At 67.2% G+C, this 818851-nt stretch carries 735 protein-coding genes, 6 tRNA genes and 3 pseudogenes (1 of these 744 only partly in view); 388 read left to right on the forward strand and 356 right to left on the reverse strand.

From position 1 onward, the window contains the following. Nucleotides 1-3871: the 3' portion of a sigma 54-interacting transcriptional regulator gene (locus tag H6717_22100; GenBank protein MCB9579739.1), read on the forward strand. 533 nt of this gene lie to the left of the window's left edge; 3871 of the gene's 4404 nt are visible here — the last part of the coding sequence; the start codon falls outside the window, past its left edge; it ends in the stop codon at nt 3869-3871. Nucleotides 3872-4669: 798 nt separating this feature from the next. After that, complete coding sequence (locus H6717_22105) at nt 4670-5632, forward strand: hypothetical protein (GenBank protein ID MCB9579740.1); 963 nt, start codon at nt 4670-4672, stop codon at nt 5630-5632. 112 nt (nt 5633-5744) lie between these two features. Here H6717_22105 and H6717_22110 read toward each other — a convergent pair whose 3' ends face one another. Both H6717_22110 and H6717_22115 read right to left on the reverse strand, forming a co-directional pair. Further along, nucleotides 5745-6323, reverse strand: a complete 579-nt coding sequence (locus tag H6717_22110) for a hypothetical protein (protein MCB9579741.1) — start codon at nt 6321-6323, stop codon at nt 5745-5747. Further along, nucleotides 6310-6504: a hypothetical protein gene (locus H6717_22115; protein MCB9579742.1), complete on the reverse strand. Its 195-nt coding sequence runs from the start codon at nt 6502-6504 to the stop codon at nt 6310-6312. Before H6717_22115 ends, H6717_22110 begins: the two co-directional genes overlap by 14 nt. A gap of 133 nt (nt 6505-6637) precedes the next feature. Between H6717_22115 and H6717_22120 the strand changes: the two genes are divergently transcribed. Further along, nucleotides 6638-7231, forward strand: coding sequence for a peroxiredoxin (locus H6717_22120; GenBank protein ID MCB9579743.1), 594 nt, complete (start codon nt 6638-6640; stop codon nt 7229-7231). Here H6717_22120 and H6717_22125 read toward each other — a convergent pair whose 3' ends face one another. Together H6717_22125 and H6717_22130 are read right to left on the reverse strand one after the other, a co-directional pair. Then, entirely contained in the window at nt 7232-8353 is a 1122-nt protein-coding gene (locus H6717_22125) for a hypothetical protein (protein MCB9579744.1), read from the reverse strand. A gap of 243 nt (nt 8354-8596) precedes the next feature. Next, nucleotides 8597-9040 (reverse strand): hypothetical protein, encoded by a 444-nt coding sequence (locus H6717_22130; protein MCB9579745.1) that lies wholly within the window; start codon nt 9038-9040, stop codon nt 8597-8599. A gap of 164 nt (nt 9041-9204) precedes the next feature. Here H6717_22130 and H6717_22135 point away from each other — a divergent pair, with 164 nt between their 5' ends. After that, complete coding sequence (locus H6717_22135) at nt 9205-10785, forward strand: hypothetical protein (protein MCB9579746.1); 1581 nt, start codon at nt 9205-9207, stop codon at nt 10783-10785. A 185-nt stretch (nt 10786-10970) separates the two neighbouring features. Further along, nucleotides 10971-11642 (forward strand): Uma2 family endonuclease, encoded by a 672-nt coding sequence (locus H6717_22140; protein ID MCB9579747.1) that lies wholly within the window; start codon nt 10971-10973, stop codon nt 11640-11642. 33 nt (nt 11643-11675) lie between these two features. Here H6717_22140 and H6717_22145 read toward each other — a convergent pair whose 3' ends face one another. The 9 genes from H6717_22145 to H6717_22185 form a co-directional block, all read right to left on the reverse strand. Next, nucleotides 11676-13616, reverse strand: a complete 1941-nt coding sequence (locus H6717_22145; GenBank protein MCB9579748.1) for a sigma 54-interacting transcriptional regulator — start codon at nt 13614-13616, stop codon at nt 11676-11678. 15 nt (nt 13617-13631) lie between these two features. Next, nucleotides 13632-15389, reverse strand: coding sequence for a hypothetical protein (locus H6717_22150; GenBank protein ID MCB9579749.1), 1758 nt, complete (start codon nt 15387-15389; stop codon nt 13632-13634). Between the two features lie 153 nt (nt 15390-15542). Next, a complete protein-coding gene (locus H6717_22155) occupies nt 15543-16688 on the reverse strand; it encodes an FAD-binding oxidoreductase (protein MCB9579750.1) in 1146 nt (381 codons plus the stop codon). An 87-nt stretch (nt 16689-16775) separates the two neighbouring features. Beyond that, nucleotides 16776-17591: a 3'(2'),5'-bisphosphate nucleotidase CysQ gene (locus H6717_22160; protein ID MCB9579751.1), complete on the reverse strand. Its 816-nt coding sequence runs from the start codon at nt 17589-17591 to the stop codon at nt 16776-16778. Beyond that, nucleotides 17588-18529 (reverse strand): aldo/keto reductase, encoded by a 942-nt coding sequence (locus H6717_22165; protein ID MCB9579752.1) that lies wholly within the window; start codon nt 18527-18529, stop codon nt 17588-17590. The genes H6717_22160 and H6717_22165 overlap by 4 nt, the downstream gene beginning before the upstream one ends. A gap of 19 nt (nt 18530-18548) precedes the next feature. Further along, complete coding sequence (locus tag H6717_22170) at nt 18549-19292, reverse strand: ABC transporter ATP-binding protein (protein MCB9579753.1); 744 nt, start codon at nt 19290-19292, stop codon at nt 18549-18551. Further along, the gene (locus H6717_22175; GenBank protein MCB9579754.1) at nt 19289-19918 is read right to left on the reverse strand and encodes a hypothetical protein; all 630 of its coding nucleotides are present in this window, start codon (nt 19916-19918) and stop codon (nt 19289-19291) included. The genes H6717_22170 and H6717_22175 overlap by 4 nt, the downstream gene beginning before the upstream one ends. Next, entirely contained in the window at nt 19915-20658 is a 744-nt protein-coding gene (locus H6717_22180) for an energy-coupling factor ABC transporter permease (GenBank protein ID MCB9579755.1), read from the reverse strand. The genes H6717_22175 and H6717_22180 overlap by 4 nt, the downstream gene beginning before the upstream one ends. Before the next feature lie 53 nt (nt 20659-20711). Then, nucleotides 20712-22712, reverse strand: coding sequence for a hypothetical protein (locus H6717_22185; GenBank protein MCB9579756.1), 2001 nt, complete (start codon nt 22710-22712; stop codon nt 20712-20714). 68 nt (nt 22713-22780) lie between these two features. Between H6717_22185 and H6717_22190 the strand changes: the two genes are divergently transcribed. Together H6717_22190 and H6717_22195 are read left to right on the forward strand one after the other, a co-directional pair. After that, complete coding sequence (locus tag H6717_22190; protein ID MCB9579757.1) at nt 22781-23386, forward strand: tRNA (guanine-N7)-methyltransferase; 606 nt, start codon at nt 22781-22783, stop codon at nt 23384-23386. A gap of 133 nt (nt 23387-23519) precedes the next feature. Beyond that, on the forward strand, nt 23520-24026 hold the full coding sequence (locus H6717_22195; protein MCB9579758.1) for a hypothetical protein: 507 nt from the start codon (nt 23520-23522) through the stop codon (nt 24024-24026). A gap of 62 nt (nt 24027-24088) precedes the next feature. Here H6717_22195 and H6717_22200 read toward each other — a convergent pair whose 3' ends face one another. Then, nucleotides 24089-24271 (reverse strand): YdcH family protein, encoded by a 183-nt coding sequence (locus tag H6717_22200; GenBank protein ID MCB9579759.1) that lies wholly within the window; start codon nt 24269-24271, stop codon nt 24089-24091. Nucleotides 24272-24643: 372 nt separating this feature from the next. On the opposite strand from H6717_22200, the gene H6717_22205 reads away from it, so the two are divergent. The 16 genes from H6717_22205 (at nt 24644) to rpoC (ending at nt 40128) form a co-directional block, all read left to right on the forward strand. Further along, a complete protein-coding gene (locus tag H6717_22205; protein MCB9579760.1) occupies nt 24644-25684 on the forward strand; it encodes a hypothetical protein in 1041 nt (346 codons plus the stop codon). 312 nt (nt 25685-25996) lie between these two features. Then, nucleotides 25997-26069, forward strand: a tRNA-Thr gene (locus H6717_22210). Between the two features lie 45 nt (nt 26070-26114). Further along, nucleotides 26115-26197 (forward strand) — tRNA-Tyr (locus H6717_22215). 29 nt (nt 26198-26226) lie between these two features. Then, a tRNA-Gly gene (locus H6717_22220) sits at nt 26227-26299 on the forward strand. Between the two features lie 29 nt (nt 26300-26328). Further along, a tRNA-Thr gene (locus H6717_22225) sits at nt 26329-26401 on the forward strand. A gap of 44 nt (nt 26402-26445) precedes the next feature. Then, nucleotides 26446-27636, forward strand: a complete 1191-nt coding sequence (tuf, locus tag H6717_22230) for an elongation factor Tu (protein ID MCB9579761.1) — start codon at nt 26446-26448, stop codon at nt 27634-27636. Between the two features lie 5 nt (nt 27637-27641). Then, nucleotides 27642-27812 (forward strand): 50S ribosomal protein L33, encoded by a 171-nt coding sequence (gene rpmG, locus H6717_22235; GenBank protein ID MCB9579762.1) that lies wholly within the window; start codon nt 27642-27644, stop codon nt 27810-27812. 47 nt (nt 27813-27859) lie between these two features. Then, nucleotides 27860-27932, forward strand: a tRNA-Trp gene (locus H6717_22240). A 46-nt stretch (nt 27933-27978) separates the two neighbouring features. After that, the gene (secE, locus tag H6717_22245) at nt 27979-28599 is read left to right on the forward strand and encodes a preprotein translocase subunit SecE (protein MCB9579763.1); all 621 of its coding nucleotides are present in this window, start codon (nt 27979-27981) and stop codon (nt 28597-28599) included. Beyond that, a complete protein-coding gene (gene nusG / locus H6717_22250) occupies nt 28596-29204 on the forward strand; it encodes a transcription termination/antitermination protein NusG (protein ID MCB9579764.1) in 609 nt (202 codons plus the stop codon). The genes secE and nusG overlap by 4 nt, the downstream gene beginning before the upstream one ends. Before the next feature lie 82 nt (nt 29205-29286). Further along, on the forward strand, nt 29287-29736 hold the full coding sequence (rplK, locus tag H6717_22255; GenBank protein ID MCB9579765.1) for a 50S ribosomal protein L11: 450 nt from the start codon (nt 29287-29289) through the stop codon (nt 29734-29736). A gap of 72 nt (nt 29737-29808) precedes the next feature. After that, a complete protein-coding gene (locus H6717_22260; GenBank protein MCB9579766.1) occupies nt 29809-30522 on the forward strand; it encodes a 50S ribosomal protein L1 in 714 nt (237 codons plus the stop codon). Next, nucleotides 30522-31049 carry a 50S ribosomal protein L10 gene (locus H6717_22265; protein ID MCB9579767.1) on the forward strand — a complete coding sequence of 176 codons (528 nt, stop codon included), beginning with the start codon at nt 30522-30524 and terminating at the stop codon, nt 31047-31049. Before H6717_22260 ends, H6717_22265 begins: the two co-directional genes overlap by 1 nt. A 78-nt stretch (nt 31050-31127) precedes the next feature. Beyond that, entirely contained in the window at nt 31128-31505 is a 378-nt protein-coding gene (rplL, locus tag H6717_22270) for a 50S ribosomal protein L7/L12 (protein MCB9579768.1), read from the forward strand. Between the two features lie 179 nt (nt 31506-31684). Next, on the forward strand, nt 31685-35815 hold the full coding sequence (gene rpoB / locus H6717_22275) for a DNA-directed RNA polymerase subunit beta (protein ID MCB9579769.1): 4131 nt from the start codon (nt 31685-31687) through the stop codon (nt 35813-35815). 50 nt (nt 35816-35865) lie between these two features. Continuing rightward, entirely contained in the window at nt 35866-40128 is a 4263-nt protein-coding gene (gene rpoC, locus H6717_22280; protein ID MCB9579770.1) for a DNA-directed RNA polymerase subunit beta', read from the forward strand. A gap of 57 nt (nt 40129-40185) precedes the next feature. Here the strand turns inward: rpoC and H6717_22285 are convergent, their stop codons facing one another. Beyond that, nucleotides 40186-41850: an IgGFc-binding protein gene (locus H6717_22285; GenBank protein MCB9579771.1), complete on the reverse strand. Its 1665-nt coding sequence runs from the start codon at nt 41848-41850 to the stop codon at nt 40186-40188. Between the two features lie 194 nt (nt 41851-42044). Here H6717_22285 and H6717_22290 point away from each other — a divergent pair, with 194 nt between their 5' ends. Next, nucleotides 42045-43697: a PPC domain-containing protein gene (locus tag H6717_22290; GenBank protein MCB9579772.1), complete on the forward strand. Its 1653-nt coding sequence runs from the start codon at nt 42045-42047 to the stop codon at nt 43695-43697. Nucleotides 43698-43779: 82 nt separating this feature from the next. On the opposite strand, the gene H6717_22295 is transcribed toward H6717_22290, so the two are convergent. Continuing rightward, nucleotides 43780-45186 (reverse strand): serine/threonine protein kinase, encoded by a 1407-nt coding sequence (locus tag H6717_22295; GenBank protein MCB9579773.1) that lies wholly within the window; start codon nt 45184-45186, stop codon nt 43780-43782. A gap of 111 nt (nt 45187-45297) precedes the next feature. Between H6717_22295 and H6717_22300 the strand changes: the two genes are divergently transcribed. Beyond that, a complete protein-coding gene (locus H6717_22300; GenBank protein MCB9579774.1) occupies nt 45298-45783 on the forward strand; it encodes a TerB family tellurite resistance protein in 486 nt (161 codons plus the stop codon). Nucleotide 45784: 1 nt separating this feature from the next. On the opposite strand, the gene H6717_22305 is transcribed toward H6717_22300, so the two are convergent. After that, nucleotides 45785-47134, reverse strand: coding sequence for an HlyC/CorC family transporter (locus H6717_22305; protein ID MCB9579775.1), 1350 nt, complete (start codon nt 47132-47134; stop codon nt 45785-45787). Between the two features lie 297 nt (nt 47135-47431). Between H6717_22305 and H6717_22310 the strand changes: the two genes are divergently transcribed. The 31 genes from H6717_22310 (at nt 47432) to H6717_22460 (ending at nt 74568) form a co-directional block, all read left to right on the forward strand. Next, the gene (locus H6717_22310) at nt 47432-47587 is read left to right on the forward strand and encodes a hypothetical protein (GenBank protein ID MCB9579776.1); all 156 of its coding nucleotides are present in this window, start codon (nt 47432-47434) and stop codon (nt 47585-47587) included. A 34-nt stretch (nt 47588-47621) separates the two neighbouring features. After that, a complete protein-coding gene (locus H6717_22315) occupies nt 47622-49466 on the forward strand; it encodes a long-chain-acyl-CoA synthetase (protein MCB9579777.1) in 1845 nt (614 codons plus the stop codon). Then, nucleotides 49463-50209: a hypothetical protein gene (locus tag H6717_22320; GenBank protein ID MCB9579778.1), complete on the forward strand. Its 747-nt coding sequence runs from the start codon at nt 49463-49465 to the stop codon at nt 50207-50209. Before H6717_22315 ends, H6717_22320 begins: the two co-directional genes overlap by 4 nt. After that, nucleotides 50206-51048 carry a hypothetical protein gene (locus tag H6717_22325; protein MCB9579779.1) on the forward strand — a complete coding sequence of 281 codons (843 nt, stop codon included), beginning with the start codon at nt 50206-50208 and terminating at the stop codon, nt 51046-51048. Before H6717_22320 ends, H6717_22325 begins: the two co-directional genes overlap by 4 nt. A gap of 63 nt (nt 51049-51111) precedes the next feature. Next, the gene (locus H6717_22330; GenBank protein MCB9579780.1) at nt 51112-51765 is read left to right on the forward strand and encodes a hypothetical protein; all 654 of its coding nucleotides are present in this window, start codon (nt 51112-51114) and stop codon (nt 51763-51765) included. Nucleotides 51766-51931: 166 nt separating this feature from the next. Beyond that, complete coding sequence (locus H6717_22335) at nt 51932-52132, forward strand: hypothetical protein (protein ID MCB9579781.1); 201 nt, start codon at nt 51932-51934, stop codon at nt 52130-52132. A 74-nt stretch (nt 52133-52206) separates the two neighbouring features. Then, nucleotides 52207-52383: a hypothetical protein gene (locus tag H6717_22340; protein ID MCB9579782.1), complete on the forward strand. Its 177-nt coding sequence runs from the start codon at nt 52207-52209 to the stop codon at nt 52381-52383. Between the two features lie 6 nt (nt 52384-52389). Beyond that, nucleotides 52390-52935 carry a prepilin peptidase gene (locus H6717_22345; GenBank protein ID MCB9579783.1) on the forward strand — a complete coding sequence of 182 codons (546 nt, stop codon included), beginning with the start codon at nt 52390-52392 and terminating at the stop codon, nt 52933-52935. Nucleotides 52936-52951: 16 nt separating this feature from the next. Then, nucleotides 52952-53476 (forward strand): hypothetical protein, encoded by a 525-nt coding sequence (locus tag H6717_22350; protein MCB9579784.1) that lies wholly within the window; start codon nt 52952-52954, stop codon nt 53474-53476. 10 nt (nt 53477-53486) lie between these two features. Continuing rightward, a complete protein-coding gene (locus H6717_22355; protein MCB9579785.1) occupies nt 53487-55028 on the forward strand; it encodes a hypothetical protein in 1542 nt (513 codons plus the stop codon). 20 nt (nt 55029-55048) lie between these two features. Beyond that, the gene (locus H6717_22360) at nt 55049-55528 is read left to right on the forward strand and encodes a hypothetical protein (GenBank protein MCB9579786.1); all 480 of its coding nucleotides are present in this window, start codon (nt 55049-55051) and stop codon (nt 55526-55528) included. A gap of 16 nt (nt 55529-55544) precedes the next feature. After that, the gene (locus tag H6717_22365) at nt 55545-56513 is read left to right on the forward strand and encodes a hypothetical protein (protein MCB9579787.1); all 969 of its coding nucleotides are present in this window, start codon (nt 55545-55547) and stop codon (nt 56511-56513) included. A 55-nt stretch (nt 56514-56568) separates the two neighbouring features. Beyond that, on the forward strand, nt 56569-57348 hold the full coding sequence (gene cpaB / locus H6717_22370) for a Flp pilus assembly protein CpaB (GenBank protein ID MCB9579788.1): 780 nt from the start codon (nt 56569-56571) through the stop codon (nt 57346-57348). Between the two features lie 2 nt (nt 57349-57350). Further along, nucleotides 57351-58670: a pilus assembly protein N-terminal domain-containing protein gene (locus H6717_22375; protein ID MCB9579789.1), complete on the forward strand. Its 1320-nt coding sequence runs from the start codon at nt 57351-57353 to the stop codon at nt 58668-58670. 48 nt (nt 58671-58718) lie between these two features. Then, complete coding sequence (gene tadA, locus H6717_22380; protein ID MCB9579790.1) at nt 58719-60518, forward strand: Flp pilus assembly complex ATPase component TadA; 1800 nt, start codon at nt 58719-58721, stop codon at nt 60516-60518. Further along, nucleotides 60518-61375, forward strand: coding sequence for a type II secretion system F family protein (locus H6717_22385; protein MCB9579791.1), 858 nt, complete (start codon nt 60518-60520; stop codon nt 61373-61375). The genes tadA and H6717_22385 overlap by 1 nt, the downstream gene beginning before the upstream one ends. Beyond that, a complete protein-coding gene (locus H6717_22390) occupies nt 61372-62283 on the forward strand; it encodes a type II secretion system F family protein (protein ID MCB9579792.1) in 912 nt (303 codons plus the stop codon). Before H6717_22385 ends, H6717_22390 begins: the two co-directional genes overlap by 4 nt. Then, nucleotides 62284-63177 carry a hypothetical protein gene (locus tag H6717_22395; GenBank protein MCB9579793.1) on the forward strand — a complete coding sequence of 298 codons (894 nt, stop codon included), beginning with the start codon at nt 62284-62286 and terminating at the stop codon, nt 63175-63177. It abuts the gene before it with no gap. Next, complete coding sequence (locus tag H6717_22400) at nt 63137-63748, forward strand: tetratricopeptide repeat protein (protein ID MCB9579794.1); 612 nt, start codon at nt 63137-63139, stop codon at nt 63746-63748. Before H6717_22395 ends, H6717_22400 begins: the two co-directional genes overlap by 41 nt. Continuing rightward, nucleotides 63745-64881 (forward strand): CpaF family protein, encoded by a 1137-nt coding sequence (locus H6717_22405; GenBank protein MCB9579795.1) that lies wholly within the window; start codon nt 63745-63747, stop codon nt 64879-64881. The genes H6717_22400 and H6717_22405 overlap by 4 nt, the downstream gene beginning before the upstream one ends. Nucleotides 64882-64930: 49 nt before the next feature. Next, on the forward strand, nt 64931-66430 hold the full coding sequence (locus H6717_22410) for a hypothetical protein (protein MCB9579796.1): 1500 nt from the start codon (nt 64931-64933) through the stop codon (nt 66428-66430). A 110-nt stretch (nt 66431-66540) separates the two neighbouring features. Then, nucleotides 66541-66939 carry a 30S ribosomal protein S12 gene (locus tag H6717_22415; protein MCB9579797.1) on the forward strand — a complete coding sequence of 133 codons (399 nt, stop codon included), beginning with the start codon at nt 66541-66543 and terminating at the stop codon, nt 66937-66939. Between the two features lie 11 nt (nt 66940-66950). Continuing rightward, the gene (gene rpsG / locus H6717_22420) at nt 66951-67421 is read left to right on the forward strand and encodes a 30S ribosomal protein S7 (GenBank protein ID MCB9579798.1); all 471 of its coding nucleotides are present in this window, start codon (nt 66951-66953) and stop codon (nt 67419-67421) included. Nucleotides 67422-67666: 245 nt separating this feature from the next. Beyond that, nucleotides 67667-69787, forward strand: a complete 2121-nt coding sequence (gene fusA / locus H6717_22425) for an elongation factor G (protein ID MCB9579799.1) — start codon at nt 67667-67669, stop codon at nt 69785-69787. Nucleotides 69788-69821: 34 nt separating this feature from the next. Continuing rightward, on the forward strand, nt 69822-71012 hold the full coding sequence (gene tuf / locus H6717_22430; protein ID MCB9579800.1) for an elongation factor Tu: 1191 nt from the start codon (nt 69822-69824) through the stop codon (nt 71010-71012). Between the two features lie 98 nt (nt 71013-71110). After that, nucleotides 71111-71422, forward strand: a complete 312-nt coding sequence (gene rpsJ, locus H6717_22435) for a 30S ribosomal protein S10 (GenBank protein MCB9579801.1) — start codon at nt 71111-71113, stop codon at nt 71420-71422. A 10-nt stretch (nt 71423-71432) separates the two neighbouring features. Further along, entirely contained in the window at nt 71433-72065 is a 633-nt protein-coding gene (gene rplD / locus H6717_22440) for a 50S ribosomal protein L4 (GenBank protein ID MCB9579802.1), read from the forward strand. After that, nucleotides 72065-72358, forward strand: coding sequence for a 50S ribosomal protein L23 (locus tag H6717_22445; protein ID MCB9579803.1), 294 nt, complete (start codon nt 72065-72067; stop codon nt 72356-72358). Before rplD ends, H6717_22445 begins: the two co-directional genes overlap by 1 nt. A 3-nt stretch (nt 72359-72361) precedes the next feature. Then, a complete protein-coding gene (gene rplB / locus H6717_22450) occupies nt 72362-73192 on the forward strand; it encodes a 50S ribosomal protein L2 (GenBank protein ID MCB9579804.1) in 831 nt (276 codons plus the stop codon). Nucleotide 73193: 1 nt separating this feature from the next. After that, nucleotides 73194-73493 (forward strand): 30S ribosomal protein S19, encoded by a 300-nt coding sequence (rpsS, locus tag H6717_22455; GenBank protein ID MCB9579805.1) that lies wholly within the window; start codon nt 73194-73196, stop codon nt 73491-73493. A 100-nt stretch (nt 73494-73593) separates the two neighbouring features. Then, nucleotides 73594-74568 (forward strand): hypothetical protein, encoded by a 975-nt coding sequence (locus tag H6717_22460; GenBank protein ID MCB9579806.1) that lies wholly within the window; start codon nt 73594-73596, stop codon nt 74566-74568. On the opposite strand, the gene H6717_22465 is transcribed toward H6717_22460, so the two are convergent. The 3 genes from H6717_22465 to H6717_22475 form a co-directional block, all read right to left on the reverse strand. Further along, the gene (locus H6717_22465; GenBank protein MCB9579807.1) at nt 74562-75356 is read right to left on the reverse strand and encodes a hypothetical protein; all 795 of its coding nucleotides are present in this window, start codon (nt 75354-75356) and stop codon (nt 74562-74564) included. The two genes, H6717_22460 and H6717_22465, sit on opposite strands and share 7 nt — an antisense overlap. Before the next feature lie 174 nt (nt 75357-75530). Further along, nucleotides 75531-76763, reverse strand: coding sequence for a UDP-N-acetylmuramoyl-L-alanyl-D-glutamate--2,6-diaminopimelate ligase (locus H6717_22470; GenBank protein MCB9579808.1), 1233 nt, complete (start codon nt 76761-76763; stop codon nt 75531-75533). Between the two features lie 249 nt (nt 76764-77012). After that, nucleotides 77013-77816, reverse strand: coding sequence for a hypothetical protein (locus tag H6717_22475; protein ID MCB9579809.1), 804 nt, complete (start codon nt 77814-77816; stop codon nt 77013-77015). Nucleotides 77817-78255: 439 nt separating this feature from the next. Here H6717_22475 and rplV point away from each other — a divergent pair, with 439 nt between their 5' ends. From rplV to rplQ, 24 genes are all read left to right on the forward strand, one after another. Next, nucleotides 78256-78597, forward strand: a complete 342-nt coding sequence (gene rplV, locus H6717_22480; protein MCB9579810.1) for a 50S ribosomal protein L22 — start codon at nt 78256-78258, stop codon at nt 78595-78597. A 14-nt stretch (nt 78598-78611) separates the two neighbouring features. Then, nucleotides 78612-79304 carry a 30S ribosomal protein S3 gene (gene rpsC / locus H6717_22485; protein MCB9579811.1) on the forward strand — a complete coding sequence of 231 codons (693 nt, stop codon included), beginning with the start codon at nt 78612-78614 and terminating at the stop codon, nt 79302-79304. A 6-nt stretch (nt 79305-79310) separates the two neighbouring features. After that, on the forward strand, nt 79311-79724 hold the full coding sequence (gene rplP, locus H6717_22490; GenBank protein MCB9579812.1) for a 50S ribosomal protein L16: 414 nt from the start codon (nt 79311-79313) through the stop codon (nt 79722-79724). Beyond that, the gene (gene rpmC / locus H6717_22495) at nt 79724-79933 is read left to right on the forward strand and encodes a 50S ribosomal protein L29 (protein ID MCB9579813.1); all 210 of its coding nucleotides are present in this window, start codon (nt 79724-79726) and stop codon (nt 79931-79933) included. The genes rplP and rpmC overlap by 1 nt, the downstream gene beginning before the upstream one ends. After that, nucleotides 79930-80214 (forward strand): 30S ribosomal protein S17, encoded by a 285-nt coding sequence (gene rpsQ / locus H6717_22500; GenBank protein ID MCB9579814.1) that lies wholly within the window; start codon nt 79930-79932, stop codon nt 80212-80214. Before rpmC ends, rpsQ begins: the two co-directional genes overlap by 4 nt. An 11-nt stretch (nt 80215-80225) precedes the next feature. Then, the gene (gene rplN, locus H6717_22505) at nt 80226-80594 is read left to right on the forward strand and encodes a 50S ribosomal protein L14 (GenBank protein MCB9579815.1); all 369 of its coding nucleotides are present in this window, start codon (nt 80226-80228) and stop codon (nt 80592-80594) included. After that, nucleotides 80594-80914 carry a 50S ribosomal protein L24 gene (rplX, locus tag H6717_22510; protein MCB9579816.1) on the forward strand — a complete coding sequence of 107 codons (321 nt, stop codon included), beginning with the start codon at nt 80594-80596 and terminating at the stop codon, nt 80912-80914. The genes rplN and rplX overlap by 1 nt, the downstream gene beginning before the upstream one ends. A 2-nt stretch (nt 80915-80916) precedes the next feature. Beyond that, nucleotides 80917-81471 carry a 50S ribosomal protein L5 gene (rplE, locus tag H6717_22515; GenBank protein ID MCB9579817.1) on the forward strand — a complete coding sequence of 185 codons (555 nt, stop codon included), beginning with the start codon at nt 80917-80919 and terminating at the stop codon, nt 81469-81471. Nucleotides 81472-81491: 20 nt separating this feature from the next. Then, nucleotides 81492-81677 carry a type Z 30S ribosomal protein S14 gene (locus tag H6717_22520; protein MCB9579818.1) on the forward strand — a complete coding sequence of 62 codons (186 nt, stop codon included), beginning with the start codon at nt 81492-81494 and terminating at the stop codon, nt 81675-81677. Nucleotides 81678-81681: 4 nt separating this feature from the next. Continuing rightward, complete coding sequence (rpsH, locus tag H6717_22525; GenBank protein MCB9579819.1) at nt 81682-82083, forward strand: 30S ribosomal protein S8; 402 nt, start codon at nt 81682-81684, stop codon at nt 82081-82083. Further along, on the forward strand, nt 82083-82670 hold the full coding sequence (rplF, locus tag H6717_22530; GenBank protein ID MCB9579820.1) for a 50S ribosomal protein L6: 588 nt from the start codon (nt 82083-82085) through the stop codon (nt 82668-82670). The genes rpsH and rplF overlap by 1 nt, the downstream gene beginning before the upstream one ends. A gap of 14 nt (nt 82671-82684) precedes the next feature. Further along, entirely contained in the window at nt 82685-83047 is a 363-nt protein-coding gene (locus tag H6717_22535) for a 50S ribosomal protein L18 (GenBank protein MCB9579821.1), read from the forward strand. Between the two features lie 22 nt (nt 83048-83069). Beyond that, nucleotides 83070-83657 (forward strand): 30S ribosomal protein S5, encoded by a 588-nt coding sequence (rpsE, locus tag H6717_22540; protein ID MCB9579822.1) that lies wholly within the window; start codon nt 83070-83072, stop codon nt 83655-83657. Next, nucleotides 83654-83845 (forward strand): 50S ribosomal protein L30, encoded by a 192-nt coding sequence (gene rpmD, locus H6717_22545; GenBank protein MCB9579823.1) that lies wholly within the window; start codon nt 83654-83656, stop codon nt 83843-83845. Before rpsE ends, rpmD begins: the two co-directional genes overlap by 4 nt. Next, a complete protein-coding gene (gene rplO / locus H6717_22550) occupies nt 83842-84339 on the forward strand; it encodes a 50S ribosomal protein L15 (GenBank protein ID MCB9579824.1) in 498 nt (165 codons plus the stop codon). The genes rpmD and rplO overlap by 4 nt, the downstream gene beginning before the upstream one ends. A gap of 26 nt (nt 84340-84365) precedes the next feature. Beyond that, a complete protein-coding gene (secY, locus tag H6717_22555; protein ID MCB9579825.1) occupies nt 84366-85700 on the forward strand; it encodes a preprotein translocase subunit SecY in 1335 nt (444 codons plus the stop codon). Nucleotides 85701-85702: 2 nt separating this feature from the next. Then, complete coding sequence (locus H6717_22560) at nt 85703-86326, forward strand: adenylate kinase (GenBank protein MCB9579826.1); 624 nt, start codon at nt 85703-85705, stop codon at nt 86324-86326. Nucleotides 86327-86396: 70 nt separating this feature from the next. Further along, nucleotides 86397-86552, forward strand: a complete 156-nt coding sequence (infA, locus tag H6717_22565; protein MCB9579827.1) for a translation initiation factor IF-1 — start codon at nt 86397-86399, stop codon at nt 86550-86552. 23 nt (nt 86553-86575) lie between these two features. Beyond that, entirely contained in the window at nt 86576-86689 is a 114-nt protein-coding gene (gene rpmJ, locus H6717_22570) for a 50S ribosomal protein L36 (GenBank protein MCB9579828.1), read from the forward strand. 19 nt (nt 86690-86708) lie between these two features. Next, entirely contained in the window at nt 86709-87071 is a 363-nt protein-coding gene (rpsM, locus tag H6717_22575; GenBank protein ID MCB9579829.1) for a 30S ribosomal protein S13, read from the forward strand. Between the two features lie 10 nt (nt 87072-87081). Beyond that, nucleotides 87082-87474, forward strand: a complete 393-nt coding sequence (gene rpsK, locus H6717_22580) for a 30S ribosomal protein S11 (protein ID MCB9579830.1) — start codon at nt 87082-87084, stop codon at nt 87472-87474. 20 nt (nt 87475-87494) lie between these two features. Continuing rightward, nucleotides 87495-88124 (forward strand): 30S ribosomal protein S4, encoded by a 630-nt coding sequence (gene rpsD / locus H6717_22585; protein MCB9579831.1) that lies wholly within the window; start codon nt 87495-87497, stop codon nt 88122-88124. A gap of 104 nt (nt 88125-88228) precedes the next feature. Beyond that, a complete protein-coding gene (locus H6717_22590; GenBank protein MCB9579832.1) occupies nt 88229-89254 on the forward strand; it encodes a DNA-directed RNA polymerase subunit alpha in 1026 nt (341 codons plus the stop codon). Between the two features lie 22 nt (nt 89255-89276). Continuing rightward, nucleotides 89277-89789, forward strand: a complete 513-nt coding sequence (rplQ, locus tag H6717_22595) for a 50S ribosomal protein L17 (protein ID MCB9579833.1) — start codon at nt 89277-89279, stop codon at nt 89787-89789. Between the two features lie 63 nt (nt 89790-89852). Here the strand turns inward: rplQ and H6717_22600 are convergent, their stop codons facing one another. Genes H6717_22600 through yccX form a run of 5 tightly spaced genes read right to left on the reverse strand, consistent with a single transcriptional unit; the run spans nt 89853 to nt 94261 of the window. Beyond that, on the reverse strand, nt 89853-90524 hold the full coding sequence (locus tag H6717_22600) for a hypothetical protein (GenBank protein MCB9579834.1): 672 nt from the start codon (nt 90522-90524) through the stop codon (nt 89853-89855). A gap of 8 nt (nt 90525-90532) precedes the next feature. Continuing rightward, a complete protein-coding gene (locus tag H6717_22605) occupies nt 90533-90898 on the reverse strand; it encodes a hypothetical protein (GenBank protein ID MCB9579835.1) in 366 nt (121 codons plus the stop codon). Then, nucleotides 90895-91845, reverse strand: a complete 951-nt coding sequence (locus tag H6717_22610) for an SUMF1/EgtB/PvdO family nonheme iron enzyme (protein MCB9579836.1) — start codon at nt 91843-91845, stop codon at nt 90895-90897. Before H6717_22610 ends, H6717_22605 begins: the two co-directional genes overlap by 4 nt. A 47-nt stretch (nt 91846-91892) precedes the next feature. After that, on the reverse strand, nt 91893-93986 hold the full coding sequence (locus H6717_22615; GenBank protein MCB9579837.1) for a hypothetical protein: 2094 nt from the start codon (nt 93984-93986) through the stop codon (nt 91893-91895). After that, nucleotides 93983-94261, reverse strand: a complete 279-nt coding sequence (yccX, locus tag H6717_22620; GenBank protein ID MCB9579838.1) for an acylphosphatase — start codon at nt 94259-94261, stop codon at nt 93983-93985. The genes H6717_22615 and yccX overlap by 4 nt, the downstream gene beginning before the upstream one ends. A 128-nt stretch (nt 94262-94389) precedes the next feature. Here yccX and H6717_22625 point away from each other — a divergent pair, with 128 nt between their 5' ends. The 4 genes from H6717_22625 to rdgB are packed head-to-tail and all read left to right on the forward strand — an operon-like array spanning nt 94390 to nt 99562. Next, nucleotides 94390-96276, forward strand: a complete 1887-nt coding sequence (locus tag H6717_22625) for a GAF domain-containing protein (GenBank protein ID MCB9579839.1) — start codon at nt 94390-94392, stop codon at nt 96274-96276. Further along, nucleotides 96273-97334 carry a (Fe-S)-binding protein gene (locus H6717_22630; protein MCB9579840.1) on the forward strand — a complete coding sequence of 354 codons (1062 nt, stop codon included), beginning with the start codon at nt 96273-96275 and terminating at the stop codon, nt 97332-97334. Before H6717_22625 ends, H6717_22630 begins: the two co-directional genes overlap by 4 nt. Further along, nucleotides 97331-98866: a HAMP domain-containing protein gene (locus tag H6717_22635; protein ID MCB9579841.1), complete on the forward strand. Its 1536-nt coding sequence runs from the start codon at nt 97331-97333 to the stop codon at nt 98864-98866. Before H6717_22630 ends, H6717_22635 begins: the two co-directional genes overlap by 4 nt. Before the next feature lie 45 nt (nt 98867-98911). Continuing rightward, a complete protein-coding gene (gene rdgB / locus H6717_22640; GenBank protein MCB9579842.1) occupies nt 98912-99562 on the forward strand; it encodes an RdgB/HAM1 family non-canonical purine NTP pyrophosphatase in 651 nt (216 codons plus the stop codon). A 6-nt stretch (nt 99563-99568) separates the two neighbouring features. Here the strand turns inward: rdgB and H6717_22645 are convergent, their stop codons facing one another. Next, nucleotides 99569-100456 (reverse strand): hypothetical protein, encoded by an 888-nt coding sequence (locus H6717_22645; GenBank protein MCB9579843.1) that lies wholly within the window; start codon nt 100454-100456, stop codon nt 99569-99571. A gap of 157 nt (nt 100457-100613) precedes the next feature. Here H6717_22645 and H6717_22650 point away from each other — a divergent pair, with 157 nt between their 5' ends. The 5 genes from H6717_22650 (at nt 100614) to H6717_22670 (ending at nt 103735) form a co-directional block, all read left to right on the forward strand. Continuing rightward, entirely contained in the window at nt 100614-100886 is a 273-nt protein-coding gene (locus H6717_22650) for an AtpZ/AtpI family protein (GenBank protein ID MCB9579844.1), read from the forward strand. Beyond that, nucleotides 100867-101259: a hypothetical protein gene (locus tag H6717_22655; protein ID MCB9579845.1), complete on the forward strand. Its 393-nt coding sequence runs from the start codon at nt 100867-100869 to the stop codon at nt 101257-101259. The genes H6717_22650 and H6717_22655 overlap by 20 nt, the downstream gene beginning before the upstream one ends. Further along, entirely contained in the window at nt 101252-102025 is a 774-nt protein-coding gene (gene atpB, locus H6717_22660) for a F0F1 ATP synthase subunit A (protein MCB9579846.1), read from the forward strand. The genes H6717_22655 and atpB overlap by 8 nt, the downstream gene beginning before the upstream one ends. A 90-nt stretch (nt 102026-102115) precedes the next feature. Next, complete coding sequence (locus H6717_22665; GenBank protein MCB9579847.1) at nt 102116-102445, forward strand: ATP synthase F0 subunit C; 330 nt, start codon at nt 102116-102118, stop codon at nt 102443-102445. Nucleotides 102446-102664: 219 nt separating this feature from the next. Then, a complete protein-coding gene (locus H6717_22670; GenBank protein MCB9579848.1) occupies nt 102665-103735 on the forward strand; it encodes an aminotransferase class V-fold PLP-dependent enzyme in 1071 nt (356 codons plus the stop codon). Nucleotides 103736-103984: 249 nt separating this feature from the next. Here H6717_22670 and H6717_22675 read toward each other — a convergent pair whose 3' ends face one another. The 6 genes from H6717_22675 to H6717_22700 form a co-directional block, all read right to left on the reverse strand. Then, the gene (locus H6717_22675) at nt 103985-105685 is read right to left on the reverse strand and encodes an AarF/ABC1/UbiB kinase family protein (GenBank protein ID MCB9579849.1); all 1701 of its coding nucleotides are present in this window, start codon (nt 105683-105685) and stop codon (nt 103985-103987) included. Between the two features lie 9 nt (nt 105686-105694). Beyond that, nucleotides 105695-106135 (reverse strand): TerB family tellurite resistance protein, encoded by a 441-nt coding sequence (locus H6717_22680; protein MCB9579850.1) that lies wholly within the window; start codon nt 106133-106135, stop codon nt 105695-105697. Between the two features lie 27 nt (nt 106136-106162). Further along, entirely contained in the window at nt 106163-107407 is a 1245-nt protein-coding gene (locus H6717_22685; protein MCB9579851.1) for a L,D-transpeptidase, read from the reverse strand. Nucleotides 107408-107484: 77 nt separating this feature from the next. Further along, on the reverse strand, nt 107485-108450 hold the full coding sequence (locus H6717_22690) for an oxidoreductase (GenBank protein MCB9579852.1): 966 nt from the start codon (nt 108448-108450) through the stop codon (nt 107485-107487). A gap of 1 nt (nt 108451) precedes the next feature. Further along, entirely contained in the window at nt 108452-109327 is an 876-nt protein-coding gene (locus H6717_22695; GenBank protein ID MCB9579853.1) for an FHA domain-containing protein, read from the reverse strand. Between the two features lie 16 nt (nt 109328-109343). Continuing rightward, complete coding sequence (locus H6717_22700) at nt 109344-110909, reverse strand: hypothetical protein (protein MCB9579854.1); 1566 nt, start codon at nt 110907-110909, stop codon at nt 109344-109346. Between the two features lie 241 nt (nt 110910-111150). Between H6717_22700 and H6717_22705 the strand changes: the two genes are divergently transcribed. Both H6717_22705 and H6717_22710 read left to right on the forward strand, forming a co-directional pair. Beyond that, nucleotides 111151-113745 (forward strand): DNA translocase FtsK 4TM domain-containing protein, encoded by a 2595-nt coding sequence (locus H6717_22705; GenBank protein MCB9579855.1) that lies wholly within the window; start codon nt 111151-111153, stop codon nt 113743-113745. A 42-nt stretch (nt 113746-113787) separates the two neighbouring features. Further along, on the forward strand, nt 113788-115323 hold the full coding sequence (locus tag H6717_22710) for a cyclic nucleotide-binding domain-containing protein (GenBank protein MCB9579856.1): 1536 nt from the start codon (nt 113788-113790) through the stop codon (nt 115321-115323). Here H6717_22710 and H6717_22715 read toward each other — a convergent pair. The 5 genes from H6717_22715 to H6717_22735 form a co-directional block, all read right to left on the reverse strand. Continuing rightward, nucleotides 115303-116022 carry a hypothetical protein gene (locus H6717_22715; protein MCB9579857.1) on the reverse strand — a complete coding sequence of 240 codons (720 nt, stop codon included), beginning with the start codon at nt 116020-116022 and terminating at the stop codon, nt 115303-115305. The two genes, H6717_22710 and H6717_22715, sit on opposite strands and share 21 nt — an antisense overlap. 32 nt (nt 116023-116054) lie before the next feature. Continuing rightward, the gene (locus tag H6717_22720) at nt 116055-116870 is read right to left on the reverse strand and encodes a UDP-3-O-acyl-N-acetylglucosamine deacetylase (protein ID MCB9579858.1); all 816 of its coding nucleotides are present in this window, start codon (nt 116868-116870) and stop codon (nt 116055-116057) included. 16 nt (nt 116871-116886) lie between these two features. Then, nucleotides 116887-117861, reverse strand: a complete 975-nt coding sequence (locus H6717_22725) for a site-2 protease family protein (GenBank protein MCB9579859.1) — start codon at nt 117859-117861, stop codon at nt 116887-116889. A 95-nt stretch (nt 117862-117956) separates the two neighbouring features. After that, entirely contained in the window at nt 117957-118532 is a 576-nt protein-coding gene (locus H6717_22730) for a hypothetical protein (GenBank protein MCB9579860.1), read from the reverse strand. A gap of 55 nt (nt 118533-118587) precedes the next feature. Beyond that, nucleotides 118588-119121 carry a hypothetical protein gene (locus H6717_22735; protein ID MCB9579861.1) on the reverse strand — a complete coding sequence of 178 codons (534 nt, stop codon included), beginning with the start codon at nt 119119-119121 and terminating at the stop codon, nt 118588-118590. Between the two features lie 69 nt (nt 119122-119190). Here H6717_22735 and H6717_22740 point away from each other — a divergent pair, with 69 nt between their 5' ends. Beyond that, nucleotides 119191-120318 carry a hypothetical protein gene (locus H6717_22740; GenBank protein ID MCB9579862.1) on the forward strand — a complete coding sequence of 376 codons (1128 nt, stop codon included), beginning with the start codon at nt 119191-119193 and terminating at the stop codon, nt 120316-120318. Between the two features lie 375 nt (nt 120319-120693). Here the strand turns inward: H6717_22740 and H6717_22745 are convergent, their stop codons facing one another. Then, nucleotides 120694-121701, reverse strand: a complete 1008-nt coding sequence (locus H6717_22745) for a hypothetical protein (GenBank protein MCB9579863.1) — start codon at nt 121699-121701, stop codon at nt 120694-120696. Nucleotides 121702-121738: 37 nt separating this feature from the next. Next, nucleotides 121739-123058 carry a serine/threonine protein kinase gene (locus tag H6717_22750; protein ID MCB9579864.1) on the reverse strand — a complete coding sequence of 440 codons (1320 nt, stop codon included), beginning with the start codon at nt 123056-123058 and terminating at the stop codon, nt 121739-121741. A gap of 91 nt (nt 123059-123149) precedes the next feature. On the opposite strand from H6717_22750, the gene H6717_22755 reads away from it, so the two are divergent. The 6 genes from H6717_22755 to H6717_22780 all read left to right on the forward strand — a co-directional run bounded on the left by H6717_22755 (nt 123150) and on the right by H6717_22780 (nt 127814). Further along, the gene (locus H6717_22755) at nt 123150-123683 is read left to right on the forward strand and encodes a hypothetical protein (GenBank protein ID MCB9579865.1); all 534 of its coding nucleotides are present in this window, start codon (nt 123150-123152) and stop codon (nt 123681-123683) included. A 61-nt stretch (nt 123684-123744) separates the two neighbouring features. Continuing rightward, complete coding sequence (locus tag H6717_22760) at nt 123745-123957, forward strand: hypothetical protein (protein MCB9579866.1); 213 nt, start codon at nt 123745-123747, stop codon at nt 123955-123957. A 371-nt stretch (nt 123958-124328) separates the two neighbouring features. Continuing rightward, nucleotides 124329-125471 carry a recombinase RecA gene (recA, locus tag H6717_22765; protein ID MCB9579867.1) on the forward strand — a complete coding sequence of 381 codons (1143 nt, stop codon included), beginning with the start codon at nt 124329-124331 and terminating at the stop codon, nt 125469-125471. A gap of 328 nt (nt 125472-125799) precedes the next feature. Continuing rightward, nucleotides 125800-126570 carry a hypothetical protein gene (locus tag H6717_22770; protein MCB9579868.1) on the forward strand — a complete coding sequence of 257 codons (771 nt, stop codon included), beginning with the start codon at nt 125800-125802 and terminating at the stop codon, nt 126568-126570. A 142-nt stretch (nt 126571-126712) separates the two neighbouring features. After that, nucleotides 126713-127414 carry a hypothetical protein gene (locus H6717_22775; protein MCB9579869.1) on the forward strand — a complete coding sequence of 234 codons (702 nt, stop codon included), beginning with the start codon at nt 126713-126715 and terminating at the stop codon, nt 127412-127414. Nucleotides 127415-127586: 172 nt separating this feature from the next. Next, nucleotides 127587-127814, forward strand: coding sequence for a hypothetical protein (locus tag H6717_22780; GenBank protein MCB9579870.1), 228 nt, complete (start codon nt 127587-127589; stop codon nt 127812-127814). Between the two features lie 228 nt (nt 127815-128042). Here the strand turns inward: H6717_22780 and H6717_22785 are convergent, their stop codons facing one another. After that, complete coding sequence (locus H6717_22785; protein MCB9579871.1) at nt 128043-129011, reverse strand: hypothetical protein; 969 nt, start codon at nt 129009-129011, stop codon at nt 128043-128045. A gap of 729 nt (nt 129012-129740) precedes the next feature. Then, on the reverse strand, nt 129741-129920 hold the full coding sequence (locus tag H6717_22790) for a hypothetical protein (GenBank protein MCB9579872.1): 180 nt from the start codon (nt 129918-129920) through the stop codon (nt 129741-129743). Nucleotides 129921-130319: 399 nt separating this feature from the next. On the opposite strand from H6717_22790, the gene H6717_22795 reads away from it, so the two are divergent. Then, nucleotides 130320-130802 (forward strand): hypothetical protein, encoded by a 483-nt coding sequence (locus H6717_22795; GenBank protein ID MCB9579873.1) that lies wholly within the window; start codon nt 130320-130322, stop codon nt 130800-130802. A gap of 94 nt (nt 130803-130896) precedes the next feature. Here the strand turns inward: H6717_22795 and H6717_22800 are convergent, their stop codons facing one another. Next, nucleotides 130897-131661 (reverse strand): hypothetical protein, encoded by a 765-nt coding sequence (locus tag H6717_22800; GenBank protein MCB9579874.1) that lies wholly within the window; start codon nt 131659-131661, stop codon nt 130897-130899. 46 nt (nt 131662-131707) lie between these two features. Next, nucleotides 131708-132922: a hypothetical protein gene (locus tag H6717_22805; protein ID MCB9579875.1), complete on the reverse strand. Its 1215-nt coding sequence runs from the start codon at nt 132920-132922 to the stop codon at nt 131708-131710. A gap of 192 nt (nt 132923-133114) precedes the next feature. On the opposite strand from H6717_22805, the gene H6717_22810 reads away from it, so the two are divergent. Genes H6717_22810 through H6717_22820 form a run of 3 tightly spaced genes read left to right on the forward strand, consistent with a single transcriptional unit; the run spans nt 133115 to nt 137207 of the window. Next, entirely contained in the window at nt 133115-134083 is a 969-nt protein-coding gene (locus H6717_22810) for a hypothetical protein (protein ID MCB9579876.1), read from the forward strand. Beyond that, nucleotides 134047-135579, forward strand: a complete 1533-nt coding sequence (locus H6717_22815) for a thioredoxin domain-containing protein (protein MCB9579877.1) — start codon at nt 134047-134049, stop codon at nt 135577-135579. The genes H6717_22810 and H6717_22815 overlap by 37 nt, the downstream gene beginning before the upstream one ends. Before the next feature lie 17 nt (nt 135580-135596). Further along, nucleotides 135597-137207, forward strand: a complete 1611-nt coding sequence (locus tag H6717_22820) for a serine/threonine protein kinase (GenBank protein MCB9579878.1) — start codon at nt 135597-135599, stop codon at nt 137205-137207. 6 nt (nt 137208-137213) lie between these two features. Here H6717_22820 and H6717_22825 read toward each other — a convergent pair whose 3' ends face one another. From H6717_22825 to H6717_22895, 15 genes are all read right to left on the reverse strand, one after another. Further along, entirely contained in the window at nt 137214-138185 is a 972-nt protein-coding gene (locus tag H6717_22825) for a peptidylprolyl isomerase (GenBank protein MCB9579879.1), read from the reverse strand. Nucleotides 138186-138307: 122 nt separating this feature from the next. After that, nucleotides 138308-139393, reverse strand: a complete 1086-nt coding sequence (locus H6717_22830; GenBank protein MCB9579880.1) for a hypothetical protein — start codon at nt 139391-139393, stop codon at nt 138308-138310. Between the two features lie 193 nt (nt 139394-139586). Then, nucleotides 139587-140126, reverse strand: a complete 540-nt coding sequence (locus H6717_22835) for a hypothetical protein (protein MCB9579881.1) — start codon at nt 140124-140126, stop codon at nt 139587-139589. 31 nt (nt 140127-140157) lie between these two features. Then, the gene (locus tag H6717_22840; GenBank protein MCB9579882.1) at nt 140158-142149 is read right to left on the reverse strand and encodes a VWA domain-containing protein; all 1992 of its coding nucleotides are present in this window, start codon (nt 142147-142149) and stop codon (nt 140158-140160) included. Further along, entirely contained in the window at nt 142146-143303 is a 1158-nt protein-coding gene (locus H6717_22845; protein MCB9579883.1) for a DUF58 domain-containing protein, read from the reverse strand. Before H6717_22845 ends, H6717_22840 begins: the two co-directional genes overlap by 4 nt. Nucleotides 143304-145661: 2358 nt before the next feature. Further along, entirely contained in the window at nt 145662-146636 is a 975-nt protein-coding gene (locus H6717_22850) for a tetratricopeptide repeat protein (protein ID MCB9579884.1), read from the reverse strand. Nucleotides 146637-146667: 31 nt separating this feature from the next. Then, complete coding sequence (locus H6717_22855; GenBank protein MCB9579885.1) at nt 146668-148212, reverse strand: serine/threonine protein kinase; 1545 nt, start codon at nt 148210-148212, stop codon at nt 146668-146670. 111 nt (nt 148213-148323) lie between these two features. Then, the gene (locus H6717_22860) at nt 148324-149493 is read right to left on the reverse strand and encodes a serine/threonine protein kinase (protein MCB9579886.1); all 1170 of its coding nucleotides are present in this window, start codon (nt 149491-149493) and stop codon (nt 148324-148326) included. Beyond that, on the reverse strand, nt 149490-150398 hold the full coding sequence (locus H6717_22865; GenBank protein MCB9579887.1) for a LysM peptidoglycan-binding domain-containing protein: 909 nt from the start codon (nt 150396-150398) through the stop codon (nt 149490-149492). The genes H6717_22860 and H6717_22865 overlap by 4 nt, the downstream gene beginning before the upstream one ends. Nucleotides 150399-150437: 39 nt before the next feature. Beyond that, a complete protein-coding gene (locus H6717_22870) occupies nt 150438-151385 on the reverse strand; it encodes a hypothetical protein (protein MCB9579888.1) in 948 nt (315 codons plus the stop codon). A 64-nt stretch (nt 151386-151449) separates the two neighbouring features. Next, nucleotides 151450-152730 (reverse strand): hypothetical protein, encoded by a 1281-nt coding sequence (locus tag H6717_22875; GenBank protein MCB9579889.1) that lies wholly within the window; start codon nt 152728-152730, stop codon nt 151450-151452. After that, entirely contained in the window at nt 152730-153419 is a 690-nt protein-coding gene (locus H6717_22880) for an ABC transporter ATP-binding protein (GenBank protein MCB9579890.1), read from the reverse strand. The genes H6717_22875 and H6717_22880 overlap by 1 nt, the downstream gene beginning before the upstream one ends. Then, the gene (locus H6717_22885) at nt 153412-154659 is read right to left on the reverse strand and encodes an ABC transporter permease (GenBank protein MCB9579891.1); all 1248 of its coding nucleotides are present in this window, start codon (nt 154657-154659) and stop codon (nt 153412-153414) included. The genes H6717_22880 and H6717_22885 overlap by 8 nt, the downstream gene beginning before the upstream one ends. Nucleotides 154660-154663: 4 nt before the next feature. After that, nucleotides 154664-156070, reverse strand: coding sequence for an ABC transporter permease (locus H6717_22890; protein MCB9579892.1), 1407 nt, complete (start codon nt 156068-156070; stop codon nt 154664-154666). Nucleotides 156071-156072: 2 nt separating this feature from the next. Then, a complete protein-coding gene (locus tag H6717_22895; protein ID MCB9579893.1) occupies nt 156073-156843 on the reverse strand; it encodes an outer membrane lipoprotein-sorting protein in 771 nt (256 codons plus the stop codon). A gap of 111 nt (nt 156844-156954) precedes the next feature. Here H6717_22895 and H6717_22900 point away from each other — a divergent pair, with 111 nt between their 5' ends. Both H6717_22900 and H6717_22905 read left to right on the forward strand, forming a co-directional pair. Further along, nucleotides 156955-157941: an AraC family transcriptional regulator gene (locus tag H6717_22900; protein ID MCB9579894.1), complete on the forward strand. Its 987-nt coding sequence runs from the start codon at nt 156955-156957 to the stop codon at nt 157939-157941. A 40-nt stretch (nt 157942-157981) separates the two neighbouring features. Next, the gene (locus tag H6717_22905) at nt 157982-159898 is read left to right on the forward strand and encodes a tetratricopeptide repeat protein (protein MCB9579895.1); all 1917 of its coding nucleotides are present in this window, start codon (nt 157982-157984) and stop codon (nt 159896-159898) included. A 4-nt stretch (nt 159899-159902) separates the two neighbouring features. Here H6717_22905 and H6717_22910 read toward each other — a convergent pair whose 3' ends face one another. Genes H6717_22910 through H6717_22920 form a run of 3 tightly spaced genes read right to left on the reverse strand, consistent with a single transcriptional unit; the run spans nt 159903 to nt 164340 of the window. Then, nucleotides 159903-161324, reverse strand: coding sequence for a radical SAM protein (locus H6717_22910; protein MCB9579896.1), 1422 nt, complete (start codon nt 161322-161324; stop codon nt 159903-159905). Between the two features lie 13 nt (nt 161325-161337). Continuing rightward, on the reverse strand, nt 161338-162744 hold the full coding sequence (locus H6717_22915; protein MCB9579897.1) for a glycosyltransferase family 39 protein: 1407 nt from the start codon (nt 162742-162744) through the stop codon (nt 161338-161340). 18 nt (nt 162745-162762) lie between these two features. After that, nucleotides 162763-164340, reverse strand: a complete 1578-nt coding sequence (locus H6717_22920; protein MCB9579898.1) for a helix-turn-helix domain-containing protein — start codon at nt 164338-164340, stop codon at nt 162763-162765. Nucleotides 164341-164468: 128 nt separating this feature from the next. On the opposite strand from H6717_22920, the gene H6717_22925 reads away from it, so the two are divergent. Together H6717_22925 and H6717_22930 are read left to right on the forward strand one after the other, a co-directional pair. Continuing rightward, complete coding sequence (locus H6717_22925; protein MCB9579899.1) at nt 164469-165494, forward strand: thioredoxin domain-containing protein; 1026 nt, start codon at nt 164469-164471, stop codon at nt 165492-165494. Then, complete coding sequence (locus H6717_22930) at nt 165491-166234, forward strand: 3'-5' exonuclease (protein ID MCB9579900.1); 744 nt, start codon at nt 165491-165493, stop codon at nt 166232-166234. Before H6717_22925 ends, H6717_22930 begins: the two co-directional genes overlap by 4 nt. Nucleotides 166235-166298: 64 nt before the next feature. Here the strand turns inward: H6717_22930 and H6717_22935 are convergent, their stop codons facing one another. Next, complete coding sequence (locus H6717_22935) at nt 166299-167666, reverse strand: serine/threonine protein kinase (GenBank protein MCB9579901.1); 1368 nt, start codon at nt 167664-167666, stop codon at nt 166299-166301. Nucleotides 167667-167751: 85 nt separating this feature from the next. On the opposite strand from H6717_22935, the gene H6717_22940 reads away from it, so the two are divergent. Continuing rightward, the gene (locus H6717_22940) at nt 167752-170226 is read left to right on the forward strand and encodes a hypothetical protein (GenBank protein MCB9579902.1); all 2475 of its coding nucleotides are present in this window, start codon (nt 167752-167754) and stop codon (nt 170224-170226) included. 22 nt (nt 170227-170248) lie between these two features. Here H6717_22940 and H6717_22945 read toward each other — a convergent pair whose 3' ends face one another. Then, the gene (locus H6717_22945) at nt 170249-170959 is read right to left on the reverse strand and encodes a phosphoadenylyl-sulfate reductase (protein ID MCB9579903.1); all 711 of its coding nucleotides are present in this window, start codon (nt 170957-170959) and stop codon (nt 170249-170251) included. Nucleotides 170960-171035: 76 nt separating this feature from the next. Between H6717_22945 and H6717_22950 the strand changes: the two genes are divergently transcribed. The 5 genes from H6717_22950 to H6717_22970 all read left to right on the forward strand — a co-directional run bounded on the left by H6717_22950 (nt 171036) and on the right by H6717_22970 (nt 177340). After that, entirely contained in the window at nt 171036-173021 is a 1986-nt protein-coding gene (locus tag H6717_22950; GenBank protein ID MCB9579904.1) for a PAS domain S-box protein, read from the forward strand. 81 nt (nt 173022-173102) lie between these two features. Beyond that, on the forward strand, nt 173103-173495 hold the full coding sequence (locus H6717_22955) for a GntR family transcriptional regulator (protein MCB9579905.1): 393 nt from the start codon (nt 173103-173105) through the stop codon (nt 173493-173495). 4 nt (nt 173496-173499) lie between these two features. Beyond that, nucleotides 173500-174585: a DUF1648 domain-containing protein gene (locus H6717_22960; protein ID MCB9579906.1), complete on the forward strand. Its 1086-nt coding sequence runs from the start codon at nt 173500-173502 to the stop codon at nt 174583-174585. Between the two features lie 41 nt (nt 174586-174626). Beyond that, on the forward strand, nt 174627-175430 hold the full coding sequence (locus H6717_22965; GenBank protein ID MCB9579907.1) for an SDR family oxidoreductase: 804 nt from the start codon (nt 174627-174629) through the stop codon (nt 175428-175430). A gap of 65 nt (nt 175431-175495) precedes the next feature. After that, a complete protein-coding gene (locus tag H6717_22970; GenBank protein MCB9579908.1) occupies nt 175496-177340 on the forward strand; it encodes a tetratricopeptide repeat protein in 1845 nt (614 codons plus the stop codon). A 3-nt stretch (nt 177341-177343) separates the two neighbouring features. Here H6717_22970 and H6717_22975 read toward each other — a convergent pair whose 3' ends face one another. Together H6717_22975 and H6717_22980 are read right to left on the reverse strand one after the other, a co-directional pair. After that, complete coding sequence (locus H6717_22975; protein MCB9579909.1) at nt 177344-178129, reverse strand: META domain-containing protein; 786 nt, start codon at nt 178127-178129, stop codon at nt 177344-177346. 127 nt (nt 178130-178256) lie between these two features. Then, nucleotides 178257-179234 (reverse strand): FHA domain-containing protein, encoded by a 978-nt coding sequence (locus H6717_22980; protein MCB9579910.1) that lies wholly within the window; start codon nt 179232-179234, stop codon nt 178257-178259. A gap of 149 nt (nt 179235-179383) precedes the next feature. On the opposite strand from H6717_22980, the gene H6717_22985 reads away from it, so the two are divergent. The 3 genes from H6717_22985 to H6717_22995 are packed head-to-tail and all read left to right on the forward strand — an operon-like array spanning nt 179384 to nt 183605. Further along, a complete protein-coding gene (locus H6717_22985; GenBank protein ID MCB9579911.1) occupies nt 179384-181384 on the forward strand; it encodes a PilZ domain-containing protein in 2001 nt (666 codons plus the stop codon). 59 nt (nt 181385-181443) lie between these two features. After that, on the forward strand, nt 181444-182556 hold the full coding sequence (locus tag H6717_22990; protein MCB9579912.1) for an FIST C-terminal domain-containing protein: 1113 nt from the start codon (nt 181444-181446) through the stop codon (nt 182554-182556). Then, complete coding sequence (locus H6717_22995; protein MCB9579913.1) at nt 182553-183605, forward strand: ATP-binding protein; 1053 nt, start codon at nt 182553-182555, stop codon at nt 183603-183605. Before H6717_22990 ends, H6717_22995 begins: the two co-directional genes overlap by 4 nt. On the opposite strand, the gene tsaD is transcribed toward H6717_22995, so the two are convergent. From tsaD to H6717_23015, 4 genes are all read right to left on the reverse strand, one after another. Continuing rightward, nucleotides 183602-184657, reverse strand: coding sequence for a tRNA (adenosine(37)-N6)-threonylcarbamoyltransferase complex transferase subunit TsaD (gene tsaD, locus H6717_23000; GenBank protein ID MCB9579914.1), 1056 nt, complete (start codon nt 184655-184657; stop codon nt 183602-183604). The two genes, H6717_22995 and tsaD, sit on opposite strands and share 4 nt — an antisense overlap. Continuing rightward, the gene (locus H6717_23005; protein ID MCB9579915.1) at nt 184654-185163 is read right to left on the reverse strand and encodes a hypothetical protein; all 510 of its coding nucleotides are present in this window, start codon (nt 185161-185163) and stop codon (nt 184654-184656) included. The genes tsaD and H6717_23005 overlap by 4 nt, the downstream gene beginning before the upstream one ends. Next, a complete protein-coding gene (locus tag H6717_23010) occupies nt 185160-189266 on the reverse strand; it encodes a HEAT repeat domain-containing protein (GenBank protein ID MCB9579916.1) in 4107 nt (1368 codons plus the stop codon). The genes H6717_23005 and H6717_23010 overlap by 4 nt, the downstream gene beginning before the upstream one ends. A 103-nt stretch (nt 189267-189369) precedes the next feature. Beyond that, complete coding sequence (locus H6717_23015; protein ID MCB9579917.1) at nt 189370-190293, reverse strand: hypothetical protein; 924 nt, start codon at nt 190291-190293, stop codon at nt 189370-189372. Nucleotides 190294-190420: 127 nt separating this feature from the next. Between H6717_23015 and H6717_23020 the strand changes: the two genes are divergently transcribed. Together H6717_23020 and H6717_23025 are read left to right on the forward strand one after the other, a co-directional pair. Continuing rightward, nucleotides 190421-192535 (forward strand): DUF2079 domain-containing protein, encoded by a 2115-nt coding sequence (locus tag H6717_23020; protein ID MCB9579918.1) that lies wholly within the window; start codon nt 190421-190423, stop codon nt 192533-192535. A gap of 53 nt (nt 192536-192588) precedes the next feature. After that, entirely contained in the window at nt 192589-193476 is an 888-nt protein-coding gene (locus H6717_23025; protein ID MCB9579919.1) for a flippase-like domain-containing protein, read from the forward strand. Here the strand turns inward: H6717_23025 and H6717_23030 are convergent. Continuing rightward, nucleotides 193458-194048, reverse strand: a complete 591-nt coding sequence (locus H6717_23030; protein MCB9579920.1) for a hypothetical protein — start codon at nt 194046-194048, stop codon at nt 193458-193460. The genes H6717_23025 and H6717_23030 overlap by 19 nt on opposite strands. A gap of 35 nt (nt 194049-194083) precedes the next feature. Then, on the reverse strand, nt 194084-194911 hold the full coding sequence (locus tag H6717_23035) for a metallophosphoesterase (GenBank protein MCB9579921.1): 828 nt from the start codon (nt 194909-194911) through the stop codon (nt 194084-194086). A 97-nt stretch (nt 194912-195008) separates the two neighbouring features. Between H6717_23035 and H6717_23040 the strand changes: the two genes are divergently transcribed. After that, nucleotides 195009-196280: a metallophosphoesterase gene (locus tag H6717_23040; protein ID MCB9579922.1), complete on the forward strand. Its 1272-nt coding sequence runs from the start codon at nt 195009-195011 to the stop codon at nt 196278-196280. On the opposite strand, the gene H6717_23045 is transcribed toward H6717_23040, so the two are convergent. Together H6717_23045 and H6717_23050 are read right to left on the reverse strand one after the other, a co-directional pair. After that, complete coding sequence (locus H6717_23045; GenBank protein MCB9579923.1) at nt 196274-196765, reverse strand: hypothetical protein; 492 nt, start codon at nt 196763-196765, stop codon at nt 196274-196276. The two genes, H6717_23040 and H6717_23045, sit on opposite strands and share 7 nt — an antisense overlap. Before the next feature lie 117 nt (nt 196766-196882). Continuing rightward, nucleotides 196883-197353, reverse strand: a complete 471-nt coding sequence (locus tag H6717_23050) for a hypothetical protein (GenBank protein MCB9579924.1) — start codon at nt 197351-197353, stop codon at nt 196883-196885. Between H6717_23050 and H6717_23055 the strand changes: the two genes are divergently transcribed. Next, a complete protein-coding gene (locus tag H6717_23055; protein MCB9579925.1) occupies nt 197352-198206 on the forward strand; it encodes a ZIP family metal transporter in 855 nt (284 codons plus the stop codon). The two genes, H6717_23050 and H6717_23055, sit on opposite strands and share 2 nt — an antisense overlap. Here H6717_23055 and H6717_23060 read toward each other — a convergent pair whose 3' ends face one another. Beyond that, nucleotides 198207-198971, reverse strand: coding sequence for a hypothetical protein (locus H6717_23060; protein MCB9579926.1), 765 nt, complete (start codon nt 198969-198971; stop codon nt 198207-198209). A gap of 196 nt (nt 198972-199167) precedes the next feature. Here H6717_23060 and H6717_23065 point away from each other — a divergent pair, with 196 nt between their 5' ends. Beyond that, nucleotides 199168-199518, forward strand: a complete 351-nt coding sequence (locus tag H6717_23065) for a NifB/NifX family molybdenum-iron cluster-binding protein (GenBank protein MCB9579927.1) — start codon at nt 199168-199170, stop codon at nt 199516-199518. A gap of 7 nt (nt 199519-199525) precedes the next feature. Here H6717_23065 and H6717_23070 read toward each other — a convergent pair whose 3' ends face one another. Then, nucleotides 199526-200536: a glycosyltransferase family 2 protein gene (locus H6717_23070; protein MCB9579928.1), complete on the reverse strand. Its 1011-nt coding sequence runs from the start codon at nt 200534-200536 to the stop codon at nt 199526-199528. Nucleotides 200537-200667: 131 nt separating this feature from the next. On the opposite strand from H6717_23070, the gene H6717_23075 reads away from it, so the two are divergent. Next, nucleotides 200668-201429 (forward strand): response regulator, encoded by a 762-nt coding sequence (locus H6717_23075; protein MCB9579929.1) that lies wholly within the window; start codon nt 200668-200670, stop codon nt 201427-201429. Here H6717_23075 and H6717_23080 read toward each other — a convergent pair. Then, nucleotides 201410-202036 (reverse strand): annotated as a pseudogene (locus H6717_23080) (response regulator transcription factor). The gene H6717_23075 and the pseudogene H6717_23080 overlap by 20 nt on opposite strands. Before the next feature lie 5 nt (nt 202037-202041). Next, a complete protein-coding gene (locus H6717_23085) occupies nt 202042-203070 on the reverse strand; it encodes an ATP-binding protein (protein MCB9579930.1) in 1029 nt (342 codons plus the stop codon). A 97-nt stretch (nt 203071-203167) separates the two neighbouring features. Here H6717_23085 and H6717_23090 point away from each other — a divergent pair, with 97 nt between their 5' ends. The 3 genes from H6717_23090 to rsgA are packed head-to-tail and all read left to right on the forward strand — an operon-like array spanning nt 203168 to nt 206211. Continuing rightward, nucleotides 203168-204052 (forward strand): carbon-nitrogen hydrolase, encoded by an 885-nt coding sequence (locus tag H6717_23090; protein MCB9579931.1) that lies wholly within the window; start codon nt 203168-203170, stop codon nt 204050-204052. Then, the gene (locus H6717_23095; protein MCB9579932.1) at nt 204049-205122 is read left to right on the forward strand and encodes an agmatine deiminase family protein; all 1074 of its coding nucleotides are present in this window, start codon (nt 204049-204051) and stop codon (nt 205120-205122) included. The genes H6717_23090 and H6717_23095 overlap by 4 nt, the downstream gene beginning before the upstream one ends. Before the next feature lie 3 nt (nt 205123-205125). Beyond that, on the forward strand, nt 205126-206211 hold the full coding sequence (gene rsgA / locus H6717_23100) for a ribosome small subunit-dependent GTPase A (GenBank protein MCB9579933.1): 1086 nt from the start codon (nt 205126-205128) through the stop codon (nt 206209-206211). Between the two features lie 28 nt (nt 206212-206239). On the opposite strand, the gene H6717_23105 is transcribed toward rsgA, so the two are convergent. Beyond that, nucleotides 206240-206647: a GFA family protein gene (locus tag H6717_23105; GenBank protein ID MCB9579934.1), complete on the reverse strand. Its 408-nt coding sequence runs from the start codon at nt 206645-206647 to the stop codon at nt 206240-206242. Between the two features lie 106 nt (nt 206648-206753). On the opposite strand from H6717_23105, the gene H6717_23110 reads away from it, so the two are divergent. The 3 genes from H6717_23110 to H6717_23120 all read left to right on the forward strand — a co-directional run bounded on the left by H6717_23110 (nt 206754) and on the right by H6717_23120 (nt 209332). Continuing rightward, nucleotides 206754-207386, forward strand: a complete 633-nt coding sequence (locus H6717_23110) for a DUF2378 family protein (protein ID MCB9579935.1) — start codon at nt 206754-206756, stop codon at nt 207384-207386. 24 nt (nt 207387-207410) lie between these two features. Then, the gene (locus H6717_23115; GenBank protein ID MCB9579936.1) at nt 207411-208547 is read left to right on the forward strand and encodes a hypothetical protein; all 1137 of its coding nucleotides are present in this window, start codon (nt 207411-207413) and stop codon (nt 208545-208547) included. A gap of 380 nt (nt 208548-208927) precedes the next feature. Beyond that, nucleotides 208928-209332, forward strand: coding sequence for a sel1 repeat family protein (locus H6717_23120; protein ID MCB9579937.1), 405 nt, complete (start codon nt 208928-208930; stop codon nt 209330-209332). Between the two features lie 141 nt (nt 209333-209473). Here H6717_23120 and H6717_23125 read toward each other — a convergent pair whose 3' ends face one another. Both H6717_23125 and H6717_23130 read right to left on the reverse strand, forming a co-directional pair. Next, a complete protein-coding gene (locus H6717_23125; GenBank protein ID MCB9579938.1) occupies nt 209474-210310 on the reverse strand; it encodes an SUMF1/EgtB/PvdO family nonheme iron enzyme in 837 nt (278 codons plus the stop codon). A gap of 3 nt (nt 210311-210313) precedes the next feature. Beyond that, nucleotides 210314-211024: a hypothetical protein gene (locus H6717_23130; protein MCB9579939.1), complete on the reverse strand. Its 711-nt coding sequence runs from the start codon at nt 211022-211024 to the stop codon at nt 210314-210316. 148 nt (nt 211025-211172) lie between these two features. Between H6717_23130 and H6717_23135 the strand changes: the two genes are divergently transcribed. Next, nucleotides 211173-212381: a LysM peptidoglycan-binding domain-containing protein gene (locus H6717_23135; GenBank protein ID MCB9579940.1), complete on the forward strand. Its 1209-nt coding sequence runs from the start codon at nt 211173-211175 to the stop codon at nt 212379-212381. 1 nt (nt 212382) lies between these two features. Here H6717_23135 and H6717_23140 read toward each other — a convergent pair whose 3' ends face one another. The 3 genes from H6717_23140 to H6717_23150 are packed head-to-tail and all read right to left on the reverse strand — an operon-like array spanning nt 212383 to nt 216910. Further along, on the reverse strand, nt 212383-212832 hold the full coding sequence (locus H6717_23140) for a Rieske (2Fe-2S) protein (GenBank protein ID MCB9579941.1): 450 nt from the start codon (nt 212830-212832) through the stop codon (nt 212383-212385). A gap of 49 nt (nt 212833-212881) precedes the next feature. Continuing rightward, on the reverse strand, nt 212882-215290 hold the full coding sequence (locus tag H6717_23145; protein ID MCB9579942.1) for a hypothetical protein: 2409 nt from the start codon (nt 215288-215290) through the stop codon (nt 212882-212884). A gap of 27 nt (nt 215291-215317) precedes the next feature. Then, a complete protein-coding gene (locus H6717_23150) occupies nt 215318-216910 on the reverse strand; it encodes a serine/threonine protein kinase (GenBank protein ID MCB9579943.1) in 1593 nt (530 codons plus the stop codon). A gap of 67 nt (nt 216911-216977) precedes the next feature. Here H6717_23150 and H6717_23155 point away from each other — a divergent pair, with 67 nt between their 5' ends. Further along, the gene (locus tag H6717_23155) at nt 216978-218924 is read left to right on the forward strand and encodes a sulfatase (protein ID MCB9579944.1); all 1947 of its coding nucleotides are present in this window, start codon (nt 216978-216980) and stop codon (nt 218922-218924) included. Between the two features lie 2 nt (nt 218925-218926). Here H6717_23155 and H6717_23160 read toward each other — a convergent pair whose 3' ends face one another. The 6 genes from H6717_23160 to H6717_23185 form a co-directional block, all read right to left on the reverse strand. Continuing rightward, the gene (locus H6717_23160) at nt 218927-219976 is read right to left on the reverse strand and encodes an aldo/keto reductase (protein ID MCB9579945.1); all 1050 of its coding nucleotides are present in this window, start codon (nt 219974-219976) and stop codon (nt 218927-218929) included. Between the two features lie 79 nt (nt 219977-220055). After that, a complete protein-coding gene (locus H6717_23165) occupies nt 220056-221375 on the reverse strand; it encodes a hypothetical protein (protein MCB9579946.1) in 1320 nt (439 codons plus the stop codon). A 150-nt stretch (nt 221376-221525) separates the two neighbouring features. Beyond that, nucleotides 221526-222563 carry a helix-turn-helix transcriptional regulator gene (locus tag H6717_23170; GenBank protein ID MCB9579947.1) on the reverse strand — a complete coding sequence of 346 codons (1038 nt, stop codon included), beginning with the start codon at nt 222561-222563 and terminating at the stop codon, nt 221526-221528. Further along, the gene (locus H6717_23175; GenBank protein ID MCB9579948.1) at nt 222563-222838 is read right to left on the reverse strand and encodes a helix-turn-helix transcriptional regulator; all 276 of its coding nucleotides are present in this window, start codon (nt 222836-222838) and stop codon (nt 222563-222565) included. Before H6717_23175 ends, H6717_23170 begins: the two co-directional genes overlap by 1 nt. Nucleotides 222839-222909: 71 nt before the next feature. Next, nucleotides 222910-223755 (reverse strand): hypothetical protein, encoded by an 846-nt coding sequence (locus H6717_23180; protein MCB9579949.1) that lies wholly within the window; start codon nt 223753-223755, stop codon nt 222910-222912. Further along, the gene (locus tag H6717_23185) at nt 223748-226297 is read right to left on the reverse strand and encodes a hypothetical protein (GenBank protein ID MCB9579950.1); all 2550 of its coding nucleotides are present in this window, start codon (nt 226295-226297) and stop codon (nt 223748-223750) included. The genes H6717_23180 and H6717_23185 overlap by 8 nt, the downstream gene beginning before the upstream one ends. Nucleotides 226298-226750: 453 nt before the next feature. Here H6717_23185 and H6717_23190 point away from each other — a divergent pair, with 453 nt between their 5' ends. The 3 genes from H6717_23190 to H6717_23200 all read left to right on the forward strand — a co-directional run bounded on the left by H6717_23190 (nt 226751) and on the right by H6717_23200 (nt 229293). Beyond that, entirely contained in the window at nt 226751-227434 is a 684-nt protein-coding gene (locus tag H6717_23190; GenBank protein ID MCB9579951.1) for a transposase, read from the forward strand. Nucleotides 227435-227524: 90 nt separating this feature from the next. Further along, nucleotides 227525-227606, forward strand: a tRNA-Leu gene (locus H6717_23195). 562 nt (nt 227607-228168) lie between these two features. After that, nucleotides 228169-229293, forward strand: a complete 1125-nt coding sequence (locus H6717_23200) for a hypothetical protein (GenBank protein MCB9579952.1) — start codon at nt 228169-228171, stop codon at nt 229291-229293. Nucleotides 229294-229316: 23 nt separating this feature from the next. On the opposite strand, the gene H6717_23205 is transcribed toward H6717_23200, so the two are convergent. After that, a complete protein-coding gene (locus tag H6717_23205) occupies nt 229317-229970 on the reverse strand; it encodes a hypothetical protein (protein ID MCB9579953.1) in 654 nt (217 codons plus the stop codon). Between the two features lie 15 nt (nt 229971-229985). Continuing rightward, nucleotides 229986-231356, reverse strand: a complete 1371-nt coding sequence (locus H6717_23210) for a protein kinase (protein MCB9579954.1) — start codon at nt 231354-231356, stop codon at nt 229986-229988. A 75-nt stretch (nt 231357-231431) separates the two neighbouring features. On the opposite strand from H6717_23210, the gene H6717_23215 reads away from it, so the two are divergent. The 3 genes from H6717_23215 (at nt 231432) to H6717_23225 (ending at nt 234217) form a co-directional block, all read left to right on the forward strand. Further along, entirely contained in the window at nt 231432-232109 is a 678-nt protein-coding gene (locus H6717_23215) for a histidine phosphatase family protein (protein ID MCB9579955.1), read from the forward strand. 160 nt (nt 232110-232269) lie between these two features. After that, on the forward strand, nt 232270-232899 hold the full coding sequence (locus tag H6717_23220; GenBank protein ID MCB9579956.1) for a TVP38/TMEM64 family protein: 630 nt from the start codon (nt 232270-232272) through the stop codon (nt 232897-232899). A gap of 109 nt (nt 232900-233008) precedes the next feature. Further along, entirely contained in the window at nt 233009-234217 is a 1209-nt protein-coding gene (locus H6717_23225; GenBank protein MCB9579957.1) for an acyl-CoA dehydrogenase family protein, read from the forward strand. 23 nt (nt 234218-234240) lie between these two features. Here the strand turns inward: H6717_23225 and H6717_23230 are convergent, their stop codons facing one another. Both H6717_23230 and H6717_23235 read right to left on the reverse strand, forming a co-directional pair. Further along, entirely contained in the window at nt 234241-235692 is a 1452-nt protein-coding gene (locus tag H6717_23230) for a radical SAM protein (protein MCB9579958.1), read from the reverse strand. After that, nucleotides 235679-236140 (reverse strand): hypothetical protein, encoded by a 462-nt coding sequence (locus H6717_23235; protein ID MCB9579959.1) that lies wholly within the window; start codon nt 236138-236140, stop codon nt 235679-235681. Before H6717_23235 ends, H6717_23230 begins: the two co-directional genes overlap by 14 nt. Before the next feature lie 189 nt (nt 236141-236329). On the opposite strand from H6717_23235, the gene H6717_23240 reads away from it, so the two are divergent. The 4 genes from H6717_23240 to H6717_23255 all read left to right on the forward strand — a co-directional run bounded on the left by H6717_23240 (nt 236330) and on the right by H6717_23255 (nt 242061). Further along, entirely contained in the window at nt 236330-236908 is a 579-nt protein-coding gene (locus tag H6717_23240) for a response regulator (GenBank protein ID MCB9579960.1), read from the forward strand. 65 nt (nt 236909-236973) lie between these two features. Beyond that, complete coding sequence (locus tag H6717_23245) at nt 236974-238392, forward strand: class I SAM-dependent methyltransferase (GenBank protein ID MCB9579961.1); 1419 nt, start codon at nt 236974-236976, stop codon at nt 238390-238392. Between the two features lie 4 nt (nt 238393-238396). Next, entirely contained in the window at nt 238397-240931 is a 2535-nt protein-coding gene (locus H6717_23250) for a response regulator (GenBank protein ID MCB9579962.1), read from the forward strand. Beyond that, nucleotides 240928-242061, forward strand: coding sequence for a response regulator (locus tag H6717_23255; protein ID MCB9579963.1), 1134 nt, complete (start codon nt 240928-240930; stop codon nt 242059-242061). The genes H6717_23250 and H6717_23255 overlap by 4 nt, the downstream gene beginning before the upstream one ends. Here the strand turns inward: H6717_23255 and H6717_23260 are convergent. From H6717_23260 to H6717_23270, 3 genes are read right to left on the reverse strand one after another with little or no spacing between them, the layout of a single operon-like run. Further along, on the reverse strand, nt 242051-242530 hold the full coding sequence (locus H6717_23260) for a hypothetical protein (protein ID MCB9579964.1): 480 nt from the start codon (nt 242528-242530) through the stop codon (nt 242051-242053). The two genes, H6717_23255 and H6717_23260, sit on opposite strands and share 11 nt — an antisense overlap. Nucleotides 242531-242539: 9 nt before the next feature. Continuing rightward, nucleotides 242540-243337 carry a site-specific DNA-methyltransferase gene (locus H6717_23265; protein MCB9579965.1) on the reverse strand — a complete coding sequence of 266 codons (798 nt, stop codon included), beginning with the start codon at nt 243335-243337 and terminating at the stop codon, nt 242540-242542. Between the two features lie 56 nt (nt 243338-243393). Then, nucleotides 243394-244956 (reverse strand): RNB domain-containing ribonuclease, encoded by a 1563-nt coding sequence (locus tag H6717_23270; GenBank protein ID MCB9579966.1) that lies wholly within the window; start codon nt 244954-244956, stop codon nt 243394-243396. 110 nt (nt 244957-245066) lie between these two features. On the opposite strand from H6717_23270, the gene H6717_23275 reads away from it, so the two are divergent. Both H6717_23275 and H6717_23280 read left to right on the forward strand, forming a co-directional pair. Beyond that, complete coding sequence (locus tag H6717_23275; GenBank protein ID MCB9579967.1) at nt 245067-246188, forward strand: serine/threonine protein kinase; 1122 nt, start codon at nt 245067-245069, stop codon at nt 246186-246188. A 176-nt stretch (nt 246189-246364) separates the two neighbouring features. Beyond that, nucleotides 246365-246961: a hypothetical protein gene (locus H6717_23280; GenBank protein MCB9579968.1), complete on the forward strand. Its 597-nt coding sequence runs from the start codon at nt 246365-246367 to the stop codon at nt 246959-246961. Nucleotides 246962-247039: 78 nt separating this feature from the next. Here H6717_23280 and H6717_23285 read toward each other — a convergent pair whose 3' ends face one another. From H6717_23285 to H6717_23315, 7 genes are all read right to left on the reverse strand, one after another. Further along, a complete protein-coding gene (locus H6717_23285) occupies nt 247040-248452 on the reverse strand; it encodes a hypothetical protein (protein ID MCB9579969.1) in 1413 nt (470 codons plus the stop codon). 37 nt (nt 248453-248489) lie between these two features. Further along, entirely contained in the window at nt 248490-249485 is a 996-nt protein-coding gene (locus H6717_23290; protein MCB9579970.1) for a hypothetical protein, read from the reverse strand. 25 nt (nt 249486-249510) lie between these two features. Beyond that, nucleotides 249511-250332, reverse strand: a complete 822-nt coding sequence (locus tag H6717_23295; protein MCB9579971.1) for a hypothetical protein — start codon at nt 250330-250332, stop codon at nt 249511-249513. A gap of 32 nt (nt 250333-250364) precedes the next feature. Further along, nucleotides 250365-251918: a serine/threonine protein kinase gene (locus tag H6717_23300; GenBank protein MCB9579972.1), complete on the reverse strand. Its 1554-nt coding sequence runs from the start codon at nt 251916-251918 to the stop codon at nt 250365-250367. An 86-nt stretch (nt 251919-252004) separates the two neighbouring features. Beyond that, a complete protein-coding gene (locus H6717_23305) occupies nt 252005-253213 on the reverse strand; it encodes an efflux RND transporter periplasmic adaptor subunit (GenBank protein MCB9579973.1) in 1209 nt (402 codons plus the stop codon). After that, complete coding sequence (locus H6717_23310; protein MCB9579974.1) at nt 253210-253911, reverse strand: ABC transporter ATP-binding protein; 702 nt, start codon at nt 253909-253911, stop codon at nt 253210-253212. The genes H6717_23305 and H6717_23310 overlap by 4 nt, the downstream gene beginning before the upstream one ends. A 14-nt stretch (nt 253912-253925) precedes the next feature. Then, complete coding sequence (locus tag H6717_23315) at nt 253926-255050, reverse strand: hypothetical protein (protein MCB9579975.1); 1125 nt, start codon at nt 255048-255050, stop codon at nt 253926-253928. An 83-nt stretch (nt 255051-255133) separates the two neighbouring features. Here H6717_23315 and H6717_23320 point away from each other — a divergent pair, with 83 nt between their 5' ends. After that, nucleotides 255134-255757: a hypothetical protein gene (locus H6717_23320; protein MCB9579976.1), complete on the forward strand. Its 624-nt coding sequence runs from the start codon at nt 255134-255136 to the stop codon at nt 255755-255757. A gap of 68 nt (nt 255758-255825) precedes the next feature. Here H6717_23320 and H6717_23325 read toward each other — a convergent pair whose 3' ends face one another. Further along, a complete protein-coding gene (locus H6717_23325) occupies nt 255826-257133 on the reverse strand; it encodes a FliI/YscN family ATPase (protein MCB9579977.1) in 1308 nt (435 codons plus the stop codon). Between the two features lie 76 nt (nt 257134-257209). Here H6717_23325 and H6717_23330 point away from each other — a divergent pair, with 76 nt between their 5' ends. Continuing rightward, entirely contained in the window at nt 257210-257845 is a 636-nt protein-coding gene (locus H6717_23330) for a hypothetical protein (GenBank protein MCB9579978.1), read from the forward strand. 27 nt (nt 257846-257872) lie between these two features. Here H6717_23330 and H6717_23335 read toward each other — a convergent pair whose 3' ends face one another. Next, nucleotides 257873-258457 carry a hypothetical protein gene (locus H6717_23335; protein ID MCB9579979.1) on the reverse strand — a complete coding sequence of 195 codons (585 nt, stop codon included), beginning with the start codon at nt 258455-258457 and terminating at the stop codon, nt 257873-257875. Nucleotides 258458-258487: 30 nt separating this feature from the next. Then, nucleotides 258488-259159, reverse strand: coding sequence for a hypothetical protein (locus H6717_23340; GenBank protein ID MCB9579980.1), 672 nt, complete (start codon nt 259157-259159; stop codon nt 258488-258490). A 102-nt stretch (nt 259160-259261) separates the two neighbouring features. Here H6717_23340 and H6717_23345 point away from each other — a divergent pair, with 102 nt between their 5' ends. Both H6717_23345 and H6717_23350 read left to right on the forward strand, forming a co-directional pair. Continuing rightward, nucleotides 259262-261415 (forward strand): choice-of-anchor L domain-containing protein, encoded by a 2154-nt coding sequence (locus tag H6717_23345; GenBank protein MCB9579981.1) that lies wholly within the window; start codon nt 259262-259264, stop codon nt 261413-261415. A 28-nt stretch (nt 261416-261443) separates the two neighbouring features. Next, nucleotides 261444-262586: a hypothetical protein gene (locus tag H6717_23350; protein MCB9579982.1), complete on the forward strand. Its 1143-nt coding sequence runs from the start codon at nt 261444-261446 to the stop codon at nt 262584-262586. 137 nt (nt 262587-262723) lie between these two features. Here the strand turns inward: H6717_23350 and H6717_23355 are convergent, their stop codons facing one another. From H6717_23355 to H6717_23370, 4 genes are all read right to left on the reverse strand, one after another. Next, nucleotides 262724-263167: a hypothetical protein gene (locus H6717_23355; GenBank protein ID MCB9579983.1), complete on the reverse strand. Its 444-nt coding sequence runs from the start codon at nt 263165-263167 to the stop codon at nt 262724-262726. An 87-nt stretch (nt 263168-263254) separates the two neighbouring features. Continuing rightward, nucleotides 263255-263767 carry a hypothetical protein gene (locus tag H6717_23360; protein ID MCB9579984.1) on the reverse strand — a complete coding sequence of 171 codons (513 nt, stop codon included), beginning with the start codon at nt 263765-263767 and terminating at the stop codon, nt 263255-263257. Nucleotides 263768-263780: 13 nt separating this feature from the next. Further along, nucleotides 263781-264338 (reverse strand): Uma2 family endonuclease, encoded by a 558-nt coding sequence (locus tag H6717_23365; protein MCB9579985.1) that lies wholly within the window; start codon nt 264336-264338, stop codon nt 263781-263783. Nucleotides 264339-264401: 63 nt separating this feature from the next. After that, nucleotides 264402-264587 carry a hypothetical protein gene (locus H6717_23370; GenBank protein ID MCB9579986.1) on the reverse strand — a complete coding sequence of 62 codons (186 nt, stop codon included), beginning with the start codon at nt 264585-264587 and terminating at the stop codon, nt 264402-264404. 65 nt (nt 264588-264652) lie between these two features. On the opposite strand from H6717_23370, the gene H6717_23375 reads away from it, so the two are divergent. Then, nucleotides 264653-266785: an RNA-binding transcriptional accessory protein gene (locus H6717_23375; protein ID MCB9579987.1), complete on the forward strand. Its 2133-nt coding sequence runs from the start codon at nt 264653-264655 to the stop codon at nt 266783-266785. Between the two features lie 300 nt (nt 266786-267085). On the opposite strand, the gene H6717_23380 is transcribed toward H6717_23375, so the two are convergent. Further along, on the reverse strand, nt 267086-268426 hold the full coding sequence (locus H6717_23380) for a hypothetical protein (GenBank protein ID MCB9579988.1): 1341 nt from the start codon (nt 268424-268426) through the stop codon (nt 267086-267088). Between the two features lie 82 nt (nt 268427-268508). Between H6717_23380 and H6717_23385 the strand changes: the two genes are divergently transcribed. Together H6717_23385 and H6717_23390 are read left to right on the forward strand one after the other, a co-directional pair. Continuing rightward, entirely contained in the window at nt 268509-269216 is a 708-nt protein-coding gene (locus H6717_23385; protein ID MCB9579989.1) for a hypothetical protein, read from the forward strand. 47 nt (nt 269217-269263) lie between these two features. Next, nucleotides 269264-269950, forward strand: a complete 687-nt coding sequence (locus H6717_23390; protein ID MCB9579990.1) for a leucine-rich repeat domain-containing protein — start codon at nt 269264-269266, stop codon at nt 269948-269950. A gap of 44 nt (nt 269951-269994) precedes the next feature. Here H6717_23390 and dnaJ read toward each other — a convergent pair whose 3' ends face one another. The 3 genes from dnaJ to H6717_23405 form a co-directional block, all read right to left on the reverse strand. Continuing rightward, complete coding sequence (dnaJ, locus tag H6717_23395; protein MCB9579991.1) at nt 269995-271101, reverse strand: molecular chaperone DnaJ; 1107 nt, start codon at nt 271099-271101, stop codon at nt 269995-269997. 84 nt (nt 271102-271185) lie between these two features. Then, a complete protein-coding gene (locus H6717_23400) occupies nt 271186-272733 on the reverse strand; it encodes a hypothetical protein (GenBank protein ID MCB9579992.1) in 1548 nt (515 codons plus the stop codon). Between the two features lie 42 nt (nt 272734-272775). Beyond that, nucleotides 272776-273273 carry a hypothetical protein gene (locus H6717_23405; GenBank protein MCB9579993.1) on the reverse strand — a complete coding sequence of 166 codons (498 nt, stop codon included), beginning with the start codon at nt 273271-273273 and terminating at the stop codon, nt 272776-272778. 105 nt (nt 273274-273378) lie between these two features. Between H6717_23405 and H6717_23410 the strand changes: the two genes are divergently transcribed. The 4 genes from H6717_23410 (at nt 273379) to H6717_23425 (ending at nt 277142) form a co-directional block, all read left to right on the forward strand. Then, complete coding sequence (locus tag H6717_23410) at nt 273379-274752, forward strand: anthranilate synthase component I family protein (GenBank protein MCB9579994.1); 1374 nt, start codon at nt 273379-273381, stop codon at nt 274750-274752. A 53-nt stretch (nt 274753-274805) separates the two neighbouring features. Then, nucleotides 274806-275213: a hypothetical protein gene (locus H6717_23415; protein ID MCB9579995.1), complete on the forward strand. Its 408-nt coding sequence runs from the start codon at nt 274806-274808 to the stop codon at nt 275211-275213. A 48-nt stretch (nt 275214-275261) separates the two neighbouring features. Continuing rightward, nucleotides 275262-276332, forward strand: coding sequence for a GNAT family N-acetyltransferase (locus H6717_23420; protein ID MCB9579996.1), 1071 nt, complete (start codon nt 275262-275264; stop codon nt 276330-276332). Between the two features lie 177 nt (nt 276333-276509). Next, entirely contained in the window at nt 276510-277142 is a 633-nt protein-coding gene (locus H6717_23425) for a hypothetical protein (GenBank protein ID MCB9579997.1), read from the forward strand. 3 nt (nt 277143-277145) lie between these two features. Here the strand turns inward: H6717_23425 and H6717_23430 are convergent, their stop codons facing one another. Then, entirely contained in the window at nt 277146-278423 is a 1278-nt protein-coding gene (locus tag H6717_23430) for a hypothetical protein (protein ID MCB9579998.1), read from the reverse strand. A 41-nt stretch (nt 278424-278464) separates the two neighbouring features. Beyond that, a complete protein-coding gene (locus tag H6717_23435; GenBank protein MCB9579999.1) occupies nt 278465-279430 on the reverse strand; it encodes an alpha/beta fold hydrolase in 966 nt (321 codons plus the stop codon). Between the two features lie 140 nt (nt 279431-279570). Between H6717_23435 and H6717_23440 the strand changes: the two genes are divergently transcribed. Further along, a complete protein-coding gene (locus tag H6717_23440; GenBank protein MCB9580000.1) occupies nt 279571-279834 on the forward strand; it encodes a hypothetical protein in 264 nt (87 codons plus the stop codon). A 3-nt stretch (nt 279835-279837) separates the two neighbouring features. Here the strand turns inward: H6717_23440 and H6717_23445 are convergent, their stop codons facing one another. The 9 genes from H6717_23445 to H6717_23485 are packed head-to-tail and all read right to left on the reverse strand — an operon-like array spanning nt 279838 to nt 291489. Continuing rightward, entirely contained in the window at nt 279838-280914 is a 1077-nt protein-coding gene (locus H6717_23445; GenBank protein MCB9580001.1) for a FecR domain-containing protein, read from the reverse strand. Continuing rightward, on the reverse strand, nt 280907-281503 hold the full coding sequence (locus H6717_23450) for an RNA polymerase sigma factor (protein ID MCB9580002.1): 597 nt from the start codon (nt 281501-281503) through the stop codon (nt 280907-280909). Before H6717_23450 ends, H6717_23445 begins: the two co-directional genes overlap by 8 nt. Further along, nucleotides 281500-282414: a hypothetical protein gene (locus H6717_23455; protein MCB9580003.1), complete on the reverse strand. Its 915-nt coding sequence runs from the start codon at nt 282412-282414 to the stop codon at nt 281500-281502. The genes H6717_23450 and H6717_23455 overlap by 4 nt, the downstream gene beginning before the upstream one ends. Nucleotides 282415-282449: 35 nt before the next feature. Then, entirely contained in the window at nt 282450-283328 is an 879-nt protein-coding gene (locus H6717_23460) for a hypothetical protein (protein MCB9580004.1), read from the reverse strand. Then, nucleotides 283328-285535: a TonB family protein gene (locus tag H6717_23465; GenBank protein MCB9580005.1), complete on the reverse strand. Its 2208-nt coding sequence runs from the start codon at nt 285533-285535 to the stop codon at nt 283328-283330. Before H6717_23465 ends, H6717_23460 begins: the two co-directional genes overlap by 1 nt. After that, nucleotides 285529-286050: a hypothetical protein gene (locus H6717_23470; GenBank protein MCB9580006.1), complete on the reverse strand. Its 522-nt coding sequence runs from the start codon at nt 286048-286050 to the stop codon at nt 285529-285531. Before H6717_23470 ends, H6717_23465 begins: the two co-directional genes overlap by 7 nt. Nucleotides 286051-286088: 38 nt before the next feature. Further along, nucleotides 286089-289121 (reverse strand): efflux RND transporter permease subunit, encoded by a 3033-nt coding sequence (locus tag H6717_23475; protein ID MCB9580007.1) that lies wholly within the window; start codon nt 289119-289121, stop codon nt 286089-286091. Further along, entirely contained in the window at nt 289118-290167 is a 1050-nt protein-coding gene (locus tag H6717_23480; GenBank protein MCB9580008.1) for an efflux RND transporter periplasmic adaptor subunit, read from the reverse strand. The genes H6717_23475 and H6717_23480 overlap by 4 nt, the downstream gene beginning before the upstream one ends. Beyond that, complete coding sequence (locus H6717_23485) at nt 290164-291489, reverse strand: TolC family protein (GenBank protein ID MCB9580009.1); 1326 nt, start codon at nt 291487-291489, stop codon at nt 290164-290166. Before H6717_23485 ends, H6717_23480 begins: the two co-directional genes overlap by 4 nt. A 279-nt stretch (nt 291490-291768) precedes the next feature. Here H6717_23485 and H6717_23490 point away from each other — a divergent pair, with 279 nt between their 5' ends. The 5 genes from H6717_23490 to H6717_23510 are packed head-to-tail and all read left to right on the forward strand — an operon-like array spanning nt 291769 to nt 297089. Further along, nucleotides 291769-292875, forward strand: coding sequence for a Gfo/Idh/MocA family oxidoreductase (locus H6717_23490; protein MCB9580010.1), 1107 nt, complete (start codon nt 291769-291771; stop codon nt 292873-292875). Next, nucleotides 292872-294065, forward strand: coding sequence for a GtrA family protein (locus H6717_23495; GenBank protein MCB9580011.1), 1194 nt, complete (start codon nt 292872-292874; stop codon nt 294063-294065). The genes H6717_23490 and H6717_23495 overlap by 4 nt, the downstream gene beginning before the upstream one ends. Continuing rightward, complete coding sequence (locus H6717_23500; protein MCB9580012.1) at nt 294062-295426, forward strand: aspartate aminotransferase family protein; 1365 nt, start codon at nt 294062-294064, stop codon at nt 295424-295426. Before H6717_23495 ends, H6717_23500 begins: the two co-directional genes overlap by 4 nt. Further along, nucleotides 295426-296403 carry an inositol phosphorylceramide synthase gene (locus H6717_23505; GenBank protein MCB9580013.1) on the forward strand — a complete coding sequence of 326 codons (978 nt, stop codon included), beginning with the start codon at nt 295426-295428 and terminating at the stop codon, nt 296401-296403. Before H6717_23500 ends, H6717_23505 begins: the two co-directional genes overlap by 1 nt. Next, complete coding sequence (locus H6717_23510) at nt 296400-297089, forward strand: hypothetical protein (protein MCB9580014.1); 690 nt, start codon at nt 296400-296402, stop codon at nt 297087-297089. Before H6717_23505 ends, H6717_23510 begins: the two co-directional genes overlap by 4 nt. Before the next feature lie 2 nt (nt 297090-297091). Here the strand turns inward: H6717_23510 and H6717_23515 are convergent, their stop codons facing one another. Further along, nucleotides 297092-297514, reverse strand: a complete 423-nt coding sequence (locus H6717_23515; GenBank protein ID MCB9580015.1) for a hypothetical protein — start codon at nt 297512-297514, stop codon at nt 297092-297094. 67 nt (nt 297515-297581) lie between these two features. On the opposite strand from H6717_23515, the gene H6717_23520 reads away from it, so the two are divergent. Next, nucleotides 297582-299705, forward strand: coding sequence for a PD40 domain-containing protein (locus tag H6717_23520; protein MCB9580016.1), 2124 nt, complete (start codon nt 297582-297584; stop codon nt 299703-299705). 70 nt (nt 299706-299775) lie between these two features. On the opposite strand, the gene H6717_23525 is transcribed toward H6717_23520, so the two are convergent. Then, entirely contained in the window at nt 299776-300756 is a 981-nt protein-coding gene (locus tag H6717_23525; GenBank protein MCB9580017.1) for a hypothetical protein, read from the reverse strand. Between the two features lie 65 nt (nt 300757-300821). Further along, nucleotides 300822-302117 (reverse strand): sigma-54-dependent Fis family transcriptional regulator, encoded by a 1296-nt coding sequence (locus H6717_23530; protein MCB9580018.1) that lies wholly within the window; start codon nt 302115-302117, stop codon nt 300822-300824. 138 nt (nt 302118-302255) lie between these two features. Between H6717_23530 and H6717_23535 the strand changes: the two genes are divergently transcribed. The 3 genes from H6717_23535 (at nt 302256) to H6717_23545 (ending at nt 305469) form a co-directional block, all read left to right on the forward strand. Further along, entirely contained in the window at nt 302256-302912 is a 657-nt protein-coding gene (locus H6717_23535) for a DUF1449 family protein (protein ID MCB9580019.1), read from the forward strand. An 88-nt stretch (nt 302913-303000) separates the two neighbouring features. Then, nucleotides 303001-304836 carry a hypothetical protein gene (locus tag H6717_23540; GenBank protein MCB9580020.1) on the forward strand — a complete coding sequence of 612 codons (1836 nt, stop codon included), beginning with the start codon at nt 303001-303003 and terminating at the stop codon, nt 304834-304836. Between the two features lie 66 nt (nt 304837-304902). Then, on the forward strand, nt 304903-305469 hold the full coding sequence (locus H6717_23545; protein MCB9580021.1) for a hypothetical protein: 567 nt from the start codon (nt 304903-304905) through the stop codon (nt 305467-305469). 25 nt (nt 305470-305494) lie between these two features. On the opposite strand, the gene H6717_23550 is transcribed toward H6717_23545, so the two are convergent. The 3 genes from H6717_23550 to H6717_23560 form a co-directional block, all read right to left on the reverse strand. Beyond that, a complete protein-coding gene (locus tag H6717_23550) occupies nt 305495-307627 on the reverse strand; it encodes a hypothetical protein (protein ID MCB9580022.1) in 2133 nt (710 codons plus the stop codon). A gap of 40 nt (nt 307628-307667) precedes the next feature. Beyond that, nucleotides 307668-309404 (reverse strand): response regulator, encoded by a 1737-nt coding sequence (locus H6717_23555; GenBank protein MCB9580023.1) that lies wholly within the window; start codon nt 309402-309404, stop codon nt 307668-307670. A 64-nt stretch (nt 309405-309468) separates the two neighbouring features. Beyond that, nucleotides 309469-310599: a hypothetical protein gene (locus tag H6717_23560; protein ID MCB9580024.1), complete on the reverse strand. Its 1131-nt coding sequence runs from the start codon at nt 310597-310599 to the stop codon at nt 309469-309471. Between the two features lie 134 nt (nt 310600-310733). Here H6717_23560 and H6717_23565 point away from each other — a divergent pair, with 134 nt between their 5' ends. Beyond that, nucleotides 310734-311201, forward strand: coding sequence for a response regulator (locus H6717_23565; GenBank protein ID MCB9580025.1), 468 nt, complete (start codon nt 310734-310736; stop codon nt 311199-311201). Here H6717_23565 and H6717_23570 read toward each other — a convergent pair. The 10 genes from H6717_23570 to H6717_23615 form a co-directional block, all read right to left on the reverse strand. Then, complete coding sequence (locus tag H6717_23570; GenBank protein MCB9580026.1) at nt 311194-312726, reverse strand: aminotransferase class I/II-fold pyridoxal phosphate-dependent enzyme; 1533 nt, start codon at nt 312724-312726, stop codon at nt 311194-311196. The genes H6717_23565 and H6717_23570 overlap by 8 nt on opposite strands. Before the next feature lie 131 nt (nt 312727-312857). Beyond that, complete coding sequence (gene truA / locus H6717_23575; protein MCB9580027.1) at nt 312858-313676, reverse strand: tRNA pseudouridine(38-40) synthase TruA; 819 nt, start codon at nt 313674-313676, stop codon at nt 312858-312860. Further along, nucleotides 313663-313884 carry a hypothetical protein gene (locus tag H6717_23580; GenBank protein MCB9580028.1) on the reverse strand — a complete coding sequence of 74 codons (222 nt, stop codon included), beginning with the start codon at nt 313882-313884 and terminating at the stop codon, nt 313663-313665. Before H6717_23580 ends, truA begins: the two co-directional genes overlap by 14 nt. Then, nucleotides 313881-314468 (reverse strand): AgmX/PglI C-terminal domain-containing protein, encoded by a 588-nt coding sequence (locus tag H6717_23585; GenBank protein ID MCB9580029.1) that lies wholly within the window; start codon nt 314466-314468, stop codon nt 313881-313883. The genes H6717_23580 and H6717_23585 overlap by 4 nt, the downstream gene beginning before the upstream one ends. Nucleotides 314469-314546: 78 nt before the next feature. After that, nucleotides 314547-315122: a 16S rRNA (guanine(966)-N(2))-methyltransferase RsmD gene (rsmD, locus tag H6717_23590; protein ID MCB9580030.1), complete on the reverse strand. Its 576-nt coding sequence runs from the start codon at nt 315120-315122 to the stop codon at nt 314547-314549. 3 nt (nt 315123-315125) lie between these two features. Next, a complete protein-coding gene (locus H6717_23595; protein ID MCB9580031.1) occupies nt 315126-316283 on the reverse strand; it encodes a PEGA domain-containing protein in 1158 nt (385 codons plus the stop codon). A 41-nt stretch (nt 316284-316324) separates the two neighbouring features. Then, a complete protein-coding gene (locus H6717_23600) occupies nt 316325-317875 on the reverse strand; it encodes a phytoene dehydrogenase (protein ID MCB9580032.1) in 1551 nt (516 codons plus the stop codon). After that, complete coding sequence (locus H6717_23605) at nt 317872-318495, reverse strand: phosphoribosylglycinamide formyltransferase (protein MCB9580033.1); 624 nt, start codon at nt 318493-318495, stop codon at nt 317872-317874. The genes H6717_23600 and H6717_23605 overlap by 4 nt, the downstream gene beginning before the upstream one ends. Then, nucleotides 318492-319532: a phosphoribosylformylglycinamidine cyclo-ligase gene (locus H6717_23610; GenBank protein ID MCB9580034.1), complete on the reverse strand. Its 1041-nt coding sequence runs from the start codon at nt 319530-319532 to the stop codon at nt 318492-318494. Before H6717_23610 ends, H6717_23605 begins: the two co-directional genes overlap by 4 nt. A gap of 34 nt (nt 319533-319566) precedes the next feature. Further along, nucleotides 319567-320217: a hypothetical protein gene (locus H6717_23615; GenBank protein MCB9580035.1), complete on the reverse strand. Its 651-nt coding sequence runs from the start codon at nt 320215-320217 to the stop codon at nt 319567-319569. A gap of 210 nt (nt 320218-320427) precedes the next feature. Here H6717_23615 and H6717_23620 point away from each other — a divergent pair, with 210 nt between their 5' ends. Together H6717_23620 and H6717_23625 are read left to right on the forward strand one after the other, a co-directional pair. After that, nucleotides 320428-320964, forward strand: a complete 537-nt coding sequence (locus H6717_23620; GenBank protein MCB9580036.1) for a zinc ribbon domain-containing protein — start codon at nt 320428-320430, stop codon at nt 320962-320964. A 17-nt stretch (nt 320965-320981) separates the two neighbouring features. After that, nucleotides 320982-321374, forward strand: a complete 393-nt coding sequence (locus tag H6717_23625) for a hypothetical protein (protein ID MCB9580037.1) — start codon at nt 320982-320984, stop codon at nt 321372-321374. A gap of 1 nt (nt 321375) precedes the next feature. Here H6717_23625 and H6717_23630 read toward each other — a convergent pair whose 3' ends face one another. From H6717_23630 to ffh, 3 genes are all read right to left on the reverse strand, one after another. Beyond that, entirely contained in the window at nt 321376-322806 is a 1431-nt protein-coding gene (locus H6717_23630) for a carbohydrate-binding family 9-like protein (GenBank protein ID MCB9580038.1), read from the reverse strand. A gap of 61 nt (nt 322807-322867) precedes the next feature. Next, nucleotides 322868-323473 (reverse strand): hypothetical protein, encoded by a 606-nt coding sequence (locus tag H6717_23635; protein MCB9580039.1) that lies wholly within the window; start codon nt 323471-323473, stop codon nt 322868-322870. Then, a complete protein-coding gene (gene ffh, locus H6717_23640; GenBank protein ID MCB9580040.1) occupies nt 323473-325080 on the reverse strand; it encodes a signal recognition particle protein in 1608 nt (535 codons plus the stop codon). Before ffh ends, H6717_23635 begins: the two co-directional genes overlap by 1 nt. 81 nt (nt 325081-325161) lie before the next feature. Here ffh and H6717_23645 point away from each other — a divergent pair, with 81 nt between their 5' ends. Continuing rightward, a complete protein-coding gene (locus H6717_23645) occupies nt 325162-325737 on the forward strand; it encodes a DUF3365 domain-containing protein (protein MCB9580041.1) in 576 nt (191 codons plus the stop codon). 3 nt (nt 325738-325740) lie between these two features. Here H6717_23645 and H6717_23650 read toward each other — a convergent pair whose 3' ends face one another. From H6717_23650 to H6717_23685, 8 genes are all read right to left on the reverse strand, one after another. Beyond that, complete coding sequence (locus H6717_23650) at nt 325741-326424, reverse strand: hypothetical protein (protein MCB9580042.1); 684 nt, start codon at nt 326422-326424, stop codon at nt 325741-325743. A 59-nt stretch (nt 326425-326483) separates the two neighbouring features. Further along, complete coding sequence (gene rsmI / locus H6717_23655; GenBank protein ID MCB9580043.1) at nt 326484-327305, reverse strand: 16S rRNA (cytidine(1402)-2'-O)-methyltransferase; 822 nt, start codon at nt 327303-327305, stop codon at nt 326484-326486. 12 nt (nt 327306-327317) lie between these two features. Further along, nucleotides 327318-328157, reverse strand: coding sequence for an RNA polymerase factor sigma-32 (locus tag H6717_23660; protein MCB9580044.1), 840 nt, complete (start codon nt 328155-328157; stop codon nt 327318-327320). Nucleotides 328158-328505: 348 nt separating this feature from the next. Next, nucleotides 328506-329531 (reverse strand): hypothetical protein, encoded by a 1026-nt coding sequence (locus tag H6717_23665; protein ID MCB9580045.1) that lies wholly within the window; start codon nt 329529-329531, stop codon nt 328506-328508. A gap of 14 nt (nt 329532-329545) precedes the next feature. Further along, entirely contained in the window at nt 329546-331741 is a 2196-nt protein-coding gene (locus H6717_23670) for a protein kinase (GenBank protein ID MCB9580046.1), read from the reverse strand. A 216-nt stretch (nt 331742-331957) separates the two neighbouring features. Continuing rightward, complete coding sequence (locus tag H6717_23675) at nt 331958-332563, reverse strand: hypothetical protein (GenBank protein ID MCB9580047.1); 606 nt, start codon at nt 332561-332563, stop codon at nt 331958-331960. Between the two features lie 93 nt (nt 332564-332656). After that, nucleotides 332657-333409 (reverse strand): biopolymer transporter ExbD, encoded by a 753-nt coding sequence (locus H6717_23680; GenBank protein ID MCB9580048.1) that lies wholly within the window; start codon nt 333407-333409, stop codon nt 332657-332659. 40 nt (nt 333410-333449) lie between these two features. After that, nucleotides 333450-334259, reverse strand: coding sequence for a hypothetical protein (locus H6717_23685; protein ID MCB9580049.1), 810 nt, complete (start codon nt 334257-334259; stop codon nt 333450-333452). A 78-nt stretch (nt 334260-334337) separates the two neighbouring features. Here H6717_23685 and H6717_23690 point away from each other — a divergent pair, with 78 nt between their 5' ends. After that, nucleotides 334338-335210: a CPBP family intramembrane metalloprotease gene (locus H6717_23690; protein MCB9580050.1), complete on the forward strand. Its 873-nt coding sequence runs from the start codon at nt 334338-334340 to the stop codon at nt 335208-335210. Here H6717_23690 and H6717_23695 read toward each other — a convergent pair. Further along, on the reverse strand, nt 335190-336275 hold the full coding sequence (locus tag H6717_23695) for a HupE/UreJ family protein (GenBank protein MCB9580051.1): 1086 nt from the start codon (nt 336273-336275) through the stop codon (nt 335190-335192). The genes H6717_23690 and H6717_23695 overlap by 21 nt on opposite strands. Then, nucleotides 336276-337232 (reverse strand): HAMP domain-containing histidine kinase, encoded by a 957-nt coding sequence (locus tag H6717_23700; GenBank protein ID MCB9580052.1) that lies wholly within the window; start codon nt 337230-337232, stop codon nt 336276-336278. A gap of 28 nt (nt 337233-337260) precedes the next feature. Between H6717_23700 and H6717_23705 the strand changes: the two genes are divergently transcribed. Beyond that, complete coding sequence (locus H6717_23705; GenBank protein MCB9580053.1) at nt 337261-338130, forward strand: hypothetical protein; 870 nt, start codon at nt 337261-337263, stop codon at nt 338128-338130. Here the strand turns inward: H6717_23705 and H6717_23710 are convergent. From H6717_23710 to H6717_23720, 3 genes are read right to left on the reverse strand one after another with little or no spacing between them, the layout of a single operon-like run. Continuing rightward, nucleotides 338127-341195, reverse strand: a complete 3069-nt coding sequence (locus H6717_23710) for an efflux RND transporter permease subunit (GenBank protein MCB9580054.1) — start codon at nt 341193-341195, stop codon at nt 338127-338129. The genes H6717_23705 and H6717_23710 overlap by 4 nt on opposite strands. Beyond that, on the reverse strand, nt 341195-342292 hold the full coding sequence (locus H6717_23715) for an efflux RND transporter periplasmic adaptor subunit (GenBank protein ID MCB9580055.1): 1098 nt from the start codon (nt 342290-342292) through the stop codon (nt 341195-341197). Before H6717_23715 ends, H6717_23710 begins: the two co-directional genes overlap by 1 nt. Next, the gene (locus H6717_23720; protein MCB9580056.1) at nt 342289-343530 is read right to left on the reverse strand and encodes a TolC family protein; all 1242 of its coding nucleotides are present in this window, start codon (nt 343528-343530) and stop codon (nt 342289-342291) included. The genes H6717_23715 and H6717_23720 overlap by 4 nt, the downstream gene beginning before the upstream one ends. Before the next feature lie 159 nt (nt 343531-343689). On the opposite strand from H6717_23720, the gene H6717_23725 reads away from it, so the two are divergent. Next, nucleotides 343690-345168: an AMP-binding protein gene (locus H6717_23725; GenBank protein ID MCB9580057.1), complete on the forward strand. Its 1479-nt coding sequence runs from the start codon at nt 343690-343692 to the stop codon at nt 345166-345168. 139 nt (nt 345169-345307) lie between these two features. Further along, nucleotides 345308-346351: a Glu/Leu/Phe/Val dehydrogenase gene (locus H6717_23730; GenBank protein ID MCB9580058.1), complete on the forward strand. Its 1044-nt coding sequence runs from the start codon at nt 345308-345310 to the stop codon at nt 346349-346351. Here H6717_23730 and H6717_23735 read toward each other — a convergent pair. Then, on the reverse strand, nt 346305-347693 hold the full coding sequence (locus tag H6717_23735) for a sigma 54-interacting transcriptional regulator (protein ID MCB9580059.1): 1389 nt from the start codon (nt 347691-347693) through the stop codon (nt 346305-346307). The two genes, H6717_23730 and H6717_23735, sit on opposite strands and share 47 nt — an antisense overlap. A 175-nt stretch (nt 347694-347868) precedes the next feature. Further along, nucleotides 347869-348204, reverse strand: a complete 336-nt coding sequence (locus H6717_23740; GenBank protein ID MCB9580060.1) for a hypothetical protein — start codon at nt 348202-348204, stop codon at nt 347869-347871. Nucleotides 348205-348267: 63 nt separating this feature from the next. On the opposite strand from H6717_23740, the gene tatA reads away from it, so the two are divergent. The 3 genes from tatA (at nt 348268) to H6717_23755 (ending at nt 350347) form a co-directional block, all read left to right on the forward strand. Beyond that, nucleotides 348268-348462, forward strand: coding sequence for a twin-arginine translocase TatA/TatE family subunit (gene tatA, locus H6717_23745; protein ID MCB9580061.1), 195 nt, complete (start codon nt 348268-348270; stop codon nt 348460-348462). A 245-nt stretch (nt 348463-348707) separates the two neighbouring features. Then, the gene (locus tag H6717_23750; GenBank protein MCB9580062.1) at nt 348708-349763 is read left to right on the forward strand and encodes a hypothetical protein; all 1056 of its coding nucleotides are present in this window, start codon (nt 348708-348710) and stop codon (nt 349761-349763) included. Nucleotides 349764-349990: 227 nt separating this feature from the next. Then, nucleotides 349991-350347, forward strand: a complete 357-nt coding sequence (locus tag H6717_23755; protein ID MCB9580063.1) for a PilZ domain-containing protein — start codon at nt 349991-349993, stop codon at nt 350345-350347. A gap of 3 nt (nt 350348-350350) precedes the next feature. Here the strand turns inward: H6717_23755 and H6717_23760 are convergent, their stop codons facing one another. Then, nucleotides 350351-351229: a hypothetical protein gene (locus tag H6717_23760; GenBank protein MCB9580064.1), complete on the reverse strand. Its 879-nt coding sequence runs from the start codon at nt 351227-351229 to the stop codon at nt 350351-350353. Beyond that, nucleotides 351226-351681, reverse strand: coding sequence for a group 1 truncated hemoglobin (locus H6717_23765; protein ID MCB9580065.1), 456 nt, complete (start codon nt 351679-351681; stop codon nt 351226-351228). Before H6717_23765 ends, H6717_23760 begins: the two co-directional genes overlap by 4 nt. Before the next feature lie 90 nt (nt 351682-351771). On the opposite strand from H6717_23765, the gene H6717_23770 reads away from it, so the two are divergent. The 3 genes from H6717_23770 to H6717_23780 all read left to right on the forward strand — a co-directional run bounded on the left by H6717_23770 (nt 351772) and on the right by H6717_23780 (nt 354749). Next, nucleotides 351772-352557, forward strand: a complete 786-nt coding sequence (locus H6717_23770; protein MCB9580066.1) for a M15 family metallopeptidase — start codon at nt 351772-351774, stop codon at nt 352555-352557. 137 nt (nt 352558-352694) lie between these two features. Next, entirely contained in the window at nt 352695-353105 is a 411-nt protein-coding gene (locus tag H6717_23775; GenBank protein MCB9580067.1) for a hypothetical protein, read from the forward strand. Between the two features lie 144 nt (nt 353106-353249). Continuing rightward, nucleotides 353250-354749 (forward strand): helix-turn-helix domain-containing protein, encoded by a 1500-nt coding sequence (locus tag H6717_23780; protein ID MCB9580068.1) that lies wholly within the window; start codon nt 353250-353252, stop codon nt 354747-354749. Between the two features lie 5 nt (nt 354750-354754). Here the strand turns inward: H6717_23780 and H6717_23785 are convergent, their stop codons facing one another. After that, nucleotides 354755-355513 carry a tetratricopeptide repeat protein gene (locus H6717_23785; GenBank protein MCB9580069.1) on the reverse strand — a complete coding sequence of 253 codons (759 nt, stop codon included), beginning with the start codon at nt 355511-355513 and terminating at the stop codon, nt 354755-354757. 566 nt (nt 355514-356079) lie between these two features. On the opposite strand from H6717_23785, the gene H6717_23790 reads away from it, so the two are divergent. Continuing rightward, complete coding sequence (locus H6717_23790) at nt 356080-356406, forward strand: hypothetical protein (GenBank protein ID MCB9580070.1); 327 nt, start codon at nt 356080-356082, stop codon at nt 356404-356406. A 209-nt stretch (nt 356407-356615) separates the two neighbouring features. Next, nucleotides 356616-358985 carry a trypsin-like serine protease gene (locus H6717_23795; protein MCB9580071.1) on the forward strand — a complete coding sequence of 790 codons (2370 nt, stop codon included), beginning with the start codon at nt 356616-356618 and terminating at the stop codon, nt 358983-358985. Between the two features lie 45 nt (nt 358986-359030). On the opposite strand, the gene H6717_23800 is transcribed toward H6717_23795, so the two are convergent. The 4 genes from H6717_23800 to H6717_23815 form a co-directional block, all read right to left on the reverse strand. Then, nucleotides 359031-361625 carry a hypothetical protein gene (locus tag H6717_23800; protein MCB9580072.1) on the reverse strand — a complete coding sequence of 865 codons (2595 nt, stop codon included), beginning with the start codon at nt 361623-361625 and terminating at the stop codon, nt 359031-359033. A gap of 131 nt (nt 361626-361756) precedes the next feature. Further along, a complete protein-coding gene (locus H6717_23805; protein MCB9580073.1) occupies nt 361757-362578 on the reverse strand; it encodes an inositol monophosphatase in 822 nt (273 codons plus the stop codon). Further along, entirely contained in the window at nt 362557-362955 is a 399-nt protein-coding gene (locus tag H6717_23810; GenBank protein MCB9580074.1) for an SEC-C domain-containing protein, read from the reverse strand. The genes H6717_23805 and H6717_23810 overlap by 22 nt, the downstream gene beginning before the upstream one ends. A 116-nt stretch (nt 362956-363071) precedes the next feature. Then, nucleotides 363072-364511 carry a UDP-N-acetylmuramate:L-alanyl-gamma-D-glutamyl-meso-diaminopimelate ligase gene (locus H6717_23815; protein MCB9580075.1) on the reverse strand — a complete coding sequence of 480 codons (1440 nt, stop codon included), beginning with the start codon at nt 364509-364511 and terminating at the stop codon, nt 363072-363074. Between the two features lie 102 nt (nt 364512-364613). Between H6717_23815 and metF the strand changes: the two genes are divergently transcribed. Then, nucleotides 364614-365474, forward strand: a complete 861-nt coding sequence (gene metF / locus H6717_23820; GenBank protein MCB9580076.1) for a methylenetetrahydrofolate reductase [NAD(P)H] — start codon at nt 364614-364616, stop codon at nt 365472-365474. 68 nt (nt 365475-365542) lie between these two features. On the opposite strand, the gene H6717_23825 is transcribed toward metF, so the two are convergent. Then, the gene (locus H6717_23825; protein MCB9580077.1) at nt 365543-366025 is read right to left on the reverse strand and encodes a GNAT family N-acetyltransferase; all 483 of its coding nucleotides are present in this window, start codon (nt 366023-366025) and stop codon (nt 365543-365545) included. Between the two features lie 76 nt (nt 366026-366101). Continuing rightward, nucleotides 366102-366635, reverse strand: a complete 534-nt coding sequence (locus H6717_23830) for a hypothetical protein (GenBank protein MCB9580078.1) — start codon at nt 366633-366635, stop codon at nt 366102-366104. A gap of 122 nt (nt 366636-366757) precedes the next feature. Here H6717_23830 and H6717_23835 point away from each other — a divergent pair, with 122 nt between their 5' ends. Beyond that, nucleotides 366758-368092, forward strand: a complete 1335-nt coding sequence (locus H6717_23835; protein ID MCB9580079.1) for a L,D-transpeptidase — start codon at nt 366758-366760, stop codon at nt 368090-368092. 24 nt (nt 368093-368116) lie between these two features. Here the strand turns inward: H6717_23835 and H6717_23840 are convergent, their stop codons facing one another. The 3 genes from H6717_23840 to H6717_23850 all read right to left on the reverse strand — a co-directional run bounded on the left by H6717_23840 (nt 368117) and on the right by H6717_23850 (nt 371060). Beyond that, entirely contained in the window at nt 368117-368695 is a 579-nt protein-coding gene (locus H6717_23840; GenBank protein MCB9580080.1) for a Uma2 family endonuclease, read from the reverse strand. Between the two features lie 76 nt (nt 368696-368771). After that, the gene (locus H6717_23845) at nt 368772-369758 is read right to left on the reverse strand and encodes a hypothetical protein (protein ID MCB9580081.1); all 987 of its coding nucleotides are present in this window, start codon (nt 369756-369758) and stop codon (nt 368772-368774) included. 357 nt (nt 369759-370115) lie between these two features. Continuing rightward, the gene (locus tag H6717_23850) at nt 370116-371060 is read right to left on the reverse strand and encodes a hypothetical protein (protein ID MCB9580082.1); all 945 of its coding nucleotides are present in this window, start codon (nt 371058-371060) and stop codon (nt 370116-370118) included. Between the two features lie 374 nt (nt 371061-371434). Here H6717_23850 and H6717_23855 point away from each other — a divergent pair, with 374 nt between their 5' ends. Both H6717_23855 and H6717_23860 read left to right on the forward strand, forming a co-directional pair. Beyond that, on the forward strand, nt 371435-374935 hold the full coding sequence (locus H6717_23855; protein ID MCB9580083.1) for an FG-GAP repeat protein: 3501 nt from the start codon (nt 371435-371437) through the stop codon (nt 374933-374935). A 286-nt stretch (nt 374936-375221) separates the two neighbouring features. Continuing rightward, a complete protein-coding gene (locus H6717_23860) occupies nt 375222-379274 on the forward strand; it encodes an ATP-dependent helicase (protein MCB9580084.1) in 4053 nt (1350 codons plus the stop codon). Nucleotides 379275-379292: 18 nt separating this feature from the next. On the opposite strand, the gene H6717_23865 is transcribed toward H6717_23860, so the two are convergent. Genes H6717_23865 through H6717_23875 form a run of 3 tightly spaced genes read right to left on the reverse strand, consistent with a single transcriptional unit; the run spans nt 379293 to nt 380395 of the window. Continuing rightward, entirely contained in the window at nt 379293-379706 is a 414-nt protein-coding gene (locus H6717_23865; protein ID MCB9580085.1) for a PIN domain-containing protein, read from the reverse strand. Further along, the gene (locus H6717_23870) at nt 379703-379903 is read right to left on the reverse strand and encodes a type II toxin-antitoxin system VapB family antitoxin (protein ID MCB9580086.1); all 201 of its coding nucleotides are present in this window, start codon (nt 379901-379903) and stop codon (nt 379703-379705) included. Before H6717_23870 ends, H6717_23865 begins: the two co-directional genes overlap by 4 nt. Before the next feature lie 51 nt (nt 379904-379954). Further along, the gene (locus H6717_23875; GenBank protein MCB9580087.1) at nt 379955-380395 is read right to left on the reverse strand and encodes a hypothetical protein; all 441 of its coding nucleotides are present in this window, start codon (nt 380393-380395) and stop codon (nt 379955-379957) included. Here H6717_23875 and H6717_23880 point away from each other — a divergent pair. Then, nucleotides 380395-380640 (forward strand): hypothetical protein, encoded by a 246-nt coding sequence (locus H6717_23880; protein MCB9580088.1) that lies wholly within the window; start codon nt 380395-380397, stop codon nt 380638-380640. The genes H6717_23875 and H6717_23880 overlap by 1 nt on opposite strands. Nucleotides 380641-380900: 260 nt before the next feature. Beyond that, nucleotides 380901-381644: a hypothetical protein gene (locus H6717_23885; GenBank protein MCB9580089.1), complete on the forward strand. Its 744-nt coding sequence runs from the start codon at nt 380901-380903 to the stop codon at nt 381642-381644. Here H6717_23885 and H6717_23890 read toward each other — a convergent pair. The 6 genes from H6717_23890 to H6717_23915 all read right to left on the reverse strand — a co-directional run bounded on the left by H6717_23890 (nt 381641) and on the right by H6717_23915 (nt 388664). Continuing rightward, nucleotides 381641-382660 (reverse strand): hypothetical protein, encoded by a 1020-nt coding sequence (locus H6717_23890; protein ID MCB9580090.1) that lies wholly within the window; start codon nt 382658-382660, stop codon nt 381641-381643. The two genes, H6717_23885 and H6717_23890, sit on opposite strands and share 4 nt — an antisense overlap. Before the next feature lie 94 nt (nt 382661-382754). Continuing rightward, complete coding sequence (bcrD, locus tag H6717_23895) at nt 382755-383651, reverse strand: benzoyl-CoA reductase subunit D (protein ID MCB9580091.1); 897 nt, start codon at nt 383649-383651, stop codon at nt 382755-382757. Next, nucleotides 383648-384997, reverse strand: coding sequence for a benzoyl-CoA reductase subunit A (locus tag H6717_23900; GenBank protein MCB9580092.1), 1350 nt, complete (start codon nt 384995-384997; stop codon nt 383648-383650). The genes bcrD and H6717_23900 overlap by 4 nt, the downstream gene beginning before the upstream one ends. Continuing rightward, the gene (gene bcrB / locus H6717_23905; GenBank protein MCB9580093.1) at nt 384994-386304 is read right to left on the reverse strand and encodes a benzoyl-CoA reductase subunit B; all 1311 of its coding nucleotides are present in this window, start codon (nt 386302-386304) and stop codon (nt 384994-384996) included. The genes H6717_23900 and bcrB overlap by 4 nt, the downstream gene beginning before the upstream one ends. Further along, nucleotides 386301-387503, reverse strand: coding sequence for a benzoyl-CoA reductase subunit C (bcrC, locus tag H6717_23910; GenBank protein MCB9580094.1), 1203 nt, complete (start codon nt 387501-387503; stop codon nt 386301-386303). Before bcrC ends, bcrB begins: the two co-directional genes overlap by 4 nt. Before the next feature lie 114 nt (nt 387504-387617). Beyond that, complete coding sequence (locus tag H6717_23915) at nt 387618-388664, reverse strand: zinc ribbon domain-containing protein (GenBank protein MCB9580095.1); 1047 nt, start codon at nt 388662-388664, stop codon at nt 387618-387620. A 140-nt stretch (nt 388665-388804) separates the two neighbouring features. Between H6717_23915 and H6717_23920 the strand changes: the two genes are divergently transcribed. Further along, a complete protein-coding gene (locus H6717_23920; GenBank protein MCB9580096.1) occupies nt 388805-389128 on the forward strand; it encodes a hypothetical protein in 324 nt (107 codons plus the stop codon). A 153-nt stretch (nt 389129-389281) separates the two neighbouring features. Here the strand turns inward: H6717_23920 and H6717_23925 are convergent, their stop codons facing one another. From H6717_23925 to had, 4 genes are read right to left on the reverse strand one after another with little or no spacing between them, the layout of a single operon-like run. Next, entirely contained in the window at nt 389282-389878 is a 597-nt protein-coding gene (locus H6717_23925; GenBank protein ID MCB9580097.1) for a TetR/AcrR family transcriptional regulator, read from the reverse strand. 10 nt (nt 389879-389888) lie between these two features. Continuing rightward, on the reverse strand, nt 389889-390662 hold the full coding sequence (locus H6717_23930) for an enoyl-CoA hydratase/isomerase family protein (protein MCB9580098.1): 774 nt from the start codon (nt 390660-390662) through the stop codon (nt 389889-389891). Continuing rightward, a complete protein-coding gene (oah, locus tag H6717_23935) occupies nt 390659-391774 on the reverse strand; it encodes a 6-oxocyclohex-1-ene-1-carbonyl-CoA hydratase (protein MCB9580099.1) in 1116 nt (371 codons plus the stop codon). The genes H6717_23930 and oah overlap by 4 nt, the downstream gene beginning before the upstream one ends. Before the next feature lie 19 nt (nt 391775-391793). Continuing rightward, the gene (gene had / locus H6717_23940; protein MCB9580100.1) at nt 391794-392855 is read right to left on the reverse strand and encodes a 6-hydroxycyclohex-1-ene-1-carbonyl-CoA dehydrogenase; all 1062 of its coding nucleotides are present in this window, start codon (nt 392853-392855) and stop codon (nt 391794-391796) included. Nucleotides 392856-392962: 107 nt separating this feature from the next. On the opposite strand from had, the gene H6717_23945 reads away from it, so the two are divergent. Further along, a complete protein-coding gene (locus H6717_23945; GenBank protein MCB9580101.1) occupies nt 392963-394138 on the forward strand; it encodes a glycosyltransferase in 1176 nt (391 codons plus the stop codon). Here H6717_23945 and H6717_23950 read toward each other — a convergent pair. The 9 genes from H6717_23950 to H6717_23990 form a co-directional block, all read right to left on the reverse strand. Beyond that, nucleotides 394093-394860: a hypothetical protein gene (locus H6717_23950; protein MCB9580102.1), complete on the reverse strand. Its 768-nt coding sequence runs from the start codon at nt 394858-394860 to the stop codon at nt 394093-394095. The two genes, H6717_23945 and H6717_23950, sit on opposite strands and share 46 nt — an antisense overlap. Beyond that, complete coding sequence (locus H6717_23955) at nt 394857-396077, reverse strand: radical SAM protein (protein MCB9580103.1); 1221 nt, start codon at nt 396075-396077, stop codon at nt 394857-394859. Before H6717_23955 ends, H6717_23950 begins: the two co-directional genes overlap by 4 nt. Next, nucleotides 396074-396700 (reverse strand): TetR/AcrR family transcriptional regulator, encoded by a 627-nt coding sequence (locus tag H6717_23960; protein MCB9580104.1) that lies wholly within the window; start codon nt 396698-396700, stop codon nt 396074-396076. The genes H6717_23955 and H6717_23960 overlap by 4 nt, the downstream gene beginning before the upstream one ends. 92 nt (nt 396701-396792) lie before the next feature. Then, nucleotides 396793-397383 carry a nucleotidyltransferase family protein gene (locus tag H6717_23965; GenBank protein MCB9580105.1) on the reverse strand — a complete coding sequence of 197 codons (591 nt, stop codon included), beginning with the start codon at nt 397381-397383 and terminating at the stop codon, nt 396793-396795. 37 nt (nt 397384-397420) lie between these two features. After that, nucleotides 397421-398089 (reverse strand): YkgJ family cysteine cluster protein, encoded by a 669-nt coding sequence (locus H6717_23970; GenBank protein ID MCB9580106.1) that lies wholly within the window; start codon nt 398087-398089, stop codon nt 397421-397423. 8 nt (nt 398090-398097) lie between these two features. Then, nucleotides 398098-398433, reverse strand: a complete 336-nt coding sequence (locus H6717_23975; GenBank protein MCB9580107.1) for a hypothetical protein — start codon at nt 398431-398433, stop codon at nt 398098-398100. 89 nt (nt 398434-398522) lie between these two features. Next, a complete protein-coding gene (locus tag H6717_23980; GenBank protein MCB9580108.1) occupies nt 398523-399641 on the reverse strand; it encodes a HupE/UreJ family protein in 1119 nt (372 codons plus the stop codon). Further along, on the reverse strand, nt 399638-400342 hold the full coding sequence (locus H6717_23985; GenBank protein ID MCB9580109.1) for a SurA N-terminal domain-containing protein: 705 nt from the start codon (nt 400340-400342) through the stop codon (nt 399638-399640). The genes H6717_23980 and H6717_23985 overlap by 4 nt, the downstream gene beginning before the upstream one ends. Continuing rightward, the gene (locus tag H6717_23990) at nt 400339-402579 is read right to left on the reverse strand and encodes a DUF3604 domain-containing protein (protein ID MCB9580110.1); all 2241 of its coding nucleotides are present in this window, start codon (nt 402577-402579) and stop codon (nt 400339-400341) included. Before H6717_23990 ends, H6717_23985 begins: the two co-directional genes overlap by 4 nt. Nucleotides 402580-402734: 155 nt before the next feature. Between H6717_23990 and H6717_23995 the strand changes: the two genes are divergently transcribed. Further along, a complete protein-coding gene (locus H6717_23995; GenBank protein ID MCB9580111.1) occupies nt 402735-403079 on the forward strand; it encodes a thioredoxin family protein in 345 nt (114 codons plus the stop codon). Between the two features lie 3 nt (nt 403080-403082). Here the strand turns inward: H6717_23995 and H6717_24000 are convergent, their stop codons facing one another. After that, a complete protein-coding gene (locus H6717_24000) occupies nt 403083-403316 on the reverse strand; it encodes a hypothetical protein (GenBank protein MCB9580112.1) in 234 nt (77 codons plus the stop codon). A gap of 359 nt (nt 403317-403675) precedes the next feature. Here H6717_24000 and H6717_24005 point away from each other — a divergent pair, with 359 nt between their 5' ends. From H6717_24005 to H6717_24015, 3 genes are all read left to right on the forward strand, one after another. Next, the gene (locus H6717_24005) at nt 403676-404848 is read left to right on the forward strand and encodes a hypothetical protein (protein ID MCB9580113.1); all 1173 of its coding nucleotides are present in this window, start codon (nt 403676-403678) and stop codon (nt 404846-404848) included. Between the two features lie 341 nt (nt 404849-405189). Continuing rightward, on the forward strand, nt 405190-406647 hold the full coding sequence (locus H6717_24010) for a putative metal-binding motif-containing protein (protein MCB9580114.1): 1458 nt from the start codon (nt 405190-405192) through the stop codon (nt 406645-406647). 404 nt (nt 406648-407051) lie between these two features. Then, entirely contained in the window at nt 407052-408005 is a 954-nt protein-coding gene (locus H6717_24015) for a hypothetical protein (protein MCB9580115.1), read from the forward strand. A 7-nt stretch (nt 408006-408012) separates the two neighbouring features. Here the strand turns inward: H6717_24015 and H6717_24020 are convergent, their stop codons facing one another. Further along, a complete protein-coding gene (locus tag H6717_24020; protein ID MCB9580116.1) occupies nt 408013-409008 on the reverse strand; it encodes an FAD binding domain-containing protein in 996 nt (331 codons plus the stop codon). Then, complete coding sequence (locus H6717_24025) at nt 409008-411341, reverse strand: molybdopterin-dependent oxidoreductase (GenBank protein MCB9580117.1); 2334 nt, start codon at nt 411339-411341, stop codon at nt 409008-409010. Before H6717_24025 ends, H6717_24020 begins: the two co-directional genes overlap by 1 nt. Nucleotides 411342-411615: 274 nt before the next feature. On the opposite strand from H6717_24025, the gene H6717_24030 reads away from it, so the two are divergent. Next, nucleotides 411616-412044: a c-type cytochrome gene (locus H6717_24030; protein ID MCB9580118.1), complete on the forward strand. Its 429-nt coding sequence runs from the start codon at nt 411616-411618 to the stop codon at nt 412042-412044. 424 nt (nt 412045-412468) lie between these two features. Further along, complete coding sequence (locus H6717_24035) at nt 412469-414064, forward strand: hypothetical protein (protein ID MCB9580119.1); 1596 nt, start codon at nt 412469-412471, stop codon at nt 414062-414064. Nucleotides 414065-414205: 141 nt separating this feature from the next. Here the strand turns inward: H6717_24035 and H6717_24040 are convergent, their stop codons facing one another. Further along, complete coding sequence (locus H6717_24040; protein ID MCB9580120.1) at nt 414206-414739, reverse strand: hypothetical protein; 534 nt, start codon at nt 414737-414739, stop codon at nt 414206-414208. Between the two features lie 105 nt (nt 414740-414844). Here H6717_24040 and H6717_24045 point away from each other — a divergent pair, with 105 nt between their 5' ends. Continuing rightward, nucleotides 414845-415507, forward strand: a complete 663-nt coding sequence (locus H6717_24045) for a phospholipase D family protein (GenBank protein MCB9580121.1) — start codon at nt 414845-414847, stop codon at nt 415505-415507. Between the two features lie 40 nt (nt 415508-415547). Next, nucleotides 415548-416588, forward strand: coding sequence for an amidohydrolase family protein (locus H6717_24050; GenBank protein ID MCB9580122.1), 1041 nt, complete (start codon nt 415548-415550; stop codon nt 416586-416588). Here H6717_24050 and H6717_24055 read toward each other — a convergent pair. Continuing rightward, nucleotides 416585-417100 carry a (2Fe-2S)-binding protein gene (locus H6717_24055; GenBank protein MCB9580123.1) on the reverse strand — a complete coding sequence of 172 codons (516 nt, stop codon included), beginning with the start codon at nt 417098-417100 and terminating at the stop codon, nt 416585-416587. The genes H6717_24050 and H6717_24055 overlap by 4 nt on opposite strands. Before the next feature lie 57 nt (nt 417101-417157). Between H6717_24055 and H6717_24060 the strand changes: the two genes are divergently transcribed. Then, nucleotides 417158-417985 (forward strand): class I SAM-dependent methyltransferase, encoded by an 828-nt coding sequence (locus tag H6717_24060; GenBank protein MCB9580124.1) that lies wholly within the window; start codon nt 417158-417160, stop codon nt 417983-417985. On the opposite strand, the gene H6717_24065 is transcribed toward H6717_24060, so the two are convergent. The 4 genes from H6717_24065 to H6717_24080 all read right to left on the reverse strand — a co-directional run bounded on the left by H6717_24065 (nt 417975) and on the right by H6717_24080 (nt 421210). After that, complete coding sequence (locus tag H6717_24065; GenBank protein ID MCB9580125.1) at nt 417975-419402, reverse strand: purple acid phosphatase; 1428 nt, start codon at nt 419400-419402, stop codon at nt 417975-417977. The genes H6717_24060 and H6717_24065 overlap by 11 nt on opposite strands. A 15-nt stretch (nt 419403-419417) precedes the next feature. Continuing rightward, nucleotides 419418-420362, reverse strand: a complete 945-nt coding sequence (locus H6717_24070; GenBank protein MCB9580126.1) for a hypothetical protein — start codon at nt 420360-420362, stop codon at nt 419418-419420. 101 nt (nt 420363-420463) lie between these two features. Then, nucleotides 420464-420991: a hypothetical protein gene (locus H6717_24075; protein MCB9580127.1), complete on the reverse strand. Its 528-nt coding sequence runs from the start codon at nt 420989-420991 to the stop codon at nt 420464-420466. A gap of 27 nt (nt 420992-421018) precedes the next feature. Next, complete coding sequence (locus tag H6717_24080) at nt 421019-421210, reverse strand: hypothetical protein (GenBank protein MCB9580128.1); 192 nt, start codon at nt 421208-421210, stop codon at nt 421019-421021. Nucleotides 421211-421292: 82 nt separating this feature from the next. Here H6717_24080 and H6717_24085 point away from each other — a divergent pair, with 82 nt between their 5' ends. Further along, nucleotides 421293-422255, forward strand: coding sequence for a 2-isopropylmalate synthase (locus tag H6717_24085; GenBank protein ID MCB9580129.1), 963 nt, complete (start codon nt 421293-421295; stop codon nt 422253-422255). A gap of 32 nt (nt 422256-422287) precedes the next feature. Here the strand turns inward: H6717_24085 and H6717_24090 are convergent, their stop codons facing one another. Beyond that, the gene (locus H6717_24090; GenBank protein MCB9580130.1) at nt 422288-423010 is read right to left on the reverse strand and encodes a hypothetical protein; all 723 of its coding nucleotides are present in this window, start codon (nt 423008-423010) and stop codon (nt 422288-422290) included. A gap of 93 nt (nt 423011-423103) precedes the next feature. Here H6717_24090 and H6717_24095 point away from each other — a divergent pair, with 93 nt between their 5' ends. Both H6717_24095 and H6717_24100 read left to right on the forward strand, forming a co-directional pair. Beyond that, nucleotides 423104-425113, forward strand: a complete 2010-nt coding sequence (locus tag H6717_24095) for a hypothetical protein (protein ID MCB9580131.1) — start codon at nt 423104-423106, stop codon at nt 425111-425113. A gap of 490 nt (nt 425114-425603) precedes the next feature. Next, nucleotides 425604-427229, forward strand: coding sequence for a hypothetical protein (locus H6717_24100; GenBank protein MCB9580132.1), 1626 nt, complete (start codon nt 425604-425606; stop codon nt 427227-427229). A 145-nt stretch (nt 427230-427374) separates the two neighbouring features. Here H6717_24100 and H6717_24105 read toward each other — a convergent pair whose 3' ends face one another. After that, a complete protein-coding gene (locus H6717_24105; GenBank protein MCB9580133.1) occupies nt 427375-428652 on the reverse strand; it encodes a VWA domain-containing protein in 1278 nt (425 codons plus the stop codon). A 97-nt stretch (nt 428653-428749) separates the two neighbouring features. Here H6717_24105 and H6717_24110 point away from each other — a divergent pair, with 97 nt between their 5' ends. Together H6717_24110 and H6717_24115 are read left to right on the forward strand one after the other, a co-directional pair. Then, nucleotides 428750-429613 (forward strand): hypothetical protein, encoded by an 864-nt coding sequence (locus tag H6717_24110; GenBank protein ID MCB9580134.1) that lies wholly within the window; start codon nt 428750-428752, stop codon nt 429611-429613. After that, a complete protein-coding gene (locus H6717_24115; GenBank protein MCB9580135.1) occupies nt 429613-430623 on the forward strand; it encodes a hypothetical protein in 1011 nt (336 codons plus the stop codon). Before H6717_24110 ends, H6717_24115 begins: the two co-directional genes overlap by 1 nt. A gap of 529 nt (nt 430624-431152) precedes the next feature. Here H6717_24115 and H6717_24120 read toward each other — a convergent pair. Genes H6717_24120 through H6717_24130 form a run of 3 tightly spaced genes read right to left on the reverse strand, consistent with a single transcriptional unit; the run spans nt 431153 to nt 434312 of the window. Beyond that, the gene (locus tag H6717_24120) at nt 431153-433120 is read right to left on the reverse strand and encodes a GMC family oxidoreductase (protein ID MCB9580136.1); all 1968 of its coding nucleotides are present in this window, start codon (nt 433118-433120) and stop codon (nt 431153-431155) included. Continuing rightward, entirely contained in the window at nt 433117-433581 is a 465-nt protein-coding gene (locus H6717_24125; protein ID MCB9580137.1) for a hypothetical protein, read from the reverse strand. The genes H6717_24120 and H6717_24125 overlap by 4 nt, the downstream gene beginning before the upstream one ends. A gap of 2 nt (nt 433582-433583) precedes the next feature. Beyond that, on the reverse strand, nt 433584-434312 hold the full coding sequence (locus H6717_24130; protein ID MCB9580138.1) for a FadR family transcriptional regulator: 729 nt from the start codon (nt 434310-434312) through the stop codon (nt 433584-433586). 209 nt (nt 434313-434521) lie between these two features. On the opposite strand from H6717_24130, the gene H6717_24135 reads away from it, so the two are divergent. The 4 genes from H6717_24135 to H6717_24150 all read left to right on the forward strand — a co-directional run bounded on the left by H6717_24135 (nt 434522) and on the right by H6717_24150 (nt 440847). After that, on the forward strand, nt 434522-436192 hold the full coding sequence (locus tag H6717_24135) for a hypothetical protein (protein ID MCB9580139.1): 1671 nt from the start codon (nt 434522-434524) through the stop codon (nt 436190-436192). A gap of 194 nt (nt 436193-436386) precedes the next feature. Then, nucleotides 436387-437610, forward strand: coding sequence for a radical SAM protein (locus H6717_24140; protein ID MCB9580140.1), 1224 nt, complete (start codon nt 436387-436389; stop codon nt 437608-437610). 462 nt (nt 437611-438072) lie between these two features. Beyond that, nucleotides 438073-439056: a sel1 repeat family protein gene (locus H6717_24145; GenBank protein ID MCB9580141.1), complete on the forward strand. Its 984-nt coding sequence runs from the start codon at nt 438073-438075 to the stop codon at nt 439054-439056. 87 nt (nt 439057-439143) lie between these two features. Continuing rightward, nucleotides 439144-440847 carry a serine/threonine protein kinase gene (locus tag H6717_24150; GenBank protein ID MCB9580142.1) on the forward strand — a complete coding sequence of 568 codons (1704 nt, stop codon included), beginning with the start codon at nt 439144-439146 and terminating at the stop codon, nt 440845-440847. Here H6717_24150 and H6717_24155 read toward each other — a convergent pair whose 3' ends face one another. Together H6717_24155 and H6717_24160 are read right to left on the reverse strand one after the other, a co-directional pair. Next, complete coding sequence (locus H6717_24155; GenBank protein ID MCB9580143.1) at nt 440848-441522, reverse strand: hypothetical protein; 675 nt, start codon at nt 441520-441522, stop codon at nt 440848-440850. Between the two features lie 42 nt (nt 441523-441564). Then, the gene (locus H6717_24160) at nt 441565-443181 is read right to left on the reverse strand and encodes a protein kinase (protein ID MCB9580144.1); all 1617 of its coding nucleotides are present in this window, start codon (nt 443179-443181) and stop codon (nt 441565-441567) included. Between the two features lie 143 nt (nt 443182-443324). Between H6717_24160 and H6717_24165 the strand changes: the two genes are divergently transcribed. From H6717_24165 to H6717_24185, 5 genes are all read left to right on the forward strand, one after another. Then, nucleotides 443325-443807 (forward strand): rhodanese-like domain-containing protein, encoded by a 483-nt coding sequence (locus H6717_24165; protein ID MCB9580145.1) that lies wholly within the window; start codon nt 443325-443327, stop codon nt 443805-443807. Nucleotides 443808-443952: 145 nt separating this feature from the next. Then, the gene (locus H6717_24170) at nt 443953-445212 is read left to right on the forward strand and encodes a ferritin-like domain-containing protein (GenBank protein MCB9580146.1); all 1260 of its coding nucleotides are present in this window, start codon (nt 443953-443955) and stop codon (nt 445210-445212) included. Between the two features lie 13 nt (nt 445213-445225). Next, the gene (locus H6717_24175; GenBank protein MCB9580147.1) at nt 445226-445915 is read left to right on the forward strand and encodes a peptidase E; all 690 of its coding nucleotides are present in this window, start codon (nt 445226-445228) and stop codon (nt 445913-445915) included. Nucleotides 445916-445918: 3 nt separating this feature from the next. Continuing rightward, on the forward strand, nt 445919-447673 hold the full coding sequence (locus tag H6717_24180; GenBank protein ID MCB9580148.1) for a hypothetical protein: 1755 nt from the start codon (nt 445919-445921) through the stop codon (nt 447671-447673). Between the two features lie 235 nt (nt 447674-447908). Continuing rightward, complete coding sequence (locus H6717_24185) at nt 447909-448562, forward strand: hypothetical protein (GenBank protein ID MCB9580149.1); 654 nt, start codon at nt 447909-447911, stop codon at nt 448560-448562. A gap of 1 nt (nt 448563) precedes the next feature. Here the strand turns inward: H6717_24185 and H6717_24190 are convergent, their stop codons facing one another. Further along, nucleotides 448564-449289 carry a hypothetical protein gene (locus tag H6717_24190; protein ID MCB9580150.1) on the reverse strand — a complete coding sequence of 242 codons (726 nt, stop codon included), beginning with the start codon at nt 449287-449289 and terminating at the stop codon, nt 448564-448566. Nucleotides 449290-449386: 97 nt separating this feature from the next. After that, complete coding sequence (locus H6717_24195) at nt 449387-450109, reverse strand: universal stress protein (protein ID MCB9580151.1); 723 nt, start codon at nt 450107-450109, stop codon at nt 449387-449389. Nucleotides 450110-450322: 213 nt separating this feature from the next. Between H6717_24195 and H6717_24200 the strand changes: the two genes are divergently transcribed. Together H6717_24200 and dps are read left to right on the forward strand one after the other, a co-directional pair. Continuing rightward, the gene (locus tag H6717_24200) at nt 450323-450862 is read left to right on the forward strand and encodes a DUF3341 domain-containing protein (protein MCB9580152.1); all 540 of its coding nucleotides are present in this window, start codon (nt 450323-450325) and stop codon (nt 450860-450862) included. A 20-nt stretch (nt 450863-450882) separates the two neighbouring features. Next, a complete protein-coding gene (gene dps, locus H6717_24205; protein MCB9580153.1) occupies nt 450883-451359 on the forward strand; it encodes a DNA starvation/stationary phase protection protein Dps in 477 nt (158 codons plus the stop codon). On the opposite strand, the gene H6717_24210 is transcribed toward dps, so the two are convergent. Beyond that, on the reverse strand, nt 451349-451831 hold the full coding sequence (locus H6717_24210; protein ID MCB9580154.1) for a hypothetical protein: 483 nt from the start codon (nt 451829-451831) through the stop codon (nt 451349-451351). The genes dps and H6717_24210 overlap by 11 nt on opposite strands. Before the next feature lie 19 nt (nt 451832-451850). Continuing rightward, on the reverse strand, nt 451851-452318 hold the full coding sequence (locus tag H6717_24215; protein MCB9580155.1) for a DoxX family protein: 468 nt from the start codon (nt 452316-452318) through the stop codon (nt 451851-451853). A gap of 77 nt (nt 452319-452395) precedes the next feature. Here H6717_24215 and H6717_24220 point away from each other — a divergent pair, with 77 nt between their 5' ends. Further along, nucleotides 452396-453769: a hypothetical protein gene (locus H6717_24220; GenBank protein ID MCB9580156.1), complete on the forward strand. Its 1374-nt coding sequence runs from the start codon at nt 452396-452398 to the stop codon at nt 453767-453769. Between the two features lie 35 nt (nt 453770-453804). Here H6717_24220 and H6717_24225 read toward each other — a convergent pair whose 3' ends face one another. Both H6717_24225 and H6717_24230 read right to left on the reverse strand, forming a co-directional pair. Beyond that, nucleotides 453805-454893, reverse strand: a complete 1089-nt coding sequence (locus H6717_24225; GenBank protein ID MCB9580157.1) for an FAD-binding oxidoreductase — start codon at nt 454891-454893, stop codon at nt 453805-453807. Between the two features lie 1234 nt (nt 454894-456127). Next, nucleotides 456128-458482, reverse strand: a complete 2355-nt coding sequence (locus H6717_24230; protein ID MCB9580158.1) for a radical SAM protein — start codon at nt 458480-458482, stop codon at nt 456128-456130. 107 nt (nt 458483-458589) lie between these two features. Between H6717_24230 and H6717_24235 the strand changes: the two genes are divergently transcribed. After that, entirely contained in the window at nt 458590-459225 is a 636-nt protein-coding gene (locus tag H6717_24235) for a hypothetical protein (GenBank protein ID MCB9580159.1), read from the forward strand. Between the two features lie 72 nt (nt 459226-459297). Here H6717_24235 and H6717_24240 read toward each other — a convergent pair whose 3' ends face one another. Beyond that, nucleotides 459298-459654: a DUF3820 family protein gene (locus H6717_24240; protein MCB9580160.1), complete on the reverse strand. Its 357-nt coding sequence runs from the start codon at nt 459652-459654 to the stop codon at nt 459298-459300. Here H6717_24240 and H6717_24245 point away from each other — a divergent pair. Beyond that, nucleotides 459653-460729, forward strand: coding sequence for a phosphomannomutase/phosphoglucomutase (locus H6717_24245; GenBank protein MCB9580161.1), 1077 nt, complete (start codon nt 459653-459655; stop codon nt 460727-460729). The genes H6717_24240 and H6717_24245 overlap by 2 nt on opposite strands. After that, a complete protein-coding gene (gene prmC / locus H6717_24250; GenBank protein MCB9580162.1) occupies nt 460726-461589 on the forward strand; it encodes a peptide chain release factor N(5)-glutamine methyltransferase in 864 nt (287 codons plus the stop codon). Before H6717_24245 ends, prmC begins: the two co-directional genes overlap by 4 nt. Here prmC and H6717_24255 read toward each other — a convergent pair. Continuing rightward, nucleotides 461579-463057 (reverse strand): diguanylate cyclase, encoded by a 1479-nt coding sequence (locus H6717_24255; GenBank protein ID MCB9580163.1) that lies wholly within the window; start codon nt 463055-463057, stop codon nt 461579-461581. The genes prmC and H6717_24255 overlap by 11 nt on opposite strands. 72 nt (nt 463058-463129) lie before the next feature. Then, nucleotides 463130-464272: a type IV pilus twitching motility protein PilT gene (locus H6717_24260; protein ID MCB9580164.1), complete on the reverse strand. Its 1143-nt coding sequence runs from the start codon at nt 464270-464272 to the stop codon at nt 463130-463132. Between the two features lie 394 nt (nt 464273-464666). Here H6717_24260 and H6717_24265 point away from each other — a divergent pair, with 394 nt between their 5' ends. The 4 genes from H6717_24265 (at nt 464667) to H6717_24280 (ending at nt 470018) form a co-directional block, all read left to right on the forward strand. After that, the gene (locus H6717_24265; protein MCB9580165.1) at nt 464667-466445 is read left to right on the forward strand and encodes a hypothetical protein; all 1779 of its coding nucleotides are present in this window, start codon (nt 464667-464669) and stop codon (nt 466443-466445) included. A 1446-nt stretch (nt 466446-467891) separates the two neighbouring features. Then, nucleotides 467892-468746, forward strand: coding sequence for a hypothetical protein (locus H6717_24270; protein ID MCB9580166.1), 855 nt, complete (start codon nt 467892-467894; stop codon nt 468744-468746). Nucleotides 468747-468758: 12 nt separating this feature from the next. Further along, complete coding sequence (locus H6717_24275; GenBank protein ID MCB9580167.1) at nt 468759-469304, forward strand: hypothetical protein; 546 nt, start codon at nt 468759-468761, stop codon at nt 469302-469304. A gap of 99 nt (nt 469305-469403) precedes the next feature. Continuing rightward, entirely contained in the window at nt 469404-470018 is a 615-nt protein-coding gene (locus tag H6717_24280) for a hypothetical protein (protein MCB9580168.1), read from the forward strand. Between the two features lie 15 nt (nt 470019-470033). Here H6717_24280 and H6717_24285 read toward each other — a convergent pair whose 3' ends face one another. Beyond that, nucleotides 470034-470414, reverse strand: a complete 381-nt coding sequence (locus tag H6717_24285) for a hypothetical protein (protein MCB9580169.1) — start codon at nt 470412-470414, stop codon at nt 470034-470036. Between the two features lie 138 nt (nt 470415-470552). Between H6717_24285 and H6717_24290 the strand changes: the two genes are divergently transcribed. From H6717_24290 to H6717_24380, 19 genes are all read left to right on the forward strand, one after another. Then, a complete protein-coding gene (locus H6717_24290; protein ID MCB9580170.1) occupies nt 470553-471083 on the forward strand; it encodes a hypothetical protein in 531 nt (176 codons plus the stop codon). Nucleotides 471084-471124: 41 nt separating this feature from the next. Continuing rightward, nucleotides 471125-471616 (forward strand): hypothetical protein, encoded by a 492-nt coding sequence (locus tag H6717_24295; GenBank protein ID MCB9580171.1) that lies wholly within the window; start codon nt 471125-471127, stop codon nt 471614-471616. 156 nt (nt 471617-471772) lie between these two features. After that, nucleotides 471773-473011: a serine protease gene (locus H6717_24300; protein ID MCB9580172.1), complete on the forward strand. Its 1239-nt coding sequence runs from the start codon at nt 471773-471775 to the stop codon at nt 473009-473011. 79 nt (nt 473012-473090) lie between these two features. Next, entirely contained in the window at nt 473091-473354 is a 264-nt protein-coding gene (locus H6717_24305; protein ID MCB9580173.1) for a hypothetical protein, read from the forward strand. A gap of 2 nt (nt 473355-473356) precedes the next feature. After that, a complete protein-coding gene (locus H6717_24310; protein MCB9580174.1) occupies nt 473357-474016 on the forward strand; it encodes a hypothetical protein in 660 nt (219 codons plus the stop codon). A 639-nt stretch (nt 474017-474655) separates the two neighbouring features. Further along, nucleotides 474656-475066: a hypothetical protein gene (locus tag H6717_24315; GenBank protein MCB9580175.1), complete on the forward strand. Its 411-nt coding sequence runs from the start codon at nt 474656-474658 to the stop codon at nt 475064-475066. 429 nt (nt 475067-475495) lie between these two features. Then, nucleotides 475496-475933, forward strand: a complete 438-nt coding sequence (locus tag H6717_24320) for an SPOR domain-containing protein (GenBank protein ID MCB9580176.1) — start codon at nt 475496-475498, stop codon at nt 475931-475933. Nucleotides 475934-476100: 167 nt separating this feature from the next. After that, complete coding sequence (locus H6717_24325; GenBank protein ID MCB9580177.1) at nt 476101-476577, forward strand: hypothetical protein; 477 nt, start codon at nt 476101-476103, stop codon at nt 476575-476577. A 344-nt stretch (nt 476578-476921) separates the two neighbouring features. Continuing rightward, nucleotides 476922-478280 (forward strand): hypothetical protein, encoded by a 1359-nt coding sequence (locus tag H6717_24330; protein ID MCB9580178.1) that lies wholly within the window; start codon nt 476922-476924, stop codon nt 478278-478280. A gap of 90 nt (nt 478281-478370) precedes the next feature. Next, nucleotides 478371-478745, forward strand: coding sequence for a helix-turn-helix transcriptional regulator (locus H6717_24335; protein ID MCB9580179.1), 375 nt, complete (start codon nt 478371-478373; stop codon nt 478743-478745). Between the two features lie 42 nt (nt 478746-478787). Further along, entirely contained in the window at nt 478788-479111 is a 324-nt protein-coding gene (locus tag H6717_24340; protein ID MCB9580180.1) for a hypothetical protein, read from the forward strand. A gap of 56 nt (nt 479112-479167) precedes the next feature. Further along, entirely contained in the window at nt 479168-479914 is a 747-nt protein-coding gene (locus tag H6717_24345; GenBank protein MCB9580181.1) for a class I SAM-dependent methyltransferase, read from the forward strand. Nucleotides 479915-480136: 222 nt separating this feature from the next. Further along, nucleotides 480137-480550, forward strand: coding sequence for an RICIN domain-containing protein (locus tag H6717_24350; protein ID MCB9580182.1), 414 nt, complete (start codon nt 480137-480139; stop codon nt 480548-480550). A 186-nt stretch (nt 480551-480736) separates the two neighbouring features. Next, nucleotides 480737-481372 (forward strand): hypothetical protein, encoded by a 636-nt coding sequence (locus H6717_24355; GenBank protein ID MCB9580183.1) that lies wholly within the window; start codon nt 480737-480739, stop codon nt 481370-481372. Continuing rightward, on the forward strand, nt 481369-481824 hold the full coding sequence (locus H6717_24360; GenBank protein MCB9580184.1) for a DUF4275 family protein: 456 nt from the start codon (nt 481369-481371) through the stop codon (nt 481822-481824). Before H6717_24355 ends, H6717_24360 begins: the two co-directional genes overlap by 4 nt. Before the next feature lie 39 nt (nt 481825-481863). Continuing rightward, nucleotides 481864-482118: a hypothetical protein gene (locus H6717_24365; protein ID MCB9580185.1), complete on the forward strand. Its 255-nt coding sequence runs from the start codon at nt 481864-481866 to the stop codon at nt 482116-482118. A gap of 78 nt (nt 482119-482196) precedes the next feature. Further along, nucleotides 482197-482577 (forward strand): hypothetical protein, encoded by a 381-nt coding sequence (locus tag H6717_24370; GenBank protein MCB9580186.1) that lies wholly within the window; start codon nt 482197-482199, stop codon nt 482575-482577. Between the two features lie 121 nt (nt 482578-482698). After that, nucleotides 482699-483109 carry a hypothetical protein gene (locus H6717_24375; protein ID MCB9580187.1) on the forward strand — a complete coding sequence of 137 codons (411 nt, stop codon included), beginning with the start codon at nt 482699-482701 and terminating at the stop codon, nt 483107-483109. A gap of 677 nt (nt 483110-483786) precedes the next feature. Further along, complete coding sequence (locus H6717_24380; protein ID MCB9580188.1) at nt 483787-485340, forward strand: hypothetical protein; 1554 nt, start codon at nt 483787-483789, stop codon at nt 485338-485340. Nucleotides 485341-485617: 277 nt separating this feature from the next. Here H6717_24380 and H6717_24385 read toward each other — a convergent pair whose 3' ends face one another. The 3 genes from H6717_24385 to H6717_24395 all read right to left on the reverse strand — a co-directional run bounded on the left by H6717_24385 (nt 485618) and on the right by H6717_24395 (nt 488557). Then, complete coding sequence (locus H6717_24385; GenBank protein ID MCB9580189.1) at nt 485618-486094, reverse strand: hypothetical protein; 477 nt, start codon at nt 486092-486094, stop codon at nt 485618-485620. Then, the gene (locus H6717_24390; GenBank protein ID MCB9580190.1) at nt 486082-487020 is read right to left on the reverse strand and encodes a prepilin peptidase; all 939 of its coding nucleotides are present in this window, start codon (nt 487018-487020) and stop codon (nt 486082-486084) included. The genes H6717_24385 and H6717_24390 overlap by 13 nt, the downstream gene beginning before the upstream one ends. A 364-nt stretch (nt 487021-487384) precedes the next feature. Continuing rightward, nucleotides 487385-488557, reverse strand: coding sequence for a hypothetical protein (locus H6717_24395; protein MCB9580191.1), 1173 nt, complete (start codon nt 488555-488557; stop codon nt 487385-487387). Nucleotides 488558-489068: 511 nt separating this feature from the next. Between H6717_24395 and H6717_24400 the strand changes: the two genes are divergently transcribed. After that, nucleotides 489069-490862: an acyl-CoA dehydrogenase gene (locus tag H6717_24400; protein ID MCB9580192.1), complete on the forward strand. Its 1794-nt coding sequence runs from the start codon at nt 489069-489071 to the stop codon at nt 490860-490862. A 40-nt stretch (nt 490863-490902) separates the two neighbouring features. After that, complete coding sequence (locus H6717_24405) at nt 490903-492531, forward strand: FAD-dependent oxidoreductase (protein ID MCB9580193.1); 1629 nt, start codon at nt 490903-490905, stop codon at nt 492529-492531. Between the two features lie 191 nt (nt 492532-492722). Here H6717_24405 and H6717_24410 read toward each other — a convergent pair whose 3' ends face one another. Next, nucleotides 492723-492968 (reverse strand): glutathione S-transferase N-terminal domain-containing protein, encoded by a 246-nt coding sequence (locus tag H6717_24410; GenBank protein ID MCB9580194.1) that lies wholly within the window; start codon nt 492966-492968, stop codon nt 492723-492725. Nucleotides 492969-493286: 318 nt separating this feature from the next. Here H6717_24410 and H6717_24415 point away from each other — a divergent pair, with 318 nt between their 5' ends. Beyond that, nucleotides 493287-495887 (forward strand): AAA family ATPase, encoded by a 2601-nt coding sequence (locus H6717_24415; GenBank protein ID MCB9580195.1) that lies wholly within the window; start codon nt 493287-493289, stop codon nt 495885-495887. Here the strand turns inward: H6717_24415 and H6717_24420 are convergent, their stop codons facing one another. Further along, entirely contained in the window at nt 495888-497072 is a 1185-nt protein-coding gene (locus H6717_24420; protein MCB9580196.1) for a PEGA domain-containing protein, read from the reverse strand. 47 nt (nt 497073-497119) lie between these two features. Between H6717_24420 and H6717_24425 the strand changes: the two genes are divergently transcribed. The 8 genes from H6717_24425 (at nt 497120) to H6717_24460 (ending at nt 504735) form a co-directional block, all read left to right on the forward strand. Beyond that, a complete protein-coding gene (locus H6717_24425) occupies nt 497120-497605 on the forward strand; it encodes a hypothetical protein (protein ID MCB9580197.1) in 486 nt (161 codons plus the stop codon). A gap of 1 nt (nt 497606) precedes the next feature. Beyond that, nucleotides 497607-498326 (forward strand): radical SAM protein, encoded by a 720-nt coding sequence (locus H6717_24430; protein ID MCB9580198.1) that lies wholly within the window; start codon nt 497607-497609, stop codon nt 498324-498326. 13 nt (nt 498327-498339) lie between these two features. Further along, nucleotides 498340-498774 (forward strand): His-Xaa-Ser system protein HxsD, encoded by a 435-nt coding sequence (hxsD, locus tag H6717_24435; GenBank protein MCB9580199.1) that lies wholly within the window; start codon nt 498340-498342, stop codon nt 498772-498774. Further along, nucleotides 498771-498995, forward strand: a complete 225-nt coding sequence (locus tag H6717_24440) for a hypothetical protein (GenBank protein MCB9580200.1) — start codon at nt 498771-498773, stop codon at nt 498993-498995. The genes hxsD and H6717_24440 overlap by 4 nt, the downstream gene beginning before the upstream one ends. Further along, nucleotides 498979-500175 (forward strand): hypothetical protein, encoded by a 1197-nt coding sequence (locus H6717_24445; protein ID MCB9580201.1) that lies wholly within the window; start codon nt 498979-498981, stop codon nt 500173-500175. The genes H6717_24440 and H6717_24445 overlap by 17 nt, the downstream gene beginning before the upstream one ends. Before the next feature lie 249 nt (nt 500176-500424). Further along, nucleotides 500425-501309 carry a class I SAM-dependent methyltransferase gene (locus tag H6717_24450; protein ID MCB9580202.1) on the forward strand — a complete coding sequence of 295 codons (885 nt, stop codon included), beginning with the start codon at nt 500425-500427 and terminating at the stop codon, nt 501307-501309. Nucleotides 501310-501329: 20 nt separating this feature from the next. Beyond that, nucleotides 501330-502922, forward strand: coding sequence for a radical SAM protein (locus tag H6717_24455; GenBank protein MCB9580203.1), 1593 nt, complete (start codon nt 501330-501332; stop codon nt 502920-502922). Between the two features lie 181 nt (nt 502923-503103). Next, nucleotides 503104-504735, forward strand: coding sequence for a tryptophan 7-halogenase (locus H6717_24460; protein ID MCB9580204.1), 1632 nt, complete (start codon nt 503104-503106; stop codon nt 504733-504735). Nucleotides 504736-504737: 2 nt separating this feature from the next. Here the strand turns inward: H6717_24460 and H6717_24465 are convergent, their stop codons facing one another. Next, the gene (locus tag H6717_24465) at nt 504738-506912 is read right to left on the reverse strand and encodes a cobalamin B12-binding domain-containing protein (GenBank protein MCB9580205.1); all 2175 of its coding nucleotides are present in this window, start codon (nt 506910-506912) and stop codon (nt 504738-504740) included. A 116-nt stretch (nt 506913-507028) separates the two neighbouring features. On the opposite strand from H6717_24465, the gene H6717_24470 reads away from it, so the two are divergent. After that, a complete protein-coding gene (locus tag H6717_24470) occupies nt 507029-507178 on the forward strand; it encodes a hypothetical protein (GenBank protein MCB9580206.1) in 150 nt (49 codons plus the stop codon). A gap of 27 nt (nt 507179-507205) precedes the next feature. Here H6717_24470 and H6717_24475 read toward each other — a convergent pair whose 3' ends face one another. Next, a complete protein-coding gene (locus H6717_24475) occupies nt 507206-507772 on the reverse strand; it encodes a hypothetical protein (protein MCB9580207.1) in 567 nt (188 codons plus the stop codon). A 113-nt stretch (nt 507773-507885) separates the two neighbouring features. Between H6717_24475 and H6717_24480 the strand changes: the two genes are divergently transcribed. Further along, nucleotides 507886-509445 carry a DUF3943 domain-containing protein gene (locus tag H6717_24480; GenBank protein ID MCB9580208.1) on the forward strand — a complete coding sequence of 520 codons (1560 nt, stop codon included), beginning with the start codon at nt 507886-507888 and terminating at the stop codon, nt 509443-509445. Here H6717_24480 and H6717_24485 read toward each other — a convergent pair whose 3' ends face one another. After that, nucleotides 509446-510306 (reverse strand): endonuclease/exonuclease/phosphatase family protein, encoded by an 861-nt coding sequence (locus H6717_24485; protein MCB9580209.1) that lies wholly within the window; start codon nt 510304-510306, stop codon nt 509446-509448. It lies immediately after the preceding gene. A 147-nt stretch (nt 510307-510453) separates the two neighbouring features. Between H6717_24485 and H6717_24490 the strand changes: the two genes are divergently transcribed. Further along, entirely contained in the window at nt 510454-511359 is a 906-nt protein-coding gene (locus H6717_24490) for a radical SAM protein (GenBank protein MCB9580210.1), read from the forward strand. Nucleotide 511360: 1 nt separating this feature from the next. On the opposite strand, the gene H6717_24495 is transcribed toward H6717_24490, so the two are convergent. Then, nucleotides 511361-512785 carry a TIGR03790 family protein gene (locus H6717_24495; GenBank protein ID MCB9580211.1) on the reverse strand — a complete coding sequence of 475 codons (1425 nt, stop codon included), beginning with the start codon at nt 512783-512785 and terminating at the stop codon, nt 511361-511363. A gap of 37 nt (nt 512786-512822) precedes the next feature. After that, on the reverse strand, nt 512823-513983 hold the full coding sequence (locus tag H6717_24500) for a hypothetical protein (protein MCB9580212.1): 1161 nt from the start codon (nt 513981-513983) through the stop codon (nt 512823-512825). A gap of 45 nt (nt 513984-514028) precedes the next feature. On the opposite strand from H6717_24500, the gene H6717_24505 reads away from it, so the two are divergent. The 4 genes from H6717_24505 (at nt 514029) to H6717_24520 (ending at nt 518593) form a co-directional block, all read left to right on the forward strand. After that, the gene (locus H6717_24505) at nt 514029-514388 is read left to right on the forward strand and encodes a DUF423 domain-containing protein (GenBank protein MCB9580213.1); all 360 of its coding nucleotides are present in this window, start codon (nt 514029-514031) and stop codon (nt 514386-514388) included. Between the two features lie 152 nt (nt 514389-514540). Next, nucleotides 514541-515980, forward strand: a complete 1440-nt coding sequence (locus H6717_24510) for a hypothetical protein (protein MCB9580214.1) — start codon at nt 514541-514543, stop codon at nt 515978-515980. Beyond that, nucleotides 515970-516932: a hypothetical protein gene (locus tag H6717_24515; GenBank protein MCB9580215.1), complete on the forward strand. Its 963-nt coding sequence runs from the start codon at nt 515970-515972 to the stop codon at nt 516930-516932. The genes H6717_24510 and H6717_24515 overlap by 11 nt, the downstream gene beginning before the upstream one ends. Beyond that, nucleotides 516932-518593, forward strand: a complete 1662-nt coding sequence (locus tag H6717_24520) for a protein kinase (protein MCB9580216.1) — start codon at nt 516932-516934, stop codon at nt 518591-518593. Before H6717_24515 ends, H6717_24520 begins: the two co-directional genes overlap by 1 nt. Here the strand turns inward: H6717_24520 and H6717_24525 are convergent. Then, nucleotides 518511-519443, reverse strand: a complete 933-nt coding sequence (locus tag H6717_24525; protein MCB9580217.1) for a DUF4241 domain-containing protein — start codon at nt 519441-519443, stop codon at nt 518511-518513. The two genes, H6717_24520 and H6717_24525, sit on opposite strands and share 83 nt — an antisense overlap. A gap of 109 nt (nt 519444-519552) precedes the next feature. Between H6717_24525 and H6717_24530 the strand changes: the two genes are divergently transcribed. Beyond that, nucleotides 519553-520545, forward strand: a complete 993-nt coding sequence (locus H6717_24530; GenBank protein ID MCB9580218.1) for a hypothetical protein — start codon at nt 519553-519555, stop codon at nt 520543-520545. Nucleotides 520546-521370: 825 nt separating this feature from the next. Continuing rightward, nucleotides 521371-523695: a hypothetical protein gene (locus tag H6717_24535; protein MCB9580219.1), complete on the forward strand. Its 2325-nt coding sequence runs from the start codon at nt 521371-521373 to the stop codon at nt 523693-523695. On the opposite strand, the gene H6717_24540 is transcribed toward H6717_24535, so the two are convergent. Genes H6717_24540 through H6717_24550 form a run of 3 tightly spaced genes read right to left on the reverse strand, consistent with a single transcriptional unit; the run spans nt 523662 to nt 533192 of the window. Continuing rightward, nucleotides 523662-525365 carry a hypothetical protein gene (locus H6717_24540; GenBank protein MCB9580220.1) on the reverse strand — a complete coding sequence of 568 codons (1704 nt, stop codon included), beginning with the start codon at nt 525363-525365 and terminating at the stop codon, nt 523662-523664. The genes H6717_24535 and H6717_24540 overlap by 34 nt on opposite strands. Before the next feature lie 14 nt (nt 525366-525379). After that, complete coding sequence (locus H6717_24545) at nt 525380-532084, reverse strand: hypothetical protein (protein ID MCB9580221.1); 6705 nt, start codon at nt 532082-532084, stop codon at nt 525380-525382. A gap of 40 nt (nt 532085-532124) precedes the next feature. Next, a complete protein-coding gene (locus tag H6717_24550; protein ID MCB9580222.1) occupies nt 532125-533192 on the reverse strand; it encodes a hypothetical protein in 1068 nt (355 codons plus the stop codon). 96 nt (nt 533193-533288) lie between these two features. On the opposite strand from H6717_24550, the gene H6717_24555 reads away from it, so the two are divergent. Together H6717_24555 and H6717_24560 are read left to right on the forward strand one after the other, a co-directional pair. Then, nucleotides 533289-534488 carry a radical SAM protein gene (locus H6717_24555; protein MCB9580223.1) on the forward strand — a complete coding sequence of 400 codons (1200 nt, stop codon included), beginning with the start codon at nt 533289-533291 and terminating at the stop codon, nt 534486-534488. A 76-nt stretch (nt 534489-534564) separates the two neighbouring features. Continuing rightward, nucleotides 534565-536445 (forward strand): S8/S53 family peptidase, encoded by a 1881-nt coding sequence (locus H6717_24560; protein MCB9580224.1) that lies wholly within the window; start codon nt 534565-534567, stop codon nt 536443-536445. Here H6717_24560 and H6717_24565 read toward each other — a convergent pair. From H6717_24565 to H6717_24575, 3 genes are all read right to left on the reverse strand, one after another. Further along, the gene (locus H6717_24565) at nt 536439-537599 is read right to left on the reverse strand and encodes a class I SAM-dependent methyltransferase (GenBank protein MCB9580225.1); all 1161 of its coding nucleotides are present in this window, start codon (nt 537597-537599) and stop codon (nt 536439-536441) included. The two genes, H6717_24560 and H6717_24565, sit on opposite strands and share 7 nt — an antisense overlap. A 116-nt stretch (nt 537600-537715) precedes the next feature. After that, nucleotides 537716-539215, reverse strand: a complete 1500-nt coding sequence (locus H6717_24570; GenBank protein ID MCB9580226.1) for a CHAT domain-containing protein — start codon at nt 539213-539215, stop codon at nt 537716-537718. A gap of 1190 nt (nt 539216-540405) precedes the next feature. Further along, nucleotides 540406-540684: a hypothetical protein gene (locus H6717_24575; protein MCB9580227.1), complete on the reverse strand. Its 279-nt coding sequence runs from the start codon at nt 540682-540684 to the stop codon at nt 540406-540408. Here H6717_24575 and H6717_24580 point away from each other — a divergent pair. Then, a complete protein-coding gene (locus H6717_24580) occupies nt 540683-540985 on the forward strand; it encodes a hypothetical protein (GenBank protein ID MCB9580228.1) in 303 nt (100 codons plus the stop codon). The genes H6717_24575 and H6717_24580 overlap by 2 nt on opposite strands. Further along, nucleotides 540931-541572 (forward strand): nucleotidyl transferase AbiEii/AbiGii toxin family protein, encoded by a 642-nt coding sequence (locus H6717_24585; GenBank protein ID MCB9580229.1) that lies wholly within the window; start codon nt 540931-540933, stop codon nt 541570-541572. Before H6717_24580 ends, H6717_24585 begins: the two co-directional genes overlap by 55 nt. A gap of 42 nt (nt 541573-541614) precedes the next feature. Here the strand turns inward: H6717_24585 and H6717_24590 are convergent, their stop codons facing one another. Further along, nucleotides 541615-542367, reverse strand: a complete 753-nt coding sequence (locus H6717_24590) for a hypothetical protein (protein MCB9580230.1) — start codon at nt 542365-542367, stop codon at nt 541615-541617. Continuing rightward, nucleotides 542364-543065: a sigma-70 family RNA polymerase sigma factor gene (locus tag H6717_24595; protein MCB9580231.1), complete on the reverse strand. Its 702-nt coding sequence runs from the start codon at nt 543063-543065 to the stop codon at nt 542364-542366. Before H6717_24595 ends, H6717_24590 begins: the two co-directional genes overlap by 4 nt. Before the next feature lie 130 nt (nt 543066-543195). Between H6717_24595 and H6717_24600 the strand changes: the two genes are divergently transcribed. From H6717_24600 to H6717_24610, 3 genes are all read left to right on the forward strand, one after another. Further along, the gene (locus H6717_24600; GenBank protein MCB9580232.1) at nt 543196-543564 is read left to right on the forward strand and encodes a hypothetical protein; all 369 of its coding nucleotides are present in this window, start codon (nt 543196-543198) and stop codon (nt 543562-543564) included. 86 nt (nt 543565-543650) lie between these two features. Next, a complete protein-coding gene (locus H6717_24605; protein MCB9580233.1) occupies nt 543651-543950 on the forward strand; it encodes a hypothetical protein in 300 nt (99 codons plus the stop codon). Between the two features lie 163 nt (nt 543951-544113). Continuing rightward, nucleotides 544114-544347, forward strand: a complete 234-nt coding sequence (locus tag H6717_24610) for a hypothetical protein (protein MCB9580234.1) — start codon at nt 544114-544116, stop codon at nt 544345-544347. 410 nt (nt 544348-544757) lie between these two features. Here the strand turns inward: H6717_24610 and H6717_24615 are convergent, their stop codons facing one another. Beyond that, the gene (locus H6717_24615) at nt 544758-545480 is read right to left on the reverse strand and encodes a DUF4336 domain-containing protein (protein MCB9580235.1); all 723 of its coding nucleotides are present in this window, start codon (nt 545478-545480) and stop codon (nt 544758-544760) included. Between the two features lie 62 nt (nt 545481-545542). Next, nucleotides 545543-545698: a hypothetical protein gene (locus tag H6717_24620; protein MCB9580236.1), complete on the reverse strand. Its 156-nt coding sequence runs from the start codon at nt 545696-545698 to the stop codon at nt 545543-545545. A 467-nt stretch (nt 545699-546165) separates the two neighbouring features. Between H6717_24620 and H6717_24625 the strand changes: the two genes are divergently transcribed. Then, nucleotides 546166-546747, forward strand: coding sequence for a hypothetical protein (locus H6717_24625; protein ID MCB9580237.1), 582 nt, complete (start codon nt 546166-546168; stop codon nt 546745-546747). Nucleotides 546748-546865: 118 nt separating this feature from the next. Here H6717_24625 and H6717_24630 read toward each other — a convergent pair whose 3' ends face one another. Both H6717_24630 and H6717_24635 read right to left on the reverse strand, forming a co-directional pair. Further along, on the reverse strand, nt 546866-548512 hold the full coding sequence (locus tag H6717_24630; GenBank protein ID MCB9580238.1) for a hypothetical protein: 1647 nt from the start codon (nt 548510-548512) through the stop codon (nt 546866-546868). Further along, nucleotides 548509-549537 carry a radical SAM protein gene (locus H6717_24635; GenBank protein ID MCB9580239.1) on the reverse strand — a complete coding sequence of 343 codons (1029 nt, stop codon included), beginning with the start codon at nt 549535-549537 and terminating at the stop codon, nt 548509-548511. The genes H6717_24630 and H6717_24635 overlap by 4 nt, the downstream gene beginning before the upstream one ends. A gap of 213 nt (nt 549538-549750) precedes the next feature. Here H6717_24635 and H6717_24640 point away from each other — a divergent pair, with 213 nt between their 5' ends. Continuing rightward, nucleotides 549751-550839 carry a hypothetical protein gene (locus tag H6717_24640; GenBank protein MCB9580240.1) on the forward strand — a complete coding sequence of 363 codons (1089 nt, stop codon included), beginning with the start codon at nt 549751-549753 and terminating at the stop codon, nt 550837-550839. A gap of 363 nt (nt 550840-551202) precedes the next feature. On the opposite strand, the gene H6717_24645 is transcribed toward H6717_24640, so the two are convergent. The 4 genes from H6717_24645 to H6717_24660 form a co-directional block, all read right to left on the reverse strand. Beyond that, the gene (locus H6717_24645; protein MCB9580241.1) at nt 551203-551391 is read right to left on the reverse strand and encodes a hypothetical protein; all 189 of its coding nucleotides are present in this window, start codon (nt 551389-551391) and stop codon (nt 551203-551205) included. Between the two features lie 66 nt (nt 551392-551457). Next, on the reverse strand, nt 551458-551835 hold the full coding sequence (locus tag H6717_24650) for a PIN domain-containing protein (GenBank protein ID MCB9580242.1): 378 nt from the start codon (nt 551833-551835) through the stop codon (nt 551458-551460). Continuing rightward, nucleotides 551820-552041 carry a hypothetical protein gene (locus H6717_24655; GenBank protein ID MCB9580243.1) on the reverse strand — a complete coding sequence of 74 codons (222 nt, stop codon included), beginning with the start codon at nt 552039-552041 and terminating at the stop codon, nt 551820-551822. Before H6717_24655 ends, H6717_24650 begins: the two co-directional genes overlap by 16 nt. A gap of 45 nt (nt 552042-552086) precedes the next feature. Next, nucleotides 552087-553763: a hypothetical protein gene (locus H6717_24660; protein ID MCB9580244.1), complete on the reverse strand. Its 1677-nt coding sequence runs from the start codon at nt 553761-553763 to the stop codon at nt 552087-552089. A 112-nt stretch (nt 553764-553875) separates the two neighbouring features. On the opposite strand from H6717_24660, the gene H6717_24665 reads away from it, so the two are divergent. Genes H6717_24665 through H6717_24675 form a run of 3 tightly spaced genes read left to right on the forward strand, consistent with a single transcriptional unit; the run spans nt 553876 to nt 558989 of the window. Next, nucleotides 553876-554304 carry a nucleotidyltransferase domain-containing protein gene (locus tag H6717_24665; protein ID MCB9580245.1) on the forward strand — a complete coding sequence of 143 codons (429 nt, stop codon included), beginning with the start codon at nt 553876-553878 and terminating at the stop codon, nt 554302-554304. Then, nucleotides 554301-554708, forward strand: a complete 408-nt coding sequence (locus H6717_24670; protein MCB9580246.1) for a DUF86 domain-containing protein — start codon at nt 554301-554303, stop codon at nt 554706-554708. The genes H6717_24665 and H6717_24670 overlap by 4 nt, the downstream gene beginning before the upstream one ends. A 9-nt stretch (nt 554709-554717) precedes the next feature. Then, on the forward strand, nt 554718-558989 hold the full coding sequence (locus tag H6717_24675; GenBank protein ID MCB9580247.1) for a radical SAM protein: 4272 nt from the start codon (nt 554718-554720) through the stop codon (nt 558987-558989). 2 nt (nt 558990-558991) lie between these two features. Here H6717_24675 and H6717_24680 read toward each other — a convergent pair whose 3' ends face one another. From H6717_24680 to H6717_24690, 3 genes are all read right to left on the reverse strand, one after another. Continuing rightward, nucleotides 558992-559207, reverse strand: coding sequence for a hypothetical protein (locus H6717_24680; GenBank protein ID MCB9580248.1), 216 nt, complete (start codon nt 559205-559207; stop codon nt 558992-558994). Between the two features lie 75 nt (nt 559208-559282). Further along, entirely contained in the window at nt 559283-559732 is a 450-nt protein-coding gene (locus H6717_24685; protein MCB9580249.1) for a hypothetical protein, read from the reverse strand. A gap of 84 nt (nt 559733-559816) precedes the next feature. Beyond that, entirely contained in the window at nt 559817-560278 is a 462-nt protein-coding gene (locus H6717_24690) for a CBS domain-containing protein (GenBank protein MCB9580250.1), read from the reverse strand. Between the two features lie 137 nt (nt 560279-560415). Here H6717_24690 and H6717_24695 point away from each other — a divergent pair, with 137 nt between their 5' ends. Further along, complete coding sequence (locus tag H6717_24695) at nt 560416-560595, forward strand: hypothetical protein (GenBank protein MCB9580251.1); 180 nt, start codon at nt 560416-560418, stop codon at nt 560593-560595. 1033 nt (nt 560596-561628) lie between these two features. Here H6717_24695 and H6717_24700 read toward each other — a convergent pair. Next, nucleotides 561629-562015, reverse strand: a complete 387-nt coding sequence (locus H6717_24700) for a DUF4190 domain-containing protein (protein MCB9580252.1) — start codon at nt 562013-562015, stop codon at nt 561629-561631. A gap of 9 nt (nt 562016-562024) precedes the next feature. After that, nucleotides 562025-562225 carry a hypothetical protein gene (locus H6717_24705; GenBank protein MCB9580253.1) on the reverse strand — a complete coding sequence of 67 codons (201 nt, stop codon included), beginning with the start codon at nt 562223-562225 and terminating at the stop codon, nt 562025-562027. A 211-nt stretch (nt 562226-562436) separates the two neighbouring features. Here H6717_24705 and H6717_24710 point away from each other — a divergent pair, with 211 nt between their 5' ends. Next, nucleotides 562437-564029 (forward strand): phosphoenolpyruvate carboxykinase, encoded by a 1593-nt coding sequence (locus H6717_24710; GenBank protein ID MCB9580254.1) that lies wholly within the window; start codon nt 562437-562439, stop codon nt 564027-564029. On the opposite strand, the gene H6717_24715 is transcribed toward H6717_24710, so the two are convergent. The 9 genes from H6717_24715 to H6717_24755 form a co-directional block, all read right to left on the reverse strand. Continuing rightward, nucleotides 564030-564482 carry a hypothetical protein gene (locus H6717_24715; GenBank protein MCB9580255.1) on the reverse strand — a complete coding sequence of 151 codons (453 nt, stop codon included), beginning with the start codon at nt 564480-564482 and terminating at the stop codon, nt 564030-564032. Nucleotides 564483-564499: 17 nt separating this feature from the next. Further along, a complete protein-coding gene (locus tag H6717_24720; protein MCB9580256.1) occupies nt 564500-565423 on the reverse strand; it encodes a hypothetical protein in 924 nt (307 codons plus the stop codon). Next, entirely contained in the window at nt 565423-567912 is a 2490-nt protein-coding gene (locus tag H6717_24725) for a phenylalanine--tRNA ligase subunit beta (protein MCB9580257.1), read from the reverse strand. The genes H6717_24720 and H6717_24725 overlap by 1 nt, the downstream gene beginning before the upstream one ends. A 45-nt stretch (nt 567913-567957) precedes the next feature. Further along, nucleotides 567958-569049, reverse strand: coding sequence for a DUF4340 domain-containing protein (locus tag H6717_24730; GenBank protein MCB9580258.1), 1092 nt, complete (start codon nt 569047-569049; stop codon nt 567958-567960). Nucleotides 569050-569081: 32 nt separating this feature from the next. Beyond that, nucleotides 569082-570923 (reverse strand): GldG family protein, encoded by a 1842-nt coding sequence (locus H6717_24735; GenBank protein MCB9580259.1) that lies wholly within the window; start codon nt 570921-570923, stop codon nt 569082-569084. 3 nt (nt 570924-570926) lie between these two features. Beyond that, a complete protein-coding gene (locus H6717_24740; protein MCB9580260.1) occupies nt 570927-571661 on the reverse strand; it encodes an ABC transporter permease in 735 nt (244 codons plus the stop codon). A gap of 3 nt (nt 571662-571664) precedes the next feature. Then, complete coding sequence (locus H6717_24745) at nt 571665-572816, reverse strand: ATP-binding cassette domain-containing protein (GenBank protein MCB9580261.1); 1152 nt, start codon at nt 572814-572816, stop codon at nt 571665-571667. Between the two features lie 244 nt (nt 572817-573060). Next, nucleotides 573061-573822, reverse strand: a complete 762-nt coding sequence (gene sctR, locus H6717_24750) for a type III secretion system export apparatus subunit SctR (GenBank protein MCB9580262.1) — start codon at nt 573820-573822, stop codon at nt 573061-573063. Further along, complete coding sequence (locus H6717_24755; GenBank protein ID MCB9580263.1) at nt 573819-574187, reverse strand: flagellar biosynthetic protein FliO; 369 nt, start codon at nt 574185-574187, stop codon at nt 573819-573821. The genes sctR and H6717_24755 overlap by 4 nt, the downstream gene beginning before the upstream one ends. Nucleotides 574188-574300: 113 nt before the next feature. On the opposite strand from H6717_24755, the gene H6717_24760 reads away from it, so the two are divergent. After that, entirely contained in the window at nt 574301-575533 is a 1233-nt protein-coding gene (locus tag H6717_24760) for an aspartate kinase (GenBank protein ID MCB9580264.1), read from the forward strand. A 49-nt stretch (nt 575534-575582) separates the two neighbouring features. Here the strand turns inward: H6717_24760 and H6717_24765 are convergent, their stop codons facing one another. From H6717_24765 to H6717_24780, 4 genes and pseudogenes are all read right to left on the reverse strand, one after another. Continuing rightward, a complete protein-coding gene (locus H6717_24765; GenBank protein ID MCB9580265.1) occupies nt 575583-576212 on the reverse strand; it encodes an ATP-dependent Clp protease ATP-binding subunit in 630 nt (209 codons plus the stop codon). 109 nt (nt 576213-576321) lie between these two features. After that, nucleotides 576322-577215, reverse strand: a pseudogene (locus H6717_24770) (AAA family ATPase). Between the two features lie 154 nt (nt 577216-577369). Continuing rightward, entirely contained in the window at nt 577370-577936 is a 567-nt protein-coding gene (locus H6717_24775) for a hypothetical protein (protein MCB9580266.1), read from the reverse strand. Nucleotides 577937-577983: 47 nt separating this feature from the next. Next, nucleotides 577984-578589, reverse strand: coding sequence for a DUF2378 family protein (locus tag H6717_24780; GenBank protein MCB9580267.1), 606 nt, complete (start codon nt 578587-578589; stop codon nt 577984-577986). Nucleotides 578590-578836: 247 nt separating this feature from the next. On the opposite strand from H6717_24780, the gene H6717_24785 reads away from it, so the two are divergent. Further along, nucleotides 578837-580042, forward strand: a complete 1206-nt coding sequence (locus tag H6717_24785) for a hypothetical protein (protein ID MCB9580268.1) — start codon at nt 578837-578839, stop codon at nt 580040-580042. A 25-nt stretch (nt 580043-580067) separates the two neighbouring features. On the opposite strand, the gene H6717_24790 is transcribed toward H6717_24785, so the two are convergent. Beyond that, nucleotides 580068-580409, reverse strand: a complete 342-nt coding sequence (locus H6717_24790) for a DUF3634 family protein (GenBank protein MCB9580269.1) — start codon at nt 580407-580409, stop codon at nt 580068-580070. A gap of 70 nt (nt 580410-580479) precedes the next feature. Between H6717_24790 and H6717_24795 the strand changes: the two genes are divergently transcribed. From H6717_24795 to H6717_24805, 3 genes are read left to right on the forward strand one after another with little or no spacing between them, the layout of a single operon-like run. Further along, nucleotides 580480-581697, forward strand: a complete 1218-nt coding sequence (locus H6717_24795) for a serine/threonine protein kinase (GenBank protein MCB9580270.1) — start codon at nt 580480-580482, stop codon at nt 581695-581697. After that, a complete protein-coding gene (gene priA, locus H6717_24800) occupies nt 581694-583919 on the forward strand; it encodes a primosomal protein N' (GenBank protein MCB9580271.1) in 2226 nt (741 codons plus the stop codon). Before H6717_24795 ends, priA begins: the two co-directional genes overlap by 4 nt. Nucleotides 583920-583954: 35 nt before the next feature. Beyond that, nucleotides 583955-584491: an outer membrane beta-barrel protein gene (locus tag H6717_24805; GenBank protein ID MCB9580272.1), complete on the forward strand. Its 537-nt coding sequence runs from the start codon at nt 583955-583957 to the stop codon at nt 584489-584491. 85 nt (nt 584492-584576) lie between these two features. Here H6717_24805 and H6717_24810 read toward each other — a convergent pair whose 3' ends face one another. Next, the gene (locus H6717_24810; protein ID MCB9580273.1) at nt 584577-585812 is read right to left on the reverse strand and encodes an OmpA family protein; all 1236 of its coding nucleotides are present in this window, start codon (nt 585810-585812) and stop codon (nt 584577-584579) included. Between the two features lie 84 nt (nt 585813-585896). On the opposite strand from H6717_24810, the gene H6717_24815 reads away from it, so the two are divergent. The 4 genes from H6717_24815 to H6717_24830 all read left to right on the forward strand — a co-directional run bounded on the left by H6717_24815 (nt 585897) and on the right by H6717_24830 (nt 590498). After that, nucleotides 585897-586580, forward strand: a complete 684-nt coding sequence (locus H6717_24815) for a hypothetical protein (protein MCB9580274.1) — start codon at nt 585897-585899, stop codon at nt 586578-586580. Between the two features lie 55 nt (nt 586581-586635). Beyond that, complete coding sequence (locus H6717_24820) at nt 586636-588903, forward strand: transglycosylase SLT domain-containing protein (GenBank protein ID MCB9580275.1); 2268 nt, start codon at nt 586636-586638, stop codon at nt 588901-588903. A gap of 140 nt (nt 588904-589043) precedes the next feature. Beyond that, a complete protein-coding gene (locus H6717_24825; GenBank protein MCB9580276.1) occupies nt 589044-589766 on the forward strand; it encodes a hypothetical protein in 723 nt (240 codons plus the stop codon). 102 nt (nt 589767-589868) lie between these two features. Then, a complete protein-coding gene (locus tag H6717_24830; protein ID MCB9580277.1) occupies nt 589869-590498 on the forward strand; it encodes a hypothetical protein in 630 nt (209 codons plus the stop codon). A 72-nt stretch (nt 590499-590570) separates the two neighbouring features. Here H6717_24830 and H6717_24835 read toward each other — a convergent pair whose 3' ends face one another. After that, nucleotides 590571-591104: a hypothetical protein gene (locus H6717_24835; GenBank protein MCB9580278.1), complete on the reverse strand. Its 534-nt coding sequence runs from the start codon at nt 591102-591104 to the stop codon at nt 590571-590573. A 375-nt stretch (nt 591105-591479) separates the two neighbouring features. On the opposite strand from H6717_24835, the gene H6717_24840 reads away from it, so the two are divergent. Beyond that, the gene (locus H6717_24840; protein MCB9580279.1) at nt 591480-592958 is read left to right on the forward strand and encodes a hypothetical protein; all 1479 of its coding nucleotides are present in this window, start codon (nt 591480-591482) and stop codon (nt 592956-592958) included. On the opposite strand, the gene H6717_24845 is transcribed toward H6717_24840, so the two are convergent. From H6717_24845 to H6717_24855, 3 genes are all read right to left on the reverse strand, one after another. Further along, a complete protein-coding gene (locus H6717_24845) occupies nt 592945-593682 on the reverse strand; it encodes a hypothetical protein (protein ID MCB9580280.1) in 738 nt (245 codons plus the stop codon). The two genes, H6717_24840 and H6717_24845, sit on opposite strands and share 14 nt — an antisense overlap. Before the next feature lie 191 nt (nt 593683-593873). Next, nucleotides 593874-594659, reverse strand: coding sequence for a hypothetical protein (locus tag H6717_24850; GenBank protein MCB9580281.1), 786 nt, complete (start codon nt 594657-594659; stop codon nt 593874-593876). Further along, complete coding sequence (locus H6717_24855; GenBank protein ID MCB9580282.1) at nt 594656-597757, reverse strand: DUF4157 domain-containing protein; 3102 nt, start codon at nt 597755-597757, stop codon at nt 594656-594658. The genes H6717_24850 and H6717_24855 overlap by 4 nt, the downstream gene beginning before the upstream one ends. 203 nt (nt 597758-597960) lie before the next feature. On the opposite strand from H6717_24855, the gene H6717_24860 reads away from it, so the two are divergent. The 19 genes from H6717_24860 to H6717_24950 all read left to right on the forward strand — a co-directional run bounded on the left by H6717_24860 (nt 597961) and on the right by H6717_24950 (nt 621847). Further along, the gene (locus tag H6717_24860) at nt 597961-598623 is read left to right on the forward strand and encodes a carboxypeptidase regulatory-like domain-containing protein (GenBank protein MCB9580283.1); all 663 of its coding nucleotides are present in this window, start codon (nt 597961-597963) and stop codon (nt 598621-598623) included. A 22-nt stretch (nt 598624-598645) separates the two neighbouring features. Next, nucleotides 598646-600607, forward strand: coding sequence for a phage tail sheath subtilisin-like domain-containing protein (locus tag H6717_24865; GenBank protein ID MCB9580284.1), 1962 nt, complete (start codon nt 598646-598648; stop codon nt 600605-600607). Nucleotides 600608-600618: 11 nt separating this feature from the next. Next, complete coding sequence (locus H6717_24870) at nt 600619-601050, forward strand: phage tail protein (protein MCB9580285.1); 432 nt, start codon at nt 600619-600621, stop codon at nt 601048-601050. Further along, nucleotides 601050-602831: a phage tail sheath subtilisin-like domain-containing protein gene (locus H6717_24875; protein ID MCB9580286.1), complete on the forward strand. Its 1782-nt coding sequence runs from the start codon at nt 601050-601052 to the stop codon at nt 602829-602831. Before H6717_24870 ends, H6717_24875 begins: the two co-directional genes overlap by 1 nt. Continuing rightward, nucleotides 602828-603352, forward strand: a complete 525-nt coding sequence (locus H6717_24880; GenBank protein MCB9580287.1) for a phage tail protein — start codon at nt 602828-602830, stop codon at nt 603350-603352. Before H6717_24875 ends, H6717_24880 begins: the two co-directional genes overlap by 4 nt. 4 nt (nt 603353-603356) lie before the next feature. After that, nucleotides 603357-603539 carry a hypothetical protein gene (locus H6717_24885; protein MCB9580288.1) on the forward strand — a complete coding sequence of 61 codons (183 nt, stop codon included), beginning with the start codon at nt 603357-603359 and terminating at the stop codon, nt 603537-603539. A gap of 4 nt (nt 603540-603543) precedes the next feature. Next, a complete protein-coding gene (locus H6717_24890) occupies nt 603544-604248 on the forward strand; it encodes a LysM peptidoglycan-binding domain-containing protein (protein MCB9580289.1) in 705 nt (234 codons plus the stop codon). Continuing rightward, nucleotides 604248-605630: a hypothetical protein gene (locus H6717_24895; protein ID MCB9580290.1), complete on the forward strand. Its 1383-nt coding sequence runs from the start codon at nt 604248-604250 to the stop codon at nt 605628-605630. The genes H6717_24890 and H6717_24895 overlap by 1 nt, the downstream gene beginning before the upstream one ends. Next, nucleotides 605627-606439 carry a hypothetical protein gene (locus H6717_24900; protein ID MCB9580291.1) on the forward strand — a complete coding sequence of 271 codons (813 nt, stop codon included), beginning with the start codon at nt 605627-605629 and terminating at the stop codon, nt 606437-606439. Before H6717_24895 ends, H6717_24900 begins: the two co-directional genes overlap by 4 nt. Next, nucleotides 606436-606831 carry a GPW/gp25 family protein gene (locus H6717_24905; protein MCB9580292.1) on the forward strand — a complete coding sequence of 132 codons (396 nt, stop codon included), beginning with the start codon at nt 606436-606438 and terminating at the stop codon, nt 606829-606831. Before H6717_24900 ends, H6717_24905 begins: the two co-directional genes overlap by 4 nt. A 4-nt stretch (nt 606832-606835) precedes the next feature. Further along, on the forward strand, nt 606836-608884 hold the full coding sequence (locus H6717_24910; protein MCB9580293.1) for a putative baseplate assembly protein: 2049 nt from the start codon (nt 606836-606838) through the stop codon (nt 608882-608884). Continuing rightward, a complete protein-coding gene (locus H6717_24915; GenBank protein MCB9580294.1) occupies nt 608881-611274 on the forward strand; it encodes a hypothetical protein in 2394 nt (797 codons plus the stop codon). The genes H6717_24910 and H6717_24915 overlap by 4 nt, the downstream gene beginning before the upstream one ends. Next, complete coding sequence (locus H6717_24920; GenBank protein MCB9580295.1) at nt 611256-612815, forward strand: hypothetical protein; 1560 nt, start codon at nt 611256-611258, stop codon at nt 612813-612815. The genes H6717_24915 and H6717_24920 overlap by 19 nt, the downstream gene beginning before the upstream one ends. A gap of 34 nt (nt 612816-612849) precedes the next feature. After that, entirely contained in the window at nt 612850-614052 is a 1203-nt protein-coding gene (locus tag H6717_24925; GenBank protein ID MCB9580296.1) for a hypothetical protein, read from the forward strand. Then, nucleotides 614049-615413, forward strand: a complete 1365-nt coding sequence (locus tag H6717_24930; GenBank protein MCB9580297.1) for a hypothetical protein — start codon at nt 614049-614051, stop codon at nt 615411-615413. The genes H6717_24925 and H6717_24930 overlap by 4 nt, the downstream gene beginning before the upstream one ends. 2 nt (nt 615414-615415) lie before the next feature. Further along, complete coding sequence (locus H6717_24935) at nt 615416-616003, forward strand: DUF4255 domain-containing protein (GenBank protein MCB9580298.1); 588 nt, start codon at nt 615416-615418, stop codon at nt 616001-616003. A gap of 1 nt (nt 616004) precedes the next feature. Further along, the gene (locus H6717_24940) at nt 616005-617807 is read left to right on the forward strand and encodes an ATP-binding protein (protein MCB9580299.1); all 1803 of its coding nucleotides are present in this window, start codon (nt 616005-616007) and stop codon (nt 617805-617807) included. A 457-nt stretch (nt 617808-618264) separates the two neighbouring features. After that, the gene (locus tag H6717_24945) at nt 618265-620985 is read left to right on the forward strand and encodes a DUF4157 domain-containing protein (protein ID MCB9580300.1); all 2721 of its coding nucleotides are present in this window, start codon (nt 618265-618267) and stop codon (nt 620983-620985) included. Continuing rightward, a complete protein-coding gene (locus tag H6717_24950; GenBank protein MCB9580301.1) occupies nt 620978-621847 on the forward strand; it encodes an immunity 49 family protein in 870 nt (289 codons plus the stop codon). Before H6717_24945 ends, H6717_24950 begins: the two co-directional genes overlap by 8 nt. Before the next feature lie 118 nt (nt 621848-621965). Here the strand turns inward: H6717_24950 and H6717_24955 are convergent, their stop codons facing one another. The 3 genes from H6717_24955 to H6717_24965 are packed head-to-tail and all read right to left on the reverse strand — an operon-like array spanning nt 621966 to nt 624137. After that, the gene (locus tag H6717_24955; GenBank protein ID MCB9580302.1) at nt 621966-622694 is read right to left on the reverse strand and encodes a hypothetical protein; all 729 of its coding nucleotides are present in this window, start codon (nt 622692-622694) and stop codon (nt 621966-621968) included. 42 nt (nt 622695-622736) lie between these two features. Further along, nucleotides 622737-623303 (reverse strand): hypothetical protein, encoded by a 567-nt coding sequence (locus H6717_24960; GenBank protein ID MCB9580303.1) that lies wholly within the window; start codon nt 623301-623303, stop codon nt 622737-622739. 15 nt (nt 623304-623318) lie between these two features. Beyond that, nucleotides 623319-624137 carry a sterol desaturase family protein gene (locus H6717_24965; protein MCB9580304.1) on the reverse strand — a complete coding sequence of 273 codons (819 nt, stop codon included), beginning with the start codon at nt 624135-624137 and terminating at the stop codon, nt 623319-623321. Between the two features lie 113 nt (nt 624138-624250). Here H6717_24965 and H6717_24970 point away from each other — a divergent pair, with 113 nt between their 5' ends. Further along, entirely contained in the window at nt 624251-625039 is a 789-nt protein-coding gene (locus tag H6717_24970; protein MCB9580305.1) for a hypothetical protein, read from the forward strand. A 3-nt stretch (nt 625040-625042) separates the two neighbouring features. Here the strand turns inward: H6717_24970 and H6717_24975 are convergent, their stop codons facing one another. Both H6717_24975 and H6717_24980 read right to left on the reverse strand, forming a co-directional pair. Next, nucleotides 625043-626083, reverse strand: a complete 1041-nt coding sequence (locus H6717_24975; GenBank protein MCB9580306.1) for a hypothetical protein — start codon at nt 626081-626083, stop codon at nt 625043-625045. 119 nt (nt 626084-626202) lie between these two features. Beyond that, entirely contained in the window at nt 626203-626868 is a 666-nt protein-coding gene (locus H6717_24980; GenBank protein ID MCB9580307.1) for an HAD family phosphatase, read from the reverse strand. A 108-nt stretch (nt 626869-626976) separates the two neighbouring features. Here H6717_24980 and infA (H6717_24985) point away from each other — a divergent pair, with 108 nt between their 5' ends. Both infA (H6717_24985) and H6717_24990 read left to right on the forward strand, forming a co-directional pair. Continuing rightward, nucleotides 626977-627198, forward strand: coding sequence for a translation initiation factor IF-1 (infA, locus tag H6717_24985; GenBank protein ID MCB9580308.1), 222 nt, complete (start codon nt 626977-626979; stop codon nt 627196-627198). After that, nucleotides 627195-628172 carry an SUMF1/EgtB/PvdO family nonheme iron enzyme gene (locus tag H6717_24990; protein MCB9580309.1) on the forward strand — a complete coding sequence of 326 codons (978 nt, stop codon included), beginning with the start codon at nt 627195-627197 and terminating at the stop codon, nt 628170-628172. Before infA (H6717_24985) ends, H6717_24990 begins: the two co-directional genes overlap by 4 nt. 82 nt (nt 628173-628254) lie before the next feature. Here H6717_24990 and H6717_24995 read toward each other — a convergent pair whose 3' ends face one another. The 4 genes from H6717_24995 to H6717_25010 form a co-directional block, all read right to left on the reverse strand. Continuing rightward, nucleotides 628255-629793, reverse strand: coding sequence for an ATP-binding protein (locus H6717_24995; protein MCB9580310.1), 1539 nt, complete (start codon nt 629791-629793; stop codon nt 628255-628257). Nucleotides 629794-629925: 132 nt separating this feature from the next. Then, nucleotides 629926-630393, reverse strand: a complete 468-nt coding sequence (locus H6717_25000) for an SRPBCC domain-containing protein (GenBank protein ID MCB9580311.1) — start codon at nt 630391-630393, stop codon at nt 629926-629928. Then, the gene (locus tag H6717_25005) at nt 630390-630806 is read right to left on the reverse strand and encodes a winged helix-turn-helix transcriptional regulator (protein ID MCB9580312.1); all 417 of its coding nucleotides are present in this window, start codon (nt 630804-630806) and stop codon (nt 630390-630392) included. The genes H6717_25000 and H6717_25005 overlap by 4 nt, the downstream gene beginning before the upstream one ends. Then, complete coding sequence (locus tag H6717_25010; protein ID MCB9580313.1) at nt 630722-631180, reverse strand: VOC family protein; 459 nt, start codon at nt 631178-631180, stop codon at nt 630722-630724. The genes H6717_25005 and H6717_25010 overlap by 85 nt, the downstream gene beginning before the upstream one ends. Before the next feature lie 136 nt (nt 631181-631316). On the opposite strand from H6717_25010, the gene H6717_25015 reads away from it, so the two are divergent. Beyond that, nucleotides 631317-631754 (forward strand): hypothetical protein, encoded by a 438-nt coding sequence (locus tag H6717_25015; GenBank protein MCB9580314.1) that lies wholly within the window; start codon nt 631317-631319, stop codon nt 631752-631754. Between the two features lie 3 nt (nt 631755-631757). Here the strand turns inward: H6717_25015 and H6717_25020 are convergent, their stop codons facing one another. Further along, the gene (locus H6717_25020) at nt 631758-632408 is read right to left on the reverse strand and encodes a hypothetical protein (protein ID MCB9580315.1); all 651 of its coding nucleotides are present in this window, start codon (nt 632406-632408) and stop codon (nt 631758-631760) included. A gap of 155 nt (nt 632409-632563) precedes the next feature. Here H6717_25020 and H6717_25025 point away from each other — a divergent pair, with 155 nt between their 5' ends. After that, nucleotides 632564-632923 (forward strand): hypothetical protein, encoded by a 360-nt coding sequence (locus tag H6717_25025; GenBank protein ID MCB9580316.1) that lies wholly within the window; start codon nt 632564-632566, stop codon nt 632921-632923. A gap of 89 nt (nt 632924-633012) precedes the next feature. On the opposite strand, the gene H6717_25030 is transcribed toward H6717_25025, so the two are convergent. Then, the gene (locus tag H6717_25030; protein ID MCB9580317.1) at nt 633013-636369 is read right to left on the reverse strand and encodes a hypothetical protein; all 3357 of its coding nucleotides are present in this window, start codon (nt 636367-636369) and stop codon (nt 633013-633015) included. 121 nt (nt 636370-636490) lie between these two features. Between H6717_25030 and H6717_25035 the strand changes: the two genes are divergently transcribed. Continuing rightward, nucleotides 636491-638359 (forward strand): B12-binding domain-containing radical SAM protein, encoded by a 1869-nt coding sequence (locus H6717_25035; GenBank protein ID MCB9580318.1) that lies wholly within the window; start codon nt 636491-636493, stop codon nt 638357-638359. 89 nt (nt 638360-638448) lie between these two features. Here H6717_25035 and H6717_25040 read toward each other — a convergent pair whose 3' ends face one another. From H6717_25040 to H6717_25050, 3 genes are all read right to left on the reverse strand, one after another. Further along, entirely contained in the window at nt 638449-639519 is a 1071-nt protein-coding gene (locus H6717_25040; protein MCB9580319.1) for a FecR domain-containing protein, read from the reverse strand. Then, the gene (locus H6717_25045; protein MCB9580320.1) at nt 639516-640235 is read right to left on the reverse strand and encodes a sigma-70 family RNA polymerase sigma factor; all 720 of its coding nucleotides are present in this window, start codon (nt 640233-640235) and stop codon (nt 639516-639518) included. The genes H6717_25040 and H6717_25045 overlap by 4 nt, the downstream gene beginning before the upstream one ends. A 75-nt stretch (nt 640236-640310) precedes the next feature. Beyond that, nucleotides 640311-640649, reverse strand: coding sequence for a hypothetical protein (locus H6717_25050; GenBank protein ID MCB9580321.1), 339 nt, complete (start codon nt 640647-640649; stop codon nt 640311-640313). 102 nt (nt 640650-640751) lie between these two features. On the opposite strand from H6717_25050, the gene H6717_25055 reads away from it, so the two are divergent. From H6717_25055 to H6717_25070, 4 genes are read left to right on the forward strand one after another with little or no spacing between them, the layout of a single operon-like run. After that, nucleotides 640752-641579, forward strand: a complete 828-nt coding sequence (locus H6717_25055; protein ID MCB9580322.1) for a purine-nucleoside phosphorylase — start codon at nt 640752-640754, stop codon at nt 641577-641579. Next, on the forward strand, nt 641579-641962 hold the full coding sequence (locus H6717_25060) for a cytidine deaminase (GenBank protein MCB9580323.1): 384 nt from the start codon (nt 641579-641581) through the stop codon (nt 641960-641962). Before H6717_25055 ends, H6717_25060 begins: the two co-directional genes overlap by 1 nt. Continuing rightward, complete coding sequence (locus H6717_25065; GenBank protein MCB9580324.1) at nt 641959-643287, forward strand: 5'-deoxyadenosine deaminase; 1329 nt, start codon at nt 641959-641961, stop codon at nt 643285-643287. Before H6717_25060 ends, H6717_25065 begins: the two co-directional genes overlap by 4 nt. Before the next feature lie 55 nt (nt 643288-643342). After that, complete coding sequence (locus H6717_25070; protein MCB9580325.1) at nt 643343-644032, forward strand: arginyltransferase; 690 nt, start codon at nt 643343-643345, stop codon at nt 644030-644032. A gap of 34 nt (nt 644033-644066) precedes the next feature. Here the strand turns inward: H6717_25070 and H6717_25075 are convergent, their stop codons facing one another. The 7 genes from H6717_25075 to H6717_25105 all read right to left on the reverse strand — a co-directional run bounded on the left by H6717_25075 (nt 644067) and on the right by H6717_25105 (nt 652227). Further along, on the reverse strand, nt 644067-644651 hold the full coding sequence (locus H6717_25075; GenBank protein ID MCB9580326.1) for a hypothetical protein: 585 nt from the start codon (nt 644649-644651) through the stop codon (nt 644067-644069). Nucleotides 644652-644667: 16 nt separating this feature from the next. Continuing rightward, nucleotides 644668-645852, reverse strand: a complete 1185-nt coding sequence (locus tag H6717_25080; protein MCB9580327.1) for a hypothetical protein — start codon at nt 645850-645852, stop codon at nt 644668-644670. 62 nt (nt 645853-645914) lie between these two features. Beyond that, nucleotides 645915-647186, reverse strand: a complete 1272-nt coding sequence (locus H6717_25085; protein ID MCB9580328.1) for an Hsp70 family protein — start codon at nt 647184-647186, stop codon at nt 645915-645917. A 108-nt stretch (nt 647187-647294) separates the two neighbouring features. Beyond that, nucleotides 647295-647909, reverse strand: coding sequence for a hypothetical protein (locus tag H6717_25090; GenBank protein ID MCB9580329.1), 615 nt, complete (start codon nt 647907-647909; stop codon nt 647295-647297). Continuing rightward, nucleotides 647906-649015 (reverse strand): AAA family ATPase, encoded by a 1110-nt coding sequence (locus H6717_25095; protein MCB9580330.1) that lies wholly within the window; start codon nt 649013-649015, stop codon nt 647906-647908. The genes H6717_25090 and H6717_25095 overlap by 4 nt, the downstream gene beginning before the upstream one ends. Nucleotides 649016-649100: 85 nt before the next feature. Continuing rightward, a complete protein-coding gene (locus H6717_25100; GenBank protein ID MCB9580331.1) occupies nt 649101-650333 on the reverse strand; it encodes an MFS transporter in 1233 nt (410 codons plus the stop codon). A gap of 4 nt (nt 650334-650337) precedes the next feature. Further along, complete coding sequence (locus tag H6717_25105; protein MCB9580332.1) at nt 650338-652227, reverse strand: APC family permease; 1890 nt, start codon at nt 652225-652227, stop codon at nt 650338-650340. A gap of 207 nt (nt 652228-652434) precedes the next feature. Here H6717_25105 and H6717_25110 point away from each other — a divergent pair, with 207 nt between their 5' ends. Continuing rightward, nucleotides 652435-653220, forward strand: a complete 786-nt coding sequence (locus H6717_25110) for a cobalamin-binding protein (GenBank protein MCB9580333.1) — start codon at nt 652435-652437, stop codon at nt 653218-653220. Here H6717_25110 and H6717_25115 read toward each other — a convergent pair. Further along, nucleotides 653184-655442, reverse strand: a complete 2259-nt coding sequence (locus tag H6717_25115; protein MCB9580334.1) for a response regulator — start codon at nt 655440-655442, stop codon at nt 653184-653186. The two genes, H6717_25110 and H6717_25115, sit on opposite strands and share 37 nt — an antisense overlap. 93 nt (nt 655443-655535) lie before the next feature. Further along, nucleotides 655536-656207: a bifunctional phosphoribosyl-AMP cyclohydrolase/phosphoribosyl-ATP diphosphatase HisIE gene (locus H6717_25120; protein ID MCB9580335.1), complete on the reverse strand. Its 672-nt coding sequence runs from the start codon at nt 656205-656207 to the stop codon at nt 655536-655538. 189 nt (nt 656208-656396) lie between these two features. Between H6717_25120 and H6717_25125 the strand changes: the two genes are divergently transcribed. The 3 genes from H6717_25125 (at nt 656397) to H6717_25135 (ending at nt 662891) form a co-directional block, all read left to right on the forward strand. Then, nucleotides 656397-658742 (forward strand): hypothetical protein, encoded by a 2346-nt coding sequence (locus H6717_25125; GenBank protein MCB9580336.1) that lies wholly within the window; start codon nt 656397-656399, stop codon nt 658740-658742. 24 nt (nt 658743-658766) lie between these two features. Beyond that, nucleotides 658767-659699 carry a HEAT repeat domain-containing protein gene (locus H6717_25130; protein ID MCB9580337.1) on the forward strand — a complete coding sequence of 311 codons (933 nt, stop codon included), beginning with the start codon at nt 658767-658769 and terminating at the stop codon, nt 659697-659699. Nucleotides 659700-659816: 117 nt separating this feature from the next. Beyond that, complete coding sequence (locus tag H6717_25135) at nt 659817-662891, forward strand: PD40 domain-containing protein (protein ID MCB9580338.1); 3075 nt, start codon at nt 659817-659819, stop codon at nt 662889-662891. A 425-nt stretch (nt 662892-663316) separates the two neighbouring features. Here the strand turns inward: H6717_25135 and H6717_25140 are convergent, their stop codons facing one another. Further along, nucleotides 663317-664549 carry an acetyl-CoA C-acetyltransferase gene (locus tag H6717_25140; GenBank protein ID MCB9580339.1) on the reverse strand — a complete coding sequence of 411 codons (1233 nt, stop codon included), beginning with the start codon at nt 664547-664549 and terminating at the stop codon, nt 663317-663319. On the opposite strand from H6717_25140, the gene H6717_25145 reads away from it, so the two are divergent. Continuing rightward, nucleotides 664548-665471: an SGNH/GDSL hydrolase family protein gene (locus tag H6717_25145; GenBank protein ID MCB9580340.1), complete on the forward strand. Its 924-nt coding sequence runs from the start codon at nt 664548-664550 to the stop codon at nt 665469-665471. The genes H6717_25140 and H6717_25145 overlap by 2 nt on opposite strands. Before the next feature lie 10 nt (nt 665472-665481). On the opposite strand, the gene H6717_25150 is transcribed toward H6717_25145, so the two are convergent. The 3 genes from H6717_25150 to pgeF all read right to left on the reverse strand — a co-directional run bounded on the left by H6717_25150 (nt 665482) and on the right by pgeF (nt 668817). Next, nucleotides 665482-665961, reverse strand: coding sequence for a GNAT family N-acetyltransferase (locus H6717_25150; protein MCB9580341.1), 480 nt, complete (start codon nt 665959-665961; stop codon nt 665482-665484). Next, complete coding sequence (locus H6717_25155; protein ID MCB9580342.1) at nt 665961-667898, reverse strand: DUF4339 domain-containing protein; 1938 nt, start codon at nt 667896-667898, stop codon at nt 665961-665963. Before H6717_25155 ends, H6717_25150 begins: the two co-directional genes overlap by 1 nt. Nucleotides 667899-668016: 118 nt before the next feature. Continuing rightward, entirely contained in the window at nt 668017-668817 is an 801-nt protein-coding gene (gene pgeF / locus H6717_25160; protein ID MCB9580343.1) for a peptidoglycan editing factor PgeF, read from the reverse strand. A gap of 69 nt (nt 668818-668886) precedes the next feature. Between pgeF and H6717_25165 the strand changes: the two genes are divergently transcribed. From H6717_25165 to H6717_25175, 3 genes are all read left to right on the forward strand, one after another. Beyond that, a complete protein-coding gene (locus tag H6717_25165; protein ID MCB9580344.1) occupies nt 668887-669975 on the forward strand; it encodes a protein kinase in 1089 nt (362 codons plus the stop codon). Between the two features lie 45 nt (nt 669976-670020). Next, nucleotides 670021-672456, forward strand: coding sequence for a transglycosylase domain-containing protein (locus tag H6717_25170; protein ID MCB9580345.1), 2436 nt, complete (start codon nt 670021-670023; stop codon nt 672454-672456). Nucleotides 672457-672517: 61 nt separating this feature from the next. Beyond that, nucleotides 672518-673594, forward strand: coding sequence for a hypothetical protein (locus tag H6717_25175; GenBank protein MCB9580346.1), 1077 nt, complete (start codon nt 672518-672520; stop codon nt 673592-673594). A 24-nt stretch (nt 673595-673618) separates the two neighbouring features. Here the strand turns inward: H6717_25175 and H6717_25180 are convergent, their stop codons facing one another. From H6717_25180 to H6717_25190, 3 genes are all read right to left on the reverse strand, one after another. After that, the gene (locus tag H6717_25180; GenBank protein ID MCB9580347.1) at nt 673619-673924 is read right to left on the reverse strand and encodes a ferredoxin family protein; all 306 of its coding nucleotides are present in this window, start codon (nt 673922-673924) and stop codon (nt 673619-673621) included. 130 nt (nt 673925-674054) lie between these two features. Further along, nucleotides 674055-674660 (reverse strand): threonylcarbamoyl-AMP synthase, encoded by a 606-nt coding sequence (locus tag H6717_25185; GenBank protein ID MCB9580348.1) that lies wholly within the window; start codon nt 674658-674660, stop codon nt 674055-674057. Nucleotides 674661-674675: 15 nt separating this feature from the next. Next, complete coding sequence (locus tag H6717_25190; GenBank protein MCB9580349.1) at nt 674676-676709, reverse strand: beta-galactosidase; 2034 nt, start codon at nt 676707-676709, stop codon at nt 674676-674678. An 84-nt stretch (nt 676710-676793) separates the two neighbouring features. Here H6717_25190 and H6717_25195 point away from each other — a divergent pair, with 84 nt between their 5' ends. From H6717_25195 to H6717_25220, 6 genes are all read left to right on the forward strand, one after another. Continuing rightward, nucleotides 676794-677861: a mechanosensitive ion channel gene (locus H6717_25195; GenBank protein MCB9580350.1), complete on the forward strand. Its 1068-nt coding sequence runs from the start codon at nt 676794-676796 to the stop codon at nt 677859-677861. Between the two features lie 51 nt (nt 677862-677912). Beyond that, nucleotides 677913-678491: an SCO family protein gene (locus H6717_25200; protein ID MCB9580351.1), complete on the forward strand. Its 579-nt coding sequence runs from the start codon at nt 677913-677915 to the stop codon at nt 678489-678491. A 52-nt stretch (nt 678492-678543) separates the two neighbouring features. After that, on the forward strand, nt 678544-679125 hold the full coding sequence (locus H6717_25205) for a hypothetical protein (protein ID MCB9580352.1): 582 nt from the start codon (nt 678544-678546) through the stop codon (nt 679123-679125). Nucleotides 679126-679252: 127 nt separating this feature from the next. Continuing rightward, nucleotides 679253-679885 carry a TetR/AcrR family transcriptional regulator gene (locus H6717_25210; GenBank protein ID MCB9580353.1) on the forward strand — a complete coding sequence of 211 codons (633 nt, stop codon included), beginning with the start codon at nt 679253-679255 and terminating at the stop codon, nt 679883-679885. Between the two features lie 113 nt (nt 679886-679998). Continuing rightward, nucleotides 679999-681066 (forward strand): efflux RND transporter periplasmic adaptor subunit, encoded by a 1068-nt coding sequence (locus tag H6717_25215; protein MCB9580354.1) that lies wholly within the window; start codon nt 679999-680001, stop codon nt 681064-681066. A gap of 1 nt (nt 681067) precedes the next feature. After that, the gene (locus H6717_25220; GenBank protein MCB9580355.1) at nt 681068-684211 is read left to right on the forward strand and encodes an efflux RND transporter permease subunit; all 3144 of its coding nucleotides are present in this window, start codon (nt 681068-681070) and stop codon (nt 684209-684211) included. Between the two features lie 9 nt (nt 684212-684220). Here the strand turns inward: H6717_25220 and H6717_25225 are convergent, their stop codons facing one another. Then, nucleotides 684221-686026 (reverse strand): alkaline phosphatase D family protein, encoded by a 1806-nt coding sequence (locus H6717_25225; protein ID MCB9580356.1) that lies wholly within the window; start codon nt 686024-686026, stop codon nt 684221-684223. A 103-nt stretch (nt 686027-686129) separates the two neighbouring features. Between H6717_25225 and H6717_25230 the strand changes: the two genes are divergently transcribed. Beyond that, nucleotides 686130-687293 (forward strand): pyridoxal phosphate-dependent aminotransferase, encoded by a 1164-nt coding sequence (locus tag H6717_25230; GenBank protein ID MCB9580357.1) that lies wholly within the window; start codon nt 686130-686132, stop codon nt 687291-687293. Between the two features lie 117 nt (nt 687294-687410). After that, complete coding sequence (locus H6717_25235) at nt 687411-688568, forward strand: hypothetical protein (GenBank protein ID MCB9580358.1); 1158 nt, start codon at nt 687411-687413, stop codon at nt 688566-688568. On the opposite strand, the gene H6717_25240 is transcribed toward H6717_25235, so the two are convergent. The 3 genes from H6717_25240 to H6717_25250 all read right to left on the reverse strand — a co-directional run bounded on the left by H6717_25240 (nt 688569) and on the right by H6717_25250 (nt 690824). Next, nucleotides 688569-689066, reverse strand: coding sequence for a hypothetical protein (locus H6717_25240; GenBank protein MCB9580359.1), 498 nt, complete (start codon nt 689064-689066; stop codon nt 688569-688571). A 67-nt stretch (nt 689067-689133) separates the two neighbouring features. Next, on the reverse strand, nt 689134-690051 hold the full coding sequence (locus tag H6717_25245) for an NAD-dependent epimerase/dehydratase family protein (GenBank protein MCB9580360.1): 918 nt from the start codon (nt 690049-690051) through the stop codon (nt 689134-689136). Beyond that, entirely contained in the window at nt 690048-690824 is a 777-nt protein-coding gene (locus H6717_25250) for an acyltransferase family protein (GenBank protein ID MCB9580361.1), read from the reverse strand. The genes H6717_25245 and H6717_25250 overlap by 4 nt, the downstream gene beginning before the upstream one ends. A gap of 189 nt (nt 690825-691013) precedes the next feature. On the opposite strand from H6717_25250, the gene H6717_25255 reads away from it, so the two are divergent. Both H6717_25255 and H6717_25260 read left to right on the forward strand, forming a co-directional pair. Further along, the gene (locus tag H6717_25255) at nt 691014-691790 is read left to right on the forward strand and encodes a hypothetical protein (GenBank protein MCB9580362.1); all 777 of its coding nucleotides are present in this window, start codon (nt 691014-691016) and stop codon (nt 691788-691790) included. 64 nt (nt 691791-691854) lie between these two features. After that, nucleotides 691855-693618 (forward strand): hypothetical protein, encoded by a 1764-nt coding sequence (locus H6717_25260; GenBank protein MCB9580363.1) that lies wholly within the window; start codon nt 691855-691857, stop codon nt 693616-693618. Here H6717_25260 and H6717_25265 read toward each other — a convergent pair. The 3 genes from H6717_25265 to H6717_25275 form a co-directional block, all read right to left on the reverse strand. Further along, complete coding sequence (locus H6717_25265) at nt 693615-694127, reverse strand: hypothetical protein (protein MCB9580364.1); 513 nt, start codon at nt 694125-694127, stop codon at nt 693615-693617. The genes H6717_25260 and H6717_25265 overlap by 4 nt on opposite strands. 109 nt (nt 694128-694236) lie before the next feature. Beyond that, nucleotides 694237-694584: a hypothetical protein gene (locus tag H6717_25270; protein MCB9580365.1), complete on the reverse strand. Its 348-nt coding sequence runs from the start codon at nt 694582-694584 to the stop codon at nt 694237-694239. Nucleotides 694585-694629: 45 nt separating this feature from the next. After that, nucleotides 694630-696042: a sodium:proton antiporter gene (locus tag H6717_25275; GenBank protein MCB9580366.1), complete on the reverse strand. Its 1413-nt coding sequence runs from the start codon at nt 696040-696042 to the stop codon at nt 694630-694632. A gap of 271 nt (nt 696043-696313) precedes the next feature. On the opposite strand from H6717_25275, the gene H6717_25280 reads away from it, so the two are divergent. The 14 genes from H6717_25280 (at nt 696314) to H6717_25345 (ending at nt 714239) form a co-directional block, all read left to right on the forward strand. Further along, a complete protein-coding gene (locus tag H6717_25280) occupies nt 696314-696757 on the forward strand; it encodes a hemerythrin domain-containing protein (protein ID MCB9580367.1) in 444 nt (147 codons plus the stop codon). A gap of 194 nt (nt 696758-696951) precedes the next feature. After that, a complete protein-coding gene (locus tag H6717_25285; protein ID MCB9580368.1) occupies nt 696952-698865 on the forward strand; it encodes a 2-oxoacid:acceptor oxidoreductase subunit alpha in 1914 nt (637 codons plus the stop codon). Between the two features lie 16 nt (nt 698866-698881). Beyond that, nucleotides 698882-699835: a 2-oxoglutarate oxidoreductase gene (locus tag H6717_25290; protein ID MCB9580369.1), complete on the forward strand. Its 954-nt coding sequence runs from the start codon at nt 698882-698884 to the stop codon at nt 699833-699835. Nucleotides 699836-699895: 60 nt separating this feature from the next. Then, nucleotides 699896-703603 (forward strand): ferredoxin, encoded by a 3708-nt coding sequence (locus H6717_25295; GenBank protein ID MCB9580370.1) that lies wholly within the window; start codon nt 699896-699898, stop codon nt 703601-703603. Nucleotides 703604-703652: 49 nt separating this feature from the next. After that, entirely contained in the window at nt 703653-704453 is an 801-nt protein-coding gene (locus tag H6717_25300) for an RnfABCDGE type electron transport complex subunit B (protein ID MCB9580371.1), read from the forward strand. Then, the gene (locus H6717_25305) at nt 704450-708787 is read left to right on the forward strand and encodes a 4Fe-4S binding protein (protein MCB9580372.1); all 4338 of its coding nucleotides are present in this window, start codon (nt 704450-704452) and stop codon (nt 708785-708787) included. The genes H6717_25300 and H6717_25305 overlap by 4 nt, the downstream gene beginning before the upstream one ends. After that, nucleotides 708784-710121, forward strand: coding sequence for an electron transport complex subunit RsxC (gene rsxC / locus H6717_25310; protein MCB9580373.1), 1338 nt, complete (start codon nt 708784-708786; stop codon nt 710119-710121). Before H6717_25305 ends, rsxC begins: the two co-directional genes overlap by 4 nt. Then, a complete protein-coding gene (locus H6717_25315) occupies nt 710118-711095 on the forward strand; it encodes an RnfABCDGE type electron transport complex subunit D (GenBank protein ID MCB9580374.1) in 978 nt (325 codons plus the stop codon). The genes rsxC and H6717_25315 overlap by 4 nt, the downstream gene beginning before the upstream one ends. A 1-nt stretch (nt 711096) precedes the next feature. After that, nucleotides 711097-711750, forward strand: coding sequence for an FMN-binding protein (locus H6717_25320; GenBank protein MCB9580375.1), 654 nt, complete (start codon nt 711097-711099; stop codon nt 711748-711750). Nucleotides 711751-711752: 2 nt separating this feature from the next. Further along, entirely contained in the window at nt 711753-712406 is a 654-nt protein-coding gene (locus H6717_25325; GenBank protein ID MCB9580376.1) for an electron transport complex subunit E, read from the forward strand. Next, nucleotides 712406-712993, forward strand: coding sequence for an electron transport complex subunit RsxA (locus H6717_25330; GenBank protein ID MCB9580377.1), 588 nt, complete (start codon nt 712406-712408; stop codon nt 712991-712993). The genes H6717_25325 and H6717_25330 overlap by 1 nt, the downstream gene beginning before the upstream one ends. A 9-nt stretch (nt 712994-713002) precedes the next feature. After that, nucleotides 713003-713158: a hypothetical protein gene (locus H6717_25335; protein MCB9580378.1), complete on the forward strand. Its 156-nt coding sequence runs from the start codon at nt 713003-713005 to the stop codon at nt 713156-713158. Next, nucleotides 713158-713652: a ferritin family protein gene (locus H6717_25340; protein MCB9580379.1), complete on the forward strand. Its 495-nt coding sequence runs from the start codon at nt 713158-713160 to the stop codon at nt 713650-713652. Before H6717_25335 ends, H6717_25340 begins: the two co-directional genes overlap by 1 nt. Next, nucleotides 713649-714239 (forward strand): hypothetical protein, encoded by a 591-nt coding sequence (locus tag H6717_25345; GenBank protein MCB9580380.1) that lies wholly within the window; start codon nt 713649-713651, stop codon nt 714237-714239. The genes H6717_25340 and H6717_25345 overlap by 4 nt, the downstream gene beginning before the upstream one ends. A gap of 7 nt (nt 714240-714246) precedes the next feature. Here H6717_25345 and H6717_25350 read toward each other — a convergent pair whose 3' ends face one another. Together H6717_25350 and H6717_25355 are read right to left on the reverse strand one after the other, a co-directional pair. Next, nucleotides 714247-715098, reverse strand: coding sequence for a hypothetical protein (locus H6717_25350; GenBank protein MCB9580381.1), 852 nt, complete (start codon nt 715096-715098; stop codon nt 714247-714249). A 118-nt stretch (nt 715099-715216) separates the two neighbouring features. Then, nucleotides 715217-715639, reverse strand: a complete 423-nt coding sequence (locus tag H6717_25355) for a hypothetical protein (GenBank protein ID MCB9580382.1) — start codon at nt 715637-715639, stop codon at nt 715217-715219. A gap of 102 nt (nt 715640-715741) precedes the next feature. Here H6717_25355 and H6717_25360 point away from each other — a divergent pair, with 102 nt between their 5' ends. The 4 genes from H6717_25360 to H6717_25375 all read left to right on the forward strand — a co-directional run bounded on the left by H6717_25360 (nt 715742) and on the right by H6717_25375 (nt 721266). Continuing rightward, on the forward strand, nt 715742-716320 hold the full coding sequence (locus H6717_25360) for a hypothetical protein (GenBank protein ID MCB9580383.1): 579 nt from the start codon (nt 715742-715744) through the stop codon (nt 716318-716320). Between the two features lie 40 nt (nt 716321-716360). Then, complete coding sequence (gene gatE / locus H6717_25365) at nt 716361-718400, forward strand: Glu-tRNA(Gln) amidotransferase subunit GatE (protein MCB9580384.1); 2040 nt, start codon at nt 716361-716363, stop codon at nt 718398-718400. Further along, nucleotides 718397-719782, forward strand: a complete 1386-nt coding sequence (gene gatD, locus H6717_25370; GenBank protein ID MCB9580385.1) for a Glu-tRNA(Gln) amidotransferase subunit GatD — start codon at nt 718397-718399, stop codon at nt 719780-719782. The genes gatE and gatD overlap by 4 nt, the downstream gene beginning before the upstream one ends. Before the next feature lie 566 nt (nt 719783-720348). Further along, complete coding sequence (locus H6717_25375) at nt 720349-721266, forward strand: four helix bundle protein (protein ID MCB9580386.1); 918 nt, start codon at nt 720349-720351, stop codon at nt 721264-721266. Nucleotides 721267-721912: 646 nt separating this feature from the next. On the opposite strand, the gene H6717_25380 is transcribed toward H6717_25375, so the two are convergent. Genes H6717_25380 through H6717_25390 form a run of 3 tightly spaced genes read right to left on the reverse strand, consistent with a single transcriptional unit; the run spans nt 721913 to nt 725760 of the window. Beyond that, on the reverse strand, nt 721913-723268 hold the full coding sequence (locus H6717_25380) for a formimidoylglutamate deiminase (protein MCB9580387.1): 1356 nt from the start codon (nt 723266-723268) through the stop codon (nt 721913-721915). Beyond that, nucleotides 723241-724035, reverse strand: coding sequence for an N-formylglutamate deformylase (gene hutG / locus H6717_25385; GenBank protein ID MCB9580388.1), 795 nt, complete (start codon nt 724033-724035; stop codon nt 723241-723243). The genes H6717_25380 and hutG overlap by 28 nt, the downstream gene beginning before the upstream one ends. Then, complete coding sequence (locus H6717_25390; GenBank protein ID MCB9580389.1) at nt 724036-725760, reverse strand: NAD-dependent malic enzyme; 1725 nt, start codon at nt 725758-725760, stop codon at nt 724036-724038. Nucleotides 725761-725882: 122 nt separating this feature from the next. On the opposite strand from H6717_25390, the gene H6717_25395 reads away from it, so the two are divergent. Together H6717_25395 and H6717_25400 are read left to right on the forward strand one after the other, a co-directional pair. Beyond that, nucleotides 725883-726110, forward strand: a complete 228-nt coding sequence (locus tag H6717_25395) for a hypothetical protein (protein ID MCB9580390.1) — start codon at nt 725883-725885, stop codon at nt 726108-726110. A 51-nt stretch (nt 726111-726161) separates the two neighbouring features. Further along, nucleotides 726162-727166 (forward strand): helix-turn-helix transcriptional regulator, encoded by a 1005-nt coding sequence (locus H6717_25400; protein ID MCB9580391.1) that lies wholly within the window; start codon nt 726162-726164, stop codon nt 727164-727166. 124 nt (nt 727167-727290) lie between these two features. Here H6717_25400 and H6717_25405 read toward each other — a convergent pair whose 3' ends face one another. Next, nucleotides 727291-728211, reverse strand: a complete 921-nt coding sequence (locus H6717_25405) for a 1-acyl-sn-glycerol-3-phosphate acyltransferase (protein MCB9580392.1) — start codon at nt 728209-728211, stop codon at nt 727291-727293. 260 nt (nt 728212-728471) lie between these two features. Between H6717_25405 and H6717_25410 the strand changes: the two genes are divergently transcribed. Both H6717_25410 and H6717_25415 read left to right on the forward strand, forming a co-directional pair. Beyond that, nucleotides 728472-730508: a protein kinase gene (locus H6717_25410; protein MCB9580393.1), complete on the forward strand. Its 2037-nt coding sequence runs from the start codon at nt 728472-728474 to the stop codon at nt 730506-730508. Nucleotides 730509-730560: 52 nt separating this feature from the next. Further along, nucleotides 730561-731481 (forward strand): DUF1287 domain-containing protein, encoded by a 921-nt coding sequence (locus H6717_25415; GenBank protein ID MCB9580394.1) that lies wholly within the window; start codon nt 730561-730563, stop codon nt 731479-731481. On the opposite strand, the gene H6717_25420 is transcribed toward H6717_25415, so the two are convergent. After that, nucleotides 731478-732293, reverse strand: coding sequence for an SDR family oxidoreductase (locus H6717_25420; protein MCB9580395.1), 816 nt, complete (start codon nt 732291-732293; stop codon nt 731478-731480). The two genes, H6717_25415 and H6717_25420, sit on opposite strands and share 4 nt — an antisense overlap. Before the next feature lie 59 nt (nt 732294-732352). Here H6717_25420 and H6717_25425 point away from each other — a divergent pair, with 59 nt between their 5' ends. Further along, entirely contained in the window at nt 732353-732838 is a 486-nt protein-coding gene (locus H6717_25425; protein ID MCB9580396.1) for a septal ring lytic transglycosylase RlpA family protein, read from the forward strand. Here H6717_25425 and H6717_25430 read toward each other — a convergent pair. The 3 genes from H6717_25430 to H6717_25440 form a co-directional block, all read right to left on the reverse strand. Then, on the reverse strand, nt 732835-733632 hold the full coding sequence (locus tag H6717_25430; GenBank protein MCB9580397.1) for a hypothetical protein: 798 nt from the start codon (nt 733630-733632) through the stop codon (nt 732835-732837). The two genes, H6717_25425 and H6717_25430, sit on opposite strands and share 4 nt — an antisense overlap. A gap of 85 nt (nt 733633-733717) precedes the next feature. Continuing rightward, on the reverse strand, nt 733718-734521 hold the full coding sequence (locus H6717_25435; GenBank protein ID MCB9580398.1) for a radical SAM protein: 804 nt from the start codon (nt 734519-734521) through the stop codon (nt 733718-733720). Between the two features lie 82 nt (nt 734522-734603). Further along, a complete protein-coding gene (locus H6717_25440) occupies nt 734604-735113 on the reverse strand; it encodes a hypothetical protein (GenBank protein MCB9580399.1) in 510 nt (169 codons plus the stop codon). Between the two features lie 86 nt (nt 735114-735199). Here H6717_25440 and H6717_25445 point away from each other — a divergent pair, with 86 nt between their 5' ends. Further along, the gene (locus tag H6717_25445) at nt 735200-736135 is read left to right on the forward strand and encodes a hypothetical protein (GenBank protein ID MCB9580400.1); all 936 of its coding nucleotides are present in this window, start codon (nt 735200-735202) and stop codon (nt 736133-736135) included. Nucleotides 736136-736138: 3 nt separating this feature from the next. On the opposite strand, the gene H6717_25450 is transcribed toward H6717_25445, so the two are convergent. The 3 genes from H6717_25450 to H6717_25460 all read right to left on the reverse strand — a co-directional run bounded on the left by H6717_25450 (nt 736139) and on the right by H6717_25460 (nt 740483). Further along, nucleotides 736139-737575 (reverse strand): DUF1552 domain-containing protein, encoded by a 1437-nt coding sequence (locus H6717_25450; protein MCB9580401.1) that lies wholly within the window; start codon nt 737573-737575, stop codon nt 736139-736141. Next, a complete protein-coding gene (locus tag H6717_25455; GenBank protein MCB9580402.1) occupies nt 737572-739086 on the reverse strand; it encodes a DUF1592 domain-containing protein in 1515 nt (504 codons plus the stop codon). The genes H6717_25450 and H6717_25455 overlap by 4 nt, the downstream gene beginning before the upstream one ends. Before the next feature lie 272 nt (nt 739087-739358). Further along, nucleotides 739359-740483, reverse strand: a complete 1125-nt coding sequence (locus H6717_25460; GenBank protein ID MCB9580403.1) for a hypothetical protein — start codon at nt 740481-740483, stop codon at nt 739359-739361. Nucleotides 740484-740518: 35 nt separating this feature from the next. Here H6717_25460 and H6717_25465 point away from each other — a divergent pair, with 35 nt between their 5' ends. Next, nucleotides 740519-740773 (forward strand): hypothetical protein, encoded by a 255-nt coding sequence (locus H6717_25465; protein MCB9580404.1) that lies wholly within the window; start codon nt 740519-740521, stop codon nt 740771-740773. An 80-nt stretch (nt 740774-740853) separates the two neighbouring features. After that, nucleotides 740854-742002, forward strand: a complete 1149-nt coding sequence (locus H6717_25470) for a hypothetical protein (GenBank protein MCB9580405.1) — start codon at nt 740854-740856, stop codon at nt 742000-742002. Here H6717_25470 and H6717_25475 read toward each other — a convergent pair. Continuing rightward, on the reverse strand, nt 741982-743019 hold the full coding sequence (locus H6717_25475; GenBank protein MCB9580406.1) for a phosphotransferase: 1038 nt from the start codon (nt 743017-743019) through the stop codon (nt 741982-741984). The two genes, H6717_25470 and H6717_25475, sit on opposite strands and share 21 nt — an antisense overlap. 67 nt (nt 743020-743086) lie before the next feature. Here H6717_25475 and H6717_25480 point away from each other — a divergent pair, with 67 nt between their 5' ends. The 4 genes from H6717_25480 (at nt 743087) to H6717_25495 (ending at nt 746855) form a co-directional block, all read left to right on the forward strand. Continuing rightward, complete coding sequence (locus tag H6717_25480) at nt 743087-743728, forward strand: class I SAM-dependent methyltransferase (protein ID MCB9580407.1); 642 nt, start codon at nt 743087-743089, stop codon at nt 743726-743728. Nucleotides 743729-744297: 569 nt separating this feature from the next. Beyond that, nucleotides 744298-744846, forward strand: coding sequence for a YceI family protein (locus H6717_25485; GenBank protein ID MCB9580408.1), 549 nt, complete (start codon nt 744298-744300; stop codon nt 744844-744846). 184 nt (nt 744847-745030) lie between these two features. Beyond that, the gene (locus H6717_25490; GenBank protein ID MCB9580409.1) at nt 745031-746386 is read left to right on the forward strand and encodes a hypothetical protein; all 1356 of its coding nucleotides are present in this window, start codon (nt 745031-745033) and stop codon (nt 746384-746386) included. Continuing rightward, on the forward strand, nt 746373-746855 hold the full coding sequence (locus H6717_25495) for a hypothetical protein (GenBank protein MCB9580410.1): 483 nt from the start codon (nt 746373-746375) through the stop codon (nt 746853-746855). Before H6717_25490 ends, H6717_25495 begins: the two co-directional genes overlap by 14 nt. Here H6717_25495 and H6717_25500 read toward each other — a convergent pair. Together H6717_25500 and H6717_25505 are read right to left on the reverse strand one after the other, a co-directional pair. Next, the gene (locus H6717_25500) at nt 746744-747253 is read right to left on the reverse strand and encodes a hypothetical protein (GenBank protein ID MCB9580411.1); all 510 of its coding nucleotides are present in this window, start codon (nt 747251-747253) and stop codon (nt 746744-746746) included. The genes H6717_25495 and H6717_25500 overlap by 112 nt on opposite strands. Nucleotides 747254-747361: 108 nt before the next feature. Beyond that, nucleotides 747362-747847, reverse strand: coding sequence for a hypothetical protein (locus H6717_25505; GenBank protein MCB9580412.1), 486 nt, complete (start codon nt 747845-747847; stop codon nt 747362-747364). Between the two features lie 128 nt (nt 747848-747975). On the opposite strand from H6717_25505, the gene egtC reads away from it, so the two are divergent. The 5 genes from egtC to H6717_25530 are packed head-to-tail and all read left to right on the forward strand — an operon-like array spanning nt 747976 to nt 752569. Further along, on the forward strand, nt 747976-748743 hold the full coding sequence (gene egtC / locus H6717_25510; protein ID MCB9580413.1) for an ergothioneine biosynthesis protein EgtC: 768 nt from the start codon (nt 747976-747978) through the stop codon (nt 748741-748743). After that, nucleotides 748740-749999, forward strand: a complete 1260-nt coding sequence (gene egtB, locus H6717_25515; GenBank protein ID MCB9580414.1) for an ergothioneine biosynthesis protein EgtB — start codon at nt 748740-748742, stop codon at nt 749997-749999. The genes egtC and egtB overlap by 4 nt, the downstream gene beginning before the upstream one ends. Further along, nucleotides 749999-750874: a flap endonuclease gene (locus H6717_25520; protein MCB9580415.1), complete on the forward strand. Its 876-nt coding sequence runs from the start codon at nt 749999-750001 to the stop codon at nt 750872-750874. Before egtB ends, H6717_25520 begins: the two co-directional genes overlap by 1 nt. A gap of 49 nt (nt 750875-750923) precedes the next feature. After that, entirely contained in the window at nt 750924-751745 is an 822-nt protein-coding gene (locus H6717_25525; GenBank protein ID MCB9580416.1) for a hypothetical protein, read from the forward strand. Nucleotides 751746-751750: 5 nt separating this feature from the next. Then, complete coding sequence (locus H6717_25530) at nt 751751-752569, forward strand: SDR family NAD(P)-dependent oxidoreductase (GenBank protein ID MCB9580417.1); 819 nt, start codon at nt 751751-751753, stop codon at nt 752567-752569. A gap of 1 nt (nt 752570) precedes the next feature. On the opposite strand, the gene H6717_25535 is transcribed toward H6717_25530, so the two are convergent. From H6717_25535 to H6717_25550, 4 genes are all read right to left on the reverse strand, one after another. Then, entirely contained in the window at nt 752571-753002 is a 432-nt protein-coding gene (locus H6717_25535; protein ID MCB9580418.1) for a hypothetical protein, read from the reverse strand. 390 nt (nt 753003-753392) lie between these two features. Further along, entirely contained in the window at nt 753393-754523 is a 1131-nt protein-coding gene (locus H6717_25540) for a PrsW family intramembrane metalloprotease (GenBank protein ID MCB9580419.1), read from the reverse strand. A 45-nt stretch (nt 754524-754568) separates the two neighbouring features. Continuing rightward, nucleotides 754569-755945, reverse strand: a complete 1377-nt coding sequence (locus H6717_25545) for a hypothetical protein (protein ID MCB9580420.1) — start codon at nt 755943-755945, stop codon at nt 754569-754571. Beyond that, on the reverse strand, nt 755942-756625 hold the full coding sequence (locus H6717_25550) for a glycosyltransferase family 2 protein (GenBank protein ID MCB9580421.1): 684 nt from the start codon (nt 756623-756625) through the stop codon (nt 755942-755944). Before H6717_25550 ends, H6717_25545 begins: the two co-directional genes overlap by 4 nt. A 62-nt stretch (nt 756626-756687) precedes the next feature. Between H6717_25550 and H6717_25555 the strand changes: the two genes are divergently transcribed. After that, nucleotides 756688-757311 carry a 5-formyltetrahydrofolate cyclo-ligase gene (locus tag H6717_25555; GenBank protein ID MCB9580422.1) on the forward strand — a complete coding sequence of 208 codons (624 nt, stop codon included), beginning with the start codon at nt 756688-756690 and terminating at the stop codon, nt 757309-757311. Here H6717_25555 and H6717_25560 read toward each other — a convergent pair. The 6 genes from H6717_25560 to H6717_25585 form a co-directional block, all read right to left on the reverse strand. Next, complete coding sequence (locus tag H6717_25560; protein MCB9580423.1) at nt 757292-757807, reverse strand: transcriptional repressor; 516 nt, start codon at nt 757805-757807, stop codon at nt 757292-757294. The genes H6717_25555 and H6717_25560 overlap by 20 nt on opposite strands. Nucleotides 757808-757838: 31 nt before the next feature. After that, nucleotides 757839-760091 (reverse strand): cation-translocating P-type ATPase, encoded by a 2253-nt coding sequence (locus H6717_25565; protein ID MCB9580424.1) that lies wholly within the window; start codon nt 760089-760091, stop codon nt 757839-757841. Continuing rightward, nucleotides 760084-760995: an ornithine carbamoyltransferase gene (gene argF, locus H6717_25570; GenBank protein MCB9580425.1), complete on the reverse strand. Its 912-nt coding sequence runs from the start codon at nt 760993-760995 to the stop codon at nt 760084-760086. The genes H6717_25565 and argF overlap by 8 nt, the downstream gene beginning before the upstream one ends. Then, nucleotides 760992-762194, reverse strand: a complete 1203-nt coding sequence (locus tag H6717_25575; GenBank protein MCB9580426.1) for an acetylornithine transaminase — start codon at nt 762192-762194, stop codon at nt 760992-760994. The genes argF and H6717_25575 overlap by 4 nt, the downstream gene beginning before the upstream one ends. A gap of 155 nt (nt 762195-762349) precedes the next feature. After that, on the reverse strand, nt 762350-763081 hold the full coding sequence (locus H6717_25580; protein MCB9580427.1) for a hypothetical protein: 732 nt from the start codon (nt 763079-763081) through the stop codon (nt 762350-762352). Next, nucleotides 763078-763884, reverse strand: coding sequence for an HAD-IIB family hydrolase (locus H6717_25585; GenBank protein MCB9580428.1), 807 nt, complete (start codon nt 763882-763884; stop codon nt 763078-763080). The genes H6717_25580 and H6717_25585 overlap by 4 nt, the downstream gene beginning before the upstream one ends. 63 nt (nt 763885-763947) lie before the next feature. Between H6717_25585 and H6717_25590 the strand changes: the two genes are divergently transcribed. Together H6717_25590 and H6717_25595 are read left to right on the forward strand one after the other, a co-directional pair. After that, nucleotides 763948-765663 carry a peptidase S8 gene (locus tag H6717_25590; protein MCB9580429.1) on the forward strand — a complete coding sequence of 572 codons (1716 nt, stop codon included), beginning with the start codon at nt 763948-763950 and terminating at the stop codon, nt 765661-765663. A gap of 42 nt (nt 765664-765705) precedes the next feature. After that, nucleotides 765706-766539 (forward strand): annotated as a pseudogene (locus tag H6717_25595) (glycoside hydrolase family 16 protein). A 405-nt stretch (nt 766540-766944) separates the two neighbouring features. Here the strand turns inward: H6717_25595 and H6717_25600 are convergent. Next, a complete protein-coding gene (locus H6717_25600; GenBank protein MCB9580430.1) occupies nt 766945-768615 on the reverse strand; it encodes a hypothetical protein in 1671 nt (556 codons plus the stop codon). 231 nt (nt 768616-768846) lie between these two features. Here H6717_25600 and H6717_25605 point away from each other — a divergent pair, with 231 nt between their 5' ends. Continuing rightward, nucleotides 768847-769581, forward strand: a complete 735-nt coding sequence (locus H6717_25605; GenBank protein MCB9580431.1) for a class I SAM-dependent methyltransferase — start codon at nt 768847-768849, stop codon at nt 769579-769581. On the opposite strand, the gene H6717_25610 is transcribed toward H6717_25605, so the two are convergent. Then, nucleotides 769569-770042: a hypothetical protein gene (locus tag H6717_25610; protein ID MCB9580432.1), complete on the reverse strand. Its 474-nt coding sequence runs from the start codon at nt 770040-770042 to the stop codon at nt 769569-769571. The genes H6717_25605 and H6717_25610 overlap by 13 nt on opposite strands. Nucleotides 770043-770067: 25 nt before the next feature. Beyond that, the gene (locus H6717_25615; protein MCB9580433.1) at nt 770068-770364 is read right to left on the reverse strand and encodes a hypothetical protein; all 297 of its coding nucleotides are present in this window, start codon (nt 770362-770364) and stop codon (nt 770068-770070) included. A 58-nt stretch (nt 770365-770422) separates the two neighbouring features. On the opposite strand from H6717_25615, the gene H6717_25620 reads away from it, so the two are divergent. Further along, nucleotides 770423-772177, forward strand: coding sequence for an AMP-binding protein (locus H6717_25620; protein MCB9580434.1), 1755 nt, complete (start codon nt 770423-770425; stop codon nt 772175-772177). Between the two features lie 22 nt (nt 772178-772199). On the opposite strand, the gene H6717_25625 is transcribed toward H6717_25620, so the two are convergent. The 6 genes from H6717_25625 to H6717_25650 form a co-directional block, all read right to left on the reverse strand. Continuing rightward, the gene (locus tag H6717_25625) at nt 772200-773114 is read right to left on the reverse strand and encodes a sel1 repeat family protein (protein ID MCB9580435.1); all 915 of its coding nucleotides are present in this window, start codon (nt 773112-773114) and stop codon (nt 772200-772202) included. Between the two features lie 523 nt (nt 773115-773637). Continuing rightward, nucleotides 773638-774546: a hypothetical protein gene (locus H6717_25630; protein ID MCB9580436.1), complete on the reverse strand. Its 909-nt coding sequence runs from the start codon at nt 774544-774546 to the stop codon at nt 773638-773640. A gap of 174 nt (nt 774547-774720) precedes the next feature. Further along, nucleotides 774721-775626 (reverse strand): hypothetical protein, encoded by a 906-nt coding sequence (locus H6717_25635; protein MCB9580437.1) that lies wholly within the window; start codon nt 775624-775626, stop codon nt 774721-774723. A 174-nt stretch (nt 775627-775800) separates the two neighbouring features. Further along, on the reverse strand, nt 775801-776550 hold the full coding sequence (locus H6717_25640; protein MCB9580438.1) for a hypothetical protein: 750 nt from the start codon (nt 776548-776550) through the stop codon (nt 775801-775803). Nucleotides 776551-776705: 155 nt separating this feature from the next. After that, complete coding sequence (locus H6717_25645; protein MCB9580439.1) at nt 776706-779402, reverse strand: hypothetical protein; 2697 nt, start codon at nt 779400-779402, stop codon at nt 776706-776708. A 187-nt stretch (nt 779403-779589) separates the two neighbouring features. Next, on the reverse strand, nt 779590-779949 hold the full coding sequence (locus H6717_25650) for a hypothetical protein (protein ID MCB9580440.1): 360 nt from the start codon (nt 779947-779949) through the stop codon (nt 779590-779592). Nucleotides 779950-780061: 112 nt separating this feature from the next. Between H6717_25650 and H6717_25655 the strand changes: the two genes are divergently transcribed. Then, the gene (locus H6717_25655) at nt 780062-780493 is read left to right on the forward strand and encodes a GatB/YqeY domain-containing protein (protein ID MCB9580441.1); all 432 of its coding nucleotides are present in this window, start codon (nt 780062-780064) and stop codon (nt 780491-780493) included. On the opposite strand, the gene H6717_25660 is transcribed toward H6717_25655, so the two are convergent. Both H6717_25660 and H6717_25665 read right to left on the reverse strand, forming a co-directional pair. Beyond that, nucleotides 780490-782013: an SBBP repeat-containing protein gene (locus H6717_25660; protein MCB9580442.1), complete on the reverse strand. Its 1524-nt coding sequence runs from the start codon at nt 782011-782013 to the stop codon at nt 780490-780492. The genes H6717_25655 and H6717_25660 overlap by 4 nt on opposite strands. A gap of 126 nt (nt 782014-782139) precedes the next feature. After that, nucleotides 782140-783900, reverse strand: coding sequence for a sel1 repeat family protein (locus H6717_25665; protein MCB9580443.1), 1761 nt, complete (start codon nt 783898-783900; stop codon nt 782140-782142). Between the two features lie 108 nt (nt 783901-784008). On the opposite strand from H6717_25665, the gene H6717_25670 reads away from it, so the two are divergent. Continuing rightward, complete coding sequence (locus H6717_25670) at nt 784009-784875, forward strand: S1 RNA-binding domain-containing protein (GenBank protein MCB9580444.1); 867 nt, start codon at nt 784009-784011, stop codon at nt 784873-784875. Between the two features lie 93 nt (nt 784876-784968). On the opposite strand, the gene H6717_25675 is transcribed toward H6717_25670, so the two are convergent. Beyond that, complete coding sequence (locus H6717_25675; protein ID MCB9580445.1) at nt 784969-787425, reverse strand: hypothetical protein; 2457 nt, start codon at nt 787423-787425, stop codon at nt 784969-784971. 222 nt (nt 787426-787647) lie between these two features. Here H6717_25675 and H6717_25680 point away from each other — a divergent pair, with 222 nt between their 5' ends. Then, nucleotides 787648-789042, forward strand: a complete 1395-nt coding sequence (locus H6717_25680; protein MCB9580446.1) for a sigma 54-interacting transcriptional regulator — start codon at nt 787648-787650, stop codon at nt 789040-789042. Further along, nucleotides 789043-790824 (forward strand): hypothetical protein, encoded by a 1782-nt coding sequence (locus H6717_25685; GenBank protein MCB9580447.1) that lies wholly within the window; start codon nt 789043-789045, stop codon nt 790822-790824. 197 nt (nt 790825-791021) lie between these two features. On the opposite strand, the gene H6717_25690 is transcribed toward H6717_25685, so the two are convergent. Then, nucleotides 791022-791588, reverse strand: a complete 567-nt coding sequence (locus H6717_25690; GenBank protein MCB9580448.1) for a cytochrome c — start codon at nt 791586-791588, stop codon at nt 791022-791024. Continuing rightward, on the reverse strand, nt 791585-792034 hold the full coding sequence (locus H6717_25695; protein MCB9580449.1) for a winged helix-turn-helix transcriptional regulator: 450 nt from the start codon (nt 792032-792034) through the stop codon (nt 791585-791587). The genes H6717_25690 and H6717_25695 overlap by 4 nt, the downstream gene beginning before the upstream one ends. A gap of 430 nt (nt 792035-792464) precedes the next feature. Here H6717_25695 and H6717_25700 point away from each other — a divergent pair, with 430 nt between their 5' ends. The 8 genes from H6717_25700 to H6717_25735 all read left to right on the forward strand — a co-directional run bounded on the left by H6717_25700 (nt 792465) and on the right by H6717_25735 (nt 802066). After that, entirely contained in the window at nt 792465-794684 is a 2220-nt protein-coding gene (locus H6717_25700; GenBank protein MCB9580450.1) for a molybdopterin-dependent oxidoreductase, read from the forward strand. After that, on the forward strand, nt 794681-795226 hold the full coding sequence (locus tag H6717_25705; GenBank protein MCB9580451.1) for a 4Fe-4S dicluster domain-containing protein: 546 nt from the start codon (nt 794681-794683) through the stop codon (nt 795224-795226). The genes H6717_25700 and H6717_25705 overlap by 4 nt, the downstream gene beginning before the upstream one ends. 8 nt (nt 795227-795234) lie before the next feature. Continuing rightward, a complete protein-coding gene (nrfD, locus tag H6717_25710) occupies nt 795235-796197 on the forward strand; it encodes a polysulfide reductase NrfD (GenBank protein MCB9580452.1) in 963 nt (320 codons plus the stop codon). A gap of 13 nt (nt 796198-796210) precedes the next feature. Next, entirely contained in the window at nt 796211-796738 is a 528-nt protein-coding gene (locus H6717_25715) for a YeeE/YedE family protein (GenBank protein ID MCB9580453.1), read from the forward strand. Beyond that, entirely contained in the window at nt 796735-797916 is a 1182-nt protein-coding gene (locus H6717_25720; protein ID MCB9580454.1) for a YeeE/YedE family protein, read from the forward strand. The genes H6717_25715 and H6717_25720 overlap by 4 nt, the downstream gene beginning before the upstream one ends. A 445-nt stretch (nt 797917-798361) precedes the next feature. Next, entirely contained in the window at nt 798362-799534 is a 1173-nt protein-coding gene (locus tag H6717_25725; GenBank protein MCB9580455.1) for a J domain-containing protein, read from the forward strand. Further along, nucleotides 799531-801243 carry an Hsp70 family protein gene (locus H6717_25730; protein ID MCB9580456.1) on the forward strand — a complete coding sequence of 571 codons (1713 nt, stop codon included), beginning with the start codon at nt 799531-799533 and terminating at the stop codon, nt 801241-801243. Before H6717_25725 ends, H6717_25730 begins: the two co-directional genes overlap by 4 nt. Nucleotides 801244-801367: 124 nt before the next feature. Beyond that, nucleotides 801368-802066, forward strand: coding sequence for a pentapeptide repeat-containing protein (locus H6717_25735; protein ID MCB9580457.1), 699 nt, complete (start codon nt 801368-801370; stop codon nt 802064-802066). 39 nt (nt 802067-802105) lie between these two features. Here the strand turns inward: H6717_25735 and H6717_25740 are convergent, their stop codons facing one another. Then, nucleotides 802106-802927 carry a hypothetical protein gene (locus H6717_25740; protein MCB9580458.1) on the reverse strand — a complete coding sequence of 274 codons (822 nt, stop codon included), beginning with the start codon at nt 802925-802927 and terminating at the stop codon, nt 802106-802108. A gap of 147 nt (nt 802928-803074) precedes the next feature. Then, nucleotides 803075-803326: a GNAT family N-acetyltransferase gene (locus tag H6717_25745; GenBank protein ID MCB9580459.1), complete on the reverse strand. Its 252-nt coding sequence runs from the start codon at nt 803324-803326 to the stop codon at nt 803075-803077. 258 nt (nt 803327-803584) lie between these two features. Between H6717_25745 and H6717_25750 the strand changes: the two genes are divergently transcribed. Further along, the gene (locus H6717_25750; protein ID MCB9580460.1) at nt 803585-804808 is read left to right on the forward strand and encodes an AAA family ATPase; all 1224 of its coding nucleotides are present in this window, start codon (nt 803585-803587) and stop codon (nt 804806-804808) included. After that, on the forward strand, nt 804805-805479 hold the full coding sequence (locus H6717_25755) for a DUF4276 family protein (protein MCB9580461.1): 675 nt from the start codon (nt 804805-804807) through the stop codon (nt 805477-805479). The genes H6717_25750 and H6717_25755 overlap by 4 nt, the downstream gene beginning before the upstream one ends. Nucleotides 805480-805546: 67 nt before the next feature. Here H6717_25755 and H6717_25760 read toward each other — a convergent pair whose 3' ends face one another. Further along, nucleotides 805547-806281, reverse strand: a complete 735-nt coding sequence (locus H6717_25760; GenBank protein MCB9580462.1) for a serine acetyltransferase — start codon at nt 806279-806281, stop codon at nt 805547-805549. A 441-nt stretch (nt 806282-806722) separates the two neighbouring features. On the opposite strand from H6717_25760, the gene H6717_25765 reads away from it, so the two are divergent. Next, complete coding sequence (locus H6717_25765) at nt 806723-807166, forward strand: hypothetical protein (protein MCB9580463.1); 444 nt, start codon at nt 806723-806725, stop codon at nt 807164-807166. Between the two features lie 3 nt (nt 807167-807169). On the opposite strand, the gene H6717_25770 is transcribed toward H6717_25765, so the two are convergent. After that, the gene (locus H6717_25770; GenBank protein ID MCB9580464.1) at nt 807170-808921 is read right to left on the reverse strand and encodes a PQQ-binding-like beta-propeller repeat protein; all 1752 of its coding nucleotides are present in this window, start codon (nt 808919-808921) and stop codon (nt 807170-807172) included. After that, nucleotides 808921-809760 carry a HEAT repeat domain-containing protein gene (locus tag H6717_25775; protein ID MCB9580465.1) on the reverse strand — a complete coding sequence of 280 codons (840 nt, stop codon included), beginning with the start codon at nt 809758-809760 and terminating at the stop codon, nt 808921-808923. Before H6717_25775 ends, H6717_25770 begins: the two co-directional genes overlap by 1 nt. Before the next feature lie 102 nt (nt 809761-809862). Between H6717_25775 and H6717_25780 the strand changes: the two genes are divergently transcribed. Genes H6717_25780 through H6717_25790 form a run of 3 tightly spaced genes read left to right on the forward strand, consistent with a single transcriptional unit; the run spans nt 809863 to nt 812191 of the window. Continuing rightward, nucleotides 809863-810528: an NUDIX domain-containing protein gene (locus H6717_25780; protein MCB9580466.1), complete on the forward strand. Its 666-nt coding sequence runs from the start codon at nt 809863-809865 to the stop codon at nt 810526-810528. Further along, nucleotides 810525-811430 carry an NAD(+)/NADH kinase gene (locus tag H6717_25785; GenBank protein ID MCB9580467.1) on the forward strand — a complete coding sequence of 302 codons (906 nt, stop codon included), beginning with the start codon at nt 810525-810527 and terminating at the stop codon, nt 811428-811430. Before H6717_25780 ends, H6717_25785 begins: the two co-directional genes overlap by 4 nt. A gap of 56 nt (nt 811431-811486) precedes the next feature. Further along, entirely contained in the window at nt 811487-812191 is a 705-nt protein-coding gene (locus H6717_25790) for a hypothetical protein (GenBank protein MCB9580468.1), read from the forward strand. Here H6717_25790 and H6717_25795 read toward each other — a convergent pair. Further along, nucleotides 812188-812973, reverse strand: a complete 786-nt coding sequence (locus tag H6717_25795) for a leucine-rich repeat domain-containing protein (protein MCB9580469.1) — start codon at nt 812971-812973, stop codon at nt 812188-812190. The genes H6717_25790 and H6717_25795 overlap by 4 nt on opposite strands. Before the next feature lie 196 nt (nt 812974-813169). On the opposite strand from H6717_25795, the gene H6717_25800 reads away from it, so the two are divergent. After that, the gene (locus H6717_25800) at nt 813170-813994 is read left to right on the forward strand and encodes a hypothetical protein (GenBank protein MCB9580470.1); all 825 of its coding nucleotides are present in this window, start codon (nt 813170-813172) and stop codon (nt 813992-813994) included. Between the two features lie 23 nt (nt 813995-814017). Here H6717_25800 and eno read toward each other — a convergent pair whose 3' ends face one another. The 3 genes from eno to H6717_25815 all read right to left on the reverse strand — a co-directional run. After that, nucleotides 814018-815289 carry a phosphopyruvate hydratase gene (gene eno / locus H6717_25805; protein MCB9580471.1) on the reverse strand — a complete coding sequence of 424 codons (1272 nt, stop codon included), beginning with the start codon at nt 815287-815289 and terminating at the stop codon, nt 814018-814020. A gap of 59 nt (nt 815290-815348) precedes the next feature. After that, nucleotides 815349-816770, reverse strand: a complete 1422-nt coding sequence (locus H6717_25810; GenBank protein ID MCB9580472.1) for a DUF4215 domain-containing protein — start codon at nt 816768-816770, stop codon at nt 815349-815351. Next, nucleotides 816767-818851 (reverse strand): VWA domain-containing protein (locus H6717_25815; protein MCB9580473.1); only part of this gene is annotated, 2085 nt, incomplete at its 5' end. The genes H6717_25810 and H6717_25815, both read right to left, overlap by 4 nt.

An 818851-nucleotide genomic window follows, 5' to 3' on the forward strand; every position in this document is an offset into this window, starting at 1 on the left:
CCCGCTCACCGTGCGCGCGGAGGTCTACGCCCTGGGCGTCGCGCTGGAAGACGCGATCTCGCAAGCGCGCAGCCTGCCGGCGGAGGGCAAGCTGCGCGCGGTGGCGAACAAGGCCACCGCGAAGCAGCCGAACGAGCGCTATCCTTCGGCGGACGAGTTCGCCAGCGCGCTGCGCCACGCGGCAGGGCTGCCCTCCGCGGACTCGACGGCAGAGGCGGCGTTGCTGTGGCCCATCGTGGGTATGGATGCGCCGTCGGCGGAGCTGCTCGAGCAAGCGGAAGACCTCGGCCCCGGCGGAGTGTTGCGCATCGAAGGCCCGCCCGGCTCCGGGCGCAGCGGCCTGTTGCGGCGCCTCGCGTGGTCCCTCGGGATTTCCGGCATGCCGGTGGCGTGGATCGACGCGGGCTCGCTCGATGCGGAGCTCGCGGCCCACGACTCCATGCTGGGTGTCGCGTTGCTGGTGGATGACGCCGACGCGCTGGACGAAGCGAGCACGGCCCGCCTGGTGGCCGCGCGGGAAGCGGGGGCGCGGCTGGTGGTCGTCGGCGGCGCGCGTCTCGGGGAGGGCGCCCAGGTGTTCGAGGTGCCGCCCCTGGAAGAGCGTCTCGCCACCGAGCTCGTCAAGCGCGCGGTGCCGTCGCTCACGGAGAGCTTGGTGCGCCGCGTGGTGCAGGCCAGCCATGGGCGGCCGGGAGAGCTCCGCCGCGTGGTGCGCGCCATCGCTTCCGACGCCGTCGCATCGGAAGAAGACATCGAGCGGGTGTTGAGCACGGATTCGAGCGCGGGCACGCGGCCCCCCGAAGATCCGCTGGAGCGCGCGCAGTACTTCTTGAATCACGGTCGCTACAACGACGCTCGCGCCGCCCTGGATTTGGTGCGGGATGCCGACGCCCTCACCATTGGCGTGGCGCGGGCGCGGCTGATGCTCGGCCTCGGCGAAGCCGCGGCGGCGCTGCAGCTCTTGGGCAGCGTCACCCCCAAGGACGCCCATGCGCCGCTGGCCAAGGCGTGGCGCCTGTATCTGGGCCGCGCGCACTTTGGCGTGGCGGAGTACGAAAAGGCCATCGAGACGCTGGCCCCGCTCGCTGACGAAAGCAGCGGGCTCGGCGCCGAGGCGGCGGCGTTTCGTGGTTCCGCGCTGTCGTTCTTGGGGCGTCACGACGAAGCCCGCAGCGAAATGGAGCGCGCCGTGGAGCTGGCGCGCGATGCGGCAGCGCCGCGCGCCGAGGCCGTGGCCCTGGCGTGCCTCGGCGTCGCCATGCAGCGCAGCGATCGCACCGACGCCGCCCGACAGGCCTACGAGCAGGGCGTGAGCGCCGCAGAGCGCGCCAGCGACGCGGGAATGCTCGCCACGCTGCAGCTGAACCTCGCGGGGCTCTTGAAGATGAGCGGTGACATCGCCGGCGCCATCGAGCGCTTCGAGGCGGCCGTGGACATGGGCAAGCGCTCCGGCCGCCGCTCCACGACGCGTCAAGCGCTGCTCAATCTGGCGAACACCGATCTCTACCTCGGCCGCCTGGCGCGGGCGCGCTCCAACATCGAAGCGCTGGAGCAGCAGCGCGAGCAGCTGCCTCCGGTCGTGGTGGCGCAGCTCCTGGGGCTTCGGGCGGATCTGGAGACGCGGGCCGGCCAGGCCGAAGACGCCGCGCGCTCCTTCGAGGCCTGCGCCCGCGCTTACGAAGAGCTCGGGCGGCACCACGACGCGGCGGAAGCGCGCCTGGAAGGGATCCTGTCGTCGGCCCGCGCGACGAGCCCGAACGTCTCCGCGCTGCGCACCATGCTCGCGCGAACCCGGCAGACGCTGGGAGAAAACCCGGTACACCGCCCGCTCTTGTGCTTGGCGGCGGGGCGTGTGGCGTCCCTCTCCGGGGACGCGGACACGGCTCAGAGGGAGATCGATGCGGCTCTCGCAGCGGCGCGCGAGACGAGCCAAAAAGAGTGGCTGTGGCGGGCCCTGGCAGCGCGGGCCGATCTGGCGGAGCTCGCCGGACAGTCGATGCGCGCGCGGCGCGATCGCGAAGAAGCGTTGGCCGTCATGGAGGAGATCGGCGCGCACCTGCCGCGAGATCTGCGCGAGGTGTACTGGAACGATCCGCGACGCCGAGAGCTCAGGAGCTCCGTTCAGCAAGAGATCTCCTTCGCGCCCACCACTCACGCCCCGGAGCGTTCTCTCGCGTCCAACAGTCGCCAGTCCGTCAGCGGGCTGACCGTCACTCCGCTGGAGCAGCGCCTCGCGCGCCTCTTGGAGGTGAACAGCGAGCTGGCCGGCGAGCTCGATCTCCGCCGCCTCACCGCGCGCGTCACGGACTACGCCGTGGAGCTGTCCCGCGCCGAGCGGGGCTACGTGTTGCTGCTGGAAGACGACGGCAGCCTCACGGTGCACACCTCGCGAGCCCGCGGCGTGGCCGAGCCCGATGCAGAATTCTCGCGTTCGGTGGCCCAGAGCGTGGTCGCCCGTGGCGAGCCCATCGTCAGCGTCAGCGCGCGGGACGACGCTCGCATGGCCGGCTACGCGTCGGTGCATCAGCTCATGCTGCAGTCCGTGGCCTGCGTGCCCATCGCATCGCCCGGTGGCGAGCCCATCGGCGCGCTGTACGTGGAGACGCGGCACCGCTCCGGCAGCCATTTCGAGGCGGAGCTGCCCATGCTGCGGGCCTTCGCGGACCAGGTCGCCATCGCCATCGAGACGGCGCGCTTGATCAACGAGAATCGCGAGCGCGCGGACGAGCTGGCGGCCGCCAACGCAGACCTGGAAGAGGCGCAGGAGCGCCTCCGCGAGCTCCTCGGCGAGCGCACCAAGAAGCTGAACGTCGCGCGTCGAAAGCTGCGCGACGCGCGCGACACGCTCTATGGGCACTTCGGTTATCAGGGCTTGGTCGGCACCAGCGAGAGCATGCGACGGGTGTACGCGCTCATCGAACGAGTGCGTGACACCGACGTGCCCATCCTGATCACGGGCGAGAGCGGCACCGGCAAGGAGGTCGTGGCGCGCGCCATCCATGCGGCTTCCGAGCGCAGCAAGGGGAAGTTCCTCGGCGTGAACTGCGGCGCGATCCCGGAGCACTTGCTCGAGAGCGAGCTCTTTGGCCACGTCCGCGGGGCCTTCACCGGCGCGGACCGCGAGCGCAAGGGCCTGTTCCGCGAAGGCGAGGGCGGCAGCGTGCTGCTCGACGAGATCGGCGAGATGCCGCACAAGATGCAAGCCGGCATGCTCCGCGTGCTGCAGGAGAAGAAGGTGCGGCCGGTGGGCGGCACCAGCGAAGAGCCCGTGGACGTGCGCCTGATCTTCGCCACCAACCGCGATCTATCCGCGATGGTCAAAGCGGGCAGCTTCCGCGAGGACCTCTTCTATCGCATCCACGTGGTGGAGGTGGCGTTGCCGCCCCTGCGCGAGCGGGTAGAGGACATCCCGCAGCTGGTAGACTACTTCCTGGGCATCTTCTCCGCGCGCTACAAGCGGGAGAAGGGCACCGTTTCCCGCGGGGCGATGCGCCGCCTCGCCGCTTTCGACTGGCCCGGCAACGTGCGGCAGCTCGAGCACGTGCTTCTGAACGCATGGGTGCTGGCGGAGGATCCCGAGCTCGAGGTGGAGGACTTCGACCTGCCGGACGCCATGCAAGAGCGCATTCGCGAGCGGCGCCTCTCGGAAGAGCCCGCCGCGCGCATGGAGTCCACCACCTCTTCAATCCATCGCCCGCGCAGCACGCATCGCCCGCCCAAGAGCACGCTCAGCCAGCACCGCCGCGACGAGCGCGAGAAGATCCTCAAGGCGCTGCAGTCGTGCAACTGGAACCGCGTGAAGGCCGCCGAGCTCGTGGGCATCCCGCGCCGCACGTTCTATCGCCGACTTCGGGAATACGGCATTCAATAGTCTGGATGTTGGTCCGCCGCGAGCCCCGTCGGGTAGCGAAGCGCGTTCGAGGGAGCCTGGCGGAGTTAGACCCACTGTTCACCTGGGTTGACCACCACCGATGCCACTCCGGCGAGAGCGACGGACGGGCGCGCCGCCGTTGCGCCGTGTTGGTCGAGGGCGGGCCAAGCGGTCCGAAGATCTGAAGCTATGACGATGCGAGACGAGCGAAGCGGACGACAGAATTCGACACCGCGAATGCGATTTCAGTTGACGAGCTTGCGGCCGCTCCGCGCGCTCATTTCGCCGCTCTCGTTCGCACAACGCCCGCGCAGCGCACGTGCGCCCACTGGGCGAGCGTTCGAAACGAAATCGATCTTGGAAGTGCCCGCGCGCTCGAAAGCGCCTCGATGGGGCGCTGAAGAAGGCGAAATTTCCCATGGTATGCCGGGGGAAACCACGGGGGTTTGTCATGTCATCGTCCAAAGCCATTTCCGTAGAACTGTCTGCCACCGAGCGCACTTCGCTCTCCGCACTTCAAGACCTCTCCAATCGCGACCTCTGGTCCAGCGCGGTCGTGGCCAACGCCGGGCGGCGCAAAGCGACCGCGCACTTGGTCGCGCACCTCGCTGAAATCGAACGGCGCGGTGTTGGATCAGGCAGCCGGTTGGAATGGTCGCGGCACGGGGTTGGGCCCCCGTGCGGGGTGTGGGGCGCAGCCCCACCGAGAATGCCGGCGGGGCCGGCGCCGACTGGCATCGAATGAGCACAGGCGCGGGGCGCTGTCGGTCTGGACACTTAATTCAACCCTACTCCTCCATGTACGACTTCTGCGTGCGCGGCCTCGGGATGAGTGAGGGGACGGCGTATCGGAGCATCGCCGGGGCGCGGGCAGCGCTCTCGTTTCCGGTGGTGCTCTCGCTGCTCGCCAGCGGAGATCTGCACCTTTCTGGGCTTTCGCTCTTGGCTCCGCGGCTCACGCAGGACAATCACACTGCGCTCCTGGAAGAAGCTGCCGGCAAGACGAGCGCGGGGATTCGCGTCGTGCTCGCGCGCTGGTTCCCCAAGCCGGACGTCCCGGATCGGGTCAAACCCAGTGCCGGGAAAGGGTCGCGGGCCGGCGTCGAGCCGCTCTCGGAAGGGCGCTTCGAGGTGCATTTCAGCGCCAGCGAGAGCCTGAAAGCGAAGCTCGAGCACGCCCAGAATCTGATGAGCCACGTGAGCCGGGAGCTGGAGGTCGTGGTCGAACGGGCGCTGGATGCGCTGATTCGCGAGCTTTCGAACAAGCGCTGGGGCAAGACGGACAAGCCACGCCGCTCCCGCGGAACGAAGCCGGGCGAGCCCGGCCGTGCGGCCCGACGCGAGGTGTACGAGCGGGACGGCGCCCAGTGCTGCTTCGTGTCGGAGTCCGGCGTGCGCTGCACGGCAAGGGCGTTTCTCCAGTATGACCACATCGAAGCCACCGGCATCGGTGGTGGCGACGATGCCGCCAATGGTCGGGTGTTCTGCGCCAGCCACAACTTGAACGCGGCCAAGAAGACCTTCGGCAAGGAGTACGTCGAAGAGAAGAAGCGCCTTCGTCAGCGAAGGCGTTCAGACACCGAGGACGCTGCGAACGCCGAGGCGCGGGAGAAGCAAGACAAGCTCCTGTTGGCCCTCACGAGCCAAGGCTTCAAAAAGGCCGAAGCCAAGCAGGCGACGGAAAAGCTCGCCCGAGAAGCTCGCACCCTCTCGCTAGAAGAGCTACTTCGGCGTGCACTGGCGCTGCTCGTTCCGCGATAAGCGGGATGCGCGCGCGGGCTGATTCCGCGCCGAACCCACAAGCTGCCCGGTAGGAAGAATCGTCGCTGGGCCGCCGCTTGAGAGAGAGGACCGACTCAGGTGAGCACTGGAGTTAGACGAACGCCCGCGCCCGGATCCACTCGCGCGTGAGACCGAGGCGCTCCGTCCAATCGTCGACGACATCGCGCCGCACCAAGTCGGTGGACACTCGAAGAATGGAGGCGATATCGCGAAGGTGCTTCTCCGAATCGCCCTCGCGGAAGTATTCGAGCTTGCGAATGATGACGTACTCAGGCGGTGCGATCCACGTCTGTGCTCCGTCGATCTGAATGGGTCTGCGCTCCGCCATGGCCCAGCGATGGAGCGGATCGCGATTGGCGACGTAGATATCCGCCTTGAAACCACTTTCGTGGTGGATCAAGTTGAAATGGCCGCGCTGCGGCCGCAGGCTCTCTTCCAGCAGGACTTCCTCTGGCGGGCAATAGAACTCCTCGAGTGGAAAGGCCGCGGCTAGCGCCCGTACGCCGCTGGGCGGTAGCGCAACCACGATGTCGACGTCATGCGTAAGGCGCGGCTCGCCGTACAGCATCCCCGCGACGCTGCCCGTAACCATGTACTGCAATCCGAGCGCTTCGAATCTCTTCGCGTACAGCAGAAAGAGATCGGTGGGATGCGCGTCAGTCGTGGACATACATGAAGACCCGACGGACTTCGCGCTGGATCTCCTCGTCCGTCCAGTCAGGGTGCAGCTGACGAAGGTAGGCAGTCTTGAGGCGGCGCGCCGAAGCATCCAGCGCTCGCGCGGCGCGCCAACGCTCGGTGTAGGTCATCTGGCGGAGTCTTTGGAGCTGAACGTCGTCGCCCGCTGACATCGTCGCCACTCTAGCGCGAACACCGGAACCAGCGTAGTCGGGAGTGGACCTTCGGGACGCATCACGCGACCCGCGCGACCGACCGCGTCCGTAGGAGCTTGCGATTTCGCTCCACCTGCCCCAAGACGCGGGGATGAAGCGCACCGCCCTGCTCGCCCTCGCGGCCGCCACCCTCGTGGTCGGCTGTGACAAGAAGGAGTCCCCCGCTGCCACGCCGTCGGCTCCGGCCCCGTCCGCCGCCAGCACCGCAGCGCCCACCGCGGCCGCAAAGCAAGAGGGGCTACTCGACGTGGGAGCCGAGGCGCCCAAGATCGAAGCCGTCGCCCACAACGGGCAGAAGGTCGATCTCGCGTCCTTCAAGGGCAAGCCCGTCGTCGTCTACTTCTATCCGAAGGACGACACGCCCGGCTGCACCGTGGAGGCCAAGGGCATTCGCGACGAGTGGCCGGAGCTTCGCAAGGCCGGCGCCGTGGTGCTCGGCGTATCCAGCGACGACAACGTCTCCCACCGCGCCTTCGCCAGCAAGTACGACCTGCCGTTCCTGCTCGTGCCGGACGCGGAGCATCACATCGCGAACGCCTTCGGCGTTCCGGTGAGCAATGGCTACGCCAAGCGCGTCACGTTCCTGATCGACAAAGGCGGCAAGATCGCCAAGGTGTTCCCCGACGTCACGCCCCAAGGCCATGCCAAGGAGCTCGTCGCCGCCATCACCGACCTCCAAGGTTGATCACTTCCGCCGCAAGATGTCCACGCTGCTCGAGATCGGAAAGTCCGGTGGCGTTTCGTACTGGGCGCCGCCAATGGCGTAGAACGCCCCCTTCATCACCGCGCCCGCCGGGTCCCATCGCGAAGTGGGCAAGTCTGGAAGAGCGAGCCAAGCTTTGTCGCCCAGCGCCTCGGCCGACGTGAACTGCGCCCCGCCGCCGTATTGCATCCACCCGCCTGCCACGATCGCACATCCGCTGGGGTTGCCGGCCGCCGCGGAAACCCGTGGAACCGAGAGCGGAGCGCCGGCATGCCAAGACAGATCTTCCGACGAGAAATACTCGACGAGGTCCATTCCGTACGAGGTCTCCACCTCGGACGTGCTGCCTCCGGCCAAGAGCAAGCGCCCATCCTCCACGATGCCGCTGCAGCCTTCGCGGGGCGTGGGCATTCCGGGGGCAATCGTCGTCCACACTCCGGTGGCCGGATCGTAGGCTTCGATCGCTCCAGTGATCTCCAGGGTGGGAGTCACGCTCGTGCGACCCCCCGCCACGATCAAGCGGCCGTTCCAGAACACCGCGGCGGCATTTGCCCGGGCCGTCGGCATGTTCGGGAGCTGCTCCCAGCTGTCGTTGCCGACATCGTAACGGAGCGTCGCGGCCACGACTTCTTGGAGGCCGGACGCGTAGCCGCCCGCCACGTACACGAATCCGTTGGTCGCGGCGGCAGCGAAGTACGCGTTGGGAGCGGGCATCGCGGAGACCTCTTTCCAGGCCTTCGCGCCGTCATCGAGGCGCTCGACGCTCGCCGTGGGACCGTTGGCGGTCACACCTCCCATCACCAACAGGGAAGCATCGAGCCCCACCGCCCTCGCCCCTCGCCGCGCCACGTTCAGCGCGGGTCCCGGCGTCCACTCCCAGCTTCCCTGACAATTGTCCACGCCGTCGTCGAGCTCGTCGGATGCCGCAGGTCCGAGGGAATTGTCGGCCGAACCGTCGTCCGCTTCATGGTCGCTCGCGGAAGCGTCGTGCGTATCGTGGTCGAGCCCGGCGTCGCTCGGGCCCGGACGGTCTCGTGCAGCGCTGCTTCCACAGCCGAGAACGAACACAGGAATGACGGCTAGGCCCAGCGCCTTTTGCAACATCTTTGCCTCCCAGCGGTCGTGTGGACACGCGACCGCCGCTCGCCCTGTGCAACTCCAGTGCCACCGACGACTACGTCCCTTCGCAACGTCTTGCCCACCGTTTGAGCCACAGTGTGCCGCCGCGCTACCGCGCACCATGGCGCGCGCTTCAGCTTCGACGCATGCAAACGGAGCGAGCTGTCTCGGGTCGGCTTCTTGTTGGTCCGGCGCGAGCCCCGTCGTGGCCGCGCCGGACCGACATGATCAGAATCCGGCTTCCGAAAGGGTCGTGGCCCCGCTGCACCCGCAATCATCGGACTGGTAGCTGCCGGAAAGCACGCCCTGGGCGTCGAGCTTCAAGCTGTAACTTCCCGTGCACCACATACGGTCCGGCGGTAGCGCGTCGCTCTCCACCATCTCCACTTCGTCGAGGACCACGCCGCTCTCGCGCTGCACGCCCTCTACTCGATAGGTGGCGCGGTAGCGCTCGCCCTCGAAGGCGTCCGACTCGTAGAATACCGTGGCGGCGAGCTCATCGCCGCGTGCGCGGTCGAGCTCGAAGAACAGCTGACCTCCCAAGCAACGCGCGTCCGGCTCGATGCGGCCGCTGCTGCTCGCTGGGAGTTTTGCTTGGCCCACGTCCTGGGCGCCGGGGTCGTAGCAGCCGGACAGGGACACGAGACACGCGACCAGGAGCAGACTTCGCATTGGGGGCCTCCGAGCACTGAGGGGGTAACGTCCAGACCCCTCCCGGGCTTCAAAGTTTGGGAATTTTCGGCGTTTTTAAGGGCATGTCGAAAACTTGCATTTTTCAGCTGGTACGCAGGTGTAGGTTCATGTAGGACTTGGGCATACCCGCTCGGGAGGAAGCCATGTCGATCCGTCGTCTCGCACTCGCCGCCACCATTCCCGCTTTGGCCCTCGCCTGCTCATCGAGCTCCAGCGGTCCTTCTCAACCGGGAAGCACCGAGAAGAATCCGTTCCTCGAGAACCAAGCGCCCTCCGGCAAGGCCGACACGGCGTACACCAATCCCGACGGCATCGAGGTCGAGGTCGACATCGAGGCGGACGCGGAATCGACCAGCTACCGCCTGTTGGAGTCACCGCTGTACGTGGCGCAGTTCGCCACCACCTACCTGCGACAGCGTGGCGAGTTCTATCTCGAGAGCCTGGCGGAGGATTCCACCTCGAAGCAGCGGGTGGAGTGGCAGGTGGACGGCAACTGGATCACCGCCGGCGAGGCCGCCAGCGTCGACAAGACCAAGCTCAAGCACTTCCGCATTCGTGGCGTGAACGCCGTGCTGCTCAACAGCGCCAAGAACGGCGTGGACGAGGGCAGCGTGTTCGAGGCAGAGGTGCCCATCAATCCGTTCACCGTGATGAGCGAGGCGAACGACACCTGCGCGGATCACGACGGGCACATCGGGCTCAGCCAGTCCGTGTACTGGTACCTGTGGAACCCGGACAAGTCGACCTGCACCATGAAGACGCAACAGCTCAAGCTGACCGTCTCCAAGATGTTCGCCAACGCGCAGCAGACGTATCCGGAGTTCGACCAGCTGGTGGCGGACGGCAAGGTCACCGCGGTGGTGCTCTTCGGCCAAATCGGCGACGGCCCCATCGACGAGTGGGAGACCGGCGTCCGCAACATGAAGAAGATGTCCGATTGGCTCCTGGAAGCGGACTTCCAAGAGGTCACGCCGGCGCCGGTGGGGCGTCGCTTCACCAAACACATCGGCACCACGGATTTCGAGCTGGATCTGTACGGCCCCACGGACTTCAGTGGCCTGTCGGACTACGCCCACTTCCCGAACTTCCAGAAGGCCATCAGCGAGCACGAGATCATCGTGTACGACGGCCACAGCATGCTGGGCGCCAGCGACTTCTGGTCCAAGCCGACGTACCCGGATTTCTACCAGATCTACATTTACGGCGGCTGCCTCGGCTACGAGTACTACATCAAGCCCATCTTGGACGGTAAGGGCGGCGGCTGGGACAAGCTCGACCTCGTCTCCAGCGTGGTGGAGGTCAGCGCCGACGCCAACATGATCGCGGGCCCGGTGTTCGCCAAGATCGCGTGGGCTCTGGACCACGGCTACAACGCCTCGTGGCGCGACCTGCTGCTCGGCATCCGCAATCGCGTGGGCGACTCCACCTTCGGCGCCAGCGGCGTGCGCGAGAACTGCTTCTCGCCGGAAGGCTCGCTGTGCACGGGCACCGGCGGCGGTGGCGGCACGGGTGGCGCGGGCGGCAGCGGCGGCGCGAGCGGCAGCGGCGGCGCAGCCGGCAGCGGCGGCGCGGCCGGCAGCGGCGGTGCCACCAGCGGCGCGTCCTGCGTGGGATACTGCGGCTCCTCGAGCTCCGTGCCCGGAAGCGACCCGGCGTGTTACTGCGACCCCGCGTGCGTGAACTACGGCGACTGCTGCGACGACTACGCCAGCGCGTGTCAGTGATGCAGCGTAGCGGCGCGTAGCAATCCAGTGGTGGAGCTGCCGATGGGGCGGCTCCACCATGCTACCCTGGAGTCGTCGTGTCGCCCCCAAGTCCGCCTCGCCCAGATCCCGGCACGCTCTACGTGCACGAGGGACGCACGTATCTGCGCGCCCCGGTGCCGCTCCACTTTCCGGAGCACGAGACGGTGCCTGAGACCAAGCTTCACCTGGAGCTGCGTACGCTGCTCTATCAGGTGCTGAAGCTCGCATTCGGGAACGTCCACGCCATTGGTTGCGATCAGTTCGTGTACTGGGACGCCAGCGATCCGCGCCGCTGCCTGGCGCCGGACGGGTTCGTGCGCAAGAACGCCGACAACGAGCTGTTTCCCGTCTGGAAGACATGGGAGCGCGGCGCGCCCCACGTCGCCATCGAGATCGTCAGCGCCACGGATCGCGATCTCGGCGAGCAACTCGCGCGTTACCGACAGATGGGCGTCGTCGAGCTGATTCGCTTCGACTGCGACGACCTCGCTCGGCCCCTTCGCGTCTGGGATCGCGTGGACGAGGATCTGGTCGAGCGCTCCCTACTCGTCGTCACCGAGGCGGAGTGTACGGTGCTCCCGGTGATCTGGACCGTCGTCCCGGACCCGGCGCTCGGCCCGAGTCTCCGTCCCGCCGACCGCAGCACCCGCGTGCTCTTGCCTTCTCCCAGCGAGCTCGCGATTAGCGCGCGCGACCAGGCCGAAGCGGAGCGGGGGCGAGCGGAAGCGGAGCGGGAGCGAGCGGAAGCGGAGCGGGAGCGAGCGGAAGCGGAGCGGGAGCGGGCCGACGACGCGGAGCGCCGCCTCCGTGAGCTCGAAGTGAAGCTTTCGTCCTGACCGCGGTGTGGCCGCGGCGGACCAACAAGATCTTCAGTTGATCTTGAGCTGACGGAGCTTCTTGTGCAGACCCTCGCGGGTGATACCCAGGGTCTTGGCGGCGGCGGTCTTGTTGTTGTCGTGCTCCCGCAGCGCCTCGAGCACGAAGTACTTCTCCACCTGCTCCACCATCTCCTTGAGCGTGCCTTTCTCGGTGCCGGCGCGCTCGATGATGGTCTCCAGCCGGCGCACGCGCGGGGACAGCAGCTCCGGCGTGACGAAGCCGCCAGGATCCGCCTGGATCACCAGACGCTGCGCCTCGTTCTCCAGCTCCCGGACGTTGCCCGGCCAGTCGTAGGACATCAGAAGCTCCATCGCACCCTGCGAGAAGCCGGCAACAGGCTTGCCCATCTCCTTCGTGTAGCGCTCGAGGAAGAAGCCGGCGAGGAGCGGAATGTCCTCGCGGCGCTCGCGAAGGGCCGGCACTCGGAGTGGAAACACCTTCAAGCGATAGTAGAGATCCTCGCGGAAGCGTCCGCTCTCCACCTCTTTCTCGAGGCTCTTGTTGCAGGCGGCGACGATACGCACGTCCACGTGCTTGGTGTGGGTAGCGCCCACGGGACGAATCTCGCCCTCCTGCAGCACGCGGAGCAGCTTGGCCTGGAGCGAGAGCGGCATCTCCGTCACCTCGTCCAAGAACAGCGTGCCCTGGTCAGCCACGTCGAACAGACCACGCTTCTCGTCCGTGGCACCGGTGAAGGCGCCCCGCTTGTGGCCGAACAGCTCGCTTTCCAGCAAGTTCTCTGGGAGTGCGGCGCAGTTCTGGGCCACGAACAGCTTGTTCTTGCGGCGTGAGCGGTAGTGCACCGCGGAGGCCACCAGCTCCTTGCCGGTTCCCGTCTCGCCCTCGATCAGCACGGTGACGCGGGTGTCCACGACCTTGTCGAGCTGGTTCGACAGCTCGCGCATCACCTTGCTCTCGCCGATGATCTCCACGGTGCCCGAGCGCGCCCGCTCGCGACCCTTGAGGAAGGAGTTCTCCTTCTCGAGCTGTTCCTCGGCGGCAACCAGGCGTCGGATGAGCCGGGCGTTGGCGACGGCCAGGGAGGCCGTGGCGGCCAGCACCGCCAGCGCGTCCAAATCCGCCGAGTCGAACATGGCCGGCGTGTCGCGGTTGTCGATCTGGAGCACGCCAAGGATCTCGTCGCCCTTCCACAGCGGCACGCCGATGGTGCTGCGGATGCTGGCGCCCAATAGAGACTCCGAAGAGAACGACTCTCGCGGCGCATCTGCGGCCAGCACCGCCGCGCGCTCCCGCACCACTTTGCGGAACACGCTGCGGGTGATGGGCACGGCGCCGTCCGGCGCGCGGCCCTCGCCGCCTTCCGCCCGCACCCGGGTCAGCACCGGCACGAAGCCCGCCTCGGCGCTGTCGTCGGAGTCGTCGCGCAGCACCAACGTGGAGTGCGTCGCCGTGGGCACCAAGGTGAGGGCAGCGTCCGCGACCGCCACCAGCACTCCGTCCAGGTCCTCAGCGGCGCCGATGTCCTTCTGCACGCGGTACAGGACCTTCAAGACGTCCGTGTTGCGCTCGCCCGAGGTCGTCGTGCCCGAGAGCTCTGCGATGGGTCGCACGGACACCACGTGGGCGGGCTCCGGCTCGTCGCCAATCACGACCCGGAGCTGAGTGCTCTCTTCCCCCTCGCCGCCGAGCTCCACCACGTCCCCGGCTTGAAGCTCCGCCTTGCGAGCGCCGTCCGTCAGCGGCGTGCGCTCTCCCGCACGCACCAGAGCGGTGCCGTTGGTGCTGTTCAGGTCTTCTACCGTCACGCGCTCGTCGCCAATCACGATGCGCGCGTGCTCCCCGCTCACGTGAGACTCCGACAAGCGGAGATCGTTGCTCGCGGCGCGCCCGATGCGCACCACGTCACCGTCCGGATCGAGCGTCTTACCCGCTTCGGAGCCGCTCAAGACCTCGATTCGGACGGTGGGCATACGTGATGGCCCGCGTCAGCTGGCGCGGGTCTCGATCCGATACATGACCTGCTTGAGCGGAGCGTCGCCGGCGATCTTGTCCTTGTCTCCGCTCTCGGCGTTCTTGTCGATGATCTTCTTGAGCTTGTCGGCCACGTCCTTGGAGCCCTTGGGCAGCAGGTGGTCGATGGTCTGTGCCGCCACGAAACGCACTGCGGCGTTCTCGAACGAGCTCATCCGCTCCACCAGCTCACCCACGCTGGACTCGTTGCCCAGAATGCCGACCATGTAGCCCGCCTTGATGGCGATGAACTGGTTCTTCTGGTCCTGGTTGGCGCTCTTTTCCATCTCCGCCAGGTAGCAGGGGATGCGATCGCCGCAGGCCTTCACCAGCTTGTCGGCCTGCTCGTACAGGTCCTTCTCCAGCTTGGTGCCGTACTTGTCGACCGCGGCCTTTACCTTGTCGAGCTGGTCGGGCTTGGCCAGCTTGATGGCGGTCACGGTGATGGACGTTTGCAGTGCCTTCAGGTCCTCGCCGCTGCCCTTGGTCTTCTCCGCCCGCTCGAGCAGCCAGTCGACCATGGTCGGGTCGTAGAACTGTCCGGCGAACTCCGCCAAAGAGGGCAGCGCCGCCGCGCCCGGCGGGATCACGGTGTCGAGGGAGATGGACTCGAAGGCGCTCTTGAACGCTTCCTTGGACTCGGCGGTAGCCGGCAGCTTGGTGATCTCTCGGGCGATCACCGCCTTGTTGGCGTCCTTGTCCGCCTTCTTCAACGCTTCCAGCATCGGCGCCAGCGCTTCGGCGCGACCAATGGTGCCGAGCACCAGCGCCGCGGTGGCCACCTCCGGGTGGTCCTTCGGCGCTTCCTTCAGCTTGTTCACTTCCTTGATGCGCCGGAGGTGGAACGCGACGAGCTTCTCGTCGGAGCCATCCAGCACCTTCACCGTGCGCTCCACGGCGGGCTTGCCGATCTTGACCAACGCCAACACCGCCGTCGCCTGAACGTCACCCTTACCCGGGTCCAGCATCACGCGCAGGAGGGGTTCCACCGCCTCGGGCGCCTGGATCTCGCCCAGCACCTGGGCGGCCGTCGTCTGCCAGAACAACTGATCCCGGTACGGGTCGATCTTGTCCTTGTCCTTCGCGCTCTCGGGGCGGACGATTTCCGCGCTGAGGGCGGTGATCAGCGGCTGAGTCCACGCCTTGTCGTGGATCGCCACCAGGGACTCGTTGAAGTCCCGGTAGGAGATGCCGCCCAGCATGGTGCTGGCCTTCAGCTTCAAGAACGCCTGCAGCAGCGGGCCGTTCAGGGAGTCCATCTTCAGGTCGCCGGCTGCGTGCGCCGCCCACTTCACGTCGGCGTCGTCCTTGGAGCTGGCCGGTCGCTTGGCGAACTCTTCCAACGCCTTCTTGATGGCGGGCTCGATGCGCTTGTCCTCGAAGGACGCGAGCAATTTGATGAGGGAGACCCGGGTCTTGGTGTCCAGATCGCCGTAGTGCTCCACGTAGGCCTTGGTGAGCGGTTCGACGATCTTGTTGAGGAGCGCCTGCACCTCGGGGTTCTGCTGGTCCTTGTTCGCCTTGGTGATGGCGTCTTCGTAGAACTGCTCGAGACGCTTGACGGCGCGTGGGCGCCAGGCCGGGTCATCGAGCTTGTCGACCCAGTATTCGGGCTGACTCTCGTCCTTGCACCCCGCAACGGAGGTGGCGAGGGTTGCGAGCGCAACCGTGGAAGCAGTGCCGAGCGTCAGGGAGCGGATGAGCGACGCGATAGCGCGCGAGGAGCGGAGCATCTCGTAATCCTCCAGGGTGTAGAGCGGTCCCTCGGATGCCAGACCCAGCGCGTGGGAAAAACCTCAAAAATTGCGCGGATCCAGCGCCCGGACCGTAAGCCGGCGGAATGGGCGGTGTCAACGAAGGCGGACAGGCGAATTTAACGCGCCGCGTTAGCCGATGATCATTCCCTCGCGGGACAGATGCCCATGCTCGAAGCGGCGCAGATTCCAGCGCTCGAACTGCTCCACCGGCTTCCCCGCGATGTGCGCCGCCATCAGCTTGCCCACCACCGGCGCCATCATGAAGCCGTGGCCCATGAAGCCGCACAAGAGTAGGAAGCCACCGACCGCGTCCACCGGTCCCACGATCGGATTGGCGTCCGGGCTGATGTCATAGAGCCCTGCCCATTGCCGCAGGATCTTCACCGCGCCAAGACGTGGGATCACCCGCGTGATGGCGCGGGCGTACAGCGCCAAGAAGCGATTGCTCGACCCCTGGTTGTCGCCCTCGGGCACGGCTTGGTTTCCGATACCGCCTACGATCTCTCCGCGCGTGGACTGCGAGAAGTAGAGCCCGTTGGACAGATCCGCGACCAGCGGCCCGAGCCAGGGCTTGAGCGGCTCGCTGGCGCAGATCTCGTGGCGATGCGGATGATTCGGCAGCTCCACGCCGACCATGCGCGCCAGCTCCGGACTGTGAGCACCGGTCGCGTTCAGCACGCAACCCGTTCGAATCACACCGCGCTCCGTGACGACCGCGCTGACGGCGCCGTTGGTGGTCTCGATGCCGGTCACCGGCGTGAACGGATGCACCTCCACGCCCAGCTCCTTGGCGCCGTCCGCGTAGCCCCACACGAAGGGCCAGGGAAACACCACGGCGTCGTCCCCGTTGTAGCTCGCGGCGATCACCCCTTCCGAAGAGATCTCGGGCACGATCTCCGCGAGGTTTTTCGGGGCCACCAGCCGCGTCTTCACGCCGCAGCGGTTCTGCAGCTCCACGCTCTGTTCCAGGGACTTTCGCCGCTCTTCGTCCCGCACCAAGAACAGGTATCCGCCCTGTCGGAACCAGGTGTTGATGCGATGCTCCCCCGCGAACTCGCGACACAGAGCCAGAGACTCCTGCATCAGTCGGATGTTCGCTTCGCTCGACCACTGCGCGCGCACGCCGCCGCCGTTGCGTCCGCTGGCGCCGCTGCACAGGTACGACGCCTCCAGCACGACCACGTCCGTGATGCCGTGGTGCTTGGCCAGGTTGTACGCGACGGCGAGGCCCATGATGCCTCCGCCGATGATCACGACGTCTGCCTGGTCACGCATCGGCGTCAGGCTACGCCCGAGCGCGAGCGGAGCAAACGGCGAATGCCTCGAGGGCTGATGTTTGTTGGTTCGCCGCGGTAAGGGCGCTCAGCGAGCGCGATGGGCGGCGAGCCGCGCCAAGATCTCGTCGTGAACGCCGGCATTGCTCGCCACGATGCCCGTCGCGTTGGCGAGGCTCGCGCTGCGGTAATCGATGGCCTTGCCGCGCGCATCCGTCACGCGTCCGCCTGCGGCAGTGATGATCGCTTGGCCGGCACACAAGTCCCAGCGCGCGCCGGCGAGGGACGGCGCCACGTACGCTTCGGCCTTGCCCGTCGCCACCTCGGCGCACTTGAGCCCCGCGCTGCCCAGCGCGGCCAGGCTTTCGGCCCCCAGGGCGTCGAGGGCAGCCTCCAGCGCGGCGCTGCGGTGGGAGCGCGTGGACACGATGCGCGCCCCGGAAAGGTCGCGGACGTCACTCACGGAAATGGGCGTCCGTTCGCCCGCCGCCGTCACGTGCACGGCGCCCTCGCCCACGCGACCCGCCCACGCTTCACGACTCACGGGCGAGTACAGTACCCCCACCGTGGGCGCGTCGCCCTCCACCAGCCCGATCATCACGACGAACTCCCCGTTCTTCTTCACGAACTCCCGCGTCCCATCCAGGGGATCCACGAAGAAGATGCGGTCCGAGGCGCGGAAGCTCTCGTAGCGCTCCGCGGCGCTCTCCTCGGCCACCACGGGGACGCCGGGGAACTCGGCCTCGAGACGCGCCACGATGAGCTCGTTGGCGCGTCGGTCCGCCGCCGTCACGGGATCCTTGGGGCCCTTGTACTCGACGTCGAACGGCTCTTGATACACCTCGTCGATCACCACGGCGGCGTCCGCGGCGATGGCGAGCAGGCGCTCGATCACGTCCTTCAAAACGCGCCCACCTCTTCGAGCCGGGCCTCGAGGCCGCTCAGCTTGTCCTCCTCCAGGTAGGGCGGCCCCTTGCCCGCCTCCCGCACCAGCTGATCCAACTGCAGGGAGCTGCGCGGCCCGAGCACGACGGAGCTGACCACGTCTTGGGACAGCACCCAGCGCAGGGCGCCGGATCGGAGCGTCAGCACGTCTCCCCCCACCACTGGACGGAGCGCGTCGAGCTGCCGCACCCGGCGCCGAAGCTCCTCGTCGGTCCAACGTTCCGCGCGATGGTCTCCGTCGGGAAAGCGACGTCCGGGCGCCCAGTGTCCCGCGAGCAGGCCGTAGGCCAACACGGAGTGGGCGAGGAGCCCAACCTCTTCCCGCTCGACGTCGTCCCGAAGCTCGACCAAGTCGCGTCCGTGGAACACGTTGAGCGCGATGGACAGCACCTTGGCGCCACGACCGATGGCTTCCCGCGCCACCTCCACGCTGCCAGCGGACACGCCCCAGGCGCGCACCGTCCCCGCTTCCGCCAGCTCCGCCAGGGTGTTCGTGGCTTCCCCCTTTTCCATCGCGGCTTCCGACGGGTTGTGCAAAAGCACGACGTCCAGCACGTCGCGGCCGAGGCGTTTGCGGGACGCGTCCACCGCCTTCTTCAGGTACTCCGGCTCGAAGCACTTCTGAGGAATGCCGGCGTCGCGGTCGGTGCCCACCTTGGTGACGAAGCGCACCTTCTCGTCCTTGCCCAGGCGCTCTCCCAGCCGCCGCTCCATGGCGCCGTGGGCGTAGCTGTCCGCGGTTTCGAACAGCCGAATGCCCAGCGCGCGGGCGCGGTCGATCACGCGATCCTGCTCGGCTTCGTTCACCGGCCCGTAGCCGTCTCCCGACAGACCCCAGGTCCCGAGACACAGCTCCGTCACTTTCATGCCGGTATTGCCGAGCGGGCGGCGACGCATGCGCGCCCATATAGCACCGTCAGCGAAGATTCCGGAGGGGCGGCTCCAATCCCGCGCGATCCAGGAGCTGGGCGTCGTACAGCAGGTCCACCGCGGCACCCTGCCCCAGCACCTGGCCCTCGCCCAACACCACCACCGTCGCTTCCAGATCGATCACCGCGTCCAGATCGTGGCTGGCGCAGATCAGCGTGGCGTCGCCTTGCCTCAGGGTCTCGAGCAGCTCCTTGCGAGCGCGGCCGTCGAGGCTGGCGGTGGGCTCGTCCAGCAGCAAGAGCCCCGGCCGGCAGCACAGCGCCGTGGCCAGCGCCAGACGGCGCTGCTCTCCCAGGCTCAAAGCGCTGGGCGCTCGCGTTCGCTCGTGACCGAGCCGCACGCGCTCCAGGGCATCGTCCACCGCTCGGTGGATATCGGCGTCGGCCCAGCCGCGGGCCAGCGGTCCGAAGGCCACCTCTTCTTCCACCGTGGAGCAGAACAACTGGTCGCTCGGGTCGGAGAACACGAAGCCGACGTCTTTGCGCAGAGCCGCGAGCTGCTTGGGCACGACCTGGTGCGGCCCAACCCGGATTTCTCCGCGAAAGGGCGTGGCGCCCACCAGGGCGAGCAAGAGCGACGTCTTGCCCGCGCCGTTGGGACCCACCAGGGCCACACGACTGCCCGCAGCCACCTGCAGGCTTACGTCCCGCGCCACCTCACGCACTTCTCCGGTGAGCGGATCCTCCCGCGTGACCGAGACGGAGCGGAGCTCGACGTCGAAGCCAGTCATGGCAGCCATCCGAGCAGTCCGGCGATGGCCACACAGGCGAGGAGAAACGGAAGGTCCGACCGTCGCAGCCGCGAGCGATCCGGGGCTGGGGGACCGCCGCGCAAGCGCTCCGCCAGATCCACGCGTTCGGCTCGCGCAGCGGTGCGGAGCAAGAGCGTCGAGATCACCTCGACGCCCACCGCCGAGCCGTGGCTCCCGCGGAGCTTTCGGGCCAGCACCAGACGCCGCCCTTCGTCGGTCACGCTTCCGAGCTGCCGCGCCATGGTGGCGACCACTCGCGTGATGGCGGTCGGAATGCGGAGCGCTGCGAGGGCCGGGGCCAGCTCGTTCACACGCAGGGTGGCGCCCACGGCGATCGCCACGCCCACGGCGGAGACTGCGCGAGCCGCCAGGCGCGCCGCAACGGCGGTGTCTCCCGCCAGCACGAAGGGCAAGAGCGCCGCGGCGATGGCACTGAGGGCGATGCCCCCCCGGCTCATCAGCATGCGCCACCGCGGCCGCGCCACGGCCAGCGCCAACCCGGCCACGGCGAGGGACACGCCCAGGGCAGTCGTCGAAGGGTGCGCCGTCGCGATGCCCACGACCAACAGCGTGCCGCCCAGCACGCGTGCTGCCGGCGAGATCATCGACCCATGTGCGCGAGCACGACTTCCAGGGCGTCCGGTGTGGAGCTCGCCAGCGGCAACAGCACCACGGCGATGGCCACGGCCACCGCGGCCCACCCGAGGCCCCGCTTCGATTCCGATCGCGGCGCGCTGTGGGCGAACAGCGCGGGCGCCCGCGCCGACAGCCGACCCACCGCCAGGGAGGTGAGCACGCCTTCGATCAGACCGGCCAGCGTTTGCACGCCGATCAGCCAAGCCAGCGTTGCTCCCGGATGTGCTCCCGCTCCCAGCATCAACACCATCGAAAGCGACAGCGCGCCCACCGCGTTGCCCAGCGTGGTGCCCACCACCGCGCTGGCTCGAAGACGCTCCTCGCCGAGCAGGCGCCGGGCGAGGACCACGCTCAACACCGGCAACACGGCGATGTTCAGCACGTTCACGCCAAAGGTCGTCACGCCGCCGTCCGCCAAGAGCAGCGCTTGGGTCAAGAGCACGGCTACCAACGCGAGGATCGCCCGCGGAGCGCCCAGCACCAGGGTGAGCAGGCCCGCGCCGATCACGTGGGCGCTGGCGCCAGGCACCAGTGGGACGTTGATGGCTTGGGCCGCGAGCACGAAGGCGGCCAGTGTTCCGGTCCACGCCGGCGACGGCCCAGGGTCGCGAGCAGCGCGTCGCGCTGCCCACACCACGGCGCTGCCCCCCACCGCGCTGGCAGCGAGGATCACGGGCAGGTCGCTGACGATGCCGTCGGCCAGGTGCACGTGAGGAAGCTAATCCCGGGCTCCCGGCTGTGCCACCTTTTTCCCAAAGCGTGCTACGGCGCGTACGACCAGTAGTGCAACGCGGAAAAAGTCGTACCAGGGCTGGCGCTCACGCTGACGCGACGCCGCCCGGCGCGCAAGTCCTGGGGCAGCGTCACGCTGGTCTCGGAGAAATCCGAGTCGCTCGCCGGGAAGGTCCCCACCGTGCGGCCATCCACGCTCAGGGTGAGGGCGGCGTCGGCGCTACCGCGGCGCACCAGCTGCCCACCGGGCGAAAGCAGCAACATGAAATGATCTTCGACCCGCGCAGCACGACCTCCATCAGCGATGGTGCTCGCCGTCTCGAAGACCTGGTTGTCCGCTTGATTCGCCCAACCCAGGGCGTAGTCGTGCGCGGCTTCGCTCTCCAGGTCCGACACGTCGACGCCATCGACCGGCTCCCCCGTCAGCGCCAAGCGCAGGGGTCGTGCCGCCGATGACAGCGCGCTCCAGTCCGCGACCTGCGCCACCATGGTGGTGCCCCCCAAGATCGTCGCTCCCGGAACGCTGCGCTCGGTGAGCAGCTCGCCGAGCAACACCGGGGCCGCCATCCACTGTGGATACACGATGAAGTGCGTCGGCCGCCGCTCCGCGGGCAGATGCTCGTAGTGCTCGAAGCGCGAGCCCGGACCCGCCACCCAGTAGCGGGCTTCCCCCGGCGTCGTCAGGCCCACCACGTCGAATACCTGAAGCTCCGAGAAGTAGGCGATGGCGCCGGTGTCGTTCACGCCGACGATCGCGTCTTTCGGCAGCGTGTCGTGCGCCCAACGCCCAAGCGCCACTTGCTGGCGCCGGATCGCGTCGGCGCTCTTGGCCACGTCGTCGATCGACCACGAGAGGTGGCTCGCGAAGCCGCCGACGAACAAGCCCGCCAACAGCACCTTGCCTCGCGAAAGCTCCGGCGACCAGCGTCCCGCCAGACGCCCCGCGCCTTCCGCCAGGGCGGCCAGCGCGACGAACCAACCAGGAGCGAACGGCCACAGGTAACGGAGCCGATTCCACAAGAAGCTGTCGTAGCTGGTCGGGATCAGCATGCCCAAGGCGACCACCAGCGCCACCGCCATGCGCCACGGACGCTTCACGAGCACGCCGACGACGATCAACGCCGGCAGCGCCAGCCACGCCACCACGCGTGCGCCGGAAGGAATGAACACGGCGCTCCACACGCGACCGTCCAGCAGCGTGCCGAACAAGAGCTCCAGATTCGAGAGCACGGCTTGCGTCAGCCGACCGCCGGTCATGTACGGACTGTCGGGCAGCCACTTCACCATCGTGGTGGTGTTCTCGGCGGAGCCCGTGAGCATCAGGTTTGCCAGACCCGGCAGCGCGGGTCCCGGCAGCACCGCCAGCGCCCACGCCCGACGCCCACCTCTTGGTGCCAGGAGCATGGCCGCCATCACCGTCGCCGTCGCGATGATCCCTTCGGGACGCACGCAGGGTGCGAGCAGGCCCAGGGCGCACAGCTCCCAGCGCGGAACCGCCACGCCTTCACGCCACTCCGCGGAGCGCCGCGCGCTGCGCATCAACATCCAAGCGAAGGGCACGATCTCCATTCCGCTCGCCGCACTCCACACCAGGCCCCCGAAGGCGAGCACCATGGCGCCGGCGGCGAAGGCGACGCCTCGGCTCAGCAGGCCCTGCGCCAGTCGCCAGGTCTCGATCGCCGTGGCGCCCAGCGCCAGCCAGCCGAAGGCCCACGCCACCCACACCAGGCTCACGCCGCGCGCTCCCAGCGCCCAGAACGGCGACAGCAGCAGCGGCCACAGCAGGCTGGTCGCCCCGGGGCTGGGACCCTGCCCCGGCGAGTAGGCCAATGGATGCAGCTCCGCGAACGAGCGCGCGTACTGGAAGTGAATGAAGGTGTCGTCGAGGGGCACCGCCGGCTCGCCGCCGGTCTGGGCCAATATGCTCCGCGTGGTGGACACCGCCAACGCGAGGGTGACCACGACGAACACCAAGCGCTGAGCGCCGTCGGCGTCCCTGGGCCACAAATCGCGTAAGCTCCTCTTGCTCATCCTGCCCGGCTCGTGGCATTCCGGCGCGCTCGCCGGCCGCCGCACAGTACGCCATGACCAGAGCCTCCGTGTCAGTCGATCCCTATGCGGACGCCCCACGGCTCCCGGAAACCGGGGACATCGATCCGCGTCCCCTGGTGCATTCCACGGAGCCCATCGAGCTGGAGATCGGTCCTGGTAGGGGTTGGTTTTTGTTGGAGCGGTGCGAGCACGACCCTTCGGTGCGCATCCTCGGCCTCGAGATTCGGCGGAAGCGGGCCACCATCGTCGACCGGCGCTTGGCCAAGCGCGGCTACGGCGATCGCGCGCGGGTCTTCGCGGAGGACGCCCGGGCCGTGCTTCGTCGCTTCGTCCCCGGGAGCGTTCGCATCGCGTACGTCCATTTCCCCGACCCCTGGTGGAAGAAGCGACACCAAAAGCGGCTGGTCGTCACTCCGGAGCTCGGGGCCGAGCTCGCTCGGGTGATGGTCGTCGGGGGCGAGCTGTTCATCCAGACCGACGTGGACGAGCGGGCGCAGGACTACGAAGCCGCCATCGCGGCGGAGCCGGCCTTCGAGCCGTGGCCCGGGGGCCCACGGGTGGACGACAGTCCCTATGTGGCCCGCAGCCCACGGGAGCGCCGGGCCATGGCGGATGGGCTTCCGGTGCATCGGCTGCGCTATCGACGGGTGTAGGCGGCGCCCGCGGTGTGCCCGCGGCGGACCAACATCCCCTCGATCCACCCGGATTGGCCCGGAATCCCAGGCCAAGGGTGCGGGCGTGGCAGCGTCCTTGATTCAGCCGTCCGGGTAAGGCTAGGCTCGCCACGTGATGCGGACCTGGTTCGCCCTGGCGCTGGCGCTTTGTGTGGGCGCATGCGCGACCTACCGCGAGGATCTCAATCGCGGGCAGCGGCTCTACGAGGAAAACGAGTACGAGCGCGCCCTGTCGATCTGGCGAGTTCTGGAAGAGGACATGGACTCGCTCTCCCTCGAGGATCAGGCGCGCTACGCGTACCTACGCGGCATGACGGACTACCGTCTGAGCTTCCGTCCGGATGCTCGGCACTGGTTGGCGATGGCCAAGGCCATCGACCAAGAGCACCCTGGTGGGCTGCAGCCGCAGGAGAAGGAACGCCTCGGGGAAGCGCTCGAAGACTTGAATCGCGACGTCTACGGCGGCGCGGAAACGCTGGGGGACAGCAAGAGCACTGCGACCGAAACGAAGAAAGACACCGTTTCGGATCAGCCAGCGACGGCGCCCGGAAGCTGCACGAAGAACGACGAATGCCCGGATGGCCAGTCGTGCCAGTCCGGCGAGTGCGTGCCCCTCTGAGCCCCTCTTCGTGAGCAGCCGAGCGCCCTCCCGCCGGAGAGCGCTCGACCACGTTCATCACGTCAGCGTTTGATGGCGGCGATCTGATCCTTGGTCGCCAACTTCTGTTTCTTGAGCTCGGCTATTTCTCGCTGCTCGGGCGCCGTCAAATGAGCGCGTCGTTCGAGTCTCCGAACGGCCTCCTTCAGAGTTTGGTGTTCCTGCTCCAACGCGTTCAGACGATCGTCCGCCATGGGCTCACTCATGAGACAGCACCTCCTGCCATTCGCTCGTAGCGCGCTGTCGTCCGTCGTCTCCTTGCGAGAGTGCGACGGGGGCGCGCTGAAGCGACTCGACCACCAAAAAAGGGTAAAGGGTCCACCGGCGGGGTCAACACCTTTCAGGGGAGGCGTGTTCCCCGTCTTTTGTGCTGTTGCGGGCCCTCCGCGGGGTGCAAATTCAATGCCTCAGCGGAACCTTTCGTGATGTCGAGCGTCTCAGAGAACGTGCGCACATGGTGTCGGGTAGTCGGCGCGGTTCTTGCGGTCTTCGTGGTGGGCTGCGGAGGTGCGCGTTCGGCGAGTGAGGGAGCTCACGCTCCCACGTCGGGCGGCCCCCAGCGGGTGGACGTTCCTCGGATGGTGGTGACGCCCGATGGCGCCGCGAACATCCCCGAGCTGTACCGGGACGCTCGCAAGAAGCTCGAGGGCGGCGAGGTGCAACAGGCGGCCGACGAGCTCGACCGCATCTACCACCTCGACCCCGACGGAGAGCTGGCGCCGGACTCACTGCAGCTCGCTGCCATCGCGCGGGAGCAGCTGGGGGACCGGGAAGGCGCCCTCGCGCGGTTCGAGCAGCTCGCGCGGCGCTTTCCCAAGACCGCGCTGGGTCGAGACGCGCTGGTGCGGGTCATCCGCTTGCTCTGTTACATGGAGCGCTGGAAGCGGGCAGGAGAGGCAGCGGACCTGATGATGTCGCGCTACCAGGACCTGCGTCCCTTCGAATCCATCGTGGCCCTCAGTGGCAAGAGCCTCGCGCTGCTTGCGGAAGGCGATCTGGACCGCGCGAGCTTCGAGGTGGAGAAGGGCCGCAACGTGGTGGAGGCCCACCAGCTCGACGCAGCGGGCGCCGTCCCCCGCGACCTGGCCCAGCTCTACTATGCCCTGGGAGAGATCCGCCGGCGTCGGGCAGAGAAGATCACCTTCGTGCCCGTGCCCCAGAACTTCGCTCAGGTATTGGAGGAGCGCTGCCAGCTGCTGTTGGATGCTCAGCGCGCCTACTCGGACACCATGCGAGCCTACGACGCCCACTGGTCGGCGATGGCCGGCTACCGGGTCGGCCAGCTGTATCAGGAGCTCCACGAGGACCTCATGGCGATGCCGCATCCAGTGGCGGCGGACACGGACGCCCGGAAGCAGCTCTTCGAGGGGGCCTTGCGTCTGCGCTACAGCGTCTTACTAGACAAGGCCTTGGCCATGATGGAGCACACCCTGGCCATGGCCTCCCGCACGGGGGAGCACTCCCAGTGGGTGCTCAAGGCGGAGGAGGCCAAGCATCAGCTGGAGGAAGCCCAGAAGCAGGAGAATGCGGCCATCGACCGGTTGCCCTACACCCGTGCGGAGCTCCGGAGAGCCCTCGAGGACCTCGCGAAAAAAAAGAGCGCACCTAGCGGTAACTGAACGAAAATACAGGCGCACTACAGGCTCTCTGGAAGCGGTACGAATTGTGCTTGACACCCCCCGGACCTGGCGCTACCACGCGCGTCCGCCCTGGGTCCCTGCCTGCCCGCCACATCGCCGAACCGAAAAATGGTCCGGGGGTGGCGTGGGGTGGGGTGTCGCCTTTTCCGCCGAAACAGGCAGAAGTGGTGATTCCAGGGCCACAGTCGAATCCGCTCACCGATTCGAACGCCGGAAACCACCAGGGACAAGGCAGATGGAAACAACTCACACACCGTCTCAGCTCGAGTGTCGCCGAGAGGTGTGGAGCACGCTGGCGTAGCTCAATCGGTAGAGCACCTGTTTTGTAAACAGGCGGCTAGGGGTTCGAGTCCCCTCGCCAGCTCGACGAACGAAGGAAAGGGAATAGACAAGACTTTTCAAGGTTTTCGGAGGGTTGCCCGAGTGGCCAATGGGAGCGGGCTGTAAACCCGCCGGCTTATGCCTGCGTTGGTTCGAATCCAACACCCTCCACAGCCTCGGAAGAGGAAAGCACGCAAAACGCGGGAGTAGCTCAGTTGGTAGAGCGTCAGCCTTCCAAGCTGAACGTCGTGGGTTCGAATCCCATCTCCCGCTCCGGACGAGGAATCGAACTCAGGAATCTTGCCCACCTAGCTCAGATGGTAGAGCGCGTCCTTGGTAAGGACGAGGTCACCAGTTCAATCCTGGTGGTGGGCTCGAAGGCAAACCAGACCAGCAACAAAACTTCAGGGTAGAGAGAGATGGCCAAGGAGAAATTCGTTCGTACGAAGCCCCACGTGAACGTGGGGACGATCGGTCACATCGACCATGGCAAGACCACGCTGACGGCCGCGCTGGTGAAGGTCCAGGCCAAGAAGGGGATGGCCAAGGAGATCAAGTACGCGGACATCGCGAAGGGCGGCATCGTTCGTGACGAAACGAAGACGGTGACGATCGCGGTATCGCACGTGGAGTACGAGACGGACGGGCGTCACTACGCGCACGTGGATTGTCCCGGCCACGCTGACTACATCAAGAACATGATCACCGGAGCTGCGCAGATGGACGGCGCGATCCTGGTGGTGAGCGCGCTGGACAGCGTGATGCCGCAGACGCGGGAGCACGTGCTGCTGGCGCGTCAGGTGGGTCTGAACCACATCATCGTGTTCCTGAACAAGTGCGACGCGGTGGAAGACGAAGAGATGCTGGACCTGGTGGAGATGGAGGTCCGGGAGCTGCTGTCGAAGTACAAGTTCGACGGGGACAACGCGAAGATCGTGCGTGGAGCCGCACTTCCCGCGCTGAACGGCGAGGAGAAGTGGGAGAACACGATCACGGACCTCTTGAACGCGCTGGACACGGAGATTCCGGAGCCGACGCGCGAGGTGGACAAGCCGTTCTTGATGGCGGTGGAAGACGTGTTCTCGATCAAGGGTCGTGGCACGGTGGCGACGGGGCGCATCGAGCGCGGCGTCGTGCACGTGAACGACGAGGTGGAGATCATCGGCTTCGAGCGTGACAAGAAGACGGTGGTGACGGGCGTGGAGATGTTCCGCAAGCAGCTGGACGAGGGCCAGGCTGGGGACAACGTCGGTTGCCTGCTGCGTGGCGTGGACAAGGACCAGATCGAGCGCGGTCAGGTGATTGCAGCGCCCGGGAGCATCAAGCCACACAAGAAGTTCTTGGGCGAGGTGTACGTGCTCAAGAAGGAAGAGGGAGGGCGTCACACGCCGTTCTTCACGAACTACCGACCGCAGTTCTACATCCGGACGACGGACGTGACCGGCTCGGTGCAGCTTCCCGAAGGCGTGAAGATGGTCATGCCGGGAGACAACATCACCATGGAGATCGAGCTGATCACGACCGTGGCTCTGGAGGAGCAGATGCGCTTCGCCATCCGCGAGGGCGGCCGCACCGTCGGTGCCGGCGTGGTCACCAAGATTCTCGAGTGAGCTAGGTGAGAGATCGGAACGGCGCGGCAAGAGTCCAGGTTGCCTTGAGCTGTGAGCAGTGTGGAGCTCGCAACTACAAGACGACCAAGCCGCGCCGCGACGGGCAGAAACCTCTCGCACTGAAGAAGCACTGCAAACACTGCAACGCCCACACGCTGCACAGGGAAACGAAGTAACGAAAGAACACGCGCCAGTCGCCCACCCGGGCCCTGGCGCAGGCCACAGGGGCGTAGCTCAGTTGGTAGAGCAGCGGATTCCAAATCCGCGGGTCGGGAGTTCGAGTCTCTCCGCCCCTGCCGGGCGCCAGACTCGAAAGGGCGCCGAAAGGCCGCGAGGCAAGTGATGGCAAAGGATCTCGAAGAACAAGACGAGCTCGACACGACGGAAGACGAAGAGTCTGCCGACGTGGTCGACGCCGAGGAAGCGGAGGAATCCGCTGACGAGGCGGAGGAGCGCACGTCCGCCGACGAGATCGAAGCCTCGGGTTCGGACTCCGATTCCGACGAAGAGGCGGAAGATGACGAGCGTGACGGAGAGACGCCGGCCAACGTTGGTGCGGCACTGAAGTACGTCCACGCCGCCTTCTTCAGCTCCGGCATCTTGATCGCGTACCTGTCCAGCAAGCTGCTCGCCATGATTTGGAACGAGCTGGCGGAGTGGCCCACGGCCACCCGCGCCGTGCCTCAGCTCCTCCGCTACGCAGAGGACGATCGAGGCAACATCACGCTGGCCATCGGTGCCGTCATCGGCATCGTGGCGGTGATTCAGACTTACCGTAAAGAGACGATTCGTCGCTGGGCAGACGAAGTGGCGGGGGAGCTCGCCAAGGTCACCTGGCCCACGCGGGACATCGTCACGAACGGAACCATCGTGGTCGTAATCGCGAGCTTCATCGCGACCGCCTACGTCGGGATCCTGGATCGCCTTTGGAGCTTTCTCACCAACCTGGTGTACGGGGCATGACTGAGCCGGAATCGAACGAGACGATCACGGAGTCGAGCGAGGCCGCGGAGAGCACTCCGGCGGCGGCCGATGGCTCTGCCAAGAAGTGGTACGTCGTCACCACCTACTCGGGCTACGAGAACAAGGTGAAGGCGGCTCTGCAGGAACGGATCCGCCAGCACAAGATGGAGGAGAAGTTCGGCGAGGTGCTGATCCCCTCCGAGACCGTCACCGAGCAGACCCGTACCGGCAAAACGCGGGTCAAGACCAAGACCAGTTTCCCGGGCTACCTGTTCGTGGAAATGGAGATGAGCGAGCACGCTTGGCACTTGGTCAAGGACACGCCGAAGGTCACCGGCTTCATCGGCAACCAGCGCCCCCAGGAAGTGAAGCCCCCGCACATCGAGGATCTCCGCAAGGGCATCGTCGAGGGCGCGGTCAAGCCCAAGCCTCGTCATCAGTTTCAAGAGGGCGACGAGGTGCGCGTGGTGGTGGGCGCGTTCGCGAACTTCTCCGGCACCGTCCAAGAGGTCAAGCCGGACAAGCAGAAGCTCAAGGTCATGGTCAGCATCTTCGGGCGCCCGACGCCGGTGGAGCTGGACTTCTCCCACGTAGAGAAACGGTGACGCTTTAGCGGGGTGGGACGTGAATTGGGTGGTCGATACCCGAGCGCCTCCCCGGTCGTGACTCCAAGACGAGAGATTTCAGATGGCAGCCTCAAAGAAGAAGATCGCAGGTTTCATCAAACTGCAGCTCCCCGCGGGCAAGGCGAACCCTTCGCCGCCGGTGGGCCCCGCGCTGGGTCAGCACGGCGTGAACATCATGCAGTTCTGCAAGGACTTCAACGCGCGGAGCCAGAAGCTCGGCGACACCATCATCCCGGTGGTGATCACGGTGTACGCCGACCGCTCGTACTCCTTCATCATGAAGTCCCCGCCCGCGAGCGTGCTGCTCAAGAAGGCGTGCGGACTGCCTACCTCGGGCAAGCCGGGCTCGGGCTCCAAGGAGCCCAACAAGCAGAAGGTCGGCCAGCTCACTTGGGACCAGGTTCGCGAGGTCGCCAAGGAGAAGATGAACGACATGAACACCACTGACCTCGAGGCGGCCGCGCGCACCATCGCAGGCACCGCCCGGAGCATGGGCATTACGGTCAGCTGAGTGGACGAGTTCACTGGAACGGAGGCGCGGGCTTCCGCGTTCCCCGCTCTCCAGGAGTCGTGAGACGAAACAATGGGAAAGATCGCAAAGAAGAGAGTCGACGCGCTCAAGAAAGTTGAGCGCGACAAACGCTACACGGTGGAAGAGGCCGTGGGCGTGGTGAAGGCCGCTTCGTACGTGAAGTTCAACGAAAGCGTGGACATCGCAGTGCGTCTCGGCGTCAACCCCAAGCACGCTGACCAGATGGTCCGCGGCGCGCTGATGCTGCCCAACGGCACCGGCAAGTCCGTTCGCGTCCTGGTGTTCGCCAAGGGCGAGAAGGAGAAGGAGGCCCTGGAAGCGGGTGCCGACTTCGCGGGCTCGGACGAGCTGGTCCAGAAGGTCCAAGACGGATTCATGGACTTCGATCGGGTCATCGCCACGCCGGACATGATGGGCTCGGTGGGCAAGCTGGGCCGTATCCTCGGTCCCCGCGGCCTGATGCCGAATCCGAAGGTCGGTTCCGTCACCATGGACGTGTCCAACGCGGTCAAAGAGGCCAAGGCGGGCAAGGTGGAGTACCGAGTGGACAAGGCCGGCGTGGTGCACTGCCGTATCGGTCAGGTCTCGTTCGCCGAGGACAAGTTGGCTCAGAACGCCCACGCCCTCATCAACGAGCTGGTCCACAAGAAGCCGCCGACGGCCAAGGGCACCTACCTCAAGAGCATCACGCTCTCGAGCACGATGGGCCCGGGCGTTCGCGTCGACACCACCAGCGTCACCGCCTCGCACGAGGAGGAGCACTGATGTTGCGCTCACAGAAGGCCGAGGCCATCGACTTCATCAAGGATCGCTTCGATCGCATGACGTCAGCGGTGTTCATCGATTTCGCGGGCATGACCGTGGAAGAGGTGAGCACTCTCCGGAACAACTTCCGCAGCAAGGGTGTGGAGTACCGGGTCGTCAAGAACACCCTGGTGAAGAAGGCCGTTGGCGAAGCCGCGTGGAGCAAAGATCTCGACGTCGTGCTCAAGGGCATGACCGGCATTGCCTGGAGCTACGAAGAGCCCAGCGCCGCCGCCCGCGTGGTCAAGGAATTCAAGAAATCCAACGAGAAGCTCAAGATCAAGGCGGGGCTGCTCGATGGTCAGGTTCTCGACGGCAAGGCAGTCGAGGATCAACTCGCAATGCTGCCCAGCAAGGACGAAGCGCGCTCGATGCTGCTCGCGACCTTGATGGCTCCGGCACAGCACATGGTGATGCTCCTCAATGCTCCTTTGCGCGAGCTGGTCGGCGTGATGGCCGCCAAGCAGCGCAAGGACGAGGGGAGCTGAAGAGGTTTTTGGTTTTCGCGACATCCGTCGCAAATAAGAGGCTTTTGCCCGGCCAACGAGAGGCATGAGGAGATAGAAATGGCTGACATTACTAAGGAGCAGGTCGTCGACTACCTTTCCAACCTTCCGGTCATTCAGATCGCGGAGCTGGTGAAGGAGCTCGAGGAAAAGTGGGGCGTGAGCGCGGCACCAGTGGCCGTTGCGGGCGCTGCCGCACCCGCCGCGGGCCCCGCCGCGGAGGAGAAGACGGAGTTCGACGTCATCCTCGCCGAGGCTGGCGCCAGCAAGATCAACGTCATCAAGGCAGTGCGCGAGCTCACCGGGTTGGGCCTGAAGGAAGCGAAGGACCTCGTCGAGGGCGCTCCCAAGGCCATCAAGGAAGGCATCTCCAAGGAGGAGGCTGCCGACATCAAGAAGAAGCTCGAGGACGCTGGGGCCAAGGTCGAGGTCAAGTGAGGAGAGCCGGGGCCGGGCAAATGGGGGACGGCAGCCTGCCGTCCCCCGTGTCGCCTCGCTCCACCGAGTTCCGAAACTTGATCGGTATTTCAGTTACAGAGATTCGAGCGCGTGTGACGGCGGAGGCGCCCCACAGATGGTGTGGTGCGTCCCGTTCGTCGTTTGTTTGAGGAGCGATCATGGCGTCCAAGGTCCAGTCGAATTTCCGGCATCGTATGAACCTCGGTCGGGTCGAACCGATCGTCGAAATTCCGAACCTGATCGACATCCAAAAGTCGAGCTACGACAAATTCCTCCAGTCCGAGCTCTCGCCGCGAGAGCGTCGGGAGATCGGCCTAGAGTCGGTCTTCCGTAGCGTCTTCCCGATCAAGGATTTCGATGGGACCAGCGAGCTGGTCTACGTTTCCTACAATCTGGAACGTCCCAAGTATGACGTGGACGAGTGCCGCCAGCGCGGCATGACGTACGCCGCGCCGATCAAGGTGACGACCCAGCTCATGGTGTACGACACCCGAGATGGCGGCGAGCGCATCGTTCGCGACATCAAAGAGCAGGAAGTCTACTTCGGCGAGATCCCGCTGATGACGGAGACGGGTACCTTCATCATCAACGGTACCGAGCGCGTCGTCGTATCCCAGCTCCACCGCTCCCCCGGCGTGTTCTTCGACCACGACAAGGGCAAGACGCACTCCAGCGGCAAGCTCCTCTACTCCGCTCGCGTCATCCCCTACAGCGGCTCCTGGCTCGACTTCGAGTTCGACCACAAAGACATCATCTACGTGCGCATCGACCGCCGACGGAAGATGCACGCCACGGTGCTGCTCCGTGCCCTCGGGTTCAGCACTCAAGACCTGCTGAACTACTTCTACAGCACCGAGACGGTGTACCTGGACAAGGGCGGCAAGTTCGGCAAGAGCATCGAGTACGACCTACTCCCGGGTCAGCGCGCGACGCGCGACATCAAGATCGGCAGCGATACCGTCGTCAAGAAGAACACCAAGTTCACCCGCGCCGCGATCAAGAAGCTGCGTGAGGCCAAGGTGGACCGGCTGCCGCTGGAGTTGCCCGAGCTCATCGGGAAGGTCAGCGCCCAAGACGTCATCGACAAGGAAACCGGTGAGGTCCTCCTCGAGTGCAACGAGGAGGTCACCGAGATCACGCTGGATCGCCTGCGTGAGGCCGAGATTCCGGAGTTCAAGATCCTCTTCATCGACGGTCTCAACGTCGGGCCCTACCTGCGGGACACCCTGATTGCGGACAAGGTCAAGACGACCGAAGACGCCATCATGGAGATCTACCGGCGTCTGCGCCCGGGTGATCCTCCGACCCTCGAGACGGCCAAGCAGCTGTTCAACAATCTGTTCTTCAATCCCGAGCGCTACGACCTGAGCGCCGTGGGTCGCCTCAAGCTGAACTACAAGTTCTACCGCGACCTACCCGAGGACCAGAAGCCCGGCTTGGACCAGACGGTGCTGAGCCCGCAAGACATCCTCGAGACGGTGCGCCACCTGATCGAGCTCAAGAACGGCCGCGGTTCGGTGGACGACATCGACCACCTCGGCAACCGTCGCGTCCGCGCGGTGGGCGAGCTGATGGAGAACCAGTACCGCATCGGTCTGGTTCGCATGGCGCGCGCGATCAAGGAGCGCATGAGCGTTTCTCAAGAGATCGACACGCTCATGCCCCACGACCTGATCAACGCCAAGCCCGTGGGCGCCGTGGTGAAGGAGTACTTCGGCTCCAGCCAGCTGTCTCAGTTCATGGATCAGACCAACCCGCTGTCGGAGGTCACCCACAAGCGCCGCTTGTCCGCCCTCGGGCCTGGGGGTCTCACCCGTGAGCGTGCTGGCTTCGAGGTGCGCGACGTTCACGCCACCCACTACGGCCGCATCTGCCCCATCGAGACGCCGGAAGGCCCGAACATCGGCCTGATCGCGTCGCTGTCCACCTTCGCACGGGTGAACGAGTACGGTTTCGTCGAGACTCCCTACCGTTCGGTGGAGAACGGTCAGGTCCGCAAGAACGTGGAGTGGTTCTCGGCCCTCGAGGAGGAAGGCAAGTACATCGCCCAGGCCTCCGCGGACCAGGACGACAAGGGCCGCTTCAAGAACACCCTGGTCAGCGCTCGCTACAACGGCGACTTTCGCATGGCGGTGCCGGACCAGATCGAGCTCATGGACGTCGCGCCGAACCAGATGGTGAGCGTGGCTGCGGCGCTGGTGCCGTTCCTCGAGCACGACGACGCGAACCGCGCGCTCATGGGCGCAAACATGCAGCGTCAGGCCGTGCCGTTGGTTCGCACCGAGGCCCCCTTGGTCGGCACCGGCATGGAGCGTCGGGTGGCCATCGACTCCGGCGTCTGCGTCGTGGCACGGCGTGAGGGCGTGGTCGAGAGCGTGGATGCCGAGCGCATCGTCGTGCGCGCCACCGCTGGCGAGGGCGACGAGGTTCCGGACATCTATCAGCTGACCAAGTACCAGCGCTCGAATCAGAGCACCTGCTACAACCAGAAGCCCATCGTCCGTCCGGGCGAGGTGGTGAAGGCGAACGACGTGCTCGCCGATGGTCCGGCGACGGACAAGGGCGAGCTGGCCCTCGGTCAGAACGTGCTCGTCGCGTTCATGCCGTGGCAGGGATACAACTTCGAGGACTCCATCCTCGTCAGCGAGCGCATCGTCAAGGAAGACGTCTACACCTCGGTACACATCGAGGAGTTCGAGTGCGTCGCCCGCGACACCAAACTCGGCAAGGAAGAGATCACGAAGGACATCCCGAACGTCGGTGAAGAGGCCCTCAAGGACCTCGACGACGCCGGCATCGTCCGGATCGGTGCCGAGGTGAAGCCGGGAGACATTCTGGTCGGCAAGATCACGCCCAAGGGCGAGAGTCAGCTCTCCCCCGAAGAAAAGCTGCTCCGCGCCATCTTCGGCGAGAAGGCCGGCGACGTCCGGGACAGCTCCTTGAAGGTGCCGCCGGGAGTCTCCGGCATCGTGATCAACGCTCGCATCTTCAGCCGCAAGGGCACCGAGAAGGACGAGCGCGCTCGCACCATCGAGGACCAGGAACGCGCCAAGCTGGAGCGGACCCGAGACGAGGAAGTGAAGATCCTCCGGGACTCCTTCTTCCGGAAGATCAAGAAGGTGCTGACCGGCAAGACCACCGCCGGCAAGCTCGTGGACGACAAGGGCAAGGTGCTCCTGGCCAAGGGCGTCCAGATCGCCGCGGACGAGCTGACGGAGATCCCCCGCAAGTACTGGGGCGAAATTCCGGTGGAGTCTGGTGGCGACGAGGTCGCTCAGCTCCTGCACGATCTGGAGGAGATGGTCCGGGAGCGCGAAGAGCACTTCCGCGACAAGATCGAGCGCCTCAGCCGTGGTGACGAGCTGCCCCCGGGCGTCATCAAGATGGTCAAGGTCTACGTCGCCATCAAGCGCAAGCTGCAGGTTGGCGACAAGATGGCCGGCCGTCACGGCAACAAGGGTGTCGTCAGCCGCATCCTGCCGGAAGAGGACATGCCCTATCTGGCGGATGGCCGTCCGGTGGACATCGTGCTCAACCCGCTGGGTGTGCCGAGCCGCATGAACGTCGGACAGATCCTCGAGACTCACCTCGGCTGGGGTGCGCGAGAGCTGGGCCGCCAGATCCACGAGATGGTGGAGTCCAAGTTCTCACCCGACAAGGTGAAGGCTCGCTTGGTCGAGGTGTACGACGGCGACGAGAACTTCTCCAAGATGATCAAGTCGCTCTCGGCGGACGAGGCCATCAGTCTCGCGAGCAAGGTCAAGAACGGCGTGTTCTTCGGAACCCCGGTGTTCGACGGCGCTCACGAGGCTCAGATCAAGGGTGCACTCAACAAGGCGGAGCTCAGCCCGTCGGGTCAGGCCATCCTGTTCGACGGCCGCAGCGGTGAGCCCTTCGACCACAACGTCACGGTCGGCGTGATGTACATGCTGAAGCTCCACCACCTGGTGGACGACAAGATCCACGCCCGGTCCATCGGCCCCTACTCCCTGGTCACCCAGCAGCCGCTCGGTGGCAAGGCGCAGTTCGGTGGTCAGCGTCTGGGCGAGATGGAGGTCTGGGCCATGGAAGCGTACGGCGCCGCCTACGCGCTTCAGGAGTTCCTCACCGTCAAGAGCGACGACGTGCAAGGACGCACCCGGATGTACGAGTCCATCGTCAAGGGCGAGTACGCCCTCGAGGCGGGGCTTCCAGAGAGCTTCAACGTTCTCATCAAGGAGCTCCAGTCGCTGTGCCTGAACGTCGAGCTCGTCGAGGCCCCCGCTCAGGCGACGGCGGCGGAGGAATGAGATGACGACGACCCTGGGAAACATTTCCACGATCCACGGAGGCTGCCCCAATGCGTGACATCTTCTCCTTCTTCGAGAAGCCCAAGGATCCGTTGTCGTTCTCCGCGATGCGGATCTCGCTCGCCAGCCCCGAGAAGATCCGCGAGTGGTCTCACGGCGAGGTGAAGAAGCCGGAGACCATCAACTACCGGACCTTCAAGCCGGAACGGGACGGCCTGTTCTGCGCCAAGATCTTCGGCCCCGTGAAGGACTACGAGTGCATCTGCGGCAAGTACAAGCGCATGAAGCACCGCGGGATCGTGTGCGAGAAGTGCGGCGTCGAGGTGATTCAGTCCAAGGTGCGTCGTGAGCGCCTCGGCCACATCAACCTCGCCACGCCGGTCGCCCACATCTGGTTCCTCAAGAGCCTCCCCAGCCGCATCGGCAACATCCTCGACATCACCCTCAAGGATCTGGAAAAGGTCCTGTACTGCGAGGCGTACATCGTCATCGACCCGAAGGACACCGGTCTCGGGGTAGGTGAGCTCCTCAGCGAGGACCGCTACGTCCAGCTCCTCGAGGAGTACGGGGACGACCGTTTCGACGCCGGCATGGGCGGCGAAGCCGTGCTCGAGATGCTGAAGCGCGTGGACGTGCACAGCCTCGCGGAGCAGCTCCGCGGTGAGATGCGTACCAGCACCAGCGAGGCGAAGCGCAAGAAGATCGCCAAGCGTCTGAAGGTGGTGGAGGCGTTCCGCGGTAGCGGCAACCGCCCGGAGTGGATGATGCTGACCGTCATCCCGGTCCTGCCGCCGGACCTGCGACCCCTGGTGCCGTTGGATGGTGGCCGCTTCGCGACCAGCGATCTCAACGACCTTTACCGTCGCGTGATCAATCGGAACAACCGCCTCAAGCGGCTCCTGGAGCTGAACGCGCCGGAGATCATCATCCGCAACGAGCGCCGCATGCTGCAAGAGGCAGTGGATGCGCTGTTCGACAACGGCCGCCGCGGCAAGACCATCACGGGTCCCAACAAGCGCCCGCTCAAGAGCCTGTCCGACATGCTCAAGGGCAAGCAGGGCCGGTTCCGTCAGAACCTGCTCGGCAAGCGTGTGGACTACTCGGGCCGTTCCGTCATCGTCGTCGGTCCCACGCTCAAGCTTCACCAGTGCGGCTTGCCGAAGAAGATGGCGCTCGAGCTGTTCAAGCCCTTCATCTACAACAAGCTGGAGGAGCGCGGCTTCGTCAACACCATCAAGAGTGCCAAGAAGATGGTGGAGAAGGAGCGTCCCGAGGTGTGGGACATCCTGGACGAGGTCATCAGCGAGCATCCCGTGCTCCTGAACCGCGCGCCCACCCTGCACCGTCTCGGCATCCAGGCATTCGAACCGGTGCTCATCGAGGGCAAGGCCATCCAGCTCCACCCGCTGGTCTGCGCAGCCTTCAACGCGGACTTCGACGGCGACCAGATGGCGGTCCACGTGCCGCTCTCCATCGAAGCTCAGATGGAGGCTCGCGTGCTCATGATGAGCACGAACAACATTCTGTCGCCCGCCAACGGCCGGCCCATCATCAACCCGACCCAGGACATCGTGCTGGGGCTCTATTACGCGACCCGGCTGCGCCGTTTCGCGCGGGGCAGCTACCGTGAAAATGCCCTGACCTACGACGAGGGCAAGGGCGAGCTGTCGGGCTACCTACGTGGCGTGTTCGCGTCTCCGGACGAGGTGCGCATGGCCTACGACAACGGCGTCGTGGACCTGCACTCCGGCATCAAGGTTCGGATCAAGGATCGCGACGACGAGGGCAAGCAGCGCTCGCGCGTGGTGGCTACCACCGTGGGCCGCGTCATCATCGCGGAGATCCTGCCGCCCGGTATTCCCTTCGACTACGTCAACAAGGTGCTCAACAAGAAGGCCCTGTCGGCGCTGATCGACGTCTGCTACCGCAAGCACAAGAACAAGGAAACGGTGCTGCTGGCAGACCGTCTCCGCACGCTGGGCTTCACCCACGCTACCCGCGCCGGTATCTCCATCTGCATGGATGACATGGTCATCCCGGACAAGAAGAAGGAGCTGATCGACGCGGCCCAGGCAGAGCTCGAACGCGTGGTCGATCAGTACCAAGAAGGCCTCATCACCGACGGCGAGCGTTACAACAAGGTGGTCGACATCTGGGCCGGCGTCGCGGACCGCGTGACGGAAGAGATGATGCAGGTCATCGGCCGCGAGGTGATGACGGATCCGGAGACCAACGAGAGCAGCGACGAATCGAGCTTCAACCCCGTCTACATCATGGCGGATTCCGGAGCTCGTGGTTCGACGCAGCAGATGCGGCAGCTGGCGGCCATGCGCGGGCTGATGGCCAAGCCTTCGGGCGAGATCATCGAGACGCCCATCACCGCGAACTTCCGCGAAGGTCTCAGCGTGCTGCAGTACTTCATCTCGACGCACGGCGCGCGCAAGGGCTTGGCGGATACCGCCCTCAAGACCGCGAACTCCGGCTACCTCACGCGACGTCTGGTGGACGTGGCACAAGACGCCGTGGTCGCGGAGTTCGACTGCGGGACCCTCGACGGCATTCGCGTCACCAAGCTCGAAGAGGCGGGCGAGGTCATTCAGCCGCTGGGCGATCGCATTCTCGGTCGCGTGGTGCTGGAGGACGTGGTGGACCCGCTCACCGGCGAGGTCTTGGTCGAGGCCAACACCGAGCTCGATGAGACCCTGGTTCGTCAGATCGAGGAAGCCGGCATCGAAGAGGTCGTCATCCGCTCCGTGCTCACCTGCCAGACTCGCCGTGGTGTGTGCTCCATGTGCTACGGCCGTGACCTGGCGCGTGGCTACCGCGTGAACATCGGCGAGGCCGTCGGCATCATTGCCGCGCAGTCCATCGGCGAGCCCGGCACTCAGCTCACCATGCGTACGTTCCACATCGGTGGCGCAGCGGCCCGCGGCAAGATCGAGCAGAGTTCGCTCGAGACGCGCACCGAAGGCACCGTACAGCTCCGTAACGTGCAGCTCGCGAACAAGCAGGACGGCTCGGTCGTGGTCATGAATCGCCACGGCGAGCTCGTGATCATGGACGATACGGGCCGCGAGCGTGAGCACCACCGTCTGGTGTACGGCGCCATGCTCAAGTGCAAGGATGGAGACCGAGTCCCGGCCGCGTCCATCGTGGCGGAGTGGGATCCCTTCGCGGCCCCCATCCTCACCGAGGTGGGCGGTATCGTGAAGTTCGGCGACCTGGTCGAAGGCGTCACCGTCATCGAGAAGGTCGACGAGGTCACGGGTCTTTCGCGCAAGATCGTCATCGAGTCGCGCGCGGCGGATCTCCGCCCGCGGATCACGATCTCGGATCCGGAGACCGGCGAGCCGATGAAGCTGCCGGGGACCGAGCTCGACGCCCGCTACCTGCTGCCGGTTGGCGCCAACATCGTGGCGCAGGAAGGCGAGCAAATCTCGGCCGGCGAGGCGCTGGTCAAGATCCCGCGGGACACCACCAAGGTGCAGGACATCACTGGTGGTCTGCCCCGCGTGGCGGAGCTGTTCGAGGCGCGCAAGCCGAAGGATCACGCCATCATCAGCGAGATCGACGGCATGGTGAGCTTCGGCAAGGACACCAAGGGCAAGCGCAAGGTCGTGATCACGCCCTATGGCATCGACGGCCAACTGCTCTCGGACCAGGCGCGCGAGTACCTGGTGCCCAAGGGCAAGCACATCCAGGTGCAGCCGGGTGACCACGTCCGCGCCGGTGATCCCCTGCAGGACGGACCCGCGAACCCGCACGACATCTTGCGCGTGAAGGGCGAGAAGGAGCTCGCGGCTTGGCTCGTCAACGAGATCCAGCAGGTGTATCGCCTGCAGGGCGTGGGCATCAACGACAAGCACATCGAAGCGATCGTGCGTCAGATGCTGCGCCGGGTCCGCATCAAGGAGGTCGGCGACACCAACTTCCTGATCGACGAGCAGGTCGAGAAGTACATCTTCGAGCGCGAGAACATGCGGATGATGGAGCGTGGTGGTCAGCCCGCCGTCGCGGAGCCCATGCTCCTCGGCATCACCAAGGCGTCGCTGTCCACGGAGTCCTTCATCAGTGCGTCCTCCTTCCAGGAGACGACGAAGGTGCTCACCGAGGCCGCGATCTGCGGCAAGACGGACGATCTCCGCGGCATCAAAGAGAACGTCATCATGGGTCGGCTGATCCCTGCGGGAACCGGTCTGCCGGCGTACAAGCGCCTGCAGGTGGTCGTGGAGGACAAGCAGGCTCAGCTGTCACCGGTGGCTTACGCCCCAGCGGTACAGGCCGAGATCACTCCCGCCGTCGGCGAGGAGTGAGTCGACCGAAAGAGCAACGGGCCGCGGGGCAATCGCCCTGCGGCCCAGCGCATTTTGTCAGGTGCCCGAGAGGGGCAGCACGATCGAGGCCGTCGCTCCGTAGCCGTAGAGGTAGGCGCCGACCGGCACGGAGCTGTCCAAGATGTGGCTACCGGCCGTAACAGCACACTCCACCCGTTGGTAGCTGGCACCGAGGGCGGACGAGCTGCAGCTCGAGGGGAGCGCCGCTCCATCGAGTTGCAGTCCGCTGGTGGAGGGTGCGATCACGACGAGGGTGCTCGTGGTCCATGTCGCGTCGGCCTGGAAGCCGAAGTGCTTCTGGAACGCAGGGCTATCCGTCACCAAGAACATCGACGGATCACCTGTGTCTTGCGTCGTGAAGTTCTTGGAGGCGAGCAGCTGCCCCACCAATAGGGGCGCGCTGCTGGTGAGCGTGAAGCTCGTCGTGGCCCAGATGTCGTGGACCTCACCGGCCGACACCGTGAAACTGTCGAAAGGAGCCGGCAAGCTGGTGGAGACGGTGGTCCCCGCGGAGGTGCCGACGACCCGCACGAAGTCGGGCTCCACGAACGAGCTCCCCGAGCGAAGCGGGCTCTTCGCGATGGCATAGCTCTGCCCGAGCGCGCCGTTCGGAGGGATCTGCAGCTCGAAGTGGTCGGTGCAGCAGGTGTCGTTCGGATCGTGGCCGGCGAACGTGGGCGCGGGAGGAGCGAAGCCGGCGTAGGGAACGGTGATGCGCTCGCCGCTGGAGAACACCGCGACCGGCGCGCTGGCTTCCACGATGGTTCCCGTCAAGTCCCCCGTGCCCCCATCGCTCGACAGGTTCAACACGTCGAACGGGCCAAGTTGCAGCGAGAGCTGCTCGCCGGCCTTTTTGGCAGAAATCGTGCCGTTTCCGAGCATGGCTCCCCCTGCCGTGACCGTGACCGAAGTCCCCGCCGCCGTGCCCACGATGGTCACGGAGCTGTGATCCGGGATGCCCGGGATGGAGATGGGCGCCGTCGGATTGGTAGTGGGCCATCCCAACACGTGATGCTTCGTGCCGAGCTCAGTTGCGGGCAACAGCGCCGTGCCGCCGTTGGCGGCGTCATCACCGTTCTGCTGATAGAGCAGGATGGGCGCCGTCGAGGTCACGTGAAAGGCGTTCGACGAGAGCAGCGTGTACGGCGGTCCCGGAGGATCCGCCGTGGAGCTCGTCATGCCGCTCACCTCGCGGGTGGGCATGGTGATCGTCAAGCTCTGTCCCGCGAGCACGTTCGTGTCCGAGACCTTGGTCGGCGCCGGCGTCGCTCCGGGCGCGGCGTCGTTCCGCTCCACGGTGACGTTGGCGGCGGCGCTGCCTGGGTTGTGCACCAACAAGTGCCAGGGCTTGTCCCACGCTGCGTCCGGACCGCGGGACATGGGCAGGTCTACGGCCCAAAACTCGGTTCCCGCTAGCGTGGGAGTCGGGGTCCCGCCGTCCCCCGCGGTGCCGCCCGCTCCGGCGCTGCCACCCACGCCAGCATCGCCGCCGCTCACTCCGCCACTGCCGCCGCCCACACCGCCCGTGCCTCCAGCCACGCCCCCGCTCCCGCCATCACCACCGGTCCCCGTGCCGCTAACGCCCCCGCTTCCGGCACTGGCGTCCAAACCTCCGTCGTGTGTACCGCCACCCCCCGAGCCGCTGCCTCCGCAGCCCACCAACGCCATCACACCCAAGAGCCCCGCCAAGCGCTTGTGCATGGTGACAAGGTGCCACGATCTCGAGGAGCGCGGGCCACGTGGTTCCGCGGCGGACCAACAAACCCAATAAATACGGACGTTTAAGTCGAAGATCGCGAAATTGTCTTGCGGGTACGCAGATGTAGGTGTTAGCAGTACACGTGCGTACACACTCTTACCGAGTGGGCAAGTTTCCAGCAGCGAGGATGGTCCCCATGAAAGGCAGCGCGATCTTCACCGGTCTGGTTCTCCTGAGCACGACGCTCGCCGTCGGTTGCTCCACCGACACCGCCGCGCCCGTGGGCGGTGGTGGCAACCAGCAGCTCGACCCAAGCGATCTGGTGAAGCCCGAAGAGGGCAAGGCAGATGCGAGCTACCTCGGCGTGTTCCTCGAGTTCGAGTTCGATGCAGAGGTGCTCGTCAGCGGCAGCTGGGGCGTGAGCTCCAAGATCGAAGATCAGCTGCTCTACACCATCGGGCACCTGAACGGCGAGAAGGCGGTCGGTCGTCTCGACAAGCTCGAGATCACGAACGTGCAAACGAGCAGCGAGGGCGGCAACACTCTCGTGAAGTATCACGCGAAGCTTCCCGTGGCCTGGGGTCGCAAGGACGCAGTGCCCGAGACGTACACTCTCAAGATCCCGCGCGACGGCACCTTCACCGGCTACGAGAGCTTCACGGAGAAGTACAAGCACGACTGCGTGGAGTGGGGCGCCCACGACGTGGATACCGGGAGCATGTGGTACTACTACCGCCCCAACAACTCCTCTTGTCATCTCGAGGAAGCCGACGTGGTCACGACCGTGGCGACGGTCAAACCCTCGGGCACGCAGACCACCGGCAAGTATCCCGAGTACGACCAGGTCTGGAAGGACGACCTGTTCAAGGTCGTGGCCATCTTCGGCAAGTACGAGGACGGCGCCACGAGCGCTTCGGACGCCGGGATTTCCGCCTACAACGAGTTCGTGAAGAGCATCAAGAGCCGGCTGTCCGCTCACCAGCTGACCACCACGCCAGCGCAGGTTCCGACCTCTCCGGGCGTCGAGATGCCGGACATCACCTTCGAGGCCACGCTGGCCGACGGCAAGAAGGTGCAGGTCACCACGCTCCTGGTCGACAACGTGCGCACTGCTGGTTACGCCTTCGACAAGCGTTATGAGGAGCTGAGCGGCACCGCGGACTTCATCGTGTACAACGGCCACGCGGGCCTGGGCGCCAACATCCGCGCGTTGGCTCAGAAGGGCAAGTGGGTCCAGGGCCAATACGCGGTCGTGTTCATGAACGGCTGCGACACCTACGCCTACGTGGACTCCGAGCTGTGGGACGACCACGCTGCCGTGAACCCCGATGACCCGAAGGGCACCAAGTACCTCGACATCGTCACCAACGCGATGCCGGCCTACTTCCGTTCGGACGCTGGCGCGACCATGGCCTTCGTCAACGGCCTGCTCAGCTACGAGCAGCCGAAGACCTACGAGCAGATCTTCAAGGAGGTCGACGGCTCGCAGATCATCCTGGTCAGCGGCGAAGAGGACAACGCCTTCGTGCCCGGCGGCGGCGGCGGCACGCCAGAGGCTTGGGAAGGCATGAACGAGAGCGGCAGCGTGGCCAAGAACGAAGAGATCCGCTACGCCACGCCGACGCTCACGCCGGGCCGCTATCGCTTCGACATGGACGGCGACAGCGACGCCGACCTGTACGTGCGCGTCGGCGAGGCTCCCGAAAAGAACCTCTACGATTGCCGTCCCTACAAGTACGGCTCCAAGGAGAGCTGCGAGGTCGAGATCACCACGCCGGCGCCGGTTCACGTGATGGTGCGCGGCTGGGCGTCGAGCTCGAGCTACACGCTGGCGGGCAGCCCCGAGTAGTCCGCCTCACCCAGAAAGGGCCGCGGTGATCCCATCGCGGCCTTTTCCAATTTTGTCGCGGCGCCGCGGAATCAGTGCGCTCTCATTGTGCCGTCGGTGGCGCGGACAGCTCTCGCTCGGTAGAGATACGGTCGTACGCCAGCCACGCCCCATAGCCGAGCAGCACGAGCGCTGCGGCAAAGCCGATGGCAATGATGGGAGCGCGACGGCGCGTTCCGAAATTGGGCTCGGAGTCGAGGGACTCGCGGGCCAGCGCTTCGAGATCGACCGGCGGCCGCGCGGGCTGCGCCTGCGGCGGTGCCGGCTGCGTGAGCGCTGGCGGCGGGGGCGTCCCGGCAGCGGGCAGCGGCTGGGGCGGCGGTTCGCGGCTGGCGCGCTCCAGCGCTTCGGCCAACATGGCGCGGTCACCCGTGGGCGTCTTGAGATCGCCCATCACCGCGATCGAGCTCGAATGCGTCACGGACGACTCGAACTCCGCGGCGAGCTCGGAGCGCTGCTCGGCTGCGTCGAGGGCGCGGCTCACCATCTTCTTGCGGCGTGCGAGACGCTCGGCGAGCTTGCTGGAAACGTAGGCGGCCACGTCTGTCTGCGTGGTGGGGCCGCACAGCTGGATGATCAGCGTCTCCAGCGCTCGGTGCATTTCGTCCGCGGTCGCGTAGCGTCCGTTCGGCTCGTAGCACAGCGCGGTGTACACCACTTCCGCGACCTCGTTCGGCACGCCGCGTAGTGGCTCCGGGGGCATGCCCTTCACCAACCGCGCGAGCGTGGCGAGCTGATTGTCACCTTCGTACGGGGTCCTACCCGATAGCAGTTGATACAGCATCACCCCCGCGGCCCAAATGTCTGCGCGGCGGTCCACGTCCCTGCCCAGAGCCTGCTCCGGGGCCATGTACGCGACCTTGCCCTTGATGACACCCGCGCTGGTCTCCTCGCTCAAGCGATCCACGGCCTTGGCCACGCCGAAGTCGATGACCTTGACCTCACCGGTGTGGCTCACCAAGACGTTGGCGGGGGACACGTCGCGATGCACCACCCCGAGGAGGGTGCCGTCTGGACTCTTCACCTCGTGGGCGGCGTGCAGGCCATTCAGTGTGTCGCTCACGATTCTGAGGACGATGCCCAGCGGCAGCTTCTCTCCGGAGCCATGGACCACCCGACGGAGAGCGGACACCGAGTCGCCTTCGATCCACTCCAGCACCAGGTAGAGCAGATCCACCTGCTCGCCCAGATCCAGGATCTGCGCCACGTTCGGATGGTGGATGTTGGCGATGATGCGCGCCTCGTCCAGGAACATGCGCTGGAAGCGAGGGTCCGCCGCGTGTTGGGACAGGATCGTCTTGATCGCGACCAAACGCTCGAAGCCGTGGTGGCCGGTGAGCCGCGCCACCCAAACCTGGGCCATGCCGCCCTGGGCGATGGGGGCCAAGAGCTCGTAGCGATCAAGTCGCGCTCCTGGCGCCAGCTGTGCAGGCGGAGGCACCGAGCTCATAGGAGGCTCAACTTTTGTCGCTCCCCGGGGGCTTGCGCAAGGCCTTTGCTGGGGAGGCCGGTTCCATGCGGTGCTGGCGCCGAGATTGGCGCGTCGTGTAGCCTATTGGCGATGTCGACGAACCCGATCCTCGGGCTGGACGTTTACGTGGCACTGGCAGCAGTGGGCTGGGCGGATGGCCAGCTCACCCGAGAAGCGGCAGACGCGATCTTACGGACGGCGTCCGAAGAGGGGATCGAGATCGAACAGCTGTCCAAGATCGAGGACGCCGTGAAGGAGCCGGTAGACGTGGGCGTCGTCGATCGGATGAACATGAGCAAATCCGATCGCTTGTACGTCTACGCCGTCGCCTCCTGGATCGCGGCGTTGGACGGGCCCGCCACCGACAAGGAGCAAGAGGCTCTCGACAAGCTGGGCCTGGCCTTGGGGGTTCCCGAACCTCCGCGTCGCCATGCCGACGAGATCATGCGTGAAATCGCCGCGCAGGACTCGCGGCCGGAGCGTTTCGATTTGCACGCTCTACGCAAGACGTTGGACGAACGACTGGAGGCGGCCCGCGCGGCGCGCTTGGCTCAGTCCGAGGACGCCGAGTCCTGACTCAGTCGGCGCCGTTCGCGGCATCCGACTTCTCGTCGTGGTGAACGCGCACCTCGAGTAGCCGGATTCGTCGTCGAAACGCCTCGAGCACCTCGAACTCCGCGGTGCCCACCACGACCTTGTCGCCCACCCGTGGTGAGCGGCCGAGCTCGGAGAGCACCAAGCCCGCAACGGTGTCCTCGTCCCGATCCGACAGCTCGAGCTCGAGGGCCTCTTCCAGGTCCATCACCAACGTGGTGCCGCTCACGCGATACACGCCGTCGCCCACGGCGCTCACGTCGGGGATCTCTTCGTCGAACTCGTCCTGGATCTGTCCGACGATTTCCTCGATCACGTCCTCCAGCGTCACGATGCCGCTGATTCCGCCGTATTCGTCCACTACCGCGGCCATGTGCAGGCGCTCTTGCCGCATGCGCCGGAGCAGGGCGTCCAGCGGCAGGGTCTCCGGCACGAAGGTGATCTCCCGCTTCACTTCTTCGAGGGATTGGGGTGCTGGTTCGGCGCGGAAAACGTCCTTGATGTGCACCAGCCCGATGACCTCGTCGAGGTGCTCGGTACACAGGGGAAAGCGCGTGAACTCGCTTTCCCTCGCGATCTTCAGGTTCTCTTCCAGGGAGTGGCTCAGCGAGAGGTACGTCACGTCCGCGCGCGGCACCATGATCTGCCGCGCGACGCGGTGCGACAGCTCGAACACGTTGTCCAGCAGCTCGCGCTTCTGGCTGCTGAGCTTGCCGGCGTACTCGGAGCTGAGCAGCAGTCGCAGCTCGTCTTCGCTGTGCGTGACCTGGGCCTCGGCCACCGGCTCGATGCCCACCAGCTTCAGGAGTCCGTTTGCGGTGTGGTTCAGCACCCAGATCACGGGGAAGGTGAGCTTGTAGAAGGTGTACAGCGGCACCGAGACCCACAACGTCGTCCGCTCCGCCTTGCGAATGGCCAATGACTTGGGGGCCAGCTCACCCAGCACGATGTGCAGTACGGTGATGGTCAAGAACGCGACCGTCAGGCTTGCGGAATGAAGCACCGACTCCGTGGCGCCGGGAATCCGCTCCACGACGGGGCGGATGATCCACGCGAAGGCAGGCTCGCCGATCCAGCCGAGGGCCAAGCTCGCCAACGTGATCCCGAGCTGGGTCGCAGAAAGGTAGGCATCCAGGTGGTGAATCATGTGCTGGGCCACGCGGCCCCGGACGTCGCCCTTGCGCGAGTGGGGCTCGATCTGCGTCGGGCGCACTTTGACGATGGCGAACTCGGCGGCGACGAAGAAGCCATTCAGCGCGACGAGCACGATGGCCAACAGCAAGCCGAGCCAGGGATCCACGACCGGGGCGGAGCCTCCAGGGAGGCCGCTCATGGCGAGCTCCAGACCCGTCATGTTCGCTGGATCGACGCGCAGCCGGCATGCGGGCCCCACGCCCGCCATCGAACTTCATGTCGGCGCTTCGCGGTCGGCGTTGGCGCCGCGAAGCCGCACGCGGCCTTCGTCACGAGGCACCTATAGCGTAGCCCACGCGCCGCGGAAAGCGCCGGCGCACCGCGTCACCCGGTCCCCCGTGGAGCGCAAATCACGGGTGTCGCGGAATTCCCTACTTCGATAACTTGGCCCACCCCGTCGAACCTCCGTATCCAGGTAGAGGACGGTGGAGGGTCGATGTCGGGGATATTCGAGCTGGATACGACATTCGTGGCCATCGGCGTCTTGGAGCTCGCGTTCGTCGGGTGGCTGCTCTTGCGGCCCCGTCGGGAGCGGTCGGGGCGCTTGGTGGATGGCGCGGAGCGCTTGGGGCTTCGGGCTCGTCGCGGCTGAAGCTGGGATTAGCTGATAGGCTGGCACCCCTATGGTGTCCGGCGTGGTCGGTGATCTGTCGGAAAAGCTGGGTGCTCTCAAGGGCACCGTCGAAGACGTCGTGCGGCGTCGAGGCGATCCCGAGTGGTGGGAGCTGGTTCGCGCGGCGCTCGGCGTAGCACCCTCGGCTGTTCGCCAGACGCTGCCCTGGCTGGTCAAAGCTCGTGAGGGGCACGACGAGAGTCTGATCCGCGTCGTCTCCGAGAATGCCAAGGCTCGCCCTGGGGGGCTCGCCTTGGAGATGCGGGAAGATCAATTGACCTGGGCGGAGCTCGACGCCCTCACCTCGCGGATCGCCCACGTGCTGGAGGGGCTGGGCGTGCGACCGGGGGACGTCGTCGCTCTGATGGGCGAAAACTCGCCGATGTATTTGGCGATCACGCTCGGGGTTTCCCGGCTGGGGGCGACCGCGTCGCTCATCAATCACCATCTGGCCGGCGCGCCTCTGGCGCACGCCATCGCTTCGTCGCGCGTTCGAGTAGCGCTGGTGCAGGCCAAGATGGCGGAGGCCGTGCGAGCGCTGACGGACACGAGTCTGTCCCACCTCGTGGTGTACGGCGAGGGCGATCTGGAAGACCGCCTCGCGCGCGCGCCGCGTCGGCCGTTCCCTCGGGTCGAAGTCGACGCCGGAAGCGACTTCGTCTACATCTTCACCTCCGGCACTACGGGTCTACCCAAGCCCTGCAAGGTGACTCACGCCCGCTCGGTGTTGGCCGGGGCAGGCTTCGGCACGCTGCTCTTTCAGTTCCAGCCGGGAGACAAGCTGTACTGCGTCCTGCCGCTCTACCACTCCAGCGCCCTGCTCATCGGCGCCGGCTCGTGCATCCTGAGCCGCACGCCGTTGGCGCTGCGAGAGAGCTTCAGCGCGTCCGCCTTCTGGCCGGACGTACAGCGCTACGGCGCCACGTCCATCCTGTACATCGGCGAGCTGTGCCGCTACCTCGTGAATCGCCCACCCAGCTCCGAGGAGCGGAACAACCCGGTTCGGGTCGCGGTCGGCAATGGCCTTCGCGCCGATGTGTGGGAGGAGTTCTCGCGCCGATTCGACATCCCGTTCATTCGCGAGTTCTACAGCGCCACGGAAGCGCCGGGCGCGATCTTCAACCTCACCGGCAAGGTCGGCTCCGTGGGCCACGTCCCCATGCGCCGACTCGGGGCCCTTCGCCTCGCTCGCTATGACGTCGAGCGCGACGAGCTGACTCGTGACGGCGACGGGCACTGCATCGAATGCGCGCCAGGAGAAGTCGGCGAGCTGCTGATCCGCTTGAAGGCCAAGCCCTTCAGCGCTCTGGGTGACTTCCGCGGGTACACGGACGAAGGCGCCACTCGGAGCAAGGTTCTGACGGACGTGTTCCGCCAAGGAGACCGCTATTTCCGCTCCGGGGACCTGATGCGCTTCGACGACAACGACTACTTCTACTTCGTGGACCGCATCGGGGATACGTACCGCTGGAAAGGGGAGAACGTGTCCACCGCCGAGGTCGCCGAGGTCATCGGCAAGGCGGAAGGCGTGCGCGGAGCGACGGTGGCGAGCGTGCTCGTTCCCGGGATGGAAGGCGCCGCCGGCTTGGCCGCCCTCGAGTGCGAGGGCGGGCTGGATGTCGCTGCGTTCTGGCGCGTCGTGCGGACGTTGCCGTCCTACGCCCAGCCGCGCTTCGTTCGGGTGCTCCCACAGCTGGCCACCACGGGGACTTTCAAGATCCAGAAGACGCGGCTGCGCTCCGAGGGTGTGGACCCGAACCGGGTGACCGACCCACTGTACGTGCGGCAGGACGACGGCTACGTGCCGCTGACGTCAGAGCGCTGGGACGAGATCGTCGCGGGTCGTCTCAGGCTATGAGGGTCGTCGCTGCCGCGTTGCTTGCTCTGCTGTCGACCGGCGGCTGCAAGTGCTCGAAAGACAAGGCACCCTCGGTGGACGCTGGCCTCGCGCCGTTGGCCGAGTCCAGCTGGTTGGTGCCCCTCGACGTGCCCGGATTCCGTCCTGCCAGCGTGGCCGTGCCCTTGGGTGCAGTCACGCCTCGCCCCATAGTGATTGCCTTGCATGGCAGCGCCGACCGCGCAGAGTGGCAATGTGGCGCGTGGCGGAGCATCGTCGGCCCGCACCCTTTCGTGCTGTGCCCGGCCGGCGTCGAGCGCAGGGATCTTCCTGGACGCTCTGGCTGGGGCACCCAGGAGCGAACGGCAGCGGAGCTTCGCAAGGCGCTCACGGCGTTGAAGAAGAAGTACGGCGCGCATGTCGCCGGCGGCCCCGTCGTGCTCGCCGGTTACGGTCCGGGCGCTTCCCGGGCAATCGCCATAGCCAAGCAGGAGCCGTCGTTCTTCGCACGCTTGGTGCTCGTGAATGGCGGTACTCGAGACTGGACCGCCGGGAACGCCGCGGTGTTCGCTCACGGCAAAGGAAAACGCGTGCTCTTCGTCTGCGGCATGGACGCTTGCCGTCACGACGTCGATCGCGCCGTGATGTTCGCGCGTCACGCCGGGATCGTTGCCGACGCCGTTTCGACCGAGACCGGGGCGCCCCTCGAGCGTCCTCTCATCCGCGCGATTCGCGGTCGCTACGCATGGCTCGTGGGACCGTGACCACGCGATGGGCGCCGCTCGTGGCCCTCGCCTTGTGGAGCTGTCGCGGAAAGCACGAGACCACCGCCCAAGCCCCGGAGCCGAGGCCTGCGGGCATCGTGGTGGCAGCCTCGACCTCACCAGCTGCATCCGCGCCGCCCTCTCCTCCTGCGCCGCCGCCGCTGCCCACACCCGAGCCGATCGTCTCGCTCGAGGTGGAAGGTTTTCGGGACGCGGCCGTATCACTGCCTGTCCATGCGCGCGGGCGTCGCCCGGTCGTGATCGCACTCCACGGCAACTACGATCGACCCGAGTGGCAGTGCGATGTTTGGCGAGACATCACGGAGGCCTTTCCATTCGTGCTCTGCCCGCGGGGCATCCCACGCACGGACGCTCCCAAGAGCGAAGACCGTTGGACCTGGGGAAGCTTGACTCGGACCAAGAAGGAAGTGCTGGCAGCGTTGGACGCGTTGCGAGCGCGCTACCCTGATCACGTAGCGGAGGGCTCGGTGGTGTTCACCGGGTTTTCCCTTGGCGCGATCCTGGGGCGCTTCATCGTGTCGAGTGAAGCAAAGACCTTCCCCCGCGCCGTGCTGATCGAGGGTGGCTACGACGGTTGGACGATTGGATTCGCCAAGCGATTTCATGACGCCGGTGGAGAGCGCGTGCTGTTCGCCTGCGGGCAAGCGGCCTGTCGTCTTGCGAGTCAGGCCGCATCGCGAGTGGCAGAGAAGACCGACGTAGGAGCGCGAGTGACGTTCGGCGGAAATGTCGGACACACGTACGACGGCGTCGTTGCGCATGGAGTCAAAACGGAGCTCGCGTGGCTGGTGGAGGGCGACCCACGGTGGGCTCGGTAAAGTCTCGGTGACGACGGTTCGGAAGGGTGGATTTCCATGTCGACGGGGGTAAACTCAAACACGATGCGCACGCTCGTTTTCGTCGCGTCGGGCGCGCTTGCACTTTCGAGCTGCAAGCTGTTCGAGCCACCGCCTGCCCCTACGTACGAATCCACCGTCAAGGTGGAGGGAGATCCAGGGCAGCCCATCGCTGGTGCAAAGATCACCTACAAGGGCGAGAAGGTCGGCACGACGAACAACGAAGGGCGTCTCAAGCTGCGCTTGAAGGGTGCCGAGGGCGAGGTCTTCGATTTGATGGTCGCATGCCCTCAAGGCTACCAATCGCCTACAAAACCGCTGCCTGTGACCCTTCGCAAGGTCGCGGAGCAGGGCGCGATGCCGGAGTACAAGGTGTCGTGCCCTCCCACGACAAGAACTGTCGTCGTCGCCGTGCGCGCGGAGAACGGCCCGAACTTGCCGGTGCGCTACCTCGGTCGCGAAGTGGCGCGTACGGATCAGTCCGGCGCCGCCCACGTGAAGCTTTCCGTGAGCCCCAATCAGGCGCTGCAGCTGTCCCTGGACACCACGGAAGAGAAGAATCTGAGGCCCCAGAGCCCCACCCAACAGTTCGAGGTCAAGAACGCGGACGAGGTGTTCGTGTTCGACCAAACCTTCAAGGTCGAGCGCCGCTACCACTACGCTCCGCGGAGAACTTCCTCAGGACCCACGCCGCTTTAGAGGCGTCGGTCGTGTCGTGTGGCTGAAGTAATCGAGCACCATTGAAACCATGAGTGACCTAATCGTTCGAGATCCTTCGGGAAGCGACAAAGTTGACATGAGCGAAAGAACTCCCTTTACCGAGATCCAGAGGTCTGGTAGTGTAGGGAACGGTATGAGGCCTGAAGTGTCGCCCAGAGAACGACGAGCACCTCGGCAGGTTGCGCGGCGCTTCATGGCGGATCGTCGCGGAGCGATCATGGCGGAGTACGTCGTGTTGCTCAGCACCGTCACCATCGCGTGGGCTGTCGCCATTCTGGCGCTCGGGCCCTCGCTGATCGCTGGCTACGAGCGGTCCCAAGGAATTTTGCTGTCCCCCTTCCCGTAACCCATCCGTGTAGGGAAACGGCGCAACCCCACCCACCCAAATAGAACAACCAGTCTTTTCAGCGAGGTAGAGCAATGACGGTCAAGCAGCAGATCCGAAAGTTCATCGAAGACAAGCGCGGCGCGGGCATGGCGGAGTACGTCATTCTGGTCGCGGTTATCGCGATCCTCTGCATCATCGCGTTCCAGGCCTTCGGCGGCGCGATCAGCGGCAAGGTCGGCGAGCACACTGGGAAGATCCAGGGTCTCTGATCGAGGATGTACGGCGAGCAGTATTTTCTCCTCGCCGCAGTCCTGGTCACTGGGCTGGCCGCCTGGTTTGATTGGCGTACCGGGCATCTGCCGAATCGGCTGACGCTCGGTACGCTGGCAGCCGCTCCGTTCGTTCATGCTGCCTTCGGGTATGCGCGGGCGGGTTGGACCGGCTGCTGGCAAGGAGCAGCGTTTTCGGTAGCTGGAGCATTCTTGTGTTTGATTGTTCCAGCCATTCTCTACTTCGTGGGAGGTATCTATGGAGGCGACGTCAAGCTACTTGGAGCTGTCGGCGCTCTCTTGCTTCCCATGGTCGGGATGGAAGCCGAGCTCTACTCCTTCCTCGTCGCGGCGCTCTATGCGCCCGCGCGTTTGGCATGGGAGGGCAAGCTGTTCCACACCTTGGGGAACAGCGCCCTGCTCGTGCGCAACTGGTTCGTTCCCAAGGCAAGGCGCCGGGAGGTCCCGCAGGAGATGATGGCCGAGCTGAGATTCGCCCCATCCATCTTCGCGGCCACCTGTGTCGCCGTATTGTTGCACTGGCGAGTTTGACAATGAGGAGACTGACGTGAGCCGCCTGAGCCGCCAAAACCGCCGCGGAAGACCCGAGAAGCCGCGAGTCGGCGGCTCCAGAGGAACCAAGGGCGCCGTCTACGTCGAATTCCTCATCGTCTTCTGGCCCATCTTCCTGACCTTCTGGGTACTCACCCAGGCCGCCGGCCTGTACTCCGCCAAGCTCATCGTGATGCATTCGGCGGTCACGGGCGCCCGTGCTGCCGCCGTCGTGATTCCGGACGATCCGAAGAACTACGGCGGGGAAGAGATGAACAAGCTCACCTCCAAGCGCCGCCAAGCCATCGAGCGAGCGGTCGCCATTCCGCAGCTCGCCTCCCTCAGCCTGGGAATGTCAGAGGTCGAGTTTCCCAACGGAACCAGCTACGGCCCCGGCTCCACCGTCGTGGTGCACGTGAAGACGCCGTACTACTGCGAGCTCCCCATCGCCAAGTGGTTCGTGTGCATTGCAGGCACACGCATCTTGGAGGGTCGAGCCAGCATGCCCGTTCACGCCGCCACCTACGAGTATCCCGAGTGACGAGGGCGCGATGACCGAGAAACGCACAATAAAGTCCCTGGTCCAAGAGGAACGCGGCGCCATCATGGTGGCGGGCGCGTTCATGGCGTTCTTCCTCGCAGGCGCGCTCTTCTATCTCATCGGCACCGGCAACGCGATCATGTACCGCGAGCGCGTTCAGGACGCCTCGGATGCCATTGCCTTCTCCGCCGCTGGTGTCCATGCCCGCGGCATGAACATGATCGTCCTGATCAACCTGATCATGGCGGCCATTCTTGCTGTCTTGGTTGCTCTCCGCATGATCGCGCTGATGCTCGGCATTGCGCTTGCGGCGTGCGCAATCATCGTTGCTCTCTCCTTTGGAACGGGTGCTGCCTTCTGCGGCCCCTTCATGACTTGGGGCGGAAACCTCGAGAGCAAGATCATCCAGGCAAGCAACAAGTACGCGAACGTCGTGGACAAGGTGTTACCTGTCTTGAGCAAGATGGAGGTGGTCGTTGCGATAACGACCCCCTACGTCGCACTCGCCAAGTCGTTCGATGTAGCCGACCACTACAAGGGGGACACGGAGACCGCGGTGAACAGCGGTTTCATGGTGAGCCCTTCGATGGTTCCGTGGCTGCCGGACGGCAAGAAGCTAGGGCTCCCCGTCCAAGAAATGGACTACGACAAATTCTGCAAGAAAGCTGCGGAGATTGGCGTCGACCTCGCCTTCTTCTGGATGCCGGGCTTCGCGGTCAAGGCTCTGAAGTGGGCGGCGGGAGGCTTGGCCGGTACGTTCTCAGGGTACTTCTGCGGCCAGAGCGGTGGTGCATCCGACGTGAAGTCGACGATGAAGAACGACTTGGCGTCCACCATCAAGACCATCTGCGACAACAAGAAGAAGCAGTGGGACAAGGACCACGAGGGTGAGAGCGACCCCCCCTCGTTCAAGTACGACGACTGCAAGAAGGACACGCAGAAAGACCTGAACAAGCAGGTCGACTCCACCGTCGGCCAGGCCAGCCAGGGAATCGACGCGGGCTCCGGCAAGATCTTCGATATGAAGAACAAGACTCCCAAGGAAGTTTGGGAGGGAGCCAAGATTGGCAGCGTCTGGTTCGCGACTTGGGGTGTGGCCTTCGGCAACGAAGAGTGGCCCCGCAAGATGGACAAGGGCGTGGCTGTTGCTGCCTCCTCCGGCATGCCCAACCCGAACACCTCCTGGGGCAACTTCCGCTTCGCGCAGGCAGAGTTCTACTGGGACAAGAGCGGGAAGTGGGAAGACAACAAGGACGACGCGATGTGGGAGATGCGCTGGCGGGCGCGCCTCCGCCGCGTGGGGCTCAACGGTCTCAACCTGGGTGAGTACTTCTCCAAGTTCGGTCTCGGCAAGCTGATGGAGAAGTTCAAGGTCAAGGACAAGGTCATGGAGAACCTGAACAAGACGGGCACTCTCCAGCACCTGTTTGGTGGCTTCGTCTTCGACAAGGCCGAGGATTGGCTCAAGGGCGCGATCAGCAAGCCCGGCGCCAAGCTCGACAAGTGGATCGACGACAAGCTCAAGTTCACTTCCTGGGAGATCATCCATTGACCCCGCTCAAACGCACCAGGATGGGTCGTCGCCGCTCTCGGGGTGCGGCCGCCGTCGAGGCCGTCATCATCACTGGCACGATGGTCATCATCATGGCTTGCCTGTGGGCGGTGGTGAACGCCCACAAGGCAAAGCTGAGCGCCATGGACGAAGCTCGCGCCATCGCTTGGAAGCAAGCCCTGGCTGGCTGTGAGGGCAGCGGAAACGCTCTCGAGAACGTCAACTCGAACACGGGGCAGGCAGAGGACGTGCCGGGCATGCCAGACACGTCCGAGGCCGAGGGCTACATCGACTTCGGCAACACGTCGCTGACCAAGGACTCGGGGTACATCGACATCACCAAGTCGGAAACGTCCACCTTCCCCGGCATGCTCGGAGGCAAGTCCTACGAGATGAAAGCGCGCATGTACATGCGCTGCAACGAACCCCCCGCGCCGGACAACGTCGGGGACTTCTTCAAGACTGCGTTCAACGTCGTCAAGGGCGCATTCGGATTCTGATCGAGGGATGAGAAGTATGGCCAACACGAGCGAACAGCAGAGTCGAGCTGGCCGCAGGCAGTTCCGCGGGTTCGTGCGCCTTTTCGTCCCCGAGCGCGTTCGCCGGGTGATGCGAGTGGGCACCTACGTGGCAGTGCTCTTCGTGGTGCTCGCCGGCGTGGCAGCGAACTCGGCGATGGGAAGCGTGACGGAGCAGGCGCTCATCACCGGGCGTCAGCTTTCCAAGCTGGAGGACTTCACGTCTTCCTCGAGCCGCCTCGTACTGAACGGCGAGCGGATGAACATCGCCAGCGCGACGACCACTGCGGACGTGTCCGCCGTGTTGGACCGCGTGGAAGGCGTGTGCAAGGAAGACGGTACCGTCGCCCGTGATTTCCGCGAGATCGACTCGCTGATGACGGACGCGAAGGCGCTGGCGGCTGCCAAGAAGTTCCGCATGGGCGTTCTCCGAGAAGAGCGCGACGGTGAAGGCATCGTTGCGTGCGCAGTGCGGAACCCCAAGAACGGGGACCAGAACTTCGTCAAGGGACTGATGAAGTTCGCCGACAGCTTCGATCTCGCAGACGTTGGCTTGCTCCGCTACGTGTACGCGCGCCGCACCGATTCAGGGCGCACCCACGTGATCACCGTGTGGACGGACGGCTCCTTCAAGTTCGATTCGATGCTGGCTCCTGCGGACGGCAAGGACGCGCCGGGCTCGGATCCCCGCAATGCGCCGCGACCGAAGGACTCCGTACGCTTCTTGACGGCGGCGGCGGAAGGCGCTCCCCACTCGGTTCGAATCTACGAATCCACCGCGCCCTCGAAGGACGTGCTCCAGCAGTACGACTCGGAAATGCCCAAGCGTGGCTGGAATCGCGTGCCGGTGAACGAAGAGGTGCCGGAGGCGCGCTACTACAGCCGCAAGGGCGTGGACCTGATGCTGGTGGCGTACCCCAACGGGGACCGTACGGCAGTGTCCATGCTCGAAATGCGCGGCAACTGAGCCGAACCTCCGACGTTCCCATTTCGGCGTTATCAGGCCATACTGGGTCGCGCGTATGAACAAGCGTGCCCTCCTGATTGCGCTCATCGTTGCAGTGCTCGGGGCCTTCCTGCTCGTGATCTACATGCGGAGGTTCGAGCAAGAGGCTTCTGGTGGCGAACGCATCCTCGTCTTGATGGCGGTTAAGCCACTGGACCCGGGAGCCGTCATTACCGAGGATTCGGTGACGTCGCGTGAGATCCCACTGGCCTATGTCGAGGACCGTGCGGTCAAGGCGGTGGAGAAGTCGAACGTCATCGGTCTGAAGCTCGGTAACAAGGTCGAGGCCCAGCAGACGCTGATGTGGACGGACTTGGCCATTGCCACGGACGAGCAACGAGACCTGAGCGCCCTCATTCAACCAGGGAACCGCGCCATCTCGATCCGAGCTGAGCGGAACGACAAGAGCTTCGCGCTGATCCGTCCCGGCGACTACGTGGACGTGATCGCGAACATGCCCGCCGGGGATGGGGACAAGCGCAACGCCGTGGTGCTCCTCCAGCGCGTGTTGTGCTTGGCGGTCGGGCTGCAGACCGCCCCTGCCAACCTGGTGGACGACAAGGACGCGTACTCCAAAGACCTGATTCTAACCCTGAGCGTGAACCTGCAAGAGGCCCAGCTGCTGTCGTTGGCCTCGGAGAAGGGACAGCTCATGGTCGCGCTGCGCAACCCCGACGACCCGCGCGTCGTCGAGGGGATTCCCGACATGTCGTCGACGGCGCTCGAGGACAAGGACATCCGCGGCAAGATCCAGAAGATCCGTTCCAACGCTCCCGTGAAGCTCGAGGCGCAGTAACCATGTTCCGAAACACCTGGATTCTCTTGGCCGCCCTGCTGTTGGCAGCGCCCAGTGCGCTGGCACAGGACGAAGACCCCAAGAGCGAAAACACCGAAGAAGCCGGCGAAACAAACGAGCTCAATCTCGTGGTCGGCGAGAACAAGACGCTGCCAGCCGTCGGCGTGAAGAACTACTCCGAAGGCATCAAGGGCATCGCGGACATCAAGCTGACCACGGACAACACCAAGTTCGTGATCGCGGGCCGCAAGCCCGGAACCACGACCCTGCTGCTCATCAACAAGGACGGCACCACCGTCAATTGGGTCATCAACGTCTTTGCACGCTCTCCGGACGTGGTGAAGCGGGAGGTTAGCGCCCTGTTGGGTGAGTCTCCTGGCATCCGCGTGCGACGCATCGGCTCCCGCTTCTTCATCGAAGGTGGCGTGGCGACGGAAGGGGACGCCCGGCGCATCGAGAAGATTGCCGCGCTGTACCCAGGTCAGGTCGAGTCCCTCGTGGTCGTGGGACAGGGCGGAGCGGCGGACCGGAAGGTCAACATCCGCATCGACTTCTTCTTCATCCAGTACGACAAGACCAGCGGCTATCAGGTCGGCGTGGACTGGCCGAATCGCATTGGCGGCAACGTCGTTCAGAGCGAGTTCACCTACGACTTCTTGGCAGGCACCACGACTACCGCGGAGGCCTCGATCGTCAACCAACCGCTACCGGCTCTCGACATCGCGTCCAACCACGGCTGGGCCAAGGTCATGAAGCAGTCGACGGTGATCACCGTGAACGGCACCAAGGCGACCTTCGAGAGCGGCGCCGAGCAGAACTTCGCCGTAGCCTCCGGGCTGACCTCCACCATTCAGCAGATCGAGTACGGCACCAAGGTCACCGTGCTCCCGCGCCTCGACGAAGAGAGCGGCGAGCTCGAGGTGCAGGTCGAGGCAGACGTCTCCGACCTCATCCCCCCGGTGTCCGCCACCAACATTCCAGGGCGCAACGTCTCCAAGCTGAACACCCTCGTACGGCTCAAGCTCGGCCAGTCCCTCGTGCTTTCCGGCATTCGTTCGCAGAACCGACGACATTCGGTCAGCGGTCTGCCGCTGCTTAGCGAGGTGCCGGTTCTCGGGCTACTATTTGGCTCCCACCTGGACGACGCCCAAGACGTGGAAGGCGCCGTGTTCATCATTCCCACCGCGGTCGAATCGGCCCCCAAGCCGGCCATCGAGATCGTGAACAACGCTCTGTCCCAGTTCGAGGAGTACTCCGGGGACATCGACACCGTAAATGCCTACAACAAGCGGCCGCAGCAGTGGCGCAAGGTCAACAAATAGACCCTACGCACCGGGCACGGTGGGGGCTCGGCCGATGAGTCAGCAGCCGTGAACGTCCTCGTCGTCATCGAGTCTCAGAGTGGTGGTCAGCGCACCGTGCAGATGCGCGCGAACGGTCCGATCAGCATCGGGCGGGACGCCGGCTGTGGGTTGCGTATCAAGAGCGATCTGATCTCGCGCCGCCACGCCGTCGTCGAATTCAACAACACCGGCGTTCACGTCGAAGACCAGTCGACGAACGGCACGCTCGCCGGCGGCCAGCTGCTCCGGAAGAACGCCGTGTGGGTGCCGTTCGGCACGCCCATCGTCGTGGGCGATCACACCCTCCGCTTCCAGGTCGCAGGCGGAGCGCCCGCGCACCCCTCCGCGCCTCCGCCGCCCAACGGCTCCTCCGCGATGCACCCTCCGGTGCCGGCGCAGCGCCCCCCGATGCAGCCCCCAGCGGCAGGGGCCCACGCGCAACCTCCGCACCCGCAACCCCACGCGCCGCAGCTTGCGCAGCCCCAACCGCAGTTCCGTCCGCCACCGCCGCGGGAACCCTCTGCGCCCGCCCACGCCCAGCCGGCGCAGCGGCGCAAGGCGCGGGCGGAGAACGACATGCGCCGGGAGATCCACCGGCAGCTCCTCGAGAACTTGGATCTGGCGACGATGAGCGCCGACAAGCTCGACGACCCGTCCATGCGCCCCAAGGTGATTGCGGCTCTGCGGCGCATCATCGACCTGATGGGTACCCGCCTGCCCGCGGAGCTGGATCGGGACCGGTTGGTTGGTGAGCTCGCGGACGAGGCCCTGGGACTTGGTCCTTTGGAGCACCTGTTGGCGGACCCGTCCGTCAGCGAAATCATGGTCGTGGACGCCGACACGATCTACATCGAGCGAAACGGCAAGCTGCAGCTGTCGGATGCGAAGTTCACGGATGACGAGCGCGTGCGTGCCGTCATCGAGCGCATCGTCACGCCCCTCGGCCGCCGCATCGACGAGTCGTCGCCACTGGTGGACGCCCGCCTGAAAGACGGCTCCCGCGTGAACGCGGTGATCCGTCCGATCGCGCTACGCGGCTCGTGCATCACGATTCGAAAGTTCGCGAAAGTCCCGCTCACGCTCGACAAGCTGTACGAGTTCAAGGCCATCTCCCCGTCGATGGGGCGGTTCTTGACTCGCTGCGTGACCGCCAAGAAGAACATCATCATCTCCGGCGGCACCGGCAGCGGAAAGACGACGCTGCTGAACATCTTGTCGGGGGCAATCCCCCCGGACGAGCGCATCGTCACCATCGAAGACGCGGCGGAGCTACAGCTGGTTCAGCCCCACGTGGTGAGCATGGAGACGCGCCCTGCAAACATGGAGGGCAAGGGCGAGTACACCATTCGCGACTTGCTCAAGAACGCCATGCGCATGCGGCCGGACCGAGTGGTGGTCGGTGAGTGCCGCGGTGGCGAAGCGCTGGACATGCTTCAAGCCATGAACACGGGCCACGATGGGTCACTCACCACGACCCACGCAAACTCGCCGATGGAAGCTCTCAAGCGCATCGAGACCCTGTGCTTGATGGCCGGCGTGGACTTGCCGGCTCGTGCCGTTCGCGAACAAATCGCCGGCAGCATTCACGTGGTGGTGCAGCAAAGCCGCTTTTCCGATGGCTCGCGCCGAGTGAGCGCGATTTCCGAGATCATCGGGCTGGACGACGAGATGAACTTCGAGATCATGCCCATCTTCGAGTTCGTTCGCCGGGGCACGGGGCCGAACGGCGAGGTGCTGGGCGACTTCAAGGCGACCGGGTATCTGCCGAGCTTCTTGAACGACTTCATCGTGAAGGGCCTGGTGCCCAAGACGGGGCCGTATCTCTGATGGGCTACACGCTGCTGATCAAGTGGGGCGGCATCTTGGTGCTGTTCCTCGCCATCTTCGTGGTGGCGTGGGCGCTGATCTCGGATCGCCAGAGCTTCCTCTTGCGGCACTGGGCGCGGTACTGCTCCTACCTCGAGCGCAAGCTCCGCCTGATGTTCATCTTCACGCCCGGCCGCTATGTTGCTCTTGGGCAGGTGGGCGCCGCTTTCATCGTCGTCGCCGTGCATTTGGCGGTCAACATCCCCGCGTGGTTCCTGATCGTGGCGCTGATCATCGGCGTACCGCCGTTCTACATCGAGCGCATGCGCCAGAAGCGGGTGCTGGCGATCGAGGGGCAGTTCGATGGCTTCCTCACGGCCCTTGCCAACGCGCTGAAGGCGACGCCGAGCGTCAGCAACTCCTTCGTGTCCGTCCAGCCGCTCTTGCCGTCGCCCATTCGCGAAGAGGTAGAGCTCGCCGTCAAGGAGATGCGTGTCGGCAGCACTCTGGACCAAGCGCTGTTGAACATGGGAGGACGCATCGCCAGTCGTCAGGTCGATTCCGGCCTCTCCGCCATCCTCATTGGTCGTCAGCTCGGCGGCGACCTGCCCAAGATCCTGGAAACCACGGCAAACAGCTTGCGCGAGATGATCCGTCTCGAAGGCGTGGTCCAGTCCAAGACGGCAGAAGGCAAGTCCCAGATGTGGCTGCTCGGTCTGTTCCCGTTCTTCTTCGCCATGGCGCTGAACGGGCTGCAGCCGGGTTTCTTCGATCCCTTGAAGGAGCCGATCATGGGTTGGGTGATCGCGGGCGTCGCCGGCATATTCTGGTTGGGGTCCGTGCTGTGGGCCCGCGCCATCCTCTCGGTGGACATATGAACGCGGGCTACGTCTTCTATCGATTCCTGTTCATCGGAACGATGGCGGCAGCGCTGCTCATCGCCGTGTACGCCCTTGCCAGCGCGCCGTCCCGCGTGGCGAGCCGGCTCGGTATGCGGGGCCTCAAGCGGCAGCGCGCCCTCGAAGAGAACGAGCTATGGGCGGGGATCGAGCCTCTGGTCCGCTGGCTCGGGGTACGGGTCAGCGGCATCATGAGCGACGACCAGCACCGAGCTCTCGACAAGAAGCTCGCGCTGGCGGGGGATTGGCTCGGGATCACGCCGGAGGAGTTCGTAGGTCTGAGCATCTTGTCGTTCTTCGGCGGACTCACATTCGGTGGCGTCGCTGGAATGATGACGGACATGGGCGTCGTGATGGTGTTCGTCGTGGGTCCCATCGGCGGCGCGTTGCCCTGGATGCAGATGTCCGGCATCGCGGCGGATCGCATGAAGGGCATCAACCGCGGTCTGCCCTACGCCGTGGACTTGATCGCGCTGGCAATGAGCGCGGGCAAGGACTTTCCCGGTGCGCTGCGACAGGTCGTCGAGAAGAGCAGCGATCCCGACGATCCGCTCACGGAAGAGTTCGCCCGCATCCTTCAGGAGCTGTCGATCGGACGCACGCGCAAGATGGCGATGATCTCGTTCGCGGAGCGCAATCCCAGTGATGCCGTCGCGGAGTTCGTGAACTCGGTCGTGCAAGCGGAGGAGAAGGGCAACCCGCTCGCGGACGTGCTCCAGATCCAGGCGGGCATGAGCCGCATGCGCCGCAGCGTGAACGCGGAAAAAGCGGCAGCAAAAGCCGGCGTTCAGATGGTGGGCCCCTTGGCGCTGGTGCTGATTTGCATCCTCGCGCTGATCATGGGACCGATGATGCTGAAGCTCGGCAAGTACGCCGACGAGGGATGAATGCTCGCGCTCAAGTTCGACATCCGACACCCTGACGGCCGCGTCGAAGAGCTGCGGCTGGAGGGGGATCGCGCCATGATCGGAAGTGGCGCCCACTGCGAAATCCGTCTACCGGTGGACCAAGCCGAGATCGAGCACATCTTGGTGCAGGCCACGCCCGGCGGCGTGGCCGCAGAGGCCCGCAGCTTCAACCCGCAACCCACGGTGAACGGCGCTCCGTTCATGCGCACGCAGCTGGTGCCGGGCTCCGTGCTGGGGGTTGGCTACTACCAGATCGTCGTCACCCCCCTCGAGGTCGGCGCCGGCGCGGGCCCCGCGCAGAAGGAAGAGGGCACCAGCCGCACCACGCTGTTGGGCGGGCTTTTCATCATCCTGGTCGGTGTCTGGTGGATCATGCAGAACCAGAACCGGAATCAAGGTCCGGACGCGCCACCTCAGGAAATCCCCGAGCTGTGGGACGCACCCATCAGCGAGTGCCCGCAGCACGAACGGGCGGCCGCCGCCGCGTACGCCGAGGACCGCTATCAGATCGCCGCCAGCAAGCAGGAGCGGCGCCCATTCCACGTTCAGGACGGCGTCGCGGCCGTCCCGCTCTACGAAGTAGCAGCCGCGTGCTTCGAGAAGGCCGGAGATCACACCTCGGCGCGCGAAGCGTCGGGGATCGCACAGAAGCTGCGCAAGGACATTTCCCAGGACTTCCGGACGCACCGCGTTCGCCTGGGGTACGCGCTCAGCCGTCAGAACTGGGCGGTGGCCCAGCACGAAGTCCGAGTGCTGCTCGACTTCCTCGACGGCAAACAGCACGACTACGTGTCCTGGCTCTCGAACATCGAGCGTCGGATTCGGTTGAAGTATGGCGACCAGATCCGGAAGCAGAAGCAAACGAAGTCGTGACCTCCGCGGCAGCGGAGCCATCGTCGCTCTGCTGCTCACGTCGGCCATCGGCTGCGGCTCGAGTCGGGTCGATCGGGTGAAGGCCGCCCAGCAGACCGCCGAGAAGGAGCAAACGCCAGAAAAGCTCGTCGCGCGCGGCAAGCTGTTCGCCCAGATGGGGGACCAGACGCGAGCCGGTCAGTACTTCAGCGCGGCCCTGGATGCGGGTGCAAAACCGGCGGAAGTGCTACCTTTGTTGATGCGGACCTACATCGCAACCAGCCGGTTCCGCAATGCCATCGCCGTGGGCGAGCAGTACCTGAAGAAGTTTCCCCGGGACTCTCGCCTGAGGTTCTTGGTCGCCACCCTGTACCTTGCCATCGAGGAGCCCGAGCACGCGCGAGAGCACCTCGATCATATCCTCGCTCAAGACATGAACAACGCCGACGCCCACTACGTGCTTGCGGTCCTGCTCCGGGACCACGGGGACTACGTGGGAGCGGATCAGCACTTTCGCCAGTATCTCAAGCTCAAACCCGAGGGACCCCACGCCGAAGAAGCGCGGGGCTCGCTCTTGAAGTCATTGCCGTGATCCCCAAGGAAGTATTCGAAGAGTCGCTGCTGGAGTTCTTCGCTCCCGTTCGTCCTTTCATGGAGGACCCGAAGGTGAGCGAGATCATGATCAATGGTCCCGACCAGGTCTTCATCGAGAAAGGCGGCAAGCTCGAGCTCACCAACGTGCGCTTCGACAGCCCGGACGAGCTGGTCGCCGCTCTGCGCAACGCAGCGCAGTTCGCCGGCAAGTTCGTGGACGAGACGCGGCCGATTCTGGAAGGACGCTTGCCCGATGGCTCGCGCCTGCAGGCCATCATTCCGCCGGTCGCGCCAGGTGGTCCGTACATTGCCATCCGTCGCTTCTTCAAGGACACGCTGACGGTAGAGCGCTTGATCGGCTTCGGAGCGCTCACGCCGGAGGCCGCGCAGGCGTTGAACGCGTTCGTTGCGGCCAAGCTCAACATCATCATCGCGGGCGGTACGGGCAGCGGCAAGACCAGCATGCTCAACGCGCTCTCCGCCTACATTCCTGATGGTGAGCGCGTGGTGGTGATCGAGGACTCCAAAGAGGTGCAGCTGCAGCGACAGCACGTCGTTCAGCTAGAGGCTCGTGCGCCCGATCCCAAGGGCCGCGGCGCCGTCACCATTCGTGATCTGTTTCGCGCGACGCTGCGCATGCGCCCGGATCGAGTGGTCATCGGCGAGATCCGCGGCGGCGAGGCATTGGACATCGTGCAGGCCATGACCAGCGGTCACGGCGGCTGCATGGGCACCTGCCACGCCACCTACCCGCGGGACACGCTCACTCGGCTCGAGACCATGTGCATGATGAGCGATATCGACATGCCCCTCACCGCCATGCGCATCCAGTTGGCGTCCGGTATCAATCTCATCGTTCAGGTGTCACGGCTCCAAGATGGCTCCCGCAAGGTGACGCACATCACCGAGGTCTTGGGCTTCGACATGGAGAGTGGGAAGTACCAGGTTCAGGACATTTTCCGGCGGACTTACCAGGGGTTGGGCCCCAACGGAGAGATCCAGAGCGATTTCGGCCCCACCGGCGTGATCCCGGAGTGCTTGGAACAGCTCCACGAACACGGTGTCGATTTGCCTTCCGTGGTATACGACGCGGCACGTCAGCGCGGAGTCGACACCGGCCATCGTGAGTAGCGGGGATGTTTACATAAGCGTTCGCGGGGGTGCGACGGACAGGCCGGAGGTGCAGCTGAAGGCCGGAACCCCCGCGGACGCCTTCAGCGTCGGCTCTGCCGGCTCGTGGAAGGTCTCCGGCCCTGGCGTGGCGCCGACGCACGGCTATTTGTACTTCGACGGCACCACGCTGTTCGTCGCCTGCGCTCCCGGTGCCATCGTGCAGCTCGGGGGGGAAGCCGTCTCGACGGACTGGAAGGTCGTGAGCATCCCGGCGGAGATCCGCGTGGGAGGCGTCACCTTGGCCGTGGCCGCCAGCTCCGCCGCCCAGCCGCCCGGTCGTTCTGCGCCGGCGCGCCCTGCAGCGAGCCAGAGGCCTCGCGCGCGTCCCCAGCAGCCCGCCCAAAAGCCGGCGCCCGCCGTGCAACACGTGCCGCCACATGCGCCACCTCGCTCGCATTCGGGTGGCGACGGCGGACATCGCGCTCCCGCCATGTCTCCCGTGGCGGGCACCATCCCCTACGACGACGAAGACGTACCCACCGCCTATCAACCAGTGCCGGAGGGCTTTAGCGTCGAGCACGACGCGGCCACGCAGGTGCAACCCGGCCTGCAGCCGGAGCCCATGGCCGACAGCGAGCGAACGCGTGTCGTGCCGCCACCTGAAGAGAAGAAGGCGAAGCCGGAGCGCCCAGCACCGCCCTCCGTTTCTCCCGCTTCGGGTGAGTCCGCCACGGTGGTGCAACCCCTCGAAGAGTTTTTGGCCAACGCCCGCGCGCAGCAATCCGCACCGCATCACGCCGCGCCGGAAATGCCGCCCGCCGCCGGCGCTCCGCCGGGCATGATGCCGCCGGCCGCCGGCTCCCCCGCGCCACAGGGTGCGGTGGGCGTCTACGTGCAGCCGCCGGAACCGACGGTCCCCGCCATGGGTCCGGCCAGCGCGTACGCAGCGGGGTTGATGCCGGGCGGCCAAGGACAACCCCAGTGGCAGCAGACTCCAGGGGGTGTTGGTCCGGGCGCGGTACCTCCCGGGGCGGCCCCGCAGGGGGCGCCGCCGGGACCCAAGGGCTCGCCGGTCGACGACATCAAGGTGAAGATCGAGACCGCGTGGCGCGACGCATCTCCCGTCCGCCGCGTGCTGTTCTTCTTGATGCCGCTGATGATCGTGGCGCTCATTGCGCACGTGCTCTTGACGGCGCGCCGCAATCGGCTGGCGGCGGAGTACGCCGCGGCGCAGGCGTCGGCCAGCGGCTTGCTCGCGTCGGCGTCGGCGGCGCCGAGTGCTTCCGCGCCGCCGACGGCGAGCGCGGTCCCCACCGTCGCGCCGCCGTCCACGCCGTCTTCCGCGCCGCCCCAACCCCCAGAAAATCCTCCCGAGGTCGAGAAACCTCCGGAAGAAAAGCTGGCCAAGGGCGAGGTCACGGACGAGCGCAAAGCGGTGGATGCCGTGGCTCGCGGAGATCTGGACAAGGCCATCGAGCTCTACTCTGCGCTGGCCAAGGCACACCCGGACGAGCCCGCGTACGCCGCGGCCGTCGAGATCCTGCAGAAGAAGAAGGGCGCGCGCTGAGCCTTCGGCGGGACTGAACACGTGTCCCGGCCGAAATGGAGGCTTGACACGAAACGCGCCACGGCTACCCTCCCGGTCCCCCAGAGTCGGGGCCCAGCCTCCATAGTGTAATGCCGACGATACAGCAGCTCATCCGCCGCGGCCGTAAGGCCATCAAGGTGAAGACCGCTTCGCCTGCGCTTCGCTCCTGCCCGCAAAAGCGTGGCGTGTGCGTGCGCGTCTACACCATCACCCCGAAGAAGCCGAACTCGGCGCTTCGCAAGGTGTGTCGTGTCCGCCTCACCAACGGGATGGAGGTCACGAGCTACATCCCGGGTGAAGGTCACAACCTTCAGGAGCACAGCGTGGTGCTCATTCGCGGTGGTCGTGTGAAGGACCTCCCGGGTGTGCGTTACCACGTCGTGCGCGGGACGCTGGACGCGTCTGGCGCCGCTGGTCCCAGCAGCACCAACAAGGCCAACCGCAACCGCAAGCGTTCCAAGTACGGCGTCAAGCGCCCGAAGCAGTAAGAGGTATCGAGATGCCCCGCAGGCGCGAAGTCCCCAAGCGCAAGATCACTCCGGACCCGAAGTACAAGGACAAGCTCGTGGCGAAGTTCACGAACTCCCTGATGGTCGACGGCAAGAAGTCGATCGCCGAGGGCATCCTGTACGGTGCGTTCGACATCATCCAGGCGCGCTTCAAGGAGGACCCCCTCGAGGTGTTCCGCAAGGCGCTCGACAACGTGAAGCCCAAGCTCGAGGTGAAGAGCCGCCGCGTGGGTGGTGCCACCTATCAGGTCCCCGTCGAGGTGCGGCCGGAGCGTCGCGTGGCGCTCGCCATGCGCTGGCTCGTGTCCTACTCCCGCGCCCGTGGCGAGAAGACGATGCGTGAGCGCCTGGCTGCGGAGTTCGTCGACGCGGCACAGCTTCGTGGCAACGCCGTCAAGAAGAAGGACGACACTCACAAGATGGCGGAGGCGAACAAGGCCTTCGCTCACTATCGCTGGTGAGAGCCCGGCGGCAGCAGTTTTCGACCATCTGGAGAAGACGAACGGAAGCATGAACGAGACGACATAAGGATCGGGTTGCTCGAAGACGCTCAGCAACGGCGTCCCGCCCAACCGGCGGCAATCGCAGCACCCCGACACCCCTTCCGGAAATTAAGTGCCCCTCGAACGGTGAGGGAGCCGGTGGCCGGAAGGGGTTTCGTCTGTAACGCGACCCACTCCCTCATCGACACGGAAGAAAGACCACCATGGCCCGCGAAATCGCAATCGAACGCACCCGCAACATCGGCATCATGGCGCACATCGACGCCGGCAAGACGACCGTTACCGAGCGCGTGCTGTTCTACACGGGAATCACGCACAAGATCGGTGAGGTGCACGACGGCGCCGCCACCATGGACTGGATGGTGCAGGAGCAGGAGCGCGGGATCACGATTACCAGCGCTGCCACCAACTGCTTCTGGCAGCCGGCGCATGGCCCCAACGAGGGCAAGCGTCACCGCATCAACATCATCGACACTCCCGGCCACGTGGACTTCACCATCGAGGTGGAGCGCAGCCTGCGCGTGCTCGACGGCGCCGTGGCGGTGTTCGACGGTGGCAACGGCGTGGAGCCGCAGAGCGAGACGGTGTGGCGCCAGGCGGATCGCTACCGCGTTCCCCGCATCGCCTTCGTGAACAAGCTGGACAAGCTGGGCGCGGACTTCCAGATGAACCTGGACAGCATGCGCGATCGCCTTGGCTGCGTGCCGGTGCCGATTCAGTGGCCGGTGGGCCAAGAGGACCAGCACCGCGGCATGGTCGACCTCATTCGCATGCAGGCGGCCATCTTCGACGACGACACCCTGGGTGCGAACTTCGAGTGGAAGGCGATCCCGGAAGACCTGGTCGAGCACTGCAACGAGCTGCGCGAGGCGCTGATCGAGGCGTGCGCGGACGTGGACGACGAGATCATGGAGAAGTTCCTCGACGGCCGCGCCAGCGAGGTGACCGTCGACCAGATCCACGCAGCGCTCCGCAAGGGCACCTGCGAGTTCAAGTTCGTTCCGGTGCTGTGCGGCTCCGCCTTCAAGAACAAGGGCGTCCAGCTGTTGCTCGATGCCATCGTCAACTACCTGCCGTCGCCGATCGACGTGCCGGCGGTGGAAGGCGTCTCGCCCGACGACCCGGACAAGAAGGAGAAGCGCGAGGCCAAGGACGACGCCCCGTTCTCCGCGCTGGCGTTCAAGATCGCGAACGATCCCTACGTCGGCAACCTGACGTTCTTCCGGGTGTACTCCGGCATCCTCAACAGTGGCACCAGCGTGTTGAACGCCTCCCGCGGCAAGCGTGAGCGCATCGGCCGCATCCTCCGCATGCACGCCAACAAGCGTGAGGAGCTGAAGGACTGCCACGCCGGCAACATCTACGCGGCGGTCGGCCTACGAGACACCCGCACCGGCGACACCCTGTGCGACGAGAAGGCGCCGGTCGTGCTGGAGCAGATGACGTTCCCGGAGCCGGTGATCTCCGTGGCCATCGAGCCCAAGACCCAGGCGGACCTGGACAAGCTCGGCGTGAGCCTCGCCAAGCTCGCGTACGAGGATCCGTCCTTCCGCACCTTCACCAACGAAGAGACCGGTCAGACCATCATCGCCGGCATGGGTGAGCTCCACTTGGAGATCATCGTCGACCGCCTCAAGCGCGAGTTCAAGGTCGACTGCAACGTGGGCAAGCCCGAGGTGGCCTACCGCGAAGCGATCAACAAAGAGGTCGACGCCGAGGCCAAGTTCGTTCGTCAGAGCGGTGGCCACGGCCAATACGGCCACGTGAAGATCCGGCTCAAGCCCGCCGAGCGCGGCAAGGGCTTCGTGTTCGAGAACAAGATCGTCGGCGGTGTCATCCCGAAGGAGTTCATTCCTTCCGTGGAGAAGGGCATCCGCGAGGCGATGGGGCGCGGTGTGCTCGCCGGCTACCCGGTGATCGACATCCACGTGGAGCTGTACGACGGCACCTACCACGAGGTCGACTCCTCCGGTCCGGCCTTCGAGATCGCCGGCTCGCTGGCGTTCCAGGACGGCGCCAAGCGCGCTGGCCTGCACCTGCTCGAGCCCATGATGGCCGTCGAGGTGGTGACGCCGGAAGGCAACATGGGCGACGTCATCGGCGACCTCAACTCTCGTCGCGGCCGCATTCAGGGCATGAACGAGCGCGGCGCGAAGACTCAGGTGGTCACGGCAGAGGTGCCGCTGGCCACCATGTTCGGATACTCCACGGACCTCCGCAGCAAGACTCAGGGGCGCGCGACCTACACCATGCAGTTCGCGCACTACGAGCCGGTGCCCACGTCGGTCCAAGAAGAAATCGTCGCCAAGGTACGCGGTAGCTGAACAAGCGTAGGAACAGCGAAAGAGGAAAGCAGAAATGGCCAAGGAGAAATTCGTTCGTACGAAGCCCCACGTGAACGTGGGGACGATCGGTCACATCGACCATGGCAAGACCACGCTGACGGCCGCGCTGGTGAAGGTCCAGGCCAAGAAGGGGATGGCCAAGGAGATCAAGTACGCGGACATCGCGAAGGGCGGCATCGTTCGTGACGAAACGAAGACGGTGACGATCGCGGTATCGCACGTGGAGTACGAGACGGACGGGCGTCACTACGCGCACGTGGATTGCCCCGGCCACGCTGACTACATCAAGAACATGATCACCGGAGCTGCGCAGATGGACGGCGCGATCCTGGTGGTGAGCGCGCTGGACAGCGTGATGCCGCAGACGCGGGAGCACGTGCTGCTGGCGCGTCAGGTGGGTCTGAACCACATCATCGTGTTCCTGAACAAGTGCGACGCGGTGGAAGACGAAGAGATGCTGGACCTGGTGGAGATGGAGGTCCGGGAGCTGCTGTCGAAGTACAAGTTCGACGGGGACAACGCGAAGATCGTGCGTGGAGCCGCGCTTCCCGCGCTGAACGGCGAGGAGAAGTGGGAGAACACGATCACGGACCTCTTGAACGCGCTGGACACGGAGATTCCGGAGCCGACGCGCGAGGTGGACAAGCCGTTCCTGATGGCGGTGGAAGACGTGTTCTCGATCAAGGGTCGTGGCACGGTGGCGACGGGGCGCATCGAGCGCGGCGTCGTGCACGTGAACGACGAGGTGGAGATCATCGGCTTCGAGCGTGACAAGAAGACGGTGGTGACGGGCGTGGAGATGTTCCGCAAGCAGCTGGACGAGGGCCAGGCTGGGGACAACGTCGGTTGCCTGCTGCGCGGCGTGGACAAGGACCAGATCGAGCGCGGTCAGGTGATTGCAGCGCCCGGGAGCATCAAGCCGCACAAGAAGTTCTTGGGCGAGGTGTACGTGCTCAAGAAGGAAGAGGGAGGGCGTCACACGCCGTTCTTCACGAACTACCGACCGCAGTTCTACATCCGGACGACGGACGTGACCGGCTCGGTGCAGCTTCCCGAAGGCGTGAAGATGGTCATGCCGGGAGACAACATCACCATGGAGATCGAGCTGATCACGACCGTGGCTCTGGAGGAGCAGATGCGCTTCGCCATCCGCGAGGGCGGCCGCACCGTCGGTGCCGGCGTGGTCACCAAGATTCTCGAGTGAGAGGGGAGTCGCCGGGCCGCTGCCGACCATCGGCGGCGGCGCCGGCGCCCGCCGAGCGTTTGGCTTCGGCGGTTTGACTGAAGGATGAAAGTAGGAAGATGGCTGACGCGACCAAGATTCGGATTCGGCTCAAGGCCTTCGATCACCAGCTCCTCGACAAGTCCACTACGGACATCGTCGAGACGGCTCGCCGCACGGGTGCCCGTGTCGCGGGGCCGATTCCGCTGCCGACGTCGATTCGGCGCTACACCGTGCTGCGCGGTCCGCACGTCGACAAGAAGTCGCGCGAGCAGTTCGAGGTTCGCACGCACAAGCGGTTGATCGACATCCTCGAGCCCACCCCCCAAACTCTCGACGCCTTGATGAAGCTCGACCTTTCGGCGGGCGTCGACGTCGAAATCAAGAGCTGAGAGGGAGCCCATGGCAAAGCTCGACGTCTACAACCTCAAGCGCGAAAAGGTCGGTGAGCTGGAGCTCTCCGACGACGTGTTCGGCGCCGAGGTGAAGGATCATCTGTTGCACGAGGTCGTCGTGGCGCAGCTCGCGTCGCGGCGGGCAGGCACTCGCGCCGGCAAGGAGCGCTCCGCGGTGCGCGGTTCCGGCAAGAAGCTCTACAAGCAGAAGGGCACCGGACGCGCTCGTCACGGCGACATCAAGGGCCCCATCTTCGTGGGTGGCGGTCGCGCGCACCCGCCCAAGCCGCAGGATTGGTCTCAGAAGCCCCCGCGCCGCGTGCGCCTGGGAGCCCTGAAGAGCGCCCTGTCGCTGCTGGTCAAGGAAGGCCGCATGACGGTCGTGGACAGCATCGACCTGGGCGAGGCAAAGACCAAGAAGCTCGCTGGCGTGCTGACGGCGCTCTCGGCGGATGCCAAGACCCTGGTCGTGGACGACAAGGGTAACGAGCAGCTCCGGCTCTCGATTCGCAACATGAAGACCAACCAGTTCTTGCCGCCCGAGGGCGTGAACGTCTACGACCTCCTGCGGCACGATCACCTGGTCGTGTCCAAGGGCGCCGCCAAGGCGCTCGAGGCCCGCTGCCTGGGGAGCAAGTGATGAATCCCGAGCACATCATCAAGCGCCCGATCGCGCTGACCGAGAAGGCGGCGCGGCTCAAGGAGCAGAACAAGGTCGTCTTCGAGGTCAACCCGAAGGCGAACAAGATCGAGATCCGGCAGGCTGTGGAGGAGATGTTCGACGTCAAGGTGACGGACGTCTCCACCCTGGTGAATCGCGGCAAGGTCAAGCGCCTGGGTCGCCGGCTCACCAAGCGGCCGAACTGGAAAAAGGCGATCGTCACCCTGCGTGAGGGCGACGACATTCAGTTTTTCGACGAGTCCGAGGAGTGATCGATGGGCATCCGGGTATTCAAGCCGACATCGCCGGCGCGTCGTTTCCAGACGTGCAGTGATTTTGCCGACGTCACCACGGACAAGCCGCTCCGCAAGCTGGTGGAAGCGCAGTCCAAGAGCGGCGGGCGTAACCATTTCGGGCGGATCACGACGCGCTTCCGTGGCGGTGGCCATAAGCGGCGCTACCGCGTCATCGACTTCCGCCGCAGCAAGATCGGCGTGCCAGCCAAGGTCGCTCACATCGAGTACGACCCGAACCGCACGGCGCGCATCGCTTTGCTGCACTATGTAGACGGCGACAAGAACTACATCTTGGCGCCCGACGGCCTGAAGCAAGGCGACACGGTGATCAGCAGCAGGAACGCGGACATTCGTCCGGGCAACTCGCTGCCGCTCCACTACATCCCTGCGGGCACGATGATCCACAACATCGAGATGCGGAAGGGCAAGGGCGGCCAGCTCGTGCGCTCCGCCGGTGTCGCTGCTCAGCTCATGGCCAAGGATGGCGTGTACGCCCAGGTCAAGCTGCCGAGCGGCGAGGTCCGCAAGATCCACATGGACTGCCGGGCCACCGTGGGCCAGGTCTCGAACCTGGAGCACCAGAACATCAAGCTGGGCAAGGCGGGTCGCAAGCGCTGGCTGGGCCGCCGTCCGCACAACCGCGGCGTGACCATGAACCCCGTCGATCACCCGATGGGTGGTGGTGAGGGTCGCACCAGCGGCGGTCGGCACCCGTGCTCGCCGTGGGGCAAGCTGGCCAAGGGTCAAAAGACCCGCAACAACAAGCGTACGGATTCCATGATCGTGAAGCAGCGAAAGGCGAAGGGCTGATATGCGGAGCGTTAAGAAGGGGCCTTTCTGCGATGGCCACCTGATGCTGAAGATTCAGGCGGCTCAGAGCGAAGGCTCGAAGAAAGTCATCAAGACCTGGTCGCGTCGCTCCACCATCTTCCCGGAAGCCGTGGGGCTCACGTTTGCGGTGCACAACGGCCGCAAATTCGTGCCCGTGTTCGTCACCGAGAACATGGTGGGCCACAAGTTCGGCGAGTTCGCCCCCACCCGCACCTTCCATGGTCACGCTGGTGACAAGAAGAAGGGCGGCAAGGGCAATCCGCGTACCGGCAAGGCCTGATTTCCACCGTCGCGATTCGCGGGCCGGAGGTTTTCGTTACCTCGCGGCCCGCGACGCATTTTGGGAATCGGAGTGGGGGAGAGGGGCGTTGCAAGCGACCATGAGAGCTGCAGCCGTAATCGGACTTTTGCTGGTGGCCGGGTGTCAGAGCTCGCGCCCCGCACCGGCCGAGCCGCGGGTTTCCGGGCCGTCCGCGCCGTCCGCGCCGCGAGGTACCGCGGCGGACCAGCATCCAGCCGATGAAAAGGCGGACGCGGGCGTCGACTTCGCGGCTTCGGTGCGCGCCGCCCTCGCGAAGCAAGCCCTGCCGGCGGTGGCAGCGGTGCTCGACGCACGTTCGGGCAAGGCGCTGGCCCTGGTTGGGCAAGGCGGAGTGGACGCGAGCAGCACCGTGCTCCGGCCCGGGTCGACGATGAAACCTCTGGTGGCGTTTGCCGCGGCCAAGGCCGGGGTGCTCGGGCCGCAGCACCACGTGACCTGCGATGGCAGCTACAAGAAGGCCTTCCACTGCTTCGACAAGCATGGGGATCTGAGCCTTTCGCAGGCCATCGAGACGTCGTGCAACGTGTACTTCTTCGATCTGGCCGACCAAATGGGCACGGCTCGGCTCCGCAGCGGGCTCGGCGAATTCGGCGTCACGGTGCCGAGCGACGCGCGGCTGAAGGAGAAGCTGGTGAAAGACTTTCCTCCCTATGTGGGCACAGGGGAGGGGCCGTACGGTGTGACCGCGGAAACGCTGGCGACGGCGTACCAGAAGCTCGCCACGGAGCTCGGCGCGCATCACGAGGCCGTGTACGGCGAGATCACGAAGGGTTTGCGGGACGTGGTCGCGAGCGACACCGGCACCGGGCGCGCGGCGGGGGTGGCGGGGCTCGATGTCGGAGGCAAGACCGGCACCACGCAGGGCGATCCGGACAAGCCCGTCGACATGGCGCCGAGCACGGGCTGGTTCGCGGGCTATGCGCCCGTGGGGTCACCCGAGATCGTGGTGGCGGTGGCGGTGGTCGGCGGAGGGCCCGGCGGCAAGAGCGCCGCGCCCATTGCCCACGACATCTTTCAGGCCTGGCGTCAGTAGGCGACGCCGGAGTAAGGGCACTGCTTCATCTGGTCCGGGTCGCAGGGAGACGGCGGCATGCAGTCGAACCACTCGGGGCAGCTCGCGTCCTGCTCGCAGCCGCAGCCGCAGGAGTTGGTGAAGGGCGTGGTGTACCCAGGGCACTGCACGCCGGCCTTGCACTCCGCCGGCGTGTAGTACTTGCGCCACCATTCCTTGCTCGGGTCGCAGGCGCACGCCTTCTTGGTGCAACCGACGCCGCCGCTGGTGCAGGTGCAGGTGTTGCAGCCGTCCAGCGAGGGAAAGCTCTCGCCGTCCTTGTACTCCTTGCCCGCGTAGCTGCAGGTCTGCGCGCAGATGGCGAGGGTACAGGAGACCTTGCCGTTGTCCTGGCAGAAGCACTCGTTGCAGCCGTCTCCCGCCGGGAAGGATTGGCCCGCCACGTAGGTCTTGCCCTGATACTCACACGTGGTGGCGCAGGCCTTCTCCGTGCAGCTGACGGAGCCGTTCGCGTTGCAAGTGCACTGGTTGCAGCCGTCCGTGGCCGGGAAAGATTCGCCGGGCTGATGGCTCTTGCCGTCGTAGCTGCAGCCATCGACGCAGGCGAGGAGCGTGCACGCGACCTGGCCGTCTTGCGCGCAGCTGCAGGTGTTGCAGCCGTCGCTCGAAGGAAACGAGTCGCCGGCGGAGTAGCTCTTGCCGCCGTAGCTGCAGTCTCCGCCGGAGCCGCCGGGGTCCTTGGTGGTGGAGCCGCTGCACGCGGCGAGCCAGAGCGCGGCGAAGACCATCAGTGATCGAGCTGTCGTCATGTGAGCCACTCCCGGTGTGTGCCAAGCTCCGGAGACCGGAAATCCGAGCCTCGCGACGAAACAATGAAAATTCCGTGCCGAGGAAGCCGCACCCGTCGGCGGGCGTAGGACGGCCGGGTGCGAGGCGTCCTGCTTTCGGCCTGCGACGAGCCGGGGGCCGGCGCTTCGCGCCTTTCAGCTATCGAGCAACTCGCGGACGGTCTCCGCGTCCGAGAACGGCAGCGTCTCGTTGCCGATGGTCTGGCCGGGCTCGTGACCCTTGCCTGCGATGACCACTACGTCGCCGGGCTTCGCCGCTTCGAGGGCCGCCCGGATGGCCGTTCGGCGATCCAGCTCCACCTGTACGTAGGCGCGGCCGCCCTTGCGACAGCCACCGCTCACGGCCTTGGCGATGTCCGCGGGCTTTTCGTGGCGCGGGTTGTCGTTGGTCACGATCGCGCGATCCACACGCTGACCGACGGCGCGCCCCATGGGGCCGCGCTTTTCCTTGTCGCGGCCGCCGCCGGCGCCAAACACCACGATCACGCGGTGATCCCCCGCCAGCGCCCGGGCCGAGTCGCACATGCGGGCCAGGGCATCCGGCGTGTGGGCGAAGTCCACCGCGACGATGGGCTCTCGCGCGATGATCTCGAAGCGGCCGGGCACCTGAGGACAGCTCGCGAGGCCGCGGCGCACCGTGTGTCCGTCGATGCCGTAGCGCAGCGCCGCGCACGCCGCGCCCAAGGCGTTCTCCGCGAACACGTGGCCCACCAGTGGCACCTCGAGCTCGCCGCCCAGCGCTTCCGCCAGCTCCGAAGGCTCGAGCCGCGCCCGCGTGCCCGCGGCCGACAGCTCGATGCTTGCCGCCGACAGATCCACCGCGTGCAACGCGGGTCCGCGATTGGGTGCCGCGTACCACAGCCGGAGCACATCCGGTGGCGTGACGCGATCGAGCAGCAGTGACGTTTCGTCTGCGGCGTTCAGCACCGCCGTGCGCCCCGGGCCGAGGTGCACGAAGAGCTGCGCCTTGCTCGCCAGGTAGTGCTCGAAGGAGCCGTGGGCATCCAGGTGATCCCGCGACAGATTGGTGAACACGCCCAGGTCGAAGCGCCACTTGCGCGCGTAGCCGTTCGCCAGCGCCTGGCTCGTGACCTCCACCACGGCGTCTTTCGAACCCGCCTGCGCCGCCTTCTCGAAGGCCTGCACGTAGCCGCCCAGGGTACGGGGTACGTCCAGCGTTTCGTCGTCCAGGCGATAGCCCAGGGTCGTCTCGAGCAGCACGCGCTTGCCCGCCGCCCGGAGCACGCTCGCGATCAGCGAGCTCGTGCTCGTCTTGCCGTTGGTGCCCGTCACCCCGAAGGTGAAGAACGGTTCCGCCCACGCATGCGGGGGCTTCGTCGGCCGGGGCACTTCCGGAGCGTCCGTCACGCCCTCATCCTGCCATCCCCGCCTGACAACCGCCTTGTGAATTTGGGTGTCGGTGCGGCGCGATTCCGTCGCGCTGGCGCGCGTCGTTTCCGCGGCGAACCAACAACATCATGGCGGCTTCGACCGGTGCAGAATTGAGAGCGGCACGGGACGGTTCAGGTCGGAGGCGGCGAGAATCAAGAAGCAACGAACAAAACGAAACGGGCCTCCCGTGGGGGAAGCCCGTTTCGAACTCTGGCGCGGGGAGCGTCAGGGTGTGTTGTAGGCGTCGATGCCGTACGCGCAGGCCTTGAAATCCTCCGCACAGTCGTTCGTGCCAGGCGCGTAGTCGTTGTAGCACTGAATGATGTCTACGCGGGTCTGCTCGTTCATCGAGTTCATGACCTGCTGGCACTGCGATTCGTCGATGCCGGCTGTGCCACCACTGACGGCAGGACAAGAATCGGCGACGTCCTTGCAGCTCGTTGCACCAGCGTCCCCAACCGTTACTGGGCCTACCCCACAGGCGAGGCTGAACGTATTGTTGATGCAATCGTTCACCGCGTTGTCGTGGTCGACCGAGCACTGATCGCTGACGTTGATGGCAGCAAGGCAATTGTAGAGTGCCTCGGTCACGCCAGGGCGACCGTGCAGCTCCATGTAGTCGCAGAAGATCGCGCCCGAGGGCTGCAGCCCACCCTCGATACCTGCGTCCGGGTCGCCGGGACAGCTGGTGCTGTAGTACGGCAAGCCGGCACAGATGCCGCCTTCGAGTCCGGCGTCACTCTGGGTATCGTCGCCCAGGCAAGCGCCGCCGTCCGCGCCTGCGGTGCCGCCGCCGCCTGCAGCGCCAGCCACACCCGCGGTGCCGCCGCTGCCGGCCTGACCCGCGCTGCCGGCCTGACCGCCGCCGCTCCCCGCGGTGCCGCCGCCGGTGCCGCCCACGCCACCCGAACCGGAAACGCCGGCGTCCGTGTCGGTGGCCACGTCTTCGCTGCTACAACCTGCCGCTACTGCGGCCGTGGAGGCCAGCAGGGCCGTGATGGCCAAGAATCGTTCGACTTTGATCTGCATCTAGAAGCCCTCCCAGTCTCAATGAAGGAAACCGAGGCCGACTATCGGCCTACGGCGTCTGACGAAGGAATACGCTAGCAATTCGACCAGACTACCCGATTTTCTGCCACGCCGGGCTTTTCCAAACGTGCTGGACTTTCTGCGGGTTCTTGGGGCCGCGCCCGGTGAACGGCTGAACAGTAGAGAAATCGGGGGTTTTGGCGCCTCTTCGGAGGGCTTGCGAAGGTCCAAACGCTCTGCTAGTTAGCGGTCCCCTTTTTCGGCGCCTCTCGTTCGTTCACTCGACCGGTCGGTGCCGAAGCCGCCCGAAATCACAGGCGGCTCGCGCAGTCTCCGTGACTGCAACTCGAACCGCCGCGACATCGGGTGACCGATGCTGGGGCCACGACTCGGTGCCTCCTCGATTGAGGGCAGCGGGTGTTGTCAGGAATGTGTGGCGATGATCAGCCGAGCAAAAGCGAACTTCCAACGGATCAGCCCGCGCAAGGCGCGGATGGTCATCAACATGGTTCGTGGTCGTGATGCCGCAGAAGCACTGCAGCTCCTCGACTTCACCCCGAAGGCCGGTGCACCGGTCGTCAAGAAGCTCCTCGCGAGTGCCTTGGCGAACGCCCGCACGAAGCGCCCCGACGTGGACGCGGACGCGCTCTACATCAGCAAGGCCACGGTCGACAAAGGACCGGACCAGCACATGCGTCGCTGGCGCCCGCGCGCCATGGGCCGCGCAACTCGTGTCACCAAAGGCGTGAGCCACATCATCATCGAGCTCGACGAGCGCTAAGAGGACTCAGAAACATGGGACAGAAGACTCACCCGTACGGCTTTCGGCTCGGCGTCATCAAGAGCTGGACCAGCAAGTGGTACGAGGACTCCCACTACAAGAAGTGGCTGCACGAGGACATTCGCATCAAGCGTGCGGTCAAGGACTACCTCTACAACGCGAACGTCGCGAGCGTGGAGATCGAGCGCGCTGCCAACAAGGCGAAGGTGATCGTGTTCACCGCTCGCCCCGGCATGGTGATCGGCAAGGGCGGCAAGGGCATCGAGATCCTCAAGAGCGGCAATCTGGATTCCGCCGCCAAGGGTGAGACCAAGTTCCCCGGCGTGCAGTCGTTCACCGAGAACGAGGTGTTCATCGACGTCCAAGAGGTGCGCAAGGCAGAGACCAACGCGCAGCTGGTGGCCGAGAACATCGCCACCCAGCTGGAGCGCCGCATCGCGTTCCGCCGCGCCATGAAGAAGGCCCTCAGCACCGCGATGAAGTTCGGAGCCAAGGGCGTGCGCATCCGCTGCGCCGGTCGCCTCGGCGGCTCGGAGATGGGTCGCGTCGAAACCTACCGCGAGGGGCGCGTGCCCCTGCACACCCTGCGCGCCGACGTCGACTTCGGCTTGGCCGAGGCGCGCACCACCTACGGCACCATCGGTGTGAAGGTGTGGATCTTCAAGGGCGAGGTTCTGCAGCGCAAGGCGCGCCGCATTCCGGAGTGATGAGTCATGCTCTCCCCCAAGCGAACGAAATTCCGCAAGCAGCAGAAGGGCAAGAACCGCGGCATTGCCTGGCGCGGTAGCGACGTGTCCTTCGGCGATTTCGCGTTGCAGTCCCTGGATGGCGCCTGGATCACCGCGCGTCAGCTAGAGGCCGCGCGTATGGCGATTCAGCGGCACGTGAAGCGCGCCGGCAAGCTCTACATCCGGATCTTCCCGGACAAGCCCATCACCAAGAAGCCCCTCGAAGTCCGCATGGGTAGCGGTAAGGGCGCCGTGGAGGGCTGGGTGGCCGTGGTCAAGCCTGGCCGCGTGCTGTTCGAGATCGCGGGCGTTCCCGAAGACCTGGCGCGCCAGGCCTTCAAGCTGGCCTCGGCCAAGCTCCCCATCGAGACGCGCTTCTTGGCGCGAGGAGATCTGTGATGAACGCCAAAGAGCTCCGGGAGCGCACGACCGAGGATCTGGTCGAGCTCGAGAAGGCCCTCAAGAAGGACCTGTTTTCGTATCGGATGAAGAATTCCACCAGCCAGCTCGACGACACGAGCCTCCTTTCGAAGACTCGAAAGGACATCTCTCGCATCGAGCAGATCCTTCACACGCGTCGCAGCGACAGCGCAAAGGGTGAGTCATGAGCTCCGCAGTAGAAGATCGCTCAGTCAAATCGCGTCGCCGATTCATCGGCCGCGTCAAGAGCGACAAGATGGACAAGACCGTGGTGGTCGAGGTCGTCCGTTTCAAGATGGACGCCATGTACAAGAAGTACGTTCGCGTCCGCACCCGCTACCAAGCGCACGACGAGAAGAACCAGTACAAGATCGGTGATCGCGTGGAGATCGCGGAGCACCGTCCCCTTTCCAAGCGCAAGCGCTGGAACGTGGTTCGTCTCATCGAGCGTCCGGCGGAGCTCAGCTAGGAGTCGTCGCCATGATTCAAGCGGAGTCCTTCCTCGACGTAGCCGACAACTCCGGCGCCAAGCTCGTTCAGTGCATCAAGGTGCTGGGCGGGTCACGGCGGCGCTATGCCGGCCTGGGCGACATCATCGTCGTCAGCATCAAAGAGGCGCTGCCCAACAGCAAGGTGAAGAAAGGTGACCGCGCCAAGGCGGTCGTCGTTCGCACCAAGCGCGAGTATCGGCGCGCCGACGGCAGCTACATCAAGTTCGATTCGAACAGCGCCGTTCTCATCAATCCCCAGATGGAGCCGGTTGGCACACGCATCTTCGGCCCCGTCGCTCGCGAGCTGCGCGGCAAGCGCTTCATGAAGATCATCTCGCTCGCTCCGGAGGTGCTGTGATGGCTCAGCGCATCAAGGTTGGAGACGAGGTCATCGTCATCAGCGGTGTGGACAAGGGCAAGCGTGGCAAGGTCACGCGAGTGCTCCTGGACAAGAACCGGGTGGTGGTCGAGGGCGTGAATCAGGTCAAGCGACACCTCAAGGCCACGCAAGCCGGCCCGGGTGGCATTCTCGAGGTCGAGGCCCCGCTGTCGGCCAGCAACGTGATGCCGGTGGATCCCGAGACGGGCAAGCCCACTCGCATCAAGTTCCAGACGAAGGACGGGAAGAAGGAGCGCATCGCCAAGAGCGGCGCCGCGCTGCCCACCCCGCAGGAATGATCATGGCGGACGTGGTAGAGCCTCGCTTTCGCGAGAAGTATCAGAAGGAAATCGTGCCGGCGCTGATGAAGCGCTTTGGCTACAAGAACTTGATGCAGGTGCCCCGCATCAAGAAGGTCGTGGTCAACATGGGCCTGGGCGAAGCGGTGGGGAACCCGAAGCTCATCGACGCGGCCGTGGTGGAGCTCGCCGCCATCACGGGTCAGAAGCCCGTGGTCACCCGCGCCAAGAAGTCCATCGCCAGCTTCAAGCTGCGCGAGGGCATGCCCATCGGCGCCATGGTGACCCTGCGGCGCGAGCGGATGTGGGAGTTCCTCGATCGACTCATCACCTTGAGTCTGCCGAGCGTGCGCGATTTCCGCGGCACCAGCCCGCGAGCCTTCGACGGCGCGGGCAACTACACCCTGGGTCTGCGCGAGCAGATCGTGTTCCCGGAGATCGACTTCGACAAGGTCGACAAGATCAAGGGACTCAACATCACCATCAACACGACGGCCGAGACGGACGAGGAAGCCAAGGAGCTCCTCGCCCAGCTGGGCATGCCGTTCCGCAACTGAAGGTCCGAGGAGCTACGACAATGGCGCGTGCATCCCAGTGGGTGAAGCTGAACCGACAGCCGAAGTTCTCGACTCGGCACGTCAACCGCTGCCACGTGTGCGGGCGGCCTCGGGCTGTCTACCGCGACTTCAACCTGTGCCGCATCTGCCTGCGCAACCTGGCGCTGAAGGGCGAGCTGCCCGGCGTGACCAAGGCGAGCTGGTGACACCATGATGACCGATCCGATTTCCGACATGCTGGCGCGTATCCGCAACGCGGCGCTCGCGCGGCATGAGATGACTCACATCCCGCACAGCCGCCTGAAGAAGTCCGTGGCCGAGATCCTCAAGGCCCAGGGCTACATCGCGGACGTGCGCTCGGAGAAGTGGGGTCCGCAGCAGCGTGAGTCGATCACCGTCGTGCTGAAGTACGGCCGTGACCGCAAGTGCGCGTTTCAGGGCCTGCGCCGCGTGTCCAAGCCGGGCCGCCGCGTGTACGTCGGCCACGACTCGATTCCCCGCGTCCTCAGTGGTCTCGGTGTTGCCATTCTGAGCACGCCCCAGGGACTGATGACGGACGCCGACGCCCGCAAGAACAAGGTGGGCGGCGAAGTCTTGTGTGAGGTTTGGTGATGGCTCAGGAGCAGACAACCCCGACCAAGCAATCGCGCTTGGGCAAGCGGCCCGTGTCCGTGCCGAAGGGCGTCACGGTCAACGTGAACGGCACCAAGGTCGAGGTGCAGGGACCGAAGGGCAAGCTCTCCCGCGAGCTGCCGAGCACCATCCAGTTCAAGAAGGATGGCGACAGCTTCACGGTGGACGCTTCCAGCGCCGGCCGAGATGCGTCGCGACTCCAGGGCCTCGGCCGCGCGTTGCTCGCCAGCATGGTGAAGGGCGCAGCGGAGGGCTATGAGCGAGTGCTCGAGCTCGTCGGCACCGGCTATCGCTGCGAGGTGAAGGGCCGCACGCTGACCCTACAGCTCGGCTTCTCCCATCCTGCAAAGGTGGAGCTGCCCGCAGAGGTGAGCGCCACGGTGCCGGGTGACTCCAAGGGCACCATCTTGATCCTCACGTCGGCGGACAAGGCCTCTCTGGGCCAGGTCGCGGCCACGGTTCGTTCTCTGCGTCCGCCTGAGCCGTACGGCGGCAAGGGTGTGCGCTATCGCGGTGAGCAAATCCGTCGCAAGGCGGGCAAGGCCGGCAAGGGCGGCAAGAAGTAGTCGGAGTTTTCGCCATGTTTCACGGCAAATTGACGGGACGGGAGCGACGCAAGCTCCGCATTCGGCGCAAGATCTCGGGCAGCACGGGGCGTCCCCGCCTCAGCGTGTTCCGCACCTCGCGACACATCTACGCTCAGGTCGTGGACGACGTTCAGGGCACCACCCTGGCCGCGGCCTCCACGCTCTCGCGCGACCTGAAGTCCACCTTGGACGACGACAAGAAGACGGATGCCGCCAAGAAGGTGGGCGCGCTGATCGCGAAGATCTGTCTGGAAAAGAAGATCGACAAGGTCGTGTTCGACCGCAACGGATACCTCTATCACGGGCGTGTGAAGGCGCTCGCGGACGCAGCACGCGAGGCCGGCCTCTCGTTCTGAGAAGCGAAAATAGGAAACGAAGATGGCATTCGAGCACTATGACGAAGAGAAGCTGAAAGAGCGCGTCATCCACATCAATCGCGTTGCGAAGGTGGTGAAGGGTGGCCGTCGCTTCAGCTTCGCGGCGCTGGTCGTGGTCGGCGACGAGGCGGGCCACGTGGGCGTCGGCCTGGGCAAGGCCAACGAGGTCCCGGAGGCCATCCGCAAGGGCAACGACCAAGCTCGCAAGAACCTGTTCAAGGTCCCGATGATCGGCGCCACGGTTCCCCACGAGGTGGTGGGCGAGTTCGGCGCGGGTCGCGTCCTGCTCCGCCCCGCCGCTCCGGGTACCGGCGTCATCGCCGGCGGTCCGGTGCGCGCCGTGGTGGAGTCGGCCGGCATTCAGGACATCCTCACGAAGTGCCTGGGCTCGGCCAACAAGTACAACGTGGTCAACGCCACGGTGGAGGCCCTCAAGGCCCTGCGCGCTCCAGAAAATGTGGCTAACGCTCGCGATATGGGCGTGGAGCACGTGACGAATGACTATCCCGTGGCCAAGATGAGCGCCACGGCTGCCGCCGCGCAGTCGATCGTCAGCTCCACCAATAGCGGTGGAGGAGTAGCGCCGTGACTCCCTCGAAGCTCGAAGTTCGCCAAGTCACCAGTGAGATTGGCCGTCCCCACCCCCAGCGCCGGGTCCTCAAGGGCCTGGGCCTCCGGGGTATCGGCTCCTCGGTGGTGGTCGACAACACGCCGTCGTTCCGCGGCATGATCAAGAAGGTGATCCACCTGGTGAAGGTGGAGGAGAAGAAGTCATGAGCGACGTGCTTTCACGGCTTTCGCCGCCTCCTGGCGCGCGAACCACGGAAAAGCGCATCGGGCGTGGTGTGGGCAGTGGTCTGGGCAAGACCGGTGGCCGCGGCCAGAAGGGCCAGAAGGCCCGTCAGCCCGGCAACATCCACAAGCTGCATTTCCAGGGTGGTCAGACGCCCATGCAGCGGCGTCTGCCCAAGCGTGGTTTCCGCGTTCCTTTCCCGATCAAGACGGTGGCGATCAACGTCGCCGCCCTCGATCGCTTTGACGCCGGCGCCACGGTGGACGAGGCCGCTCTGCGAGAGGCTCGCTTGGTTCAGGGCCGCGAGGTCCGCATCAAGATCCTGGGCGAGGGGGAGCTCAAGAAGGCTCTCACCGTCAGCGCCCACGGCTTCAGCAAGTCCGCGCAAGAGAAGATCGCGAAGGCGGGCGGCAAGGTCGTCGTGATTCCGCCGAAGCACGCCCAGGCCGGCGGGGACGAGGCCCCGCCCGCTTCCTGATCCCGCTTTAGAGTCGAGGCGCCTTCATGGCCGTCGTTCGCGGGTTTTCCAACATTACCAAGGTGCCGGAGCTGCGCCGGCGCATCGCTTTCACCTTGGGGATCCTCGCGATCTATCGCGTGGGCGTGTTCATCACCACGCCGGGCGTCGACCGCAACGTGATGCGCAACATCGTGAGCGGGCAGGGCGGCCTCTTGGGTCTGTTCAACCTGTTCTCCGGTGGCGCGCTCTCGAACCTGTCGATCTTCGCGCTGGGCATCATGCCCTACATCTCCGCCAGCATCATCATGCAGCTCTTGGGCATGGTGAGTAAGCAGGTGGAAGAGATGCGCAAAGAGGGTGAGGCCGGGCGCCGCAAGCTCGAGCAGTACACCCGCTACGGCACCATCGTACTGTCCGCATTTCAGTCGTTCGGCGTGGCCCTGTATCTGGAAGGCCTGAACGACTCCGACATGGGCGGCGGTCGTTTTGGCGACGTCGTGCAGAGCCCCGGCTGGGGCTTCCGCCTAATGACCATGATCACCCTGACCACTGGTACGGGTCTGATCATGTGGCTCGGCGAGCAGGCGACGGAGCGAGGCGTCGGCAACGGCATCTCCCTCATCATCTTCGCCAGCATCGTCAGCGGCATCCCGACCGGGATCGGCAAGTACTGGGCGGCCAACGCCGGACAGATCGAGCCCCTGACCATCACGATCCTCGGTGCCATCATCTTGATCAGCATCGCCATCGTGGTGTTCTTCGAGCGCGCCCAGCGGCAGATCCCCATCCAGTACGCGCGCCGACAGGTCGGACGACACATTTATGGTGGCCGCAGCGCCCACCTGCCGCTGAAGGTGAACATGGCGAGCATGATCCCGCCGATCTTCGCCTCCAGCTTGCTGATGTTCCCCACCACCTTGGCGAACTTCAACATCCCGGGCATGACGCGCTTCGCGGCGATCCTGAATCGCGGCGACTGGGTGTTCCACACCTTCTTCGGCGCGCTCATCATCTTCTTCTGCTTCTTCTACACCGCCGTCACGTTCCAGCCCGTGGAGGTGGCAGACAACCTGAAGAAGCAACAAGCGAACATTCCGGGCATCCGTCCCGGGAAGCAGACGGCCGAGTACCTGGACCGGGTGCTCACTCGCCTCACGGTGGGTGGCTCGATCTACGTGGCGGCCATCTGCGTGGTGCCTGCGGTGATCAGCCAGGCCCTCCGCGTGCCGTTCCAGTTCGGTGGCACCAGCCTGATGATCGTCGTGGGTGTTGCGCTCGAGACGGTCAATCAGATCGAGGCGCACCTCATCACCCGCAGCTACGAAGGACTCACCGGCCCGCGGATGACGCGCCTCAGCGGTAGGAGGGCCACGTCATGAGCATCCGCATCGTGCTCGTCGGACCGCCGGCGAGCGGCAAGGGTACCCAGGCGAACGTCCTGTCCGAGGGCTACGCCGTTCCCAAAATCTCCACCGGGGACATGCTCCGTGAGGCCAAGGCCGCGGGAACCGCGCTGGGTAAAGAGGCCGAGAAGTTCATGACCGCCGGCAAGCTGGTGCCGGACGAGGTGGTGATTGGCCTGGTGGACGAGCGCCTGAACGCCGCCGACGCCGAAAATGGCTTTATTCTCGACGGTTTCCCCCGCACCACCGCCCAGGCCGAGGCGCTCGAGGGTTTGTTGGCTCGCCGCGGAACCCCCCTGAACGCCGCCATCCAGATCGACGTCGCGAAGGACCTGCTCGTGGAGCGGGCCACCCTCCGCCGCATCGATAAACGGACTGGACAAATCTACCATCTGAAGTACTCTCCGCCCCCCCCGGACGCCGACCTCGAACAGCGAGCCGACGACCGGGAAGAGACGGTGCGGCGTCGTCTCGACGAGTACGACGCAATGACGGCGGCGCTGCTGCCGTTCTACGAGCAGCGAGGGCTGCTCAGGCGAGTCGACGGCGTCGGCTCCCCGGAGGAGGTCACCGCCCGAATCAAGCAACAGCTCGGGAAGTGACCAGAGATTGGAATCAAGGAGAAGCGGAACGACCCAGACTGGTTTGATCGAGGAGGTGTTACCCAATCAGATGTATCGGGTACGCCTCGACGACGGCAAGACGGTGCGAGCAGGAGTCTCGCCCAGCCTCCGCCACTCGGTAGTGAGGTTGATCGCCGGAAGCCGAGTCGCCGTGAAGCTCACGAGCCACGATCCAAACCGAGGTCAGATCGTCAAGCAGATGTAAGCCGCACGTCGAAGGATTTGGTCATGAAGGTTCGTCCCAGCGTCAAAAAGATTTGTGACAAGTGCAAGGTCATCAAGCGCAAAGGCGTCGTGCGCGTGATCTGCGACAACCCGCGCCATAAGCAGCGTCAGGGCTGATCGAAACGGAGCTCAGAGAATGGCACGCATCGCAGGAGTGGATCTCCCCCGTCGCAAGCAGCTCGTCTACGCGCTGCCTTACATCTACGGAATCGGCGACAAGACCTCGCGAGACATCTGCGCGAAGGCCGGCATCCCCGAGAACAAGCGCGTCGAGGAGCTGACGGACGCGGAGGTCAAGGCCATCCGCGACACCATCGAGGCGAACGTCAAGGTGGAGGGCGATCTGCGTCGCGAGATCCAACAGAACATCAAGCGTCTGATGGACCTCGGTTGCTACCGCGGCCTCCGTCACCGCAAGGGCCTGCCGGTCAACGGGCAGCGCACCCACACCAACGCCCGCACCCGCAAGGGCCCGCGCAAGGGCGCGGCTCGTCGCTGAGGACTGAACGATGGCGAATCCCAAGAAGCGCACTCAGAAGAAGGTCGTCAAAAAGAACATTGCGACCGGCATCGCGCACATCCGCTCGACCTTCAACAACACCATCGTGACCATCACCGACATCAACGGAAACGTGGTGTCGTGGGCCAGCGCTGGCTCGCGTGGCTTCAAGGGCTCGCGCAAGAGCACGCCGTTCGCGGCGCAGCTGGCAGCAGAAGAGGCGGCACGTCGCGCTCAGGAGCACGGTATGCGCTCCGTCGCCGTGTTCGTGAAGGGCCCCGGCGCGGGCCGTGAGAGCGCGCTGCGCGCATTCCAGCAGACCGGCTTCAAGGTCACCCTCATCCGGGACGTGACCCCGGTCCCGCACAACGGCTGCCGTCCGCCCAAGCGGCGTCGCGTCTAATCTGAAGGAACGGATCGAAAATGGCTCGGTATCTCGGACCCGTCTGCAAGCTCTGTCGCCGTGAAGGCATGAAGCTCTACCTGAAGGGAGAGCGCTGCTACACGGAGAAGTGCGCCGTCGTGCGCCGGCCCTATCCCCCGGGGCAGCATGGTCAGGGTCGCATCAAGCTCAGCGAGTACGGCCTGCGTCTGCGTGAGAAGCAGAAGATGCGCCGCATCTACGGTCTCCTCGAGAAGCAGTTCTCCGGGTACTACGCCCAGGCCTCCGGCATGAAGGGCCGGACCGGTGAAGAGATGCTCGGTCTCATCGAGCGTCGCTTGGACAACGTGGTTCACCGCATGGGCTTTGCCTCCAGCCGCCCGCAGGCGCGGCAGCTGGTGCGCCACAACCACATCCTGGTCAACGGCAAGCGGGTCAACATTCCGAGCTTCGTCGTGAAGCCGAACGACAAGATCGAGATCCGAGAGAAGAGCAAGAAGATCGCCTTCGTGGCGGCTGCCTTGGCCGCCTCGGACAATCGTCAGCAGTCGAGCTGGCTCGATGTCGACAAGGATTCGATGAGCGGCGTGTTCAAGGGCATGCCGGTGCGTGACGAGCTCAACGAGCCCATGGTTCGTGAGCAGTACGTCGTGGAGTACTACTCGCGGTAATCCGCCGCGAAGCATGACGCGGGCAGGCCGCGGGACGCATCGGTGGAGCGGGTTCCCCGAGCGTCCGGGACGGTCGCGCGAACCCCAAACGAGAGGAACATCGCATGGTCAGTCAAATGATGAGCCGCAACTGGCGGGACCTGATCCGCCCCAAGGCGATCCACCTGGAGCAGGAGTCCGGCACGGACTTTTACGGCAAGTTCACCTGCGAGCCTCTCGAGCGCGGCTTCGGCATCACCATCGGCAACTCCCTGCGTCGCGTGCTGCTCGCATCGCTGCAGGGCGCCGCCATCACGGCAGTCCGCGTGGAAGGAGCTCTCCACGAGTTCACCACCATCCCCGACGTCCTCGAGGACGTCACGGACATCATCCTCAACCTCAAAGAGGTGGTGTTCAAGGCGGAGACGCCCAAGACCTACACGGTGCGCCTCGAGAAAGAGGGCCCGGGCCTCATCACCGCTGGTGACATCAAGATGGTGGACGGCCTCGCGGTGCTCAACCCCGATCACGCAGTGGCCACGCTGGACAAGAAGGGTCCGCTCAGCATGGAGCTGACGGTGAACGTGGGCCGCGGCTACGTTCCCGCGGAGCGCAACAAGAGCCCGACAATGCCGATCGGCACGATCCCGATCGACGCGCTGTTCTCGCCCATCCGCAAGGTGAACTACACCGTGCAGAATGCGCGCGTTGGCCAGCAGACGGACTACGACAAGCTGGTGCTCGAGGTGTGGACCAACGGCGCCGTGAAGCCCGCGGATGCCGTGGCCTTCGCCGCCAAGATCCTCAAGGAGCAGCTCGCGATCTGGATCAACTTCGAGGAGACCGAGGAGACGACCTACATCGCTCCCGGCACCGAAGAAGAGCCCCTCAACGAGAACCTGTTCCGCTCCGTCGACGAACTGGAGCTCAGCGTGCGTTCCGCGAACTGCCTGCAGAACGCGAACATCACGCTCATCGGCGAGCTGGTGCAGAAGACCGAGCAGGACATGCTCAAGACCAAGAACTTTGGCCGCAAGTCGCTCAAGGAGATCAAGGAGATCCTGGCGACCATGGGACTTCAGCTCGGCATGAAGTTCGACAGCTGGCCGCAGATGGTCGAGCGCTGGAAGCAGCAGCAGGCCCAGGCCTGAGCCGTTACTAGGAGCCAAGAAGATGCGTCACCGTAAAGCCGGCCGTCAGTTCGGCCGTAACACCAGCCACCGGCGCGCCATGCTGCGGGCGCTCACGGCAAACCTCGTCGCTCACGAGCGCATCGAGACCACGGACGCCAAGGCCAAGGAGCTCAAGCGGGTGGCGGAGCGCATGATCACCCGGGCACGTCGCTTGGGCGCCATCGCCTACACGCCGAACGAGGAGCTCAGCGTCGCGGATCGCGCGCGTCGGCAGGCTGCCGTTCAGCAGGTGTCGCGCTTCGTTCGTCGCTTCGGTGTGATCCAGCGAGACGGCGAAGAGAAGAAGATCGACCTGGTGGAGAAGGTGTTCGTGGAGCTGGCCAAGCGCTACGCGACGCGGCCGGGCGGCTACACGCGCATCATCAAGCTCGGTCATCGCCGCGGAGACAATGCTCCCATGGCGGTGGTGGAGCTGGTGGAGGCGAACGCCGCGCCGGAGCCCGCCAAGAAGAAGGCCGAGAAGAAGGCCGAAGCAAAGAGCGAAGAAGCCTGAGCTTCCGCGCTTGTGCGTTCGCGGCGTGATGGGCAGTGCCCGTCACGCCGCTGCGCTTTTGTGTCACTCCCAGCCCTCGTCCACGTCGTCGCGGGGAGCCCCGGGCTCGGCGGGGGACTTCACCTGAGGGAGCTTCTGCGTCGGGGAAGCGGGCGGAGGAGGACCATCCGGGCGGTAGGCTTCCTTCGGCACGCGGACGGCGCTGAGCTTGAGGGTGGGCTTGCGATGAATGGGGTCGGGAGCAGGGGGCTCCGACATCCGCAGACTCTCCGGGGGGCGGTCGAAGGTGTGGAGCTGGAGCTCGACGCCCGGTTCGTCGTGGGCCAGCTCCAGCGGCCCCAGACTGCCGCCGTTCTTGGCGACCCACGCCACGAACTCGTCCAGCGGAACGGACACCGGGAGCGGTTGGATGATCCGGGTGTAGCTGAGGCCGTCGAAGGTGAGCACGTCGATCTCGCTGAACTCGCCGAAGCCGCGCACCACCACCGAGAGCTCCCCCTCTATCCAGGTGGAGCTCGCCATCCGCCCGAGCACGTCCAGGATCCGCGCCGCGTCGTCGTGAGGCCGAGCCACCTCCGCCATGCGCTCGAGCAGGGCAAAGGCCCGCTCCCGGGGCGGCGTGTCGGACAGCGACTGCACCGGGGCGAAGGCGGACTCGATCAGCTCGTCCGTCACGTCCTGACAGCTGGTGAACCACAGGTCGACCACGGCAGGCTTCAGCCTGTGGCGGCGCACGGCTGCCGTCAACGGCGATGCAAATGCGGCCCTGACGCTTGGCGGCGTCGCTCCAGCAAAAGCAACGTCAGGGTCGCGGGCATCAACAGCACGATGGCCAGGGAAGTGACGTCCACCCGGCCGTGGTCCCGCCACGCTGCGAGGGCCGCGCCGCCGTGACTCCAGAGCTGCTGCGCCGTGAGCAGGGCGAAGGGCACGAAGAGCCAACGCGGGCGAACCCAGAGCCCGACCGCGACGAGGGCGTTCACCAGGACGAAGAGCGCGTGCCGCGCTGAGGACGAGCCGTCGTGGGCGACGGGCGCGATCGCACGAAAGGCGTGAAACGCTGCAGCCGCCGCGAAGGCCAGAGCGACCGCGCGGAAGTACCGATTCACTCCGGAGTGGCGTCCTTGCAGCAGCGGAAGCCGACCTCGTAGCCCAGATACGTCTCGTCGTGGGCCGTGGTGATGGCGCGGCAGCGATTGCGGACCGGTCCCCACCATCCGCCCTTGATCGCCGCACGGTGAGGCGGCTGCTTCCAGGGTTCGCTCACCCACTCGTTGGCGTTGCCGTTCAGATCGTAGATGCCGAAGGGCGAGACGCACTCCTTGTTCTCGCCGATGGGGCGGCGACCGTCGATGCGCTTCATCTCCGCGGCGCAGGACGCATTGGCCTGGCAGCGCGGTTGGGGCAGCATGTGCTGCTTGGGCGTGAGATAGGGCTTGTCGATGTTGCACTTCGTGGCATCGCGTTCGAAGCCGATGGCGTAGGGCCGCATCTCCTCACCCTCGCAAGCAAAGGTGAACTCGCTTTCGGTGCACAGGCGCTTGTCCTGGGCCTGGCACAGCCGCTGGGCATCGGACCAGCTCACCAGGGTCATGGGCAGCTCCCCCTCTTTGTTGGGGTACTCGTAGCGGTCCATGCAGTAGCGCATCTGGCGCGGCTCCGGCGACTTCGACACGCAACGCGTGGGCTTTTCGAACTTCAGGCATCGGTTCTTGTCCGGGCCGTGCTTCTCGTCCTGCGCGTACTCGAGACAGCGCTCTTCCACCGCCCGGCAGTAGTCCCCACTCACCAACGCCATGTCCTCGGGGCACGCGGGCTCCGCCGCAGGCGCCGTGTCGGGCTTGGGCTTCTTGATCACCGCGGCCTGGGGGCCAGGGCGGCCCTGCCGCCGCTTGTGATGGTGGTGCTTCTTGGGCGCGACCTGCGCGACGGGTGCCGCTGTCTTCGCCGAGCTCGCGGTCGCTGCTTCCGGCGCCGGCGGCGGCGAACCCTGACTGCAGCCCTGAGCCAGCACTACCGCCGAGCTCACGAGGCCCACGATGGTGACGGATCGCATGGTGGCCGACCCTACACAGCCACCCGGATCCGGCCGAGTTTTCGGCGTCAGTCGCCCTTGCCCCGAGAACCGTCCAGCGCGTCCCCGTCCGCCGCGTCCGGTTCCGTCGCCGCTCGCGTCTCCGCCTTCCCGGAGCGTTCCCCGTCCGCGTTCGCTTCCCCCGCTGCTGCCGTCTCCGCCGTCGCGTCCCCGGAGCGCTCCTCCGCGCCCGAGGCGCGGCTCTTTCCAGCTTCCGCGCCCTCGACGTCCTCTGCCCGGCCCGCGCGCTCCTCGACGCCCCCAGCGCCCCCCGTGCCCGCGTCCGATTCCGCCACCGCGTCCGGTTCCGCCACCGCGTCCATCCCCACCGCGTCCGTCCCCACCGCGTCCGTCCCCACCGCGTCCGCATCCGGTTCCGCCACCGCGTCCGGTTCCGCCACCGCGTCCGGTTCCGCCACCGCGTCCGGTTCCGCCACCGCGTCCGGTTCCGCCACCGCGTCCGGTTCCGCCACCGCGTCCGGTTCCGCCACCGCGTCCGGTTCCGCCACCGCGTCCGGTTCCGCCACCGCGGTCGCCGCGTCTGTCCGCGCCTCTTCTTCGCTGTCTTGTCGGTCCGGCGCGGAACCTCCCGCCTCGCCCCGCTTGCCGCGTCGAAACAGCGCGATGAACGCGATGGCGAACAACGCGATGGCGCCGATCGCGCCGGCCGCCCCGTATCGGTTCATCTCGCTCTTCTTCGCGAGCTCGCCGCGCTCCATGCGGCCCAAGACGTCCCGCGCAAGCGTATTGTCGCCGTCCAAGTCGATCGCGCGGCGGACCAACACCTGATCGGCAACCCCCTTCTCCTGAAGCTTCATGGCTTCGAGGGTGAGGCTGAGGCTCTGGATGCGTTTGCGGAGCGCGTCGTCGTCGGTGATGCGGTCGGCGCGATGCAGCGCGTCCAAGGCCAGATCCGGCTGCTCTTCGGCGATCTTCTTGGCGTAGTCGAAGTAGCCCGGCGCCATCTTGGCGCGGTGCTCGAACATGGGGCTGCGCGCCAGCACCTTGTCGAAGGCGGCACGCGCGGCTTCGAGTTGCCCGTTCTCGTGAGCGGAGAGGCCCTCGTCGTACAGCTTGTACACCTGCGCCAGGCGCATGCGATCGAACTCGCCGAAGAGCTCGCGCGCGGTCCGCTCCCAGGTCCACTCCCGGGGCGGCTTCTTGCCGATGATGTTCTCGTAGGTGTCCCGGAGCTGCCAGGCGCCGACCTCGCCCATCAGCGCCACCGATTGCCGCGCGGCCTCCCGGACCTGAGAGCGCTCGCTGTTGGCGAAGGAGATCACGATGCGGGCGGCGTCGGGATCGCGAACGCGACCGTAGGCGCGCAGCACGTCCGCCAGGACCTGCTGATCCTCCGTCTGCACCGTCTCGCTCGGAATCGCCTTGCCCAACATGTCGAGCTGGCGATCGGCCCAGCGAGCGATCTTCTCCGCCGGGTGACGGTGGGTCTCCACCAAGGCGGCCACGGCCTTGTCCCCCAGCTTTTCCAGCCCAAGCTGGGTGTCCACGCGCAAGAACTCGCCGAAGCGCACGTACACGTCGATCAACACACGCACGGCCTGCACGCTGCCGATCTGCACCAGCATCCGGCTCATCGCGATCACGGCGACGAGGTCCTTCCAGGCCTTGTCGTCGGGGTGAGCGTACTTCACGAGCATGTCGAGGTAGTCCGGCGTCTTCACCCGCCCGCGCTTGCCCTCCGCCTTCATTTGCTCGCGCACGTCGCTGCGAGCTTTCTTGCGGATGGACTGCAGCGTCTTCTTCATCGCGTCGCGGTCGGCCTTGTCCGCTATCGCGTTCAGGCGCTGGTTGATGGCCGGCACCATCTTGCGCGGAACTTCCAGGATCTCCCGCACCGCGGTCTCCCGGGTGTGGGGATCTTTGGAGCGGAAGTGCCCGAGCAACAGGTCGAGGTCGTCGAGCTCCCCTTGCTTGGGTTGGGGCAGCTCGAGCTTGGGCACCTCGGGCAGCGGCGGCAGCTCGTGCTGGCGCTTGGGGGGCTCGCTACCGGCGTCGTCGTCCGCTCGGGCCAAAGAGGGCGCGAGCATCAGCGCACACACCAGACACAGCCAGGCCCAGAGCGGCCGGCCGAAAGTCTGCGGGGCTCGAGTGGACGTCCTCAATCGACTATTCGGAAGTCGGAGTACTCGCCGGTGTAGCTGCGCCAACGGGTTTCTACGCGGTCTACGCGGGCGGCGGTGGGGCCCTTCTGGGCCCAGCCGTACAGCTCGCGGATCGCCACCTCTTCGCCCTCCGCCAAGACCTCGACGGAGCCGTCACTCTTGTTCTTGACCCATCCGCTCAAACCGAGCCGGCGGGCTTCGCGCTGGGTCGACGCGCGGAAGTACACGCCCTGGACTCGGCCACGGACCATCAGGTGGAGCTGCTTGAGCGCCATGGGCCCGCGGTGTAGCGGAGCTGGGACGGACGCGCCAGAGTCACCCGCAATTTCCCTGGTTTTCCCCGCACTGAACGTATGGCGACGGCTGGTGGATCCCTGGGCCGGTCCGTGATGTGATCACTCTGGTGCCGGTCGAAGGCGATCACAAGCAACGGCGCAGCGTCGCGGAGCTGGAGGTGGCGCTGGCGCGCGAGGAGCGCATTGCGGGGGCGCTGCGCGAGGTCGGCAATGCGCTCGGTACCACGCTGGATCTGGACGACCTGCTGGAGCTGATCCTGGGGAAGGTCACGGAGCTGCTGGAGGCGGATCGGGCCACCCTGTACCTCTTGGACGAGGCCAGCAAGGAGCTCGTGAGCCGTCTGGTGGTGGGCCAGAAGGTGCGCAGCATTCGGGTGCGCGTGGGTCATGGCATTGCCGGCATGGTGGCGCAGACCGGACGCCCGATTCGCCTGTCGGACGCGTATGCCGACGAGCGCTTCGAGCGGCAGTGGGACGCCCTCACGGGATATCGAACGACCAGCATGCTGGCCGCTCCCTTGAAGAACCATCTGGGGCGAACCATCGGCGTGATCCAGGTGCTCAACAAGGTGCGGGGAGCCGAGTTCACCGTCGAGGACGAGGCCCTGTTGACGGCGCTCTCCACGCAGGCCGCGGTCGCCATCGACAACTCCCGCCTGTTCCTGTCCCTGATCCAGAAGAACAAGCAGCTGCTCGACACCAAGGAACAGCTCGAGCGGCGTCTTCGGGACTTGGAGCTCTTGTTCGACTTGGAGCGCTCGACGGCTCGCGCCTCCTCGATAGAGACGCTGCTCACGGCGGTGCTCTCGCGCCTGGTGCAGGCCTGCGACGCTCTGGGGGCGGCGGTGCTGCTGGCCGAAGAAGAGAGCGGGGATCTCGTCAGCTACGTGCTCGACGGTGTGGACCCGGAGGTGCTCGGGCACATCGGCGTGAAAGCGGGAGAAGGCTTCCTGTACGCGGCGATGGAAGACGACGAGCCCTTGAAGCTGGAGAATGCGCGCAGCGACGCGCGCTGGAGCGCTCGCGTCGAAGGCGCCTACGCTTTTCCGGTGGATTCCGTGTTGGCCATTCCGTTGGAGGGCGACACCGGCGCTCTCGGAGCCATCGGCCTGTTCGGCAAGATCGATACAGCGGGCTTCTCACTGGAAGATCTCTCGCTCCTGCGCCTGGTGGGCGCCAACACCTCCACCGCAGTACGCCTGTTCCGGGCGAATCGCTCTCGAGAGGTGAGCGAGCGGCTCACCACCATTGGCCGACTCCTTTCCCAGGTGATCCACGACTTCAAGACGCCGATGACGGTGATCAGCGGCTACGTGCAGTTGATGGCCGACACCGACGAGGCCGAGAAACGCGCCGAGTTCGCCGAGGAAGTGCTCCGGCAGTTCGATCAGCTCACGGCCATGCAGCGCGAGGTGTTGGAGTTCGCTCGCGGCGAGAGGAACATCTTCATCCGCAAGGTGTACTTGAAGAAGTTCTTCGCCGACATCACGCGCCAGCTCGGCCACGAGGTGGACGGCCGTGCCATCGAGCTGGACGTCGAGGTCGACACCAAGGTCGTGGCACGTTTCGACGAGGGGCGCGTTGCGCGCGCGATCTTCAATCTGGCGCGCAACGGCGTGGAGGCCATGGCGGAGCGAGGCGGCAAGCTGACCATCTCTGCCGGCATGGAGGACTCGGAGCTCGTGATTCGCGTTTCGGACACCGGGCCCGGCATTCCTGCGGAGATCGAGGGGCGCCTGTTCCAGTCCTTCGTCTCCGCGGGCAAGCAGGGCGGTACGGGGCTCGGTCTCGCGATCGTGAAGAAGATCGTCGAGGAGCACGGCGGGCGCGTGGAGGTGGAGACCAGCAAGCGTGGCGCCAGCTTTGCCCTGCACCTGCCGCAAGAACAGGTGAAGGCCAAGGCCAAGGCCGAGCCGCGACCCGCTCACAGCGCTCGCATCGAGGAGCTGGGACCGAACTCGGAAGCGCCGCAGAGCATCAAGAGCCCTGAATGACCTTCCAGTTGCCTCTCCTCGGCGAGCGGGAAAAAGCGCTCGAGACCTGCGGATATTGTCCCAAGCTGTGCCGCGCGGTGTGTCCCGTCTCGAGCGCGGTGCGGCGCGAGACCCTCACGCCCTGGGGCAAGATGAGCGTGTCGTGGTTTGCCGCCCGCGGCGACGTCGAACTGTCAAAAGACGTGGCTTCCGTCACCTACGCATGCACCGGGTGCCTGCGCTGCAAGGAAAACTGCGATCACGACAATCCCGTCGCGGAAACGCTGGCGGCAGGGCGCGCGGACTACTTCGAGCGGGGGCTCGCCCATCCGGAAGCGGTGCGCGTGGCGCAGGGCTTCGATGCCCTCGACGCAGAAACCGAGCGCGCTGCGAAGGAGCTCTCCGATCCCGACGCCCGCACGGCGCTGGTGGTGGGCTGCGGCTACCTCCGCCACCTGCCGCAAGAAGCCCAAGCCGCGCTGCGCGCCACCAAGGCGCTGGTGGGTCCGATACGGGTGGTGGACCACTGCTGCGGCCTGCCCCTGCTGCACGCGGGAGATCGACCGGGCTTCCTGGCCGCGCGGTCGCGCATGGCGGAGGCGCTTTCGGGCGTGCGCCGTGTCGTGGCGGTGGATCCGGGCTGTGCGCGGGTGCTGTCGGATCATCAGCCGGAGCTCTTGGTACAGGTCGCGGTCAAGGCTCTCGCGCGCTTGGGGCCCGCGCCATCGCTGGCGGCGGAGGAACACGTGCGCTGGCACGACCCCTGTCATCTCGGGCGCGGCCTCGGGCTGTACGAAGCACCGCGCACGGTCCTCGGCCGCGTGCTGGGTCGCCCGCCGGCGGAGTTCTCACGCCATCACGCTCAGGCCGAGTGCAGTGGAGCCGGGGGCCTCTTGCCGGCGACCATGCCGGAGGCTTCCGCTGCCATCGCCGACGCGCGCATCGCGGATCACGAAGCACTCGGCGGCGGCGTGGTGGTCACGGCCTGCGCCGGCAGCTTGCGTCGCTTCCGCAAGAACGGAGCGCGCGCCGTGGATCTCGCCAGCGTGCTCGCGGAGAGTCTCGAGAACGGAGCGTGATGGAGTCCGAGACGCATCGTCGTCGCCGCACCGTCGCGACGCGGGTGCTGTTCTCCTACGGCTTGCTCAGCTTGCTGTTCGCCCTGGTCGCCGGCTGGGGCGTGTACGCTCTGCGACGCGCGTCGGTGGAAGCGGACCTGATGCGCAGCGGCTACCTACCGCTGTCGGCGGCGCTCAGGGACGTGGTGGCGATCCAGGACACCTGGAACACGCAGCTCAATCACATCACCACCGCGGAAAACCCCGCCGACATGAGCTTGTGGTTCGACACCGCGCTGAAGGCCGGGCGCCCCAAGATGTTCGGCGAGGTGCGAGCGGCCCTGTCGCGCGCCTTCATGTCCTCCGGAGACGACTCGGTACGCTCCGTGGGTCAGGACCTGATGCGCGAGACCGGGGCCATCCAGGAGTTCCTGTCCCAGGACCGCGAGCTCGTGACGCAGCTGTTCGACGCCCTCAAACAGGGCAACACCCAGCGCGCGGAGCAGCTGCGGGACAAGCTCGTCACCCGCGGCGCCCAAGGCAGCCGGAGACTTTCGCAGCTGGAGCAGCGCGTGCAACGCAACGTGGACGCGCTGTTGGACGCGGCGCGGGCGCGAGAGCGACTCGCGATTCGCCTGCTGGCCGCCATGGCGGCGCTGGCGCTGCTGTTCGGAATCCTGACGGCGCTGTACGCGCGACGCGTGCTGGCGCCGCTGTCCGCGGTGACGGATCGTGCCAAAGCCGTGGCCCGCGGCGATCTGACGCCGCGCCCGGTGGTGGCCTCCGCCGACGAGATCGGCGAGCTGGCGCAGACCTTCGAGAGCATGGTGAGCGCCATCGCTCGCGCCAACGAGCAGCTGCTGGCGGCGGAACGGTTGGCCACCATCGGCAAGATGGCTGCTCACGTCACCCACGAGATCCGAAATCCGCTGTCGTCCATCGCGCTGAACGTGGAGCTGCTGGAAGAAGAGGTGGGGGTGGAGGAGCCGGCGTCCGAAGCTCGCACGCTGCTCCACGCCATCAAGAGCGAGGTGGAGCGCTTGGCTTCGCTGAGCGAACAGTACCTTTCCGTCGCGCGCCAGGCGCCGCTCACGCTGGAGCGAGAGCAAGTGGGGGAGCTGGTGCAGGAGGCCTGCGATTTCATGCGCCGCGATCTGGAACGCCACGGCGTGGGCATCGAGGTGGACGTGGCCCCAGATGTGGACGTGGTGATGGCGGACGAAGGTCAGATCAAGCAGGCCCTGTTCAACCTTCTGCGGAACGCCCGTGAGGCCATGTCTTCCGGCGGCAAGGTCATCGTTTCCGTGCGAGCGGCGACGGGCGGGGGTGCGGACGTGATGGTCGAAGACGAGGGCAGCGGGATCGACGATGCCACCCGGGAGAAGATGTTCGAGCCCTTCTTCACGACCAAGGGGCACGGAACCGGCCTCGGATTGGCCATCACCCGTCAGATCGTGGAGGCTCACGGCGGCAACATCGCGTGTGACGCTCGGCCGGAGGGGGGGACGCGTTTCTGGATCCACTTGCCCTCCGCCGAGGACTCGGAGGCGTGAGGAAGACGCCCGCCCGCTTCGATGCTATGCGACGAAGCGGAGGGTATGGCTGATCTCGTCACCATCGTGCTGGCGTCATCCAACGAGGGAAAGCTCACCGAGCTACGTTCCCTGCTCGCCGATCTGCCCTTCTCCTTGGTGACGGCCGCAGACGTCCTCGGGGACAAGCTCGCGGTGGCGGAAGACGGCGATACCTTCGACGCCAACGCCGTGATCAAGGCGTCGGCGATCTGCAAGGCTACCGGGCTCGTGGCCCTGGCGGACGACAGCGGCCTGGAAGTGGACGCCCTCGGCGGTCGTCCCGGGGTGCGCTCCGCGCGCTTTGCTCACGAACGCGCGACGGACGCGGAGAACAACGCCGCCCTGCTCCGGGAGCTGGAGGAGATCGACGACGATGGTCGCCGGGCTCACTTCCGCTGCGTGCTGGCGCTGGTCACGCCGTGGAGCTTTTCGCAGCCCCGCACCGTGGAAGGGCGCGTGGAAGGGCGCATCGCGCGGGACCCGCGAGGCAGCGGCGGTTTCGGTTACGACCCGCTGTTCATCGTGGACGGTCGCGACGGCTTGGCCATGGCGGAGCTGTCCGAAGACGACAAGAACTCCCTCAGCCATCGTGCTCGCGCCGTGCGCGCGATGCGACCGTTGCTGCTCGAGCTGCTGGAAACGCAGCTATCTGAAGCCGAACGCGTCGCGGGTTAGCCGAAGCTACTCGCCGATGTCGAAGTGCCCACCGAGCTGCAACGTGACCCAGCCGTGACCGGCTCGCGCATCGCCGGACTTGGTCGCGTCCGTGCGAGTTCCGTCGGGCGCCACCCACTCCGCGGATCCGAAGGAGCCGGCGCCCAGAGTGAGCAGGGGTGACAGCGAGAATGCGCGTGTGAGGCGGATGTCGGCGCCGAGCCCGATGCGCATTTCCAATGGTGCTTCCGTGAGCTGAAGCTCGGTGCCGTCGTCCCAATGGGCGCGGAAGCGTCGATAGCCGAGGCTCAAGTCCGTGAGGAAGCCGACCTCGTCGGGATCCGACGAGAAGCGCAGGCCGATGGCGTAGTAGTCGGTGTCGCCATCGGACGACTTGCCGATGCCGGCCACGTCCTCGCTGCCGCCGCCGAGGCTGGCCCGCTCCCAGAGCAGGTACACGTTGTAGTAGCGACCGAGGCGCGCCCCTGCGTCGAGCTCGAACATGGGACCGGACGAAGCGTACTGACTCCACTTCACTTCATCCGTGACGCCACCGTTCGGGGTGCCCAGCGCCCACAGCGCTCCGAAGGGCAAGAACCAGCCGGCCCGCGCGCCGAGCCACAGCGCCGTCTTGGGCGCGCGGTGGTGCGGCTTGGGTGGGGGTGGAGGCTCGTAGATGTACTGCCCACCGGGCGGCGGAGGCTCGTACACGCCGGGCGGTGCCGCGCCCGGGGGAGGCCCGGCGGGAGCCGTCCCCGCTGGCGCGCCCCCGGGGCTCGGAGGCTCCACGTAATATTGGCTGCCCGGGTTTGGCCCACTGCCTTGTGCAGGCGCCGCGGGCGTCTCGTCCTGGGCCCATGACGTCCCCGACAGCAGTAGGCTGACGGGCACCAGAAAAAGCGCTCTCCGACGCATGTTTTGGGTATAGCACCGAGCCCTCGCCGCGGCGCGTCTGCCGACGTTGACCCCTGCCCCGGGCGCGTGCTAATCGAGCGCCGCCCTCGCACGGCGCGGGGGTGGATCGTGCCCTTCCCCGCGGCGGCCGCGGGGGTTGCCCTCCACGGAGGGCGCAGTGCAGCAAGACTGGAAAGGCGTCGGAACCTACGGGACGGTCGGTCTCGAATTCGCGCTGAGCATACTGTTCGGGCTCTGGCTGGGTCACAAGGGTGACCAATGGCTGGGCTGGGACCCCTGGCTCACGCTGATCGGGACGGGATTCGGTACCGCAGCCGGCGTTCGAGCCATCTGGCGAGCGCTGCAGCGGGCCAACCGCGAGGCCGAAGAGGCCGAGCGACGAGACCGCAAGGCTCGGAAGCAGTACCTGAATGACACCCACCACGAATGAAACCGCATCGCTGACCCGCGCCCTGGGCGCCGTGGCGGTGATCGGCGTCGTCGCCGTCGGCGTGGCCGCAGCGTTCGCGGATCTCCGCACCGCGCTGGGCGTGGGTATCGGTGCTGCGGCGGCCTTCGCCAACCTGTGGCTCATCGCGCGCATCGTGCGCGCTTTCCTCAGCGGGTCGGCTCGGCTGCCCTGGGCCTTGATCGCCGTGCTGAAGTTCACCGTGCTCTACACCGGCCTCTACCTGTTGGTGAAGCACGACGTCGTCGCCATCATGCCCCTGGCCGTTGGCTGGGGAGCCTTGCCCCTCGGGATCGTCGCTGGCCAAACCGGCGCGGCTCCTTCGGAGAGCGAGAAAGGTCACGTCGATGCCTGAACACGCATCTTGGCTCACGCTGGCACTCGCGCACATGCGCGACACGCTCGCGCACAACACGGACATGATCGGCAAGTCCTTCATTGGACAGCACGATCCGACTTGGCAGAACTTCGAGCCGCTCACCGCCTCGGCCTTGGTGTTCGTCCTCGTGGTGCTCTTGGCGCTGTTCACCCGTTCGCGGCTCGCCGACCCCGAAAAGGCCGTCGTGCCCGACGAGACGCTGACCCTGCGCACCTTCATGGAGGCGTTCCTCGGCTACTTCTACGACTTGGCCAAGGGCGTGATGGACGCGGAGCGGGCCAAGAAGTACTTCCCGCTCATCGGCGCCTCCGCGGTGTTCGTGTTCTTCTCCAACGTCTTGGCGCTGGTGCCCGGCTTTCCGGTCGCAACCAGCCACCTGAACATCACCTTCGGCTGCGCGGCCATCGTGTTCGTGGCGTTCAACGCCTACGGCGTGGCCGCCAATGGCAGCAACTACATCAAGCACCTCATGGGGCCGTCGCCGTGGTTGGCTCCGCTGGTGCTCCCCATCGAGATCATCTCGCTCTGCGTGCGGCCCGTCACTCTGGCCGTCCGCTTGATGATGAACATGGCCGTCGATCACCTGGTGATGGGCACGTTCATGGGCTTGGTCGCCGTACTGGTTCCCATTCCCGTAATGCTGCTCGGCTGCCTGGTGATCGTCGTCCAGACGCTCGTGTTCACGCTGCTCACGACCATCTACATCGGTCTCGCAACGGAGCACGACGAACACGCCCACTGACAGGTGCCTTTCAGGCATCGATTTCGGTAGCCCCCAACCGAGAAACGGACTAGAGCCGCCCCCGGCTGAAGGAAAAAGGAGACTCAGAAAATGGCCAAGAAGAAGCTGGCGCTGCTCACGGCGTCGCTCATCACCCTGATCTCGTCGAGCGCGTTCGCTCAGGACGCCGCCGGCGCCGCCGCGAACGAGTTCAACGCCAAGGCGATGGCTGGCCTCGCGGCAGGTATTGCCATTGGCCTGGCGGTGCTCGGTGGAGCCCTCGGCCAGGGTCGCGCCGCGGCCGCTGCTCTCGAAGGCATCAGCCGTAACCCGGGCGCCGCAGCGCGCATTCAGACCCCGATGATTCTGGGTCTGGCGCTGATCGAGTCGCTCGTGCTGTTCGCGTTCCTCATCGCCTTCTTCCTGCAAGGCAAGGTCTGAGGTCCGGCGGCCCTGGCCGCCTCGCGATGGAGCTTATCCCTGGGTGCGGTATCGCCGTGCCCAGGGATTTTTTTTGTTTGTTGGCTCGGCGCGGAAGCTCGCGGGGTGCACGCCGGAGCGCGTCCCTGATACGACTTCGGCGAGGCCCGTCCCGTGATCCCGTGCCAGCGTCACCTGTTCGAGATCCCCGATGACGTCGCGTATCTGAACTGCGGCTACATGGCGCCGCTGATGCGGAGCGTGACGGAGGCGGGGATCGCCGGAGTGACACAGAAGGCGCGTCCCTGGACGATCACGTCGCGGGACTTCTTCGATTCGTCGGAGCAGGCGCGGGCCCTGTTCGCACGGCTCGTGAGCGCGCAGCCCGGCGACGTCGCGCTGATCCCCGCCGCCAGCTACGGCGTTTCCGTGGCTGCGCGGAACGTGCGCTTTGCCAAGGGTCAGCGCGTGGTGCTGCTCGCCGACCAGTTCCCGTCCCACGTCTACTCCTGGCGCGACCTGGTGGCGCGCCGCGGAGGCGAGATCGTCACGGTGGAGCGGCCCGAGGCGGGCGACCTCACCGCTGCGGTGCTGGCGGCCATCGACGAGCGCGCCGCCGTCGTAGCCTTGCCGCACTGCCGCTGGACGGACGGTGCCTTGGTGGATCTCGAGCGCGTCGGCGCGCGCTGCCGCGCGGTAGGCGCCGCGCTGGTGGTGGACGCGACGCAATCGCTCGGCGCGCTACCCTTCGACGTCCGCAAGGTGCAGCCGGACTTCCTGATCGGCGCCGCCTACAAGTGGCTGCTCGGTCCGTACTCCATCGGCTTCTTGTACGCGGCGCCGACATGGCACGAGGGCGAGCCGCTGGAGCACGGTTGGATTACCCGGGCTGGGTCCGAGAACTTCGCGGGTCTCACGCGCTATCGTGACGACTTCCAGCCCGGTGCGCGTCGCTTCGACGTGGGCGAGCGCTCGAACTTCGCGCTCGTGCCGATGGCCAGCGCGGCGCTCCGCCAGATCCTCGACTGGGGCGTGGAGGCGATCGCCGAGACGCTGACGCGCCGTACCGGCGAGATCGCGCAACGTGCCGCTGCGCTCGGCCTTTCCGCGCTGCCACTTGGCGAGCGCGCCGGGCACTACCTGGGGCTCCAGTTTGCGGACGGCGTTCCCGCGGGATTGCCCGACGCGTTGGCCCGCGAGCACGTGTACGTGAGCGTGCGTGGCAGCTCCGTGCGCGTCACGCCGCACCTGTACAACAGTGACGCGGACGTGGAGCGACTGTTCGAAGCGCTGTCCCGTGTGCTCGGGTGAGCCGGAGCGCGCCGCCGCGCGCGCGCCGTGCGCGCCGGGCATCGCGCCGCACCAACAAAACCCGAATCAGGGCTTCTTGTGGGGCCATCGGAAAACCGCCAAGACGCCAAGTTCGCCAAGACCAGAGAGATGGGCTCGTGAACGTGGGTGCGATTCCGTGCGACACTGCGATGTCGCGAAGAGTCTGCCCGCGCGAGGCGAGGGATCTTGGTCTCGCTTGGCGAGTTGGCCGGTGGTCTCTTCTCCAGCTCAGGTCTTCTTGCGCCAGGCGCGGGAGGCGTCGAGCAGGAGGTGGCCGACCACGATCATGACCGCCAAGCCGAGCATGATGCCGCCCACGATGTCGTGGTGCGTGCTGATGAGCCAGGCGCTGCTGAGTACCAGGGAGCTCGAGACCAGCGCGGTGTACAGCCGGCGGCCGAGACGATCCGCGGCGCGGGTGACGCCGGGATCCATGGCCTGCACCTTGAGCCGGCCGAGGCGCAGGTCATCCAGCACCTCGCCCAGCTGTTCCGGCATGTTGTAGGTGGTGTTGCTGAGGCGCTCGATGCGGCGGAGCAGCTCGTTGCCCAGGCGCTCCGGGGAGTAGCGCTTCTTCAGGATGTCGAGGAACAGCGGCTTGGCCTCTTCGAACACGTCGAGATCGGGGTCGAGCTCCTTGCCCACGCCCTCGACCGTCATCAAGGCCTTGCCCACCAGCAAGAAGTCCGTCGGGATCTCCAGACCGTACTTGGTGGCGCCCTGCACCAGATCCCGGATCAGCGCGCTCATCTCGATGTCCTTGAGCTGCTTGCCGAGATACTTCTCGCTGAGCAGCGCGACCTCCGCCCGGAACGCGTTGCGGTCGATCTTCTTGGTGGGCGTGCCGATGGAGTACATCGCGTCGGCGATACCCTCGTAGTCGCGGCGTACGGCGCTCACCATCACGTCCACCGTGAGGTCGCGCATGCGTGGGGACAGGCGACCGACCATGCCCAGATCGATCATCGCGAGGGTGGGGTTCTCCGGGCTGCCCAGCACCAACACGTTGCCCGGGTGCGGGTCCGCGTGGAAGAAGCCGTCCTCGTAGATCTGCTTCACGATCACGTCGAGGGCGATGCGCGTGAGCTTCTTGCCGGAGTGGCCCGCGGCGACGGCGTCGTACACCTTCTTGCCCGGCAAGAACTCCAGCGTGAGGACGTGCTTGCTGGACGCCTCGCGGTAGACGATGGGGAACTTGACGTTCTTGAACGTCTCGAAGTTCTGCGCGAACCGCCGCGCGTTCTCGGCTTCCGTGGCGAAGTCGAGCTCCGCGGTGATGGCGTGATCGAACTGCTGCACCAGGCCCACGGGGGAGTAGATGCGGCTCTCCGGAATGGCACGTTCCACCAGCGCAGCGAAGGTGTGCAGCAGATCCAGATCGCTGGCGATGGTCTGGGCGATGCCAGGGCGCTGCACCTTGACCACGACGTCCACGGGGCCGTCTTCGGTGTCGAGCTTGGCGCGGTGGACCTGGGCGATGCTGGCGGCCGCCAGCGGCTCCGGCTCCACGCTGGCGAAGACCTCGCTCACCGGCGCCCCCAGGCTGCGCTCGATCTGCGCCACGATCTGGTCGAAAGGCACCGGGGGCACGGAGTCTTGTAGCTTCTTGAGCTCCAGGATCAGATCCGGGGGTAGTAGGTCGGCGCGGGTGGAGGCGATCTGCCCGAGCTTCACGAAGGACGGGCCGAGGTCTTCGAGCACGCGGCGCGCGCGCACGGCGAGGGACATCTCCTTCGCTTCACGCGCGCCCTGCTCTTCGTCCTCCGCCGTGGGTTCGCGGCTGGAGGGCGGCGGTTCGCTGTCCTTCGGCTTCTTGCTGCGTCCGATGCCCAGGCGGCCGACGATCTCGCCGAAGCCGTGCACCACGAGCACGCGGGAGATGTCGCGCAGGCGGCCGATGTCTCGCGCCGCGTGAACGATGGACACCATGGACGGTGCCTACTCGTTACCGATCTGGCTGAGCCCTGCAGAGAGGCGCGAACGGAGCTTGAGGAGATCGAGCTCAGTGCCGGCCTGGCGCGCGGCGTGAGCCACGTTCTGGGCGCGATCCCGCGCGACCTGGCTGAGGCCCAGGCGGTCGCCGAGCAGGGCCAAGGTGGCTTGTTCTTCGGGACCGATGGCGCCGTCCACGCTCGCCACCAGGGTGCCCACGGCGTAGGTGAACAGCCGCGTGAGGCGGCTCATGCGCAGGGTTTCCACCAGCTCCAGCCCCATGCGCTGGGCGATGGCACCTTCCACCGCCGACAGATCCTCGGCCGAGAGCCCGAGTTGCTTGGCGGCGTCTCGGATGCTGGCGGCTTCGGCGGGGTCCATCTTGCCGTCCGCCCAGCCGACGGCACACAGGGCCAAGACCGTGTCACGACCGATGTCGACGCTCATGGCGGCGAATCATAGCGCGCTCGGCGGTCAGCGGACGCGAATCACGGTGCCGGGCTCGTATTCCGTCGGCAGCGCGGCGGTCCAGCCGGCCGGAACCCGCGGGCTGGTCCAGTGAAACAGCCGCTCGGCATCCAGCGGCGCCAAGTTGACGCAGCCGTGACTCTTCACGTGTCCGAAGGAGCGGTGCCAAAACGTCCCGTGCAGGCCGTAGCCCTTCTTGAAGTACATCACCCAGGGCACGTCCTCGATGGCGTAGTAGCGGCTCGCTTCCTGGTCCTGCAGGTTGGTCATATCGCTGGAACGGAGCTTCACCCAGATGCGGTGGGTGCCCTTGGGGGTGGCCTGTATGCTCTTGCCCTTGCCGCGGCCGGTGGAGACCAGCGTCCCGAACACGGGGCGGTCCCCCTCGTAGGCGACGAGCACTTGGTTGTCGATCTCGACGTCGATCCACCGTTCGTGCTCGCCGACCTCCGGCGGACGGGTGGTGGGTGTCGGGGCACGGACTTCGTGGTCGTTCACCCAGCGACCTTCTCCGATGCGAAACCAGCGATGCTTGGCGCGCTCTTTGGTCTCCAGGATGCGGAGCGCCTCGAACTCTGCGTGCACCTCGTCGCTGCGACGACCTCCCGGCTTTTCGTACACGCGGGCGCTTTTTTCGTACACCCAGCCGACGTTCACGTCTCCGTCGAGATCCTCGCCGTGAAACGCGAAGCGCCGCGCGGGGTTGAGGTCCCGCATGGGTAGCCACAGGCCGTGGGTGGTGAGGCCGTAGCTCTCGTTCCCTTTGCGGGCGACCTCCACGACGGCCACGGCAAAGCCGGGCTGCAGCTCCGCGTCCGGAGCGATGTCCTCCGCCGTGCGCAGGTTGACGTAGCCGAGCGATCCGTTCTGACCGACGAAGTGATAGCGGTAGGGCAGGCCGTCGCCGAAGCTTTCGCGCGCGGCGTTTGCCGACAAGGCGGGTACGAAGGACAAGCGCACCCCCGTCTCGCACACCCACGCGAGCGGCCCCACGGACAGCCAGCGCCCCGGGCAGCCGGGCCCGCGGGTAGCGCCGTACAGTGGCAAGTGCGCGTGCTCCGCCGCGGAGCCGCGCCGCGCCGCCTGGCCCCGAGGGCGTACCAGGAGCGGCTCGTCGGCCCGCACGATCTCCACGCTCTGCACCCCCGACGGCAGCGGCACGTCCCCGGGATCGACCCACGGCAGGGTGTCCGCCCGCGCGATCTGCGCAGCGAACAGCGCGAGGGCGAAGGTGACGACGGCGCGACGCATGGCCAAAGTGTAAGCCACCACCCAGAACCCGGCAGCCTTTCGACCAGTCACAGGGCTGGGGCCGAGGCGCCCGAGGATCAGATCACGCTCGCGCGCTCCTCATGTTTCCGCGGCGAACCAACATCCAAACGACACGCGTCGAGGAGCTCTTCGAACGCCGTGAGGCTCACTCCGTGACGACGGCCCATGGCCAAGATCTCGCGGCCCATTGCCTCGTTCTGCTCGACGAGCTTGTCGCCGTAGTGGCGCTCGGCGAAGCGCACGGCGCGAGGCGCCAAACGACGGACCAGCTCGAGGGCGAAGGTCAAGCGCGCGGGGGTGACGAAACGAGCGGCGAGCGCAGCCGCGGGCTCCACGGGACCCACGCGGCGGCCGAGCGCCAGGGTTTCGCGGCAGGCGCGGGCGGCGAGCTCCTTCAAGTCCGAGTGGCGCGCGAGGGCAGCGGCGCTGCCAGCCGCCGCGAGCGCCAGCGTCAGCGGGAAGAAGGCGACGGTCGTGGCGGGATTCCTGCGTCGAACGTCTTCCGAAAGTCGCGCGGCGAGGCCCGAGCGCAGTAGCGCGTGGGTGAGGGCGTCGAGCACGAGGGCGTGCTCGGGTCGTTGCTCGACCAGGGTGGGCAACAGGCGGAAGGCGACGTAGCGCACGACGCCTGATTCCAGCAGACCGGCGACGGCGGGCATGGCCACCACGGTGCGCCCTCCGACGAGGCGCTCCAGCCGCTCGAGACTCTCGTCCAGTAGCGGCGTGAGGGAGATCACGGGCACTGGCGGCGAGCTCTGCAGCACCTGGGCGAGCGCCTCGTCGATCTGCTCGGCGCGTACGGCCAAGACGATCGCGGAGGCGTCTACCGGGACGCTGGTGACGAGCTCCGGCTCGGGAAGCTCCCGATAGCGGCGATCGCCATTGAGCCGGAGCAGAGCGAACGGTTCGGTCCGCCCCAAGCGGGACGGTCGCACCACGAAGCTCACGCGCTCGCCGGCGGTCGCGAGATGAACTCCGAAGAGTCTCCCTAGCGCCCCCGCACCAACGACCGCGACGTGCACGTCACTGGAACGCGAAGCGCAGCTCGTGATCGCAGACGCGGAAGACGTCACCCTCGTTGATCACTTTTCGCTGCACGCGCTGGCCGTTGTACTCGACGCCGTTCGTCGAGCCCATGTCCACGATGTAATATTGGCCGTTCAAGAACTCGATCATCGCGTGCTGGCGCGACACGTTCGGATCCTTGATGGTGAGATCGCTCGATTGCTTGCCACGGCCGATGATGAAGCGGTCCTTGGTGACCGGGAATCGCTCGCCCGCGTAGTAGATGCACAGGGTGGTCCCGCCGTACTGCGGCATGCCGCCCGCCGGAGGAGGTGGCGGAGGCGGCGCCGAGCGAGGCATGGGCGGCGGAGGGGGCCCGCGGTGTCCGCCAGGAGGAGGCGGAGGCGGGACGCTGCGCGCCGGGGGACCCGGGGGGGGCGGTGGCGCGGGTGGTGCCGGCGGCGCGGGGGGCCGCGGTCGAGAACTGGTGACGGGCGGCATGGGCGGCGCCGAGGGGCCGGGCATGGGCGGAGGCGGCGGCCCATGGTGCGATGGGAAGCCCACCCGACCTCCGCCGGGTGGCGGCGGCGGGGGCGGTGCTGCCGAGCGGCTGGGCGCCGGGGGAGGCGGCGTGGGCGCCGTGGAAGGCCCAGGTGGAGGCGGCGGGGGCGGCGGCGGAGGCGCACCGGCGGTGGCCGCGGGAAGCGGGGGAATACCGCCCGCTGAGGGATGCGCCGTGCTGCTGTAGCCCCGCTGGCGAGCGTACTGCTTCATGGCGTCGTTGATCAGATAGTCCACGGAGCACTCGAGCTCCCGCGCCATCTGTTCGAACTTCTGCCACAGCGACTCGCGGCACTGGAAGTTGCGGGGAACCTTCTTGTTCGGGTCGGTCATTTCGAATCTGTGCCGGTCACTTCTTCTTTTCGGAGGAGCGCTTTTCCATGGCCGGCTTGATGCAGTAGCTCACGAAGTCGCCCACGGTGGAGACGTCTTTGACTTCCTGGCTCTTGCCCTCACCCACGGCGCATCGCCACTCGCAGTCCTGAGCGTCTTCCCGACACTCCGGCACGCGCGAGCGGTCGTCGGCGTATTTTTCGACCTTGGAGAGCTGATCTTTGGTGCCCTTCTCGTAGTAGTAGCCCAGGGCAGAGAGGCGCGCGGGGACCGGGTAGTTGCGCGTCGCGTACTTGTCGGCAATCTCTTCGGGCTTCTCTTTGCCCTTGAGATCCGCGAGCAACGCGCCGTAGCGGAGAGGCTCCGTGATGGCCATGTCGCGGACGCTGCCGATCTTGCGCATGAACTCGTTGATGTTGCTGGTGTCGCTCATCTTCAGGACGAGCTCCGCAGCCACCCAACGGATCTTCCAGTTCTCGTTGCTGAACAAGCCGAACAGGTCGTCGACGACGAGCTTGCGCGGCAGCTCACCAACGCGGCGCAGAGCGACGTCTCGGATCGAATCCGGCGTGTCGGAGGCGCTGGCGATCGCGAGCACCGCCTTCACGTGGGCCGGATTGTTCTTGTCCATGTTGCCTTCGAGAGCGGCAAGCGCGGCGGCGCGGCGCTTCTCGGGCTTGGCCTTGTCTTGGGCATAGCCCAAGAGGTAGTCGACGACGGGAGCTCCCCCGACCTTCTTCATCGAGGAGAACACCCGAAGCAGCTCTTCTTCCTGGTAGGCCTCGAGCTGCAGCTTGAACTGTTCCGGCGTGGGGTTGAGCTTGGAGGCCTTGTTGGCCGCCTCCACCCCGGGGGCCTTCTGCTTGACCCAGTGCTCGGAATCGACCTCTTGGGCCACCTTGACCAGGTTTTGGCTGGCCTCGAGCTTCGCCTTGGCGTCACCCAGCTCCGCGATCAGATCGGACATCTTGTCGATCTTCTTCGCGTTCGCGTCGATCTGCGCCGGCAGCTGCGCCACGCCCTGGGCGCCGAGCTCCCGCAGCACCTGCTCCATGCCGTACAGCTGGGAGGACTCGTCCATGCGCACGGCGAAGTCCGTCATGCACCAATCCGTGAGCGCGGCGCGCAGACGCTTTCGGTTCTCTTCCGATTGCACCAGCGAGCCATCCGAGTGCGTCAACAGCGCGAACGCTGCGTCCTTGTAGGGAAAGGACGGATCCGGCGGAGTAGGCTGACCCGCCTGCGCCTTGGGCGGCGGTCGCTTCATCTCCTCTTCGAGGAGCGGGACCATGGCGTCGACGATCTTCTCCCGCTCCGCTGGTTGCAGCGCCTCGAGCGCGCCCACCAGTCCAATCTGGTCGTCGGTGCCCAGAATCCCCACGCGACGTCCGCCGCGCGGCTTCATCTTCACCAACGCCATCGCGGCTTCCACCCGAAGCTCCAGTGGGTACTTGTCGTGCGTGAGCACGGCCACGAGCTTCTTCGGACCTTGCGTGGTGTTGGTCCATCGTTCGATGTCGTCGCCATCGGTGCGGCAGCCCGAAGTGGACAGGGCCGAAATCACCAAAGCCGAACCGACCAGCGCGGCTCCCAGCGTCCGCCGGGCCCCGGTTAGCATCGAGAATCCCTCCGATCTCAGGTGTCGTGACATGCCGTGAGCCCGCCTATTTCGCCCAAACGAGGTCAGCGAGCATACAGCCCAGGTCGAGCCAGACTCAAGCGAACGCCACCCCATGGCTCCGCAGCGGCAAAAATTGGGACATTTCCAATAATTGCGGGATTTTTGCCGAACCTTGGGGCATGATGTAGGTACAGGTAGGTAAATGGGCGCACGTCCCTTCACGCCTCGCCCCGCCGAGGGGCCCGAAGAACCCTCGGCGCCGGCGGCCGATCGACCGAGCATTTCCCCCTCGAAACGAGGGCGGGAAGCCGCCGCGCTGTTGCTTTTCGCGGTCGCGGCCTTCCTGTGCCTGGCCCTGGCCAGCGTCCGCATCGACCCCCACGACCCGAGCATTCACGGTGCCGACTGGGTCGGTCCCGTGGGCAGTGCCATCGCGGGCTTCTTGGTCCAGGGCTTCGGGCTGGTGGCGTGGCTGGCTCCCGTGGAGCTGGTGCTCATGGGAGCCCCGCTCTTCCGCGGCAAGAAGCCCGGCGCCTTCGGCCTGCGGCTGGCCGGGGATCTGGTGGTGGGCATCATCTTGGCTGCGCTGGTGCATGTCTCGCTTCCGAGCGTGCTGGTCAGCGGCCGGGCCAATGCCGGGGGCAACGTCGGACTGCTCTTCGGCGAGCTGATGCGCGGCATGTTCTCCACCGCAGGCTCGTTCCTGGTGGGTAGCACCGTCGTGGGGCTGATCCTGATCGGGCGCAGCAGCTTCTCGTTCATCGCTTGGTGCCAACGCGCCGTCGCGCTGTCGGAGAAGCTCTCGGAGAAGCTTCGAATCCTCTTGTCGCGCATGGGAGCGGCCTGGCTCACGGCGCGGAGCCTGCGCCGCGAAGAGCGCGCCGCCGAAGCCATCGCGCGGCAGCCGGTGATCGACAACCCGAGCGACGAGGCCATCATCGCGCAGCTGGCCGACGACGATGGCGACTGGTTTCCGTTGGACCAGACCGGGACGCCCCCGGTGGCGCTGTCGAGCGCGCTGAGCAAGGTGGCGCACCACGAGCCCACGCCGCCGCCGCCTCCCGAGCCGGAGCCGGAGCCGGAGCCGGAGCCCGAAGACGAGGAGCCCGAGCTCGACGAGATGGTCGTGCAGGCAACGCTCGACGACGACGAAGAAGAAGAAGAAGAAGTCGAGCCCAAGCCAAAGAAGCGGAAGAAGAAGGGACCCGAAGAGCCCACCATCGTCGACACCCTGCCGCACCAGGCCGTGGAGAAGGCGAAGGCGAAGCGCCGACGGGCCGGCTCCTTTGCGCTGCCTACTCCAGATCTGCTCACCCCCGCGGAAGTGAAGCTCGGAGAGATCGATCGCAATCTCATCCTCGAGCACGCCACCCGCTTGGAGAAGACCCTGGCGGACTACGGCGTCACCGCTCGGGTAGAGGAGATCCACCCCGGACCCACCGTCACGACCTACGAAGTGGCACCGGAGGCGGGCACCAAGGTGAGCAAGGTCGCCAACTTGTCCGACGATCTCGCTCTGGGGCTGTCCCGGACGGTGCGCATCATCGCGCCCATCCCGGGCAAGAGCCGCATCGGCTTCGAGCTGCCCAACGACGTGCGTATCCCGGTGAACCTGCGGGAGCTGGTCGAAGACAAGCGCTTTGCCAAGCTCGCCGAGACGGCACCCCTGCCGGTGGTGCTCGGCCGCGACATCGTGGGCGCCCCGTTCTACGCGGATCTCGCCAGCATGCCACACGTGATCGTCGCGGGCGCCACGGGAGCGGGCAAGAGCGTGGGCCTCAACGTGATGCTCTCTAGCCTGTTGTTCTGCCGCACTCCGGACGAGCTCCGGCTCTTGATGGTGGACCCCAAGGTGGTGGAGCTCGCGCCCTTCGATGGCATCCCGCACATGCTGTTGCCGGTCGTCACCGACATGAAGATGGCGGCCACGGCGTTGCGCTGGGCGGTCGACGAAATGGAGCGCCGCTATCAGCTGTTCGCCAACGCGGGCACCAAGAACATCGCCACCTACAACAACTGGGTGAATCGGGTGGCCGCCGGCGAGATCCCTCCGCCGCCTCCGGGGGAGGTGGAAGCGATGTCCCCGGACGGCGCCGTGGTCGCCGTACCGCCCCCCAAGGAGGGCAGCGACGGTGTACAGCTGCCGGGGCGCCTGCCTCACATCGTGATCGTGGTCGACGAGTTCGCCGACCTGATGATGCAGCAGGGCAAGGAAGTGGAGGCCTCGGTCGCGCGCCTGGCGCAAAAGGCCCGCGCTGCCGGCATGCACGTGGTGCTGGCCACGCAGCGGCCGAGCGTCGATGTCATCACCGGCATGATCAAGGCGAACTTCCCCTCGCGCATCGCGTTCCGGGTGGCGCAGAAGGTGGACAGCCGCACCATCCTCGACGAGCAAGGCTCGGAGCTCCTGCTGGGCAAGGGCGACATGCTGGTCAAGCTCAATGGCAGCACCGACACGCGCCGGGTGCAGTGTCCCTTCGTCAGCGAAGAAGAAGTCGCCGCGCTCACCGACCACCTGCGCAAGCAGGGAAGCCCGCAGTACCACGAGGCGATCCTGGCGGCGGCCGAGGAGGACGGCTCCGACCCGGACTCGGACGAGTCGCTCGACGCGCGCTTCGACGAAGCCGTGCGCATCGTGGCCGAGACCCAGCGCTGCTCCACCTCGTGGCTGCAGCGCAAGATGACGATCGGTTACAACCGAGCCGCAAAGATCGTGGAAAGCATGGAACGCCGGGGAATGGTGGGTCCGCCCAACGGAGCACGCGACCGCGAGGTGCTGCTGCCGCCGCCCTCGTGACCTGGGGGATCCGGGGCTTTCTATGATACGAAGACGAGGCCGATGACATCGTTGGGCATTCCGCCTCCGGTCGAAGGCGACGACGACGACGTCGCGTGGGCCCTTCAGACCGCCGCCGTCCAGTGGAAGCGGGGGGCGTACGCCGATGCCATCGTGTGGCTGCGTCGCGCGGTGGACGCCGCCATCCAAATCGGAGCCGCGCCCCGGGCAACGGAGCTGAACGGCATTGCCGCGGCCCTCACCGAGCAGATGCTGCAGGGTGCGTCGGTGGCCCAGGCCCCAGCGCCGGAGGCGGACGACGTGGACTCGTTGCTCGGCGGCATGCCCGCGCCGGCACCGGGTCGCGCCAGCATCGACGTCGAGTTCGACGACGAGGCCGAGACCGAGGTCGGCCAGAAGGCGTCGAACCCCTTCCTGCAGCCGCAGGCCGCCGACGGACCCTGGCGCACCGAGCCGGCGCCCCCGCCGGACCCGCGTCCCACTGCGGAGAGCCTGACCACGATAATGACGGACCCGTTCCCGGATTCGACCATGCAGGTCGACTCCGCCGAGCTGCTCGGTCCTACGTCGTCTCAGCGGCCCATCGACGAGCCGCCGCTGCCCCCCTTCGACCACGTGGACTCTCCGACGGAAGCTGCGCCGCCCGTGAGCGAGCTGCCGCCGGAGCCGCGCCTCGCATCGCCACCCCCGCCGCGCGTCGCGACACCTCCGCCTCCGCCGCCGCGCGTCGCGACGCCTCCGCCCCCACCGCCGCCGGATCTCCGGACCGCCGAGACCGTGGCGGCGCCCGCTACGGACACCGAGGCCGCGCCGCCTCTGGTCGAAGAAGACGCGAAGGTCGGCAATGTCGTCCTGAGCGAGGTGCGCGGTCTGGAGGACCTGCCACCGGAGGCACAGCAGGCATTCGCGGAGTGCGCCCGCATCGAGACCCTGGACATCGACGAAGAGGTCGGGCAGTTCGCGGTCGCGCTGGTGCTGGAGGGCTGGGTCAGCATCATGCCGACCATTGCGGATACGGCCTGCGCCCACGCTTCCTCCGGAGACGTGGTGTTCACCACGGGTACCCTGGCGGACGGCGTCGCCCTGCGAGTGGTCGCGGGAGAGAGCGACAGCCGCGTGGCCGTGTGGGACTCCACGGCGCTGGAAGCCGCCACCGCGGACTGTCCGTGGGTAGCGGACGAGCTCCGCCTCGTCGCCGATCGCCTGCAGGCCCTCGCGGGGGCCGCCATGGGACCGCTCGGCGAGCGCCTCGACGACGCTCTGCGCGAGCAGGTGACCGGGCGCTGCGAGGTGCGCACCTATCTCCCCGGCGAGAGCTTCGTGGACCAGGGCGCGCCGGTTCCCGGCATGCACATCGTGGGGGCCGGCCGCGTCGAGCTCGTGGACGACAGCGGCAAGGTGCTCGAAGAGCTCGGCGCCGGCGAGTTCCTGTTCGCCTCCGAGGTGCTCTCCGCGGGCGCTGCCCACGCCACCGCCCGCGCGGGGGAAGGCGGCGCGCTACTTTTGTTCGCGCCCCGCTTGGTCGCTCACGAGCTGCTCGTCAGCGTGCCCCCGCTGCTAGAGATCTTCGCCTCCTGATGTTGTCGGGGCGCCGCGGAACCTCGCGACGCGCGGCGAACGTCCGAGCGCGACGCTGCTCGGCGCGTCGTCGCGTCCGAGCTCCCACACCAGCGCTTGGTGGCCCTGGGCGCCGGCAAAGCGTAGGCCGAACCAGTGGGCCTTCTTGCTGATCGTGGGGCGGCCGTCGGCGCGGGTCACGGGGAAGCGGATGCGAAACGCGCTCCGCCACGGCGAGGTGTAGGGGAAGTACGTCCGCTCGATGGCGCCCGGTCGCTTGATCGGCTCGATCTCCGTGGGCGCGGTCTCGCTGCCCTGGTCGTCGATCAAGCGCACGATCCACGCCGGGTTCTCCATCGTGAGGTCGTTCCATTTGTAGCGTTGGGCGTAGAGCGCCACGTAGAACTGGTGACTTTGCCGCGTCTCCGCCAGGGAGCGCTGCAGGAGCGCGGTGCGCTGATCGACCGTCAAGCGGTAGTCCTCGGCGTAGCGCACCACGTAGGCCCAGCGAAAGTCCCAGGACTCGTAGGTGGCCGTGACGGTGAGGACGTTGTCGAGCTCGCTCGACACGATCAGATCCTCGCTTCGGGTCCAGCGGTCGAGGACGAGCTCGTAGTCCGTGGGCGCGTACTCCCGGGGGCCTTCGCCGAGGCGCACGCTGGGCGTGGAGCAGGCGCCGGCCAGGAGGGCCAACGCTGGCAGCAGCGACAGAATGCGCATGCCCAAAGCGTAGTCCCTCGCCGCGCGCAGCTCTAGTTTCGGCGACGAAAAGGCGCGATCAGGCCGCCATCGAGGGCTTTCCGCATGGCCTCGTGGCTGCGCGCGTGTCCCGGACGTTCGGCGACGATGCGGCCCACCGGCGGCCCACCGAACAGGTACAAGTCTCCCATCAAGTCGAGGAGCTTGTGGCGCGCCAGCTCGTCGGGCTTCGGTTCCCCGCTCGCCGAGTGCGCTCGGCCGTCGCCGTCCAGCACCAGCACGGCGTGAGGGTCGACGAAGCGCGCTCGACCGCTGGCTCGCAGCGTCTCGGCTTCACTGGCGAAGCCGAAGGTACGAGCGGGCGCGATGCGCTCCAGGAAACGGACGGGGTCGCCGTCGTGCTCGGCGGACTGACGGCCGACTCCCGGGAAGTCGACGATCACCTCCAGCTCCACGCGGTCCGAAGGCGCAAACCGGTAAGCGCTGTCCTCGATCTCGAGGGTCTCCTCTCGCGTGATGCGAAGCTGGGGCTCCGCGCGCGTCGGCGAAAGCGCGCGCACCCCGAGGGCGAGCTCGCGGGCTCCCCCATCCAAGAGCGGTACTTCCCCACCGATTACCTCGATGCGCACGCCGCTCCGCACGTGGAGCCCGGCCAGGGCGGCCAGCAGGTGCTCGACGAGCTCCACGTCCAGGCCGATGCCGGGTGCTTCAACACGGACTCCGCGGTCCGCCCGCACTACTCGAAGCTCCGCGACGGTGGCGCTGCCCCGCGTCGTCGCGAAGGCGACCGGTCCTTGAATGCGGGTCAACACCAGCTCGCAGCGCTGCCCTCCGTGCAGGCCGCGTCCGACGAAGGTGACCTCGTCCATCGCCGCCTTTGGAGGCTCAGTTCCCGCGGATGTCGAACACGCTGATCACGGCGATCAGCGCCAGGAGCATCAGCAGGCCCACCGCGTGCACTTGCGCTTCGACCTTCGCGTTGGGCCGCCGCCGGGTCACGGCCTCGTAGCCCAAGAACATCAAGCGGCCGCCGTCGAGGGCTGGGAAGGGCAGCAGGTTGAAGCCTCCCAGGTAGGCGCTCAAGAGCCCCAGGAGATAGAGGTAGTCCGCCATGCCGCGTTCCGCGGCCTTGCTGGTCTCCTTGACGATGCCCACGGGGCCGGTGACCTCCGGCCGCTCCTTGCCGAGGATGATGCGGCCCAAGCCCACGACCAGGGCTTCCACGACCTTGGCGGGGTGCAACACGGACTCCACGACGGCTTCCTTGAACGTCATGGGCGGCACCATGCTGGTGGGCCGCACGCCGATCTGCCCTTGGCCGTCCTTCGCCTTGGGCTCCGGTGTGACGATCAGCGTCTTCTTCTCGCCATCGCGTTCCACCTCGAAGGTGAGCGGAACGTTGGCCTTGGGCAGCACCGCCTTGGGGATCTGATCCCAGCTCTTTATCTTGGTGCCGTCGATGCTGACGATCTTGTCGCCGCTCTTCATCTCGGCCTTGGCGGCGGCGGTGTTCTCCATCACCTCCACCTTGGTGGTCTCCCCGCCGATCATGAAAGCGCCGAAGAAGAGCACCGAGGCGAACAGATAGTTGGCGAGGGGTCCCGCGAAGATGGCGGAGATGCGGCCGATGAGGGACGCGTTCGCGTAGCTGCCCTCGTCGTCGGGATCGATCTCCTCCAGAGGGTTCATGCCTGCGATTTGCACGTAGGCGAGGAACGGGATCAGTGCGACCTGATAGACCGTCTGGCTCTTCTTGGGCTGGTAGCGCCACAGCGCGGGGCCGAAGCCAATGCTGAACTTTATGACGCGCATTCCGAACGCGCGCGCGGCCAGCAAATGCCCACCCTCGTGGATGACCATCAACAGGGCTAGGCCGAGGATGCCGACGAGGATGCTCACTATGCCTCTTCTATAGCCTCACCCGGCAGCGCTCGCCATCCGCCGCTCCCCTTCCATCACAGGAAGAAGGACGCTCCCACCGAGAAAGTGGGCCATCCGGCACGCATGGTCAGTGCTACCGAGTCGTTGAAGTGAAAACGGCCGCCCGCGTAGAAAACGAAGGGATCCAGCCGCAGTTTGTTGTCCTTGTCGTCTCGGATGTCGAAAGCGAGGCCAGGTTCCCCAAAAACGGACCAATTGCGGGAGAGCCAGAAATTCCATTGCATCACGACCGGGAAGACGAAGCGGTCGTTCTTGTCGCAGACGCGGACGCGGCTGTTGTTGGTATGGCAAACGTCCCCGTAAAACAGCCAATCCGCACCGAAGCCGATGCCGACGGTGTTGTTGATCTTGCTGATGAAGCCGTTGTCGATGATCTCGACGGTGCCGCGGAATCCGGGCCCCCAACCCTGCTGGTTGTCACCCGGGCCGTCGAAGGCGCCGAACAACAGGTGGGGCTCGGCCTCGAAGCTGTAACGGGGATGGGCACCCGGCCGCTTGATCACGGAGGTGTCGGCGGAGGCGGTGCGGGGTAGGGCGACGCAGAGCGCTGCAGCCACCAAGGTGGCCAGCATCAGGCGGAGCGGATTCATCCGCCGCAGTATAGGTCCCCCGCCGTAAGTAGCCATACTGACGAGGCTTTCTGCCTCACAACGCGAAGGAAACCCCGATGCTCACGGCCGGATATCCGACGCGGAGCGTCAGCGCGAGTTGCTCGCTGAAGTGATAGCGGCCGCCGGCGTAGATGGCGGGGCGGGCTCCGGTGGCGTTGCCCAGGTAGAAGCCGCCCCCGGGCTCTCCGAACACCGACCAGTTCCGCGACAGCCAGAAGTTCCATTGCATCACGATGGGAACCCAGATCGCGGTGTTGTCGTTGCCGAAGGCAATCCAGTCGGCACCAAAGCCGATGCCCACGGTGTTGTTGATGCTCTTGACGAAGCCGTTGTCGACCAGCTCCACGGTGCCGCGGAATCCGGGGCCGAAGCCGCTGCCTGCGCGCGTGCCCGGTGGATCGAAGCCGAAGAACATGTGGGGCTCGGCTTCGAAGGTGTAGTCGGGATGGCGCCCCGGTTGCTTGATGACGCTCTGGTCCGCCTGCGCCCCTCGCGCTGCAAGGGAGACGGCAGCAGCGACGAACGCCGCCAGTACCAGGCGAATTCCGCGGGTTCCGAACGCTCGCACGCCTTCGAGTATCGCACGTCTCGCGCTATTGCCCGACCCCCCCGCCACTGCTAGTTTCCGCGCCCCATCATGACTCAGCCGAATTTGCCCGGAGCGGGCGCGCAGCCGACAAACCTCCAGATCAGCGGCGGAGCTGCCATCGTGGCTCCGGTCTCCGCATTTCCCGGGGGCGTCCCCGGCAATGCCCTGGTGGTGTTGCCGCTGAGCGCGCCCACGGACGACATGAAGTCGGCGATGGCCAAAGGGCCCGTCGCGCTCGAGCTGGAAGAGATGTGGAAGCTGCTCGGCTTCAACGGCCCGGCGGTCCAGGTGCAAGACGCGGAGGGGCGGCCCATCGCCATCGGCCTGGAAGATCTGCTTTCGGGTCTCGAGAAGCACTGGCAGGAGAACAAGGAGGACCTCAACCGAGGCCGCCTGTTCGCACAGGAGCTCATGAAGTACGGCCGCGCGGAGCGGGCAGAGAAGGTGCTCGCCAAGGTCGTCGCCGGCGGTGGCGGCGGTGAGGACTGGCTTGGCCTCGGTGTCGCTCAGCTCGCGCAGGAAAAGTGGGACAAGGCGGAGTCGACGCTGAAGGGAGCGCAGAACCTGCTGCCCGACAATCCGTTCCCGTCGCTGCACATCGCCAAGGTGATGCACGGCAAGGGCGACGCCGCCGCCGAGCGCGAAGCGGTGGAGCGGGCCATCACCATCGACCCGAACTGCGTGGACGCCTGGGCGTACCTCTACAACCAGGTGAAAGAGGCCGATAGCGAGGACGCCGCCGTCAAGGCCGTCTCCGAGCTCGCCGAGGCGGAGCCCAACAAGAAGACCGCCGCACCCTTCATCGCGCTGCAGGGCTTCTACGCCGGCGAAGAAGAGACCCGGGACAAGGCCGTCGACTACGCGAAAAAGGCCGTGGATCGCAACCAGAACGACCCCCTGGCGCTGATCTGCCTCAGCGCCTTGTACGGGCAAAAGGGCGATCTCACGAACGTGATCGGCCTGCTCAAGAACCACGAAGCCAAGATGGCCAACGACGTGCGCCTCGCGAACAACTACTTCGAGGCGCTGTTCCAGTCTCGCGATCTGGACAAGGTCACCAAGCTCTTGAACGCACTGGCGGGCTCGCCCAACCGCGAAGTGAAGCAGTTCGCCATCGAGCGCTCACGTGCCGTCGCGCAGTTCCTCCAGCAGCAGCAACAGCAGCTGGCTCGCTGATTCGCCTTTGGCGAATCAGCTCGGGTAATTTTTCTACACCGCTCTGACGGGTGACGCCCCGCGACACTTCCATCGGGAAGAAAGCACGCGCCCGGCCTCGCCGGGTTCTCCCTCGTGTCTCAGTTCAGAAACGTGATCTGATCGTGCCAAAGACTGTCCATGGGATTCCAGCGAACGGGTCCCTGCCCGTTCGCATTCCGTTCGCATTCTGACTCGAGGGCATTGCCGAGCCCGTTCGCGATGTGACTCGAGGGGCGATTGCGAGTCCGTTCGCGACGTGACTCGAGGGGTTGTGGCGAGTCCGTTCGCGATGTGACCCGAAGGGCTGTGGCGTGTCCGTTCGGGACGCACCTGATGGCGGTCGTTGGTGGTGGGTCAGTTGCCGAGGTCGATGAGGCCGCGGAGGCCGACGAAGTAGGCCTGCGTGGCGCGGGCGTCGTAGCCGAAGAACTTCTGGACGTAGCCGAGCTCCACTGAGAGGTGCTCGGTGACGAGGAAGTACGGCAGCACCGCCAGAGCAAAGCGCGCGGCGCGGATGCGGTCGCGGTACTGGGTGGGCGTGGCGCCGGGCTGGGGCAGCACCTGCGGGCTGTAGGCGCGGTCGAAGCGCTCGTCAAAACGCTCGTGCAGATCTCCCTCCATGTAGGGGCCCAGCTTGATGCCGGCCTTCCAGGGTAGGAGCCACTGCCGGGCGTGGAAGTGCAGCAGGTTGGTGAGGGCGACGGCACCGTTCTGCTCGGTGCCGAAAGGCCGCGTACCGAGGCCGAAGTAGAAGTTCGCTTCGTAGCCGAACCAGTTCGTGAGCTCCACGCCGCCCTGCCAGCCCGCGGCAAAGTAGTCCAGCCGAGGGTTCGCGAACTTCTCCTTGTTCATGCCGAACGGTACGGTGCCCTTCAGGTACAGGCCGAAGGCGTAGTCGGCATCGTGGACCAGCGCGGCGGATACGGTGGCGCTCACCAGCGTGCCGTCGTCCTTGGGGTAGAACTCGCACACGCCGCCCCCGAGGTATTTGGCGCCGGCGGTGCACTCGGGGCCGATGGTTCCCAGCGCCGATGAGCCGGCGGGACCGATCTGCCACTTGTCCGGATCGTTCGTGTGCGCCGGCGTGCGGTAGTACGTGGCCTCCAGGCGCGTGGAGAAGAACTGCAACGGCCCGACGTCGCCCCAGGTGTAGCCCACGCCGAGCTTGTACTCGTACCAGTCCTTCGATTTGGTGAAGGACGCCTGGTTCTCGTTCGGCTCGATCTTCCCGCGTTCGGTGGTGACCTGCGCGTTGACGTCCAGCTCCCCGGGACGGCCTCCTACGGGCGTGGACACGAACGCGTGCGCCGCCGTGGTGCCGAGCAGTACCGAAAGACAAACCCCTACTTTGCTCGCTCCCATCCCGTCACCCTACGCGGGCGGCGGCGAGGCGGTTACCTCAATACGGGTTCTTGCTGCGCGGCAGCAGGGCCAGCTTGGTGGCGCGCTTGCCTCGCTTCGGCTTCTTGGCAGCGATGCCGAGGCCCCGCGCGGCGGCGCGCACCAGGTCCTTTTCCCGCGGCGTTGTGGCCTTGGCGCTCGCGGGGGCCGTTTTCACAGCGGGCTCGGCTTCGGCGACCTCCACGCGCTGGGCGACCCGCGCCAGGGCCGGCAGCCTTGCCTCCAGCGGGGAGGGAGGCGCGTTGGCGCTCAGGGCCACGCCCAACGCCAGACCCACGGCGGTGCCCCCCAGCGCACCGCTGGCCGCCACCACCCCCTTGGGCGGCACGCTGCGCGACAAGAACTGCCAGCAGCGAATGCCGAGCGGATAGGTGCGTGGCGGCATGCGCGCCGCCCGAGGGAGCGGCGTGACCCGATCCGGCAAGGGTAGCCGATCCGTCACTCGGCGCCGCCGCGGACTCTGCTCGAGCACGCGCACGACGTGGTCCAACTGCTTGGCGACGTCTTCGGCGCTCTGCGTGCGCGCTTCGCGATCCTTCACCAGGCAGCTCTCCACGACGTCCACGAGCTCGTCGGGAAGCTCTGGCATCAGCACACCCAGCGGGGTGTGCGGCACCGTCATGATGGCGAGCATCAGTGCGTTGTAGTTCTTGGCGTCGAAGGGCGGTTGGCCGCTCAGGGCTTCGTACAGCAGCACGCCCAGGGTCCACACGTCCGTGCGAGCGTCCACCGTGTCCGCACCGCGGGCTTGCTCCGGGCTCATGTAGCCGGGAGAGCCCAAGACGGCGCCGTTGCCGGTGCGCACGCGCACGTCGGCGGGGCTGTCCATCAGCTTGCTCACGCCGAAGTCGAGGATCTTCGGGATCTCGTCGCCGTTCGGCGTGCGAGCCAGGAACACGTTCGCCGGCGAAAGATCGCGGTGCACGATGCCGGCGCGGTGCGCCAGATCCAATGCCCGGGCCACGTGCACCAACATCACGCTCACGGCGAGGGGCGCGAGCCGCCGCTCTCGGTTCAGGCGGTCTTCAAGGCTCTCCCCGTGGAGCAGCTCCATCACGATGAAGGGCTTGCCGGTCTCCGTCTGTCCGACGTCGAACACGTCCACGATGCTGGGATGACGGAGCCGCCCCGTGGTGCGCGCCTCCTGCAGGAAGCGCCCCAGGATTTCCGGGCTCTTGGCGAGCTGCGGCAGGATCAGCTTGATGGCGAAATCCCGCTGCGTGAGGACATTTTGAGCGGCCCACACCTCCGCCATGCCGCCTTCGGCCAGGCGCCGGATCAGGCGGTATTTGCGGGCAATGACGACTCCTGGGTGCACGGGCGAAATTTCATCGGATGCGAGCGCTCGCGGCCAACTTCCGCGCATCGACAAATGCGCCGAGGGGGGAGGTGCACTAAGCTGCCGAGCAATGCGGCACTTCGCCTTGTGGTTCGGCGCACTGGCGTCGTGTGTCTCGTTCGCCTGCTCCGACCACGATCCGGAGATCGGCCACGTGGGTGGAGGGAGCGGCGGCGTGGGCGCCACCGGCGGTGCTTCCGGCGCCGGCGGCAGCAGCGCCACGGGTGGCAGCGCCGGTGCCAGTGGAGCGTCCGGAGCCGGAGGTGCCGCCGGAGCGAGTTGCGCGCCGGATCCCGGCATCCAAGATCCCGTGCTGCCGTGCGATGTCGACGCCGTGCTGGAAGCCAAGTGTCGGCGCTGTCACACGGAGCCACAGGCCAACGGCGCTCCGTTCCCGTTGCTCACGTGGGAAGACACGCAAGGCACCTACGTGGGCAAGCCCATTTACGTACGCATGCAGAACGCGATCGAGACGGGCTTCATGCCCTTCACCGCGCTCACCTTGGATCCGCCGGTCGAAGATCTCACCCAGCAAGAGAAAGACACGCTGCTCGCGTGGCTCGCGGATTGCGCCAAGCCCGTGGACGGCGTGGTCTGTCCTTGAGGCCGCGCGTCCCCTTTGGCAAGGGGTTTGCAGGGCGTCATCGATGCTTACGTTGGGGGACGTGAAACAGCAGTCTGAGATCCCGGTTCAGGTCGACATGGCCCAGCTCGAGGCGTCCCTCGAGAAGCGTCTGCAGGCGCGCGCCGCGCGTGCCGACAGCGCCGTGGAGCTCGATCCCGGCACCTTGAATCGCTGGTTGTCGGAAGAGCTTTCGGCGCTGATGCACGAGCTCGCAGAGCTGCACGCGCTGGCCAACGGCAGTGTCTTGAACTGACGCCCCGTCATTTTTCATTTGGGTGTCGGGACGGCGCGGAACCTCGCGCCGCGGTGTTTCCGCGGCGTCCCGACATTCAGCGGAAAGTACTGAACGAGGTCCGGCGGTGGCACTGTCGCGCGCGGAATCCACGCGAAATTCCGTCATGATCTCGGCGGGTTCCGAGGTGTGACGTTGTTCGACCGCCGTTCAGTTGACATCTGAACAGCCGGACAGTACTTCTAGGCCATCTCCGCAACGTGACGAACGACGCGGGGGCGCCGGGGCAAGCCAGCACTCGGTGGAGCGAGCACAATTCAACGCTCTCGGCGCTGGAGCCACGGCTCTCGTGCGACGCGGGAGTCTTTTCGAAAGCCAATCGGAGACGCCAGATGGACGACAAGCAGAAGAGCAAAGCCCTCGAGGTCGCAATCGCCAGTGTCGAAAAGGAGTTCGGCCGCGGCGCCATCATGCGTCTGAAGGACGGCGAGAAGATCGGCGGGGACGTGGCGGTGATCCCCACCGGCTCCCTGGGTTTGGACGTGGCCCTCGGCATCGGCGGCTATCCCCGCGGGCGCATCGTGGAGATCTACGGACCGGAGTCCAGCGGCAAGACCACGCTCACGCTGCACGCCATTGCTGCGGTGCAACGTCAGGGTGGTGTGGCTGCGTTCATCGATGCGGAGCACGCGCTCGACATCACCTACGCCAAGAAGCTCGGCGTGAAGACGGACGAGCTGCTCATCAGCCAGCCGGACTACGGCGAGCAAGCCTTGGAGATCGGCGAAATGCTCGTGCGCTCCGGCGCCGTCGACATGATCGTCGTGGATTCGGTGGCGGCGTTGGTTCCCAAGGCGGAAATCGAGGGAGACATGGGGGATTCCCACGTCGGCCTGCAGGCGCGCTTGATGAGCCAGGCGCTGCGCAAGCTCACGGGCTCGGTCTCGCGCTCCCACTGCATGTTCTTCTTCACCAACCAGATCCGCATGAAGATCGGTGTGATGTTCGGCAGCCCGGAGACCACCACGGGTGGCAACGCGCTCAAGTTCTACGCTTCCGTGCGCTTGGACGTGCGTCGTATCGGCGCCATCAAGGAGGCGTCGCAGTCGGCGGGTAAAGACGGCATGTCCGTGGTCGGCAACCGCACCCGGGTAAAGGTGGTGAAGAACAAGATGGCACCGCCCTTCCGCGAGACGGAGTTCGACATTCTCTACGGCCAGGGCGTATCGCGCTCCGGGGAGGTGCTCGACATGGCGGCGGACCTCGGCATCGTGCAGAAGAGCGGCGCGTGGTACTCGCTGGATGGCGAGCGCATCGGCCAGGGCCGGGACAACGCTCGGAGCTACCTCGAGCAACACCCCGAGCTGCTCGATCGCATCGAGCAGAAGGTGCTCGAGAAGCACGGCATCGTCCGGGCGCTCGAGCCGCGGGCGGCGGAAGCAAACGCGGCATCGGCGGCAGCGTCGGAGTCGTCGGACGACAGCAGCAAGAAGTCGAACGGCGCCAGTCGGCGCGCCGCTGCGCGCCCCAGCTGACCGCTCCCGGCCTGGGGACAAGCTGTGGATAACCTGTGGCTCACCTCGGTACGGACCGGGGTGAAGCTGGGGAGAGTTGCGTCCAGATCGGCCTCGAATTCCGACCTCGGCGGCCCGGAATTCGAGGCGCCACGGGCACTTAGGAGTGCTCCTGCAAGGGGTTGAGGGTGCGCTCTCAAGTGACTGTAATTGTTTGCTAAATTGGCGTTCCTTGACGCCTTCGGAGCCGGGCCATAACCCGAAATAAGTAGTGAACCGCAAAGTCTCGTTCCCCTGGATCCTCGCCAAGGGCCGTCGTGGCCGGCGACAGCGCTTGGGTGCACCCAGGATGGCAGCGGCTGCGGTTCGAGTTCCCGATCCGAGAGTGGCGCAGCTGCCACTCCGATTCGCGGCGTCGGGCCCCCAGATCTTCATCCACGAGGGCGCGCGGCAAGCGCTGGAGCGACGCCTGCAGATGGCCCACGGGGGCATCGTGCAGCTGGCCGTCACGGACAACCGGCGCCGCATGGTGACCCACACCCGTAGCGGGCACCTGCTCAAAGTGCGGCTGCACATGATGTTCCTGGACGCGCCCGAGAAGGTGGTCGAGGCGCTGGTGCGCTATGTCGTGCGCGGGGATCGTGACGCCTCCGACGTGGTCGGCGAGTTCATCGAGGCCAACAGCCACCGCATCCGAGGAGAGCGGTCGGGCGCTCCCATCCGCCCCCGCGGCCAGGTGCACGACCTGGAGGCCATCCTCTCGGACGTGAACGACCGCTACTTCAATTCCGCCATCAGCGACGTGCTCATCACCTGGGGGCGGCGCACCGAGCCGCGAGCCGGTAAGGCGCGGCAGACGATCAAGCTCGGAAGCTACAGCGCCACGGAGCGGCTGATTCGCATTCACCCGTGTTTGGACCGCGAGTGGGTGCCGCGGTACTTCGTCGCGTACATCGTCTATCACGAGCTCTTGCACCACTTGGTGCCCGCGGTGCGCGTCGGCGGGCGGGCGGTGCTGCACTCGCCGGAGTTCTTGCGGCGGGAGCAGGAGTACAAGCACTACGCGCGGGCGCTCGAGTGGGAGCGCAAGCACATTCATCGGCTGCTCCGGACGCGGTAGGGGTAAGCGCGCGGGAGCCGCGGGCGGATGGCGGATCCAGCGGATTTGGCAGCGGGTTCGACGTTGAAGGGACGCCTGCCTCGCGGCCTTCGCACGCTGTTCAAAGCGCCACGGCGGTGGGCTACCCTACCTGGGCGAGGCCATGCACCCCGACGACGTCGTATTGTTTGCGATCATCGGTGTCGTCGTGCTGTTCGCCGTGCTGCTGGTGGCCGCCGGGCTCGTCGTCGGGTACCGCCGGTCACGAGATCACGGTCATGCGATGGCCAGCTTCGCTGCACGCCGAGGCTTCCAGTCGCGACCCGATCCGGAGAACGCGCGAGCCGGTGGGTCGGCGACGGTTCTGCTGGGAATGGTGGACGGCGTGCGCGTGGAGCTCCGCAACGTGCTGCGAGGCTCATCGGGTTCGCTCACTTCGGTCACTCGCGTTCAGGCTTGGGCCGTACCCGCACCCCCGGATGCGTTCGTCGCCTACACTCCGTCGTTCCGCTATGCATCGGGCGGACAGAACGACTCGACGACGATCTTGGACGACCCTACGGAAGCCGCTCTCGTCGGGATCGCTCGCGACGACGTGATTGGCGACCCCGCCCTCGACGCCGTGCTGGCCATCCACGCGGATCCCCAGGGCATGGCAGCGGCCATCCTCCGGTCGCCGCCGATGAAGCAGGCCGTGCTCGACGCCGTGGCTCGTATCCGTCACCTGCGCATCGTCGGTGGCAACGTTGTGAGCGACTTCCCACGCGAAGCGACCCGCGACGTCGAGATGGAAGAGCGGGTGCGCGAGGTGGTGCGCGTGGCTCGAGCGCTGGGGGCGGCTGTGGCAACACTGGGTGTGGGTTGACGGTCCCGCGGATGGACCCAGCCGGGCGGCCGCATAGCACCACGTGGCTGCGCCGGTCGCTGCTCGCTGGCCCGCCGGGCGCAGTGGGCAGGACGGCCAGATCCTTCTCCCGGCCCGCCGATGCCTTGACTTCGATCAGGCGAGCGAGCGAGAGCACCTGCACGCGTAGTCCTTGGACCTCGAGTACGACCACGTCGCCAAGGAGATCCGCATACTCCGCTTCGCCGAGACTGCCGAGCACGTCGACGATTCCGAGCTTGGTCATCAAGAGCTTGTGACCCTTCGATTCCAAGTGGGACTTGTTCAGCGCAATGCGCCGCTCGTCGCCGCGAAACACAGCCTGGAGCTCGGTGAGTGCCGCCAGCAACCGCTCGACGTTGGTGGCACTCCGCTCGTGTAGGACGTCGAGATCGAATGTCACTGCCGGTGCGCCCTGCAGAACGCCGGCAGTCATCCCGACGACGATGAACGCCACCTGATGTCGCACGAGGATTTCGAGCACCTCGAACGACTTAACCCCAGTGCTCACCTGAGTCGGTCCTCTCGCACAAGCGGCGACCCAGCGACGATTCTTCCCACTGGGTAGCTTGTCGGCTCGGCGCGGAATCAGCCCGCGCGCGCAGCCCGCCTATCGCGGAACGAGCAGCCCCAGGGCACGACGGAGCAGCTCTTCCAGCGAGAGGCTGCGGGCTTCGGCAGCGAGCTTCTCCGTCGCCTTCGTGGCTTCGGCCTTCTTGAAGCCTTGGCTCGTCAGCGCCAAGAGGAGCTTGTCTTGCTTCTCCCGCGCCTCCGCATCCGCAGCGTCCTCGGTGTCTGAACGCCTTCGCTGACGAAGGCGAATCTTCTCTTCGACGTACTCGCGGCCGAAGGTCTTCTTGGCCGCATTCAAATTGTGGCTCCTGCAGTACACCCGACCATTGGAGGCGCCATCGCCACCACCGATGCCGGTGGCTTCGATGTGGTCGTACTGCAGAAACGCCCTTGCCGTGCAGCGCACGCCGGACTCCGACACGAAGCAGCACTGGGCACCGTCGCGCTCGTACACCTCGCGCCGGGAGGCACGCCCGGCGTCGCCTCGCTTCGTCCCGCGGGAGCGGCGCGGCTTGTCCGTCTTGCCCCAGCGCTTCTTCTCCAGCTCGCGAATCAGCGCGTCGAGCGCCCGTTCGATCACGACCTCCAGCTCCCGGCTCACGTGGCTCATCAGATTCTGGGCGTGCTCGAGCTTCGCTTTCAGGCTCTCGCCAGCGCTGAAATGCACCTCGAAGCGCCCTTCCGAGAGCGGCTCCACGCCGGGCGCCGGACCCTTTCCGCCAGTGCGCAGCGGCTTCACCTGGTCCGGGACGTCCGGCTTCGGGAACCAGCGCGCGAGCACCACGCGAATCCCCGTGCTGGTCTTGCCGGCGGCTTCTTCCAGGAGCGCCGTGTGATTCTCCTGCGTGAGCCGCGGAGCCAACAGAGAAAGCCCGGAAAGGTGCAGATCTCCGCTCGCGAGCATCGAGAGGAGCACGGGAAACGAGCGCGCTGCCCGCGCTCCGGCGATGCTCCGATACGCCGTGCCCTCACTCATCCCGAGGCCGCGCACGCAGAAGTCGTACATGGAGGAGTAGGGTTGAACTACGTGTCCAGACCGACAGCGCCCCGCGCCTGTGCTCATTCGATGCCAGTCGGCGCCGGCCCCGCCGGCATTCTCGGTGGGGCTGCGCCCCACACCCCGCACGGGGGCCCAACCCCGTGCCGCGACCATTCCAGCCGGTTGCCTGCTCCAACACCGCGCCGCTCGATTTCAGCGAGATGCGCGACCAAGTGCGCGGTCGCCTTGCGACGACCGGCGTTGGCAACGACCGCGCTCGACCAGAGGTCGCGATTGGAGAGGTCTTGAAGTGCGGAGAGCGAAGTGCGCTCGGTGGCAGACAGTTCTACGGAAATGACTTTGGACGATGACATGACAAACCCCCGTGGTTTCCCCCGGCATACCACGGGAAATTTCGCCTTCTTCAGCACGCCGCAGCTGCGCCTTCGAGCGCGCGGGCACTTCGAAGATTGATTTCGTTTCGAACGCTCGCCCAGTGGGCACACGTGCGCCGCGCAGGCGCTGTGCGAACGAGACAGGCGAAATGAGAGCGCGGAGCGTCCGAAATCTCGTCAACTGAAATCGTCTTCTCGGTGTCGAATTCTGTCGTCCGCTTCGCACTCGTCTCGGATCGCGATCGTTGCAGACATTCCGGCCGCTTGGTCCGCCCTCGAACGACGCGCGGCAGCGGCGGCACCTGTCCGTCGCTCTCGCCGGAGTGGCACCGATGGTGGTCAACCCAGGTGATCTCTGGGGTTAGTCGGTGTCGGCATCGGGCATGAGACGTGCTAGCGAGGCACTCGTTTCGTAGAGCACCTGGAGGCGCTCGTATGGCGTGAGCGAAAGCATCCAGTCGATTTGCGTCAGATCGACACCCGCCGAGTCGAACGCTTTCTGATTCAGCGTCTCGAGTTCCTGGTCCGCGGCGGTGAGCACCCTTCGATGCTAAAGCGTGTTGACAGTTCCGCCAACACCGCCCTTCTCGAGCGTCGGGCGTAGGCCCTTCCTGCTTCGACGAGGGTATGTCTCACGGACCGCCAAGAGCAGAGGTTCGCCAAAGCTTCCCTCTCCACGTCTTCACGTGCTTCGCGGCGACGGGAGGCCAGTCTCCATGGCCGAGGACCCGAGGGTACTGAGCCAAGCACGCCGTAGCGTTGTCGTCGCGGTCCACCTCGTGGCCGCAACTACTGCAGTGAAAGGTCCGCTCTCCGTCTGCGCGTCCTCATGCTGCTGCTCGAGCGACGCCAAGCGGGATTTGATGGCGATGGGGCGCGATGCAAGCGGTGTTGGGCAGGGCGGGAAGAGATGCTCGTTGGCGACGTATACGGCGACACCATGTGGAAACCGCTGCTCACGTCGCTGTTCTTGATCTTCGTCGCTTCGGGGTGCTCCAAGCACAAGTGCGACCTCGATAGCGACGGGAAGAAGGCGGCGTTTGGTGACGTGGCGGCCATGACCAAGGGCGCGCACAGCTGCGATGTCGAGGGTCACTCGTCCATCGGCGGCCTGGTCGACCCGAGCCTCCGCTGCGAGATCGGGACCGAGAACTGCGTCGCCAACATGCACACCATTCACCCGAACATGCAGCCTGCCGAGGTGATCGCTCAGTACAAGGCGTTCCTCGAGCCCGCGGGCTGGAAGGTCACGGAGAGCACCTACGAGGGCAAGCGGGGCAACGGCAAGCCGTTCACGGGTATGAAGATGCGGGCCGAGAAGGGCGACAAGTTCCTGATCTCCCAGGTCTACATGCTGGCTGATACCCTCGCCGAGGCGAACACGATCTTGGTGGATCGCGCGACACTGCAGAAGAACTTGTAGGCGTGCGCGAGAGCTCGTGACGGAGCGGGACGTCCGTGCGCGGGGTTCCGCGGCGGACCGACATGGAAACGGGGAAGGGGCGGTGCGCGGCGGGTCAGATCTCGAGGGCGAGACCGAGCATCCAGGTGTTGGAGCCGACGTGCATCTGGTCGCTGCCGTCGCCGAGGAAGCTGTTGTACCACTCGAGGAAGAAGTACGTGTTGTTGACGCCGGTGTTGTTGTCCACCTCGACGGCGGAGGTGCGATCGAAGGCGTCGAGCAACAGCATCCCGCCCAGGGCGTACTGGAAGCCGTAGGAGTGGCCGCGGCCGATGAGGCCGTTGTCGTCGCGGGAGGTGCCGTCGCCATCTCCCGCCCACCACAGGGCGTAGCCGAAGCCGGCTTTGGCGTAGGGCACGAGGGGCACAGGGGTTTCCCGCGCGAGGACGTCGACCCGGAGCACGCCGACCAAGTACATCGGCATGATCGCGAGGGACGTGCCTTGCGCCGAGCGGCCGCTGCCGTCGGCGAGCAGCGCGTCGGCGCCGAAGTGCGTGTAGCCCCAGCCGAGACCCGGGCCCAGCGTTCCGAACATCGGGATGCGCAGGGCCTGCCAGTCGACCTCGATGCCCAGCATGTAGCGCTTGCTGGAGCCGAAGGTGTCGTCGAAGGGCGTGGCGTTCGAGAACTCTTCGTCCACCTTGGGACGATAGGGGCCGAAGCGCAGCTCGAAGGCGGCGTTCTGCGGCGACTCGTACTGCACGTGGCCTGCGCGACCCGTGTAGGAGCCGAATTCGTCGGTGCCCGTGATCTGGGCGTAGGCGGGAACGGCCGACGCGAGCAGCGCGCCGGCCGTGCAAGCGAAAACTAGCGTCTTCATCTGGATGAAACTGCGGCGGCGAGAAGGCACGTGGAGGGTGAGGCGCTCATCGACGCCGCCTCCAGCGGCGCAATCCCAGAGCGAGGAGGGGAGCGAAGAGCAGCACCAAGAGGCCCTTCTGCTGCCCGTGAGAAATGCTGCAGAAACCGCCGCCGCCCTTGCCCCCGGCGCGGCGATACAGCTCGAAGAAGTCGTCCACCGGCTGCGGCGTGCCGCACACCACGGCGGAGAGTACGCCGGTGTTGCCGACGGTGTCGGTGGTGGCGATGGCGACGGCGTAGCTCACGCCGTTGGACAGGCCCTTGGCGGTGATCTCTTTGGCCAGCTTGCCGCTGGTGGAGCCGCACAGGTAGGCGCTGTCGGGACGAGCGCCAGGGACCAGCACGGACGAGGGACAGTCGGGATTGCCGCTGCCGGTCGAGCCGGCGGCGCCGGCGGCGCCCGCAGCACCTGCAGCGCCGCCCGTGCTGGTGGCGCCGGCCGCGCCGGTGGAGCCCGCCGCACCTGCGGCGCCGGCCGCCCCCGCAGCGCCGCCGCCGCCGTCCACGCTTGCATCGGCGCCACCGTCGGCGGCCATGGGCGTGTTGGCAGGGGAGGTGGTTCCGGGGGCGGGGTCGCAGTAGATCTTGTAGCCGAGGAGATCGCTTGCAGTGGGAATGGTGGACCAGCCGACGATCAAGCGATTCTCACCGATGCCCGCGGAGAGACCGGTGGGCGGGGAAGGCCCGAGCAGATCGTACTTGGCCTCGTACGTCGAGCCAGTGCCGACCGTATTGCCGCTGCCATCCACCAACATGAAGTAGAGCGTGGCGGTTTGTGTCGCGCTCGCTCCCGACGTGTCGCAGTCCGTGGCTGTGCCCGAGCCCGGGCCGTTGGTGGCGTCCGTCGTCTTGTTCTGCGCGATGATGTCCTGCACCCGCAGGGTGATCGTCGGCTTGTCGTACTGCGCCGCCTGGGAGTAGACCTGCCAGCAGGTGGGGGCGGAGCCATACCGTGACTCGTAGGCCGTGCAGTCCACGGAGGTGCCGGCCCACACTTCCAGGTTGTAGCCGCTGTAGCTGACGGCCAGAGACTCGAAGGTGAACGTGTCGTTGGCGAGGCAGTCCGCGTAGCTGATGGTGTACGGGGACTCGGCGTCGGGTCGGAGCTTGACCACGCGGTCCGGGAACTTCGACGTGACGGTGATGCTCTGCGCCGCGGCGCTGCTGGCGAGAGCCAACACGGCGAGCAGCACGGGGAATGCTCGGAACAAGGACGACATGGGGTGACGCCCTTTGAGCATACTGCGTGCCACGCCGCAAATCCGGTGAGGGGCGGTTTTCGAGGAAGACTCGAGGGGTCGGGACCGCCAGCTTGGCTGCAAAAGCCGGGGTGGCTGCCAATCTGTCAAAGGGATTTGGGTTTTTCCGTCGCGGAACATTTGCGGGGCGGTGGGGCGCGCTAAGGTCCGTCCGTGGTCGAGCTAGTAGGTCGCGTCGTGCTCGGGGGTCGCTCGGTTCGGGCGGCACGGCCGAGCCGGGGTGGGCTTTCGCGGTTCGATGCCGAAGGGGCGCGCCTGGTGGCGGTCGGCCTCGGGGGCGCGCCGCAGGCGGATCCCGGGCAGCTGGCCGGCGAGCTCGAGCGGTTCGTGCTCGGGGCTGACGCGATCCTGCCGCCCCTAGCCGCCGAGGTCATCGACGGCGATCTCGTCGTGGGCTATGCGGCCCGCGGCGCGGAGACGTTGGATCAGACGATCGCCCGCGGCGCGACGCCGCCCCCGCGCGTGGCGGACATCGCCGATGGCGTCGCGCAGGCCCTCGGGTTCCTGCACGACCGCGGCCTCGCGCACGGCTTCTTGCGGCCCGACTTGGTGAGCACCGATGTTGGGCGCATCGCGCTGGAGGGCTACGGCCTGGACCGTTTGATCTTGGGCTGCGCGGGACGAGAAGCGCTGCTTTCGGCCCTGGGGGATCCGTACGCCGCGCCGGAGCTCGCCGCGTCGTCGGCGCGCGAAGGGCGCCCCGCGGCGGACGTCCGCGCCTTGGGCGTGATCATCGTCGAGCTGCTCGCCGGGCGTCCCGTGGCGAGCGACGAAGCGCCGCGCGAGGCGCTGGCCGCGCTGGGCCTCGCCGAGCCCGCGCGGACGCTGCTCGCCGCGGCGCTCGCGCCCGAGCCGTCGCGGCGCCCCATGGACGTGGTGCGCTTCGCGACGGAGCTGGGCGACGCCCTCCGCTCCGCCCCCCTGCTCCAAAGCCCCAGCCGCCCCGCACTCCCCAGCCGCCCCCAGCTCCGCAGCCGCAGCCGGACCCGCCGCCAGACCCGCCGCCGCAGCCGCCCCCGGCTCCGCAGCCGCCGCCGCCGCCGGACCCGCCGCCGCCGCAGCCGCAACCGCCCGAGCCTCCCCGCATGGACTCGGAGCCCCGCACCCTGTGGCCCCTGCTGAGCATCCTGGCGGGCGTCGTCTTGCTCCTCACCGGCGTGGTCGTGCTCTTCGCCTACGCCTGGATGCGTCCCGCGTCGTCCTCGTCGTCCACCGTGGTTGCCGTCGCCCCCGATGCCGGCGTGCCTCCCGTGGTCGTGGCGCCTCCCGACGCCGCCGTCGCACCGCCTCCCGTCGCCGACGCCGCGCCCCCGGAGGAGGACGACGACGGCGACGCGGGCGTCGCGTTCGCCCCCGACGACGCGGGGCCCCCCATCGCCCTGGGCGGCAGCGCCGACTCCGTCGACGCGCTGATCCCGATCCGCCGCGACGAGCCCGTGCTCGGCAAGGCGGACGCGCTCGTCACCATCGTCGTGTTCGGAGATCTCGAGTGCCCCCACACCCAGCGCGAGATCAAGGATCTCGAGCGGCTGCGCAAGGCCTTCGGCGCGGAGCTGCGCATCGCCTGGCGTCACCGCCCACTTCGCGATCACACCCACGCGCGGGACGCCGCCCTCGTCGCCGAGAGCATCTACGCCGAACGCGGCGCTGCGGTATTCTGGCGTCTGCTCCAGACCATCGCTTCCGACGCTGCTGCCCCGACGCGCTCCAACCTGGAACGTTGGGTCACCGCTGCCGGTGGAGATGGAGCACGCGTCTCTGCCTGGCTGAGCTCGTCCAAGGCCAAAAAGGCCGTGGACGAAGATCTCGAGCTCGCGGGTCTGTTCGACGTGCGCTCCACTCCCACGTTCTTCGTGAACGGTGCGCGCATCGAAGGCTATCAGCCGTATCGCACGCTGGAAGATGCCGTGCGCCGAGAGCTCGGGGCCGCCCGCACGGTGATGTCCGGCGGCGTGCCTCGCTCGGACCTGTACGCCACGCGGGTTCGCAAGAACCTGGTCGACCTCGGCACCGACGTTCCGGATCGCAACTGCCCCGCCATCGGCGATGCACCGGTGCGTGGCAAGGCGGACGCGCTGGTCACCATCGTGGAGTTCTCGGACTTCCAGTGCCCTTTCTGTCGCCGCCTGCAGCCCGCCCTGGAGCAGGTGTTGGCTCGCCACGGTGGCGACGTGCGCTTGGTCTGGAAGAACTTCCCGCTCGGCTTTCACCGTGACGCGCGCCCGGCGGCAGCCCTCGCGCTGCAAGCCTACGAAGTGGGCGGCGCCACGCGCTTCTGGCGTGCGCATGACCTGCTCTTCGCCGGCCAGCGCGACCTGGGGGAAGCGTCGCTCTCGCGCATTGCGAGCGATCTGGGCCTCGACCCCGCCACCACGCTGGGGGCCGTGCGTCGCGGAAAGTTCGAGGCACGCATCGACGCCGACGTGCGCGAGGGCAAGCGTGTGGGCGTCAACGGCACGCCGGTGCTGTACATCAACGGCCGCATGCTGCCGGGTGCGCGCCCCGCCAGCGAGCTCGATTCCGTGGTGCGCGAAGAGATCGATTGGGCGCGAAAGCTCGTGGCCCAGGGCACCGTCCGCTCCAAGGTCTACGAAACGCTCTGCGGCAAGAGCCCGTAGCACTACACTCGGCGCGCTTGCCGGAACGAGCCCAAAACGAGCCCGCGGCGCCCAACTCGGCGGCCGCCACTCCGGCCGACGTGCTCCACAGCGAGGAGGCCGGCCGAACGCGGAACTTCTTCCGCGCGGTGATCGCCGCCATCTTGTTGCTGGAGCTGTTCCTCTCGGGCCTGCCGGGAGAGCTCTGGCTCCGCGCCGCCGCCGGCGTCTTGGGCCTCGCGCTGATCGCGATCTGCGCGGGCGCGCTGTTTCAGCTGCGGGACGACAAGAACCTGACGCCCAAGCTGCTCACCCAAGTGGGCGTCGTGGGCTGCTTCCTCACGGTGCTCGTCGTCTACTACCTGGGCGTGTTCTCGGCGGCGGCCACGATGCTCACGCTGTGCGTCTACTTCTTCGGCCTGAGCGGCAGCGCCCAGGCGGCGCGCACCACCTACGCCACGGTGGCCGGATTCTACTTCGTGCTCTCGCTCGGCGTGGCCGCAGGAGCGGTACCGGACCCGAGCGTGTTCTCCAGCGCGTCCGTCACCGAGGTGGCGCGGCTGTTCCACGTGGTGATGATGCAGGTGGCGTTCGGGCTCAGCTTCTACTTGGCGCGCAGCAGCCGGCGCGCCGCCGTGCTCGCCGTCACCCGTGCGCGTCGCATGAGCCGTGAGCTCCGCCAGCGCGAGTCCCAGCTGGCCGAAGCACGGAGTGAGCTCGACTGGGCGCTGCGCACCGGGGACGGCCAGATGAGCGGCCAGAAGGTGGGCGACTACGCGCTGGTGTCGCTGCTCGGCCGCGGCGGCATGGGCGAGGTGTATTCCGCCACCCACGAGCCTTCCGGACAGAAGGCGGCGGTGAAGGTGCTGCACCCGAACATGCTGGAAAACCCCGAATACGTGCAGCGCTTCATGCGCGAGGCCCAGGCCGCGGCGGCGGTTCCCAGCGAGCACGTGGCGCAGGTGTACGAGCTGGGCTTCACGTCCTATGGCGGTCCCTTCATCGCCATGGAGCTCTTGGAGGGGCACGATCTCGCGTGGCACCTGCGCAAGACCGTGAGCGGGCGCTTGCCACTGGAAACCGTGGTCGTGATGGTGGAGCACGCTGCCCGCGCGCTGGGCGCGGTGCGGGACGCGGGTGTGGTGCATCGCGATCTCAAGCCCGCGAACTTGTTCCTGGTCGACTCCCTGCCCCAGAAGTGGAAGGTGCTCGACTTCGGCCTGTCCAAGATCCAGGGCGGCGCCGCCCTCACGCGAGAGGTGGCCATGGGCACGCCGCAGTACATGGCGCCGGAGCAGGCGCAGGGCCTGCCGGTCGATCATCGTGCCGATCTCTACGCGCTGGCGGCCATCGCCTACCGCACCGTGACGGGACAGCCGCCCTTCGTGGGGGACGACATTGGGCCGCTGCTCTTGGATGTGCTCTACACGCAGCCGCAACAGCCCGGCGCCTTCGTGCACGTACCGGTGGAGGTGGAGCTGGTGCTCGCCATTGCTCTCGCCAAGAAGGTGGAGGACCGCTTCGCTTGCGTGGAGGACTTCGCCGAGTGCTTGGCGGCGGCGTCCGTGGGCGAGCTCGACGACAACACCCGCGCCCATGGCTGGAACCTGGTGAAGGCCCACCCCTGGGGCACGACGACGCGCCGGTGAAGAGCGTCAGAGTCGGATTTCGACGTGCGTCTGCCGGCGCAGGCTGTCGAGCCAGTGGCGCCGCGCCTTGCCCATCTTCTCGAGATACAGCCGCTCGCCCAGCTCCCCGCGGGACTCCTCGAAGGTCGGTAGCTCGCTCTCTTCGCGCTCCACCACCTGGAGCACGTAGTACGCGTTGGCGAAGCGAATCGGGTTCGACACTTCCCCGACCTCGAGGCCCATGGCCGCTTGATCCACTGGGCGGGGCAGCATGCCGGGGGTGAGCCGACCGAGCAGCCCGCCCCGCTCCCGGGTACTGGCGTCGTCGGAGTACTGCTTGGCCAGCGCCGCGAAGTCCGCGCCCTTGCGCGCCTGCTCCGCGATCGCCTCCGCTTGACCGCGGACCTTGGCCGCGCTGTCCCGCCCGCCGGCAGGGATGTTCATCTTTATCCACGCCGCGCGGTAGGGCAGCTTGCGCCGCTCTTCCACCACCAGCCGGCGGTAGGAGCTTCGGAGGTCTTCCTCCGTGATGCGAATGCGCCCCTGCAGCCGCAGGTTCATCAGCTTGGCTTCCAACACCTGACGGCGGATCTCGTTGCGATACTGCCGCTCCGAGAGCCCCGCTCGCGTGGCCTCGCCCACCAGCTGCTCCACGGTGATGTTGTTCTGCGCGGCGATGCGGCCGATGGCCTCGTCCACCTCTTGGGCGCTCACCACCGTGTGCGAGCGATTCGCCGCGCGCTGCTCGAGCTCTTCGTCCACCATCCGCTCGAGCACCTGCTTGTACGTCTGCGAGATGGCCGCCGCACGCTGCGCCCCCGGCGGCACCTCTTCCTGGATCTTCACCAGCATCGGCCGCGCCCGGTCCCTCAAATCCGAGAGCAGGATGGCGCGCTCCCCGACCACCGCCACCACGCGTTCCACCACCGTGGCGCTGGCCGTGCTGGCCAGGAGCAGGCAGGCGCCAAGAACGAGCGTGAGCCGGAAGCGAAGATTCATGCGGACGGAAGCTCTAGCACGTCAGGCTTCCGGCTCGCCCCCTTTTGTGCCCTCCGCGCCCGCAAAAAGTCTCGGATTTTCCCTGATTTTGTTGGTCTACCGCGGTGCCAGCGCGCCGCGCCTCAGCGCGTCCGGCGCGCGGCGAGCTGGTCCCGGCGCGCGCGCCACAGCGCCCGTACCTGGGCGAGCGCCTTGGGCGTCCTTGCCGCTGTCGCCATCTGACGGAGCTCCTCGAAGGAGTACGTCTGTGGTGCCTGCGGTGGCAGCATCATGAACGCGCCGTCGATGAAGCTGAGGAATTCGTGGAGCTGGCCGGGCGCTTGCGTGTCTTCGTACGTGTTCGTCTCGAAGCTCCAGCTCGTGTTCTTGTAGAACGCTTCCAGATGGAAGTCGCCCAGCCGATCGGGAACCAGTCCCTGGGCGTCGACGGGATACACGTCCATGCCCACGTTGTGGACGTCCGCGGCGGCGAGCACCGTGCCATGCGCGGCCCAGTACCCGGTTCCGGCGCCGTACTTCTCGAACGATGAGACGGTCGAGATGATCGGTGCGCTGGGGTGCGGAACCGAACCGGGATAGATCTGGCCACCGATGGTCACGTCCACCTGGGTGATGTTGGGCATCGCGGTGTTCGCGAAGCCGTTCGAGAAGAAGCCTCCGATCTGCCCCGGACCCAGGCAGGGCGCCGATAGCGAGCTGCTGGAAGTCTGGTACGGAGGTGCGTCGGCGAAGGCGAGGAACGAAGCCTCCTCGACCCCGCCGTTCTTGAAGCTGACGTTCAGCTCTACGAAGCAGACGATGCTCGCGCCGTTGTTCTGCACGAGGCCGGTCCAGGTCTGGTAGTACTGCGATCCCGATGGCTCGTAGGTGAGCTTGGAGCTTATCAGCACCACGCCAGCGCCATCGCCGACCGTGCTCTGCGAGACGTTGGCGTTGGGAAGGTTGGACGCGAGCCCTCCCGAGCCACCACCCGTTCCCCCGCTACCGCCGCCTCCTGTAGCACCGAAGCCGCCGGTGGCACCGAAGCCGCCGGTGGCACCGAAGCCGCCGGTGGCACCGAAGCCGCCGGTGCCCAGGCCGCCGGCGTCCACTTCCACCATCTGGCCGGGCGGTCCTGCCGGGCCGTTGGCTCCACTGGAGTCGTCACTTCCACACCCCGAGAGAGCGAGGCCCATTGCCAGGCCCAGCCCGAATCTGCGCTGTTGCATGATCTTCCCGCCCGCGTTGTGGAGGCATTATCACCGACGCGCGGGGCGGCGTTCAACGACGATCGTGCCGGGGGCCATGACGCGCGTCACTTGTGCGCTTTTACCTTGACGCGGCGCGTGTCCGTACTTGCGACAGAATTGGTCGTAACTGGCGTCCGGAGCGTGAGGTTCCGCGGCGTACCGACAAAATCGATCAGCGGCGCATGGTGGCGCGATCCTTGGTGGTCACGTAGTAGCCGCGCGGCCAGTGGCGGTAGTAGCTGACCCGCACCATGGGAGAGCCGTCGTTGGGATCCACGTCGTCACGGATGGTACCGACGACGCGCAAGAGAGAGCCGGCGCCGACGCTGAGCTTGCCGATGTCGTCCTCTCCGTTCAGCTTCACCAGCGCGTGCACGATGGCGTGCTCGTGATCGCTCACGGTGACGCGGCAAGAGTCCTCGTCCGAGCTTTCACACAGGTTGCGGGGCTCCAGGGTGCGCACGCTGAGCTTGAGATCGGCAGCGCCGCCGGGGCCTTCCTGGCGCGTCACGACCACGCCGAACAGCTTCACCGGCTTGTTCTTCCACTTGTCCGGCTGGCGCTGAGCCATGACCGGGTCGTACTCCTTGGCACTCGCGGTGGCCGTGGCCTCGTCGCTCAACGGCTCGTAGGTTCGCGCGTGGCCATAGAGCCCTGCGGAGTGGCAGGCGGTGGCGAGCAGCAGCGCGGACAGGGCGAGGAAGCGAGACATGGGGCCGGGTTATCATCATCCCCGGCCCGGGTCACCCGCTGACGGCGGCCTTGCGCCGTTCTCGAGCGGGGCGGCGGCGGCCTCGGGCTCGGAGGGCGATCTCGCCCACGAACAAGCCCAGCAGCACCAGGGCGAGCTGGCGCGAGGCGTCCACCTGCGTGCTGGCGGTGCCGCTGGCCACGGTGGGGGCGAGCTCCGCGGGGTCATGGCTGCGAGCGGTGATTTCTTGCTCCGACACGTTCACCACGCGCTCCTGCACATCGCCATCCACGCTGACCTCGTAGCGACCGGCCAGCGCTACCGTCGCGTTCGAGTCCGCGCCGTGCTCGCGCACTTCGACCGGTCCTCGCGGGCCACGGATCTGGATCGTGCTCTTGGCGGGAAACAGCCACGTTGCGCCCGCCACGCTGTGGCGCGGTCCGGCGCGGCGGGTGGCTTCTTCCACCGCGTGCTCGAGCAACGCCAAGAAGCCGGGGCGCAGCGCGAAGTCGCTCTGATCCACGCTGACGGGCAGACCCACCGTCAAGATGAGCCCACGCCCCGACGCCGTCTCCAAGATGAACGGCTTCTGGTCGTCCCAACGCGCGACGACCTTGCTCCCCGTCGGCTCGATGCCTTCGAGCAGCGCCCGGCCCTCGGGAGCGAGATCCGACAAGCTCTCACCGGGGGCGCCCAACCACGCCACGCTCGCGGACTCCACGCCCTTGGCCTTGGTCTTCTCCCAGTGCACGGCGCCCCGCACGAAGGGTTCCAAGGTGGAGCCGAGCTGCGCGCTCTCGGCGCGAGGGCCGAGCAGGGCGACGGCGACGCCGCCGCGGCTCACCCAATCGCCGAGGGTGGCGCGGGCCTCTGCGGGGATGCCGCCCGGGTCGTCGATGAACACGGCTGCCAGCGGATCGAGCTGAGCGCGCTCGTCCGGCAGCACCGTGAGCGGACGCACGCTCTCGTCACCGCCGAGGGCCGACAGCGCTTGCTCGAGCACCGTCGCGCCGCCGGTGAGCACCGTGGCGGTGGAAGGATCGGCCACCACGCCGATGCCGAGAGCGGCGCCCTCGGCGGAAACCGGCGCGCTGTCGTCTTCGGCGATGGCGTCCTTGCCGTCGAGGCGCGCGTCGAGCGCCACGCCGGCGCTGCCGAGCTCCACGCCCACCAGCTGCACGCCGGCCTTGGCCTCGATCTTGGAGCTGCCCAGCTCTTCGCCGGCCTTGGGCGCTTTGCCGCCATCGACACTGGCGGCTTTGGTGGCGAGCACGGTGACGCTGCGCCCCTTGGCGGCGTGAGCGCTGGAGCAGGCGATGCGCAGCGTGACCCGCCGGCCGCGGCGGTCCGCCTCCACGATGCCGCAGTCGTGCGAAGGTCCGCGCAGCTCCGGCAGCGGCGCCCAGATGGGCGGCTTGCCGTCGGGGATCTCGTCGTCCGCGAAGTCGCTCAGCACCACCACGCGATGATCTGCGTGCGGCAGCTGCTCCAGCGCGGAGCGGGCGAGCTGCACGGCGGCGCCCAGGTCCGTCGGGCGATCGCTGACGGCGAGGTCGTCCAGGGCGCGCTCGGCTTCTTCCAGATCCGTCGTGGCGGCCAGCGCCAGCCGTGCCGGCGCTCCCGCGAGCACGATGGCCACCGCGTCGCCTTCGCGCGTCCCGTTCAACAGATCGTGCGCTCCGGCCAGAGCCCGCTCCCAGCGCGTCTTTCCGCTGGGCAGCCGTGTCCGCATGCTGAGGGAGTCGTCGAGCACCAGCGCCAGCGCCACGGAGCCGCCCGCTTGTCGGGTGAGGGACAGCCGAGAGCAGCGCACCAGCGGCGTGGCGCCGAGCACCGCGAGCGCCACGATCATCGCCGCCCGCAGCGCGAGCAGCAGGCGATCTTCCAAGCGCCGGCGTTGCCGCGCGACGGGCTGGGCCGCGGGCACCAGGGCCGCCGGCGGGAACTCCCGCTCGTCGGCCCGCGAGCGGCGGAGCAAGTGCGCCGCGATGGGCGCCCCCACCAGCACGCCGATGGCCAGGGCGGCCCACACCACGAAGCTCATGAGCTCACCGCCGCCAAGGTCTCACGCACCAACTGCACCGGATCGTCCGCGCTGGTGCTCACGAGCAGGCGTCCGCCCACCGACAGCAAGCGCTGCTCCCACTCCTTGGTCCTGCGCGCGAGGGCTTCCAGATATCCCGCCCGCACGGCGTCGGCGTCGGTTTCCACCAGGAGGTCCCCTTCGGCGGCGCGCAGGCGCAGGGGTCCGGAGAAGGGAAAGGTCTTCTCCGAGGGATCGAGCACCTGGACCGCGACCAGCAAACGACCGTGGGTGGACAGGGCCGCGAAGCGATCGAGGCTGCCCTCGGGCAGATCCAGCAGATCCGACAGCAGCACGATCACCGAGCCTCGTCGGGCGTGGCGCGCCACCGGCGCGAAGGAACGCTCCACCGCGGTGAGGTCCGTGTGCAAGTCCCCACCCGGAAGCACCGTCTCCAGAGCGCTGACGATGCGCTCGAAGGCTTCCCGTCCGCCGGTCGCGGGGAGCGGACGGCGCTCCGCTCCACCCAGCCAATCCAACGCCACCGGGTCGCCGCCGGCCAGGGCCACGCGCGCCAGGGCTGCAGCGACGAGGGCGGCGAAGGCGAGCTTGGCGCCCGGCGCGCGTTCCCCGCGATAGCCCATCGAAGCGCTGGCATCGACGACCAGTCTGAGCGCGCGGTCCGTGTCCGTCTCGAACTCGCGGATCAGGAGCCGGCCGTGACGCATCAGCGCGTGGCGATCGAGCCAGCGCAGGTCGTCCCCCGGTGTGTAGCTGCGGTGCCCGCCGAACTCGACGCCGGGGCCGCGACGCGGGCTGCGGTGCCCGCCGACGTACACGCCGTCCGCTACGGTGCGCGCGCGCAGTCGCAGAGGTCCCAGGCTGCCCCAATCGAGGCCCTGGCGGACGTCACGGACGGAATCGCTCACCCGTGACCGTCGGTGCGCCCGAGCTTGTCCCGCCCCACACGACGAATTCGCCGCCGGCCCACACACCTGCTCCAAAGCGATGGGCTTCGCCGCTGGGCCAGGCCGGTACGAGCGTCCAAGCGTTGGTCGTGGAGTTGTACAGGGCGCCGTTCGCGAGCAGAGTGCCGGCGGTGTCGACGCCGCCGATGAACAGCACGGTGTCGCTGGACGTCCGGAAGGACCAGCCGGTCTCTCGCTGTAGCGCATAGCGAGCCGAGGGCGCTCCGGTTTGGTTCATCGTGGTCCAAGGGTTTCCCGGAGGTCCGTTCGGATCGTAGCGCTGGCCATCGTCGTAGGTGACCGGACCGGTGTCGTTGTGACCACCCCACACCACGAATGAGCTCGAGTCCCACGCGCCGAATGCACCATACCGCTCGCTAGGACCCTTCAGAAGCTTCGTCCATACGCTGCTCGTGACGTTGTACGTGTAGGCGTCCTTCGATGCCTTGCCATTGCTTGCTTGACCGTCAGCAACGTAAAGCGTGTTCGCGGAAAAGGCCGCAGCTGGATGGAGAACGGCGGACGGCTTGCCCGACGAGCTGCCCTTTGACCAAGTGCCATTCTGCGTGTCGTAGAAATAGACGTCAGAGCCCACGGTGCTGTTCGTTCCCACGCCGGTGTACCCACCCCAGATCAGCACTCGCGTTCCCGTCCAAAACCCAAATGCCGCTCGGGCGCCGGGCGGTGGTTCTCCCGCGGTGGTCATCGGGGTCCAAGTGTCGTTCGACGGGTCGTACAGCGCGCCGTCGTTGTACTCGGTGGTTCCCGTCGCGTCCCCACCGCCCCACACCGCGACTCGGGTTCCGGTCCACACGGCCGTAGCCAAAGTGCGAGCGCTCGGCGCGCCGCTGGTGCCCGCCAGCGTCCAGGTGTTCTGCGCCATGTCGTACAGCCCGCCGGTGGCGAGCGTCTTGTTGCTTCCGTCCAGCCCACCCCATACGAACACCTTGCCCAGGGACGGTATGTACGCGACGGCCGCCCCGCTGCGCGCCACCAGGCCGCCGGGCGGCGGCGCCATGGAGAGCCATTGCGGCGTGCACTTGCTGCTGGAGCAGCTGCGCCCCGGGCCGCAGGCGTTACCGCAACCACCGCAGTGGCTGGGGTCGTTGGTCGGGTTCACACAAGAGCCGTCGCACAGGATTTCCGGCGAGGAGCAGTTCGGCAGCACGCAGGTGTTGCCGCTGCACACCTTGCCGCCGGTGCAGTCGCCGTCGCCGCAGCACTCGTTGCAGCCCTGGCCAGCGCAGCAAACCCCACCGCCCTCGCAGGCGAGCCCGAACTGGCACTCCCCAGAGCCGTTGCAGGTGTCCGTCGTGCACAGGTCGCCGTCGGAGCAATCCGCGTTGCCGCAGCACTGCCGGCACTCCGAACCGCAGTCCTTGGGCGTGCCGGCGGCGCACTGGCAGCTGCCGTTGCTGCAGATGGCGCCGTCTTTGCACTTGGAATTCAGACAGGCACCGCAGTAGTCCTTGTTGCTGGTGAGATCGATCTCGCAGCCATCCGAGGCTTGTCCGTTGCAGTCTCCCCAGCCCGTCGCGCACTCGATGCTGCCGCTCACGCACACCTGATGCGCGCCCACGGCGTTGCCGCAGGAACCGCAGTTGTTCGGATCCTTGGTCACGTCCACGCAGGAGCTGCCGCACAGCGTTTCCCCGCTGCCGCAGGCCGCCACGCACGCCGTGCCATTGCACACGGGAGTCGCGCCCAAGCACTTGGTGTTGCACGAGCCGCAGTTGTTCGGGTCCGTCTTCGGCGTTTCACAGCCTGGCGCAGCAGTGCAGTCCAAGAAGTCCGGGCCGCAGCTGCAGGTCCCGCCGCTGCACTCGCGATTGTCGGAGCACGAAGAGGTGCACGAGCCGCAGTGCGCCGTGGTCACGTTCAGGTTCACCTCGCAGCCGTCGTTCGCGTCGCCGTTGCAGTCGGCGTAGCTCATGACGCAGGTGCAGGCGCCCGCCACGCACTCCTGGTTGGCGCCACATACGGTGCCGCACCCGCCGCAGTTCTCCGGATCCGAGGCGGTGTTGGCCTCGCAGCCGTCGTCCTTGTTGCCGTTGCAGTCCGCGCTGCCGGCGGGGCAGGTGCACAGGCCATTCTCACACGTGGCGTCGAAGCTACAGCTGGCGCCGCAGGAGCCGCAGTTGTCCGGGTCGGAGGCTGCGTTCACCTCGCAGCCGTTCGTGATGACGTTCTGGTCGCAGTTCAAGAACGGCAGCACGCACGTGGAGCTACAGGTGTTGTTGGCGCAAGAAGTGCCCGGACAAGAATTGTCGCAGGAGCCGCAGTGTTGCCAGTCGCTGCTCAGGTCCACGCACTGGCCGTCGCAGCAGGTCTGGCTCGCAGTGCAGCTGGCGCAGGGGTCGCCGCCGTCGCCCGCGGCGCCGGCATCTCCCGAAGTGCCACCGCTGCCAGCGTCCGCGCCGCCGTCCACGCCGCCGGTTCCAGCGCCCCCCAAGCTCGCGTCCGGGCCCACCGGCACCGACTCGAAGTTGTCGTCCAGCAGTTGCGGACAGCCCGTGGCCCACAGCCCGAGCAGCGCCAGCGCCGCCAGCTTCTTCGCGATCTTCATCAGAACCGGCCTCGAACCCCGGCAGAGAGGGGGCCAATCGTGGGTCCGATGGCGACCTCTTCCTTGGGCGAGGTGAGCCACAGGGTCACGCCGGCCCCCACGCCCACGGCGCCCACCACGTAGCCGATGGTGGACACGGTCCTCAGAGTGCGGAACGCGTCCACGTCATCCATGGCCGAAGAGCCCGCGGGGCACTTGCCATCTGGGCACGCGTCCTCCGCGCTCGAGTGCCGCGCCGTCGCCATCAGGCCGGTGGCGATGCCCACGCCCACTCCCGCGGCGCCCGCGCCCAACGCCACGTAGGCCCAGGTTCGCTGACTCGAGCTCGCCCCCGCGTCGGCCTTCACGTCGTCCTTGCCCGCCGTCACGTGAACGGGTTTCACACCGGGCGGCGGAGGCGCCGCGGCCCCCGCCGGCGCCGGTCCGAGGTCGAGCTCCAACGTCTTCTTGCCGCGCTCCTCCAGGGTGACCTTGCCCTTTGCCGAGCGCCCATCCGCGGTGCTGGCTGCCACGTCGTGACTACCGGGATTGACGGGCGCCCCCACGCCCACGAGGGCTCGGGGCAAGGGCTTGCCGTCCACGGTGACCTCCAGGGACGAATCCTTTCCCTTCACCATCACCGTCAGCTTCGGGATCCGGGGCCGAAGCTTCGCGAGCGCGTCGCTGGCCTCCTTCACGGCATCCTTGAACGCTTGCGGGGGCTTGTCTCCCAGCGGCGTGCGCACCGTGCGAACGTAGGCCTCCGCCGCCTCTACCAGCCGCCCGAGCTTCTCGAGGGCGCGGCCCTCTCGTACCGACAGACTGGGCGCGGGGATCAGAGCGTAGGCACGGCGATACAGATCTTGCGCCTTGTCGTAGTCGCCGTTGCGGAAGGCATCCCCCGCCTGCGTCGCGAGCTCGCGAGCGGCGTTCTTGGTGGCGTCATCCGGCTCTTGTGCCCGAGCGCTGGTCGCCAAGAGCGAGAGCGAGCACACCGTGGAACAAGCAAAGCGACGGACACGGTCCCTAGAAACCGAGATCTTCATACGGGCTCTTGGGCTTGGGGGCGGGAGGCGCTGCAGATGCCTTGGGTTCGGGAGCCTTCTTCGGCTCTTCCTTGGTGATCGGGCCTTTCGGCGAGGACTTTACAGCGTGTGCCTTCGGAGCAGGGGTTTGTTGGTCCGGCGCGGACTCCGCCGCGGACGGCGTCACGGTCGGCTTGGTCTCGGCGGTGCTCGCCGTCGGCGGCGCCGCAGGTTTCGGCGCGGCCGCGCTTTCCGGCGCAAGGGCGGCCGCGCTCGTCGCGTCGGCGCTCGTCGCGGGGGCGACCTTCGCGGGTTTCGTCAGCGCCCACACCGCGGTGGCGCCCAGCGCGAGGCATACCAATCCCACACCGATGAGCAGTCCTCGGTTTCGCGCCGCCGAAGGTCGCGCCGTCGCCGGAACCGCGGGTGCCGGAAGGGTGGACACGGATATCCCCCCTGGAGATGGCGTCTGGACTCGCACCGTGGGATGCGGCGTGAGCACCCTTGGATTGAACTCCGGCGTCGAAAGGCGGAGGTTTCGAATGTCCGTCAGGCTGACGCGCGTGAGGCTCGGCCGTGACGTGCTGGCATCCAGCCACGCGGTGCGAAGGGAGTGCCCGCTGATGTCCTCCGTGATCCCGTGGGACAAGAGCCAACCGGCGAGCGCTTCGCCCAGGTCCCGCACGCGCTGAAACCGCTCGTTGGGATCCTTGGCCAGGCCCTTTTGCAGCACCTCCCACAGTGCCGAGTCTCCTGCTGCGAACTGAGCGATGCTCGGGATCTCGTCTTCGATGATATGGCGCAGCAGCGCGTGGTAGTTCGAGTCCTCGAAGGGCACGCGGCCCGTGATGGACTCGTACAGCACGATGCAGAACGCCCAGATGTCCGCGCGGTGGTCGATCTGGTCGTCCCCCCGCGCTTGCTCGGGGGCCATGTAGTCTGGGCTCCCGAGCACGGTGCCCGCTTCCGTGAGGCGGCGATCGCGCCGCTGCTCCTGCACGCCGAACTTGGCGATGCCAAAATCGAGGATCTTGGGCTGCAAGCGGCCGTCCGAGTCCGCCAGGAAGATGTTGTCCGGCTTGAGGTCCCGGTGAACGATGCCCTTGCTGTGGGCCGCCGCCAGCGCGTCCGCGGCGGGGAGCAAGATCTGCACGGCTTCCGATGCCGGCAGGCGCGCTTCGCGGTCCAGGACGTCCCCCAAGCTCTCCCCGGACAACAGCTCCATCACGATGAAGGGGTCACCGTGGGCGGTCCGGCCAAAGTCGAACACCCGCACGATGCCCGGATGCTTCAGCCGGGCCGTGGCCCGTGCCTCGGTGAGCAGACGTTCGTTCGCGCTCTCGCCTTGCAGGTCGCTGCGGATCAACTTGATCGCCACCTGCACGTCGAGCGCCAGGTTCCGTGCCACCCACACCGACCCCATGCCGCCATCCGCGATGCGGCGGACGAGGCGGTATTTGTCCGCGATGATCTCGCCCGCAACGTACCCGTGGGGCTCCTCGAGGGTGCCCTGCGAAGGGGTCTGCGTGCGGACGACTTGTGACAAAGCGGTTACCTGGCGGCTTCGACCATCCCCGAACAGGGTTCAAAGCATGTCACGTCGGGGCCGGGGACGGAATCGAGTGGTCCAGCTATGGGTGGGGGCGTAGCTCTGGTTTTAGGACCCGGCCAGGCTCGCGACCACTCCAGCGATGATCCCCACCGCTGCGGCCAAGAGCGCGATGACCAGCCACAGCCGGCTGCCGGGCTCTGGAGCCTCCGCTACTGGGGCAGAAATCTCGCGCTTGTGGGGAAATCTCATGGTCGGCGCGTAGCCAATGGCGTGGTCCGTGTCCCGGATGCCGAGCTCCGGCTCCTCCGGCGGGGGCGGGGCCGTAGAGGCGACGTCCCGGGGCCGGGCCAGGGCGGAGGCCAGCGCGGTGGCCAGGGCCGTGGCGCTCGGGTAGCGATCCGCTGGGCGTTTGGCCAGTGCGTGGAGCACCACGGCCTCCAGCGCCGGCGGGATGCGGCCTGGGTCCGTGCGGCTCGAGGGCGGCGGGGGATCCTCCATGAGGTGCGCCGTCATGATGCTGATGGGGGTGGCTCCGCCGAACGGTACGTCTCCGGTGAGCAGCTCGTAGAGGATCACACCGGCGGCGTACACGTCCGCCCGGGCGTCCACTTCGTCTCCCCGCGCTTGCTCGGGAGCCATGTACTCCGGAGTGCCGAACACCATGTTCTGCTCGGTGAGGGCGGTGAGGGACTGGCTCGCGTCCGCGCGGAGCATCTTGGCCATGCCGAAGTCGAGCACGTGGACGCGATCGCCGCGTCCATCCCCGTTGGCGACGATCACGTTGCCAGGCTTCAGGTCTCGATGCACGACGCCCGTTCCGTGAGCAACCTCCAGCGCGCAACACACTTGGCGAACGATGCCGATGGCGCGCTCGGGATCCATGGGCCCCGCGCGCGCCAGGCGATCCAGTGGTGTGCCCTGCACCAGCTCCAGGGCCATGAACAAGCGGCCGTCGGCCTCGCCGAAGTCCACCAGATCCACCAAGTTCTCGCCCCGGAGCCGACTGAGGATCCGAGCCTCGCGCAAGAAGCGGCGACTGATCTGTCGGTCCTTGACCAAGTGCCGGTGGATGATCTTCAGCGCGACGTGGTCCCCCGTCTTCACGCTGCGTCGTTCGTCGTCGGCCTCTGCCGGCTCCGCCTCGCACTCCGCTTCGTACACGATGCCGCTGGCGCCATCGCCCAGCACACGAAGCACGCGGTAACGCGCGAATCGGGTGCCCTTGTCCAACGCGCCGCGGACCACCGGGGCTTCGTCCGCGACGAGCTCGCTCATGGCGCGCTCCGGTTGCAGGCGGAGATGAGCTTGGGGCTCATGAGCACCGGATCCAGCGTCGCCGAAGGGTCGAGCTTGCGCCACTCGGCGCAGGAGGCGGCGGCCAAGCCCGGGGCGTCGAGCGCGGCATAGGCCTCGAGCAGCTGTCGGTGCACGGTAGCCAGCTGCGGCTTGGTGAGGGACTCCGTAGCCAAGAAGCGGTTGGCACGCGTCACCGCGTCCACGTAGCGTCCGCCGCGAACGTCGGCGATGAGCGCCGGGAGCTCGGACGCGACGCGGCGCTGGGCTTGACGCGCGCTCCCCGAGGCCTCACTGCAGATCAGCGCGTTCGATTCCTTGAGCGCCTTCTTGCCGGCGTCCGTGAGCTCCAGATCCGTGAGTGGCACCAACACCACCTCGCCGCGCCGCACCGCACGGCCGCCCCGCTTGTTGTAGTGATCGAGCACCCACGCCTTGTTCATGTCGCCCATGAACTTGTACGCGATGGTAACGATGGTATCCCCGCTGCTGGCGATGACCTGGAGATTGAAGGGAACGGCGATCTCTGCGCCGTCTTCCGGGGGCAGCCAGGGGCTGGTCCCGTTGGCGATGGCCAGCACGTCGGCGCGGCCCCCCGCGCCGAGCAGCTCCTCCGCAAGCTTGGGCCAGGTGTCGCCCTTGTGGATCTTCCGGTGAGCCAGCGCCGGGACCTCCAGGCGCATGCCCGGGACGATGGGGGAGCCGCCCTGGGCGTCGAGGGAGTTGGCCGCCACCAAGATCTTCTCGTGCTGAATGCGGCCGTAGAATCGCTCGGCGATCGACGCCAGCGTGTCACCCGGCTGCACGACGTAGGTGAACGCCCCGGCGTCCAGGCTCGTCAGCGAGAGCGCCAGACAAAGCGCCGCGAGGACGATGCGTTTGGGCATGGGCCGGCGAGCTTAACATCCCGCCGCCGGAGCTGGCCCTCAGCGTTTTCGCAGCTGCCAGCTCGAGCCGTGGCGCCGATAGGCCAGGGCCTTCTGGCGCACCACGTCCATTCCGCTGGTGTCCCAGGTGTCGAAGCGGAGCTCGAAGGCGTCTCGGGTCGTGGTGAGGTCGACGAAGCCGTTGCCGATCCACACCGAGTCCTTCTGTTGGAACAGCGTCTTCGGATGCGCGGGGTCGTCCGTCGCTTCCAGCACGCCATAGCGAAGCTCGCGCCAGGCGGAGGTGCACCAGGGCGTGGCGTGGGCGTAGGCCAAGAACACGCCGGAGGTCGTCGGAATCACGGCGTGCTCGAGGAACAACTGGCCGTCGGCGATGGACTCCTTGTGCGCGGCCCCCGCGGTGAGAACGTGGCGTAGGTCCCGGCCGCGGCCCTGGAAAAGGTACAGCGTCGAGTCGCTGCCGCAGGAGAGCCCGAGGGTCACGACCACGCCAACGAGATCCTCTGCTTCCGGGCGCACGTCCAAGGCGATCAGGCCGCCGAAGGACTGAGAGCCGAAGCCTTCCACCACGCCAGCCTCCCGGAGCGGCGTCATCAGCTCCGCTTCCGCCGTCTTCGCGTTCACCTCCGGGGTGGTCAGCAGGGCCGGCAGCCGCTCGCGCAGGTAGGCGAGGAACGCGCCCTCCAGAGCCTGCAGCTTGGGGCGCGCCGGTGCGGGTACCAAGAAATCCGTGTCCACGCTGTCCGCCAGCTCGACGACGGCGGACGACAGCTCGTGTTGCAGCTCCGCGATACGCTCCGCGGCGCTGTCCGTCGGATTCGGTTCGATGGTCGTGACCGTCTCCGCGGCGGCCGCGGGGGCGGCGGCCGCGGAGACGGTCACCCCTGCGGCGGGAGCCGGCGCAAAGCGCGCCGGCTCCGGGTGCTGACGCTCCCCGCTGCAGGACACGCCGAAGATCGCGAAGACGCAGAGTAAAAGAGCGCGCATGCCGGCGCTACTGCGATCCGTGACAGACCAGCGGGGCGCGACGGGGATCGCGCCGGACCAACAATCAGAAGTAGAGCTTGGCGTCGAGGTGGATCATCTGCGGATAGAGTCCGAACTCGCTCTCGGGCGTGATGCTGGTGGGGCCGTAGCGCGGGGCCTTTCCGACGGGGATGAACGCACCGGCGACGAGAAGCGCGTTCTCGACCACGTCGAAGTCGAGCTCCGGCGCGAAGATGGCGCTCGGGTCCCTGAGGTTCACGATGGCCGAACCGAGGGCGTGGAGCAGCGGGTGGATTTCCCAGTCGGCGGCCACACCGGCGTACAGCTGGCCGACGTCGTACTCCTCGCCCACGGCGAACCGCGGGCTCGCCATCTCTTCCAGGTAGTGCTCGGGCTTCGCGGCGCCGGAGCCGTTCACGTAGGCTTCGGCGGTGACCAAGAGCTTCTTGTGGAGCTGGCTGGTGGTGCCGAACACGGCGCGTTCGAAGGCGGAGCGGCCGTAGCGGCGCCGCTCGGCGTCGGGCACGTAGCTGACGGTGGCGGAGCCGTGGAGATCGGTGCCGCCGCCGAGATCGAGGAACAGATCCACGCCGCCCACGGCGTCTCCTCGCACCCAGCCGCCGAGGGCGCCGACGCGGAGCTCGTGGATGGCCGTCTCGACGCGTGAGAGCGCGGCGGAGCCGTCTTGGCCCACCTCGAAATCGCTCTTGGGCTCGAGCTTTCCGAGGGCGCCTACCAGCATCAAGGTGGTGCCCTCGGCGATGGTCCAGTCCAGGCGCGCGGCATCCACGCCGGGCTTGTATTCGGTGTTGAGCTGCAGCGGCGAAAACGGCGCCAGCAGATCTTCGGGTGTCCAGATGTGGCCGCGCCCGATGGTCACGGGTTGGCGGCCCACGGTGACGCTCACGTCGCCGAAGGTCCCGCGCAGGTAGAGCCAATCGACGCGGTTTTCCAGCTGATAGCGCGAGTGATCCACCGCGCTCCAGGAGAGCGAGAGCCACGTCGGCGTGGTGGCGCCCTTGCCGATGGACAGCGTGTCGCCCAGGAGCGTCGTGGGCAAGGTGCTCGAAGTGCTGGTGAGCTCGTCGTGGATCACCAGCGAGAAGTCGGGCTGCTGGAGCTCCAGCTTGGGACGGAGCGCAACGATGGAAACGGCAGCAGGGTTTTCGTCGTCCGGCACGAACGGCGCATTTAGCGGGCCGCCGCGGAGCACCAGATTGTAGGAGCGTACGGCGCCGCCGACGGTGAAGGAGCTGCCTTCCAGCGGATCCTCCGAGAGCACGAACGCGCGCGCCGGCAACGAAAACGTCAGACACGCGAGGGCGGCAGCGACGCGCGAAAGCATCACTGACGTTCGTCTTCGACGATGCGACCGTCTTCCAGGCGGACGATGCGTCGTGCTCGGGCCATCACGCGCGGGTCGTGGGTACTGAATAGGAAGGTGAGATTTCGCTCCTGGTTCAGCTCCACCATCAAATCGAGCAGGGACTCCGCGCTCTTGCTATCCAGATTGGCGGTGGGCTCGTCCGCCAACACCAGCGTGCGGGCCGAGGCGATGGCGCGGGCCACGGCCACGCGCTGCTGTTGGCCACCGCTGAGCTCCGCTGGGCGACGCTCGAGCATGTCGCCCAGGCCGACGGCGCGGAGGACCTCCGTGGCGCGCTCTCGGCATTCGTGGCGCGGGACACCTTGGAGCTCGAGCACGAGCTCGGCATTTTCCAATGCCGAGAGGACCGGCAAAAGGTTGTACGCCTGAAACACGAAGCCGATGTGATCGCGCCGCATGCTCGCCAGCTCGGTCTTGTTCAGGGCTCGAAGGTCTCGCCCGCCGACTCGAATCTCGCCTGAAGTCGGGCGATCCAAGGCGCCGATGAGATTGAGCAGCGTGGTCTTGCCGGAGCCCGAGGGCCCCGCCAATACGGTGAGCTCCCCGGGTTCCACCAGCAGCTCGACGTCGCTCAAGGCGTGAACGTCGTGATGACCCTGGCGGTACGTCTTGGACAGCGCGTGGGCTTCGACGGCGGGCTCACTCATGGCGCAATGCCTCCACGGGCTCGAGCCGCGCAGCGCGCAGCGCGGGGTAAATGGCTCCCAACATCACCAGCCCGAGGACGACGAGGGAGCTCCACAGCGCCTTTGCCGCGTACAGATGCGAGTACAGGCGCTTGGGTAACAGGATGCCGCTGGTCTCGAAGCTCGAGCCGACGTCGATGCCGGCAGTGGCGTAGTGGTGATTGCCCAAGAGGCCCAGCACGAGCCCGACGGCCACCGACACCAGACCGAGCACCAGCGCCTCGGTCAGTACGATGCCGATCACCTTGCGCGGGGTGGTGCCGAGGGACAGCAGCACGCCGAACTCCCGCGTGCGCTCCATCACGCTCATCAGCAGCGCGTTCAAGATGCCCGCCGCGACCACGATGAAGATGATGACCATCATCACGTACATGCCGCCCTCGTCCACCGCGATGACCGCGTACAAGTCCGGGGCAGCTTCGGTCCAGGGCAGCACTTCAACGTCGTGCCCGCTGAGCACCTTGTCGATGGCGTGAGTGCCTTCCGGCGTGTTCGCCACGTTGTCCAGGATCACCGCGAGCATGCTCACACCCTGGCCTGCACCGGTGAGGCGCTGAGCATCTGCTAGAGGGATTTCCGCCCAGAAGGAGTCGACCTCGGCGACGCCGGTGGCGAAGATACCGTGCACTTCGTACGCGCCACTTCGAGTCTCGCCGCCGCCGACGGGGCGCAGGGTGAGGGTGACGCGATCGCCGACCTCCACCCCCAGCGTGCGCGCCAGTTGCTTGCCGATCACCACCGGTGGCAGCTCGCTTCGCGGGCGCGCTTTCGTGGCGCTCTCCAGCGCCTGGCCGGCGATCATCGAGTCCGGCGTGTCGATCTTGCTGACCAGGTGCTCCACCGCGGGATCCACGCCGGAGAGCGACACGCCCACGCTGGTGGCGCCGGCCGTGATCAGCGCGTCGGTGCGGAGGCGCGGAGCGACGTGCACGACGCCTGGCACGCGACCGATCGCGGCCTGTGCGGGCGCGGGGTCGGCGATCAGCCGGTCCAGCGTGGGGTCGTCGGTGTAGCCCCGGGCGTGCACGACGACGTCGCCCAGCCCCATGCTCACGCCGATCTCCGCCATCTTCTCGTGGGCGCCATCCGCCATGCCCGTGAACACCAAGAGCAGAGCGAGGCCCGCGGCGATGGCCACCGCCGTGAGCAGGGTGCGCCGGCGATTGCGGACGGAGTTTCGGAGAGCCACTCGAAGGATCATGGTTTCACCGGTCCTGCATCGCGATCACCGGCTCTACGCGAGCGGCGGCGAGGGCGGGCCACACTGCGGCCAAGAGCGCTGCGACCAGCATCATCGCGAACGGGAGCACCACGCCCTCGGGCGTCAGCGTGGCGTGGATCACCGGTGGGATCGATGCTCCGGCGAGGCTGAAGTCGCTCAGGCGAGTGAGGGGGATGCCGACTCTCAGCAGGTAGAGATCGAGGCCGACGCCCACTGCCACGCCCACCGCGGACGCGCACAAGGCCAGCAGAAACGTCTCTATCGTGATCAATGCCACCAGGGATGCCGGGCGCATCCCGACCGCCTTCAACACGCCGAGCTCTCGCCGGCGTTCGAACACCGCCATCATGATGGTGTCCGCCACACCGATGGCGGCGACGGCGAAGATGATGGCCACCATCAGCGCGGTCAGCGTGCTGTTGGTCTGCACCATCGCCACCACGTCGGGCCGCAGCTGCTTCCACGTTTTCACGTCGAGGGAGTGAAACTCGTTCCTTGCCTCGAGGGCTTGCGCCACCTCCGGTGCGCGCTTCGGATCGGAGAGCCGGATCGCGAGCTCGTGCGCGCGATCCGGTAGCCTCAGCATGCGCTGAACGTCCGCCAGATTGGCCACGGCTCGGATGGCATCCAGCGCGGAATCCCCGGTGTGTACGATGCCGACCACACGAAACTCGACGTTCACCGGGTCGCCGCCGGTGTCTCGAGTCATCAATCGCAGCCGCGAGCCGGGCTCCACGCCGAGCTTCTTGGCCAGCTTGTCGCCCAACAGCAGCGGCGGCGGAGTGCTGGGCTTGGGCGCGACGCGAACGACGAGCGTTTGGGTGCGCTCCTTCACGTCGGAAACATCGGGGGCATCGCCGAGTCCGTCGATCTCGCGCTCGGCGGCCGCTTCCTCAGCCTCCGTCAGCTGCTGATCGAGCTTCTCGTCGGCAGCGGTCAGCGCTCGCGCTTTGGGCCACGGCGTCGCCGCCGCCGGCAAATATCGGCCCTTGCTCACGCGGCGGTCGAGCCGGGTCAGCCGGGCTTCGCGCTCGGGCTCCACGCCCACGAGCTGCACGCCCGCGGACTTCTTGCCGCTGTCCGCCAGGGCCCAGCTCGTGACGCGCGGGCTCACGGCCTCCACGCCCGGAGTCTCACCTGCGGCGCGGGTCAGCGCTTCTGCGTCGCCGAAGGCGAGCTCGAGCTTGGGTCGCGACGAGAACCCCGGCTCGTGTACTTGCACGTGCCCGAGCTGCACGTCGGTCATGGAGCGGACCATGTCGCTGCCCATGCCGTCCATCACGCCGAAGCTCGCGATGCACATGCCGACACCCAGGGCGATGCCGGCCCCGGCGATCAGCGTCCGACGCCGATTGCGGCCCAGGTTCCGCCAGGCGATGGCGAGCAGCATCACTACTTCCTGAGCGCCTGCTCGGTGAACTTTTCGCCGGGCACCTTGGAGTCGAACTTGACCTTTTCGTAGCGAAGCTCGGTGTACTCACCCGGCTTGGCCGTCACGCGCATCAGGAGCTTGGTGGGAACGCGACGCCCGCCCATTTCCTTCACGTCGGAGAACGTCATCACCCGTGATGGCTTCGTCTGCTTTGCCTTCTTGAAGTACTCCTGGCGCGTGGGGATGACGTCGTCGCCATCCTGATACAGCGTGAGGACGATGCGATCCCACGACACCGGCGCTTTGGGCGTTGGACGCAGCAGCACTCGGTAATAGCGCGCAGAGCCCTTGGTCCAGGTCTTCTCGAGCGTGGAGCGGTAGTCCTTCTCCAGATCCGTCTCCTTCACCAGGTCGTCGTTGGTGAAGTGGCTCCCCATCCAGCTGTCGCCCAACATGCTGCTGCTGAGCACCGTCACGCGATCCGCGCTCGGGTCGTACAAGGAAAGGCGTCCGCCCACCTTGAGGGTGCCGTGCCCCCGCCAGCGCGCCGGTCCCAGGATCTTCACGAGAGCGCGGTTCTTGGAGCCGTGATCGTCGGCCCAGTACACCATGCTGTAGCTGCGGTCGAAGCTCTTGGTGTGCACGCGCATCTTCATCAGCGCGGCGGTGGTCTTGCCGCGGAGCACGTGGTCGGCGCGATGGACGAGGTCGTCGACCTCGCCGGCGCGGGCGGGACTGGAGAAGGCGACGAGGGCGAACAATCCGATCAGGAACGAAGTGAGCCGATGCATGGGAGGAACCTACGTGCTCGCGCCGCACCGACATTGATGATCCACGCCAGAAGGGCTGATACTCTGCGCCACGTCGTGGCGAATCCCGTGGGGCCGACAGCGTGGGCGCGAATGGCAGCGCTATTTCTGGCCTTTGCCGAGCAGCGAGGCGCGCCGGGGGACGCGCTCTTGGCCGGCGCCGGGCTCAGCCGCGCCGCCCTCGCGGACGTGGACGGCCGCATTCCCCTGGTCGCCCTCTACGAGCTCATCGAGGCGAGCCACGCCGCCCTCGGAGACCCGTGTTTGGGCCTGCATTTCGCAACCAGCCTGCGGCTCGAGGACCTGGATGCCCTGGGATTCCTGATGATCACCAGTGCCACCTTCGGCGCCGCTCTGGAGCGGATGTTTCGCTACCAACGCATGTGGGCCGAAGGCGAGCGCTACGAGATACACGTGGACGGCGACCGTGTGCGCGTCACCTACGAGCAGTATGGGCCGCCACGCCTCGCTCACACGCAGATGGTGCAGATGGCGTTCTGCGACTTCGTGGTGAACGGGACGCGCTTCATCCCCGCACTGGAGTTCGACAGCGTGCGCTTCCGGCACCCGAAGCCGGCGGAGGTGGACGAGTACGAGCGCGTCTTCGACGTGCCCATCGAGTTCGACTCGCCCTACGACGAAGTGCGTTTCCCTGCGCGCTTGTTGGAGCTGGCGCTGCCCGATGCGAACGAAGCCCTGTGCACGTTCTTCGACCGCTACACGCGCGACAAGCTGGATCGACTGCCGGGCGACCAGAGTGTCGTCGGCCGGGTGCGCTCGCTCTTGCGCAAGCTGCTCCCGGAAGGGCAGGTGAAGGTGGAGCACCTGGCGGAGCGCATGCACATGAGCCCGCGAACGCTGCAGCGCCGGCTGGGCGAAGAGGGCACTTCGCTCCATGCCGAGCTCGACGAAGTGCGGCGCCAACAAGCGCTCTATTTCCTGCAAGCCGGCGTGGCCATCTCCGAGCTCTCGTGGCTCCTCGGCTACTCCGATTCGAGCGCTTTCCATCGTGCATTCAAGCGTTGGACGAGCACTTCACCGGAAGCCTGGCGCAGCAGCCACCGCGCGCTTCCGGGTTGATGTTGGTGCGGCGCGAGCCCCGTCGCGCCATGATGCGCAGATGCCGTCGCGGCTGCTCCTGAAAAAGGCCTTGTCGGCGTTGCGGGGCGGCGACGCGGACACGGCCCTGCGCGCGCTCACCGCGCTGCTGGAGGCGGAGCCCGGAGCGGCCGACGCCTGGCTGCTGCGCGGAACGCTGAAGGCGAAATCGGACCCCACGGAAGCCGTGGAAGATCTGTGTCGGGGCGTGGAGCTCGGCACCTCCGACACCGAGCTCTTGGCCCGCGCGGCCGCTCTCCTGCTGCGGTTGCGCGAATGGCCGGCGGCAGAGACGGCGCTCTCCAGCGTGATCGCCAAAACTTCCGGAAGGGCGCGCAGCGCGGCGTTGCGCTCGCTCGCGAGCGTGCAGATGGTGCTCGGTCGTCACCACGCGGGGATGGCGAGCTATCGTGAAGCGATCGCCGAAGGCGCATCGTGGGCGGCGGCGGAGCTCGTCGATCACCTGATCGGCGACGGCGACCCGGAGCTGGCCCTGGACGTCATCGCGGAGGTCGGACCGACTCCGAGCTTGGCTCATCACGAGGCGCGGGCCGCCGCCGCGGCAGAGCGTGAGGAGCAGGCGCGCGCCGCGGCGCTCGTGTGGGCCGGCTCGGGGGAAGAGCCCGAGCGCACGCTGCAGGCCGCCGAGCTGCTGCTGGTGGTGGGGGACTTCGCGTCCGCCGAACGCTTGGCGGCGGACCTCCCCCAGAGCAGCGCCCGGGCGAAGCTGCTCCTCGCCGAGCTCGCGAGCTGGCGTGGGCAGACGCAGCGAGCCCGCGCGCTGGCCGCGGGCAGCGGGGACGCGCAGCGCCTGCTGGCGACGGTCGACGTGCTCGAAGGGAAGCTCGATCGCGCCGAAGCCGAGCTGAATCGCGTTCTGGAGCGATCGCCGGATGACGCCGACGCGTTGATCTGGCGCGGCGAGGTCCACCGGCGCCGGGGGCGGCTGGACGCCGCCTGGGACGATCTGCACCGCGGGATCGAGAAGACGCACGGCTACCCCGTGGGCGCCTACGTCGCCTTCGTGCAGACCAACGCCCAACGCAGTGCTCGGGGAAATCTGGACGAAGACCTGTACCGCGAGCTGTTCGTGCTCTTGGCCCCCGTGTTCCGCGCCCTCGGCCTGTCTTCGAGCCAACCGAAATCCAGTCGCGAGATCGCCGACCGGCTGCAGCGCGTGCTCGCCGCGATGCACGGCAACCTGGGACCCCACCCGACGTTCGTGGCAAACGACGCGCTCGAGTCCCTTCGTGCTCCGGTGCACGCGCGCTTCTTGGCGCGCTCGCTGCAAGAGAGACTGCGGACGCGCAGCGCCGACTGGGTGCTCGAGCAGCTGCGAGGGCTGGCGGACGAACGCCCTCAGGAGTCCACCATCCCGTGTCACGTGGGTGAGATCGAGCTGTGGCTCGGCAACTACGACGACGCGGAGCGCGCGTTCCTGCGCGCGCTCGAGGTCTCGCGGGAGACGCGCTGGGCGTACGTGGGGCTGTGCGCCGTGGAGCTCGGCAGGGATCGACCACGGCAGGCCATCGAGTGGTGCGCGCGGGGCGAGAAGCTCGTGATGCCGGGGCGCACGCAGTACGCCTACCGCGGGGAAGCGCATCGCCGCCTGGGCAACTCCGAAGCCGCGTACGAGGATCTGACCATCGCTCTGGAGCTGACGCCGTCGCGCATCAGCTCCTGGATCAACGCTGCGCTCTTGGACGGCGGGCGCGCTGCGCTACGAGAGGCCTTCACGCGCCTCGTGGCCGAAGCGCCGGGCCTGGCTCACGACGCGTGCCAAGAGCTGGGGACCGAGCGATTTCGCACCGTCAACGACCCAGACCAGACTCGTAGCGTGCTCGAGCATGTCTTGGTGATGATGCGCGGGAACCGATCCAGCGCGTTCGTGACGTACTTCACCGCGCAGGGCGAGATGCGCTTCGTCCCCCGGCGCTGAGCCGTCAGCCCGCTGCCACGTGGGCCGGACCTCGCGACAGGAGACCGTCCAAGGCTTCGCGCCGGTTCTTCGGCAAGAAGAACAAGAGGTCGCGAATGCGCTCCTCACGGCTCTGGGCCACGAAGCGAACGGCGGAGTCCGTGACCGTGACCACCTTCAGGCTCGAGAGCTTGCGCAGCGGGCGCGCGAGGGCGTCCACGGGATCCACGCCGAAGGTCCGTCGGAAGAGCGAGCGGTCGAGCACGTCGCCGTCGCGGAGCAGGAAGGACAGATACGTGAAGACCTCGTCGTCCAGCGTCGTTTCCACGCCCACGTAGCGTTCCTCCGACCCCGGCGAGTCGTACTGCGCGTGATACAGGAGCTCGCCGAAGATGCGGGAGCGAGCGGAATCCCCGAAGCCGAGCACGTAGAGCGGCGCGTGGGCGTTGGCGGGTGAGTCGCAGTAGAACAGCTTGGGGTCGGCCCCGCGAGTGTGGCGTGGCGCGCTGCTGGTCAGCACCACGATGTGCTTGCCGTCCCCGCCGATGCGATAGTCGTACTTCTCCGCGAGCTCTCGCAGCACGGTGGGAACCAGGCGCTCGAAGGGCTCGAGGAACGCACGAAATTTCGCGTAGTCACCGTCGAAGTGTGCGTCGACGTACTCCTGCGTGGGAAACAGGAAGTACACCGAGATCTCCGCGGGTGCATGTTGCGCCATGACCTCCTCGATCTCCGCGAGCATCTTCTCCGGCTCCGTCCCGGCGAGGCCCAAGAGGAAGTCCACGTTGGTGTGGTCGGCGCCGTGGCTCTTCAGCATCTCGAACTGAGCGTCGATGTGAGAGCGCGTCTGGGCTCCGCGGTTGTGCAGGCGATTGATGCCGACGTCGACGCTCTGAATCCCGAAGGAAAACCGCGAAAATCCATGGCGGGACAGCACTTGGTGGCGCTCCGGCGTCATTACCATGGGGTCGAACTCGAAGTTCTTCTGCGCTCCGGAATGAAACGAGAGCTCGGAGAACAGCGTGTCGAACAGCCGATCCAGTTGGCTCGGCGACAGCACGCTGGGAGTCCCGCCGCCCACGAACAGGGCGCCGAACTTCACGCCGCGAAACGCGGGCGCGAACAGCCGGACCTCGGCCTCGATCGACGCCACGAACTCGTCGAGCCCCGCACGAGAGGCCACGTGCAGCCGCTTGTAGTTGCAGAAATCGCAGATGGATTTGCAGTACGGAACGTGGATGTAGACGTTGAATGCCCCGTTCTCGGGCGCGCGCTCCATCGCGCTGTGCCAGCGATCCCGGAGCTCGGAGGGCGTGAACCTTCGCGACCGCGATCCCGCGATGTCATGCACCAGCACGCTCGCTTCCGGATAGTCCATCGTCGCGACCACCCGAGCGTAGATCTCCCGTTCCAGTCTCAGCCGGGCCAAGTCCGAGCGCGGCGGCATTCAAGCGAGCGTATCACGCACGGCGGGCCATGTCCGGGCGGGGCGCCGGGCGTCGCAGGGCGGCGGCGGCGAGCAGGCACAGTACGGGAGTGACGACCAGGTGGTAGCGGTCGTCGCCGAAGAAGACGGCATGGGTGAGCACCGTCACGAAGATCAACCCGACCAGGTAGCGCCCCACGGCGCCTTGGCGCGGACGCGCGGGCAGCGGCACCACGGCGAGCAGGGGGATCGCGACGGCCAGCCAGAAGAACGGGTGCTGCTCGTCCGCGGCGCCCAAGACCCCCAGCGCGAGCACTACCACGAGCGCCGCCATCTGCGGCAGCCAGGCTCTGAGGTCCGTCTTTCGCGGCCGTACGCGCGCGACGACGCCCAGCGCTGCCGCCACCATCAAGAGGCGATGAAACAGCGACAGGAGCTGCCGCCCCGCGACGCGGCGATCCTCCGGCCAGGAGTCGGGATCCGCCTCGCGCAAGTACTCGATGGCGAAGGACTCGTGGTCGAAGGTGTGGCCCAGCTTCTTCGGCATCATGGCGAGCCAGTGGCCGGGGGCAGCCAAGATCGCGTCTCGCCCGACCTTCGCCCAACAGCGATCTTGCTGCACCTGGCCCGTGACGATGGGGCAGCCGTCCGCGGCGCGCAGGGTCTGAAATCGGCCGCTCTGGGTGAGCGCGCCGATGGCGAGATTCCAGCCACCATTGGTCGACACGAAGGCGCAGCCGTCCATCTGCGCGCAGTTCCTCAGCGACCACGGCGTGACCATGACGACCGCGACGGCCGTCGCGAGGGCGCCGGCCGCGAGCTTCCGCGCCGCACCAGCATCCATCATCAAGGCCATCAGGGGAGCTGCCAGCAAGCTCGAGGGGCGCACCAGGGTGGCGAGCCCCAAGAGCACTCCGGCGCCGATCACGCCCCGCCACTTGCCCCGCCACGCCACCAGCGCGAGCGGCGCGGCGACCAGCAGCAGCGCCGCGAGACCCTCGGTCATCACGGCGGCGGAGTACACGATGAGCCCGGGGTGCAGCGCCACCAACGCTCCGGCGACCTTCGCTCGACGAGGCGACAGATAGTGTCGCGCCAGGCGATAGACGACGACCGCCGTGACGGCCCCGGTGATGGCGTTCACCACCGGCGCCACCACCAGCTTGGCCCCGAAAACGCGGTACACCGCGCCCAACAGCGCGCTGTAGCCCACCGGATAGTGACACCACGGCTTCCACACCAGCTGGCCGTGCACCATCACGTCTTCCGAGTAGCCGAGCCCCTGAGCGATGCGCTCGGCACCGAAGTGATAGTAGTGGCCGTCCCACACCGGCTCCCGCGCCCAGGCGATGGCCACGAATAGGCGCGGGATCAGCGCGACGACCAGCAGGGCGACGGCGTACCAGAGGTCCGCGCGGTTGTTGTCTCGGGCTCGCGTCATCCGCCGGGTGGAGTGGTGTTAGGCCTCCCCCGTGTCGGCACGCCACTGCCGCATGCGGCGGAGGTAGGTCCGGCTCACCTGCGCTTGATCCAGCTTCAGGTACTTGGCCACCTGCTGCACGAAACCGCGGGTGTAGACCAACGCCGGGAGGTTCTTGAAGTCTTCGGCTTCGATGGCGCGCAGGTGGGCCGAGCTGATCTTGGTGTGCTCGGCGATTTCCTCGATCTCGATGCCTTGGGACTCGCGCACCTTGCCCAGCAGGCGACCGGTGAACTCCGTCTCTGCGTTGATCTCCCGCGTGAGCTCTTGACGCAGCATGGCGCGCTCGGCTTCCAGGGCGGCGTCGGTCTGCTCGCTGCGCTTGGGCTTGTCCTCGCCGTCGTCCGGGAAGACCGAGATGTCGTAGGCGCGGCGTCGGATGGGATCGAGGAGCGTCTCGTGGGCCTCTTCCACGCGCGCTTGTTCGGTGCGCAGCGCCTCTTCCGTGAGCAGCGAGGTGAGGGCCAGGCTGCCGGTCTGGTACAGATCCCGCTGGCGCTTGTAGGCACGGCGGACCTCTTCGTCCGTCGCTCCGCGGTGGGTGCCGAGCACGTCGTACAGGTTCGGATCCGACGACACCAAGGAGATGGGATCGGGCAGCTTGCCGTGCTCCCGGGTAGTGGCCAGGGCCAGGATGCGACGGGCGATCCGCTCGATGTTTCTCGCGCTCTTGCTGGTGGGGCTGTCGATCAGCAGCGGCCGGCGCCGCACCACCCCGAGCCACACGGAGTCGTCCTGCTCCACGTGGCCCACGTACTCGAAGCCCACTCCCAGATAGCGAGCGGCCATGTCGCACATCGCAGGGCCCAGGTCGCTGTCGGTCCGCAGCCGGACGCCGTTCACGACCAAGAGCGGGGAAAGGCGCGCCAGCTCCTGCAGCGCGAGCTCCCCGGCCGCGACGTCGTAGCGGCCGATGGCGCGAGCGAGGTCCTGGGGCGCGGGCAGCGGCGGAAGCTCGCTCTGGGCGCGCTCCACCAGCCGCATCTTGAAACGATCCTTCACCAAGGTGCGGCGGATGCGCCGTTGGAACACCGCGCGGATGAAGCGAAAGGTGCTCTCCACGCTGGGCGGCTCCGGCGCCGTGACGCAGATCCCCAGATCCGCGCCCAAGAACAGATCCAACGTGGCCGGCGCAGTACCGGCTCCCAAGTCGAGCACCACCCAGTCCACGTCGAGCTGGCGCAAGCGGCGGGCCCAACGCGGCTTGCGCCCGGGTCGGATGGGAACCGTGGAGCCGACGCTGTAGAGCTGCGGCAAGAGCATCAACCCCGGGACCGGAGTGGGCAGCGGCGTGAGGTCCTCCTCGCCGTCTTCTCCGGTGGGCTTGTACTCGGGTAGATCGATTCCGAGCATGGTGTGGAGCTCGGCCCCCGCCGGATCCGCGTCCACCACCACCACCGTGCGCCCGAGCTGCGCCAGGTACACCCCGAGGTTCACGGTGAGCACGCTCTTGCCCACGCCGCCGCGGCCGCCGCCGACGGCGATCACGTGACGCACGTGGCGAGGCGGCGTCGCCAGCCGGTCGGAAGTGGGCGGCAGAGTGTCGCGCTCGGCCATGGGCCCGGATCTAGAGCATCTTTGTCCGCGCTGTCACAGCACTAGGCGAAAAACTCCTCGTCCTTCCAATCGCAAGGACTCGAATTTCCGTTTGAACTTGTGGGACCTGGCACTACGCTCCCCGAGCCATGTTGCTGCCCTGGAGAGCGATGGGGGCCGTGATCGCGGTCTCTCTTCTGAGCCTCAGGCTTTCGACCTGCCGCTCGCCCGGGGAAGGCGGCCGCGGGCCGGGAGCCGGCGCCGAGCCCACGGAGATCGTGGAGCTCACCGGCGTCGACACCAAGGATCTCACCGCGCGGGAGAAGCGCGAGTGGTCGAGCGCCGTCTCCGAGCTCCTGGCGCCGTGTCCCGACCAACCCGTGAGCTTGGCCCAGTGCGTGAAGGAATCTCGCGACTGTCGCTCCTGCGCGCCGGCCGCAGAGTTTCTGGTCCGCCAGGTCCAAAAGGGTCGCACGCGCTCCCAGCTGGATGCAGCGTTCAAGGAGCGCTTCGGCAAGGATCAGGTCAAGAGCATCAACACGGACGGGTCCCCCGCGAAGGGGCCGGACGACGCACCCGTGCAGATCGTGGAGTGGGCGGACTTCGAGTGTCCGTTCTGCGGACGTACCGCGCCCGTCCTGGAGGAGCTGCTCGAGAAGTACCCGAACAGCATTCGCCTCGTTTACAAGAACTACCCGCTCAGCAGCCACAAGTACTCGGAGAAGGCCGCGCGGGCGGCGGTCGCTGCAGGGCGCCAGGGCAAGTTCTGGGAGATGCACAAGGCGCTCTTCGAGCTGCAGCCCAAGCAACCGGAGCTGCCGGTGATTCGCGAGCTGGCCAAGGGCCTCGGCCTCGACATGAAGAAGTTCGAGGAAGACCTGGAGAGCGAAGCCGTAGCCGACGCCGTGTCCAAGGATCGCAAGCAGGCCGATGCCCTGGGGCTGGAAGGCACGCCGCTCATCTACATCAACGGACGCCACTTTGATCTGGACAACTTCGAGATCGGTGAGGACCTGGAGAAGTGGGTGAAGCTCGAGATCGAGCTCAAGACCGGCAAGAAGGCCGTCGCCAAGAAGCCGTCGCCCAAGAAGCCGGCACCCTCCGCCAGTGGCGCGCCCAGCGCCAGCGGCGCGCCCATCGCCAGCGGCGCTCCCAAGGCCGCTGCCAGCCAATGAGAGGCGGCTCCGACGTCGGTTGCTTCCCCACGGGGCGGCATTACCCCGGCATCGCGCACCTGCTCACGGTGCGCATCGTAGGCCTGGCAGAAGAGTGGGACGGCGAGACGACCCTGGACGACCTGCCCATGGTCTGCATCGACACCGAGACCACCGGTCGGGATTCCGCGCTCGATCGCATCGTGGAGATCGCGTGTGTCGTGTGGCAGCGCGGCGAGATCGTCGCCAGCCACAACTGGCTGTGCAATCCCGGCATGCCGATCCCGAAAGAGGCCTTCGACGTCCACGGCATCAGTGACGACGACGTGAAGGACAAGCCGCGCTTCGAGGACATCGCTCAGGACGTCCTGGCCGCCCTCGCCCTTGGCGTTCCCGTCGCCTACAACGCCGAGTTCGATCGCGCCTTCGTCAACGCCGAGCTCGGCCGCGCCGGCTTCCCGCCGGGCACGTTGCCTCCGGCCTGCCGCAAGGGCGTGGACTGGATCGACCCGCTGGTGTGGGCCCGCGAGCTGCACAAGCAGGAGAAGGGCAAGAGCCTGGGCGAGGTGTGCTCGCGACTGGGCATCGAGATCAACCAGGCGCACCGCGCCTCGGACGACGCCGAAGCCGCGCTCCGCGTTCTTGCGGCCTTCGCTCCGGACCCGCGAGTCCCCAAGACCTACGCCGCCTTCGTGCAAGAGCAGCGCCGCGTCGGTCGCCTGCAAGACGAAGAGCGCGCCCGCTGGCGCGGCAGATCCTGAGAGTCGATCCTTTTGTCGGTGCGGCGCGATACCCGTCGCTTCCGCGCTGCACCGACAAGAAAATTCAGGGAGAGGCTTCGGCCTCGCTGGCATCCACGATGCCGGCGTCCGGCACCGGCGCGTGCTCCACGGCCATCTTCACGTCGAGCAGCACGGTCTCGCCCGGGACCAGGTGAATGGTGCGGCGCTCCGTGGGCGCGTTCGGGTGCTCCAAGCGCACGTAGTGGGTGCCGGGTGCCAGCACGATGGACCGCGCGAAGGGAGTGGTGTCGACCTTTTGGCCATCCACGATCACGTTGGCCCAGGGCTCGGCCACCACCCGCAGGTAGCCGGCGATGGAGGGTGAAACCTCTATGGCCGGGGAGGTGCGCGGCGTGCCTTCGCTGCGCTTCCACTCCAGCGCTTGGATGGCCCCGCCGCCCAGCACGGCGAGAACGGAGCACAGCACCAGCCCCGCGAGGGCGGGCCGGAGGCTGTCCGGCTCGGGTTTCGGCGCCGTGGGCCGGGTGGGGCGCGCCAGGGATTTGGGCGCCTCGTCCGCGATCGAAGCCTCGGCCAGCGCTTGCGAGATCACGCTGCGCGCGGAGCCCTGGTCGGCGTCGGCGAGGATCTGTTCGAGGATCAACGACAGCTCGTCGGCGGACGCGAAGCGATCGCTCGGAAGCTTCTCGAGACACCGGCGCACGGCGCGATCGAGGGCGTGGGGCAAGTGGTCCACGCTGCGCGTGAGCGGCTCCGGAGATTCGTGTCGGATGCGTTGCGTGGTGGTCCCTTGGTCCGGAGCATCGAAGGGACGCCGCCCGCTCAGCATTTCGTAGAGCACCACGCCGAGCGAGAACAAGTCACTGCGGGGGTCGGACGCTTCGCCGAGGATCTGCTCCGGGGACATGTACGACGGTCCGGAGAAGCCCGCGCTGCCATCGAGCAGCTCCGGCGCCGTGGGCATGCGCTCGTCGACGGCGACGGTGAAGTTGATGAGCTTCAGGTTTCCGGAGAACCCGATCAGCACGTTCCGCGGCTGCACGTCTCGGTGCACGATGCCGAAGCCGTGGGCGTGGCTCAGGGCGCGGGCAATCTCGAGCGCGATGGCCGTCGCCACCGGCGGATTCAGCTTGCCCACGCGCTCGATGAGCTCCTCGAGGGAGAGGCCCTCGACGTACTCCAGCACCAGCCACATGCGCTCGTCCCTGCGGACGAAGTCGTGAACCGCGAGCACGCCTGGGTGGTGCAGCTCCGCGAGCAACCGCGCTTCTCGCTCCAGGGAGGCGGCAAAGGGCGAGGACGGCAGGATGCTGGAGGACAGCGCCTTGATCAGGACCGGGCGCCCCAGGGGCTTCTGGATCGCGTGATAGAGGTCAGTGACGGGACCCGAACGGAGCTTCTCGACGACCTGACAGCCATCGAACTCCACTCGCTCCGGCATGCTCGTCACCTCGGGGTCCTGATATACTGCTCGTCGAGCGATTGAATGCCGGGACGAGAGCGTTTCCGGCGGCTCAGGTCAAGGGAGCTCCGGCATGATGCTGAAATCTCGCCGACTCACGCTGGGAGTGACGGTCGCCGTCGCTCTACTCGTAGGTCAGGCATGCAGCGGTTGTGGTGAAGACGGTGGTACCACCACCAACGACCCCGGGACCGGGGGCAAGGGGAGCGGTGGTGACGCCAGCTCCGATCAGAACCTGATCGGCGACCAAGGCACCGGCGGCGAGGCGAGCACCACGTGTCCAGGCGGTTGTCCCGAGGGGCAGATCTGCATCAACGGTTTCTGCGTCACGCAGACGTCCTGCAACGACGACGAGGACTGCCAGAACGACACCTACTGCGAGCCCAACACGGGCTGCATCCCGTGGGGCCAGCCCCCCGACAAGAAGTTCGATCCGGGCTGCCAGGTCGGGCTGCCGCCGGGAAATTTCGCTCCCACCGTGAAATGCGAGTTCTCCCAGGCGCCAGCGGGGGATCCTTTCCCGAACCACGTGGACGTGCAGGCCACGCCCATGGTGGTGAACTTCAACGCCGGCGGTACCGGCGTGCCCTCCATCGTGGTGCCCTTCACGGCCACTGTCGTCAGCAACTACACCGAGGACCTCGGTGTGATTCGCGTGCTGCGCGGCGACAACTGCCAGCTGGAGGCGAACCTGGGCGGAGGCCAGGCCGGGCACGACGGCTACTTGGTGTCGTCCGCCCCGGTGGCGGTCGGCGATCTGGATGGTGACGGCTCCGCGGAGGTGGTGGCCAACGGAGCCGACGGAACGCTGGTGGCGTTCACGCGCAAGGCGGGCACCTGGTCGCGGCTGTGGGTGTCGTCCGCCGCGGTGGCGGGTCCATGCAACGCCGGCAATCATCGCTGTCCCCTCGGGTGGGCGGGAACGTCCATTCACGACCTGGACGACGATGGCGTTCCGGAGGTGATCCGCGAAGGCGCCGTGGTCGATGGCCTCACCGGCACGGTGAAGAGTCAGAACCCGGCGAACTATGCGAGCTACAGCCAAGGTCTGAACCCGGTGCTGGCGGATCTGGACCAGGATCCGGCCATCGAGCTCACCAACGGCCAGTTCATCTGGGAGTGGAGCGGGGGCGCCTGGGTGCAGGAAACCGGCTTCCCCGGCGCCACGGCGTCGGCTCCCGGGTTCGTGGCGGTTGCGGATTTCGGCGCCTACGGTGCCGGCGTACCGGCCACCAACCCGGAAATCGTCGTGGTTCGCGGCGGCAACGTGTACATCCACGCCATCGACGGCACACTGGTGCTCGGGCCCATCGCCGTTCCCGGGGGCGGCGGCGGGGCGCCCACGGTGGCGGACTACGACGGCGACGGTTTGCCGGAGGTCGGCGTCGCTGGTCAGGCCTACCTCACGGTGTACGACATCGACTGCACGGCGTCACCGCGGCCGGGCGGCGCCTGCACGAACTCGAACGGCTGTATCGATAGCGGCAGCCCCTGCCCCGCGGGCATCTTGTGGTCGCGACAGACGCAGGACATCTCCAGCAACATCACCGGCTCCAGCGTGTTCGACTTCGAAGACGACGGAAAGGCCGAGGTGGTGTACGCGGACGAGTGCTTCGTGCGCGTGTACGACGGCACCGACGGCACGGTGCTCTTCAGCCAGTATCGCTCGTCGTGCACCTGGTACGAAAATCCAATCGTTGCCGACACCGACGGCAACTTCCGTGCGGATCTGGTGACGCCCTCGAACCTCGCTTGCTCCGACGGCGTGAACGGCATCGCCTGCAACATGCTGGATGGTAACGGCGTGGACACCCAGTTCCCCGGGGTGCGCTGTCTGGAGAACAAGGACTGCCCCTCCAACGTGTGCGACAACGGCTTGTGCCGCTGCACCACCACGGCCGAGTGCTGCGCGGCAGGCACGGATCCGGCGTGCCTGGACGAAGGCTTCACCTGCGCGCCGCCGCCCACCGGCACGCCGGGCACCGGCAACACGTGCCGGGCCGCCCACCCCAAGGGGGTCAGCGGCATCCGCGTGTACTCCGACGCCAACGACCGCTGGGTGCGTTCCCGCACCATCTGGAGCCAGCACGCCTACGCCGTCACCCACATCAACGAGGACGGCACCATTCCCAAGACCAGCGCGTGGCAGAAGAACTGGCTGCAGTCGGACCTCAACAACTTCCGTCAGAACGTGCCGGGCAACGCGGACGGACAGGACACGCCGGATCTCACGGCGGGCATCGCCGGATTCACCTGCGGCGGCCAGGGTGCCACTCTCAGCGCGCCGATCTGCAATCGCGGTACGGCGCCGCTGGGGTCCGGCGTGAACGTTGGCTTCTACGACGGCACTACCAAGCTGTGTGAAACCAGCACCACCAAGGCACTGCAGCCCGGAGAGTGCGAGACCGTGAGCTGCCTGTGGACCACGCCCACGGAAACTCCCGTGGACGTGGACGTGATCGCGGACGACACCGAGAAGAACACGGAGTGCAAGGAAGGCAACAATCACGGCACCGTGCAGGGCGTGAAGTGCCAGCCGCCGGCGTGACCGCGCCGGACCAACAAAAGAATCACTTCTTCACGTGGAGGCCGCATTCCTTGTCGGAGGCGCGCTCCCACCACCAGCGACCGTCACGTTCGTGCTGCCCGGGCAAGATGGGGCGGGTGCACGGCTCGCATCCGATGCTCACCATGCCGCGGGCGTGCAGCTCGTTGTGCGGCACCTCGAAGCCCTGGATGCTGGCCCACACGTAGTCGAGCTCCACGTTGGCCAGCGGGTTCCACTTGACCAGGGGCCCGCCGGCCTTGCCCGTGTGCGCGTCGTCCAGCGCCACGATGGCGACCTCCGCGCGGGTGGGGCTCTGATCCCGCCGCTGGCCCGTCATCCACGCGGACAAGCCGGCGAGCTGGCGTTTCAGCGGGCCCACCTTGCGAATGGCGCAGCACTCCTGGTGTCCGTCCTCGTAGAACGAGAACATGCCCTTGGCACGGACCAACGCTTGAACGCGTTCGGCATCGGGAAAGCAGTACTCGATGCGAATGCCATAGTGCTTCTCCACGCGATCGAAGAAGCGGTAGGTCTCCGGATGTAGGCGACCGGTGTCGAGACTGAACACCCGGTAGGGCAGCCCGCTCTGGTGCGCCAGCTCGATCAGGAGCACGTCTTCCGCGCCGCTGAAGCTGATCGCGAGATCCGTCCCGAATTCCTCCAGGGCCCGCTTCACGATGGCGCCGGGCGGCGCGTCGGCGAGCTCGCGAGCAGCGGCTTGGACGTCCAGCATGGGAGGGAGAAGCGTAGTTCAGCCCACCCCGAGCAGCCAGGGGGCCTGTCCTCGGGGCCGGCACCTGGGGTATCGTGTGAACGAGTATCTCGCGGCGGGGAGTCTGATCGAGGGTGTGGTGTCCGACGCCGATAGTGAAGCTCCGAATGAACTCGAGGCGTTGCGCGCTCGCGTGAGTGAGCTCACGGAACGCCTGCGCGCCGCGCGAGGCTCCGAAGAGATTCAGCGCGCGGTGCTCGAAGGGGTGCCCGATTACATCCTCGAGCTGGACACCGAAGGCCGCATCAGATTCATGAACCAGACCGCGCCCGGCTTCGAGCTGGAAGGCGTGTTGGGAATGCCCATCTTCGACTTCTTGTCGGAGGAGTCCCGAGAGCCCGCGCGCCGCTGCCTCGAGCAGGTGCTGGAAACGGAAGAAGCCGGCGCCTTCGATTCCACCGGGCTCGGTCCCCATCGTCGCCTCGCTCACTACCACGCGCGCCTGGCGCCGCTGACCCGCGGAGATGGGACCCGCTCGCTGGTGATGGTGGCGACGGACATCACCGAGCTCCGGCAAGCGCAGCTCGAGCTCAAGGACAGCCAAGAGCGCCTGCATCTGACCATGGCCGCCAGCGGTATCGGCATCTGGAGCTGGGACCGGGAGGGTGACCGCATTCGCTGGGACACGCAGACCTGTCGTCTGTTCGGCGTGGAAGAAGGCTGGTCCCCCGGCAGCTTCGACGAGTACCTGGCTCTGATCCACCCGGACGATCGCGATGCCGTGCGCGGTGCGATCTTTCGCTCGGTGGAAACAGGGGTGTACGAGGACATTCAACATAGGATCGAGACGCCCGAAGGCTCGACGCGCTGGGTGCTGTGCAAGGGGGATGCGCAAACGGACGAGAGCGGACAGGTGACGCGACTTCTGGGCGCCATCGTGGACGTGAGCGACCGGCGCGCTCTCGAAGAGCAGCTCCTGCAGTCGCAGAAGATGGAAGCCGTCGGTCAGCTGGCAGCGGGCGTCGCCCATAACTTCAACAACATGCTCGCTGCGATCCTGCCCAACCTGGAGCTGGCATCGCGGCGAGCGGCACCGGACATCCGGCGCTTGTTGGACGCCGCCCGCGAAGCCTCCACTCGCGCTGCGCGGATCGTGCGGCAGCTGATGCTGTTCGCCGGGGGAAGACACCACGCGGAGCAGCGGCGCTCGGAGGCGCTCGACGCGCTGGTGGAACGAACGGTGGAGATGTGCCGAAACACCTTCGATCGAGGGATCGGCATCGAGCTGCGGCGCGATCCCGCCCTGCTGCCGGTGCGCGCGGATTCCACCCAGTTGGAGCAGGTCGTGCTGAACGCTCTTCTGAACGCCCGCGACGCGCTCGATGAGGTCGGCGATCGTGAGCGAAGGATCTGGGTTTCGGTGGAGAGCATCTCCGCCGATGACGTTCCCCTCGAGCACGCAAAGGGAGAGTGGATCCGAGTTCGCATCGAAGACAACGGCGCGGGCATACCGGCGGAGCTGCGGCGCCGCGTGTTCGAGCCCTTCTTCACCACCAAGGAAGTGGGCAAGGGAACCGGCCTCGGGCTGGCCACCAGCTACGCCATCGTTCGCGAGCACGGCGGCGTCATCGACTGCAGTGCGGGGGCAGAGCACGGCACCGTCATCGACATCTGCCTGCCCGCGGATCCCTCTCCGGAGAAGACGCCGTCCACTCCGGCGCCTCCCGAGACCGTCGGCGGCAAGGAGCACGTACTCTTGGTGGACGACGAAGCGCTGGTTCGGGGAGCCGTGCTCCGGGTTCTGGAAGAGGCGGGGTACTCCGTCGCGACCGCTGGTGACGGCGCCGAAGCGCTGGAGCGCTTTGGACGCGACACGTTCGACTTGGTGCTCCTCGACCTGTCGCTGCCGCGGCTCTCGGGTCGTCAGGTGCTGAGCGAGCTGCGGCGCCAACATCCGAAGGCGCGGGTGATCTGCTTTTCGGGCACCGGAGAGACGCCGCCAGACGCGAACGCGTTCCTGGACAAGCCGGTGGGCGCCGACACCCTGTTGGCCACCGTCCGCGACGTGCTCGACGCTTCCTGATTTTGTCGGTTCGCCGCGGGCCCAGCCCTTGACGACCCCGCCCCAAGTGTCTACTGACTGTATACAGTATACAGGAGAACGATGCTGGCACTGACCGTAGACTTCGACAGCGAGGTCCCCGTTTATCGGCAAATTGTCGAGGAAATTCGGGGGCTCATCGCTCGCGGGCAGTTGACCGACGGGAGCGAGCTGCCCAGCGTGCGACAGCTCGGCGCCCGAATCGGGATCAACCAGAACACCGTGGCGCGGGCCTATCGGCTGCTCTCCGACGAGGGGCTGGTGGATCTGCGGCATGGCTCCCGCGCCAAGGTGCGCATCGCCGACGCGCCCTATCGCGACGCCGGCGACGATGCCGACCGCCGTCTGCACGACGTGATCAGCCGATGGGTTCTGGCCGGCGAGAGCCGACGCAGCATCGAACGCCGTTTCGCCGAAGCACTGGATCGCTTCTTCGCCGCCCAGGTCACGAGGTAACGCCATGGAAACAGCAGCCCGACTCACGTTGGCCATTTCGATCGCCTTGGTGGGCATCACCGTGCACCTCATTGCTCGGGTGAACGCCGGCCAACGCGTCTTCTTTCTCGACCTCGGCCGCGAGCCGACCGACACGGACCGTGCTCGCGTGCGGCGAACGCTCTGGGTCAACGCCGCCGTGGTGGTCGTGGGGATCGCGGTGTCGCTGCTGTCCAGCGACGTACTGGTGCTCACGCTGGTCGCCACCGTGGCGCCCCTGCTGTCCATCGCTTGGATGCTGGGCGAGATGCTGGTGCTGGTGCGCACCGTCGCGCCGCCGGCGGCGGGGGGCCGCTTCGTAGTGCCCTTGGACGCGCCGCCGCCGCTGTCGAGCTACCTCTCCGCGCCCTTGGCGGCGGCGAACCTGGCGCTGGTGGTGATCCCCGCGGCGCTGTTCTGGCTCTTGCGGCAGGAGCTCCCCGAGCGCGTTCCCCTGCATTGGGACGCCGCCGGACGGGTGAACCGCTGGGGCAGCCCGGGAGAGCTGTGGATGTTCTGGGGCATCCTGCTGTTCGACTACGCCTTGTTGTGGGTGATCGCGTGGTCTGCCTCGCGGGAGCGCTGGGTGCTCTCGCCCAAGGAGCCGGAACGTTACGCCTGGCTGCAGCACCGCCGCCGTTCGCTGATGGTGCGCATGGTGGAGACGATGATCGCCGGGCTGAACTTGTCCATGGCCGTCATGTGGCTGGGCATCGCCTACGGCAGCATGCCGGGCAACGGCGAGGTATTGGGCGCGATCATCGTCTTCAGCGTGGTGCTGATGGCCGTCGCGATCGTGGGGCCCTTGGTGGCGTTCTTGCTGCCGATGGTGCGCATCCAAGGCGAGATCAAGCGCCTCGCCGGCAGCGACGTGCTCGGCACGCGTCCCGATGGCTGGCGCTGGCGCGGCATGATCTACTACGCGCCCGAAGACCCTGCGCTGTTCGTTCCGAAGCGTTGGGGCATCGGCCAGACCCTGAACTTCGCGCGTCCCGGTGCCTGGGTGTTCTTGGGCGTATTGACGCTGTTGCCGTTGGTCTTGGCCGCAGCAACGGCCCTGTTCTCCCGCTGAGCGGCTGGCGTCTCGGCGCGGTTCGGTGTACCAAGCGGCCGGTGACGAAGCCGCGCAGCATCTTCGCCCCGGACCTGTTTGCAGAACAGGTTGCCGTCGTCACCGGCGGCGGCACCGGAATCGGCCTCGCGGTCGCGTCCGAGCTGGCCAGCTTGGGGGCCAGCGTGGCGATCGGCAGTCGCAAGCAAGAGAACGTCGACAAGGGCGTCGCTGCGCTGGGCGGCTCCGCCTTCGGCCACGTGTTGGACGTGCGCGAGCCGGAGAGCTGCGAGGCTTTCGTCCGTGCCGCGCTGGAACGCTTCGGCAAGATCGACGTGCTGGTGAACAACGCCGGTGGCCAGTTTCCATGCCCGGCGCAGAACCTCTCGCCGCGGGGCTTCGAGGCGGTGATCAAGAACAACCTGAGCGGCCTGTTCTTCATGACCCACGCCGTGGCCAATCTCGCGATGCTACCGGCAAAGCGCGGACGCATCGTCAACGTGATCGCGGACATCGCCCGCGGCTTTCCCGGCATGGTGCACACCGGCGCCGCCCGGGCCGGCGTCGAGAACATGACCAAGACCCTGGCGGTGGAGTGGGCCGCCCATGGCATTCGCGTGAATGCTTGTGCTCCCGGCACCATTCGCTCCAGTGGGACCGCGCAATACGGCGAGGAAACGCTGGAGCTCGCGCGGCGCGCGGTTCCGCTCAAGCGGCTCGGTTCCGTGGAAGAGGTGAGCCGTGTGATCGTGTTTCTTTCCAGCGACCAAAATGACTTCGTGACGGGCTCCACCTACTACATTGACGGCGGCGGCTCGCTCTGGGGCGACGTGTGGCCGATCGAGGAACCGCAGACCCAGAGCTGAGCACCGCGGCTGCCAAAGGCAGCCGTGCGCCGCGCGCGCCTTGGTGGCGTCGTCGCGTGGACTGGGTGCGTCGCTACTTCACGGAGCAGGATCCCACGTTCTGGGTCGCGCTCACGCCGGCGATCGTGGTCTCCGCGCTGCTGTTCGTACGCAGCCCGCTCTCCAACTACATCTTCGACGAGCAAGAGGCACTGCTCGCGAACCCTTACGTGAATGGCGAAGGCCTGGGCTGGCTGGACGCCTTCCGTCGCGACTTCTGGGGACTGCCGCCGGATCGCAGCATCGGCTCCTACCGGCCGCTGCCGGACCTGATCTGGCGTGCCCTGTGGCAGCTGAGCCATGCGTCCTGGTTGCACCACTGGGTGAACGTGCTGCTGCACGGGGTGAACGCCGCCATCGTTGCGGGGATCACCTTGGCCGTCACCCGCCGCCGTGGTGTCGCCTGGCTCTCCGGCGCGGCGTTCCTCACCGCGGCGGTGCTCACGGAGGCGGTCACCGGCGTGGTGGGCATCGCGGACGTGCTCGGCGGCTTGGGCGTGCTGCTCGCCGTCGCCGCGCTCCGAACCCGGATGTGGGTGATGCCCTTCGCCGTGTTCGGTGCCCTGACCATCGGCTTTTTCAGCAAGGAGAGCGTCCTGGTCGCGCTGCCCTTGGTCGCCTGGTGCGCCCTGGTGTTCGCGCCGCTCATGTTCCGGGAGCGACCGCATCGCGTCTGGCGCACGCTGCTCGCGCTGGTGGCCTCCGTGGCCGCGCTGGTGTTCTACACCTACTTCCGGCGCCACTTCTTTCCGGTCACGTTGCCCCCGGAATTCGCCGAGCCGTTGCCCCAGAGCGCGCCCCTCGCCAAACGCGCGATGCACGACTTCTTGCGCTGGTTCCAGCAGCCGCGACTGCCTCACGACGCCATGAACAACCCGCTGGTGGACGCCGACTTTCCCCACCGAGTGGCGGGGGCGTTGCGCGTCTACTTCCGCGGCGTGATGCAGGTGCTGTTCCCCTTGCGGCTCTCCGGTGACTACTCCTTCCCTCAGGAACCAGCGCCCAGTCGCGTGGTCTTTCCCGAGAGCGTGCTCGGCGGGTTGCTGCTTTTGGGGCCGCCGCTGCTCGGTATCGGGCTCTGGATCCGCGCGCTGGTCGTCGAGCGGCGGGAACGCCGAGGCGGCACCACGGACTTCTCCCAAAAGGTCAGCAGCGCGGCCCTCCTGGCGGTGGGCCTCGTGTGGCTGCCGGTGGCCTATTTCCCACACTCCAACATCCCCGTGCTGTTGCCCACCGTGCGGGCGGAGCGCTTTTGGTACCTGCCCGTGATCGGCAGCGCCTGGATCCTGGCCATCGCGTTCGGCAAGCTGCTCGAAGGGCGGCGCTTTCCCCGCGCGGCGGTGTTCGTGGTCGCGCTCTTCTTCGGCTTCCAGGGGATCCGCGCCCGTATGCACGCGCTCGACTACTCCGACGACCTCGCCTTCTGGCGCGCCACGCGCGACGCCGTGCCGAACAGCGCCAAGGCCCATTTGAACTACTCCGTGATGGTGGGCGCGCACCTCGGGGATCTGCCCAAGCGCCTGGCCATCAATGGTCGCGCCATCGAGCTCGCCCCCAAGTGGCCCATGGCGCACATCTACTACGGCGACACGTTGTGCCGGATGAACAAGCCGGACCAAGCGTGGCCCCACTATGCGCGCGGCTTCGACCTGGCTCCCAACGATCCCAATCTCATCTCACTGGCGCTGCAGTGCTTGTGGGACCACCACGCCATCGAACGTCACCGGGACGCGCTCCTGAAGCTCGCCGGCGAGCACCCCGGCAGCTGGATCGCGTATCTGGGAACCGAGATCGTGTACCGCGGCAAGGAGCACGGCGGCGTCGAGAAGAAGTACCGCCCGCGGGGCTACGACGAAGGTCCGAAGGACTGAGGGCTACTCGACCGCGCGGAAGTACACCGTGTTCTGGCCCTGATGGACGGATAGGCGCGTTTCCTCGATCTCGAAGGCGAGCGTGGAGCCATCGATCACCTGCTTCACGTGGTTGGAGGCCCCTTCGTGCATCGTGTCCGGACAGGTCGCTCCGTCGTACGCGAAGCCATCGAAGACGAGGGAGCCGCCGTTCGCCAGGTAGCTGCCGCTGCCCGTCTCGCAGCCGCTGAAGATCGTCACGTGGCCATCCTGCGTGAAGGAGGCGTTCACGTCCTTCCACGCGATGCTGAAGATGGCCGCTTGACCGTCGCTGTAGCCATCGCCAACCCAATGGGTTCCGATCAGCGGGCGGTCGGGGCTCGCCAACTCTCGATCCAGCAGCGTCATCTTCACGTCCGCGCTGGTCATGATCAGCCGCGGCTCTGCGAGCTCGAGCGTGGGGCCTCCCGTCAACAATCCGGTGAGCCACTCGTCCTGCGCCAGGTATTGCTGATCGCAGCCCATGTCCGTGATGCCGTAGCCGAGGATCTCGAGCTTCGAGCCGGAGATGTCGTACGTGCTGCTGAAGGAGTTGCAGCCCGCCGTGGCCGTGAGCTGGCTGCCCTTGAACCCGATGCGCACTTCGGAGCCCGCTACCAGGGTGTGGCCCTCCACGGTTTCCGAGATGAAGCTGCGACCATCGAGGCTGCCCTGGAGCCCGCCGGCGGAGCTTCCGCTCGGGTCGCCGGAGCTGCTGCAACTGCACGAAAGTCCACCCAACAAGATCGCCGCCATGATTCGCGAAAGCATGGTGGAAGTGTGTTCGCGCTCAGCGCGCTCGTCCAGTGCGACAGGTTCCGCCGCTCCACAGCTCCTGATCTTTGCCGGTTCGGCGCGGTAACGCGCGGCGCGAGGTTCCGCGCCGTCCCGACAAGACCTATTCGCTGCCGAAGAGCCAGACGAGGCCGACGATCGACAGGCCCAGCACGAACAACGCCAACAGGGCGACGGCGACGTCCGTGCTGCTCCAACCGCGCTTGGGCGTGACCGGACGGGGAGCGGCGCGGGGGACGTCGGCGATGGGCGCTCCGCCGCGAGCCTCCGGCAGCGGTTCGGCCGCGGGTAGCGTCTCCTCGAGGGGTGCGGACCGCGGTGGGTCCACCGAATCGTCCTCCCGCATGTGCTCGTCGGCGGCGCGCTCGAGCTCTTGCAGCGCGTCGGAGACGGGATCCTCGAACACCAGACGGTTCTGTCCGATGAACACCGACTCCCCTTCCGGCCACGGGCGTTCCTTGTCCGGGGGCAGCGGCGCGTCGCCCAAGCGCGATCCGTTCTTGGAGCCCAGATCGCGGACCATCACGTGGTCCCCCTTGCGGAACACCTCCACGTGACGCCGGGAGGCGTCGACGTCGGCGAGGGGGAAGTCCACGCTCTTGCCCCGGCCGATGACGTAGCTCTTGCCCACCGCCAGGACCAGCTCGCGCCCGGCATCCGGGCCTTCGGCGACGACCACCTTGGTGTCCTTGGGCTCGCCCTGGGCGCCGAGAGCATCGGCCACCAGGCCCAGGGCGATCTCGCAGGTGGCGAGGGCCGGATTCTGGGTGGGCATGACCTGCTCGATCTTCACCTCCAGCCAGATGCGGCCGACACGAATCAGGTCGCCGCTCTTCAGCACCCGCGGCGCTTGAGGCGACAGCCGCACCGGCCCCACGAAGGTGCCGTTCGTGCTGCCCTCGTCCAGGACGATGTAGTCGGTGCCCCGCTGGCGGATGGAGGCGTGGCGATGGCTGATGCTGGGATCCGGGAGGCGCACCTCACACCCCTCCCCGCGACCAATGACGATGCGGGGGGCGTCGAACGTGATCGCTGGAGGCGATTCGCTATCGCCGGAGCGCACCACGACAGTGAGCGCCATCGCCGCGCATATTGATCAGTGGGGGGCCATCTGTCCACGAAGTGGTGACTCCCGATCCTCGAAATTTGGCCCGTTCGGGCCCGGCGCCTTAGTCCCGAGGAGACGAAAGGTCCGAGGGCCATGCCCTTCAGGGCCGCCGGGAGGCAAGAATGACTGAGCAGCAGGAACGCCGTGCATCGGGCTTGTCCCGTGTCCCCTTGGAAGCTCTGGTCGAGATCTGCGGGCGCGATGTGGGGGGAGCGCCGGCGTTCGAAGCCGAATCCGTCGACGTTTCCGGACGCGGCATGCACGTTCGCACCGCCTACTTGCCCGAGATCGGCTCACCGCTGGTGTGCCGCTTCGAGCACGATGGCCGAGAAATCGTGGTCGAGGGCGAGGTCGCCTGGTGCGATCCGGCCGAGCGGGGCGGTGAGTTCGGCATCAAGTTCACGGCGCTGGACAGTGGCAGCGTGGACGCCCTCGCCTCGCTGTGCGGCTTGGGCGAAAAGCAGGCCGAGCCCGAGCCAGAAGAAGAAGAGGTCGCGGTGGAGCAGGGGCCCGAGGCCCCGGAGCCCGGCGCCCGCGTGCGTTTGCACATCGACGGCCTGGGGTCGCCGATGAAGGCGTCCGTACGCCAGGGCACGCAGCGGCGAGTGCACGTTTCCTCCAACCTCGAGTTCCTGAAGGTCGGGCGACCGCTGGAGCTGGAGGACCTGAGCCACGGCGGCCGACGGCCTGCGGAGATCCACGCAGTGGACGTGGTGATCGATCCCCAGTCCCGCGTTCCGCAACTGGTGGTCTCGCTGCGCTTCTCGGACGTGGAGGAGCACACCCCGGAGCCCAGCGTGATCGACAGCGAGGTGAGCACCTCGCGTTCCCCGGTGCGTGGCGCCACTTTCATGCCCGTCTCGGAGCCGCTGGACATGGCGGACGACATGTCTCCGGAAGCCCCCGCGGAGTTCCCGGAAGAAGACGAGGTGATCGAGGACGCCGGCGCCATGCGCGACCGCCTGGGCGTGGTGGCGGCCGGGGCAGGAGAAGCTGCCAAGAAGACCGGCGCCGTGCTGGCCCACGTGAGCGTGACGGCGGCGAGCGGCATGGGTCGCTTCTTCAAGGGAGCCGGCGCCAAGATCGCCGAGTACAAGCGAGCGAAGAGCGAGAAGGCCGAGGACCGGCCGCGCCGGACCACCGCGGCTCCGCCTTCGGGCGTGCTGTCCGTCGAAGGGCGCCGGCTGCGTCCGCAGTCGCAAGCGGCACCCAAGACGGAAGCGAGCCCTGCACCCAAGGGCGGCAAGCTGGCGGGGCTCAAGCACAACCCCAAGGCGAAGAAGATCGCGGGCGCCGGAGCCCTTGTCGTACTGCTGGTCACGGTGGGAGTGATCGCCATGAAGAAGCCCGCCTCGCCGCCTGGAGCGGACGTGGACGGGCCCGCGGTGAGCATGACCGTGGCTGCCGAGTCCCCCAGTGGAGACGTGACCGCGGTGGACGAGCAGGGCAATCCCATCGCCACGGATCAGCCTCCCGCCGAGACGGCGAAACTGCCGGTGCTGAAGGACGCGCCCCCGGCGAGCTCCGACGGCGTGACCGCAGACGTTCCGCTGTTCGGCCCCACGCCGATGGCCACCATGGAGCCCGCGCCCCTGGGCCCCCCACCCGAGCTGGCGACCCCGGAAGGCGCCGGTGAGGACGAGGAAGCCAAGGAGAAGGCTGCCGCGGACCAGGTGGAGGACGAGACCTGGGGCGACAAGGAAGAGAAGAAGCCGACGACTAGCAAGGCGAACCCCGCGGACGTGAAGCCTTGGGGACGCGGTCGCCTGCATCTGCCCACCATTCACCGGCTGCGTCTGGACCAGCCTGGCGGCGCCATCAAGGGCGCCATCAACCCGACGGGCTTCACCGTGGTGGTTCCTGGGGTGAAGGTTATGGAGTCCCCCCGAGGCATCGAGAAGCGGGATTCTCGCATCGCTCGCGTGAAGACCCGCAACGGCTCCTCGGGCGCGGAGATCACCTTCCAGTTCCGCGAGAGCGTGCCCGGCTATCGGGTTCGCCTGCGTCGAGACTTCGTGGAGTTCTTGATCAGCGCTCCGGCGGACTCCAAGACCGGCGCCGTCAAGAGCAGCAAGAAGAGCCACAAGAAGAGCTCGAAGAAGAAGAGCAAGAAGAAGCACTGAGCTCAAGACAGCCTGCGGGGTGCCGTTCAGAACATCGACCCACAACACGTCGAGGTTCCATGGAGGGCACCCTCAGCCTCCGCCGTGCCGAAGTGCGAGCTTCGAGCACGGCGTCCGCCATTTCCGCACTGCGGGAGCAGCTCAGCCAACCGGAGCTCGCCTGCGTGCTCGCCTTCACCTCTCCGGAGGTGGACCTTGGAGAGCTCGGTCCGGGTCTGAAGCAGAGCTTCGATTGCCCGGTGATCTCCTGCACGACGGCAGGTCAGATCGGCCCCGACGGCTTCACCGTGGGCGGGGTGACGGCGGCAAGCGTGGCCGGACCCCTGAAGGTGCACTCCTTCGTGATCCCGCTGGATGACATCGCCGCTTCCGTGAGCGAGGTCGCTGCCGAGATCGTCCTGCTGCGACCCAAGTCGAAGCTCGCCTTCGGCCTCGTCCTGGTGGACGGCCTGTCCCTCAAGGAAGAGCGCCTGATGGCCACCCTCCACGCGGCGTTGCCCAGACTGCCGATCGTGGGCGGGTCGGCGGGAGACGACCTCCACTTTTCCGAGACCCACGTGTACTTCGACGGCAGGTTCCGTCAGCACATCGCCGTGCTGCACCTGTTCGAGACGGACTTGCCCGTCGCGCCGGTGAAGTTCCAGCACCACCTGCCATCGGATCAACGGCTGGTGATCACCCGGGCGGACGCCAGCACTCGGACCGTGTACGAGATCAACGGCAAGCCGGCGACGGCGGTGTACGCGAACGCCGTGGGAGTGAAGGAGAGCGAGCTCACCTCGCAGGTCTTCTCCAAACATCCGCTGCTGTTGCGCATCGGCACGGAGTACTTTACCCGCTCGCTGGCGCGTGTGAACGCAGACCGAAGCATCACATTCTTCTGCGCCATCGACGCCGGGTTGGTGTTGAGAGTGGGGCGTCAAGGCGGCTTCATGGACGCCGTGGAGTCCGCTATCACGGAGCTTCGAGAGTCTCTGGGCGAGCCGCAGCTGGTGATCGGCTGTGACTGCATCCTGCGGCGCCTGGAGATGGAGTCCAACGGCATGATCGCGCAGGTGGGCAAGCACTTCGCCGACCTGGGCGTGATCGGCTTCAGCACCTACGGCGAGCAGTACAACGCGGTCCACATCAATCAGACGTTCACCGGCATCGCCATCGGCGGTGCCCCGTGAAGAGCCGGGTCGCCGAGCTCGAGGCCGAGCTGGAGGCGGCGCAGCGCACCATAGATGCCCTCAGCGATGCGATGGAACGTGGCCTCTCCGAAGCCTCCACGGACGTGCCTCTCACGCTGCAGATGCTCAGCTTGGAGCAACTCGTGCACGAGCGGACCCATGAGCTTGCGAGCCGACAGGGAGAGCTGCAAGCCGCGCTGGACGAGCTCGGGCGCACGCAGGCCCAGCTCTTGAGCGCGCAGAAGCTGGAAGCCATCGGGCAGCTCGCGGCGGGCATCGCTCACGAGATCAACACGCCGATGCAGTACATCGGAGATAACACCGCGTTCTTGCAGACGGCGTTCACCGAGTTGCTCGGTTACGTGGCCCGTCTGGAAGCAGCCGTCGGGGACACGGTGAAGCCGAGTCGAAAGGTGGAATTCGTCAAGGAGCGCGTGGGGCCCGCCGTCGACCAGACCATCGAGGGTGTGGCGGCCGTGAGCAGGCTGGTGCAGGGCATGCGATCCTTCGCCCACCCCGGCAGTGAGGAGAAAGAGCCCACCGACATCAACGATTCACTGGAAACGACCGTCACCGTGTGTCGCAACGAGTGGAAGTACGTGTCCGAGGTGGAGCTCGAGCTGGAACCGGGCCTGCCGTTGGTTCCGGCGCTGCGGGCGGAGCTCAATCAGGTGTTCCTGAACATGATCGTCAACTCGGCTCAGGCGATTGGCGAGGTGGTGAGCGGCGACGAGAAGGGCAAGATCGTGGTCCGTACTTGGAGCGACGAGGCGGCAGTGTACGTCTCGATCTCGGATAGCGGCCCCGGCGTCCCCGAAACCCTCCGGAGCAGAGTGTTCGATCCGTTCTTCACCACCAAGCCGGTAGGAAAGGGCACTGGGCAGGGGCTCGCGATCGCTCGTTCCATCGTGACCGAGCACCACGGCGGCGCGCTCGAGCTCCTTGCCACGCAGCCCACCACTTTTCTGATCAAGCTTCCGCGGGGACAGAGCGACCTACGAACCAAGACGCGGCCGTCGATGGAAACGATGTCGGCCGTGGGCCGTTAGCGACGACCGCGCCCTTTGCGGGTCACGCTGGCCAGGGCCGTGTGCGGACTCGTCTCCAGCGCCGCGAGATCGCTCTCCCCCCGCGCCAGCCGGGCCGCACCCGCGAAGGCGATCATGGCCGCATTGTCCGTGCACGCGCGCAGATGCGGGACCACGAGGCGCACGCCGGCGCGTTCGCAGGCTGCGTCGGCGCGCTCCCGGAGCTCGCGATTCGCGGCCACGCCGCCCGCCAGCACCAAGGTGCGCACGTTCTCTTGCTCCACGGCGCGGAGCGCCTTCTTGACCAACGTGTCCACCACGCGGCGCTGAAACGCCGCGCACAGATCGCGGAGGGTCGCGTCGTCCCCCGGGCGGCCGTGATTGGTGACCCAACGTTGCACGTTGGTCTTCAGCCCGCTGAAGCTGAACTCGAGGGAATCCCGCTGGGGCATCGGTTTGGAGAGCGCGATGGCGTCGGGGTCCCCTTCACGAGCGAGGCGATCGATCACGGGTCCGCCGGGGTAGCCGAGGCCCAAAAGCTTGGCGACCTTGTCGAAGGCTTCCCCGGCGGCGTCGTCTCGCGTGGCGCCCAGCTCTTGGATGTCCGTCAGCTCCTGTCCGTCCACGCGATAGAGCGCGGTGTGGCCTCCGGAAGCCAGAAGCGCCACGTAGGGTGGCTCCGCGGGCTCCGGCTCCCGCAGGCCGGGAAAACGCAGGTTCACCGCCAACAAGTGTCCCACCAGGTGGTCCACGCCCACCAGCGGCTTGCCCGTGGCCCAGGCGAGGCCGCGGGCGAGCTGCACGCCCACGAGCAGAGCCCCAGAGAGCCCCGGACGCGCGGTGACGGCGATGCCGCCGATGGCGTCGAGGCCAATGCCTTCGAGGGCGGCTTCGATCACCGGACGCGCGTTCTTCATGTGGTCTCGGGAAGCCAGCTCCGGGACCACGCCGCCATAGGGAGCGTGCAGCTTCACCTGACTGTGCACCACGTCCGAGAGCACGCTGCCGCCTTGGGTGACGACCGCGGCGCCGGTCTCGTCGCAGGAGGTTTCGATGCCGAGGACTTGCATCAGTAGCCGCAACCACCGCTGCGCCGTTCGAGCTGAAACAGCGCGAAGCCCGCGGCCTTCGGCGGGTCCGGTGGTGTCGTGGCTGGCGGGGGACGCAGCAGCCGTACCTCCACGTCGTCGTTCTTCATCAGCGACACCACGGCCAGGGCAGGACCCTCGCAGCTCGACTCCGTCCAGGCGACGAAATTGAAATCCCGGCCCGTTCCGAAGTCGAGGGTGGACAGCTGATCGCTCTGGACCTCGCTGCTGGCGTGGAGCACGGCGTGATCGAAGCGGGGCGAAGGCACGCACGGTCCGGTTTCCGCATCGTCCGTGGTGATGGTGCCCGGCGTGCTGCCCAAGTGGTTCATGTCCAGTGTCAGCGCCAGCCGCAGATCCGGCGGGTAGCCCTGGCGTACGAACTGAGCGCTCACGATCGAGCCGCAGTAGGCAGCGCCATCACTGGTATCGAAGCGATCCAACGTGCGGCAGCCCGACAGCAGCACCACCAGCAACAGCGCGCGCTTCATGGCTTGCCCAACGCTTGCCGGGCCGCCTTTCGCACGCGCGGCTCCGCGTCCTTGTCGGCCACGCGCTCGAGCGCGCCCCGCGCCGCGTTCGGGTCGATCTTGCCCAGGGCCACCACCGCCGCTTCTCGCACCAGAGCGGTTTCGTCCGTTTCCGCGGCGCGTGTCAAGGCGGCGATGGCCTTGTCGTTGCGTTTGCCGGAAGCGAGCACACCGAGAGCTTCCGCGGCGCGAACCCGCGCCGGCCACTCCGTGGCCTTGTCGAGCAGCGCGGTGACGGCCTCGATGCCGCCCTTCGGCTTGGCGCGCTCCACCGCCGCCAGGGCGGCGCGTCGAACGCTGTCGTCGGTGTCCCCCAAGGCGTCCAGCACGGTCTTCTGTGCGGCGGCCTCGGGTCGCACCGCGAGCACCTGGATGGCGCGCACTCGCGTTTCCGGCGCAGGGTGGCTGGCCAACGTCACGAAGGCGGGGACCACCGCGCTGGCGATGGTCTCGGCGGCGGCGACCGCGCGCTTCTTGCCCGCCGCGCTCGCCTTGTCGAGATCCTGGGTGAGGGGACCAAAGGCCGGCTTGCCGCCGCGGGCCAAGAGCGCATCGGCGACCGCGCGGGCGCGCTCGGGAGAGCTCTGCACCGCGGACACGCTGGCGTGGGCCAGCGCCGGGGCGATGGTCGCGAGCGCCTTGGTCTCGTCGTCGGCCGAGTAGCCCTCCGGCAGCAGACCGCGGATCAGCTCGCGAACGTCCACCCGCCCTTCCGGCGGGACCTCGCGGGTGTGGGCGTACTTGCCCGTCGCCAGCACCAAGGCCGCGGCGGTGCCGGCGCGCCGCAGCTCGGGATCCGGGCTCACCAGCGCTTCCGAGATCGCGCGCGGTGCCCCCGGCGCGCCGATGCGTGCGAGGGCGGTGACGGCCGCGCCGCGCACCGTGGCATCGCTCGACTCCCCGAGCTGCGTCAGCACGTCCGCCGCGGACTTGTCGCTGATCTCCCCCAGCGCGAAGGCCGCCGCAGCACGCGGCAGCGGGCCGGCCTCCATGGACCGCGCCACTCCAGCCAGCAGGGGGCCGCTCTTCTTGTCGCCGATGAAGCCGAGGCCCATGGCACCCAGGGCCCGGATGCTCGGTGCGTCGCTCTTCACCATGTGAGTCAAGAGCTCCCGCGCCGCCGGCGAGCGCATGCGGGCCACGCCCCAGGCCGCGGCCACCATCACCGGATCCGATTCGTCGGAGCGGATCTCCCCGCCGGGGGCGAGCAGCTCACCGAGCTTGGGCAGCAGCGCCGGATCCCTCAGCGCCCCCACGGCGATCATGGCACGAGCTCGGAGCTCCGAATCCGCGTTGCCCGTGGCGAAGGCGAACAGGGCGGAGCCCGCGCTCTTGTTTTCGATGTACGAGAGCAGCTCGATGGCGATGCGTTGCTGCGCGTCGTTGTCGTCCGTCAGTGCGTCCAACAGCGGCTTGACGGCGCGCTCGCCGATGCGCCGCAGGGACTCGCGTGCCTTTTCGGCGACTTTGGGGTCCGAGCTCTTGGTCTGGTGCGCGAGCGGGAATGCCAGCGCGCCGTAGATGTCCACCAGAAGCCGCCGGTAGATGGGCTTCTGCGGATTGCCCAGCGCGACGGGCAAGAGCTCCTTCTCCAGCGACTCCAGCGTGCCGCGGCCCAGGTTGATCTGCATGCTCAGCCGTGCGGCCTGCGCCACCAGCTCTTCGTCCGGCGAGGCGCGCACCACGCGGCGCAACAAGCGGTCCGCCTCCTGCAGATCCCCCTGGCTGATGAGCAGCTCCGCCAGCTGGAAGTACACCGGGAACAGCCGGTCGTTCTTGGCGATGGCCTGGCGGAACGCTTGGATGGCCTTCTTGTTGTCCTGCCGCCGGCGGTACATTTCGCCGAGCTTCCGGTGCCCTTCGGCGTCGTCCGGGCTCAGCTCCACCGCCTTGGCCGCGTAGCGGATGGCCTCGTCGTCCTTGTACAGCTCCGCGGCGTACTGGGCCATGCGCTGGTAGTACTCGCGCGCCCGCTTGGGCTCCGCTTCCACCAGCTTCTTGAGCACGTCGATGGCTTCGCGCAGCTTCTTCTGCAGCACCAGCACGCGCTCCAAGGTCGCCAGGCTCGGCGCGTCGCCAGGGGCGCTCTTCACCACCAGCTTGAGGGTGCGCTCTGCATCTGCGTAGCGCCGCAAGCGAATCTGCACCTCCGCCAACAGGCGCCCGGCGTCCAGATCCGGCGGCGTGGACTTCAGCCGCCGCGCCAAGGGCGCTGCCCGCTGCTCCAACTGGCCGGAGAGGCTCCACAGCGTGACGATGTGCGTGCGCGCTTCCCGCGCCAGGTACTTGTTGTCGCCGGACTCCTTGAGCATCTGCTCCCACAGCCGCCGCGCCTCGTCGTACTGGCGGTTGCGGGTGTCGCGCCCCGAGGCCGAGGCGCCGGTACGCTCCAGCGCCAGCGCGTAGGCCTTCTTGTACTTGATGAGCTTGGGCGAGAGCTTCATCGCCTCCCGCAGCGACTCCAGCGCTTTGTCCGGCATGTCGTGCTCGAGGTACACCTCGCCCATGGTGGACTCCGCACGCGCGCGATCGGTCACCACCACCTTGATCCGCTGCCAGGTGGTCATGGCCTTCTTCTTGTCGCCCTCCTGCCAATAGCGATCCCCGAGCTCCACCAGGTGACGTGGGTCGTGGGACCCCATCTTGCTGAGGCGCTGCAGCACCTCCATGGCGCGGTCCTTCTCTTCCACTCGCTCGTAGAAGTCGACCAGCGCCGCCAACGTTTCCTCGTCCTGACCCGAGCGCGCCTCCAGCTTCTTCAGCTGCTCCAGGGCCTTTTGGCGATCTCCGCGTTGGATCAGCGCTTCCGCCAGCTGGAACACGTAGTCCGGGTTGCGCGGCGCCGCGCGGATCAGCGCTTCGTATTCCTTGATCGCCTGATCCAGCTCGCCCTGGATCTGAAGCAGCTGCACCACCTTGAGCCGCGTGGAGATGTCCCCGGACTTCTTCGCCAGCGCCTTCTTGTAGGTGGCCAGGGCCTTGTCCACCTGTCCGGTCTCTTCATACAGACCACCCAGCATGCGCAGCCGGTCGTAGTCCTGGACGTTGTCTTTCTCGAGCTCCGTGATGAGCTCCCGCAGCCGGTCTTCGTCACGATAGACGCCGACGATGATGTCGTAGATCTCGGTGCGAATGCCGGACTGGCTGCCCGCGGCGTGCAGCGCGCGTCGCAGCGTGGTCATGGCTTCTTTCTTCTTGCCCAGCTTGGCCAGGGCGCGCCCCAGATCCCGGAGGGCCGGCGCCAGCACGCGGTTGTCGCCAGCGGCCGCCTTCACCACTTCGCGGTACTCGTCCACGGCGCGCTGATGCTCGTTGCGCAGCATCAGCTCGCGCGCCAGCTCCCCCTTCACGTAGAAGGAGCCCTTGGCCCGGGTCACCAGCTGCTTGTGGTACTTCTTGGCGTCGTCCCAGTGCTTGAGGTCGAGGGCGAGCTGCATCAGCGTACGCAGCGTCTGCTCTTTCTCGGCGTCGTTCTTGATCAGGGGCAGCGCCTTCTCGTAGCGACTGAAAGCACCGGCCTTGTCCCCGCGATCTTGCAGCACGTGGGCCAGCGCCATCAGCGCCGTCGGGTCCTTGGGCTTCTGCTGGATCGCCTTGTCGTAGGTCGCGATGGCGCGGTCGTACTGACCGTCCTGCTTGTAGATGCCCGCCAGCGCCACCATCGCGTTCCACTGATCCGGCTTGGCTGCGCGCTTCTCGAACTCCTCCACCAGCTTTTGCAGGTTGCCGTCCCGTTCGCGGTACAGCTCCGCCAGACGTTGCAGCGGGAACTGCGCCCCCGGCTGCGACAGCACGATGCCCGTGTAGCGCGCGATCAGCGCGTCGTTGCTCGGTCCCTTCGGCTTCTCTGCCGAGGGCTTGACCACTGGTTTGCCACCGGGCTTCGGTCGCCCCCCGGGCTTCGGTCGCCCCCCGGGGTGAAAGCCAGGCTTCGGCTTCTGGCGACCGCCGGGATTGAATTGCCCCAGCAGGTTGCCGGAGCCCGGGGCCGCATCGGCGGGAGGGGCCGCCAGGGCCGCCATCAGGGCCGTCACCAGGCCACCGAGCAAGGGTCGTAGCTTCACGGGGAGTTAGCCTACGCGTCCGCGGAGGGCGCCGCCAATCACTGAACGTTCGACAGCGCGCGCCCCCTTCCCTTGGCGAGGTTTGTTGGTTCGCCGCGGAACCTCAGGGCGGAGGCGTGCCGCCGCCACCACCGCCCGGAAATCCGCCGCCCGGAAGCCCAGGGATGCCGTTCGCACACTGCTGGCCGCACTGTCCGAACACGCACTGCACGGCGTTGAACGCCTTCAGCGCGGCCTGGAAGTCCCCATTGAAGCACTGGAGCATGCACTGCAGGTTGAGGCCGCCCGGGCCGCCGGACAGGCACGACTGGAAGGCGCAGATCACGCCGTCGCGGCACACGTTGTCGAACAGGCAGTCCTGAGCCGAGGGGCACTGTTGGGTGATGCAGCTGAGGCAGGCCAGGGGCCCGCCGCCGCCGGTTCCCCCCGTACCGCCGCCGAAGCCGCCAAAGCCGCCGAAGTTCCCGAATCCGCCGGAGCCCCCGCCGCCAGTGGTTCCGCCGGTGCCCGCCGTGCCGCCGCTGCCACCGGTGCCGCCGCCGCACGGGCAGTTGAGCTTGGTGCGACAGTTGGCGACGGTTTGTGCCGCGTTCGTCGCGTTGCTGAACGGCCCGCCGTTCTGATCGATGACCGCCTGGCATGGCCCGAGGTAGCAGTCCACGCCGCTGCAGCCGGATTGATCGGCGCAGGCGAGGATGTCGAGGCAGCCGCTCTCGTCCGCGCAGGTCGACCACACGTCCCCGCACTCCGTGCAGGTGCAGTCGTCGCACTCGTTCTGGGCGACGCTCAGGCACGAGCCGCCAGTGCCCCCGTCTCCACCGATCGCGGCCCCACCGCCGTCTCCGGACACGCCGCCGGAGTTACCCACGCCCCCGCCTCCGTCCAAAACTGACAGGCCACCAGTGCCGGCGCCGGCATCGGGATCCGGAATCGGGCCGAAATCGATGGTGGAGCGTCCGCAGGATGCTGCTCCAAGGCACACCGCCACTACCGCAAAGCCCCAACGAGTGATCGTTCGCGAATTCATCCTCGTGCTCCTCGTGCTGCCCACACGCCTGCGAGGGAAAAACCGACTACGGCCTTAGCACATCGCTGCCTTCGTCGGGGCGGGTTCGGTGGCTCCCGAGTCGCCCTGCGTGGTAAACGGCCAGGGCATGTCCGAGACGGACGATCCCGAAACCACGGAGCCGGAAGCGACTTCGGAAGACGAGGCGGAAGCGACGCCGCCATCGGAAGATGCACCAGCGTCGTCCGACGCGGAAGCGGCGTCACCGGAAAATGTCAGCGACACTGCGGGTAGCGCTGCGCCGCCCCCTGCGGTTTCGGATCTGGACAACCGCTGGGGGATCCTCGCTCGTTCGGTCACCCTGGGCGGAGTGATCGGCCTGGCCCTGGTGGCGTGGGCGCAGTTCACCTTCAAGGCCACCTGGGTCACGCGCTTCCTGACCCACAACGACATCGCGATGCCGCAGCGCATGCGCATGATCGCGAGCCTCGGCGTGGGCCTGGTGGTGGGCGCCGCGGCGGTCTTCGTGGCGATCTTCCTGCTCGAGCGCCGCGGCGTGGTGCGCAGCACCGTGGAGCGTTGGCTGTGGTTCGCGTCCCCGCTCATCCTGGCGCCGGCGCTTCCACAGCTCTACCGCTGGAAGCCGTGGCAGGGGAAGCACGAGACCCTGCTGCCGCTGCTCCTCGCCGTCACCTTGGTGGCGGAGATGCTCTTCGTCCACTCCTTCCGCGCGATGCCGGACAGGGTGTCGCGATTGATCGAGCGCGTCAGGAAAGCGCTCCCGGAGGTTTGGCGGAAGCACGGCCCGCTCATCGTCGTGGTCGCGGGAACGATTTTCTACATCGCGTTCATGAGCTTCTACAACCTGCGCTGGCACTACAAGCTCAGGACGCACAACTTCGATCTCTCCATCGACAACAATCTCATCTACTCCGCCCTCAAGGGCGGACACATGGAGAGCACCGTCACGATGGGCAAGGACCCGGGCAAGTACTTGGCGATCCACGCCAAGCTCGGCCAGTACGTGATCTTGCCGATCTACGCGCTGTATCCGAAGCCGGAAACGCTCATCGTGATCCAGTCCGCGCTCTTGGGCCTCGGCGCGTTGCCGCTGTTCGGTTTCGCCAAGCGCCACGTGCGGCCCTGGGTCGCAGCCGCCGTGGCCATCGCGTACCTGTGCTACTACCCGATGCACAGCGCGAACTTCTGCGAGTCGAAGTATCTGTCGCTGTCCGGCTTCTTCGTGCTTGCCGTGTACTGGGCGGTGGAGACGCGCCGCTGGGTGCCGTTGGTGCTGGCCTTCATTTGCGCCAGCTTGATGCGGGAGGACGTCCCGGTGGGCTTGGCCATCGGCGGCACGTTCCTGGTGCTCACCGGGCACCGCCCACTGCCAGGGATCGTGATGGCGGCAGTGAGCACCGTCTGGTTTCTGATCCTTCGCTTGCTGATCATGGACAAGGCCGGGGACTGGTGGTTTCCCAGCATGTACAAGGGCCTGTTCTCGCCGGGGCAAGAGGGCTTCGTGAGCGTGGCCAAGACGCTGATCTCGAACCCGCTGTTCACCCTCGACAAGATCCTGACCAAGGACAAATTCTTCTATTTGATGCACCTCTTGGTGCCCATCGCGTTCTTGCCCGTGCGTCGCTGGTACCTGTGGGTCGCGCTGATCCCCGGCGCGCTGCTCACCATGCTGGTCACGGACTACAAACCCATCTTCGGGTTCTCGTTCCAGTACGTGATGCACTGGGTGCCCTACCTGTTCTTGGCCGTTCCCCTGGCGCTGTCGGCGATCGAGAAGGAGAACGGCGTGGCCCGCATGCGGGGCGCTCTCGCCGCCCTGGCGCTCGCCGTGTCGGTGAGCAGCTACAACTACGGTGCGTTCTCGGCCCGGGACCATTCGGTGCGCGGGGGCTACTTCGACATCGAATTCGGGTTCAGTCAGAAGGAAAAGGACCGCCTCGCGGATCTCCGGGAGACGATCAGCGTGATCCCGAAGGACGCCTCCGTCGTGGCGACGGAAGGCATCGGCGCCCAGGTTTCGTCGCGCCGGTACATGTACGCCATGCGACGCGGCTTGTATGGAGCGGACTACATGCTCGCGTCTCGTAAAGAGCTCGACTACGAAAAGACGCGTCCGTTCTTCACTCGGGCCGTGAAGAGCGGGGAGTACGGTGTGCTCAAGCGGGTGGGCGAGTTCGTCGTGCTGAAGAAGGGCCACGACACGTCGGGCAACGCGGCGTTGATCCGCGACTGGAAGCTATGACGGACGGACCGGCGCCCCGCCGGTCCCCACTCGGACGTGCGCTCAGGGTCTTGATGGGCCTCGCGGCCCTCGGCTTCGTGGTTTGGACCTTCGAGGATCTCGGTCGTCGCTGGGATCCCAACACGCTGTCCGTCAGCTGGTGGCTCGTCGCCCTCTCCACCTTGCCCCTGGCCGCGGGGGGGCTCTTGCAAGCATGGGGTTGGACGCTGTTGCTCTCACGCATGTCTGGGAAGCCCGTGCCTTGGGCGCCCGCCATCGCGCTCCACGTGGAGAGCATGATGGCCCGCTACGTCCCGGGAAAGGTGGGCTTGCCCCTGGTGCGCATGGCAGGCGCCGCGACCCTGGGCGTGGAGCCCGCGGTGGCCGGTGTTTCGGTGTTCATCGAAATGCTCAGCTTCTCGGCCATGGGCGGCGTCGTCGGCTTCGGCACGCTGGCTCTGGCGCATGGCCAAACCCGTGGGCAAGAGGCACTGCTCGGTCCCTGGTTCACGGTGCTGCTCGTGGGCTTCGCCGTGGGCGTCGCCGCCCTCATGTTCGTGGATCGCAAGTACTTCCCCAAGGCGCTCCTGCGTCGCATTGGCGCGGGCGGCGCGGGCCCTCTGGTGCCGCTGATCCTCCCGCTCATCCACGCCGCCTATTGGGGCACCTGGGTACTGCACGGCTACTTGATGGCCCTCGCCATCGGCGCGAGCCACGCAGCGGCGCTGGCGGCCGCGGGCTTCTTTCCGGTGGCGCTCATCGCGGGCTTCTTGGCGCTGGTGGCGCCGGCTGGCGCGGGAGTGCGCGAAGCGATCTTGTCTGCGGGGATGGCGCCGGTGGTGGGGGCGACGGGCGCGCTGTCCGCGGCGGTGCTCTCTCGCATCACCACGCTGGTGGTGGAGGTCAGCGTGTTCTTGCTCACTCGCCCCCTCGCTCGCAAGCGTCACCAGGAAGCGCGATAGCCGATCTGACTGCTCAGCACGTCGGTCACGTCCAACGTCGCATCGTTGTCGAAGTACGACGTGATGAACGTGTCCAAGCCCACCACCTGATAGAAGAACGCATGGCGATCGAAGAACGGGTCGTCCACGTGGAGCCCCACTTCGCCGCCCAGCAGCGCGAACCAATGCAGGGCCGTCGGGTAGTAGTAGTGGGCGACGATTCTCCGGTAGCGGTACGGATACTGGACCTCGTACTCGTTGCCGACGACGTACATTCCGCCGCCGCCGACGTAGACGGGCACGAAGCGAAAATCTCCGATGCCGAGCTCGAAGGGCCGCACCGTGAGCGTCACGTCGAGGTTGTGGACGCGGTGGCCCGCCTCTCGTTCCGGCGTGAAGCCGTAACCCACGCTGGCGTTCAGCACGTCGTCGAACACCGCGTAGCCCAGCGCCAGGTTGGCCGCGCCGAGCCAGCCTCCCGTCGCCAGGCGCGCGAAGTCCGGCACCAGCGGCCCGAGGCGGTCGCGATCGCGATCGTTCCTCGGACTTTCATCGCCCGTGTCCCGAGCCGCGGCGCTGGCTGCGATCGACATCGCGGCGCACGCGAGAAGGAGAGCTGCCGAGCGTTTCATTCTGGCATCTCCGATGCCGGCGTGACGCTCTCGCAGTCGTCGTAGTGGCAGCGCGAGAAGGTGATGCTCGTCTCGGCTACGGTCACCACCGTGAACACCGCGGAGTACTCGTGGGTCGAGCACTGCAGCAAGGTCGTTCCTTCGTAGGTGCCGAGGGCGTAGTCGAGCAGGTGGCCGTGAACGACCAGGTCGACCGGCTCCGCTTCCAAGAGCTGTCGATAGAACTCCTTGGAGCCGCCGTTGGGGATGTCCGCTGGCGCGTAGACGGGCTGATGCGTGACCCAGATCAGCCGCTCCGCGCCCTCCCGAGACTGAGTCTCCTTCGTGAGCCACTCGCGGTCCGGCGCCACGTGCGGGAACTCGAGCGAGTTCGAGTTGAACATCACGAACTTGGTGCCGGCGTAGCTGAACGTGTAGTTCAGCGGCCCGTACATCTTGCGATAGATTTCCGGGCCGTCGGCGATGGCGTCGTGATTGCCGATCACCGTCAGCACCGGCACTCGAATGTCGCCCAAGCGCGCTTGAGTCAGCTCGAATTCCCCCAGAAGGCTGCGGTCCGACATGTCGCCCGCCACGACCACGAAGCGGATGTCGTTGCGCGCGTTGATGGCCTTCACCGTACCGGACAGCTCGTCGTAGCCGTCGTGGGTGTCGCCCAGGGCGACGAAGGAAAAGGGCAGCGTTTGCTCCTGAGCCGCGATGCGCGCGAGGTTCTTCTGTGTCAGGTCCCGCTCCGACGGCTCGGTGGAAAATGGTGTGAAGCGCAGACAGCTCGACGCGACCAGTAACGTCGCCGCGAGCACCGGGCGCGAAAGCGAATCCATGTGCGTCGACATCGCAGGAGTCGTGCCGACCGTGCGCCGACGGATTCGACGATCGCGTCGTGGCAGAACGCCCCGATGCGCATTTTCGCGCGTCCCAATGTTGCTCGGTCGAGAAGAGTTGCTACACCTCTTGCCGCACCCGTTGAAGCGCTGGACTCTCCTCTCTGCGATCGCGTGGGTCGCCTTGGTTGCTGGCTGCAGCGACGACACCGGCAAGCTCGCCGCCAGCGGCACGGGTGACGTGTCGAACCCTCCGGCGGCTCGCGGCAGCTCGGCCAGCCCCTTGGACGAAGCGTGTGGGCCCGGGGCCGTCACGGCCGGCGGCGCCGCGGTGCTCCGCCGCTGGCCCTACTTGCAGGACGTCACCACCAGCTCGGCGAGTGTCGCGCTCACCAGCGTGCCCGGCGTCACTCCGCATCTCACCGTGACGCTGCCGGACGGCTCCGTCGTCGCCCAGCTGGAGATGGGCATCGACGCCTCGGCGCACCCGCCGGCGGCGGAGCAGCACTTGGTGACCGTCGATGGCCTCACCCCCGGCACCCTGTATTGCTACGCGGTCGACGGCCTGGTGGGGCGCGCGGGATTTCGCACCGCACCCGCCCTCGGCGGGGACGACACCATACGCTTCGTCGCCTTCGGGGATTCGGGCAGCGGCGGGCCCGAGCAGCGCACGCTGTACGACCAAATGCGGCAATTTCCCTTCGATTTCGTGATCCACCTCGGGGACCTGGCCTACGAGAAGGGCGCCTTCGGCGAGATCGAGCAGCACTTCTTCCGGGTGTACTCACCCACGCTGCGGAGCTTCCCGGTGTTCCCCGCCATTGGCAATCACGACGTCGCGACCGCATCCGGCGCGCCCTACCTGCAGAGCTTCGTGTTGCCCAGCGGCATCCCCGAGCGCGAGGAGCGGCAGTACTCCTTCGACTTCGGCGACGTGCACTTCGTGGCGCTCGATACCGAGCGCATCGACGCCGAACAGTCTCTGTGGCTGGACGAGGATCTCGGGGCCACCAGCGCGCCGTGGAGCATCGTGTTCGCGCATCGCCCGGCGTACTCTTCGGGCGCGCATGGTGGTTCCGCGGCGTTCCGACAGACCTTTGGCCCTATCCTGAAGAAGCACGCCGTTCCCTTGGTGCTGTCGGGGCACGAGCATGACTACGAGCGCACGCTGCCCATCGCTGGCACGACGTACGTGGTCAGTGGTGGGGGTGGCCGGGAAACGCGGGCCGTGGGCCACAGCGTGTTCACTGCGTACTCCGAGGACGTGCTGCACTTCCTGGTGGTGGAAGCCAACGCCCGGCGCATCGCGCTCCACGCCATAGATGGGGTAGGGCGGGAGTTCGACTCCGCGGTGATCGAACGTCAGTGAGCCGCGCGCGTCTGCCCGACGGGCGCTCTGCGCGTGAGCCGAGGGCGCGCTCGCCTGCGCCCGCCGCGGTGTCGGATCAGCGCCAGCGGCCGCGGCTCGGCGAGCGTCGAGAAGCGCACGCCGACGTGCGGGAGGACCTTCATGCTCTCGAGCTCGTCCACGAGGCCTGTCAGCTGCGCCTCCAGCTGGCGCTTCTTCCCGCGATCTGCAGTGAACACCAAGCTCCCGCGATCGCCGAGGGCGCGGAGCAAGAGGGCGGTGAGCTTGGGTCGCAGGGCGGCGCCGTTGGGTCCGGCAACGAGCACTGCCTGACGCAGGACCGCTTCGGATTTTTCGAGGGCCGCCAGGCGTTCCTCGAGCCGTAGGGCGAACGCGCGCGGCGACTCGTGCAGCCGCTGCAAGACTACCCAGGTGTCCTGGGAGGCATCCCCCAGTGCCGGCCACCCCGCTCCACGCTCCCGGACGATGATTCGCGTCGTACCCATATGCTTCGCGATCGAATGCAGTTTCTGGGCCGCGCGAGAGAACGGCATTTGACTGCGATCATCTCCGCAACGCGTGCCGCTGCGGGTTCGAGCGGGCGCAGAGCTTGCGCGCTGCCTCTACTCGCCGTCGTTCGCCAGCTGCGGAGCGAGCTCGGCTTCCACTCGCAAAGGGACGGGAGGTGTGGGCTCGAAGTGCAGCCCCACCTTGGCCGAGGGAAATCGATGGCTGAGGGTCTCGGCCAGGGTGCAGAGCTCGGAACGTTCCGAGCTCGTCGCGCCGGGGCAGGTCACCGTCAACACGCCGTCCGACTGGATCAGCCGGAGCAGCTCCTCCGCCACACCCACGCGGCGATCCATGGGCACGCTGCGCGAGGCCGAGAGCACCGCGCTGTCCAGCGTGTGACCGCTGGCCCGCAGCTGCTGAGCGGAGCGCCGCACCCGAGCCAGTAGCTCGAAAGCACTCTCGTGCCGCTGCTGAATGATCACCGCGGCGTCGTTGCCCGAGCGCTCGCGCCCTACCCACACGGGCCACGCCGCGCCTGCTTCCATCACGATCAGCGAAGCGCGATGCGATGTCCCGTCCCACATGTCACGAAGTGGTGCACGGGGCGTGCCGTGCGGAGAAATCCGTGCAATTGACGCGGGGCACCCGCATTCGCTGCGGCAGGGACGACGACGCACGCAATTCATACCGCTGGCATGCGCAGTGCACGGTTCAGAGAGCGTGCATGCTCTTGCCGCCACTGCTCTCGCCGCCCTCGTCACTACGGTGGGCATCCTCGTCATACGTCGGTTTGCCGAGTGGGGTCGACGAAACGCCGTGCTCTTTGGCAGCTTCGCGGCCGGCGTGCTGATCGCCGTTTCCTTCCTGCATCTGATTCCGGAGTCTTTCGAGATGAGCGCCCGGGCACCGTACTGGCTGCTCGCGGGCTATGGCACGATGCATCTGACCAGTCGATTCCTCTCGAGCCGGGTGTGTGACGAGGACTGCGAATCGGGGCGCGCGCTCGGGGTCGTCGCGCTGGTGGGCATCGGGTTTCACTCGATGGTCGATGGCATCGTGTACGCGGTCGCCTTTCAGGTCGGGCTGTTCACGGGAGTCTTGGCAGCCGTCGGCATGGTGTTGCACGAGTTTCCCGAGGGCATCGTCACCTATGCGCTGCTCCGGGGCAGTGGCCTGTCGGACCGCCGTGCCGCGCTGCTCGCCTTCCTCGCCGCTGGTCTCACCACGCCGCTGGGCGCGCTGTTGGCCTTTCCCTTCGTGGGAGCGCTGCGCGGAGCGCCGCTGGGCGCGCTGCTCTCCGCGTCCGCCGGGGTTCTGATCTACGTGGGCGCGACGCACCTCTTGCCCCACGCCGAACGCGAGCGCCGCCGCTTCAGTCTGCTGGCCTTGACGGGAGGGATGGGGGTGGCGCTGCTCATCGTGCTCAGCGGCCATTGATCACTTCATGGTGACGCCCAGCTCGTCGTGGCACACGGCGCAGGTGGCCAAGAACTGCCCGTAGATCTTGCCCCGGTCCTCCGCCTTTACCGTTCGTCCCGTGTTGCCGAGCCCGTGGACCTGCTTGGCCAGAATGACGATTTTCGGGGGCACGCTCCTGGCGCCGGCCAAGGCCCGCTCGCCGAGGGGCGCATCCGAAAGCACCTCCGAGCCTTTGATCCAGGCCTCGTCGCTCGGAGCCATCAGCCCTTCCCACATGCGCTCGGCTGCCCACTGATGCCGCAGCATGTGGAGCTGCGCGCCGGAGCCCTCGGCGGGTGGCCGGCCGACCGTGATCTTGGGGCCACCGAGCTGCTCGTGACAGGTCGCACAGGCGCGACCCAGGCTACCGAACGCGAACCCGGCCTGGTTCACGTCAGCGGCATCCCGCGAAGCTCGCGCGGCTTCCGTCATACCGTCCACGTGCTGCTCCCAGCTCACCGGCAGCTGGACGCTGATCTGGTGCTCGGCCAACCAGACACTGGCCTCCTTGAACTCGTCGAGCTTGCCCCGGATCAGGGCGGCCTCCATTTCGGTACTCTTCGTAAAGTGCCGTTTCATCAGATCGGGCAGCGAGGGAGATGCGCTCTCACCGGCAGCCGCTGCGGCCGTCGACTCCGACCGCGGGGGGACGGACGAAGTAGGCGCCTTGGGCTCGGGCGTTTTGTCGCAGGCCAGCGTCGCCAGCAGCGTGGCTCCGACGGCGGCGTAGCGGGCAGCTCGCATCGTGAACCTCCGTTTGCCTTCGAAGCAGCATTCTCCGTGCCCACTCCCTCCATCAGAAACAGCGAGGTCCGGCTTGCGATCACGGCAACCGCTGCGTCGTGAAAGCGAGGTCACGCAAACTACGCGAGAAGGAAGCGTGAATCGTTGCGGACCGAAGCTGGCACGCGCGATGCAACCTCGCGCGCAGGAGACTTCCATGCGCATCGGCTTCACCCTGCTGCTGAACCAGAACGACTCTCGGCTCTCGCCCCACTTCGGCAAGGCCAAGTGGATCGGCATCTACGACACGGAGACCGAGAGCATGCGCTTCGAGCGCAACACCGGGCTCAACGGCCGCTTCGTCGCGGACGTTCTGGGGGACGCCGACTGCACCCACGCGGTGCTCACCAGCATCGGCCCGGGTGCCTTGGAGCACCTCCGCCGCTACGGCATCGCCGCGCTTCAGGGTGACGCCGACACGCCCTGGCCGCTGCTCGCCAAGAAGGTGCAGAGCGACGCGCTACCGCCGGCGGAGGCCAGCGACCACGAGCGCCATCATCTGCATTGAATCTGCTTCAGGTTTGTTGGCTCGCCGCGGAAACACCCTGCTTGGAGGGTTCCGCAGTGGCTCGCGCCGGACCGACATCCTGCTGCCCGATCTCTCGGCGAACCACGTACGGCACGTCCGCTCGGGAGTGCACCATCAGCTCGGCGATCATGCCGGTGGCCAGGATCTGCACGCCCACCACGATGAGCAGCACGCCGAGGGAGAGCAGCGGCCGGTGTCCGATGCTCTGCCCGCCGAACCAGATCACCGCGAGGTAGCCGCAAATGACCACGCCCAAGAGCAGGGTGGCGCCGCCGATGCCCCCGAAGAAGTGCGCCGGGCGGCGCTCGTACTTCATCAGGAACACCACGGTGAGCAGGTCCATCAAGCCGCGGAAGAAGCGGCCCCCGCCGAACTTGCTGTGGCCGAACTTCCGTGCGTGGTGCTCCACCACCAGCTCCCCCACTCGAAAGCGCTTCCAGTGGGCGAGCACCGGAACGAAGCGATGCAGCTCGCCGTACAGCCGTACGTTCTTGAGCACGACGTCCCGGTAGGCCTTGAAGCCACAGTTCACGTCGTGGAGGGTGATGCCCGTCGCGCGGCGCACCATCCAGTTGAACACCCGCGAGGGGAACACCTTGGTGATGGGATCGTTGCGCTGCTGCTTGTAGCCGCTGACCAGGTCGTAACCCTCGTCGAGCTTCTCCAAGAAGCGCGGGATCTCCTTGGGGTCGTCCTGCAGATCCGCGTCCAGCGTGAAGACCACGCGGCCCTGCGCCCGCGAGAAGCCCGCCGAGAGCGCCGCGCTCTTTCCGAAGTTTCCCTGTAGCTCCACGAGCCGCACCTCGGGGTGCTTTTCCACCAGCTCTTCCACTACGGCGACGGACTCGTCCCGGCTGCCGTCGTCCACGAACACGAGCTCCCAGGTCTCACCCTCGGCAAGCAGCGGCGCGACCGCCTTCGCGATGCGATCGAAGAGCTCGGCGAGGGTCTGCTCCTCGTCCAAGAAGGGGATGACGAAAGAAAGCTTCGGGCGCATGGGAGAGCCGCGGGCGGGAATCTAACCCCGAAGCTCGAGTTTTCCCACCCCGGCTGTCCGGGAAAACCTGACACCGTCGTGGGGGTGTCCCGCTCCCGCGCTGAGCGCCGAGAGGATAGCTTGCTCGGGCCATGACCAAATCGGTCCTCGTCGTCGACGACAACGCCCATCTGGCGAAGAACGTCGGTGAGATATTGGCGGAGGACGGCCACCACGTGGTCGTGGAAACCAGCCCGCTCGAGGCCTGGGAGCGGGCGTCGAGCCTGGCTCTCGGTGTGGCGCTGCTCGACGTGCGCATGCCGGACCTGAGCGGCGTGGAGCTGTTCCTGCGTTTGAAGTCGATCCATCCCGAAGCGCGCTACGTGCTGATGACGGGCTACGCTCGGGCGGAAGAGGTTCAGCCTGCCCTGGAGCGGGGCGCGGAGCTGGTGGTCAAGCCGCTCCCGCCCGATGCCTTGCGTGCGTTGGTGCGGCGCGCGATGGCGGCGTGCGAGAGCAAGCCTCCGGTCACCTTCGTGGCGGTGGAAGACGGCGCGGGGCTGGCCGACGTGGAGGACGCGACGGAAGAGGTCATCGTCGAGCTTCAAGAAGGCGAGCCCGAGGAAGAGTTCTTGGCTCGGGTCGTGCACCGGCTCCACCGCGTGACCCGAGATGGAGCGCAGGTTCGCCGAGCAGTGTTTCTGGTCGGCGAGGAAGACGACGTGGACGTGCGACCGCTCCTCGCCCGAGCGCTCTTCACCCATCTGGCACAAGGAGAGGGCGGAGAGCTCGAGTTGGTGGCGCACCTGGGCTCCGGTGCTCCGCTACGCCATTCCCTGTTGGCGCTCGCGGGGACGCTCGCGAGCGAAGGCAATCCGCACGTGAGCGTGCGGGTCAAGATTGCGTCGAGCTGAGCTCACGCCGAGCGGGGTCGAGGAGCCCTTCACGCTCGGCATAGGCGAAGATCTCCGCCCGCCCGGACACGCCCAGCTTGTCCTGCAGTCGCGCGCGGTAGGTCTCCACCGTCTTGGGCTTCACGCCCAGCCGTTCGGCGATGGCCCGGTTGGTATGCCCCCGTGCGACCAGGATCAGGACCTCGCGCTCACGCCCGGAAAGCTGCGGTTCTTCCTTCACGGCACGCGCGCTGACCCGCACGAAGGACTTGCCGCGAGCCACCTGCCGAATGCCTTCGATCAAGTCCGAGCCGACGCCCGCCTTGATCAGATAGCCCTTGGCGCCCGCCGCCACCACCGCGCGCAGGTGTGCCGGGTCGTCGTGCATGGTGAGCACGATGCACTTTACCGACGGCAGCTCCCGACTCAGGCGCTCCAACACTGCGAGGCCGCCGCCCGGCATGGACAGGTCCAACACGAGCACGTCCGGACGTTCCGCCAGGCAGCCGTCGATGGCGGCTGTGGCCGTCGCGGCCTCTCCCGCCACCACCATGTCGTCTTGCGTGTTCACGAGGGCCGCGACTCCTTCGCGAAGGATCGCGTGATCGTCCGCCAAGAACACCTTGAGCACGCTCACGGCTTCACCTCCGGACAAGGAATGCTCGCCGTGACGAGGGTGCCGTCCCCCGGGCGGCTCGTGACGGCGAAGCTCCCGTGCAGCTCTTCGATCCGTTCCCGCATGCCGCGAAGCCCGAGACCTCGCCCTTGGGTCTGATGCGGAGAGAACCCGCGGCCGTCGTCGTCCACCTCGATCTTCAACCGCTCGTCCTCACGCTTCACCGAGAGCTGCACGCGCCCCGGTGTCGCGTGGCGAAGCGCGTTCGCGAGAGCCTCCTGCACGACTCGGTAGACTACCAGAGCGACGTCCCCTGGGAGGCCGTCGAGATCGTCCAGCTCGATGGAAACAGGTACGCCGAGAGCGACCGAGTTCTCCTCGGCGAGCAGCTCCAGGGCGGGGCCCAGGCCGAGGTCGTCCAATGCCGCCGGATACAGGCCGCGGGCGACCCTCCGCACCTCCTCCCCCAGGCGACGAACGATGTCGCTCAAGGCCTCCACCTGGTTCTGGACGTCGGACGCCTTCTTGCTCTGTCCCAGCCGCGTCAATCCCAGGTCCAGAGCCGCGAGGGACTGGCCGACTTCGTCGTGCAGCTCTCGCGCCAGATGGCGCCGCTCGTGATCTTGCGCGCGCATGAGCGCGTGGACGAACTCTCGCCGCAGCTCCCGCTCGCGCGTGTGAGTGGGCTCGCCTCCCGCTTCGTCGATGAGCAGCACGCCCTGACCGGGTGCCACCGGAACCAGATGCAAGCGCACGGGCAGTAGCTCGTCGTTTGCCGCGCGCACGCGGAGGTGGATCTCGAGGCTCTTCTTGGCGTCGAAGGCGCGACGCCGCAGATGATGAAAGCCGACGGTGTCTTCCTCGGCGATCCAGGCCGACAGCTTGTGTCCGACGAGATCTTCCACACCGAGCATCTGCCCGAGGTGTTCGTTCGCGATCTGTATGGTGCCAGTCGCGTCCAGAATGGCGACCCCGATGGGCGCACGCTCGAACAGCTCGGCGAAGGTCTTGAGAGCCGTCACGACCAAGTGGGGTGCAACGGACATGCCGGCAAACACGCCGGGTTTTTGCGCGAGAGCATCGCATCCGCTGCCGATACGGACCGTGGCGGCGCAGGTTCTGCCGGGCTATGGTCCGCCCCCCATGGCGAAGCGAACGGTGAAGCTCGGTCTCGTGCAGATGAGCACGAGCGACGACAAGAACCACAACGTGAAGAAGGCGATCGAAGGCGTGCGAGAGGCGGCGGGGCGCGGCGCGCAGATCGTGTGCCTGCAGGAGCTGTTTGCGTCGCCTTACTTCTGCCAGGTGGAAGACGCCGATCTGTTCGACCTTGCGGAGCCCATCCCGGGTCCCACCACGGAGACAGTGGCCGCCGTCGCGAAGGAGAAGGGCGTCACCGTGGTGACCAGCGTGTTCGAGAAACGCGCGCCGGGCCTGTATCACAACACCGCCGTGATCTACGGCGAGAAGGGCGAGCAGCTCGGGATGTATCGCAAGATGCACATCCCGGACGACCCCCTCTACTACGAGAAGTTCTACTTCACGCCCGGGGATCTGGGGTTCGTCACCGTGGACACGTCCAGGGCGCGGGTGGGCCCACTGGTGTGCTGGGATCAGTGGTATCCGGAGGCCGCGCGGCTCACGGCGCTCCGAGGCGCAGAGATCCTGTTCTATCCCACCGCCATCGGCTGGCACCCGGGAGAGAAGGCGGAATTCGGCGAGCAGCAGCGCGCCGCGTGGCACACGATCCAGAAGAGCCACGCCATCGCCAACGGCGTGTTCGTGTGTGCGGTCAACCGCGTCGGCCACGAAGGGCCGAAGGACGGCGGCATCGAGTTCTGGGGCGGCTCCTTCGTGTGCGATCCCTTCGGGGTGGTGTTGGCGGAAGCCGGCATGGGAGAAGAGGTGCTGGTGGTCGAATGTGATCTGTCCCGCCAGGAAGAGGTGCGTCGCGGCTGGCCGTTCTTGCGCGATCGTCGCATCGACGCCTACGGTGGAATCGTCAAGCGACTCATCGAGGGTGAATGAAGACTCCGAGCGAGCTCGGCTTTCGCATGCCGGCGGAGTGGGAGCCGCACTCCGCCACCTGGATCGCCTGGCCCCACAACCGCACGGACTGGCCCGGTAAGGGCTTGATGGTGGAGTGGGTGTTCGTCGAGATCGCGCGGCACGTGTCCCGTACGGAGCGCGTGCGGATTCTGGTGGGCACGCAGAAGCAGGAGCAGCGCGCGGAGCGCATGTTGGCGCGCTCCGGCGTGGACCTCACCCGGGTGGACTTCGTGCGCCGCAGCACCAACCGCTCCTGGACGCGGGACTATCTGCCGTCGTTCGTCACCCGCCGGGCGCGTTCTCGGCGTGAGGTGGCGGCGGTCAAGTGGCGATTCAACGGCTGGGCGCGCTACGACGACTTCGCCCAGGACGAGAAGACCGGCGCCGCCGTGGCCAAGTGGCTCGGGGCGCGGACGTTCCGCCCCACGCTGGGCAAGCGGCGCGTGGTGCTCGAGGGTGGCGCGATCGACGTGGACGGCCAAGGCACGCTCTTGGCCACGGAGCAGTGCCTGCTGTCCGGGCCCTTCGCGCGCAATCGCGAGCTGGGCAGGGCCGGCACCGAGAAGACACTGTCGGAGCACCTCGGAACCACCCGGGTCGTCTGGCTCGGCGACGGCATCGCCGGGGACGACACCTCGGGGCACGTCGATGACTTCGTGCGCTTCGTCGCTCCGGGTCGCGTCGTCGTGTGTTCGGAGAAGAACCGTCGAGACGAGAACTACGCGCCGCTCGCCGCCGCCAAGGAACGATTGACGGGTGCTCGAGATGCTCGCAACAGAAAGCTGGAGGTGATCGAGCTGCCCATGCCGGAGCCCGTCGCCTTTGCCGGGCAGCGCTTGCCGGCGAGCTACGCGAACTTCTACTTCTCTAACGGCACGTTGTTGGTGCCCACTTTCGGTGATCCTGCAGATCGGGTGGCGCTCGGCATTCTGTCGGAGCTGTTCCCCAAGCGTCGAGTGGTGGGCGTGTACTGTCGGGATCTGGTGCTCGGCCTCGGGACGCTGCACTGCAGCACCCAGCAGGAGCCCGCCGGCGTCGTGCTGCGCTGAGCCATGGACGCTTCCGTCGTCGGTATTTACGTCGAGCGCCTGGGGCTCAAACCCGCGCAGCTCGGCGCGCTGATGGCGGATCCGGACGTGGATCGTCCGTACCGCGTGGCGACGGTGGAGCGTGGCGCTTGCGGGCTCGTCGGCTTTGCGGACGACGGCGCGCTCTTGGAGCTGAGTGCGCCACCAGGGGACGAGCCATTGGCGGTGGGGGACTTCGTGGTGCTGGGCGCCGGCGGGCGCGTGGCGCGGGTCCTCGAACGGGTGAGCGTCCTCGAGCGCGGCTCGGCGCACCGCGAAGGTGAAGCGCAGCTGATCGCCGCCAACCTGGACACGGTGTTCATCGTGGCGGCCTTCGCGGAGACGGAGAAGCTCGAGCGGCGCACCCTGAGGGCGCGTCGCCTCGATCGCTTCATCTCCGCCGTGAAGGCGGGGGGCGCGACGCCCGTGGTGGTGCTGAACAAGGTGGACGTCAGTCTGCGCGGGCCGGAGAAAGTGATGGAGCTGTGTCGCGAGCTGTCCGCGCGTCTGGGCGGAGTGGAGGTCACCTCCGTGAGCGCCCAGCGGGGCGACGGCCTGGCGGGGCTCGAGGGCTGGCTCGCAGCGGGGCAGACCGTCGCCTTCGTGGGCGCCTCCGGCGTGGGCAAGTCGAGCCTCATCAATGCGCTCAGCGGAGAAGCGACGCAGACGGTGACCAGCGTACGCGGCAAGGACGACAAGGGGCGGCACACCACGACGCGCAGGCAGTTGGTGCGGCTTTCTTCCGGTGCGCTGTTGGTGGACACACCCGGCGTGCGTGAGTTCGCCGTCCTGGGCGCGGACGGCGTGGCGGGCTTCGAGGACATCGACGAGCTCGCGGAGGAATGCCGCTTCTCGGATTGCGCCCACGAGAGCGAGCCCGGCTGCGCCGTGCGCGCCGCCGTGGAGCGCGGCGAGCTGCCGGAGGATCGCCTTGCGAGCTACCACGCCATCAGCCGAGACGCCGCCCGGCTCGGCGCCAAGCACGACGCGATGGCGCGTCACGACGCCAAGGTACAGGGGCGTCGCTTTGGCCGCATGGTGCGCGAGGTGAAAGCACTGAAGAAGCGATGAGCCCGCCGTTCGTCGAGCTGGGAGAGGTTCAGCTCGGAGCTTCCGGCCGCCCCGCGCGCTGTGGCAGCCCATCGGCGATGTCGTAGTAGTCGCCCTTGTCGGCGACGAAGATATGGATCGCGAGCTTCGTTTGCGTCGGCGTGTCGAAGGCGCCCATGGAGACCGCGATCCAGTCGTGCCTCTCGTGATCGACGGGGTCGAAGAAGAGCGACGATCCGCACGTGGCGCAGAACCCGCGGCGAACCTTCTCCGAAGACGCAAACCACGTGAGATGCTCCTCTCCGTGGATCGTCAACGCCGCGCGCTTCACGTCCGTGCCCGCGTAGTAGTGCCCGGAGTGCTTGCGGCATTTGGAGCAGTGGCACGCGTCCGGCCGCGCCCCGAATCGCTTGCTTGGCGGGCGCCTTCGGCGAGTGGTTCCGCGCCGCCCCGACAATCAATCTGAACGAGCTGTCACCCTGCCGAGGAGGACGCTCGGCTGAGCCTGGCCCAGAGCGCCGCGGGGCTCGGGACCGGCAAACGGTCTCAAGAACCGCTGCGAGATGCCGTTCCAACGATTGGTGCAATCTCTCGCGCACCATAGCGCCTGGGCGGAGCCCGATTGGGAGCGGCCCCTCGATGTGGACGCCCATCTGGCGCTCGTCGAGTGGCGCGCTCGGGTGCGCGGGGCGTTTCTGGGTTCGGCGGTCCAAGCCGCCCGCAAGGGCGCCGGTTGGAGTGGTCCGGACTATCTCCCGTTTCGATCCTACCCGGCCCGCGAGGCCGCCCAAACTCTGGCGCAGTGCGCCAAGGCCGCCCATGTGGAGCTTCCACTGCGGGAGGGGCTCCGACGTCTGGGCCAGGGCGCCTATGAGACCTTGGTGAGCTCCATGTCGGGCCGCGTGCTGGTCGCGTTGGTGGCGGGCAGTTGGCTGGCGTTGCTTCGTGCAGTGCCCAAGGCCTACCAGATCGCGGGCACCGCACGCGCCGAGTTGCTCGTGCTCGAAGGCGACGACCACGCCGGGGAAGCCGTGATCGAGCTTCAACGCTTGTGGACCTTCGCCGACTCCTATCACGTGGGCGTGTTCGAGGGCGCGTTGAAGGCATGGAAGCGCGAGGCTCGCATCCGACTCGTCCAGCACACGCCTTCGGACGTGGATCTGCGCATCGAGTGGCGCGAAGCCTCATTGGCGTGACGGAAGCGTGGTACGACGCCACGCATGGGAATCGAGATCCAGAGCCACCAGCCCGGGAAGGACACCAAGGACTTCATTCGCGCCGGGCGCATCGTGTTCCAGGACGACCCGACGTGGGTGCCGCCCCTGCACATGATGATTGGCGAGCGCCTGGATCCGGCGAAGGAGCCGTTTCACCAGCACGCCAAGGTGGCGCTGTTCACCGCCTGGCGGGATGGACAGCTCGTCGGTCGCACCTCCGCCACGGTGGACCAGGCGTGGCTCGATACCCACCACGACGAGACCGGGCACTTCGGTTTCTTCGACACCATCGACGACGCCGAGGTAGCGCGAGCTCTGGTGGACAGCGCGGCGGAGTGGCTCGCCAAGCAAGGCATGAAGCGCATGAACGGGCCGATGTCGCTGTCGGCAAATCAGGACATCGGCGTGTTGGTGGACGGCTTCGAGCATCCACCGGTGATCGACATGGGCCACTCCCGCCGCTACCAGGGCGCCCTCGCGGAAGCCGCCGGCCTGGTGAAGGAGAAGGACCTCTACTGCTGGCGCTACGACACCAAGGACGGCTTCAACAAGCGCACCCAGAAGGCCTGGGAGCAGATCCAGGGCATGCCGGAGGTGAGCCTCCGCTCCGTGGATCTGAAGAACCTTCGGCGCGAGCTCGACACCATCATGGAGATTTACAACGAGACCTGGGCCGGCAAGTGGGGCTACGTGCCCATCTCCAGCGCGGAGCTCGACAAGATGGCGTCGGATCTGTCCCTGGTCATCGATCGCGACATGGCGTTCATCGCCGAGGTGAACGGCGAGGCTGCCGGCATGTGCATCGCCGTGCCGAATCTGAACGAGGCCATCCAAGATCTCGGCGGCAAGCTGTTCCCCTTTGGCTGGGCCAAGCTCTTGTACCGCGTGAAGGTGAAGCACCCGGCGTCCGCGCGGCTCATCCTTCTGGGCGTGCGCGAGGACATCCGCAAGAACGTCAAGCGCTACGGCTACCTGTCGGCCGCCATGTACGTGGAGGTCGCGCGTCGTGGCAAAGCCAAGGGCTACGAGTGGGCCGAGCTGTCCTGGACCCGAGAGGACGACGCGCCCATCAACCTCGGCATCAAGTCCATGGGCGCCCGCATCTACAAGACCTATCGCGTCTACGAAAAGCCCCTGTGAGCCTCAGCTGGATGTCGGCTCGCCGCGGAACCACGCGTTCGCGAAGGCGTGCCGCGTGTAGGAAAGACCGCCGTGGTACATGGGAGCAGCGCTGCATCTGGCGTGGTAGCGTCGCAGCCATGTCCCCTCCGGAGCTGGTGTGCGGCCGCTCACGGGCCTTCATTGCCTGTGCGTTGCTGACCGCGGCATCTACTCTGGTGGCTTGCGCACGCAAGGAACACTCCTCCGCGGCCAATCCCGAATCACCCCCTACCCCCAGTTCCACGGATCCGACACCCCTGGCGCCTTTCGGACCGGCGCCCACGTCCAGTTCTAGGGATGTGACGCCCTCGGCGCCTTCCGGACCGGCGCCCGAAAACGTGGAGAGCAGGCGCGATTCGTTGTCTCCGGAAGTACGGCGGCACCGTGAGCTGTGCGACGACGGCACCTACGAGAGCTGCGCCAGTCTTGGCTGGGCGTATTACACAGGGGAGGGCGCCCCGCTCGATCACCCAAGAGCGCATGAGCTTTTCGATCGAGCGTGCTCCCATCATGTGGAGCGTGGCTGCGTGCCGCTGGGCTACATGTACCAGACGGGAGACGTCGTTCCGAAGGATCTCGAGCGAGCGGTTTCGCTACTCACGCCGGCGTGTCAGCGAGGTAAGGCTCAGGTGTGCATCGGACTCGGGGAGCTATACGAGAAGGAGAGGGGCGACCCCAGAACCGCCATCCAGTGGTTTCACAAGGCGTGTGCGGGTGGCGCAAGTGCGGGGTGCGCCGCCGAGCAGCGATTGCGGGCGAAGTAGCAGGACACCGCCGCCTATGTGGGGACGGCTTCCGACCTTCAACACTCGACCCCGGACTTGGTCTGGACCGGCGAGGTTCCGCGGCGGACCAACAATCCCCCGAGGAAGATCATCGAACGACGGGCGGGGCGGCGCGACGTGTCACAGGCTCGCGGCGCAGCGGAACCCGAGCGTCGGGAGACGGTCCCCCGCGTGGGCGGAGCTGCGCCGCTTGGCGCGCATGTCGTCGACGTTCGTCGTGGCGAAGCTCGCGCCGCGGATCACGTACAGCGTGCCCTCCTTCGGCGGCTCCGGATACGGCCCGTAGCGCGTGTCCGTCCATTCCGAGACGTTGCCGCCGAGATCGCGGAGGCCGAACGCCTCTTCGATCTTGGCGCCCACGTGGCATGGTCCGCGCGTGTGCTGCCAGCAAGCCACGGAATCACTCGGCGGCGCGGCGCCCCAGGGGTACGCGAGGCTGTCGAGGCCACCGGTGGCGGCCCACTCCCATTCCTTCTCCGTGGGCAGCCGATGGCCCTTCCACGCGCAGTACTTCTTCGCCGCGGCCAGGTCGACGCAGTTGGCGGGGAGATCGGCGTCGTTGGCGGAGCGCGCGCTGCAGGTCACGCTCAGCTTTTCGTCCGGCGCTTCCTGGCTCTCGAGCTTGGCGTCCTTGGGGAGCGCGTCGCAGATGCCGTTCTTCACGCAGGCGCCGTAGTCGGCCGCGCTCACTTCCCGCTCGGCGAAGCAGAAGTCTGCGACCTGCACCTTGTGCTCCGGGCGCTCGTCCTTCTCGCCCCGGCGTTCCGGCGAGCCCATGTACAGCTCGCCTCCAGCGACGCGTTGCATGCCTGCGGGGCAGCCGCCCGACGTTTCGGGCGGGGCGGGCTTCGGCGCGGTCTCGGTGGCTGCGGCGCTCGGCAGCGGCTTGGGCGCGACGGGCTCCGGCGCGGCGCCGCCGCAGGAGGTGAGCAGCACGAAGAAGAGAAGTCGGCGCATGGCTCAGAAGCAGTAGCTCAGCTTGGTGCCCCCAGCGTACAGGGCAGGGTTGAACTGACCGAGACAATAGTAGAGGCCCTGACACTGGGCGTTGGTGGTGCAGTACTGGATGCAGTGCAGGTAGCCCGAGAACTCCTGGGCGCAGGCGAAGCCCGGAGCGCACTCGGCGTGAGAGGAGCACAGCTGCTCGAAGCCCTTGCCGCCGCTCGCAACGCAGGTCGTCGCGCCGGAGGTGGACGGGATGCAGGTTTCGCCCGGCGCGCAGGGGGAGAAGGGCGCGCCCGCGAGGGGATCGATGGGATTGCAGGTTCCAAGGCCGCCGCCGGTGCCCGCGGTGCCCGCCGTGCCGGCGGTGCCGGCGCTGCCCGCGGTGCCGCCACTGCCCGCGGTGCCGCCACTGCCCGCGGTTCCTCCGCTGCCCGCCGCGCCGGAAGCGCCCCCACTGCCCGCGCTGCCACCGCCACTGCCACCCAGGCCGACGCACTCGCAGGCGTCGAAGCCCGAGCCATCGCCGCGACAGGTCTGCACGCCCTGCTCGCCCCCCAAGCACAAGCACAGCTCCTGCTTGCCCGGCGTGCACGCCGTGTTGCTCTTGTCGATGCCCGCGTCCGCCGGCGCCTGGCCGCCGTTGCCCACGTCTTCTTCCCCGGACGCACAGGCGACGGGGATCGAGGCGATCGACGCCGCGAGCAGGAGCAGTCGAAGGAGCTTCACAGTCTCAGTATAGGGGAGCGGCCGGGAGAACACGCCCTTCGCCACCGCCTCGGTGATCTGCAGGGCTCGGGCGAACCAGCGCGTTTTCGGGCCCTTAGGCCGGTAGCGCCGGGGAAATCGGCGCCGCTAAGTTGAAAAGGCCGCCGTCGTGCTGCAACGTGGGGTCCGTTTCGCGATGCGTGCCGTTTCGTCCACAAATCGCTGGCGCACGTTGGGCGCCGTGCTCTTCGTGCTGTTCTCCGGCGTGTTCTTTGCGCTCCCGGCGGGCGCCAAGGGCAAGGTCCACGAGGTCAAGAAGGGCGGCTCCCTGTGGGCCATCGCCCACCGCTACGGCGTGACCGTGGCCGCGCTGCGGGAGAAGAACGGCCTCGAGAAGGGCGACCCCATCGTCCCCGGGCAGAAGCTCGAGATCCCCAGCAAGGACTACAAGAGCGGCAAGAGCCGCCGCCGCACGGCTTCCGAAAACAAGAAAGCGGATTGGGTCGTCAAGAAGCCGCCGCCCAGCACGCAGGTGCAAAAGACCGCCAAGGAGCGCGGCGTGAATCCCTGCAACACGCCGGACCCGGGTTGGGGCGTGTACGACCACTGGAGCCGCGCGCCCTCCATGGGCCAGATGATCTCGCCGCAGCGCGGCGGCATCTCCCGGAGCGGCCGCTTCGACGTGATGATCCACTTCCACGGCCACGAAGCCGTGCGCAAGGAGTGGGTGCAGGTGATGAACGGCACCGTGCTGGTCGGGATCGATCTCGGCATCGGCTCGGGGCCCTACAACGCCGCCTTCCAGTCCCCCAACGCCTTCAAGAAGCTGGTGGAGAGCGTCGAAGAGGCGATGGCGAAGAAGACCGGCAAGAAGAACGCGCGCGTTCGTCATGTCGGCCTCAGCAGCTGGAGCGCGGGCTACGGCGCCGTCCAGGAGATCATCAATCAGCCTTACGGCAAGAAGGTGGTCGACACGGTCATCCTGCTCGACGGCCTACACTCCGGCTACCAGGGCAACTCCCTGAACGAAGCGCAGCTCAAGCCCTTCACGGACTGGGCAAAGGAAGCGGCGCACGGTCGCAAGTTCATGTTCGTGAGCCACTCGTCGATCATTCCGCCGGGCTACGCCTCCACCACGGAGACGGCGAACTTCCTCATCTCCAAGGTCGGCGGCCATCCGCGCAAGACGCGGCCGCGCAGCGCGGACCCAATGGGGCTGGACCTTATCAGCACGTACAACCGCGGCAATTTCCACGTACGCGGCTACGCCGGCAACGACAAGATGGATCACTGTGCGCACATCGGCCTGTACCGCGACGTGCTCAAGGTCCACGTGAAGCGCCGCTGGCGTTCGCCCCGCGGCTACAAGAAGAAGTAGATCAGGAAGGAACCGCGGCGCGCGTGTCTGCGGACACGCGCTTGTCCGCGTTGACCGTGATGGCGCCGGCGGAGTCGATCGTCACCGCGTAATGGGGAAGCGGCGCGCCGGCGGGGCCGCGCAGCACGTTGCCGTCCACGTCGAACTCGGAGCCGTGGCAGGAGCACACCAGGCTGTTGGCGCTGATGCTGCCGTCGCTCTTCATGTCGCATTGGGCGTGGGTGCAGATGGTGGACATGGCGTACACGCCTTGGTCGTCCAGAATCACGACCACGGGCTGTGACAGCACGCGGGGAGCGCCGGGCTGCAGCCCTTGGACGTTGCCGCCGGAGAAGCTTCCGCTTGCTTCGGACTGACCGCCGGGCTTTGCGCCGCAGGCGCTGACGAGAGGAATCATGCTCACCGCGGCGCCGGCACCGACGACACGGAGAAAAGTCCGTCGAGATTGCATGCAGGGTCAGTAACGGAACGCATGCAAAGCAGGCGTTGCATAACGCGTGTCAGCGCGGGAGCTTCTTCACCCACAGTGCGTAGTGCGGGTTCCGCGTTCCGTTCGGTGCAATGCGCTTGGCGGCCATCACGAAGCCAAAGGGCGCCGGCGTGAACGGGATGCGACAGCCCTCCTGCATCACCACGAAGGAAACCCCCTGGATCAACTCCCGCGCTTCTTCTGGTTTGCCGGGGCGGCGCGGCGCCGGATATTTCGTGCGTTCCGGCCCAAAAGACGGCACTCGCAAGTCTTCCAGGCGGTACACGCCGGTGGCAGGTCGGTTGGAACAAGTGAGCGCCAGCACTCGTTCGTCCTTGCGCTCCTTGGGCGCCTCCGGCGGCAGCTTCGCCACGTACCAGCCGGCCACGGCCTTGCGATCCACGACGTCGTTCTCCACGAAGTCGAAGAAGCGCAGATCGCCCGCCAGGGTATCGGCCCCCGCGGAACGCGTGCGCCACATCACGTGGGTCACGCCCAGATCCCGCAGCGCTCGATACACCTCCTGCGTGGACGCCATCAGGCCGTAGGACAGGCCGAACTGATCCATGCGGCTGTCCGCGACGCTGGCCACTCCCAAGCCCAAGTGGTCGTTCACCTCGTGGCGCAGCACGACCGCGTTCTTCGGCAGTGTCTTGCCGATCGCCACGTAGCTTTGCTCGAAGTCGAAGCGGTGCTCGTAGTTCTTCTTGAAGCCGGCTTGGATGAGGTCCATCACCCGCTTCGCCGGAGAGCCGGTCATGGCGTGGGTGCCGAAGAAGTACACGTCGCCGCCCCACACGATCTGCAAACCCACGAGCCCCATCAGCGCGCTGCGCGTGATCCACCGTGAAGAGCGCCAAACCTTGCTGAGGGCGAAGGCCACGACCACGGCCATGAGCGGCGCCAGACCCTGCAGGTAGCGGTCCTGGTGGTGCACGTTGAACCAGGCAGCAATGCTCAGGTGGATCCACAGCACCAGGACCCAGGCCCAGCGCGTTCGCTTCAAGAACGGCAACGTGGCGAGCAGCAGCGTGAATAGAGAGCCGAACACCGGCACCGTGCCGTGGAACTGCTTGTAGTCATGAGGATCGAACGAGAACGTGAACAGCACCTTCGCGGTCTGGATCCACCCGTCCAGCCCCGGCGGTGGCCGCCACATCTCGTACTCGAGGGCGTACCAGCGGTAGAGATAAGCCGCATCCGGCGTCCAAGGGCGTCCGTGGAAGGTGCCCTGGAGCATCGGGTACATGGGATCGCCGTACCAGACCCAGTTCTTCAGCCACATCGGCGCCGTGAGCAGCAGCGAGCCCACCACGGCGGCCGCCGGACCCGCCAAGAAGTCCCAACGCTGCGCCTCCGGCAAGCGACCGCGGAAGCGCCGAACCGCGCTTCGCACGATGCCTACCACCACCACCGCGACCGGAAACGGCACCAGCAGGAACGCAACCGTCTCCTTGGTGAGCACGGCGGCGGCCAGCAGCACGGAGAACAAGCCACAGGCCGCCGCGCTGGGCCGGCGAAAGCAGCGCATCGTCATCAAGAAGATGGGCAGCGAGAGGATGGCGCCGATGTGATCCGCCCCCACGCTCAAGCTCGAGTCGTACAGGAGCACGCCCGGAAACAGGAAGCGCGCCACCCACACCACGCGAGGATCCGCGCTCGGAAACAGGCGCCGCACCGCCGCTGACACGCCCAGAACCGTGCCCACGGTGAAGATCCAGAACTCGAGGTGCGCACACAGAATGATGCGGTCGAACAGCAGCGAGGTCGGCGCCAGGAACGCCCAGCCGTACAAGTAGCTGGTGAAGTGGGGCCGGGCGCCGAAGAACCACCCTTCACCAAAGCGCGTGACGCCGCCGCGTGCGGCGTAGTTCTCCGCCAAGGTCAGGTGCTTCCACCGAGAGTCGAACTGCACGTTGTGCGGCGTCAACGTGTAGAAGTAGATGAGCGCCAGCACGGCCAGGCCGAAGGCGATCATCACCAGCTTACCGGTGGTCAGTCGGCGGCTGCGTTTCGAAAGAGACAACAGCCGAGGGCCGACGCGCCGGAGGCTCTTCCATGCGGGGTAGCCGAAGATCGCCAGGAGCCCCAAGGGCAGCACGAAGAACGTGGCTCGGTGCCAGAGCCCGAGCAGGCCGAGCAAGAACATGCTCGCTTCGAACACGTAGAGCCCCACGGCGAAGCTCAACGTGAGGTGCTCCAGGAGCGGTACGTTGGTTCCGAGGGCGCGTCGCGTGACGGTGTGCCCCGCCACCAAGAAGCTCGCGAGCACCACGCCCACCGCGAGGTCTGGAAGGGCGTAATGCCAGAAGAGCCACTTCTGGATGGGGTAGTGGTGATGCACCACGTTCAGGAACACGCCCGCCGCCGCCACCAGGACGACGGCCAGCGCGGCGCGCCGAACGCGCGACAGCAGCACCTGTTCCCCGGGGTTCGTCATGCGTCGCGGGCCCGTGATAGCAGAACTTCACGCGTAGCAGGCCAGGAGGCGCGCCGTCGTGTCGAGCAGGCGCTCCACGTTGGCCCGATCGAAGCGCGCGGGCTCCAGGGCCACCACGGCGCCGCCTGGCCGCGTCTCCACGATCCCCGTGAAGCCGGAGTTCCCCAGCAGCAGCCGAGCAGGGGAGGGTAGTGCCAGGTTCGCTTCTTGTTGGTCCGGCGCGGTAACCTCGAAGCGCGCCTCGAACCAGGCATCTCCAAGCACGCTCGTGGACTTCGGCTTGGAAGACACCAAGCTATCCAGCGCCTTGAGCCCTCGCGAGAGACCGTCGCCAATGCCGGTGATCTTCTTGGTGCGGAGCGCGATGTGATGGCGGACGCGCGGGCAGCCGATGAGCGCGATGAGCATGTGCGCTTCGCCGATGGCGCGACGCAGCTCGTCCTGGATGGCGACCTCCGCCACCAAGATTTCGGCATCGTGGATCCTGAGGCGCCCTTCCCGCACCACGGCGTGGATTGGGGGTACGTACTGATAGCGGCCCCAGCTCGCGTAGGTCTGGGGATCGCCGCCTTCGGTCACATGAATGCCGCGCTCTACCGCCCAAGCCAAGGCGTGGGCCGCCGGCGGCAAGGACGGGGCGCGCGGTGGTACGGACGGGGCTCGCGGTGGAGCTACGGCGACCTGCGGCGCTGCGGCGATCGGCGCCGCCGTTTGCGGAACCTCGGCTCGCAGGTTTCGCACGGCCTCCCCGGCGCTGGGCCACCGGCGCGTCGCGTCCAGATCGAGGCAGCGCGCGAGCCACGCGTCGAAACCCGCCGGCAAGGCGTGGCTCTGACTCGCCGCCCGTAGCGTGGCGGCGGGCAGCGGCTCGAGGAACACCTTCGCCGGCAGCTCCGCGAGGGTCTCCGCGCCCCAGAATTGCCCGGACGGCGCCCCCGTGAACAGCTCGTAGGCGATGAGCCCGAGAGCCCACACGTCCGTTGCCGGTGACACCTGAGACGCGACGGCGCGCCCGTTCCGCTCTGCGATGGAGCGCCAGGTGGCGCCCAGCTGTTCTGGTGCGGCGTAGGCCGGAGTGCCGATCTGCGTCGCGGACTGCTGCACCGTTTCTGCCGCCTTGGCAATGCCGAAGTCGAGCACCTTGATGCGCGGACCCTGGCGGCCCTGGGTGACGAACAGGTTCTGCGGCTTGAGGTCACGGTGAATCACGCCCGCCGCGTGGGCTTGGTCCAGCGCTTCGGCGATTTGCTCCAGCAGCGAGATCGCGATCTCACGCGGCGGTGCACCGCTGCGGCCCAGGGTAGCGTCCAGCGTCTCTCCCTCCAGGAGCTCCATGGCCAAGAACGGCAGGCCGAGCTCGGGATCCACGCCGGCATCCAGCACGTCCACGATGTGCTCGCTGCGCCCGACGCGGGAAGCGACACGCGCCTCGCGCACGAACATCTCCCGCGCCGTATCGTGGGCTGCCAGCTCCGGTCGCACCAGCTTGAGCGCCACGATGCGACCGGTCTCGGTGTGCTCTGCGCGCCACACCACCGCCATGCCGCCCTGCCCCAGGATCGACTCGAGGCGGTAGCGTCCGCCGACGACCATGCCTCGTTCGGGGCTTGTCCGCTGCACGAGGGCATCCTACCGCGAGTTGTCGCGTTGCAAATCCGTCATGAAAAGCGCATGAAGATGTCGAAAAATGCGGAGCCTCGTCATCGGCCGGGGGCGCGCAGGCGCCCACATCCTCGCCTGGATGGTCATCGCGCTGGTGAACGCCGTGGTGATCCTGACCACCACCCGGCGGCCCCCGAGCTTCGGCGTTCGGCTGCTGCACGTGGGGTACGATTTTGGGCAGTGTTTGGCGATGGGCCTGCTCGCGGCGACCGCCGTGTGGCTCTTCACGCGCTACGTTCCGCGGCCCCGGCGCTTCGGCCTGGTGGCGATCGCCGTCGTGGCCTTCGCCCTCGGCCTTCACGTCCTTGCGGATGACATTTCCGTTGCAGCGGGGCGCTTTCCCGACGCCGTTCCGCGGCCCCTGGCGGAAGCCTCGCTGGTGGCGCTGATCACCGCGCCGGTGACCGTGGCCGCGTTCTTGGCCGGCGGCGCGCGGGCCTGGTGGTTTCGCCTCGCGTTGGCCGGTTTCGGCTTGGCCGTCGCCGTCGCCAACGATCGCGTGCTCATCGGGGACTATCCCGGCGTTCACTTCTTTGGCGCGTGGACCTCGGCGCTGTTGCTCGCCGGAGGCATCGCCGCTCCCGATGCGACGCCCGCGCCGGGACGGGTGGCTCAAAGCCTCGTCGCCGTCGCCGCTGTCGTCGCTGCGGCGGCGGTGTTGGTGCCGCCGTCGAACGTGGTCGCCCTGGAGCTGTACAAGATCCCGGGCACCGTGCTGGCGCCGCTATTGGCGGAGCTTCGCAGCGACGAGGAGGCGAGCGGCGCCGGCGTGCGCTCGAACGACCAATGGTTCAAGTCGCGGCGCGACCAACCGCTGGTGCTTCCCAGCAAGCCCTCGGTGCTACCCAAGGACCCGGTGGTGCTGCTGCTCACGGTGGACTGCTTCCGCGCGGATCTGTTGGAACGACCGGAGCTCGCCGCGCGGCTGCCCACGCTGAAGAAGCTGCGCGACGAATCCACGTTCTTCAGCCAGGCGCGCACCGTGGCTCCGTCCACGCTGCAGGCGATGGCAGCGCTGTTCACCAGCCGCTACTTCTCGTCGTTGTACTGGACGCGGGACCCCAAGCTGCACAAGCGCTACTTCTACCCGCACCTGGACGACACGCCGCGCTTCTCCGAGCTCCTGGCTCGCGCGGGGGTGAAGACGGTGAACATCCAGGGCCTGCCGGGAATAGTGAACGCCACTGGTCTGGTGAAGGGGTTCGCGGAGGAGCGGGTGGTGCGCGGCCACGGGGATTTCGCCGGGGTGCGGGAAATGATGCCGCAGATCATCGCCCGCGTCCGCGCGCACGACAAAGGCAAGTTGTTCCTGTTCGCTCACTTCGCCGACCCCCACGCGCCCTATGACCGTGGCGGGCGGAAGAGCACGCCCTTCGAGAGCTACTTCGCCGAGGTCGAGCTGGTCGACCAAGGCATGAAGCAGCTGCTAGCGGCCCTGGAAGACGCCGGCTTGAGCCAGCGCACGGTGATCGTGTTCGGCGCCGACCACGGCGAAGCATTTCTCGAGCACGGCACGCGCTACCACGCGACCACGTTGTACGACGAGCTCTTGCGCATCCCGCTCATCGTGCACGTCCCGGGGCAGCCGCCGCGGGTCGTGGACGCCCCCGCCAGCCTGGTGGACATCGGGCCCACGCTCCTGGACCTGTTCGGCAAACCGACCCCCGGCGTGTACATGGGGCAGAGCCTCTTGCCCTACGTCCGAGGCAAGGACACCATTCTCAGTCGTCCCGTCGCCTTCGAGTCCGCCCGTGGTCTCCGAGGCATGCTGTTTCGCGACAAGCTCAAGCTCATCGTGGACATCAAGAAACACACCAAGCAGATCTACGACCTCCGCACGGACCCGAGAGAGCAGAACAACCGTTACGGCGAGCTCGGGGCGCTTTCCACCGAACGGCTGCGGGTGATGAACCAGTTCTTCGAAGCCCACCGCTTCCGGAAGGACGGTTACGAAATCCCCTGGGGGCGCTGACCTCAGCGCCGCGTGGGTCGGCCGTCGAGGCGGCTCCGGAGCTCTCCCCGCACCAGATCCCGCACGCCGTCGGATCCCAGGAAGTCGTGCGGGAAGCCCAGCTCGATGGCGCTCACCGCGTCGAGCTTCGAGAGCTGCTCCTTGTCGAGCTTCACCTCGGCTCCGGCCAGGGAATCCTCGAGCTGGCTCAGCTTGCGGGCACCCACGATGGGCAAGTAGCGGTAGCCCTGCGCCGCCACCCAGGCGATGGCCACCTGCGCGCTGGTGACACCCAGCGCGTCCGCGACGCCATCCACGGTGCGGGCGATCTCCAGGGCCTTGTCGGAAGTGCGTCCCCGCGCCTCGTTGCCCTGCTTGCGCAGGGAGTCGTTCTCCACGCCCTTGCGCGTGTACTTGCCGGTGAGCACGCCCGCGCCGAGAGGTCCCCACGCCAAGATGGACAGGCCGAACTGGTCGGCCATGGGCAGCAAGTCTCGCTCCGGCGTGCGCTGCAGCAGGCTGTACTCGATCTGCAGGCCGACGAAGGGCGACCAGCCCTTGAGCTCGGCGAGCACGTTGGATGCGCTCACAACCCAGGCCGGCGTGTCGCTCACGCCCACGTACTGCACCTTGCCGGAACGCACGACGTCGTCCAGGGCGCGCATGGTCTCGTCGAACGGCGTGTAGTCGTCCCAGGCGTGCACCCACAGAAGGTCGATGCTGTCGGTGCCGAGCCGCTTCAAGCTGGCTTCCACGGAACGCACCAAGTTCTTGCGATGATTGCCGGAAGCATTCGGATCCGTGTGGTCCATGCTCAGGGTGTACTTGGTGGCGACCACCATGCGGTCCCGCTTGCCTGCCAGCCAACGACCCACGATCTCCTCGGTTTCGCCGCCGTGATACTTGTTCGCGGTGTCCAGGAAGTTGCCGCCGGCGTCTGCGTAGGCACTGAGCACGCGATGGCTCTCTGCTTCGTCCGCGCCGAAGCCCCACTGGGTGCCGAAGCTCATGGTGCCCAGACAAATCTCCGAAACCCTCAGGCCCGAGGGCCCCAACAGTCGATAGCGCAGCATCTCGATCTCCTTGGAAGAGACGTTTTGTGTGGATGTGACGTGAAGGCGTCAAGCGGTGTGGCCGCGGCGGACCGACAATCTAAACGTAAAGCTCGAACAGGGACGCCAGCACTGGGAGGACGATGCACAGACCCGCAAAGCCGAGTGCCACGAGGAGACTGGTGCTGGAGCGCTTCACGACGGGGACGGGGAGCTTGGCGGCTCGGGCGATGCCGTCGATCTCGCGCTCGAGCTCCTTCTTGCGCAGCGCGTCCGCACGATAGCGCCCCAGGGTGCGGAGCAGCAGCACCGGCAGCGCGAGACCGAGAAGCATGAGGTACGAGGTGGCCGCTGGCGCGATGCTCAGCTCGTACTGTCGAAGGTGGTACATCTTGGACTCCAGCTCGTCGTCGCTCATCTGCTCGATCTGATTCTCGGGAGACGGGCAGAAGTACTGCGGACCATTGCTGGTGCACTCACCGCCGCTGCACGACCAACGCGTGACGACGCGCAGCGGGCCATCGCACGTGCTGCACACGTTGGGGCACAAGGCGTAACCGTTCACGCCCAGCAGTGGATCCCGATCCAAGGTGCAACGCGGGATGGTTACCACCACCAACAGGATGGCCGCGGCGATGGGCCACCAGAAGAGGCCGGACGCGAGCGCGGCAGCGAAACCGCCGCTCACGTTTCCGAGCTCGGCGACGCGCACTCGCAGCAAGGGAGCGAGGCCGACGCGATCCCTTTGGATGGCACGAATGCGATCGCCGCGCTGCTTGGCGAGGGACTGAGACAGCTCGGCGTCTGCGAGGCGACGCTCGCCCAACGCCTCCAGAGAATGGGCGCGCAGGCGATCGCAAGCGGCTTCTTGCTCCGGGTGGATGGGCACGTCGCCCCGTTTCTGTCCCACCACCGAAAGCACCCCGCGGAAGTCCTGACGGGCGAGGCCGAGGCGTGCCTTCGCTTCGCGAAAGGCGCTGTCGAGCTCGAGCACCTCGGGCTCCGGATCGCACTCGGCCAGCCATCCTTCCGCGGAAGAGAGGTTGCCTTCCGCGATGGCCTCCATCGCCAGCCGGCAACGGAGCAAGTGGCGGTGTCCTTCGTCCGGCAACAGCTCCAGCGCGGTCTCCAAGGCTGCGCGCTCCGCCAGCGCCTCACCGGCGCGGTCGAGGGCATCGGCGAGCTGGAAAGCGAGCCAGCACAGGGTTCGCTGAGCTTCCGGATCCGAGCTGATGCCGGTGGACTTGAGCCGGTTCCATTCGCTGCGCAGCGCCGGGATGCCGCTCGCCGGCAGGTGGCTCATGCCCAACGGCGCACGGCTCAGGTCGTAGGCGTGGCCGGTGAGGGGAGAGTCGAGCTGCGCCTTCAGCCGCGCGCGGCGCGCCACTTCGTCCGCCATCGAGCCGCGTCGCTCGATCACGTGGCGCGCGCGAACGGTGATTTGCGACGTTGCATTGCAGAACTGGCAGCGCGCGCTGCCGCCCGCCTCTCCCCGTCACGGGGGCTCCGCACTGACCGCACTCCAGCGTGCGGATCTCCACGTCGAAGACTGTCCGTCTCACTCCGCGCACTATAGCGCGGCGTCGTCCTTCAGCGCTTCGAAGCGAGTCACCAGATCCACGAGCAGCGTGCGATCCGAGATGCCGAGCTTGACGAGGGCGCGGCCGAGGTGGCGCCGGAAGGTGGACGTGGTCACGCCCAAGGCGTACGCCCCGAGCGCGTCCCCATGACCGGAGGCCGCCAGCGCCACGGCTTGGAGCTCGCGCCGCGTGAGCCGACGGTCCGACGCCACGTCCGGCTGATTCTCGTAGGCCACCACGAAGCGACGCCCGTCGGAGTCGAACACGTCGGCCAGCGAATAGCGCCCGGCGAACAAGCCGCGCCACAGGTCGAGCGCCTTGTTCGCGTCGTTGCGCAGGGCGCTGCTGCGGGCCTGGTCGACGGCTCTTGCCGCCTCTCGCAGCACTTCCAGGTCGCTCAAGGCTTCTTCCGGAGCGGCATGCACGCAGCGCTGGGTCCGTGCATCGAAGACCGCGTGGGCGCGATCCAATAGCGACGTGCGCCGCAGGTCGCCGACAGCCGCACGCAAGCGCATGGCCGCCGACAGATGCACGGCGACGCGCTGCCACACCGCGCGGCTCACGTTGGGGACGGTGGTGTGCTCACTCCGTGCCGCCATCAAGCACAGCGCGCGACCGCGCAGATCGATACCCTGGACGTTGAAGGTGTCGTGCACGCCCAGGCCGTGCATGCGCACGGAATAGACCTCGTCCATCAGGCTCAAGGGAAAGCCCCAGCGGTGGAAGGCCTCCGTCGTCGTCTCGCTGATGGTGGTGCGATGAATGGTGCCGGCCAGCGCCGGGTGATCTTTGCCAATCTGCTCGATCTCGAGGAACGCCTGCTCCAGCAGTTCCTTGTTTCGGTAGCGCGTGGAGATCTTGCGCGCGTGAAAAGGCGCTGGCTCGGGCTCGTAGGCGACGGCGAGCACGCCGACCTCGGTGTCGCTCAACGGCGCCGCCGCCTGGGTCAGGCCGTCGAGCCACTCGTCCTCGCTCCCTTCCAGGCGATAGGCGGCTTCCAGTACGGATAGAGCAGGCTCGGCGCGCATCAGGGCTTCCCTCGGGCCAGCGCGACGGCGAGTTGCCGGCGATTCTTGGCGCCGAGCTTCTTGCACGCGGAGGCGACCTGATTCGCGACGGTGCGCTCGGACGTTCCGCGAGCCTCGGCGATCTGGCGATTGGTGTTGCCGCGGGCAACGGACAGCGCCACCTGCTGCTCCGCCGCCGTGAGCCCGGCGTGTTCAGCGAGGGGAAAGCTCACCACCCAGAGCTTGGTTCCGGGTTGGTCCAGCACACTGACGCGGGGTGCGCCCTCCCTGGCCATCCTCGTCGCACCGTACGCCCGATGGGGTCACGAATGCCAGCGCCGGGGGTGCGGTCGTCTAAATGACTATGTCAGAACACGTAGCTCAGACTTGCTCGACCCAGCAGCCGCGGAGACGCTTCCGTCAGGCCCACCGCGGGGCCACCGACGAGGCGCAGGTTGTCTCGAAATGCCACGGCTATCGTGGCGCCCGCGAAGTGCCGCGCGCCGCCCTCGGCCTCCTCGTCCTCCCAGGCGTCTTCGAAGTCCTGTCCCACGTACTCCGCTCCCAGCCGCAGCGGGTCGACCACGCGGTACGAGGCGCCCAGGGCTCCGATGACGTCCACCGAGTCGCGCCCCGCTGCGAGCATCTTCTCGCCATGGAGCATGGAGCCGAGACGCAGCTTGCCGAGGTCCCAGGTCGCGGTCAGGTCGGCGAAGGGTCCGCTCTCGTTCGTGAAGTCGCGCACGTAGCCACCGATGGCGGAGAGCCGGAGGTCGCTGTCGGAGATCACGAAGCGCGCCCCGCCTCGGCCAGCCCATCGCGGGGCGTCGTCGCCTGCTCTGGGCGGCGCCACCAGCAGCGCTGCCTCCACGCCGATCCGCTCGTGCAGCGCGAGGCCCAAACCAAGGTCGTTCACCCACCCGCCACGGCGCACGTCCGCCGCCAGCGGGCGCGTTGCCGCGTCGGTGCTGGCATAGGCGGCCCCCATGCTTGCCACCGCGTGCATCGGCGCCGGCAGCCCCGGATCGATCACATGCGCAAACGCCGGATCCACTCCCCGGGATTTCGTAGCCTCAGCCTGGGTTTCGATTTCTTTTGTTGGCTCGTCGCGGACCACGGCCCGCTGCGGACGTCGATCTACCGTCCATAGATCCTGCGCCGTCGCGTTGGCGGACAAGAGCAGCAGGGCGACGGCGACGCGCAGCTCAGTCACGCTTCCTCCGCTGGCTCGGCTGTGGCCGGATGTCGGCCTTCACCTCCGGGTGCGCGGCGAGCCAGCGCTTCGCGTGGGCCCAGCCGCGGTCGTAGATGTCGCGCTCGCTGGCGTCGTCGTCATCGTCGTCTTCGACGGCCTTGGGCGTCCGGCCCTCTTCCAGCTCTTCTGCGAGGCGCGAGCCCGCGGGCGGCGCGCCCCGCTTCATCCACCACAGCAAGTCTCCCAGATCCGGCGCGCGGTCCGGCCCGTCGAAGTCCATCATCGCCGACCAGCGAGCACCGGTGGAGCTCTTCGTGTTGTAGGCGTCCGGCACGGTCCGCTCGAGGGCGGTGTACGGCGCCATGTTCGGCTTCATGGTGAACGCGTCGTACAGCGGCGTCGCCATCGCGTCGTAGCGGTTCATGGGGGGCAGGCCCAGCATCAGCTCGAAGCTGCGAAACAGCGAGGGATACGATGCCTGCACGTGGCTCACGTGGCCGCTCTTGGCCCAGGGGCTGGCGACGACCAGGATCGAGCGGTGGTAGTCGACGTGATCGGCGCCCGACTGCGGGTCGTCCTCCACGATGAAGATGGCCGTCTCTTTCCAGAACTTGGAGTGGCTGATGGCCTCCACCACCAGCCCCGTGGCGTAGTCGTTGTCGCTGATCATGGACTCCGGAGTCGGCGCGCCGGCGTCGGAGCCCTGCGTGTGATCGTTGGGCAAGAGCAGGTACACGAACTGCGGGAAGTCTTCCTGGGTCACCAAGCGATCGATGACGTACTTGGCCTTCTCTTCGTCCTTCACGCTCAGGTTGAAGAACAGTCCGGGGAAGCTCAGGTCCGTGTGATCGAGCACGGAGACGCCGTCGTACTCGTCGAAGGTGCCGACCACTTCGCCGAAATTGAGGAAGCTGATGTCGTTCTTCATCATGTGGGTGAAGAAGGTCCCGAAGTCCGGCTGCCCGCGCTCGGTGGGGCTGTCCGCTCCGAAGTCCGCCAGCGCGTCGCGGTAGCCCTCGATCCAGGTGCGCTCCATGTAGTCGTTCACGAAGGACGACGTGAGCCACAGGTGGCCCTGCACGCTGCTCTCGCTGTCATCGTAGAAGTTGTCGTGATGGGCGAAGCGCCGCGCCAACGCGCTGATGTTCGGCGTGATGTCCTCGCCGTACAGCGTGAGGCTCGGGTCACCGTCGCCATTTTCCAGGCTGCCGAAGAGCGCGTCGTAGGTCTTGTTCTCGCGCACCAGGAGCACGATGTGCTTGATCGGCGTCTTGCCGCCCGTCGTCGTGGGGATTGGGAAGGTGCCGTCGCACTCGAAGGGGTACACCTCGCTCGGCCGCCGCACGTTGGCCTCCACCTTGGCCGTTGCCTCCGGGAGGTTCACGTCCGAGAGGCTCACCAAGGAGAGCGATCCCTTCATGGACTTCTTGCCGGACTGGCCCTTGGCCAACGGTCCCGTGCCCACGCCCTTGCCGTTGGTCACCACCAGGGTATCTCCCGAGATGGCCACGGCCGTGGGGTACCAGCCGACGGGGATGGCGCCCTTGGGCTCCAGCGTGGCGGCGTCCAGCACGGACACGGCGTTGTCGGCCGCGCGAATCACGTACAGGTCGTCGCCCTTCAGCGCCAAGCTCGTCGGGCTGCTCGCGGGCAGCGGCGTGCCGTCGGCGGCGGCCAAGCTGGGCTCCCCCACGGCTTGGGTATCGACCACCTCGTGGCTCGTGGTGTCCACCGTGATCACCGCGTCGGCATCCGACACCGAGACGAAGACCTCGGAGCCATCTGCCGCCTTGGCCAGACTCGATGGATTGCCGCCTACCTCGAGCTTCTTCTTCACCTCGCCCGTGGTCGGATCCACCACCATCAAGAAGCGATCGCCAAAGCCGGTGACGTAGATCTCCTGCTTCTCGGGGACGTCCAGCAACGCGTAGGCTCGGGTCGGCAGCTTGAAGGTGTTGGTGATGGTCAGGGTGGCGACGTCTACCTGCACCAGGGCCTTGCCCAGGAACAGGCCGACCCACAGCGTGCTCCCGTCCTGTGACAGCGCGAGGCCTGCCGGGTACTTGCCGACGTCGAGCTGCGCCGCGGGCGTGAGGGTGCCGTCCGAGCCGATGTCATACGCCTCGAGCAAGTGGGCGTACCCCTCGGACGAGAACAGCCGCTTGCCGTCCGGCGTGACGACCAGTCCGCTGAACACCTCCGGCCGCTCGAGGTCTTGCAGGATCTTGCCGTCCGAGAGCGACACGACTTGCAGGGCGCGCTTGTCGTAGCCGGTGTTCGCGACGTACGCGACCTTCAGGCTCGGGTGAACGACGACGTTGGCCGGAAAGCCGCCCAGCACCGTCTCCGTTCCCGCGGGGCTCACAGCGCGCCCGCCGGGTAACAGCGTCACACCGTCGGAAGTGCCGACCTTGCGCGCGGCCTCCGCCGGCGGAGCCGGCGCCACGCACGCCTTGCCGGCAGGAGCTCCATCCTCGCTGTCCCCGCACCCCGCCAGCCCCACCGCCACCTGCCCGAGGGCGACCACCGCCGCCAGCCACGTCCATCGTCGTCGCCGCATGCCGAGAGCGTACCGCCACCGTCTGTGACGATGACGTGACTTCCGCCCCGCCCTGACGCCCCGCACGTCGAGCCGCCCTGAGCGTCGAGCCGCCCCGCGCGTCGAGCCGCCCCGCCCTGACGCCCCGCACGTCGAGCCGCCCTGAGCGTGGAGCCGCCCTGAGCGTGGAGCCGCCCTGAGCGTGGAGCCGCCCTGAGCGTCGAGGCGCCCTGAGCGTGGAGCCGCCCTGAGCGTGGAGGCGCCCTGAGCGTGGAGCCGCCCTGAGCGTGGAGCCGCCCCGCCCTGACGCCCCGCACGTCGAGCCGCCCCGCGCGTCGAGCCGCCCCGCGCGTCGAGCCGCCCCGCGCGTCGAGCCGCCCCGCACGTCGAGCCGCCCCGCGCGTCACCCACGTTGCGCCGCCCCGTCGCACCTTGCATCCCCCCCGCCCAGGGACTATATATGCCGGAATCAAGATGGCGGAGCAGCGCGGCACGGGTTGGGGAGGGCGGCGTCCTGGCGCGGGGCGCAAACCGCGTCAGGAGAGCGGGGTCACGCACCAGCGTCGCGAGGAGACGGATGCGGACCTTGCCGTGCACGCGAGCCTCCGCGTCCTCGACACCGTGTACAACCTGCGCGCCAAGCGGTGCTTCCGCGTGATCGAGAAGGCCCTTGCCGCGTGGAAGGAGCGGGACGGCTTCCGTGTCGTGCACTTTTCCGTGATGGGCAACCACGTGCACCTGGTCGCGGAAGCGGAGTCGCCCCGCGTGCTGTCGCGGGCGATGCAGGGCATCGCCATTCGCATCGCAAAGGGGCTGAACCTGGTCATGAAGCGCCGCGGAAAGGTCTTCGCGGATCGCTTCTTCAGTCGCGTGGTGCGGAGCGCTCGCGACATGCGCAACGTGCTCGCGTACGTATTGAACAACGCCCGCCGCCATTGCCTCGTGGATGACGTCAAGGATGACTGGGTGGACGAGTTCTCGAGCGCACACGCCTTTGACGGCTGGACCATCCCGGTTTCAAGCCGCGCCCGTGCGTCACCGCCCGTCGTTCCCGGTCAGAGTCACATGATGCGAACCTGGAAACGTGCGTGTGGAGCCATCGCACCCAGCTTCACCCCGGGTCCAAGAGTCATCGCGGAACACCCGTTTGCGGGCTAGCCCGTGTGCGGAGCTGCGTCCGCTTGCCTCGGTCCGGCCCTCGCTCTAGTCTTCGCCTCCCTTGGCGCTCCCCGCGCCGGGGGCACTCTGGCACGAGTGGCGGAATTGGCAGACGCACCGGATTTAGGTTCCGGCGGGGCAACCCGTGGAGGTTCAAGTCCTCTCTCGTGCACTCGCAGAGCTCGTGCTCGATAGAGGTCTCAGGCCTACGCCTCGGCCTCCGGCCTCCGCGCCCGGCTCAAGTCCTCTCTCGTGCACTCGCAGAGCTCGTGCTCGATAGAGGTCTCAGGCCTACGCCTCGGCCTCCGGCCTCCGCGCCCGGCTCAAGTCCTCTCTCGTGCACTCGCAGAGCTCGTGCTCGATAGAGGTCTCAGGCCTACGCCTCGGCCTCCGGCCTCCGCGCCCGGCTCAAGTCCTCTCTCGTGCACTCGCAGAGCTCGTGCTCGATGGAGGTTTCAGGCCTACGCCTCGGCCTCCGGCCTCCGCGCCCGGCTCGAGTCCTCTCGAGCGCACGAGCTCGTCAGTTGAAGCTGCCGCAGGATGTCGCTTCGCCGCGGAACCTCGCGGCCGCCCTGTCCGTCAAGGCGACGCGCTGCCCGTCAAAGCGACGCCCTGCCCGGCGAAGTGACGCCCTGCCCGTCGAAGCGACGCCCTGCCCGTCAAAGCGACGCGCTGCGCGACGGTGGACGTCGACGCCCTCGGCGCCGCGTGCGCGCCGTGCGACACTGGGCCGCATGACGTCGAGGGTGGCGCTGCTGGTCGTGGGCTGCGTCGGTGCGTGCGCGGGGGCGCCGCCCTCTCGAGGCGCGTCGGCTTCTCGAGGCGCGCCCGCGTCGACCGTCGCGCCGCCCGTCGTATCTCCGCCGCCGGCAGCGAGCGCCGCGGCCAGCGCGAGCGCGCCGGCCAGCGCCGTCGCCCGGCCGCCGGTCGCCCTGCCGCCCACGGTCGCCCCGCCGCCCGTCGCGTCGGGGCCGAGCCCGTTTCACGTCGTCGTCGAGAACGCGACGGACTTGGTCGTCGAGCCCGGTCCGACGCAGTTCATCCATCAGCGGCGAGGAACCACCGTCGCGCGGGTCGACGGCGCGAGCATCGTGCTCGAGAAGTCGCTCACGCGCGCGGTGCAGAAGGCCGCCAAGAAGGTCACGGGCTCCCTGTGGTTCGTCTCCGGCCATTGGCCGGACGAGGTGTACGTCTCGATTCAAGGCACGAACCCCGGCCCGCCGAGCTTCTCGACCTTCCGCGCGGGTGCGCTCCACGCAGCAGGACGCGCGGGCAGCGGACTGGGTAGCGTGGAAGCCGTCGGTGCGCTCGGGGGTCGACCGCTGTTCGTGATCGAAGACGAGCCCTCGCCGGACCAACCGTTCGTCTTCTTCGACGTTCGCAAGCGACCGACGATACCCGTCGAAGACGTGCAGACCCCGCTGGTCGTCGACCCGAGCGCGGACGGCACCCTGTACTTCGCGGATAGCGTCAGCTCCACGCTTCGCCGCCATCCCGGCGGCGGCCGCGTAAACGTGGGTAGCTCCGTCCGTCAAATCGCCGCCGTGAGCGCCAGCGTCGCGTTCGTGCTGACGCACGACAAGAAGCTCCTGCGCGTCGAGGCGGACAAGGCGTCCTTGATGCAGCCGCCGCTCGCCCGCGTCGATGCCATCGACGCGCAGCCCGACGGCACACTGTGGGCGATCAGCGACGACAAGTCCTACCGGCGTTCGCCGTCGGGAGTCTGGGAACAGGTGCCGCTGTCGGAGGGCGTCGGGGAAGTGCTGGTCGTCAGCGACGCGGACGTATGGCTGGTGGGCGCGACGAAGATCTTCCGCACCATCGCGCCGCCCGCTGCTCCGACGACCTGGGTGTACTGACGGGTATCGCGCCGCCCCGACAATCAGCGAACGAAGCTCGATCTCAGGAGCACGCCGTTCGCGAAGTACGCGCCCGTCGAGCCGGAGGGCAGCACGTCGTACGTTCGACTTCCAGGAAACGGCGCCCGCTGTACATGGGTGACGACGCTACCGGACAGCGCGTCCCCGGGCTGCAGCCCGCCGAGCGCGCCGCCGCTCAGCGTGGGGTGCCCCGGCGAGCCCCACACGCTGCGACCATCCGCCAGGGTCACGTGAACGACTTGGTGCGAGCCGCTCAGCGGCGTCGAGGCGGCGTACATCACCTGTCCCACGACGCGGGCGCCCTCGGCGTCGGTGGTCCAGAGCGCATCACCCACGCGCAGCGAAGACAAAGCGACGTCGCCCTTCGGAGTCGCGATGCGCGTAGCGCCCGGCAGGCAAATCGGACAGCCGAACTGTTTGCGATTCTCGGCGTCCTTCGCGCTGAGCCAACTGTAGCCAGGCGGCGGATCGCCTTCTCGTGCCACTGGGGGACCACAATCACGCACGCACTCGTAACCCGGGCCGGGGGCGGGGCCCGCACACTCGGTGCTTGCTTCACCGCCGTTGGAGGTCGGCGCGGGTGTCGGGTGGTTCGGCGGCGCGGAAGGTTCACACGCGCACAGCGCCAGCGCGACGAGCACGGTTCGATTCAGCATGGAACGCAGGGTACCTCAGTCGTCGCGGTGAGCCACCCGCCGAGGCGGGACGTCCATCTCGTCGACGATTTCGTCCTCTGCGTCGTCCACGCGGGCCCGCGGCGCTTCCACACGCAGGCGGCGTCGCGCGCGCGTGGTGAGCACTCGCACGTCGCGCTCGACGGCGGGCGACACCTCGTGATGCCTCGGGAAGTACAGCCGCACCGCGTGCAGCGCGAGCCCGAGGCCCCAGCCCATCAAAGGCCACCAGAACCAACGACCACCGGAGGTGAGCAGATCCAACACCACGAAGAATACGGCGAAGACAGCGAAGGTCGCTGCGTGGCGCTTGAGCCGCGCGAGACCTCGGGGGTCCGCCCCCGGCGTGGAGCGATCCAGGTCGCGCACGGCTTCGAGCAGTACGTTGCGGCTCACCCCCACCTCGGCGGCGACCTCCACCAGATCTTCACGAGACAAGCCGTTCTTCTTCTGGCTTTCGAGGTCGATGGCGCGGCGCAAGATCTGGCTCACCTCGCGTGTGGAGTAGCTCGACAGCGCCGACTCCGCTTGCGGAGCGCCTTCCAGCGCGGCGATGGCGTCCTTCATGGAAGGGAAGCGCTGGGCGGGATCTTTCTCGAGACAGCGACGCACCACTTCTGCGATGGGCTTCGGGGCCCCCGTGAGCGGCGGCGGCTCGTCCGTGAGCACGCTGGCGGCCAACGCCAGCGCGTCGTCGCCCTTCCACGGCGAGCGCCCGGCGAGCACTTCATAGGCGGTGACGCCCCACGAGAACTGATCGCTTCGCCCATCCAGCTCTCCGCCGCGGATCTGCTCCGGGCTCATGAAGCGCGTGGTGCCGATCAGCGTCCCCTCTCGGGTGAGGGTGGGCAGCGCCGGGCTCGCTGTCGGGCCGGTGGGGTCCACCGGGCTCGCGAGGCGCCGCGCGATGCCGAAGTCCAACACCTTCACGCGGCCGTCGTCGCGCACCATGATATTTTCGGGCTTCACGTCGCGATGGATCAAGCCGCGCTCGTGGGCGTGCTCGAGGGCGCGCCCAGCATCCGCCAACCAGCGCACGCGATCCTTCAGGGACGCGCTGGTGCCGACCTCGCGCAGCGTCCGTCCTTCCACCAGCTCCATGGCGATGAACGGCGTGCCGTTCTCTTCGCCGACGTCGTAGATCACGACGGCGTTCGGATGATCGAGCTTGGCCGCGGCGCGCGCTTCCCGCAACAAGCGAGCGGAGAGCTCCGGTCGCTCCACCTCGCCCTCGGGCATCTGCACTAGCTTCAGCGCCACGTGGCGATCGAGCCGTTCGTCGAAGGCGCGATACACGTGCCCCATGCCTCCCTGTCCCAGAGAGCCTTCGATGACGTAGCGATCGAACCGTTGCCCCTCGCCGAGCACGACGGGAGGCTACCCCATGGCCGAGGGTTTGTCGCTGCGGCGCGGGCACGCCGCGCGAGTGCTACCATCCCCTGCGTGCGTATCTTGCTCGTACGTCACGGGGAGTCCGCGGGGAACGTCGATCCATCGGTGCACGCTCGCATGGCAGATCACGCGATCCCGCTCTCCGAGCGTGGGCGCGAGCAGGCGCGCGTCGCCGGCGAGAAGCTCGATGCGCACTTTCGCGAGGTGTACGGCTCGCCTGCGGAACGGCCACCCATTCGTCTATGGGTGAGCCCTTACAAGCGCACCCGGGAGACGGGCGCGGGGATCGTCGAAACGGCGGGGCAGTGGCTGATGGACTCGCGGGAGCACGTGCTCTTGTGCGAACAGCAGTTCGGCCTGTTCGACGGCGTACCGGATGAAGAGCTGCCCATCCGCTTTCCGAACGAGTCCGCTCACTACGACAAATGCTGCCGCTTCGAAGGAAAGTTTTGGGCTCGCATGCCGCTCGGAGAGAGCCGCTTCGACGTGGCGCTTCGCGTGCACCAAGCCTTCGGCACCTTCCAACGGGACGCGGAGGATCACGACATCCATGACATCGTCGTCATCTGTCACGGCGTCACGCTGCGCGCCTTCGTCATGATGTGGTGCCACCGCTCGCCGGAGTGGTTCGAGGACGAGCGGAACCCCAATAACTGCGCCGTCCGACTGATCGACGGTGACGGCGACCAGGGTTACATGTTCGAGGGTTTTCCCCGGCGCGAGCCCTGACGCTGGCGCCCGCCGTTCTCGGATACTATGCGATGTCGATGCCGCGCGCTCTCCGCACCCTGCTGCTGCGCAAGAAGCAGTTCCTCCAAGTTCCCGTCCGCGTCTGAGGTCACCGTTGCCGCTCGGGGATCGCTCGCCGAAGCAAGCCAAGATCGCCGCCGTGCTGGCGGTGGTGCTCTTGCTCGTCGTGAGCCACCAGCTCGGCATCCTGCAGCGCTTCGCGGAGCCGGCAGAGCTCAAGCGCACCCTGGTGGAGCTCGGCCCCTGGGGTTACGTCGCGTTCATCGCCGCGTACACGCTGCTGCAGCCCTTCGGCATCCCGGGTACGGTGTTCGTGTGGGCGGCGGCGTTGATCTGGCCGTGGCCCGTCGCCTTCGCGCTGTCCATGGTGGGCACCCTGGGCGCCAGCGTCGTCGGCTTCTCGTTCGCGCGTTTCGTGGCGCGGGATTGGATCGCGATGCGCATTCCCGCGCGCTTCAAGAAGTACGACGAAGCGCTGGCCAAGCGCGCCTTTCTCACGGTGTTCACTCTGCGCATCATCTTTTGGATGCCGCCGCTGCTCCACGCCTTCTTCGGGGTCTCCAAGGTGCGCTTCTCGACGCACTTCTGGGGCTCTTTCGCGGGCTACCTGCTGCCGCTGTTCTTGGTGAGCTTCTTCGGGGAGCGGCTGTTCGAAGCCGCCAAGGCCGTCTCCGTGGAGACCTGGGTCGGCGTGGGCTTTGCGGTCCTGACGACAGTGCTGGTGGTGTGGCTGCACCGCCGCCGCGCGACGAACGCCACCGGGGCGTGATCCGCGCCGCACCAACAAAAAATCCAAGCTGAGCGACTGGAACGGCGCGCGTGGCGCTTTGGCGGTTTTCTTCTCTCTCTCTCTTCCGAGCGTCGCCTAAAGTAGCGCCATGGATTTCTCCGAATCCCCCAAGGTCCGCACCGTGCGCGAGAGCGTTCGCGAGTTCATGCAGAAGGAAGTGTTTCCGCTGGAGCCGGAGCTCGGGCGCGACGGCTTCGTGCCGCTCTTGCCCAAGCTCCAGAAGGTGCGCGAGCGCGCCAAGCAGACCGGTCTGTGGGCGGCGCACATTCCCGAGGACCAAGGCGGCGCAGGGCTGTCGCTCACGGAGTTCGCGCACATGAGCGAAGAGCTCGGGCGCTGTCCCATCGGGCACTACGTGTTCAATTGCCAGGCGCCGGACGTCGGCAACATGGAAATCTTGATGGAGCACGGCACCGAGGAGCAGAAGGAGCGCTTCCTGCGCCCGCTGATCCGCGGCGAGGCCCGCAGCTGCTTCACCATGACGGAGCCCGAGTTCGCCGGTTCGAACCCGGTGTGGATGGGCACCACCGCCAAGAAAGACGGCGACGATTGGGTGATCCGCGGCCACAAGTGGTTTTCCACCGGCGCCGAGGGCTCCGCCTTCGCCATCTGCATGGCCGTCACGGATCCGGACGCCGAGCCCCACGCCCGCGCCAGCATGATCATCGTGCCCACGGACACGCCCGGCTTCGAGCGCATCTGCAATCTCTCGATCATGGGTCACCGCGGCGGGGACTGGGCCAGCCACGCCGAGGTCAGCTACCAAGATGCCCGCGTGCCGCAGAAGAACATCCTCGGCGGCGAGGGCATGGGCTTCGTGATCGCGCAGCAGCGCCTGGGCCCGGGTCGCATCCACCACTGCATGCGGTGGATCGGCATCTGCGAGCGCGCGCTCGACATCTTGTGCCGCCACGCGGCCACCCGGGAGCTCGCGCCGGGCAAGCCCCTCGGCTCCAAGCAGATGGTGCAGCAGTGGATCGCCGAGAGTCGCGCGGAGATCCACGCGGCGCGCCTGATGGTGCTGCACGCCGCCTGGAAGATCGAGCACGAAGGCGTGTACGCCGCGCGGGAAGAGATCTCGCTCATCAAATTCACGGTGGCGCGCACGCTGGGGCGCGTGCTCGATCGCGCGATCCAGGGCCTCGGCGGCTTGGGCATGACGGACGACACGCCGCTCGCCTACTGGTACGCCCACGAGCGCGCCGCGCGCATCTACGACGGCGCCGACGAAGTGCACATCGAGGCCGTCGCGCGTCGCATCCTCAAGGGCTACGGCATCCAGATCAAGACGGGTTGAGCCTTCATGTCGGTCCGCCGCGGTCACACCGCGGACGGACGTCGGAGCTCGACGAGGTCATCCGGCAATGCCCGGATCACGCCGCGGGCCAGCCTGTCGGACAGCACTTCCGCTTCGCCGAGGGCCCGCGCGGCATCCCGCGCGCCGAGTCGCTTCGCCACCAAACGCAGACGTCGCTCCACGTCGCGCATGATTTCGGCGTCCGTCATGATGCTCTGCCCGTTGCGGTCGTGCATCGGCAACATGAAACGGACGCCCACGCCGTCGCGCTCCGCCAGCGCGGCAAAGGCCTCGATCTCCGTCAGGTTCTCCCGCAGGAGCACCATGCTGTAGGTGACGGCTTCGACGCGCTCGCGCAGGGCGGCAAGGTTCTCTCGAATGCGCGTCATGGGCAGTCCGCGGTTGACGCGCGCGTAGGTCTCCGCGCTGGCGGCGTTCAAGCTCACGGTGACGTGCTCGAAGCTCACGCCGGAAAGGCGCTCGAGCTCCTTGGGCGTGAGGTAGCTGCCGTTGGTGGTGAGCGCGACCTTCGCGTGGGCGGGGAGCGCGCCGCTGGCGAGGAACTCACGGAACACGGGCGAAGAGAGCGGCTCGCCGCCCAGGGCCTCGAGCCGAGCGAGGCCGGGCAGGAGCTCCGTGAGGGAGTCGTAGAAGCTCTGGGGTAGCTCGTCGGCGAGGGAGCCTTCCGCGCCGAAGTGACACATCAGGCAATCGTAGTTGCAGTGACTGGTGGTCGAGATCACGAGCTCGAGGGGCGTGCCGGCGGGCAGCTCGCTGCCCGCGAGGATGGCGTTCAGGGCGTGGCGCTGATTCTCGACGAAGGGCGCCGGGCCGCCGCGGAGCACGAGCTGGGCCAGGGAGTCGGAGCGACCGCGGAGCCGTGGACAGCTTGGGCTGCAGGTCCGTGGAGGGCCGCCGGCGGACAAGGCGCGGCGAAAAGCGCGCATGTGCGGGGCGTGCCACAGCTCCGCGAAGCTGCCGCTGGCCGTCTGAGGAGCAGCCTGGAAGTCCGCGCAGCACGGTCCGACGCTCGCGCCGAAGCCGAGCTCGAGCCGGGTCCAGGGCAACGTGCAAGGGCGCGCGTCGGCGAGCTCCGGCGCGACGTGATCGGCGACCGTCAGGCTCCGTTCGGGATGGCCGACCAACGCGTCGAACGACGCGTCGAGGCTGGACGCTTCTGTGAGCCAGCGCGCGACGAGCTCTCGGACCGGGAGGTTCCGCGCCGCCCCGACAATGAAATCGGCCAGCGCGCGACCCACGGGAGCGATCTCGGAATAGGGGACGGACGTGCTGCGATAGCTGAGCTCCGGACACGTGGGGAACGGGCCCTTTGGACCCGAGGTGTCGAGGGCGAAAGTGATCTCCTTGCCGCTGGGCAGCTCGAAGACGACGTGAAGCGCGCCATCGTGCGCAGCAACACTCGAAAGTCGTGCCTCGGCGAAGACGAGGCCCGAGCGAAGCTCAGCGTCGCTCATGACGCTCCGCGAGCAGCGCGTAGAGGTCCAACGTCATGCGCCACAGGCTCTCGACCAACGTGGCGACCAGGGCCACGCTGGCGATGATCACTGGCGCCTTGAGCTTCACGTTGGCGAACAGCACGAAGGTGGCGAGGAACCAGGTGAGGAACAACACGGTGGCGTTGGCTACGCTGCCCGCCAGCTGCACCACGATGCGCAGGCCCCGAGTGAGACGTGGTGCCAAAAACAGGAGCGCCAGGGACAGCACCACCAACGTCGCGAGAACGATGGCGGGAGCGGGGTCCTTGGTGAGCAGCTGGGCCCCAGTGCTCACCTCGGGGCTGTGCATGGGCGCTCCGCAGGTGCCCTGAACCTCGACCCAGGGGAAGGGCAGGGTGACCACCGCGATCCCAAACAGCAGCGGCCGAATCCAGAGCCTTCGGACGGACCGCGGCGCCTCGGACATGCGCAAACAGCGTGAAACACCCGGGATCCAGCGTCAATCTGCGCGAAATCATCCAGCCCTCTCAAGGCCTGGCCAGAGCTGCCGTCAGGGGGCTCAGCCATGTGGGTACAGGTCGCACCTTCGGCGTCCTTGGGAGGGATAATTACAATATCTACAATTCCTACAATTCCTGCGATACTTGCAGAAGCTGTGAGAACCGTATCCCTCACCTCCCATGAGGTCGCCCGCCTCATCCGGGTCAGCCCCTCCACGGTGCTGTCCTGGATCGACAAAGGCCTTCTGCCTGCCTACCGGACGCCCGGAGGACACCGGCGGATCGACTCGGTGGCGTTGCTCCGCTTCTTGCGCGAGCACCAGATGCCGATCCCCAAGGACCTTGCGCCCGTATCCCGACTGTTGATCATCGACGACGACGACGCCTTCCTCCGCACGGCGAAGCGCCTGCTCAAGCGCTACGCGCCGGAGCTCGAGGTGGAAATCGCCGAAGGCGCCGTGGATGGCCTGCTGAAGGTCGGAACCTTCCGCCCGGATGCCGTGCTGCTCGACGCCTACATGCCGGGCATCGATGGCGTGGAGGTGTGTCGTCGTCTGCAAGCTTCTCCCGAAACTCGGCACATCGTCGTCGTCGCCCTCACCGGCAATCCATCACCAGAAATGGAACGGAGCTTCCGTTCCGCAGGCGCCGCCGCCTGGTTGGTCAAGCCTCTCGAAACCCACCATCTGCTCGCCGCTCTCGGTATCGAGAGAGCTCACGAGGTAGCCTCATGACTCAGCCCGCCCCTCTTCTCAGCACTCAGCTCGATCCCAGACCCGTTCCCAGAAGTGGCCGCAGGATGCGCGCGCACCGCCTGCGGGCGGGAGAGCTCAACCTGGAGCACATGCGGGCCACGGCTCAGCACGCTGCCATGGGCAAGCTCTCCGCCCACGTGGAAGATCTGTCGCTCACCGGCGCCGCCCTCGTGGTGCATGGCGCGGCGGCATCCGCCGGCCTGGTGCTGGTCGGGGATCGCCTGGAAAAGCTGCGCCTGGAATGCCGCGAAGGCACCATCTACCGCGGCACTGCCTCCGTGCGCCGGGTGATGGAGCGGGAGGACGACCTGGTGATCGGCATCGAGCTCGAGTCTCGCGGGATCGATCTCGGCCTCGTGTATCGCTTCGGCTCGCGCCATGGATTCGCGGATCGTCTCAGCGCCGTGCTCTCGGCCAACGAGACGGCGCGCATCTTCAGCGAGTTCAAGGCATGGGTAGCGGACTTTCGCTCCTACCTGCTCACCACCAAGGCGTTCCTGGACGCGGAAGAGCGCGCCCTCGACGGGATGGACCTGCTCTCCCGCGAGCAGACGCTGCAGGCATATCAAGAAGAGGTGTCGCCCATCCTCGTGGAGCGGCTGAACGCGGCTTCGGCGGAGCTGTCGGACTTCGCGTCGCGCCTGTCGGAAGACCAGCACTCGCACTACCGCGCATACTTTCGCGCGCACGTGATCCCGCTCTTGTGTGCCTCCCCTCTGTTGCGCCGCGCCTACGAGAAGCCTCTGGGCTACGCGGGCGACTACGAGATGATGAACATGCTGTACCGGGATCACGCCGAGGGAGACTCGCTGTTCTCCAAGGTGATCAACATCTACGCAGCGCAGGAGCCGGCAGCGCGGGCCAACATCAATCGCCTCGAATACCTCGGCGCCCGCATTCGCGAGATGGCGCTCGAGAAGGACGGCCGCATTCGCATCGCCAGCATCGGTTGTGGTCCTGCGCGCGAGATCACCAAGCTGCTCGAAGAGCAGCCACGGCTCGGGCCTCGCCTCGAGATCGCGCTCATCGACCAGGAGGACCGCGCCATCACCTTCGCCGAGCGAACGCTCGGGCCGTTGGCGGCCAAACACGGCGCGCGCGTTCAGTTCATCAAGGAGTCCGTGCGGCGGCTGCTCACCACCAAGAAGCTCTCTGCGGCACTTGGCGAGCGGGACTTCATCTACAGCGCAGGGCTCTTCGACTACCTGAACCAGCGGAGCGTGACCGCGTTGATGTCGGCCTTGTATGAGGCCTTGATCCCCGGAGGGCAGCTCGCGATTGGAAACGTGGCCGCCCACAACCCCACGCGCTTCTTCATGGAGTACGCTCTGGATTGGTTCTTGATCCACCGTTCACCGGAGGACCTGCTCGCGTTTGCGCAAGCTCTCGACCCGACACCTTCGCGCATGATGGTGGATTCCGAGCCTCTGGGTGTGAATCTGTTCCTACGCCTCTGGAAATGACTGGATGAAAGCCGCCCGGGAAACGGGCGACCGCTTCGAAGCAGAGCTGGCTGGCCGAAACGTATCCGGCGCCCGCCTCGGCTATCTGCTTTCTGCGGTTCTCATGCCCGCGGGATTCACGCTGGACTTCGCCATGGCGCCGAGCCATGTGGGCGAGTTCTTGGTCATTCGCCTGCTGTCGGCGCTGGTGGCCTTGGTGCTCTTGGCCGTGTCGTATGCCCCCGTCGCCATTCGGCGCCCGGTCATCCTCGCGGCGGGGCCGCCGCTGGTGTGCGGCGCCGGCATCGAAGCCATGATCCTTCGGCTGGAGGGCGCAGACTCGCCGTACTACGCGGGACTGAACCTGTGCATCCTGGCCATTGGCGTGCTGTACACGCTGCACTGGCGTCACGCGTTGGCCATCAGCTTCGCAGTGATGTTCCTGTGGTTGGCGCCCGCGGTCGTGGAGGCGAGCCAGGGGCGCCTGCACTATCGCGAGTTCTTCAACAACTTCTACTTCATCGCGCTCACGATGGTGATCTCCGTGGCCTCCACGGTCATTCGCTTTCGCTCGGCTCGACGCGAGTTCGATGCGCGCGCCGAGGTGGAGAGCACTTCGGTGGAGCTTGCGGGGACCTTGGAACGCCTGCGCGAGCTCGACCGCATGAAGAACGAGTTCTTCGCCAACATCTCCCATGAGCTCCGCACGCCCCTCACGCTGATCCTGAGCCCAGTGGAGGACCTGCTGTCGCGCAACCCGCCGGAGCAGGAGAAGGCGGCCCTCGGCATCGTGCGCCGAAACGCGCAGCGCCTGCTCCGCTTGATCGACGACCTGTTGGATCTCGCTCGGCTGGACGCCGGCGGTCTGCGTCTGCGCGTCGCCGAGGTGGATCTCGCCGAGATGGCACGTCGGATCGTGGACGGCGCTCAGCCCACGGCGCTCAGTCGGGGCATTTCGCTCACCCTGGACGCTCCCGCGCAAAGCCCCGATCTGTGGGGCGATCCCCATCGGCTCGAGATGATCCTGACCAACCTGGTGGGCAACGCCCTCAAGTTCACGCCTGAGGGCGGCCACGTGGAGGTGTGCGTCAAGGACCACGGCCACGAATACGAGCTGTGCGTGCGGGACGACGGCGAGGGCATCGCTTCCGAGGACCAAGAGCGGATCTTCGAGCGCTTCTACCAGGTGGAGGGCTCCGAGCGCCGCAGGCACCAGGGGGCGGGCATCGGCCTGGCCCTGGCCCGAGAGCTGGCGCGGCTCCACGACGGCGACTTGGTGGTGGAGAGCAGTCCGGGGCAGGGTGCGCTGTTTCGCATGCGCCTGCCGCGGGGCCGAGAGCACTTCCGCCCCGAGGTGCTGGAGCGGCGGCGGGTGAGCAAGGAATCGCATCCCCAGCGGCGGTCGTCGGACAGCGTGCGCGCGTCTTTCGCCAGCATTCCAGACCGCGCCCGAGAGGTCGTGACACGGGACGAGGAGCAGCCGATCCGATTGGATCGTGGTCGTCGGGCCAAGATCCTGGTCGTGGAGGACGAAACCGACCTGCGCGAGTTCGTGGAGCGCTCGCTGCAAGGCGAGTTCGAAGTGATCTCCGCAGCAGACGGACGGCAGGCCCTGGACATCGTTCGCGCGGATCGACCGGACCTCGTGCTCACGGACGTGATGATGCCCGTCGTGAGCGGTACCGACTTGTGTCGTACCATCAAGAGCGACCGCTCGTTGAAGGCCACGCCGGTGATCATGCTCACGGCGCGCTCCGGCTCCGACGCGACACTGGAAGGCTACTCCGCGGGTGCGGATGACTTCGTCACCAAGCCCTTTCACACCCGCGTGCTGCTGGCGCGGATCCGCGCTCAGCTGAAGCTACGTGCCATGAGTCTGCAGCTGGCAGATCAGGCGCAGCTCACCACCGCCGGGACGCTCGCCGCGGGCATCGCTCACGAGGTGAAAAACCCGCTGAACGCCATCCTGAACGCCGCGCGCGTGCTCAAGCGCGCAGGGCAGAGCAAGAAGGTTTCCAGCGAGAAGCTCTTGAACGTGGTGGAAGAAGGCGCCGGCCGCATCATGGACATCGTGGCCGTACTGGAGGAGCACGTGCGGCCCGCAGAAGGCGTAGCTGCTTCCGCCTGCGACATCTCCGAGGGCATCGAGTCCTCCTTGCGGCTCCTGGAGCACAAGATTGGAGACGTGACGGTTCATCGCGACTACGGCGCGGGCCTGCGCGTGCTCGCGCCTGCACGTCAGATGAACCAGGTCTTCTTGAACCTGCTCGACAACGCCCTCCGAGCAGGACCCAAAAACCTCTGGGTCCGAACGGCACGGGCTCCTGGCGGCATACGTGTCAGTATTTCCGACGACGGCCCGGGCGTGGATCCTCAGATTGTGGCGCTGATTTTCGAGCCGTTCTTCACCACTCGTCCAGCCGGGGAAGGCACCGGTTTGGGGTTGTACCTGTGTCGCAGGATCGTCGATGATTGTGGCGGATTGGTGAGCTACCAACCACGTGAGGGTGGGGGAGCCGAGTTCGTGATAGAGCTGCCTGCGATGGAGGCCGCTGCGTGAGTGGTTTGGTGTTGTTCGTCGATGACGACGAGGCCAACCTCGTCGTTTGTGAAGCCGCCCTGGGCGACGACTTCGACGTGCAGACCGCGAGCAGCGCCGCCGACGCACTGAAGGTGTTCGAAGAGCGTGACGTCGCCGTGCTGGTCACCGATCAGCGCATGCCCGGCGTCACCGGCGTGGAGCTGTGTGAGCAGGTCAAGGAGCGCTCCCCCGATACCATTCGCATCCTGATCACCGCGTACTCCGACCTGAAGGCCGCCATCGATGCGATCAACCGCGGTCAGGTGCGGCGCTATCTGAAAAAACCGTGGGAACCCGACGAGTTGGCGGCGGAAATTCGCGATGCACTGCACCTGTATGAAATGACAGGTCAGCTGCGCCGCATGGAGCGCCGTCTGGTGGAGACCGAGCGGCTCTATGCCCTCGGGGTCGTCGCGGCTGGAATCGCCCACGAGCTGCGCAATCCGCTGGGGGTCGCCCTCAGCAATCTGGAGATCCTCCGGGGTGCCGTGGCCGAAACCAAGCGCGCCATCGAGGGCGGCTCGGCGGATCCGCGACGTGTGGCCGCGCTGGTGAAGGAGATCGACGACTCCGTCGCCGACACTCGCTTCGCCATGGACCGCATCATGGATGTGGTGCGCGGTATCGAGATGCCCGCGCGGCCGGCGGCCAGCAAGCCGGAGCTCGTGGATCTGGCCAATGTGGTTCGCATGACGCTGCAGCTGGTGAACCGCGAAATCGTGAAGCGAGCCAGCGTGGAGCTGGACGCCCGGGGGCCCCACACGGTGACGGGATCCGCCTCGAAGCTCGGGCAAATAGTCCTCAATTTGGTCGTCAACGCGTTGCAGGCCCTGGGAGACCGCCCGTACCACGAGAACAAGATCTCGATCTTGATTCGAAACGCCGGCGGCAAAGTGGAGCTGGACGTCGCGGACAACGGGCCCGGCATTCCAGAGGGCGCGTTGAAGCGGATCTTCGATCCGTTCTACACGACCAAGGAGGAAGCCGGCACGGGTCTGGGTCTGGCGATCTCCAAGACCATCGCGCAGGAGCACGGCGGGGATCTGACTGCGGAGAACCTCTCCAGCGGGGGCGCGCGCTTCCGCCTCTCGCTGCCCGCTACAGAATGAGCGGCGTCCGCCCGGCGAGCACCACGTCCCACCAGCGGAAGGTGACTGCCAGCACGTGGTCCAGCTGCCAGGTGCCACTATCTATGCTCTCGCCGCTCTTTCGCGGCTGCGGCTTGTTCAGGTCGTCCGGCAAGCAGTAGGCCGCGAGCTCCGAGCTCTGTAGCAGGTGCAGCACTCCCTCCGAGAACCCGCTCCCGGCATAGGCGATCACACCGGGGATGCGCAGAGTGGCCAGGTCTTGCAGCGCGTACGGGATCTTCTCGTCCGCCGTCCCGCTGGAGTCCTGGTACTTGCACTCCAGGGCGAGCGAGTCCCCGGTGGCCGGGTGGACCACCAGCAGGTCGATGCGCCGTTGCTTCCCGATGATGCTGGTTCCGAGGCTCACCTCTTCATAAAGGTGGATGCCGCGGCTGCCGTAGGCGGAAAGCAGGTAGCGCGCGATGCGCCGCTTGTATTGGTTCCCCGTCACGCAGGCATTCTACCGGAGGCGTGAGGCCAAGAGCCCGCTGTCTGCCTGGCCCCCCGCCTCTTCCAGCCGTCTTCCCGCGATGGCGACCGCCTCCCGACACAGGTCCGTGCCCAGGAAGTGCCGTCCCTCCCGCACCGCCGCTACGCCGGTGGAGCCGGAACCAGAAAACGGATCCACCACCAAGTCCCCGGGCAGGCTGCTCTGGCGGATGAGGACCTCTGCCACGGCGCTGGGCTTCTCCGCCGGATACCCGCCGCGAATGCGTCGCTCGGTGATGATGTCGGGCGTGGACAGGTCCAAGAGCTTCCGCTTGCCCTTCTCGAAGAACAGGATGAGCTCGTAGCGCGAGCGGTAGTGGTAGCCCATGCCGATCGCCACCTTGTCCCACACGATGGGCTTCCAGAAGCGAAAGCCGGCTTCCTCCGCGATGGGCTTGGCCACGAACATCGTTTCCTGGTCGCAGAACAGGTAGAAGTGCGTGTTCGGTCGCAGCACGCGGTGGACTTCTCGGAACAGCTCGCCGAAACGGGAATTGGGAAAGATCGAAAACCAGTCGTTGCTGCTGGCCTTGCTGTGCTTGAGCCGTGTCGTGGTGCCGCGGGCGCGATGCTTCTCCAGGGACTCGTAGGCGGGGTCCGTCACCACCAGATCCACGCTTTCGGTCGCCAAGGTGCGGAGGAAGGCTACGGCATCCCCATGGCTCACCCCATACGCGGGACCGGCTTGGGCCAACCGGGGGGCAGGCACGCTGCCGGGATGGGTGAGTCGAAAGCTCTCCGCGGAGTCCAAGACCACGCCGTCCGTCATGGGATCGGTTTCTATCACAGCGCCGCGGGTCTCGGTTTTTGTTCGGACGTTATTTGTCACACCTGCGGCTCCAGCGCGAGCTGCCAGCGCTTGGCGTGCTCGTCGCGGCCGAGCACGTGGACTTGTACGCGGTCGCCGAGGCGACACAAGACTCGTCCCGTCTGGTCTCGGAGCTCCGCGCCGTCGTCGCTGGCGACGACCTTGCGCCCCAAGGCCTTGGACAGATGCCGTCCGTAGAGCTTCACGTCCACCGGTGGCTCGTCGAGCAGCACGTGGAGCTTCTCGGAGGTGCAGCCCATCACGGTGCCGGAGAAATCCTTCTGCTTTCCGGAAAACAGCTCGTTCAACACGGCTTCGTTCACCGCCCGGGTCAGCTGCTTTTGCACGTTCTTGGAGTGGTTGGCGGCGGCCAAGACGGCGCGCTGCAGCGCGGTTCCCGATGGCGCGTCAGGGTCCGTCAGCTTCTCGCCCGCGATTTTCTCCATGGCCTCGCCGTGGAGAAAGACGCCGACGATCTCGCGCATCGGTGCGGTGAAGCGACCGTACACCTCCGCGCCGACGCCGAAGTGAGCCGCCGGCTCCGCCGAGTAGGCGCTACGCCCGCTCACGAACAGCGCTTGGCGGTGGATGGCCAGGGCCAACCGCTGCTCCGCTCCGCTGCTCGGCAGCAACGAAAGGTATTCGGAGAGGGACCGAGCGTCGTGTCGGTCCCAGGCCCACGGCTTCGGTGGAAGGTTGCGACTCTCCACGAAGCTCCGAACCAGACGCTCGAAGGCGGAGAGCCGCTCCTCGTCCGGGCCCTCGTGGGTGCGGTAGATGGGATCCACGTCATCCCCCGGCGTGTCGCCCTCGCGCAGAAAGCGTGCTCCTTCCACGTTGCACAAGAGAGAGATCTGTTCGTTGTAGCGCTCTACCGGCAGCCGTAGCTCTCGAACGGCGACGAATTGATGCTGCTTCGAGAGCGTCACGCCCACCTCCGTGCGCCGGAAGCGGACCACGCCGCGCTCGTCCGCTCGCGTCATGCGAAGCTCTCCCACCTCTCGGAGCAGGCGCAGGCTTTCGGCATAGGGCTCGGTCGACAGCGGATGTTCCTTGGTGTCGTAGAACCCCTGCACCTCGTCGAAAGACAGCTTCGCGTGGCTGTGGATGCGCGCGCGCAGGAGCCGAGTGCCGGTGCACTCACCCTGCTGATCCACGCGCATGCGGAATACCAGCGCACGTCGGTCCACTCCGGGGTTGAGGCTGACCACTCCCTCCGACAAGGTGCGGGGCAGCATCGGGATCATCAGCCCCGGCAGGTAGTAGCTGGAGCCTCGTTTCAGCGCCTCGTCCCACAGCGGATGCCCGGGGCGTACGAACCACGATGCGTCCGCGATCGCGTAGTCCACCACGTAGCCCGGGCCCTCGCGCTCGATCCAGAGCGCCTGGTCCAGATCCCGGGTATCCGTCCCATCCACGGTCACGAAAGGCACGTGACGGAGATCCGAAAGGTCGGTGTCGTCGATGTTCGGCGACCGCACCCAGCGCTCCGCCTCCTCTCGGACCTGCTCCGGAAATTCCAGGGAAAGCCCGGCTTCTTCGGCGATGCGGCGGACGTTGTCGGTGGCGGAATTGCTCATGGCTGAGCGCGGATCCTGGACGATCCCCGACCCGGTCGCGAGGCCTTCCCTGCTTTTTTCTGGCACGCTGGAGGCGTATCCTGGAACATTGCCCTTCAGGGGCCAGAATCATGTCGGGATCCGATCCCCCGAAAGTGCCGGACGTTTCGCCCCAGAGCGAATGGGAGACGGACACGTTCACCGGGACCGCGCCGCTCCAAGCGCGCTGGGCGAAGGTGGTGCAGCAGACTTCGGACCCGCCCCAGGCCCCTGCCATCCAAGCACCTCTCGAGTCGGGCACTCGTATCGGTCGCTACGAGCTCATCACGCGGCTGGCCAAGGGCGGGATGGCATACGTGTGGATGGCATGGCGTGCGCGCAGCAGCGGCAAGAAGGAAATCATCGCGCTCAAGACGCTGCTTCCGAGCCTGTCTCACGATCTCGTGTTCGTGCACATGTTCCTGGACGAAGCCAAGCTGCTCACGGAGATCCGTCACCCGAACGTGGTCAGCATTCGCGACGTCGGCGTCCACGCGGACATCCCCTACGTGGCGTTGGAGTGGGTGGAGGGCGATACCCTGTCGGCGCTTCTTCGCGCGTTGGCCGCAAAGGGCAAGGAGGTGCCGCTCGCGATCGCGCTTCGTATCGTGGGAGAGTGTTGCCTCGGACTCCACAACGCGCACGAGCTTCGGGACGCCCACGGAGAGCTCCTGAACGTCGTGCACCGGGACGTCTCACCCTCCAACATCATGCTGTCGTCTCATGGAGACGTGAAGCTCATCGACTTCGGCGTGGCCAAGGCCAGTGAGCGGCTGGCGGAGCAGACGCGCACCGGGGTGCTCAAGGGCAAGGTCAGCTACATGGCGCCCGAGCAAGTGCTGCGCGCCCAGCCGGACCGGCGGACGGACGTGTGGGCCGCCGGGGTGGTGCTGTATCGGTTGATTGCGCAGCGTCTGCCCTACGAGGGCGACATCCCCGCCATCGTTCGACAGATCAAGTTCGGCGAGCCGGTACCGCCGCTGCCCGCCTCCACTCCGCGCCCCGTCGCGGAAATCGTCTACCGCGCCCTCGCCCGCGAGCCCCAAGACCGCTTCCAGACCGCCGCGGACATGCGTCGTGCCATTCAGTACGCCTACGCCGAGGTGTGCGCGCCGGTGCCCAAGGACCAGTTCGCTCGCTTCGTGATGACGTTCCTCGGCCCCACCATCCACGCCCGCCGCGCGGCCCTCAAGAACGCGATCAGCGACGAGTGAAGGGCTTGCCGCCCCGAGGTGTTCGGACCATGCATCTCCGCATGGCTCGCATCGCACTGCTCGGCTTGGTTCCCGCGCTGGCGCTGACCTTCGTCGCACGCCCAGCGCACGCTTGAGGTCTGGTCGCGCCCGTCGGTCCGACGGGTTGTGAATCCGCAGCGGCCCCCGAGCCACCGGTGTGGCGCGTGGGCGCCGCCTACGCCTTCACCCAAGCGGAGCTTCGCTTCGACGGCGAGCAGGACTACGATCTCGAGCAACACGCTGCCGTAGCTTCGCTCTCGCGCCGCTTCGGAGAGCGCACCACGCTGCAGCTGGCCGCGGGCGCAGTGCTGGCGGGGGAGCTATCCGGAGAAGGCTCGAGCTGGGACGTGCTGCCCGGTCCCGTGGTGAGCCTCTCGAGCGCCTATCGCATCATCGGCGGCAAGGGCGAGGTGCCCTTCGTCACCGGCACGCTCGCCTTTGGCGCGTCGTTCCCGCGCACCCGCGCCCAGAGCTACGACGAGCGCTCCCACTTCAGCGCGTTCGATCTGCGCGCCGGAGTGCTCGCCGGGGCCACCTTGTTCGAGGCCTGGAGCCCGTATGCCGCTGCCCGCGCCTTCGGAGGTCCGGTGCTGTGGCACAGCCGCGGCGAAGATCACACCGGGAGCGATCGCCATCACTATGCCATCGGCGTCGGTTCCAGCCTGAGCCTGGGCCCGCGCTTTGCCCTCACGGCCGAAGCGATCTTCCTCGGTGAGCGAAGCTACAGCGGCGGCATCTCCTACGCCCTGTAGCGTTTGTATGTTGGTGCGCCGCGGAAACGTCGCTGCGCGCGAGCACGGCGTTTCCGCGCCGCAGCGACAAAGAAATGCTCAAAAGTCTTCGGTGTTCTCTCGGAGGAACTCGAGGATGAGCCCGTTGTTGTCGTGGTACTCGTCCGGAACGTCGTCCCACAGCCACTCGAAGGCGCCGTCCACCCAGTCCCCAATCTCCGTCAGGTTGCGCGTGAACGGTGGGAAGCGCGCGTTCTGGGTGCCGGCCACGTCCACCCAGTAGCCGCTGAACACCAGGAACGCGCGGTACGGATCGCGCCCTTCGGGGTCCTTGTGAATGCGGCTGGTCAGGTGATCCAGGCCGAAGGCGTTGAGCCGGTAGGTGGGAACGCGTTGGCTCCGGAGCGCAGGAGGCAGCAACACTTGCTCGGGCAAGATGTCATGACGCTGGCCGCGGCCGCGGAGCAGCGTCCCGTCGACGTGTCCGGCGATCTCTCGCAGTAGAGACAGCTGGTACTCTCCGCTGGTGGGGTAGAGCGCGTGCGAGCCCTCTCCCACGGCGATCACGGCGTGGTCACCGAGCTTCAAAGTACGTGGGTCGTCGAAGGGCACGCGCAGGCGCCCTTGAGACCAGCGCTTGAGGTTCTTCAAGAACGCGATGGTTTGATTCTCCAGGTGCCCGGAGATGATCATGGAAGACGGCCGCTCGCTTCCTTCGAACACCAGGATCATGCTCTCGCGATCGAACACGTGGGGGCCGATGTTGGTGATGCGCGCGAGCCCGGTCTTGGTGTCGTAGGCGTAGATCTGGTGATACGTGATGAAGAAGCGATCGCTGTCGGGGTCTTCCAGATAGGAGTAGTAGATGACGGCGTCGTGTGGGTCGCCGCCCAGAGTGGCAAACACCGAGCGCTTCATGCTGAAGACGTTGAAGTCCAGCAAGTACTCGCTGTGGCCGTTGTAGCGCATGAACTTCCCGAGCTCGGCCAAGGGGATCGCCTCCTTGCCGAACACGGTCTTGATCTTCAGCCTCTCGTCCGCATTCTTGATGGCTGGAGCTCGAAGCAACGTCTTCAGCGAGACCGGGAAGTACTTCTCCTTCGCAGAGAACAGGAAGATGGGGGCGTAGCGCTCGGCGATCTCGGCGATCTCGGCTTGGCTTCGACGAAGGGCGCACTGCACGAACAGGTACTGGCGCCAGAGCTCCTTCTGCTTGTCGCCGCTTCGCGCGAGCACCTGCAGCAACCACGCCCCTTCGGGATCCTGGTCGCGACGAAACGAGAGCCTGATCGTCGGACGCTTGGGGTCGATGGTCCCGCGCTTCTCGTGCTCGCCGTTCGTGACCACCCACTCGTAGGAGAGGGGCTCGGACAGCGAAAGCGCCGCGGCGATGCGCTCCGGCGCTTGTTTGAGCCCGGGCATCGAAATACCGAGGACACGGTTGCCGCTCTCGTCGAGCTCGCTCTTTCGGATGTCGAGCATCCGCTCGGGGCTGAGTCGGGAGCGAGGCATGCCGGAGAAGGGACGCTACTTCACGTGCAGGGCGCCGTCACGGCGCGGCGGAGCTGTCGGTCTCTCCCCAACACACGGGGTCGCCGCCGGCGGGGAGCCCGCACGCAAGGCGCAACCCGACGGCCAGAGCCACGAACTTCTTGCCGGACGGCGGAGTCGCGCCGTCGCCTCCCCAGCACGCAGCTTGGCCGTCGAGACCCAGAGAGCAGGAGAGGATCACGCCGGCCGCGATGCTCTTGGCGGTGTTGGCGCCGGGTTTCGACTGACCTTCCACACCGCCCGCGCAGACCACCGTCCCCGCCGCGCCGCTGCCTTCCAAGATACCGCAGGTGTGCATGAAGCCGGCGGTCACTTCGCTGTACTTGCCCGCCGGGAGCGCGACGTCGTCAATCTCGCCGCCGGCGGATTCGTCTTCGTCGGACTCGGCGGGCGCCCAGCACTTGGCGCTGCCATCCGGCGTCAGCGCGCAGGCGTGCCGGCCACCCACGGCGACTCGCTTGAACGTGCCGCTGGGGCGCCGCGAGACCAGGCGCATTCCGAGCACGGACGCGCCCTCGCAGTCGCCCACTTCGCCGCTGCACTTGTCAATCAGGTCTTGGGAGTACTGCGTGCGGCCCTTGGCGTCCCAGCACACGAGCTGACCATCGGGACGCACCCCGCAGGACGCTTCGTCTCCCGTGGAGATCTGCGCGAACGCACCTGCTGGCGCTTGGTCGTGTGCTCCCCAGCACACCACGCTCTGGTCCTTCTTGATGCCGCAGACGTGGAACGAGGCAGCCGAGATCTGAAGCAGCTCGCCCTTTGGCGCCTTGCCTTCCAGATCGCCCCAGCAGCTCACTTGGTGATTCGACTTCAGCCAGCATCCAAAGTCGGTGCCGAGGGTGATCTGAGGCGCGAAGGGAACTCGAACGCCCTGGCTCCCCGCCCCCGCTGGCGTCGGCGTGGGGTCGGCGCTCGACGGGGCGCGAGCCTCGTTCTGTGCTCCGCCGCAGGCGCTCAGCGCGAGCGCGAGACTCAACATGGACGCACGCATGTCCAAGGAGGGTACTCGATGCGCGTTAGTCGGTGAACCCCACCACCTTGCCGTCCGCCGAGCGCACGAACACCAGCACCGATTCGTCGCCCTTCACCGGAAAGCGAACGACCTCGACGGGGTCGCTCCCGCGGTACCGCTGGGACAGCTCCGCGGCATCGAGGGTCACGAGCTCCTCCGTGCCGAGGGTGAGCTGGCTGTGATCCTTGTCCCGCATCACCTCGGCGATCTTCATGCGAAGCTCGTCGCGGGAGCTGATCAAGTCGCGGCGGTCCCACGAAAACGGCATGCCGGTCAGCGCCATTGCCGTGTCCAGTCGGTCTTGCATCATGGCGTTCATCCACTCCCGCGCGGCGTCTCGCGATCCTTTCGCGGGTGCCACGGGCACTTCCTCCACCACTGGTGCAGGGGCCGGAGCCGGGATGGCGGGTGCCGAAGGACGAGCCGGCGGTAGGGTCACGTCTCTCAGCCGTGCGTCGCTGTCGGGATCGATCTCGTACACTCGGGCGCCCTGGGGCGTGAACGCCACGGCGTACGTCTTCTGGGCTACCGCGGCGAAGGAAACCATCTGGAGCGGGCCTTGCAGATCCGACGCGCTCACCACTCCGAGGCGGTGCTCGCCGGGCAGCACCTCGATGTGCAGGCGTGCGTCCTCGTCGATGGGAATGTCGGCGCGCTCGCCGTCCACGGTGACCAGCTTCGCGTCATCGGCTCCGCGAAAACGCAAGACGGCGATGTCCTCGGCGCTCTTCTGCGGGCCGGGGTAGTGCTCGACGACGTAGGTCGGGCCTGCACAGCCGGAAACCAGCAGCGCGAGAAACAGCAGGAGCGAGCGTAGTCGGGTCATTGGCGGGCCCGTACCCCCGAATACCCCGCGCGTCACGTGCGTCGCGCGACGTCCACGGCGAGCTCCGTCTTCTCCACGGCCGGGTCCAGGCTTGCTCGTTCGGTCCGGGGACGCATTCGCCACCAGTCCGAGGCATCGGCTTGGGACCACCCTGGAATCTCCAAGTCGGCGAGCGCGTCCGCCAGGACCCTGCCGTCTCCAGGTCGGTCACCCGGCTCCTTCTCCAGGCAGCGGAGCAGGAGCGCTTCCAAACGCGCATCCAACGCGTGCCCCGCCAGCTTCGAGGGTGGCTCCGGCGCTTGGGTGAGGTGCTTCGAGCAGATCTCGATGACGGAGCTTCCGCTGAACACCTCGCGACCCGTCAGCAGGAAGTAGCCCACGGCGCCCAGCGCGTACACGTCCGACGCCGGGCCCACCTCGTTCGGCTTGGTGATCGCTTCCGGCGCGAGGTAATGCGGCGTGCCCACCACCGCGTTCGCTTGCGTGATGTCGTCGACCTCGGGGTTGTCCAGCTCCTTCACCAAACCGAAGTCGAGCACCTTGACCATGTCCGGCACGCCCCCGCGGTTGCACAGCATGATGTTCGCGGGCTTCAAGTCGCGATGCACCAGCCCCAACCCGTGGGCTTCCGCCAACGCCCGCGCCGCCTGTCCCAAGATGCCCGCGGCGCGCGCAGCGTTGACGGGGCCATGATCCTTCACCAACTCCTGCAGCGTGAGCCCGTCCAAGAGCTCCATGGCGTAGTAGAACTGGCCGTCCGGAGTGCGCCCATAGTCGAAGATCGCGACGCTGTTCGGGTGCTCCAGTCGGCTCGTCTGGCGAACTTCCCGCTCGAATCGAAGAACCGTCTGCTCACCGACGCTCTCGATGGGCAAGAGCTTCACCGCCGTGGGGCGGCGCAGCATCACGTGCGTCGCCTCGTACACCACCCCCATGCCACCCTCGCCGATCTTGCGTCCGAGCTCGTACTGACCCAGGCGCAGAGCGCGGCGCATCGTGCGCCGCAGGCCGTAGATCACGTGGGAGGTGACGGCCGTGGTGATCACGAAGGCGCTGCCGATGAAGCCGATCCCGTCCGCCGCAGCGGGGTCCATGCTGCCCCGCGTTGCCCTGGTGATGGCGAACAGCGAGGCCACCGCCACGATGCCGATGATCACGGTGCGTCGCACCGGGCTCGGCACCAGCGCGGAGCGGATCACCAGTAGCAGCGCGATGCCGAACATGGCGAAGACCGGACCGTACAGCGCGCTGTCGCCGGTCATCGCCGCCAGGGCTATGTGCGTGTACACCACGGAGAGCGTCAGGGTGATGCCGCTCTCCAGCACCAAGAGCACGGTGCGGCCCGGCCTGCCGAGCTTGGTGTACAGCCACGTGACGAGCACCCCGGTCGTCACCGACCAGCGCAGCACCGTGGCCCATAGCGGCATTTCCGGCGGTTTTACGTCGTACACGAACAGCGGCGTCACGACGTCGCTCAGGTAGGCGAAGAGGTCGATGGACAGCAGCACCTGTGCGTAGAGCCGCACGCGGTCGCGCAGGTGGTCGACGTCTTCCGAGGGCGAGCTGCTGGGCACGGGGTCGGCCACCATATCACTCCCAGCTCGTGTTCTTGACAGGGGGATGTCGCTGCGGCGCGGAAGCTCGCGGGCGCTCGGCGCGTCTTTCTGGACGCTCAGTGCACTACACGCACGCGGGTGCCGGGCGACACGCCGCGCACTTCCACGAACTCGTCGTCCGCGGCGCCGAGCTCCACGCGCCGGGAGGACCAGCCGAACGTGGAGCGAACGTCCACCACTGCGTAGCCGTCCGTCACCTGGATCGCGCCCCGCGGGATGCGCGCTTCCACCGAGCGCGCGGGCAGGGCGATGGTCGCCTCCAGCCGCTGGCCGATGGGCAGCTCGCGCCTTTCGTCCCACTTCACCCAGGCGGTGCGCACCCAGCCTTCGCCCCGTTCGCGGGCGTCGAAGGCGCCGATGGTACGGTGCTCGAGCTGCGCGCCCACGCGATCGACGGTGCTTTGGCCGATGACCTCGGGCTGTCCCGGCATGCGCAGCGTGACGGCCAGGCCGGGCGTGACGCGCATGGCATCCACCTCTTCGATCTCCAGCCGGAGCTCCACGCGAGACGTATCTGCGATCTCGAAGGCTGCCGGTTGCGTCCCGGCCGCGGTCCCCGTCAGCGTGTCCCCCGGGTCCACACGCCGCGCCAAGACCACGCCCGGAATGGGCGCCACGATCTTCGTCTTGTCGAGCTCCTGCTCTGCTTGTTTCACCGCGGCGGCGGCGGCCGCGCTGCGCGCCTTGGCGGCGCGCACCTCGCTCGGGCGGCCGCCGGCCTTGGCCAAGGAGATCCGCGCGCCGAGGCTCTCCACGCGCGCTTCGGCGATGCGCACGGCGCTCTTCGCCTCGTCCAACTGGGACGCGGTGCTCGCTCCGCTGGCCTGGAGCTTCTCTTCCCGGGCGGCGCGCTTCTTCGCGAGGGACAGCTCCTCCTTTGCGCCGCGGAGCTCCGCTTCCAGCGCCTCCACCTCTTGTCGGCGCGCGCCCGACGCGATGGCACTCGCGGTGCTGCTCAAGGAGCGAAGCTCGGCCTCGCGGCGCTCGACCTCTTCCTTCACCACCGCGGGCTCGATCTCCGCCAGCAGGTCACCGGCCTTCACCCGCATGCCCTCGCGCACGTGGACGCGCATCACCTGTCCGTCGATGCGGGGCCGAACCTCGGCGGTGCCCGCCAGTGGGATCACCACGGCGCGGGCCACCACCTTCTCGCGTAGCTCGCCCGCTGCCACCGTGGCGCTCTCGGCGCGGCTCGTCATCCACAGGCCGCCGCCGGCGAGGAGCACCACCGCTCCGCCGACTACCAGCCACGGCCGCCGCTTCACGCCGCACCTCCGGGGACCACGCGGGACACGGCGCCATCTTCGATCTCGATGACGCGATCCGCAAACTCCGCCAGGCGGTGATCGTGGGTCACGAGCAGGATGCCCCGCTCGGGGCTCACCTGCTGGCGGAGGATGGACACCACGTTCAGGGCGGTGTGGGTGTCGAGGGCCGCGGTCACTTCGTCCCCCAAGATCAGCGACGGATCCCCGGCCAACGCGCGGGCGATGGCCACGCGCTGCTTTTGCCCGCCGGACAGCTCGCCGGGGCGGTGATGCAGCCGCTCCCCCAGACCGACGATCGAAAGTGCCGCGGTGGCCTTGTCGTCGGCAGTCTCGGGCGGCGTGCCTTTCATCTTGAGCACCTCCGCGATGTTCTCCAGGGCCGTGAGCGCGGGGAACAGATTGTAGCTCTGGAACACGAAGCCCAAGTGCTGGCGCCGAATGCGGGTGATGGCCGTCTCCGCCAGCTCCGTGATCGTCTCACCACACAGCTCCACCCGCCCGCCGCTGGGCTTGAGCAGCCCCGCCAACACGCTGATGAGGGTGGTCTTGCCGGAGCCGGAGGGTCCCATCAAGAGCGCGAGCTCGCCGGCGAATACCTGGAGGTCGATACCCCTGAGCACGGGAGTGGCGAGCTCCCCGTGGCCGAAGGTCTTGCTCACGCCGCGCGCGTCCACCAGCACTCGCGCCGGAGCCAGCCGTTCCGCCGCGCTCACTGGAACACCTCCGCAGCTTCCAGCTTCAGCACGGCGCGCACGCTTCCGATGGCAGCCACCGCGCACATGCCCAGCACTGCCACGATGCCCACGGCCATCACCGGAGGAGACAGCACGATGAAGAGTCCGAACTTTTCCGCGTAGCGCTGGATGGCGATGGCCATGATCACGCCGAGGCCGCCCCCGACCAACGCCAAGAAGGCCGCCTGCCAAGCGACGAAGCCGACAATCTCCAAGGGGCGGGCCCCGATGGCTTTCAGCGTCGCCAGCTCCCGGAGGTGTTCCTTGGTCACGGCGTACAGCGTCTGCCCCACGATCACCACGCCCACCACCAGACCCAGCAGCGCGGAAAAGCCCAGCGCCGTGCCCGCTCCCGAGCCTTTGACCCAGTAGTCCTCGGTCATCACGCGAAACTCGTCGGTGGTGTGAGCGTCCAGATCCGGGTGCTGCTGCACGTGTCGGATCACGCTCGCCGTACAGTCCGGCCGCGCCAGGTCCAGCACCCAGTAGGTGGCCTGGTCGCTGCCCATCTCGAGCACCCGGCGCGCGGTGCCGATCTCGCCGAACACGTAAGGCGCCAGCGTGAAGGCGCGGATGCCTTCGGTGACGGCGGCGACCCGCACCGTGTGGCGTCCGATGCCGAGCTCCGCACCGACGGGATCTCCCTGGACCGCGAGCTTGCCGAGGTCCAGCCCGTCGATCGCGACGCGCGCGGGCGCGTGCAAGTCGTGCGGGAGTCCTCGGGCCATGCTCCAAGGCACGATGTGCTTGGAGTCCGGCTCGAAACCGACGACCTGCACGGCCTCGAGACTGCCGTTGGGTTTGCGCAGCGCCGCGTACGAAAGCACGATCCCTCGTACCTGCTTCACGCACGGATGAGACGCCGCGTACTGCCGGCTCCCGGGCGAAAGGCGCTCTCCGTTGTCCACCACTTGAGTGCCCCGCGCCATCACCCACACGTCACCACCCACGTGCTGCACCAGCGCCGACGAGCTCGAGAGGAAGCCGGCGTAGAGACCGATCTGTCCGAGCAAGAGCGTCGCCGCGAAGGCCACGCCGGCGATCGACGCCAGCAGCTTGCCGCGGTCATGGGCCAGAGATTTCAGTGCGATTTTCCGCACGGGAGAGCAGGATACCCCCGCCCCGCGAGGAGCGCCGGAGCTTCTGATACGCTGGCCCGATGGGAGCAAAGCGAGGGAGGCGGATGGCCGCACCGTTCGTGGTGACGCTGGCGGTGAGCGCGTGCACGCGCGGCGGTACCACGTCGAATCCTCCGCCCCCGACGGGCGCGCCGCCCCCCACGGCGACGCCTACCCCTACGGCGACGCCTACGCCCACGAACCCCGTGACCGTCGCCCCCACTGCCAGCGCCGCCCCCACCAGCAGCGCGGAGCCACCGCCCGGGGATCTCGTCTACGACGGCTTCGGCTCCTGCTACCGCATGGTGAACGGCGAGAAGAAGTACGTGCCGACGTGCCCCGACTCCCTGTTGCCCGAGGCGCCGGAGGGGAGGCTCACTTACGGCTTCGCCGGGCACTGCCGCACGGTCCCCGGGGGCAGCACGGTCCGCTGCCCTGAGGGCGGTCCCACCGCCGTGCTCCCCGCCAAGACGTCCAAGGGAGACGTCCACCTACGGCTCGGGAACATGACGTGCGCCGAGAGTCACACGATGCACTGCCCCAAGGGCGCCTTCTGCAACCCGCCGCCCCCCACGCCCGTGCCGTGCCCGCCCGAGCTGTTGCTGAAGCTCGCCCCGGGAGTGAAGCCGACGCGGACCGAAGGCAACGCGTGCTTCTACGACAGAGTGCGGGTCTCCTGCAGCAAATAGCCGGTCGTTGATTGTCGGTGCAACGCGGAACCGCGCGGCCGCGAGGTCCCGCGCCCAAGCGACAATATTCAGGAGTAGCGCTTGGAAATGGCGGTGAGCGCGGCGACGGTCTGGTCGAAAGCGCTGACGTCCTTCGGGTCTTGGCACAAGAAGCGCTCGACGTCGGACAACGCGGCGATGGCGCGATCCACTTTGGGATCGCTGCCCTTGGCGTAGGCGCCCAGGGCGATGAGATCGCGCTTTTCTTCGTAGGCGGCGATGAGTGCACGCATCGTGCGGGCGGCGCGCACGTGCTCGGGGGCGACGACGGCGTCCATCACGCGGGAGAGGGACACGGTGACGTCAATCGCGGGGTAATGGCCGCGGGCGGCGATGCGACGATCCATCACCACGTGGCCGTCGAGGATGCCGCGGACCTCGTCGGCGATGGGCTCGTCCATGTCGCCGCCTTCGACCAGTACGGTGTAGATGGCGGTGATGGCGCCCGTCGTCCCTTGACCGCTGCGCTCGAGCAGGCGCGGCAACAGCGCGAACACGCTGGGCGGATAGCCCCTGCGCGCGGGGGGCTCCCCGGCGGCGAGACCCACTTCACGTTGCGCGCGGGCGACTCGTGTGACGGAGTCCACCAGCAGCATCACGCTCTTGCCGAGATCTCGGAAGTGCTCGGCCACGGCGGTGGCCACCTGCACCGCTTTCAGTCGCTCGAGGGCCGGCGCGTCACTGGTGGCGACGACCACCACGGAGCGGCGACGTCCCGCTTCGCCCAGCGCGTGCTCGAGAAAGTCCCCCACTTCACGACCGCGCTCGCCCACCAGGGCGACGACCACCACGTCGGCGTCGGTCCCCCGCGCGATGGCCCCGAGCAGCGTGCTCTTGCCCACGCCGGATCCGGCGAAGAGCCCGACGCGCTGTCCCACGCCCAGCGTGAGCAGCCCATCGATGGCCCGCACGCCGGTGGAGAGCGGCGCGGTCACCGGTCTCCGTCCGAGGGCCGCCGGCGGCGCGCGGTCGACGGGAACCGGCGTCAGATCTTCGGGCGGGGGCAGTCCATCCACCGGACGCCCCAGGCCGTCGAGCACGCGACCGAGCAGGCTCGGCCCCGCTCCGATGGACAGCGGCGCCCCGGTCGACTCCACGGGATCGTCGGGCCCGACACCGGACAGCTCCCCGAGGGGAATGGCGATGGCTTCGCCTTGATCGAAGCCCACGACCTCGGCGAACAGCGGGTCGCCCCGGCGCCGGAGCACCACCACGTCGCCCACCCGGGCGCCGGGCAGCGCTACCCTCACGGAAAGGCCGGTGACCGCTCGCACCGCCCCCACGGGTCGTAGGGCCGAGGTCTCAGCCAGGCGGGCGCGCAGGGAGTCGAAGTCCACGGCGGATAGGGTACCGCCGAGGGTCGAAAGCGACCAAGAGTTGCCCAACCGGCCCGGCGGGTGCGACGCTTCCAGCGTGCGAAAGCTGGTGGGTCTATTGGCGGTTTTGGCGCTCGGCGCCGGGGGTTGTCGCGCCTCGGTGAGCGCCAATGTGAACGCCAACACCAACAAGAACCAGGACGAGTTCCAGGAGCCCGTCTCGTCCGTGAAGGGCGAGGGCCAGAGCGACTTCGGGGACAACGGCGATCTCGCGCTGCTCGGAGCACGCCACGATCTGCACCTGGCCCCTGGCGGCACACCGACCTGCAAATGCCTCGCGGTCGCGCTGGGCGGTCCCGAGGAAGCTGCGTTCCAGTGGGCTGCGGTCAAGCCCGCCGTCAACCCTCACACGCAGTTGGTCATCGGCCTGTCGTCCGAAGGCATCGCTTGCGAAGGCGAGCCCGCCGACAGCATGGGTGCGTCCTACTGGGGCTATCGCCTCTCCGGAGACGACGTCGTCGTGATCGTGGAGGCTGCCAAGTTCGGTCGTCCGGTGATGCAAGGCGCGATCATTCCGAAGCCCGTGGGCGCCGGCATGGTGTACGTGAAGCCGCGCACCAAGAACCTCCCATACGGCGCTCCCCTGAACGCGAACGACACGCTGTGCAAGATCGGAAACCCCGGTCCCGCGCGCGGCAACATGGACACCACCAGCGACGACTCCGGCTTCTGATTGTCGGTCCGCCGCGGTACCACGCGGTCAGAACGTCCCGCTCGCGCCGAGGAACAGCGCATTCGGCGCCGCGCCGAGACTCGGCACCACGCGGAGCGACGAGAAACGGCTCGACGGCTCACGGCGCGGACGGTCGCGCTCCGTGTCGGCCCTGGGCGGCGCGGGCACTGCGCTCGCCAGCAGCGCAGCGTCGATCACGGACGCCAGGCCCAGGATCATCAGGCCGTGCTTCACGCCTTCGGAGCAGTCGTCCGGGCCTTTGCCCTGGGTGTCCTTGCAGCCTCCGGGAACCGCGACGATGGCCCCGTAGCCGGCGAGGGCGCGAATGCCCAGACTGAGCGCTGCCCCTCCCGCATTGCCGTGTCCGAGATGCACCAGCGGGGCGCCCAAGCCGTACGCCGCGAACGCCGGAACGAGCACTGCGCTCTCCTCGTAACCGATGCCCATCGTGGTGATGGCCACGGCGTCCACCGCCAGCACCTGCAAGCCGTACCATTCCTTCGACTGTGGTCTCTCCGGCACAGTCGTGCCCGCTCGCTGTGGCTCGACGGCGCCAGCACGCCCTGCAGAGAAGGCGATGGCAACGGCGACGGCCACGGCGAGACGGGTCACGCCCGCAGGTACTGCAAGACCGTGGCCAACTCACTTGCCGGCGCGCATCAGCGCTGCGGTTCGTCCTTGGCGCCACGTCGCGTAGGGCATGCGTTGGGCGTCGAGCCCCACGACGGACAGGTCGCCAGTGACGCGATCGACCAGCACGCTGACGCGCCGGACGCTGTGATCCGGGTGTGCTTCGCCCACGTAGAAGGCCCACGCGCACTCGAGCGTGCCCGCGGTGCAGCCCTTCTTCGGCGGCTCGCGCTCGAGCCACAGCGCGAGGGAGAGCCCGGCCTTTTCCAGGCCCTTTTCGAAGCCGGAGACCTCCGGCAGGGCGGCGACGCGGGCGGCGACCTGCGGCCGCTCGTGGCGCTCGTCGCGCCACTGGGCCAGGGAGATCGCGTGCCCGCGGGTGAAGTGCTCGTGGGCGTCCGTGTCCACGCGGATCTCGCCCGAGGTCCGGTCCACCACGAACGTCATCTCCGAGGCGCCGCGGCCTACGGTCACGACGAAGCCGTCGCCCTTTGCCGTCGCCTGTGCACGCTGTTCGCCAGTCACTTCCGGCAACGCGCGAACGCGGCGCAGCGCCTCTGCCGACGTGAGCTCGGGAGCGGCGGAGGCGGAAGGCGCTGCGCTGGGGGCGGAGCGCGTCGGCGCGCGATCGCACGCCGCAAGGAGCACGGCGACGGCCAACGTCGAAGAGAGTGCACGCGACATCTCCACGAGCATGCACCGCGCGCCTACATCGCGCTACATTGTCGCCGTGTCGCGAGGTACCGCGGCGCACCGACATGATCGCGGTAGTGCTACTCTTGCTCGGTGATCGCCATCAAGAGCTGGGGCCTTGGACTTTCGGTCGTCGTCGCGTTGGGGGCTGCGGTTGCATGCTCCAGCGGAGCGAGTAGCTCGCCATCGGGAACCGGGGGTGGGGGCGGTAGCAGCGGCAGCGATGCCGGGAACGACTCCGCGACGGGCGGCTCTTCGGCCACCGGCGGCGGCGGTTCGGGCGGCATCGGAGCGACGGGCGGCAGCGGCGGCACGGCGGCGGCGGACGCGGGCAGCGATGCGCCGACGGGATGCAGCGGCAACACGGACTGCGCCAACGATCCGGGCGGTCCGGTGTGCGACACCAGCACGGGACAGTGCGTGGGCTGCTTGGCGCCCTCGGACTGTCCCTCGGGGCAGTACTGCGACCTCACGAACCACACCTGCAACGCGGGCTGCGACGAAGCGGGGGACTGCACGGCGCCGACGCCAATGTGCGATACCACCAGCAATCAGTGCGCGGAGTGCCTGATCGACACGGACTGCCCCAGCGGTCAGATCTGCGCGGGGGGAGCGTGCGCGGTGGGCTGCTCCGTGAGCCAACCGTGCCAGGCCGGCAACGAAACTTGCTGCAGCGGCAGCTGTCACGACGTGAGCAGCGACATCAACGACTGCGGTGCGTGCGGCACCAAGTGTCCGAGCTATGCGAACGCTGCCAGCACCTGCAGCAGCGGCCAGTGCGGCATGGGTCCATGCGCTGCGGGATTCGCCGACTGCAATCAGAACACTGCGGACGGCTGCGAGCACAACGTCACGCAGAACGGCCCGTGCGCCTGCACCCCGGGACAGAGCACCAGCTGCTACGACGGGCCGGCCGGCACCGAGGGCAAGGGCATTTGCAAGGCGGGCACCAAGACCTGCGACCCGAGCGGCACCAAGTACGGGCCTTGCCTGAACCAGGTGTTCCCGTTGGCCGAGGTGTGTGCCAACAACGTGGATGACGACTGCGACGGCGTGGTGGACAACGTGCCGGACGTGGACGGCGACGGCTGGACCGCGTGCAATGGGGACTGCTGCGAGGACACTTCGCAGTGTGGCAATCCGAACCTGGTGAATCCAGGCGCCTACGAGTTCCCGGGCAACTCCGTGGACGACGACTGCGACGGCACCGTGGACAACGCCGTGACCGCCTGCGACACGGGCCTGACGAGCAACTCGGCCAATGGCCTCGACTACGCCAAGGCCATCGACTTGTGCCAGACCACGACCGAGAATCCGCCCATTGCGCAGAAGAAGTGGGGCGTGATCAGCGCCACCTTCTATCGTGCCAACGGCGCGGGCACTCCGGCCGCCAACTCGCGCTCCATCCGCTCCGGCTACGGCAGCGGCGTCACCCCGCTGTTGGGCCAGAAGCTGGCGGCGCTGTCCACCGGCGTGGCGGCGGCCCAGGCTTCGCCCAACAACACGAGCCCGGCCTACGCCGCGTTCCAGGGCGGACAGAACATGGGCACCACCAGCCCGGTGCCCTCGGACTGGCTGAGCGCCAACGGCAACAACTTCCCGAACGCGCCCGGTTGTCCGGATCCGCAGGGCGGCACCACCGCCAACGATCCGATCATGCTGAAGCTCCGGATCCGAGTGCCGACCAACGCGAAGTCGTTCAACGTGAGCTCCTTCTTCTACTCCAGCGAGTATCCGGAGTGGGTGTGCAGCGCGTTCAACGACTTCTTCCTCACCCTGCTCGATTCGAGCTTCGTGCCGGGCCCGGGGGAGACGGCGAACCCTGCCGACAAGAACCTGGCGTTCTACGACACCGGCTCCGCCAAGTATCCGGTGGGCGTGAACCTCGCGTTCGGCAACACCGGCCTGTTCAAGGCCTGCCTCAACGGCCCCACTGGCTGCGGTGGCGGTTCCGTGGCGGGAAACACCAGCACCTGCACCGGCATCACACAGCTGCTCGGTACCGGCTTTGACGTGTTGAACCCGCCGTCGCAGTTCCTGAACGACCCCGGGTGGTGCGGATCGAGCAACCGCGCCGGCGGCGGCACTGGTTGGCTGAAGACCGCCGGCAACGTGAAGCCGGGCGAGACCATCGAGATCCGCTTCGTGATCTGGGACACGGGGGATCCTTGGTACGACTCCCTGGTGCTGCTCGATCGCTTCGAGTGGGCCGTGACCGCGAGCACGCCGGGTACGACCGACGGCTGAGCGGCACGCCGTTCAACAGACGCTCTCGATGAGCAAGCGCCGCCGCATCCTCGTGGGCATCGCCGTCGCCGTGCCGGTGCTCGTCGGCGGGCTGTGGATCGCCATCCACCGCGTTCCGTGGCTCGGGCCGATGCTCGCGGACGGGCTGCGCGCCGTGGTGGGCGCCAAAGCCGTGGAGAAGCTCGAGCGCTTCGCCTACGGCGTCGAGGATCGCGCCAACCGCTCGCTGCGCGCAGGAGAAGCACCCACCACGCGCTGGGCGGTCCCCAGCGCGAGCGCCCCCGCGGTGGCGGATGCCGGCCGCGTGCCCGCGTTCTCGTTGGAGAGCGTGGGGGCCATGCACGAGAAGGTGAGCACCGAGGCGGACGGCGTCTGGGTTCCCATCGAGGATCCGCTGCGCCCGAAGGCACCCGCCGTGATGCTCAAGACGCTGGTGCATCCGGACGCGGCGCGCTCCTGGGCGGAGATCTTCGTGGTGGCCCTGCCCGTGAAGCGCATACGCCTCCATCTGGTTCCGGGGACGCGTGAGCCCCACGCCAACGCGCCGGGCGCCAAGGAAGTGAAGCGACCGGGGCTCATCGCCGAGAGCGACCACGACCGGCTGCTCGCGGCCTTCAACGGCGGTTTCAAGACCGTGCACGGTGCCTACGGTCTCGGCATCGACGGCCACACGGTGGCGTTGCCGCGCCCACTGTCGTGCACGGTGTTCGCGACCCAAGAGGGCGAGATCGGCATCGACACCTGGAAGCAGATCGCCGATCGGGAGGCGAGCTTCGCCTGGTGGCGCCAGACGCCGCCCTGCGTCTACGAAGACGGCCGCATGCACGGATCACTGTGGGATCCGGAGACTCGGGGCTGGGGCGCCGCCCTCGGCGGCGAGACCGTCATTCGTCGTTCGGCCATCGCCCTCCGCAAGGATCGTCAGGTGCTGTACGTGGGCGTGAGCAACCACACCACGGCCCGCGCCATGGCCGACGGAATGCACCACGTGGGCGGCGACACCGTCGCCCAGCTGGACGTGAACTGGTCGTTCCCCAAATTCGTCGTGTTCGAAAAGGCCGAGGGAGCGCTGACGGCGAAATCCGTGTTCGACGGCTTCAAGATCGAAGACGGCGAGTTTCTGAAGCAGCCCTCCGTGCGCGACTTCTTCTACGTGACCTTGGCGCCATGATGTTGGCCCCTTCGAGGCGCCAACCAGCCCCAGTGCTCACCTGAGTCGGTCCTCTCTCGCAAAGCGGCGGCCCAGCAACGATCTTCCCACCAGGTGGCTTGTCGGTTCGGCGCGGAATCAGCGCGCGCACATCCCGCCTATCGTGGTACGAGCAACGCCAGTGCGCGCCGAAGCAGCTCTTGTAACGAAAGGGTGCGAGCTTCTCGAGCGAGCTTTTCCGTTGCCTTCTTGGCTTCGCCCTTCTTGAAGCCTTGGCTCGTGAGCGCCAAGAGGAGCTTGTCTTGCTTCTCCCGCGCCTCGGCGTCCTCGGTGTCCGAGCGCCTTCGCTGACGAAGGCGCATCTTCTCTTCCACGTGCTTTCTGCCGAAGGTCTTCTTGGCCGCATTCAAATTGTGGCTTGCACAAAAGATCCGACCATTGGACGCGCCATCGCCACCACCGATGCCAGTGGCTTCGATGTGGTCGTACTGGAGAAACGCCTTCGCCGTGCAGCGCACGCCAGACTCCGACACGAAGCAGCACTGGGCGCCGTCGCGCTCGTACACCTCGCGCCGGTCGATTTCGGCGAGGTGCGCGACCAAGTGCGCGGTCGCTTTGCGCCGAGCGGCGTTGGCGACGACCGCGCTGGACGGTGAACAGTGGGTATAGACTACATGCGCGGGACGACGTCAGAACGTCAGCTTCAGTCCGCGCGCAACGCCTTCCGTGACGGCATCGGTCACGCGGTAGCGCTTGTACTGGTGCCACCCGGGAGTCGTCTTTCGGACTCGAGCAACGACTCGCTTGGCCCAGGAAACGAGCTCGGCAGGCTTCGGGACAAGTCCCCCTCCGTCGACCACAAGGCACTGGCCATGGAATGAGACGTTTCCCTGTCCCAGCTCGTTGTCCCTCCGAAACAGGCACCTCGAGTAGGAAAGCACCGGTGAGCTCATGGCGTCGATTCCAAGCAGCGCGCGTCCGTTCGTCTGATAGGAGACGTAGCGCACACTCTCCAGGTATGGGCGGAGCGTGAGGAACACCCGGGCCGGATTCTCACTTTCGATGAGCTCGCGCGGCGCAGTCGCCGCGACGCGATCCGGTGCTTCGAGCGGCAGCGCGACGACGCGCGTGTCCCTTTCGAGGAAACGCAGGAAGTCGTCCTCCTCCTCCGGCAACCACCAGAATGTTGCGGTGACGGCCACGCGGGGAAATTCGCTACGGCCACCACGCGGAGACATCCAGCCCGACTTCGGCAAACGGCTCGATGTGGGCATCGAGCTCGTCTCCCCAGACCCCGAGCTCCACCCATCGGCCGGATTCGAGTCGATAGGCCGTGAGGGTTCGGGCCTCCAAATCGACGAGCCAGTGGAACGGAACGCCGACGCTCGCGTAGTAGGGCTTCTTGACGAGCAGATTGTGCCGTCGCGTAGACGGAGACAGGATCTCACACACCCAATCTGGGACGATGGTGATGGCGGTGTCCCGAGGCAACTCGGCGAGCCGCTCGCGACGCCAGCCTGCGAGATCGGGTGCGATCTCCGGAGTGTTCGCCAGTTCGATGCCCGGCTCCGGCAGGATCCACCAGCCTCCCGGGCCCCCGGCACCACGCCGAAACGGTCCACGCAGATCGGCACCGATGCCGAGCACGACGTCTTGATGTGCTCCCCGCGGCCGGGTCATCGTGTACAGCACGCCCTCGATGATCTCGCCTTTGATCTCCGGCGGCAGCCGTTCGAGATCCTCCAGCGTGGGGGCTTTGACCGCGGGATCCATCTGCGTGATGGTAGCACGCGCAAGAACCGCTAGGTCCCGGGCGAGATCGCTGCCGAAGCTCGGTCAGACGTGCGCCGCCAGCAGGACGCCGAGCGCCAAGGCCACGCCGATCTGCAGCAGCGCCGCCAGCAATGCGGTTCCGAGGGGAAAACGATCGAAGACGACGTGCACGTGATCGAGGATCTCCCGCGGCGGCGACACCAGGGGCGGTGGACTCTGTCGACTCAGGGCGCGCGTCCGATACGGCACGCTCGATGGTAGCACGCGCGGATTTTCGCTGCCGTGCGTCCGCTCCCTGAGCATACTCGCCGCCGATGACGAGCCTGACGGAGAGAGTCGCGCGGGATCTGAAGCTGCCCCCCGGTGGTGCCGCCGCCGTGCTGCGGCTCTTCGACGAGGGCGCCACGGTGCCGTTCATCGCGCGCTACCGCAAAGAGGCGACGGGCGGCCTCGACGAAGTGCAGATCCGCGCCGTCGCCGAGCGCGCGCGCAGCTTGAAAGAGCTCGACGCGCGCCGCGCCAGCATTCTCGCCACCATCGCGGAGCAAGGCGCGCTCACGGACGACCTCCGCCGTCGCATCGAGGCGTGCACCACGCGCGCGGAGCTCGAAGACTTGTACGCGCCGTATCGTCCGAAGCGGCGCACCAAGGCCTCCGTCGCCCTCGAGCGCGGCCTGGGGCCGCTGGCGGAGCGCATCTTGGCTCAAGCTGACGGCGGCCGTCCGGAGGACGAGGCTCGCGGCTTCGTGGATGCGAAGAAGGAAGTGAACGACGTCGCCGAGGCCCTGGCCGGCGCCAAGGACATCGTGGTCGAGGCCGTCGCGGACAACGCCGATTGCCGCGCTCACGTGCGAGAGACCCTCGCCAAGCAGGGCGTACTCGAGACCCGCGCGGTGAAGTCGAAGACCAAGGAGCGCACCAAGTTCGAGGACTACTACGAGTTCTCCGAGCCCCTCTCCAAGGTACCTTCGCACCGCTATCTCGCGATTCGCCGCGGCGAGACGGAGGGCGTACTGCGCGTGAAGGTCGCCGTGGACGACGAGCGCTGCCTCGGGCGCCTCGAGCAGATCATGAAGCTCCGGCCCCGCTCGCCCTGGGCGCGGCTGCTCCAGGAGTCCATCGAGGAGGCGTACAAGAAGCGGCTGCACCCTGCCCTCGAGAAAGAGACCCGGGGCGACGTGGCGGAGCGCGCCGAGCGTGCCGCCATCGACGTGTTCGCCGAGAACCTGGCGCAGGTGCTGATGGCCGCGCCCTTCGGCGCGCGCCCCGTGGTGGCCGTGGATCCCGGCATCCGCACCGGCTGCAAGTGTGCCGCCCTCGGCCCCGACGGCAGCTTCCGCGCGCACACCACGGTGTATCCCCTGCGCTCCGACGCCGAGCGCGAGTGTGCGGAGCAGGACTTTTCGGCCTTCGTGAAGCGCCATGGAGCCGACGCCATCGCCGTGGGCAACGGCACTGGTGGCCGCGAGACGGAGCGCTTCGCGAAGAAGGCGCTGGGCAGCTCCGCGATGGTCGTGAGCGTGAACGAAGCGGGCGCCAGCGTGTACAGCGCGTCGGACGTCGCCCGGGAGGAGATGCCCGACCTGGACCTGACGGTGCGAGGCGCGGTGTCCATCGGGCGGCGACTGCAGGATCCGCTGGCGGAGCTGGTGAAGATCGATCCGAAATCCATCGGCGTGGGGCAGTACCAGCACGACGTGGACGCGACGCTCTTGGAAGAGAAGCTCCGCGAGGTCGTGGAGAGCGCGGTGAACCGCGTGGGGGTGGAGCTGTCGACGGCCAGCGCGTCTCTACTTTCGTACGTGGCCGGAGTCGGACCCAAGCTGGCGAAGGCGATTGTCGAGGAGCGGGGACGCCGCGCGGGGTTTTCGCGGCGGACCGACATCCTGAAGGTGAAGGGACTGGGCCCGAAGGCCTTCGAGCAATGCGCGGGCTTCCTCCGAATCCGCGGCGGGAAGGACCCGTTGGATGCCTCGGCGGTGCACCCGGAGCGCTACGCGTTGGTGGAGCGCATGGCCAAGGACGTCGGCGTGCCGCTTTCGGAGCTGGTGGGCAATGCCGAAGCCGCAAAGGAGATCGACATCGAGAGGTACGTGAGCGACGAGGTCGGCAAGCCCACGCTGCGAGACATCATCGCGGAGCTGTCCAAGCCGGGCCGCGATCCGCGCGACACCTTTGAAGCACCGGCGTTTCGCGACGACGTCAACGAGCTCGAAGACCTCGCCCCTGGGATGGTGCTGGAGGGCGTGGTCACCAACGTCACCGCCTTCGGTGCTTTCGTGGACGTGGGCGTGCACCAAGACGGCCTGGTGCACATCAGCCAGCTCGCGGATCGCTTCGTGAAGACCCCCAGCGACGTGATCAAGGCCGGGGAGCGCGTGAAGGTGCGGGTGTTGTCCGTGGATCTCGAGCGCAAGCGCATCGCGCTCAGTCGCAAGGGCATTTGATTGTTGGCTCGGCGCGAGCCCCGTCGGTGACGGACGGCAAGTTTCGGCTTCCGCTACGGAGTGACAGCGCGCGAATCTCGCCGGCTCTCTCCCGGCGCGGCGCACGAGATTCGTCGGCGGCACGGCGGGGCGCGGCGCCGGTGGCGCTGATTTGTCGAATGGCATCGCGCACGTGAACGCTCGTTCGCGCGCCTGCGCGCAGCACGAACGTGACGGCATGCGAGATGCACGCCCTAACGTCACAATCCCCGCCTTCCCAACCTACGGCCGAGGCCGCCCCCGCGAGCTCCTCGGCCGTACCTATTTCTGCGCCTCGCAGCTGGTGGCGCTGCCGCGCTGACACACGCTCGTGAGGGGCTCGGCGTTCCGCCGGGCTCGCAGCCAGCGGAGCTGCTCGGGGATCGACCACGTGGCGCCCTCCACGTGGCCAGCTCCCTGACACTCCAGGTACTCCATGCGGTAGCCCTGACCACACAGGCGGTCGAAGTCTTCGCGTTCCACGGGCGAGTACACCAGGTCGTCGTTCTCACCCAACACGAACAAGAAGGGCGTGTTGGAGCGGCGCTTCACGGACGTCGTCGCGAACGAGTTTTCCGCGGCGTAGCAACCGAACGGCGAGAACGCGTCGAAGCTTTCGCTCTGCGCATGGCTCAGCGCCTCGGGCTGGAACACTTGCGACAGGTCCGTGACGCCGTCGAACACACTGGCGGGGTTGCACTCGCTGTCCATCAACGCGGGCAGCTGAGAAGCGTAGCTTTGTGTGAGCAGAGCAGCGATCGCGGAGCCGTCGGAATAGTAGCGGTCGAGGGAGACCATGGCGCCGGCCAGGGCCGCCGTCGTGGGACCTGGCGTCGTGAGGGCGTGCTGAGCGAGGCCGAGAAGGTCCGTTGGTGGCACCAGCGCGACGGCGCCCTTCACGGAGTACTCCGGCGCGTAGTAGGGCGCGTACAGCTCCGTCGCGAACACGGCGTGGCCGCCTTGGGAGGCGCCCCACAAGTAGAGCTCTTTCGTGGGCCGCGCGGGGAGATCGCCCAGCTGGCGCGCGGCGCGCACCATGTCGAGGGAGCCGAGGGCGACTTGCTCCGCGCTCAGATACCCGTGGCGCGGCTCCGGCGGCTTCGTGGCATCGGCGTCAGCGTCCAGGCCGATGAAGTCCGGCGCGACGACGACGAAGCCCTGGGACGCGAAGATGGTCAGGCCCAGTGCCACGTCATGAGCGGAGCTCGGGGCGGAGGGCGCGCACGCACCGGAAAAGCCGGTCGTGCCGTGCAGCTCGAGGAGCAGGGGCGCGTCGTGCGCGGGTTCGCCCTCGTTCCATGGAACGGCGACGAGCCCCGTTGCCTCCACCGACTCGCCCCGATCTTGCGTGGTGTAGCGCACGCGGAACACGCGCGTACCGAACGGCACCGGAGAAAGGCTGGATAGCCCAGCGAAGGCGAGCAACGTGTCGACGGTCTGAGCGGCGCGCGCTTCGTCCGTCAGCTCGGAGCTGGTGACCACCGCACCTGCCGGCGGCAAGAGCTCGTAGCTCGTCCCGCAGCCCCCCGGCGTCAGCGTGGGCGCGGCAGCGGGCTCTTCCGGCGACGAGGAGCCGCAGCCGAAGAGCATGACAAATGCCAAGAATGCCCAGCGCTTGCTCACCTCCAGTCGCTACGCCCAGCGCGAGAGAACGTCAATCTTCGGAGTCGTTTTCACGTTGGTCGCTGCTGCGGCATCATTCGGCATGGACGGAAAATCCTTGGGTCTGATGGGCATCGCTGCCGTCATCGGCGGCGTGGTCGGTGGCATCACGGTGCGCCTCTCCAGCGACTCGCCGAAGACCACGGCCAAGGCCGAGACCCCGGCGTCGAAGGACGACGACGAAGACGACGGCCTCGACCATCGAGTGAAGCAGCTCGAGCAGAGCGTCGCGGGTCTGGAGAAGAAGCGCCGCGCGAGCGAAGCCATCGCCGCCTACGGTCGAGCCCTCGCGGCCGGCGACCCGGCACCGGACGGTGGCGTACCTCCGCCGACGGCGGTGGACGATCCGGTGTTCGACACCGCGGTGCGCGACGTGCTCGACCGCGTCGACCAAGAGCGGCGCGACGAGCGCGAGCAGCGCCGCACGGAGCGCATGAACCAGATGGTGGACGAATGGAGCAAGCAGCTCGCGACCAAGCTCTCGCTCAGCGACCAGCAGAAGCAGAAGGTCGCCGAGATCTTCCGCGATCACTTCGCCAAGATGCGGGCCATGCGGGGCGGGGGAGACGGCGGTATGCGCACGCCGCAGGAGTGGCGGCAGAGCTTCCAAGCGTTGCAGGACGAGCAGAACAAGAAGCTCGGTGAAGTGCTCGATTCCGGTCAGATGGACAAGCTCGAACAGATGCGAAAGGACGGCGAGCTGCCGATGTTCGGCGGAGGTTTCGGTCGCGGGCGCCGGAGGGGCAACTGACGCCGATTGCCGCGTCGGCCTCGGCTGACTACGCTTGTCTTGCCGGCATGAGCTGGACCCTGGACGAAGCGTTGGCGAATCCCCCTGCGGCGCGACTGGTGTCGTTGCGCTTTGGCGAGGTGAAGCGTTTCGAGGCGCACATCGCGGAGCTGTCCCACCTGCGCGAGCTCGAGATCATCGCCATCGGGTTGCGCAAGGTTCCGGATGCGTTTCGTGCCCTCGAGAGCTTGGTGCGTATCGATCTTTCGGACAACGTGCTGACGGCACTTCCGGAGTGGATCGGCGAGCTCTCGAGCCTCACGGAGCTGACGGCGGCATCCAATCGCATCACCCGCATTCCGGACGGCATCTACGAGCTCCGCGCCTTGGAGAACCTCGACTTGGCCGACAACGCGATCGAGACCGTGAGCGATCGCATCGGCGAGCTCGCGGAGCTGCGGCGCTTGGCCTTCAGCGGGAACCGTCTCACGCAGTTGCCCGCCGCGGTGGGTCGCCTCGCGCACCTCGAGTACCTGTACTTGAACCAGAACCTGCTCACGGAGCTACCGCCGGAGATCGGCGATCTGCAGAAGCTTTCGGAGCTGCAGCTCGCCTACAACCGCCTGACGGAGCTGCCCTCCAAGCTGTCGCGCCTGCTGGCGCTGGAGTGGCTCACGCTGCGCGACAATCCGCTCTTGCCGGGGCAGCGCGAGCGCATCAAGGCCGCCCTGCCGAGCTGCACGATCACGGGCTAGGCTCGCGCCTTTTGGGCGTTTCCGCGCCGGACCAACATCCAGATTCAGGTGCCGACTTCTTTGCGGGTGACTTCCGAAAGCTCGCTGTCGAGCTCGGCCAGGAGCTTCTTCGCGCGACGACTGAGCTTCTTGGGCACCTGCACTTCCACCACGATGTGCAAGTCCCCGCGGCCGCGTCGATCCAGCCGGGTGACGCCGCGGCCCCGCAGCGTGATCACGGCGCCGGGCTGAGTGCCGGACGGCACTTCCACCTCCAAGCTGGTTTCGTCCGGGAGCTCGATCTGGATCTCCGTGCCCAACGCCGCTTCGGGAAACGAAACCGGCTGGCGCGTGACGAGATCGTAGCCCTCGCGAGCGAAGGTCTCGTCGGGCTCGAGCATCACGTCCACGTAGAGATCTCCCGCAGGCGCACCCGCGGGCCCCGGCATGCCCTGCCCCGGAACTCGCAGGCGTTGCTCGGAGTCGATGCCGGCGGGGAAGGTGACCAACACCTTGCGCTGCTTCGCGACCGCGCCAGCGCCCTCACAGGCTTCGCACGGCTCCTTGATGCTGGTGCCCGCACCGCGACAAGCGGGGCAGGTGGTGGAGAACATGATGAAGCCGCGCTGCGTGGTGACCTGACCCTTGCCGCCGCACTGTGCGCAACGTTCTGGTTTGGTGCCCTTCTTGGCACCGCTGCCGTTGCATTCCTCGCACGCGGCGGCGCCCCGCACGACGACCTCGTGCTTGCAGCCGGTCATCGCGTCCTTGAGGCTGATGCTGGCTTCCACCCTCACGTCCTGCCCGCGCACCGGGGCCTGCCGGCGACCCCCGCCCCCGCCCCCGAAGCCGAAGCCGCCCATGCCACCGAAGAAATCGCTGAACAGGTCCTGGAAGTGGCTGAAGATGTCGCCCATTCCAGCAGCGCCGAAGTCGAAGCCTCCGCCCACGCCGGCGTGACCGAAGCGGTCGTAGTTGCCCCGCTTCTCGTCGTCCGAAAGGATGCTGTAGGCCTCCGTGGCCTCCTTGAACTTTTCCTCCGCGGACGGATCATTGGGGTTCCGGTCCGGGTGGTACTTCAGCGCACACTGCCGATAGGATCGGCGGATGTCGTCTGCGCTGGCCTCCCGGCTAACGCCCAACACTTCGTAATAATCGCGTTTTTCGCTCATGGTCCGGGCCGCCCGGGGCCTTCCGCGGCAGGGTCAGAAGAACGGATCACACAGTAAGCTCGGGCGCTTGCGTGTCAACGGACCTCAGCCCGCTCCCGGCCCCGACCTCAGCTGCGCAATGAGGGTTGCTTGGCGCTGGAGCTCCGCTCGCGCTCGGTCCAGCTCTGCCGAGAGCTCCCCCGAGCCCTCCTCCAGCCGGCCTTCCAAGGACTGGATCGTCCAGCGCGCCGCCTGCAGATCGGCCTCCCGGAGCGCGTTCAGCTCCGCCAAGCGATCCAGCCGCTCTCGGAGCTCATTGCTGCCGGGGCTGGGGCTGCCGCTCGAACGTTGCTCATCGAGCTCGTCCAGCAGCTGTCGTCCCAGGCGCTCCATCTCCTTCATCTGTCGCATCAGCCGGCGCACTTCGTTGCCGCGCTCCAGGAGCTGCGCTTCCAGGTGCCCATAGTCCGCGGCGGCGGCCTCCACTTCGGTGTGGGCGACCGTGAGATCGTGGGCGCGCTCCGCGGCGATGCTCCGATACCGCTCCGTCTCGCCCCGCTCCAGGTCGAGAGCGTTCATCAGCTCGTCCACCTTGTGCTCCAGACGATCGCGTTCGCCCTCGATCTCCGAAAGGCGGGCCATGAGCCCGGGGTCGGGTTCTTGTTTTGTTGGCTCGGCGCGGAAACGGTCGCGCTCCGCGGCCCACCGCTCGCGCTCTTCTTCGAGCTCGGCCTGCACTTCGTCCGCCCGGGCATCCGCGATCGCGGCTCGGGCCTCGAGCTCCGTGACCCACGCGTCGCGCTCCGAAAGCTTCTTGCGCAGCGCTTGGATCTCCCGCGGGTCGCCCCCACTTTGCAGGCTCTGCTTGCGACGGAGCTCCGCGACCTCATTTTCGAGGCGCGCCACGCGATCCCGCGCGTTCCGCTCGGCATCTCGCGCGCGGGACAGCTCGGCGCCGGCGTCGGAGCCCTTGCCGGAACCGATGGCGCGCCGGAACGGCAGCTGCACCACGGCGTAGTCGTCGAGCCGCGTCGGCGCTTCGCTCGCCAGGGCCACGAACCACTCCGGCTCTTCGGCTCCACCCGGTAGCATGCTGGTATCCAGCGAAGGCTCCGGCTGCCCGCTGGCCGCGAAGTCCACCACTGCGTAGCCCACGAAGGGCGTCTGCCCCAGCATGCGCACGTGGGAAAACTCCACCTTCATGGCGTCGTACAGCTCGTAGTAGTCGAGAGCGCCCTGGGGCGGCTCCGCCACCGTCAGCAGCCGGCGCTGGACCTCCGGGTTTGGCACCGCCACCAGCGCGACGCCATCCAGGCTCAAGGCCTTCTTCAGGCGCAGCACCACCGAATGCGCCGGCCCGGCGCGATTGAGGTCCTCCACCAGGGCGAGGTCGAAGGACCCCTCTCGCAGGTTGATGCCGGTCGGAGACAGGGGCGCGTAGCTGATGTCGCGAGACGTGTTGCGCGTGGCCGCCTCCGCCACCCGAGCGCTCTCCGGATCGAAGACGCTGACCATGCGCGCGCCGCGATCGATGAGCTGCTCTGCCAGCCCCGACGACGAATCGCCGAACACGATCACGCGACGACCGTCCACCAGGGACTCGGCGTAGGCGGCGAGGACGATGCTCGGATGGAGGCGCTCGGGGCCTTGCATGGGCCGGCGACCATAGCGACGCCGAGGGCGGACGTCGAGGCCTCAGGGCTGCCGGCAGGGCTTCGGCACCACGCACGGCGAGCCGCAGTTGAGGCCCATTGCGTAGCGGTCCACCTGCGCCGCGGCGCTCTTGCCCATGCCCGTTCCCGCCAGGCACAACAGCACGGAGTCGTCCTGGGTGAGGGGATTGGCGGGCTCGGTGCACAGGCCGTTCACGCAGGTCCCGTGCTTCAAGCCGTGGGCCGGGGGGCAGGCGTCGTCGGATTCACACACCAGGGGTCGACAATCCGCCGCCAGATCCGGCTTCGCGTCTCCGGCGGCGTCGCACATCGCCACCAGTCTTCCCGGCGAGCGGAGCACGAGGTCTTTCTTGTCCGGGCTCCCGGGCTCGGCCTTGTCGCGTGTCAGGTTGCACTGACCCTGGCGATCGCACTCCGCCGTGAACGTGCGCCCCTCGGTGTCCTTCAAGGTGCGGGTGCTCACCCTACGGCAGCCCGAAGCGGCGACGGCAACGACCAAGAGCGAGAGCAGCAAGCGCACGACGCGATCCTATTCCCGTGCTGCGCGACAATCCACCACCTGTGGCGCGATGCAATATGCGACCGTAGAGTGCGGCGGCAGGGGCTTGGGGTAGGATGGGCGCGGATGGGGCGCATCTACGAAAAGACGCTGATCGTCGACGGCATCACACCGGTCGGAGCCTACGCCGTGCTCCGGCGCGACGCCGGGGGCGGCAGCTTCTTGCTCGAGAGCGTGGTGCCCGGCGAGCGTTGGGGGCGCTACTCGATCCTCGGCTATCGGCCGCGGGCCGAGGTGGCGGTGCTCGGCGATTCCGGTGTCGAGCCCTTCGCGGAGCTCGCGCGGCGCCTCGGGGTGAGCTCCGAGCCCGACGCGAGCGTGGCGGCGCGCTTCGCGCGAGCCCACGTGGGCGTCGTCCCCTACGACGCCGTTCACTTTGCCACCAAGGTGGAGCCGTGGCCCGAGCTCGTGGGTAGGCCCGTCGCGCGCTTCGTGTCGGACGCCACCGTCGTGGTGTTCGATAACCTCACGCACACCGCGACCCTGGCCTCGCCGGATCCAGCGGATCTCGAGCGGGCGGAGGCGGATCTGGCCCGGGCGACGGCCCTCGCGCCCCTGGCACCCCCCGACCCGGCGGCCCTGCCGTCGGACCTCGACGTGAGCGTGAGCGACGCGGACTACGAGCGCATCGTCGAGCGAGCCAAGGAGTTCATCTACGCGGGAGACGCGTTTCAGATCGTGGCCGCCCGCACGTTCTCCGCGCCGGCGGGAGACAGCGATCCCTTCGACGTGTACCGCGCGCTGCGCGTGCTCTCACCCGCTCCCTACATGTACCTGTTGGAATTGCCGGCGACGGAAAGCGGTGCCGCGGTGGCCGTTGCCGGGGCCAGCCCGGAGACCTTGGTGCGGGTGGAGCACGATGCCATCACCTTGCGCCCCATCGCCGGGACCCGCCGGCGTGGGCGGAGCCCGGAAGAAGACGAGGCGCTGGCCCAAGAGATGCTCGCCGACCCCAAGGAGATCGCCGAGCACGTGATGCTCATCGATCTGGCACGCAACGACGTGGGGCGCGTCTCGCGAGCCGGGAGTGTCGAGCTTCTGCGGCGCATGGAGGTGGAGCGCTTCAGTCACGTGATGCACATCGTGAGCGAGGTGCGCGGTCAGCTCCGCGACGGTCTCGGTCCGTGGGACGTGTTGCGCTCCACCTTTCCCGCCGGCACCTTGAGCGGCGCGCCGAAGGTGCGCGCGATGCAGATCATCCGGGAGCTGGAACGGCGTCCCCGCGGGGTGTACGGGGGCGCCCTCGGCTACGTGACGCGCGGAGGAGATCTCGACTTCGCCATCGCCATTCGCACGGCGGTCCTGTCCCAAGGGCGCTTCGAGGTCACCGCGGGAGCCGGCTTGGTGGCGGACAGTGTGCCCGCCCTGGAAGCCAAAGAGACCCGCAACAAGGCGCGCGCGGCGCTGGCCGCCGTGGCGGCCGCGTTTCGCACGCGCTGAGGTCGCTCGTGCACGAAGCCCTACGAGCGTGGTTGCCCCGCTGGGCTTGGCCCATGGCGGATCACGTGCTGACGCCGGGAGTGCTGGCGGTGCTCAGCGGCGTGAGCGTGCTGTTCTTGCTGGCCAGCCTGATCGGCATTCCGTGGTTGGTGGCGCGCTTGCCCGCGGACTACTTCGTGCGACGCCACACGCTCCCTCCGCCGGGCGCCCTCCGCCACGACTACCTGCGCCTCGCGTGGCGCGTCGCCAGGAACGCCTTCGGAGTGCTGCTGCTGTTGGCGGGCATCGCGATGCTGGTGCTGCCGGGGCAGGGCATCGTCACCATCATCGTCTCGTTGGTGTTCCTGTCGTTTCCCGGCAAACGCCGCATGCTGAGGAAGCTGGTGTCGCGACCGCGGGTGCTCGCCGCCATGAACTCGCTCCGGCGCCGGGCCGGCCGGGAGCCCCTCGAGATGGAGTAGTGGGCGTTTGTCATTTCGTTCGGGTTCGCGGTCCCCACACAATGGGCCATGACCGGGGCGGGGTATCGGGTCGAGCAGTTCTCCTTATCTCAGGCCGAGCCAGCGGCGCTGGCCCGGTTGATCAGTGAGGTGTTCGAGCACCATGGCAAGGACACCGGCGGCAGCATCGCCTTCGACGACGCAACGTTTCGCCTGATCTTCTCTGCGCCGGGGGCGGATCCGGAGCTGTTCGTGCGGGTGACCGAGGGTGGGGAGCTGGTGGGCTTCTTGGGAGGGATCCCGCGGGTGGTGTCGGTCCGGGGAGCCGAACGGCGCATGGTGGTGCCGGCTTGGGCGTCGGTTCACCATGCTCACCAGCGGCGCGGGCTGGCGCTGGAGATGGGCAGTGCCCTCTTGCGCATCGCTCGGGAGCGAGGCTACGACGGCGGGGTCGCGATGTTCGAGCCCGAGGCGCACGGCATCGATACCGCGCGATCAGTGATGCGTCGCGAAGGTCTGGCGCTCAGCGAGTGGTGCCGGGTGAAGCACTTCCTGATCCGCATTCTCGACGTCGATGCCGCACTCCGCGCCGCGTCGCTCGGCCGAATCGAGAGATTGGCGCTCGGCGCCCTCGAGCGCGCGCCGGAGCCCGAGAGCCGCCGCGTTCGTCTACTGCGCGCGGACGACCACGGCAGAGTGTTCGAGCTGTGCCGCGATCATCTCGCTCGCAACGACGTTGCCATGGTGCGCGAGCGGGACGAGCTCTCCTGGTACTTGAGTCAGCCCGACGTCGTCACCGTGGTGCACGAGGACGATCGCGGAGAGGTGGACGGCTTTCTCAGTGCGTGGCGCATGTTGCTCGCCGGATTCGGCAACCGAGTGCCGTTCGGCTGGCTCGATCTCGTTCACGTGCATCGACTCCCGGGGCGAGAGGCGCGGGATCTGACGCGGGGGCTGTGCCTCCACGCGGGGCGGCGCGGCTGGGCGGGACTGCAGATGCCGCACTTGCCGTACTTCGGCGCGACGCCCTTGTGGCGCGCGCGCTTCGTGCCGTACCCCAAGCAGCTGATCGTCGCCGCCGTGAGCTTTGACGCGCCCCTGCCGCCACGGCCCCGCGGCGTGTACCTGGACTGGCGCTGACGTCCGCGACGCGACGGGGCTCGCGGCGGACCAACCCCAAGAAACCGAAGCCGCGACACCTACAGAAGCGCACTAAGACCTACATGTGGGTCACAAAAAGACGAGTGATTATCGGGGTATAGACGCGGTGCGTCAAAATCGCTTGACCGCTTCCTCCCTCGCGGCGAAGGCGGCGCCATGTTTGGAAAGTCCTTCGTCTCCGTTGCCCTGCTCTCCTGGACACTGGCGGGCTGCGCCGCTACCGGCGCTCCCGACCCGGTCCCGAACGTCCAGCAGGAAGCGCCACCGGCGGAGGCCGAGGCCACGACACTGGTCGAGGGGCCAACGGCGCTGTCCATCACGGCCCTCGGCAGCCAGGCGCAGTTCGCCGAGATGGCCCTACCCATCGTGAGCGGACAGGTTCAGCTGAGCTCCGACGCCCCGGACAGCATCACGGTGGAGAGCGTCGAGGTGAGCTTGAAGGACATCGTGTTCGACGAGGTGGTCGCGAACACGGCGGGCTTTCGTGACGTGAAGGTGAGCCTGGCGAAACCGGTGACGACGACGCTTTCACGCTCGCAGAGCGGAGACGGAGGCTTTGCCACGTTGAACCTGGATCTCGAGCTGAACTGGAGCCTCGTCACCAACGACGGCATCACGGTGCCGCTCGGTACTCAGCACATCGCAAACGTCCCCGTGCAGCTCGGCGTCTACACCAACGAGAGCGGCGGCCTGGTCGTGGATCTGTACGGTGAGAAGAAGGGCAAGGTGCTGAGCTCCGGCATCAGCGATCTGTCCGATCTCGCCTTCGACCTGTACGCCGAAGGCTGACGCTCACAGGGCCAGCTTCCAGACCGAACCGGGCGGCAGGCTGGTGTTGGTGCCGTTGCCGAAGCAGACCCAGTACACGGCCTGTCCGTCCACGGCCACGCCCTGCGGGCGATCCTGCTGCGACGCCAGGGGCTCGGGGACACCAGGAGTGGCGCCGTCGATGCGGGCGCGCAGCACGCTGCCATCGGCGTAGTTGCCGGCGTACGTTCCCTGGTTCACCCAGTACAAATAGTTGCCGCTGATCACCATGTCGAAGGTGCCGGCCTGCCCCGCCGCGATCGACTGCGTAGCGCCCGAGCCGTCCTTCTTTCCGCGCAGCACTTCCGACGCGACCCAGGTGGAGAAGTACACCCATTGATCGTCGACCGTGATGGCCCAGGTGGAGGTCCCCGCGGAAAATAGCTTCTGCGAGCTGCCTCCGGCGCGCGGGATGCGGTGCACCTCACCGGCGTCTTCCGCCGTGACGTAGACGTAGCTGGCATCGAGGGCGAGGAAGCGGGGTTGAATCGGAAACGTACCGAGCGACGTCTGGCTCGAGCCGCTGCTCTTGGCCACGGCGTTCGGTTGATCGAAGTAGGCTCCGTCGGCGTCCACGGCGACGGAGTTCACGGCGCCCGTGGTGGGCCAGTAGGTCTGCGGGGCTTGCGCACCGGAGGTTGGCAGCCGGTGGATCTTGGAGTCGTACTTGCCGGCGAAGTAGAAGTAGCCACCGTAGGTGGTGACGTCGCTGGGACCGGAGACGCTCAACGTCCAGCTCGCGGGTGCGCCGCCGCTGGTATCGATCATGTAGACCTTGGAGATGTCGATGTTCCCCCAGAACAAATTGCCGTCGGCAAGCGTCAGGCCGCGAGCGCCGTGCTGGGTGGTGGTGAGCTGAACCGGCTGACACTCGCCGGAAACGCAATCGCCGCCCAGGCAGCTGTGGCCGCAGTAGCCGCAGTTGTCCGGATCCTTCGCCAGGTTGGCGCCGCAGGCGTCGCTGGGGGCGTCCGTACCCGCGTCCATGCCGGCGCTGCCGCCAACGCTGGCGTCGCTGCCCGCGGCTCCGGCGCTGCCTGCCACACCGGCGCTGCCTGCCACACCGGCGCTACCGGCACTGCCCGCGGCTCCGGCACTGCCGCCGCTCCCTCCGCTGCCCGCTGCTCCGGCGCTGCCGCCACCGCTCCCGCCCGAGCCGGCGCTCGCGTCCGGCGCGCCCGCCGAGCGTTCGTCGCCCAGATCCGCCAGGACGGAGCAGGCGCTGAGCAGCACAGGGAGGCACCAGAGGAGACGCCGCGACATACGTCCCCCACTTTCTCAGAAAGCCAGCGCCGCGGGCAACCTCAGTCGTCGGTGCGGTCCCGCAGCCAGCGCGCGAGGGGCTCGAACACGCGCTCCTGGGAGTAGCGGCTGATGAACAAATCCGCGTGGGCGAACCAGGTTTCGTCGTCTCCCACTTCGAGCACGTCGGACCGGCGCACGACGTCGGCAGCGGTGCGAGCCGATTCCGGCGGCACGATACCGTCGCGGTTGGCCACGATGGCCAAGAACGGCCGGTCCACGCGCTCGAGCCCGCGGGTGACGTTCACCCCGGCCACTTCCAGGTCGCCGCTCCTCAGCCAACGCGCGATCTCGCCGTTGAGCTTGGGGATGGGATCCTCGACGGTCTTCACCAACTCGTCGGCGCGCGACAGATCCACGATCGACGTGTTCATGTACATGCTCAGCGCGGCCGGAAAGCGCTCGGCGAGCAGCGGCAAGAAGGCCTTGGCAAACGCTCGGGTGCCGCTCACGTGCAGTCGGCTCGCCAGGGCGGGCGACCGAAACGCGATCTTCATCAGGGCGTGCGGCTTCTCCCAGCGCAGCGGAGCACCGATGCCCACGAACGAGCCAATGCCGTGATCCGTGACGTGGTGCGCGAGATACGCGAACACGTAGGTGCCGCCCAAGCTGCAACCGACGACGTCCACGCGATCCTGCGCTGCGGCGGTGCGCTCGCGGACCTCGCGAATGGCGGAGGCCAGGTCGCCCAGCACCAGCTCGCGAAACCCCACGTTACGCGGGCCGCCCACGGAGCGGGAGTCCCCCTGGCCACGGAGGTTCGCCGTCCACACCTCGAAGCCGCGTTCCGCGAGCAGCTCGATCATGCTCATGCCTTCGGGATGAAACCCGAGCGGCGTGGTGTTCATGCAGTAGCCGGGGATGAGCAGCACCGGCTTGAGCGATCGATCGAGGCGGGCAGGCGTGTGATGGCGCCGCACGTCCAGCTGCCACCCTCCGGAGCTCGGCCAGAAGCGCTGGACTTTCATGGCGCGGAGTCTACTCGACAATTCCGCTGCGTGAGATCCGCGACTTCTTTGCCGATGAAAAGTGTCAGGGGCCGTTTGCGCTGGACGTGATCGGGTCTTACGCTTGAATCGTTTCCCGCGTTCCGCGGGGAGGAGGATTCATGAAGCCTCCTGTCAAACACCGCAAAGACGGTGGGCACGCCTTCATTCGCGATCCCGAAGGCGGTGCAGCGCACAGCCGAGACGCCCTGGCCGAGGGATTGGCGGAAACTTTCCTGGAGTCCGCCACCTCCGGGGAAGAGCAAGCCGAAGAAGTGATGAACGAGCTCGTCAGCGAAGAGCTCGGCGGCCCGTTCTTGGAAGAGGCCATCCCTCTGGAACCCGAGACCTCCCGTCCTCCCCGCCGCAAGCACCGCCGGCGCTGACGCTCAGGGCAGCTTCTTCAGTGCGTCTTCGGCGGCCTTCCGCACGTCCGGACGTGAGTCTTCGGTCGCGGCTTGGAAGTGCTTGCGCGCGGCGTCGGAGTCCCCTGCTGCGAGCAGCAGCTTGCCCAGCATGGCGGAGGCTTCGCCGCGACGCGGAGATTCGGGGAACCGCACCAAGAACTCCTGAAACGCTCGTGTTGCCGCGTCTCGATGTCCTCCGCGCATGAGGCTGACCGCACGCCAATAGGTCGCGTCTTCCGCCAACGTGCCCGAGCGTGACGCCTTCGCGAAGGCCTGCTCCGCCCGTCCGTTGTCTCCCGTGCGAAGCGCGTCGTAGCCCTCCCGGAACGCTGCTTCGTCGCCCTTCTGCGCACTCGAGGCCTGCGGGGTGGGTTCCACTGCGGGTACCGGTGCCGGTGCCGCCTCTTGGCCTTTGATTGTTGGCTCGCCGCGGTAACGCCGCGCGACGGACACTGCGGACGGCGTTGCTGCGGCGGGCCGCGCCGTCGGGGGCGCGACGCTGGCAGCGGGCGGCGCGACATCCGTTCGCGGTGTTTCCGCGGCGGATCGCCAAGATTCTCCGGCTGCCAAGATCACGGCAGGGTGACCGGCGTGCCGCACTTCCACGCGGCCATGGAGCACGCGCACGGAGCGCAATGCGTCGTGCTCGACGCGCACGTCGAACGCAGTGCCGCGCACTTCCACCTCTGCGTCTCCGGTGATCACGCGGAAACGCTCACCCAACTCGAGGTGCAGCACCTCTACCGTCAGCTCTCCATCCGTGAGCCGAACGATGTCGTCCCCAGGCGTGCCCACGCGCGTGAAGCGGGCGCCGGCGCCGGGGTGCAGCGTGGCGACGTTTCGCGGGGGTACGGCGTCCGTACGCGGCCAGAACAGCGCGATGCCGCACACGACGGCCGCCGCCAAGAGCAGCCAATGGTACCGACGGCGGGGTGGTCGTGGCTCCTGCGGCTTGGGCGCCTTGGTGAGCAGCGCGGTGCGCACTTGCTCCACGCGTTCGGCGTCGGGTTCGTCCCAGGGGAGCTCACGCCCCAAATCGGCGAGATCGCGATCAGCCATCGTCGCCTCCGATGGCACGACGCAGCGCTTTGCGAGCCTCGTGCAGGCGGCGGTAGAGCGTTCCTTCCGGAACGCCGAGGGCCTGCGCGGCCTCTACCCCCCGGGATTGCTCGACGTCGCACAGCAGGAAGGCCTCGCGCTGCTCCACCGGCAGCGCGACCAGGGCATCGGCCAAGCGTTCCAGGCTGCGGCGGCGATCGAGCTCTTCCAGCGGCGTGGCCGGAGACCGCACTGGGGAATCGACCACGGCGCGCATCGCTGCTCGGCGCCGCACCTCGCTCCTCACGTGGTGGCGAGAGACATTGGTGGCAATGCCGAGGATCCAAGTGCGGACCGTGCCGCCCCGGCGATAGCTCCCAGCACTCTGGATCACCTGCTGAAACGTGATCTGCACCAAGTCGTCGAGCTCGTGACTGCGCATACGGGTGAGTCGCGAGAGGTAGCGATACACGCTCTTGTGATGTCGATCGAAGAGCGCACCCAGCGCGGCCGGATCTCCCACGGAACCAGCCGCCAGCAGCGCCTCGTCCGACATCTCGGCGGGGGCGCCCTCCACGCGGCGGAGCGGGATGAGCTTGCCGGGCTTCACGGTGTACCGTAGCTCAATCCGAGCCCGAGGCCGACGCGGCCCCGCGGCTCTCCGGATAGGTCGACGCCGTCGTCAGAGAAGGGCGCGGTGTGCGCCAGAGGAGTCCAGCCCGCAAACACCACGCCGTCGAGCGCGAGTCCCTGATCCAGGTGGAGCGAAGCGGTGAGGAAAGCCTCGGTGCGCGGGCTGCCGCTGTCGACGTCCACAGGATCTTCCTTGGCAGATGCGGGCGGATATCGACTCGTAATGCGGTTCCAGCCGAGACCGAGCGCCACGCCCGGTGCCAGGGTGACGCTGGAAAGGGAGATGGGGAGCGACGCGCTGACCAGCACCTCCGCGCCCAGGCGTTTGCTGTTCAGGCGCTCGCCCTCGCCGGCGTTGCGCGTGTCGCCCATCACGCGAAGGATACCGCCGGTGCACACGGGCCCCAGCATCACGCAGCCCGTGAAGGTGCCGCCCAGCCACAGCGAGCCGTCGAAGGCGACGCTGGACTCCACCAGGGCCGAGCTCCGTCCGGCGAGACTGGGCGGCGAAGGTGCGGGGCGCGGCTCGGCCGCGGGCGGCGTGTCTCGCGGGGGCTCGAGGGGCGGTTTGGGATCCGCGGGCGCTACCTCGAAGAGCGAATCCGTTACGTCCGTGCGCACCCAGCTCTCGACGAAGGTGGCCGCGGTGAGCACCGAGGTGACGCGGCGAGTGGTCTTGCGTCCGTAGGCGTCCTCCAACTCCACGGAGACGTCCCCGGCCTGTCCGGAAACCCGCACGCGCGCCGCCTCGCAGCCGCTCGCGGGGGCGGGGAGCTTGCGCTCGCGGAGCAGCTCCCGAACCTGCTCGGCCACGGCATCCGTTCCGATCACGCGCACTGCGGCGGGGCAGGGTTCGGCCAACGCGACACTGGTGGTGAGGGAGAGCACGAGTGCCCAGTGAGTGCCCGCGACACGAGATCCCTTCAGTGCGGAGTGCGATCGTTGGCGAAGATTTCCGTCTCGCATGTTCCGTTCCCGCGGTAGCGGACGACCTTGGCGAACAGGCCATCGTAGAGGTAGTCCGCCAGGGTGGCCCACTGTGGCTTGGCGTCACTGTAGGCGCCAGCGGTACCGACGCTCGCCAGCGCCACGCCTGCAAGCTCGTCCAGCGTGACGATTCCATCGTCATTCGTGTCTCCCGCGGCGAAGGCATCGAAGCGAAAGCTCGCTTCGTCCGCGGCGAGGTGGTCCGCGAACAAGACCGCACCGTTCACGTCCAGGTCCACGGTGGTGGTTTGCTCGCGAGCGACGCTCACGCCGACCACCTTCTTGCCATCGATGGTCACCTGGCAGGTGGAGTAGTCGATACGGCGCCGGTAGCTCCAGGCAAAGGTCTTCTCGACTTGATCGCGCCGAGCACGCCCCTCTACGGCGATGCTGATGCCCGCATCCGTTACGTACGGGTCGCTGCCGGGGGTGCGCATGGCGGTGCGGTCCGCCGCCGTGACGCCTGCGCCCAGAACGGAGTCCTCCCAGGGGCTCGACAGCTCGAAGTCGAAGTCGCACTGCCCATAGGCGAACACCAGGTTCACGTCCTGCGGGCCACCGCGCGCCATGTCCAACACGCGGTTGTAGGTCGGGTCCGAGTAGCCGATGCAGGCGTCGCCCTCGACCGACGCATGGCCCAAGGACACCAAGAAGCGATCGAACGTGACGTGCCAGCCGTCGGCCGTGTCGACCCCGCTGGTCAGCGCGTCATCCGCGGTGGCCACGACGTGCAGCTCCCCGGGGGGAGGGCGCGTGTCCTTTGGCAGACAGGCCGAGGACGAGAGAGCGAGCACGAACAGCAACCTGCGGAACATCAGAACCCTGCCTCCACGCCCAAGCTGGGGATCGTGACGGGACCGATCTCCTGATCGGCACCGCCGCTGTAGGAAGCGAACGTCTCCTTGTGCAGCGTGGCGTTCAGCACTTCGAGCACGCCGCTGATCCACGCACGCTCGCCCAGCCGCCAGCGTTTCTCGAGGCGCAGGTCCAGGCGATAGAACGCAGGGCTCCGCTCCGGGTGTCGGGGCCGCGGCGCGACGATCAGGCCATTTTGCGGCGATGTCTTGGGCGTGCCGGTGTAGAACACCAGCCGCGTGCCTGCACGCCAGCGTTTGCCCAGGTCGTACGCCACGGCCGCGTTGGCGACGTGGGTTCGATCGAACGCGCTGGGGAATTGCTCGCGTCCGGAGCTTCGAATGGACCGCGAGAGGGTGTACGACAGGAAGCCGCCGAGCTTCTTGGTGAGCGAACGGCGGATCATCAGCTCGAGCCCCGTGGCCGAGCCCATGCTGCGGTCCTTTTCCGTGAGATCGATCTCCCCCGAAGAGCCGCTGAGGGTGTCGGTCATGTCGAAGAACGCGTTGTGGAACGCGGTGGCGCTCAGCATGGTCTCCTCGGGCAAGTCCACCTCGACGCCGGCGCTGGTCTGGAAGCTCGTCTGCAGACCTTGGTCGAGCGTGCCGGGAACCAACCCCGGCACTGGAATGATGAACGACGGCGGCTGATGGGCAATGCCGTAGGCGTGAACGATGCGGAAGTCGTCCGTGACACGAAAGCGCGCCGCAATACGCGGATCCACGCCGACGCGAGCGGCGCCTCCGGAAGAGTAGAGGTCGAGCCGCAGGCCTGGCGTCACCTCGATGTCCGGCGTGACTTGCACGATGGCGTCGAGCCAGCCGCCCAAGGCCAGGTCGCGTCGCTCCGGAAACAAGTCGTTGCGGCGCTTCACCTCCGGATCCACCGGGTCGTCGTAGGCGAGCTCGGTGCTGCCGAACACGTCCAGAGTGACGTCGGCGCCGCCGCGCACGGTGAGATCTTCGTCCACCCGATGGCGCACCTCCACGCGTGAGGCGACCATCCTGTCGAGGCCGTTGCGCTGCTGGGCGATGCGCGTTTGATCGAAGCCCAGGGTGACCGCGTAGCGCACCGTGCTGTCGGTGCCGAAGTCGTGATCGTAGCGCAAGTCTGCTCGGTAGAACTCCGAACCGAAGAGGACATCGAGCACTTCGTTCTTGCGCTCGCCCAGGAGGTCGTAAGAGCCGAAGCTGAACACGCTCACGTGATCGCGCGGCGTCAGGTCGTAGCTCAACCGGGCCTGGTAGTCGCGGTAGTCGAGGGCCACGTCTCCCGCGATCAAGGAGAGAATCGCCGCGGTGTAGGAGTAGCGTCCGCCGAGCAGCACGGTTCCGCGACCGTTTGCAAACCCGCCCTCCACGAAGCCGCCGACGTCGAACACGCGCAGGTTCCCCTCGCCGTGCAGGTCGCTGCGCGGCGCCGTCGTCTCCCCGCTCACGATGCCGCCCGCGAAGCGCCCGAAGCGCGCGGGATAGCCACCGGGGTAGAGGTCGACCCGTTCCACCATGCCGGGCTGCACTACCGAGGGCCCAAGGCCAATGTGATAGAGGTAGGGAACTCGGACGCCGTCCAGGTAGTAGCCCACGTTGCCCGGCGGCGCGCCGCGAACGTAGAAGAACGGCACGCCGGAGGCGATGGGGGTCACTCCCGGCAGCGCCTCTATCGCACGAAATGGATCGCCGAAGGTACCGGGCAGCTGACGCACTTCTGCGCGGGAGAAGGACTTCACCTCTGGCGCGAGGCGCTTGCCGCGCACCACGACTTCGAGGGGCTTCGCTTCGGGAGTGGGCGCCCGTGGGGCGACGACCGCGGGCGGCTCTTCCTCCGGCGTCTGCACTACTACCGGGGCCTTGAACCGCACCTGGAAGGGGATGATGGCCGAGACGGCTTGGCCATCTTTCTTGGCGGGCGAGAAACGCCAGGTTCTGGCGGCTGCCCGTGCGGTGGACGCGAACGGTTCGGCGCCGCTCACGACCTTGACCGCGGTCACGGTGCCGCGATCGTCCAACGTGAGCTCGAGCTCCACGGTTGCGTCGCCCTGGCCGGCATCCGGGTAATCGACGTGCGTCGGCGCCGTCGGGCGTGGCCGCTCGACCGTCTGTGCGGAGGCGAGCCCCGCCCACGTCAGCACACAGGCGGCAACGCGGAGCTTGGGGAGCTTCAACAACTGCCCGACGTGCAGTTTCCGGTGCAGGTGGCGGAGGCGCCTTTCTCGCATGTGATGTCACAGGCGGTCGCTGCGCCGGTACAGTCGAGTGAGCACTTCGAGTTACCGTCGCACAGCAGGCTACAACCGCCGCCCGAGCAGGTGTGGGCGCAGGTCGCGTCGATGTCGCAGTCGAAGTTGCAGCTGCCGCCTGGGCAGTCGAAGTTGCACTGCGCGCCGTCGCTGCAATCGAGGTTGCAGTTGCCCCCGGTACAGTCCGCTTGGCAGGCGCCGCCCAAGCACTCGGCTTGGGAACAGCCACTGGTGCCGCAGTCGAGGGTACAGGTCGGGCTGGTGTCGCATTGACAAGGCCCCGCCGTGCAGTCGACGGTGTTGCCGCCCGAGCCGGCGGCGCCTCCCGCCCCGCTGGTTGCGGCGGCGCCCGCCGTTCCCCCGGCGGCGCCGTTGTCCTTCGAGCTGCTACCGCAGCCGATGAGCGCCAAACCTGCTCCCAAGACGATCCTGCTCGTTCGCATCAGCAGGTAGTGCCCGCCCAGCGCGAATCCTTCGCAGATCAGCCGCGTCGAGCCCGTGACATGAGCCCGAAAAGCACGGGTAGCACCAAGAGCACGGCGGGAACCGTCAATACCAGGCCGGCGATGATGGCGACGGCCAACGGCATGAGCATCGCGGAGCCCTGGCCCACGCCGAGGGCCAGCGGCAACAGGGCCAGGATGGCGGCCAGGGCGGTCATGGCGATGGGACGAAACCGGAGGCGCCCTGCTTCGACCAACGCCTCGAACCGGCTCTCGCCCTGTTCGGACTCCAAGAGCTGACTCATGTAGAAGATGGACGCTTCCGCGGAGATGCCGACGATCATGGTGAGGCCCACCATGCTGGTGATGTTGAGCTCGATACCGGTCAGCCACAGCGCTGGAAACACTGCGCTCGCCGCCAGCGCCGCAACGGTCAGGATCGCTAGCGGAGCCGCGAAGCGCTCGTACAGATACAAGAGCAGCGCGAAGACGAGCAGCGCCGCCGCCAACAGCACCACGACAAGACCGCGGAAGGACTCCTGCTGAATCTTGTAGAGACCGCCGTAGTCGACGTACACGTTGCCGGGCAGTTCCGCCGCGCCGACCGCACGCTTCACGTCACGCATCACGGAGCCCATGTCCCTACCGGAGATGCGTGCGGTGACCGCCACCATCGTCTTGAGGTTCTCGCGCGTGATCTGTGGCTGCCCCGTGGTCGTGGTCAGCGTGGCGACGCGCCCGAGCCGCACGCGGGTGCCCGCGGCGGTGAGCAGTGGGAGCTGCCGTATCCGTTCGATCCGGTCTCGCGCTGCGGGCTGGCTCCAGACACGGATGCCGACCATCTTCTCCTGGCGCTGCACTTCCGTAGTGATCGTTCCATCGAGCGCGACGCGTGCCAAGCGGGTGACCTCGTCAGGATCCAGGCCGAGCATCTCGGCCTTCAGTCGATCGACGCGAACCTCCACTGCGTCTCCCGCGAGCACCACGCCGCTCTTCACGTCGACCACGCCGTCGATCTTCCCGATGCGCTCCGCTACGTTCTCCGCTTGCTTGCCAAGCTCGTCGCTGTCCGCACCGAAGAGCTTCACCTCGATGGGTTGGGGGACGGCCGTGAGATCTCCGATCAAGTCCTCCATCAGTTGAGGTAGCTCGACCTCCAGTCCTGGAACCTGCTGCTCGATGCGCTGGCGTACGTCATCCATGACCTCCTCGATGGGACGGCGAGGCAATGGTTTGAGGCGCACGAAGTAGTCGCCCTCGTTTGCTTCCGTGATCGCACCACCCAGCTGCAGCCCGGTACGACGCGAGTAGGACTCCACCTCCGGCGTTGCGGAGAGGAGCTTCTCCACCTGCCGCAGGCGGCGATCGGTCTCGGCGAGGGAGGTGCCGGAGGGTGCTCGATAGTCGATGACGAAGCCCCCCTCGTCCATCGCTGGCATGAACCCGGTGCCTACCTGGCGATATGCGAAGACCGCCAACGCAACGAGCGGGACCACCAGGGCCAGCAGCCACACCGGTCGCAGAAGCAACGCCCGGAGGAGACCCTCGTACCGCGCCAGGACTGGTCCGAAGATCCTTCCGACGTCTTCCCTCCGTGCGTCGCGCTCGCCCAACAGCCAGCGGGACAGCGCGGGCACCGCGAACAGCGCGAACAGATAGGAGATGACCAGAGCGCTCACCATGGTGAGCGCCAGCGCCTTGAAGAATGCGCCCGTGACGCCGCCCAGAAACGCGAGGGGGATGAACACGACGATGGTCGCCAGCGACGAGCCGGTGAGGGATGCCGTCATCTCTCGCGCCGCTGCGAGCACGGAGGTTGGTTTGCCGGTTTCGCGCAATCTCCGGATGGCGTGCTCCACCATCACGATGCTGTCGTCCAGGATCAGACCCACCGCGGCGGCCATCCCGCCCAGGGTCATGATGTCGAGGCGCTGTCCGCTGGCGTACAGCACCAGCAGGGTGATGGCCAACACCACCGGAGCGCAGGTGGTCGCGGCGACGGTCACGCGAAAGCTTCGCAGAAACAGCCACAGCACACCGATGGCCAGTGCCACGCCGATCAACGCAGCGTCGCGCAGCGAACCCATGGCTTGGGTCACGAGCTGGCTCTGGTCGTACCAGGTGCTGATGACCAGATCGTCCGGTGCGCTGCTTTGATAATCGGCCAGCGCGCGGTCGATGTCGCGTTGTATTTGGACGGTGTTTCCGTCCATCTGTTGGTAGACGTTGAGCAACACGGCATCGCTGCCGTCGGCCACCACTCGGGTCCACTGTGGGGCTTCGGCATCCTGGATGCTCGCCACGTCGTCGAGCAACACCACGCCGCTTTCGCTCTTCTGTACGACGACCTTGCCCAGCGCGGAAAGATCCGGAAACTGCGTGTTGGAGAGCAGCAGGTAGAGCTTCTCGTTTTGCTCCAGGCGGCCAATCGCTTCCACTACGTTCGCTGCAGAAACCGCGCGTACGACTTCCTCGAGAGTGACCCCGGAGGCGTCGAGCTTGGCGGGATCGACGAGCACCTGGATCTCTTCCGTGCGGCCGCCGATCACGCCGATGTTCGCCACGCCGCGGATCGTCGAAAGTCGCGGCCTGAGGTCGTAGAGGGCGCGGTCTCGCAGCTCGACCAATGAGCGCTTGTCGGAGCGAAGACTGAGCCCGATGACCGGAAACACGGTGGGGTCCATGCGCCGCACCTCGTATGACGTGCCGGGCGGTAACGAGGGGAGCACGCGGGCGATGGCGGACTCCACCATCAGCGTGCGGGAGATCATGTCGGTGCCCCAATCGAAATTGACGGCGATGTCGCAGGACCCTCGACTGGAAGTGGAGCGAATGTCACGCACGTCCTGGACGGAGCGGATGGCCTCCTCCAGCGGCCGCGTGACCTCCACCACCATACGGTCGGCAGGGCGATCCCCCGCGTCGACGGAAACCACCACCCGAGGGAACGTGGCCCGTGGGAACAGCCCGACCGGGAGCATGAAGTACGCGCCGATCCCTCCGCCGGCGAGCACCAAGAACAAGAACACCAGCGAGCGCCGGTGCCGATCGAGCCAGGCGGCAAAGCTCATCGTGGGCCGTTGGTGACGCGAACCGCCATGCCGTTGCTCAAGCTGCTCCGCCCCGTGGTCACGACGGTGCTGCCCACGGTCAGCCCCTTCTGGACTTCCACGCGATCCTCGTCCTCGATGCCGAGGGAGAGCGGCGTGAAGTGCGCGTGGCCCTGGTCGATGACGAATACGCCGTGCTTGCCGTCGCGTTCCAACAGCGCCTCGCGCGGGGCCCAGAGAGCGTTCTCACGAGCCGCGAGCACGACCGTCGCCCGAACCGCCACACCTGCTGCCAGCCAGCGCTGCGCTTCCGGTATGTGGATCAAGCCTTCGACCAGTTGCGTCTTGGCATCGACCACGCGATGCAGCGTGGATAGCGTCGCCTGCGCCGGCTTGTCGTTGGGGTTGCCGAATACCGGGGTCAAACGCACCGGCAGGCCTTCGTGTAGGTCCGCCAAGTCCTCCACCTCGAACCCCGCGCGTACGGACATCGAGTCGCGCGCTGCGAGCACGACGCCGGCCTGTCCTGCTTGCACCAAGTCCCCGCGCTGCACCAACACCCTGGCGACGACTCCGTCGCTCTCGGCGCGCATGCGTGCGCCTCCAGCGCCTCCACCCCCCAAGCCGCGCAGCGTCGCCTTGGCCGCAGCCACTTGCTTCTGGGCGGCCTCGAGATCTCGATTGGTGGAGAGCTTCTCGTCCACCAAGTGCTGGACGCGCCTCAACTCGCGTTCGGCGAAGTCCACGTCTATCGTCGCTTGCTGCACCTCCGGGGCGCCTCGGGGCACGCCGCCCACCTGGAGCAGCAAGTCACCCTTGGCCACGACCTGGCCCGCGACCACCGGAACCCGGGTCACCTGACCGGGTTTCACGAAAGACAGCGTTCGCTGGCGATCGGCAGCAAACTCCACGGTGCCGTAGCTGACGATCGCGCGCTCGACTCTCCCGCGCTCGATCTTGGCAGCGGAGACCGCAGCGCTCACCTCGCGGCGGGTGGGGTTGCCGTCCCCCTCTGCGTGGCACGCCGAGAGGCCGAGGCCAACCAGGACCAAGATCGCGCGTTTCACCCGGTACCCCCGCAGCTGTTGGTGGCCGTGATGCGAGCTTCCGCCAGCGCCTGGGATAGCGCTGCCTCTTGGAGCTTCTGCTCGAGCAGCGCCGCGCGCACCGTTTGATACTCGAGCTGACTCAAGTTCCCTTCCGCGACGGCCGCTTGCTCCTTGCTCTCGATGGCTTCCAGAGACGGAATCGCTGCTCGCACCGCGGGCAGTTGCTTCGCGATGAGAGTGGAGAACCGCGAGAGTCGGTCGATGTCCACCCGGGTGGCGATCACTCTCGCGTCGTACTCTCGCATCAAGCGAGTGCGTGTGGCCTCCGCCGACGCGACCTGAGCCTGATTTCGGTCGAACACGGGCAGCTCCACGCTCACGAAGGCACCCACGAAGCTCAGGGGCGTTTCGTCTCGCTGATAGCTGATACCAACATTGACGGCAGGAAACTGGTCGAGAACGGCGGCGCGCGTCGCCTCGTCCTGGGATCGATACCCGTAGCGCAGCGCGCGGATGTCGATGCGCCGGGTCAAGCACTCGCTGACGCTCGGAAAAGAGCCGCCTGCCAGCTTCGGATCCTGCGGTGTCTCCACCTGGATGCGCTCGAGATTGGGCTCTCCGAGCAGAGCAATCAGGTCACTCTCGCTCGTGAGCTCGGTCTGCTCGAGCTCGTTGACGGTGCGGCGCACGTTCTCCACGGCGGCGACCTGCACACCCACCTGGTCGATGGTCTGGTCGCCGGCAACGCTCGCCTTCTTCATGCTATCGGCAGCGTGCGTCTGGAAGTCGAGCTCCTCGCGCGCAAGCTTCAAGCGGCGCCGGAGCCAACCCAACCGGACGACGAGCAGACGAGCTTGGCCCGCGACGACCCACTCCTGCCACGCGATGCCGAGATCGATCTGGGTCACGCCGGCCTTGGCCGCGCTGCGCTTGGCGCCACGCGCGACGAAGGGCTTCAGCGCCATTTCCAGCGAGACGGACCAGGCGTTGGAAGCGCCGGCAGAGTTGACGCCAAAGGGATGGTCGAAGGAGCCGGAGAGCACGGGGTTCGGCAGGATGCCCGCCGCCACGACTTGAGCCTGCGCTTCTCCCCGTGAGCTCCGCAGCGCGATCAGGTCGGGGTTGCGCAGCACCGCGATCACGGCTGCCTCGTCCGGCCCGAGCCCATCGGCCAGGTCCACGCGAAGCTCGCCTCGTGTGGCGCCATCGAGCGAGACACGCAGCGGAGCCACACGCGGCGGACGCGTCGTAGCGCTGGGCGTCGTGGGCAGCGGCTCAGGTCGATAGGAAGCACAACCGGTGCACAAGACGAGCAGCAGGATGGTGGCGTCGCGCGGCAACGGCGGAAGCCTAACCAGCAGCGGCGCTCCCTGCAATTCGCCAACATTGGTCGCGGGCCGTCTTGTGTCCGAGCGACGCGAAGGAATTCCATTCGGCGGGCACTCACGTCCCGACCGCAATCAACCCTGATGAACTTGCTTCGAGGCGTCGTGCCGTTGCTGATTGCGGTGGGTCTCTAAAATGAGCCTGCCCACGCTCGCCTTCGGTACTGACGGACTTGCACAAGGCCGCCGTGCGTGGGCAGCAGCTCGCGCGTGACGCGCCTTTGGGGAGTTGCAATGCGCAATCTACGTGGAGCCATCGTTGGCTACGGATTCATCGCGGAGAAGGGACATGCGCCCGCCTATCGTGCGACGGAAAGGGCCGGGCTAGGGCTCGAGATCGTTGCCATCGCCGATGGTTGCCCGGCACGGCGCGACAAGGCGGCGCAGGACTTCCCTGACGCGCGCATCTACGCGGATCACGCGACGCTTCTGTCACGTGAAGTGGAGCTCGACTTCGTCGATGTCTCGACTCCGCCGAGCTCTCACGCCGAAGTGTCCATCGCTGCGCTCGAACGTGGTCTCCACGTGCTCTGCGAGAAACCCTTGGCGACGTCCTTTGCGGACGCAGCACGAATGGCGGCGCACGCGTCTCGCGTGGGGCGCGTGCTGCTTCCCTGCCACAACTACAAGCATGCTCCGGTGGTTCGCGCGGTGGATTCTGCGCTGGCAAGCGGGGTGATCGGCGAAGTTCAACTGGTCACGATGCAGACGTTTCGCAACACGCACGCGCGTGGCACGGCGGAATGGCGGCCGGATTGGCGGCGTGAGCGGGCCATTGCAGGGGGCGGCATCGGCATGGACCACGGACCGCACACGTTCTATCTCGCCTTCGATTGGTTGGGAGCGTATCCCACGTCCATCACGGCCAAGACCTCGGCGCTATCCGGGCGTGACACGGAAGACAACCTCAGCTGCACGATCACGTTCCCGCACGCCTTGGTCAACGCCCACCTGACATGGACCGCAGGCGTACGCCGTGTGATCTACACCCTTCACGGACCTCGTGGTGCGATCGTGGTGGAAGACGACGACGTCCAGATCACCCTCTCTCACCAACAGGCCGGCGGCGGAATCGAATGGGAGACGGTGCGGCAGAGCGTTTCCTCTTCCTGGATGGATGCCAGCCACGTGTCGTGGTTCTCCTCTCTGCTCGAGCAGTTTGCGCTCACCATTGAGCGGAACGAGTACGTCAGCAAGGAAACGACGGATGCCGTTCGCAGCATCGAGTTGATCGAGGCGGCCTACGCCTCCGCCGCGCGCAACTCGATCGACGTCCCCTTGGGGCAAGCACGGCCGCAGGCCGTCACCGTTGGTCCAATGCTCGCGCTGGAGCAGGGATGAACGATCTGGCCATTTCGATTGGCCTGTTCGGTGTGGCGGGGACTGCGGCGCTTGCGTACCTCGGGCGGGCTGTTTTCGCGGGACGCTTGCGCTCCGCGCGCATCGAGCGCGGAGGCTCCAGTTGGTTGCTCGGACGCGACGTTCAGGAAGTGGGCTACTTCGCATTGCAGCCCTTCGCAGGCGCTTGCGTTCGTCTGGGCGTGGGTGCGAACGCCATCACCGGCCTGTCGCTGGTGCTGGGAGCGGCCGCTGGCGTCGCGATCGCGCTCGGCCACCTCGGCTTGGCGGGGGTTCTCGCGGCCCTGTCGTTTCTCGGCGACGCCCTGGACGGAATGGTGGCCCGCGCATCCGGCACGGCCAGCAACGCGGGCGAGCTCCTGGATGCCGTCGTCGATCGCCTGGTCGAGTTCTTCTTGTTCGCGGGGATCTACTACTACCTTGCCTATACCCGCATCGGCTCGAGCTTGACGCTGCTCGCCCTGCTCGGCTCGTTCATGGTCAGCCACACCACGGCCGAGGCCGAGAGGCTGGGCGTGGACGCCCCGCGTGGCCTCATGCGACGCGCCGAGCGCGCCGTGTACATGACGGTGGGCGTCAGTGCGGTTCCAATCGCTCATTGGCTTGCCGCGCGAGCTGGCGCCTCGGTCTGGATCGGCGACCTTCCCCTGTTCATTTCCCTCGGACTGGTCGGCATCATCTCCAATGTGTCGACGGTGCTCAGGGTACGCGCGGTGGCCCGGAGCGAATCGGAGAGCGAACGGGACTCGAAGAAGGTCGTCGCTACCAACGGGCTTTCGCTCCGACTGCTGGGTCGACACCAAGTCGCAGCCATCGTCGCGACGTGCATCGATTTCGGGACCATGGTCGCGCTCGTGGAGCTCCTCTCTGTCCCCCCGGAGCTGGCAACGGCCGTTGGAGCGGTCGTCGGAGGGCTGACCAACTTCTTCATGGGCCGGCGCTGGGTTTTCTCTGCAGAGTCGGGTGCTCTTCCCAGGCAGGCACTGCGCTACGCGTTGGTCTCACTGGCGAGCGCGGGCTGGAACACGCTGGGTGAATACGTCGTCGTTCGCGCCCTCGGGGTCCAGTACCTGCTCGGGCGCATAGCAGTGGCCGTGTGCGTCAGCATCGGCTGGAACTTCCCGCTGCACCGGAGCTTCGTCTTCGGCGAGGCCAAGGAACAAACCACATGACGCCATCCCATCCGGCGGACCAACACATCCATCTGAGAACGGAAGTCCCGGGACCCAAGAGCAAGCAGCTGAGAGCCAGAGAAGACGCGCACTTCGCGCCGGGGCTTCAGGCCTACGCAACGATGGCCGGCGTGGTCGTCGACCACGCCCGGGGCAGCGCGATCACGGACGTGGACGGAAACACGTTTCTCGACTTCATCGGCGGCATTGGGGTCAACGCGCTGGGTCACGCTCATCCTCGCGTGGTGAACGCGATCCAGGAGCAGGTCGCTCGAGTGTCCGTGGGCTCACTCACTTCGCGCGCGAGGGTAGAGCTCGGCGAGCTCGTGGCCCGGCGAACCCCGAGCGGTCTACACCGACTTCAGCTCTATTCGAGTGGCGCCGAAGCCGTCGAGAGCGCGCTGCGGCTGGCCAAGTCTCACACCAAGAAGCACGAGCTCGTCTCGTTCTCGGGCGGGTTTCACGGCAAGACGATGGGGGCGCTCTCCTTGATGGGCTCGTCGTTCAAGCGGCAGCTCGGGCCCATGGTCCCGGGCAGCCACATAGTGCCCTACGCCGACTGCTACCGCTGCCCGCTCTCCCTCCAGCATCCGAGTTGTGGGCTCGCCTGCGTGGAACAAGGTCGCAAGCAGCTGGCCGTGAGCTCGACCGGTTCGGTCGCGGCGTTCATCGTGGAACCCATGCAGGGAACGGCGGGCAATGTGGTGCCGCCGGAGGACTTCCTTCCAGCGGTGCTCGAGCTGGCCCGCGAGCACGACGCGCTGTTGATTGCGGACGAGATGATCACGGGGTTTGGTCGCACAGGGCGCTTTTGGGGCGTCGAGCATTCCGGTGTCGCTCCGGACATCGTCACCGTGGGCAAGGCCTTCGGGGGCGGCTTTCCGCTGTCGGGGATCCTCACCAGCGACGCCATCAGCATCGCCAAACCATGGTCCGTGCCGTCCGGATCATCCTCCAGCTACGGCGGGAATCCTCTGGGCGCTGCTGCCGGCGTTGCCGCAATCACTGCCATCGAGGAGGAACGCCTGGTGGAGAATTCGCGAATGGTGGGAGAGCACATGCTGCGAGAGCTCTCCGAGTTCGTCGAACGCTACCCGTTCGTGGGCCAAGTGCGTGGTCGCGGGCTCTTTTTGGGGATGGATCTCGTGCGCGACAAACGCACGAAGGAACCACTGGCGCGAGCCACGACGACGCGCATGTTCCAGGAGTGCGTGCGTCGCGGACTCTTGAGCATGGTGTACGCATCGAGATTCCGTATCCAACCGGCCATCAACATCGACACCAAGACTGCCGACAACGGCATCGCGGTGCTGCGCGAGGTGTTCGACTGGACGCTGGACAAGGGATTCTGGCGAGACTGATGCGCCTTTGGCGGCACATGCGCGGGCTGTGGCCGCGCCATACGCTGCTGCCGCCACTCATCTTCGTGGTGGCGGCCGTCGTGGCGTATGTGCGCGGCGTGCTTCGCTGGGACCACATCGCCATCGTCGTCCTGGTAGCTGCGCTCGCATACACCAACCGCACCACGAAGCGGCTGTGCATCGGCCTCTATCCCATCGGGTTGGTGGCGGTGCTCTACGATGCCATGAAGAGCATCCAGAACGTCGGTGTGACGCCCGAGCGGGTACATCTGTGTGGTCTGCGCGCCACCGAGATCCGATGGTTCGGGATCACCATGGACGGTTCGCGCACGACCGTGCACGATTGGCTGCAGGCCCACGCGACGCTGCCTCTGGACGTGCTGTGCTCCATTCCCTACGGCACGTTCATCTTCGCGTCGCTCGCCGCCGCCGTGTACCTGTACTTCCGAGATTTCGCGGCCATGCAGCGCTTCATGTGGACGTTCTTCCTGATGAACGTGATGGGCTTCCTGACCTATCATCTGTATCCGGCCGCGCCGCCTTGGTACTACCACGCGCACGGGTGTACGGTGGACATGCTGGCGCGCCCGAGCGAAGGGCCGAACCTCGCTCGTGTGGACCAGTTCCTGGGCGTTCACTACTTTGCCGCGATGTACGGGCGCTCGAGCGACGTGTTCGGCGCGATTCCTTCGCTGCACGTCGCATACCCACTGCTCATTGCTCTGGAAACGTGGCGCCACGTGAGTCGGCCGCTTCGCGTAACCACCGTCGCGTACTCCGTCTTGATGGCCTTTGCGGCGATCTACCTCGACCACCACTGGATCATCGACGCACTCGTCGGCGTCGCGTACTGCCTCATTGCCGTTCTGGTGGTGCGCAGCGTTCAGCGCTGGCATGCGACCAATCTCGCGAAGGAATCTCGACTCTCGGGCACTCATGGAGCCGAGTGGGGAGAAAGCGCCAGCGAATCGAAATGAGAAGTTGCTACACGGGACTACTGCTACTGCTGTGTGCAGGTTGTGCGTCCGAGCCGAAGCCGGAGATCCGAACCGTTCCCGATGCACTCGCGAAGATCGAGGCTGCCGCCGAGGACGCCTACGATGCGGCGGTGGCGAGCGACGTTGGCACGGTCAGCACGGATGCCACGGCGATCTCCGAATCCTGGGCGGGTTTCAGGGCGCAGGCGGCTTCGGACGGGGCGCAGGATGTGGACTTGCAGGCCATGGATTCGGCCGTGTCCGGCCTGACGGACGCCGTGGCGAACCCGAGCTCCGACGTGGAGCTCGCACGCACCGCGAATGCCGTGAGCGATCCCATCGCACGCCTCTATGCGGTGTACAAGCCGACGGTGCCAGCGACGTTGAACGAGCTCGACTACCTCGGGCGTGAGGTCGCCTTGGACGGAATGCAGCCGGATCTCGCTAGAGCCAGCCAGGACATCGATCGCGTCGATGCGGTGTGGGCTCCCTTCCGAGGCACGGTCGCTTCCACCGGCAGCGAGAAGGACGCCCAAACCTTCGACGACTCCATCACCGCCGAGCGCTCGGCAGCGGACGCTCAAGACGCTGCGTTGCTGGTGCAGAAGGCCAATGCTCAGCTCGACGAGGTCGACGTCTTGGAGCAGATCTTCGTGAAGGCCGCGCAGGCAGACGCGCCGGACTGACGCTATTCGGCCGTTTCTTCGATCTGCACGTCCACCTTGCAGGGCTTCTTGATCGCGAGCTTGTGCTTGAGCTTGTGAGACAGCACGCAGATCGGAATCGTGCCCTGAGTGCTGCCGTCCGGCGCGGTGATGGTCACGGCGCCGTCGGGCTCCAGCACCGCCACGAAGCGCGCGCGTCCTCCGGGCACGCTGCTACAGCCTTCCACCAGGCCCGTGATCGTCTCCTTGGCCTGTTTCGGCTGCAGCTTGGCGGGGCAGTCCACCAGCATCACGGAGCTTTCCACGATCGTAACGGTGGGCTTGGCAGCGGGAGGCGGGGGTTGAATCACGGGCGTTGGCGATGCCGCCCCCGTGGCGCGATCCGGCGCCGCCGCGCAACCCGAAAGCAGCGCCAGACCCAACAGCCATCCCCAGACGACGTTCACGCCCGCATGATGTCAGGCGACGGCGAAATGAAAAGACAGTAGTTCCGCCGGCGCATAGCATCTTGGTATGCGCTCCAAGTCTCGTGCTCTGGTCCTCGCTTCTGCTGTGGTTCTCGTGTTTGCTCATGCCTGCGGCGGGGACGAAGGCGGCGTTGCGGGGGGCAGCGGCGCCAGCTCCGGAACCGGAGGCGGCGCTGGCAGCGACAGCGGCAGCGGCGGCAGCGCGGGGGACGCGGGGCCGATCATCGACTCGTCCACGCCGCAGGTCGAGTCGCTCACCATAGAGCCCGCGAGCGTCACCATCGACGTGACGAACGGCAGCTCCACGCCGGTAGCGCTCAAGGCCATCGCCCACTACGCCGGCGGCACCACGGCGCCGGTGCAAGCGGACTGGTCCTTCGATCGCGTCGATCTCGGTATTGTCTCCGGCTCCGGCAGCCTATCCGCGCACGGCACCAAGGGCGGCACCGGCACCGTCACTGCGACCGTGGGCTCTCAGAGCGCCACCGCCGGGGCAACCATCAACCTGCACTTCGATGACAACTCCGCGAACCTCTCGCAGGCCGATCAGGACAAGTTCAAGACGCCGGACGCCAACCCCAGCGGCACGTTCCTCTACCCCTACGACGAGACGGTGTTCGCCCGCGGCATCTTGCCGCCGGAGCTGATGTGGAGCGACGGCGCTGCGGGGGACGCCTACAAGATCGAGATCGTCGACAAGAACGTCACGCTCACCAGCTACGTGAACGCGGACCCGCCCAGCCGCTACCTGATGGACAAGAAGTGGTGGGAAGCGCTTACGGAGAGCAGCGACGGTAGCCCGGTGTCCGTCAAGGTGCAGCGCCTCGATGGCGGCGGCGTCGCGCATCAACCGATGGCCGAGACCTGGAGCATCGCCCCCGGCAGTCTGCGCGGCAGCATCTACTATTGGGCCGTAAACACCGGTACGCTGATGAAGATCGCCCCGGGAGCCGGCAGTCCCGTGCCCGTGTTCGATCCCGGTCCCGCGGATCAGCTCGGCACCCCGGCGCCCGCCAACTACAACAACACCACGCCGCCGTGGGAGAGCGGCGGCAACAACAAGCGCTGCGTGGCCTGTCACACGGTGAGCAAGGACGGCTCCACGATAGCCACCGTGTTCGAGAAGAAGGGATCCACTGCGAGCCCCTGGGGCACGGTGGATCTGACCCAGAGCACGCCCAGCGTCACCCAGATCACGGCGTACGATTCCACGACCATCTACCTCGCCATCACGCCGGACGGCGCGTACGTCGTGCACAACGATCTGAACATGACGATGCACCTGACGGACGCGAAGACCGGCGCGCCCATCGCGTCCGCGCTGGACGCCACCTCGGCCGTTGCGGATCCCGCGTTTTCCCCCGACGGCAAGCGCATGGCCTTCTCCAGCAACGTGGTGGGCAGCTACCCCGTGGAGTTCAACAAGGCGGATCTCGACGTGTTCGATTTCGACGCCGCCACGCAGACCTTCCAGAACCGCCAGACCATCGTCCCGGGCGGCGGGCAAGCCATCGCGTTCCCGAGTTTTTCCCCGGATTCGAAGTGGATCTTCTATCAGAAGGGCGACTACAGCCGCGCCAAGTACGGCGCCGGTGGCAACATGACCGGTCACGACGAGCTGTACGTGACGGACGTGGCCAAGCAGGTCGGCGAGCTCAAGCTCTCCGCCGCCAGCGGTTCCACCCTCGCTCCGCGCAATCAACAACGTAGCTATCAACCGACGGTCAATCCCATCTCCGTGGGTGGCTACGTCTGGGTCGTGTTCGTGAGCCCCCGTGACTACGGCAACCGCATGCTCTCCACTACGGATGCCACCACCGAGAACCGCAAGCAGCTGTGGGTCGCCGCCGTGGACGTGAACCCCACGCCGGGCAAGGACCCGAGCCACCCCGCCTTCTGGCTACCCGGGCAGGACATCGACACCGTCAACATGAGCGGCTACTGGGCGCTCGAGCCCTGCAAGCAAGAGGGCACTTCGTGCGACGACGGCTACGAGTGTTGCACCGGGTTCTGTCGCGATCAGGGCAACGGTACCTTCGCCTGCGTGCCGCCGCCCACGAACGAGTGCGCCAAGATCGGCGAGAAGTGCACCACCGCTGCGGATTGCTGCAAGCCGCCCTCGAACGTCGAGTGCATCGGTGGCTTCTGTGCCTCGCCGGGCCCTGCTTGATGCGAAGGGATGTTGGTCCGGCGCGATGCCCGTCGCGCCGCGTGCTTCCGCGGCGGACCGACACCCTTTCTCAAAGACAAACGTCGTAGAGCCCGCGGTAGTCGGCGAAATGGCCCTTGAAAGTGCCGCCGCCGGCGGGGCGGAGCTCCACGCCGTTCACGGAGAAGTACAGCTCCACGTCGGTCTCCACGTACATGCCGTCGGGTGACACGGTCAGTGCCACGTCGGGGCAATTCGCCGGATCCACAACGGTGCCCTTGCCCAACGGATCGAACGGCCGAAGCGGGACGGCGTAGCGCGCGTCGTTGCCGTTCCGCTTTTCGAAGCTCACGTACTGCCAGGCGAAGTCCTGCTGGCCGCTGAAGCGGTAGTACACGCGGGCGTCGAGGGTCTGCCACAGATCGGGATTGTCCCAGTCGGTGACGCCTTGTTTCCATACGTCGAAGGTGAGCTCGGCGATGGTGGCGCGCTGTCGCGCCCAGGTGTCGAAGGTGAAGCCTTGCGCCAGCGGAACGCGATCCCAGTCGCAGGCCTGGCCACCGTTGCAGGTCCAGCGCGAGACCACGCTGGCGGCGTTGCCCATCCAGCCGGGCGCATTGGCAGGAAGGCCGACGCTGAAGTGGTAGTTCTGCCCGAAGTTGGAGTCGTAAGCGTTGCAGCCCCAGACGTTGCTGTTCTGGAACCAGACTTCGAGATCTCCGCTTTCGGTCAGCGGGATGCTGGGCTCGATCACGCTGCCGGTTGGCGAGTGACCGGCGACGAGGGTGCTCTCCACGGCGCCACCGTTGAAACGGTAGAAGGCCGTGATGGACCACGCCGGGCCGCCGGAGAGCTCGCCCCGACACTGAGGCAGGCGCGTGATGTCGTAGCTGATGGCGGCGCTGTCGTTCTGGGCCAGGGTGCCGCTTACGGTCTCGCCCCAACTTCCGTCGAACTCGAGCTCGGCGCCGCCCCCGGACCAGCTCGCGGCTACGGGGGCCCTGCCTCCGTTGGGCTCCGAACCGCAGCCAGCCAGAGACAACAGGGTGAGAGCCAGGAAGAGACGACGCATGGGGAGCACCTCCGAACGGCGCGCACCCACTACGCCCTACATTGTAGGTGGTCAAGCGCTGGGCATCATGGCGCGGATTTCCGGCGCAAGCGGCGGGCGAGGGTGCTGCGGTCCACACCCAGAAAGCGGGCTGCTTCCGAGAGGTTGCCGGCGCTCCGCTGCACGACGCGGTCGATGTACCAGCGCTCGACCTGGGCCAAGGGCCAGCTGCCATCCACCAATGCCGGGGGCAGCGGGGCGGCGGTGGGGGAGGACCGTGGCTCTGCCGTCAGCGCGGGAGGGAGGCCGAGCATCACGTTGCGCAGGGCGTTCTGCAGCTCCCGGACGTTCCCCGGCCAGGGATAGGCACGGGCTTCGGCGCTCTCGAGCCAGGGGCGCAGGTGATCGAGGCCGAGGGCTTGGCCTTCGTCCGCGACGTAGCGGGCCACGAACGCCAAGCCGATGTCGACGATGTCCTCCGGGCGCTGTCGCAGCGGTGGCAGCTGGATCACGTTGCCCGCGAGGCGCTGGTAGAGGTCGCGGCGGAACGAGCCCGCGTCGACCATGGCAGCGAGATCTTGATGCGTGGCCGCGACGTAGCGCACGTCGGCGCGCTCGGGCTTGTCGCTTCCGAGGGGCGTGACCTCGTCGGTCTCCATCACCCGCAGCAGCTTGGCCTGCGCGGTATCGGTGAGATCGCCGATCTCGTCGAGAAAGAAGCAGCCGTCCGCGGCGGAACGGATGCGCCCGGCGCGCGAGCCTTGGGCGCCCGTGAAAGCGCCGCGCACGTGGCCGAAGAGCTCGCTCTCGATCAGCGTGTCGGGGACCGCGGCGGCGTTCAGCGCTGCCCGTGGGCACGGGCTGCCGCTCGCGTCGCCCGGGGTGCCCGCGACGATGGCCTCCGCCACCGTCTCCTTGCCGGTGCCGGTCTCTCCCAGGATCAAGACGTCGTGGTCGCGCACCACGGCCTCGAGCACCAGTGCGTGATAGAGCGACTCGCCGAAGCACGCCGCCCAGGTGTCCCGCCGGACCCGCCGCATGGCCGCGGAGCGACCGCGCAGGGCACCGAGGGCGCGGGTGGAGCGGCCCGCGGCGGCGGCAATGCGGACGTAGCCGGAGCGCGGCAGCTGCTTGGCGAGCCGCGCCGGCAGGGCGTGGTCGTCCAGCAGCTGCTGGGGCTCCATGCCCGCGGCAGACTGGGCGAAGCCGAGGGCGAGCACCAGCCGCTGGGCCAAGACGTGGTCACCACGCTTCAGGGCGTCCGCGACGGGCGCGGCCACGCCTTCCGCCAAGAGCTCCTGGCAAGCCGCAGCCCAGCCGTCGCCGCGAAACGGGTTTTCGATGGCGAGCTCCGCCGCCCGCCAAAGGTGGTTCCGCGGCATGCCGACATGATCTCGCAGCTGCTGTGAATTGCCTAGGCAAATTGCAGCACGAGATGATGAACGGGCAGTGCGGTCGGCGTTTCTTCGATGAAGAGCGCGCGGCACGGCCTTCGCATTGGCGATCGCCAGGAGGTCGCCGTGAATCCGCTCGCCTGGAACAACTTGGTGTTTCTGATCCCCATCGCCTTGGCCGTGGTGTTGATGTTCGGCTCGGCGATGGGCCTGTCGGACTTCGGTGCCGATGCCGATGCGGACGTGGATGCGGACGCGGACGTGGATGCGGACGCGGATGCCGACGCAGATGCCGACGCCGACGCGGATGCGGAACACGACGCCGATGGTGGACACTCCGTGCTGGCGCTCCTGGGCGTCGGCAAGGTGCCGCTCTCCTTGCTGCTGATGACGGCGCTGTTCCTGTTCGGAGGCATCGGGCTGTGCACCAGCACCATTCTCTCACCGGTGCTCGGCGGAACCGCGGCCGGCCTCGTGGCCCTGAGCGGCGCCGTGGTGGGCGCCACGGTCCTCACCGGACTGGTGGCGCGGGTGGTGGCCCGCGTGCTGCCCTCCACCGAGACCTACGCCGGTGACGAGCTGGACTTGGTGGGTTGCACGGGAGTCGCCTTGCTGGACATCGGCGAGAGCTTCGGTGTGGCGCACGTGGCCGATGACGGCGGGGCGCTGATGAAGATCCGCTGCCGTACCTACGAAGGCTCCATCGAGAAGGGGGCGCCCGTGCTGGTGACCGAGCTCGATCCCGTGAGCCACGTGTTCACCGTGGAGAAGAGCCCCGTCTGACGCTGACTACCGCGGACCAATCGCTGCTCGGGATCCGCCCGAATACCGAAGAAAAGGCCGCGAAACGCCCGATCGTGGGAGGTGTGTGATGACCATCGTGCTGCTGTGCGTGCTTTCCACCCTGCTCCTCGCAGGCCCCTTCGCGGCCAGCGCGGCGGGGCACCCCCTGGACCCGCTGACCAACGTGATCCTGACGGCCAGCGGCATCTTCACCTTCGTCCTGACGGCGATCGTGTTGATCGTCACCAAGCTGTACCAGAAGACCAAGGCCTCGGAAGCGTTCGTGCGAACCGGCGCCGGCGGTGTGAAGGTCATCCGTGACGGTGGCGCGCTGATCGTTCCCGTGATCCACGAGCTGATTCGCGTCAGCCTCCAGACCCTCAAGCTGGAAGTCGTGCGTGAGAATCAGGATGCGCTGATCACTCAGGACAAGCTGCGGGCGGACATCCGCGCAGAGTTCTTCGTGCGGGTGCAACCCGACCGGGACAGCATCTTGCAGGCAGCGCGCTCCCTGGGCGACTGCATGCAGGACCGCCAAGCGGTGAAGGCAGTGGTGGAAGACAAGCTCGTGAGCGCGCTGCGTACCGCGGCGGCCAGCAAGACCCTCGAGCAGCTCAACTCGGAACGAGACGAGTTCCTGGGCGAGGTGATGAAGCTGGTCGCGGAGGACCTGCGCTCCAACGGCCTGGTGCTGGAGACCGTGACCATCTCGAAGCTCGACCAGACGGACGAGCAGTACCTGAAGGCGGAGAACATCTTCGACGCCCAGGGTCGGCGGAAGATCGCGGAGATCACTCAGCTGAACCTCACCGAGCGCAACCGACTGGTGCGCGCCGGAGAGCAGGCCCGCAAGGAGCAGGACGTCCAAACCCGGCGTCAGGTGCTCGATTTCGAGCGCCAAGAAGCCGAAGCCCACGCCCGGCAACAGGCCGAAATCCAAAAGATCGAGGCCGACGCCGCTCGCGAGGCGCAGGAGAAGCGCATCGTGGCGGAGCGCGAGGTGCTGCTCGCCGGCATCGCCAAGACCAAGGATCTCGAGCTCGCCACGCGGTTGCAGGAGCAGGCCATCGAGGTGGCGGAGCGTGAAAAGCAACAGCGCATCGCCGTGGCGGAGAAGGACCGCGCGGCGGCTGAGCGGGAGCTGGCGACGGCGGAAGCCGAGCGCGAGCGCGCCCGCCAGATGGTGGAAACGGTGCGCGTGACCGAGGAGGCCAATCGTCAGAAGGAGAAGCAAGTCATCGACGCTCAGGCTCTGGCCGAGCAGATGTTCGTGTCGGAGCAGCGCAAGGCGGACGCCGACGCCTATAGTCGCCAGAAGCAAGCCGATGCCCAGAAGGCCGCGGCGGATGCCGAAGCCGAAGCCATTCGCAAGAGGGCTCAGGCGGAAGCAGAAGCCGAGCAAGCTCGCGCGGCGGGTGAGCGCGCTCGCGCCATGGTCCCCGTGGACGTGCGCAAGGCAGAGCTCGCCGTGGAGAAGGACCGCATCGCGAACGTCGTGAAGGCCGAGCTGGAAGCTCGGGAGAAGCACGGCAAGGTCGCCCAGGAATTCGAAATTGCAAAGCTCCGTGTGGAAGCGGAGAAGGAGGTGCGGATCGCAACCGCCCACGCCCAGGCCAGCCTGTTCACCAAGATGCAGGCGAACCTGTACGGCACCACGGCGGACGTGGAAAAACTGATGACGTCACTCCTCGCCGGGCAGCGTGTCGCAACGACTCTGGGTGGGTTTTTCGACACGGCCGACGACAAGACCCTGGGCGCCGCTCAGGGGCTGATGGACAGCGTGCAAGGCATTGCCTCCGCCGCGCGGGACCGCCTCGCTGGCCCGCCGGTGGCTCCCGCGGCGGATCCGGCGCCGGATCCGGAGCTGGGTGCACGCGAGCCGACCATCGATCTCGACGAAGCCGAGCTGTTGGCGGGCGAGTGAACCGAAGGCCGGCGAGGGAGCGTTCCCTCGCCGGCCGCTTTTTGTGTTGTTATCGCCGCGCCCGGCATGCACGACGAGAACGCTTTCGGCCTGTTGGTTTCTTACTACGACGTGGAGAACGACGAATACGCCCTCGAGCGCGAGGATTTCGTCGCGCGCTTCACCGAGTTCAAGAATCTGATGCTCGACTGCGTGGAGAGCTTTCCTCTCGGCGAATCGCTGCGCGCCGTCGACTTGGGACACGCCGTGTACGTGGAGATGGCGGATGGAGATCAAGAAGAGGATCCCATCGTGTGGCTCAAGATGGTGCGGGCGCGGCTCACTGGACGGGAGCTGCGGAGCGTCGGAGTGCTGAGCTACGGGAGCCGCTGGCTGGACGACGACGACGAGCTGCCCGAAGCGATCGACATGAACAAGGCGGAGTGGGTCAGCGTGTCGCGACCGAGTGAGCCGCTTCGCCGCGCGCTGTATGCGGAAACGGCGTCGCGACAGGACGAGGACGACGCCCCGGACGGCTGGGGGCCGGGCCTGTACGTGGATACCGAAGCCGTGGAAGCGCTGGGGCGTGCGCTCAAGAACGCGCCGACGCCCCTGGCCGTGGCCGGGGCGACGTTCTTCCGCGTGGCGCGCTGATTCCGCGGCGGACCAACAAGAAGCGTCAACCTGCCTGCAGGGGCGAGAGCTCGCTTTGCACGTCGCTGAGCTGCTTCTTGTGACGCGTCTCGAGCTCCTTGATCTTCTTCTTCGCGGCGCTCAGGGCGTCTTCGGCGGCCAGGATGCGGGTGACCAGCGGATTGGCGCCGGCGGGGGAGCCGCTCTTGTCGCCGAGGGCCTTGAGGTGACCGCGCAGGCGCTCGAGATCTTCCTGGATGGAGGCTTCTTCTGCCTGCGCCTCGACGGTCTCCTTCTGCGTGGCTTCGGCGTCTCGAAGCTTGGTCAGTGCGGCGCGGGCACGAGCGCGATCGACGTCCGGCAGGGTGTTCGAGTCCACCAAGCGTTCGAGCTGGTCGGAGGTCAGTGAATCCATCGACGTGCTTCGGGAGAGTGCTTCTTCGATCAGGAGCACATGCTCCCCGCGGGCGCGAGGCTTGGCGTGAAAGACGGCCAGGGGCTTGTTCGATTGAACGTCGTAGTCGAGCTCGTCTGCGCCGTTTACCTTGGAGTTGTTGACCACGTCGAGGGTGAGATACACGAGCCGAGGTTGCCCGCTGCGGTTCTTGACCTCGAGCACTCGACGGTGGTGACGAACGAAGTGCTCCACGAGGCGATCGTTCTGTAGCTTGAGTCGGCGTGGCTCGTCCTTGTACTCCGCGTTCTTTTGCTCGAGCTCCACGTCCAGATCCACGCCGAACTGGAAGAACGTTCGCTCCGACGGCTTCAGACGATCCAGCCCGGACTCGCCCGCGAAGGCCCCCCGCTCGTAGACGGCGATGGTCCCCGCGGGAATCGTCTGGCGAGTGCCGTTGGTCACTCTGAGGGCGCTGCGACCGGTGTCGGTCGGCTTGCCGAACCAGGTGACCCGGCGGATGGGGACCCGCTGGGCGAAGAAGGGCACCAACGTGGAACCGTGAGCGCGCAGCTCGATGCCTTGCGGAAGCGCGTAGCTGAACAGGGCGCCCGACTCGAGCCCCTCCGCGGGGGCCAGCGTGGCGAGGTTGCCGATGGCGAGCTCGCTGCTCTCGCCGGTGTAGGAGCCGCTCACCTTGGTGGCGCCCATGCGCACCCGCGGCGCGAGGCGCCCATGGCCGGAGCCGTAGCCCATGCCCATGCCCGTACCGCCGTACGCTTCCCCCACGCTGTCGATGTTGTCACCCCAGATCTGATCCGGCGTACGGTCCACGAGCTGCGGCACCGTGGACAGCTGCTCCGGCGGCTCCGCCAAGCCGCGGCGCGTGTAGCGAGGCGCGGCCAGGGGAAAGAGGAACGAGTCCGGGCGGCCGCTCACCAGATCCACCTTCACGGCGTGCCAGGCTTCGTCCGTATCGTTGTGAATCAAGGCCCAGCCCTGCAGCATGCCCTGCTCCGACTTGTCGTCCAGCACGATGCGATAGGACGAGCGCCACACCGGCGTCTCGGCGATGTAGCCCAGGGTGATCGGGCGGTTGCTCGAGGCCAAGACCCGCAGCGTCCGGCGCGAGCGTGCCGCGCGCGCACTGAGCGTACCCGCGGCCGCTGCGATGCGTTCGGCCAGCTCGGCATCGAGCGGGCGAATGCCGCGCACCTCCGACCCATGCAGGCGACGGATCTCGCCGCTGGTGGTTTCCACCAAGATCCAGGGATCGTTCTCGGCGGACGGGTGCTCTTCCGGCTCCTCCTTCTGTTCGCCGTCTTCCTTCGGCGCCGGAGGTTTCTCCTTGGGGGCATCGAACACGTCGAGCAGCTGTCCGTGGAACGTGTCTTCCGTGGTGCGCACCTCCACCTTGGCGCCCTTCAAGCTGGCGAGCAGGCTGCGATAGTCCACGGCCTTTTCTGCGTCTTGAGGCAAGCCGGCCAGCGCACGGGCCATTCCCTTGCTCACCACGCTGTCGAACTCGATGCCGCTGACGGTGGCCTGGCCGTCCTTGCCTACCACCACCAGAGTCTTCAGGGCATCGTCCACGTGAGCGGCGGGGACGGGCAGGCTCACTTCCGACGAGCCCAGGCGACCGCTGCGCTCGAAGTAGCCGACCCCCGTCTCGTACAAGCGAATGTGCTGCAGGGGCAGGACCCGCGTGGGCGCCTTGGCCGGCGGCTGGCCACAGGCGGGCAACAGACAAAATCCAAGGGCAAACAGCGCCGATTTCGAAGCCATCGCGACAACCGACAGCCTCGAGAGGCAAACGTTCCCGAGCTCAGGTCTCTTGGTCGAGAACCCGGCGCAGAAGCACCAAGAGCTCGTCGTGGCTGTAGGGCTTGGCCACGAAATCCGCACGAGGGTCATCCAGGGCGCTGATGCGCGCAGCCTCGGCGCTGTATCCGCTGGTGAAAACGACCGGGACGGTCTCGGACACGGAGCGGATCCACTCGTAGGCGGCTAGACCACCGAGCCCCGGCATCACCAAATCCATGATCACCAGGTCAATCGGGGACTTCCGGCTCGAAAACTCGCGGAACGCCTCCTCCCCGCTGGCGGCGGAGACGACGGTGTAGTCGTGTTCGAGCAGCGTGCGCTCCAAGGCGTGGCGGACGCCGGGGTCGTCCTCGGCGATCAGGATGGTCTCCCTGCCGCCCACGATGCGAGGCCGGATCTTCGTTCCCACGCTACTCGCCGGTCGCAGGCTGAGCGGCAGGTACACCTTGATCGTCGTTCCCACGCCGGGCTCGCTGTAGGCGTGGATCATTCCGTGGTGCTGCTTGATGATGCCGTAGGCGCTGGCCAGGCCGAGGCCGGTCCCCTTGCCCGCGTCCTTGGTGGTGAAGAACGGCTCGAAGGCATGCCCCAGGGTGTCCGCGTCCATGCCCTGGCCGCAGTCGCTGACGGTGAGCAGCACGTAGCGTCCGATCGTCGCCCACGGGTGCGACTTCCGGTACGCCGCGTCCACCAGGACGTTCTCCGTCTCGAGCACGATACGTCCGCCGTCGGGCATGGCGTCGCGGGCGTTCACGACCAGGTTGGTTACCACTTGCTCGAGCTGCCCGGGGTCGGCGGTCACGGCGCCGAGCTCACGCCCGAGGACGAGCTCCAGCGACACCTTGGGACCCAACACGGCCTCGAGCAGCGGTGACAGGCCCAATAGCACCTGGTTCAAGTCCAAGGGTACGGGGCGAATCACCTGACGCCGCCCGAAGGCCAAGAGTCGCCGGGTGAGGTCTGCGGCGCGCTCGCTGGCCTTCTTGATCTCGACGGCCATCGCGCTGCGGCTGTCGTTGCTTCCGAGCTGATTGCGCAGCAAGTCGGCGTAGTTGAGGATGACCGTCAGCAAGTTGTTGAAGTCATGGGCCACCCCGCCCGCGAGGCGTCCCACGGCTTCGATCTTCTGCGAGCGGACGAGCTGCTCTTCCAGACGTCGCTCCTGGGTGCGGTCGAACAAATAGCCGCGGAAGCCCACCAGCCGTCCGTGGTCGTCGAAATCCGCGACGACGTTCTGGGTGACGTGCACGGTTTCGCCGTCTGCCCGCCGGAGCTCCGTGTCGCGGCGGCGCACCCGCCGAACGCTAGCGAGCGTTGCCAAGAACAGATTGCCGGTGTCCTGTCCGGTGAAAAAATCGAGGATCGACCTCCCCAACAGCTGATCCGCACTAGCGAAGCCCAGTACCTCTGCCAGCTCGGTGTTGCACTGCGTGATGTGTCCGTGCTCGTCGGCGACGTAGTCCGCCGTGAGATCGTCCTCGAAGTGGCGCCGGAGGGCCTCCTCTGCACGGCGAGCGTCACCTCTCAGGCCCGCGACGTCGAGCTCGCGAAGCTCGATGGGGAGGCTTGCTGCATCGATGAGCTCGGCGATCGTCGCGCGAACGGAGGCCGTGCTCAGTCCCAGCCAGTCAGCCGCGCTCGAGTCGGCACACCGCACCGTCCCATCCCCGTTGGCAACGACGACGCCGTCTTCGAGCTTCGCGTCGAAGCGAAGCAAGTGGAGCAATCGGGACGCCATCCAGGCCTGGCAGCGATGGTATCCCGGCCCCAAGCCGGCGCAACGGGGACGAAGCGGGGGCGTTTCACCCCAAGCTTCGCTCGTACACGCGGTAGCGTTTGTAGATCTTGCCGCCCATGAAGCGAATACCGACGTTTACGGGCGCGTTGTCTTCCAGCGTCCAGGAGAGCTCTCCCCACTTCACGCCCAAACGCGCCGCGGAGTTGTTCATTTTGGCGTAAAGGTACGTGCTGAGGCCGCCGTACTTCTTCACACCGCGAAACTTCTTGCGGATTCCCAGAATGATGAGCCGCGCGGAGTTGGGCCCCTGGACCTTGAGCCGCCAGAGCAACTTGCCGATGGTGACCGGATTCAGCTTGCCGCGGAAGTCCTGGATCATCTCGTTGACGTTCGGAAGCGCCAGGGAGACCGCGGCCGGCTCGCCGTTGATCTCCGCGATGTAGGTCAGCTCCGGAATCAGGATCGGCTTCAGATCCTGCGCCATCTTGCTGAGCTCGCTCTCGGTCAGGGGAACGAAACCCCAGTTGTCGCTCCAGGCGTCGTTGAACACGTCCATGATGATGCGAACGTCGCCTTCGACGTTCTTCTTGTCGACGTGGCGCGCACGTACTTCGGGCAGCTTCTCCACTTCCTCGAGGGCCTTCTGAGCGCGCGAAGGGACTTCCCCCACGGTGTAGCGCCAGGCGTACACGTCCTTCAGCTTCTCCAGCCCGGCCTGCTCGATCAGTCCACCCTGATACGGCCGGTGGTGCGGCATCATGATCATGGGCGGAGTGTCGAAGCCCTCCACCAGGCAGCCCATCTCCTCGTTGATATTGAGGGAGAGCGGGCCGCGCATGTACTTCATTCCGCGCTGTGCCAGCCAGCGCCCGGCGGCGTCCAGCAGCTCCTTGGCCACTTCCGGATCGTCGATGGTGTCCAGAAAGCCGAAGAAGCCGACGTCTTCCTTGTAGCGCTCGAGGTGCTCTTGATCGATCTGCGCGGTGCAGCGTCCCACGCACCAGCCATTGCGGTGGGCCGTGAAGGTCGTCCCCTCACCGTGCTCGAAGAACGGGTTCTTGGGCGACAGACGCTGCTTCATGTCGAAGTCCAGCGGACGAACGTAGTTGGGGTCGTCGCGGTAGATGTAGTCCACGACGTTCAGGAAGTCCTTGAGCTTGCCCCCCATGGGGGTTTCACGAATTTCTACGGCCATGGCGCGCGCGAGTGAACGCCCTGCGCTCGGGCCTGTCAACCGGACGTCCGGGGGGTGCAGAGGCGTGCACTCTCGAGGTGCAGGAGCTTGCACTCGGACGGCGGCAGACTTGACGAATTCCCGATGTTTCTTGCTTGGCCGAGGGCTTGCAGTGTCCCTCGCCCATGGTCGTCGTCGCCTCCATGCCCCTTCACCGGGCGCCGCGCTTCTTGTTGTTGGATCCCGATCCCATCGCCCTGCGAACGCTGCGCCAGCGTGTTCGCGAGCGCCATCCGAAGTGGGAGGTGGTCAGCGAGCACGACGCCCGAACGGCTCTCGCTCAGCTGGCGTCGCGGGAGTTCGACGTGTTGATCACCGAAATCGCCCTCAGGGAGGTGTCGGGTATCGAGCTCCTCCGGCAAGCGTCCGAGTGCGCGCCGGCGACGGTGCGCTTGGTCCACGCGGCGCACACTCGCGTCAAGAACGTGTTGTGCAGCGCCGGGTTGGCCTACCGCGTGTTGGAAAAGCCGGCCGAAGACAGCGCGCTGATGCCCGCCATCACGTCGGCTCTGCGCATGCGGCGCGAAATGTCCCGACCGAGGTCGGGATGGTTCGTCAAATGACGCCGTACTTCTTGCCGACCTTCTCGAACGCTTCCAGTCCGCGGTCCAGATGGCTGCGCTCGTGCGTGGCCATGTAGCTGGTGCGAAGCATCGCGTTCTTGGGCGGCACGCCGGGAGAGATGAACGGATTGGTGTAGATCCCGTACTCGTCGAGCAAGTCACGCCACATCATGATGGTGCGCAGATCCTGCCGAATGTAGATGGGGATGACCGCGGTTTCCGTGTGGCCCAGCTCGAAGCCGAGGCGGCGCAGCTCGTCCCGCATGTAGGTGTAGTTGTCGCGCAGCTTGTCCATGCGCCACGCCTCCTCCTGCATGACCTCGTAAGCAGCCATGGCCGCGGCGACCGAGGGCGGGGCTGCGCTGGCGGCGAACATGAAGGAGGGTGCGAAGTGCCGGATGTAGTCCAGCACCTTACGCTCGCCCACTAGCCAGCCGCCGATGCTGGCGAAGGACTTGCTGAAGGTTCCGCCCATCAGATCCACCTGGTCCGAGAGTCCGAAGTGGTGCGCGGTCCCGCGGCCGCCGGGTCCGATGACACCGAGGGCGTGGGCGTCGTCCACGAACAGGCGCGCTCCATGCTTCTTCACCACCGGAACCAGCTCGTCGAGTCGGGCGATCTCGCCTTCGGCGCTGAAGACGCCGTCCGTCACCACCAGGGCGCCTTCAGCGTCGTCGAGCTTCTCGAGAGCGCGGTCCAGGGCCTCGGCGTCGTTGTGGCGATAGCGTACGAGGCGCGCGCCCGCGGCTTGTCCGAGGCGGACGCCGTCGTACAGCGAAGCGTGAACGTTGCGGTCGATGATGGCGACGCTCTTCTTGTTGCTGAGCAGCGCCGAGAGCGTCGCAATGTTCACCTGGTAGCCCGTGGTGAACACCAGCGCGGATTCCTTGCCGAACCAGGTCGCGAGCTTGTCCTCGAACTCCTCGTGGAGCTTCATGCTACCGTTGACCAGGCGCGAGCCCGTCATGCTGGTGCCAAAGCGATCGATGGCGTTCTTCGCGGCCTCGCGGACCTTGGGGTGCGTGGTGAGGCCCAAGTAGTTGTTGGAGCCGAACATGACCACGCGCTTGCCGTCGATCACGGCCTCGGGACCGTCGTTCAGATCCAGCGGGCGGAAGAACGGATAGATGCCCATCTTGCGGGCGTTGTCCGCCGCCATGAACTGGTAGCACTTCTCGAAGACGTCCTTGCCGCCGATGCCCGACAGACTGGAGCGTTCCTCGAGCGACTTTTTCATGTCGTCGGAACCGCGCATCGCCGCTTGCGGAGCGGCGCCGTTCTTCTTCGCCGGCGCGGCCCCGTTCGACTTCGCCTCCACCTGCCCCATGCTCTCGTCGAGCGCGGGATCGATGTTCGGAAGGTCGTGCCCGTTCTTGAGGACCTGCCACGCCGCCTTCACCCGGGTGGGGGCGTCCATCAGGCCTTCCGCTGCCTTCATTACGCGGTCGTCGCTCATCCAGCGCATGACGGCCGGGGTCATGAGGATCTTCTTCCCGCGGTCGGAGATTTTCTGCTTCAGGCCCATCGATTCGCTCCCGTGCCCTTCGTGCACACTGCTCGCTGATGTCCGGCACAGCACCGGAACTGTTGCGAGCAGGTACGCCCCAGCAACCAAGAATCAACCGCCGGAGGGGCGCGTACCAGCCGGCCCGGAAGCTACGCGACGAGGGCACCCTCGTCAATCGCTGGCCAGGCGTCGTGGCCGGCATTTTCCAGTTGGATGTGCTCGAGGTAGAGGCCATCCGCGGGTGCCGTCATGCCCAAATCCTCGCGCCGTCCGCTCGCCAGCGCGCGGCGCACGGCGCCTTCCGCCAAGCGACCGCGGCCGACGTCCACCAACGTACCGCAAATGATGCGCATCATTCGATGCATGAAGCGATCTCCGGTCACCACTATTTCCGCGATTCTCGCGTCGTCCGCGTGGGTGCGTAGCTCGGCTCGCAGCATGCGGCGCACCGTCTCGGGGCGTTCGTCGCGAGCGCTACGGAACGCGCGGAAGTCGTGCTCGCCCAGCAGAGCCTCGAGCTCGACGCGCATCGCCGGGTGGTTCAACCTCTCGCGCACGCGCCACGCCCGGCGGAGCCAAAACGGATCCGGCACCACACTTCGCAGCAGCACGTAGCGATAGGTCTTGTCGACGACGTGGCGTCGCGGATCGTACCCGGGCTCTACGCGCGCCACCCGCACCACGGCGATCTCGGGGGGCAGGTGCGGCATCAACCCCAGCGCCCAACCCCGCGGCTCGATCTCCGAGTCCGTGTCGAAGCTGGCCAACTGCGCGCGGGCGTGCACGCCCGTATCGGTTCGGCTCACGCCACGCACGCCCGTGGCCCTGGGATCGAGCTCGCGGATGGCGCCTTCGAGCTCCCCTGCGACCGTACGCTGTGTCGGTTGGCGCGCCCATCCCGCGAACGAGCTACCGTCGTACGCGAGAGTGAGCAGGATGCCGAAGCGCCGGGTCTCAGTCGGTGCCACTGCCGGCGTCGCCGGGGCCCGTCACGCAGTTCTCTTGCGCCGCCTGCAGACGCGCCTGAATGTCCGACGGGGAAGCGTCGTTCACGTCGTATAGCGGCAGCTCCGAGCACTTCGGCGTGGTCCCGTCCGAGCCGCACGCGGGCAATGCCGTGAGCGCGGCAGCAGACGCGAGGCCGAGCGCCAGAATCAGCCAGAGGGTGCGGGTCATGACTTGGGTATGAAGTTCATAGGAACTTGGGCGTCGACGCAACCCCCCTCGGGGGCGGGGAAGGTCCCGGAGCGGAACATGCCGAGCACACAGGAGGCCACCCCGGGGTCACCCACGCTGTTGCTGGCGATGTTGGCGCTACAGACCTGACCGCTGGGGCCAACTCGGATGGACACCACGATTTTGCCCTGAAGCATCGAATTTTGACGCAGTGCGCGCTCGTAGCAGCCCCGGGCTTGGCCAGCGCGGGAACGCAGCGCGGAACGCAGTCCGGCCGAGGCCGTGCCCTTGCATTCGCCACCGCATCCGCCGTTGCCGCCCCCCGTGTACTTCACCTTGCCGGTGTTGGGCTTCACTTCCTTGCCCGCGTCGGGCTCTGGAGGTGGTGGCGGTGGGGGAGGTGTCTCCAGTACGGGTGCTTCGCTGGTAGTGGGGGGAGGCGGCACGTTCACGGCTTGCTTGGGCTCGTCCTTGGCCCGCGTCTTCCACCAAACGAGCCCCCCGACCAGGAGCAGCATCACGATTGCGGCGACAATGAAGCCGCCACCGCCCGACTTGGGGGGCGGTGCAAGGGAATCAGCCATCCAGGTCTCCCGTCCTCATTTCTGCTCGGCGGAGGACTATACTGGATGTGTCCGTCCCCGGGCGAGCCGACAGTGCGTTCAGTTTGGTAATTCCTCGGGATTTTCGGAAAAAAGGAGCAGCGTTACCGCCGTATCGCCCCACTTCCGGGTCTTGTCGATGGTGAACGGCAGCTCCCGCGGGATCTCTAGCGCGGTGCGCGCAGGATGTTCCAGCACCACAAGGGCACCGGCGCGGAGCAGCTCCCGGCCCAGCAGCCGCCAAACGTCCGCCAGGGCTCGGTCGAGATCCGGCCACGGGGGATCGCACAGGACCAGGTCGAAGGGGGCGTCTTGCGCTAGCGCACCGCGAGCCCGCGCCACGGGGACGATCGCCAACGTAGCGGAGGTGGTCAAGCCGAGGTCCTCCAAGTTCTCACGGAGCACCGCGGCCGCTCCCCGCTGCGATTCCACGAACGTGGCATGTTCGGCGCCACGGCTCAGGGCCTCGATCCCGAGGGCGCCGCTGCCCGCGTAGAGGTCGAGCACGCGCAGGCCGTCCATATTGCCCAGCATCGAGAACAAAGCTTCGCGGACCCGATCCGTCGTTGGTCGAGTCGTTCGTCCCTTGGGCGCCTTCAGGCCGCGGCCGCCCAGCCTCCCCGCGATCACCCGCAAGGTTCAGAACAGCACGTTCACGCGGACTTCGCCCCCGCCGGGACCGAAGCCGACGAAAGGCTGCACCGCGGTCTTGGTGGGCGTCTTTTTCTTGGCTTGAGGCTGCTCACTGGAGTCGTCCGTCAGCAACAGGAAGGCGCCCGCTCCGGCGATCACCACGCCTACCGGCAGCAGGATGCGCGCCACGGTCTTGGTCGTCGCGTTCTTGTCGCAGTGATCGACGATGGAGGCATCCGGAGGGACGCCATCCGCGCCGGTCTTGGCGACCTCGCAGGCATCACGGTTGGGTCCCAAGCGATCACGATAGGCTTGGAAGTCGTCGTCCTTGGTCTGCATGTAGGACTGGAACCAGAAGTAACCGCCGGTCAGGGCGACGGCGCCGCCCAGGCCGAGGCCGCCATAGCCCAGCATCTGTCGTGTGGTCATGCCCTTGCCGGTGTCTCGCTTGGCATCCAGATTGCCAGCGGACTTGGGGGAGGGCGCGAGGGTGATCTCGGCGCTCGCGCCCGGGCGCACGTCGACGCTTCCGGAGGCGTCGTTGTAGCCCTTGGCGCGAACCAGCACCTGGTGCTGGCCGGGTGCGACCGTCAGCTCCGTCCGGCCGTCCGTGATGAGGCCCACCTTCTCGCCGTCGATGAACACCTCACCGCTGACGTTGCCCGCGGTGACCACGAGCACGCCCTGAGTCGCCCCCATCAGCTCCGCGAAACCCCCTTCCGCGATCTGCAGCAGCGTGTCGTCCGAAGGGTCCGTCAGGTTCGACGCGTAGCGTAGCGTCGTCGCGCGCTTCTCGCTGCCGTCCTCCCACAAGTGGAGCTCGGCGACGGCTTCCTTGCCCTTCACCTCCAGGGTGCCCCAGATGTATCGCTTCACTCCGACCTTGTCCGCGATCTTCTTCTGGCACGAGTCACTGGGCGGGATCTCGCAGTTGAGCGCGAGCGACAGTACCTCCAGGGAGAAGTCGCCCTTGCCCAGCGCGAACCCCTCGGCGCGCGTCACCGCGCGTTTCAACGCGATGGTCAGCGCCTGCGCGTGCTCGAACGACTTGTCGCTCGAGACCGCGAGCACCTGGATCGGGACGTGAGTCGCTTGTGCCTGCGCGTCTTTCGACGCGACCGAAAGCCCGACAATGACGAGAAGGACAGTCAGGAAACGTCGCATTCCCCCGAGAATACACCCTTTCAGGGGCTTACAAAGCGGCTTCAGGTCTCGATCTTCGTCCACATTTGCCGGCGCATCTTCTGGCGCGTGCGGTCCCGTCGCGTGATGAGCCGTGCGGCGCCCCAGGCGGCGATCAGCTCGCCTTCTTGTCCCAGCCCGGGCAGCACGGTGCGTCCCACGAGAAAGGTGCCCGGGATCGGCCCGCGGATGGGCTCACCGGCAATGTCCAGGTAGCCGGACGGTTCCACGCTCCACTGCCAGCGCATGGGCTCGGCGCCGGGTGTGCCCTCCGCGAGGTGGATGCGGTCGATCTCTCGCTCGCTGCCAGTGGAACGGTCGATCAGCGGCAAGCCGTCGTGCGGTGAGTCGATCACGCGAACGTGGCGGTCCAAGAAGGGCAGCTGCGCGCGGAGGGTGGACAGCACTGCGTCTCGGGCTTCGAGCAGCGTGAGGGGGCCGCGGGTGGGCAGTAGCATCTCGGCCACCAGCGTCACTTCCGAGGGCGATTCGTCCAGTCCCTCCATGCGCTGCAGATGCACCACGGGGTGCCGCGGATCCGGCCGGGAGACGCTGGACGGGATCACGAACGCTTCGGTCCCCAGGGGTTCGGGGAGTCCCGCGCGATCCACCACCAGGGTGACGACGAAGCGACCGGTGGTGGCGCTGAGCCGCGGCCAGTCGCGTTGCGCTTGCTTGGTGATGCCGTCCCCGCCGGCCAGCTCGGCCACCATTTCACCCGATTGGTCCGTCACGATGGCGCTGGCGCCGGTGGGCTCGTCCTCGCCGTCCTCGACGATGCCCATCGCGACCCCGCGGCGCACGACGATCGACTGCGCACGCCGATCCAGGCGGCATTCGCCGCCGTGAGCTTCGATCCGCTCGATCAGGAACTCGGTCAGCTCGTCCTCGCCCCCTTCCAGGGCCAGCACCCCGCGCGTCCAGGCGCCATGCAGCCGGGCGACCACGAAGGGCGGAAGCTGCTCTGCGGGCTGCGCCAGATCCGTGGCAAACGTGGCCGGTACCAGGGTCAGGTCGCGGTAGGGGTGACCAACTGGGAATTTGCCGAGCAAGTCCTGTGGGGACGCCCCACCCACCAGCGGCAGCTGCCCCGCGGCGCGCCCCGTCTCCAGACGCTCCCAGAAGCTGCCGGGGGGCCATATGGCGTCGCGTTCGAACGAAGAATCCGCCGCGGCATTCACGTGAGCGAAGGTGGAGTACAGCTCGTCCACCAACTGCCGCACTTCCGGGAACTCACGATCCACCTCGCGGGAGAAAAGCTCCACGTCCGGCGGCACCTCCACCCGGCGGCCGTCCGTGAGCACCACGAACATGGGGTCCAGGGGGCGTGTTCGTCGCCGAAAGCGAGGGCTCTGGGCCAGCTCGTGCAGCACGCGCTTGAACGCGGGGGAGGCCGCCGCCAGCATGGTGAACGTGCGGCGTAGCAACGAGAACCGTTCGTAGCGGTAGCGCGCAGGGCGCTCGCCCTGGCCCAACAAGAGGACACGAAAGTCCCGCCGCGCCAGCAGCGCCGCGGTGGTGAGGGCGCCGAGGGAGCGGCCGAGCACCACCACGTCGTAGTGGCGGGTGGTCACCGAATCACCACCCGTGGACGGTGCCCCTCTGCGCCCGCTTCCACGCGAACACGGTCCGCCGCGATCCAGCCCAGCACTTCGACGAGCAGCTCGTGCTCCACGTGCAGCAGCCGAGCGGCGAGAGATGTCGCGTCGTCGTCGGCCTCGATCGGCAGCGCGCGCTGCGCGATGATGGGACCCGTGTCGACGCCTTCGTCGACGAAGTGAACCGTGCAGCCCGTCACCTTCACGCCATAGCGGAGCGCTTGCTGCTGAGCGTGGGTGCCGGGAAACGCCGGCAGCAGGGCGGGGTGGATGTTCACCACGCGACTGGGAAAGGCGCGCAGGAACCCCGGCGTGAGCACGCGCATGAATCCGGCGAGCACCACCCACTCGGCTCCGGCGCTCGTCAGCGCGTCGAGCAGCGCCTGGTCGAAGGCCTCGCGAGAGTCGAACTGCCGGTGCGATACCACGCGCGTCGGCACTCCGGCCCGCTCGGCTCGGCCCAAGGCGGGGACGTCCGGTTTGTTGGAGAGCACGATTCGGACTCGTGCATCCAGACGACCCTGACTGATGGCATCGAGAATGGCTTGCAGATTGGTGCCGCTGCCGGACACCAGCACGCCCAGCGCCAGAGTCATTCCAGCACGCTCACGCTGGGCTCGGCGTCGGGCTCGGCAACGACGCTGCCGCAAACCCACGCCTGCTCTCCCGCGTCGCCAAGGGCGCGACACGCCGCTTCCGCGTGTTCGCTGGCGACGATCGCGATGAGCCCGATGCCCATGTTGAACGTTCGTCGCATTTCGTCGGGAGCGACGGGACCGCCCCGTGCGATCACACCGAAGATAGGCGGCGGGCTATGGTCGAAGCGGACTTCTGCCCGGGTTCCCGAGGGCAGCACCCGCGGCAGATTGCCAACCACGCCGCCGCCGGTGATGTGGCTCAGCGCGTGCAAGCTTTCTCCCAGCGCTTTCTGAAGCGCCGCCACGGCGCGGGCGTAGATGCGCGTCGGAGTGAGCAGCGCTTCTCCGACGGTGGCGTCGAGCTCGGGATGATGGGCGTCGAGCCGCAGGCCGAGCTCGCCCTCGAGCACTCGCCGCGCCAGGGAATAGCCGTTGGAGTGAAGCCCGCTCGACGCAACGGCGATCAGAGCATCGCCCGACCGAACCCGCGCTGGCCCCAGCACGGCTTTTCTGCCCACCACTCCCACGCTGAAGCCCGCCAGGTCGTACTCCCCTTCGGGATACATGCCCGGGAGCTCGGCGGTCTCGCCACCCAAGAGCGCGGCGCCGGCTTGGCGGCAACCGTTCGCGACGCCTGCGACCACGGCTTCCGCCACGTCCACGTCCAGCTTCCCGCAGGCGAAGTAGTCGAGGAAGAACAAGGGGCGGGCCCCGGTGGTGATCACGTCGTTCACGCACATCGCCACCAAATCGATGCCCACGGTGTCGTGGCGCCCGGTCGCGAAGGCGACCTTGAGCTTGGTGCCCACCCCGTCCGTCCCGCTGACGAGGAGCGGCTCCTCCACGTCCGCCGGCAGCGCGCACAGGCCGGCAAAGCCGCCCACGTCGTCCACCACCTCCGCGATTCTCGTGCTGCGGGCCAGCGGCTTGATGCGCTCGACGAGCGCGTCACCAGCGTCGATGTCGACTCCAGCCTGTCGGTAGGTCAGCGCCATCGGGCGCGGTCCATACCGCGGGCGCTGGCGGCTGTCAGCCGGTCCGCCGGAGCAGGCGGGTCAGGCCGTACAGGTTGAAGGCGGCAAACCCGATGAACATCACCACCAAACCAATGGCCCAACGGGTGGTGCTGGGGGCCTCCGCGTCCACCAACAACCAGGCGTCCGCCGGCATCTTTCCGGCGCCTGCGGATTCCACCGCGTCGTCCAGGCCCGAGTGCCGGAGCCCAGCGCTGCCCACCGGCACGAAGCGACCCACGAACGACGTCGGTGGTACGAAGCGCGGACCCTCCATGCCCTCGGGCACCCGGATCTGCACCCAGATCTTGTCGTTTCCCGCGACCGGCGCGAGGCGGTAGGAGTCGCTTTCCAGCGGCCGGTGGTAGCGGATGGCCTGAGACGAACCCAGTAGTGCCTCACCATGCACCCAGGTATTGGCGAGCGCCGCCGAAGGCTGTAGCTCGCTCAAGTTCCCGAGGTCCTTCGGGGGACCGGCTTCCAGGCTGTAGGCGGCCTCACCGCTCAGCGTCCACGCCATTGCCAGGGCCACCAGCGCCGTCACGCTCATGCTCACGAGAGTGAGCCGGCGCCCGGGCCGGCGCGGCTCCGGCAGGGCCTCGAGATCGGGATCCCTCGCGGGAAGTGCCAGGGATGGCAGCTCTGCGGTGTCGGGCGGGCGGCTCATGGTTGGGACGAAAGGCTCCGACAACGCCGATACGGCCCAGGTTCCGGCCTGGAAGGAGCCACTTCCGTCGGTATAGCGCGGAATGGGTCCCAAAGGAGGGTGAACGGACGCTCCGGGGGCCGTACCACCGCGTTTCCAGTGGCCCGCGATCTGTGCGAGAGTGTCCTCCGTCGACGGGCGTAAGCCCCCTAGCCGACAGGCACTTTTCGGATGGCTCAGGTCAAAAAGATCATCTGCCCTTCCTGTGGCTTCAAGAACACGGCCCCGCTGCCCAACAACCGTTGTGTTTCCTGCGGCGCCAAGATCGATGACCTCAAGCGCGTGCTCTCCCGCCAGGAAGAGCTGGAGCGGCGCTACCAGCAGGAGGGCTTCAGCCCGCTCTGGTTCGGGGTATCGCTGGTGGTGATGGGCGTGCTCACCGCCGCCATCGTCATGGGCTTGCCGATGGTCGTGCCCGCGCTCGACTTCGAGGGCTCTGCCGGCATGATCATGGCGATCCCCGTGTGGTTCGTCGCGGGCCTCTTGGTGGGTCTCATCTCACCCGGCAAGACCTTCATCGAGCCGGTCGTGGCGTCCTTCTTGATCGCCATCCCGACCGCGTTCCTGCTCTTCCGCTCCCAGACCGTGAAGACGATGCCGGCCTTCATGTACATCCTGATGGGTGCCCTCGGAGTGCTGTTCACGTTGATCGGCGCCTACATTGGCGAGCGTATCCAGATGGGTCCGCCGCCCAAGGCCGCGGACTGAAGCGCGCGCTGCTTTGTTTGCTGCTCGTCGCCGGCGTTGGCTGCAACGACGAGAAGAAGCAGGCGGAACGCGCCGCTGTGGAGCGGGTCTCCTTCGCCGTGGGAGAGCTGCGGGAGGCGGACGAAGCTGCCAAGGGCCCGCGACTCGCGGCGCTCAGAGCGGTGGACTGTGGCGCCACCCCCGCCTGCGAGCTCCAGACCCTGTGCGCCAACGCGTATGCCGCCCACATTTCGGGGGTGAGCAAGACCCACGCGGTGGCGCGCAGCCTGGAGCAGGACGCCGGCGTCGAGACCGCGGAGTCTGCCGGCAAGCTCCTCGAAGTCGCTGAACGCGACGTGAAGAAGGCCAAGGAGCTCACCGGCAAGTGCGCCGACCTCGAAGGCGAGCTTCGTCGGCGCTACGGACTGTGACTCACTTCTTCGGGGGCTGAGGGCCACCCTTGGGCAGGGTCAGGTTTGGGATGGCGCGGAAGCCCGGCGGCGCCACGATGCCGCGAACGCCCGGCGCCACGGGCGCCGGCGCCAAAGTGGGCGCTGCCGTCGGAGGCACGTAGCCCTTCTCCGCCCACAGCACCTTTCCAAAGCGCGTCGCCTTGTGGAAGTTGCCTTGCCCCAAGATGGGAGACCACGCGACGCCGCCATTGTTCTGCATCGCGTAGAAGTTCATGCGCCAGGTATCGCCAATCTTGGGCGGCGCTTGCTTGGCCTTGTCGAAGGACTTCCACGGGATCATCGCCTCGACCACGTAGCCCTTGTCCTTGTCCTCGGGCTTGTCCAACGTGCCGTCCACGGTGACCGCGCTCTTCAGCTTCGCCGACCACTCTTGGTGGCCGAAGGGGCCGTCCGGCTCCTTCTTGGGCGAGTTGTAGGCGTCGAACTGGGAATCGAACACGAGGTTCTGCGGGTTGATCTGGATCTCGTAATAGTCCTTGTTGTCCCCGTCGCCGTCGGGGTCGACCATCACCTCCACCGTGTCCTTCGTCCACAGGTGGGGGTCCTTGTCCTTCTTCTTGAAGCCGCCAATCACGTCCTGGTCCTTCACGTCGAAGCCCAGGTAGATGCCGTCGTCGTCCCACAGCACCTTCACGCTACCGTTGACGGGAAAGCTGGTGTTCGGGCGACCGGTCTTCACGTCCACGAAGGGCCCCGCCATCGGTGCGGCGCGCCAGGCCTCTTCGTCGAGCTTGCCGTCGATCTTGATCTTGGTGCCCTTCTCGAGCTTGTCCACGCGGAGGGTGGGAACGCGGGTGTTGGCTGCCGGCTGCTTGGCGGCGCTCACGCCCGTGGGGATGTTGGCGACGATGCCGCGGTTCTCGCTGTCACGAGGTCCCGCCTTGATCTTCAGGCGGTCATTCCCTTTCCACACACCGGTGACGAGCTGGATCTTGCTCGTCTTGACGTTGTTGGGAACGACGAACTCCTGCTCGTCCACGTACACCTTGCCGGGCTCCCAGTTGCTGGGATTCAGCGCCTGGTGGGAGCCCCGCCACTCCCGGATGGGACCGACGTTGTCGATGTTCAGGATGCGCTCACCGGAACCGTCCAGCACGTGGGTGAACAAATTCCAGCCGTCGTCCAGCTTGCTGTCGCTGTGCCAGTACATGATCACCTTGACCTTCTGGCCAGGCTTCACCGTACCGGTGGGCTCGATGCGATAGCCGAGCAGCGTCAGCTTGTCGTCGAAGTTGATGTTGAGCTTCACCGGCATGTTTTCCGGTGCCTTGTCCAAGACGAAGGACTTGAGGCGCTCTTTGTCTTCCTTGCTCGTATCGTTGGAGCCGCCTACGCAGGCGGTCATGGCAAACGCTGCGAGAAGCAGTGCGCTCGTGATGGTGCGTCGCATCGATTCCTCCTGAATGCTCGAGCCGCGGCGGTGCACCGCCGCGCTCCCACGCCTCGCTGAGCTACTTCTGCTCGGGCGCGTTCTGGGCCACCGGCTTCGCCGGTCGAACCCCGGTCTTCACGTGGGCGATGATCGCGCGGTTCTCGCGATCCGACGGTCCACTGATCACGCTCAGACGAGCGTTCCCCTTCCAGACGCCGACCACGACGGTGACCTCGGGATCACTGACGCCGCGCGGCATCTCGAACTCTTGCTCGTCCACGTACACCTTTCCAGGTTGCCACGCGCTGGGCGGGAGCGCTTGCGTGCCGCTGGCACCCCGTTCCCGCAGCGGACCGACATTGTCCACGTTCTCCAGCCGCTGCCCGCGGGCATTCACCACGTGGGTGAACAGGCTCCACCCCGGCGTCAGTGGCTCCACCGATCGCCAGTAGAGGACGAGCCGCATCTTCTCTCCCGGCCGCACGATGCCGGCCGGCGTCAGCTTTGCCCCCACGATGTGAACCTTGCCACCGAAGTCGATGAAGGTCCGATCCGTGAGATCGCTGGGGATGTCGTCGAGCACGTGGGTCGCGAGGGCGGCTGGCACCGGCTCCGGGGCTTTTTGAGGCTTGTCCGCGCACCCGACCGTGGCCAGGAGCCCCATCACGATGACCCACGCTCTCATCACTTCTTCCCCTTGCTCTTCTTGCGCGCCGCACGCTCGCGCTTGCGTTGGTTCTTGCGCGCGTTCTTCTCGGACTTGCTGAGCTGGCGCATGCGCGGCGTCTCCGCCTGCATGCCCGGCAACCCCATGCCCGGCATGCCCATTCCCGGAAATCCCATGCCGGGCATTCCCGGCATTCCCGGCATTCCCGGCATTCCCGGGAACTGCCCGCTCTTCATGGCTTTGCGCATGTTGCGCGCCTGCGCCATGCCCTTCAGCCCGGGGATGCGGCCGAGCAGTCCCATGTCCCCGCCCAGGCCGCCCATCATTTGCTTCATGAACAGGAACTTCTGCACCAGCTCGCTGACGCCCACCTCGGGCTGGCCGGAGCCCTTCGCGATGCGTTTCACGCGGCTGGGCTCGCGCACCAAGGCGTGGGGATCGCGACGCTCCTGAAGCGTCATGGATTGGATCATGGCCTCGATGCGGACGAGCTCCTTGTCGTCCAAGTTCACGCCCGGCGGCATCATCCCGCCCATGCCGGGGATCTTCTCGACCAGGTCCTTGAGCGAGCCCATTTGCTGGATGGTGCGCACCTGATTGAGGAAGTCGTCCAAGGTGAACTCCCCGCTCATCATGCGCAGGGCGTCTTCCTCGGCCTTCTTTTGGTCGATGACCTCTTCGAAGTCCTGAATCAGGCCGACCACGTCGCCCATGCCCAGCACGCGGCTGGCCATGCCTTCCGGACGGAACACGTCCAGCTTGTCCGTGGTCTCTCCCAAGCCCATGAAGGCGATGGGAGCGCCGGTGACCTCGCGCACGGAGAGCGCTGCGCCGCCGCGCGCATCGCCGTCCAGCTTGGTCAGCACCACGCCGGTGATCCCCAAGCGCTCGTTGAAGCTCTTGGCGGTCTGCACCGCGTCCTGGCCGATCATCGCGTCGACGACCAGGTAGATGTTTTCGGGCTCGATCGCCGACTTGATCTTGGAAAGCTCTTCCATCAGAGCTTCGTCGATCGCGAGGCGGCCGGCGGTGTCGTAGATGACGACGTCGCAACCGAGCTTCTTCGCCTCGGCATCCGCCTTGGCGCAGATGTCCACGGGGCTCGCGTCCGGGATGTTGAAGACCGGCACGCCGATCTGCTCGCCTAGCACCTTGAGCTGCTCCACGGCGGCGGGGCGCTGCATGTCGGCGGCCACGAGCAGCGGCTTCTTGCCCTGCTTGTCGAACCAACGCGCGAGCTTGGCCGACGTGGTGGTCTTACCGGAGCCTTGAAGGCCGACCATCATGACGCCGGTGCGCTGGCCCTTGTCCGCGAAGGCGACGGGCTCGCCGTCGGTGCGCATCATGTCGACCAGCTCGTCGTGACAGATCTTCACGAACTGATCGCCGGCGGCCACCTTGTGGGTCTCGCCGCCCGCCTTCACGCGGGTCTGTACGGTCTGGCCCAGAGCCTTCTGCTCCACGCGGGCCAGAAACCGCTTCACCACACCCAGCTCGACGTCCGCCTCCAATAGCGACAGCCGAACCTCGCGCAGTGCGGGCTTGATGTTGTTTTCGTTGAGCTCGGTGAGCCCCGCGAGACGGTTTTGCGCCTCGCGAAATCCTTTGGTCAGCGCCTCGAACACGACAGGCTGCGGGTATTACCACAACTGCCGGGGGTCATGGACAATCGGGCGGTTTGGCCCCACCGCGCTACATCTCGCCCCATGAGCCCCCGCCGGTGGATCCCCCTTCTGGCCCTGTTTGCCACCTTGACGGCGTGTCGTGACGAGCCCAACCGCCTCGACCCGGTGCCCGAGGCCCTGAAGGGGCGCCTCGCCGTGGCACGGGCCGCCGCCGCCGATCTCAAGAAGACCCTCGGGGGCCGTCTCACGGCCGCCATGAAGGACGGGCCGGACAGCGCCATCGACGTGTGCGCCAAGGAAGCGGAGAAGCTCAGCGCGGAGGTGGGGGCTCGCCACGGCGTGAAGATCGGACGTAGCAGCACCCGCTTGCGCAATCCGAGGAACGCCCCGAGCCCATGGGTCAAGGACTACCTCGATGGCGCGGCGGGCAAGATGGTCCGAGACCTGGCGCCGGCTGCCTACGACTTGAAGGATGACGTTGGCGTGGTCCTGCCCATCGCAACCGAAGGGCTGTGCGTGACCTGTCATGGCAAGATGGAAGAGCTCACGCCCGCGGTGCGGACGGCCCTCGAGCAGCGATACCCCACGGATCAGGCGACGGGGTTCGAGCTGGGCAGCCTGCGGGGCGTGGTGTGGGTTCGGCTCGCCAAGAAGTAGCACTCACAGGTCGTTGCAGATCGCCGGCAACGGCTTGTCGGGTCGCGCGTTGATGCACGCTCCAGGAACGCCCGGCGGCGCCGACAGCGGCTTCTTCACCAGGGTCGTGCCCTGTGCCATCGCCGTGCGCCATGCCGCGGCGGTTCTGAGCGGAGGGTCGCTCGGCAGGCCCAGGCGCTGCTGCACCACGTGCAGTTGCTCGTCCGTCAGCTTGGGCAAGTCGCCGCCGAAAGACCAACCGAGCACCCGCCGACACCTGCCGCAGCTCACCAACGAGAACCACAGCCGCTCGCCTTCCAGCGCGAGCACCAGGCTTCGTCCCGGCATTCCGCCGTCGCTCGCGCTTTCGTGAATCACCTCGGCGCTCGCGGGAGGAATGCCCTGAACCGTGTCGACCATCGCCCACACGCCGGTGACGCGCCCGCTGGCATCGCAAAACACGGTGCTTCCTCGGCGCCCTGCATCCGGAGCGGGGCACGCGCCAGCGAGCAGCGTGAAGGGTTCCGGCAGCTCCGAACGAGCGGCTCCGGAATCCGTTGGCGTGGACGCATCGGGAACGGCATCCGCAATCGTCGCCGAAGGCGGCGCATCGGGCACGGAAACGGCGGGCGCCGGTGGCGAGCTCTTGGGGCAGCCCGCTAGCGCGAGGGAGAGCGCCAACAGCAGGGCTTTCGCGCGAACGTCCATGGCTTCACCATAGCCGAGGTCTTGTCGGTCCGCCGCGGAACCGAGCGCGACGCCCACAATCACGGCTTGCGCGCGACGACGCGTTCGTAGAGCTCCCGGCGCGACAAACCGGTCTCGCGCGCCAGCTCCCGGGCTGCATCCTTCGCGGACGAACCGCTCGTCAATAGCTCGTCGATGCGCGCGTCGATGTCCGTCTCCGATACGCGCACCGGTGCGTCTCCGCCGACGCCCAGCACCAGCGTGATCTCACCGCGCCACGTCGGCTCCTTGGACAGCTCCGCCACGGTGCCGCGGCGCGCCTCTTCGTGGAGCTTGGTGAGCTCGCGGCACACGACCGCGCTGCGCTCTGGGCACAGCGCGGCGAGATCCTCGAGCGTCGCAGCGGTGCGGTTCGGCGCTTCGAACAGCAGCACGGGGTCCGGACAGTGCGCGATGCGCTCGAGCAGCTCTCTGCGCTTGCCGCCGCGTCGCGGCAGAAACCCCACGAACCAGAAGCTGCTCTCCACCAACCCCGAAAGAGCCGCGGCGGTGGTCACGGCGCTTGGGCCGGGGATGACACTGACGGCGATGCCGCGGGCCGTTGCTTCACGAACCAAGGCGGCGCCCGGATCGCTCACGCTCGGCATGCCGGCGTCCGTGACCAACGCGGCGCTCTCACCTTCGAGGAGCAGCTGGAGCGCGCCCTCGATGGCGCGCGTCGAAGCATGGGCGTCCAGTGCCACCAACGTCTTCTTGGTGATCCCCAGGTGGGAGAGCAACGCCCGGGTTCGACGCGTGTCTTCGGCGTACACGCGAGGGACGCTCTTCAGCGTCTCGATGGCGCGCAGCGTGACGTCCGACAGATTGCCGATCGGCGTGCCGACGATGAAGAGCGTGGCCAACGGCGATTCGGACTAGCCGCTGACGCCCACGGCATCACCCAGCGTCTCGCGCAGGTACTCCCGGAGCCGCCCGGCCAAGCGCGCTTCCAGCTGACGGACCCGCTCGCGCGACACGCCGAACTCGTTACCGAGCTCCTGCAGCGTCATTGGGTCGTCCTCCGCGGCAAGTCGCTTGTCGAAAATGGCGATGTCCTTGCCGCTGAGCGTCTTGCGGAACTCCTCCAGCCGCTGGCGCACGATGTCCTGGATCTCGTGGCTCTCGGCGAGCTGGTCCGGGCTGGCGGAGGATGCCGGCAGAAGCTCCACGCGGCTGGTTTGACGGCCGTCCGACTCGCCCACCGGCGCGTCCAGCGAAGCGTCCGCGCGGGAGAGGCGGCGATCCATCTCCCGCACTTCCTTCTCCTCCACGTTGAGCCGCTTGGCGATCTCCGCGTGCGAGGGCTCGATGCCCATGGCCGTGAGCTTCGCCTTCTCCTTGCTGAGATTGAAGAACAGCTTTCTCTGCGCCTGGGTGGTGCCGATCTTCACCATGCGCCAGTTGTTGAGGATGAAGCGCAGGATGTAGGCGCGGATCCACCACGCGGCGTAACTGGAGAGCTTGACGCCACGGTAGGGGTCGTAGCGCTTGACCGCTTGCATCAACCCGATGTTCCCCTCCTGCACCAGGTCCATCATGTTGCGGTAGGCGCGCCGGTACTCGTACGCGATCTTGACGACCAGACGCAGGTTCGCGGTCACCAACCTCGCCGCTGCATCCACGTCCTCGGTCTCGGCGTAGCGCACGGCCAGGGTGTGCTCTTCATCTGGTGTCAGCAGCGAGTGGCGCTGGACCTCGCGCATGTACGCGGCCATTGGATCGAGCCGCGCGAGCGACCCGGAGGTCTTGCCCTTCTGCGCCTTGGCCGGAACGCTGGTGTCGTCAATCACCTCTGCGGTGGTGTCGATGACGGCCTCGTCCGCCAAAGCGTCGTCCGACAGATCCTCCGATTCTTCCGATTCTTCGTCCGAGTCCTCGCCGTCGGCGTCCAAACGCGTCTCCGGGGGCTCCGAGTCACGGGTCACTCGCTTGGATTTCGAACGTGTTTTCGGCTTTTTCTTGGCGGCCACTCAGGATCTCCGCGCGCTCGAAGGCCCCTGAGGGTGTGTCTCAGCTGCCGCGGCGTCAAGCGCAGCGCGTGGGGAAGCGGGATTGTCGCGGCGTCAGAACGTGCCGGACACGCTCACGGAGCGCGGGCCGATGTCCACGCGCGGTACGGTGGACAGAGCGGACTTCTCCTTTTTCTTGTCGCTGAGGAGATACAGCGCCGTACCGGTGCCGAGGCCCACGATGCCGACGACCAAGCCGACGTTGGCGACCGTTTGGTACGTCTGCCCGGTGTTCTTGTCGCTCTCGAGGGACGAGGGACACACGCCGTTCTTGCACTCGTCCTCCAGCTTGCTGTGCTTGGAGTTGTTCAGGAGCCCGAACACACCGAAGGTGACGATGCCTGCGGCACCCACGCCGCCGGCCACGTAGGACCACGTGCGCATGTCCCACTTGCTGGAGTCCGTGGACACCTTCGTGCCCTCGTCCTTGGGCGGGGGAGGCGGCGCGGCCACCTCCGGGGCCAAATCGATCGTCGGGGCGCTTCCCGCTTCCGCGTTGATCTCCTTGACCGTCTCCTTGCCAGACGCTTGCACCAGCTCCACGCGCACCATGCCCGGCATTACGGGCAACGGTTTGCTCCAGTCGCTTTGGGGGATCTCCTTGCCTCGGACCTTGACCACGTCTCCAGGAGCGGTCCCGCTGACGTTGAGCGTGAGCAGCGCCAGCTTGGCAGCGAGGTCGTCGCGCTCCTTCTGCGCTGCCGTCGCCGCTTGCTCGTACTTCGCGTCGACCTTGGCGGCGGCTTCGGCCTCCGGGATGGTGTTGTCGAACTCGACGTAGGCTTCTTCGAGGCGGTTCAACGCCACCAGCTCGCGCGCGACCATGAGGTGGGAGTTGGGGCTGGCAACGGCGCCGTAGGATTCGCGAAAGGACGCGAGGGCTGCCTCGTGGTCACCCTTCTCCGCGGCCTTGGCGCCGGCGATGAATGCCTTCTGCGCCGTGCTCTTCTGTTCTGCCGTGGCGCTTTCCAGGTTCGCGCCCTGGGCGAAGGCGCTGCCCGTGAACGAGACGGCGCCCAGGCACAGCGAGGCGCCGAGGATCAAGGCGGAGAGCTTGTGAGATCGGTTGGATTCGCGCATGGCTGGGTTCCTGCTCAGATGCCTTTCGGGACGAACGGCTTGGGCTTGGGCTTGGGACGAGGCCGGGGCTTGGGATTATAGACCGGCTTCGGTTTCGGAGTCTCTGCCACCGGCTTCTCTTCTTCCGGCTCGGTCTTTTCTTCTTCCACTGCGCCAGCGTCTTCTTCCGGCTCGGTCTTCTCTTCTTCTACCGTTGCCGAAGGCGTGGGCGCAGGAGATGGGGCGGGTGCCGCGCTCGGTTCGGGCTTGGTGGTGGCCGCCGCGCTCGTCGCCGGCTTCTCTTCGCCCTTCGGCTTTTCGTCTCCGCCCTTCAACGCGGACGCCACCACGGCGATGAGCAACAGAGCGGCTGCGCCTCCCACGATGCCGAACACGTACCTGCGGGCCTTCTGCGTCCGCTCGTCGACGATGGAAGGAGGCATGGGCTCCTCGTCCTCGTCGTCGTCCTCGCGTGCTTCGGCCTTGTCTTCCGCGTCCTTGTCCTTGCGGGGGGGAGCGTCGTCGAGGGATGCACCCGGCGGCGCGATCCAGGCGACGGCGGAGCTCTTTTCGTCCTTCTCTTCGGACTCCTTCGCCTCGTCCTTTTGCGCCGGCTTCTTTTCAGGCTCCTTGGCGCTCTCGCTTGCGGTTGCCTTTTCCGTTTCCTTCTTGGCTTCAGGCTCCGGCGCAGGGGACGCCTTGAGGACGTCCATGAGCTTCGGGGGCTCGTCCGCGACTTCCGGCTCGTCGCTCTCGATCGCAATCTGAAGCGAGATCGGCGCGGGCTCGTCTTCGCTGGCGGCCGGCTCTTCCACTGCCTCCGCCGTGGGCGTCGGAGAGCCCAACATCTGGGTCTTCAAGTGCTCGCGGGTCTCGTCCTTGGCTTCCGGCGGCTTGGGAGACGCCTCGGGTGGCTTGGGAGACGCCTCAGGTGGCTTGGGAGACGCCTCGGGTGGCTTGGGAGACGCCTCGGGTGGCTTGGGAGACGCCTCGGGTGGCTTGGGAGACGCCTCGGGTGGCTTGGGCGGCGGTTCGACGGCCTTCGGCGGCTCCAAAACCTCCGGGACACTGGGCGAGCGTACCGACACCAGGTCCTCCGGCATCAGGCTCTTCACCTCGATATCCTCTTCTCCACCGGGGGGCGGATCCGAGGGGGCTACGATCTCGAGCAGCTCGGAATCGAGGGACTCCATCTTCTGCCGTGGAGGCGGTGGTGGCGGAACCGGTGCTCCACCGCCCACGGGAGCGATGCCGAGGAGCGTGGCCTTGCGGCCGCCTTGGGGAGGCGGCGGGGCCGCTGCCGGAGCCGGCGGCTTGGGCCGCGCTGGCGGAGCGCGATCTGCGATCGACTTGCGTTCCGGACGCGACGCGCTCTTGGCCGCGCCGGTCGCGCGATCGATGACCTTCTGGCGGGTGGACAGCGTGTTCCCGGCCAGGTCCTCGACCAGCTTCGCGACGTCTTCTACCGTGGCGACGTCCGCGGCGCCCCGCAGCGCTTCGACCATCTCTTCCACGGACTGGTAGCGCTCGTCTCGGGAGGGGCTTATCGCTTTTTCGACGACATCGGCCACGCTCGACGGGATGTCGTCGCCGCCGACGGGCTTGGTCGCGTCCACGCGTTGTGTCGTGCCGGCTTTCACCTTGTCGGACACCGCCGAGTGGGTCGAGCCCACGTACAGGCGCTTGCCCGCGAGCATCTCCCAGAGCATCACCCCCACGGCGTAGAGGTTGGCGCGCAGGTCCAGCGTTTCGCCGTCGAGCTGCTCGGGAGACGCGTAGGCGGCCATCTCGGGGTGGCGCGAAAGCGGTCCCACCTTGGTGGCGGGTCCGGCGACGCCAAAGTCCAGCAGGCGCACGGAACCGTTGCGACACACGAGGACGCTGTCCGGCACCAGACCGCCGAGACCGTAGCTGGAGCCGCCGCCCGTGTGCGGCATCGCCTGGGTGTCCGCCTGATGCACGGCATCCAGCACTTCCAGAGCGATCTTCAACGCCACCGGCACCGGGATCGCCTTGCGCTTGAAGCTCGAGAGCCGGAGCAGCGACCGCAGCACCTCGCCCTCGGCGTAGGGCATCACGATGCCCAGCTCGCCGTCGGTCATCACCACGTCCGCAGCTCTCGCCAGCGTCGGGTGCTGTACCTCCAGCGACCACCACGCTCCTTCGGACAGATGGTCGATTTCGTCGGGTGTGACCGGTGCAGACGTCGGCACCCGGCGAATCATGACCACGCTCGAATCCTCGGATTCAGGACTGTGCGCAGCCCAAAGTGCGCCGAGCTGACCCTTGGCCACCTCGGCGATGAGCTCGTAGCGGCCTAGTGTGCGTGAACCGCCGGAACCGGACCCCAAAGCCATTGGCTCCACGATACTCCGAATCCCGGATTTTGGCTCACTTTGCGCCGGCGGCTCCCGCGCTTTGTCGGAAATTCCCGGCTACGTCGGCTTTCACCCGTCTTGTCGATCCTCGCGGCAGAGCACGAACCAGGCGTTCATCGGTTTGCCGTGCTTGTAGGCCCGCCCGATGCTCATGTGCTCGCTGACCTTGCGCATGTAGTCCTTCATGTGGGCATACACGAAGCGACCGAGCTTGGCCTCGTTGGGAATGATCTCGGGCCAGCTGTCGGGCTTCTTCGGCGGGGTGCGGGTGTAGTCGATGACGTACCCCGTGGGCGGGTCCTTCTCGTCGTCCGTGCCGTGAGCCACGTAGTAGCCGGGCCCGGTGGCCCAATCGAGGGACTGGTGGTTGTAGCCGTAGAGGTCCCCGGACTCGTCGTCCGACAGACAGAACCGCTTCTGGAAGAAGTTGTGCGCGGGCAGCGAGTTCTTGCCGTGATGGATGACCTCCAGCAGCGGCTCCGTGCCCGAGGGAACGAAGTGACCGGCGTCGACGGCGTCTTCGGCGAACATCTCCCACAGCAAGCGTTGCTCTTCCGGCTTGATGCTCATCACCGTCCACAGCCGGCTCTGTGGATCCATGCGGTCCAGCGTTTCGCTGATGCGCGCTCTGGCGTGGTCGTCGTGATGGCCCAGGAGCAGGGTTCGGAACTTCACGGGGCGCGACTATAACGCGCTGCGGAAAAAGCGCATCCCGCATCCGTCAGGGGTGTCGGGGCGCGACGGGAATCGCGCCGGACCGACAAGAAATCACTGAAGCTTCACGGGGCGGCCAGCGGTGGGCGTCTCCGTGAGGAGCACGATGCTGGTCAGCGGCTTGCCTTCGAGCTTCTGCGTGGACGCCGCGAGATCGTAGGCCAGACCCCACTCGATGCCATCCGCGGCGGAAACGAAGAAGATGCTCGATTGCTTGCACGCCTTCGCGTAGCGCTCGATGGTCTCGCCCGTCATGGTCAGATCGGGACCGGCGAAGCCCTTGGCGCGCTTGCTGGCGGTGCCCCCGGACAGCTTCCAGATGGCGGTGCCGCGATCGTCGAGCACCATGCCGACGACGGAGCAGGGCGCAGCTTCCGGAACCGAGCGTTGAGGCGTAAAGGGCAACTCCTTCGGATACTCCTCGCGGGTGTCGGTCTTGATGAGGATCTTGGTGGCACCGATGTCCGCGAGCTCCTGCACCATGGTCACGACCCAGGACATCTTCGCCTTGCGCACGATGGAGAGCGTGGCCTCCTTGCCGTCGTAGGCGGCCTTGTTGTCCTGGAGCTCTTTCTCGAGCTTGCTCTTGCCCTCCGGCTTGTCGAGCAAGATGCGCGTGAAGCCGACCTTGGGACCCATGTCGTCGATGGCCAGCTCCGGGGGACCCTTGGGCTTCGGAACCTCGGTGATGGGCGGCGGCTCCTTCGTTTCCTTGGGTGGTGGATCGAAGGGATTCTTTTGCGGCTTGTCGTCGCAGCCGAAGGCTACGAGAGCCACACCGACGAGGACCGGGATGGAAAGGCGCATCGCGAGGATTTCAAGCGGCGCGCGCCCGAGGGGTCAAGTGTTAGCGCAGGTCGTTGCAGAGGGGCTCGGTGGGGCCGAGCGGTAGGTCGTTCACACAAATACCGGAGCTTGCGCCCTGGGCGATGGAGCACAGACCGCTCTGACAGCCGCTACTATCGGTACAGGATTCCGAGTTTCCGGCCTTTGTCTGGCAGGTTTCGGTGCCGCTGAGGCCGAGGCACTGCAGATCTTGCGCGCAGGGCTTGTCGGCACCGCAGGAGGCGCCCACGGCGGCCCGCGTCAGACAGTTGTTGCCGTCGCAATAGTGCGTGTCGGGACACACCACATTGGCGTCGGAGCAGGGGTCGCCGCCGCTGGCCATGACTGGGATTTGGCAGCTGCCCTGGGTTTCTCCGGGGCGGATGATGCAGTCGTAGCCCGAGAGGGTGTCGCAATCCGAGCGCTGGGAGCAGGTTTCGCCTTCGCCAGAAGGTCCGTTGCTGAGCACGTTGCAGGGCGCCGCGAAGTTGCGGACCACCAAGACCTCTGCCGCCGTGAGCTTGGCGTCCGAGTAAGCCTTCTTGACGGCTTCCACGCAGGCCTTGGCGTTGTCCCCGTCCGACGTGTAGTTGGCCGGCAGCGCCGAGAGGCAAAAGGCCGACTGCGCGTCCACACAAGCGGCGGTGTCCGTTCCGCCCCCGGAGCACTGGCCAACAACGGTCTTGTTGCAGGCGGCTTTGGCCCACAGCGTGCAGAACTCGGCTTCCGTCGCGTAGGGGTCCTTTGCTGCGGTGCCGGACTTCTTGCTGGAGCAGGCGGTGGCGGCGGCAAAAAGCAGGAGGAAGGGCAGGGTTCGATGGATCAAGGCCATGGCTTCGACGTTGGACGATAGCTCAGGCCACCCTATTCGGCGACAAACCTACCGTGATGGTACGCTCGTGAAAGCACCGTGAGCTCACCGAGCGTTCTCCCCACGCGTGGGCGGATTCCGTCCCCGCTGCACGCTTTCCTGGCGTGGCTCACGGCGGCCTTCGCGTTGGTGGTTGCCAGCTTGTCGATGGCAGCGGCGGCAGCGGCCTCGGTGGCGGCTCGAGGTGGCGATCCCGTGAAGGTGCTGGGCGACCCGCAGCGCTCGCCGCTGGTCGCCGAGCCGCTGTGGATTGCTCTCGGCACCCTCGCCAACGAGCTGGCGACCCTGACGGCGGTCGGGATCTGGTGGCTGTGGCTCCGGCCCCCGCGCCGCGCGGTGCTGCCGCTTTCTACGCCGAGCGCGGGTGGGCTCTTGGGCGCGCTCCTGGTGGTGTTCGGCCTCGCGCCCTTGGCGGAGGTCGCGGGTGAGCTCGTGCATCGCGTGGTGCAGAACGACATCACGGCTTCCAAGGTCGTCATCGCCGCGGCGCGGGGGTCCACGCCCGGACAGTTCGCATTGATCTTGGTGTGCCTCGCGCTGTTGCCGGCGATCGCGGAGGAGATCCTGTTTCGTGGCTTTTTGACCTCCGCCTTCGAAAAGCGCTTCTGGGTCGCAGTGCTCGTTCCCAGCGTGCTGTTCGGCATCTTCCATTTGGAGCCGACGCAGGCTGCGGGGACCGTGCTGCTGGGTGTGGGGTTTGCGCTGGCTCGTCTGTGCACGGGCTCCCTGATCACCAGCATGCTGGCCCACGGCATCTACAACGGAGCCGTGCTGGTGGCGCTGCGCTACGCGGACGTGGTCGTGGATCGTCAGATCGAGCCTTTGCCCGTGTTGTTCGGCCTCGTGCTGTTCGGTCTGGGATTGACCGTTCTCCTGCGCCAGCGTCGCGCGTCAGCTGCCGAGCCAGGGTAAGAAGCTGGCTCCCGTCGCGCGCTTCACGAACCAGATGGCGGCGACGATGGCCACGGCCGCTGATATTGGTACCAATACCGCGCGCTCGTACCATTTGCGGCGCGCGGCCAGGGCGAGCAGCGGGAACACGACGGTGACGATACAGAGCTGGGCGAGCTCGATGCCGACGTTGAAGGAGAGCAGCGCCCACACGGCGCCTCGCCGTGGGAGCTCCGTTTCGGCGAGCACGGTCGCGAAGCCGAAGCCGTGGACAAGACCGAACAGTGCGGCCGTGAGGGTGCGGAAGCGGGCGTCGCGCCGGACGAGGTTCTCGATGCCCACCACGACGATGGACAGGGCGATGATGCTCTCGGTGATGCGCGGGTCCATGCGCACCCAGCCGAGGCCGGCGGCGATGAGCGTGACGGAATGCCCCAGGGTGAAGCCGGTGACGATGCCGGCCATGCTGCGATAGCCGCGGGCGACGGAGCGCTGCCGGCACACCAGCGCCGCGGCCACCAGCAGGGCGATCACGAACAGCACGTGGTCGACTCCGGAGAATACGTGGAGCATGCCGAGCTTCACGAAGGAGCCGAGCACGGAGGTCATGCGTGGGGGCGTGCCGATGGCGCGCTCCTCGGCACCGATGCGAAAGACCCAGGCGGCGCCGTCGATGGCGCACACGCTCTCGCTCGCCGGATCCACGTCGAGGCGCCAGCTGTTGCGCAGCGTGACCGGCCCCGCTGGGCACGCGAAGTGAAGCTCGGCGGCGACCGCGGGCTCGCCCTCGCGGCTGACGATCTGGTAACTGCCGGGCTCGACCTGGCACGCACCGCCGGGGGTGCGAGCCTGCACGCGATCCTCCAGCTGCTGGAACAGCCGCGGCCGCGCCATTCGGAGCTCCTCTGCGCTGGGCGTGCGCGACGAAAGGCCCAGGCTCGGCACCAGGTGCGCCGCCGTGGTCTCCACCGTGACGTCCACGCCGCCGGGGACCGTGCGCACGGTGCAATAGCTCCTGCCGAGCTGGTGCCCCAAGGCTGTGCTCGACCAAAGGATGACGAGCAACGCAACGAGCGTGCGGAGCATCTAGTCGGCTTTGCGTCTGGCGTGCCGCGTGCGGAGTGCCACTTCGAAGCGCGCGCCGCGGCCGTCTTCTGGCCTTGCGAGGGTCAGGTTGCCGTCGCTTCGGTCCAGCAGGCGCCGCGATACCGCGAGCCCTACTCCGCTGCCACGGCTCGCCTTGGTGCTGAATAGCGGCTCGAATACGCGCTCAGTGAGGTCTCGAGGCACACCCGGGCCGTCGTCTTCCACGCTCAGGGCGATGGGGCTGTCGGCGCCGTGCACCTGGAGCCGCACGTGCCCTCGGGCGTCCGTGGCGTCGACTGCATTGGTGAGCAGATTCAGGATGACCTGCTCCAGATCGCGGCGGTCAGCCAGGGCTTCCACGGGTTCTGCGCGCAACTCGATCTTGCACTGGTGCCTCCTTCGCACGAGCCCAACGAGCTGGACGCAGTCGCGAGCGAGCTCGTCCAAGGCGAACCAGGTTTCATCTCGAGGACTGTCCGTCCGGGTGGCTCGCTGCATCAAGTCACGGCTGAGCGTGTCGAGACGCTGTATCGCGTGCGAGAGGTCCTCGAGGGACTCGCGTTGCTCATTGGAGGTCGTCGTGGTTAGCAGCAGATCGACGTTCAAACGCATCGCGCCCACCATGTTCTTCATTTCGTGAGCCAGCGCCGACGCGATCTCGGCCACGTTGGTCGCATAGTGCGCTCGCGCCGTCTCCCCCTCGACCGCCGCGAGCTCTCGCTCGATGCTCACCAGGCGCCGCAGGTGATGGCGCATGGCGACGAACAGCAGCAGCGCCGTGACCAGGACGAAGCCGAGGCCCTTTGTGATCTCGGTCGCCGTCTGAGTCTCGGGATTGGGCGCGACATCGCCGGCCCAGGCACTGCTGAGCACGATGTACGCGCCGCTCGCCACGGCATATCCGATCGCCACCACGGCGGCCCGCGCCGCAACTCCCAGGGTCTTTTTCGTCCCCACGGTCGGGAAACTACATCAGTCTATGGGGGTGCTGCGTCGAGATTTCCTGCTGGGGGTTGCGCTGTCCACCGCTGCCGCGCCGGCGCGGGGAGACGACGAACCGCTCGTCGAGCACGACCTCGTGCTCGACGGGAAGTACGCGCGCCGGGCGCGCGTGTACCTGCCGCGGCGGCCGGCGAAGACCGGCACTTGGCCGCTGCTCGTGCTGCTTCACGGCCTGGGCGAGACCGGCAATGAGCAGCTCGGGATCCGCGCCTGGGGAGAGCTCTACGGCTTGAAGTCCGCGTATGGGCGCCTCGTACATCCACCCATCTCCAAGACCCTGCCCAAGCGCTCCTACCTCACCGACGAGCATCTCGCGCGGCTGAACGCATCCCTGTCCAAGCGGCCGTTCCAGGACGTGGCCGTCGCCTGCCCGGTGACGCCGAACCCCTACAAGCTGCAGCCGGCGGCGCGGACCTTGGATGAGTACGCGGAATGGCTCGAGCACGCGCTCTTGCCTGCGGTTCGCAAGCTCGGGCCCATCACCGCGGAACCGCGCAGGACCGGCCTCGACGGCTGTTCCCTCGGCGGCTACGTGGGCGTCGAGGTGTTTCTGCGCAAGCCGCAGCTGTTCGGCTCCTTCGGTGGCGTGCAGTCGGCGTTCGGCGTGCCGATGGCACTGCAGTACGCCGAGCGCATGGCGCAGGCCATCCGTCGCGTGGGCCCGCGGGCGGTTCGCGTGGGAAGTTCCACGGAGGATCCGTACCGCCGCGCGAACGAAGCGCTGTCCCAGCGCCTGACGGAGCTCCAGGTGCCGCACGTGCTCAGCGTGCTACCCGGCCCCCATAATCAGCCGTGGCTGCGCGAGGTCGGCACGCTCGACATGCTCCTGTGGCACGCGCGGCAGCTCCGTTAGGTTTCCACCCGCCCGCCGAAGCGGACGTAGAGCGCGGGGAGCGCCAGCAGCGTCACCAGGGACGCCGTCACCAGGCCGCCGATCACGACCGTTGCCAGGGGGCGCTGGACCTCTGCGCCAGTGCCCGTGGCCAGCGCCATGGGGACGAAGCCGAGGGCGGCGACGAGGGCCGTTGCCATGACCGGACGGACGCGGTCCTTGGCGGCGTTCAGCACCGCCGCTCGCGTCTCTTCTCCTTGTTGTTGGCGATTTTGGACCGACGCCAAGAGCACCACGCCGTTCAGGGTGGCCACGCCGAACAGCGCCAAGAATCCGACCGCGGCGCTGATGGAGAGATCGAGCCCACGGAGCGACAGCGCGAAGAAGCCGCCGGTGGCCGCCGCCGGGACGTTCACGAAGATGAGCAGCGCCGGGCGAATCGAGCCGAACGCCAAGTACAGCAGCACCAGGATCACCGCCAAGGTGAGCGGCACCACGATGGCCAGCCGGGCGCCAGCGCGCGCCAGGTTCTCGTACTCGCCGCCGTACTCGACGTAGTAGCCCGGTGGCATCTTTACCTGGGCGATGCGGGCTTGGAGCTCGTGGACGAAGCTCGCCAGGTCGCGGCCGCGAACGTTGGCTTCCAGCAGCACGCGCCGGCGTCCTTGCTCTCGGCTCACCTGCGCTGGTCCGTCGCTCGTGGACACCCGCACCACGTCGCCCAGCCGCACCCATCGCCCGTCCGACAGCGGGATGCGCGCAGCCTGAATCGGGCCGTCGTCCGCGACCGGGGGCTGGGACATTCGCAGCATCACGTCGAAGCGCCGCTGTCCGTCGATGAGCCGCCCCACGGGGCGCCCCACTCGGAGCGCCTGCACCCACTCGAGAAGCTCCGGAGAGCGGACGCCGAGCCGTCCCAGGGCCTGTGTGTCCGGCTGCAGGGTGAGCATGGAGAGGCCACTCATCGGTTCGATGCGCACGTCCGCGGCGCCGGGGGTGGAGGAGATCACCCGCGACACCTGCTGCGCCAGGCGTTTCAGCGTGGGCAGGTCGTCGCCGAAGATCTTCACACCGACGTCCGCCTTCACGCCGCCGATCAGCTCCTGCACGCGCATCTCGATGGGCTGTGTGAACCCGAAGGCGGACCCGGGCAGGGCCTTCGAGAGCTCCGGTTCGAACGCCGCGGCGAAGCCGGAAGCGTCCTTCGCGGTGGTCCACTCCGAGCGAGGCTTCAGGATCACGAACACGTCGCTCTGCTCCGGCCCCATCACGTCCGTCGCCACGTCCGGGCTGCCCGTGCGGGACACGACGCGTACCACCTCGGGGAACTTCTCGAGAGCCTTCTCGACCGCCGTCGTCCCCCGAGCCGCCTCGTTGATGGATACGCTGGGGGGCCGCGTCACCTGAATTGCGACGTCGCCTTCTTCCAGTCGTGGCACGAACTCCGCGCCGCTGGTGACGGCGACCAACGCGCCCGCCGTCACCAGGGCGGTGACGCCGCCGGCCGCTAGCTTCCAGCGATTCACCAGCGCGTGGAGCACGGGGGCGTAGGCTCGTTGCATCCAACGCACCAAGCGAGGCTCTTCGTGGCTCGCCTTGGTCAGCACCAGGCCTCCCACCGCCGGCACCCAGGTGAAGGTGAGCACCAGGGCCGTGCCCAAGGCAAACAGCACCGTGAGGGCCATGGGGCGGAACATCTTGCCCTCCATGCCCTCGAGCAACAGCACGGGGACGTACACGATGGCGATGATCAACACGGCCATCGTGACGGCGCGTCCCATCTCTCCGGCCACGCGTCCCATGGCCTGTTTGCCCGTGAGCTCCCGGGCGGCCATGGCCGCCAGTGCTCCTTCCACCACCACTACGGAGCCATCCACCACCAAGCCGAAGTCGATGGCGCCCAGACTGAGCAAGTTCCCGCTCACGCCGAACCAGTTCATCAGCGTGAACGCGCCCAGCATGCTGAGCGGGATCACCGACGCCACGAGCAGCCCCGCCCGTAGATTGCCGAGCATGAGCAAGAGCACGATGGCCACGATCACGCCGCCTTCGAGCAGGTTCTTGCGTACGGTGTGGAGCACCTCGTCGACGAACGACGCGCGATCGTAGAACGGCTCGATCACGACGCCTTCGGGCAAGCTCTTCTCGATCTCCGCCAGGCGCTCCTTCACTCGGCTGACCACGTCGTGGGCGTTCCCGCCGGCGATCATCTGCACCATGGTGTAGACCGTCTCGCCCTGGCCGTCCGCGGTGGCAGCGGCGAAGCGCGGCGCGGAACCGTCCACCACGTCCGCCACGTCCTTCACCAGCACCACTCGCGTCACCCCTTGGCCGCTGCGCGTGGTCACGACCTGTTGCCCGACGTCTTCGGGTTCGTGGTACGCGGCCTGCGCGCGCACGAAGGTGCCCTCTTCGCTCCGCTCGATGAACCCCGCGCTCACGTTCTCGCCGGCACCCAGCACGGCCTCTTCCACCATCACCGGCGTGACGCCTGCGCTCAGGAGCTCCTTCTCCCGCAGGCGCACTTCCACCTGCCGCGTGTCGCCGCCCCAGGAGTTCACCTCCACCACGCCGGGGACCGAGCGCAGGCGATAGGCCACGTCCCAGTCGAGCAGTGTGCGCGCTTCGCGGAGCGTGTGCCCCGGCCAACGCAGCGTGAAGTGATACACCTCGCCCAAGCTGGTGGTCAGGGGGCCGAGCTGAGGCCGCCCGGCGCTCGGCGGGATGGCTTCCCGCGCCGTCGGCAACCGCTGGGCGACGAGCTGGCGCGCGTGCGCCAGGTCCATGCTGTCTTCGAACACCAGTGTCACGGCGCTCACGCCGGAGCGGGACACCGAGCGAATCCGCGACACGTGAGGAATGCCGGTCATCGCCAGCTCCACCGGCTGCGTCACCAAGCGCTCCACCTCCACCGGTGAGAGCCCGGGCGCGCTGGTGAGCACCTGGACCTGCACGTTGGTCAGATCCGGCACGGCGTCTATGGGCAGGTCGCGGTAGCTGCGCACGCCCACGATCACGAGGGCCAGCGTGCCCAGCACCGTGAGCAGCGGGTACTTGATGACGAGGCGAGCGAGATTGCCGATCATCACTCGAGCTCCGCGCGCAGGAGCTCTCCCTTGAGCAGCAGCGCGCCTCGGATCACCACGGTGGCGTCCGGCTTCACTCCGTCGTCCAGGTACACCCGAGGCCCCGCGTAGCGAGCGACCCGCACGGCGTGCGCTCGGAACCCATCGCCCTCCTTCACGAATACCGTCGGGACGTCGTCGACGCTCACCACGGCGTCTCGTGGCACGCTGACCAGCTTCTTGTCGTCGGCGCCGTCTCGCTCGATGGCCACGTCCACGAACGCGCCCTCGATCAGCTCCGGGCACTCACCCGGCTTGATCCGAAACGGGACCGTGCGCGTGGACGGATTCACGCTCGGCGCGTGGGCGCCCACCACGCCGCTGCAGGCGCCGCCGCCGGTCGCCGGGGTCAGCGTCGCGCTCACGCCTTCGCGCACCGCGCTGGCGTCCGCCTCGGCGACGTCTGCGCGGACCTCGAGGCGAGTGGTGTCCACCACGCGAAACATCGCGGCCGTCGCTTCCACGGGGGCCCCCACGGCGCCGTCCACCATCACGACGCTGCCGGCGATCGGCGCCTTCAGCACCAGCCGCGCCCCGTGCGCCGCCCCGTAGCTCGAAAGCAGCGTGCGCGCGGCGCTCTCGTCCGCCTTGGCCGTGCTCACGGCGCTCTGGGCATCGGACAGCGCGCGCTCGCTCGTGGCCTTCTCCGCGATCAGCGCCTTTTCCTGCGCGAGCACGCGCTCGGCGTGGACGCGTCGCGCCCGTGCTCGTGCCAGATCCGATGCCACGCGGGCGACCTCGCCGGCCTCCAGTACCGCGAGAGTGTCGCCCTTCTTCACGACGTCACCGCGGCGGACCGACAAACTCTTGATGCGAGCGGTGATCGGCGAAGTCACCTCCGCCATGGCGTCCGGCGGCGCTTCCACCTGTCCCGTTGCCATCAGTACGTCTCGCACGGGGCGAAGCGCCGCCTTGTCCGTTGCGATGCGACCGGACGTGATGAGCGACGAGTCCACGCGGACCACGCGGGTTGCCTCCGCAGCGGGAGCATTGGCTTCTGGGGCCGGCTCGCCGCGGGAGCACGCGGTCAGGGCCAGCACGATGATCATCCATCTCATTGCTTCGCTCCTTGGAGCTGCCAGGGATCGCGGCCCACGATGCGGGCCAGGTGAATGTCGGCACGCCGCACGTCCGCGGCGGCCTCCGCCCAACGTTCTTCGGACAGCAAGAGCTCGCGGCGCGCGGCCAGCACCGCGCTGAGATCCACGCTGCCGGCTTGGTATTGGCTCTTGGTCTGGCGCAGTGCTTCTCGTGCGGGCGCGATGGCGCCGTCGCGCAGCGCATTGCGGAGCTCTCGCGAATGCTCGCGCTCTTCCAGCGCCAGACGCACGTCGCGCTCCAGCAGCGCGCGCGCCGCTTTGACCTCCGCGTGGGCCATCATTGCTTCGGAGCGGGCGCGCGCCGTCTCCACGGCGGCGGGGTTCACCACCGGCAGGGGGAACGACACGCGTCCGAGCAAGAGCCAGTCTCCCGTGGCCTCCCGCGTGACCTGCGGCCCGATGGCGATGAACGGCTTGCCGCCGGCCTCGGTGAGATCCGCAGCGCGGGCCGAGCGCACGGCCCGAGCCTCCGCTGCGGCCACGTCGGGCTGACCGCGGCGCACCCAGCTGAGGACCCGCGTGCGATCGAGGGCGCCATCCCGTGCGTCCAGGGGGCCGACGGGCTCCGCGGAAACGCCGATCAACGTGCGCAGATCCGCGTCTGCCACGAAGCCCCGTCCGCGGGCGTCGAGCATGTCGGCCTTGGCGCGCCCCACGAGCGCCTGCGCCATGCTCTGCTCCGAAGGCGGGACGCTGCCGGCGCGCACGCGCGCCGCGGCGATGCGCGCGATTTCCTGAGCGTCGGTCAGCGACTCCTTACGGATACGCACTAGCTCTCGGGCCAGCCGCGCGTCGACCCAGGCCAGCGCTGCCTGTGTCTTCGCGTCCCGCTGCCCCACGGCGAGCTGAGCCCGCGCTTCCATTTCCAGAGCCTGCGCGTAGCTCTTGCGGGCACCGCCGTAGCCCCCGAGGGACAGGTCTTGCCAGAGCCCCACGCTGGCATCGACGCCGACCTCCTTGGGTTGGCCATGCCAGCGCGGTCCTACGTCCACTTCCAGGCGGGGCGGGGTGGCGAGGGCGGTGTCCGCCGCCGACCGGACTCCCCGAGCCCCAGCCACCGCGGCGCGCTTCGGCCCCAGGGTCGGAGCATGCCGTTCCGCACGGCGCATGGCGTCCGCCAAGGTCACGCGCACGGGCTCCGCCCCGGCGGTGGACGCGACCATCACCACCGCCAGCGCCAAGAGAAGACGGGCCATGCCCGTGTTGCCAGCAATCCACATGCCCCGCGGTGTTTGAGTGACGCAGCGTGATTTTGCCATCCAACAGATGACGCATCCGCGAAATTTCGCGGGAAATTCCCGCATGGAACGCAACCCTTTCGCGCGCCCGGCGCATGTGAGAAGCAGAGGCGCGGAATGCTGGCTGAACGCTTTGTCCAGGTCACGGAAGGAGGCGGCTCCCGCCTCGCCATCGAAGACGACGTCGAGGCCGTCTCCTTCGCGGAGCTCGGCCGGCGAGCCGAGCGCGTGGCCGGGGCCCTGGCGGCCCAAGGCCTGGCCGGTGCTCGGGTAGCGATGTTGGTGACCCAGGGGTCCCGCTGGCTGGAGGCCTTCTTCGGCATCGTCCTGGCGGGCGGCAGCGCCGTGCCCCTCTCCCCCCTCCATCCGGAGACGGAGCAGCGTTGGTTCGTGGAGGCTTCCAAGAGCCGCGCGATCATCGTCAGTCACGAGCTCGCCCCCCGCGTGGAGCCGTACTGCCAGGGACTCCCGGTGCTCGACGTGGAGCAGCTCCGGACACACGCCAGCGGGCCGCGCCGGGAGCATGGGGACGACGACGTCGCCGTCATCCTCTACACCAGCGGCACGACCGGCAAGCCCAAGGGCGCCCTCATCACCCACGCAAACCTCGCCCAGCTGGCGGATCTCGTCGGCAGCGCCTGGCGCTGGAGCGAAGACGACGTGCTCTTGCACTGCTTGCCGCTGCATCATCTCCACGGCCTCGGCATCGCGCTGTTCGTGTCGCTGCTGGCCGGCGGTACCACGCGCATGATCGAAAAGTTCGACGCGCCGCGGCTGTGGGACGAGATGCCTCGCGCCACCGTGCTGATGGGCGTGCCCACCATGCACAAGAAGCTGCTCGACGCTCTGGATTCCGCTCCGGAAGAGCAGGCCACGCGCTGGCGCACCGGTGCCGGCCACCTGCGCCTCGTCACCAGTGGGTCCGCCGCGTTGCCCGTCACCGTGGGGGAGCGCTGGCGGGAGCTCACCGGTCACTACCCGCTGGAGCGCTTCGGCATGACCGAGATCGGCGTCGGCTGCTCCAATCCCATCGACGGTCCGCGCGTGCCGGGAAGCTGCGGCCCGCCGTTGCCGGGCATGGACATTCGCATCGTGGGGGAAGACGGCAAGGACGTGGCGCCCGGTGAGCCCGGAGAGATCTGGATCCGCGGGCCTTCGGTGTTCGCCGGCTACGACGAAAACCCCGAGGCCACGCGCGCCGCCTTCGTGGACGGCTGGTTTCTGAGCGGCGATACCGCCACCTTCGTCGAAGGCGGCTACGTCAAGATCCTCGGACGCACGTCCGTCGACATCCTGAAGAGCGGTGGCTACAAGCTGTCCGCCCTCGAGATCGAGGAAGTGCTGCGCCAGCACGAGGCCATCGCGGACGTCGCCGTCGTCGGCTTGCCCGACGAAACCTGGGGCGAAATCGCGGTAGCCGCCGTGCTCCTGCGACCCGGTCAGCGCGTCGAAGAAGAAGCCGTGCGCAGCTGGGCCAAGGAACGCATCGCCGCTTACAAGGTGCCCAAGCGCGTCGTGGTGCTCGACGACTTCCCGCGCAACCCCGTCGGCAAAGTGGTCAAACCGGAGCTCACCAAACTGCTCGCTTCCGATTGATTGTTGCTGCGCCGCGGAACCACCGTGAACGCACGGCACACGTGCGGCACCTTCGGGCTACGCTTCGGCTTCGGTTTCGAAGACCAGCGGTTTTCGCTAATCTCCGCGCCCCATCCCACCCCAATCGAGGAGCCGAAACATGGGAGTCTTCGATCTGCTCGCGAAGTACGACTACGGCGAGCTTCATCTCGAGCGCGACGCCGCCAGCGGTCTGCGCGCCATCATCGCCATCCACGACACGCGCCTGGGGCCCTCCCTCGGCGGTTGCCGTTTCATTCACTACGACGACGAAGAGAGCGCCATCGTCGATGCGCTGCGTCTCGCTCGCGGCATGACCTTCAAGGCGGCCATCACCGGCCTCTCTCTGGGCGGCGGCAAGTCCGTGATCATGCGCCCCAAAGCGGAGTTCGATCGCTCGGCGCTGTTCCGCGCCTTCGGCAAGTTCGTCGACGACCTCGGGGGGCACTACATCACCGCCGAGGACAGCGGCACCAGCATCGAGGACATGGAGATCATCCGCACCATGACCCAGCACGTGACGGGTGCGAAGCCGGAGCACGGCGGCAGCGGGGATCCGAGCCCGTTCACCGCGCTCGGCGTTCGGCGCGGCATCGAGGCGTGCGTGGCGTTCACCATGAATCGCAAGTCCATCGAAGGCCTGCACGTGGCCGTGCAGGGCGTCGGGCACGTCGGTTACCACTTGTGCAAGGAGCTTCACGAGCTCGGCGCCAAGCTCACCGTCGCGGACGTGGACCCACTGAAGGCGGAGCGCGCCGAGCGCGAGCTGGGGGCGGAGGTGGTGCCGTTGGATCGCATCTTCTCCGTGGAGTGCGACGTGCTGGCCCCCTGCGCGCTGGGCAGCGCGCTCAACGACGACACCATCCCCAAGCTCGCCTGCAAGATCGTGGCGGGGGCCGCGAACAACCAGCTCGCGGAGCCCCGCCACGGGGATGATCTGATGCAGCGTGGGGTCTTGTATGCGCCCGACTACGCCATCAATGCCGGTGGTCTCATCAACGTGGCGACGGAGATCGACGGCTACGACGCGGAGAAATCCCGCGCCAAGGTCATGAAGATCTACGACACCATTTTCGAGATCGCCGACCGTGCGCAGAAGGCCATGAAGCCCACTTACGTCATCGCCGATACGATGGCGCAGGAGCGTTTGGCGCAGGCGAATTGACGCGAGCACCGGCGAGGCGTGTGGAAGAGCCGTTGCCGTTCACCTTCCGCACGCTGAGCCGCATGCGCTTGCGCTTGCGCCACAGGGTGGAGTCGTCGATGCCGAGCTCCGCGGCGGCCGCCTCGAAGCTACGCGAGCGAGACAGCACGCGCTCGATGTGCTCCCGCTCGATCTCGTCCAGCGAGAAGTGGCCGCCCAAGAACGGCACCTTGCGCTCGGGCGTCACGATGCGCTCGGAGAGGTCGCTCGCCTCGAGCACCTGACCGGAGCACAGCACCAACGCCCGGGAGAGCTCGTTCTCGAGCTCGCGCACATTGCCCGGCCAGCGATGGGCGAGCAGCGCGCTCTTGGCGCTCTCCCCGAGCTTGCGGGGCTCGCTGCCCTCCGCGCGGGCCTTCTGCACCAAGATGTGCTCGGCCAAGCGCAAGATGTCCTCGGACCGCTCGCGCAGCGAGGGGATGCGCACGTCCACTACGCCCAGGCGGTAATAGAGGTCCAGGCGGAAGCGCCCCGCGGCCACGTCGGCTTCCAGATCGCGGTTGGTGGCCGCCACGATGCGCACGTTGGAGCGCCGCGTGCGGCTCTCCCCCAGGCGCTCGAAGGAGTGATCCTGCAGGAAGCGCAGGAGCTGCACCTGGAGGCCCGGGGAAAGATCGCCGATCTCGTCGAGGAACAGCGTGCCGCCATCGGCGGTCTCCACGCGGCCCACGCGATCCCTCACCGCGCCGGTGAAGGCGCCGCGAGCGTGACCGAAGAGCTCCGCCGCGAGCAGGTGCTCCGGCAACGCGGGGCAGCTCACCTCCACGAAGGGACCCGCGGCGCGGGGGCTCAAGCGATGCAGCTCCGCGGCCAGCAGGCTCTTGCCGGTCCCGCTTTCGCCGCGGATCAACACCGGCGCGTCGCTCTTGGCGCTCTTCAGCACCACGTCCACGGCGGAGCGCATGCTGGGCGACGCGGACTCGAGCATCGCCGCCGCCTCCACCTGCTGCTCCACCTGCGCCGCGGCGGCGCCGTGGTTCTTGATCTTGCCCATGCCCGCGGGCGTGAGCGGCACCGACAGACAATCACGCGCGCCGCGCTGGCCTGCGCGGAACGCGAGGTCGGTGTCGCGCTCCGAGAGGAGCACGAGCACGCGCCAACCGGCGCTGGTCAGCTTGTGCACCAGGCCCAAGCCGGGCTCGGGGTCCTCCACGCCCAGGTTCACCAGGGCCAGGGAAGGCGCGTGGGTCTCGGCCAACGCCGCCGCGCGGGCGACGCCGTGGGCAGCAGTGAAGGAGATGGTCGGGAAGTTCTGTTCGAGATTCTCTTGTTCGTCGGCATCGACGTCGACGAGGAGCGCCATTGGGCGCGGAAGCGGAACTGAAGTGGAGTCGGTCATTTGGATTCTCTGAGTCTTGGGAGGTCGCCCAGGGCGACAGCGGAATGAGGAGAGGCCAACGAAAGTCGGCCCAAAACGCGAACGGCCGCGCGGGAGCGCGGTCACACCCGCAAGCTGCGGGCGGATTCGTCGTTTCTACTCAGGCCGCTGGGGGCGCCCGCGCCTGCGCGGGACCCAGCTCGAGAGTGCGCGGTGCAACCGTGCCGCGCTCTGCAATACGCAGGTGCTGAACCAGTGGCGTGCGGGGCAGCCACAGCTCGCTGGTCGGTGCCGCCAGCGTATCCAGCAACGTGTCGAGGCACTCGCGCTCTTCCGGTGTGATGAGCGTGAGCGGTCCGACGCTGGCGGATGCCACCGCAGCCTTGGCTTCGTGCGGCATCACCGGCGGCGGCGCAGACTCGCCCCACACCGCGCCAAGCAGCGCGGTGAGCATCGTGACGAGCACGACCCAGCTCAGAACCGGACGGTGAGACAAGGGCGAGGGGAAAGATGCTCCCCTCCCTCGGCGCTGGCAAGCGGCTTGCTAGGCGTGGGCCCGATGGGAAGCTTCAGCGCCGTTCACTGGCTGGTCGTGATCGTGGTCTGTCTGCTGGTTTTTGGCCCCAAACGCCTGGGCGAGGCCGGCCAGGGGTTGGGGGACGCAATCCGCAACTTCAAGAAGGGACTGGCGGAATCGGACGCCGAAGACGCGCCTCCCCCCCGGCAAATTCGCGGATCTAGGAACCGCCGCTGAGGGCGCCGTAGAGGATCAAACCGAGCAACGGCAAGAGCAGCCAGAGCAGGGGAACCAGCGGGCTCGAGAGCTTTTCTTGTTCAGGAGCCGGCTGCGGGGTCTTCTTCGACATGGCCGCTCGCCCGTGCACACGCTGGGCCATCACGCCGGCCGCACGTTCCTCGCGGATCATGGAACTGCACTGCCCGCCATTTGCAGCGCTTTCGCTTCGGTGGTCTCGCACAATGCGGTGCTAAGTTGCTCGCGTGATCCAACGTGGAGCTCGTCGCTTGCTGGGCACCGCAGCCGCCGTGGTGGATCGCGCGGCGACCCTCGCAGCGGGCTCGGCGCGACGGCGCAAGCCCAGTCGTTCCGAGCGTCTCGGCCACGGCCAGCGGCTGGAGGCGCTCTCGCAGATCGCGGATCTCTATCGCGACGCCGCGGACTTCTATCGTGCGCCTCGCGTCATCGAGCCCGTGGAGCGCCTGCACGAGTGGTCCGCCGGCGGCCGCCGTGTCGTGGATGTCGCATGGCCCAGCGAGGAGCCCACGTACTTGCCGGAGCTCTCCGATCGCTACGCGGGCTTCCGGGAAAACCGCGTCGCCGCCGCGCGTCTGTTCCTCGCGCCCGAGCCGCGCCCGCTGTGCATCCTCATCCACGGCTATTTGGGCGGCGCCTACGCCTTCGAGCAGCGGGTTTGGCCCATCGACTGGCTCTCCCGCATCGGTCTGGACGTGGCGCTGTTCGTGCTGCCGTTTCACGGCGTGCGCGCCGACCCGAGCCGCTCGGGGGTGCCTCCGTTTCCCAGCAGCGACCCGCGCTTCACCAACGAGGGCTTTCGGCAGGCGATGCACGATCTCGGCGACCTCAGCCACTGGCTTCGCCGGCGCGGTCACCCCGCCGTGGGCGTGATGGGCATGAGCCTGGGCGGTTACTCCACGGCGCTCTCCGCCACCCTGGACTCCGAGCTCGCCTTCGCCGTGCCCATCATCCCCCTCGCGTCCTTGGCGGACTTCGCGCGGGACCAAGGTCGCCTGGGCCGCTCCGCTCGGGAGACGGACGCGCAGCACCGCGCGCTTTCGGCCGCGCACCGCGTGGTGAGCCCCCTCGCGCGCGCCCCCGTGCTCCCGCCGGAGCGCGTGTTGGTGATCGGCGCCCGCGCGGATCGCATCACCCCGGTGGAGCACGCTCGCCGCTTGGCGCACCATTTCAATGCGCCCATCGAGGCGTGGCATGGCGGACACTTGCTGCAGCTGGGTCGCGCCGACAAATTCCGTCGCATCGGTCGGCTGCTCGACGAGCTGGGCCTCACCCGTCGCTGATCACGCCCCAGCGCTCCTTCTTCGATCATGTCGGTCCGCCGCGGAACCGGCGCGGCGGCGCGAACGGAGCTGCGCTCGAGTTTCCGTCGCGTCGCTCGTCCCGCGACGGCGGACGCGCGCTGTTTCCGCGCCGGCCCGACAAAATCAAAGGAGCTTTCGCGGAGTCCGGGGACGGCTTTACGCGGCGGCGGGTTTGAGCAAGGCTCCCGCGCTCGAAGGTTCAGGCAATGAGTGACGAACGGCGACAAGCTCCTCGACATCACGCCTACGTGGGTGCGGAGATCGATTTGGGGGACGGTCCGGTGCGCAGCGCCATCACCCACGACGGCAGCGCTTCCGGTCTCTTGCTGCTGACCCGGGCGCGGCTCGAGGTGGGGCAGGAAGTGACCATCAACTGCTTTTTGGGTGAGGGAAAGCCCACCGTGGTGCGCGGCAAGGTGGTGCGGCAGGAGCCGCTGGGGCCGGAAGAGAACAGCCTGTGGCGCTCCAAGGTGGCCGTGGAGATGGCCGAGCCGAACGCCGATCTGGCCAAGCACTTCGAGAAGGTGAGCGCGCGGCAGGCGGTCACCTACGGCAAGGACTGACGCTCACTCGTCGTCGGAGCGGGGCGCGGCGAGGCTCACGCCCTCCGCGCGGGCGCAGCGCGGGTTGTCGAGCACGACGGTGACGCCTTTGTTGCTGGGCACCAGGCGGTTCCAAAGCTTGGTGACCGCGGTTTGGCCCGTGAACACATCCACGTGCTTGCCCTTCACCTTCATGCCGCGGTCCTGCGCGATGAAGCAGCCGTCGTGGAAGGACGACTGCTCCGGATCCCGCGGCACTCCGTCGAACTCCGGGATGTAGATGGCCGTTCCCAGCGGGATCACGCTGGTGTCCACCGCCACGCTGAGCAGCGGCGTGATGGCCTTGCCGGTGGCACCGCGGCCCCAGGGGAACTGGGTCTTGTCGAGCTCGTCGAAACAGATCTTCTGCCCCGTGCGCGGGCACACCTCGGCGCACTCGCAGTCGCGCTTGGCGAAGCTCACGGTGGAGCCGCTCGAGAGCGTCCCGCTGCCCTGCACGCATACCGCTTCGAAGAAGCCCCGCGGCACTTCGGCGATGGTCTTGCAGCGCGGGTTCTTGAGCGACACCCTGGCACCCTTGAACTCCGACTCCCCGGGGAAGTCGTAATAGGTGTTGCGGAAGGTGCCGAGCACCTTGCCCACGATCTTCTTCTGGGACGGCGGCACCTTGCCGAGGGGAGGCCGCTCGGACAGCGTCTGCGTGCGGGGCGCCGCGGAGCCGGGCTTGGGAACGCTCGTGCGCTGGGCGCCGGTAGGCTCGGCGAAGGCGCGATCCCACTCTTCGTCGCCGTCGGTGTCCTCCCCTGGCAGCGGCTCCGCCATCCACGCCGAGCCGGCGGTGGCGCAGCCAGAGGCAGAGGCGAGCAGCGCGAGGGCGAGCACTCTGAACAGCGGTGACTTCATGCGTCCTCCGCCGGAGGCTCACCCGTCTCGCCGTTCTGGGCAAGATCCCGCACCCGCTGGCGCGCCTGATCCGGGTCGCAGCGGCCTCCGGAATCTCGCGTCACCAAGGGTCGGAGGCTCTCCGTGTGACGGATCCAATGCTCGCGCACTCGCTCGGGAACGCCCATCTCTCGCAGGGTGTCGTCCAAGATCTTCAAGCGACGCATGAACTGTCCGCCCATGATCGGATGTGGCGCGTGGGCCTCGCGGATGGGCTTGCCGGTGTAGGCCACGCCCGCTCCCAAATGCTTCGCGGCGAATTCGTATTCCTTCTCCTTGATGCGCTCGCGGCTGGCATTTCGGAAGAAGAAGCCGATCATCATGTCGTCGAAAATGCGGTCGACGAAGCGATCGATGACGCGGCGGAGCGCTGGCTCTCCGCCGAGCTCCGAGAACAGGCTCTCCTCGCTCATTCGCCGGAAACTTAGTCTCAACCCCCGCCCTCGCCCGAAATTTCCTACTTTTCTGGCAAAGCTCGGGCGTCCGCGCTAGCCCTGGGCCCCATGCGCTTGTCTCGCTGGCTGGCCGTGGTCCTCGCGGTGTTCGTGGGTGTGGCTCTGTTGAGCTCGCCGGAGGCCGCCGATGCGGCCAAGAAGTCGCACGATAAGAAGCACCACAAGAAGAGCGCCAAGAGCACCGCCAAGCCGAAGCGCGAGCGCTCCGAGGAGCCCGCGAAGAAGAAGAAGTTCCGCGGCGTGTGTCGCTTGCAGCGCGCCAAGACGTTCCTCGAGCGCGATCACTTCGTGCGCCACGGGCAGCTGCAACCGCTCCGGCATCAAAAGGCGCTCAAGTGGCGCATCGAGCACTACGGTCGCATTCCCGGAGTGCCCTTCGAGAAGCTGAACCCCACGTCGGCCTTCTCCCACGCCAAGCAAGTGCGCTTCATGGGCTTGCCCATTCAGATCCACGAGGACATCGCGCCGGCCCTCGCGTGCGTGGAAAAGCGAATCAAGAAGACCTGCAACAAGAAGGGCCGCAAGTACGTGCCACGCGCCATCGGCGGCTTTCGTCAGGCCAACACGTACCGCGGCGGCGAGGTCTCCAACCATCTCTTCGGCATTGCCGTGGACATCGATCCCAATCGCAATCCGTGCTGCGGTTGCGTGGATCCGTGGCCCACGCACCCCGCGTGCAAGAAGGACACGAAGCGCGTGATCGAGAAGGCGGAGCTCACCCAGTGCTGGGTGGACGCCTTCGAGCGCTACGGCTTCTACTGGCTCGGCAAGGACTCGCTACAAGACACCATGCACTTCGAGTTCCTCGGCGATCCGGATCGCATCATTCCGTAGCTCGCGCCGAACCAACAAGATTGCCCGGCTGCTCTTGTTGGTCCGCCGCGGAACCTCGATTCCCGGCCGGCGGCACAAATAAGCCCAAATAATCCGGTGCGAATTACACCGATGCCTCCCCGAGCCGGAGGAGGATCATGAGAATTTTCGCTACCGCAATCATTTCGACCATCGCTTTCATTTGCGCCGCGGGCTGTGCCTCGGCCGACCCCGATGGAGGCTTCCAAGATCCCGTCGCGACGGGAGACCCGGCCACGAGCGACGACGTGAACGCCGCCGACGACGGTGATGGTCAGCTCGGCGAAAGCGCGGAAGAGCTGAGCTCTTGTCAGACGCTCCAGACCATCAAGTGCAACGGCGGACAGCCGGGATCGCTGACGGCGTTCAAGAAGGTGTGCAACGACTACTGTTGGTATCGAGGGTGGCCGTCGTGCTCCCACACGTGGACCAAATGTCCAGCGGTCGCTGACGGCATCATTCCCATCGTGAAGCAGTATGGCTACGGCGGGCAGTGCCGTTGCAGGGTGTCCTGGAGCGGCGTGCAGTGAGAAGATGTCCAGGGTTGCCGGCGCGGTCGGCAGCCCTGGAATGTCCGTAGATCTTCGCGTAGGGCCGGCATTTGCTTGCGGTTCGAAGCGGGCAATGTCACTTCTGATCGCATGGCAGGAGCCGGTGGCGCGCCTCTGCGACGAATGACTCCGACTGCCACGCCCGTCGTGCGTGTCAATCACGCGCCGGTCACGCCAGAGTGGGTATCGTGCTGTGGAGCGGACCGCACGCTCGATGACTTGCTCGAGGCAAAGGCCGCAGGTCTGCCCATTTCGGAGGCGCAGCTCGAACAGGTCCTGAGTGCCACCAAGGACGACGCCCGACGCGCGCGGGGCTTGCTCGAGCTGGCGCGGCTTCTGGCAGGGCGAGGGCGAGCCGCAAGCGCGCTCGCTTGTTACCAGCGTGCAGCGACCGTTGCGCGTAGCGAAGGCCTGGCGGCTCTCGCGGTGCACGCGGACGTTCGCGCTGAGACCAAGCGGGCCCAGTTGAGCTTGCCAATCCACGGATTGGGCCGGGCGTCGCGAGAAGCGAGCGAGCTGGGCGATCGCCGACTCATCGCGCTGGTGCGGGACTGCGAGGCGGAAATCTACTGCCACCAGCAACGCCCCTTGGCGACCCTTCGAGCGGCCAAGCAAGCCCTCGTGGAGTACGAAGCCATCGGCGCGGTGGCGGAGGCCGCCGCTGTGCTGTGCGGCGTGAGCTTGGCGTACGTGGAGCTCGACGCTCTGGACCAGGCAGATCTCTGGCTGGAGCAGCTGCTGGCGGAGCTTCCCGAGAGCGAGGTGCGCACCCGTGCTTACGGCGTCTTCGGAGCTGCGCGCGTTCACATGGCGCGCGCCCGATGGGACGACGCCAGCACCACCCTGACCACCAGCGCCGCACTGGCACAGGCCGCAGCGGACAGCTACCTGCACGCCCACATCAGCTATTGGGAAGGCGAGCTTCGCCTTGCGGAGCTTCGCTACGGCCAGGCGAGCGTATGCTTTCGTCGTGCAGCTCGCTTGGCTGCCGAGCTCGGCGATTTCGAGCTCGCCGCCTTGGCTCGGGCCGCTGCGGCCATCGGGGATCAGCTCGATGGCGATGCCGAAGGGGCGTCAGCGCTGATGCGCGCCGCGCTTCCACCCGCGACTGCGTCGCTCCCCACCTTGGGCGTGCTCCGGCTGCGCAAGGCCCAGCTCGAGCTGCTCGAGGCCGGGCGCGAGATCGCGGAGCTCGGCGAGACGGCGGCGCAGTGGCTCGGACCGGAAGGTCGTCCCTTGGCTCGATCCTCGGCAAGCTTTCGCTTTGCCAGCAATCTGGTCGTCGCCCGCCCCAACCGGGCCGTGGCGGCCAGTTTGCTGCGGGTGGCCCAAGACTTCGGCTCCGTGTGCATGGACGGGAACACCGCGACCATCAACGGCCCGAAGCTGCGCGCGCTGCTCGCGGCGCTCTGTCAGCAGCGGCTGGAAGCACCGGCGGCTTGGCTCTCGTACGACGAGCTCGCAGACGCCCTGTGGGGCAAGGAGCGCATCAGCCGCTCGTCACGCGACAACCGCCTGCGCGTCTTGGTGTCGCGCCTTCGGCAGCTTGCCCTCGGCAGCGAGCTCCAAGGCTCAGCGCAGGGCTTTCGGCTGGCGCCGACCCGAGTGCTGATTGTCGGCTGAGCTCTTCAGTTCCCGTGCGTCATGGCGCGGGCGCGGGCCTCGGGATTCGAGGGATCGAGCTCCACGGCTTTCTTGTAGGCCGCGGTAGCGCCAGCCTTGTCACCGGATCTCGAGAGCACGTCACCGACGTACACCTGACGGGTGGCGGATGGGTCGACCTTTGCGGCGCGGCGGGCCCACACCAGCGCGGCGTCGAACTTGTCCTGTTTCACCAGGGCGCCGGCCACGCCTTGGGCGGCGTTCGCGTTGGTGGGCGATAGCGCGAAGGCGCGACGGTAGAAGCGCTCTTCCGTCAGGTACTCGCGGCGCCGCGCAGCGCGCTCCGCCAGCTGCATCTGCGCTTTGGTGAGGCTCGCCCGCGCAGGCTCGTCGTTGGGGTCCACGCCGGAGCCACGCATCAAGGGCTCTCGGGCATCGGAGAGGTCGCCGTTCATCGCGAGGGCGTCGCCCAGCGCCAAGAGGGCGCCGCGATCTTCCGGCGCGATGCGCAGCGCCGCGCGGGCGGCGTCCGCCGCGGCGCGGCCGTCGCGGCGCATCACCAGCACGCGCGCGAGCTCCACGTTGGCCGCGAGGTTTCGCGGATCGAAGGCGACGGCGCGGCAGTAGCCCCGCTCGGCCTCGTCGAGATCTCCCCGCACCAAGCCTTTGCGACCCGCGCGGAGCTGCGCATAGGCCGCGCCCGGGTACACCCCGGCGGGAGCCGGCTCTCCGCCCAGCAGCGCGCCGCAGGTGGGCGCCACCTCGCGGGGCTCGTGGTCGAACACCTTGGCCGTCTTGGCCGGCGCGGCGGTCGGCTTCGCCGAGGGCGCCAGTGTATGGCTTTTGCGGTCCGCTGCATGACAAGAAGGTGTGCGCGTCGGATTTTGTCCGACGCGGAGTCGGATCGTGGCGCGCGGCTGAGCGCATCGCCTGGTGAGCGCTGCTCCGAATCATGCAGGCGCTACGGGTTGGCCAACGAGGCGTTGCCCGCACAGAGCCAGGGTGGTAGTGGTAGAGCGTGGGGTTAACGGGGAGGATCATGAAGTTGCTCGGCGCCATCCTGGCGGGAGCGCTCGCCGCATGCGGATCCCGCACGAAAGTGCTCGAGCCGCCACCTTCGCCGCCTGGCATTGATGCCGGCGCAGTGGATGCAGCGGCGAGCGATCGGCCCCACGGTTGGCTTTCGGCGGCGGACTCGACGTACAAGAATCTTCCGAGGACGGGAAAATGCCTCAAGGCAGTTGGCTGTCCGTTCAAGCCGGCGCCACTTCCCCTGTGTCCGGCGAATACCAAGACTACCCCGCTCCAAGAAGCCATTGACGTTTTCGTTCCTGCGAGCACGTCGATAACGGTGTCGACTCGGATCTGGTTCGAGCCACCGACCGAGAAGACGCTTGCAGGTTGCGTGGCAGAGGCGTGCTGCACCGTGTTGGTCGGCAAGTTCTTCTTCGCGGACAACGCAAACTTGGTTTCCAGCGTGGATCAACGTGCCTTTCCTTGGAACGATCAGTATCCAGACGCCTTTGCCTGGATAGGCGACGTGACAGGGCGCTGTGCTGGTATCGACGTCCAGGACGGACAGCCCATCGTCGTCACGGGAGAGCTCGTGCATCCCAGTGGTGGCGGCGCTTTTGAAATCCTCGCGCCAGAGCTATGTGTACTGGAAGGAGAGCAGTGATGGCTGGTTGGTTTGGGGCAAGCTTGTCGTCACCATCGTGGTTGTTCGCTGCTGCGGTCCTGGCCGCGTGCAACTCGAATCCAGCGGCCGATCGTCCGCTTCGAGCATCAAGCCGACCGATCATGAATGGGACCCTTGAGACCGACGCCGAAGGTGTCCGAGTGGCCAGGGTGACTATACCGAGCATAAGCAACGGATCAGGCGCGCTATTGACGAACGAGTGGATACTAACCGCTGGTCATTCCACGCGGCGGTTCGGGGTCAAGCATGTCGAGCCGGTCGCGTCTCACCTTGTGAAGATGGGCAGCAGCGCATCGCGCGCAGCCAAACGAATTGTCCTACATCCGGATTTTGTCGAGCATTTGAACAAGAATCAGGACGACGGTCACGACGTTGCTCTGATTCGTACCGACCCCTACCTATTGGACGGGAGCTTCAGTGGGTACGCCCGCCCAGTGGCAACATCCACCACCGCTCAGCTACTTGGCGTTGGCACTAGATGTTACGGCTATGGCGACACTGTTCTGGGTCAGTCCAGCACCGCAGGAGTTCTTCACTACGGGAACTTCACGATTCAAGACGCTGCGCCGCCTCAGTCCGACTTCTTTAGGGTGTTCAAGAACGGTGCTGACCAGCTCCCCATTGAGGGAGATTCTGGGGGGCCATGTGTCGACCTGTTTAGCCAGATGCTGTACGGCACGATCAAGGCTCGTGAGGATGGCAGCAACCCACAGTGGACGGAAGTGAGTTCTGTGAGTGGGTACCGTGCTTGGGCGGATTTCGTGATGAACACGATAGCGTCGGTGAACGTGACTCCTTGGGGAGGACCGACGATGCAGCGCGGTACGCTCGGGTTCTACGTCGCGCCGGGCATAGGTGGCAATTGGGTGTACGCCACGTATCTGGCGAATCCCTACGATGCGAACTCCATCACGCTTCCCTGGCCGGTCATACCGTTGGCCTTCGTTCCAACCCAGACCCTTGTTGCCGGGGGGGACTTCAACGGCGATGGCGTAACGGACTTCTTCGGACTGATTGCCGACGCTGCCAGTACCCTGACCACATACTGGAACGGTGGGCAGACAGGCTTCGAAGAATTCACCACGAGCGCGTTCACGCTTCCGTCGGGGAACTACGAGTCGTTGCTCGGACACGACTTCGACGACGACGGATACGATGACTTGCTGGTTACGGATGCGGCAGGTGAGTCAACCATCTACCACGGAAGCGAGGTGGGGCTGGTCGCGCCGGTCGCTCCGATCTCGATGTACCAGACGCCTGGGTGGGAGGATCCGGAAGTAGCGCAACCACCAGAAGGGACCGGGGGTAGCCTCACGCTCGACCCAGCCCAGGATCCAGAAGCGCCGGACCCATTCTGTTCTGGTCCAATTTGCGTCAGTGGTGGGCAATCCGGTCCGGGTGGCGTGATCTACTCCCGCGCGGACAACCCGATGCTGAATGTCAGTTACTCGGCGGAGCAACTCGACGTCTCGTATGGACAATGGATCTCGGTCGGTGAGGTCGAGAATATCTTGCCCGGCGGGCAGCCATACGAGAACAAGGGAAGCTGGAAGCGACGGCTCATGCCATGGCCGTGGTGGGAAGGCGGCTACTCCGGCGCGGTCGCCGGATTCGCCTCTGGCGTGATGTTGGGGTACGGCGATGGGCAGAGCAGCGCACACGCATTGGAGTTGAACGTAGTGAGGGTTGCGCTTCCTGGTGGGCAAACTGCGTCAGCCGGCATCACGAAGCTCGAGCTGGAGCCGAGTACGCGGCTGGTTCCGGTGCGTGTCGTGGTGTTCGACGACTACGCCGGCTCGTACACTGGCGTAACGCTGCCCGACGCTGCGATGCTGTTCGATCGCGTCCCGACGATGTTGGAAGGAAGTCTGCTGAATGCAGACGTGGAATCCAGTGAGCAATCACGGGAGTGGGGGATCTGGCAGGGGGCGCATGAGATCAACGGCCAGTTCAAGACGTTCCACAAGGGAGTGCTGCTTCCTGACGACGCATGGTTTGACTGCGGCGTTCAGTTCCGCATGGTGTCGTTCGACCGCGTGCTCGGTCCGGGGCGAATCTCTCGGCCTAATGCGGAGGAGGCGTCCGCGCAGGTCGCAGCGAACTACACCTACGTGCGTCAGAACCTGTACAGCGACCTGCCCGTGGTGATGATCATGGCGGACTGCGGAAAGCCGGGCTTCTCGCTGTACAAGCCTGTTTCCGGCCTGCCAATGGAGGCCGCCTGTCTGAGCTGGGACACGGGCCGCAACGGGGTGTTGGCGTTCCTGATGGGAGAGCTGCTCAAGGCCTCCGAAAGCGGGTCTGGAGGTGTGATGGAGATGTCGGAGGCCAACTACACGCCGACGCAGGAGGAATGCGACAGCATCAACTGGGTGGGCGTGGCAGACGAAGCGGCGACGAACTACCGCCAGGGGATCGACGAGATGGCGGAGGACCCGAACTGCTCCGACTACGACGCGCTCGCTGACCTCGAGAGCTGCCCGAGCTGCCCGTACACTTCGGGACTGGACAGCCCCACTTATCCAGGAAACACACACACCTGGCACGGCGGACCGTAGCTCAGCGAGCGGCGTGGCGCCCGGCGCCTTGGCAAGGCGAGCTCTTCAGTTCCCGTGCGTCATGGCGCGGGCGCGGGCTTCGGGATTCGAGGGATCGAGCTCCACGGCCTTCTTGTAGGCCGCGGTGGCGCCGGCCTTGTCGCCGGACTTGGAGAGCACGTCGCCGACGTACACCTGACGGGTGGCGGAAGGGTCGATCTTGGCGGCGCGGCGCGCCCAGACCAGCGCTGCGTCGAACTTCTCCTGTTTCACCAAGGCGCCGGCGACACCCACTGCGGCGCTCGCGCTGGTGGGCGATAGCGCGAAGGCGCGGCGGTAGTGGCGTTCTTCGCGCAGGTACTCGCGGCGCCGTGCGGCGCGCTCCGCCAGCTGCATCTGCGCCTTGGTGAGGCTCGCGCGGGCGGGCTCGTCGTTGGGGTCCACGCCGGAGCCGCGCATCAAGGGCTCGCGCGCATCGGAGAGCTTGCCGTCCAGCGCCAGGCCGTCGCCGAGCGCCAGCAGGGCGCCGCGATCTTCCGGCGCGATGCGCAGCGCAGCGCGGGCCGCGTCCGCCGCGGCGCGGCCGTCGCGTCGCATCACGAGCACGCGGGCCAGCTCCACGTTGGCCGCCAGGTTTCGCGGATCGAAGGACACGGCGCGGCAGTAGCTCCGCTCGGCTTCCTCGAGATCCCCACGCACCAGGCCTTTGCGACCCGCGCGCAGCTGCGCGTAGGCGGCGCCCGGGTACACCCCGGCGGGGGCCGGCTCGCCACCGAGGAGCGCTCCGCAGGTTGGCGCCACCTCGCGCGGCTCGTGGTCGAACACCTTGGCCGTCTTGGCGGGAGCGGCGGTCTTCGCCGGTTTGGCGGAAGGCGTCGGCTTGGCGACGCTCGCGGTCGGCGCGGGCTTCGGGGCGGCGGAGGTCGCGGGCGGGGCTACCGAGGGCGCCGGCTGAGCCGCCTTCGCGGGCGTCTTGTCGCGGGTCAGCAGCACCACGGCGGCGATGATCATCACCGTGGCTGCGGCCAGCGCGCCGCCCAGCCACAGCCACTGGGATTTCTTCTTGCGAGCGGGGTGCGTCGCCGCCGCCTCGAGATGGGCGGGCGGCGGCGGGCGCTGCGTCTCGCCCACCTGCCGCGGCGGCACCGGCATGGACGGCGCGATGGGGGGCGGTTCTGCGTCCGCCAGGTTCAGCGCCACGTCCACCGTGCTCATCAAGTTCGCCGTGGCGGGCTGCTCCACCGGCTCCACGTGCACGCGCCCGGACGACAGCACCAACAGCGCCGCCAGCGCAGTGGAGCCTTCCAGCACGACGGGGGACTCTTCTATGGTGTGCGCGACGGCGCCCACCACCAGGCCGTCGCTGATGTCCACCTGGATCACGATGCGCGGGTTGTTCACGCTCATGCGCACCGAGCGCGACGACGCGGAGAGCGCTCGCAGCAAGCGCGCGGGGCCCATGATCTCGAGCCGCGTGTCGAAGGCCACGGCGGAGCCCGCGCGGTCCCGGGCGGAGTGCTCCGGCTCCGCCAGCGCGGCCAAGGTACCGATGATGCGATCCACCGCCGGCACGTCGCTCTCTTCCGTCCACACTTCGCCCCAGCGCACGACCAAGAGCGACGACCAGCGCAGGCGCGTGTCCCGGCGCATGGCGCGCATGAGCTCGTAGCCGTCGCCCTGAGCTTGCTGCTCGCCGATGAGCAAGATCGCCGGGTCCAGCTGCCGCAGCCGTTGGAAGCGCAGCTCCGTCGGCTCCAGATCCGTCACCACCACCGTGATGCCGCGATCTCGCAGCTCTTGTGCCACGGCGTCGGCTCGGGCGGCGTCGTCGTCCGCTAGCAGGATGCGCAGGCCGTCCACCTCGCTGGTTGGCCCGGGCGCGATCGAGGCATCCGCGCCCAGAAGCTGCACCGTTCCGCCCGCGCGTTCGTCGAATTCGTAGCGCAGCGGCTCCGCCATCAGCACGTGGTGGCGCACCCGAGAGACGAAGTCCTCGATGGCGTCCGAGAGCGGCCGCCCGGCGCCCAGCACCAACCGCACCGGGTCCTTGTCGTCCCCGGTTTGCACCGTGAGGATGCCGGTTCGGAGCTCCTTCGACAGCGCCGTGACGAACTCGTGAAGCGTCGCTTCGCCGACGTCCCCCAGGGTGCCGGCGTCACGATCCGGTATCTCGCGGGCCAGAGACGCGATGCGCTCGGCGATGGCGTCGATGCTCGCGGTCTTCGGAATCACCGCCGCAGCGCCGTGGCGAAACGCGCGCAAGCGTTCTTCGAGCGCCGTGTCGTCGCCCAGCAGCGCCACCGGCACGACGGAGCTGTGGGGCGACGACGCGAGACGTTCCAGCACGCGCGTGCCTGCGTCCGAAGCGGCGTCACCCACCAGCAGCACCAGATCCGGCGCGGTGGCCACCACGTTGTCGAGCACGTCGTCGGCGCGAGACCGCTCCACGTACACGTGGTGCCGTCCCATGGCGGGCTCGAGGGCCGCCAAGAACGCTTCCGAAGCGCCCACGACCAGCACCGTGGGCTCGACCTGCGTGTTCAGCGGTTTGTCGTCTGCGTGCAGCGGACGAACGGTCGGTCGCGAGTTCATCGCGGGGCGAGTGGGCTGCTCGTGGGAGGGGAACTCGCTGGCCCGGAAGCCGCCGACGTGGGTGTGCATGGGCGCGCGGGCGCCGGGTATGCGGGGTGGTCCCGGGGCACGTCCTAGCGGACGCTCAGTTCGCGGCAGCGGCGGCGGGGGCAGCACGCCGCTGGGCCGCTCGTCACCGGTACCCATGTACGCATCATCGCTCAGGTTTCGGCTGCGGGCCAGATGGCGACGGACTCCCGGAGCAGCCTCAGCATGTCGTCGTGCACAAAACCGTTGTCGAGCAGCACGTGGCCGCCATCGAGCACCGCTGGTCCGCCGTCCAGGTGAGATAGCGTCCCACCCGCCGAAAGCGCGATGGCCACGCCCGCCGCGAGGTCCCAGGTGCTGAGGCGCCGTTCCCAGAACGCGTCGTAGGTCCCGTCCGCCACCAGGCACACGTCGATCGCCGCCGAGCCACAGCGCCGCACCCCCTGAACGTTTCGCTTCACGTGAACGAAGCTGCCGAAGTTGTCGTCCGGAGAGCGGCTGAGATCGCGCGGAAATCCCGTGGCGACCAGGGCGCGACCCAGCTCTCGCGTCGGGCTCACGTGGCAGGGCTCACCGTTGCGCAGCGCCGGCCCGCCGCGATAGCCGGTCCAGGTGATGCCCAGCGCCGGAGCGACCACCGCCCCTGCGACCGGCTCCGTGCCCGCCATCAACCCCACGCTCACCGCCCAGAAGGGGTGCCCGTGGGCGTAGTTGTTGGTGCCGTCGATGGGGTCGCAGTACCAGACGCGCTCCGCCGTGCGGCTGCCGCCTTCTTCTTCTCCGAAGACGGGGATGCTCGGCGTGCGCTCGGCGAGCAGCTGGCGCAAGAGGCGTTCCGAGGCCAGGTCGAACTCCGTGACCAGATCCGACTCGCCCTTCTCGCTCACCCGCATGGACTTGCGAAAGCCGGACAGCGCCAGGGAGCCGGCCTGGCTGGCCGCGTCGAGCGCGACCCCGGTGAGCTCTTCGAGGGTCACGCGGCCTTGCCGCAGCACTTCTTGTATTTCTTACCGCTACCGCAGGGACATGGATCGTTACGCCCGACCTTGGGCCCCTCGTTCTTGATGGGCGGGCCCGCCAGCTGCTCGGCGTCGGCGAACTTCCACTTGCCGTCGCGCTTCTCGAAATGGGCGCGCTCGCGGTGTTCCACCGTCACGTTGCGGAGCTTGTACTTGGCGACGAACTCCACGGTGCCTTCCGTGTCCTCCGGGCCGCCCTTGTCCGTGGAGGTGACCTCCAGGCCCAGCCATTTGCTCTGCTTGCTCCACAGCTCCGTGCTCTTGCGGTCCACGTCCGCCGCCGCTTCCGGCGTGTGGGTGTCGAGCACGTAGTCGATCTCGCCGAGCACGTAGGCCGAGTAGCGCGAGCGCATCAGCGCTTCGGCCGTCTCCGGGGATTTCTCCCCTTTGATGAAAGGCAGGCAGTGGGTTTCCGTCGACTCGCCGATTCCGCAGACGCAGGGCACGCTGTTCCTCCTGACAAGAGCCTTCAGCCGAGAGCCGAAAGCAGCTTGGCGTGGATGCCACCAAATGCGCCGTTCGACAATAGGGCGATGACGTCTCCGGGACGAGCGCGCGCGGTGAGCAGCGCCAAGATGGCATCCAAGCTCTCGTGGTTTTGCGTGGGTGTGCCCTTTGCGCCCAGCTCACGGGCCAGCCGCGCGGTGTCGAGGCGCTCGTCGTCCGCCAGGCCGGCGCGGCCGAGGGGGGCCAGGTGGACCTCGTCGGCATCGCCGAAGCTCTCGGCGTACGCCTGCTGGTGAAGGTTGCGGCAGGCCGTGGCGCTGCGGGGCTCGAATACCGCGAACAGCCGGCCCTCGGGATGCCGCTGGCGCAGCGCCATGAGCGTCTCGCGCACCGCCGTCGGGTGGTGCGCGAAGTCGTCGTACACGAAGATGCCGCCCGGCTCGCCGATCAGATCTTGCCGCCGCCGCACGCCCTCGAAGCGTGCCAGCGCGGTCGCCAGATCACCGAGGCGCGCGCCGTAGCCCTGCGCCGCCGCAGCGATGGCCGCCAGCGCGTTCTTGAGGTTGTGGCGTCCGGGTGAGGGCAGCACGAAGCGCCCCGCGGCCACACCGCCGGCGAACAGATCGAAGGTCGTGCCCTCGGGTCGATTCTCCGCCGGAGCCGCCAGCCAGTGGGGCGGCATGCCGTGCGTGCTCTCGCCTTCGAGGGCGTACCAACCCACGGGTGCCTTGGCGTGCGCGTTCACGATCTCGACCACCCGTGCATCTCCCGCGTTGGCCACGATGACGCCGCTCTCGGGCACCGTCGCCACGAAGCGGCGGAACGCTTCCAGGTAGCTCTCCTCCGTGGGGTAGATGTCGATGTGGTCGTGCTCGATGCTGGTGATGATGGCGACCTCGGCGCCGTAGTGGAGGAACTTCGCGGTCTTCTCGAAGTACGCCGTGTCGTACTCGTCGCCTTCCAGCACGAAGGGCACCGCCCGCATCTGGCTCAGGCGCCGCGGCTCCGTCTTGGCCGCGCGGAAGCTCTGCGAGAAGTTCTTGGGCAGGCCGCCGATCATGAAGCCGGGAGCGAGCCCCACGGCGTCCAACAGCCACGCGGCCATGGCGCTGGTGGTGGTCTTGCCGTGGGTGCCGGCCACCACCAACGGCGCCGTTCCCCCGAGCGCGAAGCGCCGGAGCGCCCCGGCGATGTGGGTGACGTCCAACCCGCGCTCGAAGGCCGCCACGGCCTCCGGGTTGTTCTTGCGGCACACGTTGCCCACCACCACCAAGTCCGGTGCCGGATCGAGATGCGCCGCATCGAAGCCCGAGAGACACCGGACACCCCAAGACTCGAGAGCGGGACCCATCGGCGGGTCGAACGCCACGTCGCTCCCGCTGACGTCGTGGCCCAGCTCCTTCAAGAGCCCCGCCAATGATCCCATGCCGGTGCCCGCAACGGCGACGATATGAACGCGCATGCTCGCCAACAGCCAATCGGCGACACTCCCCACGATGTCAAGCATTTGGGGAGGGTGGGTTGGCAAGCGCCGCGCTCGGCTGCTAGTGCTCTCTCCTTCCGTATGCGCCTTGCAGAAAAGATCACCGCCAACGGTCCTTCGTTCTCCTTCGAGTTCTTTCCGCCCAAGGACGAAGAAGGCAAAGACCGCCTGTTCGCTACCATCGCCCACCTCAAGGATTACGATCCGACCTTCGTTTCCGTGACTTACGGAGCCGGCGGCAGCACCCGCAAGCTCACCTTGGAGCTGGTGTGCCGCATCCAGGCGGAAGCCAACCTGGAGAGCATGGCGCACCTCACCTGCGTGGGCGCTTCGCGTGAGGAGATCGCTCATGTGCTCGATCAGCTGAGAGACAGCAAGATCGACAACGTGCTGGCCCTGCGCGGGGATCCGCCCAAGGGGGACACGGCGTTCGTCCCGGTGGCAGACGGCTTCTCCCACGCGTCGGAGCTCATCCAGTTCATCCGGGCGGATTGGGACTTTTGCCTCGCCGGCGCCTGCTATCCGGAAAAGCACCCGGAAGCGTCGGATGCGGACACGGATCTGCAAAACCTCAAGCGCAAGGTGGACGCCGGCGCGGAGTTTCTGGTTTCTCAGCTGTTCTTCGACGAGAAGGACTTCTTTTCGTTCGTGAAGCGCGCCCGGGCCGCGGGCATCGAACGGCCCATCTTGGCCGGTATCATGCCGATCACGAACTTGAAGCAGGTCAAGCGCTTCACCGCCATGTGTGGCGCGCACATTCCGGAAGATCTACTCGCGCGTCTGGAGGCCACCGGCGGCGACGCAGAGCAAGTGCGCCGCATCGGTATCGAGCACGCCACGAAGCAGTGCCGAGCGCTGCTCGAAGGGGGCGCGCAGGGCATCCACTTCTACACGCTGAACCGCTCGCACGCGACGGTCGACATCCTGGAAGCGATTCGCTGACGCGACGGGATTCGCGCCGCACCAACATACATTTGCATCTGGATGTTGGTTCGCCGCGGAACCTCGCGTCACGGATGCGCGACCGGCTTCTCCAAGGACAGGCGCGCCGCGGGCTTGAACCCGGAGCGCTGGAAGAAGCGGATCAGCTCCAGCTGATCCCAGGACACCTGCGTTTCCAGTCGCTCGATGCCCAGGGCGGCCAAGTTCATCTCGAGCTGGCGGAGCAGCGCGCGGGCCACGTGCTGATTGACGTAGGCCGGCGCCACGCCCACGGAGTCGAGAATGGCGACGGGCTCCGGCACGCCGAACTCGCCATAGTACAGGCGGCCCATCATGAAGCCGGCGGGCTCGCCGTCGACGAGGGCCGCCAGCGAAATGCGCACGCCGGTGTCCTTCTCCGACTCCGCGAGCTTGACCTTGTAGTACTCGCGGCGATTGCGCCCGGCGTGCTTTTCGTCGATGCGCACGATCCAATCCAGATCGTCGCTGCGTAGGCTCCGCACCTCGACGTGATCGGTCTCCAGCGTCCCCGGTTCGCGTTCCATTTCCATCGCTTCTCTCCCTCGGCAGACTCTACACGGTTGCTACTCCGCGGATTTGCGGAGCCCAGGCCCGGCGTGATCGCCGTCAGTCGAACAAGCGCTGGGCGCGCTGGGCCACGGCGTTTCGCAACGCGTCGATGCGCGGCGCATGGCGCTGCTCGAGGGCCTGCCACTCCGCCAAGATCCCTCCCACCACGCGCTCGCGTTCCAGTGCGGGTGTGACCTCGTCGGTGATCGGAAACAGGCCCTCGCGCTCGGCGCCATCGTGGTGCTCTTCCAAGTGCTTGTAGGTCGCCTCGGCGTCCAGCAGGGCGAGCACGGCGCGGCGGTCCGGTGCGGCCGTGGAGAGCGCCGTCAGTCGCTGCTCGATGGCGTCGAGGTGCGCGCGCATCTTCTCGTGCTGTCCGGTGTACAGCACCTTCGGCCATTTCTTCACGGGCGGCAGCAGCGGCAGCACCCGCGTCTCTTCGTGGTGCATGTGGATCGCGAGGAGCTCGCGATAGATCGCGAGGAGCTCGCGAGCGGCGTTCACGTCGAGGAGCAGGAGCGCCTCTTGGTGCAAAAGGAACAGGTCCTCGAGCACGCCGTGGAGCCTCAGCAGATCGCGGAACGAGGCCATGAACGGCTCGCTTATCGAGGCTCGGGGTGCGCGGGAAGGAGGGCCATCAGCTGAGCGCGTGTTCAGCTGCCGGAGGCCCCGAAAATTGGGCCAAACCGCGAGCCCCATGCCACCCCGTGGCCATGGCACGACGCGCGCGTACGAAAAGAATCTGGGCCCTGGCCCCGCTCGCGGCCTTGCTCATGTTGGGTTGCACCGGCAAGGGCGAGGACGCGCCCGCTCTGAATAAACCTTCGGACGAGGGAGAGATCCCGAGCGTCCCGGTCCCGCCCGCCAATGGCCCGAAGCTCGGCGCCATCGGCGAGATCGTTCCCGTGCTCGAGCGTCCGGCGCAGACCGGACGGCAGCTCGGCTACTTGCACGCGGGAGCCTTGGTGGCTCGCGCCGAGGAGCCGTACTCGAAGGACGGCTGCGAAGGCGGTTGGTATCCAATTCGGCCCAAGGGCTTCGTGTGTGCGGGAGAGACCGCGACCACGGATCTGAAGCATCCCACGCTGGTGGCGATGTCCCTCCAGCCGAAGCTGGATCAAACGCTGCCGTACACCTACGCGCGAGCGCGTAAGGATACGCCGCTGTACGAGCGGGACCCCGACAAGGACAACGCCGTTCGCGAGGTGGGCAAGCTGCGCGACCGCAGCGTGCTCGCGGTGGTGGGCTCCTGGTCGGCTCTGGATCCCGACGGCAAGATGCAGCGACTGGGGCTGACGACGAGCGGTCGCTTCGTTCGCGCCGCGGATCTCGAGCCCATCAAGGGCAGCGACTTCAAGGGCGTGGAGATCGACGGCAAGGCCGACTTGCCCCTCGGTTTCGTGGTCAAGCGGGGCATCCGCTTCTGGGACGTGGAAAAGGGCGACGCCGACAAGCTGGGCAAGGTCGACTACCACGCCGTTCTGCAGCTCACCGGTCGCTTCCGCACCGTGGGCCCGATGAAGTATTGGGCCACCGCCGACAACAAGTACGTGCGCCACCGCGACGTGACCGTCGTCCGCAAGCGCAACGTGTGGCCGGACTTTGCGACCGGCGATCAGAAGTGGATCGACGTGAGCATCGTGACGGGCACCATGGTGCTGTACGAAGGTCGCAAGCCGTTGTTCGTCACGCTGGTGAGCGTTGGCCGGGATCGTCTGGGTGATCCGCAGAGCTCTGCGAGCACCGCCCAGGGCGTGTTCGACGTGGTGGGCAAGCACATCACCGCGCCCAAGGTGGATCCCAAGAACATCGCCGACTACTTCGACGTGTACGACCCGCCCTGGGCCATCGAGCTATCCAGCGGGCAGCTCTTGCACGCGGCGCTGTGGCACAACCGCTTCGGCATCGAGCACGGCCTGGGCAACGTCCAGATGTCTCCGGCGGACGCGCTCCGCGTGTGGAGCTGGGTCGACCCCGCGGTGCCCGAAGGCTGGCACGGCGTGACGCAGCCGGCGGAAAAGAAGACGATCGTCGTCGTGCGCAAGTGAGCGCGCGGCGTTCGCCGGAGGGCGTCACGCGGGCTCGAAGTCCCGATACACATCGCCGAGCGTGAGCTGCGCACCGATGGATTGCACCTCGAGCGGCGCGGCCGGCTCCCGCGCCTCGAGGGTTTCCCACGTGCCATCCGGCTTGCGGCGGTGGACGGAGATGTGGGGCTCTCGATGCGACACGATGACGATCTCTTTGAGGCTCGGCAAGGTCTTGTAGATGTCGAGCTTGGCGCCCTTGTCATAGGTTTCAGTCGATGGGCTGGTGACTTCGATGACCACGATGGGATTCGTGGCTGCCAGCGGATCGTCAGCGGCGCGCACGACCTTCCCGCAGATGATTGCCCCATCCGGGTACGTCGTGACGTCGGCCGTCGCCACGCGTACGCGAAGATCCGACGTGTAGGCCCTGCACCCCGAGGGCAGCTGGTTGCCCAGAAGTCGGAGCACCGAAGCCGCAAGCGCGGCGTGCTCTGGCGTACCTCCCGCCATCGCGTAGATCTCCCCGGCGATGAACTCGTGGCGGACCGGGCTGTGCTCTTCGAGCAGCACGTACTCCGTGTATGCGTAGCTATGGATCGGACCGGGCAGGGACATGAGCAACGATCCGAGGGTAGCACCCTGCACGCAGAGGGCCCAGGTGGGCTGGAGGTGAGCCCCGACGCCGTGCCCGCGGGCTCTACAGGACAATCAGCTCGCAGGCCGTGCCTTCGAGCGCCGACAGCTTCTCGAACAGATCCTGCGCCAGCGCGTCCAGCGCGTCGCGCGGCAAGCTGCCTTCCACCGTCATCTGGACCGAGTAACTGTCCTCCACGTAGCGGACCACCACGCCTTGAACTTGGATGCGATGGACGCCGAACTCTTCCTCGACCTCGGGCAGCGCCTCGTGCGTCAGCGGCGGAGCGTAGCGTCGTTCGTAGACGTCCAAATCGCCGACCGACTCGCCCTTCTCGGCGCGTTGGAACACTTCGTCGTCCGGGTATTTTCGAGCCCAGAGGGCCTGTTCGAGCTCCCAGAGCTGATTGGGCCTGCCATCGCTGCGCCGAACCTCCCAGCGCGGCCAATCACGCTCGGTGAGCCGCACCCATTCCCAAGTCGCCAGCTCGAGGCGCCAGTCGTCGATGTTCTCCACGAGGGAAGCACCGTGACCGCGAGCGAGCTTGCCACGCTCGACCACGATCGAGGCGCCGTCCTCGCTCAGACGGGCTTGGTGGCTGTGGATCCAACCCGGTGCGGTGCCATGGCATTGCACCGACGCCATCGAGAACGTTTCGAGATCGAGCACGAACACGGGCGTGGTCTCGGGCCTGCGGTCCGCCGGGTAGCCGAGACAACCGATGATCACCAAGCGCCCACCGACCCGCGTGGCCGAGTGGAAGTCTGTCGGGGGGAATACCTCCCGCGGGTAGCCGTAGATGTCGATGCGCCCATCGGGATGCCGCACCACGACGTCGTTGTAGATGAAGAAATCGGGGTCGTAGTGGTCTTCGTGCTCCCCCGCGACGAGCACGACGCGGCCGTCCTCGAGCTCCGTCGTGCTCTGCCCGAAGCGCGAGAAACACCAGCCCGGCCCCGCCGCGAACGCCGACGGCCCAGCGAAGCGCTCGTTGGCTTGGTACGCGCTGAGCTCGGATCTCACCAGCCACTCCCACACGGGATTGCTCATGAGCTCGGGGTTCGAGCCTCCCAGGCTGGGCGAACGCCATTTTGCGAATAGCGCGGGCGCGAGCGGAGGCTCGGGGTCGTCGGCTACGCGCGCAGGATCTCACTTCAATCCGCCGGGCGGAAGCTCAGGGTGCGCTTCACTGACGAAGGTTGGAGGGCGCAACGTGTGGTTCCGCGGCGGACCAACAACCAAACGGATCAGGGCTGGGCGACGGGCGCGATGGACGGCGAGCTTTCGCGGTACGGGGGCGCCCCGGCGTCGTTCGCGCGCCGTCAGCGGCGCTTCCCGTCAACCGGTCTGGCTGGAGCTACTCGCGTCAGGCTGACTTCCGACCCGCTCGTGACGCCAGCGACCAACTCAGCGCGTGTGCTCGGGCGGAGCCGCTGGGGGGCCCCTTTTGGCTGGATCTTTCGACGCCGTCCGGAAGAGCTGCCAGCCCTTTTCGGTGTCTGCCAAGAGCCAGAGCGAGCCCGTGGAGTCCATGAACGGCGTGCCGTGGAAGTTCGCGTAGGGGTCGGTGGGTTTGCGTGGGACGAAGCTCTCTACGCGCCACCGGGCGCCGTCCCACTGGAAGACATCCGAACTCGAGATGAACCAGACGTCGTCCGCGGCGGTTCCCGTCAACCGGTCTGGCTGGAAGTACTCCGGTACCGCGATGAGCGTCCACTTGGAGCCACTAAGCTTCGCTAGCGACCGATGCGTCTCTTGGCGCGGACCGCCAATGACGCCGAACATGTAAGGATTGATGACAGTCCAGACGGTGCCTTCGGGGTCTGCCCACATGTCCCAGAAGGGGGAGAGCGACTGAATGCTGGAAGGCAACGTCGTCGGTCCCCAGCGCATTCCGTCGAAGTGGAAGTAGTGATATGCACGCTCGTCGACACCGTCCCCATACGGTGGAAAGACCATGATCCACATCGAGTCTCTCCGGGGAGCGAAGAGCATTCCCCCGCGCGGGTTGTCAGTTGGCGGAAGAGGGATGCCGAATAGCGGGCGCGTGTCCGCGGGCAAGGTGAACCCGGACCGGCTAGCGAGCAGCGTCAGCCCGAGCAACAGGCTGGTATCCGGCGTGCGTGAGTAGGTGGCGCAGCGCACCGCGCCGTTCGCTTCGAGTCGGGCCACGATGTAGGATTCATCTCTGCCGAAGCCGAGCGCGACTACCCCGTGGTGGGTGCTCCTGAGCCAGTATCCGTCTGGCTTCGCCCCCGGACAGAGCTCCGCTTGGTGGACCACCCGCTTTCCGTCGTGGACATAGACCGTCTTGCCCGCAAGCAAGTAGACGACGTTGCCGGCGCCAGCCATGTCAGTAAAGGCGACGCCCTTGGGCAGCGCGATATGACGAAACGCGCGCGTTGGCCGAAGAGTTGGGTAGGGCAGCGGCTTGGGCAGCTCGACTTTGGGGGGAGCCGGCTCGCGCGCCGGCGATGACGAAGCCGCTGGCGCCGGAGATGGTCGCGTGGGCGCCGGAGCAGTAACAACGCGCGACTGGGGGGGGGGAGAACAGTCGGACAGCAGCAGGGCTGCGGCCAGTGCGGGGAGCAAGGACCGCATTTGACAGTGGTCAGTTCTGGCGCTCATCCCGGGCATGGCCCGCAAGCGTAGCTTGACACCAAGAAAAAAAAAAAGATGACCATGCTCTCATGGGGAATCGTGTCGCTGCTATCGCCTTCGCAACCTTGGGATTGGCAATCGCGTCGCTGCCTGCGGCAGGCTGCGGCGGGCAACGCGACGACGTCGTCGCGAAAAAGGGCTCACCGCTGATCGCCGGCACGGTCGTGGACGACGCGGCATCCGTGGGTGTCGTGTGGCTCGAGTACCTCGACCAGGCGAATTTCGTTTGCTACGTGGGCACAGGCGTCGTCCTCACCAACGACACGATACTGACGGCCGGACATGTTGCCGATTGGCTGCTGGCCAAGAGCATGTGTGCCAAGGGCGGCTATGTGCCCACCAAGCTCCGCGTGACCATGCCCGATCCAAGCGTTGCCGGCGGCGAGCAGGTTCGTGTCATCTCCTGCGGGGGGACCACGAAGGAAGGGTGTGGAGCCAGGTTTCATTCCGGCTATCAAACCTCGACCAAAGGGAACAATCGAGGCCAGGATGCGGCTGTACTGACCGTGAGCGGCAGCCTGGTCGTGAACGGAGTCAGCTCGTTCTACAGGCGCCCCATCAGCAAAGACAGCATCCCACCCTACAACCAGAAGGTCACGTGCTACGGCATGTCGGACAGCGCGCCCGTCGCGCCCTTCACAACCGGTGTGTTGCACAAGGCGGACTTCACGGTTCTCAAGTACCCGCACGACATCGTCAAAGCCAACATCGATCCGTCCGTGCTTCCACTCTGGGAGACAGACACGATGTTCACCATCAGTCGAGGCGGCGGAGTGACACCCACTGGAAACGTGTATGATCCCGGAGGTGGGTTCGCGGCCATCACGGTGCGGGGCGACTCGGGAGGTCCGTGCATCCAACACACCGCGGGAGTTGCGGGCGACTTGATGGGTATCGACCACGCGGCGCCAGAAGTCGCGGGCGCAGACACTCCCAAGTACGCTGACATCACCGCCGTCCAGGGCTTTCGAAATTGGCTCCGCTCCGCGCTTGGCGTGCAGGCGGGGCGGGTCTTCGCGGATCTGGACTTGGATGGCAGCGCCGACGATGGTGTCGAGGTGCGAGCGTCGAGCCTCGACACTATCGAGGTCGTGGTGTTCTACAACAACGGTGCGACGGAAATCTCGCTGGATACCGGGATTTCGACGAGCCTTGCGCCGTTCGCCGGCTCCTATCTCGGCGACTTCGATGCGGACGGCGATAGCGACGTAGTTGCGACTATTGGAAGCGCGCTGAGTGCGCTTCCGTTCTACTTCAACGGGGCTGGAGCTAGCTCCTTCTCCTTCACGACGCCGTCGACGTGGCAGCCCAATGGGCCCTACGCGTTCATGGAGGTGGGGCGCTACGACGAGGACGGTACGGATGACCTAGCGGCGGTGCGTGCCGATGGAACCGAAGACGTCTTCATTGGCGAGCCAGGCGTGGGCCTCACGGTTCCGGCGCAGTTCGTGCCGCGCGGGTTCAACTGGTGGGGAGCGGGCGACCAGGAAGCGTTCGCCGCTGGCGAGCCGGGCTTCTTTATTGTCAAACCCGTTCCGGGGGGGGCCGGGGGCGCTGCGGGCAGCGGCGGAGCCGGCGGAGCCGCCGGCAGCTCGGGAACGGGCGCTGGTGGCGCGGCCGGTGCAGGCGGTGCGTCGGGTGCCGGCGGCACGGCCGGTGCAGGAGATCCCGGCAACAGTTTCGATTCGGTGGAGGGCCGAGTGTTCCTGCACTCGAACCCGGGCACGGAGTTGGAGGCGTGGGAGCTGAGTCTCTCGAGCCTACAAACGAAACTGCCGTCTCTGCCGTACAGCTCCGCGCCGGGTGACGGGTTTGGACAGGCGCTGGCGTGGGGCAGCTTTGATGGAGATCCCCAACGTCAGGCCCTCGTAGTCGGCGCGCCGGGAGTCACGGTGGATGGGCACACCAACGCTGGCTTGATCACAGTTTTCTCTCGGAGCGACACGGCCGCCGCTGGATTCGCGGTGGAAGAGCTCGACCGCAAGGTGCTCAAGGGAACCGCGACGACGGACGCGTTCTTTGGTCGCGTGCTCGCAGCTGGGGACTTTGACGGAGACTTCGTCGATGATCTTGCCGTCGTGGCGGCGGACGGCGTGCTGATCCTCCGCGGGCAGTCTGGCACCGGTTTGACGGCATCGAGCCCACAGACTGAGCTCAGCCTCGCGGACGTGGGGCTGGTCACGCCTGTCGCAGCGGCAACTTCCGGTGACGTGAACTGCGATGGTTTCGAGGATCTCGTCCTCGGGGCGCCGGATGAGAACGTTGGTGGAGTGCCCGGTGCCGGTGCGGTCATCGTGCTTTTCGGTAGCGCTGGAGGACTGGATGGCGAGCTTCGGCAGCGAGTCGACGAAAGCGTGGATGACATCCAAACCGAGCCGAAACCGGCAGAGTTCTTTGGTCAAAGTTTGGCCGCCGGCAACTTCAATGGCGATTCCTTCGCGGGCCGGCCGTGCGTGGACGTGGCGGTGGGCGTCGGCGAAGGCACCGGGTCGATCTCGAACGGTGCAGTCCACATCCTGTACGGTGGCGCAGATGGGCTGACCGGTATCGGCAGTCAACACCTGGTCCAAGGTGGGGCCGCTGCCGGCGGAACGAAGATCGCAGACGTGAGCGAGGAGGGCGACGCGTTCGGCGGATTCCTCGCAGTGACCCGAGCCGATGTCGATCGTTTCGATGATCTAGTGATTGGCGCTTGGAACGAGAATTCGGCGCAAGGTGCCGCTCATATCCTGCGAGGGAGTGCAGCGGGCGTCACCGCCCAAGGACAGGCGTTCTGGAGGCAGGGTCAAGGTGGCGTGCCGGGTACGCCTTCTCCGCCGGGTCAGAATCCTCTCTCTCCTGGTAACCGTTTTGGCTGGAGCGTGGGCGGTACCAGCAACGGACTGGTAGTGATTGGAGCGTCTTGGCAGACCGTGCAGCAAACGGACCCGGCGGCAACCCTCGAGAACGCGGGTTGGCTCGCCACGCTGCGCGTCGACGATGCCTCGCCGATTGGTGTGAGCGACAGCGTCGTATTCGAGGGAGCCCGCAAGGACGCGTTCTATGGGGCAGTGCTTACCGGCCCACGGCCAGCGTTCGTTCCGCGAAAGAGCCCTCCGCCTCGCTACAGTGGGTCGCTCATACTCCAGGGGGGTGTGCCGCACGACGTGAGCGATATGGCGTGCGCGCGCGACCGGGTCGCACCAGTCTTGAGCAACATTGCCGTGGTCCCGGCATGCCTCTGGCCGCCCAACCACAAGCTCGTTTCGTACGAACTTGGCAGCGACATCCAATTTGGCGTCAGCGACAACTGCGATCCGAGTCCTCAGGTCAAGATCTTCAGCGTGGTCAGCAGCGAGCCGGGCGGGAAAGCATCTTTCACTCTCGGGCTAAATGGCATGTGCCTGCGCTCGGAGCGAAACGGGCCTGGTGACCGGCGGTACACGGTGACGCTCGAGGCGACGGATGCTTCGGGGAACACCACACAGCAGACAGCAACGATCACCGTGCCGCACAACAAGACCGCGGGATGTGGCGTTCCTCCGCACGGCTTCGTGAAGGACGGAGACCCCTCGTGCATGTTCTGATCGGGTAGCGGGAGATCGCCGAGACCGTCGCGGAACAGCGCTGGTTCACGCCCACTGTCGTTGAACCGTAGACATCTGGTTGGCACAGGATGGAAGCGCAACCGCTCATGGATCAGGGGGCGCAGGGCGCGACGTGTGGTTCCGCGGCGGACCAACATGAAAGCGATCCGAGCGGGGGACGAGCGGTGGCTGTGGTGATGGACGGCGTGGTTTCGCGGGAGCTTTGCTGACAGAACGGCGTGCGATCGACGCCGGGGCGCCCTCGTGCTTGCGTCAGTCGCCTGCCATGACCGAAGCGCGTGCGAAACGTCCGAGCGCGAGCCCCAGCGTAGCTACGCTGCGTCGCGAGCTCGGCGCGCCGGCGTTTCGGTTGCTCGGGGCCGTGTGCTTGGAGGGCACGCTCGAAGAACGCGCGCTGTTGGCCTTCGCGGCGGATGCGCCTGCGGTCGAGCGTCAGTCCAAGGTGTTGCTGACGCGAGGCCTCGTCTCGCGGGTGCCGGCGACGGCGTGGGGCAACGAGCCGGGTCTGCGTGCGACGCCTGCGTGGCGCCAGCTCGTGCTGCGCGACCTTTCGGCGCATGCAGAGCTGGAAGACCTGGTTCGCGACTGCCATCAGCTGTTGGAGTCGCGCTCTCAGGCGCCGCTGGAGCTCGCCTTGCAGCGTGGAGCTCTGACGACCTTTCGCAAGCTGCGGAGCGCGCAGCCGGTGCGCTTGCGCGGCCACTTGCGGACGGACGCCGAGTGGCTCCGGCAAACCCTGTGTCAGCCCTTCGATGGCGCGTGGCTCGAGGCAACCTTCGGCGAAGACGCGGTCGACATGGCCGAGATCGTGCTCACCGACGCGCTGTGGGCTTTCGCCGATGTCGACGGCTTGGACGAGTGGTTCGCGGCGCGGGTGCGCCAGCTGGACGACAGCCCGAGCAAGCAGACGCGGCTGCGAGTCAGTGCGGAGCACCGCGTGCTGCGCGCGAAGTCCGCCGCGCTTCGGAGCGAGCTCTTGCAGCTCTCCCCGGGGCTGCGCAGTGCGTGCGAGATCTGCTTGGCGTTTCTCGAGGGCGAGCGCGGTCGTGCCCAGGCTCTGTTGGCGCAGGCCTCGACCCGGATCGAGCTCGAGCTCGGGGCCCTGGCGCCCATCCTGGCGCTCTTGATTGCGGCCGACGGTACGCCCGCGGCCCTGTCGCGCGCGCGTCGCTTGATGGGCAAGGGGCGGCGTTCCGATCAGAAGGCCGCCGCGCGGGGCTTCAAGGCCTTGGTCGCCCATTTGACCGATCCGCAGAGCCACGCGCGTCGTCTCGATCCCCACCAGATCGGGAGATCTGGCAGCGCTTGGGAGCTGTTGCTTTCCGGCGTTGCCGTCGAGCTCCACGTTCACGACGAGGTGACGCGTGCTGTCTGGGCGGAGCAGCTCGGTCGCGCCGCAGCGGAATGGCATGCCGCGGGCTATCTCTTCGTCGCTCAGCAAGGCGCGGCGCTGGCGCAGCGTTTCGATGGCCGCACGGCCACTCGCGCGCTCCAAGATGTGAACGTGGAGCTGCCCGCGCAGACGCTGTGGTCCGGCCTCGAAGCGAAGCCCGAATGGGAGAAGGCGCTCCTACGCCTCGGGCAGCTCTCGCGTCAGCTCGAGCACGATGCCGAGCGTCACTTCCGCGTGGCGTGGTTCGTGGACATGACCGACGGTGAGCTTTCACGCCCTGCGCTTCAGGAGTACCGCTCCGATCAAGGGGCGTGGACCCAGGGGCGACGGCTGAGCTGGGGATCGCTGTACGCCGTACGCGATCAGCTGCCGATCGAAGACGTGCGCGTGCTCGACTGCAGCACCGAGACGCTCAGCGGCGAACGTGAGCCCACGCCCGAGGCGGTGGAGGCCCTGATCGGACACCCGCGGGTGTACAACGGGGTGCGGCAGCTGCTCTCCGTCACGGTGCTTCGCGGCCGGGCGCGCGTGGAAGCTCGCGAAGCGGCCGGCCAGATCCGCGTGGTGGTCGAGCCGGCGGGCGCGCGGGCCGGGGTGAACGTCAGCGTCGAGGCGGAAGACCGACTGCGCGTGTACCGCGTCTCGGACGAGCTGGCGCGCGTGCTGGAAGCGCTTCCCAACGGCGTCGCAATTCCGAAGAGCCACGAGGCGGAGTTGCTCGAAGTGCTGGGCAAGCTGTCCCTGGCCGTGGACGTGGTGAGCCCGGAGCTCGGCATCGAGCGCGACGTAGAGGCTGATTCCACGCCCATCGCGCGCGTCGCGCCGCACGCCGGCGCCTTCTTGGTGCAGTTCGGGGTTCGTCCCTTCGGTACGGAGGGCCGCTTCTTCGTGGCGGGGCAGGGACGCCGGCGCATCCAGCGCGCAGAGCGCGGGCGGCGCGCGCGCTGTCAGCGCGATCTGCGGCGAGAGCGCCAGAGCGTCGACGAGCTGATCGCCGCTTGCGCGAGCTTGCCCGCCGTGAGCGACGACTCCCCGAGCGAGCTCGACCCGCCCGACAGCTGGATGCTCGGAGAAGAAGAGCTGCTCGCGCTGTTCAGCGATCTGGGCAAGACGGAGCTTGTCCACCGCGTCGAGTGGCCCGAGGCGCCCCTGGTGCGGCTGCGTGGCACGGCTAGCTCGCATCAGCTGCAGGGGCAGCTGCGCTGCATCAAGGGGTGGTACCTGGCGCGCGGCGAGGTGAAGCTGAGTGACGTCGACGCGGTCAGTCTGGAGCAGCTCGCGCGCGCGGCGCCGATCGGGCTGGGGCGCTTCGTTCGCCTCGAGGCGGGCGAGTACGTCGAAGTGGAAGGCCGGGTGCGTCGTATCCTCGCGGCGCTCCGCGGTGCGGCGCGACCGCGCGGTACGGGCCTCTCGGTGCATCGGGGTGCGCTCAGCACGCTGTCTCAGCTCGCAGCGCCCGAGAGCGGTTTCGACGTGGACGGGGAGACGACGGCGTGGCTCGAGCGCGTGCGCAGGCTGCAGCACGCGCAGTTTCCCGTCCCGGCGAACCTGAACGCAGAGCTGCGGGACTATCAGCGCACCGGTTACGAGTGGCTGAGCCGTTTGGCGGAGCTCGGCCTCGGAGCGTGCCTGGCAGACGACATGGGCCTCGGCAAGACGCTGCAGATCATCGCGCTCCTGCTCGCGCGCCCCGGCCGGGCGCTGGTGGTGGCGCCGACCTCGGTGTGCCTCAATTGGGCGCGGGAGATCGCGCGCTTTGCGCCGGATCTGCGCGTGCTCGAGTACCTCGGCAAGCGCCGGTCTGCAGAGCTCGACGACTTTCTGGGCGCGGGCCCGGGTGTGGTGATCACGAGCTACGCGCTCTTGCAACAAGACGCGCACGAGCTCGCCCAGCCGGAGTGGGACGCCGTGGTGCTCGACGAAGCACAGTTCATCAAGAATGCGTCGTCGCTGCGCGCCAAGGCCGCCTACGGTCTGAACGCTCGGGTACGCATCGTCGCTACGGGCACACCGCTCGAAAATCACCTTGGCGACATCTGGAGCTTGTTCCGCTTCCTGAATCCGGGGCTCTTGGGCGACTGGAAGAGCTTCCGCCGCGAGTTCTTGCGGCCCATCGAGCAAGATCGCGACGAGACCGTGCGCGAGGAGCTTCGCAGGCGGCTCGAGCCCTACGTGCTTCGCCGTGAGAAAACCGCGGTGGCGGCCGAGCTGCCGGCGCTCACGGAGATCGTCCACGAGGTGCGCTTCTCCGACGACGAGAAGCTCCGCTACGCGCTGCTCCGCAAGCAAATCCACGAAAAACTGTTCGGCCCCGGGCGGCGCGAGAACAAGCTCGAGGTGCTCGCCGAGATCACGCGTCTGCGTCGCTTCTGCTGTCACCAACGCCTGATCTTTCCTGACGCGGAACCGGAGTCGGCCAAGGTCACGGCGTTCTTGGACCTGGCCGAGGAGCTCGCGGAAAACCGCCATCGCGCGCTGGTCTTCAGCCAGTACGTCGACTTCTTGTCGCTGGTCCGCGAGGAGCTGGACGAACGTCAGATCGGCTACGAGTACCTGGATGGCTCGGTGCCGAAGGCCGAGCGCCAGCGACGCGTCGACGCATTTCAAGCCGGGGATCGCCCGCTGTTCCTGATCAGCCTCAAGGCCGGCGGCTTCGGCCTGAACCTGACGGCTGCGGACTACGTGATCCACCTCGACCCGTGGTGGAACCCGGCCGTGGAAGCGCAGGCCACGGATCGGGCCCACCGCATCGGCCAAGAGCGCCCCGTCACGGTGTACCGCCTGCTGGTGCGCGACAGCATCGAGGAGAGCGTCACCGAGCTGCACGCTCGCAAGCGCGAGCTCGCGGCCGCCCTCCTCGATGGCAGCGACCGAGTCGCGGAGCTCGACACCGAGAGCCTGATCGCGCTGCTCGACCACGGGTGACGGCGTGGGCCAAGCTGATCACCCGCCTTTGCGCACCTCGTGGAGCTTGACCCGAAGTACGCGAGCGTAGTGGGCGAAGTCGGCATCCGTGCTGAACACGGTGAGCCCACGGCGCACTGCGGTGGCGCAGATGAGAAAGTCCGTGTTCGAGCCTTGAACCCCGCGTGCTCGACACATGTTGAAGTAGCTCGCCGCTTCTTCGAAGTCCTCGCTGCCAAGCTCGATGTCCGGAAAGGCGCGCAAGCGATCCCGTAGAGTGCGAAACTGCGCGAGCGTCTTTACCCCTGACAGCAGCTCCTGGCGGATCGGGCCGATGATTGCGACCCGGCCTTCACGGATGAGCTCGGTTAACTCACGTTCTTCCGCGGTCCCGCGCGGCTTGTTGCGCCGGAGCGCCAGCGACCAAACAGATGTGTCGACCAGGACGTTCACTTGCGCCGGCGTTGTTTCTTGTAGTCGTAGCCGGCATCGACATCCACCTTGCCGAACAGCTCGACGATCCGCCCTTGCTGACGTCGTTGAATGTACTCGCGGAGTGCCTCCGTGACGGTTGCCTTCTTGGTCGCGTGACCGCCGACGCGAAGAGCCTCTTCCAAGAGCCCTTCGTCAATTGCCAGGTTCGTGGCCATGTGTAGAAGTCTACACATGAGCATGTGTGACGCAAGTGCGGCCAGCCAGAGCTACTGGCATTGGGTCGCGCACGACGAAGAGCGGCAGCTCAGATACGGCTCCGCCGTTGCGTACCCTTTGGGGTAGTTGCCATAGCAGCCTTGCACGCAGTCTTGGTCCGTGCAGGCCTTGATGCAGTACGCGAGGGCTTGGCCACCATCCGGGTCCGATGCCATTGCTTTGAGCTCGCTGCAGCAGTTCGTCTTTTCGCAGCTGTCGCACGGGGTATCGACGGAGAAGTGCTCGCAAGCAGAGCACACGCCCCAGGCCAGGAGCGTCGAGCTGCAGTCGTAGAGGGCGACCTCTGCGTGGCCGCTCGGATCGCAGGTAACCGTCCCGGAGTTGTCACACTGCTTCAGGGCGGCGAACTCGGATTGACATGACGTGAGACCCGCGAAATCGCTCTCGCAGTCCGAGGTGCACGTGGCCTCGTCCTTTTCGTTCGGAAGCAATGTGGGCGCAAGCAGCGGCGCAGCCCGAGGTCGAGGCATCGGCGGTGCCGCTGCTGCCGGCAGTGCCACTGCTGCCGGCGGTGCCACTGCTGCCGGCGGTGCCACTGCTGCCGGCGGTGCCACCGCCTCCGTTCCCGTCACTGCTGGTGATGCCACCGCAACCGAGAGCCAAGGAAAATGTGGCACTCGCAATCACCATGGCGTGGGTCGCTACGCTGTTTCGCATCCATCACCTCCCCGAGTGATGAGCAGCTTAGCGCCGTTCGGGACGTTCGACCACGCGAGATGGGGTGGGCGTGCCCAGGGATGCGCTGAGCGCCCGCGAGGTTCCGCGGCGCAGCGACAAGAATCGGACCCAGCGTCAGTTCTTGTCGAGCAGGCCGCGGACCGCCCTATGGGGCGAGCGAGGGCCGCGCGCCGCGATTTGTCGTCGACAAGCGTCACGTTGTTCGGGTAGAGGGCGATCATGCGCCATGCCGGGGTTGGGGTTGGGGTTGCAACATGGTTGATCAGCTTGGCAAGCGCCGGGCAGATGCCACCGGCGGAGACCGATCCAGCGCCGCCGACCGCTGCGCCAAGAGAAGCGCCGCCGGCGGAAGCGCCGCCAGACCAAGCCCCGGAGACACCAGAACCCGTGGAAGAACAGCCCACGGCGGCACCACCACCTGTCCCCGCGGAAGAGCAACCCGTGCCCTTCGACACCTCCGCGGCGTGGGGGCCGTCGACGGCGAATGCGGCTCTGGCGCCACCCTACGAAGTTGGAAGTACGGCTAGCGCGGGCGGCGAGCGCACGAGCAGCGTCGCAGTGTTGGTGAACCCCGCTGGGATACTGCTCCACACGCTCACGTTCGACGTTGGCGTCGCCGTTTCCAACAAGGTCGCTCTGATCGGTACCGGAACCGTGTTCCTGGGTGACTTTTCAGGCGGTGGCGGCGGCGTCGGTGTGCAGTACTTTCCTGCTCCACGCCGCACATTTCATGGATTTTTCATGATGCCGAGTCTGCGCTACTGGAGCGTGTCCACGGAGATCACGACCACTGATTCCGCGGGTGAAACGGTGACCAAGGACGCCGACGCATCGCTGGTCGCAGTGGGCTGCTTGTTCGGCTATCAGTTCAATTGGGGCTTCGCGCTACGCCTGGGCGGCGGCGCCTACTACGCCGCCGCGACAGCCGAATCCGAAGGCTACGAAGCGGACTTTGCCGGCTTCGTACCGGCCTTGGAAATCGCTCTGGGCGCGGCGTTCTAGCCGTCCGATGGCGCCGCCACACCGGCATCTGGAGCTGGGTCGGTGGGGGGCGCGCCGCCATCAAGAGTCTCCGGGGAGCTGCTCGGCTCAGGCGGGGTCACGGGCGGCTGCGGTGGCGGCGCCGGCGTCGGCGCGGGAATGGGCTCTACGCTCTCGGCCACGGACTCGGGATCCTCGGGAATGTAGACGAACGGCGCAAACCGAACCTTGTCGACGAACGCTTGAAACTCGTCCCGATGTTCGTCGAACTTCTCTGCGCGCGCTGCGTAGCCGATGACCACGAGAGCCGTGCGGTGCACCAGGTAGCTGAGACTCTGTCCCGGAACCGCCGTGGCCGGCCAAGGGAAAGTCGGCGGGTTGTGGGACTTGTAGCGCTGGAGATGTCCGATCTTCGCCAGCACGACGCGCGATCGAATCAAACGCTGCTTCGGATCCGCCGCCAACCGCGCAGTGTCGGCCATCTCGTAGTCGCCGGAGATTGCGGGAAACCCGGCCACTGCCGCGAGCTTTCGCTCCACCAAGAACGCCGTGTAGACGCGCCCGGCAGGGGGAGCCGACGTGAACAGAGACGCTTGAGCCAGAGGTTTTGCGCCAGCCAAGCCTTCCCCGAACTTGTCGAGCAGCGAGGAGAGATCCATCCGCGCAGCGCTCGGGAGCATGGGGTGCACCTTGAGCCAGATGACGGACCCGTCCCTCAGGTTCGAGAGCTTCAGATCCGAGACGCGCTCACGGAGGTGCTCGTCAGAGCCGATTTGCCCATCGCCGTTCAAGTCGAGGTCGCGCACCGTCTCGTACTCTGCACCCCCCTTTGGCTCCCAGTTGCCTCCCTTGGCAACCCAGTCGTCGACGCGCCAATCCGCGCCGACGAACTGGCCCCCCGTGGCCAACGCCATGACCCCATAGGACGTTTGGCTGAAGCCGTTGGCATCGACGACCGACGACTGCGTTGGGTGCGCGCAACCCGACAGCGCAAAGCACGAGACGATCCCCACCACACCACTCATGAACCTTGCCATCAAGGCCGAGTCTACAACGTATTTGGGGTTCTGCGCAGGCGCCAAGATCCGTCGCACCACGCGTGGTTCCGCGGCGGACCAACCAACAAACGGATCAGAGCTGGGCGACGGGGGCGGCGAGATCCTTGCCGCGGCGCTTCAGTTGCTCGTGGCGATAGGCGCCGAGGAGCGCGGCGCCGATGGCGCCGGCGAGGACGCCGCTCGGGTGCGTGGCCACGTTCACCTCCGCGGGGCGCTTGCCGGCGGGGCGCTTCTTGTTCTTCTCGTCCGAGAGGATCTTCTCGACGGCGGCCACCAGGCCCTCGTCTTGCGAGAGGCCGCCGGTGAGCAGCACGGTGCCTTCGGCGCCTACGGAGCGCACCAGCTGCACCAAGCGGCCGGCGATGCTCAGGTGGATGCCGCGTAGGATGTCGGAGGTCGAGATGCCGCGGGCCACCATGTTGATCACGTCGGTTTCGGCGAGCACGGCGCAAATGCTGGATACCTTTTCGGGGCTTTCGCTCACCTTGGAGAGGCGGCCGACGTCGTCCAGGGGCACGCCCAGGTAGCGGGCGATGTTCTCGAGGAACTGGCCGCTGCCACTGGCGCACTGGCTGGTCATGCGGTGGCCGAGCACGCGGCCTTCGTCGTTCATCTTCAGGCCGCGGGCGTGCAGACCGCCGATGTCCAACGCGGCACGGGCTTCCGGGCACAGGAACAGCGCGCCGCGGGCGTGCGTGGTCATGCTGTAGAAGTGGCCGGTGCGGAAGTGCACGCTGTCGCCATCTCCGGTGCTGGCCACGTAGTCGAAGCTCTTCGGGTCCACGTCGGCCTCGTGGCAGGCCGCTTCGAAGGCGGCGTCCACCACGTCCATCACCTTGCGGCGGCGGATGCGCTGCACGGAGCTCGCCAACAGGCGCGCGTCTTTGCCGGCTTTGCTCGCCAAGATGGCGACCTTCACGGCGCTGGCGCCGGGATCCACGCCGGCGGTGATGTGCTCTCCGTTCTTCATGACACGGCTCCCTGTACTTGAGCTTCCACGAAGGTGGGCAGCACGGCGGGCCGCCCGGCATTCACGTCGTCCAGCGCGAACATGGCAGCACCCAGCGCGCCCATGTAGATGGAGTCCGGATGTGCGTTCAGCGTGAGATGGTTGCCGTAGTTCTCGTCCACCAGCTCGCGCAGCACGCGGGTGGCCATGGGGTTTTTGCAGACGCCGCCGGTGAAGGTGAACTCCTCGAACACGCCGCCGGAGCGCGCCAGCAGGCTCATCGCCCGCAGCATGATGGAGCGGTGCAGGCCCGCCAGGATGTCCTCGCGACGCTCGCCCAGACCCAGCCGCTCACGGAGCTCCGCGCCCGCGAACACGGTGCAGGTGCTGTTCACCTTCACCACGCGCTGGGCGCCCAGAGCCAGGGGCCCGAGCTCGTGCAGGCCCAGGTTCAGCTCGTCGGCGATGTAGCCGAGGTAACGGCCGCAGCCGGCGGCGCAGCGATCGTTCATCTGGAAGGAGGTGACGACGCCCTTGTCGTCCACCTGAATGGCCTTGGTGTCCTGGCCACCGATGTCGAGCACCGTGCGCGTTCCGGGGAACACGTTGTGCGCGCCGCGGCCGTGGCACAAGATCTCGCTCTTCACCGCTTGCTTGGGGAACGGCAGCGTTTGCCGCCCGTAGCCGGTGCCCACGAAGGACACTTCCTCGATGCGGGTGTCGGCGGCGACGTCCACCGCGCTCAGGACCGCCTCGCGGGCGCTGTCGTTCCCGGTCACGCGCTTCGCGGCGCGCCGCAGCAGATCGCCGAAGCTCCGCGCTTCGCGTCGCGTTTCCACCTCCAAGATGGCGCGATCGAACAGACCCGTCACGCGCTCGTAGGACAAGCCGCGCTCCGCGGCCACGCGCTCCGCCTGAGCCATGAAGCCCGCCGCGGCGAGATCGCGGAAGAAGTCGCTCTTACGGCCACCGCCACCGAACAGGCTGGGCGCTTCCTTCTTCATCGCGTCGACGACCTCGTCCACCGCGGGCGCCAGCGCGTCGCGATCGCCGATGTACGTGAGCATGCGGAGCACCCGACTCAGCTCTTCGTGCAGCTCGCCCAGCTGGTCGAGGTACAGCTCCAGACGAAAGGCGTCCAAGAGCTCGTCGCGGCGCTTCTTCGCGTCCCCCGCCATCTTGGCCAGGGCGCGCTCCAGCAAGGTGAAGCGCACGTTCACGAGGCCTTCGTCCCGCGCCACGGCGCAGGCCACCTCGTAGTTGCTGCGGCTGTTGGTGATGCCGCGGCCCACGATCTCGCCGGCTTCGTCCAGAAGCACGGCCTTCGTGGTGGTGGAGCCCAAGTCGATGCCGACTACGACCTTCATGCCGAAGCCCTCCCCTTGCGGGCGTCCAACATCTGCATGTAGCTCTGCAGACGGTTCTCGATGTTGGCCTTGCCGAAGTAGCGCGGGTCCACCAAGTCCGACTCGATGAAGCCGCCGGGCACGCCGGTGCGCTTCTCCAGCTCGCGCAGGATCAGGAGCTGCCCTGCGGAGAAGGAGTTGCAGCTCTTCACGCTGTTGATCAGGAAGCCGTCGGCCTTGTACTCGGTGATGTACTTCTCGAGCAGCTTGGTGCGGCTGGGCAGGCCCAGGTTCGTGTAGCAACCCAGGCAGTAGTCCGCGAGGCTCTCCAAGGGGTTTGCCGGATCGTGGCGGAAGCCAGTGTCGTACAGGCCGCCCACGCGCGTGTAGGTGCTGGCCACCACCGTGGCACCCTCGCGGCTGAACATGCGCCAGAAGTCGAAGAAGTTGGTCCAGTTCGGCGGACCTTCCACCACGATGCGGAACTTCTCTTCGCCCGCCTCGCCGTCCGGCGTGATGGGGCCGAGGTTCTTCTTCATGCGCTCCTCCACCTCGGAGCGGAGGAGCTTGTAGTAATCCACTGCGTCTTCCGTGCCGCGGAAGGCGCTGAAGATGGGCCCGATGTAGTACACGCCGCCGAAGTACCCATCGATGGGCGAGGGCGTGTGCTTGGCGCTCTCCCACACCGCCACCAGGTCGTCTTCCGCTTGCTTGGAGAGGGCGAGCCGGCGGGCCAGCTCTTCGCGATCCAGCTTCTTGCCGGCCACCTTCTCGAGCGCGGGGATTACCTCGCGCTCGAGCTGATCCACCACGTACTTCCGCATCTCGTCGGTGATCACGCCGTCCGGCTGGTACGGCACGTGGAGCATGACCACGGGGCATTTGTACTCTTCACGCAGCAGCTCGAACCACTTCATGAAGGTGAAGCAGCCGGTGTAGCTGAGCAGCAACAGATCCGGCTCCGGCAGCTTGGTGCCCGTGGGCCCGATGTTGCCGTTCTTCATCATGCCGATGTCGCACTTCACGTAGGTGCACACGTCCTCGGAGTGGCCGGCCTTCTCTGCGTCCGCGATGAAACCGCCGCTCTTCTTGCGCATGCCCGACTGCAGCGCGTTGATCTCCGGCAGCACGGGCAGCAGATCCAGGCTGCGGATCAGCTCCGTGAGGTTACCGGGCACGAAGGTGTACACCACCTTCTTGCCATCGGCCTTGGCCGTCGCGAGCTTGTCGAAGTGATCGCCGATCATCTGCTTCTGGCGAAGCTGGCTGTCGTCCTTGGCGGCTTCGTCTTCCGCCGGCGTGCGGGTCACTACCTGTGATTGAGTCATGCTGCGCTCCCCCAGAGCTTCACCGCGTCCGAGAAGGCCCCGGCCTGCTCGCGGATCACCTGGAATTGGCCCGTGTTTTCACTGAACTTGAGACTGGTGTGGGGGATCTTCGCGCGGTCCAAGGCGCTCTCCAGCATGGGCTGGTCGAGCAGTGCGGGATCACAGAAGGAAGCCGCCGCGAAGATCACGCCTTCGGCCTTGGCCTGCTTCACGCACTCGATCAGCGCGGCGCCCTTTTCCTCTTCGCCGATGTAGCGCGAAGCAGTGGCGGTGCCGCGGCGCAGGTACGCGAGCGCCAGGCTCTCCAGCGGGTCCTGCTCAGCGGGCGTCTCGATGGCACCCTCGATGAAGCGCAAACCGAGCTGGAAATCGTCGTCCACGATGTCGCAGCCGGCGGCCTCCAGCGTCTTGATCAGACCCAGCGGCGGCTGCTCGCAGAAGGAGCCGCGCACCACCACGCGAACGTTGTCGTACACCCGCGTCTGGCGATCCTTCACCGCGCTGGTGAACTCGCGAACGAGCGCCTCGTGGTCCTTCGCCAGCATCATGCTGCCGGCGCGAGCGATGAGATACGCCTCCGATGCGCGCACGCGCCACGGCTCTTCGCGCCTGAGGGCGTCCAGCTCCTCCAGCGCCGCGCGCCGAGCGTTCTCTTCCGCGATGGCCGTGCGCAGGCGATCCGCGTCCAGCGGCTTCGCGCCGCGCTTCTCGAGCTCGCCGGCGATGCGCCTGAGGTCCTGGGCATAGAAGCGACCGCCCACTTCGGGGTCGAAGTTCTGCGGCAGATCCAGATACGCGGCGTAGCGATCCGGAAACAGCATCGCCCACATGCCGCCCAGGTTTCGGATCACGTCACAGATGGACGGGAACACCATCGCGTCCATCACGTCCAAGCGGCCGGACAGCGCCATCTCCACCACGCTGCGGGGGATGTGGCAGATGTAACTCTGGAAGTAGGAGTCGCCGCGGATGATGTCGAGCTGGTCGCCGCCACCGAACACGCCCACGGGAAGCGCGCCCATGGCCTCGAACAGCGGTCGGGGCGTGTAGATGGGCAACGTGCCCACCGCCAGCGCTCCGGGGTTCTTCTCCTTCCAGCTCTTCACTGCGCCGAACGAGAGATCGTCGACCAGCTCACGCGCACGTTCGAGGATCGCGCCGGCGGGATCCTGCTCTGTGGCGACCTGTGCCTCGGTCATCCTGGGCCTCCTCGCGGCGAGGTGCTCGCCGCCTATGCACGAACGTTCGTACGGGTCGGAAACTCAGGAAATGAGTGGAGTCATGTTCTCGGAACTATTGGATATCGCCTCCGATTACTGCTGACGCAGGGAGTCACAATCCAGCGCGCCGCCCAGCGCGCGCACTTTGCCCAGCCAGCGGGATTTGGGCGCCATGCTCTTCCAGCGGCTGGCGTCGAAGTCGCACTCACTGCTCGCCCCACTCTTGGGATCCGCCAGCGTGACGACGTAGCTCTCGCTCCGTTTCCCTTCCCGTTCGCAACCCAGGCACTCACCGGTCTTGGCGAGGTTCACCGCGGGCCACGCCGGTGCGTCCCCGAGCCCGCCGCTGGCTTTCTCCGTGCGCTCCGAGCGCCACGCTTGCACCGTGAAGGTGCAGCGATCTTCCATCACGGGCTCGTCGCGATACTTCGGCGTGCACTCGCGCTTCTGGGTGTAGGTGCCGTCGCCGTTGTCCACCTTGCGGACGTTGCAGTCCTCGCCATCCTCGACCTTCTTGGTGGAGCGTTTCTCTTTCTTGCGTGTGACGTTCTCGGCCCCCGCCGGCAGCTCGTCGCACCAAGCGCTCTCTTCGACCTTGCGCTTTTGCTCGACCTCGATGGTGCGCGTCCAACGGTGCCCCGTTACCTCGAAGCCGGCTTCACGTTTCCACAAGAAGAACACCAGCACGAAGGCGATCACCCCGAGCACTCCGAGCCCCACCGCCCCCAGGAGCAGGGCCTTGAGCGGGCTCTTCTTCGGCGGCGGTGGTGCGGGCCGCACGGCGCCGCTCAGGTCCATCTTGGCGTCCGCCGCGGTCTCCCCGCCGTAGGCCGCCCCCTCCGCATGCACCACGTCCGTGCGCAGCTTCACGCCCTGGCCGCCCTCCAGCGGACTGCCGCAATTGCCGCAGTGCTTCGCTGCCCGGCTCGTGGTGTTGCCGCACGCCGGGCACACCCGGTCCGCCCCGACGAACACGTGGTCCTTCACCGCGACTTTCTCGTCCTCCGGCGGGAAATAGCGGGGCGCGTTCTCCTGCGGTGCGCCGCAGCTCGGACAATGCCGGTGCGTCTTGCCCAAGAGCTTCACGCTGCCGCAGTAGCGGCAATCCCACAGCATTTCGTAAACGAGATCCTCGCTCATCCGACGGAACATAGCCGAAGTCGCCCGCGGCCCCCATGCTCCGAATCATGCCCGCCCTCAGCAAGATCCTGTCGGTCCGCCGCGGAACCCCGCGCCCCGGACGCCAAGGTCGGCGCGTCGCCGCGGGAGTGAGGTGAGGCGTGGAGGCAGGGTTCCTCGCAATCTACTTCGCGCTGAACGGGATCGGGTTGCTCGTCAGCGTGCTGCTGGTTGCACCGGCGGTGGCGCGAGCGCAGCGGCGCGCGCTGGCGCTGAGCGGGTTTGTGGTCGCGCTCGCGGTAACGGGCGCTGCGTACGTCCGGGTCATCGGACCTTGGACCAAGACGGCCTTGCCGCTGTTCACCGGGGAGGCAGCGAGCACGTACGGTTGGCTCTTGGTCCACTCGCTGATCCCGACGGCACTCTGGGTCGCGTGTGGAGTCGTCGTTCGACGCGTGCTTCATTGGCGCGCAATCGGGAAGTGACGCTGGAGCGCCCTTCTGCCTGGCCGCATGTCCGAAAAGCGGACATCAAAGGGGGGCCAGGCGAGTGAGCGGTCCCAAGTGTCCGCTTTTCGGACAGCGCAGCCGCGCGGCGTGTAATCGAGCGGGGCTCGCGCCGGACCAACATCCAGACGATCAGGCGGGGGCCAGGAGTCCGCCGCGAGCCATGCGCACGATGGTGTCCGCCACCGTTTCCGGCGAGCCGTGGCGGTCCGCTTCGTACCAGCCCCACATCCAGTTGAGCATGCCGAACAGAGAGTACGTTCGACGCTCCACCTCGATGGCGTCCAGGTTCGCGTTGGCGACCAGGGCACGCACGGTGTCGTGCCCCAGATCGAAGTAACGCTGCTTGCGCGCGCGGATGTCGCCGCGGTGCTGAGGGGGCAGCGCGGAAGCCTCGTGAACGAGCACGCGCATCACGTCCGGATTGGTCGTGAAGTAGCGCACGTGACTGGTGACGAAGGCACGCAGCCGGGCGTCCGGATCTTCGACGCCCTCGAGGGCCTTTTCCGCCGACGCGATCAGCTCGTCGAAGCTCTCGCGCTGCAGCGTGTAGAGCAGCTCCTCCTTGGAGTCGAAGTAGTTGTACAGCGTTGCCGGCGCGCGCCCCGTGGCCCGCGCCAGGTCTCGCATGCTCATGCCGTGGTAGCCGTGCTCAGCGAAGGCGCGCGCTGCGGCGGTCAGGATTTCGAGCTTTCCGTCGGAGTGGCGCTCCGAAACCGTCAAGGTCATGGTGCCTCCGTCACTGGTGCGTCCACGCGGGCTTCCGCTTCTCGAGGAACGCGTCGATGCCCTCGTTGCCGTCGTGGCTGCTGACGAGCTGTTCGAGGTACAGCATCTCGATGGACGTGAGCGGCTCACCCACGGCATCCCAGATCCCCGAACCCTTGCGGGACGCCAACGTAGCCTGCCGCAGGGAGTAGCTGGACAGTGGCGCGAGCTGCTTCTTGTAGAGCTCGAGGCTCACGCCTTCCAGATCGCCCCCCCCGGGCAGGAGCTCCGACACGAAGCCCATGGCATTGTTGGCCGCGAGCTCACCGCCCGTGAGCAAGAGCCTTTCGCTCAGCGCCTGGCCCAACCGCAAAGGGCCCAACACCGCCAGCACCGGAGGGAACACGCCGAGCTGGATCTCCGGGCAAGCGAACACCGCCGACTCGTCCGCGATCACGAAGTGGCACGCGAGAGCCACCTCGAAGGCGCCGCCGAGGCAGCGCCCGCTCACCAGCGCCGCGATGGGCACCGGGTAGCGAGCGATGCGACGAATCAGGTCGTGAAACACCGTCAGCATTTCCGTGACCTGATCCTGGCGGTGCTCTTCCACCGAGGCGCCGAAGGAAAAGTGCTTCCCGGCGCCCTGCAGGGTGACAAAGGCGAGCTTCTTGTCGTGTTCGTGCTCGGCGAGGGCGGCCCCCAGGCTTTGCATCACCGCGCCCGTGAGCACGTTGCCCTTGGGGTTGTCGATGACGATGCGAAGAACGCGTCCGCCTTCGACCAGCTCGCTCTGCACCAGGCTCATGACTCGAGCTTCTTCCGCGCGGAAGGCGGCAATATCTCCTTCACCAACGCCGCATCGAAGCGCGCCCCCTCGGCCAGGCGCTTGCGATAGGTGACGAAATCGATCTCACGCTCACCGCGATCGCCGAACTGGAACGCGGGGAAGCCGGCGCCGGCCTCGGTGTTCATGTTGAGAGACAGCCAAGAGCGGTTCGTTTCGCTGTTCTGGTACCAGTGGGCGAGCTTCTTCTTGCGCACGCTCTCCAGCGTCTTGCGGGTGCAGTCCGGGAACGCGTACATGAGCTTGGTCGCGTAGGCGTCGACCATGGCGTCCAGCTTGGAGAGGTCCACCGTGCATTCGGCCAGCACCTTCTTCGCGGCGTCCTTCTCGGCACCCTCTTTCATCTCGCCGTGCACCACTCGGCCGAGCTCGTCCACGTAGCGATCGGTGATCACCAACGGGTTGGCGATGAACTCGCCGGCCTTGTTCTTGTACACGGGCGCGACGTCGTTGATGAGCCCGATGCGCAGGGCCTTGTGGGCACTCCAGGGATCGCAGAACACCAGGGATTCCACCGCGCGGGAGAAGCCCACGTATTCGTCCAAGAAGTCCGTGGAGCCACCATCCGGCGCCGAGCCGTGCACCGGCCCGGCCTGGCCGAAGCGCGCGTGGTCTCCCGCCACCGTGAAGTCGCAGGCCATGCCAATCTCCTGCCCGCCCGCGATGCGCATGCCGTTCACGCGGCACACGACCGGCTTGTCACACAAAAGGATGTTGGTGACCATGTCGTTGAAGAGCCGCATGTACTGCAGGTATTCGAGCGGCCGGTTCGCGTAGTAGGTCGCGTACTCTTCCGTGTTGCCGCCGGTGCAGAAGGCCTTGTCCCCCACCGCGGTGAACACCACCGCCACCGCGCGGCGATCCGTGCTGGCCCGCCGGAAGGCGAGGATCACTTCCTTGACCGCCGCCGTGGTGTAGGAGTTCAGCTGCTTCTCGTTGTCCAGGTAGATCCAAACCTGGTGCAGGCCATCCACGTCCTTGCCCGCGCGGTCCTTCACGGGGCGTGTCTCGTAGCGGATGTGGCGAAACTCGTAGCCGGGGAGGAGGTCGTGATTGACGAGGTCCATGGTCATCTCCAAAAAGGCTGGCGCCTCAGGCGCGCGGGTCCATCACCAGTCGCTTCGCGAGGCGATGCTCGGCCAGCGCGCGAAGGTGGTCGTTGATCTTCGAAAGGGGAGCGCGTTCGATGTACGGCTCGACCACGACCTTGCCGTCGTAGATGAGCCGGAGCACCTCCGGGTAGGCTTCCACCGGGCAGCCCCAGGTGCCGTGCACGGTGGCGTCGAAGGCCATCAAGTTGGATAGCCGCACGTTCACGGCATCCCGCGTGAAGCCCACCACCACCATGGTGGAAGCCTGGGAAATCAGCGTGAACGCTTGTTGTTGGCCCGCCGCGGTACCACTCGTTTCGAACGTGCGCCAGCGCAGCGAGGGGACGCCCCACTCCTTGGCCTTGCCAAACAGCTCCTTGCGGACGTCGCGGACGTCACGCCCCTTCACGTTGCACACGTGGTCCACCCGCGCGGCGATGCTCTCGAGCTTCTGCGCGTCCACGTCGCACACGGCCACCTTGGCGCCGACGGCCTTGGCGATCTGGGCGAGGTATCCGCCCACGCCACCGGCCCCCACGACGAACGCGACGTCCCCAGCTTCGAGGTTCGCGCGGCGCGTGGCTTGATACGCCGTGGACACGGCGTCCGCCACCACGCTCAGGGAGTCGATCTTCACTGAGGGCGGCGCGTCGTCCAGCAGCACCAAGGCGGCGGCCGGCGCGGTGAGGTGCGTGGCGAAGCCGCCGTGGATGTCGTTGCCCGGCATCTTCTGCCGCTGACATGCGTTGCCGCGGCCGGCGCGACAGAACACGCAGTCGCCGCAGGGCATCACCGCGGGCACCAACACGGTCTTGCCCACGAGATCGCGATGCGCGTCCCCCGCGGCGCGGACGATGCCGGTGACTTCGTGTCCCAACACCAGGGGGAGCTCGTGGCGTGGCGCCACACCCCCTTCGGCGAAACCCAGATCCGTGTGACAGAGCCCGCAGGCCGTGACCTCGACGACGGCGTCCGTGGCTGACGGATCCGGGATCTCGAGGGACTGCTTGACGAGCGGCTTGCCTGGTTCTTGGAGCATCCAGGCTTCGGCGGTGATGGCCATCCTACCCTCCTGACCGAACGTTCGTACGGGCCGGAAGTCGTGGAAATGACGAGGGTCATGACCGCGTAGCTCGTGGATAAAGCTGCCATTCGGCCGCGCCTCGCGTAGTGTCCGAAGCGGGTATGGGTGTTGGACACTGGCTGATCGTCGGGTGGGCGGTGCTCTCCTGCGTGCTCTGGACCGTGCTGTACATGGGCGCGGTTCGCGGCCTGTTCACGCTGCGCGCGCTGTGGGAGGTCAACCCCAAGCAGCCCGAACGCTGGCCCACGCTCAGTGTCGTGGTTCCCGCGTGCAACGAAGCGAACACGCTGCGCGCAGCGTTGGCGACGTTGATCGCTCAGGACTACCCGCACCTGGAAATCGTGCTCGTGAACGATCGGTCGACGGACGACACGGGCCAGCTCATCGACGAGCTCGCGGCGAGCGACGCCCGCATCACCGCGGTGCACGTCCACGAGCTTCCGGACGGATGGCTGGGCAAGGTGCACGCTCTGGACGAGGGGTACAAGCACGCGAGCGGCGAATGGCTCTTGTTCTCCGATGCGGACGTGCACTTCGCGCCGGGGCTGCTCGAGAAGGCAATGGCCTTGGCGATCGAGCGCAAGCTGGATCACCTGCCGCTGGTTCCGGAGCTGCGCGCCGGATCGTTTTGGCACGAGGTTGCGGTCGACGCCTTCGGGCTGATGTTCTTCCAGAGCGTGCGTGCCCATGCACTGGCCGATCCGGAGTCCGATGCCTACGTGGGCGCTGGCGCCTTCAACCTGGTGCGGCGCGCGAGCTTCGAGCAGAGCGAGGGCTTTCCCTGGCTACGGATGGAGGTCGCTGACGACGTGGGGCTCGGCCTGGCCCTGCACCGCGCCGGTGCCCGCGCGGAGCTGTGGCTCGCGACGCGGGAGCTCAGCGTGCTCTGGTACCCGTCACTGCCGGCGATGGTTCGCGGGCTCGAGAAGAACATGTACGCCGTCGTGGGGCACTTCAATCCCGCGTTCGCCACCGCGCGCCTGTTGGGCTTCGTGGTCGTGGTGCTCGGTCCCTTCGCAGGGGCGTTCGTTTCCCCGTGGTTCATGCTGGTGCTCTTGAACGTGCCCATCATCTCGTTTGCGATGCAGCGGCGCCTGCATCAGCGCCTGGCGCCGGGGCTGTTCACGCCCGTGGGCATCGTGCTGATCGCCTTCATGGTGGCGTGGAGCGGGTACAAGTGCTTGCGGCAGCGCGGGATCGTATGGAGGGGAACCCGCTATCCGCTGGACGAGCTGCGCCAGCTCCAACGGGTCAAGCTGTAGCCGACTTCGTCCCACACCAGCGCGGCGATGGGCCACCACAGCACGATCCACAGCGGCACGCCGAAGAACCAGCCGAGCGCGTAGGAGTGCAGGCCGCCGATGGAAATGTAGGCGATCTCCACCAGCGGACCGCCGAGCAGGAACACGCCCATGAGCAGCGCGCGCTTCCTGCCGGGGAAGAGCAGCGTGAGCACGAGCACCAGGGCGACGGCGAAGGGCACCCAGGACCATACGGGATCTCCGTAGGTCCGGTAGATGAGCTGCCGTGTCGCCACCACGATGGCGAGCAGGAATCCCAGACGCAGCGCCCGGCCTCGCGCCCGCGGTGCAGGCAGGCCGAGGCGCCGCCACGAGAAGAGCGTGGTGACGAAGCGCAGGATCAAGCCCCAGTACACCAGCATCCAGGTGGGAATGCCGGACAGCGCCGGGAGATCCAGCGGCACCGTGTAGGAGTAGATTTGATGGCGCGTCACGGAGCTCCAGTCGTTGAAAGCCCCGACGACGGTGCACAAGAGCAGGAATCCGAGCTCCGTCGTCAAGGGATGTCCGCGCTCGGATGGCGGGAGCCGCGCCCAGAGCGCGAGACGGGCGATCCACACCACGGTGACCACGCCGGTCATCAGCCACAGCCGGCTCGCGGCAAGGCAGATGGCCACGCTGACCACGCCGATGACGGCGGTGTCCAGGGCGAACGCGCGATCGCCCACGCCCGCTCGTGTCATGCCGAGAGGAACCCCCCGACCGCGCCGAGCAGGCTCAAGGGATGGCGCAGTCCGTGGGCGTACTCGTCGGTGCTGTAGTTCTGCGCCCAGTTGCAGGCGGCACCGCAGCGGTCGGAAAAGCCCGCAGGATCGATCAGCTGGCGAGCGTGCTCGTAGAGCGAATCCACGTCCGGGAAGTCGAGCACCGGCACGTACGTGGGCTTCTCTTCCACGCTCGCCTTGCACGGCCAGGCCAGACGTCCGTCGTGGTCGATGTGGGGCTTCAGCGTGTTCATGCACGTGTACGGCTTTGCGTGCAGCAAGCGGTCGTTCATGCGCTCCGTGCCGATCACGCGGCGCCCCGCACGCTTGCGCGCGAGGATGGTCTTCACGAAGGGCTCGTAGTGGGGATCCGCGAGCACTTCGGGATCGATCCGCGGCCCGCGATTGCGCGGGACCGGGCAGAACCAGATGCCCAAGTCGTCCGCGAGGTCCAACACCGCACGTGCCTCGTGGATCAGCCCAGGCTGGATCACGGTGTTCACCATCAGCTTCACGCGCTGCTCCTCCGCCAGAGCGCGCAGCAAGAGCAGGTTGCGGATCACGTGCTCCGGCTTGGGCGTTTGCCACATGTCGGCGAGCAGCCCGAGGTCCAGGGCGTCCAGGCTCACCACCAAGATGTCCACGTCTGCCAAGAAGCCGCGCCACTCCGGCTTGGTGAGCAAGCGATGGAACAAGCTGCCGTTGGTGTTGACGACGATCGGGTAGTAGTCGAGGTCCCGTGCCGTGCGGGTGAGCACCGGAAGGTCCTTGCGCAAGGTGGGCTCGCCGCCGGCAAAGTACACGGACGGCGTGCGCGTCCGCATCACGCGCAGGAGGTCCTTCCCTTGGCTGGTGTCGAGCACCCCGCGTCCGGAGAGCTCGGGGTAGCGCTGCCCCTGATGGTCGTCGCAGTAGCTGCAGCGAAAGTTGCAGGGGCGGAGCGTGGTCCAGATGAAATACAGCGGTCGCAGGTCCCCGCGGCCCTGGCGCAGGAGCGCGCGGTTGTCCCAGTAGTTCCGGGCCGCTTGCCGCATGCTGCGAGTCCGGCGGGACAGCTCCGCCGCGCCCTTCATGGGAGCCTCCAACGTCGGGCCGATCGCGTTCGCGCGTTCCAACGCATCTTTGCGAACGGCCTCCCAGTCCGGGTGACCGGGTCGCGAGCTGGAGAGCGTGAGCTCGGGAAGACTTCGATTCATGGCGATGGCCTCGATTCCAGCGTCGAGAAGACACTGCTCACGGCGCCGACGGAGAGCTGCGCCAACAGCTCCACGGTGCGCTTCTTGTTGGGACCTTGTCCAAAGAGGTACTGGAGGCCCACGCGCGTCCACAGACCGAGGAGGGCTTGGGCCACGAGCTCGGCTTCTGCCGCGTTCCCACCACCAAAGGCGCTCAATCGATCCGCGAGGAAGCGAGCGATGGGCGGGCTGATGCCGTCGCGCAGGGCGGTCACGGCGCCGTCCACTCCGGCGCGCTCCGCGAAGGCAAGCACCAGCTCGCGATCTGCTTGCCAGGCGTCCAAGCAAACTCGCGCCAGCTTCTTTGCCAGATCCTGGGGTTGGTCCGGCGCGCGCTCCGGCCAGGTGCGCTCGAGGCGTCGCACCAGACTCGCGTTGAAGTCATTCAGGATCTCGTCGAGGAGCTGACCCTTGTCGTCGAAGTGAACGTAGAACGTGCCGTGGGCGACGCCCGCACGCTTGGCGATGTCCGCCACGCCGGTGGCTTGGTAGCCGCTCTCGCGGAAGCACTCGCGTCCCGCGGCGACGATGGCTGCGCGCGTCTCCGCTTTCTGTCGTTTGCGGTGACTCGAGTTCGCTGACATCGAGTCAGTGATAAGTCGTCAGTGAGAGGCCCGCATTGACGTGGATCAAGTGCGCGACGGGGATCGCACCGGACCAACAAAAGAAGCCGAAATCAGCTCGGAGGAAGCCCGCCGGCCTGGCGGATGGCCTCGGCGGTGTCCAGATCGTCGAGCACGGTGCTGTCGGGCACCTCCACGTCGAGGCGTCGCCGCATGCTGAGCACGTCTCGCGGGGTCACATCCAGGCTCGCTTCCGCCAGGGCGTCGATGGCGCCGTCGCCCACCACGATGGGGTGGCCGGTGCGCCCGCGGTGACGAGGGCGAACCACTTCCGCGGCGCCCGAGCGCCAGGTCTCGAGCAGCGTCTGCACGGTGCGCGGGGCGATGCGTGGATGATCCACGAGAGCGAGGACGAGGGCGGACGGCGGCGGGGCGAGGCGTCGGGCCGCTTCGATCCCCGCCTGCACGCTGGAGAGCATGCCGCGCTCGGGATCCGGGTTCTCCGCGCAGGCGCAACCAGCGACCGAAGCGACGCGGTCCCCGTGAGGCGCGCCCACCACCACGATCACGTCACTGACGCCACCCTCGAGCAGAGCATCCCGGATGCGCTCGACAAAAGTACGCCCATCCAGGACGGCCAGCGCTTTGGGGAAGCCGGCTCGCTCGGAGCGACCGGCTGCGAGCACTATGCCCGTGATCCGCAAGAGTCCGGCGTCAGCCTACACGTCTTTCTCGGCGCCGTCAGGCTTCGAAGTCTTCGAGCCAATCGCCGACGGCTTGGAGGTGGATCTCCATCTTGAGCCAAGGATCCTCCGGCGCTTCGAAGTTGCTGGCATGGCAGTGCGCCTGAACGGCTGGATCCACGTCCACCAAGCTGACGACCTGGCGCCCATCGCCATTCTCTTGTTGGCTCGAGTCGCCCTGCGCTGCGAGGAGATCCATCACCCGGCCGAGGAGCAGGTGATAGCGCCGGGCGGCGGCCATCAATGGCGCTGCGCCCTGCGATTCGAAGTACTGCTCGACGGTGCCGTCAGTCCCGTATTCCCCCGCGGTTTCGGGGTGCCCTGCCAGCTCCACGATGGTCTCGGTTCCGTCGGCCTGCGCCACTCTTCCCAAAGGATACAAGCGGCAGACCAACGGGCGATCGGCGTGAACACTGCACCCCGATTCCGTCAGGAACACGCACTTTCCGTCGGGGAAGTCCAGCGCGCTACCGCCGTTCGAGGTGTAGCGCGCGATGGTCTCCGTGGTGCTGATGCCCAGACGCGCCGCGAGCCGGGCAATCTCGTAGGGATTGACCGGGATCAGCTTGTCGTGACAGCAGCGGTTGCAGGCGTTGCACTTGTAGGAGAACGGCGTCTGCCGGCTGTCCAGCACCCTCAGAACGCGGGCTTGAAGGGACGCCGTCATGACTCATCTCAGCGACCGAGGTGCTTCTCCATCTTGATCTGAACGGCGGCTGGGAGCTTGAAGCCTCCCAGGGCCGTCAACCCCCGCGGACTCTCCCCGCTGAGGCGCACCGTGAGGGCGGATGCGCCCTGTTCCTTGATGGTCTTCAGCGCTTCCGCGGGCAGCGTGTACACGGCCAACGGTTCCTTCACGCCGTCGGCGAAAAACTCCCACTTGATCGAAACCTGAGGCGTTGCCGCCGTCGCCTTTCCGCCCAATAGCCCCACTCCCAACCCTGCTCCCAGCGCGACCGCGCTGGACGCGAGCTGGAGACTCTCTCGTCGTGTCAGCTTGCGTTGCGTCATGCCCGGCTGCTTGCAGGTTTCGTGCAAGCACGGGAACGGCGGGAAAATCCCGGCCAATTCGCTGAAATGACGCGCAACTCCTGCGGCGTTCAGGAAAACCCGCGCACGACGAACCAGTAGCTTCCGAGCATCGCGGCAACGGCCGAGCCGAGCTCCAACACGGCAATGCGTCGGCGCCGTCGTTCTCCGAGCAGCACCAGAACCGTCCAAGCGAGGGCGATGACCGCGAGCTGGCCGAGCTCCACGCCGACGTTGAATCCGAACAAGCTGCCGACCAAAGTGCGTCTCGGAAGCTCGAGCTCGCCGAGCACGGACGCAAAACCCAAGCCGTGCACCAGACCGAAGAGCGCAGCGAGCCCACTGCGCAGCCGTTCGGGTCGTTCGCTGCGCGCCAGCAAGCCGAAGGTGCACGCGGCGAACAGACCCAGGCCGGCGTAGGCGACGCTGCCGGTGAGCACGGCGGCTACAACGCTCGCGACGACCACGAGGGCGGGGAGGTGCCAGCGTCGCTGCCACACGTTCTCGATGGCCACGACCACGATGGACAGCCCAATGGCGGCTTCGACGACGTCGCTCCGCACGTGCACGACACCGAGGGCGGCCAGGCTCAGCGTGACGCTATGCCCCAGCGTGAAGCCACTGACGACCAGCGCCAGCTTGCGAAAGGATCGCGCCGCGAGCAGCAATGCCAGCAGAAAGACGAGATGATCCCAGCCGGACAGGATGTGACGGACGCCCAGACCGAGCGTCTCCCGCGCAGCCCCAAAGGTGGTGGCGGGCGCGGTGAGCGGGACTTTCGTGCTGCGCTGCGTCGCCGTCAGCACGCGTTGTACCGAGCCGGAACGCAGGAAGTGCACGTGACCGGGCAAGGCGTCGAACAAGAGGTCACTGTGAATTTCGAGAGCGCTGGGTGCTTCGGCACAGCGGAGCTGCCAGCGACCACCGACGTAGCTCATAGGAAGGGGTTGGCAATGCGCTGCCGTCAGGCTTCCCATCAGTGCCGAGGCGCGGGTCCTCTCGCTCGGCTCGAGACCCGCATGCGCGATGGCGGCGTCCAGCGCGCTCTGCTCCAAAGGACCGAGACGCACCGTCACCGTCACCGTGCTGCCGTCGACGGACCAGGTCGAGTACGAAACGCTGCGCGAGTGGGCGGCCGCCGAGCCCGAAAGCGTGAGCACGAAGAGCACGAGCAGGACGCGTCGCATCATGGCGTCACGATGCGCGCGCGAGCACGCCGTTCGGCAAAGAAGGCCCTGAGGCGCTGCTCTCCCGCGCGACGGGAGTACTCCGCGCGGACCAGCTTCTCGTCGAAGCGCGGCTCCCGCCCGGGGATCTTCTCCACGAGCTCCACGCGCCCCTGCGGCGTCTCGAGGGTGGCGCCCGGCTCCAGCGCGAGGACCTCGCGGGTGACGCGCGCGCCCAGGTACTGCTCGAGCTTGTCGGGGGACAGCGGCGTGTCCGGCAACCCCGCGCGGCGCACGTGCACCCGCGGCGCGCCCCGGAAGTAGTCGCGATTCGCCTGGAAAAACGCGCGGAGCTCCGCGTCGCTGGGCTCCACCTCGGCGCCGTCCACGATCACACCAATGGCGGCGCTGCCCAGATCCGCGCGCACCTTGGGATCGCGATCCGCCAGCCCGAGCTCCAGCGCGCTGTCGATCAAGAGCTGCTCGTCGATCAGACGATCCAGCACGTGCGCTCGAAGCTCCGCCTCGCTCGCGTTCGGGCGCTCCGCCCTGAGCGCGTCCAGGGCGCGGCGGTACTCGCTCTTCGGAATCGCGTGACCGTTCACCACCGCAACGGCGTCCTCGGGCACTTCCGGATCGCTCTTCACGATACCGGTGGTCGCCAGCAAGAGGCCCAGGCACGCACCCACGCTCAGCAGCACCGTGCCCAATCGTTCCCGGTTCATGGTTGCTCCTTGCCGAAGCTCACGAAGATGGGGGACGACCAGGCGCGCTCTTCGTTCTTGCTCAGGCAGTCGTCGTCGAACGAAGTGCGATAGTCGCCGTAGCAGGGGTGCGCCTCCACGCAGCCGCCCTTCGCGTCGCGCGTGCAGCGCAGGTTGCCGGCGTTGACGGCTTCCGTTGGCTCCTGGATCGCGCGCACGTAATACAGCGTGTCGCGCTTCAGCTCCGGATCGTCGAAGCTCACACTACAGCCGGCCTCGGACGGCGCGCACTCGAAGCGCTTCCACGGATCGTCGATCAGGCTCTCCACGGCCTCGCTGTCGTTTCGCTGCCGTCGGATGCGCACCACCTCGATGCGCGTGATCTGCCGGCGCCGGTCGCCGGGCTGGTAGCACTGGCCCAGGCACAGCCGCGCGAGGCGTTCTTCTCCCAGTGCCGCCTTGGCGGAATCCGGGCAGCCCGGCTGTTGCACGAACGCACCCAGCGCCCGCACCTCGAAGTGCGGCGCCGCGGAGCGCGTCACCACCGAGCCCATCGGCAAGCGCTGGTCTCCGTCCACCAGGTCGAACCACAACAGGATCCGCTCGCCGCTGGTGCCATACACCTCGCGGCGCTGCAGCGCGTCCCAGATGGCGCCGCGATCGCGCCCCGTCGCGTGCACGGCCACCAGACCTCCGGTCATGAAGAACGACGCTTGCCGCTCGACGAACGCCACCTGGAACGGCGGCAGCGCCATGATCTCTTCGCGCACCAAGCTCACGGACGCGGGCGTCTTCTTCTTCTCGGGAAAGAACCGCTGCCGCCACTCGGCGCTCTTCGCGCCCGTCGCTTCCGTCATCTTGCGCCGTTCGAATTCCTTGTAGCCGGTGCCGGGGCGCGCGGTGTGGTTGTCGCTCGAAGCGATGAAGCCGAAGGTGGCGTACTCCGGTTGCTTCGGGTCGTCGAAGTTGCCGCGAGCGAGCAGGTACTGCGCCGAGCCGCCGGGGCGTTGGTTGTAGGTGGGGTTGAAGCAGTCGCGGCACTGGTCGCAGTCCTTCCAGTCCGCCACGCTCGCTCCGGGTATCGAGAGATGCCCCGCGCTGCCCGCCGCCACGAAGTCGGCTCGAGCTTTGTCCACGCGCCGCTCGCACTCCGCGCTCTTCGGATCGTCACAGCGTTCGCGGATGATCTCTCCCGCGCGCCAACAGCAGGGCTCGAACTTCTCCGTCGGCTCTGGGCAGCCCAGAGTGCCGTCGGGCTTCTTCTCGACGGCCCGGAAGCTCCGGTACTCCTCGGAGTTTCCGTGGCCCGAGTACACCTCGATCAGCCGTTGGCGTTCGTCCTGCTCGCTCTTCGCCAGCTGTTTGTCCCAGGTGTAGCCCGGCGGTGTGTAAAAGCCCCAGGTGGTGCCGTGGGGGATCACCAGGGAAGCGAAACCCCACTGTTGGAGCTTGTCGAACAGCTCGTGCGGCGTGTTGGCGTACTCGCGACAGTCCGGCGGTAGCTCGCGAGTCGGCACGTCCTTGGGGCAATCGACGACGCTCTGGTTTTCCCGCAGGTACGTGGCCACGTCGAGATAGCGCTGCCGCCGCGAAAACTCGAGCAGCGGCACCTTCACCAGGTCGAAGGCGCTGCCCCCCGCCGCGCGCATGCTGCGGAAAGCGCGTCCGAGCCAGGGCGCCGCGATCGGCCGCGCCGGCAAGTGCGCTTCGTCCGTGTCGCGGAAGATCACGTTCTTGTGCCCGTAGTGCTGCTCCGGTGTCGGCCCCACCTGGGACCACTCGAACCCCGTGAAGGCGACCAAGTCCGGATCGCGTTCATCCCCCGCCACTGCGTTGCACTGGCGTACCAGCTCCTTGGTCTCCTTCCAGTGCCGCGGCGTGAGGCCCTCGGCGTGGTCGGTCATCGCAAAGAAGTCGAGCCGCGAGCACTGCCGCGCGAAGTCGCAGGCGTCCGCCGGAGGGTGCGCCCCTTCGCCGCCCAGCATGGGCAAGCTGCGCAAGAATGCGTCGCCGGAGAACGTGGAGTGCACGTGCAGATCTCCGAACAGGATCTGCTTGTCCTTCTTCGATTCATGTCGGTCCGCCGCGGAAACCGCCTGGCGCGCCGCGCGCTCCGCCACTTCCACGGCGCTCACGCGGGCCGCCGTCGGTGTCCCGGCGTGTTCCGGTCGCCCTCCGCCGTAGATGATCAAGAGCCCGATGCCCAGGGCCTCCAACAGCAGCACCGAGCCCATCCACACGAGTCGTCGCTTTCCCACGCGGACCTCCCGACGCCATCATCCCGGGCCAAACGGCCCGAGCCAAGATCCGCGAACCCTTTCCGCGGCGACCTGGCTCCTACCGGGCGCATATGTCCACCTTCGGAACAATCGTGCTCGCGGGTATCGGCCTGTTTGTCGCTTTGATGGTCGGGATGAACGTCTTCGTTCGCATCAAGGCCAAGGCCATGAAGGGCCAGCCGCTGCCGGATCTGCCCGGCAAGGTCGGCAAGTCCATCGCCAAGGCCACGGACGGCCTGGTGTACTTCTTCAGCCCCAGCTGCGCGGCGTGCCGCACCCTGACGCCCATCGTCCAGAAGGCGGCTCAGAAGAACAAGAACGTCTTCGCCGTGGACGTGACCAAGAACCTGGAGCTGGCGCGCGCCCTCAAGGTCATGGCCACGCCCAGCACCCTGGAGGTGTCCGGCGGCCGCGTGGTCGAGGTCCACGTCGGCATGCTCCCCCAGAGCGTGCTCACGCGGCTCTCGCCTTCGACGTAGCCGTCAGTCGCAGAGGTGCGGACCGAAGGTCCGCACTCGGATGGCGCGGTGCGACCCGGACAGGGATTGCCACACCACCGCGAAGCCGGCGTCACCGGCCGCCATGTCGGCGGTGGTCGGCGCCGTCGCCACGCTTTGGCCAGTCGCCACGTCGAGCGCAGGCAGCTCGGTGCAGTTCGGCATCGAGCCAAACACCGAGCGACGACAGTAGTCCCACTGTTCACCTGGGTTGACCATCACCGACGCCACTCGGACGAGAACGACTGACGACCGCGCCGCCGTTGCGGTGTGTCGGTCGAGGGCGGGCCAACCGGCCAGAAGATCGCAACCATGGATGCGACGCGAGACGAGTGCGAACGGACGACAGAATTCGACACCGCGAAGACGATTTCGGTTGACGAGACTTTGGACGCTCCGCGCTCTCATTTTGCCGATCTCATTCGGACAGCGTCTGCGAAGCGCACGTGCGCCCAATGGAGGCGCGTTCGAAACCAAATCGATCTTCGAGGTGCCCGCGTGCTTGAAAGCGCAGCCACAGCGTGCTGAAGAAGGCGAAATTTCCCGTGGTATATCGGCTGAAACCACGGGGGTTTGTCATGTCATCGTCCAAAACCGTTTCCGTAGAACTGTCTGCCACCGAGCGCACTTCGCTCTCCGCACTTCAAGACCTCTCCAATCGTGATCTCTGGTCCAGCGCGGTCGTGGCCAACGCCGGTCGTCGCAAGGCGACCGCGCACTTGGTCGCGCATCTCGCTGAAATCGACCGGCGTGAGCTCGTGTATGACGAGGGCTATTCCTCCATGTACGACTTCTGCGTGCGCGGCTTGGGGATGAGTGAGGGCACGGCGTATCGGAGCATCGCCGGGGCGCGGGCCGCGCTCTCGTTTCCGGTGGTGCTTTCGCTGCTCGCCGACGGGAACCTGCACCTTTCCGGGCTTTCGCTCTTGGCTCCGCGGCTCACTCGGGAGAATCACACTGCGCTTCTGGAAGACGCCGCCGGCAAGACGAGCGCGGGGATTCGCGTGGTGCTCGCGCGCTGGTTCCCGAAGCCGGACGTCCCGGATCAGGTGAAGCCGCTGCGCACTGGTGGAAAAGGTCCGGCGCCCGGCGTGGAGCCGCTCTCGGAAGGGCGCTTCGAGGTGCATTTCAGCGCTGGCGAGAGCCTGAAAGCGAAGCTCGAGCACGCCCAGAATCTGATGAGCCACGTGAGCCGGGAGCTGGAGGTCGTGATCGAACGGGCGCTCGACGCGCTGATTCGCCAGCTGGAGAACAAGCGCTGGGGCGTTACGGACAAGCCGCGCCGCTCGCGCGGGACGAAGCCGGGCGACCCCGGCCATGCGGCCCGGCGCGAGGTGTACGAGCGCGACGGCGCCCAGTGCTGCTTCGTGTCGGAGTCCGGTGTGCGCTGCACGGCGAAGGCGTATCTCCAGTACGACCACATCGAAGCCACCGGCATCGGTGGTGGCGATGGCGCCTCCAATGGTCGGGTGTTCTGCAGGAGCCACAATTTGAACGCGGCCAAGAAGACCTTCGGCAGGGAGCACGTGGAAGACAAGATTCGCCTTCGTCAGCGAAGGCGTTCAGACTCCGAAGACGCTGAGGATGCAGAGGCGCGGGAGAAGCAAGACAAGCTCCTCCTGGCCCTCACGAGCCAAGGCTTCAAGAAGGGCGAAGCCAAGAAGGCAACGGAAAAGCTCGCTCGAGAAGCTCGCACCCTCTCGCTACAAGAGCTGCTGCGTCGTGCCCTGGCGTTGCTCGTTCCGCGATAGGCGAGCACGCGCGGGATACCCGGTGGGAAGAATCTTCGCCGGGCCGAGCTTGTTACAGAGGACCGACTCACGTGAGTACTGGGGTTAACGAGTCTTCCCCCTAACTTTCCCCGGGAGTTCCCCGAACGCCACAGTCTGCTGGGGCGCGGGCCTCGACGCGGGTCTGGCCGCGTGGTGAACTACGCGGCTCAGGAGGGTTCATGCGATCTTCGTGGCTTGCGTTGGGCTTGGTGTTGTTTGGGACGGCGAGTTGCTCGTCGGATGAGTTCACGGCGAACGGTGGTGCGGGGGGCAAGACCGGCGACGCAGGGGGCGCAGCTGGCGCTGGCGCGAGCGGTGGCGTGAGTGGCAGCGGCGGCACTGGCGGTCTGCCGGCGGACTGCACCGGCGACACCGAGTGTGACGACAAGGACATGTGCAACGGCAAGGAGACCTGCAACAACGGCAAGTGCCAAAACGGGACCCCTCCGCAGTGCACGAATCCGGATGGCGTGCACTGCAGCGCGGCGTGCGAACCATCGACGGGTGACTGCATCATCAAGGGCCTAGATGCAGATAGTGATCAGCACTTGGACGCAAAGTGTACGGCCGCAACAACGCCAGGCGACGACTGCGACGACACGAACGACAAAGTCTACACCGGCGCAGATGAAGTCTGTGACGGCATTGACAATGACTGCAACGGCAAGGACGAGCTCGAAGAGGGCACTCCGATGCTGGGCGGGGTGAGCGATCTAGTCGAAGGACAGTTTCCTGCGATCGCGTGGTCGCCGACAGACAAGCACTACGGTGTCGTATGGCTAGACCCGTTTGGCGACGGCATAAACTACGCAAGGATCGATCAAAACGGCCAGCTCGACACGTCGTCCAGGAAACAGGTCACGAAGCAGACATCGCGTCCCCGAATCGCGTGGAGTGGCACAGAATTCGGTGTTTCGTGGATTGACAACGGCCAGGTGATGTTCCGTCGTGTCCTGCCAGACGGGACATTCCCTGACGTGGCGAAGGTGGTCAGCGAGTCCTTCAGTGCCGCACCAGACACCTCGGCTGACCTGGCGGGTACGTCCAGCGGGTGGATCGTGGCGTGGTCTGATATCACCAGCAACCCCTGGGGTAGGATTCGCGTGCGAGCGATTTCGGCGACGGGCACCCCACAAGATTTCGACCACGAAGTCGGCGACACGGGAGGAAGCAATCGGGAGCCTGCCATCTCGAGTGGGTTTGCGGGCGTGCTGGTTGCGCGGGAGCGAGGCGCGCTGCAATTCTCGACTTCCATCAAGGCTTTTCGCTTGTCGAGCGCATTGGCAACCGTGGGGGATGCCGCAGTCTCCGCAGACCCGCTGCCCAACGCTGCCCAGGGCATCCATCCCGCCGCTAGTGCGACAGCTCAAGGCTGGGCCTTGGCGTGGACCGAAAGCTCTACCTCAGCGGAGTCGATATCTTACGTCGAACTTCTGGCTTCGGGCGCCAAGGCGTGCACTGCTAGCGCCCTTCCGAGCAACAAGCCGGCAGTAGTTGGCGCGGTGGCTTCGCGCGGTGAGGCAAGGCTAGTGGTGTACGGGCAGAACTCGAATCAGAACGCTACGGTTCACGCCGTCAGCTTCGATGCGAAATGCCAAGTGCGCTCGCAGGCAAAGCTCGCGGACATCGACAATCCTGGTTGGATCGATTTTGGCGTCCCAGTTGCCGCTTGGGGAGATCTTGGAACCGCGATCCTATGGGTGGACGAAACATCGGGCCTTACAATGGTGCGTTCCTGGATCTCCGGACCCAACCTCTGCGACAACCCCGTGCCCTGACAAGACGCGCGACCGCGCGCGAGATGAACACGCGGGCGGCGGGCAGGGTTCGCTGGCGAGCGCAGATCTTGTCTTCGACTCGGCTTTTCCGAAGGTCTCAACCGTGCGTGCGAATTGCGGGCGGCACTTCGTCCACAAATGCGGGTCGCTTCTCCACTCCGACACCTCGCCCACCCTGCCAGCGCGCAAGAAGCTTGCCGCGCAAGCCGGTTCCACTCTTTTTGCGGCGGACGGCGGTCGCTTCAATTCCACGTCGAACAGCCAAAGGACCAAAGCAGCGGTAGCATCGAGTGATGGACGATGAGAGGTCGCTCGAGGTCGTGGTGCCAGGGCTGGTCGCGGCGGACCGCGAAGGGCTCGATCTGACGGTCACCCGTCTCGAAGCGAGTGACGCCAACAAGCTCTTGCTCGAGGTGGACACCGGCGGTTCCGCGATCCTCGAGCTCGGCGCGGAGGAAGGATTCTTCGTTTTCGCCCATGGCAAAGCGCGCCTGGTTTCCACCAGCACCGATTCCGGTCGTGCTTTCGTCGACGCCGTCGCGGGCTGGCTGAATCACGAGCCGGACCCTGCGCAGACGGGGGACGAGTCGACCCCGACCGCCGTCACCACGTGTTCATGGGTTCGACTGGGCACGGGGCAGGACGCTATCGGCACATCGTGGTCGGCCTTCAAGCTGTTCTTCGACCAGGGCGAACTGCACGCGGAAGTATTCTTCCGTCTGTCCGAAGACGGACGGCGGGCTCAGTTTCTGGAAAAGTGGTCCGAGTACAGGGAGCGCCTGCTCGCGATATTCGATCGAGCGTTGGGCGGCGCGCCGGCGCGGCGCTGGCGCGCTCGGTCGAGTCCACGCATCATCGCGCCCGGCCGCCGATCGTTCGGCGAAGAAGACGCGTTCGAAGCCTGCGTGCCCGAGGGCTGGAACGTGTCGTGGCGACAGGAGGGCCACTGGCGCATCGCCGACGCGAACGATGAAATGATGATCGAGATGTCCTGCTTGCATCTTCCGCCGTTGCCGCCGGAGGCTCCCGACGTCCCGGCGCGGCTCCGCGACCTCATCGACGGCAGCGAGCATCGTGCGGAAGCGTCTCCAATCGTGACGTTTATGCGAGGCGAGACGACGATCTCGTGGAGCGAGTACGCGTTCCTTTCCAAAGACACGAAACGCCCAGAAGCAGCGAAAAGGCCCGCGCGCGGTCGCTGGTTGATCGCCGCCAACCGCTGGGTTCAGGTGCTCATCACGGCGTGCTGGTGGGAAGCGGACATCGCCGAAGCGGAGCAGGCATGGACCAGCGTCGTCGACAGCCTGCACCTGGCCGGACGAATCTCGGAGCGATTGCAGCCGAAGGGATCGGCCTGACGGGCTCTCAGCTCACCGCGGCCTTCAGCGTGCGCCGCACGAACACGGGCACCATCTCGCGGCGGTAGTCTTCGTCGCCGGGGACGTTCGGCATGGGGTGACACTGCTTGAACGCGTGCTCCGCGAGGCGCGCCGTCGCCTCCGTGAAGCTCCGCTCTCCCGGCTTTGCGCCGCGCAGCGTGTCCGCCGCCCCTTTGACGCGCACCGGGCGCGCCGCGAGCGCCACGATGACGACGTCCGCGTCGCGGACGCTGCCGCGTTCCACGTCGACCCGCGTGGCCACGCCGAGCTCGGGAAAATCGATGGCCGCGCGATTCCGGAGCTTGCCGTACGCGCCGCGATGGCCCGCGGCCTGCGGCGGGATGCGGATCTCCGTCAAGAGCTCGCTGGGCGCGGCGTGCTTGTTCCACACCCCGTCGCTCTTCCACAAGTCGTCCACGAGGAGCTCGCGCCGCCCCGACATGCCCTCGAAAATCAGGCGAGCCCCGAGCGTCATCAAGGCGGGCGCCGTATCGTTGCTGGCCGCGGCGACGCACTTGCGACCGCCGGCGACCACGTGGCACACGGTTCCGTCCTTCTTGAGACAGAAGCCGAGGCTCTTCCGCCAGAAGTACGTCTGGTTGTAGTAGCGGCAGCGGGTGTCGAGCATCACGTTGCCGCCCGCGGTGCCCATGCGCCGGAGTTGCGGCCCGGACACCACGCCGGCGGCTTGTGCCAAAGCGGGCGCGTGGGCGATGACGTCGGCGTGCGCTGCGAGCTGATCCAGCCGCGCCATGGCGCCGATGCGGAGCGTGCCGTCGGCTTCGCGTTGGATGGCGCCGAGCCCTGCCACGCGTTCGAGGCTCACCAGCAGCTTGGGCTCGAACAGGCGATGCTTCAGGTTGGGCAGCAAGTCCGTGCCACCGGCGACGATCATCGCTTCGCCCTCGTGGGCGGACAGCAGCGCTACGGCGTCCGCCACGCTTTCGGGCAGGGCGACCTGGAACTTGGGCAACCGCAGCACTACTCGGCTCCTTTGGCGAGCTCACGCTGTTGGGCGCTGTCGCGCAGAGCCCGGAGCACCTTGGCTGCCGTGAGCGGTAGCTCGCGCAGGCGAATGCCCACGGCGTCGAACACCGCGTTGGCGATGGCGGGGATCGCGGGATGCAGCGGACCTTCGCCGGCTTCCTTGGCGCCGTAGGGTCCTTCCGGATCCACGCTCTCCACGATGATGGCGCTGAGGTCCGGCACATCCAGAGACGTGGGAATGGGGTAGTCCAGGAGCGAGGGGCCGGCGTGCAGCCCGCGGCCGTCCACCCGATGGTGCTCGAGCACGGCTTCCGCCGCGCCCATGTAGGCGCTGCCCTCCATTTGCCCGGCGACCAGCATGGGGTTGATGGCGCGGCCGCAGTCGTGGGCCACCCAGATGCGCTCGGGAATGATGCGTCCGGTCTCGACATCCACCGTGACCTCGGCCACGTGTGCCGTGAAGGAGTACGCGGGTGACGCGCCGATGGTCCCGCCACGGTAGTCGCCACCGAGCTTGGGCGTGTTGTAAGAGCCGGTGGCGCCCAGCGTGTCGAAGCGCGCTTCCGCCAGCTCGAAGGCCTGACGCGTGGTCATGCTCTCGCTGCCGTCGGTCACCTCGCCCAGACGCATCACGATGCGCTCGGCCGGAACCTGCCACTTCTCCGCCACGGCTTGGGCGATCTGCTGGCGCAGCTTGCGGCAGGCGTCGATGGTCGCGTTGCCCACCATGAAGGTGACGCGACTCGAGTAGGCGCCCAGATCCACCGGGCACAGATCCGTGTCCGCTGCGATCACGCGAACGTCCTCCGGCACCAGGCCGAGCTCTTCCGCCACCAGGTAGCGCACCACGGAGCTCGAGCCCTGGCCGATGTCGTTGCCCCCGGTGAAGACCATGACCAGCCCGGAGCGATCCACCTTGAGCTGGATGCCCGCTTGCGGCATCTCGTTCGGGTACACCGGGTAGTTGGTTCCGGTGATGTACATGGAGCCCGCCACGCCCAGGCCGCGGCCGAACGGAAGACGACCGCGGCGCTCTCTCCAGTTGCTGGCCTTCTCCACCGCAGCCAAGCACTCCGCGAAGCCGCTTGAGGTAATGCGCTGCCCGTTCACCGTGGTGGTGAAGGCGCCCTGGTAGTTCTTGCGACGGATCTCGATGGGATCCATGCCCAGGGCTTCGGCGATTTCGTCCAGCTGCACCTCGAAGGCGAAGCGCGGCTGCACCGAGCCGTGCCCGCGCTTGGGACCGCAGGGCGGCTTGTTGGTGAACACGCGCGTGGAATCGAAGCGATACGATGGAAAGTCGTACGGCCCCGTGAGCAGCTGCCCCGAGTAGTACGTGGTGACCAGGCCGAAGGAGCTGTACGCGCCGCCGTCGATCAGGATTCGCGCGTCCACGCCGGTGATGCGCCCATCTTTCTTGGCGCCGGAGCGGTAGCGCATGCGCATGGGGTGGCGGCCGCGGTGGGCGTAGAACACTTCTTCCCGCGTCCACAGCATCTTCACCGGGCGGCCGGTGATCATCGCCAGCTTGGAGACGCAGAACTCGAGGGAGAAGGGGTCGCTCTTGCCGCCGAAGGCGCCTCCGAGACACGGTTGGATCACGCGGATGCGCGCTTGCGGCCAGGCGAGCACCTTGGAGAGCTCCCGCTGCACGTAATGCGTGATCTGCGTGGAGCTCCACAGCGTGAGCACGCCTTCGCCATCCATGCGTGCCACGGCGCAGTGGGGCTCGATGGCGGCGTGAGTCGTGCCCTGGAAGTAGTACTCGTTCTCCACCACCACGTCGGCGCTCGAGAGGGAGTCTTCGATGTCGCCGAACTCCAGGAGCACGTGCTTGCTGACGTTGCTCTTGCGCTCCTCGTGAATGCGCGGCTCGGCGTTCTTGGCGGAATCCTCTGGATCCAGGAACGCGTGCAGCGGCTCGTACTCCACGTCGATGAGATCCAGGGCATCGATGGCCGTGTCTTCGTCCACCGCGGCGACGGCCGCCACCGGGTCGCCGATGAAACGCACCTTGTCCACGGCCAGCGCGTTCTCGTCCGGCGTCCAGGGGATCACGCCGTACTTCACCGGTAGATCTTGCCCGGTGATCACGGCGTGCACGCCGGGCAAGGCCGCGGCCCGCGAGGTATCGATGCGCTTGATCTTCGCGTGCGCCACCGTGCTCCGGAGCAGCTTGGCGTGCAGCATGCCGGGCAGTTGGATGTCGTCCGCGTAGATCGCCGCACCGGTCGCCTTCTGGTGACCATCGACCTTGCGGTGGGGTTTGCCCACGACGGAGAACTCGCCATACGGCGGCTCGGTGCCGTGGTTGTCTCGCGCTGACATTGCCTCGGGCTCCTTCGCGTGACCGAAGGTCATGATAGCGGCGGGCCGTGGCAGGGTCGACCCGTGCGGCGGACCGGGCAAATTGTCGCACCCTTGCTTGTGCAAGGCTCCCGAAGTGGCGTGTGAACCACCAGCTCGAGTGAAATTTCCTCCGCGTGGTGATAGTGGTCAGCCCCCGTCGATTCTCGAAGACGACTCTCGGCGATCGCGTGCTAAACGCACCCCCCGAAGCCGGCGAATCGACGGCCGGAACAAGCTCATTCCCGGAGGTCTCATGTCCAAGCTCGTCACCGCGTTCGTAGCCGGAGCCATCGCTTGCTCGGCGCTAGCGATCGGATGCTCCAAGTCCGAGAACAAGACGGAGAGCAGCAGCTCCACGGCCGCCACGACGACCGCCGCTGCCACGCCCGACGATCCGGCTGCCGAAGCCAAGAAGTACTTCGACACGACGTGCGTGGTTTGCCACGGCAAGGATGGCAAGGGTGACGGGCCCGGCGCGGCCGCGCTCAACCCCAAGCCGCGTAACTACACCGACGTGAAATGGCAGGAGGAGGTCAAGGACGAAGAGCTCCGAAAGGCCATCCTCGAAGGTGGCGCTGCGGTCGGCAAGAGCGCGGCCATGCCGCCGAACCCTCAGCTCAAGAGCAAGCCCAAGGTGGTGGACGAGCTGGTGAAGATCGTTCGCGGCTTCAAGGGCAAGTGAGCCCGACGCTCAGGCGTTCCTGAGCTCGATAGCGATCAGGAAGCGCGCTCTCCAGTGAGGGCCGCTTCCTGATTTTGTTTGTGCGGCGCGGAACCACTTGTGGCGCCGGCACCCCAGACGCCGACACCTTTGAGGCGTTGACGCCACAAGCACCATCACACAAGTCCTTGCGCCTCGTGTGGTACGGAGGTTGCTGCCGCGGCGCAAGATGATGCGCCTCACCTGGACTTGGCTGGCCGTTGGGATCGGTTTCGCGAGCGTCGTGGCTTGCTCGAGCAATGGAGGCGACTCGCGTTCCGAGGGAGGTGGAGGCGCCGCCGCCACAGGCGCAGGCGGGGGGCTCGACGGCGGAGCTGGCAACAGCTCGGGCGGCGTCGGGGGAGGGAGTGGAAGCAGTGGCGCGGGCGGGAGCGGCACCGGGGCCATGGCGGGTAGTGGTGGCGTGGCGGGCGGTGGTGGTGTCGCAGGGGGCGGCACCGGCGGTGTTGCGGGCAGTGGCGGTGTGGCAGGTGGCGGCACTGGGGGTGTGGCTGGGGCCTGCCCCGGGGGCTGCAATACGCCGCCCAGCCAGTGCTACGCGAAAACCGGCAGCTGTGAGAACGGCGCCTGCGTCTACCCATTCGTGGAAGGCGCGAGCTGCAACGACGGCAACGACTGCACCATCTCCGACGTGTGCAGCGGCGGCGTCTGTGAAGGAACGCCGATGCTGTGCAACCAGCCTCCCGCGTCCGTGTGCTCCGATGCTTCCACGCTCAAGGTGTTCGAGGGCGGAAGCTGCCAGGGCGGACTTTGTACTTACGCCAGCAAGCAGATCGCGTGCAACGGCGCCTGCAGCAACGGGGCATGCCAGAACGATCCCTGCGCCAGCGTCGTCTGCAACTCGCCGCCGACGTCGTGCCACAAGAGCACCGGAACCTGCTCCCAGGGCGTTTGCAGTTACGCGTTTGACGACGGCAAGTCGTGCTCGGACGGCAATGCCTGCACCGACCAAGACAGCTGCAACGCCGGCGTATGCATCGGAGCACCCAAGATCTGCAACACCCCACCCCCCAGCACCTGTTCCGATGCCTACACCGTCAAGCTGTACCAGACTGTCGGCGCCTGCTCTGCCGGTAGCTGCAGCTATCCCGTCACCTACCTTAGCTGCGCCAACGGGTGCTCGGGAGGGAAGTGCACGACCTCCGGCTGGACGAAGATGATCTCCAATACCACCAGCACCTTGCAGGCGGTCTGGGGAACGAACAAGAGCTCGGTGTGGGCGGCAGGAGGGCCTACCGCCATCTACTACGACGGCGTCAAATGGCAGGTGCGCGCGCCGCAAGCGTTCTCCCTGACGGACGTACATGGAACGACGGCGAGCAACGTGTTCGCCATCGAGCACGACGGCAAGCTCCACAAGTTCAACGGCTCAACGTGGAGCTACGTGCTGACGGTGCCGGGTCTGACCAGCGCGTGTCTCTTCGTCGATGGTGACGATAGCCTATGGGTGGGTGGGCGCGACAACATCAGCGGCAATGGCATCGTCACTGCGCTGTATCGCGTTCAGGGGACCAACGTGAACCTCGTCGGGGGAACCTCGACCTACATGGTCGCTACCGCAGGGCGCTGCAGCCTATGGGCAGCATCGCCAAATGACGTCTGGCTCTCTTCAGGCAAGACGCTGCACTACGATGGCAGCGCGGTGTCCGAGATCGACACGGCGTCGACGGCGATCTGGGGCCTCGCGCCGCTTCCCGTCTTCATGGCCTTCCAGTCGCTGAGTCGTTTCGACGGTACCAATACGGACGTCTTTCCGTTGGGGACGACAGGAACGATCTTCGGGCTTCACGGCACTGCGCCGAACCGCGTGTTCGCCGCGCTAGCCACCAGCTCCCAAGGTCGCGTGCTGTTCTTTGATTCCCTCGGATGGACGCAGGAGCCGATCCCTGCGGGCACGAATAGTCTTTACGACGTCTATGCTGCGCCGTCCGGTGAAGTCTACGCAGTGGGCGACGGTGGCACCGTGCTCGTGGGCCCGTGAGCTCGCGGTCAGGAGACGCCAAGCGTTTCCCTGTCTGAATCAGCTCGGTTGTGCGGGGTAGCGAGTCAGGCAGCCCGAGCGCAGAGACTCCGGACACGGACGGTGCCATGTCGGTTGGGTGTTTGTGCGGCGCGATGCCCGTCAGTTGCCGCCGGCGGCACCTGCCGCGCCACTGCTGCCGGCCATGCCGCCACTGCCGGCCATGCCGCCACTGCCGGCCATGCCGCCACTGCCCGCCGCGCCGGCCATGCCACCGCTGCCCGCCGCGCCACCCGCGCCGCCACCGCCGGGCACGCACACCGGCACCTGCTCGCCACTGCCACCCGTCGTCGTGACCGGCAGGCACGCGTTGCCGCTGCTGCAGGTCCCCGAAGAGCAGAACGGCGAGCACGTTCCCGAGGAGCTGCCGTTGGCACTCGGGAAGCAGAACAGCCCTGCGGCACAGGTCGGTTGCCCGATGATCAGCGAGCAGCCGGTGCCTTCGCCGTTGGCCGCGGTTGCGGCCAAGCAGCCGAAGTGGCCCGCGGCGTCCTTGGGCCAGCACGTCTCTCCGGACGCGCAGCTGCTGGGGTTCGACGCGCAGCTGCTGGTGCTGCCACCGCCGCTGCTGTCGTCACTGCCGCACGCCGCCAAGGCCGCCGAACCGACCAACGCCAAGAGCAAGAGCTTCTTCATGTCCGATTCCTCCGGAGGGCGAAGCTCTCACCGTGTCGGCGCGCTGGCAAGCGGGCTCGAGCGGCTTTCTTTCCCGGACGGCCGGCCTCGACGTATTCGTCCAAGGTGGCCCAGAGCGCGTGGCAAGCGATCGCCGAGAGCAGGTCCGAGACGCGGCGGGCGGACGTGCGATTGCTGTCCGGCGCGGATCACTACGACGTGCTCGTGTGCAAGGAGCTGCCGCGCGCTCGCGTGGCGGTGTGGATCGCGACGGCCAACTTGAAAGAGCTGCGCATCGAGGCTCCGATCGGCACGCGAGCCCGCGCGCGCGGACGCTACGTGTCGATCCTCGACTCCTTACAGACGCTGAGCGACGCCGGCGTGGAGATCCGTTTGCTTCACGGGAGCGCGCCGACGCGACCGTTCGTTTCCGCGTTGAACCAACACCCTCGGTTGAAGAAGAAGCTGGCCCTACGGGAGTGCCCGCGGGTGCACCTGAAGACCATCACCATCGACGGGCGGCTCTTGTACCTGGGCAGTGCCAACTTCACCGGGGCGGGACTCGGCGCCCGCGCGGCGGAACGCCGGAACTTCGAGCTCGGCATCCTCACGGAGGACGACTACCTCCTGGACCAGGCGCAGGCGGAGTTCGACGCCATCTGGAGTGGGCGGCGCTGCGGCGCTTGCAAGCTGAGGAACGAGTGTCCGAAGCCCCTCGACAGGCCGGCATTGCCCGGCGTGAAGCGCGCGCGGCCGGCCAAGAGCGCGCGGCGGAAGCGCGCGGGGTAGCCCTCTGGACGCAGGCGGCGCTTCGTGCGACGTCGAAGCCGTGGAGTACCCGACGCGTTTCGACACTTCCTACGATCTCGCGAAGCTGCCCTGGTTCGACGTGGTGGACGGCCGATTGGTGGTCGACGCGGACCTGCCGCCGGCGGTGGACGTGCACACGCACTTGGCGCTCGCGTACGTCCTGCCGCAGAAGCTGGATCTGAATCGCGAGTGGCCCAGCACCGAGCACTACCTGCCGCTTTCGGGCACGCTGGACCTGGACGTGTACGCGAACGTCAACTTCACGCCGGAAGATCTCACGAAGATGAAGCGGGATCTCTCGCTGGGCGCGGTCACGGCGGGGGGCATGCGGCGCACCCACACGTTGCCGAACTTGGCGAAGGAAATGAGCGAGCTCGGCGTGGTGGGCTCGGTGCTGCTGGCCATCGACTTCCCCGTGCTCTCGGACAACGCCGGAGATTGGCTTCGGGCTGCCAAGGGGCGCGACGAGTTCGTTGTGTTCGGCTCGGTGCACCCTTACAAGCCGCGCATGCGCGCGGAGCTCGACCGCCAGGTGGCGATGGGCGCCAAGGGCATCAAGGTGCATCCGGCGGTGCAGACCGTGATCCCGAGTGACCGCCGCGCGATGAAGCTGTACCGCGAGTGCGGAAAGCGGCACTTGCCGGTGCTGTTCCACTGCGGCCCGGTGGCCATCGAGCCGCCCCTGGGGCGCTACCTGTCACAGGTGCGGCACTACAAGAAACCGCTGGAAGAGACGCCGGACACCACGTTCATCTTGGGTCACAGCGGCGCGCTCCAGGTGGACGCCGGCATCGAGCTCGCCCGCCGCTACGACAACGTGTACGTGGAGATCGCCAGTCAGTCCCTCACGGGAGTTCGCAAGATCATCGAGCGCGTGGACCACGATCGCATCTTGTTCGGCAGCGACTGGCCCTTCTATCACCAGAGCATGCCGCTCTCGAAGCTGCTGATCGCGACGGAGGGCGCGCCGGAGCTGCGCGACAAGATCCTGTATCGAAACGCCGCGCGCCTCCTGGGCTTGAGCACGGAGAAGCTCCTCGCCCGCCGCCGCGCCGCTTAGCCCTTGCGGAAGCGTTCCCAGTACGGCGTTTCGCGAACGCCCGTGGCGGCGAGCTCCACGGCTTCGAAGATCTGCGTGTAACCGGTGCAGCGGCACAGGTTGCCGGACAGGGCCTCGCGGATTTCCTGCCTGGAGGGGTTCGGGTTCTTGTTCAGCAGCGCCTTGGCCGACAGCATCATGCCCGGCTGACAGAACCCGCACTGCAGCGCACCGGAGCGATCGAAGGCGTCCTGCACGGGATCCAATCCGGTGCCGCCGGCCTTCTTGTGGAGCGGGGTGAGCCCTTCGATGGTGACGACTTCGCGACCTTCGGCGACCTGCGCCAGGGTGAGGCACGACAACACCGGTTCGCCGTCCAACAGCACGGTGCAGGCCCCGCAGTCCCCCTTGTCGCACCCCTGCTTGGTGCCGGTGAGCCCCAGCTGGTAGCGCAGGGCTTCGAGCAGCGTCCAGTGGTCGGGCACCGCCAGCTCCAGGCGATCACCATTGACGACGAGGTTCAGGGTACGCACGGCGGGAGGAATGATAGCGGCCCACGCGGCGGGACGCGAGGCGCTATGCTCTGCACGGTGACGGATCGCGATGCTCGCATCAGCCCCACCGCCCACTACACCGCCTACGTGTGGCACCGCTTGCGGCTGCCCTACGCGGAGCACTTCGCCACGCCCACCGGCCGAACGCTATTTTGGAGCTTTCGCGCCGTGGGGGAGTGGCTGGCGGCGGCGAGCCGCACGGTGCCGAGCATGGTGCAGTACCTGGAGCTCCGCCACCGGGCGATCGAGCACGCGCTGTCGGAGATCGGGCCGGACCACATCCTGGAGATCGGAGCCGGCCTTTCCCGCCGGGGGGTGACCTGGGCGCTGGACCATGGCGTGCGCTACACGGAGGTCGATCTGCCGCACATGGTGGCGGCCAAGCGCGACGTCCTCGCGCGTCGCGGGCTGCTCTCGCGAGTGAGCGGCAAGCTGACCCAGGAACAGAAGGACGCGCTATCGAGCGACTTCGGCGCGTGGCTTCACGAGCGCTTGGCGGGCGCCGAGCGGCCGGTGGTGATTGCGGAGGGCGTGCTCGGCTACTTCGAGATGCCCGAGCGCGAGCGTATCGCGCGGTCCATCGCCGAAGGCCTCGCCGGGGGCGGTACGTTCCTGTGCGACCTGCGCTCCAACGAGGGCGGGCGCACGCTGGCGGTCACCTCGGAGCTCTTGAAGGGCGCCATCTGGCTGGTGACCCGAGGCCGCGGCGCCGCGGAGAACTTTCGCGACGAAGCGGACGTGCGGAGCTTCTTCGCGAGGACGGGCTTCACGACAGCGGAGCCGGTGCCCACGGAGCTGGCGACGCCGCACCTGGTGCAGCTGCGTTCCCCCGCGCGCGTGTGGCGCGGGGAGATCACTTCGTGATCGAGAAGGCGTCCATTTCGCTTCCGTCGGTGCGGATCGCCTTGTAGCTCAGCTTGTTCCCGTCCACGTCCACCATCACGTAGTGATGAGTCTCTTCGGTATACTTCGAGAAGTAGCAAGTGGACGCAGGATCGGTGCCGTACAAGTCCTTCGCCGCACCACCGGACACTACGTACACCGTGCCGCTGCCGTTCACCGGCTCACCGTTGGGTCCCGCTTGCGCCACTTGGCCGTCCGTCGTTCCCGGCTGGAAACCACGGATGGGCAAGGAGCGCTGATAGTTGTGGACGTGGCCGGTGAACACGATGTCCACGGCGTACTTGTCGAAGACGGGTTGCCACGTCTCTCGTGGCGCGAGGCTGTCCCCTTGATGGGAGCTGCCACAAGTGTAGGGCGCACGATGGAACGCCACGAAGACCCAGGGCGTCTTGCCGCGATCGACTTGGGCCAGATCTTCCTCCAAGAACTTCGTCTGCGGGTCCTTGTTGGTGCCCTCGCTCGATAGCATCACGAAGTGCGCGTTGGCGTAGTCGAAGGAGTACCACTCCTCTCCCTGCGCTTCTTCACCGGGCGAGGGATCTTGCGGTAGCGCGAACTGGCCGACGTAATAAACGGAGAGGTTGTCGTGATTGCCGTTCACGGGCATCAACGGCCGCGTGGCGATCAGATCTTGCGTCGCGAAGCTTCCGCTCTTGCCTTCGAAGAACTGCTCCCAATGACTTTGGTTTGCCGTGTTGTCGATGAAGTCTCCGGTGAAGACCTGGAAGTCCGCGCCACCGCTCGTGATCTGCTCCGACATCTGCGCGAAGATCTCGCCGCTGCCGCGAGAATCCCCAGTCACTGCGAAGCGGAAGGGGGCAGACTGCCCCACCGGCGGCGCCGTGGCGGTGTCGTACACTTGGCTCCAGTGGCCGGCGCCGCCCACCTTGTAGAAGTAGGTGGTGTCCGGCTCCAGACCGCAGACGTGCACCTCGTGCACGCGTAGCTTCTGGGTGGTGAACAGCGGGCTGCCCAATAGCATCGTGTGTCCTGCGGCCACGTGCACCGCGCCGCTGGGACCATCTGCCGCTTCGACGCCGGCCTTGTCCGTTCCATAGAGGACGCGGGTGAGTCGGGTGTCGAGGTCCGTGGCCCAATTCACGGCGACGGTGGACGACGAGGCTCCGGCCCAGCTCACGTGGATGTGTTTGGGTGCCGGATCGGCGCCTACTACGTCACGATCCCCGCTGGCTTCCTCCGCTGCGTCCGGGAGCGCGACCTGGTAGTCACAACCCTTGGGCGTGTAGGGGAAGGTCAGCTCCGCCGGAGGTTGGTCCGAGGGCTTTTTGGAGTCATCTTGGCTGCAGCCCGAGAACACCGCCACGGCCAGCGCACCGACCGTAGGAAGCGCCACGAGCACGAGAGTGGCGGTCCGCACGTCACACAGCGTAGCTCAATTTGCCTCGAGGGGCGCGTACATGGCCCACCATGACCAGTTCCAGTAGTCGTCGCAGGCGCCGCTCTGGTAGCTCCGCTGGTTTCGCACCATGAAGTCCTGAATGCCGTTGTAGATCCACTCCACCTGGCCCATGCCGACCATCACGCCGGGCTGGCCCGGGCCGACGTCGAAGAGCAGAGCGTAGTCGCCAGGGGCTTGAGCGCCTCCACAGCCGGGGGTGTTCAGATAGCAGCCGATGTCCGCGACGGAGACGGACAAGGGCGACTCCTTCGGCGGTGTGGCGGTGCGGTCCGTTGCGAGCAGCCACCAGCCGTTGTCGTTCGACCAGACGGGGTTCTGCTCGCCGCCCCAGTTGGCAACGTTGCGGATCGAGAGCTGGGTCGAGCAGACCATCCAGACTTTGTTCAGCTCCTCGCGTACGTCGACGAGAGTTCCGACGGGGATGTTCAGATCCAGCCCTTCGGCCTTCACCGTGACCGTGGTGAACATCTGAATGCAGTCCGCGTTGGGCGGGCAGGTGTCCATCACGAAGGTGTTGTTCGCGCTCTTCACGACGCGGCCGGTGTGCTGCCACACGACGTTGGGCGAGCCACCGCTGTCGGGACACACCGGGCCGGGGGCGAACTGTGAGTCGATGGTGACGGCCACGATGTCGTGGGTCTCGCCGCAGGCGATGCCGCCGCCGGAGCCCGCGACGCCGCCGCCCGCGACGCCCGCAAAGCCGCCGCTGCCGCCCGCGCCGTAGCCGCCCGCGCCGCCCGCGCCGTAGCCGCCCGCGCCGCCCGCGCCGTAGCCACCAGCGCCATAGCCGCCGCTGCCGCCCGCGCCGCTGCCGCCCGCGCCGCTGCCCCCGCTGCCGCCTTGGTTGACCGAGCCGCCACACGCCGCCGCCGCCAACGCCGCCGCCACCGTGATGCCTACGCGAGTGAGGAAGTGCATGGTCGCGACTTCCTGCAACCTACGTGCCCGCGGCGGACCGACAAGCTTCGGAGAAAACGACCGCTGAGTTGGCACACGCTGCGCCAGACCGGGCCACGCGATCAGCTGGGGAAGTACGCGCCAGTGCCGGCTTCGAAGGGACGCAGGACCTTGTCCTCCGTGGGGAAGCGCAGGGCGAAGAGCACCCAGCTCACCCCGAAGAAGGGGTACGCAATCCACGAGGCGAAGCCCATGAAGCCGAGCACGAAGCCGAACAGGGCGATGGACTCGCTCAACGCCAGGGACAGGATGAAGGGGGTCTGGAACAGTAGGAACGCCTTGCGGCGGGCCTCGTCCGGCTTGGCGAACACCCGGCGCTTGGGACCCGAGCGGTAGGGCAGCACGTCGGAGCCGGCGTCCGCCATCTCTTCGATGGTGTCGAGCTTCACCCGGGCCACGGCCTGCCGGTACTGGACCCGCGGCACCACGAAGCTCATCACCGCCGTCGTCAGCGCCACGAGAGCGAACATGGGGGGCAGCATGGGCGGCGGAGGACCGGGATTCTCCGGGTGCACCACGAGCATCATGAACACGAACACGAAGGTGGAGCCGAAGATGGCTCCCCACAGGATGCGAGGTACTCCCAACATCGCCCGCAGCCTACACGGCCGGCCGAGCTACAGCCAGTGACGCTGCGCGGCGTGGCGATAGGCGAGCAGGCCGAGGAACGTGGTCGCGATGGCCAGGCGTAGGCCGATCGCCAGAGCGGGAATGTCCGAAGCGGGAACGAGCCAGCTTTCCACCGAGGCTCCGAGCGCGGCGACGCCGAAGACGAAGAGCGGTGCGCGGGGCAGGGAAACGGACGTCATGGCTCGGCAGGCGTAACGCCGTGCGTCGCAGCGGGGCAAATTCCTGACGGCGGGCCGAGGGCGGCGCTATTCTCGGACTCTGGTGTCGAACGCCCCCTACGACTGGAACGAGCTCGGACCCCGCCGCACGCTGATGCACGAAGGGGTTACGTTTCTGGACGAAACGCTGCGCGACGGCATCCAGAACCCGAGCGTGGTGGACCCCAGCATCGAGGACAAGATCGAGCTGGTGCACCTGATGGACGAGCTCGGTATCGACTACGTGAACGTGGGCTTGCCGGCGTCCAGCGCGCGCAACTGTGCCGACAGCGAGGCGCTGTGTCGCGAGATCTCCCAAAGTCGGCTTCGGATTCAGCCCATCGCAGCCGGGCGTACGGTGGTCAAGGACCTCGAGCCCATCGCGGACATCGTGCAGCGCACCGGCGTGCCCGTCACGGTGTACGCATTCGTGGGCAGCTCGGAGATCCGCAAGCTGGTGGAGAGCTGGAGCCTCGAGATGCTCATGGACAAGACGCGCCAGGCGGTGAGCTTCGCCACGCGGCACGGTCTCACCGTGTGCCACGTCACGGAGGACACCACGCGAGCGCGCCCCAAGACTCTACGCGCGCTGTGGAGCGCTGCGCTGGACGAAGGCGCGTCGCGCCTGTGCTTGGCGGATACCGTGGGGTACGTCACGCGTACCGGTGTGCGCAATCTCGTATTGTTCGCGCGCACCGTCGCCGACGAAGCGGGCGGCGCTCACATCGGCCTCGATTGGCACGGCCACAACGATCGCGGCCTCGCACTCGACAACGCGCTATGGGCCCTCGAGTACGGCGTGGATCGCATCCACGGCACCGCGCGCGGAGTGGGCGAGCGCACCGGCAACACGCCCATGGAGCTCTTGCTCTTGAACTTGTGGCTGTGCAAAGAGCTCCCGCTCAAAGACGCCGCGCTCCTCGACCGCTATTCCGAAGCCGCCGCCCGCGCCACCCAGTGGGACGGCCGCGCGCCCGGAAGCTCCCGCAGCGCCGCCGAGTGGCTGGAGCTCCTGGCCAGCCACTGATCATTCTTGTCGCTGCAGCGCGGAACCTCGCGTCAGCGCGGCTTGCGGCGCGGCGGCGGCGGGCGCGGCGGCTTGGCCTTCGCTTTGGCCGGAGCTTGCGCGGGCGCGGCGGGGTCTCTCAGATGATCGGGGATCTCGAGGGTGGCGCTGGGTCGATCGTACGCGGCGATGGGCGGATCCGACGAGGGACTGGAACGCTCCGGCGCGGGCGCGGTGGCAACGGCCGGCGTGCCGCCCTCGATCTCCACACGACGGCCTGCGGCCTGGGCGATGAGGGACGTGTCGAGGGCCGAGAAGGACGGCTTGCGATGCTGCCGTTGATGCTCCGGCATGCCCCACAGCACCAAGCGCCGATCCGACGGCTGCTCCTTGTAGGTGAGGGGTGCGAGCTCGCGGCGATGGCCGTCGATGTATTTCGCCAGCTCGGCGAGGGGGACGTCCATCCGCACTGGCGGGAGCATGCGCTCGGCGGCGACGCCGTCGTCGACCAATAGCTCCAGCACCGTCAGCTCGCTGTCGCCGATCAAGCGCACCACCAACCGGCCCTCGAGCCAGCTACGCTTGCTCATTCGCGCGAGTAGCTCCAGCACCCGCCACGCGGACTGATTCGGACACGCGACGCTGGCCATGTGGCGCACCAGGGCCAGGCATTTTTCCCGCGGGCTCTGGTCGTTCATGCTGCGGGCGGGGGCCATCGCCTCGGCGATCAGCGACTCCGTCACATCCATGCAGCTCGCGATTTCCGTCAGCTTCACCCGGGGGAGCATACGCCGCCTCGACGCGGCGTCCACCGGAGGCGCAAATCACGCGACGCTTGCGCACTTGTCCGAGGTCGGCAAACTCGGGCGGTGACTGGCGGCTGGAAGGTCCATTGGGAGCGCGCTCGAGCGCTCCGTCAGCCGCTTGCGATGCTGCTCGCGGTGGCGGCCGGCATCGCCATCGCGGTCTTGGGTGACCTCTGGTCTCGTGAGTACCAGCGCAACGTGGTGGACGATGCGCTGATCTCGTTGCGCTACGCCCAGAACCTAGCAACGGGCCACGGCCTGGTGTTCAACCCCGGCGAGCGCGTGGAGGGCTACACCAACTTCTTGTGGACGGTGCTCTGCGCGCCCGTGTACTGGGTCACTCACGCGTTCGGCTGGAGCTTCGTCCTGGGTTGCGTACGGCTGAACCTGGTCGTGGCGGGGTTGAACGCGATCTTGATGTACGTGATCGCGCAGCGCTTGTGGCAGGGCCGTGTGTTGCCCTTGCTCGCAGCGCTGGCGCTCTTGGTGGTCGACAACTCCTTCGTGGTGTGGGCGGCCATGGCGATGGAGAGCCATCTGGTCACCGCGTGCATGTTGGGCGCGTTGGCTGCGTGGCTCTCCGAGCTCCGGCATCGCGGGGCGTGGACGGGAGCGCTGCTGGCGGCGGCGGTGATGGCGCGGCCGGACGCCGCGCTGTTCGCCATCGTGTTCTTCCCGAACGTGCTGCCCGGCATCTTGTGGCGCCGGAAGAAACCGGAGCTCCGACAATGGCTGTGGGCCGCGGGCGTGGCGGCGGGGCTCTATGGGGCCTACTTCGCGTGGCGCTACTCGTATTACGGGTTCCTGCTGCCCAACACCTTCTACCTGAAGGTGAAGAGCTCTCATTTCGACGCCGTGGCCCGCGGTCGCGAGTACGTGACGAGCTTCGTGGTGGAGCGCGGGTATCTACCGCTGGTTCCGCTGCTCTCCGTGTTCTGGATCGGCAACACCACGGTGCGCACGGTGCTCTCGTGGGTGCTGCTGCACGCGGCCTACGTGATGTACGTGGGGGGCGACTTCTACCCGGGACATCGTTTCTTGCTCGTGCTCATCCCCATGCTCGCCCTGCTGCTCGGGCACGTGGTGTACGGCATCGGTGAGCTGGTACGGAAACGAGGTCCGCGTTGGCTCCCGGTGGCGAGCGGTCTCGTGCTCGCCTCCGGGCTTCTGGTGATGGTCAATCAGTGGCGCGTGCTCGGCTTGCGCTACGGTCCGCTGAACGGGGAAATCCGCCGCTGGGCGCACACCCTGTCGGCCAACCGCGCCTTCTCGCTGTGGCTGCGCCAGCGGAGCTCTCCGGACGATCGCATCGTGCTCGGCGACATTGGCTCCGCCGGCGTGTACGGCAACCTGCTCGTGGTCGACTACTTCGGCGTGGTAGATCCCGTGGTGGCGCATCAGGACGCCACGACGCTGGGCCATGGCAAGCCGGGGCACGAGAAGAAGGCGACCTTCGCGCACTGCATGGAGACCCGGCCGAAGTACATCAAGTGGGGCTACTTGCCGGGGATTTTCTGGCAGCACGGCTACTACCTCGACAACCAGCTGCCGGACGCGTTCAACCAACCCGGGCTCTGGGTTCGCGACGAGCTCCGGGACACGGGGCGCTACTTGCCGGGCACGCGCATCGGCTTCGATCCCGGGAGCTACGCGGGCTGGGCGGCCAATGGCACCGCCTTCGCCAGCTGGCCGACGTCCAGCGCGAGCGCGAACCAGCTCCCGGTGGTGGGGGCGGAAGGGTGGTTCCTGTCCACCTACTCGCCCACCTCGGGAGACGACGCGACGGGGATCCTGCAGTCTCCGGAGTTTCCGCTCGTGGGAGATGTGATGGTGCTGCGCGTCGCCGGCGGGCGCAATCCGGACCAGCTTCGGGTATCGCTGAAGATCGACGATCGCATCGTGGCCAGCGCCACCGGCTCCAACAGCGAGATACTGGGCCGTCGGGTGTTCGACATCTCGGCCCACAAAGGGCAGCGCGCCACGCTGGAAGTGCTCGACGACGCTACCGGGAGCTGGGGTCACCTACTCGTCGACGAGATCCAGCAGTGGCAGCGCACCGAGACCAAGAAGTGAGGCGTGTCTGTGGGGGCGGATGTTCACGAGTTCGCGAGATCACGAGATCGCGAGATCACGAGATCGCGAGATCACGAGATCACGAGTTCGCGAGTTCGCGAGCAGCGAGCGACGAGCGACGAGCGACGAGGGATCTGGGGCGCCGAAAGTCGTTCGGAACCGAACGGTTCGCGCGACGCGCGAGGGGCGCTGATCGCGGGGCAACCTTGTCGGGGGTCGCAAGCGCGGAGAACCGTTCGGAACCGAACGGTTCGCGCGACGCGCGACGGGCGCTGATCGCGGGGCAACCTTGTCGGGGGTCGCAAGCGCGGAGAACCGTTCGGAACCGAACGGTTCTCGTGACGCGCGAGGGCGCGATCGCAGCGCGGGGGGGTACGGCGCGCCGGCGCGCGGGAAATCGTTCGGAGGGAGAGAAGGGACGGCGCGCCGGAAATCGTTCGGGTCCGCGGCTGGCTGCCGATCGAGTAACGGAACGCGGTAAGATCGCGGCATGCGCTTCCGCCATGCCTTGGCCCTCTCCGCCGCGCTCGTGGGCTGCGGCAGCTCCGGTGACGACGCGAAGAAGCCGGCGGGTTTCGCCGAGAAGGACCGCACGGCCGAAGCCACGCGCCTCTTGAAGGGGCCGGACTGGTACCGCCACGCGGTGTTCTACGAAGTGTACGTGCGCTCGTTTCAGGACAGCGACGGCGACGGCATCGGTGACATCCCCGGGCTCACCTCGAGGCTCGACGAGCTCGAGGCACTTGGTGTGAACGCCATTTGGCTCATGCCCATCATGCCGACGCCGTTCGCGGATTCCGGCTACGACGTTTCGGACTACCAGGACATCAACCCGGACTACGGGACGCTGTCCGACTTCGACACGCTGCTGAAAGAGGCTCACGACCGCGGCATGCGCGTGATCATCGACCTGGTGCTGAACCACACGTCGGATCAGCACGCATGGTTCGTCGAGTCCAAGAAGGACAAGACCAACCCGAAGGCGGATTGGTACGTGTGGAGCGACACCGACAGCGATCCGAACATCAGCTGTGGTCCCGCGAATCCCATCTTCGGAACCAACCCGTGGACCTTCGTTCCGGAGCGCAATCAGTATTACTACCATCGCTTCTACGCGGGGCAGCCGGATCTGAACTACCGAAACCCGGAAGTGGTCGACGCCACCCTGAACGTGGCGCGCTTCTGGTTGGACCGCGGCGTGGACGGCTTCCGCTGCGACGTGATCGGGCTGCTCGTGGAGTCCGCGACGGGCTGCGACATGGAGCCCGAGACGGTGGACTACATCAAGAAGCTCCGCAAAGTGCTGAAGGAGTATCCCGATCGCGCGATGGTCGCGGAGAGCAGCAACTTCGACAGCTCCGCTTCCTACTTGGGCAACGGGTCGGACATGTTCCACATGGCCTTCGATTTCGCCTATGGCTACTTCTGGGGCGTGCTGTTCGGCGGCACCAGCGCGGCGCCCATCCAAGAGCGCTTCCAGAAGGTGCAGGACACCTATCCTGCGGGCGGCCAGGACGCCCTGGTTATCGGCTCCCACGACGTGCTCAGGGCCTACGACATGGCCAACGGCATCGAATCTCGCTGGCGGCGCGCCGCGTTGATCCAGATGACGATGCCCGGCACGCCGTTCGTCTACTACGGAGAAGAGCTCGCCCTCCGTCAAGGCAAGGACTTCGTCGTGGACTCACGTGATCGCCAGCGCACGCCCATGCTGTGGGACGACAGCGCTGGCTACGGCTTCACCACGGGTACGCCCTGGCTCGCCTTCGGGGCAGACGCCGACGCCACGAACCTGGCCGTGGAGCAGGCGGACGCGAACAGCAACTACGCCTACTACAAGACCTTGCTCGAAATGCGCCGGGGCCGAGAAGCCTTCGGCACCGGGAGCCTCGAGTTCCTTTCGTCCGGGAGTGACTCCCTCCTCGCTTACGAACGCGCCGGCAAGGACGAGAGCTACTGGGTCGTGCTCAGCATGGACGAGAGCGCGGAGCTCTCCGCCACCATCGAGAAGAAGCTCGACCGCGCGCCCAAGCTCCTGTTCGGCGACGGCACCCTGACGAAAAGCGGCGACGTGACGCTGCCGGAAGCGGGCGCTGCCGTGTTTCGAGTCCGTTGAAGGCGGCGCTGCCGTGTTTCGAGTCCGTTGAAGGCGGCGCTGCCGTGTTTCGAGTCCGTTGAAGGCGGCGCGACGGGATTCGCGCCGCACCAACAAACTCTGGCAGCTGTTGTCAGAGTCTTCTTTGGTTGGTTCGCCGCGGAAGCTAGCGTGGCGGCGGCTGATTGCAGCCGAACACCACGTCCACCTTGCCGACCTGGTTCTTCTTCAGCTTGTCGCAATCAGCGCCATAGAAGCTGATCTGGTTGGTGGCGGGGTCGTAGTCCCAGCCGGAAGCGTGGGTCGGGTCCCGCGGCAGGCTCACCTTGTCAAAGAACACGTACAGCTTGCTCGGATCCGGCGGCACGTCGTTCAAAGTGAAGGTGCAGCCCACGATGCTACCGGCGATCTTGCCCAGGGCGGCCTGTAGGCTCGCGGCGTCGTCCGCCTGGTAATAGTGGAGCGAGGGATTGTTCGGATCGTTGTTCGGCACGCCGCCGGCATCCGCGAACTTGTTCAAGGACGCAGCTTTCACGCCGGAACCGAAGCCAATCACGAAGGTGTTGATGCCGTTGGCCGCCAGCTGCGTGATGATCTGGATGGTGAGCGGATCCCCCTGGTTATTGGGACACACCGCTTGGGCGCCGTCGGTGATGAGCAGCACGTAGCTCTTGCGTGTGGTGTCGGCGAAGCTCGGTTCCTGGCTCGCCTGCTTCATGGCCGTGTCGATGTTGGTGACGCAGGGGCCGTCCGGGTAGAACGGGTCGGCCTTCTTGAGCGAGGCGTTGAGCAGCGACTGGATCTTCGCTTCGTTGGCGTCCGCCACCGGGAACTGGGCGGCGCCCTGGGTGCAGCTGGCGCCCACGGTATCCGGGAACAGGCCGAGACCCCAGCGGACCTTGCCGTTGAAGTCGGTGAGCATCTTGTTGATGGCTTCCACGGCGATCTGCCACTTGGTCTTGCCGCCGCCGCCGGTGCCCGTCATGGAGCACGAGCGATCCAGCGAGATGAACATGTTCGGGGCCACGGCTTCGATCTTGAAGACGTTCGCGCCGCAGGAGCCTCCGGGCGCACAGCTGCCGGTGGCCGTGTCGCACACCTCGCCGTCGGCGCAGTCCTGGTCGTCGCTGCAGGTGCCGGGGGGCAAGCACTTGCCGCTCTTGGCGCAGGCGTCGCCTCCGGTGCAATCCGCGTTCGTGGTGCAGGTGCCGTCGACGATGCAGGTGCCGGAAGCGGAACAGAACGTCCCGGACGTGCAGCCGTCGTTGGTCGTGCAGGTGCTGATGCCGCCCCCCGTGCCGCCGCCGGAGCCACCGGTGCCCACCGCGCCGCCGGTAGTGCCTCCGGCGATCGTGCTTTCGTCGCTGCTGCTTCCGCAGGCGACACTCCAAACCGCAAAGACCGCGAGACCGAACACCGCAACTGCAGAAGCGCGAAGGGACATGGGACTCTCCGTTCCATACATAGAGTACCTCGGGTGGACGGTGTCGCACACGGGATCACGCGTGACGCAGCGATCCATTTGGACGTAGCCTGAGATCATGAAGGCGGCGGTCGTGGGGCTCGTGGTCTTGATGGTGGGGTGCAGCGGGTCCGATGAATCCAGCGGGAGCACCGGCGGGGCGGCGGGAGCCAGCTCCGGAGGCACAGGCAACACCGGGAACACCGGGGGCACGGGCAACACCGGGGGCACGGGCAACACCGGGAACACCGGGGGCACGGGCAACACCGGCGGGACCGGCAACACCGGAGGCGTCGAGACCTACGGCCCGGCGCACGATGGCGGCGAGTTCCATCTCGGTCCCGTCGACTACGCGGAGACCCAGTGGCACAATGCCTGCGCCCCTGGCACCAAGTACGCGCCATCGGTGCAAGCCGTGGAAGGCAACCTGCTCGCGGGGCTTTGGAACGGCATCCCGGACGTGGCCAGCTACTGCGACGCGTGCATTTACGTGGAGACGGCCAAGGGCAAGTCCGCCGTCTTGCGCGTCGTGACCTACGGGGACACGACGCCGAACAGCATCGACGTGAGCCCCGAGGCGTACGCCATCTTGGACAGCGGCGAGTACCCGCGCACCATGAGCTGGAAGTTCGCGAAGTGCCCGGACACCGGCAAGCTGATGTACGAGTTCCAGACCGGCTCCAGCGAATGGTGGACCAGCTTCTGGGTGCGCAACCCGCGCGTTCCGGTGACCAAGGTGGAGGTGAAGAGCCCGAACCACGGCAGCTTCTTCGAGCTCACGCGGGGCTCGGACGGCACCCTCACGGATGGCGGAGGCTTCGGCAACGGCAGCTTCACGCTGCAGCTCACGGGCATGGACGGTCAGACCGTGATGGACGACTTCGCGTGGCCCGGCGGCGGTATCGCGGGACAGATGCTGACCGGGCAGGGCAACTTCCAGTAATGCGACGAACGCTCTTGGCCGCGGCCGTGCTCGGCGCGTGCGCGCCCGCTCCACAGCGGCAGGTCCGTGCCGCGCCGCCGGCGCCGCCGGAGCGCACCGCGCCCGCGTCGGCCGCGCCGGAGCCCGCGCCCGCGCCGGTGGCGGCGCCGAAACCCGCCGCGCTGCCGGTCTACGACGGCGTGAGCTTCCGCCAAGTGCTGGATGTGCCGATCCACTATGTTGCCTTCGCGCCGTCCGGAAAGGTGGCAGCCGTGGGGGAAGACGTCTGGGTCGGGGATGGGGCGTCCTTGAAGAAGCTGCCCGCGCCGGGACCCGCGCTCGCGGACGTCCGCGTGTATTTCGGACGCGACGACCAGCCCCGGCTGATGGGCGCCGAGGGCGGCGCGCCGGTGTACCGACGTTTCCGCGGCGGACGTTGGCAGAGCGGTGCGACGGAGATCGGACGGCTCGGCAGCGGCAAGTCCGCACCGCTGTTTGGAGTGCTGGGCAACGACGACCCGGAGGTGGTGTGCAAGGTCGGCGACGGCTGCATCGTGAAGCGACGCAGCGGGTGGCAGACGATCACGCCGCCGGAGGGACGCCCCAGCGTCTCCCTCGAGCATGGGACGACCTGGGCGCTCGCCCCCGCGACGCTTCTACGTCTCGAGAGCGAGGGCTTCCGTGCGTTCGGCGGGACGTTGCCCTTTTCCCACGCGACGGCCATCAGCGCGACGAGCGAACGCGACGTGTGGGTCGCGGAGCCTGACGCGCTCTATCGCTTCGACGGCAAGAGCTGGGCTCGGCTCGACGCACCGGTCGACGGGATCGCCGGCGTGTGGGCAGCCGCCGAAAAGGACGTCTGGGTCGTCGGCCAGGGCGGCGCCGTGCACTACGACGGCGCGACGTGGTCCCGCGTAAAGGAGCCGTCGGGGGCCCTGCGTCTGGCCACGGGCCCGTCCGCCGCGGACGTGTGGCTTGCCGGCAAAGCCGGCCTCTTTCACGCCGTTACCGCGGCGGACCAACAAGACTAGGAACGGTACCCCGCCCGCTTCCCTGCTCCGTGCGTCCGCAACACAGGGGTGGTGACGCACGGAAACCTGGGAGGAGTCGCGAGGCCCTCGCGTCGCGAGAACCGTTCGGCCCCGAACGATTTCCGACGCGCCGAACCCCGCGTTGCGCTCGCTCCCTCGCGCCCTTGCGCGCCTCGAGAACCGTTCGGCCCCGAACGATTTCCGGCGCGTTGTACCCGGCGTTGCGCTCGCGCCGTCGCGCGTCGCGAGAACCGTTCGGCCCCGAACGGTTCTCTGCGCCAGCGCGCCGCTACCCCTTCTCGTTCCACGACATCCGTTCGGCCCCGAACGATTTTCGGCGAACGACGGATGGAGGAGTCGCGAGGCGTTGCAGGTCGGAGCGAAGTGGAAAAGGAACGATTGGCCGAAGGCGGATCTCCGAGATTACGCGAACCGCTGCGCGAGCACCTCTTCGGTGGGCGTTGCGAGCGCCATGGCGATGTGAACCGCTGCGCGAGCACCTCTTCGGTGGGCGTTGCGAGCGCCATGACTATGTGAACCGCTGCGCGAGCACCTCGCCGGCGCGGGTTGCGAGCGCCATGATCGTGAGCTGTGGGTTCACCGCGATGCTGGTGGGCACGACGCTGCCGTCCACGATGTAGAGCCCTGGTACTTCGTGGCTCTCGAAGGAGGGGTCCACGACGCTGGTTTCCGGATCCGTACCCATGCGGCAGGTGCCGAGGGGGTGGAACGCGACCATGGTGACGTCGAGGCCGCCGGGGCAGGCGTTTTCCAGGCGATCGACATCTGCGGTGGTGGTCAGCTCGTCGAAGCCGTGGATCTCGGTGTACGCGGCCTTGGCGCCGGCCGCGAAGAACACGCGGGCGATGGCGGCGCTGCCGCGGGCGAGGAGCTTCCGCTCGCGGCGGCCGAGCTTGTAGAGGGCGAGGGGGCGACCCTTGGGACCGAGCACGATGCGGCCGCTGGGCTCGTCTTCCACCATCACACCGAAGGACGCGATGCGATCGTAGTTCTCCATCACGTCCACGTAGCGTTGGCCGACGAAGGGGAACATCGTGGCGCCCATGTCCAGCGGCGCGCTGGCGCCCAAGATCAGGATGCCGTCGCGATGGAACTGGTCGATGCCGTGGCCTTGAGGCACGTGCTCGAAGCCGCGGATCTCCTCGTCGAAGATGGCGCTGACGCTGGTGGCCGGATGAATGGTGAGGTTCTTGCCGACCTGTCCGTTCGCGGTGGCGAGACCCTGGCGCATGAGGAGCACCGGAGTTTGCAGCGCGCCACACGCCAAGATTACACCGCGAGCGCGCACCTCGAGACGCCGGCCGCCGCTCACGCAGCGACCGCGCACGCCAACGGCGCGGCCGTTCTCCACGATGACCTCGTCCACCTTGAAGCCCGTGACCAGCTGCGCGCCGCGAGACAGAGCCATGGGCACGTAGGACACGTTGGTGCTGCGTTTGGCGTCCGTGGGGCAGCCCCACTGGCACACGCCCTGACCGTCGCACTCGGGAGCGTTGCGCGGCACGGGAAAGTGGCTCCAACCCAGGGTGTCACAGCCGCGACCGAGCACCTCCGCCGGCTTACCGCGTTCCTTGGCACCGTTGGCGCCGATCTCCAGCGTGCGCTCGACCTTGTCGTAGTACGGCTTCATGCCGTCCGGCGACAGCGCCTCGAGACCGAGGTCGCTCTGCCAGCGCTCGAGGATCCACGGCGGCGTGCGCAAGCAGGTGCCCGCGTTGATGGTGGTCGACCCGCCCACGGTGCGGCCTTGTGGGATCGGGATCACACAGTTGCCCACGACGCCGGTGAGCCCGCCGTCGCGATACAGCTTGCGCGTGGCGGGAATGGTGCGCCGATCGAAGTCCTGACGTTGGTTGTACTCGCCCTCCTCCAGGAGCAGAACGGCGACGCCGCGCTCCGCGAGCTCCTTGGCCACCACGGCGCCGCCGGCGCCGGTGCCCACCACCACCACGTCGCATTCCAGCGTCTCGTCCAGCTCCGCGGCACTGGTGACCTGCTGCATCCAGCGCTGCTTCTCCGGCTGAGCCTGCGGGCTCTGCCACACGCAACCGAAGGAGTGGTACACGTCCAAGTCGTCGAAGTACGCATTCTTGAGCGGGTACGTCAGCGCCATGAACGCCGCGCGGCGCAGCAGATCGCCCTCGTGCAGGCTCCACACGAGCTCTGCGCGCCGCTCGGGCGACAGCGCGGTGAAGCGCCGACCCGTGCGCAGCCGCGCCAGCTGCTCCAAGCTCGCGAGCAACTTCGCGTAACGCGCCGGCGTTCCTTCGCCGAACGAGCCGAGCAGCCGCGCCAAGCGATCCACCGCCGCGTCGCCTGCCGGCGCCAGCATGCGACCGCCGGGGATCACCGCTTCCGCCAGCGCCCGCGCGACGTGCGCGCCGCGGTCGCCGAACACCTGCCGACCGAAGGCTCCGGGCTCCGGCTTCTTCTGGACGCGCGCGACGGGCACGTCGACCACTGCGGCCTGCGTCATGTCGCCTCCAGCAGAGCGGGACGAGCCGCGCGGAACGTGCGCAGGAACGGGACCAGATCCCGCACCAGATTGAAGCGGACCAGGGCCGACCCGAGGCGATTGCCGTCGCCGTCCGTGATGACCCCGGGCAGCGTGGTCATGGACTTCAGCGGGTGGCGCCAGGTCGGCGATTTGTGCCCGGAGAACCGGTAGCGCTCGCCCTCCGGGCCGCGAAACTCGATGTCGTAACCGATGCGGCCGCCGAGCGGGCGTACCTCCAACGTACCCGTTCCCGGCGCGTGCTCCGCCAGGCCTTCCGCGAACACCGTACCCACGAGCCGCATGCTGCCGCGCCGGAGGTACGCCACTGCGTCCGTGGCGTCCGCCTCCAGCTCGAACCAGAACACGCGCCGCCCGCTGCCGTCGTCCGGCGTCCAGGTTCCGCGCATCGCTTCCGAAAAACCGTACAGCGCCAGGGCCATGCTCACTCCAAGCTCTCCGCCCGGACGGCGGCGTCCACCAACGCGCGTCCGTTCGCGCGCAAGTACTCCACGGCGACCTTCTCCGCCGTCTCCCCGTTCTTTTCCTCGATTGCTTGCGCGATCTTCTCGAGCCGCGTGCGCGTGTGCTCGCCGTCGGCGAACGCCTCACGGAACACGTGCGCGCGCGAGCCGTAGATGGCGAACATGGAGTTCGCCACCAGCACGAAGATGCGATTGTTGGTCGCCTGCAGCATGGAGCGGAAGAACCCGAGCTCCAGCTCTTGGATGCGTTCCGGATCCGCCTCGGCGCTCTCGAGCTTCGCGAGCGCATGCCGCATCCGCTTCAGGTCGTCCTTCGTGCGCCGCTCAGCCGCGAGCCGCGCCAGGAATCCGCCCATCAGCGTGCGCGCTTCGATCACGTCCGACAGCGCCGCGCGGTCGATCCCCGCCGAGCGGAACACCCAGTGGCTGAGCAGCTGCGCCCCGGCGGACTCGAGCGGATCCAACACCACCGAGCCGATGCCGTGGCGTGTGGAGATGAAACCCAACTGCTCCAGCCGCATGAGCGCGTGCTTCAACGAGGTGCGATTGACCCGCAGCTTTTCCGCCAGCGCTCGCTCCGCTGGCAGGGTGGCCCCCTTGTCGTAGCGGCCGGAAAGGATCTCGTCTCGCAGCTTGGCGGTGACCAAATCGACCAAACTGCGGCGTTCCAAGGGATCTTCAGCTGACATGGGCACCCAGTGACTCAGTGGATGAGCCACTGTACCAGGCCCAAGGCTGCCGTTCAAGGGGATTGCTGGTCCGTCGCGATCCCCGTCACGTCCCGACGCCCTACACGTCGTTCGAACTTGCGGCCCCCTCGCCTTGGGGCGCACAAATGAGCGATGACCTGGCTTGTGCGCGGGGCGCTGATCGGGCTGCTGGCGATGGGGCTCGGCGCGTGCCAATCCCTCGTTGGCATCGAGGACACGACGCTCGAGAGTCCCGACGCGAGCAGCGGGGGAGCGGCGGGCTCCGGGGGCAGCGCGGGTACCGCTGGCAGTGGCGCCGCTGGCAGCGGTGGCGTTGCGGGCAGCGGTGGCGTCGCAGGCAGCGGCGGCACGGCGGGCACTGGCGGCACTGGCGCGCGGCGGGCACTGGCGGCGCGGCGGGCACTGGCGGCGCGGCGGGCAGCGGTGGCGCGGCCGGAGGCGGCGGCACGTGCAGCGGCTACACCGTGGCGGCCGCGCCCGCAGTGCTCGCCGTGGAGCCGGGCAAGAGCGGCGATCTCGACATCACCCTCGGGAACGGCAGCTGCGGCGCGAGCACCCTCACGCTGGTGTCACCCCCCGGAAACGTGAGCGCGTCCCCTGCCGGCATCGCGGCGGGGCTCACGACCGGCAAGCTCACGGTGAACGTGGGCGCCGCGGTCCAGCCCGGTCAGTACCCGCTCACCGTCAAGGCGACGACGGCAACCGACAGCGCGACCACGCCGGTCCTGCTCGCCGTGAAGAACACCCCCGGCACACTGGACCAAAGCTTCGACCAGGACGGCATCCTGGTGCCCACGCCCGGCGACACGAGTCGTCGCGCCGTGGCGGTGGCCATGTTCGACAATGGCGAGGCGATCGTGGGCGCCACGAGCAACACCGCGGGTTGGGATCTGATCAAGCTGAAGATCGACGGTACCGTGGATTCCAGCTTCAATCCGGTGCTGCCCACCAGCGGAACGCTGCGGGACGTGGCCGTCACGGCGGACGGCAAGATCGTGGTGGCCGGGGACATGGGCGGGCAAATCACGGTGCTCCGGTTCCACGCCGACGGTTCACCGGATCAGTCCTTCGATTCCGACGGCAAGGCGCAAGTGTCGAACGTTGCGTTCGCCGGCGCCTCGCAGACGGCGGCAGCGTGTGCCGTGGACTCCGCGGGCAACGTCGTCATCGTGGGCTGGGCCCAGACCCAGGGTGTGGTTGCGCGGATGCTGGCCAACGGCCAACCCGACACGGGCTTCGATGGCCTCTACGGCGCCATCACCGTCGCCGGCGTGAAGTTCAGGGACGTGGGCTTGCAGTCCACCGGCAAGATCATCGCCACGGCACCGAAGACGAACACCAATCCGGACTTCTTCTTTGCGCGTGTTTCGTTGACCGGGCAGGTCGAGCTCACCAAATCCTACAACCTCAACGTGGAGGAGCCGAACGGCCTTGCCATGCTCCCGAACGACGACTTCGTCACGGTCGGTGGCTATTCGGGCGCGGGCGCACCCACCATGGCGAGACTCAGCGGCTCCACGCTGGACGCGGTGAGCAGCTACGGCACGAATGGCCACGTGGCTCTTCCATCGGTGAGCGCGCCGTTCTGGGTCATCTTCGGGGTCACGGCCACGCCCGACGGCAAAGTGGTGGCGGTGGGAAACGGCGGTGCGAGCACGAGCTGGTCGAGCTTCATCTTCCGCGTGGACGCCGCCGGCAAGGTGGACACGACGTTCGCGAGCAACGGTCTCTTGACGTTCCCCGCGACGGGAACCCCGAAAACGTACCTCACGGCGCTGTCCAACACCGTCGGCGGTCGCGTGCTGGTCGCAGGGCGCAACGAGACGCAGGGCCTGGTCGTCATTCGCGTGTGGAACTGAGCGCGACGGGATTCGCGCCGGACCAACGACAGAGCGCGATGCCACCCATGTCCGAATTCCGGACATTTTGCCCCGCTCACTCGCGACCCCCCCTCAAATGTCCGCTTTTCGGACATCGCACGCTTCCGCGCGCGTGACACGGTTTTGACCTGAGTCATTTCGAGAAAATGCGGGCGTGGGAGCCTCGGTCCCGCATGACCGAGCTCGACCATCGTTCGCTGTACCGCCTCCCCTGGAACCTCTCCGACAACCCCATCGTGTGGTTGGAACCGACGCAACAGTGCAACCTCGCGTGTGACGGCTGCTACCGGAAGAACGTCAAGACGCACAAACCGGTGGACGAGGTCGTAGCGGAGCTCGAAACCTTCGCGCGCCTGAGGAACTTCGATGGCGTGTCCATCGCGGGTGGGGATCCGCTGTGTCATCCGGACGTGGTGGAGATCGTGCGCCGCGTGACCTGGATGGGGCGCAAGGCGATCTTGAACACCAACGGCCTCGCCCTCAGCCGGGAGCTGTTGGTGGACCTGAAGAAGGCCGGGCTCGTCGGCCTCACCTTCCATGTGGACTCGCGTCAGGGGCGCCCGGGGTGGCGCAACAAGACCGAGACGCAAATGAACGAGCTGCGGCAAGAGCTGGCTGAGCTGGTGGCTGGCGTGGGCGGGCTCGCCACGGCGTTCAACTCCACGGTGTACGAAGACACGCTGGAGCAGGTGCCGGACATTTTGGATTGGGCCGGCAAGAACATCGACATCGTGCACACCGTAGTGTTCATCACGTATCGCGCGGCGGCGCCGGAGAAGTACGACTACTTCGCCCACGGCAAGAAGATCGACATGGAGGAGATCGTGTACTCCTCCACCCAGCAGCGGCGCACGGACATCAGCTCCCGCGAGGTGGTGAAGGTCATTCAGCGGCGGCACCCCGAGTTCATGCCCGCCGCGTATCTGAATGGAACCGAGAAGCCCGACACCTTCAAGTGGCTGCTCGCCCTGCGCGTCGGTTCCAAGTCGCACATTCACGGCTACGCCGGCCCCAAGTTCCTGGAAGCCATGCAGAGCGGCTACCACTTCGTGAACGGCCGCTACCTCGCGTACTCCTCGCCCGGTGCTCTCGGCATGGGGCGCACCCTGCTCGCCAGCGGCTTCTGGGATCGCGGTCTCCGCTCGGCGGCGGGGCGCTTCGCGAAGAACGTGGTCGGCGATCCGCTGGAGCTCGTCCGCCCGCAGCGCGTCCAAGCGGTGATGGTGATCCAGCCCATCGACCTGCTCGAAGACGGGCGCCAGAACATGTGCGATGGCTGCCCCGATATGACGCTCCACGAAGGGCGCCTCGCCTGGTCCTGCCGCCTCGAGGAGCTGACGAACTTCGGCTGCTTCGTGAACACCGTCCCCAAGGCACCGAGCGCAAACCCGAGCTAGCAGGGGGATCGAGCGCGCGGAAAACCGTTCGGTTCCGAACGAATTGCTATGCGGGGGGATCGAGCGCGCGGAGAACCGTTCGGAACCGAACGATTGGCGTCGAGCGTGACCCCAAACGCGTCCGAGGGGGGTGTCGAGCGCCCGGAAAACCGTTCGGAACCGAACGAATTGCTATGCGGGGTGTCGAGCGCGCGGAGAATCGTTCGGAGCCGAACGATTGGCGTCGAGCGTGACCCCGAACGCGTCCGAGGGGGTGTCGATCGCGCGGGAACGGGATGTGCAAACACGTCCTCGCCTCTGCGGAACACCTTCCACGGCTGTCCACGTTTCCTGTTGGCCCGCCGCGGAACCACGCGGCTGCGGCCGCGCGTGCTACTCTCTGCAGACGGACTGCAAAGCGGGCGGGAGCGCGAAATCGGGGACGCGGCGACCCGCGAAGGCTGCAAGTTGACGCACGACCACTTGGACGGGATCTGGCGAGACCTTCACGACGTCGAGCGGTCGCGCGAGGCCTATGAAAAGCTGCGCCGAATCGCCGAGCAGCCCGGCGAGGTCGAGGCGCAATGGTTGTTTGCGGAGTGGCTGGACTCCCAGGGCAGGGCGTCAGACGCTGTCGAGTGGTTTCGGGCGGCCGCGGAGTCGGGGCACGCGGTTGCGATGGTTTCGCTCGGTCATGCTTTGGACAAGGGACGGGGCGTCCGTCGCGATGCAGCGGAGGCGTGCCGTTGGTACGCCTTGGCTGCGGACGAGGGGGAGTCGACGGGCGCGTGGAATCTGGCATTGAGCTACGAGGAGGGCACCGGCGTCGAAGCCGACGCGGTCCAAGCGCGAGCGTGGTTCGAGCGCGCCGCAGCACGGTCTTGGATGTGCTCGTGGAAGATCGCCGAGTACGAGATCTTCGGGATAGCCGGGCAAGTCGACCCGGCCTCAGCGGTTCGCCGGCTAGTGGCTGCCGTCGAAGAGGGTGATTTCGACGAAGCGTTGTTCTACCTCGGCTTCGCCTATGAAACGGGGCTTGGCGTTGCCGGAGATTTGACGGAATGCGCGCAGCTGTATCGGGAAGCGATTCGCCAGTCTGACCCAGGCGATGAGACGTTCGGTGGAGCTGCCGCGTGCGCGCGGATGGGCCGGCTGCTTCTCGCCCCCGGCGACACGTTGCCCTTGTACGAGCGTGGATCCATCACCGATGCAGTCGAGCTTGGCTTTACCCTCGTGATGCGGGCAGCCGTCGACGGGTATCCCGGCTCGATGGTCGACGTGGCGTTCGCTCTCTTGGATGGTCGAGGCACTGAAGCTGACCCGCACGAGGCAGAGAGGTGGGTTCGCGAAGCGCGCGCGACGCTTGCGACCGCTTGGCCTCGACCGGGTCGGCCCTGGCGCGGGGTGGAAGACATCGCGCAGGCGGCATTTGCCGAACTGGAGACGCGCAGGCCCAACTCGGCGTGAGCGACCTCGGCTCCAGCGCGATGTCCGGGAGGCGGACGGGCGTGGACGCAACGACGCAACGCGCGGCGTGCTAGCATCCGCCGCGCCGTGGGCATTCTTCCGACCACTTACGCGCTCGTCGTTGCGGGGGTGGACCTCGCGGTGGCGGCGCTGTGTTGGGGGTGGCCCAAGGGGGAGCTGTGGCCGGTGGAGACGCGCTTTGCGGGAGCCGCCATGGCGACGGCGGCCCTCACGACGATCTTTGCCGCGATGCTCATGGGTGGCATTGCGCCGGACATCTCCGTGCGGGCGTTTTCGGCGCTGGCGATACTGAGCTTCGTGGCGGGCACGGGCGCCGTGCTGCCACCAGATGCGCCCAATGCCGAGAAGAAGCGCACGATCTTGGCGTTGGTGGGGCTGGTGGTGACGGCGTCGGTATTGCTGTTGCTCGATACCGCGCCGGCCACGTCGACGCGGAGCGGCGTGCCCTCGCGGGTGCTGAGCTTTCCGTCGGCGGTGATGTTCGCAGTGGCCTGTGGCGGCTTCCAGCTGCTCGAGATGCTGGTGGTGGTGCGCTACTGGCCCCGAAGCCACGCGCGCTCGTCCCTCACCGTTGGGCTCTTGGTGTTCGTGGCCGGGTTCATCGACATGGCGGCGCTGCTCGGCTTTGCGGTGCCCCTCATCGGAGCCGTGACGGCGGCTGCCATTGCGAGCTCCTACGTGGCATCCCGCATGTTGGCGCAGTTCCGCGTGGCGCTCGAAGGCGCGGAGGGGCGTGTGCCCGGCTTCGCGCTGCAGCGCTTCTTGGGCGCTGGCGGCATGGCGGAGGTGTTCATGGCGGAAGCCGTGGGCCTGCTCGGTGAAAAGCGCGTGGCTGCGGTCAAGCGCGTGCGGCGGGATCTGGTCGACGACGTCGAGCTGTGCGCCATGTTCTTGGACGAAGCGCGCTTGGCGGCCGAGCTCCACCACCCGAACATCGTGAAAGTGTACTCCTTTGGTACCGGGAGCCAGGGCTCCGCGGTGCGGCCGTACATCGCCATGGAGCTGGTGGACGGCCTGCCTTTGAGCATCGTGCTCCGGAGCTCCGCCGTCTTGAACCGGCCACTGTCCCTCGGAGCCATCACGGAAATCGGCGTGGCGTTGTGCTCCGCGCTCCACTACGCCCACACCCTGACGGGCCCCGACGGAGAGCTTCTGGGCATCGTGCATCGCGACGTTTCCCCGCACAACGTGCTGGTGTCGAAGGGCGGTCAGGTCAAGCTCATCGACTTCGGCATCGCCCGGGCTCGGACTCGCGAAGCGCACACCAAGGCCGGGCGCATGCGGGGCAAGCTAGCGTACTCCGCGCCCGAGCAGATCTCCGCGCGCCCCGTGGACGCTCGCACCGACATCTTCTCCCTCGGCATCTTGCTGTACGAGGCGACGGCGCTGGCGCGGCCGTTCCAAGCGGAAGACGAGTCGGCACTGGTGAACGCCATCGTCGTGGGCAAGCACAAGAAGCTCGCCGAGGTGCGGCCGGAAGCCGCCGCCCTGGCCGAGGTCATCGAGCGCGCCATGCATCCGGATCCCGCCGCGCGTTGGCCCGACGCGCAGGCCTTCGGCGATGCGCTGAAGGAGGCCCTCGGGGAACCGCTGCCCGGACCCGCGCTGCTCGCGGATCGCGTCGCGCTGGTGGAGGCCGAGCGCAGCGGTCTGCGAGAGCTGCCCAGCTTGCGCCCACCGCCGGTGTCCACCGCGAGCGAGAGCTCGACTCTCACCGACAGCGAGGTGGAGGGCACCGTCACCGTTGCCGATCCGCCGTTTCGGACCTGACTACTCCGAGGCTTCCACCATGGAGACGAAACGGATCGCCGGCGGTCCGTCGCTGCTCTGTTTCTGGCTCATCCGGATGGACACGCGGTGGCCTTCCTTCCAGAGCCAGATGGCCTCGGCATTGGCCTTGCCGTCCTTCAAGCAGGTGACGAACTCTTCGTTCTGGCACTCGGCAGCGACGTCATCCGTCGCCGTGGTCGGTGCCCCGTGCTTTTCGACGAGCGATTGCTTCAGCGCCGTGTACTGGGTGTTCCAGGTGTTCCAGTCGTTCTCCTTCGGAGTCACGGCGATGCCGATGGCGCAAAGTGCGTCGCCGCAGAAGGCGAGCAACGGCTTGCCCGACAAGCTGCCGTCCGGAGCGCGACTGCAGGAGTAGCTCTCTCCGGAGCGACTCCAGGTGCCCTTCTTGGTGCAGGCTCGCATGGTGTCGGCCTTGGTCGCGCCGAAGGTGAAGCCGAGGGCCGTCGTGGGCGGCGGCGACGTGGGAGTGGGCGGCGGTGGCGGCTCGGGAGCCGGCGCTGCCTCTTCCGGTTCCGGCGCTTCCCACTTCTCTTCCTGCCCGGGCGGAGCGGGATCCGCGAAGGTGTCGGCGAAGCTCGACCCCTTCTTCTCTTGGCGATGGCAGGCGGTGAGACTCAGGACGACGACGGACGAAAGAAGAAGTGCGAGCCGCATGGGCCCCCAATGCCCGATCGGGCTGCGGACGTCCAGGCGCTCTCAGGATCCCGACGGATCGATGGGAAGCGGCGCGGGAGCGGGGCTCGCACTCGGCTTCGGTGCGAGATCGAGGGGCGCCGGTCCTTCGCCGGGCTCGGGCGATTTCTCTGCTGGCTTCGCGGCTGCGGCCGTCTTCGCCGCGGGCGCCGCGGGTTTCGACGCTGCGGGCGCCGCAGGCTTCGGTGCGGCAGCCTTTGCCGCCGGCGGTTTCGCGACGAGCTTGGCCGGAGGCTCGGCTGCGTCGGCGGACGGCTCAGGCGTAGCGCTCGCCTTCGGCTCCACGGGGGCCAGCACTGCGGGCGTCTGCGCGCGAGCCGGCTCCGGAACCGCTTCGATCACCGGACCGTGCTCAGCGGGCGGCGCGTCGAACGCGATCCACTTCTGCTTCCAGGCGAAGCCGAGCCCTACGACCGCTACGACGATGACGACCGTGAGGAGCACCGGCAGGACGCGCGACGGTGATTGCGGCGCGGGCTGGAGTGCGGCGCCCACGTACGGCGCGTCGGACGATTCCGGCGAGTAGCCGGCGGCCCCCGGTGCCGACGCATAGGGCGCGGACGCATAGGGCGCGGACGCCAAGGGGGACGACGGCATGGGTGACGCCCCGGGCGACGACGGCATGGGTGACGCCCCGGGCGGCGACGGCATGGGTGACGCCCCGGGCGACGACGGCAGGGGTGACGCCCCGGGCGGCGACGGCAGGGGCATCGGTGCCGTCACTTCCGACCGCTCCGCCGGGGCGTAGTGCTCCGGGTTCGCCATCAGCGTCGTCTCTGCGTCCGTCAGGGCGGCGAGGGCGTCGAGCGCCTCTTCGGCGCTCTGATAGCGGTGGTCCGGTTTGCGCTGGATCATCCGCGTCACGATGCGCTCGAATTCGCGGGCCACGGCGTCCGTGCGGCCCGTGGAGAGCGGCGGTGGATCCGTGATCAGCTTGTGCCGAGCGAGATCCACGTCTTCGAGATCCCCGAACACGTGCACGCCGGCGACGGCGCGGTACAGCATGGCGCCCAGGGCGTAGATGTCCGCGGCGGTCGTGACGGAGCGGGAGTTCAGGATCTGCTCCGGCGACATGTACTCCATGGTGCCCACGGCAATGTCCACGCGGGTCAGGGCGGTGATCTCGTCGCCGTCGCCGTCGAGCCCCGCGAATCGACTCATGCCGAAGTCCACGATCACGGTGCGCGTGTAGTGGTCGCCGGACTTCTGCGTGATCAGGTTCCCGGGCTTCAAATCCCGATGGATGATTTGCGCGCGGGAGAGGGCGGCGATGCCGCGGAGCACGTCGCGTCCGACATCGATGGCCTGCTCCACCGTGAGAGTCTCGCGCAACAGCACGCGGCGAAGGGACTCGCCCTCCACCAGCTCCATGACCAGCACCAAGCCGTAGTCGGGCACCGAGAGGAAATCGATGACCTTGGAGATGTAGGGGCTCTCCAGGCGCGCCAGGAAGTCCGCCTCGCGCTTGAAGCGGGTGACGAGCTCACGGTTCTGCTTGGATGCCTCCAGCAGGGTCTTGAGCGCAACTTGGCTACCATCGACGAGCGAGACGCCGGCCCACACCGCTCCCATGCCGCCGACCCCGAGCTCGCGCTCCACGCGATACCGTTGGCCAATCACGGCTCCCGGTCCGATAGCCACGGCTCGATGTTACCAGGCCCCAACGCGACGCGCGGTGCCGGTTTTTCCCTGTGTTTCCGCGCTGAACCGACAACCTGGGGACGCCATCGAATCCTTTTGTGCTTCTCTTGGCTCTAGCTGACGTGAATCTCACCCGCCGTCACATTCTCGCCGCCCTGCCCATTGCCATTCTCGTCGCGTGTCAGGAAGACCCGCCGATCGGATCGACCTCCAAGCCCGCCAAGAAGCGCGCGGAGCTCGGCCCGATGATGAAACCGGCGGATCTCGTGAAGCGTTTGGACGACGTGAAGGCCGGCAAGATCGCCGTGCTGTACGTGGGCCCGGAGATCCTCTTCGATCACGGACACGTCCCGGGCGCGAAGAAGCTGCTCGAGGCTGGCACGGACGCCGGCAAGAAGCTGCTCGTGAAGGAGATCGCCAACACGCCCAAGGACGTGGAACTGGTGGTGTACTGCGGCTGCTGTCCCTATGCGAGCTGCCCCAACGTGCGCCCGGCCAACGAGGCGCTGCACGCCTCGGGTCGCAAGAACTTCTACCTCTTGGACCTGCCCACCAACTTCAAGACGGACTGGAAGGACAAGGGGTATCCGTCGGAACGCAGCTGACGCTGCGGCACGATTGTTGAAGTAAGCTCACGTAACCCCAGCGTGTGCCACCTTTTGGCACACGCACTCAGGAGGAAACGTGAGCGATTCTTCGAGCAGACTGCGATTGAGGGGCAAGCTTCTGGCGGCTCTCGCGACCGGAAGCATGGCGACCATGGCATGCGGGGGCTCGGTGAGCTCCGAGGGGACGGGGGGCACGGGCGCTCTGGGGGGGACCTCCAGCGGCGGCGCCAGCACGGGTGGAGTGGGCGGATTCGGTGCAACCGGCGGCGTGAGCACCGGCGGCACGGGTGGCGTGAGCACCGGGGGCACGGGGGGCGTGAGCACCGGCGGAGTTGGCGGCATTGGTGGTGTCGGGGGGCTCGGTGGCTTCGCCGGGGCGGGGGGCGACGGACCGTTCTACACGGGAGAGGTCGACTGCAACGCGTGCTCGCCGACCTTCTACACCTGTTGGAAGAGCGACATGGTGCCGGTGTATTCCGGTACGCCGCCGAGCCAAGGCTGTCCGCCGTCGACCAGCATCGATACTTCCGGCGTGAACCCGTGCTCCACGGGCTTCGGCGCCTACGTGCAGGGTGATCCCATCGAGGAGAACGGCCTGTGCTGCTACCTCTCAGGCATGATGTGCCCCGGCGGGCGGCCCTTCAAAGTGGACGGCGAGCTGCGCGTTGCCGCGGTGGCACGCCGGCCCGGTTGGGTGGCGGAGTCCGCTCATGATGGTCGCTCACTGAGCGCAGAGGAACGCAAGGCTCTGGCCACGGTGTGGATTGGCGATGCGCAGCTGGAGCACGCGTCGGTGGCGGCCTTCGCGCGGCTCACGCTGGAGCTCATGCAGCTCGGCGCGCCGTCGGCCTTGGTCGCAGCGTCGCAGAATGCATCCGTGGACGAGGTACGTCACGCCCGCATGTGCTTCGGCTTCGCTTCGCGCTTCGCGGGGGCGCAGCTCGGCCCGGAGAAGCTGGATCTCGACGGCGCTCTCGGGAGCGTCACGCTGGAGAAGCTCGCGCGGGAGACGGTGGAAGAAGGCTGCGTCGGGGAAACCCTGGCGGCGCTGCAAGCGGCGGAGCAGCGGCGCATGGCCCAGGATCCGGAGATCCGCGCCGCCCTTTCGGCCATCGAGACGGAGGAGTCGGAGCACGCCGCCTTTGCCTACCGCGTGGTGCGCTGGGCCATCTCCGTGGGCGGCGAGTCCGTGCGGCGCGCGGCTCGGGACGCGTTCGAAGCGGCCTTGGCCCAGGAGCTCAGTCTGAGCGACCCCGACGTGAGCGTCGAGGTGTGGCACCACTACGGGCGCCTCACCGCGGCAGAGCTTCGCGAGGTGCGCGCCCGCGGTATCGAGGAAGTGGTGCGGCCGTGCATGGCGGCGCTCTTCGAGCGACGAGAGCAGCCGGCGCTCAGCGCGTGATATCTTCCCCGACGTGGGACACATCGTGGCGTTGGGGGGCGGCGGCTTCTCCATGGAAGACAGTCCGCTGCTCGATGACTACATCTTGAGCTTGGGTCGGCAGCCGCGGCCGCGTATCTGCTTCCTGGGTACCGCCAGCGGCGATAACGAGAACTACGTCGTTCGTTTCTATCGGCGCTTCTCCCGCGCCGACTGCCGGCCCACGCACCTGGAGCTGTTTCGGCGCGCCGAGCAAGATCTGGAAGGCTTCGCCAAGGAGCAGGACATCTTCTACGTGGGCGGTGGCAACACCGCCAACATGCTCGCGGTGTGGCGCCTTCACGGTTTCGAGCGTGCGCTGAAGGCGGCCTACGCCGAGGGCACGGTGCTGGCCGGGGTCAGCGCCGGTGCCGTGTGTTGGTTCGAGCAAGGGGTGACGGATTCCTTCGGCCGCGACCTCTCCGGCATGGAGGGTCTGGGCATGCTGAGCGGTAGCTTCTGCCCGCACTATGACGGCGAGCCCCTGCGCCGCCCGCGCTATCACGAGCTGGTGGCCGCCGGCATGCCCGCCGGCATTGCCGCCGACGACAGCGTGGCGGTGCACTACGAAGAGGGCGTGGTGGCTCGGGCCGTCGGCTCGCGCAAGGAGGCCCGCGCCTTCTACGTGCGCCAAGACGCCGACCGCGTGGTGGAAGAGCCCTTGGGCGTGCAGTATTTGGGCTGATCCGTGGCTCTGTTCAAGTCGCGCCCGAACTTCGAGGTTCGCGTTCCCAACCGCTTGGCCCCCGGACAGCGTTTCGTCGCGGAGGTCACCGCCTTCATGAAGCGGGACGTGGAAGTGGAGTTCGTGGATGCCTGGCTCACGGGTGTGGAGCGCGCCGTGGTGGGCTCCGGCAACTCCGCGGCCAGCGCCCAGGAGTACATCACCAACCTTCACGCGCGGCTGATGGGGCCCGGCAAGCTCGCCAAAGGACAGCAGAGCTTTCGCTGCCGCTTCGAGATCCCAGAAGGTGCTCCGCCCAGCTATCAGACGCTCTCCTCCACCGTGAGCTATCGGCTGATGGTGCACGCGTCCATCGCGTGGTGGCCGGATCGCCGCTCGAAGTTCATCCTGGAGGTGGCGCCAAAACCGCAGCGCGGCGCGCCGAGCCCCTTCGTGTTCGCATCCGCCGAAGGACCCGCGGGCAGCGAGCCCTACGTGGAAGCGAGCGTTGCCGATCAGATCGTGGTGCCCGGGGAAGTGCTGGAGGGTCGCGTGGCGCTCTTCAATGCGGCGTTTCACGGTGTGAAGATCGCGTTCGTCGGGCGTCAGACGAGCCGCGTCGGCAAGCGCCAGGCGACGGTGGACGTGCAGCGCTACGAGCTCACGCTTCCGATCCAGGATCGCCGCGACGGCGACGCCATCCCGTTTCGGACGCGGGTGCCCGCGCTGGCCCCGAGCTTTCGCTCCAAGCTCTTGCGTTTGGATTGGGTGCTGCGCGTGAGCGGCATGCGGCGGCTGGCGCGGGACGTGAGCGCCGAAGCGCCGCTCTTGGTGCTGCCGGCGGGCACGCCGGATCCCGACAAGCCGCGGCAAGCGCCGCCTGCCGTGGGCACGCCGCGGCTGAACGAGGTGTGGGCGTACATCGCGCGGGAGCTCGACATGGAGCTATCGGGCGAGGCGCTGCACGCGAAGATTGGACCGGTGCGCATCGTGGTGCAGCAAGAGCTCCGTCAGGGAGCTGGGGTGTACCTGGTGGCACGGCTCGGCTATCCGTCCTTGGGGCTTTCGCTCGACGGCGGAGTGCTGTCCGGCTTCTCGCGCCTGTGGGGAGGTGCGGAGAGGGTGAAGCGCGGCGAGCACTACTTTGCCGGGCGCGACACCGCGCAGGTGGAAGCGTTCGTGGACGCGCTGGCGCTGGTTTCCGTGGACGCCACCATCGCAGACGTGAATGACGAAGAGCTGCTGCTCGAGAAGGGCGAAGCGACGCAGCGCCACAGCGAGATCCACGCGTTCGCCGTGCAAGCGCTGGCGATCGCGAAGCGCTGGGAGCGTGCCGTGGGGGCGATACCGCCGCCCGCGGCGTTCAGCGACGAGAGCGTGGCCGCCTGGCGCCGATTGGCCGCGGGGATCGGCGCCGAGCTCGTGCCGGCGAGCATGTCCGCGGCCGGCCAGTTCGAGGGACGCCGCGCGCGCGCAGAGACGCGCTTCGATGCAGACGGCGCGCCGATGACCACCGTGGTGACGCTCGCGATGGAGCCGCCCATCGTGACGGACGTGCAATCGTGGAATGCCGAAGAGGGCGGCGACGTGCACGTGAGCGGCGGTGACGCAGCCGTCGCCGCGCTCAAAGAGGCGTGTTTGGCCTTCGAGGTGGAGCGAGAGCTGCTCAGCGCGACCCTCCCCGCGCCGCTGCCGTCGGAAGCGCCGGCCTTGAGCGCCTTCGCGCGCCTGGTCGACTTGGAAATCGCCCTCCGCACCCAGCGGTCCGGCTACCGCTGATACCGCGGCGAACCGACATTCAGCAGCAGCTTGTCGGGCCGCCGCGGAACCACGGGGAACATCCACCCTCGAAAGGCGTCGAAGGGACGTGCGCGTTCTTCTACCGGTGGCGATGATCTCGATGAGCTGCGCGGCCCGTTCTCCGACGCCGCTTCCGGAGGCGGTGATTCAGGTGCGCCTTACGGCGCCGCGCGCCCAGGCCACACTTGTGCCGGCCTGCACGAGCGACGAGCCGATGGTTGAGCTGCCGGCGTCGCTTCAGTGTGGGCGCGAGAGCATTGCGGTGTGCCGCCTGTCGGTGCCACTCAAGGTGACGAGCTGCAGCTCGACGCCCATTGTCGTGGAACGGGCGGAGCTGCGTCAGGGGGGGGAGATGGTCGTACGTTGGGACTTCGACCCGGTGGCGCTGCCCCACGGCCAGAGCATCACGCGGGACCTGGGGCTATGGCGGGAAGGGAGCGCCAAGCTCGTGGTGCGCTATCGCGCCGCGGACGACAGCGTTCGCGAGCTGTCACGCGAAGTGGCGGTAACGCATCCGGAGCGGAAGCGGCGGCTCGAGGAATGTGGCGCCTGCAGCGGGGACTGGGGCGTGCACGGTCTCAGCGGCGTGGAGAGCTGCAACTGCCGCACGAAAGACGCAGGCCAAGAGTGCCGTGATGGTCGCGAGTGTGAAGGTGAGTGCCTCTACGACCACGGTGAGGAGGTGCAGGCGGCCTCCAGGAGCTGCAGCGGTGGACGCTGTACCATCCAGTTGCGAATGACGCGCTTGGTGGGTCGTTGCGCCCCGTTCCGGACGACCTTCGGCTGTCACTCCTATTTGCCGGACGGAGAAGGAGAACGCGCGCCACACATCGGCGCGGCGCGCGTTCCTCACGTCTGCGTCGACTGAGTCAGGGAGTGCTGCACTCGGTGGTGCAGTACGTGGTAACGCAGCTTCCGATGGCGTTGTACGCGTTCAGCGCGGTGCTGTTCTGCAGGCACGACGAGCAGTAGGTGTTGGCGCACGTATTGAGGTCCGCGGCCGTGGAGCAGTTGGTCACGATGCACTCGAGCAGGCCGGCGCAGTCGTTCATCGAAAGGCAGGTATTGACCTCGGTGCAGCAGTTGTTGACGCTGCATTGGCCGCAGGCCGTGGAGGTGTCCGAGATATCCGTGCAGGTGGCGCCCAGGATCGTGGTCGAGCAGCTCGTGCTGCCGCCGGTTCCACCGAAGCCGCCCGTGGCGCCGGTGCCGCCAAAGCCGCCGGTGGTTCCACCGAAGCCGCCCGTGGCACCGGTGCCGCCAAAGCCGCCGGTGGTGCCGCCGAAGCCACCCGTAGCGCCGGTGCCGCCGAAGCCGCCCGTCGGAGGAACGCCGCCCCCGCCGCCGGTGCCGCCTGGACCGCCGCCCACGCCGCTCACGCCGCCGGTGCCGACGCCACCGGTGTTGCCGGTGTTGCCCGAGCCACCCAGGCCGCCTTCGGGGATCGGCATGCAGGCATTGCTCTGCACGTCACAGTAGAGACCCGTGGGGCAGGTGCCGGCATCGCTGCACGGAGTGGCACCGCCACCGCCCGTGGACGAGCTACAGGCACCCAACACGAGACCCAATAGACCAAACAGCGCGACGCGTTTCATAAGCAATCTCCCTTGACCCAAAGCGCAGGGCCTGCGCCTCCAACCGGGAGAAAACCTACTCGTACGCGCCGCGCGTGCAAGACAATTGGCGGAAATTCTACTCGTGACCGCCCGGCTTCGCCGCATTCTGCGGGGATGGCGCGCTCGCGTCGTAGCCCAAGAGCAGCGGCGCGTTTTCTTGTGCTTCTGCGTTGCGGGACACGTAGTGATAGGTGTGCCGGCGGCCAAGGCGCGGAGTCTTGTGTTGGACGCACCACATCTCCGCGCCCCCCGTCTCCTGCCGCGTTTGCAGGCACAGCGGACAGGGCGGTTCGATCTCCGGCACCTCTTGTCGTGCGGCATCGTGAGTCTTCGGTCGCGCCACGAGCACCGGGCAATCCGCGAGGCGCGTCACACGTTCGGCAACAGAGCCGAGGATCATGCGCCGCAGTCCGCGGCGACCGTGCGTGCCGACGATGATCAGATCTGCGTTCAGATCGACGGCGAGTCGCGTGATCTCCTCTGCTGGGTCACCAAGACGCACATGGCTCAATGCGCCACGGATGTGATCTCCACCCGGAGTGCTGCGCATCGTCTCCTCCACGTAGCCGGCGAGGGACTTGGCAGCTTGCTGCAGGGTGAGCTCTTCGCGGCCTTCGGACAGCTCCATCGCCACCACGGGTCCAGAACCGGGCGCCACGTGAACGACGTGAAGATGCGACCCCGTTTCTCGCGCGGCCATCTGGATGCCCTGTCGCAGCGCGGCGTCGCCGGGATCGGAGAAGTCCAGTCCGACCAAGATCACCGGTCCTGCGGGTAGCCTCTTCTGAAGTGTTGCCATTCTGCTCCTCTCTTTCGTTCGTGGAAAAGGAGCAGAAATCGTGCCGAACGAATGTGTGAGCGGGAGCGCACTCCGGCGAGGCGACGCGCCACGGAGTGGCAACACGACCCGCCCGAGCGCACGCAGCCAAGCCGGGTCCATCGGCGAGAACACGTGGCACGCAGCGTGCACATCACCTTGGCAGCAATTCATCGAAACGAAAGGAGGTGGATCATGCGCAGGATGATCTTCGCCGCTTACAAGAACTACGAAGACGCTGCCCACGCCATGACGGCGCTCCGCACGGCGGGCATTCCCTCCGAGCGCATCAGCCTGGTGATGGCCGAGTCCGCTCGCGGTCTCGCGCCGAAGGTGAAGACCAACGCGCCCGAAGGCGCTGCCATCGGAGGCGCGCTCGGCGCGCTCGTCGGCGGTCTCACCGCGGTAGCGTCCCTTGCGCTACCCGGCATCGGCATCCTCGCCGCAGGTCCCATCGTGGCCGCCGTTGGCGGCAGCTCGCTGGGTGCTGCAGGTGGAGGTTTGGCCGGCGCTCTCATCGGTTTCGGCATGCCCGAGCGCGAGGCCAAGCGGGTCGCGCGGGAGGTCATGAAGGACGGCTTCGTGCTGGCGGTGGATCCCGTGAACGGAGACATGACGAACACGGCCAAGACCGTGTTCGACAAGACCCGCGCCATCCGACTGGAGGATCCGGACGAGACGGCGATGGGTAAGGCCAGCGAGAAGCTGCACGACGCAATCACGACGCGCGGCTGAGCCGCGCAGAAAGGAGAAACATGACGAGGCTACCGAGTCGCGTGGCGCTACCCGAAGAGAAGCGCGAAACGATGGTGAAACACCTGAACACGGCATTGGCGATGAGCATCGACCTCAGCCTGCAGGTGAAGCAGGCCCACTGGAACATCAAGGGGCCGCAGTTCTTCGCCCGCCACGAGCTGTTCGACAAGCTGGCCGTGCACCTGCGGGAGACCTCCGACAAGCTCGCGGAACGCGCCGCCACCCTGGGTGGCTACGCCGAGGGCACGGTGAAGCTGTGCGCCGAGCGTAGTGAGCTGCCGGAGTACGACCTTCGAGCCCGGGACGGGCGTCAGCACATCATGGCGCTCGTGGATCGCTACGCGCGCTACACCGCGTTCTTGCGCGACACCATGGAGGCTACGGAAGTCGACCCCGTATCCCAGGATCTGGTGATCGAGACTCTGCGCACCGCGGAGCTGGATCAGTGGTTTTTGGAGAGTCACATCAACGTGTGACTTCTTCGTCGGGGCGAACGGCGTAGAGCTTCACCGCGAACGCGCCGAAAGAACGCGCCACCGGGTCGGGAACGCCGACCTCCGTGGCGCGTTCTTGATTTGGCAGGTCCACGTAGAACAGGAATGCTTGACCCTCGCGACAGCGGAGCGCCGCTACCATGCCCGGCGCGCTGTCGCGTTCCAGCAGCGGGAAGCTGCGGCGGAAGTGAGGCAATATCTTCCACGGATCGCCGCGACGCACGTCCAGGACGTCCACTACCGCGTAGCGGTAGTCCGTCCGTTTGTCGCCGTCGAAGTCCACGGCGGCTGCCGTGAAGCGCACTCGGCCGCGCACGACGTAGCGGGCCGCATCCCCCGAACCTTCGGGTAGTGGAGCGTCGCCCATGCTGCGACACACGTCCGGTTCGACCACGTCGGGATGACGAGGGCCGCAACCGGCGAGGGCAATGGCCAGGGCCAAGGCGAAACGCATGGCCCCGAGCCTACTCGCTTCAGTGGGAGTAGTGGGGACGATGCCCCATCGCGAGCTCGCCGTCCGGACTCTTGTCCCGCGCCTTTTGCAGCATGGCGTCCACGCTCACGGGGCCCGCCCCGCGGAACACGAACACGAGTGCCACCAGCAGCATCGTCAGCGGGTATTCCCAGCCGTTGTTGGCCGCGAACAGGCCATTGCCCAGATGCACGGACGCGATCGCCACTAGCATGGTGCACAGCGGTCCCAGCGCGGCGATGCGCGTCAGGAAGCCGAGCAACAGCCCCAGGCCGCCCGCGAGCTCCCCCGCAATGGCCAGCCACACGGCCAGGCCGGGAAGCGGAATGCCGAAGCTGGCAAAGGCCTGAGTGAACATGCCAGGATCCGCCAACTTCTGAACGCCGTGCGCGACCATGATGGTCCCCGCCGCGATCCTCAGGATCGTCATCGCGGTGGTCGTGCCTTTTCGTTTCCAATCGATCTTCATGCGTTCTTCTCTTGCAGAAGCAATGCCAACCGCATCGCGTTGGCGTCCCACTCCGCTGTCGGCATAATGTGTGGACGTTGAAAGCCGCCCTGCTCCTTCTCGGTGTCGCCGTCACCGTCGCTGCTTGCGATCGTGAAGCGCAGAAGGCGCCCACGAAGGCGGCGGCTTCCAACTTCGTCTCTGCCAGCGCGCCCGGTGGCATCGTGCCCGGGGCTCACGTGCTGGTCCCCTTCGGCCCGATGTTCGTGGAGGCGGAGGTGGATCGCGTTTCCGGTCTGCGCGTTGGCACCAAGCAGGGCAAGACCTACGACGCGGCTGATGTGGTGGCGCTGCCGGCCACGGCGGAGCGCTCTGCCCTCAGCGCGGGGCAGCCCGTGCTGGCACGCACCGCCAAGGGCCTGTGGACCCCGACGACGATCGAAAAGGTGGACGGCGACCATTACGTCGTCGCCACCGAGAAGCACCACCGCTTGGCGCGCAGCGATCTCCTCACGCCGCCTAAGAAGGTGGAGCTCGAGCTCCGCGGGCGCTTGGCCACGGATCGGCTGCGCAGCGTGGCGCAGTCCAGGGTGCCGTATCGCCCCAAGGGGTGGGCGCCCAAGGCGGGCGACGCCGTCTTGTACCGAACACGCCTCGACGGTGGCCGCTGGTTTGCCGGCACCATCGCGGAGGCGCGTGAGGGCGCGTACCGCGTATCGTCACGTATCCATCGAATCGACACCTGGTTCGGGCCCGAGCTCATTGCGCCGCTGCCGCGCGCCGACGGCCCCACGCCCGAAATCGGCGACTACGTGCTCTTGGAGCCGGAGATGCGCAACTGGACCTTCGCGCGCGTGGCCCGCTCGGATGGGCGCTTCTTGTTCGTTCGCACCGAAGACGGCGGCGAGGAGCGCACCACCGCCGCCGGCGTGCTCGCGCTGGTACCGCGCACGGAGGTGTGGCTGCCGTCGTACTCACCGAAGAGCGCGAGCACCCTGCGCTCTTCGGTGCTGTTCGAAGAGCTGCTCCGACAGTTGGGGGTGACGGCGCACGAGCTTCGGCCGGACGGCATGCTCGAGCTGCGCGACGCTCACCGTCGCCTGCTCAGCGCCAAGTACGAGCTGGTGCTGCATTTCGGTCCGCTCTCCGGCTACACCATGGCCTGGAAGAATCCGGACAGCCGTCCCTATGTGAGCGAAGACGACGCGAAGGGGCCTGCCAAGGACGCCGCCGCCGTCGAGCACCAAGCCTTCGTGCGTGCCGTGAGCGCCGCGGACAAGCGCCATGCGCCCCTGGTGTACGTGGCGTCGGACTGGTACGTCGCGCTCCGCGACGTGCACCTGTCCCTGCCGCAGAGTGAGCTTCCCGGCGATCTGTCGAGCGAAGCGCGCGCCCTGTTGGCGACCTTCGCGGAGCCGCCCACCGTGGCCGCAGCGGGCGGTGACCGCGCCGCACCGACAAAACAAAAGTAGCTTTGCGATCTTCTTTTCTGGTTCGCCGCGGAAGCTCAGGTCACGAGGCGCGCGGGGGCGAGGGCTGCGGACAGCGCGCTCTGTTCGCCGAAGATCACCCGGGCGGCGAGCTCGCCGGCGCCCACGCCGCTGCTCATGCCGTAACCGCCGAGGCCCGCGACCCAGTGGAGGCCCGTGACGCGCGGGTCGGCGCCGATGACCAAGCGGCGATCTGGTGCGAACGTTCGCAAGCACGCCCAGGAGCGGCGCACGCGGGATTCCGCGAGGCCGGGGGCGAGCGTGCGAAGGCGCTCGGCGAGCAGCTCGAGAGCAGCGGGATCCGGCGCGGGGACTTCGGGGCGCCAAGCGAGCTCGTCACAGGGACTCGCCAGGAGCCCGCCGGACTCGGGGCGGAAGTACGCCTGCAAGCCGACGTCCCACACGGTGGTGGCGCGGGGATCGACGGCGGCGCTGGGCTCGAGGATCACGAGGTGGCGGCGAATGGGCGTGAGGGGCAAGCTCGCGCCGGCGGCGGCGCCCAGGGCTTCGGCCCACGCTCCCGCAGCGAGCACCACGGCGTCTGCGGCGAAGGTTTCTCCGCCGCTGAGCACCACGCCGGCAACGCGCCCGCCTTCCATGAGCACTCGACCGACGTCGGCGCCCAGCAGGATGCGACCGCCGGCGTCGCGGATTGCCGACGCGAGCAAGCTTCCGATGGCGTGAGGATCGAGCACGCCGCCGTCCGGAACCCATAGACCATCGCGCACGTGACCACCGGCCAGGGCAGGGGCGCGGGTATGGAGCTCGGTAACGTCGAGGCGCTGCACGTTCACGCCGTCGCGCTCCGCGACCCGCTCGAGGGCGTGGATGGGTGCAGCGTCGGCGGCGACGAGCAGGAGGCCGCGCTGATCGAGCCAGCGATCCCGCGTGCCCGCCAGGGCGTCGAGGTGCCGCGCGCTGACGCGGGCGAGCTCGGCGATGCCGGTGGAGTCTTCCACCGGTCGGTAGATGGCCGCGTTGCGTCCGGAGCTGTGGGAAAAGACGTACGGCTCACGCTCGAGCACGACGACCTCCGCGCCACGCGCGCATAGAGCATGAGCGGTGGACAGTCCCGCGATTCCGGCTCCGAGCACGACGATACGCATGGTCACTCTTGCTCCGCACTCGGGGGCGTGGGCCCCGAAGAGCGCGTGAGGGCGCACCATTAGCGCTTAGATACCGGGCAATCGAGGGCATTTCGTCCCCGCCCCTTGCCGAAGCCGCGCTTTTTCGCCAAGGATTCGCGCGCCGGCGCCCGCCGGCACCTCATCCCATGACTTCCGAGCGCCCTACGGACCGCGCGCTTCCCCATCGCGCCGTCGCGACCTGGCTGTGGCTGTGCACTGCGCTGCTGCTGGGCATGATCGTGGTCGGCGGAGTCACGCGCCTCACCGGGTCCGGCCTGTCCATCGTGCGCTGGGAGCCCATTGTGGGGGCCCTGCCGCCACTGAACGGCTCGGAGTGGGAGCGCGTGTTCGCGCTGTACAAGGAGTCGCCCCAGTTCCGGCTGGTGAACAGCCATATGGATCTGGACGCGTTCAAGTCGATCTTCTGGTGGGAATACTTCCACCGGCTGCTCGGCCGCAGCATCGGCATCGTGGTCGCGTTGCCGCTGGTGTTCTTCACGCTCAAGCGTTGGATAGAACGGCGGCGAGCGATCGTGTTGGTCGGCATCTTCTGCTTGGGCGGCGTGCAAGGGCTCATCGGCTGGCTGATGGTCAAGAGCGGTTTGGTGGACGCGCCCCACGTGAGCCACATCCGCCTCACGCTGCACCTGGTCACGGGCATGCTCATCTTCGCCTTGGTGTTGTGGCAGGCGGTGGACGCGACCTGGGCCCGGAGCCGCGCCCGAGGGCTGGCGGAGGTGAGCGCCGAGGCGCTCACGCCGGTGCGGCGCTGGGCGATGCTGGTCACCACGCTGGCCGCCGTCACCGTCACCTCCGGAGGCCTCGTCGCGGGGCTCCGCTCGGGACATGCGTTCCCCACGTTCCCGCTGATCGCCGGCTACTGGGTCCCGCCGGGCATGTTCGTGGCGGACCCGCTGTGGCTGAACTTCTTCGACAACGTCACGCTGGTGCAATTCCAGCACCGATTGCTGGCTTATTCCGTGGCGCTGGCGGTGCTCGGGACCTGGCTTTCGGCGCGGCGCCGCCCGCTGCCGAACCCCGCGCGCTGGGCGGTGCGCCTGCTCGTCGCCGCCGTCACGCTGCAGATCACGCTGGGCATCACCACGCTGCTCCTGCACGTGCCGGTGTGGGCCGCAGCGGCGCACCAAGGCAACGCGGCGCTGGTGCTGGCGGCGTGCCTGAACCTGGTGCACGCCCTCGCCATCCGCGTGCCTCACACCTCTGAAGCGGGAGAACGCCTCCGTTCGCGCGAAGGTCCGGTGAGCCCGTCCTTGTCGATGGGACGCAATAGCGCCTCCGGCTCGATCAGCCACTCCGGTTCGGGCACGTCGTCCATTCGGTAGAAGCCGCCGCAGAAGACGCGACGAGTGCAGTCCGCGCATTGTGCGCGATATTCCCGCTGCCCCCGCAGGTACTCGAACAGGTTCACCTCTTCGTTGTCCACGAACAGCATGTGGCGTTCGAGCTTGAGTAAGTCGCCCACTACGAATCGTTCGTAGCCGGGCATGAAGCACCACGGCAGGTTGATCACGGAGAGCTTCATGCGGTCCTGCCAGCGGTCGATTACGCCCATGGCAATCCGCGCGGCCGCTGCGGTGTCGGGATTCACGACGTTCGTGGCGCGACCAAAGGGCGTGAGGAACTGGATGTTGAGCCAGCGGAGGCCCAAGTCCCACACCAGCTGGGTGATCGCTTCCAGGTGCTCGTGGTTGGAGGCGGTGAGGGTGACGTTGGCGCCCAGCTCGATCTCCGGAGCGGCGAGTCGCACGCAGTTCTTTACGCCTGAAAGCGTCTGATCGAAGGCCTCCGGCACGCCGACGTTGGCCGCGTGCAGGTAGCGCGTGGGCCCGTGGATGGAGAACAGCAGGGAGGTGACGCCCGACGCCAAGAGCTCTCGGGCGTAGTCCTCGTACGCCGCCATGCGCCCGTTCGTGGTGACGTTCACCTTCTGGTAGCCGGCGCGCCGCGCAAATTGGATCAGGGAGAACAGTCGCGGGTTCAGCGTTGGCTCGCCCCCGTCGATGTCCAGCAGGGACACGCCCTGCTTGCGATACTTCACCAACAGCTCCCGCTGCCGGTCGAAGTCGCCGTCTACCTGGGTGCGCGTGCCCACGGCGCAGAAGGTGCAACGATTGTTGCACTTGTAGGTGGCGTTCAAGATCACCTTCTTGGGCCCTTGGCCCGCCGCCAAGCGCAGATCGAAGGTCTCCTTCATTTGCCGAAGCTCGTCGAGCGACACCTGCTCCGTGGCCAGGCTCGGGGCCTTCTGGAACCGCGGGCCCCAGTCGCCCACGACGGGCAAGCTCAGGCCCAGCTCCCCCGCGCGCTTCGCCAGGCGCGTTCCCGGAAGTGGCGTGGCGAACTGGACGCTGGGCCAGGCGCGGTGGTTCTCGTAGAGCTCGATGGCGAGCTCCAGCGTGGCGTTGATCTCCGCGCGGCTCTCGCCGGGCATGCCGATGATGAAGTGCACCAGGAGCGGCACGTCGGCGTCCGCCGCATGCGCGGCCACGCCGCGAATCGCCCCCAGATCCAGCTCCTTGCCGACCACCTCGTCCACCACGCGCTGCACGCCGCTCTCGGCGCTGACGCTCAGCGTGGTGAGGCGACCGCGCATCATCGCGAGGTGCCCGGGCATCACGTAGTCCGCGCGCAGTCCGTTGGGGATTTCGAAGGCGAGATCCCGCTCCGCGAGCAGCTCCAACAGCTGGTCGAAGTGGCGCTCGTTGACGTTGGCGAGCTCGTCGAGCAAGTGCACTCGGCCGGCGCCGAGGGCCGTCAGCTGATCCAAGCGCGCCGCGAGCGCCGCGCGGGAATGGCGCCGCTGGCGTTTGGGTGCTCCCGGCGCGAGGCCTGGGTTGGAGGAGCAGTGCGCACAGCGAAAGGGGCAGCCGCGACTCGTGAGCAGCGGTAGCGATGCGCCGTCGATTGGGAAGGCCCAGCTGGCGCGTCCGAGCTCGTGCATCACGGCGTCGTGGAAGGCGAAGTATGCCGATACGTCCACCAGGTCCCACGCGGGCAGCGGCAGCGCGTCCACGTCGTCGACCTCTTGGCCGACCACGGTGCGCGGTGCTTCGGGCCGACCCGCGCTCAGCAGTCGTTCCAGCTCGGCAACGAGCACGCGCTCGGCTTCGTAGCGCACCAGCACGTCGACCTCGGGGTACGCCGCCAAGACGTCTTGCGACGGGACGTCCACCACGTGCTGTCCGCTCTGGTACATCTCCGCGAGCACCAGCGGCCGCGCGGGGGACCGGCGCCGGAGCGTGCCGAGCAGCTCGGCCAACACGGGTTCCCGCTCCGGCGGCCGATGAAAGGGCGTGAGCGCGATCACCACCACGTCTGCGTCGTCCCAGCGCTCCGGCGCGAGCTCCGCGCCGAGCCGAATCCAGTCGTCGACCTCATAGGTCAGCGTCGCGCCGGGCATGGCCAGCGCGTCCGCGAGGGTGACGTCGTGCCCCGCCGCGCGCAGCACGGCGGCGTTCTGCACCGCTCCCAGATCCGCGAAGTAGGGGTAATCGATGAAATCGCGGCTCAGCCGGAGCGGCGGAAATACGACCGCCACGCGCGCCATAGAGTCGAGCTTATCGCGGATTTGGGCCCTTCGCTCCCCGGCTTGGGCGGTCGCCGTTCTCCGATCTTGACCTCTCACCCCCGAGTAGCACAAATGCTGCCGCGACCATGAAGCTCCTCGTGGCACTGCTGTCGGCCGGGGTCGGCCTGTCCATCGCGGCTTCGGCGGCGGCGGCGGACACGGCGGACGAAACCAACTACCAACCCGGTGCCGTGCGCCGCTCGGATTTCACCGCCGGCATCTCCTTGGGGCTGGTCGCAGCGTCCACCTACGGCTACCCGAACGAAGCCGGCAAGCTCGACAATCCCGCGTACGTAGCGGATACCGGGGTCGGCCTCGGAAGCGCCAGCGCCATATGGCTCGGCGGTGCCCTCCGCGATTGGTTCAGCTTCGGCCTCGGCATCACGAGCTTGGCGTACAAGGCCAAGGGGCTGGACGCGCAAGCGGGTGGCTTCATCGTGCGCATCGAGACCTTTCCCTTCTTCGACGTCGCGGACTTCGGGCAAGACCTGGGGCTGTATGGGATGTTCGGCCTCGGCGGCATGACCCTGAAAGAGGGCGACGAGACCCGTGCGGACGGCGGCGCGCTGTCCCTCGTCACCGTCGGTGCGTTGTGGGAGCCAGTGCGTTTTGGCAGCTTCAACTTCGGCCCGTCCCTCGACTACACGCACCTGTTCAGCCAAACCCTCGAGTCGCAGTACGTCACCTTGAGTGCGCGCCTCGTGTTCTACGGCGGGCCCTGACGTCCGTACGCGACGGGTATCGCGCCGCACCAACAATCTGATCTTTCTTGTCGGTCCGGCGCGGAACCACCCTCAATCTCGTTCGGCCTCGGCCCGCGCGATGAGCGGATCCAGCAAGTAGGAAAGGCCGTTCATCTTGATTTCGAGGATGGTGCGGAGCTGATCGCCGAGCTTGCCGCGGGGAAAACCCTCGCGGCTCATCCACACCAGGTACGCTTCGGGGATCTCGTAGAGGTGACGCCCTTGGTAGCGGCCAAAGGGCATGATCGCCCGCACCAAGTCGTCGAGATACTGCGCGTCCGGCGGGGGGAGGGGCTCGACCCGGGTCACGGAGGCGACGGGACAACGGCGAGAGATCGCCGTCAACTGACGATTTTCGGACGCTGGCGGTTGGTCCGACGCACGACGTGACGTAGCTTCCGCGCGCATGGTCTTTCGCCCGTACGACATCCGCGGCGTCGCCGACCGCGACCTGAAGGACGAGCTGGTGCAGAAGATCGGGCGCGGGCTCGGGCGCATGCTGCGTCGCGGTGGTCCGGAGGGCGCGCCGCCACGCATCGTGGTCGGTCGGGATTGCCGCGCTTCGGGGCCGCGGTTGTTCGATGCCCTGGTGCACGGGCTGGTGGACGGTGGCGTGGACGTGATCGACGTGGGCGTGGGGCCGACGCCCTTGATGTACTTCGGCGTTCGCAGCCTGGATGCGGACGGCGGCGTGATGATCACCGGCGGGCACGATCCGAAGGAGATCAACGGCTTCAAGATCACGCGCTCTTCGGGGCGCTTCGTGGGAGAGGATCTCGAGAAGCTCGAAGCATGGGTGGCCGGAGCGCCACCTCCGCTCGGTATCCAAGGGTCCCTCGAGACCATCATGGTGGAAGACGGCTACCTGGATCGCTTGGAGAAGCTCGAGCTCGCGGATCCTGGCATGAAGGTGGTGGTGGACGCGGGCAACGGCGCGGCGGGGCCGATTGCGCTGCGGGCGCTCCGGGGTCTGGGGATCACACCCACGGCGCTCAATTGCCGGATGGACGGCAGTTTCCCCAATCACGATCCCGACCCGCTGGTGGCCGAGAACCTGGCACAGCTGGCGGGTGCGGTTCGCGCTCAGAACGCGCGCGTGGGGGTCGCATGGGACGGCGACGGCGACACGCTGGGCGTGGTGGATGCGAACGGCGCGATCGTCGCCGGGGAGCGATTGCTCGCTCTGTTCGCCAGCGAGGTGCTGCGCGAAAACCCGGGCGCGACCGTGATCGTGGACGCCCGCTGCTCGCTCTCGAAGGCTGACGGCGTGGTGCCCTGGACCACCGGGCGCTGTCCCACGCCGGCGGACATGCGCGAGCACGATGCCCTGTTCGCAGGAGACGCCCGCGGGCATTTCTGTTTCCGCGATCACTATCTGGGTTTCGACGACGCCATCTACGCCGCCGTGCGCCTGCTCGAAATCCTGTCGCGACGAGGCAAGACCGTCGGGGAGTTGCTGGTCGCGATCGAGGCCGGAGCGTGAGCGATCCGTGGACCATTGCCCGCGTGCTGAAGTGGGCGACGGAAGACTTCCGCGGGCGCGGCATGGAGTCGCCCCGGCTGGACGCGGAGCTGTTGCTCGGGCTCTCCTTGGGGCTCGATCGCGTGCGGCTCATCTTGGAGGCGGCGCGGCCACTGACCCCGGAGGAGCTGTCGAGCTATCGCGAGCTCATCAAGCGGCGCCGGAGCGGCGAGCCCATCGCCTACATTCGCGGTGAGCGAGAGTTCTACGGCTTGCCCATCCGGGTGACTCCGGCGGTCTTGATCCCGCGACCGGACACCGAGACGTTGGTAGAGGTGGCGCTGGAGCGCACGCGGGGGCGGCACATGTACGGGCGAGCGTTGGATCTGTGTACCGGCTCCGGCTGCGTGGCGATCGCCTTCGCCAAGGAGCGCCCCACCTGGCGCGTGACCGGGGTGGACGTTTCGGCCGCGGCCATCGCGGTGGCGCGGCAGAACGCCGAACGCCTCTCGGCGCGGGCCGCGGCGCGGTGGCTTTCGGGGGACTTGTTCGCGCCGCTGGCCGAAGGCGAACGCTTCGAGCTGATCACGGCGAACCCGCCGTACATCCCGCACGCCGACATGGCGGAGCTTTCCGTGGGGATTCGCGAGTTCGAGCCCCGCGTGGCGTTGGACGGCGGAGCGGATGGGCTGGACGTGGTGCGCCGCATCCTCGAGCAAGCGCCGGAGCGTCTGGTGCCGGGCGGCGTGATCGCGCTGGAGCTGCAGTACGACCAAGCGGAGCGCGTCAGCGAGATGATGACGGCGCACGGTCTCGTGCGCGTGGAGCGCCGCAAGGACTACGGCGGCCACGAACGCGTGGTGAGCGCGCTCAAGGAATAGCGGCGAGGGCGGGAGCAGGCTCGCTGGGGGCGGCGGCCACCACGCGATTGCGGCCCCGCTGTTTGGCGCTGTAGAGGGCGAGATCGGCGCGCTCCACCAGGACCTGCGCCTCGCAGCTGCCGTCGCACGCGGCCACACCCAGGCTGACCGTCGCATGGATCACGCTGTCACCGAAGGGGACCTCCATCGCCGCGATTCCGCGTCTCAGGCGCTCGGCGAGCGTGAGGGCGCCTGCTTGGGTGGTCTTCGGCAGGATCAGGGCGAACTCCTCGCCGCCGTAGCGCGCGGCGACGTCTCCGGCGCGCAAGCACTTGCGGAGCAATGCCCCCAGGTACTGCAGCACGCGGTCGCCGCCCGGATGGCCAAAGGTGTCATTGATCCGCTTGAAGTGATCGATGTCCATCAACAGCACGGAGATGGGCTCGCCGTAGCGTTGGGCGCGGGCCATGTCGCGGCGCAGGGCATCATCGAAGGCGCGCCGGTTCGATAGCTCGGTGAGGGAGTCCGTGCCGGCCAGCTTGGAGAGCTCGGCGTTGGCGTCCGCCAGCTTGCGCGCAAGGTCTTCCTTCTCTTGAATCACCTGTTCCAGACGACGCACGACGCGCTCGTACTCCATGTTGAGCTTGACCAGATTCTGCCGCGCGTCCGTGGTCAAAGACTCGAGATCGGGTTGCGGACCAATGTCTCGGGCCAGCGCCGTCGCAGCCGCGGCCACCTGGTCCGGGAGCGCCTCCAAGATGTGCGTGATGCGCTCTGCTGGTAGGCCGCAGTCCGAGGCCGCCGCCATGGCTTCTTCGCGGTTGCGCAGGACGTCCCCCGCTTCGAACACGCCGGCCACGCGTTCCGCCAACCACGCCACCTTGCCCGGCAAGGTCGTGGGGGGCGTGCGATCGTGATGGTGCTCGATGGCGGCGATGGCTTCGTCCGAGAGTCGGAACTCGGTGGCGATGTGGGCGCCATGCTCGGGATGGGGCGGCAACCCCAGGGAGCGTTCGTAGGTGCAGCGCTGCAGCGCGGGCCAGCTGGCCACGGCGGCGGCAGCGCGCAGGTCTTCGCGGGCGCGGGCGAGGAGGCCCACCTCCAAGAACAAGCCCACCGTGAAGTACTCGTCCACGTTGTTGGCGCCGAAGGCGGCGGCCACCATGCGCGCTGCCACGGCGCGGCGGATGGAGTTGACGAGCAGTGCTTCGGCGCCGGTGCCTCCGGGGATCATGTCCGTCAGTGCCAGGCTGAGACCGATGTTCCGAAGGCCCCGGATGCCGAGCAGGCTCGCCGCCTGGGCCACGTCCGAAACACGCACCCGCGAGCCCCAAGCGGCGCTGTTCACGAGGGAAAGCACGCGGACTGCAAAGCCAGGGTCGCTCTCCGCCAGCTTGCCCAAGTCCCGAACTGAGACAGTGGGGGAGAGCGACGTCTCCACGATTCGGACGGCCATCAGGGCGAGAGGCGTGCTGTTCAACTGACTCAAGGGGCCCTCCAGCCTGATGGAACGAACCTCGCGCCCGATCCTTGAGGCCTGGATGACCGAAGTCACGTTACGTCAGGTTGGCAGGGCCACTCCTGCGCGAGAAAGGGCTTCTTTGAAGCTCAGCTTGTCGTTGGATTTCATGTACGCCTCTTGCGGCTCCACCTGGCCGCTGCGGACCAGCTCCAGCAGGTGGTCGTTCATGGTTTGCATGCCCAGAGCGCGTCCGGTCTGGAGCAAGCTGGCGATCTGATACGTCTTTCCCTCACGGATGAGGTTGGACACGGCCTGGGTGGTCACCAGGATTTCGTAGGCCGCCACGCGGCCGCCGCCCTTCTTCTTGCACAGCACCTGCGCGATCACCCCGCGAAGGGACTCGCTGAGCATGGTGCGGATCTGTTCCTGCTGATCCGGTGGGAACTGGTCGATGATGCGATCGATGGTGCTGGTCGCGCTAGTGGTGTGCAGCGTGCCGAACACCAGGTGTCCCGTTTCCGCCGTTTCCACCGCGATGGAAATGGTTTCCAGGTCCCGCATCTCGCCCACCAGCACGATGTCCGGGTCTTCGCGCAGGGCCGCCCGGAGCGCGTTCTTGAAAGAGCGCGTGTGCACGCCCACCTCGCGTTGGTTCACCAGGCAGCGCTTGTTCTCGTGCACGAACTCGATGGGATCTTCGATGGTGATGATGTGGTCCGCTCGGTTTTGGTTGATGTGATCGATGAGCGCCGCCAGCGTGGTGCTCTTGCCGCTGCCGGTGGGGCCCGTGACCAGCACCAAGCCCTTGCTGAGCCAGCACAGGTCCATCACCTTGGGCGGGATGCCGAGCTTGTCGGCGCTCAGGATCTCGAAGGGGATCTGGCGGAACACCGCTCCCGGTCCGTTGCGATCGCGAAAGTAGTTGGCGCGGAAGCGCGCGACGCCCTCGATGGCGTAGGCAAAGTCCGTGTCCCACTCTTCTGCCAGCTCCTGCCGGTTGCGCTCGGGCATGATGGCGTCCAGGAGCTTCTCCAGCGCTGCGGCGTCCAGCGCCGGGTGGCGTTCGAGGACGGCGATGGAACCGTTCAGGCGCACCATGGCGGGGCTGCCGGTGGTGAGGTGCAGGTCGCTGGCACCCACGCGCACCATCTCGCGCAGCAGCACGTTGATGGGCGGCTCCCCGGGCCGCGCTTCCACCTTGGGCGGCGCGATGCTGCCGCGCTGCTGTTGCACGTGAGGCATGGGCGGTTCCAGCTCCGGCCGCCGCCGCGTGGCCAGGGGTGACGCGGCCGCCACGGTGCTCAGACGGATCACGAGCTTCAGACTGCCCGCACGCTCGAGCTCGGCATCCACCTGCACCGGTACCCCGTCGGAATCATGGGTGAAGCTCGCGCTCCCGTCTCGCTTGAGGGCCTGTAGTGTTTCGGCGGATGCCACCTCTTGGAGGATGAACGACAGCTCCTTGTGATCCACGCGGGTGCTGCTCAGCCGCTCCCCGGTGGTGAACTGGAACTTGGCCGGGCGATCGCTGGTGAGCTCCAGAGCGCTGGCGCCGTGGCGGATGAGATGGTGGATGTAGGCATCGATGCGCATGGCGATCCGCGAAAGTATCACACGGCGTGGTACAAATCGCGGCGTGCGACGGCTGGCACTCCACGCGCTGAATCGCGGCATTGCGCAGGGGGAGGCGCATCACGCGTTTTTCGCCCTCCGCGGTTTCGATCCCGTGCTTCGCCTGCTTGCTCGGCGGCGCATGCGGCGCGCGCTGGATGGCGCGCGGATGCTGACCAACGTGCAGGACCCGGTGCACCAGCTGCGCTTGGCGTGGCTTTCCGTGGCGGGCGTGGCGCTGCAGTCGGACTTCGACGACGTGAGCGCGGTGGCGGCGGAGCAAGCCGCGGCGGCGCAGGCGGTGCGAGCCCCGCGGCGGGGGCCGTGGCTCACGCTGGGGGCGCTCGCGATGGTGGTCGTGACCGTGGTTGGCGGGTTGGGCACGTGGTGGCTCACGCGGCCCTTCGATCCGCGCGTGACTCCCGCGGGACGTGTGTTCGCGAAAGCGGTGCCGGAGCTGATCGTGGCGCTCTCCCGGGACGATCGCGCGGGGGTGGACGCGGCGCGGCAGCGCGCCCTCGAGGGCCTGGGGGGCGACGTGACCCCCAGCTTGGATGCGACGCTGAACGCGGCCATCGCGCTCAAGGCCGGGGGCCTCGCGAATCGAAAGCCGCGGGACGACTTCGAAGCCGCCACGGCGAACCTGAACCGCGCCTTGGAGAAGGCGAAGCAGCCGTACTTCGTGGACGCGGACTTCCTGGGCAACGCGGCGGGCGTCACGCCGCTGCTTCTGGGATTCTACGTACAGCGAGACTCACAGGTGCAGGGTGCTGGTGGCACGGAGCGCGTGGTGCACCTGTGGCGTCTGGACGACATCAACCTGAACCAGGGCTACTACGGCTACACGCGCCCCAGCACGCCGGCGGCCATCGTGCTGCTCGATCAGATCGAGAGCGATCTGGTGCGCGACGTGCTGCCCGCCCTTCCGGCCGGGGAGCGCATGCGGCTTGCGGACGAAGAGACGGAGATCGAGGGGGAGCCGTGGGTGCAGAGCATCGGTGAGCGGGGCGCCAAGCTGGTGCGGAGCTACTTCGATCGAGTGCCGGAAGGCCGCGACCCGAACGTGCGCCGAGTGGCGGAGCTGCTCGCGCGGCGTAGGGCGCTCATCGTCGGCTGGAAGAAGGACCTTGCGGGCCTCGGTCACGTGCTCGTCGTGCCGGAGCGGCTGATCCCCGAAGCGGACTACGCCGAGGCGCTCTCGCTCCGCGTCCCGCGCGCAGGGCTGCACGAGTGGAACGCGCTGCACGACGAGCTGCTCGAGAAGGACAAGCTCGCCGCCTTCGAGCGCTTGCGCAATCACTACGTGGCCAGCGTGGAGCGCCACGAGGTGCAGCACCGGCTGGACTACCGCCGCGGGCTCATCCCGGTGCCGCCGCTGCTGTCGGAGCTCCTGGGCCTCGAAAATCCGCTGGACGCCGCTTACGGCTCCCGCGCCGCCCGCGCTCGCGACGAGATGTCCGCCTTCCTCGCCAGCATCATCGACAGCGGGCCGTCGCCGGAGCTCGAGCTCGCGCTGATGGCGCGCCACGCCTTCGCGCGCCACGGCTTGGGCAACGCCTACAGCTACGCGGTGCTCGCGGCGTTCATGGGCATCGCGCGGGAGCTGAAGATAGACGACGCCGCAATCCTCGGCGGCCGCGTCATTCGCCGAGAGCGCGTGGCCGCGCTCTTCCTCGCCATCACGGATCGCCCCGCCGCCGACATTCGCAACGCGGCTCGCCGCTTCTACGCCGCCAGCTACGGACAGCCGCTCCCGTCCGTGAAAACCGTGAGCACCGTGACGCACACCCCCTGGCGCCACTGAGCATTTTCATGTTCTCGTTCGGTGAGAACCCGGTCCACGGCAGCGTCGAAGCGCGGCCCACGAAAAACCTCCGCCAGTACCGGAGCGGGAACTGCTCGCGCTCTAGGCCTGCGCCCGTGCGGTCTTGCTGCTGGTGACCTGGTCTCTGGCGTTCACTCGAGACCGCGAGTCCGTTAGACCGCAAGCCACGTGCCTATTTCGACCAACTGGCCTCCACGAACTGCGCCTTGTGTTCGAGTCTGGCGCCAGAGCTTGGCCGCCACGCTTGCCCGAGCAGCCAATCTTCTACCCAGTTCTGAACTTGGGATACGCCTCGCAGATCGCCCGCGACTGGAACAGTACGACCGAACCCTTCGCCGGGTACGTGACCTGTTGGTCCGCCGCGGAACCACGCGGCGAGACTTGCCCGGAAAATGAAGGCAATGGCGCGCCAGCTGCGGGCACGGTGACGTCCCTTGGGAGCGCGCCCCCTCGCGGCGGCAAGTCGCGGTAGCATTCCTCTGGACGTTCCGGGTTGATAGCGGGAAGTACGGAAGGGCACCGTGGGCGACAAGTCGTGATTCCATGCGTCGCCATGATTCTGACGGGCTGCTTTAGCGCTCAAAGGCACCGTTGAGCCGCGAGCCGCCTACGATTTCAACTGCGCCTGAGGACGACGTCACGGTCACCAACGTGTCTGGGACTGACCTACGCGGCTTCGGCTGGTCGAAAGGCCCTCTACGTGTGCAACCAAGACGATTCGATGACCGACGACACGGCCTGTGTCGTGGATGGCCGGCTCCCCCAGGCGAGCGCCGCTGGCAGTCGCTTCGTTCGTGAGGCGGAACGTGTCGGCCAAGACTCGCCGCAGTAAGGTGTCGGCGACGGCACGTTGAGCACGAGAGTTCTCGTTCGCGGTCGAGTTGTTGGCCTGCGATGCATCACGGCGCCGAACAGCCCGCGACGGCGAGTCCAGCGGACCGCTTCGGGGCGCAGAGCTCCATGAACCGGCTTCATCTTGAACCTTTCGGCAAGCCGCTTGCACCGGCGCGGACTCATCCGATCTTCGGCGGGGTATGTCACGTGACGCGGAAGTACGGCTGTCGTGACTCGAGAAGGAAGCGATCGCCCAAATCGCGGGCGTGGAACTGGGTCTGCTCTCCAGAGCAACACGCCCGAGCAGCTGTGGATCATGTCCGAGGGGAAAACTGGTCAGAAGCTGCCGGTTGGTCGACCCTCGATGGCGCGCTGCGACAGGAGTTCGTCGAGGCCCGCTCGCGTACGACGCGGCGCACCCGCGCTGATCCCGTGCTCCTTCTCTGGCTTCCGAAACCTATGTCGGCGCGACGAACGCGCATCTGAGGGCTCGGCTGCAAACGCTGGGCATCACAGAAACAGAAATCTCAGGTGAGCCCGAAGCCTTGGCAGCTTGTCCTTGCTGTGGAGCGCGCTCAATCTCGGACCGCGGTGGTACGATATTGTCCCGTCTGTCGGTGGGAAGACGACAGGGCGGACAACGATGCGGCAGATCGAACCGGCGGACCCAACCATCTTTCGCTGACACAGGCGCGCCAACTTTCTTCTACACGGAATCTGCGACCCCGCGCACACGATCTGCGTGGCACGCAGCATCCACCCGCGTTACGAACGCGGCCGCAGGTTTGCGTTGTCCGAAGGCGGGCGGCGTGTCTACGAGGTGGACGGCTCGCCGACCCCCGCTTGCCCGAAAGGACGCCAGAGTCGAGCTGGGGCCATCTTTGCGCACGCCCGAACCGCCAGCACGCTGGGTTGTCGATGACCGTTGACGAGTTCTGGCCCTGGTGTCGCTTCAACCTGAGAGTTCGTCAGGAGCACCGTTCGGGTCTTCGGGCCAACGCTGCGCGCGAGATCGAGTCTGGTCAGACCACCATCCTCAGCGACGTGTTCAATCACCCCGACCAGACCTTCGAGCGCCGCGTCTTCCGCTACCGGCACCTCACGGACATGGTGTTGACGAATCGACGCTCGTCGCCTGGGAATGCCGCCACGAAGCCAGCCTGCCAGCAGACTTGCGCTTTTGCTCCTGCGAGTCGACGGAATCCATCTGTGGGCCAACCTCGACTGGGGCCGATCCTACTTTGGGGTTTCGCCGCTCTCGGAATGGCAGCACGCGAGCTCCGAACAATGGAGGTCGTTCTTCGGTGTAAGCGCGCCTCGGAGCTGGATCATCTCCTACCACGACAACGGCGACGACTTCCTCGTGCTGGACATCGAGCATTCCGAGTACCGCTGGCACGATCTGGAAGACTTCGACCGTCCCCGAGTCGTCGCCCGTTCCGTTGAAGAGTTGCTCGAATGGTACTGGGCGATGGCGGACACCATGAATCCAAGTACCTGACTGTCTGGCGCCTTGCATTCGCACCTCTCTCGCCAGATCGTCGGGCCGAAATGCTCTTTGCTTCAGGATGGGCGGTGGTCCTGTCGTCACGCGAATCGTACCGCGGAGTTGCGCCTGACTACGTCGATGCGATCGACGACTACGTCAACTGTGCGGACCAGGAGCTCTACGCTCGACTCGAGGAGTTTCTCGCGCAGCACGCGCCACCCGATCTGCTTTGGACATTTCGATCGCACATGAACAGCGCGCGAGGGATCTTGCTGATGTCGTCATCCAGGAACCATCGGTGCGAGCCGCCTACGATCGTGACGGTTCTGTCCTGGCTGGCGCAGCACGCGCCAGCCTCCTACGGGCTCGTCTACCTCCACGACGACGAAGATACCGGCGTCCGCACCGGCACCGACAACAGCAACGTGTTCAGAGTCTGGCGCCTGCTGGCCGGACACGTCGAAGAGCTGGCGGACCCGTTCTTGTCGTCCGGCGTTCCTCTCTTCGAAATCTGAACCTCGATTCCTGAACGTGTCCCCGTTTGTGTCGCCCAGCTCCCCCCGGTGCTGTCTGATCCCGTAGTAGTCGCTCGGGGACTCGGCTACGCTCCGTCAATGGCGGCAATTGACGGGTCCGAGGTTCAACGTCGTCTGCGCTTGATGGCGGAACACATCCAGAAGCAAGGCGACCTGTTCGAGGTGGTCACGCCGTTCACGGCGGGCGCGGGCTGCGACCACGACGCCCTCGCCAGCGCGGAGGCAGACGCCGGAATCGCCCTGCCACCCGATGTGCGAGAAGCTACCCTCGCGCTGGCCGGTACGACGTGGTGTTGGGCGCTCCGCTCCGAGCTCGAGGAGGAGTGGGACGCTGACGTCGCGGGCGCCAACGGCGGGATGATCTGGCTACATCCGGACGAGATGAAGTCCGCGCGCGCCCGTCTGGCCGCGGCCGAGGCGGATCTCGGCTCGAGCCTGCTGCCCTTTGCGAAGGACGGCGGGGGCGATGCAGCGTGGTTGGCGATCGCCCACGTCAAGGGGAAGAACGTTCTGGTGCAAGTTCAGGGGGATGGCGACACGGAGTCCTGGGGCTTCGACGACTTCCTCGACAGCTGGTCGCGGGCTGGCTTTCGCATCGGGAATCGCTGGGAGGATCAACCGGAGTCGCTCATCGAGCACCTGGCGGAGGCGCTCGACCTGCCGGAAGAAGAGTGGGACGCCGAAGACGAGTGAATACCGCCGATCTCGTCATCGGTTGAGGCAAGCGCCGCCAAAGTCGAACTTCTTGCCGCACTCATCGGTTGCACCTGCCTCCAGTCCCAAGCCGGCATCCGCGGGGGCGATGCTGTCGCAGGATGGCCAAGCTGGGTTCTCGTTGATCTTGCAGGCGATTAGCCCGTCGTACGCTTTCCCGCATTCAGCGGGGTCCTTCGCGAACGACACGATCGTGTCACATCTGGAAAGGCATTCGGCCGCGTCGTATCCACACTTCTTCTCGAATCTGTCGCACATCAAGGTGCAGCCCGTCGTGCCGGGTGGCGGGCTTTCCTCGACTTGCCCGCACGCAGCCGCGACGAGCGCGGGAATCACGAGTCCCAGCGCGGCGTAGCCCAAGCGCTGCCGAGCCATCAAGGCGATCGTAACACGAGCACGGCGTACTGCGATGTCGTCCGGTGGTTCCGCTCCTTCGAGGTTTCCCAGGTGGTTCCGCGGCGGACCGACATCTTCAGGGAACTGGGCGTGGAGGAGGCGTGGTAGCGTCTCGGCGTGCGCTCAGTGGTGCTGCTCGTGCTCGTGTCGGTGTCGAGTGGGTGTGCGCCGCAAACGTCAGCACGAGAGCCGGCTCCGCCGCAGCCGGAGCGGCCCGTACCTCCGCCGCAGCCGCCGGTGATGCGTGAGCCGACCCCGGAAGGCACGACGTGTGGCGAGCTCACGCTGGAAGAGGTCGCGCTGGTCGCTGGTGGGAAGGGCGAACGTCATCCGCGCCTGGTCGCGGTGCGGGCGGCGCGCGACAAAGCGTGCGCACGAGACGATGGCGGAGCTTCGCTCCGTGCCGCCTGCCTCGGCGTGCGGAAGGAATACGCGGAGGCGCAGACGCACTACGGGCCGAAGCATCCCCGCATGATGGAGCTCAGGGCAATGCTCGCCCTGTGCCCCGAACCGGCACCGCAGCTGCCTCCCACGAGCGACGAGTGCGACACGCTGCGAGCCCGGCGCGCGAAGGCCATCGCCGAAGGAAAGGGTGAGAACCACCCGGTGGTGCAAGCCATCGACGCTGCCTTGAAGGAATGTCCGTGACACCCATGCACCAACCGCGAACCGACCTGTACGTCTTCGCCGTGCCCGACAGCGACCCGATGGAGCTGCTGCGCTTGTGGCACGGCATGCCGACTCGTGAACCCGCAATGGCGTTGCGCGAGACCTTCCCGTTCGTGGCCAATCCCCCTCCGGATACCCTACTGATGCGCGCTACCGGCCTGGATCTCTCCGTATTCGGAGAAGATCTCGAAGACGGATCGCTGCAGATGATCGACCACGCCAGCCTCGTGCAATACGGCCACCACGAGATACTGGCGCGTCTCGTCGGCGACGACATTGCCACCACCGCAGAAACGCTCACCAGCTACGCCCAGAGCCTGGGTGTCACGTGTGACCGAGCTGCGGTGGAGGACAAGCTGCGGCACGGCGTCTGGCCCGAGCAGGCGGACGCGATGCTGCAAGTGGCTGCCTTCGCCCACCATCTCTCCCGCGCCGCGCAGATCGCTTTTGGCATTGGGCAAAGCGTGGTCTGGGCGTTCCGGCAGACGACCTTGAGCTACGATTATCCGTAGGTGCGGACTCGCCGTAGCGCCGATCCTCTCCGGCACCATCGTTGATCGCAGCGATTGGGTGCGAGGGCTGAGAGTGTGGGCACTCAGCCTGCCTCGGTGCACTCCTCGGGTTGGTTGTGGCACAATCCTGTCGTGCCAACGCGCCACCTTCGGTCCTTGCTCACGCTCACGTTGCTGGCTGCATGGAGCTGTGGTTCGCAACGCTCCGTCATCAACGCGGACAATCACATATCGCCGGAGGTGTCCGAGAAGTACGGCGAGATCTGTCACAACGTTTGGCAATGCATGAGAACCTGTGACGAGGCTGAACGAGACACCTCACTTCAGAACGAGTGTGATGCTCAAATCAAGCGAGCCGACCAGGAGTCGGTCGGTGCTGCGTCTGCACAACCCAAGCCGGCCAAGGACGAATTCGGTGGGGGTTGGATCCCTGCTTCGAAGCAGAACCTGACCCCATCCCAGATCGCGGCGCGAAGCAGGCGCGCGATAGTTGCCGTACACGCCGGCTCCTCGATGGGCACGGGGTTTGCGATTTGGCGCAAGGGCTGGATTGCAACAAACCTGCACGTGGTCGCGGGTGAAGAAAAGATCTACGTCACACTGGCCGACCAGACCAAGCACCGCGTGTTGGACGTGCGGGGCCTCGACATAGAGCACGATCTCGTGGTGTTGCGCATCGAGAAGGCTGACTTGCTCGCGCTCACGCTGGGAGATCGGAATCAGGTCGAGGTGGGCGAACGCGTCGTGGTGATCGGCAATCCATTGGGGCTGGAGGCGACAGTCAGCGACGGCCTGGTGAGCGCCAGTCGGACGATGGACGATGGCAGCCAGGTGTTCCAGATCAGCGCGCCGATTTCCCCTGGCTCTTCCGGGGGGCCGATCATCAACGAGCACGGCCAAGTGATTGCCGTCGCCACCTTCCTCCTGCGTGGCGGACAAAACTTGAACTTCGGCATGTCGAGCGAGTACCTGGCGCCGATGCTCAAGCGGCGCCAGGTACTGAGCCCCGCGAAGTTTGCCGCAAAGACCAGCGAGTATCGTGTGGAGCGCACGAGCGAAATCGAACGTCACGTGCCGGACCTTCCGGTGAGCACGTTCGAAGGCTGCGCGGGCGCGGACGTCGACATCACCCGCCAAACGCTGGAAGAAACCCGCGCCACGGCAGAAGCCGTGCTCGAGGCCGGCAAGCTCGACGCTGCAGCGCACGTCTATCTAGGCGCCACGGTGGATCTCCGAGGCAAGCTCAGTAGCGGGTGCACGGGCGTTCTGGCGGTGTTGGATCAACTCAAGATGCGGACGGCCGGGCTGGCCGGGGCCGATAAGGTCGGTGCGTTTCGCGATACGTTCGAGGGGCTACTGCTCGTCATCGAAAAGCGCCGCAAGGCGAGCAAGTGATCCCGCTGAGCATCTTCATGTTGGTCCGCCGCGGAACCACGCGCCGTCGTCAGTCACGACGCCGCGCTGAGGGAGCCGTTTGAGCAAGAATCCTGAGCAGATGCGCGCAGCGGAGCTCCACTCCGCGGGTGCTACCGTCCGGCATGCTTCGCCCTTCGCCGATCTACCCGTGCCAACGTCGACGCTGAAGGTGTCAACGCTACCCGCGTGGGCGCAGCAGTTGTTCAGGATCGGCCTGTTCGAAGTCGAGGAGTTGACGCAGCTGATGGCTGAGCACATCCCTGAAGTCGACGAGCTGGTGGTCGCTCTGCTCGAAGCGCTCGACCGCGCCGCGGCGACGTAGCGATGGCCGTCTACACCACGTTCTTCGCTGCCGCCGACGCGGAGCTCGATGCCGCGTTCCCCGAGTGGACACGCCCGCTGGAAGTCCCGATCGAGCGGCTCGTTCGGAATCCGTTCACAGGAGAGCTGGTGTCGGCGAAGCGATGGACGGTCGAGCCGGATGAAGAGTCGCCGCCGCCACCACCACCCGAGACCGGGTTCCTCGCTTGGCTGCGGCGTCTGTTGGGGGGCGGACCGCCTGCGCGCTTCGGCGTCACCGTCGTCAAGGGTGACTACGCCACCTTCCTGGAAGAACGCGCGCACCCCTTTGTGGTGTCGAAGCCGCACTGGTGTACCAAGGGGCTGCTATCGCTGGAGCTCGCTGGGCTCCAGAAAGTCCTGACCATGGCGGAGGTGGATTTTATCACTTACATGGAGAAGCCCGCACTCGTTGCTCCTCGCGACATGGCCGCAGGCTTGGACCTCGTTCCCGCCGAGCTCGTTGACGCGCTTTGTGCGCTGCCTCGCGAAGAATGCCCGCGTGTTGCAGCTGAGCTTCTCGAGGAGAAAGAGTGGCAGGGCCCAGCCCTCGATGTCGTGGAGGGCACCGTGGCCCGCCTCCGGCAGATCGCTCGGCAGTCGAAGAAAGCCGCTGCGAACCTGTACCTCATGAGCGAGTGGTAGCCTGGTTGGCAAATGCTCGAGGGCTCGCTGGCGCTCACTGTCATTCTCGCGCCGACACTCGTGGTGAGCGCGTGCGCTCGCCCTGCCGAACCCGCCGGCTACGGCTACCAGTCCAGCCGGAGATGAAGGGCGGTTTCCCTTCGAGCTCTTCGGAAAGATCCTGGGTGAGCTGGAGTCCAACTAGGCCGCGACCGGCCGAGGCGCGCGCACATCGCCGTCGGTCCCTCGAGGAATCACCGAGCGCGGCCCTATCCCGCTCCGAATGCGAGCAGGGTGGGTGCTTCGGCATCGCGAGTGCTACCCTCGCACCGGCGCTCAGTTTTGAGCACGGGGTGTCGGGTGATGACGCTTGCGCGCAAGGGTTCAAGGCGAATTCGGGTCGGGGCTGTGAACTATCGTTGGACCGTCTCCCCTGACGACGAGCCCGGGCTGGGAATCGTCGTCGAGGATGCAAATAGTCCAGCCCAGCGACTGGTCAGTTGGATGAGCCACGGCGCGGTTGTGTCTCCGCGATTGGTGAAACGTGCCATCCTGGATGGTCTCGCCAGCGGCTGGCAGCCCAGGCAGTCGGGAGCCGACTTCGTTCGACGCATAGACGAGCTGTCTCGAAGCGTCCGTGGCCCAACGTCGGAGGAGTAGGTGAGCGACGCGCCCTTTCGTGTGATCGCCGAGCGCGCGCTCGAGCTTCGCGGCCCCGCGGAGCGAACCGTCGTCGTGCGCATCGGAGTGCCCGAAGCCGATCCAGCAGGCTCGGACAATTCGCGGTGTCCGTTCCAGGTGACGGGTCTCTCGGACGACTGCGTGCGCTACGCCCATGGAGTCGACACACTCCAAGCGCTCAATCTTGCGTTCGTGGGCGCTCGCGCTCTGGTGGCAGCGAACGCGGGCGTGCTTGCCGCCTTTCACGAGGACTTCTCCCTCACTTGGGAAGGCGTTCCATGGCAGGTGAGTCTGCCTGTGTGGGTGTCCCTGGACGATGCCGCTCAGGTCGAGCGCCTGGAGGCGTTCATCCGAGGCTCGTTGCGAGCACCGCCCGGCGCTGACCCGTAGGCGATTCCGAGGCGATGCCCCCGCATCGCGCTTGCCGCACAGATCCTGCTCTTGTTTGTTGCCGCGGCGCGATGCCCGTCGCGACGCGAGGTTCCGCGGCGGACCAACACAAGTCAGACGGCGGCGGCGGCCTTCACGCAATTGAACCCGTAGCAAAGGGCGGGGGTAGTATCGCGAAGACATGGTTTGGCGTTCGATTGCGTTGCTCACCGTCGCCGCAGCGAGCTTGTCGACCTGCGACCCGTTTGAGCGCGGGCCTCGCGCCATCTACTTGTGCGAGTGCCCGGCTGGCGGGGCGAAGGCGCGACCCTGCTCGGCTCCAGACGTGGCGGAAGCCGCTCGCATCGCGCGAGGGTGCCTGGGCGTTGGCGAGCGCACTTCATGCGTGTGCCACGCAGAGACGGACCTCGGCGCGTGCGACGTTGACGGTTGCGTGCGGCCCTGACTTCGGGCCGAATTCTGGCGCCGATCCCAAAAGGCCGCCATGATGGCTGCATGCGTTCGGCCCTGATCGCCACCGCGATGCTCTTCAGCCTGACGGCAACCGCAGCACCGGCCCGCTACGAGCTCGTGCATCCACGCGTGTGCCTGGCGGGCGGTTGGGGCGACCCGCATGCGGAGTGGCGCGTTCAGCTCGCGATCACGTCGAGCGAGCGGTTTGCGCTGGCCTTCGAGCAGCGCCTCGCAAAGCGTGGGATTCACGCCGAGCACTACATCGCCGTCTGGCGCGCGAACGGTGACAGGGAGCCGTTGGCGGTCGTCACGCGGCAGACGTTCCCGTCGCGCGCTGCCGCGATCCGCGCGGCCCAGAAGCTCCGCCGCGCGGGCTTCGCCGCGTTCCCGCGGCACTTCGTGCGCTACCGCTGATCCCGCCTGTCATGGGGGGTGCACGGCCATCGTTCATGACGCTGAGAGAAGCAAAGAGCGCCCTCGCCGGACGCTGGCCGACGTCCTCCCAGGATGAGGAATGGCTCGCCAAAGTCGACGCGGTGGGCCCCGACCAGCTCTGGCGGGCGTGCGCTAGCGGCGCTGCCATGGTGCTTGCATTGCTGTATCTCAAGGCGAGTCGCCGCATCTGTGCGCGCGCGGTCGTCGCGTGCCTGAACCAGCTCGCTTCGCTGCCGGAGGTGGAGCTCCCCTCCGCGGCGCTCTCCAGTTTGGAATGCCTCGCCGCGGGGCTCGAGAGCGCACCGGACGCGCACACGCTCGCGCGCGAAGCCTGCGAAGAACCGACCCCCGCTGACCGGGGTGCCCAGGGGCTTGCGCAGCTCGCGCTGAGCACCGCCATCGGCTTGCTGGATCCAACGGACGCGGCTCCCCTCGACGGCGCGGAGATCGACTGCATTGCCGACGCGCTCTACGCCGGTGGCGCAGTGGCGTCGTTGCCGGAAGCTCGCGCCCGAATGGCGACCGCCATCCGAGAGGAGATCCCCCGGCTCGCGAGCCTCGATGGCTTGGACCTCACCGTCGGCGAAGTGCCCAGTCCCACCGACGACGACCTCCCGTTCTGACCCACGAACGAAATCTATCCCCCGTCAGAGGTTCGTCAGACGAACCTGCGAGGCACCAAAGGCGTCTATCCCCCGCCCGATGTTCCTCTGGCGAACCTCCGAGGCGGGATGGTTTTCGAGAGGATGTCGGTCCGCCGCGAGCCCCTTGGGAACCCTCGAAGGAGGGAAACCACGCGGAGCGCCGAGTCCGCGGGCGCAAACTCTTGCGGCAGCGGGCGCTCGAATGTGGCAGACCTGGGGCCGCCGGGCGGTTGTGCCTGCCGCAGACTGGAAGTGTGACGATGCAATCGGGTGGGGACGTGGGGATGAAGGTTTTGTCGCGACGAGCATGGCGGTCGAGGCGCGTGGTTCCGCGGCGCACCAACAAGATCGTGCTCATGGCGTTGGTGCTCGCCTGCGCTTGTTCGGGGGAAGACGGCGCGGGGACGACGGGCGCGGGCGGCGGTAGTGGCGTCGGTGGGAGCAGTGGCGTCGGTGGGAGCAGTGGCGTCGGTGGGAGCAGCGGCGTCGGTGGGAGCAGCGGCGTCGGTGGAAGCAGTGGCGTTGGTGGGAGCAGTGGCGTCGGTGGGAGCAGTGGCGTCGGTGGGAGCAGCGGCGTCGGTGGAAGCAGTGGCGTCGGTGGGAGCAGCGGCGTCGGTGGGAGCAGTGGCGTCGGTGGGAGCAGTGGCGTCGGTGGCAGTGCGGGGGCGGGCGGAGTCGCGGACGCTGGCGTGGACTCGGGGAGCGGCGGCAGCGGCGGTGCGGACTCGGGGAGCGGCGGCAGCGGCGGCGTGGACTCGGGGAGCGGCGGCAGCGGCGGCGTGGACGGCGGTGTCGTCGGTTGCCCCAAGAACACACCGGTCGTCGTGGCCATCGGGCTGCAGGCCTGGGACCTCGCCATCGACCAAACTCACGTGTACTGGGTCGACAGCTCCGACAACGGAAGCGTCCGGCGGGTGTCCAAGAACGGCGGCACGGTGCAGACGCTGGTGTCGAACGTGCCGTACCCGCGCTCCATCTTCGTCGACGACTCGAACGTGTACTACGGCGTGGATGGCGCGCTGACGACCTCGCCCGCGGGGGCCGTCTATCAAGTTCCCAAGACCGGCGGCACGCCGATTCCGTTGGTTCTCGATGGCGGGCATCACCGCGGGGTGATCGCGGACGGCACCTACGTCTACTGGACGGAGTGGAGCAAGGACCTGGTGCGTCGGGTGAAGATCGGCGGCGGCACCGTGGAGACGCTGTCCACCACGGCGAGCCGTCCGTCGGGCATCGCCATGGACTCGACGTACGTGTACTGGACCACGAGCGACGGCGGCCGCATCGAGAAGCAGCCGAAGTCCGGCGGCAATCCCGCGGCGCCGGTGCTCGTCACCACCACCAGCGGCCAGCCGGAGTCCATCGCCGTGAATAGCAGCTGGATCGTTTGGGGCGAGCCCGCCGGCCGTGCGTGGAAGGTCCCCATCGGCGGCGGAACCAAAGTGCAGCTCGAGAGCGCACCCACGTACATCGGCGACGTTGCCCTCACTGCCACGCGTGCGATCTGGACGGTGTGGGGCTTCACCGCGGACTGGGGCTCGGTGCGCACGGTCCCCCTGAGCGGCGGGACGCCCTCACCCCTGACGACCAGCAAGTTCAGCCACGGCAAGGCCATCGCGATCGACGACCAGTGCGTGTACTTCTCGATCTACGGCACGTACATCGAGAAGGTCGCGCTCTGAGCCGGGCTTCGCGCCGCACCGACAAGTTAGCAAGCACGGGATAGCAGGCGATCGGCCGCCTGCGTTATTCCTGGTCCCAGAGGTGAACGCATGTCGGTGAAAGACTCGACGACCCGGGACTACCGCGAGCGCGTCAACCGCGTGATCTTCCACGTCGAAAGGCACCTGGGCGAACCGTTGCACCTGGAGGAGCTCGCACGGGTCGCGTGTTTCTCGCCCTTCCACTTTCATCGCATCTTCGCGGCGTTCACCGGCGAGCCGTTGGCCGCGTTCATTCGCCGACTGCGCCTCGAACGGGCGGCACAGCAGCTCACTCATCTGGAAGCGGCCGTGACGGACATCGCGCTTGCCGCTAGCTACGAGACCCCGGCCGCGTTCGCGCGGGCCTTCTCGGCGCACTTCGGCGTCGTGCCCACGGAGTACCGCGACCGGCAGCAGGAGAGTGATTGCGTGAACGCGCCGTGATCCTTGGCGCGGCGGCCATTGCTGGTAGCCTGCTTGCCAGCCGTGCTGACCGCGTACTTCGTTCTCGTTCACGTCGCACCGATATTGGCCGTCGTTGGCCTCGTGCTGCACGCCAGCAAAGCGAAGGTGTGGGCGAAGCGGTTCGATCGCGCCGCCCTCGCCTTCGCGCTGGTGCTGCCTCTCGGCCTGTTCCTCTTGATACAGGTGCTCCGCGCCACGAACGTGATTGGCGCGGACTCGCTCGAAGTCCGTCGACTGGGTGGCGCGCTGCTCTACACCCTGTTCGTCTCGCTGCCTTCCATCTTCATCGCGGGCAGCGCGTTGCTCGTCAGCTCGAACAAGCCGCCGCCGGCAGAGCTCCGTTGATGGCAAAGGGGTGGTCGCGGCGCCCCGACCAATTCATGCTGAGGTAGACTGCTGGCGTGGCGGCGCGGTACGATCGCATTGGGCACGGGTACAGCGCGCATCGGCGCGAGGATCCGCGCATCGCGGCGCGCATTCATGGCGCGTTGGGTGGCGCGCGGAGCGTGGTCAACGTGGGGGCTGGCGCGGGCTCCTACGAGCCGCCGCACTGCCACGTGATCGCCATCGAGCCGAGTGACGTCATGGCGGCGCAGCGGCCGCCGGAGCGCGTCCCCGCGATTCGCGCTTTTGCGGACGCGCTCCCGCTTCGAGATGGAAGCGTGGACGCGGCGATGGCGATCCTCACGGTGCACCATTGGGACGACGCGCGGGAAGCCGGCGTGAAGGAGCTGCGTCGTGTCGCGCGCGGGCCCGTCGTGGTGCTCACCTTCGACGCGGAGGTCAGTGGTCGCATGTGGCTGATGGCGGACTACCTCACCGAGGTCGCCGAGCTCGACCGCCGCATCTTTCCACCACCGGAAACCATTGCGCAGTGGCTCGGCGGCGGGCGCGTGGAGACCGTGCCCCTCGCGGTCGACACTCCGGACCGCATGCTCGGGGCGTTCTGGGCTCACCCCGAGCGCGTGCTCGATGCCGACGCGCGCAATGCCACGTCGGGCTTCGCGCGGCAGCCGCCGGAGGTGGTAGAGCGGGTCGTTACTGCGCTGGCGGCAGATCTCGAGAGCGGAGCATGGCAGGCAAAGCACGGCTACTTGCGCGATCTCGACGAGTACGACGCAGGCCTACGCCTGGTCGTTTCAGGTTGATGGTTCGTCGCGATTCCCGTAGCTGACGAAGGGCCCACGCACGCTCGCTTGCGTCAAGAAAAACAAATGCGGATCTGGGGTGATTGACGGTGCTTCCGCGCGTCCTTCTTCGGTGTGGTGTTCGCCACGCGGTGCTCGGACGACGCGAACCGGCCGGACTTGGCCACGTCCGACGCGCTCGTGCGCTGGAGCCCAACGCCGGATGGCTCTGTTCACTTCGGTTTGCCGACTTCAACCTCGTGTCTCAAGGTTCCGAACCACGCAACGGCGAACGGCACTGCGCTCAGTGTAGGCACCTGTGACACGACGCCGTCGAAGGACGTCTTCGCGTTCAACAACAACGGCGAGATCACCTACACGCGCAACGGCGTCACCAAGTGCGTCGACATGCAAGGGCCGACGGAGGCGCAGTGGCTGGCCGGCAACAGCGCGCCGAACACCGGCGCCACCATTCAGCTGTGGTCTTGCGCAGGAGTGCTCGGCCAGAAGTGGAACGTCACCGGGCCTGTCACCCACACGTCCAGCTCGAAGTGCCTCGACTGGGGCGGCGACCTGACGAACGGCACGCCCTACGGCACCACCTGCAACGGTCTCGCCTACCAGAACTGGGACTACTACTGGAAGACGGACATTTGAGGCTCCGGGCGGCGCGAGCACCGCGCTTCGCGCCGCCCGCCCGCGTTCGGGCATGCTTCGAAAGGACGGCTCCCGGTTCGGTCCTGACCGCAGAACGAGAGCTACTTCGGCGCATCACGAGCTGCGGCGAGTGCTACCCTTTCGTGCAGATTGATTGGGGGCTGCGCAGCGCGGATTGGTGGGACGATGAAGCTGAGCTCACAGGAGGCCCAACGCCTCGTCGACCTCGTCGCGCAAGCTCAAACTCGCGAAGCTGCCGTCGAAGCTGCCGGGACTGCGTTCTCGTTTCTCGTTGGACAACTGCACGCTCTAGCGGACAGTGCCAATGGCTATCCCAGAAACCCAATCGAGGGCCGCGTTTGGAAGGAGGGCTGCCGCCTCGCTTCCATCTGCGACCAGTTTGCCGACGCCGCGGCCCACTGGAACCAGCGGCGGGGGGAAGAGCAAGCGACCCGTCTCGCCGCGTCGATGGCAATGCAGGTCGTGGCCCACTATCCGGAAGAGATCTTTCCCCGAGTTCTTCGCAACGCAAAGTGCTGCGAGGCGCTCGAAATGACGACCGACGCGGCGGAAGCCTACCACTGCATCGCTGCCGACTTCGACGCGCTCGACCTGGAGGAAATCCTAGAGCTTACCGAGCCTTTGGAGGAAGCGGACGTTACGATTCTGACCTGCCTGCGGGAAGCTCTGTCCGGTTTGGAGCGCCTCGACCAAACTGGCCTCACGGACGCCCAACGCGCGCTGGCCGAGCGCGTGAACGAGGCCTTGAGCAACCGCCCCAGGGTCAGTGGAAGTGCTGCGCGTGGGACAGAGCCACCATGACTCGAGTGATTGCGGACGATCTGCCCATCACTACTCTCACCATCGAGGAAACGAGCGCGCTGCGCGACTCGTGGCGGCGCGTCTACGCGCGGCCCCTCGAGCGTGCCACGGGCGTCTGGCATCGGGGCAAGTACGACTGGCACGTCTTCAGCCATCGCGACACGTTCGCGCTGGAGCGCGAGGCGGCGCGCGCGGCGTATCACGCGCAGGCCTGCAAAGTGCTGCTCGTCATCACCGACGACAAGCGGCGACCGGGCTATCGAGTGGTCAGCGCCGAGCCTGTCGTACCTGACGAAGCGGATGCGTACGTATTCCCACCGGACCTGGCGTGGACCATGGTGTTCACCCACGAGGACGGATGGCTCGGTCCGTACTTCTCCAGAGCTACTTGGGTGGACAAGCCGCCCACCGAGGACTCTGCACGGGTTACCGCCCGGAAGAGGCCAAGATAGTCGTCCGGTCGAGTCCGGCGGCGACGTCCGAGGTGGACCATGTCGACGAACCAGCATGAAGCCGTTCTCTCGTACATTCGCGAGTTCAGGAACGCTCACGGAGACGACGCACCCTATGACCTCATCGGCGTCGGCCATCTGTTCCTTGCAGCGTTGGACAACCTCAGAGCGAACCATGTCGAACAGGACTTCGACGACCTGGCTGGCGCGATGACGCCATCGCAGCGAGAGTACCTGGTGGCTCTTGCCGCTCACCTTCGCGCGCTCGACAAGCCGGAAGAGCCCGACCGCTAGCGGGTGGCGAACGGCGTCCGCAGCCGTGGGAGTGCTACGCTGCCATTAGCACCGTGCTGGCTGTGCGAGCCAGCTGGGATGACATCGAGCACCGAGGGCAGTGCCGTGAGCGAACATGAAGTCTCAGACCGCTTCCACGTTGCGGCGCACGAGTACGGAAGCCTGCTGCGCTTGAGAACGCCTGGCACCTACGCCATGGACGTTGCGATTGCGCTCTTGGTGTTCTTTGAAGCCGAATTTGACGCCGAGGTGGAAGATACCGGTTGGAAGCGCGGCCACGGCCTGAGCGTGGCTGTGCCGCTTCGCGTTCATCTCCAGAGCCTGGAGGTCGATCTGTCGACCGACGGGGACGAGATAGTCGTGCAGCGAGTGGGCGGGAGTAAGCAGGGATTCGAAGCGCTCTGCGCGCAGATCTTCGACCACGAGCTTTGCGATGGCTTGCCGCCTTGGCAGGGCTAGCGCTGAAGCCAACCCCTACCCTCCCGCGCCGTACTGCTCGCCCAGCGGCTTTTCTACTGGATACATCGGCTTCTCCCTAGGCTATGCGTTCTTCCTGTGAGGGGGTGAGGAGCAACCTGCAATGTCCGTCGATCTCACCGTCTACCTCTCGCGCGGCGCAATGCCCACACCGTCGGCGTGGGCGGACGCGATCATCGAGTCGGGGTTCCCTGCCGAGCTCGACGCGGCGTTCGACGTCGATGCGTTCTCGGGCTTTCTGCCGTGTTCCTTCGATGGCGAGGACGCCGGGTTCGAGTACCTGAGCGGGCCCATCGAGTTCGTGGACGAGCTCGAGCTCCCGAGCGACTTCGACTTCTCCGTCACCTTCTCGACGCACTCCGAGATGCGCGAGTTGGCGTCTTCCGTCGTCTGTGCCGCCATCCTCTGCAGCGTCAGCCGCGGGATCCTCGTCGACCCGCAGGCGGACGAGGTCGTGCGGGCGGAAGACGCCGTCGCTTGGGCTCGGGAGATGCTCGAAGAGATCGACGTGTAGGCGCTCTCTTTGGGCGATGCCGCGAGCCCGGGTCGCAAGAGAATATACTTTCGACCATGCCATCTCGCGCCAAGGTCTTTCGGAACGGAGGCAGCCAGGCTGTTCGGTTGCCAAAGTCATGTCGCTTTCCCGATGGCCAGCGAGAGGTGCTCGTCCACCGAGTTGGCCGCAAAGTGGTGCTCGAACCGCTGGGTGGCCGCAGGAGTTCCTTCGCTGCCTCGGAGCGTGGGCTGAGGAAGTTGAACGTCCGAAGCCAACGCCCGTCTCCAAGATTCGGGACCCGCTTGCATGACGCCGGAGTACATGCTGGGCACCGACACTGTGAGCTTTGCTCTGCGCGGCCAAGGTCGGGTGGGGGAGCGCCTGGTGGAGCACGCACCGTCGCAGATTTGCGTCAGCGCGATTACCACTGCCGAGCTTCGTTTTGGGCTGAGCGACGCGGTTCCAACAAGCTCCGCCGCCTGATAGATACGTTCACGTCTGCGGTGTCAGGAGTGCCGTTCGATGCCGAGTGCGCCACAGCACTCGGGAAATTGGTGGCGAAACTCGTCAACAAGGGCCGTAGCCCGCGGTAGCTCTCGGGCGCAGCGCGGTGAGACATTCAATGTCCCGGTCATGGTGTGTGATGCAGCGTCGACGGATATTCTCGCCGGCATGCAATGCCAAGAGGTGCCAGCGTGAGGTCGCGCTCGATTCGCAAGCACGCGCTACATGACCCGGCGCTCGATGCCATGGACGCGAATGGGCTGCGCGCTCTGATCTGCGAGATGGTTCCGTGGTTCGACGAGAGGCTGCACGCGCGCTTCGCCAACGCACTGGTGGAGCACGCGGCTCGCAGTGGATCCGGCTGGGCACCCGAGGCCCCGGGCCGCGAGAGGGTCGGTGAGATCCTCGAGTTTGCCGCGACTGCCGAGCGAACGGGCTACGCTGACCCCGCCGAAGTCGACGCGTACCTACGAGAGGGCTCGAACGCATTTCTTTCCAAGGACTACGCGGCGGCTCTCGAAATCTTTCGCGCGCTGTTGATTCCCGCTGGAGATGGGGACTTCCACATGGGGCAGGACGAGCTCCTGGAGGAAGTGCTCGTTGTGGAGCCTGCCACCTGCGCCGCGCAGTACGTCGTATCGACGTACATGACATCGCCCCCGGAGCACCGCGCAGAAGGGGTGCTCGCTGCCATCGACGAGATGCGCGGCATCGGAGACTTCTGGGACCCGCTGCGCGAGATGGAGGACGTGGTCGTCGAAGCGCTTCCCGACCTGGACGCCTTTCTGTGGGAGTGGAAAGCGCTCGTCGAAAGGCGTGCCGCAAAAGGCCGTGATGCCGAGTGGGAAGTTGCCGAAGCTCGCTGGTTGCGGGAGGTCGTCTACCGAACGCAAGGCATCGCGGGGCTCGCGGAGATGGCGCGCAGATCGCGGCGGGCTGAAGACCTTTGGGCGTGGTGTCGCGCGCTCGCGGAAGCGGGCGATTGGAGCGACGCGCTGGCCGCCTACGACGAGGCCGCAGCGCTCGTCCCTTCCCAACACCATGCTCGCGGCGGGTTCCTCGACGGCGCCGCCTTGGCCGCGCAGCAGCTCGGCCGCAAGAACTTGCCAGTGCTACTCGAGCGCGCTTGGCGAGCAGAGCCGAGCATGACTCGACTGCGGCGCTGGCTTGGGAGCTCTACAAGCAAGAAGGTGCTGATTGCTCGGGTCGCCCAGGCATTGGCACACTGCCCCAAGTCCGAGCATCGGCAACGAGGGCTCTTGCACTTCCTGAACGGCGACCTCACGGAGGTCGCCAAGTTGCTCGCCTCGGCGCCAGGGCTGGGATGGTCCCACGACGACCATCCGGGTCACCTCATGTTCCCGCTCTTTGCCAGCTTGCTCGGCGACGATGCACTTTCCTTGCCGTCGGTGGACGATGACCTGAGCGTGCTCGTGGCACCCGACGCTCCGCGCCTCGCGACGCCCGACGTGGCTGACCTCATAGCTCTTGCTGGGCTTCCTTCACCCACTGATGACGCGAACCGAGGCACGGTTCTGAAAGCAATGCGCGCCGCAGCAGAGAAACGTATCGCCGGCGTTACGGAGAACCAGCGCCGGCGGCACTACGGGCACGCCGCGTCCCTCGCCCTCGCCTGCGTACGGGTCGACCCATCTGCGGAGGGCATCCGGTGGTTCGAGCGCATTCGCAGCGAGTATCGGCGCTATCCCGCGCTTCAGCGCGAGCTCCGCGGGGGTCAGCGGTAGCGGCGCGAACGTGTGGTTCCGCGGCGCAGCAACAAAGAAAACACCTTCCTCGGGCACAGAACATGGTGCGCCCCAAACGCGGTCCGTGCGCCGCAGAAACTACAGATGTTTCCCACGCGAACATCCGAGGCACTATGGGCGTCTATCCCACCCGAAATGTTCCTCTGGCGAACATCTTGGGCGGGATGGGTTGCATTTCGCAAGCATGTCGGTCCGCCGCGGAAACCGCGCGCGGCGCCGACGCGTCACTGTGACGGCGCGGTGCGGCGCCGCCGCGTCACTGTGACGGCGCGGTGCGGGGGCGCGCGCGGGTGCCCGGCGCGTGATACGGGCCGGCGGCGGAGCCACAGGGCGTCGGTTTCTCGCACGCCTTGTCCAGCTCTTCTTGGCTGAGCCCCTCGGAGCTTTCCGGATACCAACCGGGCTCGGAGTAGTAGAGCGCGCCGCCCTGGAGCGACTCCATCCAGTACAGGGAAACGGTCGAGTAGAAACAACCCTTGGGCGGAATTTGCCAGCCGCCGGCCTGCCACTCCCAGCGGCGCCCGATCCACTGCCACTTGCCGTCGACCCACACGCAGCGGTCGTCGGTGTTGTCGTCCACCATCTCTTCTTCGGAGGGAGGCGGTGGGTACTCCACGATGTAGCGCTGGGCGTTCTCGGGCGCGGCACCCCGAGGCGCAGTGCGCAGACCACCGCCGCACGCGCTGCAAGCAAACGCGGCGATCGCGGCGACGGCGATTCTCACACCTGCCATATCCACGCCAGATACTCCTGCACGATCCACTTTCCGAACAGAAGATACTCGATGGTAGCGAGCACCAGGAACGGCCCGAAGGCGATGCGCGATTGGCTGAGGCCCTCTTCCGGCTCGCTGCCGATGGGATCCGCCTCCAGCTCGCGAATCAGCTCTTCCTTCTCTTCGCCCTCGGCGTTCTCGATGGCTTCCAAGAGCTCCTCGCGTTCCCGCTTCACGGCTTCGGGCTCTTCGATGCGACCTTGCGTGACGAACACCGCGATGGCCACCATGGTGCCCTGCACCGCGCCCGCCAACAGCGCGAACACCGCTCCCGGCCAACCGAACCACGCCCCCGCCAGCATGGTGAGCTTGGCGTCCCCCAGGCCCATGCCGGCGCGGCCACGGAGTGCGCGGTACAGCACGTCGAAGGGCAGCCAGATCATCACGAAGCCGATGGCGGCGCCGGTCAAGGATTCGACGAAGCTCACGTCGGGCCTCAGGAACGCGCTGGCGACGCCCACCACGGTGCCGCCCAGGGTGATCTCGTCGGGCAAGATCATGTGCTCGAGATCGATGAACGCTGCGGCCACGAGACCCAGTGCCAGCGCGAAGTACAGCGCGAAGATCACGAGGGCGCGCCACCACTCCGTCTCCCCCGGCAGGATCACGACGCGCGTCTCGAGCACCGCCCAGCCCACGAGCCCGCCGAGGGCTTCCACCAGCGGGTAGCGCGGCGAGATGGGCTGTTTGCAGCAGCGCGATTTGCCGCGCAGGATGAGCCAGCTCAAGACCGGGACGTTGTCCCAGGCGGCGATGGGCTTTTCGCAGTGGGGGCAGCGGGAGCCGGGGTGCACCACGCTCTGCCCGCGGGGCAGACGATAGATGACCACGTTCAGGAAGCTGCCGAAGGCCAGACCCAACGCCACCGCGACGAAGGTCGTCAGCGCGGGGGGGAGCTCGGCGAGGGTCGGCACGGGGCCACGTTAGGCCAGCTCACGGGTCTTGCGCGAGCACGTAGGGCATTCGATCTGTCAAAATCCACCAAGTCGAAGAGTACGCACCGGCGGTGATCGGGTCCGGAGGCGCGTGCGAGCGCCCGTGGGCTGCCGGCAGGACGAGGTGCGGCGGGGAGACGCGCTTTTTGACCTCGCGGCAACACCCGCGCGACGCAGCCGTTCTACGTCGCTCTGTGTTATCCCCAGTGCTCACCTGAGTCGGTCCTCTCTCACAAGCGGCAGCCCAATGACGATTCTTCCCACCGGGCAGCTTGTGGGTTCGGCGCGGAATCAGCCCGCGCGCGTATCCCGCTTATCGCGGAACGAGCAGCGCCAGTGCACGCCGAAGTAGCTCTGCTAGCGAGAGGGTGCGAGCTTCTCGGGCGAGCTTTTCCGTCGCCTGCTTGGCTTCGGCCTTTTTGAAGCCTTGGCTCGTGAGGGCCAACAGGAGCTTGTCTTGCTTCTCCCGCGCCTCGGCGTTCGCAGCGTCCTCGGTGTCTGAACGCCTTCGCTGACGAAGGCGCTTCTTCTCTTCGACGTACTCCTTGCCGAAGGTCTTCTTGGCCGCGTTCAAGTTGTGGCTGGCGCAGAACACCCGACCATTGGCGGCATCGTCGCCACCACCGATGCCGGTGGCTTCGATGTGGTCATACTGGAGAAACGCCCTTGCCGTGCAGCGCACGCCGGACTCCGACACGAAGCAGCACTGGGCGCCGTCCCGCTCGTACACCTCGCGCCGGGCCGCACGGCCGGGCTCGCCCGGCTTCGTTCCGCGGGAGCGGCGCGGCTTGTCCGTCTTGCCCCAGCGCTTGTTCTCAAGCTCGCGAATCAGCGCATCCAGCGCCCGTTCGACCACGACCTCCAGCTCCCGGCTCACGTGGCTCATCAGATTCTGGGCGTGCTCGAGCTTCGCTTTCAGGCTCTCGCTGGCGCTGAAATGCACCTCGAAGCGCCCTTCCGAGAGCGGCTCGACGCCCGGGCGCGGCCCCTTTCCGCCAGTGCGCAGCGGTGTCACTTGGTCTGGAACGTCCGGCTTCGGGAACCAGCGCGCGAGCACCACGCGAATCCCCGCGCTCGTCTTGCCGGCGGCTTCTTCCAGGAGCGCAGCGTGATTCTCCCGAGTGAGCCGCGGAGCCAAGAGCGAAAGCCCAGAAAGGTGCAAGTTTCCGTCCGCGAGCAGCGAGAGCACCACCGGAAACGAGAGCGCTGCCCGCGCCCCGGCGATGCTCCGATACGCCGTGCCCTCACTCATCCCGAGGCCGCGCACGCAGAAGTCGTACATGGAGGAGTATCCCTCGTCGTACACGAGCTCGCGCCGCTCGATTTCAGCGAGATGCGCGACCAAGTGCGCGGTCGCCTTGCGACGACCGGCGTTGGCAACGACCGCGCTCGACCAGAGGTCGCGATTGGAGAGGTCTTGAAGTGCGGAGAGCGAAGTGCGCTCGGTGGCAGACAGTTCTACGGAAATGACTTTGGACGATGACATGACAAACCCCCGTGGTTTCCCCCGGCATACCACGGGAAATTTCGTCTTCTTCAGCGCCCCCTCGAGGCGCTTTCAAGCGCGCGGGCACTTCGAAGATCGATTTCGTTTCGAACGCTCGCCCAGTGGGCGCACGTGCGCTGCGCGGGCGTTGTGCGAACGAGAGCGGCGAAACGAGCGCGCGGAGCGGCCGCAAGCTCGTCAACTGAAATCGCATTCGCGGTGTCGAATTCTGTCGTCCGCTTCGCACTCGTCTCGCATCGTCATAGCTTCAGATCTTCGGACCGCTTGGCCCGCCCTCGACCAACACGGCGCAACGGCGGCGCGCCCGTCCGTCGCTCTCGCCGGAGTGGCATCGGTGGTGGTCAACCCAGGTGAACAGTGGGTTTAGGAAGATCCGCTGACGGAATCCGCCGGGCCGCTGATCCAGCTCCGCCAGTCCCAGTGGCGTTTGGTTGTTGGTCCATCGCGGAACCAAGCTCAGGCGCATCATCGTGGAGTACCATCCGGCAAGATGGCCAATCCGCTGATTTCCGACCGCCATGTCGAGTTCCTGCTGTTCGAGCTGTTCGACGCCGAGGGCCTGTGTGGGCTCCCTCACTTTGCGGATCACTCGCGCGAGACCTTCGAGCTCTACCTCGCATCGGCGAAGAGGCTCGCTCGCGACGTGTTGTTTCCGGCGTACCGGCCCTTCGACGAGGCGCCGCCGGTGCTCGAGCGGGGGCGCGTGAAGGTGCACCCACTGCTCCACGACATCCTGCCGCAGATGGTCGAGCTCGGGATCATAGCGGCGACGCGGCCGGCGGACGTAGGCGGACAGCAGCTGCCGCTGCTGGTCGCGTGCATGGCGAACGCATATCTGATGGCTGCCAACGCCAGCGCCTACGGCTTCATCGGTCTGACGTCCGGCGCGGGACGACTACTCGAGTCGTTCGGCAGCGAAGCACTCAAGCGCGAGTACATGGAGCCGATGTACGAGGGGCGCTGGGCCGGCACGATGGCGCTCACGGAGCCGCAGGCGGGCAGCAGCCTGACCGACGTGCAGACTCACGCCACCCCCACCGACCAGGGCTACCACCTGATCCGTGGCTCGAAGATCTTCATCTCCGGCGGTGATCAGGACGTGACCGAGAACATCGTGCACCTCCTGTTGGCGCGAATCGACGGCGCGCCGCCCGGCATCAAGGGCGTGAGCCTGTTCGCGGTGCCCAGACTGCGCCGCGAAGGCGACCGGCTCGTGCCGAACGACGTCGCCGTCACGGGCGCGATCCACAAGATCGGCTGGCGCGGGCTGCCCAGCCTCGCGCTCGACTACGGCGAGAACGACGACTGCCGTGGTTGGCTCGTAGGCGAGCCGCACCAGGGCATCCGCTACATGTTCCAGATGATGAACGAGGCGCGGCTGATGGTAGGCGTGAACGGCGTGGCCACCGCGTCCGCGGCCTACCACGAGGCGCTGGCATACGCCGCGGATCGCCCACAGGGTCGGCGCCTCGGCGAGAAGGACCCCACCCGGCCGCAGGTACCGATCATGGAGCACGCCGACGTGCGGCGCATGCTGCTCCGGCAGAAGGCGATCGTCGAAGGGGGCTTGTCGCTGCTCGCCGAGTGCGCGCGGCTGTCCGATCTCGGTGAGTACGCCGAGGACACCGCCGAGCGCGATCGCTCGCGCCTCCTGCTCGATCTACTCACGCCCGTCGCGAAGACGTTTCCCGCGGAGCGTGGCTTCGAAGCCAACGCGCTCAGCGTGCAGGTCCACGGCGGCTACGGGTACTCCAGCGAGTACCTGCCCGAGTCGTGGCTGCGCGACCAGAAGCTGAACAGCATCCACGAGGGCACGACGGGCATCCAGAGCATGGACTTGCTCGGCCGCAAGGTGATGGGCCACGGCGGACAGTCGCTCTTCGCCCTGCGCGACGAGCTCGTTGCCACAATCGCCGACGCGCGCGCCGCCGGCGTGGACGACGAGTGGTGCGGCCGACTCGAGGGCGCGCTCGCCGCGCTCGGTAGCGTGACGGAGCATCTTGGCGGGCTCGGCATGAACGGCGACGTCGCCGGGATGCTCCTGCATAGCGTCGACTACATGGACCTCTTCTCGACGGTGGTGATTGGCTGGCAGTGGCTGAAGCAGGCGGCGGCGGCAAAGCGCGGCCTCGACGCCGGCCGCGGCACGCCCGCGTTTTACGAGGGCAAGCTCTGCGCTGCGCAGTACTGGATCAACACCGAGCTGCCTCGCGCCGGCTACCTCGCTGCGCTGTGCCGCAGCGGAGAGGACTCGTACGCACGTATGGAGCCCGAGTGGTTCTAAGGCGACCTTGAACCCGGATCCGGCAAGGACGCGCGTGTGTGTGGTTGGTGCGGGCGCGGCTGGCCTTGCCGCCGCCCACGCGCTGGTCCGGCATGGCTATCGTTCCGTCACCGTGTTGGAGCGCGACTCGCGCGTCGGCGGTAAGTGTTGGACGATTCTCCACGATGGGCACACCTACGAGGTGGGCGCCGGGGGCCTGACCACGGCGTACCACAACGTCCGCGACTTGATGCGCGAGCATCGAGTGCGTGCGCGCCCCAAAGTCAGCGGATGGTTTGCAGAGCAGGGGAGCGAGCGCGTCAACTTTCTCCAGCCGCTGCTGCGAAGCACGAGCGCCCTGTCCATCATGCCGGAGGTCGTACGCATCCGCCGCGCGCTCCAGCGGCACAAGCGCCTGCTCGAGCCAGGCATCGACGGCGTTGACGCCGAGCTCTACCAGCCGTTCGCCGATTGGGCCCGAAAGGAGCGCGTGGAGCGGGTGGCAGAGCTCGTCCGACCCTGGGTGACCGGTTTTGGCTACGGCTTCTTCGACGAGACCCCGGCAGTGTACGTCTTGAAGTACCTGACGGTCTTTCGCATGCCGATGTACGAGCTGCTCGACACCGGCTACGGCGGATTGTGGGAAAGGGTCGCTCACAGGCTCGATGCGCGCACGGGTACCGAGGTGCGCCGGGTGATTCGCGATGGAGAGCGGGTGGTGGTCGAAACCGACGCCGGCAGCCGGGAGTACGACGCATTGATCGTGGCGTGCCCGCTGGACGACGCGCTGGCGTTCATCGAGGCGAGCCCCAGCGAACGCGAGCTGATCGAGCGCATCTGCTACTGCTCGTACCACGCTGTTGGTGCGATCGTGAGGAACTTCCCGCGCAGTCGCTACACGTTCTGGGAGGAGCACCTGAAGCGCGAAGCGCTGGGGGAGCCGATGTTCGCGTATCGCCGCTGGCCCGAGAGCGACCTCGTCTTCTTCTACGCCTTCGGGACGCCTGACGACCGGGAGCGCATCGAGGCCGGCGTGCGCCATGTCGTGCGGCGCCACGGCGGCAGCGTCGAGCGGATCGAGCTATCCAGGCCCTGGCGCTATTTCCCTCACGTCTCGAGCGCGGATCTGGGCGCCGGATTCCAGGAGCGGCTCGAAGCGCTCCAGGGGCACCAGCGCACCTTCTACACCGGAGAGATATTCTCGTTCTCGATGGTCGAGGCCGTGGTGGCGCACGCCCGCAAGATTGTCGATCGGCACTTCGCTCCGCCGGGCGGCCGCCCGGTGCTGTGCGGCACCCGCGCGCACGGCGGCCAGGCCTTGGTCCAGCTCCGGCCGTCGGTGCAGCTTCGACCCCGCCCGTCGAGCTCACCGCCGTGTGTCCTCCGGCGAGCGAGGGCGCCACAGCCGTGCCCGTCACGTTCCGTGCGAACCGGCACGACGCAAAACGGCGTGCGCTTCGAGCTGACATCTATCCGACCTGGGCCCGGGAGAGCCCCCCGTCGAGGAGCCCGCGCCCGCGGGTTGCAGCGCGGATGTTTCCGGGAATTGCATGCTCGCGCGATGGCACAGCGACATGGAGTCGCACGCGTCGTCGGGCAGCTCATGATCCGCTCGCGGCGCTTTGCTCCGGGCGGCGCACCGGGTGAGCACAGCATCGACCTGTTGGCAGGGACACGGGTCCGACGGTGAAGGTGGAGCTCCGACAAGCAGACCTGGATGCCGCCGTTTCGCGCTGAGACCCAGGAGGAGCTGTAGTTGCTTGCGCCCAGCACTTCTCGACTCGAGCGCCCGACGCCGACGAGCAGTCGCGTCGTGTGCAGGGCGAGTGCGGCGCGCAGCTGAGCGATCGAGCGGGTGCGACCCGAGTCTAATAGGCCAGCTCAAGGCTCTTGCGCGAGCATCTCGTCCAAGCGCCCCTGGCGCTCGAGCTCGTACAGCTCGTCACAGCCGCCGATGGGCTCGCCGTTGATGAAGATCTGCGGGACGGTGCCTTGCCCCGTGACCTCCGCCAACCAGCGGCGCTTTTCCCAGTCGCCCGCCACGTCCACCTGGGTGAGCTGGGCGTTCTTGCGGACGAGCAACTGCTCCGCGCGCACGCAGTAGGGGCAGAAGCGGGTTCGGTACATCACGACTTCGGCGGACACGGCGACAATTTACGCTTCCGCGCCCGTCCCGCCAGCCCCCGGAGGAACGCCGAGCGGAGTGCTCGGCTGTGGCAACCACGCAAGAGGGGGGCGCGAGCGGCGCAGACCGTTCGGAGCCGAACGAATTTGGGGGCGCGAGAGGGGGCGCGAGAGGAGCCGAACGAATTTGGGGGCGCGAGCGGGCGTGATGCGGCTGCGGAGGGGATGCGCCGGGAGGGACGTGATGAGCGGGAGGTTCCGCGGCGGACCAACAAAAAAGCCCCGGCAACCCCGGCCTGGCCAGGATACCGTGGGCGCCCCATGGCCAGTGCAGACACCACCACTTTGAGCCTCGAACGCTATTCGCCCGACGCCAAGGGCCTGGTTGCGGGCGCCCAGGCCCTCGCCGACGAGCGCAAGCACGCGGAAGTGCAGCCGCTGCACCTGTTGGTGCGCGCCCTGGAGCGGGACGCCGGCGTGGTGGCGGTGTTTCGGGCGGCGGGGGTGGACGTGGTGGAGATGCAGAGCACGGCGGAGCGCGCGCTCTCGGATCTGCCGAAGGCCAACGAGCCCTCGTACCTGTCCGTGGCCATGCTCGATCTGTTGGAGCGCGCCGGGCGCGAGGCCGATCGCGATCACGCGCCCGGCGTGCAGATGGAGCATTTGCTCAACGCGCTGTCGCAGGAGATCCGCGGGCCCGCCGGCGAGATCTTGGGCGCGCATCGCGTGGGGCCGGGATCGCTGCGCCAGCACATGGGCGCGCTGCGCCAGGTGCCGCGCCCGGTGCGACGGGGCGGAAGCGTGGCGGGCAACGCCGATCGCTTCACCTTCGATCTGGTGGAGGACGCCCGCGCGGATCGTCTGGATCCCGTGATCGGTCGTGATGCCGAGGTGCGTCGCTTGCTCACCATCGTGGAGCGACGGCAGAAGAGCCACCCGCTGCTCGTGGGCGAGCCCGGCGTGGGCAAGGGCGCGATCGTGAGTGCGCTGGCGCAACGCATTGCCGCGGGCGACGTGCCCACGAGCCTTGCCGGCGTGAAGCTGCTCGAGCTGGACGCCAGCGCGCTGGTGGCGGGCACGCGCTTGCGGAGCGACGTCGACGAGCGCGTGCGCACGCTGATCGCGTCTCTCGGTGAGGCCAACCGCGGCCAGTCGATCTTGGTGGTGCGCAGCGTGGAGCAGCTGTTCGCCCAGGGGCCGACGGGCTCCGGCGTGGGGGAGCTGCTCAAATCTCCGCTGGCTCGCGGGGAAATCCGCCTGTTGGCGACCACCACGCCGGAGGGCATGCGCAAGATCGCCGACAAGGACGCCGCCGTGCTGCGCAACTTCACCACGCTGCCCATCGAGGAGCCGCACGTGGATGGCGCCATCGAGATCCTGCGCGGGATCTCCAGCCGCTACGAGGAGCGGCACCAGGTGGAGATCGGTGAGAGTGCCATCGTCGCCGCGGTGAAGCTCGCCAAGCGCTACGTGCAAGATCGTTTCCTGCCGGACAGCGCCATCGACTTGCTGGACGAGACGGCGGCGGCCAAGCGCGTGGAGACGGACGGCGTGCCCTTCGAGGTGGACGAAGCCATTCGCCGGCTGGAGTCCCTCAAGGCGCAGATCCATTCGCTCGATCATTCGGGAGACGCCACCACGCGCAGCGCCCGCGAGAAGCTCGAGGCGGAGGCGAGCGAGCTCGAGCCCAAGGTGGTCGAGATGCGCTCCAAGCTCGAATCGCGTCGCGGTGCCGTCGCCGCCGTGCGTGCGCTGCACAGCGAGCTGGACGAGGCGCGCCGCGCGCTGGAAGAGGCCCGCGAGCAGAAGGAGTTCGCCAAGCTCGGCGAGCTGGAGCACGTCACGGTTCCAGATCTGGAGAAGCGACTGCACGCCGCGGAAGAAGCGGCGCGCAGCACCGGCGCCCTCGACATCTCGCGCAACGTGATGGAAGAGGACATCGCGGCCACCCTGGCGGTGTGGACCGGCATCCCCGTGGCCAAGATGCTCGAGGGCGAGGCGGACAAGCTGCTCAAGATGGAAGAGCGGCTGGCGCAGCGCGTGGTGGGCCAGGACGACGCCGTAGGGGCCATTTCGCGGGCCGTGCGTCGCGGCCGCGTGGGTCTGCGGGATCCCGGCAAGCCCATAGGATCGTTCCTGTTTCTGGGGCCCAGCGGCGTGGGCAAGACGGAGCTGGCCAAGGCGCTGGCGGAATTCTTGTTCGACGACGAGCTGGCCCTCACGCGCCTGGACATGAGCGAGTTCATGGAGCGCCACATGGCGCAGCGGCTGATCGGCGCGCCGCCCGGCTACGCCGACAGCGATCAGGGCGGCTTCCTGACGGAAGCAGTGCGCCGCCGCCCGTACTCCGTGCTGCTCTTCGACGAGGTCGAGAAGGCGCACCAAGACGTGTTCAACCTGTTGCTGCAGGTGTTGGACGACGGCCGCCTCACGGATGGCCGCGGGCGCCTCGCGGATTTCTCCAACACCGTCGTGATCATGACCAGCAACATTGGCTCCGAGCGCATCTTGGACACCGACCCGAAGCTGTTCGACACGGTGGACGGTCGAGAGGCGCTGAAGGACGTGCTCTTGAGTCAGCTCGGCGAGTTCTTCCGGCCGGAGTTCCTCAACCGCATCGACGACGTGGTCGTGTTTCGCTCCCTGGCCAAGGAGCATCTCCGACTCATCGTGGACATCCAGCTCCGGAAGCTCGAGCGGCTGCTTTCGGATCGCAAGCTCACGCTCTCCCTGGACGACGCCTCGAAAGACAAGCTCGTGGATCTCGGCTACGAGCCCGCCCTCGGCGCCCGGCCGCTCCGCCGCGCCATCTTGCGCAAGATCCAGGATCCGCTGGCGGAGTCCATTCTCTCCTCCAAGTTCCCGGAGAACACCACCATCAGCGTCACCGTGAAGGGCGACGACTTCATCTTCGGCAGCTGATTATTGTCGCTGCGGCGCGGAACCTCGCGCCATCTCGGAATAGTCCGGATTCTCGCGGAGCCCGAACAGAACTCCGAGCCACAGTCCGGCGCTGACGTGGGACACGCGGAAGCTCCCAGACGCAAGCTCCGTCGCGACGAACCCATTTCGGACGCCGACCTCGAAGCGCTTCCCGAGACGCCCGGCCACCACGATCTCCGGCGCCAGGTACGCGCCAGTGTCGGGCAGCCGGGTGTTCGGCGGCGGGTCGCTCAGGCCGTAGCCGGCCACCACGCCGATACCCATCCGGAGTGGGCCACCGAAGAGGGAAGCTTCCACGCCGGCGCCCAGGGGCAGCCACGCACGGCTGTCGACGGTGCTCGGCTCCGCCACCAACTTCAGCCGCAGCTCCGTTGGGCGACCGAGGGGGAACGCGTAGAACCCCGCGACGTGACCGCCGTGGCCGTGGTGTGGGTCCTCGCGATTCGCCACGTCGATGAGCGCGCGATAGCCGAGCTCCATGCCCCAGGTCGGTGTCCACTCGGGCTCGATGGGCGGCTCGAGGCACACCAACGGTTGGAGGCACACACACGGATCGCCGCGGCAGTCGTTCGCGTCCCCTTCCAGCGTGATCTCGGTGGTGTCTCCCTCGCCGAGCTCGAGGGTCCGCGTGTAGGGCAGGTGCTTGGCGTCGCTCCACGTCGCGCGCACGGTGTGGTGGCCGGGGTTCACGCGCTCCTCCAACGGTGCCGTCCCGATGCTTTCGCCATCGAGCTCCACCGTGGCGCCGCTGGGCTCGGTGGCAATGCGCAGGGTCGCCGTCCGCGAAAGCGCCTGCTCGCGGAGCGCCTTCAGACTCTCGTCGGGCTCTTCAGCACACTCGAAGTAACGATCGAGGTGACGCACTGCGCCGGCGGGGTCGTCGGCGTCGAGCGCCAGTCGTCCCAGCATCGCGAGCAGCTGGGGCTTGCCGGTGAGGGCATAGGCGCGTTCGAGGTTGGCTCGGGCGAGCTCGAGATCTCCCGCGGATGCGGCGCTTTGCCCTTCCGTCAGCAGCGCGCGCGCGGTTTGCAGGTCTTCTTCGCTGGGCGGAGCCGCCGGCGGGCAGGGCTCGGCGCGGGCGGGGGCCGCGGGGGAAAGCAGCGCCAGCGTCGACGCGATGAAGCGTGCGCGTCGAGCGAGGATCGCTTGCCGGTCCCTGTCCACGGCTTCGAATCGTAGCGTCCCGCGGGTCGTCGCGATATTCTTCCGACATGGCAGAGCGTGGAGTGAGCCGTCGCGGAGTCTTGGGAGCCCTGGGCGTGGGCGCTGCAGCGCTGACCCTGCCAGTCTCCGCGAGTGCCGCGCCCGAGCCGCTGCGCACTTCCGAGAGCCTGCTTTCGCCGCTCACCGCGGGCTCCCAGCTCGGCCGCTGGATGATCGAGGAAATCCATCCTCTCAGCGAGGGCAGCACCAGCCTGGTGCTGCGTAGCCAGCGCGGCGGCGATGCGTTCCAGCTCGACATCTGCGCGCGTGATCGCGAAGCCGGCGCGCATCAGGGGCCCGGCGTCACGGAGCACTTCTCGGTGTACGTCGCCAACAACGGCAACGGCGCACTCAGCACCGTGGAGAATCAGGGCCTCGCGGCCATGGCCGTGGCGGACGTGATCCGTGGCAACGAGACCACGGTGGATCGAAGCGGCTATCGCACCCTGCGGCAGTGCGTGGCGGCCCGTGCCGTGCGCCGTCACGTGGAGTGACGTGCGGCGTATCGAGGTCGGCTTCACCTGCAACAACCACTGCGTGTTCTGTGCTCCTGGCAACCTGCGGGAGCGGCTGCCGCAGAACCCCAAGCTCGCTTCGGAGCTGTCGGAAGTGGCCGAGGGGGATCGCGTCGCCTTCGTCGGGGGTGAGCCCACGCTGTTCGACGAGCTGTCGTCCTGGGTGAGGCAGGCAAAGGAGCACGGCGCCGCTTCAGTGGTGGTGCAGACCAACGCGCGGCGCCTGGCCGTTCAGGGCTACGCGAAGGAGCTGGCCGCCGCCGGCGTGGACGCCTTGGACGTGTCCATGGCCGGCTCCACGGAGGCGATGCACGACTACCACACCACGGTAGAAGGCAGCTTTCGGCAGACCGTCGCGGGGCTCCGGCGCGCGCGCGCGGCGGGCATTGCCTTCGGCATCACGGTGGTGATCACGCGCTCCAACTACCGCCATCTGCCGGAGATTGCTCACGTGGCGCACACCTTGGGGGCGCGCGGCCTGCACCTCGCCGCGGCGGAAGCCGTGGGCAGCGCTGCGCTGAATGCCGCCTCCGTGCTGCCCAATCGTGAGCTCGTCGCTCCCTACCTGGAAGCCGCCATCCGCCGTGCGCGGCAGCTCGGCTTGTCCGTCGTCACCGGGGCGGACACCGGCGCCGAAAGCGCGCGTCAGTGGTTCGCGGGCAGGGGCCGCGCCGAGGACGACAGCGCCGCCGGAGTCTGATATTACGCCCACGATGCCTCAGCTCGATCGCTCCGTTACGGAAGACGGCCTCGTCATCGAGCTCGACGAAGACTTGTATCCGAAGGACGCCATCTACGGCGCCGCGTACATCTTCATCGATCGCTGCTACGTGAAGTTGGATCGTCCGAGCCAGGGTCGCATCTCCGTGCGCCTCGCGCCCAAGCCCGGTTCCACGGTGTCTCTCGACGACATGGCGGGCGAGTTCGAGAACGAGCTTCTGGGCCAAGCCTGGCGCCGGCAGATCGTGGAAGAGAACCGCCAGCTCATCGAGCAGGTGACCACCCAGGCGCTCTCCGGCGCCGCCGGCCCGCCCGGCTTGGACGATCTCCTGGCCATGGACATCGATGAAGAGACGGCCTTCGAAGATCCGCTCGGCATCGCCATGAGCTGGGAAGAGAAGTACAAGAAGAAGAGCGAGAAGAAGTGATCGAGCTTCGCTTCTTGGAAGAGCTGTACTCGGGTCGCGCGATAGACGCGGCGGTCAAGGCCTTCGAGGGCTTTGCCAAGGCGGAGCTCCGGCGTGAGCCGGGGGTGTTCATCGTGGAGCTCACGAGCACCTCGGAGCACGACGAGACGACCATCGCGCGGGAGCTCGAGAACTACGCCCTGGGCGCGACGGTGGAGGAAGGCCGTGCGGGCAGCGTGTAGCGCGCTGCTGCTGGTCGCCTGCACGCCCGCGCCATCGCCGTCGGCAAAAGCGCCGCTGCCTCCCGCTGCTGCCGTTCCGGTCCCCACGGCCGTTGAAAGCTCTGCGCCCCCGCCGCCAGAAGCGCCTGCGGAGGAGCGCTTCGTGGTGCGCCTACGCACCGAGTACGAAGACGGCGTGGATTGCATGCCGCTGATGGCGCCGCCCTCGGTGCTCCAGAACGGCAGCGTGTGGATCGCCGGCAGCTGCGGCCTCCGTGGTCGCATCGACGCCGCCGGCCGCTTCCACGACTACCGCGCCCCCTCGGAGACCGTGAAGTTCGACATCGCCGGCGTCAAAGGCAGCTGCCCCGCGACCTACTTCTTCGACACCATCCTCGCGCGGGCCGACGACGACGTATGGACCACCGGGGATCGCCGTTGCGGTCTGGATCCGAACACCATCTGGATGATCGATCCCGTGCATTTCGACGGCTCCGCGTGGCGCACGGTCCCCACGCGCTTCCCCTCCGCCAGCGTGCACGAGTCGAGTCCCGACGTGCTGGTACGAGCGGGCAACGACGTCTTCGCGCTGGCGTTGGGGGACGACTGGCACGGCGCCCCCGAGTGCGGGGTCTACCGCCTGGCGAAGAACAAGTGGGTGAGGGAGCTGGGCTGCGTGCTCCCCACACGACAGAACGACGCGGTCACCACGTTCTACTCCATCGCGACCGATACCCGCGGCGGAGTGTGGGTCGCCGGCCGCGCCTATCGCGGTGGAACCTTCGATCGCGGCTTCGTCATGGAGCGCACCTCCAAGGGCTGGGTGGAGCACGTCATCGCCGACGACCAGCTCTCCCGCGTCGCCGTTGGCGCCGACGGAACCGTGTGGGCCGCCGGCAAGAGTCTGTGGCGGCAGAGCGGCAAGACCTTCGTCGAGCAGCTGTCGGTGCCCGCAAAGGAGAGCAACGACCTGTGGGTCGGCGACGAAGTGTGGCTCATCTCGGGCTACGAGCCGTATCGACTCGTGGGCCAGCGCTTCGAGAAGGTTTTGGCCGATCCCAGCGACGAGGGCTCCGTCAGCACCATTCGCGGCTCGGGCAAGAACGTGTGGGCGGCGGGCCAGCGCGTGGTGTGGAGCTTCTCCCGCGACGGCAGCACACCGGAGCCCATCACCGTCACCTTCCACGAGCCCAAGCGCTGACGTCTTTCTTTGTTGGCCCGGCGCGACGCCCGTCGCGTTCCGACGTACTGCCACAATTTGCTCAGATTCGTGATCATTCGGAGGGGATGGTCGGCCATGTCTCCGAAATGATCACCGTGGTGAGCATTTTTCGGAGGTCCCCCGTTTCCGCGGTGCACCAACAGAGAACGGCCGGCGGCTCCGATGAGCCCGTCGTTGAGGTACCGCCGCGGTGGCTCGATCGTTGTTCGGGAAGTATCCTGGGTGTCCGTGAGCGTACCGAGGCCGAACTCCTTTCACTTCGTGCCCGTGCGGGACGTGCCGCGCGGAGCGGGGGGCGGGTGTCCGCTCGTGGCGGAGCCTGCGGCGGAGCGGAGTGGACGACAGCTGTGGCTCCGGCTGCGGGACCGCATGCGGCTGTGTGAGACCCGCACGCGGGACTTCGACGACGCGGAGATCGCCCGCGTCAAGGCGACGCAGCTGTACCTGGACGGCAGCAAGAAGCTCGCACCGGACGACTTTCGCCGAGATCTCGTGAAGCTCTCGTTGGATCCGGACTGCGTCGGGTGTCCGCGTTTTGCCGGCTGCGGCCACTGCTTCGCGGGCAAGAGCGGGGACGTCTTCTCGCGGGACGACGCGCGCCTGCGCGAGATCGTGCGGGAGCTCTCCGGCGCGGTGCTGGACGTGGGCGCCGGCGAGGGGCCTTACGCCGCGGAGCTCGACCGGGAGCGCGTGCAGCTGGTTGCCGTCGAGCCCGATGCGGAGCGCGCACGGGTGCTCGCGTCGCGCATGCCGCGGGCGCGCGTGGTGGCGGACCTGCATCACGTGGACGGTCGCTTCGACCACGTGCTGGTGATCCGCAGCGCGAATCACTTGCCGGACCCCGAGGCGGCGTTCGCGCGCTTGGCGGAGCTCCTCAGCCCCGGCGGCACTCTGGTGGTCGCCGACGACGAAGCCTTCGCCCTGGTCCGTACGGAAGAGCAGGCGCGCCGCGCGGAGCAGGGCCCCGCCGAGTTCGAGCACTATCGCAACGACAGCGCGGAGCAGATGCACGCGCGTCTCGCAACGCTTTCGCTGCGGCTCTTGGAGCGGCGAGACGTCACTCCGGAGAGCAGCACGCTGTGGCTCCTGCGCTACCAGAAGGAGGGCGCGTGACCGCGTGGGAGCACGACGCCGTGGCGCCGGGGACGCTCACCAGCGCGGACGACAAGATCCAGAGCCACGAGAGCGCGGCCCACGAGAAGCGCAACTGGGTGCGGCTGTCCTACGACTGCAACAACCACTGCGTGTTCTGTCTGGATTCCAACGCCCACGACGGCACCATGCGGGCGAACCTGGACATCAAGGTGCAGATCATAGAAGGCCGAAAGAAGGGTGCCACGCGGCTGATCCTGTCCGGTGGCGAGCCCACCATGCATCCCAACTTCCTGGACTTCGTGAAGCTGGGCGCCCGGGCCGGCTACCCGAAGATCCAGACGGTGACCAACGGGCGCATGTTCGCGTACCCGGACTTCCTCCAGCGCGCGGCGGACAACGGCCTGCACGAGATCACTTTCAGCCTGCACGGGCACACGCCCAAGCTCCACGACCGCCTGGTGGGCACTCCGGGCGCCTTCGAAGAAGAGGTGCGGGGCCTGCGGGCGGCGCTCGACAGCGGGCGTTTCATCGTGAACGTGGACATCGTCATCAACAAGCAGAACGTGAAGCACCTGCCACAGATGCTGGAGACGTTCATCTCCTGGGGCGTGCAGGAGTTCGACTTGTTGCACGTGATCCCCTTCGGCAACGCCTGGACCGACGCGCGGGATCACCTGTTCTACGACCTGGAAGGCAACGAGGAGTCGCTCCGGAAAGCGATGGAGTATTCGCGACGCCCCGACATCCACATCTGGCTCAATCGCTTTCCGCCGCCCTACACCGAGGGCTTCGAAGAGCTGATCCAAGATCCGTACAAGATGACGGACGAGGTGCGCGGTCGTCGGGAGGAGTTCGACCGCTACCTCGCCCTCGGGGAGAAGCTCCGCTGTCGGGAGCCGGAGCGCTGCAAGCACTGCTACCTCCAAGATCTGTGCGACGGTCTGGACGCCGCCATCGACGACCGCTCCCAGACGGAGGTCCACGTGCTGCGGATGGCGCACCCAGCGCCCGAAAGCGGCAGCTTGCCGCGCGCCGAGATCGCTCACGTGGTGGCCAAGGACTTGGCGGACGCCGCGCCGCTCATCGACCGCGCCGGAGCGAACGCGCTGTGGCTCGAGCTCGAGAGCTTTGCCGGCGTGGAGCAGCGAAACGACGTCGTCCGTTGCATCACCCGCGACGGCCAGGAGCTGTCGCGCCTGCTGGAAACGCCGCGGCCATTCGCCATCGTCGCCCAGGTGTGTGCCAGCACGGAGCCCGTCCTCGCGGCGCTGAGCCCGGTGCCCCAAGGTCTGATCCTCGCGCAGCCGGACTACGCACGGGTGACGGAGAACCTCGAGCACGACGTCGACCTGCGCGCGCTGTGCCAGAAGATGCCCGCCCACGTGCGCACCGTGAACATTCCCGCGTGCATCGGCGGGCGCGAGCCCGAGCCACCCGTCTCCACGCTCGACGCCTCCATGCTGGGCCCGGACGCGCGGCTCGACATGGGTCATTACACCGAGCGCTACATCGCCGCCGGGTATCGCACCAAGAGCCGCCGCTGCCACGGCTGCCGCTACGACTCCCAGTGCCGGGGCGTGCACATCAACTACGTCCGCGCCCACGGGTACCGCACGCTCGAGCCTGTCTGAGGGTTTGCCGGTCCGCCGCGGCCACGCCGCGGGGCGCACCCCCATGAACTCAGCCCGCCGCTGCCGTCGGCGAGCTGCACAGTGGCGCCTCGGCGCGGGCTTCCGCGGCGGACCAACAAACTCTCGAACGGCATTTTTCCGGCTGCAAACGTCGGGGAAAATGCTGGTACGCTCCGGCTTCATGCCGACGCCCGAGCTCGACCTCCTCGTCATTGGTGGGGGACCCGCTGGCAGCACCGCCGCAGCCATCGCTGCCAGGGCGGGGCTTCGCGTGCGGGTACTGGAAGCGGACGAACATCCGCGGCCCCACGTGGGGGAAAGCCTATTACCGGGCATCGTTCCGATCTTGGCGGAGATTGACGCGCTCGCGGACGTGGAGGCCCACGGCTTCAACCCGAAGACGGGCACCACGCATTGGAACTGGGGCACCACGCCGGAGTGGGACCTGTGGTTCGCGGATACGGACACGTACGACCACGCGTGGCTGGTGAACCGCGCGGAGTTCGACGCCATCTTGCACAAGGCGGCGGAGCGCGCGGGGGCGGAGGTCCAGCAGCGGACGCTGGCGCGGGAGCTGCTTTGGGATGGGGACCGGCTGGTGGGCGTTCGGCACCGCAAGCGCGGTTCGGAAGAGGACGAGTTTTCCCACGCTCGCTACGTGATCGACGCCAGCGGACAGGCGGCGCTCATCGCCCGGAACCTCAAGACCCGCAGCGTGATGGACGGCCTGCGGCACCAGGCGTCCTGGGCCCACTACGAAGGCGCCGGTACGCTTCCGCCGCCGCGGGAGAACCAGGCGCTGTTCGTGGCCGAGAAGCGCCACTGGCTGTGGCTGTTTCCCTTCGGGGGCGGCAAGGCGTCGGTGGGCATCGTGCGGCTGGACGACGGCGAAGGCAAAGAGAGCCAGCGCACGGCTGCGTTCGACGAAACCGTGGCCGCCAGTGAAGCGTTCTCCAAGGTGTTGGGACAAGGCGCGAAGCGCGTGACGCCGGTGCGCACCCAGCGAGACTGGAGCTATCGCGTGGCGAACGTCACCGGGCCCGGCTGGTTGATGGCGGGGGATTCCTCCGGCTTCATCGATCCGGTGCTTTCCACCGGCGTGTTCCTCGCGATGCATGCGGGGCGGCACGCGGCGCGCACGGTGGTGGACATCGTCAACGGCGACAAGCCCGAGGCGGACGCGCTCTCGAAATACTCCAAGCACCACCGTGAGCTGTTCGGCGACTTGCTCCGCATGGTGCGCTTCTACTACCAGCAGACGCTGTCTCAGGATGACTACTTCTGGGAGTCCAAGCGCATCTTGATGCGACCGGACACGGAGCTGAAACCGCAGAAGGCGTTCTTGATCCTCACCAGCGGTCTGGTGCGAAACCTCGCTTTCGACAGCCGCGAAGAAGCCACCCGCGCGCGGCGGGAGCGGGCCCTCACCGGCAGCGCTCCGGACGTGGACGACGGCAACTTGGTGCTTCCGGAGCAGCTCGGCTTCGTGTGCTTTCAGATCGCCTTCGACGACGGCAGCGAGAAGCCGGCGCAGCTGTACCTGCTGATCGAGCCGAAGGATCCGGCGGCCCCCAGCCTGTTTCGCACGCCGAGCTTCGACGTGAATTGCTTGGCGCCGCGCTACGACAACGACGCCATCGCCCAGCCGGCGCTGGAGCCGCACCTGCGCGCCTTGGGCCGCGCCATCCGCAGCGAGGACACCGTGGCCGGGGAGTCCCTGGCGGCATTCTGGAAGCGCTCCGGAGCGACGGTGGTCGCTGCCGTGCGGGGCTTGCCGGAGCAGTTCCGCGTCGTGCGCGTGTTCGGAGAGTGAGCTCACGCCGGCAGGAAGCTCGCGCCGTACTCCGCGGGAGCGGCAAAGCTCCGCTGGGCGTCGAAGTTCACCCAGCGCACGCGCGCCTCGCCGTCCTTCACCAGATCCGGCAGTGCGCAGGCGCGATCGATCACGTAGTCCTGAGCGCGGCGTAGATCCCGGGCGCTCATGCTGGGGGTGGAGCGAATGCGGTAGTAGCGCTCTTCTTCGATCTCGAGGCCCAGGGCGCGGCGATGCAGGTGCAGCTGGGTGCCCGGCAGCACCAGCAGTCGATTGACCACCAGACGCAGCTCCGAAAAGCGCACCAGCTCGTCGAAGACCTGCCGAAAGCTGTCGAAGGTTTCGCCCGGCAATCCCAGGATCAAGCTCAGCTCCAGCGGGCCCACGCCCTCGAACACGCTCAGCGCGCGCTCCACGTGGGAAAGCCGCGTGCCTCGACGAATGGCGCCGAAGGTGGCCGGCGTCAACGACTGCACGCCAAAGTGCAGCGCGCCCACGTTCACGCCGCGCAGGGCCTCGCGCTGCGCCGGGCGCGCCAGGGCCGGATACAGCTGGAAGCCGTAGCGCAAACGCCCCTCCGGATCGCCCTGGCGGATCGCCGCGCACACGTCCTCGAACACGGCATCCGTGACGTTCGCCGTGCTGGCACCCGCGTCGATCCAGCTGGCGCCGGGCCAACGGGTGACGGCGGAAATCTCCTGTGCGATGCGTTCCACGGAGTGGGCCACCATGCGCCCTTCGCGGCTGTCCTTGGCGTCGCTGCAGAACGCGCACTGGAACTGACAGCCACGCGCCATCTCGATGGTGGGTCGCGCGACCTGATACACCGTGCCGCTCAGGTAGGGGGACGCCAGATCGTCCAGCCGACTCGGCGGAATCGCCGGTGGTCCCACCTCCACCCCGCCTGCACGGGGCAGCAACAGGCCCGGCAGCACGTGGTCGATGCGCCGCGGTCCCGCGAGCAAGCGCTCCACCAGCTGCACCAGCGTGCTTTCTCCGGAGCCCCGGGCCACGGCGTCCACCGCGTCCCACCAGCTGAACCAGCTCGCATCGCGATCGAGGAACGCGAAGGACACGCCGCCCCACACGATCGGAAAGCGTGCGCCGCGTGCCTTCAGCCGCCGGCTCACCGCGCCGCTGTCCGCCAGGTTCCAGCTGTAGCAAGAGAAGCCGACCACATCCGGCTCCATCTCCCAGATGGCGTCCGCGGCGGCGTCCGCGCTCTGGTTCACCAGGAACAAGATCTCCACGTCCACGCGCTCACCGAGCCGCGCGAGGAGCTCCGCCCGCAAGTACTCCGCGGCGCCGGGGCCGTAGCCCCAGGTGGCCTCGCACAGGTTCACGAGCACCACGCGAAAGCGACTCGCATCCCGCGGCGCGATGGGACCGCGCGTAGGCTCGGGGTGGGCCGCGGGATCGATGCCGACGCCGTCTTCCAGCTCTTCCAGCGGCGTGAGCGCGTCGAGGCCGTAGGCATCGGCGTAGTAGCGGGGCACGCCGCGGCACTCGCCCTGCCGCAGGCAGCGCCCGCAGCCCTCGGCCATCACGTCGTCGGGTCCCCGCGCCGTGGATTCCGCAGAGCGCCGCTGCGACGCGGGCAACAGGCAGAAGGCAATGCCGCGGGTGGTGAGCGGCACGCCGCGCTCCTTCGCCGCCTGCGCGGAGGCAGCAATCCGCTCTCGCAACGCCTCCATCGGTTCGGGCATCAGGATGTCGGTGCGCCGCGGAAACGTCGCGGGCAGCGTCAGCTCCACGGCCACGGCGCGGGGACAGCGGGCCAGGCAATCCACGACCAGCGCGGCGAGATCTTGCACGCGGCGCGAGAGCAGCGGAATCACGACGCGGACGCCGAGGGGCGTCTCGGCAATGCGCGTCATGGTGGCGAGCAGCGCGGCGTGGGAGTCGCGCCGGCGCGTGATCGCATCGTGCTCGCCGGGCACGGTGGTGTACGCCACGATCTCGATCTCGTCTGCACCACCGTCCGCCAAGGCGCGCGGGTCGAGGGGCGCGCCGCTGGGCACCACCGTCACCGTGCGAACCCCCGCGGCCCTGCCGCGCACCACGAGCTCCGCAAAGTCGTCGCGGGAAAGTCGCTCCGCGCCCACCACGCGGAGTCGCTCCGGCGCGTCGCCCTCGAGCGTCGCGCCCGCCCGGGCGGTGATGGTCCCGATGGTCACACTCCGCAGTGTAGCCGAGACACGTCGGTGACGTTCGGGATCGCTCCGTGGCAGCCGTGTAACGAGATGGTGAACCGCCTTGCGAGGCCCGGGTTTCGGGCGCACGCCAGCGGGGCATGGAACAGAAGCGCTCGGTGGTGCACGTGCTCTTGGTGTTCGCCCTGGCGTCCATGTTGGCGCTGCCGCTGCTCGTGAGCACCTGCAGCCCCGCGGCGGACGCGCCCGGCGGCGCACCGACGAGCGACATCCTCACCGCGGGGCAGTGACGGGGCTCGCGCCGCAGCGACAAACCTTCAGAACTGCAAGGCCAGGGCAGCGCCGTAGTGATCGCGGCGGTTGTAGTACTTGAAGTCCTGCCAGCTGCGTTGCCACTCCGCGCGCAGGATGAAGCCGTCGTACAGGCGGAAGCTGGCGCCGACGGGAATGCCGAAGGCCAGATCGCGGCTCCAGTTGAACAGGCGCGGCGCGGTGTACACGTGGCTCTGATCGAAGAGGCGTACGGCGACGGGTAACGACAGGCCGAACCACGCGTAGCCGAGCTCCACCTCGTTGCCGATGGCCAGGCGATCGGTGCGCAGCGCGTTCACCCGCAGCGCACCGCCGAAGCCGGCGGCGTCGTCGTCGAAGGGCGCAATGGCGGTGAGCCCGATGCGGCGGTGAGCCACTTCGCCGGAGACCCATACTTGTCCTGCGCTGGCGGACGGCTCGTCCACGTAAGGGCGGCGCGTGACCTTGGCGATGCCGGCGCCGACCTCCAGGCTCCGGTCCGGCATCAGACCGGACGCGGGGCGGAAGCTCGCGATCGGACCACAGGCGCACACCGAGAACAGCGCGGCTGCCAGTAGAAGTCGGTCCGTCACGAGTGGATCGCATTCAAGCCGCGTGCCGGGTGGCACAGCCGGTGCACCCCCGATGAAGCGTGCGCCGCGTTCGTTCGACTATCGGACATATCGGCGCCCGAACTCTCGGACGCATGGGCAAGATCTTGCCCGCGATCATTGCGCTGGGCGCGTTTCCGGCCACGGCATTCGCGCAATCCGAGGACGACTACTTCGTGACCACGCAAGGCCTGCGCGTTCGCCAGAGCGACGTGTACGAAGCCTGGTTCGGTTCGGATCGCTACCAGCCCAACTACCTGCGCGCCGGCGTGGAAAACGGCGCCATGCTGCTCCTGGAGCTCGGGATCTACTGGTACGAGCCGAACACCAGCGTGGTGGACTGGCAGTTCCCGAACTTCGCGGCCAAGGTCACGTCGCACAACGCGTTGCGATTCGACGACAACCTGTTGCGCACGAACTACATGCTGCACTCCACCGCGGGTGGCGTGCACTACCTGATGACGCGCACGAATGGCTTCGGTATCGCTCCGTCCTTTGCCACGGCTGTGGCGTCGTCCGTGCTGTACGAGACCGTGCTCGAGTGGCTGGAGGTCATCAGCATCAACGATCTGATCGTGACGCCCTTCGGCGGAATGGCCGCGGGCGAGACGATGCACTTGATTGGCGACTACGTGAACAGCGAGCAGCCCGCGGTGCGCACCGAGGTGCGGGGTACGGCGGGATCGGTGACGCGAGACTTTGCCGGCCTCACGTTGGGGCTGCCCCGGAACGTGCACGACGAAATGGACACGCCGCCGTCGCCGTACGCCGTGGAGCGGGACGCGCTGGGGCTCTCTACCGCCTATGCTCACGAGTTTCATCTGCGCTTGGGGCAGGAGGCGCTGTTCGACGGAGATCGTCGGGGCGAGATGATCGTCGGCCGGGGTGAGCTCTGGATTGCCGCCATGCCCGGGTTCTTGCGACCGGGTCGCTTCCACCGTTGGTTTTCCAACGGAAACTTTGCATCGGTGAAGCTGCGAATCGGCGGAGGCAATGGGGGAGAAGCCGGTGACGTTCGCTTTCACTCGCACCTGGCCGGCTACTACGCGCAGAACATCGGTTCCGGTTTGGGCACCGCCACGGAGGTCGCCCTCGCCAGCGGCCTTCGCTACGTGGATCGTCGCGAGCTCGATCTCCGACAGCACTACGGCATGGTGCACTTGCCCCACCCGGTGGCCACCCTATGGTTGCGTCAGGGAGGCGTCGTTGCCGAGATCGGCGCCCGCGTTTCGCCCGACTTCGCGTCCATCACCTCGGCGTCGTACCAGCGCTACGCCGAAGAGAACGGAGTCCTCGGCACCCGGGCCACCCTCAAGCGCCACGGCTACGCCCACTCCTTCGGCATTTCCGGCGAAGCCTTCGCGTCGCTTCGGTTCGGCGACGTGGTGATCGGCGCTTCCGCAGAGCACGGCCGCTACACCACCATCGACCACTTCGATCGCCTGCAAGAGGAGATCCGGCGCCCGACGCACGGCACTGAAGCGATGACCGAGCTCAGCGCGCGCCTCGAGCTCGAGCCCCAGGGCTCACCGGTTTCGGCCCGCTTCGAGGCGAGCGAGCTCAGAAACGACAGCCACCTCGACTCCCACTACGGGCCCTATCAGTCGAGCACCAGGGTCCGGCGTCTGTCCGCCGAGCTCGGGCTCAGCTTCTGATCACCACACGTGATCGACGAGCAGCTCTCCGTCACGGGACTGCGGCTGCGGCAGGGGTAGGGGCTTCCACGGCTCGGCGGCTTCCAGGTGGGCGAGCACCGGGATGTGATCCGAGTTGCCGATGCGCTGCACCCAGGCATTCAGCGGCTCGAAGCGATAGTCGAACAGGATGTGATCCAGCGTCTGGGTGAACTGGTTCGCCACGGACTTGTGGCGCCAGGTGTACTGCCCCGGGTGGTACAGCGGCAGCGCGTTGCGGAAGCCGTGGGACTCGAGGAACTTCACGCCGCCGCCGCTGGTTTCCTCGTTGAAATCCCCCATCACGAGCGTCGGGTAGTCCTCCCCGCAGTCCTCGTAGAACAGGGCCATCTGGTGGGCGTGGTCCTGGTTCGTCTTCAGGTAGGAGCTGACGACGTTGCCGTTGCCGGTGTGGGCCGAGCGCAAGTGCACGTCCAGGAGCTGCAGCGTGCCGCTCGGCGTGTCCACCAACACGTGCCACCCCGGCGGCCACTCCGAGCCGGCGCCCGGGTGCCAGCCGCCATCGCGCACCGGGAACTTGGCGAGCACCGCGAGACCGGCGGCCCCCGGCTTGGACTGATACAGCTGATGCGGATACTGCTCGGCGTAGCGCGCGCGGAGCACCGTTTCCCACTCCGGCGTCACCTCTTGCAGCGCCACGATGTCCGCGTTGCCCGCGCCCACGGCCTCTACCGTCGGCGTGTCGTTCTCCTGGTGGGACTCGACATTGTAGGATTTGAACACGTAGTGCGGAACGCCGGGGGTCGGATCCCGCGGTTCCAACGGGCGCTCTCCGCAGCCCAGCACCACGAAACAAATCACGATCGAGAAGAAGCGCAGCAAGGGGCGCTCACTATGACATCGGGAACGGGCGTGCGCCCGAAAACAGGTGGGAGAGCCGCCCACTCTTGATCGTCTTCTTGTTGTTGGCTCGCCGCGGAAACGTCCCCGCTGGACAGCACGAAGCGCGCGTTCAACACTGCTTCCGACGTGGCGCGTCCCCTTCACTGGCTCGAGATCAGCGCGGATTATCGCTGCAACAATCGCTGCATCGGTTGCTTCTCGGTGCTGGACGACGGCGGGCCGAGTATGTCGTCGCGGGAGATCGCGGCGGCGCTCGTCACGGCGCGGGAGCGCGGGGCCACGAGTCTGTGGCTCGGCGGTGGGGAGCCTACGTTACGGAAGGATTTGGTCGCGACGGTGCGACGCGCCCGAGAGCTCGGCTACCAGCGCGTCAAGCTGCAGACGAACGGCATGCTGCTGGCGTATCCGGAGTTTACGGAACGCTTGGTGTCAGCGGGCGTCACGGAGGTGAACTTCGCGATCAAGGGCGCGCGCGCGGAAACGCACGATCGCCTCACGCGCACGCCCCGCTGCCACGAGCTGATGCTGAAGGGCATGGCGGAAGCGCGGCGCCACGCGCTGAGCCTGGAGGGGGACATCTTGGTGTACCGCTCCAACATGGCGGAGCTTCCGGACATGGTCCGGCAGTACGCCGAAGCCGGGCTCGCGCGCTTCAACGTGTGGCTCTTTTCGGCGACGGATCAGGGCGATCGAGACCTGAGCCAGCAGGTGCCGCGCATCTCCGACGTGATGCCCTTCATCGTCCAAGCACTGGACGAGCACCCGGAGCGCCCCGCGGATTTCATCAGCTCGCTGCACACGCCGCCCTGCACCATCCCGAAGAGCCACCGGCGCGCGGCGTTTCACGCGGCGGACCTCCGTCTGTGGGTGCAAAACCCCGGCGGCTACGGCTTCTTCTTGGAAGAGTCGCCCATCGAGGGCGGGCACTACCTGCCCGGCTGCGCGGGCTGCGCGCTGCGGAAGGATTGCGGCGGCGTGCGCCAGGACTACCTCGCCATTCACGGCGACGCGGAGCTGGCTCCCGAGAGCTGAGCTACTCCTGCACCAGGCGATAGAACTTGGCGGTGGCGCCGCTGACGGTGATCGTCTCTTTGCGGAACGCCGGGACGGTGATGCCGCCCTGCACCGGCGAGAACGGTCCGCTCTCGGCGTCCGCGGACTCGATGGCGTAGCTCTTGGTGGGATCCAGGTGCGTGGTCTCGATGGTGAGCGTGCTCGTGCTCGCGTCGAAGGTCGCCGTCTCCTTGCCCCAAGGCCGCGCCAGCGGCTCTCCGACGAAGAGGCCCTCTCCCGGAGCGGCCACGCTCTTCCAGTAGGCTTCGAGCAGCGTGGCGCCGGCAAAGTACTTCTCGAGCAGCACCTTGGTGTTGGGGAACTTGGAGGTGTAGTTGCAGGGCTCCACCACGGTGCCAAAGCTCCCGGTCGCGCCCGCCTCCAGCCAAGCCACGACGCTCATCTGGCCGCTGGTGGGCACCTGTCCGCCGTAGCTGGTGAGGTGATCGGCGACGGCTCCGGGGCGGTAGCTGTTGGTCTCGATGTCGGCGACCTTGGCCAGGCCGGTGAAGTAGTAGAGGAGGTCCGTCTGATCGTGGATGGTGTTTTCTCCGGTGCCGTCGGAGTTGTCCACGTAGCTCACCTCCAAGCCGTCGGGGCGATCCCACTCACTCACCGTCTGCTGGAAGGTCGGCCAGCGCACGCTGCGCGCCTTGTCCGTGGTGCGCACGAAGAAGCCCTTGCCGGGCGGGAAGGTGTCGTCCGCGGCGACGCCCCGGTCCACCAGCGCCTTGGCGTCGTCGGCGTTCTTGGCGGCGAGCATCATGGCCGGCATCACCTTGTGGTCCGTGCGCGGCGCCACGGAGTCGGAGCCGAAGTAGTCGATGCTCGCCGTGGCGCCGCACGCTCCGCCGGTGGTGTTGCAGTACTTCTTGTCGTACCCGAGGGCGAAGGCGCTGGTGACGGACATGCAGTCGGCGCGGTACGGCTTGGTCCAGGTGATCACGTAGCCCTGGATGGTGTCGTCGATGGCAGCGTCGATCGCGCTCTGTGCGGTGGTGAGCTCCGCTACGGGCATCACGTTCTGCACCGTGAGCTTCAGCTTGATCAGGTTCTTCTGCGGGATGCCGCGCTGCTTCAGGTAGTAGTCGCCGAGCTCCACGGACACGGGGTCGTTCTCGTTGACGAGCACCGCCAGCTCTTCCGGGGCGAGCGCGGACTTGGGGAACAGCACCGTGGGCGCCGAAGGGCCGGCGTCCGCGCCGCTGTCGCCCGCGCCGCCGTCGGCGGGCGCGGCGTCGCCTTGGGCGTCCGCGCCGGCGTCCATGCCGGCCGTGCCGCCGCTGCCGCCGCTGCCGCCGCTGCCGCCCGTGCCGGAGTCCGTGCCGTTCTTCGACGGACTGCCGCCGTCGTCCGAGCCACAGCCGATGAGCGCGAGCGCGACGAAGATGAAGGCGAACCGCATGTCCGACAGCGTACGCTTCCGCGGCGGACCGACAAAATCAAACAGCGAGATGCGGAGGCAGCTCGCCGGGCCACAGCGGCACGTTGCGTTCTTTCAAGGCTGTGGCGAGGGCTTCCGCGCGCTCCTGCTGCCAGTGGCGCGCTGCAGCATCGAGAAAGCGCGGGTCGGCGAACTGGGCGGCGGCGCCTTCGACGCCGTGCAGCACGTCGATGCGCACGGAATCCGCGAGATCCGCCAGGGCGTCGGCCAGGAAGCTGAGGGCGCCGGGGAGCAGCGGCTGCACGATGGCGAAGGTCGTCAGACCGCGCTCCTTGGCTTCGGACAGCAGCGTGAGGCGTTCGTTGATGCTCGCGGCGCGGGGCTCGAAGTGCTTTCGCACGGTGTCATCCATGGTGGGCAGGGAGACACCAATGGCGGCCCCGCGAATGCCGGCCAAGAGCCCCAGATCTTCGAGGGCGAGGCTGGAACGCGTGAGCACCAGCGCGGGCCACTTCTTCGCCTTGCGAATGGCCTCGAGACACTGGCGCGTGATGCGATAGCGCTTCTCCGCCGCGTGGTACGGGTCGCTCACGATGGGACAGAACTTGATGGGCGCCGGCGGCAGGCGCGAAAGCTCCTCGGCGAGCACCTCGGCGGCGTTGACGCGCACGTCCACCCAGGAGCCCCAAGGCGCTTGTGGCAGGCCACCGAGGCGTCGGAGCGGGCTCACGCGAGCTTGCGCGTAACAGAACTGGCAACCGATGAGACAGCCGACGTAAGGCGTCAGCCAGTAGTGCGGCTCGAAGCGGCTGCCGGCGTTCTCGAGCAGCTGCCGAACCCGCACCTCGCGCAGGCGCCCCACCTCCGTGGCTTCACTGCGGGCGGTGGCGGCCTCGGCCCGCAGGCGCGGGAGCGCCGCGCTCTCGTTCGCATCGATGCGCTCGGCGACGACACGACACAGCTCGAGGCCTGCGCGGTGGTCCGGCGGCGCGTTGGCGTCGACGCCACGATACGACACCGCAAAATGCTGGGTGCGCACCGCGAAGGGCCGTGCGGGGTCCACGGGATCCACCTCCACGAGAACGTCCACCCCGCCCAGGTCCACCACCAGGCGGAGCCCGAGCTCGGTGGAGATGCCGGTCCAGCGCGCCCCCGGCGCGAGCGAGTCTCCCACTTTCGCCGGGGCCATGAGCTCCAGCAGGTGGCGCGCGAGATCCATGCTCGAAGCCTACCCGAGCGCTCGGGGTTGCCCTAGGTTCGGCCCATGCCCTGGCTCAAGGTCTCCGCCGTGGTGGGGTTTCTCGCGGTCGCTCTCGGCGCCTTCGGTGCCCACGGCCTGCGTGGGAAGATCTCCGACAGCCTGCTGAACGCGTACCACACGGGTGTGCTCTATCACCTGGTGCACGGCGCCGTGCTGCTTGCCCTGGCGCTGTATGCCCGCTCCGCCAAGGTGGACGTGGGCCTCCCGGCGGGGCTGCTGCTCGCGGGCATCGTGCTGTTCTCGGGCTCGCTGTACGTCATGGCCATCACCGGCATCGGCCGGCTCGGCATCATCACGCCCTTCGGCGGCCTGTGCTTCCTGGCGGGCTGGGTGGCCATCTTCGTGAAGCTCGGCCGCGCCTGACTCGGCCATCCCGTGGGGTGATATCGGCCAGAAGGCCCAAATATCCCAATCTGGCACGTATGTGGAGCGAGGGCGTGCGGTGATCTAGACTTCAGTGCCCGGTCGCGCTCCCGAGCCAATTGGGGGAATGCGAGCTTCGACCGGGGAGGGTCATGTTCGCCTCCAAATCGATTTCACGACTTCGTGGCCTGACGGTCGTCGGGCTGTTGGTCTTTGGCGCGTGTAGCGTGTTCGAGCCACCGGAAGACACGACCGACGCCGGCGGCGGAACCGGTGGCGGCACTGGTGGAGACGCGTCCGTCGACGGCTCCCTGGGGGGAAGCTCGGGCAGCGGTGGCGGCACTGCGGGCAGCGGTGGCAACGCCGGAGACTCCGGACCCACGGGCCCTTGGTGGCCGCACACCACTCAAGACGGGTGCGAGAGCGCGGGCGTGCCCAAGGCGTCGGATCGACCTTCGGCGTCGGACCCCGGAGACTCGCTGGCGCCGATCTACATGGCAACGTCGCGCATGCGCTTTGGCAGCGCCAACGACGACGAGGCGCTCACGCCCAACAAGGACGCCTGGGCGGACATCGGCATGGACCTGGACGAGAGCTGCACCAACTCGCCCAGCTGTTCCGCGGACGGCGCGCTGGTGGAAGAGCACGCGTGCAAGAACCCGCTCTTGGTTCCCTTCGACGGCAACGATTGCAAGGATAACCAGATCGGCAAGTTGTATCCGGTGGCGGCGCTGTCGCCGCAGGTGGGCCCGCTCTTCGGCGTCACGGAGCCGGATTGGAACTGCGCGCTGCATCGCGGCGAGTTCGCCGTGATGTTCAAGGTGTCGGACTACAACGGCAAGCCAAACGACGACGCCGTGCGCCTCGACATGTACACCACCATTGGCCTGCAGCAGCTGAAGACCTGGACCTGCACCAGCGGTCCGGGCGGCACGGTGCCGCCGGACTGGTTCAATCAACCAGACTGGCTGCTCACGGAGCATTGGAAGATCGCGCAGCGGTCGGTGTCGCTCACGGCGCCGGACGCGGGCATCGACGTGCCGGATTCGAAGTACGCCGACCCGGCGGCGTTCGTGCGGGATGGCTACTTGTTCGCGCAGCTGCCATCCGGCGCGGAGTTCTGGCTGGATGGCCAGCGCGCCCACGTGCCTGGGTTCCGGCTGCAGCTTCACCGCGCCATCCTGGTGGGTCGGCTGGAAAAGCAGCTGGACGGCACCTGGCAGCTGCTCGGCGGTACCATCGCCGGCGTGGTGCTGCCCACGGAGATCCTTTCGTCTTTCCGGGAGCTCGGCTTCTGCAAGAACATGTGCGCCGCCTACGACAACGTGGTCGGTTATCTGAACACCAACCAGGACACCCTGAGCTCCACCAGCGACAAGCTGCCCAACACGCCCTGTGATTCGCTCTCCATTGGCATCGAGTTCGCGGCACGTCAGGCCACGGCCACGGCGGCGGACGTGGAAGCCGTGAATCCTCCCGTGGACTGCCCCACACCCAAGAACCCGTTGGCGCCGCCGCACGGTTGTGTGTGTCCGGATCCCACCGTGGGTGGCCCTTGCGTGTTGCCGGACGGAGGCGCCGATGGCGGTTGAGCTGAAACGCTGCCTGATGCTCGGGGCGATCGCCGGGCTCATGGCCTTGGCCGGCCCTGCGCAGGCGGACGAGAACATGGCGGCGGCCGCCAACGCCTACTCACGGGCGCAGAAGGCGGCGCTCTCGGGGGACTACGAGAAGGCCGCGGAGCTGTTCGAGCTCGCCGACAGCTTGGCACCCACTCCGGAAGCGCTGCGCGCAGCGGCCTCTGCCCACAAGGCGGCGGGGCAGCTCGGCGCTGCTGCCACCAGCGCCGAGGAGCTCCAGCGGCGCTATCCAGACGACGCGGAGTCCAAGAAGCTCGCGTCGGAGATCTTGGAGCAAGCGAAGAAGAAGCTCGCGCGCTACCAGGTGAGCTGCCAGCCGGAGGCCTGTCAGATCTTGGTGGATGGCGGCGTGGAGACGGCGTCCCCCAAAGACGAGCACGTGCTGTACATCGAGCCGGGCAAGCACGAGCTGGCGGCGGTGTTCGGCTCCCGCAAGGCGGAGCCGCAGAACGTGGACGCCAAGGCCGGCGGCAGGGATTCGCTGAGCTTCCAAGCGCCGGCGCAAAAGAGCGAGCCGAAGGCCGTCACCGCGGAGCCGGAGGTGACCTCCTCTGGGGACGTGCGGGCCGATGGCAAGAGCTCCCACGGGCTTTCGCCCTGGGTGTTCGGGACCGCCTTGGGCGTCACGGCGGTGCTGGGCGGCGTGGCGACCTGGTCCGGCCTCGACACGCTTTCGGCTCGGGACGAGTACGACAAGCATCGCACTCAAGCGGGCTACGAAGACGGCCAGAAGAAAGAGCAGCGCACCAACATCCTGATCGGCGCTACCGGAGTGGCAGCCGTCGCCACCATCACGCTGGCGCTGTTCACCGATTTCGGCGGAAGCGACGAAAAGAGCGCGCAGAAGCCGCACTTGTCCGCCGGCGTCGGTCCCGGGAGCGTGGTGCTGCAAGGGAGCTTCTGATGACCAGCGCGCCGGCATCGGAAGCGAGCTCCACGCCTCCGCCCCGGCAGCTCGGCGAGTACGAAATCATCGCCGAGATCGCCAAAGGGGGCATGGGGGTCGTGTACCTCGCTCGGCGTGCCGGCAGCGCGGGCTTCCAGCGTTTGTTCGCCATCAAGGCGATGCATCCTCACTTGGCGGAGGACAGCGCTTTCGTGGACATGCTGTGGGACGAAGCGCGGCTCGCGGCGCGGCTGCATCACCACAACGTGGTGCCGGTCCTCGACGTGGGCACCGACCGCGGCATTCCCTACGTGGTGATGGAGTACGTGGACGGCTGCTCGCTGGCCGCCCTCCTGGTCCGCAACCGGCAGTCGCGCTCGCCGGAGCTGTTGGTGCCCATCTTCATCGACGCCCTGGAAGGCCTACACGCTGCGCACACGTTGGAAGACGACGACGGCAATCCGCTGCACCTGGTGCACCGGGACGTCACGCCGCAGAACATCCTCATTGGTGCGGATGGCACTGCGCGCATCATCGACTTCGGCATCGCCAAGGCGGAAGCCCGGGTGACGACCACGCGGCCGGGCGTGTGGAAGGGCAAGTTCGCCTACATGGCGCCGGAGCAGCTGGTCGGCGATGGAGAAGACGTCGATCAGCGCGCGGACATCTTCGCGGCGGGCGCTGTGCTGTGGACGGCGCTCACGGGGCGGCGGTTGTTCCGGGGCGAAAGCGACGGCGCGACGTTGCACAACGTACTGCACAAGGACGTGCCGCCGCCCAGCACGGTGGGGTTTCAACCGCCGGCGGTGTACGACGCCATCTGCCTGTGCGCCCTCGAGCGCAATCGCGACAAGCGTTACGCGTCGGCGCGGGAAATGGCCGAGGCCCTGCGCGGGGCGTGCAAGGAGATGGCGTCCCGCGCCGCGGTGGCGCACTGGGTGATGACCTCTTTCGAGGCGGAGCTGGCGGAGCGCCGCGCGGCTGTCCGGGGCGCGGCGCAAGCTCCGCCGCGCACTCAGAGCGTGGTGGTGCCGGCGCTTCCCGCGCTGGGAGTGCCGGTGTCCCGTGACTCCTGGCCGCACGAGCATCACACGCCCGTGTCCACCACGCCGGCACACGTGGAGACGGGCCCGAGCTCACTGGCGCCGCACGCAGAAGTAACGCAGCAAGCAGTGTTCGATGCGCCCATTCGCCGAAGCCGTCTGTGGCTCGCGGTGGTTCCACTTCTGTTGGTGGCGGGTATCGTCGTGGCGATCTTGGCGTCCGGGGGCGAAGAGACGCCGGTGCAGGCGTCCCAGGGCACCTCCGCAGCGGTGCCCGTGGCCACGGCTCCCAAGGAGCCTGCGGTCCCGCCGACCACGACCAGCGAGCCCGAGGAGAAACCCTCGGCGACGGCGGCACCCGAGAAGACCGCGCGCCCCGTGGCGGTGCAACCCTGGCACCCGCGACCCAAAGCGACCGCGAAGCCCGAGCCTTCTGCAGCGCCGCCCGCCGAAACGGCCGCGCCGAAACCCACCGCACAGCCGACGGGCCAAGCCCACGTCCAAGCCGAGCGGCATCGAGTTCGAGAAGAACCCGTACCTCAAGAAGTGATCGTCAGCGGCAGACCGTCATCGGTCGATCCCCGATTACGATGCGGACGTACAGCAGTGCTCCGTCCGGCGGCTCCCCGGGCGTGATGCGATAGGCGCCCTTCTTGCGCTCCATCTCGACGCGCAGGAAGCGACCGTCCGCCGTGCGCCAGCGCACGAAGGCGTGATGGTGGCCGTTGGTGGTGAGCTCCAGGCGCTTGGGATCGAGCCACGGCACCCGCACCTGAACGCCATGCGCGCGCAGGGTCTCGTCGTGCACGCCGCCACGCCCTCGGGGCCACGGGAGCTCGATATCGATGGTTTCCGGCGTGATCAGCAGGTCGAAGTCGATGGCGAAGGCGTGGACTTGCCCGCGTCCGTCCAGGCCCCAGTAGGCGTCGTAGATGCCGTCCCCCAGGCCCGAAGAGAACAGCGCCACCTCGCGCGAGCCGGCGTTGCGCATCATGGCGTTGGCGCTGGGACCGAGGGCCTCGGCGTCCAGCTCCCGGATCCAGCGCTCGCTCAGCTCTTCGTCCGGGACCCACTCTTCCGAATCCCCATCCGTGAAGGCGACGGTGCCGGAATCCACGCCGGCGCCGTGATCTGCGGGCACCCAGCGCGTGACGGGTGTGTCGGAGAAGGAGAGCCTGGCGGCGGCGATGCGCACGTCCCCCTTCTGGCAGATGCCGTCGTCCTCGTAGTGGACCAGAGACAGATCCAACGGATAGCTCCCGGGGGGTATGGCTTCCATTGTTGGTGAGACCGCGGAAACACCCGTGAACGCATCCCCGACGGCAATGCGACCGGAGTTGATCGGCAGCATTCCGAGCCGCACGACACGGAGCCGCTGCCGCGCTCGATCGGCGTCCTCGACGACGGCACCGTCGCGAAATGCCGTTGCGAAGTCCGAGTGCGCGCGCTCGCCGTCCTGCATCCTCGCCGCAGGCGTATCACTCATGGTCGCGGGTTGGTAGGCGTCGCACTTTGCAGCGCGCCAGGCGGGCGTTACCCTGAGGTGATGTTGCGCGGTCATTGGATCTTGGCGCTTGTCCTGTGCGCTTGTGGGAGTGGCAGCGACGGCGGGCCGCCCGGCGGGGGCACGGGCGGTGGGGCCGGCGCAGCTGGGGCTTCGACGGGCGGCGCGTCGTCCGGGGGCAGCGGCGGCGCGGCGGGCAGCAGCGGCGGCGCGGCAGGGCAGCAGCGGCGCGGCGGGCGGCGGCGCTGCGGGTAGTAGCGGCGCAGCGGGCAGCAGCGGCGCGGCGGGCGGCGGCGCGGCGGGTAGTAGCGGCGCAGCGGGCGGCGGTACAGGCGGCGGTGCAACGGGCGGCACGGGCGGCGGCGGCACGGGCGGAACCGGTGGCAGCGTCAGCCCTGGTACCGGAGATGGAGAGTGCGAGCCCGGCTACGACTCCGGCGTGTGGGATCCATTCCCTGGCAACAACGCGAGCTATCCAATCGGCGTGCCCTCCACCAGCTTGCCGTGGAAGGGAGAAGACTTCGAGAGCTACGCAGATGGCGCCTTGATCGAGACGTCGAGCAACAAGAGCTTGCGCAGTCATCTGGATGTGACGAGCGGGTCGCTGTACGAGAAGTACGTCGGCAGCTATCGCCGCGGCTGGACCACGATCTACAACTTCCGCGTTCTCGCCGTGGGTCTCTCCGGTGGCAAGCGCATCCGCTGGACCAACATGACCGCGAGCTATCGCGGCTACTTGTGGGCGTGGCACCCCACCGCTAGCACCACGAACGGCCTGCACATCTTTGCTCGCTATCAGACGGAGAACGACCTCTACGTCGCATCTCTGCGCTTCGATGGCCTGGTGACCATCAAGAAGAAGCACTGTGGGAACTACACCACGCTGGCATCCAAGACCTACGGCAAGCCGGTTTTGAAGACCTGGTACACGCTGCAGTTTTCCACGATTGGCACGACGCTCACGTTCAAGATCGACGGCCAGGTCGTGCTGACGGCGAAGGACGACACGTTCTCCTGGGGGACCACCGGCATCCGCACCGACTACGCCGACGTGTATTTCGACGACTGGAAGCTTTTGTACTGACCGAGACCGCGGTTCGACTTCGCGTCCCGAAAGCGGACCCTCCGTCAATGTGCGGACTTAAGCCCACTGTTCGCCTGGGTTGACCATCACGGACGCCACCCCGGCGAGAGCGCTGACGGCCGCGCCGCCGTCGCCGCGCGTCGTTCGAGGGCGGGCGCGCGGCCTTCTGAAGCCCAGCGGCCGGAAGACCGCACCGCGAGACGAGCGCGAACGGACGACAGAATTCGACACCGCGAATGCGAATTTCGTTGATATCTAACCGGCCAATCACGCGCGTGGCAGCAAACTCGACCGAGCCGCGCTGGACCAAGGGCGTGGGCTTTGCCGGGGTGGACCCGCGGAATTGATGGGGTCTGGGGTGCACGGAAATCGGTTTACATAGCAACTGATCTAGGCGCGTCCGAAGCCCCTGATCGTTGCATTCGACAGGGTTCGGCGGGCTCGAGAAGGGCAGAAGGGGGACGCGCGGGGGTCTTTGGCGTAGGAAAATCAGTTTACATAGCAACCGATTTGGGCGCGACCGATCCCCCCTGATCGGCGAGCTCGAGCTGGGCCGGATAGAGAGCCTGAAAGCGAAGCTCGAGAAGCCCGCACCCTCGCGCAAGAGGAGCTGCTTCGCCGTGCCCTGGCGCTGCTCGTTCCGCGATAGGCGCCTTGCGCGCGGGCTTATTCCGCGCCGAACCGACAAGCTGCCAGGTGGGAAGATGCTCCGCTGACTCAGCCGCCGCTTCGCGAGAGAGGACCGATTCAGGCGAGCAGTGGGATTAGTTAGGCCCTCGTCGCAAGGTCCGTTGCGGCTCGTGCGCGTGCTACATTTTTCGGCGCGTGAACGTTGCCTTCGTGTTGCCCTACGGTGAGCCGAGTGACGGGTTCTTTGCGGATACCCTGCTCGCGCTGCTGTGCGCGGACGCGCGGGCGCGCGGTCACCGCGCGGAGATGGTGCGGGTGTACTACGACGGGCGGAGCGCGGAACGCGACGCGGAGATCGTCGAGCGACTGGTCGCGTGGTTGGCGCAACGCGCGTGCGATCTCGTCGTGGTAGAGCGATTGTTCGACGCGACGCCAATGGAGCGGCACCGACGGGCATTTGCGGAGAGCCGCGTGCTGCAGGTCACGCGCGGGGATTCGGTGGAGCCGGGAGCCGGCGTGGATTACGTATTGGGCTCCGCGCCGGGGGTGACGCGGCGGGGGACCACGCGCCGAACACCGCAGATCGACGAGCTGCGCGCGGCCTTCGACGAGCTGCTTTCCGTCGCGCCGGATCTCGACGCAAAGTGGCGGAGCGTACCGGGCCTTTTCCGCGGCGGACCGACATCATCAGAAACGGGAACACCGCTGGGGCAGGGGGAACGGGAAGGGGAAGGCCCGCTCGGAAAGGAGCGGCGGACCTTTCCCTTCGCTCCGGTGATCGAGCAGGAAGTGATTGCTCCCGGCGCAGCGCCTCCGGTGGTGCGCAAGACCGTGTTCGGCAACGTGGGCTGTCCGTACGCGCGGGATCCGGCGGAGAGCGAGCACTTCCGCGGCGTGGAGCTGCCCGTGGAGCAGGAGCTGTCGCGGCTCGGGTGCGCGTTCTGTCACATGGGCGGGGACTACGAGGTGCGCTCGGACGAAGACGTGGTGCAGAGCCTGGTGGCGCAAGCGCGCTACTACGCGGAACGCGTGGAGGGGCTCGAAGAGATCGTGCTGAGCGACCAACATCCGATTCGCTACCTGGCGGCGCTGATGCGGGGGGCTCGCGGGTTGCCCCAGTTGCGCTGGCTGTTCCCGGCGCGGGCGGACGCAGTGCTGCGAGAGCAGCGCGCGCTGGAGGAAGCGATCCTGTCGGCGCGGGCGAACGGGCAGATCTTGGAGGTGTACCTTTCGGGCTTCGAGGCGTTCTCGGATCGAGAGCTCGCGCGCTACAACAAAGGCACCACCAAGAGCGAAATGCTCGAGAGCGTGGAGCTGCTGCGGGAGCTGGGTACGCGCTACCCGGATGCCTTCGAGTACGCTCGGAGCCGCGGCCACAGCATGCTGCTGTTCAATCCCTGGACACGGCCGGAGGACGTGCGCGAGAGCGTGGACGCGATGCGTGCGTATGGGCTCGGGGAGCTGTTCTTCGAGGTCGGACGCAATCGTCTGCGGCTGTATCCGGACCTGCCCATCACTTACGCGGCGGAGCGCGACGGGGCGCTGGAGCGCGAGTGGCAAGCGGGAGACGAGGGAGCGGCGCGTCGCAAAGGGTACAGCAGCGAGCGGCCGTGGCGATTTCTGGATGGGCGCACTCGAGCGCTGTACGGCGTGGCGCAGCTGCTAAGGGACGAGCTCGGAACGGAGACCGAGCTGGCGCAGCTGAGCGCCGCGGTGGCGTGGGCGGAGGCGGGGCATGCGGACGTTGGCGGCGTGGCGCGAGATTTGGCACGGCTCCGCCAGGTGTTCGAGATGCTCTTGCTGGACGGCGCGCGGCCCAAGGACTTGCGGCGGGCGACCACCGTGGCCGTCGAGGCCGTGCTCTTCGGCGGCGCCTGCAACAACGGCTGCGGCGCGTGCCCCCATCGCGATGGGTACGTCGACGACGCGACGCTGCTCGGCCGAGTGGACGCGGCGGCCGAGCACGGGAGGCCGCTGCTCTTCGCGGGGCGCGAGCCGACCTTGCACCCAGAGGTCGTCCAAGCCGTCGCGCGCTCCGCCAGGCCCGTTGGCGTCGTCAGCAACGGGCGGCGCTTCGCCTACGCCGCGTTCACCCAGGCCGCGGTCCGCGCGGGGCTAACGGCGGGCAGCGTCAAGCTGTTCGGCGCGACGCCCAACGTCGCGGACGCCATCACGCGAGACGCCGGGGGCTTCGCGCAGGCCTGCGACGGCGTCCGACAGCTCCGCGGTCGCGGCGTCGCCCTCGAGCTCCGCACGCCGCTGTACCGCGCATCGCTCTCCACTCTGGAACGCATGGCGGAGCTGGCCGTCGAGCTCGACGTCCCCGCCCTGCGCGTCGAGGCGGCAGTGGACGCCATTGGCCTCGACGCGCTGTCCGTCGCGGCAGATGGCGTCGAGCGCCTGGCCCGGCGCTGCAGCTCCTTGGGCGTCGCCCTGGAAGCGGCACCACTCCGCGCCGGCATGCGCGACTTCCGCTACATGCCGGCTCACCGCGAGCGCATCACGAAGATGTCGGAATAGGTCGGGTTCGCGATCGCCGTCCCAGCCACCTGGAGCGTCCCGTAGGACGAGCCCACCAGGTACCCACGCCCATGACGGTCCGCCGTCGCGTCGTACGCAAACTGCGACGAGGTCCCGCTCGCCACGCTTTGCGACCGGAACGCGCCCGAGTTGGTGTAGCTCGCCAGCACTGCATCCCAGCCGCTGGGCGACACGCTCGCGCCCCCGAACGACATCGCGATGTTCGTCTCCGCCGCGAGCCACACGTTGCCGCCGGGGTCGAGCGCCAGATCCCGATTGCCCTCGTCGTACGAACTGTACAGCGGCGGGTCCGCGAGCTTTCGCACCCAGCGGCCCGAACCGCCCGCGGTGGCCGACGCGAGGAACACGTTGCCCCCGCTTCCCGCGACAACGGACTGGGAACCGACGCTCAGGGTGCCGGTGAAGCGTCCGCTCAGGAACACGTTGCCCCAATCGTCCACCGCGAGCCCGTGCAGGCGCTCGCTGCCGCTACCCCCCACCGTGAAGGTGGAGAGCACGGGCGTTCCTGCGTAGTCGTAGCGGGCCACCAGTACGTCCGTGGAGCCTGCGCTGGTCACTGGGCCATCGCCCGCGTTGAAGCTGCCCGAGAACGTGTCGCCGACGATGAGATCGCCGTAGGTTTTCTCGAGCGCGAGCGCCGGCGTTTGCCCCGACGCGGGATCGAAGCGGCGAGACCAGCGGTGATTGCCGTTCCAGTCGTAGGCGGCGATGAAGTGACTGCCGGAAGGGAGCACGTGGCCACCCACGTCTACCGTTCCGGGAGCGCTGCCGGCGACGTAGACCCAGCGGCGATCTCCGGAGACCACGTTCATGATCTCGTCGTAGCCGCCGCCGCCGAAGGTCTTCACCCACTGAAACTGGCCGCCGGGGGAGAGGCACAGCAGAAATGCATCCGTGTTGCCGTGGCTGGTGCGAGGAACGCCGTCGCCGAAGTCCACGGTGTTCCAGAAGTGCCCGGCAACGTACACGAAGCCCTGGCCATCCACCGCTACGTCGTGAGGCCATTGCTGTTGCGGGCCGCGGATGCCGTAGACCCAAACCAAAGACCCGGTTTGCGAGTAGCGCGCGACGAACCCGTCTTGCGTGGTGTCCCCCGGGTAGCGCGTGAGGGACTTGCCCCCGAAGTCCACGGTGCCCTCGAAGACGCCGGTGACGAACAGGCTGTCGCCGTCCGCGATGGCGGCGGTGCCGTTCTGAGAGCCCGTGGAGTTGCCGAAGGCCCGCGGCCAACCATCGCAGGCCGCGCTCTCGTCCACGCAGCAATCGCCGAAGGAGGTACAGGCGTCGTCGCACCAGCAGCCGTCCGGCGCCTGTCCTCCGCAGAAGCCGAAGCAGGAGCCCGTTTCCGGAGTGCAGGCGGTTTCGTAGTCACCGCAGCAGGTGCCGTCCGCTTCGCAACCGGAGAGGCAGCTGCACGGTTCGAACACGTTGCTCGGTGGTCCGCCCATTTCCCCGCACCGCCCCGAGCAGCTGGGCGGCGCGGGGGGTGGAGGTTCGAAGGTCGGAATCGGGCCGGGAAAGGTCGGGATCGGCTGAGGAAAGCCGATCAGGTCGGACTTCGACGTGCCCGTGTCGGCGGGGTCGCTCGCGGCGCTGCACGCGGCCGGGAGGATCAGAGCAAGCAGGGGAAGGGACTTCGAGTGTTGCATTGGCTTCCTCCAGGTCAGTATCGGACGGGGCGGCTGCTCTCGAGGCGCAGCCGAATGCGTGCCGATAGTGGCGGCAGGTTCGCTGGCGAGGGTGTGTGCTCAGGAAGCGACGCTCGCTCCGGGAGGCGCGGGGCGTGGAGAGAGCGCTCTCGAACGACTCCGCGCGCGCGATAGCTTCGCGTCTGCGTCGACTGACGAGACGTGGACTGCGAGCGCGACTGCGATGGGGAGGTGACCGTTACGCCGAGGGGCTCACTGCTGGCGCCTCCTCGAACCGTTGCCGATCCGCTGTTGGTCGTCGTGCCCTGGGTGGACCCCACCGTGCTGGAGTCGGCGATGGTGATCGTGAACGCCACCTCCGGTTCCGTGCCGATGGTTCGCGGCGTGCCGGTCACGGTGATGGTCGGCGAAATCCACGTCGGGTTGATCGCGATTTCCACATCCGCCGTCGGATCGAAGTACGCCTGTCGTTGCCCCTGTTCGTTGTCGGCAAAGGCAATGTGCAGCGTGATGGTCGCGGCCACGCGCTCGCGGCCCACGGTGCCTGGGGTCCAGGTGCGTCCGTGGTCCATGGTGTTCCACGCCGCTTCTCGCACCATGACTTGGTAGGTTTGTTCGAGGCGCGTGGGACCTTCCGCGGCCTGTTCCTCGGCTTCCGTCGGCGGATCCACGTTGTCGTCCCCACCCGGGGGCGAATCGGCGTCCGAGCTTTGCTCGCCGCCATCGTTCGCGGACTGGCTGTCGCTGGCGCCGCTCTCGGAGTCGGGGAACGTGAACTCCATATCGGACGGCTCGAGGCCTGGATAGGAGGAGCCTTGGGGATCCTCGTCCACGTTCATGCCGATGTCCGGGTCGTACTCCGGCTCGAAGCCCGTCGGGTCCGTGTACTTCAGCGGCGTGTTCCACACGTAGGAGTAGCGGTTGTACGCCTGGCCGTAGAGCGGCGCGGACACCAACGGATCTGGTGTCAGGAAGCTGCTGCTGAGCGGGTCGTACATGCGCCCCCGCATGTTCACCAGCCCGAGCTCTGCGTCATGGTCGTGTCCGGTGAAGCCGCTGGTGAAGTCGGCGGACGGCGAAGCGAAGGCCGGAAGACCATCGTTGTCGGTCTTGTCGCCGAAGGGGCTGAACTGCCTGCGCTCCACGAGGCCGCCGCCGGCATCGGTGACGGCCGCGCCGGACCCCACGTGATCGCCGTGCAGATAGCGGTACTTCTTGGAGCCTGTCTTCTCGCTGTACACGTACTCCGCGACGGCCTCCGTGTCGCTCGACACGCGGAAGGTGTGCACCTTGTCGTGGTCGTCGACTCGGAACTGGTACAGCTGGCCGATGCTGACCACCATGCCGTCCGGGGTCTTCTCGAGCACCCGCTCTTGATCGGCGTTGTAGTAGTAGCTGTGGACCTTGCCGGCCTTCTCCACGCGGCTTGGTAGATCGAAGGACTTGTATTTCACGCTCGACCACGGCGCCTGTGCGCGTCGGCCGTTCTTGTCGTACTTGGGCGTGAACGCTTCCACCACGCTGCCGGACGACGAGCGCTGGTAGCCGATCAGGGCGTTGGGTTGCGGCCCGCTGGCGTAATGCTTCAGCTTCTCGGCCAGGTCGAGCCCCCCGCCGGTGAGGTGCTTGTAGTTGAGGTTGCCGAGGGTGTCGTACTCGTAGGTGGTGCGGTACTCGTAGGCGCCGGAGCGCTTGCGCGTCCATTGCGTCAGTCGGTCCAGCGAGTCGTGCTCGAAGGTGTCGACGCGACCGAGGCCCGCGTCGTGGCGGTAGTTGAGGTTGCCGTTGGCGTCGTACTTGTAGTCGAAGCCGTACACCAGACCACCGCTCGAGGTGCGGCCGTCGATCTTGGCGAGACGTCCGGTGTCGATCTCGAATTTCCGCTGGGTCTCGATGCCGTTGCCGAACATCTCGTCCTCCACGCGGCCGATGGCGTCCCGCTGCTTGGCGATCCAGAGGGGTTTGCCCGTGCCGAGGTCGTCGACCTCCGCCAGAGCGCCGTTCATCCCGTAGCTCATCTTCGTGGAGAAGCGAGGCGTGCCCGGGGCCTTTGGGTAGTCCACGCGCTCCAGGCGCGATTCGGCGTCGTAGTGGTAGTCGACGTCATAGTCCTTGCCGTCCACCACGGTCGTGTCCCGCGACGGTCTGCCGTAGGCGTCGTACTGCGTACGTGTCTCGATGCCGTCGGAGCTCTTGGTGGCGTGGCGGACGCCGATCCACGGCGTGCCGGTTGAGCCCGCCGGTGGAGCATCCCAGGTGTAGGTGTCCGAGCCGTCGATGGAGCTCCGGCGCTTGACGCGGCCGAGCAGGTCTCGGTCGTAGGTAGTGGACTTCCCCATGTCTCGGCTCACCGGATCCTGCTGAGCGATGAGCTCGCCGAACCCGCTGTAGATCATGGTCCTGAGCCCGGCATCGGGGTCGTTCACGGAAGTCTGGCGCCCCAGAGTGTCGTAGCCCAGAGTGCGGACGTTGCCCTTGTCGTCCGTGATGGTCTCTGCCAGGTCGAAGGGCAGGTAGCCATAGCGGGTGCGGATCAGCTTGCGCGCGCCGCTGGACATCAGCACGTCCACGCTGTCGGTCACGCGACCACTCACGTCGAAACGCAGGAACGACTCGTTCCCCAACTGATCCCATGTGCGGAGCTCGTCCAGCTGAGGGCGCTTCGTTGCGTGGCTTCCATCTGGGAAGTCGATGCGTACGACTCGGTTCAGGCCGTCGCGCTGATAGTTGGTCCAGCGGCGGTTGGCGTAGTCGCGGAAGACGTTGCTCTGCTGCTTCAAGTTCCCGAGTACGTCGAACATGCGCTCCAGGATCGCGGGCTTGCCGTTGAAGGACTTCGCCGTGAGCCTGAAGGCGAGACCGACGGAATCGTACTCACTGGTGGTTTCCTCTCCCGTGTTGGAGCGGTGGCGCACCAGGTACGGTCCGGCGTAGCCGACCTCGTAGTCCGTGGTCGTCACGTAGCCACTGGCGTACTCCGTACGGCGTTCCCGGCCGAAGCCGTCGTAGGTCTTGTCGATCCGGAAGCCGTTGGGGTCCTGCAGCACCACGGTGCGACCGAGGGCCGGATGAACCGCGACCTTGGTCACGTGACCGAGGGCGTTTTTGTACTGCTTGGGGTAGAGGTACTCCGCGTCGTACTTCAGCTGCTCCGTACGAACCTGATAGGGTGCTTCCGGATCGCTCGGCGAGTTGAGCTCGTCGATGGAATCCACCTGGCCGTAGCTTCCGTAGTGGTAGACCGTCTCCTTGCGCAGCCGCGGATCGGAGGGTTCCACGATCACCCGTTCGATACGTCCTTGTGCGTCCGGCACCAGCTGAGTCGTTCGCTTTTCACTGCGGGTGTCCGGCGGGGCCGCGTAGCTCGTCACCTCTCGCTGGGTGGGCAGCCCAATGAGCCAGTCCGTCGTGCGGTTGTCATAGGTGGTGTGGAGCACGGTGCGAGTGCCCGTGGCTGGTATGGGCGCGCCGCCCGATTCGGGAACTACGCTGCCGGACTTCCGTACGTCCTGATTCGTGAGGTTCCCGAAGGAGTCCCAGGTGTTGGTGGTCAGCTTGGTGCGACGGGCCTTCGACGGGTCCAGCGTGGCCGGGGCGCTGCCCGAAAACTCGTAAGTCCGCTGGGCAACGTCGTGAGGGCGCACGCGGAACACGCGGTTTCCGAAGCTCCAGTCCACGTCGTAGTTGGTGTCTTCCGTCTCTACGCGCGTCACCGCGGAGTCGATCGCCTCGTCGTCGCGTCGTGCGATGGGAGTCGCTGCGAGCGGGTAGGCGCCGTGCTGACGAACGCCGATGCCATACTCGATGTTGGTGTCCCTTCCGGAGTCCGTCTGGAATTCGTGGCGCCGACCGAAGCCGAGATAGCCCCGACCCTGCACGTCGGTGCGCGCGTCTTCGTAGTCATAGAACGTATAGGTCAATCCGCCCGGGGCGCTCCGGGTGTACATGGAGACTACCTGTCCGCCCGCGCGCAAGCAGCGAACGGGGAAGGTGCAGCCAGTTCCCGGCCGGTAGATCTTCACGTTGGAGGTCGGCTCGAAGACGACGCTCTCGTTGCGATTCAGCCCATTCCTGACGTTGATGAGCTTGTCCGGGATCTGTCCGGCGCGGATCCAGACCTTGAACTCGCGCGTGGCCTGGTCGTACTCCACGAAGTCGGCTTGGCCGTCACCGCTGACGTCCGCGAATTGGTGCGTCCAGCCGTAGTACCAGCCGTGGGTGATGCCCTCCATCTCGTCGTACACGGTTTCCAGCACGGGGTTGGTGAGCGTGAAGGCTGCCGGCCGGGCCGCGAACTGCCGGCCGTCGGAGACGTAGATGACGGGGCCCGTATCGGTGGGCACCATGAAGTCGTCGAGGCCGTCGGAGTTGAAGTCGAAGATGCGCACGCCGTCGTCCGGCATCGGGTTGGCGGGCCACAACCCGGACTGCGTCTCCCGCGTCATCTGCAAGGAGTCGCGCTGCTCGTCGGGCGGCTGATAGCCGCCCACCGTAGCCAGGTACCAGGGGCCGAAGCCGCGGCCCGTGTTGATGCGAGCCGGAAGCTCGATGGCGCCGGTGGCATCGATGCGAACGCCGTTGGCGGCGATCACGTCCCGCAGGCCGTCGCCGTTGATGTCGAGGTACGTCGGGGAGAACGCACCATACGCGCTGGTACCAGGCAGCGCGGGCGCGAGATAGCTCAGGTTGACGTTCTCGGGAGTCGTCGGGTTGCCCGAGCCGTCCAGCTCCACGCTCTGGTAGCTACCGCCGGGCTGCGGCACCACGAGCTCCATGCGGCCATCGCCATCGAGATCGGTGGTGATGCTGAGCCGCCGGCTGTCCACGGACAGCCCCGCGAGATCCGCGTCGTAACGCTGCGTGTACGGCGTGATGGTGGACGCCGCGTTGGTGCCGAAGCCCGGAGCGCCCGCGCCTCGGCGGAAGGCCCAGTGGTAGTCGCTCCACTCCGTCGGTCCGGTCCAGCCCGTCACCTGGTTACCTTCCGACGTGAGGCTCAGGACTGGCACGGGTCGGTCGACGTTTGCGAACAGGTCGATGCGACCGTCGCCGTCGAAGTCTCCGAAGTAGCGGACGTCGGGCTCCCAGTTCGCCGGGGCTCCGACGTACGCGCTTCCGATGGTGTCGAGGAGCGCATTGCCCCGGAACGGCGAGCGGACCTCTCCCGTACGCGCGCTGAGCAGATCGGCCGCGCCGTCGCCGTCGAAGTCCAGGGCCAGCGGTGGGTTGTACTCTTGGGGTCCGGTGATCGTGTCTTCCGCGGCGTACGGTCCAAGCCGAGTGACGAACCCGGCCTGCAACCCCGTTGCGACGGGCGTGCCGAAGGTGCTGCCGTTGCTGTAGGCGATCTTCCATTCTCCGTCGACGTTGTACGTCTCCGGCTCGTTGCAGAATCCGCCGACGCCATTGTCGTCCACCCAGTGGGGGCCGTCACTTTCGATCAGGCACTTCTGGCGGGTGCCGTCCCAGAACAAGAGGTCCGTCTTGCCGTCGCCATTGAAGTCGGCGGCGCGCGTCTTGGGCATCTGGTTCAAGTCCGTTCCCGCGGACACGCCAGTTGAGCGCTCGACGTAGTTGTCGTAGCCGTTCTGCCAGATGAGCTCCGTGGACGGCAGGCATGCGCCGTGGGCGTCGCACATCGTGATTGCGTTCACCCGAGAACGTCCGTTGAGCGGGCTCTGCGAGTAGGTCAGTCGGTAGTTCCACACCGGCTCGATCGTCGTCGGATTTGGTGCGCTGGCCTCGATCGTGCTGAGCCGGCGACTGGTGCGCACATGGACGCCGGACATGTAGCGATCCACTGGATCGGGGCGGTTCTCGTAGTAGAAGTGCACCCTGCGGTACGCCGGAAGGCCGGTCTTGTGAAACGTGTAACGGATCTCCTGCGGGTAGTACTCGAGGGCGTACTGGTCGTCGTAACCCAAGGAGCTTGGGGCGCCGGTGTGCGGCACCACGTCGTAGTCGAAGCTCATGGAGTTGCCGGTACGGTCTTCCACACGCTCTAGCGCCCACGCCCACACGACGTCCCGCGTGCTCGGGCTGTGGCCCAAGAGGTCGGTATTCACCTTCTGTTTGGCGACGATCCTCCGCCCGTAGACCCAGACCTCGCCGTTCGGATGCTGCGCTTCGAAGCTCTCGGGAACGTTCATCCCTGGAACGGACCCCAGTGAGACGATCTTGGTCAGGTTGTCCTGCTCCAAGCGGTAGACCGCGCCGCTGGCACCGGCAGTCCCTTCCACGGCTACTAGCCGCGTACCGTTCAGACAGTATTCGTCACCAGGACCGAACTTCACGCCATCCGGCTGACCATCTTGCGCAACGGTCTTGCGGCAGGGGGTGATGCTGGGGATGCCGCTCAGCGACCACCCCACTCCGATAGAACCGTTATCGTTGCCGCCGCCATAGTGCAGCGCCAGCGAGGGTTGGATGCCAGCGCGGCCTTCAGGGACCAGCAGGGGCAGGGTGTATGAGGGCTGCCCGAAGGCGTTTACCGTCAGCTCGCCGGGTAGAGTGCCGACGCCTTGAGACTCCACCACCGATCCCGGTGGGAAGGACAGGTCCGAGGGGGGGAGGATGGGACCATCCTCTCCCTTTGGAAGTTTCTGCGCCGTGCTGGACGCGTTCGCGCCCGAGCCGCCGTCACTTCCACAGCCTGTCGCAGCCATGGCAGCGGCGCACAGCACACCGAAGAAGCTCGCTTGCCAGTGAGTCGTTCGCATGTGAGGGCCTTCGCGCGAAGGCCGCCGCATCCAACATCATTCAGACTTTGCTGAGACTCTGCTGAGACTCCGCTGAGAGTCGATGGTCCGCAGCGAAGCAGATTGCAAGATCCGTGATCCGCTGGCCGACCAGCTCGGGCCGGGGCTTCGTCAACGGAACCAGGGCCACTCCGCGCGGTGCGACGATCTCGTCGGCCACGGCAATGCGCTCGCCGTCCGTCCGCAAAGCAAGGCAGGTGCCTCGGTCGTCGATGACATGAAGCCGTTGCGCGAGCACGCGCCAGCGCGGCTCCCAGCCCGGTAGCTCGCTGGTCAACAGGGCCAGGATCTTGCGACCGAGAGCGAGCGTCTCCTCGCAATGGAGCGAGCACGGGGCGTGGGACACGAGCGCCAGCGGGCCGCTGAGCCACAGGCTTTCCGGCGGAGCCGGGGCCGACCCAGGCGGCGGCAGCAACGCTTCGAGCAGAGCTCGATCGTCCCGCAGCTCCAGGCGAGCGAAAGCGTTGCTGCAACACCGCGGATAGCCGAGCAGCGCACCGAGCTCTTGCTTGGCGGTCGTGGCATCGCGAGCCTCGAGCTGTTCCGCCAGCTCCAGCTCTTCCGTCCGCACGCTCGCGAAGATCACGATCTGGCCGTCGCCACCGCGCTGGTCCAGACGTCGAGTCACGAGGCCTTGCCGTCGAAGCCAAGCTTCGCTCATGCCGGCTTCCGCGTCCTCGAGCGCCTCACGCTTGATCACGCTGCGAAGCCCGGCGCGGAGCGCTGCCAGCTCGGGGTCGAAGGGGATCACGCCGCCCAGGTCTTCCCGTGGCGTACCGGCGCGCAGGGCCGCCGACCACTTGGGCAACGGGGGCCCTGCCGGGTTCACCAGCTCCGCATCCGGAACCAGCTCGAGCAGGACCCGTGTGGCTGCCGCCGTGTCCACCGCGCTCGCGCCCATGCGCTCAGTGAAGCTTCGTCCGAGCTGCTGCATCCAGTGCGCGAGCTCCGGCGCGAGGCTCTGGCCCGCGTGAAACAACGCGTGGCCGCCGCCGCGCGCCAGAGCACGGATCTTCGCTTCGGGATCCCAAACCAGATGCAGTGTGACGGCGTGGCCTCCACGCCGCACGGTCACAGTGCTTTCGCTACTGCCGCCCACCACGCCGCATCTTATGTCGCAAGGGCGCGAGTCGCACTCCGCAAAATCGGCGGCTACACTCTCGCCGTGGCCTACGACCCCGAAGCGTTCGTCGAGCACTTCCTCGGCGGCCGGTTGCCTGCGGAAGTAGGCGACGGCTTCGCCGCGACGGCGGCGCAGGCGGATCGCGTTCGCAATGCTCTGGACGTCGTCCTGGAGGGTCCTCATGGCGGCCGCGTCGTCGCGTTCGTCGAGCGGCGCGTGGACGGCGTCGAGTGCTTGACCCGCACGGAGCGCTTCAACCTGTCGTACTACCCGTCCGAGAGCATCTCCGAGGCCGATGCCGCCCGCGCCGTTCGCGCCCTCGCCGCCCGTGTGGCCACGGCCGAAGGCAGCGCGCCCCGAGCGCCCACCGTTGCCGCCGGCACGCTGGAGCTGCGCATCAATCGCGAGTGCAACGAGCGCTGTGCGTTCTGCAATACGCCGGAAGGCTCGGAGACGATCTTGCCGGGCCCCAACGCGGTGCTCGAGCTGCTTGCGGCGGAGCGCGAGGCGCACGACGCCGTGCTGCTCACGGGACGCGAGCCGACCCTCGAGCCACGCCTTTTGGACTACGTGCGCCGTGCGCACGAGCTTGGCTACGCGCGCATCCGGCTGCAGACCAACGGCACGCGCCTCACGGACCGCGCCTACCTCCGAGGACTCGTCGCTGCCGGTCTCACGGAGGTGGAGATCTCGCTCCACACCCGCTCGCCGGACACCTTCGAGCGGCTGATCGGCAAGAAGAGCCTGCTTCCGCGAACCGTGGATGGTATCGAGGCCGCGCTCGACGCGGGGCTGCGCTGTCATCTCGTGATGGTGGTGACCACGCTGAACCTCGAGGAGATCCCGGATCTCATCGCCTTCGTGGCGGACAGGTACGAAAAGCGCGTGCGGCACGTGACGCTCTCGCCGATGGCTCCGGTGGGCGATGGCGCCCAGGCGCTCCACTTGGTTCCGCGGCTTGGCGACATGACCCGGAAGCTTCCGGAGATCTTCGAAGCAGCGCGAGTGGCCGGCATCGAGATCGACGTTCCATCGCGCTGCGGCATGCCGCTGTGCGCCATTCCCGAGCGCTACCGCGAGCGCAGCGCGGAGAGCCACAATCGTCCAGGTGCCAACTTGGAGGCCGGCAAGGGCAAAAGCACGCGCTGTGCCGGGTGCCGTTTCGATGCGATTTGCACCGGTGTTTGGCACGCCTATTTGAAGCGCTACGGCGACGCGGAGCTGACCCCGATTCAGTCTTGAGGAATTGCTGAGGCCATGCTCAAAGTCGGGCGCCCGGTTTTTGGTATCCAGAAGCCGTGGGAGGGAGGAGATCGACATGAACACGGCGCTGAGGCTGACGACGACGTTTCTAGGGGCAGTGGGGCTTCTGCTGGGCTGCTCGGCGGCTGATCCGGAGCCGACGGGCTCCACGGCGGAGGCGCTTTCGTATTCGTGCCCGACGCAGACGGCGTTGTTCGAGCTGCCGGCGTGGATCCCGTCGTGTCCAGCGGTACCCGGCTGGTCCGCCTCGGCGGTGTTCCCGGGAGCGAGCGGCTCCCTCGCGCGCTTCTGTCGTTACACGACCACCAGCACGAGCCCGAACTTCAACACCCTGACGTCGACCCTCCAGGTGTTGACCAACTCCAGCAACGTGGCGGAGCCGGACTGTCCCGTGGTGGCGCCCTTGGGCTTCGCCGAGCATCCGGCGATCTGGAAGCCGCTGCGCAAGAACTACCTCACCCAGGCGTCGTACGTTCCGGATCTCCCGCCGGGCAAGAGCCACGTGCGCGTGGCGGTGTTGGACAGCGCAGCCAAGACCTTCTCGTCGCTGCAGACGGACACCTTTGGTCATGGTCGCGCCGTCGGCCGCGTGATCAACGAGCTTTCGTGCTCGCCGGGCGGCTTTTGCGCCAGCGAGATGTGGAACGTGCTGGCCATGCCCCACAAGACGCCCACCGATATCGATCAGGAATCCGGCGGTTACTTCGGCACGCGCGGGGAGCTGGCGACGGCAATCTACAAGGCCGTGGACGACTGGGTGTACGACTTCAACAAGTCTCCCAAGACGGTCCCGCCGCGTTTGATCCTCAACCTGAGCCTCGGTTGGGTGCCGGAGTACGGCGGGACGGATCCCGGCAAGATGCCCCTGCCCGCCGAGGCCGTGTACGAAGCACTGCAACATGCCGCCTGTTACGGCGTGCTCGCCATCGCTGCCGCCGGGAACGATTCCGGGGATGGCAGCAAGGGGCCCATGTTGCCGGGTGGCTGGGAGCAGTTCCCCGCGCCCACCAAGTGCAAGGGCTACAAGCTGCCCACCAAGTTCCCGCTCACCTCCGGCTACCCGGCGCCGCTGGTGTACGCCGCCAGCGCGGTGGACGCGACGGATCGCCCCCTTGCCAACACCCGCGTCAGCGGTCAAGCGCGCCTCGTCGCCTATGGCGACAGCGTGGTCACCACGGACACGCGAGGCTCCGGCATCACGGATAACCTCACCGGCTCCTCCATGTCGGCGGCCGTCGTGTCCGGCGCCGCGGCTGCCGCCTGGGCGTATCGCCCGGAGTGGACTCGGGATCAGCTGATGTCGGCGGTCACGGACTCCGCAGTGGAGCTCGTGCCCGGAGATCCCACCGGTCATAGAGTCGTTGATTTTTGTTTGGACGGCGCGGCTTGCGCCGCGAAGCCGCTCGCGCGGGTCTCGGTGTGCAACGCGGTCACCAAGGCGTACTGCGCGTACGGCTGCAGCGCGCAGCCCAAGTGCGAAACGCCGCCTGCTCACGCCGGCCTGCCGGCGTCCCTCCCGGACCCATCCAGCCTCTACCCCATGCCCGGCACCAGCATTGGCCCGACGTGCTCTCTCGGCACAGGCTACGGCGCGTGCGGCACGGAGGGGGAGACGGCCCTGTTCGCCCCGTGGGTCACGCCGCAGCCCATCCCGGGTTGTAACGTCTGCGCGCTCCAGCTCAGCGGGAAACTGTACCTGGATCTCACGAACCCGGGCTACACGGACATCCAGGCCATCACGCTGCTGATGTACGACGCCCGCTACAACGTGATCGCGAGTCAGCGCATTCTGTCGCCCACGGGGCGCCTGCCGTATCCCGAGCTGTTCTGGGTCGACGCCTACGTGCCCTACGGCACCGCGGCCGCAGAGCTGCGGTTCTACGTGGACGACGGCACGCGGCCCTACGCCACGCGCCAGCCGATCCGGATCTACTGAGCTGCCGGCGCCAGGTTCTGGGCGGTGGCCTGGGCCAGGCGCTGGAACGCCGCGCGCATGTCCGGCGGGTGCGGGCCCGCCGCGGCGGCCGTGGCGATCACACATGCGGCCCGGGCGGAACCGTGGGTCATGAAGAACTCCGCAAGGTCCGCCACGGTCTTGCCGACGTGATCCGGGAAGGCAGGTCGCGCCACCCGACTCACGACGCTCTCGAGGGCCTCCATGGTCGGGCCAAAGGCGTGGATGGCGACCCGCGCCTTCTCGAGCTCCGCGTAGGCCCACAGCCGCTCCGCGACCCAGGCGGCGTCCTCCGTTGGATCGGGGAGCGTGCTGCGATCGAAGGGAAGCGGGAGCTCCGCGGGTGCGTCGGGATCGGGCGTGGCCACGAGGAACAACGCCTCTCGGCTGATCACCCGCAGCGGCGCCAGGCCGGCGCGCTGACACATGGCCGCCAGCGTGTTGGGACTGAAGGAAACCAGGTGCACGTTCTGGAAGAAGTTCTCTTCCAACAGGCCGTAGGGCTGCACCACGTTGGGGACTTCGATCAGCAGCTTGCCTTCCGGCGCCAACAGACCGCGCAAGCGAACCAGTTGGCTCAGCGGATCGTGAAAGTGCTCGAGCACATGGAAGAGCTGGATCTGATCGAACGGCTCGGCCTCGGGATATTCCTCCAACGTGCCCTGAAAGCACGGCACGCCCGCCTGCTCCGCGGCTTGTGCCTCCGCGGGGCCGGGCTCTATGCCAAAGGGACGGATGTCCGCGCGCTCGCGCATGAGCTGCAGCGTGCGCGCGTGGCGACAGCCGATCTCCAGCACGCGCGCACCGGGCTGCGGCCGCGAGAGGGCCAGCGCGTTCGCGGCTTGGTTCTCGTGCCAGACGTCGAGGGCGGCTTGGTACTCCGGATCCCCCGGCCCGGCGCTGCCGCCGCTGGGCATGGGGTAGCGCACCTCGCCGTAGTGCTCGCGGTAGGTCCCGCGGTAGTAGTCCATCATCGCCGCGTGACTGGGTCGCGGAGTGACGTACACCAAGCCGCAGACCTCGCAGGCAATGTTGCGGACCTGCATGCCGAATCGTCCGTGGCTGCCCACCACGATGCCGTCGCGGCTGGCGCCACACAGCGGACAGTCCGGGACCTCGTCGCTGATCGGGATCATCGCGAGCCGTGCTGCAATTGCCGGGCCGTGGCCGCTGCCAGGACAAACGCGCACTTAGCGGCTGCCGGTGCCGGGGCCTTGGCGCGGGCTGCTCGCCATCGCGTCAGGCGGCTGACTCAAGGCACCAGGACGCGGTACGCCGCCCAGTCCGAGTCCGGTCGAGCTTTGTCCAGCGTTCGTTGAGCGCGGGTCAGGCTGGTGACCAGATCCTCCGCGGGATGCGCGTAGAGCTCGCGCATCAAGGCCGCCGCCAGGTCGTCCGCCACGGGGCGGGTGGGCGCGATGACTGCCTCCGCCCCGCGTGTGACGAAGGCCTGAGCCACGCCCAGGCTTTCGGGCCGCGCACCCCGATCCGTGCGTGCGGCTTCACACGCGGAGAGTACGACGAACCGCGGCACGCGGGACAGTGCAAGGATGTCGCCTACTCGCACCTCCGCCCCCGAGGCCAGGGCTAGAGAGCTTTCGCCTCCCGTAGGACCCGCGAAGGTGCCATGCCCCGCATAGTGAAAGAGCCCGGCGTGCGGCAAGCGCTCGAGCACATCGGCACGGGTTGCTGCGGGTCCTTCCAGCACCGTCGCGCGAGGAGCACCGAAAGCAGCTTCCACCCGTCGCCCCTCCTGCCGGGCGTGCGGGAGGTCTCCGCTCGGGTCGGCGACGATCAACACGGACTGACGTGAGTCCGCCCCGCCTTCGTCCCGTCCGAGATCCAACCCGTAGCTCACCCGGAGCTCGTCGACCAGCAGATGACCGTTCCAGGGCAAGCCGTGGAAGTCCACGGATGCCAGCGCACCGTACGGGTAGAACACGAGCGCTTCTGCTCCCTCGAGCTGCTCGTGAAACGGGGAAAGGAGCGACTGCGCCAGGGCCACTGGGCTCTTGGGTAGCGGGCTCGCGATGCGCGCGACGGACAATCCGGAAGGCGTTTCGCAGAACCCCACCCATCCGGAGTCCCGCGGGAAGTACAGAAGACGCACGCTGCCCGGCGCTGGTGGCGTTTCCTGCGATGCCTGGCCTTGTGGCACCAAGGCGTAGGCCTCATCGAGTGCCGCCTCGATCTCTTGCGTCCGCGCGCGCCGCGCCTGCTGCATGGCGGCCAAGCGGTCCGCCGGTAGCTCCCAATCCCCGGCGGATTCCCGCTCCAGCGCCGTGCGGGCTCGCAGGTATCGGCCCACGGCCCGCTTCCATTTCTGCGCCTGGCTGGGAGCGAGCTCGGCGATGCGGTCCACCCGGGCTGCCGCTCGGAGCACGCGGGCGCGCGCCCGGCGAGCGGCGCGGTAGGCATCCCGGGGTCGCCGCAGATCGAGATATAGCGCGACCAGCTTGCGGGACGTGGACTCGCGATCGGTGAGAAAGCGCCCCCTCCCTTCGGCGAGCGGCACTCGCAGCAAGGTCTCGTCGAGGACTTGTTCTGCCTGCTCCAGAACCTTCACGGCTGCGGACTTACGCTTCAACAAGCTAAGGGCCTGCGCTTGCCCCAAGAGCCCGCGCCAGCTTTCGGGCCGGGCTCCGCTATTGCGAGCGAGCTTGGTCTCTTCCTCGTACAGGGTCAGCGCCTGTGGTGCTTCGTCCCGCAGCAAAGCGAGTCTTGCGGCGAGATCTACTTGCCACAGCTTCATCGCGGGTCTCGCCGGACCAATCGCGTCGGCGAGCTGTATCTCTCTGGCGGCGGAATCTAGGTTTCGATTCTCGAGCGCGAGGAACGCCGCCACGAGATGCGCGTGCATGCGCCGAAAGGGATCGTCACAGCGTTCTCGAAGGTCAGCGAGTCCTCGCTCTACGTGTGATCTCGCTTCCGAGCCAGTATGCCCAGCACGAACAAGCACCCATGCGAAGTTCATGTGAAAGTCGGAACGCTGACAGGAATTCTGTTCTCGTAGCTGGTTCAGTATCGGACGCTCAAGCAAGACAGCCTGCTCGGGCTGGCCCATATCGGCGAGTAGAAATGCCTCCTGTTGGGTGACAATGCGCACAAGGTCCTCCATCTGTAGCCGACGGGCTCGCCGCCGTGCCGTCCTGAGCAAGACAAGTGCACCGCGGAGATTCCCGGCATTGGCCTCGACCAATCCCCGATAGTACGGAAGGTTTGCTCTGACCTCGGCGTCGTCCCTGGCGATGCGCGCGGCTGTGTCGAGGGATTGATTCGCGTCGACGAGTTGTTCAGTGCGGATTGAAAGTGTGTACGCAAGTGCCAACGCGTCCTTGCCGGCGTCGGACATTCGCTGGGCTCGCGTCGCGGTTGCGATAGACTTCGAAAAGTGTCGTCGTGCCTCGGAGATTCGGTCGGCTTCGAGCGCAATCCGAGCGAGTAGGCCGTGAATGCGGCCGTGGTCTTCCGTTGGCGCGCTCTGCAGAGCCTCTTCCAACACCCGTCGCGCTTCGTCGTCCTTCCCGGCCGTGCGCAGCGCGCGGGCGCGGCGCAGGGCTTCGGGCTCGTGGTACTCCGCGACCTGGAGCGACCACGTGCCTTGGCTCGCGGCGCTCAAGGTCAGGCTGTGGCTGCCGCGCGGAATGGTGACGCGAAACGCAAGGCCGCCATCCACGGGCCGGGGGTCCTGCAGCGGCGCCGCCGACCCATCGGTAGCTGCGGTGAGCTTGGGATCGCCGGGGACCCACAGGGAAAGCCGAGTCTCTCCGTCGATCTCGCACACCGGTCCCACCAGCACCGAGGCACAGCCCGAAAACTCCACCCCCTCGAGGCGCACGACGGCCGCGGCGGGCGCCGGGGGCCGCGACCGCGGGCGCAGCACGAAGGCCACGATGGATGCCAGGGCCGCGAGGGCGACCAGAGAAATGATGAGTCGGCGCGTCACTGCTCCGGCAGGAGCTTCACAGGGATCGCGACGCGCTGCCACCCCGGGCCGCGGTCGGGACCACCACGCACCAGGGCCTGGGGATCGGCTTCGATGGCGGCGGGGCGTCCGATGATGGCGATCGGCTGGCTGGGCCCTGGTCGCGAGCGCCTCCAGGGTCCACGCAGCGCGGCGGCCGCTACCGCCGCCGCGACTGTCGATTCCCCTGCGCTCCTCGCGCGTTGGACCAGCTCGCGATTGGGCGCTACGTCGAACAAGTGGTAGGTTCGATGCATGTCGATTCCCAGAAACATGCGCTGGCTGTTTTGGGATATCGATCCGTCGAGCATCGATGAGCGGCGAGACGCCGACTTCGTCATCGCACGCATTCTCGAACACGGCACGCTCGCGGACGTGAGCTGGCTGAGACGCAAATACGGCTTCGAGCGGATTCACGCCTGCCTTCGTGACGCGGGAAGCACCGAGCTGTCGCCGCGCACGATCAGTTTCTGGCGAGCATTCTTCCGCGCGGGTGACGAATCATGGGCAAAGCCAGCGAGCTTTCGGAAGCGCAACGCCGTGCTCTGGCCAGGCTGAAAGAGCTGCCAGGGCTTCGCGGCTTCTACCTGGCCGGCGGCTCCGCCGTCGCCTACCACTTGAGCCATCGACGGTCGAACGACCTCGACCTGTTCAGTGCTCGCGGCGATGCCAGTATCGAGCGCGTTGCAGATGAGTTGGGCCAGCTTCGTGGCGCCATCGTCGTCGCCCAAACCGATGCGGCTCTGAAGATCCGCCTCGGCGGCGTACTGATCGACATCGTCCGCTACCCGTACCCGCTACTCTCGAAGCCGTTGACAGGGCCCCAAGGCTTTCCCGTCGCGCGCCTCGCTGATCTGGCCGCGATGAAGCTGTCCGCCATTGCGACGCGCGGTATTCGCCGCGATTTCTGGGATCTGCACGAGATCCTCACGAGGTCACCGCTGACGCTCGGCGCCGTGCTGACCGCGTACGTCGAGCGCTTTGGTGTTCGCAAGGCCGACCTCTATCACGTCCTCCGAGCGCTCTCGTACTTCGACGACGCGGAACGCGGCCCGCTGCCGCGCGGTTTGACGAAGGCCCATTGGCGTTCGATCAGAGACTACTTCTCGGAGCAAGCGCCGAAGGCGCTGCGGGACCGCACCTGAGCCAGATCTCAGCGCCGGCCACAGAAATGATGAGTCGGCGCGTCACTGCTCCGGCAGGAGCTTCACAGGGATCGCGACGCGCTGCCACCCCGGGCCGCGGTCGGGACCGCCGCGCACCAGGGCCTGGGGATCGGCTTCGATGGCGGCGGGCCGTCCGATGATGGCGACCAGCGTCACGTCCCCCGTCTGCGCCCCGAAGACGTCCCGGGCAGGGGCGCGAAGGCGCAGCGAGCCGCCCGCGGAGGGCTCGGCCTGCACCGAGAGCGCTTCCAGAGCGCCCTGTCGCTCCACGAAAAAGCGCACCGTGACGTTTCCCTCCACCGTGGTGTCGGGGCGAAGCACTACCGTCAGCGTGCTGTCGGGCGACACCACGACGGGGCCCGCGGCCGGCGACCCGGAGCGGATCTGCTGTTCTCCGTGCGCGGCGATGGAGTAGCCGGGCAGCGCGACAATGGGCGCGGGCCGCGAGAGCCAGAACACGACGGCCGCCGCCGCCGCGAGGGGCGCCATCAGCAGCGCGGCTTTCTGCCACAGCGGTCGCTTCTCCGCGATGGACACCACGTTGGGCTTCGCCACCACGCGCTCGGCAATGCGATCCTGCGCCGCGGGCTCCAGCGGACGGAACAGCTCCAGCTGGAGCCTCAGTGTGTCATCCGTCTCTGCCTCTTTCTCGAGCGCCGCCAGCTCCTCGGAGGGGAGCTCACCACGGCACAGCGCGTCCAGTCGCGGATCGACATCCGCTTCTTGACTCTGGGCAAGCTCGCCCAGCTGCTGGAGGGCATCCTGGTCTTTCATTGGGATTTCTCCCGCTTGGGTATTCGCGGCGCTTCGGTGACATCTGACGCAGCATCGCCTTCTGCCGCCAGCTCCGCGGCCAGGTCGCGCACCGTGCGGCGCAGCCGGCTGCGCCAGGCGTAGATGGAATCCGGAGTCATTTTGCACTGTTCGGCGATGGTCTCGACCGCTTCCTCGCGCACGCACAGGCGGTAGAAAAGGTCGAGGCCCCGAGGCGACAGCCGTGCCCGAACGCCGTCCAGCAGACGCTCCAGCAGGTCCCGGGATTCCAGGATCCGCTCGGGGACGATCGAGCCCAGGCTCTCTTCCAGGGTGCGGTCGTCCTCCGGATCCTCGATCCAGGGGCTGCGCTTGCCGCTTCGCAAGATGGACGCGACCTGGCGCTCGGCGACCAACCCGACAAAGTTCTCGAGGGAGAGCCCTCGGGTCGGATCCCACGATCGGAGCGCGCGGGCATCGTCCGCGAACAGGGCGGCGAACACCTCCTGAGTCAGATCTTCGAGCTCCTGGCGCACGTCTCGCCCCCGGGTGCGCGCCGCAGATCGCATCAAGCCGCGCGCCACCCGCGCCTGCACGACCGGCGTCAGCTCCGTGATCAGCGCCCGCGCCGCCCCCGAACCCCCCGCGAGCGTGCGATCCAACAGCTGCCGCCCCGACGTCACGCGCCACCCCGCATCGGGATCGTGGATCGTCGACACCCAACGTGCGCTCGGAGGGCGACGTTGTTCGCGGTCCCCCCGAACGACGGATGAGACATTCGTTCGGCTCCCAGAAGCGCGTTGACAATAGCAGAGCCCGGGTAGAACATCTTTGGAACGGGAGGGCAAAATGATCTCGAAGACGAGAGCGGTTAAGCTCTTTTGTGTCCTGGGCATCGCCGCGCTGGCACCCACGCTGATGGCGCCAAGTCCCGGCTGCAACGTTTGCACTCGCTGGTCTGGGGTGCTGGATCCGTCCGGCTGGGTGCAGCACAGCGCAACGGTGAACAATGGGCTCCGGTACCAGGCGTTCGCCGACGTCGCGTCAGGCACGGTGAACGTGCGCGTGAACGGGCCTGTGACGGGCCTGTCGTGCAGCAGCAGCGGTACTCAGGGTTGGTGTGACTTCACGGCCTCATCCACCGGTCAGGTCACGGTGGACCTCACGGGGTCTCCAAACGTCGCATACACACTCACCTTCGGTACGCTACCGCGCTGAGCGGAAGGAAGGGCGGAATGATATCAAAGAGGAGAGCGATACAGTTGTCTTGTGCTGTGAGTATCGCCGCTTTAGCACCCACGCTCATGGCCCCGAGTCCGGGCTGCGATGCGTGCACGCGTTGGTCGGGCGTGTTGGATCCATCCGGCTGGGTGCAGCACAACGCGACGGTGAACAACGGGCTTCGGTACCAAGCGTTTGCCGACGTCGCGTCAGGCACGGTGAACGTGCGCGTGAACGGTCCCGTTACGGGCCTGTCGTGCAGCAGCAGTGGTACTCAAGGGTGGTGTGACTTCACAGCCTCATCCACCGGTCAGGTCACGGTGGACCTCACGGGGTCTCCAAACGTCGCATACACACTCACCTTCGGTACGCTGCCGCGCTGACGATGACGCCACGCATTGGAAGGCAAAAATGATCTCAAAGAGGAGAGCGGTTCAGCTTCTTTGCGTCCTGGGCATCGCCGTCCTGGCGCCCACCCTGCTGGCACCCAGTCCTGGCTGCGACTCTTGCACGCGTTGGTCCGGGGTCCTGGATCCGTCCGGCTGGGTGCAGCACAGCGTAACGGTGAACAACGGGCTTCGGTACCAGGCGTTCGCCGACGTCGCGTCAGGCACGGTGAACGTGCGCGTGAACGGGCCTGTGACGGGCCTGTCGTGCAGCAGCAGCGGTACTCAGGGTTGGTGTGACTTCACGGCCTCATCCACCGGTCAGGTCACGGTGGACCTCACGGGGTCTCCAAACGTCGCATACACACTCACCTTCGGTACGCTGCCGCGCTGACCACTCCGTTGTGCGGGGGAACAGCAAGCCGGTACACGACCGCTATTTCAGCACTTCGTCCACGTGGATCTTGACGTTGGGGAAGTGCTGCAGGCGGATGGCGTTACCCTTTCGGTGGGGAACGACTCGCGAGTAGCTGCCCGCATGCGGCTCGAGGTGCACTTCGATGCACTTCTCCGCGAGGCTCGATCGAGTACTCCGTCACACCGCACTCGGCGTACAGGCGTTGCTTCACGCCGCGATCCCGAGCCAACGAGGAAGGTGCGGCACAGCATCATTATGTGGACCAAACATAATGTGCAGGCGACATATTCATGGCGGGCGGAGCGCGGTTTCCGCGTCTTGCCAACATCAACCAGAAGAATGCTGGCTCGCCGCGGTAACAAGCGTTTCGGCGCCGTCGATTGGGCCTACTGCTCGGAGCCGAGCGGCTTTTGCCACGCGCGGCGCGCCACGGCCTTGGCGTCGGCCTCGATCAGATCGCCGTGAGCGATCACGATGCGCTCGAAGTCCCACTCGAGGATCCGCTCGAGGGACTTCTTGGCGGCCGCCTTGTCCTTCCAACCGATCTGGTACTCGGGTGCGGGCTTCGGGTTGTTCCACATGTGGAACACCGCCTTCCACCAGAACTTCAGAGCCCAGTTGGTGTGGGGAGTTTCGTCGCCGATGTTCTCGATCAGGTCGACGAGGATCAGCGTCTTGCTGGCGCGGTGCAAGAACGCGGTTTCCCAGATGAGGCGGTTGCCGCGCACCAGCACCTGATCGAGGTCCTCGTCCCAGGCGCGCTCGGCTCGATCCCCGAGGATCCAGTCGAAGTGCAGGTCCGGGCGCTTCCGCTCGATGCCCGGACAGATGTACGTGTCCGCGTCCGGGAATGCTTGCTGCCAAGAAGGCACGTGGAAGTAGTGGTAGCTGCCCGGCGCCACGATGAAGGCGACCGGGCCGAGCGCCGCAATCGCTTCCTTGGTCTCGGCGTCGATGGTCGACGGCGAGTGGATCCAGAGGCGCCCATCGCCGAGCCGAACTACCGTCATGCGCGCGTCGAAGTCGGTCCCGGCGTAGTGGATCGGATACTCTTTGAGCCAGATCTGACCCGGAACGTACTCGCGCAAGGGCGAGGCTGTGCCCGTCATGCCCGCACCATAACGCCGGGCGGCCGACGCATGGAAGCGGTGCGCGCGCTCGCACAGCACGTTCAGGACGGACAGTCCGGACCTGGCATGCACTCGCTGTGCGGCCAGCCGAAGGCCAGCGAGAAGCAGCAGACCTGGCCCGCCGTGCTGCAATCGCTCTGTTCGTGACACAGCGAGTTGCCCGCGGGGCAGCCGCCCTTGGCGCAGTACGTTTGCATGATCCCGCCGGACGGCATGCAGCACGATTCCCCGGAGCCGCAGTCCTCCGCGCCGTCGCAGCTCTCGGAAGGGCGCTTCGAGGTGCATTTCAGTGCCGGATGGCGCGCGGCGCGGAGTCTGCGCGCTGGACCAAGAGGGTGGCGCCCGGCTTGTCGTGACGTCATCGCGCTGGACCAAGGGCGTGGGCTTTGCCGGGGTGGACCCGCGGAATTGATGGGGTCTGGGGTGCACGGAAATCGGTTTACATAGCAACTGATCTAGGCGCATCCGAAGCCCCTGATCGTTGCATTCGACAGGGTTCGGCAGGCTCGAGAAGGGCAGAAGGGGGACGCGCGGGGGTCTTTGGCGTAGGAAAATCAGTTTACATAGCAACCGATTTGGGGGCGACCGATCCCCCCTGATCGGCGAGCTCGAGCTGGGCCGGAGAGAGAGCCTGAAAGCAAGACTCGAGCACGCCCAGAATCTGATGAGCCACGTGAGCCGGGAGCTGGAGGTCGTGGTCGAACGGGCGCTGGATGCGCTGATTCGCCAGCTGGAGAACATGCGCTGGGGCAAGACGGACAAGCCGCGCCGCTCCCGCGGCACGAAGCCGGGCGAGCCCGGCCGTGCGGCCCGGCGCGAGGTGTACGAGCGCGACGGCGCCCAGTGCGGCTTCGTGTCGGAGTCCGGGGTGCGCTGCACGGCGACGGCGTTTCTGCAGTACGACCACATCGAAGCCACCGGCATCGGTGGTGGCGATGGATCCTCCAATGGTCGGATCTATTGCAGAGGCCACAACTTGAACGCGGCCAAGAAGACCTTCGGCCGCGAGTACGTGGAAGAGAAGATAGGCCTTCGTCAGCGAAGGCGTTCAGACACCGAGGACACTACCGACGCCGAGGACACCGAGGCGCGGGAGAAGCAAGACAAGCTCCTCTTGGCGTTGACGACTCAAGGCTTCAAGAAGGCCGAAGCCAAGAGAGCGACGGAGAAGCTCGCTGGAGAAGCGCGCACCCTCTCGCGAGAAGAGCTGCTGCGTCGTGCCCTGGCGCTGCTCGTTCCGCGGTAGGCGGGCTGATTCCGCGCCGAATCGACAAGCCACCCGACGGGAAGATCGTCGTTGAGCCGCCGCTTTGCGTGAGAGGCCCGACTCAGGTGAGCATTGGGGTCAGTCGCTGGCGCCGGAGCTACTCCGTGCGGGGGAACCAGCGTGCGACGGTGCGGCCGGCGCGGAGCAGGGCGCTTCGCGCGGGATCGAGGTGGCGGGCGAGGGTGGCGATGCGGGCACGGGGTGCGGGAGCGCGGGACCGCAGGGTGTCGCTCTCTTCGATTCGACGTCGGGCGCGCTGGGCGAGGCGGTGCATGCTGCGCTCGAACACGCTTGCGAAGGCGTCCGGATGGGCCACGGTCTCCCAGATCTCTTGGCACACCTGCGTCACGTCGCCCTCGTAGAAGGCGAGCAGCGGCTCCAGCGCGTCAGGACGTCCGCTGGCGATGCAGGTGCGCGCGGCCGGTCCCACCATGGCCGAGAGCTCACAGGCGGCGCTGGCGGGCACGCGATGCGTGGCCAGGGCGTGGAGTGACATGTCGTGGGCAAGGCCCGTGAAGTGCTCCAGCCAATAGCCGTGCCCCACGCCCAGGCGCAACGCCGGCTCTGCGCCGGCATACAGCTCTGCCGAGCCCAGGGACACGCCGAGCGTGCCTTCCAAGAACAGATCCAAGAGCTCTTCGTCGGTCAGGCGCTGCGCCTCTCCCACGAACACGCGGGGGCGGAACGCCAGCGTCCGGACACCGTGAGCGGCGAGCAGCGTGACCAAGCTCTCGGGAGTGGGGACGGTGCGCACCAGGCCGTCGTCGTGAATGGCGAAGCCGAGTGACGCGAAGTAGTCGCGCAGCACGCGGCGATGCACCAGGGCGTGCGGCGCGCGGTAGTAGGGTGTGATGTGCGACGCGGCCACTGACGGAAACGTGACGGCGTAGGCCTCCGCGGGAGCAGCTTCGATGCGTCGCAGCACGACGGGCTCGCCGAAGAACTTGGAGGCCGCCTCCAGCGTTGGCCTGAGGGCGCGGGCTTCTTTGGCGAGCGGCTCCACCTCGGGATGGGCGGGGGCACCGAGTGTTACCGTGGAGGGTGGCGGAGCTTCCGAAGGGCGCACGGGCTCGAGCGAGAGCTTTGCATCGTCGCGCAGGGCGAGCAGCAGCTTTGTGAGCGCCACGGCGGCGCAGGCGCCCGGTGCCGGACCTTCCTGCGAGCCGAGCAGGTGGCGTTCCTCCACGTGGAAGTGCGTGCTCCCCGCGAGACCGCGACCGCCATCGGCCCGCGGCTCGATCGAGATCACGACGCGGCGATCGTCTCGCCGCGTGCCGAGCTCGAAGGCATAGCTCTCCGGGGCCAGTCCGGGATACGCGTCCAGCAAGCGAAAGCCGTGGACGTGGGGTCCCGCTTCGAGCTCCGGCAGCAGCGCGCACAGATCGGCCCGCGCGATCCGAACCCGCGCGGGGCGCGCGGCGAGCGCCGCGAGTCCCTGGGGGAACGCGAGGCCGCTGCGCTCGAGGCGCGCCTCGGCGGCGTGGGCCACGGTGGCCACCAGATCCGCCGCGCGGGCCCGATGCTCGAAGCTCCGCTCCGCCAGCTCACCCTCGTAGTACACGGAGCAATGACCGAGGCGTCCGAGCTTCCGCCGAGGTGCGTCCTTCGGCATCAGCACCACGTTGATCCAGCCGGCGCCATCCGCGGCTTCATAGCGGGCGACGACGCGATCCTCCGGCTCCAGCCGCACGTCCGTGAGACGCCAGCCCTCGGCATCGAGGACGATTCCCGCGATGTCCGTCACTCGGCGGCGTCCGCTCTGACGGGGATCAGCTCGTCCCAGCCGTAGCGCGCGAGGTAGTTCTTCCACACGCCTTCACAGCGGGAAAAGTAGCGGCACGAGCGGCATTCTTCGCGCTTTTCGCGTTCCGCGGCGTCGAGATCCGAGCGCAGCACCAAGAGCAGATCCTTGCCGGCGCCCTTGCCGCGACGTTCTGCGTGCTGCTCTTGGGCGAGCGCTGCTTGGCTGTCCAGATCGAAGTGACGGTACTGCTCGACGTAGCCGCGATTGAAATCGGGGACGCCCTCGGTGGTACACAAGGGGATGTCGACCAAGAATGCCGGTGGCCGCGCCTCCCCGACATCCAATAGAAAACGAGAGAACGCGCGGGCGATCTCGGTGTAGCGAGGGAAGAGCTGGTCGAAATAGGTGTTCGCCCGGCCGTTGGCCTGCATCACGTTGAACACCACCTGGTGCACGCCGAGGCCGCGGAGGAAGCGGTAGATGTCCTCGAGGTGCGGCAGGTTGCGGTGGGTGAGCACCGTGGAGGTGTGAAGCTCCACACCGTGCGGCGCGAGGCGGGCTGCGGCGCGGATGCCCTCCACGGTTTGCTCGAAGCTCTCGGGAGTGCGGGTGAGACCTTCGTGCAGGCGCTTTTCGTGACCGTGGATGGACACGTACACGCGATTGAGGCCGCGCTTGGCCAGCGCCACGGCATAGGGCAGATGCCCGAGGCGCCGGCCATTGGTCATCATGCTGATGCGGCGATAGCCGAGCTCCTTGGCCCAGCTCAGGAAGGTGGGCAGATCTTCGCGCGTGGTCGGCTCTCCGGAGGTGAAACACACCTCGAGGGCGCCTCGATGCTCTTCGAGCACCCAGCGCACCCGCTCCGGCGTCATCGCGGAGTTGTTCTGGTAACGACCCTCGCGATCTTCCTCCATGCAGAAGATGCAGTTGTTGTTGCACACGGCGCCGATCGGGATGTGCACCCGCTCGTCGCTCCGCTCCATGCGCTGGAGGATGTTCGGCTCGTCCTGCACCTTCTCCAATGGTCCCCTCGGGTCACGAGTGGGTCAAGGGCTTCACACGTGTAGGACTCGCACTTCAGGAAAGACGCCTGGTCCACACAGACGCAGATTCGGTTGTCATCCCGTCGCGCGTGCCAAGATCCCCGCCTCAGCCAGCTGACTCGTGGCCTCGGGCGAGATCAACGCCAGCATCACGCCTAGCTCTCCGCCACCGAAAGGGACGATACTCGTCCAGTGGCGGCGAAGCGGCCCGCGCGGGCGAAGGTCTTCTTTCATCGGCGGGGTCGTGACCCGGAGTCGGCGTGGTGCACCGCGCTGGAGCACGCGAACAACTACCGCGTCGACAACATCTTGTTCCTTCACGCGACGCCAATCTGCGACGACGTGATCGAAGCGCGTCCCTCGCGTGCGTTCGATGGCGCACTTGCCTACCGCCGCACAGTGAAAGCGGGAGGGCGGTACGCGATGATCCTGGACTATCCCGCGACGGCGCATCTGGGGAAGCTCCGCGTGTTCTTGTGGGACCGGTTTCAGGTCGTGGGAGAGGGATGCTACGGACCAGAGGGTGGCGAGCCTGGTCGGCTGTACCTCGCCGTACCGGTGCGACTCGCACCGAAGACGCTGTTCACCGCTGCTACCGCCGAATTCCCGGGGCTCATCGCCGTGCATCCCGAGATCCGCTTGAAGGGGGATGTCGCTGCGGCGCGGAAACGCGCGCCCGCGCGCAGAGTCGCTGCCGCCGGCCGCCGGAAAAAGCAAACCGAGAAGCAGCGAGACCCGTTCGACGCCATCCACGCGAACGACAAGCCGGCGATGGCGAAAATCTCGCGCAAGGACCTGACGCGGCGGGACGTGCAGGGTCGTTCGCTGCTGTTCATGGCGGTGCTGGAGGGGCGCGCGGAGCTGGTGAAGCAGCTGCTATCGATGGGAGCCAAGCCGAATCCAGCCGGTAAGGAACGCGCACCGCTGGTGGCGGCAGCCCTGCGCAACCGTCCGCGGGAAGCGAAGCTGCTGCTCGAGGCCGGCGCCAAGCCCCAGCGCGCGCTGGATCCGGACGGCGATCCGGTGCTGGTCACGGCGGCATTTCGGGAGGCGACGCCGGTGGTTCGCGCGTTGCTGAAGGTCCCACACCCGCGAGAGCACTTGTCGCTGGCGTTGCTGGAGGCGGCGGGGGTGGGCAACCTGCCGATCACCAAGCTCCTGGTGAAGCACGGCGCGGATCCCGAGTGGGTATCGAAGCGAGGAAACAGCGCGATCTCGGTGGCGCGAAAGAAGCGCCGCCGCGACGTGGTCGCCTATCTCCAGAGCTTGCAGAAAAAGTAACGCGGGCAGCGGGAGGGGCAGGCCCTCGGGGTCGTCAGCGCTCTTCGCGGACCGACACGAGGTGGCCGACGCTACGCGAGCAGGTCAACACCTCATCCAATGCGCGTTCACGACGCGCACGGCGAACGGACTCGGTCAGGACGGCGGAGAGAAGCTCAGGTTGCCGTTGCCAAAGACGTAGATGTTCACGGCAGCCGAGTGAGCAGGAGCTTGTGACCGGCCGATGCAAGGTGCGATGCGTTGGGTGCAATCCGTCGCTCGGGGTTGGTAACGGCGGGCACGCCTTGCAGCACTCCTGCGGTCATCCCCACGACGATGAAGTCGACGCCTCCTCGACACAAAGCGTCCAGAAGCTCGAGAGTCCTACTCGGTCCCGTCACTGCGCATCTGCTTTGCCGCGAACGACGCGTGCTCGAAGAGGGTTTCCAGTCGTTCGCGCGGCGAAAGCGAGAGCATGTAGTCGATCAGCGTCACGTCGACCCCGCTCGAGTCGAAAGCCGGTGTACCGCGGGCGTCGAAGTGCGCTGGGTCGTTGTCAGCCGTGTCGCTCATGGGACGCTGTGCCGACGATAGCACGCCGCGCTCCAGCGAGCCGCGGAACGTTGAGCGAGCTGCGCCTCACACGCGTAGGACTCTCACTTCAGGAAAGCACACGGCGATTGCCGATAGGTCCGCCAGGTCTGAAGTGTAGACGACGTCCCCCCGCTGAGCGGCAGATGCGACGACGATTGCATCGATGGCGTTCGAACGCTTGGTTCGAGCCAGAGCTTCGCCGGCAATTCGCGCCAGGTCCCGGCTGAGCGGCTCTACGAGCACACCATCCAAGATCTTCGCGACCGGGCCTTTCCGCCCGCGCCACCATTCTGCAACTACGACCGTTGGAACGGTAATCTGCACACCCAGCGTCCGCGCTGCCGCCAGTATCTGCTTGATCCTGACCCTACGCCGCTCGATCGCGATCAACGCTCCGGTGTCGAGCGTCAGCCCACGTCCCATAGCTTGCGATACTCTTCGAGCTGGTGCAGCGTCAGCTTGGGTGCGTCGAGCCAGATCAATACCTCATCCAATGCGCCTTCACGTCGCGCACGGCGAACGGACTCGGTCAGGACGGCGGAGAGACTCTTTTTCCGCCGCTTGGCCTGCTTGCGAAGCCAGGCCAGGTCTTCACTGTCCAGAGAGACGCTCACTTTGACGGCCGACATTCCTACCTCGAGTAGGAACAAAGCCATACTCTGATGTGTGTCGGGTCAATCCCGCGCGCCGAAGGGCATCAGCACGCCGAGGCCGGGATCGGTTCGGCGCATGGAGAAAAGCTCGCGGGCGCCGTTGAGCGCAGTGAGCGCCCAGGTGTTGAGCTTCAGGGTGTCGGCTGCGCCGAGGGCAGCGGCAAGAGCGCGCACGTCCGCGGCGGCGCCGGGAGTCACGCGCACTTCACGATAGCGAACGGTGCCGTCGGCGTCGGCGGAGCCGAACAGCGCGATGGCGTTGTCGTGTGCGAGGTACAGCGTTGGCTGGGCGAGCAGCTGCTCGAGGCCGGGGGGCAGCAGCGCGGCAACGCTGTGGGCCGCTCGCAGGGCGGCAGCGCAGGTGTAGCTGCAGGGAAAGAACGGAACCAGCTTGAGCCAGGTGTCGTTCAGCTCCCAGGGCCAAGGTCCGGGAGTGCGGGTGCGGGCCGCGGCGGCGTGGCGATTGTACGTGTTGTCGCCGCGCTCCCGCTGGCGGCAGAACGCGGCGACGCAGCAGCGCGGGTAACCGAGGAGCTCGCCCATTTCCGCGCATGACGCGCTGGGATCCGCGTGCAGCTCGGCAGCGCGGTGGGCGAGCTCGGGCTCGCGGCTGGCGAACAGCTCGAAGCGCCTTTCGCTTCCGGCGCGCCACACGTCGTGCGCGCCCACGTCGAAGCCGCGCTCACGGATCTCCACGTGGGCGCCCGCAAGCCAGCCCTTGGCGCTGTCGAGCTCCGTTTCGGAAACCGTGAGCAACACCACGGGCTTGTGTCCCGCGCGGAAGGCAAGCACCTCGAAGGGCTCTCGGGGAACGGTGGCCGAGAGCTCTCCCGCGGCGGGCGCCTCCGGCAGCTCTCCCGCGAGACCCACGGCCGCGAGCTCCGCGTCCGGCGCGGCGCGGGCCGCGGCGACGCGAAACGAGCGCGTGGGGGGCGGCAGCGCGATGGACGCGAGATCGGCGGCAATGGCGCGAGCGACGCTGACGTCGTCCCCGGTCACGGGACCCCGTCCGAGCAACATCGCGAGGTCGCGCTCCGCGGGCGGGGCGACGCGCAGCACTCGTGGCGGCGGCCGCGGTGCATCCGGCTCGAACACGACGTGCGTCTCTTCGTGCGGCCGCCAGCTGGCCCGCGCGACGATCGTCGGCCCCGCGAGCACGGCGTCGAAGGACTGGCCGGCGCAGCTGGCGGAAAGCGTGATCGCCACGGGGCCTTCGAGCTCGAGCACCGCTTCACCGTCGCTCTCGAGCGTCGCGTCCCTGAGCAGGGCCGTCGGAAATACGCGCCGCACCCAGGCCAGCGCCTGCCACAGCACCTGATCGAGATCGCCCTCGGCGGCGTCGGGCAAGCCGCGCACGGTGATCGCGGCGCGCTCGAAACGGTCCCCGAGCTTGGCCAGCCAACGCTCCGCGGGCAGCGAGACCCAACCGTGGGCGAGGAGCACGTGACCCGCGCGCTCCGGTGGCGTGAACAGGGGAGGCGTGACCAACCCGCGGCGCTCGTGCTGCGCGAGCAAGTCGGCCACGCGAGACGCCGCCCGCGGCTCGCAGTCCGCCGCCACCAAGGCGGTGGGGTGCCCCGCGAGGGCGGCTTCGAGGCTTCCCTCCCAGTCCACGGCGCGATGCTCGGAGCTCTGGGCGAGCACGGCGCGCCACGCGCGCGCTCGCTCGCCGCTGCCGACCACGATCACGTCCGTCACTGCCGACGAGTATACCGGCGCTGGGAGCGTCTCGGTGTTTCCGCGGCGCACCAACAAACAAGGACAGCGTGGCGGCGGCGTGACGATTGTCGAGCTGGGGTATACTTGCGCCATGGGCACTGCGGATGCTTCCTCGACTGTCGGGCGGGACGCCGTCGTGGTGCGTCTGCGCGGCTTCTTCGAGAGCTGGCAACCCGAGTTCGCGGCGGTCTACCTGTTTGGAAGCGAGGCGCGGGGAGAAGCGCGGCCGGACAGCGACGTCGATATCGCCGTGATCCGCAAGGAGCGGGCCCAACACCCGTCAGAGCGCCTTCACGCCGACTTGGCGGGTGCGCTCGAGCGCGTGATCGACCGGCCCGTCGAAGTCATCGACTTGGAAGGCGCCCCCGTCGACCTGGTTCACCGCATTCTCACCGACGCCATCCTGATCCACGAAACGGATCGGTCCAAGCGCATCGCGGTGGAGACCCGCCGGCGCGCGGAGTACTTCGACATGAAGCCGATCTTGGCAGCCTATCGCCATTTACCGAGCGCCGAATGACGGACGCGGAGCTGGTCGCCAAGAAGCTGGCGCTGATCGAGACCTACGTGGCCGAGCTCGAGCGCATGGCGAAGCCCGAGCTGATCGCTTCCGACGTGCGGGAGCGGCGCTTCGTGGAACACACGCTGCAGATCGCGATCCAGGCGGCGCTCGATGTCGCGTCGCACGTCGTGTCCGATGAACGTCTGGGCGAGCCGCGCACCAATCAGGCGCTGTTCGACCTGCTCGCGCAGGCCGGATGGCTGCCGCCGGAGCTCGCCGTAGCGATGCGCCGCGCGGTCGGGTTCCGCAACGTGGTCGTTCACGGCTACTCGGCGGTCGACGTGGACATCGTTCGCGACGTCCTGGAGCACCACATGCCGGATCTCCTTGCGTTCGTGTCCGCCATTCGCGCCGGGCTTTAGGGTGGGTGAGTGTCTCCGACGCTGGCCATCCTGAGCGTGCACAGCCACGGGGATCGCTCCTTTCTCGACGACCGGGAGCTGGCGCTGGTGTCCGGCGAGCTGCGGGAGGCGGGGATCGACAACGATCTCGTCGTGGCCGTGATCGAGCAGGACGTCCTGGGGTTGGTCGACGCGCTCCGTGGCTACGACGTGATCGTGTACGAGCGCGTGTGGAGCGTGGAGCTCCTGGCAGAGCTGCGCTCGCGGCTCCCCGACAAGATCTTCGTCAGCTGCGAGGGGGAACATCGCATCGAAGACCCGCCGGCGGACTACGTGTGCCGCGGGGATCTTGCTGCGGCGCTGACGGCGCTCGCGATGAAGCTGCGGGGAACCGGGGAGCTCTTGCCGGGCACGCGGGTGCGCGAGGGCGAGGGCTGGCGCGGCGTGCCCGGGATGCCGCCGGCCCCGCGCCCGCGACCGTTTCGCCCGAACCTCAATCCGCGCATCGTGTCGCCGTTGCCAGCGCTTCGAACCTTTGCGGTGCACGGTAACTCCGGCTGTCCGTACCAGGCGGACGCGCGCGAAAGTCCCTTGTACGCCGGCGTGCAGCTGCCGGCGGGCATGGGTCGCGGCTGCGCCTTCTGCACCACTGGCAATCGCTACGAGGGCAAGCCCACGAAGGAAACGCTCGACAGTGTGCTCGAGCAGATCCGCGTGCTCGTGCCGCACATCGAGCATCTCGTGCTCAAGGATCAGAATCCCTTTGGCTACCTCGAGCAGCTGATGAGCGCGTGCGCGGCGGAGGGCATCCCGCCGTTCTCGCTGTTGCTCGAGACGCGGGCGGATTGGTTCTTGCGGGCGCGGGAGCGGCTGGAGCGGGCGCTCGAGATCGCTCAGCGGGCGGGCTATCGCATCGCGCCCTACCTGGTGGGCATCGAGAATTTCTCGCAGCCTGAGCTCGATCGCATGAACAAGGGCACCACGGTGGACGATAACTTCGCCTTCCTGGAGCTTTTGTGGGAGCTCGCGGAGCGGCACCCGGCGTTGGATCTGTCGCTGTCTGCCTTCGGTTTCGTGCTGTGGACGCCGTGGACCACACCGGAAGATCTGCGCCGGAACCTGGAGGGCATCGTCCGCTCGCGCCTCGGCGAGCTGCGCGGGCACCTGCTCCGCTCGCGAGCGCGGCTGTATCCGGACACGGCGCTCTACTACCTCGCACAGCGCGACGGCCTCCTGTGCGAGAGTTGGGAACAGGCGAGCGACGATCCCTCCGCGCGCTACGGATACTTCCCGGGGACGCCGTGGCGCTTTCAGCATCCGGAGACGGCGCGCCTGTGGCGAAAGTGCCTGGAAGCGTCCGAGGGACGCGACGAAGTGCAGGTGCTCGAGAGCGTGCTCTCGGGAACCGCCGTGCAAGAAGCGAGCGGCGCCACCGTGGAGGTGCGGCTCGCGCCTGGCTGCGAGCTCGATTGCCCGCTGTGCGACAGCCCTGCGTCGTCTCTCGCGGAGCTTTCGAAGGGAGGCCGCACGGCGGTGCTGCGCATCGGCACCGCTTCGCCGAGCGTGATCGCCGAGGCCGTGCGGGCTGCGCGGGCCGCGGGCTTCGCGGAGATCGTGGTCGCGAGCCACGCGCTGTTCGGTGAAGCCGAGCTCGCGGCGCTCCGGGAGCTCGGAGTGGATCGCTTGCGGGCGATGCTGCTGTCCCACGTGCCGCGCATCCACGACGCCCTGGCCAAACGCCAAGATGCGTTGGTTTCATCGCTGGTTTGTCTGCGCGCCGCGGAAGCTCTGGGGTTCGGCCTCGAGCTCGAGGTGCCGCTCCTGCTACCGAAGCTGCAGCGCCTGGTGCCGCTGCTCACGTTGGCGACCCGGGCCGTGGAGCGCGTGGAGTCGCTGCGCGTGTTCGTGCCAGAGACGGAGCGGGCGCGGCCGATCGCGCGCGCGCTCCCGGACGTCGCGGCGGAGCTGCCGGAGCTCCTCCGGCGCTGCCGTGCCCTCGGCATTCGGACGCCCATCGTGCCAGCCGACGGCATTCCGATGTGCGCGCTACCTGCGGAGCTGTGCGACGTGTTTCGCTTCGACCCGCGGCGCGACGTCCGCGTGGGACCCGGACGCACGCGGCCCTGTGACGACTGCGCCGTGGCGCGGCACTGCATCGGGGTGCGCGCCGGAGAGCGCCGGCTCGGCGCCTTCCGCACGACGCCCTTCGCCGAAGCTCCGAGTCGAAAGTGGACCGAAGAGGAGCGGCGCGCTGCGTCCTTGGCCGAGCTCGTCGTGCTGCGCCCCACCGTGAACTGCAACCAGGACTGCAGGTTCTGCAGCGCCAACGAGACGAGTCAGAACGTGTGGACGGACGGCGACGAGCTGCTGCGCGCGGTGGCCCGGGCGGCGCGCCGCGGCGTGACGCACCTGTCCTTCAGCGGCGGAGAGCCGACCCTTTCGCCGGATCTGCCGGAGGCCATCTCCGCCGCCCGCCGACTGGGCATCGCCAAGGTGGAGCTGGTGACCAACGGCGTGCTGCTGGATCGCGAGCACAAGGTGCAGCGGCTGGCGGAGGCGGGGCTCACCAACGCCTTCGTGTCGCTGCACGCCCACGACGAATCCGTGTCGCAGCGCATCACCCGTAAGCAGGGGGATTTCGAACGCACCGTGCGCGCCATCTCGCTGCTTTTGGGCGCGGGAGTGCGGACGTCCATCAACCACGTGATCTGTGCGGACAACTACCGCTACCTCGAGCCGTTCGTTCGCTTCGTGTCCGAACGCTTCGGTCCGAAGCTGTTCATCTCCTTCGCCTTCGTCACGCCGCAGTACCGTGCTCTCGGCGAGCTGAGCCTGATGCCGCGCATCAGCGAGGTGATGCCGGAGCTGCGGCGCGCCCTGCACCGCGCCGTGGAGCTGGGGCAGCCGTTCACGGTGGGCTCGCGGCAGGGGATCCCACCCTGCTTCTTGGGCGAGTTTCGCGCCTGGAGCGACATCCTGTACGTGGAGAACGCCGCCCGGGGAGAAGATGCGACGCAGAAGACCCGCGCGCCCGTGTGTGAGCGCTGCCGGTTCTCGCCCGTGTGCACCGGCTTGTGGAAGCCCTACGTCGCCCGCTACGGAAGTGACGAGCTCGTGCCGGCGGCCGGGCCGGTGATCGACGCCGCGGAGAAGCGCCGTTTCGTCGAGCGCTACGCGCGGACGACCTTTGGCGTCCCGGCCAGCTTCGAGGACGTGCTCGACGGTTGGCGCGAGCCGGAGCTCGAAGCAGAAGGGCGCGCGCGCCTCGCCTCACCCGCCGTCGAGGTCGCGCCGGAGCCCGTGGTCACGTCCGGGGCGTGGCGGCCGCTGAGAGTACTGCTCGCGGGGTCCGGACGGCGCGCGCAGCTCTTCGCTCGCGAGCTCGCGGCGGCTCCGGACCTGGTGCTCGACGCGGTGGCGTCCCCGCGGGGTCCGGCGCGCAGCGCGTTTGGCAACGTGCCGAGCTATCGGGACGTCGCGGCGGCCATCGACGCCGCGCGTCCGGACGCGCTGATCATCGCGGCGGCCACGCACGCGCATGCGGAGCTCGCGCTCCTCGCGTGCCAGCACCGGATCCCGTGCCTCGTGGAAAAGCCGCTGGCGGACACCGAGGCCGCTGCGGACGCCATCGCCGCCGCGGCCCGCGCGTCGGGCACCGTCGTGTTCCCCGTCCACCCGCTGGTCTTCGCGCCGGCCCTCCGCGACGTGCTCTCCGCACCCGGCGCGCTGTCCGTCGTACGGCGCATCACGGCACAGAGCCCCGAGGCGCTTCCGTCCTGGGATCGGCGTGCCGTCTTCGAGGTGCTCGTCCATCTGCTCTCCCTCGTGCGTTACGGCTCCCCCGATCTCGCCTTCCGCACGGTGCAGTTTGCCGGCGATGCGCGTCCCGAGCGTCTGCGCGTCGCGCTCGAGTCTGCCCGCGGCCCGGCGGAGATCACGCTCTTGTGCGGCGAGCCGTCGGACGAGCTCGAGGTGCGCCGCGGCCCGCACGTCTGGCACCGTCGCGGCGGCGCGGTCACCCTGAACGGCACGCGCGTCGAGCCGCGTCACAGTGAAACCGCGGCCCTGCTCGTCGCCTTTGCCGCCGCGTCGCGCGGCACCGTCGCGCCCGTCGATGTCGCGTCGCGCGGCACCGTCGCGCCCGTCGATGTCGCGTCGCGCGGCGACGTCGCGCCCGTCGATGTGAACGACGGCGTCGCGGTCGTCCATCTCGCCCACGCGGTACTTCGCGGCGCGGAGGCTGCCGGCGCGCCGTTCCGGCGCCCCGGCAGCCCGAAGCACGCGCGCACGCCCGGGCTGTAACTTCAGCTCTTCGGCTCGTCGCTCAGCTTCCCGAGCCGCTGCGACACCACGTCCAGCGCTGTCGCGGTCGCTTCGAGCGACGCCGCGCCGGCCTCCACGGACATGCGCGCGACGCCCAGGCCGTAGCGGGCCCAAGCCGCGCCCACGCGGGAGAGGGCGGAAACCAGGTCGTCGTAGTCCTTCTTGTCGGTCACGGGGCGAGTCTCGATGTCGGTCATTGGATGGTCCTCGGCTGTGCCACCAGCGGTGGCGGGTTGAGAGGTTCACGTCACGCGGCCGCTCGCCGCGCAGAATCAACGTTTGGGCAAACAGTCCGCGCACACGAAGCGCGCGGGACCGGGTCGACTTTGAACGGCGAGGGAGGCGTCCTCGCCGGCGGGCAGCTCCGCGTCACACCGCGCGCAGTGGCCGTCTACGGCCATCACCACGGGTTGGTACGCCACCACGTCTGCCAGCACCTCCGAGCGCTGCACGCGCTCTTTGATGCGACCACGTTCGTCGTGCATCGTCTGCGCAACGCGGTTGAGGCGGTCTTCCACCTTCTCGGACGCACGGTCGGCGATGTTCACCGCGTCTTCCAGGATGGTGCGGACCAGGTTCGAGACCGGCACCCGCAGCGCCCCGGCCAAGGCCTTGAGCTCCTGCTCCAGCACGGCGGGCACCCGCGTGTGGAGCACCCGTTCCTTCTTTTGCTCGGCGGTGGGGGTCTCTTCGGAGTCGGGCGGTTCGGATGAGTGAGTCACGACGTGACACATTGTGATGCGGGCATGTGTCACAGTCAATGAGCTGCGTGATACAAAGTGATACTTCTTATCAACCAGTTGGAATCACTCGTCTTCTTCCTCAGAGCTGCGCAAGTCGAAGAACTCGAGCTGCTCGCCCTCCGGCGGGGTGCCCACGGGCAGGCCCTCTGCCAGGGCCTTCAGGATGTCCATGGGCGCCACGATGCCCGCGATGGTCGCGTCTTCGTTCACCACCAACGCCCGGTGGACGTCCTCCGCCACCATCAGACGCACGGCCACAATGGCGGGATCGTCCACACGCACCGCGTACACCACCCGCGTCGTTCGCTCCGCCACCGAGCCCCCGCTCCCGCTACCCAGCAAATCCGAAAGCGATACCACGCCCAGGATGCGGCCCTTGTCGCCCAGCACGGGCGCGCCGTGAATGCGATGACGCACCAAGATGTGCGCTGCTTCGTCCACGGCCATGCTCCCCTTGAGGAACACCACCGCTTCCGTCATCACCTCTCGAACGCGCACCACGCGCACCATCCCCAGCTTGCTCATGGCTTCAAACCTGGCCAAGCAGTGTCTGCTACAAGCAGCACACCGTTACCGCACCGCTTGGGGTCACCGAGCCGCTCAGGGCGCCACCGCTCTTCTGGCAGCTTCCCGCCACAAACGTGCTGGTGCCGGACCACTTCATGGCAATCCAGTTGCTGGGGACGCATGTCGGCGAGGACGCGTTCGAGCTCAACCCGTGCGTTACCGTCGTTCCCGTGCAGTTAGCGGTCTGGTATGCAAGCACGCTGCTCGTGCACGCCGAACCGACTGAGCTGCAGCTACAGGAAGAGCACGAACGCGTGTCAGCGAAGGCGTCGTAGTAGACGGCCTTCGTAGGGTACACGGCCGGACAGCTGGTATCTCCCGCCTTGTAGATGCACTGTCCTTTGAACGGCCCCGCGGCTTTGGGTGCGCAGATCTTCGTCGAGTCGCAGCCCGTTGCGGCAGCGGCTCCTTCACATAGGCGAACGTCAGTCTTGAAATTCGCAGCAGGTATGGTTGCAGTGTCCTTCGATACAGGGCAGACGGATTGGTAGGGCGTTGGTTGCTCAAGGCCCTGTGTGGTCGTCGCTTGTTGGCACCCGCCCGTCATGAAGCCGAAGTATCCCTGAGGGTTCTGCGGGCACGTCGACCCATACCCGACACGGCGAGGGGGCTGACACGCGCCCGTGTTCGTTCCGCACTCGCACTCGCACGAAGCCTGCGGAACGTTCAAGTCCCCATGTAGGTCGGCCGCTATTTGAGGGTACTGGGTGTCGCAGTTTGCTGACGAGCCGCTACTCGACCAAACGATCGGTCCATTCCATCCAGCCGGAACGGTTGGAATACAAGCGTGGGTCGTGGTGTCAGCTGGCGTACACGTCCCTTCGTTGCCGGCTGCCGTGCACGTCTCGCACTCGCCGTCGCACGACGTATTGCAGCACACCGAGTCGACACAGTGGCCGCTCTCGCAGGTATCGCCGGACGAGCATGCCGTGCCGTTCTGAGCTTTGGAGCCGGTTCCGCCGGATCCGGCACCCCCGGTCCCCGCGGTCCCACTGGTGCCCGCGGTCCCTCCGCTCGCGGAGGTTCCACCGCTGCCTGCGGTGCCCGTGCCGCCACTTCCCGCCGCGCCCGCCGCTCCACCTGTGGACCCAGCATCATGCGGATTCCCGGGTTGGAAGTCCTCGCCACTGCACGCAGCAGCGCCAATTCCAACTGCCAACGTGAGCGACGCGACAGAAATCGTCCGTAGACGAGCAGCGACAATCTTGGACGTCATATTTCCTCCACCCTGAGTCGAAGAGTTCTCGATCGCCGGGCCGTCGTCAATGGAGCTTCCGCGCCGCCCCGACAAACCTCTCATGTCGAGCGTCAGGGACCTGCGGTCAGACCAATCCCGAACACGATCGCGAAGAAGCCGAAGTACGCGAGCCAGAACAGCAGCATCAAGCCGCCGATGATGCCGCCGGTGATCATGCCGGCCAGCGCCAGGCCTTCGCCCCCATGGGTCTGCGGATTCTCGCGGGCCAAGCGGCGGGCCCGGGCACCCAGCCAGATCGCGACGAAACCCAGCGGAAAGCACGACCACGCCATGAGCCCGCACACCAGCGCCGCGATCGCTTCTCCGGAGGGCTGCGGTGTCGTAGGCCGCGGCGGGCCCGCGGCGTAGCTCCCCGCCGGCGGTGGCGTGAACTGAGGCGGGTAGCCCGGCGGATAGCCGGGGGGCGCCGGCGGGCTGGGCGGCACTTGGGGCTGCACTCCCCGAAGCTACCTCAACTGGCCAGAGGGCGGCGCGTGGCCCTGGCGTTCACGGAAGGAAAGCAGGCAGCCCCGCGGGTCGGCTCCGGCTTCGATGCACTGCAGCAAGGCGCGATCGTACGGAGTGGTGAGGCACTCCACCGTGATGTGATCCACCGTGCTCTGGACGCGAGGGTCCTGGAGCAGGCGGGCATCCCTGACGCCCACCATGTCGATGGCCAACTGACGACACTCCTGGGGCCCAGGGGCCTTGCGTGGGCAGCCGGCGAGGAGTAGCAAGAGCAGCGTCCCGGCGGTTCTCCAGCCAAGTTTGAGAGGGCCGCGCCGCCAGTCACTGATCGTCCGACCAGCCCAGTGCTTCGGCTCGCTCAGCGGCTCTCGCACGTGGTTTTCGCGGGGCCTCGTCACCTTGGAGGAAACGATGGAGCAGCTAGGTCCGGTGCGGAGTGAATTCGGCATCGAGAACAACGGTATCTTCAATGCAAACCGGGTCTACTGGAACCTCTCGCAGAGTCGTCTGCTGGAAGAGGCCGTCCGTCGCGGGGAAGGCATCCTGAGCGCGGACGGAGCCCTGGTGGTGACCACCGGCAAGCACACGGGTCGCTCGCCGAACGACAAGTTCATCGTCAAGGAAAAGGGCAGCGCCGACAAGATCGATTGGGGCAAGGTCAACCGCCCGATCGAGCCGGAGGCGTTCGATCGCCTGCACGCTCGCGTGCTCGCCTACCTGCAAAACCGCGACTTGTTCGTGCAGGACACCGTCGTGGGTGCCATGCACGGCATCCCCGTCCGCGTGATCACGCCGAGCGCATGGCACTCGCTGTTCGCGCGCACCATGTTGCTCCGGCCTTCCACGGACGAGCGCAAGAAGATGGTGCCCGAGTTCACCGTTTTGCACGCGCCCCACTTCAAGGCCACGCCGGAGCTGGACGGCACCGCCAGCGAGACGTTCATCATCGTCAGCTACGAGAAGAAGGTCGTGCTCATCGGCGGCAGCGAGTACGCAGGCGAGATCAAGAAGAGCGTGTTCTCGCTGCTCAACTTCCTCTTGCCCATGCAGGGCATCCTGCCCATGCACGCCTCGCTGAACGTCGGGCCCAACGGTGATCCGGCGGTGTTCTTCGGCCTCTCCGGCACCGGCAAGACGACACTGTCGGCGGACCCCTCCCGCACCCTGATCGGTGACGACGAGCACGGCTGGAGCGATCAGGGCACCTTCAACTTCGAGGGTGGCTGCTACGCCAAGGCCATTCGTCTGTCGCAAGAGGCGGAGCCGGACATCTGGCACGCGGTGCATCACTTCGGCACCGTGCTCGAGAACGTGGTCATCGACCCCGAGACCCGCGGCATCAATCTGGACGACGACACGCTCACGGAGAACACGCGCGCGGCGTACCAGCTCGATCGCATCCGCAACGCCTCCGAAACGGGCGTGGCTGGCCACCCGAAGAACATCATCATGCTCACGGCGGACGCCTACGGCGTGCTGCCCCCCATCTCGCGCCTCACTCCGGCCCAGGCCATGTACCACTTCATGAGCGGATACACGGCCAAGGTCGCGGGCACGGAGCGCGGCGTGACGGAGCCCAAGGCCACCTTCAGCGCGTGCTTCGGTGCGCCGTTCTTGCCGATGCACCCCGCGGTGTACGCCAAGATGTTGGGCGAAAAGATCGAGAAGCACGGCGCCGCCGTGTGGCTGGTGAACACCGGCTGGACCGGTGGGCCCTACGGCGTGGGGAGCCGCATGAAGATCGCCTACACCCGCGCCATGGTCCGCGCCGCCCTCGAGGGCAAGCTGGCAGACGTCGCGCTGGTGCAGGATCCCATCTTCGGCGTGGGCGTCCCGCAAGAGGTGCCCGACGTGCCGAAGGAAGTGCTCAATCCCAAGAACACCTGGGCAGACAAGGCGGCTTACGACGCGCAGGCGAAGAAGCTCGCGGGTCTCTTCCGAGAGAACTTCAAGCAGTACGCAGCCGAGGCGGCCAAGGAAATCCAGGACGCCGGCCCCGCCTGATCACGGACACGTGATGCCAATCTGAGGCGCCACCTGCCGAAACGAGCTCAGTAGGGTCGTGCAGGTGGCGCTGGGCGCCATGCGGAACGAGTCACAGGTCTGCGCCAAGCTGGGGTCGCCGCCGTTGACGGTCACCACCTTGAGGCAGCAGTCCGCCGCGCGGTCGCAGTCCGCTCCGCCCGTGGCGCCGCCGGAAGGGTTGCCCCACATCGGCACCGGCGCGGGCATCGGCTCGTCGTCGTAGTCGTAGCCCTCCACCGCGCCGCGCTCGTCGTCGTCGTCGGTGTAGGCCTGCGCGTTGGAGCTGGGCGCGGGCGTGTCGTCAGCCTTGCTCTGGGTCTTGGCGCTGGGAATGTCGATCACTCCCGCGCTCTCCGCGCCGCGTGCCTGCTTCGTGCTACCGCCGCAAGCGGCAGCGCCGAGAGCCAACAGCACCACGAGTGCCCGCTTCAAGTCGACGTCCTTCGCGTTCAGAGGATCACGTCCACGCCCAGCAGCGCAGACGCCGTGCTCTCGATTTCCGGGTAGCCACCGACGGTCACCTTGCTGCCAGTTTGATCGATCCCCTGAACGCTGTCGAACACGTTGCCGGATTGGTTGCTGGTGAAGCCGCCGGACAGCATCAAGCTCACCGCCAGCCAGTCTTTCACCACCTCGTAGCTCCCACCCAGGGCGGCGCTCCACTCCAAGAACACGCCCTTGCGCTTGGCCACCACCACCTCCGGCGTGATGGTCGCGATGGGCGCGTTCACTCGGTTCCAGCCGACGCCCAAACCCAGCCACAAGCGCAGCCGCGGCGTGACCGTCCAGGTGGGCTCCAGCCGCGCGCCGATGATGGCAATGGTGAGAGGATCCTGATCCACGTCGTGACCGGGTAGCCCGAGATCCGCGCCGCTCACGTCCACCGAGTGTTGGGTCTGCGTGAACCACGCGCGAAATCCCAGGAAGGGCAGCAGCTCCGCCCGCACGTGGGCGCCCCAAGACAAGCCCGGCGAGTAGCTCGCGCCGCTGCCGTCCGCGTTCCTCAGCGTGAGGCCGAGGTCCGGACCCACGAGCACCAAGCGCCGAGGTTTGTCCGGCTCGTTCGCGTGGAAGACGGGACGCGGCTCCTGCTCGTCCGAGCGCGGCGGCGGCAGGGGAAGCTCGGGGGGCGTTTCGTCGTCCCCCTCCGGGAGCGAGCCGGCGTCGTCCTTCTTCGCTTCCGGGGCTGGCTTCGGCTTGGTTTCCGCCGCGGAGCTGCTCTCCTCCGGCGGCTTTGCTTCCGGCTCCGGCTTGTCTTCTTCGTCTTCTTTGGGTTGGTCCGGCGCGGCCGCTTCGGGTTTCGGCTGGGCGGAAATGCGCGGCGCGGCGAACGTCAACGCCGTCGAGGTCAGGAGCCACGCGAGGCGTCGCATCACACCCTCAGCGCGCCGCCGAGCTTTTCCGTCGCGGCCTTCTCGACCTTGGCATGACGCTGGTCGACCTCTTTGTCCGTCAACGTGCGCGCGGCGTCGGGATCCGTCGCGGCCTTGGGATCGCGATACACGAGGTGGAACGCGAGGGAGCGGTGTCCCTCCGGCACCGAGCCACCGCGGAACAAATCGAAGAGCTCCACGGACTCGCACAGCTCTCCGGCGGCTTCGGCGATCACCTGCTGCACCGCTTCCGCCGCGACCTCGTCCTTGACTACCAGCGCGATGTCCCGCGTGACGGCCGGAAGTCGCGGGATGGGCGAAAACTTCGGGGTCGCTTTGCCCAACGCCTCGATCTCGGCCAAGAAAAGCTCCACGACGAAGGCGTCCCCGTCCAAGTCGAGGGCGTCCACCACGTCGGGGTGCAACGGCCCGAAGCGTCCCGCCACGCGGCCCTGAACCAACACCTCGCCGGCGCCCCGCGGGTGCAGGTGCTTCGGCGCGTCCGCGGCGAGCCGCACGCTCGCACTCCGCCCGGTGAGGCGCTCCGTCAGCTCCTGCGCGAGCCCTTTCGCGTCCCACACGTCGTGGGCGACGGGCTGGCTCAGATACGCGGGGCGCGGCCCGGCCAGCACCGCGGCAAAGTACGGTCGCTCTTCCGGTAGCTCGTGGTCCCCGGCTCCCCGCGGTCGCGCCGCTTCGGCTGCGGCGCTGCGTTCTGCCGTGCTCGGCGGCAAGAAGCACGCTCCGACCGTGAACAGACGCACCGCGCGCTCGCCGCGGCGCCGAGCGCGCTTGAGCGCCTCCAACAGGCCCGGCAAGAGACTCGTGCGCATCACGCTGCGCTCTTCCGTCAGCGGGTTCTTCAGGCTCACCACCGGCTGCGGTGCGGAAATGGCGGAGAGCTCCGCGGGGGACACGAAGGCGTAGGTCACGGCTTCGCTCAAGCCCAAGCTCACGGCCTCCCGCGCGATGGTGCGCTCCAGCGCTCCGCTGGTGCGCGGTGGCTGGGGTGCGATGGCCGGCAGCACCGTGGGGATGCGGTCCAACCCGTGAACGCGCGCCACCTCTTCAATCAGATCGACCTCGCGCCGAATGTCGGGGCGCCAGGAGACGGCCGTCACCGTGGCGTGGCGGTCGCCATCGGCGTCTTCGCCGCTGTCGGTCTCTTCGAAACCGAGGCGTCCGAGCAGGGCCATGGCATCCGAGAACGGCACGTGTGCGCCGAGCAGTGCGTCCAGCCGGCTCGAGCGCAGGCGGATCCGCGGCAGCTCGGGCGCCGGGCCCTTGGCGTGGATGGTACCCGGCACCACGCGCCCGCCGCACAGCTCCGACAGCCAACCCTTGGCGTGCTCCAGCACTGTCGGGATGGCGCCGAAGTCGACGCCGCGCTCGAAGCGGTAGCTCGACTCCGTGTGCAGCGCGTGGCGCCGCGCGGTGCGCCGCACCCCGCGGGGCTGGAAGTACGCGCACTCGAGCAGCACGCGGCGCGTGGTGTCGCGGATCTCGCTGTCCTCACCGCCCATCACCCCGGCCAGGGCGCTGGGCCCTTCGCCGTCGCAGATGACCAGGTCGTCCGCGTCCAGGCTGCGCTTCACGCCATCCAGCGTGGTGAACGGCTCTCCGGCCCGCGCGCGCCGCACCACGATCTTCTGCCCACGAACACGATCCAGATCGAAGGCGTGCATCGGCTGGCCAAAGCCCAAGAGCAGCAAGTTCGTGATGTCCACCACGTTGGAGATGGGCCGCACCCCGAGCGTGTGCAGCCGCCAGCGCAGCCAGTCCGGAGATGGCCCGATGGAGACGTCCACCACGGCGGCCGCCCCGTAGTGCGGGCAGCGCTCGGTGTCTTCGTTCTCCACCTGCACCAGCGCCGTCACGTCGCCCTCGGCGGACTTGGCTTCTGGCGGTGCCGGAGGCTCGAAGCGCACGTCGAACAGCGCCGCGAGCTCGCGCGCCACGCCCACGTGTCCGAGGGCGTCCGGCCGATTCGGCGTGATGCCGATTTCGAACAGCGTGTCTCGGGCTGCGGGGCACGCCTCCAAGAAGGGCGTGCCGGGTTTCGCGCTGCCCGGCGGCAGCACGATGATGCCCTCCGACTCATCTGCGAGGCCGAGCTCGGACTCCGACACCAGCATGCCCTCGCTGGTCACGCCGCCGATGTCCCGAGCCGTGAGCTCGCCGATCTCCGGAAGCACAGTGCCCAAGGGTGCCAGCACCACCAGGCCTCCCGGGTCCGGGACGTTGGATGCGCCGCACACCACGCGCTGCTCGCCGTTTCCGCGGTCCACCAACACCAGGCGGAGGCCCGAGCGCTTGGGGTGCGCCTCGATGGACTTCACCTCTGCTACGACCACGGGCTCGAGGCCGTGACCGATTTCCATCACCGCCTCGACCTCGAGGCCGGCGTGGGTCAGCCGCTCGGAGACGTCCGAGGCGGAGGCCTTCAGGCCGGGAAGTAGCTCACGGATCCAGCGAAGAGAGACACGCATGGGAGGGGCGCTTTTACCACGCCCCAGCCCATTCGTCGCCGCGGCTCAGGGGTGCCCGCCGGGCATTCCCCCGGGCATCCCACCCAGCTGCATGCCGCCCGGCATGCCACCCATGCTCGGCGGCTTCTTCTTTTCCGAGTCGTCGGCCTTGGTGAACTTCTTCGGCTCGGCGAAGGCCCAGTCTGCGGCCCAGGAACCGATGCTCAGGATCTCGTCCGACTCGCCGGTCTTGGCCCAGCGGCTGGTGCCCTCGGCGCTGGCGCCGAAGGCGAGTGTCTTCTTCGCGCCGTCGGACAGCTCGAAGGTGATGGTGGCGCCCGGCGTTTCGAGGCCGACGTCGGACAGGCTCTTGCCCTCGCCGAAGCCGTCGGCGTTCAGACCCTTGTAGGCGTTGATGGCGTCCTTCACCTTGGACTCTTCGAAGTCCTTGAGGGCCGTCGCCATGGGCGTCTTGGCCTTCTTGAACTTGGCGGTCCACTTGTCGCCGTCCTTCGCGAACAAGTACTCGCCGTGCTCGTTGGTGATGGTGATGGCCTTCACCTTCTTGTCGTCGAACTTGAACACGGTGCGGTCGCGCCAGTCCTTCACGTCTCGCGCGTACAGGAAGCTCGAGTAGCCCTTCACCGAGTACACGCCGTCGTGTCCCGCGATGCGGGTCATCTGCCCACGAGAGCCGCTCTCGCCGAAGTACAGATCGGCCACGGTGTCCTTGCCGGCCTGGAACGTGGCGTGCAGCGCCGTGTCGTCGGTCAGCTCGTACTTCGCGTAGGCGTCCTTGCTCGGGTCGATCGACTCCTTCACTTCCAGCGTCTTCAAGTTGTCCAGCAGGGACTTCACGTTGGTCTGGTTGGCCTCCGCCTTGACGGGCTTTTCGACCATCCACTTGTCACCCTCTTTGGCGAGGGTGACGTCCTTCGGTGCGCCGCCGTCTTGGCCGGCTTGGTGGATGACGATCTTGTCGATGGCCTTGGTCTTGTCTTCGGTGACGCCCAGCTTCGGAAGCTCTTCCGACACCTTCTCTGCGGTGTAGGTCTGTGCCTCTTCTTTTTCTTTCTTCTTCTGCAGCCAGAAGGCGCCGCCCAGGACCACCAGGACCACGACGGCGATGCCGAGCTTCTTGTCCGTACCGAGAGCCATCTAATCGACCTCTTGCTGGTAACGACGTTGAATCAGGAGACCTTGGGACGCCGGCTGAGGCGCCAGCGCCAGCGACCAATTCCGAACAGCGCGAATATCAGGGGTAGGCCGAGCGTCAGCGACCACTGCACGTCCTTCTGCAGGCCCTTGCGCTGTTGCTTGTACTCCTCGTCCTTCTTCTTGATCGCTGCGTCGTCGTCTTCCGCCGTGATCTTGGGCTTGGCGATGGAGGTGTAGGTCAGGTTCGGGTTGCCGATGATCTTGGCGCTGGCGGCGAGCAGGTCGGCGTCGCCGCTGATCCAGTCGAGCGTGTTCTTCACGCTCAAGATGGTGTTGGTGAGGTAGCGCTGCGCGTAGGGCTGGGCGATCATTTGCAGCTGCTGGTCCCCGCCCACGGCGCCCATCATCGCGAATTGTCCGCCGAGATCCGGCCCGTTGCCGGAGTAGGCGAAGGGGTTCGTGACGAACTGGCTGGAGGCCACCAAGAATATGCGGGAGGGGTTCGGAGCCTGAGCCGGCATGGTGATGCCGTCGCCGCTGCCCAACGCGGGCTTGAGCTTGCCTTCCACCACGGCGGCAATCACGTGCTGCGCGTAGGGCGGCTTCGGCTTCCAATCCGGACGCAGCTTCATGTCCACCGTCTCGCCCGTTTCCACGCTGGCGGCCGGCGTGGAGCGAGCCACCGCGTAGAGCTTCACGTCTTTTTCTGGCTGCTTGTCTTTCAGCAGCTCGATGCTGGACGGGTAGGGAATGGCCACCTCGTCCATCCGGAAGAAGCCGGCGAAGCTGGTGTCGAGCAGCTGCTCGTCGCCCTCGAAGCGCGGGTCGTTGACCACGTGGGCGATGGCGGGATCGCGAATGCTGGACACTGCGCCCGTGGCAGTGAGCACTGGCAGCCGGAACTGCGCGCCCCAGTCGAGCACGGCGTCCTTCTTCACGCCCAGACCGTAGCCGCTGAGGAGCTTGTCCAGGTTGTGCCACGAGAGCGTGGCTTGCATGCTCGGATCCTGCGGCTTGATGTCGACCGCCGAGGCGTACACCACCAGGGCCTTGTTGCCGCGCATCAAGAACTCGTCGATGCGACGCAGCTCCTTGTCCGTGTAGTCCTTGCGGGGCTGCGTGACGATCACCCCGTCGAGATCCTTGTCGATCTCCGAGTCGCCGTCCTTCAGGTCCACCGTCTCGAGCTTGTAGAAGGGGAACGCCTGCTCCAGGATGCTCTGGATGCTGGGCGCGCCACCGCGCCCCTGCCGGGGAACCAGGTTGTTGTCGGTGAGCTTGAGCTCGTCCTTGCCCGTGATCACGCCCACGCGGTGCTTCACGTTCTCCGACTTGTCCCGCACCTCGCGGATCTTGTTCGTGATCCAGAACTCGAGGCCTTCCGCGCGGTTGGGCGCCAGCTGCGGGATCACGCCTTTTTCCGCGCCGTATTTGAACACCAGCCCCATGTAGCCCTGGGCGATGGAGGCCTGGTCGTCCCCCGTGGCACTGGTCTCGCCGAAGGCCATCTCCTGCAGGCCGGCTTCCTTGGCCTGCTCGCGGAGCTCGTCCGTCTTGGGCTCGATGAGGGTGAACTTGAACTTGCCCTTGCTGGCGCGCTCGTACTCCTTGAGCAGATCCGTCAGGTCCCGCGTGAAGGAATCCAGCTGGGCCAGGCCCGTCGTCACGTACGCATCCACTTGGATGGGTGACTTGAGGTTCTCCACCAACCGGGCACTGCCCTTGCTCAGGGTGTAGCGCTCGTTCTTGGTCCAGTCGAAACGCTCGTTCCAGCTGAAGGCGATGAGGTTGACCACCACCGCGATGGCGGCCAGCACCACCAGGTACAAGCCCGTCTGGGCAGCAGCCTTCTTCTTGCGATCTTCAGTTGCCATTGCTCACGCCCACTTGCGCCGCTCGAGCGCCCGGAAAGCCACGATGAGAGCGAGCACCGTCACGCTCAGGAAGTAGATGACGTTGCGCAGATCCACGAGCCCCCGTGCGAAGTCGTCGAAGCGCTGCTTCAGGCTCACGTAGCCGAGCACGGTGCCGAGCCCGCTGGGCAGCGCGTCCGTCACGTAGCCCAACATCCAGCTGCCACCGAGAATGAAGAAGGTGATGAAGAAGGCCACCGCCTGGCTCTGGGTCAGCGAGCTGACGAGCAGGCCCACGGCCACCGCCGCCATGCTGAACAGCACGAGGCCCAGGTACCCGCTCCACACCGGACCCATGTCCAGCGGGCCCAAGTGCCAGGGCCACTTGAACATGGCGATGGGGTAGATGAGCGACGACAGCACCAGCACCAGCACCAGGCCCAAGGCGCCCAGGTACTTGCCGATGACCACGTCACTGTCGCGAACCGGCAGGGTGATCAGCATCTCCAGCGTGCCGCTCCGGCGCTCCTCGGCCAACAGCCGCATGGTGACCACCGGCACCACCAGCACGGAGAGGCCGGGCGGCGCGTAGTCGAACATCGTCTGCAGAGTGGCTTGGTCGGCCTGCCAGAAGCCGCCGCGGTACAAGAAGAACATCAGGCCCAGAGCCAGGAAGCTCAGGCAGATGACCACGTAGGCCAGCGGCGAGTCGAAGTACGAACGAAACTCGCGGCGGGCGATCGTCAACATCGGGGACATGGCTCAGCGCTTCTCCTCGTCGTCGTCGTCATCGTCGTCGTCGTCCTCATCCTCGTCGTCGTCCTCCTCGTCGGAGGCCTCGCGAGGCTCGTCGTCGTCGTCTTCCTCGTCGTCTTCTTCGTCGCGGAAGTCTTCGTCCTCGTCGTCGAAATCGTCGTCGTCGTCCTCGTCCCACTCTTCGCCTCGGTCGAGGCGCTCGTCCCCACGGGTGAGGTCTCGGAACACCGCGTCCAAGCTCTGGGCCTCGCGGCGGAGCTCGAGCAGGATCCAGCTCTTGTCGACCATCAGCGAGTACAGCTCGCGGCGAAGGTCGCTGTCTTTGTCGCCGGAGACCTCGAACTTGTGCGCCGTTTCGTCCGTGGGCAGCTCACGAATGCTGCGAGCGCCGTCGATGGCGGCGAGCGCCTCTTCCACCTCTCGCGCATTGGGAGCGCCGCCGTTCTTGAGCGTCTTCTGCTCGTCGATGGTGACGATGTAGCGAACGGCTCCGGTCTTTGCGCGGATGTCGTCCAGCGGACCGTCCGCGACCACCCGACCCTTGGAGATGATGATCGCCCGGGCGCACGCCTCTTCGACCTCCGCCAGGTTGTGGGTGGAGAGGAGAATCGTGCGGTCCTTCCCGATCTCCTTGATGTACCGCAGCACCTCGGCCTTCTCGTTGGGGTCGAGGTCGCTGGTGGGCTCGTCCAAGATCAGGATGGGCGGGTCGTGGATCAGGGCTTGCCCCAGGCCCACGCGCTGCCGGAACCCGTGCGAGAGAGTCCCGATGTCCTTACCCATCGCCTGGGCCAGACCGCAGACCTCGATCACGCGCTTCAGGCGTTTCTTGAACTCGCCCTCGTCCAGCCCTCGGACCTGAGCGGTGAACCGCAGGTACTCCAACACGTTCATGTCGGCGTACAGCGGCGCGCGCTGAGGCAAGTAGCCGAGGGAGCGCCGTACGGAGAGAGGATCTTCGAACACGTCGAAGCCCTTCACCCGCGCGCTGCCCGCGCTGGGGGAGATGAAGCAAGTCAGGATCCGCATAGTGGTGGACTTGCCGGCGCCGTTCGGCCCCAGGAATCCGACCACCTCACCTTTTTCGACCTCGAAGCTGACTTTGTCGAGGGCGCGAACGGCGCCGAATCTTTTCGTTAGCCCGTTCGCGGAAATCATCACGTCGGTTGCCATCCGACCTCCGAAGGAACGTTTACCGTCCCGCGTATCGCGTTACGTGCCCGCCTGCGGCCATCACGACCAGCGCGTTGGGCCGCGGCATCCTATCGACGACGCGATCCGTGTCAACACGCCGAAAAAACAGCATGCGAGCGCCGAAAAAACCAGGGACTCTCGGGATTATTCCCGCCGGTGACAGTTCTTTTCGCCTCGCCGGTTTGGGGGCCGGCCCCCACGACTTGATCTAACCGACTCGGTATCCGGTGACCAACGCTTGAGCCAGAAGCCCCCAGCCATCCACGGCAACGAACAGCAGCAGCTTGAAGGGCAAGCTCACTTGCGTTGGATTCATCATCTGCATGCCGAGGGCGAGCAGCACGTTGGAGACGACCAGATCGATGATCAAGAACGGCAGGTAGATCGCAAAGCCCAGCGCGAACGCTTCGATCAGCTCGCTGACCACGAACGCCGGGATCACCACGACCAAGTCGTCCCGCCCGACCGCGGCGCGCTCCGCCTCCGGCCGGGCCAGCTTGGCGATCTCGAAGAAACGATTGCGTTCTCGTTCCGAGGCATTCGCCTTGAGAAACGCGCGCAGCGGTTCCCGTGTCGCGTCGATCATGCCAGTCACCAACGCGGAGGTGTCCTTCGCGGCTTCGCCTTCGAACAGCGGCTTGGCGTTGTCGGCGATGCGCGATCCCACGGGAGCCATCGCCAGGATGGTCAGGGCGGCGGACAGCGCCATGATCACGGTGTTGGACGGCACGTTCTGCGCGCCGATGGCGCCGCGTACGATCTGCAGCACCGTGGAGATCTTCACGAACGCCGTGAGCGTCATGAAGGCGAAGGGCAGCAGCGTGACCAACGCCAGGGCCACCACCAGCGCGACCGGCCGGGTCAGCAAGTCGTCCGCGTTCTGCGGCTGCGCTTCCGCGATGCTCGGCGCCAGCGCGAGCCCGAAGGCGAGCGTTGCCAGCAAGCGACGCCGGACGGCACGGCGCTTCATCCCTCGCCGTCCTGGGATTCGGGCGCCTTCTCTGGGGGCTTCGGCTTCTTGCCGAGCACTCGCCCGAGCACGTCCGCGAAGGCCGGGTGCGGCTCTCCGAGGTCCAAGTCCACCAAGTCCTCGCTCACTTCCCCTAACTTCGCGAGGCCGGCCTCGCTGGCGCCCACCACGTACACGGTGCTGCCCACGCGCACGAGGTAGATCGCGCGGCGCCCGTCCAGCGGCAGGCGCCCCACCAAAGACACGGGCCCCGCGGGCCGGCCCACGCCCACGCGGCGGGCGGCGACCAGCACCAACACCGCCAGGACCACCACCCCCAGCAGTGTCACCACCGTTTCGACGACGTACTTCGTCAAGGGGGACATCGCGGGCGGAGGGTACACCCGACGGCGGAGGCGGGGCACTGCTGTTTTGGGCAGGTGCTTGCCGTCAGGTCCGACGATTGACCCGCACGGCGACAAACGCTACGCGCCGCGTCGTGGCACTCGTCGTCCAGAAATACGGTGGCACTTCCGTCGCCAACCTGGAGCGCATGCGCGCCGTGGCCGAGCGGGCGCTCGCGACTCAAAAGGCCGGCAACGAAGTCGTGGTGATCGTGAGTGCCATGGCGGGCGAGACGAATCGCCTGCTCGGTCTGGCGCACGACATCAGCCCAGTCCCCGACATGCGCGAGATGGACGTGCTGGCGTCCACCGGCGAGCAGGTCAGCTCCGCGCTGGTCGCAATGACCATCCACGCGCTGGGCGGTCAGGCGCGCAGCCTGTTGGGTCACCAGGTCAAGATCCAGACGGACGCGGCGTTCACCAAGGCACGCATCCACACCATCGAGGGCTCCAAGGTGCTGTCCACCGTGCACGACGGCAACATCGCCGTGGTGGCGGGTTTCCAGGGCACGGATCCCGAGGGCAACATCACCACCCTCGGCCGTGGTGGTTCCGACACCAGCGCCGTGGCCATTGCGGCCGCCATCAAAGCGGACGTTTGCGAGATCTACACGGACGTGGAAGGCGTCTACACCACCGACCCGAACATCTGCCCCACGGCTCGCAAGATCGAGCGCATCAGCTTCGAAGAAATGCTGGAGCTCGCGAGCCTGGGCGCCAAGGTCCTGCAAATCCGCTCCGTCGAGCTCGCCATGAAATACGGAGTTCCGATCCACGTACGGAGCTCCTTCACCGACACCACGGGAACCATGGTCACCCACGAAGAAGGTCTCGAGTCCGTCGTCGTCGCCGGCATCGCCATCGACAAGGGCGAAGCCAAGGTGCAGCTCATCAACGTCCCCGACCGGCCCGGCGTCGTCGCCGAGATCTTCGGCCAGCTCGCGGATCAGAACGTGTCCGTCGACATGATCATCCAGAGCCCTTCGCGCGAAGGCGGCACCACGACGGACGTCACCTTCACCGTGGCCAAGACGGATCTCACGCGCTGCAAGGATCTCATCGAGCAATGCGCGCGGGAGATTGGCGGCGCTGCCATCGAGTACGACCCGGACATCGTCAAGGTCAGCATCGTAGGGCTCGGCATGCGTTCCCATGCCGGCGTGGCCAGCGAGATGTTTCGCATCCTGGCCGCCGAGGGCATCAACATCCAGGCCATCAGCACCAGCGAGATCAAGGTCAGCTGCCTGATTCAGTCCAAGTACACCGAGCTCGCCGTGCGCGCCTTGCACGACGGATTCGAGCTCGACAAGGCCCCGAACCACAACTGACGCTTCTTCCGCGTCAGTTCATTCATGTCGGTCCGCCGCGAGCCCGTCGCTACGCGCCGGCCCCGAACGTCACGCGGACGTCGTCCCCCTCGAGCGTCACACGCGCCACCGCGTTCCGTAGCTTCGGGCGTCGCGCCAGCTCCACCGCGACCGGTGCCATCACCCGCTCTTCCAGCACGCGCTCGAGCGGCCGCGCGCCGTACTTCGGCGAATGGCCGAGCTCGGCGAGCTTCGCCTTGGCCTCCGCGGTCACGTCGAGCCGGATGTTGCGCTGGCCAAAGCCTTCCCGCGCGCCGATTTCCGCGAGCTCCAAGTCCACGATCCGAAGCAGGGACTCGGACGACAGCGACGTGAATGGCACGACGCGATCGATGCGGTTGAACAGCTCCGGTCGAAAGTGGTCCCGTACCGCGCGAACCTCGGCTCCGTCTGCTCGACCTTCTGCACCGAACCCGGCCAGCGTTCCGGATGTCCCGAGGTTGCTGGTCATGACGATGAGCGTCATCCGCATGTCCACCCGACGGCCGCCGGCCGTCGTCAGGCGTCCTTCTCCCAACACCCCCAAGAGCAGATCGAAGACCGCGGCGTGGGCCTTTTCGATTTCGTCCAGTAGCACCAAGCTCAGCGGTTGGCGAGCGACCTGCTGCGCGAGACTCACGGAGTCGCGTTCGTCCGCCATCAGGCGCGCCACGGAGCCGGCAAAGAAGTAACTGTTCCGGTGTGAGCTCGCCGAACACGCGCGCGCGGCCACGCTCCAAGTAGCGCAGCACCAGACCCGTCATGTCCTCGTGGCCGCCCGGGCGCCCGGAAAACAGATCGTCGAGGTCGTCGAAGTAAAGCACGGCGTCGACTTCCTCGGCGGCGGCCATCACGTTCGCCACGCGCTGCTCCAGCTGACCCAGAAAAGACTGACCTGCGACCAGCTCCGCCCCGGAGGTCGCGAGCACCATTGGCGCGCGGTGCTCCCGCAGCGCCAGGCGCAAGAGCTCGCTCTTGCCCACCCCTGGTGGTCCCACGAGCACACCGCTCGGTCGACGCTCGTCCAGAAGCAGCCCCGCCAGCTCGGAGCTGTCCCGCCCGATGACCGCGGTCGTGCTCGGCCACACGCGGCGCCCGATGCTCGCGAGCAGCTCGAGGGCAGCTTTGCGCTTCGCCTCCCCGTGAGTGGCAGCTTGCTTCGAGCGAAGCATCACTTCGGGCCGTACCAGGGAGAAGGAACCGGCGGGCAGCAGGTCGAGATACTCGGCGCCGTCCAGGTCCAGCGCTGCGGCCATGCGCAACACCTCTCGCTCGAGAACCGGATCCCGAGCCGCTGCGTCGTCCGCTTCCGTGAACACCACGTGCCTCAGCGCCGGCACCAGCATCCAGCCGCCGCGTTCCGTCACGAGCTCCAGTGCGTCGAGCGCGAGGGGCGTGCGCATGCGCGGCGCTCGCCAGCTTCCGGGGCGGGGAACCAACACGGAGATGGCGCACGGCGTCGCCGTTTCCGGCAACACGAAGCGAGGCACCGCGCTCGGCGGTAGCTCACTCAGATATTGCCCCAGAAACAGCGCGAGATCGTTCAGCGCCACTTCCGCGTCGTCCGCGAAGGCGGCCAGGTCCGCTGCCCCGGCGCAGGTCGCCGACACGAAGCCGCCGTGCTCCCGCAAGATCACCAGCGGGTACAGGGCCAGCTCCGACATGGGACGCGCAGCGTATCACGACGTGATCGTCGTTCCGCGCGCTCCTTCGAGGCGTTCCCTTGTGTTGGTGAGACGCGGAACCACGCGGTACCCCGGGACGGTACCTGGCGTCGTTCCGCGACGGGGCTCGCGCCGGCCCGACAAAGAAATGGAGCTACCAGCGCAGCTCGAAGACGACGCGTTCTGGCGTGATGGATGCGACCTCGGCCTCGCCTTGGATGCGGCACAGATCGAAGACCGCGGAGAAGGACGCGGCGACGCTCTCCAGCACGGCGGGGCTCTGGCGAAAGGCCGTGGGCGGATCCTTGTGGTGGAGCTCCACGCGAAAGTCTTCGGCGTCCAGAAACTCGAGGGTGCCGGCGTGTTTGTACATGTGGCTCCACGCGCGGGGCGTCCACTTGAGGATCTTGTTCGGCTCCAGGCCGAACAAGCGCACGGCTCCGTCGCGCAGCGGACCCAGCAGCGGGCCGTCCAGGGACTGCTGCATCGACGTCTTGGCCCAGCGGCGCACGCCCTCCATGCCAACCACCTCACCCACGGCGTCGGTCAGCGCGACGTCGAGGTCGAGCGGGAGCCACTCCATGCGACTGGCGCGTTCGATGGCGCTCACCCGCGTGGTTCCCAACTGGTGACGCACACGATGGGCTTGCCCCACTCCCAATAGTTCAATGCTGGTCAAGTTCGATTGAACGTGACTGGCGCGCATCAGCGGATTCGGCACTCGTCCCTCCCTGCGGTTCCAATGATAGCGCAGGGGGGCGCGAGGTGTCAGCGAAGCTCGACGTCGAAGCAGAAATGCCCGGGACCGCGCACCTCGGCGCGGATACGAGGGTGCGCGCCGAAGGCCGTGGATATGCCCTCGAGCTGACCCAGCTGATACTCCCAGGCCCCGTCGAGACCGGAGAACTCGAGGCGGACGGTTCGAGCGTCCAGCTCTTCTGCAGTGATCGTCCAGTCTCCCGGTGCCACCTTCTCGTACACCATCGGCACCTTGAGCAGAGCGGACTTCGCGTCGTGGATCATCGCGACGATGACGCGTCCGAGGACGGACTTGGCGAAGACGTCGAAGTCCGAGCGCGACAAGCGACGCATGCTCTCGCGATTGCCGACGGTGGGATATGTCTTCACGGCGGCGGCAAAGTGCAGCCGCGTGTAGTCGCGCTGGGGGTAGTCGCGAAAGTTGAGGTAGCGACCGTCGCGAGGCGGTTCGAGCAAGCGCTTCTGGAGCTCGGGCCACTCGTTTTCGAGACGGTCCACCAAGCCCTTGAAGAACATGCCCCGGAGCCGATAGGCCTCCGGCACGCTTTCGATCGTCTCTTCGATGTCGAGATCACCCTCGAGGCGATCGCCTGGAGTCACGGTCGTGACCGTCACGTCGTCCGATTAGAGACGTATGGCCAAGCAGCGGCAAGGCCCGGGGTTTTGAGCCGGGCACATGACCCCTGACATCTCACCGTAATCACACGGTCTACGCCGTGTCACTGGAAGCGACTTCGGTGCCAAAGCGCTGGCGTCCCGGGCGCTTTCGTCGCACGATAGCCTCGAGCGTCGGGCATTCTCCGGCCTCGAAATTTTCCGGACCGCGGGCGTCGCCCCGCGGCATTTTTGCTTGGAGCCACACATGAAGCTGAGGACGGTCACGGTTGTCGGGCTTTTCACCCTTCTCGCTGGGAGCGCACTGTCCGCTTGTCGGGCAGAGGGCAGCTCGGGCGGCGGCAGCGGCGGCGCGGGTGCCACCGAGGGCGGCACGGGAGCTGCGGGTGGCTTCGGCGGGCTCAGCGGCGGCAGCGGAACTGGGGCTAGCGCGGGCACCGGCGCAACGGGCGGGAGCTCGGGCGATGGCGGCAACTGCGTTCTGGGAGACGAGAATACGGACGCCGCGTGCTCGGACGGCTGCGACAACGACAGCGACGGCTTCTCGGATTGCGACGACTACGACTGCAAGACGACCACCGCCTGTTCGGGCCCCGCGGAAAACTCCAACCCCGCCTGCTCCAACGGCGTGGACGACGACAACAACGGCTTCACGGATTGCGAGGATTTCGCCTGTCAGGATCGCATCGTGTGCGCCGGCGAGGCGACCAACGCCAACTGCTCCGACGGCAAGGACAACGACGGCGACACCAAGATCGACTGCGCCGACGAGGATTGCCAGAGCGAGTCCATCATCGTGTGCAACGGCTCCTCTCCGGTGAGCCCGCTGCCGGACAAGTCCCAGTGGCCGGCGCTGATCAAGACGGCGTGCACCAACGGCATCGACGACAACAGCAACGGCTTCACCGACTGTGGAGACTTCGACTGCCGCGACAATTTCGAGGTCGTGGACTGCCAGGACTTGCCCCCCGAGGGCAACAACGCCACCTGCTCGGACGGCATCGACAACGACAAGGACGGCAAGACGGACTGCGAGGACGGAAACTGCCAGGGCGAGAGCATCGTGGTGTGCAACGGCAACGTGCCGGCCTCCCCCATGCCGGCCCAGAGTGAGTGGACCAATCTCGCCAACACGCGCTGCAGCGATGGCGCCGACAACGACAACAACACCCACAAGGACTGCGACGACTTCGGCTGTTCGTGGAACGCGGAGGTCACCGTGTGCGGCGCGGAGAACACGGACACGCTGTGCTCCGACGGCCAGGACAACGACAGCAACGGCTACGCCGATTGCAAAGACTTCTCCTGCAGCAAGAACCCGTTCGTGACCGTGTGTGAGACCGGCTTTGCCAAGTGCTCCGACGGTCAGGACAACGACGGCAACGGCTTTACGGATTGCATCGACCTTTCCTGCAATCCGCCGACTGGCGCGAAGAGCAGCGCCTGCATGTGATGCGGCCGCGCCGCCGCGGCGACGATCAACGTCGCCGCGGTTTGCCGCCGGCGCGGATCTTGGCCAGCTCCCAGGTGCCCAGCACGTTCCGTAGCTGCTGAAGCTGCCCTTCGCCCACGTTCCCGCTCGACACCACGATGCGAGGACGACGGTCCTCGCTCACGGCGCGGAGCCGCGCGTGGCTCACGGGTGGGCGCCGAAGCACGTCCGCCAGGTCGTCGAGCAGGCGCTGCGGAATGCGTCCCCGCACGAAGCGCACGCGCCCGCCGTCCACTTCCAGGCAGAACAGCTCGTTCGAACGCCAAATGGCGACCGCGAGGGGTATCGCCAGAACGGCGAGGATGGCGAGGCCGACGAACAGGTTCATCGCGGAAAACACCGCACCCGATTCCCTTTGTTGGGTGCGTGTGACGTTTTGGCTACCATCGCTGGCGCCCGTGTCAATGGCTGCACCCAGCTCGCTCCCGCGGCGCTTCGGCCGCTACGTCCTCTTCGATCAGATCGGCGAAGGTGGAATGGCGCGCATCTTCCTCGGAAGAGAGAAGACCGAGCTGGGCGGTGAGCGGCTGGTCGTCGTCAAGCAGATCCTGCCCGTGTACGCTGAAAGCTCGGAGTTCTCCAAGCTGCTGATCGACGAAGCCAAGCTCGCGGCGAAGCTCACCCACGGCAACGTGGTGCAAGTGTACGACCTCGGTCGTGAGGACGAGACCTTGTACATCGCGATGGAGTACGTAGAGGGTTTCGACCTGGGCGAGCTCTTGAAGAACTGCTCCCAGAGCAAGGTGCCCTTGCCGGTGGAGTTCTCCCTGCTGGTGATCATCGAAGGCCTGAAGGGTCTCGACTACGCGCATCGTAAGAAGGACGAAGACGGCAAGCCGCTGGGTATCGTTCACCGCGACGTGTCGCCCTCCAACTTGTTGGTCGGGTTCGATGGTCAGATCAAGGTCTGCGATTTCGGCATTGCGCGGGCCATGGGCGCGAGCACGGAGCTGCCCCCGGAGGCGATCCAGGGGAAGGCCGGGTACATGAGCCCAGAGGCGGCGCAGGGCGATTTGCTCGACGCGCGCAGCGACGTCTTCGCCATCGGGGTCATCCTGTGGGAGCTGCTCGCCGGGCGCCGCCTGTACAAGGGGGAAGCCGGGGAGGCGCCGAGCTTGGAGAAGGCCCGGATCGCGAACATTCCGGCGCTTCCAGCCCGCGGTTACCCGCAAGAATCCGAGCTCCACGCCATCGTGATGAAGGCGTTGGCGAAGGAGCGGGACGACCGCTACCCGAGCGCGAAGGACATGCTGCGGGAGCTTTCAGGGTACGTTGCCGGCGCGGGCTTGATGGCCAGCCCCTTGCGCTTCGGGGAGTGGCTCACCCAGAGCTTTGGTAGCGAGATCGTCGAGCGGCGCCGGACGCGGGAGCGCGGCTCGCGCGAGCTCGAGCCGGAGACGCCGAAGCCGAAGCCGGAACCGGCGCCGGAAACCGAGAAGCCGGCGGCGTCGTCTCTGCGGTTGGACGTGGCGCCGATGTCCATGGAGCCCATGGCGCACACGGTGCGGCACTCGGAGCCGGCACCGGGCGGCATCGACAAGTCGTCGCGGCTCTTGATCTGGATCGTGATCATCCTGTGCGGCTTCACGATCCTGGCGGCGTCGCTGCTCCGCTGATGCTCCTCGCCCGCGTTGCCGTTCCCGTCCCCCTCGGTCGGGCGTTCAGCTACTCGGTGCCCGCAGCCATGCAGGTGGTGGCCGGGAGCCGCGTGCTGGTGGAGTTCGGGCGCCGCAAGGTGCTGGGCGTGGTGCTGGACGTGGGCGATCGCGAGCCCGACGTCCCGCCCGAGAAGCTCAAGGCCATAGCCGCCATGGTGGACCCGGAGCCGGTGTTCCCGGCGGAGCTGCTCGCCTTCTTGTTGGAGCTTGCCCGCTACTACCTGGCGCCGGTGGGGGAGGTGATGCGCTTGGCGCTGCCCGCGGTGGAGCGTTCCGCCAAGGAACGGCTGCAGGGCGTGCTCGGAAAGACGGAGCTCGAGAGTGTTGGTCGCCTGGTGCAAGTGGCGCGGGCGCTGGCGCCGGAAGGCGGCGGCCCCAAGGGGCAGGCGGCGGAGGTGCTGGCGCACCTGCGCGCGGCGGGCCCCACGCCGGTGGCGGAGCTCACGGCGCGCTGGAAGAACGCGCGCTCCGCCGTGAAGCGCCTCTCCGACGCGGGTCTCGTCGCGCTCGAGCAGCAGGAACAAAGCGCGGACCCGTTCTTCGCCCGTGCGGTGGAGCGCGACACGCCGCCGGAGCTCACCGCGCCGCAGGCGCGAGCCGTCGCCGCCATCGAAGCTGCGCTCGGTGATCGCCAAGCCTTTCTGCTCCACGGCGTGACGGGATCCGGCAAGACGGAGGTGTACCTGCGGGCGGTGGAGAGCGCTCTCCGCCGCGGCGGAGGCGCCATCGTGCTGGTGCCGGAGATCGCACTGACGCCCCAGCTCGTGGGGCGCTTCCGCGCTCGCCTCGGCGATCGCATCGCGGTGCTCCACAGTGGGCTCACGGATCGCGAGCGCCACGCAATGTGGAAGTCGCTGCGCAGCGGCGAGGTGAAGATCGTCGTCGGTGCACGCTCGGCGCTGTTCGCCCCGGTGGCGGATCTCGCGCTCATCTGCGTGGACGAAGAGCACGACGGCTCCTTCAAGCAGGAAGAAGGCGTGCGCTACAACGCGCGGGACATGGCGCTGTTGCGCGCCTATCGGGCGGGCGCGGTGTGCGTGCTCGGCTCCGCCACGCCGTCGCTTTCCAGTGAAGCGTTGGTGCGCTCCGAGCGCCTCACGCGCTTGCGGCTCCCGGATCGCGCGCGCGCCCGGGCCGTCTTGCCGGAGGTCGAGATCGTGGATCTCCGCCGAGTGGGAGCAGGTCCCACGGGGCACCGCCTCTTGAGCCTGCCGCTGCACCGCGCCCTCGAACGCGTGCTGGAGGCGAAGGAGCAGGCCATCCTGTTCCTGAACCGCCGCGGGTTTGCGCCCAGCCTGATCTGCGAGGGCTGCGGCCACGTGCTGAGCTGCCCAAACTGCGCGGTGGCTCTCACGCTCCATCGCAGCCGGGGGGAGCGCCTGCGCTGTCACTACTGCGACTACGCCATCCCCGTGCCGGAGCTGTGCCCGGACTGCAAGAGCTCGCGCCTCTCGGACGAAGGCGCGGGAACCGAGCGTATCGAGAGCAGCCTGGCCGGCTTCTTTCCCGACGCCAAGGTGGCGCGGCTGGATCGCGACGTGGCAGCCGGCGCCAAGAGCGAGCGCGTGCTCGATCGCATGCGCCGTCGGGAGATCGACATCTTGGTGGGCACGCAGATGGTGACCAAGGGGCACGACTTGCCCGACGTCACGCTCGTGGGCGTGCTGAACGCGGATGCCGCCCTCAGCCTTCCGGACTTTCGCGCGGCGGAGCGCACGTTCCATCTGTTGGTGCAGGTGGCGGGCCGCGCGGGCCGCGGGGATTCCCCGGGCCGCGTCATGATCCAGACGTGGCAGCCGGATCACGCCGCCGTGGTGCTCGCCGCGCGCCACGACGTGGACGCGTTCGTGGCGCGGGAGATGCAAGATCGCGAGGAGCTCGGCTACCCGCCGTTTTCCCACATCGCGCTGGTGCGCGTGGACGCCGTGGAGGAGGGCGTCGCCCGCGCCGCTGCGGAGCGCCTGGCAGACGTCGCACGCAAGGCCGCCCCCCGCGGCGTGGACGTTATCGGCCCCGCCGCCGCGCCTCTCGCCCGCCTCAGGAACCGCTACCGCTTTCGCTTCATGGTGCGATCGAAAGACCGAGCCCCGCTGCGCAAGACGCTGTTGGCAGTGGCGCGCTCGGGCGCGGATCGTCGCGTTCGCTTCGCCGTCGACGTCGACCCCATGAGCATGTTGTGAGCGCACGCCGCCCTTTGGTGGTAGAAGCGCCGGCCATGCGCCGCCTCGTGGTCCTCGGATGTGCCGGCATCACGCTGCTCACTTCGGCCGTCGCCAGCGCGAGCGAAGGACAATGGCACCTGGGCGGCGGCCTCGGCGCGGCCACCTTCGCGAAGGTCGACTCCGGCTACGCGCCCAACCTCAACCTGCAGGCGGCTTACGAGCTCGACGACATGTTCGACGTGTCGCTGGAGCTGTCCGCCGCGCAGTTCTCCTTCGTGGAAGGCACCACCACGCGCTTCTACGGCGCCATGGCCGGCGTGCTCTACAAGGTGGACGTCATCGAGTGGGTGCCCTACTTCGGCTTGTACGGCGGCTACTTCTCCTTCGACGGCCCCATCTGGCCCGCGCCGTTGAACAAGCAGGAGCTCGGCATCGCCGTCCCGCTCGGCTTGGACTACTCCTTTTCCCGTAGCTTCGCCGCGGGCGCGCAGATCCGCTACCACGGCTTCATGAGCGACCCCATGAGCAGCCTGAGCGACGCCCCCTATTTCGTGGCCCAGCTCCGCGCGGAATACCGCTGGGGCTTCTGACAGATATTGTCGCTACGGCGCGGAACCACGCGGCCACCCGGACGTCGCGTTCGCGCCGGGGTTCGCGCCGGACCAACAATAATCGTCAGAACATCCAGCCGACGCTGAGCTCGCCGTAGGGCTCCATGTCGGCGAGCTTGTTCGTGTCGTCGTTGAGGCTGTTGGTGAGCTGGGTGCGGCTCTGGGCAGGGAACGCGGCGTCGCTGCTCACGTCGGCGCCGGCCAGGTCGTTCAAGTGGAAGAGCAGGCCCAGCATGATGGCGACGCGCAGGCCCGGCTCGGGGCCTTTGGGACGAAAGCCGTAGCCGAGCCCCAGGTGGGCGATGAACGGGTTCGCAGTGCGATCGTAGGTGTAGGAAGCGCCCGCGGCATCTGCGTCGGCGGAGATGTCGTAGTGGGTGAAGCCGATGCCGAGATCCGCAATGGGTGAGTGCACGCGGAACGGCCAGATGCGCGCGCGAAGCGGGATCGTCAGGGACCAGTAGCTGCCATCGGCGTCGGCGGCGGTGCTCTCTCCGCTGGCATCTCCCAAGCCCAGACCTACTCCGATGGACAGCTCGAGCCAATCCAGGCACGGCTGTACGGCGCCCGCGACGTTGACCCAGGAGTTGGGGCCCAGCGCGCCCAGGCGCGGACCGACCAACCACCGGCACTTCTTCTCCTCTGCGACGGGTGCGGGCTTCTCCGGTTCCGGAGCGGGTTCGGCGGCGGGTTCGGGGGGCGGCTCCGGGATGGTGTCGCCGCCTTCGGTCACGCGGAACACCACGCGACGGTTCTTGGCCCAGGGTCCCTCGCAGGGCGTGGTGTCCTCGGGCTCCTTGTCGTCACACTCCGCGGGTTCCGGAACTTGCGGCTCGTCCTCTCCCTTGCCCACGGAGGTGACGCGGTCTTCGGAGATGCCGTTGTCGAGCAGCCAGGCCCGGACGCTCGCGGCGCGACGATCCGAGAGCTTGCGGTTGTAGGCGTCGGAGCCGCGAGAGTCCGTGTGCCCTTCCACGGAGATCTTCACGTTCGGGTTGGCCTCGAGGAACTTCTTGAACTCGCCGAGGGTCTTCTTGGTGTCGTCGTCCGAGCGGATCTCCGCGCGGTTGTACTCGAAGTTGATGACGCCCTCGTAGTCGAGCTTGCCCTGCGCGTAGACGATGCCCCGCTTGGGCGTCGCTTCTTCCTCTGCCGGCTTGTCCGTCGTGAGGGAGGCATCGCCTTCGAGCTTGCTCTCACCGCCGGTCTTGGCTTCGCCGGAAGCACTGGCCGAAAATTGGCAGCCCGTCGCACCGAGCACGAGAGCCACACCCACCGCGCGCATCCAAACGTCCCTCATGGCGACCAGGGTAGCCTACGGGTGTGTGGAGAAAACCCTCCCTCGCGCTTGGAAAATGACGGCGGTCGTGCCTACCCTGAGCCCATGCGCTCGCTCGCCGTGGTCCCGCTGACGTTGGCCTTGGGCTGTGGAGGTGCGGCGCAAAAGCCGTGTCCCGAGCTACCACCTACACCGGAGCCCCCGGCGGCGGCACCCGCGGAACCGACCCCTTCGGTCGCGGAGCCGGAAGCCAAGAGCACGCCCGCGCCCTTCACGGGCACCTTCACCGTTTCGACCATGAGCGACGGCAAGTCCAACGTCGTGATGGCGGACTTCGTCAAGAAGAACGGCGCCGTGGATGGTGGAATGACCTGGGAGGTCGGCAAGGACAGCTTCGGCGTTGGCTTTTGGCAGGTGGCGCAACCGGCGCCGGACAAGAAGGATCCGGCGGAGCAACTGGCGGCTTTCTGCCGCTCCAAGGCGACGGTGTCCGCGCACTGGGAGGGCGACACGATGGTGCTCGCATCCACGGTATCGACCGACGGCAGCGCCGAGGCCGTGCGCATCAACACCCAGGCGAATGGTGGCACGACCACGCGCCGAACCATCACCAAGCGGGCTGGCTGCGCCGCTTCCTTCAAGGCCGACCACATCCGCTTCGAGGTGTTGGACAAGGACGGGGAAGGTCCGACCAAGCTCCGCGCCACTGCCGAAGATGGAACCTTCGAGCTGGTGCGCAGCGCCCCGGACAGCGCCGTACAGCCGACCAAGGTGCTGGAAGGCCGCTGAAATCCGACGCAAAGTTCGCCGAAACGGCGAGGCGTGCTACCAAATCCCCGGGGAAATGCGAGCCGTCCGCACCATAGCCGTCTGTGCCCTGCTGGCCGCTGCCTGCGCCAAGAACGGCCCCGCCGGGGCTTCGGCGGCGGCAGATGGCGCGCCCATGCTCGCCCGCGGGGTGCCCCAGACCGCGGCGCGGGCGCAGGCGCTCTCGGACGCCGGCATCGACGACACGCCGCTCGGCGAGTGGGCGGAGCTGGTGCGAATGCATCGCTACCGCGACGCAGCGCGTGCCATCGACGGGCTCTCGGAGAAAGAACGCGCACGGCCAGAGGTGCGCTTCGCTCGCGCGCGGGTGGCCGCCGCCGTGTCGGATCATGAGCGCGCAGTGCGGGAGCTGACGGGACTGGAAGAGAAGCTCCCGGTACTGAGCCGCGAGATCGAGCGGGCCCGCGCCGAGTCCGCGCTGGAGGCCGGACCGTACGACGTGGCGGTGACCTATTACGGGCAGAAGAGCGACGCCGAGTCGCTCACGCGCGCGGCGTTGGCTCTGATGCGCGCGGGGCAGCTCGAAAAAGCGCGGGCGGCGGCGGACAAGGCGGTTTCCGCGGCGCACCGACAAAAAAAGAATGCGACCGAACGCGAGGCCGAGGCGCGTTCTCAGCGGGCCCTGATCGCCGAGAAGCGCGGCGACAAGACCGGGGCGGAGACGGACCTGCGTTGGCTCGCGGTGAACGCGCCGACCTTGGCGGGCAGCGAAGGCGTGGACGAGCGTCTCGCCAAGGTGGCGCCCAAGCGTACGCTGACGGCGAAGGAGCGCTACGCGCGGGCGCTTGCGCTGGCGGACGAAGGCCGCGTGGAGCAGACGGAGCGAGAGCTCACGCTCGCGGGTAACAAGCTGAAGCAGGCGGAGATCCTGCACGCCAAGGGCTGGGCCCTGTACAGCGCCCGGCACGACTACGAAAAGGCCGCGGAGCTCCTGGAGCGCGCCTCGGAGCTGGGCGGCGAGCACACGGTTTCCGATGCGTTCTACGCGGCGCGTTCGCGATCCCGCGCGGGTCAGGACGACCGCGCCATCAAGATGTACGAGAAGCTGGCGCGGCGCTTTCCCAAGACCAGCTGGGCGGAAAACGCGCTCTACCTCGCGGCGCGCCTCCATTACATCGGCGGCAAGTGGAACGAGGCCTCCGCGGCGTACGGGCGTTATCTGGGCAAGTACGGTCGCAAGGGGCGCTTCGTGAAGACGGCCACCTACGAGCAGGCAGTGGCTTGGCTGGCGGCGGGGCGGAACGCGCAGGCGGCCAAGGTGTTCGGGCGCTTGGCGGACGCGGACGATCGCGATCGATACCAAGCGCGCTACCGCGAGCTCGAAGGCGCCGCCTTGGCGGGGGCAGGGCAGAAGGACCGCGCCATCAAGACCTTCAACAAGGTGATCGACGAAGCGCCGTTGTCGTTCTCGGCGCTGGCGAGCGTGGCGCGGCTGTCGGAGCTCAAGGCCTCGGTGCCACCGTTGATAGAGCCGGGCAAGGCGGCAGCGCAGCGCGCGCCGCTCTCCGTGGAGCTGCCGCCGAAGGTGAAGATCCTTCACAATGTCGGCCTGGATCACGACGCGGAGGACGCGCTGGAAGGCTACGAGACCTCGATCCAGAAACGCTACGCGCCGCGGGGGGAAGAGGCGCTGTGTCGGGCGTATGGCGTCTTGAGCAGCGCCGGTCGGCGTTATCGCGTGGGGCAGCGGGCAGCGCGCTGGGCGGAGCTCAGCGAGGCGCCGTCGAGCAGCAGCCGCTGGCTGTGGGAGTGCATCTATCCTCGCCCCTACGAGTCGCTGGTGAAGGAAGCGGGCAACGAGTACAAGCTCCCGTCGGAGCTGGTGTACGCGATCATGCGGCAAGAGAGCGCGTTCCGGCCGGAGGTCGTGTCCCCGGCAAAGGCCGTGGGCTTGATGCAGCTGATCCCCCCGACGGCGCGTCGCGTGGCCGAAGAGCTGAACATGAGCTACGACCCGCTGAGCTTGTACAGCCCGCCGGTGAACATCCGCATGGGCTCGTACTACCTCTCCAAGGTGCTCGGTAGCTTCGGCGGCAGCGTGCCCCTTGCGGCGGCGGCGTACAACGCCGGTCCCACCACGGTGGCGCGCTGGCTCGACAGCGGCAAGAAGCTCCCGGTGGACGTATGGGTCGCGCGCATTCCGTATGGCGAAACGCGCGGCTACGTGAACCGCGTGGTGGGCAACGTAGCGCGCTACGCTTACCTCTCGGGCGGGGAAGGCGCCGTGCCCAAGCTGGCGCTGGTGCTGCCGCAAGACCTGAGCGTGCCTTCGGATCTGTACTGAGCCGGGCGTCTCGCCGTGCCATGCTCGGCGCCATGCTTCGCGCGGCGCGTTGGATGCTCCTCGGATCAGTAACTTTGGCGTGTGCGTCACCTCGAAGCTCGACTGCATCGCCAAGCCCAAGTGCGCTGCCGGCTCACGGCATGGAGATCCGCTACGCCGTGGAGGCCACGCGCCCGCCTACCAGCTTCACTTTGACCATTCCTGCCAGCGGTGACGCGGAGCTCCTGCTCCTGCAGCCGTTGGCATCGGCGTCGAGCCCTCTCGGACGCTTTCGGGGGCCGCTCGCGGCCGGTCGGCGTGAGGACCTGCGGCGGTTCGTGCAGGACCACGATCTGCTCGACGCAGCGCCGGGCGATGGCGTCACGTCCGAAGGCTCCGGCAGCATCTCGCTGGCGACGCCCGAGGGGCGCATTACGCTCGGTCTCGCGAGCGACGTTCCAGCGCATAACGCGCTGCGCGCGAAGTTGGACGAGCTCGTGCGCGCCCTCCTGAAACATCCCGTTGGAGCCTTCCGCACGGAACTCCGTGCCGAGTCCACGGCAGATGGACTCGTACCTGTGGTTTCACTGGTCCACGTCGGCAGCGAGCCCCTGGCTCTGGTGCTCGTTGACGAGAACATGGTGGCGAGCTTGGTTGTCACGGTGACGTCCCCGACCGGAGTCGTGCGCGAGCTGGTATCGAAGGCCGAGGACATACACGCGCCTCCCGGCATCACCGCGCTATCGCCCGGACAGAAGATCGATGTGTGGATGGGCTCCGTCGTGGAAGCTGGGTCCCACGTTTCGGTGCGTGGCACATGCTGGTACCCCGAAGGTCGAGCTCGGCGTGCGGTCGCACTGTTGGCCGAGGGCGACTTGAAGTAGGCCCGGGTGACGGTGGCGCGCCGGCGCCGCCACCCCGGGGTGACGTTCTCCGCGAAACGCCGCAGGAAATGCCGTGGCATTCGGCTTGCTGAAGCACGGGGTATGAAAATCAAAACCCTGTTCGCATCCTGCATGTTCCTTTCGATTGCCGGTAGCTCGGGTTCGGCCCTCGCCGCCGGGCCCGACGTGCATTCCAGCTGCAACGGCGCCAGCGTTCCGAGCTCGCTCTCGTCCGCCGAAGGCCTCGCGTCTTCCGCGGCGAGCCGCTTGAACGGGCTTGCCGGCAAGTCCAAGGCCCAGCGCGAAGCCTTGTGGAATGCCGGCGCAGAGCGCCGTTGGTTCGGCGCCTACAGCAACACCCGCTTCAATAACGTGCGAAAGCGCATGAACAACATCGCGGAGGCGCTGCGAAGCTCGCGTTTGGACGTGAAGTGCCTGTGGAGCAAGTCCTACTTCGGCAACGCGTCTCCCGGCGTGTACGTCATTCGCCTGGGCTCCGCCTGGAAGTACGAGTCGTCGAGCTCCGTCGACAAGCCGCAGACCTTCGTGCACGAAGCCGCGCACATCCGCGGCGCCGTGCTCGGTGGCGAAGTGCGCGGCAAGTATGGCGTAGCCGATGCGCTCACCCGCGCTCAGAAGCACCCCGGCGTTGCCGTGCGCACGGCGGAAAATCTCGGCTACTACGCCGTGTGTCGCAGTGCCTCCTGGGCCGGCAAGGGCGGCTGCCCGTGAGTTTCCGCGCCGGACCAACACCCTGATCGTATGGATGTTGGTTCGGCGCGGAACCGAGCGAGTCAACCAGACTCAGCGGCGCTTCTTTCGAAGGCGCCTGCGCTTCTGGGGTGCACGGCGCCTTCCGGAGATCCGCTCGAGTTGTTCGACATCGTCCAAGTCCTTGTGTCGGCCGGCTTCACGTTTGATCGCGAGCAGGTCGACCAAGCCGATGTAAAAGACAGGGAATGGTCGACGGGCTCGGACCTGGTCCGTCGCCCTGCGTCGCCACGCGGAGGCAAACCGCAGCGTGCCGGCGGTGCTGATGAGATCGACCCGATTCGGCGGGCGCCCGAACTGGACCACGATTCCCGGCGTTGCCAGCTCCCGTGGGCCTTCCAGAAGGGGAACGTCTCCGCCCCAGAACTCCTCCAGAGCGGCATAGAGTCGCTCGGAGTTGGCTTCAGTGGGCTCATAGAGCAGGTCGACGTCGCCGGTCAGTCGAGGGTATCCGTGGTAGATGACCGCTTCGCCGCCGATGATCAGATAGCGGACGCTGTGCTCGTGCAAGAGCGCGAGCAAGGCGAGGATGTCCGGGGAGAGATGCTCACCCGTCACGTTTGCCACCCGGCCGCCTGAGACCTGCGACCCTGTCGCGGACGTCCGGACGGCGCTTGCCGTAGTAGCGCTCTCGCAGGATCTTCGCGATCCGCTGGCGTTCTTCAGGGGTAAGGCTTCGGTACAGGTCCGAGTCCCACTGCTGCGCTTCTGCAAAACCGTGTGCGATGTGCGCAATCCGTTCCACTCCGTGATTCAAGCACGAATGTTCGCTCCGAGCCCAGCGGACGTTCGTGCAAGGACGCGGCAAGAGCGCCACGGGTCCCGACGTGAAAGGCGGTACGTTCTCGCCTTTTCCGCGCCGGACCAACACCCTGATCGTATGGATGTTGGTTCGGCGCGGAACCATGGCCGACCGCAGCCAAACGAGTTATTGGACGAGAGGTGCTGTCCGAGGGCGACGTCTGGGTGCATTCCGGTCATCTGCGGGTGAGGGGACCCGACGGCGGGCGCGCGCTATCGCTCTTGGCGGCGGGGGAGCGCGCGCTCCCGGCAGCTTTGCGCAAGGTTGCCGCGCGCTACGGGGACGAGGTCATCGTCGTCAAGCGCGTCGCGCTGGAGATGCGTGTGAGTGGGGAGACCGCGCTGGTCTCCGAGGGCGCCTTGGTCGACGCACTGGCCAAGGCCATCGAGGAGAAGCTCAAACGCGGAGCTCGTACGGGAGAGCGCGCCGTCTTCGGCGCGGAGGCGGCGTGGTTCGAGAGCTCGGCGGTCTTCGTGGCGTACTATCTCGAGGCGCTGCAGGCTGGAAGCGCGACGCAGTTTCCGTATTCCTCCCTCTCGTCCTTGGGCGCGAGCTGGGATGCGGTGCTCCTCCACTGCGAGGGCAAGGGGCGGGTGTACCTGGCTGACGTGTTGGCGGAGCTCCACCGGACTTGCTCCCCGGGCGCCTTGGGTCGACAGCTTTCGGAGGCCACGGCGCTGCGATTGCTGCGGCAGTTTGGGGCACCTGGACGAGAGCCGTTGAGCGTGGCTCGGCTGCCCGTGGCGCTGTCCGTGGATCTCGCCAGCGCGGGGCTGGCGCCGGCAGCGGAGCTCGCGGCCCTTGCGGAGCTGTTCGCACTGTGGCCTCCGGCTCGTGACATGACGATCGTCCGTGGTGAACCCCGCACTGCGTCGATTTTGGAGCGCAAGGTATCCGCCGCGGGAGGACTGATCGCGTGGGCGTTGCTGCTGGAAAGCACGGGTCTGTCGCGAGCGTGGCGCGTCCGGGATCAGGCTTCACGGGACGCGGCGCGGGCGCTCGGCTGCGCGCTGGAAGGGCTACCGCAAAACGCTGCGGATCCGCTGCTGTTGCTGTTCAGTCACGAGGCCCCGGATGCCAGCCTTCTACCGCTGCTTCAGTGCGATCCGGTGGGATGCGAAGCGTTGCATGCAGCGAGCCTTTCCCTCGCCTGGGAACGCGGTTGGCTCGAAGGGGACGTACGTGTGTGTCGCGTTGCCGAACGCATCGTGGCCTTTGCGGAAAATGGCATCGTGGTGGACACGCTGGATGGGGACGACTTGCACGCGGCGGCGGAGGAGCTGGTACGGCGCCTGAGCCGCAGGACGGGACGGGTGCCGCGTTCGGTCGTTGTCTTGGATGAAGCGCTCCCCGCGGATCTGGACGCCGTGCTGGCCGTGGACGTGAGTCACGTGCCGCGCTGGCAACCGGGACTTCGCGCCGCGGCGTCCGTGCTGCGGCATGCCGCGCGAGTCGACCTCGACTGCGAGCTGTCCGACATGCGCAAGTGGCCCGCGCTGCTCTCGGTGTCTCCCAATCAGGTGTCGGTCGAGCTCCGGCGCGGCAACGTGAACCGCGTGGGTCGCATCCGCGAAGTCTCCCGCCTCGGCGGGCGCGTGCTGTCGCTCAGCGTGCGTTGACCGCTTCGCCGAGGGCGCGCACTCCGGAGGAACCCGTCTCATTGTCCCTGGGCCGAGCGGAGCGCACCTCCGGAGCGGCGAAACGTGACCACGCGCCCAGGGAGCGCAGCTGCTGGTTCACCCACGTTGCCGCCTCTAGGAGCACGCGCTCTGCTTCCCGCCGCTCTTCGTCGCTCAGTGCTTCGAAGTCGGGCCGATCCCCGAGCTCGGCGACGCAGGCTTCCACGGAGCGACCCAAGTGGCGCAGCCGGAAGACCACGGGATTGAGGGGCGTGCGGCCCGGGCGCGGCGCGCCGTTCGCGACTTTGGCCCGGCGCTGAGCCACTTCCCGTCGCAGCTCGGCAACGCCCATCGAAGTCGCCTCCACCCGGTCCAACAGCGCCACCTGCTCCGCCAGCGGAAGCCCGCACACGGCATAAAAGTGCCCGACTTTGAGCCGCTGCACCCGATCCGCGTCCAGGTGCTGCGCCACCACCCACAGCTTGGTGGCGCGAAACACCGTGGCAACGCTCACGCGCAGGCCGGAATGCCGCGCCAGCCGCCGGAATGAGGCGTGGTTTTGTCCGCGCCGCTCGAGATCCACCAGCTCCGAACCGAAGATCCGTTCGAACACCAGGCGTCCGATGCGCAGCTTGCGCTCGATCTCGCTGTCGTCCCCCAAGCGATTGAGCTCGGCGACCACGTCCGAAAGATCATCGTCGGAAATGAGACGTTGGCGCTGCACTCGTCCCTCCCTTCTCTTCTCCGGTATCAAAGCGGTCCGAGTGGCGCAACGGCAATCCAGGCGACCCTGGAAATTGCCCGACGTTCCTGCGTGAAGTTTCCATGACCCAGCCCCGCTGTCTCGTTGGTGCGCCGCGAGCCGCTTCGGAACCCTCGAAGGAGGAAAACCACCCGGCCGCCGGCCCGGCGCAGTCAGGTCACCTCGACGAACACCAGCTCGATGCCGCAGAGCTCCGCGTTTTGCGTGGCGCGCTCGGCCGCCGCGCGGAGCGCGCCGCCCTCGGGCATGGAACCCGGAGGAATGCCGATTCTGAGCACGCGGCGTGCCTTGTCCGCGGCGCGACCGCCGCACAGCTTCACGTAGTCGAAGCTCGAGAGCGCTCGTACGTCGCGCTCGAGTGCGCGATCGAGATCGTCAGGAGACAGACTGCGAACGTCCTCCAGGCACGTCATCAAGATCGCCGTGACCCGGCCGCTCGTGTCGAGCCACGCCGTCCAGCCGGAACCCTCGATCTTCCGCCCCGGCTCTGACTCGCTTTGGACCGTCGACGCCAGCAGCTCGAGTACCAGAGGCGCCAGCTCGCCGGCAGGCGTGTCAGGGTCGAACTCGTGGTCCTCGCCCACACCAGCAAAGGCACCCCGGTGCTTGGGGCTCGGCAGCAACAGGCCAGCCAAGCCCAACTTTGGTGTCCGAACGAGCGAGCAGATGGCGGCGTCCTCGCTGGCGAGCTCCCGCTCACTCTTGCATCCGGCGGCGGCGGTCACCTCATTGCCACGCGAGTACACGCGCTTCGCGCTTGGCAAACGAAGCGCAGCCAATGCCTTTTCCTCTGCTTGGCGGAGGGCCTGCGGCAGGTCGCTCGGGTCTCGTACGGTGGTGACGCCGGGGAGATCTCTGTTTCCGGACGGAGTGGGTACGCCCGCGACGACAAACAGGCTGCCGTGGCGGCGGTACACGTGAATGACGTGGTCCTTCATTTCACACTCTTGAACATGACCGTTACGGGAGGTTTTAGCCCCTGGCCGTAGGCTCGGGCACCTGCCATTTCCCTTCTCCACTGCTCGATCAGCCGGATTTGATCTTCGAGCTCAGCCATCCGCGTGGTGTCCGCTAGGGTGCGGCTCTGAAGCTCGGTCAGCTCCGAGCGCGCAGACTTCAACTTTGCGGCGCTGACCGTCTCAGGTGGGATCCCAACTTCGAGGATCCGGGTGGTGTTGGGACCGGTCTTGACGTGTCGGCCTCCGTGGGCCTCCTGCGTGAACCCAGAGACCGCGTCAACCTCTTCCCTTAGCGTGCTCCAAAGCGACCCGGGTTCCTGGAATGCATATGGCTGGTGCGTCTTGATGCTTCGAATCTCGTCTGCGATAGCCCCGCTCTGCTTCGCCACGTCGATCGTTGGGAACGCTCGTGGCAGATTCTCGCCGAGCAATACGTGGCCGACCTCGCCGCGCAGTTGCGGTTCGAGGTTCCAGATCCCACCTTCAGTGTTCGCTGCTTTGCGAATCGCTTCCTTCTCGGCATCGCTCAGCTTGCGAGGGAAGTTTCCGATGATGGACTCCGCGTTTGCGGCGGAAAGTGCGTCGCCCGCGGCGGAGATCTGGAACCGCTTGCCTGCCTCCCGGCGCAGCAGTGCCAGCTCGTCTGCCAGCGCTGCGCCTTCCTGAGCCGCCGCCTCCGCGGCCTTCTTGTCGCCGTTGAGCGCTGCGTTGCGCGCCTTGTTCTCGATACCGGCCGCACGACGGGACAGCTCCTCGCTACCTGCGATCTCGGCCGCATACGCTTCGCCGAACCATGTACAAGTGCTGCACAAGACCAGGACGCCTCCCGGCGTGACCTTCACCGTGTGGCCGGCAGCCGATGCTTCGGCCAGAGCCTCCAGCTTCGAGAGATTCTCCGCTGCTTCCTTGACGGCGCGAGACTCGTGCGCGCCGACGCCGGTGAGCACCTCTTCTGCGGTCTTCCCTTCGCCGCCGTGGATTTTCCGTACGACGTCGGACACTCCCTCGGCCAGCGCTTCGCCGCCCTTGCTGGCCCGAGCTTCCGCCTTGAGCGTCTCCAGGGCGCTCTCGAACTCGTCGACCGTGGTCGTAGCCAGGACCTTGGTCACCTTGCCGCTGAGCTTGCCAAACACACTGATGGCGTCAGCGACGTCGAACACTACGCCGACGATCGAGAGTGCGAGCCAGAACAAAGACGGCTCCTCGGCAGAAATTGCTCGCGCCTTGTCGAAATCCGTGTTCGCTGCGGCGCTCTCCAGCTGGTAGTCCTCGACGTCCTTCAGGAGTTGCGCAAAGCCGATGCCAAGCGAGGCGCCCATGGCGCCTGCGGCGACGAGGCTTGCTCCACCGGTCGGAACGGCGGTTGCTGCGGCCAAGATGCTGAGCCCCACGCTCAGCACGGTGAGCGCGAGGCTCGTGAGAGCTTCATCCGAAGCGATGTCGCTAGCGTGGTCACGAACCACGATGGCCTTTTCGGTGCCCGCTTGGATGCCTTCGTCGGCGAGCGTCGCTGCCAGGATCTTGCGGAGCTTCCAGATGTTCACGCCGCCCCCGATTGCCCCGCGAACCGTCTCGATGTTCGCAAGGCGTTCGTTGATCTCGGCCGAAAGGACCTTTGCTGCGTCGTCGCTCGGTCCTTTGCTGATGGTGCCCAGGCCGCCCTCGTTGCCCTCGCCGAAGGCCCCCAGAATCGGGTAGCGTTGCTCGAGGCCGGAACGCAGGATCTTCAGCTCCGTCTCCGCCTTCTTCAGATCGCGCTCCAGGCCCGAGTATTCCTCACGCTTGCCCTCGCAGGGATCGTAGGCCGGCGCCCCCTCCGCGCCCCCGCCGTAGTAGTCCGACGGGCAGACGTTCGCCATCTTGCCCTTGATGACGTTGATCTCGTCCCTCTTCTCCAGAAGCTCCTTCGCTGCGCCCGCCAGACCTTCGCTGGAGACGGTGGGCTTCATCGTCGTCTGGGTCTCCGTTTCGACTTCGGGGGCAGGACCCTGACCCTCACCTCCGCCGCTGCCGTCTCCCGAAGCGCCGCCTGCTCCGCCTGCGCCGGAGTCGTTTCCCTTGCTGACCTCCGTGGTCTCGACGCCGTACTTGAGAGCCTCGGCTTTGATGCGTGTCTCGCTCTCCTTCAGGATGCCGCGGAGGATCTGTTCGGCGTGCGTCTGAAAGCCGCTCAGGAACGAGCTGTGTCGAGTGTTCAGCGTGCGAAGTGCGTCGTCCAGCGTGAGCGAGATCTGGGCACCGGTCTCGCCTCCGCCCACCGCAGACGCGCCCTCGGCCCCTCCGCCGCCACCGTAGACGGCGTCGAAGCGGCTGACGAAGTCCTTGGCGGCATCCGCGTCGTCTTTGTCGACGATGAGCGATGACAGAATGCGAAGGAGGTCCGTCTTGTCGTCGTGTAGGGTCCAGCCTTCGAATGCGACCGACGGACCTTTCGGCTCTTCGCACACCCCCTCTTTCGGGGGCGCTTCACAGGTGTCTTCCGGCTTGCGTTGAGCGGATGGTCCGGCCGCACGTTGCTGTGCAACGTGGGTGAGCTCGTGGCCAAGCAGCGCTCGCCCCGATTCGGTCCCGAGCGTCAAGGAGCCCTGCCGAAAGCTGACCGTCGACCCCTCGGTGATGGCGACCGCTCGTTCCCGCTGGGTCTTGTCGTGCGCGGCGCTGTCGGCACGCAGCGTGGTGCCCGCGAGGTCCATGCCCAAGTGCCGTTCTGCCACCGTGCGGATCGCGTGACCCAGTGGACCGGGAGCCACGGAGTGCGGTCGAAGATCCTCAGCCATTCTGGCGCCGTAGTCGTCGGCCTGCCGTTCGGCGGCGTCCTTCGGTGTGGTGGGCTCCGTTCGCTGAAACTGCTGCTCGTCGCTTACGGCCTCGAGCTCCGCGCATTCCGTGCAGGTCTCGCCTTGCGTGACGCATGCCGGGCAGGGCTTGTGCTGTCTGGGTCCGGCCGGCTTTTCTAGATCCGAGACGAACAGGCGCGGCAGCGGACCCTTGTACGGTCTGGGGGCGCGCGTGCGCGGCGCCTCTACCTTCTGCGGTGACGGCGGCGTGTGCTGCGGACGCTTCTTCTGCGCGAACATCGACTACGCTTCGTTCGGCCCTCGGCGAACGAGCGAGAGCTTGGACGCTCGCTGCGCGCGAAGGGAACGAAAATCGGAGTCAACCCATGGAGATTCGTTTCACGCGTGAAACGATTTGAGTCGCGATGAATTGAATCGACGAGCGCTGGTCGCGCCGTCGTTGACGACCGAGGTTCGAACTCGCTAGCACGTTCGCCGTGGGGATGACGGATCGCGTCGTACGTCATGCAAACTACGGGGTCGAGCTCTTGGATGCTCTGACCGGCGGGCCGATCATCGGGCCGAGCCGCGTGCGCGCTTCTCTACTTGCACCCCCACCGCCTGGCAGCGGTGCCGATCTGGAGCCGTTCCTGGTGAACGGCAACCGCTGGGTGTTCGAGAACCTCGAGAGCGACGTGGAGCTCGTGATCGAAGCGCAGCACTACGTTTCGAGCAGCAAGAAGACCGGAACGGACTTGCCCTCGATTCCCGCGAGCACCTTCCCAGGCCTGCTCAACCGCGTGACGCTGAAGCCGCGTTCCGGCTATCCGTTCCCCGCGTCAGTCACTCGCGTGATCGGAATGGTCCGGCTTGCCGCGATCCTGGACCCCAACGAGTCGCCAGTTGCAGGTGCGGACGTCACCATCACGCCGGAGTACCCCGCGAGCGGCCCCGTGCTCACGACGCGGACGGCGGAAGATGGGCAGTACGTGATGTGGTTCCTGCCGGACCTCGCGCAGACCCAACCCTTGCCCATTTCTTTCAGCGCCGTCGCCAGCGCGACGGTGGTCGTGAACGGAAGCCCGTTGGCGGTTTCCGGCAGCATCTCTGGGCAGAGCGTCACGCCTGAAACCCAGAGCGGAGCCGATCCGCTGCCACTCAGCTAGCCGTGTACCGAGGAGCCCATCCATGCCTGAACTACTGACCCCCGGCGTCTTCATCCAAGAGGTCGACTTCGGCCCGCAACCCATCGAAGGCGTGTCGACGACCACGGCCGGCTTCGTCGGCGAGGCCGAGCGCGGTCCCGTCGTAGGACCGCCCACGCTGGTGACGAGCCTGGCGGACTTCGAGCGCAAGTTCGGAGGTCCGGTCACTGGCAAGCACCTTGCCTACGCGGTGCGTGGTTTCTTCGAGAACGGGGGGCGGCGCGCGTACATCGCGCGAGTGGTGGGGTCCGGATCGAAGTACTCCGAGTGGAGCAACGGATCCGCAACTGGTCTGGACGTGCAGTTGCTCGCTGCATCTGGTGCTCAGGTCACGGTGTCGTCGGTCGTCGGTCTCACGATCGGCGGTTCCTTGAACTTCGTGGAGAAGGCCAACACCGCCAACGTGGTGACGAGAACGGTGGACCTCGTGAATGGCGCCACTGGTGTCGTCACATTGAGCACACCGCTTCCTCCGGGCGTCTCTCCTACTACGCACTTCGCGCGCATTTCCGGTAGCAACGCGACACTGAAGATAGCGGCGCGCGATCCCGGGACATTTGGCGACGAGATCGCGATCCTGGTCGAGCCCCGCTACGTGAATAGCACCGCGGTCATGGCGACCCTCGCCGCGGATACCTGGGTGTTGGGCGACGTGGGCTTTCTGGAGCCAGGCTCCCCAGTTCAGTTCGAGATCGGAGGCGGGACGCCGGCGCGAGAGATCGCGACAATCAAGAGCATCGACGCGGCGAATCGCAAGGTCGTGCTCAAAGCCAATTTGACTCATGCCTATACGCCCGGCGGCCGTCTCTTCTTGGTTGGGTGGCGGGTCAGCGTTCTGTTCCGCGGCGCCGTGGTGGAGACATTCGACGGCCTCCCTGGCGCCGTGACCAACACGGGGAAGTCGGCCGCTTTCACCAAAACCATCAACGACAAATCGAGCTGGATTCGTGTCGTCGACGCCGAGATGGACGTGCAGGCTGGCGAGTACCCGTCCTTCCAGTTGGCCCAAGCTGCGCTGCTGGCTTCGGGTGACGATGGTGGAGCGGTGGACGAGAACGACGTCATTGGATTTGCCGCGCCGCGCTCCGGTCTCCGGTCGCTGGAGGCGATGGACGGCATCAGTATCATCGCGGCTCCCGGACTCGCGGTGCAGGCCGTGGTCAACGAGCTCATTGGTCAAGCGGAACGACGTCAGGACCGTTTCGCCGTATTCGAGGCCGCGGAAAAGCCCGCGAGCGGGGCTTCGGCAAAGGACCCGCTGGAGGATGTCAACGATGTCCTGAACCAGCGCGGCCTCTACAACTCGAAGTACGCTGCCATGTATCACCCGTGGATCCGGGTGCCGGATCCCGTCTCCAAGACCGAGATCTTGGTGCCTCCCACGGGGCACGTGTTGGGTGCCTTCGCGCGCACCGACATCGATCGCGGTGTGTTCAAGGCGCCGGCGAACGTGGTGCTTCGCGGGGTGCTCGGTTTCTCCAGCGACGTGCCGGACGGCGAGCAGGACATCCTGAATCCCGCCGGAGTGAACGTGCTGCGGCGCTACACGGGGCTGGGTAACGTGATCTGGGGCGCGCGCACCATCTCCGCCGAGGGGCTCTGGAAGTACGTGTCCGTACGGCGGCTGTTCATCTTCCTCGAGCAGTCGATCATCCGCGGTACGCGCTATGCGGTATTCGAGCCGAACGACCTTCGGCTGTGGGCCCGCTTGCACGACAGCGTGACCAACTTCCTCACGACTCAGTGGCGCGCGGGCGCTCTGTTCGGAGCGAAGCCGGAGGAAGCGTTCTTCGTCAAGGTGGACGAGACCACGACCACCCAAGACGACCGCGACAACGGTCGCGTGAACATCCTGGTCGGCATCGCCCCGGTGAAGCCGGCGGAGTTCATCGTCTTCCAGATCGGCCAGGCGCCTCAGAGCGTGATCGTGGCGGAACAGAGCTAAGGAGCTGAGACATGGCAGTGCAGCGCGAGGATCCGTACGCAGCATTCAACTACCTCGTGGAGATCGGCGGCATCGCCGCCGGCGGGTTCAACGAGGTGAGCGGTTTGGACGCGGAGATCGAGCCCATCGACTACAGAAATGGCGATGAGGACTTCGTGAACCGCAAGCTTCCCGGCCTCAAGAAGTTCCCGAACATCGTCCTCAAGCGAGGCATCGTCGGGAATCTCGACGTCTTCCAGTGGCTGGCGGCCGGTGCCCAGGGCAGCGTGGATCGCCGGGAAGGCGCCGTCATCCTGCGCGACGAGCAGCGCAACGAGGTCATGCGTTGGAAGTTCGTTCGTGGCTGGGCATGCAAATACATGGGGCCCAGTCTCAAGTCGGACTCCAGCGCCGTCGCCATCGAGTCCATCGAGATCTGCCACGAGGGCCTCCAGGTCGCCTGATGGCGCTCCCGGGCCTTTCCTTCGAGGTCGTGCGAACGCCGGAGCCCCGGGTGGGGCTCCGCAGCGATCGCACGGCGCTCCTCGCGCTCACCGAGCGCGGCCCGGAGGAAGCGCCCACGGAAGTCCACAGCTACGACCACTTCGTCCGCGTCTTTGGCTGCCGGATGCTGGGGGCGCTGGGTCCTCTCGCGGCGAAGGGCTACTACGACAACGGCGGCCAGCTACTGACCGTGACGCGTTTCGTCCCAGCCGAAGCGAAGGCTGCGGCGGGCACTCTTCCGGTCGTGCACGCCAGCACGCCCAACAGCTACGTCATCGCCGTTTCCGCTCGGCATCGTGGCGCCTTCGGCGATCGGCTACGGGTGCGGGCCGAGTGCCACCTTCGCCGGCGCGCCCGCGGTAGCGTCACGGGGCCCCTGGAAGTCACGCTTGTCGTGCCGCACTTCGACAGCGCTGATCTGAAGCTGCCGGTGCGTGTGCTCGGCTCCACCGGCGACGCTTGGACCCGGCTGGACTCCATTGCGCCCGCCGGATCGGGACAGAAGCTCACGCTGTCGAGCGCCTCGGGTCTTTCCGGGGACGTGATCGTCGAGCTGTACCAGCCGCACTTCTCGCTCCACATCCTGGAGGCCGGGCGCGCGGAAGGCGTCGTGCGTGGCATCGACCTGCGGGATCTACCAGACGCCGAGGAACGGCTCGCCGGTTCTGGGATCCAGATCTCCTCGACTGTAGCGACCACGGATGCCGAGCTTCCGGTTCACGGGGCGGTCGTTCAGCTTTCGGGCGGCGACGACGGTCTCGACCCTTCGGGCAGCATTCAGGGACTTCGCGAGTCTTTCGAGCGCTGCATTGCTGCACTGGAGCGCTCCGACACCGCGGACGTGGTCGTGGCGCCGGATCTCTGGAGCAAGATCTTCGAGACCAAGCGCGTGCGGCGCTTGGCCTTCGACCCGGCGACGTCCGGAGCCCTCGCCGACGCGCTGGTGCGGAGCGCGGCGCGCACGCGCGACCGCGTGGTGGTACTCGACCCGCCGCTGACGGACGACGCGCGCCCGCTCTCCGGATCGGAGCTCGAAGCGTGGCGCGCCGAGCGAGAAGCGGAGCTTTCGGACGCGCGAGACTTTGCTGCGGTCTTCTCGCCCTGGCTCCGAATCGTAGCAGGGCCCGTGGTGCGCGGGGATGACACGCTGCTCATACCGCCCTCCGCGCACGTTGCCGGGCGCATGGCGAAGACCGCGCGCGAGCGCGGCGCGTGGATCGCGACCGGGAACGTCTCGGTGGAACAGGCCGTGGGTCTGGAACGGGCGCCGCACTTGGACGAGGAAGAGGCGCTGTACGACCTCGGCATCAATCCGCTCCGGATGTCTCTGCCCCGGGGCGCGACCGTATATGGCGTCCGCTCGCTCTCCTGGCCCGACCGAAAGGCTTGGCGCTTTCTCTCGACGCGCAGGCTGTTCAACTTCCTGCACCGCGCGTTGACCCCCCTCGGTCAGTCCTACGCCTTCGAGCCGAACTCGCCGAGCACTTGGATAAAGCTCCGGCGCGACATCGACGCACTGCTCCGAGCCCTGTTCGATCGCGGAGCGTTCACGGGCTCACGACCCGAAGAGGCGTACTTCGTGCGCGTGGACGAGGGGCTGAACCCCGAGGAGCTCCGAGACCAGGGCGTGTTGACGGCGCAGATCGGTGTCGCGCCGGCGGTCCCGCTCGAGTTCCTCCTGGTTCGTCTGCACGTGCAGAACGGGGTCGCGCGGGTGAGCGAGGAGCCGCTGTCGTCATGACCTTTCCTGCGCAGAGCCCTTCGAACCCGATGCCGGGATTTCGCTTCGCCGTGGCGTTCTCGGAAGGGACGGACGTAGCAGGGGCGGTGGGCGGCAAGGGCGTGACCACGCTGAGCGCGGGCTTTCAGGAAGTGAGCGGCCTGGAAACGACGCTGGAGATCCACGAGTACAAGGAAGGTGGTCGCAACGACTTCACGCACAAGCTCGCGACACAGGTGAACTTCGGCAACGTTACCTTCAAGCGGGGCGTGGCGCTGACGCCAGATCTGTGGCGCTGGTACAACGAGGTGCGGCGCGGCAACTTCGGAGCCCGGCGCTCCATCGTGGTGGCGCAGCTCGACTACGCGGGCAACGCCGCGCTGGTGTGGACGCTGTCCCGCGCGCTACCGGCCAAGTACACCGGTCCGAGCTGGAACGCCGGGCAGAGCGCGGTCGCGATCGAGTCCTTGGAAGTGGCGCACGAGGGGCTCGAGCTGACCGAAGGCTCCGACTTCGCGCTTTCCCTCGGGCAGGGAGGCTGACGCGATGGCCGTCGTGATCGAAGAGATGACCACCACCCTCGAGATCCAGGACGAGGCAAAGATCCGCAAGCTGGTGCAAGAAGAGATCGCCCGCGCGCTGGCCGAAGAGCGCCGGCGGGGCGGGCTCGCGAACCCGTACTCCGTGGATCCCGCAGATCCCGCGGCGGCGGGGGGACCGGAGGACTGAGACCATGGCCGTCGGGGACAGCCAGCTCGGCAAGCTGACGCTCGAGATCGTCAGCACGCTCAATCGAGAGCGCCTCGACGTGCCGGGCTTCGTCGACGGCAAGCTGGAGGTGCCGTTCAACCCCACGGAGCTGAGCATGGACCGCGAGACCACCTTCGCGGAGGTGGCCATACCCGGTCTGGACGCGCCGGTAATCCAGTACGTCCGGGGCGGCGGCGACAAGCTGAACCTGGAGCTGTTCCTGGACGTGACGGATCTGATGGAGAACGGCCTGGTCAAAGACGGAAGCAGCGTGCGCGACCGCTACGTTGCTCCGCTCGAGCGGCTGATGGTGCAGCACGAGAAGCTCCACGCGCCGCCCGTCGTGAGCGTTTCCTGGGGCGCCCAGGTCCTGCTCAGGGGCGCCGTGGCGACGTCGCTGTCGGTGAAGTACACGCTGTTCGACACCATGGGCCGCGCCGTGCGCGCCACCGCGACCTTGGGGCTGCGTCAATACACCACCGCGGCGCAGCAGATCGCGGAGGCGGGGCTCCAGAGCCCGGACCTCACCAACGTCGCCACGGTGCGCGAGGGCGACACGCTGCCTGCCATCGCGTTTCGCGAGTACGGCGACGCCTCCCGTTGGCGTCCCATCGCCGAGGCCAACGGCCTCTCCAGCCCTCTAGCCCTCGTCCCAGGTCAGCCCCTGGTGGTTCCCAAGGTGGTGTGATGGTCGCGCCGACTCAAATCGTTGACGCGATCAGCACTGGTGAGGACCGCTACGTCCCGCGCTACCAGGTGCTGTTCGCCAAAGAGCCCATCAGCGAGCTGGAGCCCAACCCGCCGGCGGTGAAGGGACCGGTGGATCTCGCGACGGCCATCGAGCAGGAGTTCTCGCGGCTCGAAGCGAAGGTGTACCGGGCCAGCGGCGATCCGAACAATCCCGCACCCAAGCTCGGGGACCTCTTGCCTCTGGCGGGACCCTGGGGCGAGAAGCAGGGCCAGTACACCAACGACGTGGTGAGCGTGGAGTTCACCGAGAGCATCGACAAGAAGCAGCCGCTCTCCAAGGTGAAGGTCGAGCTCCACAACGTGTTCGATTTCGAAGCGCGGCAGTTTCGCTACACGGACGTGCTCAAGGAGTCGCCAGATGGCCGACCCGGCGTGTTCCCGCTCATCGAGTACGGCGACACCCTCGCGCTCCGCTTCGGATACGGCAGCGACATCCTGTGGGTGTTCGAAGGGATCATCACCACGTTGGAAGCGGACTTTCCCGCGGACGGCCAGCCCAAGCTGACCATCACGGCGGTGGACAAGCGCGAGCGCCTCCGTAATCGCAAGAAGGTGAAGCGCAGCCAGTTCTCCGGCATGTCCGAGGAAGAGGTCGCCGCCGCGGTGGCGTCGGAGGTGGGGCTGACGGTGGCCACGGTGGACGGCCAAAAGACGATGCCCACCAAGTCCAAGGGCAACAAACCGTCGGACCAGGACGCACTGCAGTACCTCACGGACCGCGCCAACAAGGCGGCGCTGGAGCTCCTGTGCTTCGGCAACGTGCTGTTCGTGCTGAAACCGAACGACGCCGCCGACAAGGCCACCCGCTACGACTACCGCCGGGGCCTCATGTCCTTCGCGCCCACGCTCAACAACGCCGGCAAGCCCACGGCCGTGCGTGTCGTGTCGCGAAACCCCACCACGGGAGAGAAGTTCGACGTCACCGTCAAGCCCGAGGATCTTCAGCAGCTGGGCCTGGCGCCATCTTCCAAGGAAGGGGAGACGGAGATTGCCCAGGTGAAGAAGAAGGGGCAGGGCGGCGAAAAGGTAGAGGTGGTCACCAACTACCTCGCGCGCTCGGCGGACGAAGCGAAGCAGATCGCCATCGGCATCATGAAGCGCAACATGGATCAGTCGATCACCGTCAGCGGAGAGGTCGTCGGGGATCCAAGGGTGCGCGTGCGGGAGACGCTCCAGATCGGCGGCGTGGGGCGCTTCGGCGGTTTCTACTACGTCACCGAAACCACGCACCGTTTCGGTGCCAACGGCTACCAGACGAGCTTCAAGGCTCGCCGCAACACGGCGCTCGGTAAGACAGCGCCGGAGGAAGAGCCGTCGTGAGGACCGGCGAGCTCTCGCAGCGCTACTTCGGGCTGTATCTCGCTACCGTGCGGGACGTCAGCGATCCCGAAGGGCTCGGCCGCGTGCGCATCGAGGCCGATCAGTTCGACGACTCGGGCGACCCGATCTGGGCCAGTGTCGCGCGGCCCATGGCCAGCTCCGACGCGACGGTGTTCTTCACCCCGCGGCAGGGCGACCAGGTCATCGTCGGCTACCTCGTCGGGGATTCCGACGAGCCCATCATCATCGGCTACTCCCACTCCCAGAAGGCGTCGCCCAGCGATCTGGTGGCCGAGAAGAAGCACGGCATCGTGACCTCGATCGGAAGCCTGGTGTTCGATGAGGAAGACTCCGCCATCACCCTCACCTTCGCCGGGGCCCTGGCATCCAGCATTCGCCTGGACAAGGACGGCATCACGATCAAGGCGCCCAACGTGAAGATCGAGGCCAGCGGTCCAGGACCGGGGATATCGATCAGCGCACTCACGGCGCCGATCACCCTGACGTCGATCGTGGGGCAGACGTTGTCGGCTCCGATATTGGCGTTCGCCGGAATGCCAGCGTTCTCACCAGCCCCGCCGAATCCACTATCCCCACCCGCGCTGCCGCCGCTTCCAGCGCCGGGAAAGCCGGTGAAGCTCACTTTCGATCGTCCCGTCGAGATCCAGACGCAACCGGCGCAGTCCCTGTGCCTCAACGGACAGCGTCTGGCGCTCGAGTCCTTCGTCACCGCCATCTACAACAACCACACCCACGGTCCGCTGACGCCCCTGGGCACCGACGCCGACCTCACGAAGTGCCCGCCATGAAGCCGACAAGCATCCTCGGACGCGGTGTTCGCTTTCCGTTCCGCCCCGGCGCGGACGGCCGCTTCAGCCTGATCGAAGGCGAGGACAACGTGGCCCAGTCCATCGTCATGATCCTGTCCACGGCGCTGGGCGAGCGGGTGATGCGCTACGAGCTCGGGAGCGAGCTGCCACAGCTGATCTTCGAGCCCGTGAACAGCCGCACGCTGATGCGGATCGAAGAGTCGGTGCGATCGGCGCTGCGTGACTTCGAGAAGCGCATCATCGTGCGCCGCGTGGTTGCCGCGCCGGACCAACAAATACAATCGAAGGTAAACGTCGTGATCGAGTACGACATTCCCCGTACGAATCGGCGCGGCAACCTGGTGTTCCCGTTCTACCTGCAGGGAGGCTGACCTCATGCCGCTGGCTATCCCGAATCTCGATCAGCGCCGGTTCGAGCAAATCGTCACCGAAATCCGGCGGCGGGTGCCCACGTTCACCCCAGAGTGGACGGACCTGAACGAGAGCGACCCCGGGATCACGCTCGCGCAGCTGTTCGCGTTCATGACGGAGCAGCTCTTGTTCCAGGTGAACCAGGTGCCCGAGAAGGGCCTCATCACCTTCTTGAAGATGGTGGGTGCGGAGCTGCACCCGAAAACTCCCGCGACGGCGGACATCACCTTCACCGTGGCGGACGCGACGGCGCCCAAGCTCGTGGAGGTGTTGGCGGGGACCCAGGTCCAGACCCAGACGCCGCCGCCGGGAGAGAAGACGCCGATCACGTTCGAAACGGCGCGGCGTTTCTTCGCGCTGAACGGGGAGCTCGGCGCGATCGGCTCCATCGACTGCAACGGGGACTTCGTCGCGCACACGGCGGCGAACGAGTCTCTGATCGCGAGCTTTGCGCCTTTCGGGAGTGCCGGCACCGTCAAGGACTGCCTGTTCCTCGGCTTTGACCTGAACGCCGCGGGTCCGTGGCCCGAGGGGACGATTCGTCTGCGCGTCAACCTCGCGGGGTCGAAGGAGGTGGGGGAGCCCGGCACGGAGGAGCTCGGTCCGTGCTCAGCAGAGCTCACGCCGCCGAAGCGCATCGAGTGGTCCTTCGCGGTGGGGCACTCCACCACGCCAGACGGGCGCAAGAACATCGTGTTCTCGAATCCGATCACGCTGGCGCTCGACTCCACCCAAGAGCTGCGCCGGAGCGGGTACCTCGAGATCGCCCTCGACAAGGAGCAGGCGCAGAGCTTCACCGTCGCCGATAGCGACGTCGAGATCGAGTTCCTGCGCGATCTCTTCGTGATTCGCGCCAGGGTGATCGATCCCGACGAGTTCTCGGAGCCGCCGAAGATCGACACCGTGCGCCTGAACTCCGTAGATGCCCTGGCGGTCACCAGCATCACGGCAGAAGCGCTGGGCGGCTCCACGGGCTTGCCCTTCCAGCGCTTTGTCCTGGCCAACGCGCCGGTGCGGCCCATGAGCCTCGAGCTGGTCGTGAACGAGACCACGGAGGGCGGAGGCGCGAGCGAAGAATGGCAGGAGGTCGACGATCTGTTCGCAGCGGGTGCGGACGATCGCGTCTTCCAGGTGCTGTACGCCACCGGCGAGGTGCTCTTCGGAGACGGGCACTACGGCAAGATCCCGCCGCCGGACGACGGCAGCGCGCCGGAAGGGAACATCAAGGCGCTGCGCTATCAGTTCGGCGGCGGTGTGACCGGGAACGTGGGCGCCGAGACGCTGACGACGGTGCTGTCCGGTACGCCGCCGTTGCCCTCGATGGACGCGACCAACGTGCTGCCTGCGCGGGGCGGGGCGGACGAAGAGCCGCTGGCCCTGGGCCTCGCGCGGGCACCGGCGGTGGTGCGCTCGCGGTATCGGGCGGTGACGGCACGGGACTTCGAAGCGTTGGCGATGGAAACGCCGAGCGCACGGGTCGCGCGGGCGCACACGCTCCCAAACACGCGCCCAGGGCGCGATCCAGGGCGATCTCCGGGCACCGTCACGGTGGTGCTCGTGCCCCAGGTGCCCTTCGAGGAGTCCATCTTCGCGCCCATCGGGCTTCCGAGCGTGGTGGCGCGGGCGGTGCTTGCGTACCTGGATGCGCGCCGGCTCGTCACCACCCCCGTGTTCGTGGACGCGGCGAAGTTCCGGCGCATTCGCGTCGACGTCACGCTCGTCGTCGACCCGCGCGTGAGCCTCACGGCGACACGCGCCGGGGCGATGGACTCGCTGCATCGCTTCTTCCACGCGCTGGTCGGCGGGGAGGACGGTTTTGGTTGGCCGTTCGGCGGCGCGGTGTTCCATTCGCGGGTGAGCCAACGTCTGTTTCAGGTCGAAGGCGTGCTGCGCGTGGACGGCCTCGAGCTCTCCCTCGACGACGGACCCTTCGTCGCCTGCCAGGACCTGGAGATCTGCGACGGCGAGCTTCTGTACTCCGGCGAGCACACCGTGAGGGTTCGGCCGGCATGAAGACCATTCTGCCGGATCTGCGATCCCGGCCGTTGCCGGGACAGAGCGGCTGGCTCGCCACCGCTTGGGACGAGGTCAGCGTGCCCACGCTCGGGGACGCCCGCCGCTGTGCCCAAAGCGACGAGGTATCGGACCCCTGCGTGCAGCGGGTGCTGCGCTTCGACCCGCCGGACGGCGCGCGGATCATTGCGACCAAGCAATCCCTCACCATCGAGCTTCACGTTGCACCGCCGGTGCCGCCGCACCACACGGCCACGCTGGTGATCGAGCCCGCGAGTGGCCCGCCGCTGAAGCTCGTCAGCAGCTCCCACGGCCGGCGTCTCCGCTTCGAGTGGCCGATGCCGGCGCCCGGCGGCGACTACCTGCTGCGCCTCGAGACCGACGACGGAAGCTGGCTCGGCACGGCGCGCCTCACGTTGGATCTGGTCGCGCCTTTGGCTCCCGAGATTGCGACCGATCCCTGCGCGCTGACCCTCAGCCCCGACGCGCGCCTCGCTGCCGGCACCGTGGAGTGCCCACCGGACGAGTTCCCGCGGCCGCCGTTGCTTGCCGTGGACGCTGCGGGCTGCGTCCACGCCGCGTGGTCCGTCAACGCCGAAGGCTGGGTCTTGGTCCCGCGCTCCGACACCCGAGTGGATCTGCTGCGCAGCACTCGCGGCGGGCTCATCGCCAAGCTCGAAGCTGCCGAAGTTCGCGATGCCATTTTCTGGGGCGACGCGATCGCGGTGCTCACGCCCGCCGAGGTGTTGCTGTTCGGGCGCGAGGGTTCTCCGCCCGCGGCTTCGTTCGCATCGGTGAAGGATGCCGTCGCTCTCGCCGTGTCGGATGCCGGGCATCTGATCGTCGTGCAGCAGGGTCCAAGCGAGAACGTGCGCATCTTCCGCCCGGACGGGAGCGAGCTGTCGCCGCCGGGGGCGTTCTTCGGGCGCGGCTGGTACGCCCAGCAGCGAAACACCGCGCTGATTCACGACGAGGAGTCCTGCCGCTACCTGCTGATGCCCTCCGCGGAGGGCTGCTGCGCGGCTTCCCCCCGCGAGCTGTCGCGGGAGGAGGCGCTGTTCTTCGCGCTGATCGACGATCTCCACGACCTCCGCTTGCGCGTCTTCTACCCCGAGGTCGGCACCGTCATCCTGGGGCCTTCGGCGGAAGAGGACGCCCTCGATGCCGGCCGCCCGTCCACGGCCTGGCACCGTGTGCTGCTGTTCGGCGAGATCCCGGAAGGCTCCGTCGTCGAGCTTTCGACGCGCGCCAGCGACGACTTGATAGCGGTCGATCCGCTGATCCCCAGTGGCTGGTCGCGGGCAGTGGAAGCGAGCACGGAAAGCCGAGGCGAGGTCGAGAGCCCTGCCGACGTTCGACAAGCCGCAATGGACGCCCTCGTGCTCGCGAAGCCCGGGCGATTCCTGGCGCTGCGTCTCACGCTCCGCGGCAACGGCCGCCAGACTCCGCGCATCACTCGCATCGAAGTGGAGCGCCCCCGCGAGGGGATCTCCCGCTACTTGCCGCGCTTCTTCCGCGAGTCCACGCCGGACGACGACTTCCTCCGGCGCTGGCTCGCGCTGTTCGAGACCACGGCCTTCTCTGGCGTGCGGGCGCGCTTCGACGCCTATCCTGAGCTGTTCGATCCGCGCACCGCCCCGGAGCCGATGCTTCCGTACCTCGCCGAGTGGCTACAGGTGCCGGTGCTCGATCGCTTCCGGGAGGAGCCCGGGCTATTCCGGCACGTCCTGATTCAGGCGCCGGAGCTCGCGCGGACGCGCGGCACGCCGGCGGGCATCGAGCTGGCCGTTCGCCTGTACCTCGGCTTCCACGTTCACGTGCGCGAGGACTTCGCCGTCCGCTCGGACTTTGTTCTCGATGGCGCGGTGCTCGGCCTGCACACCGTGCTCACCAGCGAACCCGGTCCGACGGATCTGGGAGACGCGCGCCTTGGCTGCACCTTCTTGAACGAGTGCGAGGAGCGCAGCGGTCATCGAACGAGCCACTTCGACGTGCTGGTTCCCGCACGCTTCGTGTGCGATTCGAAGACGCTCGAGCTCCTGCGCCAGATCATCGAGCTCGAGAAGCCCGCCCACACCACGTTTCGTATCCTCCCCACCGCCGCTGCCGGCTTCGTGGTGGGCACCGCTTCCGTCGTCGGCCAAGACACGAGCGCCGACTTCGATCGCACTCAGCGCGACCCCGCGAGCTACGGCGTCGTGCTGAGCAACGGGCCCGGTCGTCCGGCGCCCCTCGGCTTGGGCTTCGCCCTCGGTCGCGATTCTCGCCTCTACGTTCCGCCGGGGTCACCGAGCTTCCAGATCACGGGAGCCGGTCTGACCGTCGGGCGCACCACCCGCATCGGCGCCGCCGCGCGCCACGAGGAGTCGTCATGTCCACCTGCACGATGATCGACATCAACGATCAGACCCGCGAGCTACGGGTGCCGAGCTCCGTCGGTCGGCTCAACTACTTCTTTGGTCAGCTCCTGACCGAGCGCGATCTCAGAAGCGAGCAGCACTACCACCTGCTCCTGCAACGTCTGATGCAGCGAGAGGCGTTCGGCACGGGTACCATCGCGGGGCTCAAGGTGTCCGGGCAGAGCTCCACCGGCGAGCAAGCCCCCGATGGCGGCATCTTCATCTGGGCGGGCCTCGCCATGGATCCCGATGGTCGCGAGCTATTGCTCGAGTCGGATCTCTGCCTCTCCCTCGCGGAGCCCGCCGCCAAGGCCGCCGCGAACCCTTGGCTGAGCGCCACTTCGGAAGCGGACATCGCTCTCGCCGTGCAGCAGAGCTTCGGCTTGGCCTTCTCCAAGGGCGACGTCGTGGATCTCCATCAACGCCTGGTGGACGCGGGCCTCACGGACGTCGGAGCCAGCTCGAGCGGCGCGGACTTCCAGGATCAGCTCAACAAGATCACGCCACCGCAGAACGGCGGCCCCGGCTTGCTTGGCCCCGGCCAGACACCGGTGGACTACCTGTTCTCGCTCTTGGTGGTCGTGAGCCACGTCGGCTTGCGCTATCACGAAGCCGGGTCGGAGCCGTCCCCGGCGGTGCTCGATGCCTCGTGTTGTGGCGAGCTCAGCTGCTTTCCAGCTCGAACTTCCGAGGGTGTTGTTGTCGTTGCGGCGCGGAACCTCTTTGCCCGCGTGGCGGATCCCTACGCCGATGCAAAGAGCGCGCTGGAAGAGAGCTTGAGCCTGGCGGAAACGGGCCCCCCGGACGCCGACGCCCTTTTGCGGCACGACTGCCGCGGCGCGCTCGCCGACTATCTCACGGGCGCGTGGCGCGGATTGCCGCCCTTTCCCGGCGGGTGCGATCCGGAGTTTCCCGTCGTGCCCATCGCCTGCGTCGCGTGGTCGCGCTTCGCGCGTGACACGGCGGGCGATCCCAGGATCCTTCATATCGACGGCACGCGGTGTCGGCCTCTGGCTCCGGGCGGACCGGCGCTGCGCGCGCTCCTCGAGGTGCTGACGCAGTGTCACAACTCGCTCCCGATCTTGCCGCACATCGTCCAGGTGGAGCCCGCCTTCGGTGAGGAGCTGACGGCGGCGAGCACCACGGAGGCCCAGGTGGTGGCGACGTCGTCCGTGGAGCTGGCCGCCGGCGCGGTGGACTGGTCGCTTCGCTTCTACCCCGACGCCGGAGGCGATTCAGAGCTGTGGGATGCGAGCAATCCGCCGGCGAACGCCTACGGCTTCGCGCTGGACGTGCAGGTGGACTCCGCGGACCCGAACCGCATCACGCTCACGCTGAAGGCGACGGGCTCGAGCTTGGCGCTGCCGGCAGGACGCTACGAGTGGACGCTTCCCAACACTACGTCGAACGCCATTGTCGGAGCGCAAACGGACGTAGCGCTCGACGGAGAGCCCAACGTGATTTCCGGGGCCGTTCCGTCCGGCAACGGCCAGCCCGGCGGAACCTTCAAGACCTTGTTCGTCGTCAAATAGGCGGCGAGAGCACGAGAGGATGATGATGTCGACCATGCTCAACAGGGGCTCTTGCGGCTGCGGCTGCAATCCCTGCGTTTGCGAGTGCCCACCGACGATCGGGATCGGCTGCTTGCCGGACATGTGCCCGCCTCGGCCGTGCTTCTTCAACGGCCAGCTGATCACGGCGGACGATCTGAACGCGCTCTCGACGTACTTCTCCACCAAGAACGCGATCCTGTCCAAGCTCGCCATCGGGTTCGGCGTGCTGGGGGGCCTCAGGATCCGCGGTGCGGCGGGAGTGGCGCACAAGACGCTCATCGAGGTGCCGCCGCTGCTAGCCAAGGTGTTCCCCAATCCCCAGGTGATTGCGGGCACGGTGATCGACGTGAGCGCCGGCGCCGCCATCGACGCCGGCGGCCGCATTCTGTCGATGTGCTCGTCGCGGCAGATCGACGTTCTGGCGCTGGCCGGAAAATCCCACGTGAGCGAGCGCCACGACACCTGTGCGGGTTGGTTCGGAGACATACCGATCTGTCAGCAGGGCAAGCGGGAGATCGTCGCACGGGAGTACTTCCTGCTCGCGGAGCTGGAGGAGACCCCGGCGCGAGCCGTGCCGCAGTTCTCGGGCGGGGGACCCTGCGATCCCGCACCGAGCTGCAACTTCAGCCGCCGGCTCGAGACCGTACGCCTGCGTCTGGTGCCGACGGTGCCGGCGCTGTACCCGCTCACGGGCTGTCTCGACCCAGTCGCCATCCCGGAGATCGAGGCGATCTTCGGCGGTTCGTTCCAGCGCGAGCTGATGCGGCGGATGCGAAAGGTGAACGGCGAGACCGCTGCCGCGGGTCCGAACATTGCTGGAGCTCCGCAGGGGCTCGCAGGCGCCGGTGCGGACGTTCCCGGGGGGCAGTGCGTGAAGCTCCTGCCCCAGCTCGTGGACTACTTCTCCGAGCTCGTTGCCAGCGCCTGCTGTACGCATCCCGCAGTGGTGCTCGGGCGTGTGTTGATCGCGAATCGCGTGCCGGCGGAGCTAGATCCGGAGCCGGGCGTCCTGCACCCTCACTACGTGTTCATCGACGATGCGTTCCCGTATCGCCGCCTGGTGGGGAACCAAGCGCAGATCACGACCCTGCTCGTCGCGGTCCTCTGTTCCATGATGGACGGCGGGAACGATGGGGGCGGTGTGATCGGCGGCTCGGACGGCGTGGTCGGCGGGACGGACACCTCCGGCGGCAATCCCTTCGGAGGCCCGTCGTGAGCGCGGTGGCGCCGCTCCGGCCCCGGTTTCAAGACGGGCAACGCCTGACGGCAGAGCGCCTGAACACCGCCTTCGACTACTTGCGGGACTTCATCCGTCGGGTGCTGCTCGCGCCGCTGAGCGCCGGCGTGGCGGGCGGGCTCACGCTGGATCCCGCTGCGGGCAAACCCTCGTCCAACCTCGCGGTCGCGCCCGGAGTCGCCATCGATGGACGAGGCCGCCTGCTGCTGTTGGCGGAAGCGCGCACCTTCACGCGCAAGGAGCTCTTGGACGCCGTCGGCGGCACCCTGGCGGCGGGTGAGGCCATCCGCGTTGCCCTGGCTCTGGACGAGCGCTCCGCGGAGTTCGACCCCTGCGCGGCGCATCTGCCGCTGAACCTGATCGAAAACGTGCGCTTCGTGTTCGAGAAGGTGTCGGTGCCGAGCGTGTTCCCGGCGTTCTTCGCCGAGGCTGCGCACCCGAACGCCGTCGAGGCGTGGGAAGATCTGGATCCCGCGGGCGCCCAAGGGAGCGACGACGGCATCACTCTCGGGCACGTGTTCCAGCTCGCGAGCGCGGCAAGCGAGATCTACACCACCGGCTTCTTCCGCCAGGGCGTGGCGCCGCGGTTCAACGTGATCCGCAACACCTACGGACATCCGTCCATCTATCTGGCCGAGCTGCGGATGGACGTCGGCAAAGGCGTGCAAACGGTCGATGGCGTTGCGATCCCAGATCCGACGCGCTTTGGCCCCGGTCCGGTGGTGTTCACCGGTCCGGCGGGCGGCAACGCCGTGCAGGCCACCCACGTCGGACCGTTTGCGAAGCCGTACGCGGCGGGTCAGTACGGCGGCGGACCGCTGGCGGCGGGAGCGGACCGCCGTGTATTCGAGTTTGCGGGTGGCGCCGGAGCGTTCACCGATCAGAACCAAGCGGTGTCCGAGCTCGGCGCCGGCCTGGGCGGCGTGGCCGCCACTACCTGTGAGCTCGATTCGAGCGGCGGGGACGTTCCACGCGCCGGCATTCCGCTGGAAGTGGGCACTGACGTTGCCGGCGGACCGGTGCGGGTACGCCGTGCCGGCGCGGCCGCCGAGCAACCCCGGCTCATCGGCCTCAGCGCGGGCAACAGCTATCCGTACCCGTACGACACCACGCGCACCGTCGTCCCCGTCGCGAGCGCTGGTCTCGTCAAGGTCGTGCTGGCGCACGAGGGCCCAGAGCTCGCACCGGGGATCGATCTGACCGCGGCGGACGCAGAGCGTCTACGCGTCGCCAAGAGCAAGGACACCGTCGTGGCGCGCTCGGCGCAGAGCGTGAAGGTGGGCGCGCCGGGGGACGTCGGCCTGTTCGCCTGGGTGGTGCATCCGGCAGAACGCAGGTAGCCGTGGCGGACGCGTCCATCATCAAGCAAGCGACGCAGGCGCTGGTCGAGATCTTGAAGACCGCGCCCGGCGGCTTCCCAGTGCTCTCCGGCCCGCCGGAGCGTGCGACGGGCGTGTCGAGCTCTACCCTGATCCTCTACCTCTACCAGGTGCTCGAGAGCAGCACGGCGAAGAACAGCGGGCCCCGGCGTACGGTGATCTCGTCGACGGGAAAGGCGCAGAACATCGTCGTAGAGCGCGATCCGCTCGCGCTTGATCTCTACTTCTTGATCATTCCGGCCACCAAGGTGGACGACGATCTCGCCTTTCTCGACACCTACCAGATGCTCGGAGAAGCGGCGCTCGCGCTCCACGATAACGGCGTATTCACGCTGGGGCAGTGGGTTTCCGATCCGGCAGTGAAGGACATCAAGCTGCAGGTGACGATGAACCCGCTGACCACCACCCAGCTCTTCGAGCTGTGGGAGGCCGTGAATCAACCCTATCGGCTGAGCGTGTCGTACGTCGTGCGAACGGTGCGCATCGACAGCCAGCTCACCACGGATACGCCGCTGGTCAGCAAGCGTCAGATGCAAACCACCGAGGTCTGAGATGACCCTTCACGTGTTGGATCCCGTTCGGCCGGACGCCGTTGGGCTGGGATCGATCGTGAAGCGTTGGGAGAACGTGGCACTGCGTTTGGGCCTGTCGGAGCCAGCGCGGAGCCTGGGTGCCTCGCTGCTCCGGGCAGAGCTGGATCCCGAGGCGCGCAACCGGCGCGGGGGCGTTCGCCGAGGGACGCTGATTGCCACGGTTCCCGACGCCGCCGCAGGTACGGCAGGGCTCACGGAGCTCGAGCGGCGAGGCGTCGTGAGCGCTCGCTCCGAGAGCGACTGGCTGAGCGCGAAGATCTTCCTCGATCCGCGGGTACGAGCGACGTGCATCGTTGGCTCGGGGCTGGTGCGGCCCGGTGAGGGGGCTGTCGCGTCGAACGCGTTGCCGGAACGCGTTGTCGCCGAGCTCCGGGAGTGGCACGACGGGCTCGAGCGACCGGAACGATGGTTCATCGTGGTCCGGGGCCGCAGCGGCAGCGGACGCGACACGGTCGCAGCGCTGGTCGGATACCTGCTCGGTGCGCCGTTGTTGCGCTGTGCGTCGCAGGAGCTTCGCACCCAGCAGGACCTGCTCGAGCCGGAGCTCTCCGGCGCCGTCGCCGTGTGGGATTCGACCGCGCTCGAGGCGTCGCCCGAAGACCTGCGCCGAGCTGCCGCGTGGCTCGGGCGTAGCACGACGGCGGCCATCGCCATCGTGGACGAGGGACAGGATGCGCCGGACGTTGGCGAGCGGAGCTTGCTGCTCATCGAGACGGACGCGAAAGATCGCGCTGAGCGAAAGCACGTCTGGAAGAGGGCGCTGGAAATCCAGATGAGCGGCGCGCCGGAGCTCGACGTGGCAGCGGGCGAGCTCGCACGACGTAGTCGTGCCGGCGCGGGTCTTGCCGTGCGCGCGGCGCGCGCTTTGACCCCGGCGCCAGCGCTGGATCTGGTGGCTGCGGCAGAGCGCGAGCTTCTGAAGCTCGCGCGCCCATCGTCCCTCAGAGGCATCGCCGTCGAACACCCTAACGTTCCCCGCGAACGCCTGGTACTTTCGACGCACGCCGCGGGGTCGATCGATCGCGTGCTCGCGCTCGCGCAGTCGTCGACGGACGAGGAGCAGCGGCGCGGAGTGAAGGCGCTCTTTTCCGGCTCGTCGGGCACCGGCAAGTCGCTGACTGCGCGGATCATTGCATCGGAGCTGAGGCTGCCGTTGTTCCGGGTCGATCTCGCGAGTGTGGTCTCCAAATGGGTCGGCGAAACCGAGAAGAACCTGGCGCAAGCGCTGCACGCGGCGGAGTCGTCGGGGGCGGTGCTGCTGTTCGACGAAGGCGACGCGCTGTTTGCGAAGCGGGGAGAGGTACAGCGCGGCACCGATCGCTACGCGAACATGGAGGCGTCGTACCTGCTGCAGGCGTTCGAGGCGTTTGACGGCGTGGCAATCGTGACGACGAATCTCCTCGGAAACATCGACAGCGCCTTCGTGCGGCGCTTCGACGTGTGCGTGCACTTCCAGCCGCCGGAGCCAGCGGAGCGCGCGACGCTGTGGCGCCGGGAGCTGGGTGCGCCCGGCGAGACGCTGACGCCAGCGTTCGTGGACCGCACGCTTGCGGCGGCGACGTTGACCGGCGGCAACATCGCGAGCGCGTCGCGGTTGGCGCGAGCGCTTGCGGCACAACGGAGCGACGCTCTCGTATCCGAAGGCGACGTCTGCACGGCCGTCGGCAGCGAGTTGGACAAGATGGGCGCAAGCGTGGAAGCACGGAAGTGGTTCGCAAAGGGCGGGGAGGCGCCGGGGGGCGGCGGTGTTCCAATACGCTAAGCGTCCACAGCCGAAAGCGGCGGCGCCATCGCAGGCCCCGGACGCATTCAGGTCGTACGACAGCGCAAGCTCCGGCCATGCGCGGCAGCGGTCCGCCGAGCCGACACTGGAAGCTCCGCCGGCTGGCGTGCAGCGGAAGCCACGCTGCCCGGCGTGCGCCGCGCAAGGCAAGACCTGCGCTGAGTGCGCAGATCCGACACCGCCGAAATCCGACCTCTTGCTGGCAGCACCTCCGAGTGGCGCTCAGAAGAAGCCGCGCTGCCCGGCGTGCGTTGCGCACGGCAAGACCTGTACGGAGTGCGAAGAATCTTCCCTGGAAGATCCGCCCTCGGGTCAGCAGGCTCGTAGCACCGCGCCTCACTCGGATCCGGCCGAACGACAAGCAGACGAGATCGGATTCCAACTTGCTCCGCGACTGCCAAAGGTGGCGGTGCGGAGCGGAAGTTTGCCTGGCCCGGTGCGCGACGTCGCCGAAAGGCACGTGGGTGAGCCACTGGACCACGTTCGCGTTGACGCCTCGGCTGAGGGCCACCGAGAGGCTCAGGCGCACAGTGCGCTTGCAGTCACGAGCGGATCAAGAATCAGCTTCGATGAAGACACCTCCTTGTTGGACGGGGGCGTAGCAAGCCGCTTTGTCTTGGCACATGAGCTGACTCACGCTGCGCAACAACGCCGCGCAGGACGCGTGGCCTCACAGCGGGTTCCAAATACGGTCGAGGAGGAAGGCTTCGAGGAAGCATCCAAGACCGAATCGGGGATGTCGAAGTACCTCGCGGCGAAGGGCAAGGACGAAAAGAAAGTTGACGAGGTTCTCAAGAACACCGATCCATCCAAGGCCAAGCGCAGCGAGGTCGTGTTCGAAATCGAACGAAAGATCCGGTTGCGGGCGCTGTCGCTGATGGCGGCGCACAGGTCGCGCGTTCTGTCTACGCGCAACCAGATGCTCGCGCAGCTGGAAGCCGAAGCCAAGGCGGCCGGCGCGCCTCCCGGGTCCGCTGCCGCCGAAAGACCCAAGAAGGGGGAATCCGTGCTGGGTACAGTGCGGCGTGCGGTCGAGATCGTGGAAGGCCTTCGGCAGAAGAAGGAACAGCTCGAAGAAGCACGCTCAGAGCTTGGTCTCGCAAAATCATTTGCAATACAAGGTCGCGACCTCTTGGGTGTCGTTCGAACGCTGACGACGCAGGCGGACGTCCCCGCGAGTTACAAGTCCGCCGTCGCCGCGTACTTTCGCGCCTACCTTCACGACGGTGCACGTGCGCAACTCGCATCAGCGGCAATGCTCCTTGCCAAGTTACGGACGACGCAACTCGCGGGGGTAACGACCGGGTTGAGCGTCATGTACCAGCGCTTTCCCATGTTGAACGCGTTGGACTTTGCCAAGGCGCGTGCTGGCTACACCGCGCCGGCACCCGGCGTTAGCCCACCAACACCGCCGCCTCCCCAGGGGCCTCCCGGCAAGGCGCCGAGCGGCGCGCCCGGCGAAACCGACGCCGACCGTCAGCTTCATGAAGAGATCCGGGCGGCGTACGCGAAGACGGCACAGCGCATCACCACTGCGATAGGCTACATCGCTCGCGGTGAAATCAGCGCCTTCGACATGCCAGCCCCGGTTGCGGCGGCTCGCGCCGAGCTCAAGCCCGAGCTGGTAGAGATCCTGAACGAGGAGGTGACCAGCCGCGAGCACGAGAAGTTCTGGCTCAACATTGGGCTGACCATCGCGGACACGGTTGCCGGAGCAATCTTCGTATTCAACCCGGTAATCGGCGGCCTTCTGGTTGCGGCTGCCAGCGCGGCGACGGTCGGGACGGGAATCGTCGATCTGAAGAATCTTCTCGCAGCGGATGCTGTCGCGGGGGCAACGACCGATCCCTACGGCAAGAGCCCCCTTGGGGTAGACGCACCGGGCACGTTCGAGCTCGCGATGGTGTCACTTCAGATCATCCTCGGAGCGATGGAGGGAGCGTCAATCTTCAAGACGCTCCGCGCAGGTCGGGTCAGCAAGGAGCTGGGGTCGCTGCTGGACGAGACCGAGGAGCTCCGTCTCGCGGGCAAGAACGACGAGCTCGCCGAAGTCGTTGACGAGGGCACACGCGAAGTTCGGATGAAGCGATCGGGCCGGCTCCCGAACACGGAAATCTCCGACGAGGAAGCGCTGCGGGAACTGGCGGATCTCGCTTCCGGCGGCAGAGTCCGCGGGCCCGAAGGCGCACGGTACGCGTATTCAGAGGACGGCGCTCATTGGATGGAGACCGGGCCCAACAAGTGGTGTCGCTCCGCCAGTCCGACCAAGTGCATCGAGTGGACGCTGGAGAAGCAGCTCATCGAAGGAACGCCCCACGCAAACCTCGCGGACGAGATGGCGGATACCGTGAAGGAGCAGTGGGAGGCGCTTGGCAAGCTGCCTCCCGATCGTGCGGAGCAGCTAGCTCCTCATCTGATGCGGCTCGAAGCCAGCGTGGGGAAGGTGAGTGATGACAAGTTCGCCGAGCTGGTAGGCGCCTGGCTCGACAAGCTTCAGCGCGCAAGGCGTGCAGCAGACGAAGGCATCGACTTTCTGGCCAAGCGAAAGCCGGGCACCGCATCAAAGCTCGAGCTGGCCGAGCTTCCAAAGGATGCGCAGACCAAGGCGAACAAGCTCCTTCGAGAACGCAACAAAGCACGGGCTGAGCGCGACGCGATGATCAAGCGAGGCGCGTCCGCGGACGAGCTGAAGGACGTGTACACGAGGATCGCGGGCAAGAGTGAGGAGTTGGGGCTCCTCGGCGCTGACCAGGCCATCCAGAAGCAGTTCCCTGGGCCACCGCCACCCCGCCAAGTGTACCCTCCGCCTGGGGTGAAGGACGCGGCGCGGCCGGGTGAGTTTGATCGGGTGTATGAGGTGCACGACAAGTCCGCCGGTACGCGGCTCGTTGTCGTCGAAGCGAAAGGTGGGGTTTCTCCGGAGCTCGGATCGCGGCGGGTCGCCAAGGGCGTGGCGCAGCAGGGATCGAAGGAGTACCTGAAAGACATCATTGCCCAGATGAAGAAGTCGCCCGATCCGAAGATCCGGGCAGTCGCCCAGCGTCTAGACGACATGAATACAACGGAACAACTGGCCTACTTCGAGGCGAAGTTCAACGTCAGTCCGAGCGGCGGCGCCAAGGGAATCAAACTCGAGGAGTTCGATATCTATGACTGACTCAGGTGATCGCAAACACCACTACTACGACTACTATGGTGATCGCTCAGAGGCTGAGGCAGATGTTGCTCGTACTTCCCGTAGTTGCGCCAAGATTGCACGCGATGAAGAGCCGCACCGACATCTCGACTCACTAGCGAGCATCGCTGAGTCTTGGGCGTGGTGGCTGACACCGCTCGGCGACAGGAAGCTCCGACGCGCGCTCGACCTGTGGGGCGAAGCGCTTGTTGGGCACTTCAGAATGGCGTGTGCAGAGCCAGGTGACCAGCTCACCGTCACGCTTGGCGGCAAACCGGTGGCCGCCATCGGTAAAGGGCCGGACAGCACGAGCCACGCTGGACGGTGGGGCGATGCGTTCCTGATCTGTGCCATCTCGCGGAATCATCGCGGGCTCGACGAGCTGTGCCGCGTTCCCGAGGCTGTGTTTGGCGGCTCGGTCGTGAACGGTCGGGAGCGCTTCTCCACCGACGAGTGGGTCGTTCATCTGGCCCGCGCGCTTCGCGCGATGTGGACACGCTCAGAGCAGGCAGGAGATCACCTGGTGGCGGCCCTCGAAGCGACGGATCCGGGGCGCACGAACTTCGGCGAGTTCGAATCCCGGGTGCTGGACCTCGAAGTGCCGCTGATGGAGCTGATGCTGCGCCTACTCGAACGTGACGAGCGAGCGTTCAACGAGGCGTATGACAAGGCGCTGGGTCTGCATCGTCGCTACTTCACCATCCCGGAGCGCCTGCATGATCCCGAAGGCTTCCTGGCTATCCGTCCGCTGTCCATGGCGTGCTTGGCGCACGACATCGGCATGCACATCGAGCGGGATTCCCCCTACGCCCCTCTGTGGCTCATCCAGGAGGCAGAAGAGTAGCGGCCGAGCGCCCCTAGCTTCCGCGCCGAACCAACAGGAGAACGCTGCATGGTCGAACATGGACTAGCGATGGTGCCGAAGTATCTCCATGACATCGACAGCCGAGGCAACACTGTCCTCACGGAGGACACTTCGGCACGGCGACGGCGTAGTCGCCCGAGAGCGTGCAGCTTCCGGAAGTAGACGTGTAGCAGACGCAAGAGTCCGTACCGAGGGACAGCTGGCAGCACTGGGGGCCCGGCAACGCCGAGCAATCAGCGTCGGGGTATGAACCGTTGACTAGGCACACGCAGTTGTTGCCGGACATCGTGCATCCCCACTTGTAGGAGATTGGCGGTCCGTTGCTCGAAAGCACCGTCCCCGGAGTAGGACACGTGGGGACAACCTCACTGCTGTGCGCGGCCGCGTATTGCTCGCACGTCGCGTTGTCGGGCGCGGGTGAGCAATTGCATTCGTAGACGAACTCCGACAGGTAGTGGATGCAACACGGCCCCGCGTTCGCGCAGGTGTCAGATGCATAGCCCAAGTCTTCCTCGCAGTAGCAGAGCCCCCCGCTCACTTGTGCGCAGGTGACCGTTGGCGTGCCACCACTGCCTCCGACCGCGCCACTACCGCCCACCGCACCGCTGCCTCCGACCGCGCCGCTACCTCCGGCGCCGCCGCCGCCACTCACGGCGCCACTCCCGCCGCTGGAGGTCGGCACGCAGGTGCCGCTCGAGTCACAGCTGGAGCCGGCGGGGCAGACGCCGCCATCTGCGCAGCTTGCCGCACCGCCGCCACCGCCGCTGGAGCTGCACCCCACGGCCAAGACCAACGCCACGAGCCACCCGGAATATCGCCTCCCCATGGCGCGGAACCATAGTCACTCCGCCGCTCTACGCAAGCCGCGTTACTGTTGGAGCAGCCAGTAGCACTCTGTTGGGCACTGCGACGCCCAGCACTCGTAGATGGGCTGAAACTGCGGCTTGGGACTGGAGCATGCGCTGCACTTCTGATCCACGCAGGGAAGGCCCAGGTTGTCGCAGCGGGCCAAGTAGCAGCCCAGCAAGTCCCTGCAGCTTTGGTCGGCAAGGCAGCTGTTGATCGGCGCACAGCAGTTCTTGTTGGAGCAATCCTGGCAATTCCCGGCGTCAATGAAGACTTGGTCGCAGGTCGAGCCGAACTCCGTGGCCGGATCGCACGCGACCGGAGCTCCGCCACTGCCGCCCACCGCGCCACTACCTCCCACCGCACCGCTGCCTCCGACCGCGCCGCTACCTCCGGCGCCGCCGCCGCCACTCACGGCGCCACTCCCGCCGCTGGAGGTCGGCACGCAGGTGCCGCTCGAGTCACAGCTGGAGCCGGCGGGGCAGACGCCGCCATCTGCGCAGCTTGCCGCACCGCCGCCACCGCCGCTGGAGCTGCACCCCACCGCCAAGACCAACGCCACGAGCCACCCGGAATATCGCCTCCCCATGGCGCGGAACCATAGTCACTCCGCCGCTCTACGCAACCTCCGAGCTCGAAACGGATACCACATCTGTCGCAGGAGCCCGTCGGGTAGACGCTCCCCCGCCACGCCAAAGCGCTCCGGTCCTTCGCTCGGCAAATGGAAGGTTCCGAACACCAGATCGAGCACCGGGAACAGGCCGGCGAAGTTCTTGCCCATGCCGCGCTCGTCCGCGCTGTGGTGCCAACGGTGAAACGCCGGGCTGGCAACCAGGTAGCGCAGCGGACCGAAGGGCACGCGCACGTTGGCGTGCAAGAACAAGCCGTACAGCGTGAGCAACGGTCCCACGGTTCCCAGCACCTTCACGTCGAAGCCAAAGGGGATCAGCAGCAGCACCAAGAGGAAGCGCGAGATGGCCGCGTTGACCGGATGCACTCGCGCCGACGATAGCCAGTCCAGGTCTTCAGACGAATGGTGCACCGCATGAAAGCGCCACAGCGTGCGGAAGCGATGGAAGCCGCGGTGGGTCCAGTAGCCGATGAAGTCCGCCAGGAACAGGCCGACCACCAGCTGGACCAAGACCGGCAGCTCACGCATCAGCGTGCGCTCCTGGATGTACGCCTGAACCGCGCCCGGGCGCATCTGGTATCCCGCGACCAGCGCCGACAGCACCAGTGCCACCACCGCCGCCAACGTGCCCACGGGCCGCGTCACCACCCCGGTGAAAAAGAAGTACGCGACGTCGGTCTTGCTGTCCCGCCGCCAGCGCGGCTGCGTGCGCGCCGGACGCAGCGTTTCCAGCGTGAAGAACACGCCCGAAAGCAGCCACAAGCCGACGGCGATGCCGAGAAGCTTTCCCATCGCTCTCCGTGAGACTCCCTCGAGCCGGCCCCGATTCAAGTCCCGTTTTTCGATTTCCATGTCGGTCCGCCGCGGTACCTCGCGCCCCGGACCCTCTCTGATACCCTGCGCCGGTGACTGCACTCCCCGCAAGCGTCGTCGAGGTCGGCCCCGGACTGTGGAACATCCGCGGCTCTTACAAGATCGCCGGAGTCATCCAGCTCGGCACCCAGTGCTCCCTGGTCGAGCGCGGCAGCGGCAGCTTCGTCTTCCTCGACACCTGCGATCTGTCCGACGCCACCCGGCAGTGGCTTCTCGAAAGGACCGGCAACGGCAAGCGCGTCGAGGCCATCCTGAACCTGCATCCGTTCCACACGGTGTATGTCCAGGCGCAGCACGAGGTCTTTCCGGAAGCGAAGCTCTACGGCACCGCCCGCCACGCGGCCCGGCTGTCGGAGTTGCCGTGGCAAGAGCTGCGCACGGAAGACGAAGCGCTGCACCGTCTGTTCGCCGACGACCTCACCTTCTCGGTCCCGCGCGGCGTGGACTTCATTCCCGAGGACGAGAACCTCCACTTTGCGTCGGTGCTCGCCTTCCACGCTCGCAGCAAGACGCTGCACGTGGACGACACCCTGGTGTGGCTTCGCCTGCCGTGGCTGCTTCGGGCGTTCGTGCGCCCCGAGGTCGCCTTCCATTTCACACTGCCCAAGGTGCTCGAGCGGCGCGCCGGCGCCGTGAAGGACTTCCGCGCCTGGGCCAAAGAGCTCGTGGAGCAGAGCCGCGGCATCGAGAACCTGTGCGCCGCGCATCTCGGAAATCTCCTCGCCCGCGACAACGACGGACCGCCCCTCAGCGAGCGCATCGAGCGGGCCCTCGGCAAGGTCGAAGGCAAGCTCGCCGCCCACGAAGCCAAGTTCGGCTGAGCGTCAGTACATCCCGATACCGCGCACCGCGGGCTCGGCCAGCGCGGCGCCCAGGGGGCGCGGGCCGTCGGCGGCCCAGTGCTCGTGGAAAGCGTCCCGCAGCACCAGCTCCGCGAGCTTGCCGCGTGGAGAAAAGCCCCACTCCGCTTCTTGCGACGTGTCGTCGGGATCCGCATACACACGCCACACGAAGAAGCCAGCGAAGCTCGGCTCGTCCATCAGCGGAGAGAGGAGCGCGGCGTAGGCTTCCGCCTGCGCGCGTTGGTCCACCGTCACGCCCTTCATCTCGTCGGGCCACTCCCACGGCTTCACGGCGGGGTTCGGTCGCGTGGTGTAGCCGAACTCGGTGAACATCACCGGCTTGTTCCAGCTCTTGCCGAGCGCGTGCACCTCTGCCGCCACTTTCTTGCCGCCCTCCACGAGCTCGGAGAACGACGCGCCGTCGTGATCCGCCAGCGGGTAAAAGGCATTGATGCCGATGACGTCGAGCTGCCCCAAGATCACGGTGCGATCCACGTCGTCCCAGTTCGCGGCATAGGTCAAGAGACCGGGGTACACCTTGCGCACGTCTTCGACGATGGCGGAGAAGCTCGGCGCACGGCGCGTGGTCACCCAGCTCCGGAGCTCCACCCCCACGCTGAGCATCTCCACATCCGCCTCTGCCGCCACCTTCGCCCAGCCCAGCAAGAACTCGCGATAGCTCGCGGCCCAGCGCGCCCAGCCTTCGTCGCTTCCGGGATCGATCTCCGCGCGCCAGCCCCCGGTCTCCACCCACAGGTGAGGCACCAGGAGCACGTTGAGGCCTTCCGCGTGGGCCTGCTCCACCGCGCGCTTCACGGCGCGCGTGTTGTCTTCGTAGGCTGCCTCGAACGTGGGCGACACTCCGCTCGGTTTCAGATCCCACACGCGGCCGAAGGGCGTGAGGCTCACCCAGGTGCCGCCCATGCGGCGCACCTCGGAGAACGTCCGCGCGCACGCCGCGGTGCCGTAGCCCTTGTCCGCGTGCAGCGCGTTCTCGATGGGCCCCACCGTCACGCCGCGGATGGCGCCGAAGCCACCGTCGCGAAAGCCGGTGGCGCGCGGCGGTAGATCTGCCGGCGTGGGTCGCGGTGCCGCCGTTGCCGGCAGCGCCACGCTCACCACCAGGGCCGCGAGCACGCGTTTCACGTCGAGAAGTCCTCGTCGCAAAGGTCGGCGATCTTCCCCCGCACCACATCCGCCCCGGCGGCGCGAAGCTCCGCTTCCGGATAGCTGTGGCCGACGGCGACGCAGCGGAGCCCCGCCGCCTTGGCCGCCTGCACGCCCGCGACGGAATCCTCGATCACGACGGCCTCGGTGCCGAGCCGAGCGAGCCCCAAGCGGTAGCCCTCGGGATCGGGCTTGCCCTCTTTCGTGTCCTCCGCGCTGATGACGAAGGCGACCAAGTCCCGGACACCGAGCACGTCGAGGCCCAGCTCGATCTCGTCCCGCAGGGCACCGGACACGATGCCCACCGGCCCCACGGCAGCTCGCCGGCGCACCCACTCCGCGGCGCCTTCGAACACGGAAAGCCCCGCTTCCGCTCGTGCGAGGTAAAGCGGCCGTTTGGCTTCCACCAGCCGGCGGACGTCTTCATCCGTGGGCGCGCGCCCGGCGTCCGACAGCATCGCGCGAAAGGCGCCCACGTCATCGAAGCCGATGTACCGCGACCAGTAGTCCGCCTCCTCCACCTTCACACCGAGGGGTGCGAGGGCATCGCGAAAGGCGGCCAGGTGAACGGCTTCGTCGTCCACCAAAACGCCGTTGTAATCGAACAAAGTCGCTGGGATCACTGCGCGCAAATGGGCCATTTTTGTCCGGCCTAAGCCGTGCTTGCACTCTTGGCCGGCTTGTGTCAGCTTGCCGGCGCTTTATACCGCGACTCGAGGCGTGGTTTCCCTTTCAGAAGTTCATTACCCATGAGTAAAGGCGACTTGTTGGAGATGGAGGGCGTCATTCAAGACGCCCTCGGCGGCGGGCAGTACACGATCAAGGTGGATCAGGGCGGAGCCATCGTGCGCGCCCAGCTCTCCGGTCGTATGCGCCGCCATCACATTCGCGTGCTGCCTGGAGATCGGGTGCGTGTCGCGGTCTCTCCGTACGACCTCACTCACGGGCTCATCGTCTACCGCGGCAAGTGACCTCGCGCACGGGGTGTGCGCTCGCGCTCCTGCTCGCTATCGCGAGCGCCTGCTCCCGTGAGGAGCACAAGGACACGAAGCCTTCTCCCAGCGAAAGGCCCGAGCTCGCGTCCTCCACGCCCCCGGAGCCGCCGCCCCAGCTCCTGTACCTGCCAGATGGCGGGGACATCGGGCCGCCGCGCGCGCCCGGACAGCAGGTGCTCCCAGGTCCTTGGGGGCACGTCGGCAGTCGCTGCCCGCCGGACATGGTGTCGGTGCACGAGTTCTGCATCGACCGCTACGAGGATTCGCTGATCGACACCGCCGACGGCCGCGAGATCTCGCCCTACTACCACCCCACTCGGTCCCAGACCCAAGCGTCCTACGGCCGCGCCCGCCGCGGCATGGGAGATGGCGGCACACTCCAGGGCCACACCATGGCGGTGCCCGAGCCCCCCACCTTCCAGCTCAAAGAAGACTTCTCCCCGCGCGCCGTCTCCAAGGGTGGCGTCGTCCCGAGCGGCTATCTCAATCTCACCGTCGCCGAGCTCGCCTGCAAGAACGCCGGCAAGCGCTTGTGCACCGAGGCGGAGTGGGTCACCGCCTGCAAGGGCGAGCAGGGCCGCCGCTTCCCCTACGGCGACGAATACGAAGCCGGTCGCTGCAACGTGTTCCGGGAAGCGCACCCCGCCATGGTGCTGTACGGCAACCCCAGCATCGGCCACCTGGATCCGCGCCTCAACAAGGTGCGCTCCCACGGCCGCCCGCTGCTGCGGGCCACCGGCGCCACGCCCGAGTGCAAGAGCATCTGGGGCAACGACGCCATCTACGACATGGTCGGCAACCTCGACGAATGGATCGACGACCCGGGCGGCGTGTTCGTCGGCGGCTTCTACTCGCGCAACACCAAAGCCGGCTGCGAGGCTCGCATCTCCGCCCACACGCCCCCGTACTTCGACTACAGCCTCGGCGTCCGCTGCTGCAAAACCCCCTGACCCGCCCTTTACATTTGTATGTTGGTCCGGCGCGATCCCCGTCGCGAACGGACGGCACGCCAGCCGCCGTGCGCCGGCGGCGCTAAGGACGGTCGAGCCACGCGAGCAAGTTGTCGATGCGGGCGGCAGCATCCAGACGCACCTCGCGGCCCTTCTTGGCGCGCCGCGGGTCGAGGACCAGGACGTCACCATCGGTGACGGCCGCGATCGCCCAGCGCCAACCGAACCGCTTTGCGTCGGCTTCCATCCGGTTCCAGTCTGTTTTCGAGAAGCGCAGCGGCAGGGCACGTCGCTTTACCTGGATTGCGAGCAGGTGGTGCCCACGCGTGGCCAGCAGATCGAAGGCGCCACGCGAGCCGCGCGACTGGTAGACGAGGTCGAAGCCGAGGCTCGCCAGGTGTTCTGCTGCCTCCCGCTCGCCCTCCTCGCCCAGCATCTGCATTGGAACGACACTGCCGCCGGGTCGGCGCCACGCGACCCACTGCGAGAACAGGGGATCGGTGATGCGCCAGCCGCCATCGTCGTTACGGCGAACCGAGTCTCCCAGCCGTTCGAGGTAGCGCAGCGTGGCTCCTGCGGTCGTACCGACTGCGCTGGCAACGTCCTTGACCCGCGTGTTGCCGAGCGATAGCGCCTCCAAGGTCGCCGCGAGCGTCGTCGAGCGCCCCACCAGACCGTCCCATTGACGGCCGAAGAACAGCGACAGGCGTCCAGCCCGAGCGAAGACGAGCTCCTGGATGGCCGCCTTGAGATCGTGGTCGTCGTAGGGAGGCGGCGAGGCGACCAGCGCTTCTCCAAGCATCTGAAGGTAGAACGGGTGCGTACCCAGAGTTTGGACCGCCCGCTCCGCAAGGGAGCGGGGGATCGGTCGGTCCGCGGGGCTACCTTCGGTGAGCAACCGGACGGCATGCTCTTCGTCGAAGACTCCAAGTTCCAGGACCGAGAAGTGCTGAAAGAACGGCGAGGCCTTCGAGCTCACCATTTCGAGCATCATCGACTGCTCCGATCCCGAAACCACGTAGGCCACACGGCGGTGGTGCTGCCAAACGGCCCGCACGATTGGAAATGGGTCCACGCCCTTTCGACCGGCACCGAGCTGAGCGAGCTCCTGAAACTCGTCGACGGCGACGACCAGCGGTCTGTCCATCACCTCCGCCACCAGCTCAGGCAGCTCCAGGCTGCGTCGCGCGAGCTCCGGACCGGCTAGCTCCGGCAATGCCACCAACGTCGAGCGAGCTCGTGGTGGCAAGCGCGCAAAGAGCTCTGTTCCCGAGACTGTCTCGCGCCACGCGTCGCGATCGTCCGCGAGTGCTTCGAACGACACTCCCGTCGAAGCGCCAGCCAGCTCATCGATCGCCCGAAGCGCGAGGTTTCTAAACACCTCCCAAGAGACCGGCGACCACTGGCTCACATCGAAGCTGACTACATGGAGCTTGCTGGCGTGCCGGCGAGCAAACTCCAGCACGAGACTGGTCTTGCCAACTTTCCGCGGGCCCAAGATCGCCAGCCAGCTCGGCTCACCGTTCGCCAGACGACGTGCGACCTGATCAAGCCTCTGGAGCTCCTCGGACCGGTTCTGAAATCCGGCTCCGATGATGGGGACGTTGCTCTGAAAGGCCACGAGCCCAGATTAGCCGTCCGGAACAAGGTTAGCAATATTGCTACTTAGCAATCTTGCTACTTAGCACTGTTGCCAACCTTGGGCGCGCCTCACCCAGTCCCTTGGCCTGCCTTCCCGTCGCGCACGGACGTCCTATCGCGTCACTTCACTGAGTGCGGCCAGGGAGCGGCGCCACCAGTCGCCGACGCGCTGTCCGGTCACCCTGTCCGGGAAGCCGTGGCGCGCGGCGTGTTTTTGCGGGATCTCGAGCCAGCCGAAGTGTTGGACGCTGACGCGCGTTTCGTCGCCCACCGCCTCGAACGTCACTTCCACGCGGGTGGTCCGCTCCGCATCTACGGATTCGGGCTTCCAGGTGAAGCCGAGGCGCTCGCCACGGCGCCACTCCGTGATGGTTCCGATCTCGTACACGCTGCCGTCCGCGAGGCGCGTGACGAGCTTGCCGCCCGCTTCGCCTTCGAAGGCGAGGGTCCCGTCGCCTTGGGAAGTGATCCGAAACAGGGGATCCGGTCGCCACCAGGCGGCGATCTCACGGGTAAAGACGTCGAAGGTGCGCTCCGGCGAAGCCTTCACGCGCAGGGCGACGAGCACGGAAGAGGTCACTTCCGCCCGCCTTTTTCGATGTGATCCTTGAGCGCCGTGAGCTGCCGCGCCCACAAGCGCTCCATGTCGTCGAGCCACTTCCTGAGATCCGCCAAGCCCGCCTCCTTCAGCGCGTACACGCGCACCCGCGCGTCGAACTCCGGATGCGTCGCCTCCACCAGGCCGCTCTGCTTCAGTACGCGCAAATGGCGGCTCATCGCGGGCGCCGTCAAGCCGAGCGCGTCCGCCAGCTCGCCGGCGCGCCGCGGGCGCTCGCTCAGGAGCTCCACGGCGCGCCGCCGCTGCGGATCGGCGAGCGCTGCGAGCCGTTCGTCCACGGCGGCGCGTTTCACTCGAACATCTCGGTCGTCAGGCCGCTTTCCTTGTCCCACTCCTCGGGCGTCACCTTCTTCACCGTCTGGCCGAAGGTCCAGATGTGGCCCTCGGGATCCTTCGCGCGGTAGGTGCGATCTCCATAGAACTGCGTCTCGGGCTCCATGATGATGACGGCGCCGGCCTTGCGCGCGCGCTCACAGTGGGCGTCGACGTCCTCGTCCATGTGCACGTGAACGGACTGGGTGTTCTTGCCGTCTAGCGAAGCCGGGCTCTTGTGCAGCTCGGACCACTCGCTACCGACCATGATCAGGCACTCGCGGTAACGCATCTCCGAGTGAGCGATGTTGCCGTCCTTGTCCGTCAAGATCATCGCCGGCTCGAAGCCGAAGGCCTCCTGAAGCCACCTGAGCGCGGCCTTGGGGTCCCGGTACGAGAGCGCCGAAGTGAGACTGTTCCGCTTGAATTCAGCCATCTGAGCTCCTTTCTATCCGCGACAATAATTAACCATATATAAAACTATATCGCCGATGTCCAGCCCTTCCCTGTCGAACGAGATCGAACAACTTCTGGCAGCGCCGCAGCGGGTTCCCGGTGATAGAAACGGAGACATGCTCAAGCACACGATGCTCGCCCCACTATCGCTGACGCTGCTGGTCGGATGCGGCAGCTCCTCCCACACCATGCTGACGCGCACCGCCGAGACCCCGGACAACCTCACTCGCGTCATGCGCGGCGGTTCTCGCTCCGGCTGCGACACGAGCGGCACTTACGACGGCTTTTCCGGAATCTTCGTCGACTGCAAGGACGGCCGCATGGTGGTCCACAAGCCCACTGGCAAGAACATGGACGCTCCGGGGGACCCGCTGGAAGTGACCTGCTTCGACGGTCTGTCGGATCCCGAGGTGTGCGAAGCGCTGTGGCAGAAGGTGCTGGCCGCTGGCAAAGCCAACTGCGAAACGGGCGAGACGGGACCCGGCTGCGGCGAGCTCAAGTGTACTGGCGCCGCCGACCAGCACTCGTGCAAGGACGTGCTGGAGTCGAGATAGCTCTCAGCCGCTGCTCTTCGCGCGGAAGTGGCGCGAAGCCCACCACAGGGACTTGCTCGGCTGGTTCCACGACGCCCAGGACGCGATGTCCCGCGTGTCCACCGTGGTGCGCCGTCCCGCTTCGTTGTTGTAGATGACGAACAGGAAGCCGTCGCAGGGCGTGGGGGTGAGCTCCTCCAGCTGCGAGACGTGCTCGTCCAAGAGCCAGCCCTGCAGTCGCAGGCTGGTCGGCATCCAACGCTGGGCGATGGGACGGCCGTCGTCGTCGAGCTCGAGCAGCGCCGGCGCCGCGCGCAGCACCTGGACGGCGATGGCGATGTCCGGCGCCGTGATCGCGCGGTGCCCATGCTCCGGCAGTCCGAAGATGCGCCGCGTGTCGATGTACAACGGTGGTCGCCGACCGATCACGTGAGAGATCGAACCCGTGCCCAGACTCGTGTTGGAGGCGTCGAAGTAGAGGCGGTCCCAGTTCGCGTCCCCCATCGCGCCGCGGATCGCGGTCCGCAGCCGGGACGCGTACTCGAACAAGATCTGTTGCTCTGGATGCGGCAGAGCAAAAATCCGCGGCTTGGCCACGAACCACTGCGCCACCTCTTGCCAGGTGCCCTGCACCAGGTCCCGGAGGCTCTGAAGCGTCACGAAGCCAGGGGGCATGAGCCCGCTACCATACGCAGGGATGCCATAGCGCACCGCGTCAAAGAAGATCCTTTCGCCGAATTGTGGGCGGATGTAGGTGCATGTCTTACCATAGCGAAGTGATGGGATTTCGCTGGAAAATCTCCCGACGCGACATCTGGCTCTGGGCAGTCATGGTTGCCCTTGGCGCCACGGCAACGGGCTGTGGCCATCCGGTCCAGCGCAAGCTCGAAGGCCGCTGGGTCGGCGAGGGGGTCGAGAACTTCGACGACCGGGACATGGCCGCAGCAACGGGCTGGGCCAAGGGTACGAGCATGGAGTTTTCGGGCTCCACGGTGACCGTGGCCATACCGGCAGAAGAGCCGCGATCGGGTCCGTACAAAGTGGTGAGCGTGCATCAGAGCGACGTGAACATTGCCGTCACGCGTTCGGATGGTGCGACGGACAAGGTGCACTTCAAGCTCGACGACGATCACGCCATGCGCTGGATGCTCGACGGCTCCCGCGCGATCGTGTTGCGCCGAGAAGACTGACGTCCGCGCGCAGCGTGGTTCCGCGCCGCCCCGACAACATCTTCCTGCAGCAGCTTGTCGGCCCGCCGCGGTAACACCGCGTTGCGCCGTCACGCAAGCGGTGGTGCGAGCTCCGCAAGGCGACTTCGCGCGCGCGCTTTCGTCCCTGACGACGCGTATGCTTTCAAGCTCAGTCGGTACAGCTCGGCGGCCTTGTTCTTGCGATGCAGCGAGAGGTGCGCTTCCGCAGCCCAGAACAAGCGCTCGCCGTCCGACTCGTGGTTCCAGGTGCGTCCCTTTCGGTGCGCTCGAAGGACCGCCAGGGCGCGGGAGGGCGAGAAGGTCGCCAGCAGCTCGATGATGAGCGAGTCGTGGGCATCGGTTCTCTCCAAGAATCGCTCGGCGTATGCACCAAATATTTCCCATGCCAGAGCAACCTCGCCTTGCGTCATCAGCTGTCTTGCCGTTTGGGCCAGCAACTCCGGCGCTGGGGGGAACTTGCGAATGTGCGGCAGCAACTGCGCGACGAGCTCCGGACGCGACGTGAGCGCCTGGACGCCAAGCACCAGGGGCAGGGTGAGCTCATTCAGCGGCTGCGGCGCGAAAGCCTGCTCCAGCTCGGCCAGCAGCAGGCCCGGCGGCACGGCAGTCAACCGCTCGAGAAAGGCGGCATCGCGCAGGAACGCGAAGCGGCCGGCGAGATCTACAGGCCCATCGTCGTACCAGGCCAACGCCACGAGATTCCTGATGCCACCGGCCGGAACGACCACGACGCGCATTGAATCCGCGAGCTCGGAGACGAACTGCATGACCTTAGTCGAGAAGGCTTCTCTTGTGTCGTGGCAGTAGGGGTGAAAGGTGACGATGTCGCCAGCATCGGTCAACGCCAAGAGGCAGCGCCCGCGGACCTGACCGAGGCTGTTTCGCGCGTAGAGCACGCGCTTGTTGATGTCGGCCGCGTTGGTCACTGCGGAGAAGAAATTGAAGGCACGGGGCGCCAGGCATGTCTCGAAGTACGCGCCCATCCGCAGGACTTCGAGGGGGTCGTCTTCCAGTGCCAAGGTGAGGGGATCGCTCTCGCCTCCAAAAGCCCGCGGTCCAATGCCGTCCACCCACGGGTCGACGTTCACGCCCCGGGCGCGCAGCTGCTCCAGGAAGCGACGATTCGCCGGGTGATCGCGCAAGTCCCACGGCCGTGAGCCACAGCGCACACGCAGCAGCTGCTGGCCGAGGGCGGAGAAGTCCGGGGGAAGCTCCGTCAAAGCGGCGACCAGAGCGAGGTTTCGCTCGCCATTGGCCCACTCGGGTCGCTGCGGCACACCCAGGAATTCAGCAAGGGCGACGTCGGTGCGTTCGGCCAGCTGGCGTTCCCATGCGTCGAAATCTGCCCGCTCTGCAGCGCGTTCCAACTTTGCGCGCAGTTTGTCCAGCTTGGATTGGCTCAGTCTGGGAGGGGCCCGGAGGCGCTGCTCCAGATTCGTGATCCTGCGCGCGATTCGAACGTCGTCGGCTCGATGCCGCAATGCCGCGAGCTCCGCCATCAGCTCGGAAGCTCGCGGCAAGTCGGTGCCCAGAAGCGCCACGGTGGCCTTCTCCGGTGCCTCGTGAGTCGCCGCCAAGCGCGCGATCGGTCCGTGTAGGGCTTCGGGATACTCCGCCGCCCAGGGCGGCGCACCGTGCGCCATCGCCCGCACGGGGGCGGGCAGATCTTTTCGGCGCTTCAGCAGCTCAATTCGCTGACCGGCGGCGACGAGACGGCGCACGTTGCCGTCGAGCAGCAAGCTTCGCAGGGAGGACAACCTACCTGCTTCGTCGAAGGCGCTCACAAGTCGCCCGAGGCCGCCCCGAAGAAGCCGGCGCTCGTCGTGCTCCAGCTCCAACAAACGCTCCACCACAGCGGCAAACTGCGCGGTGGCCTCGCCGGTTATCTGGATCGCTAGCCGACACGTGTCGTAGATGTCTCTATCCGCGAGGCGGGCCTGATGGAGCTCGAGAAACAGCTGCGCGGCGCGCTCGGGGCTCTTGGCGTGCTGGAGCAGAGGGATCAGGTTCTGTGCCATGCTCGCGTCGATCCCCGAGATGACCGTCCCGTGGATGTGGCGTAGGGCTTCGAAGAATCCGTGGAGCGATCGCTTGCTCGAGAGATTGGCCAGCAGCTCTCGGTCGAGCATGAAAGGCCAACGCGTCTCGGGCCGCAGGCTGTCCAGCCATGGACGCATCCAGCGCCGGGCCGAATGCGACCGACCATCGACCAGATACCTTCGCAGTGCATCGAGAAACGCCGTGAGCCGTGCCGGTTGCTCTTCCGCCCGCATTGCCCAGTGCATGAAGAAGAGGGTGGCGGCGCCGCGAGGGAGCTCTTGGGGAAGCTCGGCCAGCGTCAGAGTGGCGGCGCGGCAAGCGTGGCGCTGGATGGGGGCGGCGAGGGTCTCGATGCACCGGAAGTAGTCGCGTGCCTTGAGCGGGCGCGGTGTCTCGTTGCGCAGTTCCAAAATGGAACGAATGGCGGATGCCTTGCGCGCGTCGCTCCATTCGGCTCTCCCAATCCGCTGCGCCAGGCGCGATTGAGACGCGCGCTCCAGGGCGTCCCACCAGCCCCGCCAAGCGGACAGCAGCTCCTTGGGAGCGGAGATCTCGAAGGTCTCGAGGGCGCGCTTCGCGGTTCGGGTGTCTTGCGCGGTGGTCCAGGTCAGCCACTCCAGCAAAGGCCGCGCGAAAGGGGTCGCCCGCTGCTCCGGGAGAGGCTTCGGGCGCCTTGCGCGCAAGGCGCCGAGCACCGCTCCGGCATGCTCGTGCCCGCCTGAGAGCGGCGTGTCGTAGACCCGAGGATCCGCGAGCCAAGCCATCACGAGGTCCAGTCGCTGCGCACCGAGGCGAGCTGCCAGCCGCGTGAGCAGCACCGCCCACGCCCGCGTCTGCTCCAGGCCAACTTCACCTTGCAGCGCGACGAGGCTCTCGGCGTGACGCTGCACCCAAGCCAAGCTTGCGAGCACGCCGTCTTGCTCCACGGCGTGAACCCAGGAAAGGGCCGCCACGACCTGCTTCAAGGCGGGCTCGGCACTGACGACCTCGCGCGCCAGTGCACGCGGGTGGCGAGCGTACTGGCTCGGATCTTCAAAGAGATCCGCAGGCAGCGGCTTGCGCTCGTGGAGAGCGGCCTTGACGTGCGACAGGACTAGGTCGACGCGCCGTCTCCATAGCTCCGGGTCACCCACCAGCTTGGGGAGGACTCTCGGGAACTCCCGACGAAGCTCGTTCGCCGTGCGTTGAGCTCGGCTGACCTCACGGCGACCCAGCGTCACGGTCTGCAGGCCGCTTCCCGAGCGCTCGTCCGGTACGCACCAGCAGAGCGCGTCCCCCACCCGCGTGGTCGGATAGCCTGCCGTCCATCCCAAATGGCGACGCAGCACGAGCATGGCGCGCCCTGCTGCTGCCTTGTTCGAGGTTCCGGAGAGATGGGCGCGCACGTCGAGCCGAGCATAGCGTGATGTGCGGGACGCCGGCTGCGCGGAGCCACGTGACGAGGCTCATGCCGTGGCTCGACCTGGGTGGGGGCGCGCGTATCATCGGCTCGGGAAAGGAGTGGCCATGCGTTTTCTCCTCGTGGGGCCGGACCTCGAGTCCAATCTGTCACTGGGTTATCTGGCGTCTTCCCTGACGCGCGCTGGGCACGCCGCCGAGATCGTCGCGTTCTCGAGCACGGCGGACACCGCGGACGTGCTCTCTCGCTCGCGCGCGGCGGACGCCGTGGGGCTGTCTCTGTCGTTCCAGGTGCGGGCGCCGGAGTTCCTCGAGCTGGCCGCGGCGCTGAAGGCGCAGCGAGCGGAGCAGCCCGTCATCGGTGGCGGCCATTTCGCCTCCTGCGCCGCCGACGAGCTACTCCGCGACTACCCGGCCCTCGATCTCATCGTGCTCCACGAAGGCGAGCAGACCCTCGTGGAGCTGGCGGAGCTCGGTCCGGACCTCTTGGCGCGGGCGCACACCGTCGACGGCGTGGCGTTTCGCGGAGCTGGCGGTGCGCCGGCAAGGAGCGCGCTCCGCCCGGCCCTCGCGGACATCGACTCCTTGCCGCCGCCCGATCGTTCCGGCCCTGCGCGGCTGGTGGCTGGGGTGCCCACCGCGTACGTGATGGGCAGCCGCGGCTGCGTGCGGCGCTGCGACTACTGCTGCATCACCACCCTGCATCGCATGGCGCCGGGACCGCGCTTCCGTCGGCGCACGCCGAGCCGCGTGGTGGAGGAGCTGGCGGAGCTATACCATCGCCGGGGCGTTCGCCAGTTCGTGTTCCACGACGACAACTTCTTGGTCCCCTCGGCGCGCCAGAACGCGGAGCGCCTCGCGGAATTCGAGCAGGCCATCGAAGCTGCCGGCATGCGGGACATCGGCATCGTGATGAAGTGCGGTCCGCAAGATCTGGATCCCGCGTCGCTACGAACCCTGAAGCGCATGGGCTTGCTGCGCATCTTCATGGGCATCGAATCGGGCAGCCAATGCGGCCTGGATTCCATCGGCCGTCGGCAGACCACCGCGGATGCGGAACGCGCGCTCTCGCTGTGCGAAGAGCATGGGGTCTCTTCGCAGTACACCATGATCATCTTCAATCCAGAGGCCACCATCGAGTCGATGTTGGCGGATCTGGACTTCGTGCGGCGCCATCCTGCGCATCCGCTCAACTACTGCCGCGCGGAGCTGTACGCCGGAACGCCCCTCGAGCAGCGAATGCTCAGCGAGGGGCGCGCTCGGGGCAGCTACATGGCCCGCACCTACAGCTATCGCGACGAGCGCGTGGCGCGCGTGTGGCGCGTCGGGCGGGAGCTGTTCGCCGGCCGCTGTTGGGGTCGGGACGAGGTCTTGGGTCACGCCATCCGGCTGGACCATCAGCTTGCCGTGCTGAATCACTTCTACGACGGTCCCGTCGTAGAAGCGTTGGTGCGCGACTTCGCTGCCTGGCAGCTGGAGCTGAACCTCCAGACGGCGGCGCTGTTTCGCGAGCTCGTCATCGCGTGTGGAAGTGTGGAACGGGACGACGCGCCGAGCTTGCTCGACGCGGTGGCGTCCATTCGGACCCGGGAGGTGGCGACGCGAGCGGAGCATCGTGAGGCGATCTGCCGATTCCGTGAGCGCATCGGCGGCATCGTGGAACCCGTGATCCAGTACGCCGTCGCGGACCGTCCGCGGCCGAGCCGGATCCCGCGGCATGCCATGGCGCTGCTCGTGGCCGCCACGCTCATTGGCTGTGGCGGTGGCCAAATGCATCCGGATCCCGGCGTGGCCGAGGCAGCGCCTCCCCCCATCGACGAGCCCGAGCCGTTTCCCGGGGAGCACCCGGATGCCGGCACGACGCAGCCTCCTTTTCAGGACGACGACGGCGTGGCCGAGATGGCGCCGGAGCCGTACATCGAGGACGACGGAGTCGCTGAAGCGGCGCCGCCGCCGATCGACATCCAGAAACGTTGAGGGCGTAGTGTGGTGCCGCGCCGTCCCGACAAGATCTTCCAGCAGAAGCTTGTCGGCGCGGCGCGGTAACGTCGCGCCCCGGTCTCGCGTCAGGGGCCGAGCAGGATGCTGCGCGTGGTGCTCGCGCCGCTCTGGCTACGGCTCACACTGAGCTTCCGGGTCGCGTCGCGAGTACATTGCTCGACGGCGGGCGCGAGGGGCGGATCGAATCCGAGCGCGATGAGCTTGCCGTCGGCGCCGAAGTCGAGGGACGCACGGCTGCGCGCGGTGACACGCACGCCCGCCTGCTCACTGGTGTGCCTTGCAAAGCAGGACGTCACTGCGCCCGACACTCGATCGAGCGCCCCTTCGAGCTCGTTCACGCTGGGGCGCTCCGGCAGCTTGGCGACCGGCGGCGCGCCGCGCACCGGCTTCGGCGCGTCCGGCTCCGTTTCCGGCTCCACCGCTGCCGTCTTTGCGCGCGTGACCGTCCCGTCGTGGCCGTCGAGGGAAAAGCTGCCGCTATCTCCGGCGCCGAGCAGCCAGCCCTCGGTGTTCCCACGATGACCGGTGGGGCCCACCGCGACCACGCCTTCACGAACGGCGACCTCCGCGCGGTTCGTCCCGCGCTTCACGGTGAACTGGGTGCCATGCACGGCCACACGGGTGCCCTCGACCTCGATGGCGAAGCTCTCCGGCTTGGGGCTCGGTACCACCTTGCTGGAGACCTCGCCGGAAGTGAGCTTCACCGTGAGGTGCTGGCCGAGCTCCGCCACCTCTGCCTGGCTGCCCTGAGCCAGAGTCCAGGTGGCCTTGCCGGAGTGGGTGACCACGACGTCGTGTCCCTTGGCCTCGACCCGATCGCCAACGCGAAGCGTGGCGCCGTCGATCGTGGCGGCAGTAAACACGCGCGTCGGCGCCGCAGGACTTGACGCCTGTGGCGCCGACGCGGGTGAGCTTGGAGACAGGGCGCGCCAGCCGAAGATGGCGAGCGCTGCGGCGGCTGCCAGGGCGAGCGCGCCGGCCCAGGGGAAGCGCTGCGCGGGGAGCGGCTGGGCTTCCACCTTGGCCATGAGGGAACGCTCCATGCGGTCCCAATCCAGATCCGCCGTGGGCTCCTGCTTGAGGTCGTCCACCACACGGTCGAGTGCGTCGAGCTTGTCGTCGTGCTGTTCCATCACGTCCGCTCCTCTCGCACGCGAGAGCCGCGCTTTCGGCGGGGACGCGCGTCGCTATCGAGGCTATCCGCCAGGGCGGCCAAGCTGGGTTCCTCTCGCAGCATGTCGGCGAGCTCCTTGCGAGCATAGAACAACCGAGTGCGGACCGTGAGCACGGGAGCTCCCACCACCTCGGCGATCTCCGCTGCGGGCATTCCTTCCAGCTCGTGGAGGATGAAAACGGTGCGCTTCTTCTCGCTGATGCGCTCCAGCAGGCGTCCGAAGGCGGCGACGCGGGTACGTCGCGCGACCTGCTCGTCCGGCAGCGGGTCGTGATCCTCGGGCATGTGGCCTTCGGGCTGCTCCACCAGCACCGGGCGGCTCTTGGCGGCCCGGCGGTGCATCAAGACCACGTTCACGGTCACCCGATAGAGCCAGGTGGAGAAGCGGGCTTGGCCGCGGAAGTCCTTGATGCTGCGGTGCACCTGGAGGAACACCTCCTGGACCACGTCCTCCACGTCGGAGGTGCGGCCGCTCAGCATGCGTTGGACGAGACGAGCGACGTCGCTGCGATGCAGACGAAAGAGCTCTCGGAAGGCGACGGTGTCGCCTTCCTGGCAGCGCGCAACGAGCTCTTCGTCGAGAGCCAAGCGGAGGTTCCTAAGGGTCTGTCGGGACGCTGAAGGGGACGTAGCTACGGGGGGCCACGAGTGCTCCAGCGCCAGAGCTACGGCCTGCATCAGAGAGTTGGATGCGCGCCCGACCCCGGATTTTCATCTCGGCTCACAAGTTCCCGTATCTACGGGGAAAGCGGCCTAGAACAGGGCGCGGAGGTCGACCGCGTCCTTCTTCTTCTGCTCCAGGATGCGGTTGACTGCCCGCAGCAGGCGGGTCTTGCCGGGGCCAGAGAGCTTCTTGCCTTCCTTGGCCGCGTTGAGGAGCTGGGGCGTGACCGGACGACCGCTGCGGGGCTTCGGGGGAGCCTTCTTCTCCTCACCCTCTGCCGCCGGGGCGGATTCCGCGCCTCCCTGGCGCTTCTTCAGCTTGAGACGCCGATCTTCCGGCTTCAGCTGCTCCAGCCGATGGCTGACGGCCAGCAGGCGTCGGGGGTCGATCTTGTTGGCTTCCAGGAACTCCGCAAACTTCGTAGCCATGGTTCTCCGCTCGGTTTGATTGAAGGGCGCGGACGATAGCACCGGCCGGCGGGACCACAATCTTCTTTTCCCCCGGCTCCGGGTTCTGGAAAAGTGCCCCTGATGACCGCGGAAGACCGTCTTCTCGAGGCTGAAAAAATGATCCGGGGCCGCCGCCCCCAGAGCCCCCGAGTGGGGGTCGTGCTGGGCTCGGGACTGGGGGCCTTCGGGGATTCGCTCTCGGACCTCTCGAAGGTGCCCTACGCGGAGGTGCCCCACATGCCCCGCTCCACCGTGGTGGGGCACGCCGGCAACCTGTGCTTGGGCCGTGTGGGCGAGGTGGAGGTGGCGTGCCTGCAGGGGCGCGTCCACCTCTATGAAGGACACGACCTCGACACCGTCACCTTCGGGGTGAAGCTCCTGGCCCGGCTCGGATGTCGCGCGGTGATCCTCACCAACGCGGCCGGGGGCGTGAACACGGATTTCGCGCCGGGGGATCTGATGCTGATCACCGATCACCTGAACCTGACGGCCCAGAATCCCTTGGTAGGACCGAACCCGGAGGGCTTGCCGCGCTTTCCGGACATGACGCAGGCCTACGATGAGGACATCCTCGAGGCTGGGCGTCGCGCCGCGAAAGATGCCGGTTCGCCTCTGCGGGAGGGCGTGTACGCCGCGATGCTCGGCCCCAGCTACGAAACGCCCGCGGAGATCCGCATGCTGCGCACCCTGGGGGCCGACGCCGTGGGCATGAGCACCGTAGTGGAGGTGTTGGCCTTGCGTCACCGCGCAGTGCGCGTGGGGGCCATGAGCTGCATCACGAACCTGGCCGCCGGGATGTCCGGCGGTCTTCTGGATCACAAAGAGGTCGAAGAGGTGGCCACGCGAACGCGCGAACGCTTCGTGCGGGTGCTGGGCCGCTGGGTCGAGCTCACGGGGGGTCTCACATGATGGACATAAAGGATCTGATCGCGCCCGCGACGGCGGTGCAGCAGCACGCCCACGCGCCCTACTCCAAATTCCGAGTGGGCGCGGCCCTGCGCGCCGAGGACGGCAACGTATACGCGGGCTGCAACGTGGAAAACGCGAGCTACGGCGGAACGGTGTGCGCCGAGCGCTCCGCGGTTTCCGCCATGGTGGCCGCCGGCGCCCGGAAAATCCGCCAGATCGTGGTGGTCACGGACGCGGACGCGCCGGTCATGCCCTGCGGCATCTGCCGGCAGGTGCTGCTCGAGTTCGCGGACGACACCGAGGTGCTCGCCGTGTGCCCGAGCGGTGAGAAGCTCACGACCCTGGCCGCGCTCTTGCCGGAGCCCTTCGTTTTCGACAAATGACGACATCCAAGATCGTGCTGCGGGGCGCGACGGTAGTCACCTGCGACGAGCAGGACCGGGTGATCCGTGGCGACGTGCTCGTGTCCGGGGATCGCATCGAGGCCATCGGTCGCCTGGTGGTGCCTCGCGGGGCCAAGATCGTCGACGCCCGAGACCACGTGGTGATGCCCGGCCTGGTCATGGCGCACGTGCACCTGTGTCAGGCGTTGATGCGGGGCATGGCGGACGACATGCCCCTCTTGGACTGGCTGCGCACGCGCATCTGGCCGCTCGAGGCCGCCCACGACGAACGCTCGCTGCGGGTCAGCGCCCAGCTCGGACTGGCCGAGCTCCTGCGCGCGGGAACCACGGCGCTCTTGGATCTCGGCACCGTGCACCACCACGACGTGGTGTTCGATGCCTGCGCGCGGGCCGGCATCCGCGTGCTGGGCGGCAAGTCCCTGATGGACAGCGGACAGGGCGTGCCGCGCCGCTTGCGGCAGAGCACGCGCGAGAACCTGCGGGACGCCGAGCGGCTCTCGAAGACCTGGCATGGCAAGGCTTCGGGTCGCATTCACTACGCCTACATCCCTCGCTTCATCCTCTCCTGCTCCGAGGCGCTGGTGCGCGGTGCCCTCGAACGCGCAGAGAGCGAGGGCCGTGCCTTCCACACGCATGCCTCGGAGCACGCGGGAGAGCGTGAAGCCGTGCGCGCTGCGCTAGGCGCCGACGACGTGGTGGTGCTGCGCCGCTGGGGTATGCAGGGGCCGCACACGTCCATCGCGCACGCTGTGCAGCTGAGCGCGGGGCAGATCCGCGCCCTGGCTCGCGCCGAGACCCGTGTGGTCCATTGCCCCAGTGCCAACCTGAAGTTGGGCAGCGGCATCGCTCGCGTCGCCGCACTGCGCAAGGCTGGGGTGGTGGTGGGCCTCGGGCCAGATGGCGCGCCCTGCAACAACAACCTCGATCCCTGGGTGGAGATGCGTCACGCCGCCCTGATCAGCGCCGGGCGCTTCGGTCCGGGCGTGCTCGAAGCTCGAGACGTGCTCAGGATGGCCACCATCGACGGCGCCAAGGTGCTCGGGCTGGATCACGAAATCGGCAGTGTAGAGGTGGGCAAGCGTGCCGATCTGGTGGTGGTGCGCATGGACGACGTGCACGTGGCCCCCACCTGGGATCCGGTGAGCACCCTGGTCTACGCCACCCAGGCGCGCGACGTGCGGCACGTGCTGGTGGACGGACGCTTCCTGGTCCAGGACGGAGAGCTCACTACGCTGGACGCCGAGCGGGTGGCCGCCATGGCACGGCAACAAGCGCGTCGCTTGGCCCGTCGCGCTGGCGTTTGAGGCGTGGCACACTCGCCGGGTGAGCATCCCGCTCCTGCCGGAGATCCCGCCCGAGCTGGTGGTCTATGACCGCCCCTCGCCCTGTCCCTACTTGCCGGATCGCGTGGCGCGCTTGCCGCTGCGCCTGCCGGTGCGGCGGCTGAGCCCCAAGGAGCTCGAAGCGCGGCTCGCCGCTGGGGATCGCCGTCAAGGTCCGCTCTTGTATCGCACGGAGTGCCCGCGCTGCGCCGCGTGCGAGCCCATCCGCATTCCCGTCGCGGACTTCGAGCTGTCGCGCCGTCATCGTCGGGTGTTGTCGCGCGGCAACCGCGAGCTGCGCACGGAGATTGGTCGTCCGCACGTGGATGGTCGCCGCGTGTCCTTGTACAACGGGCACAAGGCCGGTCGCGGCTTGAGCGACGGCCAGGCGGCCATCGACCCTCAAGGCTACGAGGACTTCCTCGTGGACACCTGCTGCGACACCTTCGAGCTGCGCTACTTCCTCGGGGAAGAGCTGGTGGGCGTTGCCATCACGGACCGCAGCGATCAGGGATTGTCCGCGGTGTACTGCTACTACGACCCCGCGCACGCATCGCTCAGCATCGGCACTTACTCGATCTTGAAACAGCTCGAGCTGTGTCGCGAGCGCGCGCTGCCCTATCTCTATCTCGGCCTCTACATCGCCGACAGCCCGCACATGGTCTACAAGGGACAGTTCCGCCCTCACGAGCGCCTCTTGGAAGGCCGCTGGAAGCGCTTTTCCTGAGATTCTGTTGTCGGTCCGCCGCGGTTACCGCGCTTCACCAACACATGCGCGGCAAAGGGGACTCCTTCTTGCGATCGAGGCACTGGGTGATGCCGATCGAGAGCGAGACCTCGTGGGAACGGTCGGGATCCCAGTCGCTGCCCACGTGATAGACGTAGCGCGGCGTGAACACGAAGCCCCACTCGCCGTCGAACAGCACGGGCATCGAGACCTCGGGTCCGATGGGTAGCGTGGTGTCCGACCCTAGCGCGCTCCAGCTGTGGTCCACGCCGATGTACGCTCGGGGGACCACGGTGAGGCCGTCCGATTTGGGTTTCGTGGCGGGATAGCCCGCGGACACGGCGCCGCGCACCGCATGCAGCTTGGGCTGGGGGCCACCAGAGTGCGAGGTGTAGCTGACCTCTTCCGCGAGCACCATGCCGTCCAACGCCAAGCTCACCCCGCCGCCCGGGCTCTGGCGGTAGGACGCCACGCCCGAGAGCGTGGTGTAGCAGCCCGTGGTTCCGCTGAGGGCGACGGCGAAGAGGACTGGGCGGAGCGTCGTGGAGGCGATGCCATAGGGTACATCAGAGACGACGCGGAGGGGACGCGCGCGACGGGCATCGCGCCGGACCGACATGCTCTCGGAAGTCGAGTCAGTAGCCGTACAGCAGCTTCTGTCCGTTCCACACGGGCACCACGTCCGCCGGGTCCCCCGTGTCGTATCGGTTCTTGTCCGTGCCGGTGGCGGTGATGTTCGCGACGGCGAGGTGACCGGGGTAGAGGATCATGCGCGCCTTGGCGGGAAGGTCGCGGGTGAAGCGATTGCGAAGGATGGCGAGCCCCGAGATTGGCGTCATGGAGGATTTGACGTTGAGGATCGAGCCGGCGCTCGCGTCCTCGATGTAGAAACAGTTGTCCGTGAGCTCGGGGGGCGCGTCGTAGGTGCCGTTGTCCTGCGTGACCAGCACGGCGGAGGTGTGCCCGGCGTGCAGGCTGTTGCCGATGATGCTCACGGAGGTCAGGTTGCCTTCCACCTGGATGCAGTCGTTGTGTGAGCCGTCGGCATGCGAGGTGTCGGGCGGGTTGTCGTAGTGCACGAGGCCGTGGATGAAGTTGCCCTTGGCGATGGCGAACGAGCGCTGATTGACACCGGCCATCGAGATGCCATCGACAGTGCCGGAAATGTCGTTGCGCGACGCCGTGAATCCGGAGCCCTGGATGCCGTAGCCCTGGTAAAAGGATCGGTTGGCGGCGGGTACCTCGATGCGGTTGTGCTCGATGCTCACACCCGTGGCACCACTGGTCGCAACGAAGATTCCGCGGATGTCCGTCGTGGAAGCGGGCATGCGGATGACGCAATCGCGAACGACGACGTTCGGCGCCTTCACCACGATGCGTCCGTCGAGCAGCCGGCGTTCGTAGATCTGTCCGGGCGTAGCAAGGGTGATGACGCCGGAGTCGGGAGTCAGCTCGTTCAGAGCGACTCGAGGGCCTGTGAGGGCCGCCGTGGGGCAGGTCTTGCCGAGCACGAAGGGATCGCCACCGCCGCCTGCGCCGCCTGCGCCGCCCGCGCCGCCTCCGCCGCCCGCGCCGCCTGCGCCGCCTGCGCCGCCTCCGTCGGCCGTGCCGGCCGTGCCTCCGCCGCCGCCGGAACCGCCACCGCCGTTGCCAGCGGTTCCGCTGCCGCCAGCGGTTCCGCCGCTTCCGCCGGTTCCCGAAGAGCCGCCGCTAGCGCCCGCGTTCCCGCCGCTCGCGCTTCCCGCGTCCGCCGTCGGCGCGACGGCTTCGTCGTTCGAGCCACACGCCACACACAATAGAGCCGCTGCCAGCCATCGCATGACGACAATGTGTCTGCTGCTCCCGTCGCAGGGAAGTCCAACGAGCGCTGCAGCCCGAGAAATTAGGTCGTGTAATGTCGCGCGTGCTCCGCGAGGCCGCCGACGACGGAATGGAACGTGCGGTGGAGCACGACCGAATCGCCGAAACGCGCGCGGAGCTCCTGGCGCAAAGCGGCGAGCTGGGCGGTGCCGCCGGTGAGGCACACGCGCTCCACCTGGGTGCTGGAGACCCCAGCTCGCGCCAGGGTGTCGTCCATGCAGCCCACGATGCGTTGCACGACGTCGGCGCTCATAGTGGACAGCTCGTCTTGGCTCACGGTGTCGGTCACGTCGGCGTCAGGGTAGCGAAACTCGAAGGGCGCTTCGCCCGCGTCGGAGAGCGCGATCTTGGTCTGCTCGATGGCGCGGAAGATGGCGTAGCCCAGGCGATCTTCGCCCACGCAGATCAAGCGCTCCACGGCCTCGCGATCGGTCTCGGTCTCGCAGCCGTAGCGCACGCGGTCGAGGAGCTCCACGATGTCCTTGCGCTCGAGCAGCGCGGCGTCCGCGGGGGAGCACAAGGCTTCCACCAAGGGGCGGGGCATGGTCAAGAGGCTGTTGCCCAGCGGCACGCGGTAGCGAACGTTGGCGCCAAAGTGCGCGGCGATCTTGCCGCGCATCATGGCGCCGTCCACGGCGTCGCCGGCGGTGCTCACCCCACCGATGGCCAGCACGTCGCTCGGATCGTAGCCGTCGGGCCGGAGGCGGAGCACCGTGAAGTCCGAGGTGCCGGCGCCCAGATCCACGACCAGAGTCAGCTCTGGACCGTGTAGCGTGTGGCGGAAGTCCCGCGCGGCGGCCAGGGGCTCGGGGTACAGCTCGATGTCCTCGTAGCCGGCGATGCGTGCCGCCGCCGTCAGGCGCTCGGTGGCCGTCGCCTCCGCTTCGTCGTCCTCCGAGAAGCGCGCCGGGCGCCCCAGAACCACACGGCGTACGTCCGCGCCCGTGTGCCGATTGGCGCGGGTGCGCATCTCGCGGAGGAACACGCCGATCAGATCTTCGATGCCCATCAGCGTGCGATGGATGCGTGTGCCCCGGAAGCCGACGTCCGGCAGGTACTTCTTCACGGAGCGGAGCAGCCGACCGTGGGCGCCGGCACGAGAATACTCGCGGATGGCGTCGGCACCGAAGGACCAGCCGTCGTCCGGGGTGAAGAAGAGCACGCTCTTCAGCACGCTCGGGGTGTCGCTGTCGGGGGACAGCTCGGAGAGCTCACTCGTGCCGTCTGCCCGAACCACGGCCAGGAGCGAGTTGCTGGTGCCGAAATCTACGGCGTGGAGCACGGCGTTGGACATGCCTGGATTCAGCGCTTCGCGGACCCCATTTACAATCTGCCCCAAATGCGGTGAAGCTATCAGAGGCGTTTGTAAGACGCGGAATATCGAGCGCATCCCCGCCCGGGATTAGCGGGCAGACTTCCACGCCACAGCGCGTTTCTCGAAGCGAAGATAGCTGGGCCGCTTGCGAAGAGCACCCATCGCGTGCGGAGCGCTGAGCAGCTCGATGGCCATCTCGATACGGGTCGAGACCGGTGGCATCGGCTTGCCGAAGAAGCGGGTCTTGAGCGCCCGTCGATCGAACGCTCTCTCCGGTTCTCTTGGGAACTCGTCTCCGCGAACGCACAAGAGCCAAGTCTCCACGACTTGAACTGGGACAACGACGCAAGTCATTCCGCCGAGGGTCGACCATCGCGCCGGAATTGACGCCGTCAGCCAGCACTCCCTGCAGCGTACGTCGTCGTCGATGTCGAAGGGTGCGGGCGCGTGTCCCTCGTCGTGTTCTGGTCGTCGCTTCGCGCCGCCGTCGTTGTCGACCGCCAGCACTGCGTGGCGAATGCCCACCCGCGCCGCCGTCGCGAGGAACGCCGGGGCGAGCTTGACCACGGAGCGATTGCCGGTGAACGAGTAGTCACCCACCCAGCGCTCCACTGGTTGCGCCAGGATCTTCTCGAGCAGAAAGCGGTAGATCTCGCCGTCGTAGAGATCGTACTCGCTCGCGATGGCGACTCGTAGAGTCAAAAATTCGCTGCTTCGTTGAACGCGCCGTTCGCCAGCAGCTCACCGGGATCGGCCCGTGAAAGCGATTCTGCGAGGTCTTCGGCGTCCGAGAGCCGCCGGATCTTCGTTCCATCGGCCGCGCGATGGAGCAGCAATACCGAGTCCGGCTCGTCTCGGAACAGATTCAAGAGGGCGGGGGAGTGCGACGCCATGATGAACTGCGTGCGTCGCTCCCTCACCAGGGTTCGGAGCAGGTCCACGAAGTCGGCAAGACGCCGTGGGTGTATTCCGCGCTCCGGCTCCTCGATGAGCACGAGCGCGCCCTCCGGGGCGGATAGCGCGTGAGCAACGAGACCGGCGAACACCAGAACGCCGTCTGAAACCTGAGTCGAGTCGAAGCGCTCACCGTCGCGTTGCTTGAAGAGGAGCCTGACCTGACCGTTCTCTGCGGGCTGGGCCAGGACTTGACTCATCTCTGGAAGACACTTCTGGATGATCTCGTCGAACTGCGCCATGCGCTCGGGGAACTCCATGCGCCAACCGGCGACGACGGCGGCGAGATTCGAACCGTCCTCCGCCAGGTCGACACTCTGTTGAGTGAAAGACCGCTGGCGTAGACTCGTGACACTCAAGTGCACCACGCGCGCGCTCAACGCGGGGAGGATGAGCTGACGGACTGCGTGCATGGACTTACTCTCGTGCCTCCTTGTCACGGCGTAGGCGGCGAGGCTGCGCTCGGGGCTGAGCATGGTCCCGTCGATATCTGCCGAGCCCGGCTTGCCGGGCCAGACATTCTTGAGTGCTTCCGCTCCGTCGACAGCCACCCGCTCTGTCCATCCGCCGGCGGGTTGCGCCCTCAAAGTCCAGGATGCCTTCCGCGGCTGAGCTTCCGCGGGAGACAATCTGACACAGGCGTCCCACTCGACCCGCAGCGATCCGTCTCCGGTTGCCGGTCGATGGAAGTCCGACGCCGATACCCCGCCTTCTCCTCGCACCACGTCGACGAAGCTGAGGAAGTTCGACTTGCCGGAGTTGTTGGCGCCGACCAGAACCGTGATCGCCTCGAGCGGGGCGGCTTGGAGCGTTCCAAAGCTCTTGAAGTTCTGGAGCCGGACTTCCGTGATCATTGGCGGATCATAGCGCACTCCCCGCGCCCCTCGCGAAGCGTAGGGCGCGTCGCGTGGTTCCGCGCCGAACCAACCAACAAATGCCCTAAGACGCCCGCGGGATGGGGGCGCGACGGAAGGTGGGCGCCAGGCTCACGGCGGCAAACACGCTGAGGGCGACGAACACCCAGAACAGCGACTGCCAGCCCCAATGCGCGCTGACCCAGGGGACGGCAAGGCCTTGCAGTACGGCGCCGACGGAGCCCATTCCGTTCACGAAACCCGTGGCCATGGCTGCGGCGTGCGGTCCGCCGGCGTCTTGAGCGGCGGCACCGGAGATGAGCGCGTCGGGGCCGAACAGCGCGGCGCCGATGAGCGCCAGGCCGATCACGTTGGAGAGCGTGCTGTGGGCGTCGAGGCGCGTGTACAGGAGCACCGCTGCAGCCAGGGCGACGAGTGAGCCGCTGGCGAGCAGTGAGCGTGAGAAGTGGCGCAGGCGATCCGATGCGACACCAATGACAATCACGCCCACCACGCCGCCCACCTCGAAGGCTGTGGACACGTAGCCCGCATCTTCTTCACCGAAGCCGCGCGCTTTGGCCAGGAAGAACGGCAGCCAGAACAAGAGCGCGTAGCGGATGAACTTGATGGCGAAATAGCTGGTGCCGTAGCACCAGAGCACGGAGTTTCGGAGCACGGCGCGTTGGGCTGCCTGGCGCTCTCTGAGGGTAGGGGCGTCGGGGGGCTTGTCGGAGGTGGATTCTCCGTCGTGCGAAGGGCCGGCCTTCAAGAACCACAAGATGGCGAGGGCCACGATCACGATCCAGACGGCGGGGCCGAAGAAGCTCCAGCGCCAGCCGTAGAGACCGAGAAGCCGTGCAGCCAGGGCCGTGGCTGCGATGCCGCCCACCTGGTAGCAGGTGGCCCAGAACGCCATCACCGAGCCGCGGTTGCGCGGCGTGGTCCACTCCGCCATCGCGCGAGTGGTGCCCGGCCAGCCCGTGGATTGGGCGAAGCCGTTGATGCAAAACAGGATCGCGAAGAAGGCGGCGGTGCTCGACGCCCCGAAGGCGGCGCAGCACGCGGCGGACAGCAGCATGCCCCAGCCGATGAGCCGCCGCGCACCGATGCGATCCCCGAGGTAGCCGCTGGCAAACTGGCCGATGGAGTAGGCGACGAGATAGGCGGTGTCGATGGCGCCCAGGGTCGCAGTGGAGACTCCGAGCTGCTCTTGGATCGACTTCTTGGCGACGGAGAAGCCCTTGCGACCGGTGTAATAGGTGGCGTAGGCGAGCCAGGTCAGCCCCCACGCGATGTTGCGATCCCGCCGTTCGGACACGGCGCTACACGATCAAGCGCACGCCGCCGAGGTCGGCGAGGTTGTGCGGGAAGCGGTCGCCGGGGCAACCGATGAACATGTAGTTCTTGGGAACGTTGAGCCGTCCGCTGAGCTTGTCGATCAGATCCGGCCCGAAGCGGCCGCGAACGGCCACGAAGTCGATGCGGATTTCCGGAAAGATTTCGTCCAGCGTGCGGAGCTGCTCCGCGAGCTGCGGAGGGATCTTGGCTTCGTCGTCGTACACGTGGACGACGAGCAGATTGTTGGTGTGCTCGTTGTCGAGCACGTACTCGATGGCGCGGCGCAGGTTGGCCGGGCCATCCCCGCGAGTGAAGAACACGATCGCCTGGCTGTTGATGTCGTGGATCTTCCGCGTGGTCCAGTCCGCGACCTTGTCGTTGGCCTGGCGCACCTTTTCGTGGATGGCGCGCCCCATGTAGAGGAGCGCTTGCAGGATCTTCACACGCAGGAACATGAGCCCCACGGCGGTGACCGCGATGGAGAAGTAGATCAGAAAGATCACGGCCTGCTGGGAAGACTTGACGATGTTGCCGACCAAGGCAGTGCCCACCGCGACCATGGCGATGAGCACCGCGGGCCAGCTGGCACGCAGGTCCCTCGGCAAACGGCCGCGCTTGATGGCGAGCAGGCGGTTGCCCACGGCAAAGAGCATCATCACGCCCAAGAACGAGATGGTGTACACGCCGGCCAGCGTGCTGACGTCGCCCCTCGTGATGAACAAGATGGAGCAGCACAGCCCGAAGAAACCCACGATGATCCAGTGCGGCGTGCGGAAGCGGCGGTTCTCCGTGAGCAAGAACTGCGGCAAGCAGCGGTCCAGGCTCATGCGGCGCACCAGGCCGGTCACGCCCACGTAGCTGGTGAGCACGGCGCCGGACAACACCAACACCGCGTCCACGCTGACCCAGGTGCCCAGCCACTGACCCACGGAGCGGTGGCCCATCTCGCTGAGCAGCGCCGTCTGGTAGTTGCCGTAATGATCCACGGGGATCATGCCCAGGCCCAACAGGCAGATGGTGGGGTTGAACACGAAGACGGCGATCCACATGTTGCGCAGCGTCTTCGGGAACACGCCCGGCTTCTGCTCTTCGATGAAGTTGGCGGAGCTCTCGAAGCCGCTGATGCCCAACATGCCCGCGGCGAAGCCGAAGAACAGCGCCTTTTGCAGACCACCGGCGGGCGGGTGATGCCAGTTGGCGATCAGCGTGGAGAAGCCGTCCTTGTAGACGTACAGCGCTGCGGCGCCCGTGAGCAGCACCAGCGTGGAAATGTGCAGCACGAAGATCACCAGCGCGACGGCGGCGCTCTCGGTGATGCCGATGATGTTGAGCGCGGCGAACAGCGCGAGCAAGACCACCGTGCCGATCATGATTGGCGTGGCGTGAAACACGTGATGGGCGTAGTGCAGCGCCTCGTTGGCGCTGATCACCGCGGTGGCCACGTAGCTGAGCAGCGTGAGGCATGCCGCCAAGGACGCCTTGCCCTTGCTCGTGGTGTTCAAGAGCACGTTGTACGCACCGCCGTTCAGCGGAAGGGCCGAGCCCACTTCGGTGTAGATGCGCCGGAACAGGTACAGAACCAGCCCTACGGTCGCCAGGGCGATGGGCGCGTACACCCCAGAAGAGAGGGTGCACAGCGCGGCCACGTACAGCACGCTGGAGGTGATGTCGTTGCCGCAAATGGCGGTAGCGCGCCACTGGCCGAGCTTGTTCTGGGGTGCGACGTGGTGCGTGTGACCGACCGACGGTGGCGATTGTTCGAGGTCGGTGATCTTGGTCGCGTGGCCCCAGCCGGCGAATACCCAAGGCCCGTTGGGCACGGGGGTGGTTCGATCCTTGTCCTCTTGGGCGGGGGCACCCAGATCCGTGTCCATGTCTCCGCCGATGGTGAGCTCGGAATCCGGCGGCGGCTCACTGGGGCGGGTGTGGGAGGATTTTTCGTCGGGGGGCGAGGGCCGATCGCTCGGCGCACCTCCGCCTTCCGAAGTTCGAGCCATTGTCGCGGACGCTACCGCTACCGCGTGATACGGGCAAGAGGAGTCGGATTTGCGCCGCGGGATTGACGTGCCAAAACCCGATCCGTGCGCGTCGTATCCCTGGCCTGTTCGAACACGGAGATCGTGTGTGCGCTCGGGCGTGCCGACTGGCTGGTCGGAGTGGACGACCATAGCGACCATCCAACGGACGTCGTCAGTCGTTTGCCGCGCGTGGGTCCGGACTTGGGGATCGACATCGAGCGTGTGCGCGCGCTCCGGCCGGACCTGGTGCTGGCGTCCTTGACGGTGCCCGGACACGAACGCATCGTCGAGGCCCTCGAGCGCGCGAAGCTGCCGTATTTAGCTCCCGAGCCGGTGTCCGTGGCGGATGTGTACCGGGACATCCAGGACATCGCGGGTCGGTTGGACGTCGAAGCGCGAGGGCGAGAGCTGGTGGCTGCCATGCGTCGAGAGCTGGACGCGACGCCGGAGCCGGCGCGGCCGGTGCGCGTGCTCGTGGAGTGGTGGCCCAAACCGGTGATCGTGCCGGGCCGGGACAGTTGGGTCACACAGCTCTTGAGCGCGGCCGGTGGCGAGAACCCATTTGGCGACCGTACGGTCAAGAGCACGCCCATCGACGACCGGGAAGCGGTGGCGGCGGATCCCGACGCCATCGTGATCTCCTGGTGCGGCGTCAGGCCGGAGAAGTACCGCCCGGACGTGGTGCTGCGGCGACCCGCGTGGCAGGGCCTGCGCGCCGTGCGCGAGGGGCGCGTTCACTGCATTCCCGAGGCGTACCTCGGTCGCCCTGGGCCGCGGTTGGTGGACGGTGTGCGCGCTCTCCGCGCGCTGGTTCACGAGAGCTCGCGGGCTTCTGCTTCTTCGATCTGAGCCAGGGCGGCGGCCAGAGCGTCCTTCGCGCGCTCCAGCGAGCCCTTGTCGTCGTTCCACTTCGCGTGCGCCTTTTCCAAGCGAGCGCTCTCGGAGGCGAGCTTGTCCCGCGTCTCGGACAGGTCGGCCTTGGTCGCGGCCAGCGAGGCCTCCAGCGACGCAATGGTGGCTTCGCGTTGTTCGAGGGTCTCGCGCGCCGCGCTGAGCTCGCCCTCGCGCGCGGCGAGGCTGCTCTCGAGCGAGCCGATCTTTTCGTCGCGCTCCACGATCGTCTGATTGGCGGCGTCGCGTTCGCCGGTGCGCTGCTCGAGGTCCCCGCGCAGTCCGGCGATGGTTCCTTCGCGCGCGTCGATGGTCTCGTTGGCGGCCTCGAGCTCGCTGCTGCGATCGCGAAGGTCGCTCTCCAAGCTCGCGATCTTCGCGTCCCGCGAGGCTTCGCTGGCTTCCTTCGCCTGGCCCAGCTCTTCCAGGCTCTTCAGCGTGGCGTCCAGATCCGCCTTGGTGGAGTCGTGGGCTTCGGTCAGCCGCTGCACCTCCGCGGCGTGGGCCGCAGACAGCTCCGCTTCCCGGTCCGAAAGGCGTTGGGCGGCCGCTTCCTCGGCTTCCGCCAAGGTCTGCGCGTGCTCCGCCTTGAGCTTGTTCATCGCGTCTTCGTTGGCGCGATGCAGCGCGGCCATCTTCGAATCGAGCTCCTTCTTGAGCTCGGCTTCGCGCGTGGCAATGGCGTCGGCCTGCGCTTCCTCCGCGGCTTCTGCCGCTTCCGCGAGGGCTCGGGCCTTGTCTTCGGCGGCGGCCGTCTGGGCCTCTTCCACGGCGGCGGCCAGCGCCGCACGGCCCGCCTCTTCCGCGGCGGCCACGTCGGTTTGCCGCGTCTCTTCCGCGGCCTCCAGGGCTTCTTGCTTGTCCGCGCGCATGGACGCTTCTTTCGCGTCGCGCTGCGCAATCTCGTTCTCGTGCGCTTCCTTCAGCTCGCTGATTTCGCGACCGCGAGCCTCCAGATCACCCTGGAGCTTTTCGCTCTTGCGCTTGAAGTCGTCGGCGCGCTTGCTCGCCTGGTCCTTGTCTGCGCGGACGGCTTCCAGGTTCCGCTGCGCATCGAGGTTTTCCTTCTCGAGCTCCAGGATTCTGTCGTTCAGATCGGCCTTCTCACGCTCCAGGCCGATGTTGCCGTCGCGCAGGCCGATGAGCTCCTTGTCCTTGGTGGTGAGCTGGTCGCGCAGGTCGAGCAGCTCCTTGTCCTTCCGGTTCAGGGCCTCTCGCAGGTCCAAGAATTCCCGAGCGGAGCCGCCGCCGCCCTTGCTGCCGGCTGCCGCCTTGGCCTTGGCCTCGTCCAGCTCCCGCTGCAGGCGCTGGACCTCCGCGTCCTTGCCGGCCTCCCGCTTGGAGTTGTCTTCCAGCTCCGTCAGGCGGGAACGAGCGGCCTTCAGCTCCGCCTCTAGCTCCGTCGCGCGGGCCTTGTGCTTCTCGACTTCTTCCTTGAGCCGGGCGTCGCCGCCGCCGCTCGCGGCGGGCCGTGGTGGGACCGAGTCCTTGGGCCGCACCGATTCCTTCACGGGTTCCGGCTCGGCCTCTTCGGCTTCCGGTTCGGGCTCGGGCTCGGGCTCGGGTTCGGGCTCCGGCTCGGGCGCCGGCTCGGGGGATTCGAGCAACGCGTCGAAGGCCTGCTCCGTGAAGTCGTCGACCTCCTCGTCGACCACTTCGTCGTCATCCACCGCCACGGGCGGCTCGCTCTCGAGCGCCGGGGCGGCTTCCTCTTCTTCGTCGTCCAGCGGTTCGGCATCGTCGATCACGATGTCGTCGTCGATGACGATGGCCTCCTCGCTCACCGGCGGCACCGTCATCCCGGCCGGCACTTCCACGAAGGCCCGCGCTCGGTCCATCAGGTCGGAGAACGGGATCGGCTTGTGGACGTAGTCTTCCGCGTGGGTGCGCAGCCGCCGGTGCTGATCGAACGTCTCCTCGGTGGAATCGCTGCTCATGATGATGAGCGGCACGTTCTTCAACGCCGGATCGCGCTTGAGCTTGTTGCACACGGAGAAGCCGTTCATCCGCGGCAGCTCGATGCTGAGCAGGATGAGATCGGGCTTGTCGCTGGCCGCCGACTGCAGACCGACATTGGCGTCGTCCACCATGGTCGGTTGGCACCCGAGCGCGTTCAGTCCGTTTTCCAGCTCGCTTGCAAAGGCTGGATCCGCTTCGAAGACCAGTACCTTGAGGGACATCGGCTGTACTCGGCTAGATGGGGAGGGGACGCGCGGCGCGTCAGGGCAGGTAGAGAGGCGGGAGGCCTACGATATCGGGCACTTGTAGAGGGGTCAAACCCGCTGACCCCGGGCAGCCTTTTCCGCGAGCCCCCCAACGCCCTCGCGGCTTGCCAGCACTTCGATAACCGACCGTAGGGCCACACCACGGGAACGCAGTCCAACGAGCACGTGATAGAGGAGATCGGCGGCTTCGCTGGCCACCCGTTCATCGGTTTCTTCGGCGATGGCCCGCGTCAGCTCTTCGGCTTCTTCTCGGATCTTCGCTCCGATCTTGGCAGGGCCGCCGGTGAGCAGCTTCTTGGTGTAGCTCTCGCTTCCGCCGCTCTCCTGACGCTCCATCAGGGTGCGCTCGAGCTGCCACAGCTGGGGCGACTCCGGCGTCACCTCGCGTTCGTCGAGACGCTCGAAGAAACAGCTCTCACGACCCGTATGGCAGCTGGGCCCCTCGGGATCGACCGACAGCAGCAGCGTGTCGCCATCGCAATCCACCGTGATGGCCGCCACCCGGAGGCGATGGCCGCTCGTCTCCCCCTTGGTCCAGAGCTGCTGTCGAGAGCGACTAAAGAAGGTGGCAAACCCCGTCTCGCGGGTCCGCTCCAGCGCCTCGAGGTTCATCCAAGCCACCATGCGGACCTGGCCGGTGAGTCGGTCCTGGGCGACGGCGGTGATCAAGCCCCGGTCGTCGAGCTTCAGCTTTCGCACCGGCACGACGTTACCAGGCATCTTCCGGGGGATGTTGGTCCGCCGCGGAACCGGGGGGCACGCCCCCCATGGTGACGGATATCAATGGGGGCGGGCTACCCCATTTGTCGGCAGAAACACGCGAAAAACCACTGAAAAAGCCCTTGGCGCGGTTCCTGCTCTCTGTTCCGCCGGCACTTCTGCCATCCGCGCTCGGAGGAGAGATACACCATGGCACGCACCACCCCGCGATCCCGCATTCTCGGTGCCTTGATGCTGCCGGTTTTGGCGGCGGTCGGCTTGTCCTCGGCCAGCTGCTCCAGCAGCAGCGAGGAAGACCGCAATACCTCGATTCAGGACGTCAAGAAGATCGTCTACGCCGTTCGGCAGCACACCGTCGTCAACGGACAGGACGTTCAGATCAACGTCGCCGGCGGGATGGGACAGGTGTTCGAGTATCTGCGCTACGTGCCGGGTGCTCGCCTCGAGGTGAAGGACCTCGCTACCGGCGGGGTCGAGAACATCATCGAGGACTTCCCCAAGGCGGACATCGCCAACCTCGACGTGTCCTTCGATGCCACGAAGGTCGTCTTCTCCATGAAGCAAAACGGGGACGATGCCTACCACATCTACTGGTCCAGTCTGACCCGCGGGGACAACGGCAAATTCGACATCCACCAGCTCACCTTCGGCTCGGCGGATGACATCGACCCAGTGTACCTGGCAGGGGACAAGGTCGCCTTCGTGACCAACGAAGGTTACACGGAGATGGGTACCCGAGCGGACGAGTACAACCACTCTCGTCAGGCGACGCAGATCGCGACCATCACGCTTCAGGGTGGCGACGCAGATCGCAAGCTCTGCTCACAGAACCTCTCGAACAGCTTCAATCTGTTCTCCATGGCGGACGGCAAGGTCGGATTCTCCCGGTGGGAGCACCTCGGCCCGACCAACGACATGAAGACGTTCGCCATGAACCCCGACTGCACGCAGATGGTTGCCATCGGTGGGCAGCACGGAAAGCCGGGCAACTCGCTGTTCGAGCTGTCGGAAACGAACACTCCCAACGTGTTCCTCGGCATCATCACCGACCGCAAGGGGACCATCCAGGCGGGCACCATGGTGCGTATGGACGCCCGCTCCCCCGTCGACTCGTCGCGCTTTTTCGAGGAAGACGTCAAGTTCGACATGCTCACGCCCGCGGTTCCCACGGGGCGCGAGCCGTCGCCGGTGGGCCGCTATCGCAACCCGACCTCGCTGCCCGACGGGCGCATCATGGTCTCGTGGGCGAAGGGCTTCGTGAACGAGCTCGACGAGCTGTCCCTCACTCCACCGGATTTTGGCATCTACGTCTACAATCCGAAGACGCGGCAGAATCAGCTAGTCGTCAACTACGAGGACAGCTGGGAGCTGTACGCCAAGCCGGTCGTCAAGCGGGCGGAGCCGCCGATCTTGGCTTCCGTCCAGAACACGACGGACTCCAGCGTACCGACCATCTTCGGGTCCATCGACGTACGTGAGACGTCCCTGTACGCGCGCCACAAAAACACCGTTTCCGGTGCTCAGTTCGACAACACGCCCATGGACGAAGCCCTGAAGCAGACCAAGAAGGTGCGGATCATCGAGGGCTTCTCGAGCGAAGGCGCACCGGGCGTGACCATGTTCGGCCTCACGATGCACGAAGGCGCGGCCATCCTGGGTGAAGCCGATGTGTACGAAGACGGCTCCTGGCTCGCGGCGATCCCGCCCTACGTGCCGGTGCACTTGCAGCCGGTGGACGAATTCGACATGTCGATCCGCAGCCAGACGCTGTGGATCCAGGGCATGCCGGGTGAAGACCGGGTGTGCGGCGGCTGCCACGAGGACCGCTCCAAGCCCGTGCTGCCCGGCGGCCAAGCGCTCACCATTGCGGCCGGCAAGAAGGCGCAGGACTTCAACAGGCCGATCGGGGAGCGCACCGAGTTGCCTTGGTACAAGGCCAACCCGGGCTACGAGGCCAACGAGATCCAGGCGTTGCTCGATGCCAAGTGCGTGAACTGCCACAACCAGAGCACCAACGGCAACGGCCCGCAGGAGTTCTACGAGCTCACCACATCCAACGCGATCACTGGCACTACCGAGACGTACCAGATCCCGCGCATGGATCTGTCCGATCGGCCCATCACCGTGACCTACGACAACAAGGTGGACACTTACCCGGCGTCGTACGTGTCGATCTTCTACCCCGCGGCGCTGGACATGGTCATGGGCGACACCACCATCGTCGGCACCGTTCCCCCGGCCTGGGGCGATCCAGCCAACGCTCGCGGCAGCGCCCTCATCGAAAAGCTCAACATGACGTCCTCGCTGGATGCCAACAAGACGGCGTGGAAGCTGGGCGAGGCCTTCAGCAACCCGGATATCAAGGGCGGAACCCGCACGATGCACCCCGAGAACGTGGGCGTGACGCTGACCCGCGAAGAGCGCGCGATGCTGATTCGCGCCATCGACCTGGGCGGCCAGTACTACGCCCGCCAGAACACCGCCTTCCAGCCCAACCAGAACGATCCCGTCAAGGGTTCCGGTAGCCAGTACTGAGGCAGCGAGGAAATGGAGCAAGCCATGAAGCAGCGCAATCTTCGACACATCGTCCTCGGAGCCTTGGCCATCGGCGGCGCGACCTACCTCTCGAGTGGCGTCGCCGCGGCCGACACACCCATCAATCGCGCACCAGTCACCGGCTCGTACGCGAACCTCCCGGCAGACCAGATCGAGGAGCTCACGACGATCAAGCAGCTCAAAGCCATCGACGTGGGGACCACGGCACCAACGGAAATCTGGGGCCTGCTGGAAGGCGCAGAAAAGGTCGAGTGCCTCGACTGCATTCCCCAGATCTCGAAGCTCATGTACGACTCGCATTCTCGCACTCGCGAGATCGCTGCGTGGTGGCTGCGCAGGCGGATGCTCGGTGTGTTCGGGCCGGGTCAGGTCTACGAACAGACTCTGAACACGGTCACCGATCAGAGCAAGAGCGAGAAGTCTCGGGCGTACGCCGCGGAGGCCATCGGGGAGTTCCTGACCTATGCCGGTGTGCCGACCCTTGCTCAGGCGGCGGTGAACGACCCTTCCCCGCTGGTCCGCAAGTCCGCCGCCCATGCTCTCGGCCGTATCAACCACCAGGGCCCGAATGGTGAGCTTGGCCAGGCGATCGGCGATCCGGACGAAGGCGTGCGGCTGGAGGCACTTCAGAGCGCGGTAAAGGTCCACGTGTTCACCGACGTCCCTGCGGTCGTGGAGCGCGTCGGGGATTCATCGCCGCTGGTTCGCAAGCGCGCCGCGGAGGTGCTCGGCACGATGCGCGCCGAGGACGCGGTCGTGTCGCTCATCGCGATCACCAACCCGCAGAACGAACCCGAGCCGACGGTACGCGCCGCAGCGGTGGCCGCCCTCGGCAAGATCGCTGATCCTGCCGCCAAGGACGCGGTCACCGCAGCGTTGCAGGATCCGAATGGCTTCGTGCGCGATGCAGCGACGTTCGCCTCGCGTCGGCTCTGAGCAGGGACTGTGAAATGGGAGCCGGCCCGGGCTTCGGTGTGAACCGAAGCCCGGGCCGAATTGTTTGAAGAGGAACCGCCGACTTGATCAATGTCAGGTGCTAGACTTCGGTCCACCATGAAGAACGCCGTGCGAATCGCTTTGCCCCTCGCCGTGGTCGTTGGGCTCGCCGCTGGGTGCGGCAAGAAAGAAGAGACGGCCAAGACGACCTTCTACGAGCGGAAGATCTCGCCGGTGTTGGTCGGGTCTTGTGCCACGAGCCCCACGCAGTCGAGCTGTCACGTGGCCGCAGACGATCGCGGCAACGCGCTCGGCAATCTCAACGTGTCGAGCTACGACACCTTGAGCCTGCGCCGTGACCTGCTGATCAACTACGGGCCCTACGGCCTGCCGGACCTGCTGCTCAAGGTGGTGCCCGCCTTCGATCTCCAGCTCACCGCCTGGGACGGCACCTCCGAGGTCATCACCACGGACGTCGCCCACGCCGGCGGCTCGCTCCTGGATTTTACGAGCGTTTCCTACAATCAGCTCGCCCGGTGGATCGAAAATGGCGCGGCGGAGAACAACGCGCCGGCGAAGCCAAAGCAGCCGGAGCTCACGCCCTGCACCGAGTCCGTGGGCACGGATCCGAACTTCGACCCCAACGTGGATCCGGGCACGCCGGACTACGGTCAGTTCGTCCAAGAAGTGAACCCGGTGTTGGGGCAGCAGTGCGCCGCGGGCAACTGCCACGGCAGCGGCGCCAACTCACTGTACCTCACCTGCGGCAAGTCGCCGGAGCAGAAGCGCTGGAACTACTTCGTCGCCAGCGACTACGTGTCCACGGACGCGCCGGCCAGCGAGATCTTGCGACGCGCCCTCGACCCAGCCCAGGGCGGCACCTATCACGAAGGTGGCGTGATCTTCACGAGCACCTCGGACGACGGCTACAAGGTGCTCTTGAACTGGGCCGTGGCGCGCGGTGGGCCGAACGCCGTACCCACCGACGCGGGCTTCGACATGTTCGCCAAGCGCGTGCAGCCCATGTTGGTGAAACGCGGCTGCATGCAGATCCAGTGTCACTCCGCGTCCATCTTCCACGACTATCGCCTGCGAGGCGGCAGCGGTGGGCACTTCGGCTTGCCCGCGACGCGGCGCAACTACGAGCTGACGCTGGAGCAGGTTTCGTTGGAGTCTCCGGACCCCAACGCCAGTCGCATCATCCGCAAGAACCTGCAGGCGCCGGGCGGCGCTGGCATTCTCCACCGCGGCGGTTCGCTCTTCGCCCAAGATGGCGACCCCTCGCAGTGCGATCTCGTGGCGGCGGAGACCGGGCCGCTGAACGACCAGAAGGAATACTGCGTCATCGTCGCTTGGCTCGAGAAGGAGCGACAGGCGCGCATGGCAGGCGCCGTTCCGCTTTCCAGCGTCGTGTACGTGAAGCGTCCGCCGGCCTCCGGCAAGGACGTGCCGCAGGACTACGGCAGCTACAATCCCGGCGCAGATCTGATGCAGACGCCGGTGAGCATGGACGCCGCCGGCGACATCACCAGCGGTGGTGGGGGGACCAGCCTGCTCGGCGGCTGCGGACTCTCTCCCTCCACCGCGGACGTGCGGCGGCCCGCGGTTTCTTGGGACGGCACCAAGATCGCGTTTGCCGCGCGCTCGTCCGCCAGTGAGCCGTTCAAGATCTACGTGATCGACAACGGCAACTGCGCGGCGGAGCCGACCATCAACGCCCCGGCCACGGACGACAGCGGTGCGCCGGTGCCGGACAACGGCGAGCTGGTGCACAACTTCGATCCTGCTTTCGCGCCGGATGGTCGCATCGTGTTCGCCTCTACTCGCGGCAACACCAAGAACGTCAAGCAGTTCCCCTACTCCGGCCCCACGCGCACGCCCGCGGACCCGTCCAAGCTGAACTCGAACCTGTACGTGCTCGAGAACGGCAAGATCCGGCAGCTCACGTTCCTGCTGAACCAGGAATTCATGCCGAATTTCATGTCCGACGGCCGCGTGATCATGATCACCGAGAAGCGCGCGCCGGGCTTCTATCAGCTCGCCGCGCGCCGGCAGAACCTGGACGGCGGCGACTACCATCCACTCTTCGGTCAGCGACAGACCATCGGCTACGACCAGCTCACGGACGTGGTCGAGCTCTCCGACAAGAACTTCGCGGCCATCTTCAGTGACAAGGGCGCGGCCCACGGCGGTGGCACCTTGGCGGTGTTCAACCGGAGTCTGGGTCCCGACCAGTTGAGCCAAAATCCCGACGACTACACCCAGGACCCCGACGGGATGTCCTGGCCGAACCCGAAGTTCTACCAGCACTCCATCGAGATCGTGGACCCCGCCGCCACCGGCAAGGCCGGCGGCACGACCGGCGCCTACCGCAATCCCGCATCGCTCCCCAACGGCAAGATCCTGGTGAGCTATGCCGCCAACGTGGTGGACGTGGAGAACTTCAGCGGCAACTTCGACCTGGTCGTGGTGGATCCCATCACGCGTCAGCGCACTCCGCTGATCAGCGACGCCGACGACCTGATCTGGCCGGTGGCGGTGTACGCCCGGCAGAACCACGGCGTGTTCAAGTCGCGCCTGGACGAGGCCAACGGCGCGACCACGGTGTACACCGACGCGGCACACGCCGATCGCAGCGAGATCACCTTCGTGGACTTCCCGCTGATCACCAGCCTGCTGTTCCAGAACACGCGTACCGGACGCGTGCTCCCGGGCGGGAACTACCCGTACCAGGCGTGGGAGAGCCTGCCTCCGGATCCCGGGGTGACCAGCTACGACCAGGGTGGAGATTACGTCACCAACGACGCCTTTGGGCAGCTGTACGTGAAGCGCCGCCTGCGTGGTGCGGTCAACCTACTGGCAGACGGCTCCAGCAAGGTGCAGCTCCCCGGCGGTATGCCGCTGGTGCTGGCCACGAACGTGAAGCTGGCCGCCGACTCGTCCCCGGTCGTCCACTTCCAGCGGGAAGAGATGCAGTTCTATCCTGGTGAGTGGGTCCGACAATCCTTCCGACGGGAGCTCTTCAACGGGCTGTGCGCTGGCTGTCACGGGTCGCTCAGCGGCTACGAGTCGCACATCTCCGTGAACCCGGACATCTTGACGCAGGCGTCCAATGTGGACGCGCGAGAGGCGGATCCCATCGACGTGCTGTCGCTGCCCATCGGCGATCCCAAGGGCCCGCCGTTCGATTGACGAAGACGCCCGTATCGGCGTGCCGGCATGCCGGGACGGGCATCGCGCCGGACCAACAAGCCCTGGTCAACGAACGCGGGGCTCGTTAGAAAAGGTCGGCGCCCGACCGAGGCAGGGGAGAAGCGCTTTCGCGCTCGGCGTCCCCTCGAGCGGGTTGGGGCGGGGATGGGTGCGACACTCTTTGACCCCGGTCGGCGCCGACAAAGAGCAATGTAAGGCCGCATTTGGCGAGCGCCAGCCCCCGGATCTTCCGGCAATTTGGGGCGCTTCGCCGCGGCTGACGCCCCGCCATCGCCGAAGACGGCTGCCAGGGCGGGGGTGTCGGTGTGCGGCCGTGGTCACCGAACGCGCGCCCTGGCAGAGCTAGAAGACGACGAATTTTCTCTGGATTGTTGGTCCGGCGCGATACCCGTCGCGCCGCCGCTTCACACGCGCTCGATGATCGTCGCGATACCCATGCCGCCGCCGATACACAGCGTCACGAGCGCGGTGTTCTTGTCCTGGCGCTCGAGCTCGTCGAGCACGGTGCCCAGCAGGCACGCGCCGGTGGCGCCCAGGGGGTGACCCAGCGCGATCGCGCCGCCGTTGACGTTCACTCGGGCGGGATCGATCTCGAGGCGCCGCATGGTGTTGAGGGGCACCACCGCGAAGGCTTCGTTGATCTCCCACAGATCGATGTCCTTCACGGTCATGCCGGCCTTCTTCAGGGCCATCTCGCTCGCCGGTGTGGGCGCGGTGAGCATGATGACCGGCTCGGCGCCGTAGGTTGCCGTGGAGCGTATCTTCGCGCGGGGCTTGAGGCCGCTCTTCTTCACGTAGGCGTCGGACGCGAGCAGGAGCAGCGCGGCGCCGTCCACGATGCCGCTGGAGTTGCCGGCGTGGTGGACGTGCTTGATCTCCTTGACCTCGGGGTAGCGCTTGAGGGCGAGCTGATCGAGGGTTTCGCCGTTGGGGCCCATGGGGGCCGCGCCCATGGCTTCGAAGGATGCGGAGAGGCCGGCCAGGCTTTCCAGCGTGGTGCTGGGACGGGGATGCTCGTCCTGCTCGAGGACGACCTTGCCGTCGTCGTCCACCACCGGGAACAGGCTCTTGGCGAAGCGCTTTTCCTCGACGGCGCGCGCGGCCTTCTGCTGGCTCTCGAGGGCGAACTTGTCGACGTCTTCGCGGCTCACGCCGTCGATCGTGGCAATGAGATCCGCGCTGATGCCCTGCGGAACCTGGAAGATGCGCTTGCGCAGCTTGAGGTTGTGACCGTCGATCATGGCTTCGTCGGAACCCATGGGCACGCGCGACATGCTCTCCACGCCGCCACCGACGACCAGCTCTTGCTGGCCGCTCATGACGCCCATGGCGGCGAAGTTCACGCCCTGCAGGCCCGAGCCGCAGAAGCGGTTCAGCGTCACGCCGGTCACGGTCTCGGGCCACTCCGCGGCCAAGATCGAGTTGCGCGCGATGCAGGCGCCCTGCTCCTTGGCTTGGCTGACGCAGCCGATCACGACGTCTTCCACGTCCTCGCGCGAGAGATCGTTGCGCTTGGCCAGCTCGTTCAGGGTCTGCGCCAAGAGCTCTTGGGGATGAATGCCGCTCAGCGCGCCCTTGCCGGCCTTGCCGCGGCCGCGCGGGGTTCGGACTGCGTCGATGATGAATGCGTCGCCCATGGGACGTCCTCCGATGTTCCTGGATGGTGGGCCGCGACGTGCGCCGCGTGCCTCGAAAACCGAGGCGCGAAACCTATCACGGATCTCGGGGGCCGCCCTGGGAGCGGTGCGGCAATTGGGCAGTGCGCTCAGGGCGCGCTACGATGATGGCGACATCTTCGGACTTCGATCGCATCTCCAAGGCCTCCGAACGAGTGGGCTTCGCCTCGGTGCCGCCGCTGCCGCCGCGCTGGTTTCCGCTCTCGTTGCAGCCGTTCCCCGCGCCCAGGCCGTCCAGGAGCCCAAGCCCGAGCCACGGGGGACCGGTGTGACGCGCTACGAGGTGGCGGCCATCGGGGATTCCCTCACGGACCAGCGCATCGGGGGCGGGCAGTATCTTCGACAGCTCGCGCGTTGGTGCCCGGAGAGCCGTTTTGACGCCTACGGCGTGGGGGGACAGCGCACCGATCACATGCGTTGGCGTTTCACGGTGGATCTGCTGCAGCGCCGGCGCCCGCCGAAAGCGCGCCCCCGATACGATCACGTCATCGTGCTGGGCGGAGTCAACGATCTTGCCGCGGGCTCCGTGACCGCGCCTCGGGTCCAGCGCATCGAGCGGAACTTGGGTTGGATGTACGGGAAGGCGCACGAGCTGGGCATGGAGGTGATCGCGGTGACGGTGCCGCCCTGGGGCAAGCTCGCCGGGAGCTACGATCGCCGAGGGGATGCCACCCGCCGTCTCAATCGCTGGATTCTGGAGCAGCCCGCGACGCACCGAGTGGAGCACGCCGTGGACATCCACCCGCTGCTCGAGTGCGGCGAGGACGACGAGCTGTGTCCGATGTATCGGCGATTCCCGAACGACAAGGTGCACTGGGGTCCAGAAGGGCACCGCATCGTGGCCGACGCACTGTTCCGCGCGGCATTTGCCGATTGCAGGTGAGTCGACGTGATCAGTCGCGGGCGAGTGCTTCCAGCGCTGGACCGGTGAGGCGGTACACGGTCCACTCGTCGAGGGCTGCCGCGCCCAGGCTGCGGTAGAAGTCGATGGCGGATTGGTTCCAGTCGAGCACTGCCCATTCCATGCGCCCGTAGCCGCGCTCTACCGCGATGTTCGCCAGCGCACGGAGCAGCGCCTTGCCCACCCCTTGGCCGCGCTTGTCGGGGGGAACGTAGAGATCTTCCAGGTACAGCCCCGGGCGTCCGCGCCAAGTGGAGTAGCTCTGGAAGAAGAGCGCGAACCCCACGGCGTCGCCCTCGAGCTCTGCCAGCAGACACTCGAAGGGACAGCTCGCGCTCTCGAGCTGCGCGCGGAGGGACTCGGGCGTCGCCTCCACCGCATCCGGCTCGCGCTCGTAGGCGGCGAGCTCGGAGATGAACTGGTGGATCACGGAGGCGTCGTTCGCGACGGCGCGACGGATGACGAGCGCCATCAGTGGATCGTCACGGTCTTGCTGACGGTCACGTGATCCCCGCTGAAGGCGGGGACGCGGGCGCGGCGCATGGTGGATGCGATGCAGCCACCAGTGCGCGTCCCCGCGAAGGGCGGCCCGTTGACGTTCGCGCTGGTGACCCGGCCGCTAGGAGCAAAGGTGACGACCACGGTGGCCATTCCGGAGGGGTCCCCTTCCTGTCGGCATGCCGACGCGGCGCCCGCGGCGCTGTTCAGGGCCGCGATGGCGGCGCCCTTGTCGAAGGCAGCGGCGATGGGCACTTCCTTCTCCGGCTCTGCGGGCTTCGCGGTCGGTTTCTCCGTGGGCTCTGCGGCGGGCGTCTCGCTGGGCGCTTCCGTCGTGTCGCTGGGCTTTGCGGTGGGCTCGCTGGGCTCGCGCGGCTTTTCCGTTGGTCGTGCCGGATCCGACGTGGGTGGCGCCTCGCTGACGGTGGCGGTTTCGGTGGGGGCCGGCGGCGTGTCGTCCGCTTCCGTGGGTGTGGGCACGGGCTCTGCCGTGGGCGTTTCCGGTGGGCTCTCCCGTGCCACGGGATCTCGGGGAGCCAGAGGCTCCTGCGGCTCTGCTCCACTCTTGGTGAAGAACCAAACGCCGGCGATCACCGCAGCTCCGGCCAACAGCAGCCACACCACGGGAGAGGACTTCTTGTCGTCGTCCGGTGCCCGGCGTGCCGGAGCGGACTTGGCCGTGGCCGCGACCGAGTCCGCGCTCTTCCGCTTCTTGTCCGTGGGCTTGGTGGCCACGGGCTTCTTTTCCGCGGGCTTCTTTTCCGCGGGCTTCCTTTCGCCGGCCGCCTTCTTCGGAGGATCGCTGTCGCGATCGTCGTCCTCGACCTCGTAGTCTTCGTCTTCTTCGGCTTCCGGCGCCGTCGGCGTGGAGAGATCGATGGTGGGTGGCGCCAACGCCGAGCCGACGATGGAGCCAGTCCCCAGGTTGAAGATGTCTTCATCCGCGCGATCGTCGGAGGGCGGTGCCTGCTTCTTGGCCCTTCCCAGCGGTACTGCCGCGGTGGTGAGGGAGCGGAGGTCCGGTGTACCGCTGCTGGGCGCGTCTTCCTCCACGCCATCGTCCGGGCGGAGCTGCGCCGGCTTCTTCGCTCCCAGGGGCGTTGGCTTGGGGCGCGCCGGTGGCGGCTTGGACTGGGGCTTCTTCGGCGGCTCGGACTTCGGACGCGGGCGATCCTTGACGCTCTCGATCTCGTCGTCCTGCAGACTGACGGGATCGAGGCTCTCGGGGACAGCGTCCTTGTCGGCCAGGTACAGCGTGCCGGCGGAGACGCTCTTGAAGGGTCCCGCTTCGGTGTCTTGGGCCCCCTTGCTCTTGACCTGGGGGGCGCGCTGACTGGGCGGCGGCGCTAGGGTGGGGCGCTTCTTCTTCGCCTTCTCCATCGCCGCCTTGAGGGCCTTCTCGCCGGGGCTCAGAGTCATGCCGGTGCCCAGGAAACCGCCGGTGGTGTCCCCGCCCTTGGTGTCCCCGCCTTCCAGTAGATCGGCGAGCGCGGGAACGTCCGCGATCACCTTCCATTCCGCCATGCCCTCGCGCCAAACGATGGTGTCGGCGTCAATCTCGCCGCGTGAGAGCGCTGCCTCGATTTGCGATCGGGTGAGCTCCCGATCGTCGTCGTCCGCATAGCTCACCAGCCATAGCCCCTTGACGGGCGGAATCGCCGAAGCCTTCGCGCCAGTCAGCGGGATGGTGGGTGTCTCGTCCAGCGGTCGACTGTCGATGGCCGACTCGTCGAGCACCTCCGGGCGTTCACTGGGAGGCTGGGACGCGAGCTCGACCCCGTCCACGGTGATGTTGCCTTGGCAGCGCTTGCAGCGCACCGTGACGACGCGCCCTTTGACCTTCCTGTCGAACAGGTCGTCGGGCAGCGCGAACTTGGCGCCGCAGTCGGGACATTTCACGGCATGGGGCATCGATCGGAAAGCTATACGCTTGGAGGCGACAAGGTCCAAGAGACGCGGAAGCGGAACGCGCCGGGGCTCGCGCCGGACCAACAAGACCAGCCTGGAAAAGGCGAAATTTTTCGAGAAATTACCGGCTTTTCGCGAGGGGGACGATCGCCGAAAGGTGGCGGCCGCTGTGCTTGCCGTCGCGTCGATAGGAGAAGAAGCGCTCCGGCTCGCTGACGGTGCAGCCTTCGACGTCGTCGATGGCCGCGGCGCCGAGCCCCAGCTGCTCGAGCTGCCAACGGACGATGGCGCGCAGATTCACGTGGGGGCGGGGGCCGAAGCTGCGATCCACGATCGGGAGCGGGCAGGCCCGGGAGAGCTCCTCAGCCACGTCTTGTCCCACCTCGAAGGCGGCCAGGGAGATGTGGGGACCGATGGCTGCGATCAGATCTCCGGCTTCCCCGGACTGCTTTCGAAGCTCGGCGATGGCTTCGCTCACCACCCCGCGGACCGCACCCCGCCAGCCGGCGTGGATGGCCAACGCGGCGCCGGAGGCGCGATCCCCCACCAAGATTGGCACGCAGTCCGCCGTACGCACTCCACACGCCAGATCACTGCGTCGAGCGAGCAGCGCGTCCCCTTGGGAGTGGAGCACCTGGTCGAAGCTCTCGCTGCCGTCGAGGGTCACCGTGGCGGTCCCGTGGACCTGAGACAGGAAATAGAGGCGCCCCGGCTCCACGCCCAGGGTTTCAGCGGCGCGCCGCAGGTTCTCGCGCACGTGATCGGGATCGTCGCCGGCGGCCTGGCTGAAGCTCAAGCTGGAGTAGGGCCCCTGGGATACCCCTCCGTGGCGGGTGAAGAAGGCATGCCGAAACCCGGCATCTTCGAGCAGAGAGCTTCGTAGGCTGTTTTGTTCGGGCATCCGAGTCCGTAGGCGGAGCATAACTCCGACTCTTTCGTTGATCGGCCCCCCTCGAAGCGGGGGGCTAACTTTGGTATGACCCAGGATTCAATGCGACCCTCCGATCCGTTCATCGGCCGGGAAATTCTGGGAGGACAATTCCAAGTCCTGCAGAAGATCGGCACGGGCGGCATGGGCTCCGTCTACAAGGCGGCCCAGCCTGAGATGAATCGGATGGTGGCGATCAAGATCCTCCATCCCAAGCTGGCCGGCCGCAAGGACTTGACCTCTCGCTTCCGACGAGAGGCGCGCGCGATGAGCCAGCTCACCCATCCGAACACCGTGAAGGTGTTCATGTACGGCGAGCTGGAAGAAGACGGCTCGCTGTACATCGTGATGGAGCTGCTCGAGGGGCGGAACCTGAACCAGACCGTGCGCAAGGGCGGCCCCATGGAGCCGGAGCGCGCGATCCCCGTCTTGGTACAGGTATGCGGCGCGCTGCATGAAGCGCACGAGATGGGCATCGTGCACCGTGATCTGAAGCCCGAGAACATCTTCCTGTGCACTCAGGGCGGGCTCAAGGACTACCCGAAGGTGTTGGACTTCGGCCTCGCCAAGGTGACCGAGCGCCAGATGCGTCCCGGGTCGGTGATCCTGACGCAGGAGGGCATGGTGTTCGGTACGCCGGAGTTCATGTCGCCGGAGCAAGCGCAGGGCAAGACCCTCGACGCGCGCAGCGACATCTACTCCCTGGCGGTGATCTTGTACGAGGTGCTGACGGGCAAGCTGCCGTTCAACGCCAAGACGCCGATGGAGTACATCCAGAAGCACGTGATGGAGCAGCCCATCCTGCTGAACCAGCGGATACCAGGGAAGTCGTTCCCCCCGGGGTTGGAAGCCGTGTTGGCCAAGGCGTTGGCGAAGAAGCCGGACGACCGCTTCCAGACGGCGGCGGAGTTTGCCGACGCGCTCAGGCCCTTCGCGGACGCCCGGGCGAGCCTGTCCAACGAAGCTCCGCCGGGCTCTTCCCCGGCGCTGTCGGGGCTGACGCCAGAAACGCCCCCGGTGCAATCCATGGCAGTGCCTCAGGCTCAACGCCGCGGCGGCCCGGGGGCGGGGCTCCTGATCGGCGTGGCGGCAGCGTGCTTGGTGGCGGGAGTGCTCATCGCCGTCGTGGTGATGCGCTTCTTGCTGCCCTGAGCCCCGGCGTGCGGCGCCCGGCCGGGTGGTCTACGCTCCGGGGCGATGAGTGAGGAGCAGCCGTCCGACCGGCCGAACGGCGCCGAGAACTTGCGGGAGGAAGCTGCGCCCGGCAAGCGTTGGAAACCCGTGATGCTGCGCTGGCTGAAGCGCCTTGGACTGACCTCCGCCGTGTTGGCCGTGCTGGGGGCCCTGACCGTGTTCGGCGCGATCCGCTACTACGAGTCGGATCTGCCCAGCGTGGAAGAGCTACGCAAGGGCTACGAGCCGCCTCAGGTGACGCGCATCTTGGCGCGGGACGGGACGCTGCTGGCGAGCGTGTTCACGGAGCGCCGCACGGTGATCCCTTTGAGCGACGTGCCGGCCCACGCCAAGTTGGCGTTCCTGGCAGCAGAAGACGCGAGCTTCTACGAGCACCAGGGGCTCGACTACCTCGGAATGCTGCGCGCCCTGGTGGCGAACCTGCGCGCCGGTCACACGGTCCAGGGCGGCAGCACCATCACCCAGCAGGTGGTGAAGAACCTGCTGCTCGACTCCGAGCGCACCTACCGCCGCAAGATCCGCGAGACGATCCTGGCGCGCCGGCTCGAGCAGCACCTGTCCAAGGACGAGATCTTCGGCCTGTATCTGAACCACATCTATCTGGGCCATGGTCGCTACGGCATCGAAGAGGCGGCGCGATACTACTTCGGCAAGAAGGCCAAGGAGCTGAGCCTGCCAGAGGCGGCCCTGCTTGCGGGCATCGTGGCGTCTCCCGAGCGACTGTCCCCACGGAACGACGCGAAGAAGGCATTGACTCGCCGCAGCTACGTGCTCGGTCAGATGCTGGACAAGGGCTTCGTCACGGAAGCGTTGTATCGCGAGGCGCTGGTCGCGCCGCTGCGCTTGGCGCCGGCGGCGGAAGGGGAGAGTGAGCTGGCGCCGGAGGTGGTGGCGCTCGTGAAACGCACGCTGCAGGCGGCGGCGGGCGAGCACGCCAAGAAGGGCGGTTTCGTGGTCACCACCAGCATCGACCCCGCGCTGCAGGTCGCCGCGCGCAAGGCGGTGCGCGACGACCTGGACCTGTACATGAAGCGGCAGAAGCTCGCGCCGCCCTACACCCTGGAGAAGCGGCGGCTGTGGGGCGACGCCTTCGAGGGCACTCCCAAGGCCTACCAGGTGGCCGTGGGCCGCGTGAAAGCGGTGGACGACAAGGCGGGCACGATTGACGTCTTGGTGGGGGACACCCTGGGGCGCGTGATGCTGACGCGGGAGGAGCGCTTCAACCCGCGGCACCTTCCACCGAGCGAGTTCGTGTCCGTGGGGGCTGCGTTGCGGGTGAGCTTGTTGGAGGCGCCGAACGGCGAGACCCCGGTGCCCCTGCGCCTCGAGCTCGGCCCCGAGGCGGCGTTGGTGTCCATCGACCCGCGCACGCGTCACGTGCTCGCGCTGGTGGGCAGCTACGAAGCCGTCGTGGGCGGCTTGGACCGCGCGACGCGCGCCCGACGGCAGCCGGGCTCGGCGTTCAAGCCGTTCTTGTATGGCTACGCGCTGCACTCGCGTCGGGTGACGCCGGCGACGTTGCTCTCGCTGCCTGGGGGCAAGGACGCGCCACCCCGTACCGAGCGTCTGCGCGAAGCGCTGGCCAAGAGCGACAACGCCGCCGCCGAGAAGCTCATCGCCGACGTGGGGGCGGCCAACGTAGTGGAGTTCGCGCATGCCGCCGGGATCGAGAGCAAGCTGGCGCCCACCCCGAGCCTGGCCCTGGGCGCCTACGAAGTGCGGCCCATCGAGATCGCCAACGCGTACGCCACCTTCGCCAGCGGGGGCATGTACGCCGCGCCCATCCTGGTCACCAAGATCATGGGCCCAGACGGAAAGGAAGTGGCGCTGCCCGAGCGGCCGCCCACGCGGCGCGTGCTAGGGGAGGACGAAGCGTTCCTGATCACCTCGTTGATGCGCAGCGTGGTCACCGACGGCACCGGCAAGCGGGCACTCGCGCTGGGGCGCCCGGTGGTGGGCAAGACGGGCACCACGAACCGAGCCAAGGACGCCTGGTTCGTCGGGTTCTCCACGGATCTCGTCGCTGCCGTGTGGGTCGGCTACGACGACGCGCTACCCCTGGGCTGGGGCGAGGCCGGTGGGGTCACCGCGTTGCCGGCGTGGGTGGACTTCATGAAGCAGGCCCACGAGGGCAAGCCGAAGGTGGAGTTCGCGCGGCCTTCGAGCGTGCTCACGGCGAAGATCGACCCCGCCACTGGGCTCATCGCCTGGGCGGGGCAAGAAGACGCACTAGACGAGGTCTTCCTCGAAGGCACCGTGCCGAGCGACGTGGCGGCGCCGGACGCTGGAGCGGATGCCGCGCCGGAGGCAACGGAAGCCGGTGCCGAGGCAGCGGCAGTGGTGGATCCCGAGATCCAGCAAGCTTCGCAGGGGCCCGAGGACGGCGGAGCTCCGGCGATGGCGATGCCGGCGCCCATCGAAGAGCTTCCGCCGTTCTAACCTGCAAGCTGCAGCGCAGTGGGCTCTGGACACGGCGGGACGGTCGGGTAGAACGCCGCTCATGGCATCGATTCGTCGTTGGGTCTGGGGGTCGGGTCTGCTCCTCGCATTGGTGGCAGCGGGCTGTGAGGAGAAGAAGCCGTCAGTGTCGACCCCCGAGGCCGACGCGGGGGAGGTGGAGAACGCCCAGGCCGTCGACCCCAGCTTGGCCAAGGCCGTCGCCCAGGTCGAAAAGCAGGGTGGCGGCGCGGCGACCACGGCCGACGCCGGCGATGGCCCGCCGGAGTCCGGTGTGTTTGCGCCCGGCAAGGCGGACGAGCTGCACAAGAAGGGCACGCCGCCCTTGGTGAAGCTCGGGCAGGCCGGCAGCGCACCCCGCGAGGTGCTGAAGGTCGCGCTATCGCCCGGTGACAAGCGCAAGGGCAACGTGGAGCTGACGATGCGCTCCGGGCGGAACGTGCTTCCGGGCATCGACTTGAGCCTCAGCATCGAGGCTCAAAAGCCGAAGCCGGGTGAAGACGGCATTCCGGTGCTGGTGAAGGTGGTGGGGGCGAAGGTCGGCGACATCCAGGGACAGCCCGCACCGAAGGAGCTGTCCGCGCAGGTGAGCAAGACGAAGGGCAGCAAGGTGGAGTACCGACTGCTGCCGAACGGAGCTGCGGTGGACCCTCGCTACGAGCTCGCGAAGGGCGCGGACGAGAACCTGAACATGGTGCTGCGCTCGCTCATGGAGACGTTGACCACCGCCTCCCTGGTGGTGCCCAAGGAAGCCGTCGGCGCGGGCGCCATGTGGATGGTGACGAGCCGCGAATTCGTGGGCGGCGCGGACGTCGTGGCCTACCGGCTGGTCAAGCTCGACTCCGTCGACAAGGACAAGCTGAGCATCACCGTCAGCGCCAAGCGTTATGCGGCCAGCCCCAAGCTCACGCTGATGGGATTGCCGCCAGGCAAAGACCTGAGCTTGGAGCAGTTCCAGTCGACGGCGGACGGGCAGCTGGAGGTCCTGAAGGGGCACTCGCTACCCGGCAGCGGCACGCTCAAGAGCACGCTGCTGGCGGCACTGTCGGACGGAACTCAGTCGGACCAACGCGTCGGCGTGCAGGCCATGGCGGACGCGACGCTGTCGATCCACGAATGAGCCCGCACGCCGCGGGAGGCAAGATCAGAAGCCGAGTTGCTTCTTGCGGTCTTCCGCGCCGGGAAGGGCGTCGCCCTTCTCGTTCACGACGGGCAGACCCTTGGCTTTCTCGGCGTTGACCTGTAGCCAGTCGCTCTGATCGTCTGGGAGCTGAGTCTCGTCGTAGATGGCCTCGACGGGGCACTCCGGGACGCAAGCGCCACAATCGATGCACTCGTCGGGGTCGATGTACAGCATCTCGTCGTCCCCGTGGAAGCAGTCCACCGGGCAGACAGCGACGCAGTCGGTGAAGCGACACCCCTTGCAGTTGTCGGTGACGACGAATGTCATTCTCGATGCTCTCCTCGCCGCGACTGGGTCCGCGGCTATGACGCGGCCATCCTGACATTTTTTCTCGAGCTACCGCCAGGATTTCTTTGCCCCCGCGGATGGCCGTTTCGCGGGCGCTCCCGGCATTGAATCAGGTGAATTCCGAGACGTCTCCAGCACCCTCGCGGATGACGACGGGCTCGGGACCAGTGAGATCGATCACGCTGGTCGGAGCGGTGCCGCCGGCGCCCGCGTCCAGCACCATACCGAGGCCGCGGAACTGAATGTCGATCTCTCCGGGGTCGGGGTTCGGCTCGTCTCCGGGGCGCGCCGCAGTGCTCGAAATGATGGGGCGGCCGAGCTCGCGAGTGAGGGCGAGGGCCACGGGATGATTGGGAATGCGCACGCCCACCGTCTTGCGTGGCAGCTGGACGATCTTGGGTACTTCGCGCGTCGCCTCCAAGATGAAGCAGTACGGACCGGGCAAGAACTGCTTGAGCACGCGGTAGACGTTGTCGTGCATCACGGCGTAGCGCGCCACGTCGCCCAGATCACTGCACACGAACGCCAGCTTTTTGTCGGCGTTGAGGCCCTTGATTTGATACAGCCGGTCGACGGCCTTCTTGTTGAACAGATCGCACCCGAGCCCGTACACGGTATCCGTGGGGTAGGCGATCACCTCGCCCGCCTCCAGCGCCTCCACGGCGCGACGGATTTTCCGCGGCTCCGGGTTCTCCGGGTTGATTTCCAGTCGCATGGCGAGGGCGGCTTACTACGCTTTGCCGAGAAGCTCCAGCATCCGAACGTGACGTTTTGGCACCGCTAGCCGGAGCGCTCCCAGACTGGCGTGGAAGTGTTCCCCGGTGAGCGCATCCTTGGCCTCTTTCGCACCCGCTGCGGTGACCGTCGCGTCCAGATCGTGCTCGCTGGCGTTGATGACGAACATCACCCGCGCGACGCCGGATTCGTCGCGATGCAGCGTGGCAAAAACGTCCGCGGGAGTGGCGACCACCGTCGGCAGAGCCAGGTCGCGGCGGGCCGCGACCACCGCCGCTTCGATCGCCACTGAATCGAGCGACAGGTGCAGCGGTACCGCCGCCGTGCTCGACCCGAGATCGGCCGCGCGCTCCCGGGGCTGCATGCGGTGATCCCGCGTCGGCAGGTAGGGCCCGATGGTCACGTTCTTGCCTGCGTGGCGGGCCGCTTCGAGCTGCTCCAAGAGCTCCTGCTCCAAGCCACCAGTGCACGACACGATCACCCAGCTGGCGGTCGCCAGAGAAGTGGCCAGGAGATCCCCGCTCACCACGGCGTAGGGCACGCGTTCGTGCTCGAGGGCGCGTTCCAGTTGGCGCACGAAGCGTTCCGCTTCGATCACGACGGGGTCGTCCAGGCCGAAGTCGTCCTCGAAGCACGCCTCTGGTGCACCTCCGCCAAGGACCTGGAACAGCGCTGCGCTGAGCGGCCCGAAGGCGTGGCACACCCGTGCCAGACGACGCTGGCTGCGTGGGATCACCACGTGTACCGGGGTGTGCCGCGACAGTTCGGAGAAGCGCGTGCGCTCCAGCGCCGCGAGGAGATCTTTCCAGAACTTCGACGTGGCCCGCGGGCGACCCTGCGGATCGATGGGTGCACCGATCCAGCGATCGCGCTCTACGGCCATGTAGGCGTTCAGCCCGCGAAGCCCGTAGGCCAACGCCGTGAGAGCGCTGAAGGCGTTGTCGTCCTGGCGCAGCGGAGGGAAGAACGGCGGGAACCCCGAGCCCAGCTCACAGGCGAAAGCAGGGGTGTTGCGGGCGCGGGAACGGACCGCGAGCTCGCTCGTTCGCCGGGCGATTTCCCGCCGCTGAGGCATGGAAGCGCCGTGGTAGTAGTCGAGGCCGACCAGCTCGACGACGTCCCCCACGCGCTCGGGATCCAGCGGCGTGGCGCCTTCGCTGAGCGGCAGGTTGTGGGCCGCCGGCAGCGCACCGAAGCCGGCGTGCTCGAGGCCGCGTCGCATGCGCTCGAAGGCGTCGGCCAAGAGCTGTTCCTGGAAGTCGGCCCAGTCCAGATGCGGGGCGAGCTCCCCCACGGTGTGCGCGGACATCTGCTTCGGCGGTTCCGCCCGCGCGAAGGTGACGTCCTCGTCCCCGTGGGCCTTGCGCAGGGCGCTGACCTTGCCGTAGCGCCGCTGCAAGAAGCGGCGGTACTGGGCGAGGGCATCGGGATGCCAGTCTTGGTCGTACACGCCGTCGCGAAAGTACATCGAGCCTTCGTTGTCGACCTGCACGAGCACGATGGGACCATCCGGCGCACACAGGCTGGCGAGCTCCCGTCCCACGGCGTCGTACCAACGCGTGACCTCCGCGTGGAACGCTTCACTCGCGTAGCTGGGCACGGGGAACGCCAGCGGCGGCACGGGCAACAGTACGGGGCGTCCATGAGGCGACCGCGCCTGGCACTCCAGATCCCAGATCACGCGCTCCGGGATGCCGAAGCGCGTGAGCTCCGCGTTGATGTGAGGCCCGGGGCGCAGGATCACCTTGAGGCCGAGCTCGTGGCAAAGGGACACGAAGCGCTGCACGTCGAGCTTCGGGTCCTGGCGTCCGAAGTCCAACTCGGCGTCGGCGTTCTCGTGGACGCCCCAGGGCACGTACACGTCCACCAGGCGAAAGCCCAGGTCCCGCACCGCCTCGAGGCAGCGGCGCCACACCTCGGGAGCGAGGCGCCAGTAGTGGACGGCGCCGGCATACAAGGGCAACGTGGCGTCGCCGACCCGAATACCTTCGGGGACCAGCGAGACTTGCTTTCCGCGCGCTTCTGCCATGTCTCGGCGGGCGGGACGCTAGCACGTCTCAGCACTTGAAACTCCGGGCGAAATCCCGAATTTTCGCCCAGCGAGGAGGACGAGATGGAGTTGATAACCAGCGCCCCCGTGGCCATCGATTGGCACCGCGCGGGATTCAGCGCCGCCGTAGTGGGCGGTGCGCTGATCCTGGGCCTGATCTTGGCATCCGTGCTCACGCGGCTGCTCACCATCTGGGCAGGGCGCACGGACACCAAGGTGGACGACGCCATCGCCAAGCACATGCGCACCGCGCTCAGGTGGCTCCTGCCCCTGGCCTTCGCGCGCGTCGCGCTGCCGTTCGCGTCGCTGCCCGTGCCTCACCGGGACGCCGTTCACCACGTGCTCCTGGTGGTGGTCATCGTCGCGTGCGGCTACGCGCTCTTGAAGGGGGTGCGCGTGTTCGAAGAAGTCGCGAACATGCGAATGGAGGAGCGGCACGAGGACGACCTGCAGTCGCGCGCCGTGCGCACCCAGGTGCGGGGCGTGCGCAACGTGGCGGATTTCGTGATCGTCGTGCTCACCATCGGCTTTGCGCTCACCACCTTCGAGTCCGTTCGCCAGATCGGAACCGGGATGTTGGCGTCTGCTGGGTTGGCCGGAGTAGTGCTCGGTTTCGCGGCGCAGAAGACGCTGGCCACGCTGCTCGCCGGGGTCCAGCTCACGTTGAGCCAGCGGATCCGCGTGGACGACGTGGTCATCGTCGAGGGTGAGTGGGGCACCATCGAGGAAATCCGGCTGACCTACGTGGTGGTGCGCATCTGGGACAAGCGCCGTCTGGTGCTGCCCGCGAACTACTTCATCGACAAGCCGTTCCAGAACTGGACACGCTCTTCCACGGCGTTGCTCGGTACCGTGAACCTGTACCTGGACTACAGCGTGCCCGTGGAAGCGATCCGCGCCGAGCTGAAGCGCATCTTGGACGCGTCGGAGTACTGGGACGGCGACTCCTGGGGAGTGCAGGTCACCGACGCGACCGATCGAACGATGTGCGTGCGACCGTTGATCAGCGCCAAGGACGCCGGGGATCAATGGAACCTGCGCTGCGAGGTACGCGAGAAGCTGATCGCCTACGTGCAGCAGAACTACCCGGCGGCGCTTCCGCGGCTGCGAGGCGAGGTGCAAACCTCCTGAGCTTTGCAGGGCCTGCCATCCGCCCCGGTATGCGTTATAGCTCCGCCCACCATGCCCAGGCTCATGTTCGTGTTGCTCGCCGCGCTGGTGCTGGCGACGGGCTGCAAGAAGGCTCCGGACCTGCCCGTGAGTGGAAAGATTGGAGCGTTCGAGCTGCGAGACCAGAGTGGCAAGACGTTTTCCAACGCAGACCTGCGCGGGAAGGTGTGGGTCGCGGCGTTCATGTTCACCCGCTGCCCCACGGTGTGCCCCCGAATGATGCGCACCATGAAGAAGCTGCAAGAGCAGGCCAAAGCAGACGGCGTTCCGCTCACCCTGGTGAGCTTTTCCGTGGATCCCGAGAACGACACGCCGGAGGTGCTCCGCGCCTTCGCCAAGAAGTACGACGTGGATCTGGCGACCTGGAGCTTTCTCACGGGCGACTACGAGACCGTGAAGCGCACCAGCGAGGAGAGCTTCAAGATGACGATGGAGGGAAAGGCCGATGCTCAGGCGTCTGGCTTTGGCATCGTGCATGGGTCGCACCTGGTGCTCGTGGACCAGGACATGCAGATCCGGGGCTTCTACCAGACGAAGACCGAGGACGAGCTCGGCAAGCTCTTGGAGGACGCCAAGTCCCTCTCCAAGTGATGGCGCAGGCTGGCACAGCGTTCGTGGCATGCCGGTTGCTCCACCCTGGACCATGAAAAGAGCCCTCGCCGCAGTCTTGCTCGCCCTCGTGGCGGCCGCTTGCTCGGGCAGCACCGACAGCGACCCCGCGACTCAGAAGAGCGCCGGTCCGATCAAGGTCCGCTTCACCAACCCCACCGGGGCCGACGTGTTCGTGAGCCTGACCTTCGGCCTCGGCTGGTCCGTGAGCGACGGCAGCACGAGCTACGACCGCCCCCACGACTGCACCTCTTCTTGTTCCGAGGGCTGCAGCTGCGCCGTGTGCGGCATGCCCGCACCGCGGGTCCAGCGCATTCCCGCGGGAGAGGCCATCGAGGTCACTTGGGGGGGCGAGTACTACCAGGACAAATCCTGCGGCACGGGACAGCCTGGGTGCCACTGTGATCAGGAGCTCAGCGCCGACTTCGGCAGTTATCAGATCGCCCTTTCCGGAGCTCCGGGCTACACGCCGGGCGGAATCGGGGGGACCTCGACGGACCCGAACGTGCTGAGCGGCGAGCTCGATACCAGCGGCGGCAATTGCGTCGCCAGCGTGACGGTGGCGCTGGACGCGGAAGCGAAGACCGTGGACGCGCCGTTTGCGTGCAGTCCGTGACGTCCGTCCGGGACCGGCTTCGCGCCGGACCAACACCAAAATGACAAATGTCGTGAGCTGACGTCGGCTCTTGATTCACGTCAGTGCTTGGGGCGGAGCGCGTGCTTAAGTGAGGAGTCACTCACTAATGGCCCGCCCCATCGTCATTCGCGATGAGGACATCCTCGAAGCCGCCCGCGCGGTCTTTCTCGAGCGCGGAGTGCGAGCGACTGCCCAGGACGTGGCGCGTACCGCGGGGGTGTCCGAGGGCACCGTCTTCAAGCGCTTTCGCACCAAGTTCGAGCTGTTCGAGGCGGCCATGGGTCCTGCCAGCGAGGACCCTGCGCTGATCTCGTACTTGCCCTTGCGGGTGGGGGCGGAGGATCTGGAGCACGCGCTGGTCAGCACGGGGGTGGAGCTGTGCGCGGCGTTGCGCCGCGTACTGCCGCTCTTGATGATGGCCTGGAGCAACCCGGGAGAGAGCGGTACGCCGGCCGTGCTGGACAACCCCATGCCGTTGCGCGTGCTTTCGGCGCTGACCGAGTACTTCGCCGACGAGCAGAAGCTCGGGCGCATCGCCGGAGACCCGGACATCTTGGCGCGCACCTTCATGGGGGCGGTGTACAACTTCGTGCTCTTCGACGTGCTCTACCGCGCGCCGGATTCGGGAGCGGACGAGCGCTTCGCGCGAAGGCTCGTGAGTCTCCTGATGAAGGGGGCCTTGCCTCGGCGGCGCGTCGTCCGCCGTCGACGCGTTCCTGTCGGAGCTGGAGGCGAATGAAGGCGCTACTGTTGCTCGTGCCGCTGACGCTCTTGGCCTGCCAACGTGCGGAGCCGAGCGCGGAGCCGGCTCCATCGAGCGCGAACGCTGCGGTGAAGGTGCGCACGGCCAAGGTGCAGGTGCGCGCGCTGCCGAAGATGCTCGAGGTTTCCGGGACGCTCGAGGCTCGTGAGCGGAGCGAGGTCGCCGCCCAGCTACCGGCGGTAGTGAAGAGCGTGCGGGTGGATCTCGGCGACAAGGTGAAGAAGGGCGACCTGCTGGTGGAGCTCGACGGGCGTGACGCCGCCTTGCGCCTCGCGGCGGCGCGGGCGCAGGTGCGCCAAGCGGAGGCGCGCCTGGGTGTCGACAAGAACAAGGCCTTCGACCCGAGCTCCGTGGCGGACGTTCAGGCGGCGGAGGATGGCAAGAAGCTCGCGGAACGCGAGGCCGCGCGGGCTCGAGAGCTGGCGGGCAAGGGCTCTTTGGCTCCGGCGGAGCTCGATCGCGCGGAGAGCGCCGAGTCTCGGGCCAGCGCTCAGCTGGAGGTGGCGAAGAACTCGGCGCAGCAGGGTTTCGAGGGACTCTCGGCGGCCCGAGCGCAAGCTTCCCTGGCGGCCAAAGGCGTGGGCGATTCGAAAGTGCGGGCGCCCTTCGACGGCTACGTGGTGGAGCGACGCGTCTCTCCGGGAGAGTACGCGGCGCCGGGGCGCGCGGTAGTGGTGGTGGTGAGCGTGGACCCGATGCGCCTGCGGTTCGACGTGTCCGAAGGCGACGTGGGGCGCGTGGCGTTGGGCAGCAACGTGGAGGTGCGGGTGGCGGCCTTCGACGATCGCGTGTTCGAGGGCAAGGTGGCGCGCATCGGCGCGAGCCTGTCTTCCATGTCGCGCACGCTGCCGGTGGAAGCGGACGTGCCCAACCCCGAGGGCCTCCTGCGCCCTGGGTTCTTCGCCCGCGTGAGCCTTTCGTTGCCCGGCAAGAAGGTGGACACGCTGTGGGTTCCCGAAGCTGCGGTGGCGACCTCCGGCGGAACCCCGCGAGTCTACGTGCGTTCGGCGGAGCACGTGGTGGAGCACCTGGTGATGGTGCTGCGCAAGAGCGAAGGGCAAGTGCAGGTGCAAGGGGATCTGACGCCCGACGCCGAGGTGGCCATCACGAACGTGGAGACGCTGTCCGACGGCACGCTCGTGACAGTCGTGCCTTGAGATGCAGTGGCTGGCGAAAATCTGCGTTCAGCGTCCGGTCTTCGCCAGCGTCATAGTGCTGGTGCTCACCGTGGTGGGCATCTTTTCCTACTTCGGTTTGGGTATCGATCGCTTTCCCAAGGTGGACTTCCCCGTCGTGGTGGTGACCACCTACGTGCCCGGCGCCGCGCCGGAGCAGGTGGAGACGGACGTCAGCGACAAGCTCGAATCCGCGGTCAACACCATCGCCGGCATCGACGAGCTGCGCAGCGTTTCCGTCGAGGGCGTGAGCCAGGTCATCGTGATGTTCGCGCTGGAGAAGAACATCGACGTGGCGGCGGACGAGGTGCGCCAGCGAGTGGCTGCGGTGACGGCGGAGCTGCCGCCGGGCATCGATCCGCCGACCATCCTGAAGATGGACCCGGACAGCACGCCGATCCTCACGCTGGCGGTGAGTGGTGCCGGCAGCGTGCGCGACGTGACGGAGCTCGCGGACAAGAGCATCAAGCGCGAGATCGAGTCGCTGCCGGGGGTCGGCGAGGTGGCCATCGTCGGGGGCCGCGAGCGGCAGATCAACGTGTGGCTCGACCCCGCGATGCTCGAAAAATACTCGATCCCGGCCGTGCTCGTGGAGCGCGCCCTGCGCACGCAGAACCTGGAGCTTCCGAGCGGGCGCGTGGAACAGGGGGGCAAGCAGCTCACGCTCCGCACCCTGGGCCGCGTGGACAGCGTGCAGGAGCTGGGCGAGCTGGTGGTGGCGCGTCGCGGCAGCTATGCCGTGCGGCTCTCCGATCTCGGTCGCGTGGAAGACGGCATGGCCGAGGCCGAGACCGTCGGCTATCGCGGTGCGCGCCCCACGGTGCTGCTCAGCATCCGCAAGCAGAGCGGCACCAACACCGTCGCCGTGGTGGACGGCATCAAGCGGAGGCTGAGCGAGATCCAGACGACGCTGCCCAAGGGCTACACCCTGGAGGTCGCTCGGGATCAGTCGGAGTTCATCCGCAATTCCATCAACGCCGTGAAGGAGCACCTCGTCTTGGGCGGCTTTCTGGCGGCCTTGGTGGTGTTCTTCTTCCTGCTCAACGTGCGCTCCACGGTGATCAGCGCACTGGCCATCCCGGCCAGCATCGTCAGCACCTTCGCGCTGATGAAGTACGCGGGCTTCTCCCTCAATGCGCTGACCATGTTGGCACTCACCCTGAGCGTCGGCATCGTGATCGACGACGCCATCGTCGTGCTCGAGAACATCTACCGACACATCGAGGAGAAAGGCACGCCGCCGTTCCAGGCGGCCATCGACGCCACCAAGGAAATCGGCTTGGCGGTGCTCGCTACCACGCTCTCCTTGGTCGCCGTGTTCCTGCCGGTGGCGTTCATGGGCGGCATCGTGGGCCGTTTCATGAACTCCTTCGGGCTCACCATGGCGTTCGCCATCATGGTGTCGCTGCTCGTGAGCTTCGTCCTGACGCCCATGCTTTCGGCCCGGTGGATCCGGGCCAAGAGTATGTCGGAGCGCCGCGGAACCACGGGGTCCGATCCCCATGGCAGCAAGAGCTCGCGCGTCTATGGCGCCATCGAGGGCGGCTACATGTGGCTGCTCGACAAAAGTCTGCGCCACCGCTGGGTGGTGGTGCTCGCCGCGGTAATGGCCCTGGCCAGCATTCCGCTCTTGGGCGCCGTCGCCAACAAGAACTTCCTCCCGGACGAAGACGAGTCACAGTTCCAGATCACGGTGCGCGCGCCCGAGGGCACCAGCTTGGAAGCCACCCGGCTCTTGACCACTCGCATCGCGGCCCTCGCGGAAAAGCAACCGGGCGTGGCGTATGCCGTGAGCACCGTCGGGGATGATCCGCAAAAGACGCCGAACCTCGCGCTGATCTACGTGAAGCTCGTGCCCCACGACCGACGCGGCGAGAGCCAGCAGCAGCTCGTGGTTCGTACCCGCACGGCCATCGAAAGAGTGCCCGAGAACGCGAACCTTCGCGTGGCCGTGTCGCTGGTGCCGATGTTCAGCGGCGGGGGACAAAACTTTCCCATCATGCTCCAGCTCCAGGGCCCGGAGCTCGATACGCTGGAGCGCTACTCTCGCTCGCTGCTGGACACGCTGAAGAAGACCCCCGGCGTGGTGGACGCCGACAGCTCTCTGGTGGTGGGCAAGCCCGAGCTCCGCGTGCACATCGACCGCAAGAAGGCGGCCGACTTGGGCGTGGAGGTCGCGGACGTCGCCGGCGCGCTGCGGCTCTTGGTCGGCGGCTATCAGGTCTCCACCTACAACGAGAAGAGCGAGCAGTACGAGGTGCGCGTTCGGGCCTTGGCGTCCGGCCGCGCCAGCGCGGACGACCTGCGGCGTATCATCGTGCCGTCGGCTCGCTTCGGCACCGTGACGCTGGACAACGTGGTGCGTTTCGACCAGGGCACGGGGCCTTCGCGCATCGACCGCTTCAATCGCAAGAAGACGGTGACGCTGATGGCGAACATGACGCCGGGCGGCTCTCAGGCGGCGGTGCTCAGCGCCATGGACAAGGCCGCCGACGACTTGCACATGGGCCCCGGCTACGCCCTCACGCCGGTGGGACAATCCCGGGAGTTCGGCCGTGCCGCCCGAAACTTCGGCCTCGCCTTCCTGCTCTCGTTCATCTTCATGTACTTGGTGCTGGCGGCGCAGTTCGAGTCCTGGCTGCATCCGGTGACCATCCTCTTGTCTCTGCCGCTGACGGTGCCTTTTGCCATCTTCAGCATCATCCTGTTCGGTCAATCTCTGAACATCTTCTCCATGCTCGGCATCTTGGTGCTGTTCGGCATCGTGAAGAAGAATTCGATCCTGCAGATCGATCACACCATCAAGCTCCGCGCGGCCGGCAAGGATCGCGCGACCGCCATCCGCCAAGCGAACCGCGATCGCCTCCGGCCCATCTTGATGACGACCATCGCCTTCGTGGCGGGCATGATCCCTCTGGTGGTCTCCAGCGGCGCCGGAGCCGGGACCAACCGCGCCACCGGCTTCGTGATCATCGGCGGTCAGAGCCTGGCGCTGCTCTTGACCTTGATCGCGACGCCCGTGGCGTATTCCCTGTTCGACGACGCCAGCGTGTTCCTGAACCGCACGTACACGCGCCTCACCGGCCGGCGCGCGCTGAGCGAAGCTCCGGCGCCGGGCGGCGAGTAGTGCTTCGCGTCAGCTCACGATTTCGACGGTGTTGGAGCCGCTGGCGGTGCGGAACTTCACGCGCTCCGCGGTGCCGTCCCATGTGGGGCTCTTGACGTCGGCGATCTGCACGAAGGTGACGCGCACTTCCTTGTCGCCGTCCACCTCCATGATGGCGATGCCGTGGCTCAGGCTCTTGGCGTACTTGTAGTGAGGGCTGGTGCTGGTCAGGATGGTGTCGAACTGCGGCACCAGATCCCCGAGGCCGAAGTTCTTGAGGGCGTCGCTGCTGTTGACGGTATTTTCCGTGATCTCCTGCGCCGGGGACGAGCTGATGCCGGCGGTGACGTACTCCACGGCCATGGGCGTGGGCGTCGGGTTGTCGAAGTCCACGTACAGCTCCCCGGCGTAGAAGGCGTGGATGTCCCCGGTGATGGCCACCAGGTTCGTCACGCCCGAAAGCTCGTTCAGGATCTCGGCGCGCTCCGTGCGGTAGCCGTCCCACTGGTCCACGGTGAAGTAGTAGTTGCCTTGGAACAGCGCCGGCAGCTGGAAGCTGGAAAGGTCCAGCGCCATTTGCACCAGCTGGGTCTCGTTGCCCCAGATCTTCCAGGTCGCGTTCGAGCCCTTCACGGTGTCGATCAGCCACTTCTTCTGCTCGTCCCCGAGCATGGTGGGCTTCACGTACGCCTCGATCTTGTCGAAGCCTGCCTTGCGCACGAAGTTGCGGGAGCCCAGCGACGAGTGCGCGCTCAGCTTGCCCGCCTCGGCGTAGGTCGGAACGTCCGCCGGCGCGCCCTCGGGCTTCTGACCGCCGGTGGCCGCCTCCGGGATGACGTGATCCGAGCGGTAGCTGCGCTGGTCCGTCAGGATCAGCTCCACGTGCTTGCCGTAGCGCAGGGTGCGGTAAATCGTGAGGTCGTTCGGGAAGGCCGCGGCGGCGTCCCAGTCCACGTCGGCTGCCTGGTACTCGAACCATGCCTGGCTGGCGGCTTCGCGCCGCGGGGTGTTCTTCTCTTCGCCCTTGGCTTCGTTGAAGTCCGTGGAGTGATCCTGCCAGCAATCGTTCGCGAACTCGTGGTCGTCCCAGATGGTGATGAATGGGAACATCTGGTGCGCCTTGCGGAGGTTCTCGTCCGCGCGGTACTGCTTGTAGATGCCGCGGTAGTCTGCCAGTGAGCTGGCCGCCTTCACCGTAGGGTCGCTGTCCGGGAGCAGCTGGATGCCGTCTTGGATGTCGATCTTGCGGTTCGGATCGTTGAGCTGGAAGTCCGGGTCGCCGTTCGTTTCGTAGATGTAGTCGCCGAGCCACACCACGAAGTCGACGGGTTCCTCCTGCTCGAGGAACGCCTTCCAGGAGTGGTAGTAGCGGCCGATGAAGTCCTGGCAGGACGCGAACGCGAAGCGCACGTTCACGTCCTGGTCCGCCGTGGGCGCGGTCTTGGTGCGACCGACGTCACTCACCATCTTTCCCGCCTTGAAGCGGTAGTAGTACTGGGTGTAGGGCTCGAGGCCGACGGGCTTGATGCGCACCGTCCAGTCGCTGTCTTCCGTGACGCTGACGCTGCCCTGGGCCACCATGCTTTCGAAGGCTTCGTCCAAAGCGACTTCGTAGCGAACCTTCACGCTGCCGCTGCCGGAGACGGGGACCGCGCGGGTCCACAGCACCACGCTGTCCGGCTTGGGATCCCCCGAAGCCAGGCCCTGCGGAAACTCTGCGTCCGGGTCGGCGGCGGTGCTGCCACCGCCGTCGTCGTCACTGCCGCACCCGGAGAACGGTACGGCCGCTGCGGTCACCACGATGGCTTGAAGAAAATCGCGTCGACGAAGTCTCATGGGGCGAGCGTAGTGCAACGTGATTCCCCGTGCACGAGCGCCGGAGATTTGCCTGGCACCTGCGCAATTTGCAGCGCTTCCGAGGTCGGCGTAGAGAGCGAAAATGGCGCGTTACCCCCGTGCATCGGACAACGTCTCCACCCTCTCGGATCGCGTGTACAGCGCGCTGGTGGAGAAGGCCCGCGGCTTGTCCCACGTCGTGCACCCGCTCCACGTGGGCGATACCTATCTCGCGCCCATGGCCGGGGCTCGCGCAGAGGACCAACTCTCGGCGAACAGCCCGCGCCTCCACAACTACGCTCCGGTGCAGGGCGAACCGGTGCTGCTCGACGCCATCGTGAGCCGTCTTCAGCGCAGTCACGGAGTGCACGTCGACCGCGAAGCGCTGCAGGTGATGAGCGGGGCCACCGGCGGGCTGTCGGTGGTGGCCACGACGCTGTTCGATCCCGGGGACGACGTCTTGGTGCTCTCTCCTTTTTGGCCGTTGATCCGCGGAATCGTCGCGTCCCGCGGCGCGCGGGCCGTCGAGCTGCCGTTCTACGACCGCCTGGGGGCAGCGGGGTTCGACCCGGAGGCGGCGCTCGAAGCCGCGCTCACGGAGCGCACCGTCGCGCTCTACGTCAACTCGCCCAACAACCCCAGCGGGCGGATCTTGGACGCCGCCACCCAGGACGTGATCGAGCGCTTCGTCTTGCGCCACGATCTGTGGCTGGTCACGGACGAGGCGTACGAAGACTTGTTCTACGTCGAGCGCCCACAGGCGCTGTGGGCGCGCCCGGGGCTCAGAGAACGCGCCGTCGCTTGCCACACGCTCAGCAAATCCTACGGCTTGGCCGGTGCGCGGGTGGGTTACACCCACGGACCGCGGGAGATCATGGCGGCTGTCCGCGGCGCCCAGACGTTCCTCACGTACTGCGCCCCACGACCGCTGCAGCACGCCGCGGCCCACGCGCTGACGCACGGAGACGGTTGGCTCGCGGACGCGCGCGCGGCCTATGCCGAAGCCGGGCGGAGCGCCGCAGCCGCGCTGGGCGTGACCGCGCCGGAGGGCGGCACATTTCTGTTCTTCGACGCCGCGCCGTATTTCGCGGAGGGCGAGGACGTTCACGGATTTCTCGCGCGCTGCCTCGACGCCGGCGTGCTTCTGACTCCCGGCTCCGCCAGCGGCAAGGACTACCAGAGCTTCGTTCGCCTGTGCTTCTCCGTGGTGCCGCCGGACGAGCTCCGCACCGCGGTGGAGAAGGTCCGCACCGTGCTCGGAGCCTGAGGTTCCGCGGCGCACCGACATCATCCTGATCTGAGTCATGCGTGCCCGAAGGGGGCAGCGCCGTGGTGCCGTTCGTGCGCTACGAAAGAAGATCGGACTTCGACAAAGGAGCGCGCCATGAACGCAATCGTTCGCGGGACCCTCGTGCTGGGCTTCGTGCTGCTGGCTTCGGCCTGCGGAGGTGGTGACGACGCCTCCTCCAGCGGCAGCGACCCCAAGGCGAAGTACGGCCCGACCTCCCGCGATACCGTTTCGAGCTATTTGCGCACGAGTCAGAGCGAGACCGTGAGCATCGAGACCCGCGTGGTGGGCGAGAAGACCATCGCGGGCAAGAGCTACTGGCGCGCTCGGATCGGGACCTTCAGCTCGGCTCCCAGTGGGGCCGAGGCTTGGCTCACGCAGCCGAATCCCGACACCCTGGTGGTCGCGGGAGGGGAATTCTACTCCCAGAACCTGCTGCCGAATCCGACGGCGGGAGAGCCCTCCGCCACGGTGGAGCTCGAAACGCCCGTCACCGTGAAGCTGGCACCGCCGCTCGGCACGCCGCAGAGCCTGACGCTGTCGACCACCATCACGGTGTTGGGGCAGCCCCTGGCCGTCGACCTGACCGGCAGCTACACGATGACCAGCGACGACGAGACGGTCGAGACACTGGCCGGCACGCTGTACGGATGTCGCAAGCTCACGGGGAGCGCGTCCACCACCAACACTACCCTCGCGGGGCTCTTGGGCGACGACACGATCAGCGGTGAGGTTTGGTACCACCCGGCGCTGGGGGTGTTGAAGGCCACGGTGACGCTGCCGGGCAAGGGCAGCTACGACTTCGACTTCTACGGCACCCAGGAGATGGGCGCGGCCGCGTCGGGCAGCAATCGGATCCAGGCGATGGGCCTGTTGAAGACGAACGAGACATTTCGCTTGGACACCTTCGACGTGAACGGAGCGCTCGACGCCGACAAGAACACCCACGCGAAGATGCTCTTGGAGGTGCGCTTCGCGGACGAGGCCCGGGCGAAGAGCAGCGACACGCCGCCGGTGGAGACCGAGATGGGCACCGCTCTCGGCATCTATCCCCATCAGCTCACGAGCTCACCGGTGAGCTTCTTTCACCCCGAGGAGAACGGTCGGGGCCTGACGTTCTGGATCGCCTACGTGGATCAGGCGGCGAAGAACGAGCCCAACGACACCGCGTACCACGTGGAGGTCACGGTTCCGGACTACGGCTCGAGCGCCGTGCGGTTCACCAGTCGCATCGTGTACACGCTGGCGAAGTGATCAGGGAGGCGGCGGCGGCTCGCTCTTGCGCAGGGTGCGCAGGGCGGCCGCCGCGACGGCCTTGACCACCGGGCGAGCATTGTCGGCGGTGGGATCCATCACGCACGCGGGGGGCTTGCCCGTGAGGGTCTCCCATTCCATCGCCAGCGCGGGACCACCGTAGATGCCCGTGGGGATGCCCTTGCGCGGCCCAAGGATGCGTTCGAGACGCTCCACCGCCGAGCTCGAGTAGTGGGTGCCCTGGGTCAGCGCGTCGGTCAGCACCAGCGCGTCGGCCGCGGGGATCGACTGGCCGAGGCGCGCGCCGGCGGCGCCGTCGCCGCTCCAGGGATCTACGGGATAAGCTTCGAAGGCGATGGTGGTGGCGTAGCCCTGGAACGCACCGAGATGCATTTCCCCCGCCTCCAGGCTCAGCGCTTCCAGGAAAGCCTCGCTCGCGCCGCCCATCACCAGCACCGTGAGCTTCAGCGCGCGAGCTTCTTCGTCCAGCTTGACCATGACCCCTGTGGGATAATTGTAGGCCGGCTCCCCCACAGGGGGGCGCTTCATCGACAAGGGCGCAGAATCACCCGGGTTTCCTCAGAGAACGGAGCGTGTCACCGAGTCCATGGCGCAGCGAAAAGCCGGTCTTGGCCACGAAGGCGCCGCCGTCCACAGTGCAGGGATACTTGAGGTAGTCGATGGCGCCCCGCGGCACGCTGGCGAAGCCGAGGCGCCCGCCCAGCCAACGAATCAGAGGCTCGGGGACGGGCACGCGTGCGGCTCCCGACTCCTCCACGATCACGTGGAGCGGAACCGTGTCCGGCCCCGCCACGTTGAACACTCCGCGGAGCCCCGGAGCGAGGGCGAGCTCGAGGGCGTGGGAGAGATCGTCTTCGTGGATCACTTGGTACGGCGGGTCGAAACCCGCGACGGTGAAGACGCGCTCCTGGGACAGGTAGTGACAGAACAGGTTCTTCACCGTGGGGCCCACCACGTTGACCGGCCTCAACACCACGACTTCGAGCTCCGGGTGGCGCCACAGCTGGCCCGAGGCGTACAGGTCGGCAGCGACCAGATCCTGGATCTCCGGATAGGTGCGGCCGGCAGATGGAGGATGCTCCTCGGTGAGGAACTGCGGTTGGTCCGGCAGAGCGCCGTACACCGTGTGGCGGCTGGGAAACACCAGCTTCCGGACGCCGGCGCTCCGAGCGACCTCGAACACGCGCACGGTGCCTTCGAAGTTCACGCGGTGACGTTCTGCGGCGTCGGCCTGCAGGCGGTGCAAGCGTGCGAGGTGCACCAGGGCGTCGGGCTTCACCTTGCGTAGAGCGTCCTCGAAGCCGCGCTTTCTCACGTCCGCCCGGTGGTAGATGACGCCGTCGAGCACCGCCGTGGGCGCTGCCCGGTCCACCACGTGCACTTCGTGGCCGCCGGCGAGGAGCCGAGCCGCGAGCAGGCGCCCGCTGGCGCCCGCACCGCCGGTGATGACGACGCGGCTCATGTGAAGAACACGCCCTTCCGTTGGCCGAGCCCGCGGTCGATCAGCGTGCGGACGGCGTCCTCCACCTGTGCGACGTAGCCCGCCACCACGTCGTCTTCCTCGGTGCCCGTCCCTTCGAAATGCAGTGGCTCACCGAACCAGATGTGGACCTTGGCGGGCAGCGGTAGCGGAAGCAGCGTGGGAGTGAGGGGCGCGTAGGGCATGCCGAGGAGCCGGGCGAGGGGCTCCATCCGCGAAAAGCTCGGGCACATTTCCTCGCCTCCGATGAAGCCGAAGGGGACGATCGGAGTCTGGGTCTCGAGCGCGAGCCGCATGAAGCCGTGGCCGAAGCCCATGAGCTTGTAGCGGTTCTTGAACACCTTGCCCCCGCCGCGCTCCCCTTCGGGGAACACCAGCACGGCGGCCTCGTCTTCCGAGAGCAGACGTTTGCAGTTCTGCGGAATGCCGATGAGCTGTCCCATGCGGGCCATCATCACGTTCACGAACGGGGGATTCGCGAAGAAGCGCTCGATCATGGCGCGAACGAAACGCGGTGGCTCGGCATCCAGCACGAAAGAAGCCGCGATCAGCATTCCGTCGTAGGCGAGCTGGGCGCTGTGGTTGCCGATCAACAGCACGCGCCCGGAGGGAACGTGGTCGAGGCCGTGAGCCTCCACTCGAAAATAGTGGCGGTACAGCACGCGCACCAACGCCAGGGTACGCGCGGCCGCCCTTGGGGAAGCGCCCCAACGGTCATAGCCATATTCGTTGGTCTCGATTCCCACGCCCGCCATGCGATCGTGGATCTCGTCATCCACGAGACGATCGAGCCAGTCCTCCCATCGCCGATATGGCCGCGTCACGCAGCGAGCATATCAGAGGGGCATGGGGCCCACTGCCCCCACGCTCGCGCAAACGCAGGTGTCGCCGCTCATTTCTCGACTCCACGAATGGGCGTAACCCAGTCCTTGGAGGAGGAGGGAATGAACGTCGATCGCTTTCACCTGTATCGACAGATGTTCCGCAGCCGGCGCTTCGAAGAAGCGGTGAACCGCTTGTGGCATGAAGGCTACGTGCTTGCCGAGATGCATCCGAGCCTGGGCGAGGAAGGCATTGCAGCCGGCGTCGTCGCCGCGCTGGAAGAAGGCGACGCGCTCGCCTTGGAGCATCGCTCACCGGCACCGCTCGTGATCCGCGGCGCCGATCTCTTCTCCGTGCTCGTCGAAATGCTCGGTGAGCGCGAGCCTGCCCGGCCTCGCGCTGCGGGGCCCACGGCGGTCGGGTTCGCCCTGGCAGCCGAGCGCTTGTCCCCCGGCAAGATTGCCGTCGCCTTCCTCGGCGACGGGACCATCAACCCGACGACGCTCTTGGAGAGCATGCGCCTCGCCGTCGCGGCGCGGCTTGCCGTGCTCTTCGTGGGCAAGGGTGGCGAGCTCGGTGAGCGCGCCCGCGCTGTGGGCATGGAGGTCGCAGAAGTGGACGGCAGCGACGCGGTGGCCGTTGCCGAGGCGGCTCAGGCGGCGGTGGAGCGCGCCCGCCGGGGGCTGGGGCCCAGCTTCGTCCGGGCGCATTCGGGTCGTCCCCTGGTCCGCAGCGGTCGCGCCGGCCGCCTGGCCTCGACGCCGAACCCCCGGCGCCGCGACCCGGTGAAGCGCCTTCGGCGCCAGTTGGCGCGCTACGGCACACGCCTCGACCTCCTGGAGCGCGAGGTGGAGTCGGAGATCGAGCACGTCCTCGCCCGGGCCGCTCGGGGCCGCTGAGCCTGGATTTCGGCCGCCAACGCCCCGTCGAGCGACATAATCTGTCATGAGCTATCCTAGGGCCATGGCTCGCTTGGCGAAGCTCTTCCGCGCTGCCCTGGCCCTGAGCGTTGTGCTCGTGGCCTGCTCCATCGATCGCACCGGTACGGGCGCGGGCGAAAGTGGGGGCAGTGGCGGCACCGGCGGCACGACGCCCTGCCCGGCGGGCCTCACCAAGTGTGGCGACGTGTGCGTGGACACCACGTACAACCAGCTGCACTGCGGCGCGTGCGACAACGCCTGTCCGGAGACTCAGCTGTGCGCGGGGGGGAGCTGCGTGACCAAGTGCTTCGGCGGAAGCATCCAGTGCGGCTCCTCCTGCGTCGATCCCGACATCGACCCGACCAACTGCGGTGGTTGTGGCAAGGCCTGCGCCAGCGGTCTGGTGTGCAGCGCTGGACAGTGCCAGCTGGCGTGCACGGGTGGCACTTCGCAGTGCGGGAGCAAGTGCGTCGATACGCTGTCCGACGGCAAGAACTGCGGCGCCTGTGATCATGCCTGCGCCCCGGGCACCGTGTGCAGCGCTGGGCAGTGTGCGCTCACCTGTAGCGGCGGCACCACGCAGTGCGGCAGCAAGTGCGTGGACACGCAGACGGATCCCGCGAACTGCGGCTTGTGCGATCACGCGTGCGCGACGGGCACGGTGTGCAGCACGGGGCAGTGTCAGCTCTCCTGCGGCGGCGGCAGCACGCAGTGCGGCAGCAAGTGCGTGGACACCGCGACCGATCCGCTGAACTGCGGCGCGTGCGGCACCCAGTGTTCGGCCAACCTCGTGTGTCAGGCCGGCGGCTGCGTGCTCTCCTGCGTGGGCGGCACCACCAAGTGCGGTAGCAAGTGCGTGGACACGCAGACGGATCCCGCGAACTGCGGCGGGTGCGGTACCCAGTGCCCGAGCGGCCAGGTGTGTCAAGCCGGCAGCTGCGCGCTTTCCTGCGTGGGCGGCACCACCAAGTGCGGCACGAAGTGCGCGGACACGCAGACGGACCCGGCGAACTGCGGAGCCTGCGGCAATGCCTGCGCCTCAGGCGAAGTCTGCTCCGGCGGCAGCTGCACGCTCTCCTGCGCGCCGCCCACCACGAACTGCGCCGGCACCTGCACCAACACCAGCTTCGATCCGAACAACTGCGGCGGCTGCGGCACCGTGTGCGCGCTCCCCAACGCCACGGAGGGCTGCCTCGGTGGCAGCTGCACCGTGGCCGCCTGCGATTCGGGCACCGGCAACTGCAACGACGTCGCCAGTGACGGTTGCGAGGCGGTATTCGCCACCGACCCGGACAACTGCGGCGGGTGCGGCAACGCCTGCGCCGCGGGGGTCTGTCTCGCGGGCCAGTGCACCACCTCCGTGAGCTACGACCTCGCCGCTCAGAACCTGACCACCGCGGGCATCGCCGGTTTCGGCTGCCCGCCGGTGCAGGCGTACTCGAGCTCCGCCACCGGCCCGACCTGGGGCTTCAGCTGGGACGACGTGCTGCCCGCCTCCGCCGTGGTGTCCAAGATCACCATCGAGATCGAGCGCTCCTCCGACTGCAACGACGGCTTCGGAGCGGAGCCCACCACCTTGAACGGCGCCAGCGCGGGCTCGGTCACGTTCTCGCCCGCCGTCTGCAACGGCTGCAGCACCACGCCCGCCACGTTCATGCTCGACCTCACGCCGAACACTGGGGACTACGTCCTCGGCGGTCAGAACACGTTGCTGTTCACCCTCACGGGGCCGAACTTCGAGGCCATCACCGAGAATTCCGCCTGGGGCGCCGGCGCCTACGCGCGCGTGACGCTGGAGCTGCTCTAACCGCAGTCCGCGCCGTTCTTCTTGCAGTCGTCGAAGCGGCAGCGGCAGTGGACCTCTCCGCCCCCGGGCAAACGCGTGGTCCAGCCCTTCGTGGCGCAGTCGCCAAAGTCGCAACGGGTGACGCTGTCCGAGCCGTCCGGATGGCGAGTGGTCCAGCCGTGCTCCCAGCACTTGCCGAAGTCACAGCGGGTGACGCTGTCTTTTCCGTCCGGGTGGGTCGTGGTGAAGCCGTGCTCCAGGCACTTGCCGAAGTCGCAACGGGTCACGCTGCTCTTGCCCTTCGGTCCCCGTGTGGTCCAGCCATGCTCCACGCAGCTGCCGAAATCGCAGCGCGACACCAGGTCCGCGCTCCCCACCCGGGTGGTCCAGCCGAAGCCCAGGCAATCCCCGAAGTCGCAACGCCCCGACGCCAGTGTGGAGGCGACGTAGAACGGTCGTGGCGCCTCGTCCGCTGCCGCCAGCGCCGGCAACGCCAGCACCGCGACGGAGACGAGCGCGCGACGCAACAAGGGCATGACGTATCTACGCTCGAGAAGAGCGTCTCGCCCCCAGTCTTTCATTTTTGTCGCTGCGCCGCGGAAACGCCCCGCGACGGGCATCGCGCCGCACCAACAAAAGTCAGTAGCAGAAGACCTCGACGGGCGGGTCGTCGAACATCGAGCTCTGACAGATGGTCGCCGTCTTGGGCGGGCAGGCGCAGGCGCAGGCGTCGATGCGCTCGACGTAGCAGCGGCCGTCGTACATCCAGTTGCAGGGCTCGGTCGAGGTGCCGGGCAAGAAGCCGGGCTGACACTGGGGCAGGGGTTCCGAACCACCCGTGAGGCCGCCGCCGACGCCCTGGTTCGGGCCGCCGGAGGTCTGACTGCCGGAGCCGCCGGAGCCGCCGCTTTCGGTCGGCCCCTCTACGCGGCCGCCGCAGGCGAGGAGGTTGGTGGCCACCAGGACGAAGATGGTTAGACGCCGCATGCTCCATCATGGCCGCCAGCTGCCGCGGCGATCACCAAAAGCGTGTCAGAACGGGCGCAGGCCCAAGAACACCACGTTGACCGCGATGAACACCGGCAACAGCACGACCAGCGCCAGCACGAAGTAGCCGCCGAAGCTCGGGCACTTCACGCCCGCCGAGTCGGAGATGCTCTTGACCATGAAGTTCGGAGCGTTGCCGATGTAGGTCATCGCTCCCATGAACACCGAGCCGAGAGACAGCCCCTCGAGGATGGCGGGGTTCACCCCGACCACGGCCCCGGCTCCGGAGTAGCCCTGGCCCTGAGCCAAGGACAGGAAGGTGAGGTACGTGGGGGCGTTGTCCAGGAAGCTCGACAGCGAGCCGGAGGCGAAGAAGAACTGCCACGGCTCGCGCACCGGCAGCTCCCCACCGCGCGCCTGCAGGATCATCAGCGCCGGAATCATCGCGGCGAAGATGCCGGCGAACAGCACTGCCACCTCGATGATGGCGTGAAACGAGAAGCCATTGGCGACGCGTGGGTTCAGCTTGGAGCCGTCCTCTTCCTTGCTCGGACCCTTCAGCGGGGCGACCTTCAGCGCGATGGCGGTGAGGGTCAGCATCGCGAGCTCGCGGAACGGGATGTAGGCCCAGAAGTGGTGGGCCGGCAGGTGCACCGACGGCAGAGCGGCGACGGAGACGACCACGCCGAGCAGCAGCGGGATGCTGCGCTTGCCGTGGATGCGGATCGGTTCCACCGCCGCGATGTCTCGTTGGATGTCCTTCTCGGCCTCGCCCGAGTACGCGATCGAGTCCCAGATGTAGAACACCGTCAGGATCAGGCCGATGGCCATGGCCCACGGCAAGAACAGGGACAAGGTCCAGAAGAACGGCACGCCCTTCAAGAAGCCGAGGAACAACGGCGGGTCGCCGATAGGCAACAGGCAGCCGCCGACGTTGGCCACCACGAAGATGAAGAACACCGGTATGTGGCGCACGTTCCTGCGCTCGCCGTTGGTGCGGAGCACCGGGCGGATGAGCAGCATGGCGGCCCCGGTGGTGCCCACGAAGTTCGCGAGCACCGCGCCCATCAGCAAGAACAGCGTGTTCACCTTGGGCGTGGCGCGGATGTCGCCGGAGATGTAGATGCCGCCGCTGATCACGAACAAGCTGAACAACAGCGTCAGGAACGAGAAGTACTCGATTCCCGTATGGAGCAGCGTTTCCGGCGCGCGGTACGCGAAGTACGCGGCGGGAAGGATGCCCGTTGCAGCGGCGACGATGCCCTTGTTCTTGTTCTCGTCCCACCAATGCCCGGCGACCAGCGGCAGGACGGCGATGCAGAGCAGCAGTAGAACGAAGGGGATCACGCTCCACAGCGGAAGATGGTGCCCGAGCTCGCTGCCGCCTTCGTTGGCGCTGGAGATCTGGGGGGCGAGCAACGAGAGCAACGCTGCACTCGAGGTGACGATCTTCTTCATGGGCTCATCTACCGGCTGCGCTCTGCCCCCTGACGGCGAACGCATAACACGCGGTGAACGGATATCGCGCACTGCGTAATGCGATCGTCATGACATCGGTCGATACCGGCCGAGCGCCGCAAAGCGTGAGTAGTCGAATCTACTCGAGCTGACAAATGTCATCGAAATACGCGCGCAAGGAATCGGTCGGTTGACGGTGTTTTGGTGATGGATGACGCTCACATCAGACCAACGGTCGCGTCGCGACCCCTCGATCGACAGGAGGCCCCCCATGGCCGAAGATACCCGTGCTGGCGTTCTCGACGAGCATCGTCGGATCACCAACGTCCTCCAGCGTATCGAGCAGTGGGTGGTCGATCCGAAGACCGGCGCGGGCTGGACGGGGGAGCTCGGCGGCATGCTCGAGGAGCTGCAAGGCTTGCTCAAGGAGCACTTTGGGGGTGAGGCCGAGGCCAAGCTGTTCGAGCAGACCATCGCGTCCGCTCCACACCTCACGGCGCAGCTCACCAAGCTCGCCAAGGAGCACTCCCAGATCCTCGCGGCGTTCCGCGCAGCCTTCGAGCAGGCGCAGACTCTGGACGCCGCCAAGGAGCAAGAAGTGCGCGGTCTGCAGCGCAAGGTCCAGCTCGCCCTCGCGACGCTCCGGCGTCACGAGTCGGAAGAGAACGAGATCATCATGCGCGCCTACTGGGAAGACATGGGAGGCGGCGACTGATCGCTGGTACGCGTCTCGCATAGAGGCGCCGTAACGTCACCCTAGGTCACCAAGATCTCCGCGGCCTGCGGGCGCTCTGACAGGCCGCAATCGCGCAATCGTTGCGCTAGCTCACTTCCGGCACGCAGACGCCGCGCCGACAGGTGGGCTGCAACCTGAGTTCGAAATTTACTGCAAATCGAGAGGTTTCCGCGATGACCACCACAGCCGCCGGTCACACCGAGCCGCAAAATCAGGCCCCCCCCAGGAAAACCGCCGCCGAGGTGAAGGTCGTGGACCAACACGTCGTCGAGATCGTGTGTGATTCCGGGGAGGGCGCCCAGACCGCGGGTCAGCTGTTCGGAACCATCAGCGCAAAAATGGGCAACGGCGTGTGGACGGTGGAGATCATCCCCGCCGAAATCGAGCCGCCCCATCGTTCTCGGTCCGGCGCCAGCGGTAACCGCATCCGCCTCGGCGGCTCCGAGATCACGAACATGGGTGACGAGGCCGACGTCGTCATCGCGTTCAACGAGCAGGTGCTCTACAGCCGCATCGACCTCGGCGCGCTCCGCCCCGGCACCATCATCTTCCTCGAGAACAAGTGGGCGCAGGATCCGCAGGAATCCATCCGCCAGGAGTATGCGGATGCCCTCGCCGACTTCCGGGAGCGCGGCTACGTCGTGCGCGAGGTCGCGATGGAGACCGAGTGTCTGAAGGTCGTGGCCGACGCCCGCCGCGGCAAGAACATGTGGGCGCTCGGCCTGCTCTGCGCGCTGTACGGGCAGGACGTGGAGCGGGTCCTCGACGAGGTCACCCGCAAGTTCAAGAAGAAGGGCGAGAAGGTCATCGCCGCCAATATTGCGCTGGTGAAGGGTGGCTACGAATGGGCGGACCAGAACCTGGACGTCCGCTACCAGGTGCCCCCCCGCCAGACCAGCCAAGAGCTGGTGGTCATGAACGGTAACCAGGCGGCAGCGCTCGGGATTCTGGCGGCCGGCATCGAGCTCTGCTCGATGTACCCGATCACCCCGGCGACCAGCGTGACCCACTACCTGGCGGCGGCCATGCACAAGACCGGTGGCTTCATCCACCAGGCCGAGGACGAAATTGCTGCGATCGGATTTGCCATCGGCGCATCTTATGCGGGCAAGACGAGCGTCACGGTGACTTCCGGTCCGGGCCTTGCCCTGAAGACCGAGTTCATCGGGCTCGCGGTGATGGCCGAGGTCCCGCTCGTGATCGTCAACGTCCAGCGCGGTGGCCCCTCGACGGGTCTGCCGACCCGGGTCGAGCAAGGCGACCTGCTGGCGGCCCTGTACGGCGAGACGGGAGACGCTCCCAAGATCGTGATGGCGCCCAGCACCATTCCCGAGTGTTTCCATTTCGTCATCACGGCGCGGAAGCTCGCGGAAGCGTTCCGCGGCCCGGTGATCGTGCTGACGGACGCGAACTTGGCGACGGGCCAACAGCCCTTCCCCCGCCCGGTGGTGCAAGAGGAGTGGCTCGCGCCCCCCATCGACCAGTCGGACTGGGACAAGGACGTGCCGGCCTACGCTTGGGATCCGGAAACGGGTGCCTCGGCGCGGCCCATCCCTGGTCAGCGCGGCGGTGAGTACGTGCTCACGGGTCTGGCGCACGACGAGCGCAGCAAGGTGGCGTACGAGTCGGCCATCAACCAGCGCTCGATGGAGATGCGCAGCCGCAAGCTCGCCGTGCTGCAGCAGAGCCTGAAGCCACCGAAGGTGTACGGCGATCAAGAAGGCGACCTGCTCGTCGTGAACTGGGGCTCGGCCCGCGGCGCAGTGGAGGAAGCGGTCGATCGCGTGCGCGCCGACGGTAAGAAGGTCGGCTCCGTGACGCTGCGCTTCTTGCAGCCCCTCGAGCCCGGGCTCGAGGAGATCTTCAAGAAGTTCAAGAAAGTGATGACGGTGGAGATCAACTACAGCGACGAGACCACCATGCCGTACATCACGCACGAGAATCGGCGCTACTCGCAGCTCGCTTGGTACCTGCGAGCTCGAACGTTGGTCGACATCGACTGTTGGTCGCGCGTTCCCGGCATCCCGCTGCCGCCAGGAATGATCGAGGCGGAGCTGCGGCGGCGACTTTCAAACGGCGCGCACTGACAAGGAGTCAAGAGAGATGTACGGCCTGAAGCTCGATTGGGTTTGTGAGCTGCCTCCGCGACACTTCGTCCTGGAGGACTACGAAGGTGCGACTCCGCGCTGGTGTCCGGGTTGCGGCGATCACGCCGTGCTCACGGCGGTGCAGAAGCTGGTTCGTGACGAGCAGTTGCCACCCGAGAAGATTGCGATGGTGAGCGGTATCGGCTGCTCCAGTCGCTTCCCGCACTACATGAAGACCTACGGTTTCCACGGTCTGCACGGTCGTGCGCTGCCGGTGGCCTGTGGCGTGCGCTCACGGCGTCCGGACTTGCACGTGTTCGTGTCGACGGGCGACGGCGACTGCTGTGCCATCGGTACCGGTCACTGGATCCACGCCATTCGCTACAACATGAAGATGACCGTGATGATGTTCGATAACAACATCTACGGTCTCACCAAGATGCAGACTTCGCCCACCACCCGCGAGGGGTGGGCGTCGAACACGCATCCCGGCGGCGCGCCGCTCAGCCCGCTCAATCCACTGAGTGTGATCCTGGGCATCACCAACGCGTCGTTCTTGGCGCAGACGGTCGACTGGAACCCCGCTCACGTGATGGCCACGCTGAAGATGGCCTACCATCACGAGGGCCTTTCCTTCGTGCGCATCCTGCAGCGTTGCCCGCACTACATGGATCACGTGTGGGACGAAGTTCAGGACGATCCTTCGAAGCTCTTGCTGCTCGAGCACGAAAACGGCATTCCCCTCGACCCGAGCCTCAAACGTCTGTTCCCGAACTCCACGACGCACGACCCGTCGAATCTCTCCGCGGCGCGCGACTTCGCCAGCGACGACAACGCGATCCCGATCGGCCTGCTGTATCGGAATGACGCTGCTCAGCGCTACGACCTGATGTCCGCCCAAGGCATCGGGACTCCTCCCGAAATGCGGATGAAGGCCGTCCAGGCCGAAATCGATCGCTTCCAAATCTGAGCACAAGGACGAAATGTGATGTTGGTTCCACCGCGCGAGGAAAGAGGGGGCGCGGAACCCGTGGCAGAGTCCGGGGGCTCCCCGGAGAAGGGTTATCGTGTCTCGGACGGCGTCGCCGTGATCGAGGCCACGGAGCGCGCCATCGTGGGCGCGGGCGCCGTGGCCTCGGCGGCGGAAGCCGAGGGGCTCGCGCTGTCCGGACACCGGGCGGCGCGTTTGCTTTCGGGGACGGTTCCCACTGCGGTTCCGGCTGCCGCCTGGGTGCTGCACAAGAGTGGCGCGCCGGGCTGGTTCGGTGCGTTCACGCTCTCCGCGGTGGACGGCCAAGAGGCCGCGGACCACTGCTTGATCGCCCAGCTCGCTGCAGCGATGAGCGGGCAAGCCGGGCAGTGCGTGGTGGGCACGGAGCTGTCCGAACGCCCTTGGCTGTGGCAGCCGCTCACCGCCCAGGCGATCGACAAAGCGCTTGCCGGCGCAACTGCCGGCAACGACGCCATCGCGTCGGTGCTGTCCAGCGCTTTCGCTCGCGTGAGCGAGGCGACGGGACGGCGCCACTCGCCGATCGCAGGGTATCGCCTGGACGACGCGGAGATCGTGCTCCTGGCGCACGGCTCCGAGCGCGAGCACGGCGTTCGCATCGTGGACGCGTTGCGCCGCCAAGGCGTGGCGGCCGGGCTCCTGGGCGTGGTGCAGCTGCGCCCGTTGCCGCATGCCGACATTACCGCGGTGCTTTCGGGGAAGAAGCGCGTGTTGCTCCTTTCCGAGAGCGCCGAGCTGGCCGACGGCCAGGCGCTGGAGCGCGTTGCGGCGGAGCTTTCTGCGGTGCAGCAGGCGCTGGGTCTCGAGCAAAGAACCGACACCGATCCTGCGGCCAAGAGCCTGGTAGTGGGCGTCGCGCCCGCCGGGCCTCGCGCCCACGAGCTCTTGCACGCTGCGGCGGAGCGCTTGGGAGGATTGGCGCCGCTCGCTGTCTGGAATGCCGGCTCCCCGCGGGTGGCAGCGCTGGGCCTGGGCTCCCGCGTGCCGTTGACCAGCGGCGCGCCCCTCGACCTCGCGTTCTTGGCGCATCCCTCGCTCTTGGATGGGCGCCTCGGTTTGCGGGAGAACGCCGCCGTCGTGGTGGCCGCGGAAGCCGCGGCGCCGGAGGACGTGTGGCACATGCTGTCGCCCGGCCAGCGCGCGCTGGTCGGCGACAAGAAGCTGTCGCTCTTCTGGTTCGATCCGCGTTCGTCGTTGTCGTCTCCCAGCGCTTCTTGGGATTCGCTGGTCGCGGTGGTGTTGGAAGGGCTGTCGCCCCTGCTTTCGCGCTTGGGCCTCAGCTGGCGCAGCGTGGGCAAGGCGCGCTTGGTCCGCATCGATCCGCGAGCGGCGGATGCCAGACGCCCGAGCGAGGTGAGCTTCGCGCCGCCGCGGGAGCTGCCGCTGTTGCCCAAGCCGGACAAGTCCGCGAGGCCCGAGTGGCAGAGCGCGCTCCGCCGCTTCCACGCCACGGGGGAAGGCGCCGCGGGAGCTGCCGCGCTGTTGCCGTTGGCTCCGGCCGCAGCCACCTCGCTGGTGCGGACGGAAGCCAGCAGCTACCCGCTCCTGGTCGTCGACGGAGAGCCCACCACCATCTCGCCTCTCGAGGACGTGATTCGCTCGGCGCTGGGCGCCCTGGAAGACGCGCCCACCATCGTGCCGGATCACGTGCGCCGCCTGGTGAACGTGTTCACTCAGGTGGTGGACGGCGCGGCGGTGCTGGGAGACGTCATCGACACCGCCTTCGCGGAGTTCGAGGCGCAGCTGTCTCTCAGCGAAAAGGCGCTCAAGGCACTGCGACGCGATCTGCGAGAGCTGCGCCCCGCGCTGCCCGCGGAGGCTCGCATCCTCACGTTGGGAGATCGCGCCCACGTCGAGATGTACGCCGCGGTGGTGTTGCCTGCGCGGCGGCGCCTCCGCGCGGAGCTGATCGCCGACGCACGCCGTCTGCGCCAGCACCTGCTCGACATGCTGGCGGTGGACGCCAGCCACTCCGCGGACGCCCACTCTCCCGAGCAGGTCCAGAAGAGCCTGGGAGAGATGGACTTCCTGGACACGGCGGCCCTGACTCGTGCTCTCGGCAAGCGCCCGGGCCCCAAGCGCATGCCGGAGGATCGGCGTCGCCGCATCCAGAAGTCCGTCGACGACATGGCGCGCTTCTTGGCGACCGCCGACGACACGCCGGAGCTCTTGATGGTCTCGCCGCGTGCCTTCGATCTGTCCGTATCCGGCGCCAAGGTCGTGGTGCACGACGATCCCCTCGGCGTCGCCGCGGGCCTCTTCGAAGGGCTGGCTCAGCAGGTGACCGCAGCGTTGGTCGCCGTGCGGGTGGCACGCTTGGAGGTAGAAGCGCGCTACAACGCCGAGCTACACGATCCGGTGCTGGCGGAGCTCGATTGGCGCCGACTGGATGCCGAGGAGCTGCTGCTCATTCCACCGGTGTTGGCGGTAGAGACGGCAGAGAACGTGTGGCATTCGTCGCAACGCTCGCTCTCCGAGATCCTCACCAGCGGACGCCCCATCCACGTGATTGTGGAGGAGGATTTTGGGGTTGGCTCGGCGCGAAACCCGGCCGGGCTCGGCTATCTCTTGGTGGCCCACCACGAAGCGTTCGTGGCCCAGACGTCCCTGGCACGTCCGGCGCACTTCACGGAGTGCTTGCGCTCGATGGCGAAGGCGTCGCGCCCAGCGGTGACAGTCGTGGCACCGAGCCCCGGAGACGGCCCCATGCCGGCATGGCTCCGTCTCGCCGCGGCTCACGAGGGTCGCGTGCTGCCGTGCTTCCGCTTCGATCCGGAGGCAGGGCTGTCCTTTGCGGAGAGCTTCGACATCGAGGCCAACGTGGCTCCGGAACAGACCTGGCCGCTGCATACCATCGATGCAATGGACGAAAAGGGTGAGCGCCAGAGCATCGAGGAGAGCTTCACCTTCGCCCACGCGGCGGCCCTGGAGCTCGAGTACCGCAAGCAATTCTGGCTGATCCCGACGGAAGCGTGGAACGACGAGCAAATCCCGCTCGCAGAGTACGTGGACACGCTGCTCCACGCGGAGACGCCCAAGGTGCCCTTCGTGTGGATCACGGACGAGCAGGGCAACCTCGCTCGCGCCATCGTGACCCGCGACCTCACCCTGCAGAGCCACGAGCGCATGCGCCTGTGGCGGACCTTTGCGGAGCTGGGCGGCGTGCGCAACGCGCACGCCGAGCGCGCGGCAGAAGCGGCCCGAGCCGCGGCCCAAGCCGAAGGCGCTGCGGAGCGAGAAGAGCTCGAAGCCGCCCATGGCGCGGAAGTGGAGCGTGTTCGCAACGAGACGGCGACGGAAGCCCTGGAACGCCTGGCCCAAGCGCTGATGAACCCCGGCGCCCTGAGCCTGGCTCAGGGTGCGGCGGCCGCCCCGGCGCCGCGGCCGGCGCCCACTGCGGCGGAGCCCGAGCCGGCGGCAGAAGCCGCTGCCCCGGAGCCCGCCGCGCCTCCGGTGGAGGAAGAAGAAGAGAGCGTCTCTTTCTCCGATCCCTTCATCGACACGCCGCTATGCACCACCTGCAACGAGTGCACGAACCTGAATCCGCAGATGTTCAAGTACAACGCCGACAAGCAGGCGTTCTTGGCGGACGCGAAGGCGGGTACGTTCCTGCAGTTGGTGACGGCGGCGGAGAAGTGCCCTGCTTCGTGCATTCACCCCGGTGAGCCCCGAAAGGACGACTCCACCGTGACAGAAGAACTGGTCGCCCGAGCCCAGCGCTTCAACTGAACGGAGCGACGACGTGCTGCTGAACGAGATCTTGACCGCTGGGGGGATCATGTTCGGCGTCGCTTTGACGTTCGGCGTGATCCTCGCGATCGCGAATCGTAAGTTGCGCGTCGAGGAGGACCCTCGCATCGACGACGTGGAAGGGATGCTGCCGGGCTCCAACTGCGGCGCGTGCGGCCAGCCGGGCTGCCGGGCGTTCGCCGAACAGGTGGTGGCCGGCAGCCAGCAACCCAGCGGCTGCACCGTGAGCAGCCCCGAGGGCATCACGGCCATCGCCTCCTACCTGGGCGTGGAGGCGGGCGAGCGCGACAAGCGCGTCGCCCGCCTGCACTGCGCCGGGGGCAAGTCTTCGGTCCGCCGTCTCGCGGACTACGATGGCATTCGTTCCTGCCGGGCCGCCTTCGTGGTGAACGGCGGTGGCCGGGCCTGCGCTTGGGGCTGCTTGGGGCTCGCGGACTGCGAGAAATCTTGCACCTTCGACGCCATCGCCATGAACGACGAAGACCTTCCCGTCGTGGACGTGGACCTGTGCACGGCGTGCGGCGATTGCGTGGACGCGTGCCCGTTGGATCTCTTCACTATCGAGCCGCTGAGGAACGAGGTCGTGGTTCAGTGCAACAGCCCACTCGCCGGACCGGCGGCTACGGCGGCATGCACCGTGGCCTGTGACGCATGCGGGCGCTGTGCGTTGGACGCTCCGGACGGCGCCATCGTGATGAAGGGTGGGCTTCCGAGCATCGTGCAGCCCGTGAAGGTGGACGTGAGCTGCACCCTGCGCTGTCCCACGGGCGCAATCCAAGCGGTGCCGGGCAATCAGTTTCAGCGAAGAAAGCTCAAGGTAGTGGCATGAGTAGCTGGGCAAAGATCACTTCGCGTTGGTTTCAGCGGCTGGTCAAGGGCAAGGAGCCGGAGCCGGCGCGCCAGGCCGGGACGCTTGCCATCGTGAGCGGCGCGGAAGCCGTGCTGGCGACGGAAACCATGGTGAGCGAGCGCATCGGACGCGCGCTTTCGGCGGGGGAAACACGCCCAACGACGGAGCGGGGTGCGGGAAAGAACGCGTTTGGCCGTGAGACGCGGGAGCTGATCGCCGACGACGATCGAAGCGCGCTGGCCGCGGCGGAAGGCCGAGCGCTGGGCGGCGTGCGGGCGGCGGTGCTGCTCGGCGAGGCGCGCCTGTCGCGCAGCCGGGACGCCGTGAGCGCCGCGGCGGCTCGCCGCGTCCCGCTGGTGATTCACGCGATCACGAGCTCCGACACCGCCACCGCGACCACCATGGGCGCAGAAGGACACGGTCCGTACCACGCGTTGGCGGACACCGGAGCGCTGCTGGGCCTCGCGCGGGACGCGCAGCAGGCCGTGGACATGGCCCTGGCCGCCCGCTACGTGGCGGAGCGGGCGCTGTTGCCGGCGGTGATCGCGATGGACGCCCCGGAGACGGCCTGGGCGCCGTCGTCCGTGCTGTTGCCCGACGCGGCCCTGGTGCGCGAGGCCCTCGGCAGTCCTGACGACCAGCTCGAAAGCCCGACCGTCGAGCAGAGCTTGACGCTCGGGGACAAGCGGCGGCGCGTGCCGCGCTGGTTCGACCCCGACCGTCCGGCGGCCCACGGCATGCAGCAGAGCGGTCGAGACCTCGCCGTCGCGCTGGCGGGTCAACGTGCGTTCGCGGCCGAGCCGGTCAGCCGCCTGCTCGACGAGGCTCTGGAAGCAGTCTCACGCCTCACTGGGCGCAAGCTCGAGCGCGTCACGCAGCACCGCATGGACGGGGCAGAGTACGTCTTCGTGGCCCAGGGCGCGGCCATCCACGCGGCGATCGCCGTGGCCGACTACCTGCGCAACGAGAAGAAGGAAAAGGTCGGCGTGCTGGGCATCGATTGGCTGCGGCCGCTGGCGGCCGCAGCTATCGAAGAGGCCCTGCGGCACGCCCAGGCCGTGACGGTGCTCGAGCGGACCGGCGACGCCCTGGCGGGCGGCGGCCCGTTGCTGCGCGAGATCCGAGCTGCCATCGGCGACACGGGACCGAAGCTCCTGCATGCGACCTACGGCCTCGGCGGGCAACCGCTCAGCAACGCGGATCTGTTGGCGTTGTTCGAGAACATGAGGCTGCCGACCGGCGCGCGCACGGACGTCGCTCTGGGTGTCTCGATGCCCAAGGCGAGCACTGCCCACCCGCGGCGCCAGGCCCTCGCACAGCGTCTGCTCGCCGAGTACCCGGAGCTGGCGCGTTCCACGCTGGCCATCGACGCGCCGTTGGATCTGCGACCGACCTCGGCGAAGACTGTGGCGCTGTGGGCACGGCATTCGGAATCTCCGGCTCCGGTGCTCGACGCTCTGGCGTCGGCGGTATCCAAAGTGGTGGGGCAGCACGTGCGCAGTCGTACCTCCACCGTGGAGCAGGGAACCTGGATGGCCCAGGTGACCGCCGCCGGCGAGGCGTTCTCGGATCTGGCTTCCGTCGTGTGGCACGACGTGGCGGTGGTGGCCACGCCGGAGCTGCCGGCGGCGATCAACCCCGCCGCGGAGGTGGCCAAGGGTGGCGCGCTGCTGCTCGCGAGCCCACTCTCCGAAGCGGAGCTGTGGCGCGAGCTGCCGGAGTCGTGGCAGCGCTCGATCGACGACCGCGAGCTCCGCGTCTTCGTGCTCGACGGCAGTGTGAGCGATCTCGTCAATTGGGTTCCCTGGCTGCTCGGCGCACCCGAGATGCCCGAAGGCGATCTCAAGCGGCTGACCGACGTCGATCCGCGGGTGCACGCGAACCCCGTGCCGCCCCTCGCCGTGCGGCGCTTCTCCCGGACCCGTTCCACCTACGACAACCTGCCCCGGTTCTGGGGGGAGCTCGCGCTGCCCCGGCTGGAGCAGGGCGTCGCCGAGACGTCGCCGGATCCCTACCTGTCTCTCGCGGCGGTGCCGCCGTCCACCTCGAGCTTGTTCGAGGTCGCGGTGCACAGGAATCGCATTCCGCTCGTCGACATCGAGCGCTGCGTCGGTTGCGGTGCGTGTTGGACCGCATGCCCGGATTCGGCCATCGTGCCCGGTATCATCGGCACGGAGGCGTTGCTCAACGCCGCGGCCGACATCGCCACGCCTCCCGGCGCGGAACGCAATCCCATCGCCGACAAGGTTCGTCGCGCCCACAAGCAGCTGGCCGCGCGCGTGGACGGCGCTCTCGCCAAGCAGAAGGCGACGAAGCTCGATGGCGCGCTGCTGTCGGAGAGCTTCTCCTGGCTGCTCGAGCAGATGAAGGTGTCGGCAGAGGAGCGCCCGGAATACGAGAAGGTATTCAAGGCGACGCTCGCCCAAGTGAAGAAGCTGCCCTACGCCGCAACAGAGCCCTTCTTCCATCGGCCTCATTCGGAGCAGAAGGGGAGCGGAGAGCTGGTGGCCTTGGCGGTGAGCCCGGCGGCGTGTCAGGGCTGCGGCGGCTGCAGCGCCGTGTGTCCGGAAGACGCGATCACGGTGGGCGAGCGCAACGAAGACAACGTGATCTCCGCGGGTGCGGGCTTCACGATCTGGGAGCAGCTGCCCGACCCGAGCGGCGAGAGCATCGCGCGTGCCGGGCGCTCGGAGGCCGTGGGCAACATGGCCGCCGTGATGACCTCGCGCCACACGCTCCTGGCGGTCACCGGCGGCGGTGGTCACGAGCCGGGCTCCGGCGCGCGGGTCGGTGCGCGGCTGGTGGCAGCGGTCACGGAGCTCGAGCAGCAGCGCCGCACGGTGCAGCGGGTGGGCGCGCTCAGGGACCTTTCGCAGCGCTGTCGCAGCGCCATTCGCGACGCCCTCGCCGGCGCCGTTCCCAGCGAGGACCTGGCGGCCCTCGACCGCGCCTTGGAGAGCACACCGGACCGCAGCGGGAACGTCGGCGCTCTGGTCGAGAAGCTGGGCGCCCTGGGCGCCAAGTCCACGGTGGACAGCGAAAGCGCGGAGCGACTGGTGAAGCTCGCCCGCTTGGTGGACGAAGAGCTGGCTCTGCTGGAGACCGGCGCAGACGGCATGGGCCGAGCGCGCTTTGGCTTGGTGATCGCCGGCGAGCCGCTGGGTGAGTGGGCCGCGGAGTTCCCGCGCAATCCCTTCGCCGTTCCCACCGTCGTGGACCTGTCGAGCGAGGCCCTCGATCTTTCCATGGGTCTGGCGGAGAGCTTGCTCGACCGCCACGCGGCGGAGGTCCGCCTGGCTCGACGCACGGAGCTGTGGCTCTCGAACCCCGGCAACGCAGTACTGGAAGAGCCCGCCGTCGAGCGCCTGGGATGGCAGGACCTGAGCGACGAAGAGATCGCCGCGTGCCCGCCCGTGGTCGTGCTCGCGGGCCCGGAGATCTTCGGTGCGGCGTCGCAAGCCGGGCTCTCCCGGGTGCTCGCGTCGCGCTTCCCGGTGAAGGTCGTGGTGCTCGACGGCCGCGAGCGCTGGATCGGCGCCACGGATCCGCTCCTGCCCTACGTGATGCAGCGTCGCGCTCTCGTGATGTCCTCCACCATCGCCCATCGCGAGCACCTGTTCGCGGGCGTATCGAGGGCGCTGGCACAAACCGGTCCGGCGCTGATCCACGTGTATGCGCCGAGCCCGAACCGTCACGGCTTCGACAGTGCGGATACCGTGGCGCGGGCTCGCGCCGCGGTGGACTGCCGCGTGCATCCGTTGTTCGTGTGGGATCCGGCGGAAGACGGCGTGTTCGGGACGCGCTTCCGCCTGGAGGGCAACCCCTCCGTGACCGAGCCGTGGGCCAAGGACGCCGAGGGCACGCTGCGCACGCCGGCTCACTTCGCCCTGGGCGAGACGCGCTTCGCGTCCCATTTCGTGGCGCCCGAGGGCGACACGTTGTCCATCGAGGAGTGGGCGCGGGCGGGCCGCGACGAGCGCGCCAAAGCGATGCCCATGGTGAAGCAGGGCGACGTGGAGTGCGTGCTCGACCGTGACCTGGCGGACGCGGTGCTGGAGCGCCTTTCGACCTGGCGCACCCTGCAGGAGCTGGCCGGCGTGGTCACGCCGTTCACCGCGAAGGTGAAGGCCGATGCGGACCGGGACGTGGCCGCGGCGCACCAACAAGAAATCGAAAAGATACGGGCAGAATACGAGGCAAAGCTCGCCGCTCAGAAGGCGACCCAGCTGGATGAAGCGACGGCTCGTTTGGGTCAGCGCCTGATCGAGCTTGCCGGCTACGCGCCCGCCCGTCGAGGAGACGGACAGGCATGACCGGTCTCGCCTTCGTGCTGGGCTCTCGGGGCACGTTTCGTCACGGCGTGCACCCGAAGGAGCACAAGGAGGCGACGTGTCAGCGCTCCATCGAGCGCATGCCCTTCGTGGACGAGTATCTACTGCCCCTGAGTCAGCACATCGGCGCGCCCTCCAAGGCGCTGGTGAAGCCCGGGCAGAAGGTGGAACGGGGCGAGCTCATCGCGGAGCCAGGAGGCTTCGTGTCGGTGGGCTTGCACGCGCCGGTGAGCGGCACCGTGAAGGCGGTGGAGCTCCGGCCGCACCCGAACGGCAAGAAGATGCCCACCATCGTGCTGACGCAGGATCCCTACTCCAGCCAGAAGATCCGACGCATGGAGGTACCGGATCCCGAGAGCGCGGAGGCCGGTGAGATCATCGACGCCATCCAGCACGCCGGGCTGGTGGGCATGGGCGGCGCCGCGTTCCCCACGCACGTGAAGCTGAAGGTGCCGTCGGGCAAGCGCGTGAGCTTCGTGATGTTGAACGGCTGCGAGTGTGAGCCGTACCTCACCTGCGATCATCGCGTGATGGTGGAAGAGGCCGAAGCCGTGAAGCGCGGCCTCGACCTGATCATGAAGCTCACCGGCGCGGAGCGCGGCTACGTGGGCATCGAGCGTAACAAGCCGGACGCCATCGATCGCATGCGCGAGGTCGCTGCCGGCGCGCCCATCGAGGTCATGGGCCTCGAGGTGAAGTACCCACAGGGCGCAGAAAAGATGCTGATCGACGCCATCCTCAAGAAGGAGGTGCCGAGCGGTGGGCTGCCCCTGGATCTCGAGATCGTGGTGCAGAACGTGGGCACCGCCGCGGCCATCGCCAGGCTCTTCGACGACGGCGAGCCGCTGATCGAGCGGGCGGTCACGGTGACCGGTCCCGGCATCCGACGCCCGAGCAACCTGCTCGTGCCCATCGGCACACCCATTCGCGAGGTCATCGAGCACTGTGGCGGTCTTCTGCCGGAAGCCAAGCAGGTGGTGCTCGGCGGTCCCATGATGGGCATGGCGCAGAAGGACCTGAGCGTGCCGGTGACGAAGGGGACCAGCGGCATCTTGGTGCTGACCAAGGCTCAGACGGTGGTGCAGGAAGAGCCCTGCATCCGCTGTGGGCGCTGCGTGGAAGCGTGCCCGATGTTCCTCAACCCCTCGCGCTTGGCGCAGCTGGCCCGCGCGGAGCGGACCGATACGCTGAAGGAGTTTCACGTGCTCGATTGCTTCGAGTGCGCGAGCTGTTCGTTCTCGTGCCCCTCGCACATTCCCCTGGTGCAGCTCATTCGCGTGGGCAAGGCGCAGGTTCGCCAGAAGGAGGCACGGTGACCCAGCTGACGATCACCACTGCGCCCTTCGAGCACGGCGCTCCGAGCACTCGCGCCGTGATGCTGGAAGTGGTGACGGCGAGCCTGGTGGTGGTCGCTGCGGCGACCTACTACTTTGGCGTTACCGCGCTGATGATCACGGCTACCTGCGTGACCGGCGCCACGGTGACGGAGTGGCTCTTGTCCGAGCGGAAGAGCTCTCTGCGCGACGGCTCGGCGATCCTCACCGGCATTCTGTTGGCCCTCACCTTGCCGCCGGCCATTCCGCTTTGGATGGCGCTGCTGGGCAGCGTGGTGGCCGTAGCCCTGGGGAAGATGATCTGGGGCGGCCTGGGTCGCAATCTGTTCAACCCCGCGCTGGTCGGCCGCGCGTTCCTGCAGGCGGCATTCCCGGTCACGATGACGACCTGGGTCGCTCCGCGGCAGGGCATGTTCCACGTCGAGGCCAGCACGCTGGCGGCGCCGCTGATGAAGTCCAACGTGGACGTCATCACCTCGGCGTCTCCCTTGGGGCTCGCGAAGTTCCAGCATCAAGCCACCACCTTGAAGCCGCTCTTGCTCGGCAGCATCTCCGGTTCCCTGGGCGAAACGGCAGGATTGCTCCTGATCGTCATCGGCTTGTGGCTGGCGGCGCGGCGCATCTTCGATTGGCGGCTGACGCTGTCCACGCTGGTCACGGTGGCGGTGTTCAGCGGCATCTTGTTCGCGATCTCTCCGGACAAGTACCCCACACCGCTGTTCATGCTCGGCTCCGGCGGTTTGCTGTTCGGTGCGGTGTTCATGGTGACGGATCCGGTGACCACACCGCTCACGCCCAAGGGCGCCTGGATCTTCGGTCTGGGCGTGGGCGTGCTCGTGGTCCTGATCCGCTTGTTCGGTGGGCTGCCCGAAGGCGTCATGTACTCGATCCTGCTGATGAACGCGGTCACCCCGCTCATCGATCGCAAGACGCAGCCGCGAAGGTTTGGAGGCTGACATGGCTACGGAAGAGCCGAGCTCCCTGCGTCTGGCCGGTACCCTGGCGGTGGCCGGCCTGCTCTCCGGGTTGATCCTGGTGGGCGTGTTCATCGTCACCGAGCCGATCATCCAGCAGAACCATGCGGACGCCCTGCAGCGCGCCATCTACAAGGTGCTCCCCGGCACCAAGAAGATCGAGGCGTTCAAGCTCTCGGGCGACAAGATCGTGCCCTACGAGGGGAAGCCCGGCGCGCCGACCAAGGAAACGCTCGTCTACAAGGGCTTGGACGACTCGGGCGCGTCGGTAGGGTGGGCGGTGCCGGCTTCGGGCTCGGGCTTCCAAGACACCATCGCGTTGATCTACGGCTTCGATCCCAAGAAGAAGGCCATCATCGGCATGGAGATCCTGGACAGCCGGGAGACGCCGGGCCTCGGCGACAAGATCGGATACGACGAGCACTTCCGGGCGAACTTCAAGGCGCTCGAGGTGGAGCCCAAGATAGAGCTCGTGAAGCGCGGGGAGAAGACCGCGCCCAATCAGGTGGACGCCATCACTGGGGCCACGATCTCGTCCCGCGCCGTGGTCGGCATCCTGCAGAGCAGCACCAAAGAGTGGGTACCCCGCCTGGGTGACGAGCCGGCGAAGACCGCCGCCGCAGGCAAGGGACGGTGACCATGGCGAGCGAAGAAAAGCAGGCGTGGCCCGAGCTCACCAAGGGCCTGTGGCGAGAAAACCCGGTGTTCATCGCGGTGCTGGGCTTGTGCCCGAGCATGGCGGTGACGAACTCCCTGAAGAACGGCCTGGTGATGGGCATCGCCACCACCTTCGTGCTGTTCGGTTCGAGCAGCTTGGTGAGCGCGCTGCGCAAGGTGATCCCCAAGCAGGTCCGGATCTCGGCCTACATCATCATCATTGCCACCTTCGTGACCTGCGTGGACTTCGTACTGGCAGCGGCCATGCCGGAGGCGCACAAGCAGCTCGGCGCCTTCATCGCGCTCATCGTGGTCAACTGCGTGATCCTCGGTCGCGCGGAAGCCTTCGCGGCGAAGAACAGCGTAGGGCTGGCGATGGCGGACGCGCTCGGGATGTCTGGTGGGTTCACGCTGGCGCTGGCGATGATCGGCGGCATCCGCGAGATCCTCGGCAGCGGGTCGCTGCTCGGCTTCCCGATCATGGGGGAGCACTTCGAGCCCTGGGCCATCATGGTGTTGCCCCCCGGCGGCTTTCTGACCCTGGGTGTCTTGCTCACGACCTTCGCGTGGGTGAAGAAGCGCCGCGCGCAGCGGGCAGCGCCGGCGGCCGAGCGCATCGAAGGCGAGGTGGCGTGATGGGAAATCTCGCGGAGCTCGCCTTCATCTTCGCGTCCGCCAGCGTGATCAACAACTTCACGCTCGCGTATTTCCTGGGTCTGTGCCCGTTCATGGGCGTGACCAGCCGCCTGGACACGGCCCTCCGGCTGGGGCTGGCCAACATCTTCGTGCTGCTCATCACCTCCTTCGCGGCGTGGGTGCTGAATAGCTTCGTGCTGGTCCACGCGCCGTACCTGCGGCTGATCAGCTTCATCGTGGTCATCGCGAGCACGGTGCAGTTCGTGGAGATGGCCATCAAGAAGCTGAGCCCGGCGCTGTTTCGCGCCCTCGGGATCTTCCTGCCGCTGATCACCACCAACTGCGCCATCTTGGGCCTGGCTCTGTTCCAGACCAACCGGGGCTACGGGCTGGTGGAGGGTCTGGTGTACGCCTTCGGTGCCGGCGTGGGGCTCACCCTCGCGCTGGTGATCATGGCCGGCATTCGCGAGGAAGCCGACGTGAACGGCGTGCCGGATCTGGTGCGCGGTACGGCGATGAGCTTTTTCATCGCTGGCATCTTGAGCATGGCCTTCATGGGCTTCGCAGGGCTGTTTTCCAATGCGTGAGGAGAAGTCATGACCGAAGCGATTGCGGTCGTTGCCCTGGCGCTGATGTGCGGCGTATGGGTGTTGGTGCAGCGCACCGCGCAGAAAGAGGGTTGCGGCGGGGACGGCCGTTGCGGAGCATGCGGTGGTGGCGGCAGCTGTTCGCGGTCGCACGAGGGGCATTGATGGCGCGATTCAATTCAGAAGAAGTCCTCCGCTTCGCCGTCAACATCGAGAAGAACGGTGAGCGGTTCTACCGGCGCGCGGCGGAGCAGATGAAGGACCCGCGAGCGAGGGAGCTGTTCTCTTTTTTGGCGCGGGAAGAGGTCGGGCACGAGCAGCTCTTTTCGAGACTGCTCACCAAGCTCGGTCCGCTGGACGTCGACGTGCGCCACAGTGAGGAGTACCTCGCCTATCTCGAGGCCTACGTGGACAACGTGGTGTTCTCCCACGACAAGGCGGAAGCCGCGCTGGACGGCGTGATCGACGAAGCCACCGCGCTAGGCTTTGCCATGCAGCGGGAGCAGGACTCGATCCTGTTCTACATGGAGCTCCGGGACATGGTGCCGGAGGACGAGCGCCCCGCCATCGAAGCGGTGATCGACGAGGAACGCAGCCACTACCGAAAGCTCGCGGAGCTCGCCAAGCAGAGGGTGGCACCGGAGGCGGGGGGGGCGTGAAGCTGTCGCGTCTCGAAGCGTACCTCGAGGCGCTGCCCAACGGGTTATCGTCCTACCCGACGTACACGCAGAAGGCGGCCGTCTATCGCCAGCTCGTCGGCAACCTGCCGCGTCTGCCTGCGCTCGACGCCCTGCCGGCGGAGCTCCGGGCACTGGTGAACGAGCCGCTCCCCGTGAGCGGATGGCTGACGGAGGCGCGCGCCAACGCCCTGTATTTGGCGCTGGCGGACGTGCGTGGCGTGAGCGACGCGCAGTTCGTCGACGAGTTCTACTCGGTGAACCGCGGCGTGTTGTCGAGCCCACTCTACAGCGTGCTGTTCCTGGTGCTCTCTCCCCAACGCTTGGTGCGCGGCGCCGCCACACGCTGGGGCAGCTTTCACCGCGGCATACGGCTGTCGATCAAGGCACAGCCGAAACAGACCACGGTGCGCATGGAGTACCCCGCCGAGCTCTTGCCGGAGATCCTCGCCCGCGCCTACGTGACGGCGTTCCAGGCAGCCGTGGAGCTGGCCGGCGGCAAGCACGTGAGCTTCAACGTGGCGGAGTACACGCCCGCGCATACCGTGTTCGACGGCAGCTGGGACTGAGAGCACCTCAAGGGGGCGACTTCCTCTGCACCGCCGCCGCCGCGTCCTTCAAGAGGTCGCCGTCGCGCAGGCAGGGCCAGCAGTCGTCGACCTTCTTCTCGCCGCAGCCGCGCTTGTTGAAGAAGCGGATCATGGGAACGATGGCTCGGCGGTCGCCGACCAGCTTGGCGCGCTCCAGTACCTTGGGCGCGTCCTCGCACTTCTCGACCTTGCGGAGCTCGAGGGTCACGGACAGGGGGCGCGAAGCCTTCTTGTACACGTCCTTCGAGTACAAGAGCTCTTCCGCCAGGTCCGCCATGTCCCCCTTCTTCAGGCTGGTGAGGGTGGAGTACAGGAGGTCCGGCCCCGTGGGACCCTTCATTTTCGCGTAGGCGAGCAGCAGGTCCGGCGCCACCTCTTCGTCCTTGCTGAGCTCCTTCAGCCGCGCCGCCACGTCCTTGTCTTCCTTGGCGAGCTTAGGAACCAGCTCGATCTTGCGCGCCAGCTCGTCAATCTCTTTGCGCTTCTCGTTGGCCCGCACATGGACGAGCGCCACGGCCTCGTCGGAGGTTCGCTCGCTCACGGCCATGCCGCGGAGCTTCTTGATCGCGTCCGCGTTTCCCGCGACGGCGCGCTCCGAAAGCGGCTGCTCCTTCTTCTTGACGCCGCCGTCCACAGCGGCGCTGGCCGATGGTGCCGCCTCGGCGCTGGCCGCGGGGGCCGCCTTGGCTCGTTTGCTCTTGCCATCACCGCTCATGCTCGCCGCCGTGACGATCGCCGCCAGCAGGCCGCCCGCGACGAACGCGGCGACACCGGTGATGATGAGCGGGCCTTTCTTCGACTTGGGACGAAACGCGAGCTCGTCGACTTCCTGAGTCACGACGACGAGCTTGTCGCTTCGCTCCAAAGTTCGCAACAGTGTTGGCGACGATCGACGGGGATCGCGCCGGACCAACAAACAAATGATCCGGCTTCTCTTGTTGAATCGCCGCGGAACCTCACGCCCAGGCGCTGGTGCCCACGTTGATTTCCGGCATGGTCGGCCGTCGCGGTCGGTCGGGCAGCACGTAGAAAAGCCAATACACGGGGAACGCGAGCACACCGACGAACACGAAAGCGGCGATCCACAGCGCGATGAAGGCCGTGGTGGCGCCCGGCAAACGCGCCGCGTGGATGGAAAACGGGATGGCGAGGAGCAGCTCCAGCAGAGCAATGCCAATCATCGCGAACGCGAGGCCGAGCCATTCTGCGGTGGAAAACGCCGAGCCGAACAGGGTGGGGAAGGGATTGCCGCTCAGGTGCCCGGTGCTGGAAAGCTCGATGGTGATGACACGATAGACCGCGAAAACGGCGATGCCGACGATCGCCAGCAGCGGCAACAGCGCACCAACGGCGAGGGCGAGCTTCGAGCCCCGACTCATGTGCCATGTACGTGGATGTGTGCCTCGTGCTTCCCCCAGGCGTCCAAGTGTCGGCAATTCTGAGCATTTGTGCGCCGTCGCCGGTGGCGGTATGACACCTACATGAGGCTATCGCGAGCGTTGGGGTCGATCATCAGCGTTTCATTGCTCGTGGCCTGCGGCGGATCGCCGCCGCCGCCTGCGGCGCCACCAGAGCCCGCTCCGGTGAAGAAGCCCGAGCCCCCGCCGCCGCCTCCGGAGCCGGAGCCGAGTGCGGAGCCCGAGCCCGAAGCGCCGCCTCCGGAGCCAGCCGCACCGGAGAAGCCGAAGTCGACGGCGACCATCGGCGGCACCAGCTTGAGCGACGTCAGCGCCGAAGCGGTGATCGCCGAGGTGCAGAAGTTGAAGTGGGCGCCGGAGAAGGTCGCCGTGAGCGGCGGTACCGTCGGCAAGTACGAGAACATCCGCTTCGGGATCACCGACGGCAAGCAGAGTGGGTACATCGAGATCGTGCGTCCGGCGAAGGACCCGACGGGCAGCACGGCCAGCATGATGCCGCCCAAGGATCAGAAGGCCATGAAGGAGAGCTCCGGCGCGGCCACCTATCTGGATCCCGACGGCGACGTGATCGTGATCGTGATGGTGGACGGCGGAAAGACCGCCGTCGCCAAGAAGCTGCTCGACAAGCTCGTCCAGAAGTGACCGCCGACGTGCGGGGCGCCCGTGCTATGTTGCGCGCCCCGTGGCCGGCCCCAGCGTAACTCCGCCCCTGGACGTTCGGCGTTCTGCCGGCGTCGCCGCCACACGCAGGAGCGTCGCGGGCGTGCGCCCGCGTACGCCCCAGGACGACGAGCTGGATTACGCGGCGGTGGGCCTGATTTCCGGCCTCGAGGTGCACCAGCAGCTGCTCACGGAGCGCAAGCTCTTCTGCAACTGCCCCGCCGGTCGCTACACCCGTACGCACGATGGCACCGTGCTCCGGCACATGCGCCCCACGCTCTCCGAGCTCGGCGTGTACGACGGCACCGCGCTGATGGAGTTCAAGACGCGGAAGCAGATCATCTATCTGCTGAACGCCGAGAACACCTGCACCTACGAGATGGACGACACGCCGCCCTTTCTCGTGAGCCAGCCGGCGCTCGACATCGCCATCGAGCAATGTCTCATGCTCGGCTGCGACATCGTGGACGAAGTGCACGTCGCTCGGAAGCAGTACCTCGACGGCTCCATCCCGACGGGATTTCAGCGCACGGCCATCGTGGGCGTGAACGGCAAGCTGCCGTTTCGCGGGCGCGAGATCCGCGTCACGCAGGTGAGCGTGGAGGAAGACTCCTGTAGGGAGGTGACGGACCGCGGGCATCTCATCGTGTGGCGGACGGATCGCCTGGGCATGCCGCTGATCGAGACCGTGACGGCGCCGGATCTGCGTACGCCGGACGAAGTGGAGGAGGCGATCCTGCTGGTGGGCCGCGTGTGTCGCTCCACGGGGCACGTGCGCGTGGGCATGGGAGCCAGCCGTCAGGACGTGAACGTGAGCGTGCGGGGCGGCCGGCGCATCGAGATCAAGGGTGTGCCCCAGGCGGGGTGGGCGCCCGCGCTGGTGCACGGCGAGGCCGTGCGGCAGGTGAACTTGCTGCGGCTCCAGCAGGAGCTCGCCCGCCGCGGCTTTTCCACGCCGGAGAGCATCACGACGGAAACGGCGGACGTCACCGAGCTGTTCGCGCACTCGCCGGCGCCGTATCTCACGCGGGAGGGCTTTGGCGCCTGGTGCGAGGTCGAAAACCGCCGTCTGGGGCTGGAGCTCGGAGAAGGCGGCTTCTCGGTGCTGGCGGTGAAGCTCGTGGGCCTCGCCGGTACGCTGAATTTCCCGACACAGCCGGCGCGGACCTTCGCCAACGAGCTCGCCGGGCGCGTGCGGGTGATCGCGGGGCTCGATCAGCTGCCCATCCTGGTGCACTCGGAGGATTGGCCGTCCACCCTCGCGGAGCTCCAGGCCGTACGTGCGCGCCTCCAAGCGGGGGAGAACGATGCCGTGGTCATCGTGTGGGGGCCGACGCGAGACACCTTTACGGCGGCGGAAGAGATCCGTATCCGTTACGCCGAGGCGACGGACGGCGTGCCGAACGAAACGCGGCAGCCCTTCGAGGATGGCAGCACGGACTTCGAGCGCATCTTGCCGGGGCCGGATCGCATGTATCCGGACACCGACTCGCCGCCCACGCGGCTCACGCGGGAGCGCATACATGGGCTCCAAACCAAGCTGCCGCCGCGGCCGTGGGAGCGCGAAGCTCGTTACGCCGCCGCGGGCGTACCGGAGCCCACGCGCCACTACTTGATTCGCCGGGGTGGCGCGCGGCTCGTGGACCGCGCGGCGGACGAGTGGGGAGCGGAGCTCCGCTTCGCGTGTTTTCTCGTCGGTGAGCGCCTGCGCGGGCTGACCCGAGCCCGCGTGCCGGTGGCCGGCATAGACGACGCGACGTGGGCCGAGTTCTTCCGCGCCGTGAAGGAGCGGCCCGTGCTCGCGCAGGCGTGGGAGCGCGTGGTGCGGGCGATGGCGGCGGGGCGCAAGGTGTCGGATGTGCTCGCGGAGCTCGGAGCGCCGCCGGCCGATCTGCGCGCGGAGCTTTCGTCGCGCGTCGAGCAGGCTCGGTGCGAAGCCTACGACGACGATCCCGGGCGCGTGTTTCGCTACGCTCTCAAACGCGTGATGCCGGAGTATCGCGGCCGTGTGGAGGCCTCGCGGGTGGTCGCGGAAGTCCGGACCTTGCTGGAGGGCGCATGAGCGACGATCCGCTGAAGGGCTACAAGGGGCGCGCGCGGGCGAAGCTCGGCGAGTGGGGCGTCCGGGTGTGGAGCGACGTGGTCGCCAAGAACGACGCGGGGAGCGAGTTCGAAGGCGTGATCCTTCCGCGCAGCGAGACGCTGGACGACGAGCACATCGTGATCAAGCTCCGCACCGGTTACAACGTGGGGCTGCACATCGATCGCATCCGTGAGGTGCGCGAGGTCGGCTACAAAGAGGCCGTGTACAAGATCCCCGAGCGCGCCTTTCCATCGCGCCCGGATCTGCCGAAGGTCACGCTGCTGGGCACCGGCGGCACTATCGCCTCCCGGCTGGATTACCGCACCGGCGCGGTGATCCCCGCCTTCACTCCGGGAGAGCTGTACGGTGCCGTGCCGGAGCTGGCGGACATCGCGAACCTCACCACCAAGAAGCTCTTCGGCGTGTTCTCCGAGAACATGGGCAAGGAGCAGTACCTGGTGTTGGCGCGCTCCATCGGCGAAGAAATCGAAGCCGGCGCCGACGGCATCGTGGTGGGGCACGGGACCGACACCATGGGGCACACCGCGGCGGTGCTGTCGTTCATGGTGCAGGACTCGCCCGTGCCCATCGTGCTGGTCGGATCGCAGCGGTCCAGCGATCGCCCCTCCAGCGACGCCGCGCTGAACCTGATCCATGCGGTGCGCACCGCCGGCACCGGCAACATCGCCGAGGTGCAGATCTGCATGTTCGGCCCCACCTCCGACCGCTACGCGCTGCTCCACCGTGGCACTCGCTGTCGCAAGATGCACTCGAGCTACCGCAGCACCTTCCGCACCCTCGGGGACGTGCCGCTGGCCATGGTGGGCGAGGACATCACCTACGTCACCGATCGCTACTTGCCGCGGGACCCGGAGCGCAAAGTGCGCGTGACCGCGAGCTACGAAGATCGCACGACCATCCTCTACTACTACCCCGGCATGAAGCCGGACGTGGTGGACGGGCTGGTTGCCGCCGGCTATCGCGGCATCGTGATCGCGGGCACCGGTCTCGGTCACGTGAACAAGCCGCTGTTCCCTGCCCTCGAGCGTGCGCGCAAGGCCGGCGTGCACGTGGTGATGACCGTGCAAACGCTGTGGGGCTACGCGCAGATGTACGTGTACGACACCGGGCGAGACTTGCTCGAGCTCGGCGTCGTGCCGCTCGACAACATGCTGCCGGAAACCGCGCTCATGAAGCTCTCCTGGGTGCTCGGCCAGACGGACGATCACGACGAGGTGCTACGCCAGATGCGCACGCCCATCGCCCACGAGACCACGCCGCGGGAGCCGCACAACGGCTATCTCATCCTTCAGGGCGGGTTGCCCGAGACGGAGGATTTCATCTCCGGCCACTGGAAATAGCCGGCTTCTCTTGTTGGCCCGCCGCGGAACCACGCGTCCCGCGGTGAGAGCAGAGGGCAGGGGACTGAGGGTGGAGGGGGTGAGGTGCGCGGAAATCGGTTGGTATGTAAAGTAGTTTGGCGCGCAAGGGGGCAGAGGGCAGGGGGCAGAGGGCTGAGCGTGGAGGGGGTGAGGTGCGCGGAAATCGGTTGATATGTAAAGTAATTTGACGCCGCGGGAGCAGGGGGAAGTGCGGATGTGGTGGGGGCGAGCGTTGAGAGTGACGCGGGCCGGAAGGGGACGGCGTGCTTCGACCCGGAAGGGGACGGGGTGCTTCGACCCGGAAGGGGACGGGGTGCTTCGGGGACGGGGTGCTTCGACGCGGGCCGGCAGGGGACGGGGTGCTTCGACGCGGGTCGGAAGGGGACGGCGTGCTTCGACGCGGGGCTGGAAGGCGAGAGGGCTCCTGCTCGGGAGCTTGATCGTAGCTGCGTCCTCGCCTGCCTCAAGGCCAAGCCGGGCTGCGCCCGGTGCGCGGGCGCTGCGCGCCGCGCAGCCTTGACCCAGGCTGCGGGCGCCAGCGGGGGGTGGAGGAGTGCTTCGAGCAACAAGCGAAGCAGAAGGAGCAAAGGACCATGTTGAGGATCTACTCGTTCGTGCTGGAGTTGGTGGCCAGGTTGCGCACGCTCATCGGGGTCATCGAACGCAAGGATCGGGACCTTGGGCGGCAGCTCCGGCGGTGCACCGCAAGCGTCGGGCTCAACCTGGCGGAGGGTCAGTACAGTCGAGGCAAGAACCGAGCGGCGCGCTATCACAACGCGCTCGGCTCCGCGCGGGAGATGGTCGCCTGCTTCGAAATGGCCGCGCCCTCGGCTACATTCCTCCCGTCTCGGCCGAGCTCGAGGCAGACTTCAACCGCGTCATCGGTACGCTCGTGCGGCTCGTCGAACGCGCCAGCTAGGGTGGCCGGCGCGCGGTGCGTCACGGTGGACACGAGTCCTCGCGCATCCCATCGCGGCCACAAGAGTGAGCAAGGGGCAAGGGAACTGCAAGCCACGAGGTCGCGACGTCGTCCGGGGGTTGTGGCGCGGCGAAATTCGTTCGGGTTCGAACGGATTTCCGCGACCGGGAGACCGTGTGATTGGCGGGGGTGTGGGGGCGGCGAGAGCGGGTGCGGGGCCATGCGGGAGGCGGAGCTCCGGGCCATCCGGGAGGCGGAGCTCCGGGCAATGCGGGAGGCGGAGCTCCGGGCAATGCGGGAGGCGGAGCTCCGGGCGCTGCGCGAGGCGGAGCTCCGGGCGATGCGCGACTGGATGCACGACCCAGGGCGGGCGCGGGGCTCAGGGCCGAGCGATGTTGGGTTTGGCGTGGTTCTGCGCGAAGTCCCACTCGTCGGCGAGAACTGCGTAGGCGAGATTGTCGTGGTAGCCCAGTGGCTCGGTGTAGCGATCCGCGCGGTAGCGGCCCTCGAGACGCAGGCCGAGGCGCTCGCAGACGCGGCGTGAGCCGGTGTTCGCTTCGGCGCACTGGATCACGATGCGACGGAAGCCCCAGCCACCGTCCGCGGCGCTGCGGAGCCCAGAGCTGATCAGGGCACCCATGGCGCGAGTGCAAATGCCGGAACGCTGGCGGTCGCCGCGCACCCAGTAGCCAATTTCCGCGTCGCGCCACTCGGGGTGGATGCGGTGGAAGCCCGTGCCACCGAGCTGCTCGCCGCTCTTCGCGTCGAAGATCCCCATCGGAAAATCGAGGCAATCCGGCTTCTCGACGCCGCGCCGCATGCGCTCGACGTAGAAGATGCTGTGATCGACGTGCAGGTGGTCCGTGGTCACCCAGACCATCCACGGCAACAGGGCGTCGCGGTTGGCCGAAACTGCCGCGAACAGACGTGGGCCATCGCCCTCGCGGTACAGCCGCACTTCGAGCCCATCCACGACCACGGGCCCAGGGCGCGGATCCGGCGCCTGCCACGGGGTCGGTTCCCGGAGCTTTCCCAGCCACTTGTCGCTCATGGCGAAGACTCTACATGAGGCACGAGGTTCCGCGCCGCACCAACAATCCATCGGAGAAGGTCCTCCCAGGTCGCGGCGTCGCGTGGAGCTGGGGGCGCGGGTCGCTGGAGGACGACGTTGCGGCCTGCCTGTGTCGGGCTCAGTCCGCGAGCTTGTCGATGGTGCGGCGGTAGGCCGCGAACACGGGCTCGCGGCGGACGTGGCGGCCGTCTTCCACGCACCACTGGCCGGCGACCATCACGCGCTGGATCGCGGGGCGATTGCTGGCGAAGACGTAGGCATCCAGCAGGGCATCGAGGGGGCGGCCGACGAGGGCGGGGTGCTCCGGATCCAAGACCACGATGTTGGCGCGATGGCCCGGGCTCACGGCGCCGAGGCCGCCACCGAGGGCGCGAGCGCCGCCGGCCAGCGCTTGGCGGTACAGGCGTGTGCCCGTGGACGGCACCACGCTGCTGGCGAGGGCATTCCGGCGCCAGTGGCTCAGGCGTTGCACGTACTCGAGCCAGCGCAGCTCTTCCACGACGCTGACCGATACGTGGCTGTCGCTGCCGATGCCGAAGTGGCCGTCCCGCGCCAAGAGCTCCGCCACGTGCGGGATGCCGTCACCCAGGTTCGCCTCGGTGGTGGGGCACAGTCCGGCCACGGCACCGCTCAGCGCGAGGGCGTGCGTCTCTTCAACCGTGGTGTGGGTCGCGTGCACCAGGCACCAACGCTCGTTCACGTCCGCGTGGCTCAGGAGCCACTCGATGGGGCGCGCGCCCCGGGCGGCGATGTGCTCGTCGACCTCTTTCACCTGCTCGGCGACGTGCATGTGGATGGGTCCCGGGGCGGCGGCGACGCACTCCGCGAGCAGCTCCGGCGGCACGGCGCGCAGGCTGTGGGGCGCGACGCCCACCCGCAGGCCCTCCGCTTGGAGCTCTTCCACGATGCGCAAGAAGCCGTCGAGGTCGTTCGCGAAGCGGCGCTGTGCGTGCTCCGCGGGAGCGCCGTCAAAGCCGCGGGTGGCGTACAGCACCGGCAAGAGCACGAGATCCATGCCCGTGCTGCGCGCGGCTTCTGCGACGCGGAGGCCGAGCTCGGCGCGCCGGGCATAAGGGGAGCCGTCGCGATCGTGGTGCAGGTAGTGGAACTCCCCGACGCTGGTGTACCCCGCCTCCAGCATCTCCACGTACAGCTGTGCCGCGATGGCCTGGACGTCCTCGGGCTCCAGGCGATCCACGAAGCGGTACATCGCGTCCCGCCACGACCAGAAGCTGTCGCCCCCCTGGGTGGCGTGCTCCGAAAGGCCGGCCATGGCGCGCTGGAACGCGTGAGAGTGCAGGTTCGGCATGCCCGGCAGGGCGTAGCCGTGGATCAGCTCCGCGGGACCCGGCGTGGGCTCCGCCACGCTGCCGTCCTCCGCCACGCACACCAGCGCGTCGCGCTCCCAATCGGCGCCGGTCCACAGCCGCTCGAAGCGGTAACGCTTCACTGCTCTTTGGCCCAGCGAAGGCATTCTTCGAGCAGCGCACGCAGGGTGACGCGCAGGTCCCGGGCCAGGGGCTCGTCGAAGGTGTAGGGCGGACGCTCGTCCATGTAATTCTTCTGCGCGAGCTCGAGCTGGAGCGTGTGCACGCCCTTTTGCGGCGCGGCGTAGTGGCGCGTGATGTAGCCACCCTTGAAGCGCCCGTCGGCCACGGCGCTGTAGCCCTGGGCCGCCTGCAACACCGCGAAGGCCCGCTCGCGCAGGTTCGCGTCGCAGCTCTTGCCGGCGTCCGTACCCAGATTCAGATCCGGAAGCCGGCCTTCGAAGAAGCGCGGCACGTGAGAGCGAATGCTATGGGCGTCGAACAGCACCGCGACGCCGTGCTGCTGCACGGTGTCGGCGATCACCTGCTCGAGCTTCGCGTGATAGGGCAGAAAGTAGCGCTCGATGCGCTCGGCCACTTCCTGCTTCGAGGGCACGGCGTCGTTCTGGTAGATGGCGCGGCGGTCGAAGGTGGTGAGCGGACAGATTTCGGTGGTGTCCGCCCCGGGGTACAGGCTCTGGCCGCTGGGGTCGCGATTGAGATCCACCACGTAGCGCGAGTAGCGGGCCAAGAGCAGGCTGGCGCCGAGGTCGCGGGCGAAGTCGTAGAGCCGCGCCACGTGCCAGTCCGTGTCCGGCAGGTTCAGGGCCTCCGGCGTCATGCGCTCGGCGATCTCCGGGGGCAGCGCCAGGCCGTCGTGGGGGCAGCTCACGATCAGCGGCGAGCTGCCTTCGGTGAAATGAAACGGTTCCACTCAGTATCTCATGCTCATCGGCTCCGGCTGGGAGCGCACCATGGGAACGTATTTCGGATCCCATACCACCCGACGCACGGTGTCCTCTACGTCCTCCGGGTGAATGCGCCGGCCGAGGTTGTTCTCGCTGGCGTAGCGCACCACCGCGCACGCGATCTGGAACGAGACCCGACGCAGATCGCTCTGGTGCGGGTAGATCGCGCCCTGGTCCAAGCGCTCTTGGCTGACGGCGTTGGCCAGCGTGGCGGAGGCGATGTGGAACATCTCCGTGGTGATCTCCCGGGCTTCCGCCACAGCGGCTCCCAGGCCCACGCCCGGAAAGATGAAGACGTTGTTGGCCTGGCCGATCACGTGTCGCTGGCCATCGTGCTCCACGTCCGCAAACGGGCTCCCGGTGGCCACGATGGCGCGACCGCCGGACCAGCGAATGGCCTGTTCCGGTGTGCACTCCGAGCGGCTCGTGGGGTTGCTCAATGGCAGCACGATGGGTCGCTTCACGTGGCTGGCCATGGTGCTGATCATCTCTTCCGTGAAGGTGTTGGCCCGCGCCGTGGCGCCCACCAAGATCGTCGGCTTCACCGCGGCGATCACTTGTTCCGGCGTCGGGTTTCCGGACAGCCCGTACTCCGCCATGATCTCCCGCGGTAGGGCCAGCTCGCGTTTGTGCGGCTCGTCCATTTCGCGGCCGTCGTGCAGGAGCCCGCGGCTGTCCAACGCCAGGATCGAGCGTCGGATGGTCTTCTCGTCGGCGCCGTCTGCCCGCATTGCGATGGCGCACAGTCGCGCGATGCCCGTGCACGCCGCGCCGGCGCCCACGAACACGATGCGCTGCTCGCTCATGCGCTGCCCGGTGATGCGCAGGCCGGCCAGAATGCCGGCCACGCTCACGCTGGCGGTGCCCTGGATGTCGTCGTTGAACGACGGAATCCTGCGCCGATAGCGCTCTAGCAGGGTGAAGGCGCGATCCTTGTGGAAGTCCTCCCACTGCAGGATGGCGCGGGGGAACACCTCCCGCACGCCGCGCACGAAGGCTTCGATGAAGTCGTCGTAGTCGCGACCACGCAGGCGCTTCTTCGGGTAGCCGAGATACAGGGGGTCGGACAAGAGCTCCGGGTTGTCCGTGCCCACGTCCAGGCTGATGGGCAGGCACCTGGACGGGTGAATGCCCGCGCCCGCCACGTACAGCGCGAGCTTGCCGATGGGAATGCCCATACCGCCCACGCCCTGATCGCCGAGGCCCAGGATGCGTTCGTTGTCCGTCGCCACGATCAAACGAATGTCGCGGAAGGGCGAGTTCTTGAGCACGTAGGGGATGTCGTCGACGTCATCCGGCGTGAGCCACAGACCGCGCGCCGAGCGATAGATGTGCGAGAACTTCTGGCACGCCTCTCCCACCGTGGGCGTGTACACGATGGGCATCAGCTCCGCGACGTGGTCGACGAGCACGCGGTAGAACAGGACCTCGTTTCGATCCTGCAGGCTAGCGAGGCCGATGTACTGTTCCAGCGGCGTGCTCTTCGCGCGGATCTGACTCACCGCGGCTTCCGCCTGCTCTTCGAGGGAAGTCACGCGGTAGGGCACCATGCCTCGCACCCGCAAGTCGTCGCGCTGTGCGCGCTCGAAGGCGGTGCCTTGGTTGGTGGAGGGGTTGTGCAACAGCCAAACGCCCGCCTTCTTGGTTTCGATGACGCGGGGGCCGGCCAGATCGTCGAGGGAATCGCCCATGATTGTCGAGGCTAACTCAAGGCCCAGCGGCCCTCCAATGCGGCGGAGCGCAGTGCTTGACACCGCGCAGTCGAGCACAAAGCTCTCCTTGGAAATACTCCGAAGAAAGGAGGTGAGGCCCCATGGCACACACGCCATCGCGCAGGCTTCATCGAGTCCGAACGGAAGCCGAAGGATTCGTCGGCGAGCTGGGTCACCTGTTGATCGACGCGGAGATCGCCCTCTCCGAAGCCGCACGTACCGTAGAAGCGGAAACCCACGCCATCGTGAGCAGCGCCCTGACCAGCGCGGCCTCCGCCGGTCGCCGTTGGTCGAAATCCCGCGAAAATCCCACGACCAAAGCCGCTTGATCCCAGGTTTGTTGGTCCGCCGCGGAACCACTATCCTCGTCAGAGTCGGGGATGAAACGGCTGGACCCCATCGCAGTGGTGGAGAAGGGCTACGAGGCGCACGGCGGCGAGCACGCCTGGCTCACGGCCATCGCCAACGAGGTCCTCCCGCACTTGGGAGCGGACTGGTTCGGCGGGCTGGCGTTCGTGGTGCGCGCCAGCGAAGCGCCGGAGCCTCCCTTCGCCGTGGTCACTCCCGCGGCGGCGCAGGTCGACGACGCTCTGCTCGTGCAAATGGTGCTGCGCACCCACGGCGCCATGCCTGAAGACCATCGCGAAGACGTGGGTCGCATGATGCAGACTCCCGGCGTCGCGAGCATCCTCGACATCGTCCCCGCCCTGCCCGCGGGCTTGTCCGAAGGCTGGCCGGTGCAGGTGATGGACTCTCATGGCGTGTTCGTACCTCTCGGGGACGGACGCACTGCCGTGCTCGCCAACGTGTGCGGTCGCCGCTCCGGCATCGACTCGGGGGATCGGACCCTGTGGCATCGCGTCGCCATTCACCTCGGTGCCGGCTGCCGGCTCGCTGGTCGTGCAGCGTCCGCCGACGCCCCGGACGTCGAAGCCGTCCTCGAACCCGGTGGCAAGCTGTTGCACGCGACCCCCGACGCCTCCGACGAATCGGCGCGTGAGGCGCTGGTGCACGCTGTGCGGGAGGTAGATCGCGTTCGTACCGCCGCGGGCCGCGCAGATCCCGACGCGGCGCTGGAGATCTGGCGCGGCTTGCTCGCCGGGCGCTGGTCGTTGGTCGATCACTTCGAGTCGGACGGCCGCCGCTTCGTGCTCGCGCGTAAGAACGACCCCGATGCCCCCGCGCCGCGTGCCCTCAGCGGTCGCCAACGGCAGGTGACGTTCTATGCATCCCTCGGCTGGTCCAACACCGAAATCGCCTACGCCCTCGGCATCGCGGAGAACACCGTGAGCGCACACCTGCACCAGAGCCTGAAGAAGCTCGGCCTCTCCCGCAGCGAGCTGATTCGCTTGGCAGGGGAGATCGTGCGCGTCGCTCCTTCCTGATTCGCAGGATTATGTCCTTCGTCAGGAGCGCATCCATCGGCTCGTCAGTGAGGCGCAGCGGTTTTCGCGTCTGCGCGTCATGCCGTCTTTCACTCGCTTGGAGGTCGTGTGGGCGGAGCAGCGCCTACACGAAGCGGTTCATACCGCGGGTGCCGTCAGACTCCTGCGATTCGGCGTACTGGTACTCCGGATCCAGTAGCTCGTTGATGCGGTCCATCACGACGGCCGTGATCGCTGCGTAGCGCTCGCCGTGCTTGCGGTTCGCCTCGTCGGTGAGGGGCAGGACGTCCTTCGGTACGCGGTAGGGGGAGAGGTCCGGACCGTCTACGGTGAGCGGCTCGCCCACGCGATACACCACGCGCCCGCCCTTGGACGACGGCGAGTTGCCCGGATAGAGCTTGTCGCTGCCGTTGCACCCGATGGGAATGATCGGCGCGTCCAGGTACTGCGTCATCTGCGCCAGCCCGTGGTGCCCGCGCGACAGCCTCTTGGACCGTGTGCCTTGAGGGAAGACCAGAACGTCCAGGTGCAGTTCCTCGACCGCGCGGCGGTTCAAATCGACCACTTCGCGGATCATCTGCTCGAATAGGCGGTTGAAGCCCTCGAGGAAGGGCACCGCGTCCGCGCCGACGAACGCGGCGAGCTCCGCGCTGACGTTCGCCGGCAGCGGCTCCCCCGGCATGCGCTTGCCGTCTACCAGATCGCGCAGCAGCCGGTATTCGTCTTCCCGCGGCGGCCGCCCCACGGCTTTGCGGAACTCGGTGGTGATCACGTATCCGCGCGACGGCGTCGGGATGTTGTTCGTGGAATCCATGAACGCCCCGACGTAGCGATTCTCGTAGTACTTGCCCTTCACCCAGGTCGCGGTGAACGGCAGCCCGGCGCGATACATCGCGTACTGCAACGGCCAGTAGTTGTAGCGATCCGTATGGTTCATGGCGAGGAAGGCGCCGCCGTCGGGCGGAAGGCGCTCCTTGCCTTCGATGACGATTTCGCTCCGTTTGGGAAAACGGTAGTCGAGCGCCAGGCCCAGGTTGGCGACCACGATTTGTCCTTTTGGTCGTGAGCTGAGCTGAATGCGCTGTAGACGCTGAAGATCGAGCAAGTGAGCCTCCCAGCAGGTGTGTACCTTGGCTTTCCCGTAGCAGCCAGGTGACGGCCGACCCATCGGGGGGCAGGGGCGGCGCGTGTCGGTGTCGACGCGTTGGTTCCGCGGCGGACCAACAATCTCTTTCCCCAGGAAAAGCTGGGAAAGCGACCGGTCCGCAGTTTTCTTTACCTGCGCGGTATGATGCCGGGGCCCGCATGCCGAGCAGCGCCAGTGACCCTTTCTCGTGGGTGGAGCACACCATCGACGGGAAGTACCGTGTCGAGGCGCTGGTGGGGGAGGGCGGCTTCGGTGTGGTGTATCGCGCCACGCATTTGGGGTTCGACGAACGCGTGGCGGTGAAGTGCCTGCGCGTGCCCGAGAGCCTCGCCGGTGACGGCCAGGAGAAGTTCTACGACAGCTTCATGGACGAGGGCCGGCTCTTGCATCGGCTGTCCCGCGCCACCAGCGGCGTGGTGCAGGCGCTGGACGTCGGCGCCACGGTCTCACCCAACGGGATCTGGACGCCTTACATCGTGCTGGAGTGGCTCGAGGGGCGCAGCCTGGAAGACGACCTGAACCAGCGCGAGGAAGCGGGCCTCGGCGGACGTAGCATCGAGGAAGCCGTCGCGCTCTTGGACCCGGTGGCCCGCGCCATCGCGATGGCCCACGAGCAGGGCATCGTGCACCGCGATCTCAAGCCCGCAAATCTGTTCTTCACCGACGTGGGCGGACGCACCACGATGAAGGTGCTCGACTTCGGTATCGCCAAGGTGATGACCGAGGCCGCGGAGAACGACAGCGCATTCGAGTCCACGGGTCACTCTCTCAAGGCCTTTACGGCGCACTATGGCGCGCCCGAGCAGTTCAGCCGACGCTACGGCGCGACCGGGCCGTGGACGGACGTCTTCGCCCTCGCGTTGCTGTTCGTGGAGATCGTCACGGGTCGCCGGGCGCTGGAAGGAGTGGACGCACAAGAGCTGTTCGTGGCTTCGGCGGATCCCGATCACCGTCCCACCCTCGGGGCCATGGGCGTTGAAGCGTCCGAGGAGCTCGATGCGGTGCTGGCGCGAGCTCTCGCCGTGGAGCCCAAGGCGCGCTTCCGGAGCTGCGCGGATTTCTGGAACGGCGTGCTCTCGGCGATGGGTGAAAAGACGCTGTTGCCGTCGCCCTCGCCGCCCACGGCACTGAGTCTGTCCATCGCGGACACGGTGGTGGCGATGGCGCCGCCGGTGCCCGATGCAGTCCCCACGCAGATGGCGCCGGCGCCGCGAAGTCACGCGCGGGTGCTCGCCCTGGTGGGCGGCGCGGCGGCAGTGTTCGGCGTGATCATCGCCGTCGCGGTGGCGACGCTCTTCGGTGGCCGGGCACCGGTCCCCGCGGCGTCGATCGCGTCGGTGGCACCCTCGGCGTCGGTCGCCAAGGAGGCGCCGTCAGCGGACATCGAGACGCTGCTCACGGCCGCGCCGCCACGGCGAGTGGCCTCGGGCACGGTGGCCGGCGAGTCCCGCTGGCTCGACGATTTCAAAGTGGTGCGCGCACCGGACGCCTACGGCAAGACCCTGAGCCAGTCCCAGGCGCAGTGCGCGGCCAGCGGCATGGCGCTGTGCACGGAAGCGCAGTGGGCGCGGGCGTGTGAGGCCTATCCGGATCTCGGGCGCAGCGCATCTTGGACGCTCACCGCCCATCCGAGCGGCTTCGTGATCCGCGGCGGCGCGGGCTGCTCCGTGCGCGCGGTGGCCTCCGGGGCTTCCACGGCGGTAGACCGCGGCGCGCTGTGCTGCGAGCGCAACGTGGCGCTGGAGAGCAACAACGCCAACGCCACTTTCCTCACGGCGACGGCGACGCGTCTCGTGAACCTGGAAGCGACGCTCAATCGCCGGCAGGCCGGGGTGTTCTCCGCGCTGGTGGCCGACTACGTGCGGGTGGACGACAAGCGCGTGCCTCGCAAGAAGATGCAGAGCCTGTTGGAGGATTCCTTCCGCCGCTGGCCGGACCAGTGGTTCGTGTTGGATACCTGCACCGTGAGCGTGAACGCGCCGACCAAGCGCCGGGTGCTGCGCAAGAACCGCTACCGACGTCGGGTGAAGACCACGGTCGTCACGGAAGCCGCCAGTTGGCTGGCGGAATGCTCGGAGCTTCGCCAACGGGGTGGCGAGTTCGCCGTGACCACCGTAGCCTACACCTTCGGTGGCAGCGGCAAGCTCCAGGCAGTACACGACATCAAGACCACACGGCCCTGGGCGCCGCCCTGAGCTCGCGTGGCTCTTGCTCGTGCTCGGCTGTGAGCCGAGCCCCACGCGGAGCGTGAAGGCGTCCGAGGCGCCCCCGGTCGTCGCACCGGCGCCGGCTCCGAAACGGACCGCGCCAGCCCCCGTTCGCGAGGCTCCGAGCGCACCGGAGACCACGCTGGGAGTGGGCGACACCGGCGTGTTCGACGATCTGCGAGACCGGGTGCAGCTGCCGGCACCCAGCGGCAAGGACATCCGCTTCGACGTGGACCGCCGGCACGGCGTGTTGGTGGCGTACGGCGATGGCACGCCGCAGAAGGTCTATCCCCTGGGCGGTTCGGCGCGGCTCAGCGTGGGCGGACAGGAGCTCGCCTTGCGCCCCGGCGACCGCGCGGAGCTTTCGCCCCTGGCCGCGCGGGCACAGCTGCGAGACGCGGAAGCGAGCGACGACGCGGACGGTGACGGCATCCCGAACTCCCTCGACGTGCTCATCGGTGCGCTCAAGGCAGAGGCGAACGGCGCCGCCTATGACGACGGCTACTTCAACCTGAAGTATCCAGGCGGCGATCCGCCGCGCACTCACGGTGCTTGTGTCGACGTCATCGTGCGCGCGGTCCGCAACGCGGGCATGGATCTACAGGCGGCAGTGCACGACGACATCCGCGCAGCACCCGCGCTCTACGGAATCACGCGACCCGACTCCAACATCGACCATCGGCGCGTGCGCACGGTGATCAAGTACTTCAAGCGGCACTGGGAAGCGCACACCCCCGCGCTGGACGATCCCAGCGACCCGCTCCAGCCGGGCGACGTCGTGTTCCTCGAGACCATCGCCGCGCGGCCGGGACCGGATCACGTCGGCGTCGTCACCCGCACGCGCGGCGAGACGGGCAAGCCGCTGGTGATCAACAACTGGACCACCGGCTACACCACTCGAAAGATGGACTTGCTCTCGCTGGTCCCCGTCACCCACCGCTTCCGCTTTCCGCGGCGCTAACGGCGTTTTGCCCGGGCGCGGGCCTGATTGTGGCGGCCGATGCGAGTGATGATGGGCCGCACCCAGGTGCCGAGCTCCGGAAGCGCGCCCACCAGCCGGGCCATGGGCGCCTGGCCGGAACGAGGGACGGTGACGAGCACCTCCATGGGTCGGAGCACGAGGGCGCGGTCCATGATGGCGTCCACCACTTCCTGAGCCGTCAGCATGCGGGGTGCGGAGAAGGTGAGCGCCGCCTCGTCGTGATCGACCTGCGCGTCGAGCATGGGCGTGTCCACGGGACCGGGACACACCGCGGTGACGTACACGCCGTGCGCCTTGAGCTCCTGCGCGGCCGCCAGCGACCACGCGCGTACCGCGTGCTTCGACGCGCTGTACGCCGCGAGGCCCGGCACCGGCACCAGCCCAGCAATGCTGGCCACGTTGATGATGTGCCCGCCGCCCTGCTCGATCATCACGCGGGCCGCCGCGTTGGTGCCAAACATCACGCCCTTCACGTTGACGTCGATGGTGAGGCCCACGTCCGCCGGCGTCATTTCGTGCACCCACTTGGCGACCAGGTGACCCGCGACGTTGCACAGCACGTCCAGTCGACCGAACCGATCCTTGGCGTGCGCGATGCACTCGTCCCAACGTGCGGCGTCGCGTACGTCGAGGCTCATCGTCTCCACGCCATCGCCGTGCGCTTGGCGGAGTCCGTCTTGGTTGACGTCCGTCGCGAGCACGCGGTGACCCCGCTCGGAGAGCTCCCGCGCCAGTGCGAGGCCAATGCCGCTGGCTGCGCCCGTGACCAAGAACACTTTGGAATCGCTCACTTGTCGTCCTTCCACTGTCGGTTTGAGATCTCGCTCCGGGCACGATAGGGATTTATCGCATGCGCGTCGCGGTCTCCTTCGCGGCGGTCCTCGTGTTGGTGTCCAGCTGCGCCAGCGAGCGGCCCGAGCCGCTCTACGCGCCGGCTCCTCCGCCGCCCAGCGTGCCGCCGCCCACGCCCGAGGCGCCGGAAACCGGTGGCGGGAGTGCCACGCCGGAGCCGAGCCCGGTCGGCACTTCCACGCGGCCGCTCCGGGTATTGCACGGCGAGGCGACGTACTACTCGAACAAGCTCTCGGGGCGCTCCACGGCCAGCGGCGAGCCCTATGATCCGAAGAAGCTGACCGCCGCTCACAAGACGCTACCTTTTGGCAGCGTCGTGCGCGTGATCAACGAGCGCAGCGGCCAGAGCGTGGTCGTGCGCATCAACGATCGCGGTCCCTTCGGCCCGGCGTCTCGCGTCATCGACGTTTCGTACGCCGCCGCAGAGCGCCTAGGAATGATCCGCGCCGGAGTGATCCGCGTTCGCGTCGAGGTGCTGCGCTAGGCGCAGTGCCCGCTGCTGCAGGTTCCAGTGCAGCACTGCGATGGGTCCTTGCACGTGGCGCCCGCCGAGAGGCACTGGCAGACGCCTTCGCCGGACGCCTTCAGCGTGCAGCAAGTGCCCGCAACCTGACCCGTTGCATTGACGGGAGCGCAGCAGACCGTGCTCGTGCCGTTGGCCGGGATCTGGCATTCCAAGCCCGTCATGCATTGGAACTTGGCCGTGCAGGCGACGAACGCACTCTTCCGGCATTGTCCCGCCGCGGTGTCGCACCCCGCTGCGCCGCAGCACGACGTGCCAGAAACGCAGGCCGTGTTGATGGGCGCGCAGCACGTTCCCGTCGTCGACGTGCCCGCGATGGCACACGTGCGCGTGGCCCCACAGCATTTGCTGCCGGAGTTGCACGGCTTGTCGTCCGGGACGCAGCACACGCCCTGACAGGCCTGATTGCCGCAGCACTCGTTCTGATCCGTGCACGTGTTCCCGGACGGCGTGCACGTCGTGCCGCCGACGCCCCCCGCGTTTCCCACCGCGCCGAAGCCGCCAGTGCCGCCCTGTCCTGCGACGCCCCCGGTGGCCCCGACGCCCCCCGCGTTTCCCACCGCGCCGAAGCCGCCAGTGCCGCCCGCGTCCGCGCCGCTCGCGCCGCCGGCGTTTCCCGCCCAGCCGCTCGTTCCCACGGTGCCGCTCGCGCCCCCGCCGCTGCCTCCGAGCCCCGCGTCGTCGTCCTGATAGACGATGTCGTTGCCGCTGCAGGCGGCGATCACCAAGGCGAAAGCGACGATGCTGCGACGCATGTCGCCGACCAGCGTATCACGCTGTTACCGCGGCGGGTCGACATCAGGAATCGATAGAATGTCGGTTCGCCGCGGTAACGGCCCGTCACGCGCTCACCCGGACCTGTACGCCGCGGGCCCGGAGCCTTGCGGCCAGGGCGTCCATCCACGCTTCGGAAACCGCACTGAGATCCGGCGCTTCGGGCTGCAGGGACGGCCGCGCCAGGGTGTAGAGCAGAACCCCTTGGAGCGGCACACCGCCCTCGCACAGGCCGGCGATGGCGTCGACGTACGCCGCCATCTCCGCGTCGCTCGGCGGCTCGCCCTGCCAGGCAAAGACACACGTCTGCACCCAGGTAGGGCACAGCTCCGCCGCGGCCCGGAGCTTCGCGAGGTGCTCCGCGGGGGGCACGGCATTCGAGTTGATACGGCGCGTGCCCTCGCTGGTGACGCTGTCCACCTTGAACCAGATCTCTCCCGACAGCTCTGCCAGACGACGTAGCGCGGCCTGTACCCGCGGCTTTCCCGACATGGATCCGTTGGTGATCAGCACGACGCGGATCTTGCCCAACAGATCCAGGTCCGCGAGCACGCGGCCGATGAGCTCCACGGCCTCCGCGAACTGAGGCGAGGTCGTGGGCTCTCCATTGCCCGAGAGGGCGACGTCGTTCAGGCGTCGGGAGCCCTCGGGAACCGAGCGCTCCATGAAATCTCCGTGCACGATGTCTTCCAGCATGTGCCGGAGCTCTTCCTCGAGCTTCGCGAGATCGATGGGTGGACCCTTGCCGAAGCTGAGGTTCGGAACCTGACAGTAGACGCAGCGCCAGTTGCAGGCGTCGTTGGGGTTCAGGTTCACGCCCACCGACACGCCGCCGGCGCGGCGCGAGACGACGGGATACACGTAGGTCATGCCCGCGGCGTCGCGGTCGTGGTTCACCACGCTGAGCTTTGTCACGGACACGGGCCAAACCTACGGCCGACAGCCGCCAATGTCATGGCCGCGGTTCCGGCTCGGCGCGACCGGCGAGGCCAATGTCCACGGATCGCAGCCGCCAGCGACCGTCCTCTCGGCCGAGGACCAGCTCCGCCGGGCGCCGCGTGCGGTGCAAGTCGCCGCTCTGGGAGCTGCTGGTGGTCAGCTCGCCGCGAGCTTCGGCGCGATCCCCGTTCACGTCCACGCTGACGCGCTCGAGCGCCACGATGCGCACCGAACCCGACTCGGCCAGGCGAGTCGCTGCGGCAATGACGGCTTCCTCGCCCACGAGCTGCTCGCGCTGCTCGAAGCTCACGACCACGTCCTTGGCGAGCAGCGGCTCGAGGGTTTGACGAATGCGCTGGGCGTGAAGGACGGCGCTCTCCCCCTCCCGGGCGGACAGCGCCGTCGTCGCGTCCGCGAGCTCTCGCTCGATGCGGGCGTCGCTCGACCACACGTCGAGCCCCAGCCACAGCCCAAGGACCGCGACCACGGCCACGAGGGGGAGCCAGCGCCGGGGGAGCCGCATGGCGCGGCAGCATAGCGCCCCAAGGGAAGAAGGGCTGTGTCCGTACCGTACATGGTGCGCAGCCCTTCAGCAGGGGGAGAGCTCACGTGAAACTCGGATTGATTCGCTCGTTTTCCATGGCTCTGGCGCTTTCGGCGGTCGGGCTCTCGTCCACCGCCCAGGCGGAGGGGCCCAAGCCCCTGGCCGTGGAAAAGACGGTTCAGCCCGCCCGCGGCTGGAGCGACAAGAGCCCCGACGTGGGCGAGGCGGTGCGCTCGGGACAGCCCCTGGTGGTCGAGGTCTTCGTGCGGCTGTGCTCGGAGAAGCGGGGTGGGCCCTGCGGCAAGCACGAGGGCGCTGGCGAGGCCGACAACCTCGACGACAACATCTACTGGGGCGCGGTGTGGGGCGCCCGGCGCTACTTGAGCCGGGGCTACCTCGGCTGGAAGCCTGTGGAGACGGGACCGGGGGAGAGCTGGGAGCTCGAGCGCGCCGTGTTCTCTCGAAACCTCAGCGGCGCGCGCTGGGGCGTGAGCGGCGACATCGAGCAGATCGTCGTGCTGCACGCCATCCATGGAGATTCGGGTGAAGAGGCGTTGTCTCGCTTTCGGGATCGCGCCAGCGGCGGCGGCTCAGTGCACCTGAAAGACGGCCGCGACGTGTCGGTTCACGTGGTGGGCTTCATGGGACGCAATCCGCTGCTCAAGAACGGCAAGGTGCCCAAGGAGGTGGACCTGCCGGACTCGAGCTCCAGCTCGGGAGCGATCCCGTCCTTCTCCATCGCCGCCCACTCGCGAGAGACGCTGGGGCCGTGGCTCCTGGGCACCGGTTCCCGCGCCTTGCTGCTTGCCCGTGGACCGGTGGCTTCGGAAGCCTACATCCTGCAATCCGTGCTCGATGGCGTCGGCCACAACGACAACACCTGGAACGTGGAGCAGCGCACCATCAAGAGCTACGCCAAGTTCCAGAAGATCTCGGAGAAGGTGAGCGCCCTGTACTTCCGGCGCTACCTGCCCAAGAGCCTGTTGCCCCCCACGGGCTGACGCTCAGGCGCCGAGCTCGCTCAGGATGCCCTTCGGCATGCTCGGATCGCCGAAGTCGTCGAGCGGGCCGCCCTGGGTGTTGGTGAGACCCACGGCGGTGCCGAGGGTGTTCAAGAGCTTGGAGTGGTTGGTGTCGCTGCCGCCGCCGATCTCCAAGTATTGGCCCTGTTTGAGGTAGCCCCCGGCGCTGCCGGCGATCACGTAGGGAATGCGCTTGGCGGAGTGGGGCGGGCCGTTGCCGTTGTCGTTGTACCAAACGGCGATGCCGTCATCGATCAGCGTCTTGCCGTTGGCGCCCGGATAGGCCGACAGGCGGTCGAGCAAGTGACGGAACATCTGAGCGAAGTGCCGATCGATCTTGTGGTGTAGCAAATCCGAGCCCGGAATGATGGCGCCCGAGGAGTCGTGGGACGCCCGACGGTGCGAGATGTAATGGTAGTTGTCGTTCATCAGCTGCCCGCTGTCCGGATCCGGGTAGCGCGTGCTGCCATCGTTGCCGCTGCCCACCTGGATGGCCACGGAACGCGTGTAGCCACAGGCCACCGCCAGGGCAGCGATGTCCATGTGTAGCTTGGCGGTCTCGATCACCTCGAAGCCATCGGAGCTGTCGAAGCCCGGGGCCTGCCCTTCGAGGGCGGACTCCTGGTCCTTGGTCATGCGGCAAGACAGCGCCACTTCCAGATCACGCACGCTCTGCAGGTGGAGATCCAAGCGATCCTTGTCGGAGCTCGACAGCTCCGGACGGCTCATCAGCGTCTTGAGCTGCCCGCGCACGAGGTCGTTCACGCTCTTTTGGCGATCCACGAGCTCGGCCATCACCTCGGGGGACAAGCTCGCGTCACCACCGATCATGGTCTGGTACGCCGTCCAGGGGTCGTGTAGGGCGGAGCGCCGCGTGCCGGCGGCGCGGTAGGAGATGCAGGGTCCGCCGAGCCACCCGCTCTTGGTCCCGGCGTACATGAACAGGGAGTCCCGGCCGTTGGGGTTCAGCTCGGCGCCGATGCGATGGTCCAGGCTCTCGCCGGCCGCTTCGCTGTCTCCGGCGGCGCCGTTGACCGTGGGGCCCTGGGCAGTGAGGCCCTGCAGCGCGCCGCGGGCGTGGCCGTCGCCGTAGTCGAAGTTGTTCATGTTCACGTTGCCGACCACGAGCAGGCTCGCGAGGTAGTCGCCCAGCTCATCCAAGGCACGGCCGCTCACGTTGGCGGCGTCGAGGGCGCCCACGTTCTTGGGCCAGAAGCGCTCCGGCTCGTCCCCCAGCTCGCCGTTGGAGAGCGAGGACTGAACGCCGCAGGCCTGGCGGAAGAAGATCGCGAAGGTCTGGCCGCCGCTGGCCGCCACCGCACGTCGAGGCGCGAGGGACTCCAAGAGCGGCAGCGCGAGCGCCACGCCGCCGATGCCCTTCAGGACGATGCGACGAGAGACGGGCTTGGCGGGTTTCACTTCGAGACCTCCGGGCTGCGGTTCAGGTAGCTCTTGCTGGTGACCAGGGCGACGAGCACGTCCTTGAGGGAATCTCCGGCTCGAGAGCGCGCGCCCAGATCCGCGACCAGCTTGTCGTCTTGTGGGACTTCCTTGCGCCCGAAGGCGTACTCGACCCAATGCTTCGCGTAGCATTGGTGCACGCCGGGGCTTTCGGCCAGCACGTCGGCGAGCTCCACGCCGTTCTTCACCGGCGTGGGCTGTCCGTCCACCAACGGAGAAGCGGTGGAGTCCACGTCGAAGCCGTTGTCCTTCGTGCGGTAGGCGCCCACCGCGTCGTAGTTCTCGAAGGGGAAGCCCAGCGGGTTGATCTTGGTGGAGTGACAGCCGGCACAGGTGCTGCCCGGCTGCTCCGTGTGATCCGTCACGGTCTCGCGATTGGTGCGCCCACCCGCCGCGGGCAGGGGCGGGACGTTCCCCGGCGGCGCTGCCACGCTGAGGCACACGATGCGGCGAGCCAAGAAGGCACCGCGGTGGATCGGATCCGGATCCGCGGAGGTGGCGTTGGCTGCCAAGAACCCGACCTGGGTGAAGATGCCGCGGCGCTTGGTGGCGTCCAGCTCCACCGGTGTGAGCTCGCTGCCGAAGCTGCCGCTGACGCCGTAGATCTTCGCCAGCTCGTCGTTCACGAAGGTGCGGTTGCTGGTCAGGATCTCCTTGTAGCCGCCGCCGTTGTCGAACACGTCGCTCAAGAAGGCGCGATTTTCCTCGCGGGCGAGGTCCGCCAGGTTCGAGGGCGCGTCGGGGAACAGGGCCGCCAAGGGTGAGATGCTGTCGTAGCGGTCGATGTCCAACAGGGCGTGGTGGAAGCGCAGGATGACGTCCTCTGCCCTGGGGTCGTCCAGCATGCGCCGCGCCTGCTTTTCGACCACGTCTTGGTTTGCCAGCTCGCCGGTCTCCGCAGCGTCGAACAACGTGTCGTCGGGCATCGTGTTCCACAGCGTGTAAGACAGGCGCGAGGCCACCTCCCACGCATCTAGTGGGATCACGCTGCCGACCTTCTTGTTGCTCTCCTCGATGCGGTACAGAAAGTAGGGCGACTGGAGCAGCGCTTGCAGGCACAGGCGCACGCCGGCTTCGAAGGCCGGTGTGCCGGTGAACAGCGGCGGCGCTTGGTCGAAGAGCGAAACCAGCTCGCTCACTTCTGCGTCCGTCAGCGGGCGGCGATAGGCGCGGCGACCAAAGCTCTTCACGAATTCCGTAGCGCGGGCGGTGGCGTCGCCGGTGTCCGGCGGCAGGATGTCCTCGAGCACCTTGGCGTCCTTCATCACCAGGTCGACCACGTCCGTCGCTGCACGCTGGTAGCCGCTCCAAAGCGCTTGGTCCACGCTGAGCGAGTTGGCGTTGTTGTCGAAGATGTAGCCGCTCGTCTTCGGGTCCGTCACGAAGGTGCTGGAGAGGCCCGTCGTGTCCGACAGTCCGAACAGATCCCGTACCGTGTTCTCCCACTGCTGGTGGGTGAGGCGCGCCACGCGGGGCGCGGGGGACAGCGCGTTCTGGCCCGTGGCGGAGCCACCGCCGGGGCCTCCCGGCCCGTTGGCGTCGTCCGCCCCGGGCTCGCTGATGAAACCTTCGCAGCCACCGATGAGGAGGGCGGCGGCCAGCACGGCCCAGGCCTGGGGCTTGATCGAGGTCAACACAGGGCGCGGAAGTGCAGCGTCCATGCCACGCGGAAGGCCCGCGAAATCCACGATCAGCCCCCGACCCGGTGCGACGTGGGAGGTCGCACCGGACCTCCGGCGTCCTACTCCCCGAAGGCGAAGAAGGTGGTCGAGATGCGCCAGCTGCCTCCATCGGCGACCTCGCCGATCTGGAAACGGAAGCTGTGGCTGCCCGGCGTGCTGAGCTCCGGCACGTCGAAGTCGTACGCGGGCGTGACGCTACCCGGGCACCAGTTCGCCCGCGGGGCCTTCACGCTGGCGATCGCTCCGCAGGGGTTCTCCTGACAGTAGTCGAAGCCGCCGTTTGCCGGCCCTTGGTGCGCGATGGTGCACAGCGTGTCGCAGTCGTCGCGCCAAGGCATCACGTCGGTGAACGACTTTTCGTCGACGAACAGAGCGTGGGTGCGCAGACAGAATTCTTCCGCCGGAGACAGTCCACAACCGGACGCGCCCGTCACGCCACCGTGCCCGGTAGCGCGGTACTCGAGACGCGAGGACGTGGTTCCTTCCGGAACCTCGAACGGAATCGCCGCAATGGGATCGGGCTTGGTTTGCGATCCGTTGAACAGCGACTTCACCGCCAACACCTTGCGCGGCGCCGTCCCCGGCACCACGTCCAGGTGTGCGGATACGAACCATCCGCCATCGGATCCCGACACCTGACCGGCGCCGTCCGACCAGGTGGGGATCACCACCTTCAACGTGTGCTTGCCCGGCAGCCCATTGGCGACGTCGGTCACGTCCACGTCCAGGTGTAGCGGACCACCGAAGGGCGTGATGGCGCGCACCAGCTCGATGCCCGGCGGGTCGGTCGCAGGATCCGCGGCGGGATCCAGATAGAACTCGAAATTGCGATCGAAGGCGTCGCAATCGGCGGGCCAGTTCTGTCCGCTCGGCGGCGGATTGTCCTGCCATTTGTCGAACGGGTAACAGGTGGTGTCGAGATCGACGACCAGCGTCACCTTCTCGAACGGACCCGCGCCGAAGTCGACGTCGGTGAGCGCGTGCTGGAAATTCTCCTTCGAGCTGTCGCTGTTGATGCGCACCTTGTCGAAGGCGTCGACGGTGTACGGTGCCGGTGGCGCCGTGGTGTCTGCCCCCGCATCTCCCGCGCCGCCGCCGGACCCCCCGCTGGGCGCTGCTGCTTCGTCGTTGGAGCTGCAAGCGACCAGTCCTAAGAAGAACACGAGACAAACCGCGCGAAGCATCGCTTCAGCGTACCATGCCGCGCTACTGTGCACGTATGCGATTCGCTGCTGCATTCGTCGTCACGGTTTCGGTGAGTTGCTCTCCGACGCCGTCACCCCAAACGCCGAAGAGCGATGGCACGCGCCTCGAGCGGCAAGCGGACGGCAGCTGTCTGCTCACGGAGGAGATCAGCTGTCCACCAGAAGCGAGCTGCAACCCGCCGCCGCCGCGGCGCGTGAACTGCGACACCCGCGAACCCGTCCCCGATGATCCACGTCCGCCGCGCGGACAGCCCGGCCCGCCGCCCTAGCGTCGCGCCAACTCCGCTGTCTCATTCTGGATTGTCGGCTTCGCTGCACGCGGCGAAGAAACTGTGCTGAGCTGAAAGCGTTGCGGTTCATCTTCGGACGAAATGACGACGCAGAAGCCGGCGCGCGGGACGAGCTCCTGTCACGCATGGACGCGTTTTGGAAAGAGCTGTCCGCAGTGGGCCTCGAGCGCCTCGAACCGAGCGCCGCGCGTCGCCAAGTTGCCGAGCGCCTCGCCGAGCTTCACCCGGCCATCGACTGCGAGGTCCTCGAGCGAACCCTGGTGCTGACGCCTCGGGGCGAACGCCGACTCCGGCCCTGGGTGAATGCTCTGGTGGCGCGCGCGCCAGAGCTCGGCGGCCTCACGGTGGCGGGATACGGGCCGCCCCTCTCGCTTTCCGCTGCCCTGGGCCGGGCGCGGGTGGAGACCGGGGTCGACCTCGCCGGCAGCGAGGTGCGCGCCGGGTTTGGTCGCGGTCACCTGCTGGATCTGGTGTTTCACTCGCCGGAAGCCACCAGCGCCGCGGACGAGCGGGTGCTCACGGCGGCGGAGTGCTGCGCCGAGGCCGTCCTCGGGGAGCGCGTATTCGACGACTGGATCGGGACGGTGAGCGTGACCCCGGCGCCCCGCCGCGGACCGCTCCGGGTGGTGAGCGACGACGAGCCCCGGCTGCCCCTCGCGGAGCTCGGGCCCAGCGTGCGCGCCGCCATCGAAGGTGTGCTCTCGGGGCTGCCGGCGGCGGAGGACGGCTGGACGTTGTTCGAGACCGAGCCGCCGTTGGCTTCCGACTACGCGCGGCAGGACGACCTCGCCGTGGCCACCACTTGCGCCCCGGAGCTCCTCAAGTGTTTTCTGGAGGGCGCACCGTTCTCGTCCAAGCGCTTCTCGCGCAGCGGCGAGGTGTTCGCCTACCTCAAGCTCGAGAGCAAGGGCGCTTCCGAAGAACGCCTCGCGTTTCGGACCGAGGTGGAAGACGCCCTCGCTCGCGAGCTGCCGCCTGGCTTGGGCCGCGTAATCGGCAATGGGCTCGGGGTTCGCTACGTGTACGTAGATCTCGCGCTTCGAGATCTGGGCAAGGCTCTTCCCATTTTGGTTGCTGCGGCGCGGGCACACCGCGCCGACGTACGGAGCTGGATCCTGTTCTGCGACAGCGATTGGTCGGACGAGTGGGTCGGCGTTTGGGACGCCACGCCGGCGCCGCCCAGGGCGTCAGTCGAACACGCGCCGTAGCAGTCGCGACAGCTCCACCAGCACCGGGTCGTCTTCGAGCCGCGCCAATGCCGCCCGCACCTTGCCGATGGTGGGATCCACGAACTGCAAGAAGTCGGGGTTCTTCCGCACTCGGTCGATGAACACGAAGCGCCCGGCGTCCTTCAGCTTGCGCTGGACCGTCACGATGTCGAACTCGCGCCCCACGAGGCGGCGCTCGTCCGCACCGAGGCCGGAGATCTCGGCGTACTCGTCCAGTCGATCCTCGATGAAGGCGCGATCGAACGTCTGATAGCTGTCGCTCAGAAGGGCGACGAGGTCGTACACGCGGGGGCCGAGCAGCGCGTCCTGGAAGTCGATCCAGACGAGCTCCGGCGGTGAGCCGCGCACCATGAGGTTCCGGCTCTGGTAGTCGCGGTGGACGAAGCGCCGTGGCCAGCTCGCGATGGTGTGCGCCAAATGCTCGGCCGCGCGAGCGAAGCTCTCGCGGTCCGCGTCCGTCAGGGGGACGTTTCGCGCGTCGAGGGCCCACTCGCGGAAGTGGTCGACTTCCCAGCGCAGCAGATCTTCGTCGAAAGCGCGGGTGCGCACCACGGAATCCGCCGGCAGCGGCTCGAGGGCCAGCTGCGCGCGGGCCAGATCGCGAACTGCGGCGCGGTACATCTCCGTGCGCTCGGACGGGTTCAGCTCGAGATAGCGAGCCAAGGTGTCGTCCCCCAGATCCTCCACCAAGATGAAGCCGTGCTCGCAGGCTTCGCCCAGGAGCCGTGGCACTCGAATCCCGCGTCCCTCGAGCAGCTCCTGCACCTCGAGGAAGGGCCAGCGGTGCGCCGCGTGACCGCCCTTGTCGATCTCGTCGGAGCGGGTGGCGTCGGGCACGTACATGCCGATGGCGCTGCCGCCCTGCGGCAGCGCCACCCGGAAGAACTGGCGCGTGGACGCGCCGCCCGGCATGGGCTCCGCGGCGAGCGGGTCGGCGCGGCCCGAGACGCGCTGCACGAGCGCCTCCAAATGCTCGAGTGGGGGCGATTGTGTCATGAGCCGAGCGGAACTTAGAGCGTCTTTGCTCCCAAGGGAACAGCCCGAGCACGTAGGATCGCGGGTGATGCCCCTCGCGCCTCTCGGAGATGGATGGCACCCGCTGCTTTCCCGGGCACGGGACCAGATCGCTCAGGAGCTCCGAGACGTGACGCTACCGGAGCTTCCCCTCGCACCCCTCGCCAAGCTCCTGGATCTCGTCGCCGTGTGGAACGCCCGCACGGACCTGACGGCGGCGCGGGACCCCGCGGCGCTCGTGGATCTGTACTTGCCGGACGCGCTCGTGCTTGCGGCCGGCGCCAGCGGGCATTGGGTGGACGTGGGCAGCGGTGGCGGCGCGCCGGCGCTCACCTTGGCGTTGCTCTCGCCGGAGCTGTCCCTCACGTTGGTGGAGCCGCGAGACAAACGCGTCGCGTTCCTCCGGACCGCGGTGGGCGAGCTGCGGCTGTCCCGCGTGAACGTGCGCCGCGCGCGCAGCGACGCGCTCGACAGCGCGAGCTTCGACGTCGCCGTGTCGCGCGCGACGCTCTCGCCGGAAGAGTGGTTGGCCGAGGGTGCGCGACTCGCGACGTCCGCGGTGTGGGTGTTGCTGGCCCGCGGCGCCGCGCCGGCGCTGGACGGCTTCGCCGTCGATCGCGAGCTTGCGTATTCCTGGCCGGCGTCTGGGGCGCCGCGCCGCGCGCTCCGTTACGTTCGAGCCACGTCATGAGCGGCGCGCCGGGGCTCGCGCCGCCCCGACAACAGCTGCTGCTGAAGAAAGGTGCAGGGGAGGTGGCGGGGCAGGACCGAGCCGCCCATCCCTTCCGAACCGCAAAGTGGGGCTCCCAGTGCCTGTTGTGTCGCACCTGCGGTAACTACGTCAGCACACCGGACATACAGTGTTGTCCGGATGGTCGATCGAGTGAATATCGCTTCGAAAACCCAGTTGGTCGTGTCTGCGAGATCATCACTTTGCACAATGCATGGAGCCTCCAAATGGTCGGCTCCGCGCACCTCGAGCACACCTGGTTTCCCGGCTATGCCTGGCGCGTCGCGCTGTGCGGACGCTGCGGAAACCACCTGGGCTGGCGCTTCGAAGCTCGGAGCTCGGCTGCTGCAGGGCCGCAATTTTTCGGTCTCCTCGTCAGCGAGCTCGTTCTTGGAGCGTCTCCCGAATAGCTCTCCTCAGGGAAGGTTTCAGGGAACGCTACGGTAGAATGGGCGTTACACCCCGCTTCTCGTCAGTGAATCGGGAGCACGCCGACAACGTCCAACGCGCACTTGAAGGAGTCTGAATCGATGAACCGTCGCCGTCTTTTGATCGCCACTGGCGTTGCCGCCGCTCTGTCGTTCTCGTTCGCCGCTTCCGCGAAGTTCGCCGGCATTGGCGACAACGACGTGAAGTTCCTGGCCATCGGTCCTGCCGGAATGAAGATCAACGGCAAGGGCGACAAGCTCAAGGCCTCCGAGGCAAACGGGAAGATCAAGATCTCCGTCCCCATCGACTCCCTGGAAACCGGGATCGGCCTTCGGGACAAGCACCTGAAGCGTGACCTGCACGCAGCGGATCATCCGGATGCCATCTTGGAGGTCGAGCGCAGCAAGTTGAAGGAGCCCGAGGACAAGAAGACCTCCAGTGGGTCCGCCAAGGGCAAGTTCACGCTGAACGGCAAGACCAAGGAGATCTCGTTCCGCTACAAGGCCAAGCGCACGGGTAGCGACTATCACGTGCAAGGTCGGGCCACGGTGGACATCCGCGACTACGACATCGAGGTGCCCTGCTACCTCGGCGTTTGCGTGAAGCCCGAGGTCAAGATCGCCGTCAAGTTCAAGCTGCGCGACAAGTGAGCAGCTCGGATAGATTGACGTAACCAAAATCCTGCGCGAAAAGACACCGATGCTTGCCGGTGCTTCGCGGCGACAGACGGGCCGTGCCCTCCGGGCCGGCCCGTATCTGTTCCGAATCCTCGTTCCGCTGGCCGCGCTGTTCGTCGTGGCCAGTTGGACAAAGTCAGCCCACGCCTACGCTTGGATGATTCGGCACGGCTACGGCGGCTGCAACGTGTGCCACGCGGATCCGTCGGGCGGTGAGCTGCTCACGGCCTATGGTCGCGCGCAGGGGGACCTGCTGCTGCGCATGCGCTACGGCAAGGACACCGTGTCCGGTGCGGCCAGCGAAACCAGCGGCGCCAGCACCGAGTCCTTCGACGACTTCGACGACTTCGACAGCGGCGAATCCGAGGCCGGGGACGGCAAGGAGAGTGGCGGACCGGTGATCTTCGCGGCCAAGAAGGGCACGAAGGAAAAGGCCGACACCAAGGGGGAGGGAGAGTCCGGCAAGGCCACCAAGAAGGAAGACGACTCCGGCTCGGCGGGAGACGAGGCCAGCGGTCCCAGTCCCAGCGCGGGCTTCTTGTGGGGGCTGATCACACCGCCGGACTGGATGCTGCTCGGGGGCAGCTATCGCCATCTGCTCGTCTACAAGAACAGCAAGGTCACCACCTTCCCGATGCAGGCCGACTTCTACGGTCAGGTCGCCTTCGGCGCGGTACGCGTCGCCGGCAGCATCGGCATCGCCAAGGTCAAACCCGGTTCTCCGCACGCGCGGGCAGCCCAAGTGACCACCAACCAGGGCGACCAGATGAACCTCATCTCGCGCAACTACTGGTTGGCCTTCGACTTCGGCGCGCAGAAGGCGTTCACGGCGCGGGTGGGGCGCTTGAACCTGCCCTTCGGCGTGCGCATTCCGGAGCACACCATGTGGGTGCGGGAAGCCACGCGCACGGATCGCGAGTCGGATCAGCAGCATGGCGTGGCGCTCGCCTACAACGGTCCCAAGTTCCGCGGCGAGGCGATGGCCATCGCCGGCAACTACCAGGTGAACCCGGATCGCTATCGCGAGCGGGGCTACAGCCTGTTCATCGAAACGCTCGTGACCGAGCCTTTCGCTACCGGCGTCAGCAGCTTGATGACGGTCGCGCAGTCCGACATCTCCACGTTGGAGGAAGAGAAGACCGTGCGCGGCGCCCATGGCATCTTCACCCGCCTGAAGATCAGCGAGCCGCTGGTCGTCCTGGCGGAGGCGGACGCGCTGCACAAGTCTCGGCGAGATCTGGGCTACGCGGCCTTCTTGCAGCTCGACTACGAAGCGGTGCAGGGGCTGCACTTCGGCGGCACGGGAGAAGTGTTGGACAGCGGCTACGAGCGAGCAGCCAGCAACGTGCCCGGTATCGACGTCGCACGGAGCCCTGGCTTCGGCAAGCCGCAGCTCGGCGGCTGGCTCACCGTGGATTGGTTCTTCCTGCCGCATTTGGAAGCGCGGGTGGACGCGGTCTTCCGCCAAGACAATCCCTTCACCTTGCTGGGGCAGCTCCATGCGTACCTGTGACAAGCTTTCCGCATTGATGCTCGGCGCTGCGCTCTTGGTCGTAACGCCCCAGGCCTCGGCGTCCTCCAGCTACCCGGGCGAGATCCAGTCGGCGTTGAACATGGACTGCGCGCCGCCCTGCACCGTGTGCCACCGAGATCAGAACGGTGGCACGGGCACGGCGCAGAAGCCGTTCGCCCAGGCGATGATCGACGTCGGAGACCTGGTTGGGCAGGACGCGGCTCTGGTGAAGCCCGCCCTCGACAAGCTGGCCGCTGCAGGTACGGATAGCGACGGTGACGGCACCTCGGACGTGGACGAGCTGCGCGCCGGTACCGACCCGAACATCGCCGGGGACTCGCCCATCTGCGGTCCCACCTACGGCTGCGGTGCCCACGTGGCGCGAGAGCAGTCGGTGGATCCGTCAGCGTTGCTGCTCGCGGCCATCACGGCCTTGGGGCTGGTCGCGCTGGGCCGTCGGCGTCGCTGAGACTCAGTCCGTCGAGGCGTCGCTGACGCCGGCGTCGCTGCCGGCGGAGCCCGCCGAGCCGCCGCTGCCGGCCGCGCCGGCACTTCCGCCCGCGCCGGCCGCGCCTGCGGAGCCACCGCCGCCGGCCGCGCCTGCGCTGCCGCCGCTGCCCGCGGAGCCGCGCCACTTCCGGCGCCGCCGCCGCTGCCCGCGGAGCCGCCGCTGCCGGCGCTACCTGCGTTGCCCGCTGCGCCACCAGTGCCCGCGGTGCCGCCGGTTCCGCCGCCGCCACTGCCGCCGGCCGCCGAAGCGTCGCCACCCTCGTCGATCTTGCTGCGGTCGACGTCCGTGATCAGCGCGCAGCCCGCGAGGCTGACGACACCCAAAAGCACCAGAGCGGAGTTGCGAATCGAGCGCATCGGTCTCCTCGAAGGAATCTGACCCGAGACGAGGCGTCTGGGCCGCCGCCAACTCACCACCCGGGCTGGCTCTCGTCAAGTGAGTCGTGGTTTTGCCGCGGGTTTGGCTCAGTCCGTGCTGGCGTCGGTGCTGGCATCCGCGCCGGCATCGACGCCCGCGTCCGCCCCCGCCGCTCCAGCAGCCCCGGACGCACCGGCTGCACCGGCTGCGCCGGCCGCGCCTGCGCTGCCGCCGCTGCCCGCCGCGCCTGCCGCGCCGGCGGTGCCGCCGCTGCCGGCCATGCCTGCCGTGCCGCCGCTGCCAGCCATACCAGCCGTGCCGCCACTGCCGGCCATGCCTGCGGTGCCGCCGCTGCCCGCCATGCCTGCGGTGCCGCCGCTGCCCGCGGTGCCGCCACCGCTACCAGCGGTCCCTCCGGTGCCCGACGTTCCGCCCGTGCCCGACGTGCCACCCGTTCCGCCGCTGCCCGCCGAAGCGTCCGCCGTGCCGTCGTCGATCTTGTCGCGATCCACGTCGGTGATGAGCGTGCAGCTCGAGACCGACATCAAAGTGCCGACGCCGATCACCAGAGCGAGTCTTCCGAATGAACGCATTCCTAAACCTCGAGGCGGGAAGAAGCGGATTTGGCGAACATTTTTGACCTGGGCGCTCCACGGTTGCAAGCGTTGATCTCGGGGAAATCCCCGGCCGTTCCACGGAGAGGCCGCTACCATGTCCTCCCATGTGCAGAATGCTGGGCTATCTCGGACGTGCTCGGGCGCTTTCCACCCTGCTGGACGACCCGCCGCACTCCCTCCTGGTGCAGAGCTACAAGGCAAAAGAGCTCGAGGGCGCGGTGGTGAACGCCGACGGCTGGGGCGCCGCCTGGTACGCCGCCGAGGATCCCGAGCCCATCGTGTATCGCTCCACGCTGCCCATCTGGGGCGACGTGAATCGCACCCACATCGGCCGCGCCGCACGTTCCACGTCGCTGCTGGCGGCCGTGCGCAGTGCCACGGACCCGCTCAGCATCTCGGCGGCGAACACGCAACCGTTTGCCCACGGGTCGATGACGTTCTTGCACAACGGCTACATCCGAGACTTTCCGAGCACGCTGTTGCGCCCAATGCGCGAAGCGCTCTCGCCCGAAACCTACGCACGGGTGGAGGGCAACACAGACTCCGAGCATGTCTTCGCGGCGCTGGTGGACGCCGTGAGCGGAACCCTGGACGACGCCATCCGCACGACCACCGAACGGATCCTGTCGTTGGCGCGCGCTGCGGACACCCGCGCGCTGCTCACGCTGATCGTCAGCGACGGCGAAGTCATGGTGGGCGCTCGCACGGCCGTGAACGGCAACCCGCCGTCGCTGTATCTTCGCGAGGACGACGACGGCGTGACGCTCGCTTCGGAGCCTCTGGACGAGTCCCGGAGCTGGCGGGCAGTGCCGCCCAAGACGCTGGTCGTCGCGGCCCGCGGCGCGCCCCTCCGGCAAGAGGAGCTTTCGTGATCGACGAGCTCGTCGACGCCCGCGCAGCGACGGTCGCGCTCACCGCGGACCTGACCGACGCGCAGGCGCGGACGCAGTACCACCCGGAGTTTTCGCCCATCCTGTGGCACGTGGGCCACGTCGCCTGGCAGGAGGAAGTGTGGCTCTTGCGTCGCGTCGGAGGGCACGCGCCGCTCCGCCCGGAGCTCGACGCGGTGCTCGATTCCTTCGTCAGCGTGAAGAGCAGTCGCGGAGGGCGCTTGCCGCCCCTCGCCGAGCTTCGGAGCTACGCCCAAGAGGTGCGCGAGCGCGCGTTGGCCCTGCTCGAAGGGCTCACCTTTCGCGAAGACGATCCGTTGCTGTCGGGGGGACACGTCGTCCACTTCTTGGCCAACCACGAGCGCCAGCACGCCGAGATCATCGCGACGGTTCGCCTGTTGGGGGAGCTCTACCTTCCCGTCCGTGCCGAGCCCGTCGGGCGAGTCGCCTCCGAGGCCTTCGACTACGCATCGCTCCCAGCGGCGCGATTCCCCCTCGGCAACGCTCGTGATCCCAGCGGCTGGGACAACGAGCGCGACGAGCACGAAGTCGAAGTCGAGAGCTTCGCCCTTCGTCGCGGCGTGGTCACCAACCGAGAGTGGCTGGAGTGGATGACCGCGGGGGGCTACGAGGACGAACGCCTGTGGGACGAGTCCGGCCGGCTGTGGCTGTCGCAGAGCGCGGCCGAGAGCCCACTCCACTGGCGTGCGTCGCGCGATGGCTGGGTGGAGCGCACCCTGGCGGGCGAGCGGCCCGTGGCGAAGGACGCGCCGGTGGCACACGTGTGCTTCCACGAAGCAAAGGCCTTTGCCCGCTTCGCTGCCGCCCGCTTGCCGACGGAATCGGAGTGGGAGCGCGCCGCCGCTTGGGACGACGCGACGGTGCGGAAGCGACGCTTCGCCTGGGGTGACGAGCCCGCTAGCCCGGAGCGCGCCTGCTTGTCCTGCACCCACGCTTCCGCGCCCGCGCCGGGTAGCTTCGCGCCGTCCCCCACGGGTCTGTTCGACCTCACCGGCGGCGTTTGGGAATGGACCGCCGACCGCTTCGCGCCCTATCCCGGCTTTCGGCCGCAACCGTACGTCGGCTACAGCCAGCCGTGGTTCGACCACGAGCATCGCGTGGCGCGCGGGGGGTCCTTCATGACCGCTCCGGCGAACGCGCGGACCACCTTCCGCAACTGGTACGAGCCCCACATCCGACAGCCCGCCTTGGGCGTGCGCTTGGCAAAGGACCTGTGATGAAAGTTCACCTGGTGGACGGAACCTACGAGCTCTTCCGCGCCTACTTCGGCGCGCCCAGCGCCGTGGACGACAGCGGCCGCGAGGTGGGCGCCACCCGCGCGCTGCTGCGCAGCTTGAACGCCTTCGTTCGTGACGCCGGCGTCACCCACTTGGCGTGTGCCTTCGATCACGTGGTCGAGTCGTTCCGGAATGATCTGTTCGCCGGCTACAAGACGGGGGAAGGCATGGCGCCGGATCTCTGGGCGCAGTTTCCCCTGGCGGAGCGCGCCGCTCGCGCCTTGGGCAGCGTGGTGTGGCCCATGGTCGAGTTCGAAGCGGACGACGCCCTGGCCACCGCGGCAGCGCGGCTGGCCGAGGACGAGCGCGTCGAACAAGTCGTCCTGTGCTCGCCGGACAAGGATCTCGCCCAGTGCGTGGTGGGGGAGCGCGTCGTGTGTCTCGATCGCATGCGCGACCGGGTGCTCGACGAAGCCGGCGTGGTCGAGAAGTTCGGCGTCCCGCCGTCGGCGATCGCGGACTACCTGGCGTTGGTCGGGGACAGCGCCGACGGCATCCCCGGCATTCCCCGCTGGGGCGCGAAGTCCGCGGCGGCGTTGCTGTCCCGCTACGGTGATCTGGACTCCATTCCGGACGACGCCAAGGAGTGGGACGTGAAGGTGCGGGGCGCCGCCACGCTGGCGGAGAGCCTCCGGGATCGCCGGGAGGAGGCTCGCCTCTACCGCACGTTGGCCACCCTCCGTCGCGACGTCCCCCTCGCGGAGGGCCTCGACGAGCTCCGCTGGCTGGGCGCGGATCGCGAGCTCTTGGAAGAGCTCTGCAGTGAGTTGGGGGAGACCGCGCTGCTCTCCCGGATTGCGCAATTTCGCTCGTAAATTCGGGGTGTTTTCGCTCCAGCGGCGAGACCGGGGTAGGCTATTTCGGATGAGGCTCCCGATTTCTTGTTTGGCTCTGGGCGTGACGCTTTCGCTGTCCGGAGTAGCGCAGGCACAAGGTTATGGTCAGCCGTATGGTCAGCAGCCCAACAACAACGGCATGACGGCGGGGGGCCTCGCGCCTCCGGGCTCCAACCCCCAAAATCCCAACGCCAACAACCAGGCGCCGCCGTCGTCCACCGAGCAGGAGCTCGAGAAGGCGGATCGGGAAGACTCCGGACGCGGCCTCGAGTTCTTCTACTTGAACGCCGAGGTGGGCGCCGAGCACCTCGGTTTGCAGACCTTCAAGGCCAACGATCTCGTGGACGCCGGCGTCGTCAAGACCACGCAAACGGGGTTGATGTTTGGCGCGGGCCTGGGCTTGCGTCTGGTGTTCATCACCCTCGGGCCGCGTTTTCGCTTGGCGAGCTTCTCCGACTATCAGCTGTGGACGTTGAATGGTGAGCTGGGCTTGCGGATCCCTCTGGGGGACGTGGAGCCGTACTTCACCTTTGGTGGCGGCTATGCCTCCATCGGTTCCTTCAGCTCCGACAACGTGGGAGCGGGTCTGAACTCCAGTGACGTGAGCATCACGGGCTACAACATCCGGGGCGGCTTTGGCCTGGACCTGTACCTGAGCAACAGCTTCTCCATCGGCGCCAACCTCACGGGAGAAATGCTGTTCTTGTCCCGCCCGGGGGTCGACCCCAGCAAGCTCAAGGCGTCGAGCAGCTCGACGGCGGCCCAGGCCCAAGCGGACCTCTACGCGGCGGACGGCACCAGCATCGGCGCCGCGGTGTCCATCACCGGCGTTGCCGGTCTGCACTTCTGAGCCTGATGCGGCGCTTCGAAAACCGCGTGGCCGTGGTCACCGGCGCGGCCAGTGGCATCGGCCGCGCCACCGCCATGGCGCTCTCTCGCGAGGGCTGCCACCTCGCGCTGGTCGACATCAAAGCAGAGCCGCTGGAAGAAACGCGCACGCTGTGCCGTGCCGATCGTCACGTTTCCACTCACGTGGTGAACGTGGCGGACAAGGCGGCGATGCAGCAACTGGCAAGTGACGTGGCCCGGGAGCACGGCGGCACGCACGTCTTGGTGAACAACGCCGGCGTGGCCGTAGGTGCGTCGTTCATGGAGCAGTCGCTCGAGGACTTCGAGTGGCTCATGGGCATCAACTTCTGGGGCGTGGTCTATGGCTGCAAGTTCTTCCTGCCGCAGCTCCTGGAGGCCGACGAAGCGCACATCGTGAACATCTCCAGCGTGTTCGGGCTGCAGGGCGTGCCCATGAATTCGTCCTACTGCGCCAGCAAGTTCGCCGTGCGCGGACTGAGCGAGAGCCTGCGCACGGAGCTCGTCGAAACCCGCGTGGGCGTCACCTGCGTGCACCCCGGTGGCGTGGCCACCAACATCGTGAAGGACGCGCGTTTCGTGGAGCCCGAAGGCATGAGCGGCGTGCGCGAGCGTACCATCGAGAGCTTCAAGAAGATGCTGCCGCCGGAGCGCGCCGCACAGGACATATTGCGCGGCATCAAGAAGAACGCGCCGCGGGTGTTGGTCACCCGCGAGGCCTACGCCATCGACTGGATCAAGCGCGCGCTGCCGGATCTGTCCACCACGCTGGTGGCCAAGAACTGGAAGCGGATGCCCGGGATCTGACTCAGAACTGACCGACGACGCCGAGGCCGTAGCCGTCGCGACCGACGCGCGAGGGCATCGCCATCATGCGCGGCGGCGGTGGCTTTTCCGGCTCGCTGCTCGACGAGCTGGCCCCGACGATGATCAGCACCGCGCCGGTCGCCTGCAGCACGCCGTCCAAAACGAGCATCCCGCGGACCATTGGTTCCGCGACGCAGCGACCAACATCAGAATCGAACTTGGTCTGATTCGAGAGCCCATCGCACGGGTCCCGGCGGCCGGCCAACGCCAACCAGGGGCCTGCCACCGGAGCCGCGAGCCAGCCGCTGCCGTTCTCGAAGCTCTCCGAGGCTGCGATGCCGAGACCGGTGGCGTACGGCACGCCGAGCACCAAGGACCCCACGATCACGGGTACCGAAACCGAGGACGTCTCGGGTTCGGCCCCACGATCCATGGAGCGCGCTGGCTGAGGCGCACCCCAACCGAACTGGGTGACAGGAGGAGACAATGTGGGTGGGTCCGTCGCAGCGAAGCGCATACCGGGAGTGGGGGCCGAGAAGGCCGGCACCGGAACAGGCGCCAACGCCGTCGTTTGACTTGGAGCGGGCGGCGGAGCCGTCGTTTGATTTTGTTGGCGCGGCGCGGAAACGTCCGGGAACGCCGCCGCGGACTGGCCGTGAGCGGCGCCCGCCGCGAGCAGCGCGGCTGTGCCAACAGCGGCCGAGAACGAACGGGACATGGTGGTGAGCACCACGCAGCTATCGTGCCGAGCTGCAACTATCCGAGATCACTCGCCGAGATGGCACGCTGCGTGACTGAAATGTCCGAAGTTGTGCCAGTCACGTCAGCGGGCTAACCCGAACCACGCGCCACCACAGGCCAACGCAAAGGCGACGGGGGCCACCGCCAGAGCGAAGATCACGGCGACGGGGGCCGCCAGCGACAACAGCGCCACGGTGAGCACGATGGCGACGGTGGCGCCCATGGCGGGCTCGAGCACGCTGGTGGCGGAGGAGGCGCGGGCCACCAAGTAGCCGGCGATCGGAAAGCCGGCGAGGAGCCCAGTTCCGACGAGAATCAGCGGGCCCGAGGAGCGCACGTCGGATTCGTCGGCTACGGCGAAATCGACGCCCACCACGTGGCCCACGTACACGGCGGCGACGACGCACACGAGCATCACGCCCACCGTGACCAACGCGCCGATGCCGATCCAGTGGAGCATCAAGGGACGATCCGTGCGCCGGAGGGCGCGACGCATGGCGCGCAGCGATGGCGGCTCCGGCAGCGACGACAGCAACATCGAAGAACGCGAGTCGGAGCGCGGCGCAACCTCGCGCAAGCCCAACCACGAGAACAGCAGCATCGCGATGAGCATAGGCAGCGCGACGACCAGGAGGCCCGGACCGCGGCCGAACACGATGTGGTCGTACAGGCCGTGCAGCACCACGGCGCTGAGCCAGGCGACGGGGAACCAGCGTGCGCGGGAGCGCGGGGAGCCGAGGGCGTAGCCCCACATGCCGGCGAAGAACAAGTGCGCCGGCATTCCCACCAGCACCCGAGCCGCGATCCACGAGTCCCCGCCGGCGAGGCTCAGCAAGAAGCCTTCGCTGGCGGCCAGGCCGGCGCCCGCGCAAGCCGCGTAGGTGAGGCCCAAGCGCGCGCTCATGATCTGGCGAGTGGCGTACAGCGGCCACACCACCAGCACCTTGAGGGCCTCCTCCAGCGGCGCCGCCAGCAGCAACGTGGCCAGCAGAGCTCCGGTCACGCCCACTTCTTGGGCGCGGAAGGCGAGGCCGGAGAAGCTCAGAACCAGCCGCTCCACGAACACCGCCACCACGCCCAAGACGGCGCCGGCGGCGACGACGGCCAGCGTGAGCCGACCGGACACGTGCCGGAACTTGTTCATGCGGCGCCAGAGCAGTGCCGCCGCTGCCAGCGGGACGAGCCCGAGGGCGATGCAGAGAGCGAGGTTCACGACTGGCCGAAGAGTGGCGAAGTTTGGGAATCAGTCAACTTCTGCTCAGTGCTTCGGTAGCTTGCGATACTCCGGCGAGCTCAGCAGCGGATCCGCGGGGATGTTCTCGGCCGGGGCGACCTCGGGCGACAGCGTGAGACCCAGGAAGCGGCCGAGCAGGTGGGGGCCCTCGCTGACCCAAAGCGTACGGGCCGTGGTGTCGAACACCACGCCGTGGGTGGCGATCAGCGCGTCGATGGCTCGGCGATCCCCCAGCGGCAGATCGGCGCCGCCAGCGCCCTTGCGATCTCGAAGCAGTCGAACGGCATCTTTTGGGGTCGCGGGGTGGTCGAGCGCTCGAATGAGCTCTTTGCCCCGTTCGGCGCGGGGTAGCGTAGAGGTCTGTTGGCGCACGCGGAGGTTCTTGGGATCCTCGGCCGCGGGGCCCTCGAAGTGATTGGTGACCACGGCCCGCTCCGGGAGCGGGCGCACGAACTGGGGGCGGCCCGGTACGCGTTCGACGACCTCCGCCTTCCCCTTCGCGTCCGTGACGATCACGATGTGGCTCACCATCGGCTCGCCTTCCGCCAGGGCGCGCACCGCTTCGTCGCTGTTCCGAGCGGTGGAGAGCACCCGCCGGAGAGCGTGCACCACCGGTTCCCCTCGGGTGACCGGCTGCCCGGCGCGGCCGCCGTGGACCACGATGGCCACGCCCGCCTCGTTCATGCCGCTGACCACGCCCGCGAGCCCCGGCCAGGCCACGGAAGCGAAGGGGATCTTGCCGGTCTCCCGCACTACGAACACGGCCTTGCCGCGGTCGAACACGTCGTCCACCTCGAAGTCGAAGTTGCGGGCCAGGAGCGCGTGGCCGTTTTCGGCGGCGGCTCCAGAGAAGGTGAAGGTGGTGCAGCCAATGAGGGGTGAGTGCTCGAAGGAGAGCGAGATGTCGTACAACGCGTTCAAGTACAGAAAGCGTTGGTACGTGGGGAAGCGATCCTCGTACGGATCCGGGGTGAAGCCGAGGGCACCCGCGGCGATCTCGCGGCGGCGTGCGTCGCTCATGCCGCTTCCGACGTTGCGGTAGCGGAGCTGGGCCACGTCCAGCAGCAAGCGGCGCAGCGGCCACAGCGGAACGTGGCGATCGAGCTCGCCGTAGAGCTTGCCTTCGTTCTCCACCATCTCGCCGTAGAGCAGGCGTGAGTGGGCGTAGCCGATCTCCTCCGGAGTGCCCTGAAGCTCGACCAGCCAGATGTTGCCCAGCTTCGTCGCACGGGAACGGCCGAAGCGCCGCTCACCATTTGGGAGCCTTTGCAGCTCGCCGTCCGGCCGCGCGATGGCCGGGGGCTCGACGTGGGACACGCGAGTGACGACCAGATGCGCGACCACGAGGGCGACGAGCACGCCCGCCGTCGCGTACAGGAGCTTCTTCCAGCGCGAGCTCATCCGTGTCTCCGAAGCAGCTGCGTGCCGAGCACCCGAAGTACGATGCGCGTGGGGTCCTTGACGGAGTGAAAGTGCGTGGTGCGCTCGCCGGCAGGCGGATAGACGACCCGCACCGGGACCTGCACTATGGGCCAGTGCGCCTGCGCGGCGCGCATCACCACCTCCGCTTCGAGCTCGTAACCGGTGCTGCGAAGGTCGAGGCCCAAGGTGCGTGTCACCGGGTAACGGCGAAGCCCGCACTGAGTGTCCGCCAGCCGGCGGCGGGTGAAGAGCGACAGGAACGCGTTGGAGATGCCGTTCGAGATCTGATTGGCGCGGGGGGCGCCAGCCTGCACCAGGTCTCGCACGCCCAGCACCAGTGCGTGATCCGGGGCCGGATCCCGGGCCAACCGCAGAGCTTCCGACGCGGGATGCTGACCGTCGGCGTCCACCGTGACCACCACGGTTTTGCCGGCGCGGCGCGCGGCCTCCAAGCCCGTGAGGAGCGCGGCGCCCTTGCCGCGGTTCACCGGATGGGAAACCACCTCTGCGCCCGCCGCCCTGGCCTCGACGGCGGTGTCGTCCGTGGACCCGTCGTCCACCACGATCACGGTCTCGGCTCCCGCCAGCAGCAGATCCCGCACCACCGCCCCGACCGTCGGGCCTGCCTGGAACGCGGGGACGATGGCGACGACTGTCATGAGGGAACGAGGGTCTTTTCTTGTCGCTGGCCGGGAGCCGACGGCTGGTTTACGAACTCGTCGTGGACGGGTTCGACTCGAAGCTCCTGCACGAGATCTCGCGGCGCGCCAAGCGCGAGCTTCGACGCAAGCTGCGAGCCGCGCGTCAGGCGCTGCCGCCTCGAGGCATTGCCCAGCGCAGCGAGCAGATCGCCGAGCGTGTGCTGTCGCTGTCGGACTACCGCTCCGCGAGGTCGGTGGCGTGTTTTGCCCCAATGCCGGGCAAGAACGAAGTGGACCTGTCGAGCGTGGACGCTGCCGCGCGCCGCGCGCAGAAGGTCGTGTACTACCCGTTCATGGATCCCACGGAGTCCGGCTTCCGCACCGGGTTTCGACTGGTCGCCGATCCGAGCGAGCTCGTGGATCGGGGGCGTGGCTTCGCGGAGCCCCCGCCCGCGGCGCCGGAGGCCAAGCGCGGAGACATCGATCTGGTGCTGGTCCCCGCCTTGGCGGCGGACGGCATGGGCCAGCGCCTGGGCTATGGCGCGGGGTTCTACGATTCCACCCTGCCGGACGTGAGGCCGCCGGCCCGGGCCGTGGTCGTGGTCTTCGGCTTTCAGCTGTTGGCGGAGCTGCCGGTAGAGGAGCACGACGTACGGTGTGACGTGGTCGTCTCCGACGACCGGATCATCGAGATCGACCCTTAGCCTTGGGCTTGCGCTTGGCAGCGCACTCCTTGCACACGCCGTAGAGCTCGTGCTTGTGCTCGAGCACGTCGAAGCCGTAGCGCGCGGCGACGCGTTCCTGCAGCTCTTCGATCAACGGCTCTTCGAACTCCGTGATCTTCCCGCACTCGAGACAGATCAAGTGGTCGTGGTGGGCTTCGTCGTCCGCCAGCTCGTAGCGGGTGTAGCCGTCACCGAAGCGAAGCTCGTGGACGATGCCGCCGTCCACCAAGAGCTTCATGGTGCGGTACACCGTGGCGTAGCCGATGCGCGGATCCTCGTGGCGGACCAGCTCCAGCATGCGATCGATGGTCACGTGCTCGGTCTGATCGAAGAAGGTGTCGATGATGGCGCGGCGCTGCTCCGTGGAGCGCAGGCCGCGCTTGGTCATGTAGGCCTCGAGCTGTTGGCGCAGCCGCTCCGTATCCGGTGGCTTGGGCACTCCCCCAACGCCCTTGTCGGCCCCGCTCGACTTCATCTTGGATTCATCGCGCCCACGGGGCCCCGGGTCAAGCGCTCAGCGAGCGGAGCCGGAACAACGCGCCCGCTGTGCCGAGCAGTGCGGCGATGGGTGCCGCTGCGGGGGGGATCAGCGCGAAGGCCACCGCCAGCGCTCCGATGGCGCCGGGGGCGATGGCCAAGATCAACCCCAGGCGTGCCTCGCTCCGCGCTTCGTGGGCGACCCGCAGTGCCAGCGCGGCATCCCGCACGTCGTCGGAAGCGAGCTGCACGTTCCATTCCGCGGCGCTGCTGCCAGCGGAGGCCAAGGCGACGGACACGTTGGCGGCGCCCAACGCGATGTCGTCCGCGGGGCTGCAGCCGAGCACCGCGACGGTCGCGCCGCCGTCGGCCAAGCGCGCGATCTCGTCTCCGCGCTCGGCGGGCAATATTTCCGGGCGGATGTGCTCGATGTCGAGCGTGCGTCCGATGGCCTCGCAGGTTTCCCGCGCATCTCCCGAGAGCAACACCGGCTCCACGTTCACGTCCAACAGGTGCTGCACGGCGGCGCGGGCTCCCGGGCGCAGGCCGTCTTGCAAGCCCACGACACCGATCAGGCGGCCGCCCAGGGCCACCAACATCACCGTGCGGCCCATGGCCTCCAGCTCGCCGATCTTCGGCTCTGCGGCTGCGACGCTGATGCGCTCCCGCAACATGAGGGCACGGCTGCCCACCACCAGCGGCTGGCCATTGGCGGCCACGGCGGTGACGCCCAAGCCGGCGACCACGTTCGGGCTCCGAACGCCGTCGGGGCGAATCCCCCGCGCCCGCGCCGCGCGCACCAAAGCGGTGGCGACGGGATGCGGCGAGCCGCTCTCGGCGCCCGCCATCAGCGATAGGACGCGCTCCGCCTCGGCGTCCCCCATCGGCACGATGGACGCCACCTCGGGCTCGCCCAAGAGCAACGTGCCGCGCGCGCAGAAGGCCGCGATGGTCACGCGGCCGGCCTTGTCCAGCGCCGTGGCCGAGCGGAACACGATGCCGCGCCGAAGCGCCGCGAGCACGGCGGTGGCGACTTGCATCGCGCCGATCTGTGCGATCCCCGCCGTGGCCAAGGAGGCCTGCGCCGCGATCGCGAACATGGCGATGGTCAGCGTGCTCTGGTTTTCCGCGAAGGCGGTGAGCGCGGCGAGCCCCGCCGCGAACGGGGCGGCGCGCTCCGCCGTGAGACGCCCGGCGCGGGCGAGGGGAGCGAGCAGATCGGCTCGCCGGCGCGGGTCGCTGGTGAGGCGCAGCCAAGCGCGGTCGAAGCCGGCCCAGGCCACCACGCTGCGGATGCGTCCCTGCACCACGCGAGCACCGGCCACGATGGGATCCCCTTCGCTCAGCTCCGCCGTCGTCTTGGCGCCGAGCCAGGGGGCGACGGTCGCTTCGCCGGCCACGATGGTGGCGTCCACCGGCACCGTCTCGCCGGCTTCCACGACGATCTCCTCGCCGGGCCGCAGGTCCACCGCGCGGACTTCCGCGATCTCGTCGGCGATCACGCGGTGGGTGGGCGCGTCGAGCTCCAGCGCGATGTGCTCGCGCTCGGCATCCACCGGCCGCCGCGCTCGCTGCACCAGCCAAACCCCGCCGGCAATGCAGGCCACGACGACGCCGGCCAGGGTGATCGCGCTCGGCGCGCGCGCGGCGTCCGTGATGCGGGCCACGATGGCGGCCAGCGTCCCGAGCACGGGCGCGGCGAGCAGCGCTGCAGGATGCAGATCCGCTGGATCTCGCTCCCCGGACAGCGCTTGCGCCACCAGTGCCGCCGTCGCCACCGTGAGCACCACCACGCGGGACGTGAGGGCCACACCGGAGCTACCCGCCAGCAACAGGGCCACCGCCAGGGTGCCGCCGAGCATCGCCAGCGAAAGCAGCAGCGCGCCTACGTCGGTGACGTCGCCGCGCGCTTCCTCCCCGAGCAGCGGCGGCGGCTCCGGCGAGCGCCGCTCGACGATCTCCGGGTCCTCCGCTGGGGGCGCGAGCTCCGCAACGTCCGCGAGGGCTGCCGCCGCTTGGCGCCGGGCGTCGAGCTCGGCGCTGGTCTCGTGGCGAGTGGCCACCACCTGCTCCTCCGACAGCGCGCTCGGCCGGCGCCGGCGGGGCAGCGGAAGGGGCGTCAGATGCGTGGACGGATCGTACCGATCCCGGCACTCCGTGCTGCAAAAATAGCGAAAGCGCTCGCCGTAGATGGCGACGCGATCGGCACGCAGGGGATCCGTGTCGGCGCCACAGGTGGCGCACGGAACCAATACGCTGGCTGCTCGAGCGGCGTCAGCCATCGACCTCCAGGGCCCAGGCCAGTGCCGCCTTCGAGGTGTGGAGCCGGGCCTCGGCCTCGTCCCACACGAAGCTGCGCTCGCCTTCGAGCACGGCTTCCTCGATCTCTTCGCCGCGGTGCGCGGGCAAGCAGTGCAGCACCACCACGTCCTTTGCCGCGCTGGCCACGAGCTTCTCGGTGAGGGTGAACCCGGCAAAGGCCTTGCGGCGCGCTTCAGCCTCCGCTTCTTGCCCCATGCTGGCGAACACGTCGGTGCTCACCACGTCGGCGCCCTCCACCGCGGCCTCCGGTCGGCGCACGACCTGGATCTTGGCGCCGGCTTCCCGGGCGGAGTTCAGGTACGCCGGGCTCGGGTCGAAGCCCTCGGGGCACGCCAACGTCAGCTCCAGGCCCAGGAGGCCCGCGGCTTCGATCCAGGAGTTGGCCATGTTGTTGCCATCCCCGAGCCAGGCGAAGCGGAGCCCCTCGAGCTTGCCGCGCACGCGCCGCACCGTCATGAGGTCGGCCAAGAGCTGCATCGGGTGGGATGCATCCGTCAGCGCGTTGAGCACCGGCACGGAGCTGAAACGCGCGAGCTCTTCCAAACGCTCCGCGCCGCTGGTGCGCAGCGTGATGCCGTGCACCATTCGCGACAGCACCCGCGCCGTGTCCTTGATGGGCTCGCCGCGGCCGATCTGGGAGCCGGCGCCGGTGATCACGACGGGGTGCCCGCCGAGCTCGGCTACCGCCACCTCCAGCGACAGCCGCGTGCGGGTGGACGCCTTCTCGAACACCAGCGCGACGGACTTGCCGGCGAGGGGTTTGTCGTGGCGTCCGCGCTGCTCCAAGTAGCGATCCGAAGCGTTCAGCAGAGCGATCAGGCCGTCGCGGCCCGCGTCAGAAAGGTCGAGAAAATGTCGCGTCATGGCGTCCTCCCGAGCACGTCGTCGATGAGGGCGAGCCCTTCGTCGAGCTCGGCCTTGGTGATGATCAATGGTGGGCTCAGGCGCAGGCCTTGCCCGCCCGCAATCGTGATCAGCACGCCTGCGTCTCGCAGCGCCGCCACGATGCCGCGGGCGTCCACGCCGTCCCGCAGCACCAAGGCTTGAAGCAATCCGCGCCCGCGGCTCGTCGCCACCAGCCGCTCGTGCTTCTTGGCTAGCTCCGCGAGACGCACCGCGAGGTGCGCGCCCATGTGCGCGGCGTGCTCGATCAACTTGTCTTCTTCCATCACCTGCAGCACCGCCAGCGCTGCGGCGCTGGCCAGGGGATTTCCGCCGAAGGTGGTGCCGTGGCTCCCGGGTGGCAGCGCGTCCGCCAGGTGCGCCCCGCACAGCATGGCGCCGATGGGCACGCCCCCGGCGAGGCCCTTGGCCAAGGTCAGTGCGTCGACCGTCACGCCCTCGTGCTGAACGCTCAAGAATCGCCCCGTGCGCCCGACGCCGGTCTGGATTTCGTCCGCCAAGAGCAGCGCACCGTGCTCGTCGGCGATGCGACGCAGCGCCGCCGCGAAGCCTTCGGGCGCCGGAAGCACGCCGCCCTCGCCCTGGATCGGCTCGAACAGGATTGCCGCGACGTCGGGCCCCATCGCCTGCTTCACGGCCTCCACGTCGCCGTAGGGCACGTGCGTCACTCCCGGCAGTGGACCGAAGCCCTCGCGGTACTTGTCTTGTCCGGTCACCGCCAGCGCACCGAGCGTGCGACCATGGAATGAGCTCTGGAACGCGATCACGCGGTAGCGTTCCGTCTGCCCCGCCGCGAAGAAGTGACGGCGTGCGAGCTTGAGCATCGCCTCCATCGCTTCCGTACCGGAGTTGCAGAAGAACGCCCGAGCCATGCCCGTCGCCTGGCACAGGCGCTCGGCCAACAGGACGTTGGGCTCGTTGTAGTAGTAGTTCGAGAGGTGGATCACCTTCTGGGCTTGAGCGGTGATGGCCGCCACGAGCTTTTCGTGGTTGTGGCCCAGGGTGCTCACGGCGATGCCGGCGTAGAGATCCAGGTAGCGCTTGCCGGCGGAGTCCCACAAGACCGAACCCTTGCCCCGGGCCATCACCAGGGGCGGCTGCCGGTAGTTCGGGTACAGGTACTTCTGGGCGGTCTCCACCAGCTCGGCTTCGGTCGGCATCGCCGGGAGGACTACCGCACGCCGAGCGGCGCGCCAACAGGCGCTCTCGACCGCTCGGTCGAGTGCTCCGTGAGCGTCGTTGCGGCCTTCGGGGAGCGGCTCGGACGCGGAGGTTCGGCGAGTGCGGACGAGGGCGCCAGGTCGCTGCCAGCGGCTCAAATCGGTGGGTACTCGATCAGCCACCGGTCAGAGACCCTACGGGCGGTCCCCCGGTCGCGGCCGCTCGAGCCCTCGCCGGTAGGGCTCATCGAGACCGTGATGTAGACCTCGTACGCGCAACGATCCGACATGCAGCTCAAGCCATCCACCCGCACGGCACGAAGAAAGAAGCGATCGTGCTTCTCCATCTTGCGCTGCAAGCGGTCGTCCCAGGTCTCCTTTGGCGGCAGAACGGCGAGGTGGGAGCCGTCTCGTCGCAAGAGCGCTGCATAGAACTGGACCACCGCGGAGAGTGGTGTTGCGCAGCCGGGCCGCATGTCCTCGTGGACCTCCAGGAAGTGCCGTTCCCAACCAATTGGCATCCCGCGCTTGGCGGTGGTGTTACCTTCCTCGAGGTTCGTGCAGGCGTCGTCATCGTTCTTCCTGACGCCGTCCGGCCCAGTGCTACAGAGCCGCGGCGGCGAACACCTGACGGAGGTTCGGTGGCCGAACAAGTCGTCCGGGCCGTGGTTTTGGGCCATCTGTTGGCAGCTGAGGCGTTGCAGGCCGTACGCCACGTTGTGCGAGACGTCAGCCACCCAGGCGGCGTTCTCTTCCGCGCGGCTCGGCAACTCGGAGCGCTCCAGGCAGCTGGGGGAAGCGGCAGCGGCAGTGCTCTGGTTGCTCTGCTGGGTGGATGTGCTCGCCGACGGCAGCGAGCGAGCGCACCGACAGAAGTGAGCGGTCACATGGCGCTCGTCGAGCCCCGATCAACGCCCCGCCGTTCCAGCAGCGCTCGGGCGGCCTCCAAGAAGCCCTGGGAGCGCGGGCTGGGCGTGATGTACCGGGGCGGCACGGTCGGGCGGCCGCTCAGGTTCTGGACGCCCAGGGTGGTCGCGAACGCCGCGAAGCATGCGGCGTCGTTCTCGCTGTCGCCGATGTAGGCGTAGCGGAAGCGGGCTTCGGTGGCGTCCGCGTCGAACAACAGGCGGAGCAAGCGCAAGCTGCCCGACGCCTTGTCGTCGCCGTCCAAGGTCACGTGCAGGTGCACGCTCGAGCGCAGCGTGCGCGCGCCCAGGGCTCGCGCAAGGGAGTCTGCTTCGTCCACCGTCTTCCGTGGCACGCGTTCGTGCTCGCCGATGTCGAAGGTGAAGTCGCTCACGCGCGCGCTCACGTCGTCCGCCGGGTGCAACGTCGGAAACGCGCGCTGCAGCTCCGCCACGACGCCGGCGATGCGCCGGCGCCGTTCTTGGCGCTCCCCCTCGTCGGCGCGATCCAGACGACGCAGCACGTCGCCCTCACGGTAGATCGACACGGCGCCGTTCTCGGTCACCGCTGCGGCGATGGGCCACTGGCGCACCAGCACCTCCGCCCACCCGGACGGGCGTCCGGTCACGGCCACCAGCGCGAGGCCCGCTTCGCGCATTCGAAACAAGCTGGCGTAGGCGTGCTCGTCCAGACGTCCGTGATCCAGAAAAGTGTCATCCAAGTCGAACAAAAGTCCGCGCAGGCGTTCGGCTTCGGCGGTGGGCAGATCGGCGAGGGGCCGCATGCTGAGAGCCTCCACCACGAGAGCCGGGCGCCGCAAGCGCAATGGCGCTACGCTTCTTCCCGAATGGGACTCCGCGCGACGCTCTTGGTCACTGCCGCCACGCTGTGGGCGTCGTCGGCGCTGGCACAGCCTGCCGTCGAGCTCACGCCCACGGACGAGTCTGCATGGGACATCCCGGGCGAGCTCTTGGTGGATTTCGCGGACGACACCGAAGCCAGCGACATACGCGACGTGCTTCGTCGCCTTGCCGTGAGCTTCGCGCCCACGGCGCTCGAGGACGAAACCAAGGTCGAGATCGTGCGCGCGGCCCCCAGCCGCATGGACGAGCTGCGCGCGCGCTTGGCGGCCGACCCGCGCGTGGAGATCGTGGAGCCCAACGCGCGCGTGCGCGCGTCCTTCGTGCCGGACGATCCACTCTACAAGGAGCAGTGGCACCTCACTCGTGTGGGCGCCGAGCGCGCGTGGAGCTTCTCCACCGGTCGCGGCGTCACCGTGGCCGTGGTGGACACCGGCATCGCTTGCGAGGATTTCCCGCCCTTCAGCAAGGCCAGCGATCTGAACCTCACGCGCTGCGTGCCGGGTTACAACTTCGTCGCCAAGAACGAGCACGCGGCGGACGACCAGGGCCACGGCACGCACGTGGCGGGCACCATCGCCCAGTCCACCAACAACGCCATCGGTGCCGCCGGCGTCGCCTTCGAAGCGCGCTTGATGCCGGTGAAGGTGCTGTCCTCCGGTGGCTGGGGAACGCTCTCGGACGTGGCCGACGGCATCCGTTGGGCCGCGGATCACGGCGCGCAGGTCATCAACTTGAGCCTCGGCGGCCCGCGGGACTCGAAGATCCTGGAGCGCGCCGTGGCCCACGCTCGCGAAAAGGGCGTGGTGGTCGTTGCCGCTGCCGGAAATAGCGGCGGTCGCGTGGAGTTTCCGGGGGGCACCGCCGGCGTCATCGGCGTCAGCGCCACGGACTCGAAGGATCGCCTGGCGTGGTTCTCCTCTCGCGGCCCGGGCGTGGACATCGCCGCGCCGGGTGTCGGCGTCATCCAGCAGACGATCTGCAACGGCGGCCGCAACGGCTGCGAGACCTTCCCCAGCCTGTCCGGCACCAGCATGGCATCGCCGCACGTGGCCGGTGTCGCCGCGCTGCTGGTGAGCCTGGGCGTGACCGAGCCGGACGCGGTGCAGCGTGCGTTGGAAAGCTCCGCCGAGCCCATCGACCGCTCGCCGGGCGGCAAGAAGAAGTTCGGCGCCGGTCTGCTCTCGGCCCAGGGTGGCGTGTCTCGTGTGGCGCTACGTCAGGTCCTGACGCGCCTGCTCGCCCTCGCGGCGCTCATCTTCGTCGTGTTCCGCTGGGCGCGCCGCAAGGGTCCGGTGCAGAGCCCGTGGCATCCGAGCTTCCTGGTCCCGGCTCTCGCCACCGGGCCCGGCCTTCTGTTCTTCGCGCCGTTTCTGCTGCCGCGTACGAGTGACGTGGTGGACGCCTTCGCGCGCCCCATCGCCGATCTGGATCTGCTGCTGGACGCGAGCCTTCACGGCTTCTTGCCGCTGGCCAACGTCGCGTTGCCCCTCGTCCTCACCCTGGTGTTCCTCGGCGTCCCCGGCTCCCGCCGTCCCCTGGCGGGCGTCGCTCTGGGCACCGCCGCCTATCTCGCGTCGGTGATCGTGCTGGGCAACGTGTACAGCCCCGTGGGCAGTGCGGTGCTCACGGCGTGGTGTGCCGTGAACGCGCTCGCGTGCATGCTGCTTGCGCGGCTGGTCCTGGCGCGCACCGTGAGCTGATCGCGGCGTTACCGCGGCGGGCCAACATCCATCTGCATCTGCATGTTGGTGTGCCGCGGAACCTCGGGGCCCGCGAACTCGCGTGAAATCAGTGCCACGGAGCGGTACCCTGCGGCCATGACGTCGTCCCTCAGAGTCGCTCTTCTCGCAGCTATGACCACGGGTTTCGTCGCGCCGGCGGTGCACGCCGCGCCCTGGGACAAGCCGGGCTACACGCTCACCTTTCACGACGAGTTCGACGGCACCACGCTGGACACGTCGCAGTGGAAGCGGCGCTACAAGTGGGGCGAGGCGGTCATCAACGGCGAGCTGCAGGCCTACGTGGACGACGCGTTCTCGCTGCAGAACGGCATCCTGAGCATCGTCGGAAAGAAGCAGTCGGGGCAGTACGCCGGGCAGACGATGAGCTACACGTCGGGGGTGATCTGCTCCGTGCACGAGCAGACCTACGGTTACTTCGAAGCGCGGCTGAAGATGCCCAAGGGCAAGGGCCTGTGGCCCGCGTTCTGGCTCCTGGGCGCCGTGGGCACCAGTGGTGTGAACGAGATCGACGTGCAGGAGTTCCTCGGACACGAGCCCAACAAGATCTACATGACGCTGCACTGGGGCACGGACTACGGCTCCGGGCACCAGTCGGACGGCTCCAACTACAGCGGGCCCGACTTCTCCGCCGACTTCCACACCTTCGGCCTTTCGTGGACGGACTCCAAGATCACGTGGACCATCGACGGTACCGAGCGCAAGAGCTACAGCGGGCCCGGCGTACCGAAGGTGCCCATGTACGTGATCTTGAACCTGGCCGTCGGCGGAGGATGGCCAGGAGCTCCGGACAACACTACGACGTTTCCGGCGGACTACGACGTCGACTACGTGCGCGCGTACCAAGCGGGTGAGAGCGACGCGGGCGTGGGCGGCAGCGCGGGCGCGGGCGGAGGTGCGGCGGGCAGCGCGGGCAGCGCAGCGGGTGGAACGGCGGGCGCGGCTGGCAGCGCGCGGCGGCGGGCAGCGGCGGAGCGGCGGGCGGCGCTACGCGGGGAAGCGGCGCAGCGGCGGGCAGCGGCGCTACGGCGGGCAGCGACGCGGGTACGGGCGGCGCGAAGCCGGGCGGCTCGAACGACGATGGCGGCTGCGGCTGTCGCGCCGCTGGCGCCCCAGCGTCGTCCCTCTCCTGGCTGTCGCTCGCGGCCCTCGCGTTCCTGCGTCGCCGCCGGCGCTGAGGCGCGATGTTACCGCGGCGCACCAACATCCAGCTGGATCAGGTGGTTGGCTCGCCGCGGAACCTCAGTACCAGGCGCGCGCGACGAAGCCGTTGATGACGTTGAACTGCGCGGTGTTCTCGGCGGTGCCGCCGACCACCAAGCGATAGAGCGCGGGCGTTCCGCTGAGCTGCACGTCCCCCGCCCAGATCTTGGCGTTCTGACCCAGGTTCAGGTGGACCACGCCGAGCTCTCCGGTATCCCCCCAGCTCGGGTCGGCTTGGCCATTGCGCCGCAAGCGCACCGCCGCCGGTCCCGGGTTGTTGCCGCCGACGGCGTTGCCCAAGAGCACCAGGCGGTCATCGGGAAAGCGCACGGCGTCCGCCGCGGTGACGCTGTTGGCATTGACGGCGACCGAAGCCATGCCGTTGGTGCCGAACGTGGGGTCGAGCTGGCCGTCGGGCAAGTAGCGGCGCACCCACAGGCTCTTGTTGGTGGAGCCGGCCACCAGCACCTTGTCGTCCTCCTGCGGGAGCACGGTGACGGCCTTGTCGTCCACACCCGAGGCGCCATAGGTCACGGAACCGGTGCCGTTGAAGCCGGTGTCGAGGGCCAGGTTCGCATCCAGGGCGACCAACTTCATGTCGATCTTGCCGCCACCATCGGTGACGTTGCCGACCATGTACACCCGGCCATTGGGCGTCACCGCGAGGGATGAATGAGTGGCGCCTTGCATGCCCAGGTTCGTCACCGTCTTCTGCACGGTGCCCAACGCGTTCAGCTGCGCTACCGCGGAGTTGCCGTTGGAGGTGCCGAACACGAACAGGCGGGTGCCCGTTGGCGCCTCGAGGGCGGCGACGCCCAGCGACTTGTCCGTGCCGCCGGCGTCGGTGCGGGTGTAGCCCGGACCGCTGCTTCCGAAGGTGAGATCCAAGCCCAGGTTCGTGGACCCGTGCTTGGAGATGATGAAGTCGTCGTAGCGCTCGGTGGCGAACAGCACGGGGCCCGAAGGCATGGTCGCTATGCCGCGAGCGTAGCCTTCGGGCGAGCAGGCGGAGCAGGGCTGAATGCTGGCCTGCGTGTCGACCTTCTTGCCCTCCGTAGCCAAGATCCCGATCATCGGAGCCAAGCTCAAGCCGGTTTGGTAGCCGGCAAAAAGGATGCGGGAGTCCTTCGCCGTGTGGACGTCGTAGATCTCCACTTCGTGCTGACCGAAGGACTGCAGGTGAATGCCGTTCGAAGCGAAGCCCTTGTCGAGGGTCCCGGATTTCTCGGTCACGAACGTGTTCACGCTCGCGTCGTGGGATAGGGTGCCGGAGCTGCCCGTGATCGTCAGTTGGAACGTGCTCCCGACGGTGAGCGGGCTCTTGGCGCTGAGCTGAAGCTCGCCGAAGGTTTCGCCCGCCACGATGGTCAGCGGCTGTGCCGTGAGCCCCGAGGGCGGCGCGCTCAGGGTGACGTCCACCGCGGCGGTGAAGCCGGGGCCACGGGTGAGCTCCACGGGAAGGAAGTGCTTGCCGCCCAGACCAATCTGCACCTGGGACGTGAGGATCTGAATGCCGAAGTCGTTCACCAAGGAGCCGTCGCTCGCGTCTCCGGCGTCGCTGAGCGCGCCGCCGCTGCCCGCCGCGCGCGCCGCCGCTGCCCGCGCTGCCGCCGCTGCCCGCCGCGCCGCCGCTGCCCGCGCTACCATCGCCGAGGCCGCCGGAGCCTCCAGAGCCGCCTCCCGAGCCCCCCGACCCCGCGGAAGCGTCACCTTTCCCGCCGCTGCCCTGCAGCGAGGTGTCCTCGATGCCCACGATCGCCTGGCAGGCCACGAGCCCGCCGAGCGATGCCAGCACCAGCGTCATGATGGTTCTACGAGTCATGCTTCGAGTCCGCGCTCCTGGCTCATGGTCGAGGAAGCCCGAGTGAAGGATAGCGGCAGAGAGCACGCGTTCGCAATGCACGCGGCCCCGGAAGGGCTATCATTGCAAAGGGCAGCGTGGTGTACCCGGTCGAGCTGTACGACGCCATCCACCGGGGGACGCCCGGTGACGTCGAGTTCTATCGGCGGGTCTGTCACGATGCCGACTCGGTGCTGGAGCTGGGCTGTGGCACGGGGCGCGTGCTGTCCCAGCTCGACGACGACGGGCGCCGGTTGGTGGGCGTGGACGTGAATACGGAGGCCTTGGCGCGGGCGCGCGAGGTGGCTCCGAGCGCTCGGCTCGTCGCTGCCGACATGCGGGAGCTCGCCCTGGGAGAGAAGTTCGCGCGCGTGATCGCACCGTTCAACGCACTGTATTGTCTGCGCGACACGGCCGAGCTCGCACGGACGCTCACGCGCGTCGCCGAGCATCTGGAGCCGGGTGGGACCTTCGCTGCGGACGTTTGGACCGCGGACGAGTTCCACGCGGAGGCCGACCCGGGCGACCCCGAAGCGGACGAGCTGGACTTCCTGGTGGAGGTCGATCTCGCCGGGCGGCTCTATCAGGTATTCGAGGCGAGCCGTTGGGAGCGCGATGATCAGCGGCTGGAAACCCGCTACCTGTACCGTGGAGAAGGCGACGAGCGCGAGACGCGCCTCGTGCACCGCTACTTCTTGATGCCCGAAATCGACCGTTGCTTGCGCGCGGCGGGTTTCCGCGTGCGGGCCTTCAGCGGCGGATTCGACGGTCGCGAGTGGCAGGCGAGCGAAGAGCTCACGGTGATCGAGGCATGTTTGGAAGCTCAGGCTTCGTAGCGCGAGACGAACTCTGAAAGCGCGGTCCCGAGAGGCTCGGGAGCTCCGAGCGAGGCGTCGTAGCGAGTGATGAACTCTGCGGCCTCCAATGGCAACGAAGTCGCCCGAACGGGGAGGGTGCTCTTGCGCAGGTTCATCACCGCGGTCACCAGGCTGCGTTGAATGGCACCTACGAAGCCCGTCGCGCGGAACAGCACGGCGCAGCAGGTGATGCGCGGTTCGAGTTGCTCCCAGCTGGAAAGGATTGCACGGCGCGCATCTTGCGAAAGGGTAGGGCGCGCGGCACGTGGAGCCACCAACAGAGAAACGTCGCCGTGTGTCGCGTGCCGCTCGCCCACCACGCGGGCGAGCTCTCGCACCGACCGCTCGCTTGGCGGTTCCCGCGTGACGGCAATGACCAAGTTCCCCAACACTCCGAAAGCGTACGCGGGGTCCTCGGTCACGAGCTCGATGCCCGACATGATGTGGCGCAGCGTAGCAAAAGGGTCAGTCGCTGGCGCCGGCGTCTATCAGTGCGTCCCCGCCGTCGTCGTCCTCGGCCAGAACTTCTTCGATGGACGGAAGCTCGCTCGGATCCGGCTCTTTGGGGGCCGGGGTGGCGTTGGCCGCGCGTTCGATCTCCTGCAACATGCGCTGGCGATTGGCTTCGTCGGCGGTCTCGGCGCTCGCAGAGGTGGCCCCCGGCGCGCCAGAGCTGCCTCGGAGCTTCATCACGGCGACGACGAGCAGGCCTGCGGCGATGATCGCGGCCACGATGAGGAAAACGCGCTTCGAGCCGGCCATGGCCCGGGGAGCATAACGCCTGACGCTCGGGGTTCGGGTATCTTGAACCCAGAGCGCCATGACGTCCCTCTCGCTGCTGACCCCCGACCTGTCCGTTTCCGAAGTCCACGACGGCATCGTGATCGAGCCCCGGACGCCCCTGCCCGAGCCGGCGCCGACCATCCTCCACTGGTTGGACCGCTGGGCCGCCGAGCGACCGGATCAGATCTTCCTGGCAGAGCGCGGGGTGGGGGGTGAGTGGCGGAAGGTGAGCTACGCCGAGGCGGCCCAGGCCGTGCCGCGCATCGCCCGCAGGCTGGCCGAGCGCAGCGCGGGTCCCGCGCGTCCCGTGTTGATCCTGTCGGACAACTCCGTGAGCCATGCGCTGGTCGCCCTCGCTGCGTTCCACGTGGGCGCGCCCGCAGTGCCCGTCTCTCCTGCGTACTCGTTGGTGTCGTCTTCGTTCCGTCGTTTGAAGCACGTCGTCTCGTTGATCGACCCAGCGGTGATCTACGCAGAGGATCCGGAATCCTTCGGCAAGGCGCTGGAAGCCGTCGGCGCCGCGCCCAAGCGCGTTCTGTCAGCCGGCGACGTGGACGCTGCTTCGAGCCTCGAGCCCTTGCCACGGGAGGACATTGGACCCCAGACCATCGCCAAGGTGCTGTTCACCTCCGGCTCCACGGGGGAGCCGCGTGGCGTGATCAACACGCACCGCATGCTGACCGCGAATCAAGAGAGCTTGTTCGCGTGTTGGCCGTTCCTCGCGAACGAACCGCCGGTGGTGGTGGATTGGCTGCCTTGGAGCCACACCTTCGGTGGCAACCACAACTTCAACCTGGTGCTCAAGAACGGCGGCAGCTTGTACGTCGACCGCGGGCGTCCTGCGCCGGGGCTGGTGGAGGTCACCCTCGAGAACCTCGCGGACGTGGGCCCCACGCTGTGGTTCAACGTGCCGCGGGGCTTCGATCAGGCCGTGAGCGAGCTCGAGCGCAAGCCCGAGCGCGCGCAGGCGGCGTTCCGAAACCTGCGCGTCATCTTCTACGCCGCCGCCGCGCTGGGCGCGTCCACGCGCAGCCGGCTCGAGGCCGTGGCGCGCGCCGCGGGCGGCCCCGAGCCGTTCTTCACCTCCGCCTGGGGCTCCACGGAAACGTCGCCGCTGTCCACGTCCGCTCACTTTCCCACGCGCACCACCGGTGTGCTCGGCGTGCCGGTGCCCGGCGTGGCGCTGAAGCTCGCCCGCGTGGAAGATCGCTTCGAGATCCGCGTGAAGGGACCCAACGTGACGCCGGGCTACTGGCAGAAGGGCGGCAGCATTCGTCCCATCGACCTCGACGCCGATGGCTTCTTGCCGACCGGAGACGCCGGTCGCCTGGTGGACGAAGCGCACCCCGAGCAGGGCGTCGCCTTCGCCGGTCGCCTCAGCGAGAACTTCAAGCTATCCTCCGGCACTTGGGTCAACGTCGGCAATTTGCGCCTCAGCGTGGTGGAAGCGTGCGCGCCGCTGGTGCTCGATGCCGTCATCGCCGGGCACGATCGCGAGTACTTGGGAGTGCTCTTGTTCCCGTCCCCCGCCGTCGCGCGCGACCTTCCGAAGGACGAGCTTCGTCTGCGCATCTACCGCGCCCTCGAGAAGCACGGCCAGACGCACTCGAGCTCCAGCGAGCACGTGCGCCGGGCAGTGATCCTCGAGCGCCCGCTGTCCCTCGACGACGGTGAGACCACCGACAAGGGCTACACCAATCAACGCCGCGTGCTGGAGCAGCGCGCTTCGGACGTGGAGCGTCTGTTTGCCGCGGATCTGGATCCGGACGTGCTCGTGATCGATTCCGATTGATGTTGGCCCGGCGCGAGCCCCGTCAGTCGCCGGGGGCGCGGAGCTCCTTGGCCCGCAGACAACCGAAGTCGTTCTTGCCCCTGCACGCGCGGTCGAAGAACATCAGCGCCTTCGTGACGTTCTTCTTGGTGGCGATGCCCAAGGCATGGAACTGGCCCGCGTTGGCGCATCCCTGCGCCGAGCCGCCGTTGCAGGCTCGCTGATAGGCGGCGAGGGCCTTGTTCGAGTCTGGCGTGGTGCCCAGACCGCGCTCCACGACGTAGCCCCAATTGGTGCACTCCACGGGCGATTTTTCGCAGCTCGCCTTCATGTCCGCGAGCAGCCCGGCGAGCTCTTCGCAGGCCGCGCTGTGCCCCGCGCTGCACGCGCGGTGCATGAATTTGGCGGCATCCCCGGTATTGCTCTTCTTGACCACGCGCCCGCGGTTCAAGCAGCCCAGGGAGCTGCCCAGGTCGCAGGCTTTTCCGAACAGCTCTTTGGCCTTGTCGCCGTCCGCCGACACCGTGCCGAAGCCGTGGTCGTAGACCCAACCGAGGTCGTTGCACGCCCCCGCGTGGGACAGCTTGCAGGCGCGAAAGAGATGGTCCGGCGCGCTCAGGCGCTCCGGCGATGGGTCGTCCAGGAGCCGCGCGCCGAGCTTGGCCTCGCGCTCCGCTTCGTCCGCTTCGTTCGCTTCGTCGTCCACGGCGGTGATGGGGCTCCGCACTGGCGTCTCGCTCGCTGCCTTCGCGGGCGGGCACGCGCGTTCGGGCGTCGGCGTGGAGGCCGGCGCGCGCTCCAGCGCCTGGGCCAAGGCGTTGCACACGCGCACGCTGCCGCCGTTGCACGCCTGGGCCATGCGTTTGGCGCGGGCGATGCCATTGCCGGGCGCCGTGGCGAAGCTCAGACACGCGTCGGACTCCGGCTGATCGCTACACACCGTCTGCGGTGCGGACACCGCGGAGCCTGTGGAGCTCGTGGGAGTCTCCGGAGCGGGCACGGTAGCCCCACCGCAGGCGCCGAGCAGCAGGCAAAGGGACAGCAATTGGAAGCGAAGCACAGTCACGCGCGCGTGTTGTACGCGCGCGTGCTTCTCCGGCTTCCTTCAAGAGCAGCAGGGATTGCCGACGTTCTGAGAGGCCCCAAACGTCAGGTGTCCGGCGACCTCGTCGGCCTCACGCCGCCAGGCTGTGCGAAGTCGACGGACAACCCGCTGTCGGCGGCGCGCTGGAGCAGGTCTCGCGTGAGCATCAGGCCACCTCACCCTAGCGCCGGTCGAGCACGCGTTCCGGCACGATGAGGTTCCACGGGTGAACGAGGCGCCCCGGCTCTCGCGACGCGTCGAGGTAGCGAGGCTCCCCTCGGAACGTGCGCCTGGAGGCGCTCGAGCTGCCCGTCTTCCACGAAGAGGCGCTCCCGGTGCTGCTCGAGGAAGACGCCGATCCGAGCGCCGCGGAACCTCGGATCCCGCGCGCTTGGACTCAGTGCTGTCGAGGTGCGGACTCTCCGTAGCTGGTCTGGCCAAAGTCGTTCAGACCCCAGCAGGCGATGCTCCCGTCCGTGCGCACGCCGCAACCATGGTCATCGCCAAGATCGATCTGCTCGAACGGTCCGCGGGGAAGCGCCGGTGGAGGGGCTAGGTGTTTCCCTTCGCACTCAACCTCTTTCTCGTCGTTGATGATGCAGACGCCGAAATCACCGACGTTGACCATGCGCGCGTGGCGGCCAATGAACGACTTTCCGGCGCCGCCCCAACAGTGCACGATGCCTGCCTCGGAAAGCGCACAACTGCCTCCGCCGCAGGACAGGCTCGTGAATGCACCTTCAGGTGCGTCTGCAGCACCGCTTGCGTTCCAACCCCAGCAGATGAGAGTTCGGTCCACGCGTATCGCGCAGGCCTGAATGGGACCCAGGTCGACGTCGAGGAACGCGCCCTCTGGTGAGTCGGTGATGCCGTGGTCGGCCAGGCCCCAGCAGGCGAGCGTCCTGTCAGTGCGAAGTCCGCACGCGGCACCAAAACCCACGGCGACCTTGAGAAACGTCCCACTCGGCCAGTCCAGCGGCGTTCCCCAGCGCCCACGCTCCCCCGGCCAGCAGAGCAGCGTGTGATCACGGCGGATGCCACAGGCTTCCGTCCCGCTCACGTCAATGTCGAGCATGTGCTGCGTGTCGCCCAAGGAGTACTTCTCAGCATCCCGACCCCAGCAGAGTACCTGGCCGTCCGCGTCCACGGAGCAAGAAAGGCGTACGCCAGCCGATACTCGCGGATATCCTGTGTACGGCGGAGCCGCATCGGGCCGTGGGCTGGGAGGCGGAGGCTCGCCGCGGGTTCGACCGCAAGCAACCACCAGCAGGGTGATGGTGATGGCTCCGGTGATGGACGCTCTCATGAGTGCACCTCGACCCCTTCGCGCGACGCGGCATTCCCGCTGCTTTCATCATCGCAGGAACTTGCCTTGAGCGCACGCAGACGGAACATCCACGGCTCCAATCGACAGCCTTGCACCGGCTATTCCGAATTGATGTTGGTGCGCCGCGGAACCTCGGTGCCCGCGCGCTCGGACTCAATGCTGTCGAGGTGCGGACTCTCCGTAGCTGGTCTGGCCATTGTCGTTGAGCCCCCAGCACGCGATGCTTCCATCCGTGCGCACGCCGCAGCCATGATAGTCGCCGAGATCAATCTGCTCGAACGGACCAGGAGGGAGAGGGGTCGGGGATACGTGACCCCATTCGCACTCCAGCTCCCTTTGATCATTGATGATGCAAGTAATGAAGTCGCCCACGTTGATCATCCGCACGTGCCGGCCGACGAACGACTTACCAGCGCCGCCCCAGCAACTCACGATCCCCGCTTCGGAAAGCGCACAGTTGCCGCCGCCAGAGGAAACGCTCGCGAACTCCCCTTCCGGCGCGTCGGTGGCGCCGTGAAGGTTCCAGCCCCAGCACACGAGAGTGCGGTTTGCACGGAGTGCGCATGCATGGCTGGGACCCATGTCCACGTCCAGGAACGGGCCCTCAGGTGGGTCGGTGATCCCCTCTTCGGGTGAACCCCAGCAGCCAAGCGTGCCGTCGGTGCGGAGTCCGCATGCGGCGCCGAAGCCCACGGCGACCTTGCGAAAGGTCCCGTCCGGCCAGTTCAGCGGGGTCGCCCAGCGACCGCGTTCACCGGGCCAGCACAACAGCGTGTGGTCCCGTAGGATCCCGCACGCTTTGCTTCCGCTCACGTCAATGTCGAGTACGCGCTCCGTGTTGCCCAAGGAGTACTTCTCGGCGTCTCGGCCCCAGCAGTCGACCTGGCCATCTGCATTGACGGAGCAGGAAAGGGCAACGCCTGCAGATACTCGCGGATAGCCCGTGTACGGCGGAGCCGCATCGGGCCGTGGGCTGGGAGGCGGAGGCTCGCCGCGGGTTCGACCGCAAGCAACCACCAGCAGGGTGATGGTGATGGCTCCGGTGATGGACGCTCTCATGAGTGCACCTCGACCCCTTCGCGCGACGCGGCATTCCCACTGCTTTCATCATCGCAGGAACTTGCCTTGAGCGCACGCAGACGGAACATCCACGGCTCCAATCGACAGCCTTGCACCGGCTATTCCGAATTGATGTTGGTGCGCCGCGGAACCTCGGATCCCGCGCGCTTGGACTCAGTGCTGTCGAGGTGCGGACTCTCCGTAGCTGGTCTGGCCAAAGTCGTTCAGACCCCAGCAGGCGATGCTCCCGTCCGTGCGCACGCCGCAACCGTGTTCATCGCCCAGGTCGATCTGCTCGAAGGGACCCCGGGGCAGAGCGGGCGGAGGGGTCAGGTGACTCCCTTCACACTCGAGCTCTTTTTCGTCATTGATGATGCAGGTGCCGAAGTCACCGACGTTGACCATGCGTGCGTGGCGGCCAATGAACGACTTTCCGGCGAGACCCCAGCAACTCACGATGCCGGCCTCAGAAAGCGCGCAGCTTCCCCCGCCGGAGGAAACGTTGACGAACTGGCCTTCTGGCGGGTCGGTGGCGCCGTCAACGTTCCAGCCCCAGCACACCACGGTGCGATTCAAACGCAGTGCGCAGGCGTGACTGGGGCCCAGGTCCACGTCGAGGAATGCGCCTTCGGGTGGGTCGGTGATTCCGTGAGCGGGTGAACCCCAGCAGGCGAGCGTGCCGTCGGTGCGGAGTCCGCAGGCGGCGCCGTAGCCCACAGCAACCTTGCGAAACGCCCCATTCGGCCAGTCCAAGGGCGTTCCCCAGCGCCCACGCTCCCCCGGCCAGCAGAGGAGCGTGTGATCCCGTCGGATGCCGCAGGCTTCTGTGCCGCCGACATCGATGTCAAGCAGGTGCTCCGTGTCCCCGAGCGAAAATTTCTCGGCGTCCCGGCCCCAACAGTCGACCTGACCGTCAGTGTTCACGGAACAGGTAAGCCTCACGCCGGTAGACACTCGCGGATACCCTGTGTAGGCCGGAGCCGCATCGGGCCGTGATTCTTGGGGCGGCGGTTCGTTTCGAGTTCGACTGCATCCGACCAGAAGCAGTGCGACGGCCACGGTTCCAACGACGGCAGTCTTCATGGGTACACCTCGTTCCCGCTTGCTCGCACGATCCCCACTTCGAGGTCGTAGCTGTCCTCGCAAGAGCCCTGAGCCTGTGCCAGGCGCACACCTACAAACCAGCGATGATAGAGGTTGCCCGGTGGATCGCCGGGTCCGTCTCCAGCGATGAAGGTCACGTTCGCACTCGGCTGCGGATTGTCGATGTTCGATTGCGGCGTGGCGCCGGTCGAATCTGGTTGCGGATAGAGCTGACGCGCTTTCGAGCAGTTCTTGGGTACGCCCTCCTCGAAGGCGCAGGGGCCCTCGCGGTAGAGCCGCACTTCGAACTTGCTGCCGCCGCTACCGGAGATATTGTAGTGCAGGGTGTCGCCGGCGGCCGCGCGCTCGTTCACGGCGAAGAAGTCTTCTTCTCCCGTGCACACGCTGCCGGTGATCACCCGCCCGTAGCGCCTTCCGACTCCAATCAAGTTCATGGCGGCATTGCCGCCAAGCTTGCTGACGTCCTGCGCGTTGTGGCTCCCCGTCTGTTCTTGGCCACGGCCGAAACCGTATTGCGCGAAGGTCCGCCGGATGCGTTCGCGGGATGCGGTGAAGTTCCATCCTTCGGTCTTGGAGAGTTGTTCCGTGTCCGCAGCCATGATGTCGATGAGATCGTGCAACGTCGGTGGCGTGCTCTTGGCTTCCGTCCAGGTGTAGAGCAAAAGCTGAGCGAGCCGGTCATGGCCCACATCCCAGTCTGCTCCGCCGCCGGTCGACGGCTGGCCGAGCGGGGTCCCGAGCGCGAAAGTCTCGACCTCGCTGGTCGGAAGCTGGGGATTGAAGCCGCCGGTGACCAGCAGCTTGCAGACGCCACCCAGCAGCGTGGAGTTCGCCTCGTAGGTGTCGAGCCCTGGCAGCAGCACCTGACTCTGCTGCCCAGCCCAGTACGTGTACACCAGGTTAGAGGGCAAGTTCGAAGCGCCGGGACCGAAGCTGTCATGAGGATTTGCGAGATTCGGGAAACCGAGCGCGACCTTCGTCGGGTCCTCGTAGTCTCCCGCGGAAAGGTGGAAGGGCGCTTCGGGACCCAAGATCTGGTACTGCGGACCCAGCTCGTTCGGCAGGTTCGGGGGCAGGTTGGCCAGGCGCGCGTCGTTGAGCGCCACCATTGCCAAACAGTCCGCCAAGCCTTCGTCGATCGTCTTCATCTCGCTGTTGTCGGAGGGATTGGTGGCCGTGGCGTCGTAGTAGACCGAGTGCGCGAACTCGTGCGCAACGAACGAAGCACCGGCGCTGGTGCGGAATACTGGCCCAGGCCTCCCGAGTTTCACGATTCCGTTGCCTTCGAGAACCCCCGTCGGAAAGGTCGTCGGCTCGTACGGTATGTACTTGGCGAAGTCCTTCTTGTACTGGTTGGTATACTGCGCCACGTAGCGCACGGGCTGTCCTCCTGCCACGCGGGAGACGTAGCCTCGCTTCTTCAACGTGCGTACTGCCCGTTCTCCCCAGAACTGGGAGCTGACTGCGTGCTCGACGCCCGTGGGGTTCTGCGGGTCGATCTCCTCGAACCAGATGTCGTCGTTGTCGCGGAACATGGAGCTCAGGCCCACGTCCAGAGTATCGGCCCGCAACGTGATCACATCTTGGGCCCCAATAAGCCGCTCCGGACGCTCGTTGCACGAGACCATCGCGTAGGGACGATCGAGATACGGATCTTCGCCGGCATACAACTCGGCCCAAGAATAGCGCGCCGTCGAAATGTACCTCCCAACGCCTTCTGGGTCCGTTCCGTACCCGTCAAACACCCAACAAAGCACCAGGTTCAAGATGGGATAGAGCTGCGGTATCGGAATGGCCTTGTACGTGTCGGCCGGGTCGCCGCCAGGGTCGAAGTTCCCGTCGAAGGTCAGAGGTTTCAGCTCGCGGACCTCGCCCGTGAACCCGTCGATCAACACGTCGATGGCCTGTGACACGGCGGCATCGGGATTGATGAGTCGTACCCGCCACGCGTCGCGATCGTTTGCCCGCCGAACCATGGACCGTGGCCGAGCACCGCCAAGAGGTGCGGGCTTGCGGAGCACCTGCAGCTCCGGCGGAGAAGTTGGCGCCACGGCCAGCTCCCCGGCCCCGGTTTCTCGCGCGTAGTCGATGGCGGTGAGCGCTGCCTCATCCGCGAGCACCTCCAGAGCAGGCGGCTCGAGGTCGGGCTGGAAGGAGCTGGTGACCAGCGAGACCGTGCTGGGATCGACGCCGAAGTGAACGCTGACGCGAGCGTTCATGACGCGGGCTGCGGGCGCGTCTGGACTCGCTTGGAACATGTGCTGAAAGCCGGCGGCGCGAGCATCGGGGTTGCCCGGTAGGGGCACGAGCTGGTCGACGTCCGTGCGAGCACCGAGCAGGTCGCGGAACTCCCGGCTCTGCACGAGCGCGCGCAGCGCTCGTTCGCGCTCGGCGTAGACTCGGCTCGCTATCGAGGGTGGAAGCTTTCGCACTCGCGCCACCTGCAGCCACGTCCGCGCGAAGCGGCTCAGCCCCGGCAGCGGCAGCGCTGGCTCCCAAGTGATGACCCGGACGTTGTCTCCGAGCTCATCCCGCGATGGGGCGGGGAGGGCGTGGGTCACCCGTGGAAAGAAGACGAACGCGATGGCGACGAACAGCAGAAGGGCTCTGCGGCTCTGCGGCTCTGCGGCTCTGCGGCTCTGCGGCTCTGCGGCTCTGCGGCTCTGCGGCATTGCTACTCCCCTTGGGCAGGCCGAATAACCCCACCCATCCACGAAGCCTATCCCGCGCTGCCGTCGCGGTCAACGTGAGAACACACGCACACCGGGACCTACACGCGACTCACTTCCTGCGGCTGCACCGCGACATGATGTTGAACAAGTGGTCAACGTGCTGCGACGGGAACTGTCGCAGGCGCGGTCAAGAGCAGCAGGGATTGCCGACGCAGGGTGGGACCGCGGCGCAGACGTTGGGGCCCGAGCAGCAGGTGCCGGCGGGCGTCTTGCACTGGTCGGCGCAACCGCCGCCGCCGCCGGAACCGCCGGAGCTCGACCCGCCCGTTGCTCCGGTACCCGCGCTGGCGCCGGTGCCGGCGAAGCCGGCGTAGGCGCCGCCGCCGCCGCTGCCGCCGCCGGGATCCACGCACTGGCCACCGCTGCACACGCGGCTGCCCTTGCAGTCCGTGTCCTTCTTGCAGCCGCCGTCGTCGCTCGAGCACGCGCCGAGGGATGCGGTCAGAGCGGCGAGCAGCGCCGAAGCGAACGCCAAGCGTCGAGACATCGCGCGCAGTGTAGCACCGCGCGCCGTCCGCGAGTTCCCGCGGCGGACCGTCAAGAAATGCACGAAGCTCCTGAGCCCTGAAAGTGGGGTACGCTCCCCGCCGGAGGCACTCGTGCTCGTCGATACCATCAAGAAACGCATCATGGCCGCCATGAAGGCAAAGAACGATCTCGAGAAGGAGGTCCTGCGCGTCGCCCTGGGGGACATCCAGACGGAAGAAGCGCGCGGCACCGAGATCACCGACGCCTACTGCGAGAAGGTCCTGAAGAAGCTGGTCAAGAGCAACCGCGAGACGCTGGACAACGTGACGGACGCGGCCCAGCGCGCGACGCTGGAGCAGGAGATCGTGATCCTCGAGTCTCTGTTGCCGAAGACGCTGTCGCCCGAGGAGATCGCGGCGCAGCTCGCGCCCGTGCACGAGCAGATCCGTGCGGCGGGCAACGACGGGCAAGCTACCGGCGTGGCCATGAAGCACCTGAAGGGTGCCGGCATCGCGGCGGATGGCAAGGACGTGGCCGCCGCGGTCAAGAGCTTGCGCAGTTAAGGCGCGAGCTTCGCGATCAGCGCCTGGTTGGCGTTGAGCGTTCCTTCGTAGCCGACGACGAAGACGTTGCCGGAGAGATCCGGGAACACGCCTTGGGCGTATTCCTTGCCGGCGGTGTTCTGCAACACCTGCATCCACAGCGGGGCGCCGTCCGTGGTGAGGGCCAGCACGAAGGAATCGAGGTTGGTCGTGGCGTCGTAGCGCACACCGGCGGCGTAGACCTTGCCTTTGCCGATGGTGATGGCCAACACCTGTTCGAAGTCCGGTCCGCCGAACTGGTAGGTCCACAGCTCGTTGCCGTCGGAGTCGTATTTGCGAACGAAGCCGTCAGCGCCGCCTCCGCTGCTGCAGCCTACCTGCCCGCTCACGTAGCCGCCCACGTAGACATTGCCCAACACGTCGGCCACGATGCCGAAGCCCGCGTCAGCGCCGGCGGTGCCGAACTGCCGCGTCCAGAGCTCATTGCCGGCGGGGCTCACCTTGCTCACGAAGCCGTCCCAACCCCCCGCATTGGGAGCGGCCAGGTCGCCCTCGGTGTAGCCGGTGACGTAGGCGCTGCCGATGAGGTCCGTGGCCACGGAATAGCCCTGATCCGCGGCGCTGGTGCCGAACTGATGTGTCCACTGCACGCCGCCGATGCCGTCGAGCTTGCGCACGTAGGCGTCGCTGCTGCCGGCATTGGCTCCCGCGTCGTCGTCCCCCAGCCAGCCCAGGGTGCGTCCGGTGGCGTAGACGTTGTCGTACTTGTCGGCCGCCACCGAGAGCACGTAGTCGTCTTCGGAAGTGCCGAACTGGTGCGTCCACGCCACCGTGGGCGCCGTGGCTCCATCGGTCAGCTTGCGTACGTAGCCGTCGAATTTCCCCTGGCTCGCGCCGGTCAGGCCCTTCGCGGTGATGCCTCCCACGAGGACGTTTCCGCTCCAGTCCATGGCGATGCCATAGGCGTCCTCGTTGCCGCCGCTGGTGCTGCCGAACTGGTGCGTCCAGAGCTCATTTGCGGAAGGGCTCACCTTGCGCACGTAGGCGTCGCTGCCGCCGTAGCTGGTGGCGCCCAGGGTGCCGTCGGTGACGCCCGCCACGAACGCGTTGCCGCTGCTGTCGGTGACGACGGCGTACGCGCGGTCGCTCAGCGGAGTGCCGAAGCTCTTGTTCCAAGTGGGGACGTGGGTGGGCAGCCCGGTCCACGGCAGGCAACCCGCGTCAGCGCCCGCGACGCCGCCACTGCCGGCCATGCCCCCGCTGCCGGCGCTGGCGTCGGTTCCGGCGTCCATTCCCGAACTGCCCCCCGTCGCGCCGCCGGTGCCCCCCGTCGCGCCGCCGGTGCCCCCCGTCGCGCCGCCGGTGCCCCCCGTCGCGCCGCCGGTGCCCCCGGAGCTGGTGCCCCCGGAGCTGGCACCCCCCGAGCTGGCTCCGCCCGTGCTCTTCCCGCCGGATCCTTGATGGTTGTTGTCGTTGTCGTTGTTGCCGCCGCCGCAGGCCGCGATCACCACGATGCCGAGCCCAAGAAGTGCCGCCCTCATGCTGACTACGCTACCCGCGCGACACCAGCGGCGAAGTAGTGAATTCCGCTATCCGCCTCGACCTGCGCGCCGTCGGCGGCCCGTGAGGTTCCGCGGCGAACCAACATTTGGCTGGAACGGCGACGACTACTGCATGGGTGCGGCGCCACCCAAGAGAGAGGGCGGCGCGGCCACGGGTGGAGGCGCGGCGGCGGGCGTCTGCGCAGTCTTGATCTCCTCCTGAAGCTCCTCCACCACCTTCGGGGGCAGTCGCTTCTGGAGCTCGCAGGCCGAAGGGAAGCCCGCGGCGCACGCGACCACGATGAAGCGCGCGCCGCGCTTCGGATCGCGCTTGATGCCTTTGCCCTGGATGTACGCGATGCCCGCGAGCAGACAGGACGAGAGCTCTCCGGATTGACACAGCCGCTCCGCCAAGGCGACGCCTTCCTTCACCTTGCCCTTGCCACCGGCGCCCAGCGTGAGCGCCCGCGCGCGCATCGAGCACGCCTGTAGCGAGCCCATCTGCTCGCACGCGGTGTGCAACATCTCGAGGCCGCGATCCATGTCGCGGCTGACGCCGCGGCCTTCGATCAGCGCGGCGCCCAGATAGCCGCAGCCGTTGCCGTCTCCCCCCTCGCAGCCCTTCTTGAACAAGGGCGTCGCGCGATCGGGATCCGGCTTGCCGTCGAGGCCCTGCATCACCATGCCGCCGAGCAAGGTGCAGCCGGGCGGGAAGCCTTGGTCGCAGGTGTCCTTCGCCCGCGCGACCGCCTTCTTGGGGTCGTGGGCGATGGGACCGGCGCCGCTGGCCTCCAGCATGGCCAGGGTGGTGCAGGCGTGGGCGCTGCCCGATTCACAGGCGTCGGTCACCAGCTTCGCGCCCTTCTTTTCGTCGTGGGGCAAGCCCGGGGCTCCCACCAGCATGGCGCGGCCCACGGCAGCGCAGCCGTCCGGCAGCCCGTGGTCGCAGGCGCGCTGGAAGTAGCTGATGGCCTTCTGCGGGTTGGGCCGCTCGCTGCCCCCGCCGGAGTAGAGCTCTCCCAGCAGGGCGCAGCCGGCGGGCGGTGCGTCCTCGCAGGCGTGCTCCAGGGCACGCACTCCGCGCGCCGTGTTCTGCTCCGCCCCGACGCCGGTGAGATAGCTCATGCCCACGTAGGCACAGGCATCCGTGAGGTCGCCGTTGCACGCCTTCTCGAAGATGCCAAACGCCTTCTTTGCGTCGCGCTCGACACCGCCTTGGCCTTGATAGAGCAGAATCGCCTTGCCCAGGCAGCCGCGCTCCTCGCCCTTCTTGCAGGAGGCTTCGAAGTACTCCCGGGCCTTCTCGGCGTCGCGCTTCACCCCCAGGCCGTTCAGGTAGGCCAGGCCCAAGAGCGCGCAACCGCGTTGCTCGTCCGCCTTGCAGGCACCCTCCGCGAGCTGGATGCCGCGCTTGGGGTCATGACCCTTGCCGCCGCGGCCGAAGATCAGCAAATGGCCGAGCCCCGCGCAGCCGAGCTGGTTACCCTTGCCACAGGCCGTTTCGAAGCTCTTGGCCGCGGCGTCCACGTTGCGGGGTACGCCCTTGCCGTTGTACTGGGCGCGGCCGATGCGGGCGCAACCCTCGGGGCTTCCAGCGGTGCAGGCCTTGTCGAAATAGCGGGCGGCGCGGATGAAGTCGGGGTTCTTGCCTTCGGAGTAGTCGCGGCCGAGCTTCACGCAGGCGTCCACGTCCGGCGGGACGCGCGAGCAAAGCTCGGTACAAGCGGCCTGCTCGCCCCCCTTGCAAGCGTCCTGGAGCGCCTGGAGGTCACCCGCGTGCGCGCTGCGCCACCACAGCCAGAAGATGATGCCGATGGCGGCCGCGGCCGTGAGGCCGATGGCGGTCCACACCACCGGCGCGTTGGATTCCTGCTCGTAGGTCGTCAAAGCGCGCGCAGCCTAGCCGCTTGACCCCGCAAACTTCACAAAAAACGCCGCTCCCGGCGCATTGTCGCCCGATGATTGGGACCGGGTCCTGTAAAGTGGCCCCGAATCATGACCGAGGTCGCCACTTACCAAGCTTTCGCCAAGTCCCACCCCCCCGATACACAGGTGCAGGCCGTCTTGAAGGAGAAGTCCGCGCTCGGCTTCACGGTGCTGGTGCAGGGCACCGAGCTGTCCGGGACGATCCAGATGCAGGACATCGGCTCCGATCAGGACGATAGGGAGCTCCGGCACAAGTACACCGAACCGGGCGAGACCTTTCGCTGCTTCGTGAAACGAGTCGACGCCAGCGAAAGCAAAGTGCTGCTGACGATGATCGATCCCGCGAACGATCCGTGGCGGCGGCTCCCCGAGTCACTCGACGTGGGCTCCAAGGTCCAAGCCAAGGTGGTGGGATCCTCGCGCAACGGGTACGACCTCGAGATCGCCAAGGGTGTCGTCGGGCTGTTGCCGATCTCCGAGCTGGCCTGGGACCCGAAGAGCGCGCCGGGGCTGAAGGACGATGCCACGGTGGAGGTGGTCATCGCGGAGATCGCGCGCGGCGATCGACGGTTGGTGCTGAGCCGTCGGCGTCTGACGCGTCGGCCCGTTCGCGACTTCCATTCCGAGGACGTGGAGTGGGAGCGAGCCGTGGCTGCTGGAGCGACGGCCGACGAAGAAGCGCGCTTTCGGCGGCGGCTGTGGTTCGATCTGCTGGGAGCGGGCGTGGATGCGAGCGAACCGCGAGAGCCCGAGGGGTCGGATCCGCGGCCCCAAGAAACGCTGCGCATCTCCCGAGAGGGCGCCGACGGCGTCGTGATGGAGGCGGAGGGAGCCGGGCAATCCGTGGTGCTGTATCGCGACGGCAAGGTCGTCGGAGAAGCGCCGTTCGACCGTCGCTTCACTGCCGTGACCGAAGTGCGCCGCAGCACAGGCTGACCTCACGCCAGCGTGGTTCCGCGGCGAACCGACAAAAGAAAAGCGGCGCCGGTCCGGAGACCAGCGCCGCAGGGGTGGAGGTGGCGAGGGTGATCAGAACTGGCCGCAGAAGTCTCCCAGGCCGGGCACGGTGACGCAGGCCTTGGGCGTACCGCTGGTCATGTCGATGCTGCCCGAGGCGATGGTGGTGCAGCTGTTGTTGGTGGTGCAGTACTGGCCGCTCACGTCGCCGTACAGGCCGCTGTTGCCGATCTTGACCGTGACCTCGCCCACGAAGGTGCCGTAGTCGAAGTCGGGGATGGTCACCTTCTGCTCGCAGGTCTTCACCTTCTGGCAGGAGGCCGGAACGCTGCACGAAGCAGCCACCTGGCAGGTGTTGGCGACGCTGCAGCTGTTCTCCACGTTGCAGCTCTTGGCCACCTGGCAGGTCTTGGCCTTTTCGCACTTGCAGTTGGTGAAGCCGCCGCTGATGCACGAGCCGGCACACTCCGCCCAGCCGCTCAGGACCTTCACGCCGCACTGGGCCGCACTGGTCACCGTCGTGTACCCGCACGCGGCGCCATCCTTGGCGTAGGTGTAGCCGCACTTGGCGCCGTCCTTCACGTAGCTAGTGCCGCACTGGGCCGCGCTGGTAACGGTCTTGTAGCCGCAGGCCGCGCCGCTGGTGACGGTCTGGTAGCCGCACACGGCAGCGTCGGTCACGGCCTCGGTGCCGCACACGGCCGCGTCCGTCACCCACTGCGCGATCTCCTTGCCGGCGACGATGGGGATCGAAACCTGGGCCTTGCCCTGGATGTCGACGCCGTTCTTGGTGATGTTGCCGCTCATGTCCACCAGCGAGAGGGGCGTCTGGAACTTGCCGCTGACGAACATGCCCGTGGAGTCGAGCTTGGCGTGGGCGTTGGCGGACAGGTCGATGCCTTTGACCGCGAGCTGGCCGTCCATGGTCACGTACCAATTGGTGGGGGTGCCGCCGAAGAAGGCCTCCACGGCCGCGTTGCCGTTCAGGCCGACGACGGGAGCGAAGCTGGTGGTCGCGGTGCCGGTCACCAACACGCCGTTCTTGTCGATGGTCAGATCTGCCTGCGCCACGCCGAGATCCGACAGGTTGATCCCCGTCCAGGCCTCGATGGAGCTGGCGTTGATCTTGTAGCTGCCCTCGGCCTTCAAGAACGACTGCTCGATGTCACTGTTCAGGTAGCCAGCCACCTGCACGCTCTGATCGAAGGACACCGGAATCACCGGGGGCAGGCCGGTCTTGTCCGGAGCGATCTTGCCGCTGAAGTAGGCCCACTGCTCCTGGTCCGTGAGCTTGGCCACGACGGTGGCGCTGGCTACGGGGATGTCGAGCGTGATGGGGAGCTTCTTGTAGCCGAGAGACACCGCCAGGTCCGCGTTGGCGCCGAGTTGGATGCCGCCGGCGGGATCCACGAACACGCTCTTGCCGTCGTCGTTCGGGTCCACGTCGATGACGGTGTTACCGGAGATGCTGAGCGGGATCTTGGGACCGAGGGAGATGCCGCCCTCGAGCCACAGGTGACCGTTGAACGGCTTGGCTTGTTGCTCCACGCCCCAGGTGTTCGCCGGAGTGAAGGGAATGAGGCCCTGCCAGGACATCCCGATTCCGGCGTCGTCGATGGGAGACAGGCCGCCGAAGGAAAGCAAGTCACCCTTCACGAACAGGTAGGGGTCGAAGGGATCGATCACGATGGTGTTGCTGGTGCCACCCGGGACGCTCACCTTCGCAGTGCCCAGGTTCATGCCCAGCCCGGCCGAGAACGTGAGGTAGAAGTAGTGCCGGTCGTCCTGCATCGGCGCGTCGACGTTCTCGATGTTCTTGCCGAGGTCCCAACCGATGCTGGCGTACACCAGGTCGTCGAAGCTGGCGTTCTCGCCCAGGCCGAAGGCCGGAAACGGAACGCGGCAGGTGCCGCTCACGGACTGAAGTCCTTCGCCCTTGGCAGAGTCGTACTCGAGCTTGATGTGCGCTTCGGCGAGCAGCAGCTGTTGGCCCTTCGGCAGCTGAACCAAGAGCGAGCCGTCGATCTGAAAGCCGTTCTGCAAGGCCTTGACGTTCTTGGCCAAGGTCTTCAGCGCGACCGGGAGCTTGCCCTTGGGGTCGAGGGTGAAGCTCGCGAAGCCGTTCGGGGCGACGGCTCCGTCCTGTCCGGGGGTTGCGTTCGAGCCGCCGGCGCTGCCGCCCGTGCCAGCGCTCGCGCCAGCAGCACCGCCGCTGCCCGCGTTCGGGTCCTGACTCGCGCTGCAGCCGGTGCCGTCTACGGCCTCGCCGGCCGGCGTGTCGGGGCACAAGTCCTGATCGGTCGGAACGCCGTCGCCGTCGCCGTCCTGGCTCTCGCCGCAGCCTTGCGCGTCGGTCCACTCACCGGCGGCCGCTTCCGGGCACTTGTCCTGCGCCGCGGGCACGTTGTCATGGTCGGCGTCGCTGGCGGGATCCACGCCATTGCCCTGGGAGGCGTCGGTGGAGGCGGAGCAGCCGCCGAGCAGAGCGGCAAAGAGCACGAGGGAGGTGAAGGCGGTGGTGCGAGACATGGGTCGTGATTTCTCCTTTTTGGTGAGCAGGTGCCGCTCCCTTTTCACGACTCATGCCAAAAACCAACTCGCTGAAATCATTAGATTTTGTTGGTCCGCCGCGGAACCTCGTGCAAGCCCTTGCACCGGCTCCGGGAAGTCGCGTGCACGACCGTGCACCCCCTTGCACCCGTCAGTGCGCGTCCGCGCGTCGCGCGTGAATGCGATAAAGATCCCCCGCCCATGTCCGCCGCGGAAGACACCGCCCGCCAGGACGCCTGGCACTCCGTCGAGACCAGCTTCGCTGCGCTGGGGCGCGCCGTGCTGATCCTGGATGCGGCCTACCACGTACTGCAGGCCAGCTACTTCCTCGACACCTTCGTGTGCGAGGGCACGCGCGATCGACTCCTGGGTCGCTCGGTGAGCGACTTGCTCGGCAGCCGGCTGTTCGTCCCGGGGGACGCACTGCATCGCGCGTTGTCGCAAGGGCACCGCGCGGAGGGGCGGCGCGCCTTCATCAAGTGCCCGCGCACGGGCGCTCAGCTCGTGTCCCTGTCCGTCGCGCCGTTGCCGGGACCGGACGTGCGGGTGCTCCACGATCGCGCGCGCTTCATCGTGGTGATCCGACCTGCAGATGCGCCGGGGCTACCGAACGAGATGGACGACGCCCTGCTCGCCCGCTCACCGGGAATGCTGCAGATCGTGTCCATGGTCGAGGCGCTCAGCGAGTCTGAGGCCACGGTGCTCATCACCGGCGAGAGCGGAACGGGCAAGGAGGTGGTCGCCCGCGCCATCCACGCCCACTCGCCGCGGGCGAGCGGGCCCTTCGTGGCCGTGAACACCGGCGCCATTCCCGGTCCGCTGCTCGAGAGCGAGCTGTTCGGCCACGTGCGCGGCGCCTTCACCGGTGCCGTGCGCGACCGGCGCGGGTCCATCGAGCTCGCCAGCGGCGGTACGTTGTTCCTGGACGAAATCGGGGAGATGTCGCCGGAGCTGCAGGTGAAGCTGCTTCGTGTGGTCCAGGAGCGCGAGTATTCGCGGCTCGGCGAGAGCGACACCCGAGAGGTGGATGCGCGCATCATCGCCGCGACTCACGTCGATCTGGAGCGCGCCGTGCGCGAGCGCCGCTTCCGAGAAGACCTCTACTATCGGCTGCGGGTGGTTCCCATCGCCATTCCACCGCTGCGGCAGCGGCCGGAAGACATCGGCCCTCTCGCGCACCACCTCCTGCTTCGCATCACCTCCCGCGCGGAGCGCGCTCTGCAGCTGTCGCCCGACGCTCTGGACGTGATGATGCGCTACCCCTGGCCGGGCAACGTGCGCCAGCTCGAGAACGCCCTCGAGTTCGCCGTTGCCCTGTGTCAGGGCCAAACGCTGCAGGTCGAGCACCTGCCGCCGGAGGTCCGCATGGACGCTCCGGAGCCGCCGGACGAGACCGAGCCGCGGGTGAAGAGCGAAGAGCCGCCGCCCTGGCCCGCGGTGGCGCCAACGCCGCCGCCGGAGGGCGAGAGCGACGAAGCGACCAAGCTGCGCTCTACCCTCGACGCCCATCGCTGGAACCGCCAAGCCGTGGCGGACGCCCTCGGTATCAGTCGCACTACCCTGTGGCGGCGCATGCGTGCGCTCGGGCTCGAGTAGGTGTTGGACGAAAAACGCTACTTGCGCATGGTGGCCATCTCGAGCTCTGCGCTCGTTGGCTTGGTGGCGTTGCTTTGTGTCGCGTTGCTGCGGGGACCGAAAACGCAGCCGGCGACGTTGGGGGCGGCGCCACCGGACGGCTGCGTCGCGTGCCACTCGGACCCCAAGGACGATCCCGGCGGGGCGCACGCGGCGGCTCTGGTGGGTTGTGCCTCCTGCCACCTGGGGGACCGCGAAGCGTCCACCAAGGAGGCGGCGCACGCCGGCATGGAGCCCGAGCCCGGGGCGCTTTCCACCGTGAAGAAGACGTGCGGCAGCTGCCACGCCCGCGAAGCGGAGCGCGTGCTCACTTCGCTGATGGCGACGGGTCGCGGCATCGTGTCGGTCGATCGCTGGGCGTTCGGAGAGATCCCGGAGCCGAACACGCTGCAGTCGATGGCCGAGGTGCTGGCGGCCAAGGCGCCGACGCCTGGGGAAGACCACGTCCGGCGGTTGTGCGGGGGCTGTCACCTCGGTACCCGAAAGGACAATCGCGACGACGCCATTCGCGGCGTGGGCTCGGGCTGTAGTGGGTGCCACGTCGCCTCGAAGCGAACGGATGGCGATCCACACCCAGTGATCTTCGGCGTGGTCCCGGATCGTCAGTGCCTGGGCTGTCACTCGCGTAGTGCACGCCTCTCGCTCTCCTATCAGGGGCTCGCGGAGATCTCCGGCGCAACTCCGTGTGAGAAACCGACGACCCTGTTCGATGGCCGCAAGGGCTGCTCGCTGCCGGAGGACGTGCACCACGCGGCGGGTCTCGAGTGCGTGGACTGCCACCTGCACACGGAGCTGATGGGGGACGGCACTGCGCGTCCGCGCGCGCGACAGCAGCTCGAGATACGGTGTCAGACCTGCCACGGCCCGGCGAAGGACGCGCGCTGGGAGCAGGTGAAGGACCCCATCAGTCGGGATCTGCTCCGCATGCGCAAGCAACAGCGCGCGCCCGAAGAACGCGTGCGTCTGGGTGCGCGCGGCACCCCCGTCTCCAATTTGCGCCCGAGTGGGCCGCGCACCTGGCAGCTCGAGCCCAAGAGCGGCGGTGCGGCGCTCGTCGTCAAGCAGACCCCGGCCGACGCGAACCACGCCCTGAAGGGACACGATCGGCTGTCCTGCGCCGCGTGCCACTCCGCCTGGATCCCGACCTGTCCCAGCTGCCACACTTCCTTCGACCCCGGCGGAAAGCAGTGGGACTTCGGGCGCGCCGCAGAAGCGTCCGGTGCTTGGCGCGAGTCGAACGACGGCATGGGCTACGGCGCCCCCGGGCTCGCCGTCGCCGGCGACCGCATCCAGCCCGGGGCCCCCGGCATGATCGCGACGTTGGATGCCACGGCGGCGGGCGGAGAAAAGCGCGAGCTCCGGCTAGTGAGCACCTTCGATCCGCACACCACGGGGAAGCGCGCGCGGAGCTGCGCGTCGTGCCACCGCTCGGCCACCGCTCTGGGCCTGGGTACGGGGCGCCTCGAGCTCGGGGCGGCGGCTCCCCGCTTCACGCCCGCGCACGACGACGGCTGGACACGCCTCTTTCCTGCCGCTCCGGCCCGGGGCACCCACGCGGACGCACGCGGTTTGAATGCGGACGAACAGCGCCGCGTGCTGCAGGTCGGCGTGTGCGTCGAGTGTCACTCACGCGCCGACGACGTGGTGTGGCGGGATTTCCGGGCGTCCGTTCGCCGCCTGCAGCGGGGCGTCGCGTCCTGCAAGGGCCGCGTCCCGCCCTGGTTCCGCATTCCGCAGTGGTGACGCTTCACGCAATCGTCACTGCGTTGCAGCGCAAGCGCGCTACACCCCGAGCATGCGTTGTCCCCGGTGTGGCGCCAAAGACGTGCATCGTTCACGAACGCGCAACCTGCTCGAGAAGCTTCAGAAGCGAGTCCTGGGTCTACGCCCTTGGCGCTGCGCGCACTGCGACCATCGCTTCGTCGGCCCGCGCCGTTAGCTCAGTGCATCGGATGCGTGGGAGCGGCCTGCTTGGTGAGTGACGTCCACGTTGCTTCGTCCACGATGCGCTGCTTGAAGCGCGAGTGACAACCGGTGCAGGTCTCCAAGGTCTTGCCCAACGCCGTGAGCACCGCAGCGGAGTCCTTGTCCTTGGCGGCCTTGGCGATGCCATCCGCCGTCGAGTGAAAGCTGAGCCCCGCCTCCGTGAAGCCCGGCGCCCCCGCCCCCATGTGGGTGCACATCTGCGTCATCTGGGGCGAGGAGCTGATGCGGGCCGCGGACTTCTCGACGGTGTCCCAGTCCTTCTTGGCGAGCGCCAGCGTGATCTCCTGCACGGCCAGCAGGTGATCTCGCATGTTCTGCTTCTGATGGTTCGCCATCATGGGGATCAGCGGGACCGCCGTGCGGGAATCCATGGCGTCCAGCATCGCTTCCGGGCCCTTGGCCGGCGCGGCGGGAGCCGCTGGGGGCGGGGGCTTGGAGCTTTCGGCGGTGGGTGGGCTGCTGCTCCCGCTCTGGCAGGCGACGGCAAACAGGGCGAGGGCGAACGACACGGCTCGTTTCATGATGAGCTCCCAGGGTTGGAGAGCGCTTCGTCGAGGGCAGCCAGCCCTTCGAGCACTCGCTTTCTCTTCTGCTTCGGGATGCGAGCCAGGAGCTTTTCGAAACGCTCGCGGCTCGAACGCTGCACACTGGCGGCCAGCTTGCGCCCGGCGGGGGTGAGCTTCACCAGGCGGCTCCGGCCGTCGTCCGGCGCGCGCGTCTGCCGTGCGTGACCGAGCTTTTCCATCCGAGCGCAGACGCGGGCAACGTTGCTCTTGTCCACGCCCAGGCCCTGGCCGAGGTCGCTCTGACTCAGGGCGCCATTGCTGGCGGCGAGCAGCATCAGCGCATGGGCATGGGAAACGGAAATGGGCTGCCCGCAGGGCGTCTGGTCGCCCAAGAGCAGCCCAAAGCGGCGCACGAAGGTCTGCACCAGCTGTCGCAATCGTTCCGCGTCTCCGTTCGCCACGGCCCGTGGCTTAGCAGAATTGGTTGCGTGCGCAACTAACGGATCCGGTGGCGCCGCGGGAGCTCACCCCCCTTCCAGATTCCACTCGCCGGCGCCCGCGACGATCCTGACGCGGATTGCAGATCCAACAGCAGAACTCGCACCAAGCGATCCCCGCTGCGAGCCCCGGCGGCAGCCGCCGACATTCCCGGGATGACGTCCCCGGTTTGCGCAAACCTTGCGTAACTGCCGGTTTTGAAACGGATCGCCGCGCAAACGAGACGAATTGTTTCAATCGCTGCGCGACAACGGTGGAACGTGAAACACGGCGTTCCGTTCGACAGCTCCCTGACTGCAACAACGCAGGTTTTTCAGTTGGCCCGGCGCTTGCTCAGCAGGCGATCGCAGCGCCCTGTCCAACCATTGGGGCGCAAGTTTGCCGGAGGCATTCATGACCCTCAGCCGACGAAAGTTCATCAAGATCGGTGGCGTCGCTCTCGGAACCGCCGCCGCCGGGTCGGCGCTGACGACGAATCTCTGGGGTGTGACGCCCAACCGCATGCCGGATCCCCAGACGGACGGCGACCGGGTGGTGCCCACGTTCTGTGAGATGTGCTTTTGGAAGTGCGGCGTGCTCGCCCACGTGAAGCAGGGACGCGTCACCAAGATCGTCGGCAACCCCGAGCACCCGCTGTCTCACGGGCGGCTGTGCCCGCGCGGGACCGGCGGTACGGGGCTCCTGTACGACCCCGATCGCCTGCAGAAGCCGCTCATCCGTCGCGAGGCCGCTCGCGGCGAGCAGGTGTTCGAAGAGGTGAGCTGGGACGAGGCGCTCGATCACGTCGCCAAGAAGCTCACGGAGATCAAGAGCAAGTACGGTCCGGAGGCGCTGGCCGTGTTCATCCACGGCTTCGGAGGCTCCTGGTTCTCGCGCTTGGTGAAGGCCTACGGCACCGCCAACCTGGGGCAGCCGTCCTACGCACAGTGCCGCGGCGCGCGCGAGGTCGCCTTCGAGCTCACCTACGGCCGCCCCGTCGGCTCGCCCGAGGTGCTCGACATCGAGAACAGCCGAGTGCTCACCCTGATCGGCAGTCACCTGGGCGAGAACATGCACAACACCCAGGTGCAGGAGCTGGCGCGCGCCATCGAGAAGGGCGCCGAGCTCGTGGTCGTGGACCCGCGTTTCTCAGTGGCGGCTGGCAAGGCGCGCTACTGGTTGCCCATCAAGCCGGGAACCGACCTGGCGCTGCTGCTCGCGTGGATGCACGTGATCGTGGCCGAGAAGCTGTACGACCGCGAGTACCTGGAGAAGTACGCCACCGGATTCGAAGAGCTCGAGAAGCACCTGGCCGACAAGACTCCCGAGTGGGCCGCGGTGGAGACGGGCATCGAGGCGGCGACCATCGTGGAGACGGCGCGCTTCATCGCTGGCGCCGCGCCCGCATCCCTGGTGCACCCGGGACGCCATACGGCCTGGTACGGCGACGACACGCAGCGCAGCCGCGGCATCGCCATCCTGAACGCGTTGCTCGGAAGCTGGGGACGCAAGGGCGGCTTCTATCTGCCCACGGCCATGTCCGTTCCGGCGTATCCGGGGCTGCCCAAGCCCGACCACAAGCCCAAGGATCCGGTCGACGTTCCCAAGGGCAAGGTGTTCCCGTTCTTGAACGAGGGCCTGGCCCACGGTCTCCGTGATGCGAGCCTGCCGGGCGCGAACGTGGAGTACCCGATCAAGGCTTGGATGGTCTACGGCTCCAACCTGATCCAGGCGCTGCCGAACCAGAAGAAGACCATCGAGGCGCTGCAGGCGCTCGATTTCATCGTGGCCATCGACGTCTTGCCGGCGGAGATCACCGGCTGGGCGGACGTGGTGCTGCCGGAAGCCACCTATCTCGAGCGCTACGACGACTTGCACGCTCCGCCCTTCAAGGAGGGTTACGTGGCGCTGCGACAACCCGTGGTGGAGCCGATGTACGACTCCAAGCCCGGGTGGTGGATCGCCAAGGAGCTGGCCAAGCGCTTGGGCCTCGCCGCGCACTTCCCCTTCGAGAAGGTGGAGGACTACCTGGACAAGCGTCTGCGTTCGGCGGGCTCTTCCTTGGTGCAAATTCGCACCAAGGGCGTGCTGCACGCCCCCAAGGCCCCGCTCTACATCGAAGACGGCGTGGAGCCGGAATTCGAGACGCCTTCCAAGAAGATCGAGCTGTTCTCGCAACGTCTGGCGGACGTTGGGCTGGACCCGCTGCCCAAGTACACGCCGCCAGAGGCCGGGCCTCCCGGCAGCTTTCGACTCCTGTTTGGTCGTACTCCCACTCACACGTTCGGAAGAACGACCAACAACCGATTCTTGTCCCGCGTGTACGACGAAAACGACGTCTGGCTGAACGCGCAGAAAGCGAAAGAGCTCGGCCTTGCGGACGGTGACAAGGTCACGCTCATAAACCAAGACGGCGCGCGTACGGCGCCGCTCGCGGTGCGCGCCACACAGCGCATTCGTCCGGACTGCGTGTTCATGGTGCATGGCTATGGCCACACCTCCAAGGGCCTGAAGTTCGCCAAGGACCGCGGTGCCAGTGACACCGACGTGTGCACGGCAACGAAGATCGATCCGGTGATGGGCGGGACCGGAATGAACGTGAACTTCGTGAAGATCGAGAGGTACGAAGCATGACCCGCCGAAAGCGCCTGGGTATGGTGGTCGACACCAAGAAGTGTGTCGGCTGCAAGGCGTGCGTGCTCGCTTGCGAGGCCGAGAACGACGTTCCCGACGGCTACTGCCGCGACTGGATCGTGGAAGAGGTTTCGGGCGTGTTCCCCAACCTGCGGCAGGAGATCCGATCCGAGCGCTGCATGCATTGCGACAACGCGCCTTGTGTGAACAACTGCCCCACGGGTGCGAGCTTCATCAACGAGAACGGTACCGTGCTCGTCGATCACGACAAGTGCACCGGCTGCAAGGCATGCATCGCCTCCTGTCCGTACGACGCGCGCTACGTTCATCCCGAGGGCTACGTGGACAAGTGCACCTTCTGCGTGCACCGAACCTCGCGCGGTGATCAACCCGCGTGCGTGTCCGTGTGCCCGACCGAGACCCTGCACTTCGGAGACCTGAACGACTCCGAGTCCGAGGTCTCCCTGCTGCTCCGGACCCGCGAATCCAAGGTGCTGCATGCCGAAGCGGGCACCCGACCCAAGCTGTTCTTCCTCGAGTGAGGCGTCAGATGAATCCCGTCGAAATCGTCACTACGCAGCACAATGCTCACATCAACCCCACGCTCCACATCTGGGGCTGGGAGATCCCGGTGTACCTGTTCCTGGGCGGCGTCGTCGCCGGGGTGATGGTGCTCTTGGGGGCGCTGGAGATCCGGCGCGGCAAGCGGCCCACTTCTGCCGCCGCGCAGTGGATGCCCTTCGTGGCCATCGCGCTGTTGTCCCTGGGCATGGGCGCGCTGTTCCTGGATCTCGAGCACAAGAGCCACGTGTACCGCTTCTACATGGCGTTCCAGCCGACCTCGCCGATGAGCTGGGGCTCCTGGATCCTGGTCGCCGTCTACCCCGTGCTCTTGCTCTTGGGTCTCGGCGCGTTGAACGAGTCCCGCCGAGAGTGGCTCACGGAGAAGCTTTCCTCCGTGAAGGGCATCCTCACCTGGGCCTTTGCGCTGGCGGACCGCACGCGCCGCGGCATCGTGTGGGCCTCCGTGGTGTTGGGCGTGGGCCTGGGCGCCTACACGGGCTTGCTCCTCGGCACCATGGCGGCGCGCCTGCAGTGGAACACCGGCCTGCTCGCGCCGCTGTTCCTCACTTCCGGGATCTCCACCGGCGCAGCCCTGATGATGCTGTTCCACCTGGAAGAAGAGGAACTGCACCTCATGGTGCGATGGGACACCGCCGCCATCGTGGTGGAGCTGTTCCTCCTCGGCGCCATGTTGGTGTCGTTCACCACCGGTGGCGAGATCGGAGAGGCCGCGGCGCACAACCTGTTGGGTGGGCCGTACACCCCCTGGTTCTGGTCCCTGGTCGTCATCGGCGGCCTGGCAGTGCCGCTGCTCATGAACGTCCTCGAGGTGCGCGGCAAGGGTCGGCCCACCGTGCTCGCCCCCATTCTGATCCTCGTGGGCGGCTTGGCGCTCCGCGCGGTGCTGGTCGCCGCCGGTCAAGTCACGTCCTTCGGGGCCCTGGGTTGATGGAGAAAGTTCGATGAAGACGACGAACACCGCTCACCCCGCTGACTGGAACCCGTACCTGGCCGGCATCGCATTGGGCCTGGTCTTGCTCGCGACCTACGTGTTGATGGGCTTCGGCCTCGGCTCGTCCTCGGGCGTCACCCGCGTGGCCTACGCCGCAGCTCACAGCGTGGCACCCGCCGCGGTGGAGCACAGCACCTACATGGCGCCCTACGTGGCCAGCAATCCCTTCGAGGACTGGATGGTCTTCGAGGTCTTCGGCGTGCTGCTCGGCGGCATCCTCGCCGCCTATACCGGCAAGCGTTTGATGAAGCGGCCGACATTGCAGATGGGGCCGCGCTCGACGGTCGCCTTGCGCGTGACTCTCGCCATTCTCGGCGGCGTCGTGATGGGCCTCGGAGCTCGCCTGGCCCGGGGCTGTACTTCGGGCCAAGCGCTCACGGGTGGCGCCGTGCTGTCGGTCGGCTCTTGGGTCTTCATGCTGGCGTTCTTTGCCGGCGGCTATCTGACGGCACCTTTCGTGCGGAGGATGTGGCGATGAACGCTCCCTTCTATCAGCTCGACGGCTTCAGCTACCCGACGGCGATGGCGCTGGCCACGCTGCTCGGCATCGGTTTCGGCTTCGTGCTCGAGCGTTCGGGCTTTGCTCGTGCCCCAGTGCTCGCTGCGCAGTTCTACGGACGCGACAATCGCATCCTCAAGGTGATGTTCACCGCCGTTGCCACGGCTGTGGTGGGCGTCGCCCTGCTGAGCGGCCTCGGCCTCCTGGATCTCGCGGCCGTGAAGATCCCCGCGACCTGGCTCTACCCCCAGCTCGTGGGCGGTTTCTTGCTCGGTGTCGGCTTCCTGATGGCCGGGTACTGCCCGGGCACCGCCGTCACCGGCATGGGCGCCGGCTACCTCGATCCGTTCTTGAGCCTCGTCGGGCTCGGTATTGGCGGATTGGTGTTCGGCTTCGCGTTCCCGCTCGTGGAGCCCTTCTACGAGTCCAGCTCCATGGGCGTCATCACGCTGCCCGAGCTGCTTCACGTCTCGTGGGCGGTGCTGGCGGTCGCAGTGGTGGCCATGGCCATCGGCGCGTTTCTCCTTGCGGAAAAGGTGGAGCGTATCTTTGCCAAGAAGGACGGCACCGAGGTCCCGGCCGGCAATGCGCGCACGCGAAACCGCGTGTTCGGCGGCCTGGCCGCTGCGGCTGCCGCCGTCGTCATCGTGGGCTTCGCGCCCAAGCCGGCCCAGAAGATCGCGGCCATGCCGGAGACCGGCAAGATCGGCGTCACGGAGCTGGCGCGCCAGCTCGCCGGCGGCACGGAAGAGCTCTACATGGTCGACGCGCGCAGCGCGAAAGAGTGCGAAGCCCAGCGCATCCCCGGCGCCCTGTGCATTCCGGAAGACGATCCGGACGCCAAGTTCATCGCACAGCTCCCGGCGACGCGTCCCCTCGTGCTCTACGGTGACGAGAAGCTCGGAAAGCTGCCCGCTGGCGTGGCCAAGTTCAAGGGCTCGGTGAAGGTGCTCGAGGGCGGCTTCTCCGCGTGGAAGACGGCGATCTTGCAGCCGCCCAAACCGCCGACGACGGCCACCGCCGTTGCGGTCTCCACCTACCGAGAGCGCGCCGCGCTGCACGCGCACTTCACCGGCGCTTCCGCCCCCAAGGCGCCTGCCGTGGTGGTCGCCCCCACCGCCGTCAAGCGTGCGGTGAAGAAGGGCGGCGGCTGCTGAGCACTCCGCGTGGTACCGCGCCGGACCAACATCATCCGCAGGGTGTTGGTTCGGCGCGGTAACGTTCGTGACGCACGGCGCTTTTTGTCGCACCGCCCCAAAGGCGCCTCCGAAAGATGCTCAGCACGGTGATCATTTCGGGCACATGGTCGACCATCCCCTCGAAATGATCACGCATCCGCGCAAATAGTTGCCCTACGTCGGGCGCGCCGCACTAGTGGGCTGTCCCGTGAGTAGCAATCCATGGATTGCTACTCACGCACTGGGCTTCGCCCAGCCGCGCCGCAAGCGGCGCGCCCGCTAGCCAGAAAATCGGCTTCGCCGTTTTCTCCCCCGTCCGCTTCGCGGATGCCTAGTGCGTTTGCTCACGCAAGTCGCCACCTCACGCTTCCCACCGGATGCGATTGCGACTTCTGGGACGCCGCACTAGTATTTCCGGGGCGGGATGACGTTCGACGAAGCTCTGGAGGCGATCGGCGTCGAGCCCGGCGTGGACGACAAGGCGTTGCGGCGTGCGTACTTGCGCGCCGTGAAAGCGCATCCGCCGGAGCGTGACCCGGACGGCTTTCAGCGAGTGCGCGCGGCGTACGAGCTGCTCCAGGCGCAGCTGCCCTACCACGTTGCCGGCGCCGGTGAGGAGCGGAGCGACGACTACGCCGCGGCGGACGAGGACCAGAGCTTCGACGTCGAAGGGGCGCGGGAAGAGTCGCTCTACTGGCGGCTCATGTCCGAGCCTTCGGACGTGGACGACGCCGAGCTCGAAGCGGTGGAGCTCGGCGAAGTGGGCGACGCGGTGGCGTACGCGTGGCTCGAGCGCGGTCGCCCCGTGGCGGCGGGGCGTGCGCTGAGCCAGCAGCTGACGCTGCAGCGGGAGCGCGGAACGCTTCCGCCTTCGGGGCACATCTTGGTGAAGACGCTGCTCACGTTGCTCGCAAAGAAGAAGCCGAACGCCTTCGACAAGCTCCTGCGGGGGATGCGCGTCTGGCTCCGGGGGCATGGGCGGCCGGAGGTGTTTGCAGGCCACACACTGGCGGTCTGGTCCTTGTTGGACGAGCTCAGCCGGGTTCGCAAGCGGCTGGATCCCGAGCTGGTGGCCGTCATGGCACGGGCGATGCTCGACGGGGACGTTCCTTGGCAGGACGCCGCGCTGTCGGACTACCGACGAAAGCACCGGCGCGCTGCGCACAAAGCGGCGCGGCTCTTGGAGCGGGAGGCGCCGGGCCTCCATGGTCAGTTCGGCGGCGCTTTGGGACGCGGAAATTCGGCAGGGCGGGTGACCCACGTCGTTCCGGAGCGTGGTATCGGGCGTGGAGGCGGTTGGCCTATCTACATCTTCGTGATTTTCGCGATGAACGCGGCGCGGGTGTGTTCCAGCGAAGATCGCCGAAGCACGCGGCAGGCGGACATTCACCAGCTCACCACCTATGCGGTGGACGCGGGTCTCCCGGTAGACTTGGTCGTCATCGGAGCGTTGGACCGCGGCGACTGCGATGCCGCGCGTGCCGCATTGGTGAGCGCCTACATGCGCCCGCTACGGGTAGATGAGAGACGGCGGGTGGACCTCGCGGAAGCGCGCATCGTCGACGAGTGTCCCTCGACCACGGAGGGTGGACGTTGACGAAGGTCGGCATCGACTTGGGAACCACGTACTCCCTGGTGTCGATCATGCGCGCGGGACGCCCGGAGATCGTGCCCAACGTCCTGGGGGAGGAGCTCACGCCCAGCGCGGTGAGCGTGGACGAACGTGGGGAGGTGCTCACGGGTCGCGCGGCCCGCGCGCGTGCCGTCACCCACCCGGACCTCACGGCCGTCGCCTTCAAGCGCGACATGGGGACGGCCCGCCGCTACTCGCTCGGCAGCCGCAGCTTCAGTCCGGAGGAGCTTTCCGCGCTGCTCTTGGCGACCCTGAAGCGCGACGCAGAGGAAGTGTTGGGCGAGACGATCGAAGAGGCCGTGGTCACGGTGCCGGCGTACTTCGGCGAAGCGGCGCGCCGCGCGACGCGGGTGGCGTGCGAGCTGGCAGAGCTGCGGGTGGAACGCATCATCAACGAGCCCACGGCAGCGGCGCTGGCTTACGGCCTCCACCAGCGGGACAAGGAGCTGCGCGCGGTGGTGCTCGACCTCGGAGGCGGGACCTTCGACGTCACGGTGCTCGAGATCATGGAGGGCGTGATCGAGATCCAAGCGTCGGCGGGCGACACGCGTCTCGGGGGTGAAGACTTCTTGGACGTGATCGTCGGTTGGGTGGCGGACCGCGTGGTGGAGCGCCACGGGTTCGATCCGCGCGTCAGCGCCGGAGATCGCGCTCGCCTGCGCGAGGCATGCGAGCGTGCGAAGCACCGCCTCTCGACCGACGATGCGGCCCGCATCGCCCTGCCCGCGCTCGGCGCACGGCGGCAGGACGTGGAGATCGAGCTTCGCCTCGACGACGTCGAGCCAGCGTTCGAGCCGCTGCTGGCCAGGATGACGACGCCCATTCGTCGCGCACTGTCCGACGCGGCCGTCGATCCAAAGCAGATCGACGAGGTGCTGCTCGTGGGCGGAGCCACGCGCATGCCGAGCGTAGCCGCCCTCGCGGCGCGCCTCTTCGGTCGCTTGCCGAGCCGCGCCCTGCCGCCGGACGAAGCCGTGGCCCTGGGCGCGGCCGTGCAAATGGCGCTGAAGGCCGGCAACGAGGCCGTAGAGGACATGGTCGTGACCGACGTGGCGCCCTTCACTCTGGGGATCGCCGTCAGTCAGTCCATCGGCATGCACGATGTCGGCGGCTTGTTCGCGCCCATCCTGGAGCGGGGCACGGTGCTGCCCGCCAGTCGCGAGCGCGAGTTTTCGACGATGGCGGACGGGCAGCGGATGATCGCGGTCGAGGTGTACCAAGGCGAGCACTCCTTGTGTAAGGACAACGAGAAGCTCGGCACCTACCAAGTGAAAGGCATTCCGGCAGGCCCGGCCGGCAAGGAGACCATTTCCGTTCGCTTCAGCTACGACATGAATGGCCTGCTGGAAGTGGACACCACCATCACTTCGACCGGCAAGACGGCCAGCATGACGCTCGACCGCAGCAAGAATCGGCTGACGGAAGAACAGGTGGCGGAAGCCAAGAAGCGGCTGAAGGGCCTGAAGTTTCACCCGAGAGACGCGCTGCCCAACACGACGGCGCTCTCTCGTGCGGAGGTTCTGCACGCAGAGCTCACCGGGGTAGAGCGCGAGATCTTGCGGGACGCCATGAACCACTTCCGCGCCGCGCTCGAGCTCCAAGACGCCAAGCAGATCTCGTTTGCGCGCGAGATGCTCTTGGCGCGCATCGCGGATCTGGGCCACGGCCGCTGAGCGCATGGTGATTTCCCTTATGTGGCGCTGAGCTGCGTCGACGAATTCACCATGGTCGCCCCGTTCGTGGGTGAGCACCCTGACTTCCGTCAAGGCACTCATCCTTCGAAAGGGCATTTGCATCATGGGGCACAAGATTTCTTCTCGGACGGTCCTGCTCGGGAGCTTGCTCGGCACGTTGACCCTCGCACTTCCCGCGCTGGCGGGCGGCAACTACGTGGGACAGAGCTTCTTGGGTCAGAACTTGGTCGGGCGCTCGTTCCAGGGGGCGAACGTCACCCGCGCGAACTTCAACAGCGCCAACGCCAAGCAGGTGAGCTTCTACGGAGCGAATGTGCGCTCCGCCAGCTTCGTGAAGACGAACTGCGCCGGGTGCAGCTTCTACGGAGCCACGGGGGATCGGGCGACTCGCTTCGACAGCGCCATCCTCGGAAACTCGGACTTCACTGGGGCGCGGATGCGGGGCGCGCGGTTCTTGGGTGCGGGCCTCGAAGGGGCCAAGCTGACGGGGGCGGACGTGAGCCACGCCTTCTTCCGTGACGCGCGGCTCGAGCACGCGAAGCTCGTGGGCGCGGACGCCCGGGTGACCAAGTTCGAGCGGGCCGATCTGCGCATGGCGAATCTGTCCAACGCTCGCTTCTCTGGCGCGAACCTGTCCGGGGCGGACTTGCGGGGAGCCGGCTTGGTGGGCACGGATCTTCGAGACGCCGATCTGTGCAACGTGAAGTACGACAAGTACACCAACGTCAACGGCGCCGACGTCCGTCGCGCGAAGTGCGGCAAGGAATTCATCCAGAAGGTCCGCCAAGCACAAGCGAAGTAGTGAGCTTCCAAGCGACGCTCCCCGCGCGGGTGGGGAGCGTCAATTGCTGCCGAACAGGGTCGCGGCGTCGACCTCCACGGAGAATCCGCCGGATACCTGCGGCTGCGCGCTGCCGCCGACGTTCCAGAGCGCGAACCACTCCGTGAACATGCTCTTGGTCGTGGGCGTGACGCCGACCATGTCGTAGCCGACGAAGTCTTCCGTGGTGGAGCTGCCAGCGAGCTCGAACGCCTTGTGCAGCGGGTTCTGCGCGGATCCTCCGCCGCTTTCGAACTGGAACTCTCCGCCGAGGGTTTCCCAGTAGATGGGCGGCTGGCCGGGGACGGTTTCCATCGGCACCTCGCCATGCACCACCCAGCGGAGGCCCACGGCGTCCGACTTGGGCGCCGGTGGACACAGGAACGTGACGGTGCCGCTGTAGCTCGCGAATTGGCACTTGGAGCCGAAGCTGGGAAACAGGCTCGTTGCGTACGCCTCGCAGGCCATGTCCGAGTCGCTGACGGTGAAGCTCACGGGCTTTCCGCAGGGCACGAAGCCCGTCATCTTCTCGATCGCCAAGTCGTCGGCCAGGCAGCCCGCGTCGTCGAAGCAGTCCGTGTCGTCGCAGTCGTAGAAGCCGTCGCCGTCATCGTCCTTCTTGTTGGCGCACTGCTCCGTGCCCGTCGCGCCGCCGCTGCCGCCGCTGCCCCCACCGGTCCCGGCGCTCGCGCCGGACCCACTGCTGCCGCCGCCGCCGTCGCTGCCGGAATCACCGCAGCCGGAGATCCACACCATCGCGCTGGCACCGAGCGCCACGAGCCACACGCTCATCCATTGCTTCATGACGGCCTCCTCGTCCACGCCGCGGACGAACACGATCAAGAATGGCGAAACCCTACCACGCCGATTGCCGCGTTCGCGGAACGGTGACGAAACACGTCGTCCCATGTGTCAGTGAATCCCACCTCCACTCCCCTTTCGGTCTTCTGTTGGTCCGGCGCGATCCCCGTCGCGCAGCGACGGCGCGGCTCAGCTCGGCGCGCAGCGGAGCAGCACGCTGCCGCTCTCTGCGTCTCGTTCCACGAAGGCGAACCCACGGGCTTCGTACCAACCGCGGAGGTCGGTGTAGACGAACAGCTCGGAGGTCGCGCGGCGCACGGCCTCCGCCAGCAGCGCGCTGCCGACCCCCTGACCCCGATGGCCTTCCGCCACGAAGAGCGCATTGACGAACAGGCGCAGTGGACCGCGGCCGCGAAACCTCACTCGGCGGAACCCGAGCACGCCGACAGGGCGCGAGTCATCGATGGCGACCAGCGCCGGCGGACGGCGCGGTCCGTCCGCGAGCTGCTGGGAGCCAAAGCGCTAACGTTCGAGGTTCGCTCGTGTGGCGGTGCAAGGGACTGGCAAGCGCAAGCCGGCGTAGGATGCGGCTCGATTCCAGCGCAGGCTATCGGTAGCGCTCGGTCGAGGTTCGCCATGTACCCATGCGGCCTCGGACAGTTGCGATGCCACTGCCTGCCTTGTAGCCTCTCACGCCGAATGGCCAGGCTTCAGGGGATCAGAATCCAGAACTTCCGCGCGCTGCAGGACGTTGGACTAGGACAGGTGAAGTACGCAAGTGGCGAGCCTCTTCCCGGCCTGGCGTGCTTCATTGGCCCTAATGGATCCGGAAAGTCCACGCTGCTAGATGTATTCGCGTTCATCGCACAATGCCTGGCCGACGGTGTGGAGGCTGCATGCGATCACCCGACTCGGGGAGGGTTTGAACGGCTCCGCACTCAGGGAAAGAAGGGCCCGATCACATTCGAGCTCTTCTTCGATGGCGGGGATCCCAACCGCCCCATCGTGTATGAGCTCGGCATCGATGAACGGGGCGGAGTTCCTCTGGTCGTCAAGGAGTCGCTCCGGCAGCGTCGCAAGGGGGAGACGCGAGGCAAGCCCTACTACTTCTTGAAACTCGCCAACGGGAAGGGCAAAGCGTGGGCGGGAAAGTACAGCGTTTCCGACGACAGCAAGGACTCGGAGACGATCAAGCTCACGGACACGACTCAGCTCGGGATCGCTACTCTTGGAAACCTCGCCAAACACCCTCGCATCGTGCAGGTAAGGGAGTACATCGAGCAGTGGTACTTGTCGTATTTCGTGCCAGATGCCGCCCGCAGGTTACAAGCCGCGGGCGCTCAGCGTTGGCTCGACCGGACCGGTTCAAACGTGGGCAACGTGTTGCAGTACTTCAAGCGCAAGCATCCACGGGAGTTCGGAGCCATTCTCAAGGCTGTTGCGGCGGCGATCCCAGGAATCAAGAAGCTGGACGCGATCATTAGCACCGACAAGCGTCTACTGATTCGCTTCGACGAACGGGGTTATCAAGACCCGTTCTACCAGCAGAGCATGTCAGACGGGACATTGAAGATGCTCGCTTACGCGGTCTTGCTGGCCGATCCCGAGCCCAGGCCTTTCATGGGTATCGAGGAACCCGAGAACGGTCTGTACGTCCAACTCATTGAAGATCTGAGCCGACGGTTGGTGCAATATGCTCGTACCCCCAGAGATCGAACTCAGCTTCTGGTCACAACGCACTCGCCGTACTTCGTCGATGCCCTGTCGCCCGATCAGGTCTGGTTGATCGAGAAGGGACGCGATGGCTTCTCCACGGTGAAGCGAACGTCGGAACTCCCCACCATTCGCGAGATGGTAGACCAAGGAGTTCCGCTTGGGTCTCTCTGGTACAGCCAGCACCTTGGAGCGCTGCCCCGGCCATGATTGTCCATGCGTTGGTGGAAGGCCCGTCCGAGAAGGTCTTCCTCGAGTCATGGGCTCCCCGATTCCTAAAGGGCCACCAGCTCAAGGCTTACCCGCACCAAGGAAAGGGCACTCTATCGGGAGATCCCCGACGTCGTGGGCTCTTGGACCAGCTCGAAGCGAAGCTGACGGCATTCGGTCAGTCGCTCGATTCGGAGCGAGAGCGCGTACTGGTTCTGGTCGATGCTGATGACGACAACATCGATGAGCTCAAAGCGCAACTGGATGAAGTGAAGTCTCGCTTGGACCCGGCTCCCGTCGTCCTGTTCCGACTTGCCGTGGAAGAGCTCGAGGCATTCTACCTTGCGGATCTCCGCGCGATGAAGCTGGCGTTTCCGGGCTTTGATCGACAGCGTGCTCAGGCGTACGTGCCGGACAGCATTTGTGGAACATGGGAGCTGTTCGGCGCGATCGTTTACGACGGCGGGGGAAACAAGGTGTCATGGGCGCAAGAGCTTGGTCCGCGCGTTACCGTGCGGCCCGAAGAGAGTCGCTCACCTTCGTTCAAAGCATTGTGCTCCGGATTGAAGGAGCTCGTTGTGCGCACCCAGAGAAGCAAGACGCGCCGCAAGAAGCCCAGGCGCGCCAAGCGAGCGGTGCAACGCGACAAGACCGGCAAGCGTCAGTGGTGAGCGCGGGCCAACGCTCACGGCTGCGGAGCACGCAGCGAGGTTAGCGCGCGCCCGCCGCGGCGTGGGCTCAGGCCTTGCTGCGGCCGAAGATCTTGGAGCCGGGCGGGACGCTCGACGTGATCCACTGATTGCCGCCGATGACCGAGCCTTTGCCGATCACCGTGTCGCCGCCCAAGATGGTGGCGCCGGAGTAGATCGTGACGTCGTCTTCCAAGGTCGGATGACGCTGGTTGCCGTTGGCGAGCTCGCGCCGCTCGCTACGCTTGGTGCTGAGGGCGCCCAGGGTCACGCCCTGGTAGATCTTGACGTTGTTGCCGATCACGCTGGTCTCGCCGATGACCACGCCGGTGCCGTGATCGACGAAGAAGCGCTCGCCGATGCGGGCGCCTGCGTGGATGTCGATGCCGGTGCGGCTGTGGGCGTACTCGCTGATGATGCGTGGGATCATCGGCACACGCTCGCGGTACAGCACGTGGGCCACGCGGTGCGCGGTGATGGCCTCAATCACCGGATAGCTGAACACGACCTCTTCGATGCTCTTGGCCGCCGGGTCCCCGTCGAAGGCCGCCAGCACGTCGGTGTTGAGCATGTGCCGGAGCTTGGGTAGCTCCCCGAAGAGACCGAGCACGGCTTCCTCGTTCCAGCCCTCCGGGCGGTGCACCTGCAAGCGACCGATGCGCTCTTCGTAGGTGACGGCGCGGGCGATCTGCTCCACCAGGATTTCGTACGCGGGGTACAGGTGCTCGCTGATGGAGTGGCGCAGATTGGAGCGGTTCAGGGAGCGCGTCGCGTAGAAGCCCATGTAGATGACGGGCTTGACGTGATTGAACGCGTCGATCACCGCGCGCTTGCTGGGCAGCGCCGCGCTCTCGAGGTTGTTGATCTCCTCGGGACCGTCGTAGCTCTGGACGACGTCGTCGATCGTCCGCTCGAGATCGTCGATGCGAATCAGGGGGCGCGCCATGTGAGGAAGCTCCGCCGAGAAGTTTGCCGGCGGCCGAGAGGGAGCGCGTCGCGCTGGCCGCGGCGGCTCCCACGCGGCGTTCGAATCGGAATCAGCCTCCAGCACTTTACCTGCCTTCTACTCGCGGCGGGGGCCGCAGGTTTGTCGTGTGCGCTGAATTGGGGCTCGCGCCGGGCGCCGTCAATGGCGGTGCCGGCGTTTAGTGAGGTTCCGCGGCGTAACGACAAGGAATGATTGAGGTATCCAAGGCGTGTGGAGTGGTTGCGGCGAGCAGGGGCCGTGACCATCATGGGGACCATGTCGAGCGACCCCGAGGACAAGCCGCAAGAACCCGTGTCCGAGCCCCCGCCGGACGACAGCGCCTCCAAGGACCTCGCGGATGGCCTCGAGCTCATGCTGCGGGCCGCGCGCAAGGCGGTGAAGCGGGTGGACCCCACGCGCATCGAGGCGGCGGGTCGGCGCGCGCTCAAGAGCTTGGAGACGCTGGACGCCAAGAAGGTGGGCGCCTTCGGTCGCAAGGCGGCGAAGAACCTCGACCCCCGCAAGATCGAAGAAGTGGCGGAGGAAGCCGGCAAGGAGCTCATCAACGTGGTGGAGCGCGTGGCGGAGCGCGTGGAGAACATCGTGAATGCTTCAACGCGGGACAGCCAACCCCCGCCCGCCAAGAGCGAAGAGCAGACGGAAGAAGAGCCGAAGCCCAAGGTGCGGGTGGAGGACGAGTAGCCGTCAGCCCGGTTTGGCCGCCGGCTTCTGTGCCGGCACCAGCGCCGCGAGGCCGGCCTTGATGTCCGGGTGGGTGAGGGGATCCGACGCGGCCCGCGCCACCATCGATTTGGCTTCTTCTCCGCCTACTCGCATCAGAGCGCGCGCGACGGACAACACCGCGCTGACCAGCTCCGGGCGATCCGCGGTGGCGCGGTACAGCGCGAAGAACGTCTTCAAGTCCTCCACCTGAGCCGGCGTGGCCAGCTTCTCCAGGGCGCGCGCGGCGCGCTGGATGTCGTCCGGAGTATTCGCGGGATCGTTCAGGTGGCGCGCCAAGAGCGGCGCCGCACGCTTGTCGTCCATGGCGGCGAGGGCGTCCGCCATGGGGCCCACCGGTGGAGGGCGCAGCACGTCCGACAAGAAATCGTAGTGCTTGGCCAGCGCTGCGATCATGTAGTCCGCGCCGTTGCGGCGGGACGCGAGGAGCTTGCGCGCGTCTTCCAAGAGCATGGGCGGAGTGCGTGCGTTCTCGGCCAGGTCGATGAGCACCTTGGTGACCTTGGGATCTTCCATGGCGCCGAGCTCGCGCAGCAAAAAGCGTTGGGCGACCACCATCTGCGCCTCCGGCAGCTCCACCGCCTGGGCGATCTGATCCGCCAGGGGCGGCGGATCCTTGGCACCGGACACGGCGAAGGCGCCGCCGCGGACGACGCAGCCCAAGAGCGGCCCGCCGAGATCCACGCTGCCCGCGTCTCCCCCGTTGTCGCCCACCAAGAGCACCTTGCCGCTCTCGGTGCACAGCGCGAAGCCACCGCGCATGGCGGCGCCTCCCACCACGTCCTTGCCGGTGGTCTTCACCCAGTGGAGCTTCGCGTCCTTGGCGCCGAGGCCCATCGCCACCTTGAAGTAGGTGGCCGCGAACACGTCTCCGGAGATGCCGCCCTCGCCGGGGGTGGCGTACAGGCGAATGCGCTCCCGCGCGGTGGCCGCCGCGGGCTCCACCGTGGCGCCGTCGTCGAACCACGCGGGCTTGCCCGGCAGCTCGCGCGCCGGCAGGGAGATGCTGGTGGCGCCGTTCTGGGCGGCGTTGCCGATCTTGTCGTCGAAGCGCACCAAGCTGAGCTCGCCGAAGTACAGCTGGCCGTCGATGTTGACCGCGTGGCTCACCTGCTCGCGCAAGAGCAGGCGGCCGATCTCTTTGCCGCTGTCCAGATCGATGGCGGACACGTACTGACTGCCCCAGGGAACGAAGGCGACGTTGCCTTCCACTGCGGGACTTCCGATCTCCGGCTCGGGAGCGAGCTTCTGCAGAACGGAGCCGCTGCGGGAGACCGCGAGCAGCAGGCTGCCGCCGCCACCGGGCTCCCCCAAGCTCACCACGGTGACCTTGCCGTCGTCTCCGGCGCCGCGCAGGCTCTTGCCTTCGCTCGACACGCGCCAGAGCTGTTTGCCGGTCTTGGCGCTGAGCGCGACCACGTTGCCCTTGGTGGTGGCCACGACGACGTCTCCGCTGAGGGCCGGGGCGGCGTCCACCTCGCCGGCGAAGGTCCACTTGCCGCTGCCGTCGAGGCCAATGCCCGAAAGACCTTGCTGCGTGACGCCCACGGCCACGCCAGGCCCGGCGGCGATGGGAGCCGTGTGCACGCGGGCGTAGACGGCTTGAATCGACTTGCCCGCGTCGTTCTGCCATTCCGGGGCGAACACGCGACCGCCGGCAGCGGCGCCGCCGGAGCAGCCCGCGGCCAAGAGCGCGAAAGCGAGAGCGCGGCGCATCACTCGTCGCCTCCCGCCTTGCCACCGAGCGCCTTCACGGCTCCGTCGATGGCTTGCTTCACGCGTTTGCTCCAGTCCGAGGGCCAACGGTCGGCGACGTCCGCCAAGTAGTTTCCGGCGTCCTTGGTTCCGAGCTCGCGCAGGCGGCCCACGATGCGGATCTTCTCGTCTTCCGTCATGTCCTTGGGCGAGCGAAACAGGATCTGATCGAAGCCGCTGGTCATGACGTCGAAGGGATGCTTGCCGAGCTGGTCGGCGAACTTCTCGCAGTCCTTCTTGGCGCATAGCTGGCCGATGGACCCCGCGGCCTCGCCCACGTTGTGATCGAGGGCGGCGAACAGATCCGGCAGCGCCTCTTTGGCGCCCAGGGCGCCGAGCCCACTCGCGGAGATGCCGCGCACCTGCGCGTCAGGGCTGCGCAGAGCGGAGCGCAGCGCCTTCACCGCGGCCGCGCCTTTGGTCTTGAGCAGCGCCTTCACCGCGGCGCGCCGCACGTCGGGCACTCGGTGGCGGTAGTAAGGGGCGAGCGCGGCGCTCGAGCTCTCTTGCTTCAGCGCGCCACACACGTCGATGGCGCGGACCAGCACCTTCACGCTCGCGCCCCGGCGGAGCAGCCCTTCGATGGGGGGAGCGGCGGCCTTGCCGGCGTCCCCGGCCGCGGCCACCGTCTCCAGCGCGTCGAGCATGCGCTGCTCGTCCCCACTCTCGAGGGCGGCCTTGATCTTGGCCACATCTACCGACTTTTGGCTGGTCTTGGGCTTGGCCTGGGCCGGCGCGGGCAGCGCCTGACCGAGCACGATGGCGCCCACCACCAAGAGACTCTGACCGAGTGTCGTCATCCGATTCTCCCCTGCAGCATCCGGCGAACAAATGCGCGGATGATGCCGAAAATTCGCGCCTGGTTTACCCTGCACCGCCTGTACCGGCAAGCTTGTCGAGCCATGGTCCTGCCCGCCCCGCCCATCATCCGCCTCGAGCTTCTGGAAGACCGATCACCCCCGGATCCCGGCGGTTTCTTGCGCCTGATCCGCCGGCGCTACCGCGCCCACTACCCGGACGGCAGCGTGAGCGCGCCTTTCGACTACGACGAGGTGGATCGACCGGCCATCGATGCCGTGGTGATCGCCGCACACTACTCCGAAGCCGGGGAGCCGCACGTGTACCTCCGCAGCGTGGTGCGGCCGCCGATCGTGATGCGGGACCGAGGGCGCTCGCCGCTCTTGGAGGCGGAGCACCTGGGCAACATGTGGGAGCTACCCGCGGGCCTCGTGGAGCTCTCGGAACAGACCCTGGACGGCGTGCGCCAATGTGCCGCTCGCGAGCTCGGGGAAGAGCTCGGCTTCGATCTCAGCGACGCGCTGCTGCGGCCCCTGGGGCCGAGCACCTTCCCGGCGCCGGGCGTGGTGGCCGAGCGGCACTTCTACTTCGAGGTGGAGGTGGATCCGAAGACGCGCCGCGAGCCGCACAACGACGGCTCCGCCCTCGAGCACTTCGGTGCCGTGACGGCCGTGAAGCTCGAGGACGCGCTGTCGTGGTGCGCGTCCGGACAGATCGAAGACGCCAAGACCGAGCTCGCCCTGCGCCGCTTGCGGGAGCTGCTCGCATGAAGCTGCCGCGCGTGATCGTCGTGGTGAAGCGATCGGCCTACAAACGCTTCGTGGAGGACGAGGGCGATCCGCGCGCCCGGCAGCTGCTCCGCCGCAAGGATCCGACGGTGGCGCACTGGGTGGAGGCGCATGAAGAGCACCTGCGCACCGCCGAGGCCGTGGAGCTCGCGCTCGAGAAGCTCGGCGTGCGCGCGTTGGTGCTGCGTGGATCTCACGCCGCCTTCGACACCAACGGCGCGGCGCTGGTGGTTGCAGTGGGTGGCGACGGAACCTTGCTCGCAGCGTCACACAATGTGGGTGCCACTCCCATCTTGGGCGTGAACAGCGCACCTCGCTTCAGCGTTGGCTTCTTCTGTGCTGCTCGTCGCAGCAACGCGCGCCGGATGCTCGCGGAAGCGCTCGACGGAACCGCTTCCAAGGTGAAGCTCGCGCGCATGGCGGTGAGCCTGAATGGACGTGTGCGATCACGCCGCGTGTTGAACGAGGCCCTCTATTGCCACGCCTCCCCGGCGGCCACCTCGCGCTACATCTTGAGCTACCGCCGATTGCGAGAAGAGCAGAAATCCAGCGGTTTTTGGGTCGGTCCCGCTGCCGGCTCCACGGGCGCCGTGCGCAGCGCGGGGGGTCGCGTGCTGGCTCTCGGCTCGCGCAAGCTGCAGCTCGCTGTGCGCGAGCCGTACACTTCTTTCGGTCGTCGCTACCGTTTGCTGCGCTTCACCATAGATCCTGGTGATCGCGTCGTGGCGCAGAGCATGATGACGGACGCGAGCATGTTCCTCGACGGCCCCTACCGACGCATCGCGTTGGGTTTGGGAGACGTCGCGAGCTTCACGCTGTCCGACGAACCGCTCACGGTGCTCGGTCTCAGCCAGCGACGAAACGACGGGTCCCGACGCGCTTGATGCGGTACAGTACCTCGGCCCTCGGACCGGGCTACTTTCGGGAGGAACTTCGCGACATGCGCCGTCTGCAGCTCTTCGCTGTACTTTGCGTCGTGGCCGGATGCGCCACTGGTGAGACTCTGGATGGAGTGGGCGGCGGCACGTCGTCATCGGGGGGTAGCAGCGGTGGCGGCGCCGCGGGCTCTGCCGGCAAGGTCGACAACCCCACCGGTGGCACGGCAGGGGATGGCGGCGCCGGCGGCAGCGGCAACGAAGGCAACACCGGCGGCCTGGCGGGCGGCGGTGGCGTGGGCAACACCGGTAACACCGGCGGCGTGGGCAACACCGGCGGCGTGGGCGCTAGCGGGGGAACCGGCGCCACGGGGGGCACCGGCGCAACGGGCGGCACCGGCGGCTGCGCGTCGGGCGAGAAGAGCTGCGGCGGCATCTGCATCAAGCCGAGCCCCGGTGTCGGCTGCGGTCCCACGGACTGCACTCCCTGCCCCGCCGTTCCCAACGCCACGTCCACGTGCGTCGGCTCGCTGTGTGACTTCGACTGCATCAGCGGCTACGTGAAGAGCGGTAACAGCTGTGTGCTGCAGGGCGGCGGCGGAACCGGTGGCGGCAGCGGCGGTGGCGGTGGGACCGGCGGCAGTACCGGCTGCGCGGCCCCTTGTGATCCGTCTCAGGGTGCGTCTCAGGCGGTGTGCATCTTCTATTGCACGCTGCAGACCGGCAGCCCCGGAATCTGCGCGCCGTTCTTCAACTGCTGCACCTGCTAGATCTCGAAGATCTTGAGACCGTTCTTGCGCAGCGGCGCCAGCACCGCCGTGTGATCCGAGGCGGGGGAGTCCTGCACGTAGAGGAACTTCAGGTTCTTCATGTCCTTGAGGGGCGAAAGATCGCTCACCCGGGTGCGCTGCAGGCTCAGCCGCTCGAGCTTCGTCATCTTGGAAAGCGGCGAAATGTCCGACACCGGCGTGTCGTCCAGCGCCAGCTCCGTGAGGTTCACCAGGTTCTCGAGTGGCTTCAGATCCCGCACCTGCGTGCGTCCCAAGTCCAGCCGGTCCAGCTTGACCAAGTTCTCGAGCGGCTTCAGGTCGCTGACCTTGCTGATGGACGCGCGCAACGTCTCCAGCTTGGTCAGCTCCGCGATGGGCGACAGGTCGTCGATGCCGCCGGGCCCGAGGAACAGCTCCTTCAGGTTCTTGGCGTAGGGCACCACACAGGGGTCGATCTGATCCGACTCCACCTGAGAGAGGTTCAAGCTGGTGAGCTTGCCGAGCTCCGCCCGCGTCACGTCGCCCTCGGGCTTTTGCAGCTTGAGCCGCACCGCGGCCTCCAGCTGTTCGTCATCGAACTTCACCACCGGGCCGTCGCCACAATCCGCCGCGGTCTTCTTTTTCTTTTTTTGTTTGGGCGGCGCGGCAGACGCCACGGGCGCCGCACTGGGCGTCACCGCGGCGGCGGTCGCCGTCGCGCTCGGGGCGGCCTTCTGCGCCGGGGGATCGTCACAGCCAGAAATAAGCGCCAGCACGGCGAGGGTCGCTATCGCTCTCTTCATCACCCTTCCCTTCCGTGGGCGATGATAGTGCATCTCGGTGGCCTCCCGCGTGGCCCGTCTCCGCGATTTGCGGCGCGGACCGCGAGCTTCCGCGGCGAACCGACACCCTCTCGGAAAGCGCATTCTCTGGAGATTCATCGGGGATCCGCAGTACATGAAGGTCGCGCTATCATGCTGCGCAGATCAAGGAGGAATGATGACCCTGACCCGCGCACTCGCTTTCGGCGCTCTCGGAGCTTCCTTGCTGTTTGCAAGCAACACGGCCGTGGCCAAGCCCGGCGAGCCCGAGACGGTGCTCGACAACACCAAGAAGAAGGAGCCGAAGAAGCTCGACAAGGTGTTCGGCACGGAAGAAGAGAGCGAAGAGCCGGCGAAGATCGAAGTCTCCGACAAGACCTACGCCACCACGGAGCCGGACGCGGTGAACGCGCGGCGGCGGCGCTTCGAGCCGGGCTTCGGACTCGGGTTCAAGGTGAGCTGGGCGTTTCCAATGGGCAAGACCGAGACGACCAGCATCCTCGGTGACATGTCTGAACGAGCAACCGGGCTCTTGGCGATCGGCGCTGACATTGGCTATCGGCTGAACCCCAGCATCTTCTTGGGTGTCTACCTCGGCGCTGGTTACGTCTTTCCCAAGAACTGCGGTGGTGGAGCGACATGTACTGGCTGGGACTTCCGGGGCGGTCCGGAGCTCATCTATCGTTTCCAGCCGTTCGAGGCCGTCGTGCCCTGGGCCGGACTGGGCGTGGGGTACGAGTACTTCGTACAGAAGTACAGCGGAGGCGAGAGCAGCGTGAGCTTCGCCTATCACGGATTCCAACTTGCTGACGTGCAGGCCGGTGTGGATTTCCTCACTTCCCGCAGCTACGCGGGGCCCTTCGTGAGCTTTTCGCTGGGACAGTTCGGCAGCAAGATTCGGACGAGGAAGGACCCGGCGGGAGACGAAACCGACTCCGGCTCGGTTGATGGCAAAGAGATGCACTACTGGCTGGCGTTCGGCCTGCACGGCTCCCTCGACTGAGGGAGCCGTGAGCAGGGGCCAGGCTACGCCTGGTTGAACGCGCCGCGGCCAGCGTAAATCTGCGTGTCGTCCAGCTCGTCCGCGATGCGGAGCAGCTGGTTGTACTTCGCAATGCGATCACTGCGCGACAAGCTGCCGGTCTTGATCTGTCCGGCGTTGGTGCCCACCGCCAGATCCGCGATGAACGCGTCTTCCGTCTCGCCGGAGCGGTGCGAGATCACCGACGTGTAGCCGGCGCGACCCGCCATGCGGATCGTTTCCAGGGTTTCCGTCAGGGTGCCGATCTGATTGAGCTTGATGAGGATCGAGTTGGCGATGCCCTTGTCGATGCCCATCTTCAGACGCTCCGGATTGGTGACGAACAGGTCGTCGCCCACGAGCTGGATCTTGTCGCCCAGCTTCTGGGTCATCAGCGCCCAGCCGTCCCAGTCGTCTTCTGCCAGGCCGTCCTCGATGCTGACGATCGGGTACTTGTCACACAGGGCTGCGTACACGTCGACCATCTCCGCTGGCGTGTGCGGCTTCTTGTCGAAGGTGTATTTGCCGTCGGCAAAGAACTCGCTGGCGGCGGGATCCATGGCCAGGCTCACGTCCTTGCCCGGCGCGTACCCTGCCGCTTCGATGGCCGTCATGATGCGCTGAATGGCTTCCTCGTTGGAGCCCAGGCGCGGCGCGAAGCCGCCCTCGTCGCCCACCGCCACGGTGAGGCCGTCTTTCTTCAAGTTGGCCTTGAGGGCGTGGAACACCTCGGCGCCGCAGCGCAGCGCTTCCGCGAAGGTCGGCAGTCCGAGCGGCACGATCATGAACTCCTGCGCCTCCAGGCCGTTGTCCGCGTGGGTGCCGCCGTTCAGGATGTTCATCATCGGCGTGGGCAGGACTCGCGCCTGAATGCCACCCAGATAGCGCCACAGGGGAACGCCCAGCGTGTCCGCACCGGCGCGGGCCACGGCCATGCTCACCGCGAGGATCGCGTTGGCGCCGAGCTTCTCCTTCTTCTTGGTGCCGTCCAAGGAGAGGAGCTGGCCGTCGACGCCCACCTGGTCGAGGGCGCTCATGCCCACGATGGCAGGGCCGAGCTTGTCGTTCACGTTGTCCACGGCGGTGCGCACGCCCTTGCCGAGGTAACGTTTCTTGTCTCCGTCGCGAAGCTCGAGGGCCTCGTGCTCTCCCGTGGACGCGCCACTGGGCACCGCGGCGCGACCGAAGCCGCTCTCGGTGTGGACTTCTGCTTCTACGGTGGGGTTGCCGCGAGAATCGAGGATCTCGCGAGCGCTGACGTGCAGGATCTCCGGCATGGGCCCGGGAGTACCACGGTTCTTCCGAGGTCGCGAGAGCCCCTCAGACGGCGATCATTTCACTCTTTTTGGCAGGTGGCGCTGCAGCCGTCGCCGCTTTGGTTGTTGCCGTCGTCGCACTGCTCGGTCTCCACCGGGTTACCGTTGCCGCACTTGTCCACCACCACGTTGAGCACGTACGGGAAGCTGGCGACCGGGGCGCCGGACGCAGCCTGAACGCGCACGTAGTAGGTGCCCGCCGAGAGGTTCGCCACGGCGGCGTGGGCGCACAGACCGGCGCCGGAATCGTCGTCGGAAGCGAGCACCGTGGAGCCGTTGCTCCCGATGATTTCCACGGTGCTGTCCAAGAGCTGCTGGAAGCAGGCGCCGTCGCCGTAGTCGAAGGTGTCCGCGATGATGGAGGTGCCGTTCGACGGAACCGTGACGGCGACCACGTCGATGTCACCAGCGGGGGAAATGGCGGCGTGGAACGGCTGGACCAGGGCGTCAGCGGTGGACGTCGTGCCGTTGGGCTCGGACTCGTCGGATTCGATGGTGCAAGTCGCGCTGCAGCCGTCGTTCGGCAGCTTGTTGCCGTCGTCGCATTCCTCGCCGGGATCCGTGTGGGCGTCGCCGCAGGTGATGGTGCGACTCTCCATGTTCAGGCTGAAGGCGCCGGTGTCCGTCGCATTCACGCCGTCTACGGCCACGTAGTACTTCTGACCAGCTGTGGAGCTGACCTTGACGGTACCCGCGCCGCGGCATGCGAGCTCCGTCCCGGCGCTGCCGCAGCCCGTGCGGACCGAAACCAAGAGCGGCGTGGTGGAGTCCAGCGTCACTTCCAACACGCCGGTGTTCGCGGCGGTGATCTCGTAGACGACCTCGGGGCCGGTGGACTGACCGGATTTGCCGCAGGAGGGATCGAGCTTGGCGGCGTGCCCGCCGTTGTTGCCGAACACCGTGGTGGGGTCGCCCACCGCCGTGGGGGCGGCGCAAGCGTCGGCGCAGGCGGCCGCGCAATCGCTGTCGTCGCAATCCACGTTCTGATCGCCGTCGTTGTCGATGCCGTCGCTGCAGATCTCGCCGGAGCTGGTGCAGCCGCTGGTGTCGAAGGTGCAGCCCGACGTGCAGCTCAGCGTGCCGCCGGAGAAGCCGAGCTTCTGGCAGGTGCGCCCCGCGAAGTCGCTGCCGTCGCAGGCTTCGCCGAGCTCCGCGACGTTGTTGCCGCACTGTCCCGGAGTGCCGCCCGTGCCGCCGGTGCCGCCACCGCCGGTGCCGCCACCGCCCGTGGCGCCGGTGCCGGCGGTGCCGCCGGTGGCTCCGGTGCCGCCCGCGGTTCCTCCGTCACCGCTCGCGCCACCCGTGCTTCCGCCGGTGCCGCCGTCCTTGCCGCCCGTGAGTCCCGAGCCGCCGCCGCTTGCAGGGCTCGCCTTGTTGTTGCCGCTGGAGCAGGCGCCCACCAGGGCGCCCGCTACCGCGAGCCCAAACAGCGTCGTCCTCATTCGCCGGGGGGACACGAGTAGGTGATGTTCCAGTCGTTCAGCGTCGGACTGTTCAGCTTGTTGCTGGTGGGATTGAGCGTGACCTCGAGCTCGAGCCATCGCCGCTTAGCATCCGGCGTTCCCATCTTGATGTACAGATCCACGGGACACGGTGAGGGGCCGGACATGGGACAGACCTGCGTGTCGGTGGGCGCGGACTGGGCGGTGACCAGGGGCACGAAGGTGGCAGAGGCGAGGCCCGTCTGCAGATCCGCCGTGCGAGCGCGGAACACGATGTTGGAGTCCCCGGGGTCCGTGCTGTCGTAGGCGAAGTAGCCCCACTGGGGCTTGGTACCAACAGGGCAGTTCGCTTCGTAGATCTGCGTGTACGCCGTGGTGTCGAGGGCCTTGGGGCAACCGATCTCGTAGTCGACCTTGGAGCCCGGATCGCCCTGAGCCGCCGCGCAGGTGGACGGGCACAGCGTGATGCCGGTCGGGTTCGCGTTGTTGTCGTAGTACCAGCCGGTGCCGCACTGGGACGAGTCCGTGCGCTGCGCCAACCCCGTTGCGGGCGGACCCGAGCTCGGGGTGAAGCTGACGGTGATGTCGTTGGGGTCGTAGCTTCCAGCGGGCGGCATGGAGAAGGAGCAGGAGACGTTCTGTCCGGCGATGGCCTGGAACGCCGCGATGAGCTGCGCTTCGACGTTGTTGCTGTTGGTGCCCTGAATCACGAAGGCCTGGCCGGTACCACCGGACTGGGCGATCTGATCCAACGCGGCGATGTTCGCGCCCTGCATGCCAATGGTGTAGGTGCGAATGCCGCTGTTGTTGAAGGCGTTGGCGGCCAGCGTTGCGATCGCCGAGTTGCTGGTGTTGCACTGAGTCGGGTCACCGTCCGTGACCAGCACCACCACGTACTGCTCGTTCGCGTTCGAGTTCTGGTTGTTGATGGCCCAGGTCAGCGCGCCATCGAGAGCAGGGTAGGTGGGCGTATTGCCGCCGGGAGCGACAGCGTTGACGCCGGTGACCAGCGCTGCCTCCTGAGTGTCCGTCGGGGCGCCTGCTGCGAGCAGCTTGTTCAGCGTGACCATCGGGTTGGAACACGGAGTCGCGGTGCAGCCGGTGCCATTCGAGCTGGGGCAACCGTCGCCGAAAGTTCCACCGCTCGCCAAGGGGAAGAACTCGAGAGCGGCGCCGATGCCCGCCGAGCCGGGATCCTGGAAGAAGCCCTTCAGGGCGTTGGTCGCGCCGGTCCACTTGTTGCCACCCATGGAGCCCGAGCGATCCACCATGAAGTAGAGGTTCACGGGCTTGAACGTCGCAGTCTGCACGTCGCCCGCGCAGGACGGCGGTCCGCAGCTGACGCCCTGCTTGTAGACGCTCCAGTTGTCCTCGCACTTGCACTCGGCCTTGTGGTTGCCGCCGGGCGGATTGACCATCAGCTCCGACAGATCCGTGATGGCGGGACACGACACGCTGATGCACTCGCCCGGTGGGACGGGCGCCGTCGTGGTGCAGGTCTTGGTGACCTGGGTCTGGTCCGGAGCGCACTTGGGGTACTGGCCGGAGTTACCGGGGAAGGCGATGATGTCGACGCCGGCGGGCGCCGCCGTTTGGCCGTGATTGCAGACCAAGATGGTGTCGTCGCAGGGCACGCCCAGGGAGAGATCCGCGCCGGTGCAGGCTGGGTCCGTCTGGCCCGGCAACCAGCCCTTGCACTGACCGGATTCCGGCGGGGCAGGTTGCGGCGGGACGTTGGCGATGGGGCAGCCCAGGCCGCAGACGCTGTTCACCTCGCTCACGCAGTTGGCGTCCCAGGTGTTGTTGCAGCAGTAGGAGTCGGCGGCGCACACGGAGGCCACGCAGCTGTTGCACGTTGGGTTGAGCGCGCCGCCCTGCGTACACGGGTTGTGCGAGCACGCCGCGGGCGCCACGGGCGCCGTGCCGCACTTGGCGCCGCACACGGACTGGACCGCGTACACGCAGGCTTGCGTCCAGGAATTGGCCGCGAGCGGACAGCTCAGCCCGCACACGCTGCTGATCTCGCCCACGCAGATGCTGTCCCAGGAGCCGGAAGAGCTGCAGCAGTACGAGTCGACGGC

This window comes from Polyangiaceae bacterium (assembly GCA_020633235.1).
Lineage (GTDB): Bacteria > Myxococcota_A > Polyangia > Polyangiales > Polyangiaceae > JACKEA01.

What these genes read in the sequence shown, in the direction of transcription:
- H6717_23235 (MCB9579959.1), bottom strand. Translation starts at nt 236,140, where the DNA reads ATGTCCGAGGCGCCGCGGTCCGTCCGAAGGCTCTGGATTCGGCCGCTG.
- H6717_25360 (MCB9580383.1), top strand. Translation starts at nt 715,742, where the DNA reads ATGAGGCTATCGCGAGCGTTGGGGTCGATCATCAGCGTTTCATTGCTC.
- H6717_22375 (MCB9579789.1), top strand. Translation starts at nt 57,351, where the DNA reads ATGTTCCGAAACACCTGGATTCTCTTGGCCGCCCTGCTGTTGGCAGCG.
- H6717_24680 (MCB9580248.1), bottom strand. Translation starts at nt 559,207, where the DNA reads ATGACCGACATCGAGACTCGCCCCGTGACCGACAAGAAGGACTACGAC.
- H6717_23560 (MCB9580024.1), bottom strand. Translation starts at nt 310,599, where the DNA reads ATGGCCGTAGAAATTCGTGAAACCCCCATGGGGGGCAAGCTCAAGGAC.
- H6717_25780 (MCB9580466.1), top strand. Translation starts at nt 809,863, where the DNA reads ATGGTCCTGCCCGCCCCGCCCATCATCCGCCTCGAGCTTCTGGAAGAC.
- H6717_24875 (MCB9580286.1), top strand. Translation starts at nt 601,050, where the DNA reads ATGGCGCTCCCGGGCCTTTCCTTCGAGGTCGTGCGAACGCCGGAGCCC.
- H6717_24720 (MCB9580256.1), bottom strand. Translation starts at nt 565,423, where the DNA reads ATGCGACGCCTCGCGTGGCTCCTGACCTCGACGGCGTTGACGTTCGCC.
- H6717_23015 (MCB9579917.1), bottom strand. Translation starts at nt 190,293, where the DNA reads ATGAATTCGCGAACGATCACTCGTTGGGGCTTTGCGGTAGTGGCGGTG.
- H6717_24855 (MCB9580282.1), bottom strand. Translation starts at nt 597,757, where the DNA reads ATGTTCGCGCAGAAGAAGCGTCCGCAGCACACGCCGCCGTCACCGCAG.
- H6717_24860 (MCB9580283.1), top strand. Translation starts at nt 597,961, where the DNA reads ATGACGGATCGCGTCGTACGTCATGCAAACTACGGGGTCGAGCTCTTG.
- H6717_23285 (MCB9579969.1), bottom strand. Translation starts at nt 248,452, where the DNA reads ATGCCTCGCTCCCGACTCAGCCCCGAGCGGATGCTCGACATCCGAAAG.
- H6717_23350 (MCB9579982.1), top strand. Translation starts at nt 261,444, where the DNA reads ATGAGCAAGCGCCGCCGCATCCTCGTGGGCATCGCCGTCGCCGTGCCG.
- H6717_25430 (MCB9580397.1), bottom strand. Translation starts at nt 733,632, where the DNA reads ATGCGTCGCAGCATCGTCGCTTTCGCCTTGGTGATCGCCGCCTGCAGC.
- H6717_25675 (MCB9580445.1), bottom strand. Translation starts at nt 787,425, where the DNA reads ATGTCTCGCACCACCGCCTTCACCTCCCTCGTGCTCTTTGCCGCTCTG.
- rplK (MCB9579765.1), top strand. Translation starts at nt 29,287, where the DNA reads ATGGCAGCCTCAAAGAAGAAGATCGCAGGTTTCATCAAACTGCAGCTC.
- H6717_25305 (MCB9580372.1), top strand. Translation starts at nt 704,450, where the DNA reads ATGAGTAGCTGGGCAAAGATCACTTCGCGTTGGTTTCAGCGGCTGGTC.
- H6717_25670 (MCB9580444.1), top strand. Translation starts at nt 784,009, where the DNA reads ATGACCGAGGTCGCCACTTACCAAGCTTTCGCCAAGTCCCACCCCCCC.
- H6717_25230 (MCB9580357.1), top strand. Translation starts at nt 686,130, where the DNA reads ATGGCGCGTTACCCCCGTGCATCGGACAACGTCTCCACCCTCTCGGAT.
- H6717_25700 (MCB9580450.1), top strand. Translation starts at nt 792,465, where the DNA reads ATGACCCTCAGCCGACGAAAGTTCATCAAGATCGGTGGCGTCGCTCTC.
- rpsH (MCB9579819.1), top strand. Translation starts at nt 81,682, where the DNA reads ATGATGACCGATCCGATTTCCGACATGCTGGCGCGTATCCGCAACGCG.
- rpsQ (MCB9579814.1), top strand. Translation starts at nt 79,930, where the DNA reads ATGAGCTCCGCAGTAGAAGATCGCTCAGTCAAATCGCGTCGCCGATTC.
- H6717_23610 (MCB9580034.1), bottom strand. Translation starts at nt 319,532, where the DNA reads ATGGCGCTGACCTACCGACAGGCTGGAGTCGACATCGACGCTGGTGAC.
- H6717_24895 (MCB9580290.1), top strand. Translation starts at nt 604,248, where the DNA reads ATGGTCGCGCCGACTCAAATCGTTGACGCGATCAGCACTGGTGAGGAC.
- H6717_25535 (MCB9580418.1), bottom strand. Translation starts at nt 753,002, where the DNA reads ATGGATCGTGGGGCCGAACCCGAGACGTCCTCGGTTTCGGTACCCGTG.
- H6717_24950 (MCB9580301.1), top strand. Translation starts at nt 620,978, where the DNA reads ATGACTGACTCAGGTGATCGCAAACACCACTACTACGACTACTATGGT.
- infA (MCB9580308.1), top strand. Translation starts at nt 626,977, where the DNA reads ATGAGTAAAGGCGACTTGTTGGAGATGGAGGGCGTCATTCAAGACGCC.
- H6717_25225 (MCB9580356.1), bottom strand. Translation starts at nt 686,026, where the DNA reads ATGAGACTTCGTCGACGCGATTTTCTTCAAGCCATCGTGGTGACCGCA.
- H6717_22800 (MCB9579874.1), bottom strand. Translation starts at nt 131,661, where the DNA reads ATGAAGACGCTAGTTTTCGCTTGCACGGCCGGCGCGCTGCTCGCGTCG.
- H6717_25120 (MCB9580335.1), bottom strand. Translation starts at nt 656,207, where the DNA reads ATGCCTGGTAACGTCGTGCCGGTGCGAAAGCTGAAGCTCGACGACCGG.
- H6717_22185 (MCB9579756.1), bottom strand. Translation starts at nt 22,712, where the DNA reads ATGAGCAAGAGGAGCTTACGCGATTTGTGGCCCAGGGACGCCGACGGC.
- H6717_23445 (MCB9580001.1), bottom strand. Translation starts at nt 280,914, where the DNA reads ATGGCTGATCGCGATCTCGCCGATTTGGGGCGTGAGCTCCCCTGGGAC.
- H6717_25075 (MCB9580326.1), bottom strand. Translation starts at nt 644,651, where the DNA reads ATGTCGGTCCGGCGCGATGCCCGTCGCGCGCGTCCCCTCCGCGTCGTC.
- H6717_23555 (MCB9580023.1), bottom strand. Translation starts at nt 309,404, where the DNA reads ATGGCGTCCCGATTGCTCCACTTGCTTCGCTTCGACGCGAAGCTCGAA.
- H6717_25560 (MCB9580423.1), bottom strand. Translation starts at nt 757,807, where the DNA reads ATGAAGTCGAGCGGGGCCGACAAGGGCGTTGGGGGAGTGCCCAAGCCA.
- H6717_22310 (MCB9579776.1), top strand. Translation starts at nt 47,432, where the DNA reads ATGTCGGGGATATTCGAGCTGGATACGACATTCGTGGCCATCGGCGTC.
- H6717_25785 (MCB9580467.1), top strand. Translation starts at nt 810,525, where the DNA reads ATGAAGCTGCCGCGCGTGATCGTCGTGGTGAAGCGATCGGCCTACAAA.
- H6717_25060 (MCB9580323.1), top strand. Translation starts at nt 641,579, where the DNA reads ATGGACATAAAGGATCTGATCGCGCCCGCGACGGCGGTGCAGCAGCAC.
- rsgA (MCB9579933.1), top strand. Translation starts at nt 205,126, where the DNA reads ATGGACGCTTCCGTCGTCGGTATTTACGTCGAGCGCCTGGGGCTCAAA.
- H6717_24120 (MCB9580136.1), bottom strand. Translation starts at nt 433,120, where the DNA reads ATGACGCAGGCCGCAGTGGTCGACGTGCCCGTCGCGCGCGTCCAGAAG.
- H6717_22665 (MCB9579847.1), top strand. Translation starts at nt 102,116, where the DNA reads ATGGCCAAGAAGAAGCTGGCGCTGCTCACGGCGTCGCTCATCACCCTG.
- H6717_23660 (MCB9580044.1), bottom strand. Translation starts at nt 328,157, where the DNA reads ATGGCCGCGTACATGCGCGAGGTCCAGCGCCACTCGCTGCTGACACCA.
- H6717_23605 (MCB9580033.1), bottom strand. Translation starts at nt 318,495, where the DNA reads ATGACTCTGGCGCTGGGCGTGCTGGTGTCCGGCAGCGGCACCAATCTG.
- H6717_24605 (MCB9580233.1), top strand. Translation starts at nt 543,651, where the DNA reads ATGGCCCCGAGTCCGGGCTGCGATGCGTGCACGCGTTGGTCGGGCGTG.
- H6717_25010 (MCB9580313.1), bottom strand. Translation starts at nt 631,180, where the DNA reads ATGGCTGAATTCAAGCGGAACAGTCTCACTTCGGCGCTCTCGTACCGG.
- H6717_23230 (MCB9579958.1), bottom strand. Translation starts at nt 235,692, where the DNA reads ATGAGCGACGCTGAGCTTCGCTCGGGCCTCGTCTTCGCCGAGGCACGA.
- H6717_24705 (MCB9580253.1), bottom strand. Translation starts at nt 562,225, where the DNA reads ATGGTGGGCGTCAGGGATGCCCGCCTGCTCCAGGACCCTCGCGTCCAG.
- H6717_24520 (MCB9580216.1), top strand. Translation starts at nt 516,932, where the DNA reads ATGACCAGCGCGCCGGCATCGGAAGCGAGCTCCACGCCTCCGCCCCGG.
- H6717_22815 (MCB9579877.1), top strand. Translation starts at nt 134,047, where the DNA reads ATGGACTCGGAGCCCCGCACCCTGTGGCCCCTGCTGAGCATCCTGGCG.
- H6717_23375 (MCB9579987.1), top strand. Translation starts at nt 264,653, where the DNA reads ATGACGAGCCTGACGGAGAGAGTCGCGCGGGATCTGAAGCTGCCCCCC.
- H6717_25480 (MCB9580407.1), top strand. Translation starts at nt 743,087, where the DNA reads ATGCCCCTCGCGCCTCTCGGAGATGGATGGCACCCGCTGCTTTCCCGG.
- H6717_24240 (MCB9580160.1), bottom strand. Translation starts at nt 459,654, where the DNA reads ATGCGCGCGGAAGCTACGTCACGTCGTGCGTCGGACCAACCGCCAGCG.
- H6717_22175 (MCB9579754.1), bottom strand. Translation starts at nt 19,918, where the DNA reads ATGATCTCGCCGGCAGCACGCGTGCTGGGCGGCACGCTGTTGGTCGTG.
- H6717_22320 (MCB9579778.1), top strand. Translation starts at nt 49,463, where the DNA reads ATGAGGGTCGTCGCTGCCGCGTTGCTTGCTCTGCTGTCGACCGGCGGC.
- H6717_22300 (MCB9579774.1), top strand. Translation starts at nt 45,298, where the DNA reads ATGTCGACGAACCCGATCCTCGGGCTGGACGTTTACGTGGCACTGGCA.
- secY (MCB9579825.1), top strand. Translation starts at nt 84,366, where the DNA reads ATGGCCGTCGTTCGCGGGTTTTCCAACATTACCAAGGTGCCGGAGCTG.
- H6717_23390 (MCB9579990.1), top strand. Translation starts at nt 269,264, where the DNA reads ATGAGCTGGACCCTGGACGAAGCGTTGGCGAATCCCCCTGCGGCGCGA.
- H6717_25150 (MCB9580341.1), bottom strand. Translation starts at nt 665,961, where the DNA reads ATGGCGCTCGTCATCCGTCGCGCCGTCGCGAACGACGCCTCCGTGATC.
- H6717_22705 (MCB9579855.1), top strand. Translation starts at nt 111,151, where the DNA reads ATGGGCGCACGTCCCTTCACGCCTCGCCCCGCCGAGGGGCCCGAAGAA.
- H6717_25720 (MCB9580454.1), top strand. Translation starts at nt 796,735, where the DNA reads ATGAACGCTCCCTTCTATCAGCTCGACGGCTTCAGCTACCCGACGGCG.
- H6717_23205 (MCB9579953.1), bottom strand. Translation starts at nt 229,970, where the DNA reads ATGCTGAATCGAACCGTGCTCGTCGCGCTGGCGCTGTGCGCGTGTGAA.
- H6717_24915 (MCB9580294.1), top strand. Translation starts at nt 608,881, where the DNA reads ATGAAGACCATTCTGCCGGATCTGCGATCCCGGCCGTTGCCGGGACAG.
- H6717_23580 (MCB9580028.1), bottom strand. Translation starts at nt 313,884, where the DNA reads ATGACCCGCACCCTCTGGCTGATTCTGGCGCTCGGCCTCGCGTCTGCT.
- H6717_23550 (MCB9580022.1), bottom strand. Translation starts at nt 307,627, where the DNA reads ATGGCTTCGAAATCGGCGCTGTTTGCCCTTGGATTTTGTCTGTTGCCC.
- H6717_25465 (MCB9580404.1), top strand. Translation starts at nt 740,519, where the DNA reads ATGCGATTCGCTGCTGCATTCGTCGTCACGGTTTCGGTGAGTTGCTCT.
- H6717_23200 (MCB9579952.1), top strand. Translation starts at nt 228,169, where the DNA reads ATGACGTCGAGGGTGGCGCTGCTGGTCGTGGGCTGCGTCGGTGCGTGC.
- H6717_24185 (MCB9580149.1), top strand. Translation starts at nt 447,909, where the DNA reads ATGGTTGAGCTGCCGGCGTCGCTTCAGTGTGGGCGCGAGAGCATTGCG.
- H6717_23365 (MCB9579985.1), bottom strand. Translation starts at nt 264,338, where the DNA reads ATGGATCCCGCGGTCAAAGCCCCCACGCTGGAGGATCTCGAACGGCTG.
- H6717_25475 (MCB9580406.1), bottom strand. Translation starts at nt 743,019, where the DNA reads ATGACACAATCGCCCCCACTCGAGCATTTGGAGGCGCTCGTGCAGCGC.
- H6717_25615 (MCB9580433.1), bottom strand. Translation starts at nt 770,364, where the DNA reads ATGGCCGGCTCGAAGCGCGTTTTCCTCATCGTGGCCGCGATCATCGCC.
- H6717_23190 (MCB9579951.1), top strand. Translation starts at nt 226,751, where the DNA reads ATGGCGGAGCAGCGCGGCACGGGTTGGGGAGGGCGGCGTCCTGGCGCG.
- H6717_23520 (MCB9580016.1), top strand. Translation starts at nt 297,582, where the DNA reads ATGCGCTCCAAGTCTCGTGCTCTGGTCCTCGCTTCTGCTGTGGTTCTC.
- H6717_24075 (MCB9580127.1), bottom strand. Translation starts at nt 420,991, where the DNA reads ATGTTGGGAGTACCTCGCATCCTGTGGGGAGCCATCTTCGGCTCCACC.
- H6717_25500 (MCB9580411.1), bottom strand. Translation starts at nt 747,253, where the DNA reads ATGCGCTCGATTCGCAACTCCGCTCTGGTGCTTTTGGGTGTCGTCAGC.
- H6717_23620 (MCB9580036.1), top strand. Translation starts at nt 320,428, where the DNA reads ATGGCTCAGGTCAAAAAGATCATCTGCCCTTCCTGTGGCTTCAAGAAC.
- H6717_22980 (MCB9579910.1), bottom strand. Translation starts at nt 179,234, where the DNA reads ATGGCGCTCACTGTCGTGGTGCGCTCCGGCGATAGCGAATCGCCTCCA.
- H6717_22875 (MCB9579889.1), bottom strand. Translation starts at nt 152,730, where the DNA reads ATGCTTTCGCGCGTCGCTGCCGCCCTCGCGTGTCTGACGTTTTCGTTG.
- H6717_24645 (MCB9580241.1), bottom strand. Translation starts at nt 551,391, where the DNA reads ATGAGCGACACGGCTGACAACGACCCAGCGCACTTCGACGCCCGCGGT.
- H6717_25320 (MCB9580375.1), top strand. Translation starts at nt 711,097, where the DNA reads ATGGCTACGGAAGAGCCGAGCTCCCTGCGTCTGGCCGGTACCCTGGCG.
- H6717_24140 (MCB9580140.1), top strand. Translation starts at nt 436,387, where the DNA reads ATGACCGAGCTCGACCATCGTTCGCTGTACCGCCTCCCCTGGAACCTC.
- H6717_25485 (MCB9580408.1), top strand. Translation starts at nt 744,298, where the DNA reads ATGAACCGTCGCCGTCTTTTGATCGCCACTGGCGTTGCCGCCGCTCTG.
- H6717_24005 (MCB9580113.1), top strand. Translation starts at nt 403,676, where the DNA reads ATGTCATCGTCCAAAACCGTTTCCGTAGAACTGTCTGCCACCGAGCGC.
- H6717_25800 (MCB9580470.1), top strand. Translation starts at nt 813,170, where the DNA reads ATGACCCTGACCCGCGCACTCGCTTTCGGCGCTCTCGGAGCTTCCTTG.
- H6717_22115 (MCB9579742.1), bottom strand. Translation starts at nt 6,504, where the DNA reads ATGTCAGCGGGCGACGACGTTCAGCTCCAAAGACTCCGCCAGATGACC.
- H6717_23770 (MCB9580066.1), top strand. Translation starts at nt 351,772, where the DNA reads ATGCGCTTGTCTCGCTGGCTGGCCGTGGTCCTCGCGGTGTTCGTGGGT.
- rpsG (MCB9579798.1), top strand. Translation starts at nt 66,951, where the DNA reads ATGCCCCGCAGGCGCGAAGTCCCCAAGCGCAAGATCACTCCGGACCCG.
- H6717_25790 (MCB9580468.1), top strand. Translation starts at nt 811,487, where the DNA reads ATGCGCCGTCTGCAGCTCTTCGCTGTACTTTGCGTCGTGGCCGGATGC.
- H6717_24410 (MCB9580194.1), bottom strand. Translation starts at nt 492,968, where the DNA reads ATGTACCGAACCCGCTTCTGCCCCTACTGCGTGCGCGCGGAGCAGTTG.
- H6717_22675 (MCB9579849.1), bottom strand. Translation starts at nt 105,685, where the DNA reads ATGGTGTCCATCGTTCACGCGGCGCGAGACATCGGCCGCCTGCGCGAC.
- H6717_22900 (MCB9579894.1), top strand. Translation starts at nt 156,955, where the DNA reads ATGGCAGCGCTATTTCTGGCCTTTGCCGAGCAGCGAGGCGCGCCGGGG.
- H6717_23040 (MCB9579922.1), top strand. Translation starts at nt 195,009, where the DNA reads ATGTTGCTCGGTCGAGAAGAGTTGCTACACCTCTTGCCGCACCCGTTG.
- H6717_24730 (MCB9580258.1), bottom strand. Translation starts at nt 569,049, where the DNA reads ATGGCTCTCGGTACGGACAAGAAGCTCGGCATCGCCGTCGTGGTCCTG.
- H6717_25400 (MCB9580391.1), top strand. Translation starts at nt 726,162, where the DNA reads ATGAAACGGCTGGACCCCATCGCAGTGGTGGAGAAGGGCTACGAGGCG.
- H6717_23500 (MCB9580012.1), top strand. Translation starts at nt 294,062, where the DNA reads ATGACGCCATCCCATCCGGCGGACCAACACATCCATCTGAGAACGGAA.
- H6717_22960 (MCB9579906.1), top strand. Translation starts at nt 173,500, where the DNA reads ATGGAAACAGCAGCCCGACTCACGTTGGCCATTTCGATCGCCTTGGTG.
- H6717_22840 (MCB9579882.1), bottom strand. Translation starts at nt 142,149, where the DNA reads ATGAGCTTCGTGGTGTGGGCCGCCCTGGCCATCGGCGTGCTGGTGGGG.
- oah (MCB9580099.1), bottom strand. Translation starts at nt 391,774, where the DNA reads ATGACCATGGACCTCGTCAATCACGACCTCCTCCCCGGCTACGAGTTT.
- H6717_23995 (MCB9580111.1), top strand. Translation starts at nt 402,735, where the DNA reads ATGAACGTCTTCGTTCGCATCAAGGCCAAGGCCATGAAGGGCCAGCCG.
- H6717_23075 (MCB9579929.1), top strand. Translation starts at nt 200,668, where the DNA reads ATGACCAAATCGGTCCTCGTCGTCGACGACAACGCCCATCTGGCGAAG.
- H6717_24940 (MCB9580299.1), top strand. Translation starts at nt 616,005, where the DNA reads ATGACCCTTCACGTGTTGGATCCCGTTCGGCCGGACGCCGTTGGGCTG.
- H6717_24745 (MCB9580261.1), bottom strand. Translation starts at nt 572,816, where the DNA reads ATGATTTCCGCGAACGGGCTAACGAAAAGATTCGGCGCCGTTCGCGCC.
- H6717_23170 (MCB9579947.1), bottom strand. Translation starts at nt 222,563, where the DNA reads ATGCGCGCCGAGCCTGCTCTATCCGTACTGGAAGCCGCCTATCGCCTG.
- H6717_24155 (MCB9580143.1), bottom strand. Translation starts at nt 441,522, where the DNA reads ATGCGGCTCGCACTTCTTCTTTCGTCCGTCGTCGTCCTGAGTCTCACC.
- H6717_24905 (MCB9580292.1), top strand. Translation starts at nt 606,436, where the DNA reads ATGAAGCCGACAAGCATCCTCGGACGCGGTGTTCGCTTTCCGTTCCGC.
- H6717_23510 (MCB9580014.1), top strand. Translation starts at nt 296,400, where the DNA reads ATGAGAAGTTGCTACACGGGACTACTGCTACTGCTGTGTGCAGGTTGT.
- H6717_25735 (MCB9580457.1), top strand. Translation starts at nt 801,368, where the DNA reads ATGGGGCACAAGATTTCTTCTCGGACGGTCCTGCTCGGGAGCTTGCTC.
- H6717_24200 (MCB9580152.1), top strand. Translation starts at nt 450,323, where the DNA reads ATGCGCAGGATGATCTTCGCCGCTTACAAGAACTACGAAGACGCTGCC.
- H6717_25775 (MCB9580465.1), bottom strand. Translation starts at nt 809,760, where the DNA reads ATGACGACACTCGGTCAGAGTCTCTTGGTGGTGGGCGCCATCGTGCTC.
- H6717_24230 (MCB9580158.1), bottom strand. Translation starts at nt 458,482, where the DNA reads ATGGCGCGCGTGGCGGTCGTATTTCCGCCGCTCCGGCTGAGCCGCGAT.
- H6717_22390 (MCB9579792.1), top strand. Translation starts at nt 61,372, where the DNA reads ATGAACGCGGGCTACGTCTTCTATCGATTCCTGTTCATCGGAACGATG.
- H6717_24400 (MCB9580192.1), top strand. Translation starts at nt 489,069, where the DNA reads ATGGCCAATCCGCTGATTTCCGACCGCCATGTCGAGTTCCTGCTGTTC.
- H6717_22105 (MCB9579740.1), top strand. Translation starts at nt 4,670, where the DNA reads ATGTACGACTTCTGCGTGCGCGGCCTCGGGATGAGTGAGGGGACGGCG.
- fusA (MCB9579799.1), top strand. Translation starts at nt 67,667, where the DNA reads ATGGCCCGCGAAATCGCAATCGAACGCACCCGCAACATCGGCATCATG.
- H6717_23975 (MCB9580107.1), bottom strand. Translation starts at nt 398,433, where the DNA reads ATGACGCAACGCAAGCTGACACGACGAGAGAGTCTCCAGCTCGCGTCC.
- H6717_23970 (MCB9580106.1), bottom strand. Translation starts at nt 398,089, where the DNA reads ATGACGGCGTCCCTTCAAGCCCGCGTTCTGAGGGTGCTGGACAGCCGG.
- H6717_25520 (MCB9580415.1), top strand. Translation starts at nt 749,999, where the DNA reads ATGAAAGTTCACCTGGTGGACGGAACCTACGAGCTCTTCCGCGCCTAC.
- H6717_22145 (MCB9579748.1), bottom strand. Translation starts at nt 13,616, where the DNA reads ATGCCCACCGTCCGAATCGAGGTCTTGAGCGGCTCCGAAGCGGGTAAG.
- H6717_22460 (MCB9579806.1), top strand. Translation starts at nt 73,594, where the DNA reads ATGAGAGCTGCAGCCGTAATCGGACTTTTGCTGGTGGCCGGGTGTCAG.
- H6717_22825 (MCB9579879.1), bottom strand. Translation starts at nt 138,185, where the DNA reads ATGAATCTTCGCTTCCGGCTCACGCTCGTTCTTGGCGCCTGCCTGCTC.
- H6717_24575 (MCB9580227.1), bottom strand. Translation starts at nt 540,684, where the DNA reads ATGCATCGAACCTACCACTTGTTCGACGTAGCGCCCAATCGCGAGCTG.
- H6717_25095 (MCB9580330.1), bottom strand. Translation starts at nt 649,015, where the DNA reads ATGATCACGGAAGTCCGGCTCCAGAACTTCAAGAGCTTTGGAACGCTC.
- H6717_23270 (MCB9579966.1), bottom strand. Translation starts at nt 244,956, where the DNA reads ATGAGCAATTCCGCCACCGACAACGTCCGCCGCATCGCCGAAGAAGCC.
- H6717_24480 (MCB9580208.1), top strand. Translation starts at nt 507,886, where the DNA reads ATGGGCAAGATCTTGCCCGCGATCATTGCGCTGGGCGCGTTTCCGGCC.
- H6717_25065 (MCB9580324.1), top strand. Translation starts at nt 641,959, where the DNA reads ATGACGACATCCAAGATCGTGCTGCGGGGCGCGACGGTAGTCACCTGC.
- H6717_22895 (MCB9579893.1), bottom strand. Translation starts at nt 156,843, where the DNA reads ATGCATCGGCTCACTTCGTTCCTGATCGGATTGTTCGCCCTCGTCGCC.
- H6717_23860 (MCB9580084.1), top strand. Translation starts at nt 375,222, where the DNA reads ATGACCGAAGCGCGTGCGAAACGTCCGAGCGCGAGCCCCAGCGTAGCT.
- H6717_23295 (MCB9579971.1), bottom strand. Translation starts at nt 250,332, where the DNA reads ATGACCCGACTACGCTCGCTCCTGCTGTTTCTCGCGCTGCTGGTTTCC.
- H6717_22205 (MCB9579760.1), top strand. Translation starts at nt 24,644, where the DNA reads ATGGTGGTGACGCCCGATGGCGCCGCGAACATCCCCGAGCTGTACCGG.
- H6717_25235 (MCB9580358.1), top strand. Translation starts at nt 687,411, where the DNA reads ATGAACGCAATCGTTCGCGGGACCCTCGTGCTGGGCTTCGTGCTGCTG.
- H6717_25260 (MCB9580363.1), top strand. Translation starts at nt 691,855, where the DNA reads ATGGCTCGCTTGGCGAAGCTCTTCCGCGCTGCCCTGGCCCTGAGCGTT.
- H6717_24755 (MCB9580263.1), bottom strand. Translation starts at nt 574,187, where the DNA reads ATGTCCCCCTTGACGAAGTACGTCGTCGAAACGGTGGTGACACTGCTG.
- H6717_24885 (MCB9580288.1), top strand. Translation starts at nt 603,357, where the DNA reads ATGGCCGTCGTGATCGAAGAGATGACCACCACCCTCGAGATCCAGGAC.
- H6717_24600 (MCB9580232.1), top strand. Translation starts at nt 543,196, where the DNA reads ATGATCTCGAAGACGAGAGCGGTTAAGCTCTTTTGTGTCCTGGGCATC.
- H6717_24565 (MCB9580225.1), bottom strand. Translation starts at nt 537,599, where the DNA reads ATGATCCCGATCAGCGACGAGGTCCCGGACTGTCCGCTGTGTGGCGCC.
- H6717_23490 (MCB9580010.1), top strand. Translation starts at nt 291,769, where the DNA reads ATGCGCAATCTACGTGGAGCCATCGTTGGCTACGGATTCATCGCGGAG.
- rpoC (MCB9579770.1), top strand. Translation starts at nt 35,866, where the DNA reads ATGCGTGACATCTTCTCCTTCTTCGAGAAGCCCAAGGATCCGTTGTCG.
- H6717_24280 (MCB9580168.1), top strand. Translation starts at nt 469,404, where the DNA reads ATGGCGGCAATTGACGGGTCCGAGGTTCAACGTCGTCTGCGCTTGATG.
- H6717_24890 (MCB9580289.1), top strand. Translation starts at nt 603,544, where the DNA reads ATGGCCGTCGGGGACAGCCAGCTCGGCAAGCTGACGCTCGAGATCGTC.
- H6717_25660 (MCB9580442.1), bottom strand. Translation starts at nt 782,013, where the DNA reads ATGAGGGCGGCACTTCTTGGGCTCGGCATCGTGGTGATCGCGGCCTGC.
- H6717_24820 (MCB9580275.1), top strand. Translation starts at nt 586,636, where the DNA reads ATGCGAGCCGTCCGCACCATAGCCGTCTGTGCCCTGCTGGCCGCTGCC.
- H6717_23710 (MCB9580054.1), bottom strand. Translation starts at nt 341,195, where the DNA reads ATGATCGGCAATCTCGCTCGCCTCGTCATCAAGTACCCGCTGCTCACG.
- H6717_24335 (MCB9580179.1), top strand. Translation starts at nt 478,371, where the DNA reads ATGTCGGTGAAAGACTCGACGACCCGGGACTACCGCGAGCGCGTCAAC.
- H6717_25395 (MCB9580390.1), top strand. Translation starts at nt 725,883, where the DNA reads ATGGCACACACGCCATCGCGCAGGCTTCATCGAGTCCGAACGGAAGCC.
- H6717_24570 (MCB9580226.1), bottom strand. Translation starts at nt 539,215, where the DNA reads ATGAAGCTGTGGCAAGTAGATCTCGCCGCAAGACTCGCTTTGCTGCGG.
- tuf (MCB9579761.1), top strand. Translation starts at nt 26,446, where the DNA reads ATGGCCAAGGAGAAATTCGTTCGTACGAAGCCCCACGTGAACGTGGGG.
- H6717_24880 (MCB9580287.1), top strand. Translation starts at nt 602,828, where the DNA reads ATGACCTTTCCTGCGCAGAGCCCTTCGAACCCGATGCCGGGATTTCGC.
- rplD (MCB9579802.1), top strand. Translation starts at nt 71,433, where the DNA reads ATGGCAAAGCTCGACGTCTACAACCTCAAGCGCGAAAAGGTCGGTGAG.
- H6717_23735 (MCB9580059.1), bottom strand. Translation starts at nt 347,693, where the DNA reads ATGGCGCTCCTCGTCGACGTCGATGCCGACGAACAAGAGAATCTCGAA.
- H6717_22265 (MCB9579767.1), top strand. Translation starts at nt 30,522, where the DNA reads ATGTTGCGCTCACAGAAGGCCGAGGCCATCGACTTCATCAAGGATCGC.
- tuf (MCB9579800.1), top strand. Translation starts at nt 69,822, where the DNA reads ATGGCCAAGGAGAAATTCGTTCGTACGAAGCCCCACGTGAACGTGGGG.
- H6717_24665 (MCB9580245.1), top strand. Translation starts at nt 553,876, where the DNA reads ATGGGCACTGCGGATGCTTCCTCGACTGTCGGGCGGGACGCCGTCGTG.
- H6717_22835 (MCB9579881.1), bottom strand. Translation starts at nt 140,126, where the DNA reads ATGTCTCGCTTCCTCGCCCTGTCCGCGCTGCTGCTCGCCACCGCCTGC.
- H6717_25045 (MCB9580320.1), bottom strand. Translation starts at nt 640,235, where the DNA reads ATGCAGGCCGTAGCTCTGGCGCTGGAGCACTCGTGGCCCCCCGTAGCT.
- H6717_23720 (MCB9580056.1), bottom strand. Translation starts at nt 343,530, where the DNA reads ATGGCCCGTCTTCTCTTGGCGCTGGCGGTGGTGATGGTCGCGTCCACC.
- H6717_25585 (MCB9580428.1), bottom strand. Translation starts at nt 763,884, where the DNA reads ATGCGGCCCCTCGCCGATCTGCCCACCGCCGAAGCCGAACGCCTGCGC.
- H6717_24500 (MCB9580212.1), bottom strand. Translation starts at nt 513,983, where the DNA reads ATGGATCTCGCGCGCCACCTGCTGGAGCTCATGGCCCCGGCGAAAGTG.
- H6717_24545 (MCB9580221.1), bottom strand. Translation starts at nt 532,084, where the DNA reads ATGCGAACGACTCACTGGCAAGCGAGCTTCTTCGGTGTGCTGTGCGCC.
- H6717_25125 (MCB9580336.1), top strand. Translation starts at nt 656,397, where the DNA reads ATGGCACGCACCACCCCGCGATCCCGCATTCTCGGTGCCTTGATGCTG.
- H6717_24670 (MCB9580246.1), top strand. Translation starts at nt 554,301, where the DNA reads ATGACGGACGCGGAGCTGGTCGCCAAGAAGCTGGCGCTGATCGAGACC.
- H6717_22695 (MCB9579853.1), bottom strand. Translation starts at nt 109,327, where the DNA reads ATGACCGACCCGAACAAGAAGGTTCCCCGCAACTTCCAGTGCCGCGAG.
- H6717_23525 (MCB9580017.1), bottom strand. Translation starts at nt 300,756, where the DNA reads ATGCGTCGTCTCTTCCTGGCTCTCACCCTGTTGTCTCTGGCTGGCTGC.
- H6717_22150 (MCB9579749.1), bottom strand. Translation starts at nt 15,389, where the DNA reads ATGCTCCGCTCCTCGCGCGCTATCGCGTCGCTCATCCGCTCCCTGACG.
- H6717_25550 (MCB9580421.1), bottom strand. Translation starts at nt 756,625, where the DNA reads ATGACAGTCGTCGCCATCGTCCCCGCGTTCCAGGCAGGCCCGACGGTC.
- H6717_24470 (MCB9580206.1), top strand. Translation starts at nt 507,029, where the DNA reads ATGGAACAGAAGCGCTCGGTGGTGCACGTGCTCTTGGTGTTCGCCCTG.
- H6717_25205 (MCB9580352.1), top strand. Translation starts at nt 678,544, where the DNA reads ATGAAAAGAGCCCTCGCCGCAGTCTTGCTCGCCCTCGTGGCGGCCGCT.
- H6717_23585 (MCB9580029.1), bottom strand. Translation starts at nt 314,468, where the DNA reads ATGGCTGATTCCCTTGCACCGCCCCCCAAGTCGGGCGGTGGCGGCTTC.
- H6717_22340 (MCB9579782.1), top strand. Translation starts at nt 52,207, where the DNA reads ATGACGGTCAAGCAGCAGATCCGAAAGTTCATCGAAGACAAGCGCGGC.
- H6717_22920 (MCB9579898.1), bottom strand. Translation starts at nt 164,340, where the DNA reads ATGGCCGAGCGCGACACTCTGCCGCCCACTTCCGACCGGCTGGCGACG.
- H6717_22590 (MCB9579832.1), top strand. Translation starts at nt 88,229, where the DNA reads ATGGTCAGTCAAATGATGAGCCGCAACTGGCGGGACCTGATCCGCCCC.
- H6717_23440 (MCB9580000.1), top strand. Translation starts at nt 279,571, where the DNA reads ATGAAGCCTCCTGTCAAACACCGCAAAGACGGTGGGCACGCCTTCATT.
- H6717_23340 (MCB9579980.1), bottom strand. Translation starts at nt 259,159, where the DNA reads ATGTCGCGTGCACTCTCTTCGACGTTGGCCGTCGCCGTGCTCCTTGCG.
- H6717_24510 (MCB9580214.1), top strand. Translation starts at nt 514,541, where the DNA reads ATGTTCGCCTCCAAATCGATTTCACGACTTCGTGGCCTGACGGTCGTC.
- gatD (MCB9580385.1), top strand. Translation starts at nt 718,397, where the DNA reads ATGAGCGACGATCCGCTGAAGGGCTACAAGGGGCGCGCGCGGGCGAAG.
- H6717_24580 (MCB9580228.1), top strand. Translation starts at nt 540,683, where the DNA reads ATGTCGATTCCCAGAAACATGCGCTGGCTGTTTTGGGATATCGATCCG.
- H6717_23430 (MCB9579998.1), bottom strand. Translation starts at nt 278,423, where the DNA reads ATGTCGCGGCGTCTCCTCTGGTGCCTCCCTGTGCTGCTCAGCGCCTGC.
- H6717_22170 (MCB9579753.1), bottom strand. Translation starts at nt 19,292, where the DNA reads ATGACTGGCTTCGACGTCGAGCTCCGCTCCGTCTCGGTCACGCGGGAG.
- H6717_24725 (MCB9580257.1), bottom strand. Translation starts at nt 567,912, where the DNA reads ATGCGTGTCTCTCTTCGCTGGATCCGTGAGCTACTTCCCGGCCTGAAG.
- secE (MCB9579763.1), top strand. Translation starts at nt 27,979, where the DNA reads ATGGCAAAGGATCTCGAAGAACAAGACGAGCTCGACACGACGGAAGAC.
- H6717_23475 (MCB9580007.1), bottom strand. Translation starts at nt 289,121, where the DNA reads ATGAGCTTTGCCGCCTGGCTCGATCGGCACCGGCGCTCGCTGGTGTTC.
- H6717_24870 (MCB9580285.1), top strand. Translation starts at nt 600,619, where the DNA reads ATGGCAGTGCAGCGCGAGGATCCGTACGCAGCATTCAACTACCTCGTG.
- H6717_23265 (MCB9579965.1), bottom strand. Translation starts at nt 243,337, where the DNA reads ATGACGGACGGCGTGGTCTTGGACTCCGCGGAGAGCTTTCGACTCACC.
- eno (MCB9580471.1), bottom strand. Translation starts at nt 815,289, where the DNA reads ATGCCGGAGATCCTGCACGTCAGCGCTCGCGAGATCCTCGATTCTCGC.
- H6717_23755 (MCB9580063.1), top strand. Translation starts at nt 349,991, where the DNA reads ATGAGTGACGAACGGCGACAAGCTCCTCGACATCACGCCTACGTGGGT.
- H6717_22680 (MCB9579850.1), bottom strand. Translation starts at nt 106,135, where the DNA reads ATGAGCGTCGACATCGGTCGTGACACGGTCTTGGCCCTGTGTGCCGTC.
- H6717_24495 (MCB9580211.1), bottom strand. Translation starts at nt 512,785, where the DNA reads ATGCGGTTCGCCTTCATCTTCGTCGCGCTCGCGCTCATCGGCTGTGGC.
- H6717_25325 (MCB9580376.1), top strand. Translation starts at nt 711,753, where the DNA reads ATGGCGAGCGAAGAAAAGCAGGCGTGGCCCGAGCTCACCAAGGGCCTG.
- H6717_25525 (MCB9580416.1), top strand. Translation starts at nt 750,924, where the DNA reads ATGAGGCTCCCGATTTCTTGTTTGGCTCTGGGCGTGACGCTTTCGCTG.
- H6717_24615 (MCB9580235.1), bottom strand. Translation starts at nt 545,480, where the DNA reads ATGACGGGCACAGCCTCGCCCTTGCGCGAGTACGTTCCGGGTCAGATC.
- rplB (MCB9579804.1), top strand. Translation starts at nt 72,362, where the DNA reads ATGGGCATCCGGGTATTCAAGCCGACATCGCCGGCGCGTCGTTTCCAG.
- H6717_23045 (MCB9579923.1), bottom strand. Translation starts at nt 196,765, where the DNA reads ATGGGTACGACGCGAATCATCGTCCGGGAGCGTGGAGCGGGGTGGCCG.
- H6717_25035 (MCB9580318.1), top strand. Translation starts at nt 636,491, where the DNA reads ATGCGTTTTCTCCTCGTGGGGCCGGACCTCGAGTCCAATCTGTCACTG.
- H6717_24225 (MCB9580157.1), bottom strand. Translation starts at nt 454,893, where the DNA reads ATGCGTATCGTCGTGCTCGGAGCCGGAATCGCGGGACTGTCCACCGCT.
- H6717_25630 (MCB9580436.1), bottom strand. Translation starts at nt 774,546, where the DNA reads ATGAGAGCGTCCATCACCGGAGCCATCACCATCACCCTGCTGGTGGTT.
- H6717_24540 (MCB9580220.1), bottom strand. Translation starts at nt 525,365, where the DNA reads ATGCAACACTCGAAGTCCCTTCCCCTGCTTGCTCTGATCCTCCCGGCC.
- H6717_22905 (MCB9579895.1), top strand. Translation starts at nt 157,982, where the DNA reads ATGCCGTCGCGGCTGCTCCTGAAAAAGGCCTTGTCGGCGTTGCGGGGC.
- H6717_24810 (MCB9580273.1), bottom strand. Translation starts at nt 585,812, where the DNA reads ATGAGGGACGTTTGGATGCGCGCGGTGGGTGTGGCTCTCGTGCTCGGT.
- H6717_23540 (MCB9580020.1), top strand. Translation starts at nt 303,001, where the DNA reads ATGACCATCGTGCTGCTGTGCGTGCTTTCCACCCTGCTCCTCGCAGGC.
- H6717_24365 (MCB9580185.1), top strand. Translation starts at nt 481,864, where the DNA reads ATGTCGACGAACCAGCATGAAGCCGTTCTCTCGTACATTCGCGAGTTC.
- recA (MCB9579867.1), top strand. Translation starts at nt 124,329, where the DNA reads ATGGACGACAAGCAGAAGAGCAAAGCCCTCGAGGTCGCAATCGCCAGT.
- H6717_25705 (MCB9580451.1), top strand. Translation starts at nt 794,681, where the DNA reads ATGACCCGCCGAAAGCGCCTGGGTATGGTGGTCGACACCAAGAAGTGT.
- rplN (MCB9579815.1), top strand. Translation starts at nt 80,226, where the DNA reads ATGATTCAAGCGGAGTCCTTCCTCGACGTAGCCGACAACTCCGGCGCC.
- H6717_24525 (MCB9580217.1), bottom strand. Translation starts at nt 519,443, where the DNA reads ATGAGTGATACGCCTGCGGCGAGGATGCAGGACGGCGAGCGCGCGCAC.
- H6717_23035 (MCB9579921.1), bottom strand. Translation starts at nt 194,911, where the DNA reads ATGGATTCGCTTTCGCGCCCGGTGCTCGCGGCGACGTTACTGGTCGCG.
- H6717_24765 (MCB9580265.1), bottom strand. Translation starts at nt 576,212, where the DNA reads ATGGCGGACGAACGCGACTCCGTGAGTCTCGCGCAGCAGGTCGCTCGC.
- H6717_23140 (MCB9579941.1), bottom strand. Translation starts at nt 212,832, where the DNA reads ATGCAATCTCGACGGACTTTTCTCCGTGTCGTCGGTGCCGGCGCCGCG.
- H6717_23125 (MCB9579938.1), bottom strand. Translation starts at nt 210,310, where the DNA reads ATGCGCCGACTTCTCTTCTTCGTGCTGCTCACCTCCTGCGGCGGCGCC.
- H6717_23680 (MCB9580048.1), bottom strand. Translation starts at nt 333,409, where the DNA reads ATGCGCCTTTCCATCCCGGTCCTCGTCGGTGTGGCTCTCGTAGCCTTC.
- H6717_24850 (MCB9580281.1), bottom strand. Translation starts at nt 594,659, where the DNA reads ATGAAGGACCACGTCATTCACGTGTACCGCCGCCACGGCAGCCTGTTT.
- H6717_24195 (MCB9580151.1), bottom strand. Translation starts at nt 450,109, where the DNA reads ATGGCAACACTTCAGAAGAGGCTACCCGCAGGACCGGTGATCTTGGTC.
- H6717_25380 (MCB9580387.1), bottom strand. Translation starts at nt 723,268, where the DNA reads ATGCCTTCGCTGGGCCAAAGAGCAGTGAAGCGTTACCGCTTCGAGCGG.
- nusG (MCB9579764.1), top strand. Translation starts at nt 28,596, where the DNA reads ATGACTGAGCCGGAATCGAACGAGACGATCACGGAGTCGAGCGAGGCC.
- H6717_24515 (MCB9580215.1), top strand. Translation starts at nt 515,970, where the DNA reads ATGGCGGTTGAGCTGAAACGCTGCCTGATGCTCGGGGCGATCGCCGGG.
- H6717_23085 (MCB9579930.1), bottom strand. Translation starts at nt 203,070, where the DNA reads ATGTCCGTTGCACCCCACTTGGTCGTGACGGCTCTCAAGACCTTCGCC.
- H6717_23420 (MCB9579996.1), top strand. Translation starts at nt 275,262, where the DNA reads ATGACCGGGGCGGGGTATCGGGTCGAGCAGTTCTCCTTATCTCAGGCC.
- H6717_22710 (MCB9579856.1), top strand. Translation starts at nt 113,788, where the DNA reads ATGACATCGTTGGGCATTCCGCCTCCGGTCGAAGGCGACGACGACGAC.
- infA (MCB9579827.1), top strand. Translation starts at nt 86,397, where the DNA reads ATGTATCGGGTACGCCTCGACGACGGCAAGACGGTGCGAGCAGGAGTC.
- H6717_24805 (MCB9580272.1), top strand. Translation starts at nt 583,955, where the DNA reads ATGCGCCGCCTCGTGGTCCTCGGATGTGCCGGCATCACGCTGCTCACT.
- tatA (MCB9580061.1), top strand. Translation starts at nt 348,268, where the DNA reads ATGGGAAGCTTCAGCGCCGTTCACTGGCTGGTCGTGATCGTGGTCTGT.
- H6717_22985 (MCB9579911.1), top strand. Translation starts at nt 179,384, where the DNA reads ATGACTGAGCAGCAGGAACGCCGTGCATCGGGCTTGTCCCGTGTCCCC.
- H6717_24375 (MCB9580187.1), top strand. Translation starts at nt 482,699, where the DNA reads ATGTCCGTCGATCTCACCGTCTACCTCTCGCGCGGCGCAATGCCCACA.
- H6717_22870 (MCB9579888.1), bottom strand. Translation starts at nt 151,385, where the DNA reads ATGCGCGCTCTTTTACTCTGCGTCTTCGCGATCTTCGGCGTGTCCTGC.
- H6717_23825 (MCB9580077.1), bottom strand. Translation starts at nt 366,025, where the DNA reads ATGGAAATGGAACGCGAACCGGGGACGCTGGAGACCGATCACGTCGAG.
- H6717_23775 (MCB9580067.1), top strand. Translation starts at nt 352,695, where the DNA reads ATGAGAATTTTCGCTACCGCAATCATTTCGACCATCGCTTTCATTTGC.
- H6717_22355 (MCB9579785.1), top strand. Translation starts at nt 53,487, where the DNA reads ATGACCGAGAAACGCACAATAAAGTCCCTGGTCCAAGAGGAACGCGGC.
- H6717_25195 (MCB9580350.1), top strand. Translation starts at nt 676,794, where the DNA reads ATGGAGTTGATAACCAGCGCCCCCGTGGCCATCGATTGGCACCGCGCG.
- H6717_23850 (MCB9580082.1), bottom strand. Translation starts at nt 371,060, where the DNA reads ATGGCTGGCGCCGGCAACGTCGTCTACTTGCTTGCGGGCAAGACGGTC.
- H6717_25490 (MCB9580409.1), top strand. Translation starts at nt 745,031, where the DNA reads ATGATTCGGCACGGCTACGGCGGCTGCAACGTGTGCCACGCGGATCCG.
- H6717_23760 (MCB9580064.1), bottom strand. Translation starts at nt 351,229, where the DNA reads ATGAAGTCACCGCTGTTCAGAGTGCTCGCCCTCGCGCTGCTCGCCTCT.
- H6717_25175 (MCB9580346.1), top strand. Translation starts at nt 672,518, where the DNA reads ATGGCATCGATTCGTCGTTGGGTCTGGGGGTCGGGTCTGCTCCTCGCA.
- H6717_25270 (MCB9580365.1), bottom strand. Translation starts at nt 694,584, where the DNA reads ATGCGGCGTCTAACCATCTTCGTCCTGGTGGCCACCAACCTCCTCGCC.
- rplP (MCB9579812.1), top strand. Translation starts at nt 79,311, where the DNA reads ATGCTCTCCCCCAAGCGAACGAAATTCCGCAAGCAGCAGAAGGGCAAG.
- H6717_23060 (MCB9579926.1), bottom strand. Translation starts at nt 198,971, where the DNA reads ATGCGAGCTGCCCGCTACGCCGCCGTCGGAGCCACGCTGCTGGCGACG.
- H6717_24395 (MCB9580191.1), bottom strand. Translation starts at nt 488,557, where the DNA reads ATGTCATCGTCCAAAGTCATTTCCGTAGAACTGTCTGCCACCGAGCGC.
- H6717_23400 (MCB9579992.1), bottom strand. Translation starts at nt 272,733, where the DNA reads ATGCAAGGCCCCGAGCGCCTCCATCCGAGCATCGTCCTCGCCGCCTAC.
- H6717_25410 (MCB9580393.1), top strand. Translation starts at nt 728,472, where the DNA reads ATGCCGAGCAGCGCCAGTGACCCTTTCTCGTGGGTGGAGCACACCATC.
- H6717_23930 (MCB9580098.1), bottom strand. Translation starts at nt 390,662, where the DNA reads ATGAGCCTGGTGCAGAGCGAGCTGGTCGAAGGCGGACGCGTTCTTCGC.
- dps (MCB9580153.1), top strand. Translation starts at nt 450,883, where the DNA reads ATGACGAGGCTACCGAGTCGCGTGGCGCTACCCGAAGAGAAGCGCGAA.
- H6717_25505 (MCB9580412.1), bottom strand. Translation starts at nt 747,847, where the DNA reads ATGCGTTCATTCGGAAGACTCGCTCTGGTGATCGGCGTCGGCACTTTG.
- H6717_22880 (MCB9579890.1), bottom strand. Translation starts at nt 153,419, where the DNA reads ATGAGTGAGCCCGCCGTCGAAGCCCACGCGCTGTCCAAGACGTACCGC.
- H6717_25690 (MCB9580448.1), bottom strand. Translation starts at nt 791,588, where the DNA reads ATGAAACGAGCCGTGTCGTTCGCCCTCGCCCTGTTTGCCGTCGCCTGC.
- H6717_22630 (MCB9579840.1), top strand. Translation starts at nt 96,273, where the DNA reads ATGACCTTCCAGTTGCCTCTCCTCGGCGAGCGGGAAAAAGCGCTCGAG.
- H6717_22200 (MCB9579759.1), bottom strand. Translation starts at nt 24,271, where the DNA reads ATGAGTGAGCCCATGGCGGACGATCGTCTGAACGCGTTGGAGCAGGAA.
- H6717_23020 (MCB9579918.1), top strand. Translation starts at nt 190,421, where the DNA reads ATGTCCGAGACGGACGATCCCGAAACCACGGAGCCGGAAGCGACTTCG.
- H6717_25435 (MCB9580398.1), bottom strand. Translation starts at nt 734,521, where the DNA reads ATGACCTACGTGTATCCCGTCGTCTCGCGCCGCGCCGGCGGCGTGTCG.
- rpsS (MCB9579805.1), top strand. Translation starts at nt 73,194, where the DNA reads ATGCGGAGCGTTAAGAAGGGGCCTTTCTGCGATGGCCACCTGATGCTG.
- H6717_23425 (MCB9579997.1), top strand. Translation starts at nt 276,510, where the DNA reads ATGTTTGGAAAGTCCTTCGTCTCCGTTGCCCTGCTCTCCTGGACACTG.
- H6717_25725 (MCB9580455.1), top strand. Translation starts at nt 798,362, where the DNA reads ATGACGTTCGACGAAGCTCTGGAGGCGATCGGCGTCGAGCCCGGCGTG.
- H6717_23030 (MCB9579920.1), bottom strand. Translation starts at nt 194,048, where the DNA reads ATGTCGATCGCAGCCAGCGCCGCGGCTCGGGACACGGGCGATGAAAGT.
- H6717_23005 (MCB9579915.1), bottom strand. Translation starts at nt 185,163, where the DNA reads ATGAAGCGCGCGCTGTTGCTGGTGGTGCTGCTGTCGGGCTGCCGCACG.
- cpaB (MCB9579788.1), top strand. Translation starts at nt 56,569, where the DNA reads ATGAACAAGCGTGCCCTCCTGATTGCGCTCATCGTTGCAGTGCTCGGG.
- H6717_25185 (MCB9580348.1), bottom strand. Translation starts at nt 674,660, where the DNA reads ATGCGACTGGAAATCAACCCGGAGAACCCGGAGCCGCGGAAAATCCGT.
- H6717_25020 (MCB9580315.1), bottom strand. Translation starts at nt 632,408, where the DNA reads ATGCCCCCTGGCTTCGTGACGCTTCAGAGCCTCCGGGACCTGGTGCAG.
- rplQ (MCB9579833.1), top strand. Translation starts at nt 89,277, where the DNA reads ATGCGTCACCGTAAAGCCGGCCGTCAGTTCGGCCGTAACACCAGCCAC.
- H6717_23955 (MCB9580103.1), bottom strand. Translation starts at nt 396,077, where the DNA reads ATGAATCGAAGTCTTCCCGAGCTCACGCTCTCCAGCTCGCGACCCGGT.
- H6717_24000 (MCB9580112.1), bottom strand. Translation starts at nt 403,316, where the DNA reads ATGGTCAACCCAGGTGAACAGTGGGACTACTGTCGTCGCTCGGTGTTT.
- H6717_23025 (MCB9579919.1), top strand. Translation starts at nt 192,589, where the DNA reads ATGGGCCTCGCGGCCCTCGGCTTCGTGGTTTGGACCTTCGAGGATCTC.
- H6717_22305 (MCB9579775.1), bottom strand. Translation starts at nt 47,134, where the DNA reads ATGAGCGGCCTCCCTGGAGGCTCCGCCCCGGTCGTGGATCCCTGGCTC.
- H6717_22865 (MCB9579887.1), bottom strand. Translation starts at nt 150,398, where the DNA reads ATGCCCAAACGCATCGTCCTCGCGGCGCTTTGTCTGGCGCTCTCGCTG.
- H6717_22770 (MCB9579868.1), top strand. Translation starts at nt 125,800, where the DNA reads ATGGCAGCGGCTGCGGTTCGAGTTCCCGATCCGAGAGTGGCGCAGCTG.
- H6717_25155 (MCB9580342.1), bottom strand. Translation starts at nt 667,898, where the DNA reads ATGCCCCATGCCGTGAAATGTCCCGACTGCGGCGCCAAGTTCGCGCTG.
- H6717_24980 (MCB9580307.1), bottom strand. Translation starts at nt 626,868, where the DNA reads ATGGCCCATTTGCGCGCAGTGATCCCAGCGACTTTGTTCGATTACAAC.
- H6717_23695 (MCB9580051.1), bottom strand. Translation starts at nt 336,275, where the DNA reads ATGCTCCGCACGCTCGTTGCGTTGCTCGTCATCCTTTGGTCGAGCACA.
- H6717_25355 (MCB9580382.1), bottom strand. Translation starts at nt 715,639, where the DNA reads ATGAGTCGGGGCTCGAAGCTCGCCCTCGCCGTTGGTGCGCTGTTGCCG.
- H6717_23055 (MCB9579925.1), top strand. Translation starts at nt 197,352, where the DNA reads ATGTCACGAAGTGGTGCACGGGGCGTGCCGTGCGGAGAAATCCGTGCA.
- H6717_23880 (MCB9580088.1), top strand. Translation starts at nt 380,395, where the DNA reads ATGTGGGCGCAAGCAGCGGCGCAGCCCGAGGTCGAGGCATCGGCGGTG.
- H6717_23980 (MCB9580108.1), bottom strand. Translation starts at nt 399,641, where the DNA reads ATGATGCGACGCGTCCTGCTCGTGCTCTTCGTGCTCACGCTTTCGGGC.
- rpmJ (MCB9579828.1), top strand. Translation starts at nt 86,576, where the DNA reads ATGAAGGTTCGTCCCAGCGTCAAAAAGATTTGTGACAAGTGCAAGGTC.
- H6717_23275 (MCB9579967.1), top strand. Translation starts at nt 245,067, where the DNA reads ATGTCGGGATCCGATCCCCCGAAAGTGCCGGACGTTTCGCCCCAGAGC.
- H6717_25255 (MCB9580362.1), top strand. Translation starts at nt 691,014, where the DNA reads ATGAACGTCGATCGCTTTCACCTGTATCGACAGATGTTCCGCAGCCGG.
- H6717_22345 (MCB9579783.1), top strand. Translation starts at nt 52,390, where the DNA reads ATGTACGGCGAGCAGTATTTTCTCCTCGCCGCAGTCCTGGTCACTGGG.
- H6717_22465 (MCB9579807.1), bottom strand. Translation starts at nt 75,356, where the DNA reads ATGACGACAGCTCGATCACTGATGGTCTTCGCCGCGCTCTGGCTCGCC.
- H6717_24190 (MCB9580150.1), bottom strand. Translation starts at nt 449,289, where the DNA reads ATGAAACGCGTCGCGCTGTTTGGTCTATTGGGTCTCGTGTTGGGTGCC.
- H6717_22830 (MCB9579880.1), bottom strand. Translation starts at nt 139,393, where the DNA reads ATGCAACAGCGCAGATTCGGGCTGGGCCTGGCAATGGGCCTCGCTCTC.
- H6717_24210 (MCB9580154.1), bottom strand. Translation starts at nt 451,831, where the DNA reads ATGCGTTTCGCCTTGGCCCTGGCCATTGCCCTCGCCGGTTGCGGCCCT.
- H6717_24695 (MCB9580251.1), top strand. Translation starts at nt 560,416, where the DNA reads ATGGCAATCCAGTTGCTGGGGACGCATGTCGGCGAGGACGCGTTCGAG.
- H6717_24925 (MCB9580296.1), top strand. Translation starts at nt 612,850, where the DNA reads ATGCTCAACAGGGGCTCTTGCGGCTGCGGCTGCAATCCCTGCGTTTGC.
- H6717_22795 (MCB9579873.1), top strand. Translation starts at nt 130,320, where the DNA reads ATGTGGAAACCGCTGCTCACGTCGCTGTTCTTGATCTTCGTCGCTTCG.
- H6717_23245 (MCB9579961.1), top strand. Translation starts at nt 236,974, where the DNA reads ATGCGCGCGCACCGCCTGCGGGCGGGAGAGCTCAACCTGGAGCACATG.
- H6717_22890 (MCB9579892.1), bottom strand. Translation starts at nt 156,070, where the DNA reads ATGCTGCTCGCCATCGCCTGGCGGAACCTGGGCCGCAATCGGCGTCGG.
- H6717_23410 (MCB9579994.1), top strand. Translation starts at nt 273,379, where the DNA reads ATGGGGCGCATCTACGAAAAGACGCTGATCGTCGACGGCATCACACCG.
- H6717_25190 (MCB9580349.1), bottom strand. Translation starts at nt 676,709, where the DNA reads ATGGCAGAAGCGCGCGGAAAGCAAGTCTCGCTGGTCCCCGAAGGTATT.
- H6717_25340 (MCB9580379.1), top strand. Translation starts at nt 713,158, where the DNA reads ATGGCGCGATTCAATTCAGAAGAAGTCCTCCGCTTCGCCGTCAACATC.
- H6717_24655 (MCB9580243.1), bottom strand. Translation starts at nt 552,041, where the DNA reads ATGTCGGCCGTCAAAGTGAGCGTCTCTCTGGACAGTGAAGACCTGGCC.
- H6717_23050 (MCB9579924.1), bottom strand. Translation starts at nt 197,353, where the DNA reads ATGTGGGACGGGACATCGCATCGCGCTTCGCTGATCGTGATGGAAGCA.
- H6717_24585 (MCB9580229.1), top strand. Translation starts at nt 540,931, where the DNA reads ATGGGCAAAGCCAGCGAGCTTTCGGAAGCGCAACGCCGTGCTCTGGCC.
- H6717_24825 (MCB9580276.1), top strand. Translation starts at nt 589,044, where the DNA reads ATGGAGATCCGCTACGCCGTGGAGGCCACGCGCCCGCCTACCAGCTTC.
- H6717_23925 (MCB9580097.1), bottom strand. Translation starts at nt 389,878, where the DNA reads ATGACCTTGACGGTTTCGGAGCGCCACTCCGACGGAAAGCTCGAAATC.
- H6717_23070 (MCB9579928.1), bottom strand. Translation starts at nt 200,536, where the DNA reads ATGCGCCCGAAGCTTTCTTTCGTCATCCCCTTCTTGGACGAGGAGCAG.
- H6717_22365 (MCB9579787.1), top strand. Translation starts at nt 55,545, where the DNA reads ATGGCCAACACGAGCGAACAGCAGAGTCGAGCTGGCCGCAGGCAGTTC.
- H6717_23650 (MCB9580042.1), bottom strand. Translation starts at nt 326,424, where the DNA reads ATGGACGTTCGCGCGAAAGCCCTGCTGTTGGCGCTCTCCCTCGCGCTA.
- H6717_23665 (MCB9580045.1), bottom strand. Translation starts at nt 329,531, where the DNA reads ATGCGCGAATCCAACCGATCTCACAAGCTCTCCGCCTTGATCCTCGGC.
- rplX (MCB9579816.1), top strand. Translation starts at nt 80,594, where the DNA reads ATGGCTCAGCGCATCAAGGTTGGAGACGAGGTCATCGTCATCAGCGGT.
- H6717_23110 (MCB9579935.1), top strand. Translation starts at nt 206,754, where the DNA reads ATGCCGTTCCAACGATTGGTGCAATCTCTCGCGCACCATAGCGCCTGG.
- H6717_23730 (MCB9580058.1), top strand. Translation starts at nt 345,308, where the DNA reads ATGGGAGTCTTCGATCTGCTCGCGAAGTACGACTACGGCGAGCTTCAT.
- H6717_22645 (MCB9579843.1), bottom strand. Translation starts at nt 100,456, where the DNA reads ATGCGTCGGAGAGCGCTTTTTCTGGTGCCCGTCAGCCTACTGCTGTCG.
- H6717_25545 (MCB9580420.1), bottom strand. Translation starts at nt 755,945, where the DNA reads ATGAGCTCGCGCTGGAAGAAGCTCCTGTACGCGACGGCGGGCGTGCTC.
- H6717_23090 (MCB9579931.1), top strand. Translation starts at nt 203,168, where the DNA reads ATGGCGAAGCGAACGGTGAAGCTCGGTCTCGTGCAGATGAGCACGAGC.
- H6717_24235 (MCB9580159.1), top strand. Translation starts at nt 458,590, where the DNA reads ATGAAGCTCCTCGTGGCACTGCTGTCGGCCGGGGTCGGCCTGTCCATC.
- H6717_25755 (MCB9580461.1), top strand. Translation starts at nt 804,805, where the DNA reads ATGATTGTCCATGCGTTGGTGGAAGGCCCGTCCGAGAAGGTCTTCCTC.
- H6717_23145 (MCB9579942.1), bottom strand. Translation starts at nt 215,290, where the DNA reads ATGACGAACCCCGGGGAACAGGTGCTGCTGTCGCGCGTTCGGCGCGCC.
- H6717_24955 (MCB9580302.1), bottom strand. Translation starts at nt 622,694, where the DNA reads ATGGGGAGGCGATATTCCGGGTGGCTCGTGGCGTTGGTCTTGGCCGTG.
- H6717_22415 (MCB9579797.1), top strand. Translation starts at nt 66,541, where the DNA reads ATGCCGACGATACAGCAGCTCATCCGCCGCGGCCGTAAGGCCATCAAG.
- rpsJ (MCB9579801.1), top strand. Translation starts at nt 71,111, where the DNA reads ATGGCTGACGCGACCAAGATTCGGATTCGGCTCAAGGCCTTCGATCAC.
- H6717_22290 (MCB9579772.1), top strand. Translation starts at nt 42,045, where the DNA reads ATGAAAGGCAGCGCGATCTTCACCGGTCTGGTTCTCCTGAGCACGACG.
- H6717_25130 (MCB9580337.1), top strand. Translation starts at nt 658,767, where the DNA reads ATGAAGCAGCGCAATCTTCGACACATCGTCCTCGGAGCCTTGGCCATC.
- H6717_24425 (MCB9580197.1), top strand. Translation starts at nt 497,120, where the DNA reads ATGGCAGAGCGTGGAGTGAGCCGTCGCGGAGTCTTGGGAGCCCTGGGC.
- H6717_22445 (MCB9579803.1), top strand. Translation starts at nt 72,065, where the DNA reads ATGAATCCCGAGCACATCATCAAGCGCCCGATCGCGCTGACCGAGAAG.
- H6717_22670 (MCB9579848.1), top strand. Translation starts at nt 102,665, where the DNA reads ATGGCGCCGCTGATGCGGAGCGTGACGGAGGCGGGGATCGCCGGAGTG.
- bcrC (MCB9580094.1), bottom strand. Translation starts at nt 387,503, where the DNA reads ATGACCGAGGCACAGGTCGCCACAGAGCAGGATCCCGCCGGCGCGATC.
- H6717_25285 (MCB9580368.1), top strand. Translation starts at nt 696,952, where the DNA reads ATGACCACCACAGCCGCCGGTCACACCGAGCCGCAAAATCAGGCCCCC.
- H6717_23460 (MCB9580004.1), bottom strand. Translation starts at nt 283,328, where the DNA reads ATGTTCCGCAGGTTGCTGTTCGTGCTCGCTCTCTCGTCCTCGGCCTGT.
- H6717_25565 (MCB9580424.1), bottom strand. Translation starts at nt 760,091, where the DNA reads ATGGCTGACGCCGCTCGAGCAGCCAGCGTATTGGTTCCGTGCGCCACC.
- H6717_22165 (MCB9579752.1), bottom strand. Translation starts at nt 18,529, where the DNA reads ATGCGTCGCCGCCCGCTCGGCAATACCGGCATGAAAGTGACGGAGCTG.
- H6717_25575 (MCB9580426.1), bottom strand. Translation starts at nt 762,194, where the DNA reads ATGCCGACCGAAGCCGAGCTGGTGGAGACCGCCCAGAAGTACCTGTAC.
- H6717_23415 (MCB9579995.1), top strand. Translation starts at nt 274,806, where the DNA reads ATGGCGGATCACGTGCTGACGCCGGGAGTGCTGGCGGTGCTCAGCGGC.
- H6717_25460 (MCB9580403.1), bottom strand. Translation starts at nt 740,483, where the DNA reads ATGCTTCGCGCGGTTTGTCTCGTGTTCTTCTTAGGACTGGTCGCTTGC.
- pgeF (MCB9580343.1), bottom strand. Translation starts at nt 668,817, where the DNA reads ATGCTCCGCCTACGGACTCGGATGCCCGAACAAAACAGCCTACGAAGC.
- H6717_24415 (MCB9580195.1), top strand. Translation starts at nt 493,287, where the DNA reads ATGGCCAGTGCAGACACCACCACTTTGAGCCTCGAACGCTATTCGCCC.
- H6717_22885 (MCB9579891.1), bottom strand. Translation starts at nt 154,659, where the DNA reads ATGATCCTTCGAGTGGCTCTCCGAAACTCCGTCCGCAATCGCCGGCGC.
- H6717_24215 (MCB9580155.1), bottom strand. Translation starts at nt 452,318, where the DNA reads ATGAAGATCGATTGGAAACGAAAAGGCACGACCACCGCGATGACGATC.
- H6717_23320 (MCB9579976.1), top strand. Translation starts at nt 255,134, where the DNA reads ATGGCCGCACCGTTCGTGGTGACGCTGGCGGTGAGCGCGTGCACGCGC.
- H6717_24245 (MCB9580161.1), top strand. Translation starts at nt 459,653, where the DNA reads ATGGTCTTTCGCCCGTACGACATCCGCGGCGTCGCCGACCGCGACCTG.
- H6717_22910 (MCB9579896.1), bottom strand. Translation starts at nt 161,324, where the DNA reads ATGCCGCCGCGCTCGGACTTGGCCCGGCTGAGACTGGAACGGGAGATC.
- H6717_24355 (MCB9580183.1), top strand. Translation starts at nt 480,737, where the DNA reads ATGAAGCTGAGCTCACAGGAGGCCCAACGCCTCGTCGACCTCGTCGCG.
- H6717_23815 (MCB9580075.1), bottom strand. Translation starts at nt 364,511, where the DNA reads ATGCGCGTTCATATCGTCGCCGTTGCGGGCACCGGCATGGGATCATTG.
- H6717_25180 (MCB9580347.1), bottom strand. Translation starts at nt 673,924, where the DNA reads ATGACATTCGTCGTCACCGACAACTGCAAGGGGTGTCGCTTCACCGAC.
- H6717_24025 (MCB9580117.1), bottom strand. Translation starts at nt 411,341, where the DNA reads ATGTCAGCGCGAGACAACCACGGCACCGAGCCGCCGTATGGCGAGTTC.
- H6717_22805 (MCB9579875.1), bottom strand. Translation starts at nt 132,922, where the DNA reads ATGTCGTCCTTGTTCCGAGCATTCCCCGTGCTGCTCGCCGTGTTGGCT.
- H6717_25015 (MCB9580314.1), top strand. Translation starts at nt 631,317, where the DNA reads ATGCTCAAGCACACGATGCTCGCCCCACTATCGCTGACGCTGCTGGTC.
- bcrB (MCB9580093.1), bottom strand. Translation starts at nt 386,304, where the DNA reads ATGACTCAATCACAGGTAGTGACCCGCACGCCGGCGGAAGACGAAGCC.
- H6717_23160 (MCB9579945.1), bottom strand. Translation starts at nt 219,976, where the DNA reads ATGCTGCGCTATCGACTGTTGGGGCCCTCGGGCCTGAGGGTTTCGGAG.
- H6717_22260 (MCB9579766.1), top strand. Translation starts at nt 29,809, where the DNA reads ATGGGAAAGATCGCAAAGAAGAGAGTCGACGCGCTCAAGAAAGTTGAG.
- H6717_22155 (MCB9579750.1), bottom strand. Translation starts at nt 16,688, where the DNA reads ATGCGTGACCAGGCAGACGTCGTGATCATCGGCGGAGGCATCATGGGC.
- H6717_22975 (MCB9579909.1), bottom strand. Translation starts at nt 178,129, where the DNA reads ATGCTTTCGCGAATCATGGCGGCGATCTTGTTGGGTGGACTTTCGTGC.
- rplF (MCB9579820.1), top strand. Translation starts at nt 82,083, where the DNA reads ATGGCTCAGGAGCAGACAACCCCGACCAAGCAATCGCGCTTGGGCAAG.
- H6717_24785 (MCB9580268.1), top strand. Translation starts at nt 578,837, where the DNA reads ATGAAGCTGAGGACGGTCACGGTTGTCGGGCTTTTCACCCTTCTCGCT.
- H6717_25645 (MCB9580439.1), bottom strand. Translation starts at nt 779,402, where the DNA reads ATGCCGCAGAGCCGCAGAGCCGCAGAGCCGCAGAGCCGCAGAGCCGCA.
- H6717_24385 (MCB9580189.1), bottom strand. Translation starts at nt 486,094, where the DNA reads ATGGCAGGTGTGAGAATCGCCGTCGCCGCGATCGCCGCGTTTGCTTGC.
- H6717_24100 (MCB9580132.1), top strand. Translation starts at nt 425,604, where the DNA reads ATGCGCTTCCGCCATGCCTTGGCCCTCTCCGCCGCGCTCGTGGGCTGC.
- H6717_23185 (MCB9579950.1), bottom strand. Translation starts at nt 226,297, where the DNA reads ATGCGGCGACGACGATGGACGTGGCTGGCGGCGGTGGTCGCCCTCGGG.
- H6717_25620 (MCB9580434.1), top strand. Translation starts at nt 770,423, where the DNA reads ATGACGTCCCTCTCGCTGCTGACCCCCGACCTGTCCGTTTCCGAAGTC.
- H6717_23685 (MCB9580049.1), bottom strand. Translation starts at nt 334,259, where the DNA reads ATGGCCTTGATCCATCGAACCCTGCCCTTCCTCCTGCTTTTTGCCGCC.
- H6717_22110 (MCB9579741.1), bottom strand. Translation starts at nt 6,323, where the DNA reads ATGTCCACGACTGACGCGCATCCCACCGATCTCTTTCTGCTGTACGCG.
- H6717_22990 (MCB9579912.1), top strand. Translation starts at nt 181,444, where the DNA reads ATGGAGGGCACCCTCAGCCTCCGCCGTGCCGAAGTGCGAGCTTCGAGC.
- H6717_24590 (MCB9580230.1), bottom strand. Translation starts at nt 542,367, where the DNA reads ATGAAAGACCAGGATGCCCTCCAGCAGCTGGGCGAGCTTGCCCAGAGT.
- H6717_25290 (MCB9580369.1), top strand. Translation starts at nt 698,882, where the DNA reads ATGTACGGCCTGAAGCTCGATTGGGTTTGTGAGCTGCCTCCGCGACAC.
- H6717_23095 (MCB9579932.1), top strand. Translation starts at nt 204,049, where the DNA reads ATGAAGACTCCGAGCGAGCTCGGCTTTCGCATGCCGGCGGAGTGGGAG.
- H6717_24130 (MCB9580138.1), bottom strand. Translation starts at nt 434,312, where the DNA reads ATGTCAGCTGAAGATCCCTTGGAACGCCGCAGTTTGGTCGATTTGGTC.
- H6717_24505 (MCB9580213.1), top strand. Translation starts at nt 514,029, where the DNA reads ATGCCCTGGCTCAAGGTCTCCGCCGTGGTGGGGTTTCTCGCGGTCGCT.
- hxsD (MCB9580199.1), top strand. Translation starts at nt 498,340, where the DNA reads ATGCCTCAGCTCGATCGCTCCGTTACGGAAGACGGCCTCGTCATCGAG.
- bcrD (MCB9580091.1), bottom strand. Translation starts at nt 383,651, where the DNA reads ATGAAGAACGGAGAGCACATCACCGCCGGCGTGGATCCCGGCGCCAGC.
- H6717_23225 (MCB9579957.1), top strand. Translation starts at nt 233,009, where the DNA reads ATGGATTTCTCCGAATCCCCCAAGGTCCGCACCGTGCGCGAGAGCGTT.
- H6717_25165 (MCB9580344.1), top strand. Translation starts at nt 668,887, where the DNA reads ATGCGACCCTCCGATCCGTTCATCGGCCGGGAAATTCTGGGAGGACAA.
- egtC (MCB9580413.1), top strand. Translation starts at nt 747,976, where the DNA reads ATGTGCAGAATGCTGGGCTATCTCGGACGTGCTCGGGCGCTTTCCACC.
- H6717_23645 (MCB9580041.1), top strand. Translation starts at nt 325,162, where the DNA reads ATGAGCCCCCGCCGGTGGATCCCCCTTCTGGCCCTGTTTGCCACCTTG.
- H6717_24965 (MCB9580304.1), bottom strand. Translation starts at nt 624,137, where the DNA reads ATGGGAAAGCTTCTCGGCATCGCCGTCGGCTTGTGGCTGCTTTCGGGC.
- H6717_24260 (MCB9580164.1), bottom strand. Translation starts at nt 464,272, where the DNA reads ATGCCTCACGTGCAACAGCAGCGCGGCAGCATCGCGCCGCCCAAGGTG.
- H6717_23890 (MCB9580090.1), bottom strand. Translation starts at nt 382,660, where the DNA reads ATGGCAAGGTTCATGAGTGGTGTGGTGGGGATCGTCTCGTGCTTTGCG.
- yccX (MCB9579838.1), bottom strand. Translation starts at nt 94,261, where the DNA reads ATGGCGCTCAAGCAGCTCCACCTGATGGTCCGTGGCCGAGTCCAGGGC.
- metF (MCB9580076.1), top strand. Translation starts at nt 364,614, where the DNA reads ATGCGCCTTGCAGAAAAGATCACCGCCAACGGTCCTTCGTTCTCCTTC.
- H6717_23495 (MCB9580011.1), top strand. Translation starts at nt 292,872, where the DNA reads ATGAACGATCTGGCCATTTCGATTGGCCTGTTCGGTGTGGCGGGGACT.
- rplV (MCB9579810.1), top strand. Translation starts at nt 78,256, where the DNA reads ATGATCAGCCGAGCAAAAGCGAACTTCCAACGGATCAGCCCGCGCAAG.
- H6717_25590 (MCB9580429.1), top strand. Translation starts at nt 763,948, where the DNA reads ATGGGACTCCGCGCGACGCTCTTGGTCACTGCCGCCACGCTGTGGGCG.
- H6717_24035 (MCB9580119.1), top strand. Translation starts at nt 412,469, where the DNA reads ATGGCGGGTAGTGGTGGCGTGGCGGGCGGTGGTGGTGTCGCAGGGGGC.
- H6717_22360 (MCB9579786.1), top strand. Translation starts at nt 55,049, where the DNA reads ATGGGTCGTCGCCGCTCTCGGGGTGCGGCCGCCGTCGAGGCCGTCATC.
- H6717_24690 (MCB9580250.1), bottom strand. Translation starts at nt 560,278, where the DNA reads ATGAGCAAGCTGGGGATGGTGCGCGTGGTGCGCGTTCGAGAGGTGATG.
- had (MCB9580100.1), bottom strand. Translation starts at nt 392,855, where the DNA reads ATGGCCATCACCGCCGAAGCCTGGATGCTCCAAGAACCAGGCAAGCCG.
- H6717_23800 (MCB9580072.1), bottom strand. Translation starts at nt 361,625, where the DNA reads ATGCACACCCACGTCGGCGGCTTCCGGGCCAGCGAGTTCCCCTCCCAC.
- H6717_22925 (MCB9579899.1), top strand. Translation starts at nt 164,469, where the DNA reads ATGTTGCTGCCCTGGAGAGCGATGGGGGCCGTGATCGCGGTCTCTCTT.
- H6717_24620 (MCB9580236.1), bottom strand. Translation starts at nt 545,698, where the DNA reads ATGCAAACGTACTGCGCCAAGGGCGGCTGCCCCGCGGGCAACTCGCTG.
- H6717_25145 (MCB9580340.1), top strand. Translation starts at nt 664,548, where the DNA reads ATGGGACGTCCTCCGATGTTCCTGGATGGTGGGCCGCGACGTGCGCCG.
- H6717_24625 (MCB9580237.1), top strand. Translation starts at nt 546,166, where the DNA reads ATGAGCCACGTGAGCCGGGAGCTGGAGGTCGTGGTCGAACGGGCGCTG.
- rpsD (MCB9579831.1), top strand. Translation starts at nt 87,495, where the DNA reads ATGGCTCGGTATCTCGGACCCGTCTGCAAGCTCTGTCGCCGTGAAGGC.
- H6717_24910 (MCB9580293.1), top strand. Translation starts at nt 606,836, where the DNA reads ATGCCGCTGGCTATCCCGAATCTCGATCAGCGCCGGTTCGAGCAAATC.
- H6717_24920 (MCB9580295.1), top strand. Translation starts at nt 611,256, where the DNA reads ATGTCCACCTGCACGATGATCGACATCAACGATCAGACCCGCGAGCTA.
- H6717_25440 (MCB9580399.1), bottom strand. Translation starts at nt 735,113, where the DNA reads ATGCGGCTCCCCCGGCGCTGGCTCCCCCTCGTGGCCGTGGTCGCGGTC.
- H6717_25770 (MCB9580464.1), bottom strand. Translation starts at nt 808,921, where the DNA reads ATGCGCCGCGCTCTCGCTTTCGCGCTCTTGGCCGCGGGCTGCTCCGGC.
- H6717_24275 (MCB9580167.1), top strand. Translation starts at nt 468,759, where the DNA reads ATGGTACTGGGCGATGGCGGACACCATGAATCCAAGTACCTGACTGTC.
- H6717_24070 (MCB9580126.1), bottom strand. Translation starts at nt 420,362, where the DNA reads ATGCACTTCCTCACTCGCGTAGGCATCACGGTGGCGGCGGCGTTGGCG.
- H6717_23985 (MCB9580109.1), bottom strand. Translation starts at nt 400,342, where the DNA reads ATGAACCGGGAACGATTGGGCACGGTGCTGCTGAGCGTGGGTGCGTGC.
- H6717_22295 (MCB9579773.1), bottom strand. Translation starts at nt 45,186, where the DNA reads ATGAGCTCGGTGCCTCCGCCTGCACAGCTGGCGCCAGGAGCGCGACTT.
- H6717_25680 (MCB9580446.1), top strand. Translation starts at nt 787,648, where the DNA reads ATGTCCGCCGCGGAAGACACCGCCCGCCAGGACGCCTGGCACTCCGTC.
- H6717_24740 (MCB9580260.1), bottom strand. Translation starts at nt 571,661, where the DNA reads ATGTCCCCGATGTTGACGATCGCCCGCCGCGAGTTTCGTTCGTACTTC.
- H6717_23780 (MCB9580068.1), top strand. Translation starts at nt 353,250, where the DNA reads ATGACTCCGACTGCCACGCCCGTCGTGCGTGTCAATCACGCGCCGGTC.
- H6717_24815 (MCB9580274.1), top strand. Translation starts at nt 585,897, where the DNA reads ATGCGCTCGCTCGCCGTGGTCCCGCTGACGTTGGCCTTGGGCTGTGGA.
- H6717_22775 (MCB9579869.1), top strand. Translation starts at nt 126,713, where the DNA reads ATGCACCCCGACGACGTCGTATTGTTTGCGATCATCGGTGTCGTCGTG.
- H6717_23435 (MCB9579999.1), bottom strand. Translation starts at nt 279,430, where the DNA reads ATGAAAGTCCAGCGCTTCTGGCCGAGCTCCGGAGGGTGGCAGCTGGAC.
- H6717_23630 (MCB9580038.1), bottom strand. Translation starts at nt 322,806, where the DNA reads ATGCGACGCACCATCACGAGCGCACTGCTTCTCGCAGCGTTTGCCATG.
- rplL (MCB9579768.1), top strand. Translation starts at nt 31,128, where the DNA reads ATGGCTGACATTACTAAGGAGCAGGTCGTCGACTACCTTTCCAACCTT.
- H6717_24865 (MCB9580284.1), top strand. Translation starts at nt 598,646, where the DNA reads ATGCCTGAACTACTGACCCCCGGCGTCTTCATCCAAGAGGTCGACTTC.
- H6717_23725 (MCB9580057.1), top strand. Translation starts at nt 343,690, where the DNA reads ATGCTGGCTGAACGCTTTGTCCAGGTCACGGAAGGAGGCGGCTCCCGC.
- atpB (MCB9579846.1), top strand. Translation starts at nt 101,252, where the DNA reads ATGCCTGAACACGCATCTTGGCTCACGCTGGCACTCGCGCACATGCGC.
- H6717_25760 (MCB9580462.1), bottom strand. Translation starts at nt 806,281, where the DNA reads ATGGGCTTCTACGCGACGCGCTCCCTGAACCGCTCCAATCTGCGCCAC.
- H6717_24040 (MCB9580120.1), bottom strand. Translation starts at nt 414,739, where the DNA reads ATGAAGAAGCTCTTGCTCTTGGCGTTGGTCGGTTCGGCGGCCTTGGCG.
- H6717_22730 (MCB9579860.1), bottom strand. Translation starts at nt 118,532, where the DNA reads ATGAATCCGCTCCGCCTGATGCTGGCCACCTTGGTGGCTGCAGCGCTC.
- H6717_22475 (MCB9579809.1), bottom strand. Translation starts at nt 77,816, where the DNA reads ATGCAGATCAAAGTCGAACGATTCTTGGCCATCACGGCCCTGCTGGCC.
- H6717_23175 (MCB9579948.1), bottom strand. Translation starts at nt 222,838, where the DNA reads ATGGCCAGGGAGGGCGCACCCCGCGTCAGTGTGCTGGACCAACCCGGA.
- H6717_23595 (MCB9580031.1), bottom strand. Translation starts at nt 316,283, where the DNA reads ATGCGACGTTTCCTGACTGTCCTTCTCGTCATTGTCGGGCTTTCGGTC.
- H6717_23545 (MCB9580021.1), top strand. Translation starts at nt 304,903, where the DNA reads ATGCACGACGAGAACGCTTTCGGCCTGTTGGTTTCTTACTACGACGTG.
- H6717_22535 (MCB9579821.1), top strand. Translation starts at nt 82,685, where the DNA reads ATGTTTCACGGCAAATTGACGGGACGGGAGCGACGCAAGCTCCGCATT.
- H6717_22740 (MCB9579862.1), top strand. Translation starts at nt 119,191, where the DNA reads ATGACTCAGCCGAATTTGCCCGGAGCGGGCGCGCAGCCGACAAACCTC.
- H6717_25080 (MCB9580327.1), bottom strand. Translation starts at nt 645,852, where the DNA reads ATGCGATGGCTGGCAGCGGCTCTATTGTGTGTGGCGTGTGGCTCGAAC.
- H6717_25055 (MCB9580322.1), top strand. Translation starts at nt 640,752, where the DNA reads ATGACCGCGGAAGACCGTCTTCTCGAGGCTGAAAAAATGATCCGGGGC.
- H6717_23570 (MCB9580026.1), bottom strand. Translation starts at nt 312,726, where the DNA reads ATGGGCCTGAAGCAGAAAATCTCCGACCGCGGGAAGAAGATCCTCATG.
- H6717_24105 (MCB9580133.1), bottom strand. Translation starts at nt 428,652, where the DNA reads ATGTCCCTTCGCGCTTCTGCAGTTGCGGTGTTCGGTCTCGCGGTCTTT.
- H6717_22285 (MCB9579771.1), bottom strand. Translation starts at nt 41,850, where the DNA reads ATGCACAAGCGCTTGGCGGGGCTCTTGGGTGTGATGGCGTTGGTGGGC.
- H6717_22955 (MCB9579905.1), top strand. Translation starts at nt 173,103, where the DNA reads ATGCTGGCACTGACCGTAGACTTCGACAGCGAGGTCCCCGTTTATCGG.
- H6717_25750 (MCB9580460.1), top strand. Translation starts at nt 803,585, where the DNA reads ATGGCCAGGCTTCAGGGGATCAGAATCCAGAACTTCCGCGCGCTGCAG.
- H6717_25610 (MCB9580432.1), bottom strand. Translation starts at nt 770,042, where the DNA reads ATGTCGGGCATCGAGCTCGTGACCGAGGACCCCGCGTACGCTTTCGGA.
- H6717_23810 (MCB9580074.1), bottom strand. Translation starts at nt 362,955, where the DNA reads ATGCGCTCGCGCTACTCGGCCTACGTGCTCGGCGAGATCGACTACGTG.
- H6717_23835 (MCB9580079.1), top strand. Translation starts at nt 366,758, where the DNA reads ATGGCACGACGCGCGCGTACGAAAAGAATCTGGGCCCTGGCCCCGCTC.
- H6717_22845 (MCB9579883.1), bottom strand. Translation starts at nt 143,303, where the DNA reads ATGCGCTACAGCGAGAGACCGGCTGGTCCTTCCGGACGTCCAGCGACA.
- H6717_23950 (MCB9580102.1), bottom strand. Translation starts at nt 394,860, where the DNA reads ATGACACGAGCGGGCGTGGGCGATCGCGCGTTCGCCCTGGACACCGCC.
- H6717_23715 (MCB9580055.1), bottom strand. Translation starts at nt 342,292, where the DNA reads ATGAGATGGATGATCATCGTGCTGGCCCTGACCGCGTGCTCCCGCGGC.
- H6717_24370 (MCB9580186.1), top strand. Translation starts at nt 482,197, where the DNA reads ATGACATCGAGCACCGAGGGCAGTGCCGTGAGCGAACATGAAGTCTCA.
- H6717_23250 (MCB9579962.1), top strand. Translation starts at nt 238,397, where the DNA reads ATGAAAGCCGCCCGGGAAACGGGCGACCGCTTCGAAGCAGAGCTGGCT.
- H6717_22125 (MCB9579744.1), bottom strand. Translation starts at nt 8,353, where the DNA reads ATGTTGCAAAAGGCGCTGGGCCTAGCCGTCATTCCTGTGTTCGTTCTC.
- H6717_24325 (MCB9580177.1), top strand. Translation starts at nt 476,101, where the DNA reads ATGGTGCTTGCATTGCTGTATCTCAAGGCGAGTCGCCGCATCTGTGCG.
- H6717_22685 (MCB9579851.1), bottom strand. Translation starts at nt 107,407, where the DNA reads ATGCGTCGCGCCGTCGTCACCTTCGCCCTCGCGCTGTTCGCTGCGCAG.
- H6717_24735 (MCB9580259.1), bottom strand. Translation starts at nt 570,923, where the DNA reads ATGGCAACTGAAGATCGCAAGAAGAAGGCTGCTGCCCAGACGGGCTTG.
- H6717_22785 (MCB9579871.1), bottom strand. Translation starts at nt 129,011, where the DNA reads ATGTACGACTTCTGCGTGCGCGGCCTCGGGATGAGTGAGGGCACGGCG.
- rpsE (MCB9579822.1), top strand. Translation starts at nt 83,070, where the DNA reads ATGGCATTCGAGCACTATGACGAAGAGAAGCTGAAAGAGCGCGTCATC.
- H6717_24560 (MCB9580224.1), top strand. Translation starts at nt 534,565, where the DNA reads ATGAACACGGCGCTGAGGCTGACGACGACGTTTCTAGGGGCAGTGGGG.
- H6717_25810 (MCB9580472.1), bottom strand. Translation starts at nt 816,770, where the DNA reads ATGAGGACGACGCTGTTTGGGCTCGCGGTAGCGGGCGCCCTGGTGGGC.
- H6717_25085 (MCB9580328.1), bottom strand. Translation starts at nt 647,186, where the DNA reads ATGTCCAACGCCGTGCTCCACGCCGTAGATTTCGGCACCAGCAACTCG.
- H6717_22400 (MCB9579794.1), top strand. Translation starts at nt 63,137, where the DNA reads ATGGCGACCAGATCCGGAAGCAGAAGCAAACGAAGTCGTGACCTCCGC.
- H6717_23615 (MCB9580035.1), bottom strand. Translation starts at nt 320,217, where the DNA reads ATGAGCCGCCCGCCCGACACCGCAGAGCTGCCATCCCTGGCACTTCCC.
- H6717_25245 (MCB9580360.1), bottom strand. Translation starts at nt 690,051, where the DNA reads ATGAGCCGCGTCGTCATCACCGGCGGTGCGGGCGCCAGCGGGCGCCTG.
- H6717_25105 (MCB9580332.1), bottom strand. Translation starts at nt 652,227, where the DNA reads ATGGACACGGATCTGGGTGCCCCCGCCCAAGAGGACAAGGATCGAACC.
- H6717_23870 (MCB9580086.1), bottom strand. Translation starts at nt 379,903, where the DNA reads ATGGCCACGAACCTGGCAATTGACGAAGGGCTCTTGGAAGAGGCTCTT.
- H6717_25250 (MCB9580361.1), bottom strand. Translation starts at nt 690,824, where the DNA reads ATGGCGGGCGTGGGAATCGAGACCAACGAATATGGCTATGACCGTTGG.
- H6717_23115 (MCB9579936.1), top strand. Translation starts at nt 207,411, where the DNA reads ATGGGAATCGAGATCCAGAGCCACCAGCCCGGGAAGGACACCAAGGAC.
- H6717_25495 (MCB9580410.1), top strand. Translation starts at nt 746,373, where the DNA reads ATGCGTACCTGTGACAAGCTTTCCGCATTGATGCTCGGCGCTGCGCTC.
- H6717_22395 (MCB9579793.1), top strand. Translation starts at nt 62,284, where the DNA reads ATGCTCGCGCTCAAGTTCGACATCCGACACCCTGACGGCCGCGTCGAA.
- H6717_25025 (MCB9580316.1), top strand. Translation starts at nt 632,564, where the DNA reads ATGGTTGCCCTTGGCGCCACGGCAACGGGCTGTGGCCATCCGGTCCAG.
- rdgB (MCB9579842.1), top strand. Translation starts at nt 98,912, where the DNA reads ATGGCTGATCTCGTCACCATCGTGCTGGCGTCATCCAACGAGGGAAAG.
- H6717_23765 (MCB9580065.1), bottom strand. Translation starts at nt 351,681, where the DNA reads ATGAGCGAGGAGAGCCTGTTCTCGGAGCTCGGCGGAGAGCCAGCGCTC.
- H6717_25390 (MCB9580389.1), bottom strand. Translation starts at nt 725,760, where the DNA reads ATGGGCGATTCCCTCGACGATCTGGCCGGCCCCCGCGTCATCGAAACC.
- rpoB (MCB9579769.1), top strand. Translation starts at nt 31,685, where the DNA reads ATGGCGTCCAAGGTCCAGTCGAATTTCCGGCATCGTATGAACCTCGGT.
- H6717_25275 (MCB9580366.1), bottom strand. Translation starts at nt 696,042, where the DNA reads ATGAAGAAGATCGTCACCTCGAGTGCAGCGTTGCTCTCGTTGCTCGCC.
- H6717_24830 (MCB9580277.1), top strand. Translation starts at nt 589,869, where the DNA reads ATGAAAATCAAAACCCTGTTCGCATCCTGCATGTTCCTTTCGATTGCC.
- H6717_24115 (MCB9580135.1), top strand. Translation starts at nt 429,613, where the DNA reads ATGCGACGAACGCTCTTGGCCGCGGCCGTGCTCGGCGCGTGCGCGCCC.
- H6717_23845 (MCB9580081.1), bottom strand. Translation starts at nt 369,758, where the DNA reads ATGAGCAATCCCGTGTGGGAGTGGCTGGTGAGATCCGAGCTCAGCGCG.
- H6717_24080 (MCB9580128.1), bottom strand. Translation starts at nt 421,210, where the DNA reads ATGACGTCCGTTTCCCTGCCCCGCGCACCGCTCTTCGTCTTCGGCGTC.
- rplO (MCB9579824.1), top strand. Translation starts at nt 83,842, where the DNA reads ATGAGCGACGTGCTTTCACGGCTTTCGCCGCCTCCTGGCGCGCGAACC.
- H6717_23530 (MCB9580018.1), bottom strand. Translation starts at nt 302,117, where the DNA reads ATGCCGCGGAACCACCTTTGGCGGGCGGCGGAGCTCGCCATCGAAAAC.
- H6717_23290 (MCB9579970.1), bottom strand. Translation starts at nt 249,485, where the DNA reads ATGCGTGCGTCCATGTTGAGTCTCGCGCTCGCGCTGAGCGCCTGCGGC.
- H6717_22725 (MCB9579859.1), bottom strand. Translation starts at nt 117,861, where the DNA reads ATGGTCATCCACGAGGGTGGGCATTTGCTGGCCGCGCGCGCGTTCGGA.
- H6717_22655 (MCB9579845.1), top strand. Translation starts at nt 100,867, where the DNA reads ATGACACCCACCACGAATGAAACCGCATCGCTGACCCGCGCCCTGGGC.
- rpmC (MCB9579813.1), top strand. Translation starts at nt 79,724, where the DNA reads ATGAACGCCAAAGAGCTCCGGGAGCGCACGACCGAGGATCTGGTCGAG.
- H6717_23505 (MCB9580013.1), top strand. Translation starts at nt 295,426, where the DNA reads ATGCGCCTTTGGCGGCACATGCGCGGGCTGTGGCCGCGCCATACGCTG.
- sctR (MCB9580262.1), bottom strand. Translation starts at nt 573,822, where the DNA reads ATGAAGCGCCGTGCCGTCCGGCGTCGCTTGCTGGCAACGCTCGCCTTC.
- H6717_22130 (MCB9579745.1), bottom strand. Translation starts at nt 9,040, where the DNA reads ATGCGAAGTCTGCTCCTGGTCGCGTGTCTCGTGTCCCTGTCCGGCTGC.
- H6717_25530 (MCB9580417.1), top strand. Translation starts at nt 751,751, where the DNA reads ATGCGGCGCTTCGAAAACCGCGTGGCCGTGGTCACCGGCGCGGCCAGT.
- H6717_25115 (MCB9580334.1), bottom strand. Translation starts at nt 655,442, where the DNA reads ATGTCCCTCAAGGTACTGGTCTTCGAAGCGGATCCAGCCTTTGCAAGC.
- H6717_22745 (MCB9579863.1), bottom strand. Translation starts at nt 121,701, where the DNA reads ATGGGAGCGAGCAAAGTAGGGGTTTGTCTTTCGGTACTGCTCGGCACC.
- rplE (MCB9579817.1), top strand. Translation starts at nt 80,917, where the DNA reads ATGGCGGACGTGGTAGAGCCTCGCTTTCGCGAGAAGTATCAGAAGGAA.
- H6717_24285 (MCB9580169.1), bottom strand. Translation starts at nt 470,414, where the DNA reads ATGGCTCGGCAGCGCTTGGGCTACGCCGCGCTGGGACTCGTGATTCCC.
- H6717_22720 (MCB9579858.1), bottom strand. Translation starts at nt 116,870, where the DNA reads ATGGACGAGGTCACCTTCGTCGGACGCGGCCTGCACGGAGGGCAGCGC.
- rsxC (MCB9580373.1), top strand. Translation starts at nt 708,784, where the DNA reads ATGACCGGTCTCGCCTTCGTGCTGGGCTCTCGGGGCACGTTTCGTCAC.
- H6717_22715 (MCB9579857.1), bottom strand. Translation starts at nt 116,022, where the DNA reads ATGCGCATTCTGTCGCTGCTGCCAGCGTTGGCCCTCCTGGCCGGCGCC.
- H6717_25140 (MCB9580339.1), bottom strand. Translation starts at nt 664,549, where the DNA reads ATGGGCGACGCATTCATCATCGACGCAGTCCGAACCCCGCGCGGCCGC.
- H6717_25170 (MCB9580345.1), top strand. Translation starts at nt 670,021, where the DNA reads ATGAGTGAGGAGCAGCCGTCCGACCGGCCGAACGGCGCCGAGAACTTG.
- H6717_22860 (MCB9579886.1), bottom strand. Translation starts at nt 149,493, where the DNA reads ATGAGCGAGCTCGTCGCGGACGAAGCCCCGGTGGTCCGCGGCGCGTTG.
- H6717_23635 (MCB9580039.1), bottom strand. Translation starts at nt 323,473, where the DNA reads ATGAGAGCGTGGGTCATCGTGATGGGGCTCCTGGCCACGGTCGGGTGC.
- H6717_23065 (MCB9579927.1), top strand. Translation starts at nt 199,168, where the DNA reads ATGCGCATCGGCTTCACCCTGCTGCTGAACCAGAACGACTCTCGGCTC.
- H6717_25050 (MCB9580321.1), bottom strand. Translation starts at nt 640,649, where the DNA reads ATGGCTACGAAGTTTGCGGAGTTCCTGGAAGCCAACAAGATCGACCCC.
- H6717_24310 (MCB9580174.1), top strand. Translation starts at nt 473,357, where the DNA reads ATGGCCGTCTACACCACGTTCTTCGCTGCCGCCGACGCGGAGCTCGAT.
- nrfD (MCB9580452.1), top strand. Translation starts at nt 795,235, where the DNA reads ATGAATCCCGTCGAAATCGTCACTACGCAGCACAATGCTCACATCAAC.
- H6717_25795 (MCB9580469.1), bottom strand. Translation starts at nt 812,973, where the DNA reads ATGAAGAGAGCGATAGCGACCCTCGCCGTGCTGGCGCTTATTTCTGGC.
- H6717_25200 (MCB9580351.1), top strand. Translation starts at nt 677,913, where the DNA reads ATGCCCAGGCTCATGTTCGTGTTGCTCGCCGCGCTGGTGCTGGCGACG.
- H6717_22520 (MCB9579818.1), top strand. Translation starts at nt 81,492, where the DNA reads ATGGCGCGTGCATCCCAGTGGGTGAAGCTGAACCGACAGCCGAAGTTC.
- H6717_25425 (MCB9580396.1), top strand. Translation starts at nt 732,353, where the DNA reads ATGCGCGTCGCGGTCTCCTTCGCGGCGGTCCTCGTGTTGGTGTCCAGC.
- H6717_24710 (MCB9580254.1), top strand. Translation starts at nt 562,437, where the DNA reads ATGGAGCAGCTAGGTCCGGTGCGGAGTGAATTCGGCATCGAGAACAAC.
- H6717_23915 (MCB9580095.1), bottom strand. Translation starts at nt 388,664, where the DNA reads ATGAGCGAGGATCTCGTTTACGAAATGCTGTGGGATTGCCGCTACTGC.
- rpsM (MCB9579829.1), top strand. Translation starts at nt 86,709, where the DNA reads ATGGCACGCATCGCAGGAGTGGATCTCCCCCGTCGCAAGCAGCTCGTC.
- rpsC (MCB9579811.1), top strand. Translation starts at nt 78,612, where the DNA reads ATGGGACAGAAGACTCACCCGTACGGCTTTCGGCTCGGCGTCATCAAG.
- H6717_25715 (MCB9580453.1), top strand. Translation starts at nt 796,211, where the DNA reads ATGAAGACGACGAACACCGCTCACCCCGCTGACTGGAACCCGTACCTG.
- H6717_25220 (MCB9580355.1), top strand. Translation starts at nt 681,068, where the DNA reads ATGCAGTGGCTGGCGAAAATCTGCGTTCAGCGTCCGGTCTTCGCCAGC.
- H6717_25240 (MCB9580359.1), bottom strand. Translation starts at nt 689,066, where the DNA reads ATGGTCAAGCTGGACGAAGAAGCTCGCGCGCTGAAGCTCACGGTGCTG.
- H6717_24460 (MCB9580204.1), top strand. Translation starts at nt 503,104, where the DNA reads ATGCCGACGCCCGAGCTCGACCTCCTCGTCATTGGTGGGGGACCCGCT.
- H6717_23155 (MCB9579944.1), top strand. Translation starts at nt 216,978, where the DNA reads ATGCGGAGCCTCGTCATCGGCCGGGGGCGCGCAGGCGCCCACATCCTC.
- H6717_25335 (MCB9580378.1), top strand. Translation starts at nt 713,003, where the DNA reads ATGACCGAAGCGATTGCGGTCGTTGCCCTGGCGCTGATGTGCGGCGTA.
- H6717_23830 (MCB9580078.1), bottom strand. Translation starts at nt 366,635, where the DNA reads ATGGCCTCGTTCCGCGATCTGCTGAGGCTCCACGGCGTGCTCGAGGAC.
- H6717_24790 (MCB9580269.1), bottom strand. Translation starts at nt 580,409, where the DNA reads ATGAACCTGTTCGTCGGCCTCGCCATCCTCGCCGTTCTGGCGATACCC.
- H6717_25650 (MCB9580440.1), bottom strand. Translation starts at nt 779,949, where the DNA reads ATGTCTCGACGCTTGGCGTTCGCTTCGGCGCTGCTCGCCGCTCTGACC.
- H6717_23960 (MCB9580104.1), bottom strand. Translation starts at nt 396,700, where the DNA reads ATGTCAGCGAACTCGAGTCACCGCAAACGACAGAAAGCGGAGACGCGC.
- H6717_24030 (MCB9580118.1), top strand. Translation starts at nt 411,616, where the DNA reads ATGTCCAAGCTCGTCACCGCGTTCGTAGCCGGAGCCATCGCTTGCTCG.
- H6717_22915 (MCB9579897.1), bottom strand. Translation starts at nt 162,744, where the DNA reads ATGACGCGAGCCCGAGACAACAACCGCGCGGACCTCTGGTACGCCGTC.
- H6717_23385 (MCB9579989.1), top strand. Translation starts at nt 268,509, where the DNA reads ATGGACGGAAAATCCTTGGGTCTGATGGGCATCGCTGCCGTCATCGGC.
- H6717_24360 (MCB9580184.1), top strand. Translation starts at nt 481,369, where the DNA reads ATGACTCGAGTGATTGCGGACGATCTGCCCATCACTACTCTCACCATC.
- argF (MCB9580425.1), bottom strand. Translation starts at nt 760,995, where the DNA reads ATGACGCGACATTTTCTCGACCTTTCTGACGCGGGCCGCGACGGCCTG.
- H6717_22330 (MCB9579780.1), top strand. Translation starts at nt 51,112, where the DNA reads ATGCGCACGCTCGTTTTCGTCGCGTCGGGCGCGCTTGCACTTTCGAGC.
- H6717_22755 (MCB9579865.1), top strand. Translation starts at nt 123,150, where the DNA reads ATGCGGCACTTCGCCTTGTGGTTCGGCGCACTGGCGTCGTGTGTCTCG.
- H6717_22930 (MCB9579900.1), top strand. Translation starts at nt 165,491, where the DNA reads ATGAGAGGCGGCTCCGACGTCGGTTGCTTCCCCACGGGGCGGCATTAC.
- H6717_24650 (MCB9580242.1), bottom strand. Translation starts at nt 551,835, where the DNA reads ATGGGACGTGGGCTGACGCTCGACACCGGAGCGTTGATCGCGATCGAG.
- H6717_25280 (MCB9580367.1), top strand. Translation starts at nt 696,314, where the DNA reads ATGGCCGAAGATACCCGTGCTGGCGTTCTCGACGAGCATCGTCGGATC.
- H6717_22385 (MCB9579791.1), top strand. Translation starts at nt 60,518, where the DNA reads ATGGGCTACACGCTGCTGATCAAGTGGGGCGGCATCTTGGTGCTGTTC.
- dnaJ (MCB9579991.1), bottom strand. Translation starts at nt 271,101, where the DNA reads ATGAGCGAAAAACGCGATTATTACGAAGTGTTGGGCGTTAGCCGGGAG.
- H6717_24170 (MCB9580146.1), top strand. Translation starts at nt 443,953, where the DNA reads ATGGCGACCATGGCATGCGGGGGCTCGGTGAGCTCCGAGGGGACGGGG.
- rpsK (MCB9579830.1), top strand. Translation starts at nt 87,082, where the DNA reads ATGGCGAATCCCAAGAAGCGCACTCAGAAGAAGGTCGTCAAAAAGAAC.
- H6717_24960 (MCB9580303.1), bottom strand. Translation starts at nt 623,303, where the DNA reads ATGGGGAGGCGATATTCCGGGTGGCTCGTGGCGTTGGTCTTGGCGGTG.
- H6717_25300 (MCB9580371.1), top strand. Translation starts at nt 703,653, where the DNA reads ATGTTCGGCGTCGCTTTGACGTTCGGCGTGATCCTCGCGATCGCGAAT.
- H6717_22940 (MCB9579902.1), top strand. Translation starts at nt 167,752, where the DNA reads ATGATGCTGAAATCTCGCCGACTCACGCTGGGAGTGACGGTCGCCGTC.
- H6717_22120 (MCB9579743.1), top strand. Translation starts at nt 6,638, where the DNA reads ATGAAGCGCACCGCCCTGCTCGCCCTCGCGGCCGCCACCCTCGTGGTC.
- H6717_23900 (MCB9580092.1), bottom strand. Translation starts at nt 384,997, where the DNA reads ATGAAGGTCGTAGTCGGCATCGACTTGGGCTCCACCACCACGAAGGCC.
- H6717_23470 (MCB9580006.1), bottom strand. Translation starts at nt 286,050, where the DNA reads ATGCGAACGAGCAGGATCGTCTTGGGAGCAGGTTTGGCGCTCATCGGC.
- H6717_25635 (MCB9580437.1), bottom strand. Translation starts at nt 775,626, where the DNA reads ATGAGAGCGTCCATCACCGGAGCCATCACCATCACCCTGCTGGTGGTT.
- H6717_22610 (MCB9579836.1), bottom strand. Translation starts at nt 91,845, where the DNA reads ATGCGATCCGTCACCATCGTGGGCCTCGTGAGCTCGGCGGTAGTGCTG.
- H6717_24125 (MCB9580137.1), bottom strand. Translation starts at nt 433,581, where the DNA reads ATGGCCCTGGCGCTGTACGGTTTTTCGGAAGCGATGCGCGGAACCTGG.
- H6717_25135 (MCB9580338.1), top strand. Translation starts at nt 659,817, where the DNA reads ATGAAGAACGCCGTGCGAATCGCTTTGCCCCTCGCCGTGGTCGTTGGG.
- H6717_25210 (MCB9580353.1), top strand. Translation starts at nt 679,253, where the DNA reads ATGGCCCGCCCCATCGTCATTCGCGATGAGGACATCCTCGAAGCCGCC.
- H6717_22135 (MCB9579746.1), top strand. Translation starts at nt 9,205, where the DNA reads ATGTCGATCCGTCGTCTCGCACTCGCCGCCACCATTCCCGCTTTGGCC.
- H6717_25330 (MCB9580377.1), top strand. Translation starts at nt 712,406, where the DNA reads ATGGGAAATCTCGCGGAGCTCGCCTTCATCTTCGCGTCCGCCAGCGTG.
- H6717_22945 (MCB9579903.1), bottom strand. Translation starts at nt 170,959, where the DNA reads ATGCTGGACGTCCAAGCCGCTGCTCGCGAGCTCGCCGACGCGCCGCCC.
- H6717_24110 (MCB9580134.1), top strand. Translation starts at nt 428,750, where the DNA reads ATGAAGGCGGCGGTCGTGGGGCTCGTGGTCTTGATGGTGGGGTGCAGC.